At 46.4% G+C, this 922,746-nt stretch carries 856 protein-coding genes, 9 tRNA genes, 1 other RNA gene, 26 pseudogenes, 21 riboswitches and 1 other annotated feature (2 of these 914 only partly in view); of the genes and pseudogenes, 745 read left to right on the top strand and 147 right to left on the bottom strand.

The genetic code is table 11. The features are described from left to right. Positions 1 to 389, bottom strand: partial view of a spore protease YyaC gene (yyaC, locus tag EYS13_RS12965; protein WP_227763459.1) — the 5' portion only. The gene continues 262 nt to the left of window position 1, outside the view; 389 of the gene's 651 nt are visible here — the first part of the coding sequence; the start codon lies at positions 387 to 389; its stop codon lies off the left edge, out of view. Between the two features lie 238 nt (positions 390 to 627). Between yyaC and EYS13_RS12960 the strand changes: the two genes are divergently transcribed. Beyond that, complete coding sequence (locus EYS13_RS12960; protein ID WP_227763454.1) at positions 628 to 1,689, top strand: YkvI family membrane protein; 1,062 nt, start codon at positions 628 to 630, stop codon at positions 1,687 to 1,689. Positions 1,690 to 1,772: 83 nt separating this feature from the next. Then, on the top strand, positions 1,773 to 2,960 hold the full coding sequence (locus EYS13_RS12955) for a M24 family metallopeptidase (protein ID WP_227763452.1): 1,188 nt from the start codon (positions 1,773 to 1,775) through the stop codon (positions 2,958 to 2,960). Positions 2,961 to 3,176: 216 nt separating this feature from the next. Here EYS13_RS12955 and EYS13_RS12945 read toward each other — a convergent pair. After that, a pseudogene (locus EYS13_RS12945) lies at positions 3,177 to 4,948 on the bottom strand (IS1634 family transposase). A 494-nt stretch (positions 4,949 to 5,442) separates the two neighbouring features. Between EYS13_RS12945 and EYS13_RS12940 the strand changes: the two are divergent. From EYS13_RS12940 to EYS13_RS12900, 9 genes are all read left to right on the top strand, one after another. After that, positions 5,443 to 6,648 (top strand): ABC transporter substrate-binding protein, encoded by a 1,206-nt coding sequence (locus EYS13_RS12940; protein WP_227763447.1) that lies wholly within the window; start codon positions 5,443 to 5,445, stop codon positions 6,646 to 6,648. A 306-nt stretch (positions 6,649 to 6,954) separates the two neighbouring features. Further along, a complete protein-coding gene (locus tag EYS13_RS12935; protein ID WP_227763445.1) occupies positions 6,955 to 7,839 on the top strand; it encodes a branched-chain amino acid ABC transporter permease in 885 nt (294 codons plus the stop codon). A 10-nt stretch (positions 7,840 to 7,849) separates the two neighbouring features. After that, positions 7,850 to 8,812, top strand: a complete 963-nt coding sequence (locus tag EYS13_RS12930; protein ID WP_227763443.1) for a branched-chain amino acid ABC transporter permease — start codon at positions 7,850 to 7,852, stop codon at positions 8,810 to 8,812. Beyond that, positions 8,787 to 9,545 carry an ABC transporter ATP-binding protein gene (locus EYS13_RS12925; RefSeq protein ID WP_227763441.1) on the top strand — a complete coding sequence of 253 codons (759 nt, stop codon included), beginning with the start codon at positions 8,787 to 8,789 and terminating at the stop codon, positions 9,543 to 9,545. The genes EYS13_RS12930 and EYS13_RS12925 overlap by 26 nt, the downstream gene beginning before the upstream one ends. 1 nt (position 9,546) lies before the next feature. Beyond that, on the top strand, positions 9,547 to 10,251 hold the full coding sequence (locus tag EYS13_RS12920) for an ABC transporter ATP-binding protein (protein WP_227763436.1): 705 nt from the start codon (positions 9,547 to 9,549) through the stop codon (positions 10,249 to 10,251). Positions 10,252 to 10,271: 20 nt separating this feature from the next. Continuing rightward, complete coding sequence (locus EYS13_RS12915) at positions 10,272 to 10,934, top strand: CBS and ACT domain-containing protein (protein ID WP_227763434.1); 663 nt, start codon at positions 10,272 to 10,274, stop codon at positions 10,932 to 10,934. A gap of 247 nt (positions 10,935 to 11,181) precedes the next feature. After that, positions 11,182 to 12,591 carry an L-seryl-tRNA(Sec) selenium transferase gene (gene selA / locus EYS13_RS12910; RefSeq protein WP_227763432.1) on the top strand — a complete coding sequence of 470 codons (1,410 nt, stop codon included), beginning with the start codon at positions 11,182 to 11,184 and terminating at the stop codon, positions 12,589 to 12,591. A 1-nt stretch (position 12,592) separates the two neighbouring features. Next, positions 12,593 to 14,497 carry a selenocysteine-specific translation elongation factor gene (selB, locus tag EYS13_RS12905; RefSeq protein ID WP_227763430.1) on the top strand — a complete coding sequence of 635 codons (1,905 nt, stop codon included), beginning with the start codon at positions 12,593 to 12,595 and terminating at the stop codon, positions 14,495 to 14,497. A 126-nt stretch (positions 14,498 to 14,623) separates the two neighbouring features. Further along, positions 14,624 to 14,720 (top strand) — tRNA-Sec (locus EYS13_RS12900). 563 nt (positions 14,721 to 15,283) lie between these two features. Here EYS13_RS12900 and EYS13_RS12895 read toward each other — a convergent pair. Further along, positions 15,284 to 15,610: a type II toxin-antitoxin system prevent-host-death family antitoxin gene (locus tag EYS13_RS12895; protein WP_227763424.1), complete on the bottom strand. Its 327-nt coding sequence runs from the start codon at positions 15,608 to 15,610 to the stop codon at positions 15,284 to 15,286. A 174-nt stretch (positions 15,611 to 15,784) separates the two neighbouring features. Here EYS13_RS12895 and EYS13_RS12890 point away from each other — a divergent pair, with 174 nt between their 5' ends. Beyond that, positions 15,785 to 16,255, top strand: a complete 471-nt coding sequence (locus EYS13_RS12890) for an HAD family hydrolase (protein WP_227763422.1) — start codon at positions 15,785 to 15,787, stop codon at positions 16,253 to 16,255. 241 nt (positions 16,256 to 16,496) lie between these two features. On the opposite strand, the gene EYS13_RS12885 is transcribed toward EYS13_RS12890, so the two are convergent. From EYS13_RS12885 to EYS13_RS12870, 4 genes are all read right to left on the bottom strand, one after another. Next, positions 16,497 to 17,693 (bottom strand): site-specific integrase, encoded by a 1,197-nt coding sequence (locus EYS13_RS12885; protein WP_227763421.1) that lies wholly within the window; start codon positions 17,691 to 17,693, stop codon positions 16,497 to 16,499. Between the two features lie 90 nt (positions 17,694 to 17,783). Further along, positions 17,784 to 18,005, bottom strand: coding sequence for a helix-turn-helix domain-containing protein (locus EYS13_RS12880; RefSeq protein WP_227763418.1), 222 nt, complete (start codon positions 18,003 to 18,005; stop codon positions 17,784 to 17,786). A gap of 518 nt (positions 18,006 to 18,523) precedes the next feature. Next, entirely contained in the window at positions 18,524 to 19,006 is a 483-nt protein-coding gene (locus EYS13_RS12875) for a PIN domain-containing protein (RefSeq protein ID WP_227763416.1), read from the bottom strand. After that, positions 18,990 to 19,280 carry a UPF0175 family protein gene (locus EYS13_RS12870; RefSeq protein WP_013821654.1) on the bottom strand — a complete coding sequence of 97 codons (291 nt, stop codon included), beginning with the start codon at positions 19,278 to 19,280 and terminating at the stop codon, positions 18,990 to 18,992. The genes EYS13_RS12875 and EYS13_RS12870 overlap by 17 nt, the downstream gene beginning before the upstream one ends. Before the next feature lie 681 nt (positions 19,281 to 19,961). On the opposite strand from EYS13_RS12870, the gene EYS13_RS12865 reads away from it, so the two are divergent. The 15 genes from EYS13_RS12865 (at position 19,962) to arsM (ending at position 41,790) form a co-directional block, all read left to right on the top strand. Then, entirely contained in the window at positions 19,962 to 20,153 is a 192-nt protein-coding gene (locus tag EYS13_RS12865; RefSeq protein ID WP_227763414.1) for a hypothetical protein, read from the top strand. Positions 20,154 to 20,663: 510 nt separating this feature from the next. Continuing rightward, a complete protein-coding gene (locus EYS13_RS12860) occupies positions 20,664 to 20,891 on the top strand; it encodes a hypothetical protein (RefSeq protein WP_227763412.1) in 228 nt (75 codons plus the stop codon). 256 nt (positions 20,892 to 21,147) lie between these two features. Further along, positions 21,148 to 21,312, top strand: coding sequence for an AbrB/MazE/SpoVT family DNA-binding domain-containing protein (locus EYS13_RS12855; protein WP_227767932.1), 165 nt, complete (start codon positions 21,148 to 21,150; stop codon positions 21,310 to 21,312). Positions 21,313 to 21,364: 52 nt separating this feature from the next. Next, complete coding sequence (locus tag EYS13_RS12850; protein ID WP_227763410.1) at positions 21,365 to 24,685, top strand: helicase-related protein; 3,321 nt, start codon at positions 21,365 to 21,367, stop codon at positions 24,683 to 24,685. A gap of 41 nt (positions 24,686 to 24,726) precedes the next feature. Next, a complete protein-coding gene (locus tag EYS13_RS12845) occupies positions 24,727 to 27,435 on the top strand; it encodes a DUF1156 domain-containing protein (protein WP_227763401.1) in 2,709 nt (902 codons plus the stop codon). 39 nt (positions 27,436 to 27,474) lie between these two features. Next, positions 27,475 to 30,192, top strand: a complete 2,718-nt coding sequence (locus EYS13_RS12840; protein WP_227763399.1) for an ATP-binding protein — start codon at positions 27,475 to 27,477, stop codon at positions 30,190 to 30,192. A gap of 293 nt (positions 30,193 to 30,485) precedes the next feature. Then, complete coding sequence (locus tag EYS13_RS12835; protein WP_227763396.1) at positions 30,486 to 34,715, top strand: NACHT domain-containing protein; 4,230 nt, start codon at positions 30,486 to 30,488, stop codon at positions 34,713 to 34,715. A gap of 874 nt (positions 34,716 to 35,589) precedes the next feature. Continuing rightward, positions 35,590 to 36,645: an ACR3 family arsenite efflux transporter gene (gene arsB / locus EYS13_RS12830; protein WP_227763394.1), complete on the top strand. Its 1,056-nt coding sequence runs from the start codon at positions 35,590 to 35,592 to the stop codon at positions 36,643 to 36,645. Positions 36,646 to 37,025: 380 nt separating this feature from the next. Continuing rightward, positions 37,026 to 37,415, top strand: coding sequence for an ArsR/SmtB family transcription factor (locus tag EYS13_RS12825; RefSeq protein ID WP_227763393.1), 390 nt, complete (start codon positions 37,026 to 37,028; stop codon positions 37,413 to 37,415). Between the two features lie 120 nt (positions 37,416 to 37,535). Further along, complete coding sequence (locus EYS13_RS12820) at positions 37,536 to 38,255, top strand: metallophosphoesterase family protein (RefSeq protein WP_227763385.1); 720 nt, start codon at positions 37,536 to 37,538, stop codon at positions 38,253 to 38,255. 298 nt (positions 38,256 to 38,553) lie between these two features. After that, positions 38,554 to 39,522: a permease gene (locus EYS13_RS12815; RefSeq protein ID WP_227763383.1), complete on the top strand. Its 969-nt coding sequence runs from the start codon at positions 38,554 to 38,556 to the stop codon at positions 39,520 to 39,522. A gap of 186 nt (positions 39,523 to 39,708) precedes the next feature. Continuing rightward, positions 39,709 to 40,044 (top strand): ArsR/SmtB family transcription factor, encoded by a 336-nt coding sequence (locus EYS13_RS12810; protein ID WP_227763373.1) that lies wholly within the window; start codon positions 39,709 to 39,711, stop codon positions 40,042 to 40,044. A gap of 28 nt (positions 40,045 to 40,072) precedes the next feature. Continuing rightward, positions 40,073 to 40,315, top strand: coding sequence for a thioredoxin family protein (locus tag EYS13_RS12805; RefSeq protein ID WP_227763366.1), 243 nt, complete (start codon positions 40,073 to 40,075; stop codon positions 40,313 to 40,315). Between the two features lie 197 nt (positions 40,316 to 40,512). After that, on the top strand, positions 40,513 to 40,956 hold the full coding sequence (locus EYS13_RS12800; protein WP_227763363.1) for a MarR family winged helix-turn-helix transcriptional regulator: 444 nt from the start codon (positions 40,513 to 40,515) through the stop codon (positions 40,954 to 40,956). Positions 40,957 to 40,974: 18 nt separating this feature from the next. Further along, a complete protein-coding gene (gene arsM / locus EYS13_RS12795) occupies positions 40,975 to 41,790 on the top strand; it encodes an arsenite methyltransferase (RefSeq protein WP_227763361.1) in 816 nt (271 codons plus the stop codon). Between the two features lie 111 nt (positions 41,791 to 41,901). On the opposite strand, the gene EYS13_RS12790 is transcribed toward arsM, so the two are convergent. After that, complete coding sequence (locus EYS13_RS12790; protein WP_227763351.1) at positions 41,902 to 42,246, bottom strand: YmaF family protein; 345 nt, start codon at positions 42,244 to 42,246, stop codon at positions 41,902 to 41,904. A gap of 187 nt (positions 42,247 to 42,433) precedes the next feature. Here EYS13_RS12790 and EYS13_RS12785 point away from each other — a divergent pair, with 187 nt between their 5' ends. The 4 genes from EYS13_RS12785 (at position 42,434) to EYS13_RS12770 (ending at position 45,206) form a co-directional block, all read left to right on the top strand. Then, positions 42,434 to 43,150 (top strand): DUF421 domain-containing protein, encoded by a 717-nt coding sequence (locus EYS13_RS12785; RefSeq protein WP_227763349.1) that lies wholly within the window; start codon positions 42,434 to 42,436, stop codon positions 43,148 to 43,150. Positions 43,151 to 43,161: 11 nt separating this feature from the next. Continuing rightward, the gene (locus tag EYS13_RS12780; RefSeq protein WP_227763339.1) at positions 43,162 to 43,521 is read left to right on the top strand and encodes a DUF4363 family protein; all 360 of its coding nucleotides are present in this window, start codon (positions 43,162 to 43,164) and stop codon (positions 43,519 to 43,521) included. A gap of 342 nt (positions 43,522 to 43,863) precedes the next feature. Beyond that, entirely contained in the window at positions 43,864 to 44,673 is an 810-nt protein-coding gene (locus tag EYS13_RS12775) for a Dam family site-specific DNA-(adenine-N6)-methyltransferase (protein WP_227763338.1), read from the top strand. 155 nt (positions 44,674 to 44,828) lie between these two features. Further along, on the top strand, positions 44,829 to 45,206 hold the full coding sequence (locus EYS13_RS12770) for a methylglyoxal synthase (protein WP_227763333.1): 378 nt from the start codon (positions 44,829 to 44,831) through the stop codon (positions 45,204 to 45,206). Between the two features lie 142 nt (positions 45,207 to 45,348). Here the strand turns inward: EYS13_RS12770 and EYS13_RS12765 are convergent, their stop codons facing one another. Continuing rightward, a complete protein-coding gene (locus EYS13_RS12765; protein WP_227763332.1) occupies positions 45,349 to 45,924 on the bottom strand; it encodes an NAD(P)H-dependent oxidoreductase in 576 nt (191 codons plus the stop codon). A gap of 228 nt (positions 45,925 to 46,152) precedes the next feature. Here EYS13_RS12765 and EYS13_RS12760 point away from each other — a divergent pair, with 228 nt between their 5' ends. Continuing rightward, positions 46,153 to 46,458: a winged helix-turn-helix transcriptional regulator gene (locus tag EYS13_RS12760; protein WP_227767930.1), complete on the top strand. Its 306-nt coding sequence runs from the start codon at positions 46,153 to 46,155 to the stop codon at positions 46,456 to 46,458. A gap of 122 nt (positions 46,459 to 46,580) precedes the next feature. Here the strand turns inward: EYS13_RS12760 and EYS13_RS12755 are convergent, their stop codons facing one another. The 5 genes from EYS13_RS12755 to EYS13_RS12735 all read right to left on the bottom strand — a co-directional run bounded on the left by EYS13_RS12755 (position 46,581) and on the right by EYS13_RS12735 (position 51,061). Beyond that, the gene (locus EYS13_RS12755) at positions 46,581 to 47,543 is read right to left on the bottom strand and encodes a cation diffusion facilitator family transporter (protein WP_227763330.1); all 963 of its coding nucleotides are present in this window, start codon (positions 47,541 to 47,543) and stop codon (positions 46,581 to 46,583) included. Positions 47,544 to 47,582: 39 nt separating this feature from the next. Continuing rightward, a riboswitch (NiCo riboswitch) is annotated at positions 47,583 to 47,665 on the bottom strand. A gap of 115 nt (positions 47,666 to 47,780) precedes the next feature. Next, positions 47,781 to 48,464, bottom strand: coding sequence for a C40 family peptidase (locus EYS13_RS12750; protein ID WP_227763329.1), 684 nt, complete (start codon positions 48,462 to 48,464; stop codon positions 47,781 to 47,783). 3 nt (positions 48,465 to 48,467) lie between these two features. Continuing rightward, positions 48,468 to 48,592, bottom strand: a riboswitch (cyclic di-AMP (ydaO/yuaA leader). 215 nt (positions 48,593 to 48,807) lie between these two features. Continuing rightward, entirely contained in the window at positions 48,808 to 49,527 is a 720-nt protein-coding gene (locus EYS13_RS12745) for an amino acid ABC transporter ATP-binding protein (RefSeq protein ID WP_227767927.1), read from the bottom strand. Further along, positions 49,527 to 50,204, bottom strand: a complete 678-nt coding sequence (locus EYS13_RS12740) for an amino acid ABC transporter permease (RefSeq protein WP_227763316.1) — start codon at positions 50,202 to 50,204, stop codon at positions 49,527 to 49,529. Before EYS13_RS12740 ends, EYS13_RS12745 begins: the two co-directional genes overlap by 1 nt. Before the next feature lie 59 nt (positions 50,205 to 50,263). After that, positions 50,264 to 51,061, bottom strand: a complete 798-nt coding sequence (locus EYS13_RS12735; RefSeq protein ID WP_227763314.1) for an ABC transporter substrate-binding protein — start codon at positions 51,059 to 51,061, stop codon at positions 50,264 to 50,266. A 172-nt stretch (positions 51,062 to 51,233) separates the two neighbouring features. Continuing rightward, positions 51,234 to 51,423: riboswitch (cyclic di-AMP (ydaO/yuaA leader) on the bottom strand. Positions 51,424 to 51,658: 235 nt separating this feature from the next. Between EYS13_RS12735 and EYS13_RS12730 the strand changes: the two genes are divergently transcribed. Further along, positions 51,659 to 52,324, top strand: a complete 666-nt coding sequence (locus tag EYS13_RS12730; protein WP_227763312.1) for a GGDEF domain-containing protein — start codon at positions 51,659 to 51,661, stop codon at positions 52,322 to 52,324. 97 nt (positions 52,325 to 52,421) lie between these two features. Here EYS13_RS12730 and EYS13_RS12725 read toward each other — a convergent pair whose 3' ends face one another. Beyond that, positions 52,422 to 52,637 (bottom strand): hypothetical protein, encoded by a 216-nt coding sequence (locus tag EYS13_RS12725; protein WP_227763309.1) that lies wholly within the window; start codon positions 52,635 to 52,637, stop codon positions 52,422 to 52,424. Between the two features lie 260 nt (positions 52,638 to 52,897). On the opposite strand from EYS13_RS12725, the gene EYS13_RS12720 reads away from it, so the two are divergent. The 4 genes from EYS13_RS12720 to pylSn all read left to right on the top strand — a co-directional run bounded on the left by EYS13_RS12720 (position 52,898) and on the right by pylSn (position 55,721). Continuing rightward, a complete protein-coding gene (locus EYS13_RS12720) occupies positions 52,898 to 53,122 on the top strand; it encodes a hypothetical protein (RefSeq protein ID WP_227763301.1) in 225 nt (74 codons plus the stop codon). A gap of 194 nt (positions 53,123 to 53,316) precedes the next feature. Next, the gene (locus EYS13_RS12715) at positions 53,317 to 54,093 is read left to right on the top strand and encodes an ATP-binding protein (protein WP_227763299.1); all 777 of its coding nucleotides are present in this window, start codon (positions 53,317 to 53,319) and stop codon (positions 54,091 to 54,093) included. Positions 54,094 to 54,464: 371 nt separating this feature from the next. Then, entirely contained in the window at positions 54,465 to 55,298 is an 834-nt protein-coding gene (pylSc, locus tag EYS13_RS12710) for a pyrrolysine--tRNA(Pyl) ligase large subunit (RefSeq protein ID WP_227763297.1), read from the top strand. Positions 55,299 to 55,355: 57 nt separating this feature from the next. Next, complete coding sequence (gene pylSn, locus EYS13_RS12705; RefSeq protein ID WP_227763295.1) at positions 55,356 to 55,721, top strand: pyrrolysine--tRNA(Pyl) ligase small subunit; 366 nt, start codon at positions 55,356 to 55,358, stop codon at positions 55,719 to 55,721. Positions 55,722 to 55,891: 170 nt separating this feature from the next. Here the strand turns inward: pylSn and mttB (EYS13_RS12700) are convergent. Together mttB (EYS13_RS12700) and EYS13_RS12695 are read right to left on the bottom strand one after the other, a co-directional pair. Beyond that, positions 55,892 to 57,346 (bottom strand): annotated as a pseudogene (gene mttB / locus EYS13_RS12700) ([trimethylamine--corrinoid protein] Co-methyltransferase). A gap of 298 nt (positions 57,347 to 57,644) precedes the next feature. Further along, positions 57,645 to 59,063, bottom strand: coding sequence for a sigma-54 interaction domain-containing protein (locus EYS13_RS12695; RefSeq protein ID WP_227763293.1), 1,419 nt, complete (start codon positions 59,061 to 59,063; stop codon positions 57,645 to 57,647). Between the two features lie 581 nt (positions 59,064 to 59,644). Between EYS13_RS12695 and EYS13_RS12690 the strand changes: the two genes are divergently transcribed. The 28 genes and pseudogenes from EYS13_RS12690 to EYS13_RS12555 all read left to right on the top strand — a co-directional run bounded on the left by EYS13_RS12690 (position 59,645) and on the right by EYS13_RS12555 (position 86,489). Then, a complete protein-coding gene (locus tag EYS13_RS12690; RefSeq protein WP_227763286.1) occupies positions 59,645 to 60,883 on the top strand; it encodes a phosphotransferase in 1,239 nt (412 codons plus the stop codon). A gap of 52 nt (positions 60,884 to 60,935) precedes the next feature. Further along, positions 60,936 to 62,000: a DMT family transporter gene (locus EYS13_RS12685; RefSeq protein WP_227763277.1), complete on the top strand. Its 1,065-nt coding sequence runs from the start codon at positions 60,936 to 60,938 to the stop codon at positions 61,998 to 62,000. A gap of 12 nt (positions 62,001 to 62,012) precedes the next feature. Further along, positions 62,013 to 62,309 carry a DNA-binding protein gene (locus EYS13_RS12680; RefSeq protein ID WP_227763268.1) on the top strand — a complete coding sequence of 99 codons (297 nt, stop codon included), beginning with the start codon at positions 62,013 to 62,015 and terminating at the stop codon, positions 62,307 to 62,309. Positions 62,310 to 62,535: 226 nt separating this feature from the next. Continuing rightward, positions 62,536 to 63,984, top strand: coding sequence for a trimethylamine methyltransferase family protein (locus EYS13_RS12675; RefSeq protein ID WP_227763266.1), 1,449 nt, complete (start codon positions 62,536 to 62,538; stop codon positions 63,982 to 63,984). A 72-nt stretch (positions 63,985 to 64,056) separates the two neighbouring features. Then, on the top strand, positions 64,057 to 64,674 hold the full coding sequence (locus tag EYS13_RS12670) for an HAD family hydrolase (protein ID WP_227763258.1): 618 nt from the start codon (positions 64,057 to 64,059) through the stop codon (positions 64,672 to 64,674). Positions 64,675 to 64,897: 223 nt separating this feature from the next. Beyond that, positions 64,898 to 66,313 (top strand): sensor histidine kinase, encoded by a 1,416-nt coding sequence (locus tag EYS13_RS12665; protein ID WP_227763256.1) that lies wholly within the window; start codon positions 64,898 to 64,900, stop codon positions 66,311 to 66,313. Continuing rightward, positions 66,310 to 66,897 carry an ANTAR domain-containing response regulator gene (locus tag EYS13_RS12660; protein WP_227763255.1) on the top strand — a complete coding sequence of 196 codons (588 nt, stop codon included), beginning with the start codon at positions 66,310 to 66,312 and terminating at the stop codon, positions 66,895 to 66,897. The genes EYS13_RS12665 and EYS13_RS12660 overlap by 4 nt, the downstream gene beginning before the upstream one ends. A 262-nt stretch (positions 66,898 to 67,159) precedes the next feature. Next, positions 67,160 to 68,524 (top strand): ethanolamine permease, encoded by a 1,365-nt coding sequence (eat, locus tag EYS13_RS12655; RefSeq protein WP_227763254.1) that lies wholly within the window; start codon positions 67,160 to 67,162, stop codon positions 68,522 to 68,524. A 173-nt stretch (positions 68,525 to 68,697) separates the two neighbouring features. Next, positions 68,698 to 70,062, top strand: a complete 1,365-nt coding sequence (locus EYS13_RS12650) for an ethanolamine ammonia-lyase subunit EutB (protein ID WP_227763252.1) — start codon at positions 68,698 to 68,700, stop codon at positions 70,060 to 70,062. Between the two features lie 9 nt (positions 70,063 to 70,071). Continuing rightward, a complete protein-coding gene (gene eutC / locus EYS13_RS12645; protein WP_227763250.1) occupies positions 70,072 to 70,986 on the top strand; it encodes an ethanolamine ammonia-lyase subunit EutC in 915 nt (304 codons plus the stop codon). Positions 70,987 to 71,373: 387 nt separating this feature from the next. After that, on the top strand, positions 71,374 to 71,718 hold the full coding sequence (locus EYS13_RS12640; RefSeq protein WP_277998203.1) for a BMC domain-containing protein: 345 nt from the start codon (positions 71,374 to 71,376) through the stop codon (positions 71,716 to 71,718). Next, positions 71,715 to 72,152: a EutP/PduV family microcompartment system protein gene (locus EYS13_RS12635; protein ID WP_227763249.1), complete on the top strand. Its 438-nt coding sequence runs from the start codon at positions 71,715 to 71,717 to the stop codon at positions 72,150 to 72,152. The genes EYS13_RS12640 and EYS13_RS12635 overlap by 4 nt, the downstream gene beginning before the upstream one ends. 24 nt (positions 72,153 to 72,176) lie before the next feature. Next, complete coding sequence (locus tag EYS13_RS12630) at positions 72,177 to 73,541, top strand: ethanolamine ammonia-lyase subunit EutB (RefSeq protein WP_227763247.1); 1,365 nt, start codon at positions 72,177 to 72,179, stop codon at positions 73,539 to 73,541. Between the two features lie 16 nt (positions 73,542 to 73,557). After that, positions 73,558 to 74,472 (top strand): ethanolamine ammonia-lyase subunit EutC, encoded by a 915-nt coding sequence (eutC, locus tag EYS13_RS12625; protein WP_227763245.1) that lies wholly within the window; start codon positions 73,558 to 73,560, stop codon positions 74,470 to 74,472. A 129-nt stretch (positions 74,473 to 74,601) separates the two neighbouring features. Continuing rightward, positions 74,602 to 76,050: an ethanolamine ammonia-lyase reactivating factor EutA gene (locus EYS13_RS12620; RefSeq protein ID WP_265332387.1), complete on the top strand. Its 1,449-nt coding sequence runs from the start codon at positions 74,602 to 74,604 to the stop codon at positions 76,048 to 76,050. Between the two features lie 42 nt (positions 76,051 to 76,092). Further along, positions 76,093 to 76,749, top strand: a complete 657-nt coding sequence (gene eutL, locus EYS13_RS12615; protein WP_227763240.1) for an ethanolamine utilization microcompartment protein EutL — start codon at positions 76,093 to 76,095, stop codon at positions 76,747 to 76,749. 38 nt (positions 76,750 to 76,787) lie between these two features. After that, positions 76,788 to 77,540 (top strand): hypothetical protein, encoded by a 753-nt coding sequence (locus tag EYS13_RS12610; RefSeq protein ID WP_227763237.1) that lies wholly within the window; start codon positions 76,788 to 76,790, stop codon positions 77,538 to 77,540. A 37-nt stretch (positions 77,541 to 77,577) separates the two neighbouring features. Further along, on the top strand, positions 77,578 to 78,420 hold the full coding sequence (gene eutJ, locus EYS13_RS12605) for an ethanolamine utilization protein EutJ (protein ID WP_227763235.1): 843 nt from the start codon (positions 77,578 to 77,580) through the stop codon (positions 78,418 to 78,420). Then, the gene (locus tag EYS13_RS12600; protein WP_227763233.1) at positions 78,417 to 78,710 is read left to right on the top strand and encodes a BMC domain-containing protein; all 294 of its coding nucleotides are present in this window, start codon (positions 78,417 to 78,419) and stop codon (positions 78,708 to 78,710) included. The genes eutJ and EYS13_RS12600 overlap by 4 nt, the downstream gene beginning before the upstream one ends. Positions 78,711 to 78,768: 58 nt before the next feature. Further along, complete coding sequence (locus tag EYS13_RS12595) at positions 78,769 to 79,038, top strand: EutN/CcmL family microcompartment protein (protein ID WP_227763231.1); 270 nt, start codon at positions 78,769 to 78,771, stop codon at positions 79,036 to 79,038. Positions 79,039 to 79,053: 15 nt separating this feature from the next. Next, entirely contained in the window at positions 79,054 to 80,394 is a 1,341-nt protein-coding gene (locus tag EYS13_RS12590; protein ID WP_227763228.1) for a 4Fe-4S dicluster domain-containing protein, read from the top strand. Beyond that, positions 80,388 to 80,936 carry a BMC domain-containing protein gene (locus tag EYS13_RS12585; RefSeq protein WP_227763225.1) on the top strand — a complete coding sequence of 183 codons (549 nt, stop codon included), beginning with the start codon at positions 80,388 to 80,390 and terminating at the stop codon, positions 80,934 to 80,936. The genes EYS13_RS12590 and EYS13_RS12585 overlap by 7 nt, the downstream gene beginning before the upstream one ends. Positions 80,937 to 81,015: 79 nt before the next feature. Then, positions 81,016 to 81,705 (top strand): cupin domain-containing protein, encoded by a 690-nt coding sequence (locus EYS13_RS12580; protein ID WP_227763223.1) that lies wholly within the window; start codon positions 81,016 to 81,018, stop codon positions 81,703 to 81,705. A gap of 23 nt (positions 81,706 to 81,728) precedes the next feature. Next, entirely contained in the window at positions 81,729 to 82,019 is a 291-nt protein-coding gene (gene eutM, locus EYS13_RS12575; protein WP_227763214.1) for an ethanolamine utilization microcompartment protein EutM, read from the top strand. 338 nt (positions 82,020 to 82,357) lie between these two features. Continuing rightward, a complete protein-coding gene (locus EYS13_RS16610; protein ID WP_423055279.1) occupies positions 82,358 to 82,948 on the top strand; it encodes a BMC domain-containing protein in 591 nt (196 codons plus the stop codon). Positions 82,949 to 82,964: 16 nt separating this feature from the next. Further along, a complete protein-coding gene (locus tag EYS13_RS12565; protein WP_227763212.1) occupies positions 82,965 to 84,410 on the top strand; it encodes an acetaldehyde dehydrogenase (acetylating) in 1,446 nt (481 codons plus the stop codon). 68 nt (positions 84,411 to 84,478) lie between these two features. Next, positions 84,479 to 85,120, top strand: a pseudogene (locus EYS13_RS12560) (phosphate propanoyltransferase). Positions 85,121 to 85,649: 529 nt separating this feature from the next. Further along, positions 85,650 to 86,489, top strand: coding sequence for a DegV family protein (locus EYS13_RS12555; protein WP_227763209.1), 840 nt, complete (start codon positions 85,650 to 85,652; stop codon positions 86,487 to 86,489). 75 nt (positions 86,490 to 86,564) lie between these two features. Here EYS13_RS12555 and EYS13_RS12550 read toward each other — a convergent pair whose 3' ends face one another. Further along, positions 86,565 to 86,915 (bottom strand): LysM peptidoglycan-binding domain-containing protein, encoded by a 351-nt coding sequence (locus EYS13_RS12550; protein WP_227763206.1) that lies wholly within the window; start codon positions 86,913 to 86,915, stop codon positions 86,565 to 86,567. Between the two features lie 244 nt (positions 86,916 to 87,159). Between EYS13_RS12550 and EYS13_RS12545 the strand changes: the two genes are divergently transcribed. From EYS13_RS12545 to EYS13_RS12535, 3 genes are all read left to right on the top strand, one after another. After that, positions 87,160 to 88,680 (top strand): ammonia-forming cytochrome c nitrite reductase subunit c552, encoded by a 1,521-nt coding sequence (locus tag EYS13_RS12545; RefSeq protein WP_227763200.1) that lies wholly within the window; start codon positions 87,160 to 87,162, stop codon positions 88,678 to 88,680. A gap of 145 nt (positions 88,681 to 88,825) precedes the next feature. Then, positions 88,826 to 89,272 (top strand): RrF2 family transcriptional regulator, encoded by a 447-nt coding sequence (locus EYS13_RS12540; RefSeq protein WP_227763198.1) that lies wholly within the window; start codon positions 88,826 to 88,828, stop codon positions 89,270 to 89,272. Beyond that, positions 89,256 to 89,981, top strand: coding sequence for a PP-loop family protein (locus EYS13_RS12535; RefSeq protein ID WP_227763197.1), 726 nt, complete (start codon positions 89,256 to 89,258; stop codon positions 89,979 to 89,981). The genes EYS13_RS12540 and EYS13_RS12535 overlap by 17 nt, the downstream gene beginning before the upstream one ends. Before the next feature lie 109 nt (positions 89,982 to 90,090). On the opposite strand, the gene EYS13_RS12530 is transcribed toward EYS13_RS12535, so the two are convergent. The 3 genes from EYS13_RS12530 to EYS13_RS12520 all read right to left on the bottom strand — a co-directional run bounded on the left by EYS13_RS12530 (position 90,091) and on the right by EYS13_RS12520 (position 94,253). Then, on the bottom strand, positions 90,091 to 90,300 hold the full coding sequence (locus tag EYS13_RS12530) for a hypothetical protein (RefSeq protein ID WP_227763195.1): 210 nt from the start codon (positions 90,298 to 90,300) through the stop codon (positions 90,091 to 90,093). 280 nt (positions 90,301 to 90,580) lie between these two features. Continuing rightward, positions 90,581 to 91,954: a sigma-54-dependent transcriptional regulator gene (locus tag EYS13_RS12525; RefSeq protein ID WP_227763193.1), complete on the bottom strand. Its 1,374-nt coding sequence runs from the start codon at positions 91,952 to 91,954 to the stop codon at positions 90,581 to 90,583. Then, positions 91,938 to 94,253 (bottom strand): [Fe-Fe] hydrogenase large subunit C-terminal domain-containing protein, encoded by a 2,316-nt coding sequence (locus EYS13_RS12520; protein ID WP_227767923.1) that lies wholly within the window; start codon positions 94,251 to 94,253, stop codon positions 91,938 to 91,940. The genes EYS13_RS12525 and EYS13_RS12520 overlap by 17 nt, the downstream gene beginning before the upstream one ends. Before the next feature lie 409 nt (positions 94,254 to 94,662). Between EYS13_RS12520 and EYS13_RS12515 the strand changes: the two genes are divergently transcribed. The 8 genes and pseudogenes from EYS13_RS12515 to EYS13_RS12480 all read left to right on the top strand — a co-directional run bounded on the left by EYS13_RS12515 (position 94,663) and on the right by EYS13_RS12480 (position 102,861). Next, positions 94,663 to 95,685: an HlyD family secretion protein gene (locus EYS13_RS12515; RefSeq protein WP_227763191.1), complete on the top strand. Its 1,023-nt coding sequence runs from the start codon at positions 94,663 to 94,665 to the stop codon at positions 95,683 to 95,685. A 1-nt stretch (position 95,686) separates the two neighbouring features. After that, positions 95,687 to 96,454, top strand: coding sequence for an ABC transporter ATP-binding protein (locus EYS13_RS12510; protein ID WP_227763188.1), 768 nt, complete (start codon positions 95,687 to 95,689; stop codon positions 96,452 to 96,454). Continuing rightward, positions 96,438 to 97,581, top strand: a pseudogene (locus tag EYS13_RS16605) (ABC transporter permease). Before EYS13_RS12510 ends, EYS13_RS16605 begins: the two are co-directional and overlap by 17 nt. Positions 97,582 to 97,596: 15 nt before the next feature. Further along, a complete protein-coding gene (locus tag EYS13_RS12500) occupies positions 97,597 to 98,265 on the top strand; it encodes a TetR/AcrR family transcriptional regulator (protein WP_227763186.1) in 669 nt (222 codons plus the stop codon). Between the two features lie 141 nt (positions 98,266 to 98,406). Beyond that, positions 98,407 to 98,868, top strand: a complete 462-nt coding sequence (locus EYS13_RS12495) for an OsmC family protein (protein ID WP_227763184.1) — start codon at positions 98,407 to 98,409, stop codon at positions 98,866 to 98,868. 447 nt (positions 98,869 to 99,315) lie between these two features. Beyond that, a complete protein-coding gene (locus EYS13_RS12490) occupies positions 99,316 to 100,305 on the top strand; it encodes a D-cysteine desulfhydrase family protein (protein WP_227763181.1) in 990 nt (329 codons plus the stop codon). A gap of 146 nt (positions 100,306 to 100,451) precedes the next feature. After that, positions 100,452 to 100,928 carry a ferritin-like domain-containing protein gene (locus tag EYS13_RS12485; RefSeq protein WP_227763178.1) on the top strand — a complete coding sequence of 159 codons (477 nt, stop codon included), beginning with the start codon at positions 100,452 to 100,454 and terminating at the stop codon, positions 100,926 to 100,928. 328 nt (positions 100,929 to 101,256) lie between these two features. Then, positions 101,257 to 102,861 carry an N-acyl-D-amino-acid deacylase family protein gene (locus EYS13_RS12480; protein WP_227763176.1) on the top strand — a complete coding sequence of 535 codons (1,605 nt, stop codon included), beginning with the start codon at positions 101,257 to 101,259 and terminating at the stop codon, positions 102,859 to 102,861. Between the two features lie 464 nt (positions 102,862 to 103,325). Here EYS13_RS12480 and EYS13_RS12475 read toward each other — a convergent pair whose 3' ends face one another. Next, positions 103,326 to 103,895, bottom strand: a complete 570-nt coding sequence (locus EYS13_RS12475) for a xanthine phosphoribosyltransferase (protein WP_227763174.1) — start codon at positions 103,893 to 103,895, stop codon at positions 103,326 to 103,328. Between the two features lie 206 nt (positions 103,896 to 104,101). Between EYS13_RS12475 and ilvN the strand changes: the two genes are divergently transcribed. Then, positions 104,102 to 104,602, top strand: a complete 501-nt coding sequence (gene ilvN / locus EYS13_RS12470; RefSeq protein WP_227763172.1) for an acetolactate synthase small subunit — start codon at positions 104,102 to 104,104, stop codon at positions 104,600 to 104,602. Between the two features lie 221 nt (positions 104,603 to 104,823). Here the strand turns inward: ilvN and EYS13_RS12465 are convergent, their stop codons facing one another. Beyond that, positions 104,824 to 105,501 (bottom strand): FAD-binding oxidoreductase, encoded by a 678-nt coding sequence (locus EYS13_RS12465; RefSeq protein ID WP_227767922.1) that lies wholly within the window; start codon positions 105,499 to 105,501, stop codon positions 104,824 to 104,826. Positions 105,502 to 105,656: 155 nt separating this feature from the next. On the opposite strand from EYS13_RS12465, the gene EYS13_RS16600 reads away from it, so the two are divergent. From EYS13_RS16600 to EYS13_RS16590, 4 genes and pseudogenes are all read left to right on the top strand, one after another. Beyond that, positions 105,657 to 105,983, top strand: coding sequence for a DUF6431 domain-containing protein (locus EYS13_RS16600; protein WP_227767919.1), 327 nt, complete (start codon positions 105,657 to 105,659; stop codon positions 105,981 to 105,983). A gap of 330 nt (positions 105,984 to 106,313) precedes the next feature. Then, a pseudogene (locus EYS13_RS12455) lies at positions 106,314 to 107,596 on the top strand (transposase). Next, positions 107,596 to 108,398, top strand: a pseudogene (locus EYS13_RS16595) (ExeA family protein). The pseudogenes EYS13_RS12455 and EYS13_RS16595 overlap by 1 nt, the downstream one beginning before the upstream one ends. A gap of 153 nt (positions 108,399 to 108,551) precedes the next feature. Then, the gene (locus tag EYS13_RS16590) at positions 108,552 to 108,779 is read left to right on the top strand and encodes a DUF5348 domain-containing protein (protein ID WP_227761721.1); all 228 of its coding nucleotides are present in this window, start codon (positions 108,552 to 108,554) and stop codon (positions 108,777 to 108,779) included. Positions 108,780 to 108,991: 212 nt separating this feature from the next. On the opposite strand, the gene EYS13_RS12435 is transcribed toward EYS13_RS16590, so the two are convergent. From EYS13_RS12435 to EYS13_RS12420, 4 genes are all read right to left on the bottom strand, one after another. Beyond that, positions 108,992 to 109,798, bottom strand: coding sequence for a 4Fe-4S binding protein (locus tag EYS13_RS12435; RefSeq protein WP_227763159.1), 807 nt, complete (start codon positions 109,796 to 109,798; stop codon positions 108,992 to 108,994). A 201-nt stretch (positions 109,799 to 109,999) separates the two neighbouring features. Further along, a complete protein-coding gene (locus EYS13_RS12430) occupies positions 110,000 to 111,037 on the bottom strand; it encodes a GNAT family N-acetyltransferase (RefSeq protein ID WP_227763157.1) in 1,038 nt (345 codons plus the stop codon). Between the two features lie 212 nt (positions 111,038 to 111,249). Beyond that, positions 111,250 to 112,254: a YeiH family protein gene (locus EYS13_RS12425; RefSeq protein WP_423055352.1), complete on the bottom strand. Its 1,005-nt coding sequence runs from the start codon at positions 112,252 to 112,254 to the stop codon at positions 111,250 to 111,252. Between the two features lie 158 nt (positions 112,255 to 112,412). Then, entirely contained in the window at positions 112,413 to 113,330 is a 918-nt protein-coding gene (locus EYS13_RS12420; RefSeq protein ID WP_227763154.1) for a selenium metabolism-associated LysR family transcriptional regulator, read from the bottom strand. Between the two features lie 134 nt (positions 113,331 to 113,464). Between EYS13_RS12420 and EYS13_RS12415 the strand changes: the two genes are divergently transcribed. Then, entirely contained in the window at positions 113,465 to 114,187 is a 723-nt protein-coding gene (locus EYS13_RS12415; protein ID WP_227763152.1) for a ferritin-like domain-containing protein, read from the top strand. Positions 114,188 to 114,222: 35 nt separating this feature from the next. Here the strand turns inward: EYS13_RS12415 and EYS13_RS12410 are convergent, their stop codons facing one another. Together EYS13_RS12410 and EYS13_RS12405 are read right to left on the bottom strand one after the other, a co-directional pair. Continuing rightward, the gene (locus tag EYS13_RS12410) at positions 114,223 to 114,696 is read right to left on the bottom strand and encodes a hypothetical protein (RefSeq protein WP_227763150.1); all 474 of its coding nucleotides are present in this window, start codon (positions 114,694 to 114,696) and stop codon (positions 114,223 to 114,225) included. A 146-nt stretch (positions 114,697 to 114,842) separates the two neighbouring features. Continuing rightward, complete coding sequence (locus tag EYS13_RS12405) at positions 114,843 to 115,802, bottom strand: ferritin-like domain-containing protein (protein ID WP_227763147.1); 960 nt, start codon at positions 115,800 to 115,802, stop codon at positions 114,843 to 114,845. A gap of 174 nt (positions 115,803 to 115,976) precedes the next feature. On the opposite strand from EYS13_RS12405, the gene rbr reads away from it, so the two are divergent. The 3 genes from rbr to eam all read left to right on the top strand — a co-directional run bounded on the left by rbr (position 115,977) and on the right by eam (position 118,547). Next, complete coding sequence (gene rbr, locus EYS13_RS12400) at positions 115,977 to 116,510, top strand: rubrerythrin (RefSeq protein WP_277998202.1); 534 nt, start codon at positions 115,977 to 115,979, stop codon at positions 116,508 to 116,510. A 64-nt stretch (positions 116,511 to 116,574) separates the two neighbouring features. Further along, complete coding sequence (locus tag EYS13_RS12395) at positions 116,575 to 116,907, top strand: rubredoxin-like domain-containing protein (protein ID WP_227763141.1); 333 nt, start codon at positions 116,575 to 116,577, stop codon at positions 116,905 to 116,907. A 79-nt stretch (positions 116,908 to 116,986) separates the two neighbouring features. Next, positions 116,987 to 117,138: riboswitch (cyclic di-AMP (ydaO/yuaA leader) on the top strand. A 101-nt stretch (positions 117,139 to 117,239) separates the two neighbouring features. Next, positions 117,240 to 118,547, top strand: a complete 1,308-nt coding sequence (gene eam, locus EYS13_RS12390) for a glutamate 2,3-aminomutase (RefSeq protein ID WP_227763139.1) — start codon at positions 117,240 to 117,242, stop codon at positions 118,545 to 118,547. 60 nt (positions 118,548 to 118,607) lie between these two features. Here the strand turns inward: eam and EYS13_RS12385 are convergent, their stop codons facing one another. From EYS13_RS12385 to EYS13_RS12375, 3 genes are all read right to left on the bottom strand, one after another. Then, positions 118,608 to 118,796 (bottom strand): ferredoxin, encoded by a 189-nt coding sequence (locus tag EYS13_RS12385; RefSeq protein WP_227763136.1) that lies wholly within the window; start codon positions 118,794 to 118,796, stop codon positions 118,608 to 118,610. Between the two features lie 183 nt (positions 118,797 to 118,979). After that, entirely contained in the window at positions 118,980 to 120,041 is a 1,062-nt protein-coding gene (locus EYS13_RS12380) for a nitrilase-related carbon-nitrogen hydrolase (protein WP_227763134.1), read from the bottom strand. Between the two features lie 29 nt (positions 120,042 to 120,070). Beyond that, complete coding sequence (locus tag EYS13_RS12375) at positions 120,071 to 120,925, bottom strand: nitrilase-related carbon-nitrogen hydrolase (protein WP_227763132.1); 855 nt, start codon at positions 120,923 to 120,925, stop codon at positions 120,071 to 120,073. A 182-nt stretch (positions 120,926 to 121,107) separates the two neighbouring features. Between EYS13_RS12375 and EYS13_RS12370 the strand changes: the two genes are divergently transcribed. Further along, positions 121,108 to 122,025, top strand: a complete 918-nt coding sequence (locus EYS13_RS12370) for a selenium metabolism-associated LysR family transcriptional regulator (RefSeq protein WP_227763129.1) — start codon at positions 121,108 to 121,110, stop codon at positions 122,023 to 122,025. Positions 122,026 to 122,080: 55 nt separating this feature from the next. Next, positions 122,081 to 122,383 (top strand): hypothetical protein, encoded by a 303-nt coding sequence (locus tag EYS13_RS12365; protein ID WP_227763127.1) that lies wholly within the window; start codon positions 122,081 to 122,083, stop codon positions 122,381 to 122,383. A gap of 397 nt (positions 122,384 to 122,780) precedes the next feature. Here the strand turns inward: EYS13_RS12365 and EYS13_RS12360 are convergent, their stop codons facing one another. Next, positions 122,781 to 122,930, bottom strand: coding sequence for a hypothetical protein (locus tag EYS13_RS12360; RefSeq protein ID WP_227763124.1), 150 nt, complete (start codon positions 122,928 to 122,930; stop codon positions 122,781 to 122,783). Between the two features lie 225 nt (positions 122,931 to 123,155). On the opposite strand from EYS13_RS12360, the gene EYS13_RS12355 reads away from it, so the two are divergent. From EYS13_RS12355 to EYS13_RS12270, 18 genes are all read left to right on the top strand, one after another. Beyond that, entirely contained in the window at positions 123,156 to 124,580 is a 1,425-nt protein-coding gene (locus tag EYS13_RS12355) for a sigma-54 interaction domain-containing protein (RefSeq protein WP_227763121.1), read from the top strand. Between the two features lie 240 nt (positions 124,581 to 124,820). Beyond that, positions 124,821 to 125,996 carry an ABC transporter substrate-binding protein gene (locus EYS13_RS12350; RefSeq protein WP_227763110.1) on the top strand — a complete coding sequence of 392 codons (1,176 nt, stop codon included), beginning with the start codon at positions 124,821 to 124,823 and terminating at the stop codon, positions 125,994 to 125,996. Positions 125,997 to 126,104: 108 nt separating this feature from the next. Then, positions 126,105 to 126,980 (top strand): branched-chain amino acid ABC transporter permease, encoded by an 876-nt coding sequence (locus EYS13_RS12345; protein WP_227763106.1) that lies wholly within the window; start codon positions 126,105 to 126,107, stop codon positions 126,978 to 126,980. Further along, a complete protein-coding gene (locus EYS13_RS12340) occupies positions 126,981 to 127,892 on the top strand; it encodes a branched-chain amino acid ABC transporter permease (protein ID WP_423055278.1) in 912 nt (303 codons plus the stop codon). A 1-nt stretch (position 127,893) separates the two neighbouring features. Continuing rightward, positions 127,894 to 128,658, top strand: a complete 765-nt coding sequence (locus EYS13_RS12335) for an ABC transporter ATP-binding protein (RefSeq protein ID WP_227763102.1) — start codon at positions 127,894 to 127,896, stop codon at positions 128,656 to 128,658. After that, the gene (locus tag EYS13_RS12330) at positions 128,659 to 129,366 is read left to right on the top strand and encodes an ABC transporter ATP-binding protein (protein ID WP_227763100.1); all 708 of its coding nucleotides are present in this window, start codon (positions 128,659 to 128,661) and stop codon (positions 129,364 to 129,366) included. A gap of 130 nt (positions 129,367 to 129,496) precedes the next feature. Beyond that, positions 129,497 to 130,396, top strand: a complete 900-nt coding sequence (locus tag EYS13_RS12325) for a DMT family transporter (protein WP_227763099.1) — start codon at positions 129,497 to 129,499, stop codon at positions 130,394 to 130,396. Positions 130,397 to 130,826: 430 nt separating this feature from the next. Next, on the top strand, positions 130,827 to 131,105 hold the full coding sequence (locus tag EYS13_RS12320; protein ID WP_227763097.1) for a YqhV family protein: 279 nt from the start codon (positions 130,827 to 130,829) through the stop codon (positions 131,103 to 131,105). Between the two features lie 170 nt (positions 131,106 to 131,275). Continuing rightward, complete coding sequence (gene comA / locus EYS13_RS12315; RefSeq protein ID WP_227763095.1) at positions 131,276 to 132,142, top strand: phosphosulfolactate synthase; 867 nt, start codon at positions 131,276 to 131,278, stop codon at positions 132,140 to 132,142. Between the two features lie 11 nt (positions 132,143 to 132,153). Next, complete coding sequence (locus EYS13_RS12310) at positions 132,154 to 132,873, top strand: 2-phosphosulfolactate phosphatase (protein ID WP_227763093.1); 720 nt, start codon at positions 132,154 to 132,156, stop codon at positions 132,871 to 132,873. A gap of 143 nt (positions 132,874 to 133,016) precedes the next feature. Then, complete coding sequence (locus tag EYS13_RS12305) at positions 133,017 to 133,472, top strand: DUF441 domain-containing protein (RefSeq protein WP_227763091.1); 456 nt, start codon at positions 133,017 to 133,019, stop codon at positions 133,470 to 133,472. 483 nt (positions 133,473 to 133,955) lie between these two features. Then, positions 133,956 to 134,753 (top strand): epoxyqueuosine reductase, encoded by a 798-nt coding sequence (locus EYS13_RS12300; RefSeq protein WP_227763089.1) that lies wholly within the window; start codon positions 133,956 to 133,958, stop codon positions 134,751 to 134,753. 6 nt (positions 134,754 to 134,759) lie between these two features. Continuing rightward, positions 134,760 to 136,181, top strand: a complete 1,422-nt coding sequence (locus tag EYS13_RS12295) for an aminopeptidase (RefSeq protein ID WP_227763087.1) — start codon at positions 134,760 to 134,762, stop codon at positions 136,179 to 136,181. Positions 136,182 to 136,389: 208 nt separating this feature from the next. Beyond that, on the top strand, positions 136,390 to 137,436 hold the full coding sequence (selD, locus tag EYS13_RS12290) for a selenide, water dikinase SelD (protein ID WP_227763085.1): 1,047 nt from the start codon (positions 136,390 to 136,392) through the stop codon (positions 137,434 to 137,436). 2 nt (positions 137,437 to 137,438) lie between these two features. Further along, the gene (gene yedF, locus EYS13_RS12285; protein ID WP_227763083.1) at positions 137,439 to 138,023 is read left to right on the top strand and encodes a sulfurtransferase-like selenium metabolism protein YedF; all 585 of its coding nucleotides are present in this window, start codon (positions 137,439 to 137,441) and stop codon (positions 138,021 to 138,023) included. A 106-nt stretch (positions 138,024 to 138,129) separates the two neighbouring features. Then, a complete protein-coding gene (locus tag EYS13_RS12280) occupies positions 138,130 to 138,966 on the top strand; it encodes a HEAT repeat domain-containing protein (RefSeq protein WP_227763081.1) in 837 nt (278 codons plus the stop codon). Next, positions 138,963 to 140,048, top strand: coding sequence for a mechanosensitive ion channel family protein (locus tag EYS13_RS12275; RefSeq protein WP_227763079.1), 1,086 nt, complete (start codon positions 138,963 to 138,965; stop codon positions 140,046 to 140,048). Before EYS13_RS12280 ends, EYS13_RS12275 begins: the two co-directional genes overlap by 4 nt. Positions 140,049 to 140,089: 41 nt before the next feature. Next, positions 140,090 to 140,293, top strand: a complete 204-nt coding sequence (locus tag EYS13_RS12270; protein ID WP_227763078.1) for a DUF951 domain-containing protein — start codon at positions 140,090 to 140,092, stop codon at positions 140,291 to 140,293. Positions 140,294 to 140,298: 5 nt separating this feature from the next. Here EYS13_RS12270 and EYS13_RS12265 read toward each other — a convergent pair whose 3' ends face one another. Beyond that, positions 140,299 to 140,700 (bottom strand): CGGC domain-containing protein, encoded by a 402-nt coding sequence (locus tag EYS13_RS12265; RefSeq protein WP_227767915.1) that lies wholly within the window; start codon positions 140,698 to 140,700, stop codon positions 140,299 to 140,301. Between the two features lie 467 nt (positions 140,701 to 141,167). Between EYS13_RS12265 and EYS13_RS12260 the strand changes: the two genes are divergently transcribed. The 14 genes from EYS13_RS12260 to EYS13_RS12195 all read left to right on the top strand — a co-directional run bounded on the left by EYS13_RS12260 (position 141,168) and on the right by EYS13_RS12195 (position 153,226). Further along, a complete protein-coding gene (locus tag EYS13_RS12260) occupies positions 141,168 to 141,773 on the top strand; it encodes a lysophospholipid acyltransferase family protein (protein WP_227763075.1) in 606 nt (201 codons plus the stop codon). Between the two features lie 23 nt (positions 141,774 to 141,796). Continuing rightward, positions 141,797 to 142,798 (top strand): patatin-like phospholipase family protein, encoded by a 1,002-nt coding sequence (locus EYS13_RS12255; protein WP_227763066.1) that lies wholly within the window; start codon positions 141,797 to 141,799, stop codon positions 142,796 to 142,798. A 69-nt stretch (positions 142,799 to 142,867) separates the two neighbouring features. Continuing rightward, positions 142,868 to 144,241, top strand: a complete 1,374-nt coding sequence (locus tag EYS13_RS12250) for a radical SAM/SPASM domain-containing protein (protein ID WP_423055351.1) — start codon at positions 142,868 to 142,870, stop codon at positions 144,239 to 144,241. Positions 144,242 to 144,346: 105 nt separating this feature from the next. Next, positions 144,347 to 145,045 (top strand): helix-turn-helix domain-containing protein, encoded by a 699-nt coding sequence (locus EYS13_RS12245; protein ID WP_227763056.1) that lies wholly within the window; start codon positions 144,347 to 144,349, stop codon positions 145,043 to 145,045. Between the two features lie 22 nt (positions 145,046 to 145,067). Next, positions 145,068 to 145,274: an AarF/UbiB family protein gene (locus EYS13_RS12240; RefSeq protein ID WP_227767913.1), complete on the top strand. Its 207-nt coding sequence runs from the start codon at positions 145,068 to 145,070 to the stop codon at positions 145,272 to 145,274. Positions 145,275 to 145,403: 129 nt separating this feature from the next. Beyond that, positions 145,404 to 145,703 (top strand): 30S ribosomal protein S6, encoded by a 300-nt coding sequence (gene rpsF, locus EYS13_RS12235; RefSeq protein ID WP_227763054.1) that lies wholly within the window; start codon positions 145,404 to 145,406, stop codon positions 145,701 to 145,703. 18 nt (positions 145,704 to 145,721) lie between these two features. Then, complete coding sequence (locus EYS13_RS12230; protein ID WP_227763052.1) at positions 145,722 to 146,135, top strand: single-stranded DNA-binding protein; 414 nt, start codon at positions 145,722 to 145,724, stop codon at positions 146,133 to 146,135. A gap of 18 nt (positions 146,136 to 146,153) precedes the next feature. Then, positions 146,154 to 146,384: a 30S ribosomal protein S18 gene (gene rpsR, locus EYS13_RS12225; protein ID WP_227763050.1), complete on the top strand. Its 231-nt coding sequence runs from the start codon at positions 146,154 to 146,156 to the stop codon at positions 146,382 to 146,384. Positions 146,385 to 146,575: 191 nt separating this feature from the next. Beyond that, positions 146,576 to 146,893 (top strand): MazG-like family protein, encoded by a 318-nt coding sequence (locus EYS13_RS12220; RefSeq protein ID WP_227763048.1) that lies wholly within the window; start codon positions 146,576 to 146,578, stop codon positions 146,891 to 146,893. Next, a complete protein-coding gene (locus EYS13_RS12215; RefSeq protein ID WP_227763046.1) occupies positions 146,890 to 147,879 on the top strand; it encodes a YybS family protein in 990 nt (329 codons plus the stop codon). Before EYS13_RS12220 ends, EYS13_RS12215 begins: the two co-directional genes overlap by 4 nt. A gap of 176 nt (positions 147,880 to 148,055) precedes the next feature. Next, positions 148,056 to 148,502 carry a 50S ribosomal protein L9 gene (rplI, locus tag EYS13_RS12210; RefSeq protein ID WP_227763044.1) on the top strand — a complete coding sequence of 149 codons (447 nt, stop codon included), beginning with the start codon at positions 148,056 to 148,058 and terminating at the stop codon, positions 148,500 to 148,502. Positions 148,503 to 148,675: 173 nt separating this feature from the next. Continuing rightward, a complete protein-coding gene (lonC, locus tag EYS13_RS12205; RefSeq protein WP_423055350.1) occupies positions 148,676 to 150,640 on the top strand; it encodes a Lon family ATP-dependent protease in 1,965 nt (654 codons plus the stop codon). A gap of 159 nt (positions 150,641 to 150,799) precedes the next feature. Next, positions 150,800 to 152,122, top strand: coding sequence for a replicative DNA helicase (dnaB, locus tag EYS13_RS12200; RefSeq protein WP_423055349.1), 1,323 nt, complete (start codon positions 150,800 to 150,802; stop codon positions 152,120 to 152,122). Positions 152,123 to 152,359: 237 nt separating this feature from the next. Next, positions 152,360 to 153,226 carry a hypothetical protein gene (locus EYS13_RS12195; protein WP_227763040.1) on the top strand — a complete coding sequence of 289 codons (867 nt, stop codon included), beginning with the start codon at positions 152,360 to 152,362 and terminating at the stop codon, positions 153,224 to 153,226. A gap of 445 nt (positions 153,227 to 153,671) precedes the next feature. Here the strand turns inward: EYS13_RS12195 and EYS13_RS12190 are convergent, their stop codons facing one another. From EYS13_RS12190 to thiS, 5 genes and pseudogenes are all read right to left on the bottom strand, one after another. Further along, complete coding sequence (locus EYS13_RS12190) at positions 153,672 to 154,724, bottom strand: YeiH family protein (RefSeq protein ID WP_227763038.1); 1,053 nt, start codon at positions 154,722 to 154,724, stop codon at positions 153,672 to 153,674. 209 nt (positions 154,725 to 154,933) lie between these two features. Further along, positions 154,934 to 157,300: a sulfurtransferase TusA family protein gene (locus EYS13_RS12185; RefSeq protein ID WP_227763036.1), complete on the bottom strand. Its 2,367-nt coding sequence runs from the start codon at positions 157,298 to 157,300 to the stop codon at positions 154,934 to 154,936. Further along, positions 157,293 to 157,715, bottom strand: coding sequence for a M67 family metallopeptidase (locus EYS13_RS12180; protein ID WP_227763027.1), 423 nt, complete (start codon positions 157,713 to 157,715; stop codon positions 157,293 to 157,295). Before EYS13_RS12180 ends, EYS13_RS12185 begins: the two co-directional genes overlap by 8 nt. Continuing rightward, on the bottom strand, positions 157,708 to 158,571 hold the full coding sequence (locus EYS13_RS12175) for a HesA/MoeB/ThiF family protein (RefSeq protein WP_423055348.1): 864 nt from the start codon (positions 158,569 to 158,571) through the stop codon (positions 157,708 to 157,710). The genes EYS13_RS12180 and EYS13_RS12175 overlap by 8 nt, the downstream gene beginning before the upstream one ends. Then, a pseudogene (thiS, locus tag EYS13_RS16585) lies at positions 158,572 to 158,760 on the bottom strand (sulfur carrier protein ThiS); the annotation flags it as partial. A gap of 645 nt (positions 158,761 to 159,405) precedes the next feature. Here thiS and EYS13_RS12165 point away from each other — a divergent pair. Continuing rightward, complete coding sequence (locus EYS13_RS12165) at positions 159,406 to 160,749, top strand: stalk domain-containing protein (protein ID WP_227763025.1); 1,344 nt, start codon at positions 159,406 to 159,408, stop codon at positions 160,747 to 160,749. Positions 160,750 to 160,764: 15 nt separating this feature from the next. Here EYS13_RS12165 and EYS13_RS12160 read toward each other — a convergent pair whose 3' ends face one another. Beyond that, a complete protein-coding gene (locus EYS13_RS12160; RefSeq protein WP_227763023.1) occupies positions 160,765 to 161,952 on the bottom strand; it encodes an MFS transporter in 1,188 nt (395 codons plus the stop codon). A 75-nt stretch (positions 161,953 to 162,027) separates the two neighbouring features. Further along, positions 162,028 to 162,456 carry a MarR family winged helix-turn-helix transcriptional regulator gene (locus EYS13_RS12155; protein WP_227763021.1) on the bottom strand — a complete coding sequence of 143 codons (429 nt, stop codon included), beginning with the start codon at positions 162,454 to 162,456 and terminating at the stop codon, positions 162,028 to 162,030. Between the two features lie 185 nt (positions 162,457 to 162,641). Here EYS13_RS12155 and EYS13_RS12150 point away from each other — a divergent pair, with 185 nt between their 5' ends. The 61 genes and pseudogenes from EYS13_RS12150 to EYS13_RS11850 all read left to right on the top strand — a co-directional run bounded on the left by EYS13_RS12150 (position 162,642) and on the right by EYS13_RS11850 (position 218,366). Beyond that, positions 162,642 to 162,866, top strand: a complete 225-nt coding sequence (locus tag EYS13_RS12150; RefSeq protein ID WP_227763019.1) for a ribbon-helix-helix domain-containing protein — start codon at positions 162,642 to 162,644, stop codon at positions 162,864 to 162,866. Further along, on the top strand, positions 162,856 to 163,308 hold the full coding sequence (locus tag EYS13_RS12145) for a type II toxin-antitoxin system VapC family toxin (RefSeq protein WP_227763017.1): 453 nt from the start codon (positions 162,856 to 162,858) through the stop codon (positions 163,306 to 163,308). Before EYS13_RS12150 ends, EYS13_RS12145 begins: the two co-directional genes overlap by 11 nt. Positions 163,309 to 163,349: 41 nt before the next feature. After that, complete coding sequence (locus EYS13_RS12140; protein WP_227763008.1) at positions 163,350 to 163,673, top strand: YbjQ family protein; 324 nt, start codon at positions 163,350 to 163,352, stop codon at positions 163,671 to 163,673. 54 nt (positions 163,674 to 163,727) lie between these two features. Then, positions 163,728 to 164,195 carry a QueT transporter family protein gene (locus EYS13_RS12135; RefSeq protein ID WP_227763006.1) on the top strand — a complete coding sequence of 156 codons (468 nt, stop codon included), beginning with the start codon at positions 163,728 to 163,730 and terminating at the stop codon, positions 164,193 to 164,195. A gap of 43 nt (positions 164,196 to 164,238) precedes the next feature. Beyond that, positions 164,239 to 165,399 (top strand): coiled-coil domain-containing protein, encoded by a 1,161-nt coding sequence (locus EYS13_RS12130; protein WP_227762998.1) that lies wholly within the window; start codon positions 164,239 to 164,241, stop codon positions 165,397 to 165,399. A 287-nt stretch (positions 165,400 to 165,686) separates the two neighbouring features. Continuing rightward, a complete protein-coding gene (locus EYS13_RS12125) occupies positions 165,687 to 167,096 on the top strand; it encodes an NAD(P)/FAD-dependent oxidoreductase (protein WP_227762990.1) in 1,410 nt (469 codons plus the stop codon). 210 nt (positions 167,097 to 167,306) lie between these two features. Next, positions 167,307 to 168,590, top strand: coding sequence for an adenylosuccinate synthase (locus tag EYS13_RS12120; protein WP_227762988.1), 1,284 nt, complete (start codon positions 167,307 to 167,309; stop codon positions 168,588 to 168,590). 254 nt (positions 168,591 to 168,844) lie between these two features. After that, positions 168,845 to 170,035: a response regulator gene (locus tag EYS13_RS12115; RefSeq protein ID WP_227762986.1), complete on the top strand. Its 1,191-nt coding sequence runs from the start codon at positions 168,845 to 168,847 to the stop codon at positions 170,033 to 170,035. Positions 170,036 to 170,115: 80 nt separating this feature from the next. Further along, positions 170,116 to 170,191 (top strand) — tRNA-Lys (locus EYS13_RS12110). 7 nt (positions 170,192 to 170,198) lie between these two features. Further along, positions 170,199 to 170,274 (top strand) — tRNA-Glu (locus tag EYS13_RS12105). A 162-nt stretch (positions 170,275 to 170,436) separates the two neighbouring features. Further along, positions 170,437 to 170,512 (top strand) — tRNA-Phe (locus EYS13_RS12100). Positions 170,513 to 170,632: 120 nt separating this feature from the next. Next, a tRNA-Gly gene (locus EYS13_RS12095) sits at positions 170,633 to 170,707 on the top strand. A 444-nt stretch (positions 170,708 to 171,151) separates the two neighbouring features. After that, positions 171,152 to 171,838, top strand: a complete 687-nt coding sequence (locus EYS13_RS12090; protein WP_227762984.1) for a response regulator transcription factor — start codon at positions 171,152 to 171,154, stop codon at positions 171,836 to 171,838. Positions 171,839 to 172,146: 308 nt separating this feature from the next. Beyond that, positions 172,147 to 172,296 (top strand): six-cysteine ranthipeptide SCIFF, encoded by a 150-nt coding sequence (gene scfA, locus EYS13_RS12085; protein ID WP_227762982.1) that lies wholly within the window; start codon positions 172,147 to 172,149, stop codon positions 172,294 to 172,296. Positions 172,297 to 172,409: 113 nt separating this feature from the next. Then, positions 172,410 to 173,789 carry a thioether cross-link-forming SCIFF peptide maturase gene (gene scfB, locus EYS13_RS12080; protein ID WP_227762975.1) on the top strand — a complete coding sequence of 460 codons (1,380 nt, stop codon included), beginning with the start codon at positions 172,410 to 172,412 and terminating at the stop codon, positions 173,787 to 173,789. A gap of 391 nt (positions 173,790 to 174,180) precedes the next feature. Beyond that, positions 174,181 to 175,590, top strand: coding sequence for a peptidoglycan DD-metalloendopeptidase family protein (locus tag EYS13_RS12075; protein ID WP_227762967.1), 1,410 nt, complete (start codon positions 174,181 to 174,183; stop codon positions 175,588 to 175,590). Positions 175,591 to 175,757: 167 nt separating this feature from the next. Beyond that, a complete protein-coding gene (gene trxB, locus EYS13_RS12070; RefSeq protein ID WP_227762966.1) occupies positions 175,758 to 176,684 on the top strand; it encodes a thioredoxin-disulfide reductase in 927 nt (308 codons plus the stop codon). A gap of 154 nt (positions 176,685 to 176,838) precedes the next feature. Continuing rightward, positions 176,839 to 179,283 (top strand): heavy metal translocating P-type ATPase, encoded by a 2,445-nt coding sequence (locus EYS13_RS12065; protein ID WP_227762963.1) that lies wholly within the window; start codon positions 176,839 to 176,841, stop codon positions 179,281 to 179,283. A 182-nt stretch (positions 179,284 to 179,465) separates the two neighbouring features. Next, positions 179,466 to 179,675 carry a heavy-metal-associated domain-containing protein gene (locus tag EYS13_RS12060; RefSeq protein ID WP_227762961.1) on the top strand — a complete coding sequence of 70 codons (210 nt, stop codon included), beginning with the start codon at positions 179,466 to 179,468 and terminating at the stop codon, positions 179,673 to 179,675. 120 nt (positions 179,676 to 179,795) lie between these two features. Continuing rightward, positions 179,796 to 179,939: a hypothetical protein gene (locus EYS13_RS12055; protein WP_227762959.1), complete on the top strand. Its 144-nt coding sequence runs from the start codon at positions 179,796 to 179,798 to the stop codon at positions 179,937 to 179,939. 162 nt (positions 179,940 to 180,101) lie between these two features. Next, entirely contained in the window at positions 180,102 to 181,076 is a 975-nt protein-coding gene (locus EYS13_RS12050; RefSeq protein WP_227762958.1) for a hypothetical protein, read from the top strand. Between the two features lie 31 nt (positions 181,077 to 181,107). Next, complete coding sequence (locus EYS13_RS12045) at positions 181,108 to 181,506, top strand: cytochrome c maturation protein CcmE (RefSeq protein WP_227762956.1); 399 nt, start codon at positions 181,108 to 181,110, stop codon at positions 181,504 to 181,506. Positions 181,507 to 181,678: 172 nt separating this feature from the next. Next, positions 181,679 to 183,673 carry a heme lyase CcmF/NrfE family subunit gene (locus EYS13_RS12040; RefSeq protein WP_227762947.1) on the top strand — a complete coding sequence of 665 codons (1,995 nt, stop codon included), beginning with the start codon at positions 181,679 to 181,681 and terminating at the stop codon, positions 183,671 to 183,673. Continuing rightward, the gene (locus EYS13_RS12035) at positions 183,657 to 184,136 is read left to right on the top strand and encodes a cytochrome c-type biogenesis protein (RefSeq protein ID WP_227762945.1); all 480 of its coding nucleotides are present in this window, start codon (positions 183,657 to 183,659) and stop codon (positions 184,134 to 184,136) included. The genes EYS13_RS12040 and EYS13_RS12035 overlap by 17 nt, the downstream gene beginning before the upstream one ends. A gap of 15 nt (positions 184,137 to 184,151) precedes the next feature. Continuing rightward, complete coding sequence (locus EYS13_RS12030; RefSeq protein WP_227762944.1) at positions 184,152 to 184,541, top strand: hypothetical protein; 390 nt, start codon at positions 184,152 to 184,154, stop codon at positions 184,539 to 184,541. 23 nt (positions 184,542 to 184,564) lie between these two features. Then, positions 184,565 to 185,512, top strand: a complete 948-nt coding sequence (locus EYS13_RS12025; protein WP_227762942.1) for a hypothetical protein — start codon at positions 184,565 to 184,567, stop codon at positions 185,510 to 185,512. Between the two features lie 12 nt (positions 185,513 to 185,524). Further along, a complete protein-coding gene (gene ccmA / locus EYS13_RS12020; RefSeq protein ID WP_340641284.1) occupies positions 185,525 to 186,226 on the top strand; it encodes a heme ABC exporter ATP-binding protein CcmA in 702 nt (233 codons plus the stop codon). Beyond that, on the top strand, positions 186,226 to 186,903 hold the full coding sequence (locus EYS13_RS12015) for a heme exporter protein CcmB (RefSeq protein ID WP_227762940.1): 678 nt from the start codon (positions 186,226 to 186,228) through the stop codon (positions 186,901 to 186,903). The genes ccmA and EYS13_RS12015 overlap by 1 nt, the downstream gene beginning before the upstream one ends. Positions 186,904 to 186,906: 3 nt before the next feature. After that, on the top strand, positions 186,907 to 187,599 hold the full coding sequence (locus tag EYS13_RS12010; protein WP_227762938.1) for a cytochrome c biogenesis protein: 693 nt from the start codon (positions 186,907 to 186,909) through the stop codon (positions 187,597 to 187,599). 13 nt (positions 187,600 to 187,612) lie between these two features. Then, positions 187,613 to 187,753, top strand: a complete 141-nt coding sequence (locus EYS13_RS12005; RefSeq protein ID WP_227762937.1) for a CcmD family protein — start codon at positions 187,613 to 187,615, stop codon at positions 187,751 to 187,753. A 4-nt stretch (positions 187,754 to 187,757) separates the two neighbouring features. Continuing rightward, positions 187,758 to 188,285 carry a hypothetical protein gene (locus EYS13_RS12000; RefSeq protein ID WP_227762935.1) on the top strand — a complete coding sequence of 176 codons (528 nt, stop codon included), beginning with the start codon at positions 187,758 to 187,760 and terminating at the stop codon, positions 188,283 to 188,285. Between the two features lie 105 nt (positions 188,286 to 188,390). After that, positions 188,391 to 189,293, top strand: a complete 903-nt coding sequence (locus EYS13_RS11995) for a peptidase MA family metallohydrolase (RefSeq protein ID WP_227762933.1) — start codon at positions 188,391 to 188,393, stop codon at positions 189,291 to 189,293. A 92-nt stretch (positions 189,294 to 189,385) separates the two neighbouring features. Then, on the top strand, positions 189,386 to 189,814 hold the full coding sequence (locus EYS13_RS11990; protein WP_227762931.1) for a BlaI/MecI/CopY family transcriptional regulator: 429 nt from the start codon (positions 189,386 to 189,388) through the stop codon (positions 189,812 to 189,814). A gap of 3 nt (positions 189,815 to 189,817) precedes the next feature. Next, positions 189,818 to 190,783, top strand: a complete 966-nt coding sequence (locus EYS13_RS11985; protein ID WP_227762930.1) for a M56 family metallopeptidase — start codon at positions 189,818 to 189,820, stop codon at positions 190,781 to 190,783. 40 nt (positions 190,784 to 190,823) lie between these two features. Then, the gene (locus EYS13_RS11980; protein WP_227762923.1) at positions 190,824 to 191,432 is read left to right on the top strand and encodes a Fe-S-containing protein; all 609 of its coding nucleotides are present in this window, start codon (positions 190,824 to 190,826) and stop codon (positions 191,430 to 191,432) included. Positions 191,433 to 191,445: 13 nt separating this feature from the next. Then, on the top strand, positions 191,446 to 192,603 hold the full coding sequence (locus tag EYS13_RS11975; RefSeq protein ID WP_227762921.1) for an ABC transporter permease: 1,158 nt from the start codon (positions 191,446 to 191,448) through the stop codon (positions 192,601 to 192,603). A 244-nt stretch (positions 192,604 to 192,847) separates the two neighbouring features. Then, complete coding sequence (locus EYS13_RS11970; RefSeq protein WP_227762920.1) at positions 192,848 to 193,546, top strand: ABC transporter ATP-binding protein; 699 nt, start codon at positions 192,848 to 192,850, stop codon at positions 193,544 to 193,546. Beyond that, positions 193,537 to 194,712, top strand: coding sequence for an ABC transporter permease (locus EYS13_RS11965; protein WP_227762918.1), 1,176 nt, complete (start codon positions 193,537 to 193,539; stop codon positions 194,710 to 194,712). Before EYS13_RS11970 ends, EYS13_RS11965 begins: the two co-directional genes overlap by 10 nt. A 781-nt stretch (positions 194,713 to 195,493) precedes the next feature. After that, positions 195,494 to 196,375 (top strand): BON domain-containing protein, encoded by an 882-nt coding sequence (locus EYS13_RS11960; RefSeq protein WP_227762912.1) that lies wholly within the window; start codon positions 195,494 to 195,496, stop codon positions 196,373 to 196,375. 295 nt (positions 196,376 to 196,670) lie between these two features. Beyond that, on the top strand, positions 196,671 to 197,927 hold the full coding sequence (gene murA / locus EYS13_RS11955; RefSeq protein WP_227762901.1) for a UDP-N-acetylglucosamine 1-carboxyvinyltransferase: 1,257 nt from the start codon (positions 196,671 to 196,673) through the stop codon (positions 197,925 to 197,927). A gap of 130 nt (positions 197,928 to 198,057) precedes the next feature. Beyond that, complete coding sequence (locus EYS13_RS11950) at positions 198,058 to 198,849, top strand: MBL fold metallo-hydrolase (protein ID WP_227762892.1); 792 nt, start codon at positions 198,058 to 198,060, stop codon at positions 198,847 to 198,849. 103 nt (positions 198,850 to 198,952) lie between these two features. Continuing rightward, on the top strand, positions 198,953 to 200,104 hold the full coding sequence (locus EYS13_RS11945) for a S1C family serine protease (protein ID WP_227762874.1): 1,152 nt from the start codon (positions 198,953 to 198,955) through the stop codon (positions 200,102 to 200,104). Between the two features lie 249 nt (positions 200,105 to 200,353). Continuing rightward, the gene (locus tag EYS13_RS11940; RefSeq protein WP_227762872.1) at positions 200,354 to 200,995 is read left to right on the top strand and encodes a Crp/Fnr family transcriptional regulator; all 642 of its coding nucleotides are present in this window, start codon (positions 200,354 to 200,356) and stop codon (positions 200,993 to 200,995) included. A gap of 113 nt (positions 200,996 to 201,108) precedes the next feature. Continuing rightward, the gene (locus EYS13_RS11935) at positions 201,109 to 201,615 is read left to right on the top strand and encodes a 4Fe-4S dicluster domain-containing protein (protein ID WP_227762869.1); all 507 of its coding nucleotides are present in this window, start codon (positions 201,109 to 201,111) and stop codon (positions 201,613 to 201,615) included. A 2-nt stretch (positions 201,616 to 201,617) separates the two neighbouring features. Further along, positions 201,618 to 203,525 (top strand): anaerobic carbon-monoxide dehydrogenase catalytic subunit, encoded by a 1,908-nt coding sequence (gene cooS, locus EYS13_RS11930; protein ID WP_227762866.1) that lies wholly within the window; start codon positions 201,618 to 201,620, stop codon positions 203,523 to 203,525. A 25-nt stretch (positions 203,526 to 203,550) separates the two neighbouring features. Beyond that, positions 203,551 to 204,783, top strand: coding sequence for an NAD(P)/FAD-dependent oxidoreductase (locus tag EYS13_RS11925; RefSeq protein ID WP_227767907.1), 1,233 nt, complete (start codon positions 203,551 to 203,553; stop codon positions 204,781 to 204,783). A 477-nt stretch (positions 204,784 to 205,260) separates the two neighbouring features. After that, positions 205,261 to 205,739: pseudogene (rlmH, locus tag EYS13_RS16425) on the top strand (23S rRNA (pseudouridine(1915)-N(3))-methyltransferase RlmH). 323 nt (positions 205,740 to 206,062) lie between these two features. Continuing rightward, a protein-coding gene (locus EYS13_RS11915) for an IS3 family transposase (RefSeq protein ID WP_227762858.1) occupies positions 206,063 to 207,198 on the top strand; the annotation gives its coding sequence in 2 pieces (ribosomal slippage) (positions 206,063 to 206,324 and positions 206,324 to 207,198; 1,137 coding nt in all). A 190-nt stretch (positions 207,199 to 207,388) separates the two neighbouring features. Next, the gene (locus EYS13_RS11910; protein WP_227762856.1) at positions 207,389 to 207,868 is read left to right on the top strand and encodes a restriction endonuclease subunit S; all 480 of its coding nucleotides are present in this window, start codon (positions 207,389 to 207,391) and stop codon (positions 207,866 to 207,868) included. Between the two features lie 120 nt (positions 207,869 to 207,988). After that, positions 207,989 to 208,645: a type II toxin-antitoxin system toxin DNA ADP-ribosyl transferase DarT gene (darT, locus tag EYS13_RS11905; protein WP_227762848.1), complete on the top strand. Its 657-nt coding sequence runs from the start codon at positions 207,989 to 207,991 to the stop codon at positions 208,643 to 208,645. Between the two features lie 21 nt (positions 208,646 to 208,666). Beyond that, positions 208,667 to 209,728: a type II toxin-antitoxin system antitoxin DNA ADP-ribosyl glycohydrolase DarG gene (gene darG / locus EYS13_RS11900; protein WP_423055347.1), complete on the top strand. Its 1,062-nt coding sequence runs from the start codon at positions 208,667 to 208,669 to the stop codon at positions 209,726 to 209,728. Beyond that, positions 209,697 to 210,116, top strand: coding sequence for a hypothetical protein (locus EYS13_RS11895; RefSeq protein ID WP_227762844.1), 420 nt, complete (start codon positions 209,697 to 209,699; stop codon positions 210,114 to 210,116). The genes darG and EYS13_RS11895 overlap by 32 nt, the downstream gene beginning before the upstream one ends. Before the next feature lie 22 nt (positions 210,117 to 210,138). Next, a complete protein-coding gene (locus EYS13_RS11890) occupies positions 210,139 to 210,612 on the top strand; it encodes a flavodoxin domain-containing protein (RefSeq protein ID WP_227762835.1) in 474 nt (157 codons plus the stop codon). A 122-nt stretch (positions 210,613 to 210,734) separates the two neighbouring features. Then, entirely contained in the window at positions 210,735 to 211,589 is an 855-nt protein-coding gene (locus tag EYS13_RS11885; RefSeq protein WP_227762833.1) for a DUF6544 family protein, read from the top strand. Between the two features lie 768 nt (positions 211,590 to 212,357). Then, positions 212,358 to 212,837: a 23S rRNA (pseudouridine(1915)-N(3))-methyltransferase RlmH gene (rlmH, locus tag EYS13_RS11880; protein WP_227762832.1), complete on the top strand. Its 480-nt coding sequence runs from the start codon at positions 212,358 to 212,360 to the stop codon at positions 212,835 to 212,837. A gap of 151 nt (positions 212,838 to 212,988) precedes the next feature. After that, a complete protein-coding gene (locus EYS13_RS11875; RefSeq protein ID WP_227762830.1) occupies positions 212,989 to 213,186 on the top strand; it encodes a DUF2281 domain-containing protein in 198 nt (65 codons plus the stop codon). Beyond that, a complete protein-coding gene (locus tag EYS13_RS11870; protein WP_227762828.1) occupies positions 213,179 to 213,505 on the top strand; it encodes a type II toxin-antitoxin system PemK/MazF family toxin in 327 nt (108 codons plus the stop codon). Before EYS13_RS11875 ends, EYS13_RS11870 begins: the two co-directional genes overlap by 8 nt. 389 nt (positions 213,506 to 213,894) lie before the next feature. Next, a riboswitch (cyclic di-GMP riboswitch) is annotated at positions 213,895 to 213,979 on the top strand. Positions 213,980 to 213,991: 12 nt separating this feature from the next. Next, positions 213,992 to 214,645 carry an HD-GYP domain-containing protein gene (locus tag EYS13_RS11865; RefSeq protein ID WP_227762826.1) on the top strand — a complete coding sequence of 218 codons (654 nt, stop codon included), beginning with the start codon at positions 213,992 to 213,994 and terminating at the stop codon, positions 214,643 to 214,645. A 185-nt stretch (positions 214,646 to 214,830) separates the two neighbouring features. Next, positions 214,831 to 215,919 (top strand): Fe(3+) ABC transporter substrate-binding protein, encoded by a 1,089-nt coding sequence (locus tag EYS13_RS11860; RefSeq protein ID WP_227762824.1) that lies wholly within the window; start codon positions 214,831 to 214,833, stop codon positions 215,917 to 215,919. Between the two features lie 123 nt (positions 215,920 to 216,042). Next, the gene (locus EYS13_RS11855) at positions 216,043 to 217,692 is read left to right on the top strand and encodes an ABC transporter permease (protein WP_227762822.1); all 1,650 of its coding nucleotides are present in this window, start codon (positions 216,043 to 216,045) and stop codon (positions 217,690 to 217,692) included. After that, positions 217,692 to 218,366: an ABC transporter ATP-binding protein gene (locus tag EYS13_RS11850; RefSeq protein ID WP_227762820.1), complete on the top strand. Its 675-nt coding sequence runs from the start codon at positions 217,692 to 217,694 to the stop codon at positions 218,364 to 218,366. Before EYS13_RS11855 ends, EYS13_RS11850 begins: the two co-directional genes overlap by 1 nt. Before the next feature lie 249 nt (positions 218,367 to 218,615). Here EYS13_RS11850 and queF read toward each other — a convergent pair whose 3' ends face one another. Together queF and EYS13_RS11840 are read right to left on the bottom strand one after the other, a co-directional pair. Then, on the bottom strand, positions 218,616 to 219,116 hold the full coding sequence (gene queF, locus EYS13_RS11845) for a preQ(1) synthase (RefSeq protein ID WP_227762818.1): 501 nt from the start codon (positions 219,114 to 219,116) through the stop codon (positions 218,616 to 218,618). Positions 219,117 to 219,133: 17 nt separating this feature from the next. Further along, complete coding sequence (locus EYS13_RS11840) at positions 219,134 to 219,640, bottom strand: QueT transporter family protein (RefSeq protein WP_227762816.1); 507 nt, start codon at positions 219,638 to 219,640, stop codon at positions 219,134 to 219,136. A 428-nt stretch (positions 219,641 to 220,068) separates the two neighbouring features. Between EYS13_RS11840 and EYS13_RS11835 the strand changes: the two genes are divergently transcribed. Beyond that, entirely contained in the window at positions 220,069 to 220,566 is a 498-nt protein-coding gene (locus EYS13_RS11835; RefSeq protein WP_227762814.1) for a cation:proton antiporter regulatory subunit, read from the top strand. Between the two features lie 2 nt (positions 220,567 to 220,568). After that, positions 220,569 to 221,786, top strand: a complete 1,218-nt coding sequence (locus EYS13_RS11830) for a cation:proton antiporter (protein WP_227762811.1) — start codon at positions 220,569 to 220,571, stop codon at positions 221,784 to 221,786. Between the two features lie 240 nt (positions 221,787 to 222,026). On the opposite strand, the gene EYS13_RS11825 is transcribed toward EYS13_RS11830, so the two are convergent. Continuing rightward, positions 222,027 to 223,715: an ABC-ATPase domain-containing protein gene (locus EYS13_RS11825; RefSeq protein ID WP_227762809.1), complete on the bottom strand. Its 1,689-nt coding sequence runs from the start codon at positions 223,713 to 223,715 to the stop codon at positions 222,027 to 222,029. 282 nt (positions 223,716 to 223,997) lie between these two features. On the opposite strand from EYS13_RS11825, the gene EYS13_RS11820 reads away from it, so the two are divergent. Next, entirely contained in the window at positions 223,998 to 225,446 is a 1,449-nt protein-coding gene (locus EYS13_RS11820; protein WP_227762808.1) for an MFS transporter, read from the top strand. A 14-nt stretch (positions 225,447 to 225,460) separates the two neighbouring features. On the opposite strand, the gene EYS13_RS11815 is transcribed toward EYS13_RS11820, so the two are convergent. Then, the gene (locus EYS13_RS11815) at positions 225,461 to 225,865 is read right to left on the bottom strand and encodes a helix-turn-helix domain-containing protein (protein ID WP_227762806.1); all 405 of its coding nucleotides are present in this window, start codon (positions 225,863 to 225,865) and stop codon (positions 225,461 to 225,463) included. 177 nt (positions 225,866 to 226,042) lie between these two features. Here EYS13_RS11815 and EYS13_RS11810 point away from each other — a divergent pair, with 177 nt between their 5' ends. Together EYS13_RS11810 and EYS13_RS11805 are read left to right on the top strand one after the other, a co-directional pair. After that, the gene (locus EYS13_RS11810) at positions 226,043 to 226,747 is read left to right on the top strand and encodes a GGDEF domain-containing protein (protein WP_227762805.1); all 705 of its coding nucleotides are present in this window, start codon (positions 226,043 to 226,045) and stop codon (positions 226,745 to 226,747) included. A gap of 301 nt (positions 226,748 to 227,048) precedes the next feature. Next, positions 227,049 to 228,707, top strand: coding sequence for a GGDEF domain-containing response regulator (locus tag EYS13_RS11805; protein ID WP_227762803.1), 1,659 nt, complete (start codon positions 227,049 to 227,051; stop codon positions 228,705 to 228,707). A gap of 200 nt (positions 228,708 to 228,907) precedes the next feature. Here EYS13_RS11805 and EYS13_RS11800 read toward each other — a convergent pair whose 3' ends face one another. Beyond that, the gene (locus EYS13_RS11800) at positions 228,908 to 229,327 is read right to left on the bottom strand and encodes a PIN domain-containing protein (protein WP_227762795.1); all 420 of its coding nucleotides are present in this window, start codon (positions 229,325 to 229,327) and stop codon (positions 228,908 to 228,910) included. Beyond that, entirely contained in the window at positions 229,311 to 229,538 is a 228-nt protein-coding gene (locus EYS13_RS11795; RefSeq protein WP_227762787.1) for a type II toxin-antitoxin system Phd/YefM family antitoxin, read from the bottom strand. Before EYS13_RS11795 ends, EYS13_RS11800 begins: the two co-directional genes overlap by 17 nt. A 169-nt stretch (positions 229,539 to 229,707) precedes the next feature. Between EYS13_RS11795 and EYS13_RS11790 the strand changes: the two genes are divergently transcribed. The 32 genes and pseudogenes from EYS13_RS11790 (at position 229,708) to EYS13_RS11635 (ending at position 263,108) form a co-directional block, all read left to right on the top strand. Next, entirely contained in the window at positions 229,708 to 229,857 is a 150-nt protein-coding gene (locus EYS13_RS11790) for a hypothetical protein (protein ID WP_227762785.1), read from the top strand. 190 nt (positions 229,858 to 230,047) lie between these two features. After that, positions 230,048 to 230,323, top strand: a complete 276-nt coding sequence (locus EYS13_RS11785) for a hypothetical protein (RefSeq protein ID WP_227762784.1) — start codon at positions 230,048 to 230,050, stop codon at positions 230,321 to 230,323. A 147-nt stretch (positions 230,324 to 230,470) separates the two neighbouring features. Further along, on the top strand, positions 230,471 to 231,226 hold the full coding sequence (locus tag EYS13_RS11780; protein WP_227762776.1) for a response regulator: 756 nt from the start codon (positions 230,471 to 230,473) through the stop codon (positions 231,224 to 231,226). A gap of 160 nt (positions 231,227 to 231,386) precedes the next feature. Further along, positions 231,387 to 231,959: pseudogene (locus EYS13_RS11775) on the top strand (PAS domain-containing protein); the annotation flags it as partial. 230 nt (positions 231,960 to 232,189) lie between these two features. Further along, on the top strand, positions 232,190 to 232,927 hold the full coding sequence (locus tag EYS13_RS11770; RefSeq protein WP_423055346.1) for a ZIP family metal transporter: 738 nt from the start codon (positions 232,190 to 232,192) through the stop codon (positions 232,925 to 232,927). Positions 232,928 to 233,155: 228 nt separating this feature from the next. Continuing rightward, a complete protein-coding gene (locus EYS13_RS11765) occupies positions 233,156 to 233,689 on the top strand; it encodes an ECF transporter S component (protein WP_227762771.1) in 534 nt (177 codons plus the stop codon). Positions 233,690 to 233,862: 173 nt separating this feature from the next. Next, the gene (locus EYS13_RS11760; RefSeq protein ID WP_227762769.1) at positions 233,863 to 234,435 is read left to right on the top strand and encodes a uracil-DNA glycosylase; all 573 of its coding nucleotides are present in this window, start codon (positions 233,863 to 233,865) and stop codon (positions 234,433 to 234,435) included. Between the two features lie 312 nt (positions 234,436 to 234,747). Beyond that, positions 234,748 to 236,148, top strand: a complete 1,401-nt coding sequence (locus EYS13_RS11755; protein ID WP_227762768.1) for a methyltransferase MtaB domain-containing protein — start codon at positions 234,748 to 234,750, stop codon at positions 236,146 to 236,148. Positions 236,149 to 236,385: 237 nt separating this feature from the next. Further along, the gene (locus EYS13_RS11750; RefSeq protein WP_227762767.1) at positions 236,386 to 237,705 is read left to right on the top strand and encodes a PocR ligand-binding domain-containing protein; all 1,320 of its coding nucleotides are present in this window, start codon (positions 236,386 to 236,388) and stop codon (positions 237,703 to 237,705) included. Positions 237,706 to 237,752: 47 nt separating this feature from the next. After that, positions 237,753 to 238,424: a corrinoid protein gene (locus EYS13_RS11745; RefSeq protein WP_227762764.1), complete on the top strand. Its 672-nt coding sequence runs from the start codon at positions 237,753 to 237,755 to the stop codon at positions 238,422 to 238,424. 248 nt (positions 238,425 to 238,672) lie between these two features. Continuing rightward, positions 238,673 to 241,435 carry a response regulator gene (locus EYS13_RS11740; protein ID WP_227762762.1) on the top strand — a complete coding sequence of 921 codons (2,763 nt, stop codon included), beginning with the start codon at positions 238,673 to 238,675 and terminating at the stop codon, positions 241,433 to 241,435. Then, entirely contained in the window at positions 241,404 to 241,793 is a 390-nt protein-coding gene (locus EYS13_RS11735) for a response regulator (RefSeq protein ID WP_227762760.1), read from the top strand. Before EYS13_RS11740 ends, EYS13_RS11735 begins: the two co-directional genes overlap by 32 nt. Beyond that, positions 241,777 to 241,947 carry a response regulator gene (locus EYS13_RS11730; protein WP_227762757.1) on the top strand — a complete coding sequence of 57 codons (171 nt, stop codon included), beginning with the start codon at positions 241,777 to 241,779 and terminating at the stop codon, positions 241,945 to 241,947. Before EYS13_RS11735 ends, EYS13_RS11730 begins: the two co-directional genes overlap by 17 nt. A 231-nt stretch (positions 241,948 to 242,178) precedes the next feature. Further along, a complete protein-coding gene (gene ade, locus EYS13_RS11725) occupies positions 242,179 to 243,930 on the top strand; it encodes an adenine deaminase (protein ID WP_227762750.1) in 1,752 nt (583 codons plus the stop codon). Between the two features lie 189 nt (positions 243,931 to 244,119). Next, the gene (mntA, locus tag EYS13_RS11720; RefSeq protein WP_227762749.1) at positions 244,120 to 244,530 is read left to right on the top strand and encodes a type VII toxin-antitoxin system MntA family adenylyltransferase antitoxin; all 411 of its coding nucleotides are present in this window, start codon (positions 244,120 to 244,122) and stop codon (positions 244,528 to 244,530) included. Then, positions 244,520 to 244,924 carry a type VII toxin-antitoxin system HepT family RNase toxin gene (gene hepT, locus EYS13_RS11715; RefSeq protein WP_227762748.1) on the top strand — a complete coding sequence of 135 codons (405 nt, stop codon included), beginning with the start codon at positions 244,520 to 244,522 and terminating at the stop codon, positions 244,922 to 244,924. The genes mntA (EYS13_RS11720) and hepT (EYS13_RS11715) overlap by 11 nt, the downstream gene beginning before the upstream one ends. A 358-nt stretch (positions 244,925 to 245,282) precedes the next feature. Next, the gene (locus tag EYS13_RS11710) at positions 245,283 to 246,458 is read left to right on the top strand and encodes a uroporphyrinogen decarboxylase family protein (RefSeq protein WP_227762746.1); all 1,176 of its coding nucleotides are present in this window, start codon (positions 245,283 to 245,285) and stop codon (positions 246,456 to 246,458) included. Positions 246,459 to 246,531: 73 nt separating this feature from the next. Further along, entirely contained in the window at positions 246,532 to 246,711 is a 180-nt protein-coding gene (locus EYS13_RS11705) for a hypothetical protein (protein WP_227762743.1), read from the top strand. 50 nt (positions 246,712 to 246,761) lie between these two features. Beyond that, positions 246,762 to 247,394 carry a cobalamin B12-binding domain-containing protein gene (locus tag EYS13_RS11700; protein ID WP_227762742.1) on the top strand — a complete coding sequence of 211 codons (633 nt, stop codon included), beginning with the start codon at positions 246,762 to 246,764 and terminating at the stop codon, positions 247,392 to 247,394. 122 nt (positions 247,395 to 247,516) lie between these two features. Then, positions 247,517 to 248,734 carry an MFS transporter gene (locus EYS13_RS11695; protein ID WP_227762740.1) on the top strand — a complete coding sequence of 406 codons (1,218 nt, stop codon included), beginning with the start codon at positions 247,517 to 247,519 and terminating at the stop codon, positions 248,732 to 248,734. Between the two features lie 72 nt (positions 248,735 to 248,806). Continuing rightward, positions 248,807 to 249,598, top strand: coding sequence for a dihydropteroate synthase (locus tag EYS13_RS11690; protein WP_227762739.1), 792 nt, complete (start codon positions 248,807 to 248,809; stop codon positions 249,596 to 249,598). Positions 249,599 to 249,742: 144 nt separating this feature from the next. Continuing rightward, positions 249,743 to 251,584 (top strand): ASKHA domain-containing protein, encoded by a 1,842-nt coding sequence (locus EYS13_RS11685; protein WP_227762736.1) that lies wholly within the window; start codon positions 249,743 to 249,745, stop codon positions 251,582 to 251,584. A gap of 95 nt (positions 251,585 to 251,679) precedes the next feature. Continuing rightward, on the top strand, positions 251,680 to 252,435 hold the full coding sequence (locus tag EYS13_RS11680; protein WP_423055345.1) for a GntR family transcriptional regulator: 756 nt from the start codon (positions 251,680 to 251,682) through the stop codon (positions 252,433 to 252,435). A 20-nt stretch (positions 252,436 to 252,455) separates the two neighbouring features. Beyond that, positions 252,456 to 253,094, top strand: coding sequence for a cobalamin B12-binding domain-containing protein (locus EYS13_RS11675; protein WP_423055276.1), 639 nt, complete (start codon positions 252,456 to 252,458; stop codon positions 253,092 to 253,094). Between the two features lie 233 nt (positions 253,095 to 253,327). After that, positions 253,328 to 253,756 carry a type VII toxin-antitoxin system MntA family adenylyltransferase antitoxin gene (gene mntA / locus EYS13_RS11670; RefSeq protein WP_227762725.1) on the top strand — a complete coding sequence of 143 codons (429 nt, stop codon included), beginning with the start codon at positions 253,328 to 253,330 and terminating at the stop codon, positions 253,754 to 253,756. Beyond that, positions 253,749 to 254,165, top strand: coding sequence for a type VII toxin-antitoxin system HepT family RNase toxin (gene hepT, locus EYS13_RS11665; RefSeq protein ID WP_227762723.1), 417 nt, complete (start codon positions 253,749 to 253,751; stop codon positions 254,163 to 254,165). The genes mntA (EYS13_RS11670) and hepT (EYS13_RS11665) overlap by 8 nt, the downstream gene beginning before the upstream one ends. A gap of 255 nt (positions 254,166 to 254,420) precedes the next feature. After that, positions 254,421 to 256,019 (top strand): SWIM zinc finger family protein, encoded by a 1,599-nt coding sequence (locus EYS13_RS11660; RefSeq protein WP_227762721.1) that lies wholly within the window; start codon positions 254,421 to 254,423, stop codon positions 256,017 to 256,019. Continuing rightward, complete coding sequence (locus tag EYS13_RS11655; RefSeq protein ID WP_227762719.1) at positions 256,016 to 258,865, top strand: DEAD/DEAH box helicase; 2,850 nt, start codon at positions 256,016 to 256,018, stop codon at positions 258,863 to 258,865. Before EYS13_RS11660 ends, EYS13_RS11655 begins: the two co-directional genes overlap by 4 nt. 11 nt (positions 258,866 to 258,876) lie before the next feature. Then, positions 258,877 to 259,065: a hypothetical protein gene (locus tag EYS13_RS11650; protein WP_227762718.1), complete on the top strand. Its 189-nt coding sequence runs from the start codon at positions 258,877 to 258,879 to the stop codon at positions 259,063 to 259,065. A 434-nt stretch (positions 259,066 to 259,499) separates the two neighbouring features. Further along, complete coding sequence (locus EYS13_RS11645) at positions 259,500 to 261,785, top strand: xanthine dehydrogenase family protein molybdopterin-binding subunit (RefSeq protein WP_227762717.1); 2,286 nt, start codon at positions 259,500 to 259,502, stop codon at positions 261,783 to 261,785. Beyond that, positions 261,785 to 262,654 (top strand): FAD binding domain-containing protein, encoded by an 870-nt coding sequence (locus tag EYS13_RS11640; protein WP_227762715.1) that lies wholly within the window; start codon positions 261,785 to 261,787, stop codon positions 262,652 to 262,654. Before EYS13_RS11645 ends, EYS13_RS11640 begins: the two co-directional genes overlap by 1 nt. Beyond that, the gene (locus EYS13_RS11635; protein WP_227762714.1) at positions 262,647 to 263,108 is read left to right on the top strand and encodes a (2Fe-2S)-binding protein; all 462 of its coding nucleotides are present in this window, start codon (positions 262,647 to 262,649) and stop codon (positions 263,106 to 263,108) included. The genes EYS13_RS11640 and EYS13_RS11635 overlap by 8 nt, the downstream gene beginning before the upstream one ends. 11 nt (positions 263,109 to 263,119) lie before the next feature. On the opposite strand, the gene EYS13_RS11630 is transcribed toward EYS13_RS11635, so the two are convergent. After that, the gene (locus tag EYS13_RS11630; RefSeq protein WP_227762712.1) at positions 263,120 to 264,325 is read right to left on the bottom strand and encodes a PucR family transcriptional regulator; all 1,206 of its coding nucleotides are present in this window, start codon (positions 264,323 to 264,325) and stop codon (positions 263,120 to 263,122) included. A 1,140-nt stretch (positions 264,326 to 265,465) separates the two neighbouring features. Here EYS13_RS11630 and EYS13_RS11625 point away from each other — a divergent pair. Beyond that, positions 265,466 to 265,918 carry a MarR family winged helix-turn-helix transcriptional regulator gene (locus tag EYS13_RS11625; protein WP_227762710.1) on the top strand — a complete coding sequence of 151 codons (453 nt, stop codon included), beginning with the start codon at positions 265,466 to 265,468 and terminating at the stop codon, positions 265,916 to 265,918. Positions 265,919 to 265,920: 2 nt separating this feature from the next. Further along, entirely contained in the window at positions 265,921 to 267,306 is a 1,386-nt protein-coding gene (locus EYS13_RS11620) for an MATE family efflux transporter (RefSeq protein WP_227762707.1), read from the top strand. A gap of 165 nt (positions 267,307 to 267,471) precedes the next feature. Here the strand turns inward: EYS13_RS11620 and metA are convergent, their stop codons facing one another. The 3 genes from metA to EYS13_RS11610 form a co-directional block, all read right to left on the bottom strand. After that, positions 267,472 to 268,407 (bottom strand): homoserine O-acetyltransferase MetA, encoded by a 936-nt coding sequence (metA, locus tag EYS13_RS11615; RefSeq protein ID WP_227762706.1) that lies wholly within the window; start codon positions 268,405 to 268,407, stop codon positions 267,472 to 267,474. 82 nt (positions 268,408 to 268,489) lie between these two features. Further along, positions 268,490 to 268,604, bottom strand: a riboswitch (SAM riboswitch). A 107-nt stretch (positions 268,605 to 268,711) separates the two neighbouring features. Then, a complete protein-coding gene (locus EYS13_RS16580; protein WP_423055275.1) occupies positions 268,712 to 268,852 on the bottom strand; it encodes a rubredoxin-like domain-containing protein in 141 nt (46 codons plus the stop codon). A gap of 130 nt (positions 268,853 to 268,982) precedes the next feature. Next, positions 268,983 to 269,498, bottom strand: a complete 516-nt coding sequence (locus tag EYS13_RS11610) for a ferritin-like domain-containing protein (RefSeq protein ID WP_227762705.1) — start codon at positions 269,496 to 269,498, stop codon at positions 268,983 to 268,985. 155 nt (positions 269,499 to 269,653) lie between these two features. Here EYS13_RS11610 and EYS13_RS11605 point away from each other — a divergent pair, with 155 nt between their 5' ends. Both EYS13_RS11605 and EYS13_RS11600 read left to right on the top strand, forming a co-directional pair. Further along, on the top strand, positions 269,654 to 270,976 hold the full coding sequence (locus tag EYS13_RS11605) for an ATP-binding protein (protein WP_227762703.1): 1,323 nt from the start codon (positions 269,654 to 269,656) through the stop codon (positions 270,974 to 270,976). A gap of 79 nt (positions 270,977 to 271,055) precedes the next feature. Beyond that, positions 271,056 to 271,139: riboswitch (cyclic di-GMP riboswitch) on the top strand. A gap of 52 nt (positions 271,140 to 271,191) precedes the next feature. After that, positions 271,192 to 271,374 carry a CpXC domain-containing protein gene (locus tag EYS13_RS11600; RefSeq protein ID WP_227762701.1) on the top strand — a complete coding sequence of 61 codons (183 nt, stop codon included), beginning with the start codon at positions 271,192 to 271,194 and terminating at the stop codon, positions 271,372 to 271,374. A 40-nt stretch (positions 271,375 to 271,414) separates the two neighbouring features. Here the strand turns inward: EYS13_RS11600 and EYS13_RS11595 are convergent, their stop codons facing one another. After that, positions 271,415 to 272,116: a lysoplasmalogenase family protein gene (locus EYS13_RS11595; protein WP_227762699.1), complete on the bottom strand. Its 702-nt coding sequence runs from the start codon at positions 272,114 to 272,116 to the stop codon at positions 271,415 to 271,417. 257 nt (positions 272,117 to 272,373) lie between these two features. Here EYS13_RS11595 and EYS13_RS11590 point away from each other — a divergent pair, with 257 nt between their 5' ends. Further along, positions 272,374 to 272,583 carry a hypothetical protein gene (locus EYS13_RS11590; protein ID WP_227762689.1) on the top strand — a complete coding sequence of 70 codons (210 nt, stop codon included), beginning with the start codon at positions 272,374 to 272,376 and terminating at the stop codon, positions 272,581 to 272,583. A gap of 134 nt (positions 272,584 to 272,717) precedes the next feature. On the opposite strand, the gene EYS13_RS11585 is transcribed toward EYS13_RS11590, so the two are convergent. From EYS13_RS11585 to EYS13_RS11575, 3 genes are all read right to left on the bottom strand, one after another. Then, complete coding sequence (locus tag EYS13_RS11585) at positions 272,718 to 273,881, bottom strand: aminotransferase class I/II-fold pyridoxal phosphate-dependent enzyme (protein WP_227762687.1); 1,164 nt, start codon at positions 273,879 to 273,881, stop codon at positions 272,718 to 272,720. Then, a complete protein-coding gene (locus EYS13_RS11580) occupies positions 273,874 to 275,046 on the bottom strand; it encodes a PLP-dependent transferase (RefSeq protein WP_227762684.1) in 1,173 nt (390 codons plus the stop codon). The genes EYS13_RS11585 and EYS13_RS11580 overlap by 8 nt, the downstream gene beginning before the upstream one ends. Positions 275,047 to 275,135: 89 nt before the next feature. Continuing rightward, a riboswitch (SAM riboswitch) is annotated at positions 275,136 to 275,251 on the bottom strand. Positions 275,252 to 275,380: 129 nt separating this feature from the next. Next, positions 275,381 to 275,578, bottom strand: a complete 198-nt coding sequence (locus EYS13_RS11575) for an H-type small acid-soluble spore protein (protein ID WP_227762680.1) — start codon at positions 275,576 to 275,578, stop codon at positions 275,381 to 275,383. Positions 275,579 to 275,792: 214 nt separating this feature from the next. On the opposite strand from EYS13_RS11575, the gene EYS13_RS11570 reads away from it, so the two are divergent. The 4 genes from EYS13_RS11570 to EYS13_RS11555 all read left to right on the top strand — a co-directional run bounded on the left by EYS13_RS11570 (position 275,793) and on the right by EYS13_RS11555 (position 279,363). Beyond that, positions 275,793 to 276,932 carry a pyridoxal-phosphate-dependent aminotransferase family protein gene (locus EYS13_RS11570; RefSeq protein WP_227762677.1) on the top strand — a complete coding sequence of 380 codons (1,140 nt, stop codon included), beginning with the start codon at positions 275,793 to 275,795 and terminating at the stop codon, positions 276,930 to 276,932. Between the two features lie 191 nt (positions 276,933 to 277,123). Then, on the top strand, positions 277,124 to 277,537 hold the full coding sequence (locus EYS13_RS11565; RefSeq protein ID WP_227762675.1) for a divergent PAP2 family protein: 414 nt from the start codon (positions 277,124 to 277,126) through the stop codon (positions 277,535 to 277,537). A 46-nt stretch (positions 277,538 to 277,583) separates the two neighbouring features. Continuing rightward, entirely contained in the window at positions 277,584 to 278,240 is a 657-nt protein-coding gene (gene trmB, locus EYS13_RS11560) for a tRNA (guanosine(46)-N7)-methyltransferase TrmB (RefSeq protein WP_227762673.1), read from the top strand. A 64-nt stretch (positions 278,241 to 278,304) separates the two neighbouring features. Next, positions 278,305 to 279,363, top strand: a complete 1,059-nt coding sequence (locus EYS13_RS11555; RefSeq protein WP_227762672.1) for a tetraprenyl-beta-curcumene synthase family protein — start codon at positions 278,305 to 278,307, stop codon at positions 279,361 to 279,363. Positions 279,364 to 279,719: 356 nt separating this feature from the next. Here EYS13_RS11555 and EYS13_RS11550 read toward each other — a convergent pair whose 3' ends face one another. Continuing rightward, entirely contained in the window at positions 279,720 to 280,691 is a 972-nt protein-coding gene (locus EYS13_RS11550) for a polyprenyl synthetase family protein (protein WP_227762670.1), read from the bottom strand. A gap of 393 nt (positions 280,692 to 281,084) precedes the next feature. Between EYS13_RS11550 and EYS13_RS11545 the strand changes: the two genes are divergently transcribed. The 10 genes from EYS13_RS11545 to EYS13_RS11505 all read left to right on the top strand — a co-directional run bounded on the left by EYS13_RS11545 (position 281,085) and on the right by EYS13_RS11505 (position 289,329). Continuing rightward, positions 281,085 to 281,243, top strand: a complete 159-nt coding sequence (locus EYS13_RS11545; RefSeq protein WP_227762667.1) for a hypothetical protein — start codon at positions 281,085 to 281,087, stop codon at positions 281,241 to 281,243. 142 nt (positions 281,244 to 281,385) lie between these two features. Beyond that, complete coding sequence (locus EYS13_RS11540; protein WP_340641269.1) at positions 281,386 to 282,705, top strand: PocR ligand-binding domain-containing protein; 1,320 nt, start codon at positions 281,386 to 281,388, stop codon at positions 282,703 to 282,705. Continuing rightward, complete coding sequence (locus EYS13_RS11535; RefSeq protein WP_227762666.1) at positions 282,698 to 283,378, top strand: corrinoid protein; 681 nt, start codon at positions 282,698 to 282,700, stop codon at positions 283,376 to 283,378. Before EYS13_RS11540 ends, EYS13_RS11535 begins: the two co-directional genes overlap by 8 nt. A 154-nt stretch (positions 283,379 to 283,532) precedes the next feature. Then, positions 283,533 to 284,327 (top strand): methyltetrahydrofolate cobalamin methyltransferase, encoded by a 795-nt coding sequence (locus EYS13_RS11530; RefSeq protein ID WP_227762663.1) that lies wholly within the window; start codon positions 283,533 to 283,535, stop codon positions 284,325 to 284,327. A gap of 40 nt (positions 284,328 to 284,367) precedes the next feature. Then, complete coding sequence (locus tag EYS13_RS16305) at positions 284,368 to 284,502, top strand: hypothetical protein (protein WP_265332382.1); 135 nt, start codon at positions 284,368 to 284,370, stop codon at positions 284,500 to 284,502. 13 nt (positions 284,503 to 284,515) lie between these two features. After that, complete coding sequence (locus EYS13_RS11525) at positions 284,516 to 285,157, top strand: cobalamin B12-binding domain-containing protein (protein WP_227762661.1); 642 nt, start codon at positions 284,516 to 284,518, stop codon at positions 285,155 to 285,157. Position 285,158: 1 nt separating this feature from the next. Continuing rightward, positions 285,159 to 286,262: a uroporphyrinogen decarboxylase family protein gene (locus EYS13_RS11520; RefSeq protein WP_227762657.1), complete on the top strand. Its 1,104-nt coding sequence runs from the start codon at positions 285,159 to 285,161 to the stop codon at positions 286,260 to 286,262. A gap of 59 nt (positions 286,263 to 286,321) precedes the next feature. Next, positions 286,322 to 286,918: a CobW family GTP-binding protein gene (locus tag EYS13_RS11515; protein WP_227762655.1), complete on the top strand. Its 597-nt coding sequence runs from the start codon at positions 286,322 to 286,324 to the stop codon at positions 286,916 to 286,918. After that, positions 286,911 to 287,318, top strand: coding sequence for a hypothetical protein (locus EYS13_RS11510; protein WP_227762653.1), 408 nt, complete (start codon positions 286,911 to 286,913; stop codon positions 287,316 to 287,318). Before EYS13_RS11515 ends, EYS13_RS11510 begins: the two co-directional genes overlap by 8 nt. 319 nt (positions 287,319 to 287,637) lie before the next feature. Beyond that, positions 287,638 to 289,329 carry an ABC1 kinase family protein gene (locus EYS13_RS11505; RefSeq protein ID WP_227762651.1) on the top strand — a complete coding sequence of 564 codons (1,692 nt, stop codon included), beginning with the start codon at positions 287,638 to 287,640 and terminating at the stop codon, positions 289,327 to 289,329. A gap of 216 nt (positions 289,330 to 289,545) precedes the next feature. On the opposite strand, the gene EYS13_RS11500 is transcribed toward EYS13_RS11505, so the two are convergent. Together EYS13_RS11500 and EYS13_RS11495 are read right to left on the bottom strand one after the other, a co-directional pair. Beyond that, positions 289,546 to 289,917 (bottom strand): PIN domain-containing protein, encoded by a 372-nt coding sequence (locus tag EYS13_RS11500; protein ID WP_265332381.1) that lies wholly within the window; start codon positions 289,915 to 289,917, stop codon positions 289,546 to 289,548. A 43-nt stretch (positions 289,918 to 289,960) separates the two neighbouring features. Then, positions 289,961 to 290,191, bottom strand: coding sequence for a hypothetical protein (locus EYS13_RS11495; RefSeq protein ID WP_227762647.1), 231 nt, complete (start codon positions 290,189 to 290,191; stop codon positions 289,961 to 289,963). A gap of 294 nt (positions 290,192 to 290,485) precedes the next feature. Further along, positions 290,486 to 290,754 (top strand) — a binding site (T-box leader). A 205-nt stretch (positions 290,755 to 290,959) separates the two neighbouring features. On the opposite strand from EYS13_RS11495, the gene aroF reads away from it, so the two are divergent. The 15 genes from aroF to EYS13_RS11420 all read left to right on the top strand — a co-directional run bounded on the left by aroF (position 290,960) and on the right by EYS13_RS11420 (position 306,127). Then, positions 290,960 to 291,979, top strand: a complete 1,020-nt coding sequence (gene aroF, locus EYS13_RS11490) for a 3-deoxy-7-phosphoheptulonate synthase (protein ID WP_227762645.1) — start codon at positions 290,960 to 290,962, stop codon at positions 291,977 to 291,979. 379 nt (positions 291,980 to 292,358) lie between these two features. Continuing rightward, positions 292,359 to 292,955: an RNA polymerase sigma factor gene (locus EYS13_RS11485; protein ID WP_227762643.1), complete on the top strand. Its 597-nt coding sequence runs from the start codon at positions 292,359 to 292,361 to the stop codon at positions 292,953 to 292,955. After that, positions 292,936 to 294,438 carry an anti-sigma factor family protein gene (locus EYS13_RS11480; RefSeq protein WP_227762641.1) on the top strand — a complete coding sequence of 501 codons (1,503 nt, stop codon included), beginning with the start codon at positions 292,936 to 292,938 and terminating at the stop codon, positions 294,436 to 294,438. The genes EYS13_RS11485 and EYS13_RS11480 overlap by 20 nt, the downstream gene beginning before the upstream one ends. A 145-nt stretch (positions 294,439 to 294,583) precedes the next feature. Continuing rightward, positions 294,584 to 295,009 (top strand): YwiB family protein, encoded by a 426-nt coding sequence (locus tag EYS13_RS11475; protein ID WP_227762636.1) that lies wholly within the window; start codon positions 294,584 to 294,586, stop codon positions 295,007 to 295,009. A gap of 187 nt (positions 295,010 to 295,196) precedes the next feature. Then, positions 295,197 to 296,879, top strand: coding sequence for an arginine--tRNA ligase (gene argS, locus EYS13_RS11470; protein ID WP_227762631.1), 1,683 nt, complete (start codon positions 295,197 to 295,199; stop codon positions 296,877 to 296,879). 72 nt (positions 296,880 to 296,951) lie between these two features. After that, positions 296,952 to 298,553 (top strand): CTP synthase, encoded by a 1,602-nt coding sequence (gene pyrG / locus EYS13_RS11465; RefSeq protein WP_227762629.1) that lies wholly within the window; start codon positions 296,952 to 296,954, stop codon positions 298,551 to 298,553. A 195-nt stretch (positions 298,554 to 298,748) separates the two neighbouring features. Beyond that, positions 298,749 to 299,831 (top strand): lipid II:glycine glycyltransferase FemX, encoded by a 1,083-nt coding sequence (locus EYS13_RS11460; protein ID WP_227762627.1) that lies wholly within the window; start codon positions 298,749 to 298,751, stop codon positions 299,829 to 299,831. A gap of 14 nt (positions 299,832 to 299,845) precedes the next feature. Beyond that, positions 299,846 to 301,036, top strand: coding sequence for an alanine racemase (alr, locus tag EYS13_RS11455; RefSeq protein WP_227762624.1), 1,191 nt, complete (start codon positions 299,846 to 299,848; stop codon positions 301,034 to 301,036). A 126-nt stretch (positions 301,037 to 301,162) separates the two neighbouring features. Beyond that, complete coding sequence (sppA, locus tag EYS13_RS11450) at positions 301,163 to 302,059, top strand: signal peptide peptidase SppA (protein WP_227762623.1); 897 nt, start codon at positions 301,163 to 301,165, stop codon at positions 302,057 to 302,059. A gap of 356 nt (positions 302,060 to 302,415) precedes the next feature. Beyond that, positions 302,416 to 303,102, top strand: coding sequence for a Yip1 family protein (locus EYS13_RS11445; RefSeq protein WP_227762616.1), 687 nt, complete (start codon positions 302,416 to 302,418; stop codon positions 303,100 to 303,102). A gap of 199 nt (positions 303,103 to 303,301) precedes the next feature. After that, positions 303,302 to 303,706 (top strand): response regulator, encoded by a 405-nt coding sequence (locus EYS13_RS11440; protein WP_227762614.1) that lies wholly within the window; start codon positions 303,302 to 303,304, stop codon positions 303,704 to 303,706. A gap of 69 nt (positions 303,707 to 303,775) precedes the next feature. Continuing rightward, positions 303,776 to 304,462, top strand: coding sequence for a hypothetical protein (locus tag EYS13_RS11435; protein ID WP_227762612.1), 687 nt, complete (start codon positions 303,776 to 303,778; stop codon positions 304,460 to 304,462). 238 nt (positions 304,463 to 304,700) lie between these two features. Beyond that, a complete protein-coding gene (locus tag EYS13_RS11430) occupies positions 304,701 to 305,555 on the top strand; it encodes a class II fructose-1,6-bisphosphate aldolase (RefSeq protein WP_227762611.1) in 855 nt (284 codons plus the stop codon). Positions 305,556 to 305,757: 202 nt separating this feature from the next. After that, the gene (locus EYS13_RS11425) at positions 305,758 to 305,925 is read left to right on the top strand and encodes a DUF1540 domain-containing protein (protein WP_227762609.1); all 168 of its coding nucleotides are present in this window, start codon (positions 305,758 to 305,760) and stop codon (positions 305,923 to 305,925) included. 55 nt (positions 305,926 to 305,980) lie between these two features. Further along, complete coding sequence (locus EYS13_RS11420; protein WP_227762606.1) at positions 305,981 to 306,127, top strand: DUF1540 domain-containing protein; 147 nt, start codon at positions 305,981 to 305,983, stop codon at positions 306,125 to 306,127. A gap of 488 nt (positions 306,128 to 306,615) precedes the next feature. Here the strand turns inward: EYS13_RS11420 and EYS13_RS11415 are convergent, their stop codons facing one another. Continuing rightward, positions 306,616 to 307,938, bottom strand: coding sequence for an IS1380 family transposase (locus tag EYS13_RS11415; RefSeq protein WP_227762605.1), 1,323 nt, complete (start codon positions 307,936 to 307,938; stop codon positions 306,616 to 306,618). Positions 307,939 to 308,179: 241 nt separating this feature from the next. Here EYS13_RS11415 and fsa point away from each other — a divergent pair, with 241 nt between their 5' ends. Next, positions 308,180 to 308,827, top strand: coding sequence for a fructose-6-phosphate aldolase (gene fsa, locus EYS13_RS11410; protein ID WP_227762603.1), 648 nt, complete (start codon positions 308,180 to 308,182; stop codon positions 308,825 to 308,827). Positions 308,828 to 309,042: 215 nt separating this feature from the next. After that, complete coding sequence (gene glpX, locus EYS13_RS11405; protein WP_227762601.1) at positions 309,043 to 310,017, top strand: class II fructose-bisphosphatase; 975 nt, start codon at positions 309,043 to 309,045, stop codon at positions 310,015 to 310,017. Positions 310,018 to 310,178: 161 nt separating this feature from the next. Here glpX and EYS13_RS11400 read toward each other — a convergent pair whose 3' ends face one another. Next, positions 310,179 to 311,951 (bottom strand): IS1634 family transposase, encoded by a 1,773-nt coding sequence (locus EYS13_RS11400; protein ID WP_227762599.1) that lies wholly within the window; start codon positions 311,949 to 311,951, stop codon positions 310,179 to 310,181. A 362-nt stretch (positions 311,952 to 312,313) separates the two neighbouring features. Between EYS13_RS11400 and rho the strand changes: the two genes are divergently transcribed. The 31 genes from rho (at position 312,314) to murA (EYS13_RS11245) (ending at position 339,877) form a co-directional block, all read left to right on the top strand. Beyond that, complete coding sequence (rho, locus tag EYS13_RS11395; protein ID WP_227762597.1) at positions 312,314 to 313,573, top strand: transcription termination factor Rho; 1,260 nt, start codon at positions 312,314 to 312,316, stop codon at positions 313,571 to 313,573. 162 nt (positions 313,574 to 313,735) lie between these two features. After that, the gene (locus EYS13_RS11390) at positions 313,736 to 314,488 is read left to right on the top strand and encodes a peptidoglycan DD-metalloendopeptidase family protein (RefSeq protein ID WP_227762591.1); all 753 of its coding nucleotides are present in this window, start codon (positions 313,736 to 313,738) and stop codon (positions 314,486 to 314,488) included. 430 nt (positions 314,489 to 314,918) lie between these two features. Continuing rightward, a complete protein-coding gene (locus EYS13_RS11385; protein WP_227762589.1) occupies positions 314,919 to 316,190 on the top strand; it encodes a radical SAM family protein in 1,272 nt (423 codons plus the stop codon). A 162-nt stretch (positions 316,191 to 316,352) separates the two neighbouring features. Further along, the gene (gene rpmE / locus EYS13_RS11380; protein ID WP_227762583.1) at positions 316,353 to 316,553 is read left to right on the top strand and encodes a 50S ribosomal protein L31; all 201 of its coding nucleotides are present in this window, start codon (positions 316,353 to 316,355) and stop codon (positions 316,551 to 316,553) included. A 145-nt stretch (positions 316,554 to 316,698) separates the two neighbouring features. Continuing rightward, positions 316,699 to 317,571 carry a DUF1385 domain-containing protein gene (locus EYS13_RS11375; protein ID WP_227762577.1) on the top strand — a complete coding sequence of 291 codons (873 nt, stop codon included), beginning with the start codon at positions 316,699 to 316,701 and terminating at the stop codon, positions 317,569 to 317,571. 479 nt (positions 317,572 to 318,050) lie between these two features. Further along, positions 318,051 to 319,118, top strand: coding sequence for a peptide chain release factor 1 (gene prfA / locus EYS13_RS11370; RefSeq protein WP_227762576.1), 1,068 nt, complete (start codon positions 318,051 to 318,053; stop codon positions 319,116 to 319,118). Beyond that, positions 319,119 to 320,075, top strand: coding sequence for a peptide chain release factor N(5)-glutamine methyltransferase (gene prmC / locus EYS13_RS11365; RefSeq protein ID WP_227762574.1), 957 nt, complete (start codon positions 319,119 to 319,121; stop codon positions 320,073 to 320,075). 98 nt (positions 320,076 to 320,173) lie between these two features. After that, positions 320,174 to 321,331: a Na+/H+ antiporter NhaA gene (locus EYS13_RS11360; protein WP_227762572.1), complete on the top strand. Its 1,158-nt coding sequence runs from the start codon at positions 320,174 to 320,176 to the stop codon at positions 321,329 to 321,331. Between the two features lie 189 nt (positions 321,332 to 321,520). Continuing rightward, positions 321,521 to 322,600, top strand: a complete 1,080-nt coding sequence (locus tag EYS13_RS11355; protein ID WP_227762570.1) for an L-threonylcarbamoyladenylate synthase — start codon at positions 321,521 to 321,523, stop codon at positions 322,598 to 322,600. Positions 322,601 to 322,671: 71 nt separating this feature from the next. Further along, on the top strand, positions 322,672 to 323,400 hold the full coding sequence (locus tag EYS13_RS11350) for a ZIP family metal transporter (RefSeq protein WP_227762565.1): 729 nt from the start codon (positions 322,672 to 322,674) through the stop codon (positions 323,398 to 323,400). Between the two features lie 124 nt (positions 323,401 to 323,524). Next, complete coding sequence (locus EYS13_RS11345; protein WP_227762564.1) at positions 323,525 to 324,112, top strand: manganese efflux pump MntP; 588 nt, start codon at positions 323,525 to 323,527, stop codon at positions 324,110 to 324,112. Positions 324,113 to 324,251: 139 nt separating this feature from the next. Then, entirely contained in the window at positions 324,252 to 324,740 is a 489-nt protein-coding gene (locus tag EYS13_RS11340; RefSeq protein WP_227762563.1) for a low molecular weight protein arginine phosphatase, read from the top strand. A gap of 287 nt (positions 324,741 to 325,027) precedes the next feature. Then, a complete protein-coding gene (rpiB, locus tag EYS13_RS11335) occupies positions 325,028 to 325,483 on the top strand; it encodes a ribose 5-phosphate isomerase B (RefSeq protein WP_227762561.1) in 456 nt (151 codons plus the stop codon). Between the two features lie 242 nt (positions 325,484 to 325,725). Next, positions 325,726 to 326,271, top strand: coding sequence for a TIGR01440 family protein (locus EYS13_RS11330; RefSeq protein ID WP_227762560.1), 546 nt, complete (start codon positions 325,726 to 325,728; stop codon positions 326,269 to 326,271). Between the two features lie 201 nt (positions 326,272 to 326,472). Beyond that, positions 326,473 to 327,102 (top strand): uracil phosphoribosyltransferase, encoded by a 630-nt coding sequence (upp, locus tag EYS13_RS11325; RefSeq protein WP_227762559.1) that lies wholly within the window; start codon positions 326,473 to 326,475, stop codon positions 327,100 to 327,102. An 80-nt stretch (positions 327,103 to 327,182) separates the two neighbouring features. Further along, positions 327,183 to 327,512, top strand: a complete 330-nt coding sequence (locus tag EYS13_RS11320; RefSeq protein ID WP_227762557.1) for a four helix bundle protein — start codon at positions 327,183 to 327,185, stop codon at positions 327,510 to 327,512. A 37-nt stretch (positions 327,513 to 327,549) separates the two neighbouring features. After that, positions 327,550 to 327,993 carry a deoxycytidylate deaminase gene (locus EYS13_RS11315; RefSeq protein ID WP_227767904.1) on the top strand — a complete coding sequence of 148 codons (444 nt, stop codon included), beginning with the start codon at positions 327,550 to 327,552 and terminating at the stop codon, positions 327,991 to 327,993. A 252-nt stretch (positions 327,994 to 328,245) separates the two neighbouring features. Beyond that, complete coding sequence (locus EYS13_RS11310) at positions 328,246 to 328,560, top strand: MazG-like family protein (RefSeq protein WP_227762556.1); 315 nt, start codon at positions 328,246 to 328,248, stop codon at positions 328,558 to 328,560. A 131-nt stretch (positions 328,561 to 328,691) separates the two neighbouring features. Next, positions 328,692 to 329,843, top strand: a complete 1,152-nt coding sequence (gene wecB / locus EYS13_RS11305; protein WP_227762549.1) for a non-hydrolyzing UDP-N-acetylglucosamine 2-epimerase — start codon at positions 328,692 to 328,694, stop codon at positions 329,841 to 329,843. A gap of 202 nt (positions 329,844 to 330,045) precedes the next feature. Beyond that, entirely contained in the window at positions 330,046 to 330,342 is a 297-nt protein-coding gene (locus tag EYS13_RS11300; RefSeq protein ID WP_227762547.1) for an AtpZ/AtpI family protein, read from the top strand. Beyond that, positions 330,339 to 330,641: a hypothetical protein gene (locus EYS13_RS11295; protein WP_227762545.1), complete on the top strand. Its 303-nt coding sequence runs from the start codon at positions 330,339 to 330,341 to the stop codon at positions 330,639 to 330,641. Before EYS13_RS11300 ends, EYS13_RS11295 begins: the two co-directional genes overlap by 4 nt. Beyond that, positions 330,642 to 331,331: a F0F1 ATP synthase subunit A gene (gene atpB / locus EYS13_RS11290; protein WP_227762544.1), complete on the top strand. Its 690-nt coding sequence runs from the start codon at positions 330,642 to 330,644 to the stop codon at positions 331,329 to 331,331. A gap of 202 nt (positions 331,332 to 331,533) precedes the next feature. Continuing rightward, a complete protein-coding gene (atpE, locus tag EYS13_RS11285) occupies positions 331,534 to 331,752 on the top strand; it encodes an ATP synthase F0 subunit C (RefSeq protein ID WP_227762541.1) in 219 nt (72 codons plus the stop codon). Between the two features lie 214 nt (positions 331,753 to 331,966). Further along, positions 331,967 to 332,470 carry a F0F1 ATP synthase subunit B gene (gene atpF, locus EYS13_RS11280; RefSeq protein WP_227762538.1) on the top strand — a complete coding sequence of 168 codons (504 nt, stop codon included), beginning with the start codon at positions 331,967 to 331,969 and terminating at the stop codon, positions 332,468 to 332,470. Beyond that, complete coding sequence (locus EYS13_RS11275; protein WP_227762536.1) at positions 332,467 to 333,003, top strand: F0F1 ATP synthase subunit delta; 537 nt, start codon at positions 332,467 to 332,469, stop codon at positions 333,001 to 333,003. Before atpF ends, EYS13_RS11275 begins: the two co-directional genes overlap by 4 nt. Before the next feature lie 137 nt (positions 333,004 to 333,140). Continuing rightward, positions 333,141 to 334,649, top strand: coding sequence for a F0F1 ATP synthase subunit alpha (gene atpA, locus EYS13_RS11270; protein WP_227762534.1), 1,509 nt, complete (start codon positions 333,141 to 333,143; stop codon positions 334,647 to 334,649). A 119-nt stretch (positions 334,650 to 334,768) separates the two neighbouring features. Then, positions 334,769 to 335,623, top strand: a complete 855-nt coding sequence (gene atpG / locus EYS13_RS11265; protein WP_227762532.1) for an ATP synthase F1 subunit gamma — start codon at positions 334,769 to 334,771, stop codon at positions 335,621 to 335,623. 64 nt (positions 335,624 to 335,687) lie between these two features. Further along, positions 335,688 to 337,097 carry a F0F1 ATP synthase subunit beta gene (gene atpD, locus EYS13_RS11260; protein ID WP_227762530.1) on the top strand — a complete coding sequence of 470 codons (1,410 nt, stop codon included), beginning with the start codon at positions 335,688 to 335,690 and terminating at the stop codon, positions 337,095 to 337,097. Between the two features lie 13 nt (positions 337,098 to 337,110). Further along, complete coding sequence (locus tag EYS13_RS11255; RefSeq protein WP_227762528.1) at positions 337,111 to 337,509, top strand: F0F1 ATP synthase subunit epsilon; 399 nt, start codon at positions 337,111 to 337,113, stop codon at positions 337,507 to 337,509. 243 nt (positions 337,510 to 337,752) lie between these two features. After that, positions 337,753 to 338,508, top strand: a complete 756-nt coding sequence (locus EYS13_RS11250) for a YwmB family TATA-box binding protein (RefSeq protein ID WP_227762527.1) — start codon at positions 337,753 to 337,755, stop codon at positions 338,506 to 338,508. Between the two features lie 82 nt (positions 338,509 to 338,590). Continuing rightward, on the top strand, positions 338,591 to 339,877 hold the full coding sequence (murA, locus tag EYS13_RS11245; RefSeq protein WP_227762526.1) for a UDP-N-acetylglucosamine 1-carboxyvinyltransferase: 1,287 nt from the start codon (positions 338,591 to 338,593) through the stop codon (positions 339,875 to 339,877). 258 nt (positions 339,878 to 340,135) lie between these two features. Here murA (EYS13_RS11245) and EYS13_RS11240 read toward each other — a convergent pair whose 3' ends face one another. Next, positions 340,136 to 341,899, bottom strand: a complete 1,764-nt coding sequence (locus EYS13_RS11240) for a methyl-accepting chemotaxis protein (protein ID WP_227762524.1) — start codon at positions 341,897 to 341,899, stop codon at positions 340,136 to 340,138. A gap of 388 nt (positions 341,900 to 342,287) precedes the next feature. On the opposite strand from EYS13_RS11240, the gene EYS13_RS11235 reads away from it, so the two are divergent. Both EYS13_RS11235 and EYS13_RS11230 read left to right on the top strand, forming a co-directional pair. Continuing rightward, a complete protein-coding gene (locus tag EYS13_RS11235; RefSeq protein ID WP_227762519.1) occupies positions 342,288 to 343,001 on the top strand; it encodes an NAD(P)/FAD-dependent oxidoreductase in 714 nt (237 codons plus the stop codon). 3 nt (positions 343,002 to 343,004) lie between these two features. Beyond that, entirely contained in the window at positions 343,005 to 343,439 is a 435-nt protein-coding gene (locus EYS13_RS11230) for a hypothetical protein (RefSeq protein WP_227762517.1), read from the top strand. Positions 343,440 to 343,498: 59 nt separating this feature from the next. Here the strand turns inward: EYS13_RS11230 and EYS13_RS11225 are convergent, their stop codons facing one another. Continuing rightward, entirely contained in the window at positions 343,499 to 343,846 is a 348-nt protein-coding gene (locus EYS13_RS11225; RefSeq protein ID WP_227762516.1) for a nucleotidyltransferase domain-containing protein, read from the bottom strand. After that, positions 343,825 to 344,141 (bottom strand): annotated as a pseudogene (locus tag EYS13_RS16575) (HEPN domain-containing protein). Before EYS13_RS16575 ends, EYS13_RS11225 begins: the two are co-directional and overlap by 22 nt. 372 nt (positions 344,142 to 344,513) lie before the next feature. On the opposite strand from EYS13_RS16575, the gene spoIID reads away from it, so the two are divergent. From spoIID to EYS13_RS11185, 7 genes and pseudogenes are all read left to right on the top strand, one after another. Beyond that, the gene (spoIID, locus tag EYS13_RS11215; RefSeq protein ID WP_227762515.1) at positions 344,514 to 345,506 is read left to right on the top strand and encodes a stage II sporulation protein D; all 993 of its coding nucleotides are present in this window, start codon (positions 344,514 to 344,516) and stop codon (positions 345,504 to 345,506) included. A 361-nt stretch (positions 345,507 to 345,867) separates the two neighbouring features. After that, positions 345,868 to 346,644: a M23 family metallopeptidase gene (locus tag EYS13_RS11210; protein ID WP_227762514.1), complete on the top strand. Its 777-nt coding sequence runs from the start codon at positions 345,868 to 345,870 to the stop codon at positions 346,642 to 346,644. A gap of 139 nt (positions 346,645 to 346,783) precedes the next feature. Further along, positions 346,784 to 346,897, top strand: a pseudogene (locus EYS13_RS11205) (sporulation transcriptional regulator SpoIIID); the annotation flags it as partial. 244 nt (positions 346,898 to 347,141) lie between these two features. Further along, the gene (locus EYS13_RS11200) at positions 347,142 to 348,494 is read left to right on the top strand and encodes an ATP-binding protein (RefSeq protein WP_227762513.1); all 1,353 of its coding nucleotides are present in this window, start codon (positions 347,142 to 347,144) and stop codon (positions 348,492 to 348,494) included. Between the two features lie 322 nt (positions 348,495 to 348,816). Further along, the gene (gene spoIIID, locus EYS13_RS11195; protein WP_227762512.1) at positions 348,817 to 349,074 is read left to right on the top strand and encodes a sporulation transcriptional regulator SpoIIID; all 258 of its coding nucleotides are present in this window, start codon (positions 348,817 to 348,819) and stop codon (positions 349,072 to 349,074) included. A 172-nt stretch (positions 349,075 to 349,246) separates the two neighbouring features. Further along, on the top strand, positions 349,247 to 350,275 hold the full coding sequence (gene mreB, locus EYS13_RS11190; RefSeq protein WP_227762507.1) for a rod shape-determining protein: 1,029 nt from the start codon (positions 349,247 to 349,249) through the stop codon (positions 350,273 to 350,275). Between the two features lie 223 nt (positions 350,276 to 350,498). Then, positions 350,499 to 351,455, top strand: coding sequence for an LCP family protein (locus EYS13_RS11185; RefSeq protein WP_227762506.1), 957 nt, complete (start codon positions 350,499 to 350,501; stop codon positions 351,453 to 351,455). Between the two features lie 96 nt (positions 351,456 to 351,551). Here the strand turns inward: EYS13_RS11185 and EYS13_RS11180 are convergent, their stop codons facing one another. Next, the gene (locus EYS13_RS11180; protein ID WP_227762504.1) at positions 351,552 to 351,713 is read right to left on the bottom strand and encodes a hypothetical protein; all 162 of its coding nucleotides are present in this window, start codon (positions 351,711 to 351,713) and stop codon (positions 351,552 to 351,554) included. 587 nt (positions 351,714 to 352,300) lie between these two features. Here EYS13_RS11180 and EYS13_RS11175 point away from each other — a divergent pair. From EYS13_RS11175 to EYS13_RS11160, 4 genes are all read left to right on the top strand, one after another. Then, a complete protein-coding gene (locus EYS13_RS11175; RefSeq protein ID WP_227762503.1) occupies positions 352,301 to 352,909 on the top strand; it encodes a copper amine oxidase N-terminal domain-containing protein in 609 nt (202 codons plus the stop codon). Between the two features lie 586 nt (positions 352,910 to 353,495). Further along, positions 353,496 to 354,494 carry an LCP family protein gene (locus tag EYS13_RS11170; protein WP_227762500.1) on the top strand — a complete coding sequence of 333 codons (999 nt, stop codon included), beginning with the start codon at positions 353,496 to 353,498 and terminating at the stop codon, positions 354,492 to 354,494. Between the two features lie 421 nt (positions 354,495 to 354,915). Beyond that, positions 354,916 to 355,653: a WecB/TagA/CpsF family glycosyltransferase gene (locus tag EYS13_RS11165; RefSeq protein WP_227762498.1), complete on the top strand. Its 738-nt coding sequence runs from the start codon at positions 354,916 to 354,918 to the stop codon at positions 355,651 to 355,653. 305 nt (positions 355,654 to 355,958) lie between these two features. Further along, positions 355,959 to 358,409, top strand: coding sequence for an S-layer homology domain-containing protein (locus EYS13_RS11160; protein ID WP_227762497.1), 2,451 nt, complete (start codon positions 355,959 to 355,961; stop codon positions 358,407 to 358,409). Positions 358,410 to 358,684: 275 nt separating this feature from the next. Here EYS13_RS11160 and hepT (EYS13_RS11155) read toward each other — a convergent pair whose 3' ends face one another. The 5 genes from hepT (EYS13_RS11155) to EYS13_RS11135 form a co-directional block, all read right to left on the bottom strand. Further along, a complete protein-coding gene (gene hepT, locus EYS13_RS11155; protein ID WP_227762496.1) occupies positions 358,685 to 359,116 on the bottom strand; it encodes a type VII toxin-antitoxin system HepT family RNase toxin in 432 nt (143 codons plus the stop codon). A 121-nt stretch (positions 359,117 to 359,237) separates the two neighbouring features. Then, on the bottom strand, positions 359,238 to 360,041 hold the full coding sequence (locus EYS13_RS11150; protein WP_227762495.1) for an ExeA family protein: 804 nt from the start codon (positions 360,039 to 360,041) through the stop codon (positions 359,238 to 359,240). Beyond that, the gene (locus EYS13_RS11145) at positions 360,034 to 361,383 is read right to left on the bottom strand and encodes a DDE-type integrase/transposase/recombinase (RefSeq protein ID WP_423055274.1); all 1,350 of its coding nucleotides are present in this window, start codon (positions 361,381 to 361,383) and stop codon (positions 360,034 to 360,036) included. The genes EYS13_RS11150 and EYS13_RS11145 overlap by 8 nt, the downstream gene beginning before the upstream one ends. 87 nt (positions 361,384 to 361,470) lie before the next feature. After that, entirely contained in the window at positions 361,471 to 362,040 is a 570-nt protein-coding gene (locus EYS13_RS11140; RefSeq protein WP_227762494.1) for a DUF6431 domain-containing protein, read from the bottom strand. A 186-nt stretch (positions 362,041 to 362,226) separates the two neighbouring features. Then, complete coding sequence (locus tag EYS13_RS11135) at positions 362,227 to 362,655, bottom strand: nucleotidyltransferase domain-containing protein (protein ID WP_227762493.1); 429 nt, start codon at positions 362,653 to 362,655, stop codon at positions 362,227 to 362,229. Between the two features lie 289 nt (positions 362,656 to 362,944). Here EYS13_RS11135 and EYS13_RS11130 point away from each other — a divergent pair, with 289 nt between their 5' ends. The 4 genes and pseudogenes from EYS13_RS11130 to EYS13_RS16570 form a co-directional block, all read left to right on the top strand. After that, positions 362,945 to 363,211, top strand: a complete 267-nt coding sequence (locus EYS13_RS11130) for a DUF4160 domain-containing protein (protein ID WP_227762492.1) — start codon at positions 362,945 to 362,947, stop codon at positions 363,209 to 363,211. A 13-nt stretch (positions 363,212 to 363,224) separates the two neighbouring features. After that, complete coding sequence (locus EYS13_RS11125; RefSeq protein ID WP_227762490.1) at positions 363,225 to 363,365, top strand: DUF2442 domain-containing protein; 141 nt, start codon at positions 363,225 to 363,227, stop codon at positions 363,363 to 363,365. A gap of 203 nt (positions 363,366 to 363,568) precedes the next feature. Next, positions 363,569 to 364,786 carry an IS110 family RNA-guided transposase gene (locus EYS13_RS11120; RefSeq protein ID WP_227762488.1) on the top strand — a complete coding sequence of 406 codons (1,218 nt, stop codon included), beginning with the start codon at positions 363,569 to 363,571 and terminating at the stop codon, positions 364,784 to 364,786. Positions 364,787 to 364,893: 107 nt separating this feature from the next. Then, positions 364,894 to 365,040 (top strand): annotated as a pseudogene (locus EYS13_RS16570) (DUF2442 domain-containing protein); the annotation flags it as partial. 676 nt (positions 365,041 to 365,716) lie between these two features. On the opposite strand, the gene EYS13_RS11110 reads toward EYS13_RS16570, so the two are convergent. Beyond that, the gene (locus tag EYS13_RS11110) at positions 365,717 to 367,150 is read right to left on the bottom strand and encodes a DDE-type integrase/transposase/recombinase (RefSeq protein WP_227762485.1); all 1,434 of its coding nucleotides are present in this window, start codon (positions 367,148 to 367,150) and stop codon (positions 365,717 to 365,719) included. Positions 367,151 to 367,325: 175 nt separating this feature from the next. Here EYS13_RS11110 and EYS13_RS11105 point away from each other — a divergent pair, with 175 nt between their 5' ends. From EYS13_RS11105 to EYS13_RS11030, 16 genes are all read left to right on the top strand, one after another. Next, positions 367,326 to 367,853, top strand: coding sequence for a hypothetical protein (locus EYS13_RS11105; RefSeq protein ID WP_227762484.1), 528 nt, complete (start codon positions 367,326 to 367,328; stop codon positions 367,851 to 367,853). 26 nt (positions 367,854 to 367,879) lie between these two features. Next, positions 367,880 to 368,170: a hypothetical protein gene (locus EYS13_RS11100; RefSeq protein WP_227762483.1), complete on the top strand. Its 291-nt coding sequence runs from the start codon at positions 367,880 to 367,882 to the stop codon at positions 368,168 to 368,170. A 420-nt stretch (positions 368,171 to 368,590) separates the two neighbouring features. Further along, positions 368,591 to 369,376, top strand: coding sequence for a sigma-70 family RNA polymerase sigma factor (locus EYS13_RS11095; RefSeq protein WP_227762482.1), 786 nt, complete (start codon positions 368,591 to 368,593; stop codon positions 369,374 to 369,376). After that, positions 369,373 to 370,725, top strand: a complete 1,353-nt coding sequence (locus tag EYS13_RS11090; RefSeq protein ID WP_227762481.1) for an anti-sigma-I factor RsgI family protein — start codon at positions 369,373 to 369,375, stop codon at positions 370,723 to 370,725. The genes EYS13_RS11095 and EYS13_RS11090 overlap by 4 nt, the downstream gene beginning before the upstream one ends. Before the next feature lie 146 nt (positions 370,726 to 370,871). After that, complete coding sequence (locus EYS13_RS11085; protein ID WP_227762479.1) at positions 370,872 to 372,086, top strand: stalk domain-containing protein; 1,215 nt, start codon at positions 370,872 to 370,874, stop codon at positions 372,084 to 372,086. A gap of 253 nt (positions 372,087 to 372,339) precedes the next feature. Then, positions 372,340 to 373,218 (top strand): Wzz/FepE/Etk N-terminal domain-containing protein, encoded by an 879-nt coding sequence (locus tag EYS13_RS11080; protein ID WP_227762478.1) that lies wholly within the window; start codon positions 372,340 to 372,342, stop codon positions 373,216 to 373,218. 464 nt (positions 373,219 to 373,682) lie between these two features. Beyond that, positions 373,683 to 374,693, top strand: coding sequence for an NAD-dependent 4,6-dehydratase LegB (locus EYS13_RS11075; protein ID WP_227762477.1), 1,011 nt, complete (start codon positions 373,683 to 373,685; stop codon positions 374,691 to 374,693). Further along, positions 374,690 to 375,862: a LegC family aminotransferase gene (locus tag EYS13_RS11070; protein WP_423055273.1), complete on the top strand. Its 1,173-nt coding sequence runs from the start codon at positions 374,690 to 374,692 to the stop codon at positions 375,860 to 375,862. Before EYS13_RS11075 ends, EYS13_RS11070 begins: the two co-directional genes overlap by 4 nt. 24 nt (positions 375,863 to 375,886) lie before the next feature. Then, entirely contained in the window at positions 375,887 to 377,047 is a 1,161-nt protein-coding gene (gene neuC / locus EYS13_RS11065) for a UDP-N-acetylglucosamine 2-epimerase (RefSeq protein WP_227762473.1), read from the top strand. Further along, positions 377,048 to 378,133, top strand: coding sequence for an N-acetylneuraminate synthase (gene neuB / locus EYS13_RS11060; protein ID WP_227762472.1), 1,086 nt, complete (start codon positions 377,048 to 377,050; stop codon positions 378,131 to 378,133). Beyond that, positions 378,130 to 378,786, top strand: coding sequence for an acetyltransferase (locus tag EYS13_RS11055; protein ID WP_227762469.1), 657 nt, complete (start codon positions 378,130 to 378,132; stop codon positions 378,784 to 378,786). Before neuB ends, EYS13_RS11055 begins: the two co-directional genes overlap by 4 nt. A 5-nt stretch (positions 378,787 to 378,791) precedes the next feature. After that, entirely contained in the window at positions 378,792 to 379,862 is a 1,071-nt protein-coding gene (locus EYS13_RS11050; protein WP_227762468.1) for a nucleotidyltransferase family protein, read from the top strand. An 8-nt stretch (positions 379,863 to 379,870) separates the two neighbouring features. Further along, positions 379,871 to 380,575, top strand: coding sequence for an acylneuraminate cytidylyltransferase family protein (locus tag EYS13_RS11045; protein WP_227762467.1), 705 nt, complete (start codon positions 379,871 to 379,873; stop codon positions 380,573 to 380,575). A gap of 23 nt (positions 380,576 to 380,598) precedes the next feature. After that, the gene (locus EYS13_RS11040; RefSeq protein WP_227762466.1) at positions 380,599 to 382,077 is read left to right on the top strand and encodes an oligosaccharide flippase family protein; all 1,479 of its coding nucleotides are present in this window, start codon (positions 380,599 to 380,601) and stop codon (positions 382,075 to 382,077) included. Positions 382,078 to 382,196: 119 nt separating this feature from the next. Beyond that, entirely contained in the window at positions 382,197 to 383,288 is a 1,092-nt protein-coding gene (locus EYS13_RS11035; protein WP_227762465.1) for a glycosyltransferase family 52, read from the top strand. Positions 383,289 to 383,308: 20 nt separating this feature from the next. Continuing rightward, a complete protein-coding gene (locus tag EYS13_RS11030; RefSeq protein ID WP_227762463.1) occupies positions 383,309 to 384,112 on the top strand; it encodes a glycosyltransferase family 2 protein in 804 nt (267 codons plus the stop codon). Between the two features lie 305 nt (positions 384,113 to 384,417). Here EYS13_RS11030 and tnpC read toward each other — a convergent pair whose 3' ends face one another. From tnpC to tnpA, 3 genes and pseudogenes are all read right to left on the bottom strand, one after another. Beyond that, positions 384,418 to 386,013 (bottom strand): IS66 family transposase, encoded by a 1,596-nt coding sequence (gene tnpC / locus EYS13_RS11025; protein WP_227761718.1) that lies wholly within the window; start codon positions 386,011 to 386,013, stop codon positions 384,418 to 384,420. Positions 386,014 to 386,092: 79 nt separating this feature from the next. Then, a pseudogene (gene tnpB / locus EYS13_RS16565) lies at positions 386,093 to 386,445 on the bottom strand (IS66 family insertion sequence element accessory protein TnpB). Positions 386,446 to 386,447: 2 nt separating this feature from the next. Beyond that, positions 386,448 to 386,744 (bottom strand): IS66 family insertion sequence element accessory protein TnpA, encoded by a 297-nt coding sequence (tnpA, locus tag EYS13_RS11015; protein ID WP_227761716.1) that lies wholly within the window; start codon positions 386,742 to 386,744, stop codon positions 386,448 to 386,450. Between the two features lie 18 nt (positions 386,745 to 386,762). Here tnpA and EYS13_RS11010 point away from each other — a divergent pair, with 18 nt between their 5' ends. The 8 genes from EYS13_RS11010 (at position 386,763) to EYS13_RS10975 (ending at position 394,808) form a co-directional block, all read left to right on the top strand. Continuing rightward, entirely contained in the window at positions 386,763 to 387,668 is a 906-nt protein-coding gene (locus tag EYS13_RS11010; protein ID WP_227762462.1) for an O-antigen ligase family protein, read from the top strand. Positions 387,669 to 387,714: 46 nt separating this feature from the next. Then, positions 387,715 to 388,848 (top strand): glycosyltransferase family 4 protein, encoded by a 1,134-nt coding sequence (locus EYS13_RS11005; protein WP_227762460.1) that lies wholly within the window; start codon positions 387,715 to 387,717, stop codon positions 388,846 to 388,848. 34 nt (positions 388,849 to 388,882) lie between these two features. Continuing rightward, positions 388,883 to 390,295, top strand: a complete 1,413-nt coding sequence (locus tag EYS13_RS11000) for a sugar transferase (protein ID WP_227762458.1) — start codon at positions 388,883 to 388,885, stop codon at positions 390,293 to 390,295. Between the two features lie 12 nt (positions 390,296 to 390,307). Beyond that, on the top strand, positions 390,308 to 391,300 hold the full coding sequence (gene galE, locus EYS13_RS10995; protein ID WP_227762457.1) for a UDP-glucose 4-epimerase GalE: 993 nt from the start codon (positions 390,308 to 390,310) through the stop codon (positions 391,298 to 391,300). 14 nt (positions 391,301 to 391,314) lie between these two features. Continuing rightward, positions 391,315 to 392,229 carry an NAD-dependent epimerase/dehydratase family protein gene (locus tag EYS13_RS10990; protein ID WP_227762455.1) on the top strand — a complete coding sequence of 305 codons (915 nt, stop codon included), beginning with the start codon at positions 391,315 to 391,317 and terminating at the stop codon, positions 392,227 to 392,229. A gap of 82 nt (positions 392,230 to 392,311) precedes the next feature. Then, positions 392,312 to 392,758: a GtrA family protein gene (locus tag EYS13_RS10985; RefSeq protein ID WP_227762453.1), complete on the top strand. Its 447-nt coding sequence runs from the start codon at positions 392,312 to 392,314 to the stop codon at positions 392,756 to 392,758. Between the two features lie 39 nt (positions 392,759 to 392,797). Continuing rightward, complete coding sequence (locus tag EYS13_RS10980; protein WP_227762450.1) at positions 392,798 to 393,526, top strand: dolichyl-phosphate beta-glucosyltransferase; 729 nt, start codon at positions 392,798 to 392,800, stop codon at positions 393,524 to 393,526. Between the two features lie 199 nt (positions 393,527 to 393,725). Continuing rightward, positions 393,726 to 394,808: a Fic family protein gene (locus tag EYS13_RS10975; protein WP_227762447.1), complete on the top strand. Its 1,083-nt coding sequence runs from the start codon at positions 393,726 to 393,728 to the stop codon at positions 394,806 to 394,808. 186 nt (positions 394,809 to 394,994) lie between these two features. Here EYS13_RS10975 and EYS13_RS10970 read toward each other — a convergent pair whose 3' ends face one another. From EYS13_RS10970 to EYS13_RS10960, 3 genes are all read right to left on the bottom strand, one after another. Beyond that, positions 394,995 to 395,372, bottom strand: coding sequence for a HEPN domain-containing protein (locus tag EYS13_RS10970; RefSeq protein ID WP_227762446.1), 378 nt, complete (start codon positions 395,370 to 395,372; stop codon positions 394,995 to 394,997). Next, positions 395,369 to 395,719 carry a nucleotidyltransferase domain-containing protein gene (locus EYS13_RS10965; protein ID WP_227762445.1) on the bottom strand — a complete coding sequence of 117 codons (351 nt, stop codon included), beginning with the start codon at positions 395,717 to 395,719 and terminating at the stop codon, positions 395,369 to 395,371. Before EYS13_RS10965 ends, EYS13_RS10970 begins: the two co-directional genes overlap by 4 nt. A 262-nt stretch (positions 395,720 to 395,981) precedes the next feature. Further along, positions 395,982 to 397,286, bottom strand: a complete 1,305-nt coding sequence (locus EYS13_RS10960; protein WP_227762444.1) for a transposase — start codon at positions 397,284 to 397,286, stop codon at positions 395,982 to 395,984. Between the two features lie 360 nt (positions 397,287 to 397,646). Between EYS13_RS10960 and EYS13_RS10955 the strand changes: the two genes are divergently transcribed. The 18 genes from EYS13_RS10955 (at position 397,647) to EYS13_RS10870 (ending at position 415,300) form a co-directional block, all read left to right on the top strand. Beyond that, a complete protein-coding gene (locus tag EYS13_RS10955) occupies positions 397,647 to 398,909 on the top strand; it encodes an HD domain-containing protein (protein WP_227762443.1) in 1,263 nt (420 codons plus the stop codon). Between the two features lie 34 nt (positions 398,910 to 398,943). Further along, positions 398,944 to 399,459: a YwgA family protein gene (locus tag EYS13_RS10950; protein ID WP_227762442.1), complete on the top strand. Its 516-nt coding sequence runs from the start codon at positions 398,944 to 398,946 to the stop codon at positions 399,457 to 399,459. 366 nt (positions 399,460 to 399,825) lie between these two features. After that, the gene (locus tag EYS13_RS10945; RefSeq protein ID WP_227762441.1) at positions 399,826 to 401,094 is read left to right on the top strand and encodes an ArnT family glycosyltransferase; all 1,269 of its coding nucleotides are present in this window, start codon (positions 399,826 to 399,828) and stop codon (positions 401,092 to 401,094) included. A gap of 100 nt (positions 401,095 to 401,194) precedes the next feature. After that, the gene (mntA, locus tag EYS13_RS10940) at positions 401,195 to 401,629 is read left to right on the top strand and encodes a type VII toxin-antitoxin system MntA family adenylyltransferase antitoxin (protein WP_227767898.1); all 435 of its coding nucleotides are present in this window, start codon (positions 401,195 to 401,197) and stop codon (positions 401,627 to 401,629) included. After that, positions 401,619 to 402,044 (top strand): type VII toxin-antitoxin system HepT family RNase toxin, encoded by a 426-nt coding sequence (hepT, locus tag EYS13_RS10935; RefSeq protein WP_227762440.1) that lies wholly within the window; start codon positions 401,619 to 401,621, stop codon positions 402,042 to 402,044. Before mntA (EYS13_RS10940) ends, hepT (EYS13_RS10935) begins: the two co-directional genes overlap by 11 nt. A gap of 186 nt (positions 402,045 to 402,230) precedes the next feature. Further along, positions 402,231 to 402,455 carry a DUF1659 domain-containing protein gene (locus tag EYS13_RS10930; protein ID WP_227762439.1) on the top strand — a complete coding sequence of 75 codons (225 nt, stop codon included), beginning with the start codon at positions 402,231 to 402,233 and terminating at the stop codon, positions 402,453 to 402,455. Positions 402,456 to 402,495: 40 nt separating this feature from the next. Then, complete coding sequence (locus tag EYS13_RS10925; protein WP_227762438.1) at positions 402,496 to 402,717, top strand: DUF2922 domain-containing protein; 222 nt, start codon at positions 402,496 to 402,498, stop codon at positions 402,715 to 402,717. 166 nt (positions 402,718 to 402,883) lie between these two features. Then, positions 402,884 to 403,132 carry a hypothetical protein gene (locus tag EYS13_RS10920; RefSeq protein ID WP_227762437.1) on the top strand — a complete coding sequence of 83 codons (249 nt, stop codon included), beginning with the start codon at positions 402,884 to 402,886 and terminating at the stop codon, positions 403,130 to 403,132. Between the two features lies 1 nt (position 403,133). Further along, positions 403,134 to 403,271 carry a YvrJ family protein gene (locus tag EYS13_RS10915; RefSeq protein WP_277998277.1) on the top strand — a complete coding sequence of 46 codons (138 nt, stop codon included), beginning with the start codon at positions 403,134 to 403,136 and terminating at the stop codon, positions 403,269 to 403,271. Then, positions 403,258 to 403,677, top strand: a complete 420-nt coding sequence (locus EYS13_RS10910) for a peptidoglycan recognition protein family protein (RefSeq protein WP_227762435.1) — start codon at positions 403,258 to 403,260, stop codon at positions 403,675 to 403,677. The genes EYS13_RS10915 and EYS13_RS10910 overlap by 14 nt, the downstream gene beginning before the upstream one ends. A 249-nt stretch (positions 403,678 to 403,926) precedes the next feature. Then, positions 403,927 to 404,475: a hypothetical protein gene (locus tag EYS13_RS10905; protein ID WP_227762434.1), complete on the top strand. Its 549-nt coding sequence runs from the start codon at positions 403,927 to 403,929 to the stop codon at positions 404,473 to 404,475. Between the two features lie 322 nt (positions 404,476 to 404,797). After that, complete coding sequence (locus EYS13_RS10900; RefSeq protein ID WP_227762433.1) at positions 404,798 to 406,315, top strand: S41 family peptidase; 1,518 nt, start codon at positions 404,798 to 404,800, stop codon at positions 406,313 to 406,315. 296 nt (positions 406,316 to 406,611) lie between these two features. Then, positions 406,612 to 408,618: an S-layer homology domain-containing protein gene (locus EYS13_RS10895; RefSeq protein WP_227762432.1), complete on the top strand. Its 2,007-nt coding sequence runs from the start codon at positions 406,612 to 406,614 to the stop codon at positions 408,616 to 408,618. 60 nt (positions 408,619 to 408,678) lie between these two features. Next, the gene (locus EYS13_RS10890) at positions 408,679 to 408,831 is read left to right on the top strand and encodes a hypothetical protein (RefSeq protein ID WP_227762431.1); all 153 of its coding nucleotides are present in this window, start codon (positions 408,679 to 408,681) and stop codon (positions 408,829 to 408,831) included. A gap of 269 nt (positions 408,832 to 409,100) precedes the next feature. Continuing rightward, the gene (locus tag EYS13_RS10885; RefSeq protein WP_227762430.1) at positions 409,101 to 410,237 is read left to right on the top strand and encodes an efflux RND transporter periplasmic adaptor subunit; all 1,137 of its coding nucleotides are present in this window, start codon (positions 409,101 to 409,103) and stop codon (positions 410,235 to 410,237) included. After that, positions 410,237 to 413,389 carry an efflux RND transporter permease subunit gene (locus EYS13_RS10880; RefSeq protein ID WP_227762429.1) on the top strand — a complete coding sequence of 1,051 codons (3,153 nt, stop codon included), beginning with the start codon at positions 410,237 to 410,239 and terminating at the stop codon, positions 413,387 to 413,389. Before EYS13_RS10885 ends, EYS13_RS10880 begins: the two co-directional genes overlap by 1 nt. Positions 413,390 to 413,522: 133 nt before the next feature. Continuing rightward, entirely contained in the window at positions 413,523 to 414,698 is a 1,176-nt protein-coding gene (locus tag EYS13_RS10875; RefSeq protein ID WP_227762428.1) for a TolC family protein, read from the top strand. After that, positions 414,698 to 415,300: a TetR/AcrR family transcriptional regulator gene (locus EYS13_RS10870; protein ID WP_227762425.1), complete on the top strand. Its 603-nt coding sequence runs from the start codon at positions 414,698 to 414,700 to the stop codon at positions 415,298 to 415,300. Before EYS13_RS10875 ends, EYS13_RS10870 begins: the two co-directional genes overlap by 1 nt. 34 nt (positions 415,301 to 415,334) lie before the next feature. Here EYS13_RS10870 and EYS13_RS10865 read toward each other — a convergent pair whose 3' ends face one another. From EYS13_RS10865 to EYS13_RS10845, 5 genes are read right to left on the bottom strand one after another with little or no spacing between them, the layout of a single operon-like run. Beyond that, positions 415,335 to 416,477: an ABC transporter permease gene (locus tag EYS13_RS10865; protein ID WP_227762424.1), complete on the bottom strand. Its 1,143-nt coding sequence runs from the start codon at positions 416,475 to 416,477 to the stop codon at positions 415,335 to 415,337. Further along, on the bottom strand, positions 416,450 to 417,577 hold the full coding sequence (locus EYS13_RS10860; RefSeq protein ID WP_227767896.1) for an ABC transporter permease: 1,128 nt from the start codon (positions 417,575 to 417,577) through the stop codon (positions 416,450 to 416,452). The genes EYS13_RS10865 and EYS13_RS10860 overlap by 28 nt, the downstream gene beginning before the upstream one ends. A gap of 18 nt (positions 417,578 to 417,595) precedes the next feature. Then, a complete protein-coding gene (locus tag EYS13_RS10855) occupies positions 417,596 to 418,711 on the bottom strand; it encodes an HlyD family secretion protein (RefSeq protein ID WP_227762422.1) in 1,116 nt (371 codons plus the stop codon). A gap of 25 nt (positions 418,712 to 418,736) precedes the next feature. Next, positions 418,737 to 420,242, bottom strand: a complete 1,506-nt coding sequence (locus tag EYS13_RS10850) for a TolC family protein (protein WP_227762420.1) — start codon at positions 420,240 to 420,242, stop codon at positions 418,737 to 418,739. 12 nt (positions 420,243 to 420,254) lie between these two features. Continuing rightward, a complete protein-coding gene (locus tag EYS13_RS10845; protein WP_227762419.1) occupies positions 420,255 to 420,749 on the bottom strand; it encodes a MarR family winged helix-turn-helix transcriptional regulator in 495 nt (164 codons plus the stop codon). 367 nt (positions 420,750 to 421,116) lie between these two features. Here EYS13_RS10845 and EYS13_RS10840 point away from each other — a divergent pair, with 367 nt between their 5' ends. The 14 genes from EYS13_RS10840 to EYS13_RS10775 all read left to right on the top strand — a co-directional run bounded on the left by EYS13_RS10840 (position 421,117) and on the right by EYS13_RS10775 (position 439,402). Further along, positions 421,117 to 424,371 carry a S8 family serine peptidase gene (locus tag EYS13_RS10840; RefSeq protein WP_227762418.1) on the top strand — a complete coding sequence of 1,085 codons (3,255 nt, stop codon included), beginning with the start codon at positions 421,117 to 421,119 and terminating at the stop codon, positions 424,369 to 424,371. A 180-nt stretch (positions 424,372 to 424,551) separates the two neighbouring features. After that, positions 424,552 to 426,489, top strand: coding sequence for a DUF5693 family protein (locus EYS13_RS10835; protein ID WP_227762417.1), 1,938 nt, complete (start codon positions 424,552 to 424,554; stop codon positions 426,487 to 426,489). Then, a complete protein-coding gene (gene csaB, locus EYS13_RS10830) occupies positions 426,482 to 427,579 on the top strand; it encodes a polysaccharide pyruvyl transferase CsaB (protein ID WP_227762416.1) in 1,098 nt (365 codons plus the stop codon). Before EYS13_RS10835 ends, csaB begins: the two co-directional genes overlap by 8 nt. A 126-nt stretch (positions 427,580 to 427,705) precedes the next feature. Then, positions 427,706 to 427,886, top strand: a riboswitch (Lysine riboswitch). 103 nt (positions 427,887 to 427,989) lie between these two features. Next, positions 427,990 to 428,826 (top strand): transporter substrate-binding domain-containing protein, encoded by an 837-nt coding sequence (locus tag EYS13_RS10825; RefSeq protein WP_227762415.1) that lies wholly within the window; start codon positions 427,990 to 427,992, stop codon positions 428,824 to 428,826. Positions 428,827 to 428,888: 62 nt separating this feature from the next. Beyond that, positions 428,889 to 429,668 carry an amino acid ABC transporter permease gene (locus EYS13_RS10820; protein ID WP_227762414.1) on the top strand — a complete coding sequence of 260 codons (780 nt, stop codon included), beginning with the start codon at positions 428,889 to 428,891 and terminating at the stop codon, positions 429,666 to 429,668. 18 nt (positions 429,669 to 429,686) lie between these two features. After that, a complete protein-coding gene (locus EYS13_RS10815) occupies positions 429,687 to 430,427 on the top strand; it encodes an amino acid ABC transporter ATP-binding protein (RefSeq protein WP_227762412.1) in 741 nt (246 codons plus the stop codon). Between the two features lie 456 nt (positions 430,428 to 430,883). Beyond that, the gene (locus EYS13_RS10810) at positions 430,884 to 431,624 is read left to right on the top strand and encodes a GntR family transcriptional regulator (RefSeq protein ID WP_227762411.1); all 741 of its coding nucleotides are present in this window, start codon (positions 430,884 to 430,886) and stop codon (positions 431,622 to 431,624) included. A 5-nt stretch (positions 431,625 to 431,629) separates the two neighbouring features. Beyond that, positions 431,630 to 432,667 carry an S-methyl-5-thioribose-1-phosphate isomerase gene (mtnA, locus tag EYS13_RS10805; protein ID WP_277998192.1) on the top strand — a complete coding sequence of 346 codons (1,038 nt, stop codon included), beginning with the start codon at positions 431,630 to 431,632 and terminating at the stop codon, positions 432,665 to 432,667. 19 nt (positions 432,668 to 432,686) lie between these two features. Continuing rightward, on the top strand, positions 432,687 to 434,408 hold the full coding sequence (locus EYS13_RS10800; protein WP_227762408.1) for an ABC transporter ATP-binding protein: 1,722 nt from the start codon (positions 432,687 to 432,689) through the stop codon (positions 434,406 to 434,408). Positions 434,409 to 434,427: 19 nt separating this feature from the next. Then, a complete protein-coding gene (locus tag EYS13_RS10795) occupies positions 434,428 to 435,186 on the top strand; it encodes an energy-coupling factor transporter transmembrane component T family protein (RefSeq protein ID WP_227762407.1) in 759 nt (252 codons plus the stop codon). Between the two features lie 104 nt (positions 435,187 to 435,290). Continuing rightward, positions 435,291 to 436,058: an S-methyl-5'-thioinosine phosphorylase gene (locus tag EYS13_RS10790; RefSeq protein WP_227762405.1), complete on the top strand. Its 768-nt coding sequence runs from the start codon at positions 435,291 to 435,293 to the stop codon at positions 436,056 to 436,058. Positions 436,059 to 436,069: 11 nt separating this feature from the next. Further along, positions 436,070 to 436,882, top strand: coding sequence for a QueT transporter family protein (locus EYS13_RS10785; RefSeq protein ID WP_227762402.1), 813 nt, complete (start codon positions 436,070 to 436,072; stop codon positions 436,880 to 436,882). Positions 436,883 to 436,964: 82 nt separating this feature from the next. Beyond that, positions 436,965 to 437,615 (top strand): class II aldolase/adducin family protein, encoded by a 651-nt coding sequence (locus EYS13_RS10780; protein WP_227762401.1) that lies wholly within the window; start codon positions 436,965 to 436,967, stop codon positions 437,613 to 437,615. An 83-nt stretch (positions 437,616 to 437,698) separates the two neighbouring features. Then, positions 437,699 to 439,402, top strand: a complete 1,704-nt coding sequence (locus tag EYS13_RS10775) for a chloride channel protein (protein ID WP_227762399.1) — start codon at positions 437,699 to 437,701, stop codon at positions 439,400 to 439,402. A gap of 40 nt (positions 439,403 to 439,442) precedes the next feature. Here the strand turns inward: EYS13_RS10775 and EYS13_RS10770 are convergent, their stop codons facing one another. Both EYS13_RS10770 and EYS13_RS10765 read right to left on the bottom strand, forming a co-directional pair. Next, a complete protein-coding gene (locus EYS13_RS10770) occupies positions 439,443 to 439,733 on the bottom strand; it encodes a hypothetical protein (protein WP_227762397.1) in 291 nt (96 codons plus the stop codon). Between the two features lie 17 nt (positions 439,734 to 439,750). Further along, a complete protein-coding gene (locus EYS13_RS10765; protein ID WP_227762395.1) occupies positions 439,751 to 440,917 on the bottom strand; it encodes an MFS transporter in 1,167 nt (388 codons plus the stop codon). Positions 440,918 to 441,203: 286 nt separating this feature from the next. Between EYS13_RS10765 and EYS13_RS10760 the strand changes: the two genes are divergently transcribed. The 11 genes from EYS13_RS10760 (at position 441,204) to EYS13_RS10710 (ending at position 455,392) form a co-directional block, all read left to right on the top strand. Continuing rightward, positions 441,204 to 442,706 (top strand): phosphodiester glycosidase family protein, encoded by a 1,503-nt coding sequence (locus EYS13_RS10760; protein WP_227762393.1) that lies wholly within the window; start codon positions 441,204 to 441,206, stop codon positions 442,704 to 442,706. 161 nt (positions 442,707 to 442,867) lie between these two features. Beyond that, positions 442,868 to 444,127, top strand: coding sequence for a stalk domain-containing protein (locus tag EYS13_RS10755; protein ID WP_227762391.1), 1,260 nt, complete (start codon positions 442,868 to 442,870; stop codon positions 444,125 to 444,127). A gap of 147 nt (positions 444,128 to 444,274) precedes the next feature. Continuing rightward, the gene (gene murJ / locus EYS13_RS10750) at positions 444,275 to 445,828 is read left to right on the top strand and encodes a murein biosynthesis integral membrane protein MurJ (RefSeq protein ID WP_227762389.1); all 1,554 of its coding nucleotides are present in this window, start codon (positions 444,275 to 444,277) and stop codon (positions 445,826 to 445,828) included. A 66-nt stretch (positions 445,829 to 445,894) separates the two neighbouring features. Then, positions 445,895 to 446,320 carry a 3-hydroxyacyl-ACP dehydratase FabZ gene (gene fabZ / locus EYS13_RS10745; RefSeq protein WP_227762387.1) on the top strand — a complete coding sequence of 142 codons (426 nt, stop codon included), beginning with the start codon at positions 445,895 to 445,897 and terminating at the stop codon, positions 446,318 to 446,320. 288 nt (positions 446,321 to 446,608) lie between these two features. After that, the gene (locus EYS13_RS10740; RefSeq protein ID WP_227762385.1) at positions 446,609 to 447,685 is read left to right on the top strand and encodes an MraY family glycosyltransferase; all 1,077 of its coding nucleotides are present in this window, start codon (positions 446,609 to 446,611) and stop codon (positions 447,683 to 447,685) included. A gap of 172 nt (positions 447,686 to 447,857) precedes the next feature. Next, a complete protein-coding gene (locus EYS13_RS10735) occupies positions 447,858 to 448,094 on the top strand; it encodes a hypothetical protein (RefSeq protein ID WP_227762383.1) in 237 nt (78 codons plus the stop codon). A 63-nt stretch (positions 448,095 to 448,157) separates the two neighbouring features. After that, complete coding sequence (locus tag EYS13_RS10730) at positions 448,158 to 449,408, top strand: competence/damage-inducible protein A (RefSeq protein ID WP_227762380.1); 1,251 nt, start codon at positions 448,158 to 448,160, stop codon at positions 449,406 to 449,408. A gap of 91 nt (positions 449,409 to 449,499) precedes the next feature. Then, on the top strand, positions 449,500 to 451,506 hold the full coding sequence (locus EYS13_RS10725; RefSeq protein ID WP_227762377.1) for a hypothetical protein: 2,007 nt from the start codon (positions 449,500 to 449,502) through the stop codon (positions 451,504 to 451,506). Positions 451,507 to 451,573: 67 nt separating this feature from the next. Beyond that, entirely contained in the window at positions 451,574 to 452,242 is a 669-nt protein-coding gene (locus EYS13_RS10720; RefSeq protein ID WP_227762375.1) for a HEAT repeat domain-containing protein, read from the top strand. 165 nt (positions 452,243 to 452,407) lie between these two features. Further along, positions 452,408 to 453,841 carry a phosphoglucomutase/phosphomannomutase family protein gene (locus tag EYS13_RS10715; protein WP_227762373.1) on the top strand — a complete coding sequence of 478 codons (1,434 nt, stop codon included), beginning with the start codon at positions 452,408 to 452,410 and terminating at the stop codon, positions 453,839 to 453,841. Between the two features lie 174 nt (positions 453,842 to 454,015). Continuing rightward, a complete protein-coding gene (locus EYS13_RS10710) occupies positions 454,016 to 455,392 on the top strand; it encodes an NCS2 family permease (RefSeq protein ID WP_227762372.1) in 1,377 nt (458 codons plus the stop codon). A 263-nt stretch (positions 455,393 to 455,655) separates the two neighbouring features. Here EYS13_RS10710 and EYS13_RS10705 read toward each other — a convergent pair whose 3' ends face one another. After that, positions 455,656 to 455,826, bottom strand: coding sequence for a hypothetical protein (locus EYS13_RS10705; protein ID WP_227762371.1), 171 nt, complete (start codon positions 455,824 to 455,826; stop codon positions 455,656 to 455,658). A 408-nt stretch (positions 455,827 to 456,234) separates the two neighbouring features. Here EYS13_RS10705 and EYS13_RS10700 point away from each other — a divergent pair, with 408 nt between their 5' ends. From EYS13_RS10700 to EYS13_RS10635, 14 genes are all read left to right on the top strand, one after another. Continuing rightward, positions 456,235 to 456,705, top strand: coding sequence for a glycosyltransferase family 2 protein (locus EYS13_RS10700; RefSeq protein WP_227762370.1), 471 nt, complete (start codon positions 456,235 to 456,237; stop codon positions 456,703 to 456,705). Positions 456,706 to 456,854: 149 nt separating this feature from the next. Next, complete coding sequence (locus tag EYS13_RS10695; RefSeq protein WP_227762369.1) at positions 456,855 to 457,592, top strand: ComF family protein; 738 nt, start codon at positions 456,855 to 456,857, stop codon at positions 457,590 to 457,592. 306 nt (positions 457,593 to 457,898) lie between these two features. After that, positions 457,899 to 458,723, top strand: a complete 825-nt coding sequence (locus tag EYS13_RS10690; RefSeq protein WP_227762368.1) for a basic amino acid ABC transporter substrate-binding protein — start codon at positions 457,899 to 457,901, stop codon at positions 458,721 to 458,723. A 115-nt stretch (positions 458,724 to 458,838) separates the two neighbouring features. Next, a complete protein-coding gene (locus EYS13_RS10685; protein WP_423055344.1) occupies positions 458,839 to 459,522 on the top strand; it encodes an amino acid ABC transporter permease in 684 nt (227 codons plus the stop codon). After that, positions 459,509 to 460,231, top strand: a complete 723-nt coding sequence (locus tag EYS13_RS10680) for an amino acid ABC transporter ATP-binding protein (protein ID WP_227762365.1) — start codon at positions 459,509 to 459,511, stop codon at positions 460,229 to 460,231. Before EYS13_RS10685 ends, EYS13_RS10680 begins: the two co-directional genes overlap by 14 nt. A gap of 134 nt (positions 460,232 to 460,365) precedes the next feature. Next, positions 460,366 to 460,566 carry a cold-shock protein gene (locus EYS13_RS10675; protein ID WP_227767892.1) on the top strand — a complete coding sequence of 67 codons (201 nt, stop codon included), beginning with the start codon at positions 460,366 to 460,368 and terminating at the stop codon, positions 460,564 to 460,566. Positions 460,567 to 461,020: 454 nt separating this feature from the next. Then, the gene (hpf, locus tag EYS13_RS10670) at positions 461,021 to 461,545 is read left to right on the top strand and encodes a ribosome hibernation-promoting factor, HPF/YfiA family (RefSeq protein WP_227762364.1); all 525 of its coding nucleotides are present in this window, start codon (positions 461,021 to 461,023) and stop codon (positions 461,543 to 461,545) included. A gap of 400 nt (positions 461,546 to 461,945) precedes the next feature. After that, positions 461,946 to 462,590 (top strand): 2-isopropylmalate synthase, encoded by a 645-nt coding sequence (locus EYS13_RS10665; protein WP_227762362.1) that lies wholly within the window; start codon positions 461,946 to 461,948, stop codon positions 462,588 to 462,590. 454 nt (positions 462,591 to 463,044) lie between these two features. Next, complete coding sequence (locus EYS13_RS10660) at positions 463,045 to 464,400, top strand: HD-GYP domain-containing protein (protein WP_227762360.1); 1,356 nt, start codon at positions 463,045 to 463,047, stop codon at positions 464,398 to 464,400. Beyond that, the gene (locus tag EYS13_RS10655) at positions 464,351 to 464,974 is read left to right on the top strand and encodes a DUF5317 domain-containing protein (protein ID WP_227762358.1); all 624 of its coding nucleotides are present in this window, start codon (positions 464,351 to 464,353) and stop codon (positions 464,972 to 464,974) included. Before EYS13_RS10660 ends, EYS13_RS10655 begins: the two co-directional genes overlap by 50 nt. A gap of 105 nt (positions 464,975 to 465,079) precedes the next feature. After that, positions 465,080 to 467,575 carry a preprotein translocase subunit SecA gene (gene secA, locus EYS13_RS10650; RefSeq protein WP_487251815.1) on the top strand — a complete coding sequence of 832 codons (2,496 nt, stop codon included), beginning with the start codon at positions 465,080 to 465,082 and terminating at the stop codon, positions 467,573 to 467,575. A 137-nt stretch (positions 467,576 to 467,712) separates the two neighbouring features. After that, positions 467,713 to 468,817 (top strand): peptide chain release factor 2 gene (gene prfB / locus EYS13_RS10645; RefSeq protein WP_227762355.1). Its coding sequence is split into 2 segments (ribosomal slippage): positions 467,713 to 467,781 and positions 467,783 to 468,817, totalling 1,104 coding nucleotides; the frame shifts between segments, so codons are not numbered across the junction. A 224-nt stretch (positions 468,818 to 469,041) separates the two neighbouring features. After that, positions 469,042 to 469,362 carry a phasin family protein gene (locus EYS13_RS10640; protein ID WP_227762354.1) on the top strand — a complete coding sequence of 107 codons (321 nt, stop codon included), beginning with the start codon at positions 469,042 to 469,044 and terminating at the stop codon, positions 469,360 to 469,362. Positions 469,363 to 469,457: 95 nt separating this feature from the next. Continuing rightward, the gene (locus EYS13_RS10635; protein WP_227762353.1) at positions 469,458 to 471,146 is read left to right on the top strand and encodes an ABC1 kinase family protein; all 1,689 of its coding nucleotides are present in this window, start codon (positions 469,458 to 469,460) and stop codon (positions 471,144 to 471,146) included. A 51-nt stretch (positions 471,147 to 471,197) separates the two neighbouring features. On the opposite strand, the gene caiT is transcribed toward EYS13_RS10635, so the two are convergent. Next, entirely contained in the window at positions 471,198 to 472,766 is a 1,569-nt protein-coding gene (caiT, locus tag EYS13_RS10630) for an L-carnitine/gamma-butyrobetaine antiporter (RefSeq protein WP_227767890.1), read from the bottom strand. Between the two features lie 709 nt (positions 472,767 to 473,475). Here caiT and mttB (EYS13_RS10625) point away from each other — a divergent pair. The 8 genes and pseudogenes from mttB (EYS13_RS10625) (at position 473,476) to EYS13_RS10590 (ending at position 483,659) form a co-directional block, all read left to right on the top strand. Further along, positions 473,476 to 474,966: pseudogene (mttB, locus tag EYS13_RS10625) on the top strand ([trimethylamine--corrinoid protein] Co-methyltransferase). Positions 474,967 to 475,247: 281 nt separating this feature from the next. Then, complete coding sequence (locus EYS13_RS10620) at positions 475,248 to 476,675, top strand: sigma-54 interaction domain-containing protein (RefSeq protein ID WP_227762352.1); 1,428 nt, start codon at positions 475,248 to 475,250, stop codon at positions 476,673 to 476,675. Between the two features lie 204 nt (positions 476,676 to 476,879). Continuing rightward, complete coding sequence (locus tag EYS13_RS10615) at positions 476,880 to 478,304, top strand: trimethylamine methyltransferase family protein (protein ID WP_265332379.1); 1,425 nt, start codon at positions 476,880 to 476,882, stop codon at positions 478,302 to 478,304. Between the two features lie 291 nt (positions 478,305 to 478,595). Beyond that, positions 478,596 to 480,212 carry a BCCT family transporter gene (locus EYS13_RS10610; RefSeq protein WP_227762349.1) on the top strand — a complete coding sequence of 539 codons (1,617 nt, stop codon included), beginning with the start codon at positions 478,596 to 478,598 and terminating at the stop codon, positions 480,210 to 480,212. Between the two features lie 77 nt (positions 480,213 to 480,289). Next, positions 480,290 to 480,541, top strand: a complete 252-nt coding sequence (locus EYS13_RS10605) for a 4Fe-4S binding protein (protein WP_227762348.1) — start codon at positions 480,290 to 480,292, stop codon at positions 480,539 to 480,541. A gap of 354 nt (positions 480,542 to 480,895) precedes the next feature. After that, the gene (locus tag EYS13_RS10600; protein ID WP_227762346.1) at positions 480,896 to 481,738 is read left to right on the top strand and encodes a YitT family protein; all 843 of its coding nucleotides are present in this window, start codon (positions 480,896 to 480,898) and stop codon (positions 481,736 to 481,738) included. A 58-nt stretch (positions 481,739 to 481,796) separates the two neighbouring features. Next, on the top strand, positions 481,797 to 482,615 hold the full coding sequence (locus tag EYS13_RS10595; RefSeq protein WP_227762344.1) for a transketolase: 819 nt from the start codon (positions 481,797 to 481,799) through the stop codon (positions 482,613 to 482,615). Positions 482,616 to 482,723: 108 nt separating this feature from the next. Further along, positions 482,724 to 483,659 (top strand): transketolase family protein, encoded by a 936-nt coding sequence (locus tag EYS13_RS10590; RefSeq protein WP_227762343.1) that lies wholly within the window; start codon positions 482,724 to 482,726, stop codon positions 483,657 to 483,659. 472 nt (positions 483,660 to 484,131) lie between these two features. Here EYS13_RS10590 and EYS13_RS10585 read toward each other — a convergent pair whose 3' ends face one another. Next, entirely contained in the window at positions 484,132 to 485,118 is a 987-nt protein-coding gene (locus EYS13_RS10585; RefSeq protein WP_227762342.1) for a C-GCAxxG-C-C family (seleno)protein, read from the bottom strand. Positions 485,119 to 485,678: 560 nt separating this feature from the next. Here EYS13_RS10585 and EYS13_RS10580 point away from each other — a divergent pair. Further along, a complete protein-coding gene (locus EYS13_RS10580; protein WP_227762341.1) occupies positions 485,679 to 486,593 on the top strand; it encodes a LysR substrate-binding domain-containing protein in 915 nt (304 codons plus the stop codon). Here the strand turns inward: EYS13_RS10580 and EYS13_RS10575 are convergent. Genes EYS13_RS10575 through EYS13_RS10565 form a run of 3 tightly spaced genes read right to left on the bottom strand, consistent with a single transcriptional unit; the run spans position 486,590 to position 487,963 of the window. Further along, a complete protein-coding gene (locus EYS13_RS10575) occupies positions 486,590 to 487,117 on the bottom strand; it encodes a YeeE/YedE thiosulfate transporter family protein (RefSeq protein ID WP_227762340.1) in 528 nt (175 codons plus the stop codon). The two genes, EYS13_RS10580 and EYS13_RS10575, sit on opposite strands and share 4 nt — an antisense overlap. Beyond that, a complete protein-coding gene (locus EYS13_RS10570) occupies positions 487,099 to 487,332 on the bottom strand; it encodes a sulfurtransferase TusA family protein (protein ID WP_227762339.1) in 234 nt (77 codons plus the stop codon). Before EYS13_RS10570 ends, EYS13_RS10575 begins: the two co-directional genes overlap by 19 nt. A gap of 13 nt (positions 487,333 to 487,345) precedes the next feature. Beyond that, positions 487,346 to 487,963 carry a YeeE/YedE thiosulfate transporter family protein gene (locus EYS13_RS10565; RefSeq protein WP_227762338.1) on the bottom strand — a complete coding sequence of 206 codons (618 nt, stop codon included), beginning with the start codon at positions 487,961 to 487,963 and terminating at the stop codon, positions 487,346 to 487,348. 224 nt (positions 487,964 to 488,187) lie between these two features. Between EYS13_RS10565 and ftsE the strand changes: the two genes are divergently transcribed. The 8 genes from ftsE (at position 488,188) to uvrB (ending at position 499,828) form a co-directional block, all read left to right on the top strand. Continuing rightward, a complete protein-coding gene (gene ftsE, locus EYS13_RS10560) occupies positions 488,188 to 488,874 on the top strand; it encodes a cell division ATP-binding protein FtsE (protein WP_227762337.1) in 687 nt (228 codons plus the stop codon). Beyond that, complete coding sequence (gene ftsX / locus EYS13_RS10555) at positions 488,864 to 489,751, top strand: permease-like cell division protein FtsX (protein WP_227762336.1); 888 nt, start codon at positions 488,864 to 488,866, stop codon at positions 489,749 to 489,751. The genes ftsE and ftsX overlap by 11 nt, the downstream gene beginning before the upstream one ends. 12 nt (positions 489,752 to 489,763) lie before the next feature. Continuing rightward, positions 489,764 to 490,924: a murein hydrolase activator EnvC family protein gene (locus EYS13_RS10550; RefSeq protein ID WP_227762334.1), complete on the top strand. Its 1,161-nt coding sequence runs from the start codon at positions 489,764 to 489,766 to the stop codon at positions 490,922 to 490,924. Between the two features lie 158 nt (positions 490,925 to 491,082). Then, positions 491,083 to 492,261: a S41 family peptidase gene (locus EYS13_RS10545; RefSeq protein ID WP_227762332.1), complete on the top strand. Its 1,179-nt coding sequence runs from the start codon at positions 491,083 to 491,085 to the stop codon at positions 492,259 to 492,261. A 198-nt stretch (positions 492,262 to 492,459) separates the two neighbouring features. Next, complete coding sequence (locus EYS13_RS10540; RefSeq protein ID WP_227762331.1) at positions 492,460 to 493,692, top strand: PDZ domain-containing protein; 1,233 nt, start codon at positions 492,460 to 492,462, stop codon at positions 493,690 to 493,692. Between the two features lie 648 nt (positions 493,693 to 494,340). Next, positions 494,341 to 495,726: a hypothetical protein gene (locus tag EYS13_RS10535; protein ID WP_227762330.1), complete on the top strand. Its 1,386-nt coding sequence runs from the start codon at positions 494,341 to 494,343 to the stop codon at positions 495,724 to 495,726. 555 nt (positions 495,727 to 496,281) lie between these two features. Further along, the gene (locus tag EYS13_RS10530; RefSeq protein WP_227762329.1) at positions 496,282 to 497,673 is read left to right on the top strand and encodes a hypothetical protein; all 1,392 of its coding nucleotides are present in this window, start codon (positions 496,282 to 496,284) and stop codon (positions 497,671 to 497,673) included. 178 nt (positions 497,674 to 497,851) lie between these two features. After that, the gene (gene uvrB, locus EYS13_RS10525; RefSeq protein WP_227762328.1) at positions 497,852 to 499,828 is read left to right on the top strand and encodes an excinuclease ABC subunit UvrB; all 1,977 of its coding nucleotides are present in this window, start codon (positions 497,852 to 497,854) and stop codon (positions 499,826 to 499,828) included. A 314-nt stretch (positions 499,829 to 500,142) separates the two neighbouring features. Here uvrB and EYS13_RS10520 read toward each other — a convergent pair whose 3' ends face one another. Next, the gene (locus EYS13_RS10520) at positions 500,143 to 500,796 is read right to left on the bottom strand and encodes a potassium channel family protein (protein ID WP_227762326.1); all 654 of its coding nucleotides are present in this window, start codon (positions 500,794 to 500,796) and stop codon (positions 500,143 to 500,145) included. A gap of 339 nt (positions 500,797 to 501,135) precedes the next feature. Here EYS13_RS10520 and EYS13_RS10515 point away from each other — a divergent pair, with 339 nt between their 5' ends. The 34 genes and pseudogenes from EYS13_RS10515 (at position 501,136) to EYS13_RS16555 (ending at position 541,463) form a co-directional block, all read left to right on the top strand. Further along, positions 501,136 to 502,848 carry a bifunctional lysylphosphatidylglycerol flippase/synthetase MprF gene (locus tag EYS13_RS10515; protein WP_340641268.1) on the top strand — a complete coding sequence of 571 codons (1,713 nt, stop codon included), beginning with the start codon at positions 501,136 to 501,138 and terminating at the stop codon, positions 502,846 to 502,848. A gap of 379 nt (positions 502,849 to 503,227) precedes the next feature. Further along, a complete protein-coding gene (gene uvrA / locus EYS13_RS10510; RefSeq protein WP_227767886.1) occupies positions 503,228 to 506,110 on the top strand; it encodes an excinuclease ABC subunit UvrA in 2,883 nt (960 codons plus the stop codon). Next, entirely contained in the window at positions 506,055 to 507,926 is a 1,872-nt protein-coding gene (gene uvrC, locus EYS13_RS10505; RefSeq protein ID WP_227762324.1) for an excinuclease ABC subunit UvrC, read from the top strand. Before uvrA ends, uvrC begins: the two co-directional genes overlap by 56 nt. 179 nt (positions 507,927 to 508,105) lie before the next feature. Further along, positions 508,106 to 508,906 (top strand): Cof-type HAD-IIB family hydrolase, encoded by an 801-nt coding sequence (locus tag EYS13_RS10500; protein ID WP_227762323.1) that lies wholly within the window; start codon positions 508,106 to 508,108, stop codon positions 508,904 to 508,906. A gap of 322 nt (positions 508,907 to 509,228) precedes the next feature. Next, positions 509,229 to 510,566 carry an ammonium transporter gene (locus EYS13_RS10495; protein WP_277998190.1) on the top strand — a complete coding sequence of 446 codons (1,338 nt, stop codon included), beginning with the start codon at positions 509,229 to 509,231 and terminating at the stop codon, positions 510,564 to 510,566. 17 nt (positions 510,567 to 510,583) lie between these two features. Further along, positions 510,584 to 510,922: a P-II family nitrogen regulator gene (locus tag EYS13_RS10490; RefSeq protein WP_227762319.1), complete on the top strand. Its 339-nt coding sequence runs from the start codon at positions 510,584 to 510,586 to the stop codon at positions 510,920 to 510,922. Positions 510,923 to 511,114: 192 nt separating this feature from the next. Next, complete coding sequence (locus EYS13_RS10485) at positions 511,115 to 511,870, top strand: phosphatase (protein ID WP_227762316.1); 756 nt, start codon at positions 511,115 to 511,117, stop codon at positions 511,868 to 511,870. A gap of 284 nt (positions 511,871 to 512,154) precedes the next feature. Then, a complete protein-coding gene (locus EYS13_RS10480) occupies positions 512,155 to 513,186 on the top strand; it encodes a BMP family protein (RefSeq protein WP_227762314.1) in 1,032 nt (343 codons plus the stop codon). Positions 513,187 to 513,639: 453 nt separating this feature from the next. After that, positions 513,640 to 514,374 (top strand): PHP domain-containing protein, encoded by a 735-nt coding sequence (locus tag EYS13_RS10475; protein WP_227762313.1) that lies wholly within the window; start codon positions 513,640 to 513,642, stop codon positions 514,372 to 514,374. Positions 514,375 to 514,463: 89 nt separating this feature from the next. Then, positions 514,464 to 517,304: a sigma-54-dependent transcriptional regulator gene (locus EYS13_RS10470; protein ID WP_227762312.1), complete on the top strand. Its 2,841-nt coding sequence runs from the start codon at positions 514,464 to 514,466 to the stop codon at positions 517,302 to 517,304. 180 nt (positions 517,305 to 517,484) lie between these two features. After that, a complete protein-coding gene (locus EYS13_RS10465; protein WP_227767883.1) occupies positions 517,485 to 517,886 on the top strand; it encodes a PTS sugar transporter subunit IIA in 402 nt (133 codons plus the stop codon). 26 nt (positions 517,887 to 517,912) lie between these two features. Beyond that, complete coding sequence (locus EYS13_RS10460) at positions 517,913 to 518,389, top strand: PTS sugar transporter subunit IIB (protein WP_227762311.1); 477 nt, start codon at positions 517,913 to 517,915, stop codon at positions 518,387 to 518,389. A 12-nt stretch (positions 518,390 to 518,401) separates the two neighbouring features. Then, positions 518,402 to 519,160 (top strand): PTS mannose/fructose/sorbose/N-acetylgalactosamine transporter subunit IIC, encoded by a 759-nt coding sequence (locus tag EYS13_RS10455; protein ID WP_227762310.1) that lies wholly within the window; start codon positions 518,402 to 518,404, stop codon positions 519,158 to 519,160. Further along, positions 519,144 to 519,962, top strand: a complete 819-nt coding sequence (locus EYS13_RS10450) for a PTS system mannose/fructose/sorbose family transporter subunit IID (RefSeq protein ID WP_227762309.1) — start codon at positions 519,144 to 519,146, stop codon at positions 519,960 to 519,962. The genes EYS13_RS10455 and EYS13_RS10450 overlap by 17 nt, the downstream gene beginning before the upstream one ends. 296 nt (positions 519,963 to 520,258) lie before the next feature. Next, the gene (locus tag EYS13_RS10445; RefSeq protein WP_227762307.1) at positions 520,259 to 521,035 is read left to right on the top strand and encodes a class I fructose-bisphosphate aldolase; all 777 of its coding nucleotides are present in this window, start codon (positions 520,259 to 520,261) and stop codon (positions 521,033 to 521,035) included. Positions 521,036 to 521,046: 11 nt separating this feature from the next. Beyond that, complete coding sequence (locus tag EYS13_RS10440; protein ID WP_227762305.1) at positions 521,047 to 522,090, top strand: zinc-dependent alcohol dehydrogenase; 1,044 nt, start codon at positions 521,047 to 521,049, stop codon at positions 522,088 to 522,090. Between the two features lie 30 nt (positions 522,091 to 522,120). Beyond that, complete coding sequence (locus EYS13_RS10435) at positions 522,121 to 522,387, top strand: HPr family phosphocarrier protein (RefSeq protein ID WP_227762303.1); 267 nt, start codon at positions 522,121 to 522,123, stop codon at positions 522,385 to 522,387. Between the two features lie 16 nt (positions 522,388 to 522,403). After that, positions 522,404 to 524,140, top strand: a complete 1,737-nt coding sequence (gene ptsP, locus EYS13_RS10430) for a phosphoenolpyruvate--protein phosphotransferase (RefSeq protein ID WP_227762301.1) — start codon at positions 522,404 to 522,406, stop codon at positions 524,138 to 524,140. A gap of 260 nt (positions 524,141 to 524,400) precedes the next feature. Then, complete coding sequence (gene rapZ / locus EYS13_RS10425) at positions 524,401 to 525,291, top strand: RNase adapter RapZ (protein ID WP_227762299.1); 891 nt, start codon at positions 524,401 to 524,403, stop codon at positions 525,289 to 525,291. Then, positions 525,285 to 526,568, top strand: a complete 1,284-nt coding sequence (locus EYS13_RS10420) for a gluconeogenesis factor YvcK family protein (RefSeq protein ID WP_227762297.1) — start codon at positions 525,285 to 525,287, stop codon at positions 526,566 to 526,568. Before rapZ ends, EYS13_RS10420 begins: the two co-directional genes overlap by 7 nt. 29 nt (positions 526,569 to 526,597) lie before the next feature. After that, complete coding sequence (whiA, locus tag EYS13_RS10415; protein WP_227762295.1) at positions 526,598 to 527,533, top strand: DNA-binding protein WhiA; 936 nt, start codon at positions 526,598 to 526,600, stop codon at positions 527,531 to 527,533. A gap of 172 nt (positions 527,534 to 527,705) precedes the next feature. After that, positions 527,706 to 528,233 carry an acyltransferase gene (locus EYS13_RS16370; protein WP_277998189.1) on the top strand — a complete coding sequence of 176 codons (528 nt, stop codon included), beginning with the start codon at positions 527,706 to 527,708 and terminating at the stop codon, positions 528,231 to 528,233. Further along, positions 528,214 to 528,795: a DUF1405 domain-containing protein gene (locus EYS13_RS10405; protein WP_227762293.1), complete on the top strand. Its 582-nt coding sequence runs from the start codon at positions 528,214 to 528,216 to the stop codon at positions 528,793 to 528,795. The genes EYS13_RS16370 and EYS13_RS10405 overlap by 20 nt, the downstream gene beginning before the upstream one ends. Positions 528,796 to 528,900: 105 nt before the next feature. Then, complete coding sequence (gene rpoN / locus EYS13_RS10400; protein ID WP_227762291.1) at positions 528,901 to 530,277, top strand: RNA polymerase factor sigma-54; 1,377 nt, start codon at positions 528,901 to 528,903, stop codon at positions 530,275 to 530,277. A 477-nt stretch (positions 530,278 to 530,754) separates the two neighbouring features. Then, positions 530,755 to 531,762 carry a type I glyceraldehyde-3-phosphate dehydrogenase gene (gap, locus tag EYS13_RS10395; RefSeq protein ID WP_227762290.1) on the top strand — a complete coding sequence of 336 codons (1,008 nt, stop codon included), beginning with the start codon at positions 530,755 to 530,757 and terminating at the stop codon, positions 531,760 to 531,762. Between the two features lie 200 nt (positions 531,763 to 531,962). Beyond that, positions 531,963 to 533,147, top strand: coding sequence for a phosphoglycerate kinase (locus EYS13_RS10390; RefSeq protein WP_227762289.1), 1,185 nt, complete (start codon positions 531,963 to 531,965; stop codon positions 533,145 to 533,147). A 468-nt stretch (positions 533,148 to 533,615) separates the two neighbouring features. Further along, positions 533,616 to 534,371, top strand: a complete 756-nt coding sequence (gene tpiA, locus EYS13_RS10385) for a triose-phosphate isomerase (RefSeq protein ID WP_227762288.1) — start codon at positions 533,616 to 533,618, stop codon at positions 534,369 to 534,371. Positions 534,372 to 534,499: 128 nt separating this feature from the next. Then, complete coding sequence (gene gpmI / locus EYS13_RS10380) at positions 534,500 to 536,044, top strand: 2,3-bisphosphoglycerate-independent phosphoglycerate mutase (RefSeq protein ID WP_227762287.1); 1,545 nt, start codon at positions 534,500 to 534,502, stop codon at positions 536,042 to 536,044. Between the two features lie 182 nt (positions 536,045 to 536,226). Then, on the top strand, positions 536,227 to 537,513 hold the full coding sequence (gene eno / locus EYS13_RS10375) for a phosphopyruvate hydratase (RefSeq protein ID WP_227762286.1): 1,287 nt from the start codon (positions 536,227 to 536,229) through the stop codon (positions 537,511 to 537,513). A gap of 353 nt (positions 537,514 to 537,866) precedes the next feature. Next, positions 537,867 to 538,100: a preprotein translocase subunit SecG gene (secG, locus tag EYS13_RS10370; RefSeq protein WP_423055343.1), complete on the top strand. Its 234-nt coding sequence runs from the start codon at positions 537,867 to 537,869 to the stop codon at positions 538,098 to 538,100. 32 nt (positions 538,101 to 538,132) lie between these two features. Continuing rightward, positions 538,133 to 540,150 (top strand): annotated as a pseudogene (locus EYS13_RS16420) (sodium-translocating pyrophosphatase). A gap of 222 nt (positions 540,151 to 540,372) precedes the next feature. Continuing rightward, positions 540,373 to 540,774, top strand: coding sequence for a PaaI family thioesterase (locus tag EYS13_RS10360; protein WP_227762284.1), 402 nt, complete (start codon positions 540,373 to 540,375; stop codon positions 540,772 to 540,774). Positions 540,775 to 540,960: 186 nt separating this feature from the next. Then, positions 540,961 to 541,337 (top strand): annotated as a pseudogene (locus EYS13_RS16560) (sodium/proton-translocating pyrophosphatase); the annotation flags it as partial. Next, positions 541,323 to 541,463, top strand: coding sequence for a sodium/proton-translocating pyrophosphatase (locus EYS13_RS16555; protein ID WP_423055342.1), 141 nt, complete (start codon positions 541,323 to 541,325; stop codon positions 541,461 to 541,463). The pseudogene EYS13_RS16560 and the gene EYS13_RS16555, both read left to right, overlap by 15 nt. 103 nt (positions 541,464 to 541,566) lie before the next feature. Here the strand turns inward: EYS13_RS16555 and EYS13_RS10350 are convergent, their stop codons facing one another. The 4 genes and pseudogenes from EYS13_RS10350 to EYS13_RS10335 all read right to left on the bottom strand — a co-directional run bounded on the left by EYS13_RS10350 (position 541,567) and on the right by EYS13_RS10335 (position 543,910). Beyond that, positions 541,567 to 542,982, bottom strand: a complete 1,416-nt coding sequence (locus EYS13_RS10350; protein ID WP_227762282.1) for a sigma-54 interaction domain-containing protein — start codon at positions 542,980 to 542,982, stop codon at positions 541,567 to 541,569. Positions 542,983 to 543,070: 88 nt separating this feature from the next. Next, a pseudogene (locus tag EYS13_RS16550) lies at positions 543,071 to 543,232 on the bottom strand (ATP-binding protein); the annotation flags it as partial. Positions 543,233 to 543,237: 5 nt separating this feature from the next. After that, entirely contained in the window at positions 543,238 to 543,405 is a 168-nt protein-coding gene (locus EYS13_RS10340) for a hypothetical protein (protein WP_227762281.1), read from the bottom strand. Between the two features lie 187 nt (positions 543,406 to 543,592). Continuing rightward, a complete protein-coding gene (locus EYS13_RS10335; RefSeq protein WP_227768001.1) occupies positions 543,593 to 543,910 on the bottom strand; it encodes a hypothetical protein in 318 nt (105 codons plus the stop codon). A 719-nt stretch (positions 543,911 to 544,629) separates the two neighbouring features. On the opposite strand from EYS13_RS10335, the gene EYS13_RS10330 reads away from it, so the two are divergent. Together EYS13_RS10330 and EYS13_RS10325 are read left to right on the top strand one after the other, a co-directional pair. Further along, on the top strand, positions 544,630 to 546,276 hold the full coding sequence (locus EYS13_RS10330) for an acetate--CoA ligase (RefSeq protein WP_227762280.1): 1,647 nt from the start codon (positions 544,630 to 544,632) through the stop codon (positions 546,274 to 546,276). Positions 546,277 to 546,318: 42 nt separating this feature from the next. Next, positions 546,319 to 546,840 carry a benzoate/H(+) symporter BenE family transporter gene (locus EYS13_RS10325; protein WP_227762278.1) on the top strand — a complete coding sequence of 174 codons (522 nt, stop codon included), beginning with the start codon at positions 546,319 to 546,321 and terminating at the stop codon, positions 546,838 to 546,840. Positions 546,841 to 546,976: 136 nt separating this feature from the next. Here the strand turns inward: EYS13_RS10325 and EYS13_RS10320 are convergent. Beyond that, a pseudogene (locus EYS13_RS10320) lies at positions 546,977 to 548,221 on the bottom strand (IS110 family RNA-guided transposase). Positions 548,222 to 548,462: 241 nt separating this feature from the next. On the opposite strand from EYS13_RS10320, the gene EYS13_RS10315 reads away from it, so the two are divergent. The 21 genes from EYS13_RS10315 to EYS13_RS16545 all read left to right on the top strand — a co-directional run bounded on the left by EYS13_RS10315 (position 548,463) and on the right by EYS13_RS16545 (position 572,308). After that, positions 548,463 to 549,212 (top strand): benzoate/H(+) symporter BenE family transporter, encoded by a 750-nt coding sequence (locus EYS13_RS10315; RefSeq protein WP_487251811.1) that lies wholly within the window; start codon positions 548,463 to 548,465, stop codon positions 549,210 to 549,212. A gap of 737 nt (positions 549,213 to 549,949) precedes the next feature. Further along, positions 549,950 to 550,984 carry a 2-hydroxyacyl-CoA dehydratase subunit D gene (locus tag EYS13_RS10310; RefSeq protein WP_227762274.1) on the top strand — a complete coding sequence of 345 codons (1,035 nt, stop codon included), beginning with the start codon at positions 549,950 to 549,952 and terminating at the stop codon, positions 550,982 to 550,984. A gap of 1 nt (position 550,985) precedes the next feature. Then, the gene (locus EYS13_RS10305) at positions 550,986 to 552,266 is read left to right on the top strand and encodes a (Fe-S)-binding protein (protein WP_227762272.1); all 1,281 of its coding nucleotides are present in this window, start codon (positions 550,986 to 550,988) and stop codon (positions 552,264 to 552,266) included. Between the two features lie 34 nt (positions 552,267 to 552,300). Then, entirely contained in the window at positions 552,301 to 554,382 is a 2,082-nt protein-coding gene (locus tag EYS13_RS10300) for a molybdopterin-containing oxidoreductase family protein (protein WP_227762271.1), read from the top strand. Between the two features lie 52 nt (positions 554,383 to 554,434). Continuing rightward, the gene (locus tag EYS13_RS10295; RefSeq protein WP_227762269.1) at positions 554,435 to 555,010 is read left to right on the top strand and encodes a molybdenum cofactor guanylyltransferase; all 576 of its coding nucleotides are present in this window, start codon (positions 554,435 to 554,437) and stop codon (positions 555,008 to 555,010) included. Between the two features lie 334 nt (positions 555,011 to 555,344). Next, on the top strand, positions 555,345 to 556,526 hold the full coding sequence (locus EYS13_RS10290) for an acetyl-CoA C-acetyltransferase (protein WP_227762267.1): 1,182 nt from the start codon (positions 555,345 to 555,347) through the stop codon (positions 556,524 to 556,526). Between the two features lie 114 nt (positions 556,527 to 556,640). Continuing rightward, on the top strand, positions 556,641 to 557,438 hold the full coding sequence (locus tag EYS13_RS10285) for a flavodoxin family protein (protein ID WP_227762265.1): 798 nt from the start codon (positions 556,641 to 556,643) through the stop codon (positions 557,436 to 557,438). Between the two features lie 139 nt (positions 557,439 to 557,577). Further along, positions 557,578 to 558,447, top strand: a complete 870-nt coding sequence (locus EYS13_RS10280) for a 3-hydroxyacyl-CoA dehydrogenase family protein (protein WP_227762264.1) — start codon at positions 557,578 to 557,580, stop codon at positions 558,445 to 558,447. A gap of 24 nt (positions 558,448 to 558,471) precedes the next feature. Beyond that, a complete protein-coding gene (gene fabG, locus EYS13_RS10275) occupies positions 558,472 to 559,212 on the top strand; it encodes a 3-oxoacyl-ACP reductase FabG (protein ID WP_227762262.1) in 741 nt (246 codons plus the stop codon). 41 nt (positions 559,213 to 559,253) lie between these two features. Next, positions 559,254 to 560,027, top strand: a complete 774-nt coding sequence (locus EYS13_RS10270) for an enoyl-CoA hydratase-related protein (protein ID WP_227762261.1) — start codon at positions 559,254 to 559,256, stop codon at positions 560,025 to 560,027. A gap of 56 nt (positions 560,028 to 560,083) precedes the next feature. Then, positions 560,084 to 561,262: an acetyl-CoA C-acetyltransferase gene (locus EYS13_RS10265; RefSeq protein ID WP_227762260.1), complete on the top strand. Its 1,179-nt coding sequence runs from the start codon at positions 560,084 to 560,086 to the stop codon at positions 561,260 to 561,262. 30 nt (positions 561,263 to 561,292) lie between these two features. After that, positions 561,293 to 561,910, top strand: coding sequence for a flavodoxin family protein (locus tag EYS13_RS10260; RefSeq protein ID WP_227762259.1), 618 nt, complete (start codon positions 561,293 to 561,295; stop codon positions 561,908 to 561,910). Positions 561,911 to 561,932: 22 nt separating this feature from the next. Continuing rightward, a complete protein-coding gene (locus EYS13_RS10255) occupies positions 561,933 to 562,748 on the top strand; it encodes an amidohydrolase family protein (RefSeq protein WP_227762258.1) in 816 nt (271 codons plus the stop codon). Positions 562,749 to 562,867: 119 nt separating this feature from the next. Next, complete coding sequence (locus EYS13_RS10250) at positions 562,868 to 564,886, top strand: sodium-translocating pyrophosphatase (RefSeq protein ID WP_227762257.1); 2,019 nt, start codon at positions 562,868 to 562,870, stop codon at positions 564,884 to 564,886. 223 nt (positions 564,887 to 565,109) lie between these two features. Continuing rightward, positions 565,110 to 565,511: a PaaI family thioesterase gene (locus tag EYS13_RS10245; RefSeq protein WP_227762256.1), complete on the top strand. Its 402-nt coding sequence runs from the start codon at positions 565,110 to 565,112 to the stop codon at positions 565,509 to 565,511. A 152-nt stretch (positions 565,512 to 565,663) separates the two neighbouring features. Continuing rightward, a complete protein-coding gene (gene rnr / locus EYS13_RS10240; protein WP_227762254.1) occupies positions 565,664 to 567,787 on the top strand; it encodes a ribonuclease R in 2,124 nt (707 codons plus the stop codon). A 276-nt stretch (positions 567,788 to 568,063) separates the two neighbouring features. After that, on the top strand, positions 568,064 to 569,452 hold the full coding sequence (locus tag EYS13_RS10235; protein WP_227762252.1) for an MATE family efflux transporter: 1,389 nt from the start codon (positions 568,064 to 568,066) through the stop codon (positions 569,450 to 569,452). A gap of 186 nt (positions 569,453 to 569,638) precedes the next feature. Next, entirely contained in the window at positions 569,639 to 570,109 is a 471-nt protein-coding gene (gene smpB / locus EYS13_RS10230) for an SsrA-binding protein SmpB (protein WP_227762250.1), read from the top strand. A 201-nt stretch (positions 570,110 to 570,310) separates the two neighbouring features. Further along, positions 570,311 to 570,637, top strand: a transfer-messenger RNA (tmRNA) gene (ssrA, locus tag EYS13_RS10225). A gap of 377 nt (positions 570,638 to 571,014) precedes the next feature. Continuing rightward, on the top strand, positions 571,015 to 572,112 hold the full coding sequence (locus EYS13_RS10220) for an LAGLIDADG family homing endonuclease (protein WP_227762246.1): 1,098 nt from the start codon (positions 571,015 to 571,017) through the stop codon (positions 572,110 to 572,112). A gap of 40 nt (positions 572,113 to 572,152) precedes the next feature. Then, positions 572,153 to 572,308, top strand: coding sequence for a helix-turn-helix domain-containing protein (locus EYS13_RS16545; RefSeq protein ID WP_227767881.1), 156 nt, complete (start codon positions 572,153 to 572,155; stop codon positions 572,306 to 572,308). Positions 572,309 to 572,675: 367 nt separating this feature from the next. Here the strand turns inward: EYS13_RS16545 and EYS13_RS10210 are convergent. Continuing rightward, positions 572,676 to 573,521 (bottom strand): annotated as a pseudogene (locus EYS13_RS10210) (IS256 family transposase); the annotation flags it as partial. A 402-nt stretch (positions 573,522 to 573,923) separates the two neighbouring features. On the opposite strand from EYS13_RS10210, the gene EYS13_RS10205 reads away from it, so the two are divergent. The 25 genes from EYS13_RS10205 (at position 573,924) to EYS13_RS10090 (ending at position 598,012) form a co-directional block, all read left to right on the top strand. Beyond that, positions 573,924 to 575,645, top strand: a complete 1,722-nt coding sequence (locus tag EYS13_RS10205) for a sensor histidine kinase (protein WP_227762244.1) — start codon at positions 573,924 to 573,926, stop codon at positions 575,643 to 575,645. Between the two features lie 9 nt (positions 575,646 to 575,654). Then, positions 575,655 to 576,449, top strand: coding sequence for a response regulator transcription factor (locus EYS13_RS10200; protein ID WP_227762243.1), 795 nt, complete (start codon positions 575,655 to 575,657; stop codon positions 576,447 to 576,449). A gap of 139 nt (positions 576,450 to 576,588) precedes the next feature. Beyond that, complete coding sequence (locus EYS13_RS10195) at positions 576,589 to 577,608, top strand: BMP family protein (RefSeq protein ID WP_227762242.1); 1,020 nt, start codon at positions 576,589 to 576,591, stop codon at positions 577,606 to 577,608. 76 nt (positions 577,609 to 577,684) lie between these two features. Then, the gene (locus tag EYS13_RS10190; RefSeq protein WP_227762241.1) at positions 577,685 to 579,217 is read left to right on the top strand and encodes an ABC transporter ATP-binding protein; all 1,533 of its coding nucleotides are present in this window, start codon (positions 577,685 to 577,687) and stop codon (positions 579,215 to 579,217) included. Beyond that, on the top strand, positions 579,207 to 580,268 hold the full coding sequence (locus tag EYS13_RS10185; RefSeq protein WP_227762240.1) for an ABC transporter permease: 1,062 nt from the start codon (positions 579,207 to 579,209) through the stop codon (positions 580,266 to 580,268). Before EYS13_RS10190 ends, EYS13_RS10185 begins: the two co-directional genes overlap by 11 nt. Then, positions 580,268 to 581,185 (top strand): ABC transporter permease, encoded by a 918-nt coding sequence (locus EYS13_RS10180; protein WP_227762239.1) that lies wholly within the window; start codon positions 580,268 to 580,270, stop codon positions 581,183 to 581,185. Before EYS13_RS10185 ends, EYS13_RS10180 begins: the two co-directional genes overlap by 1 nt. 244 nt (positions 581,186 to 581,429) lie before the next feature. Continuing rightward, complete coding sequence (locus EYS13_RS10175) at positions 581,430 to 581,825, top strand: nucleotidyltransferase substrate binding protein (RefSeq protein ID WP_227762238.1); 396 nt, start codon at positions 581,430 to 581,432, stop codon at positions 581,823 to 581,825. Beyond that, on the top strand, positions 581,822 to 582,127 hold the full coding sequence (locus EYS13_RS10170) for a nucleotidyltransferase family protein (protein WP_227762237.1): 306 nt from the start codon (positions 581,822 to 581,824) through the stop codon (positions 582,125 to 582,127). Before EYS13_RS10175 ends, EYS13_RS10170 begins: the two co-directional genes overlap by 4 nt. Positions 582,128 to 582,335: 208 nt before the next feature. Next, positions 582,336 to 583,316 carry a substrate-binding domain-containing protein gene (locus EYS13_RS10165; RefSeq protein WP_227762236.1) on the top strand — a complete coding sequence of 327 codons (981 nt, stop codon included), beginning with the start codon at positions 582,336 to 582,338 and terminating at the stop codon, positions 583,314 to 583,316. A 107-nt stretch (positions 583,317 to 583,423) separates the two neighbouring features. Beyond that, positions 583,424 to 584,953 (top strand): sugar ABC transporter ATP-binding protein, encoded by a 1,530-nt coding sequence (locus tag EYS13_RS10160; protein WP_227762234.1) that lies wholly within the window; start codon positions 583,424 to 583,426, stop codon positions 584,951 to 584,953. After that, positions 584,925 to 585,893, top strand: a complete 969-nt coding sequence (locus EYS13_RS10155; protein WP_227762233.1) for an ABC transporter permease — start codon at positions 584,925 to 584,927, stop codon at positions 585,891 to 585,893. Before EYS13_RS10160 ends, EYS13_RS10155 begins: the two co-directional genes overlap by 29 nt. Positions 585,894 to 585,921: 28 nt before the next feature. After that, the gene (locus EYS13_RS10150) at positions 585,922 to 586,863 is read left to right on the top strand and encodes a sugar kinase (protein WP_227762232.1); all 942 of its coding nucleotides are present in this window, start codon (positions 585,922 to 585,924) and stop codon (positions 586,861 to 586,863) included. 13 nt (positions 586,864 to 586,876) lie between these two features. Next, positions 586,877 to 587,728 carry a tagatose-bisphosphate aldolase subunit GatY gene (locus EYS13_RS10145; protein ID WP_227762230.1) on the top strand — a complete coding sequence of 284 codons (852 nt, stop codon included), beginning with the start codon at positions 586,877 to 586,879 and terminating at the stop codon, positions 587,726 to 587,728. 8 nt (positions 587,729 to 587,736) lie between these two features. Beyond that, positions 587,737 to 588,669 carry a 1-phosphofructokinase gene (gene pfkB / locus EYS13_RS10140; protein WP_227762229.1) on the top strand — a complete coding sequence of 311 codons (933 nt, stop codon included), beginning with the start codon at positions 587,737 to 587,739 and terminating at the stop codon, positions 588,667 to 588,669. 50 nt (positions 588,670 to 588,719) lie between these two features. Further along, a complete protein-coding gene (locus tag EYS13_RS10135) occupies positions 588,720 to 589,472 on the top strand; it encodes a GntR family transcriptional regulator (RefSeq protein ID WP_227762225.1) in 753 nt (250 codons plus the stop codon). Next, positions 589,447 to 589,638 (top strand): hypothetical protein, encoded by a 192-nt coding sequence (locus EYS13_RS10130; protein ID WP_227762224.1) that lies wholly within the window; start codon positions 589,447 to 589,449, stop codon positions 589,636 to 589,638. Before EYS13_RS10135 ends, EYS13_RS10130 begins: the two co-directional genes overlap by 26 nt. A 166-nt stretch (positions 589,639 to 589,804) precedes the next feature. Continuing rightward, positions 589,805 to 590,170 carry an ArsR/SmtB family transcription factor gene (locus EYS13_RS10125; RefSeq protein WP_227762223.1) on the top strand — a complete coding sequence of 122 codons (366 nt, stop codon included), beginning with the start codon at positions 589,805 to 589,807 and terminating at the stop codon, positions 590,168 to 590,170. Positions 590,171 to 590,191: 21 nt separating this feature from the next. After that, on the top strand, positions 590,192 to 592,357 hold the full coding sequence (locus EYS13_RS10120) for a heavy metal translocating P-type ATPase (RefSeq protein ID WP_277998186.1): 2,166 nt from the start codon (positions 590,192 to 590,194) through the stop codon (positions 592,355 to 592,357). Between the two features lie 305 nt (positions 592,358 to 592,662). Next, positions 592,663 to 593,358 carry an RNA polymerase sigma-I factor gene (gene sigI / locus EYS13_RS10115; protein WP_227762222.1) on the top strand — a complete coding sequence of 232 codons (696 nt, stop codon included), beginning with the start codon at positions 592,663 to 592,665 and terminating at the stop codon, positions 593,356 to 593,358. Positions 593,359 to 593,363: 5 nt separating this feature from the next. Beyond that, positions 593,364 to 594,257 (top strand): anti-sigma factor domain-containing protein, encoded by an 894-nt coding sequence (locus tag EYS13_RS10110; RefSeq protein WP_227762221.1) that lies wholly within the window; start codon positions 593,364 to 593,366, stop codon positions 594,255 to 594,257. Positions 594,258 to 594,379: 122 nt separating this feature from the next. Beyond that, entirely contained in the window at positions 594,380 to 594,739 is a 360-nt protein-coding gene (locus EYS13_RS10105; protein ID WP_227762220.1) for a DUF2680 domain-containing protein, read from the top strand. A 306-nt stretch (positions 594,740 to 595,045) separates the two neighbouring features. Next, positions 595,046 to 595,124: riboswitch (glycine riboswitch) on the top strand. Between the two features lie 496 nt (positions 595,125 to 595,620). Then, positions 595,621 to 596,037: a secondary thiamine-phosphate synthase enzyme YjbQ gene (locus EYS13_RS10100; RefSeq protein ID WP_227762219.1), complete on the top strand. Its 417-nt coding sequence runs from the start codon at positions 595,621 to 595,623 to the stop codon at positions 596,035 to 596,037. Positions 596,038 to 596,043: 6 nt separating this feature from the next. Beyond that, positions 596,044 to 596,169 carry a hypothetical protein gene (locus EYS13_RS16295; RefSeq protein WP_265332378.1) on the top strand — a complete coding sequence of 42 codons (126 nt, stop codon included), beginning with the start codon at positions 596,044 to 596,046 and terminating at the stop codon, positions 596,167 to 596,169. Between the two features lie 225 nt (positions 596,170 to 596,394). Further along, the gene (locus EYS13_RS10095) at positions 596,395 to 597,018 is read left to right on the top strand and encodes a DUF47 domain-containing protein (protein WP_227762218.1); all 624 of its coding nucleotides are present in this window, start codon (positions 596,395 to 596,397) and stop codon (positions 597,016 to 597,018) included. Further along, a complete protein-coding gene (locus EYS13_RS10090) occupies positions 597,011 to 598,012 on the top strand; it encodes an inorganic phosphate transporter (protein WP_227762217.1) in 1,002 nt (333 codons plus the stop codon). The genes EYS13_RS10095 and EYS13_RS10090 overlap by 8 nt, the downstream gene beginning before the upstream one ends. A gap of 212 nt (positions 598,013 to 598,224) precedes the next feature. Here EYS13_RS10090 and EYS13_RS10085 read toward each other — a convergent pair whose 3' ends face one another. After that, on the bottom strand, positions 598,225 to 600,048 hold the full coding sequence (locus EYS13_RS10085; protein WP_227762215.1) for a methyl-accepting chemotaxis protein: 1,824 nt from the start codon (positions 600,046 to 600,048) through the stop codon (positions 598,225 to 598,227). Positions 600,049 to 600,114: 66 nt separating this feature from the next. Next, positions 600,115 to 600,199: riboswitch (cyclic di-GMP riboswitch) on the bottom strand. 396 nt (positions 600,200 to 600,595) lie between these two features. Between EYS13_RS10085 and EYS13_RS10080 the strand changes: the two genes are divergently transcribed. The 8 genes from EYS13_RS10080 (at position 600,596) to EYS13_RS10045 (ending at position 611,700) form a co-directional block, all read left to right on the top strand. Next, complete coding sequence (locus EYS13_RS10080) at positions 600,596 to 601,777, top strand: ABC transporter substrate-binding protein (protein WP_227762213.1); 1,182 nt, start codon at positions 600,596 to 600,598, stop codon at positions 601,775 to 601,777. Between the two features lie 93 nt (positions 601,778 to 601,870). Then, the gene (locus EYS13_RS10075; protein WP_227762212.1) at positions 601,871 to 602,746 is read left to right on the top strand and encodes a branched-chain amino acid ABC transporter permease; all 876 of its coding nucleotides are present in this window, start codon (positions 601,871 to 601,873) and stop codon (positions 602,744 to 602,746) included. A gap of 12 nt (positions 602,747 to 602,758) precedes the next feature. Continuing rightward, positions 602,759 to 603,742 carry a branched-chain amino acid ABC transporter permease gene (locus EYS13_RS10070; RefSeq protein WP_227762211.1) on the top strand — a complete coding sequence of 328 codons (984 nt, stop codon included), beginning with the start codon at positions 602,759 to 602,761 and terminating at the stop codon, positions 603,740 to 603,742. Positions 603,743 to 603,747: 5 nt separating this feature from the next. Then, positions 603,748 to 604,533, top strand: coding sequence for an ABC transporter ATP-binding protein (locus tag EYS13_RS10065; RefSeq protein WP_227762210.1), 786 nt, complete (start codon positions 603,748 to 603,750; stop codon positions 604,531 to 604,533). Between the two features lie 12 nt (positions 604,534 to 604,545). Next, complete coding sequence (locus EYS13_RS10060; RefSeq protein ID WP_227762209.1) at positions 604,546 to 605,256, top strand: ABC transporter ATP-binding protein; 711 nt, start codon at positions 604,546 to 604,548, stop codon at positions 605,254 to 605,256. Between the two features lie 605 nt (positions 605,257 to 605,861). Beyond that, positions 605,862 to 607,148: a metallophosphoesterase family protein gene (locus tag EYS13_RS10055; protein WP_227762208.1), complete on the top strand. Its 1,287-nt coding sequence runs from the start codon at positions 605,862 to 605,864 to the stop codon at positions 607,146 to 607,148. Continuing rightward, positions 607,138 to 610,182: an AAA family ATPase gene (locus tag EYS13_RS10050; RefSeq protein WP_227762207.1), complete on the top strand. Its 3,045-nt coding sequence runs from the start codon at positions 607,138 to 607,140 to the stop codon at positions 610,180 to 610,182. The genes EYS13_RS10055 and EYS13_RS10050 overlap by 11 nt, the downstream gene beginning before the upstream one ends. A gap of 171 nt (positions 610,183 to 610,353) precedes the next feature. Continuing rightward, entirely contained in the window at positions 610,354 to 611,700 is a 1,347-nt protein-coding gene (locus EYS13_RS10045; RefSeq protein WP_227762205.1) for a CCA tRNA nucleotidyltransferase, read from the top strand. A gap of 286 nt (positions 611,701 to 611,986) precedes the next feature. Here the strand turns inward: EYS13_RS10045 and EYS13_RS10040 are convergent, their stop codons facing one another. After that, entirely contained in the window at positions 611,987 to 612,535 is a 549-nt protein-coding gene (locus EYS13_RS10040) for a folate family ECF transporter S component (protein WP_227762204.1), read from the bottom strand. 120 nt (positions 612,536 to 612,655) lie between these two features. Then, positions 612,656 to 612,754: riboswitch (THF riboswitch) on the bottom strand. Positions 612,755 to 613,078: 324 nt separating this feature from the next. Between EYS13_RS10040 and EYS13_RS10035 the strand changes: the two genes are divergently transcribed. The 7 genes and pseudogenes from EYS13_RS10035 to EYS13_RS10005 all read left to right on the top strand — a co-directional run bounded on the left by EYS13_RS10035 (position 613,079) and on the right by EYS13_RS10005 (position 621,260). Next, positions 613,079 to 614,971, top strand: coding sequence for a sigma-54-dependent Fis family transcriptional regulator (locus EYS13_RS10035; protein WP_227762203.1), 1,893 nt, complete (start codon positions 613,079 to 613,081; stop codon positions 614,969 to 614,971). 164 nt (positions 614,972 to 615,135) lie between these two features. Further along, positions 615,136 to 615,441, top strand: a complete 306-nt coding sequence (locus EYS13_RS10030; RefSeq protein ID WP_227762202.1) for a UxaA family hydrolase — start codon at positions 615,136 to 615,138, stop codon at positions 615,439 to 615,441. A 1-nt stretch (position 615,442) separates the two neighbouring features. Next, a complete protein-coding gene (locus tag EYS13_RS10025; RefSeq protein ID WP_227762201.1) occupies positions 615,443 to 616,600 on the top strand; it encodes a UxaA family hydrolase in 1,158 nt (385 codons plus the stop codon). 52 nt (positions 616,601 to 616,652) lie between these two features. Then, positions 616,653 to 617,630: a 2-keto-3-deoxygluconate permease gene (locus EYS13_RS10020; RefSeq protein WP_227762200.1), complete on the top strand. Its 978-nt coding sequence runs from the start codon at positions 616,653 to 616,655 to the stop codon at positions 617,628 to 617,630. A gap of 51 nt (positions 617,631 to 617,681) precedes the next feature. Beyond that, the gene (locus EYS13_RS10015; protein WP_227762199.1) at positions 617,682 to 619,004 is read left to right on the top strand and encodes a four-carbon acid sugar kinase family protein; all 1,323 of its coding nucleotides are present in this window, start codon (positions 617,682 to 617,684) and stop codon (positions 619,002 to 619,004) included. 19 nt (positions 619,005 to 619,023) lie between these two features. Beyond that, the gene (pdxA, locus tag EYS13_RS10010) at positions 619,024 to 619,986 is read left to right on the top strand and encodes a 4-hydroxythreonine-4-phosphate dehydrogenase PdxA (RefSeq protein WP_423055341.1); all 963 of its coding nucleotides are present in this window, start codon (positions 619,024 to 619,026) and stop codon (positions 619,984 to 619,986) included. A 226-nt stretch (positions 619,987 to 620,212) separates the two neighbouring features. Further along, positions 620,213 to 621,260 (top strand): annotated as a pseudogene (locus EYS13_RS10005) (IS30 family transposase). 305 nt (positions 621,261 to 621,565) lie between these two features. Here the strand turns inward: EYS13_RS10005 and EYS13_RS10000 are convergent. Further along, positions 621,566 to 621,892 carry a hypothetical protein gene (locus EYS13_RS10000; RefSeq protein WP_227762195.1) on the bottom strand — a complete coding sequence of 109 codons (327 nt, stop codon included), beginning with the start codon at positions 621,890 to 621,892 and terminating at the stop codon, positions 621,566 to 621,568. A gap of 256 nt (positions 621,893 to 622,148) precedes the next feature. Here EYS13_RS10000 and EYS13_RS09995 point away from each other — a divergent pair, with 256 nt between their 5' ends. From EYS13_RS09995 to EYS13_RS09930, 14 genes are all read left to right on the top strand, one after another. Beyond that, positions 622,149 to 622,502, top strand: a complete 354-nt coding sequence (locus EYS13_RS09995) for a NifB/NifX family molybdenum-iron cluster-binding protein (RefSeq protein ID WP_227762194.1) — start codon at positions 622,149 to 622,151, stop codon at positions 622,500 to 622,502. A 176-nt stretch (positions 622,503 to 622,678) separates the two neighbouring features. After that, positions 622,679 to 624,277, top strand: a complete 1,599-nt coding sequence (locus EYS13_RS09990) for a spore germination protein (RefSeq protein WP_227762191.1) — start codon at positions 622,679 to 622,681, stop codon at positions 624,275 to 624,277. A gap of 31 nt (positions 624,278 to 624,308) precedes the next feature. Then, positions 624,309 to 625,478 carry a Ger(x)C family spore germination protein gene (locus EYS13_RS09985; protein WP_227762190.1) on the top strand — a complete coding sequence of 390 codons (1,170 nt, stop codon included), beginning with the start codon at positions 624,309 to 624,311 and terminating at the stop codon, positions 625,476 to 625,478. A gap of 19 nt (positions 625,479 to 625,497) precedes the next feature. After that, on the top strand, positions 625,498 to 625,728 hold the full coding sequence (locus EYS13_RS09980) for a hypothetical protein (protein WP_227762189.1): 231 nt from the start codon (positions 625,498 to 625,500) through the stop codon (positions 625,726 to 625,728). A 21-nt stretch (positions 625,729 to 625,749) separates the two neighbouring features. Continuing rightward, the gene (locus EYS13_RS09975; protein ID WP_227762187.1) at positions 625,750 to 626,832 is read left to right on the top strand and encodes a GerAB/ArcD/ProY family transporter; all 1,083 of its coding nucleotides are present in this window, start codon (positions 625,750 to 625,752) and stop codon (positions 626,830 to 626,832) included. A 153-nt stretch (positions 626,833 to 626,985) separates the two neighbouring features. After that, entirely contained in the window at positions 626,986 to 627,411 is a 426-nt protein-coding gene (locus tag EYS13_RS09970; RefSeq protein ID WP_227762186.1) for a MerR family transcriptional regulator, read from the top strand. Positions 627,412 to 627,594: 183 nt separating this feature from the next. Next, a complete protein-coding gene (locus EYS13_RS09965; RefSeq protein ID WP_227762185.1) occupies positions 627,595 to 628,020 on the top strand; it encodes an iron-sulfur cluster assembly scaffold protein in 426 nt (141 codons plus the stop codon). Between the two features lie 19 nt (positions 628,021 to 628,039). Further along, positions 628,040 to 628,399: a NifB/NifX family molybdenum-iron cluster-binding protein gene (locus tag EYS13_RS09960; protein ID WP_227762184.1), complete on the top strand. Its 360-nt coding sequence runs from the start codon at positions 628,040 to 628,042 to the stop codon at positions 628,397 to 628,399. Positions 628,400 to 628,440: 41 nt separating this feature from the next. Continuing rightward, positions 628,441 to 628,812, top strand: a complete 372-nt coding sequence (locus EYS13_RS09955) for a NifB/NifX family molybdenum-iron cluster-binding protein (RefSeq protein ID WP_227762183.1) — start codon at positions 628,441 to 628,443, stop codon at positions 628,810 to 628,812. Further along, the gene (locus tag EYS13_RS09950) at positions 628,793 to 629,683 is read left to right on the top strand and encodes an ATP-binding protein (RefSeq protein WP_227762182.1); all 891 of its coding nucleotides are present in this window, start codon (positions 628,793 to 628,795) and stop codon (positions 629,681 to 629,683) included. The genes EYS13_RS09955 and EYS13_RS09950 overlap by 20 nt, the downstream gene beginning before the upstream one ends. Continuing rightward, positions 629,680 to 630,558: an ATP-binding protein gene (locus EYS13_RS09945; RefSeq protein WP_227762181.1), complete on the top strand. Its 879-nt coding sequence runs from the start codon at positions 629,680 to 629,682 to the stop codon at positions 630,556 to 630,558. Before EYS13_RS09950 ends, EYS13_RS09945 begins: the two co-directional genes overlap by 4 nt. Before the next feature lie 24 nt (positions 630,559 to 630,582). Next, a complete protein-coding gene (locus EYS13_RS09940; protein ID WP_227762179.1) occupies positions 630,583 to 631,335 on the top strand; it encodes an Mrp/NBP35 family ATP-binding protein in 753 nt (250 codons plus the stop codon). A gap of 478 nt (positions 631,336 to 631,813) precedes the next feature. Beyond that, a complete protein-coding gene (locus EYS13_RS09935; protein ID WP_227762177.1) occupies positions 631,814 to 632,173 on the top strand; it encodes a DUF5320 domain-containing protein in 360 nt (119 codons plus the stop codon). Positions 632,174 to 632,499: 326 nt separating this feature from the next. Further along, positions 632,500 to 633,282, top strand: coding sequence for an MBL fold metallo-hydrolase (locus tag EYS13_RS09930; RefSeq protein ID WP_227762176.1), 783 nt, complete (start codon positions 632,500 to 632,502; stop codon positions 633,280 to 633,282). Between the two features lie 10 nt (positions 633,283 to 633,292). On the opposite strand, the gene EYS13_RS09925 is transcribed toward EYS13_RS09930, so the two are convergent. Genes EYS13_RS09925 through EYS13_RS09910 form a run of 4 tightly spaced genes read right to left on the bottom strand, consistent with a single transcriptional unit; the run spans position 633,293 to position 636,280 of the window. After that, the gene (locus EYS13_RS09925) at positions 633,293 to 633,724 is read right to left on the bottom strand and encodes a Fur family transcriptional regulator (protein ID WP_227762174.1); all 432 of its coding nucleotides are present in this window, start codon (positions 633,722 to 633,724) and stop codon (positions 633,293 to 633,295) included. A 2-nt stretch (positions 633,725 to 633,726) separates the two neighbouring features. Beyond that, entirely contained in the window at positions 633,727 to 634,566 is an 840-nt protein-coding gene (locus tag EYS13_RS09920; protein ID WP_227762171.1) for a metal ABC transporter permease, read from the bottom strand. Between the two features lie 19 nt (positions 634,567 to 634,585). Continuing rightward, the gene (locus EYS13_RS09915; protein WP_227762168.1) at positions 634,586 to 635,275 is read right to left on the bottom strand and encodes a metal ABC transporter ATP-binding protein; all 690 of its coding nucleotides are present in this window, start codon (positions 635,273 to 635,275) and stop codon (positions 634,586 to 634,588) included. 15 nt (positions 635,276 to 635,290) lie between these two features. Further along, positions 635,291 to 636,280, bottom strand: a complete 990-nt coding sequence (locus tag EYS13_RS09910) for a metal ABC transporter substrate-binding protein (RefSeq protein WP_227762167.1) — start codon at positions 636,278 to 636,280, stop codon at positions 635,291 to 635,293. A 212-nt stretch (positions 636,281 to 636,492) separates the two neighbouring features. Between EYS13_RS09910 and EYS13_RS16540 the strand changes: the two are divergent. The 15 genes and pseudogenes from EYS13_RS16540 to EYS13_RS16535 form a co-directional block, all read left to right on the top strand. Continuing rightward, a pseudogene (locus tag EYS13_RS16540) lies at positions 636,493 to 636,780 on the top strand (DUF134 domain-containing protein); the annotation flags it as partial. 374 nt (positions 636,781 to 637,154) lie between these two features. After that, positions 637,155 to 638,810: a hydroxylamine reductase gene (hcp, locus tag EYS13_RS09900; protein ID WP_227767877.1), complete on the top strand. Its 1,656-nt coding sequence runs from the start codon at positions 637,155 to 637,157 to the stop codon at positions 638,808 to 638,810. A gap of 107 nt (positions 638,811 to 638,917) precedes the next feature. Beyond that, positions 638,918 to 639,197, top strand: a riboswitch (cobalamin riboswitch). Between the two features lie 351 nt (positions 639,198 to 639,548). Beyond that, the gene (locus EYS13_RS09895; protein WP_227762165.1) at positions 639,549 to 639,746 is read left to right on the top strand and encodes a hypothetical protein; all 198 of its coding nucleotides are present in this window, start codon (positions 639,549 to 639,551) and stop codon (positions 639,744 to 639,746) included. Between the two features lie 26 nt (positions 639,747 to 639,772). After that, the gene (locus EYS13_RS09890) at positions 639,773 to 641,224 is read left to right on the top strand and encodes a stalk domain-containing protein (RefSeq protein WP_227762164.1); all 1,452 of its coding nucleotides are present in this window, start codon (positions 639,773 to 639,775) and stop codon (positions 641,222 to 641,224) included. 106 nt (positions 641,225 to 641,330) lie between these two features. Then, a complete protein-coding gene (locus tag EYS13_RS09885; RefSeq protein ID WP_227762163.1) occupies positions 641,331 to 642,374 on the top strand; it encodes a FecCD family ABC transporter permease in 1,044 nt (347 codons plus the stop codon). Next, complete coding sequence (locus EYS13_RS09880) at positions 642,371 to 643,600, top strand: ABC transporter ATP-binding protein (protein ID WP_227762161.1); 1,230 nt, start codon at positions 642,371 to 642,373, stop codon at positions 643,598 to 643,600. The genes EYS13_RS09885 and EYS13_RS09880 overlap by 4 nt, the downstream gene beginning before the upstream one ends. Continuing rightward, positions 643,600 to 644,721 (top strand): adenosylcobinamide amidohydrolase, encoded by a 1,122-nt coding sequence (locus EYS13_RS09875; RefSeq protein ID WP_227767875.1) that lies wholly within the window; start codon positions 643,600 to 643,602, stop codon positions 644,719 to 644,721. The genes EYS13_RS09880 and EYS13_RS09875 overlap by 1 nt, the downstream gene beginning before the upstream one ends. Continuing rightward, the gene (cobN, locus tag EYS13_RS09870) at positions 644,714 to 648,466 is read left to right on the top strand and encodes a cobaltochelatase subunit CobN (protein ID WP_227762160.1); all 3,753 of its coding nucleotides are present in this window, start codon (positions 644,714 to 644,716) and stop codon (positions 648,464 to 648,466) included. Before EYS13_RS09875 ends, cobN begins: the two co-directional genes overlap by 8 nt. Positions 648,467 to 648,567: 101 nt before the next feature. Next, positions 648,568 to 649,617: a magnesium chelatase ATPase subunit I gene (locus tag EYS13_RS09865; RefSeq protein WP_227762157.1), complete on the top strand. Its 1,050-nt coding sequence runs from the start codon at positions 648,568 to 648,570 to the stop codon at positions 649,615 to 649,617. Next, positions 649,617 to 651,548, top strand: a complete 1,932-nt coding sequence (locus tag EYS13_RS09860; RefSeq protein WP_227762155.1) for a magnesium chelatase subunit D family protein — start codon at positions 649,617 to 649,619, stop codon at positions 651,546 to 651,548. Before EYS13_RS09865 ends, EYS13_RS09860 begins: the two co-directional genes overlap by 1 nt. A gap of 42 nt (positions 651,549 to 651,590) precedes the next feature. Further along, positions 651,591 to 652,184: a cob(I)yrinic acid a,c-diamide adenosyltransferase gene (locus EYS13_RS09855; RefSeq protein WP_227762154.1), complete on the top strand. Its 594-nt coding sequence runs from the start codon at positions 651,591 to 651,593 to the stop codon at positions 652,182 to 652,184. Between the two features lie 22 nt (positions 652,185 to 652,206). Next, a complete protein-coding gene (locus EYS13_RS09850) occupies positions 652,207 to 653,046 on the top strand; it encodes an ABC transporter ATP-binding protein (protein ID WP_227762152.1) in 840 nt (279 codons plus the stop codon). After that, on the top strand, positions 653,043 to 653,780 hold the full coding sequence (locus EYS13_RS09845; protein WP_423055272.1) for an ABC transporter permease: 738 nt from the start codon (positions 653,043 to 653,045) through the stop codon (positions 653,778 to 653,780). Before EYS13_RS09850 ends, EYS13_RS09845 begins: the two co-directional genes overlap by 4 nt. A gap of 550 nt (positions 653,781 to 654,330) precedes the next feature. Beyond that, positions 654,331 to 655,611 carry an L-cysteine desulfidase family protein gene (locus tag EYS13_RS09840; RefSeq protein ID WP_227762150.1) on the top strand — a complete coding sequence of 427 codons (1,281 nt, stop codon included), beginning with the start codon at positions 654,331 to 654,333 and terminating at the stop codon, positions 655,609 to 655,611. 118 nt (positions 655,612 to 655,729) lie between these two features. Then, positions 655,730 to 655,918, top strand: a pseudogene (locus EYS13_RS16535) (GGDEF domain-containing protein); the annotation flags it as partial. A gap of 15 nt (positions 655,919 to 655,933) precedes the next feature. Here EYS13_RS16535 and EYS13_RS09835 read toward each other — a convergent pair. From EYS13_RS09835 to yedE, 7 genes are all read right to left on the bottom strand, one after another. After that, positions 655,934 to 657,019 (bottom strand): sulfate/molybdate ABC transporter ATP-binding protein, encoded by a 1,086-nt coding sequence (locus EYS13_RS09835; protein WP_227762149.1) that lies wholly within the window; start codon positions 657,017 to 657,019, stop codon positions 655,934 to 655,936. Positions 657,020 to 657,027: 8 nt separating this feature from the next. Further along, positions 657,028 to 657,690 carry a molybdate ABC transporter permease subunit gene (modB, locus tag EYS13_RS09830; protein ID WP_227762148.1) on the bottom strand — a complete coding sequence of 221 codons (663 nt, stop codon included), beginning with the start codon at positions 657,688 to 657,690 and terminating at the stop codon, positions 657,028 to 657,030. After that, on the bottom strand, positions 657,677 to 658,465 hold the full coding sequence (gene modA, locus EYS13_RS09825; RefSeq protein WP_227762147.1) for a molybdate ABC transporter substrate-binding protein: 789 nt from the start codon (positions 658,463 to 658,465) through the stop codon (positions 657,677 to 657,679). Before modA ends, modB begins: the two co-directional genes overlap by 14 nt. A gap of 36 nt (positions 658,466 to 658,501) precedes the next feature. Next, the gene (locus tag EYS13_RS09820) at positions 658,502 to 658,840 is read right to left on the bottom strand and encodes a winged helix-turn-helix domain-containing protein (protein WP_227762146.1); all 339 of its coding nucleotides are present in this window, start codon (positions 658,838 to 658,840) and stop codon (positions 658,502 to 658,504) included. A 119-nt stretch (positions 658,841 to 658,959) separates the two neighbouring features. Then, positions 658,960 to 659,220, bottom strand: coding sequence for a putative Se/S carrier protein (locus EYS13_RS09815; protein ID WP_227762145.1), 261 nt, complete (start codon positions 659,218 to 659,220; stop codon positions 658,960 to 658,962). A gap of 16 nt (positions 659,221 to 659,236) precedes the next feature. Then, on the bottom strand, positions 659,237 to 659,458 hold the full coding sequence (locus EYS13_RS09810) for a sulfurtransferase TusA family protein (protein WP_423055271.1): 222 nt from the start codon (positions 659,456 to 659,458) through the stop codon (positions 659,237 to 659,239). Beyond that, complete coding sequence (gene yedE, locus EYS13_RS09805; protein ID WP_227762141.1) at positions 659,439 to 660,533, bottom strand: YedE family putative selenium transporter; 1,095 nt, start codon at positions 660,531 to 660,533, stop codon at positions 659,439 to 659,441. The genes EYS13_RS09810 and yedE overlap by 20 nt, the downstream gene beginning before the upstream one ends. Positions 660,534 to 660,802: 269 nt before the next feature. Between yedE and EYS13_RS09800 the strand changes: the two genes are divergently transcribed. The 10 genes from EYS13_RS09800 to yedF (EYS13_RS09755) all read left to right on the top strand — a co-directional run bounded on the left by EYS13_RS09800 (position 660,803) and on the right by yedF (EYS13_RS09755) (position 669,071). Then, positions 660,803 to 661,963, top strand: coding sequence for an aminotransferase class V-fold PLP-dependent enzyme (locus tag EYS13_RS09800; protein WP_227762140.1), 1,161 nt, complete (start codon positions 660,803 to 660,805; stop codon positions 661,961 to 661,963). 120 nt (positions 661,964 to 662,083) lie between these two features. Continuing rightward, a complete protein-coding gene (locus EYS13_RS09795) occupies positions 662,084 to 662,869 on the top strand; it encodes an acyl-CoA dehydratase activase (RefSeq protein ID WP_227762137.1) in 786 nt (261 codons plus the stop codon). A gap of 37 nt (positions 662,870 to 662,906) precedes the next feature. Beyond that, complete coding sequence (locus tag EYS13_RS09790; RefSeq protein WP_227762136.1) at positions 662,907 to 664,181, top strand: double-cubane-cluster-containing anaerobic reductase; 1,275 nt, start codon at positions 662,907 to 662,909, stop codon at positions 664,179 to 664,181. A gap of 6 nt (positions 664,182 to 664,187) precedes the next feature. Next, complete coding sequence (locus EYS13_RS09785) at positions 664,188 to 664,457, top strand: putative Se/S carrier protein (protein ID WP_227762135.1); 270 nt, start codon at positions 664,188 to 664,190, stop codon at positions 664,455 to 664,457. Between the two features lie 202 nt (positions 664,458 to 664,659). Continuing rightward, positions 664,660 to 664,735 (top strand) — tRNA-Lys (locus EYS13_RS09780). A 43-nt stretch (positions 664,736 to 664,778) separates the two neighbouring features. Beyond that, complete coding sequence (locus EYS13_RS09775; protein ID WP_227762134.1) at positions 664,779 to 665,693, top strand: putative selenate ABC transporter substrate-binding protein; 915 nt, start codon at positions 664,779 to 664,781, stop codon at positions 665,691 to 665,693. Next, entirely contained in the window at positions 665,693 to 666,478 is a 786-nt protein-coding gene (locus EYS13_RS09770) for a phosphonate ABC transporter ATP-binding protein (RefSeq protein WP_227767873.1), read from the top strand. The genes EYS13_RS09775 and EYS13_RS09770 overlap by 1 nt, the downstream gene beginning before the upstream one ends. Beyond that, the gene (locus EYS13_RS09765) at positions 666,459 to 667,253 is read left to right on the top strand and encodes a PhnE/PtxC family ABC transporter permease (RefSeq protein ID WP_227762133.1); all 795 of its coding nucleotides are present in this window, start codon (positions 666,459 to 666,461) and stop codon (positions 667,251 to 667,253) included. The genes EYS13_RS09770 and EYS13_RS09765 overlap by 20 nt, the downstream gene beginning before the upstream one ends. Then, positions 667,250 to 668,149: a PhnE/PtxC family ABC transporter permease gene (locus tag EYS13_RS09760; protein ID WP_227762132.1), complete on the top strand. Its 900-nt coding sequence runs from the start codon at positions 667,250 to 667,252 to the stop codon at positions 668,147 to 668,149. Before EYS13_RS09765 ends, EYS13_RS09760 begins: the two co-directional genes overlap by 4 nt. Before the next feature lie 337 nt (positions 668,150 to 668,486). Next, on the top strand, positions 668,487 to 669,071 hold the full coding sequence (gene yedF, locus EYS13_RS09755) for a sulfurtransferase-like selenium metabolism protein YedF (RefSeq protein WP_227762130.1): 585 nt from the start codon (positions 668,487 to 668,489) through the stop codon (positions 669,069 to 669,071). 57 nt (positions 669,072 to 669,128) lie between these two features. Here the strand turns inward: yedF (EYS13_RS09755) and EYS13_RS16530 are convergent, their stop codons facing one another. Beyond that, positions 669,129 to 669,224 (bottom strand): hypothetical protein, encoded by a 96-nt coding sequence (locus tag EYS13_RS16530; protein ID WP_423055340.1) that lies wholly within the window; start codon positions 669,222 to 669,224, stop codon positions 669,129 to 669,131. 352 nt (positions 669,225 to 669,576) lie between these two features. On the opposite strand from EYS13_RS16530, the gene EYS13_RS09745 reads away from it, so the two are divergent. The 10 genes from EYS13_RS09745 (at position 669,577) to EYS13_RS09700 (ending at position 678,266) form a co-directional block, all read left to right on the top strand. Then, positions 669,577 to 670,584: a lysylphosphatidylglycerol synthase transmembrane domain-containing protein gene (locus tag EYS13_RS09745; protein ID WP_227762128.1), complete on the top strand. Its 1,008-nt coding sequence runs from the start codon at positions 669,577 to 669,579 to the stop codon at positions 670,582 to 670,584. Then, entirely contained in the window at positions 670,532 to 670,954 is a 423-nt protein-coding gene (locus tag EYS13_RS09740) for a C-GCAxxG-C-C family protein (protein WP_227762127.1), read from the top strand. The genes EYS13_RS09745 and EYS13_RS09740 overlap by 53 nt, the downstream gene beginning before the upstream one ends. Before the next feature lie 33 nt (positions 670,955 to 670,987). Beyond that, positions 670,988 to 671,995, top strand: coding sequence for a radical SAM protein (locus EYS13_RS09735; RefSeq protein WP_227762126.1), 1,008 nt, complete (start codon positions 670,988 to 670,990; stop codon positions 671,993 to 671,995). A gap of 52 nt (positions 671,996 to 672,047) precedes the next feature. Then, positions 672,048 to 672,761 (top strand): TVP38/TMEM64 family protein, encoded by a 714-nt coding sequence (locus tag EYS13_RS09730; RefSeq protein ID WP_423055339.1) that lies wholly within the window; start codon positions 672,048 to 672,050, stop codon positions 672,759 to 672,761. Beyond that, positions 672,736 to 673,584, top strand: coding sequence for a sulfurtransferase (locus EYS13_RS09725; RefSeq protein ID WP_227762124.1), 849 nt, complete (start codon positions 672,736 to 672,738; stop codon positions 673,582 to 673,584). Before EYS13_RS09730 ends, EYS13_RS09725 begins: the two co-directional genes overlap by 26 nt. Positions 673,585 to 673,710: 126 nt before the next feature. Next, positions 673,711 to 674,526, top strand: a complete 816-nt coding sequence (locus EYS13_RS09720) for a TIGR04283 family arsenosugar biosynthesis glycosyltransferase (protein WP_227762123.1) — start codon at positions 673,711 to 673,713, stop codon at positions 674,524 to 674,526. Continuing rightward, positions 674,511 to 675,284 (top strand): TIGR04282 family arsenosugar biosynthesis glycosyltransferase, encoded by a 774-nt coding sequence (locus EYS13_RS09715; RefSeq protein WP_227762121.1) that lies wholly within the window; start codon positions 674,511 to 674,513, stop codon positions 675,282 to 675,284. The genes EYS13_RS09720 and EYS13_RS09715 overlap by 16 nt, the downstream gene beginning before the upstream one ends. Before the next feature lie 76 nt (positions 675,285 to 675,360). After that, on the top strand, positions 675,361 to 676,716 hold the full coding sequence (locus EYS13_RS09710; RefSeq protein ID WP_227762119.1) for a rhodanese-like domain-containing protein: 1,356 nt from the start codon (positions 675,361 to 675,363) through the stop codon (positions 676,714 to 676,716). Between the two features lie 215 nt (positions 676,717 to 676,931). Further along, positions 676,932 to 677,387 (top strand): hypothetical protein, encoded by a 456-nt coding sequence (locus EYS13_RS09705; RefSeq protein ID WP_227762117.1) that lies wholly within the window; start codon positions 676,932 to 676,934, stop codon positions 677,385 to 677,387. Between the two features lie 51 nt (positions 677,388 to 677,438). Then, a complete protein-coding gene (locus EYS13_RS09700; RefSeq protein WP_227762115.1) occupies positions 677,439 to 678,266 on the top strand; it encodes an alpha/beta hydrolase in 828 nt (275 codons plus the stop codon). Between the two features lie 20 nt (positions 678,267 to 678,286). Here the strand turns inward: EYS13_RS09700 and EYS13_RS09695 are convergent. The 7 genes and pseudogenes from EYS13_RS09695 to EYS13_RS09665 form a co-directional block, all read right to left on the bottom strand. After that, positions 678,287 to 678,492: pseudogene (locus tag EYS13_RS09695) on the bottom strand (helix-turn-helix domain-containing protein); the annotation flags it as partial. Between the two features lie 42 nt (positions 678,493 to 678,534). Continuing rightward, complete coding sequence (locus EYS13_RS09690; protein WP_227762113.1) at positions 678,535 to 679,047, bottom strand: C-GCAxxG-C-C family protein; 513 nt, start codon at positions 679,045 to 679,047, stop codon at positions 678,535 to 678,537. Positions 679,048 to 679,049: 2 nt separating this feature from the next. Beyond that, a complete protein-coding gene (locus EYS13_RS09685) occupies positions 679,050 to 680,003 on the bottom strand; it encodes a 3-hydroxyacyl-CoA dehydrogenase family protein (protein ID WP_227762109.1) in 954 nt (317 codons plus the stop codon). Positions 680,004 to 680,015: 12 nt separating this feature from the next. Continuing rightward, the gene (locus EYS13_RS09680) at positions 680,016 to 680,873 is read right to left on the bottom strand and encodes an MBL fold metallo-hydrolase (RefSeq protein ID WP_227762108.1); all 858 of its coding nucleotides are present in this window, start codon (positions 680,871 to 680,873) and stop codon (positions 680,016 to 680,018) included. 14 nt (positions 680,874 to 680,887) lie between these two features. Next, positions 680,888 to 681,772, bottom strand: coding sequence for a hypothetical protein (locus EYS13_RS09675; RefSeq protein ID WP_227762107.1), 885 nt, complete (start codon positions 681,770 to 681,772; stop codon positions 680,888 to 680,890). Between the two features lie 23 nt (positions 681,773 to 681,795). Next, entirely contained in the window at positions 681,796 to 682,752 is a 957-nt protein-coding gene (locus EYS13_RS09670; protein ID WP_227762106.1) for a PEP/pyruvate-binding domain-containing protein, read from the bottom strand. Positions 682,753 to 682,806: 54 nt separating this feature from the next. Next, positions 682,807 to 684,549 (bottom strand): PEP-utilizing enzyme, encoded by a 1,743-nt coding sequence (locus tag EYS13_RS09665; protein ID WP_227762105.1) that lies wholly within the window; start codon positions 684,547 to 684,549, stop codon positions 682,807 to 682,809. 234 nt (positions 684,550 to 684,783) lie between these two features. Here EYS13_RS09665 and EYS13_RS09660 point away from each other — a divergent pair, with 234 nt between their 5' ends. From EYS13_RS09660 to cooS (EYS13_RS09585), 16 genes are all read left to right on the top strand, one after another. Next, positions 684,784 to 685,533: a phosphatase gene (locus tag EYS13_RS09660; protein WP_227762104.1), complete on the top strand. Its 750-nt coding sequence runs from the start codon at positions 684,784 to 684,786 to the stop codon at positions 685,531 to 685,533. Between the two features lie 123 nt (positions 685,534 to 685,656). Next, the gene (locus EYS13_RS09655; protein ID WP_227762101.1) at positions 685,657 to 686,352 is read left to right on the top strand and encodes a GntR family transcriptional regulator; all 696 of its coding nucleotides are present in this window, start codon (positions 685,657 to 685,659) and stop codon (positions 686,350 to 686,352) included. Between the two features lie 61 nt (positions 686,353 to 686,413). Further along, the gene (locus EYS13_RS09650) at positions 686,414 to 688,714 is read left to right on the top strand and encodes a xanthine dehydrogenase family protein molybdopterin-binding subunit (protein ID WP_227762099.1); all 2,301 of its coding nucleotides are present in this window, start codon (positions 686,414 to 686,416) and stop codon (positions 688,712 to 688,714) included. A 2-nt stretch (positions 688,715 to 688,716) separates the two neighbouring features. Continuing rightward, positions 688,717 to 689,586: an FAD binding domain-containing protein gene (locus EYS13_RS09645; protein WP_227762097.1), complete on the top strand. Its 870-nt coding sequence runs from the start codon at positions 688,717 to 688,719 to the stop codon at positions 689,584 to 689,586. Further along, a complete protein-coding gene (locus tag EYS13_RS09640) occupies positions 689,583 to 690,053 on the top strand; it encodes a (2Fe-2S)-binding protein (protein ID WP_227762096.1) in 471 nt (156 codons plus the stop codon). The genes EYS13_RS09645 and EYS13_RS09640 overlap by 4 nt, the downstream gene beginning before the upstream one ends. A gap of 113 nt (positions 690,054 to 690,166) precedes the next feature. Next, positions 690,167 to 691,138, top strand: coding sequence for a thiamine pyrophosphate-dependent dehydrogenase E1 component subunit alpha (locus EYS13_RS09635; RefSeq protein WP_227762094.1), 972 nt, complete (start codon positions 690,167 to 690,169; stop codon positions 691,136 to 691,138). A 1-nt stretch (position 691,139) separates the two neighbouring features. Continuing rightward, complete coding sequence (locus EYS13_RS09630; protein WP_227762093.1) at positions 691,140 to 692,120, top strand: alpha-ketoacid dehydrogenase subunit beta; 981 nt, start codon at positions 691,140 to 691,142, stop codon at positions 692,118 to 692,120. 20 nt (positions 692,121 to 692,140) lie between these two features. Next, positions 692,141 to 693,457 (top strand): dihydrolipoamide acetyltransferase family protein, encoded by a 1,317-nt coding sequence (locus EYS13_RS09625; protein WP_227762092.1) that lies wholly within the window; start codon positions 692,141 to 692,143, stop codon positions 693,455 to 693,457. Positions 693,458 to 693,469: 12 nt separating this feature from the next. Further along, on the top strand, positions 693,470 to 694,882 hold the full coding sequence (lpdA, locus tag EYS13_RS09620) for a dihydrolipoyl dehydrogenase (protein WP_227762091.1): 1,413 nt from the start codon (positions 693,470 to 693,472) through the stop codon (positions 694,880 to 694,882). 1 nt (position 694,883) lies between these two features. Further along, a complete protein-coding gene (locus tag EYS13_RS09615) occupies positions 694,884 to 695,921 on the top strand; it encodes a type II glyceraldehyde-3-phosphate dehydrogenase (RefSeq protein WP_227762090.1) in 1,038 nt (345 codons plus the stop codon). A gap of 5 nt (positions 695,922 to 695,926) precedes the next feature. Further along, the gene (locus tag EYS13_RS09610) at positions 695,927 to 697,192 is read left to right on the top strand and encodes a phosphoglycerate kinase (RefSeq protein ID WP_227762089.1); all 1,266 of its coding nucleotides are present in this window, start codon (positions 695,927 to 695,929) and stop codon (positions 697,190 to 697,192) included. Further along, a complete protein-coding gene (gene larAH6 / locus EYS13_RS09605) occupies positions 697,189 to 698,439 on the top strand; it encodes a nickel-dependent malate racemase, LarAH6 family (protein ID WP_227762088.1) in 1,251 nt (416 codons plus the stop codon). Before EYS13_RS09610 ends, larAH6 begins: the two co-directional genes overlap by 4 nt. 36 nt (positions 698,440 to 698,475) lie before the next feature. Beyond that, on the top strand, positions 698,476 to 699,705 hold the full coding sequence (locus EYS13_RS09600; RefSeq protein ID WP_227762087.1) for an NAD(P)-dependent malic enzyme: 1,230 nt from the start codon (positions 698,476 to 698,478) through the stop codon (positions 699,703 to 699,705). Positions 699,706 to 700,179: 474 nt separating this feature from the next. After that, complete coding sequence (locus EYS13_RS09595; RefSeq protein ID WP_227762083.1) at positions 700,180 to 702,060, top strand: DUF4914 family protein; 1,881 nt, start codon at positions 700,180 to 700,182, stop codon at positions 702,058 to 702,060. A gap of 91 nt (positions 702,061 to 702,151) precedes the next feature. Continuing rightward, positions 702,152 to 702,265: riboswitch (TPP riboswitch) on the top strand. Between the two features lie 48 nt (positions 702,266 to 702,313). Further along, positions 702,314 to 702,844 (top strand): energy-coupled thiamine transporter ThiT, encoded by a 531-nt coding sequence (gene thiT / locus EYS13_RS09590; RefSeq protein WP_227762081.1) that lies wholly within the window; start codon positions 702,314 to 702,316, stop codon positions 702,842 to 702,844. A gap of 562 nt (positions 702,845 to 703,406) precedes the next feature. Further along, positions 703,407 to 705,302, top strand: a complete 1,896-nt coding sequence (gene cooS, locus EYS13_RS09585; protein WP_227762080.1) for an anaerobic carbon-monoxide dehydrogenase catalytic subunit — start codon at positions 703,407 to 703,409, stop codon at positions 705,300 to 705,302. Positions 705,303 to 705,496: 194 nt separating this feature from the next. Here the strand turns inward: cooS (EYS13_RS09585) and EYS13_RS09580 are convergent, their stop codons facing one another. Beyond that, positions 705,497 to 705,709 carry a hypothetical protein gene (locus EYS13_RS09580; protein ID WP_227762078.1) on the bottom strand — a complete coding sequence of 71 codons (213 nt, stop codon included), beginning with the start codon at positions 705,707 to 705,709 and terminating at the stop codon, positions 705,497 to 705,499. 209 nt (positions 705,710 to 705,918) lie between these two features. Then, positions 705,919 to 706,198: riboswitch (cobalamin riboswitch) on the top strand. 391 nt (positions 706,199 to 706,589) lie between these two features. Here EYS13_RS09580 and cobK point away from each other — a divergent pair. The 5 genes from cobK to EYS13_RS09555 are packed head-to-tail and all read left to right on the top strand — an operon-like array spanning position 706,590 to position 710,057. Beyond that, positions 706,590 to 707,360: a precorrin-6A reductase gene (cobK, locus tag EYS13_RS09575; protein WP_227762077.1), complete on the top strand. Its 771-nt coding sequence runs from the start codon at positions 706,590 to 706,592 to the stop codon at positions 707,358 to 707,360. 6 nt (positions 707,361 to 707,366) lie between these two features. Further along, on the top strand, positions 707,367 to 708,119 hold the full coding sequence (locus tag EYS13_RS09570) for an energy-coupling factor ABC transporter permease (RefSeq protein ID WP_227762076.1): 753 nt from the start codon (positions 707,367 to 707,369) through the stop codon (positions 708,117 to 708,119). Next, the gene (locus EYS13_RS09565) at positions 708,116 to 708,406 is read left to right on the top strand and encodes an energy-coupling factor ABC transporter substrate-binding protein (protein WP_227762075.1); all 291 of its coding nucleotides are present in this window, start codon (positions 708,116 to 708,118) and stop codon (positions 708,404 to 708,406) included. Before EYS13_RS09570 ends, EYS13_RS09565 begins: the two co-directional genes overlap by 4 nt. Before the next feature lie 2 nt (positions 708,407 to 708,408). Continuing rightward, positions 708,409 to 709,200: a cobalt ECF transporter T component CbiQ gene (gene cbiQ / locus EYS13_RS09560; RefSeq protein WP_227762074.1), complete on the top strand. Its 792-nt coding sequence runs from the start codon at positions 708,409 to 708,411 to the stop codon at positions 709,198 to 709,200. Beyond that, positions 709,188 to 710,057 carry an energy-coupling factor ABC transporter ATP-binding protein gene (locus EYS13_RS09555; protein WP_227762072.1) on the top strand — a complete coding sequence of 290 codons (870 nt, stop codon included), beginning with the start codon at positions 709,188 to 709,190 and terminating at the stop codon, positions 710,055 to 710,057. Before cbiQ ends, EYS13_RS09555 begins: the two co-directional genes overlap by 13 nt. A gap of 14 nt (positions 710,058 to 710,071) precedes the next feature. Here the strand turns inward: EYS13_RS09555 and EYS13_RS09550 are convergent, their stop codons facing one another. Further along, positions 710,072 to 710,890 (bottom strand): RMD1 family protein, encoded by an 819-nt coding sequence (locus tag EYS13_RS09550; protein ID WP_227762071.1) that lies wholly within the window; start codon positions 710,888 to 710,890, stop codon positions 710,072 to 710,074. A gap of 305 nt (positions 710,891 to 711,195) precedes the next feature. Then, positions 711,196 to 711,307: riboswitch (SAM riboswitch) on the top strand. A 117-nt stretch (positions 711,308 to 711,424) separates the two neighbouring features. On the opposite strand from EYS13_RS09550, the gene EYS13_RS09545 reads away from it, so the two are divergent. Continuing rightward, complete coding sequence (locus tag EYS13_RS09545; protein WP_227762069.1) at positions 711,425 to 712,717, top strand: homocysteine synthase; 1,293 nt, start codon at positions 711,425 to 711,427, stop codon at positions 712,715 to 712,717. Between the two features lie 175 nt (positions 712,718 to 712,892). Here EYS13_RS09545 and EYS13_RS09540 read toward each other — a convergent pair whose 3' ends face one another. Further along, entirely contained in the window at positions 712,893 to 713,108 is a 216-nt protein-coding gene (locus EYS13_RS09540) for a hypothetical protein (RefSeq protein WP_227762067.1), read from the bottom strand. Positions 713,109 to 713,169: 61 nt separating this feature from the next. Next, entirely contained in the window at positions 713,170 to 713,667 is a 498-nt protein-coding gene (locus EYS13_RS09535; RefSeq protein WP_227762064.1) for a hypothetical protein, read from the bottom strand. Between the two features lie 234 nt (positions 713,668 to 713,901). On the opposite strand from EYS13_RS09535, the gene EYS13_RS09530 reads away from it, so the two are divergent. Beyond that, on the top strand, positions 713,902 to 715,101 hold the full coding sequence (locus EYS13_RS09530; RefSeq protein ID WP_227762063.1) for an MFS transporter: 1,200 nt from the start codon (positions 713,902 to 713,904) through the stop codon (positions 715,099 to 715,101). 380 nt (positions 715,102 to 715,481) lie between these two features. Here the strand turns inward: EYS13_RS09530 and EYS13_RS09525 are convergent, their stop codons facing one another. The 3 genes from EYS13_RS09525 to EYS13_RS09515 all read right to left on the bottom strand — a co-directional run bounded on the left by EYS13_RS09525 (position 715,482) and on the right by EYS13_RS09515 (position 717,087). Continuing rightward, a complete protein-coding gene (locus EYS13_RS09525; protein WP_227762062.1) occupies positions 715,482 to 715,784 on the bottom strand; it encodes a hypothetical protein in 303 nt (100 codons plus the stop codon). A 15-nt stretch (positions 715,785 to 715,799) separates the two neighbouring features. Next, entirely contained in the window at positions 715,800 to 716,369 is a 570-nt protein-coding gene (locus EYS13_RS09520; protein ID WP_227762061.1) for a hypothetical protein, read from the bottom strand. Between the two features lie 394 nt (positions 716,370 to 716,763). After that, positions 716,764 to 717,087: a hypothetical protein gene (locus EYS13_RS09515; RefSeq protein ID WP_227762060.1), complete on the bottom strand. Its 324-nt coding sequence runs from the start codon at positions 717,085 to 717,087 to the stop codon at positions 716,764 to 716,766. Between the two features lie 459 nt (positions 717,088 to 717,546). On the opposite strand from EYS13_RS09515, the gene EYS13_RS09510 reads away from it, so the two are divergent. The 4 genes from EYS13_RS09510 to EYS13_RS09495 all read left to right on the top strand — a co-directional run bounded on the left by EYS13_RS09510 (position 717,547) and on the right by EYS13_RS09495 (position 720,770). Beyond that, complete coding sequence (locus EYS13_RS09510) at positions 717,547 to 718,473, top strand: HD-GYP domain-containing protein (protein WP_227762059.1); 927 nt, start codon at positions 717,547 to 717,549, stop codon at positions 718,471 to 718,473. A 98-nt stretch (positions 718,474 to 718,571) separates the two neighbouring features. Next, positions 718,572 to 718,700, top strand: a riboswitch (cyclic di-AMP (ydaO/yuaA leader). Between the two features lie 158 nt (positions 718,701 to 718,858). After that, complete coding sequence (locus tag EYS13_RS16415) at positions 718,859 to 719,578, top strand: CAP domain-containing protein (RefSeq protein ID WP_227762058.1); 720 nt, start codon at positions 718,859 to 718,861, stop codon at positions 719,576 to 719,578. A gap of 377 nt (positions 719,579 to 719,955) precedes the next feature. Next, positions 719,956 to 720,138, top strand: a complete 183-nt coding sequence (locus EYS13_RS09500) for a hypothetical protein (protein WP_227762056.1) — start codon at positions 719,956 to 719,958, stop codon at positions 720,136 to 720,138. 191 nt (positions 720,139 to 720,329) lie between these two features. After that, positions 720,330 to 720,770 (top strand): hypothetical protein, encoded by a 441-nt coding sequence (locus tag EYS13_RS09495; protein ID WP_227762055.1) that lies wholly within the window; start codon positions 720,330 to 720,332, stop codon positions 720,768 to 720,770. 57 nt (positions 720,771 to 720,827) lie between these two features. On the opposite strand, the gene EYS13_RS09490 is transcribed toward EYS13_RS09495, so the two are convergent. Then, complete coding sequence (locus tag EYS13_RS09490) at positions 720,828 to 721,271, bottom strand: hypothetical protein (RefSeq protein ID WP_227762052.1); 444 nt, start codon at positions 721,269 to 721,271, stop codon at positions 720,828 to 720,830. A gap of 335 nt (positions 721,272 to 721,606) precedes the next feature. On the opposite strand from EYS13_RS09490, the gene EYS13_RS09485 reads away from it, so the two are divergent. Both EYS13_RS09485 and EYS13_RS09480 read left to right on the top strand, forming a co-directional pair. Further along, positions 721,607 to 723,619 carry a hydantoinase/oxoprolinase N-terminal domain-containing protein gene (locus EYS13_RS09485; RefSeq protein WP_227762050.1) on the top strand — a complete coding sequence of 671 codons (2,013 nt, stop codon included), beginning with the start codon at positions 721,607 to 721,609 and terminating at the stop codon, positions 723,617 to 723,619. A gap of 197 nt (positions 723,620 to 723,816) precedes the next feature. After that, entirely contained in the window at positions 723,817 to 724,455 is a 639-nt protein-coding gene (locus EYS13_RS09480) for a GntR family transcriptional regulator (protein WP_227762049.1), read from the top strand. 126 nt (positions 724,456 to 724,581) lie between these two features. Here EYS13_RS09480 and EYS13_RS09475 read toward each other — a convergent pair whose 3' ends face one another. From EYS13_RS09475 to EYS13_RS09465, 3 genes are all read right to left on the bottom strand, one after another. After that, positions 724,582 to 725,763 (bottom strand): trypsin-like peptidase domain-containing protein, encoded by a 1,182-nt coding sequence (locus EYS13_RS09475; RefSeq protein ID WP_227762048.1) that lies wholly within the window; start codon positions 725,761 to 725,763, stop codon positions 724,582 to 724,584. Between the two features lie 80 nt (positions 725,764 to 725,843). Then, positions 725,844 to 727,259, bottom strand: coding sequence for a sensor histidine kinase (locus EYS13_RS09470; RefSeq protein WP_227762047.1), 1,416 nt, complete (start codon positions 727,257 to 727,259; stop codon positions 725,844 to 725,846). Between the two features lie 4 nt (positions 727,260 to 727,263). Beyond that, positions 727,264 to 727,929, bottom strand: coding sequence for a response regulator transcription factor (locus tag EYS13_RS09465; protein ID WP_227762046.1), 666 nt, complete (start codon positions 727,927 to 727,929; stop codon positions 727,264 to 727,266). 249 nt (positions 727,930 to 728,178) lie between these two features. Between EYS13_RS09465 and EYS13_RS09460 the strand changes: the two genes are divergently transcribed. Continuing rightward, complete coding sequence (locus tag EYS13_RS09460; protein WP_227762044.1) at positions 728,179 to 728,886, top strand: hypothetical protein; 708 nt, start codon at positions 728,179 to 728,181, stop codon at positions 728,884 to 728,886. 182 nt (positions 728,887 to 729,068) lie between these two features. On the opposite strand, the gene EYS13_RS09455 is transcribed toward EYS13_RS09460, so the two are convergent. Next, a complete protein-coding gene (locus tag EYS13_RS09455; protein ID WP_227762043.1) occupies positions 729,069 to 729,926 on the bottom strand; it encodes a YitT family protein in 858 nt (285 codons plus the stop codon). A gap of 150 nt (positions 729,927 to 730,076) precedes the next feature. On the opposite strand from EYS13_RS09455, the gene EYS13_RS16290 reads away from it, so the two are divergent. The 19 genes from EYS13_RS16290 (at position 730,077) to EYS13_RS09360 (ending at position 752,401) form a co-directional block, all read left to right on the top strand. After that, entirely contained in the window at positions 730,077 to 730,361 is a 285-nt protein-coding gene (locus EYS13_RS16290; protein ID WP_264175376.1) for a CC/Se motif family (seleno)protein, read from the top strand. A gap of 140 nt (positions 730,362 to 730,501) precedes the next feature. Continuing rightward, complete coding sequence (locus EYS13_RS09445; RefSeq protein ID WP_227762038.1) at positions 730,502 to 731,047, top strand: RNA polymerase sigma factor SigX; 546 nt, start codon at positions 730,502 to 730,504, stop codon at positions 731,045 to 731,047. A 2-nt stretch (positions 731,048 to 731,049) separates the two neighbouring features. Beyond that, positions 731,050 to 732,165, top strand: coding sequence for a zf-HC2 domain-containing protein (locus tag EYS13_RS09440; protein ID WP_227762036.1), 1,116 nt, complete (start codon positions 731,050 to 731,052; stop codon positions 732,163 to 732,165). Positions 732,166 to 732,169: 4 nt separating this feature from the next. Beyond that, entirely contained in the window at positions 732,170 to 733,072 is a 903-nt protein-coding gene (locus EYS13_RS09435; protein WP_227762033.1) for an ABC transporter ATP-binding protein, read from the top strand. Then, positions 733,073 to 733,906 carry an ABC transporter permease gene (locus EYS13_RS09430; RefSeq protein WP_227762030.1) on the top strand — a complete coding sequence of 278 codons (834 nt, stop codon included), beginning with the start codon at positions 733,073 to 733,075 and terminating at the stop codon, positions 733,904 to 733,906. A 74-nt stretch (positions 733,907 to 733,980) separates the two neighbouring features. Further along, entirely contained in the window at positions 733,981 to 734,847 is an 867-nt protein-coding gene (locus EYS13_RS09425; RefSeq protein ID WP_227762027.1) for a Gmad2 immunoglobulin-like domain-containing protein, read from the top strand. Positions 734,848 to 735,194: 347 nt separating this feature from the next. Continuing rightward, entirely contained in the window at positions 735,195 to 736,175 is a 981-nt protein-coding gene (locus EYS13_RS09420) for a glycosyltransferase family 4 protein (protein WP_227762026.1), read from the top strand. Between the two features lie 592 nt (positions 736,176 to 736,767). After that, positions 736,768 to 738,273, top strand: a complete 1,506-nt coding sequence (locus EYS13_RS09415; protein ID WP_227762025.1) for a trimethylamine methyltransferase family protein — start codon at positions 736,768 to 736,770, stop codon at positions 738,271 to 738,273. 29 nt (positions 738,274 to 738,302) lie between these two features. Continuing rightward, positions 738,303 to 738,935, top strand: a complete 633-nt coding sequence (locus tag EYS13_RS09410; RefSeq protein WP_227762023.1) for a cobalamin B12-binding domain-containing protein — start codon at positions 738,303 to 738,305, stop codon at positions 738,933 to 738,935. Between the two features lie 29 nt (positions 738,936 to 738,964). After that, positions 738,965 to 740,431 (top strand): trimethylamine methyltransferase family protein, encoded by a 1,467-nt coding sequence (locus EYS13_RS09405; protein ID WP_227762020.1) that lies wholly within the window; start codon positions 738,965 to 738,967, stop codon positions 740,429 to 740,431. A gap of 275 nt (positions 740,432 to 740,706) precedes the next feature. Beyond that, the gene (locus EYS13_RS09400; RefSeq protein WP_227762018.1) at positions 740,707 to 742,260 is read left to right on the top strand and encodes a glycine betaine uptake BCCT transporter; all 1,554 of its coding nucleotides are present in this window, start codon (positions 740,707 to 740,709) and stop codon (positions 742,258 to 742,260) included. Positions 742,261 to 742,439: 179 nt separating this feature from the next. Next, positions 742,440 to 743,759, top strand: a complete 1,320-nt coding sequence (locus tag EYS13_RS09395) for a PocR ligand-binding domain-containing protein (protein WP_227762016.1) — start codon at positions 742,440 to 742,442, stop codon at positions 743,757 to 743,759. A gap of 36 nt (positions 743,760 to 743,795) precedes the next feature. Beyond that, on the top strand, positions 743,796 to 744,455 hold the full coding sequence (locus EYS13_RS09390) for a cobalamin B12-binding domain-containing protein (RefSeq protein ID WP_227762014.1): 660 nt from the start codon (positions 743,796 to 743,798) through the stop codon (positions 744,453 to 744,455). A gap of 143 nt (positions 744,456 to 744,598) precedes the next feature. Next, positions 744,599 to 745,228: a cobalamin B12-binding domain-containing protein gene (locus EYS13_RS09385; RefSeq protein WP_277998185.1), complete on the top strand. Its 630-nt coding sequence runs from the start codon at positions 744,599 to 744,601 to the stop codon at positions 745,226 to 745,228. 77 nt (positions 745,229 to 745,305) lie between these two features. After that, entirely contained in the window at positions 745,306 to 747,279 is a 1,974-nt protein-coding gene (locus tag EYS13_RS09380) for a hydantoinase/oxoprolinase family protein (protein WP_227762010.1), read from the top strand. A gap of 59 nt (positions 747,280 to 747,338) precedes the next feature. Beyond that, the gene (locus tag EYS13_RS09375; RefSeq protein WP_227762007.1) at positions 747,339 to 748,142 is read left to right on the top strand and encodes a methyltetrahydrofolate cobalamin methyltransferase; all 804 of its coding nucleotides are present in this window, start codon (positions 747,339 to 747,341) and stop codon (positions 748,140 to 748,142) included. Positions 748,143 to 748,202: 60 nt separating this feature from the next. Then, positions 748,203 to 750,059, top strand: coding sequence for an ASKHA domain-containing protein (locus EYS13_RS09370; protein ID WP_227762006.1), 1,857 nt, complete (start codon positions 748,203 to 748,205; stop codon positions 750,057 to 750,059). Positions 750,060 to 750,322: 263 nt separating this feature from the next. After that, the gene (locus EYS13_RS09365) at positions 750,323 to 751,642 is read left to right on the top strand and encodes a PocR ligand-binding domain-containing protein (RefSeq protein ID WP_227762005.1); all 1,320 of its coding nucleotides are present in this window, start codon (positions 750,323 to 750,325) and stop codon (positions 751,640 to 751,642) included. A 117-nt stretch (positions 751,643 to 751,759) separates the two neighbouring features. Further along, positions 751,760 to 752,401 (top strand): cobalamin B12-binding domain-containing protein, encoded by a 642-nt coding sequence (locus tag EYS13_RS09360; RefSeq protein ID WP_227762004.1) that lies wholly within the window; start codon positions 751,760 to 751,762, stop codon positions 752,399 to 752,401. Positions 752,402 to 752,577: 176 nt separating this feature from the next. Here EYS13_RS09360 and EYS13_RS09355 read toward each other — a convergent pair whose 3' ends face one another. Further along, on the bottom strand, positions 752,578 to 752,862 hold the full coding sequence (locus tag EYS13_RS09355) for a hypothetical protein (RefSeq protein WP_227762003.1): 285 nt from the start codon (positions 752,860 to 752,862) through the stop codon (positions 752,578 to 752,580). A 167-nt stretch (positions 752,863 to 753,029) separates the two neighbouring features. On the opposite strand from EYS13_RS09355, the gene plsY reads away from it, so the two are divergent. From plsY to grdD (EYS13_RS09255), 20 genes are all read left to right on the top strand, one after another. Continuing rightward, on the top strand, positions 753,030 to 753,623 hold the full coding sequence (gene plsY / locus EYS13_RS09350) for a glycerol-3-phosphate 1-O-acyltransferase PlsY (RefSeq protein WP_227762002.1): 594 nt from the start codon (positions 753,030 to 753,032) through the stop codon (positions 753,621 to 753,623). Between the two features lie 270 nt (positions 753,624 to 753,893). Further along, positions 753,894 to 753,994, top strand: a riboswitch (glycine riboswitch). A 222-nt stretch (positions 753,995 to 754,216) separates the two neighbouring features. Then, a complete protein-coding gene (locus EYS13_RS09345) occupies positions 754,217 to 754,597 on the top strand; it encodes a GrdX family protein (RefSeq protein WP_227762001.1) in 381 nt (126 codons plus the stop codon). A 254-nt stretch (positions 754,598 to 754,851) separates the two neighbouring features. Continuing rightward, entirely contained in the window at positions 754,852 to 756,075 is a 1,224-nt protein-coding gene (gene trxB / locus EYS13_RS09340; RefSeq protein ID WP_227762000.1) for a thioredoxin-disulfide reductase, read from the top strand. 59 nt (positions 756,076 to 756,134) lie between these two features. After that, positions 756,135 to 756,449: a thioredoxin TrxA gene (trxA, locus tag EYS13_RS09335; RefSeq protein WP_227761998.1), complete on the top strand. Its 315-nt coding sequence runs from the start codon at positions 756,135 to 756,137 to the stop codon at positions 756,447 to 756,449. 31 nt (positions 756,450 to 756,480) lie between these two features. After that, the gene (locus EYS13_RS09330) at positions 756,481 to 757,767 is read left to right on the top strand and encodes a glycine/sarcosine/betaine reductase component B subunit (RefSeq protein WP_227761996.1); all 1,287 of its coding nucleotides are present in this window, start codon (positions 756,481 to 756,483) and stop codon (positions 757,765 to 757,767) included. Between the two features lie 45 nt (positions 757,768 to 757,812). Continuing rightward, a complete protein-coding gene (gene grdA / locus EYS13_RS09325; RefSeq protein WP_227761993.1) occupies positions 757,813 to 758,262 on the top strand; it encodes a glycine/sarcosine/betaine reductase complex selenoprotein A in 450 nt (149 codons plus the stop codon). A gap of 29 nt (positions 758,263 to 758,291) precedes the next feature. After that, a complete protein-coding gene (gene grdB, locus EYS13_RS09320) occupies positions 758,292 to 759,602 on the top strand; it encodes a glycine reductase complex selenoprotein B (RefSeq protein WP_265332377.1) in 1,311 nt (436 codons plus the stop codon). Positions 759,603 to 759,679: 77 nt separating this feature from the next. After that, positions 759,680 to 761,218 (top strand): glycine/sarcosine/betaine reductase complex component C subunit beta, encoded by a 1,539-nt coding sequence (grdC, locus tag EYS13_RS09315; protein ID WP_227761991.1) that lies wholly within the window; start codon positions 759,680 to 759,682, stop codon positions 761,216 to 761,218. Positions 761,219 to 761,335: 117 nt separating this feature from the next. Further along, complete coding sequence (grdD, locus tag EYS13_RS09310; RefSeq protein ID WP_423055338.1) at positions 761,336 to 762,490, top strand: glycine/sarcosine/betaine reductase complex component C subunit alpha; 1,155 nt, start codon at positions 761,336 to 761,338, stop codon at positions 762,488 to 762,490. Between the two features lie 275 nt (positions 762,491 to 762,765). After that, positions 762,766 to 764,325, top strand: coding sequence for a sigma-54 interaction domain-containing protein (locus tag EYS13_RS09305; protein ID WP_227761986.1), 1,560 nt, complete (start codon positions 762,766 to 762,768; stop codon positions 764,323 to 764,325). After that, a complete protein-coding gene (locus EYS13_RS09300; RefSeq protein ID WP_227761985.1) occupies positions 764,326 to 764,691 on the top strand; it encodes a GrdX family protein in 366 nt (121 codons plus the stop codon). It abuts the gene before it with no gap. Positions 764,692 to 764,952: 261 nt separating this feature from the next. Next, positions 764,953 to 766,239, top strand: coding sequence for a glycine/sarcosine/betaine reductase component B subunit (locus tag EYS13_RS09295; RefSeq protein WP_227761984.1), 1,287 nt, complete (start codon positions 764,953 to 764,955; stop codon positions 766,237 to 766,239). 15 nt (positions 766,240 to 766,254) lie between these two features. Beyond that, positions 766,255 to 767,559, top strand: coding sequence for a glycine reductase complex selenoprotein B (grdB, locus tag EYS13_RS09290; protein ID WP_227761983.1), 1,305 nt, complete (start codon positions 766,255 to 766,257; stop codon positions 767,557 to 767,559). Between the two features lie 21 nt (positions 767,560 to 767,580). Next, positions 767,581 to 768,570, top strand: coding sequence for an ornithine cyclodeaminase family protein (locus EYS13_RS09285; protein ID WP_227761982.1), 990 nt, complete (start codon positions 767,581 to 767,583; stop codon positions 768,568 to 768,570). Positions 768,571 to 768,684: 114 nt separating this feature from the next. Next, the gene (locus EYS13_RS09280; protein WP_227761981.1) at positions 768,685 to 770,010 is read left to right on the top strand and encodes a sodium:solute symporter family protein; all 1,326 of its coding nucleotides are present in this window, start codon (positions 768,685 to 768,687) and stop codon (positions 770,008 to 770,010) included. 75 nt (positions 770,011 to 770,085) lie between these two features. Then, positions 770,086 to 771,303 (top strand): thioredoxin-disulfide reductase, encoded by a 1,218-nt coding sequence (gene trxB, locus EYS13_RS09275; protein ID WP_227761980.1) that lies wholly within the window; start codon positions 770,086 to 770,088, stop codon positions 771,301 to 771,303. A 119-nt stretch (positions 771,304 to 771,422) separates the two neighbouring features. After that, a complete protein-coding gene (locus tag EYS13_RS09270) occupies positions 771,423 to 771,680 on the top strand; it encodes a thioredoxin family protein (RefSeq protein ID WP_423055337.1) in 258 nt (85 codons plus the stop codon). 63 nt (positions 771,681 to 771,743) lie between these two features. Beyond that, positions 771,744 to 772,187, top strand: a complete 444-nt coding sequence (gene grdA, locus EYS13_RS09265) for a glycine/sarcosine/betaine reductase complex selenoprotein A (protein ID WP_227761978.1) — start codon at positions 771,744 to 771,746, stop codon at positions 772,185 to 772,187. Positions 772,188 to 772,257: 70 nt separating this feature from the next. Next, positions 772,258 to 773,796, top strand: a complete 1,539-nt coding sequence (gene grdC / locus EYS13_RS09260; RefSeq protein ID WP_227761966.1) for a glycine/sarcosine/betaine reductase complex component C subunit beta — start codon at positions 772,258 to 772,260, stop codon at positions 773,794 to 773,796. 88 nt (positions 773,797 to 773,884) lie between these two features. Continuing rightward, positions 773,885 to 775,054 carry a glycine/sarcosine/betaine reductase complex component C subunit alpha gene (grdD, locus tag EYS13_RS09255; protein WP_227761976.1) on the top strand — a complete coding sequence of 390 codons (1,170 nt, stop codon included), beginning with the start codon at positions 773,885 to 773,887 and terminating at the stop codon, positions 775,052 to 775,054. Positions 775,055 to 775,111: 57 nt separating this feature from the next. Here grdD (EYS13_RS09255) and EYS13_RS09250 read toward each other — a convergent pair whose 3' ends face one another. After that, positions 775,112 to 775,768, bottom strand: coding sequence for a TetR/AcrR family transcriptional regulator (locus tag EYS13_RS09250; RefSeq protein ID WP_227761975.1), 657 nt, complete (start codon positions 775,766 to 775,768; stop codon positions 775,112 to 775,114). A gap of 257 nt (positions 775,769 to 776,025) precedes the next feature. On the opposite strand from EYS13_RS09250, the gene EYS13_RS09245 reads away from it, so the two are divergent. The 10 genes from EYS13_RS09245 to EYS13_RS09200 all read left to right on the top strand — a co-directional run bounded on the left by EYS13_RS09245 (position 776,026) and on the right by EYS13_RS09200 (position 788,488). Then, positions 776,026 to 777,333 (top strand): glycine/sarcosine/betaine reductase component B subunit, encoded by a 1,308-nt coding sequence (locus EYS13_RS09245; RefSeq protein ID WP_227761973.1) that lies wholly within the window; start codon positions 776,026 to 776,028, stop codon positions 777,331 to 777,333. Between the two features lie 17 nt (positions 777,334 to 777,350). Then, a complete protein-coding gene (gene grdH / locus EYS13_RS09240; protein ID WP_227767872.1) occupies positions 777,351 to 778,664 on the top strand; it encodes a betaine reductase selenoprotein B in 1,314 nt (437 codons plus the stop codon). Between the two features lie 26 nt (positions 778,665 to 778,690). Beyond that, a complete protein-coding gene (locus EYS13_RS09235; RefSeq protein WP_227761971.1) occupies positions 778,691 to 780,208 on the top strand; it encodes a glycine betaine uptake BCCT transporter in 1,518 nt (505 codons plus the stop codon). Between the two features lie 154 nt (positions 780,209 to 780,362). Continuing rightward, entirely contained in the window at positions 780,363 to 781,583 is a 1,221-nt protein-coding gene (trxB, locus tag EYS13_RS09230; protein WP_227761969.1) for a thioredoxin-disulfide reductase, read from the top strand. A gap of 119 nt (positions 781,584 to 781,702) precedes the next feature. Beyond that, positions 781,703 to 781,960 (top strand): thioredoxin family protein, encoded by a 258-nt coding sequence (locus tag EYS13_RS09225; protein WP_423055337.1) that lies wholly within the window; start codon positions 781,703 to 781,705, stop codon positions 781,958 to 781,960. Positions 781,961 to 782,023: 63 nt separating this feature from the next. Next, positions 782,024 to 782,476 carry a glycine/sarcosine/betaine reductase complex selenoprotein A gene (gene grdA, locus EYS13_RS09220; protein WP_227761967.1) on the top strand — a complete coding sequence of 151 codons (453 nt, stop codon included), beginning with the start codon at positions 782,024 to 782,026 and terminating at the stop codon, positions 782,474 to 782,476. Positions 782,477 to 782,538: 62 nt separating this feature from the next. Beyond that, positions 782,539 to 784,077: a glycine/sarcosine/betaine reductase complex component C subunit beta gene (grdC, locus tag EYS13_RS09215; RefSeq protein ID WP_227761966.1), complete on the top strand. Its 1,539-nt coding sequence runs from the start codon at positions 782,539 to 782,541 to the stop codon at positions 784,075 to 784,077. Between the two features lie 117 nt (positions 784,078 to 784,194). Continuing rightward, positions 784,195 to 785,349 (top strand): glycine/sarcosine/betaine reductase complex component C subunit alpha, encoded by a 1,155-nt coding sequence (grdD, locus tag EYS13_RS09210; RefSeq protein WP_423055336.1) that lies wholly within the window; start codon positions 784,195 to 784,197, stop codon positions 785,347 to 785,349. Between the two features lie 497 nt (positions 785,350 to 785,846). Then, complete coding sequence (locus tag EYS13_RS09205) at positions 785,847 to 787,130, top strand: IS110 family RNA-guided transposase (protein ID WP_227761964.1); 1,284 nt, start codon at positions 785,847 to 785,849, stop codon at positions 787,128 to 787,130. 518 nt (positions 787,131 to 787,648) lie between these two features. Further along, a complete protein-coding gene (locus tag EYS13_RS09200; RefSeq protein WP_227761963.1) occupies positions 787,649 to 788,488 on the top strand; it encodes a pyrroline-5-carboxylate reductase family protein in 840 nt (279 codons plus the stop codon). 24 nt (positions 788,489 to 788,512) lie between these two features. Here EYS13_RS09200 and rd read toward each other — a convergent pair whose 3' ends face one another. Further along, entirely contained in the window at positions 788,513 to 788,671 is a 159-nt protein-coding gene (gene rd / locus EYS13_RS09195; protein WP_227761962.1) for a rubredoxin, read from the bottom strand. 251 nt (positions 788,672 to 788,922) lie between these two features. Between rd and EYS13_RS09190 the strand changes: the two genes are divergently transcribed. Then, a complete protein-coding gene (locus tag EYS13_RS09190) occupies positions 788,923 to 789,894 on the top strand; it encodes an SIR2 family protein (protein ID WP_227761960.1) in 972 nt (323 codons plus the stop codon). A 118-nt stretch (positions 789,895 to 790,012) separates the two neighbouring features. Here EYS13_RS09190 and EYS13_RS09185 read toward each other — a convergent pair whose 3' ends face one another. The 5 genes and pseudogenes from EYS13_RS09185 to EYS13_RS09170 form a co-directional block, all read right to left on the bottom strand. Next, positions 790,013 to 791,497, bottom strand: coding sequence for a glycine betaine uptake BCCT transporter (locus tag EYS13_RS09185; RefSeq protein WP_227761958.1), 1,485 nt, complete (start codon positions 791,495 to 791,497; stop codon positions 790,013 to 790,015). 328 nt (positions 791,498 to 791,825) lie between these two features. Further along, a pseudogene (locus EYS13_RS09180) lies at positions 791,826 to 791,999 on the bottom strand (hypothetical protein); the annotation flags it as partial. A gap of 15 nt (positions 792,000 to 792,014) precedes the next feature. Further along, entirely contained in the window at positions 792,015 to 792,137 is a 123-nt protein-coding gene (locus EYS13_RS16270; RefSeq protein ID WP_265332376.1) for a hypothetical protein, read from the bottom strand. A gap of 15 nt (positions 792,138 to 792,152) precedes the next feature. Beyond that, positions 792,153 to 792,440, bottom strand: a complete 288-nt coding sequence (locus tag EYS13_RS09175) for a ferredoxin family protein (RefSeq protein WP_227767868.1) — start codon at positions 792,438 to 792,440, stop codon at positions 792,153 to 792,155. A 5-nt stretch (positions 792,441 to 792,445) separates the two neighbouring features. After that, positions 792,446 to 793,756: an FAD-dependent monooxygenase gene (locus tag EYS13_RS09170; protein ID WP_227761956.1), complete on the bottom strand. Its 1,311-nt coding sequence runs from the start codon at positions 793,754 to 793,756 to the stop codon at positions 792,446 to 792,448. Positions 793,757 to 793,918: 162 nt separating this feature from the next. Here EYS13_RS09170 and EYS13_RS09165 point away from each other — a divergent pair, with 162 nt between their 5' ends. From EYS13_RS09165 to EYS13_RS09145, 5 genes are all read left to right on the top strand, one after another. Beyond that, the gene (locus EYS13_RS09165) at positions 793,919 to 795,217 is read left to right on the top strand and encodes a PocR ligand-binding domain-containing protein (protein ID WP_227761954.1); all 1,299 of its coding nucleotides are present in this window, start codon (positions 793,919 to 793,921) and stop codon (positions 795,215 to 795,217) included. A 30-nt stretch (positions 795,218 to 795,247) separates the two neighbouring features. After that, a complete protein-coding gene (locus tag EYS13_RS09160) occupies positions 795,248 to 795,877 on the top strand; it encodes a cobalamin B12-binding domain-containing protein (protein WP_227761950.1) in 630 nt (209 codons plus the stop codon). 416 nt (positions 795,878 to 796,293) lie between these two features. After that, on the top strand, positions 796,294 to 797,703 hold the full coding sequence (locus EYS13_RS09155) for a trimethylamine methyltransferase family protein (protein WP_227761947.1): 1,410 nt from the start codon (positions 796,294 to 796,296) through the stop codon (positions 797,701 to 797,703). 196 nt (positions 797,704 to 797,899) lie between these two features. Beyond that, a tRNA-Ala gene (locus EYS13_RS09150) sits at positions 797,900 to 797,975 on the top strand. A gap of 17 nt (positions 797,976 to 797,992) precedes the next feature. Then, positions 797,993 to 798,067, top strand: a tRNA-Val gene (locus tag EYS13_RS09145). A gap of 198 nt (positions 798,068 to 798,265) precedes the next feature. Here EYS13_RS09145 and EYS13_RS09140 read toward each other — a convergent pair. Further along, entirely contained in the window at positions 798,266 to 798,904 is a 639-nt protein-coding gene (locus EYS13_RS09140) for a hypothetical protein (RefSeq protein ID WP_227761944.1), read from the bottom strand. 457 nt (positions 798,905 to 799,361) lie between these two features. On the opposite strand from EYS13_RS09140, the gene trpD reads away from it, so the two are divergent. The 36 genes and pseudogenes from trpD to EYS13_RS08960 all read left to right on the top strand — a co-directional run bounded on the left by trpD (position 799,362) and on the right by EYS13_RS08960 (position 835,462). Further along, entirely contained in the window at positions 799,362 to 800,393 is a 1,032-nt protein-coding gene (gene trpD, locus EYS13_RS09135) for an anthranilate phosphoribosyltransferase (RefSeq protein ID WP_227761942.1), read from the top strand. Between the two features lie 24 nt (positions 800,394 to 800,417). Next, positions 800,418 to 801,125 carry an indole-3-glycerol-phosphate synthase gene (locus EYS13_RS09130; protein ID WP_227761940.1) on the top strand — a complete coding sequence of 236 codons (708 nt, stop codon included), beginning with the start codon at positions 800,418 to 800,420 and terminating at the stop codon, positions 801,123 to 801,125. A 5-nt stretch (positions 801,126 to 801,130) separates the two neighbouring features. Next, on the top strand, positions 801,131 to 801,805 hold the full coding sequence (locus EYS13_RS09125) for a phosphoribosylanthranilate isomerase (RefSeq protein WP_227761937.1): 675 nt from the start codon (positions 801,131 to 801,133) through the stop codon (positions 801,803 to 801,805). Between the two features lie 123 nt (positions 801,806 to 801,928). Beyond that, positions 801,929 to 803,137 carry a tryptophan synthase subunit beta gene (gene trpB, locus EYS13_RS09120; protein WP_227761935.1) on the top strand — a complete coding sequence of 403 codons (1,209 nt, stop codon included), beginning with the start codon at positions 801,929 to 801,931 and terminating at the stop codon, positions 803,135 to 803,137. Beyond that, entirely contained in the window at positions 803,124 to 803,906 is a 783-nt protein-coding gene (gene trpA / locus EYS13_RS09115; protein WP_227761934.1) for a tryptophan synthase subunit alpha, read from the top strand. Before trpB ends, trpA begins: the two co-directional genes overlap by 14 nt. A 316-nt stretch (positions 803,907 to 804,222) precedes the next feature. Next, the gene (locus tag EYS13_RS09110; RefSeq protein WP_227761933.1) at positions 804,223 to 805,614 is read left to right on the top strand and encodes a sigma-54 interaction domain-containing protein; all 1,392 of its coding nucleotides are present in this window, start codon (positions 804,223 to 804,225) and stop codon (positions 805,612 to 805,614) included. Positions 805,615 to 805,773: 159 nt separating this feature from the next. Beyond that, entirely contained in the window at positions 805,774 to 806,904 is a 1,131-nt protein-coding gene (locus tag EYS13_RS09105; RefSeq protein ID WP_227761932.1) for an S-methyl thiohydantoin desulfurase family protein, read from the top strand. A gap of 12 nt (positions 806,905 to 806,916) precedes the next feature. After that, on the top strand, positions 806,917 to 808,488 hold the full coding sequence (locus EYS13_RS09100) for a hydantoinase/oxoprolinase N-terminal domain-containing protein (RefSeq protein ID WP_227761931.1): 1,572 nt from the start codon (positions 806,917 to 806,919) through the stop codon (positions 808,486 to 808,488). Between the two features lie 140 nt (positions 808,489 to 808,628). After that, the gene (locus EYS13_RS09095; RefSeq protein ID WP_227761930.1) at positions 808,629 to 809,804 is read left to right on the top strand and encodes a pyridoxal phosphate-dependent aminotransferase; all 1,176 of its coding nucleotides are present in this window, start codon (positions 808,629 to 808,631) and stop codon (positions 809,802 to 809,804) included. Between the two features lie 185 nt (positions 809,805 to 809,989). Further along, positions 809,990 to 810,730 carry a flavodoxin family protein gene (locus EYS13_RS09090; RefSeq protein WP_227761928.1) on the top strand — a complete coding sequence of 247 codons (741 nt, stop codon included), beginning with the start codon at positions 809,990 to 809,992 and terminating at the stop codon, positions 810,728 to 810,730. 112 nt (positions 810,731 to 810,842) lie between these two features. Further along, positions 810,843 to 811,262: a 4Fe-4S dicluster domain-containing protein gene (locus tag EYS13_RS09085; RefSeq protein ID WP_227761926.1), complete on the top strand. Its 420-nt coding sequence runs from the start codon at positions 810,843 to 810,845 to the stop codon at positions 811,260 to 811,262. Between the two features lie 16 nt (positions 811,263 to 811,278). Beyond that, positions 811,279 to 813,186 (top strand): aldehyde ferredoxin oxidoreductase family protein, encoded by a 1,908-nt coding sequence (locus tag EYS13_RS09080; protein WP_227761924.1) that lies wholly within the window; start codon positions 811,279 to 811,281, stop codon positions 813,184 to 813,186. A 51-nt stretch (positions 813,187 to 813,237) separates the two neighbouring features. Continuing rightward, entirely contained in the window at positions 813,238 to 814,365 is a 1,128-nt protein-coding gene (locus tag EYS13_RS09075; protein WP_227761923.1) for an S-methyl thiohydantoin desulfurase family protein, read from the top strand. Positions 814,366 to 814,387: 22 nt separating this feature from the next. Continuing rightward, positions 814,388 to 814,651 (top strand): MoaD/ThiS family protein, encoded by a 264-nt coding sequence (locus EYS13_RS09070; RefSeq protein WP_227761922.1) that lies wholly within the window; start codon positions 814,388 to 814,390, stop codon positions 814,649 to 814,651. Positions 814,652 to 814,663: 12 nt separating this feature from the next. After that, complete coding sequence (locus EYS13_RS09065) at positions 814,664 to 815,635, top strand: aminopeptidase (protein ID WP_227761921.1); 972 nt, start codon at positions 814,664 to 814,666, stop codon at positions 815,633 to 815,635. A gap of 6 nt (positions 815,636 to 815,641) precedes the next feature. Further along, on the top strand, positions 815,642 to 816,301 hold the full coding sequence (locus tag EYS13_RS09060; RefSeq protein WP_227761920.1) for a bifunctional 4-hydroxy-2-oxoglutarate aldolase/2-dehydro-3-deoxy-phosphogluconate aldolase: 660 nt from the start codon (positions 815,642 to 815,644) through the stop codon (positions 816,299 to 816,301). Continuing rightward, the gene (locus tag EYS13_RS09055) at positions 816,294 to 817,244 is read left to right on the top strand and encodes a sugar kinase (RefSeq protein WP_227761919.1); all 951 of its coding nucleotides are present in this window, start codon (positions 816,294 to 816,296) and stop codon (positions 817,242 to 817,244) included. Before EYS13_RS09060 ends, EYS13_RS09055 begins: the two co-directional genes overlap by 8 nt. 12 nt (positions 817,245 to 817,256) lie before the next feature. Then, entirely contained in the window at positions 817,257 to 817,886 is a 630-nt protein-coding gene (locus tag EYS13_RS09050; RefSeq protein ID WP_227761918.1) for a bifunctional 4-hydroxy-2-oxoglutarate aldolase/2-dehydro-3-deoxy-phosphogluconate aldolase, read from the top strand. A gap of 72 nt (positions 817,887 to 817,958) precedes the next feature. Next, positions 817,959 to 819,374: pseudogene (locus EYS13_RS09045) on the top strand (sigma-54 interaction domain-containing protein); the annotation flags it as partial. A 103-nt stretch (positions 819,375 to 819,477) separates the two neighbouring features. Continuing rightward, on the top strand, positions 819,478 to 820,494 hold the full coding sequence (locus EYS13_RS09040) for a sugar ABC transporter substrate-binding protein (RefSeq protein ID WP_227761916.1): 1,017 nt from the start codon (positions 819,478 to 819,480) through the stop codon (positions 820,492 to 820,494). A gap of 84 nt (positions 820,495 to 820,578) precedes the next feature. Next, complete coding sequence (locus EYS13_RS09035) at positions 820,579 to 822,093, top strand: sugar ABC transporter ATP-binding protein (protein WP_227761915.1); 1,515 nt, start codon at positions 820,579 to 820,581, stop codon at positions 822,091 to 822,093. Next, on the top strand, positions 822,086 to 823,021 hold the full coding sequence (locus tag EYS13_RS09030; RefSeq protein ID WP_227761914.1) for an ABC transporter permease: 936 nt from the start codon (positions 822,086 to 822,088) through the stop codon (positions 823,019 to 823,021). Before EYS13_RS09035 ends, EYS13_RS09030 begins: the two co-directional genes overlap by 8 nt. Before the next feature lie 38 nt (positions 823,022 to 823,059). Then, a complete protein-coding gene (locus tag EYS13_RS09025) occupies positions 823,060 to 824,208 on the top strand; it encodes a uroporphyrinogen decarboxylase family protein (protein WP_227761912.1) in 1,149 nt (382 codons plus the stop codon). Positions 824,209 to 824,462: 254 nt separating this feature from the next. Beyond that, the gene (locus EYS13_RS09020) at positions 824,463 to 825,527 is read left to right on the top strand and encodes a Glu/Leu/Phe/Val family dehydrogenase (protein WP_227761911.1); all 1,065 of its coding nucleotides are present in this window, start codon (positions 824,463 to 824,465) and stop codon (positions 825,525 to 825,527) included. Beyond that, on the top strand, positions 825,520 to 825,768 hold the full coding sequence (locus EYS13_RS16525; RefSeq protein ID WP_227761910.1) for a 4Fe-4S dicluster domain-containing protein: 249 nt from the start codon (positions 825,520 to 825,522) through the stop codon (positions 825,766 to 825,768). The genes EYS13_RS09020 and EYS13_RS16525 overlap by 8 nt, the downstream gene beginning before the upstream one ends. Next, entirely contained in the window at positions 825,740 to 826,810 is a 1,071-nt protein-coding gene (locus tag EYS13_RS09010; protein WP_227761909.1) for a 3-methyl-2-oxobutanoate dehydrogenase subunit VorB, read from the top strand. The genes EYS13_RS16525 and EYS13_RS09010 overlap by 29 nt, the downstream gene beginning before the upstream one ends. Before the next feature lie 11 nt (positions 826,811 to 826,821). Continuing rightward, complete coding sequence (locus EYS13_RS09005; protein ID WP_227761908.1) at positions 826,822 to 827,565, top strand: thiamine pyrophosphate-dependent enzyme; 744 nt, start codon at positions 826,822 to 826,824, stop codon at positions 827,563 to 827,565. A gap of 1 nt (position 827,566) precedes the next feature. Beyond that, complete coding sequence (locus EYS13_RS09000; protein WP_227761907.1) at positions 827,567 to 828,103, top strand: 2-oxoacid:ferredoxin oxidoreductase subunit gamma family protein; 537 nt, start codon at positions 827,567 to 827,569, stop codon at positions 828,101 to 828,103. A gap of 54 nt (positions 828,104 to 828,157) precedes the next feature. Further along, positions 828,158 to 829,255 carry a butyrate kinase gene (gene buk / locus EYS13_RS08995; protein WP_227761905.1) on the top strand — a complete coding sequence of 366 codons (1,098 nt, stop codon included), beginning with the start codon at positions 828,158 to 828,160 and terminating at the stop codon, positions 829,253 to 829,255. Between the two features lie 352 nt (positions 829,256 to 829,607). Then, entirely contained in the window at positions 829,608 to 829,805 is a 198-nt protein-coding gene (locus EYS13_RS08990; protein ID WP_227761904.1) for a cold shock domain-containing protein, read from the top strand. A gap of 203 nt (positions 829,806 to 830,008) precedes the next feature. Beyond that, entirely contained in the window at positions 830,009 to 831,409 is a 1,401-nt protein-coding gene (cshA, locus tag EYS13_RS08985) for a degradosome RNA helicase CshA (RefSeq protein ID WP_277998184.1), read from the top strand. A gap of 124 nt (positions 831,410 to 831,533) precedes the next feature. After that, positions 831,534 to 831,752, top strand: a complete 219-nt coding sequence (locus EYS13_RS16520; protein WP_227761902.1) for an isochorismatase family protein — start codon at positions 831,534 to 831,536, stop codon at positions 831,750 to 831,752. Positions 831,753 to 831,934: 182 nt separating this feature from the next. Further along, positions 831,935 to 832,699: an IclR family transcriptional regulator gene (locus EYS13_RS08975; protein ID WP_227761900.1), complete on the top strand. Its 765-nt coding sequence runs from the start codon at positions 831,935 to 831,937 to the stop codon at positions 832,697 to 832,699. A gap of 123 nt (positions 832,700 to 832,822) precedes the next feature. Further along, positions 832,823 to 833,662: a DUF3100 domain-containing protein gene (locus EYS13_RS08970; RefSeq protein ID WP_227761898.1), complete on the top strand. Its 840-nt coding sequence runs from the start codon at positions 832,823 to 832,825 to the stop codon at positions 833,660 to 833,662. Then, the gene (locus EYS13_RS08965; RefSeq protein ID WP_227761897.1) at positions 833,659 to 834,105 is read left to right on the top strand and encodes a hypothetical protein; all 447 of its coding nucleotides are present in this window, start codon (positions 833,659 to 833,661) and stop codon (positions 834,103 to 834,105) included. The genes EYS13_RS08970 and EYS13_RS08965 overlap by 4 nt, the downstream gene beginning before the upstream one ends. A gap of 19 nt (positions 834,106 to 834,124) precedes the next feature. After that, complete coding sequence (locus EYS13_RS08960) at positions 834,125 to 835,462, top strand: amidohydrolase family protein (RefSeq protein WP_227761896.1); 1,338 nt, start codon at positions 834,125 to 834,127, stop codon at positions 835,460 to 835,462. A gap of 60 nt (positions 835,463 to 835,522) precedes the next feature. Here EYS13_RS08960 and EYS13_RS08955 read toward each other — a convergent pair whose 3' ends face one another. Further along, on the bottom strand, positions 835,523 to 836,641 hold the full coding sequence (locus EYS13_RS08955; RefSeq protein ID WP_227761895.1) for a DUF362 domain-containing protein: 1,119 nt from the start codon (positions 836,639 to 836,641) through the stop codon (positions 835,523 to 835,525). A gap of 889 nt (positions 836,642 to 837,530) precedes the next feature. Here EYS13_RS08955 and EYS13_RS08950 point away from each other — a divergent pair. From EYS13_RS08950 to EYS13_RS08880, 16 genes are all read left to right on the top strand, one after another. Then, positions 837,531 to 837,815 carry a hypothetical protein gene (locus EYS13_RS08950; RefSeq protein WP_227761894.1) on the top strand — a complete coding sequence of 95 codons (285 nt, stop codon included), beginning with the start codon at positions 837,531 to 837,533 and terminating at the stop codon, positions 837,813 to 837,815. After that, positions 837,775 to 839,865, top strand: a complete 2,091-nt coding sequence (locus EYS13_RS08945) for a CehA/McbA family metallohydrolase (RefSeq protein WP_227761893.1) — start codon at positions 837,775 to 837,777, stop codon at positions 839,863 to 839,865. Before EYS13_RS08950 ends, EYS13_RS08945 begins: the two co-directional genes overlap by 41 nt. A 224-nt stretch (positions 839,866 to 840,089) precedes the next feature. Next, on the top strand, positions 840,090 to 840,224 hold the full coding sequence (locus EYS13_RS16265; protein ID WP_265332375.1) for a hypothetical protein: 135 nt from the start codon (positions 840,090 to 840,092) through the stop codon (positions 840,222 to 840,224). Between the two features lie 183 nt (positions 840,225 to 840,407). Then, positions 840,408 to 841,616 carry a metal-dependent hydrolase family protein gene (locus EYS13_RS08940; protein ID WP_227761892.1) on the top strand — a complete coding sequence of 403 codons (1,209 nt, stop codon included), beginning with the start codon at positions 840,408 to 840,410 and terminating at the stop codon, positions 841,614 to 841,616. Between the two features lie 207 nt (positions 841,617 to 841,823). Next, the gene (locus tag EYS13_RS08935) at positions 841,824 to 842,564 is read left to right on the top strand and encodes a GntR family transcriptional regulator (RefSeq protein ID WP_227761890.1); all 741 of its coding nucleotides are present in this window, start codon (positions 841,824 to 841,826) and stop codon (positions 842,562 to 842,564) included. 21 nt (positions 842,565 to 842,585) lie between these two features. Further along, positions 842,586 to 843,059, top strand: coding sequence for a nucleoside deaminase (locus EYS13_RS08930; protein WP_227767866.1), 474 nt, complete (start codon positions 842,586 to 842,588; stop codon positions 843,057 to 843,059). A gap of 21 nt (positions 843,060 to 843,080) precedes the next feature. After that, a complete protein-coding gene (gene ade / locus EYS13_RS08925) occupies positions 843,081 to 844,844 on the top strand; it encodes an adenine deaminase (RefSeq protein ID WP_227761889.1) in 1,764 nt (587 codons plus the stop codon). 12 nt (positions 844,845 to 844,856) lie between these two features. Further along, the gene (locus tag EYS13_RS08920) at positions 844,857 to 846,977 is read left to right on the top strand and encodes a xanthine dehydrogenase family protein molybdopterin-binding subunit (protein ID WP_227761888.1); all 2,121 of its coding nucleotides are present in this window, start codon (positions 844,857 to 844,859) and stop codon (positions 846,975 to 846,977) included. Positions 846,978 to 847,078: 101 nt separating this feature from the next. Next, on the top strand, positions 847,079 to 848,119 hold the full coding sequence (locus EYS13_RS08915; RefSeq protein WP_227761887.1) for a BMP family protein: 1,041 nt from the start codon (positions 847,079 to 847,081) through the stop codon (positions 848,117 to 848,119). 55 nt (positions 848,120 to 848,174) lie between these two features. After that, entirely contained in the window at positions 848,175 to 849,704 is a 1,530-nt protein-coding gene (locus tag EYS13_RS08910; protein WP_227761886.1) for an ABC transporter ATP-binding protein, read from the top strand. After that, the gene (locus EYS13_RS08905) at positions 849,698 to 850,792 is read left to right on the top strand and encodes an ABC transporter permease (protein ID WP_227761885.1); all 1,095 of its coding nucleotides are present in this window, start codon (positions 849,698 to 849,700) and stop codon (positions 850,790 to 850,792) included. Before EYS13_RS08910 ends, EYS13_RS08905 begins: the two co-directional genes overlap by 7 nt. 1 nt (position 850,793) lies before the next feature. Further along, positions 850,794 to 851,678, top strand: a complete 885-nt coding sequence (locus tag EYS13_RS08900; protein ID WP_227761883.1) for an ABC transporter permease — start codon at positions 850,794 to 850,796, stop codon at positions 851,676 to 851,678. Between the two features lie 104 nt (positions 851,679 to 851,782). Further along, on the top strand, positions 851,783 to 852,121 hold the full coding sequence (locus EYS13_RS08895) for a hypothetical protein (RefSeq protein WP_227761881.1): 339 nt from the start codon (positions 851,783 to 851,785) through the stop codon (positions 852,119 to 852,121). Positions 852,122 to 852,167: 46 nt separating this feature from the next. Continuing rightward, positions 852,168 to 853,043 (top strand): FAD binding domain-containing protein, encoded by an 876-nt coding sequence (locus EYS13_RS08890; protein ID WP_227761880.1) that lies wholly within the window; start codon positions 852,168 to 852,170, stop codon positions 853,041 to 853,043. Beyond that, positions 853,030 to 853,518: a (2Fe-2S)-binding protein gene (locus tag EYS13_RS08885; RefSeq protein ID WP_227761879.1), complete on the top strand. Its 489-nt coding sequence runs from the start codon at positions 853,030 to 853,032 to the stop codon at positions 853,516 to 853,518. Before EYS13_RS08890 ends, EYS13_RS08885 begins: the two co-directional genes overlap by 14 nt. Positions 853,519 to 853,618: 100 nt before the next feature. Beyond that, positions 853,619 to 853,810 carry a hypothetical protein gene (locus tag EYS13_RS08880; protein ID WP_227761878.1) on the top strand — a complete coding sequence of 64 codons (192 nt, stop codon included), beginning with the start codon at positions 853,619 to 853,621 and terminating at the stop codon, positions 853,808 to 853,810. 46 nt (positions 853,811 to 853,856) lie between these two features. On the opposite strand, the gene EYS13_RS08875 is transcribed toward EYS13_RS08880, so the two are convergent. Further along, positions 853,857 to 854,405 (bottom strand): NADH peroxidase, encoded by a 549-nt coding sequence (locus EYS13_RS08875; protein WP_227761877.1) that lies wholly within the window; start codon positions 854,403 to 854,405, stop codon positions 853,857 to 853,859. A gap of 239 nt (positions 854,406 to 854,644) precedes the next feature. Here EYS13_RS08875 and EYS13_RS08870 point away from each other — a divergent pair, with 239 nt between their 5' ends. The 9 genes from EYS13_RS08870 to EYS13_RS08830 all read left to right on the top strand — a co-directional run bounded on the left by EYS13_RS08870 (position 854,645) and on the right by EYS13_RS08830 (position 866,416). Beyond that, positions 854,645 to 855,853 (top strand): RtcB family protein, encoded by a 1,209-nt coding sequence (locus EYS13_RS08870; protein ID WP_227761875.1) that lies wholly within the window; start codon positions 854,645 to 854,647, stop codon positions 855,851 to 855,853. 287 nt (positions 855,854 to 856,140) lie between these two features. Then, the gene (locus EYS13_RS08865; RefSeq protein ID WP_227761874.1) at positions 856,141 to 857,796 is read left to right on the top strand and encodes a PucR family transcriptional regulator; all 1,656 of its coding nucleotides are present in this window, start codon (positions 856,141 to 856,143) and stop codon (positions 857,794 to 857,796) included. A 432-nt stretch (positions 857,797 to 858,228) separates the two neighbouring features. Beyond that, entirely contained in the window at positions 858,229 to 859,467 is a 1,239-nt protein-coding gene (locus EYS13_RS08860; RefSeq protein ID WP_227761873.1) for a hypothetical protein, read from the top strand. Between the two features lie 11 nt (positions 859,468 to 859,478). Next, on the top strand, positions 859,479 to 860,384 hold the full coding sequence (locus EYS13_RS08855; protein WP_227761872.1) for an oxamate carbamoyltransferase subunit AllH family protein: 906 nt from the start codon (positions 859,479 to 859,481) through the stop codon (positions 860,382 to 860,384). Then, on the top strand, positions 860,374 to 861,936 hold the full coding sequence (gene fdrA / locus EYS13_RS08850; protein ID WP_227761871.1) for an acyl-CoA synthetase FdrA: 1,563 nt from the start codon (positions 860,374 to 860,376) through the stop codon (positions 861,934 to 861,936). The genes EYS13_RS08855 and fdrA overlap by 11 nt, the downstream gene beginning before the upstream one ends. Positions 861,937 to 861,938: 2 nt before the next feature. Continuing rightward, entirely contained in the window at positions 861,939 to 863,360 is a 1,422-nt protein-coding gene (locus EYS13_RS08845) for a YlbE family protein (RefSeq protein ID WP_227761870.1), read from the top strand. A 34-nt stretch (positions 863,361 to 863,394) separates the two neighbouring features. Continuing rightward, positions 863,395 to 864,498, top strand: coding sequence for a cyanuric acid amidohydrolase (atzD, locus tag EYS13_RS08840; protein ID WP_227761868.1), 1,104 nt, complete (start codon positions 863,395 to 863,397; stop codon positions 864,496 to 864,498). A 79-nt stretch (positions 864,499 to 864,577) separates the two neighbouring features. Continuing rightward, complete coding sequence (locus tag EYS13_RS08835) at positions 864,578 to 865,024, top strand: DMT family transporter (RefSeq protein ID WP_227761867.1); 447 nt, start codon at positions 864,578 to 864,580, stop codon at positions 865,022 to 865,024. A 93-nt stretch (positions 865,025 to 865,117) separates the two neighbouring features. Then, complete coding sequence (locus EYS13_RS08830) at positions 865,118 to 866,416, top strand: nucleobase:cation symporter-2 family protein (protein WP_227761866.1); 1,299 nt, start codon at positions 865,118 to 865,120, stop codon at positions 866,414 to 866,416. Positions 866,417 to 866,812: 396 nt separating this feature from the next. Here the strand turns inward: EYS13_RS08830 and EYS13_RS08825 are convergent. Beyond that, positions 866,813 to 868,059 (bottom strand): annotated as a pseudogene (locus EYS13_RS08825) (IS110 family RNA-guided transposase). Positions 868,060 to 868,470: 411 nt separating this feature from the next. Between EYS13_RS08825 and arcC the strand changes: the two are divergent. From arcC to EYS13_RS08805, 4 genes are all read left to right on the top strand, one after another. Next, the gene (gene arcC / locus EYS13_RS08820; RefSeq protein ID WP_227761865.1) at positions 868,471 to 869,409 is read left to right on the top strand and encodes a carbamate kinase; all 939 of its coding nucleotides are present in this window, start codon (positions 868,471 to 868,473) and stop codon (positions 869,407 to 869,409) included. A gap of 296 nt (positions 869,410 to 869,705) precedes the next feature. Beyond that, a complete protein-coding gene (locus tag EYS13_RS08815) occupies positions 869,706 to 869,984 on the top strand; it encodes an AbrB/MazE/SpoVT family DNA-binding domain-containing protein (protein WP_227761864.1) in 279 nt (92 codons plus the stop codon). Continuing rightward, positions 869,981 to 870,241, top strand: a complete 261-nt coding sequence (locus tag EYS13_RS08810; RefSeq protein WP_227761863.1) for a hypothetical protein — start codon at positions 869,981 to 869,983, stop codon at positions 870,239 to 870,241. Before EYS13_RS08815 ends, EYS13_RS08810 begins: the two co-directional genes overlap by 4 nt. Before the next feature lie 703 nt (positions 870,242 to 870,944). Continuing rightward, positions 870,945 to 873,692 carry an MBL fold metallo-hydrolase gene (locus EYS13_RS08805; protein ID WP_227761862.1) on the top strand — a complete coding sequence of 916 codons (2,748 nt, stop codon included), beginning with the start codon at positions 870,945 to 870,947 and terminating at the stop codon, positions 873,690 to 873,692. Positions 873,693 to 873,769: 77 nt separating this feature from the next. Here EYS13_RS08805 and EYS13_RS08800 read toward each other — a convergent pair whose 3' ends face one another. Next, positions 873,770 to 874,660: a DMT family transporter gene (locus EYS13_RS08800; protein ID WP_227761860.1), complete on the bottom strand. Its 891-nt coding sequence runs from the start codon at positions 874,658 to 874,660 to the stop codon at positions 873,770 to 873,772. Positions 874,661 to 874,945: 285 nt separating this feature from the next. Between EYS13_RS08800 and argF the strand changes: the two genes are divergently transcribed. From argF to EYS13_RS08725, 15 genes are all read left to right on the top strand, one after another. Continuing rightward, complete coding sequence (argF, locus tag EYS13_RS08795; protein ID WP_227761859.1) at positions 874,946 to 875,932, top strand: ornithine carbamoyltransferase; 987 nt, start codon at positions 874,946 to 874,948, stop codon at positions 875,930 to 875,932. A 251-nt stretch (positions 875,933 to 876,183) separates the two neighbouring features. Beyond that, positions 876,184 to 877,497 (top strand): glucose-6-phosphate isomerase, encoded by a 1,314-nt coding sequence (locus EYS13_RS08790; RefSeq protein WP_227767864.1) that lies wholly within the window; start codon positions 876,184 to 876,186, stop codon positions 877,495 to 877,497. 281 nt (positions 877,498 to 877,778) lie between these two features. Next, positions 877,779 to 878,609 (top strand): transketolase, encoded by an 831-nt coding sequence (locus EYS13_RS08785; RefSeq protein ID WP_227761858.1) that lies wholly within the window; start codon positions 877,779 to 877,781, stop codon positions 878,607 to 878,609. Next, positions 878,609 to 879,550: a transketolase family protein gene (locus EYS13_RS08780; protein WP_227761857.1), complete on the top strand. Its 942-nt coding sequence runs from the start codon at positions 878,609 to 878,611 to the stop codon at positions 879,548 to 879,550. The genes EYS13_RS08785 and EYS13_RS08780 overlap by 1 nt, the downstream gene beginning before the upstream one ends. Positions 879,551 to 879,713: 163 nt before the next feature. Continuing rightward, positions 879,714 to 879,995, top strand: coding sequence for a TFIIB-type zinc ribbon-containing protein (locus EYS13_RS08775; RefSeq protein WP_227761856.1), 282 nt, complete (start codon positions 879,714 to 879,716; stop codon positions 879,993 to 879,995). Positions 879,996 to 880,136: 141 nt separating this feature from the next. Then, the gene (locus tag EYS13_RS08770; RefSeq protein ID WP_227761855.1) at positions 880,137 to 880,727 is read left to right on the top strand and encodes an RNA polymerase sigma factor; all 591 of its coding nucleotides are present in this window, start codon (positions 880,137 to 880,139) and stop codon (positions 880,725 to 880,727) included. Continuing rightward, positions 880,724 to 881,215: a hypothetical protein gene (locus tag EYS13_RS08765; RefSeq protein WP_227761854.1), complete on the top strand. Its 492-nt coding sequence runs from the start codon at positions 880,724 to 880,726 to the stop codon at positions 881,213 to 881,215. Before EYS13_RS08770 ends, EYS13_RS08765 begins: the two co-directional genes overlap by 4 nt. After that, positions 881,212 to 881,958, top strand: a complete 747-nt coding sequence (locus EYS13_RS08760; RefSeq protein ID WP_227761852.1) for a hypothetical protein — start codon at positions 881,212 to 881,214, stop codon at positions 881,956 to 881,958. Before EYS13_RS08765 ends, EYS13_RS08760 begins: the two co-directional genes overlap by 4 nt. A gap of 12 nt (positions 881,959 to 881,970) precedes the next feature. After that, entirely contained in the window at positions 881,971 to 882,927 is a 957-nt protein-coding gene (locus EYS13_RS08755) for a LiaF transmembrane domain-containing protein (protein ID WP_227761851.1), read from the top strand. 440 nt (positions 882,928 to 883,367) lie between these two features. Further along, positions 883,368 to 884,528: a DUF362 domain-containing protein gene (locus EYS13_RS08750; RefSeq protein ID WP_227761849.1), complete on the top strand. Its 1,161-nt coding sequence runs from the start codon at positions 883,368 to 883,370 to the stop codon at positions 884,526 to 884,528. 100 nt (positions 884,529 to 884,628) lie between these two features. Continuing rightward, positions 884,629 to 885,816 (top strand): M20 family metallopeptidase, encoded by a 1,188-nt coding sequence (locus tag EYS13_RS08745; protein WP_227761847.1) that lies wholly within the window; start codon positions 884,629 to 884,631, stop codon positions 885,814 to 885,816. 140 nt (positions 885,817 to 885,956) lie between these two features. Beyond that, positions 885,957 to 886,032, top strand: a tRNA-Ala gene (locus EYS13_RS08740). Between the two features lie 236 nt (positions 886,033 to 886,268). After that, entirely contained in the window at positions 886,269 to 886,877 is a 609-nt protein-coding gene (locus EYS13_RS08735) for a CobW family GTP-binding protein (protein WP_227761846.1), read from the top strand. After that, positions 886,870 to 887,286, top strand: coding sequence for a hypothetical protein (locus tag EYS13_RS08730; protein ID WP_227761844.1), 417 nt, complete (start codon positions 886,870 to 886,872; stop codon positions 887,284 to 887,286). The genes EYS13_RS08735 and EYS13_RS08730 overlap by 8 nt, the downstream gene beginning before the upstream one ends. Before the next feature lie 258 nt (positions 887,287 to 887,544). After that, entirely contained in the window at positions 887,545 to 888,537 is a 993-nt protein-coding gene (locus EYS13_RS08725; protein WP_227761841.1) for a bile acid:sodium symporter family protein, read from the top strand. Between the two features lie 14 nt (positions 888,538 to 888,551). On the opposite strand, the gene EYS13_RS08720 is transcribed toward EYS13_RS08725, so the two are convergent. Further along, a complete protein-coding gene (locus EYS13_RS08720) occupies positions 888,552 to 888,728 on the bottom strand; it encodes a hypothetical protein (RefSeq protein WP_227761839.1) in 177 nt (58 codons plus the stop codon). A 156-nt stretch (positions 888,729 to 888,884) separates the two neighbouring features. Then, a riboswitch (THF riboswitch) is annotated at positions 888,885 to 888,976 on the top strand. A gap of 112 nt (positions 888,977 to 889,088) precedes the next feature. Here EYS13_RS08720 and EYS13_RS08715 point away from each other — a divergent pair. Genes EYS13_RS08715 through folK form a run of 4 tightly spaced genes read left to right on the top strand, consistent with a single transcriptional unit; the run spans position 889,089 to position 892,092 of the window. Further along, positions 889,089 to 889,805: a hypothetical protein gene (locus EYS13_RS08715; RefSeq protein WP_227761837.1), complete on the top strand. Its 717-nt coding sequence runs from the start codon at positions 889,089 to 889,091 to the stop codon at positions 889,803 to 889,805. Positions 889,806 to 889,826: 21 nt separating this feature from the next. Next, entirely contained in the window at positions 889,827 to 890,396 is a 570-nt protein-coding gene (gene folE / locus EYS13_RS08710) for a GTP cyclohydrolase I FolE (protein ID WP_227761836.1), read from the top strand. A 5-nt stretch (positions 890,397 to 890,401) separates the two neighbouring features. Next, on the top strand, positions 890,402 to 891,253 hold the full coding sequence (gene folP / locus EYS13_RS08705; protein WP_277998182.1) for a dihydropteroate synthase: 852 nt from the start codon (positions 890,402 to 890,404) through the stop codon (positions 891,251 to 891,253). 2 nt (positions 891,254 to 891,255) lie between these two features. Then, positions 891,256 to 892,092, top strand: coding sequence for a 2-amino-4-hydroxy-6-hydroxymethyldihydropteridine diphosphokinase (gene folK / locus EYS13_RS08700; protein WP_227761834.1), 837 nt, complete (start codon positions 891,256 to 891,258; stop codon positions 892,090 to 892,092). A 3-nt stretch (positions 892,093 to 892,095) separates the two neighbouring features. On the opposite strand, the gene EYS13_RS08695 is transcribed toward folK, so the two are convergent. Then, complete coding sequence (locus EYS13_RS08695; RefSeq protein ID WP_227761832.1) at positions 892,096 to 892,545, bottom strand: YkvA family protein; 450 nt, start codon at positions 892,543 to 892,545, stop codon at positions 892,096 to 892,098. 136 nt (positions 892,546 to 892,681) lie between these two features. Next, positions 892,682 to 892,866: riboswitch (cobalamin riboswitch) on the top strand. An 89-nt stretch (positions 892,867 to 892,955) separates the two neighbouring features. Here EYS13_RS08695 and cobT point away from each other — a divergent pair. The 28 genes from cobT (at position 892,956) to EYS13_RS08555 (ending at position 919,969) form a co-directional block, all read left to right on the top strand. After that, the gene (cobT, locus tag EYS13_RS08690; RefSeq protein ID WP_227761831.1) at positions 892,956 to 894,011 is read left to right on the top strand and encodes a nicotinate-nucleotide--dimethylbenzimidazole phosphoribosyltransferase; all 1,056 of its coding nucleotides are present in this window, start codon (positions 892,956 to 892,958) and stop codon (positions 894,009 to 894,011) included. Positions 894,012 to 894,307: 296 nt separating this feature from the next. Continuing rightward, on the top strand, positions 894,308 to 894,835 hold the full coding sequence (locus tag EYS13_RS08685; RefSeq protein ID WP_227761830.1) for a YkvA family protein: 528 nt from the start codon (positions 894,308 to 894,310) through the stop codon (positions 894,833 to 894,835). Positions 894,836 to 894,908: 73 nt separating this feature from the next. After that, positions 894,909 to 895,376, top strand: a complete 468-nt coding sequence (locus EYS13_RS08680) for a hypothetical protein (RefSeq protein ID WP_227761829.1) — start codon at positions 894,909 to 894,911, stop codon at positions 895,374 to 895,376. 257 nt (positions 895,377 to 895,633) lie between these two features. Next, the gene (locus EYS13_RS08675) at positions 895,634 to 896,824 is read left to right on the top strand and encodes a hypothetical protein (RefSeq protein ID WP_227761828.1); all 1,191 of its coding nucleotides are present in this window, start codon (positions 895,634 to 895,636) and stop codon (positions 896,822 to 896,824) included. Between the two features lie 9 nt (positions 896,825 to 896,833). Beyond that, positions 896,834 to 897,115 (top strand): EscU/YscU/HrcU family type III secretion system export apparatus switch protein, encoded by a 282-nt coding sequence (locus tag EYS13_RS08670; protein ID WP_227761827.1) that lies wholly within the window; start codon positions 896,834 to 896,836, stop codon positions 897,113 to 897,115. A 49-nt stretch (positions 897,116 to 897,164) separates the two neighbouring features. After that, positions 897,165 to 897,246: riboswitch (cyclic di-GMP riboswitch) on the top strand. Positions 897,247 to 897,353: 107 nt separating this feature from the next. Beyond that, entirely contained in the window at positions 897,354 to 898,193 is an 840-nt protein-coding gene (locus EYS13_RS08665; RefSeq protein ID WP_227761826.1) for a copper amine oxidase N-terminal domain-containing protein, read from the top strand. 162 nt (positions 898,194 to 898,355) lie between these two features. After that, complete coding sequence (locus tag EYS13_RS08660) at positions 898,356 to 899,342, top strand: stalk domain-containing protein (protein WP_227761825.1); 987 nt, start codon at positions 898,356 to 898,358, stop codon at positions 899,340 to 899,342. A 149-nt stretch (positions 899,343 to 899,491) separates the two neighbouring features. Beyond that, the gene (locus tag EYS13_RS08655; RefSeq protein ID WP_227761823.1) at positions 899,492 to 900,307 is read left to right on the top strand and encodes a creatininase family protein; all 816 of its coding nucleotides are present in this window, start codon (positions 899,492 to 899,494) and stop codon (positions 900,305 to 900,307) included. Positions 900,308 to 900,334: 27 nt separating this feature from the next. Beyond that, entirely contained in the window at positions 900,335 to 902,026 is a 1,692-nt protein-coding gene (locus EYS13_RS08650; RefSeq protein ID WP_227761822.1) for an FAD-dependent oxidoreductase, read from the top strand. 1 nt (position 902,027) lies between these two features. Continuing rightward, entirely contained in the window at positions 902,028 to 902,711 is a 684-nt protein-coding gene (locus EYS13_RS08645; RefSeq protein ID WP_227761820.1) for a succinate dehydrogenase/fumarate reductase iron-sulfur subunit, read from the top strand. Between the two features lie 2 nt (positions 902,712 to 902,713). After that, a complete protein-coding gene (locus EYS13_RS08640; protein WP_227761818.1) occupies positions 902,714 to 903,592 on the top strand; it encodes an FAD binding domain-containing protein in 879 nt (292 codons plus the stop codon). Further along, complete coding sequence (locus EYS13_RS08635; protein WP_227761816.1) at positions 903,592 to 904,071, top strand: (2Fe-2S)-binding protein; 480 nt, start codon at positions 903,592 to 903,594, stop codon at positions 904,069 to 904,071. Before EYS13_RS08640 ends, EYS13_RS08635 begins: the two co-directional genes overlap by 1 nt. Continuing rightward, entirely contained in the window at positions 904,058 to 906,337 is a 2,280-nt protein-coding gene (locus EYS13_RS08630) for a xanthine dehydrogenase family protein molybdopterin-binding subunit (protein ID WP_227761814.1), read from the top strand. Before EYS13_RS08635 ends, EYS13_RS08630 begins: the two co-directional genes overlap by 14 nt. 16 nt (positions 906,338 to 906,353) lie before the next feature. Next, positions 906,354 to 907,607: a benzoate/H(+) symporter BenE family transporter gene (locus EYS13_RS08625; protein WP_227761812.1), complete on the top strand. Its 1,254-nt coding sequence runs from the start codon at positions 906,354 to 906,356 to the stop codon at positions 907,605 to 907,607. A 146-nt stretch (positions 907,608 to 907,753) separates the two neighbouring features. Continuing rightward, positions 907,754 to 908,077, top strand: a complete 324-nt coding sequence (locus tag EYS13_RS08620; protein ID WP_227761810.1) for a hypothetical protein — start codon at positions 907,754 to 907,756, stop codon at positions 908,075 to 908,077. A gap of 132 nt (positions 908,078 to 908,209) precedes the next feature. Beyond that, entirely contained in the window at positions 908,210 to 909,817 is a 1,608-nt protein-coding gene (locus EYS13_RS08615) for a PucR family transcriptional regulator (RefSeq protein ID WP_227761809.1), read from the top strand. A 216-nt stretch (positions 909,818 to 910,033) separates the two neighbouring features. Beyond that, a complete protein-coding gene (gene dctP / locus EYS13_RS08610) occupies positions 910,034 to 911,077 on the top strand; it encodes a TRAP transporter substrate-binding protein DctP (RefSeq protein ID WP_227761806.1) in 1,044 nt (347 codons plus the stop codon). A 161-nt stretch (positions 911,078 to 911,238) separates the two neighbouring features. Further along, positions 911,239 to 911,781 (top strand): TRAP transporter small permease, encoded by a 543-nt coding sequence (locus EYS13_RS08605; RefSeq protein ID WP_227761804.1) that lies wholly within the window; start codon positions 911,239 to 911,241, stop codon positions 911,779 to 911,781. Between the two features lie 62 nt (positions 911,782 to 911,843). Next, the gene (locus EYS13_RS08600) at positions 911,844 to 913,163 is read left to right on the top strand and encodes a TRAP transporter large permease (protein WP_227761803.1); all 1,320 of its coding nucleotides are present in this window, start codon (positions 911,844 to 911,846) and stop codon (positions 913,161 to 913,163) included. 35 nt (positions 913,164 to 913,198) lie between these two features. Beyond that, the gene (locus EYS13_RS08595; RefSeq protein WP_227761802.1) at positions 913,199 to 913,780 is read left to right on the top strand and encodes a 2-oxoacid:acceptor oxidoreductase family protein; all 582 of its coding nucleotides are present in this window, start codon (positions 913,199 to 913,201) and stop codon (positions 913,778 to 913,780) included. Next, a complete protein-coding gene (locus EYS13_RS08590; protein ID WP_227761801.1) occupies positions 913,758 to 914,027 on the top strand; it encodes a 4Fe-4S binding protein in 270 nt (89 codons plus the stop codon). The genes EYS13_RS08595 and EYS13_RS08590 overlap by 23 nt, the downstream gene beginning before the upstream one ends. After that, positions 914,024 to 915,238 carry a pyruvate ferredoxin oxidoreductase gene (gene porA, locus EYS13_RS08585; RefSeq protein WP_227761800.1) on the top strand — a complete coding sequence of 405 codons (1,215 nt, stop codon included), beginning with the start codon at positions 914,024 to 914,026 and terminating at the stop codon, positions 915,236 to 915,238. Before EYS13_RS08590 ends, porA begins: the two co-directional genes overlap by 4 nt. 4 nt (positions 915,239 to 915,242) lie before the next feature. After that, the gene (locus EYS13_RS08580; protein WP_423055335.1) at positions 915,243 to 916,142 is read left to right on the top strand and encodes a thiamine pyrophosphate-dependent enzyme; all 900 of its coding nucleotides are present in this window, start codon (positions 915,243 to 915,245) and stop codon (positions 916,140 to 916,142) included. A gap of 11 nt (positions 916,143 to 916,153) precedes the next feature. Beyond that, the gene (locus EYS13_RS08575) at positions 916,154 to 917,587 is read left to right on the top strand and encodes an acetate--CoA ligase family protein (RefSeq protein WP_227761798.1); all 1,434 of its coding nucleotides are present in this window, start codon (positions 916,154 to 916,156) and stop codon (positions 917,585 to 917,587) included. Continuing rightward, positions 917,580 to 918,260 (top strand): acetate--CoA ligase family protein, encoded by a 681-nt coding sequence (locus tag EYS13_RS08570; RefSeq protein WP_227761797.1) that lies wholly within the window; start codon positions 917,580 to 917,582, stop codon positions 918,258 to 918,260. Before EYS13_RS08575 ends, EYS13_RS08570 begins: the two co-directional genes overlap by 8 nt. 238 nt (positions 918,261 to 918,498) lie before the next feature. Next, positions 918,499 to 919,431, top strand: coding sequence for a metal-dependent hydrolase (locus EYS13_RS08565; RefSeq protein ID WP_227767859.1), 933 nt, complete (start codon positions 918,499 to 918,501; stop codon positions 919,429 to 919,431). A 108-nt stretch (positions 919,432 to 919,539) separates the two neighbouring features. Beyond that, positions 919,540 to 919,704 (top strand): hypothetical protein, encoded by a 165-nt coding sequence (locus EYS13_RS08560; protein WP_227761795.1) that lies wholly within the window; start codon positions 919,540 to 919,542, stop codon positions 919,702 to 919,704. A 1-nt stretch (position 919,705) separates the two neighbouring features. Further along, the gene (locus tag EYS13_RS08555; RefSeq protein ID WP_227761792.1) at positions 919,706 to 919,969 is read left to right on the top strand and encodes a hypothetical protein; all 264 of its coding nucleotides are present in this window, start codon (positions 919,706 to 919,708) and stop codon (positions 919,967 to 919,969) included. On the opposite strand, the gene EYS13_RS08550 is transcribed toward EYS13_RS08555, so the two are convergent. Further along, a complete protein-coding gene (locus EYS13_RS08550) occupies positions 919,947 to 920,501 on the bottom strand; it encodes a hypothetical protein (protein ID WP_227761791.1) in 555 nt (184 codons plus the stop codon). The two genes, EYS13_RS08555 and EYS13_RS08550, sit on opposite strands and share 23 nt — an antisense overlap. A 202-nt stretch (positions 920,502 to 920,703) precedes the next feature. On the opposite strand from EYS13_RS08550, the gene queG reads away from it, so the two are divergent. After that, positions 920,704 to 921,792 carry a tRNA epoxyqueuosine(34) reductase QueG gene (gene queG, locus EYS13_RS08545; protein WP_227761789.1) on the top strand — a complete coding sequence of 363 codons (1,089 nt, stop codon included), beginning with the start codon at positions 920,704 to 920,706 and terminating at the stop codon, positions 921,790 to 921,792. A gap of 188 nt (positions 921,793 to 921,980) precedes the next feature. Here the strand turns inward: queG and EYS13_RS08540 are convergent, their stop codons facing one another. Next, a complete protein-coding gene (locus EYS13_RS08540) occupies positions 921,981 to 922,154 on the bottom strand; it encodes a hypothetical protein (RefSeq protein WP_227761788.1) in 174 nt (57 codons plus the stop codon). Between the two features lie 204 nt (positions 922,155 to 922,358). Between EYS13_RS08540 and EYS13_RS08535 the strand changes: the two genes are divergently transcribed. Beyond that, positions 922,359 to 922,746 carry the 5' end (the start) of a sugar ABC transporter substrate-binding protein gene (locus EYS13_RS08535; RefSeq protein WP_227761787.1) on the top strand. Its footprint extends 887 nt past the window's final position, so only the first 388 of its 1,275 coding nucleotides appear in the window; its start codon is at positions 922,359 to 922,361; its stop codon lies off the right edge, out of view.

Genomic DNA, 922,746 nt, shown 5'->3' with positions numbered 1-922,746 from the left:
TGGCCAAGGCAAGCATCAACAGCTACAATTAACGGGTTTTTATATTTTTCTTTTATTTCCTGAAGTTTAGTACTTAAGTTGCTGGCATGAACCGGGTCTTCCAAGGAACCGTAAATATGTATATCCCGGGTGAGAACCGACAATTTGGTACCTACCAAGGGACCTAGGCTGTCACCGGTTGATCTGTCTGTTCCGATTGAGACCAAAATGATTGGCCGGGAAAAATCGGAATTGAGGCCTTTGAGATGTTGAAAAAAACCGTAACTAAGACGTTCAACTATATGTGGGTCCTGGTAATGATATTTGATTTTAGCTGGAAACTTGAACTCCATTGGATCTTGTTTAGGTTCCAGGGAGGCAAGGCGCGATAAAAAGGAAAAAGTGGACATGGCTAACCTCCTGAACATGTTCTGCGTCTAGAGTATATGCTTTAAAAACCGATTTTATACTGCTTTAACGCCGTTTGTGCCGTCTTTAGCCAAATGTTTCTGCCAAAAACTTGCACCAATGAAGACCTGTGACAAATACAGCTGTACAGCTGCATATCAATTAACTAAAGCCATTAGGTATTAACTAAAGAGAATAAGGGTGATGGCTGTTGGCTAACTTTTGCGGGGGGGTCTGAAATTGAAGCAAGCAGGGCGGCACAGTTTTGCGGTAGCTAGTTGCTATATGGGCGCTTTGATCGGTGCAGGTTTTGCGTCCGGCCAGGAAATTTTGCAATTTTTTGTGCAATTTGGAAAGAGGGGCTTGTTAGGAATTGCTTTGGCCGGATTTTGCTTTGCTTTTTTGGGAGGTTACACTTTAAATTACAAATATTATTACGGTCTTAAGTCATACGGAGAATTTTTAAACCATATATTAGGCAGCCGTTTGGGCAGGCTGGCAGACCTTTGGATCACATTTATTTTATTTACCGGTCTGGTTATTATGCTGGCCGGCAGCACAGCAACCCTGCACCAGCAGTTCTCCATACCATTTTTGCCGGGACTTATTTTAACTTATGCACTAATTCTCTGGGCACTTTCGACCGGTGAAAAGGGAGTATTAATTTTTAACAGCCTTTTAATACCGGTTTTAACCTTTATTACAATAACAGTAGCTCTTTTGGCTCTGGGCAAAGGTTCTCCCCAGACGCTGATTGAAACGACCCCCAAACTTGCCGGCGGCAGCTGGTTTTTTGCTGCTATCCTATATGTTTCCTATAATATGATTTTAGGGACAGTGATCCTGGCTTCTTTGGAGATCACCTCCGAAACACAGATCTGGGGCGGCATTTTAGGAGGCATAGGACTGGGTGTTTTGGCGGAAATCATGGGTGCAGCTCTCTATAGCAATTACCGGGAAATTGCCATCCTGAATATTCCTATGTTATACTTAGCCAAAGAAATGAACTGGGTTTTAAACTACTTGTATGCTCTTGCTATCTGGTTTGCAATGCTGACCACGGCTGTGGCCAACATTTTTTCCTTATCGGAGCGTTTGGCGAAAATCATAAATATACCCCGTTTTGCGCTGGTTGTAGTGCTGCTCTTGTTGGCTGCTTTGCTTACACCCTTTGGCTTCAGCCGGTTAATAGCAACTCTTTACCCCTTTTTTGGCTATCTGGGGCTAGTGCTGTTAGCTGGAATTATTTTATCTCTGCCCCGTGGCTTGGGCTTTCATTTAAAAAAATATTTTCGGAAGTAGACCTATTTTGGTGATAAGTGCTTTCATTACCTTTTAATTAATTACCACAGAGCTGCTTGTAACACCGGGAAAGGAGAGTTTAGATGTTCAAAACAGTACCCGCCCAAGAGATCGAAGATCGTCTGGCAAGATTACAAGTTTCGTTGGATAGGACAGAACTGGACAGCTGTCTAATTGGAAGCAACGTCAACCTCTTTTATTTCACAGGCACAATTCAGATGAGTTATCTTTATGTTCCATCCTCCGGGGATCCCATTTTGTTTGTCAGGAAGGATATGGCCAGGGCAAGGGAGGAGTCTCCTTTAAAAGAAATCGTAGATTTTAAAAAACCCGAAGATATTCCAAGGATTTTAAAGGACAAGGGATGTCCTTTACCTAAAAACATAGGGATGGAATTGGAGCAGTTATCAGCCAAGGAATATTTGCGCTTGGAGAAGATCTTTAGCCAGTCCCGGGTAGGAGATTGTTCTCTCTTGCTACGGCAAATAAGGGTGCTTAAAAGCGTTTATGAGATAGGGCAGCTGAAAGAGTCAGCTGCGAAAGCTGCTCTTGTATATAGTGAGATACCTAATTTTATTAAACCGGGGATGACGGATCTGGAGCTGGCCGCGGCCATTGAGCACCGTTCAAGGCTTTTAGGCCACATCGGTCTTGTCCGGTTTCACGGCGTAAAGCAGGAGTTCTTTTTTGGACAAGTATTAGCAGGAGAAAACGGGTTGGTACCAACAGGTTATGACACTGCACTGGGGGGCAGGGGCTTGACCCCCGCCTTTCCCAAGAGTGTGGCGGGTGAGACGCTTAAAGAGCACAGTCCAATACTTGTTGATTATTCGGCCAATTACAACGGCTATAACGTGGATTTAACCAGAATTTACAGCATTGGCCAACTGCCACAAAGCCTGCTTGATGCCCAACAGGTAGCCGTGGAAATACAGGAAACCATAGCAGCGGCGGCAAAGCCCGGAGTCAGCTGTGCCGAGCTGTACGGGTTAGCCCTTGAACTGGCAGCCAGGTACAGGCTGCAGGATAATTTTATGGGTTACAGCCAGCAGGCTCAGTTTGTGGGCCATGGTATAGGCTTGGAGGTTAACGAACTGCCGGTATTGGCTGCAAAATTTAACACAGAACTGCAGGCAGGTATGGTGCTGGCCATTGAACCTAAATTTGCCTTTCCTGGCCTGGGGGCTGTAGGAATTGAAAATACCTATGTGGTCGGAAACAATGGTTTGGAGAAAATAACCATTGTGCCGGAAGATATTATTTCGGTATAGCTTTTTGCTGCTTTACAGCACCATTTGAAAAAGTTGGGAAATTATTGAGCCCCATACTATACCCCTATTAAAGGAAGAATATTCTTAGAATTGACAGTCCTTTTCGGCCTATTACCTGAGTTTTACAGGAAAAATGATTAAAAAAACCCGTTAGCCCAGTGTTTTCATGGGTTAGCGGGTTTTGTGTTTTGTCATAAAATTGTAGTGTATTTACGCTTATTTTTTGTATTGCAAAATTTTTTTGATCTCGGCTTGAGACATAATTTTTTTACTTAAGTCAAAACCAAAGACAGACTCAATGGATTTTATTACATCATCTCGATAATCAAACAGATAATAATTTTGTTCCAAATAGGAGCAGGAATAGCTAATTAAGGAATTACGAATCTGTTTCACAGTATATTTTTTCTCTAACATCTGTTCAAGAACCCTCATGATTACAAGTGCTACAAAACATACCAGAAAATGTGCTTCTACATGTTCATCTTTTTTAACATACACAGGTCTTGCCTTGAATTCACTCTTGATTATTTTGAAGGATTCCTCGATTTCCCAAAGCCCCTTGTAAATATCCCGAATTTCTGTATCAGATAAATGTTTTTCACTAGTAACAATGGAATAGTATCCGTCATATTTTTCTTCTTCCTTAATCTTTGCTTCGTTCAGGGAAAGAATGAGTCCGTCAGGTATTTCGCCTGTTTCTTTTGAAAATTTGATATTGTTTACATAGCCGGCGGCTCCAATGCTGGTAGCTCTTGTATATTTGCCGGGATTGGCAATCAGCTCTTTTGCCTTGGCAATAGCCTTATCCCTATCTTTTTCTGTTTTAAGGCGTATTTTTCGGAATAGTAAACCATCTGTTTCTGATATATTTCCATTGTTCGGTCACGTTTACCATCCGTCCCCTTTAATTGGATTTTTTTTGCATAAATCCGGGATTTGTGCTTAAAAGAGACGGTATTTCCATCCTTATCTTCTTCTGTGTCAATTAAGTAATCTTCCTGATTTAATACCCATTCTTTGAATTGTTTGTCAGCACCGAGAACACTCTGTCCATAAACATAACCGTCATTCCCTGCCATGTCATCATGGTTCTTTCCAGAAAGAAATGCAGTATTATCACTAGTGTTGAGTCCCCTGTCTGCCACAACGATAATACGTTCCAAGGCAAAATCTTTCTTTACACGGCGAATTGTTGGAAGGAGAGAGAGCTTTTCACTTTCACCACCGGAAAAAGTATTGAAGGCTATGGGGATTCCATTTGAATCCATGAGGAGTCCCATCTGAATAATTGGATCTTTACGGTGCTCTTTGGATGGACCACGCTTTTTTTGCCCCTTTTTAATCATGTTCCCGTCTTCATCGTATTCATCTTCATCCTCATAGGGGATCTCAAAGTAGTAATTGGTGACATCATAGTATCCAAGTTGGTTATTTCTTCCTATAAGGTCGCATACCTGGCTATGAAGATGCCGTTGGATTTCGTTTGAATATGCGGCAAAGTAATCCAGGGCGCGGTAAATGTCAGCCAATGAAAAGTCAAAGGATTCAAAGAAGAAATTTTTGGTTTCAAAGGCGTTCTTTTTTGATGAAGGAAATAAAAAGCGATTAAAAATAAGCAGGCTGAATATACTGTTTAGGTTGTAATCCACGTTCAAAAGCCTTTGCTTTTTCTGAAAATATTCCCTAAGACCAAGTAGGGAGTACACTGACTTTGGCACAACATAACCAAGATTTTTGCGCAATGCTGCTTGATCCGGCAGCTTGGCTGACAGGTTAAGTTCTAATGTTTTCTGACAAGTTTCACTCTTAGAACGTTCCTTTGCGACCTGCTTGAAATGAGCAATAGGATCAGAATATTTCTTTTCCAGATCTTCTAGATAGCCAAGTTTCTCAACAGTTTTTTGTTTTACCTTTCCATTCTGTCTGTAACCTTGGACAAAAGACAAATAGGGTTTACCATTACTCATGCTTATCTTTAGATACATAAATTCACCTCTAATCCCATTATATTGCAATACACGACAATACACAACATAATTATGCATAAATATTGACATAAAAAACGCCCGAATTCTCGGGCATTAAAGTTAATTTTGATATTTAGGTGCTGTAAAACAACGGAATTATTGAGCCCCATACTATACCCCTATTAAAGGAAGAATATTCTTAGAATTGACAGTCCTTTTCGGCCTATTATATAATTGGTTATAATAGATAAGCTTTGCTTTAAGCAAGAAGATGCTGAAAAGGGCTTTAGCGCTCCAAAGGCCTGCTTTTTTCATGTCATGTAGAAGTTTAAATTTACGGCATTATATAAAGGCGGTTTGCACTACGTTGCTGATGCACGGCAGGTATCTGTATCTTAACACACTTAATGGTTTTTCATACTCCATGTTTTAAGGGGGGAAAAGGAAGGATAGAAGGGACTGAAGGGGTATCTGTAAAAGGAAAGTTATAGTTTGAGGAGGTCTAAGAAAAAATGAAAATGAAAAAATGGCTTGCTGTTTTGTTTGTTGTAATGCTGGTTGCAGTTTTGGTAGTAGCCGGCTGTGCCAAGCAAGAAGCAAAAAATGAGGGCGGCGAAGCTTCTAAAGAAGGTGGCGCGGAAACCATTAAGATTGGTGTAAATTATGAACTTTCCGGTGATGTTTCTACATACGGATCAAACACTGTTGATGCGATCAAGTTAGCATTTGATGAAATTAATGCTGCCGGTGGTGTTAACGGCAAGCAGCTTGAGCCTGTAATCCTTGATAACAAATCTGACCCGGCTGAAGCTTTAAGCGTAGCCACTAAACTGATTACGCAAGAAAAAGTTGTTGCTCATTTAGGTGCAGCTACCAGCGGTGCTACTTTAAACGTGGTCCCCGTGGCAACCCAGTATCAAATTCCTGTTTTAACAACTTCCGCTACAAACCCTGATGTAACCGTGGATCCGCAAAGCGGTAAGACAAGGGATTACATTTTCCGCACATGCTTTATTGACCCGCCCCAGGCTATTGTAGGCGCCAGCTTTGCTTACAATGATCTGGGCGTAAAGAAAGTGGCTATTTACTACGACAATACTAACGATTACAGCAAAGGCCTGTATAAAGTGTTTAAAGAAGAATTTACCAAACTCGGCGGCGAGATTGTGGCTGAAGAAGGTTATGGTAAAGACGACCAGGAGTTCAGACCTACATTAACCAAATTTAAAAATGCCGGTGCCGAATTAATCTATATTCCAGGTTATTATGAAAAAGTTGCCAAGATCATCAGTCAAGCCAGAGAATTGGGTATTACTGTTCCATTCCTGGGTGCTGACGGCTGGGATTCTCCTGACTTAGTAGCCATTGCCGGAGCTGAGGCTTTAAACGGCACTTATTTCACCAACCACTATTCTTCTCAAGACCCCAGCGAGAAGGTCCAGAAGTTCGTGAACGCTTTCAAAGCTAAGTACAACAAAGTTCCTGATTCCTTTGCCGCGCTGGGATACGATGCTGCATACTTACTTGCTGATGCTATCAAGCGGGCCGGTTCAGCTGAGCCGGCAGCCATTACAAAGGCTTTAGCAGAAACTAAGGACTTTGATGCAGTAACCGGTAAGTTAACCTTTGATGATAAGCATAACCCGATAAAAGAAATTGCAATTATTGAAATGAAAGACGGCGTGCAAACATTAAAGACCAAAATTGCTCCGAAGTAAGGACAGCATGAAAAAAAAGGGGGGGCGTCCCCCCTTTTTTGAGTTAATTTAACTTGACTAGCCGGCTAAAAATTCACCAGTCTTCAGTCCTTAGTCTTCGGCAGCGACCTACGGTCGAGTCTTTAGTCATTAGTTTTCAGCATCCAGCCATCAGCTCTCAGCACTGTTGGCTTCATAATTAATAATAATTAGTTGACTAACGATTTTATAAGTCCCAAAAAAGCCATACATGCAACTAAGGACTAAGAACGCGGCTGCAAGCCGATGCTGGTGACTAACCGTAACAACTAGGATGGGAGGTGCGTTATGGAAACATTAATTGCTCAACTTTTAAACGGTCTCTCCTTGGGCAGCATTTATGCCCTTATAGCGCTTGGCTATACCATGGTTTACGGAATTATTCAGTTAATTAATTTTGCCCACGGGGAAATTTTAATGATTGGCGCATATGCCGGTTTCTTTGCGGTTACAGCATTAAACTTCAATTTCTTTGCCGCCTTAATATTGGCTATGGTTGTGTCAGCATTATGCGGTATCTTAATCGAAAGAATTGCTTATAAACCGCTGCGCAATTCCACAAGATTGGCTGCCTTAATCACGGCTATCGGCGTCTCCCTGTTTTTGCAAAACGGTGGTCTCTTTGTCTTTGGCACCGACTTTCGCTCTTTTCCCCAGGCAATACCAAAGGTAACTTACCGTTTTCTAGAGGGTGCAATCACTATTACCAGCCACCAGTTGATCATTCTGGTGGTGACGATCATTATGATGCTACTTCTCCAGTATATTGTGCAGTACACTAAAACAGGTAAAGCCATGAGAGCTGTTTCCTATGATAAGGATGCGGCACTCCTGATGGGCATTAACGCTGATTCGGTGATTTCTGTTACCTTTGCCATCGGATCTTCTTTAGCTGCGGTGGCAGGAGTGCTTTTAGGCCTCTATTATCAGACCATCCACCCCTTAATGGGGCTCATGCCCGGCTTGAAAGCATTCGTGGCAGCTGTCTTAGGGGGAATTGGGATCATTCCCGGCGCCATGACTGGCGGCTTTTTGCTAGGCATTATCGAGGCTTTGGTCAGCGGTTACTGGAGCACAAATTACCGGGATCCCGTTGTTTTTGGCATTCTTATCCTGATTTTAATTGTTAAGCCTTCGGGACTTCTTGGCAAAGATACCCGTGAGAAAGTGTAGGTGAAATGAGATGAAGCAAAAGAATTTACTCATTGGTATCGTTTTAATTGCTTTATATGGCTTAGTGTACTATGCTACTGAAGTTGCCGAAATAATCGACCCGTTTCAGCAGGTTAACCTGTACTTGATGGGAATCAATATTATTGCTGCCGTCAGCTTAAACCTGATCGTAGGTTTTACCGGGCAGCTAGCCTTGGGACATGCAGGCTTTATGGCAGTGGGCGCTTATGTTTCAGCAATTCTGACTTTGAAACTTGGACAACCCTTTATTTTGGCTGTATTTGCCGGCGCTGTTGCCGCTTGCCTTGTAGGTATTATTATCGGCTTACCCACCCTACGACTTAAAGGTGACTATCTGGCAATCGCTACTTTAGGCTTTGGAGAAATTATTCGGGGCCTCTTAGTTAATATCGATTATGTAGGCGGGGCGGCGGGAATGAACGGTATCCCTAAGCTGACTAACTGGACTTGGCTTTATGTTTTCACTCTCTTTACAATTTTTATGATTAAGAATTTTATCAATTCCACCCACGGACGGGCTTGCATTGCTATCCGGGATAATGAAATAGCTGCTGAAACCATGGGGATCAATACAACTCAATATAAGGTAATGGCATTTAGCATGGGTGCCTTTTTTGCCGGTGTTGCCGGCGCCCTTTACGCCCATTATTTTTTCCTAATTCAACCCACAACTTTTTCCTTTATGCGTTCTTTTGATGCGCTGGTAATGGTGGTGTTCGGAGGATTGGGGAGCTTGACCGGGTCCATTATTGCTGCCATGGCTGTTACAGGTTTAAACGCTGCGTTGATTGACTTCGGTGCCTTGCGGATGATCATTTATGCGGTACTGCTCATAATCATCATGGTTTTTCGTCCCCAAGGCTTACTGGGCACCAAAGAGTTTACATTAAAAACCCTCTTTAGGGAAAAGGAAGGGGGATGCGAGCGTGTTAAAAACCAACCGCTTAACTAAAACTTTTGGGGGTTTAGCCGCCGTTTCCAACCTGGATCTTGAGTTAAACCAGGGAGAACTGGTGGGATTAATCGGCCCTAACGGAGCCGGCAAGACCACTGTATTTAACCTGCTCACCGGAGTCTATATCCCTACTGAGGGCGAAATTACACTGGAGGGTAAAAGTCTGCTCAATTTGAAACCATATCAAATCACAGCCAGGGGAATTGCCAGGACATTTCAAAATATACGTTTATTTCATTCTCTGTCAGTGCTTGATAACGTCAAGGTTGCCTATCACTGGCACGGTAAATACCCTGTAACCAGCGCCCTTTTCCGCCTTGGCACCTTTTTTTCCGGTGAGGATAAAATGACCCGGGAAGCGTTGGATCTACTGGAGATGTTTAACCTAAAAGATAAGTGCCATGAATTGGCGCAAAACCTGCCCTATGGGGAGCAGCGCAGACTGGAGATTGTAAGGGCGCTAGCAGCCAAACCTAAACTTCTTCTTTTGGATGAGCCTGCTGCAGGGATGAACCCCCATGAGACCCATGAGCTGATGGAATTAATCGCCAAAATCAGGGAGCAGTTTGGGCTTACAATTCTCTTAATTGAGCATGATATGTCCCTGGTTATGGGCATCTGTGAGCGTATTTACGTTTTGGATTACGGCAAGATTATCGCCCACGGCACTCCCGACGAGATTAAAAATAACCCGCGGGTGATTGAAGCCTACCTGGGAGAGGAGGCTTAAGATGTTAAAGATTGAAAATGTAGATGTTTATTATGGGGCCATCCACGCTTTAAAAGGACTATCCCTGGAGGTGAATTCGGGAGAGATAGTAACCCTGATTGGCGCAAACGGAGCAGGAAAAAGCACTACTCTCAAAACTATTTCCGGGTTAATCCGGCCCAAAAAAGGCGAAATCTTTTTTGAGGGGCAAAAAATAACTTCCGCACCGGCACAGGAGATCGTGAAAAAAGGCATTTCACAAGTCCCTGAAGGCAGAAGGGTTTTTGCTAACCTGACTGTGCTGGAGAACCTGGAGCTCGGTGCTTACCTGCGCACCGATAAAGCCGGGATTAAGGATACGCTGGACAAGGTATTTGCCAAATTTCCACGGCTGAAAGAAAGAATTGGTCAACGGGCAGGTACCTTGAGCGGCGGTGAGCAGCAGATGCTGGCCATGGGCAGGGCGTTGATGTCGCGCCCAAAGCTCTTGTTGTTGGATGAGCCCTCTATGGGCTTGGCTCCGATTTTGGTAAAAGAAATTTTTTCGATTATCAAGGAAATAAATGAAGCAGGAACTACTATACTTTTAGTAGAACAAAATGCACATATGGCCTTATCCATTGCCAACCGCGCCTATGTCCTGGAAACAGGGCGGATTGTAGCGTCGGGTCCGGCAAAGGAGCTTGCCGAGAGCGAGCAAATTAAAAAAGCTTACCTGGGAGGGTAAGTCTGGGAGGAGGAATGAAGTTGTACGTACGCACGCGGATGACTGAAAACCCAATTACAATTACCCGCCAAACTACCATTGCGGAAGCATTGGATTTGATGCGCCGGAGCAGTGTGCGTCGCTTACCCGTAATGGAAAATGGCAAATTAATCGGAATTGTGACCGACCGGGATTTAAGTGAGGTGTCTCCGTCTCCGGCCACTTCTCTCAGTGTTTTTGAGATCAATTATTTGTTGGCAAAAATGAAAATTGGCGATGTTTTGCCTAAGAACCAGACAGTGATTACTATTCATCCCGATGCATTTTTGGAAGAAGCGGCGTTACTGATGCGGGAGCATAAAATAGGCGCCCTGCCGGTCATGGAGGATGGTAAGCTGGTAGGCATCATTACTGAAACTAATATTTTTGACGCATTTATCGATCTTTTGGGTGTCCGGGATGCCGGTACCAGGATTACTATTGAGGTGGAGGATAAGCCAGGCGTGCTGGCCGATGTAACCGAAGTGATCCGGGACTACGGCGCTAATATCTTGCGGGTGGCCGTTTTCAGAAACGGCGGGGATAAGACCCTGGTGGTGATCCGACTGAATACTGCCGACGTGGCGCCCATTGTGGAAGTGTTGAAGCAGCATGGTTACAGTATTCATTCGGTGGTCAATTACCAGGAGTTTCAACCCAATTAGGTATGCATGCAGTTGTTTTTAGCTATCAGCTGTCAGCCATCAGTTTGCAGCTTTTACTGGAAGCTAAATATAAGTTTGTTGGAGTCCGGCATTGGCCGGCTTTACTTTTATGCTTATTTGACACAAAATATTCTTTGGCTACTGCGATATATTCTTAAAAGGGTTATAATAGGTAATGAAAACCATCAACCAATAACTAACAACTTCTATAAAGAAATACCCAAAAAGAGGACTGAGGTGAATATGCTTGCAGGCAAAGGAATTACTGCGGGGTCTCCCTGCTGTGGATGAAGTGCTGCAGGCCGATGAAATACAGGCGGCTATGGCGAAAAGCGGCAGGTCCATAATAGTAAATTGCATCAGGGAAGCCATAGGGGAAATTCGCAAACAAATTTTAGCAGGTCAACCCGTTGGGCATGACGGGCTTAAGGCCCAGGTGATTGCCAGAACCCTCTTTATAGCCCGTCAGAAAGAAAAATATAATTTGCGGCCTGTGCTTAACGCTACAGGTATCATTCTGCATACTAACCTTGGCCGGGCGGTGCTGAGCGCTAAAGCTAAAGAGGCCATCAACAGGGTAGCCGGCAGCTATAACAATTTGGAGCTGGATCTGGCCACAGGTGAACGAGGCTCCCGCTACAGCCATGTGGTGGACCTGCTAAAGGTGCTTACCGGCTGTGAAGACGCACTGGTGGTGAACAATAACGCGGCTGCTGTATTGCTCACGCTCGGTACCTTAGCCAAAGGGAAAGAAGTAATTGTTTCCCGTGGGCAATTGGTGGAGATCGGCGGTTCTTTCCGGGTGCCTGAAGTGATGGCTGCCAGCGGTGCCCAACTGGTTGAAGTCGGGACCACCAATAAAACTTACTTGAAGGATTACGCAAGTGCCATCACTGAAAATACTGCAGTACTTTTAAAAGTGCACACCAGCAATTACCGGGTAATAGGTTTTACCCACGAAACTTCCACTGCCGAGTTAGTAGCTTTGGGGAAGGAAAGAGGTATTCCCGTGGTTGAGGATTTAGGCAGTGGCTTTTTGGTTAACTTGGAGAGCTATGGAATCACAGGGGAACCTAACGTCCAGGAACTGGTCCGCCAGGGTGTTGATGTAGTTACTTTTAGCGGCGATAAACTTTTGGGCGGACCACAGGCCGGCATTATTGTAGGACGGAAAGAATATGTTTCATTAATGAAAAAAAATCCGTTAACCAGGGCCCTGAGAGTAGATAAATTAACCATGTCCGCTTTGGAAGCAACCTTAAGGGAGTATTTGGATTCCGACCGGGTACTGCAGGATAATCCTACGCTGCGCATGCTGACTACGCCTGCTGAGCAGTTGAAGAAAGAAGCAGAAAAAATGAAAAAACTGCTTCAAAAAGAGCTTCCGGGCGTGGAAGTAGCAGTGGAACAAGGTTACTCCCAGGCCGGCGGCGGCTCGCTTCCCACCACCGATATCCCCACTTACCTGGTTACCCTACATTCAGAAGCTATTTCGGAGGATAAGGTTGCCGAAAAATTGAGACAAGGGGAGCCGGCTGTGCTGGTCAGAATTGCTCAGGGAAAGATCATCCTGGATGTCAGGACAATCCTCCCCGGCGAAGAAGAACTTCTGGTCGAGGCGTGCAGTCAAGCTTTTAAGTCAGTGCAGGAGGGGTAACATGGATTACGTAATTGTAGGGACCGCAGGACACGTTGACCATGGAAAAACTGAGCTGGTAAAAGCACTGACAGGTATTAATACCGACCGTTTAAAAGAAGAAAGGGAACGGGGCATTTCAATAGAACTGGGCTTTGCTCCGCTGCAGTTTTCCAATGGCCAGCGGGTAGGGCTGGTTGATGTTCCCGGCCACGAAAAATTTATCAAACAGATGCTGGCCGGTGTGGGCGGCATGGATTTGGTCATGCTGGTTGTAGCTGCTGACGAAGGTGTGATGCCCCAAACCCAGGAGCATCTGGATATTATTGATTTGTTGCAAATTAAAAAGGGCATAATTGTTATCACCAAATCGGATTTGGTAGATGCGGATTGGCTGGAACTGGTACGGGAAGAAGTCCGGGAGGCGGTGAGAGGTACGGTACTGGAAGAAGCACCAATGATTGCAGTTTCAGCGCTAACCGGACACGGGATTCCTGAACTTAAATCCCTGCTGCAGGAAATGGTAGCAAAAACACCACCTAAATCCTTGGCAGGCAAGGTAAGGCTGCCTATAGACCGCGTTTTTTCCATTACCGGCTTTGGCACCGTAGTAACAGGCACTCTCTGGTCAGGCAAAGTTAAACTGGGAGAGACTTTGCAAATTCTCCCCGAAGGTCTGCAGACAAGGGTGCGCTCTCTACAAGTACATGGCCAGCAGGTAGAAGAAGCCCTGGCAGGGCAGCGGGTGGCAATTAATCTGGCGGGAATAGAGGTTTCGGAGATCGCGCGGGGAAGCGTGGTGGTATCACCAGGGGCCCTTTTCCCCTCCCATAGAATTGATGCTGAACTGCATTTGTTACAGCATGCAACGGAACTGGAAAACAGGGACCGGGTTCGGGTTCATGTAGGGACCAGCGAGGTCTTGGGGCGGGTAGTGCTTCTGGACCGTGAAAAGCTGCAGCCCGGCGAGACCGCATTCGTTCAACTGCAGTTGGAAAATGTACTGGTTTCCGCCAAAGGGGACAGATTTGTAATCAGATCTTATTCTCCCATGCATACTATAGGCGGCGGGGTAATTATTGAGCCAAAAGCTGAAAGACACAAAAGGTTCAACCGGCAGGTCCTGGATATGCTGGCCACAAAGCTGCAGGGAACACCTGAGGAATTGATTTTGGAAGCTTTAAATGCAGGCGAACCTGCATTTTTGACACGTGAAGCACTGGCTGAAAAGACTAATTTGCCGCTGCCCTCAGTCGATGAAACAGCGGAAGCGCTCAAAGCGGCGCAAAAAGTTACGGAGATTGCTGCCGAGGGCAGCTGCTGGTTAGCGGCCCGCCTGCGCTATGAGGACATTGTGGAGCAGGTTAGACAGATGTTAGGTGAGTATCATCAGCGGCATCCGCTTCGGCCCGGTTTGCCAAAGGAGGAACTGCGCTCCCGCAAATTTAGCCAATGGGGAGCTAAGCTCTTTAATGCTCTGCTGCAGACTTGGACTGAGACGGGTTTCCTTCGAGTGGACGGGAACTATATAGCACTACAAAGCTTCACTCCAACTCCGGATGAAGCGGAGCAAAGACTGCTCTCCCAAATTGAGCGGCATTTCCTGGACAACAAGTTTCAGCCGGCTGAGTGGAGCGAGCTGACCGGTCGGCTGAAGTTAAATGAGGAAACAGCCGGCGAACTGCTAAGATACCTGCTCTGGAAGGGTATCCTCTATAAAATTAATGAGGAACTCTATTTTCATAGAGTTGCTCTTGAAGAAGCAAAAGATTTGATAGCCTCCTATATCAAAGAGCATGGCTCCGTCCAGCTGGGTGAGGTAAGGGATCTGCTCAATAGTTCACGTAAATATGTTTTGCCGCTTCTGGAGTATTTCGACCAAATTAAATTCACCAAGCGGGTTCAGGATAAGAGAATATTATTTTAGCATTTTATAACAGCGTGGCAAGATTATTAGGTTGTCACGCTGTTTCCTTGTAAAAAAATTAGAATCTAAGCGTTCAGTGGACAATGATTAATCATTATGGTACAATATCATCTGTGTTACCAGCATGGGAGTGGATTGGGCCTGGTGGCCCGCCTGGACTTCAAATCCAGTGGGACGTAATGACCTTGCGTCTGGTGTGTTCGATTCGCACCCATTCCCGCCAAACTTTAGTAATACCAAGGCTTTTACGGATTAGGTTAAAACTTCACTTTGCTAAATTAGCAAGTGCAAAGCGCCCTAGTCCAATAAAGCTAATTAATTGATAAATACTTAACTGGATTTAACCCTTATCACTATGCAAAAAACGTGAAAGGGGTTTTTTGTGGAGCAGATGTTTTGGGCTTGCAATGGCTGTTACATATTGCCCGGTCAGAGGCAGTGGCGGCTTGACAGCATTGAAAAGTTAAATGTAGTTTGACATCTTTCTGCTTGAATGAAAGAAATGAGTTACAGTAATAATTTTATTTTTTTCACTAATTTTATAAACTAGTTTAAAATCCCCATCCCCAGGGTACAAAAGTTTATAACCTGGTTTCTTTAACGAATTACTTCCCCGATGGGGGTTATTAACTAATACATAATTAATAAGTTCGTCTATTTCAATAGCTATTCGGTTGGCGTAACCTTCACTTTTGTTTGCCCAAAAAAAGAGTTCTCGCTGAATCTGTGACGTCGCCCTTATCCCTACTATAACCTTATACATACCGTCCCTTGCTCCCAACTATCTTAAGAATACTGTTTTCTAATTTTTTCCCTTACTTCAGGCAAATCTTCTTTGATAAATTTGGAAAGCATTTGAGAGACTTGATCGCCTGTGAAAAACTTGCCTTCTTCAATATCTTTCTCGTCTTCAAAAAGCTGTTTATAAAACTCAAGCTCCATCTCTTTCTCCTCATACTCCAGTTCCTTTTTTTCAAAAAGCTCGATGCTCATTACAACCAGGTCTCCCTCTCCGTTTTTTGTAAGAACAATCGGTTTTTGTTCTTTTCTAGCCAACTCTGAAATCTGGTTATATTTATTTCTCAAGTTTGTACTGGGGATTATTTTGTACATCAAATCACTCCTTACTGCACTAATTATATATAGTATATCATAATTCTATCATAATTATTAACGTGCAACAAAATTTCCTGTTCAAACTTTACCACAATATCCCCCTTGCTCATTAATGCATGAACTGTTATGTTAATTTTAAATTTAAGAGTGCTTATAAGGAGAGGAAAGAAGATGATTAAAGTTGATATTCCTGGCAAAGGGGAACTGCAATTAAAGCATTTAGTCCTGGATTATAACGGAACCCTGGCTTGTGACGGCAATGTGTTGCCTGGCGTTAAAGAAAAACTTAATTTACTGGCTGAACAGTTGTCTGTTTACATTATTACCGCAGATACTTTTGGCAAATGCCGGGAGCAATGCAGTGGGATAAAGGCAGAAATAAAAATACTTAAAAAGCCTTTAGGTGCAAGGGAAAAAGAGGAGTTCGTAATCTCGTTGGGAAGCGGGAATGTTGTGGCTATTGGAAATGGCAGCAATGATGGCCTAATGCTTGCCAAGGCGGCTCTGGGAATTATAGTTTTAGGTCCAGAGGGGGCAGCTGTAAAAGCATTGCAGCAGGCAGATGTTTTGGTGAAGGATATTAACGATGGTTTGGATTTGCTTTTATATCCCAAAAGGCTTGTTGCCACATTAAGAGAATAGTGAAAAGTCACTTTATTTTTTAAGCGTCATTAAGATAAAAGGGCGCCTAATCCCAGGATTTCGACTGCTTCTTTTGGCAATACTAAAGAACCGGAAAAATCAACATGACCTTCAAACTCGTAATGCGCAGGTCGAGGGTTCGAATCCCTCCATCAGCTCCAGGAAAGCTAATAATGGTGCGGCTTTCGAGACGCGGAGCGGTGACTAACTTGGAAGGAAATGGTTTTGGGTCACCGTTTGGTCACGAGCCGCAAGGAGCGGACAGGGACATATCCTGTCCTATTTTTTTTTGCCCGCTTCCTTGGAGCACTTCGTCGAAGCGGAGCATGGCCTCGCGTTCGACATTGGGCATTACGTGGTGATAAACCCTGATTGTAAAAGCTACGTCGCTGTGGCTCAAACGCTGGCTCACCATCTTTATGTCTTCACCGCGCTTTATAAGCAGGGTTGCGTGGGTGTGTCTTAAGTCATGAAAGCGGATGTCCGGCAGCCCTGCTTTTTTAAGGATTGGTTTAAAGTAGCGGTCCAGGTTGTCGGGGTTAAAAGGTGTACCCGTTTCGCTGGGGAATACCAGCCCTTGGTCCTCATACAGCGGTCCCAGGCGGAGTTTATGCTGCATTTGTTGTATGCGGTGTTTTTTTAGTGCTTCAACGACGGATGGCGGCAGTGAAATTGTTCGCTTAGAGGTTTTAGTTTTTGGTGGAACGAATTGGAGCTTCCCTTTTGCCGTTTCAAGCGTCCTCTGGACTGTCAAAAGTCCGTTCTGAAGGTCAATATCCTCCCACCGTAAGCCCAACACTTCTCCTCTTCTCAAGCCGGTTCCCAGGACCGTGATGAACAGCGCCTCAAAACGGTTTCCTTTGGCTGCGTCTAAGAAACGTGCTATTTGCTCTTCCATCAGCGGGGTAATTTCAATGTCTTCCGGCGACGGCGGATGAACTTTATCCGCCGGATTTCGTGAAATCATGTCCAGATTTACAGCAGTTTCCAGTGCCTTATGGAGAACGCTGTGAATGTAACGCACTGAGGCCTTGCTTAAACTGCCTTTTTCCCCGTCTGACCTGTTTCCCGCTAGTTTTTCAGTGTATAGACACTGAATATGATATGGTGTTAGTTTACTGAGAGGTATTTTCCCCAGCGTTGGATTGATATGATTTCTGATTATGCTTTCGTAGCGATAGAAAGTTTTATCTCGAATGTTGGCGCGGTGCATTTGGAGCCACTGATTGAGAAATTTCTCTAAAGGCAAATCAGAAGGCTCAATATGCGTTCCCTGGTCAATTTGAGTAAGTATGTCTCTAAGAACTTTTTCAGCGTCTTTTTTCGTTCCATGAACGGTTTTGGACCCCTGACGCCGCTTGCCGGTCTTGGGGTCTCGCGGCAGTTCATACCTGATTCGCCAGGTATTTTTTCCTCTTTTTTCTATACTCCCTCCCATTTTCTTGTTTACACTTACTCCCCTTCCGGGGCTCCCCGGCCAAAACAATATATATTTCTTGTTGATCGGGGAGAATGCCTTCTATTTTTTTTACTTTTTGAGGTTTTCCTCCAGCCAGAGCAAAAAAGCGTCTCTATGCACTCGAACAGTGCGACCTATCCGAAGCGCGGGAAAGTCCTTGCGTTTAGTTAGTTCGTAGGCGAGACTTTTTCCTATTCGCAAGTAACGGGCAACTTCTTGAACGATTAATACTAACGGTAAATTTTCTGCCATAATGCTTTTTTGCTTTTTAAGTTCAAGCACGATTTTCACGCTCCTTTCCTCGTTATCCTATTAAGAAAAGAGTATCAAGTTGGTGTAAAACTTTCATTTGAAACAAAAGAAAACGGGACTTTTAAGCATATTTCACTTGAAAGCTTGACTTTTTAGAAATATTCTATCCCAGCAGTTTTCGAGCGGCGTAGGGGGTTAAAAAAGTTAAAGCGCGGCCGAAAGATTGCAATCCGCAATGCCGGACGTTTTGCTGTCATGGATATCGTCACCCCGGTCCATGGGTTAAATGCCGGGTGACATGGCCCCCACCTCCTATTAAGGCCCGAAGGCCGGGCAAAAACCCTTCCATCTCTAAGTTTACCGGTATCTCCGAGCAATTCCAAACTATCAAGCAAAAAAACTGCACCTTTTCATTAATTGCTCAAAGCGGCCATGGACGATCTTGGGAGAAATAATTACCATTCTTAAGCCTTAGATCGTTGAGACGGCAAGGCGGAGACAACAAAAACCCCTTCACCTTACTGGTGAAGGGTCTGGTATAAGTTTCCGCTGTCAGTTTATTTCCTAATTTCTTCCTTAATTTTTGTTCTTACCCTTTCGCTAAAGCGGAACCCATTCTGTTCCAGGCTATCGAGGATTGGGTCAATAGCAGGCAATAACCCCTTTTTTACACCAAGCGCCACAACGCCTAAGGTACCCATAATCCTTAAGCCCGAGTTTCTGGCGATACGTCGGGCTTTTTTCTCATCAACTAAAAGATAATCCGCCTTAACTTCCTTGGCTAAAACGATGGCTTCCGCTTCTCCCCGATCAAGGTCGGTTCTAAGTAAGGAAACCGCCAGAACGTTTTGTACTTGGAGGGTCTCGATCCAGGTAGCTTCTCTGATTTCTTTCACACCGGGAAGTTCAGTTCCCTGTAGTACCACTTCATTGTATACACCTTGAGGAATAATAATTCGTCCAAATACGGCATGCAGGAGGTTTACTTGCTTAATCCGGGCTAAAGCAATAAGTGGTGTCGAGTTAGAGACCACTTTCATTTTGCAAAAACTCCTTAACGGTCGCCAAGTCTTCCTCTAGCTCGTCGAGATCATAGTTGAGAGGAATGTTATGTGCGGCCAAGAAATCGAGGAATTCCTGTTTGGAAACGTTGGCCAGTTCCGCCGCCTTGCCCAGGGATAAACTCCCATCTGCGTAAAAGGTTGCCGCCAGCCTCTTCAAGGCCTCCATTTTTACCCGTTGAGCCGATTCCCGGCCTTTGATGAACAGTTCTTTTGGCAACTCGAGATCAATCCTTATAGTTTGGTCAGGCATTTTCTCGCCTCCCGGTAATACCAACTTTAGTAAAATCATACCATAAGAGATACACGTCCTCAACTTTATATTTATTATAATCCATCTGTGGTATTGTCACCTTGAAAAAATCTGTAACCGCGGAGGAAGTCCAGGAGCTTACGTGACGAGAGCTGTCCTTGGAAGGGGTGAAAATCCGTGAGAAATACTGAACATGAAGGCCGCACTTTTCGCAGCACCGCCTCATTCGGCAAACGGCAGGAAAACGCGGGACGTCAGGGCAGACGGCACGGTGGCGCCCCGCCCAAAGTTTGACCGGAATAGAAATAATTTCAGCCTATTGGAGTAGCATATTAAAAAATTTTACGTATCATTTTCCCGTATTAAAGGGACAAAAATTGAAGAGAGGTAACACACCATAGAAATTATTTTCTATGGGTTCCCCTTAGGATGATTTTTTATTTTCCTTATTATTTCTAAGCTAGATTGAGCAAGTCTAAGCTATTGCAACTTATTCTATCGAACCATAGAACTGGCGTTCATTTTGACTGAGATCCGGCTGATTTGCGAACCGGATTGCATCGGAAATAGCCGTGCAAAGCACCATCGTTACTTGACACGCGCTGATGTGTCCGGCATTCCGCTGATCTTGTAAGCAAGCAATTGGCAGCTATAATTTAACTTAAAGCGAGGTGAAAAATCATGGAGGCAATTCAAAAATCATTAACCCTGTGCCAGGGTCTTAAAGAGAGGTTTGTTAACCTTGAGGCCCGGCTGGGCGAAATTCGACTGCACCCGGTTCGCTGGCGGACCATCCAGGAAATGCTCATTGAAATCGATAGACAGCTGAGCATAATCGAAGAAACCGTAAGCAGAGGCTCAAGGCACCCCTGATCAGGAAGAATTTCCATCAAAAACCGTGTGTCACAGAAAGGCCGGAGTTCCCTTGCGGAGCAAAGGATAAAGACGTGTCACACTAATTTTGCAAAAGACAGTTGTTGTGTCACACAAGCGCCGAACAGCCTTGGAGAGCCAAGGGATCGGGCTGTGTCACACCGCATGAAAGCGCGTGCTTATCCATGAACGGGATTCCCCAGAACACCTGATAGAAAATATTTTCTAAGGCACCGCTTTGCAAATCAATTACCTGACAGTTATTTTATAAGCAATATCGAGTAAATCTAAGCTATGACAACTTATTCTATCAAAACATAAAACTAGCGATGGTAAAACGAAAATATCGTTGAATATCGGAAATTATAGCAAATTACCCTTGGCGGCGTGGGACTCACGCCGTGCGCTGTATGATGTCAGTCTATTGGAGGCGCGAGCTATTGGGACGAAAAACTGATAGTCGGAAAGCAAAAGGATTTGTCCTGATTTTTACCTTGTGGAGGAACGCTGATGACTGAGCGCAAGTTCGTAAATTGGGTGGAAATTGATATTAAAACCGGAAAGCCCTTGCCCAATAACAGAAATTTGGTAGGTAAAACTTATCTCGATAGAGACGGCGGAATTATTGAGGTCGTAGGAGTATGCTCTCTTTTTCCCGAGACGCACGTGGTTGTCGAGAAAAAGGCGACTGGCGAACGCTGGAGTATCGCTGCCGGAATTATAAAGGGCCTAATCTGATTACATAGATTAGGATGAAAACAGCCGGTTTTGCTGCGAAAACCGGCTGTTAAATTTTTAGCCAATGGAGTTTGTAGCCATGAGCCAGATAGGATGAAGAAAGGGTTAAATGCATGAGTATAAATAGATTTTGCAGGGTTTTCTTTTCAATTGGCAGGATTTTCATGTTTTCTTGCCGAATAAATCCTCATATCCAGTTTTCCATACTTCCTGGCAGGTGGTTTTCTTGGTCCAGAAGAAAATTTTTACACCCAAAATGGGACCGAAAGGTCAAATGACGTTGCCAAAAGAAATACGGACTGCTCTTGAAATAGAAGAGGGCGACCGGGTTCTTCTTAGAATCGAAGACGATGGGAAGGTCGTCCTGGAGAAGGCGATAATTATTCCCGCCAGTGAAAAAGATGGGTTTCACGTCCAATGAGACTAGACAATAAAAAGATAATGTTGTGGTATATACGAGGCAGGTGACCGGCATGGTGACTCTTGAAATTGGTGATATAGTAAGTGGCCCAATTTTTCCCGAACCGGTTAAAGTGGTGGCTGTTAGAGATATAGGTTCGAAGATGGTCAAAATCGAGGCTGTCGGTGTTAATTCCAGGAGATATTATGATCCCATCCTGGGCCCTGATGAGCTAGCAACTATTGTCAAATCTTCTGAACACCATCTAGTGCTCTCAGGTGAAGCCGAGCATGTATTTCTTTACTTGGAAGGTATGCGAATCCGTAATGCCTTCCAGTTTGACCCGCTATACGGCGTGAGCGTTTCGCAGGTTGACCCTTTGCCGCACCAAATCGAAGCCGTCTACCATCACATTCTCAAGAATCCCAGTATTCGTTTCCTGCTGGCCGACGATCCCGGTGCCGGCAAGACTATAATGGCCGGGCTATTATTGAAAGAGTTGAAATACAGAGGTCTGGTTAATCGAGTCCTTATTATCGTGCCCGGGCATCTAAAGGAACAATGGTTACGCGAGATGAAAGAGCGCTTTCAGGAGAGTTTTATAATTGTCGACCGAGGTGTAATGAACGCCAGCTGGGGCCAAAACGTATGGACTGAGCGCCATCAAATCATAACTTCCCTGGATTTTGCCAAACAGGATGACGTTATGTTTGCTCTAAAGGATTCCTCTTGGGATCTGGTCATTGTGGACGAAGCCCATAAGATGTCCGCCTATAAATACGGGGAAAAAATCAGCAAAACCGTCCGCTACCAGTTCGGCGAGCTCATTTCCCAGATTACTAAATATCTCCTCTTTCTTACTGCCACACCCCATCGCGGAGATCCGGAAAACTTCCGCCTGTTTTTGGACCTTCTGCAGCCTGGCTTTTTTGCCAGTACAGAAATGCTGGCCGCCTCGATTCAAAATCAGGATAACCCGCTTTTTTTAAGGCGGCTTAAAGAAGACCTTAAAGGGTTTGACAATAATCCCCTTTTCCCTCCCCGCCAGGTAGAGACAGTGAAATACCGGCTGAGTGATGCCGAAAAGATGCTTTATAACGCAGTCACCGACTATGTGGAGCAACACTTCAATAAGGCTCTGCAGAAGGAGAAACGCAATGTTGCCTTCGCGTTGACCATCCTGCAGCGGAGGTTAGCCTCTAGCGTCAGAGCGGCACGCAAATCTTTAGAGCGCCGGTGCAGTCGTCTGGAAGAGCTGTATAAAAAGGGGCAGTTGCTTCAGGAAGTCGGTTATACGGAGGATTATTTGGAAGACCTGGAAGAGAACCAGCGGTGGCAGAAAGAAGAAGAGCTTTTGGAAAAACTGACTTCTGCAGAAACGCTGGATGAACTGAAGGTTGAAATCGATAAGTTGAAGGAACTTGTTCTGCTGGCTAGAGAGGTCGAAAAGCAAGAGATCGAAACCAAGCTTAACCGACTCAGGGAAGTCATCGAAAATGAGAGGGTCAAAGAAACCGGTGCTAAGATCCTGATTTTTACCGAATCCAGGGATACACTGGAGTACCTAGCAGAGAAGATCGGCAAGAAATGGGGATATTACATCACCACTATTCACGGTGGGATGGGCATGGATGCCCGTATCAGGGCGGAACACGAATTCAAGAACAGGGCCCAGGTCATGGTGGCTACGGAAGCGGCCGGTGAAGGCATAAATCTTCAATTTTGCTGGTTGATGGTTAATTATGACATCCCCTGGAACCCCAACCGCCTGGAGCAGAGGATGGGACGCGTTCACCGCTACGGGCAACGGAACGAAGTCCATATTTACAACCTGGTGGCAGTGGATACCCGGGAGGGAAAGATTTTAGAAAAGCTTTTTGAGAAACTGAACCGCATGAAAGAACACCTGGGATCCGACCGGGTCTTTGATGTCATTGGCGACATCCTGCCAGGGACCAGCCTGAAAGACCTTATCCTGGAAGCTATTGCTAACCGCCGGACTATGGAAGATATTCTGTCCGAGATGGAACGGATCCCTGATGCCGAGGCCATCCAAAGGGTCAGGGAGGCAACCCTGGAAGCGCTGGCTACGCGTCACATCGATCTTTCCCGCATCATCGGGGAGCAGCGCATTGCCCGGGAGAACCGTTTGGTACCGGAGTATATCGAAAAGTTTTTCCTTCGGGCCGCCCAAAAACTTGAATTCAAAATAGAAAAGCGTCAGGACGGATTTTGGCGGGTAGCCTCGGTTCCCTTTGAAGTGCGCAACCAGCCTTATGAGTTCAAGATTAAATACGGTGAAGTACAGCGGGAGTACCTGAAGATATCCTTTGATAAAGAGAAGGCATCTGAAGGGGAAGCCGAATTTGTCTCTATTGGCCATCCATTGATGGAGGCGGTTTTGGAGACCGTATTTAAGAAATACCGGCAGGATGCTTCCCGCGGCGCCATATTTGTCGATCCTGACGGCAAAAAGAACGGGCTGCTCTGGTTTATGACCGGAGAGATAAAAGACGGAAGAGGTGATATAGCCGGCCGCAAGCTGTTTTGCATTTATCAGGGTGCCGATGGCCGGCTGGTTGATGTTAGTCCTTCGCTTATCTGGGACCTTAAACCGGGTAAAAGTGGTTCTCATGATTTGGGAGCGGAGGTTATGCCTGTATCGCAGGACGATGTTATTGCTTTCGCTTTGGAGCAGCAGCTACTGTCTTACAGGGAGGAACTGCTCGAGCAGAGGCGGCGGGATGCAGCCCTCAAAGAAAAATACGGACTAAGGTCTATCGAATCGCTAATCCTCGAATCGGAAGCCAAGTTGGCCGACTATGAAATAAGGAGGCTTAAAGGCGAGAAAATTCCGGATGTAACTATGATCCAGGAACAACGGAAACGGGAAGACTTGGAGCGAAAAAAGGAACGGCTTTTAGAAGACATTCGCGTCGAGACAAGTCTCTATCCATCTGAGCCGGCTCTACTTGCCATAGTCCGGGTGGTGCCGGGGAGCACTCTATCGGATGAAATGGCCAGTGATGCGGCTATTGAGCAGGTGGGCATGGACCTGGCCATGAAATTTGAGCAGGAACAGGGCCGGCAGCCGGAAGACGTGTCCGCTCAGGCCCTGGGTTATGATATCCGCTCCGTCGACAGGGAGGGCAATTACCGCTATATCGAGGTTAAGGCCCGGGCAAGGACCGGCGCCATCGCCCTGACTCCCAACGAGTGGGTGATGGCCAACCGCCTGGGAGAGGAGTACTGGCTGTACGTGGTGGAGCAGGCGGCAGCTAACCCGCAGCTCTACCTGATCCAGAACCCGGCAGCCTGTTTGAAACCCGATGAGCAGGTGGAAATCGTACGTTATGTGGTCAGGAACTGGCGGCCGGCAGCCAGGAGAGCTTAAGCTAGCCGGTACCTGTTTATTCCAATATGGGGAGTGTACAGATGTTGGGTACTAAAAAGGCTTTTATAGAAACCACTTTTCCGGTCAAAGCCGTAAGCGAACAATCGGCCCGGGAGAAAAATATCCGTCACGGCCACATTTCCACGTTACATATCTGGTGGGCCAGGCGGCCGCTGGCAGCTTCGCGGGCCACTATCTATGCCGCCCTGACCCCGGAGCCGGAAGACGAAGTAGAGCGCTTGGCACGGGCAAATTTTATTGCTGACCTTTCCAAATGGGAAAACTCCTTGAATTCCTATTACATCGAGCGGGCGAGAAAAGAAATCCTGGCGGCCAATAATGGCAATCCACCCCGGGTTCTGGACCCCTTTGCCGGGGGCGGAGCCATTCCCTTGGAAGCCCTGCGCCTGGGCTGCGAAACCTATGCCTCCGACCTTAACCCGGTGGCCGTGTTGATCGAAAAGGCCACGCTGGAATTTCCCCAGAAATATGGCCGGCCGGAGAAACGGAAAGTGCGAACGCCGGTGGGCGAAGTGGAGCAAGAGGTCAATCCCCTGCTTGAGGATGTTAAGCGCTGGGGAAACTGGGTGCTGGAGGAGGCCAGGAAGGAAATTGGGCGCTTTTATCCCGCCGAACCCGATGGGAGCATCCTGGTGGGATATATCTGGGCACGGACGGTGAAGTGCCAGAACCCGGCCTGTGGCACCGAAATCCCTCTTATGCGCCAGACCTGGCTGGCCAAGAAGGAGAAGAAGCGAGTGACCCTGCGGATTGTGCCGCAGGGTAGAAATGTAGGTTTTGAAATTGCTGAAGGCCAAGAGATTGACTTTGACCCCGGGGAAGGCACTGTGGCCCGGGCTAAAGCAATCTGCCCCTGTTGCGGTAGTGGCCTGACCGACAAAGAGGTGCGCCGGCAGTTCCAGGAGGGCAGGGCCGGCCAGCGGATGGTGGCGGTAGTCCTGCATCACCCGGAACGGCAGGGCAAGACCTACCGGCTGACCACGGAAAAGGACATGGAGGTTTTCCAGGAAGCCGTGAGGTATCTGGAACAAAAGCGGGAGGAGTTGTGGGATAAGTGGAGTTTTGAGCCGGTGCCGGATGAGTCAACTCCAAAAGGAGGAGGGACTGGGGCTGAACGGGCTTTTTCAGTTTACAACTGGGGGATGACCACCTGGGGCGACCTATTCAACCCCCGCCAGAAGCTGGCCCTAATCACCTTCGCGGAAAAGGTGCGGGAGGCGTATGAGTTGATGCTGGCGGAGGGATATGGGGAGGAGTACACCAGGGCGGTGGTGACGTATTTAGCCCTTATTTTCGACCGATTGGCGGATAAGAACGCCAACTTAGTCGTATACAACGTCGTAGGAGAAAAGATCGAACATGTTTTCGGTCGTCAGGCTTTGCCAATGGTGTGGGACTACATAGAAGTGAATCCGTTCACTGATGTTGGTTGGCCGAACATGCAGGATTGGGTTTTGAGAATTATTGAGCACTGCTCCCAAACGAACCATACCGCCACCACCGTCACCCAGGCCTCCGCCACCGCCCTGCCCTATCCTGATAACTACTTCGACGCCGTGGTCACCGACCCGCCGTACTACGACAACGTACCCTATTCCTATCTTTCGGATTTCTTCTACGTCTGGCTCAAGCGCACGGTGGGAGATTTATACCCTGAACTGTTTGCCACCCCGCTGACCCCCAAGTCCGAAGAAATTGTCGCTTACACCCATGAGGAAGGCGGTTTTGAGGGGGGCAAGAAGTTTTTTGAGGAGATGATCGCCAAAGCTTTCCGGGAAATCTCCCGCGTCCTGAAACCCGAAGGCATTGCCGTCATTGTCTTTGCCCACAAAACCACCGACGCCTGGGAGACAATTATCAACGCAATATTGAATTCCAGTCTTTACCTCACCGCCTCCTGGCCCCTGAATACAGAGATGCAGGCCCGCCTTAGGGCTAAAGAATCCGCGGCCCTGGCTTCGTCCATTTACATGGTTTGCCGCAAGCGGACGAAAAAGGAAACTGCTTACTTTAACGAGATCAAGCCCCTGGTTGAGGAAAGGATCAAGGAAAAGCTCGACCAGTTCTGGAACGAAGGCATCGGCGGCAGCGACTTCTTCATATCCGCCATCGGCCCGGCCATGGAAGTCTTCGGCCGGTACGAGCGGGTGGAAACCTACTCGGGCGAGGAAGTGAATGCAGCAGAGCTCTTGGATTTTATTCGCAAAACAGTGAGTGAATATGCTTTAACCAAAATCCTCAAGGACAGCCACCTGGGCGGCATTGACGCCGAAACCCGCTTTTACCTCCTCTGGCGCTGGACCTACAACGGGGCCAAAGTCCTCTTTGATGAAGCCAGGAAGCTGGCCAGCGCTGTGGGGATCGAGCTCACTCAGTACTGGAACAACGGTTTTATTAAGAAGGACAAAGAATTTATAAGTGTGCTGGGACCAAAGGAGCGAGGTACAAAGTTCCTGGAAAAGGGAAAGCTGGACAATATGGTGGATGTCCTCCATGCTTGCCTGATTCTATGGGAGAAAAACCAGCGTCAGAAGATCACTGAAATCCTCACTACTACAGGGCATCTGCACAATAACGCCTTCTGGCAGGTGGCCCAGGCCCTCTCTGAAGTACTGCCGCCCGGAGATAAGGAAAAACAGATGCTCCAGGGCTTCTTGTACGGGCGGGAGAGTTACCAGAAGGTGACTAACGGTGGCCATAATGGCGGGCAACTAAAACTTTTTCAATAGCAACTTTGAGCGCAATGTGATTTTTAAGGAGGCGACTATATGACTCTTCCAACCTGGTGGCAGGTAGTGACACCCCATAAAGACATCCGGGCGAAATCTTTTAGTGAGGCGGTCTTCGCCGCCGACCTGGGCGATGTGTTAAGCGGCATGGCGCCCGAGGAATACCGTGACCCGCGGCTTTTCTTTGCCAAGACCTACCTGACAGAGGGCTTAAAACACCTGGCACAAAACGTCCTTTCCCGCCTCTGCACGGGGAAAGGCGACCCCGTCATCCAGCTGCAGACGCCCTTTGGTGGCGGCAAGACCCATGCTCTTTTAACCCTGTACCACCTGGTAAGGTCCTGCGGCCAGGTTACCCACCTGGAGCAGCTTCAAGGATTGCTGGCAGACTGGCGTAACCTTTCCGGCGCCAGGGTGGCGGCCTTTGCCGGAACAACAGCCGACCCCATCAAGGGCAGGACGCCCTGGGGCGAGATCGCTTACCAGCTTGGCTGCTATGAAATCGTCAAGGAACATGACATCAGGCGGGTGGCGCCGGGGAAAGAGCGGCTCAAGGAAATATTGAAAAGAAGTGGCCCCACCTTAATTCTTATGGATGAATTATTGCAGTACATAGTCAAGGCCAACCAGGTTGAAAAAGTGGAGAAAATCACCCAGGGGCAGACTCTGGCTTTCCTGCAGGAGCTGTCGGAAGCGGTGGCTACTTCTGAGAAGTCCGTCCTGGTGCTCACGCTGCCCGCGAGCATTCTTGAGCAGTACGACGAAGAGGCCGAGAAGGCCCTGGCCCAGTTGCAAAAGGTATCAGGCCGGGTAGAAAGCATCTACGTGCCGGTAGAAGGGGTGGAGATTTACGAAGTCATCCGCAAGCGGCTATTTGAAAACCTGGGTGACCCCAGAACTCACCGCCAAATAGCGGAAGCCTATTTTCGTCTCTATCAAGGACTGGGCAGCGATGTACCTGCTGAGGTGCGGGAGACGGCCTACCGGGAGAAGATCGAGCGGGCCTATCCCTTTCACCCGGAATTTATTGACGTCTTATACGAGCGATGGGGTTCCTTCCCCACCTTCCAGCGTACCCGGGGGGTATTGCGTCTCCTGGCCCAGGTCATTGGGGACCTGTATGACCGCAAGGTCTCAGCACCCCTGATCCAGTCTTCTCTGGTGGAACTGGCCTATGCCCCTGTACGCCGGGAGTTCATTAAGCACCTCGGCAATGAGTATGACAGCATCATTTCGGCTGACATTGCCGGCAAAGCCCGGCGGATAGACCAGGAGATGGGCAGCGAATATGAGAGGTACGGCATAGCGAAAGGGATTGCCACAGCGGTCTTTCTCTATTCCTTCAGCGGTGGGGAGCGCCGGGGGGTAAATCTCCCCTGGCTCAGGGTGGCCCTCCTGAGGGAAGGCGTTCCCTCCACTATTGTCGGCGATGCGGTAAGCAAGCTCGAAGATTCTCTCTGGTATTTCCATACCGAAAAACGCTTCTACAGCTTCAAGAACCAGCCGAATCTTAACCGCATCATTGTCGATAAAGAAGAGGCCATCGACCCTGAGCAGGTCCGTGAATGCCTTTATGAGCATCTGAACAGGCTGGCCAAAGGGGCTGTTTTTGACGTCTACCTGTGGCCGGATACTTCAGGGGACGTACCCGACAACCGGCGGTTGAAACTCATCCTGCTGGTGCCTGGGCAGAAATACGGGGAAAAGGAAACCGGGCAGTTTGCCCGGGAGATTTTCGATAATGCCGGGGCTACTTTTCGCATTTACCGCAACACGTTGTTTGTTGTCGCTTTGGATGCGGGTACGTATGCTGGTTTAGAAAAGCAATTGAGGCGTTTCCTGGCCCTACAGGACATTTCGGGCGATGCGGACATCTCTCTGACAGCCGGCACCCGGCAAGAATTGAAGAATAAACTCGATGATGCCAAGAAAGACCTTCCTTATGCAATTATGGCCGCCTACCGCCACGTGGGCTGGCGCAGCAACGGCGACATAATCTGGCGGGATATGGGGATCCCTACCGTAGGGCAAAATCCCTCCTTAAGCCAACGTGTCTGGCAGTATTTAAAAGACGAGGAACGCATTTTATCTTCCCTGACACCTAAACTGATTTTGGACCGGGCTTTTGGTAAAGAAGAAACAGAAAAAACCATCCAGGAAGTTTACGATGTTTTCCTCAAAACTCCCGGCCTGCCCTGCCTGGAAAGCGAAAAAGTGCTGCTCGAGGCGGTCAGGCAGGGTGTAAGGACCGGCCTGCTGGGGGCACGCATAGGTTCTACCCTCTATTTTGGCGAAACCCCGCCAGATTTGAATTTGGATGCTGTCATTGTACGTGCAGAGAAAGCTGAAGAGGAGAAAAAGATTAGTATAGGCAAGTCGATTGATACTGACGGCGGTTTTAGTGGCAGTTATCCTGCTGCAGGTAGTGGCAGTAAGGATGATACGCTAAAAGATGAGACAATCGATTCGGACAAAGGTGGAATACGGATTGTTTCCGGTAGTGCGGATGGTTCCCGTAAAGCGGCGTCAGCTAAAATTAAGCGAGTAAGCATCAAAGCTTCCGTACCCTGGGATAAACTGTCGCATGTTGTTACCGGTGTCATTCGACCGCTGAAAGCGTGTGGTTCTGACCCTGAGATTACTATTGAAATAAGAGCTGAGAGCGAAGATGGCTTTGATCGTACTACCCTTGACAGCAAGGTAAAAGAAACATTACAGCAACTGGGGTCAAGCATAGTGGAATGGGATGAAGGCTAAAAACATAGACCCCTTGAAGTAAGGGCGGATTAAAGCAATATGAAAGGAGATGCCACCTTTCGGATAGGGAGGAACTCATTGGTAGGCTCCTTGTCCGATAAAATTGCGATGTTTTATATGTGAGGAGCCGTTGGATCCTGCTATCCACTCAGTTCATGTAGACCATATTATTCCTGGGGCTAACGAAGTCAAGTAACAATTCGGCTCCAGCAATTTATACTTCGGCACGTTGAGAAAGTTCACTCACTATGGATTGATTCAAATATGCAGTTTTTTTTAGGGGAGATATGCCGGTGACAGGTGATAAATATAACTGGAAACGTTTCTGGTGTCCCCGTACAGGCAACATCAGCTTGCTCGATGGAGGCTATTTACTTGACCCAGATTCAGAGGTTGGAATGTTTTTTAACCATGATCTGGTCCCATTTGAAGCCATAATGGATTTCTCCTGCCTTATTTTGCTTGGCGAGCCGGGGATCGGAAAGTCAACTGCGATGGAACTGCAAAGAAGTTTGATTGACGAGCAGGTTACAAAAGCGGGAGGAAAGACTCTCTGGGTTGACCTACGAGCTTGCTCAACGGACGAAGGTCTGTGTAAGCTGCTCTTTGAAAACCCCGTTTTTCAATCCTGGCTGAGTGGGAACCATCCGTTGCACCTGTTCCTCGACAGCCTTGATGAGTGTCCGCTACCAATTAATACGGTGGTAGCCAAGCTGGGCGAAGAATTTAAGAATTGCCCCGTTGACCGGCTTTTCTTGCGCATCATTTGCCGGACAGCGGACTGGCCAAATAGCTTAGAAAACCGGTTAAAGCAACTGTGGGGCAAAGATGCCGTAGGCGCTTATGAACTGGCCCCGCTCCGTCGGGTTGACGTGGTTGAGGCCGCAAAAAGCAGCGGATTGGATCCAGAAGCCTTCCTGGAAGAAATCGACCGAAGGGAAGCCGTACCGCTGGCGATTAAACCAGTTACGTTGCAGTTCCTAATTAACAGTTATAGGAGTAAAGGCAAGTTCCCGCCCACCCAAGCGGAATTGTACTATGATGGCTGCCTTCGGCTCTGCGAAGAGCCAAGCGAGAGTCGTCGTGAGGCACGGCTGGTTGGCGAATTCGAATCTGAGCAGCGCTTAATGGTGGCGGCACGCATCGCAGCCGTTTCTATCTTTGCCGGCAAAAACGCTGTCTGGGTCGGCATGGATAGAGGCGATGTTCCTGATGGAGATGCCACGATAAGAGATCTTATAGGGGGGAGCGAGAGTTCAAACGGTCGACAATTTGAAGTCAGCGAAGCGGCCATTAGGGAAACTCTGGGGACTGGACTATTTTCTTCACGTGGCCCGAATCGCCTGGGTTGGGCGCACCAGACCTACGCGGAGTTCCTCGCGGCGTGGTATCTCCGCCAACATGAGGCCCCACTCACCCAAATAATGAGCCTGATTGTCCACCCGGGCACACCAGAGGGAAAAATTGTCCCACAACTGCGTGAAACAGCGGCCTGGCTGGCCAGCATGGAGCCCCGCGTGTTTTCGGAGATCATGAAGACCGACCCCGAAGTATTACTTCGCAGCGATGTCGCGACCGTAAATGTAAAAGAACGCGAACTCCTGGTAGGAGCCCTTCTAAAACTTTATGACGAAGAAAATCTTTTGGACCTCGACCTGGATCTTCGAAGGCAATATGGGAAGCTAATCCATCCCGGTTTGGCCAGGCAACTCCGACCTTATATTCGCGACAACACTAAAGGCATCATCGTGCGCCGGGTAGCAGTGGATATCGCAGAGGCCTGCGGTCTAAGAGAACTTCAAGAAGAACTTGTGGAGATTGCATTAGATTCGACCGAACAGCTGCCAGTACGGGTCAACGCTGCTTATGCCGTCTGCCGCATCGGGGATGGGCCAACAAAGGCAAAGCTAAAACCCCTGGCCGTCGGTGATGCCGAAGCCGATCCAGAAGACGAACTGAAAGGCTGCGCGCTGCGGGCACTATGGCCAGATCATATTACGGCAGAAGAATTGTTCGCCAGCCTTACTCCGCCTAAGAAAAAATTTTTTATTGGGGCTTATAGTACATTTCTTTCGCACGAAGTTGCCCGGCACCTTAAACCTTCCGATTTACCAGTGGCGCTCGAGTGGGTTGAGAAACATCGGCCGGAGAGGGCGTCGCTATCGCCTTTCGAAGGTCTTGCGGACGAAATAATTCTGCGAGCATGGGATGCACTCGATTCACCAGGCGTGTTGGATGCTTTTGTGAAGATGGCCTTTTTGCGAATGAAAGATTACGTTAGTATCGTAGAAGATCAGTCGAAATTAGAAAAGCTGAAAACCATGGTGAGTAGTGACGACCACAAGCGCCGTAAATTCCTAGTAACGGTAGTTCCCATACTCGAAGATCCCAAGAAAGAATCTTTTCTGATGATTTACGAAGTGCCGTTTGCTCTAAGCAAAGACCTTCCATGGATGATCGAGCGCCTGCAAGAATCAAAGACCGAAAAAGAGCAGCGAGCCTGGGCTCACTTGATCGAGAGGGTTTTTGACGAAGGCGATGTGGCGCACTTAGAGGCCATCTATCTTGCCAGCAAAAGCTGCCCGGCTTTGGCCGAAATATTCTCAGGGTTCTTTAAGCCAGTTAAACTGAATTCGCCGGAAGCAGAAGATATGAGAAGAACGTACCAGGTAAGGGAAAAATGGCGGGAACGACGTCCAACTCGGCCGCTTTTAAAACCGCCTCCGGCAGAGCGCATTGCCGTGCTCTTGGAAAAATACGAGTCTGGAAACATAGGGGCATGGTGGCAGCTGAACAGGGAGATGACCCTCGAGCCCGACAGCACTCACTATGGTGATGAGCTTGAACCAAATCTCACCGCTCTGCCTGGTTGGAAGGCTGCTGACCAGACAACCAGGAAGAGAATAGTCGAAGCAGCAAAGAGATATGTGCATGAACAGGACCCTAGAACCTCCGAATGGCTGGGGGAAAATATACTGTACCGTCCGGCGTTTGCTGGCTACAGGGCTCTGCTGCTTCTTTTGCAAGAAGAACCTCATTTTCTTTCCGAACTGCCCGCCGACGTTTGGCAGAAGTGGGCGCCGATTATCATCGCCTACCCTGTACCAAGCAACTTTGGAGACGAAAGCCTACATCTAACACTGGTCGAAATGGCCTACCGCTACGCCCCGGAAGAGATAATCAAAACTGTCCTTTTAATGATTGATAAGGAAAATGCGGAAGGTGATCATATTTTTATTACCCGCAAGGTGCAAAAGTGCTGGGACGAACGACTTGCTAAAGCACTGCTAGACAAAGCAAAGGACGAGGAGTTAAAGCCCAGGTGCATGGGCTGCCTGCTCAGTGATTTGCTGGACCACGGGGTTGACGAAGCCAGGGCTTTCGCCGAATCACTTATATCTATACCAGCTTCCTCTGAGGAGAAAGAACGTTCAAGGGCGGTTGTGGCGGCCTGCGCGCTCATAAACCATACTGAGAACGCTAGCTGGCTAACCGTTTGGCCGGCCATTCAAGGGGATGCTAACTTTGGACGCGAGGTGATTTTGGCCGTAGTACAAGAGGATGATTGGCATGCTACTACTGTCGGACCAAAGCTTACAGAGGAGCAACTTGCGGATTTATACATCTGGCTTGTGCGCCAGTTCCCATATACCGAAGATCCCGTTGATGAAGAGGCTCACTGGGTTGGTCCTAGGGAGAGCGTTGCCGAGTGGAGGAACGCCATCTTGAACCATCTTAAAAATCGCAGCACTTGTAAAGCCTGTGAGGAAATTAGAAGGGTTGCCCGCGAGTTGCCCGAAATTAGCTGGCTGAAATACTCGCTGCTGACGGCCAAGGAGATTTTCCTTCGCCAAACATGGACACCACTTCAGCCAAAGTATATTTTACAAATCGTGGCCGATAAGCGGGTTCGCCTAGTCCAAAACGGAGATCAACTTTTAGAAGCTCTGATAGAATCGCTGGAGCGTCTAGATATGAAACTTCAAGACGAAACACCCGCTGCAATCGACCTATGGAACGAATGTAAGGTAAATAACAAAACTATTTACCGCCCAAAAGACGAGAACAGATTGTCTGATTACGTCAAGAGGTATCTGGATGAGGACCTCAGGCAGAGAGGTATCATTTTTAACCGTGAGGTTGAAATCCGCCGTGGCGCAGGACCAGGAACCGGGGAACGAACAGATATTCACGTGGACGCCGTCCTTCGCAGTTTGAACGGCGATGTATATGATCGTGTGTCGGCCATCATTGAAGTTAAAGGCTGCTGGCACCCCGAACTATATCACGCGATGAAAACTCAGCTTGTGGACCGCTACCTTAAAGATAACCGCTGCCAACACGGACTATACCTTATCGGGTGGTTCGATTGCGTCCAGTGGGATAGCAATGATCCTCGAAAGAGCCAAGTGCCCCAACTAAGCAGGGCAGAAGCAAAGGCTAAGTTTGAAGCCCAGGCTGAAGAACTTTCAAGGCAAGGGGTGCGAATAAGAGCCTTTATTCTAAATGCGGCACTCCGTTAACCCATCTTTCGGTAATTGAATAGATATCAAAACCTCAAGTACCGCATGGACAAAAATGCGCCCTGATTGGTCCTAATGATGCTGGTAAGTCCAACATTCTCAGTGCCCTTGTTTTAGTGCTGGGAGAAATGTGGCCAACGACCAGAGCCATTGAGCTTGCGGATTTTTATGCTTATTCGGACGGGAATAATGGCAAGGTGGCCCGCGGGTCCCAATTCAAAGAGGTGTGAGCGGACCTGTTTTAGCCTGAACAATAATACTCATGTCGCTGGCAGGGTGGTAAAGGTTGTAAAAGCCTTTTATTGGCATAGAATAAAAACAGCAGCGTTTACGGGTTTATCCTACGGAGCGAGCAGCCTATGGCGGAGGTTGCTCGCTCAACTTTTTTGGGCAAATAGTACCGGACATGCCGGCAAATTCTCGCGCCGCTCATGTTGGGCGGCGTGAGAAAAAGAAGTTTCTAAGGGGAGCGATAGTGAGGATGAACTGTAAAAAAAGCAGTATATATTCCAAAGATACTTTTTAACTTTTGGTCACATTTGGTCACGGACTATGCGGAAACGAGGGTATTGGAAGGAAAAACCAAAAAGGTGTCCTGGCCGGAGAGCCTTATTTTATAAGACTTTACGGAATTAGCGGTATTAGAAAATACCGCGTAAAATATGCAATCCAGAACTCAGTTTACATCTGCTTTTGCAGTTTATTCTGATTGATGTTGTCCATCTTGCGCCCCTTGCCTGATAAAATGGTATTTTAACTAAGTTGGCGCTTCATAATAAGTCTAGAATATAATTAAATTATAATATATTGACTGCATTTCTCGAGCATAGTAGAATACATATAAACGATGTTTTATATGTAAGGGGGTAAGATAATGGCTGAAAAGGTTTCGGCAAAGTTGAGTTTCCTGGACAGGTACTTGACCCTGTGGATTTTTCTTGCCATGGCTTTTGGCGTCGGTCTGGGCTATGTGTTTCCGGGAGTGGCGGACTTACTGGATAGACTGTCTGTCGGCACAACTTCCATACCCATTGCAATCGGACTTATTATAATGATGTACCCGCCGTTAGCCAAAGTTAAATATGAGGAACTGGGGAAAGTATTCAAGAACCGCAAGGTGATATCCCTCTCCCTACTGCAGAACTGGATCATTGGTCCCATCCTCATGTTTATTCTGGCTATAGTTTTTCTGCAAAATTATCCCGAGTACATGGTAGGCTTAATTTTAATCGGTCTGGCCCGCTGCATTGCCATGGTTATAGTCTGGAACAGCTTGGCTAAAGGAGATGCCGAATATGCCGCAGCTTTGGTAGCTTTAAACTCCATCTTCCAGGTAGTGTTCTATTCCGTTTATGCTTATATCTTTATTACTGTCTTGCCTGAGTGGTTGGGCCTGAAAGGCATGGAAGTCCATATCTCCATGGGGGAAGTGGCTAAAAGCGTTGCCATCTACCTGGGAATTCCCTTTGTGGCCGGTTTCCTGACCCGGTACTTCCTCGTTCCGGCAAAGGGCAAAGAATGGTACGAAAAAACTTTTGTCCCCAAAATCAGTCCGTTGGCACTTATTGCCTTGTTATTTACGATTGTTGTCATGTTCTCCCTGAAAGGCAATTACATTATCAAGTTACCGATGGATGTAGTCAGGATAGCTATCCCGCTGGTAATTTACTTCTTTGCCATGTTCCTGGTATCTTTCTGGGTAAGTTATAAGGTCGGAGTAAATTACGAGCAGACTACCACCTTATCTTTTACAGCAGCCAGCAACAATTTCGAATTGGCCATAGCTGTAGCAGTGGCGGTGTTCGGCATAGAGTCCGGACAGGCATTTGCGGCTGTTATCGGTCCGTTGATTGAAGTGCCTGTTATGATCTGGCTGGTTAACGTAGCCCTTGGCTTTAGAAAGAAGTATTATGCCCAAGCCGCTGAATAGAAAAGCAACGCTAACAGTGTAAAGCTGTTAGTGTCAGACCGTCGACAAACTACTATTAGCCCTCTGAAAATGTTTACCCTTGTGCCGCTGCTCCAAAGACTATCGCCAAGAGCGCTGATTCTCTTCAGCGTTTTACTTCCAGCGGCACGCGGTGACGCGACGTCCTATCGCTCCACCGCTCTCGCAGCATCCATGCTGCTCGTCCGCTTACAGTCAAACTCTTCACAGAGCGCTCTATGGCTTGTCATATGTCGCAGCTATGCACAATGGGTTACAATTTTTCATTTGTCTACAAGCTGACGCTAACAGTGTAACCTGTTAGCGTTTTTCATAAAATATAAAAATACTGCTGCAGTATGCCTCAGAAGGAGGGAAGGCATATGCCACAGGAAATAAATAAAAGTTTATGTCAGGAACTATCCTTATTTTTTAAGGCGCTGTCGGAGGAACCACGTTGCCAAATCATTCAGTTGCTTTTTGAACAGGAGATGTGTGTGTGCGAGTTAATGGAATTTTTACAGATGTCCCAGCCTGCTGTTTCCCACCATTTGAGAATACTGAAAGAAGCCGGTCTAGTGAAAGACCGCAGGGATGGGAAGTGGATTTACTATTCACTGGAACAGGACAAATTGGAGCGTTTTAACTCGATTTACACCCATGCTATCGGGCTTCCTTTACAAAATTTTATAAAGCAACGCCCTAAACAGCGTGCCGATTTTCCTCTTTGTAAACATTTGGAACAGCGTGCTGAGAAAAACTGTCAGAGGTGATGCAATGCAAATTGAAATCTCTCGAGAAGCACAAGAGCAAATAAAAAATAAAGGCGGTCACTTGCTAATCTTTAAATTGGAAGAGCATAACTTTTACATATATCCCTGAGGAGTGATCTTATGTCAGTGGCTATTATTTCGGACATTCATGGCAATATTAAAGCGTTGGAAGCGGTTCTAGAGGATATTAAAAAACGGGGCATAAGGGAAGTGTACTGCGCTGGGGATTTGGTGGGGTATGCGCCTTTCCCCAATGAAGTGATTGAACTCATCAAAAAGGAAAATCTCCCCTGTGTGATGGGTAACTATGATGACGGCGTTGGCTTTGACAAACCTGAATGCGGCTGTGCTTATACTGATCCCCATTCAAAAGAATTAGGGCAGCGATCTATAGATTGGACGAAAAAGGTAGTTACAGCAGAGAACAAGAAATATTTGCAGGCCTCCCCCTCCAGTATTGATTTCAAGCTGGGAGACTTAAAGGTAAAAGTTGTCCACGGCAGCCCCAGGAAAATCAATGAATACCTTTTTGAGGATAAGCCGGAAGAGACGTTGAAGAGGATTGTTGACCAGAGCGGAGCAGATATTCTGGTGTGCGGTCATACCCACAAGCATTTTTACAAAGTTTTAGGAGATAAGCACCTGGTCAACGCCGGAAGCGTAGGCAAACCCAAACACGGAGACCCTAATGCAGTTTACGCCATTTTGGGCGTGGAAGGCGATGACTTAAAAGTTGATTTTGTCAAAGTTCCTTATGATGTGGAATATGTGGCTCAAGCAATAGAAAAAAGCGGTCTTCCCAATGAATTTGCACAGCTTTTACGGGAAGGAAAAGGCTAAACTTTAGCGCCCGGAAATATCTCCTGGGCGCTTTGTTTAATTCGAAAGGGTTTTTTTATTTTTAATTTGGTCGGCGTAGATGCTCAATTTTTACCTGTTAGTAACAGTAGAGGTAATTGACTAATAACGTATAAAGATAAATAAATTATCTTGACCTTTATAACAGATATATAATATTATAAAATTGTAATGTAGCTACCTGTAAATTACGTAAAAAGTGATTCAAATGACCTAGAACAGTTGAAATGAAGAACACCAAACAAATATAGAATGCAGCGTATATAAGGAAGTGATTGTTGTGTTCACGTGGACGCAGAAATTGGCCGATTGGCTGGTATATGAGGTTTTTAAGATAGCCCATGGTTCTAAAATTGGCGACGCCTTGAACTTCTTTATTTATGACACCATTAAGATTTTCATTTTATTGCTCTTGATCATCTATATTATTACTTTTTTTAGAAGTTTTTTTCCGCCGGAAAAAACCAGGGAAATACTTGCCAAAAAGAAAGGGAGCACGTTTGTCGGACATATTTTAGCCGCCCTTTTAGGCATAGTTACGCCATTCTGTTCTTGTTCCGCAGTACCTCTTTTTATCGGCTTTGTAGAGGCTGGAGTCCCATTGGGGGTAACTTTTTCCTACCTGATTGCCGCACCGATGGTCAATGAAGTGGCTGTGGGGCTTTTATACGGCATGTTTGGCTTAAAGACGGCCATAATTTACATTGCTTCCGGTGAAATCATAGCCATTGTGAGTGGTATACTTATCGGTAAATTGAAACTGGAAAAATATGTGGAAGAATATGTTTACCAGATGAAAGTAGGTAATGCGGCTTTAGATTTACCCGAACCCACATTTAAAGAGAGACTGTACGATTCTTGGGTGTTTACCAGGGATTTATTTAAGAAGATTTCGTTCTACGTCATTATAGGTATCGCCATTGGAGGCTTTATGCACGGGTGGATTCCAGCTAACGCCTTAGCTAAATATGCAGGTAAAGATAACCCGCTAGCAGTATTTATCGCTGTGGCTGTGGGTATTCCTCTGTATTCTAATGCGGCGGGGGTTATACCGTTGGTGAGTGAACTAACCAGAGCGGGCGTGGCCATGGGAACAGCGCTGGCATTCATGATGGCAGTAACGGCTCTAAGTGTACCGGAAATGATCCTTTTGCGAAGAGTATTGAAACCAAGGTTGCTCGCAATTTTTATCGCCATAGTAGGTTCAGGCATCTTATTTACCGGATATCTTTTTAACTCCATATTGTAGAGCCTTCTTTACTGAAGTGGAGAGACAGATGTATTAACTGGTTCTGCCGACGTCCATTTAAGGAAGAGGTAATATATCTAATGACTTAAAAGAAATAAGTTAAGGTTGTTGGCGGTACTTTAGGAATTTTGGGAAATGTATTATAATATACCAAAATTATAACTCAGCTTAATTTCGGAGGTAAATATGCAGGAAAAAATCTTCCAGATTAAGGCAGACCTTTTTAAAGCGTTAGCCCATCCTTCAAGGGTAAAGATCTTGGAATTTTTGCGGGAAGGAGAAAAATGTGTCTGTGAATTTACAGAAAGTCTGGATCTGGAACAGTCTAACGTTTCCCAGCATTTAGCCATATTAAAGAGGCAGGATCTAATCACCAGCCGCAAAGAAGGCCTAAAGGTAATTTATTCTGTGACCCATCCCGAAATTTTTAAAGTCCTGGATCTTATAGGTGAGATCATTGTACTACAGGCCGAGAACACAGTGTCACTTTTGCACAAATTAGCGGAGAATAAGCCCAAATAAATTCCATTGGGGGAAAGGAGAATATATTTTGCTTATTAAAATCATTGGTTCCGGTTGCATGAATTGCAAGAAACTTTACGAGGCAGCGAGTCAAGCGGCGATGGAACTGGGCGTACCAGCAGAGCTGGTTAAAGTGGAAGATCTGAAAGAGATTATGAGCTACGGCATCATGCGCACGCCAGGTCTTGTAATTAACGAGAAAGTTAAAGTATATGGCAAAGTGCCTGGCGTAGAAGAAATCAAAAAATATATTCAGGAAGAAATGGAGTAAAAAATAGCAAGTTGCAGCTTAAAGATTTATTTAAATCGTGGTATAGAAGATGAGCTTTTATACCACTTTTGTTTTTACAAACTCCTGAATAGTAAAAATACTTTATTCAATAGGAACTGGCTAAAGAAGGAGAATCGTTAATATATAGTTGCATAAAACAACAGTTGCATGATACAATATATCCGAGAGGTGATTAAATGACAGATACGGATAAGATAAAAGAGCTGCGCAAATTAATCCGCCTGTTTGCCAGAAAAATAGGGTTTTTTGAGAAAAGCGAAGCATCTTGCTGCGGTATAACCCTTGGCCAGTGTCATGCCTTGCTTGAAATTAAGTCCAATCAGGAAATATCATTAAATGAGTTGGCAGAACTTCTAAATTTGGATAAAAGCACTATGAGCAGAACAATTAATAATTTGGTGGAAAATAATTGGGTTGAAAGAGAAACTTGCCCGGAGGACAGAAGATATTTACAGCTTAAACTGACGGATAAAGGAGACGCAATGCTAAGAGAAATTGAAGAAAGCATGGATCGGTATTTTAGTAAGATTTACAATGCCATACCTTTGGGTAAACGGGAACAGGTCTTAGAAAGTCTTAAATTGCTGCTTGAGGCAATGGATGATTATAAGTGTTGTTAATTGGAGAGGAGTACTAAAATGGATTTTGAAGTGAAAGAAAAAGTAAAAGATTTTTACGGACGCATAGCAAGTATTGTGAGCGCTGACTCCAAGGGCAGCTGTTGCTGCGGATCTTCATGCTGTGATGGCATCACTAAAACTACAGAATTTTATAGCGCGGAAAACCTGCATGAACTGCCGGTTACAGCGATTAACGCATCTTTAGGCTGCTCCAATCCCCTTTCATTTGCTGAGCTGAAAGAGGGGGAAATTGTCTTGGATTTGGGATGCGGCGGCGGGATTGATGTTTTTCTGGCCTCCAAATATGTTGGCGACAGTGGCAAGGTCTACGGACTTGACATGACTGACGAAATGCTGAAGTTAGCTAATGATAACAAGCAAAAGATGGGAGTGCAAAATGTAGAATTCATTAAAGGCTACATTGAAGATATACCCTTAGGGGATGAAACAGTGGATGTGATCATGTCCAACTGTGTTATTAATTTGTCAGAAGACAAGGAAAAAGCCATGGCGGAAGCGTACCGGGTGTTAAAGAACGGTGGGCGTTTAGCTATAGCTGATATTGTGTCTCTGAAGGAAGTTCCGCAGGAAGTCAGGGACATGGCAGAAGCCTGGGTTGGCTGTATAGCCGGTTCCTTAAGTGTTGAAGAGTATACGAGGATATTAGAAAAAGTAGGCTTCCAAAAAGTAGAGATTGAACCCGTAAATGTGTATACAAAAGAAGTAATCGAGGGGTTGATTGAGGAGAAGAAAGAACTACTGGGTAGTATGGGCATAGATTTGGATCTGGTTGACAGGGCTTTTGCCGGGGCCCATATAAAAGCTTGGAAATAAAGATATTATCGGATATTTATGGCTGATTTTCAAAAAAGCATAAGTTGCGGTGAGCAACTTATGCTTTTTTTGCTTGCTATTTCTTTCGATACTAGTCAAATCCAGGGCTTTTCAGCCCTTGTAGTGCGGAGGGGCCTCAGAAGGAGCCGCCTGCCCAAACCCTCTGATTAGGTGGTTATGCCCTTCACAGTAGCTGGTTTTAAACGAGACGTGGTGAGTATGATGGCCGTGGGGGAGCGGTATTGCCGGGCCGGTCATGGCACGGTAAGTGTGGTAATGGCCGTGTTCAAAAGTTGTTGCTCCCGTAATTTCATGGTAATGGCTTTTTCCGTCGTAGATGGGGGGGCCGGTAACGCCGGGATGGATATGGCAATGTTCGTGGCTGCACGATGTTATTCCGGTATGGTCGTGAACATGGCGGCAGCACATTTCCTCATTGTTGGCATAGTTATACATCCAAAATCACCTCCTAGAATTTTAATCCAGTATTACCTTATGCTGGTGACCCAGTGAATGCAACTTGTCATTACTTTGTTCCCTTCCGTCGTGATCTTGGAAATTTATAGATCCTTCATGTTTTTAACAAATTGGGGAATTTTAATGGTGAGAATAAAAATGGCTTTGGTGGAAGGAGGACGGGTTATTGTCCATAGTACTGGTAGTAGTTATTCGTTCATTTATCTCCTTTTTTGCTTTGTTGCTTCTTGTCCGCCTAATGGGCAAACAACAGGTTGCGGAACTAACTTTTTTTGATTATGTGGTAGGTATTACTATCGGCTCCATTGCTGCTACCCTTTCAGTTCAGGTAAACCAGAATACGCTTGCTACATTAATCGGAATGGCAATTTGGACTGTTTTGCCGGTGCTATTGGCTTATTTCAGCCTGCACAGTGTCTGGGTGCGCAAGGTCGTGGAAGGGGAAGCAACGGTAGTAATTCAAAACGGTAAGATTTTAGAAAAAAATTTAAGAAAGCTGCGGCTGTCCATTGATGATATGATTTCCATGCTCCGAGCACAGGGGGTTTTCAACATCGCTGATGTTGAATTTGCCTTGTTTGAAGCCAACGGCAAGTTAAGTGTGCAAAAGCGCTCTCAAAAGCGTCCTGTTACCCCTGAGGATTTGCAACTCTCTACACAGTATGAAGGAATGCCGACCAATTTGATTGAAGACGGCACTATCCTGACTGACGCCTTAAAAAATCTAAGCCTTAGTAAAGCCTGGCTGATCTACCAGCTGCAGCAGCACAATATCCGTGATGTTAAAGATGTTTCCCTGGCTCAACTGGATACAAACGGCAATCTGTATGTGGACTTGCAGGGGGAGCAGAATTGCATCACAATCAATATCCAAGGGAAATGAGGTGCGCAGCCTTGAAAAGAACCACTAAACTTTTTCTTTTGCTCCTAGTCTTCCTGTTGCTCATTATTGCCTGTGCCCCTGTTAAAAAACCGCTGGACGAAAGGGTTGGCTTTTCCAGATACCTACAAGAAACCGAAAACTACATTCGCCAGGATGACTGGAAAAATGCGGCCCAGAGCTTAAAACAGGCCCAGCAGTCCTGGAAAAAAGTAAAACCGTTTTTGCAGATCGACATTGATCATGATTATGTCAATGACATTGAGGGCAATTTTATACTGCTCAAGGGATACATCGAAACTGAGGAAAAACCGGACTCACTGTCGCTCATTATGCTCATCCGGGACTTGTGGAAGAATATCGGCGAGATGTAAAAGCCTGCTTTCGCAGGCTTCAGACCGTCGACAAACTATTAACAGCCAGCATGTATTATGGAGCGGGACTGGTTTCCACAGCCGTCGGCAGCTGTGCTGCCGGCAACGGCGTAGGAGCTTGTCCAGAGCGAAATAATACATGCTGGCCTTGTCTACAAGCTGGGCCTGTTTTCGCAGGCTTTTAGTGTATTCTGAATAAATTGGCCAAACGCATTTTCGGATCGGAGTATACATTGTATAATACTAGCATGAAGTTCTCCCGGCTAAGGGCAGCGCTAGCAGCAGGATTTAGGGCCTGCAAAGGAGAAATAAAATACAGCAAATCTTTTCGGAGTGATCGGATTGAAGCCTTTTTTAAAATGGGCTGGCAATAAATATCAAATAATTGACCGGATCAAGGCAATATTGCCTGCAGGCAACCGCTTGATTGAGCCCTTTTTAGGCTCCGGGGCGGTTTTTTTGAATACCGAGTATCCGGAATACCTGTTATCGGATATAAACACTGATTTGATTAACCTTTACCGGACCTTGCAAGCGGAAGGGGAGAGCTTTATCGATTACTGCAGGCAGTTTTTTTCGGGGGAAAACAACAGGACCGAGAGGTATTATGAGTTGAGGGATCAATTTAATTGTACCAAGGATGTGAGGCTGAAGTCGGCTTTATTTCTGTATCTCAACAAACACGGTTACAACGGGCTTTGCCGGTACAACTCCAGCAGCAAGTATAATGTGCCCTACGGTAGATATAAAAGGCCTTATTTCCCCGAAAAGGAGATGCTTTATTTTTATCGTAAAACCCAAAATGCAGTTTTTCGCAATGAAGATTTCGCAGCTATTATGCAGCAGGCAAGACCTGGGGACGTGGTCTACTGCGATCCGCCCTATGTGCCGCTATCGGATACGGCTAATTTCACCAATTACAGCTCTGGCGGGTTTGGCTTTAAAGAACAGCAGTTGCTGGCCGATTTGGCGCAGGAGCTGGCGCAGCGAGGTGTTACCGTAGTCATATCCAATCATGATACTGAATTTATTCAGCAGGCTTATAAGTCTGCCAAGCTGCTGGATTTTTTCTCTGTGCAGCGGTTTATCAGTTGCGACGGCGCAAACCGCAATAAAGCCAATGAGGTGTTGGCGTTGTTTGCTGGGGGTTAGGAAATGGTCAATTCGACGCAGGGCGGTCTGGCCAACAGCATTGTTAAATCTGTGTTAAATATGGCTATTCCGTGCCTGGGGCGGTTGCCGTGGCAGGACCCTTAGGTTATGATGGCAGTAGAAAAATAAATCAGCATTCTGCAGGAGGTAGCACTTTGAAAATAGCTATTATCGCCCATGACGATTTAAAAGATGACATCATTGAATTTGCCAACCGGCATAAAAATGTATTGGAACGATTCCAATTAGTGGCCACAGGTACTACAGGCTCCTTAATTGAAACCCATACCGGGTTAAAGGTGGAGAAGTGTTTAAGCGGGAGATTTGGCGGAGACCAGCAGATCGGGGCAAAAATTGCCACCGGAGAGGTAGGGATGGTGATCTTTTTCCGGGATCCGCTCACTCCCCAGCCCCATGAGCCAGATGTGACCGCTCTCCTGCGCCTTTGTGATGTACACAAAATCCCCTGTGCTACCAATGAAAACAGCGCCGAAATTTTTCTGGCCTATCTGGCGCAAGGACAAAAGATGTAAAAGGCACAGGTCAGTCAATAGCAGCAGTTAGTATAAAAGAACCGGCCGCCAAGGCCGGTTCTTTTATACTAGGCATTTAAGCATTTACAATAAACGTGTAACTTGCAATTTGAACCCCATTGAAGAAAGCTTTGATTTCCCGTCAAATTCCTTTAATCATATTCCGTACTTTTTCCAACATTGCTTTTCTATCCTCATCGGAGACTGTAGGCACAGCGTAGAAGTTAATATGATTTAATACTTCAATGCCACAGGCGCTAAGAGTACCATAGAGCATAGATTTGATGGCTTCAGCTTGACCAGTTTCTTGGGCAGTTTTTTCGTCTGCTCCTGAAGTGGTGAAGACTAGAGCCCGCTTACCTTTCAAAAGCCCTTCAAATCCCTGCTCTCCGTATTGGTATGCAAACCCATAGCTGAAGACGCGGTCGATCCAGCCTTTGAGCATGGCTGGGCGCTCATGCCACCAGATAGGGTAGATAAAGATCAGTGTATCTGCCCAAGCTACATCTTCCTGTTCTGTTGCCACATCGGGAGAAGGTTTGCCACTTTGCAAGTTGACAAAATCCTGGGCAGCCAAGGTAGGGTTGAAATTTATGGCGTAAAGGTCTTTGACTTTTACTTCGGCGCTTTTTGTTGCCAGTTCCTCCTGTACAACTTGCAGAATTGCTGCATTAAAACTTTTAGGATTGGGATGGGTGAATACAACTAAAGTCTTCATAAAAAACCTCCTTGAAGTTAAATATCTTTTACATATCAAGTGGTAGGAAAACTGCAGGCAAACAGAGCCTGTGCAATCGGGTTTTTAGCACCATCTGCTTGTAGTTGAGCAGACTTTTATTTATTATGTTATATATGGTACGGAGATATGGCAAGTAGGCACTTTAATGTTCCATACTTACCAATTGGTAACTATTAAAGCAACGAAGGTAAGGGAGTGACGAATGAGATGTCCTGTCCTGTGGAAATTACACTGAATTTAATTGGAAGCAAATGGAAGGTTTTGATTTTACGGGATTTGCTTAGAGGCCCGAAGCGTTTTGGAGAGCTTCACCGGGGAATTAAAGGTATTAGTCAAAAGATGTTAACACAACATTTGCGGGAAATGGAACGGGATGGTTTAGTCAATCGCAAGGTATTTGCTGAGATACCGCCTCGGGTGGAATATTCATTGACTGAGACGGGACAAAGTTTAAAACCAATATTGGAAGCTATGCATGAATGGGGCAGCCGGTACAATCAAAGCTGCAACTAATTTTGTATTAAGTTCATAGTTTTTCAAGGGACCCCCGGCAGGGGGTCTTTGCTTTTGTTCAGTCCTATTTTTATCCTGTTGCATGCCGCGTTAGCAGCAAAAAAAAGAGCCGGACGGCTCTTTTAATTTTTTCGCTGCAACAGCTTTTTTACCTGATCCCGATCGGAGCATAGACCTTGCGAAGTGCACTGTACGCATACCTGATCGCATGGTTCAGCATGAATTAGTACGTGAGAAGTAGGAAAACGTTCCTTAATTTCCTGCTCGATTTGGTCACACATATGGTGGATATCGCTTATATGCCTATTTTCGGGAACGACCAGGTGCAAATCGATGTGGCGTTCCGCCCCTGCTTTGCGGGAACGAAGTTTATGAAATTCCACGTAATTTGCCTCGTGGCGCTGAATGATTTCCACTATAGCCCGCTCTTCTTCCTCCGGGAGCTTCACATCTAAAAGGGGCAGAAATGCTTCTTTAGTGAGCTCAAAAGAAGCTTTGAGAATTAACAATGCTACCGCTACAGCTACCAAAGGGTCGAGCAGTTCTATTCCTGTCAGTTTGATCAGGCCAAGCCCCACCATTACCCCGGCAGAGGTTACTACATCCGTAGAAAGGTGCAGGGCATCAGCTTTAAGGGCAATGGAATCGGTAGCTTCCGCCACCCGGAAGAGGTAGCGGGAGACCAGATAGTTGATAGTAGCGGCTCCGGCCATTACCGCCATACCTAAACCAATACCTTCTACATGGGCACCGGAAATAAGTTTCTTGTAGGCTTCAAAAATAATCCAAATGGCGGCAAAAAAGATTAGCAGTCCCTCTATAAGGCCGGAAATATTTTCGATTTTGCCATGACCGTACTGGTGATGTTCATCTGCCGGTTTGGCGGCTTTTTTCAGCGAAAAGAAAGCAATTAATGCCGCCGCCAGATCCAGGGCGGAATGAATGGCTTCCGAGATAACGCTTACAGAACCGATAAGCACTCCTACAATCAGTTTAAGAGCTACCAGAATAGTGTTGCTTAACACTGAGACTCTTGCGGCCTTTACTCTTGGGTCCAACCTCGAAACATGTTGTTGTTCGTCCATTATAATAACCTCCGTGATAACAAAAGCGCCTGTGAGACTTCTAGTCCCACAGGCGCTTAACCTGCTGCCCGAAATAGGCCCGGCCCCATCTCCATAGAGATCGCCTGCTCTAGTTCCTAAAATATTTATCTTTATAAAGTATTTTATCTAGGCGCAAGCGGTTTTGTCAAGAGGTAAATTTTGAGCTTAATTTCTCCTTAAAAGTGGCAGCAAAGAATCCCAGGTTGCCCTGGGTTATTATGATTTAGTATTCTCTTCTTGCCCGGAAATTACTCTCTTGGCACCCTGGTACCTGGGTCCCCAATACCGGTCTTCCAAACTGTCAACGGTAACACCCCTGCTGTTAGAGGATGCGGAAATAAACTTGTTGTTCTCCAGGTAAATACCAACATGGCCGATTCCTTTGCCGGAGGTATTGAAAAAGACCAAATCGCCAGGCTGTAAATCTTCTTTTTTCACCGCCGTGCCTGCGCTATTGTACTGTTCGGCAGATGAATGGGGAAGCTCTATGCCGAAACGCTTATATACGTAACGTACAAAGCCTGAGCAGTCAAAGCCTGCCGGAGTTTCACCGCCGTAACGGTACTTTGCTCCCAGGAAGCTTTGGGCAAATTCCAGCATTTCCTCAATCCGATCTGTGCCGCCCCTCGAGGCCTGCTGCTTTGAAGCCGTTTCTCTTTTGGAAAGCGGTGTTGCTTTTTTGTCTGGAAGTTGTAATACCTGACCGGGGTGGATTAGATCGCTGTTCAGTTTATTTAATTGCTTAATGGTTTGTACGGTGGTCCCGTGTTTGCGGGCAAGGGACCAAAGGGTATCGTTTTTTTGCACAGTAATCTCTGCCGCCAGGGCGGAACCTGTCCACAGCAAGGCTGTGAGGCATACTGTACCGGCTGTCGCAATTATTTTCCTGTGTAGAGCCAATATTTTACCTCGCCTTCTACGCCTACGGGGTTAGCTGACGGGTTCGGGCTGAAAGCTAGCCCTACCATATGGATTCACCCCTGAACTTGGGTCCCCCGTTTTCTGGTGAAATTAGGCGTTTTTACTAACGCATTTAATTCGCCAATTTTTTACTAATTCCTGCTTTAAAGCAGTTTGATTAGAAATTTAGCTATCATTAAACCCCAAATAAATAAAGAAGGCGGCAATTCCAGTCAAAAACAGCTTTTCCATTTAAGTGAGGCTGAAGATGGGGCTTTGGGCCGAAAAATTTATGTTCGCCAAAGGAGCAGGTAAACACAGCTTTGGAATTGGTAGGGCTGGGCTACAGCACACAGCTTAAAAACTCCCTGGTCCGCTGGTTCCGCGGGTTGTTGAAAATGTCGCTTGGCCGGCCGATTTCAATGATATTGCCGCCATCCATATAAACAACCCAATCGCCTACTTCTTTGGCAAAGCCCATTTCATGGGTAACAACTACCATAGTCATTCCTTCCTTGGCCAGCTGCTTCATTACAGCCAGGACTTCGCCCACCAGTTCCGGATCCAGGGCCGATGTGGGCTCATCAAACAGCATTACTTTAGGCTGCATGGCCAGGGCTCTGGCAATGGCTACACGCTGCTTTTGCCCACCCGAAAGCTGAGAGGGGTAGACGTTAGCTTTGTCTGCCAAGCCTACTTTATTCAGCAGTTGCATTGCAGTTTCTTCAGCTTCTTTGCGGCTCAAGCCTTTGACATGAATTGGGGCTTCAATAACGTTGCCCAGGACAGTCATATGGGGAAACAAATTAAAGTGTTGAAAAACCATGCCTACTTCCTGGCGCAGCTTATTCAAATCCATGGTCTGACGGTCAATTTTTCTTCCCTCTATCCAGATTTCACCTTCTGATCTTTCCAGGAAATTGATGCAGCGCAGCAGAGTGCTCTTGCCGGAACCGCTGGCACCGATCAGGCAAACTACCTCTTTTTCCTTGACTTCCATGTTTATACCTTTTAAAACATGCAGTTCCCCGAAATGTTTATGCAAATTTCTGATCTTGATCATCATAACCCTACCCCCTTGACCATACCGGAGCTGCCTGCAGCCAGCCGCTGTTCCAGTTTATTTACTAAAAAGCTGAAGATAACAACCAGTGCCAAATAATAAAGACCGGCAATAGTGTAATACTGGATGTCCCGGAATGTAGCCGAGGCCATGCGCATGGAAATGTTGAAAAGTTCTTCAATGGTCACAAAAGCGGCCAGCGATGAGTCTTTAAGGCCGATAATAAACTGGTTGCCCAGGGGCGGCACTATACGTCTGAAAGCCTGAGGGAGAATGATCCGGCGCATAGCCAGGCCGTAGGGCATTCCCAACGACCGGGCAGCCTCCATTTGCCCCCGGTCGATGGATTCGATGCCTCCCCGGAAAATTTCCGCGATATATGCCCCGTTATGTACTGCCAACGCCAGGATAGCTGCCCAAAATCCTCCCACATCTACAACGCTCGCCAGGCCGTAATAAATCCAGAAAATCTGCACAATCAGTGGAGTGCCCCTGATAACGGTGATGTATCCGTTGGCAATACCGATTAACAATTTATTTTTAGAGATTTTCAAAAGGGCAAAAACAAGCCCGATGGCGGTTCCCATTGCCAGGGCCACTGCGGTCAGCTGCACTGTAACTAGCGCCGCCTGAAAAAAGATGGGCCATGTTCGTAATAAGTCGTTAAAAAATGTCATCTTATACCTCCCATCATAAAGGGTGCGCTGATTTTTGCGCACCTTTTCCCGGCAGGTCTTTATTCACTGATATCCCGGTCAAAGTAGGACAGACTGATTTTCAAATAAGTCCCTTCATCTTTGATTTCATTAAGAGCATGGTTTATTTTTTCCCTTAATTCATCATTGCCTTGCCGCACTGCAATTCCTATCCTTTCTACAAATAACAGGTCTCCGGCGGGCTGCACGTTTATTCCCGACTCTTTAGCGGCAATTAGTCCCACAAAGCGGTCTGTGATTACTGCATCAGTCCGACCTGCGGCCAGGTCCCGGAGAGCGGTTACATCGCTGTCGTAAGTTTTGATTTTTTTGGTATATTCCCGGGCTTTTTCCTCATATACGGTGGAAATGGTCACTCCTACTGTAACGCTGTCGTTAACGTTTTCAATGCTTTTAATATTGGAACCGGGAGCCACAAACAGCTGGGCGCCTGATACATAGTAGGGTTCACTAAAATCAACTTCTTTTTCCCGGTCTTCGGTGATCGTCATGCTGCCGATGATGGCATCGTAGCGTCCGTTTTTCAGACCGGCAATAATCCCTTGCCATGGAGTGGCAATAGGTTCTGGCTCCATTCCCAGCTTTTCGCTGATTGCTTTACCGATTTCCACATCAAATCCGGTTAGCTCGTTGTTTTCGTTAAAGTAATTAAAAGGTTTATATTGCCCTGACATAGCGAATTTAAACACCGGTTTTTCCTGCTCCATAGCCTGCCGATCTCCTCTGGTAGTTTCCGTGTTGGCACTGCTGCAGCCTGCTGTGACTAGCGCTGTTGTTAATATTAACCCTCCCAGCCAACATATGAACTTGCGTTTCATAATTCTTTGGTTCCCCCTTATTTAAAATATTTTAGTCCCTGCTTGCAACTCACCTCCAAATGGGACTTAATGATTATTTAAAAACAAAATACCCCGCATGAGAAATGCGGGGTGAAAAGACAGCAATAATTACCATCCACTGTAATTAAACAGCGGTAGATTATGTATATTTAGCTACTCCCTTTCCACGCTTACGAGGTTAGCTGACGGGTTCGGACCGAAAGATAGCCCTACCTTTTACAAAGTCAGAGGTTGGATGAAGTTTCACACTTCGAACTTCGCACTTCTAACTTCGAACAAAGGATTCACCCCAAGAAGTTGGTTCCCCCGCTTTTCAGGCAAAAATTCAGCGCTAAGGAATTGTATAGAATTGTACTTACAGCAGGAAAAATTTTCAAGCAATAAGATATATAATATTTTACTACGATTTTTTTATGATGTAAAGTAAATATTTTTGAAATTTTACAAGTCGGTTCTTTTTTCTTTGTCGAAAATTATCTACAATTATCTGCGCATATCGGCTGAATCGACCTTGCAAATGGAAATTTTTGTGTTAGGATATAGGAGAAGGGTATTTTTTGAAAGTAGGTACCGGTTATGCGCAACTTCTACTTCATATATACTCCGCTGTTATTTGGAGCCATGGGTTTAGCCGCCACCGCAGTTTTTTACCTTATTCATCTGAAGACTTATTACCAGCACGGTACCTTTTGGCTAATATTGGGCGTTATTAATTTTATTGTCGGATTAGCCTTCGGTCGCTATATAGCGTTGCTGCACAGGAGCGGGGCTGTTGATGTGCTAACGGGACTTTATAACCGCCGCTACCTTTATGCCAACCTGGAGAAGGCAATTAGTATGGCTAAACGCAAGGAGGGGTCCTTTAGTCTCGCCATCCTGGATATTGATAATTTTAAGGAAATAAACGATGAGCAGGGCCATTTAGTAGGGGATAAGGTCCTAAAAAAGGTTTCTTATATTATCAAAAAGAATATCAGGGCTACTGACTTTGCCTGCAGGTGGGGCGGCGAGGAATTTATCCTTATTTTACATAATGCATCTATTGAAGGGGCGGAGAGTGTGTTGGACCGTATTCGCAAGGAGGTTAATGCATTGGCCGGTATCACGCTGAGCGCAGGCGTAGTACGCTGTAGCGATGTGAATGGGATTGAAGCCGAAAATTTATTGAAACAAGCTGATAAAGCTTTGTACGAGGCTAAAGTCAATAAAAATTCTGTCATCTCCTATGAATTGGTTTGTTAATAGGGGAAATGAATAAAACGCTTAACAGATCTTTGCTGTTAAGCGTTTTTTAGGTTGTGTTGAGAAATACTGCTTGGGACATGGCGATAAATTAACGCTAATCGATCATGGAGTACACTTCGGGGTATTCTTCCAGATCGATCTCCAGAGGGGTGGTAAAGCTTATTTTACTCACGGGGATGAATAAGATGATCCTGTTATCTTCTTTAGACTGTAAAATGGCAATTTTGGTTGTGTTGCGATCAGTCGAAAAACCCAGTATGGTAAATGGATGGTTTTTTAAATTTAAATAAATATCTTGCCCAACTTCCATAGCTGTCCTCCGCCATCCCTTTGTTTTCATTACATCTTATGGCTGTACTCAAAAGCGGGTGTATGTCCAACAGCTTGTAAACATCCTTTATCCCCGCTGGGAAATTCTGCTTGCATAAATTTACTGGACGTGGGGGTTGTCCGGGGGAAATCCAGCTATAAAATGTTTTTCTTATCCTGCAGACAGGGCCTGCATGTATATTATGTATATTATGGAAGAAAATGGTTAATAATAGAGGGTAAGGAAGGGAGTGGAGTGGAATGAATATTTCCTGGTTTAGTGCTGCGGGCCTAGAAAAACTGCGGCAGGACCATAAACTTCGTTATGGGTTGGCCCAGCTTTTCGCTTATGACGTAAAGAGGGCATTGAAAAGCGTTAAAGTAGAATTGGATGAGCAAACGGAGAACGAATTTCTCAGTAAACTTTTGGGCTCAGCGTACAAAATCTTTCTCCTGGGGTATAACGCGGATAAAGCGGTATCCTGAAGCAAAGACTTATATCCAATGCATCTTAAACACCCTGCCGGGGTGTTTTTTTATTTAACCCTCAGGTCAGTAATCATGCCTAAGGCCACTGTGATGTATTTCACATCCGTCTGCGATGCACATCACTGTACCCCCTGGGAATTGTACGTTACAATAAAACAAAACCACAAAATCTAATGTAGGAGGTAAAATCCGTGGCAATAAGAAAAATTATTCAGATTGATGAAGAAAAGTGCAACGGTTGTGGGCTGTGCATTCCTAACTGCGCCGAAGGAGCCATTCAAATAGTTAACGGCAAAGCAAAACTGATTCACGACAAGTATTGCGACGGTTTGGGCGCCTGCTTGGGACATTGCCCCCAGGATGCACTCAAGTTAATTGAGCGGGAAGCCGATGAATTTGATGAACAAGCGGTGGAGGAACTTTTAGCGAGTCAAAGAGCCAATGGCCATCACCATCCGGAGGTTCATAACCCCCAACACCATCGGCCTCATGCTGGCGGTTGTCCGGGCAGTAGGCTCAGAAACCTGGAAGAGGAAAAACCGGTGGAAGCAAGTCGGGTAAGTTCAGGTGATATTGAAGTAAAGATTAAATCTCAGTTAACCCAATGGCCGGTGCAGCTCAAGCTGGTACCTCCTTCAGCCCCCTATTTGCCTGGCGCAGATCTTTTGGTCACAGCTGACTGCGTGCCTTTTGCCTATCCAAATTACCATCTGGATCTTTTGAAAGGCAAAAAAGTGGTGGTGGGCTGCCCTAAGCTGGATGATATTGGCTACTACGTGGAAAAGCTGACTGCCATGTTCAAACAAAATGACTTGAAGAGCATAACCGTGGCTTTTATGGAAGTTCCTTGCTGTACCGGAATTGTGCGTGCCGTGGAAACAGCCCTTGCCAACTCGGGTAAAGACATTCCCGTCCATAAAGTAAAAATTGGCATTGGCGGCGAGAAAATAACCGCGGAACGACTGTAAGCAAAAGAAAGAAAAGATGGGGTCGGGACTGTTGGTAGTCCGTGACCCCATCTTTGTTGTTTGAAATTTTTTCCCCAGGGGAAAGGGGGAAACGTTTCGGATGTAGAATACTTTCTATAGGCAGTTTAGGCAGTTTGCTGACTGTAAAGCCAGAATGCAGTTTGGCTGAACTTGCAGACTAAGTTTGTCGATAGTCAGAGTCAAAGTACATAGTTTTGCTCAACTTCACGGGGGGTGGATCGCATGGATCGCGCGGACTCTAAATTCGCGTAGCCGGGTGAAACTCCCGGACTCCCCGCCAAACGACTAACGACGGTGCAGCTAGCTGGCGTGACTGCTGAGTGTTCAAAAAGCAAGTGGAGGTAGCTTCGTTGAGCGTAACCTGGACTGCGGTGCAAAGGCAACGGCTGCGGGAATTAAATGCTCCCGCAGAACATGAGAATATGACTTTTCCCGATTCGGGGGAAAGAGACCGGGCTTTCCAAAAGCTGGAAAAGTTCTTGGTCAACCGCGGGAAAAAACGACTGGCGGAATTGCGGGAGACGAGAAGGCGGCCCGCTTTATGCGAGCTGGAGAGCAAACTGGTTGACGCATTAACAGGCCAGGGGTTTGTCCAGGTAGTTACTCCGACCATCATATCGAAAGGACAGCTGGCCAAAATGACTATCACCGATGAGCACCCGCTTTTTTCCCAGGTGTTTTGGGTTGACGATAAGAAATGCTTGCGGCCTATGCTTGCCCCCAACCTTTATGCCCTCTGGCAAGAGCTGGTGCGCCTCTGGGAAAAACCCATCAGGATCTTCGAAATCGGCTCCTGCTTTCGCAAGGAATCCCAAGGTGCCCACCATTTAAATGAGTTTACCATGCTTAACCTTACGGAACTGGGCACCCCTTTGGAGCAGCGCCATCGTCGGCTAAAGGAGCTGGCTGCTATTGTGATGGAGGTTGCGGGTATTGGCAATTATGAATTAGTAACGGAAAAGTCGGTTGTCTACGGCGACACCGTGGATGTGATAGCCGGGATCGAATTGGGTTCCGGAGCCATGGGGCCGCACCCCTTAGATGACAAGTGGGGTATTGTTGACCCATGGGTAGGTATAGGGTTTGGCCTGGAGCGTTTGCTCATGGTCAGGGAAGGCGGGCAGAACATACAAAGAATGGCCAAAAGCATCACCTACCTTGACGGAGTACGTTTGAACATTTGAACAGAAGGAGTTTGTAACGATAAGTCAATCTACCGGCAGCGAAGAGGTGTTACCTGAATGAACACAGAACAAAATAGGGCATCCTCCGATAATCCTAAGCAGCAGGCGGAGAAGAAGGAAAAAAAACGCTATTATCGCAAAAATGTCAATTTTTTTAAGCTGGTGGAGAAGATCAAGCTCTGGCCATCCCGCAGCGGCATGCTGCACGGGATTAAATCCATGAAGATCAGGGGAAACTCGGCGGAAGTGGTTACCCATTGCAATGAGAGTTTTATCATTCATAATTCCAGAAACTGCCGTGCTGCCCGTTGGCTGCGCAATAAGTGGTTTTTTGGGGTATGCCCTAAATGCAGGATTCCCTCTTGGAAATTGGAAAAATACTCTGCTACTTATTTAAACCAGCACTGGGGATCTGATTTGTAACCCCTTGTAGACAAAGCCCGTATGTATTATGGAGCGGGACTTGTTTCGCTCTAGCTGGCAGCTTTGTTAAAGGTCAACGCGTGCGAGCGTGTCCAGAGCGAAATAATACATGCGGGCTAATAAGAGTTTATCGACGGTCTAAAAGGCTGGCTCCTCGCCAGCCTTTTTCTTTAACCCGACCTTTTCATCAATTTCTCTCTTTCTTTGGCTTTGATTTCCGCTGTTTCCAATTCAGCTTCGGCTACGATATCCTTCAGCTGCTTCTGGATATGCTCCGGCAGCGGAGCAGGCTTGTGGTTTTCCAGAATACTGATAGCCTTTTCGTAAGCTTTTTCCACAATATCCTTGCTGCCATTGGCCTCCCAAGTATCCCGGTTCCAGCGGTCCAGAAGTTTGGGTGCGGAAAGCTCCCGGAAAGTCCTGTAAGTGTGCTCATGGCTTAGGAATTCTCCGCCGGGCCCTACCGACTTGATAACTTCCATAGCCATTTTTTCGTCACTGACAGGCATTCCCTTGACGCAGTGCAGGATCATTTCTGCCATTTCATCCTGCATCACCAACTGAGCGTAGTCCCAAGTCAGACCGCCTTCGAGCATACCTAAACCATAGATCATGTTAGCACCTGCTAACGCTGGTAACATAGCGGTTAAGGTAAACTCGTGGGCTGCTTGGGCATCAGGTAATTTGCTGTCAGTCTACCCACCGGCAACCCAGCTGGGTATCATGTAATATTGACAGAGCTTAGCCACCGCAGCGCTGAAAAGCGCCAGCTCCGGAGTTCCAACGGAAGCCAGGGTGGTCCTGAGATCCATCATGGCGGTTGATGTTCCGTAAACCATGGGATGGCCCTTGCGCACCAGCTGCGATAAAACAAACATGCTTAAAATCTCAGCATTATGTGTTACCAAAGTGCTCTGCAGGTGTACGCAGGTAGTTCCCCCGGCCAAACCCATGGAGTTAATCTTTGCAGGAACCCCGAGCTCAATGGCCTGAATTAGGGAGTCAGTGGCACCTTCCGATTGCACCAGTGGAGCGATGGGGTCACAGCTGGTGGAGAAGAGAGGTCTCTCCCTGAACTTGTCTTCCCCGCCGGCTACCACAGCTCCCATCTTGAAGGCAGCCCGGATGTTTTCGGGACGGTTCATGCCGATGTAGGCGTGCTTAGTGCAATTGTTGTAGAAGGATTCGGCAATATGCACCTGGGCCACGTCCGGATCCACTTCCGACGGAGCGATTGCCCTTTCAAACACCACGATGTTATCTAAATAATCGCAGATCCTGGTTACGTCATCAACGTCTTTTCTTTTGGCTTTTCTGATTTCCCGGGTCCAGGGGTCGATCATTTTCACAGCTTCTCCGAAGTTGACGAAGCCTGTCCTATTTCCTTCGCAAATCCAGTCTTTTTCCGGGTCTCTTCCGCAAGCCCGGAAGGTTTTCGGAATGGAGCGCAGCGCATCCTCCACCAGGTAGGCCGGAATTTTCACGATGTGAGTTTCCTCATCTACGTGACAGCCATTATCCCCGAAAATTTGGCGTCCTTTAGCGCTCTCCATTTTTATGCCTACGTTCCAGAGGACATCCAGGGTTGCGCAATGGATGTCAAACAATTCATCATCTGTGAACATGTTCAGGCCGATTCCTTCCATGCGTCGGGAACCGGCGTGAATTCCCCATTTTGCCAATCTATTCACCTCCGTAGTAATATAAAAAGTGAGACAATGCTGTAAAAGGCTATACCTCACCTCCTCCGAAAAGCTGGAGATGTTAATGCCGATTATAATTGCAATTTCTGTGCCAGAAAATAAATAAACCGGGCAAAACCCGGTTAATATCGCTAGTGCTTATTTTTCAGTGTATTTTTTACTTGCAACCGCCGCGCGGCGCAGGCAAGCATTGCTCTTTATTTAAGTCAGCTTTGATTTATCAAGTTTTTTTTGATTGACTGCCGCAGTATTTCCTGATCAGCCTGCTGGCCTTACTCTGGCTGGTTTTCAAAGCCTTGGCCACTTTGTAGGAACTGCCCAGCTCCTTGTATAAGTTGATCACTAAATTTTTTTCAACTTCGTTAATGGCTTCTTCCAGCGGAAGCTGTTTGGGAAATATGATTAAAGAATCAGGCTTGGCCTGGTGCTTAAATGTTTTTGGCAAGTGGCATTCATCGATGATTTTCTCCTGTACCATTACCACCAGCCGCTCAATGGTGTTTTCCAGCTCGCGCACGTTGCCTGGCCAGGGATAGTGCATCAAGATGTCCATGCACTCAGGCGTAATTTGATGGGCTGTATTGTATTTTTGATCATGCTTGTTAAGGAAATAATCAACCAGGTGGGGAATATCATCTGTCCTTTCCCGGAGCGGGGGAATTTCTATTTCAAAGGTATTTAGCCGGTAATAGAGGTCTTCCCTGAATTCCCCTTTCTGGATCATTTCCTGTAAATTACGGTTGGTGGCGGCAATAATCCGGCAGTTGACCTTTTTCACTTCTCTGCCCCCAACCTTGTAGTATTGTTTCTCGTGCAGCACTTGCAGCAGTTTTGCCTGAAGCCTGATGGGTATTTCGGCAATTTCATCCAGGAACAGGGTACCTCCGTCGGCCAGTTCAATCAGACCGATTTTTCCTTTTTCGCTGGCACCGGTGAAAGTACCCTTGGAGTAGCCGAACAGTTCTGACTCCATCAGTTCTGCCGGGATCGCGGCACAGTTGATGGCGATAAATGGGCCGTCTTTACGGGCACTGTTGTTGTGAATATATTTGGCCAGCACGCCTTTGCCGGTCCCCGACTCGCCCAGCAGCAAAACCGTTGAATTTGTTTGGGCAATACGTGTAGCCATTCCAAGCAAGTTGGTCATTTTTTTGCTCTGGGATACGAAGTCTGGGATGCTTACTTCTTTTTTACGCAGTTCCTCCACTTCCAGTTTGTAGCGTTTCAACAATTGCTTGCTGATTTCCAGCTGGTGTTTGAGTCCTTCCGATTCGGTTATATCCCGGGAATTTTCTATGATCAGTTCAATATTGCCGTTGCTGTCGTAAACGGGGGTGGCTGTTGTCAAAAGCGTTTTGCCAAGGCAAGTTTTCTGTTCCAAGGTGAAGCTGTTTTTCTTTTCCAGGGCGATGGGGCTTAGCCTGGGAGTCCAGTACTTCTTTTCCGAGAGTTCCTTGGAGCTTTTCCCGATTATTTCTTCAGCTTTAACCCCGTAATGCCTTTCGCACGCCTTGTTGACGTAGATTACAATCCCCTCGGCATTAGTAACATAAATTTCATCGTGAGAATAATCAAGAATCTTTTTAAGGGTATCGTAATCCAAGTCAGTTTTAGCTTTGCTTTTCTTTTTTGCAGTCACTTCGTTTTACCTCCGTTGGTTTGAAAGCAATAATTTTTTTCAGGCAATATTGCAGTGACTTACAATTTTTGACAGACCAATCTATCCAGAAGGTTCAGTATATTAAAATAAGTTCTACACTCTCGGCCCATTTCCTTCCTGATAAAAATGCCTTAAAGCTACATTTTTCTACAACAATTCCCATGCGGATTCTGCTATAATTTTAGAACATCCCCTGTAAACAGTTGTTATTTTCTACTAGCTTTTAACAATAAAGCTATAATGTATTTCTGACTTAATCCAGTCAAGAATGACTTATCTGGTAAAAAGTTGGCTTTATTTGCGCCTGCAAATGCTTTAATCCCAGAGAATCTGCTGTTGGCATGGTTTTTGCTATAAAAGAGCATGAAATAAGTTCGATTAAAATTTCTGACAACAAAGAATTTTTCGCCTGCTCTGTTAATATCTCCAATTTTTAATAGGAAAAACCACGTGTAAAGGAGGGGTTGATAGATAATGCTGGCACCCAGGTGAATATAAGAGGGAGGTGAACCCTACAGTCTGCTAACCGGTAGGACTATACTGCGTAAGGAGGACACAAGATGGATACTAGCAGGATGCTGCATCTTAAAGAGCTGAGCACAAACCAAATCTTTGCTTTATTTTCCCAAAGCGAAAAATTGAAGGAGATCGCCGTTAATTTTTACGACACCATGGAAAGGGCCCTGGTGCGGAGCCAGGTAGTAGACCTGGTGAACCATTATGACATAGGTAAAGTTATAGATGTGTTTGAAATTTTCGGCGGGTATGTTAATAAAAGTTTTGGAATTTATGTTGAAAAAGACGGAGAGCGGCATGAATATTTTGTGAGAAAGTACAAAAAAGGAATTACTGAAAAAGAGATAATGCTGGAGCATTCGATGATCGAGTGCGCTATTGCCAATGGTTTAACAATTGCTGCCGGACTTATCCATACTAAAGAAGGCCACACTTTTGTCAAAATGCCGGAACAATTAAACGGCACTTCTCAGGACCGGTATTATGCCATTTATGAATATCTTTCAGGGGAAGATAAGTATACCTGGGTTACTCCTTATTTGACTGACAAAGAATATGCCAGTTCAGCGGAAGTGCTGGCCACTTTCCATAATTCCACAAGAAACTTTGACCCCAAAGGGCTGGAAAGGGTCGAGCCTAAAATCATGGAATTTCTTCCGACATTGAAGCAAACCTTTAGGGATTACGCAGAACAAGACCTGACAGGAAACCAGTTTCACGATTATTTCGTAAAAAATCTTGATGACATTTTGAAAGTAATCGATCTAACCGTCGAGTCCATACCGGAAGAAGCAATTAACAAAATGCCCATGAACCCTATTCACTGCGATCTTCACCCCGGCAACTTTAAATACGAAAACGAACAGGCTGTGGGAATATTTGATTTTGACTGGGCCAAGATCGACTTACGGCTCTTTGATTTGGGTCTGGGGCTTGTTTACTTCTGTAGCTCCTGGGAACCTGAAAGCGACGGGGTACTACGCATTGATAAATGCGCTGTTTTTCTCGATGCTTACCAGAAGAAACTGCAGGAGTTGGGAGGGCTGCCACCGTTAAACGAAACTGAAATCCAATGCCTGCCTGCTATGATCCAGGCAGGAAATATCTACCTGATCAATTGGGCGGTAGCTGCCTATTACCCTGAAATCCTTAACCTGAACGTCTATGAATACACTGCTTACCTGTCCCACCAAGTAAAACTGATGAGGTATATTGAAGCCCATAAAGCGGAAATTGCCGAGATGGCAAGGTCTATTGCAGTTACTGAAAAGTGCCCCGCGTAAGGACGGGAAAAAGTCGGTTTATAAAAATTTCTAGGAGAAAGAGGGGAAGAAAGTGGCAATAGGTTCGAATTTAAATGCGCAGCAGGCGCTTTTAAACCACCAGCTCAATTACGCTAAAAAAGGTTTGGGCTGGGGAGTTTTTTCCGGAGCAACCTGGGGACTGTCTGGAACCATTCTTTATTATGTAGCTTTGGCCATGGCGCCTTTTTGGAACGAAAGTTACGGCTTGTGGATGATCATCCTGGGTTCTCTGGTGGGTGCGGCCATGCACGACGGTTTTGCCGGGCTGTGGCTGGCGCTGATCAACCTTTTCACCGGTCGCTGGAAGGAATATGGCAGGACGCTTAGGACCAAACCTGGCATGATGGTTTGCTTGGCTGCCCTGTTTGGCGGCCCCCTGGGAATGGCAGGATACCTCATCGGTATTAACTTGGCCACCCCAACTTATGCCTTAGCCATTTCCGCTACTTACCCGGCATTGGGAGCTATCTTAGGGGTATTTATCCTCAAAGAAAAAATTCAGCCCCGTGTTTGGATAGGCATAATAGCTTGTACTATTGGTGCATTTATCGTGGGATATCTTCCTCCGGAAGGCGGTATCGAGGCCTATCCTCATTTTTATCTAGGTATTGCATTATCTTTCCTGCCAGCTATCGGTTGGGCTATTGAAGGGGTTATTTCCACCTACGGCATGGACATGGTAGATCCGGACATTGCCATCGGCATCAGGGAAACTTTTTCTTTTGTGGTCTTTATGATCTTGATTGTGACCGTTGTAGGAGTAGTTGGAGGCGCGGGGCTAACGGCCGGTTGGAGTATTTTTGCCCAAGCTTTGGCAGCAGGCAAACCGGCCTTTTGGGTAGCAGTAGCGGGCTTGGCCGGCGGGCTTTCTTACTTAGCCTGGTATAGGGCTCTCAACATGACCGGTGTGGGCCGTGCCATGGCATTTAATGTCACCTATGCCCTGTGGAGCATTCCCTTTGGCTGGATGCTGGCTATGCTTCAAGGCACCCAATACACTGTGACTAATCTGGGTATCATTGGCGCCTTAATTATTACCACTGGGACCATCCTGGTTGTGGCCAATCCTAAAGAGTTGTTAAAATTAAGAAACTAAGGAGTGAGACTGATGGCTAAAGAAGTACTGCCGATGAGGTTTAGAGTTCTGCACTATGCTGCCCAGAAAAAGGACAGTTTTTCCTATCATGATATCCTCAAAGATTTAAAAGACGAATATGGCGGCGAAGGGCAGTTCAACAAAGGGATGGCCCAACTCCACCTGGATTCATTGCGCGCTGTGGGAATGCTTGAGATTGCCGATGCTGAACTGGATGCCAATAATGAGCTGGTTATAAAGTATAAGATTACCGATTACGGCATGGACAGGTTAAAGTATCTGCCCGATGCTTGGAAGAAAATCAGTTAAGTAAATTTATAAAAGTCAACATTGGATAATTTGCCGGCGCCGCAGCAAACAGGTGCGGCGCCGGTGGTTATTTATCAATTTGTGATTGTTTGTGTGCTTCTGGAAACGGCGGGGCAGTAATTAGCGTGTCCCCAGTTTATTGACAAACTGCTGGTGATTGAAGACAGCCGGAAGGAATAACTAACTGTATATTAAAATATTAAAAATGCAAAAAGGGGATGTAAGTGTGCAATTTACAAGATTCTTTACTCAAGCTGAAGTGGAAAAAATTCACGATGCTTCTCTGGAAATTTTGGAGAACGTGGGCTTACTGGTGCATAACGAGAAGGCTCGTGCTATATATGCTAAACACGGCTGTAAAGTGGACAATGGAAGCGGTCTGGTGAAAATCCCCAGGAATGTTGTGGAGGAGTGCCGCAAATCCTTTGCGCCCACTTATAGATTTACTGCCCGGGATCCGGAATACGATGTGACTTTGCCCGGGGACAGGCCTGTGGTTGTTACAGGAAGTTCGGCCCCCAATATCATCGATCCCAAAACAGGCAAAGAAAGGCGGGCTACATCCACCGATATAGCAAACATAGCCCGTCTAATTAATGAACTGCCTGGTTTCGATGTTTTTTCCATCTCCACTTTAGCCGATGACGCACCAAAAGGGCAGTTTAGTTTGTCCCGTTTCTACCCTGCCTTGAAAAACTGCCTGAAACCAGTCAGGAGCAACACCCCTAATATGCATGATTTGCATCAGGTGCTGGAGCTGGGGGCTTTGATTGCAGGAAGTGAAGCAGCATACAGGGAGCGTCCTTTCATTAACCACCACTACTGCCCGGTAGTTTCCCCCTTGACTATGGACGTGGAATCAACTGAAGCGGTGATCTATTTGACGGAACAGGGGCTCCCCGTCTACGGGACTATCGTTCCCAACGCCGGGCTGACTTCACCCATGAGCTTGCTGGGGACACTGACTCTGGGTAATGCCGAGTTTTTAGCCTTGGCTACCTTGATTCAACTGATTCGTCCGGGTGCCCCCATGATTTATGCGGTCTTATCAACAGTAGCCGATATGCGTACAGGAGCTTATGCGCCGGGTGCCATCGAAACAGGTATTTTGCAGATGGGCCATACGGAGATGGCACGCTTCTACAATGTGCCTTCGGGAGGCTATATCGGCCTGACCAACTCCCACTCCAATGACGCCCAGTGCGGCTACGAGACAGGCATGAACACCACAGCTGCCTTGCTGGCAGGGGCTGACCTGTTTAATATGGGAGGGCTCTTGGGAAGCCTAATGGCATTCGATTTTGCCAAGGCTGTAATCGACAATGAAATAGCTTTGATGCTGAAGCACCTGAAAAAGGGCATAGAGTTTAGTGAAGAAAACCTTTGCCTTGATTTGATTAAGCAAGTTGGTCCGGGAGGCTCCTACATGGAACTGGAGCACACCTTGCTCAATATGCGCAGCACCGCAGTCCTGCCTAAAATTGCCAACCGCGAAATGCGCAGCCAGTGGGAAGGTGCGGGACGACCGGATGCTCACGCCCGTGCCCTGCAAGAGGCTGACAGGATTCTTTCTCAGGAAAATAAAGCCAAGTTTTCCCCCGAACTCGATGCTAAGATTCGGGAGCACTTCCCCGGTTTAGTAGCAGGGGATTCCGTTTGGCAGGGTATAGCGTAGATTAGCTTGAACAAAAAACAACCCTTCCTAATAGAGGAAGGGTTGTTTTAAGTACATAGGAGGGAAAGCATATTGGCTCTTGTCATGTTTGACTACGACGGCGTTATTGCAGATTCCCTTGATTTTCACTGCCAGGATTTTATCGCGGCTTTTCATGATAACGGCTTTTATGGGGTAAATACAACGGAGGAACTTTTGGCCTTATATGATGGCAATGTGTATGCTTCCTTATTGGAAATGGGGCTTGATGCCGGGAAGATTGAAAAAATAATGGACAGTTACGCAATAAAACAGGCTAAGCATCTTGCAGAAGTCAACCTTTTCGATGGCATGGCCCAAGCTTTGGCAAGCATAGGAAAAAAGCATAAGCTTTTTATCATTACTTCAAATTTTTCCAACGCTATTTTTGAAGTGATGCAGCGCTTTGGAATTGACTGTATTGTGGATGTAATCGGCGCGGAAAAGGAAATAAGCAAAATCAAAAAAATCCGGAATACCATAAGCATCTTTCCCCATCTGCCGGCCTATTATATAGGGGACACTAAAGGGGACATGCTGGAGGGTAAAAAGGCTGGGGCCAAGACCATAGGTGTGGCTTGGGGGTGGCACGGGGTTCAAAAGCTGCAGGAAGGCAACCCCGACTACATTGTGCATACCCCGGAGGAATTGGTTGAAGTCTTAAACGGGTAGCCTGTCGGCTGAGCGATTATGAAAGCAATAAGTCGAGGGGGAGCCATAAAGCAGTTTTAATAAAGGAGCGGTTATCAGTCATCTTATTCTGATAGCCGCTGGCTGTTTTTATTGGCAAGGTAATAGCAGGAATTTTCGAAAAATAGCAGAATATTACAGTAAAAATATGGCCTATGTCCCTTGCACATGGAAATATGAACAGCTACACTTGGGGGTTCTGGCGATGAGTACTATTAAGGAGTTATGTAGGGAATATACTGACCTGAGCGGGAACGATATTGAAATTTTGGAAAGTGTCGCTGTCCAGTTGCCCGGTATTGCAGAGCTAACAGGCAATGATATTTTTATTGATGCCTTGACTAAAAACCAAACTGATGCCATAGTACTGGCTTGGGCCAGACCTAGGAACAAGTCCCTTTACTCCACCAGCGTTGTGGGGCAATTGGCTTATCCTACCAGTGAACCGGCAGTTTACAGGACATTGAAAACCGGGGAAACTACCAGGGATGTGAGAGGTGTCAGCCAGGAAGGGGTGCCTATCGCTCAGACGGTGGTACCTATTACCAACGGCCAAGAGAAGATCATAGGCGTTTTGATTATGGAGCGGGATATCTCCAAGGAACTGCAGCAGGAAGAAAGGGTGGAGTTTTTAAGCCATACAGCTGAGCAGTTGAGCAGTACCTTGATGTATTTATCCATGACTGAATCAACCTTTGAAGATTGGCTTGGCAATGGAATTTTTGTTCTCAATCAACAGGGCAAGATTACTTACGCTAACAAGGATGCGGCCAGGGTATATAAAACCCACTGTGCAGCCGAGGCTTTGGGTAGTGATTTTTTTAATTTCTTTCAGGGTTGCTCGTCTCTGGAAGATCTTCTGGAGCATTTGCAGAGTCCTGTGGAACTGACCATGGGAGAAAAATGTTATCGCCTGCAATCCTACCCGCTGGTGACCCGGGGGGAATTGAGCGGCTGCGCCATTTCCGTTCAGGATGTTACTGACCTGAGGAAAAAGGAGCAGGAGCTGAATGCCAAGAGCATTATTATCCGGGAGATCCATCACCGGGTAAAAAATAACCTGCAAAATATCGCTGCCCTTCTCCGGCTGCAGATGCGCCGTTCCATATCGGAAATAGTTAAGGCCGAATTTGCAGCAAGCATTAACCGCATTATCTCCATCGCTTTAGTCCATGATGTATTTGCCCGCCAAACCTGGGAAACTATTAATTTAATCGAGTTGTCCCATCGCCTTCTGGATTGTTTGATTGAAAGCACTGCTCTTGCCAGGGATAAAATAGTAACCCGGGTAGAGGGGCAGTCTGTGCACCTGCCCAGCCGGCAAGCCGTACCCCTGGCCCTGGTAATCAATGAACTGGTTACTAACAGCCTGAAACATGGGGTGGGACCGCAGGGAGCCGGGGAAGTCGTTATTCATTTGAAGGAGCACAGCGGAATGATCCATTTAACGGTAAGTGACAGCGGTGCCGGGCCGGAACCGGGTTTAACACGTGGACTGGGATTACAAATCGTCAACTCCCTTGTCAGGGAACAGCTGGACGGCTTTTTCCGTTTGGAACGCATCGGCGGGATGACCCGGGCCATGGTATGCTTTCCAAAACATAGTCTGGAGGAAGAATGATGAGGAAACTTTCTATCATGATAGCTGAGGATGAATCCCTGACCAGACTGGACCTTAAGGAAATGCTGGAAGCGGCAGGGCATGTGGTGTGCGGGGAAGTAAACAACGGGTTGAAAGCGGTTGATTTGGCCAAACAACTACAGCCAGACCTGGTTATTCTGGATGTAAAAATGCCGGGTCTAGACGGTTTGGAAGTGGCCAAGATCATGCAGACCATGAACATCCCTGTAATTCTCTTAACGGCTTATAGCCAGCCCAACTTTATCAGCCGGGCGGAAAAAGTAGCAGTATACGGCTACCTGGTTAAACCAATAACGGAGCGGGATTTGCTGCCAGCAGTACAAATTGCTTATGCCCGTTGGAAGGAAATGCAAAGCATGCAGCAGGAGTTGAAGGATACGCAGAACAAGTTGAAAGGGCAGAAAATTATTGCCCATGCCCGGGCAATTTTGGCCAAGAAGTGTAATATTTCCGAGTATGACGCTCACCACAAATTGGTGCAGGAAGCTATGAGTCTAAGAATGACACTGGCGGAAAGGGCTGCTCAGATAGTTAAAGAGGAGAAGGAGAAGGCTGACATGTAATTTTAGACCTGAATTTAAAAAAACAAAAAAATATTTTGAGATTTTCTATAACAACAGGAATTTTTTCTTGCTTGTCGAAATAAGTATTTAAGTATCACGAGCTTGACAAAGGAATAGCGGGCAAAAGGGCCCTTATTCTACCCGGATTGCGGGTAGGATAAGGGCTTTTTTGTTCTGCGCCATGCAAAAGAAAGGAGGGACCTGGGTAATTTTGTCCGTTTCATGATGCTAACAAATTTTAAAGAAAGTGAGGAGAAATCTTATGGCACAATTGGAGAACAATCTAAGCACGGCACATCAGGAAGTTAAACTGGCAAGATCGTTAAAACCAATTCATTTATGGGCACTGGCTGTAGGCCTGGTCATCTCCGGTAATTATTTCGGCTGGAGCTATGGTTTTGGGGCCGGAGGACCTATTGGCCTGGCCATTTCCACGATTCCTGTAATCATCTTTTATGCAACCTTTATCTTCTGCTATTCGGAACTGGCTACAGCCATTCCTCATGCCGGGGGCCCTTCGGCCTATGCCAGGCGGGCACTTGGACCATTTTGGGGATATATGAACGGCATCAGCTGTCTGATTGAATTTATGTTTGCTCCACCCGCCATTGCGCTTGCTGTAGGTGGATATATCCACTATATGGTCCCTCAAATTCCGACACTGGCCGCTGCGGTGGTTGCCTTTTTGTTTTTCATCTTTATTAACTTTTTGGGGATGAAGACTTCGGCCACATTTGAACTGATTGTAACAATAATTGCCTTAATTGGCCTTGCTATCTTTTGGATTGCGGCAGCCCCTCATTTCAGCTGGGCCAGAGTAGCCCAGGAGCCGGTTTTACCTAACGGTTATGGAGGAATCATGGCTGCTATCCCGTTTGCTATCTGGTTTTACCTGGCCATTGAAGGCGGTGCCATGGCGGCGGAAGAAATGCTCAACCCGCAGAAAGATATTCCTAAGGGTTTCCTAAGCGGCATGGGCACCTTGGTGGTGATGATGTGTTTAACACTGTTCTTAACTGCAGGAATTGCGGACTACAATCTGGTAACTGCAGTTGATTTCCCGCTGCCTATTGCTCTAGCCCAGGTTTATGGACAGGGAAATCTTGTTGTGCTGGCGGTTAATTTTATTGGTTTATTCGGCCTGATAGCTTCACTCCACGGCATAATCGTGGGTTATTCACGCCAGACCTATGCCATGGCCCGTACGGGATACCTGCCTAAGTTTTTGTCACAAGTCAATACCAGGTATCATACACCCCACTGGGCACTCTTAGTCCCAGGTCTTATAGGCATTGGGGCTGCTGTCACCGGGTTGACATCAGTGGTCATAACTATTTCAGTATTTGGTGCAGTGGCACTCTATCTTATCAGCTTAATAAGTTTCTTTGTGTTGCGCAAGAAGGAACCTGACCTGAAGAGACCATTCAAGGTGGCCAATGGTCCGTTGGTAGGGGGAATAAGTTTTGCTGCCGGTCTGTTTTGCCTATACAGTGTAATTGTTTATAACCTCACCGCTGTTAAATGGGTCGCGTTAATATACGGATTGGCAATTCTCTGGTACCTGGTGGAGGGCAGAAAAGAGCTTAGGCCTTTTGAAGAAGAATTTGGCGTGTTGGATGAGTTGTAATTTTCCAAGTTATAGAAACATATTCCAAGTGGGGGCAGCAATGCTGCCCCTGAAAAAAGGATCTGTAGATGTATTCGGTTTTGTAGTATCTAAATTTGTTTTTAAAATATTTAATCTTATTACAGAACTACTGGAAAATGTTCACTATAGAGTAGGTGCAGGGGGATAAAAAGATGATTTTAAAAACGCGCCTTTTTGGACAGACCTATTGTTTTAAAGATGTGAAAGAGGTTCTGGCCAAAGCAAATGAACTTAAATCAGGGGACACATTGGCGGGAATTGCCGCTAATAGCGCTGAGGAAAGGATTGCGGCAAAATACGTACTGTCGGAATTAACTCTGGAAGACCTGAGGAAAAATCCGGTGGTGCCGCCCGAGGAGGATGAGGTGACCCGGATTATTGACGGCGATGTTAATGAGTTCATCTACAGCAGCATTAAAAACTGGACTGTTGCCCATTTCAGAGAGTATATCCTGAGTTCCGAGACGACGGGAGAAGATATACGGCGCATCAGCCGGGGTTTAACCGCAGAAATGGTGGCTGCTGTTGCCAAGCTGATGAGCAACTTGGACCTGATCCTGGGAGCATCAAAGATGCGAGTAACAGCCCACTGCAATACAACTATCGGTTTGCCCGGCACCCTGGCCTCAAGACTGCAGCCTAACCATCCAACTGATTCGCCGGAAGGGATAATCGCCAGTATCAGGGAAGGATTGGCTTACGGTACCGGTGACGCAGTGATAGGCCTGAACCCTGTGGATGATTCAGTACCTGCTACCATGCGCAGCTTGGAGGCCATCTATAATTTTGTCACCGAGTGGAATGTTCCTACCCAGATTTGCGTGCTGGCTCATATTACCACCCAAATGAAAGCATTACGGCAAGGGGCACCGGTTCACTGCCTCTTCCAATCTATAGCGGGTAGTCAAAAAGCCAATGAAGCTTTTGGAGTGAGTAAAGCCATCCTGGATGAGGCATACGAGCTGGGTTTGAAGGAAGGCAGGGCTACCGGCCCCAACATTATGTACTTTGAAACAGGGCAAGGATCGGAACTATCGTCGGACGGCCATCATGGTGCCGATCAGGTGACAATGGAAGCCAGGTGCTATGGCCTGGCGCGGCACTATAAGCCCTTTTTGGTCAATACGGTAGTCGGATTTATCGGTCCAGAATACTTGTATGACTCCCGCCAGGTGATCAGGGCCGGCCTGGAGGACCATTTTATGGGCAAGCTTACTGGTATTCCCATGGGCTGTGATGCCTGCTATACAAACCACATGAAAGCTGATCAGAATGATATTGAAAACCTGGCGGTTCTCTTATCAAATGCGGGGTGTACTTACTTTATGGGGATACCCATGGGTGATGATGTGATGCTTAACTATCAATGCACCAGCTACCATGATGTGGCGGCTTTAAGGGAACTTTTGAAATTGCGACCTCTGCCGGAATTTGAGGCCTGGCTGGAAAAAATGGGCATTATGCAGCACGGCAAACTGACTTCCCTGGCCGGAGATGCAACTATTTTTACAAGATGAGGTGATCCTATGGGTTTGGAAGACAATATCAGGCTGGTGGTTGAACAGGTTTTAGCCGAAATGTCAAAGTCAGAAAATTTTCGTGCCCCGGTTACGACTGCGGGTTATATCCCGGGGAAGCCGGTTGACGATCCGGCTCCGGCTCAAAACGGGGGATGGGAGGAGACGAGGCTCAAGGACTTGACGGCGATCGACCTGCAAAAGCACCTTCAAGTACCTAATCCGGTCAATAAAACACTTTATGAGGAAATGAAAATGGCAACCCCTGCCAGGATTGGGGTTTGGCGAACCGGTTCCCGACCCTTGACAGAAACTCTGTTGCGCTTCCGGGCTGACCATGCTACCGCCCAGGATGCCGTGCTGAGTGAAGTTTCAGAGGAATTTATTCAAAAGTTAAACTTAGTCAAGCTGCAAAGCGCCTGCCGGGATAAGGATGAATATTTGACCCGACCGGACCTGGGCAGGAAGTTGTCGACGGAGAGTTTGGAAAAGCTGCGAAAGTCATTTCAAAAAGGAGCCGATGTACAAATCATTGTCTCCGACGGGTTATCCAGCAAGGCCGTGGAGGCAAATCTCCCCGATTTGCTCCCTGCTTTAATGCAAGGTTTAAGTGGTATGGGTATAAAGATTGGCACTCCTGTTTTTGTCAAATACGGGAGGGTAGCGGTGATGGATGTCATCGGAGAAGAGTTGAAACCTAAAGTTGCCATTATTTTCCTGGGTGAGAGACCGGGACTTGGCACCGCTGAAAGCTTAAGCGCTTATCTGGCCTATAACCCGAGACAGGGAATGATCGAAAGCGAAAGAACGGTAGTCAGCAACATCCACAAAGGCGGTACCCCTGCGCCGGAAGCGGGAGCATATTTAGTCACCCTATTGAAGAAGGTTTTGGATAAAAAAGCCTCAGGAGTGAATTTGGAATAGTTGGCAATAGGATTAAAAAGCGACCTCCTTTGTGCTGCTCCGGCAAATTTATTACCAGCCGGAGCACCGGTGACTTAAGTAAGTTAAATTTGACTCATTGTGCCGCGGCGGCAATAGTCTGCTTCCTTGTCCTAAGAGGGTTTTCGGTAACGCTATCCGGTGGCATGCTTCTTGCAAGGTACGGTGTTGGAACAAGGGTTTTACTGAGGTACGGCGCAAATTCGGTTTGCGTTACCAGGAAGCACAATTTACGGCATAATACTGCAGCCAGAAGACTTCTTGAATGTTGTTCCGGACCGGGAGGTGGGAAATTAGTTAGCAAGCAAGGAAATTCCGGATTATGGCAGCGGTTTCCAAGAGGCTAAGCCCTTAGGAGTTGAGTAAGTCGTGGACGTGGAGAAAAAACAGCGGTTGATTCAAGAGTATGTACCTGGTAAACAGGTTACTTTGGCCCATGTAATTGCCCATCCGGTAAAAGCGATTTTTGAAAAGCTAGGGCTTGAAGACAAAGGAGCCATTGGCATTCTTACCCTTACTCCCGGAGAGACAGTGATAATCGCGGCCGATATTGCCACAAAGGCATCGGAAGTGGAAATCGGCTTTTTGGACAGGTTCAGCGGCACACTGGTCATTGTGGGTGACGTGGCCAGTGTGGAAACTGCTTTAAAAGAGGTCAACGGGGTGCTGGAGGAACAGCTTAATTTCACCGCCGCCAGGATGACCCGCTCATGAAGAAACCGCGGGTAATGCTGGTGGGTGCGGTGGGATCGGGCAAAACGTCTTTGATGAAGGCTCTGACTCAAAAGGAAGGGCCTGTTACCAAGACCCAGGCCATCGAGTATCACTCCCGCTCCATAGATACCCCCGGCGAATTTTTGGAGAACCCTTTTTATTACCGGGCTCTCTTTGCTACCTCGCTGGAAGCGGATGCAGTGCTGTTCATCCAAGATGCCACGCGGGAGGAATCTTCATTTCCTCCTGGGTTTGCCCAGGCTTTTCCGAAAAAAACCTTAGGAATCGTGACTAAAACCGACCACCCGAAAGCCCAAGTGGAGCGGGCTAAAGAGATTTTAACGAAACTTGCATTAAAAGGCCCGATACTTGCCGTGTCAGCTTGGACGGGAGAGGGGATAGACGAGCTTAGAAAGTTGCTGGAATGGGATTAAATGCTTTGAGAGGAGGTCGCTTACGTGATTTTAAAAGCCAGAGTTTACAATAAAGCATTCGCTTTCAAATCAGTCAAAGAAGTACTGGCTAAAGCCAACGAGGAAAAGTCGGGGGACGTCCTGGCAGGGATTGCCGCCACCTCGGCTTCGGAGCGGGTTGCTGCCAAACTGGTTTTAAGCAACCTTACGTTGGAAGATATCTATAACAACCCCGTCATACCCTACGAAGAAGATGAGGTTACAAGGGTAATCTATGATAACTTGAACATTAACATCTATAACCAATTCAAAAGCTGGACGATAGGTGAGCTCAGGGACTACATCCTGGACCATGATACGGACCATGAAGCTTTAATGCACTTAAGCCGCGGCTTGACCAGCGAAATGATTGCTGCCGTTGCCAAGCTAATGTCCAATATGGATTTGGTTTACGCCTCCAAAAAAATGCGCACCCAGGCACACTGCAACACCACCATCGGAATTCCGGGGACACTTGCTTTCCGCAACCAGCCTAACCACCCCACGGACAGCATCCCGGGGATTATGGCTTCGGTTAAAGAAGGGCTTACTTTCGGTTCTGGGGATGCAGTTATCGGCATCAACCCGGTGGATGATAACGCTGATACAGTGGCCAGAATTTTGGAAGCAGTTAAAGAGTTTATGATCAAATGGGACATTCCCACCCAAAACTGCGTCCTGGCCCATGTGACTACCCAGATGAAGGCCATCGAGCTGGGAGCGCCTGCTGACCTGGTATTTCAAAGCATTGCGGGCACCCAGAAGACCAACGAAGCGTTCGGGGTTTCCGAAGCGCTGCTGGATGAGGCACTGGCTCTGGCCCAGCGCAAAGGGACCGGGACCGGGCCAAATCTTTTATACTTTGAAACCGGTCAGGGTTCCGAACTTTCCCTTGATGCCCATCATGGCGTGGATGAAATGACATTGGAGGCCAGGACTTACGGCTTTGCCCGCAAATTCAGGCCATTTATGCTGAACAACGTGTCCGGGTTTATCGGGCCGGAGACCATTTACGACGGTCGGGAAGTGATCAGGGCTGACCTGGAGGACCTCTTCATGGGCAAACTGCACGGGCTGCCCATGGGTATTGCCCCGTGCTACACCAACCATATGAAAGCGGATCAGAATGATCAGGAAATAGGGACCATGCTGTGTGCCATGGCCGGCGCCAACTATTTCATGGGAGTTCCCGGCGGGGATGACGTAATGCTCAGCTACCAGGACACCAGCTACTATGATGATGCCAGCGTGAGAGAAATCCTGGGTCTAAGGCCACTGCCTGAATTTGAAAAATGGATGGAAAAAATGGGACTGATGGAGAATGGCAGGCTCACCAAACTGGCGGGCGATCCTTCCATTTTTGACAAATAATTAGGGGGTGACTGGGATGGCAGCAGAAAATCAAATGGAAAAGTTGATTGTGGAAAGTGTGATGAAAGAACTGGCAAGGAGAGGTCTCCTGGGAGGCAGTCCGGCTGAAGGCGAAAGCGGAGCCAAAAGTGTGCCGGTTGGGTCGGAGCCAACAGTAGTTTGTAGTGCCTGCAGCGACGAGGAAATTACTCTGCCTGACATCAGCGAGGTATGGGTGCCGCAACCGGCCAACCTGGAAGCTTTACAGGCTATGAAAAAGGCTACACCGGCCAGGATCGGGCTTTACCGGGCCGGCGCCAGGCCGAAGACAGGGGCGCTCTTGCGCTTTATGGCTGACCATGCGGTGGCCCAGGATGCCGTATTCCTGGATGTCTCAGAGGAATTTTTAAAGAGAATGAACCTCTTCTCGGTGCAAACAGCTGTTAAGGACCAGGATGAGTTTTTAAAGCGCCCCGATTTGGGCCGCAAGCTTTCAGAAGAGGCAAAAAAGACAATTTTGGAAAAATGCAAAAAGAACGTGCAAGTGCAGATCTTGGTAGTAGACGGTTTGAGTTCCACGGCTATCGAGGCCAATGTGCCCGAGGTGTTACCGGTACTGATTCAAGGGTTAACGGCTGCCGGGATAGAGGTAGGCACTCCCTTCTTTGTAAAATACGGTCGGGTGGGAGTGCAGGACCAGGTAGGTATGCTCTTAAATGCCGAAGTAGTGATCTCCCTCATCGGGGAAAGACCTGGCCTCGCCTCAGCAGAAAGCATGAGTGCCTATATTATTTACCGTCCTACGGAAAAGACGGTGGAGGCAGACCGGACCATGATTTCCAATATTCACAGGGGCGGGACTCCTCCCGCGGAAGCAGGCGCCCATTTGGTGGACTTGATTAAGCAGGTCCTGGCTGCCAAAGCCAGCGGCATCAACCTTACCAAAGCTTAAACCGCGGAAGAGGAAAGGGGACGCCACCTCTATGCGTGAAATAGGGTTGTGCGAGGAATGTCCCCAATCAAGTGTGGGTTGAAGGTGGTGAGTTAAATAGAGAGTGCACATATTCAAAAGGTGATTAGCGTGGGCATTGACATCGGCACCACTACCACCCAATTAGTTATCAGCCGTTTAACAATAAAAAATACTGCTCCCGGGGCGGCAGTGCCTCGTATGGAGATTACGGATAAAGAGGTTTTGTATAAAAGCCGGATATATTTCACACCCCTTTTGGACCACCAGCTCATCGATGCGGTAGCCATCTCTAAAATAGTGCAGGATGAATACAGGGCAGCGGGGCTTTCGCCGGAGGGAATTGATACCGGGGCAGTCATTATCACCGGAGAGACGGCGAAAAAAGAAAATGCCAGGAATATCCTGGAGGCCATGGCCGGCCTGGCAGGCGACTTTGTGGTAGCCACGGCGGGAGTCAATTTGGAATCCATCCTGGCCGGAAAGGGCTCGGGAGCAGCGAGCTTCTCCAAGGAAAAGCACCGGGTAACCGTGAACATCGATGTGGGCGGGGGTACAGCCAATATCGGAGTGTTTAAGGCAGGAAGAACTATTGACACCGCTTGTTTAAATATCGGGGGACGTTTAATTGAACTTACCCGTCACGGTGACAGCATTACTTACATTGCTGAACCGGCCCGGGCAGTGCTGCGGGAATGCGGGCTGGGGCTCTCTCCCGGTGACCGGGTCACATTGCAGCAGCTGAAAACAGTGACGGCAGCAATGGCCCGCTGCGTGGTGGAAGCAGTGACCACCAGGGAGCTTGCCAAGCTAACCAGGGAGCTTCTGATGACAGCACCGTTAAGATTGGATTACCCAGTAGAAACAGTGATGATTTCCGGCGGGGTGGCTGACTATGTCTACAGCGACTATACCCCGCTCGCTGTTTCCGATATTTCACGTTATGGAGATATTGGACCCCTCTTGGGCTGGTCGTTGCGGGAGGCTTTTCAGGCGCGAGGGATTGAGCTTGCTAAACCGGTGGAGACCATCAGAGCAACGGTGATCGGTGCGGGGACCCATTCGGTGAATATTAGCGGCAGCACCATTCATGTTAACGAGTCCACACTGCCGCTGCGCAATGTAACAGTAGTTTCCCCTTTTGCCGGCGGTACGCCGGAAACCCGAGAAAAAATAGCGGCGGAGCTGCAAAGGTGTGTAGAGCGACTTACCCAGGACGGCTCGGCCCAGCATGTGGCTCTCTCCATTGAGGGGCCGCGCACTGAAACGTTTGCAGACATAGAGGTTTTGGCCGATGGCATTGTCCAGGGTATGGAGGGTTATCTACAGAGTAAAAGGCCCTTAGTGCTGGTGTTGCAGAAGGATTGTGCCAAAGTTTTGGGCCAATGTCTGCAGCTAAGACTTAAGCAGGGGGCGGAAATAGTATGCATTGACCAGGTGCAGGTGGATGAAGGGGATTACATTGATATTGGAAAGCCGCTCCTGGGGGGAAGGGTAGTTCCGGTAGTCGTTAAAACGCTGGTATTTGAAAGTTCGGGTAAAAAGAATTTAAAGGCTTAAGATTTCAGGACAGTAACTAAATAGAAGAAGGAGGTTAGCGATATGGGAATTTTAGAGCCCATCAGGGCGGAGGTATTAGCGGTAAAATTTATTCCCAACGTATCGCCGGGACTGGCTGAAAGCTTGAAACTCCGGCCTGACCAAAGAAGTATCGGCATGTTTACCTGCAATATTGACGATGTGGCTTATACTGCGCTGGACGAGGCCACCAAGAAAGCTGTGGTCGAGGTAGTCTACGCTGATTCATTTTATGCTGGCGCTGCCAATGCCTCCACGCCGCTGGCGGGAGAATTTATTGGCATACTGGCCGGGCCCAACCCCGCTGAAGTAAAAGCGGGCATTGCGGCAGCGGTGCAGCTGATCAACGAAGATGCATGTTTTTATACGGCGGATGAAGAAGGAAAGATTTGTTTCTACGCCTATACAATTTCCCGCACCGGTTCTTATCTTTCAAAAATGGCCGGCATTAATGAAGGGGAATCGCTGGCATACCTTATTGCGCCGCCTATAGAGTCTGTCTATGGCGTAGATGCTGCTCTCAAAGCGGCCGACGTAAGGATGGCTGCCTGGTTTGGACCGCCCACCAGAACTAACTTCGGCGGAGGCCTCTTAACCGGTTCTCAAAGCGCCTGCAAGGCAGCAGCCGAGGCTTTCCGCGACACTGTGCTGGCTGTAGCCCGTAACCCTAAGGACAGTTAAGGTGAGGGTAAATACTCCTATAAGGAGGTGGAAAGAAGATGCGAATTATCACTGAAGCAGAACTGAGAGAGCAATATAAAAAAGCAGAGTTCACCTCCTATGAATTGCCTGCGGACTGCAGGCTGACGCCTGCTGCCAGCCAGTTTTTAAGCGAGCGCAGGATCCAGGTGATCACCCCCGGCGTCCCATCTCCAAAAAGCGGTAAGCCGTACCCAAAAACTTCGGGTGCCGTACAGGAGGAAAACTATCCTCCGCCAGGGGTGGGGGGCAAGAAACCGGAGCACATGACCCACCTCAGGGGCACAACCTTGGTGGTAAAAAACCACCCTCGCATCAAGTTTCGGGGCAAACTGGACAGTTTTGAGGCGGTCCTCATTACCGCCATCATCGATGTTGAAAGCCTGGGATATTACGAACTGGGCCGGGACCTGCGGGATGTGCTGGAGTATGTACGCCAAATACTGGCGGCGGAAGTCAAGGAAGAGCCGCTGGCGGCGCTTGTTTTCCGCGGCTGGTCCCAGGAGGAGATCCACCAGTTTTCCCATTATCCCAAAAAGCATTTTGGAGTGGGACACCTTTTGCCCAACCCGGGACAGGGTAAAATAATGGCCCAGTTGAATATCCTCAGGACCCAAGTCAGGGAACTGGAACTCATGGCTATGGATGCCTTTTATGTAGGTGAGGGCAAGGTGGAGCGGGAGGACATCATCCAGGCATTGAACAGGCTGAGCAGCCTGATCTACGTGCTGATGGTACAACTGGCTGCAGGGAAGTATCATATCGGTTCCTGAGCGGCTGAGTAAGACCGGTCGGATAGGAGAGCTAATAATGGAATCTTTAAATAACGCTAATCAGCTTATCGGTGAATATGAAGCTACCCTGGCCAAACCCAGACCGGTGGCTAAAGGAATGGAGCTTTACACCGGAGTGGATTTGGGTACAGCCTACATCGTGCTGGCTGTGGTAGATGCCGAAGGGAAACCGGTAGCCGGAGCCATGCGTTTTGCCCAGGTGGTCAGGGACGGACTGGTAGTGGATTATGTGGGAGCAGTAGGTATCGTGAAAGAGCTTAAAGCCCACCTGGAAGAGAGAATTGGGCAAGAACTTGTATGCGCCGGGGCTGCTTACCCGCCAGGAACCATGGAAGGGGACCAGCGGGCTATCCGTTACGTGGCCGAGTCGGCAGGATTTGAAGTTGAAACTATGGTGGATGAACCTACGGCAGCAAATCAGGTACTGGGGATTAGGAACGGGGCCGTGGTGGATATAGGAGGAGGGACAACCGGCATTGCCGTTTTACAGGACGGCAAAGTCATTTACGTAGCGGACGAACCAACAGGGGGAACCCATTTTAGCTTGGTGGTCGCCGGTGCTTATAAAATCCCCTTTGAAGAAGCGGAAAGGCTAAAAACCGATCCGGCCAGGCAACAGGAGCTTTTTCCCGTGGTGAAACCGGTCATGCAAAAGGTAGCGGCTATTATCGGAAGTCATATCCGCAAGTTTCCCGTGGAGGCTGTTTATCTGGCCGGGGGCACCAGCTGCTTCCCCGGCATTGAGCAGGTGGTGCAAGCGGAGGTAGGCATACCTACATACAAGCCGGAAAATCCATTTTTGGTAACCCCATTGGGAATTGCCCTCTGGGTGCAAAAAGGCCAGGTGGCTAACCGGTGAAGATTGAGTTTATCAAATCTCCCTCCCCCGGGACTATGGCCATTTTGGCCAGGCGCATGGCAAACGGAACCCTATGCGAGCACCCCCCGGGCGCTGTGGGGCTGGTACAAGGGCAGCTGGCGGAAATGCTGATGGCAGCCGATATAGCTGAAAAAGCAGCCCAGGTAGCGGTTGAAGAGGTCCGGGGCATTTGTCCGCAACATATCACCATGATTGCTGTTTTTGGAGACATCGCGGCAGTGGAAGCAGCTTTAAAGGCCATACAGCAACATTTTAACTGTGGTCCATAATTGACGCGGCAAAACCAAAGACAAGAAGGGAAAAGGCGGCTTCTTAAGGGGTGGTTAAATGATTATTGGCAGGGTTATCAACAGCATCTGGTCAACGCGCAAAGATGAATCCCTGGTGGGTGTTAAGCTCATGATTGTCCAACTGCTGGATACGCCGGTGGAAGGAGAAGGCAAAATTATCGTTGCAGCAGATTTGATAGGGGCAGGCATTGGTGAAAGGGTGCTAATCACCCAGGGCAGTTCTGCCAGGCGGATGAAAGGCTTCGAAAATGTTCCGGTAGATGCCATGATTGTCGGCATTATAGATGAAAATCAGGAAAAGGCCTGATCGAGGTGAGGCTTAGTGCGCGAGGATATTGTTGCATTAATTAAAGAAGCAGGGATAGTAGGCGCAGGAGGGGCGGGTTTTCCCACCCATGTGAAGGTCAGTGCCCCGGCAGAGGTAGTAATCGTAAATGGTGCCGAATGCGAACCGCTGCTGCGGGTTGACCAGCAGCTGATGCAGTTTGAGGCCGCGAAAGTAGTTAAAGGGTTGGAAGCGGTCATGGAAGCTACCGGAGCCAGCCAGGGGGTCATTGCTCTCAAAGCTAAGTACAAGGCGGCCAAAGAGGCTTTAACGGAAGAGATAAAAGGGAGGCCGGTCAAATTATTTACCCTGGGGGATTTTTACCCGGCCGGCGATGAACACGTGACTGTTTACGAGGTAGTAAAAAGGGTTGTGCCTGAGGGTGGCATCCCGCTGAAAGTAAACTGTGTAGTCAGCAATGTGGAGACATTAATCAACATAGCCAATGCCTTGGAGGGGGCCCCGGTAACCGATAGTTTTTTGACTGTGACAGGGGAAGTGCCAAAGCCCATCACAGTGAAACTGCCTATTGGGACTTCTATTGCGGAAGCCTTGGCGCTGGCGGGGCTGAAAGATTTGGCAGGCAAGGTGGTAATTGAAGGAGGGCCCATGATGGGCAAGGTGGTTGCTGATGTGGGTGCGCCCATTACTAAAACAACTAAGGGAATAATAGTTTTGCCCGAAGCCCATCCTTTGGTGCAACGCAAAAAACTCTCCCTGGCTCACCAGCTAAGGAGGTCCAAGGCCGCTTGCATCCAATGCAGCCGCTGTACTGATGTTTGCCCGCGGTATATGCTTGGCCACCGGTTGCAGCCGCATAAAATCATGTGTTCTCTGAACTACCTGCGGGGAGATGAGCAAGTGGTCCGGATGAGCCTTTTGTGCAGCGAGTGCGGAGCCTGTGAGTACGGTTGCCCCATGGAATTATCCCCCCGTCAGGTCAATGCAGCATTAAAGCAGGAACTGGCCCAAAAGGGGATCAAACTTGAGTCCGCCTCCCAATCCCCCGTCCCGGAATTGACCAGGGAGTATAAAAAGATACCTGTTAAAAGGTTGATCATTCGAATGGGACTCACAAGATATGATTGCCCGGCGCCACTTACGGCAGTCGAATTTAAGCCTAAAAAAGTCACAATACCCTTACAGCAACATATCGGCGCCCCGGCGGAACCGACGGTGGACGTAGGAGAATGGGTGGAAAAAGGGGCAGAAATTGCCCGGACCAAGGAAGGAGCTTTAGGGGCCAACATACATGCCAGCATCAGCGGGGTTATTACAGCTATAACAGACTGTATTGTAATTGAAACCAGGGACAGGGAGGCGGCTAAGGAATGTTAACTGCTATAGGTTTAGTTGAGCTAAACAGCATTGCCAAAGGAATAGAAGCGGCCGACGCCATGCTCAAGTCGGCCCAGGTGGAAATCTTGACATCCCGGCCCATATGTCCCGGTAAATACATTGTGCTCATCAGCGGTGATGTGGCAGCTGTGGAGAGTGCGGTGCGGGCGGGGGTAAATTTGGGGGAGGCAGCGGTAGTCGACGAATTTATCCTGCCCAATGTTCACCCGGCAGTAATCCCGGCAATAAGTGCCACAACTCCGGCTGTAGATATGCAGGCTCTGGGTATAATCGAAACTTTTTCCATAGCTTCCTTGATTGTAGCTGCCGATACGGCGGTTAAAGCAGCTGAAGTTGATCTCATTGAAATACGCTTGGGTACGGGCATTGGAGGCAAGTCATTTGTGACTTTGACCGGGGACGTGGCCGCGGTAAAAGCTGCAGTGGAAGCAGGCTCAGCTTCGGCAGCTGAGAAAGGGCTGCTCTTAAACAAGGTGGTTATTCCTTCACCCCACCGGAATCTGGTGCCCAGCATTATGTAGCGAACCTGATATTTTAGGCGGTTTAATTGTTTGCTTACAAAATTACAAAACAAACACAACCTGCTTAGGAGGTGAAAAAGTGAAGAAGTTGGTTACGGTTAACGACATTAAGAACTACGCTGGTTCAGGGCAAAAAACCATTTATCTGGAACCGGGAACTATCGTCACTCCGGCGGCTAAAGATGCTGCCGGCGAGTTCGGAGTTTCCTTGCAGTTTGGTTCCGTCCCGGTGCCGGCGAAAGTATCTTGCTGTGGCCCGGTGGAGAATGTCTCTGAGGACGGAGTAGAGCCTCGGGCTGTTAATTTCCAGGGCATCGACCCCGGGCTTATCTCCAAAATAGTGCAGCAGGTAATTGCCTCCCTTCCCCAACTGCAGGGACCAAAGCAAATTGTAAAAGAAGCTGATCCCAGCGGGATTCGTCTTGTGAGGGGCGAAACCGTGGAATGCGAAGCATTCGATACAGGCAATCCCAAGGACAAGGTAGGTATCCGGGAGATCCTTTCCGGAAAAGAGAGCCCTAACCTCGCCACAGGCTTTATGACCATGGAAAAAAGCAGCTTTGAGTGGACCCTGGGGTACGAAGAAATCGACTATATTATAGAAGGGACCTTGGAAATTACTGTAGACGGCAGAACTTACCGGGGAAGAGCAGGGGATGTGTTCTACATTCCCAAGGATACCCATATTACCTTCTCCACGCCGGATAAAGTGAAGTTTTTCTTTGTAACCTATCCCGCCAACTGGGCGGAATTGTCCAATAAACAATAATATTATCTTAAGGAGGAATTGAGATGAATAACGCGTTAGGAATGATTGAAACAAAAGGTTTGGTGGGAGCAATTGAGGCAGCCGATGCGATGGTCAAAGCTGCAAATGTCAGCCTAATCGGCAAAGTTCACGTGGGCGGCGGTCTGGTTACTGTTATGGTCCGCGGAGACGTAGGGGCCGTAAAAGCTGCCACTGACGCAGGTGCCGCAGCTGCCCAAAGGGTTGGAGAACTTATTTCGGTGCACGTCATCCCAAGGCCCCACAGCGATGTGGAGATGATCCTGCCCGACGATTACAAAAAATTGGCTAAGTAAGCCAAGTGGTTGAGTTTACAAGACACTAGGGTTAAGATTTTCAAGGTAGACGCCCATGCTGCTTTCGCAGCATTAGCAGCACAGTTAAATCCAGCTAAACGTTTATGCCCGTGGCAGTGACCTTTGGCTGAATCCTTAGAGCACCCTGCGAGGACAAGGACTGAAAGCGGACGAGCGGCACGGACGCCGCGAGAGCGGTGGAGCGACAGGATGTCGCATCACCGCGTGCCGCTGGAAGTCCGGCACCGAGCAGTTGGTGCTCTTGATTCAGACAGTGGGAGCGACAGGACATTAAACGTTATAGCTATTTTCGAGATAGCCTAAAAGGGGTTGAACTGATGAAACTGCAAGCACTGGGGATGATCGAAACCCGTGGGCTGGTGGCAGCTATTGAAGCGGCGGACGTTGCAACAAAAACGGCGGAAGTTACACTTTTGGGATATGAAAAAGTAACCGGTGGACTGATAATGGTGGCAGTAACGGGAGAGGTTGCGGCCGTGCAGGCTGCGATAAGCGCCGGAAGCGCTGCCGCTGAGAAGATCGGTCAGCTCATCAGCCGGCATGTTATCCCCAGGCCCGCGGAAGACCTGGAGATGCTTTTCCAGGAAGAAGATGCGGAGCCGGATAACAATCCTTCCGCTCCGGGCCCGGGAGGAGAAGGCCCTGGCCCGGGATGTACAGCAGAAGACAATGCCAATTTATTCCCTCAGGACAAAAGAATCAACCCACTACAGCAAAACCGGCTTGTGCCCAGCGAGATCTACTTGCAGTCCCTGACAGTGGGGGAACTGCGCAGGATGGCGCGCAAAACCGAGGGTATTGCCATCTACGGCAGACAAATCTCCAAGGCCAATAAAGAGCAACTTATTACGGAAATTCTACGGGCGCATAAAGCTGAAATTCGACCTGGTAGTAACATTAGACCGTAAGGAGGGAGGAAACAGGGTGGCAATTGATTATGATTTGAGTTCAATCCAGGATGCCAGGGATTTAGCCCGGAAAGCTAAAGAAGCCCAAAGGGCTTTTGCCAAATATTCCCCGGAGGAAATCGACAGGATTGTAGCTGCCATGTCGGAAGCAGCCCAAGCCAATGCAGAATGGCTGGCCCGGATGGCGGTGGATGAAACCAAATTTGGAGTATTTAAGGACAAAGTAACCAAAAACCTTTTTGCTGCCAAAAATGTTTACGAATACATCAAGGACATGAAGACTTTGGGGGTTTTGCGGGAAGATAAGGAACGGAAGGTAATCGAAGTGGGGACCCCAATGGGAGTACTGATGGGGATAGTACCTTCCACTAACCCCACTTCTACCACCATTTATAAGTCCCTGATTGCTCTGAAGTCCGGCAACGCCATCGTCTTTGCGCCACACCCTAATGCGGCCAGATGTACCAATGCAGCGGCCCAGGTAATGCACGAGGCGGCAGTCAAGGCCGGAGCGCCTGAGGGCATAATCGGCTGCCTGACCAAGATTACCATGGCAGCAACCCAGGAACTGATGAAACATGAGGATATTGCTCTCATTTTGGCCACCGGCGGCCCGGGGATGGTCAAGGCAGCTTACAGCGCCGGCAAGCCGGCATACGGTGTGGGCGCCGGCAACGTCCCGGCTTTTATAGAGCGTTCAGCTAACATCAAGCAGGCAGTCAGTGATATTATCACCGGCAAGACTTTTGATAACGGAGTAATCTGCTCATCCGAAAACTCCATTATAGTGGATGAACCAATTAAAGAAGAGGTTATAGCGGAGTTTAAAGCGCAGGGCGCATATTTTTTGAATCCGGAAGAGGTTGACAAAGTTAGCCGGGTGGTAATGACTCCCAAGGGAGAAATGAATGCAGCCCTGGTGGGCAAAACACCTAAAATAATTGCAGAAAAAGCGGGCATTGCCATTCCGGAAGGCACACGGCTATTGATCGCTCCCCTGGAGGGATACGGGCCGGGTTATCCCTTATCTTACGAAAAACTTACAACCGTGGTGGCGTTTTACGTTGTAAAAAACTGGGAAGAAGCATGCCTTCTTGCCATAGAGCTTTTAAACCTGATGGGGGTTGGTCACAGCTTTGCTATCCACTCTCAGAATGAGGAGATTATCAGGGAATTTATCAGGAAGCCTGTTTCCCGCATTCTGGTCAACACTCCTTCTTCCCTTGGCGGAGTAGGATTTACTACCGGTTTGGCGCCGTCCCTGACTCTAGGCTGCGGCACTTTGGGGGGCAGCAGCACTTCCGATAACGTGACGCCGCTTCACTTGATCAACATTAAACGGCTAGCTTACGGTCTGAAGCAAGTTGACACTGCTGCCTCGTCCAAAACCCAAGGGGCTAAGTTCACCCCCGACGATGTGGCAGCCATTGTGAAGCAGGTTTTAGCCCAACTGCAAGGGTAAAGCAGGGGAGACCGTAAAGGAAGGTGAGTCGGGTGAACAAGGAACAACTGGAAGCGGTGGTCAGGCAAGTGGTTTTGGAGCACTTGACGACGCAGCAGCGGGAGGAAAAAGGAGAAGGAAAAATCCCTTTAGGGATTTCCAACCGGCATGTCCACCTCTGAACTGGCCACCTAGCACGTCTATTCGGTCCGAATAGCCAGTTGACAAAATGGAGAGATCTTTCCCAGCCTGGGCAATTTGCCTGTGAAGAGAAGGTGACTCTGGTAGGTCCAAGAGGGGTTATAGAAAATGTCCGGGTGCTGGGTCCTGCCCGTAAACAGTCGCAGGTAGAAATTTCAATTACTGACTCTTTCAAGCTGGGGGTGCAGGCCCCTATCCGTGATTCAGGGGACCTGCAGGGTTCAGCCGGAATAACCATGGTGGGGCCGGCAGGTTCAGTCACTCTGAAAGAAGGGTGCATTGTTGCCGCCCGCCACATCCACATGCATACCACTGATGCCAGGCGCTTTGGGGTAAAAGACGGTGACCGGGTTAATGTAAAAGCTACCGGGCCCCGGGGAGTAGTCTTCTCACAGGTGTTAATCAGGGTAAGCGAAAATTACAGGTTGGAAATGCACTTGGATGTGGACGAAGCCAACGCAGCTGCTTTAAAAAACGGTGATAAAGTTGAAATCGTACAGTTTTGTGAGAACTGTAAGGTTAAACCATAAATGATATTTGGCCCGGCAGGTTAGCTCCACCATGTTGAGGCATGGGCTGAGCTTTCGGTAAGGCCGCCGCTGATTGTCCATATTGTCATTTGAGCCACTCATCCTGTTTAGCAAGGGGGTGAGTGGCTTTTTCTTCAGCAAGAAGTAAAAGCAACTCCTTAGCCGTAGCTAAGGAGGTAGCTTGTAGACAAAGCCAGCATGTATTATTTCGCTCTGGACAAGCTCCTACGCCGTTGCCGGCAGCAGAGCTGCCGACGGCTGTGGAAACCAGTCCCGCTCCATAATACATGCTGGCTGTTAATGGTTTGTCGACGGTCTGGCTCCCTTAGCCGGAGCTAAGGAGGCATAATCAAGCCTGCAAGCATCCCCTTGGCAACATATACTTGCTTAAGATTGCCGCTTTGTAAACCATTTTGGCAAAAGCAATATTTTTAGCGTAAAAAGGGTCTTAGCTTAAAAACGTAGAATATGTAAAATGTAGTTCAGAAAAACTTTTAATAGGAATTTATTGCCAAGGTGGGGTAGAGATATGCTTAAAATAGTTACCGACAGTGCCTGTGATTTGTCATTGGAAATAGCGCGTGAACTGGGTATTACAGTTGTGCCCCTGACGGTCAACATCGAAGGTCAGGTTTACAGGGATAGAGTTGATATCAGTGTGGACGAGTTCTATCAAAGAATAAGCTCAGATAACATTATGCCTACCACTGCGCAAATAGCGCCGCAGACATTTTACGAGTGCTTTAAGTCCCTGCTACAAGAAGGACATGAGGTGCTGGCACTGATTTTTTCTTCCCGTTTAAGCGGTACTTATCAATCTTCAGTTATTGCCAAGGAGATGCTTACCGGTGGCAGGGTGGAAACTCTGGACACGAAAAGTGCTTCGGTAGGTTTGGGCCTTACGGTTTTGGAGGCGGCAAAAATGGCCAAAGACGGAGCCGATTTAGACATTGTTTTGGCTAAAGCCCGTGACATGTCGGCTAGAATGGAACACATTTTTGTAGTTGATTCTCTGGAGATGTTAAAAAGAGGCGGCAGAATCAGCGCCGCCCAGGCCATAATCGGGGGGATGTTGAACGTGAAGCCCGTACTGCAAATTGATGCTGAAGGGCAGATTGTGCCCCTTGATAAAGTCCGGGGATGGAAAAAGGCCCTTGCTAAACTAATCCAAGTGATGGCGGAGCGGGGTAAAAACCTGGAGCAGCAGACTATCGGCATTAGTCATGCTAACAATCGGGAAATGGTGGAAGAGTTGAGCCAGCTCATCAAAACTGAATATAACGTGAAAGATATTTTTGTTTCGGAAATTGGCCCGGTTATAGGCAGTCATGCCGGCCCGGGGACAGTTGCTTTGTTCTTTCAAAGTTGAGTGCTGCTAATTTTCCCTAATTTTCAGAACAGGTCATTTGCTATATGCCGAAAGGCATAAAATGCTTCAGTTGTTTTACCCGGGAATGCACAGACGGGTCCCAGGCCGCAGGTTATAGGGGTTAACCCCGGGGTTGGCTTGCAGGATTTCCCGCACTGATTTTCCTGTCATTTGAGCTATCCTGTATATGGTGTCCCCCCGCTCTACCACCCAGATGAAGCCTCCGGGACATGGAGGCACAACTAAGGAAGGGATGCAGATAGTGCTTCCGACTTGCAGGTTCAAAGGATCAACCGTTGGGTTAGCTTCCAGCAGCACCTCAACCGGCAACAAAGCTTCCTGGGCTATTGAGTACAAAGTATCACCAGGCTGAATGGTGTAGAGCGTTCCCTTGCAACGGGATGGTCCGGGTCTTTGTGCGCGCATAAAAATACCTCCTTTCTATACTACTACTACCATATGCACAGCAACTGCAGCTGTCCCTGTAACTTGTTTGTGGCCGGGTAAAATAATTACAAAAAAAAATAAGTGACTAAAAATTTTACGACAGAAAGTTATTTTTAAGCTAAATGTTAAAAGGAAAAATTAAACTTTTGTCTAATTTATTTTTTAAGAGAAAGGAGGTGAAATTTATATGAATATGAAGTCCTTAACAAAGGAGGAAAAAAGTGTGAGAAAGTATTTAGCTTCACTGTTAGTTTTAGGATTGTTTGTGGCCTTTTTTGCTGTGGCCGTGGGAATTCAACCCCAGGCTGACGCGAAGCCGGACTACGGCAGCAATTGTGCAAGTTGTCACAATGGCACTGTAGCTCCTAAGCTGGGAGGAAGCACTGCACCTGCTCCTAAACCGGCACCAAAACCGGCTCCGGCTAAATCAACAACGACTAAGCCTGCTTCTAATGCCGCTCCGGCCAAGACAGCCAAACCGGCTGCACCTAAAGAGGAGCCCGTTAAAATTACGGTAGAAGGTAAAGCGGTAAAAGGATTTAAATTAAACGGCACTGTTTATGCGTCCGTCAAAGAATATGCCGCTGCCATGAACTACAACCTAAGCTGGAACGGCGAAAAACAAATCGTCACCCTATCTGATTATAATACTGCTTTGGAAATTTATCTCCTTAACGGTTTAATCAAGTACCGTGGCAAAGACAACAAGATCGCTTCCATGACCAAAGACGGTGCTTCTTACGTTGATATCAAAGGAATTACCGAGCTGACCCATGGGAAAATTACTGAACAGAACAATGTATATACCGTAAGAAAGAGCAGCAAAACTTTCGCTTGGGAGCAGTCAGGACACAACTTCGACTTGAAAGCAGCTGAGAGAATGGCTACAAATGATGCTTGCCTTAAGTGCCATAATGGTTTAGCCAATATTGATACCACGAAAAAATATGCAGACTTAAATGCTCAAGCTCCAATTGGCTGCAACACTTGTCACGGAGAAAGCAAAGCGGTTAAAGATTTAAGGGGAGCTAAACCTTATGTGACACCTTACGGTATGGAAATTGATGCAGGCGCGGGAACGGTTTGCATCAACTGCCATAATATCAACAGGCCTCTGAATAATTTTGCAGGACTATACGCTGAATACAGAGCGCCACACCAAGGACCGCAAGCTGAAGTCTTATTTGCCACCGGTGGATTTGAATTTGGCGAAAGGGCCTACGAAAGGTCTCCCCATGGTGCAATTGAAGACACCTGTGTAACCTGTCACATGGCTAAGCAGGATGATGAGTATGGACCGGTAGGCGGACATACTTTCAAGGTTGCTTCCGGCGATGTTCAGAATCTAAATGCTTGCACTAGTTGCCATGCTGATTTAAAAGATCTTAACCGTCGCGCCTTGGCAGATTACGACGGCGACAAGAAACTGGAAGGCATCCAGGATGAGATTCATGGCTTATTGGAAGAATTAAAAGAAGCCATTAAGGAGAAATATCAGTTAGTAGACTTAATTGATAAGAGCGGGAGGATTATGTTTGTAACCGACAACACTGATCCCGCTAATCCGAAAGGCTTAGAAGCAGGTAAAGTTTCTGAAAACGATTATAAAGCTGCTTTCAATTACTTCTTAATTGAAGCTGACGGTAGTGAAGGTATCCATAACCCTGCTTATGCCGTACAACTGCTACAACAATCTTACAAAGCTGTAACCGGGCACGATGTACCTAACGCAGTAATTCGGTAGATGCGGTAAAAAGTCTAGCCAGCGGCAATATAACTGCCGCTGGTTTTTTGCTGGATTTACGCTAAATATAAAATACTATAGCGGTTTGCACCATTTTGATCTACAATTTAAGCTGTAGGGATCAGGAAAGAAAGGGGTTGTGGCAATGCAACTAACTAGACAGGGGGATTACGCCATCAGGACTGTGCTAGATTTGGCTCAAATGGTGCCTGGCGAATTGCAGCAGACTAAGCAGGTAGCCGCCAGACAAGAAATTCCGGAAGCTTTTTTAAACAAAATAATCCAGCTTCTAAGTAAGGCAGGTCTGGTACAAACAAGCAGAGGAGCCCAAGGAGGCGTTAAGCTTGCCAAGCCCAGCGAAGAAATTACTTTGCGTCAGGTTATAGAGGCTGTCGAGGGGCCTATTGCCCTAAACCGATGTTTGACGGGAACAGAACCGTGCCCCAGGGAGAAAAGCTGCCTGGTGCATAATTCACTGGCTCATGTACAAGATGTTTTGGTAAATGAATTGGATAAAATAACTATTGGTGCTTTGCTTGCGCAAAAATTCACATCAGAGAGTACATTGCAGAAAGATGAAGAAGTCGTATAATAAATGGTTTTTAACAAAAGTAAAAAAAGCAATAAAAGATCACGACATGTTGGCGCCTGGTGACCGTGTCGCGCTGGGGCTGTCGGGAGGAAAGGACAGCGGCACGCTGCTCTATATTATGCATTTGCTGCGGCGTTATTCGCATTGGGAATTCGAGCTGGTTCCCATTACTCTGGATTTGGGGTGGGAAGCTGATCTGACCCCTTTGGAAAATTATTGTACAAGCCTGGGGTACCAGCTGCATGTAGAGCCCACCCAGATCGGGAAGATCGTGTTTGAGTACAGGCAGGAGAAAAACCCTTGCTCGCTTTGCGCCAACCTGCGCCGCGGCGCCCTGCACAACGCTGCATTGGCTTTGGGCTGTAATAAAGTTGCCCTTGGACATCACCTGGATGATGCTATTGAAACATTTTTTTTAAACCTCATTTATGCAGGAAAAATTGGAGCTTTTCCGCCCAAAATATTTCTGGATAAGACTAAGCTGACTCTAATCAGACCCATGGTTTACCTGCCGCAGGAAACTGTGATTTCTTTGGCCAGGGCAGAAAATATACCCATAATCCATAACCCTTGTCCGGCTAACGGACACACCAAACGCCAGGAGATGAAAGAATTGGTAGCCTGCGTTCAAATGAAGTACCCTGATATAAAAAGCAAGTTTCTTTCAGCCTTTGGCAATGTAGAAATAGATAATTTGTGGCAGAACTAAGCAGGTGCCAAAAAAAAGCCCAACCTGATTCAGGTTGGGTTTGTTGGACAAACGAGGGTATCGCTTGTCAACTGTTATATATATATAAAGGCAGATAGTGGGTAGGCAACTAGTTTTGGTCAATTTTAGCCACGAGACTGGCTTCTTGGCGTTCAGAACAAGCGGGCTGGCTGGCAAACCACTCCCAATTGGAAATCAAGCTGTTGTATTTTTGCTCAATATCGGCATAACGCTCATTGAGGTTTTTGCAGCTTTCCAAGGAGAGTCTGACAACTCTTTTTTGCATGGCCGGCCCCACTTCTTTTAACACGATGGCCATAACCATTCCTCCTTAAAATATATTTCTTTCCCTCTTTGCCTACCTAATATAGCAAATACCGTGCCAAACTAAGCCAGGAAAGAAAAAATCGCAAAAAAAAAAACAAGAAAGGCGGGATATTATTGAACTTATTGAGGTTTGAGTTGGAGTAGTTGTTAGTTGTTGGTAGCTGGTTGTTAGTTACAATCAAGTTTCCAAGGTAACACAGGAACTGGGGACTAGGGACTAGTGACTAAGGACTAACGACTAATGCTCGATGCTGTCCAAAAAATTGGATTTTCTATTCATTTTTTTGGCAGATGTTGAAGCGCTTAAGCATCTCATTGAGGGTTGTGCGCTTCAGCCCCAGCAGCTCAGCGGCTTTGGCCTGGACCCAGGACGACTCTTCCAGGGCACTCATAATCAGCTCTTTTTGAAATGCTGCAACTGCCTCCTTAAATGGAAGTTTGGCGGCGGGAGAGGCGCATTTTTTAAAGGTCTGCAGTTCTGCCGGCAAATCAGTTGCTTCGATTTTCTGCCCTTCGCATAAAATCACAGCCCTTTCCAGCACATTTTCTAATTCCCGCACGTTGCCGGGCCATTCATAGTTGAGTAAGATTGCCAAGGCTTCCTGGCTGATGTCCTGGATTTTTTTACCGAATTTTATGCAGAAATTGCGTAAAAAAAGCTGTGCCAGTTGGGGGATGTCCTCAACCCTTTCCCGCAGGGGAGGCAAATTGATGGTTATAATGTTTAAGCGGTAGTACAAATCAGGGCGGAATTCTCCTCGTGCCATTGCTTCTTCCAGGTTGCGGTTCGTAGCGCTGATCACCCGCACATCCACCCGGCGTGGTTTAGTCTCGCCGATGCGCAGGAATTCCTGTTCCTGGAGCACTCTTAAGAGTTTCGCTTGCAAAGCCAGGCTGATGTCGCCTATTTCGTCGAGGAAAATGGTACTGCCGTCTGCTTCCTCAAATAAGCCCTTTTTAGCAGTAACAGCTCCGGAAAAAGCTCCCCTGGCATGCCCAAACAGTTCGCTCTCCAGCAAATTTTCCGGTATGGCAGCACAGTTGATGGAGATTAAGGGTTTTTTGCCACGGGGGCTTGCTGCGTGAATGGCCTTGGCCACCAGTTCTTTGCCGGTCCCGCTTTCACCCCTGATGAGCACAGTGCTGTCGACTTTGGCAACTTTGGCGATGAGCCTGTGCACTTCCTGCATGGCTGCACTGTCACCTACCAGCTGCCCGCCCGCAGGTTTGATTTTGACCAATTCCTGCTCCAGGCTTCTCTTTTCCCACAGCAGAGTCCTCTGGGCCAGGGCTTTTTCCACGACAACTTTAATTTCTTCAATCTTAAAGGGTTTGGGTAAATAATCGAAAGCACCTTTTTTCATAGCCAGAATAGCATTTTCCACGGTGGAGTAGCCGGTGATCATGATCACCTGAGTAGCAGAGTCCTCTTTTTTGACCTCGTCCAAAATATCCATCCCGCTGATTTGCGGCATCATTAAGTCGGTAATGACCACATCGTAACTTTGCTCCTTGATCTTATTTAAGGCGGTTTGCGGAGCTGTGGTGGTTTCTACCTGATAGCCTTCCGCTGCGAGAATTGTAGCTAAAAACTCTCCCATCCTAGGTTCATCATCAACCACTAAAATTTTAGCCAGCCTGCTCATTTTTACACCTCTTTACAGGCAGCCTTACACTAAAGGTGCTGCCTTTTCCCTCCACGCTGTCCACCAAAATATCGCCGCCATATTTTTGGATGATGCTGTAGCTAATGGCCAAACCCAGACCGGTGCCCTTGCCAATTTCTTTGGTGGTAAAAAAGGGTTCAAATATTTTGCTTAAATGCTCTGCGGGAATTCCCCGCCCAGTGTCCCGGAAATTGATTACTACTGACTTTCCCGCCTCAAACATGCTGTCAATGCTGAGTCTCCCGCTTTCTCTCATTGCTTCACAGGCATTGAGCAGGAGGTTTAAAAAAACTTGCTCTATTTCCTGTTTGTTGAGTTCTAAGTCCGGTAAACCGTCAGCCAAATTTAAAGTGATCACATGGCCGTGTAAATCATATTGGTGCTGCACCAGTTCCACTGCATGTCGGAGCAACTCATTAATGTTGCATAGTGTTATTTCCCCGGGGGCAGGTCTGGCCAGGGTTAACAAATTCCTGACAATGGCGGCGATGCGCTCCACTTCTTCGCTGATAATATCCAATTTTTGTCTCGCACCCTGGTCACCGGCCGGCAGAATATTTTTTAAAAGTTCCGTATAGCCGGAAATCAAGGATAAGGGGTTATTGATTTCATGGGCTATGCCCGCAGCCAGACGGCCTACGGAGGCCAGTTTTTCCGAGGCTAAGAGCTGGGCTTCCAACCGACGCTCCAGGGTAATATCTTCCCAGATTAAGACGGCTCCCAGGCAGCGGCCTGTATTATCCTTAAAGGGATAACCCTTGAGATTGATAAATTTGTTCCCTTGCTCCCCTGGTAAGCAGATATCCTGCACCACCACATTAACTCCTTGTTCGATGACAGTTTGAAGATGCCCTGCTATTTCCTTTTGCAGGGCAGGAGGCAGCAGTTCCAGATAATTTTGGCCAAGATAGGAGTGGATGTCTTTTGCACCAAGCAGGGAGTTAGGGTCATGGCAAGTGGTAATAATGCCCTGCCGGTTAACGACTAAAATGGTTTCAGCAATGCTTTTTACGATATTGTTGTTATACTCTTTCAAGTAGGTTAATTCCTGGTTATTTTTTTGCAGTTCGCCGATTAAATAAGGCAGGCACATAACATTTTCAGCCAATCCCTGGTACACTGCTATTGCCTTTTCCCGGCAGGTGGTATAACCGCAGGCGCCGCAGTTCAGCTCATCTTCCGGTTTGGTTTTGCCCAAGCCCTCTAAAATTGCTTTAATTTCCTCATCATTAGGCTGGGGAAAGGTGATGCTTTTGTTCTCAAATTTCCGGTTCAGGTTGAGCTTGGGAAGATGGTTGGAATCGCAGCGGCTGTCCGTGAGGAGGCCCTTATTTTTCAGGTACCAGGCAATTATTTTTTGCCGCGTGTATTTGGGCAGATCATTTTGCAGCATTGGCCCGTTGATGCAGCCTTCGCAAAAGAGGATATCCACAAACCCTGAAAAAGCTTTTCCTGACGCGGCAGCCTTTAAAAATTCCAGGCAATTCTCTTTGCCGTGAATAGCTATCAGGTCTTGATTGACAAAGTCCGGGGAAAGCCCGGCGCTGGCCAGGAGTCCCCCCGGTACAGGGTATAACCGGCCTGCGGAGGTGGGAGGATTGGAGAACCTCCCTACCGGCAAGTCGACTGGCTCCAAACCCCGTATTTGCCATAAAGTTTCCAACTCATCGAAGGTCAACACGGCATCTATGCTGCGGGGAACATTGGCATCCCTGGCTTCCTCTTTTTTAGCGATACAGGGCCCGATAAACACCACTTTGGCCTCCGGCCGCAGCCGTTTAAGATACTGTCCTGTGGCAATCATGGGGGAAACGACCGGTACAAGTTTGGGCAGCAGCTCCGGGTAGCATTTTTCCACCAAACTTACTACCGCGGGGCAGGTAGTGCTGATTAGACCTTGCGTTTCTTGCCTGCTGAAAACCAGTTCCCTGTATTTTTGGGTAACCAGTTCTGCCCCGTAGGCGACTTCGTAGACTTCTTGAAACCCCAGAAGCTTTAAAGCAGTAATGATGCTGCCGGGAGGAATGGGGTAAAATTCTACCGCAAAGGAAGGCGCCAAGCAGGCCACCGTGGGATAATGGGCCAAAAACTCTTCTACAACCGTCGCTTCGCTTTCTACCTGTTTGGCCCGCTGGGAGCATACCTTCAGACAATGGCCGCAGGAAATGCAGAGGGGTGCCAAAACCTGGGCCTGCTCGTTTTCTACTTTAATGGCTTTGACAGGACAGTTGCGCACGCAGGAATAACATTTTTTGCATTTGCCTGCTGTGGTGCTCACTACGCCCAATGGATTCACCTGCTTTCCACTAACATCTGCTATCAGCCGTCAGCTCACAGCTAGCAGCTATCAGCCGTCAGCTGTCAGTTGCCAGCCATAAGCTTTCAGCTGTCAGCTATCAGCAATTAGCCGTTGGCTTTTTCCGCAAAAGCCATACAAGCAACTGACAGCTATGGACTAACGAACGTCGACTGTTCGCTGAAGACTCGGCCAAAGCGGCTGCGAGCTGGCCGCTGACGGCTGACTGCGACTGAGGGCTGGGGTAAACTTCTTGCTGTCATTATAACATATAGGGCTAATGTTTGTGCACTATTTCACTAATGAATTATAGGTTGACAAAAACGGAGCGAGCATCGTACAGTTGTGGTGAGTGAGTACTCACCCGCACGATTAAGGAGGGAAGTTGTTAATGAATAAACAATGGCTGGCTGTAATGTTTTTGCTTCCGTTTCTTATTACCCTGGCAGGCTGCGGGCAAAAGGCGCAGGAAGAAGTTTTCAGCGGCACGGTAGAGGCCAGAGAGGTTGAAATTCAAAGCGAAGTGGCAGGGAGGATACAGGAGCTGGCTGTGGAAGAAGGCCAGAGGGTAGAAGCAGGGCAGACTGTTGCCAGGCTGGAGGATACTGCCTACCGGATTCGTCTCAAAGAAGCTGAAGCAGCTTTAAAAGCTGCTGAAAGCCGCCTGGCCGAAGCCCGTGCCGGTTCCCGGAATGAACAAATAGAACAGGCGTCAGCCCAGGTAAAACAGCTGGAAGCAAGTCTCGAAGGTTTACGGAAAAACCTGGTGCATGAAGCGCAAGTATTGGAGGATTACAAGGAGTTGCTAAAAAACGAGGGCATTACTGCAAAACAGGTTTCTGCCCAGTCAAACAAAGTGGATTCACTTAAAGCCCAGATTCAAAGCCTTGAGGCCCAGCAAGAGGCTGCCAAGGCCCAGTTAAAGTTATTGGAGCAAGGTTCCACAATTAATACTTTGAGGCAGCTAAGTGCCTTAACAGAACAGGCGGAAGCTCAGGCCGAATACGCCCGCTTACAGCTGAGCAAAACGGTTATTAAAGCACCAAGCACCGGGGTGGTTGTACGTAAAAATATTGAAGCAGGGGAGCTGGTAAACGCGGGAAGCAGCCTGGTTACTCTGCTACAGCCGGAAAAGTTATGGGTGAAAATTTTTGTCCCCGAGCAAAAATTAAGCCTTGTGAGCCTCGGCCAAGAAGTGGAGGTTGCAGCCGATGCCTATCCGGACCGAAACTTTAAGGGCAAAATCACTCAGAACGCCACGGAGGCTGAGTTTACTCCCAAAAATATGCAGACTAAAGAGGACAGGGTCAAGCTCACTTTTGCAGTTAAAGTGGAACTTTTAGACGGGCAGGGCCAGTTAAAGCCTGGCATGCCGGTGGATGTGGCACTTACCCGGGAAAAGGCAGGGAAATAACATGAAGATGGCTATTGAATGCAGCGACTTAACCAAACGCTTTGGCTCCTTGCTGGCGGTTGACCATATTAGCCTGTCCGTACCCCAAGGAGCAATTTTTGGCTTTCTCGGTCCCAACGGCTCGGGCAAATCCACCACCATCCGCATGCTCTGCGGAGTTTTAACGCCGACTTCCGGCAGCGGCAGGGTATTGGGATATGACCTGGTAACTCAGGCGGAGGCCATTAAACAGCGCATTGGCTACATGTCCCAGAAGTTCAGCCTGTACACGGATTTGACGGTGGGGGAGAATTTGGATTTCTATGCGGGTATTTACGGGCTAAGCGGTGCTGCTGCCAGGAAGCGTAAAGGAGAGCTTTTAGCCATGGCGGAGTTGACAGGTCGGGAAAAACAGCTGGCGGGAACCCTATCCGGGGGCTGGAAACAGCGACTTGCCCTGGCTTGTGCCCTACTGCACGAGCCGGAGCTATTAGTGCTGGATGAACCCACCGCCGGGGTGGACCCCGTGTCGCGCAGGATTTTTTGGGAGATAATCCGCGGTTTGGCTAAAGAGGGAATAACTGTCTTAGTCAGCACGCACTACATGGATGAAGCCGAAACCTGCGACTATATTGGTTTCATTTTCTTTGGCAAGCTTATGGGCTGTGGCACACCGGCTGAACTTAAAAAGGCATCAGGACATGCTACGCTGGATGATGTCTTTATCGAGTATGTCAAAGAGGGCCAGAGCCAGGGGCGGGGGGTAATAGCCTATGCGGGTAAAAAATAGGTTTTGCTTTAGCTTCAAAAGGCTGTTGGCAATAGTGAAAAAAGAGGTAATTCAAATCCGCCGCGATCGTCCAAGCCTCGCTATCGCTGTGGCTATGCCTCTGATGATGCTATTTTTGTTCGGTTACGCGGTCAATACCGATGTGGACCATTACAGTACGGCAGTCTGGGACCAAAACCGGAGCCAGGAATCCAGGGCAATGCTGCGCACTTTTGCCAACACCAGCTATTTCGATTTGAATTATTATGCAGATGGTTATGACCGGTTGGAAGCGTTAATAGATTCCGGCAAGGCGAAGATAGCCATCATCGTACCTCCCGATTTTAGCAAAAAGCTTGCCAGGAAGGAAAAAGCTAAAGTGCAGGTTTTAATTGACGGCACAGATCCCAACGTTGCCAGAACCGCCTTGGCTACTGCCCAATTAGTGGCCAGGGCCTATGGGGGAAGGCTGCAGGCAGAGCTGACTCCTGCTGCTTTAGCGGGGAGTATGCCGGGAGGGCTGGAGGCAGAAACCAGAGTACTGTACAATCCCGAAATGAAAAGCCTGGTCTTTAATATTCCGGGTTTAATAGGTCTGATTATGCAAAACGTAACTGCCATGCTTACCGCTTTTGCCAAAAGAGCGTGGCACCATGGAGCAGCTGGTGGTTACCCCCATTCGACCGGGTGAGTTGATTCTGGGCAAGCTCATACCCTATGTGGGCATAGGACTTTTCTCCTTTACATTGGTATTGCTGGTAGGAATCAATTGGTTCGGAGTTCCTGTACAGGGCAGTTTAACCCTATTATTCCTGCTGTCCTTATTATTCCTAGTAACCACCTTAGCCATCGGGCTTCTAATTTCTACACTTGCCCAGACCCAGCTGCAGGCCATGCAACTGACTTTTTTGCTGATCCTGCCCAGCATTTTATTGTCGGGTTTTATTTTCCCCCGGGAGACCATGCCTTGGGTCATTCAAGGAATAGGGGGATTATTTCCGCTGACATATTTTTTGATCATTCTGCGGGGTATTTTCTTAAAAGGTTTGAGTATAGCATACCTGTGGCAGGAAACATTGATTTTATCCGCCTTTGCCTTGCTTTTATGTATCATGGCCATGGCCCGGTTCCGTAAGACGGTTGATTAATGGAGGTAGCAACCGGTGCAAGAATACGAGGACTTTATAAAAAAACTTTTGGAAGAGTATATGCTGAGCGAGGAGGACATGACTCCCAGTCAGAAAAAGATTGCGGAAGCAGCCTTAAGGCTCTTTGCGGAGAAAGGGTTTGAAGCCAGCACCACCAGCGAAATTGCCAAAGCCGCGGGAGTGGCGGAGGGTACAATTTATAAATATTTTAAGACTAAAAAAGACCTACTTTTTGCCTTGGTAATTCCCACCATAATCCGTATGGCAGGCCCGGTCCTGTTGAGAGATGTGGAGGCTATTGCCAAACTGAAGGATCTCAGCACAGAAGAGCTTTTAGGACGGCTGATGCTCAACCGCTTGCAGTTGGTGCAACAAAACTGGGCAGCTTTTAAAGTCGCCTTGCAGGAAATGCAGTACCATCCCGAGCTGAAGGATGCTTTGGTCAGCCATGTTGCGGCCAAAGGCAGGTTGATTGTAAACAGCTTGCTGGCGGAAAAGGTTGAGTCGGGAGAGTTGAGGAATTTAAACCTGGACTCCATGACCAGAGTATTGGTCTCACTGCTGGCAGGATATATTTTTGCTAAGCAGATGTTTTCAGAGGAGGCGCAAGACTGGAATGATACGGAGGAAATCAAGCTGATGGTGGATATTTACCTAAACGGTGTGAAGAAACGGGATCAGTAATAAATTTTGGAGATATGACGTTTTCTGTTATCAATTATGATGATTTTGTGAAATTTTTTTCTAGAATTTGTGAAGAATTTAACGTCAAATATGTTATAATGATAAGTGAAAACAATAACCTTCACAAAGGAGTTGGGGAAATTGGCTAAGGAAGTATTTAAAGCCACAGTGAACTGGCAGTCAGGGCTGGCTTGCGAGGCCGACGCCCGTGGTTTCAAGGTTACCATGGATGAGCCTGCGGAACTGGGCGGAACAAACACTTCCATGAACCCTGTTGAGCTCTTGTTGTCTGCGCTGGGCGGATGCATTACTATTTGTGCCGCTGCCTTTGCCCCAGCCTGCAAAGTCAATTTAATTGATTTTTCCGTTGATTTGGAAGGGGATCTGGATCCCGACGGTTTCCTGGGCAAGAACCCCAATGTGCGCACCGGCTTTTCCGATATCCGCTACAAAATGCATATTAAGACCGATTCTCCCAAAGAGAATGTAGAAAGGCTGGTTAAAGCCATTAAAAAGGTTTGCCCTGTTTCCGACACCCTGAAAGGTGTACCCGTTTCAGGCGATTATGAATTGGAGGCAGTTGAACAATCTAAAGTGAGTTAATGTGTAAGGCCCACCACGAAACAAGGTGGGCTTAACTTTTATATGCTCCAATGATGACCAGTAAAAATGATTGACTTAGCAGACCCTCATGACGCTAATAGAGTAGACGCCCATGCTTATCGTCAGCACCAGCAGTACAATGAAAACTAGGTAAACGTTTATGTCCGTGGAAGCGACCTTTGTCTGAATCCTTAGAGCACCCTGCGAGTCGAGGACTGAAAGCGGACGAGCAGCATGGACTGAGATGAGCGGTGGAGCGACAGGACGTCGCGTCACCGCGTGCCGCTGGAAGTCCGGCACCGAGCAGTTGGTGCTCTTGATTCAGACAGCGGGAGCGACAGGACATAAACGTTATAGCTATTTTTGAGATAGACTATATTGCAAAAACCATTTAGCTTTATTCTTTTTTGTGGCAAAATTATACTAAAAACCAGAGGAGTGTTCTGAGTGAAATTTGCTTATCCGGAGCGGTTATATTTTGCCAACTTGCCTACCAGGATTGACAGACTGAAAAGGCTGGAGCGGGAATTAGGGGGTCCTGAGCTCTACATTAAACGGGATGACGAGACGGGGTCGGAAGTATCGGGCAACAAAGTGAGGAAACTGGAGTTTGCATTGGCGGAAGCGCTGGGCCAAAAGGCTGATGTCCTGGTAACCTGCGGCGGCCTGCAGTCCAACCATGCCCGGGCCACGGCTGCCTTGGCGGCCAAGTTGGGGCTCAAATGCTATTTAATATTGCGCGGCAGCCCTGAGGCGGAAATTGAGGGCAATTACCTGCTGGACAAAATCTTGGGGGCCAGGATTAAATTTATAACCAAAGAAGACTATCGGGACCGGCTCCCACAGATTTTTGCTGAAGTAGAAGCTGAATTGAAAGCTGAGGGGCACAACCCTTACTTAATTCCGGAAGGGGGGTCCAATGGCATCGGTACGTTCGGCTATTTCCTGGCGGCCCAGGAAATCGTTCAGCAGCAGGAAGATTTGGGGCTGAAGTTTGACCATGTAGTGGTCACGGTCGGTTCAGGAGGTACCTTTGCCGGGCTTTTGGCGGGATTCAGAGCATTGCATAGCCCGATTAGCCTCAAGGGGATAAATATTTCGGCTGATGCCGGCTTTTTCGTAGAGCGGATTTGGGGCATTTTGCAGGACAGCTACCGCTATTTGCCGGAACCGCTGGAGATTGCAAAGAGCGATATTCGTATCATCGACGGATATGCAGGCTTAGGCTACGCCTTAAGCCGCGCGGAGGAGATTGACTTAATCCTGAAACTGGCAAGGATGGAAGGCGTTATTCTCGACCCGGTCTACACCGGCAAGGCCATGTACGGCTTGGTGGAGGAAATCAAAAAAGGCACCTTCAAAAAAGGAGAAAAAGTGCTCTTCATTCATACAGGTGGTCTGGCCGGTCTTTTTGGGTTTAAGCATTATTTTATATAAATAAACAAGTTCCCATACTATTTACTGGAGTACAGATAGTTGCATAATTTTTATACTAAATGGCTGTCCAATAGGAAGAATACAGCAGGAAAGTTTATATGCCATCTAGTATATTTGTTAAAGTATTTTAGTAAGGAGTGTTTACAATGTGGTCAATTTTTAAAAGCAATGATGTAGTGAATTTTGCCGTACAGGTAGAAAAAAACGGACGGGAGTTTTACAAAAAGCTGGCTGAAAATGTGATTGATGCCAAAGCAAAAGACCTTTTGCTCTTTTTGGCAGAGGAGGAAGCCAAGCACGTAGGTGATTTTGAGCGTATCCTTGCCGGGCTGGGAGAGTATCATTCACCGGAAAGCTATCCCGGTGAATATGAAGAATATTTGAAGGCCCTGGTGGAGAACCATGTGTTTCATAAAGGGCTGAACTTTGAAGACCTGGCCCCACAAATGGCTGATGCGGGAAAAGCCATAGATATGGCCCTGCGGTTTGAAAAAGACTCCATCCTATTCTTTAACGAGATGAAAAATTTTGTGCCCCAGGGCGAGCATGAAGCTATTGATAAGCTTATTGCCCAGGAAAGGGAACATATTAAAAAGCTCAGCCAAATGAAAAAAGAACTATAACCGGGCTGTCTGATGTTTTTCACAACTTTTAGCCCGCATGTATTATGGAGCGGGACTGGTTTCCTCAGCCGTCGGCAGCTTGCTGCCGGTAACGGTGTAGGAGCTTATTAATTGGGGACATTCCTCAACAAAAGTGAACAACATGCATAAGAGGTGTGTCCCCTGACCACTGCACGAAATAATACATGCGGGCTTTGTCTACAGGCTTACTTAGGTATTGGATAAGTAAGTTTTTTTATACTCTTTTATATTCAATGTGGTATGATTTTTATAGAAGAATTTTAATTTTACTAAATTTGCTGTCAGCAATTGAAAGGAAGCGCATGCCATGTATGATCTGGTCATCAAAAACGGAGTAGTTCTGGATGGAACAGGAGGTGAGCCGCGGAGGGTTGATGTTGGAATTGCAGCCGACAAAATCAGTGCCCTTGGGCCCGATTTGGGAGACCAGGGGCGGCAGGTGATAGATGCAGCCGGCTTGCTGGTGGCGCCAGGCTTTATTGATGTACACAGCCATTGTGACTTGCTGCCTTTTATGGTAGGGCAGATCAAATACTCCAGAGTGCTGCAAGGGGTAACCACAGAGCTGGTGGGGCAGTGCGGCCTGGGTCCGGCTCCATATCTGGAAGAAAATATGCAAAACTTTCGCCAGTACCTGAAAGCCATTCTGGGCAGTCCGGAGGTGGACTGGAATTGGCGGCGTTTTTCCGGCTACCTGGAGGCTTTGTCCAAAGCCAAAAAACCTCATAATGTGGCTGCCCTCGTTTCCCATGGTGCAGTCCGTGCCCAGGTGCTGGGTTTGGGGGATGTGCAGCCCACAGAAAATGACATCGCCCATATGCAAGCTATAGTCAGAGAGGCCATGGAGGATGGGGCACTGGGCATTTCCTTTGGCCTGGCGTATTTGCCCGGAGTTTTTGCCCCGAAAGAGGAGCTGGTAGCTTTGTGCCGGGTAGTGGCTGAATATGACGGGATAATGATGGTCCATATCCGCAGCCACTCCCGTCAGGTAGTGGAAGCAATGCAGGAAGCCCTGGATATTGCCCAGGCCTCTGGGGTGAGGCTTCAGATATCCCATATGCGCTCTTATGCCAACCGCCGCTTCGGTATCAGCGGCGGACAACTGTTGGAAATGATTGATTCCGCCAGAGAGCAGGGAGTGGACGTCACTTTCGATCAACATCCTTATTTAGCGGGAAGTACCCTTTTAACCCAAATACTGCCTCCCTGGGCAAAAGCAGGGGGCGGACAGCAGATAGTCAACCGTCTAAGGAACAGGGATGTGCTGGAGAGGCTGCGATATGACCTGTACAACTCTGATTGTAGCTACCCCGGCTGGGATAATTTTGTGGGCATGGTAGGTTGGGAAAATATTCTGGTTAGTTCGGTGCAAAAACCGGAAAATAAGCATTTGCAGGGTAAAACCATGGCTGAAATTGCTGAGGAACTAGGTGTGGATGCGGTGGAAGCTGCTGCTCGCCTTTTAATCAGTGAGAACGCGGAGTGCTGTATGGTAATGTTGAATTTGTTTTCTGACCAGGACATTATCGAACTTGTCAGCCATCCATTAAGCCAAATTGGGTCCGACGGCATCCCTACCGGAACTCCTCACCCCCGGTTGTACGGTACCTACCCGAAATTTTTAGGGACATATGTGCGGGACAAAAAGGTGATGAGCTGGCCTGAGGCTATTAAGCGGTTGACGGGCGACCCTGCCACGCGGTTAAATCTGAGGGACAGAGGTTTTTTAAAAGCAGGGCTGGCTGCTGACATTGTAATTTTTGACCCTGAAGCGATCAATGATAAGGAGGACTACAGCAACCCGGCTCAAATACCGGAGGGCATCAGCTATGTAGTGGTTAACGGTAGAATAACGGTGCAAAAGGGGAAGATAGCAGCGGAAGATGCAGGCCAGGTAATCAGCTGTCTCTAATAAGGCAATCAAGATTTAACTGATATTAAACTTAACAAACAAAATTAAATCTTAACAAAATCTTAACACAAATTTAAATATCACTGTGCTATAATAACACCAGATGAAGTAATATTTAATCCAAGGTTGAAGCACTGGCCTTTGTTTAGACGCATTAATGACCTCCCACAAAAATCACACTACTATTTGCAGCAGTAAATGTGCTTGTTTATGACTCACTGAATTAAGCAACCGACAAACTACAGTTCACAGTAGCAACTGTACTTTAAATCTGGCAACATACGATGTAACCAACGCAGCACTGTCCGCAGCAAGAGATGCAGTTATATTTCTTAGCCCCTGACGGGGCTGAAAATAACCGGCGATTGCCGGTTTATATAAATTTTAACAAGAGCAAGCGTAACGCTTGCTCTTTGCATTACCTCCCCGTTTTTTGCTTTGACAAGGCTTGTCTTAAGTTGACTCTAAACAAATTTAACCTGTCCGTTTTCCAGGCTGGCCACCTGTACTAAGGATTCAACTCGGATTCCCTTATCCCTTAAGGCTTGGCCCCCGCTCTGGAATATTTTTTCAATCACAATTCCCACGCCTACCAGGTGGGCGCCAGACTGCTCAATAATATTTAACAGTCCCGAACTGGCTTCGCCTGTAGCCAGGAAGTCATCGATAATTAATACATGGTCATCGGGCTGCAGATAAGCATCCTGTACCACAATTTCTACCGGCTCCTGGCGGGTGTAGGACTGCACTTTACCTACATATGAATTGTTGGGAATAGTGGACGGTGTTTTTTTCTTGGCAAAGACAACGGGAACTTTCAGTACCAACCCGGTCATCAACGCCGCGGCGATGCCTGAAGCTTCTACAGTTAAAACCTTGGTAATTTTGCAGTCGCTAAAACGGTTCTTGAATTCTTCGCCGATAGCCAGCATCAAGACCGGATCTATCTGGTGGTTAAGAAAAGAATCCACTTTCAGGATGGAATCGGAAATTACTTTGCCCTCATGGCGAATTCTGCTCTTCAAGAGTTCCATCAAACTAGCCCCCATAACCGAATATTTATATAAATATTATAATCAAATGTTCGGAAAATGCAATTGTCATCCTCCTCTAAAAGGTAATTTAATTGTTGAAATCTTAGCGCGAGGATACCCTAAAAATTCAATTATTTCCGAAATTAATGTTTGACTTTATCCGTGCGCCGGTTATACAATACTAATAAAAACTACGGAGGTTGACTATGTTACATACCCTAGCGCTGTTGGTTGTCAACAGACCGACGGTTTTATCCCATATCTCCAGTCTTATAAGCCGGAGAGCATATAACATTGAAAGCATTGCGGCCGGACCTACCGAAGATGCAAAAGTGACACGGATCACCCTGGTAGTGGAATGCGAGGAAGATGAGATCGACCAGGTCATCAAGCAGCTTTCCAAGCTGGTCGATGTGATTCATGTCAGCAATTTGACCGCCACCCCCTCGATTATCAGGGAACTGGCCATGATCAAAGTAAAGGCCCTTCCGGAGCGGCGTACCGATATCGTGGATATCGTCAATATTTTCCGGGCTAAGATTGTAGACGTGAACCGGGAGACAATGGTCATTGAGCTTACCGGCGAATCGGACAAAATAGACGCCCTGTGCGAGGTTTTGCAAGAGCATGGCATTATTGAAATTGTTCGCACGGGCAAAATCTCCCTTTCCAGGGGGCCGGAGGCTGTCAAACACCATATCGAATGAGTCAGGGGACGGTTCTCTGACTCATAGCCTGGGCTCATCTATCAGACAAAGCCCGCATGTATTATGGAGCGGGACTGGTTTCCTCAGCCGTCGGCAGCTATGCTGCCGGTAACGGCGTAGGAGCTTGTCCAGAGCGAAATAATACATGCGAGCTGATAGTAGTTTGTCGACTGTCTGAAAGGCCCGGGTATATCCCGGGCCTCTTGGAGCTTTTTTAAGTTCTACGCGCTCTCAGCAAAAATATTTTCCTCTTTTATGCCTTTCTGCTTCAAGGTTTTCATTGTGGCGTTCACCATAGGCTTTGGTCCGCACATATAAACCTTGTATCCGTCCAAGCCCAGGGTATCCATCACATCGGTGACGAAACCTCTGTGTCCGGTCCAGCCTTCCTCGGGTACAGCCACTGTTTTTAAATATTCAAAATTACTGTGTTTTTTGGCCAGCTCCTGGAAGTAATCGTCGTAGATGAATTCATTTTCCTTATTGACGCCGTATATCAATTTAACACTTTCCACGGAGCTGTGGTTTTCCAGCAGATCCCTGACGATGGGGACAAAGGGGGTGATGCCTATTCCGCCTGCTACCAGCAGTACCTTTGGTGTATTTTTATCCACCACCAGTTCTCTGCCCATGGGACCTTCCAGTTCAACTATATTTCCTGCTTTGAAGTTCTCAAAAATCAGGTTTGTGCCGAAACCATCGGCCATCTTTTTAACGGTGATGCTGACTCTTCTGCCATCCTCGTTGTAGGAGGAGATGGAATAGGCTCTGAACATCACCGGATCATCCATGATTTTAACCAGAATAAATTGCCCTGCCTTATATTCTACCCGCTCCGGCTGAATAAATTTAAAGGTATATTCGTTAATGTCGGGGGCCAAAGGAGTAACCTTTTCCAGCTGTAAACTTTTAATTTATCTACTCCAAAACCGGAGTAGATTTTTCATTTTCTATTTACCTTTAAGGCTAAGCATCCCTAATTTTATTTGATATAATTTTGTCAAAGTGAATTAGGGTGAGCATCTTGCAAATACTTTACGACTTTAAAATCAGTATGACCAAATACATTAAACTAGGCATAGAGAATCATTTCCCGGCATTTGAAGTATGCCCTAGCTGCAAAGCTAAAGTAAAACTAAAAAGGCATGGCTTTTACTGGAGATATATACACCTCATAAAGAAGGCAGTAAAAGTACCGGTTTGCAGGTATTTCTGCCCCTCCTGCTGTAAAACTATTTCCCTGTTGCCGATCTTCCTATTACCCTACTATCAGCTACCTCTAAGAGTGATTATGAAATTAATCCAATGCGCTGCATCAGGTAAACAGGTTCTTCTAAACCTGAAACGCCAGCATCTACAGTTCATTAAAAAAGATTTATGAATAAATTAAACTGGATAGAGGCCGTTTTAGGGATAAGGGTTACGGCGGTTATATTATGCAGGATAAAAAAGAAAAAGCCATGAAGCTCATGGATTTGATTAACACTGCAGCCACAGTGGAAACCTTCAGCCAAAGGTTTCATAATCACTTCCTAAGAGCGTTCATGGCCCAACCAAATGCAAATTAATTTTACTACAAAAAGCGTTAAAAATTAAGTTAAATCTTGAACCACATAACTTTTGCGTGGAGCCACGGTCTTTCTTCCTCTAAAATGTTTTTGAGAGTTTCTAGCCGGCTAGCTACAAAAAACATTATGAGGAGTAAGAAAAAATGGATGAAAAAGAAAGAGAAGCAGTTGCCCTATTTCGTTACGGCCTAATTGCGCCCATTTTAAATGGACAGGTTACCAGTCAAAAAGACTATCTAGCTCAAATTGCTAGTCACCCCCATGATGTGCCCCACTACGGCGTAAAAGAATTTGCCCCTAAAACGATAGAATTTTGGGTTAAAGCATATCGTAGATGTGGTTTTGAGGGATTAAAGCCTAAGGGTCGGTCTGATAAAGGTTCTGTAAGAAACATCCCGAAGAATTGAAAGAAAAAATTTTGGCTTTGCGTAGCGAACATCGGGAACTGAATGTAACGTTGTTTTATGAAAAACTGGTTAAAGATGCACTCTTTTTGCCTCAAAATATCTCATACTCGACCCTATATAGGTTTCTAAAAAATGAAGGGCTGGTAGGGAAAGTAGAAACTAAATCTCCCGACAGAAAAAGATTCAGTTATGAAGAAGTGAACATACTTTGGCAAGGCGATATGGCAGTAGGCCCCTATATTATTGTTTCCGGTAAAAAGGTTAGGACAAATCTATTTGCTTTTATTGATGATTGTTCAAGGCTTGTTCCCTATGCTGAGTTCGTTTTATCCGAGAAATTTGATTCCCTAAAGCATGTGTTTAAAGAAGCATTAATACGTAGAGGCATTCCTAAGATGATCTATGTGGATAACGGTAAAGTATACAAATCGGACCAGTTTAGCATAGCATGTGCTTCGTTAGGTATCACCTTAATTCATACCAAACCCTATGATGCGGCAAGTAAAGGGAAAATCGAACGTTTTTTCGGTACCGTACGCCAGAGGTTCTTGCCTACTTTAACTAAAGATGCTCTTACTTCAATCGAGACCTTAAACCAAGCCTTTTGGCGTTGGCTGGAGGAAGATTATCATCGAAAGGTTCATTCCGCTCTTGAGATGAGCCCACTAGACATGTTTATGTCTCAGTTTAGCCGGGTAAAAATGATAGATAACCCCAAAGCTTTGGACGCCCTTTTCTTAAAAAGAGAAAAGCGTAAGGTTAAGCATGATGGCACTATCTCAATTAATTCCTTGCTTTTTGAAGTGCCTCCCCAGTTTATTGGGCAACAAATCGAGGTTCGTTTTGATCCTGAAAAACTAGAACAGGTGTTTATCTATGTAGAGGGGAAAGAAGTGGCCAAAGCTTTGCCTGTAATTTACAGTGATAACGCCAGAATTAAAAGGGAAAAAAGGCAAAAGGAAAAAGAAGAAGCCGCGCTATCCTTTCAGGAAATGTATGATTCCAGGGAGGGAACATAATGTATAGAGCATTTTACTCTCTAAGCAGAAAACCATTTACCAAAGAAATTGAGACAAAGCACCTTTTTCCCTCTAAAAGCTTTACTGAATTAATGGCACGGCTTAATTACCTTAAAGATTCAAGGGGCATTGGGGTGGTAGTGGGTGAGCCTGGTGCCGGTAAAACTTCTGTCCTCAGAAACTTTGCTTTAAGCTTAAATCCCTCACTTTACAAAGTTATTTATTTTCCTTTGTCTACAGGTACGGTGATGGATTTTTACCGGGGACTGTGCTATGGGCTAGGTGAAGAACCTACCTTTAGAAAAGTTGATCTATTTAAGCAAATTCAAGAGGGAGTAACCAGCCTATTTTATAAGAAAAAAAGATAACTCCTGTATTTATTCTAGATGAAATGCAGTTATCTAACAACAAGTTTCTAAATGACTTAAGCATCCTGTTTAATTTTACAATGGATTCGGATAATCCGTTTATTTTGGTATTGGCGGGATTGCCTTATCTACTGGATCGTTTAGCTTTATCCCATAATCAGTCGTTAAATCAGCGTATTATCATGCGTTACAAGGTCACACCCTTAGATAAAGAAGAGGTGAAAAACTATATCTTACATCACCTGGAGTTAGCAGGTGCTAAATTTGAAATATTTTCTCCACAAGCAGTGGAGGCTATTGCCACCCGTTCTAGGGGATGGCCAAGACTCATCAACAATTTAGCTACTAACTGCCTGCTTTATGGGTGCCAGAAAAGACTTGAATGTATTGATGAAGAGGCGGTAATTAAATCTGCTCAGGAAGCAGGTCTTTAAACTTAAGAACTACGGCTGCTTAAAAAAACTGGGCAGATTGATAGATTAATTCGCCCTGCTGCTAAAGAAAATGGTATGTGAGGCTTATGATATGACAAAGCCACATATCCTTCACTGTTAGGCATCTGCCCGAGGAGGGAGGCTTAAATTAAAATGCTAAAACAAGGTAAACTATTATACTCTAGCCAAAAGGACCGTTGGGAGATCCATGGAATAGACGACGAACCTTTCTCTCTACACTGTGGGGAATGCTTTGAGATTAAGGTTGGGGAAACATTCTTGCCTTGTCGTATTGAAATAGATAGGGATTGGGTATTGTACTTTGCTAACTCTATGTTTTATCTGCATCCGGCATCAAGGTACAGTGTAAGAGGGGTTTAGAAAGAGTGATTCTTGGCAGAGGAATATATGTCAGAATGCGGTTAGGGGCATCCTAGCTGCATTTTTTTTTTGGCAAAAATCTTAACTAAAATACTGTGACTATGTGAAAAAATTTTGCCCATTTGGCTAATTTATTTCGCAAAAACCGATAAATTCAAGCTAATTTTAATCCATTTTATTTTGCAAAATGTCATCCCTTTTAATTTGCAAATTCACACCAGCAGTGCCGTAATTTTTCTGCGTTTTTCAAAGCCGCTGTTATTGGTAGAGGCTTTGATTGACAATGCCTGCTCGGTATTAGCCAGGGAAAGGATTCCGGCGGGGCAGTTGGCTACACAGGTGGAACACCTGATGCAGTTTTCATTTTCGAACTGGTTATTCCCTGAAAAATTCAGGTACGGTTTTAACTGCATGGGACAAACTCTGGAGCATTTGCCGCATTTGTGACACTGTTCTATTGCGGCCACAGATACCTTTTGGTCAGTCTTTCCATTGAGTCCGGCTATTTTCCCTAATTTATAAGCCAGCTGTTCCATGGTGCCCATTGGGCAAAAAGAACACCAGGACCTGGGGTTGACAAAGAGTGCCAGGATAGTTCCCACAGTAGTCGGAATTAGATAATTTACGGCAAATACGAAACCCAGTTTATCGATAAATGTCATGGTGCCCCAGAGAGCGGACACTTTGATCAGCCTGCTGGTAAACATGCTCATATACCAGATAAAGAAAAGCACTTTCAGGGTCTTGGACTTAAACAATTTAGGGATACTACTGTTGGGGGAAAATTGTAAAATAATTGAATCAAACAAGCTGCCGTGGGGGCAGAGGTTGCCGCACCAATATTTTCCTTTAAAAAACCCCAGGGTTACAAGTGAGAGCATGATAGGAATCAAAAGTAACCCTAAGCGGGGATAAAAGAGGCCCCCAAAGGCGATAAGGGGTACCAGGGTCCAGGAAATCCTTTTAAATTTATTAAAGACCCTGTTGGTTTTAATGTAAAACGTCGGTGTCTTATTCATGCTTTACCTCCTATCCATATATTCAAATAATACAATAATCGGATATAATTATATACTCTTGGGTGGTGAACTGTAAATAGGAGACAAGCTGAATTTGTTCTTGGGGTAATATTTATATTGGCGCTCCAATTCCAGTTTCCGACAGTTTTTTATATCCAGGTTGAGAAAAATGCCGGGCTTGGAGCCCGGCACAAAATCACTTTACAACTTCTTTGTATAAAGTCGGTAGCGTTTGGCTGCTTTACTGCCTATATCTTCCTGAATTAATTTATTGACCGCTTTGTTATGCTCTTCCACATAAGAGAGCTCGGCACAGGTCAGCCCTGCATTGAGGGCAGTCTGCATTATTTCCATAATCAAAATGGCGCTTATACCCAGGTGGTTGAATTCAGGGTGAACTGCTAAGAGTGCCAACCTTAAGCAGTGGGTGGGGGGATGGGGAATTGCCATGCACATGCCTGCCGGGACCCCATTTGCTTCAGCAAAAAGGAAATACTCCGGTTTAACTTGCCGGCGGTGCATGGTGATGATGTACTTGACTTCGTCCATAGTTAAGGGGACATGTCCCCAGTTTTGGACCATAGCAGAGTTATAGATGCTTAGGAATGCTTTTGCATCGTCATCTGCCTTGCGATATCTGATTGGCCTGATGGTCAAATTTTTAGCTCGCTTCAAACGGGCGCTGATGCGCAGCAGGCGCTGGGAAACGGGCTGATTGCTTTGCCAGGAGTAGGAGAACAAATCTAAAAATTTACTATAACCGGATTGTTCGATTAGCTTTTGGTAGCAAGGTTGATTAAAAGTCAGGTAGAAATAATTAGGTAAGGCATAGCCTTCGATTAAAAGTCCCAGGTTATCACTGGGAGTTAGATCCACAGGCCCTATGATTTCTTCTTTTCCTCTTTGTTTTAGCCATTCTTCCGCTGCCCGAAACAAGGCGCCTGCTACTTTCCTGTCATCTATAGTTTCCCAGAAGCCGAAAAAACCTGTTTTTTCCCTCGGAAAATGCTCATCTATGGATGCAACTATCCTGCCTACGGGATTCTCCCCCTGAACAGCAAGAAAAGGCTGCCAGGCGATATGCCGGAGAAATGGGTTTAGGTTTGGATTAAATTTATCTTGAAGTACCCTGGGAGGCAGTATTTTGCTCCTTTCATTTTCAGGGTACAGCAGCAGCGGTAATTGCAAAAAAACTTTAAAATCATGATAGCCCTTCACCGGAATAATTTCAACTGACATCTTTTTTCCCCCTTTTTAACCAGCTTATGTTTAAAAAGGAGTGTTTGCCAGCCGTAATAAAAAAACCGCACAATGTACGGCTAAGCTAGTTTGAAATAATGTTCATTTTGCTGCTGGTGCTGCTAAGCAACTGGGGGTTCATCTACACAACCAACAACTAGCAACTAACAACTAACAACTAACAACTAACAACCAATAATTAACAACTGTCTTTAAAGCTGTCCGGTCAAAGACTGCACAATTAAACTGGTAACAGCCACCACGAACCAAACTGCCAATCCCAGAAGCAGGGGCTTGACGCCTGTTTTTACAAACTTGCGGAAATCTGCGTTTAAGCCGACGGCTGCCAAAGCCATGGTAATCATGAACTTGCCTAACTTAGTCAGGTAATCCGCTCCGGGGCCGCTGATAATGCCGGCAGTGTTTAGCAGTGATGCTACCAGGAACCAGACGATAAACCAGGGTATAAGTTTTTTCAGCGAAAATGCTACTCCGGAACCGCTGTTTGTCCTTCTCTTGTGCAAAGCGGTAAATAGAGCAAATAAGGCTGCAATGGGAATGATCATGGTAGTCCTGGTTAATTTGACTATAGTGGCGTACTCCCCGGCAGCCTGGCTGTAAGAATATCCTGCAGCCACCACCGAAGAAGTGTCGTTGATTGCAGTTCCGGCCCATAACCCGAAGGAACTGTCGGCAAAACCTAAGAGGTGGCCAATAGGGGGGAAGATTAACACCGCAATTACGTTGAACAAAAAGATGGTGGAAATCGAATAGGCTACTTCCGTATCATCGGCTTCGATAACAGGCGCAACGGCAGCAATGGCTGAACCGCCGCAGATGGCAGTGCCTGTACCGATTAAGCTGGTCAGCTTCCAGGGTATGTTAAAAAGCCTGCCGAGAGTGAAAGCAGCGACAAATGCCGAGCAGAGAGTGGTGACCATTACAGCAAATGATTCAGCGCCAGCCTGCCAAACCTGGCCCAGGCTTAAACCTCCGCCCAAGGCAATGATGGCCCACTGTAGGATTTTTTTGGAAGTAAAAGCAATTCCGGTGCCGGCGAATCCGGGAACGCCCATTGTATTGCGGATAATCATACCTATAATAATGGCAAATACCGGTCCCCCGATTAAAGGAAACTGGCGTCCCAGAAAGGCGGCAATAACAGCCAGAGCAAAACAAAAACATACTCCGGGGGCGATGCTTTTTTTGTTGTCCACCATTGCAACAGTTGCGTTATTTTCCATTATACACGTCCTTCCTGTTCAGTATAGTTTATTGTCGTCGTTAATAGCATAACATTAATTAAGTGTAATAAAAAATATTAAATAATAATAAAGTCCATAAGCAAAGTTTATAATACAAAATTTTGGCGCTGTTAATCCAGGGGCAGTTCTAACATTTTTTTTATTGCGCTGGAACGCAGCAGTTCAAGAAAAGCATCAACTGTCACAGTGCGAAATTTGTTTTTATTATAAAAGATGTTCAGAGAACGTGGGAACCGGACATTTTTAATCCTGACAACTTTTAAAAGGCCGAATTTGATTTCTCTTTGAATTGTGCAAGCTGACACAATAGAGATGCCTAACCCGGATAAAACAGCTTCTTTAACGGACTGGGTGCTCCCCAGTTCCATGGCTATCTTGATTTTAGCAGGATCAACCCCTGTTTCTTTTAACCTTGCCTCCATGACCATCCTGGTCCCGGAGCCCGATTCGCGTAAAATTAAAGACTCTTGCAAGAGCTCGTTCAGTTCAATTTCCTTTCTTTTAGCCCAGGGGTGGGCAGGAGGGACGATTATAACCAGTTCATCCCGTAAAAACTCTTCCTTTATTAGATTGGGGTGATCTACGGGACCTTCGATAACCCCTAGATCCAAGTTATTTTCCAGTAATTTTTGCATAATTTGTTCAGTGTTGGCTATTACCATGCTGAAGTTAACGTTAGGGTGGTCTTTTACGAAGAGGCCGATGACTTTTGGCAGCAGGTACTCCCCAATGGTCAAAGTAGCTCCCAAGTGGAGTCTCCCCTTTACCATTCCTGTTGCTTCGCTGATAGATTTTTTTGCTTGTTCATGCAATTCGGTAAATTGCTCTACATATTCGTAGAGGATTCTGCCAGCTTCAGTCAAAACGACTCGCTTATTGGTACGGTCAAAAAGCTTTGTCCCGTAAAATTCTTCCAAAGATTGGATTTGCAAACTTATGGCAGGCTGACTTAGATGCAGGTGTTTGGCGGCTTGGGAAAAGCTTTTTTTGTCTGCCACTGTCTTGAACACTAAAAAACGATCATCCATTGGCTTTTCCTCCATGGCATTATAAATTTTTCGGCTTGATCGTTCAATTATTTTCTTAATTTTAAAATGCTCCGCAGGGTTTTTGTCAAGTTATTTGCTTCAGGCATAAGATGATAAGGAAAGGGGGGAAGAAAATGCCTGAATATACTCGGAGGGATTGGATCGACTTAATTCACCACGCCATTATGGATGAAATGAATGATGCCGCTTACTATCGGGAAATGGCAAAAATGGCGCCTGATTATGAAGCCCGAGAACTTTTGACCAGCATGTCGGACGATGAAACCCGTCATGCTGAGCAGTTTACTGAAGTTTACAGGGCAATGACCGGCAAGCAGCCGTCACCAATGCAGCATCACCCTATGGTTTCAGGGTACAAAGAAGCCTTGAAGCACCGATTTCATGCCGAAACAGGCGCCTACAAAAAGTACAAGGAATACTACCTATGCTCTGAAAATATGAAGTTACGGAATATTTTCTTTGATGCCATGCACGACGAAGCCAGACATGCCATGTATCTGCAGTATCTAATGCATCAACACTGCTGCGCCATGATGCACCACCATGAGCATGGACACAAATATCCCGGTGAAGGCTGTAAACCTGGCTACGGCCATAAGCCAGATTACGGTTATAAGCCGGGTTACGGCTACGGACCTGGCTATGGACATGAACCTGGCTACGATTGCGAGCCTGATTATGGCAGTGAACCTGACTATGAAGGTGAACCGGGTTACGACGATAAACCTGGCTACAAAGAACCGGCTTTCGGAAAACTTGAAAGTGAAAATTCCCTTGAAGATTCCGATCGCGACTATTACAGACCTCCTGCCTACAAGTACCCAGGATATAAATAAAAACTGTGAGTTTTAAGCCCAGGAAGCCCTGGGCTTTAAAATTTGTAGTCGATCAGGCGGTAGCCTAGCTGGTAAAAAGCAAGGGACAGGAAGGCGAATTGCACCGCGAGTTTTCCTTTTAACCGGGCTATTTTAATGCTGGCAAAGAGGAGGGCCAGGTAAAACAGCGCTGCTAATAAGTTTGGGCCCAAGGATATGGCACCTAAATACTTCACCCCTTGTCCGGCGTCGAATGCTTTCCAGGCCGAAGTGACAGGTGTGAGTCCCAAGTCCAGGACGCGGGCCTGGCACAAAGCCCATAGCCCTGCCAGGGCCAACTCCCAATACACCCCTGTTGTCCGGAGCACAAGAAAGGTAAGTCCGCCGGCCAGGAGCACAAGCAGCAAAGTTTCCCCTATTAACGGCAATGAATAACCCGGATAAAGGCTATTCGTGAGCAGCAAAATACGGGGTGCCAGAGGGGCTAAAAGCAGCAAAAGCAAGTAATAATTAAAAGTTATTTTTTTCAACAGGATCCACCTCGTCCATACAGCAGAAGGCAATCCACCACAATGAAGCGGTTTTAGGCCTGCATTTTAAATATTGTTATAAGACCGGAGACTGCTGCATTATTAATTGGTGCTTCAAGGTAAAAAATCCTGCCGAGGGAAAAAATTTAGTGCACCGTAAGTGGGTACTGTTTTAAAGACTGCAGATAAGCCTCAAGGTCAACGATGTTTTCTTCCTCTTTGGCAAGCAATGTTCCCAGAAGCTGCCCTCCACCGGGGACGTTAAACTGTGGCTTTGATTCCTTATAAGTGCGGACTTTGTCGTTTTTTAAGCCAATTACGTCCTGCAAAAGCTTGGCAAAATCATCGGACTCTTCCAGTTCCAAAACCTCTCCGGGAATAGTTAACCGCCCTCCCGTGGTGGTTATTTCCTGGGCAATACGGTTTAAATGCTGCATATCTTCGATAGCCAGGGCGCGGGCCCGGGGGGCGATGCTTTGATCCATACCAAGAAGCAGCGAGGCATAAATTAGCCTGGAAATGCTTTTGATTTCCAACCAGGCTGCTTGTTCAAGCTTTTTAATATCCTCACCGAACTGCCCGTTTCCACGGGGCGGAGGCAGTGGCCCATCGATCACCCCCTGGGCAGTCAATACTTGTTGAATTGCCTGGTCAACTTGTAAATGGGCATTGTCCTCCCGCAGCAAATTTGCCAGCAGCACTTTCAGCTCATGATCGCCTACTTCCGTGTCACGCAGTTGATAGCTTTCCAGATTTCTAGCCTCGTTAGACATTGCTGCGTTCAGAAAATCCCGGTAGCTTTCAGCCTGCGGCAACCGGCTGAGCTGCCATTTTGGTTTACCACCCCATTTCAGCATGATCCGGGCCAGCATTTCCGCATGGCGCATTTCGTGAATGGCGTGGCAAAGCAGTTGCCGGTGCAGGTCTTTTTTTTGGCCGAAATAAGTTATTTCATAGACTTGCTTGGGGACTGCAAAGGCAAACTCCAGATACAGCCACATGGAGGTGAGTTCGGAAATGAATTCCTCCTGCATCCAGTTAAAAGGTTGTTTCTCTGGGGCTCTTGAGATACCATCTTGCACTGTTTCTTCACAATTCAGCTCCATAGCTGACGCTCCTTATTGAAAATTTTCCGCTATGAAAGGCAGGTTTTTTGAGGTGTTTTGTTATGTATTATTTACATGTTAAGGGCAGGAAATGTAATAAATATCGCGAATGGTTTCTATCATTAGTTGAGGGGATTGAAGCAAAGTATGTGAATTGAAGGAGGAAAAATTAAGTTGGAATTAAAAGGTACGAAAACCGAAGCAAATTTAATGGCTGCTTTTTCAGGTGAATCCCAGGCGAGGAACAAGTATACCTATTTTGCCAGCGTGGCCAAGAAGGAGGGCTATGAGCAGATTGCAGCTATTTTTGCTGAAACAGCGGATCATGAAAAAGAACACGCCAAGCGAGCCTTAAAATTTTTAGCCGGTATTGGCGATACCAAAGCTAATTTGCAGGCGGCTGCACAAGGCGAAAATTATGAATGGACCGATATGTACAAAAAATTTGAAGAGGAAGCCCGGGCGGAAGGTTTCGCTGAAATAGCGGATTTTTTCCACGAAGTAGCCGAAGTAGAGGCGGAACATGAAAAGCGTTTTCTGGCATTGCTGAAAAATATCGAGCAAGGCACTGTGTTCAAAAAAGACAGGGAGGTAAAATGGCGGTGTCGCAATTGCGGCTACGTTCATACAGGCAAAGAGGCACCGGAAATTTGCCCCGCTTGTGCCCATCCACAGGCTTATTACGAAGTGATGGTTGAAAACTACTAAAGAGGGAAAAATAGGATGTGAAGATTAGGGTACATACCATACCGGTTTGTAGGGAGGAATTAAAATGATGTGGCGTTGTGGCGTATGTGGTTATGTGCATGATGGAGATAGTCCCCCGGAAAAGTGTCCCAAATGCGGCGCTCCGAAAGAAAAATTTGCGCAGCTAGAGCAAACAGATGTGGAAAAAACAGCTCGTTCCCGTTTTTCCAATGATTTGCACATGCAGCTCTCCGCTAAGTTGGACAAGATCATCGAGATTGCCACTGCCGGGATCGACGATAACCTCGACCCCGGTTGCCTGACCGTCTTCAAAAGGGCCAAGGAACAGGCGCTAATCTTGAAGCAGATGGTTAAAGCCGAAATCCAGACTCATATCAGCAAAGGCAAGTGGAATTAGCCGACCGGCAGTCAAATTTTTCTTTACTTCAACACAAATACTTGGTATAATAAGACATCAAACTAAATATGACTGTGTTAACTCTATAGCGCTGAATTCTTGTAAAAGAAGCGGGGGAACCAACTTGTGGGGTGAATCCTGTTCGAGCAGTGCTTCTGCTACTCAAATAGGTAGGGTTACTTTCTGACCCGAATCCGTCAGCTAACTTCGTAAGCGTAGGAAGGAGAGTTAAGTTTTCTTGGTGTGCTTTCAGGCAGCACTTCCTTCTTGCGTACCTATCTACAACCCGGTTCTTGCCGGGTTTAATTTTTTATGAGGGAGGGAGCGTTTCTATGTTACAACCTGAAGGTATTAAGACCGTAGCAGAGAAGAAGAATTTGCACTTTGTTAAACCGGAACTGAGCCAGGAGGAGAAAAGGCAAATAGCTTTACGCAGAGCTGCCGAACTTAAAAGCAGAATTAGCGACTACTTGCAGGTTAAAGACAAGATTGTGTGCGGCTTAGAAATAGAGCGGGAGCTGGAAGACAGGAAAAAGAGAATATTGTCCATCTTAGGTGGGACTGAGGAGGATTGGGGCAACTGGAAATGGCAGATGCAAAACCGGATTACCGATGTGGAAACGCTGGGTGAAATTCTTGGTTTGAGTAAAGAGGAAAAGCAAGAAATTAGCCATGTAGGTAAGTCTTATCGTTGGGCTGTTTCGCCCTACTATGCCAGCCTCATTGATCCCGCCAATCCGCTGGACCCGGTAAGCCTGCAAGCTGTTCCATCCGGTTTGGAACTTGAGTCAACCCAAGGAAAGGAAGACCCCATGGGCGAAGAATTCACTTCGCCGGCCCCGTGTATAACCCGCCGCTACCCCGACCGGCTGATCATCAATGTTACCAACGTCTGCGCAATGTACTGCAGGCACTGCCAGCGCAGGAGGAATATCGGCGAAACCGATCAACACAAGCCGCGGAAGCAAATTGAAGCTGCGCTGGAGTATATCAGGCAGAACCCGGAAATCAGGGATGTGCTGGTTACGGGCGGCGATGCACTGCTTTTACCCGATGATACCCTTGACTGGCTTTTAACTGAACTGGATAACATCCCCCATGTGGAAATTAAGAGGTTAGGCACCAGGACTTTGGTGACAATGCCCCAAAGGATTACCCCCGAACTTTGTGACGTGTTGGCTAAACATCCTCCTCTCTATATCAATACCCAATTTAACCACCCGCAGGAGGTTACCAGGGAAGCTGCCGAGGCCTGTGATCGTTTGATTAAGGCAGGGGTGGTTCTGGGTAACCAGGCTGTCTTGCTGAAAAATATCAATAACGACGCCCATGTGATGAAAAAGCTTAACCATGCGCTTTTGAAGATTAGGGTAAGGCCCTATTATATCTTCCATGCCAAATCGGTCAAAGGTACTGAACACTTTATTACCAGAGTGGAAGAGGGGATCGAAATTATGGAGCAGCTGAGGGGCTATACTTCCGGGCTGGCTATTCCCACTTATATAATTAATGCGCCCTTTGGTTACGGCAAGACTCCCATGCTGCCGGAATACCTGATTTCCGCAGGCAGCAACAAAGTCCTCATCCGTACCTGGGAGAAAAAAGTAATGGAATATCCAAATGTGGAACGAGAATTTTAGACAATAAAAGAAGCGTGGTTTATCCCTCGCTTCTTTTATTATGAAAAATTTTCGTTTCGCTTACAGCTCTTTAATGGCCTCTGTCGGGCATGACTCAACAGCTTCTTTGGCGCTTTCTTCCTTATCCTCAGGCACTTCATCAACTGTTGCGTAGGACAATCCTTCATCATTCCAGTCAAAGATTTCGGGGGCAATGTCAATGCATGCGCCGCAAGCAATGCAAAGATCGGGATCTACTTTTACTTTCAAGCTATTCACCTCCTGGTTTCTTTCGGGGATAGTTTATACAGATATGTACCAAAAAATGCGTAATTTATGGTAACATTTTCTGCCGAGAATGTAAACTACCTTTATTATAAGGCCATCAGCGGTACATATGCTTATTGTTAGCAATTTTTTATTTTTTAGTGCTGTTGTTTAAAATACAGCTTTTTAAAAGTATACCTTAGGAAAGTAATGAGCATAAAGTTCTTTATTCCAACTGCCAAAAAACTCCGCTTTTTGTCTTGCTGTTCTTAAAGCTTGGATGTCAAGCTCCGCCAGCACAATTTCCTCTTTATCCCAGGACGAAGCTTCCGCCAGAACGCCATCATTGTTGGGGGTCAGTTCCAGCGGTGCATAGATTCCCGAACGACCGGTAAAAGTAAAACCAAAAAAGTTTGAACCGACCAGTGCACTCTTAATGCCGTAGACGTAACTCTCCTGCACCCTGGGCCAGATGCCTCGCAGCGCTTTCCAGTAATTGTACTGTTCGGGGTTGGCAATTGGCAGCATGATCAGGTCTGCTCCCAGCAGTGCCAGGATGCGAAAAGTTTCAAAATAAGTGGCGTCCATACAAATGGGGAAAGCAAGGTTGCCCAAGGATGTCGTATAAACCTTTAAATCCGAGCCGCAAGACATGCCCCAGGAGGCTTCCAGCGGCAGCAAATGGCTTTTGTCCTGGTATCCTACAACTTTGCCCTCAGGGTTGAATAAAAAGGCGCGGCTGATTAGACGGTTGTCTGCGGTCTTTAAAAGTATACTGCCCCCCAAGATGAAAACGCCAAACCCCTTTGCTAATTCCGAGAAAGTGGCATGATAAACGCTCTCTGCATAGGGGCTTAAAAAACCAAATATGTCCCGTAGCTGCAGCCCGGGATGCAAGGACTCCAGTGCCGCTTCAGGAGCGCTGTTTTGTTTTAAATCAGCCACTCCCGGTAACAGCCCTAACAACTGCAGCATGTTGTCTTCGGGAAAGACAATTAACTGCGCGCCGGCAGCCGCTGCCTTTTGCACGTTGTCCAGCATCATTCCGGCATACTCCTCGGGGTTTGAGACTAGCCTCAATTCAAACTGGATTGCAGCTACTTTTATCCGCTGTAAATCTATGCCCGCGCAGTTTAACGGATGCTCCGGTATTTTGTTGCGGAGGTAGTTTTTGATCCGCCGCGGACTGCACAGGTGGCGCAGGTAAAGAGTGAATGCCTTTTCTTTTAAACGTGCAATAATGCTCATCAGCTCACCTCCGCGTCAGCCGTCAGCTGTCAGCTCTCAGCATATTTTTTTGGCAAAAACTTGGCATAAAGGCCGGCGTTTAAGTGGGAGCGCAAAGGATATTCCCGGCGGATTTTTTGCAAAGCGGTGAAATCCAACTCAACAATTTGCTCTGGTCCTTCACCACAGGTATAGTATCCTGTTTCCTCCGGGGTGATTTCGCAGGGTCCAAGGATAGGGGCCCTGCCTTGAAACTGAACTCCCCAGAAACTTGAGTTAAGCCAGTTTTCCAGGGAGAAAAACTGATTTTGCTGCACTTCCTGCCACATGGCGGAAACTTGACGCCAGGGATTATAGGGTGCCGGGATTGCTGCCGGTGCCAGGACCAGGTCCGCCCCTTGCAGGGCGAGGATACGGCTTACCTCCGGGAAAAAAACATCGCTGCCCACTACAAAGCCTATTTTGCCCAAAGGGGTTTCAAAGACACGGAGGCTGTGGGAGGGTGCCAGGGGCCAGGTTTGCTCGGTTCTGCTGCAGTGGGTTTGCGCCTGTTCCCCTAAATGGGTGCCATCGGGTCCGAATAAATGGGCTTGATGCCTAAAACCTTCGCCGGCAGGCTCCAGGACAGTCCCGCATGCCAGATAAATTGCTGCTTCTTTGGCCAGACGAGAACAAAAATCTAAAAAGCAAGCGTTAAGCTTGGGCAGCTCTTGCCTGTGGCCAAGCAGCATTTCCTTAAAGCAGTGGGCAGGCTTCGAAGTAGAATTTGACTGTAGGCAGAGCCCCGCCAGTCCAGGTAATAGTACCAGTTTTACCCCGTTTGTGGCAAGCTTTAGGACTCTTCTTTGTACATTTTCCAGTTTGTCGCCGGGTTTAATACCACCGTTAGCTACTTTAAACCGCATGGTTGATAACTCCTTTTTAAAAGGACACGTTTTTAATTTTTTTCAAGACAGGTCATGAGTATTCCTGCTAGGAATTTCTTTGAAGGCAGCAGGAAAAGTATTTTAAATAGTAAATATAATTAGTATTCCAATTAACGTGAGGGAAGAAAGCTTTTTAACTAATATAATGGGTGAGTGATGGTATGCTTGATTATAAACAACTTTTGTCTTTTGTAAAAGTAGCGGAAAGCGGCAGCTTTACCAAGGCAGCCAAAAACCTCTATATGACTCAACCTGCCATCAGTTGGCAGATTAAGTCGCTGGAGGATGAAATGGGGCTGCTCCTTTTTGAGCGCAAAGAAAGGCATGTTCTGCTGACTGAAGCCGGCAGGTTGTTTTACGGTCATGCCCGCAGGCTGGTAAAACTGTATGAGCAGCTGCTGAATGAAATGGAACAATTTAAAGGCATGGAGCGGGGCAGGCTGATTATAGGCGCCAGCACTATACCCGGCGAGTATATCCTGCCTGCTTTTATCGGCGCCTTTAAGAAAGAATATCCCGGGGTAGAACTGGCCATGCAAATCGCCGATACGGGGGCCATCGTCGAACTGCTGCTTGGCGATGAGGTTCACCTGGGTGTGATTGGGGCTAAAATTAAAGAGCCTAAGCTGGAATTGAAACCTTTTTTACAGGATGAGTTGATTCTGGTTGCTGCGCCCACTCACCCTCTGGTCGCAAGAGAATACATCAGCATGGACGATATAAAAGGCCAGTGTGTTATTACCAGGGAGGCAGGCTCCGGCACCCAAATGGTCATTGAAGAAAAGCTAAAGGAGTGCGGTCTTAGGCTGGGGGAACTAAAAATAAGCATGGAACTTGGCAGTACTAGAGCAGTGATTACTGCGGTGGAAGCAGGGTTAGGTTTAAGCTGGGTCTCCCGTTGGGCGGTTCAAGAGGCGCTGAGTTTGGGCCGTGTGGCTGAACTTCAGACGGAGGGTCTTACCATCCGGAGGGAGCTGTACTTGGCATATAATAACCGCAGGACCTTAAGCCCCCTGGCTTGCGCTTTCAAGGATTACATTCTTGCACCGGAGGTGCAGCGTTCGGTGTTGAGGTTGTAAAAACAAACAATTTCAGGTAGAATATAGTTACATTTCCAAGGAGGGGGCTTAAAACATGTCGGATGTGTGCAAGTCCAGGAATTGTTTTTACTATGACCCGGATAAGGATGTTTGCAAGGAAAATCTGCAGCCTGATAACCCCGAGTGCCCGGAGTATTTTGAACAGATTGCCGGGGTTGTATGCAGCAAGTGTGATTTTTGCGACAATGAAGCTACAGCTAAAGTCAAAGTGGGCCTACAGTGCATGATTGCGCCTGATGCACAAGGCAAGAAGGAAACCGCCTGTTTCTGCGTTTGTGACAAATGCCTGGAAGAGAGAAAATGGCAGGATGTCCAGGAGATGAACCAGGTTTCATAAGCAATATTACCAGACCCCTGTCCCAGTCGGGTTCAGGGTTTTTTTGTTGGCTTCGTAAAAAATAACCCTTGTGTCCGCTGCTCCAAAGACTATCGCCAAGAGCGTTTAAACAATTCAGACTTTCACTTCCGGCGGCACGCGCCTTATTAGTCCTCAAAATCGGCTAAGAGCCGCGGCCTTAGTCCTTAGCATCGGCTAAAGCCGCGTCCTTAGTCCTTAGTCGTTAGTTTTCAGCTTTCAGCTAAAAGCCTTAGCTCTCAGCAACTAGCCGTTGGCCTCATAATAACTAATGATTAGTAGCTAATGGTTTTATATGTCCACGAAAGCCATACATGCAACTAAGGACTAAAGACTAACAACTAACAACTGCGCTAGCCTGCTGACAGCAGCATGGGATCTAATAAAGGTTAAACCTGGTAAGCAGAATAGCTATAACAGCCAGCAGCAAGAAATAGAAATAGGCGTTCCACGTATACTCTGCTTTTTCACGCTCATTTTTTGGCGTGGGGTACTCCTGCAAGAGCGGTGTTTGAGGTTCGTTGGCCATATTGCTCCCTCCCAATTTACAAAAGTGCCGATGTTTTCAACACTTTTTTAATATGGTATTTTATAAAGGTATTCACCATAAAAAGTTAAAATCCTTTTGAGCATGCGCCTGGGTTACTTTTTTTGGTAAATGTATCTAATATTTGTGGCAGGAAAACAGGGTGCAAAGTAGAATTTACATTAAGATTACAAAGTGATTTTTGTTTTACCACGTGAGGCGTGAACAATGTTGAAGAAACTAAGCCAAAACATTCATCCGCAAGATCTGGCGGATCCAAAGATCATCCCTGTTTTATGGCAGTACCTATTGACCCTGGAAGCCCAGCTGGAGGCTGTGTTGGAAACCGTAAACGAGGCGGTGACCATTATCGACCGGGATGATGTAGTGGTAGGTTGGAGCCGCAGGGCGCAGGAGATGTACAAGATTGCTCCCGAAAGCATTTTGGGACAAAAAATAGAGGATTTTTTTTCCAGCTTGGTTGTAACCGGGGTTTTGAATAATGGGGAAGTCCGGGATTCGTACCATCAACCTTGCCGGGGAACCCATGTGCTGATTAACGCCTCCCCCATCAGACTGGGTGGGGAGATTATTGGCAGTGTGGGGGCCGAAAGGGATATTACGGAAACAGTTTACCTGCATAATGAATTGTCCAAGGCCAGCCATCAGGTACGCCTCTTGGAAGAGGAGATCAAGAAATTTGCCCCGGGCGAATCTTTTACCAAGATCCGGGGTAAGAGCAAAAAACTTGGAGAAATTGTATCCCTGGCGAAAAAGGTTGCCGGGACCAACGCCGCAGTGCTGATCAGGGGTGAAAGCGGTACGGGCAAAGGGTTGTTTGCTGAGGCAATTCACCAGGAAAGCCAGCGAGGGGCAGGTCCCTTTGTTATAGTTAACTGCGGAGCGATCCCTCCCAGCCTGTTTGAAAGCGAGCTCTTTGGCTGCCAGGAAGGCAGTGGAGGATACGATCAGAAAGGCAAGCCGGGAAAATTTGAGCTGGCTAACGGGGGCACCATTTTCTTCGATGAAGTGGACAGCCTGCAGTTGGATATGCAGGTCAAGCTCTTAAGAGCGTTACAAACTAAGAAGATCTACCGGCTTGGTGCGGAGGAGCCAATTATGGTGGATGTGCGGGTTGTGGCCGCTACCAACCGGGATCTGGAAAAGCTGGTTGCCCAGGGGTTATTCAGAGAAGACCTGTATTACCAATTAAATGTGGTTGCGGTGGATATACCTCCCCTTAGGGAGCGGAAAGATGATCTTCCCGAGCTAGTCTATCTCTTCGTCCAGGAGTTTTCCGCCCTCCATGGCAGGGAAATTCGGGAAATTGAACCGGAGCTCATGTCCATTTTGCTGAGCTACCCCTGGCCGGGGAATATCCGGGAACTGCGCAATGTTATTGAACGTTTGGTCATACTGGCTGAAGGCGAGAAAATTTCTGCCGCTCACCTGCCTGATTCTTTGCGCAATATTAAAGCTATGGCTGATGCTGAAAACGTCTCAAATTTATGCGAACTTACTGAACGGGCGGAGCGTCAAATGATTTTAAGGACCCTGGAGGAAGCCGGAGGGAACAAATCCAAGGCGGCAAAGCTACTGGGGATCCCCCGCAGCACACTTTATTACAAACTGAAGAACTTAAACCTGCTTTAATTTTTTTGCCTTCAGGTGTCAAAAAATTAAACACCGATGGCGGAAAATTGGGCAAAAGCTCTGGACAAAAGCAGGAAGTAGGCACTAAACTGATGAAGGGAACGACTGTCTCTGCACAGGCCTATGGCTACTCGTTTGTCAACGGTCAGTCGCCGGTAACTGGCCGCTGACAGCTGAGAGCTGACGGCTGATAACTGTGATTACATATATCAACTAAATTAGGAAAATGGGGGTTAGAACATGTTGGGAAAACGGAAAAAATGGACAGCGTTGGTCGTGCTTAGCCTTTTCCTGCTATCCTTTGTGGCAGGATGCGGCGGCGGGGCCACATCCCAAAGCTCGGGGGAAGAGATTAAAATCGGTTTCCTGGGAGCCTTGACCGGCGAGGTGGCATCCTACGGCATTAATACCTTAAAGGGCATGAAATTAGCCGAGGAGGAAATAAATGCCGCCGGCGGTGTTTTGGGCAAAAAGATCAGAATTATTGAAGCCGACAACCGGGGTGACAAGGGTGAAATTGCCAACGTTACCCAGAAATTCATCACCAAGGATAAGGTAGCTGCCATAATCGGCGACCCTACTACCGGCGGGACCAAGGTGGCTGCGCAAATAGCCCAGCCTAACAAAACGGTGCTGCTTTCTGCAGGCGCGGTTGGTGCCGGCGTGGTGGAAATCGGCGACTACATTTTCCGTAACACTTTGCTTGATTCTGTGGCTGCACCGGCTGTAGTGAAATATCTCAAGGAAAACATGGGCTGGAACAAAGTAGCCATCGTTACCTCCAAAAACAACGATTACAGCGTCGGGCAGACAAAAGTTTTTAAACAGGCATTGGCGGAAAACGGAGTGGAAGTTGTAACCGAGGAGTTTATCCAGGACAAGGATACCAACTTCAGCGGTCAGGTTACCAACATCAAGGCTAAAAATCCTGACGGCATCGTGTTTACCGGCTACTACACCGAAGGCGGCCTGTTTATGGCCGAGGCTCATAAACAGGGGCTGGATGTGGACATGGTCGGCGGAGACGGGCTGCTTTCCGATGTGTTAATGAAGTTAGGGGGCCAGGGAGTTGAGGGCAGCATGGTTTTTGCCGGATTCTCACCGGAGCAGCCTGACGAAGCAACTAAAAAGTTTATTGAAGCTTACAAAGCAAAGCATAACGGTGAAGAACCCGATATGTTCGTTGCCCAGGGTTACGACGCGGTTAAAATTATAGCTGCCGCTATCGAAAAGGCCGGCAGCGCCGATCCCACCGTGTTTAAGGACGCTTTGGCCAAGACAAAGGACTTCCCCGGTGTTTCAGGCAACACCACTTTCCGGGAAAACAGGGAACCTGTCAAGAGCCCGATTAGTCTGCTGGTAGTTAAAGACGGCAAGTTCCGCCTGCTGGCTAAAATACCGGTGGAAGCAGAGTAAGCAGAGAATAAATACGGTTGTTAGTTGTTGGTTGTTAGTTGCTAGTTTTTGAAACCTAACGATTAATGACTAACGACTGACGACCGTTTTATTTTGGGGTGTAGAAAGATGTTTTTTCAACAACTTTTAAACGGCATAACTTTGGGAGCGGCCTATGCGCTGATCGCCTTGGGTTATACTATGGTTTACGGCATTATTACTTTAATTAATTTTGCCCATGGTGAAATTTTTATGGTAGGCGCTTTTGTAGGTTTGGCTCTGACGTATATCGTTAAAGCCAATATTTTTATTTCCCTCCTGGGGGCAATGCTGGCATGCATGGTTTTGGGCATTGTTGTGGAAAGGGTTGCGTACCGTCCCCTGCGGCGTTCTTCCAGGCTGTCGGCCTTGATCAGTGCCATTGGGGTGTCCATCTTTTTGGCTACTCTGGTGCAGCTGATTCGCGGCCCGCAAACTACCAACTACCCTGCCGGGATTATTGCCAATACCGTGTATAATTTTGCATCTATCCAGGTGTCCAAATTGCAGCTGGTAATGATTGTGGTTTCCGCCCTTTTGATGTTAGGCTTACAGTTGATTGTGAAGTATACAAAGATCGGCAAGGCAATGCGGGCCACAGCCCAGGACTATGACGCGGCAAGCCTGATGGGGATTAATATTAACCGGGTTATTTCCTTCACTTTCGCCTTGGGCTCGGCTTTGGCCGCTGCCGGCGGAGTATTGGTGGGCATTTACTTCAACGCTGTAGGGCCTTTTATGGGTCTCTCCGCAGGTCTCAAGGCCTTTGCCGCCGCTGTGTTAGGAGGAATAGGCAGTATCCCCGGGGCAATGCTGGGTGGAATCCTGCTGGGACTGGCGGAAATCTCGGCTATTGCCGCCGGAAAATCATCCTATACTGACGCAATTGCTTTCAGCATTCTGTTTTTGGTGCTTTTAATCAAACCTACGGGACTGTTAGGCCGCCCCATTCAAAAGAAAGTGTAGGTGAGGAGCTTGGACCTTATTTTCAACGACTACAATCTGCGCATTCTAATAAGCATCGGCATCTACATTATCATGGCGTTGGGCTTAAACCTGATTACAGGGGTAACAGGCCAACTTTCCCTGGGACACGCTGCCTTTATGAGCATTGGGGCTTATGCTTCCGCTCTCGTTTCGATGCAAACGGGCCTTCCTTTCGGGCTGGCTTTGCTTTCCGGTGCTTTGGCTGCCGGCATATTTGGCATTATCCTTGGTTTTCCGACACTCCGTTTATCGGGGGACTATCTGGCGGTAGCCACTTTGGGTTTTGGCGAGATAGTAAGAGTGGTGCTGGTAAATATGGAAATTACCGGCGGTGCTTTAGGTCTTTCACCCATACCCACTAAAACCAACGTTTGGCTGACCTGGATATTGGTCATGGTGGTTGTTTTAGCCATGTACCGTATTGAAAATTCCCGGTTCGGCCGGGCTTTGCTGGCTATCCGGGAAGATGAAATTGCCGCTGAAGCCATGGGCATTCATACCACCAGGTACAAAATCATGGCCTTTGCCATCGGAGCCATTTGTGCCGGACTGGGGGGAGCTCTGTATGCCCATTTTATAACCTACATCAACCCCATTGATTTTGGCTTTATGAAGTCCATTGAGATTTTGAATATGGTAGTGCTTGGAGGTATGGGCAGCATTCCAGGCACTGTTTTAGGAGCTGTGGTCCTGACCGTGGCCCCGGAAACGCTGCGTTTCGTGGATCAGTACAGAATGCTCTTTTACGGTGCCATGCTGGTGATGATGATGATCTTCCGGCCAAACGGTCTCTTGGGAGGAGTCAATTTTACCCGGCTGGTGTTGAAAACGTTTAAACTGGACCGGGTCAGGGGAAAAGCAGCAGTGGCCCACCGGGTAAGGGGGGAGTAAGTTGAGTTTACTGGAATTGGAACGGGCCGCAATCAGGTTTGGCGGTTTGGTTGCAGTGGAGTATGTGGATTTGGCCATTGAACCGGGGGAAATCCTGTCCCTGATTGGCCCCAACGGTGCCGGGAAAAGCACCATTTTTAATATGATTACAGGGATATATCCTCCCACCGAAGGTACAATTCACTTTAACGGGGAAAAAATAAGCGGCCTGAAGCCTTACCAGATCACGGCCCGGGGTATAGCCAGGACTTTTCAAAATATCCGGCTGTTTAAAGATTTAAGTGTACTGTGCAATGTGAAAATTGGCTGTCACTGCCGTTTTAGGAGCGAACTCTTCGGGGCTTTGTCCCGTTTACCATATGTCAAAAAAGAAGAAAGGGAAATTGCAGACAAGGCTTTAGCGTGCCTGCAGCTGATGCAGCTTGACCATAAGTGCGAGGAACTGGCCAAAAATTTATCCTACGGCGAACAGCGACGGTTGGAAATAGCCAGGGCTTTAGCTTCCGACCCTAAGCTTCTCCTTTTGGATGAACCTGCGGCCGGCATGAATCCGCAGGAGAAAGCTGTTTTGGCTGAGATGATTCGCAAAATCAGGGACATGGGACTTACTGTTTTTTTGGTAGAACATGATATGAAGTTTGTCATGGGGCTTTCCGACCGGGTGGCAGTGCTTGACTACGGCCGGAAAATAGCCGACGGAACCCCGGACGAAGTTAAACAGAATCCGGACGTTATTGCGGCTTATTTAGGAAAGGATGTGGTCTAGGTGCTGACAGTTGAAAAGCTTTCCGTCAGCTACGGGGCCATTAAGGCAATTCAGGATATTAGTTTCGATGTGCAAGAGGGAGAAATTGTGGCTTTAATTGGGGCTAACGGCGCCGGCAAGAGCACTACGCTGCGGGCCATTTCCGGGCTGGTGGATAAAGAAGGGGGAACCGTCACTTTTCAAGGCAAACCTGTGCACAACCTTCCCCCGCATGCCATTGTAAGTATGGGCATTTCCCATGTACCGGAGGGACGCAGGGTCTTTCCGCTGATGAGCGTTGCCGAAAACCTGGAAATGGGTGGATATGCCCGTAAGGATAAAAAAGGCAAGCAGGAAGACTTGGAGCGGGTCTATGCCAAATTTCCTCGCCTGAAGGAACGGGAGCGCCAGTTGGCAGGCACTTTAAGCGGGGGAGAGCAGCAAATGCTGGCTATCGGCCGGGCTTTAATGGCACGGCCAAAGCTGCTTTTAATGGATGAACCCTCCATGGGCCTTGCCCCAATGCTGGTTCAGCAAATTTTTGAAACCATCCGGGAGATTAATGAGGCGGGAACTACTATTTTATTGGTAGAGCAGAACGCCCGGATGGCTTTAAGCATTTCCCACAGGGCCTATGTGTTGGAAACAGGTGAAATTGTTTTATCAGGACCAGCCAAAGATCTGGCGGAGAATCCGGAAGTCAAAAAAGCATACTTAGGGGAGAGTTAAGAGTTAAGAGTGAAGAGTGAAGAGTGAAGAGTGAAGAGTGAAGAGTGAAGAGTTTTAAAATAACTCAACACTCAAAACTCAAAACTCAACACTAATTAACGCTCAGAACTAAGGGAGCGTGGTGTAGGATTTGCATAAGATAGCGACTGTAAAAAATGTTAAGCCGCTTGTTAACCCCTATGTGATGATAGGTTTTGGTATAATTTGTATAAGCTTTGGCTCCGTTTTTGCCAAAATGTCGGCAGCGCCGGCCTTAGTAATTGCAACTTACAGGTTGACCTTTGCAAGTCTTTTTTTGACACCCTATGCGCTCTGGAAAAACAGACAGGAATTAAAAAAGCTGTCACCGAAGGTTTTTTTATGGGCGCTTTTAAGCGGTGCTTTTTTAGCCCTGCACTTTGCTACCTGGATTAGTTCTCTGAAGTATATCAACGTATCCAGCTCAGTGGTATTGGTGGCTCTTCAGCCTGTGTTTGTGGCCTTGGGCTCCTTTTTTATTTTTCGAGAAAAAATTCCGCTGAAAGCGCTCCTGGCCGGAATGCTGGCTTTAAGCGGGACGTTTGTTATCGGCCTCGGCGATCTGGAGTTAGGAAAAACCGCCTTATGGGGGGATATCCTCGCGGTTACAGGTGCTGTCTTTGCAGCCGCCTACTGGATGGTGGGAAGATCGCTGCGTCAAATTTTAAGCTTAACGGCCTATACCTACGTGGTGTATACGACTTGCGCCCTTCTTCTTTTCCTGTTTACCGCCGGTCGGGGAATCCCCCTGTTCGGCTACAGTGCCCGGGACTGGCTGTTGTTTTTGGGGTTAGCCCTCATACCCACTTTAGGCGGCCACTCGTCCTTTAACTGGGCACTGGCTTATGTGCAGTCAATCGTAGTTTCCCTCGCCATTTTGGGGGAAGCAGTGGGGGCAACGGTTTTAGCTTTTCTGCTTTTAGGGGAGATGCCCGGCAGTTTGGAGCTTATTGGCGGTATAATTATCTTGGCAGGACTATACCTGTTTTTAATTAATAACAAAGAGGCCTAAACATCCTAGAAACCACCCGGCGCCGGGTGGTTTCTATGTGAAAGAGCTGCTTTCGGAGACAAAAAGCACAAGAAAAAGCTTTTTGTTTTTCCTCCTGAGTCAGCCCTGTAAACTTATTTTCTCCTGCAAAAAGAATAATATTTGCGGAAATTTTTGACGTATCAGCTTTTAGACAAGGCTCGAATATATTATTTCGCTCTGGACAAGCTCGCTGGCCGTTTGCGGCGGCAGAGCCGCCAGCCTAGAACGAAACCAGTCCAGCTCCATAAATATATACGGGCGCATAAAAGTTTTCGAGAAGTCTGATTGGCGGAAATTTTTAACGACCGCTATTGCCAAAACGGGCTGTTTAAATTTACCTCCGGCACGATTCTAGAAAGGCAAATAACTGAATATTTATGTTGAGAGGACTGCAGCGCGGAGGTAGAAGATGCTTTTTTGGAGCTGTGACAAACATGTTGCCGGGATGGCAATTTTGCGCATCATTTCAGGAATCATCGAATTTTCCGCAGCCATGTTGATGCTGAAATTGAACAGGGTGGACCAGGCATTAAAAGTAAATGCGGTTCTGGCCGTAATCGGCCCCACCATTATGATGTCAGTCATGGCCTTGGGCATTATAGGGCTCGCGGGGAAGGTTTCTTTGCAAAAGATGCTGTTTATTATTTTAGGCGTAGGCTTGATTTTTTATGGAATCAATAAAAGTTAGTAAGCAGGAATGCGACAAGGGGACGGTTCCTTTTGTCGCATTTATCTTTTAATGCTTCAGTTACATTTTTTAAAGACAATGTAACACGTATCAACGCAGCGAATAAATTAGAAGGAGGGAAGGAGGTGTAGCCCTTATCACAAGATAATCTTACATAAGGAGATGAGAGTATGCGTGACAAAGAAAGATTCAGCAGTTGGAGGGAAGTGCTCGATTTTCCCCTGGGCGGCAGGAACTCCAAGCCAAGAGTCAAAGGAATTACCATGGTGATTGATAAAGGTCTGGGGCTCACCGAAACGAGAGAGCTTCTGGAGATGGCGGCTGATTATATTGATTTAATTAAACTGGGCTTTGGTACCTCTGCGCTCTATTCTGCCAAACTGCTGCAGGAGAAAATTAAACTGGTCAAATCTTATGGGGTTGATATATTCCCCGGTGGCACTTTTTTGGAAGTGGCGGTTTTACAGGGCAAACTGGATTTATATCTGCAAAAATCCAGGGAGTTGGGGTATACTTTTATGGAAGTCTCTGACGGTACTATTGAAATGAGTCCCGAATTTAGGGCTGAATGCATTTTAAAAGCCCAGCAAGCCGGATTTACTGTTATTTCTGAAGTAGGCAAGAAGGACTCCAGAGATACCGTAGCTTCCAGCGAACTGCACCGGCAAATTCGGGATGATTTGGCCCTGGGAGTATATAAAGTAATCGTCGAGGGGAGGGAGTCGGGAAAAGGTGTGGTAATTTACGACAAGGAAGGCGCTATTAAGGAACAGGAACTGCAGGATATGCTTAAAATCATTCCTGACTTAAATGCCATTCTTTGGGAAGCGCCACTGAAAAACCAGCAGCAGGAGCTGATCATGCGTTTTGGGCCTAACGTCAATATCGGTAACGTGGCGCCGGGTGATATTATGTCGCTTGAAGCGCTGCGGGTTGGCTTGCGCGGAGACACTTTGCGGGCTGCTATTATAGCGCAAAAAGCAATGGAGGCGGAAAAAAGCGGAAAAGACGAGGCCGGAAACGCTGTAGCCCGCTAGGGAGGAATAAAATGCATGTCGATGTAACTTTTACAGCACAAGAGATTGAAGCGGCGACTGTAGCAGGCAGAAATGTGGTGGTAATTGACGCTTTACGTGCTACCAGTACCATCATTACGGCTTTAGTTAACGGCTGCCAGGAAATTATACCTGTCCGGGAACCGGCAGAAGCGATGAAATACAGGGATGAAAAAGGTTATTTGCTTGGCGGGGAACGGGGAGGTTTAAAAATACCGGGTTTTGACCTGGGCAATTCTCCGCTGGAATATACGAGAAATGTGGTGGAAGGTAAAAAAGTGGTCTTGTGCACTACCAATGGAACTCTGGCTTTAGCCAATTCAGCCGCCGCACGGAAGCTAATAATCGGTGCCTTTTTAAATGCGGGGGCGGTGGCCCAATTCCTAGCGGGGCAAGGGGGCGATGTGTTACTTGCCTGTGCCGGGACCGGAGGAAAGTTTACTTTGGAAGATTTCCTGGCCGCTGGAGTGATCTTACATAAACTGAGCAAAATAAGAAGTAATATCTCCATGGGAGATAGGGCTGTAGCTGCCGAAGCAGTATACCTGCAGCATCAGGATAATGTTGAAGAGGCCCTATACCGGGGACATCATGCCCGAGACTTGGCGGACCTGGGTTTCAGCCAGGATGTAGAGTATTGTGCCTGTGTAGATAAGTTTGAGCTAGTCCCGGTTTGCCGTGAAATGAGGGTAGTATTACCGTATAAAAGATAATGCATACAAGGGCGACATATAACTAAGGACATATATTTTAAATTGCGCGCGCTCCTTCTAAATACTAAATTCTGGCATATACATAGCTTAAGACTACACCATCTGCTGTGCTGTTAATAAAGATCTTTATGGGAGCGTACAAAATGCAAAATTCCACTATCCTGATGCTTTTAATTCTCGTTTTGGGGATTTGGGGCAGATCAAATATAATTGCAGCAGCGGCCGGAATACTTTTAGTTTTGCAATTTATAAATTTGCATACTTTCTTGCCAATTTTGGAACGGCGCGGTTTGGAAATAGGGTTGGTCTTTTTAGTGATCGCTGTTTTAGTTCCCTTTGCTTCCGGCAGGGTTTCCATAGGAGAAATTATTAAATCCTTTCTTACCTTGCCGGGGGTTATTGCCATTATCAGCGGCGCTTTGGCCACTATTTTAAACGGGCACGGTCTGAGTCTCCTGCAGCGGGAACCTTATTTGATGATCGGTTTGGTGGTAGGTTCAATTATCGGGGTGATTACCTTTGGCGGAATCCCCGTAGGTCCGTTGATGGCAGGGGGAATTGCTGCCCTGCTGCTGCAGCTGGCGGGCTTAATAAGGTGAGCACTCGCCTGATATAGTCCTCAGTCACCAGTCCCCAGTTGCATGTAATTCTCTGGAGCAGTCGCCAGTCACCAGTCCACAGCCGTAAGCCGTCAGCCATCAGCTTTCAGCTATCACCTGGCGGCCATAATTACTGATGACTAGTAAGTAATGGTTCCATAAGTCCAGATAAAAATACATGCAACTAACGCGGTTCTTTATTATTTCTAGTTTCTCTTGTTTCTTTCATGCATTTTAAAGACTGTTCTTTTGGGCAATCCTAATCTATAGTATAATTACAGGTAAAATATAGTGTGGCATGTCAAAGCCGTCGTTGGTGTTCAGCTGTCAGCCAGCAGCTGTCAGCTATCAGTTATCAGCAATTCCCTGCTGGCTTGACAATTGCTAATGACTAGTGACTAACGTTTTACAAGTCCACAACAGCTATACATGCAACTAAGGACTAACGACTAAGGACGCGGCTTTAGCCGATGCTAACGACCAATGACTCCGCATAAGCCGCTGCCAAGGGCTAAGGATGTGTTGGAAGCAAGTACGGGGACAATACTGATTGGAGGATTAGCGTTGAAAGAGGAAGCACAGGTATTACGGGAGGAGTTGGAAAGGAAAGCCCGTGAATGGGGGGCGAGCCTTTTTGGGGTTGCCGATTTAAGTTCCGCCAAGGCCTACATAGAAGAGGTTTTCGGCGATGAATTGCTGCATTTGGACCGGGCGGTCGTAATGGCAGTCCCATATCCTGCCGCTGTGGTAAATCAACTGCAGGCAGGACCAACTCATACCTATCTGCATTATTACAAAATTCTCAATTCCCGGCTGGATGATTTAGCCTTAAGGATAGCGCTTTTATTACAGGATGAGGGATATGAAGCCTTCCCCGTACCGGCCTCCCAAAGGGTTACTGAGGATAAACTGGCGGGGATTTTTTCCCACCGCCTGGCGGCCAGTCTGGCCGGGCTGGGGTGGATTGGCAAAAACAGCGCCTTGATTAACCCGACATACGGGCCCAGGCTCAGGCTGGTAACAGTGTTGACTGATGCACCGCTGCCTGCGGATAAACCTATTAAAGAGCGCTGCGGCAGATGTACTGCCTGTGTAGAGGCTTGCCCTGCTTCGGCCATTACCGGCAAAGCATTCCATCCCGCTGATCCTTTGGAGGAGCGTTTGCATGCCGGAGAGTGTGATAAATACCTCAGCAAAGTACGGGTTTCTTTTGGTAAAAGGGTCTGCGGCCGCTGTTTGGCTGCTTGCCCCTGGGGAATGAAAACGCGGAAAAGGAGATAAAAATAAATGCAGGAGTTGAGCAGTGGACAAAAGTTGGAGAAAAAGTTAGCCAGGCAGGAGCGAAAAGTTTGGGACAAAATCACGGCCGCCCAGCGGGAGGAGATTTTTCAGCTGGGAGAAGAATATAAAAGTTTTTTGGATAGGGCCAAAACTGAACGGGAAGCGGTGGAAAGTATAATTGAGCATGCTAAAGCCGCAGGCTTTTTAGCCTTGGACACTATAGAAGAAAACGGTAAATTAAACCCGGGACAAAGATTTTACCTGGTAAACCGGGGCAAGATGGTTATCCTGGGGGTGGCAGGCCATGCCCCTATCTCCCAGGGGGTAAGGTTGGTTGGTTCCCATCTGGATGCCCCTCGTTTGGATTTAAAGCCCAATCCGCTCTATGAAAGCGAAGGTTTTGGCCTTTTAAAAACCCATTACTATGGCGGCATAAAAAAATACCAGTGGACGGCTATACCCCTGGCAATTCACGGTGTGGTGATTAATTCCCGGGGGGAAAAGATTACCTTTAACGTGGGAGAGAAACCCGGAGATCCGGTTTTTACGATTACTGACCTGCTGCCCCATTTGGCCAAAGAGCAAATGAAAAAAACCATGGGAGAGGCAATACCCGGGGAAAACCTGAATTTATTAGTGGCCAGCATACCTCATGCCGATGAGGAAGTTAAAGAGAGAGTGAAGCTGGCCGTTCTGGAGTACCTACACCAGCAGTACGGCTTGGTTGAAGAAGATTTGATCAGCGCAGAGCTGGAAGTAGTGCCGGCTGGGGAGGCCAGGGATATCGGGTTTGACCGGGGACTCATCGGGGCTTACGGCCAAGATGACAGGGTATGTGTTTTTCCCAGCCTCAAGGCAGTATGCGAGCTGAAAACGCCCACGAAAACCGCCCTGGCATTGTTTGTGGATAAAGAGGAAATTGGCAGCACCGGCAATACCGGAGCTCAATCCCGTTTCCTGGAATATGCACTTTCCAGGCTATGTGCATTGGCGGGGCTGCAGGGGCCCCAGGCAGTCCTAACGGTTTTAGCTAATTCCCAGGCTTTGTCGGGCGATGCCAACACAGCTGAAGATCCCAACTACGAGGGAGTATTGGATAAACGCAACGCTGCCGGCTTAGGAAGGGGCGTAGTAATCACTAAATATACCGGCGCCGGGGGAAAATATGAAGCCAATGATGCCCACGCCGAATTTGTCGGGGAGATCAGAAATTTGTTCAATCGTAACGGAGTGATCTGGCAGATCGGGGAGCTGGGTAAAGTGGACCAGGGCGGCGGTGGTACTATAGCCCAGTTTTTGGCTAACCTGGGCATCGAGACTCTGGATTGCGGCCCGGCTCTTTTAAGCATCCATTCCCCGCTGGAAATAGCCAGCAAGGCCGATGTATATATGGCCTATAAGGCGTATAAGGTTTTTCTTGAGCAGTAGCTAGTCGCTAAGCTATCAGCTAGCAGCCTTCAGCTATCAGCTTTGGACTGGGAAAAGCTCGTGCTATGAAAAAAATAATGATTGTATCATTTTTCGTTTTAATTAATTGGTCTGTTTTATATTATGTAATTAATAAAAAAGTAGAATTGAATGAGTTTTTGGCTGACGGCTGACGGCTGACAGCTGTAAGCTGAAAGAGGTGACAGAGATGACAGAAAAGGTTAGACTCACCCAGTATGCCAAAGCTGCAGGCTGAGCTGCCAAAGTGGGTCCGGGGACCCTATCAGATATTTTAGCCACACTGCCCAGCTTTTCAGATCCGAAGCTGTTAATCAGCGGTTCTACTATGGATGATGCCGGTGTATACCAGTTGACCGATGAGCTGGCTCTGGTGCAAACGGTCGACTTTTTTACACCCATGGTAGACGATCCCTATGTTTTCGGACAGGTGGCAGCTGCCAACAGCCTGAGTGATGTCTACGCCATGGGAGGCAGGCCTCTCACTGCGATGAATATCATTACCTTTCCCACCAGCTGTTTGGATTTAACCATTCTGCGGGATATCCTGGCGGGAGGGGCTGATAAGCTGAGGGAAGCAAATACGCTCCTGGTGGGAGGGCATACAGTAGAGGATGATGTGCCCAAATATGGCCTGGCGGTTACAGGCATTGTCCATCCCGGAAAAGTGCTGGCTAACCAGGGTGCCAAAGCGGGGGACCTGCTGGTTTTAACCAAACCCTTGGGCGTGGGGATTCTGACGACAGCTCTCAAGGGGGGGCTGGTATCCCCTGAGGAGGAACGGGCCGCTGTTCGGAGCATGACCGCCCTCAACAAGCTTGCAGCCGAGGCAGCGGAAGCGGTCGAAGTCCATGCCTGCACCGACATAACAGGTTTCGGGCTCTTGGGCCATGCTTTTGAAATGGTAAGCGGAAGTCAAGTGAGTTTTACAATTGACTTAAAAGCCATACCGGTTTTAGACGGTGCTTATAAATATGCAGCTATGGGAATAGTTCCGGGGGGAGCAAAAAGGAATCTGAATTATTTGGACAAGCACCTTGAGTGGGAAGGAAAGATCACCCCGGAAGACAAGGATATACTGTGCGATCCGCAGACCTCTGGAGGCTTGCTTTTGGCCATCAAGGAAGAGCATGTAGAGCGGTATTTGTCTGTGTTAAAAGAGCGGGGGGTTGCAGGGTATGTTATTGGCTCGGTTGAAGAAGGAAATCCGGGCAAAATCAAGGTAAAGGGGAGTTAAAAATGGAGAACTATTTGGATGTACGGGGGTTAGCCTGCCCTGAACCGGTGATATCCACCAAAAAGGCTTTGGAGCAAATGGATGCCGGTAATTTGGTCACAATTGTTGATAACGAGGCAGCCAAGGAAAATGTGGTGAGATTCGCGAAAAGCATGAATTACCAGGTAGAGGTGGAAGAAAAGGGTGGCGAATATTATATTCATATAACTAAAGAAAAGCTGGCCGGAGTGGAAACAACCCTGGATACCGGCAGTGGCGCCTTATATTTGGTAACCGGAGATAAGCTGGGGCGGGGAGATGAAGAATTAGGCGCTGTTCTGATGCGCAGCTTGTTCTACAGCCTGGCAGAGAGCGAAATAAGGCCAGATACCCTGATTTTGATGAATGCGGGAGTTAAACTGGCCTGCGAAGGTTCTCCTGTTCTTTCCGATTTAATTGCGCTGGAGAAAAAAGGGACGGAAGTTTTAGCCTGCGGCACCTGCCTGGACTTTTACCGTCTGAAGGAGAAACTTTGCGTGGGTAAGGTTACCAATATGTATGCCATTGTGGAACACCTTAACCTGGCAGCCAAAGTTATCTCCTTGTAAAGGTGGGAAGGGCGTGGGGTTGCTATGGATTATAGCCCTATTACCAGGTATAGGGCTATTTTGGTATTTGTTTAAATCGCTAGCTTCAAGAGACGAGCAGAGGAAAATGTCCTGGCCCCGGAGGGAAGACGACATTCCAAGAACTGTCTCCCTCCTTGCCAACCACGATCCCTGGGAAGTTGCTTTCTGGCTCCTGGAAAATTTCGCAGGCAAGGAAGATCTCTGGCCCAGCCTTAGGGCTGCCCTGCAAGAACATGGCTACGAGGGTATCTATCTGGCCGCTTTGGGACAGGCAGGAAGAAGGCAGGAAGGCTTAAAGCAGGAGCTGGCACTGGGCGCATTGGGGCTGATTGGCACTGCCAGGAGCCTGCCGCTGCTCTTGGAAGCTTTGGCTGACAAGGATGAAAAATACAGCTTGGCAGCCTGTCAAGCGTTGAAGCGGCTGAAGCTTCCCGAAAGCGCCCAGCCCTTGGTAGAATCCTTGACGAGCCATGAGCGGATTTTGCCCGCCAGAAGCGCGGAAATACTTTTGAACTTGGGGCGTGTTGGCATGACAGCGGTAGCCCAGGCCTTGGAAGAGGCAGGGCCGCCTGCGAAGCTGCTTTTGATTGAGACTCTTGGAGAATTCAAAGATGATGCAGCCCTGCCTGTCTTGCTCCCTCACCTGGCGGATTCGGAAGGTGAAGTGCGGTGCAAAGTTGTTGAAGCTTTAGGCAATTTAAGTTCATCTCGGGTCACACCCTATCTGATTGAAGCTTTGGAGGACTCCTATTGGAAAGTGCGGGCTGCCGCCGCCAAGGCTTTAGGGAGGCTAAGCTGTAAGGCGGCAATTCCCACCTTAAAGACCCTGTGCGGGGATGAAAAGTGGCATGTGCGGACTAATGCCCGGGAAGCTTTAGAGCAGATGGGTGTAACAGTGGAAGTGCAGGAGGAGCAAAAGTGAGTGGTTGGGAATTTGCTTTCAAACAAAACATAATCGGTGATTTGCTTAAAATTGCTGCCATTTTTATTGTCATCAGAATCCTGGTTCAGCTCATATATATTCTTTTTGACCATTTTTTTAAGATTACCAAGGAAAATAACAACCTCAGCGTTGATCATAACCTCTTGCAAAATATCCGGTCTTTGGTAAAGACGGTTTTGGTATATGGCGGGTATTTTTTGGCGGCAATTTTTGCTTTGGAAATACTGCAGGTTCAATTTCTTGATGCCCAGGAACTTAAGAACTATGGCCTAAAATTACTCAAGGCAATACTCATTATCATTGGCGCAAGGCTAATATTAAAACTGGGATGGGCAGTAATTGATCATCTGTTCTTGGAGCAGGAAGAAGGAAATCTTTTGGCCAGGCATCGCCGGGCCGGGACTTTGCGGGCGCTCCTTCGCAGCGGGCTTATGTACGTCGTGTACTTTATTGCCGGCGTGATGGTATTGGAAACTTTCAATGTAAACACCGGTTCAATTCTGGCTGGAGCCGGGATTGTAGGCTTGGCAGTGGGTTTTGGCGCGCAAAACCTGGTACGGGATATAATCACAGGTTTTTTTATAATTTTTGAGGATCAGTTCACAGTAGGGGAATATATTACTACAGCCGGGGTTACGGGCGTGGTCGAAGAGTTAGGCCTCAGGACCACCAAGATCAGGGAATGGACCGGGCAACTGCACATCATTCCAAACGGTGAAATTACCAAGGTTACCAATTTTAACAGGGGCCAGATGCTGGCGGTAGTGGAGGTGGGAATAGCCTACGAAGCCAATTTGGACCAAGCTCTCGAGGTATTAAGGAGAGCCAGTGAAAATGCAGCCAAGGAACTGGCGGCCATTGTGGAAACCCCTGTGGTGCAAGGAGTTGTTGCCCTGCGGGACTTCGATGTGGTAATTCGGGTAATTGCCCGCACTGTGGCCGGGGAGCAATGGGCTGTGGAGCGGGAACTGCGCAAGCGCCTGAAAGAAGCTTTGGATGAAAACGGCATAGAAATTCCTTACCCCAAGCGGGTGGTTTATTCTGAAACCAGCAGGCAATAGCAGCCAATAATTCCAACGCGGGCCGAAAGGAGGAACCGGATATGCAGTTCAATTTGGGTGATGTGGTGCAGATGCGCAAGGCGCATCCCTGTGGCAGCGATCGATGGGAAATACTGCGCGTTGGTGCCGATTTCAGGATAAAATGCCTGGGTTGTGGGCGCATGGTCATGCTCCCCAGGGTTAAATTTGAAAAAGGGGTTAAAAAAATAATCACCACAGCTGCTTCACCCGTAAAAGAATGTTAATGCTCTTAGGCGTAAGCAACCCTTTGCTCTTTCCAGCAGCATTTATGTGGGGGCTGTAGGTAGGCTAACAGCTCGGAATATTTAGGGTAATTCCCCAAAACCACTGTGCAGTTGTATTTTTTTTGAATTTCCAGCGCTTTTTCAGCTAAACCGGGGCAGCTGTTATAGATAGCACAGTATGGAAAAACGATTATTTCCACCTTCTCCTGCGTTACCATTTGCTCCGCTATTTGTAAAATTGAATCGCCGGGACAACCTGTACAAGGAACTATGCTTATTAATTCGCTGTCTTCTCCCAATTGTTTAAAGGGCCCTGCTTTGTGGGCCAGTGCTTCAAAACATAAGACATGGGAGCAAAGGCCCGGACAACCTTTTCTCCAGTTTTTGCCGCAGGCAATGATGCCCATCTGTTTCACTTTAAGTTCGCCCCAATCTGCTTAATATTAATTGACAATTCAAGTATAGCAGCAGCTGATTGTGAAATTTGTCAAAAAAAGTGAATTAAGCGTAACAACCTACCAAAAACGACAAAAAGATCCTTTGTGTTACTTGTATAAATTTTATAAATCTAACCAATACAAATCCCAACAGCTCAGACGCATATCTGTGCAGTATTGCCGGGAGCCCGTAGTTTTACAAACTATCGGGGAACCAAACTTCAAAAAATTATTCACCTAATTACACTGTGCTTCTCTCAGAACGACTTTAACGATCCCTGTGACCCCCTGTTAACCATCTTGACATCATCTGGCATCCGTATTATAGTTATGGAAACGGGGAAATTTGGGAAATTGGGGTTAACCTTATGGCCGTTTGCCAACTTCTGATCAGCCCAGCCTCCCGGTAACTTGGCTTAAAGGTGGAAAATGAACTAATGATCTACCCCTTGGTTAAGTTAATTTCTAAGTGGTTTTTGGGGTTTTTGGGGAAGCCGGTAATTGCCGGGGTAGAAAATATCCCTCGAACAGGCCCGGTGATTGTGGTGGCCAACCACGCCAGCCTACTGGACGGCTTCCTTCTGGCGGCTTGCTTGCCGCGGCGGATTACGTTCTTGTCGGCAGCCTACCTGTTCAGGTTGCCAGTAGTGGGAGCGTTTTTGCGTGCTATGGGCGCCATCCCGGTGCAAAACAAGGGGAGTGAACTGGCGGGAATGAGGAAAGCATTAGGGATATTGCAGGGAGGGGGTACCCTCGGTCTTTTCCCTGAGGGTCGGGTTAGCCAGACGGACAAGTCTGGTCCATTCCAAACAGGATGGGCGTATCTCGCCCTGAAGACAGGGGCGCCGGTGCTGCCGGTGGTCATCAAGGGGACCAGGACAGCGCTGCCGGCGGGCGCCGTCTTCCCGCGTCGCAGTAGAATCTACATGCAAGTCGCTGCCCCGTGGATGCTGGAAAAGGTCCTGCGACCGGGGCAGGAAACCATGGCAGCTTTGAATACTAAACTGATCAGCCAAATGCAGCAAATGTTGAGTGAAATGTAGGATCATTGGGGGTCGTTGAAAAAATGGAGGAAAGACAACCAGTCCGAGGGAGGCCGCGCATCGGCCTGGCCCTGGGGGGCGGTGGCGCCCGGGGCTATGCCCACCTGGGAGTACTCAAGGCTTTCCGGGAGGCAGACATCCCTGTTGATGTGATTGCCGGGACCAGCATGGGGGCGGTAGTGGGCGCCGCCTATGCCTCGGGATACCGGATTGATGAATTGATAGATATGGCCCTTGAGATGCGAGGGCGAAGGCTGTTGGGCCTGGCAGACCCGAAGATCCCCCGCCAGGGCGTGATTGCCGGCAACCGGCTGGAAAGATACTTTGATACCTTAACCGGGGGCAGGGAGTTCAATCAACTGGAGAAGCCTTTGATCGTCGTTGCCACCGACATCGCTACCGGCGAGGAAGTGCGCATCAACACCGGGCCAGTGGCCCGGGCTTTGCGGGCCAGCACTGCGGTGCCAGGGATCTTTTGCCCGGTCAAGTCAGGGAGGCACCTGCTGGTGGACGGGACGATAACCGCCCCGGTGCCGGTGTCGGCAGCCCAGGAAGCGGGGGTAGAGGTGGTGGTGGCCGTGGATGTTTGCTCGCCGGTGGACCGGGCTGATGTCCTGGTGCAGGCATGGAAGTGGTTAAAGGAGATACCTTTCAGGCAAACTTATTGCCTGGCAGGGGTACCGGCTTTCTTACACTTCCTAAAGCTGGGGTTGCCCGAGAGCATCAACATTGTTGGCCGTTCACTGGAACTGTACGACCGTTACATGGAGGGTTCCACGCTAGGGACTCCCTCCGTGCATTACTGGATGTTGAAGCCGGCGGTGGAAAATGTAAGGTGGTATGAGTTTCACCGGGTCAGTGAGTGCATCCAGGCAGGGGAAGCAGTGGGCCGGCAGGTGGCCGAAGAGATTAAGATCTTGCTGAAAACATGGGACCTTGCCGGAAGAGCTGTCACCGCTCCTCAGTCCAAGACGAACGGTGGTAGAAGAGAAACCGGTACGGGGGGTGAACGGGAAATGGTTTGAAGAAAATATATATCTAGCTAGCTAGAACGTTCCATGTCAACTAAAACAACATAGAGGAGGACCGCTATGATGGAAAAGTGGGGAACTAACCTGGAATTCGCCAAGCGATATGTAAGCGAAAAGGTATTGCGAGAGTTGTTAAACTACCTGAGTAGCGACCCGGTAAACCATATAGAACGGCTGCTCAGTATTGGTAAGCTTTTAGCCCGGCAGGAGGGACACAAGCAAAATATCGTTGCTTTGGAAAAGGCCATTAACTCTAATCAGGCAATAAGGCAGCTCGCAGAGGGGGTGTTAGGGGATGCCCATCCTAACATTTTGCAGGGGCTGTTATATAACTTTTTTGTTAATTCGATGCTACTGGGCGTCCCCCGTCAGCGTCATCTTTCCGAGACCCTGGGGTATAACATCCCCCATTTCATCCTGGTTGACCCCACCAGCGCCTGCAACCTGCGGTGCGAGGGGTGCTGGGCCGGCGCCTACGCCCAGCATGACGAGCTTTCCTTTGAGCGTCTTGACCGCCTTTGTGCTGAGGCCAAGGAACTCGGTATTTACTGGATCGTCATGTCCGGCGGGGAGCCCTTCATGTATCCGTGCCTGTTCGACCTGGCCGCCAGACATAATGATATGGCCTTCATGCTGTATACCAACGGCACCAGGATCGACGACCGGGTAGCGGACCAGATCGTGGAGGTGGGCAACCTGTCGCCGGCATTCAGCCTGGAGGGCTGGGAGGAAAGGACCGATCGCCGGCGGGGGCCGGGGGTATTCAAAAAGGTAACCGCCGCCATGGACCGGCTGCGGGAGCGGGGAGCGGTCTTCGGCGTTTCCCTCACCGCCACCAGGGAGAACATGGAAGAGATTACCTCCGACGGCTTCGTGGACTTCCTGGTTGAGAAAGGGGCCAGGTACGGCTGGGTCTTCCATTACATCCCCATCGGTCGCAACCCCAATCCGGACCTGATGCTGACACCGGAACAGCGGGCCTACATGGCTACGCGCGTACCCACTATCCGCCAGAACAAGCCCATCGTGTTGGCCGACTTCTGGAACGACGGGGAACTGACCCAGGGATGCATCGCCGGCGGGCGGCGGTACTTCCACGTGACCGCCAGCGGCGCGGTGGAGCCGTGTGCCTTTGTGCACTTTTCCACCCACAATATCAATGAGCACAGCCTGGAAGAGATTTTGCGCTCACCGTTGTTTGCCGCCTTCCAAAAAAGGCAGCCCTTCTGCGGCGACCACCTGCGGCCATGCCCCATTATCGATGTGCCCTCCGCGCTCCGGGACATCGTGGCGGAAAGCGGGGCCAGGCCCACCCACGCCGGCGCTGACGAAGTGCTGAAAGGGGAAGTGGGCGAACATCTGGACCGGCGGGCGGCGGCCTGGGCGGCGGTGACCGCGGAGGTACGGTCACGGCAAACCATGAGGACTGTCGGTTAACTCGAAAAAAATCGCGTTTCGCCTGAATCCTTACAGCCCTTGACTAGACACGTACAGGAGGGTGATAATATAAATTGACGATACGATTAACTTGGAGGGAAAGTGATGCGCATCACTCGGCGGCGAATGGACTTCCTGCAAAAGATTAAACAACTCTACGAGGCCACCAACCTGCCAGTACATTACGCGCGGGTGGCTGAACTGCTGGGAGTCAGCAAGTGGAGCGCTTACGAGATGCTGAAGACGCTGGAAAAGGAAGGCTTACTGGCCAGCCAGTACGAGGTCAACCAGGGCGAGAAGTTTCCCGGTCGGGCGATGGTACTGTTCGCGCCTACCCGTCTGGCTGATGCGGTGCTATCCGGCAACACCTGGGAGGAGAAGGCCCCTGTCAAGGAATGGCGGCAAGTCAAGCAACGGCTTTTGTCCCTGTGCGCAGAGCTGAAAAAAAATAATCCCAGGGAATTGATCGAAGAACTGATGGCCGAACTGCCCGGCCTGGAACGCCCCTTGATTTTCAGCGCCTACATGATCGCCCTCCTGATCGCGCAACTGCAAACCTTGAGCGCAAAGAGCCTCGGGCTGTTCAAAAACGTGGTGCTGGGCGCGGCGAAGGCGGAAATAGGACTGGCTATGCTTGCCGGCGCCGCCATGGGCAGCATGCTGAAAACAGCCACCCAGTTCCCGTTATTGTCCCAGATCGCCAGCCACCTGGACAGGTTCCAGGACAATCTGGCCGACCTCAACCAATCCGAACAGGCCCTGCTGATGGATTTTCTGGAAGAGGCGCTGGAAAAAACCACGTAATTTTTCTTTGCTACTCCAAGAAATGGAGCACTACCTGACGGAGGGCCGCAATGCCGAGCGCTTCCGGCAGAACTTTGCGGGAGATGATACCGTCTACATCCCTAAGGTTTACTGGGAGTATTCCGCTCCAGCGTACTCACCATGGAGTACGTGGCGGGGTGAAGCTGGGGGATATGGCCCGGTTAAAGCAGCAGGGTCAGGACCCGAGCGGTTTGCCCGTCACCAATAAATCCCAAGTTAAACGTTGTATTTTCCCTGTTCTAGTGCTATAATTCTAAAATAGTGGTTGTATAATAAATGGCCACAGAATATCCCTGCCCCGTAAGGGGGCCGTCAGTCCGAAGGGAGGTGAATAGTCATGCGCAGTTACGAGGCCCTGTATATCATTAAACCCTCCGTTGAAGCAGAGCAGATTCCTGCGGTTGTGGAGAAGTTTAAGCAGTTGATTGTGGACAACGGCGGTGAGGTAACCAATGTTGATGAATGGGGTAAGCGCAGGCTGGCCTATGAGGTAGAAAAACACCGCGAAGGTTATTATGTGCTGATGAATTTCAAGAGCCCAGCTCAAACAGCACACGAACTGGAGCGTATTTTTAAGATCGCTGATGAGATCTTAAGGTACCTCGTAATCAGGCTGGATGAAAAAAAAGCAAGCTAGCAAAGGGTGTGTAATGCTTTGCTGAACAAAGTGATACTTATCGGGCGTTTAACCAGGGATCCTGAATTGAGATACACCGCTAACGGAGTGGCTGTTGCCACATTTACTTTAGCTGTGGACCGGCCTTTTGTCAACCAGCAGGGCCAGCGCGAAGCAGATTTTATTCGCATAGTAGTCTGGCAAAAACTTGCTGAGATTTGTGCCAACAACCTTGGCAAGGGCCGCTTGGTGGCAGTGGAAGGAAGGCTGCAGGTACGGAGTTATGATACTCCGGAAGGGCAAAAAAGACAGGTATCGGAAGTGGTTGCAGAAAACGTCCGCTTTTTGGATTGGCCCAAGGAAGGAGGCAAAGGGTCGGCTGCGCCTTTTGGCGGAGAAGAGGATCCTTTCGGCTCAGGATTTGACCTTCCAGCCGATGACCTGCCATTTTAGTTTTTAGGAGGGTAGTGGATGAAACGTGATCGTCGACGTCCCCGGAAACGCGTGTGCAGTTTTTGCGTGGATAAGATCGAATACATTGATTACAAAGATGTGAACAGGTTAAAGAAATATGTGACGGAACGCGGTAAAATTTTGCCAAGACGTATCACCGGCAACTGTGCAGGACACCAAAGACAGTTGACAACGGCTATAAAAAGGGCAAGACACATAGCGTTATTGCCGTTTACACAAACAGAATAGTTTTTGCCATTTGCAAGGGGGGGCGTTTGCTCCTCTTGTTTTGTTTAGAATAAGCTGCTATATTTTTTGTAAAAACAGGGGAATTTTACGATCTAGGGAGAATAACATTGTCAAGTATGTTTGGGTAGGAGAAATTTACACAAAAGCGAACAGTGTAGTGGTATCTAAACTGGTGGTGGAGGGGTTTTACTTTGGGGATTGGTTACCGGGAATTGGATATAACCAGAAACCTGCGCATGATAGAGTGGCTGAAGGCCGATTTGATCAGTTCTACAGGAGCGCTCTTTAAAGCAATGGTAAAAGGCAGTCAGGAGGCAATTCTGGATGCCTTGGGCGGAGTGATTATTTCGGCATATATCCTGGGAAAACGTGTAGGCATAAACTTTGTAAGAATTGACTTGAAATTGGTGGAAAAACTGCGCCGGGAAATCGCTGAAGGGCATGCTGCGGAAGAATGGTACGGCGATTTATCGGCTTTATTGAACCATTTGGAGGTCTCAAGACGGTGAATGAAAATAATTTGGAGCATAGACGCAGTCCAATCAACGCCCTGGTGGAGGGCGCAGTTTTAGCTGCTATTGCCACAATACTGGGTCTTGTAGGGCTTTTTCTTCCTCCACTGAGTCTGCTTACCAATTTTCTTTGGCCAATACCTCTGATTGTGCTTTGTCTTCGCCACGATTTGCGGACAGGGATATTGGCTTTTATAGTGACAACCCTGCTCTTGATGATGTTTGCCACTCCTTTCAGGGGACTGTCCCTGGCCTTGGAATTTGGGATTATGTCCTTAATCTACGGGTTGGCTTTTAAAAAGAATTGGCCTGTGGGTCGGACTGTTTTTTACGGTGCCCTGGCAGCTGTAACCGGCACGGTACTGGTCATTGGCCTTTCAATTTTGCTTGTTGGCTTTTCCCTGGATCAGATGCGGCAGGAAATGATGGCTATGCTTGACACCGCTATAGAAATGTACCGCCAGATGGGCATTCTGGACCGGATGGCCCAGCAGGGAATGACCGAAGAAAAGCTCAGGGCAATTTTTAGCCAGGCGGCAGCTTTAAGCATTAGTTTAATTCCGGGCGTTATGATTGTGAGTTCGCTGGCAACGGCTTTGGCCAGCTTCCTGCTGAGCCGTATAATCTTGCGCAAAATGCGAATTTCGCTGCCGGCAATTCCGCCTTTTACTACCTGGAGGTTACCCTGGTATTTTATCTGGGGTTTCATCCTGGGACTTGGTTCCCTTTTGCTTGGGGATTATTATCAAATAGACACCCTCAAACTGGTTGGGCAAAATGTTTTAGCAGTTTATTTCCCAGTCTTCTTCCTGATTGGACTGGCCATTTTAAAATTCTATATGCAGAAATTTAACTTAAAACCTGTATTTAGGTTGGCTATAGCCTTTGTAGTACTGATGTATCTTCCTGTAGCTGCTTTCAGTCTGGCCTTTTTAGGGATGTTTGATACCCTTTTTGATTACCGCAAACTGGGGCAAAATTAGCCGTCAGCTAACAGCTGTAAGCCTTTAGCTACCCGCCCGATATAGCTTGCAGTTGTTTGTTAATAGATAAAGTGTAGGCAAACTTTATCTATGGATTTTCGTGTGCAACTAGTGTAAGCTGATAACTGTAAGCCGGAGGTTGGGAACTATTTACGCGAGAAGAAGGGGTGATAGGGATGAAAGTTATTTTAAATAAAGATATTAAAAGCTTGGGGACAAGGGGTGCGGTAGTAGAAGTTTCCGACGGCTATGCCAGAAACTATCTTTTACCCAGGGGTCTGGCTAAAGAGGCAACTGCCGGTAACCTTAAGGAAATAGAAATGCTCAAACAAAAGCAGGAGCGTAAAAAAGAAGAGGAGCTAATGGCCGCCCAGGAAACTGCCCGAAAAATAGAGGGAAAAGTATTAAAAATCACCAGCAAAGTAGGGGAAAACGGCAAGCTCTTCGGTTCCATTACCAACAAAGAGATTGCTGAAGTTCTGCAAGCCCAGTATGAGGTAACTGTAGATAAGAGAAAAATTGAGCTTAAAGAAAACATCAAAGCTTTGGGTGTTTATCCTATAACGGTGCGCCTCCATCCCCAGGTCAGCGCTAACCTGACCGTGCAAGTTCTTGGGGAATAATTTAGCGGCTAGAAGCCGAGTCCTTAGTCCTTAGTTGCATGTATAGCTTTTGTGGACTTGTAAAACCGTTAGTCACTAATCATGCAATTATCAAGCCAGCAGGGAAATGCTGATAGCTGACAGCTGACGGCTGAAAGCTAACCACTAATGACTAAGGACGCGGTTAGCTGGACATTAAAGGCTTGATAGAAAGGGGTATCAACTTGGATAAACAATTACGACAGCATGAGCATAACCCCTCTGAAGAGATCCTGAATATGTTGGAAGCTGAAAGCGATACAGTTTCCAGGCAGGTAGCTGCATTGTACGGAATCCTTTGTGATATTTACGGGACAGACCGCTTGGTATTAAAGGCCAGCAAGCTGGAAGCCCTGGAACTGCTGCGTTCCGAGGAAGTTGCTGAGCGAGTGCTTGCTCTGGAAAAAATAGTGTACGAGGACCCTACTATTGACCGGGTGCCATCGCAACAGGAATTACCGGCTATACTGGAAGAACTGGAAGAAGAACTGGCTGACTATATGGCCCGCAGGGTTGTGGAAGACAAGCTGGAAAGAAAGATTGCGGAAAAAATGCAGGAGCGGCATGAGGAGTATGTGCAGGAGATCAAAATGCAAATCCTCAAGGAAAATGCCGGTCCCGAGAATGCCCAGACCTTAAAGCGTTTGGCAATCCTGGAAAAACTGGATCAGATTAGGCTTGCCAGGACGGCCATGGAAATACTCAGACCTGCCACTCTCTCTGAGATTGTAGGCCAGGAGCGGGCAGTACAGGCTTTAGTTTCCAAACTGGCTTCACCATTTCCCCAGCACATTATTGTCTATGGCCCGCCCGGCGTTGGTAAGACCACAGCGGCGCGGCTGGCTCTGGAAGAGGCAAAGAAGATTCCAGGATCGGCGTTTGACAGTGAAGCGCCGTTTGTGGAAGTAAATGGCGCTACCTTACGCTGGGATCCCAGGGATGTGACTAATCCACTCCTTGGTTCGGTCCATGATCCCATTTATCAGGGAGCTAAAAAGGATCTTGCCGAAACAGGGATCCCTGAGCCTAAGCTTGGGTTGGTAACTGATGCCCATGGTGGCATTCTTTTCATTGATGAAATCGGGGAGATGGACCCGCTCCTTTTGAATAAACTCCTGAAAGTGTTAGAAGATAAACGGGTGGAATTTGAATCTTCTTATTACGATCCCCACGATGATAATGTGCCCAGTTATATTAAAAAGATTTTTGAAGAAGGGGCGCCGGCAGACTTCATTTTAGTCGGGGCAACTACCAGGGACCCGGCGGAATTAAGCCCGGCCCTGCGTTCCCGCTGTGCTGAAGTGTATTTCGAGCCCCTTACTCCCGCCGACATTCAGGAGATTATTATGAAAGCTGCCCCCAAATTAGGAGTGCAACTGGGCCCGGGAGTACCTGAAATTATTAGCGAATATACAATCGAAGGCAGAAAAGCCAACAATATCCTGGCGGATGCTTACGGTTTGGCCCTTTATCAGGCCCAGACAAGCGGGACTTTGCCGGAAAACGGTATTGCTATTATGCCGGAACATGTCTATAGCGTTGTCCAAGCCTCCCGTTTAATTCCCTATGTAACGCAGAAAGCCGGCTCCCGGCCTGAGGTAGGACGTATCTTTGGCTTGGGGGTTGCCGGTTTTGTAGGTTCGGTAATAGAAATTGAAGCGGTAGCTTTTGCCGCCAGAGAAAAAGGTAAGGGCAGGATGCGTTTTAATGAAACTGCCGGCAGCATGGCCAAGGATTCGGTCTTCAATGCCGGTTCAGTTATTCGCAAAGTTACCGGACTGGACCTGGATGATTATGATCTGCATGTTAACGTAGTTGGCGGGGGCAATATAGACGGTCCTTCTGCGGGAACCGCCATTTGTCTTGTCATCATCAGCGCTCTGCAGAACAGACCTTTGAGACAGGACATAGCCATTACCGGGGAGATTTCCATTCAGGGCAGGGTTAAGCCTGTCGGAGGGGTATTTGAAAAGATTTACGGCGCAAAGCAAGCGGGTATGCGTAAAGTTTTGATCCCCGCGGACAATAAAAAAGATGTGCCTGTAGGGTTAAAGGGGATTGAAATTATTCCGGTGGCGACTATTGAAGAAGCAATGGGGGAAGCTTTCAGTTCAGACTAAACAGCTTTCAGCCGTCAGCTGTCAGCAATTAGCCGTTGGCTTTTCCGCAAAAGCAATATATGCAACTAAGGACTAACTACTAAGGACGTGACCGCAGGTCGCTGTTGAGGACTGATGACTTGGCCGAAGGCCGAACTGTCGGGAGGAGCACAGATTATGCTGATAGACAGGGTACCACCTCAGAATATTGAAGCGGAGCAGGCTGTCCTGGGCTCCATGCTGCTTGACAAGGAAGCCATTTTTAATGTTATCGAGATTTTGAAAAGCTCCGATTTTTATCTGGAAGCCCACCGGGTGATTTACGAAGCTATTGTAGAACTGAATGAACAAGGTCAAGCGGTGGACCTGGTCACACTTACAGAAGAACTGCGGCGGAAAAGTTTACTGGACAAGGTAGGCGGGGTATCCAGCCTGGCTTTTCTCTCCAGCGTTGTGCCCACTGCCGCCAATGCAGAGCACTATGCCAGGATTGTAGAGGAGAAAGCAACCCTCCGTTCCTTAATAACTGCAGCTACTAAGATCGCCCAAAAGGCTTACGAAGGCGAAGAGGATCTGTCCCAGCTCCTGGATGATGCGGAACGAATGATCATGGATATTTCCCAACGCCGCCGTAAAGAGGGCTTTACGCCAATAAAAGAGCTCTTAATTAACACTATAGAACACCTGGAATATCTGGTAAAACATAAGGGAGAAGCGACGGGTGTGCCTACCTTCCGTGATTTGGACAAGCTGCTCTCGGGCCTGCATAAAAGCGATTTGATTATTTGCGCTGCCCGTCCGGGTATGGGCAAGACATCTTTTTGTTTAAACATTGCGCAGAAGGTAGCAATTAAGGAGAAACTTCCCGTGGCCATCTTCAGCCTGGAAATGTCCAAAGAGCAGCTGGTGCAGAGGATGCTTTCTTCGGAGGCTATGGTAGATCAGCACAAACTGCGTTCCGGCTTCTTGCAGGAAGAGGATTGGAAAAGGCTGGCTTCTGCTGCGGGAAGACTCGCTGAGGCCCCAATTTTTATCGATGATACACCCGCAATCAGCGTGTTGGAAATCAGGGGGAAAACCAGGAAGCTGAAAGCTGAAACAGGCTTGGGCTTGGTAATTATAGATTACCTGCAGTTGATGCAGTCCAGTAAAAGGACCGAAAACCGCCAGCAGGAGATCTCCGATATTTCCCGCTCTCTCAAGGCTTTGGCCAGGGAGCTGGATATCCCTGTTCTGGCCTTATCCCAATTGAGCCGGGCTGTGGAGCAGACCCATGATAAAAGACCTGCTTTAAGCCATTTGAGGGAATCGGGTTCTTTAGAGCAGGACAGTGACTGTGTGTTGTTTATACACCGGCCGGAGTATTACGACCCGGAAACGGATAAAAAGGGAATTGCAGAAATTATTGTGGCCAAGCACCGCCATGGACCCACCGGCAGCGTAGAGGTAGGATTTTTGGCGGAATTCACTAAATTTGTGGATTTGGCCCAGCAGGTAGGTTAAAGCACTGACGGAAGTTATCCGTTGGTGCTTTTTTTAGTAGGCATGTAACAAAGGACTAACGACTAAGGACTAACAACGCTCTGCAGGCCGTTTCTTTGAAACTGGCGGCTCTAATCAGGGTGCTCCCGCTGTCCGAATTCTGCACGTTAAAAAACAGATTTTAGTACTATAGCAGCCCGGCGGCGACTACAATTATTTTGACGATGGGATTTGACAATATTTCAAAGGGGGAGGAAGATGAGAAAAACTCTTGGACTGACTATTATTGCCGCTATGCTGGCTGTTGAACTTTCGATAGGGTGGAACCTTTTCCGCGACAAAGGGGAAGACAGTTTGTGGGGAGCCGGTAAAAAAGATGTTACTGCTATTATGGCCTCGGGGAAATATATCGTGCCAAAGCAGGGAAGCAGAAACAGCCTGGAATACAAGATTGTGGAAATTTTACAAGGAGCGGCAGGAGATAAAATTTGGGCAAGGCAACAGGCCCTGGAAATTGCGTTGAAGGCTTTGGATTTATCCCACTGGCTGGAATTAAACAGCTTAAGGTATGAGTTCAACTTTGTTGATATTCACCCTGCTTCCGGGAAAGAGCTGGTTATCAGCGTTTCAGCAGGTAAAGACAACGGATTGGTGGCGGTTTTCTCTCCAGGCGCCAAAGGGTATGAGCTTATAGGAGCGTTGACTGACCTGGTGCCAGTTACTCACGTGGGGGTAATCGGGCTTCCCGGACTTGACTACAAAGCCCTGGTAATCGACGAATACTTGGATGAGATGACGGGGGCATTTTTCAAGGTTAAGACCAAGTCGGTATATATTTTTAAAGGTGAAGCTCTGGAAAAAGTCTGGGAAAGGGACAGGTACCGCAAGGAATACTGGCCGGAAGGGGGGCAGTTGAAAGGAGACCAAACCAGCTGGTTAATGCGCAAAGAGGAGGCAGCCATAGTTTTTCGCCCGGAAGGCAAGATTGAAGTTACCGGTATTCGAACCCAGGGCAGGAGCAAAAATTTAGGTGATCTGGCCGGTGAATATGAAATTACCAAGAAAGAGAAGATCAAGGAAGTCTACATCTGGAATGCTGAAAAACGGGCTTTTGTGCTTCAGTAATACCGGGGCTAGCCAATTCTTGTTTATCTCTTTAAGCAAATAAGGCTACTTTGCAAATGTAACCCTTGTGTCCGCTGCTCCAAAGACTATTGCCAAAAGCGCATAAACTTTTCAGGCTCTATGCAAGCCTTATAAACGACCGCATAAGTGCGACTAGGCTTCTGCCGCTCCTAAAGGATTGGAATTTCTAGGCATTATGAAACATATTGCTACAGCTTGTAGACAAAGCCCACATGTATTATTTCGAACAGGCGGTCAGGGGACACACCTCATATGCATGTTGCTGTCCTTTGCCGAGAAATGTCCCCAATTAATAAGCTCCTACGCCGTTGACCTTCAGTTCCGCTGCCGGCCTAGAGGAAACCAGTCCTGCTCCATAATGCATGCGGGCTGATAGCAGTTTGTCGACGGTCTGGGAGGGGGACATTCCCCTCCTTCACTGTTCTCAGAAAATATATGGTCCGGCAAGCAGCAGCATTAAAAAGGTGGCCATGGAAACGGCAGTTTCGACGCCAAGGCCGACCAGGAATGGTTTAATACCCGCCCTCATTTCCGCAAAACGGGCTCTAAAACCTACTCCGGCAAATGCCATCAAAAAGGCCCAGCTGCTCAGGTTTTTAATGGCAGTTATATTTTCTTTGCTAAAAAAGCCCAGGGTGGCCAGGACAGAAAAGAGTAAGAAGCCGATTAGAAACTTTGGAAAACGCACCCAAAGAAAACGGCCTTTATTTTCCACTTCTGCGGTCAGCCCTTTGCGTGCGTAGGACAAGGCAAAAAGCAGAATTACGACACCCATCAGGGCATTCCGGATCATCTTGACGGTAGTGGCATAGTTACCTGCTGCTTCCGAAAAAGCAAATCCTGTAGCTACAGCTTCTGCTGTATTGTCAATTGACAAGCCGGCCCAATAGCCGAAAAACTGATCAGAAAGCCCAAGGAAATTAGCGAGCAGTGGGTAAATAAATACCATTGCCGCGCCGAAAATCAGGATGGTAGCTATAGCATAAGTTGATTCTTCTTCGTTGGAATCAATAGCTCCCATGGCACCCATGATAGCCGAGACACCGCAGATCCCGACACCGATTCCTATGAGGTCTCTAAGCTTTTCCGAAAGCCCGAACAACCTGCCGAAGAAACGGGCCGCTGCAATTGAAATCACTATCTCCACAATTACCAAACCAACACCGCTGAGCCCAATGGCAAAAACATCTTGCAGCGCCAGCCTGGCCCCCATTAAGACGATGCCGGCTTTCAACCAAAATTCGTAAGTAGCAATGCCAGGCTCCAAAAGTTTAGGTACGCCGACAGTATTGCTGATAATCATGCCGAAGGCAATTGCAAACAGCACGTATTCCATGTGGGGCACATATTTGGCGGCAATTTTACCTGCATATCCGACCGTCAGCAATGCCAGCAGCCCCGGGATATACTGCAGCCAGCGCCCAAAATTTTCTCCGGTAGGGTTTCCAACCCGTAAATCTTGTTCTCTGACAGCCATAGTTCCCTCTCCTTTACAATTATTTTGAGAGCTTTTGTTTTTACCAGGGCACGGAGCTTAAGACCCCTGCCTTAACCAGTACCATTAACCCTAAAGCAAACAAAACCGTCCACCAGTCCAAGGTTATTTTCATTGTTTCACCTCCCCGTCCAAGCTTAACTATGGTTAACCGATAGGCAAACTAGGCATTGAAATTAAAAAAATATCAGCTATTTGACGCGCCTAATTTTCACCCTGTAGGAGTCAGCGTCCTCTGGTGTAATGGAAATCACTTCCTGACCTTGGGACCGGAAGCTGGCAGGCACATTATTTATCGGTTCGCCCTCATCCAGTATCACTTCCAGCACCTGACCTTCTTCCAGCTGCTCCAAAGCTATCTTGGCACGGACAAAGTTCATAGGACACTTAACGCCGCGCAAATTTAACTCCGGCGGTTTGTTGAAAGTACATGTTTTTTGCTCAGCTTGGTCTTTCAACTTGACAGGGAAATTCAAAGCTGCGTCCATGGAATCATACAAAGCTTGCACCTCATCTAACAAAGCCCTGATCCTTGCTTCCTCATCCAGCAGCAGCTGTGCTTTTCCACGCAGCGCAGAACGGGCTAAAAGCAACAGCTCCAGATGTTTTTTATCTGCTAACCCCTGGTCGATAAAATGTCTCTCAAATTCTTTCAGGGCCACATCCGGGTTGCCCGGTTCGATTCCTCTGGTTACCAGCAGGGCTCCGGCGGCCAGGACAACAGCATGGAGGAGTTTTTGGGCACGCTCCGAGGTCTCTTTTACAAGCTGCTTTGCGTCCAAGAACTCTGCTTCTGCTTTTTTCAGTTCCTGAGCTATTAATTCAAAAATACCGGCTCCGCACTCGCCCGGTCCCCTGCCGGCCAAAGAAAAATCTTCCTCTGTCCCAAAATCTCTGTAAAAGTCAGGTGCCTCCTCTGGAGCAGGGATTACCGAGTATTTCCCGGTGAGCTCTAAGGCCAGAGCTCTGCCTCGTTGTTCCCAGTAAGCGAGAAAGCCCTGCGGGCGCAGCTGGCTATTGGCGTAATCCTTGAGCAGTTCCACGGTAAATGCCGGAATATGTTTTGCAGGAAGTTCAGCCAAATTTTGGGAGAGAGTGGCACCGTCCTTTCCTGCCTGGCCTCCTGCCACTATGGTATAACACGGGTAGCTGCGGCCATTTTTTCGCCTTGCTGCACCGAAGAATCCCAGCGGGGCGATAGCATGTTGCCCGCAGTTGTTGGGACATCCGCTGGTATGAATTTCGATTTCCGAGAAAACTGAACGGTCAAGCCCCGCCTTCAAAGCTTCCTGGCTGATGGCCGCATTCAAGTCCTGGGAGCGGCAGATGCCGAGACGGCAAGTGGCTGCCCCTTTGCAGGACACCAGCAGGGATTCGCCGTGATGAGGGACGGTCACGTTCTGAGAAAGGTTTTGTAGCTCATGGTAAAGAGATGCTAAATGGGCTGCCGGAATATAAGGTATAAGCAGGTTTTGCAAGCGGTCTGTCCGGAGTTGCGAACCTGCATGGCGTTCTGCAGCTTCTGCCAACCGTTGCAGGTCGTCAGCAGCTAAATCACCGCGCTGGATAAGGACCGTAGCCAGGAAAAAACCTTCCTGCCGCTGGGGCCTAACAGCGATTTTCCGCCACTTTTCAAAGGCATCCCCGTCAATGTGGACATCAGCCGGCGGGGCTGCTGGCGGAAGCGGCTCTGCAGCCAGCTCCACCGGGACTGCGTTGGGTATGCCCTCCGCGGTTACCTTAAGCAATTCCTGTTCCAGTTCATGTAAAAAATTGTCAACGCCCAAACGTTCAACCACAAAACGCAGCCTGGCCCGGTGGGGATTGCGGCGGTCGCCGTATCTAAGAAAGACCCTTTTTACAGCTTCCGCAACCCGCAGGAGATCTTCAACGGGGATAAAATCCTTGAATAGTTCAGCCACACGGGAGCGCGTGCCCATACCGCCTCCCACATAAACGGCAAAACCCTTTTGTCCGTTCCTGATTTTTGCTAAAAAGCCCAGATCGTTTACCTGGGCCAGCGAGCAATCAGTGGCGCAGCCCGAAAAAGCAATCTTGAATTTTCTCGGCAGATTATAGGAACTTTGGAACGGCAATAAGTAATTTGTCAATGCCACGGCATATGGCTGTGGGTCAAACACTTCGCCCGGCAGCAGGCCCCCATGAGAGCAAGCGGTGATGTTGCGTACTGTGTTTCCGCCGCCACCCAATGGAGTCAGTCCGACTTCCAATAGGCCCTTCATAATGGGGTAAGTGTCTTCGATTTTTACTTCGTGGAGCTGAATATCCTGCCTGGTGGTAACATGGACCCTGCCGTTGGCATAGCGTCGGCTGAGTTCCGCCAGTTTTTTAGCCTGGGACGACCATAAAAATCCTCCCGCTACCCTAACCCTCACCATGTACAGCCCATGTTGCCGCTGTTCATAGATACCCCGCGGTACCCGCCTGGCTTTAAACAGGTCACTGGACAGTTGGCCGGAAAGATAGCGCTCTACGTCTTTGGCATGCTGTTCTATTTCATCAAGAACATATTGTGGAATTGCATATGTTTTATGCATTTAATTCCCTCCCCCGTTTGATAATTTCTATTTGTTGTTCGCTAAAGTCCCCGTTTTCCCGCCTGAAGGCCCTCAGCTTACCCCGATGTTCTTCTGCCAGGGAAAGAATGGCATAGCTTACATTGGGCATATACGCCAGTTTCTTGTCTTCTTCGGACATCCGTGGCGGAGTTGCGGGATGGCTGTGCCAGATGGCCACGATTTCCCACCCGTGCCGGCGCATTTCTCTGACAGCTGCAAACTGCTCGACCGGATCCATGGAAAAATGTTCGGAACTTTTGTCCACGTTGGTCAGGGGATAAAATTCAGTAACTACATTGTTTTTGCCAGCCAGTAAACCGCATGCTTCAAGGGGAGCATGCTTTACGGCTTCTCTAAAGAGCCTCTGGTAGATATCCTCAGGAATTTTAAGCATTGGCATTACCTGTTGTTCCTTTCAGTGTACAAAAGACTGGCTGTTCATCCTGCAGCTCCGTAATGGTGGGACGGTCACCGCAAAGGGGACAGTCCGCGCTGCGTTTTACTTTGATTTCCCTCGTTCTCATAATCAGTGCATCGTAAGTTAACAGCCTGTTGGTCAGCAGGTCCCCTGTACCCAGCAAATATTTCAGCGCTTCAGTAGCCTGGATTGTGCCCATAACCCCGCCCAAAACTCCAAGTACTCCGGCTTGAGCGCAGGAAGGAACTGCATTGGGCGGCGGAGGTGAAGGGAAGATACACCGGTAGCAAGTAGTTTCTCCCGGCAGGACAGTGATGGTTTGCCCTGCAAAACGTAAGATCCCGGCATGGGAAAAGGGTTTACGGGCAAAGTAGCAAGCATCGTTGACCAGAAATTTGGCAGGGAAGTTGTCAGTTCCGTCAATGACAAAATCGTACTGAGCGATGATTCCTACTGCATTATTGGAGGAAAGAGGCTCAGTATAAACTTCCACTTTCACGTCCGGGTTGATAGCACGCAGTTTTTCGGCGGCGGATTCGGCCTTTAGCCGACCAACATCTGCAGTGGTATGGACAATTTGTCTTTGCAGGTTGCTTAAATCCACCCGGTCAAAATCCACAATTCCGATCCTTCCCACTCCGGCAGCAGCAAGATAATAGGCGGCGGGAGAACCCAGTCCTCCGGCTCCTACAATAAGCACGCTACCGGCCAACAGCTTCTGCTGGCCTTTTAGCCCTACCTGTTCCAAGATAATATGTCGGCTGTAGCGCTCCACTTGATCCGCTGTCAATGTCACTGCAGCCACCTCCTCAGGGTGGCTGCCTCCACCCATAAAGTACATAAAATCAACTCGGTCGCCATCCCGCAGTCTGGTGACGGAAAAAGCATCGCTGCGCACAAATTCTTCATTTAACTGTACTGAAACATACTGCGGCATTTCAACCTTCTCAATTTCAAGCAATTCCTGAACAGTGATTTCGTTACGGACCTCCTTGCTTTCTCCGTTAATGATTAGTTTCATATTGTTCCTCCCTCCATAAAATGTTTTGCCCTAATGCGTATGATCGGACGGTTTTTCCAAAGAGCGGGAAAACCAACTAAACCGATCAGAATTATATAATTTATTAAGCAGATTATACTCTAGTCTTCAACTGGTGTCAATAACTGGAAAGGAATTTTGTTGCCTGAAAATTAAAGCCGGCAATAAAAGCAAAAAGTTGCTTTTACTGCCGGTTTTACTATACTTGGGGTATAAATTTTTTCAGAACAAGAAGATGGCTCTGCAATCTTTTAAATCACTTCTTAAAGCCATCCCAATGGACAATTTCTTCTAATTTCTTTCGTTTGTTGGTGTGACGGTTTGGGTCTGCCGGTCCGCCAGCCTGGAGCGAAACCTGTCTCGCTCCATAATACATTCGAACTCATATTTGCTTCTTTTTATTGTTTACTAGACGAAACAGAAATTTCTGCTTACTTTTAGATTTTAAAGTGGGGCTGAAATAGGCATCATACGACGTCGAGATTTAGCATGGGGAACTTTTATGGCACGGGAAACGTCTTAAGATACGGTGTAAGGGTAATTACATTTCACCTGGAGGGTTGGCAAATCGACATTTACCAGCTTGTTAGCTTTTTAGATTGTATGGCAGGAAGAGGGGGACTGCATTTGAAAAAAATAATTATTTTTGTCTTAGCTATTGCTGTACTAATGGCGTGGCCAGGTCCGGCATCAGCCCAAGAAATCAGCTTATACCTGGACGGGCAGGAGGTTGACTTAGGGGTAAACCCTGTTTTGGTCGACGGGCGGGTTTTAGTACCGCTGCGCTCGGTCTTTGAGCGTTTGGGGGCAGAAGTTAACTGGAATGAATTCTTGCAAAGGGTGGAGATCAAGCGGGGCAGTACGCGGATTCATCTCACCATCGCCTCTCCCGATGCTAAGATCAACGGAGTGAGCTACCAGGTAGATGTTCCGTCCCGCCTGGTTAACGGAAGGACTATGGTGCCGCTGCGTTTTATCAGCCAGGCTTTGGGAGCCCATGTGGTGTGGGATGGAGCTACCCAGGCTGTACATATCAATTCTCAGGTAAACAAATCACCCAAGGAAAGCTGGGGATTTTACGTTGACTATCAATCTCTGGGGTCGCTGCAAAATAACCTGGACAAGGTTAGTGCCGTATTGCCGTTCTCTTATACTGTGAGCGGCGATGGGAGCGTGCAGGAAAAAGTATTTTTTGCGCAAGGGTATGAATTGGCCAGGGGGAACGGAATTCCAGTCTACGCTGTGATTTTCCAGAACGACAAACAGACCCTGCATGAACTGTTAAGCAGCGAAGAGTCCCGGGCTAATTTTATCGAGTCGGTTTATGGGGTTCTGGCAAACAGGCAGTATCAGGGGGTTAACCTTGACTTCGAAGGGGTTAGCGCTGAGGACCGAGATAACTATACGGCGCTGGTTAAAGGTTTGCACCATAGGCTCAGTCCAGAAGGCTATAAGCTTTCCCTGTCGGTCCCGGCTAAAATCCACGACAATTTTAGCTGGCAGAAAGGATACGATTATCAAGCGCTGGGTGAAGCGGTCGATTACCTGGTGCTGATGGCCTATGACCAGCATTATAGCGGCGGTGAACCCGGACCGGTGGCGGCGCTGGGTTGGGTTGAGCGGGTAGCCAGCTATGCTGCCAGCCAGGTTGCTAGCGAAAAAATCATCCTGGGTTTGGGCTTGTACGGCTATGACTGGCCGGTAGGCGGAAAAGGCAGAGTTGTGGATTTAGAGCAGGTGAATACTTCGGTGGATTCAGGTTCGCCCGTTTGGGATGAGGAGGCATACTCCCCCGGGCTGCGGTACTTGGACAGCGAGGGAGTTATGCATGAAGTGTGGTATGAAAACGATTTAAGCATCATGGGAAAACTGGAATTGGTGAAAAAATACAAGTTGGCCGGATTTTCTCTGTGGAGGCTAGGACTAATTCCTGCACCTGTTTGGTCAGCCATAGCAGAAAGTAATAACTGAAAAAAGCTCCTCCTTTTAAACGGAGGAGCTTTTGGCGCCAAGAGCTCTGAGATGGGGTAAATAGACCAGGATAAATAGCAGCAGCCCGGCCAAAGGAATCAGCGAAGTTCCCAAATAAACCGCCCTAAATCCCACAAACTCGCTTAAACCGCCCAGTACCGTTCCCGCACTGACTCCTAAATCGAAAGCGGTTGTAAAAAAGCCCAAAGTAGTTCCGCGCTGGTGGATAGGAGTATGGATGACTACTAGAGCGCTTAATACAGGGTAGAAAGCGCCGTAGCCCAAACCGTAGATGACAGCCACTGTAAGCAGCTGCCCCATGGTATTGACGATACTCATTAGAGCTAAAGATAAAATCAGCAGAAGCATAGAAATTATGACCAGTGTACTAAGATGTTTTTGTCCCAGTTTACCCGTAAATACTCGGGTGAAGACAACGGTTAAAGTGTGCAGCACGAAAAAGTTTTCGATATTAATTATTCCCCTGCTGTGCGCAAAGAGGGGCAACATGACGCTAATGGCCCCGAAAGTGATAAGCCCGCAGAACAAGGTTAAAGTGGGCAGCAGGATCTTCTTGTCGGTGATTACCTTGAGGTAGGGAATGGATTGGTTTGCCGGATCCTTTGCAAGCGTCGGCTCTTCAATCCGGCGGGTTATGAACAGAGCAATAACAGCAATCAGCACCGAAAACCAAACGAGCAACATGAACCCGGCGCTTTGGTAAAAGCGGGTGCCTACTGCCGGGGCAATTCCCTTGGCCAAGATAATGGCTATACTGAACCAGCCTACTACAGAGGCTACCATGTGAGCTGGGGCTATGTCAGCCACATAAGTGGTGGATGATGTGGTGTAGCTGCCCATGGCAAATCCGTAAAAAATTTGAATAAAAGCCAGAACGGCAATACTGGTTCCCCAAAAATAGAACAGTGGTGTTACCAGGTAGATTAGAATGGAGATTAGCATCACTTTTTTGCGCCCGTAGACATCAACCAGCTGGCCGCTGATCGGGCGCAAGATTAAAGAACTGATGGAAAAGATGCCCATGATCAAACCGATCTCGAACTTATTGGTCCCCAAAGTTTGCATATAGAGGGGCAGGGCCGGCAAAAGCAAGTAATAAGTGCTTAAAAATAAAACGGTGGCAAGCACCGTTTTTGAAAAATTGCGATGGTAAAATTTACTCGAAGTTGAAAGTTTATGCAATTTAATCGCTCCTTTGCCCTGACTTTGTTACCGAGGTGTCTTGGATTGCCAAGGGCAGTATTTTGTTTTCCCCATTTAGAGGGAAAGTTCCATGATTTCCGCCATTTTAGCGCAGAATAATGCCAGACTGTCTTTTATTTCCGGCGGCACTTTCTTTAAATAGGCGGCAAGTTCTTTGGAACGATGGAAATTAGCGCTCTCCACTATGGCCAGCCCTTTTTCGGTGGGGCGGATCCAGACGACCCTCCTGTCACCTTGGTCCTGCTGGCGTTCCACCAGTCCCATATTTACCAGCCGGTTTATCAAACCGGTGATTGCACTCAGAGTTACGTTTAAAGTGGAAGCAAGATCAGTTACTGTTAGTTGCTTTTCCCTGGCAATATAACGTAAGGTGAAAAATTGTACCCCCGTTAGACCGTCGTCCTTGGCGGTCGAAACCCGAAGCCTGTGCAGAAGTTCGGAAAAAACCAGATCCAGTTGTAGGGCCAGTTGTTCTTGCGTCATTTCCATAGGCCTCTTTTCCTTTCTACTCGATTATAAAAAAACGGTATTTTATCCAAGTTAAGTATATCGGCGAAAAAACGGGATGTCAAGACTCTCTAAAGATTCCCAACGCCTGTTGTCAATAGTATTTTGCAATTGCGGGAAAAACTATTACAGCTAATTCCAGACAGAATGGTGGGAAAAAATTGGCTAAAGCTGTGAGAAAACAATTTTACTTAAGGCCTGAACAAAGCAGGCTTCTGGCGGAAATTGCCCAAAAAAACGATTTATCCGAAGCGGAAGTTATCAGAAGGGCTTTGGAAGAATATATGCTGAGACAGTTTTCCATGCCGGCGGGAGAACCCATTGCTTCTCTGGCGGGGATCGCGGCCAGTGGCAGAAAAAGAGGAGAATATGACAATGAACAATGAAGCAGTTTTTGTTGACACCGGAGCTTTTTACGCATTAATCGACCGTGACGATCCTTACCATGTGGTTGCTTATAAACAGTGGTCCGAGCTTTTGAACGAAAAGAGGCCTATCATTATAACTAATTATATTGTAAGCGAGACTTATACTTTATTAAGGTATCGCCTAGGAGCGACGCCCAGTCAAAAATTTTTACAAGTTTTAGAGGATAGTTCTAACTCGGGTCGAATAGAAGTAAAATTAGTGAACAGTGATGTGGAGAAAAGTGCCAGGGAATTGCTTATAAACTTTAAAGAGTATGATCTTTCTTATACTGATGCAGTAAGTTTTGCGCTGATCAGGCACTACCGCATTCCCCAAGCATTCTCATTTGATCGTCACTTTAATTTGGCAGAAGTTGCTATTCTGCCGGAAATTGGTAGTGGAACCACTGGAAACAACTAAAACAACCACTAAAAATTCTTGTGAGAAGTGGAGGAAGGAAAATGATTTTGACTACTACGCAGAACATTGAAGGCCGGCCCATAAAAAAATATTTAGGGATAGTTTCGGGCGAAGCTATCATGGGGGCTAATATTGTGCGGGACCTTTTCGCCAGCATTACCGACATTGTGGGTGGGAGATCGGGAGCTTACGAAAGCAAATTGGTGGAAGCAAGACAGTTAGCTTTAATGGAGATGGAGCAACATGCTAAAAGATTAGGCGCTAATGCAGTGGTAGGCGTTGACATCGATTACGAAGTGGTCAGGGAAGGAATGCTGATGGTCACTGCTTCCGGAACTGCCGTATTGTTCGAAGAGGATATTTAGCCATCAGCAATCAGCCGTAAGCTTTTAGCAATTGGCTAACAAGAGGTGAATAAGGTGGGAATCAAAATAGCCAGGGCGGGCTTAATTGCTGCAATTTACATAGTGCTGTGCATAGCTTTGCAACCTTTGTCTTACGGAGTAGTTCAGATCAGGTTTGCAGAAGCGCTGACCCTGCTACCCATGCTCTTCCCGGAGGCAATCCCAGGGTTGTTTATCGGCGCATTGGTGGCCAATCTTTATGGGCCGGTGGGAATGGTAGATGTAATAGGCGGTAGCTTGACTACTTTGGTGGCGGCCTATGGTACCTATTTTTTTAGGAATTCTGTTTTAGCCTATTTATCCCCTGTTGTTTTAAATGCAATTTTTGTCAGCCTATACCTTCACCTGTTTTTTGAATGGCCTTACTGGGCCACTGTCCTCAGTATCGGCTTAAGCGAAGCTTTGGTTGTATTTACTCTGGGGCATCTGCTTATTACAGTTTTAAAGAGGTATAAGCGGGACAGAAACTCATTTTTAAAGTGAGAGTTAGAATCCCCTCAAATCCTGCTGTTTGGAGGGTTTATTCATGGGTGGCCTGCTTACGCACAATGTCTTTTTTAAGAAATTTTTTACCGGTGCTGTATTGCCGGCTTTTTTTCTCTTTGGAACGTTGTCAACTGCTGAAGGCCAGGTGCCCGGTTGGCAGGACTGGAGCAGCACCAGGAAGCAGATGCTAGAGCAAAGGCAAGCAGCTTCCCAAGAGGAAAAATTAATAATGCAAGAACTGCTGCAGCTTAGGATGAAGATGGATAAATTGACCCAGCAATTAAATGAACTTCAAGAGCGGATGGACCAAAACAAGAAGAAGATAACCATAACCAGCGAGCAGATAGGGGCCACTGCATCGGAATTAAAGACCCGGCGCCAATTTTTGAACCGGTGGCTTCGCTCCTACTACGTCAAAGGGACCTTATCATACTTGGGGGTAATCACGGGCGCCCAAAGTTATGGAGATTTTATTGCCAGGTTCCGGCTTGTGCAAAGGCTGATGGATTATGGCATCGCTTTAATTAACCAGACCGCTTCTTTGGACCGGCAGCTAAGGCAGCAGCAGGAACAGCTGATGGTACAAAAAAACCAACTGGCGAAAACATACGAAGAAGTGCGGCAAAAAAATGAACTCCTGGTAAAAAGTAAAGTTGAGAGGGAAAAAGCCTTGCAAGCAGCCAAACAGCTTTCGCTCGAAACATATCAGAGGCTGCTTTTATTGGAAAGAGAATGGGCTAAAATTTTTCCGCAGCTGGATTATATTTTGCGTACATTCCCAAACTTGCCCTGGCATAAAATAGAACCAGATAAGTTGACTTTTAACCTGCTGCAAGCTACTGCCAGCTTTGAGATTGCAGAGGAAAACTTAAACCGGCAATTGACGGCTGTGGATTCCCGCCTGCAGGACTTAAAATTTGAACTGAACAGCGATAGCTTCTCTGTGACCCAAAAAAGTCAGCGAGACTTGGGCTTTAAAATCTGGGGCCGCTTGAAACCGGAAGGAAGCAGGATTGTTTATTTGCCTCAAGGGTTGGAAGTGGCGGGCACCCCTGTGCAGCACGAAGTTTTTCAAATTTTGCAGCAAGACTACTCCCTCACCTTTAGTTTGGGGAGGCAGTGGCAGGGGCTCAGGGTGCAATCTATCGAAATTATGCCAGGAAGAGTGAAGTTCACGGTAGCCCTCAATCCGAATGATTAAGATTGTATACCGTATTATTATTCGGTTTTTCTTGACAAATAACCTGTCAGCCGCTAAAATGTATTTGTCGTGGAAATGTGCTGAGTTTATAAGGGTTTAAGACTCAAATAGAAGCGTAGGTTCCTCTATTTGGGTTATTTTTATGCCCATATGTCAGTCACCAGTCGCCAGTCCCAAGTCACTAGTATTAAGTCTAACTGGGGACTAGGGACTGAAGACTCGGCCAAAGGTCGGTGCTGGGGACTAACAACTAGCAACTAGCAACGTAAATAAAGGGGGGTAGTCCGGTGAAGACTAAATACGATGTTATAATTGTAGGAGCTGGGCCTGCCGGCATTTTTGCAGCTTTGGAATTGACCAAGTTAAATGAAAATTTAGAAATACTCATAGTCGATAAAGGAAGGAATATTGAGAAAAGGGTGTGCCCCGCAAGAAAAACAGGTGTCTGCGTTAATTGCGATCCATGCAGTATTACTAGCGGATGGTCAGGAGCAGGAGCTTTCAGCGATGGCAAGCTCAGCAAGTCTCCACTGGTAGGAGGCCGGATCACCGACTATATGCCGGAAGACGAAGCCCAAAAGCTTATTGACTATACTGATCAAATTTATTTGCAGTTTGGGGCCAGGGACTTGGTACACGGTCTGGACAGCAAAAGGGTTGATGACATCATGTACGAAGCTTCTAAATACAGTATTCAGCTGATACCCTGCGCTGTAAGACATTTGGGTACAGAGCTGGCTTTTGAAGTGCTAAGAAGCATGTATTTGCACTTGATTGCTAACACTAAAACCGATTTCGAAGAGCTTACAGTAGTGCAGGATATCTTGGTAGAAGACGGTAATGTGACAGGTGTGTTGCTCCAGCAAAAAGGAAAAGAGCCGGTTGAAGTATCTGCTGGCTTTGTGGTAGTTGCGCCCGGCAGAGGAGGGGCCGATTGGCTGGCCAAACAAACCCGAAAGCTGGGAATTAAAACTGAAAACAATGAAGTGGATATTGGCGTCAGGGTTGAGGTGCCCAATTCCATTATGGACCATTTGACTAAGGACCTGTACGAAGCAAAGCTGGTTTATTATTCAGATACCTTCGACAACAAAGTCCGGTCGTTTTGCATGAATCCGGGAGGGGTTGTGGCCGAGGAGCATTATGACGGCGGCATTGCGGTGGTTAACGGCCACAGTTACGCAGATCCCAGTTTAAAGACCAATAATACCAACTTTGCCTTGCTGGTATCAACCAAGTTTACGGAACCGTTTAATGAGCCTATCGAGTATGGTAGGTATATAGCACGGCTGGCCAACATGTTGACCGGCGGCGGCGTGATGGTGCAAAGGCTGGGCGATGTATTGAAAGGAAGGCGCACAGATTATGACCGGCTGAAAAAGTCGACAACCGTGCCAACCTTGAAAAACGCTGTGCCAGGTGATTTAAGCTACGTTTTACCACAGCGTTATCTTACCTCTATAGTGGAAACTTTAAGAGCCTTCGATAACATTGCGCCGGGAATTTACTCCAGGAATACTTTGCTTTACGGTGTAGAAGTTAAGTTTTACTCTTCTAAAGTGAAAGTGAACAACAAATTCGAAACTGATATTCGTAACCTGTATACTATCGGCGACGGTGCAGGGATTACCAGAGGATTAATGCAAGCCTCGGTAACCGGAGTTGTGGTGGCTCGGGATATCGCCGCAAAAGCGTAGCGGTCCCTGGCAGCGGCTGACGCCTGGTCATTGGTCAATAGCTATTAGCTGCCAGCCATCAGCTTTCAGCTATCAGCAATTAGCCGTTGGCTTTTTCCCGCCAAAGCCATATATGCAACTAACGACTAATGACTAAGGACTAAGGATCGGTAGAAGGCCGACGCTAAGGACTAACGACAAATGACTAACGACTAAAACGGGGGTGCTGTGATGACTACAGCGGTACTAATTGGGGCTCAATGGGGCGACGAGGGAAAAGGAAAGATAACTGACTATTTAGCGGAGCAGGCTGATGTGGTGGTACGGTATCAGGGCGGGAACAATGCCGGCCATACAGTAATAGTGGGCGAAGAGGAGTTTAAGCTGCATCTAATTCCGTCAGGGATACTCTATGCCGACAAGATTTGCGTGATTGGTAACGGTGTAGTGGTAGATCCCCAGGTGCTTTTGCAAGAAATAGAGCATCTGGAGGCAAAGGGGATTAATACATCCAATCTCCGGATCAGCAGCCAGGCCCACTTGATTATGCCTTATCATAAAAAAATTGATGAGGTGGAGGAAGAACGCCGGGGAGCGGCTAAAATCGGGACCACGAAGCGGGGTATTGGCCCCGCCTACATGGATAAATTTGCCCGCGTCGGCATCAGAATAATTGATCTGCTTGATAAAGAAGAATTTGAGAAGCTGTTAGAACGCAATCTGCAAGAAAAGAACCATTTGCTGAACAAAGTTTATCAGACTGAAGGATTCAGCACGGAGGAAATTCTGGCTGAATATTTGAGTTACGCGGAAAAGATCCGTCCCTATGTGGCCGACAGCTCTTTTATTATCAACGAAGCCATTAATGCAGGCAAACATGTGCTCTTTGAGGGAGCTCAGGGTACTTTGCTGGATGTGGACCATGGCACCTATCCCTATGTAACTAGCTCCTATCCGGTAGCAGGCGGGGCCTGTATAGGCGCGGGGGTAGGACCTACCAAAATCTCCAAAGTGGTTGGCGTGGTGAAGGCATATACCAGTCGTGTAGGCGAGGGACCTTTTCCCTCTGAACTGTTTGATGAAACAGGAGCCCTCATTAGAGACATAGGTAAAGAATATGGGACAACTACCGGTCGTGCCAGGAGGTGCGGTTGGCTGGATGCGGTGATTTTAAAATACTCGGTGCGCGTCAGTGGTATTGACGCAATTGCCTTAACCAAACTGGATGTGCTCGATACCCTGGATACCATTAAAATATGTACCGGTTATGAATATGAAGGCCAAAAGATTACCGAATTTCCTCATAGCCTAAAAGTACTGGCTAAATGTAAACCAATTTACGAGGAATTGCCAGGCTGGAAACAGGATTTAAGCAGCGCACGGCGCTATGAGGACTTGCCAGTTAATGCCAGGAACTATATCAAGAGAATAGAGGAGTTATCCGGAGCAAAAGTTGCTATTATCGCTGTTGGTCCGAAGCGCACGCAAACTATAATGTTGGAACCTATATTTTAATGCTTTTTTAAGTCCGGCAGGAATGGAGAATGTCCAATCAGCCGGGCTTAGTTTATGCTGCAACTGGAATTTCAGCCGGTTTTTCTTATACTTTTCAGGAGCATTAAGACATTTTTTGCAGGAATATGGGAAGAAAGCTAGAAATTAACTATGGAAATATACTTGTTTAAATTAAGAGAATTGCTACCTTCAGAGCCGATTTGTCCTGGATGTGGTCTTGAGGCTGCTTGAAATAAGGGTCAGGGGGCGCGGTTATGGAACAAAATAGAGCTAAAATCATGGTTGTGGATGACAGCAAACTGGAGCGGAAGTTGATGGCCGCTTACCTGATGCCCCATGGTTACGAGGTTATTGAGGTGCAAAACGGCAATGCAGCTTTAGATACTGTAAAAACCACACCGCCCGACTTGATCGTCTTAGATTTGATTTTGGAGGGTATGAGCGGTTTAGAAATTTGCCGGGAATTAAAACAAAGCGAAGATACTAGACTCATTCCAATAGTTATGGTTACAGCTTACGGTGATAAACAATCCCGTATAGAAGGACTGGAAGCGGGGGCCGATGATTTTCTGATTAAACCCGTAGACAGAGGAGAATTGGTGGCCAGGGTAAAGTCACTATTAAAAGTAAAAGCTTATTATGAATATGCCCGCTTAAAGGATTATTATCAAAACCTGGAAGATGCGGTTAAAGAAAAAACAGCACAACTAGAAAGCGCTTTAAATAAACTGCAAGAGGCCAACCTTAGTTTGACACAAGCCTATCTCGATACCTTGTACCGTTTATCTGTTGCTGCGGAATACAGGGATGAGGATACGGCTGGGCATATTAAAAGGATCAGCCATTACTCTGCGGTTATAGCCGCAAAATTGGGAGTATCTCCTGAGCTCACGGAAATGATCTTTCGGGCCAGCCCGTTACATGATGTGGGTAAAATCGGCATACCTGACCACGTGCTGTTAAAGGCAGGCAAATTAAGCGCAGCTGAATGGGAAATAATGCGCAGGCATACAGTGATCGGGGCTAAAATATTAGGGGGTTCCAATAACCGGCTGCTCCAGGTGGCTGAGCAGATTGCTATTTCCCACCACGAAAAATTTGATGGCAGCGGATACCCTTTTGGACTGGCGGGGCAAAAGATACCATTGGTTGGCAGAATTGTTGCCCTGGCAGATGTATTTGACGCCCTTACCAATAAAAGAGTATATAAGCCGCTTTACAGCAATGAAGAGGCTTTGCGTATAATTCGCCAGTCTTCCGGAAGCCATTTCGATCCTGAAGTGGTGGAGGTTTTCTTTAAAGCCACCGATGAGATATTTGAAATACAGGCGAATTTTAGGGATGATAAAACCGGACTTCTATCTCACCCCGATCCGGTAAATAAGGTAAGTGGTATGCTGCAAGCGGGAGCGTGGTATCTGGGGAGTTATTCTAAGGAAAAGTGAACGTTTTTGGCCAAAAATTTTAAAAAAGGTGGTTGACATAAGTTTGGAACTATAGTATCATATGAACCTGTGAGACCCATGAGCCATTAGCTCAGTCGGTAGAGCACCTGACTTTTAATCAGGGTGTCCCGCGTTCGAGTCGCGGATGGCTCACCATTTTTATGGCCCGTTGGTCAAGTGGTCTAAGACACCGCCCTTTCACGGCGGTAACAGGGGTTCGAATCCCCTACGGGTCACCACATGCTGCTGTCAGCCAATAGCTTTTAAAAAGCCTGCTTATCAGGCTTTAATTTTTCTAAGTGATGTTTCGTATGCATCCAAAAGAATGTCAAACATGCTTTTAAAGAGTACTAAGCTCAACAAAGCTGAAGGCTGATAGCTGACAGCCGATGGCTAATCCTGCCTCGGTAGCTCAGTTGGTAGAGCAGAGGACTGAAAATCCTCGTGTCGGCGGTTCGATTCCGCCCTGAGGCACCATCTTTTCAACTAAATCCACCGGCGTTAGGTTCTAATCTACCATTTGACTAATTTTCATTGCGGATTTATAATAATATTGCGTGTAAGCAGAAAATCCCTAGCACTAAACAGAACATAGATGCGGAAGTAGCTCAACGGTAGAGCATCGGCTTCCCAAGCCGGGGGTTGCGGGTTCGAATCCCGTTTTCCGCTCCAGAAAAAACGTCCATTGTGGACTTTTTAGACCGTCGACAAACTATTAACAGCCAGCATGTATTATGGAGCGGTACTGGTTTCCACAGCCGTCGGCAGCGGAGCTGAAGGTCAACGGCGTAGGAGCTTATTAATTGGGGACATTCCTCAGCTAAAGAGAACAACATGCATAAGAGGTGTGTCCCCTGACCGCTGCTCGAAATAATACATGCTGGCCCTGTCTACAAGCTGAAACGTCCATTGTGGACGTTTTTTTAACTCTCGGCGTCAACCAGCGCTCCTGTAGTCAAGCCCCGGAGCGTCGACGGATTTTTAAATAATATCAAAGAATTTTGCAGGGAAATATTCCTAAATGTAGTACTCTTATAATAGAATAATTAGAGAAGTTATTTTTACTAATGCGGCAAGCCGTTATTTTATTTTAGCCTGGCCTTAGGGGGAATAATCATGTCATACAAGGTTTTAGTCGTGGAAGATGACCGGCCTACCCGGCTTTTATTTGAAGCCTGTTTAGGTTCAAACGGTTACGAAGTCAGGACGGCTGGAGACGGGCAGAGTGCTTTAACCTTGTTGGCACGGGAAAATTTTGATGTGATTTTACTGGATGTTGTGCTGGAGGATACTGACGGCTTTACGCTCTGTGAAACCATCAGGCAATCATCCCAAGTGCCTATAATTATTGTTACTGCTAAAAACGAGTCGGAAAACATTGTCAAGGGTCTTGGGCTTGGGGCTGATGATTATATAATTAAGCCATTTAACACCCAAGAGCTGTTGGCCAGGATTGCTGCGGTACTTAGACGTTCTATCTTTAGAGAAGAGATGTCCAGTAAACCGGTTTTGCAAGTCGGGGATGTGGTAATGGATTTTTCCGGGCACAGGGTTATAGTTAAAGAACAGGAAGTACGCTTGACTCCCACGGAGTTTAAATTATTGGCCCGGTTGATGGCGAATGCAGGCACTGTATTGTCCCACAGCGAGCTTTTAACCGCAGTCTGGGGTGCCGAGTATGCTAACGACACCCACTACCTGCGGGTTTGCATAGGGAGGATTAGGCAGAAGTTAAACCTTGCCGAAGACGAACCAGGTTATATCAGGACGGTGCCCACTGTAGGCTATATGGTAGTGGTATAACTGAAATGTAGTATTACTTTAGGGTCATTCATTAGTCCCTAGTCCCAAGAATCGGCTAACAGCCGAGTCCTGAGTCATTAGTCGTTAGTCCCTAGTTGCATGTATGGCTTTTACAGAAAAAGCCAAGGGCTAACTGCTGAGAGTTGAGAGCTGATGGCTGACGGCTGAAAGCTAATGACTAACGGCGGCGCAGCTAGCTGGCGAATGAGGACTGGGGACCGGCCGAAAGGACGCTACTGGCGACTAATGACTGGAAGCGAATGCTGTGATATAATAATTTTGTTATTTTTGCAAAAGGAGGAAATCTCATGACACAGAAGCGGGTACATATTAAAACTATTGCCTCTCCTGCATTACAGCAGACAAAGCTGACAGGTGGCTGCGGTGCCTGCCAGGTATCCTGCCAGTCAGCATGCAAAACATCCTGCACAGTTGGCAATCAGGTCTGCGTTAAGTAAATTGTGTGGAGCCCTATCCCTATGATAGGGCTATATTTTTGCACTTTCAGGAAGTGAGTTGATCGGACTTTTGTTATTCACCAGGGATTAATTTTATTTAGGGAGGTAAACAGATGGACTATTTCAACGTTACAGACATCCACCGCTTCCAATGCGGTGATCTATATATCGTATTGGATGTAAATAGCGGCTCCGTGCATGTGGTAGACCAACTGACTTGGGATGTGCTGGAGGCTCTGGAGCAAACTTGTGGCCAATGGCTGCCGGTTCAGCGCCGCTTGGAAGCTGTATATGGCGCCGAGGCTCTGGAAGAAGTAAAAGCTGAGCTTGACGCTTTGGCAGACTCTCAGGTATTGTTCACAGCCGATGACGGTGAGCACTGCCTGCCGGATGCACCGGTAGTCAAATCCCTTTGTTTGCATGTGGCCCATGACTGCAATTTGCGTTGCAAGTATTGTTTTGCTTCCAGCGGCCACTTCGGCGGGGAAAGGTTGTTAATGGACCCGGCAACCGGGAAAAAGGCGCTGGATTTTCTTCTGGCCAATTCCGGCAGTCGTAAAGTTTGCGAAGTGGATTTCTTTGGCGGAGAGCCGCTAATGAATTTCCCCGTTGTTCAAGAACTGGTGGCTTACGGTAAGGAAGCGGCAGTAGGAGCCGGAAAATCTTTTAAATTCACGCTTACCACCAATGGAGTGCTTTTGACCGAAGAAATTGAAAAGTTTTTAAATGAGGAAAACATCAGCGTTGTTTTGAGCATTGACGGTCGGCCCGAGATCAATGACCGGATGCGTCCAACCGCAGGACGGCGTGGCAGCTACAGCCAAATTGTTCCTAAGTACAAAAGGTTTATCCAGTCCAGAAACAACGAAGGGTATTACGTGCGGGGCACATACACGCGGTACAACCTGGACTTTAGCAGCGACGTGGTCCATTTGTTTGATCTGGGTTTTACCCATCTTTCTGTAGAGCCGGTAGTTGCACCGCCTGAAGAGGACTATGCTTTCCGGCCGGAAAATTTGGATATCCTCAAAGAGGAATATGAAAAGTTAGCCCAAATCTACCTGGAACGGTATTTCGCCGGGCAGGAGATGGATTTTTTCCATTTTAATGTTGAACTGGATAAAGGCCCATGCCTGCCTAAAAGGTTGACCGGTTGTGGCGCCGGGTACGAGTATCTGGCAGTGACACCGGAAGGGGACTTTTACCCCTGTCATCAGTTTGTAGGCAGGCCTGAATACTTGCTGGGAAATGTAGAACAAGGGATTATCCGACCTGACTTGAGCAACAGCTTTCGAGAGGCCCATATTTACAATAAAGAGGCATGTCGGACATGCTGGGCCCGCTTTCATTGCAGCGGGGGGTGCCATGCCAACGCCCATGCTCATAATGGAAACATCTGGCAGCCTTATGAATTTGGCTGTGAATTGCAGAAAAAGCGTCTGGAGTGTGCTATCTACGTCCAGGTAATGAAGCGCTTGGCAAGCACGAAATAAGGCTGCCCTTGGCGGCAGCCTTTTTTTAGCCATTAGTTATCAGTCCCCAGCACCGTCCTTTGGCCGAGTCCTTAGTCCTTAGTTGCATGTATGGCTTTTACAGAAAAAGCCAAGGGCTAACTGCTGAGAGCTGACGGCTGAAAGCTGAAAGCTGAAAGCTGAAAACTAACGACCGGCCATAAATAATGCTTTTAAGCTAAATTGTGGCAGGAAAATGGCTGCCGGCGGCGAATGTTATCAAATATGGTTTTTATACGGCAGTTATTTTTTTTGGCCCGGATGGACAACCTTGCCAATCAAAAAAATCCCCTTTAGACAATTTTTGGCAGAAGACGTATGGTAATGGTAACATTTTGGGCATATGATATATTGAAGGAAAAGGAGGGATGTGATGTTCGCCTTTACCAAAGAGGACATTGCTAAGTGGCGAGCAAAACAGAGTACGCTAATTAATCGCTTTGTAAAGTCCAGGTTTCCAGTGAATGTAATTGCAGGAGTATTAATCCTGGCTTTGGCTATAGGTTTATTTGCCGCGTATAAAAAACCTAACGCCTATGCAGTGATACTCGACGGGCAACAAATTGCTATAGTTGAAGATCAAGCTCTTGTGGATAACGCTTTACAAAAAATTTTCAAAGAAAGTAAGAACTTAGCTGAAATCGGTTATCAGGGCAAACTGGAATTCCGCCAAGTTAAGGTTGATCAAAGTGAGCTTACCGGTGCCGCCCAGTTGGAGACTGTGTTGCGCGATAATTTAGTATTTACCGGTCAAGGTATCATGATCATCGTAAACGGGGAAGTTGTGGCCTCTGTTGCCAGTAAAGCGGTTGCCAATGAGATTTTAGAAGAAGTCAAAAAAGCATATCTGCCCGAAGAAGACGAAGACCACAATGTTGTTGACGTAAGTTTCGCAGAGGCAGTTGCTTTTAAAACCGCAGAACTTCCGGTGGCCCAAATTTCCTCTCCGGAAAAAGTTAAGTCGCTCCTTTTGCATGGTGTCGAGCAGTTGGAAACATATGAGGTGGTAGAAGGGGATACTCTTTGGACTATTGCCCGGGCAAACGGGATGAGCGTAGAGGAATTGCAGGCCGCCAACCCCGATCTTAAATCGGAAAAGCTGTCCATAGGGCAAACCCTGAAGCTGGTTAAAACCAAGCCGCTCTTGAATGTGTTGACAACGGTGAACTATAAGGTGACTGAAAATATACCTTTTGAAGTGAAAGTGGAGCGAGACAGCAGTTTGTATCGGGGTCAGGAGAAAGTCAAACAGCCCGGGGTCAACGGCCAAAAAGAAGTGGAATATAAAGTGGTAGAGCGCAACGGTATACAGGTGGCTAAAGAAAAATTAGCTGAAAAAGTTGTGCAAAAACCTGTGACTAAAGTTGTTGCCAGGGGCACTAAGCTGGTGCTGGCTTCCAGAGGTGACGGTGGCTCTGGCCAGCTGGCCTGGCCGAAAATGGGTACCATAACTTCCGGGTATGGCTACCGGGGACGCGAGTTTCATAGCGGTTTGGATATAGATGGCAGGACCGGCGATCCGATTCGGGCTGCGGAAGACGGTGTGGTTACTTTTTCAGGTTGGTCCGGCAACTATGGTTATATGATTGCCATAGACCATGGCGATGGTTTGGTGACCAGGTACGCCCACAATTCCAAAAATAAAGTAGAGGTGGGCGATAAGGTAAAAAGAGGAGAGATCATCGGGCTTGTGGGCGATACGGGCAGGAGCACCGGCTCCCATGTGCACTTTGAAGTGTTGGTAAACGGAGAGTTTCGCAATCCATCCCGTTACCTTAAATAGCTTTTGAAATCCTTACGTAACACGTAAGGATTTCATTTGTATATGACGCTTTCGCTTATTTGCAACTTAAAGGGCTTCAGCAGATCAATATCTTGCATAAAATGGCCAGATTGCTTTCAGGCTATAGTGAAGGGGAAATAATTTTATAATTACAGGGGTGAATAGTTATGGAATATGATTTGGTGATTATCGGAGGAGGGCCGGCAGGTTTAACTGCGGGTTTGTATGGGGCCAGGGGCGGGCTAAAGACTTTAATGGTCGAAATGGGAATGCCGGGCGGACAAGCTGCCAATACGGATATAATCGAAAATTATCCCGGTTTTCCCGATGGTATCTCAGGACCTGAATTAATGCAAAAGTTTATGGAGCAAGCCATGCGCTTTGATTTGGAAATTGCCATGGGTCTAGTTAAAGAAGTGGATTTAAAAAGCGACCCGAAAAGGGTAATCACCGATGAAGGCCAGTACCTGGCGAAGACAATAATAATTGCCAGCGGTGCCCGTCCTAGAAAGCTGGGAGTCCCGGGCGAAGAAAAATTCACGGGGGCGGGAGTATCCTATTGCGCAGTCTGTGACGGTGCCTTTTTCAGGAATAAAAAAGTGGTGGTGGTAGGCGGCGGTGATTCTGCCCTTGAGGAAGGCATTTTCCTGACCAAATACGCCAGCGAGGTACTGATTATGCACCGGAGGGAAGAATTTCGGGCTGCCAACGTCTATCAAAACAGGGCCCGGGAGAATCCGAAAATCAGCTTTAGGTTAAATTCAGTGATCGAAGAGATTGTTGGGCAGAACAAAGTTGAAAAAATCAGATATAAAAATGTGCAGACGGGAGAAATCAGCGAAGAAGCAGTAGACGGCGTGTTCATCTTTATAGGCACCGAACCAAATACCGAATTTCTTGGTGGCCAGGTGACAATGGATGAACGTGGGTATATCATTACCAATGATGTTATGGGTTGTTCCCTCCCGGGCGTTTTTGCCGCCGGTGATGTTCGCCAGAAAACCTTGCGCCAGGTCAGCACGGCTGTGGGGGACGGGGCGGTAGCAGCCATGAGCGCCGAAAGATATCTGATTGAAAGCGAGCAAAGGGGGTAGCGTCAGCGCTACCCTTTTTGTCCGCGCTGAAAGGAAAAGCTTGACTGGCGGAGCGGCATTGGCTACTATAATCAGCAGCAGGGCATTACCCCTGCAGGGTATGTTGTATATTGTTGCAAATTATGTTTAAACTATTAGCAAGGAGGTTTTGCAGATGCCGCATGCTGCTGAAAAGATAGAACCCGGTGTGGCTGACCATAAACTAAAAAAACTAACATTAAAAGTGGAAGGCATGACCTGCGCCGCTTGTGCCGCCAGAGTTGAAAAGGGCTTGAGTAAGCTCTCCGGGGTCAGTGATGCGGCGGTTAATTTTGCTGTGGAAAAAGCATCGGTTTCCTATGACCCCGCACAGGTTACCCCTGAAAAGCTTGTTCAAACCATTGAAGGGCTAGGTTATGGTGTGGCCAAAGAGAAGACGGAACTGCAGCTTAAGAAGATGACCTGCGCCGCTTGTGCCAACCGCATTGAAAAGAAATTGAACAGTTTACCGGGCGTTTTTAAAGCTAACGTCAATTTTGCCCTGGAAAAGGCCACGGTAGAGTACAACCCGGAAGAGATCAGGCCGGCGGATATGAAAAAAGCGGTCGTGCAACTGGGTTATGATGCCGAAGAAGTCAGGGCGGTTAATCCTGACCGGGAGAGGGAGGAAAGACAAAGAGAAATCGCGAGGCAGAGGACCTGGCTCATAGTTTCCGGCCTGCTTTCCCTGCCGCTCCTTTTTGCCATGATTGCTCATTTATTTTCCCTGCACTGGTACCCCATGGTCCTGATTAACCCGGTGTTGCAGTTTGTGCTGGCCACTCCGGTGCAGTTTGGCGCCGGTTGGCAGTTTTATCGGGGGGCATACAACGCCTTGAAAAACGGCAGCGCCAACATGGATGTTCTGGTGGCCATGGGCACATCGGCTGCTTACTTATACAGCGTTTATAATACCTTTGTAACCGAAGGCCCTCTCTACTATGAGACAGCGGCGGTTTTAATAACCCTGATTATCCTGGGTAAAATGCTGGAGGCCATAGCCAAAGGGAGGACCTCGGAGGCTATTAAGAAGCTGATGGGATTACAGCCGAAAACCGCCAGGGTCATGAGAAACGGGGAAGAACAAGATATACCCATTGAAGAGGTGGAAGTTGACGACTTGATCCTTGTCCGCCCGGGCGAGAAAATCCCGGTGGACGGTATCATTACCGAAGGCAGTTCCGCCATTGATGAATCCATGCTCACCGGGGAAAGTTTGCCTGTGGATAAAAAGGTTGGTGACGAGGTTATCGGTGCCACGATTAACAAACATGGTTCTTTTAAATTCCGGGCAACTAAGGTTGGCAAAGATACTGCCTTGGCACAAATTATCAAAATCGTGGAGGAAGCCCAAGGGTCAAAAGCCCCTATTCAGAGGATTGCAGACGTTATTTCGGGTTACTTTGTACCCGGCGTGGTGGTCATAGCAGTCATTACCTTTCTGGCCTGGTATTTCTGGGGAGCGCCGGGGGATTTCCCCAGGGCGTTGACCTACTTCACTGCAGTACTGGTAATCGCCTGTCCCTGTGCTTTGGGTCTGGCTACGCCTACTTCCATCATGGTAGGAACGGGTCGGGGTGCGGAAATGGGAATCCTGTTTAAAGGCGGTGAACACCTGGAAAAAGCCCATCGCCTGACGGCTGTTGTGCTGGATAAAACCGGCACCATTACCAAGGGTGAACCGGAAGTCACCGATTTAATTTCTCTGGGTGATCTGGAAGCGAAAGACCTGTTGGGTTTGGCAGCCGCGGCGGAGAAAAACTCCGAGCATCCCCTGGGACAGGCAATAGTAGATAAAGCTAATGCGGAGAAAATTAATCTCCTTGAACCGGAGTCTTTCAAAGCAATACCCGGCCATGGTATTGAGGCGCAAGTTGCAGCTAAAAAGGTTCTTTTGGGCAACCGCAAGCTGATGCGAGAAGAGGGAATAGATTTGGGGGCTTTCCTGGAGAAAGTGGAGGCTCTGGAGAACGAAGGCAAAACAGCCATGCTGATGGCGGTGGAAGGCAAGCCGCAAGCTGTAATAGCTGTGGCCGACACCGTGAAAGAACATTCCAAGGAAGCAATCTCAGCTTTGCAGCGCATGGGAATCGAGGTCTGGATGATAACCGGCGATAACCGGCGCACTGCAGAAGCTATTGCCAAACAAGTGGGAATAAAAAACGTCCTGGCTGAAGTTTTGCCCGAGGATAAGGCTAACGAGGTGCAGAAGCTCAAAGATCAAGGCAGGATTGTGGGCATGGTAGGCGACGGTATTAACGATGCCCCGGCCCTGGCCACAGCCGATATCGGCATGGCTATTGGTACCGGGACCGACGTGGCTATGGAAGCTGCAGACATCACCCTGATGAAAGGGGATCTGCGGGGCATTGTGGCCGGCATTGCCTTGAGCAGGGCAACCATGCGCAACATTAAGCAGAACCTGTTCTGGGCGCTTATCTACAATACCTTGGGCATCCCGGTGGCTGCTTTTGGCTTTCTGTCGCCCATTATCGCGGGTGCAGCAATGGCCTTCAGTTCGGTTTCCGTGGTTTTCAATGCATTACGCCTGAAGAAATGGCAATTTACCGACATTTACTAGAGTCCTTAGTCGTTAGTCCTTAGTTGCATGTATAGCTTTTATGGACTTTTAAAACCGTTAATCACTAGTCATCAGTAATTTTCAAGCCAGCAGGGAATTGCTGACAGCTGATGGCTGACAGCTGAGAGCTGACAGCTGAAAGCTGAAAAACTATAAGGTATTATCACGGGGAGGAATTAATCATGCAGGAATTAGTATTGAAGATTGAAGGTATGAGCTGTAACCACTGTAAAATGGCTGTGGAACAGGCTTTGAAGACCTTGCAGGGGGTAAAGTCGGCGGAAGTTGATTTGGGTTCAAACAGCGCCAAGGTAGCTTTCGACCCGCAGCTGGTTGATCGGGGTAAACTGAAACAGGCTATTGAAGAAGCGGGTTATGACGTAGTGGATTAAACAAAAGCCGGGGTGTCCCGGCTTTTTTAACACCAACAGCTACTATTGACCGTAGTAGCAAGGCGTGCTATGATGTGCCTAAGCTGTAATATACTCGGGAAATAAGAAGGGGTGGTGAAAATGTCGAAAAGAGCTATTATGAGCCTTTTTTTCCTGCTTTTACTGGTTGGTTTGTTCTTTTGGTCACTTATTCAGAATCCGCCTACGGTGAATGAACATCCGGAACGGCATCTTTCCTGGGAATTATCTGCTATAAATTACTAGCCGGCTGAGGAAAAATTCCGCTTGGAGTGCAGGATTTTAACGCTTTTGAGGAGAATAATCTGATTTGTGGCTGATTAGCCCCAAGTAAAGCTTGAGTTGTAACCGGACTTTTTTTATAGCATTTATCAACATAACTGAATATGTAAAGTTGGGAGGAAACACATGAGTTTTAACTATAAAAAATTGACAGTTCTGCTGCTGCTTTTTGTTTTTGTTACAATTGCAAATGTAGCTATGGCTGCTCCGGTGAAAATGTCCATGAAAGACGGTTATCTGCTGGTGCTGCCCGAATACGACAGCAATAATGTGATTGTGAATTTCGCAGGCAATTTCGTTAACGACACCGGCGCTGATTTTAACGGAGAAATATGGTATTATACTCCTAAAGATGCACAAATTTCCATGGTGTGTGAAACTGAAAACGGAATGATATGCGTCAAATATGATGCCAGCACCGTTGAAGGCGATTACAGGATTATTAAATACAAACCTACCCGTACCATCAAACCGGGCGAGCAGTTTCCAATTATGTTTGAGTATACATACAACTCTTTTAGCCAGGCAGGCCCCAGGGAGTTCCCCGTAAAGTTTAAAGCAGATTCAACCATTCAGAATTTAACGGTAGAAATTAAACAACCTCTCCGTTCCACCGACTTCAAGATGGAACCGGCTTCCCAGCAAACGCAGCAGGATGCTGAAGGATTTACCGGTCATATTTTGCAGTATCCCAGCCTGGAAGAGCAAAAGGAACTGAAATTTACCATCAGTTATAACAAAGCGGATAACAAGCCGTCCATCGAAGCTCAAGAAAATGTTGCCCCACAGACTTCAGGCCAAAACAAAGAAAACAATACCATGTTGATTATCCTCTTCACGGTTATTTTGGCCGTGCTTGCTTTGGTGCTCGTTTTTGCCTTGAAAAACAACAGACCGCAAGTTCCTGCAAAGAATAAACAAAGCAAAAAAAATAATTCCAGCCGCCCCGTTCAGCAGGTTAAAGCCAAAGCAGCGCCCCAGAAAGGCAAACAGCCTGAAGAGGATTACGCAGATGAAAGAAAAAAAATTCGCAAGTTACTTATTGACGGCAAGATTAGTGAGCAAACTTATAACCAGTTAATGAAAGAGCTGGACAGTTAGCCAGGATTAAACCATCTTTGGGAGGTGGATTATGCAAAAGAAACATAAGATCAGCATTGGGGTTTTGGTCATTGCTGTTGCTATAGGTTTCCTGATTGTTACCGGTTTCGGAGGTAATTCGGGATACCAGGTAACTTTAGCGGATCTAATCAACAAAGGGGCGGAGCTTGAAGGTAAATACATCCTGGCAGAAGGGAAACTAGTCCCTGAAAGCAAACAGTGGGACGGGGGAAAAATTGAACTGAAGTTTGAGGTAACTGACGGGCAGGTCAAAGTCCCTGTGGTCTATAATGATGTTGCTCCGGATAACTTTGATTACCCCGAGGCTGAGTTGATTCTGAAGGGTAAATGGAATGCTGCTGAAGGCGTTTTTTACGCCGACAAAGTAGAGACAAGGTGCCCGTCCAAATACGAAGCTGCAGAAGAGTAAAAATGAACCGGCTGTGGGCATGGTTTTAACCACTCCTGTTTTATACTAGCCCGGCCGGTTACTTTTGTAGAGTTGTCTTGAAGTTGCAGCAGGCATTGGTTATCAACCTGATGCAAGGGTTGTTAAGAGTTGGACAACCCTTATGGAAAGAGACTACGAGGAGGAACTTCGAATGGCAGACCTTGGAAAACTTTCTTTACTAGTGGCCCTGGCCATTACTGTCTATGCTATCTTTGCCTACATCTTTGGGCTAAGGGCAAATAATAAGCCGCTGCTGGAGAGCGCCAAAGGCGGGGTTTTGGCTATCGGTTTTTTGACCACGGTGGCTTCAGTTGTCTTATTTTATTTGCTGCTCATCAGCGATTTTTCAGTTGAATATGTGTATCAGTACACAAGCAAAAATTTACCCACGTTCTATAAATTATCAGCTTTTTGGGCAGGCAATGCCGGCTCACTGCTTCTCTGGGCCTGGCTCTTAGGGATTTATACCACAATCGTGGCTTATTCCAAAAAACATACCACCAATGCCACTGTACCTTATGTCCTTATTATTTTATTAATAAACAGTCTCTTTTTCCTCTTCCTGTTGAATTTTGTGGCCAATCCATTTAAGAAGCTGGATTTTGTACCTCCGGAAGGAGCGGGGTTAAACCCCTTGCTGCAAAATCCCGGCATGGTGTTCCATCCTATAACCCTTTATCTGGGTTATGTAGGTTTTGCCGTTCCCTTTGCCTTTGCTATGGCAGCCCTTTTAACCAACAGGGCAGATGATGAATGGATCAGGGTTACTCGCCGCTGGTCGGTAATTGCCTGGATGTTTTTAACCTTAGGCAACCTTTATGGCGGCCAGTGGGCCTACGTGGAACTGGGCTGGGGAGGTTACTGGGGCTGGGACCCCGTTGAAAATGCTTCTTTTATTCCCTGGCTCACCGGAACTGCATTTATCCATTCCGTGATGATTCAGGAACGGAAGGATATGCTTAAAGGCTGGAATATGGTCTTAATTATTGTAACCTACTTGCTTACTCTCTTCGGAACTTTCCTGGTCCGCAGCGGAGTGCTGACTTCCGTCCATGCTTTCGGTGATTCTAACCTGGGAACAATGTTCCTGGTCTTTATAGGAATAATGCTGGCTTTCTCTTTGTACTTGCTAATTGACAGGGCTCACCTCTTGAAAGAGGGTAATGAGTTTGAATCCTACCTTTCCAGGGAAAGCAGCTTTTTAATGAATAACTTGTTATTAGTTGGTTCCGCCTTTGCCGTTTTCTGGGGAACAATCTTCCCTCTGGTTTCTGAAGCGGTGCGGGGAGTAAAAGTCACGGTCAGCGTGCCTTTCTTTAATCAAGTCAATGCGCCCATCTTGCTGGCCATGCTCTTTGTGATGGGAGTTTGCCCCCTCATAGCCTGGCAGAAATCGTCATGGAAAAAATTGAGGGATAATTTCCTTGTTCCGCTATTATTGGCTCTTTTGGCTGGGGTGGCTATTTATTTCCTCGCTCAGCCGAAAAAGCTTTATGCATCAGTTGGTTTTGCTGTTAGTTTCTTTGTCTTATTTACGATTATTCAAGAGTTTTACCGCGGCACCATGGCCCGTCACCGGATGACAAACGACGGTATCCTGTTATCATTTTATAAGCTGTGCCTCAAGAATAGGCGCAGGTGGGGCGGTTACATTGTCCACCTGGGCATCGTCTTTATGGCTTTTGGCATTATTGGCTCCAACGCTTACAAAGTTGAAGTGGCTAAGACAGTCACTTACGGCGAGCAAATTCAAATTGGCGATTATGTCTTAACCTACAATGGTTTGTTTGAGAAGCAGGAAGGCGAGAATACTGTTGTCTTTGCTGAAATGCCCGTAACTTATCAAGGGAAGAGCATTGGTACCGTAACCCCGGAAAAAATTTTTTACGCCAACTGGGAACAGCCTTCCACCGAGGTGGCACTGAAGACGAATTTGAAAGAAGACTTGTATGTTATTCTTTCCACCTGGGACAAAGGGGGCGAAGAAGCCACCTTTAAAGTCAATATCAACCCATTAATGAAACTGATCTGGATTGGCGGATACATCCTGGTATTTGGCACAATCTTTGCCGTATGGCCGGGTAAAGGCAGTGAATTAGGTCCTAAGTACTCCCATGGGGTGAGAAAAAATGCGGTCAGGGCGTAAAATACTGGTCCTTGTTATCACCGTGATGATTTTGCTTTTGGGCACAACATCCGCCTGGGCGATCGACGAGCAACTTTTCAAAAAGATCGAAGCCAGTCTCATGTGTACCGACGGGTGCGGCATGTATTTGCCTACCTGTGACAACGACACAGCTCAAAAGATGCGGGCTGAGATCAGAAGCCAGCTGGAGGCAGGGGCTTCGGAAAAAGAGGTCTATGCTTACATGATCAGCCTCTATGGCCCGGAGGTTATGGCTGCCCCGCCTAAAGACAATGCTTTCAATATTTCCGCTTGGGTCCTGCCCTTCCTGCTCATCCTGGCAGGCGGGTTGGTGATTTACCTGGTTTTGGACAGGTGGGTATTTAATAACCGACGGCAAACAACCGTTCAGGCAGAAGCTGTGGAGGAAGTGCCTGTGGAGTATGAGGGAATCCTGAACGAGGAAATAAAAAAATACTTTTAGCCCGGAGGTAAAGCAATGAATGCAATTGGAATATTTTTGGGCATTATTGTTGCAGCTGTGGCCATTTATCTGGTGATTAAACCGTTAATAGCAAACGAACCACAGGCTGAGGATTACGCCGCTCTTCAGGAAGATGTCCTGGAGCGGGAAAAAGAGTCGGTTTTTACTGCCCTGGCTGAAATAGAGTTTGATTACCAAATGGGCAAATTAAGTGAAGAAGATTACAATTTTTTGCAGCAAAAATATAAACGGCAGGCTGTTGACATTTTAAAAGTGGAAGAAGAGGATTTGGGCATCTTTAAGCATGAAGAACGGGCTCTGGAACAGCAAGTGGAAGCAGAACTGGAAGCTGAGCTGGAAAGAGAACTTGCCGAAATCAGGAAAAGCATTAAGAAATCAGGCTAATGACACTTGCTGGAGGTGAAAGGATGCGTACTTTGCGTATTTCCATTATTGTTGCCTTGCTGATGGTGCTGCTCTTTCCGGCGGCAGCTTCTGCCCAAGCTTTAACAAGTGATATCCATCACTTGATGCTCCGTTTGAATTCCGATGGAACACTGACTGTGAGAGAGCAGGTTGTAGTCACTAACAGCTCCGAAAATGCTGTTCAGGAGAAATTCAGCATTGCCCTGCCGGAAGGCTTTACCGATTTGCAGTTGATCGAGGGAATAGACCAGGAAAAAACAAAGCTGGAGGACGGGCTGCTGATTGTGGAGCAACCCATACCACCCGGTCAGGCTACTTATAAATTGGAGTATAAGCTTTTACCGGGCGCCGCGCCCCATTTTCTGATTAACAAAAAATTTACTATGCCTACTAAAGCTTTCTATGTCATGACTCAAAAAGGAACATTGGAAGTTATCAGCGACAAGCTGAAAGACGCTGGACCCTTAACTATGGGTGACCAGGAACTGCAGCTTTATGAAGGCACCGGTTTTACAGCCGATACCGTGGTCAACGTGGCTGTGCAGCCTGTCACCGCTGGGACCTCTGCAGAAAGCGCGGGCCCTGTGACCAAGGAAGCTCCGAAATTTCATAATCCAGGGCATATCCGACTTTGGTACCAGTCTCCTTTCAGTGGAATAAACGCTCATTTGTTCCTGGCAATAGTTATTGCCCTGCCTATATTGGGCTTAGGGTACCATTTCTATCGCAAAAGGGCAGGAGAAGCTCCCAAGAAAAGCGCTGCACAAGCAGAGGAAGAAGCATTCCGCCGCCTGTTAATAAAAGAGAAAACCCTGAAAGCTAAATTGGTGGAGCTGGAACAAAATTACGCTGACCAAAAGGTAGATGAAGAGGAGTACCAAGCAGTGCGGGAAATTATGAAAAAGCAGTTGCTGGCAGTCCGGGCGCAGTTAAAAAGCTTTACGGACTAGGGGGGACCGACCATAATTAAGGCAGTAGATCTTGCTTACAAAATTGGTGGCAAGAGCATTTTAAAAGATATCAATCTGGATGTCGCTCCTGGGGAATTTGTAACAATTCTAGGCCCTAATGGCGCCGGCAAGACTACTTTGCTTAAACTTCTTTCTTTGTTGTACAAGCCTACTGGCGGCCAAATTTACGTGGACGGGCAGCTTTACCGGGATAATAATGAGCTGCGCAAAAAAATAGGGGTAATTTCCCACAATACTTTCTTGTACGACAATTTGACAGCCATGGAAAACCTGCAGTTCTACGGGAAGTTGTACGATGTCCCCCGCCTGCAGGAGCGCATCGAACAGGTTTTGCATGAGGTGGGCTTGGAATATGCCTGGAATGACCCTGTACGCACTTTCTCCCGGGGGATGCAGCAGCGGCTTTCCATTGCCAGGGCAATTCTGCATGATCCGGCCCTTTTGCTGTTGGATGAACCCTATACGGGGCTGGACCAGCATGCCATTGACATCCTGAACAACGTTTTGGCTCAATCGGTGGGAAGGGAGCGTACCATGTTTCTGGTGACTCACAATTACGAGCAGGGTTTGGAGCTTAGTGAGCGGGTCTTGATTTTGGTCAAGGGTCAACTGGTTTATGAAGCAAAAACCGCCGGCCTTACGGCAGACCGGTTCAAGGAGTTATATCTGGAACACGTGGGTGGACGATCGTGATGGGTTACTGGCGTAAAGTCATGGCCATTGTGCAAAAAGAACTGCTTAATGAATGGCATGCGAAAGAGAATATCAGCCCCATGTTTATCTTTGCCTTTCTGGTAATTGTAATTTTCGCTTTTGCCTTTCCTCCTTTGAAAGAGACTACCAGGCAGGTTTTTCCGGGTATTATCTGGATGGGACTGTTTTTTGCCTGTCAGCTTGGCTTAAGCAAGTCTTTTACCAGCGAAAAGGTCAATGACTGTATAATGGGACTGATGCTGACACCTGCGGACCGTACCGTGATTTTTTTCGGTAAACTCCTGGCCAATTTAGTTTTTACAGGGCTCATAGAGCTCACTTCCCTTCCACTTTTCTTCATATTGTTTGATTACCGGATGGCTGGTTCATTGCCCTTATTTATTTTAATAATTGTCTTAGGTACCGTAGGCTTTATTTCCATTGGCACATTTTTAGCAGCACTGACCAGCAATACCAGGAACAGTGAAATTTTACTGCCGCTGGTGCTCTTTCCCATTTTGGTGCCGGTGATTATAGGCGCCGTCAAAACAACTGCTTTGGTTTTGAGCGGCAGCTTAACCGGGGAATTTTTCCTCTGGTTGAAACTCCTGGCTGTCTATGACCTGATTTTTTTAGTGGTGCCTTTTATGCTTTTTGACTTTGTCTTGGAGGTGTAGAGCGTGGAAGTCAGGCAAAGCCCCTGGGAAAAGGTTCTGTCCATCTTGACGTTTACCTTGCTGCTTTTGTCAGCTTACGCTATTTTTTGGTATGCGCCCATGGAGAAAATAATGCGGGAAGTGCAAAAGATCTTCTACGTCCATGTGGGCGTGGCCTGGAATTCATTTTTGGCATTTTTTGTAGTTTTTATCGCCAGCCTTTTCTACCTGAAAACTAAAGAACAGAGCTGGGACATCCTGGCTTCCGTTTCTGCGGAAATTGGGGTGCTGTTTATCACCCTGGTGATGATCACCGGGCCAATCTGGGGGCGCTCTTCCTGGAATGCCTGGTGGACATGGGAGCCGAAACTGACAGCAAGCCTGGTTTTGTGGTTTATCTATATTGCTTACTTGCTAATCAGGTATTCCGTGGCTGAAGCCAACAAGCGGGCAACCCTGTCGGCGGTTTTTGGGATTATCGGCTTTTTGGATGTGCCTATAGTATATGTTGCAGTGCAGCTCTGGGGGGGTTACCACCCGGTGCTTTTCGGCCCCAGTGGCGGCGGTTTGCACCCCAAGATGCTGCAGACCTTGATTTTGACCGTTTTTGCTTTTACTGCTCTTTATTTTTACCTGCTGCAAAAGGGAATCGCCCTGGAAAATCTCAGGCTTAAAGTACAGGCGATTAAAGAGCGGCTGCGGAAACAATTCGATTAGGGAGGTAAAGCTGATGAAATATGTATGGGCAGCTTACAGTATAGTCATGGTGCTTATTTTTCTGTACACCTGGACTTTAGGCAAACGTCAGAGTAAATTGGCTCAGGAAGTCAGCATGTTGCAAAAAACTTTAGAAAAACAGATGGGAAGGTAGGCCAATGAAACAGAGAAAAATACTGGCAGCGCTGGTGACGGTCGTTGCTATTGCCATTGTTGCCGTATATTTTTGGCAAGCCGGCCCATCTACCAACACTGCTTTATCGGAAAACAATTTTCCCCAGGAACTGGCGGGCGCAAAGCTCCAGGGCCTTTTGAGCGGCGAAGAGGCCATGCGCCATATCAGCCAGCTGCACGGGACCGAGATTGCAATAGAAAACGGGTATATGGCCATGTATTTTGACCCGGCACGGCAGATCAAGATTGTGGTGTGGGTTAGCCAGTCTAAAGATGAAAAAGCGGCACAGCAGCTTTTTAAAATTATGGATGAAAAAATGCCCGGAAACAGTGTGTTTACCAATTATGCACGTCAAAAATCAGACGGATTAGAGTATGTATATGTTTCTGGCGCCGGCATGGACAATTATTACTATGTCCAGGGTAAAGAGGTTTACTGGATTGGCATAACAGGCGGGGAGCCGGAGAAACTCTTCCCACAGGTGGTTAAAGCATTTAAGGACTTTTCCTAAGCTGCCGCCTCTTTTTTTTTTTCACTAATTTCCAATGAGAAAACCTATCAATCGTAGTATAATTAATAGAGCCTAAACGGCAATACCCAGGGGGGAGGGGATACCGTGCAGACTTTTATTTATACTTGGAAAAGATGGTCCTTTGGTTATAAATTTTTGCTCAATATAATTTTGGCCGGGATGTTCTTATTCGTAAGCGTGACCATCAGAAATCCTGCCGCCCCGCGCGCTTTAGCATATAACTACCTGCGGGAGGCGGTAAAAAAGAGCATCTACTTCAAAACTTGGGGATGGAATACGCTGGAAGGAGAACATTTTTTGCTTAAATACCAAGATAAGGATGCCAATGTGGCCAGGCTTGTGCTGGCAGCGGCAGAAGAGGCATATCGTCCAGTTAACGAAGCCTTGGATTATAGGCCGGTGGAAAAGATTCCGGTTATTATTTACCCTGATAAAGCAGCACTGAACAAAAGCTTTGGCTGGGATGCCGATGAAAATGCCATGGGCGTGTACTGGGCCGGTGTTATTCGAATCACTTCACCCAACGACTGGGTACAGGATAAAAAGCATTTAGCGCAGGAGTTTATGCAAAACGGCCCTATTACGCATGAATATGCCCATTTGGTCGTGGATTACCTGACCCGGGGGAATTACCCCCGCTGGCTGACGGAAGGAGTGGCTCAGTACTTGGAAAGGGAAGTGACAGGTTTTCAATTCCCCGCTGTAGAAGTAAAAGATAAAAGGGAGTTTTATGGTTTCAAGCAAATGGATGGACTTTTTGACACTTTGCCCAACCAAGCTCTGGCATACAGTCAGTCACTGGCTGCCGTGGAGTATTATATCGAACGCTACGGGTTTGACTCCTTACAAGGCCTGCTCTTGAGTTTAGGACAAGGCAAAGACTTGCATCATGCCTTTCTGCTTAATACAGGCAGGGGCCTTGACCAGTTTGAAGAGGACTTTCAAAAGTGGTTTATGGCAACCCTTAAGTCGGCCAAAGCCGGCTAAGGGCTGTCATTGTTTTTTCTACATCTACTATTGTGAGTAGTATAACATGTGCTATAATGAAAATGGGGAATAAAGGAAAGTAGGGGGTTGCCATGTCTTTACACAAACTTTTTTACGGTTTTAGACCCGACAAAAAAGGACTGAGCAAGGTCTTAGGGGAGCTTGAAGCAGAGGTGATGGAGGTTGTCTGGCAAAAAGGGAGCGCTTCCGTGCGGGATGTTTATGATGTATTGCGCTCACGGAGGCAAATCGCTTATACCACTGTGATGACTATTATGGGCAGGCTTGCTGATAAGCAGCTTTTAGCCAAAGAAAAGCAAGGTCTGGCCTATGTGTATACCCCCATTTACAGTAAAAGCGAATTTACTCGCTCTTTAGTGCAAGAGGTTCTTGACGGGCTGCTGGAGGATTATTCCGACTTGGCTTTTGCCCATTTTATCGGTCGGTTGAAAGAAGACGACGAGGCTAAGCTGGCCGAGCTGGAAAAATTGCTCCAGGAAAAAATGCAAAAAGGGGAATAACCCATGCCTTCCCTTATCTCTTTTTTACATACATTAGTTGTTTACACAGTGGTGGGCACTGCGGTATCCTTTGCCTTGTCGCTGGCTGCCTGTGCCTTTTTTAAAATAGGCAAACCCGCGGTTAAAACGAAACTTTTCTTTTTAACTTTAATCGTTCCACTCCTTGCCTATTTATTTCATTATTTCATCTCACCTGTTTTAAAATTACAGCATGGAGCCACGTTTTTCGAACCTTCTAACAGGGTTTTTGCCTACCTGTGCAGTTTAGGCGTCCTTGGTTCAATGTATTATTTACCGCTCTTGCTTTTAATTGCTTTTGGACTGTACAGGATGGGAATTTATTATTGGCACTGCCGTAAAATTGCCTTTCAGACATTAGACCTCAGCGCCCAAGCTTACAGGTTGCCCGGAAAAATTTTATCGGAGCTGGCCAATGCAGCCGGTGTGGAAACGCCCATTTTAAAGATCTTAAAAGGGACTGGTTATAGCTGTTTTACCTATGGTGTTTTTAAACCTGCCATAGCTATCTCAGCTAATTTGCTGGACATTTTAAGCGAGGAGGAACTCCAAGCAGTACTCTCCCACGAATTGGGCCATATCGCCCACCGGGACAGCCTGCTAAACTGGATCGCTGTTGCCTTGAGGGACATGAGCGTTTATTTGCCTTTCACCCATTTGGCCCTGCGCATGCTCCATGCTGAACAGGAATTTGCTGCTGATGAATTTGCCATTAACATCACCCGGAAGCCTTTGATCTACAGCGCAGCATTGATTAAAGCCTGGCGCAAGAGCAAGGAAAGCAGTAAAGCCCAAATCCATCCTGTGCCAGCTTTTGCCGCGGAGGCCCGTATCTCCGACCGGGTGGAAAGAGTTATCAGGGGGGAAACAGGCGGCAAACAGGGAGACTGTTATTGGCTCCTATTAACCATTGGCATTGTAACTATTGCAGTATTGGCGTATGTGTGCTAGCCTGTTTTAGTCTTCAATTTCAACAGTGACGGAGGATAAGATGGTAAGCAGAAAAAAGGAAGAGTTCCTGCAAGGGGAAAGCAAGTATAAAGGTCCAAACAGGGTTGTTATTCTCTTGTTTGTTTTGGTAGCTGTTGCCGGTGTAGCTACTTTTGTATTGCTCAACCAATCTTCAGTTACCGCCGTTCAGCGTTGGGAAGGCGGAAATTACAATATCGGCAAAAGCCGGGATTACGATGGCAGAACTATCAATATGACTACCGTTGCTAACAGCGTTGAAGACGGCAAAATAAAGTTTCCTTTGGAAGAGGTAATTAACAAAGAACTGGTTTATACCGTTTACAAAAATAAAGATGGCAGGGAACTGCCTCTGGTGGGCACGGAGACGCCGCTTCTGGCATATATCAGCCCCGCCGGAAGACTGGTGACCGCTTTAGCTATTTGTGAACCGTGCCGTTCTTTGTCCTTCCACATTGAGGGCAATAAACTGGTCTGTGATACATGTGGCACCAGGTGGCTGTTAAACGATTTAGCCGGAATCTCCGGAGGGTGCACTCTCTACCCGCCGGAAGAATTACCATACCAGGTTGAAGCAGGTACGGTTATGATCGATGAAAGTGTAATCCTGTCGTGGAACCCCAGGGAGTAAAGTGAGGGAAATTATGCGGTTAGATAGTATAGCTGTGAAAAATCTAACCAGGCGCAGCACCAGGACCTTGTTTTTGCTGCTGATTATCATCATTGCTATGGGGACGGTAGCAAGTCTTTATTCGCTGGCCGGGTCGATGAAAAAGGAGATTGGTGACACTTTTGATGAAATCGGTCCCAATCTAATCGTTAAGCCTGATGAAGACGGACAAGCTTTCAGCTACGGCGGCGTTGTTATTCCTGCTGCCGGCAAGAGTAGTTTTCAATTGACTAACGCGCATATCCTGGCCATCAATACTATTCCCAACCGGGAGAATATTGCCGTTGTGGCTCCCAAACTGCTTGGAACTGCCCAAGCGGGAAAAGATAAAATAACCGTAGTGGGAGTAGACTTTCCCTATGAATTGAAACTGAAAAAATGGTGGACTTACCAAGGCACAAAGCCCAACAATGCGGAAGATCTGTTGGTGGGGTACCGCTTGGCCAAAAGGATGTCCTGGTCTTTAGGGCAGGAAGTGGAACTGGATGGTACCAAGTTTAAAATTGCCGCCATCCTGGATGAGCAGGGAAGCGATGACGACGGCGTTGTCTTTATGCAGCTTCTGGCAGCCCAGAAGCTATTGAAACGGGAAAACCTGCTCAGCTTCATTGAGGTGGCAGCCTATTGCACCACTTGCCCCATTGAGCAGATTGCCGCCCAAATTTCCCGCCAGATTCCCGGCGCCCAGGTGCTTACTCTGGCTGAAGCTGTGCAAGCCAGGGAAGAGTCAGTGGGCAAGTTTTTCAAATTCGCTCTGGTACTGTCCATAGTCATTATTCTGGCCGGTGCTTTGGTGATTGCGCTGACTATGATGTCTACTGTCAACCAGCGGACTGCAGAAATTGGGATATTTAGGGCTGTGGGGTTCAGGCAAAGCCACGTGTTTGAGATTATTCTCACCGAAGCCCTTGCTGTAGGTTTTTTGGGAGGCCTTTTCGGCTTCTCTGCGGGGATTCCTTTGGCCCGGTTGGCAGCCCCTTATGTTTCTGACCTACGGCTTTATATAACATGGGACCCGGTACTTGGTTTTGCTGTGGTGGTGGGAGCTGCTGTGCTTACGGTTTTAGCCAGCCTCTATCCTGCCATTAAAGCGGCACAGCTTGACCCTGCGGAAGCACTGAGGTTTGTGTAAAAAAGAGTCCCCAGTCCTCAGTCCCTAGTCCCCAGAATCGGCTAAGAGCCGCGTCCTTAGTCATTAGTCATTAGTCGTTAGTCCTTAGTTGCATGTATGGCTTTTACGGAAAAAGCCAGGGGCTAACTGCTGATAGCTGATAGCTGACGACTAACGACGGCGCAGCTAGCTGGTGACTGATGACTGGTGACTGGCGACTGGCGACTGACCGGAAAGAATAACCTGTAAACAATGGGGGAGAGTCATGAGCCAGATTGAGGCAATAGATATTTGCAAAACCTATCAAAGCGGCGAAGGCAACGTTAATGCCCTGAACAATATCTCCTTAGAGATCGAGGAAGGAGATTTCGTGGCTTTGGTTGGCCCGTCGGGTTCTGGAAAAAGTACTTTGCTGGGTGTTTTAGGCGCCTTAAACCCTCCCACCCGGGGTAAACTCTTGATTGACGGCATTGACGTCTATGGCCTTAAACCGGAGCGGCGGGCGGATTTCAGAAGCAGTTACCTGGGATTTGTGTTTCAGCAGTTTCACTTAGTCCCTTATCTGACGGCAGTGGAAAATGTGATGTTGCCCCTGGCAATTTTAAAGTATTCCCACAGCCAGCAGCTGCAAAAAGCCAAAGAGGTGCTGGAAAAAGTGGGCCTCGGTTCCAAACTTAACCGCCTGCCGAACCAGCTCTCCGGAGGGGAGCAGGAACGGGTCGCCATTGCCAGGGCTATTGTCAACCAACCGCCTATTATTTTAGCCGATGAACCCACCGGGGCTTTAGATACAGCCACGGGACAGGAAATAATGGAGCTTTTTAGGACATTAAATAATGAAGGTATGAGCATAGTAATGGTTACTCACAATCCGGAAACATTGCACTATGTACATAAAACGGTGCAGATCAGGGACGGGGAGATTCAGCAAATTTCCATAAATGGTGAACTGAAATGCGGCTAACAGATGTAGCTCTGGCTAACTTGAAAGTGCGCAAGGTTAAAATGGCGTTTTTGCTTTTGGGAATTGTGCTGTCACTGGGTACTATTGTATCGCTCTATACTCTGATCAGCAGCCTGCAGGTGCAGCTGCAGGAGCAAATGGAAAAGATGGGAGTCAGGTTTGTAATTACACCAGCTGTAGAAACGGTTAGTTATGCATATAACGGCATTGTCGTGGGGGATACGACCGTATCCAAGCAGCAGACTTTACCTTTTGAAACTGTTGAACAAATTAAAGATATGGACCTTCCAAGTCTAGATGTTATTTCGCCCAAGCTTGTTATCGCCAACCAAATGAATGGAACAAATGTTTTATTGAGCGGCATTCAACTGGAACAAGAGCTGGCTTTAAAAAGCTGGTGGGAGGTTAAAGAAGGGAGGCTGCCGGAAAAAAAGGATGAACTCCTGCTGGGCTCTAAAAGTGCAATGCAGACCGGCCTAAAAACAGGGGATAAGCTCAACTTTTTCGGGCAGGATTTTCTGGTGTCAGGCATTCTGAAAGAGTCGGGACAGGCCGAAGACAGGCTGGTCTTTGTCGATTTGCATACCCTGCAGAACCTCAGCGGTGAACAGGACTTCAGTTTTGCCGAACTGCGTTTCAAAGTAAGTCAAAGCGGCAAAGAAGCCGAATACTTAATTGACGCATACAGCCAGACTCTTAAGAAAGGACTGCCGGGTGTGCGGGTAGCAAGGATCAAAGATGAAACCCTGGCCAGGCAGGCAGTTATTCAGCAATTTGCCCGCTTTGCTTCCCTGGTAGCTATAGTGGTATTTATAATCGGCTGGCTGATCATGGCTATTACCATGATGTCTTCAGTAAACGAGCGTTCTCGGGAAATTGGGATTCTCAGGGCTATCGGTTACCGAAAAAGCCATGTGATGCAGATAATTATATTGGAAGCAGGAATTATCAGCAGCCTGGGGGGTGCAGCCGGGTATTTGACCGGCTTTGGCATTGGAGCCGCTATTTTGCCGTTTCTGTCGGATACGGGGAGTAGAGTAGCCTGGAGCCCCATGGTCCCGTTGGTAGTGTTGGCGGTATCTGTTCTGGTAGGGCTTACGGCAGCTATCTACCCTGCCTACAGGGCTACCCGGCTTGACCCTGTGGAAGCGCTGCGGCAGGTATAAATTGACAAATTTTTCATATTTTGTCCCCTAAATATGCAATTTTAACCGGTATACTAATTTTACGTTTAGCAACTGCCTAATTAATAAGAGCCCAGATGCTTTAGCAAGAAGTTTAGGGCTGATGCTTTTTTGGCGATTCATTAGCTTTCAGCTGTCAGCCATCAGCAATATATGATGCCAGAAATTCTGGCGCGCTTTAGGCTTGGCGCAAGCCAAGTTTTCTTTACCTCTGCCCATGGAAAAAATATCCTGGAATTAAAAGGCTGCTTTTTAATAGTATTGTAGTGGGATTACCAAAACGCAGTGGGGGGTGGTTAGTTGCTAAGAAAACACTATCTCCTGCGCCCTGTAGCGCATTGTGAGAAAGGCTGCAGTACCAAGTCCTGGGTAAGACGCTAAACTGCCCATTGGAAAGAGCCATTAAAAGTGGCTCTTTAATTTTTGAAAGCAATCGCTTTTAGCTCCGATATGTATAATTTGCCTGCTCGAACCAAAAAATACTTTAAGAGTCACCAGCCTTTAGTCATCAGACACCAGTCCTCAGTCGCCAGCTAGCTGGCCGTCGTTAGTCGTCAGCTTTCGGCTGTCAGCCATCAGCTCTCAGCAGTTAGCCCCTGGCTTTTTCCGAAAAAGCCATACATACAATTAAGGATTAACGACTAATGACTAATGACTAAGGACGCGGCTTTTAGCCGATTCTGGGGACTAGGGACTGATGACTAGGGACTCAGCCTAAGGGCTTGGACTAACGACTAAGGACTCGAACAAGGGGGGTGTACCAATGCAGCGGGAAGACGAAAAGATACAAGGAGCGGTTGAGTCAGCGCTGGCTGACCAAATGCGTTTAAGCTCATTCGATATTAACGTAACAGTGAAAGACGGCGTTGTTCAGTTGAGCGGCGTAGTAGATGTACTGGCGGAGAAGGTCAAGGCAGAGGAAATTGCCAAAAAGATTTCCGGTGTACGGGGCATTGAAAACCATTTAACCGTGTCCACCGATGGCCGTCTCATCGACGACAAAGAGATTACCGATGTGGTGCAGGAAAGGTTGCAGGCCCATTTAGGCGATGTGCTGAAATACATCGAGGTGACAACCCATAAAGGGGTTGTTTACTTGGAAGGAAACGCCAACTCCCTGTGGGAAAAACACCAGGCCGCCAAAGTAGCACAGAGTGTCCGGGGGGTCAGCGCTGTAATATCCCATTTAGGTGTTAAAAAAAGGGAACGGCAGGATGATGCCAGCCTCACCAACGCCGTGGAGTTGGCTTTGTCAAGGCAGGACAAAGTGGAGGCAGGGATGGTCAAGACCAGCACTAAAAACGGAGTTGTGACTTTGGAAGGTGAAGTGGATTCGCCGGAAGAGGTGGCTAAAGTATACCAGATTGCTGCTTCAGTCCCAGGGGTAAAAGCGGTGGTAATGAAGCTTAGGACAAGGCACGACAGCGCCGACCGGGATAATGATTTAACCTTGCAACTCCGGCAACTATTAAGAGAAGACCCCAGGGTTTCACCCTCCCAGGTCCAGGCTTTCGTCATCGGTGACACAGCTTATCTGTCGGGGGAAGTAGGTTCAATTGAAGCCAAAGAGGCTGCCGAGGAAGCAGCCGGCAGGCTTCCGGGAATCAGAGGCGTATCCAACGATATCTTCGTAGCACGGCATTAAAATACAGTTGTCAGTAAAGTGAGTCAGGGGACGGTTCCTTGACTCACTTTCTCCAGGTTAGTCATGAGTCAGGGGACGGTTCCTTGACTCATTTTCTCCTAACAGAATACATTTAAAATATCATGATGAAATTACACAAATATAATTGCAGCCCAGACATGCAGATTTTGCTTGCATGTCTATTTTTTTTTACAACAACAAACAACTAAAAACTAACAACTATTAAGCAGGAATGTTGCCCTCCGAACAAGAATATAGTTATCTTTAAAGCCGGGATTGTATTGGGGGAAGTAATGTGGATAAATTGCTGATTGCCGGAGGACAAAAGCTGCAGGGCAGAGTAAAAGTCAGCGGCGCCAAAAATGCGGCCCTGGCTTTAATTGCCGCCGCTGTCTTGGCCGAAGGCGAAACCGTTTTAGAAAATGTGCCGCGCATTGCCGATGTGGAAGTGCTTTTGCATATTCTTGATGATTTAGGGGCAAAAGTGTCGTGGCTGGAAGAAAATACTTTAGCTTTAAATATACCTGCTGCAGTTGGTATAGCTACTCCCTACAATCTCGCTAAAAGATTAAGGGCATCAAACCTGCTGCTGGGGCCTTTGCTTTCCCGCAGGGGGGAGGCCCAGGTCCCCTTACCAGGCGGGTGCAATATCGGGACAAGGCCTATGGATTTGCACTTGAAAGGGCTGCAGGCGTTGGGGGCCGCTATTGAATTGGAACACGGGTATGTCAAAGCTTCCGGTTCCCCGCAGGGAAACCGGGTTTACCTGGACTTTCCCAGCGTAGGTGCCACGGAGAACATCATGATGGCTGCTACCAGAGCACAAGGGATAACTGTGATCGAAAACGTGGCAAAGGAGCCGGAAATAGTGGACCTGGCCAATTTCCTCAATGCCATGGGTGCGAAAGTCCGGGGGGCCGGTACGGATCTTATCAAAATAGAGGGGGTGCCTGAACTTCACGGTACCCGCTACAGTGTTATCCCCGACAGGATTGAGGCAGGCACTATGATGCTGGCTGCTGCCATTACCGGCGGTAACGTGGTAATCCAAAATGTGATCAACCGTCACCTGCAGCCTATAATTGCCAAGCTGCAGGAAACCGGCGCTCAGGTAATAGAAGGCGAAGGGGAGCTTCAGGTTATAGGTACAGCCGAAATTAAACCTACAGATATTAAGACATTGCCATACCCTGGCTTTCCCACAGACATGCAGTCTCAGATGATGGCGCTTTTATCTTTAAGCCAGGGAACAAGTGTGATAGTGGAAACCGTTTTTGAAAACCGCCTGCAGTTAGGTGAAGAACTAAAACGCATGGGAGCTAACATCAAGGTAGAGGGGCAAACCGCAGTAGTCATCGGGGTTGAGAAGCTCTATGGAGCCGAAGTCAAGGCTTGTGACCTGCGCTCCGGAGCCGCTTTGGTTTTAGCCGGGCTGGCGGCGGAAGGGGAGACAAGCATCAACCAGGTCCATTTGATTGACCGGGGTTATGAAAAGCTGGAAGAAAAGCTCCGTTCTTTAGGAGCTGATATGCGACGAATTTCAGTCGACTGAAAATGGGATGGCGCTTATGATGTTGACGTAACCAGTACAGGCGAAACGTCAACTTATAACTGACCCAGAAACGAAAGGCGTTGGAGGAGATCAGGTTGTTGAAAGCATTTAATACGGGCGGTGCCAGGTTGTGCCGTTGAGGTTTTGCACTTTGGCCAGCGGCAGTTCCGGTAACGCTGCTTTTGTGGGTTCAGAAAGGACAAGCCTTTTGGTTGACGCAGGACTTAGCGGCAAAGAGGTAACAAAAAGGCTGGAGCAGAATGGTATAGAAGCTTCTGAATTAACAGGCATCCTGGTAACCCATGAACACAAGGACCATATTAAAGGGGTTGGGGTTCTTTCCAGGCGCTTTGATTTACCTGTTTTTGCCACAGAAGGGACCTGGCAGGGCATGGAACAGGAAATCGGGGAGATTGCCGAACACAATAAAAAGCATTTGGAATTGGGAGAGTGCCGGGAAATCGGGGATATTAAAGTTGAGGTTTTGGCTACTTCCCACGATGCTTTGGAGCCGGCAGCTTTTGCTTTTCACCACCAAAAAGCCAGCCTCGGGATGGCTACTGACACAGGTAAAATTACCCCCAGCATCAGGAAAAATGTTGTTGGATGCAATGCTTTGATCTTGGAGGCTAATCACGATGCCAAGATGCTGCGTCAGGGACCTTACCCCTTTTACCTTAAAAAGAGGATTGCCAGTGTGGTGGGTCATCTTTCCAATCAGATGAGCGGGGAGGCTTTAGCGGAGTTTATTAGCTCGAAAACGCACAAAGTGCTCTTGGCCCACTTGAGTGCGGAAAATAATCACCCCTCCCTGGCCTTGGAAACAGTTAAAGAGGTGCTGAAAGAACAGGGGTTTGTGCAGTGTCCCGAGATCTCCGTGGCTCCGCGGCATGAAGCGGTTCCTCTACATAAAATCAGGTAGGCAGCTTTGTTTTTCATCCCGGGCCAGGCATAAAAGGCCGAACAAACAGTAATGATAGTAGTATACAAAACCATGCTGTTCATAAAATCGGTGGTGATTGAGCATGAGCTACTTTGAGCATGATTATGACCGCTGGAAAAGGCCTAATTATTTAGGAATAGTGGGCCTTGTCTTGGTAAGTGCCTTTCTGGGAGGGCTTTTAGCCCTCACTTTAGCACAGGCCTTTCTCAAAGCTGAAAACAATGGGCTTGCGCCCAGGCAGGAGTTGAGCGAAGAAGCTCCGCCCCAAAAATCCTCATCGTCCCAGGTTGACCCCCGGGAATCACCTGTGGTAGCCATTGCTGAGCGGGTAGGCCCTACTGTGGTCAGGATTAATAATATTTCCGGGCGGGATTTTTTTGCCGGTCCTGTTGAGTCGACGGGTTCCGGGGTAATAATTGACCGTGAGAAGGGATACATAGTAACCAATTATCACGTGGTAGAGGGCGCCCAGCGTCTGGAAGTGACTTTAAAGGGAGGAAACTCCTATGCGGCCAAGTTGGTTGGGGGCGACAGGCAAACAGATTTGGCAGTGTTGCAAATTGCCGCTCCCGATTTGCCGGAAGCTGTACTTGGCGATTCAACCAAGCTGCGCGTGGGGGAAATGGCTGTAGCAATAGGCAATCCTTTGGGGGAAGAGTTTGCCGGGTCGGTTACGGCTGGCATTATCAGCGCCTTAAATCGCAAAATTACAGTGGAAGCAAGGCCTGGGGAGGAAGTCACACTTAACGTGATCCAAACTGACGCCGCCATCAACCCGGGAAATAGCGGTGGGGCACTGGTAAACAGCCGGGGTGAAGTTATAGGCATCAACAGCGTCAAGATCCTGCGCACCGATATTGAAGGGATGGGATTTGCCATTCCCATCAGCGATGCCAAACCTATTATCCGGCAGCTGATTGAAAAAGGCTATGTAAGCCGGCCTTTTATCGGAATTTATAACTTCCGGGAAATTTCCGAGCAAATGGCCCAGTGGTATGATTTGCCCGTAGGCATTTATGTAGGCGGAGTTTATCCGGGAGGCCCCGCGGAGAGAGCCGGCATGGAGGCGGGTGATATTATTGTCGCTGTCGAGCAGACACAAATTCGCACTTTTTCGGACCTGCAGGGTGTGCTGTCCCAAAAAAAGGTAGGCGACAGGGTGAGCATTACAGTAGTCAGGCGGGGCAAAAAGGTGGATTTGCAGGTTACCTTGGGTGAAATGCCCCGACAGTAGGATATGAAGGCAAAAAGAATTCGCCTTTCACAATTATCGTTAGGATCTTAACGCAGTTCAGCTGTTGTTAAGGTCTTCTTATTTGCAACGCTTTTTTTGCAGGAAACCGGGCCTATAAAACAGGTCAAGAAGTCCAAGTTATTTTACTGTTTATGTTTGGCCTTAAGCAGGATTTATTGCCCGAATATTTAATATACTTAGTAAAACTGAAGGAGCTTAAAAACAAAAACATTTGGAGAGGAATGCTCCATGTTAAAAGAATTCAGACTTTTCAAAGACTTGTCCCCAGAGGAAAACGAAAAATTATTACCATATTTCAGACAAAGCCGTTTTGCCAAGAAACAGCATATATATTTTCCAGGGCTGGGTCATGACTACATTTATTTGGTCAGGTCGGGGCGGGTAAAAGTTTCTTATCTTTCGCCCGAGGGCAAAGAAATTACTGTGACTATTCTCCAGCCGGGGGATATGTACAGTATGCATTCGGAAGCCTCCACCACTGTTTTGGAACCGGCAGAAATCTGGTACATCGAGGTCAATGATTTCAAAGAAATTGTCTTGCAAAATCCGGATTTGGCCCTGAATTTGATCAGGATCCTGGGTAGAATTCTGAAAAACACCAATGATGCTTTATTGAACCTGGCTTTTAAGGAAGTTAACTCCCGGCTGGCAACTCTGTTATTAAAAATGGCCAGGGAAAAAGGCACGGCGACTGGGGACGGAATAGCATTTAAGCTGGACCTGACCCATGAAGAACTTGCGTACCTCATCAGCAGCACCAGGCAAACAGTAACCACCATCTTAAATCGCTTTGAGAAAAATGGAATTATAAGCATGCAGAAAAAGAAGATCATTGTTAAAAGCATGGAAAAACTGCAGGAACTGTGTTAGTTACAAAAACAATTATTAATGTCAGCGGGATGACAGTAATCCCGCTTTGTTTATTTTACAATTACTTTGGAAAGGTCACGAAAAATTCTGAACATGGGAAAGGGGGAAATGCGTTGAAACAGATTTTAGTGCGTTCAAACCGGTGCTTGGGCTGTAAAACTTGCGAGTTGGCATGCACTATTGCCCATTCTGCCGGCAAGGACATCTTCAGCGCTTTTTTAGGCGGCGATAAAGCGGTGAGCAGAGTACAGGTTGAAACCAACGCTGAAAGGTCCATCAACCTGCCCGTCCAGTGCAGACATTGCCGCGAGCCCAAATGTGTTAACGCTTGCATGACAGGGGCCATGCACCTGGATGATCAGACAGGACTGGTGCTGAATAGGGAAGAAAAATGTGTCGGTTGCTGGATGTGTGTGATGGTCTGCCCTTATGGAGCTATCGTTCCCAGTGAAGAGCAGAAGGTGGCCATCAAGTGTGACCAGTGCCTGTCGGAAGGCCATGAACCGGCTTGTGTCAAGGCATGTCCGACCAAAGCAATTATGTTTATGGAAATCAGTGCATTTGACAAGGTTGTCAAGCAGGAATTTCTGTCCAAATTCATTATGGGTGAGGAGGCCTGATGATGGACTATTTAAGAAAGACTATGGACCCTGCAGCGGGTCAAATGATTAGCAAAGCCCAAAGAGACCAGGTAGAAACAGTCTGGGACCGTTTTGAGGCGCAGCAGCCCCAATGTGGCTTCGGCCTGCTGGGAATATGCTGCCGCCACTGCAACCAGGGACCTTGCCGGATCGACCCCTTTGGCGATGGACCTGAGTATGGAATTTGCGGTGCTGATGCTGATCTGATTGTAGCTCGTAACCTGTTACGACAGGTGGCCGCCGGAGCTTCCGCCCATGTTGACCACGCTTATGAAGCTGTAGAAACCTTAAGCTTAGCTGCGCGGGAAAACACCCCTTATACCATCAAGGATACTGTCAAGCTAAAGGCAGTAGCTGCCAAGTTGGGACTTGAGACGACGGGTAAGAGTGATAACCAGATTGCGAAAGAAATAGTGAACGTAGCTTACAGTGATTTTAGTAACCACCACGGCACTCCCATGAAGTGGCTGAAGGCTACTGCTCCTGCAGAAAGGGTGGAAACCTGGGAGAAGCTGGGGGTGCTCCCCCGCAATCCTGACAGGGAAATCAGGGAAGCTTTGCATCAAACTACCATGGGGATGGACGCAGACCCGGTAAACCTGATTCTTGCCACTGTAAAGCAGGGGCTGGTGGATGCCTATGCCGGTTTACACCTGGCAACTGATCTCCAGGATATCCTCTTCGGAACACCGGCCCCTGTGGTTACGGAAGCAAACCTGGGAGTGCTGCGGGAGGACCATGTCAATATCATAGTCCACGGCCATGAACCCATGCTTTCGGAAAAAATAGTTGAATGGGCCCAAAAGCTTGAGGGTGAAGCTGTCGCTAAAGGAGCCAAAGGCATTCAACTGGCCGGAATTTGCTGTACCGGCAACGAGACTCTGATGCGGCAGGGTATACCCCTTGCTTCCAACTTTTTAGCCCAGGAACTGGCCATTATTACCGGGGCGGTGGATGCTATGGTTGTGGATGTACAGTGCATCATGCCCTCACTGTCCAGGGTTGCCGCCTGCTATCATACCAAAATCTTCACCACTATGCCCATAGTCAAAATGCCCGGTGCGGAGCATGTGGTTTTCTCCCTGATGGAAGCCGATAGAAAAGCCGAAGAAATTGTGCGCAAAGCAATTGAAAACTTCAGCCGCCGGGATAAAAGCCGGGTGGATATCCCCGATGTGAAAACAAAGATGTTCGGCGGTTTCAGTGTGGAGGCCATTGTCGGTGCCCTGTCCAAGCTGGATGCGGAAAATCCTTTGAAACCATTGGTGGACAATATTGTTAACGGGAATATTCTGGGAGCTGTAGGCACTGTGGGCTGCAACAACGTTAAGGTGCGCCATGATTCCTTCCATGTGAATCTGGTTAAGGAACTGATTAAAAATAACGTCTTGGTTGTGACCACCGGATGTTCTGCTCAGGCACTGGCCAAAGCCGGCCTGATGCTCCCGGAAGCTAGTGAAAAATATGCAGGTGATACTCTTAAAGCAGTACTGACTGTGGTAGGTAATGCTGCCGGGCTCAATGCTCCACTGCCGCCGGTACTGCACATGGGCAGTTGTGTGGATAATTCCAGGATTGGCGATTTGTTGACTGCCCTGGCCGCTTACCTGAAGGTCTCCATTAAAGACCTGCCGGTTGCAGCATCCGCGCCGGAGCACCAGCACGAAAAAGCTTTAAGCATCGGTACCTGGGCAGTATCCTTGGGTGTTTTGACGCACTTGGGAGTTATTCCGCAGGTCCTGGGAGGGAAAAAAGTCACTGAAATATTGACCGGAGAAACTGCCGAGAAACTGCTGGGAGGAAGGTTCTACGTGGAGACTGATCCCATCAAGGCAGCCCAGGGACTTATCGAGCATATCAAGTCAAAACGCAAAGCCCTGGGCATATAGCTTGGGGGTGGAAAGATTGCGCTATGTGATTATAGGCAACAGCGCAGCCGGAATTTTTGCTGCGGAAGCTATCCGTAAGCTGGACCAGGTTGGCCGGGTGGATATCATCAGTGAAGAACACTACCCGGCCTATGCCCGGTGTCTGACTTCTTATTACCTCACGGGTAAGATGACGGAGGAACAACTGTTGATCAGGCCTACAGACTTTTATACCCGTTATAACCTCCATCTCCATGCCGGGCAGAAAGCAGTCAAGGTGGACCCGGGAAAAAGGGAGGTATATACCGCATCCGGGGAAACATATGGTTACGATAAGCTGTTGATTGCCACCGGGGCTTCTCCCGTTATGCCCAAGCTGCCCGGAATGCATAGTCAAGGAGTCTTTGGGCTCAGGACATTGGGTGACGCTAAAGGTATCCTGGCTTATGTCGGACCAGGCAAACACGCTGTGGTGGTGGGAGGCGGTTTTGTCTCCCTTAAGGCTGCCTACGCTTTATTAAAAGCGGGAACAGAAGTCACCTGTGTTGTTTCTTCGGGGCACCTCTTATCGCAGATGTTGGACAGGGAAGCCGCTGCTCTGGTGGCAGAGAAGTTGAGTGCCCATGGTCTCCGGATAAGATACTATACGGATGTAGTTGAAGTAGTTTTTAGGCAAGACAGTATGAAAGGCGATGTGGTTAGCGGCGTCCGTCTAAAGAGCGGTGAGGAACTCCCTGCCGATGTGCTGATTATTGGGAAAGGGGTCACGCCGAATACAGGTTTCCTGGAAGGCAGCGGCATTGAGCTGGACCAAGGCATAGTTGTAAACCAGTTCATGCAGACCAACCTTGCTGATATTTACGCTGCAGGGGATGTGGCCCGGGGATTTGATTTGATTTCCGGCGAGCGTAGACTTAACGCCATCTGGCCTAATGCTACCGAGCAGGGTACAGTGGCCGGTAAAAATATGGCCGGTTTGCCCACATCCTATAGCGGCTCCATCAGTATGAACTCGGCTGATTTTTTTGGCCTGTCTGCCATCGCTGCCGGTCGGGCCAATGCAGGTCAGAATGAAGGATACGAAGTTGTTAAGCTGTTCCCGGGCAAAAATTTATACCGGCGGCTGGTTTTTAAAGGTAATTGCCTGGCAGGATACATCATGGTCGGGAAGACTGCCCAGGCGGGCTTGCTGACCTCACTGGTCAAGGAACGGATTCCCCTGGGGAAAATAAAAGAAGAACTGCAGCAAGGCTATTTCCGGCAAAGAGCACTCTGGTGACCGGATCCATGAAAAGGCTGCTTTATTATATAATATATAATGTTATTTTCCAGGTGCTGACAGGCTATGTAAAATGAAGGAGGTTTTTAACAATGGGCAGGCAAAGGGGTTGATTATGCAGGAGCGCAAAAGCAGATGATGAGGTGAAGCTATTCTGATATGAACATTAATGAGTTAGTGAGTCAGGGGACGGTTCCTTGACTCATTTTATTTAGCTGAATAAAGCTGATTTTCTTAGCTGCACCGACAAGCAAATTTTCATTATTCATCACTAGAGTTGCATAAATAAAGTTTGTGTTTGTCAAGCTCCAAAATCGGTACAAAAACGTGGAAATACCATGCCTTTGCAAGAAAAAACCCTTATAATAGAGATTGATGGCAGTCCTTGCCCAAATCTCTATTATAAGGGGGAAATCAAATTGCAAGGCAAGGATACCAAAATGTTGTTCACATTGGAGACTAGCGAAGGAGACCTGAATGCAAATTAAAATTATTGCCGTTGGCAAACTGAAAGAAAAATACTTAAAAGAAGGAATAGCCGAGTACCTCAAACGGCTGCGCCCTTATGCCAAAGTGGAAATTGTTGAAGTGGCCGATGAACCGGCCCCCGAAAATGCCTCGGCTGCCGAGGAACTGCAGGTCCGGGAAAAGGAAGGGGAGAAAATTGCCAAAAACCTAAAACCGGGAACCTATGTGATCGCATTGGCTTTGAAGGGAAAATGCTCAGTTCCGAAGGGCTGGCGGAAAAAATAAGCACCCTGACATTGGCAGGCAAAAGCGATCTCACTTTTCTCATCGGCGGTTCCTTGGGGCTGGCCCCCAGCCTGCTCTCCCAGGCCGACTTTTTGCTCTGCCTTTCCCCCATGACTTTCCCCCACCAACTGGTGCGCCTGATTTTGCTGGAACAGCTTTACCGGGCGTTTAAAATTATCCGGGGAGAGCCGTATCATAAGTAACGGCGAAATTTTGATATACATATCTGTTTCCTGCCGTAGGTGCCACGGTACTTTTCATGCAGCTCCTTGATGTAATGCTTGATAAGTGTATTCTCATTATCCCTATCTGTCAGAGTCGTGACTTATTCAGCCATTTGTAATATCCACTTATAGAAACTCCTGCAAAAGTACATAATGCTGCGACCGAATATTGTCCTGCCGTGGACTTTATAATGATGTATATATTTGACGTCTTAACTTGCTCTGCAGGGCCTTGATGACCTTACCGCGATTTTATGGACACACAGAACGTGTGATAAAATAAAATCACGGAGGTGCCCCATATGAGAACTTTTGATAAAGAGTATAAGTTGATGGCTGTCAAACGTGTAAAGGAAAGCAGGAAGCCGGTTGCTGAGGTAGCACGCGAGTTAGATTTAAGTCCTAACACGCTACACGGCTGGATTAGCAAATTCGGTAAACATGGCGATAAGGCATTTTCCGGCAGCGGTAACCTGCATGAAGCTGACGATGAACTGCGCAGATTACGCAAAGAAAATATGGATTTGAAAGAGGAAAACGCCATCTTAAAAAAGGCGGCAGCCTACTTCGCGAAAAACCTGAAATAGAACGCTACCGGTTTATGGAAGCACACCGCTCTGAATTCCGGGTTGTGAAGATGGCTGAGGTTCTTGATGTGTCCAAGAGCGGTTTTTACGCCTACTTAAACAGGCCTAAAAGTAATAGAGAGATAGAGAATGAGCTGCTGCTTGAAAAGATTAAGGAAATCCATAAACGCAGCCACGGGATATACGGTTACCCGCGAATAACGAAAGAGTTAGAGAATGAAGGTGCACCAAGCAAAAACCGCGTATATAGGCTAATGAGAAAAAATGGCATCAAATCAAAAACGGTTAAAAAGTATAAGGCAACTACCAACTCGAATCATAAACTTCCGGTTGCCGAAAATCTGCTAAACCGCGAGTTTACAGCAGACAAGCCTAACCAGAAATGGGTGAGCGATATTACGTATGTCGCAACTGATGAAGGATGGCTGTACCTAGCCGGTGTAATGGACCTGCATGGCAGGGCAATTGTTGGTTTTTCCATGGACGATCATATGAGAAAGTCTCTTGTCATAAAAGCCCTCAATCAGGCCATAGGCAGAACTGGAGCGAAGGAAGGCCTGCTCGTTCATTCTGATCGCGGTGTCCAATATGCCAGCCAAGAGTATCAGGAAATATTGAAGAAGAATGGATTCATCTGCAGCATGAGCCGCAAAGGTAACTGCTATGATAATGCCCCGATGGAATCATTCTGGGGTAAACTTAAGCAAGAATGGTTGTACGGCAGGCGGTTTAAGACGCGGCTAGAAGCTAAGCTAGCAATATTTGAATACATCGAGGTTTTCTACAACCGACAGCGTACTCATTCAAGCAGTGGATACAGAGTGCCGATGGAGGTATTTAAAGCAGCATAATGTTTTTTCCGACGCCGGTGATTTTACCCCCTAGTGTCCCGATTGTAAAGGGTACGCTACGCCGAGCGGACGGGACCGCTCGCCCTTGACAATCAGGCCCCTAGGGACTAGGGGTAAACTCGGTCGGAAAAACATAAGCGAAATCAAGAACCCAATGAAATAATGAGCTATACTGCGAGAGAACTAGGTATTGTGCGTTTTACGTGTCTATTTAACCGGGGTAGGTTCAGAATTAATAAATGAGAAAGACAGGCTTAAAGAAAATGATATTATTATTGCACGCGGTAATAAGATTGACCAGGTTGGGAATGCAGGAGTTGTTCCTAAAGAGGCTGAGGGGTGGGTTTGTGCAAATCTTCTTATGCGTATGCAAGTAAATCCTGAAAAGGTAGATCCATTTTTTTGTATATACTGGCTTCGTTCTCCAAAAATGAGACAACATATTAAAAAGACTATGAAAGGAACTAACCCAAATATACAAAAAATAAATCAGCAAAATATTTTGGCTTTTCCATTTCCGATGGGCATTTCCTTAGATAAGCAACGTAAGATTGTTAGTTTACTTAGTAGAATTGAGGATAGAATAGAAACTGTTAGGCAACTTCAGACAGAGAGCGAAAAGGAGATTGACATTCTATTTTCTTCAATTTTGCATAAATTTTTATATTAAATTTAAATTAAGTAGTTGTACTACATAAGCATTTAACGGAGATTTGCATTAGAAGGAGTACAATTTGCTAAATTAATTTTTTCAAAAAGGTATTGTTTTTCATAAAGTGAAGCTTTGTGATTGCCTTCCAAAAAGGATGTGGTTTGTGTGGTCCCTGTTCCTACGAATATTTACCACATCACTCATATTGATAATCTGCCTTCGATTATTGAGAAAGGTGGCCTTTTTGCATGTTCAAGCGGAGCAACAGACAGGCATGTTAATATTGCTCACCGAAGCATTCAGGATCGGCGCCACATCTTTCCTGTCCCTTTACCTCCTTATGGAGCAGTTCATGACTATGTGCCGTTTTATTTTGCACCTAGGTCTCCCATGCTGTATAGTATTTATAGAGGGAATGTAGATGGTTATGGTGGCGGTCAACACCCTATTGTTTACTTGGTATCCACCGTACAAAAAGTGGAAGAAGCGGGCTTGCCTTTTGTCTTCACTGATGGGCACGCAATTATGTATTTGTCAAATTACTACAATAACATTTCTGACCTTTGTAAAATTGATTGGGAGATTATGCGGGCCAAATTTTGGGCTGATACAGAAGATGATAACGATAAGTGCAGAAGAAGGCAGGCGGAATTTTTGGTATATAAGTTTTTCCCGTGGAGCTTGATTAGTGGGATTGCAGTGTATGACGAAAAAATTGCTGAGCAAGTAGGAAAAATGCTTCAGAATGGCGAAGTGACTACTAAAATACGTGTAAAGAGGGAATGGTATTATTGAGAGAGAAAGGGGGGTGGAATGGTGATCGAGTATAAAAGAGGTAACTTGCTTGAGGATGAAGCAGATGCGCTAGTGAATACCGTTAATTGTGTTGGAGTAATGGGAAAAGGGATTGCGCTTCAGTTTAAGCAAGCGTTTCCCCAGAATTTCCTTGAATACCAGAAGGCATGCCGCAAGGGAGAAATGCAGCCAGGTAAGATGTTCATTCATTATACAGGAAATTTATTCAAACACAAATATATTATCAATTTTCCGACTAAGCGGCATTGGCGGGGCAAGGCTCTTGTGAAAGACATTGAACTGGGATTGCATGAACTGGTCAAAGAGGTCAAGCGGTTAGGGATTAAATCTATTGCCATTCCCCCTCTTGGATGTGGAAACGGTGGTTTGGATTGGGAAGTTGTGAAGCCAAAGATTGAAGCGGCTTTTGTTCAGTTGCCAGAGGTGCGTGTGCGTTTGTATGTACCTGCTGGAAGTCCTGACAATGAAGCAATGAAGTTCAATACGAAACGGCCTAGGATGACCAGGGCGAGGGCTTTGTTCATCGCTCTAATGGAAAAATATGCAGTACCTGGATACAGGATCTCTTTGCTCGAAATCCAGAAACTTGCTTATTTTCTCCAAGCGGTTGGTGAACCGTTGCGTTTGAATTTTATCAAAGGGAAATATGGACCCTACGCTGAAAACCTAAATTTTGTCCTTCAGAATTTGGACGGGCATTATATACGTGGTTATGGTGATCGCAGTAGGAATGCTCAGATCAGGTTATTGCCTAAAGCCTACCAAGAGGCAGAAGAGTTTTTGCAAGCGGAGCCAGAAAGCAGAAAAAGGCTTGAGGATGTGGAAAAAATCATTTTTGGCTTTGAAACACCGTACGGTTTAGAGTTGCTTTCTACCGTGCATTGGGTTGCCAACGAAAATCAGGGGAAATACACTGATTTGCAGACGATTTTTCTAAGTATTCAGGAATGGAATGAACGAAAACGTGAATTATTCAAGTATGAGCATGTGCAAAAAGCTTGGGAACACCTCAAAAATTTCGATGTGCTTTTTGATAGAAAAACCGATAACTGTGAACTCTAAAATGTCGTCTCCGAATGATGGGATGACATTTTTTTTTATATCAAGGGGTCAAAAAATTTCGCCGTTAGACCCGATATGTGAAAATAGAGTTTATTTTTTTGTTTCAAGAACTTTAGAAGATTTGGGTCAAATTCCAGAAGAGCTTATGAAAAATGCAAATCAGCCTTCAGTAGGCAAGTTATTAAGAGAAAAATTAATAGAATGTGCGGACAAAGGTATCATAGCTCATGAGGAAATTGAATTGCTGCAAAATTTGATTGGTTCATCTATTCACGGAAAGCTCTTATTTTTTATCAAGAGGCGGAACGCTGAGGGGCTAGACGAAATGATCCATGCTGTTCACAAAGAAATACAGTTCCTAATGAAAGCAAGCGAAAAAAGGGGTTAATTAGTTTAATGGGGGTCATAAAATGAAAACGTTAATTTTATATGCTACCAAGTACGGAACAACTGAAAAGTGTGCAAAAATCTTATCCGAGCTTCTTAAAGGGGAGGTTGATTTAATAAATTTAAATAAAGTTAAGCATGTAGATTTATCTCAGTATAACAGAGTGATTATTGGCGGTTCAGTATATATGGGCAAGATTCATAAAGAGATTGCCGAATTTTGTTCAAACCACGCCGGAGCTTTAAAAGATATAAAACTGGGACTTTTTATATGTTGTATGTGGGAAGGAGTGGTCGCCGAAACAGAATTAAATGAGGCTTTTCCTGAAGAATTATTGACCAGAGCCAGTGCAAAAGATTATTTTGGCGGTGAATTTGTTCTCAAAAAAATGGGTTTTATGGACCGACTGATTGTAAAGAAGGTATCCAAGATTGATAATGATGTCTCAAATCTTTCCTCAGAGAAAATATACAGGTTTGCACAAGCTTTAAGTTAAGATTTTTTACTAAGAAAGGAGGAGATAATCAGCGGGGGGATGCTATTTTACGACTATATCGGCACAAACGTGGTTGCAAAAAGTTTGTTGTACTGTAATTAACTAAATTGGGGGCTTTTTTTATGATGAGACACTTAATATTGCCAGTTTTAATTTTAATAGGGGTATTGGTTATTTTATTATCCCTGTACAGGTCTCAAGATTTAAAAAGAGCGTATGAAAAAGAGATATTAATGGCCCTCCAATCAATAAGCTCGACAGAGAACATTCTGACGCAGGATGATATAAAACATCTACCTGATGCAGTGCAAAAATACCTTATCTACACCGGTGCTTTAGGCAAGGAAAAAGTAAAGAATATGAGGGTTGTTATGGAGGGTGAGTTTAAAACGGATCCAAAAAGAGGATGGTCCCGGATCAAAACATATCAGTACAATTTTTTTGAACAACCTACCAGAATATATTTTCTAAAAATGAGGATGTTCGGGTTGCCGGTGATTGGCTTACATTCTTATTCAAATGCAACTGCTTCTATGCTAATAAAACTGGGAGGACTAGTTACTGTTGCTGATGGTAAGGGGCAAGAGATGAACCAAGGCGAAACCGTCACAGTCTTTAATGATATGTGTCTATTGGCACCGGCAAGTCTTATTGACGATAGGATCAAATGGGAAGTTATAAATGAACACACAGTAAAAGCCCATTTTAATAATAACGGTTATGTAATATCCGCAGAGCTCTATTTCAATGACCGAGGCCAATTAATAAACTTTGTCTCAGAAGATAGGTTCTATTCGCCGACAGGTAAAACTTATCAAAAAGCAAGATGGTCGACTCCGGTCACAGAGTATAAGGAAATAAAGGGTATGAAGCTCCCCGCTTATGGAGAAGCTATTTGGCATTTTCCTGAAGGTGATTATCGTTATGCTAAACTGAATATAGAAGAAATTGAATATAATGTCCCCGAACTGAGGTAATAAGTTATTCATATGGTTTGAAGCTCTTTAAAGTTTTATCAGGTGTTACCACAATAGATGAAAAATTGATGCGGCTATTGGAAGCCGCCCAAATGCTTAGAGATGCTACGTGAAATTGTGGAGACCTCCTCTCTTTATATACCCCCAATATCCCGTTGAAAGCCAGGCAGTAAATAAGGCTTGGCATATTTTGTGCGCCCGGCATGGGCGAAGGCTTACGGGTGAAAGTCCCGAACGGTGAAGGTAGCAGTAGCCGTAGCTTAAGACAAGGGTGTCCACCGCGAGGTAGAATCTGAAGGAAGTCGGCGGCAAACCTCCGGCCCGACGAACAGAAACCACATAAGAGGCTAGCGGCAGTTGGATGAGCTTGTAAATCAAAGCAAAGTCCTTGCTACTAAAGGCTGCCGAGAGTAAATGTGGCGGGTAGATGGAGGGAAAGACAGCGTTCTTACCCGGGGAGGTCCGTCGGTGAGTCAGGGGACGGTTCCTTGACTCATTTTATTTAGCTGAATAAAGCTGATTTTCTTAGCTGCACCGACAAGCAAATTTTCATTATTCATCACTAGAGTTGCATAAATAAAGTTTGTGTTTGTCAAGCTCCAAAATCGGTACAAAAACGTGGAAATACCATGCCTTTGCAAGAAAAAACCCTTATAATAGAGATTGATGGTAGTCCTTGCCCAAATCTCTATTATAAGGGGGAAATCAAATTGCAAGGCAAGGATACCAAAATGTTGTTCACATTGGAGACTAGCGAAGGAGACCTGAATGCAAATTAAAATTATTGCCGTTGGCAAACTGAAAGAAAAATACTTAAAAGAAGGAATAGCCGAGTACCTCAAACGGCTGCGCCCTTATGCCAAAGTGGAAATTGTTGAAGTGGCCGATGAACCGGCCCCCGAAAATGCCTCGGCTGCCGAGGAACTGCAGGTCCGGGAAAAGGAAGGGGAGAAAATTGCCAAAAACCTAAAGCCGGGAACCTATGTGATCGCATTGGCTTTGGAAGGGAAAATGCTCAGTTCCGAAGGGCTGGCGGAAAAAATAAGCACCCTGACATTGGCAGGCAAAAGCGATCTCACTTTTCTCATCGGCGGTTCCTTGGGGCTGGCCCCCAGCCTGCTCTCCCAGGCCGACTTTTTGCTCTGCCTTTCCCCCATGACTTTCCCCCACCAACTGGTGCGCCTGATTTTGCTGGAACAGGTTTACCGGGCCTTTAAGATTGTCCGGGGTGAGCCGTATCATAAGTGAGGCCAGAAGCATAAGTTCAAGCTGTAGTGAATAGGATATGATAAACTGTTTATTAGGGTTCAGAAAGAATAAGGAAGGAAAATGCAGTTTAGAAACGGCTTTATCAGATTATTTATAGTATAATTAGTATAATATATATGAGGTGGTATGAATGAGTACAGCCAAAAGCATTTTAATAAAATTGATTGACCAAATTCCAGAAAGTCAAATACCAGAAGTTATTGATTTTATCATGTTTTTGAAGAATAAGAAGGACAATCAAGTATTCAAGGATTTAATATGTGCAAGCGAGAGCAGCATAGGTTTCTGGGACAATGATATTGATGATGAGGTATGGAAAAATGTATAAACAGGGTGATATATTACTAATTCCCATACCCTTCAGCGATTTGACTTCAAAACGTCCTGTGCTTGTTTTATCCAATGATAATTATAATAGCAAAACAGGAGATATAGTGGTTGCAGCAATTACTTCGAACCTGGCAGTAAAAGATTATATTGTTATGCTGACCAGTAGCGACCTTGACGAGGGAACCTTAAAGGTGGATTTTTGCATAAGAGTGGACAAGATTTATACGTTATCTCAAAATATCGTGATTAGCAAGTTTGGTGCCGTAAAGAAATACATTGTAGATGCTGTAAAGAAAAGGCTCTACGAGTTAATATAAAATATGCTTGAATTATTTGACAGGATTGAGCTGTATGGCTTCTTGAAAAAGAAGCTTATAATTTTTGGCAGGAGAAGTTTGAATCGATATTCTGTACTAAAATTGTGTTTGAGGTAATTATTGATACGCTGAACCGTATCACAAATGAGGCGAAATTTAAAGATACTGAAGAAAGATAAGCCGCAGGAAGCGCTAAACGGCGTTTTTGACCTACGGCTTTTCTATGCATCGGATTTTGGGAAAAAGTTGTTTTTAGAACCTTCTGCGCTGTGCCAGGGCCTTTCAGAGGACAAGGAGGAACTTTGAAAAAAAGAATAAGTTAACCTCTTGTTTGTGGTTAAATATTGACATAGATCAACAGTATATGGCATAATATTCCTGCGCTTACCGCCCGATAAAGGCTAAACTGTCGAAAGACAGCGACGCAAAGCTATAGGGCCTACGGCTGAAAAGCTATGGCAGCCAGCTACCGAAGGGGGATTTTTTTTGCCAGCCACTTACTCTGCGTTCCAGGTATTAACCCTGCCCGAATTATTTAAAGAAATTAATTTTAAAGCCGATCATTTAAGCCCGTTTAAGATTAGAGAGGTCATAAAATTAGCTTGGCTGATCAAACAGCATCACCTGAGCACCTTTCGCCACTCCTTAAATGTTTCCCGCTTGGCTGTGTTACTGGCAAAAAAAATTGGTTTAACCCAGAACGAAGTTAATGAAATTGCTTTAGGGGCATTATTTCACGATTTAGGAAAAATAGAAATTTCACCTATCATCCTGGATAAGCCTGGGGCTTTAAATGCGGAAGAATGGGAACTTGTTCTTAGACATCCCCATTTTGGGGTGAGGATACTAACTCGTTACAAATGGAGTGCAGGTTTGCTTCCTATTGTTGCTTATCACCACGAAAGGATAGATGGCCATGGTTATATCGGCTTATGTGGTAATGATATACCTATTGGCGCTAAGATCGTTTGTATTGCCGATGCCTTTGATGCAATGAACTCTCCTAGACCATACCGTAGAACTCAGACTTGTGAAGATTGCTGGGCAGAATTGGAAAAGAATGGCGGAAGACAGTTTGATTCGGATTTAGTAAAACATTTTATAAACGTAACAGCCCAAATGCTTAGAGAAGTTACGTGAATTGTGGAGGCCTCCTCTCCTTATATACCCCCAATATCCCGTTGAAAGCCAGGCAGTAAATAAGGCCTGGCATATTTTTTAAATATTTTGTGAAGATTTTTAAAGTACAGTTGACTTGAAAATTATTATCGTTTATATTTGACATTGATAGTCGTTCTCAAATAACAAGAGGAGGTATTTACGAAATGAAAGGTAAGCTATCTAAAATTTTAATCAGTCTGCTGTTCGTTATTTCGTTAGCTGCACTGGCGGGCTGCGCATCTTCGGTGGGCGGCGATGGGACCGGGAGTAACAAGCAACAGAGTAACGCCGGTGGTGGAGAGCAAGTGGTAAACCTCTATACCGACAGGCATTACGACACTGATGAAGAGCTTTATAAAGCTTTTACAGCAGAAACAGGTGTTAAGGTTAATGTGGTTAAAGGAAAATCCGATGAATTAATTGAAAGGCTGAAGAGAGAAGGAAAAGACACTGAGGCCGACTTGCTAATTACTGCAGATGCCGGAAGGCTATACAGGGCAAAAGAGGAAGGGCTGCTGCAAGCTGTAGACAGCGCTACCTTAAAAAACAGTATCCCTGAAAATTTAAGGGACCCTGATAATCAATGGTTTGGACTGACTGTAAGGGCCAGGGTTATAGTTTACTCCAAAGACAGAGTCAAACCTTCTGAACTGTCGACTTATGAGGATTTAACCAACCCTAAATGGAAAGGTAAAATCCTGGTAAGGTCCTCCTCCAATATCTACAACCAGTCATTGCTGGCTTCCTTTATAGCAATTAAGGGCGAGGAATGGGCTAAAAACTGGGCCAAAGGAATAGTTGCCAACATGGCAAGGGAACCGGAAGGAAATGATACCGACCAAGCCATTGCGGTTGCTGCCGGACAGGGAGATTTGGCCATCATGAATACATATTATTTCGGAAGGCTTCTCAATTCTTCCGATCCGGAACAGAAAAAAATAGGTGAAAGCCTGGGAGTTTTCTTCCCGGATCAGGATGGAGCCGGGACCCATATTAACGTCAGCGGTATAGGACTTACTAAAGAATCCAAAAACAAAGAAAATGCAATTAAGTTCATGGAGTTCTTGGCAAGTGAAAAAGCCCAAAAACAGTTTGCGGAAAGCAATTTTGAGTATCCGGTCAATCCCAATGTGGAGCCTGCTGAGCTCTTGAAATCATGGGGCGAGTTCAAGACCCAAAATATCAACCTTTCCAAACTGGGTGAATTGAACAGCCAAGCCGTGAAAATATTTGATGAAGTTGGTTGGAAATAACATCTTCGGGCTTTGTCTACAAGCTGAAGCAGCCTTTTAGGCTGCTTTTTGCAAAATCGCCGGCCAATTGTTTCCTTTAGGCCTAAAGTTTACCTGACTTGGCTCTATAAACGTTGGAAAGGGGTGTTTGTAATAAAGATCAGGCAGTTTAGATTAGCACTTAATTCCTGGTCCGTCCTGAGCATTGTTTTTGTGATTTTGCTTTTGCTCCCGAACTTGAATATTCTTATTAATGTTTTTAAGGCACCAAATGAGAATTGGATTCATATTAAGAGGTTCCTGCTGCAAGAATATGTAACCAACACATTGCTGCTTGTTTCTTTTACCGGGCTGTTTTCGGTTCTTTGCGGCATCAGCCTGGCCTGGTTGGTGGCGGTCTATGATTTTCCCCTTAGGTCCTTTCTCAAATGGGGCTTGATTTTGCCTCTGGCCATCCCGCCGTACATTGCAGCATATACCTATAACGGTTTGCTGAATTATACCGGGGTGATCCAAACTTTCTTGAGAAATGAATTTAATATACATCTTAATCAAAAGTATGTTGATCTTATGTCCGTTGAAGGGGCAATATTTATTTTTACCATGTTTTTGTTCCCTTACGTTTACACAATTACCAGGGATTTTTTGGAAAAACAGTCCGCTTCCTTGATAGAAAATGCCAGGGTATTGGGCAGAAGTCCCATGGAAATTTTTTTATTTGTAATTCTTCCTGTATCCAGGGCTGCAATTGTCGGCGGGGCCAGCTTAGTTATCCTGGAAGTATTAAATGATTACGGTGTTGTCCAGTATTTTGGAGTCACCACTTTCAGTACAGCAATTTTCAAGACCTGGTTTGGGTTGGGAGATGTAGAAAGTTCCATTAAGCTGTCTGCCCTTTTGCTGCTTGTGGTTTTTGGCGTTTTGCTGCTGGAAAGGGTTTTAAGGGGCAGAAGAAAATACAGCTATACCACTGCCAAAGTCAGGCCCATATCCAGGATCAGGTTAAAGGGTGCAAAAGCGGCGCTGGCCTCTGTTTACAGCTTTGCAATTTTTGGCCTTGGTTTTTTGATTCCCCTACTGCAGTTGATTCATTGGGCCTTTTTAACTTATAAAAATATTTTAAGCGTTGATTTCGGGAGGCTTATACTAAATACTTTACTTACAGCCCTGCTAGCCTCAGCCATAATTGCCGTTGTGGCCCTGGTGATAGCCAACTACGGCAGAATGAATGAAAGCTTTGCCGGCAAAATTTGTGCAAGACTGACGGTAGTGGGATATTCCATTCCCGGCGCTGTAATCGCCATAGGAGTCATTGTCTTTTTTGTGGCTCTCGACAATAATTTATTTTGGTTCTACCGGCTGATTAACCCGGACTCAGCCAAACTGGTGCTCAGCACCAGCCTGGCCATGCTTATTTTCGCTTATGTAATCAGATTTCTGGCTATTGGGTTTAATGCGGTGGAAACGGGATTTGAAAAAGTGGGGAAGAGGTTTTTCGAGGCTTCCAGGATGCTCGGCATGTCAGTAACTGAGACTTTTTTTAAGATAGATGTGAAAATGATCAGACCGGCCATTGTCAGCGGCTTTATTTTAGTCTTAGTAGATATAATGAAGGAATTACCCCTGACTTTGCTCTTAAGACCCTTTAATTATGATACGCTGGCGACTAAAGTCTACCAGTATGCAAATGACGAAATGATCCGTGAAGCCTCCATCCCTTCGCTGATTATTATTTTCATAAGTGCTGTTTCAATTTATTTTTTCAATCAAGTGGTAGACAGGGGGGAGCGATAATGTACGTTGAGATTAAAGGGTTAAAATTTAAATATAAGAATTCCAGTGAGGAAGTTATAAAAAATTTTAACCTGCAAATCGCAGAAGGAGAGATAATATCCATCTTAGGAGAGAGCGGCAGCGGCAAGAGCACTATCCTCAGGCTGGTTGCCGGGCTGGAAGTACCCACCGGCGGCATGATTAAAATCGGGGATAAGATCATGGTCGATGACAGCATTTTCGTTGAGCCGGAGAAACGGGGTGTGGGAATGGTTTTCCAGGACTATGCCCTGTTTCCCCATCTGACCGTGGAAGGAAACGTCAAGTTTGGCTTAAAGAAAATGAACAGCCGGGAAAAAGCTGAAAGGCTGGAAGAAGTCTTGAACCTGGTGAATTTAAGCGAATATAAAACCAGGTACCCGTACGAGCTAAGCGGCGGCCAGCAGCAAAGGGTGGCCCTGGCCCGGGCTTTGGCACCGCGGCCTTCCTTATTGCTGTTGGATGAGCCCTTCAGCAACCTGGACAAAGATTTAGAGGCCAAAATCCGGGATGAATTGAAAATTATTTTAAAAACAACCGGGACAACTACCATTTTTGTTACCCACGACCGGGATGACGCGCAAGCGCTGGCAGACCGCGCAGTCATCCTGCAAAGGGGGGAGATCGTGCAAAATGGATGCCCTGAAATCTGCTAATGTCCCGGTATTGCTCCAATGCCTCCCTGTAAAAAAGGGAGGCATTTCAGACCGTCGACAAACTATTATCAGCCCGCATGTATTATGGAGCGGGACTTGTTTCGCTCTGGGTTTGCAGCTTTGCCAAAGGTCAACGCGTGCGAGCTTAATTGGGGACATTCCTCAGCAAAGGGGAACAACATGCATAAGAGGTGTGTCCCCTGACCGCTGTTCGAAATAATACAAGCGGGCTTTGTCTACAAACTGGTGTTATCTGTTATCTATTTTTTCCGGGTACATATCGTGATAAAAAAGTCTGTTTTCTGCAACTTCTTTCCACTTAGTACCTTCTTTGCCATAGTTGCAAAACGGGTCAATGGAAATTCCGCCCCGTGGGGTGAACTTGCCCCATACCTCAATGTATTTCGGGTCCAACAGCTTGATTAAATCTTTCATGATGATGTTAATACAGTCTTCATGGAAGTCTCCGTGATTTCGAAAGCTTAGCAGGTAGAGCTTCAGAGATTTGCTTTCCACCATCAGTTTATCGGGCACATAAGAGATATAAATAGTTGCAAAATCGGGCTGTCCGGTTTTAGGACAAAGGCTGGTGAATTCGGGGCAATTAAACTTTACAAAATAATCATTGTCTTGATGCTTATTTACAAACGTTTCTAAGACAGACGGGTCGTAGTCATATTTATATTTTGTGCCCTGGTTGCCCAATAAAGTTATACCTTCTAATTCCTGATCCGTTCTTCCAGCCACCATAATTCCTCCTTTAGTAATTAATTTTCCCGGATTTTGTTTTGTAAGTGCTTCACAAGGATAACCCCGACAATTCCGGGTATAATTTGTCCGATACAGATGCTTGCAGCCAGTATCCTGTAAGGGACATCGATAAGAACAGAGAGCCAAATAGGGACAATTAATCCCGGACCGAATATTATGGGCAAAGCAATAAGCCGTTCGTTTAGATTAAACTTTTTAATCAGATAAACAGCAGTACTGGTGATCAGTCCGACCAGGAACCCCCCTATCATGTCAGGCATTCCGAGCCCGCCCAGCAATGCATTGCTAAGGAGGTTGCTTATTGCCAGAGGAACAATTAAAAATGGATAAACAGCGCTAAGGGCGTATAGTGAGGTTGCTATTCTTATTTGATATTGCCCAAAAGCAAAGCTTTGGGTCAAATACATCAGGACAATATAAACTGCCATTACCACACCTGATATGGCAATTTGTTTAGCAGAGAATGCACTCTTTTTAATCATTGGGTTACCTTTTGCCTGCATGCCAAAACCTCCTGGTAATTTGTGCTCATAAAAAAACGCAATAAAAAAAGGGCATGACCACCCTTACATATTGACTAAGAGAAAAGGCAGTCTGTTTTGAACCCTGAATCAGGCAAAGGGCGCAAGCGCTCCATTACAAAACAGACTACCTTTTGATAGTCTAAGCCCGTAGTTTTGTTTAGAGACAGGATGGTTCCGAACTGTCTTATTTTATTTTTTATCATTATATAATTTTTTTGAGCTAAAGACAAAGCAAATTTTTATCTTGCCGGTATTTACAAGCAAGTTGTACACCAATATTTGCGTCTTATGCGCTAAGAGGCGGTGAGGGTCGGTGGCATTTTCCTTTCTGCATGAACGTATGCTAAAATTATTGTTAGAGTTCACGGGATTAAGGAATTTAGCTATGAACGGAGGTTGAAACAATAATGTTTAGTATTCACGAATCCGAATTGCCCGGAATTGGTCAAAAATTCCAAATAATCACCCGCTCCGGCGATAAGTTGGTTATTATCATTCATGATGACGGGAGGCGTGAGATGTACCATTTTGATCACGACGATCCCGAAGACAGCATCTCTATGATCAGCTTGGATGACAACGAGGCCCGTCAAGTTGCTGCCATTTTAGGCGGAATAATTTATAAGCCCAAGTCTTTGGAAAATATAGAAGTTGCCCTGGATGACATGGTCATCGAGTGGTACAAGATTGAGCCGGGACTGCCCTGCATAGGAAAAACCATAGGCGAAGCTCAGGTGCGCAAAACAACAGGGGCTACCATCATTGCGATTATCGAAAAAGATCATAGCAAGGTGATTAACCCCGGACCGGAACGTGTTATTAACGAGGGAGCAACTATTGTGGTTATAGGAGAAAAGGAGCAGATCAAGGCTTGTAAAAAGCTGATTAAAAGCGGGAGCGTATAAAAATGGAACATATTGTGCTTGAGATAGGCTTTGCTTTAGCTTTAATGGCTGCTGCAGGGCTCTTGGCATCCAACTTAAAGTTCTCAATTGTTCCACTCTTGATTCTGGTAGGTATGCTCGTTGGTCCCCATGCCCCTCACCTTGGTGTGATAGACTTTCGGTTCATTGCAAGTGCTCCCTTGATAGATTTTATGGGAAGGCTGGGCGTGTTGTTTTTACTTTTTTATCTTGGGTTGGAGTTCTCTGTAAGCAGATTATTAAAGGCAGGAAGAACTATTTTAACCAGTGGAATAATATACATGGCCATCAACCTCACCCTGGGCATAGGCTTTCCACTGTATTTAGGATGGCCCTTGCGGGAGACATTGGTTGCTGCGGGGGTTACTACCATATCTTCCAGTGCCATAGTTGCTAAAATGATTGTGGATTTAAAACGTACTGCCAACCCTGATACAGAAATCATTTTGGGGTTAATGATGTTCCAGGATGTCTTTGTTGCGGTTTACCTTTCCATAGTGTCCGGAATCGTTTTAACCGGGGCCACTTCCTTTGGCAAGGTTACCGGTGCTACTTTGGTGGCTTTGGGTTTTATGCTGGGGTTAATTATAGTAGGGCGTAAAGCTGTAAGTGTTCTAAATTACCTGTTGGACCTACCCTCAGACGAACTGTTTCTTTTGGCCTTATTTTCCCTTATTACGCTCGTTGCGGGTTTTTCCGAGACCCTGCATATTGCTGAGGCAATTGGAGCTTTGTTGACGGGCCTTGTGCTGGCCGAGACCCGGCATGTGCAGCGGATTGAACGCTTAGTAGTTCCCTTTCGTGACTTTTTTGGTGCAATTTTTTTCTTCAGTTTCGGTCTGAGCATTGATCCTCTCACTCTGGGGGGAGCCGTGGGGCCTGCAATTATAGCTGTAATTCTGACTTTGCTCGGCAATTTTGTGGCAGGATTGTTATCCGGTCGCAGTGCAGGTTTGTCACTACGGGCTTCTGCCAATATAGGACTAACGATTACTTCTCGCGGAGAGTTTTCTATTATTCTGGCCAAGCTGGCCAAACAAGGAGGTCTGCTGCCGTTTTTACAACCCTTCATAGCATTGTACGTGCTTATCCTGGCGATTTTAGGCCCTCTGTTAACCAAAGAATCAAAGAAAATTTCCAAGTTATTAAGCCGCTTTATAAAGTGGGAGGCGAATAGCAGGGCGATTCATTATGATAGATGACCGGCGAAATTCGACATTGATTACCAAAGATATGCTGATTGGGGACCATATTGACAAAGAAGATACCGCCATTTACCAATTTGCCGAAAAACAGCTCTCCCACGGAAGCAAGGAACTGCTGGAAAAGGAAGCCAGGGAAATCGAAGCCGACGCGGAAAAAACGGGCGTGCAGCAGAAGTACCTGAGCATAGTTGAGGAATTGGAAAAAAGGCAGCTTAATAAGTCAGGGATTTCCCTGACTTATTTAACTTGTAAGGTGCGCAGGCGGTTGATGGCCGCCGCCAGCTCCAATTTTCTGGGCAGCGCCAGGTCGCCGGGATGTTTCCCGAAGTACGGCGATATCACTTCCAGCCCCTTTTCTTCTACCTGCCTGTACAGCCTGTCCAGGAGTTGGGGCAGCGGGGTAGTTTCATCGGCTAATTTGTCGGCTAAGAATTTTATCATCCAGGCTATAGCCCGGGTCTGGCCGGGGTCTACCAGTTGTTCCACATAAGACAGATCGATGCTATCCGTCCCGTAGATAATGGTGCTAAGTCCCTTGGCATCGATTTTTTCCTTATTGCCCCGATGGGCATTAAAACTCTGCTTTTTAATGACGCGCTCTGCAATTTGACCAAATCCTTCTCCGCCTTCTTTTTTGCGGTCATATTTAATCATTTCCGCGATTTTCTTTGCTCTCTCGGTCACATCTACCGGCCTGTATTCATCCATCATGATCACATGGTCGGCCACATCAAAGTAATCCCCTGATCCTCCCAAGACCAAAATAGTAGAAACTTTGTAGTCCTCATACAGCTGTCTGACTTTGTCGATAAAAGGGGTGATGGGTTCTTTATCTTTGCCCACCAGTTCCTGCATCCGCACATCGCGGATCATAAAGTTGGTGGCGCTGGTATCCTCATCGATGAGCAATACCTGGCTGCCCGCTTCCAATGCTTCCATGATGTTAGCCGCTTGGGAAGTACTGCCGCTGGCGTCATCGGTGGAGAACCGGACTGTGTCCTTGCCAAAAGGCAGGTTGGCGATAAACGGCGAAATGTTCACCTTTTCCACCCGGCGTCCGTCTTCTGCCCGTACTTTATATGCTGTACTATTGGTAAGCACGTATTCCCGCCCGTCGCCGCCGATATGGTTATAGATGCCCCGCTCAACCGCCTTTAGCAGAGTGCTCTTGCCGTGATACCCTCCTCCCACTATCAGAGTAATTCCCCTGGGTATAGCCATGCCCCTGATGGTACCGCCGTGGGGGACCGGGATTTCAATTTCCAGGGAAGGCGGAGATTGAAATGGTATGACGTTTCCTTTTAAAGGCAAGTTGCTTATACCGCTGGCCCGGGGTAAAACCGAGCCGTTGGCTATAAAGCACACGTAGCCGTGCTCATCCAGGTACTGCCGGATAGTTTCCTGCCGGTCTGCCAGTTCCAGGTGTTTAACCAGAGACCGGTGGTCAAATTGCAAAACTGCCTGCAGCACTATTGCGGGCACGGCATCGCACAGCAGCTGGGCGGCCTGTTTGCCCAGCACTCTTCTGCCGTCGGCGGGAAGTCCCACCGATAAACGCACCTCGATGCTTTGCGCAGATATTTTGACTGCGGTTCGCGGGATTACTTCCTGTCCAGGAGTATCAATCAAAATTAAGCCGCTTTTGCCGGAACCTTTTCTGTCGGTTGGCCGTGAGCGGACCATTTTAGCCGTTTCCCGGGCAAGAAAATCCTCAAAGGCGATTTTCCGCCACTTGGGGTGGTACCAGTCCTGCCGGTAGGTATTGGGCAGTTCCACCCTGATCCGGGAAGGGCTGGCAAAAGGGTCGCCCTGCACATAATCGATGTGGAGCTTCATGCCTTTTCCTTGATATGTACCCTGAATATCCTTATATGCTTTATATCCTTTGCCGTCAATTTCCAGCAGTTTTTTTCGTAACTGTTCCAAAGAAGGCCCTCCTGACGCATAAATGGAATTGCAGTATATTCATTATTGTAGCAAAACAGACTGCGCTGTAAACCTCAGCGTGCTTTAGCCGGTAAATTCCCGTGAATTTGCGATTGTACATGGTCAATAGTACCAACAGTGCGGGATTGGAGTAAAAAGAAATGATTGCTGGGCGGAAATGCTTTCCTAAGATAAATTATTAATCTTGACGAACAATTTTGCTAGAGTGATAATAAGTATGTCAATATTTAAGCACCATATGCTGAGGAAAAGAGTGAAAAAATGTCAAATAAAGGTTTATCACCGCGACAAAAATGGTTAATACTTTCTACCACTTCTTTGGGAGTTTTTATGTCAACCCTGGACGCCAGCATAGTAAATATCGCTATGCCTAAGATTACCGCTTATTATCAAGTTTCATTAGGCAGTGTCGAATGGGTCGTAATGGTTTATCTGCTTTTGATCAGCAGCTTGCTTTTAACCTATGGCCGCCTGGGCGATATGTACGGTCATAAGCCCGTCTATGTCAGCGGTTTTGCCATTTTTACCCTGGGATCGGCCTTGAGCAGCATTTCCCCTACTATCGGACTGCTGATCGCCTCCCGGGCGGTGCAGGCCCTTGGAGCAGGAATGATGATGGCTGTGGTCCAGGCCATTATTGCAGCTGCTTTCGAACCTGCAGAGAGGGGAAAGGCCATTGGCATTAATGCCATGTTTGTTTCTCTGGGGTTGGCTACAGGGCCCACTATCGGCGGATTTTTGACCAGCTATTTTGGCTGGCAGTCCATTTTCGCCATCAATATTCCCATCGGTATAGGGGCTACCATTTGGGCTTGGCGGGTTTTGCCTTACCACAGGGGTAAGCCGCAAAAATTTGATGTAACGGGTGCTTGTTCCACCTTTGTGGCTTTGATGACTTTCTTGCTTGCTCTAAGCCATGGGGAAGAGTGGGGTTGGGGGTCCCCGGCAGTGCTGGGACTTTTTGCAGTGTCTTTTTGCTCTTTTGTTCTGTTTCTGGTGATTGAAAGCCGGGTAGAGCATCCCATGATTCACCTGGGGCTTTTTAAAAACCGTCTTTTTGCGGGAGCAAACCTGGCAGCGGTGTTTAATTATCTTAGTCAGTATACAGTAACCTTTTTAATGCCTTTTTATCTGCAGGACTTCCTGAAAATGCCTGCTAACCAGGCGGGGCTGGTTATGACCGCTTTTCCCCTGGTGATGATGTTGACAGCCCCCATCAGCGGAATCCTTTCCGATCGTATGGGTTCCCGGGCTTTGACATCCGTGGGTATGGGCATTACATCCTTGGCAGCACTGCTTTTGAGTATGCTGTATTTAACCCAAAACCTCCTCTTGGTTATTTTCGGCTTGGCTTTAGTAGGTATGGGTACGGGACTTTTTCTCTCACCCAACAACAATGCTATAATGAGCAGCGTGCCAAAAAATCAGATGGGAATTGGTTCAGGGATGCTGGCCACCATGCGTAACCTGGGACAGGTACTGGGCATAGCGGTAAGCGGGGCTGTTTTCAGCAACCGGTTAGCCTACTATACCGGCAAACTGCAAGCAGTGGGTTACGACTTGCAGGCAATTCAGCACTACAGTTTTGTCTGGGCTATGCGTGATACTTATCTGGTGGCAATGGTTATAGCCATCTTAGGGGCCTTCGTTTCGCTCATGCGGGGCGATAGTCCCGCTGGTGCGAAACATATAGTTAAAGAAGCAAGCTAGAAACGCCAAATAAATTACTTATTTTTACAGTATTTTAAGATGGTTTTGGCCACCTCTGTGATTATTTTGATTTCCTGTGGGGTTCTCTCTTGCATTGCATGGACCAGTTCATCCAACTCTGGCCTATTTCCTGCACTTGGTTCCGGGAATCTGCTCCCGGACTCTTTTATTATGTACACCGGCCCACTTGTGTCCGGCTGCTCTTTGGTTTTACGGCTATCCTGTAAGAGGTAGTCGAAACTTAAGCCTAAAACGTTGCCGATCTTAATCAAAGTTTCCAGGCTCAGTTTTCTTTCGCCCCGTTCAATCTGGCCCATAAACGAGACCGAAACATTAGCTTTTTCTGCCAAAACTTCCTGCGTAAGACCTCTACTTAAACGCTCTTTTCTGATTTTTTCGCCAAGCAAACGGTAATCCATTGGCTTCATCCCCTTACAAGTAACTATAAAGTTAAAAGGAAACTAAATTAATACGCTGTTAGCGTTACCACTCTTGCCATAAGCGTTAAAAAGGCATAAACTATACTTTAAGGACATGTATTACACCTATTTATGTTGTCAATAAATTGGGAAAATGTTGCGGGTGGTGTTTTTCATATGAAGCTCCTGTTCTTTAAGTTTGCACCCACTATTTTGGCTGCGGCGGGGTTATTGGGCGGTTTGGGAGGCTTTTTGCTAGATGCATATGCACCTGCAAAATTGGGCATCTTTTTGTGGTCATTAGTTTCATTAGTACAGCTAATGGCCGGCTTTGCTTTGGGCAAGGTAATGCAAAAGCTGCATTACGGAATGTATCACGATGCTTTGACCGGTTTGCGGAACAGGTTTTATTTTTACGAAAGAATGGCTGAGGAAATGGAGAGGATGAAAAGAACTAACTCCCCTCTTTCTTTGGCAATAATCGATGTGGACAATTTTAAAAGCATTAACGACAGGCACGGTCATATGGTGGGTGATAAAGTCCTTAAACAACTGGCTGTAATTTTCGAAAATAACGTTAGGGCCAGTGACTGCGTAGTGCGCTGGGGCGGCGAAGAGTTTGCGGTAATTCTTCCGGGCACGGACCATCAAGGGGCTTTGAGATTTGCGGAAAGGATTCGCAAAAATGTAGAAAGCTTTAATTTTTTTATTGGCAGAGGCACTTGCTTTAAAGTTACAGTAAGCGCAGGAATTGCTACCATCATTGAGGAGCAAATGGATTTGGAAAGGGTGGTGGAGTTAGCCGATAAAGCTTTATATAAAGCTAAGGAAAAGAAAAACTCGGTTGCCATTATAGAGGGAGCCCTCATAATTTGCAGCTAAGCGATAAAATTTAGTAAAAACAGAGTTCAAGTTGAGGGAAGTTCTATAAAAATAGCAAAAGATGTAAAAAAAAACAAGAAATATGAAGAAAAAGAAAGACACTTGTTGAAAAAAAAGAGTATAATTTTACCAAACAACTAAAGTCTTATAGGCATATGTCCGAAACGACCAAAGCACTGGAAGGGGTAGCCAAAACTGCTCAGGCCCAGGCGGAAATGGCAGAGAAGCTCAGTTCCCTGGTGGCGAGGTTTAAACTGTAAATAATTGGTGGGGTAAAGCGTTAATTGGAGTGTGGTAAAAATTGCACGGTGAGAATTTGCAAAAAAGTAAAAAGATATTGCTGGTGGAAGACAGCCGCTTAACTGCTAAGGTTGTAGAGGATTTCTTGCATAAAAACGGATATGAGACGGAAACCGCCGTTACAGGGGAAGAAGCGGTGCAAAAGATAAGTGGCTGCTTCCCGCCTGACCTGGTCCTCATGGATATCGAATTAGCGGGGGAATCGGACGGGATAGATGCGGCCCGCAGGATAATTAAATCCCGGGATATTCCCGTTGTATTTCTCACCGCCAACACATCCGGCGAAATTATTGATAAAATAAAAGAGGTCAAGGCTTATGGGTTCGTGCTAAAAGGTATGGATAAAGCTGCATTGCTATCCACAGTGGAAATGGCTTTGAAACTTCATGAAGCAAATGCTTATGCCAGGATGTTTGAGCGGCTGTTTGAAAACTCCCTGAATGAACTATATATTTTTCATCCGAACTCCTTAAAATTTGTTGCTGTAAACCGCGCTGCCAGAAAAAACCTGGGATATACAATCGAAGAACTGAGCACCATGACACCCCTTGACCTCAAGCCCGAACTTGACCTGCGGAGCTTCAGGAAATTCCTTGACCCACTGGTCAGCGGGGAACATGAGCAGGTCTTATTTAACACAGTGCACCGCCGGAAGGACGGTTCCCGGTATCCTGTGGAGATAAATTTACAGCTTTTCGATTATGGGGGAGAAAAATTATGCCTGGCACTGGTGGCTGACCTGACCGAAAGAAAACAATTGGAAGAGGAAAAAAGGTGCAAAGAGGAGCAGTGCCGCCTGATGCTGGAGGGCATTCCCAGCCCGGCCTGGCTTGTTTCAAGGGAACGCCGTATTCTGGCACAGAATAAAGCGGCGGAAATGGTGGGAACAAAAGTAGGAGGTTATTGCTGGGGAAGCATTCACGGTACGGCATCCCTGACTGATGAATACAAGATATCATTGGAAAAAACAGGCAGTCCTTTGCCTGGCACCAGATGCTATTTCTGCTGCGGAGACGAAGCTTTGGACAGAAATGAACCGATAAACAGCGAAGTGGAACTGGCGGGTACTATATGGGATACCTGGTGGATCCCTTTGGGAGAGGGTGTCTATCTTCATTATGCTAATGATGTTACCAGGTACAAAAAAATGGAAGAGGAGCTGCGCTGTTTATCTGTAACTGATTGCCTGACAAACAGCTATAACCGCCGCTATTTTGTACAAAAACTGGAGGAAGAAATAGAACGGGCCAAGCGGGCAGGCAGTAAGTTTTCCCTGATCATGCTGGACATAGACCGCTTTAAGAGCATCAATGACCGCTTTGGCCATAATGCCGGTGATTCAGTCCTTAAAAGCATGGCAGAATTGATTAAGAACAGGATCCGCAAAATAGATACCCTGGCCCGTTGGGGCGGGGAGGAATTTGTCATACTTCTGCCGGATACAACGGTAAAAAATGCGGTCCGTTTGGCGGAAGAACTGCGGGAAAGCATAAGCCGTATGGATATACCGGGTGTGGGCAGAGTAACAGCCAGCTTCGGAGTTGCCGGCTACTGCCCCGGAGATACTATCGATACATTGATACAAAGGGCAGACAACTATATGTACGAAGCCAAAGCCGCTGGTAGGGATAGTGTGCGGTATATGGATGAATGTGAATAGTTTTGGCATTATCGACCCTGGGATAACCAGGGGTTTATTTTTACAATGCGTAAAGGAAACATCTCAAGTGTTTTTTTGTTCAACAGTTCAAGGGGTTACTAAGGAACGCCTGAGAGCAATAAAAATTCCTCAATAATATGTACACAGGCTCTGCGAGATTAAATCTTCCAGGATTTGTTCGTCAAATTCGGAAGCGGAGCTTATTCCAGGGAGAAACGCTTCAGGAAATCCTCTGGCGTGATTGCTTCCACTGGAGAGCCGACAAAATCCTTTACATTGCGCGTGATGATGCAGTCCGCTTTGACGCGTTTTGCACAATGCGCAAGTAGAGCACCTTCAAAATCATTGATCGGCAGATAAAAGGCTTTGACGCAGTCTGCTTTCGTAACGTCAACAACTTCTAAAATGTCCATCAGATTAAGCAGGGCATTTTTGACAGCTGCATGGTCTTGAAGATGCTTTTTTGACAGATAATAAATGTCTGTTACAGTGTTTGCCGTCATGGAAGCGTAGAGCTTGCTCTTTGCGGCAAGCATTAAAACCTGAGCAGAATTCTGGACAAAAGGTTCGCGTTTGCCGAGCACGTCCAGAATCACATTGGTATCAAGCATTACGTTCATGTTTCGACAGCCGCTCCTCTCTTGCTTCGCTTTCAGATATAGTGTTCGGCAGTATTCCGATAAGCGATTTTACAATATCGGTTTTATCTTCAGAGGCATTGGTTAGCTTTGCAATACGCTTGCCGTTTTTTGTAATGATGATATCTTCCTTTGCAGCAAGCTTTAGATATTTGCCTATATTGGTTTTAAATTCGGTAGCGGTTATGAGCATATGAAAACCTCCTATTTGAAAGTTTGTGCTATCTGCATTTATATTATATCATAAATCGTGCGAAATAATTAAATGGAAATCGAACATTATTCGAACGGAAAGTCTGTCTAAACCCCTACATTTTCCCTAATTCGAATTAACCTGCCTGACTTGAAGGGAGGTCAAAGCATTGGAAAGAAGGAAGCTGAAGGTTTACGAGGCTCCGGGCTGTGCAAGGGTCGACCACAAAAAGTTCATGGGCTATGACAAGGATGAAAATGGAGAGCTGGTTATCAATTTTATGAGGGGAGAAGCTCTTTCAAAGGTTAGAGAAATTTAAAGCTGCTGCGAAAGCGGGATGTGTTGGAGGAGTTTGATGAGGAGTTATTTGCGGCAATGGTAGAGCAGATACAGGTAAAGTCGCTGGTGGAGGTGGTGTTTGTGTTGAAAAACCTAAACACGTATTGATTCTTGTGAAAAATAGAAGTAAAATCGTTATAAATAGGAAGAGATAACCATAATTTGTAAATATGGGAGGTATCATTAATGATAAAGTGTATTATCTGATAAAGCATCATTATCATGCTGAGAATGAATTGCCAGCCGATTTTCCGGATTACTTGCTGCCCATGCACAGTTTTTTTGGATTGATTGACGGCCTTTCCGCCGGAATTACCCGCAGGGGTTCTAAAGTAACGATGAAGATAAACGGTACCAGAATTTATGTGAAAGAAGAAAGCAGTTTTCCATCTTATAATCATGAAATAGTGATAGATATTTATAACGGGGTCCTTAATCAGCCGTAAGTTGTAAAGGGCTGGGAATTTTTGATGATGAGACGGTATCCCCGATATTGTAGTAGTACAAAAACCTGAGCATAACATTGTCCCCTATAACCAAGCTGGCTACAATTTTTTTGACGTAACCTCTGAAGGAGTAGTGTTGATATCAGTATGAAAAAAATATTGATCATTGAAGATTGTCATCTTGTTCGATTGCAAATTAAAAAAGTATTAGAGGGTAGTGGTTTTTCAAATATCATAGAATTAAGCTCTGCTAATACCATCAGTCAAAGACCACATCTTTATCTGAATGATGTCAGCCTTATCATTTTAGATATAGGATTGCCAGGGATTAGCGGGATTGATTTTGCAAAGCAACTGAGAGATCATCCCTCATATTGCAATATTCCCATTATATTCATTTCTGGGCATAGAGATTACAAAAATGTGCAAGAGGCTATTGAAGCTGGTGGAATTGACTTTATTGCAAAACCATTTAAACATGATTATCTGGCTAAACGAATAGAAAAAGTTATGGAGACTTTTTATGGAAATATAAAAGGTAAGAAAGAAGATAATAAAACAAAAATAGAAGAAGTTATAATAAATGAATATGATCGGGCAACTCGTGCTGGTACATCTTTAAGCTTTTTGCTTTTTGGAGTAGAAATTAATTATTTGGATGAGGCAAGTTCTATAATTAAGAAAAACGTTCGAAAAATTGATAGTGTACTAGTGATGGAAGATAAAATATTTGTAGTTTTACCGCTAACGGAAGAAAAAAATTTGACTATTGTTATTAATAAACTACAAGATAAATTACTACAAAACAACATCAATTTGACGTTAGAGAAAGTAGTATCCTTTGAACCGTCTTCCGAAAAAACGCTAGATAATCTAATGAAAGAACTGTTTGGTGAAAAATGACTTGAGAGAGGTTCTTTTGATTGTATTTAAAATAAAAGCATTGATATTGAAATTGTATCTTGATTTATAATGTGGAAATGCAAACATCATCTCAAGGATGGCCAGAGGAGAGGAAGGAATCGTTAGCTATACCTTCCAGGGCCAGGAGAAGATAATGGTTATCGAAGAACTGAGCACCAGGACACCCCTTGACCTCAAGCCCGAATTTGACCTGCAGAGCTTCAGGGAACTCCTTAACCCACTGCTCGGCGGGGAACAGGAGCAGGTCTTATTTAACACAGTGCACCGCCGGAAGGACGGTTCCCGGTATCCTGTGGAGATAAATTTACAGCTTTTCGATTATGGGGGAGAAAAATTATGCCTGGCACTGGTGGCTGACCTGACCGAAAGAAAACAATTGGAAGAGGAAAAAAGGTGCAAAGAGGAGCAGTGCCGCCTGATGCTGGAGGGCATTCCCAGCCCGGCCTGGCTTGTTTCAAGGGAACGCCGTATTCTGGCACAGAATAAAGCGGCGGAAATGGTGGGAACAAAAGTAGGAGGTTATTGCTGGGGAAGCATTCACGGTACGGCATCCCTGACTGATGAATACAAGATATCATTGGAAAAAACAGGCAGTCCTTTACCCGGCACCAGATGCTATTTCTGCTGCGGAGACGAAGCTTTGGACAGAAATGAACCGATAAACAGCGAAGTGGAACTGGCGGGTACTATATGGGATACCTGGTGGATCCCACCAAAGCCGCTGGTAGGGATCGTGTGCGGTATATGGATGAATGTGAATAGTTATTGGAATTATCGACCCTGGGGTAACCCGGGGTTTCCTTTTTTCCAATGCTTAAAGCTCTTGCTGATAGCAAAACAGCATAGCAACGCATAGAATGCAAAGAGACTGGATTAAGCTTGAAAAAGGATGTGACTTAAGTGTTTGGCTTTTTGGCATCGCAGAATGTTGTTTTGCTAGGGATGTTGGCCAGTCTGGCGGCGGGTTTGGCTACCTCGGCAGGTTCCCTGCCAATCTTTTTTACGCGCAATATTTCCAGAAAACTGTTAGATTGTCTGCTGGGCTTTGCGGCAGGGGTAATGCTGGCTGCCACGTCTTTCAGTCTGATTATCCCGGCCATAGAAAGCGCCGGCGGCGGGGTTAAAGGCGCGGCAATTACATTGGGCGGAATTGTAATCGGAGGCATATTCCTGGATTTGGTGGATAAACTGTTTCCCGATACTAACCTTATGGCGGGCCCGGGACAAAACCATGACAATTTGCGCAGGGCCTGGCTTTTTACGCTGGCTATTACCATTCATAACTTTCCTGAAGGGCTGGCAGTGGGTGTAGGTTTTGGCGACGGAAATATAGCCAATGGTTTAAGCCTGGCTATTGCTATCGGTTTGCAAAACATGCCTGAAGGGCTGGCCGTGGCGCTGCCGCTCTTGCGGGAAGGTTTTTCTGCTTTAAAAGCATTTTTGGTGGCAATGTGTACCGGGTTGGTGGAACCGGTAGGGGGACTATTGGGAGTGGGGTTGGTGCAAGTAGCAAAACCGGCGCTGCCCTGGGCCTTAGCCTTTGCTGCCGGGGCCATGCTGTTTGTCATAGCTTACGAAATTATACCCGAAACACAAAAAAATACTTCTTCCAAATTGGCCACCCATACTTTGATCCTTGGCTTTGTCATCATGATGTTCTTAGATAATGTGCTGGGCTAAGCCGTATCTGGCTTTAAAAAGCAAACCTGAAATTATAAAGTATTATCATCATAAAATGTATCGTGATAATACTTTTTTGTTTTGCAGAAAGCAATGTCATACTATCCGTGTTAATTAGCTGCCAATGTATTTATTTAAACTTGCGTATTGCAATACAATAAGTATTGTAATTATAGTGTATGCATAGTATAATTACATTGTCAAGTTACTTTGAAGTGGAGGATGAAAATGGAAAATACATATGTGGAAAGGACTCAGCAAGGTAGCCCGGCTAAAGATATAGTGCTCTCCGGGTTGCTCATTTCCCTGGTTTTTATAGCTACCAAGTTTATCAACCTGCGTTTGCCGCTTTCCATTAACGGCGGGCTGATTCATTTAGGAAATACTATGCTCTTTGTTTCGGCCCTTGTTTTTGGCAAGAAAAAGGGAGCGGTGGCCGGTGCTTTTGGCATGGGGCTGTTTGACGTGGTTTCAGGTTGGATGGCGTGGGCTCCCTTTACCTTCGTAATCAGAGGGGTTATGGGTTATATGATCGGCAGCATTGCCTATGCCGGGGGGCGCAATGGCCAAAACATTTTCTGGAACCTGGTGGCTATTTTTCTGAGTGGGATTTGGATGCTCGCCGGCTATTATTTGGCTGAAGTTATCCTCTACGGCAACTGGCTGACTCCTGTTACCTCCATCCCTGGAAACGTTATTCAGATTGTGGCGGGGGCAATCTTAGGTCTTCCCATAGTCACCGCCCTGAAAAAAATCTTTTAAAACGCGGTTTGTGCTTAAAAATAAGGGCTGCATCCCGAAGCAGCCTTTAGTTTTTTTGTTGCCAAAGGGCCGCATCTTTTGTTTTAATATTTTTAAAGGAATAGAACACCAAGATGCTGACGTTCGCCTGGGATGTTCCATGACGAGGGTCAGAGCTGGGTAGGGAGAAGGCTATGCTTACTTGGGATGAACTTATCAGCAGGTGTGGCTCCTGCAGAAGGTGTGCCCTGCATCATCACAGGACTCACGTGGTGGTGGGTATGGGTAACAGAAACGCTGATGTGATGTTTATCGGCGAAGGGCCTGGGGAACAGGAGGACTTGCAGGGTTTACCCTTTGTGGGGCCTGCGGGGCTGCTGCTGGATAAAATGATGGCCGCCATAAATTTAAGCAGGGAGCAAGTATACATTGCCAACGTGGTTAAATGCAGACCCCCTTATAACAGGGACCCGCTGGCGGAGGAGCAAAACGCCTGCTTGGATTACTTACGCAATCAGGTGCTTCTGGTAAAGCCGAAAATAATCGTATGTTTGGGCAGGATTGCTGCCAAAGCGGTGATTGCACCTGATTTTAAAATAACCCGCGACAGGGGCAAATGGGTGGAGAAGAAAGGGTACCACATTATGGCCACTTTTCACCCGGCAGCCCTATTACGGGATGAAACAAAAAAACGCCCCGCCTGGGAAGATTTTAAAAGCTTGCAGAGAAAATGCCAGGAATTAGGAGTGCTGGGAACAGGGCAATGAGTTTGCTTAGCCCTGTTTTTTTTTTATGGTCCTATTGGAAAGTCTTAAAAAGGTAAACTTAGGCAGAAATTACAACTGACTGGCCGATTTTACATAGGGATTCTAACAGGCGAGGAGAAAATAAAGGTCATAGACGACAGGAAAGGGTCAGGCAATTTGAGCGAATGCAGGCAAAATTCAGAAAAAATGGGGAGGGGGGTGGCTGTAAAACAGTTTTCTTCAGGAACAAAAGTTTTTTGTAGCAGAGCGGTTATTAACTGCAAGCTCAAGATTGCCGGTCTAAAAAACTAAGTAAAACGAGGTGATTGGCTTATGGTTAAGCCGGTAAGGGAATTTCGGGAATTGGCGGTAAAGTCGCTTAATGAGTTTGTGTACGGGACAGCGCCAAACCCGGTCAAAACAAAGAACGGGTTGGTAATCGGAGGAGGAACGGTTTACCCTGAGGTGAACTTAACTCTTCCCCCGATGAATATTACAGAAAGCACCATGAAGATTGTCAGAAGACATTACAACGACATGATTGAGGGAATTTTAAAAAGGGCCAAGGAATTATATGCACCCGGAGTTATAATCGAACTGGAACTGTTGCCCCCCACAACCATCAATCCCCAGTGGGGTGCGGAAATCCACAAAATACTGCGCGACAAGATGTACGAATATGAAGAAAAATATGGTCTTAAGAGCGCCATAAGGTGCACTCCCAACGATACCAGGGAAATGCAGCGTCCGCCTCTGATGAAGCAGGGTGAATATTACGAAAATATGCTTGAGACCTTTGCTCTTTGCGCCCGGGATGGAGCAGATTTCTTATCCATTGAATCCACCGGAGGGAAAGAAGTCCATGACGAAGCATTAATGACCTGTGACCTGAAAAAAGCAATATTTGCGCTTGGCGTCCTGGGAGTACACGACATGAGATTCCTCTGGGGCAAAATTGTTGATATTGCAAAAGAGCACAATTCCATCGCTGCTGGTGATACAGCCTGCGGATTTGGCAACACAGCCTTTGCTTTGGCAGAACAAGGTTTAATTCCAAGGGTCTTTGCGGCCGTTGACAGGGTTGCCACCGTGCCCAGAAGTTTAGCTGCTTATGAAATGGGTGCTGTAGGACCGAGCAAAGACTGCGCTTACGAAGGACCCTACCTTAAAGCTATTGCAGGTATTCCGCTTTCCATGGAAGGAAAGACTGCAGCCTGTGCCCATTTAAGTCCTTTGGGGAATATCGCTGCATGTGTTGCCGACATGTGGAGCAATGAATCGGTTCAAAATGTTATGCTTTTAAGCGCCCCCGCTCCCACCGTATCGACAGAACAGCTAATTTATGACTGTCGTTTGATGAACGTGGCGAAAGAGGAAAGCCTCGAAAACGCTTTCAAGCTGAGGGATTGGTTGGCTAAGTCCGATGCCTCATTGGATCCCCAGGCCTACGTTTTAAGACCTGACGTAGTCTTGGAAATCAGCAAGGAAATGGTTAAAGAAACCAGCCCGCTGGCCAGGACTAAGAAGGCTGCTGCGCTGGCTGTTGAAGCATTGAGACAGGGGGTCGCCCGCAAAGAGCTGAACATTGCTGAGAAAGAAATGAAATGGTTAGACATCATGAGCTCGCAAATTGACACCATTCCTGACGACCCAGATAAATTATGGTACGAAATCCAAAAAGAACTGGATCTTGCCAAGTGGATCCCGGCTGAGTATGCATTAAAGGTTAGCTAGAGTCACAAGGTAACTTCAGGTTAAAGTTGAAGTTAAGCCAGGTTTTAAGCTGCCCGCTTCGGCGGACAGCTTAAAACCCTTTTAGCTGGATGAAGTTAATGCCATTTTTTGTTATCTCTAGGGAGGATTTTATTAAAATAACTAGAATGTAAAAAAAGGACACCGGATTTTAGAAAGACGCAATTTTTTAGAACATTCACAATAGCGTTTTGGGATTTCCAACGGGGGTGATCCGAAATGCAAGAGTTGACATACGATGGCGAAAATATTAAGCTGACCTGCATAGTGGAAGTTGATGTATTAAAGCAGATTTTATTATCCTTTAGCAAAGCTACCGGTTTAAGGGCTTACATTGTTGATACGGAAGGGAACATGCTGGTCACGTCCAGAAAAAAGAGGCAGAGGTATTGCGACTTTTGCCAACTGATCAGGTCCAGTGAAGAAGGCGTATGTAAGTGTAAACGTTCTTATGCCCAAGCTGCCCATGAAGCAGGAAAATACGGTAAACCGTATATCTTTCGCTGTCACGCAGGGCTTATTGTCTGGGCTGCACCTATAGTGGCAGAAAAACAGTGCCTCGGAGCCATTGTCTGCGGCCAGGTGTTAATGTGGGAACCAGAGGACTTTTTCTGGGAAGAAATAGAGGAAATGACCCGTGGTTTAAATCTTGACATCACCAGGCTGATTGATGCTGCTAAAAAATTGGAAGTCCTTTCGGGCGAAAGGGTCCAGGCAGCCGCTGACCTGCTTTTCCTGGTTGCCAATCACGTCACCAAGACGGCCATGGTTACTTTGCAGCAGCAAAAGGTGATCAGCGATCAGCAGGCCCGGCTGGGAGAGGAAATCCAATCGAGAAAAATTTTAGAGGAAGCTTTAAGAAAGGTTAACCATCTTACTTCGAGAGGCTACCCCCTGGAAAAGGAACAGGAACTGACCTGCCGCGTGCGCAAAGGTGATGAGGCGGGAGCTTACCGCTTATTAAATGAAATCTTGGCACAGATTGTGGCCGATTACGGTGAAGATACCAGGGAGATTAAAGCCCGGATACTGGAAATAGTTGTCGTTTTATCCAGGGCATCCGCCGAAGGCGGTGCCAAATTAAAGGATCTGATGTCTTTAAACTCCCTGTTTGTGGAAGAGTTTGCTACCTTGCGGACAACCGAGGAAATGTGCCGCTGGCTAATAGATGTTACCGGCAAGTTTATCAAATGCATCCGGGAAGGGAGAGCCGCCCATAACTCCCAAGCGGTTCAAAAGGCGGTTGATTTTATCAGAGATAATTACCAGCAAAAGATTACCCTGGAGGATGTGTCTAGGGCTGTTTATTTAAGTCCCAGCCATCTAGGAAACATATTTAAACAGGAATTAGGGTGTACCGTTATGGAATTTGTAACTAAAGTGAGAATAGAAGAAGCAAAGAACCTGTTGCGGGATCCCAGGTACAACGTGATCCAGGCAGCCTATGCCTTGGGTTTCAAAGATCCTGGTTACTTCACCAAAGTATTTAAACGGAACGAAGGTATCACTCCCAGCGAGTACAGGACAAAGGCATATTGATAAGAAATTTTTCACAGATTATCTATTCCTTTTCAGGGGGGTTATTTTTGCGTAGGTTTGAGAGAATAGCTAACGCCTTGGTTAAGGGAAAAGCAGCAAAAGTCATTGAGTTGGTGGAAGAGGCTTTGAAGAAGGATGTTCCCCCTATAGAAATTCTTAATCGGGGTCTTCTGGCAGGAATGAACAATATCAGCGAACGTTACCGCAACGAAGAGGTTTTTATTCCTGATGTGTTGCTGGCTTCAAGGGCATTCCATGCGGGAATGCGGGTTGTCCGACCGGCTTTGTTGCAGGATGTGCGGCCTACCCCCGGCCACGTGGTAATAGGAACCGTAGCCGGAGACCTGCACGACATCGGCAAGAACTTGGTGGTGACATTTTTAAGGTCTGCCGGTTACGAGGTAACGGATTTGGGGATAGATGTCCATCCGGAAGAATTTGTGGAGGCTGTAGTCAAAAACAATGCCCAGGTGCTGGGCATGTCCGCTTTGCTAACTACAACTATGCCTGTGATGGATAGCACCATTAAACTGCTGGAACAGTCAGGACTGCGGGAAAGAGTTAAAGTTATCGTAGGTGGGGGACCTATTACCCGTGAATATGGCAAGAAGATCAATGCAGATGGTTATGCCTCCGAAGCACGCAGTGCGGTGGCACTGGTTGAGCGTTGCCTTCAGGAGTTAACTGAGGAAAATGGAACCTTCGTTGAAAGTGCCTAGCCGAATACCAGATATGGCGTTTCCGGAACCGTTTGACAGGAAGGAAACGCCATTTTTGTTCTGACCAGGTAAATTTTTCATAACATGTGGGTTGTTTGGTAGAAATATGCAGAAAAAAGACATACAATTATTATAAACAATAGTAATTATTTCTAAAAAGTTTGCTCCCATGGCTAAATGGAACTTGCAGTTGTCGACGGGAGCAATTGAAGGTGAAAAACCTGCTTTATGCAGAGGGGGGCAAAGTTTTGTTATACAAAAAGTTTTTGAAGCAGATGCTCTATCTGGGCGGCTTATTCTTGTTATCTTTTCTGCTGATCCTGATTGCCGTGCTCCATAATGTTCGGGATGCTCGTGAGATTGACGGGATATACACCATATTCATCTGGAGCGGGCTGGTGTTATGCGTTGCCTTCGGACTGCTTTTCGCCAGGTATATTCACCATTTCAAAACCAAGGTGGTTAATCCCTTAGAAAAATCGTTAGCCGTGTTAACCAGAAACGGAATTGCTCTGACCGAAGAGGACAGCGAAGCAGAGGTTATCTTAAATGCCTTGAATAAGGTTGATCGGATTTTAACTAATGATCAAATCAGGCAGAAAATCTACCCTTTTTGGAATTCGGTTTTTAATGAAGATGAAGTGCTGACCGGTTCCCTCAAGCTTTTTGGCGAAGCGGGACAAATCCTATCCGGTGCCTTTTACCGCTATGACAGCTTCACCGACAAACTGGTGCTGCAGGCTTCCTACGCTTTCCCGGAAGGCGGCCAAAAAGTATTGACCTATGGGCAAGGACCCATTGGCGAGGCGGCTGCCCAAAATAAAACAGTGTTTATCAGGGACCCGGAAATGTCCATCACCGTAGGGCTGGGGACAATTAAACCTTCTCTGGTAGGCTGTTACCCTGTCTGCACGCAAAAAATGTATGGGGTTGTAGTCTTCGCCTTCCCCGCTAATACTTCGGAGGAACTCTTAAGGACTATGGGAATTTTCGCCGCCCAGCTTGGCATTGTCTTGGACCGGGTGCGCCAGCTGGAGGACCTGAAGAAGATGGCCCAGGAGTTGAATAAGAAGACTAATTCCCTCAACCGGGAGCTGAAATACAAGGACTCCATTTTAAAAAGCTCTGCCGACGGCATTATTATCCTTACCACCGATGGGACTATTACTTCCTTCAGCCGCGGCGCTGAAGAGATCACCGGCTTTACGGCGGAAGAAGTGGTAGGCAAACGCTGCTGCGAGGTAATGCAGCACCACTCCCGGGATTTTGACAGCCTTTGCGGCACCTTTTTATGTGTCATCTGCCAGGCGGCCAAGGAGAAACAGTCTGTAACCGGCAAGGAAATATATTTGGTACATAAGGACGGCCACTATGTGCCGGTACTGTTAAGCGCCACACCCATCCTGGATGAAGCGGGAAATGTGCTGGAAATCCTACAAATTTTTAAAGACCTGACAGAGATCAAACACAATTTAACTCAGCTGGAACAGGCCAGCCGCAGCAAGAGCGAATTTCTTGCCACCATGTCCCATGAGCTGCGCACACCGTTAAATGCTGTGCTCGGTTTTGCTGAACTTTTGGAGACTGAAACCTTCGGCCCCTTAAATGAAAAACAAAAGCGTTTCACGGCCAATATTTTGACTGCTGGCAAGCATCTTTTATCCTTGATCAACGATATTCTGGATATCTCCCGGGTGGAAGCAGGCAAAATGGAGTGGGAGCAGGAGTTAATCGACTTGCCGGCGCTCTTTAACGGTGCAGTAAACCTACTGCGGGAAAAAGCTGCCCAGAGCGGCCTGAAGATCCAATTGGATATAGATCCCGGTGTAGGGAAGTTTGTAGGTGACGAAAGAAAACTGAAACAGATTACCTATAATTTGCTCTCCAATGCTGTAAAATTTACTCCCGCAGGCGGACAGCTGGGTATCATTGTGAAGAAGGAAAACTCTTTGCTGGAAGTGGAAGTGTGGGACACGGGCATCGGGATTCCAAAGGAAAAGCGGGAAGCTGTTTTTGAACCCTTTTATCAGGTAGACAATTATCTGACCCGCAAACACCAGGGTTCCGGCCTGGGCCTGGCGCTGGTGAAAAAGATGGTGCAGCTGGCAGGGGGCCGAATTTGGATAGAAGAGGCGCCAGGCAAAAGCACAGTATTTAAATTTATTATACCCGAACAACCTACTCTCTTTACAGCCGTATCCGAGGAGCAGGTGCAAGCCGGGAGGAGCCTTGTGGCAGCTGTTAAAAGCGAAAAAGTGTGTGTGCTGATTGAGGACGACAGGAGTACTGCCGAGCTGCTGGAGACCTACCTGACGGAGTTGGGGCTGACAGTGGTGTGGGCTGCAGATGGCGAGGACGGAATCAAACTCATTGAAACCCGAAAGCCTGAGCTGATAGTGTTGGACATCCTGCTGCCGGGGATCAGCGGCTGGGATGTGCTGCTCCAAATAAAATCTACGCCTCAAATTTGTGCTATCCCGGTCCTGGTAGTCTCCATCCTGGAAGAAAAGAAAAAGGGGTTGGCTTTGGGGGCCAGGGATTACCTGGTTAAACCTGTCGACAAAATGATGCTTAACCATTGCTTGGATAGGATCTTAAAACTCAGGGAAAGAAAATTCGTGGCTCTGGTCATTGACGATGATTCCGGCGCCGTTGAGCTGATGGACAATTACCTGAAATCCATTGATTTTGATGTAATCTCCACTTTTGATGCCCGGGAGGGTTTAAAGCGGGCGAAACAAATTAAGCCGGATATAATCTTTCTGGATTTGCTGCTGCCTGGAATGGATGGTTTTGAATTTCTGAAAGCAAAGGAAGAAAACGAAGCTATTGTTGCTATTCCTGTGGTAGTAGTTACCTCGAAAAATCTTACACCTGAGGAAAGACGATTTTTGGAGGAAAGGACCCTATACATTGCCCGCAAAAGCGAGTTCGGCAAGGAAAGTTTTATAAACAATGTACTGCGTTTAATGGAGGAAGGTGAAGCCGTTGCCCACCGCCTTAGTAGTTGAGGATAACCCTTTAAACCTGGAACTGTTGGAAGAAGTGCTCTGCTCTCAGGGTTATCATGTCTTAAAAGCGGAAAACGCCGAGGAAGCTGAGGAGATGCTGCAGGATTCCCTGCCGGATGTTATTTTTCTCGATATTCAGCTGCCGGGAATTGACGGAATTACCTTTGCCAGGAAGCTGCGGGCGGAAAAAGGGAGGGCTTTACCCCCTCTGATTGCCGTTACAGCCCATGCTATGCAGGGCGATGCGGAAAAAATTATGGGGGCCGGCTTCGACTACTACCTGCCCAAGCCTGTCAACATCAACAACTTTCTGCAATTGCTTAACTCTTTAGGAGGCAAAAATGAGCCAGCCGGATAAAAGATATAAGATTGCCGTAGTGGAAGATAACAAAATGAACGCCGAGCTGCTGGAAGCTTTTTTGGTTTCTAAAGGCTATCAGGTACAGCAAGGAAAAAATTCGCCGTGCCCTCTTGGAGGCTCCGGCGGAGCTGGAGATAGGGGAATATCATGATGGATGCTATCGGCACTTTTACAGTCAGAGAATTCGGGGTCAGGCCTCTCGTAGCAAACACGCCGCTGGCCCAAATCTTTTAGGTAAAAATTTTATACTTGACGCAAATTATTCCGCATATTTTTCGGCTACCAAAAGTTTTCTAGCAGGAAACTGCCTATCGTTCGCCGAATTTGCGCCTATATCTCGTGGGCCTTTTTCTTTACAGAAAATTTTTCGAGGAGGGGTCTTATGAACCGCAGCCGTCTGATGCAAGCAGCCAACGGCCAGATCCCCTGTGATCTGGTGCTGAAGAATGTGCAGCTTGTCAATGTGTTTACCAAAGAAATCTATCTCGCGGAGATTGGTATCTGTGAAGGATATATTGCCCATGTTGCCCAGCCCGGGGAGGAAGGGATAAAAGGGGAAAGGGAGTATGACGCCCAGGGAAAATATGCAATTCCCGGCATGATCGATACCCATATTCATATTGAAAGCACCATGATGAACCCTGCGAACCTGGCTAAGGCTGTGCTGCCCCACGGCACAACCACCTTGGTTACCGATCCTCATGAGCTGGCCAATGTGCTGGGGCTGGAGGGAGTGCGGTACATCCTGGAAGCAAGCGCCAACCTGCCCTTGCGGGTCTTCGTGCTGGCACCTTCCTGTGTGCCTTCCGCAGTAGGGGTTGAGACTTCCGGCGCTGCTTTTAATGCCCCCGAAATTTCCACTATGCTGGGATGGGAGCGGGTGATCGGCCTGGCGGAGGTAATGGATTTTCCGGGGGTGATTTACCAGAGCCGGCGCATGCAGGAGATCCTGGAAGCAGCCAGAAAACACGGGGGATTTTTGCAGGGTCACACCCCTTTCTTAACCGGACGGGGCCTATCGGCTTATCAATGTTCCGGCGTCAATTCCGACCACGAAACTACTGGTACAAAGGAAGCCCTTTACAAGCTCCGGGCCGGGATGGTGTTAGAATGCCGGGAGAGTTCCATCGCCCAGAATATCAAAGCGTTGGCGCCTGCCTTGAAAGAGTGCAATTATCCGCCCAACACCACCCTTTGTACTGATGACAGGGAACCTGATGACCTGCTGCGGGAAGGCCATCTGGACCATGTCATCCGCCGGGCGGTGGCTGAGGGGATTCCGGTTCTGGAAGCCATCAGGATGTGCACTTATAACGCGGCGCAGGTGACGAAACTTTACGACCTGGGGGCACTGGCTCCCGGCAAAGTTGCCGATGTGGTGCTGCTGGAGGATTTGGCTGCTTTTAAAGTGAATGAAGTATTCGTAGGCGGGAGGCTGGTGGCCAAAGAGGGCAAACCGGCGGTGGAATTGGCGGCACCCTCCCATCCTGTGGAAAGAAAAAATACGGTTTGCCTGCGGCATGAACCGACAGCTGACACCTTTCAAATCAAAGCACCGGGGAAGGAAAAAGCCCGGGTCAATGTCATCGTCTATGATGCAGAAAATCCCCTTTTGACCAGGCTTGCCCAAGCGGAATTGCCGGTAAAAGGGGGATGCATCGATCTCAGCCAGGAACAGGAACTTGCATTTTTAAGCATCCTGGAGCGCCACGGCAAAAACGGAAATGTAGCGGTGGGACTGGTGCAGGGGTTGGGGTTAAAACGGGGTGCAATTGCCAGCACAGTGTCCCATGACTGCCACAACCTGACGGTTATAGGCCGGGAGCCGGAGGACATGGCGCTGGCAGCCAGGGAACTGGCCAGGTCAGGCGGTGGCATTGTCTGCGTGGCGGAGGGAAAAGTTTTGGCAAAGGTGGAATTGCCAATTGCCGGACTCATGTCCCCGCTAACGGTCGAAGAGCTTGCACCCCTGACTTCCCATCTCAAGCAGACAATAAAAGATTTAGGCCTTTTGGGGGATTATCCTTTGCTGCGGGTAGCAACTTTTGCTTTGGCCGTAATTCCCGAGGTCAAAATGACTGACATGGGGCTGGTTGATGTTTTAACCCAGCAGTTTATACCTATTCTGGCCTAGCAGTATTTATTTCAACCGGAAAATGCTGCAAGTTTCTAAGTGCCCAGTCGGTTTTCGGGTCTACATCGGTGCTGAAATATGAAAATGCGACAAGGACCGGCTTTGTGTCGTAATTAGTAATCAGTGTTTATTGTGTTGATCCTGGGTGTATAATAAAGGGAAGGATAAAATTCCCAGGGGGGATATATCATGGAGCTGACTGAAAAAGAACTAAAATTGATTGTAGGGCACTTGCAGAAAAAAATATTACCATATCTTATATATATATTTGGTTCTTATGTTCAAGGCAAGGCAAGAAAGGACAGCGATTTGGATATTGCTTTTTTAAGCGAACAAAAGCACGATAGTTACAGGATTTTTGTCACTGCTCAAGAGTTGGCCGGCTTGTTAGGTTTAGATGTTGATCTGATTGATTTAAACCAGGCGTCAACAGTTTTTCAAATGCAGGTAATCAGGACCGGAAAAGTTATTTACTGCAGCGATGAAAACAGGAGAATGCTTTTCCACCTCCTTGCGCTCAAAAAATATGTTAAGTTGAATGAAGAGCGAAAATGTATCCTAGAGAGAATTAAGGAAAGAGGAAGTATCTATGGAGAATGATATAATTTTGAATAAGAGTCAGATAATTGAGCGCTGCATTAGAAGAATACATGAAGAATACGGCAATAACCCTGACAACCTACAAAACTTTACTAAACAGGACTCGATTATACTAAATATCCAGCGGGCATGTGAGGCAAGCATTGATCTTGCTATGCATCTTGTTGCAGAAAATAATTTGGGAATACCTCAAACAAGCCGAGAGGCATTTGATCTGCTTTATCAAAATAACATTATATCTCTGGCTTTGGCAGAAAAGCTAAAGGCAATGGTTGGTTTTCGCAATATTGCTATTCACGACTATCAGGCAATTAATCTTGAGATAGTCCGGAAGATTATCGAGGACCATTTGAAGGATCTCCAGGAGTTTACTAAAACAGTACTAAAGTTGTAAACGCCCATGTGGGCGTTTCTTTAGTTTAAAGTTCGCGGAGACAAAGGAGCAAAAATTTTTTTTATTGACCTACTTAATTGAATTGTACTAAAATAAAGAAAAATCAGTTGTATATACAATATAACAAATAGATAAATTTTTTTGAAATTCCTTTTATTGGAAGATTATCGCTCTTTGGTATTTTAAACTTTAAGCCAGGTTTAAAATGGTCTGCTTACTTAAAAAATAGATATAAGTTTGTTGGGCCCTGCAGTAAGGAAAAGACGGGAAAACGGGGGGATGCCGGGAAAATAAGTAGAAGCAATGGTGCATTTTACTCTGTGTTAAGCATTGCTGATTAAAGACAGGAGGTATTGTTATGGCCAGTGAGAAAGAAAAGGTTTTTCAGGAAAGATTGAGCCGCTATACGACCGCCATGGACTTAGGCAAACCGGATAAAGTCCCCATTCGCCTGCAAGTCAGTGAATTTTTGGCTAAATATGCCGGTTTTACCTTACAGGAAATTTACTACGATTTGGACAAAAATAATGCTGCTGTTAATAAATTTCTAGCAGATTTTGACGTGGATGCCGTATTCGGCGCTCCCAGTCTCTGGTGGGCCTCATTGCATGATGCGGTAGGGGCCAAATACCTAAAATTTGCCGGCAGGCAGTTGGAGGAAAACCGGCAGTTTCAGTACGTGGAAGAAGAGTATATGCTGCCAGAGGATTATGATGCCTTTATCGAAGACCCGACCAAGTGGATCCTGAACACATATCTGCCCCGTATTCACGAGGAATTTGCCGAGCCCGGTTCATACCGCGCCAATCTGGCTTTGATCAAAGGTGCCGCTGCCTTGGTGATGGCCAACGGAGCCATGCAGCAGGCGGCAGCAACATGCGCCAAGGAATACGGCGTCCCAACATCGATTAGCGGGATCCTCAAGGCGCCATTTGACACTTTAGGTGACACATTACGGGGCCTAAAAGGGATCATGATGGATTTGCGCAAGCGCCCGGATAAAGTGCTGGCAGCTATGGAAGTGCTTGTGCCCCATAACATCTTCTACGCTCTAGCCACTGCTGGCGGAGACACCGTGCTTCCGGCTTTTCTTCCGCTCCACCGTGGCAGCTATCCGTTCCTCAACCCCAAACAGTGGGATAGTTTCTATTGGCCAACGCTTAAAAAAGTGATTGAGGGCTTGTGGGCCCAAGGGAAACGGACACTTTTCTATGCTGAGGGCAACTGGACTCCCTACCTGGAGAAAATCGCGGAGCTGCCGGAAAAGAGCATTGTCTTCCATGTAGACCAGACTGATATGGCCAAGGCTAAAGAAATTTTGGGCGGCAGGTTCTGCTTGAGCGGAAATGTGCCAAATACAATGATCTCTTATGGCAAACCGGAAGAAGTACGTGACTATTGCAAGAAGTTAATTGACGAATATGCCGCTGACGGAGGGTTCATTATTGACGCCGCAGGCGTGATTCAGTCTGATGCGAAGACGGAAAACATTATAGCCCTGATTGAAACAGCAAGAGAATATGGAGTTTATTAGCAGCCATTATAATTTTGCTGTTGGCAGTTGTTTTGAATAAAAACTTTGATTTTAAGCCGGGGAGGTAAGGCTGATGACGGAAATGCCGAAAAAAGAAGAATTAAAAGGTATGCCACCGGGTGTGTGCATCCCTTGGGAACAAAAGCTCAAAGAGTTTGCGCCCATTGCCGGAAACCCTGAGATTATAAAAAATGAATGGGAAAAGCTCGACACCTTTGCTTATATTTACCTCTGGTATTGGGTTCACCGCTAAGGTGTAAGTTTTGTTTTGAATGGACAAAAACTTTTGGGAGGACTGAAAAAATGGCTGTACTTTCAGATCAATTAGCAAGTGCTATCGCTGAGTTGGAAGATGAAAAAGTGCTGGAGCTGGTGAAAGAACGCTTGGAAGCCGGTATCGCTCCTTTGGAGATTGTAGGGGCTTTGCAGGAAGGGATGACGGAGGTAGGGCTCCGCTTTGAATCGGGCGAGTATTTTTTAAGCGAACTGGTTATGTGCGGGGAAATCATGAAGGAGGCTATGGAAATCCTGGAACCGCACCTGGCAGGGGCCCAACAGGAACACCGCGGTAACATCGTGATTGGTACGGTCCGTGGCGATGTGCATGACCTGGGGAAAAATATAGTGGTCATGTTGCTCAAAGGTGCCGGGTACAATGTAGTTGATCTGGGCGTAGATGTACCCACAGAAAAATTTATTGAAGCGATTAATGAATATAATGCACCTCTTGTAGGGATGAGCGTCCTGCTCACCGGGTGCCAGGATGCCATGAAGGACACGATAGAGGCCATCAGGGCTGCCGGCTTAAATGTTACGGTCCTCATCGGAGGAAACTATGTTGACGAAATGGTGAAAGATAGCGTGGGTGCCGACTACTTTGGCAAGTCGGCCAGTGATGCTGTAAAGATTGCAGAAAAAGTTTTCGCAGCTCACTAACAGGCTACCCTTAGCTTCAGCCGGTTTCTCACCAACTTAAATATGTTCTCTTGCTGCTGGGGCCGGTTGTGCGGCCCCAGCAATACTATGACAAATCTTTTGTTAAAAAAAGGAGGCTTTACATGGGTAAAGCTTGGGGAGTAATGTGGGCGGCCTATTTAGCCAGTGTAGCTGTGGTCGTTAACCAATTTAAAGTGCCGCCCGTTATGGATATCCTCCTTAACCAGCTGCACATCGACATGGCCTTGGGCGGGTGGTTGATGTCCGTCTTTGCTGTGGCGGGAGTCGTGCTTTCGCTGCCGGCAGCCCTGGTTTTAGACCGGGTTGGCGGAAAGTTAAGCGGCATGCTGGCCTTAATTTGCACGGTCATCGGTTCGGTGTTGGGCGGATTTGCTATGAATGCCGCGGTGCTGCTTGCAGGCCGGGTTATTGAAGGGATCGGTTTAGGACTTATGGCAGTAGTGGCTCCTGCCGTAATTGTTATGTGGTTTCCCCCCGAAAAACGGGGAGTTCCCATGGGAATTTGGGCTTCATGGGTGCCTGTGGGCAGCTTTTTAATCTTTAACCTTGCTAACCTGTTGATACCGGCTTTTAGCTGGAGAGGCGTATGGTGGTTTGGTACGCTAATAGCTTTGGCTGCTTTGATTGTATATGCATTGGTTGTTGCGGACCCCCCAAAGGTTGCCGGTACAGGGCAAGAGGCGACAAATAGTACTGACAAGGTATCATATAACTCCGCCTTAAAAAGGCCTGCAATTTGGCTGTTGGCTGCCGGATTTGGCGGGTTTGGTTTTGCCAACGCCGGTTTTGTTACCTGGGCGCCCAGCTATTTAACACAAGCCCATAATATTTCCCCTGAGCTGGCCAACTTCTACGTTAGCCTGAGTCCCATGGTAGCCATTATATCTACCGTAATAGCCGGATGGGCGATTGACAAACTGCAACGACCTAAGACTATGCTGGTTATAAGCAGCGTTGTTGCCTGCTTTTTATATGGATACTCATTTTTATTAGGGTCTGCCGGCTGGATAGTGCCATGGATGCTCATGTTGGGTTTTTTCCCTGGTTTTTTTGCCACCACTACTTTTACTTTAGCGCCGGAGGCGGTTGCCTCACCGCAGCTGGCCGGACTGGCCATGGCTGTTCTCAATCTCTTGTTTAACGTGGGATTTGTTCTTGGGCCACCTGTGGTGGGGGGAATTGTCAATAATGCGCAGGCGAATTGGGGAGCTGGTTCAATCCCGCTGACAAGTGCGCTTTCCATTTCCATTGCCACAAGTTTGCTTTTTGCTAAAATTATGGGGAAAAAGCCTGAAAGGCAAAATGAGAGTGCTTTTTAAGCGGCAGCGCCGCAAGGTTTAACATTTGTAGAGCAGTAGAAAAATATAAGACAACCAGGAGGTCAAACCGACATGCTGATTATTGGTGAAAAATTAAACAGTGCTATCCCCTCTGTCCGTGAAGCTATTAAGAATAAGGATATTGCCTTTGTGCAGGACTTGGCGCGCAGGCAGGCGGAAGGAGGAGCCGGTTTTATTGATGTAAATACTGCCCAGGGGAATGATGAAGCTGAGGATATGGAGTGGATGGTGAGGGCAGTCCAAGAAGTGGTCGATGTGCCCCTATGTATTGACACTACTGAACCCCGGGTGGCCAAAAGGGCTTTGCAAATCCACCGGGGGAAAGCGATGCTTAACTCAATCAGCATGGAAAAAAGCCGGCTTGAAGGCATGCTTCCGCTGATTAAAGAGTATGGATGTTCGGTAATAGCCTTGACTATGGATGACAATGGAATACCAAAAACGGCTGAAGAGAGAATCAGGATTGCCGGAGAGCTGGTTGAAGTGCTGAACAAGGAAAAAATCGACTTAAACGAAGTGTACGTTGATCCGCTGGTGCTTCCCCTGGCGGTGGGCAATGACAACGCTGTAATTTTCTTTAACTGTCTTGCTGAAATTAAGAAAAAATACGGAGTTAAGACTGTTTCGGGCTTGAGCAATGTATCCCATCAAATGCCCAAGAGAAAACTAATCAACAGATACTTCTTAACCATCTGCATGAGTTATGGCATGGATGCGGCCATCATGGATTCCACCGATCGCAAGCTCACCAGCGCAGTCATAACTACCGAACTGCTTTTAAATAAGGACCGGTTTTCCCGTAACTACCTTAAAGCATACCGGAATGATGCGTTGGAGGATTAAGGGAAGCGGGGCGGCGTTTTGCGGACAGTGGCAATTGCTTGCCGCATTATTGAGGATGAGAACAAAGAACAAAAGCATTACCCATGATGCCGAAAGGCATCAAATGCTTTTGTTCTTTTATCTATATAGAAGGGACTGTTGGAAATGATCAGGGTTAAATTTTTGCCTTCTAATAAAATGGTAGAGGTCCCTGCCGGGACCACTATCCTGCAGGCAGCTATAGCGGCCGGGGTGCAAGTGGAAAGCACTTGCGGAGGTAAAGGGACCTGTGGAAAATGCCTGGTGCAGCTTTCCCCGGAAAAACTTTCTCCTCCTTCGCCTGTTGAAAAGAAATTTTTAAGCCAGGCCCAGCTGTCCGCAGGCTGGGTATTGGCCTGCCAGCGGATGCTGCAAGAAGATACGGTGGTAAACTTGAGGGAGCAGAAGGACGCATATGACCGGAAAATCGGTTTTAACCCAGTGGTGGAACAAACTTCGGTGACACCCAGTGTGCGCAAGTACCTGGTTTCTCTCCCAAAGCCAAGTACAGAGGAACAGACTCCGGACTGGGAGCGTCTTTTGTCTGCTTTGGATCGTCCGGGAATCCGCTTCAGTCGCCCGGTGGCAGCTTATCTGCCGCGTGTTTTAAGAAGGAGTAACTTTCAAGTGACGGCGGTGCTTGACGGTGATACCCTGTTGGCTGTGGAACCCGGCGATACGCTTGGCCGTTGTTACGGCTTGGCAGTGGATATAGGTACTACTACAGTTGTGGTTTATTTGCTCGACCTGAACAAGGGTACAGTTGTGGCCAGCGGGGCAGTTACCAATCCCCAAAATGCTTTTGGTGCCGATGTGATCGCCAGGATAACCCACGCGGCCAGCGGGCCGGAAGGGTTGCACCAACTGCAGGAGAAAGTTGTCGGCGGACTAAATGACGTCATAGCCCGGTTGTGCCATGAGCATGATGTGCGCCCTGAGGAAATCTACCAGGCAGTAGTGGTGGGCAACACCACCATGAGCCATTTATTTTTAGGCATAGATCCCACTTATTTAGCCCCGGCGCCTTTTATCCCTGTTTTCCGTCAAGCCGTTGAGGTGGAGGCCAGGGAGTTGGGTCTGAATATACTTGCCACGGGAAAAGTGATAGTTTTGCCCAACGTGGCCGGTTATGTCGGTTCGGATACAGTTGGCGTTATGCTGGCGGCCGGTGTGGACCGCCTCCGGGGGATTAATTTGATCATAGATATTGGCACAAACGGCGAGATAGTTCTGGTTGGCAGAGGCAGAATTCTCACTTGTTCAACGGCGGCTGGGCCGGCTTTTGAAGGGGCAGAGATTAAGTACGGCATGCGGGCTGCCGAGGGGGCCATCGAAGGAGTGCGCATTTCCGCAGATGTTGAGTTGGACGTCATTGCCGGAGGCAAACCGCGTGGCATCTGCGGTTCCGGCCTAATAGACGCCATTGCGGAAATGTATAAAGCAGGTGTCCTCGATTCCTCGGGACGCTTGGCCAGTGCCGATGCCCAGCTACAAAAGCTGCCGCCTCTGGTGCGCAAGCGCCTGCGCAAAGAGGGGCGGGGCATGGAGTTTGTCCTGGTGTGGGGTACAGACTCGGCCACGGGGGAGGATATTGTGCTCACCCAAAAGGATGTACGGGAGCTGCAGCTGGCTAAAGGGGCCATTATGGCCGGGGCCCGGATCCTGCTCAGGGAAATGGGGGTTGGCCCAGAAGACATTGACCAAGTCCTCCTGGCCGGGGCTTTCGGAAACTTTATCAAAAAAGAAAGCGCATTGGGTATAGGGCTGCTGCCGCCTGTACCTCTCCAGCGCATCGTTGCCATCGGCAACGCTGCAGGTGACGGGGCTAAAATGGCCCTGCTGTCCACAGTGGAGAGAGAAAGGGCCGTAAATCTGGCCCGGCGCGCTGAGCATATTGAGCTTTCCAACACCAAAGAATTTCAGCAAGAATTTGTTAAGTCGCTCTCTTTTAGCAGGACCGGCAAGTAACATGGAAATCGCTATTCTATTGACCCCCAATTTATGGCATGATAATATTGAGCTAAAGTTTAGAGGGTATGACAGACAAGACAGGTGTTTATAACGTGCAAGAAGAATTGAAAATTGATAAAAACTCAGTGATACCTATCTATTATCAGTTAGCTAGACTGCTGGAAGGGCAGATCCGGCGGGGTGAATTAAAACCGGGTGAGGCGCTGCCTACCGAGATGGAACTTGCTGCCCGTTACCAGATCAGCCGCATGACGGTCCGCAAGGCTATTGCGGAGCTGGTGGCGGCAGGAATGGTATATGCCCAACAGGGCAAAGGCACTTTTGTGGCTGTTCCAAAACTGGATAATATAGTTTTTGAGCTGAATAATTTCAGTGAAGAAATTAAACAAAGAGGTTTGCGATTTAACACTACGCTGTTAGAAGCAAGGATAGTAAGGGCTGATGAACAGTTAAAAGAAAAGTTTCAAATAAATGACGACAATGCCAGGTTCCTGTTTTTTCGTATCGTCCTTTCCGCAGAAGATGAACCCTTGGCGTATGAAAGGAAATATACAATATATACTAAGAGTAAGCCTATTCTGGAATCAGAACTGCAGGACCCCACTTTGCCTGGTTTGGTTACTGCTCACAGCGATTATTTGCCCGTCAGTTCCAAGAAAGTCTTACAAGTTTCCGTTTCTACCGACGAAGAGGCCTCCATCTTGGGGATTGCACAGGGTTCCCCGGTTTTTGTAATAGAACAAACTATATATGACCCCGAGCTCAAGCCGGTGGGGTGGGGCAAGTCCGTTTATCGCGGAGACCGTTATAAGCTGACGGCGTATGACGGGTGGTATCGAAAAGAATGAACAATATCTGGAGGGCTTTGATGGAAGACGAGTTGCTAACGGCCATGGCGGACCTTGATGAAGATAAAACACTCTGTTTAGTCGAAAAACAACTCCAGGCAGGTCTTACTCCTTTGGAAATTGTTGATACCTGCAGGAGAGGTGTGGAAATAGTCGGGAAAAGGTATAGTGAGGGACAGTATTTTCTATCCGACCTGATTATGTCGGAAGAAATTTTTAAAGGCGTTATGCGCATTGTAGAACCCCATATTCCTGTTAACGTCCCTCAAAACGGCTTTTCTATTGTGATGGGTACCATTGAAGGGGATATTCACGATCTTGGCAAGAACATTGTGATTTACCTTCTCCGCTCCCGCGGCTTTCATGTTCACGACCTGGGTGTTGATGTACCGCCGGAGAAATTTGTACAAGCGGTAAATGAAACCGGTGCCTCAATTCTGGGGATCAGTGTTTTGCTGTCTTTTTGCGTAGGCTCCGTAAAAAAAGTGGTTGATCTTTTACAAGAAGCCGGCTTACGGGATAAAGTCAAAGTAGTGGTAGGGGGATACCCGGTTAATCAACTGGTCAAAGAATATACCGGCGTGGATTATTACGCCAACGATGTGACACAGGCGCTGGAAATCTATGAAAAAATCTTAAAAGAAAAATGTTCCTGTTGAAAATGGATAAGGTAAAAACGTGAAGCATTTCATTGCATGGTGTGGCATAAATTGTCACGCTGTATTTTTTGTCTACGTTGCATGTGTGGCCGATAAAATAGTTACGCTTTAGAATGGAGTTTAATTGGTCAGTTTTTATTTCCACGTTGCTTCCGTAAACTCTAGCAATTTCCAGACATTGACTGCGAACGGTGTTCCTGGTAGAATTAGGTTAATCGCGGGGAGGCTTTGTTATGACTAAAAAGCTTGAGTTAGACGAAAAACTACAAAATCTGCCGGCATTTTTCTCGGAAATACCTGCCGTTTTAGCAGTTTTTTTATTTGGTTCCTATGGTACAGAGAAACAAACCGTTTTAAGCGATATAGATTTTGCTGTCTTTTTTAACAAAAACATTGGTTTGTCTGAAGAAATGGCTATTTTGGCTAAACTATCAGCTTTCCTTGGAACTGACAGGGTTGATCTGGTCAACCTAAACAAAGCTCCTCTCAGTATTCAGTTCAGAGCTATTGTAGAAGGTAAGATTATTTATGAAAAAGACTACATCGCCACATGTGATTATATTGAAAAAGTAATAGGGCAGTACCAAGACTACGCCATTGACCTGCACTGCTTTTACGAAGAATACGATCAGGCTGTTAAGGAGGCGTACACCGATGGTTGATAAGGAAAAAATCCGCAGTAAAATACAGCTCATTGAACAAAATCTCACAAAATTAAAGGAGCTTGGAAAATACAGCTTGGAAGAGTTTACCGGAGATTTTCGTAACGTGGAAGCGGCTAAGCATTTGTTACAGGTCAATGTGGAAGCGATGATTGATATAGCAAATCATATTATTGCCAGAAACAGGTGGAGGACGCCGGAAACAAGTGTTGAATCTTTCAGGATACTCGAACGAAACGGTTACTTTACCTCCAGAGAGTTGAACATTCTGAATCAGATGGTCAAGTTCCGGAACAGAGTGGTTCATTTGTACCACACTGTTGACGACAATGAAATTTATAAGATTCTTCAGGAACACTTGGACGATTTTAGCGTGTTTGTTAAAGCAATTGTAACAAAGGTATTTTAGAAAAAGTTGCTTCCTCTTAGCCACTTGATGGGTTATTGACCCGTCAAGTGGCCGGCTCATCTAATAGCCTGCGTTCCTGTCTCGCTGAAAATTAGGTAAACACATGAAGAATTTAATTGCATGGCGTGACATAATTGTCACGCTGTTTTTTGTCGTGCTACGCGTGTCCGGCCAGTAGACAATGGTTACCGATGGCGAGTTCAACAAAGCATTGTTCCGGAAACGCTGTTTTGCTAGAATTAAGTCGTTAGGAGCATGCAATATGCGGGTGATATGATGTTAAAAGACAAAATTAGCAAAGAGCAAGTTCAGGAGCTGGCCGGAGAAGCGGCTTTTGTACTAACTTATCAGACAATTAGGCGTGGGTTAGACTACTATCGAAATGGACAAGTATATAACGTGGTAGTTACCCCCGATAAGGTGCAGGCCACCGTCCAGGGAAAGTACCGCTATCTGGTAAATATAAATTTGCAAGATTTCAGCTTAAGCCGGTGTAGTTGCCCGGTAGGGGTGCGGTGCGAGCATGTGGCCGCCGCATTTTTATATTTGTACGCTGTTTATGGTTGGCCCGGCGAATTTGTCAACAATGTTGACGAAATTGCCAAAAGCAAAAAACAACGGCTAAAAACTGCCAAAGCTGCAAAAAAGGAAACAGTACCGGAGGAAAAAGGTACCTTTGCAGACTGGGAAATGTACTACGAGGCACAATTTAGCAAGTGCGCCGGTCCTTTTGAAAATCTCTCCTCTTATTATTTCAGCACAGAGCAACTGCAATGCCGGGACTTTTTTGCCAAGGTTGAAAGGGCTTGCCGCAAATGGGGTAGTCCCGCAAAACACTACTTCTTATTTCACGCTGTTCTGTTTGCCATGCGGCAGCTGGACATGCATCCTAGAAAAAGGGAATATTATTACAACTATATAGGAATAGGAAATTGGCGGGACTATTACACAACCCTGTTATGTGAAACAGCGGCAGCGTTTAGCGCTGAAATGGACAAGCAGGAAGACGCATTGTATTTTAGCAAAACAATTTCCGATTTAAGGGAAAGACTGTGTGAGGATAATAACTCCTTTTTTGATTGGGCCTGGACTTACCGGAGGCTGTGGACAATTTTTGCCAGGCACCGGGATTGGGTTACGGTGGAAGTGTTCAAGCTGGAGGAAATTCTAAACCGGAAAAATTTAACCACAGAGGTTAGGTGCAACGTGGCAACGGGACTGGCCCACTTTGCTTTTTTGGCAGGGGATGATGCAAAGGCCTGTGCAATTATGAACAAGGACAATGGCTTTAATATTTATTTTGCTGCTCCATACCTAAAAAACTTGTACGAGGCTAAGGCCTGGGAAAGGCTGGCAGAATGGCTGCGCCATCTCACCCCTGGCATTGATCGCACTTCCTATCTTGAACTGCAAGCCCTCTGCGGCTACTGGCTGCAAATAGCCGGGGATCCCTCTTGCCAGGAAGAGGCTTTGGCTGCTTTGCAGTCCATCTTGCCGGAGAGCGTTGGTTTTTATAGAGAAGCGCTCCTGGTGTCAGGCAGATATAAAACCTGGGTTAACTTCCATATTTTTCAGCAAAGCTACGAGGAAATTGAGCCCGAGGAAGTACGCCGGGTGGAAGCAGCCGATGTATCGCTCCTTCTTCCCCTTTATCACCAGTATGTGGCCAATTTGATTGAGCGGCGCAATCGCCAGTCTTACCGCTCAGCAGTGCCTCTTTTGAGAAAATTGCGCAACTATTATAAAAAATTGAAGCGCACAGAGGAATGGGAACGCTATATGGCAAGTTTGACCAGCCGGTACAGCAGGCTGCGTGCCTTGCAAGAAGAACTGCGTAAAGGGAAATTGGCATGAAGGGTAAACCTAAGCTTAAAGTGTTTTGCCGGTGGGAGCCATCCCAGGGCTTTTTGCTCTGGAGCAAGCCAGCAAGCTGGAATAATCTGAACTTAAAACTAAATCTCTTTGCCTGGCACAGTCCCTCCTTTTACGGGACTTTTCTTCCCGAAACAGTTTACGAAGGTAAAAAGGCCATCCAATTATCCCCTGTTACGGCCTTGGATTTTTTTGCCCACTTGCCGGAGCCGGAGTTTTTCTCGGTAGAGTGGAGCAAAGAAATACAGCTCTTGGCGCAAATCGCCCCTGTGTTTAAGGAACTGCTGGTCAGTGGCAGTTGGCTGCCGGACTACGATAAGTGGCAAAAGGGCAAAACCGGATGGAAATTGGTTTATCCGCAAGGGATGGAAAAGAGAGGCGCACCTTCTTACCTGGAGGAATGGCTTGATGCAATCATTCCTGAATTAATCGGGCAAAACCAGGAGTTGGCTATGGCCTGGCAAGCCCTTATGGATACTTATCCTTTGCTTCGCTTGGAAAACCATGGGGTAGAAAATCTATTGAGCGAGGAAGACTGGTTAGAGGCTATAGGCTGGAAACAGGATCATACTCCTTTTATCACCTGCCTACAGCTGCGGGAGCCTGAAGGCAGTTCCTCCTGGAGCCTAAATATTGTTTTGCAGGATAAGGAAAACCCCCATCTACTTGTTCCATACGAGCAAAATCAACCGACATCGAAAGATAATTACCCTGAACACTGGCGGTCCTACCTTGATCAGCCGGAAAAACAGATCCAAAAATGGACTCGGCTTTTACCCTGGTTAAAGGACCAGTCCGTTGAAAGCGGCATCATCCGGGAACTTACAGAAGAGCAGGCCTGGGAGTTTTTAAACAGCGGCAGCATGCAGTTAGCCGAAGCCGGTTTTACCGTTTTTTTACCCGCCTGGTGGGAACAAGTGCGCAAGGAGAGGCCCAAACTTAAGGCGAAAACCAAATCATCGGTGGGTTCTTTGCAGAATTCCCTGTTTGGGTTGGAGCAAATAGTCCAGTTTGACTGGAAACTGGCCATCGGCGATTTGGAGCTGTCGGTGGAGGAGTTCAACCGTCTGGCAGAAGAGAAAAGGCGTCTAATGCAAATCAAGGGCCGGTGGATTCAGCTTGACCCCCTCCTCCTGCAGCAGATTAAAAAAACCCTAAAAGCAAAAAGAAATGGGATGTCTTTAGGGGAGGTTTTGCGACTGCATTTGTTGGCCGGTGACGGGGGACAGGAGGATTCAGCAGGGCCTAGCGAATCCATGGAGCATCCGTTCCCCGTGGAGGTAGAGTTAAACTCCCAACTGGGAGGGATGATCAGTCAATTGACTGAGATTTCCCGCCTGCCACTGTTAGGACCGCCGCAAGCTTTTCAAGGGGTGCTGCGGGGCTACCAGCGGGTTGGTTATTCCTGGCTGATGTTTTTGCGCCGGTTCGGCCTAGGCGGTTGTCTGGCCGATGACATGGGTTTAGGAAAAACCATTCAACTGATAGCTTACTTGTTAGGCTGCAAAGAAGAGGGACAGGACGCAAATCCTTTTTTGCTCATCTGCCCTACTTCAGTAATCGGCAACTGGCAGATGGAGCTGAAGCGGTTTGCCCCGGGGCTCAAGGTTTATTTGCATTACGGTCCCCAGCGTGTTAAAGGGGAAGATTTCGCTCCTGCGGTGCTGGGCAAGGATTTGGTAATTACCTCTTATACACTGGCCCATCATGACAGGGAAGAACTGACTTCCCTGGATTGGGGCTGTATCTGCCTGGATGAAGCCCAAAATATCAAAAATGCTTATACCAAACAGGCTGTTGCTATCCGCAGCCTGCGCGGCAACCACAGGATAGCGCTGACCGGGACTCCTATGGAAAACCGCTTAACTGAGTTATGGTCTATTATGGACTTTCTGAATCCTGGTTACCTTGGCAGCTTAACAGCATTTACCCGTAAATTTGTGAACGTTATTGAAAAAAGCAAAGATGCACAAGCTGTATCCAGGGTTAAGCGGTTAGTACAGCCTTTTCTCCTGCGCAGGGTGAAAACGGATCCGGCCATCGAACTTGATCTGCCGGAGAAGGAGGAGTTCAAAGAATACGTTACTTTGACAGCGGAACAGGCTTCTTTATACGAAAATATCATTGCCGATATGTTTGAGCGGCTCACCCATGCCGAAGGTATGGAAAAACGGGGGATCATCCTGGCTGCCTTAACAAAATTGAAGCAGGTCTGTGACCATCCCAACCTGATCTTAAAGGAAAATAGGGGGGCTTTAGGCCGCGGGCGTTCAGCCAAAGTTGCCCGGTTAGTGGAGATGGTTGAGGAACTTCGGGCGGAAGGGGACCGGTGCTTGATTTTTACTCAGTTTGCCGAAATGGGCCATCTTTTGCAGGAGATACTGCAAAAAGAACTTAAGGAGCCGGTGCAGTTTCTCCACGGCGGCACTCCCAAAGGCAAGCGTGACGCCATGATTGCCCGCTTTCAAGACCGGACGCTTTCGGGAGAAGAAGCTTGTGCTGTCTTCATTCTCTCTCTGAAAGCAGGAGGCACCGGCCTAAATTTAACTGCTGCCAATCACGTTTTCCATTTCGACCGCTGGTGGAACCCTGCGGTGGAGAACCAGGCAACGGACCGAGTTTACCGTATCGGACAAAACAGGCATGTGTTGGTTCATAAATTCATTACCTTAGGTACCTTGGAAGAGCGCATCGATGAATTGATTGAACAAAAACAAGGCTTAAATGAACTGATTGTGGGCGTCGGCGAAAATTGGATTACGGAACTTTCTACCGCTGAGCTGCGGGAAATCTTTGCCCTGCGTAAAGAATGGGTTAGTGTGGACTGAAGGGGTGAACAATGATGTCCAAAAAAGTTGAGAAGAGGAAAAAACGTCTGCTGAAAAAGAGGCGCAGGGAAGCGCAGGAACGTGCAAAGGTTGGTGCAATGCCGGAATGCGAATCGGAGGGCCTTGTTTTTAAAGATTTGTCTCCTGCCTGGCACGACTTTTACCGGCTGGTCGCGAAAGAAATAGCCGGCTGGAAATAAACAGGTCTATTTCATTTGTGATTGAGGCAGCTAACAACTGCCTCTTTTTGATCTGTCAGGAAGGAAAACAAAAGTATAACGCCTTTATTTTATTTAAGCCTTTAGCCCTTGATCGATAATTATCATATCAGGCATGAATTTTGTTAACATATTCTGCTGGATATACTTAATTCTTAATAAAAATCCAAGCCCTTTTTTATCTATCTTTAATAAAGGATGGAGCCTCAGAGGAGCGAATTATTTCTGCAGATACCCATGCTTATCGTCAGCACCATCAGCACTGTCGGCTTAAAGCCGCATCCTTAGTCCTTGGCAGCGGCTACGCCGAGTCATTAGTAATTATGAAGCCAACGGCTAATTGCTGATGGCTGATAGCTGATAGCTGAAAGCTGAAAGCTGAACACTAATCCGGATCCAAACAGGAGGTGCTTTTTTTGCGGGCAAAATCAATAACCAGAGTGGATGTTTTGGCCAAGGTGACCGGTCGGGCTAAATACTCTGATGACCTGAAATTTGAGCGGATGCTGCATGTAAAAGTGGTCAGAAGTCCCCATCCCCACGCCAGAATTCTAGGCATAAACAGCCAAAAAGCGATGGAAATTCCGGGTGTCGTGGCAGTCTATACGGCCAAAGATATTCCGGGCATACCCGGACAGCCCAAGGAGCGACCGGTACTTGCCCCGGAGGTTGTACGTTATGCCGGTGACGGAGTTGCCCTGGTGGCCGCCGAGACCGAGCAGGCTGCCATAGCGGGAGCGGCAGCGGTAGAAGTTCTTTACCAGGAGCTGCCGGCTGTCTTTGACCCGGAGGAAGCGCTGCAGCCCGGCGCCCCGGTTTTGCACGCCGATTCCAACCTCGTCTGTCACCATAAAGTGCGTAAGGGCGATGTGAAGCAGGGCTTCCGGGAAGCAGATATTGTGTTAGAACGGGAGTTAAGTACCCACCGGGTGCAGCATGTGGCTATCGAACCGGAAGCTGCAGTTGCCCTGCCGACCCTGGAAGGGGTTACCGTCTATTGCCCTTCCAAAAGCCCCTTTAATGTGCGACGGGTTGTGGCTGAGACATTGGGCATAACCCAGAGCCAGGTGAGGCTCATCCAGCCTGCCATTGGAGGTTCTTTTGGCGGCAAGGACTACGATATGTCGGTAATGGCTTCCAGGGCTGCTTTAGCCGCCAAGCTTTCCGGCCGTCCCTGCAAAATGGTCTACAGCAGGGAAGAATCAATTATTGAGGGAACAAAGCGGCAGCCCTATAAAATGAAATATAAGGTCGGTGCCAAAAAGGACGGCAGGCTTACGGCCATGGAAATCACTATTATCGGGGATGCGGGCGCATACCTGTCCAAGTCGGCCATGATCGCCTGGCGTTCGGCGGTGGAGGCAGCAGGTCCCTATGTGGTGCCCCATGTCAAGACCGATGTGATTTGTGCGTATACAAACAATGTTTATTCCGATGCGCTGCGCGGGTTTGGCTCGCCCCAGGTTGACTTTGCCTCGGAAACAGTCATGGACGTTTTAGCCGATGAGCTTGGGCTTGATCCTTTGGAATTAAGGCGGCTCAACGGCCTGAAAAGTGGTTCTGTTTCTGCTACCGGCCAGGTGATGGAGGCTGTAAGCCTGCATGAGTGCCTGGATAAGTTGGAAGAAGCTTTGGATTGGAAAAAGCGCCGGGTGGAAATAAAAGAGGAGAATAAGGGAACCGGCAAAGTGAAAGGCTTAGGTCTAGCCTGCATCCACCGCGGAGAATCCCTGGGAGCAGGCGGAGAAGGGATAGATACAGCCGGCGTAACCGTGCAAGTGCAGCGGGATGGCAGCGTGACACTTTATTCCGGTTTGAGTGAAGTAGGTCAAGGAGGCCATACCATGCTGGCCAGGGTGGTCAGCGAAATCCTCGGGATTAACCCCCAAAGGATAGTGGTAAGCCCGGTGGATACTGCCTACGTTCCGGACAGCGGGCCCACAGTTGCTTCCAGGGGAACGGTTTTGGCGGGCAATGCAGCCCGTCTGGCCGCGGAAGAAGTCAAAGGAAAGCTGGCGGGCATTGCGGCAAAAGCCCTAGGGGTTGAGCCGGAGGAACTGACTTTTGCTGATGAAAAGGTTTTTGTGAGGAATGATCCCGCTAAAATGCTGCCTTACGAAAAAGTTGTAGCCCTCTGCTATGCCAAGTCGCAAAATGCTTACGGGCACGGCTGGTGGAGCGCGCCCGAGTTATGGTGGGACCATGATAAGGGCTGCGGAAAACCATATTTCTCCTACACTTATGGGGCCTGCGGCGCAGAAGTTGAAATTGACCTGGCCACGGGCAAAGTAGACGTGCTAAAGTTTGTAGCTGTCCATGACGTAGGCAATGCCATGAACAGGGAGGAAGTTAAAGGACAGATTGGCGGCGGGGTTGCCATGGGAATTGGCTTTGCTCTGATGGAAGATGTCAAGCTCCGTCAAGGTGTCATTGAAAACACAAACCTTGACGAGTATCTGATCCCCACTTCCCTGGATATTCACGACATTGTGCCGGTGATTGTGGAGCATCCCGGGCTGCATGGCCCTTTGGGGGCCAGGGGCCTGGGAGAACCGGCCACTTCCATCGTTGCCCCTGCCATCTTAAATGCCATTGCCCATGCCTTAGGCCGGAGGATTTATCACTTGCCGGCAGATTTGGAAAAAGTGATGGCTGAAATAGGGCAAAGGAAAAACGACGGTTTTGGAAAGGGGGCAGAGTAATGGTACTTACTTTTTTACAACCTGCCACAATTGCTGAAGCCTGCTTTCTGCTAGCAAAACATGGGCAACAAGCTAAAATCTTGGCAGGGGGAACGGACCTGCTGGTGGATATGAGGAACGGGCACATTAAGCCGCAGGTGCTCATCGATCTGACCAGGGTGCAGGAGCTCGGGGAGATCGCGGAAAGCGAAGGGGCGATTAGCATTGGCTCAACCGTTACATTTGCAGACTTGGCTCTCTCCAAGCTGATTCAAACCAAGCTTCCGGTGCTGGCCCAGGCAGCAAAAGTTGTAGGTTCGCCCCAGATCCGCAACAGGGGGACGATAGGCGGAAATATTGCCAACGCCAGCCCCGCCGCCGATGTTGTCCCCGTGCTTGTAGCTCTAGAAGGGGTGGCTGTAGTGGCAAAAGCGGGCGGAGTTAAGGAAGTTCCTTTGGAGGAGCTGATCACGGGCCCGTACCGGACGGCATTGGCTTGCGACGAACTTATTTCCGGTGTCAAGGTGAAGGTCCCCCAGCCGGGAACCGGTATGTCCTTTGCAAAAGTAGGCAGACGCAACTCCCTGGCCATTTCCCGTTTAAACGGGGTTTGCCTGCTGAAAAGTGAAGGCCGAATTATCCGCCGGGTCCGTCTGGTGCTGGGGTCGGCCACTCCAACTCCGGCTAGGTTTAAAAAGGTGGAAGAATATTTGGTAGGCGAAAATGCTTCCGCTGAAGTGTTTCGGGAAGCAGGAAAAATAGCCGCTGAATATGTGCAACAGGTTACGGGGCGCAGAGCATCCAGCGCCTATAAACTGCCGGTGGTGGAGAATTTGACGACAAGGCTCTTGCAGGAAGCCTGGGAGAAAGGTGGTTCCGTTAATGAGTGAGGTTTCAATCAAGTTTACAGTTAACGGCACAGAGGTAGAGTTAAACGCACCTGTTGAGATGACCCTTTTGGACCTGCTGCGGGAAAAATTAGACTTAACGGGGACCAAAAGAGGATGCGGCATTGGGGAATGCGGGGCCTGCACTGTCATTCTAAATGGCAAGGCAGTCAATTCATGTTTGGTGCTGGCTCCCCAGGTTAACGGCGGACAAGTTTTGACTGTGGAAGGGTTAGCGCAAGATGGCCTCGACAAGTTGCAGCAGGCTTTTATTGACAACCATGCCATTCAATGCGGTTTCTGTACTCCCGGCATGTTGATGAGTGCCAAGGCACTTTTAATGGTTAACCCCAACCCGACCAGAGAGGAAATAAGGGAAGCCATCTCCGGCAACCTTTGCAGGTGTACAGGCTATATCTCCATTGTCAAGGCGATTGAAGCCGCTGCGGGAAAATAGGGATCACATTGCTATGTGCCCAAGAGTTTCCGGATCTTTAAGGCTGCCTGCAGGTTAAAACGGTCTTCCGCTGAGCTTAGATCAACGTTGAGGATCTCTTCAATCTGAGCCAGCCTGTATTTCACAGTGTTATAGTGCACGAAAAGTTTTTGTGCCGTTAAGGAGTTATTGCCGTTAAGCTCCAAAAACATTTCCAAAGTCGGGACCAGTTCGGCGCCGTATTGCCCATCATGTAAGACCAGGGGCTCCAGGAAGTCCTTGTAAAAAGTTTCCAGCTCATCGTGCTGTGTCTGGTTGGCAATAATCCTGTAGAAACCTATGTCGCTGTAGTGAAAGATTTTTTTCTCCGGCCAGACGGTGGAACCTATATCAAGGGCTTTTCTGGCTTCCAGCATGCAGGTATGCAAATCGTCGAGCTGCTGGTAAAAGCGGCTTATGCCCAGAGCAAAGCCGGTTTGTGGGAAAATTTTTTCCAGAGTTTTTTTCAATGCTGCCGCCAGCTGCAGGGCCGCTTCCTTTGCTGCCGGAAGCCGTTTCCCGGCTTGGATAATGCCGATTAACTCATTGCTGGAATTGCTGATTACCAGGTCCGAGCCCGTAACGTCTGCAAAGATCTTTTTAGGGTCTTGCCGGGAATTGCCGGGCGTTATTTCTTTGCCGGTGTTGGCCACAAGGAACACTGCCTTCTCGTTGGCTTTGTCGATCTGAAGGTAATCGGCGGTTTGCCGGATCCGTTCCTTTTCCGCCTGAAAGTCGCCAAAGAGCAGCCGCTTGACCAAGTCGTTTTTCAGCTTTACTTCCACATCCTCCCCTGGTGCGACGTGGCCCCCGGACTGGGAGATTTTGTCGTACAGCCTGGCCATGATGTCGGACAGAGAGCCTTCTTTGATGCTAAACAATGGAAAAGACAGTTCATTAGCAGTTGCCGGCACTGCAGCCGGCAACTCCATAATATACCTTTTTAATTTGATCCCAAGGGCAGCTGCGTTTTTTTCATGCAGGGAACGGATTAAAACAGCCAGTTCCTCGGGATTTTCTTTAAAGATATATCCGGTTGTTAAAAGCACTTCACCTGCCTTAACCCAGTTAACCACATCAGGGGTTTCAATTAAGGTAACACCCGTAATAACATTGTTTAAGCCTGTTTCCCCGGCCAGCATTTCTACGGATGACGGCCCAAACAGCTGCAGAGCGTCTCCGACAGTTAATAGGTTCATTATAAGCCCTACCTTTTAAAACGATTATACTCCATTCCTATAAGTTCGATTATACCATTTCCATCTGACACTATAAAAGCTCCGCCTGTACGACTTTAAGGCAGGCGCTTCTATTTTTATTGGCAAATTAAGTTAATTTAATACCCGTGTCACTACCGGTCCGTTTGGAATAGTATAGAGTAGAAGTGAGGAAAGGAGGGCTTATAGATGGCGGACGGGAAATGCGGCAGCTGGTTTGGCAACAGCTGGGCCTTCGCAGTATTTTTAATCCTTGTGCTTTTAATCTTTTCCGGCGGCTGGGGCGGCGTATGCTAATTTTAAGCCGGTGAGTGCCTGAATGGGACACTACTTAAAGGCCTTCTCCTTTTGGGGGAAGGCCTTTTCAGCGGAAAAATGCCATAATGTAATTTTAGCCCGGAAGTGTCAACTGCAACCGGCAGGGAATAGTATATAGCAGACCAAGCAATTCTCTCCGGTGGCTTTGTTTGGTAAAGCTCAAAAGCCGTTGCCCAAAAACTAGACTCCTTTGGGGGACTTCCATTTGGAAGTTCCCTTTTACATAGACGCATCTTTAATGTGAAAAATTAAAGCAAAACAAAATGTCAAAATCAAAGTTGAAGGCTGCAGCCAGCGAAAAATTAACTGGTTGATAAAAATATTACCTAGGGTGTCACAACCGCCCGACAAGGAATAGTATATATTAAGTCAAATTGAAAGGAGGTTTATATATGGGTTTCGGACTTGGCGGCGGTATTGGTCCCGGTTGCGGCTGGTTTGGTAATTCTTGGGCCTTTGCTATCTTCTTAATCTTGATTCTTTTGATTTTCTCTAACGGAGCACTTTGGTAAAAGAGTAAAAGCCGTTACTGACTAAGTGGTTTCCTTTCGGGGATCTTCTTTCGGGGAGTTCCCCCTACATAACAATAAACATGCCTGTGGTATTCAAGAAAGAATAATAATCGGACAGGCGAAAATAAGGAGGCGCTGGAAAGCGCCTTTTGCTTTTACTCAAACAAACCCGGATCCTGCACCGCTTAAAACTAGTTTCTCAGTTTAACATCACCTGCTTGACGTAAAATATTTTACGCCCTATAATAGTTAAATGATTTAACTGTTTATGGATTTAACTTAGGAGGAAGGCATGGAACAAACAGGCGCTCTTGACATAGTCGCGGAACAGCTTTTCGAAATTGCTGGGGTTTTGCATCGGGATATATTTAAAAGGAAGGATGGACACGGTGAGTTTGAGAAAGCCGGTCAGGCTGCAGTGCTGTTTGCCCTGGAAAAAGAGGGGAAAAAACAAATGTCCGAATTAGGCAGGTTGCTATGTGTATCCAAACCTAACATCACCTTTTTAGTTAACCGCCTGGCTGAAGAAGGTTTGATTGCAAGATGTGAAGATGAATCAGACCGGCGGGTGATCAAGGTGGAGATAACGGCCAAAGGCAAGGAATATATTGAAAATAAAAAGCAGCAGCTGCTGGAAAGAATTAAAATGCGGATTGCCGGTTTGGAGGAGTCCGATTTAGCAGAGTTGCATGCTTCCTTGGCTAAAATCTTGGCTATTTTTGGAAAAATAAAAAAGGAGTCATAGCTATGAAAAATACGGATCATGCAAAACAGCTGGGGGAAGAAAAAACTTACAAGCTGCTTTTTAAATTTTCCATGCCGGCAATTGTGGGTATGCTGGTAAATGCCTTATACAACGTGGTGGACAGGATTTTTATCGGGAATGGCGTTGGTTCTTTGGGCATAGCCGGCATTACCGTCAGTTTTCCTTTCATGATTATCCTGATGGCTTTTGGTATGCTGGTGGGCATTGGGTCCACTTCCTTGATTTCCATCAAACTGGGTGAAGGGAAAAGGGCGGAAGCTGAAGCAGTACTGGGAAACGGAATGGTGCTTTTAATCGGCATCTCACTTTGCCTGTCTGCCCTGGGGTTGCTTTTTCTGGATCCAGTAATGCATCTCCTGGGAGCAAGCGCTTCGGTCTTGCCTTACGCAAAGGAATACATGAGTATAATCCTGTGGGGAGCGGTTTTCCAGGCAGTTGGTTTTGGGATGAATAATTTTATCCGGGCCGAAGGAAACCCCCGAATTGCCATGCTGACCATGCTGATTGGCGCTGTGCTGAATACAATTTTAGACCCGCTGTTTATTTTTGTCTTTGGCTGGGGTATCCGTGGTGCGGCTCTGGCAACTATTTTGTCCCAGGCAGTATCGGCTGCATGGGTGCTGCAATATTTCCTCGGCGGGCGGAGCCTGCTGAAAATTCGGCGTAAAAATTTGCAGCTCAAGGTTGCTACGGTGGGAAAAATTTTAGCCATTGGTTCCGCCCCATTTGCCATGCAGTTGGCTGCCAGCGTAGTGACTACAATCCTGAATAACAGTTTAAGCATTTACGGCGGGGATTTGGCTATTTCTGCCATGGGCATCGTGAACAGCATTGCGATGCTGATCTTAATGCCTATCTTTGGCATTAACCAAGGCGCCCAGCCCATTATCGGCTACAATTACGGGGCACAAAAATTTGACCGCGTGAAGCATACCGTAATATTGGCTATGGCGGTTGCAACATGTATTGTTTGCATGGGTTTTATCTTGGTGATGTTAATTCCACAGCAGCTCATTGCCTTCTTTAACCGGGAGGACCAGGAGTTAATTCGGCTTGGAGCCCATGCGCTGCAAGTATTTCTAATTCTCCTGCCTATCATCGGCTTTCAGATTGTGGGAGCCAACTATTTTCAGGCTGTGGGCAAGCCAAAGCACGCTATGTTTTTAAGCCTGTCCCGGCAGGTGATTGTTTTAATTCCGGCAGTCTTAGTTTTGCCGAGGTTTTTTCAGTTTGACGGGATTCTAATGGCCGGTCCGGTCTCTGATTTAGTTTCCTCTATTCTTACCGGAATATTTGTGTATAAAGAATTGAACAGCTTGGACAAAAAGCAGCGGCAAAGATATGAACTGCAGATGCAGGCAGAATAATGTAATTTAGCAATTTATCCTAGCCTTCACCATCGGGAATGAAGGCTATTGTTTTGTCTCTCCACTGCTGATTGCATGAATAGCTTTAAAGGAGCAAAGCAAATGCTTAGGAAATAAATTTTGGCAACCCGCTCCCGAAGCAGAGCTCTCCGGGGGCGGGTTTTATTACAGCTTCTGGGGCGGGGGGCTTTGCTTGGCCCAGTCATAAGGAGTCTCCTGATAGACATAGTAGTTAAGCCAGTTGGAAAACAGCAAGTTGGCATGGGCTCTCCAGCGGGCCAATGGGTACTGGGACGGGTCATCATTGGGAAAATAATTTTTAGGAATGGCAATGTCAATTCCCTTGTTGATGTCCCGATCGTATTCATACTTCAATGTCAAGGGGTCATATTCCGAATGGCCCGTAACGAATATTTGTTTTCCGTTTTTGGCGCTGACAATATAGATACCGGATTCCTCCGATTCGGAAAGGATTTCCAGAGCATCCACTTTTTCAATATCCTCCCGCCGGACCTCGGTGTAACGGGAGTGGGGTACATAAAACACGTCATCGAAACCCCGCAGCAGTTTGACATTCTTTTTGGTTACGGTATGGGGAAAAACGCCAAATACTTTTTTGTTCAGCATATATTTAGGAATGCCGTAATGATGGTGCAGCCCGGCCTGAGCTGCCCAGCATATATGCAGGGTGGACGTTACATTGTCCCATGTCCAGTCTAAAATTTGCTGCAGTTCTTTCCAGTAGTCGACTTCAGAAAAATCCAGATGCTCAACAGGGGCTCCGGTAATAATCATGCCGTCAAATTTTTCATTTTTAATATCGTCAAAAGTCTTATAGAACATCTGCAGATGTTCAGGTGATGTATTCTTGCAAGTATGGGATTTAGGGTGCAACAATACAAATTCCACCTGCAAAGGAGTGTTGGCCAGCAGGCGCAAAAGCTGGGTTTCCGTCGTTTCTTTAGTGGGCATTAAGTTTAAAATGGCAATTTGAAGCGGACGAATATCCTGGTGAAAGGCGATGCTTTCATCCATAATGAAGATATTCTCGTTATTTAAAATCTCTTTGGCAGGAAGATTGTCAGGAATTTTGATCGGCATTTTGGGTCACTCCTCCGTAAAATCTTTATATGCAATAAAAAAACCTTTCTCGCTGAGAAAGGTTTTAGAAATGCTAAGACCTCTCTCATCTCTCGGAAGTTTGCTTCCGCAAGAATTAGCACCGTGCATGCCTTTTGACAAAGCTGCCGGTTGCCGGGTTTCATAGGGCCAGTCCCTCCACCTACTCTTGATAAGAGCACTTATTGATATTCAGTTTACAGTATGATTTTTTGCTATTATTGTAACCAAATACTGATAAATTAAGAATAATATAAACAAAATTTTAGATGCAGTCAAGAACTTCTTACTTTTTTTCCGCCAAACCGCATTCCGGGGTATAGCAGGAGTCGTCAACAAAGGAACATTTTGAATTGCAGTAAGGACAGGTTTCCGGCGGAGCATCGGCTGTAAGCCTATATCCGCAGTTAGAGCATTTAAAGTTCAAATTAACTACCTCCCAGCTAATATTATTAATAATTTTACCTGAACTGCCGGAGGTTGTAAAATAGAAAAGAGCAAAAACCAGCCCCCTGGGGTGGTTTTTTGCTCCCGGTCCTATGCTGTTTGCTTTGCCCCTAATCCTCCTTTTCTTCTTCCTCTAAATCCTCCTTAGTTGCTGCATAAAGAAGAGCAAAGCGGTCGGCATGCTCCATTTCATCGGTCATAATTTCAAACATCAGGTCCCGCACCGCCCTGGTCAGGGCGTTGAGGTACATGCCGCGGTAGAGTTCGGCAGCTTCCAGCTCATCTTCAAAAGCTTCGATTAAACCTTTCCGGTAGTCGGGTATGACTGCAGGGGGAGGTATTGGCACCTCCGGCGACATGCCTGTCAGCTGGCGGTAAAGTTCCGAAAACTGCCTATAGTGCTTGCGTTCGTCCTCCAAAGCATGGCGAATATTTCGTCTGGCCAAATCATCGGGGGCCATCCTGAGTAAACTAGTATAAAAGGCAATTGCTTCCGCTTCGCCGTGGAGACCTCTTTCCAAATCCATCATAAATTGCTGCCGGTTTTTAAATTGACGGGGCCGCTCAGGACCAGGGTAATGGCTGTTCCACTGGTTATAAGGCGGTTCCCAACCATAATAGGACATGCGAGATTCACCCCTTCTCTTTTCGGACCATCGTCCGACTGATAATACCTGTTATATCTTATGAATTGGAAGGCACTGGTGTTACTGGCAAAGCATTGCTTTCACCGGTCGCCATAATTATAATAAAAACAAAATTCTTTAGGAGTGACTTTTTTATGCAGGACTTTAGCAAAGCCGATTTTACTTTGCTGGCGGGTAGGCTGACTTTATTCAGGAGGATATTAAATGACGAAGCAGTCCAGGCAATGCTGGACTTAACCCGGCAAAGCGCTGAAAACGACAAATTGACCGCCTACAGCAGGCTATTTTTCACTTTGGCTTTGGCGGCAGAGCAGGATGAACACTTTCTGGCCGATGGCTGGAAAAACCATTTGCTAAATTTAATACTGTGGGATGAAAACCCTTTCAGCAGGCAGGCCGGGGGCTGGGCAAGGAAGATCAGCTCCGGGGTGAAAAATGCCGCTTTACACGATTTGCAGTGTTTACACCGCCTTTACCATTGGAAATTTCCCGGCAGGGAGGGCTTGGGATTAGAAGTCCCCGGCTGGGAAGCTCTGCTGGGCCCCGCTCTGCCAAAACGCCGGGCCGTATGCCTTGACTTCAGGCAAAAATTTGAACGGCCAAAGCTTTCTCCAGAAGATTTGAACCAGTGTTTGGAGCTGCTTAGTGCTCATTATGCCAGGGAAGGCATAGGGATTTTTGGCAGGTACCGGGTTCTGCGCTGGGATGGGGAACAAAAGCAGCTGATCGGTGTAAGTGCTCCGGACCCCATCGGGCTTTCTGACTTAATCGGTTATGAGCGGGAAAGGGCCCAGGTGCTGGAGAATACGGAGATTTTTTTGGCGGGCTTACCGGCCAACAATGTGCTGCTATATGGTGACCGCGGGACAGGAAAGTCGTCCACGGTCAAAGCACTGGTGAATTCTTGCGGCAGCCGGGGTTTAAGGCTTTTGGAGGTGACAAAACAGGATCTGGCGGACCTGCCGCTTATTTTACGGCACATCAAGGATTATGCCCTTTATTTTATCCTGTTTATTGACGACCTGTCCTTTGAGGACTACGAGGTGGAGTATAAGGCGCTGAAAGCTGTGCTGGAGGGGGGAGTGGAAGTCAGGCCGAAAAATGTGTTGATCTATGCCACATCCAACCGCCGCAACCTGGTTCGGGAAAGTTTTAAAGAACGGCAGCAGGATGAAGTACATCCTGCAGATACCATGCAGGAAAAACTTTCTTTAGGCGACCGCTTTGGCTTAACGGTGACTTTCATTGCTCCTGACCAAAAGCAATATTTAAAAATTGTGGAGGGCTTAGCCCAAAAGAGGGGCCTAAGTGTTAGTCTGCCTGAATTACAGCGGCAAGCAATCCAGTGGGAACTGCGGCACAGCGGACGTTCCGGCAGGGTGGCCAGGCAGTTTGTAGACTATCTGGAAGGGAAGCTGAGGGGCGAAACTATTAAAACCGGAGAAGGGCAGCATTAATTTAACTTTATAAAACAAAAGAGGAGTTTGGCAATTTATGCCGAATAGTATATGCACTGGTTAAATAGTGTCTTGTTTTGTTAGAAAAAGGCAAACTTGCCGAAAGGCAAGGGCGCAAAGCTGCGGGTCTAAAGACAGAGTCTATGACAGCCGGGCCGCCGAATGCATCCATCCGGGGTTCGGTTTTTTGTTTGTGGTGAGGGAGAACGGATGCAATGTATAAAGTTAAAGGGAGGACAAAAACAGACCGGAGATGCAATTGCCCGTCATGCAAAAGGCAGGTGCTCATCCATTGTGCCAGGGAAGTGCAGTATTCAGTTTACAGCTGTCCCAAATGCGGCTATGTGGAAAAATTATATAATCCGCTTCTTTACGCGGATGCCGGCTTAAGAGCTTAAACCTCCAGACCACGAGTTCCGGCTGTGGTGCTGGGGGTTTTTATTTCAGTTTGTCTTCGGCAATCAGGCAGACAACCAATGTCCAGGCGGGGACGTAGGTGGCCCAGATAAAGTTGGACAGCCAGGGCACGAACCGCCCCGCAAATGCCGGGTTGAAAACGGCATGGGCAACCCCCAGATCGCTGATTAACATCAAAAGCCCTGCCAGCGCAATGCAGTAGGAAGCTCTTGGGAGGAAATAACCCCTGAATACAGTGCATAATGCAGTCCAGGCCAGATAACACAGCACCAGGCCAAAAAAGGCTGCCCCGGGAAGCAGCGTCCAGCCAATATGGGGGTAAAGTTTGAGAAAAGAAGGAGTATAAATAGTCGTTACCACCAGCGCTGCCAGTATTTCATTTCTGTTTTGCCTGATTTTTTTTTGCCATGCATAAATCAATGTCAAATAAGCCAGCAGGAAAAACAATGTGCCTGCCACTTCCCTGTTGACATTAAGTTCAGGCATAGTCCTGGAAAATACAAAGAAAAAGTCGGCTGCCGCCACGAAAAAAACAGCTGTTGTCATCAGTATCTGTTCAGGGTATTTTTTCCTGAGGGCGAAAGCAGTTAAAAAAAGGCTGACCGTGGTGGTGTATTTGACGTAGTATACGGCATTAGAGCAAGGGTAGATATTATCCAGGATTAAAATCAGGACTGTAAGGGGTAAGAATGTTGACAGCACGCGCCGCTGCACGTTGTTCATTTTTTGTGCCCTCCCCTTGGGGGAAAACAGTCTAAGTTATATTACTCTTAACCGCGCAATAGTTGGCGCCTCACGGGGGAGAGGGCCAATCCCTGGTACTCTATATGCCTTCAAGGCTTAATTTAGAATCGGGAACTTGAGTTAAACTGTTTTTGATTAAATAACGCAGAAACTAGAAAAAAATGTTTATTTCATAAATTGAAATAATAACTTTGCCGGAGAAAACCAATAATAAAAAAGAGATGGGAGGTGAACAAATGGCAATCAGGACCAGAGGTTTGATCACCAGCGGGGACAAAAAATATAAGAAACTTGGATCCACTACCAAAGCCGCCGATTTTGAGGCCGGCACAGAACTATCAATTGAAAGGCAGCTTCCCGAATACGCCAGAAGCAATATGCGCACTGAAAGGACTGTGTACACAAGCCCAAGGCCGGAATCATTTGAGCTTTACCCTGGTGAGTAGTGTTTCCGTGAATGCTTTGTTAATCAGTGAACTGAAGAAAGACCTTCCTGCCGGAAGGTCTTTCTTTAGCTCACTAACTTTCCCTATTTCTGGAATTCGTTAAAACCGACAGCGTTATTTCTGCATTTTATGCCCTATTGTAAAGCCTGTTCCAAATCCTTGATGATATCTTCTATATCTTCCAGCCCTACGGAAAAGCGCAGCAGACCGTCGCTAATCCCTCTTTCCATACGTACTTCCCGGGGCATGGCAGCATGGGACATCAGGGCCGGGTAAGAGAGGATGCTTTCCACCGCTCCCAAACTAACCGCCACCAAGGGAATTTTTGCTTTCTGCAGCAGCCGGCGGGCAGCTTGGCCGCTTCCCACGTCAAAAGAAACTACAGCCCCGTAGCCCAGCGACTGTTGTTCGTGAATCTCTCTCCGGGGATGATTGGGTAAGCCAGGATAGTATACTTTCACAACTGACGGGTGCTTGGAGAGCCAATCGGCAAGCCTCCGGGCTGATTTTTCCGCTTGGTCCATACGGGCTTTTAAAGTTTTTATGCCCCGCATCAAAAGCCAGGAATCCTGGACCCCCAGTACATTTCCTAAGGAATTTTGCAGATGTTTTAGCCTTTGGGCCAGGTCTTCGGTTCTTGCTACCGCCAGCCCCGCCAGCAGATCGCTGTGTCCGGACAGAAACTTTGTGGCGCTGTGTAAGACGATATCCACTCCCAACTCAATGGGACGCTGCAGATATGGCGTCATGAAAGTATTATCCAGCATGGTAATCAGGCCGTTGGCTTCAGCCCATGCAGTTACCGCCTTGATATCCGTAATTTTCAGGGTAGGGTTGGAAGGAGTTTCCATGAAGACCGCTTTCGTATTAGGCTTTTTTGCGGCCACTACCTTTTCCAGATCGGTCATATCTACAAAGGTGGATTCAATATTCAGCCGGTTGAGAATGGTTGTCAAGAGCCGGTAGGTACCTCCGTAGACATCCTCTGTGACAATGACATGATCGCCGCTGGATAAAAGCAGAAATGCGGTGGAAATGGCCGCCATGCCGGAGGCAAAGGCAAAGCCTTCTACCCCTCCTTCAAGGAAGGCAATATAGTCCTCCAATGCCTGGCGGGTGGGGTTGCCGGAACGGGTATAGTCGTACCGGGGAGGGTCCGCCAGGGAAAAATGATGGAACGTTGAAGCCTGGTATAAAGGCACACTGGCGGCGCCGGTGCTGGGATCGATTTCCCCGCCAAAATGAATTAGTTTAGTAGCAAATTTTTCGGCGCTGCTATTTTTTTTATTGTCACCCATTACATCTTTCCTCCTCGATTTCCCTTTTTGCCGCTGCCAATGCCTGGCTAAGGTCGGCGATGAGATCGTCCACATGCTCAATTCCTACGGAAATGCGCAGCAGCCGTTCATCCACCCCTACTTTGCGGCGGATCTCCTCCGGAATATCAGCATGAGTCTGGACAGCGGGGTAGGTCATTAAGGATTCTACTCCGCCCAGGCTTTCAGCAAAAGCAATTAATTTAATGTGGCGTAAAATAGGTTCAACATAGCGGGCGTCTCGCACCCTGAAAGAAAAAATTCCCGTATTCCCCGCAGACTGCTTTTTTTGTACAGCATAGCCCGGATGGGTGGCCAGCGCCGGGTAAAAAACCTGCTCCACCAAGGGGTGTTCCATTAGGTAATTAGCTATTTTAACTGCATTGGATTCATGTCGTTCCATGCGCAGGGCCAGCGTTTTCATTCCTCTCATTAACAGCCAGCTGTCTTGGGGTCCCAAAACGGCCCCTATTGAATTATGCAGGAATGCCATTTCTTCGGATAGCTCCTTGCCTTTGGTGACGATGAGCCCGGCCAGCACATCATTATGTCCCCCCAGATATTTGGTGGCACTGTGGATTACGATATCGGCGCCTAGTTCAAGGGGTCTCTGGAAAAAAGGAGTGAGCAGCGTGTTATCTACTATTGAGAGCAGCCCTTTTTGTTTTGCCCAGCCGCAGACTGCCTCCAGATCGGTGATCATCATTAAAGGGTTGGTAGGTGTTTCAATTAAGATGGCTTTAGTTTCCGGGCGGTAATTTTCTTCCAATGCCCGAAGATTATTGGTGTCCACATAGGTTGCTGTAATGCCAAACCTGGAAAGGATGCGCTCCAATAGCCGGTAAGTGCCGCCATAAAGGTCCAAGGAGACAAGGAGATGGTCCCCTTGGCTGAATAAAGCAAAAACAGTCTGCAAAGCAGCCATTCCTGAGCTGCAGGCAAAACCGGCATCGCCTGCTTCCAGCCGGGCTATTGCCTTTTCCAAAACTTGGCGGGTCGGGTTTTGGGTGCGGGAATAATCAAAACCGGTGCTTTGGCCTAATTTCGGGTGGCGAAAGACAGCAGCTTGATAAACGGGATAGCTGACAGCCCCCGTCACCGGTTCCGCTTGGGATCCAATTTGCGCTAATATGCTTTCCAATTTCATAGTTAAGTAACCCCCTCTAAATACTAAGAATTACAGTTAAAGAAAAACCTTTCTCTTGTGAGAAAGGTTAGAACAGCAATTTGGCACCTCTCTCATCTCCCGGAAGCTATGCTTCCGCAAGAATTAGCACCGTACATCCCTCTATCCGGGGCCGCCGGTTGCCGGGTTTCATTGGGCCAGTCCCTCCACCTGCTCTTGATAAGAGTGTTGAGCATTATTTAATTAATAAACTGTGTTTTTCCAAGAAATTCTATAGGTTTAGTAGTTAATACTAATAGTAAACTAAATTTCCAAACGCGTCAAGCCAAGGTTTTTTAAGATACCTGTCAAAATCTCAGTGCAGCATAGCTTTGCCCTCCTCCACCAACTGCTCCACGGGCACGGTGGAACTGCCGCCGGGCAAAAAGTCAGAAGTGACAAGGGCTGTTTGATTTGCCGAATTTAAGTATTCAATCCAGACCGGCAAGCCTTGGTACAAAACTTCAAAAGTCTCCGGGGAATTTAAAATCTCTTGGGCACGGGCGAAGTCCATTGGATCAGCTCCTTTTTAAATAATTATCTTTGCTAAGGCAGCGTTTATCTCGGCAAATCAGAAGTTTATCGACTTTCTGATTTGCATAAGCGCAGCTTGGCGCAAGCCAAGTTTTCTTTACTTACCTATATTTTTTGATTAAAGTCAGCAAGTTTATGCTAAAATAAGTGCTGTAAGCAGTTGGGTAAAATTTAACTTTAAGGAGACAGGGCAAATGCATGAAATATTAATTATGACGCCGGGGCCAACCTACGTAAGCGAACGGGTAAGGCAAGCCCTGGCCAGACCAATTACCAATCCAGACCTGGACCCGGACTTTTACGAGTTTTATAAAGAAACTGCCAGGCAGTTGCAGAAGCTTTTGGCAACTAAAAACGATGTGCTGATTTTAAACGGTGAAGGAATCCTAGGTCTGGAAGCGGCTTGCGCCTCTTTAATCGAGCCGGGTGACAGGGTGCTTTGCCTGGAGAACGGCATTTTCGGCAGAGGTTTTGGTGACTTTGTAAAAATGTACGGCGGGGAAGCTGTCTATTTCACCAGGGACTACAGACAACCAATCAGCCCAGAGGAGCTGCAGGAATTTCTAGAGCAGGACAGCGACTTTAAGTTTGCCACCGTTGTCCACTGTGAAACCCCTTCGGGCCTTGTGAACCCAGTCCGGGAACTATGTCCCGTGCTGAAGAAATTCGGCATCCTCACAGTGGTAGATTCTGTTTCCGCCATCGGTGGAGAGCCTCTCCTGGTTGACCAGTGGAAAATCGATATTGCCCTGGGAGGATCGCAAAAATGCTTATCAGCACCGCCGGGGCTAACTTTTCTAAGCATCAGCGCCGATGCCTGGAAAGCTGTTTTAAACCGGAAAAAGCCTATTGCTGCTTTTTACTGCAATCTGGCCCTGTGGAAAAAATGGTATGAGGAAAAGTGGTTTCCCTATACCCAGCCCATCAGTGACATTTACGGGCTGCGGGAGGCGGTGGACCTGTTGCTGCAAGACGAAAGCAGGCTTGAAAGGCACCGGGTCTTAGGGGAAGCGGTACGGGGCGCTTTGCTGGCCGCCGGACTTAAGCTTTACCCTGTAGAGGGTTTTGCCAATACCGTGAGCGCAGTACAGGTGCCGGAGGGGGTTAAAGTTGAAACTATCTTGGAGGCAATGCTGAAAAAACACCGCATCATGCTGGCGGGAGCATTTGATGTGTTGGCCGGCAAGGTTTTCCGCATCGGTCACATGGGCGAGAACTGCCGCGAGGATAAGCTCTACTTGACCATGAAAGCTTTGGACCAGGTCTTGCGGGAGTTGGGAGTCAGCCTCAGTGCAAGCTTACCCCTGGAATTTATAGCCCGGGCAGGTAAATGATAGCCGTGACCCCATGCCCTTTTCCAGCTATAATTGGAAAAGGGTTTAATATTTAATTTGGTGGAGTGTACCTTTAGACATATACATCTGAACTGCAAGATGCCGGCGATGCTGACAGAATCCATGGTACAATTATAGCTGAGGATTGAGGAATTGAAGAGTGTTTGAAAGTTTTTTAAAGGAGTTGAAAGATGCCGATCATTGCCACCTCCCTAATTGCTTGGCTGATTGCCCAAAGTTTGAAGTTTTTAATCACTTTGCTGCGCTTTAAAAAAATTGATTTTCGCAAGTTCATTTCGCCCGGCGGAATGCCCAGCGCCCATTCGGCCCTTGTTTCCAGTTTGACCCTTAAAGTGGGTTTAATGGAGGGGTTTGGTTCCACGCTCTTTGCCATTTGCCTGGTCTTTTCTTTGATCGTGATGTATGACGCTGCCGGTGTGCGGCATGCGGCAGGCAAACAGGCGCAAATTTTAAACCGTCTGGTAGAAGACTATTATAAAAGCCATACTATTTCCGAGAAGAGATTGAAAGAACTCCTCGGCCATACACCTATTGAGGTGTTTGGCGGCATGCTTTTGGGTATAATCATAGCTTTGCTGCTTTAAAGCGAGTGGTAAGTATTCTAGAAATTTTTTGGCAAGGGAAGTTGACATGAGGTTAAGAAAGAAACCAGGAACTGTTGAAAAGCTGCTGGAGCATAAAGGATTGGTTTTGGATGATCCTTTTATAAATTTCGGCAAATGGAAAGAATATTGGGGTAATTCTAATCCTATTCACGTAGAGTTAGGGACGGGAAAAGGCCAATTTATCACAACCTTGGCCCGGCGCTGCCCCAATCTAAACTTGATTGGCGTAGAAAAAGTAGAAGAGGTGCTTTTGAAAGCAGCCAGAAAAGCTAAGGAGTTGCAGCTCCCAAACCTGGCATTGCTGTGGGTTGATGTCCGGGAGCTGGACAAAATCTTCGCCCCTGGTGAGGTGGACCGCCTTTATATTAATTTCTGTGACCCGTGGCCGAGGCGGCGTCACGCCAAGCGGCGGCTTACCCATACCAGGTTTTTGCAGATTTACGCCAAGATTTTAAAGCAGGACGGAGAAATCCATTTCAAAACCGACAATGAAGAGCTTTTTGAATTCTCTTTGAACGAGTTCAGTGAAAACGGCTGGAAATTAAAAAATATTTGTCTGGATGTAGCCAAGCGGGGTCCTGAGGACAACATCACCACGGAGTACGAGGAAAAATTCCAAGAACTGGGCTCGCCCATCTACCGCTGCGAAGCCGTCAAAATGAGTCAGGGGACGGTTCTCTGACTCACTTCGCACGACAAAAATGAGTCAAGGAACCGTCCCCTGACTCACTATCGGAGGCAGGAAAATGTTTGCGTCGCTCTGGCAATTAAAGCTGGTATTCGATTTTGTCAGCAAAATATTCCCCCGGGTAGATCAGGAACTGGCTGTCTGCCGTGAGACCCTTAGGTCCTGCCCGAGTCAAGAGCTGGTGAACCAGGCGCTCAGAAGTATTGACAGCAAGCGCTTTCATGCCCAGGGCGGCAGTATTTATGCCCTCTATCCGGGAGTACCTGCGGGGACTTTGGTCCCTTTGATTGTGTCCCTGCAAACCATCTGCGACTATCTGGACAACCTCTGTGACCGGGCGGGCTGCTTTGACGAAGCAGCTTTCCGGCAGTTGCACCTGGCTATGACCGAAGCTCTGTGCCCCGGTGACAAAGTATCGCCCTACTACAGCCTATATCCCTACCAGGAAGATGGCGGTTATTTAACCGATTTGGTGGAAAGGTGCCGCGCTGAGGTGCAGAAGCTCCCTTCTTACCATTTGGTGCAGGAAAAGGTTCTTGACTTAGCCAGGCTTTATTCCGAGCTGCAGACCTACAAACACGTGGAGCAGAGCCGCAGAGAAAAACTCTTATCTTCATGGGCTGGGCCGTATTTGAAAAAACACAAGGAGATCACCTGTTGGGAGTTCGCGGCGGCAACCGGATCTACTCTGGGTATTTTCATGCTGGCCGCAGCGGCTGCCTCTCCCCGGTTGACCTGCCGGCTGGCGGAGGAGATTGTTGCTGCTTATTTTCCTTGGATTTGCGGCTTGCACATCCTACTTGATTATTTTATCGACCAGGAGGAGGACCGGCAGGAGCAGGATTTTAACTTTGTTTCCTACTACTCCGGCGAAGCCCAGTGCCAGGAGAGGCTGCTGTTTTTTTGGCACAAATCCCGGGAAAAAGCTTTGGCATTGCCAAATCCGCTTTTTCACCTGACAGTGATTGAGGGCCTGCTGGCTATGTACCTCTCCGATCCCAAAGCACGTCAGGGCAGCCTGGCGAAAATCTCGAGCCGCCTTATCAAGGCTGCCGGCCCGCGTACTGCCCTCCTCCACAAGCTGTGCTGCAGACTAAGGGCCAGGAATGTAATTTAGTCACCAGCAGCGACCTCCGGTCGAGTCGTTGGTCCTTAGTTCTTAGTCGTTAGCTTTCAGCTTTCAGCCGTCAGCTATCAGCTATCACCTGTCGGCCTCATAATTATTAATGACTAGTGACTAACGGTTCCATAAGTCCACAGAAGAATACATGCAACGAAGGACGAACGACATAAGTAAGCGACCAAAGGTCGCTTCAGCTTGTAGACAAAGCCCGCATGTATTATTTCGCTCTGGACAAGCTCCTACGCCGTTACCGGCGGCAAAGCCGCCGACGGCTGAGGAAACCAGTCCCGCTCCATAATACATGCGGGCTGATAATAGTTTGTCGACGGTCTGAAGCGACCAAAGGTCGCTTACTTATGTCGTTCCACAGCCGTCAGCGCCAGCTGCTCCAGAGTATCCCGGTAAATATTGGCGGGGACTTTGCAGAGGCAGCTGCGGGCCGATTGCGAAAAAGCAAGGGCCACCGCTTTGGCTTCTTCCAAAGCGCCCGACTCAAGTAAAGCATCAACTACCGCCTGCCGCGTTGTCTCGTTAAATTGCTTGTCCTGCAAAACTTTCTTCACCCATGCACTATACCGGGAGTTTTTCAACAGGTTCAGCATGGGAAGCGTTAAAGTACCCTGAGCAAGGTCCAGACCTGTGGGCTTGCCTAAAACGTTAACCTTCCCTGTAAAATCCAGGATGTCATCGGCGATTTGAAAAGCATAACCTAAGTTCATCCCGTATTCCCGCAGGGCCAGGGAATGCTCTTCCCCCGCCTGGCTGGAAAGGGAGCCCGACTGGCAGCATACGGCAATGAGCTTTCCGGTTTTTTTGCTGATGGTGCGGTAATAGTTTTCCTCCTTTTGCTCCGCATTAAAGCTGTCCAATGCTTGTTCGATCTCTCCTGAACACATATCTTCAATAGCTTCCACCATCAGTTCCAGCACATTGTAAAGCTTGCTCTTGGAAAGCAGCCCAAAGGCTTTGGCAAAGAGGTTATCCCCCGCCAAAACAGCGATTTTGTTGCCCCAGCGGGAATTCACGGAGGGTTTGCTGTGCCTGCTGCCGGCATTATCAATGATGTCGTCGTGGATTAGAGAAGCAAGATGGATGAGTTCGGCAGCTACTGCGGCAGTCACGGCTTGAGGAGGCGCTGTATCAGCAAAACAGCGTGCCGAGAGCAGCACCAGCGTAGGCCGCAAGCGTTTGCCACCGGCCCTCAGCATGTAGCTGCAAATTTCTCCCGCAGGACCTTGGGTTTCATTAATTATCTCCTCCAGCTGTTTTTCCACTGTTTCCAACTCGGGCAGTTTAACGGGAAGTGCTAATTTTTGCGCCATATCCTACCTAAACCTTTCTATCTTGTTTTACAGCTAAAAAGTTATGAACAGTTTTTTGCACTAATTCTGTTCATGCAAGCTGGTGAACCAGCATTACATTTAACAGAAGTATATCCTCGTACCTTATTATGTGCTTTTTGCTGCTGAAACAAACCGCTTAAATAGTAAAATTTGGGTAAAAGGGAATACCACGCATCAAAGATAGCAAAACCGGCGGATTTAACAAAAACCAATTTCACCTAGATAATAAGAGCAAGCAGATACAGTGATACAGCATTTTTATCGTATGTAAGATATTAATTTTTATGGTAAAATTTATATATTATCGGGTAATCTGCAATATATTATCAGAACATTCGAAACTATTACTTTATCAAATAGGGGTTGAACTCTTTGGGTAAAACTGTCGTCTTAGCATGTAATACGCTTTCTGCGGAAATTAAAAAGGCCATCAGTGAAACAGGTGTTGAAGAAACCAGAGTAATTGCCCAAAAACTTAACTTGAAGCTGAAAACAATTCAAGGATCTGTCCGCCTGCTAAAGAAATTGTAAACAGGCCCTTGGGATGAAGAATTTGTTATTGTAAAGCCAGATAAGGCGGTTACATTAGATGACTTTAATTTAGTGCATGGCTACGGCACCACCCAACTAAGTTTAGCGAGGTAAAAAATTAAGCGCGTTTAAAAGATTCATTATGGGAAAAAGGGGGGAGTTATACATGGGTATGTCCGCCCTAAACGAGGTGCTTTCGCTAGACATAATGCGCAATATTTTAAACGGCTTTTTTGAATGTACAGGTTTAAGGGGAATAATTGTGGGCGCCGATGGTTACCCAATAGTTGTCCCGGATAGTTCTCCGGAAGATTGCGAATATTGTCAGCTTATCCAGCGCTACGCAAACGGTCGGGAAAAGTGTTACGGTTCATATAAAAGGGCTGGTGAGCAGGCTTCGCAATTTGGAGAACCATATATATTTCGTTGCCATGCCGGTCTTATAGAATGGGCAGTACCTCTCCTTATGGATGGATATCATGTGGGTTCTATTATTTGTGGCCAAGTCTTAATGTGGGAGCCGGAGGAATTTTTCTGGATAGAAATTGCTGAAATGAACAGGAGATTGAAAGTAGACACTGATTACATTATAGAGGCTGCAAAGAAATTGAAAGTTGTATCTTGCAAAAAAGTAGAAGCAGCAGCAAATCTTCTTTTCAACGTAGCTAACCATATAATGGCAACTAGTATGCTAACCTTGGAACAAAGACGAAAGATTAAAGAGCAGCAAGCGCTGTTAAATGAAGAAATTAACAAAAGGAAAATGCTTGAAAAGTTGTTACGCGACCTAGATGAACAACGATCAGCCCAAAACTACCTTGATAAAGAAAAAGAGCTTTGCAGTTGTGTAAGACTGGCCGATGATGAGGGTTCCCATAAAATTTTGCAAGACATACTTGCTGATTTAATTGAAAAATACGGTTCCGATCCGGAAATGTTTAAAATACGTGTTTACGAACTACAGGTAATGATTTCGAGAGCGGCTGTTGAAGGGGGAGCAAAGTTGGAGTTCGTTTCACGTCAAAGTTATCAACAATTGCAAAAATTGAATAGCTTAAGCGCAATTGATGAAATTTGCCTGTGGATAGTTGAGAATTTAGAGTATTTTCTAAAACAAGTTAAAGGAACCCCTAGCATTAAAAACAAAATAATAATAGAAAATGTGCTGCGATTTATTAAAAACAATTACAAAAAGCCAATAGGCCTGGAAGAAATTGCCCAATCAGTTTACCTGAGCCCCTACTACCTCAGCCATCTTTTCAAAAATGAAATGGGTTGTACTGTGATGGAATATCTTACTAAATACCGGGTGGAAAAAGCTAAGAAAATGCTGCAAGACAGCAACAATAGTATAGAAAAGATTTCTCAAAATTTAGGTTTTCATGATGCCAGTCATTTTGCCAAAGTTTTTAAAAAGGTTGAGGGAGTTACACCTAGCATATTTAAAAAGAAGTATGTATAAAGGAGAAATAGGTTTTATGAAAGGGCAGTTGACTTCACCGCAGGTTCTTTGCTCGCTTTCAGAAAAACTTGCTCAGGGTGATGCCGACAAGGTGATGGAATTAACGAGGTCGGCTCTCGCAATGGGGATCAACCCGCTCACTCTTTTAAATGATGGACTTATTAAAGGCATGAGTATAGTGGGGACAAAATTTAAAAATAAAGAGTTACCTATAACCGAGGTTTTGATGGCTTCCAGAGCAATGCATGCTGGTTTGTATATTTTAAAACCTTTACTGTCAGAGTGTAATATTTTGCCTAGAGAAACTATAGTCGTAGGTACGGTAGCCGGGGATTTACATGACATAGGCAAGAGTTTAGTGGTTGCCTTTTTACAGGGTGCAGGTTTCCATGTAATTGATATCGGTATAGACGTTCCACCGGAGGATTTTGTTGAAGCCGTAAAGGAGTATCGCCCTAGAGTTCTTGGCTTGTCAGCGCTTTTAACAACTACACTGCCTGCAATTGGTGACACTATTCGAAAGCTTGAAGAAGAAGGCGTGCGTCAGAACATATTGATAATAGTAGGGGGAGGCCCTGTGACCAAATCGTTTGCCCGGAGTGTGGGGGCAGACCTTTACGCACCTGATGCATGTTCGGCTGTTGAAAAAATAGTTTCGGCACTAGATGGATAGCTTTTCTTACCCCCTTCTGGGGGTTGTTTGTTTTAGATAGCTAGCAGTTAAAATTAAACCAAAGCAATATTGTACCCAAGTGAAACAAGAAAGGGGCAAGGATAATCTCCTAATATTACGAATATTTAGAAGAGAGAAAAGGAGGTAAAGCAGCATGTTAGTAATAGGTGAATTACTTAACACCAGTCGCGAGCACATCGAGCCCCTGGTAATTAGCAGAGACAAGGAAAGCATTAAAAAGTTAGCTGTCTTACAAGTCAAAGCAGGTGCCAACTTGGTTGACGTCAACGCCGGTACGCTAGTAGAGGGTGAAACTGAAGCACTTACATGGTTAGTTAAAACGGTACAAGAAGCTTTAGAGGTGCCACTCTGCTTGGACAGCGCTAACCCGAAAGCTATTGAGTCAGCTCTGAAAGTTCACAAGGGAAAGGCCTTAATTAACTCAATTAGTGGTGAAAAGAAACGTTTTGAAGAGATAGTTCCGCTTGCGAAGGAATACCAAGCTTCTATAATTGCCTTATGCATGGATGGACGAAAAATACCGGATACTCCCCGGGCTAGGTTTGAAATCGGATATAAATTGGTAGAGGAGCTAGTTAAAAATGGCATCCCTACAGCTGATATTTATCTTGATCCGCTTGTCCGTCCTATTAGTACGGGTACTAAATTAGCTAATGTTGTTTTAGAGACTTTAAAACTTATCAAACAATCAATGCCTGAAGTTAAAGTGGTTTGCGGGTTAAGTAATGTTTCCTACGGTTTGCCGAGGCGGCACTTAATAAATAGAACATTTTTAGCTATGGCCTTGGAAGTTGGCCTTGATGCAGCTATTGTCGATCCCACAGATTTTGAATTAATGGCCACGATGTATGCCGCAGAAGCTTTGTTAGACCAGGATGCGTATTGTAAGCGATATATTGCTGCGCATAGAGACGGATTTTTAGGTTAGTTATTTAAATCGTTAAAAGAAAGGAAAGGAGGTGCCTGTAGTGAGTGAGGGCAGCTACGGAATCAAAGGTTTGGCTCAAGTATTTTTTGGTAGGGATAGTCAGGAATTTGAAAGCTTTGAAAAGTTAATGGAAGCGGTCATTAATCGTATTGTAGAAAATAATGCTAAAGAATAGAGAGGTGTTAAGTATGACTCAAGAATTAACTGATGCTATTGTGGCTTTGGATGAAGAAAAGGTGCGTAAAATAGCAAAAAGTTTAATTGAAGCTGGGGAAAGTCCTGAAGTAGTAATTGAAAATATTAGACTAGGGCTTCAGGTGATTGGCGATAAGTTTGATAAAGGGGAAACATTTATTGCGGAATTAATTATGGCCGGCGAAATAGTCAGCTCTACCATAGAGCAGATAAAACCGTATCTTTTAGAGAATCAATCTCAGGTTTCCAGGATTGGCAAAGCAGTTATCGGTACAGTACAAGGAGATGTACATGACATTGGCTTAAATATTGTAGCTACTTTTCTGGATTTAGCTGGGTTTGAAGTTTATAACCTAGGCATTGATGTATCTCCTGCTACTTTTGCAGAAAAAGTGCGCGAAACACGTCCCCAACTACTCGGATTGTCGGGACTCATTACTGCTTCCCAGGGAGCTATGGCTGAAACAGTTGAAGCGGTTAAAGCGGCCGGTTTAAGAGAAGGACTAAAAATCATGATCGGTGGCGCTATAGTTAACGAAGGTTGGATTGAAAAGGTAGGAGCGGATGTTTACTGCAAGGATGCTGCCCAGGCAGCTCGGGTAGCCAAACAGCTTGTTGAAAGGATGGTGAGCTGATATGCCCATGACTAGTATTGAAAGGGTTCGCGCAGCCATCAATCTTGAAAAACCTGACAGGGTACCAGTTGCACCCCTGATGGAATGGTATTTTCCCGTGCAAGCAGGTATAACAACCAAGGAATTCATGTTTGACTTTGATAAGGCTTGCGATGCCATAGTCAGGGTTTGGGAGAAGCACGGAAAGGATGTTGACTACATTGTAACGTTTCCCTATAAGTTTTTACATTATTTACCATTCCCCACATCGCACTGTGCCTTGTTCTTTAACTGGGTTATTCCGGATGGAAATGATTTACCTCAAATAAGGGAATACCCGCCCCTCATGCAGTTTGAAGACTATGACAGAATAATGGAGAAAGGCTGGGTTGAACTCCTACGAAGAATCCCTGTTGAACATGCATTGGAGCCATTACAGGAAATCGAAAAGTTGCGCCGTGTTAATATGGAATGGCAAGAAGTTAGAAAAGTTCAGCCTGTGGCTTCTTGCTATGTTATGCCACCGGCGGAACTATTATCGTATGCCCGTGGCCTGCAGAATTTTACAATGGATATGTACCGTCATAAGGAAAAGATACTTGAATTCAGTGAGTTTATGCTTCCCGGAACAATTGAATGGGCTCTGGCTGGTTGTGCTGCTGCCGGAGTTAATATAGTTTTCATTTACGGTGGACGTATGTCAGGCAGCTTTATTTCATCGAAAATGTTTGAAGAGATTTGCTGGCCTTACCTCAAGAGAATTGTAGACGCTTTGGCGGAGCATAATATTATTTCCCTTCTCCATTTTGATACGGACTGGGCCCCAATGTACCAATATTTTAAAGAACTTCCCAAAGGAAAGTGTATTCTCGAGTTAGAAAGGTCCGATATTTTTAAAGCTAAGGAAATGTTAGGAGATAGAATGTGTTTAATGGGCAATGTTGATTCAAGCATAATGCGTTACGGCAAACCTGAAGACATTAAGAAGGAATGCAAAAAGTTGATAGAAGTTTGTGGCGAGGGCGGCGGTTTCATCCTAAGTACCGGTTGTGAGGTACCTTTAGATACGCCTTTTGAAAATGTCCAAGCCATGATTGATGCTGCGAAAGAGTATGGTGTTTATTAACAATAAAATTTATTACGGGGCCTAATTACGGGCCCCTGCTTCTGCATAGGAGGAACTTCATGGATGTCTATTTAGTTGGAGGTTTTCTTGGGTCGGGTAAAACCACTGTGATACGAGAACTGTCTTTACGTCTGGCAGAAACCGAACGCCGAGTCGCAATCATTGTTAACGATTTTGGAGAAATAGGTGTTGACGGAAAATTTTTAGGTGCTACCTCCGCTAAAGTATTGGAACTTTATAGCGGTTGTATATGTTGCCAGTTAACAGGAGATTTAGTCAAGGCGCTAGATGAACTGAAGCATAATTACAATCCGGATGTTGTTATAATTGAACCATCCGGGATTGCTGATTCGTCGAGTGTTATGCAAGCACTAAATCATTATTCGGGGGATTTAGGGAAAATTATCACCATCACACTTGTGGACGCCCCCCGATTTTTAGAGCTTTGGCAAGTAATTCATCCACTGATTAGAAAACAAATAGAAACTGCAGAAGTGATTTTTATAACAAAATGTCAATTGTTGAAAGAAGCTGAACAGTTGAGCGATATTGCTAACGTTATAGCGGATATTGCTCCTACGGCCAGAGTGATACCCATTTCTTTACTTGAGGGGTATAACGTGAATGAAATGATAAGGGTGTTTATTGATGTATGATAAAGAGTTTGGTATATACGCTTGGTCAAAAAATGTGTCCTTTGGACATATGTTGAAAACGGACCAGTTGATCAAATTCGTTCAAGTTTTTTTATTGGACGTCGGAAAAAAATGTACAGAAAAAATTACTCCTTTTATCGGCCACATAAAATGCTACGTCTCCGCTCCGGATAAAAAAGGATTTTATTGCAGCCTGGTAGATCTGCAAAAAGGAATAGTAGTTCAAGGAATGACGGGTGATGTATTTAGTGAAGCGACTTTTTACGTAAATGCTTTGGTTTATGGGCTAACCGACAAACAGGTGGAACTAGCTTTAGAAAAAGCAGGCTCAAAATTTGTACAAGTTTTAGTTGACAACGCAGTGCAGAAGTATAACCCTGGCCAGGAGCGTAGGGTATAGCTACATGTTTGCTATTGCTTTGTTAATACCGCCTCTACGGTCCGGCCAAAATTAAGCGCATTAATGCCGGAAGTACCGGCATTTTAGCCAAATTGCTGCAGAAAACTATTTGTAGGAATGCCAGGCGCAACCCCTTTGCTAAGTTGCTGTAGCAGCCGGTCCAGGAAATTAAAAGCACAATAGTTAGTGGGTGGTGCAGCTACTACCCACTAAATTTTTTCCTGGGGCTGTACGTCTAATTTCGTCCCTCCCTGGGTGCATAAATCCACTGTATTTATAGATAATAATCCTATGTCCATCTTTGGCAGAGGTAGGTAGAATGCTGAAAAAACTCATTAAGCGCTGCCGGAACCTGTGGCGCCTGCGTGAAATCTTACAAGTAGTTGCAAAATACGGTTTTTCCTACGTGGTAAACCGCAAAAAACTGGTGCAAGCCTATGCCGGATCAGTTCAAGGGTGGCCCCAAGCTTCCTGTAAACCCCTGCAGGCTGCCCTAAGCAGATCTCCGCTGGTGCGCGTCAGGCTGATGTTTGAGGAACTGGGCCCCGCCTTTATCAAGCTCGGGCAGCTTTTAAGCACTAGGCCTGACTTAATTCCCAAGGATTTAGCCAAGGAACTGAGCCGCTTGCAGGATGCCGTTCCGCCTTTTGGGGCTGCCGAAGCTAGAGAGCAGGTTGAGAAAGAGCTGGGCGCCCCGCCGGAGAAAATCTTTGCCGAATTTGACTACAAGCCGCTGGCAAGTGCCTCTATAGGTCAGGTGCACCGGGCCCGCCTGGCTGATGGCACTGAGGTGGTGGTAAAAATCCAGCGGCCCGGCTTAAAAGCTGTCATCGAACGTGACCTGGCGGTTTTGGAGGATTTTAAGGGCCTGTTGAAACGTTCCCTTTTAAACAAAGTCTGCGATGTGGATGAGGTAATAACAACATTTAGCCGCCAGATTCGCAAAGAGCTGGATTTTACCGTTGAGGCTCTCTGCCAAGAGTGCTTTCGGGAAGTCTACGCTTCACACCCGGACTTGGTAGTGCCCCGGGTATACTGGCAGTACACAACCACTGAAGTTTTAACCATGGACTATATTTCCGGGGTAAAGATAGATGCGTGTGAAAACTGGTACCGGAGGAGCCCCGGTGGCAAAAGGGTGGCCAGGCTTTTTCTATCGGCGCTGGTGTTGCCATTTTTTGAGGAAGGGATTTTTCATGGAGACCCCCACCCTGGCAACGTGGTCTTTCAACCGGGGGAGAGGATTGCCCTGATTGATTTCGGCATCGTGGGCAAGCTGGATAATGACTTTCGTTTTCAGATTGCCCAGCTGATGCTGGCCGTGGAGGAGCGGGATGCGGCCAAAGTGGCTGAACTGACAGTCAAACTGGGCATTGCAACCCGTCCTATCGACAGCGCCAAACTATACGAAGATGTTTCCGATATGCTCGACAAGACTTACCGTTTGAATAACGGCTCAATAAATTTAGGGCATTTGATCAATGGGATGATTGATATTTCCCTGGAACACGGGGTCAAAATGCCGGGCTCCTTTTTTACCCTGGGCAAGGCCATTGTCACCGGTGAAGGCCTGGCAAAACGCCTTGACCCGGAGATCAATGTGGTGGAAGTGGTCAAGCCCCTGGCCCTGGAGTACTTAAAGGGCAAGCTTGAACCGGACTTCAGGCCCGAAAATGTTTTCCGGCGCACTACGGAGATGCTGCAAACAGTATCTGCTCTGCCCAAAGATTTGGCGAAAATTGCCGGCAATTTGGCTAAAGGAGAGCTGAGCATTGTTTTTGTCCACCGGGGGCTGGAAAACTTGTACAGCATGCTGGATATAGTGTCTACCAGGCTGGCTGTAAGTTTAGTGGTAGGAGCCGGGATTGCGGGTTCCGCCATACTGTTGGCTCTGGAAGTGGGCCCCAAAATCAATGGCTACTCCTCCTTGGGGATGGCAGGCTTCAGCATATCCTCCCTGCTTGGTTTGTGGATGGTCTGGGGTATGCTGCGCCATGGCCGGCTGAAATAAATTTGACCGCCAAAGACCCGCATCGCACCTTCCACGTGGTGAGTCAGGGGACGGTTCTCGGTGAGTCAGGGGACGGTTCTCTGACTCATTTTGAAACAGCTTTAATTGTGTGATCAAGGCTTTTTTTTTCATGCTGGGGTCAAGCCTTGGGCTTCCGTATGTTGGTCAAAATAGAAAAACCCCTTCACAGGGGTTAATAACAAAATCATTTACTGTTTATCTAAATGGCCGGTTGCGTTGTGCCCAGCTAAAAAAATTAATGGGTTTTCCAATCGGTATTCCTCGGAATTCGCCAAGTGTAAGCATATGTCGAATATCTGCTGATATTATGTATTCGGCGTTGCCTTCAATAGCAGCAAACAAAAAAGGATCGTCATCCCGATCTAGTGAAACAGGTGGCCAATTCTGAGGCATTTCACTGACTTTATCAGATGGATCTAAAATTAAGTCTAATAAAGCAACTACTTCTCTGTAATCAATACCGAGCCGGGAATACTTAGGATGTAAACGTTCTATAATTTCTCTGGCCTCTTCATAAATAAAATCATTCCATATAACAGACAAGTTACCAGTTAGAATAAAATTCAAAAGGTGGGTACGCCTATAAAGAGAAGGAACTAAAACATTAGTATCAATTATTACTGGAACTACGATTTGACTTGACATCTTGATAAGCGGCTTGAACGTCTTTTTTGATTTGAGGGTAAGTTAAATTAGCACTAACGGTCTTTGCGCTAATACTATCAGAGAGCATTTTCGCTTGATGCAATCTATCTTCTCTTGAAATTTTTTTTGTTAAACCTAGCATATTGAACACCTTATTTTTTCTTATATTATATTTAAATTTATTCTTCTTATTCATATTATACCACCCCAAGATAGCATCAATCAATATGCTATATATTATTAACATAAAAAGGGGAAATAGACCGTTGCTGCTGTGTTTTTCGTAACTCGGGTTGTTGGTAATTTCGCTTTCATGCTGTACTATGGCAGGTTGAAATAAATTCACGATAATTTCTTGACTACAATTTGTCCACTGTGCTACTATATGAAAAATAGCAGTTAGCCACCGACCGTTAGCTGTTAGTTCGGTGTCTGGCATGCCGGATAAGTAAATAATAAGCTGATGGCTGACAGCTGATAGCTGTTGGCTTAAAATGCGTTGATTGGGAAAAGTAGTTTTTTGTGTTTCTTCAAAGAGAGCCCGGGTAAGGTGAGAGCCGGGTAAGAGGCCATAAAATGAAGTTCTCCCAGGAGCAGCAGCGTGAATTAGTCCAAGGACTATACTAGCGTGTGCCGGGACTCCCCCGTTAAAAGGAGAGGGTATCGGACTTAGTTCCTGTACCTGGAATTAAAGCGGGCCTATTATAGTAGGCCAAATAGGGTGGTACCGCGAGAGCTTATAAACTCCTCGTCCCTAGCCAGGGATAGAGGGGTTTTTTATTTAGCTTTCAGCCACCAGCTAGCAGCTATCAGTCTTTTGTATTTCTTTTTGGAAAAGACATGAAAGAGAATCTTGCAGGTTTGGGGGCTGAAGGCTGAAAGCTGACAGCTGAAGGCCAGGGATTCACTGAAAGCCGTTAAGGAAATAAATAATATCATTAAAATAACCAGGAGGTAAGTGATCATGATCGTTGTTATGCGTCCGGGGGCCACACAGGAGCAAATCGATGCGGTGGAAGCAAGGTTAATTGAATTCGGTTTTAAAACTCATCCCATTTATGGTGAAGAAAAGACAGTAATCGGGGCAATCGGGGACAAAAAAGTGCTTAGCTCCGAGAGTTTAATTACTTTACCAGGGGTTGAAAAAATCGTTCCCATCATGAAGCCCTATAAACTGGTGGGGCGAGAACTGAAACAGTCTAAGACCATAGTGCGTGTAGGCCAGGTGGAGATAGGCGGCGATGAAGTAGTGGTGATGGCAGGCCCTTGCGCTGTGGAAAGCGAGGAACAACTGTTGACCGCAGCGCTGCAGGTTAAATCTGCCGGAGCCAAAATTTTGCGGGGCGGGGCTTTTAAGCCTCGTACTTCTCCCTATGCTTTCCAGGGATTGGAGGAAGAAGGACTTAAAATGCTTGCCAAAGCCAGGGAGGCCACCGGACTGCCCATCGTCACCGAAGCAGTGGACCCCAGGGACGTGGAACTGGTGGCAGAATATGCGGATGTTATTCAAATCGGAGCCCGCAATATGCAAAATTTCCGTTTGCTACAGGAAGCGGGCATGGCAGGCAAACCCATACTTTTGAAAAGAGGTTTATCTTCCACGGTGGAAGAATGGCTGATGGCTGCCGAATATATTATTGATAAAGGCAATGATCAGATTATCCTGTGTGAGCGGGGGATTCGCACCTATGAGACCGGTACCCGGAACACCCTTGATTTGAGCGCTGTGCCGCTGGTCCAGGAGAATTCCCATCTCCCGGTGATAGTTGATCCCAGCCACAGCACAGGCAGCTGGAAGCTGGTAGCCCCCATGTCCCGGGCTGCTGTTGCTGCCGGAGCTGACGGACTGCTCATTGAAGTGCATCCTGACCCCAGCCGTGCCCTGTGCGATGGCCCTCAATCACTGACGCCCGATAACTTTGCAGGCTTAATGCAAAGCCTGCGGAGTGTTGCCGCAGCCGTAGGCAAGAAAATTAGCCATTAGCCTTCAGCCGCCAACTTTTAGCCATCAGCTTTTAGCCGTCAGCAATTTAGCAAGCACCTGTGAGCTTTTAGCTAAAAAATTTAAGTTCCGTAGCTTCAGATAATACTTTTGCTACAAAATTTAAGTTCCGTAGCTTCAGATAATACTTTTGCTACAAAATGGTAATAATGCCTCTGGTTGACAGAATGGTTTGCGCTTTTTTTAACTGTCATTTCATACTATAATTAACTATGGATTAGAAATAACAGCTCAAAAGGAATTCTGTAAAAGCTGACGGCTGGTGGCTGATAGCTGACAGCTTTTTTTTTAAAAATTTCCCATAATCCCTGCAAGTTTTGCAGCAGGACCATAGTATTACATTGTAGAGAGCACGAAGGATGTGAGTTGGTTGGATGCACTGGCTGATGAAGTCTTAGTTCAGCTCTGCCTGAGCGGTGACCGTGCAGCTTTTGCGGAAATTGTACGCAGGTACCAAAAACAAATCTTCAGCCTGACTTACCGGTTGACTAACCACGTCGAAGATGCGCAGGATTTGGCCCAGGAAGTCTTCTTAAAGTTGTATCAGGTCTTGGACAAGTATGATGGCAACAGGCCTTTTTTTCCCTGGATGTATAAGGTGGCCAGCAACGTCTGCTATACGGCGCTGCGCAAAAAACCGCAGCAGGACGTGCCTTTGGAAAAAGTGATTGAATTTGCACCGTTGGTCCCTAAAAAAGAGTCACAGCCCGAGGACTATGCCGAGGTCAAGGAAACCCAGAGGCTGGTTCAGCAGGCAATCGCGGAGCTGCCGGAAAACTACCGGGTGCCATTGGTGTTAAGGTATTTGGAAGATTTGAGCTACCAGCAGATTGCGGAAGTCATGGACTTGCCGGTTACTACCATTGAAACCAGGTTGTTCAGGGGTAAATCCCTGTTGCAAAAGAGATTGAGTCTGGTATTGGAAAGGGGGGGGAAACATGAGATGTCTGGAAGCTAAACAAGCAATTTATACTTATTTGGACGGTCAGCTCTCCAATCAAGTAGAGCGATCCTTTTTTGCCCACCTTTCTAACTGCCCGGCCTGTCAGCATGAGTTAAATTTAGCCAGGCAAACCAATCGCCTTTTGGAAACTTTTTGCACTCCGGTTGAGCCTCCGCCGGGTTTTGCAGACCGGGTAATGAGCAAAATAGCAGCATTTGAGTCTGAACAACAAGGCCAAGAGCAGGACAAACCGCTTAGCGTCATTCAGCTGAAGAGAAAGGAAGCCGCCTCAAAACATTGGCTCCATTCCATCGTAAATGCCGGGGCAAGATTGTCCAGGGTCGCTTCTTACTTTGTCCTGGTTGCAGTGGCAGGTTTAATGCTGCTCTATTACAGCATACCAACCTTGCCCAAAATCAACCCGGGCACGGGAAATAACGGGTCCAAGCTTTTGAATATCGTAGAGCGTATCAACCCTCAGGATCCCGGACCGACTATACCTGTTAATCAGCCCGGAAAGGCGGCGGAACCGGGTACAACAGGACAGGATCACCGGGAGACAGAGACTGCTGACCCGGGTGCAAATCAACCCCAGCCCGAAGATAACGATCCGCTGAAGCAGCAAACTTCTAAGGATAGTGACGGCAAACCGGAAAAAACTTCTGACGGTGAGCAGTCAAAGGGACAAAGCGGCCAAGTAAAAAATGATCAGGATCAGCAGGGGACAATACCGCAGGAGGAAAAAGTAATTCCGCCCCGCCTGGAAGGTCCCATCATGGCTGCCACTGTTAAGGGCAACTTATCTGTCCGGGAACTCAGGCGTGTTCCCGTGGCAGTAGATAAGGGCTTCAGCAATGTGAATCCCGAATGGGGTTCCGGAGGTAAGGACGTGGTTTACCTTTCGACCAAAGATGCCGACGCCGGTAACTACAGCATTTGGTCCAAAGAACTGCCTGACGGCGCTGCCCAATTAATTGCCCGCAACGCCGTGGAGAGCGCTAAACCGGCTGGGCCTGCGGCTAAGTCTCCCGATGGAAAGCGTACTTTGGCGCTGGTCGAAGGGCAGGTTGTGGTTACCAACCTTGAAAGCAGTGAAACTGTGGCCTTGACCCAAAAGCTTACAGCTGAAAAAGTTACGTTTGCTTGGTCGCCTGACGGCAAAACAGTCGCCATCAGCATCAAGAGCAAAAATAAAGGAGAGCACGGCCTGTGGCTGGCTCTCGCCGACGGTTCTGAAATTACGCGCCGCAGCGAAATTGGCGGTGGCAATGTCCTAAGCTGGTCGCCGGATGGCAAAAAAGTGGCCTTCACTGATGCCCAAAACACCATCTATGTCTTGCTGCGCGACCAAGGACAAACTTGGCAGGTAGTGCCGAGAGGCGACAGCCTGGGTGCTATGACCATCGCCTGGTCTGCCGACTCCAAGAAGATACTTTTTGACTGGGCGGAACCGGACAGCAGCCTGCGAGGGATCTACTTGGCAACCATGCCTGAATAAACAAGTGTATCAATAACCCTCCGCGATACCAGCGGAGGGTTATTTAGATCGGCATTACTACAACACACAAAAACTCTCCGGGTAGGCGAAAGCGAGAAGAATCTGCCGAATAAAGAGAGATTCATGCCGAGGAGGTAAGAGGGCGATGATTAAAAAGGAAGTAATGATCAAAATCTCGGCTTCCCACACCGACGAATATGGGGAGACAGAACGAATTGAACTGATTACCCCCGGGCAATTCTACAAAAAAGATGATTTCTACTATATAATTTACTCAGAAACCGAACTCTCCGGCATGGAAGGAACTACGACCACCATCAAGGCCGGTCCGAAAAAAGTGATTTTGAACAGGATGGGCAGCTCCGAGCAAAAACAGGTTTTCGAGAAAGGGGTTTTGAACAGCAGCCTTTTTGTAACCCCTTACGGCACAATGCAAGTTGGTGTCATTCCTTCCAGGGTGGAGGTTGACTTGACAGATAATGGTGGAAGTATTAACCTAGAGTATGAGTTGCAGATAGCAGACGAAAAGGCGAGCTATAATGAACTGCAGATAACTGTGGAGCAGAAATGACTATTAGCCTTCAGCTAGCCGCTATCAGCAATCAGCTTTGATTCAAGCTCAGGTTTGGAGTTACCAGATGCAGGGCTAGTCCGGAAATAATTACATAATAAGATTCTAATAAGGAATACAGCAATAGCTAACAGCTGAAGGCTGATGGCTATTGGCTGTAAGCCAATAAAGAGTGAGGTCGACTGTTGTGGATATTGTGCAGAGCATAGAAAATCGAATCAAAGAGGCATTGGCCCAAGCCGCCGAGGCTGCCAAAGAGGCGGGTGAACTTTCCTTTGGTGCCCTGCCTGATTTTGTGCTGGAAGTGCCCCGGGAAAAAAACCACGGCGATTTTGCCACCAACCTGGCCATGCTTTTGACCAGGGAGGCCAAAAAAGCCCCGCGGCAAATCGCGGATAGCATCGTCAAATATTTTAATAAACAAGGCACCTGGGTCAAAGACATCGCAATAGCCGGTCCCGGTTTTATCAACTTCAGGCTTGACAGCAGGTGGCTCTACAAGGTTATACCTCAGGTCCTGGAAGAGGGACAAGCCTACGGCACGTCCAACGTGGGCCAGGGCAAAAAAGTACAGGTGGAGTTTGTCAGCGCCAACCCCACAGGTCTTTTACATATGGGCAACGCCCGGGGTGCCGCTTTGGGAGACACCATTGCCAGCTTGCTTTCGGCAGCAGGGTTCGACGTAACCCGGGAATACTACATCAATGATGCCGGCAACCAGATCGAAAACTTCGGCTTATCACTGGAAGCCAGGTATTTGCAGGCCTTGGGGCAGGATGTCCCTTTCCCCGAAGAGGGTTACCACGGGGAAGATCTGATTGCTACCGTGCAGGGGTTTATTAAAGAGCACGGAGAAAAGTATCTGGAAAGCGACCCCCAGGAACGCCGGGGGGTGCTGGTTCAGTATGCCCTTCATGAAAAGCTGAGTCACATTAGAAATGTGCTGGCGGAGTTCGGAGTTAATTACGATGTCTGGTTCAGTGAAAAAAGCCTGCATGATTCCGGCGCTGTGGCCAGGGTCATCGAGGAACTGCGGAGCAAAGGGTATATCTACGAAAAAGACGGGGCCCTGTGGTTTAAAACTACTGAGTTCGGCGATGAAAAAGATGAAGTGGTGGTCAGGGCCAACGGCGTACCCACCTATTTTGCCGCCGATATCGCCTATCATTTAAATAAATTTGAACGGGGTTTTGAGTGGGTGATCAACCTGTGGGGAGCAGATCATCATGGTCACGTGGCCCGGATGAAGGGGGCGGTCAAGGCCCTGGGTTATAACCCTGACCGGCTGGATGTAGTGCTCATGCAGCTTGTGCGGCTGTTTTCAGGCGGCGAGCTGGTGCGCATGTCCAAGCGGACCGGACAGTACGTTACCTTGAGCGAGCTCATGGAAGAGGTAGGCCGGGATGCGGCCCGGTATTTCTTTGTAATGCGCAGCGCCGACAGCCACTTGGATTTTGACCTGGATCTGGCCAAATCCCAATCTGCGGAAAACCCGGTATTTTATGTGCAGTATGCCCATGCCAGGATCTGCAGTATTTTGCGTCAGGCCAAAGAGGCCGGTGTGACGGTTCCGGCTTTGGGAGAAGCAAATCCGGAGTTGCTGCAGGACCCAAGCGAATTGGAACTGCTGCGCAAAATCGCCGATTTTCCCGGTTTGATAGCCGGTGCGGCTGTGGCTTTGGAACCCCATCGCCTGACCAGGTACGCCCATGAACTGGCCGGTTTGTTCCACAGCTTCTATACCAATTGCCGGGTATTAAACATTGAACCGGAGCTTTCGGCAGCAAGGCTCCAGCTGGTTGAAGCGACCCGGATTACATTAAACAATTTGCTCAATTTAATCGGTGTTTCAGCCCCCGAAAGGATGTAAACCCGCCTTATTGACACATACTAGGATAAGGGATAGAATAGTGGAGGTATTTTCGGGGACAGGAGGTTAACCATGGCAAAATTTATTTTTGTGACCGGCGGGGTAACGTCATCCTTAGGCAAAGGGATTACTGCCGCCTCGCTGGGCCGGCTGCTAAAAAGCCGCGGTTTGAAAATTGCTATTCAAAAATTTGATCCATATATCAACGTCGACCCCGGCACCATGAGCCCCTACCAGCACGGCGAGGTTTTTGTGACCGATGACGGGGCGGAAACCGACTTGGACCTGGGTCATTACGAACGGTTTATCGACATCAGCCTGTCCAAAAACAGCAATGTAACCACCGGCAAGATCTACTGGTCGGTAATCAGCAAGGAGCGCCGGGGCGATTACCTGGGGGGGACCGTCCAGGTTATTCCCCATATCACTAACGAAATCAAAGAGCGCATTTACAGGGTGGTCCGGGAATCAAACCCTGATGTGGTTATTACAGAAATTGGAGGTACTGTTGGCGATATTGAGTCGCTGCCTTTTCTCGAAGCCATTCGTCAGCTCAAAAGCGATGTGGGACGGGATAATGTGATGTATATCCATGTTACCCTTGTGCCCTATCTGTCCGCTGCCGGAGAAGCTAAAACAAAGCCCACGCAGCACAGCGTGAAAGAGCTGCGGGGCTTGGGAATCCAACCTGATGTTATTGTCTGCCGTTCCTCCCAACCTTTATCCAAGGAGATGGAAGAGAAGATTGCCCTCTTTTGCGACATTGACAAAGAGGCTGTAATTCAGGCTATAGATGCCGGTTCAATTTACGAAGTTCCTTTAATGTTGGAAAAAGAAGGCTTAGATGACATTGTCATTGAAAGGCTTAACCTCAAATGCGGTCCTGCCAAGCTGGATGACTGGAGAGAAATGGTGGAGCGGATCAAGAACCCCACTAAGCAGGTCAAAATAGCTCTGGTGGGAAAATATGTGGAGCTGCAGGACGCTTACCTCAGTGTGGCTGAGGCTCTGCGCCATGCGGGGATTTTTCATGATGCCAAAATAGAAATTTCCTGGATTCACGCTGCCGATCTGGATACGGGAAAGCCCGAGGACTTCCTGGCAGGTGCTGACGGCATTTTAGTACCCGGCGGATTTGGCGACCGGGGAGTGGAAGGCAAGATTAAAGCTATTCGCTATGCCAGGGAGAACAAAATACCTTACCTTGGCATTTGCCTGGGAATGCAGTTAGCCGTGGTGGAATTTGCCCGCCATGTCTGCGGTTTTCCTGGTGCTAACAGCTCCGAATTTGACCCCGATACTCCTTATCCGGTTATTGACCTGCTGCCGGAGCAAAAGGAGATTGAGGATAAAGGCGGGACTATGCGGCTGGGAATTTACCCCTGCAAGGTGGCATCTTCCTCTTTAACATACAAAGCCTACGAGGACGAGATTATTTACGAGCGCCACAGGCATCGGTATGAATTTAACAATGCTTACCGTCCGGAGCTCTTAGCCAGAGGTTTGGTCGTGAGCGGCACATCACCCGATGACCGTCTGGTGGAAGTCATTGAGTTGGCTGACCACCCTTGGTTTGTGGCTTCTCAGTTCCATCCTGAATTTAAGTCAAGACCCAACAGGCCCCATCCGTTGTTCAGGGATTTTGTGGGCGCAGCCCTGAACAACAAGCTATAAAAGACTTTGGTAACGCCAAAGTCTTTTTAACTATAGGTCATCAGCCACCAGCCGGCAGCCGTTAGCTTTTAATCACGTATATTTATTGAGTGTAATAATCCTAAATACTATATAATCTAAAGAGGAATACTAAGACATTGCCATTAGCTGATGGCTGAAGGCTAACGGCTGATAGCTTGCACAGGAGGTAAGAGAATGAGTTGGACCGCGCGTCTAATCGGAGAAGATGAACGGAATAGATTCAACGAATTTGTGGCCTGGGCCCCGAAAGGCCATATTTTGCAATCCTATGAGTGGGGGGAAATCAAAGGGTTGACCGGCTGGGAACCCCTGCGCTTAGTAGTTGAAGACGGGGAGAAAATTGTAGCAGCGCTGTCCATTCTGAAGCGGCGCATCCCCGGTATTAACAGGACCATTTTTTATGCCCCCCGGGGGCCGGTGGCAGACCCTACCAACTACGAATTGATGGATTTCCTGTGGGGGGAAACCCAGAAGCTTGCAAAAGAGCACGGCGCCATCATGTTGAAAATAGATCCGGATATTCCGGTGCAAAATGAGGAATTTCTCCGGTATTTTAAAAGGGCGGGCTTTAGACCGGCCAAAGCGGGAGAGGGATTTGAAGGGACCCAGCCCCGATTTGTTTTCCGGCTGGATATTACCCCTTCGCTGGATGAACTTTTTGCCAACCTGCACCAGAAAACCCGTTACAACATCCGCCTGGCCCAGAAAAAAGGCGTAACCATCAGGGTGGCGACAAATAAAGATGATTTAAAGGTGTTCTACCAGGTGCTGATTGAAACGGCGGAACGGGACAAGTTCCTAATCCGATCCTATGACTACTTTTCTACCATTTGGGACCACCTGGTGGAAAACGGGTTGGCCAGGATTTTTTTGGCCGAATATGAAGGAAAAGTCATCGCCGGGACGTTGGCGCTGATTTTCGGTGATAAAGTCTGGTACCTCTATGGAGCTTCCAGCAACAAGTACCGCAACGTGATGCCCAATTACCTGCTCCAGTGGACCATGATTACCTGGGCCAAGGAAAATAACTGCACCTTGTATGATTTCCGCGGGGTGCCGGGCCATTTGAGCGAGGACAACCCTTTGTACGGCCTATACCGCTTTAAAAAGGGTTTTAACGGAGAATACACCGAATTTATCGGCGAGTATGACCTGGTTTTCGACCCGCTCATGTATGGCTTGTGGAATTTTGCAGAGCCCATTTATTATAAAGGGATCAGGACACTCATCGATATTAAGAAGAAACTCCGTAGATAAGAAGAGGTGAAAATATGTCCTGGCGTGACATTGTCGGCAACCGCTGGGTTGAAATAGATACCGATGCCATCAGGCATAATTTTGCTCGGGTGAAAGAACTGGTGGGCCCCGATGTACATATCCTGGCAGTGGTTAAAGCTGATGCTTACGGCTTGGGGGCTGTTGAAACGGCCAGAGTCCTGGCCGAGGCGGGCGCTTCCATGCTGGGCGTAACAACTGTGGATGAAGGGGTGGAATTACGGGAATTCGGCATTGAGCTGCCTATTCTGGTGATGAGTCCCTTCCTGCCCGGCGAGGCCGGCTTGATTATAAAATACAATTTGACTCCCGCCGTCAGCAGCCTGGGGCAGGTAGAAGCTCTGGCCGGTTTGGTTCAAGGCAAGGGGAGGGTTCCTGTCCACCTGAAAATAGAAACGGGCATGGGCAGGACCGGTATTCTGCCCGAGGAGGCAGGGCCTTTTCTGGAAAAGGCGGCGTCTTACCCCGAAATTTACCTTGAAGGTATTTTCACCCATTTTGCCCGGGCCTGCCAAGGCGATTCCTTTACCAAGGAACAGTTTGCCAGATTTGGGCGCGTGCTGCAAAAAGCTGCCGAACTGGGGCTGGAGATCCCTTTCCGGCACGTCTGCAACAGCGCAGCTACCTTGGATTTGCCTGAGATGCACTTGAACATGGTCAGGGTGGGCACGGTGCTTTACGGACAACATCCGGCGCTGGCCAAAAACAGGCTTGACTTAAAAGATCCCTGGCAGATAAAAGCCAGGGTTATCCACCTGAAAGAAATTGCAGCGGGGACAAGCGTCGGTTACGGCCGGGACTACGTTGCCGAAAGATTAACTACCATTGCTGTAATACCTTTGGGGTGGGCCGATGGGTTGACGGTGATGCCTGCCATCAGACCAAAAGGTTTGCCGGACCTGTTCAAAATGATGGCCAAATTGATTTTGGAGTATCTGGGCAGGTCCGGGACTGTGAACGTAACAATTAATGGTAAAATGTATCCCCTGGTGGGCCGTCTGGGAATGCAGCTTTCCATGGTGCAAGCGGACGAAAAGGTAAAAATCGGGGATGAAGTTCAAGTGAATATCAGGCGTTTATCAACCAATCCCCGTTTGCCCAGGGTCTATTTTAAAGCAGGCCGGCCATATCTCGCCAGGATGACCAGCGGGGAGTGGGAGCTTTCCGCTCCGGGGCAAACCGGTTAAGAATTTTGAATTAAGAATTTTGAATTAAGAATTACAAGCCTCAAAACTCAAAATTCAAAACCCAAAATTCAAAATTAAAAATAATTCAAAATCAAAATTTATTAACAGGCGGGGTGAGGGAGTACCATGAGCAAGAAAACGGTAGTTGGCGGTTTAATTTTGTTGGTGTTTTTGGGAATCTTGGCTGCGGCCCTTGTCTACAGGCCAAAGGCTAATGGGGTGTCCCAGGGCGGGGGCGGCAAGATTGCGGTGATTTTTATCGAAGGTGAAATAACCGGTGACTCCGGAGGGGATATTTTCGGAGGCGGGGCAGGTTCCTTTGCCATTATGGAACAGCTGAAACAAGCGCGGGAAGACGATAGTGTGCAGGCGGTGCTCCTTCGCCTTAACACGCCTGGTGGCAGTTCTCCGGCAGCCCAGGAGATAGGGATGGAAGTGGAAAAGCTGAAGCAGGCAGGTAAAATAGTAGTAGCTTCTATGGGTGACATGGCCGCATCCGGGGGCTACTGGATTGCTGCCTTGGCTGATAAAATCGTAGCCAACCCTGCCACCATGACCGGCAGCATCGGCGTAATCATGGAGTTGCAAAACCTGGAGGAATTATACCGGAAAATCGGCATAGATATAAGAGTGGTCAAAAGCGGCCCTCACAAAGACATGGGCTCCAGTGCCAGGGAGTTGACCCCGGAGGAGCGCCAGATACTCCAAGCAATGGTTGATGATATCTATAACCAGTTTGTGGAGGTTGTGGCCAAAGGGCGCAAATTATCGGTAGAGCGGGTAAAAGAATTGGCAGACGGCAGGGTTTACACGGGTGCCCAGGCCAAAGAACTGGGGTTGGTGGATGAACTGGGCAACTATTACGATGCCATCAAAATAACAGCCCAAATGGCAGGTATCAAAGGGGAGCCCCAAATAGTCAGGTACGATGCCCGGTCCCCTTGGGAACTGTTCCTTGGCGGCCTCGGCTCAAAGCTTGAATTATTTAACTATGCCAGTGACAAGGCGCTAACTGTTCGTTAAGCAGCTATCAGCTATTCTTAAATAATTGTATCGTCTATGTCCTGTCGCTCCTGCTGTCTGAATCAAGAGCACCAACTGCTCGCCTCGGACTTTCAGCGGCACGCGCTGACGCGGCGTCCTACCGCTCCAGCGCTCTCGCAGCGTCCATGCTGCTCGTCCGCTTTCAGTCCTTTGCCATCGCAGGGTGCTCTAATGATTCAGACAAAGGTCGCTTCTACGGACATAAACGTTTACATCATTTTCATAGAACTGCTGGTGCTGAAAAAGCATAAATGTCTGTCGATAATGCATAACTGTGTAATGGCTAACAGCTGATAGCTGATCGCTGTTGGCTGATAGCTAATAGGAGGTGTATCATGGAAAACGGGTCTTTTAAAGAAGAACAATGTATGGAGGAAGCAGTAAATGAACAACCGAAAGCGCTTTCCTTCCTGGAGCTGGTTTACGGAGTCTTCTTTACGCCGGTGAAAACACTGCGCTATGTATGCGCCCAGCGCAAAGTGGCCTGGGGCCTTGTGCTTTTTCTTGGGACCTACCTTTTTGACAGTTTAATGAACTTTGCCGTGGGGCGAGCCTACTTGCCCAATTTAGGCATAAGCCCCCAAGAGGCCCAGATACTCAATGGACTTTTGAGCATGGGCTGGCTCTTTGGCTTACCTCTCATCTTCGCTTTCTGGTTTGGTTTAATCAGCATTTATCATGCTTTGGCCGGTTTATTCGGAAGTCAGGGGTCCGTGCAAGGCATATTGGCGGGTTTTGGTTTTAGCTCGCTGCCGGTGCTGGTTAGCTCGGTTTTAAGCTTTCTGGGCAATGCTCTGAAATCCAGCGGCGTACCGCTCAACCTGCTGGGTTTTGCAATTTTCGTCTGGATAGCGGTCTTGCAAATAATTGCCCTTAAGGAAAATTATGGGATAAGCTACGGCAAGGCGGCGGCGGTTTATATCATTCCTTTGGCGTTTCTGCTGATTTCGCTGTTTAGCATCTTTATTTTGTTTTTTTCTATCCTAGTACCTTTGGTACAAAGTTATTTGCCCAATTTTTGAGAAATTTTGTCTGAAAATTAATCATAAAAATTGATTTGAAAAGTATAGTAAATAGCAGGAATTTTTAGCAAGTAAAGCGAAAAACTAGTTTTGGCTATTCGGAATGTCCCGGCCTTGGCTTAAGGTTCCCTTAACGCCTGGCAATTGGTCCCCGGAAGAAAAAGCCGGAGGGAATAGTTTCATTAGGAGAAAATGGGCTATGAAGGATAATGTAAAGATTTTAATTGTTGATGACCAGGCTGGAGTTCGCCGCCTGATCGCGGAAACCTTAAAAGAGGATAATTATGAGGTCCATCTTGCTGCCAGCGGTTTAGAAGCACTGGCGGCAATGCAAAAAATGGAACCTGCAATAGTTCTCTTGGACATGAAAATGCCAGGTATGAGCGGACTTGAAGTTATTCAAGAAATGAAAAGGTTAAATCTCAAATCAACAATAGTCTTAATGACTGCTTACGGTGAACTGGATATGGTTAACCAGGCTAAGAAACTGGGCGTGGTAAATTTTCTTCCTAAACCTTTTGATATCAATGAGATGCGCATGATGGTGGCCGGGCTCATGTCTGCGAAAGAAATTGAAAGCGCATGCCTAAAAATCCCTGGGTAGGAGGGATTTTTTTTTGCAGGATTTTCGCAAGAAGCGACGAATAAGTGATTGGAAGAAGGGGGTGTTAACATGTGTATTCCAACAACGAGCGTAGTAGCCATACGCTGTCCAATTTGCGGACAGTTGGAATTTCACGCCCTGTCGCTGTTTGAATTCGCGGGGTCTAGTTCTTGCAAGATCCAGTGTACTTGTGGCAGACCGTTGCTTAGTATAGGCACCAAGGACAGAAAAAAATTTTGGCTTCATGTTGATTGCGCAATGTGTGAAACAAAACATCTGTTTTACTTTACCCGCAAGCAGATCTGGTCCGATGAAGTCTTGGAAATTGATTGTGAGGATACCGGGCTGGAAATTGGTTATATCGGCCCTAAAAATAAAGTGCGGCAATGCGTGCAAAAACAGGACCGTTCCTTGGCGGAAATGGCGGAAGAACTGGGGTTTGCAGATTATTTTGACAGCCCGGATATAATGTATGATGTCTTAGACAGGCTGTACCAAATAGCTGAGAACGGCAATTTAAACTGCAACTGTGGCAATCAGAACATTGAAATTGAGATTTTCCCCGACCACCTGGAGCTGAGGTGTGACTACTGCCGCTCCAGCGCCCGGATTATGGCTCGAACAGAGGAAGATCTGGAGTACATCATGAATTCCACTGCTATCCAACTTGCTGAATCCGGTTTTGATTTTACCCGGTTGAATAAGACCCGCCGCCGCAAAAAATCTAAGAATAGCAACATGAGCAATAAAAAATAGTAGTATGCAAGCAGTTGTTAGTTGTTAGTTTTTAGTTAAGGATCTACATGTCCCAGGGGCTGTCAAAAACGCTTTTCAACAGTGACCAGGGGCATATTTTATTGTTTACTCTGCATACTAAATTAAATATAATACTGTAATCACATATAACATTGCACACACGTCCTAAAATTTAAGGCTCCGGCAAAAAATAACCAACAATTGACAACTGCCATTAAGGAATACGGAGGGGATATGGATGCCTTTAGTACCGGTGAAAGAATTGCTTGAAAAAGCGGAGGCCGGCGGTTATGCGGTAGGTGCTTTTAACTGCAACAATATGGAGATTATCCAGGCTATTGTGGATGCGGCAGAAGCGGAAAAAGCCCCTGTAATTGTTCAGGCCAGCCAGGGTGCGATTAAGTATGCGGGGTTGGAGTACATTACCGCCTTGACCAGAGTTGCGGCTGAACATGCTTCAGTGCCTGTAGCGCTCCACCTGGACCACGGGACCAGCTTTGAACAGGTAATGCAGTGTATACGGTACGGTTTTACTTCGGTAATGATTGATGGTTCCAAGCTGTCGCTGGAGGAGAACATCGCTTTAACCAACAAGGTGCTGGATGTAGCCCGGGCGGTAGGAGTATCGGTGGAAGCTGAACTGGGCAAAATCGGCGGGACTGAAGATGATATCACGGTAGATGAATGGGAAGCAAATATGACCGATCCCGGGGAAGCAAAAACATTTGTGGAAGCTACCGGTGTTGATTCTTTGGCGGTTGCTATCGGAACTGCCCACGGTCAGTACAAGGGGACGCCCAAGCTGGACTTTGAACGTTTGCGGAAGATCAAGGAACTGGTTAAGGTTCCCATTGTGCTCCATGGTTCATCCGGGGTGCCCGATGATGCTATTCGCCGTGCCATAGAGCTAGGCGTCAGAAAGGTGAACATCGACACCAACTTAAGGGAAGCATTTGTAGCCGGGGTCAAAGAAATAATTACCGCCAACCCCAAAGAAATTGATCCGCGTAAAATCCTGGGGCCCGCCAAAAAAGCCATGAGCGCAGTAATTCGTGAAAAAATCAGGCTTTTCGGCAGTGCGGGTAAAGCGTGACAGCGATTAGCCATCAGCTATCAGCTGTCAGCTTAAATAGAGAAAAATTTAATGTATAAGAGGGCTTAAACTGTAGCATGTTAAAACTGCTACATTTTTTTTTGCGCTTAAGTTAAAGAAAGCAAATGTTGAAAAGGGCCATAATGTATTGTTTTATAGCTGACGGCTGAAGGCTGATAGCTGAGAGCTATTGGGTCGGGAGGTGACAAAAATAGAAGTCCGTTGCTATGTTGACAGCTGCACTTTTTGGAAAGGGAATATTTGTACTGCCGGTGCTATCGAGGTAGCCAGCGAGGATGCGGAAAAAACTCCGCACCGTTCGGACCACACTATGTGCAACACCTTCAAGGAGCGTAAACCCGAGATGTAGTTTCGGCGGGCTAGCGCCGCCGACTTAAAAAAATCCATGCAGGGAGGTAAATTAAGTGAACAGAATCAAGTGCACCGTCGAGGAATGCGTATATCAGAGCAATTCGGAGTGTCATGCCGATGCTATTGAAGTCCGCTCCAGCGGCGACATGGTGGTGGATACTTCCGACGGAACAGCCTGTGAAACCTTCAGAAAAAGGTAACTGTTGCAGGTGAACTAAAGTCAGAATCCCAATCGGGATCCGACTTAGGCTTGTAAACAAACTATTATCAGCCAGCGTGTATTATGGAGCGGGACTGGTTTCCCCAGCCGTCGGCAGCTATGCTGCCGGTAACGGCGTAGGAGCTTGTCCAGAGCGAAATAATACATGCTGGCTTTGTCTACAAGCTGAGTCAGAATCCCAATAGGGATCTGACTTTTTCTTTAGCCGTCAGCAAAAGCTTTACAGGATATTTTTACAAAACATAAATCTGAAATATTCATAGCCATAATAGGCCATGGAAATTTTGTAACAAAATGGTGTTAAGATATATCTTGCTTTCTCATGTTGGCCCTGTAACCTGTTGTAAAAAACACGCACAAGGCATTGATATGGTATACGATGTAAGAGATGCATAAAACTGGATGATTTGAAGCTATAGCTGCCCCTTGTTCCTTAATTATGGCTTAAAAACTAGTTTTTTTAGTAATTTATTCATTTACTAAACAAGGCAAACTGCTTATATTTTGCAAGGTTTGTATAAATGAATTTTGGTATATATAAGAGCTGCATAACTTCCAGGTCCAGTAGCGAGCGGAACGTACCAGTTTCCCTGCAATTTTGATTAATTTCAACCGCAGTGTCTCCATTCGGTTTGGTTTCATTGGTTCAGGCAAGCACAACCTACGAAACCAGTTGTTAAAGTTGTATGCCAACATGGATAACTGCAGTTTTACTGCATTGGATTCAAAGTTAGTGCTGCTAAGTTTGTGACAAGCGAATCCATTTTTGGCTTCCTTAATAAAGTTTTCCATATGTCCACGTTGACAGTAAAAACGAACGATATTACGCGGTTGTAGTTCCATGTTTGTCACGATAAACGTGAATTCAAAGAACAATTGTCCAGCAGGCCGTTCCATTTTGACAACAACGCGGCGGGCACGATCCCAACTAGTAGCTTGATACAGAAATTCCCGGTAGTGGACTTGCCTTTCATGCAGTCTTTCAGGGTTTAATACTTGGTCCGCCATGGACTGTGCAACAGATTGAAGACGAGCATTGGCTTTTAAGCGAATTACATATTTATGACCCTTGGTTTCTACTAGTTTAAAGAGTTCTGGAACGGCAAAACCACTATCTGCGCGCAAAACAATTAAAGGATTGCTAACCCAAGCCTCATACCTTTTAAGGAGTGGACCGACAAATCGCACCACCTGACGAGAAGTATATACGTTGCCAGCACGAAGCTCGGCTTTAAGGCAATCACCTGTTAGTCCATCAAAACAAAATAGAGGGTGAAACCCCCACTCTTGATAATGAGAATTGAAGTTTGCTCCATATTGATTACCGTAAGCAGTAAAGCCGGAAGAATCAAGATCCATAACAAACTGGTCTTGGGGTTTAAGCATATATACTCGCTTTTGTAAGATTTCATTAATATGTTCCAATGATTTTGCAGTTGCAATATTCGCTTTTTCATTGAACCGGGAGATTGTTGGCTGCGAGGCCAAGCGCTTTTTTCCCAGTATAGCGGTGAGTAGGGGTTCTTCGCTTAAGTCATCCGCATGATCATCAGCGTGATAACCAGCAAGATGCTGATAAAGCTTTTGGATAACCACATCACTATTAGGATGATCTCGGTGCATAACAGGGTCATCAACTACCAGCATTTTTTCAACAGTTTCTGAAAGGCCGAGTTTATAATCAAATTCCTTATACAATAACAACCCTGCATCTGAAGTTAGGTCGCCACCATTGAAATTAACTTTTATTCGGGAGTTGAAGTTCATGCTATATTCCTGTACACTTTTCATAAGAAGAGTCCTCCTTTGGTAAAGGTTGGTTTGCCAACACCATTACAATACCAAAGTTTGGGCTCTTTTTCCATGCTTTCATTTCACTTAATGGGTGATATGCTAAAGGCTTATTAATTCTTATTGCACTAAGGTTTTAAAGCTCAACAGATTTTTTATATGAATATTTCAGGATAAAGGGTATTTCAGTATTTAAGAGAATATATAATCCAGTAGAGCATCTATTTTGAGGGGGATTGGTATGCGACTTTTTATTGATACAGCCAATATTGAAGAAATAAAAGAAGCTAACAGTTGGGGGATAATCAGCGGGGTGACAACCAACCCTTCCCTGATCGCCAAAGAAGGCAGGGACTTTAAGGAGGTTGTGCGGGAAATTGCCCAAATTGTGGATGGGCCCATTTCCGCCGAAGTAATTTCCCTGGAAGCTCCCGGTATGGTGAGCGAGGCCAGGGAGTTGGCTAAAATCCATCCCAATGTGATAATCAAAATTCCAATGACACTGGAAGGGCTGAAAGCAGTTAAAACTCTATCTGCCGAAGGTATCCGCACCAACGTAACCCTGATTTTTTCAGCCAACCAGGCGCTGATGGCGGCGCGGGCCGGTGCTACCTATGTCAGTCCTTTTGTAGGCAGGCTCGACGATGTCGGCCATGATGGACTTGGTTTAATCAGTGAGATCGTGCAGATTTTTGCCCAGCACGGCATCGGGACAGAAATTATCTCAGCCAGCATCAGGCACCCCCTCCATGTCACTCAGTCGGCTTTGCTGGGTGCAGATATAGCTACCGTGCCATTCAAAGTGCTGAAACAGATGGCCCAGCATCCCTTAACAGACCAGGGCATAGAAAGATTTTTAGCCGACTGGGCTAAATTGGAGAAAAAATAATTGTTGGTTGGCAAAAGCGGCTAGCCCATTGGGCTGGCCATTTCTTTATTTTCCCAATCCGGGACAAGCTAAAAAATATAACACATTGAGAAATAATATGCTATACTAATTATGTGCCAAGCGACATGCAATTAATTTGTTTTATCTCGATAGGAATTTGCTCTAAACATAATCCTTAGATAACAGTTTTGTTTACCGGAAGAGGAGGAGTGTGTATGGAGAGAGGTTTGACTCTGGAAATTGCCCGGGTTACCGAGGCAGCTGCCTTAGCAGCCGCCCGCTGGCTGGGACGGGGTGACAAAATTGCCGCTGATGATGCAGCGGTAACTGCCATGCGGGCAGTTTTTGACAGTATCGATGTTGATGGAACGGTAGTTATCGGCGAAGGGGAAATGGATGAAGCCCCCATGCTCTATATTGGGGAAAAAGTAGGCACGGGGAAGGGTTTAAAAGTTGACATCGCCGTGGACCCCTTGGAAGGCACCAACATTGTGGCCAAAGGATTGACCGGGGCCATTGCTGTAGTGGCTGTGGCTGAAACAGGTTGTCTCTTGCATGCCCCTGATATGTATATGGATAAAATCGCAGTGGGGCCTAAAGCTGCCGGCAGCATTAATCTGGACGCTCCGGTAAAAGAGAATTTAAAATCGGTTTCCAGCGCTTTAGGTAAAAGCGTTTCCGATTTGACAGTAGTAATCCTGGACCGCCCCCGGCATAATAAAATCATTCAGGAAGTCCGGGAAGCAGGCGCACGGATTAAACTCATTTCCGACGGCGACGTAGCTCCCGCAGTAGCTACCGCTTTTGATCACTCGGGGGTTGACATCATGATGGGCATCGGGGGGGCTCCCGAAGGGGTGTTGGCTGCGGCTGCCTTAAAATGCATGGGGGGCGAAATGCAGGGGAGGCTTGTGCCTGAAACGGAGGAAGAAATTGTCCGGGCCCAGAAGATGGGTTTGAAAGATGTGCATCAGCTCCTGACCATGAATGACCTGGTTAAATGTGAAGATGTGATTTTTGCTGCTTCCGGCATTACCGACAGCAGCTTGTTAAAGGGTGTGCTTTTCAACGCCACAGGGGCTATAACCCATACTGTGGTGATGCGCGGTAAAACAGGTACTATCCGCTTTATCGAAGCAATCCACCGCTTTGACAAAAAGCCCCAGTGGAAAAAGATGTGTACAGATTAAAGCAATGGCTTTCCATTGCTTTTTCTGATCGGTTTAAAATCAATTCAATTGACTAATAACCTGAGTTTTACAGGAAAAATGATTAAAAAAACCCGTTAGCCCAGTGTTTTCATGGGTTAGCGGGTTTTGTGTTTTGTCATAAAATTGTAGTGTATTTACGCTTATTTTTTGTATTGCAAAATTTTTTTGATCTCGGCTTGAGACATAATTTTTTTACTTAAGTCAAAACCAAAGACAGACTCAATGGATTTTATTACATCATCTCGATAATCAAACAGATAATAATTTTGTTCCAAATAGGAGCAGGAATAGCTAATTAAGGAATTACGAATCTGTTTCACAGTATATTTTTTCTCTAACATCTGTTCAAGAACCCTCATGATTACAAGTGCTACAAAACATACCAGAAAATGTGCTTCTACATGTTCATCTTTTTTAACATACACAGGTCTTGCCTTGAATTCACTCTTGATTATTTTGAAGGATTCCTCGATTTCCCAAAGCCCCTTGTAAATATCCCGAATTTCTGTATCAGATAAATGTTTTTCACTAGTAACAATGGAATAGTATCCGTCATATTTTTCTTCTTCCTTAATCTTTGCTTCGTTCAGGGAAAGAATGAGTCCGTCAGGTATTTCGCCTGTTTCTTTTGAAAATTTGATATTGTTTACATAGCCGGCGGCTCCAATGCTGGTAGCTCTTGTATATTTGCCGGGATTGGCAATCAGCTCTTTTGCCTTGGCAATAGCCTTATCCCTATCTTTTTTCTGTTTTAAGGCGTATTTTTCGGAATAGTAAACCATCTGTTTCTGATATATTTCCATTGTTCGGTCACGTTTACCATCCGTCCCCTTTAATTGGATTTTTTTTGCATAAATCCGGGATTTGTGCTTAAAAGAGACGGTATTTCCATCCTTATCTTCTTCTGTGTCAATTAAGTAATCTTCCTGATTTAATACCCATTCTTTGAATTGTTTGTCAGCACCGAGAACACTCTGTCCATAAACATAACCGTCATTCCCTGCCATGTCATCATGGTTCTTTCCAGAAAGAAATGCAGTATTATCACTAGTGTTGAGTCCCCTGTCTGCCACAACGATAATACGTTCCAAGGCAAAATCTTTCTTTACACGGCGAATTGTTGGAAGGAGAGAGAGCTTTTCACTTTCACCACCGGAAAAAGTATTGAAGGCTATGGGGATTCCATTTGAATCCATGAGGAGTCCCATCTGAATAATTGGATCTTTACGGTGCTCTTTGGATGGACCACGCTTTTTTTGCCCCTTTTTAATCATGTTCCCGTCTTCATCGTATTCATCTTCATCCTCATAGGGGATCTCAAAGTAGTAATTGGTGACATCATAGTATCCAAGTTGGTTATTTCTTCCTATAAGGTCGCATACCTGGCTATGAAGATGCCGTTGGATTTCGTTTGAATATGCGGCAAAGTAATCCAGGGCGCGGTAAATGTCAGCCAATGAAAAGTCAAAGGATTCAAAGAAGAAATTTTTGGTTTCAAAGGCGTTCTTTTTTGATGAAGGAAATAAAAAGCGATTAAAAATAAGCAGGCTGAATATACTGTTTAGGTTGTAATCCACGTTCAAAAGCCTTTGCTTTTTCTGAAAATATTCCCTAAGACCAAGTAGGGAGTACACTGACTTTGGCACAACATAACCAAGATTTTTGCGCAATGCTGCTTGATCCGGCAGCTTGGCTGACAGGTTAAGTTCTAATGTTTTCTGACAAGTTTCACTCTTAGAACGTTCCTTTGCGACCTGCTTGAAATGAGCAATAGGATCAGAATATTTCTTTTCCAGATCTTCTAGATAGCCAAGTTTCTCAACAGTTTTTTGTTTTACCTTTCCATTCTGTCTGTAACCTTGGACAAAAGACAAATAGGGTTTACCATTACTCATGCTTATCTTTAGATACATAAATTCACCTCTAATCCCATTATATTGCAATACACGACAATACACAACATAATTATGCATAAATATTGACATAAAAAACGCCCGAATTCTCGGGCATTAAAGTTAATTTTGATATTTAGGTGCTGTAAAACAACGGTATCCGCTTTATCGAAGCAATCCACCGCTTTGACAAAAAGCCCCAGTGGAAAAAGATGTGTACAGATTAAAGCAATGGCTTTCCATTGCTTTTTCTGATCGGTTTAAAATCAATTCAATTGACTAATAATACCAAACAGTGGTATACTACAATGTGTACTTCTGCATTGAATTCCTACCTATGCCCCACCTGACCTAACCTACACATTTACCGAGGAGGATTGATTTTGAACGAAGCAGAACTGGAAAGTAAAACGCTGGCGGAATTGTACCAGATGGCCCGTGAGTTGGGCATGACCGGTTATTCCAAGCTGCGTAAAAAAGAACTGATTTTTGAAATTTTAAAGGTTAAATCTAAAACTGAGCAAGAGGATCATTTGTACGCTGAAGGAGTTCTGGAAATCCTGCCCGACGGCTATGGGTTCTTACGGCCCTTTAAATACCTTCCCAGCGAGGACGATATTTATATTTCGCCGTCTCAAATCCGGCGTTTCGACCTCCGCACCGGTGACAGAGTAGGAGGGCAGGTTAGGCCACCCAAGGAAATGGAACGCTATTTTGCTTTGCTTAGGGTAGAGCAAGTCAATGGCCAGGATCCGGAACTTTCACCGTGCCGCCTGCATTTCGACGGATTAACCCCTATTTACCCCCAGACCAGGCTCACCTTGGAAACCGAAGCCCGGGATATTTCCTCAAGAATAATAGACCTGATTTGCCCCTTGGGCAAAGGACAAAGGGGTCTCATTGTAGCCCCACCCAAAGCAGGTAAAACTGTGCTGATGGTGAAAATAGCAAATGCCATTTCAGAAAATTTCCCGGAAGTGGAATTGATCATTCTGCTCATCGATGAGCGCCCTGAAGAGGTAACAGATATTGAGCGTTCGGTTAAAGCGGAAGTGGTGAGTTCGACCTTTGACGAGCCTCCGGAAAACCATGTCAAGGTGGCTGATATGGTTTTGGAAAGGGCAAAGCGACTGGTGGAACATAAAAAAGATGTGGTAATCTTAATGGACAGCATTACCAGGCTGGCCAGGGCCCATAACCTGGTGGTGCCTCCCAGCGGCAGGACTCTGTCCGGCGGCGTTGATCCTGCTGCCTTACATAAGCCCAAAAGATTTTTCGGTGCGGCCAGAAACATAGAAGAAGGCGGCAGCCTTACCATCCTGGCTACAGCTTTGATCGAAACGGGCAGCAGGATGGACGACGTCATCTTTGAGGAGTTTAAAGGTACCGGCAACATGGAACTGATCTTGGACCGCAAGCTGGCCGAACGGCGGATTTTCCCTGCCATAGATGTCAAGCGCTCGGGTACCCGCAGAGAGGAATTGCTTTTATCGAAAGAGGAATTGGAGCTGATGTGGAATTTCCGCAAAGTCACCAATTCCCTGGGCAGCGTGGAAGTGACTGAGATGCTCATCGATGCTTTGAAGAAGACGAAAACCAATAAGGATTTGTTGCGGGCATTGCCCCAGCTTTTTCCTGGATAAAAAATCCAAAAACCGGTTTTTTTAAACCGGTTTTTTGCATTATATGCATAACTTGTCTCTGCTTTGGTCAGAATAAGCTTTGAGTGACTCGGCTGTAAAATTGTTCCAGCTGGCCTGGTCACCACAATTCCGTGTGCCCTAACTGAAAACCGAGGTGAGGAAATGAATTTTTCGTGGCGCAAGCCAAGAGTTTTCTATACCTTAATTCTCTGTGCCAGTCTCTTGGCCGGTTTTGGTCCGCCGGCGGAAGCTGTAGGGCTGGAGGTGTTTGATTTATGGCAGATCCGGGTACCCTATGGCCAAAACCTGGAGCAGGCGGTAAAACCCCAACCCTCTATTCAATTGTATCATGTTAAAAAGGGGGATACCCTGTGGAGTATTGCCCGGCTGTATAATGTTGACCTTAAAGCCATCATGACAGCCAACAACTTGAGAAGGCCCGAGCAGCTGCAAGCCGGAAGCGACATCATTATTCCCCGAGGTCCTGCATTTACGCCTGCCACTGCTTCACCTGAAATTAAGCTGGCTTCCCGTGGATTCTTTTCCCTGGACTGGCCTCTCTTTGGGACCATAACTTCCGGCTTTGGTTGGCGAAAAAAAGAATTTCACCATGGCCTGGATATTGCGGCTAAAAAAGGCACTTCTATTAAGGCCATCGATGCCGGCCGGGTTATATTTTCCGGTTGGAAAAACTCTGTTTACGGCTACACGGTAATTATCGACCATGGCGGGGATATAAAAGCAGTATACGCCCATAACTCCAAAAACCTGGTCAAAACGGGAGAATGGGTTAAAGCAGGCCAGACCATTGGCTTAGTGGGGAGTACCGGCAGGACAACCGGGCCCCACCTGCACTTGGAAATACATCTCAAGGATCAACCCGTTAACCCTAAACGCTACTTAACAAAACGCTAAGTCAGCCTTCAGCTGTCAGCCACAAGCCTTGCCAAAAGCATTAACATAGCTTTTGGTCAGAGCGTCACAAATTCTTATTAGCCCGCATGTATTATGGAGCGGGACTTGTTTCGCTCTAGTTTGGCGGCTTTGCCAAAGGCTAACAGCGTGTGAGCGTGTCCAGAGCGAAATAATACATGCGTCTTTGTCTATAAACTGAAGCGAGCGTTTTACTTAAAAAAACGTTCGTTTTATTTTTGTTGACAGGTTATAAACACAGACAGTACAATTTGCTGATAGCTGATAGCTGATAGCTGATAGCTGATGGCTGACAGCTGATAGCTCAAACTAAAGACTGACGACGCACCGCTAAGTAACTTTTGCTAAGCCATGGCTTGGCAATTCATTTGTATGCTATAATACATTAGTCAGAAAAGGGTGGTGCATAAATATGTTCAGTCTGGTTTTTGCCAACGAAAAAGGGGAATTGTTCGATTACCCGGGTCTGGTCCAGGCAGGGAGGCTGGGTGATCAGTGGGTTGAGCCTTTGGAGGAAGAGCTTATCCCTTTGCCGGAAGGGGCAACCCTTACCATGATTCCGGGACGTTTTCCCGTAGGAATAAATCCCGCTTCAGGTCGCTTTGAAGTCATGTCAGCCAACCCCTACAGTAAAGGGGAACTGGCTTGGGCTGTGGGGGCCCTGCTCCCGCAGGGTTATACCAGGACACTCCTTCCCGGTTTTGCCCGCACCCGGGAGGCCCGTCCTCTGCCGCTCCTGGGTTATACGGCAGTAGGTTTCAAGGCAGGCCGGTTTTATGTTGCAGCGCTGCCAACTGATGAGGATAACCGCTGGAATCCCCGGCATTACAATACCGAAGACCTGGAGGCCAGGGTTGATTCTATGCTGGCCGCCTTCCCCGGCAACAGGATACTAAAGCAATTGGCCAAGTGCTCCCTGGAGTATGGCTGCTTTACAGCCCAAAACATCTTTTACGGGCGTTGGGAAGGGGGCATTCCCAGTTCGCCGGCATGTAATGCACAGTGCTTGGGCTGTATTTCCCTGCAGCCTTCGGAATGCTGTCCGTCGCCGCAAAACAGGATAGAGTTTGTGCCAAGCGCGGAGGAAATCGTGGAAATCGGATTGGCCCATTTACAAGATGACGAGGCCATTATCAGTTTCGGCCAGGGCTGTGAAGGAGAACCGGCCCTGCAGGCTAAGCTGCTTGCTGAGGCGGTGCGCCGTATCCGGGCCAAAACGGCAGCAGGCACCATCAATATCAATACCAATGCCGGTTTCAAGTCAGGCATAATCCAACTTGTCGAAGCGGGCTTGGATGCGATGCGGGTTAGCATCATCAGCCCGACGCCTGAAATATACAACTCCTATTACCGTCCACGGAATTACAGCATCGATGATGTGCGTTATTCCCTGAAATTTGCGGCTGACAAGGGCGTGTACACTTCCCTCAACCTGCTTGCCTTCCCCGGGGTAACAGACAGGGAAGAAGAAGTTGAAGCTGTCATCGGGCTGGCTGAGGACACGGGAGTAAAGCTCATCCAGATCAGAAACCTTAATATTGATCCCGACTGTTTTTTAGAGGCCATCCCCGGGCCTAAAGGCGAGGTGCTGGGCCTTCCCGCTTTTTTGGAAATCTTAGCCTCCGAACTGCCCGGCGTCCGGATTGGCAATTACTCTAAACCGGCCCCAAGAAAACGTCGTTAATCAGCTTGCAGCCATCAGCCTTCAGCTAGCTGACGGCTGACGGCTGAAAGTTGTTGCCAAAAGCAAAGATTGTATGGTATAATTTAACCTGTTGCATTATGGTAGCAATATTACACCAAATCATATAATTACTTAATCTTAGGTTGAAAAGAGGTGACACCAATGAGAGAGGGTATTCACCCTAAATTTGAAAAAACAACTATTACCTGTGCTTGTGGCAATGTAATCGAGACTGCTTCCACTAAAAAAGATATTAAAGTAGAAATTTGTTCTGCTTGCCATCCTTTCTTCACCGGAACAAAGTCCCGCATAGTGGAAAAAGGTGGACGGGTCGAGCGTTTCAAAAAGAGATACGGAATGTAAGAGAAAGCGGAGCCATAAGCTTCGCTCTTTCTATATTAGCTGTCAGCAATCAGCCGTCAGCCTTCAGCTTAAATTATCTTTTTATAGCTGAAAGCTGAAAGCTGATGGCTGCAAGCTGGGCCCAAGGCCCGAAGGGGGGATAGAGATGCCGGAGCCTTTTCAATACGGTGGGCAAGCGGTAATCGAAGGCGTGATGATGCGCGGCCCGAAAGAAATGGCGGTGGCGGTGCGTAAACAAGCCGGAGATATCGTCATCGATACCAAGCCAATCAACTCTTTGGCGCAAAAATATCCTTTTTTGAAATGGCCTCTCCTCAGGGGGGTGCTCGCCCTGTTTGAGGCCATGGTAATAGGCGTAAAAGTGCTGACCTACAGCGCTAACATGGCTTTTGACGAAGAAGAAGAAACTTTATCTGGCAGGGAGATTGCTTTTACAGTCTTCCTGGCTGTGGGATTAGCCGTTCTCTTATTCGTAATTATCCCCGCGGCAGCAGCTTTTTTCCTTAAGGCATACGTGAATACATTTTGGCAAAATATATTAGAAGGGGTTTTACGTATTGCCATTTTTCTCGGTTATGTGCTGGCCATTGGCCGGATGAGTGATGTGCAGCGGGTTTTTCAATACCACGGCGCTGAACACAAAGTCATTCATGCCTATGAAGCAGGGGAGAAATTGACTGTTGACAATGCGAGGAAATACACTACTTTACATCCCCGCTGCGGGACCAGTTTCATGCTGTTTGTGCTGGTTTTGACTATCTTTTTATTTTCTTTCCTGCATACCCCGGATATCTTGTCCAGAATAGCCTCCAGGCTGCTGCTGCTGCCTGTGGTGGCAGGGCTGGGGTACGAGTTTATCAAGTGGTCGGGCAAATATGCCTGCCGCAGTTGGGTGAAAGCAATTATTGCTCCGGGCCTCTGGCTGCAAAAGCTGACTACCCGGGAGCCCGATGACAGCCAGTTGGAAGTGGCCATCTGTGCCCTGGAAGCTGTCCTGGCCAGGGATTCAACTTGTTGAATCCCTGGCAGTCACTACCCTGAAAATGTTACCCCTTGTGTTCGCTGCTCCGGGATGGCTTCGCCAAGAGCGCTGCCCTGCTCAGGCTCTATGCTAGCCTTATGTAGCGACCGCATAAGGGCGACTAGACTTCTGCCGGCGCTCACGCTTGGCACAAGCCAAGTCTTCTTTACGTTTGACTTTCAGCGGCACGCGCTGACGCGGCGTCCATGCCGCTCCAGCGCTCTCGCAGCGTCCATGCTGCTCGGCCGCTTACAGTCAAACTCTTCACAGAGCGCTCTATGGCTTGTCATATGTCGCAGCTACGCACAATGGGTTACAATTTTTCATACTTATGATGGTGCTGCGACAGCAGCATGGACGACTAACGACTAATGACGGCTGAAAGCTGATGGCTGACAGCTGCTGGCTGATAGCTGATAGGTGAAGTCTGACGGCTGACACAAAATACAACCACATAGTAGATGTGAGGTGAATTTATGCTGGATAAACTGCAAAACATTGAAGATAAATACGAGGAGCTGGGCCGGCTGTTAAGCGATCCTGCGGTAATTGCCGACCAGTCCCAATTTCAGAAACATGCCAAAGCCCATGCCGGCCTGGAGGAAATTGTAACTGTATTCAGGGAATATAAAAAGGTCCTAAAAGAGATAGATGATGCCAAAAGCCTGTTAGCCAGCGAGCAGGACCCGGAACTAAAGGAGATGGCCGAACTGGAGCTGGAGGAACTGAAGTCCAAGGTGCCGAAACTGGAGGAAAAGCTGAAGATCCTGCTCCTACCCAAGGATCCTAACGACGAAAAGAACGTCATTATGGAGATCCGGGGCGGTGCCGGGGGCGATGAAGCAGCCCTGTTTGCCGGGGACTTGTTCAGAATGTATTCCCGCTATGCGGAGCGCCAGGGATGGCGCTTGGAGATTTTAAGCGACCATCCCACCGACATCGGCGGCTATAAGGAGATTATTTTCGCCATTGAAGGGCAGGGTGCGTACAGCCGCCTGAAGTTTGAAAGCGGCGTGCACCGAGTACAGCGCATTCCTACCACCGAGTCGGGCGGCAGAATTCATACTTCTACCGTAACCGTGGCGGTTTTGCCTGAGGCGGAAGAGGTGGATGTGCAAATTAACCCCAACGATATCAGGATAGACATTTTTTGTTCCAGCGGGCCCGGCGGCCAGTCGGTCAATACCACCCAGTCGGCGGTGCGGATTACCCACCTTCCTACGGGCATAGTTGTATCCTGCCAGGACGAAAAGTCCCAGCACAAGAATAAAGATAAAGCTATGAAAGTGTTGCGGGCGCGTCTTTTGGAAAAAGCCCAGGAAGAGCAGCAAGGCGAACTGGCCAGCGCCAGGAAAAGCCAGGTGGGGACCGGTGACCGCAGCGAAAGGATCCGGACTTATAATTTTCCTCAAAGCAGGGTAACCGACCACCGTATCGGCCTCACATTGCATAAGCTTGACCTTATTCTTGACGGGGAATTAGACGAGATTATTGATGCCTTGATTACCACTGACCAAGCCGAGAAGCTAAAGAAGGTGGAATAAGTGTTGAAGAGCAGTGGACCGCCGACAGCCAAGAAGGAACTGGCCTGGGCGGTTCCTTTTTTGCATCGGAGCGGTATTTTAAATGCCAGGCTGGAAGCGGAGGTATTATTAGCCCATGCTTTAGGGTGGACCAGGGCCAAACTTTTGGGGCATCTGCCCGAGACAATAGGCGAGGCTGAACAAAGACGCTTCAGGGAAATGGTAAAAAAACGAGCTGAACATTACCCTTTGCAGTACCTGACCGGGTGCCGGGAATTCATGTCCTTGGATTTTGCAGTTAATGAGCATGTCCTTATTCCCAGGGATGACACCGAAATACTGGTGCAGGCGGTACTGGGCCTAAAACGTCGTGTTCCCCTTGCAGCCAAAATAGTTGATGTAGGCACAGGCAGCGGCATTATCGCCATTTGTCTCAAAAAATTTTGGCCGGAAGCACAAGTCTTTGCCGTGGACATTTCCGAGAAAGCCTTAAAAGTGGCCAAAAGAAATGCTGAAAAACATAGTGTTGAGATAACATTTGTCCACGGTGATTTACTACAGCCTTTTTTGCCCCAAAGAACAGCATGTACAACTAACAACCAACAACCAACAACTAACAACTATAACAACAGCCAGCAACTAACAACCAACAACTATCACGAAGCCGGAGGTTTTGATATCGTTGTCTCCAATCCCCCCTACATTCCGGCTGGTAACGTACCCCACCTTCAGCCCGAAGTCACTTTCGAACCTGTTACGGCTCTGGCCGGCGGTGAGGACGGGCTTGCCTTTTACCGCCGCCTGGCCCGGGAAAGCAAAAATGTGCTGGACCGGGGGGGTTGGCTGGCGCTGGAAATAGGGAGCGATCAAGGGGCGGATGTTAAAAAAATTCTGGCAAGCCAGGGATTCTCAGAAATAGAGATTCTGGACGATTATGCCAATTTGGAGCGGGTAATTATTGGACGGTTGTTAAGTTGACTTAATAAATGTTGCCATGGTAAAATTTATGCAAAGTATGCCTAATCCTGTATACCAAAATAACCGGCTAGAATTAAGTAATGTTAGGGGGGCGTGTATTGAATAAAACTGTAAAACTGCTGCAAGAGTTTTCCATTCCGTTAATTGCGGGCGTCATTGCGGCCTTGTTTTGGGCAAATATTGCGCCGGAAAGCTACCATCACTTTATTGAAGAACCTCTATTCGGAGAAGTGAATTTTCACTTTTTGGTCAACGATGTCTTTATGGTATTTTTCTTTGCCATTGCCGGGGTGGAAATCACCCAGAGCTTGTTGCCGGGGGGTGACTTAAACCCAATCAAAAAGGCGATTAACCCGCTCTTGGCAACTGCCGGCGGCGTATTGGGCCCTGTTGCGGTCTACTTGACACTCAATTCCCTGATCGGATCTCCCGAATTTGTCAGGGGCTGGGGTATTCCCACTGCTACCGATATAGCGTTAGCCTGGCTGGTGGCCCGATTCGTTTTCGGTGACAAGCACCCGGCAGTTAAGTTTTTGCTGCTTCTGGCCATCGCCGATGATGCCATCGGCCTGGTCATTATTGCCGTCTTCTATCCCGATCCGCTTCATCCGGTACAGCCCGTGTGGCTCCTCCTGGTTCTGGCAGGCATGCTGGTTGCTTACCTCTTGAGGCGGGCTAAAGTTTCAAGCTATTGGCCCTATATTCTCGGGGGCGGATTGCTTAGCTGGCTGGGCCTGCACAATGCCCATTTGCACCCGGCGCTGGCCCTGGTATTTATTGTTCCTTTCCTGCCTTCCGCCCCGAAAGTCGAAAGCGGCTTGTTTGAAGCTGAAGAGGGAGAGCATAGCACCTTGGCTACCTTTGAACATGAGTGGAAAGTAATTATTGATTTCGGCCTGTTCTTCTTCGGCTTGGCCAACGCAGGGGTAGAGTTTTCCGCTATTGGAGTCCCTACCTGGCTGGTAACCGCCGGATTATTTATCGGCAAGACTGTGGGTATCTTCTTGTTGGGTTATATCGGTACGCTGCTTGGTTTCCCTCTGCCCAACCGGATGACGAAAAAAGAGCTGTTTTTAGCCGGGTTTGTGGCCGCTATGGGCTTGACTGTAGCCCTGTTCGTGGCGGGAGCCGCCTTCGTGGACCCGGAAATTCAAGGGGCGGCTAAGATGGGGGCCTTATTTAGCGCCGGTGTATCAATCATAGCCATTATTTTAGGCAGGGTGTTAGGCATCAAAAGGATTACCGCAGATTTGTGATTTTACCCTTCGTTTTAAACAGGTGAAGCAGTAGTATGATAAGCAGGCTACTGGCTTTAAGCCGGTAGCCTTTGCTGTAAACGTTTATGCCCAACGCTTAAAACTTGGTTTCAGGTTGGCTGTTAGCTAAAAAACCCGTTTTGCGGGTTTTTTTTTGTGGTATACTATCCCTAGTATGGGGTGATGGAAATGATTACAATTCGTACTCGTTATTATAGAATAGATCCGAAGGTGCCTAATTTGACTCATATTCAGGAAGCCGCTGAGATTTTAAGAAAGGGCGGTGTGGTCGCTTTTCCTACGGAAACGGTTTATGGGCTCGGCGCCGATGGGTTAAACCCGGAAGCGGTAGCCAAAATTTTTAAGGCTAAAGGCCGGCCAGCCGATAATCCGTTGATCATGCATGTGGCCCAACAAAAAGAAATTGACCTGCTGGCCAGGGAAATTCCACCCCTGGCTGAACGCATGATGGAACTCTTTTGGCCGGGCCCTCTGACTTTGATTCTGCCCAAAAGCCGGTGCGTACCCGATATTGTCACCGCGGGGCTTGATACGGTAGCTGTCAGGATGCCGGCCCATCCTATCGCCCTGGCGTTTCTGAAGGCAGCCCGCGTACCGGTAGCCGCCCCCAGCGCCAATCTTTCCGGAAGACCCAGTCCTACCATTGGTACCCATGTTTTAAAGGATTTGGCGGGGAAAATAGATGCAGTGGTTGACGGAGGCAAAACCAGTGTAGGCCTCGAATCCACAGTTTTGGATTTGACATCGGACCCGCCTGTTATACTGCGCCCTGGCGGAGTAACTTTGGAACAGCTCCAGGAAGTCCTGGGCCAGGTAGTGTTGGACCCGGCGATAAGAGGAGAGTACTTGATTGATGGCCTCGTGCCGCGGGCGCCTGGAATGAAATATGCCCACTATGCCCCCAGGGCAAAAGTTTTTCTGGTTGAAGGGGAGCCCTGGCAAGTGGCCCTAAAAATGAAAGAGCTGGTGGAACAGCATAAAGCGGAAGGTAAAAGGGTAGGGATTATTTGTACCGAGGAGATGCTGTTTTTGTGCAGGGAAATGGTGCCCCAACCCGACCATTACGAAACCCTTGGTCCAGGAGAAGATTTGGGCGAAGTAGCATCCAGGCTTTACAGTGCCTTGCGCAACTGTGACCGTTATCACCTGGACGTTGTTTTTGCTCAAACTTTTCCTGAAAATGGAATAGGTGTTGCTATTATGAACCGGCTGCGAAAAGCGGCAAGCCATCGTGTTATAAAAGCTTGAGTGAGTAATATTTGCCAGCAAGCCGAAATAAGAATTAAGGTAGCTGTTGAATGAAGTCCGGGAGGCTGGCTATGGGGGAAATTCTCTTTTTAAGCCTGTTGGCAGGTCTGGCCACTGCCATCGGTGCCTTAATTATTCTGGCATGCGGCAAACCTTCGGAAAAAATGCTTGCTGTTTTTTTAGGTTTAGCAGCGGGAATCATGTTGAGTGTAGTTATTCTTGACCTGTTGCCGTCATCCTTGGACTATGGCAGTATCCATACTTTAACCGCCGGTTTTGTTGCAGGCCTGCTTTTGCTCACGTTGTTAAGTAAACTGCTTACCTTTGCCGGCGGGCAAAAAAGCGCGGCCAGGGACAAAGTTTATCTTCGCAGGATGGGCTATTTGATTGCCATCGGCATCGCCCTCCACGATTTGCCCGAAGGAGTTGCCATTGCAGCAGGCTTTTCGGCTACGCTGCATTTGGGCTGGTTGATTGCTGTGGCTATAGGCTTACATAATATCCCGGAGGGAATGGCAACCGCTGCTCCTCTTTTAATGAGCGGCCTTAAGCCTTCCAGAATTGTCGGCCTAACCGGTTTGGTCAGTATCTTTACCCCGGTAGGGACTATGCTTGGACTGTTGATTGTAGGATTATCCAAATCCTTTATTTCGTTTTTGCTGTCCCTGGCTGCCGGGGCCATGTTTTATATCGTTTTCTGGGAAATAATTCCTGAATCCCGTCAGCGCCATCCCAATTACTCCCTGCTCGGTATGTTTTTGGGTTTTTTAGTAATATTTATGCTAAGCATAATGGAGTAGCTGACAGATATTTCAGCATACTAAAAGTACTAGAAACAGTTCTCAGTTGACATTTTGTCCATCGCCGCGTAGATGCTGCCGGCTGATAGCTGGTGGCTGACGGCTTTTTACCGGAGGTAAAACCATGACGCTTGCAACAGTTTTGTTGGTGGCTGTAGCATTGGGCACCGATGCTTTTTCTATGGCCATCGGGATAGGTTTAACGGGCATCCGCTGGCGTAGGATAGCAATGATTTCCGGGATAGTTTCCCTCTTTCACATTTTTATGCCTTTAACAGGGCTCTTTTTAGGCTCTCTGTTGGGAAAAGCCGTAGGGCAGCTGGCTTCTTACATCGGGGCGGTGGTGCTGATTTTTATCGGCATTCAAATGCTCAGGGAGGGTTTTGGCGAAGATACCGGCATTATGAATTTTGGGGTGGCCAGGAAAACTACTCAAGTCCAAGGGCCTTACCCGGTGCAGGTTTACAGCGGCTTATGGGCTATGCTGGTTTTAGCCGGCAGCGTCAGCCTGGACGCCCTGACAGTGGGCTTTGGCTTAGGCACTTTAAAAGCCAATCTGGCTCTGACTGTGCTGATCATGGGCGCTGTAGCGGGCATCATGACAGCGACCGGCTTTATTCTGGGCAAGAGAATGGGTTCCTGGCTGGGCGAAAAAGCCCAGATTGTCGGGGGAATTATATTAACTATAATAGGAGTTAAAATGTTTTTCTAGCCTTCAGCTGTCAGTTATCAGCCATCAGCAAAAACCTCTTAGGACTACCTCCCTGACAAATTATCTTAAGCTTAATAGAAATACTTAAACAGCTGATAGCTGAAGGCTGGTGGCTGAAAGCTTATCGAGGAGGGTTGAAATGCGTACAATTCTTTTCGTATGTACCGGCAACACCTGTCGCAGCAGCATGGCGGAGGCCCTGGCCCGTGATTTGGCCGCAAAAAAGGGTTTAGCTGAAAAGGTTACTTTCATGTCGGCAGGTACCGCAGCTTGGCAGGGGTCGCCTGCTGCTGACAACGCGGTTCGCGCCCTGCGCGAAATTGACATTGATCTCAGTAAACACCAGGCAAAGCCTGTGAATGCGGAACTGCTGCAAAAAGCCGATCTTATCCTTGCCATGACCAGGGACCATAAACACCAACTGGCCCAGTTTTACCCAGAGGTTGCGGACAAGCTTTTCACCCTGCATGAGTACGCTGCAGGCGATGAAAACGGCGAGCTTGATGTGGCAGACCCCTTTGGGCAATCTTTGGAAGTATATAAAGAATGCGCTGCCGAAATCCAGGCTGCTGTCGACAAAGCACTGGATAAGTTTATGCAAGACGATGATCTAAAAAAGCTCGAGTGAAACAGGGACCCGGTCCCTTTTCTTTTATGTTTTCTTTTTTTTGACGCGTAATTGTCGAAGAAAGAGGAATAATTAAACCAAAGGTAGAACAATAACAGTTAGCCGTCAGCTTTCAGTAGTTAGCATATAGCCATCATCCGAAAAAACTATTTTCCGTAATTTGGCGGAACTTACACTTGATAATGCCTGGTTAATGACCTGTAAGAAATACAATAAGAGCTGATAGCTGGCGGCTGAAAGCTGAGGGCTGCTAGTTGCTAGCTGCTAGCTGAACAGGAGTGAGAAATTTGAAAATTGCTTTAGGATGCGATCATGGCGGGTACACACTTAAAGAAAAAATAAAAGCATATCTACAGGAGAGCGGACTGGAGTTTACTGACTTTGGCACCATGAGCACCGATTCCGTTGATTACCCCGACTACGCTTTGGCTGTTGCGGAGGCTGTAGCGGAAGGAAAATACGACCGGGGCATACTGGTCTGTGGTACCGGGATCGGCATAGGCATAGCTGCCAATAAAGTTCCGGGCATTAGGGCCGCGCTGTGCAACGATACTTTTTCCGCCCGGGCCTCACGGGAACATAACGATGCCAACATTTTGACTTTAGGCGAGCGGGTGGTAGGCCCGGGGTTGGCCCTTGATATTGTAAAAATTTGGCTGGAGACGGAATTTGCCGGCGGCAGACACCAGAGACGGATAGAAAAAATTAGGGAAATTGAGCAAAAGTATTCTGGACGTCAGTAATGACCCCGTTAGCTATCAGCAGAAAGCCACCATGCTGAAAGCTGATGACTGATAGATGAGCTCAAACTAATGACCAACGACTCAATTACCCGAGTGAAATACATACAACTGATAACTGTTGATAACTGTCGACTGGGGACTGCCCCAGAGGAATACATGCAATTTAGAAATAAGAAAGTAAGGCTAAAAGCTTACAGCTGATGGCTGATAGCTGATGGCTGTTAATACAGAGGAGGGTAAATATGGAATTAAATACAATTGCCCAGCAGACCCGCCAAGCCGTCAGCGGGCTTCTGGAAGCGGCCAATTTAAAGCCGGGGCAAATTATGGTTGTGGGCTGCAGTACCAGTGAGGTGGTAGGGCAAAAAATAGGGACGGCCTCCAATCTGGAAGTGGCGCAAACCATCATGGCTGAATTATTGCCTTTGTTGCAGGAAAAGGGCATCTACCTGGCGGTCCAATGCTGCGAACACCTTAACCGGGCCCTGGTCATCGAAGAAGAAGCGGCTGAAAAATACGGTTTTGAGATCGTCTCTGTTATCCCGGCGCCTAAAGCGGGTGGGTCCTTGGCTGCGGTTGCGATGGAGCGTTTTGACAGTCCGGTTGTGGTCGAAAAGATTGTGGCCCATGCCGGCATTGATATCGGGGATACTTTTATCGGCATGCATCTCAAGCACGTGGCTGTACCGGTCAGGCTGCCCCTGAAAAATATAGGTAATGCCCACTTGACGCTGGCGCGGACTCGTCCCAAACTAATCGGGGGAGAAAGAGCGATATATTGTAAGTAGTCTTTTAAGAAGGCTGTCAGCTGTCAGCTAACAGCCAACAGCATCAGTTCTTAGCTTCTAGCTGTAATTTTAAGTTTTTTTTGATAAAATTAAACAGTATTTGCTTTTTATTATTCTTCTGATAAATAAGACATAAGAGGTTGTTAACTGGTGGCTGAGAGCTGAAGGCTGACGGCGGATGATTAAATTGGAGGGATAAATTTGTCAAAAGTCTATGTACTGGACCACCCATTAATTCAACATAAGATCACTTTAATCAGGGCGGAGGATACCGGTTCCAAAGACTTCCGGGAGTTGGTCGAAGAAGTTGCCATGCTGATGGCCTACGAGGTTACCCGTGATTTTCCTTTGGAAGAAGTGGAAGTCAAAACTCCCCTTACAACTTGCAAGAGCAAGATGCTTGCGGGCCGCAAAGTGGGGATTATCCCTATCCTCCGTGCTGGTCTCGGAATGGTGAACGGAATGCTGAAACTGATCCCTGCCGCTAAAGTGGGTCACGTCGGCTTATACAGAGATCCGGAGACTTTGCAGCCCGTTGAATACTACTGCAAGCTCCCCACCGATGTGGCCGAAAGGGACATCATTATCGTAGACCCGATGTTGGCTACCGGGGGTTCGGCCTCTGCCGGCATACAATTTATGAAACAGCGCGGCGTAAAAAACATCAAGCTGATGTGCCTAATCGCGGCTCCCGAAGGGATTAAAAGGGTCCAGGAGGAGCACCCCGACGTGGATATCTTCACGGCGGCGGTGGACGAATGCCTCAACGACCACGGCTATATCGTCCCCGGCCTGGGCGACGCAGGAGACAGACTGTTTGGCACAAAATAGCTATCAGCTATCAGTCGTCAGCCATCAGCTAAAAACATGTCCTAGAGGTCTTATATGCCGAAATATGAAAATTTATTAGTATGGCAAAAGGCTCATGCATTTGCATAATTTATGAAGTCACTCAACAATTTCCGAAAGCTGAGATGTTTGGTCTGGTAAGCCAAATACGAAGGGCGGCTGTATCAATACCAGCTAATATTGCAGAAGGCCAAGTCAGACAATATGATAAAGAATTTATACAGTTCTTACACATTTCAAAAGGTTCAACTGCGGAAGTTCAATATTATTTAAGACTTAGTTACGATTTGGGCTATATAAATGATACGCAGCACAAAATCTTGGATGACTATGTAGAAGAGCTTTTTAGGCTACTTAATGCATTTATTGGAAAGCTGAAAGCTGACAGCTGATGGCTGACGGCTGGACAAGAAAGGAATACAAAATGTGATGCGTCCGAGTTGGGATTCTTATTTCATGGAAATTGCTGAAACTGTTGCCAAACGTTCCACCTGCTTAAGGCGCCAGGTAGGTGCGATTATTGTCAAAGATAAACGTCTGTTAACCACCGGCTATAATGGAGCCCCCAGCGGCCTTCCTCACTGTGCCCAAGTTGGCTGTCTGCGGGAAAACTTAAATATCCCTTCAGGGCAGAGGCATGAGCTATGCCGGGGTATTCATGCTGAGCAAAATGCTATTATTCAAGCTGCCCTCTATGGAGTAAGCATCCAGGGAGGAACTTTTTATACCACTACCCATCCGTGTGTAGTTTGTGCTAAAATGATAGTTAACGCAGGCATTGTGAAAGTTATTACTAAAGGAGATTACCCTGATGCCTTAGCCAAGGAGATCCTTGATCAAGCGGGGATACCGGTCGTAAAGTACGAAGACTAGAATACAGAGGCTATCAGCTCCCAGCTATCAGCTATCAGCCAACAGCCATCAGTTGTTAGCTTCTTGCTGTAGTTATAAGTTTTTTTAGATAAAATTAAACAGTATTTGCTTTTTATTACTCTCTGATCAATAAGACATAAGAGGTTGTTGGCCGGTGGCTGAGAGCTGAAGGCTGACGACTGAAAGCTGATGGCTGAAAGCTTGAAGGCTGCTGGCTGACAGCTGACGGCTACCTCATAAGGAGTGCGGAAAATGCAAAAGAAGATAATCGCCCTGCCACGGTTGGACAACCTCTCCCCCACCATGGAATCCACAGCCTTAAAACTGATGGAGGAGACGGGGGAGTTGGCCCAAGCCATAGGTAAGTTCAGGGGGCTAAACGGAGAAAAAATAAGCATGGAAGAGCAGGAGGTAATGAAAATGATTACCCGGGAGCTCCTGGACGTGGCCCAAACTGCTGTATCCATGATGTTCGTACTGGAAGAACACTACAATGTCGATCTTTCCCAGGCTTTGGAAGAACATATATCTAAGCTGATGAAAAAGGGCTACCTCAAAAGCAGCTAGCAGCTAGCAGCTATCAGCCAACAGCTATCAGCTATCAGCCAACAGCTATCAGCTATCAGTTGTTGGCCGGTGGATGAGAGTTGAAGGCTGACGGCTGAAAGCTGACGGCTGACCAGAAAGGCGTGACTATAGTGCTAAAAGTTCTTTCCGTTTTCGGCACCAGGCCGGAGGCGATTAAAATGGCTCCCTTGGTTCAAGAACTGGCCAAATACCCCGGGGAGATAATTTCCAAGGTGGCAGTTACGGCCCAGCATAGGGAAATGCTGGATCAAGTGCTGCAGTTATTTGCCATAACTCCCGATTACGATCTGGATATTATGCAGAGCCAACAAACCCTCACCCAAATCACCACCAGGGCTCTGGAAGGCTTAAGCCAAGTATACGAGAGGGAGCAGCCGGACCTTGTGCTGGTGCACGGTGACACTACCACCACTTTCGTGGCTTCCCTGGCTGCTTTTTACCGCCAGATTGCCGTGGGCCATGTGGAAGCGGGTTTAAGGACCGGCAACAAGTATTCTCCCTTTCCTGAAGAGATGAACCGCAGACTGACCGGGGCCATTGCCGATTGGCACTTTGCGCCTACAGGCTCCGCCAAGGCGAATTTATTGCGGGAGGGGATTAGGGAAGAGCAGATCTTTGTTACCGGCAACACGGTAATCGACGCTTTACTGGCAACAGTCAACCCCGTCTTTAACTTTAGCGGTATTCCAGGGTTGGAAGGGCTTGACTTTGAGGGGCGCAAAGTGGTGCTTATCACAGCCCACCGGCGGGAAAACCTGGGCGAACCTATGCGCCATATCTTTGCAGCCCTGCGGCAACTGGTGCTGGAGTTCCCAGAGCTGGAAGTGGTTTTCCCGGTACATAAAAATCCCAAGGTCCGCTCGGTGGTGCAGGAGGTTTTAGGAGAACTGCCGCGGGTGCGCTTAATCGAACCTTTGGACTATGAGCCTTTTGTTAACCTCATGGCCCGTTCTTTTATTGTCTTGACCGATTCGGGAGGGCTGCAGGAAGAGGCCCCTTCCCTGGGCAAGCCAGTCCTGGTTTTGAGAGATACCACCGAAAGGCCCGAGGCTGTTGCCGCAGGTACGGTCAGCCTGGTGGGCACCGGCTTTGAGCAAGTTTATCGTGAAGCGAAGCGGCTGCTTATTGACAACGGTTATTACCGGCAGATGGCAAATGCAGTGAACCCCTACGGGGATGGTAAAGCCGCCCGGCGTATCGTGCAGAGCCTGCGGTTTGCCTACGGCCTTACTGACCGGCGTCCTGATGATTATCAATCATAAAAATTTTAAATAATTTCCAGCAAGATATCTAATAAAAATACCAAAACAAAACAAGGAATTTGGTAAACATGAGTCGAATAGTACACAGGCTTAAATTATAAAGCAGGTTTAAGCATTCCACCAAAAAAAGGTATAATTTCTCATTCCCTGGGAATTGTAAAGAAGAGTTTAATTAGCCCGAAAATATAGGGGGAAGCAGTAATTGAAAAAAGATTACTGGAATTACGCCCGGTATGCGAATTTTGCCTTTTCTTTTGGTATAACCATGGCTGCAAGTATTTTGCTGGGCTATTTTGGGGGTAACCTGCTTGACCGGAAACTGGGAACTGCCCCTTTCCTGATGCTGGCAGGAATTTTGCTTGGAGTGGGGGTATCTTTTTACTCCTTGCTGCAGGAATTGTACTTGCTGGAAAAATTTAAGCCGCCCGGCAAGGAAGCTGCGGTCAAAAAAATTGGACGGGAAGAAGATTACCAAGATGACAAAGGTATGGACAAATGACCGGTGTTGATTACAAAGAATTTTTACTTGGGGTGGTTTTTGCCCTCCCGTTTACAGTTTTAAATTCCTTTTTGGTGGTTAAAGCTCTTGTGCCCCGTGGAGGAGAAAAGCCCTTCAAAACCTATAATCGGCTGATGGGCCGGGTCCTTTTAAAAATGGCTGTCTCCCTGGCGGTGCTGGTGATAGCCGGCCTGCAGGGTGAGGCGTTTTTGCTGGGGGCACTTGCAGGGCTGCTGTTGCAGTTTGTTTTTTACCACCCGCGTATAATTGCTATTTTCAAAATGAAAGGGGTGAGTTAAGTGCAGGAAAGAATAGCGGAATTAGCAAATATTATGGAACACCTAAAGCCCCATACCGTTTTTCAGATCGGTCCCATACCGGTTTCCTCAACAGTGGTGAATGCCTGGATTGTAATGGCTGTTTTGTTTACGCTGGTGCTTATCTCTACCAGGAATTTGAAGCTTATCCCTTCAGGCAAACAGCATTTTCCGGAAATGATAGTTGAATTTTTATACGGGCTCCTGGAATCCGTTTTGGGCCACGGGGGTAAAAAATACATCCCTTTGGTAGGCTCCTTGTTTATCTTCATCTTGTTTTTAAACTGGGCCTGGTTTATTCCCGAAATGAAGCCCCCGACCATGGACCTCAGCACTACGGCGGCTTTTGGGGTGACCACCATTATCACCGTGCAGTTAATTGGAATTAAGAACAAAGGGTTGGTGGAATACTTAAAGCATTTTCTTTCCCCCACTCCCGTTCTTGCTCCTTTGAATGTGATTGAGGAACTGGTCAAACCGGTTTCCCTGTCGCTCCGTCTTTTTGGCAATATGTTCGGGGAGGAAATGGTGGTAGTAATTCTCTTTACCCTGGTGCCCCTTTTCGCTCCCGTACCAATTCAGATGTTAGGTGTGCTGATGGGCTTCATCCAGGCTTTTGTGTTCACACTCCTGACCACAACTTACATCGCCGCTATGGTACACGGCCACTAATAGCTCTTAAGATTGTCTCTAGGGTCGGCCATCAGCTATCAGCTGTTAGCCATCAGCTTTTAATTGAATTTTAAAAATAAAGGCTGATCGCTGACAGCTGAAGGCTGAAGGCTCAAAGCCTTTAAGCAAAAAATTATTTGCAATTAACCATCTTAACTCAAAAGAATTTGGTTGTGCTTAACAAAAGAAGGGAGGTTTAGTCATGTTAGGTTTTATTGGCGTTGGACTGGCAATCGGTTTAGCAGCCCTGGGTTCTGCTCTTGGCCAAGGTAATGCTGCCAGGGGAGCTATGGAGGGCATTGCCCGTCAACCTGAAGCCGCAGGGGATATCAGAACTAATCTGCTTTTAGCCCTGGCCTTTATGGAAGCGTTGACGCTCTTTTCCTTCGTTATCGCTATCTTAATGTGGACAAAGCTCTAATACTAGCTAGCACTCTTTTGGGTCAGTCGTTAGTCCTTAATCCTTAGTCTTACATTCCTTTTTTGGAAATTAGATGCTAACAACAAACTAATGACTAACGACTAAGGACTAAGGAGGCGGCCGGAAGGCCGCTATGCGGCACAGCCCTTGGGCGGATAAGAGAGGCTCTCTTATTCGCCCACGTACTATTTTTAGGCCGGAGGTGAGGCTTGACATGGAAGTACTGAAGGCTCTTAATTTTGACGTCTGGACCTTCATTTTGATGGCAATCAACTTGCTGATTGTCATTGGCTTTTTATATAAATTTCTCTACCAACCGGTTGGCCGGATTTTGGCAGAGCGGGAGCAGCGGATCGCCGGTTCCTTGGAGGAAGCTCAAAAGGCCAGGGAAGAGGCAAGCGCTCTTTTAGCCAAGTATGAAGAGCAAATTTCCAATGCTAAGAATGAAGCCCAGGAAATTATCAGCCGCGCTACCAAGCTGGGTGAAAGCATGAAGGAGCAGATTCTTGCCGAGGCCCGGGAGGAAGCCGGTAAAACCCTGGCCAGGGCCAAAGCTGAAATCGAAGGTGAAAAAGCTAAAGCTTTGGCTGAGATCCGGGGCGAGATTGCCGGCATGGTTATCATGGCAGCCGGCAAGGTGATTGAAAGAGAACTTTCGCCCAAAGACCATGAGAAGCTGCTTAAGGAATTTGTAGCAGGGGTGGGCGAAGTACAATGAGTGATCAGGCAGTAGCGCACCGCTATGCACAGGCCCTCTTTGAGCTGGCCTTGGAAAATAATCTCTTAGACCGGATTGAAGAGGAATTGAATCAAATTCTCCGGGTGGCGGCAGAAAGCGAAGAATTCAGGCGGATGCTGGACAACCAGCTCATTCCAGCCCCGGAAAAACGGTGGGTTTTTGACCAAATCTTCGCCGGAAAGCTGCATCAACTTACCGAAAACTTCTTCTATGTGCTGCTGGAAAAACGCCGGGAACGGTTTCTTACCGGTATAGTCAAAGCATATACCAAACTGGCTGACAGGCAGCGCAACATCATTGAAGCGGAAGTCAGGAGTGCCGCCGAGCTGTCCCAGGAAGACAAAAAGGACCTGGAACAAAAGTTATCCCAGTCCACAGGCAAGAATGTGCGCCTCATCCATAAAGTGGATAAGGGGATTATCGGCGGGGCAATAATTAAGATCGGGGATAAAGTGCTGGATGGCTCCATCGCCACCCGCCTGCAGAAGATGAAAGAGATTCTTATGGGATAGCTGTCAGCTCCCAGCTTTCAGCCAACAGCAAAATAATGTTTAGGCTGACGGCTGTTGGCTAGGCTTCAAAATCAGAATAACTGTTGTAAGTTTAGAATTTATTTTGTAGGTTAACGTAAACATGCGAGGTGAAATATATGAGTTTAAGGCCGGATGAAATCAGCTCGATCTTGAAAGACAAGATCGCTAATTTCCGGTCCGGGGTTGAGGTTTCCGAAGTGGGAACTGTAATCCAGGTAGGGGACGGCATTGCCCGGGTTTTTGGCTTGGAAAAAGCCATGGCCGGGGAAATGCTGGAATTTCCCGGCGGCATTTTCGGCATGGTGCTGAACCTGGAGGAAGATAACATCGGTTGCGTTATCCTCGGTCCTTATACCGGGATCAAAGAAGGTGACCAAGTCAAACGCACCGGCCGGATCGTGGAAGTTCCGGTAGGCGAAGCCTTAATTGGCCGTGTAGTTAACGCGTTAGGACAGCCCATCGACGGCAAGGGCCCCATCACAACCAATAAGTTCAGGCCCGTGGAGTCGCCTGCCCCTGGGGTTATTTACCGTAAGTCAGTGCACCAGCCGCTGCAGACCGGTTTAAAAGCTATTGACTCGCTTGTGCCCATTGGCCGGGGACAGCGGGAACTGATCATCGGTGACCGGCAGACGGGTAAAACCGCCCTGGCAGTTGACACCATTATCAACCAAAAAGGCCAAAATGTGATCTGCATCTATGTGGCCATAGGCCAGAAGGCCTCAACCGTGGCCGGGGTTGTCAAAACCCTGGAAGACCACGGCGCCATGGATTATTCCATAGTTGTTTCCGCCTCGGCCAGTGAGCCGGCGCCTATGCTGTATATTGCTCCCTATGCCGGCTGCGCCATGGGTGAAGAGTTTATGTACAACGGCAAAGACGTGCTGGTGATTTACGATGACTTATCCAAACAGGCAGCTGCCTACAGGGAGTTATCGCTGCTCTTGCGCCGTCCGCCGGGCCGGGAAGCCTATCCCGGTGATGTATTTTATCTCCACTCCCGCCTGTTGGAGCGGGCTGCCAAGCTGGGCGATGAAATGGGCGGCGGTTCACTTACAGCTTTGCCTGTAATTGAAACCCAGGCCGGTGACGTGTCGGCTTACATTCCTACTAACGTTATTTCTATTACTGACGGTCAGATTTTCCTTGAGTCCGACCTGTTCTATTCCGGGGTGCGTCCTGCAATTAACCCGGGTATTTCCGTATCCCGGGTAGGGGGCGCTGCCCAAATCAAGGCCATGAAGCAGGTTGCCGGACGCCTGAGGATTGACCTGGCTCAGTACCGGGAGCTGGCAGCTTTTGCCCAGTTCGGTTCTGACCTGGATAAAGCCACCCAGGCCCGCCTGGCCCGTGGTGAGCGGATCGTGGAAATCCTGAAACAGGGCCAGTATGAGCCGATGCCGGTAGAGGAACAGGTAGTCAGCATCTATACCGCCGTTAACGGCTACCTGGACGATGTACCTGTTGACAAAGTCAGGAAATTTGAGGCTGAATTTTTGACTTTCATGAAAAACAGCCATCCCGACATCTTAAAAGAGATTGTCACAAGCGGCAAGCTTTCCGATGAACTGATTGAGAGCTTAAAGAAAGCAATCGAAGAATTCAAAGCAACATTTACAGCGTAGACCGATTAAATATTTCACAAAACTTTAATGCAGCGCGTGCGTCAGTGAAAGTATGCTGAAGGCTGTAAGCTGACGGCTGATTCTGCAGCGCACTGCGCCATAAAGGTGGTGAACCTACAATGCCAGGAATGCGGGACATCAAGCGGCGCATCAGGAGTATTGAGAGCACGCAGAAAATAACCAAGGCCATGAAAATGGTGGCAGCCGCTAAGCTCCGTAAGTCCCAAAACAAGGTAGTCTCTGCCCGTCCTTATTCCGCAAAGCTGCAGGAGGTATTGGGCAGGCTCGTTCACGGCAGCGAGGATTACAGCCATCCTTTGTTGGATTCCCGGGAAACTTCCCGAGTGGGATATGTGGTTATAACCGCCGACCGGGGTTTATGCGGCGGCTATAACGCCAACCTCATCCGGCTGACCGAGTCCCTAATCAGGGAAAACGACAAGGAGAGCGTAATCATCGCCGTTGGTAAAAAAGGCAGGGATTATTTCCGCCGGAGAGGCTATACCCTCCTGCGGGAGTACCTGGACTTGGGCGATGACCCTAACTACATCCAAGCCCGGGAACTGGCCAGAGAACTGGCTCAAATTTATATCTCGGGAGAGGTTCAGGAATTGAACCTGGTCTATACCAAATTCTATTCGGCTATTCGCCAGCAGCCGCTTACAGAGAGGCTGCTGCCGGTTACAAAAGTAGAGAAAAAAGAAAACAGCGCCGAAGTTGACTATATTTACGAGCCGTCCGCCAAGGAAGTGCTGCATACACTGCTGCCTCGCTATTTAGAAACCCTGATTTACAAGGCCCTTTTAGAGGCCAAAGCCAGCGAGCATGGCGCCAGGATGACGGCTATGGATGCAGCCAGCGACAACGCGGGAGAAATGATTCAAAAATTGACATTGTCCTTCAACCGCGCCCGTCAGGCTGCCATTACCAGGGAAATCACCGAAATCGTGGGCGGCGCAGCAGCATTAGAATAACGAAGTTATTCTAATGCTGCGTCATTATTTACTAGGGAGTTAATTAGCAAAGGGGTGAGTTTATTTGAATAAAGGAAGAATTATTTCTGTAATCGGTCCAGTAGTCGACGTCCAATTTGAAGGGGCGCTGCCGGAAATTTACAATGCCATCAAAATTCGCAGCGAAGACCAGCCTGAAAAGATGGATGTCAACATCAACATCACCATGGAAGCCATGCAGCAGCTGGGCAACAACACAGTGCGCTGCGTTGCCCTTTCCTCCACTGACGGCTTGCGGCGGGGGATGGTGGCAGTAGATACGGGTGCACCTATTTCCATTCCGGTAGGCAGAAACACCCTGGGACGGATGTTTAACGTAATCGGGGAGCCCATCGACGGCAAAGGACCTATAGAAGTTAAAGAAACTCTGCCCATTCACAGACCGGCTCCTACCTTTGAAGACCTGGAGCCTTCAACGGAGATCCTGGAAACGGGAATTAAAGTTGTGGATTTGCTGGCTCCTTACGCCAAGGGCGGTAAGATCGGACTCTTTGGCGGTGCCGGCGTAGGCAAGACGGTGCTCATCATGGAGCTCATCAGGAACATCGCATACGAGCATGGGGGTTTCTCCGTTTTTGCCGGTGTGGGTGAGCGGACCAGGGAAGGTAATGACCTCTGGGTGGAAATGAACGAGTCGGGCGTTATCGACAAAACAGCTCTGGTATTCGGGCAGATGAATGAGCCGCCGGGCGCCCGGATGCGGGTAGGACTTACCGGCCTCACTTTGGCCGAGTATTTCCGGGACGCCGAAGGTCAGGACGTGCTGCTCTTTATCGACAACATTTTCCGCTTTACCCAGGCAGGCTCCGAGGTGTCGGCGCTACTGGGGCGGATGCCTTCCGCCGTGGGTTACCAGCCTACCTTAGCCACTGAAATGGGTGCGCTGCAGGAGAGGATCACTTCGACTAAGAAGGGTTCCATTACCTCCGTACAGGCAATTTACGTGCCGGCCGACGATTTGACAGACCCGGCTCCTGCTACTGCCTTTGCTCACCTGGACGCCACCACAGTGTTGTCGCGGCAAATTGCGGAGCTTGGCATTTATCCGGCGGTTGACCCCCTTGATTCCACTTCCAGGATTTTGGACCCCCGGATTTTGGGTGAAGAACACTACAACGTTGCCCGGGGAGTACAGCAGGTGCTGCAGCGCTATAAAGAACTGCAGGATATCATCGCCATCTTAGGCATGGATGAATTGTCAGAAGATGATAAGCTGGTGGTAGCCAGGGCCAGGAAGATCCAGCGCTTCTTGTCCCAGCCTTTCCACGTGGCAGAGGCGTTTACCGGCCAGCCGGGCGTGTACGTGCCTCTGAAGGAGAGCATCCGCGGCTTCAAGGAAATCCTGGAGGGCAAGCATGACAACCTGCCCGAGCAGGCCTTCCTAATGGTAGGGACAATTGATGAGGCTGTGGAAAGAGCTAAAGAATTAGCTTAAGGGCGTGATCTGTATGCTTGCAAAAATCGTAATGGAAGTAGTTTCGCCGGAACGCCTGGTGCTCCGTGAGGAAGTGGATTCTTTGGTTGCGCCGGGAAGTAACGGCTATTTAGGTATTTTGCCGGGACATGCTCCGCTAGTTACCGGCCTTGCCCCCGGTGTCCTGGAGTATAAGATCGAAGGCAAGGAAAATAAGCTGGCCATCAGCGGCGGCTTTATGGAAGTATATGAAAACAAAGCAACAATTTTGGCCGATACCGCTGAACGAAAAGAGGAAATAGACCTGCAGAGGGCCAAACGGGCCAAGGAAAGGGCTGAAAAACGGCTCCGAGAGCGTCCTGAAGGCCTGGATGTACAGCGGGCTGAGCTGGCTTTGCGCAAGGCTCTGGCCAGAATTAAAGCAGCGGAATAAAGGCCGGCATGAAATAAAAATCCCACCTATTCCCTGCAGGAAAATGGGGCAGCCAGGTAGAAACATTATAATATTGCTATGAATTTAGCAATTAACCTAAGGGCAGGAAACCCGCGGCAATAAGCCGCGGGTTTCCTGTTTTCATTTTGTATTTTTTTCTTTCAACTGATTAGCCGGTGGGAAGATGGTAAAACTACACATTAGACACATTGCCAAACCTGTTCTAAAATTAGGAGGTGTAAGATGCAAAAGCGTTTGGCTGTACTTTCATTTCTCGTACTCATAACTGTAATTTATTTTAACCCAGCCCTGCCGGCGCTGGCTTTTGTAAGAAACGGCACCCATCCTGCTTATCAGAGCTTTATGCATGCTGGCGCAAACTTGGAAGAATTAAATGTCCAGGCTTGGGCAAAATTAAAATACCCTCAAATAGAGCCCGGAAAAATGGTTGAAATATTAAAAGCCGTCTCAGCGGCTTTTGATCCGGAGGCAGTTTTTAAGCTTACCGCCGTGAGAGAGCACCACCTGCAAGGAATGATTTTGGAAGGCGATCTGGAGCCCGACTCTTTTTTTTACGCTAACCTGGCGACTTTGGGTGGGGGTAGCGAGCAGTCCGGCACTTATTTGCTGGTTAATTTAACCCAGCGGGGAAGCAGCACAAATCTAGAGGACTGGCAGGAAAAAGCCAAAGCTGCTTTTAAGAAATTGGGCGCAAGTCCCAAGGTCTCTGTGATTTTTACCGGGACCCTGGAAAAAGAGCTTACCCTGGTACAAAAAGAGCGGCTGGTCTACGAAATGTTTAAGGAAGTAGCCGCCTTAAGAGTTGAAGGAGTCTCCGGGCCGGAACTGGTCAGCATAAGCGGCTATACCCCTTTAATTAAGGACAGCCTGAAAGTTGACGGACGAAAAATCAATTTGAATATTGCCTTAAGCTATGATGATATTGCCGGAAAAACTGTTGTCCGTGTGGGTTCACCCCTGTTAAACGGGGAGTATTGATTCTTCCTACCCTGATTTTGCAGGATTTCAGGGTAATGTGACGAAATATAGAAAAGACAGTCGAGCAGGGAGGAAAGAATAGTTGGAGAAAATCATCGTAACCGGGGGAAAACGCCTGGAAGGCAGCATCACGGTGAGCGGGGCAAAAAATGCAGTCCTGCCAATTATTGCTGCTACTCTCCTGGCTGAAGACAAGTGTGTGCTGCATGAGATCCCTCACCTGGCCGATGTAGACTCGATGTGCCAGGTTTTAGATAGTTTAGGCGCAAAAATTTCCAGAGGCCCTGAGCAGGAGTTGGAAATTTGCGCCGAAGAAATTACAAGTACCGAAGCAACCCACGATTATGTCCGCCGGATGAGGGCTTCTTTTTTAGTGATGGGACCTCTCTTGGCCCGTTTCGGCCGCGCCAAGATGTCCCTTCCCGGCGGCTGTGCCATTGGAACCAGGCCCATCGACCTGCACCTGAAAGGTCTGGCTGCTCTTGGAGCCAGCATTAACATCGGGCATGGATTAATCGAAGCAAGCGCCAGCGGTTTGGTAGGAGCTAAAGTCTACCTGGATTTTCCCAGTGTGGGGGCCACGGAAAATATCATGATGGCAGGAGTCTTGGCGGAAGGCACCACTATTATCGAAAATGCTGCCGAGGAACCGGAAATAGTGGATCTGGCCAGCTTTTTAAACAGCATGGGAGCCCGCGTTTCCGGGGCGGGAACCAATATCATCAAAATCGAAGGTGTAAAAAGTCTGAAAGGGGCAACCCATGCGGTTATTCCTGACCGCATAGAGGCGGGTACATACATGGTAATGGCCGCTGCCACGGGCAGCAACCTCTTAATTGAAAACGTCATTGTGGACCATCTTAAGCCGGTGGTGGCAAAGCTTTTGGAAGCGGGAGTGGAAATTACCGAAGAGCCTACCGGCATCCGGGTCAAAGGAAACGGCAGGGTAGAGGCAGTGGATATCAAAACTTTGCCTTACCCCGGTTTTCCTACCGACATGCAGGCCCAGCTCATGGCCCTGCTGACTACCGCCAAAGGGACAAGCGTAATTACCGAAACAGTTTTTGAAAACCGCTTTATGCATGCAGATGAATTTAAAAGGATGGGCGCCCAGATTATTATCGAAGGGCACAGCGCAGTGGTCAAAGGGGTGGAACGCTTGACCGGAGCCCCGGTCCAAGCCACCGACTTACGGGCAGGAGCGGCCCTGGTAATTGCCGGGCTGATGGCCGAAGGACAGACGGAAATAGGAGCCTTGCACCACATCGACCGCGGCTATGATAACCTGGTAGAAAAGCTGCGGGCTGTGGGCGCAGATATCCGGCGGGAAAAATGCCAAGCCGGCGAATGTGCATGCTCGGGCGAATAAGGATATTTAAAGATAAATTTTATCCTTTTTTATAATTCCATCGCATTTTCAACTATACATTGTAGTAGAAATCTGCTAAAATATTTTTAGTTTTTAAAAACTTACCCGGCAGAGGCACGAGCCCGGCAGACTGCAAGTCCGGAGGCCAAGCCCGGTCCGGGTCAAAAAGCAACAGGGCGGACAGGATTCTGTACAGCTCTGTTGCTTTTTTATGTCGACTACTGTAAGGACTGACGATTAAGCTCTAGCGCTTGCGCGCTAGAGCTTAAACTCAGCTACCATGGTTTTCAGGTTCATTGCCAGCTGGTGCAGTTCCTGGGTGGAGGCAGCTATCTGCTGCATCGTTGCAGTCTGCTCCTCGGTTGCCGCAGCCACTTCCGAAGTCCGGTCAAACATGGTACCGGCCAGCCGGGCCACCTCATCCACTTCCGCCAGCACGGTGTTAACTGCTGCCACGATCTGGTTAGCTGCGGCAAATACTGCTTCTGACTGGGCCTGGGATTCGGCGATGGCCTGGCTGATCTGGCCGAAAGCCTCCCCGGCCTGGGCGGCGATTTTCATCCCCGCCTGGACAATATCCCTGCTCTTATTAATTGAAGCTACAGTATGGTTGATATCCTCCAGCACCAGCCTGATTAAATTGCTGATGTCCCCCGCCGACTGGGCCGACAGGACTGCCAGCTTGCGCACTTCTTCCGCTACAACCGAAAAGCCCCGCCCTTGCTCACCGGCACGGGCTGCCTCAATGGCCGCATTTAAAGCCAACAAATTGGTTTGGCTGGCGATATTGGTAATTACTTCAATAATTTTACCTATCTCCTGGGACCTGGTGGATAGCTGTTCCACCAGCTCATGGGAACTGGCTACCGTGGCGGAGATGCTTTCCATTTGGTCAATGGTGGAAGCAATAGCATCGCTGCCCGATTCAACCTGCTGCACCACCAAGGTCGATGCTTCGGTCGCTTTCTGGGTGCTGCTGCTGATCTGTTCCGCTTGCTGTGCCATTTGTTCCGCCAGTTCTTTGGTCTTGAGGGTGGAGTCAAGCTGCAGCTGGGCGTTGGCAGCCAGTTCCTGAGCCACCTGGCTGATGGATTCGGTAGCCTGGGCTGTCTGATCGGCGCTCAGGTTCAACTGGTCCGAGAAATCGGTTACATCGGCGGCGCTCTGATTTACCTTGCCGATTAGTTTCCGCAAATTTGTTACCATTTTGGCTGCCACGTTATTCAGCTGGACCATTTCGTCCTGGCCTTCCTTAATCTCCGGCGTGTGGGTTAAGTCTCCAGAAGCAACAGCATTTAAAGCCTCCATGTTTGCCTTCAAAGGTTTTAAGATACTGTATCTGACCAGGAAAAAAATCAAAATAATGGTTAAAAAGCCGCCCAGCACAACAACAAAGAAATTGGAATTAAAGATTAAGCTCACGGCGGGTAGCGGTATGATTATACTGACCATCCCGCGCAGTTCTCCCACTTTATACCCCTCTTTGGTATATCCTGTCAGATCCTTTTCCCCTTTGGGTTCTCCGTGACATTCCAGACAGGACTCCTCAATCCGCATTGGATAGGCATAACGCAGTACTTTTGTCCCGTCCGGCATTTTTACTTTCTCCGCAAAGTCGGCTGCCGTTTTTTGCCCCTCAAATTTGGTCAACACCTTCTTTTCCCATTCATCAGGCGCATTTTCGGGGTTGCGGTACATAAGGCTCGTATGTTTAATCTTATATCCGCCTTCTTTATTGAACTCATCGGCAATCATTTTGGAACCGATGACCGGGCTTATGCCCTTAAATTCATAATTGCCGTCCTTGTCGGTATTGATTTTATTCTGGACATTTGACAAAAATACCCGGGCTGCTGTAAGTTGCCGGACAATCACTTTTGCCTGTTCAAGGTAGATCTCCTCCGTCCGCTTGGTATTCTGAACATTTATCAAATAAAACAGGATGAGCACGCAGATAAACAATACCAGCGCCACTGAAGCGATAAACTTGGTTGCCAAAGTCATTCTTTTAAACACACGCATACACCGTCCCGCATGTTAATTAACCAATGGTATTTAATAAATTTGAATTCTACGTATTTTGTCAAGTTCCTCTTTCACCGGCAAGCTAAACATGCCGCCAGGGGCCAAAAACAGCACAAAATGCAATAAAAAAATTATAAAAAACAAGGTAGATTCTTGTCAAAATTGCCATTTCACGGTATGGTTACCTTAACATAGCTATCAGCCATCAGCTTTCAGCTATCAGCGGCAGACTTTAGCCTCTGGTTCTTTGTTGCAGGTATTCCTAAAACTGAGGACTGACGACGGATAGTCTCCGAAAGCTAGTCTCCGAAAGATACATGCAACTAAGGGCTAATGACTGACAACTAACAACGAGACCCTACATACATACCCGGGAGGAAAAACAATGGGCGATGCCATCTTCAAGCAAAAGAACGGGGTGCTGGGAGTGGGAATAGTTGCTCCCTGTGGTATAGTTACTCCGGAACAATTGATTGGCTTAGGCAAATTAAGCATCCAGGTAGGAAGTCTGGGCAGTAAGTTTACCACCAGGCAGACAGTGCTGTTCCTGATCCCCGAGGAAAAATTGGAGGAGTTCAGGCAGGGGGTAACAGACCTTGGCCTGAAAATAGGCTCTTTCGGTGAGGTGGTGCGCAATGTGAAAAGCTGCGCCGGCGGGGAAGAGTTTTGCCTCAGGGCGCTGACCGACGTATTTTCGCTTGCCGCATCAATTCAGGAGAAATTCATGGACCAGCCTGTTCCCCACGACTTTAAAATCTCTGTGGCCGGCTGTCACCGGGGCTGTACCGATCCCCTCTGCGCCGACTTTGGCGTTATTGCTACCGGGACGGATAAGTATAGCATTTATCTCGGCGGCAGGGGCGGCAGCAGGAAACCGGTCCATGCGGAGAAAATAGTTGAGGAGGTTACTGCCGCAGGAGTTGAGGCAGTGCTGGAATATGTTTTGGAAAAGTACCGGGCTTTGGGCATGCCTAAAGAAAGGCTGTGCAAAACCATTGTCAGGGAGGGACTGGCCCCCTTCATTCCCGGCGCTGAGTTGCTGGGCCAATACCGCCCGGTGGAAGAGGAAAACGATTTTTTAGCTTTTTTGGAGGGATAAAGCATGGCGGCAAGCAATATTGATGTGGAGAAAATCAGCCTGGCAGTGAATAAATGCTGCAAGACCGAGGAGGAGTGCGGTACCTGCGCCAAGTCAAAGTGCCTGATCGGTTTTGCTAAAATGGCTTTGGAGTATACCCAGAAGAAAAATACCGTAGTCATCAGCAAAGGGGCAACCTTGATTCCCACCGGTGATTATAAGGTCTTCTACCGTGACGATTTGATTGATGCCCTGGTAGAAGTTTTGGGCCAGTGCCAGGACTGCCAGGACAACCACGAAGAAGACTGCGTGATCAATATCATCAGAATGGCCCTCGAAATGGCCCTTTTGGGTGAGCACCCTGAGTATGAAGGCAGCGCCTTCGCTTACCTGATGAAAGTGCTAAAACAGAGCCCTGAGGTGGGCAAAGTGCTGCTGGAAAAGTTCAAAGAAAGATAAGGCGCATAAAATAAAAAAACCGTTGCTTTGCTATAGCAGCGGTTTTCTTAGATACTTTATTATTGCTTTTGAATAATTTTTTTTGTATCAGTTTTTGCTAAGATATGATGTAAAAAACTTGTTTTAACATTTTTTTTCATTTCAAATTCACTTGGCGAATATGCAATTACTTCAATTGGCTTCATAACTTCCGCAAGAGCGTCTCCTAAAATTTCTAGACGTTGCCATAAAGGCATATTTGAAAATACAGGTGAAACTACAATAAGATCAATATCGCTATCTGAGTCGGCAGTCCCTTCTGCCTGTGAACCGTATAAATAAGCACTGGAGATAGTAACTCCCATTTTATTTAAAGCCTTCAAATATGCAGCAATAGTTTCATCTATCAGATCTGCTGTTTTAAACACTGGACCACTTCCTTTGCTTGTTTAAGATAAGAACTAGTAACTTCTTGAGAATAATCTTGGATTGCCTGATCGAGATCTTCTGGGTAACGGGTAACTACACCAGCCAAACTAAGCCGTGTAATAAATTTAACCTGTTCATCTGATAATTTAGCATTTCCTGAATTAAATAAATATACAGGGTTATGGCTCCGAGGCGGAGTATTACCGGTATGCTCAACGATGAGCGCTTTTAAGGCTTTTCGACAGCCAAGTGGCACATGAATATTGTATATATGTAGCGCCCTGCTTTGAACATGTCCTCAGCTGTGCCTAGGTCATATTCAGCTTGTATAATCCATTTGGCGGACTCAATAAACATACATATTTTACCACCTTTTACGTATATTTTAGCATTAAAAAGTTTCACGATCAAACAAACATTACTTTGTTTAATAGACTGATTGTTTATACTTAGACTGTACTGGTTCAGTGCAGCTTTTATTTTTTGTCACGCATTTTCATGCCGGCAATAGATTCATAAAATCAGTCCCAAAAGAATATCTATAAATAAGACAAGCTAAACTTACGGCCGATTGCTAATAGGCACCTATGCTACTGTCAGAACGAATGGAAAATTTTAACCCATTTTCAAGATAGGCGGCCAATCTCTCTGCAAAGGACTGATCCTGTGAAACGGTTAATTGCACTGGTAGTTTGTCTCCTGATTTTCGCCCTGATCGCCCTCCCGGCCTTGGTAGTGCTAAACGGTGAAAGCCCAAAAGTAAAAGTTAAGGCGACCGGTCCTATGCTCCGCGTCTTAAACCATGCCACTAAAAAAATTGAAACTATACCCCTGGAAGAGTACCTGGTTGGAGTGGTGGCCGCCGAAATGCCCGCCCTCTTTGAACCGGAAGCGCTGAAAGCCCAGGCAGTGGCTGCCCGCACCTATGCCCTAAAAAAGATGCAACTCAGCAGGAAAAGCCCCAACCCTCACCACCAAGACGCCGACGTCTGCACCGACCCCGGCCACTGCCAGGGCTGGCTGTCGGAAAAGGAAATGAAAAAGAAATGGGGATTACTGAGGTACGCCCTTAATCATAAAAAAATAGCGGAAGCTGTAGAGAAAACCGCCGGAATTGTCCTGGTTTACCAGGGCAAACTCATTGACCCTGTTTATCATTCCACCGGTGTGGGACGGACCGAAAACTCGGAGGATGTGTGGCAGTTTGCCATTCCTTATTTAAAGAGCGTTCCCTCCCCTGGGGATAAAGAGTCGCCAAAGTTTCAAACTACAGTGACCTTATCTTTGGCCCAGGTGGACAAAGCGCTGGGCACCAACTTGCAAGCAGTACCCGCAGCCAAGATCAACAGCGGGTCCCAGGGTACCCTGAAAGTGTTGGAAAAGACAGGCACCGGCAGGGTTAAGTCCATCCAGGCGGGGGATAAAACCTTCTCCGGGGAAGAATTCCGCCGCCGGCTGGGACTCAATTCCTCCAAATTTGAGTGGAAAGCGGAAAGGGACAAGATCACCTTTACCGTCACCGGCTACGGCCACGGCGTGGGCATGAGCCAGTACGGCGCCAATGCCATGGCTAAAGCAGGCAAGAACTACAAGCAGATCCTCAGCCACTATTACACCGGCACCGAATTGAGAAAATATGTAAGCGATAAGGGGAAATAATTAAATAAATCCAATATTTACAGCCCTCCCCCGATGATGATAACCAAGATTGGTACTGGACACGCTCATGGCAAGAAGGGGAACGTGAAGCCGATGCAGATGTTTTAGCAGGGCGGGTAGAGCGCTTTCAAAATGTAGAAGATGCCATGAAAGAATTGCATCGCTTCACGGAGGAAAGAATAACATGGTGAGATGTTAGCGAGAGTAGACTCCCTACTCTCTTTTTATTTGTTCATGTTATTTGTTCATAAGCGGGTGGAGTAAACTAACAACTAGCAACTAACAACTATTCGGACAGGCCAAAGAGCAGGTATAAGTTCGGTAAATAATGGAAAAACTTTTAGGCAGAGAGGTGATATCTATGCAAAAGCCCCTGCCTGATTTCAAGGGCTACAAAAAAATCATCAACTTAAAATTTTTACATCTGAACATACCCAAATTCAAGGAATTGAAACCGCCGGTATTATATCCGCCTTTATACGTCTTATTCTTCGGCTTGATAGTTTCCGCTGTAGTGCTTGGGATCACTGCCTACTGGGAAAACAAGCTGGCGCCTGTAGCCTATAAGACCGACAACCTGGAGACCGCTGCACCTCAGGAGACAGAAGTAATTTTTATTAATCCACCCTCTGCCGGGGAGCGGGCTGGGGTATCCCTCAAGCCACCGGTAAAAACGGAAAACAAACAAACACCGGTGGCAGCCCCGGCAAGCGCTCCGGTTAAGGAGGAAACTAAGGAGCCAGATTTAAACGGCATGCTGCAGCCAGTGCAGGGCCAAATCGGACAGGGATTTGCTTTTGTCTACTCCCAGGTGCATGAAGATTACCGCCTCCACCCCGGCGTGGACTTTATTGCCCAAAAGGGCAGCCCGGTTAAAGCAGCCCTTTCCGGTAAGGTCGAAAAAGTCGAACAACTGTCCGATGGAGGGTACAAAGTTACTCTTACCCACGGTGCAGGCTGGCAAACAGTCTACAGTGCGCTGGAGACCGAACTGCAGCAAGGGCAGCAGGTGGACCAGGGAACGACTCTGGGTCGGCTGGTAGGCGAAACCCCCGGCGAACCGGACCAGGGATCGCACCTGCACTTTGAACTCCGCAAGAGCGGAAAAGCAGTAAATCCGGCTGAATACCTGCGGTAGCAGCCAGCTGACCTAATGCACTACTTTATAGCGTAATTGGCTGAAGGCTGACAGCTGATAGCTGAAAGCTCACTTCCTGTTCTACTTGCACGCTTCCCCTCATATAAATAAACAGAATACAAAAAGGGGAGGCCCGAGTATGCAAGACTATATCCGCCAAAGGGTGCTGGATATCAGCAATTATATCATTCAATCCAACTCTACTGTCCGTCAAACCGCGGCAGTATTTGGCGTAAGCAAAAGTACCGTCCATACCGTGTTAAGAATTGGTGTCGGTTGCACTGGGTGTTCGAATACGCCGCCTGATAGATAAAATGATACGCATTGCTAAGAGAATCTGTTGCTAATAGAACCTGCCTTTGTTTTATGCGAGGCAGGTTTTAATATGTGTGTGATCTGTTGACTTAAAATTAGGCATGTGGTTATAATAATTTATAAAAGTGTGATAAACTGACGCAAAATATGTATAAAAATGTGATATTTTGGAGGTGGGTATTGTGGAAAGGCTGATCATGCAGGAGTTGCTGCAGTGGAAAAATTCCAGGCACCGGAAACCGCTCATTTTAAAGGGTGTCCGGCAGGTGGGCAAGACATGGCTGCTTAAAGAATTTGCCAGACGTTATTATGAAAATATTGCGTATTTTAACTTTGATGAACACCCGGAATACAAGCAGTTTTTTGAAAACACAAAGGATGTGGAGCGGATTTTACAAAACTTGATGATGGCCAGCGGCCAAACCATCAAGCCGGATAAGCCGGAGGCCACACTCATAGTCTTCGATGAGATCCAGGAATGTCCTAATGCTCTGAATACACTTAAATATTTCTGCGAAAACACACCCCACTATCATGTAGCCTGTGCAGGTTCTCTTCTGGGCATTGCCTTGTCTAAGCCTGCTTCTTTTCCTGTAGGCAAAGTAGACTTCTTGGAAATTGGGCCTATGACCTTTACTGAATTTTTAATGGCCAATGGTGACGGCAATCTTGCCGCTTACATGGACAGCATCGACAGGATTGAGCCAATTCCGGATGCCTTCTTCAACCCACTCTATGAAAAGCTCAAGATGTATTTTGTTACAGGTGGAATGCCGGAATCTGTCAGATCCTGGACGGAAGACCGGGATGTTGAACTTATGCAGCAGGTGCTGTCCAATATTTTGGGGGCCTACGAACGGGACTTTGCCAAGCATCCTGATCCCAAGGACTTTCCTAAAATATCGCTCATCTGGAAGTCAATACCTTCTCAGCTGGCCAGGGAGAACAAAAAGTTCATCTATAAAGTTGTCAAGGAAGGCGCCCGGGCCAGAGAATATGAGGATGCATTGCAGTGGCTTTGCGATGCCAACCTGACTTATAAGATATACCGCAGCAGTGCGCCGGGACTGCCGATTTCCGCTTATGACGATTTGTCTGCCTTCAAGCTTTATATGGTGGACGTGGGGCTCTTGCGCCGTCTGTCGCTTTTGGCGCCTTCCGCTTTCGGCGAAGGCAACCGGCTGTTTGTGGAGTTTAAAGGAGCGCTCAGCGAGAATTATGTGCTGCAGGCATTGAGAAACCAGTTTGAAGCTATGCCTCGGTATTGGACGATGGACAATCCCCGGTATGAAGTGGATTTTCTGATCCAGAGAGAAAACGATATTTTGCCCGTAGAGGTTAAATCGGAAAGCAATGTCGAAAGCAAAAGCCTGAAGAAGTTTAAAGAAAAATACGGTGACAAGGTCAAGCTCCGTGTCCGTTTTTCATTGAACAATCTGCGGCTGGACGATGATCTGTTGAATATTCCGATGTTCATGGCCGATTATGCCGACAAACTCATCGGGATGGCGTTGAAGCAGCAGGAGAAGAATTAAGTCTTGTTCAAATTGAAAAAGGCAATTACTTCTGAATTTAAGGAACCTGTAAAAGGAACACCCAGAGCGAAATAATACATGATATATGCGGGCTTTGTCTACAAGCTGTACTGCTGGCATCTTGCTGCGGTTTTTGCTTTTATGCCAACTCCATAGAAACACAAGAAGGCTGATAGCTGACGGCTGCAAGCTGACCTAATGCACTACTTTATAGCATAATGGGCTGAAGGCTGACAGCTGATAGCTGAAAGCTCACTTCCTGTTCTACTTGCACGCTTCCCCTCATATAAATAAACAGAATACAAAAAGGGGAGGCCCGAGTATGCAAGACTATATCCGCCAAAGGGTGCTGGATATCAGCAATTATATCATTCAATCCAACTCTACTGTCCGTCAAACCGCGGCAGTATTTGGCGTAAGCAAAAGTACCGTCCATAAAGACGTAACAGAACGCTTACCGCAGATAAATGAAGGATTGGCCAACCAAGTGCGTATCGTTTTAGAACAAAATAAAGCGGAACGGCACCTGCGCGGCGGAGAGGCAACACGGAAAAAATACAAAGAAAATGAAGTTTCTTAAAGATATAAAAGGAATTTGCCTCTTTTTGGCGAATAAAATACAGCTGTAGCGAAATCTACCATCTGTAACAATATTTGTTTTTTTATTTTCAGCTGCTCAAAGTGATTTAGCTTCTGCCAACGGACAAGCTATACTTTTCACATAAATCATACTCGGGAAGGGAGCAGGGATAATGTTTGGTTTTGGGATGGACATCGGGGTAGATTTGGGTACAGCCAGCGTACTTGTTTACCTGAAAGGCAAGGGAATAGTCCTGAATGAACCATCGGTAGTAGCTATCGATAAGACCTCCGGGCAGTTAATCGCAGTAGGCGAGGAAGCCCGCCGGATGCTCGGCCGGACCCCAGGTAATATCGTAGCCATTCGCCCGTTGCGGGAAGGCGTCATTGCAGATTATGACACAACGGAACGGATGCTCCGTTACTTTATAGATAAGGCCTGCGGCAGAAAATTCCTTTTTAAGCCCCGGGTAATGGTCTGCATACCCTCCGGGGTGACCGGAGTGGAAGAGAGAGCGGTCAGGGAAGCAGCCCTGCAGGCCGGGGCCAAACAGGCCTACTTGATCGAAGAACCCCTCGCCGCTGCATTGGGAGCCGGCTTGGATATTTCGGAAGCCAGCGGCAGCATGGTAGTGGACATCGGCGGCGGTACTACCGACGTGGCGGTGCTGTCCCTGGGAGGCGTGGTCTTGTCCAAGTCCCTGCGGGTTGGCGGCGACAAATTTGATGAGGCCATCGTGCGCTACATCCGCCGGGAGTATAACCTGATGATTGGCGAAAGAACGGCAGAAGAGATGAAAATCCAGATCGGAACCGCTTACCCTGCCGGCAAAAAGGGAAACACCTCCATGGACATCCGGGGCCGGGATTTGGTCAGCGGCCTGCCCAAAACCATTACGGTCACCTCCGATGAAGCTAACCAGGCCCTGTTTGAGCCGGTGGAAGCTGTAATAGGGGCGGTGAAAGAAGTATTGGAAAGGACCCCGCCCGAACTTTCCGCCGATATTATAAACAGAGGCATTGTAATGACCGGCGGCGGCTCCCTTTTAGACGGCCTGGACACCCTGCTCCAGGAGGAGACAGGCTTACCCGTCTATGTGGCCGATGACGCCATCTCCTGCGTGGCGTTAGGCACCGGCAAAGCCCTCAGCATGCTCAACGTCCTGCAGAAAAGCGGCGTGTTGTCGAAAAAAGTTATATAAAGTGAATAAAGAAAATTTTATAGGTTATACTATCCTACCGTAGTGCTTCAGTCGTAAGTCCTTAGTTGTATGTATGGCTTTTGTGGACTTATAGAACCAGTATCCATTGCTCATTAGTAATTATAAATCCGACGACAGAATGCTAAGAGCTGATGGCCGACAACTGAAAGCTGATAGCTGACGGCTGATAGCTGTTGGCTGACCCCAGGTATGAGGTGAAAGAATGCTGAAGAAGTCCCGTAAGCTAAACCGGCTGCTTGCCCCCGTTATCGTCGGGGTGTTAGTGGCTTTTCTTTTTATCGCCGCGCAAGTGCTGTTTCTTAAATTCAGGCAGCCGGAAAGCAAACCTGCTGTTTCCCCTCAGATTACATTTTCCCACGCTGGGGAATTCAGGCAAAAAGAAAATGCCTACGAACTTTCCCCGGAATACCTTCCCCTGGATAGGGACCCTGGTCCGGTTTACCAAATGGCAAGCCCCTCCTTTACAGCGCTACCGGGCAGACCCAAGGCGGAGTTAACACCGGAACCGGAAAACAAACACCTCAACACACAGAGCAATAACCTCAATGTGCTGTTTTTGGGGGTGGACGGTGACAAGCTCCTGATGTGTTCCCTGTACAGCATTAACTACCGGGATAAAATGCAGTCGGGAGCTGTTTTTACCCCCACTTTCTCCCTGGTACCTGGGGAAAGCTACACTTTTGCCCAATTATACCGGCGGGAAGGGGTGAGCGGGGTAAAAAAGGTGCTGGAAAAGGAGATGGAGGTGCACATTGCCTACCACATCCTGATCCAGAGAGCCGTCTTCGACGAAATAGAAAAATTCATTGACCCCATCTACATCGACGGGGAAAAGGTGAACTTAGCCGACCTTTTTACCATGAAAGTAGGGCCCAAAGATCAAGAGATCTTGGGCGCCCTGATGCGGGAATTCACCAAACCCGGGACGTTTTTTATTGACCTGCCCAGGCTTATTTTTAGCGCCAAAAAATATGTCAGCACCGATTTTAAAATCAACCCTAAAAACCTCATGCTGCATTACAAAATTGCCCGGGGAGTTGACACCACTAAAATCACCAAAGTCATCCTCCCTGGCCGTACAAAGCTCATCGGCGGCCAAAAACACTACGAACTCCTGACCTACCCCTTGCAAAACACCATCTACGAAATAACCCGGTAAAAACGGACTCGAAAGAGCATAAAAATAACGCGAGGAAACCCGCCTCGCGTTTGTTTCTACTGGCTAATGGCTGACAGCTGATAGCTGACAGCTTCCCTAGCCGATTTTCTTCTTTTCTTTTTTCCTTCCTAATTCAAGCTGCTCATCAATATCCATTATTTTCACCAGGAGCTTAGCCTTTTCGCTCCCTCTGGCGGTAGTCCACTTTTCCAGTAAGACGTTGCGCTCTCTTTCCAAAAGATTAAGGTGTCCTCTCATGATGCCCCTCCTTTCGACAACTGTTCCTAATATATACATGTGAAATACGGTACATGCTAATGTATAAAAATAAAGCTTTTTATTTATAATTATACTCCTCTTTTAGATATTTCCCATGGATGATCATGTGAAATATGGTACATTCTTTTACATCATCCGCTATCCACATGTATGATTACTAGTACAAAAATACTCCTCTTTAATCACAGTATACCTTATTGTGAAATTTAGTGCAATACTTTTTAACTAAATTTTTAGAAATTTTTGCGCTTTATTTCTAAACCATTTTCCAACTATTTCAGAGGAATATTTACAGGAAATTCAATACTATTGTCGAAGACATTATTAATATTGCCTAAAAGGGGTTGTCTTTATACCCAATACAAGAATAAAGTTTGAACTACTGGCTTACTGACCAGAGAGGAATACCACACTGTAATCGGCTGAAAGCTGACAGCTGACGGCTGCTGGCTGACAGCTGCTGGCTGAAAGCTGATGGCTGACAGCTGATAGCTGATAGCTGACGGCTGCTGGCTGATAGCTGACGACTAATGACTAAGGATGAAATATAGAAGGGAGAAACTCGCATGAATATCAAGCGTTTCTTTATAATTAGTCTCGCCGTGATTATCCTCGGCTACGCTGTAGGCAGTGCTGTGGCAGACCAGCCTCTGCCCGGCAGCGATGCCGACCCTATAGTTACCAAGAGCTACGTGGACAATTACATCAATAGCGCCATAAGCGGACTGCAGCAAGAAATAGATAAATTAAAAGTACAAGTAGCTGAGCTGGAAGAAAAAGTAAAGGGGCAAAAGAGTGTCAAAAAAGAAACAATAACGCTCCGGATCGGAAGCAAAACAGCTTTTGTAGGGGAAAAGGAAGTTCAGCTGGATGCAGCGCCCTATTTACATAACGGCACAACCATGCTGCCCTTTGCCTTCATTGGCGAGGCCCTGGGCGCCAAAGTGGGCTGGGTAGGGGAGGCCAAAACCGTGTCCTTTGAATCAGGACAAAACAGGATTGAACTGCAAATTGGCTCCAAAGCCGCCCTGGTCAACGGGACTATTGTGGAACTGGATGCCCCCCCGGTTATCAAAAGCAACCGCACTCTGGTTCCCCTGCGCTTTGTTTCCGAAAACCTCGGCGCCAAAGTGGAGTGGGTAAAGGAGACCAAAACCATAAAAATAACACCTTAGATTCCTCAGTTACATTAAAATCTTCATATATTAAGTAAGTGGGGCGATTCCCGGATAAGTATTTATTCGGGGATATTCCCCGGAAAAGCATATATCTTGGGTAGGGTGTGTCCTTGTATCTCGGTAACTGACCTGGAAGAAACACTTACAGCTAATAACTAAGAAGGTAGACTAAAGCTGAAAGCTGATAGCTGATAGCTGAAGGCTGACAGCTGCTGGCTGACGCTGATAGCTAAAAAAGCCTTGCCATCTGCGATAAATAGAAGTATAACTATATAAGATGCTGCCTAAATAGAAGTAATTCGGGGACATCCCCCGAACAAGCATTCATTCTGGAACATTCCCTGAGCAAGTATAAATCTTGCATAGGGGTGTGTCCCCGTTCCTTGGCTCGAATAGCTGCCGGCTAACGCTGACCCAAGAGGAATACCTGCAACTAGGGACTGGTGACTACTCCAGCGAAGTACTTGCGATTAACAACTCAGAAGGCTTAAGCTTAAAGCTGAAAGCTGACGGCTGAAGGCTGACAGCTGATGGCTTAGTGACTAACAACTCGCCCCTACAGGGCGCTTGGTGGTGATTAAAAATGGCTGACAATTACGATAGCGATTTCTGGTACGATGTGTCCCAACCCAAAAAAAGAATCAAAAGAAAAAAAGGTATTCCCTGGATACCTACCATAATAATGCTGATTGTTGTCTTTTCAATCTTTACTTACGGCGGCTACCGCTTTGCCGAGTGGTGGTTAAATAAGAGCTATGCTTCCGGCGGTGAAAAACTGCCTTCCGAAGAAATACTGCCCGACGACAAGCGCCTGAATGTGCTGCTTTTGGGAGTGGACCAGCGGGGTAACGAACCTGCCCGTTCCGATACCATCATAGTGGCTTTTCTGGACCTGAAAAAGCCCGATGTCAAGCTTTTATCCATTCCCAGGGATACCAGGGTGGATATCCCCGGGCGCGGCAAACAAAAACTCAACCATTCCCATGCCTTTGGCGGCCCCGAACTTACGGCCCAAGTAGTTAGTGATTTATTAGGCGTGGATATCGATAAATATGTGGAAGTAAACTTTGAGAACTTCGAGAAGATCATCGATACCTTAGGCGGCATCGAGATGAATGTGGAGAAACGGATGCTATATAAGGCAGAAGGCATCGATTTGCAGCCCGGCCTGCAGAGGTTAAACGGCCACGATGCCCTGGGCTACGTCCGCTACCGTAGCGATGGCGACGATACCACCAGGATAAAACGCCAGCAGAAGTTCTTAAAAGAGCTGGCAGAAGAAACAATTAAACTCAGCACTGTCTGGAAACTGCCTAAACTGGTCAGCGAAGTAAATGCAAGCGTGAAGACCAATCTGTCAACGAAAGAAATGCTGGCCCTGGCCAATGTTATGCGCAAAACAGATACCTCGGCTATCGAGGGTACCATGCTGCCGGGGACACCGGAATACATCGGCGGCATCAGCTACTGGCTGGCTGACGAAGAAGAGGTTAAGAAGCTGGTGGACATCTATACCGGTAAAGTGCAGCCCGAACCCGAATCCTCGGAAAGCACGACCTCTGACGCCGGCAATCAGCTTTAATCGGGGACATTCCTAGAATTAATCGGGGACATTCCCCGAACAAGTGTTAAATCGGGGACATTCCCCGAACAAGTATAAATCTTGCATAGGGGTGTGTCCCCGTTCCTTAGCCGGGGTGTGTCCCCGTTCCTCTAGTGTATAATTGGGGACATTCCTCATCGTTCATACTACATGCATGAGAGGTGTCCCCATACCGCTGTCCGGTTTAAAGCTACCGTCTGATAGCTGATAGCTGTAGGCTACTTGCTGATAGCTGATGGCTGCATATCTCTAGAAAATTGACCCCACAAGAATACTTGCAACTAAGAACTAACAACTATCAACTGACAACTGACAACGGACCCGAGATGTTTTCGGAAAAAGTTTTAAAAATTTTTTCCGAAAAAGTGCAAGAAAGCAAAAGCGGGGTGCGTATTACATTATGAGAGTAGACATCCTGGGGACCAAAGTTGATCAAGTGACAATGCAACAGGCCCTGGAAAAAGTCGAGGAGTACATTAAAAATCGAGAGCACCGACATATAATCACCCTGAACGCCGAAATAATTTACCGGGCGCAGCATGAACCAAAGCTTAAAGAAGTAATAAATGCGGCGGACCTGGTAACGCCCGACGGAGCCGGTGTGGTCTGGGCCTCGCAAAAACTCGGCAATCCCCTTCCCGAAAGAGTCACCGGCATCGATTTGATGCTGGAGATAGTTAAGGAAGCAGCCGTCAAGGGTTGGAAAATCTACCTCTACGGGGCCGCTCCCGGTGTAGCGGAGCTGGCTGCCGAAAATTTAAAGCAAAAATATAAAAATTTAAAGATAGTGGGAACCCAAAACGGCTTTATTCCGTCTAATGAAATGCCGGCCCTTTTGGCTGATATCAAGGCCAAAGACCCCGACATCCTCTTTGTAGCCCTGGGTGCTCCCAGGCAGGAGTACTGGATCCGGGAACATTTGGAGGAACTGAATGTACCCGTCTCCATAGGGGTAGGGGGGAGCTTCGACGTCATCGCCGGCAAAGTAAAAAGAGCCCCCAAAATATTTCAAAACATGAAACTGGAGTGGCTCTACAGGCTCATCAAGGAACCCCGCCGCTTTGGCAGGATGCTGGCATTGCCCAAATTTGCCCTGAAAATTATGCAAGAAACCAGAAAAAAACAGCGTAGTAAATAGTGTGTAAAGTAAATGCACATTAAAAATTTATTAAAACCTTTACTGCCTAAAGGAAATCTGTTCTTTGAAAACGAAAAATATCACATAAGTCACTACGGCGTTAGCCGTGAGCGATTAAGACTTAGCAATCTTTCTTAATTGCTGACGGCTGACAGCTGATAGCTGACAGCTGACGTTGCCTTTAGGTTAATTGCAATAAAACCAAAAGTGAAGGGAGTGATTCACCGCATAGCGCTAAACTAATCTTCAAAACACCAAGTTTTATCACAAAAAGAGACAAAAAATCAAAGGGGGATTTAAAAGTAATGAAGAAGATGAGAAAAATCATCTCTCTAATCGTTGCACTGGCTTTCCTCTTCAGCATCGCAGTTCCAGCAATGGCAGCCGAGCCGACAGCTGCTGAAAAAGCCGGCAACAAACTTCTATCCTTAGGCGTTATTGAAGGCTATCCTGGTGGAGGACTTGGTCTTGACAAAACCATTACCCGCGCTGAAATTACAGTAATCTTAGCTAAATCAACCGGAATGAAAGATGCTGCTGAACTCTTAAAGAGCACTCCTTCTAAGTTCAGCGACGTTAAACCTGGTGAGTGGTACACAGGCTGGATTAACTTAGCCGCTGCTCAAGGTTGGGTTAAAGGTGACCCACAAGGTACTTTCCGTCCGAACGATCCTGTTTCCTACAGAGAAATCGTAACTATGTTAATGAAAATCTTAGGGTATAATGATAACCTACCTGGTGATTGGCCAGTAGATTATCTCGTTAAAGCTGCTGCTTTAGAAATTACTAAAGATGTAGCTTTCGATGCTAAAGCTCCTGCTGTTCGTGGCGATGTGTTCCAATTCGCTTCTAAAACATTGGAAACCAAGATTGTTTCTTACGATAAAGACAATGATAAATTCAATGAGTCTGCTGATACTCTTTTGAGCAAGTACTTTGACAGTGGAACAGTCGTAGACAAAGTAGTTGTTAAGTCTGTGACTAAAGTTAACGGCAAAATAAAGCTTAATGGCATCGAAATGACTGCTGATGCTAAAATCGTCGGCGCAGCTGACGCAGCTGGCTTACAAGATAAATATGTGAAGTATATTTTGACTGATGGCAAGATTAGCTACGTAGAAGTTAAAGACGGTTCTTCAGTAGTTGAAGGCGTATACGTTTCAACAGTTAACAGCATTGCTGAGAATGCCAGCATCAAGATTAAAGTTGGTTCTGACGAAAAGACTTATAAGTTTGGCAAAGACGCAGTCGCTAGTATTGTTTACAAAGATGAAGTTGTTGATTTTAGTAAAGAGGGCGTTGCTGCAGCCGATGTTATTAAATTGACTCTTGATAAAGATGGTAAAGTAGTCGGTTTAAGAGCAATTGATGTTGATACACTTGCTAACATGAAAGACGCTATTGTTAAGTCCGTTGACGCCGCAAAATTGAAAATCACAGCTAAGCGTGGCGATGACTGGAATTTAGATGAGGATGCTGATGACTATAACTATGTAGTAGTTAAAGACGGCAAATTTGTAGATTTCAGTGACATCAAGGAAAATGATATTGTTTATGATTTTGGTAGCGTTTATGATGTAGACAATTACTTTGTAGTAATTGGCAAAAAAGTAGAAGGCACCTTTGAATCTGTTTCGAAATTTAGTGGCACAGATGTTACACAAATCAAAGTTGATGGCAAGAAGTATGACTTCTCCGGCGTTTGGTCTACAGATAACGGTGATGACTTCAATGCTACAACAATGCAGTTGAGCGATGCCAAAGATTTCATCGGTAAGAATGTAGTACTTGGCTTTGGAATTAATCCTAACAGCCCAGTATATCTAGCTGGTGATATTGACACCTCTGAAGACTCTTATAAATACGCTTTATTAATCAAGAGATTACCCGATGTGCCGAGCAGTACAGGAACTAATGATTATCTAAGATTCCTGCTTGCTGATGGAACAAAAGTTTCTTATCTTGTCACTGATGATTCTGCTGATTTAGCACAAACTGCTGTAACAAGTGATGTTTATGATTATGCTCTTGTTAAGTTCACTTTAGACAGTGATGGTGCTATTGACAAGTTTGAGGTAGTATCTCTTGCAAGTGCCATGACTCTTGATATTACAGATGTTAAGGACAATACTAGAGTATACTATAACAGTTCTTGGTTAACTGCTAACAACAATACTGTTGTCTTTAGAGTTTACAATGATGATTTAGAAGAGAAAGCTGTAACCTCTAGCTTCTCCTCGCTGTATAGCTATATTGATGACGGCCAGACCTTAGTTGATACTTATGCATATGTTAAAGATGGCGTTGTCAAGTATATCGTTGTTAAAGACCGGACAGCTTTAGCTTCTTCTACCATGTATGCTATCTACACTGGTAGTGGCTATAATAAAGATGGTTACACCATTACCTTAAACGTTAAAGGTGAAAGCAAGACATACAATGTTAAAGCCGATGCAGATCCAGGCTTAACTAAATATCGTCTTGTATCTTACACCTTAGTTGATGGTAAGACTGCTAACGAAGCAGTTTACAGTGTATTCAGCCCAACTAAAGCGGTTACCAAGATTAATAGCTCTGCCAACATGGTCGAAATTGATAATGTTTGGTACACTATTAACTCTGATTCAGTTATCTACGATGTAACTGATGATGAAGTAAATGTTATTGGTCTGAGTGGCATTGCAACTGATGACATAGTAGTTCAGTTGAAAGCTAAAGATGGTGTTATCGAATACTTAGTAATCGATAACGACTAAAATACCTTTTAAATAGGGAGCAACTTTTTAGTTGCTCCCTATTTTGTTCGCTTTTCAGCAGGAACCAAGGGGAAGGTTCCAGGGGGGTTTGAAGGTTCCAGTGAAGGTTCCAGGGGGACGAAGAAAACCAGGGGGACGGTTCTTGTGGTTGCATAGTGGTGTTTAAATGTTGCAGAGTAAATAGATAGTGCTTAAAATATGCCACCAACAGGAAGAAAGAAAAGCAGAACAGGGATATATCATATTGTCTTAAGAGGTATTAACAGGCAAATTATTTATGTTCTGTTCTTGGTTATGTACTCCAAGATTTGGTTTTTAAACCTTGCTATATCTTTCAAATTATCCTGGATAATCTCATATAATTCTTCATCAGAAACCTGGTGATAAAGGTGGACGAACCTGTTCCGATAGCCCGCCATTTTGACTAGTTGCTCAGCCAAATCCTCACTTATAATTCCTTTATCTCCCAACCCGCGAGCTATTCCTTTATACTCTTGAGCAATATTTATTCCTCCGTTTTTAGCCAAAATATGTCGTCCAATATCAAAAATTGCTTCCAGTGAACGCCTGAGGAAGCTTTCAGCAGAAGAAGAATTGCGTATCTTTAAAAATTCTTCTTTAGGCATACGAGCCAGTTCTCTTAATTCTTCTAAATACTCAGCAATCAGGGCAAGCCTTTGTTTGACCAGCAGTTTGTCAACGGGCATTGCTAAACTGTAGCGGCTTACAATATTTGACCGCGTTTAGCTCACATTGACTGGCCGCATTTTCATCTCACTTTATTTGGCCGGGCAGCTCTTAAGTACCACCCGGCCATTTAGAAAAACTTTACACTGCAAACTCGTTTTCAATTACCACCTTAACCATATGGTCATCGATGAGCCTTTTTTGTTCCACAGCCGCCGCCATGAGGCAGGCAAGACATACGTTGTTGACCTTACGGGCAATGCCACCAGCGTATTCGTATACCACGTCCAACGCATCATCAGTAAAAATGGGTGAACTGACGCCGGCTGTTTTTAAATGATGGTCTACGTAGTCTTTTACCTCTTTCCGTTCCATGGGTGGCAAATGGTAGCGCAGGTTCACCCGCTGGGCAATCGCTTCATAAACTTGGAGCTGCAGGATGCGCCGTAGCTCTGGCTGCCCGACCAGAATCAGACTCATTGGGTTATACGAGTCCATGCGAAAATTGAGCAAGAACCGAATCTCTTCGAGCATTTCCCGGTCAAGCAAGTGGGCCTCGTCGACAATGACCACCGGTACTTTCTGCTGGTTTTCAACCAAGTCAAAAACAACCTGGTGAAGCTGACGTTTAGCCTGCCCTCTGTTAAACCGGGGCTCGCAGTCCAGTTGGCGTAAAGCCTCCCAGTAAAAATGTCTGGGCGTGAGACCCGAATCACTGATGTAGATGACCCTGTATTTATTCGGGTTAAGTAAAGACGTTAGTTGGCGGAGAGCTGTTGACTTGCCTGCGCCGACTTCCCCGGTAATGAGGGCAAAGAGGCGTTTTTCCGCTGCGTACTTGAGGCGGGACACCAGTTCCTCATGGGCTGGCGTAGTAAACAGGAACTTTACCGGCAAATCCCGCCCGAAGGGGGTACGGTGAAAGCCAAAGAAAGGTTCAAACATCTTCTTTCCCTCCCTCCAGGTGGCGGAAGGGGATGGCTCCAAGTTTACGCTGACGACGGGCCCGGCTTCTTGCCTCAAGGACAGTTAACAAACGGGAACCCTGGGAAAAAGTTACCGTCTCTTGAACTGTTTCATGTTTTGCGGCGGTGACGTTGTATTCTTGGATAACCAGTGGCCTGGCCAGTCCCTGTTTTTGCCCGTTATGCCAGAATTCAATGGTTTCCAGGTCAAAGGGATCAAAGCGAAGGTCAACGGTTTTCTTCACCCATTCCAACCCAATCTCGTAAAGCCGGCCTTGGAGTTTGATGCACCCGGTCTTATCCACCCGGCGGCTTTCCTCCCAGAGGAAGGCTTCCCGACATTCTTCCAGGCTGGCAAAGCGAAGTCGTCGCGGGTCTTTTTGGAACCGATAAGCTGGAGTTTCATTGTCCAGGGCACTGTGCGGGTGGTGGTTGTAACCCTCTTCCATCCAGACAGCAAAAAGTTGGTTGAGTTCTGACAATGTTGTGGGCGGCTTGAGTTTAAGTTCAGCCAGGAACGATTCAACGGTTCGATTGAAGCGCTCAATTTTGCCTTTCGCTTCGGGCGAATAAAACTGGGTTTGGATATGCCTGATGCCAAGTTTGGCACACCCCAGACGGAACCAGCGGGAGATAAAGACTTTGCCATTGTCTACATAGACGGCGTCTGGAACACCCCGCTTCAAGATGGCTTTACGGAAAGCATCTTCTAAGGCCGGTAGCCTCTGGTCGAGGTAAAACTCCCCGTGGCACAAAAGCCGAGTGGCATCGTCAATAAAGGCAACCAGGTAAGTCCTGACTTTTCGTTTAGGGTTTTCGGGATGGGGTAAATACGGCCCGTATTTGATGTCTGCCTGCCACAGACGGTTCCGCTCTCCTTTTTGAAAGCGCCTGTGACCAGGTAGGGTTTGATTGGCTTCTGGCTTGGTTAAGCCGAGGCGCGACAGATGTCTGCTCAAGGTAGAACGGGCCAGTTCTCCCGGCCGGGTTTTCTGCTCCCCTTCCAGGATCTCGATAACCTGGCTGACACTTCGTTCGGGTAGCTCAGTCTTAAGTTTAACTGCCTCCCGGATAATCTCCGGGGCGATCGCCCGGCTGTTTCCCTGGTCGGACCTGACTTTTGGCATAAGTCCGGACAATCCCTGTTGTCGGTAAAGTTGAATGTAACGGCGCAGGGTACGCGACGAAATCTCCCCACGGGCCAGAATCTCATTTCGCCGCCGGCGCTTTTCCGCTGCTTCCAAATCCGGTTCAAGCAAAGGAGCAATCAGGGCGAAGCGCTTAAGCGCAGTATCCTGTTGGGTGTACTTCTCTTCTGACATCCAGACCATCTCCTTGTTAAAATATGGTGTTTTTTCCACCATACCACGATTTAAGGATGGCCAGGAGCCTAAACTATGTGGAATTGGTTACAGCCAGAGGCCGACCACGTCCATGGTCAGCCAGATGTTTACCGCTCCCAATACCGACGTAGAATCTATAGGAGGCAATTTATCTAAGGCGGCCCGTAACTGTTGCCAGGGAGAAGGCCAATTTTCCTTGATGAGTGAATCTATTCGTTTTGATAATCGGAAAGCCAGGCTTTCCAGCACGCCGACGGCCTCGCTGTACCGCTTGAGAAACCGACGCACCCACCGGCGGGTGGTGGGAATGTCCTGCCCACCTTGGACCCGTTCTGGCGGTACCTGATCATCAACTACTTCCTCTACCGCCGGTGCAATAATATCCATTGAATAATGACGATAGGGAGAAATGAAATCGGGGAGGATGGCATGGGTGCGGCGACAGTTACCGCAACGGAAGCGTGCTATAGGAATTCTCGCTACGGTTTCATCTGCCGTAATCAGCTTGCGCAAATACTGGCCGTGAGCAGCCATTTTAGTTTGACACAGAGGGCAAAACCACTGTTTTTGCCCCAAAATATGTAAATGTTTTTCTAAATACTCCTTTACTGAAGTGCCTAAATACGTTACAATCAAGGCGACGGAATGTGGGAAAGCCTTCAGTAAGGGAGAGTGCCAGCTCGTTTAACCTTACTTGAAGGCTTTTCCTTTTCTCCTTGTTCAGATTCTTTCTGTTATTTTTCGTCAAGAGAAGAATAAATCCTTTTTCTAAACGGCAACTGAATCTGAGCAAGGTAAGGTCAAATAGTGCGGGCAGAAACACTAAACCTCCTCCAAGATTTCATCCAGATATTTTTCTAAAAAAGGTCTGAAATCTAAAGCGCGGCAAAAGATGTTTTCTTCATACTCTTCTTTAAATTCAAGTCTGGAATAGTAGAGACAATGTCCGTTAATTGCGTTAGCCTGAAATACAGAATGGGTTTCTTGCAAGAAAACCAAGTCGAGTGGATATGGTAAAAACAAATCTTCCAAATGATTATACAGGTTGCTGTACAGGATATGTCTTTCTTTTGGACTAGGAAGTTCGTGATCAAAAACGACCCCAATATCTATATCTGTCAGAGGGTCGTGCAGTTCCTGTTTAATCCCATGGAGCAAATTCAGACCGGTTTTAACTTGCGAGCCAAAGATATAGACCAATGCGATCTTATACTCTTCACAAATTCTTTTCAACTGATTTTGTTTATCCATGGATACCCCTCCTTCGACATCATTATACCATTTATGGTATGTAGATACCATTTTTATGGTATCACCGGACCACCGGACCAAGGGGACGGTTCCTATGGTTGCGAAGTGGCGGTAAAGTGTGGTCGAGTAAACAGAGGGTGCTGAAATATGCCACGGACAGGAAGATAGAAGGATCCCGCCCTTGGATCCTTCGATTTAGGTTTACCCTTGGTTTCTGCATTGAAGGAATGTTAGACGCGTGGTACACTAAACTTGTATAGTTATATGTTTTAATGGAAAGGGTGATAATGTGCCAACTATAAGTATGTTTTACGGAATAATAATTAGAATGTTTTGTGCACCAGAAAAACACAATCCACCACATTTCCATGCTTATTACGGAGAATATAAAGCAATAATTGATATAAATACTTGTGAATTAAAAGAAGGAAACTTACCGAAGAAACAACTTAAGCTGGTTTTGGCATGGGCTGAACTAAGGCAGGAAGAATTATTAGCAAACTGGACTTTGGTAATGAATAGTGAACTTCCTTTTAAAATTGAGCCGCTTAAATAGGAGGTGTAGATTTATGTATTTAGCAGTTAAAGGTGTAGAACCTTTGAATGATTATCAATTACTTTTAACTTTTGAAAATGGTGAAAAGAGAATTTTTGATATGAAACCCTATTTAGACCTCCATGCCGCTAACGCGGCACCATCGGAAGGATGAAAATTGGTTCATGTCGAATCACCTATTGGCTGGCGAAGGCAGGTCGGGTTTTTATGGTGCTTTGAGCCCGCTATTTAGACAGACCACAACGACCTGGTGCACCACAGATTGTTGCCTCTTTTTGAGAGCACGCAGGATAGAATGATCCATTAGTGGTTGTTGCACCAGCCCTTCAATCTTAACCAGCCAAAAGGATGATACTTGTGGATGTTCTCTACACTCATTGCTGCGGCTTAGACGTTCATAAGAAGAACGTCGTCGCCTGCACCATCACCCCCGAAGGGAAAGAAATCCGTACCTTTTCAACCATGACCGATGACCTTATCTCTTTAGTGGACTGGCTCAAAAGCAAAGGCTGTACTCATGTGGCGATGGAAAGTACCGCTTCTTACTGGAAACCGATTTACAACCTTCTGGAATTGGAAGAAATCAACGTTATGGTGGTGAATGCTAAACACATCAAGAATGTGCCGGGACGTAAAACAGATGTCAAAGATGCCGAGTGGATTGCAGGATTGTTACAACATGGCTTGTTGCAAGGCAGTTATATTCCCTCTCGCGAACAAAGAGAGTTGCGGGAACTTATCCGGTACCGGCGAAGCCTGATTGAGGAAAGAGCGCGGGAAATAAACCGGATACAAAAGGTTTTAGAAGGGGCCAATATAAAACTTTCTTCTGTGGCACGTGATGTCTTGGGCAAATCTGGACGGGATATGATTGAGGCTATGATTCAAGGGCAAGAAGACCCTGAGATTCTCGCTGAGTTGGCTAAGGGTAAGCTGAAAAAGAAGAAAGAAGAACTTCAAAGAGCCCTTAATGGTTTAATAGGGTCTCATCAAAAACTGATGCTTGCTAAGCAACTAAAGCATATTGACTTCTTGGATAAAACAATCGCTGAACTGGATGAAGAAGTAAAGGCACGAATGCTCCCTTTTGAAGAAGACCTGGAGTTATTGGACACTATACCCGGAGTGGGAAGACGTACCGCTGAACAAATCTTGGCTGAAGCAGGTACAAATATGGATCAGTTCCCCTCTGCCGCCCACTTATGTTCATGGGCTGGAGTAGCTCCAGGTAACAACGAAAGTGCCGGTAAACGAAAGTCTGGCAAAGCCAAGAAGGGCAACCAAAAGTTACGAAGTGCTTTAGTTGAAGCAGCCCGAGCAGCGTCCCGCACAAAAGATACGTATTTAGCGTCCCAGTATCACCGTATCGCGGCCAGAAGAGGAGCAAACCGGGCGTCCTTAGCTGTTGCCCATAGCATTCTTATCATCGCCTATCACATCCTTAAGAAAAGACAGCCTTATATTGAACTTGGTCCTAACTATTATGAAGAACGCAAGCGTCAAACGGTAGTAAAACAGTCTATCAAGAAGCTAGAATCTTTAGGATACAAGGTTACGGTCGAAGAGGTAGCTTAATAACATATACATCAGTAGATACCGGGTTGCACCCAATATATGGGAAATGCAAGCTGGTTATATAGGTCTTGTTTTTTGCCTGTTTTTAGGGTCGTTTAATTTTCAGGATAGATAAAGGTATATTTAAAGAGCTTAAGGATGAGAAAAAATTTAAATCGGTCAGAGTTAGTTTTGATAGTATTGAATGGTCTAATCAAGCTGATATTGACCCGGAGGTCTTATATGAAAAAAGATATCGCATATTGACGGGCTGACCCCCTAAAATTGGAGAATATCTACTTGATTCTTTATCAATAGGCGCTGACTGAATATTTTATTATTTGCAACTTTATTGGAACGGGCTACTAGATGTGTAAAAAGACCCTGTTTTGGGCATATTTCCCCCCTCCCCACTTAATGCTTTGTGATTCTATTGCATCAAAATCAGGAGGGGGTCGGCTTTTATAATATTTATATTTGTATCTTAACAAATGGTATAATCATAAAAGAAAAGTATGCTCCTTTCTGTTTTGTTTGGATTGGCGATTAAACAATACCACAAAAAGGGCATACTTTTTCTCTTTTTATTTAATTTTGTTACTAGGAAAGTTACCACAGCCATCGCGCCAAGCGGTTTTGTTCTCCCCACCTTACTTTTCTTGATGGATAATTCCGGAAATAGTATAATGTTTGGATAGTGTTAACTAACTTATGAAAAATGCAGTTTAAGGAGTATATGGGACAGACTAAACCCAAAATGTCACCTGAAAAACGAGATAGCCCAGAAGAACAGTAAAACAAAACACCTCCAACCTCTATGAAGAGCATAACAATGCGGATTCAAAGCCTGTCAAGAGGTCATTGCCTTCGAAGAAAGGCATTTGACAGTCTTTGAACCGCATGTTTAAGGGCAGATAAGAGGTTGAAGGATTAAGGGTGCTACCGCCTGTTCTATGGTGTTTGCTGTGACAGGATAAGCTGCTGTGATAATTCAATAAGCTTCTGCCATTTAGCAGGCATGTTTGGGATAGACTCAAGTTCCGGAATAGAGTTTAGTGGCTGCCAGTAAGTATAGGAGTGTGGGCGCAGGAAGTTGTAATAGGCTACAAAAAGTGACACATGGGTATTTGAGCCTTCCCCACTACCATAGCCGTTTGTCACCTGATAGGAGAATTTAAAGGTCCTGTTAAGGCGTTCAATAATTTGCTTAAGCCAGCGATATTCTTCCGAAACAGGATCATCATTGGTGAGTCCGAATACCTGCGTAAGGTTAAAATCCATGTCTTTAAGCATGAACTGCTGCTGTGCAAGCTTGTAGGCAGAGTAGCCATCAGCAACAAACTTTAGGGCTTGAGCGGGGAAATCTTTAAACTTAGCAAAAGCCATACGCATAGCCAGGATACAAGGACCTACATCCCTTGTATCAGATACACAATAGCCCAAGATAGATTTTTTGAGTGCATCCATAATAAACCAGACATAATGCTTGATGCCTCTGACCTTAACGTAGGTTTCATCAGCAGCCAGGTAGTTTGTGGGTTTGTAATCAAAATTATCAACGTAAGGTTTAACCAAAGCGGCAGCAGTTTTGGCATATTTACTGACCATAACATGAGAGATTTTAACGCCGTGGATCTCCCAAAGGGCCCTGGAAGTAGCCCGTGTGGACAGCCCAAGGTTTACAAGATAGGTCAGGCAAAGACCAAGAATGTGAGGAGAAAAGTGACGAAAAGTAAAATTGACTGATCCTTTAGGCATACTGTTTAAATCGACCTTAAAAAAGTCGACAGTGAACTCGCGGTAGATGTAGTGTAGCTTAAATTTATGCTTATCTTTCTTGTATTCTTCCAGGTCTTCCGGAGAAAGGTTTTTAAGGGACTGAAGATAAAAAGGACATTTCTTGTTCGTACACTTGTGGATATTAAATTGCTTGCGCTCCTTCTTTTTCTCAAGGATTCTGCCACAATAAGGGCAAGTAAGTGCACCGATTTTAAAGTCCTTCTTATCTTTGTTGAACCTTAGCCCGCAGACTTTGCATAAAAGCTGACCACGGCCTCCTGTATTGTCGTAGAGGTATGTATGAGGGGCGCCGCAACGGTGGCAAACAACATCGGGAGAAACAGGGTTTTTCCCACGGGACTTAACAGGTTTAAGCTCTTTACCATGCTTAGACTTGTAATCGTTAAGCAGCTGCTTGTAGTCAAGTTTTTCAGGCTGTTTAATAATGGGGAGCCTGTCCACAGTAAGCTTACGATACTTCGGGCTGGTGATATCCTGTTTAGGAGTTTTTAAGGGAATATTTTTAACGATAAACAAAAGTAACTGGCGAATTTGTTTAAGTAAAAATTGATTGTATAGTATCAAAAATGGTATAATTGAGTTCAACAATAACACTCTCCTTTTGGTGGATTGTTGTTTTGAACGACTCAATTATACCAAAAACGGGGGTGTTATTGTTTTTTATTGTAAAAAAACTTGAAACCCCCGATATATAAGACTTTAGAATCTATTTTGGTGTAAATTAATTAACACTACGAATGTTTGCGTGGGGGTGGAGGAAATGGAGGATATTTTAAAACAAATACTTCAAAAATTAAATTCCTTAGACCAAGGGCAACAAGAACTAAAAGAAGGCTTTGGAAAACTGGAGGCAAGACAAGCTAAACTAGAAGAAGGCTTTGGAAAACTGGAAGCAAGACAAGCTAAACTAGAAGAAGGCTTTGGAAAACTGGAGGCAAGACAAGCTAAACTAGAAGAAGGCTTTGGAAAACTGGAAGCAAGACAAGCTAAACTAGAAGAAGGCTTTGGAAAACTGGAAGCAAGACAAGCTAAACTAGAAGAAGGCTTTGGAAAACTGGAGGCAAGACAAGCTAATCTGGAAGAAGGCCTGGCTGAATTTAGAAAAGAGGCTAATCAAAAATTTCAAGATCTTAATAATCAAACAGAAACGATTGCCAGGACTGTATTTGCACATACTGAAATGCTCGATAAAATATCTTTAGACCTTGATTACTTAATAGATAAAGAAAAGCAGAACGAAAGAGAAATATTTGCCATAAAGAAGAAGATGAAGGCTTCTAACGCATAGACAGCCTGTAATTGAGGTGTGGGGCAGTGGAAGAGAAAATTTATCAATTGATAGAAAAATTTTATTTGGAGTTTGCCGGATTTAAACAAGAGGTCAATGAACGCTTTGATGAGATAGATAAACGTATTGATGAGATAGATAAACGACTAGGCAAGGTTGAGATAAACCAGGAGGAAATGAACGATAAACTGGAGGAAGCATTTGAGGCAATCACTGCTTTGGCGGAAAGCAATGAACGCCAACACCAGGAAATAATGAAAGAATTGAGAGGCGAGATAAGCGTCGTCGAGTTAGCTGTCAAAAGAATGGTAAAATGAGCTGGAAAAATGACCCGGGAGAAAATTCAAGCCTCCCGGGCTTCTATTTTCTCGGTTATAAGTTATACGCCTATTGTTTAATGGGAAATTAGCTGTATCAGCCACCCACATTAACGAAGAGCAAATTACTTTCCTTGAAATGGCCCTAAAGATATTAGAAAAGAGTAGTAGGTTTAACACAGTTGATGATGAGGACCTGCGTATTCTAAAATTGCAAATACTTGGCGGTAGTCGTAAGGGATAAAGGAGGCAGTCCCTTTGGTTACCTCGCTTCCTGTCTATTTACGTCGAGTGCTGTCGTTTGGTACAATCTTAGTAACCCCGGAAAATTAAGTAATCAACTTTTGACACTTAATCGGCTTCAAAGGCCCCGAAAAACACAACGGTCCACGAATGTTAGTGTAGGCGGGTGATCACCTGGTGCAGGATCCACAGTTGCAAGACCTCCTGGAAAAGGCCAGGGCCGGAGATGAGCAGGCCCGGGATGTTCTGATCCAATCTCACCGGGCCTACATAACAGAGGTCGCGGCTGCTTACTGCGGTCGCAGGCTTTACTGGCAAAACGACGACGAGTTGAGCGTCAGCCTGCTGGCCTTCAACGAGGCCATCGATACCTTCAACCCCTCTGCCGGCAAGGAGTTTCTCCATTATGCACGGCTGGTGATCAAAAACCGGCTGATCGACTACTATCGTAAAGAATCACGACACCGCCACCTCTCCCTGGAAGGATTGCCCGGCGATGAGGAAGGTCTTCCGCAGTGGGAAGCAGCTGCCGCATGGCGACAGTATCACGAGGAAGAACTGGCCCGCGAGCGGGCGGAAGAAATGCTCCGCTTCGACCAGGCTCTACATACCTTTAACCTTTCACTGCAACTTTTGGAACGGGCCTGTCCCAGGCACCGGGATACCCGGGAGATGCTGGTGCAAGCCGCCTGCGTGCTGGCCCGGGAACAGGACTTGCTGGCCTACGTGAAGCGTTACAAGCAGCTCCCTCTCCGGGAGCTGTCCCGGGCCACCCGTCTCAGCCGGAAGGTATTAAAAAGGGGACGAGCTTACATCCTGGCGTTGACCCTGATTCTCACCGTTCCTGAATTCACGCACCTGCGCTCTTTGTTCTCGCTGCCACCGCCGGCTGCCTGTACCGCCGGACCAACAGACACGTCAAAAACGCCGACCGGCTCTTCCAGGGGAGGTGACCTTCGATGACCAAGATAAAAGGGTTAGTGGTGAAGACGGAAGGCCGCCACATGTGGGTCGCCACCGAAGACCGGCAGTTCAGGCGGTATCCCCTTCCTGCCACAGGAGCTGCCGTCGGCCAGGAGGTGTGGGTTGAACAGCCCGTACCCGCCGTTCCGTATTTCGCCTCCCGGGGTGCCCTGGTGGCGGGCCTGGTAGTAATGATATTCCTGGGGGCGTTCCTCTGGCAATTGGTCCGCGGCGATACCCCTGTAGCCTACCTGGCCGTGGACATCAACCCCAGCCTGGAAATCGCCGTGGACGGTGCAGGCAGGGCGCTGGAAGTGGAACCCCTGAACCAGGACGCCAAATTGCTGGTAAAGGGCCTTTCTCCCCGGAAGAAGGACGTCTATACCTTCCTTGACCAGATAATCCAAAAGGCCGAATACTCCGGTTACCTTAAACCCGGACGGGATAACCTGGTGTTGGTGACCATTATCCCGGCCAGGGACGGAGCACCTGTCCCGGTAAACGCTTCCGGGGTAAAAGAAGCTGTCCTGAAAAGCCTTGCTGCCCGGAACGTTCAAGGTAAGGTCGGCATTCAAAACGCCTCTCCGGAGGAACGCATCAGAGCCAGGGAGGCGGGTCTTTCGGTAAACCACTACCTGCTCATTACCAGGGCAGCCGAAAAGGGAGTTCTGCCAGGCCCCAGCTTAAAGGATAAGACCGGCATACCGGAAATCCTGAATCGTTTATCCGCCAGGGGCATTCAATTGGAACAGCTAGTGGTTGAATTCGGTGTCACCTCGGGACCCGGCAGCAAGCAGCCGCCCTCCAAGGAGACCCTGGTTAACCCCAGGACAGTGCCGCCTGGCAGTACTCAAGAAACCACCGGTAATCCGGAGCACCGGGATGCTAGGCCAGCAGAATCTCGTCCAGTGGATGAGGACGAAGAGCGCGACACGGACGGCGAGCGCCTCCCGGAGGACGAGGAAGAAGACGGCAGTAAAGGCGAAGAAAGAGATGATGAAGCGGATGAGGGTGAGGGTGAAGGTAATGAAGCTGGCGCGGAGGATACCCGCATAGAAGATGAAAAAGACGACGCCCAACTTGAAGCGAACAGCGATGAGCCTACTACTCGTTCACCCGCGCCGGGTCCGGGCGATGAAAAAGGGAAGATCCTATCACCCGATAGTGGGACCAATAGCAAATCAGACATTGATGATCAAGATGGCGACGCCCGGGACCAGAGCATTGATCGTGATGGTGGTCAACCCGATGATTCTTCTAAACAAGAACCGGGCAAAGAAGTAAAAGAAGATGCGGGCAGTGATAACGGTGGCGACGAAGAAACGAAGACTCCGGTGTCGGTGTTCTAAAAGATTCCGGCGATGAGGACGAGAGCAAGGGCGATGATCAAGGCGACGTTCGCGAGGAGGAAAATTTTTTTGATCTGGACCCCCAAATTTTTTTCCGCCCACGCACTAACCAGTGAAAGCCAAAACAGAAGAAAGGAGAGGTTCAGATGTTTAGGATGCGTAGTAAAAGGTTACTGGTACTGCTGGTGATGGCTGTTTTTCTGGTAGTGGTATACTCTGTGGGAGGAGGAGTGGCAGCCGCCGCAGGAGGCACGTCACCGGCACCGGAAGTCTCTGCCAGCCCGACTGTGCCAGGGGACACCGGCGATGACAAACCAGGCACGGCTGGTGACCAAGACCAGGCTGACGAAGATGCGGACGAGGACGAAGATACAGACGCAGTCGGCGACCTGGACGAGGACGAGAACGAGGATCAAGACAAGGATGATGGAGACCGGCATGAAGAACGGGATGCCGGCAAAGATGCGAACAAAGTTGAAGACCAGGACGAAGACGTAGACGAGGATCAAGCAGCTCGCGAAGAAGCGGATGAAGACCTTGACCTGGACGAGGAAGAGGTCAAAGGTGATAAAGACGCCGAGAAGCAAGCCGAAAGACTTGCAAAAGCCCAGGAAGACCTGGCAAAGGCCCTGACGAAACTGGCGGAGGACCCCAATGATAAAGAGGCTTACGAAGACATGGCCAGGGCCTATGCCGCCCTGGGCCAGTGGTATCAGGCCAAAGAAGCGGCAACACAGCTCCTGGCTATAGACCCGGACAACGAAGAAGCTGGGATCTTGCTCGCGGTAAGCCTCTACCGCCAGGGGGATCAAGAGGGAGCGCTGCAACAGCTCCAGGCCATGGCCACCAAAAAGTCAGGTGACGACGACGTTTACGAACTGCTGGGAGAACTCCTGGAACTCCAGGGAGAACTGGATGAGGCGCTGGAAAAATACGAACAGGCCGCCGCTCTTAACCCCAACGACCCGGACATTTTCGCCAAGTTGAGCGGGGCTTATCAAAAAGTGGGGATTGAAGGAGTCAAGGTCTTTGTCAACGGTAGCAAGCCGCAATTCGATGTCCAGCCCCAGATCGTCGATGGGCGCACCCTGGTTCCGTTCCGGGCGCTGGCGGAAAGTCTCGGCGCCCAGGTGGCCTGGGACGGAGCGACCCGCCAGGTGACAGTGGTTAAGGCGGACATCACCATCAACCTCACTGCTGACAGTCCGGTCGCCACGGTTAACGGCACTCCCGTCAACCTGGATGTACCTGCTACCATCACCGGCGGTCGGGTACTGGTTCCCCTCCGGTTCCTGAGTGAGGGACTGGGTGCCAAGGCCAAGTGGGATCAGCAAAGCCAGATGGTTATAGTTAGTCAATAAGTAGAGATACAGGTGCAGATCTAGAGGGGATATCCCCGCGGGGGTATCCCCTCTACTTGGGTCCGATTACGGCAGTATGCCATGCTCGGGATAATCAAGCTTTTATGAAAGCTAAGATACTTGGGAATCAAAGTTTTAACCATAGGTTGCCTGTTATTACTTTAATTTCAAAATTATTGAAGGATTATCCGTTTTATTGTCGAATGCAATAAAAGGTTGAGCAATTAAACATAGCAATAAAGTGAGGTACCCTATGAGTAGCGAGAAAGAAATTAGTCTATATCAGGAAGTCTACGATGAAATTGACTTGCGAGACATTATTATGGTGATTTGGCGCCGGCGCAAGACGATCTTAACCATTTTCTTGGTGACAGTCATCGCCGCAACCGCTTTTGCTTTTTTGCAAGAGCCCGTATATAAAATGTCTTCAACAATTTCTCTGGGGAACTATAATTCAAATATATATACTAACCCGGCAGGAGCTAAAGAAGTACTGTTGAGTGATAACGTACTTATGGAAGTAATTAAGCAGTTGGGGTTAGATGTAAAACCTGAAGAGTACAGACAATTTAAGGAGAAAATATCCGTAGACATAGTTAAAGATACATCATTTATTCAAATAGCGGTTAAGGAAAAGGACAGGGTATTAGGTAAAAAGATTATCGAGCAGATGGTAGCAATATATACGAACTTAAGCCTCAAAGACTATACTAACCATGAAAAACTAATATCCCAGCAATTAGCTACCATAAATCAACAGCTTAAAGAGAAAGAAGAAGAACTGAATCTGGCGAAAAAATTCATAACTACTTTGGAAAATGATCCAGGTATCGATGAGACGAAAAAAGAAATACGTACTAATGAAGTATATAACTATCTGCGGGAAATAGACAGCCAGCGTATTGCGCTGTTGGACAGATACCTGTCCCTCCAAAAGGAAAAAGATGCCCTTGAGCATGTTAAAGTTATAAACCCGGTAAGAATACCGCAGTACCCCGTTGCGCCACAAAAGAAAGTAATTGTGGCAGTGGCAATGGTGTTGGGGCTAATGGTGGGCTTGTTTGTGGCGTTTATTCAGGATTATTTTAAACGTAATCCAATAGATTTTAAGGGCACTAATGTAAGCAGCTAATATTAGGGGACATTAACAACAGCCGGTCGTTGAGGAGAATTTTTTGTTTTCTCTTACAAAATGGAGTTACGATAAAATTGTTAGGAGTGTTGTTGTGGGCTAAGGGTTAGTAGAAAAATATATTACTAGTGATCATAATGTCAGATGAAATTATAAGCATCTATATTACCAACTTGCGAGCAATACTACCAATGTATTTGTTATATACTGCAAACGATGCTTTCATAAATATTAACAACTTACGCTGGAATTTGGCTGAAGAACTATATTGAATAACTATAAACATAGTTGACATTGTTGCAGACGAAAAAATAGGCAACCCAACCGGCGAGAAGGTGAATACTAAACTAGATGCTTTGAATGCTGGTAGGTAGGCAAAGATTTAAAAATAACTGATCACCTTAAGAAGATATAAAGGCTTGATATAAATATATCCTGCTTAGTTAATAAAGAGAGGGATTATTTTGCATCTGATAAACAAGAACATTTTGGTTACTGGAGCAGATGGTTTTATAGGTTCACATTTAGTAGAAGAATTAGTGCGTTCAGGGTATAACGTGCGTGCTTTTGTTTTATATAATTCTTTTAATTCATGGGGTTGGTTAGACCATTCTCCCAAAGAGATTCGTGACAATTTAGATGTTTTTGCAGGCGATGTGCGCGACCCACATGGCATTAAACAGGCTATGAAGGGTTGTAATGCGGTTATACATTTAGCTGCATTAATAGCAATTCCATATTCGTATTATTCGCCAGATACCTATGTAGATACAAACATTAAGGGTACCTTAAATATCCTTCAAGCAGCCAGAGAACTGGAAATTTTAAAGGTTGTGCATACTTCGACCAGTGAAGTTTATGGCACAGCTAAATTTGTACCTATAACTGAAGATCACCCGTTGCAAGGACAATCGCCGTACTCAGCGAGCAAAATAGGCGCAGATCAGCTCGCTATGTCCTTTTACTATTCTTTTAATACCCCTGTTGCAATAGTACGACCATTTAATACTTACGGACCAAGACAATCGGCCCGTGCTGTCATTCCGACAGTAATTACCCAAATTGCAAGCGGGAAAAGAAAGATAAAGCTTGGCGCGCTGCATCCCACTCGTGACTTTAACTATGTAAAAGATACTGTTAAAGGTTTTATAGCTGCTCTGGAGTCAGATAATTCCATAGGCCAGATTATAAATATTGGCAGTAACTACGAAATCTCTATTGGTGATACTGCTAAACTAATAGCTGAAGTTATGGACGTAGAAATTGAAATTGAAACAGAAGAAATTAGATTGCGACCGGAAAAGAGCGAAGTTGAACGATTATGGGCTGATAATTCCAAGGCTAAAAATCTTCTTGGTTGGGAGCCGATTTATAGTGGTAGAGAAGGATTAAAAAGGGGGTTGCAGGAAACGGCGACGTGGTTTAGTAACCCAGAAAACCTTAAGCACTACAAAGCCGATATATACAATATATGATAAGTAAATTGGATCTTAACGCAATTGTAACAACTATCAAGGAATGCCTACCAAAAGAACGGGATATTATTGGATTACATGAGCCTGTTTTTACTGGGAACGAGTGGGCATATATAAAAGATTGTCTCGATACTGGCTGGGTTTCTTCCGTAGGTAAATATGTTGAACTATTTGAAAAGCAACTAGCAGATTATACCGGAGTAAAGCATGCAGTGGCGGTAATGAATGGGACTGCTGCTTTGCATATTGCTTTAATATTAGTTGGAGTTAAGCCTAATGATGAGGTGATTGTACCAGACCTAACTTTTGTTGCAACCGCTAATGCTGTAGCATACTGTAGTGCGATTCCACACTTTGCCGATAGTTCTGAAAAAACATTAGGTCTGGATCCTTATAAACTTGAAGAATATTTAAATGACATAGCTGAGGTTCGGTACGGAGAATGTTTTAATAAGAAAACGGGACGTCGCATAAAAGCAGTTGTGCCTATGCATACATTTGGACACCCGGTAGATATGGATCCCTTGGTAGAGCTCGCTCAACGTTTTAAATTAGAACTAGTTGAAGATGCAGCAGAGTCTTTAGGCTCATATTATAAAGGACGCCATACCGGAAATTGGGGAAAAGTATCAGCAGTAAGTTTTAATGGCAATAAAACAATTACTACCGGCGGCGGAGGAGCAATTTTAACAAATGATGAGGAAATTGGCAAATTAGCAAAACATTTGACAACAACAGCTAAACTGCCTCATAAATGGGCTTTTAATCATGACATGATTGGTTATAATTACCGTTTGCCAAATATTAATGCCGCGTTAGGCTGTGCCCAGTTGGAGCAATTGCCTCTTTTTTTGAAAAACAAGCGTGCTTTAGCAGAAAAATACAGGAAAGCTTTTTCCAAAATCAATGGAGTTAAATTTTTTACGGAACCTGAATTTGCTACAAGCAATTATTGGCTCAATGTGCTTATATTAAATAAAGAATATGCGCACGAAAGAGATAAATTACTTGAATTGACATATACTCACGGAATTCAAACTCGACCAGTCTGGATCCTCATGCATAAACTACCTATGTATCAAACTTGCCCACGAATGGATGTGAGTATGGCCGAAAGCCTGGAAGCAAGAATAATTAATATTCCGAGCAGTCCATTTTTGTGCAGGTAAATATCAATGAGGATAGTGACTTACATGGATAAAATAAGGAAGATTTGTGTTGTAACAGGTAGTCGTGCAGAATATGGGTTGCTTTATTGGTTGATGAAAGAAATTCAGCAAGATCCCCAACTAGAGTTACAACTTATAGTTACTGGAATGCACCTTTCACCGGAGTTTGGGTTAACTTATAGCATCATTGAGCAGGATGGTTTTATTATTAACGAAAAGGTGGAGATGTTGCTTTCAAGTGATACCCCTGTAGGCATAGCAAAATCAATAGGTCTGGCTACCATTGGCTTTGCTGATGCTTTAGCTCGGTTAAATCCTGATATACTCGTCTTATTTGGAGATCGCTATGAAATTTTAGCGGCAGCGCAAGCAGCTCTTGTGGAAAAAATACCTATTGCTCATATAGCTGGCGGTGACACAACAGAGGGCGCATTTGATGAAGCAATACGCCACAGCATTACAAAGATGTCGCACCTGCACTTTGTAACAAATGAAATAGCTGCTAAACGTGTACGGCAAATGGGCGAAAATCCTGAGCATATCTTCAATGTTGGGAGCCCCGGAATTGACCAAATAAAACGTTTAAAGTTACTTAGCCGGGAACGACTTGAACAAGAACTAGGTTTTAAATTTAAAGAAAAAAATCTGTTAATCACATTTCACCCAACTACATTAGATGATCGACCCGCGAAGGTTCAGTTTCAAGAGCTGTTACAAGCACTTGATAGCTTCGGTAGTGAAATGGGTCTAATATTTACAAAACCTAATTCTGATACTGAAGGACGTACTTTAATTCATATGATTGAAGATTATGTAGCTGTGCACGAGAATGCTCGAGCTTATGCATCCTTAGGTCAATTACGTTATTTAAGTACTATAGCTCAAGTTGATGCTGTGGTTGGTAATTCATCAAGTGGCCTTTATGAAGTACCTTCATTTAAAAAGCCAACTGTTAATATTGGTGACCGTCAAAAGGGCCGTTTGAAAGCATCATCGGTCATCGATTGTGAACCTATTGCCAGCGATATTGTAAAAGCTATTTACCAAGCATTAACAGGAGATTTTTCAAACACAGTTAATCCTTATGGAGACGGTTATAGCACTGAAAGAATAATTTGTAAACTTAAACAGATTACTAACCCCAAAAGTTTGTTGAAAAAACATTTTTATGAGGTGGACTTTTAAATGAATCAATTTAGCCATGTCTACGTCATTGCAGAAGCAGGGGTGAATCATAACGGTTCTCTTGAAATGGCAAAAGAGCTTGTCGATGTAGCTGTTGATGCAGGCGCTGATGCAATAAAGTTTCAAACTTTCAAAGCAGAGAAAGTTGTCAGTAGCTTAGCACCTAAAGCCGAATATCAGAACAAGACTACAGGAAGATTGGAAAGTCAACTTGAGATGCTTAAGAAACTCGAGCTAGGTGAAGAGGATATCCAATTACTAATCGAATATTGTCATAAGCGAAAGATTCAATTTCTGTCTACTCCTTTTGATTTTGAGAGTCTTAACTTGTTAACTTATACCTTTGACTTACCCATAATAAAGATAGCTTCCGGGGAGATTACAAATGCACCATTTTTGTTAAAAGCTGCTCAGGCTGGCAAGCCCATTATACTTTCCACTGGCATGAGTACTCTTGGTGACGTGGAATTAGCTCTTGGAGTTTTGGCTTTTGGTTATACCGTAAAGGGGAAAAAACCATCATTAAAAGCATTTAGGGAAGCCTTTTGCTCAATTGAAGGGCAACAGGCTTTAAGGGATAACGTAGTCTTGCTTCATTGCACTACTGAATATCCTGCATCGTTTTCGGACGTAAATCTGCGAGTAATTCATACCATGATGCGGTGTTTTGGTTTGCAGGTAGGTTTATCAGATCATACCCCAGGCATTGCAGTTTCAATAGCGGCAGTAGCACAAGGAGCTGTTATAATAGAGAAGCACTTTACATTAGCTCGAAATTTACCAGGTCCTGATCATCAGGCGTCACTTGAACCTGAGGAATTAAAAATGATGGTGCAATCTATTCGTCAAGTAGAAGCTGCATTAGGCTCACCCATAAAGATTCCGACACAAATAGAAATAAAGAATGCACATGTTGCGAGAAAAAGCCTTGTGGCAGCAAGAGATATTCAAAAAGGGGAACTATTTTCTGAAGATAATCTTACTATTAAACGACCAGGAATAGGGGTTTCACCAATGCAGTATTGGGATTGGCTAGGGAAAAATGCGGAAAGAGACTATAAACAAGATGATGTGATCAGACCATGAGTCTGCCTGTAATTGTACTAGGTGCAGGGGGGCATGCAAAGGTCCTTATTGATATATTGCGACTTAGGGGGATTAAGATTCTTTGTCTGATTGATCCTAAGTTAGCTACTTTTTCTAACACATTAAATGGGATACGATTAATAGATAACGAAGATGAAGTTCTGCGATATCAACCAGACGAAGTCAGATTAGTGAATGGTTTAGGTTCGGTTAGCGATACAACTAAACGAACGCATTTGTTTCAAAAACTAAAAAATTTAGGATACTCCTTTGCTAGTCTGATTCATCCTTCAGCTATAATTGCCTCTGATGTTAAACTGGCTGAAGGAGTGCAGATTATGGCTGGCGCAATTATTCAGGCAGGTAGTAATGTGGGGCAGAACGCAATTATTAACACTAAAGCATCTATCGATCATGATTGCGTAATAGGAAATCATGTTCATATAGCTCCTGGCGTAACCCTTTCCGGAGGGGTAACAGTAGGGGATAGAGCACATATAGGGACGGGAGCAACTATTATTCAAAATGTTAGAATTGGCCAAAGCAGTATAGTAGGCGCTGGTGCCCTAGTGTTAAAAGATGTTCCAGAAGGGGCTAAAGTTTTAGGCGTGGCTGCGAAAGTAGTTACTACGAATGATAAAGAGCTGGGGTGAATTAGGTGGTGAGATGGCGTTCTTTTGACATATTACAAAAAGTAATAGTACAAGCTGACGATACCCTTTGGGATAGTTTGCCTAAAATGGAAGAAGCCGGGCTACAGGTGCTGTTAGTGGTTGACCGCAGGAATCAGCTTGTCGGTATTGTTACTGACGGCGATGTGCGACGAGCTTTATTAAATGGTTTAGATTTAAAAACACAGCTGAAGAAAGTTATGCATCTCCATCCTAAAACATTAACAGTTAATAGTCATATTAGTAAAGCTAAAGAAGTAATGCAAAAATATAATATCAGACATGTTCCCTTAATTGATGCTGAGGGAAGGGTAGCGGATTTGATTATCTGGTCAGATTGTTTTGCGACTGTCCGTGAAGAAAGATTAGAAAAAGTTGTAATCATGGCAGGTGGTAAAGGTACCCGTTTAGACCCTTTTACTAAAATACTACCCAAACCAATGATACCTATAGGTGATAAACCTATTATCGAAATTATAATGGATAAGTTTTATCAACAGGGATTTTCTGAGTTTATTTTATCTTTGGGCTATAAAGCAGAAATTGTCAAGATGTATTTTTCTGAATCTAACGGACGACCTTATAAAGTGGATTTTGTTTGTGAAGAGAAACCCTTAGGTACTGCTGGAGCATTAAAATTGTTAGTAGACAAGATAAAAGATACATTTATAGTTGCAAACTGCGATGTTATCTTAGAAATTAACTTTGCTGATTTGCTCAGACATCATCATGAACACAATAATCAGCTTACCATTGTAGGATCAGTTAAAGATTTCACTATTCCATATGGCGTATTGAAAACCGAGGGACAAAACCTTTTAGCAATAGATGAAAAACCAAATTATCATTTTTTGGTCAATACAGGGCTATATGTAATTGAACCACAAATTCTTAAATTAATAATTGATGGTGAATTAATACATATGACGGATTTGTTGCAAAGAGTTAAGGAGCATGGTGGAAAAGTTGGTGTATACCCTCATCATGGAAATTGGTTCGATATAGGGCAATGGGAAGATTATCGTAATACATTAAGGTATTTCAGTGCTGCAGAGTAGGTGGCAAAATGTTTAACAAGTACTCGATATTAGGAATTATACCAGCGCGAGCCGGATCAAAAGGTTTACCAGGGAAAAATATTAAACCTTTATTAGGAAAACCCCTAATAAACTATACAATTGAAGAAGCCAAAAAGAGCGTGGTTTTGGACAGGCTAATTGTTTCTACTGATTCAACAGAAATAGCCTTGGTAGCAAAAAATGCTGATGCTGAAGTACCTTTTATTCGACCATCTGAACTAGCAACGGATGGAGCAAAAAGTATGGATGTAGTGCAACATGCAATGCGCTGGATAGAGAGATATGACCAAAAATATGATTTGGTTATGGTGTTACAACCTACTAGCCCGTTAAGAAAAGCAATAGATATTTTAAATGCTTTAAATGTTTTAATTAAAAAAAACGCAAATGCGGTGGTTTCTGTATGCGAAACAGAACATCATCCCTGGTGGTGTAACACTCTACCAGAAAACGGGAGCATGGAACATTTTATTCGCCACGACATAATCAATACCAACAGACAAGAATTACCAATTTTTTTTCGTTTAAACGGAGCAATATATTTAGCTAAATGGGATTTTCTAAAAACACAAGGATCTTGGTTTGGACAAAGTACATTTGCATATAAGATGCCCAGAGAACGTTCAATCGATATAGATACGGAACTAGATTTCCATATATGTGAAATAATTATGCGTAAAGAATTTCAGTAGGCTTGTAAAGAGGTAATAAGAAATTGTTAAAAAAAATAATACAACAAAATAAGCTTCTCAGTGATTTAGTTTCAATAGGTTTCGTTACTGTTTTTGCGCAAATGCTTTCTTTTGTATCTGATATCTGGGTTAGGAAGCTTTTAGGCCCAGAACAATATGGTATCTGGCTTACGTTATCACTAGCTTTTATTTACGGCCAACTTTCGCATTTGGGTGTTTTGAATGCAATTAATAGAGAAATACCTTTTTTCATTGGCAAAAACGATTTGGAGAATGTAAAACGACTTAAAAGCATCGCTTTTGGATCTTTGTTTGGGTTTCCTTTATTATTGTCATTGCTATTAGGTATCGGGTCGACTCTATTTAGCTTCATTTACAAATGGAATAACTTAATGGTTTATAGTATCGTGGCGACTTCAATTATCTTATTTATCCAGACGATTTGTAATTATGGAGAAGTTATTTATAAATCCGAAGAAGATTTTTCAGGGCTCTCTAAGCTTCTATTAATAAAAATTGTAATTAAGGCTGTGCTAACTATTTTATTTGTTAAGTTTATGGGATTTCCTGGGCTTTTTTGGGGTTTAGCAATATCATTGTTGGTTGAACTCTATTTAGCAAGAAAAAAATTTAAGCACCTTAGGATTACTTTCAATTTTAAAAAAACATATGAATTATCTAAAATAGGTTTCCCAATTCTTTTAGTAGGAACAGCATGGACTCTAATTACAAGTTTAGATAGGGTAATAATATCTTTTTTATTATCTCCGCTACAACTTGGATATTATAGCATTGCTCTTATTACTTATTCTACTTTGATGATGATAACCCAGGTGGTTAATCAAGTGATTTACCCAAAGTTCCCCTACCTATATGGTAAAACAAATAATAAACAAAAATTAAAAGAATTAGTCGAGAAACTTAATATGTTATTTGCTCCAGTTATTTCCATTGTTGTGGGTCTAATCTATATCTTTTTACCATTGCTAGTAAAAATAATTTTGCCAGAATATCTTCCAGGAATAATAGCAGCACAAATCTTAGTACTTGGAGTCTATCCTATAACCTTGGTTGGAATGGCAGGACATTTGTTTAATACATTATCGAAACAAGGTATAATTTTAAAGGCACTAGGCTTAACAGCAATTTTGAATATTATACTTAGCATATTAATGATCAAGCTTAATTATGGGATAGAGGGAGTGGCTGTAGGCACATCGATAGCTTATTTATTATATATGTTAGTAATTAATTATAAAGCGCTAATTATTTTGAATACTAGTAGGGTTAAAAGTTTTATATTTTCGTGGAGTTTGCTTTTTCCACTATTATTGGTAATGATTCCAATAATTCTTCTGGAAAATTTAATGGTTAAATATATATTAAAAACAATTTTACAAATAAGTTACGTAATAATATCAGGCGGAATATTGTTTTGGATTAGTTTGACTAAGTACAAAAAAACAAAAACAAGTGGGATAGAGGTTGGTGAAGGGGCCTGAGAGTAACAATTTTAGTAAACACACCATTTCATTTATATATTGCATATTTGATAACGCGAATTGCTAAATCGATTAGGCGAGAAGATCTAATTATTGATTTAGTATTAATCGAAGAGACAATGTTACCATATTTGAATCTTTTAAAAAAAGAGAAAGAATGGTTTGCCATTCATTATTTAAATGGACTTAAAAGAGTTAATAAGAGCGCACTAAATTTAATACAAAACATTATATCTATTAAAGCTGCAAGGATTTTTGCTAATCATTATTTTGATAAATTTGTACCCGATATATTAATAACTTTTATTGACCACCATCCAATAAACGCTTCTCTAATAGAAACTTATCGAAGAAAGCTCAAAAATAATAAGATAATATTAGTTGAAGAAGGTATTTCAACATATATTAATGTTACTAGTAAATATGATAATAATAAAATCTTTCATAAAGTGAAAGGCAAGTTAAAAAAAATACTTGGATATGGTAATCCAGAAGGAAAACATGTTGGGCAGGTTTGTAATCCAGATGTTTGTATTGTATCTGATGTTTCTTTAGTTAGACCAGGATATGGTGAAAGAGCACTGTTTATAGAATGGCCAAAAGGGCCATTTCCGCAAAATTTAACGAAAGAATATTGTAATATTATAGGATTGAAAAACGCATTTAACTTAGATTACAAAGTTAGTGGTATATTACTTGGACAACCATTAAGTGAAGACAAATTAATCACATGGGAAAAAGAAAAGAAGATAATTCAGATGATAGGTGAAATTACAAAAGAAAGTAAGCAGCCAATTATGGTAAAACCACATCCTCGTGAAAGTAAAACTAAATTAAATATATATATGGATAATGGTTTAATTTGTAATTGGGAATTAACCTATGTTCCTATAGAAACTATATTTAGCTTTTATAGACCTGATTATGTAATTTCGTATTTTTCTAGTGCTGCTATAAATTACTTATTTCGGTTTAATGGTAATGTTATATGGTTAGAAAAGCTCCTTTTTGGTAAACAAGAAGAGGCAAATTCATTATTAAATAATTGTATAGGAAATAAAGTGTGGGCTCCGGAAGATGGAACAGAATTAAGAGCAGCAATAATGCAGTTAACTAACTATAAATATAATAATGGTATTGAAAAAATTGAGCACAAAGAAAACGATTTATCATCGTGGAAAAAGACAATTGATGAAGCATTTTTTTACTAGAATTATATGGAGAGGTACGTATGCCAAAAGTCAGCGTTATAATGGGTGTTTACAACAGCAAAGATACAGTAAAAAAGGCAATTCAATCGATTTTGAACCAATCATATAGGGATTGGGAATTTATAATTTGCGATGATGGCTCAAACGATGGTACTTGGGAAATCTTACAAAATATAGCCAAAAATCATTCTAAGATTATATTATTAAGAAATAAAAAGAATATAGGGCTTGGAGCTTCATTAAATCGGTGTATTATGGTGGCCTCAGGGGAGTATTTAGCTAGGCAAGATGCTGATGATGTTTCAATAGAAAATCGTCTTGAAGAAGAAGTAAATTTTTTAAATATCCATAAAGAAGTATCTGTTATAGGGACATATGCTAATTTAGTAAACCAAAATGGTAATGTGTGGGGAGAAATAAAACCACCAGAGATCCCCACTAAAAACGACTGGGTAAAAGCATCATCTGTAATCCATGCAACGGTGTTAATGCGAAAACAAGATATAGTAGATGTTGGAATGTATAATGAAGAAGCTTTTAGGGTAGAGGATTATGAGCTATGGATGAGATTGGTCAGCAAAGGCTATGTAATTAAAACATTACCCAAGATTTTGTACAAAATACGTTGGGATATCAGTGACTATTCCAGAAGAGCTTTCAAATATCGATTAATAGAAGCCAAAGTTCGATTAAATGGTTATAGAAAAATGGGAGTATGTGTAAAAGATTATATTTATGTATTCAAGCCAATTATACTAGGATTGATACCTAAAAACTTAATGTTTTTACATCATCAAAGGCGGTTCAAGAAAAATGGCATGTAAACTAAAATCTGATACTATAGCTGTAATCATCTTATTTTTCGGTATATCGATTTCAGGCTTAGGAAATGGAATTGTAGCACCAACTAATATTTTATTGATAATCTTATTTATTCTAACTCTGATAAGGTCATTATTTAAGCAATCATGCAGAATAAATATTATTTGGTTATGTTTAGCAAGTTTATACTTAGGTTTACTTATTTTATCTAGTTTGCTTAATAATTGTTTTGGCAATGTTAACTTTTTATCAATAGTTAGGGGAATTCTGATTGCAACGTAAGCGTCAAAAAGAACACACCTATCCCTTAAGCCTTTAATCCAGTATTATTATCCTTAGATGACATCCTAACATTTTCAGGCAATGTTTCTGACCAGGGCAGCAGGCTGTCTACTATTTCCGGATCTGTAAGGTCAAGGTTTGGCATTTTTTCAAACAGGTGTATCAGATAGTTATAAGGTTTCAGTTTGTTCTCTTTGGCGGTCTCAACTATGCTGTAGATTATCGCACTGCTTTTGGCTCCCCTAGGGGTATTGGAAAACAGAAAATTTTTTCGACCAATCACAAAGGGTTTTATCGAGCGCTCCGCCCGGTTGTTGTCTATTTCTAATCTACCGTCTAATAAATAATGATTGAGTTCTTCCCATTGGTTAAGGCAATAGTTTATCGCCTGCCCAAATGCGCTTTTGGGCAGCGTTTGTTGTCTTTGTTTTTTAAGCCATATGTAGAATTCTTCCAATATTGGCTTGGATATTTCCAGCCGTTTTTGATATCGTTCTTCGGCAGTGGCTTCTTTTAACTGCCTTTCTACGGCAAAGAGCCGGTTACAGTATTCAAGCCCCACTTTGGCGGCTACTGGTTTGTCTTTCTGCTCTGGCGGCAGGGCTTTTAATGCTTCGGTGAATTTCCTTCTGGCATGGGCCCAGCAGCCGACTATGGTGACTCCGTTTAATTTGCCGTATCCGCTGTAGCCGTCTGTCTGCAGATACCCTTTAAATCCCTGGAGAAATTTGTCTGCATGTTTGCTGGCCCTGGTGGTTTGATAATCATAAAGGACTATGGGCGGTTCTTCTTTTCCTGTCCGGTAGAGCCACATGTATGATTTGCTTTCTGCTGTTCGCCCCGGTTCTTTTAGTACCTGCAGGGTTGTTTCATCAGCGTGCAGGATTTCTCTGGTTAAGAGTTTTTCATGCAGGCGGTCATATATGATTTTTAGCCAGGGATTAGCAGCAGCCAAGATCCAGTTGGCCATGGTTTGCCTGGATAATTCTATTCCCAGACGGGATAGCTGTTGTTCCTGGCGGTAGAGCGGCAGGCTGTTGGTATATTTCTGATCCATTATGTAGGCCAGTATGGATGGAGAGGCTAAGGTTCCCGGCAGCAGGGGTTTTGGCATTTCAGCTTTTATGATCGGGGTTTTGATGTTTTCTTTTTCACACTGCCGGCAGGCATAGATGTACTGGACATGTTTTACTACTGATACCTGGGCAGGGATAACTTTAAGCTCATGCCTGACCTGAGTGCTCATTTCATGCAGTTTGCCACCACAGCAAGGACAGACTTTTTCTTCTTCGCTAATCCTGTATTCGATGATTTCTTCCGGCAGTTCGGAGAGCTGTTCTGCTTTTTGTCCAGGCTGTTTTTTCTTCCGCTTGTAGGTGATGGTTTCTATGGTTTCTTCTTTGGCTTGGGGACTCGCTGTATCTTCCGCTTCGTTAAACAGGCTGATTTGTTCAGCCGGGGTCTTTTCGCTGGCGCTTCCATACTGTTTTTGGCGACTTAGGCGGAATTGTTCTTCATACCATTTTAGTTTAGCATTAAGTTCCGCAATCTGCTGTTCTAAAGCCTGGATGGTTATGGTCAATTCTTCAATTGTAAGTGCGGAATTGTTTTGTGTACTCATGCCTTAATTATAGCATGTTTTTATGAATTTTTAACCATTTATTTGCTATTTTCTTCGTTTTTCGCTAATTATCTTTATATTATATTATGGTGCGCTCTTTTACTTCCTGATGGCCCCGGGTTTCTTTCAGTGATAAGCCATCTAACAGCCAGCGCAGCTGCCGGTAGCTGATGCTTAATATATCGGTGTTTTTTTCTGGCCAGTCAAACTTACCTTTCTCCAGGCGCCGGTAGTAGAGCCAGAAACCGTTATGGTCCCACTGCAGGATCTTTAGTTTGTCCCGGTTGCGGTTGCAAAAGACAAATAAGCAGGGGCTGAAGGGATCCAGGTTAAAGCTTCTTTGACCAGTACTGCCAGGCTGTCTATGGATTTTCTAAGATCTGTGCTGCCGCAGGCCAGATATACTTCCTGGTTTGTAATTTCATTAATCATGGCTAGGTAAGCACCTCGATGATTTCACGCAGCAGCTTTGGGTCAAATCCCGGGGTTATTTCTATTTTTATTTGCCCAAGGGTAATGGTTATGCCACTTGTTTTGGCCGGGTTTTTAGGTACGGCTATCCATTTTATTTGGGGCTGGTCTTGCTTTTTTTCTGGCCGTAGTTTGCGGCGCCAGTAGAAAAACTGGTTGGTTCTGATATTGTTGTGTTTGCACCAGCTGGCAATGGTTTGGCCACTTTGCTCATGTTCCCTGAGCCGTTGTTCCCAGATTTCAGCTAGGTTTTTGTCCATCCCTGAACACCTCCATTTTTGTGTTCAGGTCTATTTTCTCAACTTTTGTTCTGTATTAATAGGTGTGGATTATTTGACGCTTACATTGCAACATGCATTTTAATTTTAAAACCTAAGCAGATTGAAAAAAGTTTTGTCATTTTTGGGGTTGTTAATGCTCTTTTTGGAATTTTACAAGAAATTGTTTACTTGATATCTAACAAAATCCTTATTGGTTCTCAAGGTGGTCAAGATGTATGGTATTTATTTGGTGTTAGATTATTAAGAGTTGAGGGATTAGTTGGGGATTCAAATGTTTTTGCATTATATTTGATTATTCCACTAATACTGATTTTTTATGATTATTTACTGAAACCTAATTTAAGAACGCTGACTTTAGTAATAGTAATGTTTACATCGCTTGTTCTAACTTTTTCACGAGGTGGATTGTTAGGAGCAATTATAGGAATAATTTTAGTCTGTTTATATAGACGTTCTATAAGAGCAATGATATGGTTTGTAATTCTTACAGCTTGTTCAGCCGCTGTATTTATTGTACGAATTGGGAGTCGTTCTGATACAACTCGAATGTTCTTGTTATCCTACGCAATTAATATTTGGAAAGATAATCCCTTTTGGGGTGTTGGCCCTGGAAAATTTGGTTCGTTGTGGGGGAATACAACGGCCCATAATTTAATTCTTGAATCATTAAGTGAAACAGGTATATTTGCTACATTGCTTATAATATTTATGTTAGCTATCGGATTTATCATGTTACATAAAAAAAAGAAGCTAGCTATGTCAATGGCACTTAAAGGCTTTTATATTTCTTCATTATTCTTAAGTGTTTTAACAAATACACTTTTCTGGACGGCTATGGGAATAATGTTTGTTTCAGCTCCTTTACCTAAATTGTTGTTGAAAGACGATAAAATAAAATTATGAAATGGCCAACAAGGTATAATCGGATATACGTTCGTTTGGAGGAAAAATGGGAATCAACACAAAAGAAAAGGTCTTGTTTATTGCTACAGTATATACTCATTTAGCGGCTTTTCATAAACCTTTTATACAAATGCTTCAAAAAGAAGGTTATGAAGTGCATGCAGCGGCTTCATCTGCTGAAGGAAGATTAGAGGAGATACAGGAAATTGGCGTAATATGCTGGGAAATTCCTTTTGCCCGTTCCCCTTACAGCCTTGGTAATGTTCAGGCTTATCGCCGTTTGAGGACTTTACTTAAGGAGCATTACTTTGACCTTATTCACATTCACACGCCAGTAGCTGCATTTTTGGGTAGGTATCTCGCTAAAGCTACAAATCAGGGTCCGGTTCTTTACTCGGCACACGGCTTCCATTTTTACCAGGGTGCTCCGCTACGAAACTGGCTTATCTATTATACTGCAGAGCGATTAGCGGCTCACTGGACAGATGGGTTAATTGTGATGAATGAAGAAGATTTTAATGCAGGTAAAAAATTAAAATTTATACCTGATAAAAATTTATTTTATGTACATGGGGTTGGTGTTGATTTAAACCTGTATAGTAATAATAAGCCAAAAACCAGCTTGAGACAAGAATTACAACTTTTACAAGACAAAGTAGTAATTACCTGTATTGCTGAATTAATTCCGAGAAAAAATCATATTTTTCTTCTAGAAGCATGGAAAATTCTCGCTAATAAATATGATAATATTAACTTAATTCTAGTAGGAGATGGAAAATTAAAATCAAATTTAGAATCAAAAGTTAAAACAGAAAAAATACCTCGCATATACTTTTTAGGATTTAGAAATGATGTTCCTTTGATAATACAAGATTCAGATATTATTACACTTCTATCAAAACACGAGGGTCTACCAAGATGTATTATGGAAGCAATGGCATGCGGTAAGCCAGTGGTTGCTACAGATGTTCGCGGCTCAAGGGATCTAGTTAGACATAATAAGACAGGGTTACTAGTATCTTTAAATAACATCAGTGAATTGATTGAGGCTTTTGAAAAACTCATCAGTAACAAATCATTACGGGAGCAAATGGGGCAAGCAGGCAGGGAAGCAATTGAAGCATATTCTTTGGATAATGTGTTAAAGGAAATGGAGAAAATTTATCGCCAATATTTGTGAGTATGGAGTCAGTGTGTTCGGGGGAGATCCGGGGATGAATATACCAAGTAGGGGAAAAACAATAAAATTAGCCATTATTTTAATAGATATTATTTTGATTAACTTAAGCTTTTATCTGGCGTTTTTAATTAAATTTGATGGGCAAATACCAACTGCAAATTTACAGCCGTATTTGTTTCTTTTACCCGCAATAGGGTTGTTATGTTTTTTTTGTTACTGGCTGCTGGGTCTCTACACCAACACTGGGAAAAAGCTGTTAGACATTGTTTATTTAATATTTCTGGCAAATGTGATTATATCTATGGGTACAGCTGCTATGGCTTTCTTTAGCAGGGGTTTTGCATTCCCCAGGAGTATTTTGCTTGGCGGGATACTGTCGGGCACTCTGTTAGTCGGAACTTGGAGAGTATTACTTTATCTTTTTTTCAGTTCATTTACTAAACCTAAAAAAATCATTATTATTGGCAAGGCAAAAGAACTTGATTTGGTTGCCTTAAAGTTTTTTACTGTACCCGGTGAAAAGTATGAGATAAAAGGTATCTTTCAGGCGGGTGAACTGTCTCATGCTGTACAAGCCCTGCAAAACGCGGATGCTATATGTTTTGCCGGGAATTTGGATGAAAGGCTTAAAGCAGAAATTATCTCAATCTGTTTAGAGCAAAATAAAAGTGTTTATCTGATCCCGGAGTTGTATGAAATACTCTTACATAAAGCTGATTTTCAAAAGGTTGATGATGTGCCTGTCTTTAGACTGGAAAGCTTGCATCTTTCCTTTGTCCAGGCTTTTGTAAAAAGAACATTTGACCTTATTTTTTCAGTTATCGGCCTAACTTTCTGCGCTATTCTATTTCCTTTTATTGCTCTTGCCATTTATCTGGATTCTCCCGGCCCGATCTTTTATTACCAGGAAAGAGTGGGACAAAACGGCAAGCCTTTTAAAGTGATCAAATTCCGCACTATGATCCCCGATGCGGAAAAAATGACAGGGCCTGTACTGGCAACAGAAAACGACCCCCGGATAACCAAGGTAGGCAGGTTTTTAAGGGCCACGCGGTTGGATGAACTGCCCCAGTTAATTAATGTTTTCAGGGGAGAGATGAGTTTTGTAGGCCCCCGGCCGGAAAGACAATACTTTGTTGAACAGTTTAATGAGCTTTACCCCCATTACCAGTATAGGTTGAGGGTTAAGCCGGGGATAACAGGCTTGGCACAGGTATTAGGTAAATACGATACTGACGTTGCTGACAAACTCCGCTATGATTTACTTTACATCAGAAATTACTCTTTTTTACTTGATCTTCAGTTAATATTCCAGACGATAAGAGTAGTACTAACACCCGAGCAGGCAAGGGGTTGTTCAGAACTTAAGCCAGAGTTATTAAGAAAAATTAAAGCATTAAAAAGAAGGAGCAAACGTGAGGCAGCTCCTACTAAGGAAACAGTTTAAAGGAGTGTTAAGATGACGGTTTTAGTCATTGGAGGTGCTGGTTATATTGGCAGCCATACCGTTAGGCAATTGGAGAAGGCCGGGTTTGATGTCCTTATTGTACTGGACAACCTTGTCAAAGGGCACAGGGAAGCAGTTGGAAATGCCCAATTTGTTTTAGCGGACATTAACGATAAATCAGCACTGGAAGAAGTTTTTGCAACTCATAAAATAGATGCGGTAATGCATTTTGCTGCCTATAGCCTGGTGGGAGAATCTGTTGTTAAACCCGATATTTATTATAGGAATAACGTGGGCGGGACTTTGAACCTGTTAGAAGCTATGGTCCGATATGAGGTACCATATTTGGTTTTTTCCTCCACTGCGGCGGTATATGGAGAGCCTCAGGAAGTCCCGATTCCAGAAGAGCATCCCACTATACCAACTAACCCCTATGGGGCTACAAAGCTGGCAGTAGAGGGGATGCTGAAGTGGTTTGGGGAGGCCTACTGCCTTAAATATGCCTCATTACGGTATTTTAATGCTGCAGGGGCGGATATAGCCGGCGACATCGGAGAAGACCATAATCCGGAAAGTCACCTGATTCCGTTAGTCCTTAAAGCTGCTTTGGGTAATGTGCCGGAGATAAAAGTATTTGGCAATGATTACCCCACTCCTGACGGTACTTGTATTCGGGACTATATTCACGTTACAGATTTGGCCGATGCCCACGTAAAAGCCTTGGAGTACCTGACTGGTGGTGGCAAATCTGAGGTGTTTAACCTGGGTAACGGGCAGGGATTTTCTGTGTTGGAAGTTTTGCGAACCGCTGAAGAAGTGGTAGGGAATACCATACCATATAGTATTGCACCCAGGCGTGCCGGGGACCCGGCAGTTTTGGTGGCTTCGGCGGATAAGGCGAAGCGGGTGCTGGGCTGGCAGCCCCAATACGGGGAGCTGAAAACTATCATTTCCACAGCCTGGAGTTGGCATAAAAAACACCCCAAAGGTTTTGGGGATAAATAGTTAGGAGTGTCTAAATGAGGGTCCTGGTTACAGGCGGGGCCGGTTTTATCGGCTCGTACATAGTTAGACAGTGCATCGAAAAAGGTTTTTATACCGTAATTTTGGACAACCTTTCCACTGGAAAAGAGGAGAATATTCACCAGGGAGCGATTTTCTATAAAGAAGATGTGCGTTCTGAACGGCTGAAAGATATCCTGCTGCAGGAAAAAGTTGAAATGGTCATCCACCAGGCAGCCCAGATTGATGTGCAGACTTCCATTAAAAATCCACAGTATGATGCTTCGGTGAATATTTTAGGGACTATTAACTTGCTGGAGGCCTGCAGGGAGGCTGGAGTCAGAAAGGTGGTTTATGCCTCTTCGGCAGCGGTATATGGTAACCCGGATTATTTGCCGGTGGATGAGGGACACCCGTTAAAACCCCAGTCGGGATATGGCATCAGCAAACAGGTACCTGAAAAATATCTCAGGCTGTATCGAGAACTGCATGGCCTGGATTTTACTGTTTTACGCTATGCCAACGTCTATGGCCCCAGGCAGGATGCTTCCGGTGAAGGCGGAGTGGTTGCCATATTCATTGACAAACTGTTAAAAGGGGAAACCCCGACAATTTACGGCGACGGTGAGCAGACCAGGGATTTTATTTTTGTGGAAGATGTGGCCAGGGCTAATTTAGCGGCTTTAGAGAGAGGCAGCGGCCAGGTAGTCAATATCAGCACCGGCGTTGCGGTATCCGTTAATCAATTATTTCAGATGATTAAAGATTGTGTAGGCACTGAAACAGTCCCCCGCTACGCGCCTGAACGTCCCGGAGATATTAAAGAAAGTTTCCTTGCTCCCTTAAAAGCAGAGGAAGTATTGGGTTGGAAAGCGGGCATTGCTTTGCAGGAAGGGATTAGAGCAACGGTGGGTTATTATAGGCAAAACTAAGCAATAACAGTCTCTGCAAACGCTTTGTGGAGGCTTTTTTTGTTGCCGGCAAAAAATTAGCAATGAAAATGTCGGAGTTTTTGTGTACAATAACAGGGTAAATATCTATGAAAGGACTAACCCTGTGAAAAGACTGTGGAATATCTCCGCCTATTTGTTTTTCGGCGTGATTACAACTGTAATCAATATTGTGTCATATAAACTGTTTCTGAACATGGGGATGGACTACCGCCTCAGCGCTTTTTGGGCCTTTATCCTGGCCGTTGCCTTTGCCTTTTTTACCAACCGCAAATATGTATTTGCGGGCCAAGGAGTCATCTGGCACGAGGCCCTGGCCTTTTTGGCGGTGAGAGGTTTCACCTTTTTGGTGAACCTGGCTGGCCTTATCCTCCTGGTGCAATTTTTTGGCCTGGACAAGTTCTGGAGCCAGGTGATTGTCAACGGGGTTATAATTGTACTGAACTACGTGTTAAGCAAGTATTTTGTTTTTAATCTGAAAAACGTGGAGAGATTTTTTAGCAACATGTAAAGCGGGAAATTGTTATTTTTTTAAGAGAGCGGTGTGAATGTGGCTGAAAAGGGACTGTTTTTGTCAGTAATTATACCGGCATATAATGAGGAAAAAAGGCTGCCCGGTACTTTGGAAAGGATCCATCAGTACCTGCAGAAAAAGGGTTTTGCCTATGAAATTATCGTTGTGGACGACGGGAGCAGGGATAAGACTGTCTGGGTGGCTGAAGAATTTAAGAAGAAAGACTCCAACCTCAGGATTGTTAAAAACCCCAGGAACATGGGCAAGGGGTTTACGGTACGCAACGGCATGTTAAACGGCAGGGGGAGGTACCTGCTCTTTACCGACAGCGACTTGTCGACCCCTATTGAGGAGTTTGACCGTTTTCTGCCCCGGTTTGAGCAAGGCTATGACATTGTCATCGGCTCCCGGGCGTTGCGGGATTCGGTGATCAAGGTAAGCCAGCCCTGGTACCGGGTCTTCATGGGCAAGACTTTTAACCTGATTGTGCGGACCATGTTCTGGACCAGGATCAAGGACACCCAGTGCGGCTTCAAGTGCTTTACCAGGGAAGCGGCCCGGGCGGTATTTCCCAGGCAGACGGTGTGGGGCTTTGGCTTTGATGTGGAAGTGCTCTTTATTGCCCGGAAGCTGGGGTATAAAATATGCGAGTTTCCGGTGGAGTGGAGCGACTCGCCGGACACTAAAGTCAATGCAATTAAGGATTCGGCCAAGATGTTCTGGGAGCTGTTAAAGATAAGGTTGAACTTGCTAAGGATGAGGTAGGCTGCATTAGTTTTGAGTTATGAGTTTTGAGTGTTGAGTTTTAGGGATTTTGAATTATGACTTTTGAATTGAGCTTAAATAGGCCAGGCAGGGGGCAATTTTTTTCGCCCTTGATTATTATTAGAATTAATATTTATTGATATTTAATGCTTTATTATTATCACTATTTGAGTATAATAATATTAAAGGGGGTGGATAAATGAAACCGTTTAAACCAAGAGAATTGCCTTTGGCGGATGTGATCAGGCAAGAGGAGTTTATTAAAGAGTTAATTGCCGCCAATAAATATTTGGCCTCCTATGAATCAGCCATTAAATACTCGAAAATAAATCCCGACTTCTTTATTAAACCTTTAATGAGAAATGAAGCCACCTTATCCTCTAAAATTGAAGGTTCCAGGGTAACTTTGGATGAAGCATTGGAACACGATGAGGAAGACATGGTCGAACACAATGAAACTCAGGAAGTGCTTAATTATCACAAGGCGTTGATTGCCGGCGAAAGGCTTTTGGAAAAATTGCCTTTATCTTCCAGGTTATTAAAAAGACTGCATGAGATTTTGTTAGGCAACAATGTGCGTGGTGCAGGCAGGGCTCCGGGTGAATTCAGAAGGGTGCAAAATTTTATTGGGCCTCCTGGTTCTACGCTTGAGAATGCTTCTTTTGTCCCCCCCTCTCCCGAGCTAGTGGACGGCTATATGAGCAACCTGGATAACTATATCAATCTCTACGATGATTTTGACGAACTGGTTAAAATAGCCATTATTCATGCCCAATTTGAAACTATTCACCCCTTTTTGGATGGCAATGGCAGGATAGGCAGGATCCTTATACCCCTGTATCTGTACTATAAAAAAGTAACTGTTAAACCGTATTTTTTCTTGAGTGAGACTTTGGAGAAGGATAAATTTAAATATTATTCTCTGTTAAACAGCGTCAGGTTTGATGACAACTGGAACGGCTGGATAAAATTTTTCCTGGAAGCGGTTATTAAGCAGGCAAGGCTCAATATCGAGCGGGTTGAAAAAATCAACGAGCTTTATGAAAGACACCTTAATTTGGTCAGAAGTCTGACAAAATCCCATAATGCGGCCATAATTCTGGATATGATGTTTTACTCTCCGATTTTCACTGTCAAGTCCATGAGCAAATTGACCCATCTGGATTACCAGGCGTGTAACAGGATAATTAAAAGTTTTGAAGAGCATAACATAATTTACTCCAATGGGTTGAAGAGAAACACCAAGTACTATTATTATGACCTTTTGGACTTGATCCGGTGAGGAAATGTTCCATTTTCCGGGATTTACTTTATCTTTGAAGGCCAGCCCCGGTACATCCTCTCCCTGCTGCCGCTCTTTTCCATGATGGCCACTTGGGCGGCGGGGAGTCTTGATGCTTTTTTATTATTTTTTAAAAAGTGGTTTTGCTGCGCAACTTATTTTCTCTTGCACTAACTAGCAAATAGTTTAAGCTTTTTCAATTTCTTCCTTTATTTCTAGTAGCAACTTATTTACTTCAGTTGATAGTTCCAATACTTCTTCGCAAGTAAATTGTTTAAAGTCATCATAATCTGCATGTGATCTTTCGGAAAAAGCTTTTGAGATTATTTTAGACGATTCTTTGCTCATAATACCGGTTTTTACAAATTCTTTGTTAAAAAGAGCTATTATTCCGCTATGCTTAGGGGAATCTAGTTTTTTTGTAGCCAATAATGCTCTAATACCGTGAAATGCAGCATAGTAAAACCGATTTACTGCACCATTATACAAACCAATTTCAAGTAAATGCTGTCCTTCTTTATATGTATTTTGAGCCTTTTCTAATCTCCACTTACTTAGACTCATAAAATATAACCCTCTTCCTGGGTTGCTTTATAAAAATAAGTCTCTCTATATTCTGGTTTTTGGTAAATATCGGTGGTAACAATTATGGGAGAGACGACAACATCATATTCTAAATTAATATTAGCAGTAACATCAAAAATTTGATCTTTAAGTGTACGAGTTACGTTATTGACCAAAATCAATACGTCTATATCGGAGTTTATTCCGGAAGTACCTCTTGCTTTAGAGCCAAATAATATCATCCTTCGAACATTATTTCCTAACGTTTTTTTAATCCGGTCGGAAAATGCGTGAAGAGCTAAAAGATCTGAATATGTAAGGTCTTTGTTATCATTTATGTACTTCATGGGTTAATCACCACCTTAACTAAATTATATCATACTCAAAAGATAAACCAAACATCTTCCCCCTGGAGCTTTTTGCTTTGTACTCTTTTTTTCTCTATAGGTCATAACATTGGAATACTTCTCATTCTAAATTTTTAAGTTTTAAACTTGGATCACAGATATTTTGACAGTTCAACCTTTAAAAAAGCATAAAAGTCCTGTTATCCACAATTTAGGCCTGTGAATATCTTTTCTAAAATTTATTATTCACTTATGATAGTGGCTAAACTGCAGCTACCAAGCTTCTCATTTTATCTGCCTGCTTTTCTTTCACTCGTCCTAGCGCCATAGCTAACATAACACATAATGCTAATCCACATCGCATTTTCATCTTGGCCATGCCCCGGATCGTATGCAGTTCAAAGCCAAATGATACGTCAATACGGCTGTTTACTCGCTCAACGCTGGTGCGCTTATCGTATTCTTTTTCCCACTTTTGGCTTGCTCGATCGATCGGCGTAAAGATTCTCCGATCTTCTGAAAGGGGTATACGTATCCCTTGTGCTACTGGGCATTGTTCCCGGCCTTTACATTCTATTCCGTAATGTTCGGCACAGCATAGCTTCTTTAGTGTATTACGGTCTTTTTCAAATCCCCCACTGGGCATCTCCCGCCGGGTATTTGTCTTCGGGCAATAGCAGTATACATTACCTTTGTAGTTATAGACTACGTTTTCCTTTCCGCTCAGCAACCGTGTTTCTTCTCCGTCTTTCCACATATTACGGATATCAATGACCGGTTTGATTTGATACTTATCCCAGCACTTTTCAATAAGCTTTGTGTCATCATAACCCTTGTCTGCTGCTAGGGTCTCTGCTGTTTTCAATATCTCTGGTTGCCTCCGCTCTATTTGTTCAAGCATGGCATGACCTTCTTTAATATCCGAAGCCGAGGCTTTGGTAACTTTAAAGGCTACTGGTAGTTCATAAGTTGCATCTACGACTAAATGTAACTTGTAGCCAAACCATTTGATGATCTTTTCCCATAGTCTGCCATCTTCGGTTACACCCTTGTATTCTTTTTTGCCATAATCGGCATCAGTATCTCGCCTGCCATCAGGTGTTTGATTCTTATTCTGCTGCTTAGCGTAAGACGAGATCGCTTTACTGTCGATGGCTAGACGCTTGCCGAATTCAGGCAAAATCTCTTGCAACTGCTCAACGAGGCGATCTAAAATGTTATCGAGCTCTTCAGTATATTCGACTATGCTTTTTAAAAAACGTGTATAAACCCAAGCCGGAGGTACTGCCGTACCTTTAAATCCACACATATCACGGAGTTGCCCGTTCCGGCCCAGTTCACGCCGTAATTTTTCTACGCTATCATGTTGAAATACTATTCCTGCAAGCACTGAATTCCACATCGCCCGCACTGGGTAATCATCCCGACCCTTTCCTCGCTTTGCTTCCAATAGCCGCATCAATTCTTCATCTGGCATGTACTCTAGTACGAGCCGCAATCGTTCTAAGTCACCCAGTCCTTCAATTTCGTTCCAGCTAAATAGCTTGAGTTGTGGTATAATAGCCATGCAGGCAACCTCCTTTTTGGGTTAATGATTTGATCACTTACATTTTACCACTTAGGGGATTTGCCTGCCTTATTTTATTGCTTAGCTAAGTCTTAGGACATGAGGCTATAATTAGCCTTTATGGCATGTATCTTGGGAGAAAATATATTTTTGTGTTTCTCTCATTCCTTGTCCCATCTGACTCCTGGAACATCGCAATTAGCTCCCCTGCTGCCGCTCTTTTCCATGATGGTCGCCTGGGCGTCGGGGAGTCTTGATGCTTTTATATTATTTTTTAATGCAGCGGCAGGAAAATTATAACTTTTAGAGAAATAAACAAATAGAACATATGTTTTGATAGAAGGGACAGAGGCTGCTGCTATGAGTGGTGAGTCTAAACTTTTTAGAGATCCTATTCATGGATTTATTGAGGTAGAGTCGGACATTTTACCGCTCTTAAATACTAAAGAGTTTCAACGGCTGCGCAGGCTGACCCAACTGGGCGTTACATCCCTGGTTTACCCTGGAGCGGAACATTCCCGTTTCGGGCATTCTTTAGGAACTATGCATTTATTTAGACGGATAGCAAAAAGATGGCGGGAGAAGGGTATGGATTTAACGGAAGAAGAGGAAAAGGCCGGGATAGTTACAGCTTTGTTACATGACATAGGTCACGGTCCCTTTTCTCATGTAGTGGAGAAATTCCTAACCGCCAAAAAGAAACATGAAAAATGGACCGTTGAGATTGTTTCTGACTCCACTGAAATCAATAAGTGTCTACGCACAATTTCTCAAAATTTACCTGAGCAAGTGGCAAAAATAATGAAACATGATCCGGAATTTAAAGTTGTAAGCAGCTTACTTTCCAGCCAGCTAGATGTGGACAGAATGGACTATCTTTTAAGGGACGCATATTATACAGGAACTAGTTATGGAAAATATGATCTGGACAGATTAATAGAAAAGATTGCACGGAACAAGGATAGAGTATTTATAGCAAGAGGCGGTTTGCATGCGGCTGAGCAGTTTATTTTCTCCCGATATTATGCATATTGGCAGGTTTATTTCCATCAAACGACACGGGGTTTCGAAAAGCTGCTGCAAAAAATTTGGCAGCGTGCTTATGAATTATTTACCGAAGGGCATTTAAGCGACATTGATATTGTATCCTCGTTAAGGCCGTTTTTTGGCGAATCCGAAATTAGTTTGGAGCAATATTTACAGGTAGATAACAGTGACTTCTATCAACAAATAAAACATTGGGCTAATCACTCTGATCCGATACTGTCAGACCTGGCTCAAAGGTTCTTAAAAAGACAGCCTTTCAAAGCATTTATATTTCCAAAAGATTTTTCTTTGGACTATTTGAATAGAGTGCAACAAGTTATTGAAAATCATGGATACGACCCAAGATATTATATTTTAGAGGACACTACTTCCGATGTGGCTTATGATTATTATACCAGGGAGGAAGATGATGAACAAAAACCTGAAATACTGATTGAAGATGAACAGGATGGCCGGATTAAAGAAATAAGTAAGGTTAGTGATCCGATAAAAGCAATTGCCAGTCACCGGCGGGCGGTAATGCGGATTTACGTTCCTGATAAAATTTGTCATGATGAGCTTAAAAAACTTAATTGAATATTATATTTTATAGTTGAAGTGAGGGGAGAGAATGTTTGAAATCCATCAAAATTTGCTGCGACTTTTCGGATTGTTGGGCAAAGTTAGCGGAAGAAAAAAATTGCAAAAAATAGTTTATATTACTCAAAAGGCGGGAGTCAACCTAAATGAAGATTTTAGCTATCATTACTATGGTCCTTACTCAGAATCATTAAGTAATAAGATTAAAGAACTGGTAGTCATGGGGTTAATTAAAGAAGAAATTGAACGCACAGCCTACGGCTATCCCCAGTATACTTATTCGCTGACTGATAAAGGCCGAGAACTTTTGGAGCTGTTTTCTGTAGAAGGCTTTACTCAACAGCAAAGAAAGTTGATTTTAACACTTAACCAATACGACTCTAGGTTTTTGGAATTGGTAGCTACTATGTGGTTTTTACTTGAAAAAGGATATACTCGGGAAAAAGCTGAGGAAGAGATTTGCACCCAATTAAAACCTGACCAAAATTATAGGCATGAAGAGGTAACACAGGCATTTGAAGTAATTACAGGTTTAACCCTTAATTAGCTTTTTTCTAACCCTAGAGTTATTTAAAAAGTTCTGAAAAGCCGCCAACGGGCGGCTTTAAACATAGGTCGCTTGGCCATAGTATACTCCCCATAAATCTCTCCTACTTTTTTTTTTTAAATCCGAGTCCGGGTCTGTTGATATTTAATGCTTTATTATTATCACTATTTCAGTACAATAATATTTAAGGACGGTCAAGTCCATGAGCAAATTGACCCATCTGGATTACCAGGCGTGCAACAGGATAATTAAAAGTTTTGAAGAGCATAACATAATTTACTCCAATGGGTTGAAGAGAAACACTAAAGAATTTTGAATTTTGAATTATGAATTGAACCTTAAATTTTCCGGACAGAGGTGTGATTTTTGCGAATTACTAGGGAAGACTGTCATGTTCACCGCTGGCTTTATCTTATCTTGCCTGCGGCGTTTATCCTGAGGCTCCTCTGGGTGCTGAATGTCAAGACGGCGCCGGTGTTTGATTTTTTGAAGTATCATTTGGGGGCCATGTCCATTGCCCAGGGCATGGGGTATAAGCTCTACGGCAGCCCCACAGCCTTTGAGCCCATCGGCTACCCGGCCTTTTTGGCGCTTTTATACTCCACCATAGCCCCGCGGCTAATTGTGCCCAAGCTGATGAACGTGCTGATGTCCCTGGGCATTATTGTGCTGGCATATTTTTTAGGCAAGCGGCTCTTCAACAAAACTGTGGGTGTTTTGACCGCCGCTTTTTTGGCTTTATCGCCCCGGAACATTGCGTATACCAGCGTGCTGTCCAACGAGATTTTCTTCACTTTCTTTTTTCTGCTGGCTTTGCTGATTATAGTCAGCAGGGGTGACAGGAAATGGAGTGGGCCGGTGCTGGGGGTGGTAAGCGGTATCCTGGCTTTGACCAAGCCGTTTATGCTGCTTTTCCCCGGGGTATTGTTTTTAATTGACTGGGTGTGGAGGGGGAGTCTCGGGGCCAGCCTCAAAAAGGCGGCGGTCATCGCCCTTTTTACTCTGCTTGCCATCAGCCCCTGGACTGTCAGGAATTACATTGTTTTCAAGGAATTTATCCCTATCTCCACCAACGGGGGCATTACCCTCTACCTGAATAACAACCCCTATGCCAACGGCCACTGGCAGGACCCCTTCAAGTTTCCCAACAGCCCCTTGGCCAAGTATAAAAACGAGGAGACCGGTTTTTGGGACGAGCTGGCGGTGGACAAGCTGGGCAAGCAACTGGCCAGGGAGTGGATTTTGGAGCATCCGGGAGAGTTTATCCGGCTGGGCTTTAAGAAGCTCTACTATGTCTATAACGATGCCTGGGATGTGTACTACGCGGTGGAGCAGCTGACTGACGGTAAGCCCCTGGCCAACCGGACCTGGGTCTACAGGACAGCCCGCTATGCCTATTACGCTTTATTGGGTATGCTGGCGCTGTATCTGCTGGTTCTGCCCCGGGCGTTGTGGCGCGGCGAGAAGGTGAAGAGCCACTTGGTGCTCTTAATTAATATAGCCTTTTTTTCCGGGATTTACTTTGTCTTTGAAGGCCAGCCCCGGTACATCTTCCCCTTGCTGCCGCTCTTTGCCATGATGGCCGCCTGGGCGGTGGGGAGTATTTTTGCCGGGAATCACTTTTCGAGAACATAGGAAAACGGACAAGATTTTTTGTAAAAATATGGATTTTGAAATTTGATATGCTAAAATATGATTAAGTCATAATATGCTTGGAGTGAAATAATTGGGTACCATGGCTAAAAGATACAGTCTTTCTGAGAAAGAAAAAGAGCTGATATTGGACGTTATCAAAGGAATGTTGCTGCAACATCCTCAGATTAGCTTTGTTTATCTACATGGTTCGTTTCTTTTGGAAGAATGCTTTGCGGATATTGATTTGGCAGTATATCTCAATAGCCTGAAGAATGTAGATAAAGCTAAAGTTACCGAATATGAGATTAGGCTTGAAATGGAATTGGAAAAGGCCATAAACTACCCAGTGGACCTGCGGGTATTGAATTTTGCCCCTCTGTCATTTAAATATGGGGTAATTAAAAAAGGAACATTGCTTTTTGAAACAGATGAAGAGCATAGAGCTTCATTTCAAGAAAGGACATTAGATTTGTACTTTGATTTTGAGCCATACCGAAAACGCTATTTTAAGGAGGCCTTGGGCTTTGAAATATGATTACGATAAAATGAAAAAATTAATCGTTGAATTGGTCACAGCTCGCGGCCGTCTCGCCGAATTGGCCGGTCTTCAGGAGCATGAGTTTATCAATAACCCCCACATGGTCGCCAGTGCTAAGTACCATTTTATAGTTGCAATTGAATCCATTATTGATATTTGTAATCATTTAATTGCCAAAAACAAGCTGCGTGTTCCTGAAGACTATGGTGATACCTTTAAAATTTTGGGTGAGGCAGGCTTTTTCAGCGTGGAGTTTATGGATACCTTAACAGCTATGGCCAAGTTCAGGAACAGGCTGGTACATGTTTATTGGGATGTAGACAGTGCTCAGCTGTATAGCATTCTCTTAACTGATTTAAAAGATCTGGATCACTTTATTGAGTTAATAAAGCAAGAACTTATTTTAAAATAGCTGCAGTTTAGATAGCTTTAGGTTTTTTCTCATGTAAGCGAATATTTTGGAATATGTGTGTTGTTTTTCTGCTGATCGAACATGTTTTTTTCCACAACTAAGTCGTTTCCGTTTGGGAGCGGCTTTTTTGTTTTTGCTTGTCACCCGGTACAATGAAGACAAGTTCAAGGCGAGGAGGTGAGAAACATGGCAGTAGTAGTAACTCCGGTGCAGTCGGTGCTCCGCCTGGTAGTGCAGACCGGTACCGACGGCAGTGGGAACCCGGTCTACAGAAACCGGTCCTACAGCAGGGTCAAGCCGCTGATGCCAGAGCAGGAAGTGTATGATGTGGCGGTGGCAATTGCCGGGCTGCAGACCAACCCCCTGCATGCGGTGCAGCTCATCGGCACCAGTGACCTGGCCCAGGTCTAACATGTACATCCGGGTAATTTAGCGGAAAGGGGGTGAACCCATGCTTACCAAGAGGCTGGAGATGATATTCCGGAACGCCGGGGGCGGCAGGACCACCATCTCGGTGCTGGACCCCAAGGACACCTTAACTGAGGCGGAAGTCCAGGCTGCCATGCAGACCATAATCACCAAAAACATTTTTGAAACTTCCGGAGGTGATTTGGTGGGAATAATCGGCGCCAGGGTAGTGACCACCGATGTCACTGACTTGATTGCAGGGTAAAAAGCTATTAGCCGTCAGCTGCCAGCCATCAGCTTAAAAAAAGTGAAAGCTGATGGCTGCGCCATAAGACATGACGGCAGCACTATATTATTTTATTCATCGGCTACTGGCTTTTAGACGTCAAGCTTGGTGTTGAACAAGCTGATAGCTGAAAGCTGGCGGCTGAATGCTAAGTGAGGTGAAAGCATTGTCAGAGGTCAGTTTTTTAACTTTTAGTCAGCCCAAGAAAATGAAATGTGAGTGTTGTGACCGGAGTACTTTTATAGAGGTGAAGATGTTTGTGGCAAGGGAAGGAAGGCTGGTGGGCGATCTGGAGCTGTGCTCCTCCTGTGCGGAGCTTTTGCAGCAGGCGGTGGCCCGAGAAAATGTGGTCCGGGAGTGGGACTTTTCCAGTGGGGGTGAGTCGCTTGGATAGCATGCTGGCCCAGGTAGCCAATTACGGTTTTCCCATGGTGGTGGCAATTTATCTGTTGGTGCGGGTGGAGAAGAAGCTGGACGATTTGACGGCGGCAATTACCAGTTTGGAAAGGGCGATTGAAAATGGCGCTGCGTAGGACCCATATTATCCTGCACCATACCGGGGCGGAGGAGAAGGATGCCCGGCAGGTCAGGCGGTATCACCTGAGCAAAGGCTGGCGGGATGTGGGCTATAACTTCATCATCGAACGGGATGGGCGGGTAGTCCGAGGAAGATCGCTGGCCATGCCGGGCGCCCACTGCGCCGCAAGCGGGATGAATTACCGGGGAATAGGCGTTGCGGTAATAGGCAATATGGAAAATCGCCGGCTGACGGAGGAACAATTCCTGGCGCTGCGGCGTCTAATAAGCAGCATTATGGAAGAATATGGCATAGCATGGGAAAATGTGCTGTTGCACCGGGATGTCCCGGGAGCCAGGACCAGGTGCCCTGGGAAGTATTTTCCCGAGGTCGGGGCGCTGCAGTCTAATGAGTATGGATAACATCAGCCGTCAGCTAACAGCCGTCAGCCGTCAGCTGTCAGCCGTCAGCCGTCAGCTAACAGCCGTCAGCCGTCAGCTGTCAGCCGTCAGCCGAAAGCTCAAGCCTTTGGTCCTTTGATATATGGATTCCTCTGAGACTGGTGACTGAGGACTGGGGACTGAGGCAGCTTTAAAGGATACTATAGAATATTGACTACAAACATATGTTCGATTATAATCAAAAGGGAAAAACAGGGAGGTGGTGGTACTATGGAGGTACTTAAACTGCAGGAACTGTTGCCAAGACTTAATGGCTTCTTTCCTGTCACGGGGGAGGACGGGGGAAACTACACGCAGCTCTGGTTAAATGGCGGGGAAAAGATGGGACTGCACAAAAAAACCAAGACTGTACTGACGGAGCTGGCCAAGTTCTTTGCCAAAGACGTTACGCTGATTAAAAAACAAGCTGCCGGGGTGTTGGGGTACTCTAAGGACCTGCCATTGCTCCTCACTCCCCAGCTGGTTTTGATCCCGGTGAAGGTGCGGGAAGCGAGCTTCAAGGATGAAGGTACCCTGGGCTATGCCATTTTCCAAAATATTGAGACGGTGCAGCCGGTTAAAGAAGGAATTTATAAAGCCAGTCTTACTTTTTATGACGGCAGCAGCCTCTTCACATTGAATACGGTGCATAAACTGCGGCAGAAGCTGAATGAGGCGGTGGATTTAATTAAAGCCGAAAATAGGCGGGTCAACCTGGGCGTAAGGTTTGAATCGCTGCTGGCATGTGAAGAGAGTTTTTTGGACAGATACCGTTTGTAACAAGATTGTTCCCAAAAGAAAAATTAAAGGGAAAATGCCCTAAATGTTGAATAATGGTAGAAATTGAGTGGTTAATTGTAGGCTGATATTGGATGCAGGGCCTTTTCGGAGGCTCCTAAATTAAAATGGGAAACGTATTTAAGGGAAAGGGGTAATAAAGATGGAAACTGTTTTAAATCAGATCCTGAAGAAGTTAGCTTTGAGGTCTCTGCAGCAGGAGACACTGATCCAGGACCTGAGACTTAAGTAATTAAACACATACAGGATTTTGGCTGCTCATGTCGAAATTCTCCTTAAATAAAATATATTGGGGGTAATTTTTTTGGCAAAAAACAAGCTCAGGATTAGTTGTTGGTTTCTCATGGCAGTATTTTTCTTTAGTTTCCTGGCGCTTCCCTCGGGACAGGCCCAGGCAGCGGATAATTCCGACAGCCAGGTTTTAAATGAAGTTAGGAAATATATCGTTGAGAATTTTGTCCGTCCCGTAGATGCGGCCCAGTTGAACCAGGATTCTGTGTACGGCATGGTCTATAGTTTACAAGATCCCTACAGCGTCTATTTTTCAGCCAAAGAATTTGCGGAGTTTCAGGATTCTACCGACCAAACCTTTAGCGGCGTCGGCATGCAGGTGGAGTTGATTAATAACTTTGTAACCGTTGTGGCGCCCCTGAAAAATACCCCTGCTTCCCGGGGAGGAGTAAAGAGCGGCGATAAAATAATCGCTGTAGATGGCGAAGATGTGGTGGGCAAGCCCTTGGACTACGTGGTTGGTTTAATCAGGGGAGTGCCGGGCACTGCTGTGGTCCTCACCATCCAGCGGGAAGGGGAAAAAGAACCTCTCATTTTGTCTTTGACCCGGGAGCAAATCCAGCTGGAAGTGGTAGAGTCCAAATTGCTGGAGGACAGCATTGGTTACATCCGGTTAACCACATTTTCTTCCAATGCTGATGATGAGTTTGACGCGGCTATTGCAGATTTAAAGCTCAAAGGGATGCGGGCCCTGGTCTTTGACCTGCGGCACAACCCCGGGGGATATCTGACATCGGGCCTCAGCATTGCCTCCGATTTTGCGCCAAAAGACAGCATCCTGCTCCATGTGGTTGGCAGGGACGGCATCAAGAACAGCTACAAGTCCCTTTCCCCGGCTTTGGGTATTCCCACCGTTGTGCTGGTGGATAAAGGCAGTGCCAGCGCTTCCGAAATAGTGGCCGGCGCCATCCAGGACCTGGGCGCGGGCAAATTGGTAGGGACCCAGACCTTTGGCAAAGCTTCGGTGCAGACGGTCTTCAGGCTTTCCAACGGCGGGGCGCTTAAGCTCACTACCGCCAAGTACCTCACACCCAAGGAGCGGGAGATCCACGGCGTAGGGCTGACTCCTGACTATGTGGTGGAAGGGGAAGAGGCGCAGCTGGCCAAGGCCGTGGAGCTTTTAAAAGATGAGCTGGCAAAACTTCCCCCGGAAAAAGAGCCTCTCAAGATAACTTTGGCTTTAAACAAAAAAGAGGCGCAAGTGGGGCAAAAAGCAGTGGCCTTGGATGCCATCCCTTACCTGAGAAACGGCAGGACCCTGGTGCCGCTGCGCTTCATGGCGGAAGCTTTCGGCAGCCAGGTAAGCTGGGATAAAAGCAAGCAGGCAGTTGTAATTGTGTCCGGGGGAAAACGCATTGTGCTGTCTCCCGGTGAGCCCAAGGCCCTGATAGACGGCAAGGAAGTTAAGCTGGAAGCGCCGGCTGAACTGGTCAACGGCAGGTCTTTCGTGCCCCTGCGCTTTATCTCCGAGTCTTTGGGAGCAAGGGTGGATTTTAGCAGCGCCAAGCAGGAAATATACATAGTGAAGTAATCAGCCCGGGGAACTTTCCCCGGTTTTTTTACGTCAAATTTACAGGAATATTTTAGCAGGAAGTAGAAAGATATTATATTGTCGTCGTCAGCAGACTAGCAGTGGCTGACAGCTGATGGCTGACGATTAGCGACTCGACCGAAGGTCGTAGCTGTTGATTGACTACAGGGGAATACAAGCACCAAAGGACCGAAGATTAAAGCTTACCTTCGATAGCTGACGGCTGACAGCTGACAGCTGATTCTAACAACTAACAACCAGCAACTAACAACTAATAATATTGGGAGGTTGGAAGTGTGAAGAAATTTTTCATTTTTCTTGTGGTGACTGCCCTGACATTGGGGGTGGTGACTTCCGCCCGGGCGGGGCAAATTTTTCCTGATGTGAAAAGCGGTCACTGGGCGGAAAAGGATATTGCCAAAATGAAGGCCAAAGGGATAGTGGCCGGTTTTTCCGACGGCTATCACCCGGGCGAGCCTGTTACCCGTGAGCAGGCTATAGTAATGATTGTCAAAGCCATGGGGAAAGAGCAGGAGGCAAAGGGTAAAACGCTGCCTGCTACCTTTAAAAATGCTGACAAAGTGAGCAGTTGGGCCAAAGAGCCGCTGGCACTGGCGGTGCAGGAAGGGATAGTCAGCGGCGGCGATTTGCTTGATTTTCGCCCCAAGGAGGCTGCCAAGCGCTATGAAATGGCCGTTTTCATCGGACGGGCCTTAGGCTTTACCGCTGCAGATATCGGCACCAAAAAGCCCGGTTTCAAGGATGCTTCCCAGATACCCGGCTGGGCCCAGGGTTATGTGGCCGCAGTGGTAGAGGAAGGCGTGATGAGCGGTCTGAATGACGGCACTTTCAGGCCCAACGATTCTTTGAACAGGGCCCAAATGGCATCCCTCCTGGCCAGCCTGGATAAAAAGCTGGACAGGCTAAGCAATTCTACTTTAAGGGGAGAGGTTTTCTCCGTCAGTTCCACTTCCAATTCCCTCTTGGTTAAAAACAGCTCCGGTCTGATTCAAACCGTGCAACTGGCCAAGGATGCTTATATTTACAAAAACAAGAGCATTTCCCTGAGCGGGCTGGCTAAGGGCGACCAGGTGCTGGCGGTGCTGAACGGCCAGAATGAGGCACTTTTTGTAGAAGTTGTTGAAGGTGGGCTGCCGGCCGCCACCGAGCAGATTATCAGCGGTACCATTAAAACAGTGCAGCAGGGCAGTCCGGCAGCTGTCACCATTAAACACAGCGCCGGCGAATCCACTTTTACAGTGGACGCTTCTGCCCAGCTCTTCATTGACAACGAAGGCATCAGCCCTTCCGGGCTGGCCGCCGGTCAGGAAGTGACGGTGGTGGTTAAAAACGGCAAAATTGAAAAATTGACCGGTAGGACCCTGGAACGGGAGATCACAGGGGAAATCAAGCTGATTACCCGGGGCAGCACCGTTACCCTGAAAATTAAAGAAGACAGCGGCAGTGAAAACAATTATACTTTAGGTGATGCAGCGGAAGTTTACCTCGACTACAAGGAGGCCGGCGCAGCCGACCTGTTTGTGGGGCAAAAGGTGATCATGAAAGTAAAGGGGTTGGATATAAACAAGATCTATGCCTCCAGCGTTAAGTGGGAAGCGGCGGGTAAACTGGTCAGTGTGGCATTCGCTCCTGAAGAAACCATAACCATCGAAGATGAGGACGGGAAAAAGGAAACCTATAAACTTGCTAAGGATGCCCGGGTCCGCCGCAACTCCAATACAGTTTCCCTGAGGGATTTGGTCCCCGGAGATAAAGTGGAACTGGAGTTGGAAAACAACAAAGTCAACTACGTTTATGCCGAAAAGGTGGAGTCAGAAGCGGCGGGCCGGGTGAAAGCCATTACCATAGCCAGCAGTTCCAGCATTACCATTACTACATCCGATAATAATGAAGAAACTTACAAGATATCAGCGCAGGCTGAAATCAGAAAGGACAGGAAACGCATTGATCTCACCCAGATTAAAGTGGGCGATTATGTGGAGCTGGAGCTGGAAGGCGAACTGGTCACTAAAATGGATGTGGAAGCCCGCTTCGTGCAGACTTATTACGTGGGGAAAATCGAAAACATCAATGCCAAATCCAAAGTGCTGGTTCTTAAGACAGATGAGGAAAATGACGAATACAAGCAGGTGTTTATCAGCTCCGGCACATACATCATCAAGTTCGATGATGATATTTCTTTTTCCGACTTGGAGGAAGAGGATGAGGTTATCGCCGTAGGGGAATATGAAGCAGGGGTATTTAACGCCAGCTCCATCATTGTGATTGGGAGCAGGGAGTAAACATTTATCCGCTATGGTATAATTGTCTTTTGGATTTATTTTCGAAGGGGGTAATGGAACTTGACCGACAGGGAAATACTTGAACTGCTCTTAAAAAAAATTACGGGCGTTGAACAGGATGTCTATGATTTAAAAAGCCAAGTAACAAAGCTTAACGCAAAAATGGAAGCAGTCTTCGAAGAAGTTGCGGGCCTTTCCGAATTCAGGACATAGACCCGCAGGAAAAACACAGATTGGAATTGATAGTGTCAAGGCATGAAGCGGATATCCAGTTGCTCAAAAAAGTGGTTGGGAGATAGAACCGGAAATAAACATATTAAATGAGCCCTACGGGCTCTTTTTTGCTGCAGAAATGTTTGCAAAAAAATAACAGAAAAAGTACAGGCGTGGAATTGACAACTGTTTTTATACAGTATACAATGCAGTTATGAATCTGACCGACCGGTCGGTTTTGAAAACACTGAGGAATGTGGGGGAAGTTTATGAAGAAGCAAGCGTACATACTCTTAGTGGCTTTAATATTTGCGGCTCTTGCCGCTAGCGGCTGCGGGCAGGAAAAAAAGACCGGGGCCCAGGAACCTGCACTAGTCCCCGTGGAGGTGGCCAAGGTTGTCCAGGGCAGCGTGGAGATTGCCGATAACGTGACCGGCAAAATCACCCCAAGCCTGGAGGTCAACGTGGTGCCCAAAATCGGCGGCAAGGTGGCCAAGGTAAATGTAAAGGTGGGTGACCGGGTAAAAGCGGGCCAGGTCCTGGCGGAGCTGGATACTTCGGAAATAGCCGCTCAGGTAAAACAGGCTGAAGCTGCGCTGGTTTCGGCCAAGGGGGCCATAGCTATTGCCGAAGCCCAGTACAAGTCAGCCAAAGACAACCTGGACAGGATGGAATACCTCTATGAGCAAGGGGGAATTTCCAAGCAGCAGCTGGATGGGGCCCGTACCCAGTATGACGTGGCCCAGGCCCAGTTGAATAACGCTAAAAACGGCAGCGTCCAGCAGGCGGAGGCGGCCCTGGAACTGGCCCGCACTCAGCTGGAGAATGCTGTAATTACCGCACCTGCTGCCGGGATTGTGGCAGCAGTCAACGTGGAACCGGGGGAATTGGCCGCGCCCAGCATGCCGGTGGTGAGCATTGTGGATGTAAACACGGTATTGGCTGAATTCAACCTAAGCGAAGGCCAGGTGGGGCTGGTGAAAAAGGGCGCTCAGATGCCGGTCTTGGTAAAAACGGCAGGGGATAAGCCTGTGACCGGCAGGGTTACTGAAATCAGCCCGGTGGCTGACCCCAGGACTAAGTCCTTTGCTGTGAAACTCTCTATAGCCAACAAAGAACAGCTGCTTAAACCAGGAATGACAGCGGAAATAAAATTGACTTTGGATGAGGCCCAAAAAGCCCTGGTGATACCGGTCCAGTCCATTATGGAACAGGAGGAAGGCCGGATCGTCTACGTGGTTAACGGTGATACTGCAGAGGCAAGAAAAATCACTGTAATCCTGGAAAATGAAACCCAGGCGGCCGTTAAGGGTGAGCTGGCTGCCGGCGAGGAAGTTGTAACCGTGGGCAAGGAACAGCTCCAGGACAAAGCCAAGGTCAAGGTGGTTGGCGGGAGGGAAAAATAATGCGTCTGTCTGATTTTTCGGTAAACCGCCCCGTCACTGTACTGATGTGCGTGCTGGTAGTGCTGATTTTGGGGGTGGTGTCACTCACTAACCTGAACGTTGATTTGTTCCCGGAACTGAACTTTCCCGTGGCAATGGTCATGGCTAATTATGAAGGGGCGGGCCCCCAGGAAGTGGAGAACCTGGTGACCAAGCCCTTGGAATCGGTGCTCGGCACCGTAAACAATGTGAAAAACATTCAATCCCATTCGCTGGTGGGCCAGGCTATTATTGTCCTGGAATTTGAATGGGGCACCGATATGGATTTTGCCACCCTGCAGATGCGGGAGAAGGTTGATCTGGTCAAGCGCTGGCTCCCTGCAGAGGTGGAGCAGCCTACCGTCTTTAAGATGGACCCCAACCTGATGCCCATCATGCAGTTTGCCATGACCGGCGACATGCCCATGGCTGATCTGAAGAAGCTGGCGGAAGATAAGATTGTCAGCAGACTGGAGCGTTTGCCAGGTGTGGCGGCGGCCCAGATCTCCGGGGGCAGGGAGCGGGAGATCCAGGTGAAACTGGACCCGGTGAAGCTTGACTATTATGGCATAACTTTCACCCAGGTGGCCCAGGCCCTGCAAATGGACAACATGAATATGTCGGGAGGTAAGGTAGGCAAGGGCAACCAGGACCTCCTGGTACGGGTTACCGGGGAATTCCAAAGCGCCGGGGATGTGGGCGAAGTGATGCTTGCCACACCCCAGGGCGCCCAGGTCCGGGTTAAGGATATCGGCCAGGTGATTGACGGCTACAAGGAGTTAAGCGTTATCGGCCGGACCGACGGCAAGGAGAGCATCACCTTTAACATCAGGAAGCAGACTACCGCCAACACCGTCAAGGTTTCCCAGGCTGTGAACAAAGCTTTGGCTGAGCTAAGGAAACAACTGCCCGACAACGTCAAGCTGGTTACCATCTGGGATTCTGCCGAGTTTATCCAGACTTCAATTAATAATGTGGTGGACAATATCATCATCGGGGGCATTTTGGCCGTTGTAGTGCTGTTTCTTTTCCTGCGCAACATGCGCAGTACCTTGATCATCGGCATTTCTATGCCCATCTCCATCATCGCCACCTTCATTTTGATGTATTTCGGTCATCTGACTTTAAACATCATGTCCCTGGGTGGATTAGCCCTGGGCGTGGGGATGATGGTGGATAACAGCATTGTTATTTTGGAAAATATTTTCCGCCACCGGGAGGAGGGCCTGGACAGGATCGAAGCTTCCAAATTCGGGGCCAGCGAGGTGGCCAATGCCATTATCGCTTCGACCCTGACTACCATTGCCGTGTTTTTCCCCATCGTCTTCGTGGAGGGGATTGCGGCCCAGATTTTTAAGCAGCTGGCTTTGACAATTTCCTTTTCCCTGATAGCGTCGCTCCTGGTAGCTTTAACTTTGATCCCTATGCTCTCGTCCAAAATGCTGGCAGTCACTCCTGTCAACGAGGGCATACATAAGAGTAAGGGGCAGGCGCTGTATTACAAAATGTTTACCAGAACAGGGGCCTGGTTAAATGCCCTGGATAATGCTTACCGCAGGCTGCTGCACTGGGCCCTGACCCACAGGCGCCGGGTAGTGGTGATCGTGACCCTGCTGGTGCTGGCCAGCATTGGTCTGGCGCCCCTGGTGGGGGCGGAATTTATCCCCGCCATGGACCAGGGCTATATCTCCATTGATGTAACTTTGCCTTACGGCTCCAAGCTGGAGGAAACCGAAAAGGTCGTGAGCCGGATTGAGCAGATCCTCAACAAGATTCCGGAAGTGAAAGTGGTGGCCTCCAGCGTAGGCAGCGCCAGCGGCGACCTGGGGGGGCTTTCCATCGGCAACCCGGAAAACGGTAAGATCGATCTGGCTTTGAAGTCCTGGAAGGAGCGGACCAGGTCAACGCAGGAAGTGGCTGACCAAATCCGTCACGAAATAAAGGATATCGCCGGTGCGGAAATAACCGTTACCGTTGGCGACTCGGCTTCCAGCATGGGCTTTTCCACGTCCCCGGTGGAAGTGGTAATCAAAGGCGATGATTTAAAGGTCCTGAATGACCTGGCCTCCCAGGTGAAGGGCGTCCTGGAAGGGATAGAGGGGACCAGGGAAGTCCAGTCCAGCATGGAAGAAGGGCGTCCCGAGGTACAGGTGGTTATTGACCGGCAGAAGGCGGCAGCTTACGGCCTGAATGCGGCCCAGGTGGCCGGCGCCACCAGGGGCGCTGTCCAGGGACAGGTGGTAACCAGGTACCGGACTGACGGCGATGAGATCGATATCCGGGTTATGCTGCCTGAGGAAAAAAGGCGGAACCTCCAGGATTTAAGCAGCCTGACTGTTGCTGGCGCGACGGGTGTTCAGGTGCCTCTTTCGGAAGTGGCGGAACTTAAAATACTTAAAGGGCCTAACACTATTGAACGGAGAAACCAGGTACGGACTGTGGTTGTAACTTCCCAAATTGCCGGCCGGGACTTAAACAGCATAACCAAAGAGGCCCAGGAGAAGATCAACTCCCTGGCTTTTCCACCGGGGTATGAGGTGGAGTTCGGCGGGGCAGCCAAACAGATGGCCGAGTCCTTCGGGGATCTGACCCTGGCTTTGGTGCTGGCCATTGTGCTGGTTTATATGGTTATGGCGGCCCAATTTGAATCCCTCTTCCACCCCTTTGTCATCATGTTCTCCATGCCGGTGACTATTATCGGAGTAGTTTTAGGCCTGTTAGTTACCGGCAGGACCTTCAGCGTGGTTGCCTTTGTAGGGGTGATTATGCTGGCCGGTATTGTGGTGAACAACGCCATTGTGTTAATCGACTATATCAACGTCCTGCGCAGAAGGGGAATGGAGCGGACCGAGGCAATCCTAAAGGCCGGGCCCACCAGGCTCCGTCCCATCCTGATGACAACTTTGACCACGGTTTTGGGCATGCTGCCCCTGGCCATGGGCATCGGTGAAGGGGGCGAAGCCCGGGCCCCCATGGGCGTGGTAGTAATAGGCGGATTAATGACTTCCACCCTCTTGACGCTGATCTTCGTCCCCGTGGTCTACTCCATCTTCGATGACTGGGGGAAAAAGCTCGCAGGCAGACGGAAAAAAGGCGTGGAGGTTTCAAAGACCGGCCCTGTTGTGGAAGGATAATATGATGATATAAGTAAGTGTTTGGCCAGCTATCAGCTATCAGCCATCAGCTTTCAGCTTTTTGTTTTTAATATTTTAGCTGTTGGCTGACAGCTGAAGGCTGCCGGCTAATATTTTTGGGGAGGTATTGATTTTGAAAAGGAAATTATGTGCATTGGCAGCCATAGTCCTGCTGGTGAGCATGCTCTCCGGCACTGCAGTGGCGGAAAACGGAGTGAGGAGCCTGACGCTGGAAGAGGCTATCAATTTGGCCATGGTGAACAATGACCAGGTGGAACTGAACCGGCTCAGCGTGGATAAGGCAAAACTTAAACTGGAGCAGGACAAGTATGCGGCGAAAAAGCTGGATGAGGATTTTGTGACTTCTTTCGATGCCGCTTATTTGAAATATATTCTGCCCGTAATCAGCCAGATGAATTTAACCCTGGCCGAGGCCAAGGCGAGGCTCAGCGACGATGCTTTGAAGCTGGAGGTGGAAAAAGCTTACTATGAGCTGCTCAAGAAACAGGCTGACTTGCAAAATGCCACCAATGCCCTGGACAGGGCCAAGGAGCAGCTGCGCATTGCCCAAGCAAGCTTCAAGGCAGGGGTATTGGCCAAAAGCGAAGTAATCGGGGCCGAGGTGCTGGTAGCTTCTAAGGAAGCAGCGCTCCTGACTGCACAAAACGAATATGACAAGGCCAATATGAGTCTGGCCAAGAGTCTGGGGCTGCCTTTGGATACAAAAATCGAGCCCGCCGGCACATTCAGCTTTGAGCCGGTAAAAATTGATTTGGCCAAGGAGATTGAAAAGGGCTTGCAGAATGATGTGGAAGTCATCGGCGCCCGGGAAGGGTTGAAAGTAGCGGAGGCTACTTTGGAACAGGCTAAGAGGTTTTATACTCCCAATGTCTTTATGTACCGGGAGGCGGAATACGGCCTGGAGGAAGCCAAAGTGACTTTGCGGCAAAAAGAAAAGGCGGTGGAACTGAAAATCCGCCAGGCGTACCTGGACCTGCAGTCGGCGGAAAAAGCATATCAGACGCTGGAAAAGAGCCTGGCTTCCGCCCGGGAGACCTACCGGGTAGCCAAACTGAAATTTGAAGCAGGCGTAGCCACCAGGCTGGAAATGGAAAAGGCTGCGGACAGTTTGAGCGAGCAGGAAGCCGGCGTGCAGGAAATGCTGTATAATTACAACCTGGCTGCTGCCCAGTTCCGCTATGGACTGTTCCTGGGTGGTTCAACTGCAGCAGCCGGCATGAGCACCGGAGCTATGGCTGCACCGGCGGGTGCCGCCGGCAGCACAGCTCCCTTCGGGGGCGGCATGTAATGAATGGTTGCTTTGACTGTTTCCAGGCTAACCCCGGGGATAAGAAGACCCAGATTATTGCTGCTGCCGCCAGAGTATTTGCCGAAAAGGGGTTTCACCCGGCCAAGGTGGAGGAGATTGCAGCTGCAGCCGGGGTCGGCAAGGGTACTGTTTACGAGTACTTTTCCAGCAAGGCCCAGCTCTACCGGGAGATGATGCGCTTTTATATAGAGAATTACTTAAGGTTTATCAGGGAGGGGCTGGATGTGGAGCAAACCGCAAGAGAGCAGGTTACTGCCATCATGCGGCTGCATCTGCAGTTCCTTTTAAAAAACAAAGGGATGTCGGAGCTCTCCATGGACGGCCATCCTCCTATTGACGCCGAAATGCGGGAATGGATTTATGTAAAAAAGGGTGAGATACTGCGCGGTTTGGCCGGTCTCTTGGAAAAAGGCATTGAGCGGGGAGAAATCAGGCCTTTCAACACCGCCGTAGCTGCCCAGGTGATTTTCGGCGCCATGATGAGCTTAAGCGGCGAAATTTTCTTAGCCCGGAAGGATGTTGATGTAGAAGAGATAATCAAGGAAACCGTGGAGATAATCTTCCAGGGCCTGCAGGTATAGGTCGGATATTGAAAAACCCCTCCGGCGAGCGTTTTTAGTTTGCGGCACTGCCGGTCATGCCGCTTGCGGCAGTAACCGGCCTGTGATAAAGCCAAAGCGACAGCGGCAGGTAGAAGAGGAGCTGGGCCAGGAGCCAGGGGTAGTACTTGGCCGCTCCGGCCCAGCCGGCGCCCATGACCAGCACGGCCCTGACACCGTTTACAAACGGTGACATGGGACAGAGATAGTGGAGGGGCAGCAGGTAAAAAGGGATCTGCTGTGCGGGCCAGGTATAGCCGGTAACGAAAAACAGCGGGGTGACGAAAAAGACGCTGAACTGCATGGCCCGTACTTCCTCCTTGGCAACAGTTGCCAGGAGTAGGCCGTAACAGGCAATAAGCATGCCATAAAAGACAGTTAGCCCAAAGAAATAACCGTAGCCGGCCCGGGACGGCAGCTTAAAAACAGTAATCGCTGCCAGGTAAGCCATATTGAGGGCGGCCACAGCAACAGCGGAAAAGACTAAAAGCCCGGCAGCCGTTTCCTTGATGTTTTGTGCCCGGTACCGGCGGGCAAAAGTGACGCCTATGGCTGACATCAAGAGGCTGAAGGCGCCTGCTCCCAGGATGCCGTAGGTCAAGTAATAGCTGTAGTTGTTTTGGGAGTTGTACAGCAGCTGCTCCTCAAAACCTACCAGCTGAGCAACATTTTCGGCTTCGAAAGGTAAGAGGCCTTTGCCTTCCAGAGTTTTAATTGAAATACCCCCGTTTATGGTTAACAGCATCTCGCTTGCCTTGGCGTAGGCGGTGTTGGCGATAATGTAGTTGCTGCCGTCCACCAGGAGCAATATTTCAGCCCCTTTTTGCCCCTTGATGTCCCGGGAAAAGCCGGGAGGAATTACCAGGGCGGCTTTGATACTGCCCTTTTTGAACAATGCCTGCAGTTCAGGGTAATTTTGCACTTGTTCTATGTAGAATTTGTCATTTTCCTGAAATTGGCGGATAACAGTGCGGCTTGTGCTCGAATTATCCAGGTCCAGCAACGCTGTAGGGATCCGGTCCACTGCCCCGGCTGCATAAAGAAAACCTATTAAGAGCACGACTAGAAGCAGCAAGGCGGCATTGCCGCACAGGGACTGGTTTTTGGGCAGCCCCTTGAGCTCTCTTTTAATCAGTTGGCTAAAGGTGCTTTTTTCCATGAGCAGCCCTTCTTTCCAAATATAATGAGGCAGGTGAGCAGGTAAAAAGCGACAGCCATGGCGCCCAGCACTGCCGCGCCCTGCCGGTAAAGAGGGGTTACCGCGCCGCTCAGCGCCAGTTCCCGTAAAGGATTGACGAAATAGGTCAGCGGTTCAATCTCTCCCAAAATCCTGATAGACCAGGGGATCTGGCTCAGGGGCCAGGTGTAGCCGGAGAGAATCAGCGCCGGTAGGGCCACCACGATGGCTGCCTGGCTGGCAGTGACCTGGCTGGGCAGGGCAGCGGAAAGCATCAGCCCCAGGGAAACAATGGCCAGGACAAAAAGGGCGGCAATGAGGAGCAGCGCCCAGAGGCTGCCTTTAAATGTTAACGGGTAAATCAAGAAGGCAACAGCCAGGCTAAGCAGCATTTCCGCGCAGCCCAGCAGGCTGTAGGCCGCTATTTTTCCCGCCACCAGCCCTGGGGACGGTCTGTGGCCTGAGCCGTTCAGGGAAACGGCCGCTAAAAGGATAATGGGGAAATGGGCTACAGCACCCACCAGCCCCCATAGCAAGAAGTCGCCGTAACTGCCCGATGGGTTGCCCAACTCTACGGAATGTATTTCCACCGGATTTGCGAGCTTAGTGGCTGCAGTTTCCGGGAAGCCTTTACCCTCCAGCACCTGGATGGCAACGCCGCCGTTAAAAGTAAGGATGATCTGGCTGGCTTTCTTTAAAGCGGTGGAGGATATGGCCATATTGCCGGCGTCGGCCAAAAGCCCCACTTTGGCCGGTTTTGTCTGCTTGACGCTGCTGCTGAATGCGGCAGGGACCACCAGGGCAAAATCTGCTTGTTCTGCGTCGATTAAATTTACCGCTTCCTGTACCGTTGCCGCCCGCCCCACCACCTTAAAGCTCTGGTTTTCAGAAAACTCCTGGACCAGGCGGCGGCTCAAGGCGCTCCCGTCCTGGTCAACTACCACCGTCCTGATATGCTGTACAGAGCCTTGACGGAAAAGCAGCCCGAAGTAGGCGGAAATTGTCACGGGAAGCACAAAGAGTAAAACTATTTTCCATTTGCTTCTGATTACAGCTTGTACTTCGCTTCGAATTATGCCCATCACAGCTGCACCACCCCTTTAGGGTTGTTTGGGAAACTGCACATAGGCAGTCATGCCCGGGTAAATTCTGGCCCCTTCCAGGTTATCCACCACTACTTTCACTTCATATGCCAGAATATCGCTTTCCTGGTTATTCAGCGCTTTTTTAGTGGCAAAGTCCGGCTTGGCCCCTATTTTTTTCACTGTGCCCTTGAAAACTTTATTCCCGGTCCCTGCAAACTTCACATTTACTTTTTGGCCCAGCCCTACTTGCCCCAGGTCTGTTTCCAACACCTTGAGGTTTAGCTCCAGGTGTTTTAAATCGGCAATAGTGGCAATGGGCATTCCGGTGGAGACCAGTTCTCCTTCTTTGCTGTTCAGCTCGGTTATTGTGCCGCTTTTGGGGGCCAGGACCCTGGTGTCGGCCAGCAGCGACTCGACTTCTGCCAAACCCGCTTTGGCTTCCTCGTATTTCTGCCTGGCCAGCTGCACCTGCAGCTTACCTGCGTTGGCGGCGGCTAAAGCTCCCTGGGCCTTATCGACCAACCCTGCAGCAGCCTCGATGTCTTCCTGCTCTGCCCCTTCCTTGGCCAGGGAATATTTTTGTTCCGCTATTTTAAGCTGGGCCTCTGCTTCGTCCTTTTTCTGCTGGGAGACAGCACCCTTTTCGTATAGTTTTGTTACCCGCTCATAAGTCTTTTGCATCATCTCAAAGTAAGTTTTGGCTTGCTCCAGTTCCTGGCTGCGGGCCCCTTTTTTGGCTTTTTCCAGCTGGGCCAGGGCTGCCTTATAGGCTCCTTCCGCCTGGGCCACATTGGAGTCGGCTATTTTCGACTGCAGTTCCACCGCTTCTTTGGCGGCTTTGACCTGGGCTTCCACCTGGGCCTTTTTGGCCAGCAGCTGGGAGTTGTCGATCTCGGCAATCAGGTCCCCTGCCTGCACCTCTTGGCCTTCTTCTATGTAAATCTTGGTGATTTTGCCCGGGATTTTGGTGTTTAAATCCACTTCTTCAGTCTCCACGATGCCGCTGACGATGAGTCCATTGTCCGGGTCAAAACCCCCGGTGCTGGCGGGAGTTTTTTCCCCGCAGCCCCCTAAGAATATGGTAAAGAGCAGCGGCAAAATTATGTAATGTACAGTCTTCTTCTGCTTCATCACCGGTACCTCCTTCCCTAAAGCATTAATATTGGGCAGTGTCAAATCTGTATTTGGCCAGGGCCAAATTGTAGTTATAAATGGCCTTAACCACAGCGGCCTCAACTTCGCTCAGTTTTTCCTGGGCAGCTAATACTTCGGCAATGGTGCCCGAGAGGTTTTCGATTTTCAGTTCCTGCAAAAGCTTCGAGTTCTCTCCAAAACCGGTCTGGTATTTAAAGGTGGCAATTTCCAGGTTTTCCTTGGCCAGCTGCTGCATGTCCCGGACTGTGTCCAGGGCTTCCTGGGCAGTCTTCACCGCGTTATAAGAGTCGAGGATGGAGTATTTTACTTCTGCCCGCTGCCGGTCCAGGTTAAGCAGAGCCCTTTCTCTTTGCAGGTCGGCTTCCCGGTAGTAAAAGGTGTTGGGGGTGTAGGTGCGGGAAACGATGTCAAAATTGAGCGCTGCTACAGCCAGTTCCCCTTCTGCTTTGAGCACCTCCAGCCGTTTAGTCAACCCTTGGTTTAAGCCTTGCTCCAGGTCCGGAACGGCTTCCTGGGTGGTGAAATTGTCCTTAAGCGTAAAATCTTCTCTCTCCGGGTAGTTCATCAGTTTTTTAAGCTGGTTTTTGGCTGCGGCCAGGTCGTGTTTTGCCTGGAGCAGCTTCGTTTTGGCTGCTTTGAGCTGCAGGGTGGCCAGCAGCACTTCGTCCTTGGCACTGAAACCTGCCTCAAAGCTGTCCTTGGCAAACCGGTAGAGCTTGTCGGCAAGCTGCAGGGAGTCCTCCTGGACTTTGACCAGACGCTCTTTTTCCAGGACCTCATAGTAGGCGTTTTGGACCTGCAGTGCCAGGCCCTGCTTTTGGATGAGCACACCGGCCCTGGCCACGTTCAGGGCAATTGTGGCACTGGTCTTCATTAAATCAGCAGCATTATCCGCGCTTTGCAGGTTGTCGATATTGGTTACTCCTGCCTCCATCAGCTCTCTGCTCACTTGGGTTATCCCTTCTTTCAGGGACTGTTCACCTGCGTTAAGCTGGCTTTCGCCCAGGGGTATGCCGGCCTCCAACAGCTCTTTGTTCTGCTGCAGCCGGTTGTACTGTTCGGCATAAGCGGGATCTTTGTCAAGCCCCGCTTGCTCCAGCTGTGCTAACTGCTCTTTGATGTATTCCAACATTTGCTTGTTGTCGTTTAGTTCCCTGCGCCCTTCCTCCAGGTCACTTTCCCCTTTTTTTAGTTTTTTGGCAGTATAAGCTGCCTTGTCCTGGTTTTCCTCTTTTTCCCTAAGGGTCAGGTAGATCTGGCGCATATCCAGGCTGTGTTTCAGGGCATAATCAATAGCTTCATCCAAAGTGAGTTGTTTGACGTTTGCTTCTTTTGTTCCGTTCCCTCCATTTAGGTTAACGTTGTTTGTCTTTTGGGAATAGACCTCTTGCCCGACCGTTTTGGCCGCTTCCTCGGTACCTGCCCCTGCAGGTATATAACCCCAGGGCAACAGGTTTGCCAAAAAGGAGCCCAAGACTACTAAGGTGAGCAATTTGTGTTTGTTCATCTTTTAAGCCTCCTAGGATTGCATCTTTTCTTCCAGTTGGACCAACCTTTGATAGAATTTTTCCAGAAGCGTTACCACCAGCTTTTTTTCTTCTTCGTTGAAACAGGACAGGAGCTTTCTGTTCAGCTCCATATGGGTGGGGATGACAGCTTCAATTAATTTTCTGCCTCGCCGGGTTATTTTGGCGATAATGCTGCGGCGGTCGGTTGGGTGAGAAAAGCGTTCCACCAGACCCTCTTTCTCCAGCCGGTCCACCAGGCCGGTGATGTTGGCCCTGGTTACCAGCATTTGTTCTCCCAATTCAGAAAGGAGGAGCCCCCCTTTTGCCCTGTAGAGCAGGAAAAGGGCGTTGAATTTGGCCTCTGAGAGGCCGAACTGCCCGTAGTGCTGCTGTAAGATGCGTTCCAGCAGGTTGTAAGTTTTTACAAAATTGATCAGCAACTGGCTGGGGAAATCTTTAATCCAGGCATATCCTTTGACTGCAACGGATTGGATTTCATCTGTCAAAACAGTCACCTCCAGGTAAGTAAATGCATTTAATATTTACAACTATATAATTAACATATTAACTAAATTGCGGCAATATGCTGTTAATAAAATTTTCCGAGTCTCAGACCCATTTTGGCAAACAATGAAGGACGGGTGACTTACGTTTCTCCTGGATAAAACCGGTGTCAGTCTAATGCAGAAGATTATTTTCAGGGTTTTATAGCAGGAAGTAGAGCTGAATTGTAGAATATATCATGATGTCATGAAAGAATGATGAATGTTAGCTATCAGCCGCCAGCTGTCAGCTATCAGTTTGTAATAATTTTCATTTTAGGCTGAAGGCTGAAAGCTGATGGCTAAAGGCTTGACGACGGGGGTTATAAGCTTGAATAAATTTTGGCGACATGTGGGGCTGGCAGTGCTCCTTTTCTTTTGTCTGAGCGTGCTTGCACCAAATGCCTACGCCTTTTCCGATGTAAAGGATACCCATTGGGCTAAAAATGAAATTGATTTCCTGGCGGCCAGGGGAATAGTGAGCGGCTATGGCGACGGGACTTACAAGCCTGGCCGCGGCGTAACCCGGGGTGAATTTGCATCCCTGATCATTAAAGCATTGAACCTGGAGGACAGCGTCTGGGCTTTGCAAGGGGGTGGCCAGCTCTTCCGGGACGTGCCGGTTAAACACTGGGCCAAAGGCTATATCCAGCTGGCCTGGGAGCTGGGCATTGTCAGCGGTTACAGCGACGGTACCTTCCGGCCGGACCAGACCATCCGCCGGGATGAGATGGTATCCATGCTAATCCGGGCCTTGCGTTTTATCGGACAGGGCGACAAAGAGGTGGAGTTTTCCGACGAAGCCAAGATACCGGCTTGGGTCAGGGAAAGCGTCAGGCTTGCCGCCCGCTGGGGGCTGGTCAGCGGCTTTGCTGACGGCACTTTTCGCCCGGCCTCTCCGGTCACCAGAGCCCAGGCGGCAATCTTTATCAACAACCTGTTGGGACAAAGGGGCGCCCGCTTTGATTTTTACGCCCGAATCCAAAGCGTAGACGTGACTGCCCGGTCAATCCGGGCGGAGGTCAACGGCTCTCAGGAGACTTTTAGATATGCCGATAAACTGACAATATACCGGAATGGGGTAGAGCTCGGCATCGGCGAATTGGCCGCGGCTGTCCCGGCCTACGGTCTGTTTGTTTTAGACCGGCAGGGCCAGGTAAATTACCTGGAGCTGGTGGACAGGCCGGTGACAGGGGATACCGGCTTAGTATTAAGCCCCAAGGCTCCGCCTGCTACTTCGGGCCAACCGGTCGGAGGGGGGCAGGCAGGGCTTTTGGAAAGAGAACTGGATTACCTTGTCCAGCCGGACCGGGAAAGCGCCAGCCGGGCCAAACGCAGCTTGGAGATAACCAAGGCGGTGATGGAGGCCGATGAGCTGTCCGCCGACATGGGGGTTGACGGGGCGGGCCAGCTTATTGCTATTATTGACAGCGGCATTGACCCGCTCCACCCTGATTTGCTTAAGACATCACAGGGTAAAGACAAGCTGGTGGATTTTATTGACCTGACTGACGAGGGCCTGGTTTTTACCGGGAGTACGCTTCCGGCCAGGAATCTGGTTAATATTCAAGGGACTTCATATATTTTGGGGAACATACCTTCCCAAAGCGGCGTCTATCGGTATGGGTTCTTTGGTGAAGAACAGATCGATTTTGATGTCAATTCCAACGGCAAGAAGGCCGACCGCTTCCTGGTGCTCCTGACAGACAGCGAAGAGAGCGGCCATTACGACACTGTCTATATCGATACCAACTACAATGCCAGTTTAATTGACGAGAAGCCTCTGAAAGCTTATAGACAGGGGCATGATAAGGTGAGCTTCAGTTCTACCCTGCAAGGCTATCGTTTTAGCTTTGTTATTAGTCAGATTGACAGCGACGGTTCCAGGGTGAAGCTTGGCTTCGATGTCAACGGACACGGCACCCAGGTGGCCGGTGTGGCTGCCGCCAGCGGCAGCATCAGTGGAATGGCTCCCGGTGCCCGGCTGCTGGTTGTAAAGGTTTTGGACAGGCAGGGGGAGACAAGCTGGGCGCTGTTGGAGGAAGCAATTCGCACTGCTGTTGACAGGGGGGCTACGGTGGTCAACTTGAGCCTGGGCTATTACCAGGACGAGACTTCCGGCAACAACTCGCTCACCTATTTAATTGACACTTTGAGCAAGAAGAAGGGTGTGGTCTTTACCGTTTCAGCGGGCAATAAAGGCCCGGGTCTGGGCAGCCTGGCCACGCCGGGCAACGCCAAGGGGGCCATTGGGGTGGGAGCATATATTTCCCCGGCTATGTGGGAAAATGACTATGGTTTGGAAGTGGAAGAAGAAAGTCTCTGGTACTTCAGTTCCGCCGGCCCCCGCCAGGACGGGCTGGTGGCGCCTACGGCAGTAGCCCCGGGCAGCGCTGTGACAAGTTATCCTGGCTGGTCCGGCTCTCTTTACCGCCTGGCTGAAGGGACCAGCATTGCTGCACCTCATCTGGCGGGCGCAGTGGCCCTGCTATTGGACAGCGCGGAAAAATCGGGGGTAAATTCCAGCCCGGAATTGGTAAAAAGGGCGGTCCAGCTGGGAGCAAGGGAACTGCCCGGGTTCAGCGTTGCTGAAGCAGGCTATGGGGTGGTGAGTATTGCCGATGCGTGGAAGCATTTGCGCCGGCTGGAGCCCCAGGCCCCATTAAAGAGCTATACCTGGAACCGCCGGCTGGGCATCGGTGAAGGGATCTATGCCAGGGAATTTTTGCCAGGCCAGGTCCCCTACCGGGTAGGCAACCTGGGTGGGGAGGACCGGGTGGTTTTCTGGAACACAACTGCCCAGTGGCTGAAGCCCTGGTTTAAGATGACCTCGCTGCCGGGGAATGCCCAGCGGGATGTGCCAGTTGACTATATCCTTCCGGAGCAGCCGGGCGTCTACACCGGTTTCCTCGAAGGGCGGTTTCTGGACTCCTACGGCCCGGAAGTTGCCATGCTGACGACGGTTATTAAACCTTACCGGCTGGATGCTGACAACGGCTACCGCATGGAAGAGACGGGGACCCTCAAGGCGGCCCAGTATAAAAGGTATTTTTTCCGCGTGCCTCAGGGCGTTGAAGGGTTGCAGGTCACCCTGGCCGTTCCTGGCGGAGCGGATGGCTACCGGGGCCGGGTGCGGATGCATCTGGTGAGGCCGGGCGGTCAGGAATACATGATGACTGACTTTGCCGGGGAGACCCTGGAGAATATGCAGGGCAAGGAATGGGTCGGGGCCACTGTTGATAATCCGGACCCGGGCACCTGGGAAGTGGTGGTCTACAGCTCGCCTTCCTTGTCCCGGTTTGGGCTGAAAGAATCCCAATACCGTCTCCGGGTAGAGCTCATGGGGGCGCCGGAGGAGGAGCCGAGCAAGCTAACTTCCCAGTACCTTATCGGCATTGTGCCCAAAACATTGGAACCAAATAAACCAAACTACATTACTTTGTCCATCCGGGACAAACAGCGGAAAACACCGGTGGACGATATCATGATTGAAATCAACGGCCAGATTTACCAGGTAAAAAAAGGGTGGGTAACTTTTACAGCAGTACCCCAGGGAGATAAGCTGAAGTTGGATGTTAGACTATAGTTAGCTACCAGCTATCAGCCGGCAGCCAACAGCCTATAGTTTTAGCTGATAGCCATCTTGGTTACAATTTGTTGTGTACGGTAAAAAGTAAAACTGTGTACCACCATCTAAGCAATAGCAAGAGGCTAATGGCTGTGAGCTGAAGGCTGACAGCTGTTAGCTGGTTCGGGAGGTCTAAAGTTGGCTAAAACAAACAGATTCAATGCAGTGCTAAGCGTTATACTAATAGGCACTATCCTGGCGGCAATGCTTGCAGCTCTGTTTTTGGGTTTCCAAAGGCACAGGCTGGAAGCTAAAAACCGCCAGGTAGAGCTGGCAGTGGAGTATTCGGAAGTAATGCGGCTTGCCCAGCAGTCCGGGCTTAGTTTTCGGGAAGTGCTGGCCCAATTGAAAGAGGCGGGGGCTACCGCAGTATTTTTTAAAGAGCAGGGGCTGGACAACTTAAGCTGGCAGGTCTGGACAAGGAGCGGCAATGAGCTCCTGTCTGACGGCAGCTTAAGCCCTGGGACAAAAGCACAGCTCAGGCCCGAATATACCTATCTGCTGACCAGGGATAAAAAGCTCCACCGGCGGATATTGAAACAGCTGCAGATTAAGCTGCCTAAAGTGGAGGCTCTGGAGAACCCCGGGGGACCTTACCTGGTAGGAACTCCGCTGCCGGCAAAGCAGTTTGAAAACATCGGGGCTACGGGCACCATAGGGCTGGGCTTCCCCGAGGAAGATATGGCCGCAGCGGAAGAGATGGGATTTAATCTCCAAGTGCAGATTAAATCCTGGCCCCGAGTGGATAATGACGATTTCAGCGCTTACTTCAGTTCATTAGCCCGGTTTAAAAGGCTGGACCTGGTCCTGTTCATTGATAAGACTATTCCCGGTTTTCCCGGCAAGTACCTGCTCTTGCAGGAGGAAATCGCCAAGCTGGGTGTACCGGTGGGCCTGATTGAGTTGTACGACCAGAAAGGGTTTGTGCAGCTGGCCAAGGCGCTGGACAAAAATGTGGTCCGGCTCCATTCCATCGCCGAAAACCAGATGCCAACCATGAGCCCCGAAATGGCTGTGGACAGGTTTACTCTAGCGGTGACCGACCGCAATATCCGGGCGATCCTGGTCAGGCTTTTCTTGAAGCCGGAATCTGAGGACTGGCTTACTTCCAATGTACAGTATATCAGCAAGGTGAGAAACAGCATCGAAGCCCAGGGCTTTACCTTTGGCCGGCCCGCAGCCCTGGAAGGGCCCCTGTATTACGGCTTTTTAAACCTGGTGATCGGGTTAGGGGTAATTGCCGGAGGGGTGCTGCTCCTGCGCCTTTTAGGCTGGCAGCTCCCCGCCTACGGTTTGGGAGCACTGGCTGTCTTTGGCTGGCTGGCCTTAATTGCCGGCGGCCATGTAACCATGGCCAGGAAACTGATGGCTTTGGCTGCGGTGGTGATTTTCCCCTCCCTGGCCATTCTCCTCAATCTGGAGGAAAGAGGGACCAGCATAGGCAGGAGCATTGTTCTCCTGCTCAGGACCTCGCTTATCTCCCTGGTCGGCGCTCTTTTCACGGTTGGGCTCCTGGCTGATGTGAACTTCATGCTGAAGCTTGACCAGTTCAGCGGGGTTAAGGCCGCCCATGTCCTGCCGCTGCTGATTGTTGTAGTATTTCTGTTCTGGCGTTTGGAAAAGCAAAATGCCGGAAAGCGCCTGATTGAGTTTTCGGGCACCCATATTACTGTAGGTTATGCAGCTTTGGCGGCAGTTTTGGCCATAGCCTTTGCCATCTATATCGCCCGCACCGGCAACGATGCGGCGCCTGTCTCCGGCCTGGAGCTCTCGCTCCGCAGCTGGCTGGATAAAATCCTGGTGGTCCGGCCGAGGACCAAGGAGTTCCTGATTGGCCACCCCTTGTTGCTCTTGACTTTTTATTTGGGATACAGGCATAGGCTGCTGCCTGTGCTGCTTTTAGGCGCCATTGGGCAGATTTCCATGGTGAATACTTTTGCCCATATCCACACCCCCCTGGCCGTATCCATTTTCAGGGCTTTTAACGGCTTATGGCTGGGGATAATAATCGGCGTAATCCTGATTTTTGCATACCGGTTGGCTGAAAGAGCGGGAAGGCGGTTGTTCCATGGCTAGGATAGTGTTGTCCGGGTATTACGGCTTTAACAATACGGGGGATGAGGCGGTGCTCTTCAGCATCCTGCGCACTTTGCGTTCTCTAAAACCGGAGCTGAAGTTCACAGTGCTCTCCAACGACCCGGCAAAGACAAGCAAACAGTACGGGGTGGAGGCTGTCAACCGCTGGAAATTGAAGGACGTGTTTCGTGCATTAAGCCAGGCGGACTTGTTCATCAGCGGCGGGGGGAGTCTCTTGCAGGATACCACCAGTCCCAAAAGCATCCTTTATTACCTGGGTGTTGTCTGGCTGGCAAAGCTTATGGGCAAGCCGGTAATTTACTACGCCCAGGGGATAGGTCCCATTACCTCCGGCGTGGGTAAAAAGCTGGTGCCGTTGGTGTCCAACAAGGTAGATGTGATTACTGTGCGAGACCAGGCCTCCAAGGAGTTGTTGACCGAGCTGGGGGTCACCGGGCCTCCGGTTTATGTCACCGCCGATGCAGTGTTCAGCCTCTACCACCGAGAGATAGAAAGAAAACCGGGACAGGAGCTTTTGGAACGCTGCGGCATAAAGCCGGAAGACAAACTGCCTATGGTGGGAATTTCCGTGCGGCAGTGGAAAAATCTGACCGGCTACCAAAGGGTTCTGGCCCGGCTGGGGGATGAGCTCATACGGCAAGGTTACCGGGTGGTGCTTTTGCCTTTCCAGTTTCCTGATGACGTCTGTGCCTGTCGGGAAATTGCCCGTTTGATGCAGGAGGAACCGGTGCTCATCAAGGAACAGTGCAGCGTTACCGAAATGCTGGGGGTGCTGGGAGAACTGCAGCTGGTAGTGGGGATGCGCCTCCATGCGCTGATCATGGCTGCAGTCATGGGAGTCCCGGCGGTGGGGATTTCTTACGACCCCAAGGTGGACAGCTTCCTGAAGCTGACGGAGCAGCCCAATGCAGGCCGGGTGGAGACGCTGGACTTCGAGGTCCTCTCCCGGGAAGTGTTTGGCGTGTTGGCCAAACGGGAAGCAGCAGTGGCCAAGCTCGCTGAACGGGTCGGTGAACTCAGGGTGGAATCCCGTCAGACGGCAGAGCTAGCGCTGAATTTGCTAAAATGAGTCAGAGAACCGTCCCCTGACTCACTCCCCTGACTCACCAATTTTTATGCTAATTTGGGTTGACAAACAGGCTATGATGTTGTAAGCTTCACAATGTAACACAATTTAATAAGACCTCACTTTTAGAAGTGGGGTAGAGGCGCGATATTTAACAGTCTTTAGCGGAGTTGAGGGGCGGTGATGCTAAGGAGAAGGAAATGTCGCCGAAGCATATAATATCCTCAGTATTATATGCTGGGCCTGCAGTTAAGAGCTGTAGGACTGTCTCAATAAACTTCCCGGTTTATTGAGTTGCGCTATCTCATTTGGGAAAAGATGAGGCATTGGGAGCAACTAGTGTAATTGCGGCCTGAGTCTATCTCAGGTCTTTTTTTATATATTTAGATTTTATTAAGGAGGAGAAAAAAGTTATGGGAAGAAAATTATCAGTATTAGTAGCCCTATCCTTGGCATTGATTGTGCTCTTAACAGGGTGTGGGGCAAATAGTAGTTCAAAGGAACAAGTATCAGAGGGCGGAACATTTAGGGTAGGCATGGAAGCTGGTTATGCACCATTTAACTGGACGCAAATGGATGATTCCAATGGTGCAGTTCCCATTGAAGGTACATCAGAATATGCGGGCGGATACGATGTAGAAATTGCAAAAAGAATTGCTGAAGGTTTGGGCAAAGAATTAGTTATAGTTAAAACTGAATGGGATGGTCTTATCCCGGCCTTAACCTCAGGTAAAATCGATGCTATTATTGCAGGGATGTCACCAACTGCAGAACGTTTGAAAACAATTGATTTTTCAGATCCCTACTATAAGTCAGATTTAGTTATGGTAGTTAAAAAAGGCGGAAAATATGAAGGGGCAACTTCTATCCAGGATTTCAAGGGGGCAAAAATAACTGCTCAATTAAATACCTTCCACTATACCGTAATTGATCAAATAGAGGGTGTAATTAAGCAGCCTGCGATGGATAATTTTCCTGCAATGAGAGTTGCTCTTGAATCGGGTATGATAGACGGATATGTTTCCGAACGTCCGGAAGGTGTTAGTGCAACGGCTGCCAATGAAAACTTTGCGATGGTAGAATTTACAGATGGATTTAAAACATCGGATGCAGATACAGCAATTGCTGTCGGTCTTCCCAAAGGCAGTGATTTAACAGAAAAAATCAATGAAATACTAGCAGGAATTTCGGAAGAAGAACGTACAAGGATTATGGATGCTGCTATCGCTAATCAACCGGCGGCTCAATAATAATGTAAAACCGACTGTGTTTTGATACAGCCGGTTTTATCAATTTATAGAGGAGGAGAAATATGACATATGAATGGTTAGTAAAAATTGTTTCCAATTATTGGCCGATGTTTCTTCGCGGAGCCGGGGTAACGCTTTTTATTTCTATTATAGGTACTATTTTGGGCTCTATCATTGGTTTACTAATAGGGGTTGTACGTACTATCCCAATGCCTGAGGCAGGAATGAAAAAAGTACTTCTTAAGATAATTAATGCTCTTCTTTCTGCTTATGTGGAGTTCTTCAGGGGAACACCTATGATTGTACAAGCTATGGTTATTTACTATGGTTCGGCTCTAGCCTTTGGAATAGATATGGATCGAATGGTTGCGGCAATTTTTATAGTATCCATCAATACAGGGGCGTACATGGCGGAAATTGTTCGCGGAGGTATCATTTCTGTTGACAAGGGACAGTTTGAAGCTGCCCATGCGATCGGCATGAATCATTTCCAAACTATGCAAAATGTTGTTTTGCCCCAGGTAATTCGTAATATTTTACCGGCAACAGGTAATGAATTTGTAATAAATATTAAAGATACCTCGGTTTTAAACGTTATTTCTGTAACAGAATTGTTTTTCCAAACAAAATCAATTGCCGGAAACAACTTCAGATACTTCGAATCATTTTTTGTGGCCAGCATTATTTATTTTATAATGACCTTTACAGTGACAAGAATTTTACGTTTTATTGAAAGAAAATTGGACGGTCCGGAAAATTATGATCTGACCGGCAATCAGATGCAAGTGGATAGGCCAGAAGATATGCTGCGTAGGACAAAGGACTGGCCTAACAAATACTAGACGAAGGAGGAGATAAATATGGAAAAAGTACTTGATATCCAACATTTAAGTAAATCCTTTGGTACTAATGAAGTTTTAAAAGACATTAATTTTTCCGTAAACAAAGGAGAAGTAGTCTGTATTATCGGTTCCTCTGGTTCAGGTAAATCAACCCTCCTTCGTTGCATCAATCTTCTAGAAAAACCAAGTGGCGGACAGATCATTTATAATGGCAAAAATATTTTAGATGAGAAGCATGACATCTATGCCTATCGCACCAAAATGGGGATGGTATTTCAACAATTCAACTTATTTAATAATCATAACGTTTTAAATAATTGTGTTGTTGGGCAAGTTAAGGTTTTAAAAAGGACTAGGGAAGAAGCGGAAAAAGTGGCAATGAAATATTTGCAGGTTGTAGGCATGGAAAAATATATTAACGCTAAACCCAAACAATTATCTGGAGGTCAAAAACAGCGGGTGGCTATTGCCAGGGCACTTTCCATGGAACCGGATGTTATGTTGTTTGACGAGCCTACTTCAGCCTTGGATCCTGAGATGGTTGGGGAAGTCCTGAAGGTTATGAAGGAACTTGCTGAATCCGGTCTAACCATGTTAGTAGTAACCCATGAGATGGGCTTTGCCAGAGATGTGGCTGACCGGGTAGTATTCATGGATAAGGGAGTCATTGCTGAAGAAGGAAGCCCGGAGCAAATCTTTAATAATCCAAAACAAGAACGAACCAGGGAATTTTTAAAACGTGTTTTGAGCGAGATGTGAGTCAGGGGACGGTTCTCTGACTCATTTTACTCCAAATACAGTTTCCCTATTTCTTGCTGGCGTTTTATAAAATGCTTTTTAATTTCTTCCCAGTTAACCGGTTTGAACATCCCAGGCATGATCTCTTTCTCCGCATCATCAAAATAAGCAAAAACCATTCTTTTTCTGGATCTATTCTATGCGCTTCATATTCCCAAAAAAATTTGTGCAACTCGACGGGTAACATTTGCTATCACCTACCTTGTATACATCTATTATACCACATTTTGGGAACAGTTATTGGCCGTTATAAGGAAGTCATTTACTCGCTAACGAATTAAATTATCTGCTTTTTAAATCAATAGAATCAAAATATTTTTTTATCTATTTTTTTTAATCAGTTTTGTAGACAACGCCTGCATTTTATATGCTATAATTAAGACAACATATCAGACGTCAGACAAATTTGGAGGCATTATGAAACTTAAAGCAGCCAATATTACTTTAAGCCATATGGCAAGAGAACATATTCTAACACTTATTGAGGAAAAAGGCTACAAGTATAATGATAAACTTCCCACCGAATTGCAAATTCAGGAGATGCTGGGAGTAAGCCGTTCCACCGTCAGAGAAGCACTGGCCCTTTTGGAACAGGAGGGGATTGTGCGCAAAGTTCAGGGCAAAGGAACTTTTTTGAACAAGGTGCCTGTGAAGATTAAAGACGGCTTGGAAGAACTTAAAAGTGTCACTGAAACCATACGCAGCTTTGGATATAAACCCGGTACCAAAGGGTTCAAGATCAAAAAAGTTATGCCTGACAAGGATATGGTTGAAAAGCTGAAACTGCAAAAAGGAGAAGAAGTATATACTTTTGAACGGATCAGGACAGCCGACGGCAACGTAGCCGTATATTGTTTGGACAGCTTTCCGGTCAGGTATTTTCAGGATGAGCTTCCGGATGATGATTTTGCAGGTTCCATGTTCGACTACCTGGAAGAAAGGCTTGGCATCAGGATTGACTCCGCTGTTGCCGAAATTGTGCCTGTATTTTTTACCGGGGAGATCTGCAAAAAGTTAGGCCTTAAAGAAAACAGCGGTTTTTTGTTGTTAAAGCAGATTCACTACGATACCCAAGGCAACCCGATCATTTATTCTCTCGATTACTTTAATACCGATGTGTTTAAGTTTATGGTCAACAGAAAAAGAAAAGAAGGATGATGACATTGGAAATAAAAAGCATTGAATTTAAAGATGAAGTTCTTAGGCTTATCGACCAGCGCAAGCTGCCACTGGTATGTGAAGTGGTGGAATGTAAGACGTATCGCGAAGTGGAATTTGCCATCCGCGATATGATTGTCAGGGGAGCACCTGCCATCGGGGCAGCAGGTGCCTTCGGGGTGGTGCTGGCCGCAAAGGAGTTCAAACATCTTCCGAAAGAGGAGTTTTTAACTGAGCTGGCTGCCGCCAATAAATGCATTGCTGCAGCCAGGCCCACTGCAGTTAACCTCATGTGGGCCGTTGCTAAAATGGAAGGCGTGATCAATGCTAACAGGGATCTTGAACCGGACGGGATTTACCGGCTGCTGGCACAGGAAGCTGACCGGATTGCCATGGAAGATATTGCCGCCAATAAAGCCATGGCCAGATGGGGCAATGAAATTGTTCCTCATGGTGCAACAATTTTAACTCATTGCAATACGGGTGCACTGGCTACCGTGGGCTATGGAACTGCTCTGGGCGTTATCCGGGAGGCCCACCGCACGGGTAAAAGGATAAAAGTCTACGCGGACGAAACAAGACCCAGGTTGCAGGGTGCAAGGCTCACAGCATGGGAACTGGTCCGGGAAGGGATCCCTTCTACACTTATACCTGACAGTGTGGCGCCAACCTTAATCAGGGACGGGAAGATAGACCTTGTCCTGGTTGGTGCGGACCGGATTGCTTTAAACGGGGATACAGCAAACAAAATCGGTACTTATATGCTGTCGGAAATTGCCAGGAGATTTGCAGTTCCTTTTTACGTAGTGGCCCCGGTTTCAACCATTGATTTTGCCATTGAGAGCGGTGCACAAATAGTAATTGAGGAGAGAGATAAGAAGGAGGTTACTCATGTGGGGGGCGAACAGGTGGCTCCCCTGGAAATTGAGGTCTACAACCCTGCTTTTGATGTCACCCCCCATGAGAATATTACCGGCATTATTACGGAGAAAGGGATCATCAGGGCACCTTTCAGGGAAAATATTTTAAAACTGAAGGAATAATCACCGGGGAGGCGGGCAAATGGTTCATAACAAGGATAATGCTGGACAGGTTATTAGAGTTAAAGACCTTTCTTTCAGGTATAAGGCGCAGAAGGAAAAAAAAGCTCTGGACGGTATTAACCTGACGGTTAATAAAGGGCAGTTTGTAGTGATCATGGGGCCGAGCGGTGCCGGCAAATCTACTCTGGCCAACTGCTTAAACGGGCTTATTCCTAATTTTATCAAAGGCAAATATGAAGGACAGGTTGAGGTGATGGGCAAAAACCCGGCTAAAGAAAAAGTTGGCGCTATGTCCAAGGAAATAGGGCTGGTTTTCCAGGACTTTGAATCCCAGCTTTTTTCCACAAATACTAAGCTGGAGATTGTTTTCGGACCGGAGAACTTCAATGTGCCCAGGGAAGAGATGGAAGAGATCATTGCCAGGATTATAAAAGTAGTTAATTTGGAGGGCCTGGAAAACAGGCAGCCTGCCACCCTTTCCGGCGGGCAGAAGCAAAGGCTGGCAATTGGCTCGGTGCTGGCTATTCAGCCAAAGATAGTCTGCATGGATGAACCGACGACTGATTTGGATCCCCTTGGCAAGCTCGGCATATTCCAGATTGCGAAGGCTTTGCACCAGGATAAGGATTTTACGCTGTTGATCATTGAACATGAAACTGAAGAAGCTTTGGAAGCCGACCGGATTCTGGTCATGGACAAAGGGCAAATTGCCAAAGACGGCAGCCCGGAAGAAATCCTCCGGGAAGTGGATTATTTTGACTCCATAGGCATTATGCCGCTGCAAGTGCCCAAGTATTTCCACTCTCTGGGCGTGCCCCAAAATGAGCTTCCCCTGACCCCGGACGAAGGTTTGAAAAAATGGAGTCAGATGGGGCTGGCAATTGCTGAAGACAGGTATGCGTCACTGTTGGAACAGGATAAAGCCAGGGAGCAAAATTACGGGGAGGTAATACTGGCCGTAAAAGACCTTGAGCATATGTACGGCAACGGGAATAAGGTCCTGCACGGTATCGACCTTGAGATCAGAAAAGGGGAATTTTTGGCAGTTCTGGGTCATAACGGGAGCGGTAAGACTACCCTTGTCAAGCATTTCAACGGGCTCCTTTTGCCGACAGGAGGACAGGTTGTTGTAAAAGGCAAGGATACGAAAAAACACTCTATCTTTGAAATCGGCAAAGATGTGGGCTATGTCTTTCAAAACCCCGACCACCAGATTTTTTCCGATACCGTGTTCGAAGAGGTAGCATTTAGTCCCAAGATGAGAGGATGCTCTAAAGAGGAAATAGAGCAGCGGGTAAAAGAAGCCTTAAAGGCAGTGGATATGGAAGGCTATGAAAATGAAGACCCTTTCTCACTGACCAAGGGAGAGCGGCAGAGAATAGCTGTTGCCTCTGTATTGTCGGCTCAGCCGGATATAATCATCCTTGATGAACCAACCACCGGGCTTGATTATAAAGAACAGCGCCGGATGATGGAGCTGGTCAAGAAACTGAACGAAAACGGCCATACCATTATCATTGTTACCCATACTATGTGGGTAGTGGCCGAGTATGCCCATAAGGTTGCGGTTATTAAGGACGGGTATATGTCCATGTACGGCAGGACAAGGGAAGTGTTTGGCAGGGAAGAAGATTTGTTAGCTTCCTATTTAAAAACACCTCATGTTGTTTCTTTGAGCAATATGCTCGGCAGAACAGTCCTCTCCGTTGAAGAATTGCTGTACTGCACTGCAAGAAGCTGAAAAAAGGAGGACGACAGTTATGGAAATGTTCCTGTACCTAGATAAAGACACTTATATGCACCGCCTGGATCCCCGGACAAAAATATTTATCATGCTGGGAAGCTTTGTGATTGCCATGCTGTGTTATACCTTGCCTGCCCTTTTAACCGTAGGTTTAATTGTAGTATTATACGGGGCTTCCGGGAAAACGCTGGTGAACTTAAAAAGAATTTTTTATATCCTGGTCACTATTATAATTTTTTCAATGGTCATCTGGTCGCCGACAGCCGGCGGTGTTAATAAGATTTGGGGGCCTTTTACCTGGGACGGGATGCTTTACGGCTTGGCAATGGGAGTAAAAATAGACGTAATGATTATCGCCGGGATGATTTTCTTAAGTTCGACAAAAATTGAGGAAATAGCCATCGGACTGGTAAAGCTCGGCCTGCCCTATCGTGCCGCCTTCGCCTTTTCTACAGCTTTACGCCTTGTGCCTATGATTGTGGCCAACAGCTACACCATTATTCAGGCCCAGAAATCCAGGGGCCTGGACCTGGACACGGGGAGCATAGTGGCAAGGGCCAAAAAATATGTACCTTTGCTGGTTCCGGTCTTTATTTCCCTGATCAGGGGCACTAACGTCTTTGCCATGGCCTTGGAATCAAAAGGTTTCGGCTACAGCGATGTGCGCAGCAGTTACCTGGAGGTAGGTTTCAAAAAAAGCGACCTTATTTGCCTGGGCATCATGTTGATGGCACTGGCGGTTGCCGTATATTTAAAGTTGAACTTCGTGCTGTAAAATAATCGGCCTGTATTTTAATTTTTCAGCCAGAAATGTGAAAAACCCTATGGTATTAGAATAGTATTATGACTGGGAAAACCGGCCTGAAAGGAGAGAAAAAAGTGAGAGCGGCAATTATCGGAGGGACAGGGGTTTACGGCATGCAGGTTGACAGCCGCGTTGAAAGGGTGAGTACCCCCTTTGGTACGGTGGAAGTTGATTTATGCCGTTTCGGGGACAAAGAAATCGTGTTTTTGGCCCGCCACGGCAGGAAGCATTCCACGCCGCCCCATTTGATTAATTTCCGGGCGAACATGCGGGCCCTTAAGGAATTGGATGTAAAATATATTTATGCCACAGGTGCCGTTGGCTCGTGCAATGAAAGGTTTAATCCGGGTGAAATAGTTTTACTGAAAGACTTTATAGATTTTACCAAACAACGACCTGTTACCTTCTATGACGGCAAAGAAGGTGTTATACATGCTTCCATGGCAGACCCTTATTGTAAGAACCTCAGGGAGCTTTTTTGGCAGGAAGCCCAAAAAGAGGGTCTTAAGGTAGCAGGGGAAGCGGTCTATGTCTGTACTGAGGGGCCGAGATTTGAGACTGCCGCCGAAATTAAGATGTACAGCCGGTTAGGAGGTGATGTAGTAGGGATGACCAATGTGCCCGAAGTTGTGCTGGCCAAAGAACTGGGCATGTGTTATGCGGCAGTGGGAATTATTACCAACTGGTGTACGGGCATGGGCCGGGAAGTGGAACTGGAAGAGATCATGGCTGCGGTGGAGAGCAACAAGACAAACTTAACGAACTTATTTGTCAAAATTTTATTACATGCAGAATTAGCCCAAAATAATTGTCAATGCAGTAAGGCATTAATGAAATTATAGGAGGGGTAATAATGAGAGAAGTATTCAGCATGTGGAAACACACCAAAATGGTGGTGCTGGTTGCCTTAAGTGCCGCTGTTTATGCAGCAGTTTTGATTCCATTTAAAGGGTTTCCTTTGATTCCGGGAATTACCGAATTTCGGCCTGCCAGCGCGTTGCCTATTGCCTTAGGATTGTTATTCGGCCCTGCAGGAGCCTGGGGTTCGGCAATAGGCAATTTAATCGGCGACTTTTTCGGTTCACTGGGCTTGGGCAGTTTCTTTGGCTTTATCGGTAATTTCTTTTTTGCTTACGTGCCTTATAAGTTGTGGAATAAGTTGGGATTGGTCAATGCCGATGATGAAGAACCCCTTGCTTTAAATAATTCTAAAAAAATTATTAATTATATTTTGGTTTCTATATTAGGTTCAGCAGCTTGTGCCCTGATAATTGCCTGGGGCCTTGAAGTATTAAAGCTGGTTCCCTTTGCAGCCCTGGGGACTATAATTACATTAAACAACTCCATTCCTTCGATAATTTTGGGATTGCCCCTGATGGCTATTTTGTATCCCAGAATCAAAAAATGGGATTTGCTTTGGACTGATATTGTTGATGAAGAAGAATTGGAGAAAAACAGCGCCCTGGGTAAAATCGGGGCAACCCTGATGGCAATTGGGATTGTTGGAGGTATGGCGTTGGGATTGTTTGCTGCTTTGGGCCTCAGCGGCCAGGCAGCCTTTGGCGCAGGTTTCAGCGGGCAGGGACAGGTTGGCAGCGCCAGTGTAATACTTTTGGCCGGCGCCGGTGTTGTTTTAACTTTTATCGGAGGCATTTTACAGCAGTAACCATCATCTCCGTGGGGGTATCCGGCACTGCCGGATACCCTTAATTAATGCGGATTACCGCATTTACGCTAGGGGGAAAATAATGAATAACAGAAGTATAATCAGAGAACAAATCAGGGAAACGGGTCTTAAAATGCTTGGTTCAGGTTTGGTAGTGGGGACCTGGGGCAATATCAGCGCCAGGGTGCCGGGGGAAGATTTGATAGCTATTACTCCCAGCGGCATGAATTATGACGTGCTTCAACCGGAAGATATTGTACTGGTTGCGCTGAACGGCGAGGTTAAGGAGGGGGAACGTAAACCTTCAATAGAATTGCCTTTGCATTTAGCCATTTACTGTGCCAGGAAAGATATTCAAGCTGTTGTCCATACCCATAGTGCTTATGCAACCGCTATGGCTGCAGCCCGCAAGCCCATTCCCGGAGCTGTGGAGGATTTGGTACAAATTGTTGGGGGAGATGTGCGGGTATGTGAGTATGCTTTGCCGGGTACAGCTCAACTTGGTGCTAACGCAGTTAAAGCTTTAGAAGGAAGGAATGCGGTCCTTTTGCCGAATCACGGCATGGTCGGGGCAGGCACTAACCTGGATGAAGCATTAAAAATTTGCCAGGTGGTGGAAAAATCAGCTAAAATAACTATTTTAGCCCAGGCTGTCGGTGGAGTGGTGGAACTGTCGCAGGAAGATACAGCAGCCATGAGAGACTTTTACTTGCATAAATACGGACAGAGGTGATTTAAGACAGAATCCGTTCCTTCTTTTCCCGGCTTTCTATGCTATAATGGTTTACGGGAGTTAATATTGAAGGAGATGATGTTATGCCGCAGAAGATTTCCGGACACTCCTGGCTGATTGCCCTGGCCATCGTGGTTGGGGTGGCAAGCGGCCTGATGGCTGTGATTTTCTATTATTTGATTAAATTGGTTAATGCCGGGATAGATTTATTAGCCGATTTGGGCAGTGCCCGTGTAGTAGTCTATGCCATGCTGGGTGGTTCCATAGTGGGACCCATGGTCTACTTCCTGGCCAGGGAGGCCAAAGGCCACGGCGTGCCGGAAGTTATGCAGGCTGTTGCCCTCAAAGGGGGTAAGATCCGCCCCATTGTGGTAGTAGTTAAAGCAGTGGCTTCCGCCATCACCATCGGGACCGGCGGATCGGCAGGAAGGGAGGGGCCAATCGTACAGATTGGTGCAGCCCTGGGTTCAACTTTTGGGCAGTGGCTAAATATGTCCGAAAGGCGGGTAAAAACTCTGGTGGCTTGTGGCGCTGCAGCCGGTATTGCCGCCACTTTTAATGCCCCCATCGCCGGAGCAATTTTTGCTTTGGAAGTTATTTTAGGGGAATTTACCGCAGGCGTATTCAGTCTGGTAGTATTGGCTTCCGTAGCGGGAGCGGCCGTATCCCGCTCCATTTTGGGCAGTTCACCTGCCTTTTTGGTGGCCCAGTATGACCTGGTCAGCAATTATGAATTTCTTTTCTACCTTATCTTTGGTGCAATTGCCATGGTAGTGGCCCAGATTTATACCAAGGTTCTCTACAAGACCGAGGACATCTTCGATGCTATTGCCATTCCTGAATGGATTAAACCGGTCCTGGGAGGACTGCTTTTCGGATTGTTTGGCCTGCTTTTACCCGAAAGCCTGGGCAGGGGGGAAGAAGTAATGCATTCCACCCTGGCGGGTATCAATCCTTTGGAGATTACACCTGCATTCCTGGCTTTTGCCCTTTTGGCGCTGGCTAAGATAGTTTCCACTTCCCTGACAATCGGTTCCGGAGGTTCGGGGGGAGTATTTTTCCCGGGCCTTTTTATCGGTGCTATGACCGGAGGGGCGTACGGTTCCGTTGTGCACAACCTCTATCCCGCCATCACCGGCGGCCCAGGTGCCTACGCCCTGGTAGGCATGGGAGCGGTGTTTGCCGGGATGACCCAGGCGCCCATTACCGCTATTCTGATGCTGTTTGAAATGACCCGGGACTACCGCATCATCTTGCCACTGATGCTGGCCTGCGGGTTTGCCAGTTTGCTGTCGGGTTTCTACAGCAAAGATACTATTTATACTTTGAAGCTTAGACGTAAAGGCATCAACCTATTGGCCGGCAGAGACGCCAACGTGCTGTCCTCCCTTAAAGTAGGGGAGATCATGGCTACCCCAGTGGAAAGTGTCCGGGAGGAGATGACGTTGGGCGAGCTGATTAAAATTATGCAGCATTCGGAGCATACCGGCTATCCGGTGGTGAATAAAGGAGGCGAGCTGGTTGGTATTATTACCCTGGAGGATATCCGGCGGACCGAGCTGCCGGGCAGGCTGGAGAAGAAAGTGAAAGATGTGATGGTGCGCAAATTGATTTTGTCTCACCCCGAGGAGACATTGGACAAAACGCTGCCCAAGTTCACCCTGCAGGATGTGGGACGGCTCCCGGTAGTGGAAAAAGAGAACCCGGGTAAGCTCCTGGGGATTGTTACCCGGACCGACATAATCAAAGCCTATAATAAGAGGCTGATCCAGGAAGAGCAGCACTAGAAAAAGCCAGGCAGTTAAGTTGCGCCTGGCTTTGCTTGATTTAATTGTCGGCTGCGCTTTTCAGCCTTTTTTTCTTGTAGGACAGCAGCTTTTCAAAGCTGATGATTTCCGCAAGTTCTACAATTTCATAGTAATCTTTGTAGGGAGCAAGTAGAGCCTGGACTTCCTCAAGATTTTTGGCTTCGATGATGCTGTACCCCACAGGTTCGGATTTGCTGACATAGTATTGCCAACCTTCGGGCATCTGTAACTCGCCGGTAATAAATTTCATATCCAGTCCATCCAGATCCGCACCCGGCTTGTCATGGGTTTTGACGAAAAAATAGGCCATTGCAAATTCCTCCCAATTTAGTTTTCTACCGCCAAGCGGCGGCAGCTGTTGACCTTAAAGAGGTAATAGGTGTAGACGGCCAGGCCAAGTATTCCTAAAGCAAAAAAGAGAAACAGGGTGTGAAACCCCCAACTGTCCAGGATAGGGCCGCCGACGGCGCTGCCCAATCCACCACCGCCGAAGAGTGTCATGCCCACAATCGCAGAAGGGAGGCCCTTGGCCTCAGGGGCAATGTCGAATGCCAGAGTAGCTGTGCTGGACTGTAAAAAGATATAGCCGATGCCGATGATAAACATGGCCACTGCTGTTACTGCCACGCTTTCAAAGACCAGAATTGCCATCACGCAGAGGGTAAACAGGGAGCAACCCCAGAACATGAAATTGTACAGGCTGAATTTTTTGGAAAGCGCCCCTAACAGTACGCTGCCCAGGATACACGCCATTCCGTAGACCATCATGATCAGGCCCGAGTAGGTGCTGTTCAGTCCCAATACTTTAGACATATATGAGCCCAAGAAGCCGTAAAAACCCAGGATGAAAAAACCGGTAAAAAAGGAGATGGCGTAGAGGGCCAGCCCCAGTCGGGAAATCAAAGCTGGCTTGATCTGCTCGAATAGATTGCCGTTTCCGCGTGCTGGGTCGTTGGGCAGCGTAAACAAAAAGATCATGCCGGTCAGGGAGATGGCTGCCAGCACCCCGAACAGTATCCTCCAGTTGAGATAATCCATGAATACCCCGCCTATCAGTGAGCTCAACGCTTGTCCGGTGAAAATAAGCGACAAAAAGCGGGCCACGTATTTGGGCCGCTCCTGCTCCAGAAAGTTATCGCCAATATATGCCAGGGGCAGGGAAATAGTTCCGGCGGCAAAAAAGCCGGCTATAAATCGATAAACTAAAAGCTGGTTAAAGGAGGCTGTCAACAGGCAGCCCACATTTCCGGCAAAAAAACCGATGGCTAAAATCTTCATTACTTTCAGTTTCCCTACCCGGTCAGAGATAACGCCGTAAACGGCCTGCATCAAACCGTAGGGGATCATGTAATAAGGAATAACAATACTGGCTGCGGCAATGGACATCTTGAATTCCTCGGCAATTTTAGGCAAAAGCAGGGAGACAACAAAGTTGTTGGCCCCTGTAACCAGCGCTGTTAAACCTAAAATTATGACAATCCTGTTTTCTCGCATACGCTCAACCCTTTCTGCTATGTCCATTATAATGCTTTAGGTAGATAAAATATAGTGCAAAATTTAAAGCCCCTATAAGCGCAAATAGAGGCTTTCGGTAAATCAAGTTTTTAATTAAAAATTTAACATTTTAAGGTATATCGTCCAAAATCTTTAATTTCCGGAACTATTGCCGACTGATCTTCGTCAATAATAATGTATAAATAATGATGTATATCTGATATTTTTTGTGCTAAAAATTAAAACCACAAACTCAAAACGCATCATACGACTTGGAGGTAGAGTTATGGCAAAACGTCGCCGCATTTTTTGGGTGAGCAGCATTACAACTGTAGTTTTTACACTAACCCTTAGCTTTAACGCCTGGGCAGGCAATTATTCCGGTTCCCCCGGCAGCGGGCAAGAAGCGGTTAAGCCAACGTTAAAAGTGGAAGAGGAGCGGGTTTTGGCTCCGGGAGTGAAATACCTGCGGGTCAGCGGCAGCACGGCAGGCCGGGAACCGCTCTTTGTAAACGTGGTAGAGGCTAATCTCAGCAAGAAGGATGTGGAAGTTCGGCCGGTCCTTGCCGCTGACGGCATTACCGGCAAGGAAAATTTAAGTTCAATCGCTGCCAGGACCGGCGCTGTGGCTGCCGTCAACGGGTCTTTTTTCAGCACAACCAGCCCCTACCTTCCGGTCGGCAACCTGGTGATCGACGGTAAATACCTGGCGCTGTCGGAAATGCTGCGTACCAGCATGGGGATTTTTAAAAACGGCAGTGTGAAGTTTGGATATTTTAGGCCGGGGATGATGCTTAGAATCAGCGGGGTAGAGCAAGAGATCAGCATTACCAATGTGAACCGCCTGGCTTCCGCCCAGGATGTAGTTCTATATACCCCCCATTGGGGCGCTACGGCAGGAACCGGTCAGGGTGAGGATTTGGTAAGCCTGGTGCGCGGTTCGGACGGCAGGCTGGTAGTACAGGAGAGGGCTGCCGGCACTATTTCCATCCCGCCAAACGGATATGCCCTGCGCCTGCCTTCTGAGTTGGCCGGAGCTTTTTGGACAGGCGGTGTGGTTGAACTGAAAGCAGCCACAGACAGCTATTGGTCCGGGGTTAAACATCTTTTGACCTCGGGGCCCCTCTTGGTGGAGAATGGGGAACCGGTTTTTCAGGCTGTGGCTGAAGGGTTTACCGGTACAGTGCTTGAGCGTAACCCCCGGACAGCGGTGGGGGTCACCAAAGACGGCAAAATGTTGTTGGCCGTGGTGGACGGCAGGAGCGAGAAAAGTGTTGGGGTTACTTTGGAAGAATTAGCTTACATAATGACCGATTTAGGCGCTTATCAAGCAATGGGCCTGGATGGCGGCGGCTCCACCGAGATGTGGGTGCAAGGGAAAATCGTCAACCAGCCTTCAGGCGGTTCAGAAAGGCCGCTAAATAACGGTTTGGTCGTGTTAACTGGTATTCCGGTTTACTTAGACGGGGATAGGCTGTTTTTTGATGTTCCGCCGCAGCTCATAAACGGCAGGACCCTGGTTCCTTTCCGGAGGATTTTTGAGGCCCTCGGGGCCCAGGTGCAGTACGATGCGGCCACCAGGATGGTTACGGCTGTGAAAGAGGGCAGGACAGTGCAGTTCACCGGCGGGGCAAAGCAAGCCCTGGTAAACGGTGAAACTGTTGCATTGGATGTGCCCGCCAGGGAGATAAACGGCAGGACTTTGGTGCCGCTCCGCTTTGCCGGCACTGCCCTGGGGGTAGAGGTAGTTTGGACCAAGGACGCGACGGTAGAGATCCATACTAAGTAGCCGTCAGCTAGCAGCCTTCAGCCATCAGCTGTCAGCTATCAGCGATCAGCTATTGGAATTAACCCTAAATAAGCTTTAAATCCGGGGTTGCTCCAGAGGAATACATACAACTAAGACTAACAACCGACAACCAACAACTAACAACTAAGACGGGGGTTACTATGAAAAAAATCTTAGTATTGTTGCTAACTGTCTTAACCTTGCTAACTTACGCTACGTCTGCCATGGCCGGGTCCTCCAGGGTGCAGTGGGAGTGGCGGGACAGCGTCACCACAGCCCATCCCGGCTTTGTCAGTGTTTTAGAAAATGGTAACGTGCTTTTTGCCCGCAATGGTTATTTAAACCCGGCGGTGTTGGAGGTAAACAGCGCTAAGGAGGTTGTCTGGGAGTTTGGGCCTATACAGGCCAACAGCGCTGTGCGGCTCTCGAACGGCAATACCCTCATTGCTGACAGCGGCGCTCCGGGATATCCCTTCATACCAAGGGTAATTGAGGTTGATGGCAAAAACAATATTGTCTGGAGTTACGATTTTAAAAGCAGGGCCCATGCCCCTCGTTTTGCCGACCGGCTTCCTAACGGGAATACTCTGATTGTGACCCCGCAGAAGGTGCTGGAGGTTACCACGGCCAAAAAAGAAGTCTGGTCCTATAGTCAAGGCTTGGTCAACCCGGTTAGGGCCAGAAGGCTTGGCAACGGGAACACCTTAATTGTCGACAAAGGTTACGGCGGTGGGAAAGTAATCGAAGTAAACAGCAAAGGGGCTATTGTCTGGCAGTACGGTGACGGCAAAGGCGGCACCGCTTTGGGCAAACTTTCCGGGCCCATAGATGTGGTACGTCATGAAGATGGCAGCACAACTATTGTGGATTTTGCCAGCGCCCGCCTGCTGGAACTGGATGCTGCCAACCAAGTGGTGAAGATTATTAGCTGGCAGGATGTGCTCCGTGATTTGCCCATTATGAACCAGTGGGGGGTGGCCGGCGCTGCCGACGGCTCCTTTTACCTCAGTGCCAGCTACACCAACGGCAAGCCAACGCTGCTCAGGCTGGATGACAAATCCATCAAGACCTATTTGAACGGCAAGTGGCTTTATACGGAGATACTGCCAATGACCGTGGGCGGTAGTACGCTAATTCCCGCCAGGGATATCTTTACAGCTTTTGGGGCATGGATGAGCTGGGATAATGCGACTAAGACGCTCACCGCCAATAAAGATAATCTGCAGGTTGTGCTGACGGTGGATAAAGCGGAAGCATTGGTTAACGGCGTTCCGGTGAGCATGGAAACCCCTCCGGTAATGAGGTCGGGTACTTTATTGGTACCGCTGCGCTTTGCCGCCAAAACTTTCGGAGTGGAATTGAAGTGGGATGACAGCACTAAAACGATTAATTTAATTACCGGCCAAACGACTCCAAAATAATGCCATTGCCATCCTTAATTAGTAGAAGTATAATGTCTAAAGTATAAAATATGCCAGAAAATGAGTCAGTGAGTCAGGGGACGGTTCTCTGACTCATTATTGAAGTGAGTCAGAGAACCGTCCCCTGACTCAAAGAGGGGATGGCCGGTGAGCAAGGTAGCTCGTGCAGCTTTCATTGTTTTAATGATGAATTTAATCAGCCGTTTGCTGGGCTTTGTCCGGGATGCGGTCATTGCCAGGGAATTCGGGGCCACAGGCGCTACCGACGCATATTTGGTAGCTTATACTTTGCCCTACTCCTTACAGGCTATCCTGGGCATGGCCTTTGCTACTGTTATGGTACCGGCAGTTACCGGTTATCTCTTGCGGGAGGAAGAGGATGAGGGCTGGCGGGTTGTTTCCTCCATGATTAACGGAACCACCCTGGCCCTCGGAGTTATAACTCTTTTAGGCATAATTTTTGCCCCCCAGCTGGTGAAAATTTTAGCGCCAGGATTTGATGGGGAAACAGTGCAGCTGACAGCCTATTTAAGCCGAATTATGTTTCCTTCAATTATATTTATGGGTTTGGGCATGCTCATAACCGGCGTGCTAAATGCCGGCAAACAGTTTACCATGCCTGCTTTTGCCCCTGCTTTTGCTAATATAATCGTGATTTTAGCAGTTGTGCTCTTTGGGGCGAAATACCGGATCCAAGGGTTGGCTGTGGGTACACTGGCCGGCTTTATCGGTTTTTTGTTTATTCAACTCCCTAATTTGAAAAAAATCAGGTTCAGATTTCATTTTATTCTTGACTTGAGGCATCCGGCAGTGCGGAAGTTAGCCATGAGAGTATTGCCCATGTCTTTAAGCATTGCCGTAAATCAGATACTTCTCGCTTTAAACAGATTTTTTGCTTCCAGCCTGACTCCCGGCAGCATCACTGCTCTGGACTTTGCCAACCGGCTGATGAATCTTCCCTTGGGGGTTTTTGTAGCCGCTGTGTCAACTGCCGTATTTCCGGCCATGGCTGAAGGTGTTGCTAAAAAAGACAATGAAGGATTGGCCCGGACTATTTCTCGGGGGTTGGGTGCGGTAACCGTTACAATTCTTCCTGCTGCCCTGAGTCTCATAGTTTTAAAAGAACCGGTAGTCCGCCTCTTGTTTGAGCGGGGCGCTTTTGATGCGGAGGCTACTGCCCAGACCGCGGTGGCGCTTTTATACTTTAGCGTGGGACTATGGTTTTTAGCTGTGAATACTGTTTTAACCAGGGCCTTTTATGCGCTGGAAGATCTTAAAACTCCGCTTCTTTACGGGGCAGTTTCGGTGCTGGTAAACATCGCCTTTAGTATAGTCCTTTTGCCCCTCCTGGGACATGGAGGACTGGCCCTGGCTAATTCCCTGGCTGCCGGGGTGAATATGATCCAGCTTTACTGGGCTTTGCAGCATCGGATTAAAGAACTGCAGTTAGTTCCCAGCCTCCTGACAACTGTGAAATGTTTGCTTGCTGCGCTCATTATGGCTGCAAGTATGATGGTGCTCCTGGCAGGATTCGGCAGTTTTTTTGGAACGGGGAAAATTGGTCTCTTGCTGGAGGTGTGTTTAGCCGGCGGCCTGGGGACAGTTTTGTATGCGGTTTTGGTTATACTCCTTAAAGTAGAAGAGGCTGGATGGTTCCTGGGTCGTCTGCGCAGAAAATCCGCTGCAGCTTCCTTAAAATAACCTGGGAAGCATGGCAGGAGATAAGCAGGATATTGTCGAATTTTTTTTAAAGCTGGAGGTTTTTGCATGTTGGATATCAACGCTATTCAGAAGGTTTTACCTCATCGTTATCCTTTCTTATTGGTAGACAGAATAGTAGAGTTTGAAGAAGATAAGCGCGTTATTGGCTTGAAGAATGTTACCGTTAATGAGCCGTTTTTTGCCGGCCATTTTCCCGGTTATCCGGTAATGCCGGGTGTGCTGATCATCGAGGCCCTGGCTCAGGTAGGGGCGGTACTGATTTTGAGCAAACCGGAATACCAGGGGAAAATTGCTTTCTTGGCAGGAGTTGATAATGCCCGTTTCCGGCGGCAGGTAGTTCCGGGGGATGTCCTTCGTTTGGAAATGGAAGTGCTGAAGCTGCGGGGCAGAATCGGTAAAGCCCAGGGGAGGGCTTTTGTAGGCGAAGAGCTGGCTTGTGAGGCTGAGCTGATGTTTGCCATTGAGAAATAGCCAAAAGTAAAGCGCCTTTTCGCTTTAAGCCTGCAAGCCGCTTTTGACAATGAATAATGCTTGTCGATATTTAATTGGCATTTAAATGTTGAAATTTAGAACCCCTGGTACTATAATAGCTAACAGTGATATGTAGCTATCTCTTAAAATATTTGATAGATTGGCTGACGCCTATGCTAGTTAAAACCGGAAGATGTAAAGTATTTTAGCTTTTAGCTGACGGCTGATGGCTGATAGCTGAAAGCTGACGGCTTAGTGGAACCGGCGTTAGCCCTTGGGGGGAGTTTTGTGGAATTATCTTTGTTGCCTGTGTTGATTATGTCGTGTGCAATAGCTATGGGGGCGACCCCTTTCGTCAAGAAATTGGCAATTAAGATCGGGGCTACCGATGCCCCGAATGCTCGTAAGGTTCATAAGCAGGTTATGCCCCGTTTAGGGGGCTTGGCAATTTACCTGGCCTTTACCTTGACTGTCCTCTTTACCCAGCCTTTAACAACCCAGGTTTTAGGGCTTTTGCTCGGGGGACTCATCATAATGCTTGTGGGCCTGCTGGATGATACTTACGGTTTGTCGCCTAAGGTGAAGCTCTTGGGGCAGATTGTAGCTGCATTGGTGGCAGTGCAGTTCGGCTATCGGGTGGAGTTCATTACCAATCCTTTTAATGGCGGGATAATTGACCTGGTAGACCTGAAACTGTCCACACCCGTTACTCTGTTTTGGATTATCGGTATAACCAACGCCATCAACCTGATTGACGGTTTAGACGGGCTGGCTGCCGGTACTTCTGCTATTGCTGCGGTAACGATGGCAGTAGTTGCCTGGTCAGAAGGGCTGCCCGAAATAGCCGTGCTGGCGCTGATTTTGGCAGCGGCTGTTCTGGGTTTCTTAAAATATAATTTCAATCCGGCTCAAATTTTCATGGGGGACAGCGGTTCTTTGTTTCTCGGCTTTAATCTGGGTGCGTTGGCGATCGAGGGTTTGACCAAAGGAGCTACGGTTATTTCGCTCTTTATACCTATTGTAATTTTAGGTATTCCCATTATGGATACCATGTTCGCAATCATACGTCGTTTTTCCAACGGTCAGCCTATCTTTCAGCCGGATAAGAAGCATTTGCACCACTGTTTGCTGGAGCTGGGTCTGAGCCATAAGCAGACTGTGCTGGCAATTTACGGGATAAATGTTTTTCTAGGGGCCAGCGCCGTACTCTTAAACAGGCTTTCGACTGCGCAAAGCTATATGGTTTTAATCGGGATTGCCACGCTTGTATTGATTGGCGCCAACAAGCTGGGTGTATTATCAGGCCACGCTTCCCACCGTGTACCTACCAGGATGAATCCGGACAAGGTCAAACTGCGGGGATAGCCTGATCAGCCATCAGCTGTCAGCTATCAGTCGTTGGGTGCATGTATTTCTCTGGAGCAGTCACTAGTCACTAGTTTTAAAGATATAACTGGGGACTAGTGACTGGGGACTTATACTTGGGACTCCTAAGCGACTAAGGACTAACGACGATTAAATTTATTTTGGTGGTTAAATGAAAAAAAGAACTATCTTGAGTGCAATAATACTGATGTTTTTAGCGGTTATAGGATTTATTGCTGGGAGGCAGGCTCAGGCTGGACCGGGAGGCTTAATTCCCGGCTCGGGGGAAGACCCGCTGGTAGCTGAAAGCTATGTGCATGAGGCTCTCTCTGTCAGGTTGACGGAGCTTCAAGGCCAGGTGGCGGAACTGAAGGATCGGGTACAAAAGTTAAAAAAGCAAATTGAGTAGATATTAGAATACTCCCGTTTGACGGGAGTATTCTTTTAAGGAAACAATAACGGGGGTGTCACAATGAAGGCATATTTGATTTTTACCGGCACAGAATTGTTGCTGGGCCAAATTGTTAATACCAATGCCCAGTATTTGGCCAGGCAGCTGGCGGACCGGGGCATTGACCTATTTACCCAGGTTACCGTTGGGGATAATCGCAAGAGAATTGCTGAAGCAATTGCGGCGGCTCGAGGCAAAGCAGATTTGGTGATTATTAACGGGGGCTTGGGTCCTACAGAAGATGACGTGACCAGGGAAGCACTGGCAGACGCTCTGGGGCTGGAACTGGTTGAAAACCCTGAAGCGCTGGAGATTGTCAAGCGCTTTTTTGAGCTGCGCGGGCTGCCTTTTGCCGCTGCCAATATGAAACAGGCCTTAGCCCCTGCAGGAGCCCGGGTGCTGGATAACCGGGTGGGCACTGCGCCGGGTTTAATGGTGGAACAGGAAGGTTCTGTTTACGTGCTCTTACCGGGGCCCCCCCGGGAGATGGAGATTATGTTTACCGAGCAGGTTATACCATACCTCAAGGCTAACAAACCTTTGGAAGCGGTGATAAAATCAAGGGTGCTGAAAGTAATTGGGCTGGGCGAGCCCCTGGTAGAAGAAAAAGTTAGGGATTTAATTGCCAGCGCTAATCCCACCCTCGCTCCAACGGTAAAGATGGGTGAAGTTCACCTGCGGATAACTGCCAAGGCGGAAAATTCTGAGCTGGCCTGCCGGATGATAGCCCAATTGGAGCGGCAGGTCAGGGAGCGCTTGGGAGAATACATTTTTGGTGTGGATGAAGAGACCTTGGAGCAGGCAGTTGGGGGGTTACTAAGCGCCCACAAGCTGACTATTGCCACGGCAGAATCCTGCACCGGGGGACTTTTGGCCCATCGTCTGACCAATGTGCCCGGCAGTTCCAACTATTTTCAACTGGGCGCAGTGACTTATGCCAACCGCTTTAAAAACAGGCTGCTGGGGGTCGGGCTGAAAACCCTCTCGGCTTATGGGGCGGTTAGTCCCAATACTGCCAGGGAGATGGCCAAAGGCATACGGGAATACGCCCACACCGACCTGGGCGTAGGCATAACGGGAATCGCGGGTCCAGGCGGGGGAAGTGCAGAAAAACCTGTGGGACTGGTATATCTGGCGGTTGATTTTCGCGGAGAAATAACAGTGCACAGGGAACAGTTTTTGGGCGACCGTCAGACAGTGAAAGCCCGTGCGGTCCACACTGCCCTCATGCTCTTATGGCAGAAATTGAAATCCCTTGAGCCGGATAATTAATAATTTTTATTCGTGGAATTAACTCTCCTTTGGCAGGAATATGCCTGTTTTTGGTAGAAAAGGTATTTTGCTGTCAAAGGAGGGGTTTTTTGTGACGAAAAACAGCTTTTGGCTTATTTTTCTATTAACTGTCACAAGCTTATATTCTTTACAAACCGGTGTTCTGGCTCAGACCGGCAGCACTTTTTCTTTTGATAAGGCTTTTTATACCGGCCTGGATGATACAGTAACAGTGACTATAAATGATCCGGGGCAGAATATGGACAGCTCCGTGGTAGAATGGATCTATGCGGACGTTATATGCCTTACCCACCAGGCGCTAACTCTTGGGCTGGAGGAAACCGCCCCTGACTCGGGTCTATTTAGGCAAACTTTTGGTTTCAGTGCCGATGAACTGCTTCCTGATAAACTCAGAATAATTAATAAAGGTACTGTAAGCAGTTATTTTTACGTTTTTTATAGAAGCAGTGCAGGAAATAAAACCTCGCCACAAATCTCATTTGAATTAGCAACAACCGCCGCACCTAATCCAGCTTATATAGCCTTTGATAACCGCGTTCCCGGTGAGGCTTCGATTACAGGGCTGGCCGGAGCTGTGCAGCCTGGTGCTGTTGTTGAAGCCCGTGCCGACAGCCAGTTAACTTCTCCTCTTTTAGGAGAGAGGGTAACAGCCGATGCCGACGGGGCTTTTTATCTTATTTTCAACAATTCTCAGGCCTGTCAACAAGTCTATTTGTTTGCAGCCCTGCCTTTCCACAAAACCAGCCAGCCCGTAGCGCTCAATATTTCGCAGCTCACGCCCCAGCCTGATTTAAACAAAATAACTTTTGATCAAAGTATTTTGGCAGAGTCCCGAATCAGTGGTGAAAATGGAGCCGCATGGCCCGGTGCAAAGCTCGCGCTCTATGCAGACCAAAGATTAAAGGGGCTTTTGGCAACAGCTTATGCCGCGGAGGATGGCTCTTTCAGGATTGAATTCGACAATTCATCTTTAGTGCTGTCCACAGTTTATCTTACGGCAACAGCAGTAATTGGTGGGCAAAGGCAGCTGGCCAGCCCACCGGTGGCTGTGGAAGCGGTAATTTTTGATACTGCTCCTCCGGAGGTTACTGTGGCTGGAGTGGTTGAAGGCCGCACCCGCGGTCCGGTGGTTCCGCAAATTACTGCTTGGGATGTAAATGGGGCACAAATGGAAATAAAATTAAACGGCAGCGTCTTTGTCACCGGCACGGAAATAGTAGCGGATGGGGATTATGAACTCTGGGTTGAGTCCTGGGATCGGGCAGGCAATAGAACGGTTATTATCAAGAAATTTAGTCTGGACAACACCGGGCCGGAAGCCCGTTTCCTCACTCCACAAGGTTTCACTTTTCCGGGCCCCTCGGTGGAGATGCATTTCGACGCTCCTTTAACTGCCGATTTAGGTTACTTTTTAATTACGCTGGATGAAGGCGAGTGGCAGAAGGCCGGTAACAGTGGTTCATACACTCTGGAGGGTGTAAGCTACGGTACTCATGTAGTAAGGCTGAAAGCCGTTGATGACTTGGGAAACGTGGGTCCTGAGGTTAGTTTGCAGATCTTGCGGGAAGCCCCTCAACCTGCCGGAGAACCGGAAAAGCCGGAGGAGTCGGAACCGCTGGAAGAACAAAAGCAGGAAAAAAGCAAGGACTCCCGGAAAGCAGTGAGGATACAGGAACCGGTTGAAGGGGCGGAGTATAGGCTTAGCCAAGGAGTGTTATATCTTATACCCGATGGACAAACCGAACAGCTTAAATTGGAGCCGGGTATAGTGCAGCTTTTAAGCCAAAAACAAGCCAAGATGATAGAGGTAGATTTAAACGGATATAACAGGGAGGTATTGGTGTTGCAAGTTTCCGCCCAGGTGATTGCTGCGCTCACTGCTTCCGGTGTGGAAGCTACGCTTAGGTTGGGACAGGAGCTGCTGACTATTCCTGTGGGGCAGTTGGACCTACAGCAGGCAAATGCTCAAACTCTTTTCCTTGCTCTGGAATTAAGCAACAACCGGCTCCCCTCGTGGCTTGTTTTTAGCAGCGGAAGAGCGCCGTTCATGCCTGCGGCTTTCAATTTGTGGTGTTAATAATTTTTTAATTTTCGGGGTGTTTTTTGGACACCCTATTTAATTGAAGAATTGTAGGGGGATATCCATGGATTTAAAGGAAGTGTTGACAAGAATACAACTTAAGCAGTCAGCTGCGGAATACATTCAACTGCTTGATGCTTTGACTGCTTTTCCGGGCGAAGAGGCTGCGCGGGCCGCGGGAGCTTTTCTCCGTCACCCCGATTATTTGGTGCGGAGCAAAGCATTTGCGGTTTTAAACCGTATACCACACCTTGCTTTACTGCCTGATTTAATCACTGTTTTGCGGGAAGAAAAGGACGAGGAGTTTCGGCTGCGGGCCCTGGAAGTAGTTCAGAAGTTGGGGGAGCGGGAGGCAATTTCTGAGTTAATTCCTTTCCTCCATGACCGGGACCCGCTGGTAGTCCGCGGGACTATAGTGGCTTTAGGTGGAATCGGTGGCGAAGAAGCAGCGGAAAGCATCCTGCACTTTGCGGCCAGTCCCCAGGGGAGAATAGTGCGCCGGGAAGTGGTGCAGGAAGCTCTGGCCTTTTGTCTGCAGAAAGTGCCGGAACCGGAGCGTTTTTTGGAGCGGCTGGGAGAAAGGGATAAGGGGATTAAAAGGTACCTGCGGGGATTGCAGCCGGAAGTTCCGGCCCAGCCCCGTTTTACCGTTTATCCTGCCGCCGACTATTTCAGCGTCCAGGCGAAAGCACGAGAAATTGATTATAAGCTGTATAAGCGGCTGATAGGGTAAAAGCAGCGAGAGCTTATAGCCATGTTCAGCCGACCGGCCGGGACCGGCGAATGGGGACTGGGGCCCAGTCGCCGCTGTCACCGGTTTGTGAATTTGCCTGGCACAAATTACCTGTGCTAAAATATGGTAGTGTACAATATTATCATGCAAGAGGGGTTTGCGACGATGATGACGATGATTAAGTTTGGTACTGACGGTTGGCGGGCTGTTATGGCCGACCACTTTACTTTTGCCAACGTGGAAATCGTGGCCCAGAGCATTGCCGATTACGTAAACGGCGAAGGAATGGGATCCAGGGGTTTGATTGTGGGCTACGATAACCGCTTTCTGGCGGAGCATTTTGCGGCCAGGGTGGGGGAGGTGCTGGCAGGCAACAATATTCCTGTTTTCCTGACGGCAGGGGCTTGCCCAACTCCTGTTACTGCTTATGCCATTACCACCAGGCAAACGGCAGGAGCTATAATGCTTACGGCCAGCCATAATCCCCCCGAGTATAACGGGATTAAATTTATCCCCGATTACGCCGGACCGGCTGTTCCGGCTATTACGGATAAAATTGAGGGCTATTTGCACAAGGTGCTTGAGACGGGCAGGATCAGAAAATTGGCCAGTGATGAAGCTCTTGCGCAAGGGTTATGGAACAAGGTCCAGCCTAAAGATGAGTATCTGCGGCATATAGCGGGCTTAGTCGATCTGTCTGCTATTAAAAAGGCAGGGCTAAAGCTGGTGCTTGATCCCATGTACGGCGCCGGCATCGGCTACCTGGAGGAGCTATTGGGAGAAGCTTGTGAAATTACGGCAATTCATAATTACAGGGACCCACTTTTTGGCGGGGCTTTGCCGGAGCCTACGGGCAACAATCTGGAGGACTTGCGCGCCGGTGTCCTGAAAGCAGGCTGTGATTTAGGCCTGGCCCTGGACGGTGATGCGGACCGGTTTGGCATTATTGACAGCGATGGCAGTTATATTAGCCCAAATCAAGTGCTGGCGCTCCTCTATTACCATTTGGCACGGAGAAAGGGGATTTCAGGGCCCGTGGCCCGGACTGTAGCTACAACCCACCTGTTAGACAGGATGGCGGAAGGCTTTGGTCAAAAAATCAAGGAAACCCCGGTTGGCTTTAAATACATCGGCCAAATGATGCGGGAAAAGGGATGTGTATTGGGCGGCGAGGAAAGCGGGGGCCTCAGCATAGCAGGCCATATCCCTGAAAAGGATGGAATTTTGGCATGCGCCTTAATGGCGGAAATCAGGGCGGTGACCGGAGAAACATTGCAGGATAATCTGGAAAAAATAGCTGCTGAGTTCGGAAGGCTTTACAGTGAACGGTTGGATGTCCATACCAGCAAGGAGAAAAAAGAGCAGGTGCTTGGTAAACTGCCCGCTTATTTTCCGTCAAAAATTGCCGGGATACCTGTGACTGGGCGCCTGACTGTGGACGGTACCAAGCTCCTTTTGGCCGAAGGCAGTTGGGTGCTCATCAGGCCTTCCGGCACTGAGCCTCTGTTTAGAATTTATGTGGAAACTAACAGCCTGGACTTGCTTAAAAAGATCCAATCGGAAGTAGTTAGGGAATTGGAAATTGCTGACGCAATTTGACTTTCCGTCTTGCCGGTTGGAGTTGCAAAGGCTGTTTGGAACAACCCGGCAACATGATCAAAATGTGTCGAAAGGAGGAATTTGGCAGAACAGGGAGAAAATATAACGCGGGGAGGTGAAGGCCAAAAAAAGTTATTTTGTTTTTGAATAAAAAATTTAAAGGAGGTCAAATGCATGGCACAAACGCAATCATCTTTAAGTGAGTCAGGAGGTTTAGCAGGTTTCTTTAAATTTGCCGAAAACGGTACTAGTTTAAAGACAGAAATCATTGCCGGTTTGACTACTTTCGTGACCATGGCTTATATCATTATCGTTAACCCGCTGACCCTAGCCGGCCCGAATGCAAATACGGGAATGGACTTTGGCGCGGTGTTAATGGCAACTTGTTTGGCTTCTGCTTTTGCTACCCTGGTCATGGGACTCTTGGCTAACTATCCTTTTGCTCTGGCTCCGGGCATGGGTCTGAATGCCTTCTTTACTTATGGGTTGGTAGGTGCTATGGGATTGCCCTGGCAAGTAGCTCTTGGCGCAGTCTTTATTTCCGGTTGTATAGCAGTGCTCGTAACGTTAACCGGAATCCGGGAAACAATCATTCGGGCTATCCCTATGCCGCTAAAAGCTGCTACGGGCGCCGGTATCGGTTTGTTTATCGCTTTTATTGGATTAAAAAATGCCGGAATTATTGTAGATAATCCCGCTACCTTTGTAGCACTTGGTAAAATGAGCGATCCCCACGTGCTCTTAGCTGTTTTCGGACTGATTATAACAGGCATACTGCTGGTACGCCGGGTTACAGGCAGCATTATTTTGGGTATTTTGATTACTACAGTGCTTGGCTTATTCGTACCGGCCGGAGATGGGAAAATGATCACCAACTTTGTTCCCGGTGCCTTCGGTATTTTTGACAAGCCGCCCGCTATCACTCCCGGTTTATTTAAATTAGACATTGCCGGCGCGTTGAAGTTTTCACTTTTTGCGCCCATTTTCTCCTTGTTCTTTGTGGACTTGTTTGATACCATCGGTACTTTCGTGGGTGTTGCCAGCAAAACCGGTATGATCGACGAACATGGCAACCTGAAGCGGGGCAGCAGAGCCCTTTTTGCCGATTCACTTGGCACCATTATCGGCTCCCTGCTTGGCACTTCCAACACCACCACTTATGTGGAAAGCGCTGCCGGGGTTAACGCCGGCGGAAGAACAGGTATGACTTCTGTTGTAGTTGCCATCCTGTTCCTGCTCTCCACCTTCCTGTCGCCTGTTGTACTGGCGGTTCCGGCGGTTGCTACCGCTCCGGCTCTGATTTTGGTTGGTGTGTTAATGTGCTCTGTGCTGAAAGAAATCGATTGGGAAGATGTGTTTATTGCTATTCCAGCCTTTTTAACAGTAATCATGATGCCGCTCACTTTCTCCATTGCTACCGGTTTAGCAGTTGGTTTCGTAACCTATGTCCTGCTGGCCCTTCTTTCCGGCAGAGGTAAAGAAGTACACTGGTTCATGTATGTTTTAGGTGTACTGTTTATCATTTATTTTGCAGTCCAGGCAGGAGTGTAGGCTAACGCCGTCGTTAGCTACCGGCCATCAGCCACCGGCTATCAGTTGTCCTTAAGTCTCCATTAAGCTGCGCCGTGAAGCGCGGGGCTACCGCGCTTTCAGACCGTCGGCAAACTATTATCAGCCCGCATGTATTATGGAGCGGGACTGGTTTCCCCAGCCGTCGGCAGCTATGCTGCCGGTAACGGCGTAGGAGCTTGTCCAGAGCGAAATAATACATGCGGGCTTTGTCTACAAGCTGGAAGCGGGGCTACCGCGCTTTTTTAATTGCCAAAATATACAGCTCTTTCTTCATCGCTGAGGTTGCGGTAACAGTTGGGGCAGAGTTCTCCTTTCCCGGGGACACTTACACCGGTTAAATCTTCCGTAATACGCTCCAAGAGGCCAAGTGATTGCTTGCAACGCAGGCAGTTACCGGGGCTGTTCGTGACCATAGTGTCACCACCTTACTTTTTTCTTTCAAATAGCAGCTATTAATCTAAATATAGAAGCTTTTATCTAAATCAAGACAGCTTTCCCGCCGCAGACTTCGAGTGACACGCTCCCTTGTCTAGTCCCCAGCATCGGCCAAAGCCGCGTCCTTAGTCCTTAGCGACTGATAAGCACAGCTTTAAAGCTCATTAGAATAGCTAAACCTAACGGCTAACGACGGCGTTAACTTGCTGATGGCTGACGGCTGGCGACTGGTGACTAAAATCCCCTGGGGACTGACGTTTCTTTAATAATATTATGTGCCTGATAAAGTCTAAAATGTGTATGAAGTATCTCCAGCTTTTCCTGCGGTCACATCTTTTGGCCCATACAGCATATGATGAAGTACTCCAGGGAAAGGAGCCAAAAAGATGAAAGTCGCCTTCAGCCTGTTTTGCCTGGTAATGCTCTTGACTTTAACCCTTTGGCGCAAAAAGTTGCTGCAGGCCAAGCTGCGCCAAATTTCAACTGCTTATTGTCCCGGTATTTTGCTGCTTTATGTACATAATTGTGAAAGCCATATAGAGGGAATTATCAGGGATTTAATCGATTGGCGGCAATTGACAGGCAATTGCTTTGAGTTAGTAGTTGTCGATCGGGGGAGTTCCGATTGTACCGCCCGCATATTAGAAAAGTTAAACTACCCTTATCAGAAATTTTACCTGCTTGATGAAGAAGAATTTAAAAAGACAGAGATTGATGGCCTAAATTTGAAAGAACAAAGCAATGTGGCAACATTTTACTTGCAGGAGCCTGTTGACTTTGCAGGCGACCTGGCAAAAATTAAAAAAATAGTGTTAAATCAAATTAGCGTGGCACGGCGCAGCAGGGTAAGTGCTTAAAATAGTGTGCAATACTAATGTTTGATATTTTCCGAGTTGAAATGCTCTTTTTTTATGGAAATTTTTGTATTAAACTTAAATCAGCTCGTACGCAAAGCTCGAATATATTATTTTGCTCTGGACAAGCCTCGTACAGTGAGGGGAAAGCAGTGAAACTTTTAGAGCAAATTTGGCACAGTTTTTGGCAATTGATGTTTCCTGACCGTAATTCCTGCCCGTTATGCGCAAAAGATCTTGGAGGTAGTAAGTTGATTTGCGCTGAGTGCGCGACCGAACTGGAGCTGTGGAAAAAGAGGCAATTTTGCCCGCGCTGCGGCAGGGTCAGCATCGCGGGAAAAGCATGCCAATGTGCCCGCCGGCTGCCTTTTTTCAAGCGTGTCTACGGGGTGGCGCCTTATACAGGGCCTTACAAAAAGGCGATTCACCGCCTGAAATACGGGGGACAAACTCATTTGGCACTCCCTTTGGGCTGTTTAATGGGAGAGTACCTTAGGGAGATCAACCCTTACGAAAAAGCTGCGATTATTCCGGTAGCTTTGAGCAGGCAAAAAATGTCGCAGCGGGGTTATAACCAAGCGAGGCTTTTAGCCGAGACTGCAGGTAAAACGGCAGGGGTACCGGTCCTGGACAATGTTTTAAAGAAAGTGAAAGAAACTGTACCCCAGGCCAGTTTAAAGAGAATTGAACGGGAACAAAATTTGCGCAACGTTTTCAAGGTAGAGCAACCGGCCGCTGTTTTAAACCGTAATTTGATTTTGCTCGATGATATTTTTACAACCGGCGTGACTGCCGATGAGGCAGCGCGAACGCTGCTCCTAGCCGGCGCCAGGGAAGTCGTTGTGCTGGTATGGGCAATAGGTGTTCCTGGGAATTTGAGTATTATTTAAATTCTTTATTCGACATGCTGCAGTAAAAATACCGGATATTGTGACAAAAAATTTTCTTTCCACAAACAAGTCCACAGGAAAAAAGCCTGGTTTTCCAAGTTATTAACAGACTTATACACATTATCCACAGGTTTTTGCTGCACAGCAAACGGTGCAGAAGGGTGGTTTCGACAAAATTGCAACAGCGGCGATTTGACAAAATTTAACCTGACTAAAAAAATGTTTCCGGTTGCACAATTATGCACATGCTTGTATAATTATTATGGCTTAGGTGGTTTTACTAATTTTAGGAGGAGAAAATTAACAATGGGGAAGAAAGCATTTAAAGCTGTTGCTCTGGTATTGGCGTTAAGTTTTGTGCTGGCACTGGCTGGTTGCGGTAATAATACGGCAAATACAGAACAGAATACGGCTGCAGAACAGGGCGAAGGGGGACAGGCTGCGGCAGAGAAAAAAGTCTATCTCGTGGGGACCGAGCCGAGCTTCCCGCCTTTTGAGTTTACGGATGAAAAGACCCAGGAAATCACGGGCTTTGACATTGATTTAATCAAAGAAATCGCCAAGGAAGCCGGAATTGAAGTGCAAATCCAGTCTTTGGGCTTTGACGGGTTGGTTCCTGCGCTGCAAGCGGGCAATATTGACATTATTATGTCGGGAATGACGATTAACCCCGAGCGGGCCAAAGAAGTGGATTTCGGCACCCCCTACTTTGACGCCGGCTTAAAGATTGCAGTAGCTGCCGACAATGATTCGATTAAGTCGGTTGAAGATTTGAAGGGCAAAACGGTGGCGGTTCAGATCGGCACTACCGGGGCCGAAAAGGCCAAAGAGCTGAAAGAGCAGGGGATTATCAAGGAGATTAAAACCTATAACACCGTGGATGTAGTTTTCATGGAACTGATCAGCGGCAAGGTGGACGCGGTAATCAATGACTTGCCGGTTAATGAAGCTTATATGGCCAAAAACCCGGGGAAAGTTAAAATGGTAGGGGAGGTCTTAAACGGCGAGCAATATGGCTTTGCTGTGGCCAAAGGCAATAAAGAGTTATTGGAGAAATTAAACGCCGGTCTGAAAAAAGTCAAAGAGAACGGTAAGTTCGATGAATTAAAGGTTAAGTACTTCGGCAGCTAAGTCAAGCGAGCGACTTGTTAGAAAGCAAAAAGCGGTTTAAAGCTATGCTGTACGATTAAGGGGACACACTTCCGGACAGAAGTATGTCCCCAATTAATTAGGGGTGAAAAAGTTGCTGCAATATTATCTTCAGCATTTAAGCGCCGTCTTTCCGTCTTTGTTGCAGGGTGCTGTGCTTACAGTTGAAGTGACCGCCCTGTCCGTCTTTTTCGGTACCATTATCGGGCTTTTTGTAGGCATGGGAAGACTGGCCAAAAATAAATTAGCCAAGACAATTTGTGCTGTCTACGTGGATGTGATCCGCGGGACTCCGCTCCTCGTCCAAGTATTCATCATTTACTTCGGGGTTCCCAACCTGGTTTTGCAGGTCACCGGCAACCGCTTCCCCATAGACCCTTTTATTGCTGCCGTGTTGGCCTGCAGTATCAACAGCGGGGCCTATGTGGCGGAAATCTTCAGGGCCGGCATCCAGTCAATTGAAAGGGGCCAGATGGAAGCAGCCCGCTCTCTCGGCATGACCAATGCCCAGGCCATGCGGTATGTGATTTTGCCCCAGGCTTTCCGGCGGGTTGTGCCTCCCCTGGGCAATGAATTTATTGCCTTAATGAAAGATACTTCTTTGCTTTCCGCTATTGGCTTGGAGGAACTGGTGCGCAAAGGACAGCTTTACACGGCCACAACTTTTGCTTCTTTTCCCGTATATACCGGTGTAGCAATCATCTATTTAATCATGACCATGACCGTATCGCGCTGGGTAGCTTACACGGAAAGGAGGTTAAGCGCCGGTGATCACAGTTAAAAATTTGTACAAGAGTTTTGGCAAGCTGGAAGTGCTGCGGGGCATCAGCACCCAGGTCCGGGAGCAGGAGGTTGTGGTGGTTATCGGCCCTAGCGGTTCCGGGAAAAGCACTTTTTTGCGCTGCTTGAACCAGCTGGAGGAAGCAACTTCCGGGGAAATCATCATCGATGGGGTTAATTTGCTTGACAAGAACACCAACATCAATGCTATCCGTCAGGAAGTGGGCATGGTCTTTCAGCGCTTTAACCTCTTTCCCCATATGACTGCCCTGCAGAATATTACCATTGCCCCTGTAAAAGTCCGGAAAATGCCGCAGGAGGAAGCTGAGAAAATTGCCAGGGAACTGCTGGCTAAAGTAGGCCTGAGCGATAAGGAGAATGCTTACCCTGACCAGCTTTCCGGAGGCCAGCAGCAGAGGGTGGCCATTGCCAGGGCGCTGGCCATGCGGCCCAAAGTTATGCTATTTGATGAGCCTACCTCAGCGCTGGACCCGGAAATGGTGGGTGAAGTTTTGGGCGTAATGAAAGATCTGGCCAAAGAAGGAATGACCATGGTTGTGGTTACCCATGAAATGGGTTTTGCCAGGGAAGTGGGCGACCGGGTGATCTTTATGGATGAAGGGATGATAGTGGAAGAAGGCACGCCGGAAGAAATTTTTACCCGGCCAAAGCATCCCAGGACTAAGAGCTTTTTAAGCAAGATTTTGTAATTGGATAGCGTTGTAAGCTTCCAGAGCTGATTTTCGTTTCAAGTTCTTGTTTGACGAATTCCTGCCTACGTGCTATAATTAATTCACTTGTGGTCTACCTGGCCCGCAAGAGTAAGCAAGTGGGAGGAATGTCAATAATGCTGGGTAAAGTTAAGTGGTTCAACCAAGAAAAAGGATTCGGCTTCATTGAAAGGGACGGCGGGGACGATGTATTCGTACATTTCTCAGCTATTCAAGAGGAAGGCTTTAAGACATTAGCTGAAGGCCAGGAAGTTGAATTCGAAATTGTGGAGGGTCCAAGAGGTCCTCAGGCAGCTAATGTTGTTAAATTATAAATCTTGATTTAACTTGATTTAGCAGCCAGCCCCGGTAATACCGGGGTTTTAGCTTGTAGACAAAGCCAGCATGTATTATTTCGCTCTGGACAAGCTCCTACGCCGTTAACGGCAGCATAGCTGCCGACGGCTGTGGAAACCAGTCCCGCTCCATAATACATGCTGGCTGTTAATAATTTGTTGACAGTCTGCAACCCTGGTAATACCGGGGTTTTATTATGTTATAGGAAGTTTTTACATGTCATATCCCGCGCAGTTGCAACTAAAATTAAGTATAATGGTTTTGGGCAAATACATAAGTTGACAAATTCATAACAAAAAGCTAAAAAACAATTACTTTGTGGTATACCTGCTTGTCCATGCAGGATTTTTCAATTAATAAGGGAATACTACTGGTAAAAGCTGAAAGCTTAAGCTCATGGCTTTGAAAACCCTGGAAAGGAGCGGTTATTGAATGAAAATCACAGTACGAGGTAAAAACATCCAAATGACCAACGCTCTGCGACAACATGTTGAAAAGCGACTGGGGAGGCTTGATAAGTATTTTGAAGCCGATACCGAAGCCCAGGTCACTTTGACAGTGGAGAGAGACAGGCATGTTGTGGAAGTAACCATCCCGCTAAATGGTTACATCCTCAGGGGTGAAGAAGAAACGGGCGACATGTACGCCTCTATCGATTTGGTCTTAGATAAGCTGGAGAAGCAGATTGAGAAGTATAAGACAAAGCTCGCGAAAAAGCTCAGGAGCCAAAGCCTGAAAGAACTGGCCGGGAATGATTCGGCTAACGGTTATGAGGAGCCCAAGATTTTAAAAACAAAGCATTTCTCCATCAAGCCAATGCCCGTGGAAGAAGCCATCATGCAAATGAACCTACTGGGGCATAGCTTTTTTGTCTTTTCCAATGCGGAAACTGAGCAGGTCAACGTGGTTTACCGCCGGAAAGACGGAAACTATGGTTTGATCGAGCCTGAATATTAAAATTTATTGCGACTAGGCTAAGAAATGCAAAAATCCAGGAGTTGTTCCTGGATTTTGCGTGTAGACTAAGCCAGCATGTATTATTTCGCTCTGGACAAGCTCCTACGCCGTTAACGGCAGCATAGCTGCCGACGGCTGGGGAAACCAGTCCCGCTCCATAATACATGCTGGCTGATAATAGTTGTTGACGGTCTGAATCCAGGAGTTGTTCCTGGATTTTAATTTTTTTACCCGGCAATTCAGAATCGACTTTTTGATTTGCATAAGTGTAACCAGTGCTTTTGCCGGTCCTATAAGCTTGACGTAAGCCCAGTTTTCTTTATTTTTGTTGCTTGCTGTAAAAGGAAAAAATTGCCCCTTGTCGAATTTATATCAATGTAAGATCAGGAAGGACGGTGGCATGATGTCCGAGGTTTTGAAGGGGGCAGATCAGCTGGAACAGTTGGAAGAGCTGATCCGGCAGGTACAAGGTATAATTTCGGCCAGAATAATTGCGGAAAATGAGGAAATTAAAGAAATCCATGTGCTGGCGAGCAACATTCGCAATCCGAAACAGATTGTCAGAGATATAGAGACTGTAGCCTTGGTTAGGCTTGGCGTAACTTTGGACCACCGCAAGGTAAGCATTGTACAATTACAGGAAGATCTGGAATGTGAAGGCAGGATTAAATTGAACAGCATTACATTTAAACGGTCCGGACAGCAAGCGGAGTTGACTGTTGAGCTGGCTTTAGGGGAAGAACTGTTTACGGGACAAGCTGTGGGCCCCAGTACAGCCGCCAACCAGCTGCGGCTTGCCGGAAAAGCCACAGCGGCAGCGCTGGAGAAGTACTTAGGCATTGAAAACTTGTTGGTAATTGAAGATATCAGCCGGTTAACTTTAGGGGGCAGGCAAGTTGTTGCAGCGGGTGTTGCAATAGTTTCCGACCGGGGCGAAGAAGCTATGTTCGGAATTGCTGCTATTAACGGCGATATCTGGGAGGCAGCAGGCAAAGCGGTTTTGGCGGCTGTTAACAGGCGCTTGGGCAAAATCGGCAAGAGTTAAAAATTTTAATAGGCCAATAGCTAAGCTAGTCATTAGTTGACAGATCCAGCTTACGGCTGCATCCTTAGTCCTTAGTCGTAAGTCCTTAGCGTCGGCCTCTGGCCGAGTCATCAGTCCCCAGTCCCTAGCATATTTTTAATTACTGGCGACTGATGACTGGTGACTGGGGACTATTAGTACTAACGACTAACGACGGGCGCAGCCTACTGGGGACTCATGGTTGATTGAGCGGAGCGGTACGCCTGCTGTGGTAGCGGCGCAGCGGAGTACAGTGCGGGGAGGTTAAACCGAATGCGTATGCGCCTTTTCCAGATTATCCTGGCTTTACTGTCATTGGTATTGGCTGGCGGCGGAGCTTTTAAGTGGAGCTAATCTAGCTGCTATTGGCCTATTAATTTGGTTTGCAGCGACGGGCCGCAATGCCTGTCGTTTCATCTTAACTGGGGGAATTAAGGTGCAGGATTTACCGCTCAAACTTCGTATCTACGTACTTGCTGTAATAGTTGCAGGTTTTATTTTCCTTTTTCATGCTCTGGCTAATTTTACCTGGAAAAGTTTTTCCATAACCGGCTTTTTGTTATTTTTGGTTTTAGCAATTATATCTGATTCTTTGCCGGTGCACATGCCCAGAGGCGGGGTTGTAACAGTCAGTTTTGCCATTTACTTTGCTGCTATTATTCTCTACGGCGCTGCTGTGGCCACTTTGGTTGCTGTGTTGGGAGATTTATTGTGCAGCAAAAAACAAATGGGTAAATTGCCTTGGTTTAAGGATTTATTTAATAAAGCAGAACTGATCTTGTCCGTGGGTTTGGCCGGAGTTGCCTATGATTTTTTCAGTCCCTCTCTAAAAGCATTCGACCTTAATTTATTTCTGGCCTTGGCCAGCAGCGTGCTGGTTTTTTTGCTGATTAATGTGTCACTGGTAGCTGTGGTTGTAGCGTTGGCTCAGGGCATTTCAGTTTGGCAGGGTGTACTTGTTAACATGAAGTGGGCTTTCCCCAATTTTGTTGCTTTGGCCCCTTTAGGCTTTTTGATCGCGCTGATCTACGCTGAATTTGGTTTTCGGGGAGTGGTTCTTTTTGTCATCCCGCTTTTGATTGCCCGCCATTCCTTTCAGGCTTATGTTGATATCCGGGACATGTACCTGGATACCATTCAGTCCCTGGCAGCAGCTATTGATGCCAAGGATCCCTATACTAAAGGTCACTCGGAGCGGGTGGCCGACTACAGCGTTAAAATTGCCAGGGCCTTAAAACTGCCGGAAGCCAGAGTGGAGAAGCTGAAATATGTGGCCCTGTTGCATGATATAGGTAAAATGGGAATCCGGGAGCAGATCCTGAATAAGCCCAGCATGCTCACAGTAACGGAATTTGACGAGATGAAGAAGCATAGTGTAACCGGGGCAGAGATTGTAGGGAAAGTCAGGCGCTTTCAGGAGGAGACCGAGATCATTCGTCACCATCATGAGCGCTGGGACGGGAAAGGTTATCCCGACGGTTTAAAAGGGACGGCAATCCCATTAGGCGCCAGGATCGTTGCCGTGGCCGACACTTTTGACGCCATGACTTCTGACAGGCCTTACAGAAAGGCCCTTACCCCGGAAGAAGCCCTGAAGGAAATTGAAAAATGCGCGGGGACCCAGCTGGACCCCGACGTTGTTAAACTGTTCTGCGAAATTTTTCCAAGTATCGCACAAGATATTGCTTTGAAAAAAACGACCGCGAGGCAAGCAGAAGTGGCAAAAGCAGGAGGTGATGCAGATGCTGTGGGAAGCTCTGCTCCTAGGACTTTTGGTGGGATGGTATCGTAAGGGGACTTTGGAAAGCTTGCTGTACATTAAAATCCGTTATGTTTGGCTGGTATTTGCTTCGGTTTTACTTAAATTCGGTTTGAATTATGCCGCCGCTAATCGGATTGAGGCAGTTTCGACCTGGGCGGTGCCGGTACATTATTTTAGCTATCTTCTCTTATTTATCTTCATAGCATTTAACTGGCGGCTGCCGGGGATGAAGTTGTTTGCCCTTGGTTCCCTTTTAAATCTTGCTGTGATTAGCGTTAACCATGGCACCATGCCGGTTGAGGTTGCACGGCTTGGCAATGATTTGGTCAGCATTCTGCAGAATAAATCAGACGCCACCCATAGCATCATGGGCCCGGATACCAGGCTGCGTTGGCTGGGGGATATAATCTACCTGCCCTACCCCAGACCGCGCAGGATCAGCCCCGGGGACATAGCGCTTTCCTTCGGGCTTTTTGTGTTTTTGGTTAAAGCCATGACAACCCGCTTCATGTACCGGGTGGATATGACAAAGAATTTTGCTCCGGTAATAAGCGGCAACCCTGACTTCGGCAAAAGGACTATCCGTTCCTTGAAGAGATACTGAAAGAGTGCTAAAATTAAATAATTAAAGTAGTTAAAGGACAGATCCATGCTGTCCTTAACTAATGTCAGGCTAATACCCTGCATCCTGAAAGGAGCAAATAATATGCTGGGTTTTTTGAAAAACCTTTTGGACGATAATGCCAAAGAAATAAAAAAATTAAGCCGGCAGGTTGCTGCTATTAACGAACTGGAGCCTGCCATGCAAAAGTTAAGCGACCACGATTTGGCCGCAAAAACCGCTGAATTTAAACAGCGCCACATGAACGGCGAATCCCTGGACGAGCTTTTAGTCGAGGCTTTTGCCGTGGTCAGGGAGGCTTCCCGCCGCGTCCTTGGCCTGCGCCATTTTGACGTGCAGCTCATGGGCGGCATAGTTTTGCACCAGGGCCGGATTGCGGAGATGAAAACCGGTGAAGGAAAAACCCTGGTGGCAACGCTCCCCTCTTACCTCAATGCATTGTCCGGGGAGGGAGTGCATATTGTCACTGTCAACGATTACCTGGCCCGCCGGGACAGCGAATGGATGGGGCAGATCCACCGTTACCTGGGTTTGGAGGTGGGTTTGATCGTCCACGGACTGGAATTTAGTGAGCGGAAAAAAGCTTACGCCGCAGATATAACTTATGGTACCAACAACGAGTTTGGTTTCGATTACTTGCGGGACAACATGGCGTTGCATCCTGAACAGATGGTGCAGCGTAAATTGAATTACGCCATTGTGGATGAAGTGGACAGCATCCTGATTGATGAAGCCAGGACACCGCTGATCATTTCCGGTCAAGCCGACAAGCCCACGCAGTTATACTATGCTGTGGCCAAGATCATCCCCCGGCTGAGAAAAGAGGAGGACTATACAGTTGATGAAAAAGCCCGGGTGGTTACCCTGACGGAAAACGGCGTGCGCCGGGTAGAGCAGATGTTGGGCGTGGACAATTTGTATGATGATGCCAACACCGAACTGAGCCACCATGTCAACCAGGCTTTGAAAGCCCATGTGCTGATGAAGCGCGACGTGGACTACGTAGTTAAGGACGGGCAGGTAATTATCGTAGATGAATTTACCGGTCGCTTGATGTTTGGCCGCCGGTACAGTGACGGCCTGCATCAGGCCATTGAAGCCAAAGAAGGGGTGAAGATCGAACGGGAATCCCAGACTCTGGCCACTATTACTTTCCAAAACTATTTCCGCATGTATAAGAAGCTGGCGGGCATGACCGGTACGGCAGCCACTGAGGAAGAGGAGTTCCGCAAAATCTACGGGCTGGATGTAGTTGTCATCCCTACCAATAAGCCTATGATCCGGGAGGATTTGCCGGATATAGTCTACAGGACCGAAAAAGGCAAATTTAATGCAGTGGTCGAGGAGATCATCGAGCGGCACAAAAAAGGCCAACCTGTGCTGGTCGGCACCATCAGCATCGAGAAATCGGAGATGCTAAGTGATGCGCTGAAAAAACGGGGCATCCCCCACCAGGTTTTAAACGCCAAGTATCATGAGCAGGAAGCGGAAATCGTGGCCCAAGCCGGGCAAAAAGGAGCAGTTACCATTGCTACCAATATGGCGGGCCGCGGTACCGACATTATCCTGGGCGAAGGGGTAGCGGAACTGGGAGGCCTGCATATTATTGGCACCGAGAGGCACGAATCCCGACGGATCGATAACCAGCTGAGGGGACGGGCGGGCCGTCAGGGAGACCCCGGCTCCAGCCGTTTTTATGTATCCCTGGAAGATGACTTGATGCGCCTCTTTGGCTCCGACAATATTACCGGAATTATGGACAGACTGGGGATGGATGATACCACTCCCATTGACCATCCGCTGATTTCCAGGTCCATCGAATCGGCCCAGAAAAAGGTGGAGGCCAGGAATTTTGATATCCGCAAGCACGTGCTGGAATATGACGATGTAATGAACCAGCAGCGGGAGATCATTTACAAGCAGCGCCGCCAGGTCCTGGAAGGCGAAAACCTGAAAGCAAACGTGCTGGATATGATTCACGATATTATCGACGAAGCGGTGGACCGCTACTCCGGTGCCAGCCAATACCCGGAGGAATGGGACCTGGTAGGCCTGCTTGATTACGCTGAACAGACCTTTTTGCCAGGGCATGGACTCACGCCTGAAGAGCTTACGAAAATGGAAAAAGAAGAAATCCGGGAAATGTTCCATATGAGGGCCGAAGAGCTTTATGAGGCCCGTGAACAGAGCCTGGGTTCAGAACTGATGCGGGAATTGGAGCGCATGGTTATTCTTAAAGTGGTGGATGAAAAGTGGATGGACCACCTGGATGCCATGGACCAGCTCCGCCAGGGAATTGGCCTCAGGGCATATGGCCAGAAGGACCCGCTTATTGAATACAAGTTTGAAGGCTATGAGATGTTTAACGAGATGATCCGCTCCATTAAGGAGGATGTGACCCGTTATATCTTCCGGGTCAATGTGGTGCAGGAGCAGGAGCGGCCTAAAAATATTGTGGAAAATAAGTACGCGGAAGAGGAAACAAAAAAACCCATCCGCAAGGAGCGCCAAGTTGGTCGCAATGACCTCTGCCCTTGCGGCAGCGGCAAAAAATACAAGAAGTGCTGCGGAGCAAATGCTTAATGCCACAGGCGTTACGCAGCCATCAGCTATCAGCCGCCAGCCTTCAGCTAAATAAATTAACGCTGAAAGAAATGCATAAGGTTTTATGGCTGATGGCTGAAAGCTGACAACTGAAAGCTATTACGAGGTGATGGCAAATGCTTACTGATTACTCCCCACAGCTTGCCGAAGCTAGGCAAAGATTGCAAGAATTGAGGGTCTCTCTTTGACATCCCGGCCAAGGAGTCTAAGATAAAAGAGCTTGAAGACAAAATGCTTGCTCCTGACTTTTGGGATGACCGGGATGCAGCCCAGGCCGTGATGCAAACACTCACTAACCTGAAAGATAAGGTGAAAAGTGTGGAGGATCTGGAGAGAGAGCTGGAAGATCTGGAAGTGTTGTGGGAGCTTATTAAAGAGGAAGAAGACGAAACACTGCTACCTGACTTGTCTAAAGGATTAAAAGCTTTGCTTAAAAAGCTTGAGGAATTGGAACTGGAGACGCTGCTCAGCGGCCCATACGATAAAAACAACGCCATCCTTTCCCTGCATGCCGGGGCGGGCGGGACAGAGGCCCAGGATTGGGTGGAAATGCTCATAAGGATGTATACCCGCTGGTGCGAGGAAAAGAATTACCAGGTGGAGATTATGGATTACCTGGCAGGAGATGAGGCTGGAGTAAAAAGCGCCACTATCCTGGTCAAAGGGGAAAACGCCTATGGGTACTTAAAAGCGGAAAAGGGAGTACACCGCCTGGTCAGGATTTCTCCCTTTGATGCCTCGGGCAGAAGGCATACCTCCTTTGCTTCGGTGGATGTAATGCCTGAGGTGGAAAACGATGCTGAAATAACCATCGACCCGGATGACTTGAAAATTGATACCTACCGTTCCGGCGGGGCCGGGGGCCAGCATGTGAATAAGACTGACTCGGCAGTACGGATTACCCACCTCCCGACAGGGATCGTGGTCCAGTGCCAAAATGAACGGTCACAACACGCCAACCGGCTGGGCGCTATGAAACTCCTACAGGCTAAACTATTTGAGTTGAAGCGGCGGGAGCAGGAGGAGCAGCTTGCTGAAATCCGCGGGGAACAAATGGATATTGCCTGGGGCAGCCAGATTCGCTCCTATACCTTCCATCCTTACAGCTTGGTAAAAGACCATAGGACCAACGTGGAAATCGGCAATGTTCAGGCGGTAATGGACGGGAATATCACGCCTTTTATCGAGGCATACTTGCATCTGCAAGCAAGCCGTAGTTGACGGCTTGCTTGCAGCCATCAGCTATCAGCTTGCAGCCATATACTGATAGTTATTAGCTCAGTAAAACTTTAAGGCTTCTCCCTAGGTTCAAGCCTTTACCCTCGCGTTTGCTGGATTACCGGGGACTGCGACTGGGTATCGGTGACTAATGCATGAGCTTTTTGCATAAAATTAAATGTAGCTGAAGGCTGAAAGCTGAAGGCTACTAAAAGGAGGCGAAAAGTATGATGCTCGACTTGATGCGGCGGGCTATGCATGTTGGTATTGGTGCGCTCAGTTTGACCAGGGAAAAAGCGGAGCAGCTGATGGATGAACTGGTCAAGAAAGGTGAAATGAGTCAAAGCGAAGCTAAGGAGTTTATTGAAAACCTGATCGAGCGCGGCAAACAGGAACAGGCGGAAATCAGAAATATGATACGCCAGGAAGTGCAGAAGTTCCAGGAGGAATTTCCCCTGGTGAGCAGGAAGGAAGTAAAAGAGCTGGAGGAGAGAATCGCCAAGCTGGAAGCGATGCTTAATAAGCAAAACGAGGAACAGCCGGAGTAGAAAAATTTACCTGCAGGATAAATTTCTTGCAGGTTTTTTTCTTTTTACGGGTAAATTATGGAATAGCACGGAGTTTCCGAGAATGGAGCAGAGAAATGTTATTAAAAAAACGCTATAAACATTTCGGCCGTTTTAAAGAAGTGGTCAATACTTTAGCCCGGCACGGGTTTGGGTTCATTATTGACCAGCTGGGGCTGTCGGAGCTGGTTTTACCCAGTTTGCGGGGTAGAAAAAAAGTTACTGACAAAACGGAAAAAATAAGCCTGGCCAAGCGCTTGCGCCTTGTGCTGGAAGAACTTGGCCCTACTGCTGTTAAGCTGGGGCAGGTGTTAAGCACCAGGGCGGATTTGCTGCCTAAAGATATAATTGCAGAACTGGCCAAGCTGCAGGATGACGTTCCCCCTTTTCCCTTTGAACAGGTCAAGGAACAAGTTGAAAAAGAATTGGGACAGCCGCTCGAGTATTTATTTGCCCGGTTTGAACCAAAACCCTTGGCAGCGGCCTCTATCGGGCAGGTACATTATGCCCGCCTCAGTTCGGGAATGGAAGTAGTTGTAAAAGTGCAGCGACCGGGAGTGGAAGAGGTAATTCGCACTGACCTCGACATTCTGCGGGATGTGGCGCGACTGGCCCAGAAACATACCTCCTGGGGTGAACTGTATAATTTTGTTGAAATTGCCGAGGAATTTGCCAGGACCATCAAAGAGGAAATGGATTACTACGCCGAGGGCCGAAATGCCGAAATCTTCAGGGAAAACTTTGCCAATGACCATACGGTGCATATCCCCAGCGTTTATTGGAACTATACCACTGCCAGGATTTTAACCCTGGAGTATATCTCAGGGTGTAAACTAAACAATGCTGAATGCTTGGAGAAAAAACATTATTCCCGCCATACCATCGCGGTTAATGTGGCCAATGCATTTCTACGCATGGTTTTAATGCACGGCTTTTTTCATGCCGACCCCCATCCCGGCAATATTGCTGTGCTCCCGGACGAAGTCATTGCTTTTATGGATTTTGGCATGGTGGGGAGAATATCTGAGGAGCGCAAAGAAGAATTTATCAACCTGGCTTTGGGTCTAATCGGCCGAAACAGTTCTAAAATCATCAATGCTATCCTGAAAATGGGGGTTTTGTCTGAGGAGACCGATTTAAACAGCCTGCGCCTGGAAGTGGAGCGCATGCGGGAGCGGTACTATAACCTACCCTTCAGCAAAATCAGCTTGGGCGCGGCGGTGCAGGAGATCCTGGACCTGGCCTATAAGTACCGCATCAGGATCCCCTCGGAGTTTACACTGCTGGCAAAAGCGCTCCTTACTTTAGAGGGTGTGGTCCAGGAGCTGGATCCTGAATTGAGCATCATGGTCCTGGCGGAGCCCTTTGGCAGGGAATTGTTCAGGAAAAAATATTCTCCCGGGAATATTGGCAAACACCTGTCCGAGGTAGTCGAGGACTACGGGGAAATAGCCCTGGCGCTGCCAAAGAGAATCGATCATATCCTGAGCAAGCTGGAGGAGGGTAAATTATCCCTGAAACTTGAGCACCAAAACATTGAAAAGGCCTTGAACCGTGCGGACCGGATCTCCAATAAATTGACTTTTGCCATTGTTTTGCTGTCCTTTAGCATCGTCATGTCCGGCCTGATCATCGGTTATGCCATCGAAGGAGACACGGGAGGCTTTTTCCTCTGGCGCCTTCCCATCCTGGAGGTTGGCTTTGGCGCCGCCAGCATGATGTTCTTGTGGTTGATTCTGGCTATCCTCCGCAGCGGGAGATTTTAGAAAGGAGGGGTTCGGCAGTGTGCGCCGAACCCCTTAATCTTAGCATTATTTCTATCCGGAAATTGAGCTTTTGTTGTTCGAAACTGCCTGAATAGTATTATTTTCTTCTCTGCTAGCCCCCCAATTTGCCCGCACATCTTTAAAGAAAGAGACCAAAATCAAAAGCGAGATGATGAATATGGGCAGGGAGCCAATAATGGTCATAGTTTGGGATGGTCTGATCCCGCCGATAGAGACTACGGCAACAGCTATCAGCCCCAAAGTCAAGGACCAGAAGATCCGGTTCCATTTAGGAGGCTCTTCTTCCCCGGTCAGCTCTTTAGTGGTAACCATGGCCAGAGTATAGGTGGAACCGTTGAGTAAGGTCTGCATTGCAATATACCCATAAACAAGCAGAATGGGTATCAAAATGCCGCTAAAGGGTAATTGGGTCCAGATGGACACAATCGCTTCGCCTTGTCCGCCACTGGCCATAATATCTGCAATAGGTACGGTGCCTTGCTGATAGACATACATTGAGAAATTTGAAAACACTGCAAAGAAGATCCAGCTTCCTGCTGTGGAGGCTAACAGTGCCCCGATAGTATACTCGCGCACGGTCCTGCCTTTTGAGATTCGCCCCATAAATATACCTGCTTGGAGGACAAGAGCAATATACCAGGCCCAGTAGAAGACGGTCCAGCCCTGAGGTACCCCTGATTTATAATAGGGATCGGTATACAAACTCATCCTTACAAAGTTTTGCAGCAGGTGACCCACCGAATCTGTAAAAGTATTGAGGATGTATGAGGTAGGGCCAAAAGCAAGGATAACGGCTAGGATACCAAAACCAAAATAAACTCTGAAGTCACTTAAAAGGCGGATTCCCTTATTCAAACCGGTGTACAGCAAGATGGCCATGAAAATTGACCACGAAAAAATTATCACAGCGTCTATTGTCGGGGTGCGCTGAATACCCAACACTTTACCTGCTAAAGCATAAATAGTAGGTACGTTAACACCGATACAAGTGGTCACCCCGCCGACAAAGCCAATGACGAAAAAGGCATCAATTAATTTGCCAAGCCAGCCGTTAGTTAAACGTTCTCCAAAAATTGGCTCACAGGCGCTGCTCGGCCTTATTACATCTTTTTTCTTAACAAAGAACAGATAGGCAAAGACCAGTCCAAACACAGTATTCAGCGCCCAGGCGGAGAATCCCCAGTGAAATAAGGGATAAGCAAGGGCCCAAGGTTGGGCTTCCGGTGAGAATGGCTTTGCTCCAAAAGGCGGAGTTTGTAAATAGTAAAAAAATTCTATAGAAGTCCAGGTTAACACTCCCAGGCCTGCAAAGGAAGTAAAGATCATGCCCAGCCATGATAAAGTGCTGAATTCCGGTTTCTCATCTCCTAATCTTTTATTGGCGTAAGGGCCGAAAATAAAGTAGAAACAAAGTGCAAACAAAATAAGCACATACCATTCGTAAGTCCAAGCTAAAGTATCAGTAATAAATGAATAAAATTTTTGCAGACCTTTTGCTGCTTGCTCAGGGTCCCGAAAAACCCACAAGCAAAAGGCAACGACAAAAACTAAAGGCGTAAAAAACACCCATGGCTCAATTTTGTGTTTTTTGTTTTCCAGAGTGCTAATAGTGATCTCCTCCTTATCTTATTATCTAAGTTTTTTCTGGAATAACTCAGCTTGCTTTGTATTGACACCTCCATCCTAATTTTTTAGGTTCAAGCGAATTTTTATAATGCAATTTTTATACCAAAGGAAATGTTTACACTGACCTGATTGTTTGCTGAAAAAATAATAGAAATTATCCCGCTACAGGAAAATGTCACTTGCTTAGCTAAGTCATCATGACTTACTTGAGTCCCTCAGACTTAAAATAATGATCTTGGGCGATAAAAGGAGCAGCCATACCGTAATGCGTTAGAACTCTTCATTTTTTTCTGATGTTGCTCCGACAGCAGCATAAGCGTCCGTCAATCAGTATGGAGCGGGAAACGGTTATTGTGGCACGGAAATTGCTGGCTGGATGGTTGGATAAAAAGTTAGTGTTTTATGGTGCGCACCGATTTTACGAGTGATGAAGGCAGCAGCTTGCCGTTTCCCGGGAGGTGGTAAGTGCATCACATATTGATATTGAGTCAATTTTCAAAATAGCCACCCATGCTACTTAGCAGTACCCTCAGTATGAGGGAAATTTTGTAACCGTTTATGTCTGTGGAGGCGACCTTTGTCTGAACCCTTGGCGAGCAGTTGGTGCTCTTGATTCAGACAGTGGGAGCGACAGGACATAGACGTTACAGTTATTTCAGGATAGTTTCAAGGAGGGGAAGAAGTGCGCTCACATACTCAAGCGGCGGTCAATGTGACCCGGGGTTTCGGTATGCAAATGTTTTCCGAGGCAGAGCTCTATGCTATTCACTTAGCGACCCTGCAAGTGCTCCAGAAAACAGGAATCAAGGTCCAAAGCGATGAAGCTTTGGAAATCTTTCACAGCGGGGGTGCCAGTGTAGATCAAAAGAGCCGGATTGTAAAACTTCCTCCATATGTGGTAGAAGACTGCATTCGTTCCGCCCCAAGCAAAATTGTACTCCATGGCAGAAGCCCTGTGCATGATGTTGTATTAGAAGGCAGAAGGGTAAATTTCACCAACTTCGGGGAAGGCATCATGGTCATCGACCCCTTTACAGGGGAGTACAGAAAGACTACTAAGCAGGACATTGCCAATGCGGCGCTACTGTGCGATGCCCTGGATGAAATTGACGTAGTTCTAAGGGCTGTGGCTCCCCACGACATTCCTGCCGATGTCCACCCCCTGCACGCAGCGGAAGCATGTTTCCTCAACACTTCGAAGCACGTATTCGTGGGAGGCGTCCATGGCAAGCATGCCGATTATCTTTTTAAGATGGCGGCTGTTGTTGCCGGGGGGAAGGACAAGTTAAGGGAGCGTCCGATTTTATCTGTTAACGTCTGCCCTACCAGTCCGCTGCAGCTCACCGACCACTGCTGTGAGGCAATCATTGCCTGTGCCCGTTATGGCGTCCCGGTGAATATCCTTTCCATGGCCATGGCCGGCGGTTCAGCCCCGGTAACTTTGGCAGGAACATTGGTGACCCACAATGCAGAAGTGTTATCCGGAGTTGTGCTGAACCAGTTGACCCGTAAGGGGGCGCCGGTAATTTACGGGAGTTCCACTACCATGATGGACCTGAAAACCACCACTGCTCCTGTAGGCGCACCGGAATTGGGCATGATTAACTCAGCTGTGGCGGCCTTGGCCCAATACTACCTGCTGCCTAGCTGGGTTGCCGGTGGTTAGGTTGACAGCAAAGTCCCTGATGCTCAGGCAGCCCACGAGACCACCATGTCCACTCTGCTAACTGCGTTGGCAGGTGCCAACCTGATTTATGGAGTGGGGATGCTGGAATTAGGAATTACCTTGAGTTTTGAGCAATTGGTAATGTCCAACGACATTATCAAAATGGTCCGGAAAGTGGTTCAAGGGATTGAGATTAGCGACGAAACCCTTGCGGTGGATGTCATCGACAAGGTAGGAGCCGGCGGTGACTTCCTCATGCAGGAACATACTATCAAGTATATGAGGACGGAACAGTCCCGCCCCAATATTCTGGACCGCAGGATGAGATACGCTTGGGAGGAAAGGGGATGTAAGGACCTAACAGCGGTAGCCCACGAAGAAGCTGTTGCAATTTTACAGAACCATAAACCTGAACCTTTATCAGAAAATGTGGCTTTGGAACTGCGTTCAATTATCGAAGAAGCTGAGGCAAAGCTTCTTAGCTGTAATAAAAATAAACCCGCTTAAGTAAGGTGCCGTGGATAAAAGAGTGGGGTATAAAACTCTTTATCCACGGTTTTTTTATGTCGCTAAAATTTTTTCAAAATTTTAAATCTGCAGGGAAATAAAAAAATATGTAGAAAAGATTCATTGTCAGCACTGGCATTTTTTTATTATTTCTTGTATTCTTTAAAGCTATGGAAGTCGCAATATGCCTTGAACAGCTTTTTGACCTTTTTACCAGGTTGGATTGTACCAGCCTTTAGCTTGAACTGTACAGCAAGTCTATGGGGAAAGGGAGATGCAGGTTGGCTGGCGGTAAGCTTGAGCAACAAAACCTACAGGGCAATAATTTAAGCTGGGATGATTTAAAAAAGATTTTGGACAACTCTTTTGATGAAATTTTTGTAGTTGACGGTAAAGGCATGGTTGTTTATGTAAATGAAGCATGCGAGAGGCATTATGGTTTGAAGCCCTCGGATGTAATTGGTAAAACAGTTCATTATCTGGTCAACGAAGGCTATTATTCGCCGGCACTGGCTCCGGTTGTTTTTCGCGAAAAGAAAACGGTTACCCTGGAACAAGTGACTAATTTCGGCAAAAAGCTGGTGGTTACTGCTGTCCCGATTCTTAACAACCAGGGCGAGATAGAATTTGTGGTGATGAACAGTCGCGATATTACCCATCTTGAGCAATTAAAGCATGATTTAGATGAAACCCGAAAATTAGTAGAAAAGTATAAACAAGAAGTCCATGAACTGAGACAAAAGGAAATAAGCTTTGATGGATATATCGCCCACAGCAAAAAGATGAGAGCTTGTTTGCAAATAGCCCAAAGGGTAGCGGCCGTTGACTCAACTGTGCTAATCCTTGGCGAGTCGGGAACCGGGAAAAATGTTTTGGCTAAATTTATTCATAACCATAGTACAAGAAAAGACGGACCCTTTATGAGTATTAACTGCGCAGCCATCCCCGAACAACTGCTGGAGTCAGAATTATTCGGCTATTGCCGGGGGGCTTTTACCGGAGCGGAAAAAAGCGGTAAAGTAGGATTGGTTGAATTAGCTGACGGAGGAACTTTGTTCTTGGATGAAATCGGGGAAGTGCCCCTTAAGCTGCAGGCTAAGCTGCTGGAACTTGTGCAGGACAACAGTTTTCTTCCCGTAGGCGGCAAAGAACATAAAAAAGTTAATATCAGAATATTGGCAGCCACCAACCGCAATCTTCTAAAACTGGTGGAAGAAAAAAGTTTTCGCGAAGACCTTTATTACAGGCTGAATGTAATTGAAATTGCTCTTCCGCCTTTAAGGGAAAGGACCGAGGATATCATCCCGTTACTTTGCTACTTTCTGGATAGATATAATGCCAAATATAAAGTCTCCCATCAATTTTCCCAAAAGTGCTTGGATATGTTAGTCCGATACTCGTGGCCAGGAAACGTACGCGAGGTGGAACATTTGGTTGAGCGTTTAGTGGTAACAGTCCCGGAAACAAAGATTTTGCCTGAACACTTGCCGGAAAATATCCGGGCGATGCAAGACAGTCAACCTGGTGGGCAAAGTCTGCCCCCTATAATCTTTACTGATGGGGTTTCCATTAAGGAAAAAGAAAAAGAATTGATAATTCAGCTCTACCGGCAGCTGGGAAGTTCGTATAAAGTGGCGGCTGCTTTGAACATCAGCCAAAGCAAGGCGACGCGGGTAATCCGAAAACATTTAAATAGGGCAAGTAAATAACGTGAATCATGCGGGCTGGTTTTGTCGGCCTGAGTTAAGTCTAAAAGACTTAAAGGTTTGCGATTATCTTCCGAGGCGGGGAAGGACACCCTGCTTTTTCTTCTTTAGACAGGATTTTTGCTTTGGCATGAAAATTGCTTTAGTAACCAGCTAAAAAGTAATCATTAAAAGTTGAGACTAAAGCTGGAGAGGATGAAAAATCATATGGCTTTAATCAGTAGGATGGAGGTAATCTCCAAAGAGGATTATCAAAGGATCCATGACGCTTCACTAAAAATCCTTCGGGAAACCGGTGTTGTTTTTCACTGTGCAGAAGCGCTGGAAATCTTTAAAAAACATGGAGCAAGGGTTGAAGGTGAAATAGTATATTTTTCTGCCGATATGGTGGAAAAAGCGCTTGAAACCTGTCCCGGCACATTCAGGTGGAAGGCCAGAAACGACGACCACTCCGTCACAGTGGGTGAAGGGTTGCTGATCCAGCCCAACGTTGGTCCGGTCTATATCGAGGATTTGGACCGGGGCCGCAGGCCGGCTACATTGGAGGATTACGCCAACATCATGAAGCTCTGCCAGGCCAGTGATGTGGTTCAACTCAATGGGAGTATTCCCGTGGACCCCAGTGACGTGGATGCAAACAAAAAGTATATCTATATGATGTATGAGATGCTGAAACACACAGATAAACCGATTATCGGTGCCTGTACAGACGGGACACAGGTCCGGCAGATGCTGGACATGGCAGAAATAGCTTTGGGTCAAAAGGGCCGGCTGCAGGAGAACCACTATGTGGGTGTGCTGGTGAATTCCCTAAGCCCTCTTGCCTATGCTCCAGACACCTTGGAGACTATTATCGAATATGCTAAACGCAATCAGGTAATTCTGCTGGCGCCTTGCATCATGGCAGGCGTTTCCGGGCCCATCAGCCTTTTGGGAACTGCTGTGCTGCAAAACGTAGAGCTCTTGGCAGGAATAGTCCTGACCCAGCTGGTCAACCCGGGAACACCTGTAGTCTATGCCACCGCGTCAACAGTGGGCTACATGAAGTCGGCTAGTTTCGCTGCCGGTTCACCCGAGGCAATGCTAATCAACACTCCCAATATTCAGATGGGGCGAGAGTTTTACCACCTGCCTACTAGAACCATGTGCGGTATTAACCACTCCAAATCCCTGGACTGCCAAGCGGGATACGAAACAATGCAGAGCCTGATGATGGGCATGATGAGCGGCGCCAATATCTTTGTGCAGTGCATGGGTGTATTGGATGCCATTTTTGTCACTTCCTATGAAAAGTTCATCATTGATGAAGAACTGGTCAGGAGGGTAAAACGCATCTCCGAGGGTATCGATACATCAGATGCTGCTTTAGCAGTAGATGTTATCCAGGAAGTGGGGCATAAGGGTACGTATCTGACTCACCCCAGCACCTTTGAACATTTCCGTGATCTCTGGACACCTACTGTATCTGACTGGGAGTCCTACGATGATTGGAAAGCTGCCGGTGCGGAAGATGTGGTAGTAAAAGCAAATAGAAAGTATAAGGAAATTATAAGTAACGCCCCTGAATCGCTGCTTGACCCCGAGCTTGACAAGGAGTTAAGGGCATACATGCAAAAAGTTTTGGGAAATTGATTTTGATTTTCTGCGAACTGTATGCTTTAGCTAAAATATTTTAAAGGTATGTGATTATTATTAGCGTTTTAACACCCGCGGTTAAAAAGGTTCTTTTTCCCGTTTGTCCGCGGGTGGTTTATTGCTTTTTTTGATATCTTTTTTGATAACAATTTATAATTGAGATAAAGTATAAAGTGATTAAATGCGGCAACGTTTGGCTTATCCGAAATGTTCAAAATAGTTTGGCATAGATATTGCATGTAACTTTAGTAAAACGGCGCGAAAATTTGCCAGAAGGGGGAGAGTTCTGTGGATGATTTTAAGCAGGAAAAGTGTGTAATAGCGAAAATAAATCCTCCTGTATTTTGGGGCAGCGTTATTATATGCTTGTTATTTTATGGCCCCATGGTTATTTTCCAGCAGTCCGCCCAAGGTGTCATCGACAAGGCAATGTATATAATCACCCATAGCACTGACTGGTTATGGGAAGCACTTGTCTTCGGCTCGTTGATTTTTTTGCTCTGGTTAGCTTTTGGCCCATATGGCAGAGTTAAATTGGGGGGCCGGGATGATGAACCCGAATTTTCAACTTTTACGTGGATTGCTATGATGTTTTGCGGTGGTTCGGGTGCCGGCCTTGTTTATTGGGCATGTATCGAGCCTGTTTATTATCTCCAAGCACCGCCCTTTTGGGCTGAACCTTTTTCGCCTCAGGCTGCGCAGTGGGCACTCTCTTACGGGATATTTCACTGGGGCTTTAGCGCCTGGGCGACTTTTGCCGTACCAGCTGTTGCCTTCTCCTATATGTTTTATGTCAGAAAAAGACCTTACTTGTATCCCAGTTACGCCTGCCGGGGTGTTTTAGGCAATTTGGTTGATGGTTGGGTGGGCAGAATTATTGATTTGGTTGTAGTAGTTGGCATGGTTGGGGGTATTGCCACATCACTGGGCTTTGTAATACCTATGCTCTCCAAGTTGACTGCCGATTACCTGGGCGTTGAGGATACTATTTTTGTTAAACTCATTGTTGCGGTGTTATTTGCTTTAATTTACGGCTATAGTACTTATAAAGGACTGTATTCAGGTATTGCCAAACTGGCCGACTATAATATGTATTTAACATTTATTTTGCTGGGGTTTGTGTTGCTGGTCGGACCGACTTTTTGGATGCTATCCTACTTTATTGATAATTTGGGCATGCTGTTCCAAAATTTTCTGCGCATGAGCCTATATACTGATCCCATTACAAAATCAGGCTTTCCACAGGACTGGACCGTTTTTTACTGGGCCTGGTGGCTTGCTTGGGCCATATACGTAGGGCTTTTTGCCGCCAGAATATCGAGGGGGCGTACTATCAGGGAATTAATCTTAAACATGGTCCTCTCGGCCACTGCGGGCAGTGCTCTTTTTTATCTTGTTTTTGGCGGTTACAATGTAGATCAGCTTTTGCATAAAGGAGTCGATTTGGCAAAAATTTTGCGTGAGTCCGGCGGTCCCGGAGTGATCTCGGCCATGCTCGATACGCTGCCATTAAAAGCAGTGGTTGTTCCATTCTTTATTATAGTAATGGCGATTTCCCAAGCCACCGGCGTGGATGCCAACGCGTACACTATTGCCAACATGAGCTGTTTTGAAATACGCGCAGGGATGGAACCTCCCAAGTGGTCCAGAGTTTTTTGGGCTGGGATGCTCCTTTTTGCCACAATTGCCTTGCTGTTGGTTGGCGGGATGAAAGTAGTACAGCTCTCCTCAGTTTTAACCAGTGTACCGGTATTATTCCTTACTGTTATCCTGGCCGTTTCAACTGTAAAATGGCTCAAAGAAGATTTTGGAGACAGCATTAAACCTTTAGTAACTGATAAATACGTATATGATGTCCAGGAAACGACAAGAAGCGCAAGGCTGCAAAATTCAAAAGAAATGTAGTTTCATTAAACATCCGTATAACGCATAAAACTTACCTCCGTTGAAGAACATAACCTAAAAAGGGGGTAAAAAGAGTTATGCCTTACAGAATTACCGAGGATTGCATTTCCTGTGGCGATTGCGCTGTTGTTTGCCATAAGGATGCCATTGATGACGGCTATACTTACAATACTACCGGGGATATAAACTCCACTACCGATGTTGTCAGGGACGGCGCTATGGAAGAAGTTCCTAACCCGATCTACAGCGTTTTCAGGATAACCGATGACTGCGATGACTGCGGCGCTTGCGTCAGCGTTTGCCCAGCCCGCGCCATTGTCAAGCATTAAACCTCCGCTGGGAGGTTTTTCTTTGTCGAACATACCGGGAAGTTTCTTGAATCGTTACTGTATCTGAAAGCAATAAATAAATAATAGTTTGGAATTTTTTCCTCGCAAAACTTGCCAAATTCAGCTGGTTAAAATATCCTAAGTAAAGAGAAACTAATATGGCGAATATGGCGAATTAGGTAAAAGCAAAATGAGTCAGGGGACGGTTCCTTGACTCATTTTGTCGCGAGGAAATTAATCAGGGGAGCCTTGAGCCGCTGATGGTTGGGATATATGGCTAATTTGGTAAAAGCAATGACCCGGATTCGGCTGAGGGCTAACAGGTGGGAATTGTAAGCTGAGTAGGTGAGGAAGATGTGGAAAATCATTTGGAACTACCTGGGGATAACCCTGGGGACTTTTATCACAGCCCTGGGCTTGGTGCTTTTTTTGGTGCCAAATAAAATAGCGGCCGGGGGAGTCAGCGGTTTAGCCACCGTGATTTACTATGTGTTTAAATTCAAAGTCGGTTTAACCATGTTGGCTTTAAACATACCTTTATTTTTGTTCGGCCTAAAAGAGATGGGTATAAGGTTCGGCTTAAAAACCCTCTACGGCACAGTTACCCTATCTTTTTTTATTGATCTCATTTCCCCTTATTTAAAACCTCCTACTCACGATTTGCTGCTGGCTTCCATTTACGGCGGGATAGTAACCGGATTGGGTTTAGGCATAGTGTTTAAATTCGGCGGTACGACGGGAGGTACTGATTTAGCCGCCCGTATCATCCACAGATACTTGAAACTTAGCGTTGGCCAGAGCCTCCTCTTGATCGACGCATCGGTGATTGCCCTGGCGGCCATGGTTTTTAACGTTGAGTTGGCGTTGTATGCTTTTCTAGTTGTGTTTTTGACAGCCAAGGTAATCGACTTGGTCCAGGAAGGGGAAGGCTTTGCCAAAGCAGCTTTGGTGGTTTCCGACAAAAACAAGGAAATTGGTGAGCAAGTTATGCGGGTCTTGGACCGGGGAGTAACTTACTTGCAGGGCAGGGGCGGATTTACCGGGCAAAATAAAGAGGTTTTGTTAGTTGTGGTTAGCCGCTCTGAGGTAAGCAGGTTAAAACAGCTGGTTGCCAAGACAGACCCCAAGGCTTTTGTGATTGTGGCCAGCGTAAACGAAGCGTTGGGCGAAGGATTTAAAAACTTTGGGACAGAATAAAGAGCAGTTGTTGACAATTACAAACTATAACCGCAAATAATAATCAGGAGGCGACAGAATGGACAGAGATTTAATTGCAAAACTGGAAGACAAGGCCAAAGAGATCAGGCGTGATATTATCAGGATGATTGGGGAAGCTGGTTCGGGACATCCCGGAGGTTCCCTGTCCGGCGCCGATATTGTCACCGTCCTGTATTTTCATGCCATGAGAATTAAACCTGAGGAGCCCCACTGGCCTGACCGGGACCGCTTTGTGCTGTCAAAAGGTCATGCTGCCCCCTTACTCTATGCAGCTTTAGCGGAGCGGGGATATTTTCCCAAAGAAGAGTTAATGACCCTGCGGAAGCTGGGCAGCCGTCTGCAAGGGCATCCGGATTTAAACAAGGTACCGGGGGTAGAAATGTCCACAGGTTCACTGGGGCAGGGTCTGTCGGTCGCTAACGGCATGGCCTTGGCAGGGAAACTGGATAATAGAGACTATAAGGTATATGTACTGCTCGGCGATGGAGAAATACAGGAAGGGATGATCTGGGAAGCAGCCATGGCAGCGGCTCATTTTAAGCTGGATAACGTGATTGCCTTTCTGGACCATAACGGCTTCCAGATTGACGGTCCCACTTCAGACATTATGAACCCCGAGCCTGTAGCTGATAAATGGCGCGCTTTCGGTTGGCATGTGCTGAGTATAGACGGTCATGATCTGGCCCAAATTCTGCAGGCTATCGAAGAGGCTAAGAGGCTTAAGGGTAAGCCGGTAATGATTGTGGCCAAAACCATCAAAGGAAAAGGAGTATCCTTCATGGAGAACCAGGTGGGCTGGCACGGTGTGGCTCCCAAACCCGATGAAATGGAACGGGCGCTGGCAGAACTCAAATGAGTCAGGGGACGGTTCCTTGACTCACTCTGTTGCGAGTCAAATGAGTCAGAGAACCGTCCCCTGACTCATTGGCTCATGAAATACATAAAACAAATGGAGGGAATGAAGATGAGCAAGATTGCTACCCGGGATGCCTATGGTAAAGCTTTAGTGCGTTTAGGGGAAGAAAATAAAGATATTGTGGTGTTGGATGCTGACCTGGCAAAATCAACTAAAACCATTGACTTTGCCAAAGCGTTTCCGGAACGCTTTTTTGATCTTGGAATCGCCGAACAAAACTTAATCGGCACAGCAGCAGGTCTGTCTCTCTCGGGGAAAATTCCTTTTGCCAGCTCTTTTGCCATGTTCGCCACAGGCAGGGCTTTTGAACAGGTACGGAATTCAGTGGCTTATCCGAAGTTAAATGTAAAAATTGCCGCAACCCATGCTGGGATAACAGTAGGTGAAGACGGAGCCTCCCACCAGACAGTGGAGGACATCGCCATTATGCGGGCTCTGCCTAATATGACCGTCATTGTGCCGGCCGACGGCATCGAAACCGAGCAGGCAGTGAGAGCGGCTGCAGGGTATAAAGGACCTGTCTACATTCGCTTGGGGAGGTCTGCAGTACCTGTAATTTATGATGACGACTATAAATTCGAGATTGGCAAGGCCAGTGTCCTCCGGGAGGGCAAGGACGTCACGGTTTTTGCCACGGGCATCATGGTCAGCGCCGCACTGGACGCTGCCGATAGCCTGGCCGGCGAAGGAGTTGAAGTTGAGGTGATTAATGTTTCAACCATTAAACCTCTGGATGCCGAAACAGTGGTAAGATCGCTGCAAAAAACCAAAGCGGGCGTGACAGCGGAGGAACACAGCATCATCGGGGGACTGGGGGCAGCAGTGGCGGAACTTAGCTGCGAAAACTGTCCGGTACCCCTGGTCAGGGTAGGAATAAAGGATGTGTTCGGGGAATCGGGGACTCCTAACGAGCTCTTGGTCAAATATGGCTTGACTTCCGAGGACATCGTGCAGGCAGTGCGCAATGTGCTGCAGCGTAAATAAGTAAACCAAAATACACTCCGGTTTGAAACTGGCGTCAGTTTTAAGATAAAGCCAGCCCGCATGTATTATTTCGCTCTGGACAAGCTCCCTCGCCGTTGACCTTCAGCTCCGCTGCCGACGGCTGAGGGAAACCAGTCCCGCTCCATAATACATGCGGGCTAATTAGAGTTTGTCGACAGAACCCCATGCTGCTGTTGCAACACCATCATAAGTATGAAAAATTGTAACCCATTGTGTAGCTGCGACATATGACAAGCTATAGAACGCTCTGTGAAGAGTTTGACTGTAAGCGGCCGAGCGGCATGGACGCTGCGTCAGCGCGTGCCGCTGGAAGTCAAACGATGTACAGGAGAAGCGCTCTTGGCGATAGTCTTTGGAGCAGCGGACACAAAGGGTTACATTTTCGGGATAGTCTGAACCCGCTAGCTTTTGCTAACGGGTTATTTATGTGCAAACTTATTTACATAAATTACTACTTATGGGGCCCGACGGGATTGGACAGGTCGTGGCACTGGACACAGTCCATTTTACCGCGGGTGTTGTTCATGGCTTTGTCGCCGTGGCAACTCATGCAGTCAGAGATAGAATTCGGCGCTTTATAAGCTGCCACAAATTTGCCGTCCACGTACTGGTTCAAGAGTTCCACCGCTTTGGCCGCCACGTCCCCGGTTAGCCTGCCACACCGTTCGCTGCGCTCCGGCGATTTTGCCCCGTAGCCCGATACTTTGCACCAGTTAGTAACTGATACATGGCAGAGAGGAGAGCCGGAGGCACTAGTGGCCAGCTCTTTGTCAACCTTAGGCTTTGCCGGTTTGCCGATAGGGAAAGGTGCCTGGGTGTACCAGCCCATCAGCTCGTTAATGATCTTGTTATAAACCTCTTCGCTGGAGACCAGGTTGATGGCGGCGCAGGCTCCGTTTAGCGCGCCGCAGAGGGTTGACCAGCCTACAACTCCGCCTTCCCCGTATTTAAACATTTCCACTGGGATTAGGGTATAGGGATAACCAACTTTTTTGCGCAGTTCACCGATAATGGCGCTGAATACGCCGTAACAGCAAGCGCCGGCATAGTAACCATCATATCCTGCCTGCCAGACAGCTTGGGGGTCAAGTTTTTGATATTTCCAGGGCCAAGCCGGTGCCGCCGCATTCACATCTCCTTTCCCGGAAGTAATCTTAACAGTTTGGCTTACGTTATCCCAGGCAACTTCTGCACCCAATGATTCGGCCAGCGGGCGGACAGGGGCAATGGCTACATTCTTTTCTATCCTTGGGGGGACGGGACCGCCGAGGGGTACGCCGTTAACTGTGACGGTAACAGGCTCTTCGGCTGCCGCCAAATTGATTCCCCCTACACCCAAAATTCCGCCTACAGTAGCTATGCCCGCGGCAGCAGCTCCGGCGATGAATTTTCTCCGAGTTAGTTCTTTTCGTTCCATTTCTTCCCTTGCTTCTGTCATGATACTCCACCTCCATAGAATATTTTTTATTTAGATACTCATGCTACTTAGTAGCACCAAGTACGATGAAAATTGTGTAGATGGAAATTGTGTAATGATTTATGTCCGTGGAAGCTGCCTTTGTTTGAATCCTTAGAGCACCCTGCGAGGGCAAGGACTGAAAGCGGACGAGCAGCATGGACTGAGATGAGTGGTGGAGCGACAGGACGTCGCGTCACCGCGTGCCGCTGGAAGTCCGGTACCGAGCAATTGGTGCTCTTGATTCAGACAGTAGGAGCAACAGGACATAGACATTACAGTTATTTTCGGATAGGGGAGAATAAAACAAAAGCCGGAGTACTCGAATGAGTGTCTCCGGGCTTTTGCCTCAGGACTTAATATGCTCTTGTTTTCACATGAACTTCCCGTACTTTAATTATAAAGTTTATCTATAGCCCTGTGACATTCAGCTTATTTATAAGCTATTTTGAATACTTATGGTTCGGCGCCGGCTTGTTAGAAGGAGCCAAATGTTGTAAAATCAATTCAAGGGAAATATTTCACAAGGAGGTTCCCGGGAGATGAACCTTAATCTCGGTCAATTAGAGTTATTTATTACTGTGGCCCGCGTGAAAAACATTACCCGAGCTGCCAACCTGCTGCATTTGACTCAGCCGGCAGTAAGCAACCAGATTCGGGCCATGGAAGAATATTACGGGACCGCCCTTTTCAGCCGGACCAAACAGGGGGTAGAGCTGACCCCTGCGGGAAAGGTGATCTATGATCATGCCCGGGAAATCTTAAGCGTTTACGAAAGGATGGAACGGGCCCTGGATGAGTTGGCTGAGCCGGAAAATCAAAAGCTGGCCTTGGGAGCCAGCGCTTCGGTAGGCAATTATGTTCTGCTTTGCAGCATCTGGACCTTCAAGGAAAAATATCCTCAGGCAAAGATTGAGCTGAAAATCGCCAACGATGGGGAAATTATTGAGCTTGTAAGGGATAATCAGATCGATCTGGGTATTATCGAAGGTCCGCCGCCTTCTGATCCTGCTATTGAAAAAAAAGCGCTCTTAAATGATAAACTGGTTGGGATAGTTGCGGCTAACAGCCTCTGGGAAAACCGTACTTGTCTGGAGCGGGAGGATTTTTTATACAATTCCCTGATTGTCAGGGAAAAGGGTTCAGCGATGCGCCACTATTTAGAAGCTGTTTTACGCGGCTTAGACCTGCAGCTAAAAGATTTACCCCAGGTAATAGAATTAGGCAGTTTGGATGCGGTAAAATCTGCAGTGGAAAAAGGAATGGGCATATCTATCTGTTCGCAGATTGCGGTTAAAAAAGAGCTGCATAACGGCCTTATTATGCAATTGCCTGTGGCCAACCTGTCAAATTCCGTTCCTTATAATATTATCTGGCGGAAGAACAGCTACCATTCTGCTTTAGCCCAGCGTTTCCTGCGGTTTCTGGATGCTTCCGGCCAAACGGTTTTTTGTTAAAGCAGGTATTTGGAGAAAAGTCTACATCCCAACCAGGAACCTAACAGGGTAAAAAAGCCAAAGACCCAGCCGTGGAGCGAAGAAGATGCGATTCCGCCAAGCAGTGTCCCGATATTGCAGCCCAGCGCCAAGCGTGCTCCATAGCCCATTAAAAAGCCGCCCCCCAAGCCCACGAGCCAGCGTTTTGCTGAACGGTTTTTCCGCCAGCGCCACATCTTGCCGGAAGTCATGGATAAGACCACGCCCAACAGCAAGCCCAGGTTAAGCCAGGTGCCGTAATACAGCAAAGGGTTGTCGATTAGCTCCGGTTGGAAGTGCTGAAAAAAATACCAATCCTTGGGGCTGGCAAGCCCCAGCGTTTGCACCAGCCATGCTCCGGACAATGCCAGGGAAGTGGTGACGGACCAGGCTTTTTTTGTTAAGCCGAAATAAAGGATATTTAACCCGGCCAGCAGCACCGCCCCCTGAACATAGGAAAGCTGCACTCTGCCGGTTAGCCTTCGCGCTATTTTGGGTACGGGCATTTTAGCACCAACCTCCAGACGCCGGCCTCAGTTTCAGTCACTTCAAATGGATAACCCTGGTTATCGGCTAAGTCCATGATGTTCATAACCGCCCTGGGAAAATCGGTTAAAATCACTAAGCTGTCACCTGGCTTGAGTTTTTTCAACTGCTCTTTGGCACGCCAAAGAGGCACAGGACATGCTTCACCCAACACATCCAATTCATGTACTGTCATGACTTTTCCCACCTTAAGCTTTTTTCGTGTATTTTTGTTCAATTATTTTCAGCCCGGAATAAAGTAACAGCAGGACCGATAGCTGCAGCAGCAATGCTCCACCCCAACCCAGGTTGTGGGGCAGAAAAACGGCCCCCTGGTGAAGAAACCGCTGCCACCAGCCATAGTGCCATGAGCCTGCAACGGAACCGGCTATGAGCCCTGCCAAAACCAGACAAAAATGGTTGAAACCTTCTCCTAACCGGATGAGAGTCCCACAAGCGCAAGCCCCGGCTAAAACCATGCCCAACCCGAAAAACAGCCCGCCTGCAGCGGTTCCCAGTGTCAAAGGATAGATTTTTCCCGGAATTTCCTCAAATAGTAGAACAGTGCGGTACTGGACAAGCCAAAACCCGGGGAGTGCTAAGGCCAGCAGTAATAAAAGCGCCTTGAACATCTGAGTATCTTGAAAGAGGAATAGGTCCCGGAACGCGCTGGCAAAACAGAAATTGCTGCGCTGCAGTACATACCCCATAAAGATGCCACAAAGCCAGCTAAAGCCTAACAGCTGCTCACGGCTGAAAAGGGTGATGCTTAAAATTAGCGCTCCTATCAGCAACAAGCAAAAACAGAGATGCTGTTTACCGGACACATTTTCACCTGCCTTACAATTTTAGGTATATATTCTTGAAATCTTTCCCATTCCCTGCCTGTCGCAATTCCAGACTTTCTCGGCCTTTCTTCAGACAATTTTTTACAAAAAAAGATTTACCAACAGGATTTTCAAGAGGTGTGTCGAAAGAAAAAAAAGTATAAATATTTTGCAGGATTCGCGCCAATTACCCTGTCACGACAGCACAAGTAGGAGTGGTAAGAGTGATCCAGCTACTTAACGTATCTAAGGTTTATCCCAACGGAGTTAAGGCGCTGAATGAAGTCAGCGTTAAGATTGATAAAGGTGAATTTGTTTTTTTGGTAGGGCCCAGCGGTGCGGGAAAGTCAACTTTCATCCGGCTGCTCTTTCGCGAGGAAGTGCCCACCAAAGGGCAAATTTTTATCGGCGGTAAAAGCATCATCCGCTTGCGCCGGTCGGAAATTGCCGCTTTGCGGCGCAATTTGGGTATTGTTTTTCAGGATTTCCGGCTGCTTGCCGACCGCACGGTCTTTGAAAACGTGGCTTTTGCCATGGAGGTTTTGGAACATTCCAGGAAGGAAATCAGGCTTAAGGTGCCTGCTGTTTTGGAAATGGTGGGTTTGGAAAGCAAAAGCGACTATTTTCCCCACCAGCTTTCCGGCGGTGAGCAGCAGCGGGTGGCAATTGCCAGGGCCATTATTAACGGGCCAAGAATTCTTATTGCCGATGAGCCTACCGGAAATCTGGACCCGGATACTTCTTGGGAAATAATGGAATTACTCAACGATATCAACCGACGAGGCACAACCATTGTCATGGCCACCCATGCCCGAAACATTGTGGATAAGCTGCGCAAGCGGGTTATAGCTTTAGAGCGTGGACAAGTAGTACGGGACGAGGAAAGGGGGCTCTACGGCTATGAAGATTAGGACGGTAGGGTACTTCTTCCGGCAGGCTTTTACTTCTGTGCGCCGCAATGTCTGGATTGGGCTGGCAGCCATGGCTACAGTAGCTATTACTTTGTTTATCGTGGGAATATTTACACTGCTGGTTTTAAACGCCGATTACATAGCCACCGATTTAGAATCAAATGTGGAAATTGTGGCTTTTATGGAAGTAGATGCAGCCAGGGATGAAGTTTTGCAGGCAGAAGAGCAGATTAAAGCAATTAAAGGGGTGGCAGAGGTTAAGTTGGTGACCAAGGAAGAGGGGTTGGCCAACTTGAATAAGCAGTTTGGTCGGGACCATGACCTTTTGGCCGCCCTGGGAGGGGTCAACCCTTTGCCCGATCTATACAAAATCAAGGCCCAAAGCCCCGAGTATGTTCAGCCCATTGCCGAAACCTTGGAGCAAATAGCTTATGTGGACAAAGTGGATTACGGCCAGGGCGTGGTTGAAAAGTTGTTTGCTGTTGTGCGCTGGGTCAGACTGATAGGTTCCGGCATAGTGCTGCTTCTTTCCCTGGGAGCGGTCTTCCTGGTTTCAACTACCATCAGGCTGACGGTTTTCGCCCGCAGAAAAGAAATCAACATCATGAAATACGTGGGAGCAACCGATTGGTTTATCCGGTGGCCATTCTTTATCGAGGGTATGATTTTGGGCTTTACGGGAGCTCTTTTGGCTGTGGGAGCCTTGTACCTGACTTACGACTTTTTGGTCAGCAACTTGCGCTACAGCATTTCCTTTATTCCCATCATTGCCGATACCATGCTCATTATCAAGATTTTGTCGGGTTTACTGGCTGCCGGCACACTGGTGGGCGCTCTGGGAAGCATGATTTCGGTCCGGCGGTTTTTGCAAGTTTAAGGAGGGGTGACGGTGAAGAGACCGGGACAATTGAAAAAGCTTATAATGGTAGTTTTGGCCCTGGCTTTTCTGGGGACCAGCATATTGCCCGTGTATGGCGATGAGTTGGACAACCTGCGCAAGCAGCAGCGGGAAACAGACAGGGAAATCCGGGCTTATAAGAACCTGATCAGTGCTAAAAAGAGGGAACTGAGGAGCTTGGCTGCCCAACTGCAGGACCTGGAGGAGAATATCGCAGCCACCGAAAAGGACCTGGATGAGTTGCAAAATCAGCTCGTAGCGGCTCAGGGCAAAGTGGCTGCAGCGGAGCAAAACCTGCAGGAAGCGGAAGCGGCTTTGGAGGAAAGAAACAGGATTTTTGCCAACCGCCTGGTGGAAATCTATAAAAACGGCGACGTGAATTTTATGGAAGTGCTGCTCTCTTCCACCGACCTGACCGACTTCTTGGTGCGCTTTGAGTTGCTTTCCAAGATTGCGGAACAGGACATGGAGATGTTAAAGTCCATAGAAGCCGAAAAAGAGCGGATAGCCGCCTATAAAAAGGAACTGGAAGAGCGCCGGGATGAAATTAAGGCTCTAAAGTCCCGGACCGAGGAAAAACAGGCAAGCCTGGAAGAAAGGAAACAGGAAAAGGAAAAGCTTCAGGCCCAGATCAGTAACGAAAAGGAAGCGGCTGAAAGGGCTTTGGCAGAAGAGGAGCAGGCTTCCAGGGAAATAGCCAAAAAGATCCGGGAGATCCAGGCTAGGCTGAATAGCAACAAAAAGAGCACAAAGTACATGGGCGGGAAATTTGCCTGGCCCACGCCCGGTTATGACCGGATAACCTCTGATTACGGGTATCGCATTCACCCGATACTAAAAACAAAAAGGATGCATACGGGAGTAGACATTGCGGCCCCTTCCGGTGCTGAAGTCGTAGCTGCTGAAAAAGGTACAGTAGTTTTTGTGGGCTGGTTTGGAGCCTATGGCAAAACTGTGCTGGTGGAACATGGCAGTAATATAACGACCATGTATCCCCATCTTTCTGCTTACTCCGTAAAGGAAGGGGATACTGTAGCAAGAGGAGACCAGATTGGAAAGGTAGGCAGTACCGGTTTAAGCACAGGTCCCCACTTGCACTTTGAAGTAAGGGTAAACGGAGAGCCGGTCAACCCCTGGAATTACCTACGTTAGTTAAGGATAAAGGGAACTTAATACAGTTCCCTTATTTTGTATCGGCCATTAGTATCAACCGGCAGGTTTAAACTGGCTGCTGATAATAATTTTCGCAAAAATTACATATACATAAAGCAGTGTATATGGACTTAAGATAAGACAGGTAGGTGTAAAATTTGGAACAGCGTCGCACAACATTAAAAACTCTTCTAACTGCATTTGCTATTTTCAGCATGATTTTTACAGCTTCCCTGGGGGTTGCGGCTTTGACTAACCTGGGGAACATCGGGCGGGCAGTAAAAGTTATTGCGCTCATTAAGATGAAAGCCATCCAGCCGGTAAGCGCCAGTCAATTGATTGAAGGGGCTGCCGCAGGGATGGTGGGTTCACTGAATGACCCCTATTCCACTTACTTGGCACCGGAACCATTCGAAAGCCTGATGGAACATTTAAAAGGGTCCTACGGCGGCGTTGGCTTGCTGGTCTCCATGGAGAAAGAGAACCGGTTGACTGTGGTTTCTCCTTTTAAAGGTACACCGGCTCAAAAGGCCGGTATTCTGAGCGGCGATTGGATTGTAAAAATTGACGGGCAGGAAACTACCAATATGACTTTGGAAAAGGCGGCCCAGTTGATGCAAGGCAAGCCTGGTACAAAAGTAACCCTTACCGTGTGGCGGGAAGGGTTAGAAGGCCTAAAAGATTACGTGCTTACCCGCCAGATAATCAATATTCCTTCGGTGGAAGGGCAGCTATTAAAGAAAAATAGGGATATCGCCTATATTAATATTACGCAGTTCAGCGAAAATACCGGCACTGAGTTGGAAAGAGTGCTAAAGGAACTGGGGGAGCAAGGCTTTAAAGGCATTGTTTTGGACCTGAGAAATAACCCAGGCGGTGAATTGGAGGCAGCTTTGCAAGTAGCTTCCAAGTTTGTGCCCGAAGGCCCTATCGTGCATATTGTGGAAAAGCAGCGCACCGAAACCCTCATGGCGCGGGGAGGAAATTTAAAGGTGCCGCTGGTGGTCTTGGTGAATAAGGGGAGTGCCAGCGCTTCGGAAATAGTGTCAGGGGCCATCAAGGACACCAAAGCCGGCATACTGGTTGGCGAAAAAACCTTTGGCAAAGGTCTGGTGCAAACCGTATTTCCTTTAAGCGGCGGGGCGGCTTTAAAACTGACTACTGCCAAATACCTGACACCAAATAAGACTGATATTAACAAGAAAGGAATTGAACCTAATGTGAAAGTAGAACTGCCGCAAGAATTGGAAAGAGAGATTGCCCTGACTTCCCCCAATGAGGATAAAGATCCTCAACTGCGGAAAGCAATAGAGATTTTGCGCACAAAAATTAAGTAGCTATCAGCCTTCGGTCCCCGGCCATCAGCCCTTAGCTAGCAGTGATTAGCATTCATTCATTAAGATTACGAGTTTTTAATTGCTTTTTTTGTTACTGACGCTATGCTGCTTAGATAATGGCATAAAGTGAAGTTTGGCAAGATCAGCAAGCAAAAAAGCTGAGAGCCGGAGGCTGAAAGCTGAAGGCTAAAAATCGAGGTGACTGATGTGCTTCCTTTTACCAGCATTATTCCCCTAATCCTGGTCAAGATAGGGGAAATATTTTTTGACCCCCTCTTTTGGCTGGTCGTTCTGCTGGTGGGGTTAATGTATAGAAGAACTTTTCAACTGAAGGAAAATTTTTTTGGCTTAACAGGTGATTCGGTTTGGCGGGAAGTGGTTGCGGCCACTATCTTTGGCGTGATGGGGGGCGTATTGGGAAGTTTTTTGCTGGTGCTGGCGGGAGTCTCTTTAACTAACATTGGAATTAGTTACTTATGGCCGGTTGCCGTGTTGCTGATGCTGATTAACCCCCGCTTTTTATGTTTTTCCTATGCAGGAGGGTTAATTTCTCTCAGTTATTTGATTTTAGGTTGGCCTATAGTGGATGTACCCCAGTTAATGGGATTAGTGGCCATCCTGCACATGGTGGAAAGTGTTTTGATTCGCTTCAGCGGCCACCTGGGGGCCGTTCCTGTCTATATGCAAAGCGGAAACGGGCAGGTAGCCGGAGCTTTTAACCTGCAAAAATTCTGGCCGTTGCCCCTGGTGGGGTTAGTAATTGTCAGCCAAGCCCCGGAAGCCAGCCAGGTTATCTCAGTTCCCCAGTGGTGGCCGCTGATTAAACCCAACCTTTCCCGGCTCGCCCCTGATGCCAGCTACGTATTCATACCTATTCTGGCTGCTTTAGGCTACAGTGATCTGGCTATGGCCAGCACGCCTGCCCAAAAGAGCAAAAAATCAGGATTTGAACTTGGCATTTACAGCATTATCCTGCTGGGCCTGGCAATTGCAGCTTCCCACTACAGATGGCTAGCCTGGCTGCCTGCGCTTTTTGGCCCCCTGGCCCACGAATACCTCATTCGCCGGGGACAAAAAGCTGAACTTTCCGGAAGGCCAATTTATGTTGCTGCGCCAAACGGAGTAAAAATATTGAGCGTGGAAAGAGTTTCTCCTGCGGCAGAGCTTGGGCTAAAATCAGGTGATATCATTATCAGCGTTAACGGGCAAAAGGTATTTAACCGCTTTGAACTGGCAGCTATCCTGGAGAATAGTTCCGGACACTTAAATTTCGAGGTTAAAAGAGGTTCGAGGCTAGAGCAGGTAAAAGGTTATAAACCTTTGGGCAAGCCCTTTGGGATTATTCCCGTGCCGGAAGTTGCTGAAGAGCATTACATTGAAATGAGTTCACAGGGAATTTTAAACAGACTAATTCGCAAATTTAAAGGCTGAGGCGACCGGGAAATTTAGCAACATTTATTGAATCTATGCTGTTTTTTAGTATATGAAAACTTATAAGCAATATGCAATTTTGTTTGCAGGAATTTGTCGATCTATGTAGAATTATCATGCTTTGTGTGAAGTACCACTCATCGGTGATGAGTCCTCAGCACATGTTTATGACTCAGAAATGTTTTCCATAGCTGCCACCAGGAAAATGATTTTCATTGTCAGTATGTTAAAAAATTTCATAAAGTCAAGGGTTATCATTCTTTAATAATGATTAACAATTAGTATGATTAAAGTTTATGTTTGTTTCTGGTAAGTATTACTGCATTTACTATTGCCGGTGGCCAAGCTATAATTGCATTTGTACTGGGGTGAACAAGCGTCCAGGACGTACCAGGGTAACAGGGGTCAAGTGCTTTCTATGCTTTATTTGTGTTGCCCACCGCCGCTCATCAATGATTAGTGGTAATGGTTGGCAGTAGGCTAAAATATTTGCCAACACAGGTGTTCTAAGGTAAATGCAGTTGCTTAATACTGCCTAACCCGGTAGTGACAAGAGAAAGGGGTGAATGTTAACGACTACGAAAATCCAATGTATTAAACCTTGATATTCTAAAGGCTAACTAAAGTTATTTAGTAGGAGGTTGTTTTATGGTACAATTAACCACAATACACTGGGTTTATATCGCGTTGGTTGTGATTGTTTTAGGTGTAATGGCAGCTCGTCGTGACACATTGCTGCCATGTATTGTAGGTCTCTTTATCATAGGTTATATGGCTAAAGGAACCCTGCCTGGCGCTTTACAAGTAATGTACAACGCCCTGGTTTCCGCAGGCAGTGAATTTTTAGGTATTATCACTATTATTTCTTTGGTTGTTGCTCTTTCCAAGTACCTGAGTGAGGCAGGCAGTGACTACCTCATCATGAGACCAGCTGCCAAGTTGATGGTTAACGCAAACGTCGCATTCTGGTTGCTTGGTATCGGTATGATGATTACTTCCTGGTTTGTATGGCCATCTCCAGCAGTAGCTTTAATCGGCGCTATTTTAATGCCAGTGGCTGTGCGCGCCGGTCTGCCGGTAATCGGTGCCGCTATGGCCATGAACCTCTTTGGTCATGGTATTGGTCTCTCAACGGACTGGATTATCCAAGGGGCGCCCAGCATTACTGCTAAATTTGCCGGTTTGCCTGATGCCAGCGCGGTGACAATGGCTGGTCTGCCACTGTTTGTAGTTATGTCGGTATCGACTACAGTAATCGCCTTTGTTTTGTTGAAGAGAGATATGGCTAAAAACAAACTCGAAGTTAGTGAACAAACTTTGGGTTACCAGGAGGCTGCTGCCACTGGAGAGGCCAGAACATTCAGCCCTGTAGCCAAACTGATGGCTGTTGTAACTCCACTGGCCTTCATCCTAGATATCGTAGCTATGCTAAAGCTTGACCTCAAGGGTGGAGACGCTACCGCATTAATCGGTGGTACTGCCTTAGCTTTAATGACCATTGGTGCTACTCTTGAGTTCAAAGGCGAAGCTTTTGAGAAAATTACGGACTATGTCCGTGACGGTTTCATGTTTGGTATCAAGATCTTTGCTCCTGTAATTATCATCGGTGCTTTCTTCTTCCTAGGCGCTGAAGGAACCGCTAAAGCTATTTTAGGTGAGAACGCTACAGGCCTGATGAGCGACTTTGCTACCTGGATGGCTCAAAACGTACCGCTCAGCAGAGTTCCCGTAGCATTTATCCAACTGCTTGTTGGTGGTGTACAAGGATTGGACGGTTCCGGTTTTGCTCCGCTGCCGCTGGTTGGAACCATGGCTAAGACATTCGGAACTGCCATTGATGCTAATATTGGTGTCCTTGCCGCATTGGGACAGATTGGCGGTGTCTGGGTAGGTGGCGGTACCATTATTCCTTGGGGTATAATTCCAGTTGCTGCGATCTGTGGCGTAGAACCTATGGACCTGGCTCGTCGGAATTTCTTACCGGTAATGATCGGTTTCTTGCTGACGGTTATTACTGCTATCATTATCATGTAAGTCTATTGTAGACAAGCTCAACTATAAAAAGGAAAGGTGGTCTTAATTTTCGACCACCTTTCCTTTTTTATGCCTGTTTAGGCTGTTTATTAACGAATGTTAATCGAAAAATTCGATAAATCGGGTTGAAGAAGAGTTGTTTAGCAGGAGATGGGTCAAAAATGTAGAATAATCAAGAATCACAAGGAAATAATTACTTAAGCAGTTTAAATGAAGCAATTTTCGCCTATTAAGGGCAAAAAAAGCGAAAAAAATGATGAGCGGCTAAGCGGCTATCTACAAATATTTCATAACTAGCAGCCGGAAAGATGATTTTCGTTTTCAACAAGTCGAAAAATTCGCATAAAAGGCAAAGCCTTTGCCTTTGGCCGCTCATCAATGACTAGTGGTAAGGTTTGGCAACAGAGGGATGGAAATGGAAGCATTTGGTTAACACGCGTTGACCACTTATTAAAGCTTAAACGGTTTGCCCACTATCAATTTTGTAAAGGAGGTGAATTCAAGGGTAACGCGGGTTAATCAACTAGCAAATAAAATGTTTGAAGGAGGTTCTTTATGGAGGCTGTTCAATTAACATCACTGCACTATATTTATGTTATCGGCGTACTTGCGGTTTTGGCTGTAATGGTAGCGCGCCGGGATACCCTCATACCTTGTATTTTAGGCATTATTGCTATAGGTTGGGTAGCTAAAGGCAGTTTTACCGGCGCTTTGGGTGTCTTGTTCAATTCCTTAATTGCAGCAGGAACTGAGTTTCTGAGCATTATTACTGTTATTGCACTGGTAGTAGCACTTTCTAAAGGTTTGGCCGATTTAGGCGCGGATTACCTGATCATGGCTCCGGCTGCCCGGGCTATGAAAAGTCCCAGCATTGCTTTCTGGTTACTGGGTATCTCCATGTTAATTGTATCATGGTTTGTTTGGCCGTCACCGGCTGTGGCCCTAATTGGAGCAATTATGGTGCCGGTGGCAGTACGGGCAGGGCTTCCTGCTATCGGGGCAGCAATTGCTATGAACTTATTCGGACATGGTATCGGGCTTTCTTCTGACTTCGTTATTCAGGGCGCGCCTGGCTTAACTGCTAAATTTGCAGGTCTGCCTGATGCTTCAGCGGTTACCGGTCCGGGACTGCCCTTGTTCCTGGTGATGGGTGTAACAACTACAATAGTTGCCTTCATTATGCTGAAAAGAGATATGGCTGCTAATAAAGAGAAAGTGCAGGCTGAAGTACTTGCTTACCAGCAGGCAGGTACTTCCAACGAAGCTAGGGTGTACAGCCCTGTAGCAAAATTGATGGCTTTCCTTACTCCTGTAGCTTTTATTTTAGACGTAGTAATGATGTTAAGGCTGGATTTAAAAGGTGGAGATGCAACCGCACTGGTTGGCGGAACTGCGTTAGCCCTTGTAACTTTCGGAGCAATTTTGGAATACAAGACTGAGGCTTTGGAAAAAATAACCGATTATGTTAGAGATGGTTTTTTATTCGGCATCAAGGTTTTTGCTCCTGTTATTGTAATCGGCGCTTTCTTCTTCCTTGGTTCGGAAGGGACTGCCAAAGCGATTTTGGGCGAGAATGCTACCGGACTTTTGATGGATTGGGCTAAATGGTTGTCAACTACAGTGCCAATGAGCAAAATTCCAGTTGCATTTATCCAGCTTGTAGTCGGCGGTATTACCGGTCTTGACGGTTCCGGATTTTCCGGTTTGCCGCTTGTGGGCTCCATGGCTCAGACCTTTGGTAATTCTATTAATGTAGACATAGGTGTATTGGGTGCTTTAGGTCAAATCTCCGCAGTCTGGGTCGGCGGCGGAACAATTATCCCCTGGGGCTTAATCCCGGTAGCCGCCATTTGCGGTGTAGAACCCATGGAACTGGCCCGCCGTAACTTCTTGCCGGTCATGATTGGTTTTGCCGCTACGTTAGTAGTAGCAATTATATTGTTATAGTCGGATGATTAATAAGACAGATGTTAAAGGCAGCATAGCGCTGCCTTATTTTTTTTGCTCCCTTCGAGTAAAATTTTACTCAAGTGTGTTGTGTTATAATTATAGTATTAAAAGCATTTATTTTCAAAACTAAACACTCAGAACCTAAAACTTATTGCAGTACAGGAAGGTGAGCGGTATGCCTCCGTTTAAAATAAAATCCGACTACCGGCCTAAAGGAGATCAGCCCAAGGCAATCCGGGAACTGACAGAGGGGATTAAACAGGGATTAAAACACCAGACGCTGTTAGGGGTAACAGGCAGCGGCAAGACTTTTACCATGGCCCATGTAATTCAGGAGATACAAAAGCCTACGCTGGTTATGGCCCCCAATAAGACATTGGCAGCCCAGCTGTGCAGCGAGTTTAAGGAGTTTTTCCCGGATAACGCTGTGGAGTACTTTGTAAGCTATTACGATTACTACCAGCCTGAGGCCTATATTCCCCAGACTGATACCTATATTGAGAAGGACAGCTCCGTAAACGACGAGATAGATAAATTGCGCCACTCGGCTACCGCAGCGCTTTTTGAGCGGGAAGATGTAATTATTGTGGCCAGCGTTTCCTGTATTTATGGTTTAGGTTCTCCGGAGGACTATCGTGATCTGATGCTCTCATTGCGCGAAGGGTATGAATACGACAGGGATCAGATCCTGAGGAAACTGGTTGATATCCAGTATAACCGCAACGATTACGATTTCCACCGGGGGACTTTCAGGGTGCGGGGCGACGTGATTGAAATTATTCCTGCCAACAGCTCGGAAAAAGCTATCCGCGTGGAAATGTTCGGCGATGAAGTGGACAGAATTTTGGAAATCGATACCCTGACCGGGGAAATTTTAGGGCGAAGAAAGCATGTAGGTATTTTCCCGGCCAGCCACTATGTTACAGAGGAAGAAAAGCTGGCCAGGGCTATTGCCAATATTGAAAAAGAGCTGGAAGAACGGCTCAAAGAGCTGCGCTCCCAGGACAAACTGCTGGAAGCCCAGCGCCTGGAGCAGCGCACTCGCTACGATATCGAAATGATGAAAGAAGTAGGATTCTGCCAGGGCATTGAAAACTATTCCAGGCACCTGGTGGGCAGGCAGCCGGGGGAGCCTCCTTATACCTTGTTTGATTTCTTTCCAAAAGATTTCCTGCTGATTATTGATGAGTCCCATGTTACCGTGCCCCAAATTGGCGGCATGTATGCCGGTGACTATTCCAGAAAAAGCGTGCTGGTAGAGCATGGATTCCGGCTGCCCTCGGCTTTGGACAACCGTCCTTTGAAATTTGCCGAGTTTGAGGAGAAACTTAACCAGGTGGTTTATGTTTCAGCCACCCCAGGACCTTACGAGCTTAAGCACAGTTCCAAAATCGTGGAGCAGATTATCCGCCCCACCGGGTTGGTTGACCCGGAGATTGTGGTAAAACCGGTAGCCGGTCAGATTGATGACCTGCTTGGGGAGATAAATCAACGGGTGGCCAAGAACCAGCGGATTTTGGTTACAACTTTGACCAAGCGGATGGCGGAGGACCTGACTGATTATTTCAAAGAGATGGGGGTAAAGGTCCGCTACCTGCACTCTGAAATCGGTACAATAGAACGGATGCAGATTATCAGGGACTTGCGGCTGGGGGTGTTCGATGTATTGGTGGGCATTAACCTTTTGCGGGAGGGGCTGGATTTGCCCGAGGTTTCGCTGGTAGCAATTCTGGATGCTGACAAAGAAGGGTTTTTGCGCTCCGAGCGTTCCTTGATCCAGACTATCGGTCGGGCCGCCCGCAATGTGGAAGGCAAAGTCATCATGTATGCTGACACCATAACCGATTCAATGCAGCGGGCGATAAGCGAGACTAACCGCCGGCGGGCCATTCAGATGGAATTTAATAAACTGCACGGCATCACACCTCAAACTGTGCAAAAGGCGGTGCGGGACGTAATTGAAGCAACTTACGCGGCGGAAGACAAAGCTTCCTATATCGCTAATGTGAAGCCTGGCAAGATGCCAAAGAGCGAAGTCAAGAAGCTGGTGGAGCAACTGGAAAAAGAAATGCGCCAAGCTGCTCGGGAGCTGCAGTTTGAGAAGGCTGCAGAGCTCAGGGATATTATTCTGGAATTAAAAGCGCAGCTTTAATCCGGCTGTCAGCCCTCAGCTCTCAGTCTTCAGCTGTTAAAAAACCAACAAAGGCCAAAAAAGTTCCTGTTAAACCAGGAACTTTTTATTTTTTCTTGCGTCTAATTTGATATAAAACGACAGCAGCTGTTGTACCTATCCACTCTATGGGAGCATCTCCCACTCGCAACAAATCAAAGGGAAGGGGTTGATCAGCACTTAATTAAATGGCGTGTTGCGAAAGCCGCTGTTGGTAAGCGGCATTTTCTTTGCTGCTCTTGAATTTGGTTCAGGTTTCGCAGAATAATGACCAGAACCGGCCAAAGGCCGGTTCTTTACATGGCTTTATCCAATTGTTCAATGGAGCGTTTCGCCCCCATGACGCACATGATATCCCCTTCTTTGACTACCACATCAGCTCCTGGCGCAACTATGATCTCCTCGCCGCTTTTAACTGCCATGACGATGATGCCGTATTTGGCATGCAAGTTCAGCTTGCCGAGAGACTGGTTATTGATTTTGGGATGAACTACTATCTCGGCAATACTGTAGTCGTCTGACAGTTCCAGGTACTGCAGGATGTCGTTGGAGGAGAGTTGGGTGGCCAGTCTTTCGCCCATTTCTCTTTCCGGGTAAACGACTTTGTCCACGCCTATTTTGCTCAAAGTCTTACCATGCAGGTCATTTTGCGCTTTGGCCACGATATACTTAACTCCTAATTCCTTTAACATTACTGCCAAAAGGATGCTGGCCTGGATATCCTCGCCGATAGCTATTATTACCGCGTCAAAATTGCGAATTCCTAGGGCACGCAGTGTTTCTTCCTCCAGGGCGTTAGCCTGGACTGCGTGAGTGACGTACTCGGAGATTTCTTGAATATGGGCTTCCGAACTATCTATGGCTAACACTTCATGTCCTTTCTTGCTTAGATTTTTTGCTACGCTTTCCCCAAAGTGACCCAGACCGATCACCGCAAACTGTTTACGCACAATAAACCCTCGCTTTAGCAGAATATTTGTTGATCCAAATGAGCATATTGTACTACCATTTAGAAAAGGTGTAAAACAGTGCGTTGCTGCTTTCCGGGCGGTTTTAGCCTGAAAAAAGCCAACTTACAATTAATTTTGCCCCACGGCTATGCTTACAAAGTATGGCGCTGTCAGGGTTTATTTTTCCTTTTCTCCCACAGTGAGTCAGGGGACGGTTCTCTGACTCATTTTATGATGGTCAACGGAACCAACCAAGGGGACGGTTCCTCTGGATAAGTCTTTTCCGATTTGATGCATCTTTAAAATTTGGTACAATTTGTTTTAATAAGATAATGCCGGATGTATTTCATTTGTTTGAGGTGCATTATGAAAAAAACACACGTTAACATTATTATAGGACTGGTAGCCTTAACAGGTGTATACAATATTTTATTAGCATTGCCGTGGCATTATAGAATTATTAGCAGATTTAGCAACCTGGTTTTGGAATCGGTATATTTAAATAAGACATTGTCAGTATTGACCGGCTTTTTTATGCTTATTTTGGCTAACGGTTTGAATAAGCGCATAAAAGTTGCCTGGATTATATCCGTACCTGTCTTAGCAATTTCTTTTAGTGTTCAAGTGCATAGAACAAATTTTTTCCACTTAAGTACATTGATAGGACTATATGTATTATTGGGGTTAATTTATAATTATAAATATTTTTGTCGCGAGAGCGATCCTTTTACATTAAAGTTAGGAATTAAAATCACTGTTTTGGCATTGCTTTTTTCTGCCCTGTATGGTTTAGCAGGTTTTTGGATTATAAAACTGCAGCATTTGCCTAATTTGACAGTTGGAACCGGCTACGAGAAAATCATGGATGTTATTTTAAATGAGATACCGCGTGAGTTAAGCGTAAAATCTGCCATTATTTATAACTTTGTCCGCACCGTGCTCCTCGTTATTGCTTTTAGTTTATTGACTGGATTAATTCTAATACTTAAACCTTTTTTGCTTATTCAAAATCCAACCGCAGAGGATAGAGAGAAAGTATATGAATTGGTCCAGAACTTCGGCGATAACCCTGTTTCATTTTTAACGTTGGAAAGAGATAAAAAATATTTTTTCTCGAGTAATGGCAAGGGAGTAGTGGCTTATGTGGTCCAGGGAGGAGTTGCCGTGGCAGCGGGAGACCCGTTATGCCCCGATGAGGAGGCATACGGATTGTTGCAAGAGTTTACTGAGCATTGCCGCTCAAATTTTTTAGATATATGTTTTTCTACAGTTTCCGATAAATTTTTGGCTGAATTCAAAAAGTTGGGTTATGGGGTTGTAAGATATGGAGAAGAAGCTATATTTAAACTTGATGAATACTCGCTAACCGGCTCAAAAACCCAAAAAGTCCGCCAGGCTATTAACGCCGCAAATCGGGCCGGTATAAAAATTTTTGAATATGAGCCGTTAATTAAAAGAAACAACGAACTGGAAGAACAAATAGAAGAAGTATCAAAGGAATGGCTGGACAGTAAAAAAAGCGGTGAACTGGGTTTTTTACTAGGCAGTATTTCACTAAATGACCCTCGGAGGAGAAAGTATTTTATAGCCACAAGCCCTGAAAACAGGTTAGAAGCATTTTTGGTATGTGTTCCTTATGCCGGTGGCAAAGGTTATTATCTCGATGTGACGAGGAAGAGACCGAACGCCCCAAAAGGTGTTATGGAAAAATTAGTGATAGAAAGTTTTAAATTGCTCCAAGAAAAAGGCGTGGAAGAAGCCAGCCTGGGTCTTGCCCCGTTGGCTAATGTGAAGGCAGGAACAGAAATGTCTTTAGCAAGCGCTTTGTTGGATTTTATTTATGAGAACATGAATACTTTTTACGGTTTCAAGACTTTATATCAATATAAAAAGAAATATAATCCCACATTTTGGATAGTTCGTTACTTGACTTTTTACCCCGGTACTTTTAGCCCGAAAATTGTTATCGGATTGTTAAAAGCTCAAAATCCTAATGGTATTAGTGATTTTCTTCTTACTAAGTTGAAAAAACTGTTCAAAAAGTATAAATAACAAGTCAGGGGAGCGGTTCGCTGGCTTATTTTATTATGCGACAAGAACCGCTCCCTTGTCACATTAGTAAATGTGGCTTGGCAAAACAAGCAAAGTCAACTCGTGCAAGCATCTCCGGAACGAAGCACTATATTCGATTGGCAACAGATATTACGAAGTATTTTTAGTGTAGTATAGGTTAATTGATTAGCTTAAATGCTTTTGGTGTGGGAATATGATATAATATAAAACTAAAAACGATTACTAGTAGAAAAAGTGTTGCTTATGCGGTTACCACTATAATGATAATTTAGTTGCTGGGACGCGGAGTGATTAATCGCAACTGCAACCACCAACCAGCAACTAACAGCTACATGCGCTGTAATCTGCGGAGGAATATATCATGAAAGACAAAATCATCATCAAAGGCGCCAGAGCTCATAATTTAAAAAATATAGATGTGGAAATTCCCCGGGACAAATTTGTAGTATTGACGGGACTAAGCGGTTCCGGAAAATCCTCTTTGGCTTTCGACACCATCTATGCCGAAGGGCAGCGGCGCTATGTGGAGTCGTTGTCGGCCTACGCCCGCCAGTTCTTGGGCCAGATGGACAAGCCTGACGTGGACTATATTGAGGGCCTTTCTCCGGCCATTTCCATCGACCAGAAGACTACCAGCAAAAATCCCCGCTCCACCGTGGGTACGGTTACTGAGGTATATGACTACCTGCGCCTGCTGTTTGCCAGGGTTGGCCATGTCCATTGCCACAAGTGCGGCAAGCCCATCAGCCAGCAGACCGTATCCCAGATGGTGGACCAGATTTTGAGTTACCCCGCAAGGACTAAAATCCAGGTTTTGGCTCCTGTGGTGAGGGGAAGGAAAGGCGAGCACCAAAAAATTCTGGAGGATATTAAGAAACAAGGATATGTCAGGGTCAGGGTTGACGGAGAAGTCAGGGATGTGACGGAGCCAATTTCCCTGGAGAAGAACAAAAAGCATTCCATCGAAGTTGTGGTGGACAGGATCATTATTAAAGAAGGCATTGAGAACAGGCTTGCTGATTCGCTGGAGGCTGCTTTACGCTTGGGCGACGGCATTGTGCAGATCGATGTGGACGGCAAGGAAGATCTTATTTTCAGCGAGAAGTTTGCCTGTGTGGATTGCGGCGTCGGCCTTGAAGAAGTTAACCCCAGGACATTTTCTTTCAACAGTCCCTATGGGGCCTGTCCGCAGTGCAGCGGACTGGGTTTTAAGATGGAAGTTGACCCGGGCCTGGTGGTTCCCAACCCTTCTCTGTCTATAGCCCAAGGTGCTATCGCCCCCTGGAGCAGCAGTACCAGCAACTACTATCCCCAGCTCTTGGCTTCTGTGGCCAAGAAATACCGGTTCAGCCTGGACACACCTTTTCGAGAGTTGCCGGAGGAAGCCAGGAGGGTGATTTTGTACGGTTCCGGCGAGGAAAAAGTTAAATTCAATTATAAAGACCAGTTCGGCAACAGCAGGGTTTTTGAGGTCCCCTTTGAAGGAGTGATTCCCAACCTGGAACGCCGCTATAAGGAGACCCAGTCCGATTGGTCCAGGGGTGAGATTGAGGAATATATGAGCACCACACCCTGCCCTGCCTGCAAAGGCGCCAGACTCCGCCCGGAAGCCCTGGCCGTAAAAATAGGGGGTAAAAATATCGATGAAGTCACCAGGATGTCCATCGATGCAGCGCTAAAGTTTTTTAACGGTCTGCAGCTGACAGAACGGGAACGGCTTATAGCCAGGCAGATCCTGAAAGAAATCAATGCCCGTTTGGGCTTTCTGGTGGATGTGGGTTTAAACTACCTTACCCTGAACAGGGCAGCGGGCACATTGTCCGGCGGTGAGGCTCAGCGGATCCGCCTGGCAACTCAGATTGGCTCAAGCCTGGTGGGAGTGCTGTATATCCTGGATGAGCCCAGTATTGGACTGCACCAGCGGGATAATGAACGTTTGATTGCCACCCTGAAGCACTTGCGGGATATCGGCAACACCCTTATTGTGGTGGAACACGATGAGGATACAATGCGTGCTGCCGATTACATCATCGACATCGGCCCGGGGGCGGGAGCGGGCGGTGGACAGGTAGTGGCAGCGGGTACTCTGGAGGAAATCAAGGCCAACCCCAATTCCATTACCGGCCAGTATTTGAGCGGCAGGAAGCGGATTCCGGTGCCCAAGTACCGCCGTCCCGGAAACGGCAAATGGTTGGAGATTGTAGGGGCCCGGGAGAATAATTTGCAAAACCTGAACGTAAGTATTCCTTTGGGATTGTTTAACTGCGTCACGGGAGTCTCCGGTTCCGGTAAAAGTACTCTAATCAACGAAATTCTGTATAAGAAACTGGCGGCTGAATTGCACGGCGCCAAAACAAAACCCGGTGAACACGATGAAATCCGGGGCATAGAGTACCTGGACAAGGTAATCGATATCGACCAGTCACCTATCGGCAGGACGCCCCGTTCTAATCCGGCAACTTATACAGGAGTGTTCGATGATATCCGCAGTACCTTTGCCATGACTAACGAGGCCAAGGTCAGGGGATATAAGGCCGGGCGCTTCAGTTTTAACGTCAAAGGCGGGCGCTGTGAAGCCTGTCGGGGTGACGGCATCATCAAAATTGAAATGCACTTTTTGCCCGATGTCTATGTTCCTTGCGAAGTATGCAAAGGCAAGCGGTACAACCGGGAAACGCTGGAGGTAAAATACAAAGGCAAGAGCATTGCTGATGTTTTAGAAATGACGGTGGATGAGGCAGTGGATTTCTTTGCTAACATCCCCAGGATCCACCGCAAGCTGAAGACCCTGCAGGATGTGGGCTTGGGCTACATCAAGCTGGGGCAGCCGGCCACCACCTTGTCAGGGGGTGAAGCCCAGCGGGTTAAGCTGGCCACGGAGCTGTCCCGCAGGACTAACGGAAAAACATTGTATATTTTGGATGAACCGACTACCGGTCTCCATGTGGCCGACATCCACAAACTGCTGCAGGTCTTGCAGCGGCTAACCGATGGCGGCGATACAGTGCTGGTCATCGAGCATAATTTAGATGTAATTAAAACAGCTGACTATATCATTGATTTAGGACCGGAAGGGGGTGCCGGAGGCGGAAGGGTTGTAGCCACCGGCACTCCGGAAGAAGTGGCAGAGGTGGAAGAATCCCACACAGGCCGTTTCTTGCGCAAAGTGTTGGAAGGTGAGCGGGATGACAGCTACCCGGAAGAGTATAATCAAAGAGAAATTGAAATTACTGCCGGATAAACCCGGTGTCTACCTGATGCGGGATGAGGCGGGAGAGATTATCTATGTGGGCAAGGCCTCGTCTTTAAAAAACAGGGTGCGTTCCTATTTCCGCTCGAGCTTAAGTAATGCCCCCAAAGTTCAGGCTATGGTCAGGCATATTGCCGACTTGGAGTGGATTATCACCGATTCGGAAGTAGAGGCTCTGATTCTGGAGTGCAACCTCATCAAGAAGCACCGTCCCAAATACAATATCAGGCTGGCCGATGACAAGCATTATCCTTATTTGAAGCTAACCACCAATGAGGATTATCCCCGCATTGTGGTTACCCGTTCCATTAAAAAGGACGGGGCCAGGTATTTCGGCCCCTATACCCGTTCAGGGGCTATGAATGAAACCTTAAGGCTTTTACGGAAGATCTTTCCCCTGCGCACCTGTTCCAACGAAACCTTGGCCAGGCAAACCAGACCCTGCCTTAATGCCCATATCAAACGCTGCCTGGGTCCTTGTACAGGTAAGGTGAGCAAGGAGAATTACCGGGAGCTGACCCGGCAGGTAATCCTCTTTTTGGAAGGCAAGCAGGAGGACCTGGTGAAAGCGTTGGAGGAGAGGATGAAACAGGCGGCCGAGAACCTTGAGTTTGAAAAGGCGGCGGAATTGCGGGACCAGATCCAGTCCATCCACCAGGTTATGGCCAAGCAGAAGATTATTTCCGCCGACTTGGAGGACCAGGATGTAATTGCCATGGCCCGGGGGAAGGGTGAAACCTGCATGCAGATCTTTTTCATCCGGGAAGGGAAATTAAACGGTCGGGAACATTTTTTTATGCAAGGCACCGATGACATGTCCAGGCAGGAAATTATGACGGCTTTTGTGAAGCAGTACTACAGCAATGCCGTGGAATATCCCCAAAAAATCCTGCTGCAGGAAGAAGTAGAGGACAGGGAATTAATCGAGGAATGGCTTTCGGCCCAGAAGGGCAGAAAAGTGAATTTACGCGTCCCGAAAAGAGGAGAAAAGCTGAAACTGGTAGAAATGGTAGCAAAGAATGCGCTGATGAGCCTGGAGGAGGAAGAGTTAACCCGCCGCAAGAAGCAAGTGATGACCAAAGAAGCGGTGCTGGAACTGCAGCGGGAACTGCAGCTGCCTAAACCTCCTTTCCGCATGGAGTGTTACGATATTTCCAACATCCAGGGCACCAACTCGGTGGGTTCTATGGTGGTCTTTGAAAACGGCGAACCCAAGACCGGGGATTACCGCCGGTTCCAGATCAAAACCGTCCAGGGACCTAATGACTTTGCCTCCATGCAGGAGGTTTTAACCAGGCGCTTTAAGCGCGCTCAGGAAGAATTGAATGAACTGGAGCAGGGGGGCAATGTGAAAGCTAAGTTTTCCAACCTGCCTGACCTGGTGATTATCGACGGGGGCAAAGGCCAGCTCAGCGCCGCCCGGGAAGCAATGAAAGCCTTAGGCGTTGGCCACATCCCTACCTTCGGTTTGGCCAAGGAGGAAGAGTTGCTTTTTCGGGAGGGAGATCCGGAGCCCATTGTCCTGCCCAGGAATTCGCCTGCTCTCTACCTGGTGCAGCGGATCCGGGATGAGGCCCATCGCTTTGCCGTAAGCTACCACCGCCTGCTCAGGGAAAAGAGGGCTTATCGTTCCGTTTTGGATGAAATCCCTGGCATTGGGCCCAAAAGGAAAAAAGAGCTGCTCAAAGCTTTTGGATCCGTCAAGCGCATCAGGGAGGCTACACTGGAGGAACTGGCCCAGGTGGAAGGCATGAATCAGGCGGCAGCAGCAGCAGTCCTCGACCATCTGGGGAAAAATGAAAGCTAGCCATCAGCTTTCAGCCGTCAGCCTTCAGCTTAAAACCGAAAATTGAACGTTTTTTTGTACTTGACAGGTTATAACAGTACTCAGTAAAATGTGCTGATAGCTGATAGCTGATAGCTGATAGGACTTATGACCAAATAGTAACGTTGATCTGCTAGGGTAGTCAGATAGGGGAGAAAAATATGTCTCGTTTTAAGTTGATAGCAATTGACATGGATGGTACTCTTTTAAACAATGATTTGGAAATATCGCCGCGGGTGGAGGAGGCCATTCGCCGTGTCAGGGAGCGGGATATCCATGTTACTCTCTGCACGGGCCGAATGTACGCTTCTGCCTTGCCCTATGCCCGGAAGATGGGGCTTGACCTGCCTCTGGTCACTTATAACGGGGCTTATGTGAAGCATTCCGGGACGGGGGAGATCCTTTACAACAGAAACCTGCCTGTGGAGCATGCCAGGGAAGTTTTTTTAAAAGCTAAATCATACGGTTTCCATGTTAACGTCTATTACCAGGACCGCCTGTATGTAGAACAGCTGACGGAAAGAGGAAAGATCTACGCCAGGACGGTACGGGTGCCTATTCATGTGGTGGATGACATGCTGGAATTCTTACGGGAAGATCCGATTAAAATTGTAGTGTTGGCCGAGCCTGGACAGTTGAAGGATCTTGAGGGGGAATTGGGTGCGGAATTTGGAGATAAACTGTATATTACCAAATCATCGTCCACATTCCTGGAAATTTTACATCCTGAAGCCACCAAAGGCAGGGGTTTGCAGGCGGTAGCCAGGTACCTGAATGTGCCCAGGGAATCCATTATGGGGATTGGTGACAGTTTTAACGACTTGGAAATGTTCAAGTACGCCGGTTTTGCGGTAGTCATGGAGAACGCCGAACCGGAGATTAAGAGCTTTGCAGACTACATCACCTGCTGCAACGATGATGACGGTGTGGCGGAAGCGCTGGAAAAATTAGTCCTGGTATAGAGGCTGTCTGTGAATTATGGTCATAAAAAATGTTTAAAAGTACTTGCAATTATTTGATAGCATGCTATAATAAAAAATCAATAAATGAATTTTTAAGTTTTAAGGGCAACGGCGTCCTCAGGATATCTGGGGACGTTTTTTTATTAATCTATCTTACTGTTTTGGCAACGGCGCCTTTTGGGAAAAGTAACCAAAAGGCGTTTTGCGTTTTTTGGGCAGTTTTGGCTATAAAACACGAAGAAAGGGGGTTGGGATTGAAAAGCAGCTTTTGTAACCGGAAGAATTTTTGCAAATCTAAAAAACAAAAAGAAAGGAGAGCGTGATGATGCTTAAAAATGTTTTGTTGCTGGCACTGATTGTATTATTTGTGTTAGCTATTCCCGGGGTTGCTTTGGCAGAGGGTGAAATTACACCGGAAAATAATGCTGTAGCCATTGATACAGTCTGGACTTTGTTGGCAACTTTTTTAGTCTTCTTTATGCAAGCGGGTTTTGCGATGGTTGAGGCAGGTTTCACCCAGGCTAAAAATGCAGGGAACATTGTGATGAAAAACTTAATGGACTTTGCTGTTGGGTCATTGGTATTCTGGCTGGTGGGCTTTGGTCTCATGTTCGGGCTGGATAAAGGCGGCCTGATAGGAACTACAGGTTTTTTAGCAACCAGCAGTTTTGAACATTTGGGCTTATCAATTCCCATCTGGGCTTTTTTGATCTTTCAAACCGTTTTTGCCGCCACTGCTGCTACCATCGTCTCTGGGGCCATGGCTGAAAGGACAAAATTTATTAGCTATATCATTTACAGCGTAGTAATTAGCGCCATTATTTACCCGGTTGTAGGACACTGGGCCTGGGGTGGCGGTTGGCTGGCTGAAATTGGTTTTATCGATTTTGCCGGTTCCACAGTTGTGCACTCGGTAGGAGGTTGGGCAGCTCTGGTCGGTGCTTTTTTGCTCGGGCCCCGTTTAGGTAAGTACGGCAAAGACGGCAAGGTAAATGTCATTCCAGGGCATAGCATAACTTTAGGGGCTCTTGGCGTATTCATACTTTGGTTTGGCTGGTTTGGCTTCAATCCCGGCAGCACCTTATCCGGTACAAATCCTTCCATTGCTTTAATTGCTGTAACCACTAATCTGGCAGCGGCCGCAGGTGCAACAATGACTATGATTTTTACCTGGCTAAGATATAAAAAGCCGGATGTTTCTCTTACCTTAAACGGTGCGCTGGCTGGCCTGGTAGCCATTACTGCAGGCACCGCATCTGTAACTCCGCTTGGCGCGGTTACCATAGGCTTGGGTGCGGGCATACTGGTTGTTCTGGCCGTTGAATTTATTGATAAGGTTTTAAAGATTGATGATCCCGTAGGCGCTATATCCGTGCACGCCGTGTGCGGCGCTTATGGTACGGCAATGGTAGGTTTGTTTGCCAGCGAGGGTGGATTGCTTTACGGCGGTGGCATTAGCCTGTTGGTAATTCAACTTACCGGTGTTATAGCAGTATTTGTTTGGACGGTAGTAACTTCAGCAGTACTTTTTGGAATCATCAAGGCTACTATTGGTTTACGTGTTAAGCAGGAAGAGGAAGAAATAGGCTTGGATATTGGGGAACATGGAATTCAGGCTTATGCAGGTTTTACAATGAATAGCTCAGTCGATGTCTTATAAACAGCGAGGTGAACTTGGTGAAAAAAATAGAATGCATTATCCGCTCTTCCAAGTTGGAGGACGTTAAAGAGGCTTTGGGTAAGACCTGGGTCAATGGAATGACAGTGACCAATGTCATTGGATGTGGTTTGCAGCAGGGCAAAACCGAATACTACCGTGGCAACAGTTACACAGTGAACTTGCTTCCTAAAGTAAAAATTGAAATTGTGGTAGCTGATGAGATGGTGGAAAAAATAGTTACTATCATCAGGAGAGAAGCCCGAACCGGGGAAATAGGAGACGGCAAGATATTTATCTATAACGTGGAAAATGCTATCCGTATCCGCACAGGGGAGTCGGGAGAAAGCGCCATTTAAAAAAGCTATCAGCTATCAGCCATCAGTTTTCAGCCTTTATTTGGTATGAGATTGTTATTTCTGAAATGATAGCATAGATTAATTAAAACTATATTTATTAATATTTGCTCTTGGGTTATTCTATAAGTGTTTGGATTATAAGCTGAGATAAGCTGATAGCTGAAGATTGAAAGCTGACAGGAGGGAATACCCGTGAGACTGGTGGCGGATCTGCATACCCACACCATTGCCAGTGGGCACGCTTACAGCACTATTAAGGAAATAGCTGAAGCAGCGCAGCAAAAAGGGTTGGAACTGGTAGCCATAACCGACCATGGCCCCAACGAGCCAGGTGCACCCCATTGGTATTATTTCGACAACCTGCCGGTGGTGCCTAAGCGGATAGCGGGGGTGGAGGTTTTAAAGGGCGTAGAGGCGAATATTATAGGCTGGGAAGGCGAGCTTGATTTGGATTTGGAAACGCTGAGCCGGCTGGACCTGGTGGCTGCCGGTTTTCACACCCGCGAGACCGGCAGCGTTGAAGAAAATACGCATACTATGATTAAAGCCATGGCTGGGGGACTGGTGGATATAATCGTACACCCCGGAAACCCGAGATTTGCCATAGATCCGGTTCGGGTTGTGGAAGCAGCCCAGAAATACGGTGTAGTCTTAGAGATAAATAACAGCTCTCTGACTGCAGGCAGTTTTCGTCGCGGCAGCCGCGGCAATTGTTTGAAAATAGCCCGATTAGCCGCCGAAGCAGGCATTATGGTGGTGGTTGGCAGCGACGCCCACTGGGCGGAAGACGTGGGTGAATTCGGGTTGGCATTGGAACTGCTGCTGGAAGCAGGTGTAAAGCCTGAGCAGGTTTTAAACACGTCAGTGGAAAAAATTAAGTCTTACCTGGAAAAACGCGGTCAATTACGCAGGCAAGCGCTGGCAGATGTGGAAAAGGGCCAGGCATAAAATTTGTGTCGGCGGGAGGAATTTTTGTAAAAAAGTAGAAGTAATAAATAAAAGTATAATTAAGTATAATTAAGCTCAGTAAGCTAGGTAAATACATCCTCTTGAGTTAAACCAATTTTAAATACTATTAAAGTAGGGTAGTTTTAGCTCAAGTCCCACTTAAGCCCAAGCCATTTTATTTTTGGTTTGGGCTTGTTTTATTTTATATAACCAAGGTGGTGGTCCATAAGGGGGTAAACAGGGTTTGGATGCTATACAAATTTTACAATGGGAGGTAATATTTCATGAAAAAAGGAAAGAAATTTTTGGCGCTTCTATTGGTATTTGTTTTGGCAGGAAGTTTGGTAGTCGGCTGCGGCGGACAGGAAAAGCAGAGCGGGGATGCTGCTCAGCCCAGTGAGCAGAAGGAGGAAACCCCATTTAAAGTTGCCGCTTTATTGCCCGGTCCGATTAACGACAACGGCTGGAATGCTTCGGCTTATGAAGGTTTAAAACTGGTTGAAAAGGAACTGGGGGCTGAAATTGCTTACCAGGAAAGCGTCCCCCAGTCGGACTTTGAAGAATCTTTCCGCGGGTACGCTTCTCAAGGCTATAATGTGATTATCGGCCACGGCTTCCAATTCGCCGATGCGGCCAAAAAAGTTGCTAAGGAATTTCCAAATACAACGTTTCTAATGACTGACAGCCAGGAGTTCCAGGAGCCCAACGTGGGTTCTTACAGTGTGTTGGCTAAAGAAGCCGGTTTCCTGGGCGGGGTTGTGGCAGCTGCTTATACCAAGTCGAATAAAGTTGCGATTGTCGGGGGACTTTCCATTCCTCCCGTTACAGGCATGATCGAAGGTTTCAAAAAAGGCGTAAAATATACTAACCCTGAAGTTGAAGCTTTAACCACTATAACCGGCAGCTTCGAAGATGTGGCCAAAGCAAAGGAAATGGCTAAAGTATTTATCCAACAGGGAGCAGACATTATTATGCACCAGGCTGACCAGGCAGGTCTGGGGGTAATCGAGGCAGCCAAAGAGCATAAAATACCGGCCATTGGCGTAATCAAGGACCAAAGCGGGTTAGCTCCGGACACCGTATTAGTGAGCGCTTTCCGTAATATTCCCGAAGGTGTTCTCTACATCGTCAAGCAAGTGAAGGATGGACAGTTTAAACCACAATTCTACCCGCTGGGAGTTAAGCAGGATGTTGTGGGACTCATTTGGAACCCGCAGCTGGAAGATAAAGTGCCGGCGGAAGCTAAAGCCAAGATCGAACAAATTGTAAGTGATTTAAAAGAAGGCAAAATTGATCTGGAGAGTTTACCCGAATAAGCAGGACAAACCGGTGCGGTGACGCACCGGTTAACTTGTAGACAAAACCAGCCCGCATGTATTATGGAGCGGGACTGGTTTCCCCAGCCGTCGGCAGCTATGCTGCCGGTAACGGCGTAGGAGCTTGTCCAGAGCGAAATAATACATGCGGGCTTAATAGTTTGTCGACGGTCTGACCGGTGCGGTGACGCACCGGTTTTTTTATGGCCGGAAAGTCAATAATAATTCTGAAGGCGTATAAATTAGCCATCAGCTTTCAGCCAGTAGCGTCGGCTTAAAAACTAAAATTAAGCGTTTTTTGTACTTGACAGGTTATAACCGTACTCAGTAAAATGCGCTGATAGCTGATAGCTGATAGCTGATAGCTGATAGCTGATAGCTGATAGCTGATAGCTGATAGCTGATAGCTGATAGCTGATAGCTGATTAATAAGAAAGCACGGGAGGAAAAAGGATGCGTTTTTTTGCTGATTATCATACCCACAGCAAGTATAGCGACGGGCGCGCTACAATTTCCGAAATGGCTAAAGCAGCCCGTAAGCAAGGTTTGGAGGAAATAGCCATAACCGACCACGGTCCCAGAAACATTGGGACCGGCGTTAAAAATACGGAGCAGTACCTGAAAATTAGGACAGAGGCACGGAAGGTTAGCGAGGAACTGGGCGATTTTAAAGTGTTATGCGGCGCCGAAGCCAATATTGTTGATCTGGAAGGCGGAATTGATGTCCCCAAAAAAATTTACCAGGAGCTGGATTTGCTCTTAGTTGGTTTACATCCTTATATACTCCCAAACGATCTGGAAACAGCCTGGGAGTATGTTTTAAAAAACAGGCTGCATAAACACCTGGGAGGAATAAGACGGAAAGTAGTTAACACCAATACCAAGACGCTGGTTGAAGCAATGTATAAACATGACGTTGATATTATTTCCCACCCGGGATTGGAAATGCCCTTGAATTTGGAGGAAGTGGCAAGGGCTTGTGCAGCCACTGACACTGCTTATGAAATTAATGTAGGCCATAATTATCAAAATCCAGCAGATATTGTGCAAGTGGCAAGACACGGGGTTAAATTTGTGGTTGACAGCGATGCCCATTTTACAGAAACCGTTGGCAAACTGGACAAGGGTCTAGCCCTCTTGACCCAAGCAAAAGTGCCCCCCGAGCAGGTACTGAACGCCAAGCCATAGCAGGGAATACTTTTTTTTAAGCGAATATCTGAAATATCTTTAAAAGAGAAATGAGCTAAGATCGTTGTTGACGGGGAGTGGGGAGAAGGATGACGCGAAAAGAAAAGGTGCTGCAAAAAGTTAAAGAATACACTATGGGATTAAGTTTGCAAGATTTGGCCCAAGATAAACCTGTAGGCTTAGACGCGACTAACATTGGCAGGATGATTGGGGTTAGCCGAAACAATGTGAGCAAGGAACTGGCCGCTTTAACCCGTGAAGGTATGCTTATAAGGGTAAAAGGAAAGCCTGTGCTGTATCTGGAAGTCAAAAGCTTGGAAATGATCCTGGGAAGAAAGTTACAGAAAGAGGAAAGAAACTGGCCCGCAATTTCTATTTTAATCCGGCAAAAGCAGCAGGTTAATAATCAACCCCGTAGGAAAGGTGCTCAAATCTCCGCTTTAGATGGCATTATAGGTGGACAGGGCAGTCTGAAAAAACAAATTGAGCAGGCAAAAGCCGCGATCTTATACCCGCCCAATGGGTTGCATACTTTTTTAGTTGGGCCAACCGGTGTGGGCAAAACAATGATTGCAGAAAAGATGTACCAGTTTGCAATAGAAACAGGCAGATTGAACCCCAATGCTCCCTTCGTTATTTTCAATTGCGCCGATTATGCGGAAAACACCCAGTTGCTCTTATCCCAACTCTTCGGGTATGTTAAAGGTGCTTTTACAGGTGCGGAAAGAGAAAAAACAGGTATGATTGACAATGCAGATCAAGGAGTCTTACTTCTCGATGAGGTACATCGGTTGCCTCCTGAAGGACAAGAGATGCTTTTTCACATTCTTGACAAAGGAATTTACAGGCGACTGGGCGAAACCGAAACTACCCGGAAAGCAAACGTTCTCATTATTGCAGCCACCACCGAAGATCCTCAAGTACGCATGCTCAAGACTTTTACAAGGCGTATCCCAATGGTAATTTCCCTTCCACCCCTCAAAGACAGGCCTTTAGAGGAAAGATTTCGTTTGGTAAGAAAATTTTTCAAAGATGAAGCCAAAAGGATTAAGGCTGACATAAAAATAGCTCCTGAAGCTCTGTACAGTTTGCTACTTTACGAGTGCCCAGGAAATGTAGGGCAGCTGAGAGGTGACATCCAGCTTATTTGTGCCGGTGCCTTCCTTGAATTTCATCTTAAAAAACAAAGCTGTTTAGAAATTAAATATGACTCTTTGCCGGTTTATATAAGGGAAGCCCTGCTTACCGATGATTATCGTAAAGCTGTCAAAGAGCCTCTATTTAAATATAATTATGAACTAATAATAAGCCAGGAAGAAGAGGATTTGGCGGCAGTAAATGAATTCAAAGAACATTTGGCCGAGTTTTATAAAGATCTCTGCTTAAATCTAAAAAAGATTTTTAATGAGTCCTTATGGAAAAAATGTATTAACGAACGAGTTCTCCAGGATGTCGGCAGACTTTTGCACCGTTTTTGGGAGAAGGTTAACCCAGGTACTTTGGCGGAAATTTTAGTATCTGAACAATCCTCATCAAAAATGTTGAACGCGGTAACTATAGCAGCTGACTTGCTGCAAAAGCAGTTAAAAAGGCCAGTAGGGAAAAGAGTGGTATACGGGCTTTGCTTGCATCTTTATTATTATTTGGAGCAGAGCGACGATTTCTTAAAGTATACTTTTACTTTTTTACAGCAATTGGAATATGAAGTGGGGGAAAGGAAAGTTGCTGCCTTTTTCAGGAGGATTATTTCTGAGGAATTAGGCAGGGAAATACCTGCTCCGGTAGAAGCACTAATTGCTTTGTTTTTGAAAATTGATGAGCACAAACTTGACCTTATAGATAGACCTGTTGGAATTTTAGTTCTGGCTCATGGTACATCCACTGCCAGCAGTATTCTTAAAACTGCCCATTCTATGCTGCAAACCGAACATGGTGAAGCTTTGGATATGCCTCTTGGATTAAGTATTGCTGACTTTCTTGAACAGGCTTGCCATAAAGTACGGGAGTTAAATACAGGTAAAGGTGTACTGCTATTGGTTGATATGGGCTACTTAATTACCTTTGCAGAAATTATTACCAAAAAGACAGGCATTTCTACAAAAGCCGTGGAGATGATTAGCACCTCTACAGTGATCGAAGCCATAACTAAGTCCCAGCTTCCATCAAAGACCTTAGAAGATTTGGTAAGGGAGTTGGAGTTTGTTAATCCTTATAAGTATTTTTTTACCGAGGTACGAAGGAAAAATTCAGCATCTACTTCACAGGTTATTTTGGTAACATGCATTACCGGCCAAGGAACTGCTGCCAAATTAGCCAATCTGTTAAAAAGCATAGAAACCTTAAAAAAACAAAATATTGAGGTGGTTGCAGTCAATGGCAGTGAGAAATACCTGCCGGAAGATAACATTAATGTCATTGCTGTTGTGGGTACTGTGGATTTAAAATTGCCGGGTGTTCCATTTGTTCCTTTGGAAGAGATTATAACAGGAACTGGTTTAAAACGGATTTCAGCTCTTGTAAACGCTATTCCCGAACAGGAATTTAAAATTGGTGAAGGATTTGAAGAGATTGTATTATCTGCCTTAGACAGGTTCCTGGAGTTTATGGATCCCATAAAAATTTTCAGGATGTTGGATTACGCAACCAAATACCTTGAGGAGGACATTCAATACAAGTTTTCAAAAAATATCTATTTGCGCTTTATGATTCACTGCGGGTGCATGGTTGAAAGAGTATTAAAGGGAAACATGCTGGCACATAAAAAACATAAAAGGGTATTAAAAGTAAATGAAACTATCTATGGCAGCTTGAAGCAAAGTTTTAGATTTTTGGAGGAAAGCCTAGCGATACAAATCCCTCCAGAAGAGCTTGCTTATATAGTGGAATTGCTTCTGGAAACAGAAACGCTAAGTGTCTCAAAACCTGTCTGATGAAAGTCTACTAATAAATCAGATTAAGTAATTTTTAAAATACAGCTGTAGATTTTAATACAGCTATATTTTTTTGCGCAATTAAGAATACACATTTTGATACTCATTTTTGGCAACAATCTTGCTATAGTGGTTAGCGCCGGCAAAAAAATGACGAAAGGTGGCGGTTGTTTGATTGGAGTGCTTGTAGTTACCCATGGGGACTTTGGAGCCGAATTAATCAAGTCGGCGGAAATTATCATCGGTAAACAACCCCGTATAGCAGCCCTTGGGTTGCACCCGAATAATTCGGTTGCCGACCTGCAAAAAGCCATTTTGGAGAAAGTGACCACTCTGGATGAGGGAGAAGGTGTAATTATCCTGACAGATATTTTTGGGGGCAGCACATCCAACTCGGTGGCCCTGGCGCTGCGCAAACATAAGTACAGCTGTCTTACAGGGGTTAACCTGCCAATCCTTATTGAGGCTGCACTGAACGCGGACAGTTGTACTTTACCCGAATTGACCCAAAAATGCCTTGCCGCAGGCAAAGAGGGTATCAAAGACCTAGTTGAGGCGATAACAAAGGAAGAGACGGTATAAGAACAGAAAAATGGGAGGGTAGTAGAATGGATGTTGTCTTATACCGAATTGATGACAGGCTGATTCACGGTCAAGTGATGACGGCCTGGTCAAAGTTAACAAGCGCCAACCATGTAATTATAGTTGACGACAGTGTTGTAGCGGATCCTTTTATGTGCAAAATTCTGAGTATGGCTGCACCAAGTGGGATGAAAGTAGAAATTTTAAATGTTGACGACGGTATAAAAAGATTAAAAGGACCTGGTGAGGGTACACGAGTAATAGTTTTGTTTAAAGTTCCCCAAGTAGTTCTAAAGCTAATTGAAGCAGGAATCAAGATCAGCAATCTTAATGTAGGCGGTATGGGGGCAGCACCTGGCAGAAAACCATTGTTTAAAAATATTTCGGCCTCTCCTGCAGAAATTGAGACATTGAAGAAAATAGATTCGTTAGGTACTAAAATAGAGTTCAGGATTGTGCCCGATGACAAATCTATTCCATTTGATAAGGTTATAAAAAAGTAGGGAGGGTATGCTATGGAACTATGGCAAGCTATTGCCATTGCTTTAATGTATTATATTTCTGACAGCCCTTGGCCAATTGGTATGGGCTATTGGGTTTTGCAGCGGCCATTGGTTGCAGGTTTTATTGCAGGTGTGATCCTTGGTGATCCTGTAACCGGAACCATAATCGGGGCAACAATGAACCTCATCTATCTTGGGCATATTACAGCAGGTGGTACAATGCCCGGCGACATGGCCCTGGCAGGATACCTCGGTACTGCACTGGCTATTACTTCAGGGTTGGATGCACAGGCGGCTCTAGCTCTGGCGGTTCCTCTAGGCCTTTTAGGAACTGTAGTGTGGTTTACCAGAATGAGTATAAGTTCTATCTTTGTACATTGGGCCGATAAATATGCAGAAGAAGGAAACATCCGGGGCGTAATGCTGATGAATTTTGTACCTGCGCAGATATTGTTATTTGTTATCAAGGTTCCTACCTTGTTAATTGCATGTTTGTACGGACCGGACCTGGTTAAAGGAGTGCTTGATTTTCTGGGAGCCGACATCCTGCATGCCCTGATGGTAATTGGTGGAATATTGCCGGCGCTAGGTATTGCTTTAAACTTGCGCGCTATTTTAAAAGGTTCAACTATACCATACTTTTTCCTGGGATTTGCCCTGAGTGTTTATCTGAAACTTGACATCGTAGCGGTAAGTATTTTTGGAGCTATACTGGCATTCCTGCATATCCAATTCACGAGAGGGGGAGAAAATCGTGGAATCTCGGCCTAAAAAGTTAACCAAAGGCGATATTGTCAAATCCATGCTGCTGTGGCAATTTTTCTCCCATGCCAACTATAACTATGAGCGGCTGCAGGCCACTGCCTTTGCCCAGTGCATGGGTCCTGTTATTAAAAAGCTTTATCAAACCAAAGAAGAAATAAGTGCAGCGTTAAAAAGACACTTAGTGTTCTTTAACACAGAGCCCGATTTCGGAGCTGTGATTCATGGCATTACCATTGCTATGGAGGAAGAAAGGGCAAATGGCGCTCCTATTACTGATGAGGCTATAAACTCGGTAAAAACAGGTTTAATGGGTCCGTTGGCTGGTATTGGCGACACTATTGTTCAAGGTGCTTTGATTCCTATCCTTTTAGCATTGGGCATCAGTTTCGGTGTCCAGGGCAATGTTTTCGGCCCCATCATGTTTGCGTTAGTTTTAACCTGCTGTCTGGTAGGAATTACGTACAGCATGTGGATGCAGGGATATAAATTGGGTCGGGTTGCAGTTGAAAAATTACTTGAAGGAGGAATTGTCAAGGATATCATCGCGGCAGCTGGAGTCCTTGGTTGTACGGTGATTGGTGCTTTGGCCGGCAAATTCGTTACTTTAACAACCCCGCTGACCGTTACCATTGGTAAGACAGTAGTCAAAATTCAGGCTGACCTGTTGGATAAGCTCATGCCCGGTCTACTTCCGCTGGGTTTGACACTGCTTGTATTCTGGCTGCTAAAAAAAGGTAAAAGTCCTATCACTATCATGGTGTATCTTATGATCTTTGGTGCAGTAGGCAGTTTTATCAAAATATTCTAAAGTGCTGTACCCGCGGAGATTGGCAAGAAAGTAAAGGTTGTTTAAAAAGATGCCCATTTTATAAGTTTTTATTGATCTTCAAGAAAATTAAATGATTTATCCGGCATTATATTCCCGGTGGCATATAGGTGCTGCTGGTCTAGTCCGGGTCGACTCTCCTTGCAGTACTCTTGCCGACTATTTCATCTTAAGAAATTAGGCAGTAGGTTTTGCTGTGATACTAAGTTACTTTTTGAACGGAAAGGGAGCTCTGCTCCCTTTCCTTCCCTAACTACGAAAAACGGGGTGTTTGACATATGAAACGAAGAATGCACAGACTATTTAAAAAGGATGGGAGAATTTTTATTCTGGCCATGGATCACGGCACCGGCTTAAAGGTGCTACCGGAATTAAATGACCCAGGCGTATTAATAAAAGTGGCGGTTGAGAACGGTGTCGATGCCTTGTTGACTACTTTTGGCTTAGCTGTTACTTATCAGAAAGAGATCGGGGAGGCGGGGTTAATCTTAAGAATTGATGGCGGTACCTCACAATTAGGCCCTAAGGGAGGAGTAGCAGGCCGTATTTTTACCGTGGAAGATGCAGTAAAACTCGGTGCTGACGGCGTAGTTTGCATGGGATTTCCTGGTGCTTCGAGCGAAGATGTTTCATTAAAAGAGCTGGCCCATTTTGTAAGTGAGGCTTACCATTGGGGTATGCCCCTCCTGGCGGAAATGCTTCCCATGGGCTGGGACACCCAGCACTGGACACCGGAGAATATAGCCTTTGCATGCCGGTTGGGGGCGGAATATGGAGTTGATTTTGTTAAAACACAATACACCGGCGATTTGGAAAGCTTTAAAAAAGTTACTGCAGGATGCTATAAGCCGGTGGTCATTTTGGGTGGGCCGGGTGGCAATTCGGAGGAGGAACTGTTGCGAACAATTAAAGATTCATTGGAAGCAGGCGGGGCTGGCGTAGCTATTGGCCGAAGCATTTGGAAACACCCCAACCCAGGCAAATACTGCCGTGCAATTTCTATGATTATCCATGAAGATGCGTCTGTCGAAGAAGCTTTACAGGAACTGGCTTAGGAGGATAATATATGACTGGAACCATGAAAGTAGGTGCTATTATATCTCCCGGCAAAGTAAAAGTGGTCCAAGTTAATAAGCCTAAACCGGGCGTGGGCGAAGTACTGGTAAAGGTCAAGGCTTGTGCCCTCTGCACCTGGGAACAGAGAGTTTTTTCAGGAGCAAAGCAGGTGCCGCTGCCTTACCTTGGAGGACATGAAGTGGTAGGTGAAATAGCTGAACTTGGTAATGGCGTACACAGCCGATGGAAGGTAGGGAATAAAGTTGCTATCAGGACTCTCGCTCACTGCGGGGAGTGCTACTACTGCCAGCAAGGGGAGGACAACTTATGCGAACAAATCGGTAAGCTACCAAGACCCGTGCTGGAAATGGATGGCATAGGCGGCTTGAGTGAATATCTAATTGCCAGGCCGAGCCAGCTCTTCAGGCTCAGCCCTGAACTTGATTTTACGATTGGTGCTTTCAGCGAACCTTTAGCCTGCGTTATTCACAGCATTGAGAAGGCACATTTGAAGATAGGCAACGATGTGGTCATAGTCGGTGCCGGCATAATGGGACTTTTACATCTCCTTTTGGCGAAAAAACTTGCTACCAGAGTAATAGTCTGTGAGGTTAATGCCAAACGGCGTCAGCTGGCAAAAGAATTGGGGGCTGATTTTGTAATCAATTCGGCAGAAGAAAATGCTGTGGAAGTAGTTAAGAGCTTGACCGACGGACGGGGAGCCGATGCTGTTATCCATACAACCGCTATAGCCGAAGTTGCCGCCGAAGCAATAGAAATGGCTGGCAAAATGGGCAGGGTAATTATGTATGGTTCATTTTATCCTGACAAACCCATTAGTGTAAGTCCCAATTATATTCATAATTCCCAAATAGTAATTACGGGTGCAGTAAGTCCGTCTACGGAAGATTTCTTAAAGGCAACCAGGCTTCTAAACTATGGGATTATTAATCCTGCTCCCTTTATCCAGGCAGTATTTCCCTTGGCAGACATCCAGGAAGCTTTCCAACTGGCTTCGAAGCCTGATACTTTTAGAGTAATAGTCAGCTTTTGAGTTAATAAGAAACTTAAGGATGTGTCACTTATGCAAGAGAAACTTTTTACGATAAGAAATGAAATTGGCTTGCATGCCAGACCGGCTGCCTTAATGGTGAAAATGGCCCAACAATATCAATCAGAAATTTGGTTAGAAAAGAATGGTAAGAGGATAAATGCTAAAAGCATTACCGCAATAATGCAGCTGGCTGCAAAATATCTAGACGAAGTCAAATTGATAGCCCAAGGTGCTGACGAGGAGGATGCCTTAAAGGCCTTAACGGAGCTAGTGGAAAATAAATTTGGCGAAGCGTAAAGAAGGTGAGCACGGGATGCAGGAAGAGAAGGTTTTCCATGGTATAGCAACCTCTCCCGGAATTGCTATCGGATCAGCTATAATAAACTGTACTGAAGACTATAACTTCGAGACAAAAAAAATAGACGCGGATCTACTCCAAGAGGAAATCTTGCGTTTCCAAAGGGCTGTAGAACAAGTTAAGAAGGACCTTGCTTCAGAGCAACAAAAAATTGCGGAGGAAATAGGGGAAGCGGAAGCTGCTATCTGGTCGATTCAGTTGCTTTTAATTGATGATCCGGAAATATATGATGAAGTTATTAAGCTGATTCGCACACAGCATGTAAACGCTGAGTCAGCCGTAAAAACAGTACTTGAGACTAAGAAAAGGAATATGGCTCAGTTGGAAGACGACTATATGCGCCAGAGGGCTAGCGACCTAGAAGATCTTCAAAGGCGCTTGGTAATATCTTTGTCCGGTAAAAAAAGGTCAAAAATCGAGTTTTCGGCAAATAGTATCTTAGTGACAGATGAGTTAACACCCACTTCCATCGTCCAAATCGATAAGGACAAGGTTAAAGGAATAGTAACTGAAAAGGGTGGCAGTACATCTCATGCTGCCATCCTGGTAAAATCTTTAGCTTTGCCTGCGGTTTTCGGCGCTTCCGGTATAATGCAAGAACTGGAAGATGGTTGGCAGATAATTGTAGATGGCAGTGCTGGATTAGCTATTGTCAACCCGGAAACTCATAACTTGGAAAAATATTATAACCAATTAATAAAACAGCAAAAGGAATTAAAAGAGCATGATATGCTAAAGGATCTGCCGGCTGTGACAACTGACGGGTGTAAGGTTGAGTTGGCGGCAAATATTAGTTCAGTGGCAGAGGCAAATCACGCATTTGCCCACAATGCTGACGGTATAGGATTATTTCGGACTGAGTTTTTATTCATGGATACCCCGCATTTACCCAACGAAGATGAGCAGTTCGAAGTATACAAGGCTGTTGCCTTGAGCATGCAAGGAAAGCCGGTAATCATAAGAACCTTGGATGCGGGAGGAGACAAGAAACCGCCTGGTTTGAACATTCCGCACGAGGCAAACCCCTTCTTGGGGTGGCGCGCAATCAGGATTTGCCTGGCAGAGCCGGACATTTTAAAAAACCAGCTGAAGGCTATTCTCAGGGCTGCAAATTTTGGTAATGTCTGGGTAATGTTTCCCATGATCACTTCCGTTGAAGAAATCAGGCAAGCTAAGGCAGTTTTTTTAGAAGCGATGGGTGAGCTCGTACAATCGGGTAAACCATTTAATTCGACAGTTAAAATTGGAATAATGATCGAGACACCCGCTGCCGTACTATTGATCGATGCACTATTACAAGAAGTTGACTTTGTCAGTATAGGTACCAACGATTTGACCCAGTATACTTTGGCTACGGATAGGATGAATGCAAAGGTTGCTTACCTGTATGATTACTTTCACCCTGCTGTCTTAAGGCAATTAAAGTATGTTGTTGAACGTATAACGCAGGCAAAAAAATGGGTCGGCATCTGTGGAGAAATGGCGGGAGACCCCTTGGCAGTACCTTTATTAATTGGATTAGGTTTTGATGAATTGTCAGTAACAGTTAGCAATCTGAATTCTGTTAAAAGTATTGTCAGAGCTGTATCAAAAAAAGAAGCTGCGGTTATTGCTGAGGAAGCTTTAAGGCTTGAAACGGTTGACGAGATTAAGAAATTGCTAAAGAGTCGTTTTCATTGGTTGGTAAAATAGTAACATAATACTATGAAATTGCCCCTGACTTTGTTGGGGGTAATTTTTTGCGTATTCCATGCGCCGTTGGATACAAGGCTACCTAATATGCACAAAAAATATAAGGTTCTTCTGTTTCGTTTGTTTTTTTTATTAAGAAAATATATACTTATCTATAAATAAAGCGGTTTGTATTCCTCAGTTTGTCGGTGTTTCAGTGCAAATTAAAATTTACGAATAAACACGTATAGATATTGCAACTGCGAAACGAGGTGATAGGGATGACCACCAAACATAAAACACAGCTTGTAGTAGTAACAGGCATGTCCGGAGCAGGAAAGACTCAGGCAATTCGCTGCTTGGAAGATTTAGGCTTTTTTTGTGTCGACAACCTTCCTCCTACCCTGATTCCAAAATTTACCGAGCTCTTGAGCGAACCGGAAGACCGTTTGCACAAGGTGGGCCTGGTCATGGATATCCGGGGAGGGAAATTCTTCGGCAGCCTACAGGATGCTTTAGGTTACCTGGATGACCACGGCTTAAAATATGAATTGCTGTTCTTAGAGGCCTCGGATGAAGCTTTGGTTAGGAGGTTCAAGGAAACAAGGCGCAGGCACCCCCTGTCAAGTCAAGGACGGGTTCTGGAAGGCATCATAGAGGAACGCAAGAGACTGGAACCACTACGGGGGCGGGCTACAAAGATTATCGACACTTCCGAGCTTTCGCCCAGGCAGCTCAAGCAGCAGGTGGCAGAATTATTCGGCAGCAAAAGGGATTATAAGCTGGTGGTTACCGTTGTATCTTTCGGGTATAAATACGGCATACCTTTGGATGCTGATCTGGTAATGGATGTCCGTTTTTTGCCTAATCCATTTTACGTCAAGGAATTGCGGGATTTAAGCGGGGAAGATCCCAAAGTGCAGGAATATGTAATGGCTTCCCCGGAGACAAACGTTTTTATCGAAAAGTTTGCTGAAATGCTGAACTACCTGGTTCCCTACTATATCCGGGAAGGAAAAACCCATCTGGTGGTGGCCATTGGCTGCACCGGGGGGCAGCACCGTTCAGTGACTCTTGCCAACCAGATCAGGGACTTACTTAATAACCCTGATTATAAAATAATTGTGACCCACAGGGATGTGGAGCGCAATATGGGGAAAAAATCATGCTGAGCTGGTTAAAATGGCTCTATCCGGGGTTGAAAATCAAACGCTGGTTATTTCTTGCTTTTATGGGACTCCTGCTCTTGGGCGCCGGTTTGTCGGTGTTGGATGATGCGGTGCTCTTAGGGATTCTATTGAAAACAGTGGTACAGCTTACTTACAGTTATTGGGGCAGTTCCTTTTCCTGGTGGTTGGGCCTCTTGCTGGTGGCTGTGGGAATTGCCTTTATTGCCATTGGGTTCAAAGAAGTGATGAACTCACTTTTTAACACTTTGCTCCCTGAAAATGCCGAACGACTGGTGGAGGTATTGTACCAGCGCCGCAGTTTAAAGCGGGGGCCGCGGATCGTTGCTATCGGGGGAGGAACGGGCTTACCCACGTTACTGAGGGGACTAAAGAGCTTTACCAGCAATATAACTGCTATCGTTACGGTAGCAGATGACGGAGGAAGCTCCGGGAGGCTCAGGGGTGAACTGGGCGTCCTGCCACCGGGCGATTCCAGAAACTGCTTGGTAGCCCTGGCTGATACGGAAACATTGATGGACGATGTCTTAAACTATAGGTTTGAACAGGGCGAAGGGCTGGCCGGCCATAGCCTGGGCAACTTGCTTTTAGCCGGTTTGACTGAGCTTACCGGAAACCTTGACCAGGCGGTACAAGAATTGAGTAAAGTCTTGGCCATAAGGGGGAAAGTGGTCCCTTCAACCCTGGAACATACTACTCTGTGTGCGGAATTTACCGATGGAACGGTAGTTAAGGGTGAAAGCAAAATACCCAAAACGGGGAAGCGGATTAAGAAGGTTTTTTTAGAGCCCACTGGTTGTCCCGCCCACCCTGAGGCAATTCGCGCTATCCGGGAGGCGGATGTGGTTGTTTTAGGTCCGGGTAGCTTGTATACCAGCATCATACCTAACCTGCTGGTGGAAGGTATTGCGCAGGCTTTGCAGGAAACTAAAGCTCCTGTTATTTATATTTGCAACATTATGACTCAACCTGGTGAAACCGATGACTACACTGCTTCCGACCATTTGCGGGCGATCCTCAAACATGGCGGGGAGAATGCGGTTGATTACATGGTGGTGAATACAGGCACTGTTTCCGGCCAACTTTTTAAAAAGTATCGGGAAGAAGGGGCTTGCCCTGTGCCTGTGGACAGAAAGGCTATAGATAAATTAGGGGTAAAAGTAATCGGTGACAGATTGCTCCATACTCAAGAGTTAGCCAGGCATGACCCTGACCAGCTAGCCAGATTAATTATTCGGCAATCTTTCCGCAAAAGAAAGTAAAAGAAAGTTTAAGTACGGAGGGTTCACCAGTGTCCTTTTCCTCTAAGGCTAAAAATGATTTAGCCCGAATTTTGCCGGAACGCCGCTGTTGCCAGTTGGCGGAGCTTTCGGCATTAATCAGGATGGATGGTTCCATCCAGATCAGTTCCAGGGAGAACATTGCCATCCAGCTTGTCTCTGAAAACGCTGCTGTAGCTCGAAAGGTAATTAAGTTGCTCAAGCAGCTTTTTGACCTGAGCGTGGATACTTCCGTCCGGCGTAAAGTTCGCCTGAAAAAGAACAATATCTATGTAGTGAAGATCCCACCCCAGCAAGGAGTGCAGGTTATCCTTGATGCTTTGCACATTAAAATTGGTGAAGAAGGACTGACAATAGACTGGAATGCAGTAGTGCCTGCCAGCCAGTGCTGTCGCCGGGCCTATTTGCGTGGCGCTTTTCTGGGCGGAGGATCGGTAAGCGACCCGGAGGGGACTTATCACCTGGAGCTGATTACCCGGGACAACTATCACGCCCAGCTCCTTTGTCAAATGATGCGAAAACTGCAGCTGGAACCAAGGGTCAGCCAGCGGAAGAACTGGTATGTTGTTTATCTGAAAGAAAGTGAGCAGATTATCCGGTTCTTAAATATTATTGGGGCCCATACGGCACTTCTCGATTTTGAAAACACCAGGATTTTGAAAGAAATGCGCAATAGAGTGAACAGGCTGGTCAATTGTGAAACCGCCAATCTCAACAAGACTATTGACGCGGGAATGCGCCAGGTGGAAAATATCCAGTTTTTGTTAAGTAGGATTGGGTACGAACAACTGCCTGCCAGTTTGAAGGAAGTGGCCCGGCTGAGGTTAGAATTCCCTGATGCCAGCCTGAAAGAGTTGGGAGAACTGCTGGAGCCACCGGTCAGCAAGTCAGGAGTCAACCACCGCCTGCGGCGCCTGGAGAAGATGGCGGAAAAATTAAGAGGTTAGCTATTAGCTATCAGCCGACAGCCATCAGCCATGTTTGTTCAGGTTTGCTGGGACTACACTAAAAATGTAACCCTTGTGTCCGCTGCTCTAGGTTGACTTCGCCAAGAGCGCCCAGTCTTTTGGCTGGCGGCTGACAACTGATAGCTGACAGGAAAGGAGGTATGTAAGCCAAATGCGCAGGTTAGAATATTATCCTTCGCCCCATGAAAATGCCATGCACTATTGGAAACGCATCGCCCATCCGCTTAAGACCATGAAAAATTTTATCATCATCCAAATTGGCCGCTTTATTCCTTCTATCCGGGTTAAGAATTTTCTTTACCGCACTTTTTTGGGGATGAAGATCGGGAAAGATGTGGGCATAGGGCTGATGGCCATGTTTGACATCTTTCACCCTGAAAGGATCACTATCGGGGATAACAGTGTCTTGGGATACAACAGCACTATTCTTTGTCATGAGTTCCTACCCAATGAGTACCGCCTGGGGCCTGTGGAGATTGGGGCCAACGTGTTAATCGGGGCTAATACAACGGTGTTGGCGGGGGTAAAAATAGGTGATGGCGCCCTTGTTTCGGCGGGCTCGTTGGTGAACAGGGATGTGCCGCCATATACGTTAGCAGTGGGAGTACCGGTGAAATTTGTCAAACGGCTTAAAAACCCTCAAGAGGTGACAACAATCCATGTGGCGGAAAATTCGTGAGCTGTTATGGGACAACCCTTTTCGCAGCTCACTTTTATGGACAATGGTCATTATTGATTTCTTAGGCTCAATTTACGGCTACTATTGGTACAGGTATCAACTGGCCGAAACGCCTGTGGGGTGGTGGCTTTTCGTTCCCGACAGCCCTCTTTCCACGACTATAACGGGGATTGCCTTAGTGTTGACTTTGCTGCGAAAAAACTGGAGTACTTTTAAGCTTGTTGCATATACTGCTATTATCAAGTACGGGATCTGGGCGGTAGTTCTAATCAGCCACTTCGGGTTGTCCGGAGGTGATATTTCACCGGAGATTTGGATGCTTTGGTTTTCCCATATGGGAATGGCTGCCGAAGGTTTTATTTATTTAAGGCATTTAAGGGTGAAGCTATGGCAAGTTGCTGTCCAGGCCGGCTGGATGTTTTTAAATGATTACATCGATTATGGCTTGGGCTTTCATCCCTATTTTTATGCTGATTACCAGTGGGGTATAGCGCTGTTTAGCGCTGTGGCGCTTAGCATCACTTTAAGTGTTTATCCTCTTGTTGCCTTGCGGAAATCCTAAGCAAAATTTCGACAGAAATAATTAGCATTTTCGAAACCAGGCAGGAGATTAGTTTAACAAAAAAGAATATTAGGATAGGGAATATTTTAAACTGGAGTGATAGCGATGCGCATGAGTTATGGGCTCAATTTAGAACAAACTCAGAAATTAATCATAACTCCTGAATTAAAGCAGGCTATCAATATACTGCAGTTATCTACTTTGGAACTGGCGGAATACATCCAACAGGAGCTCCTGGAGAATCCCATGCTGGAACTTAAAGAAGAGGAAGAAAAGGAACAGGTAGAGCCGGTTGAAGAGCACGAAATAGACTGGCAGGAATATTTTGCCGACAAAAGCGATTTAGGTTTGCCAAACGGGCCGAAAGAGGCAACTGCTCCCCATTCCATAGAAAACTTCTTAACGCAGGCTCCTACGCTTTTGGAGCATTTGACTATTCAGCTCGAACTCCTGAGGTTAAGTCCCAAGGAGGAGGAAATAGGCCACTTTTTGCTGGGCAATATTAACGGCAACGGTTATTTGGAAATAGAACTGCAGGAAGCAGCGGAAAAATGCGGGTGCGAACTGGCAGAGGTGGAAAAAGTGCTGGCGCTGATTCAGGGTTTTGAACCTACAGGGGTGGGAGCCAGGGATTTGGCCGAGTGTTTGTTGCTTCAGCTGAGAGCCAAAGAATGGGCAGACCCGGTAGCTGAAGCCATAATTAAGAATCATCTGGTGGATTTGGCTGAGGGTAAATGGCAGAAAATTGCGAAGGCTCTGGCCGTATCTCCCCTGGAGGTTCAAGCTGCTGCCGATTTGATTAAAACGCTGGACCCCAAACCCGGCAGTAAATATGGTAATTCGTTGGAACCAAGGTATATCATTCCTGATGTAGTGGTGGAAAAAGTGGAAGGAGAGTATGTGGTTTTAGTGAATGACAGTTCCACCCCGCGGTTGGGAGTGAATCCGGTTTATCAGGCCCTGATGAAGAGAGAAAAAAATTATGATGAAGAAACAGTCAAATTCGTGGAACAAAAATTGAATTCGGCGCTATGGGTTATTAAAAGCATTGAGCAGCGCAGGCTAACCCTATATAAAGTTGTCAACTGCATAATTTCTTTTCAAAGGGAATTTTTTGAACGGGGGCTCAAGGCTTTAAAACCTTTGACATTAAAACAGGTAGCAGATGTTTTGGGAATTCATGAATCCACCGTTAGCCGGGCTACCGCCCATAAATATGTGCAGACCCCCTTAGGTGTTTTTGAACTAAAATTCTTTTTTGCCAACGGCGTAGAAAGCAGTCAGGGGACTTCCACCTCTGCCCAAAGTGTGAAAGCTACAATCCAGGAATTAGTCGATTCTGAAGACCCGCGCAGGCCCTATACTGACCAGCAGTTGGCGGAACTTCTTACTCAGCGGGGAATATCCATTTCCCGCCGGACGGTGACCAAATACCGGGATGAGCAAGGGATACCGGCGGCTGCCAAGAGGAAGAGATTTTAAAATGAAGACAATATCTGGATACCGCTTTGAGAACGTTAGATTTATAAAACGAGTGCTTTAAAAGCATTCGTTTTTTTTGTTTATCGTTTAAGAAATTATACTCGCATAAGTATTGTGATAAATTTCCTGGACATAGGGGTTGTTAGGGGGGTGTTCCCCTTATGTTATTGTACCTATAAATGCCGAAAGGCATAAAATGCTTTTGTTCTCGGACAGGATTTTTTTTGTTTATATAGAATAGGATACCAGATAGGGTTGATTTTCCAGCCTTACCAAAACTCATAGTTTTTGTTAAAGGTGGCATATTATTTTATGGCATGTATTGCGAGCCAGCAGCTATCGGTCGTTAGCCATTGGTTTACTTTAATTTGCTTAAATTAATCATCCGAAAGCTGCAGTCTGCCAGGGGTTTGTGAACATCAACCGGTCTTTTATACTTAAATATATTACTACAAATATATAAAAGGAGGAATTTACATGTCAGTAAAAATTGGTATTAACGGATTCGGAAGGATCGGGAGGTTGGTTTTCAGGGCGGCCATGAATAACCCCGAGGTGGAAATAGTGGCTATCAACGATTTGACTGATGCAGAGACCAATGCCCACCTGCTCAAGTATGACTCCGTACATGGCATTTTAAATGCCCATGTTTCCGCTAAAGAAGGGGCAATTGTGGTTAACGGCAAAGAAGTTAAAGTATTTGCTGAAAAAGACCCTGGCAAACTCCCCTGGGGGGAAGTAGGGGCTGACGTTGTCGTTGAGTCCACCGGTTTGTTCACCGATGCTACAAAAGCAGCGGCTCACCTGCAAGGGGGAGCAAAAAAAGTCATTATCTCCGCTCCCGCCAAAAATGAGGATATTACCATAGTGATGGGCGTCAACGAAGAGAAATATGATCCGGCACGGCATAAGATCCTTTCCAATGCTTCCTGCACCACTAACTGCCTGGCTCCGGTGGCCAAAGTGCTGCACCAAAAATTTGGCATTCGCCGTGGTTTAATGACTACCGTTCACTCCTATACCAACGACCAGCGCATTCTGGACCAAACCCATAAGGACCTGCGTCGGGCCAGGGCGGCGGGAATGTCCATCATCCCCACTACTACAGGGGCTGCCAAAGCCGTGGCGCTGGTACTGCCGGAACTAAAGGGCAAGCTCAACGGCTTTGCCATGAGGGTGCCTACCCCTAACGTCTCTGTAGTCGATCTGGTGGCTGAACTGGACAAAAATGTAACCGTGGAAGATATCAATAACGCTTTGAAAGAAGCAGCGGCGGGGGAATTGCAGGGTATCATGGCATACACCGAAGAGCCGCTTGTATCTTCTGATTTCAACGGCAACAGCAATTCTTCCATCGTTGATGCTTTGTCGACTATGGTAATTGAAGGAAACATGGCCAAGGTAATTGCCTGGTATGACAACGAATGGGGATACTCCAACCGTGTAGTGGACCTGGCTGCCTATATAGCTACGAGAGGCCTGTAGTTAGTCGTTAGCTTTCAGCCGTCAGCCATTGTTCGTCGCTGCCTAATTACCCGTGGGGCTGACGGTTCCATAAGTCCACAGAAGAATACGCGCAACTAAGGATCGACGACGGCGTTAGCCTACAGGTGACCGGGGATTAAAAAGGGGCGCGGCGCAGGCAGTTGCAATAGATTTTTCGGTTAGAAGAAGGAGTATGGTGCATGGATAAAAAGACTGTACGGGATATAGATGTCAAAGGAAAAAGGGTTTTAGTCCGGGTGGACTTTAACGTCCCAATGGACGAAAAAGGGCAGATTACCGATGATACCCGGATTCAGGCAGCACTGCCGACAATTAAATACCTGCTGAAGGAAGGGGCAAAGGTGATTTTAACCTCCCACCTGGGACGGCCTAAGGGCAAGGCGGATCCCAAGTATAGCCTGGCCCCTGTGGCGGAAAGGCTAGGCCAGCTCTTAGGGCAGAAAGTGGAATTGGCTAATGCCGCTGTAGGAGAAGAGACCAAGAAGCTGGTGGCAGACCTGAAGGTAGGCAAAGTCCTTCTCTTGGAAAATATCCGCTTTTATCCCGGCGAAGAGAAGAACGACCCTGAGCTCAGCAAGGCCTTGGCAGAGCTTGCCGACATTTACGTCAACGATGCTTTCGGGGCTGCCCACCGGGCTCATGCTTCCACCGCCGGGGTGGCTGCCCATTTGCCGGCTGTTGCCGGTTTGTTGATGGAAAAAGAGATCGCTGTAATGGGTAAAGCCCTTTCCCAGCCGGAACGGCCTTTTGCCGCTGTTTTGGGTGGGGCCAAGGTGTCGGATAAAATCGGGGTAATTGAAAACCTGCTCGGCAAAGTGGATAGTTTAATCATTGGCGGGGGTATGGCTAATACCTTTTTAAAGGCAAAAGGAATGGAGATCGGTAAATCCCTGGTAGAAGAAGACAAGGTTGAACTGGCTCGGGAACTAATTTCCAGGGCTGAGAGCAAAGGGGTAGAGCTGTACCTGCCGGAGGATGTTATAGTGGCTGAGGCAGTTAAAGCAGATGCCGCCTATAAGGAAGTAAGTGTTAAAGACATACCTGCGGACTGGATGATAGTTGATATCGGCAGCAAAACTGCTCAAAAATATGCGGAAGCCGTGAAACAAGCTAAAACCGTAGTCTGGAACGGCCCCATGGGGGTCTTTGAGATTGAACCCTTTGCCGGCGGCACGATGGCAGTTGCCCAGGCTATGACTGAAGTGCAAGGGACAACCATTATTGGCGGCGGAGATTCCGTAGCTGCTGTGGAAAAAGCAGGGGTGGCCGAAAAAATCACCCATATCTCCACCGGCGGCGGCGCTTCCCTGGAATTTCTCGAAGGGAAGGAGCTGCCGGGCGTAGCGGCGTTAGCTGATAAGTAGGCCTGCACGCCGGCCATCAGCCGGCAGCCCTAAGCCTTCAGCTTTTGCTGTATTTCTTTTAAGTATATAATGCATGCGATAATCGTCGGCTGGAAAAACTGTAATATTTTTAAGCTGACAGCTGATTGCTGGTGACTGATAGCTATTTGCTGACAGACACCCATGCTGCTGTCGCAGCGCCATCAGAAGAATGAAAAATTGTAACCCATTGTGGCGTAGCTGCGACATATGACAAGCCATAGAGCGCTCTGTGAAGAGTTTGACTGTAAGCGGCCGAGCAGCATGGACGCTGCGAGAGCGCTGGAGCGGCATGGACGCCGCATCAGCGCGTGCCGCTGGAAGTCAAACGATGAGCAGGAGCAGCGCTCTTGGCGAAGTCATCCCGGAGCAGCGGACACAAGGGTTAACATTTTGAGGGTAGCTGACAGTTGATAGCCAATACAAAGCACAAAGGAGGTCTGAAAAGCCATGAGGAGGCCCTTCATTGCCGGGAACTGGAAGATGTATAAGACTCCGGCAGAGGCCAAGACTTTGATTAGCCAACTACTGCCGTTACTCAAAAAGGCAGATATCGATGTGGCCGTATGCCCGCCCTTTACTTCCCTGGAGACTGTGCTGAAGCTGACCGCAGATACAGTGCTCCGGGTGGGCGCCCAGGATGTTTTCTGGGAAGAGGAAGGAGCTTATACAGGGGAAATTTCTCCTGTTATGCTCTTTGATATGGGCTGTACATACTGCATTGTAGGCCACTCTGAACGCCGGCAGTATTTTGGCGAAACCGATACATCTGTAAATAAAAAAGTTAAAGCGCTTTTGAAACAAAAGCTAATTCCCATTGTGTGCGTAGGGGAAACTTTAGCCCAGCGGGAAGAAGGCATAACCAAAGAAGTCTGCCGCCTCCAAATTGAGCAGGGGTTAGCGGGGCTCAAGCCGGAGGAAGCGGCCCGGTTGGTTATTGCCTATGAACCTGTTTGGGCTATTGGCACCGGCAAAACCGCTTCTGCCGGCGATGCTCAGGAGGTTATCGGTTATATCAGAGAAGTTCTGGCTGCCCGGTTTGGCAAGGAATCTGCCGGGCAAATCCGCATTCTATACGGAGGAAGTGTTAAGCCTGATAATATTCAGGAGCTTATGGCAGAGCCGGATATTGACGGAGCTTTGGTGGGCGGTGCCAGCCTAAAAGCCAAGGATTTTGCGGAAATAGTCAACTATAAAAACAGTTGATAGTTGTTAGTTGCTGGTTGTTGGTTAAAAACAGGTTTAACCACTCAAACCGGCTTTGTTGCAGTTCTGGAAAACTAACAACTAAAAACTAACAACCAACAACTGACCTGATAAGGAGTGTTTTAATCTTGGGGCATAAGCCTGTGGTACTGGTGATTTTAGACGGGTGGGGTTTAAGTGACAATACTGAAGGCAACGCCTTAGCAATGGCTAAGTTACCCTGTTACCTGCAGTTGAAACAAGAGTACCCTTTTACCACTTTAGCTGCCTCGGGGGAAGCGGTTGGTTTGCCTCCCGGGCAAATGGGCAATTCGGAAGTAGGACATTTAAATATAGGAGCCGGACGGGTGGTGTACCAGGAGTTGACCCGGATCAACCGCGCTATTAAACAGGGTGAGTTTTACGAAAATGCAGCGCTGGTTGACGCTATGCAGCATGCCAAAGAAAAGGGAAAGGCTGTCCACTTCATGGGACTTTTATCTGATGGCGGGGTACACAGCCATATAGACCATCTCATGGCCATGCTGGACATGACCGAGAAGCTCAAGGTGGACAAAGTGTTTGTTCATGCATTTTTAGACGGGAGAGATGTTGCCCCGGCCAGCGCCAAAGAATATATTGTGCAGTTGGAACGGAAATTCAATGAATTGGGCTATGGCGCCATTGCCACTGTAATGGGCAGGTATTATGCCATGGACCGTGACCGGCGGTGGGAAAGAACTGCCCAGAGTTACAAAGCCATGGTGCAGGGAGAAGGCAGGAAAGCTACCCTGGCGTTGGCAGCTGTTGAACAGGCCTACGGGGAAAGGGTTACTGATGAATTTGTGCCTCCTACGGTTATTGTGGATGAAAAGGGGAGCCCTAAGGGGCTGGTTTCCCCGGGCGATACTTTAATCTTTTTTAACTTCCGGGCTGACCGGGCCAGGCAATTGACCCGGGCTTTTATCGAAGATGATTTCCAAGGATTTGTCAGGCCTGAAGGGTTGTTGCCGGTCAAATTTGTATCCATGACCCAGTATGACTTGACCTTTGATACTCCGGTTGCTTTCCCACCCCAGAACCTTGAAAACACCTTGGGCGAAGTGCTAAGCAAAAATAACATCAGGCAGATTCGGATTGCGGAAACTGAAAAATACGCCCATGTGACCTTCTTCTTTAACGGCGGCGTGGAAGAACCCTATCCCGGTGAAGACCGGGTGCTGGTACCTTCCCCAAAGGTAGCGACATACAATTTAAAACCGGAAATGAGCGCCTGGGAAGTGACTCGCGAGGTAAGAGAGAAAATGTCTTCCGGAATGTACCAGGTTGGCATTGTGAATTATGCCAACCCTGACATGGTGGGACATACGGGCATAATGGATGCTACTGTCAAAGCCTGTGAAACGGTTGACAGCTGTTTGGAGCAGGTAATAAATACAATCCTGCCCATGGGCGGTGTTGTGCTGGTTACTGCTGACCACGGCAATGCCGAAGAAATGATTGACCCGGAAACCGAGGAACCCCACACGGCTCATACCAGCAACAGCGTACCGTTTATACTGGTTTGCGATTGTTTCAAAAATGCCAAGTTGCGCGCAGGATCGCTTCAGGACATAGCTCCCACGGTTCTGGACATTTTGGGCATCGCAAAGCCGCCGGAGATGACAGGGGAAAGCTTACTCATAAAAAGCTAGCAGCCTTCAGCCGTCAGCCATCAACTTCTGGATGGCGAATATCTTAGCTTAATGGCTGCATGCGAAACTATATACATTTTTAGTTGAATTTTTTGGTTTTGTTTAGAAATTAGCTCATTTTAAGCTGTGGGCTGATAGCTGACAGCTGACAGCTAGACCCAATAAGAAAGGATGATAGATTTATGCCAACAATCACAGATATTTTTGCCAGGGAAATACTGGATTCCAGGGGGAATCCCACAGTAGAGGTGGAAGTGTTTTTGGAAGACGGTTCCGTAGGCAGGGCTGCAGTCCCTTCCGGTGCCTCTACGGGAGCTTATGAAGCCGTAGAATTGAGGGACAACGATGAAAGCAGGTATTTGGGAAAAGGCGTAATGGACGCGGTCAATAACGTCAATGTGCAGATTGCACCGGAGCTGGTGGGGATGGAGGCTCTGGACCAGGTAGGAGTTGACCAGATGCTCCTGGAAATAGACGGCACTCCCAACAAATCCAAGCTGGGCGCCAATGCCATTTTAGGGGTGTCTTTGGCTGTGGCCAAAGCAGGCGCGGAATCGCTGAGTTTGCCTCTTTACCGTTATATCGGGGGCGTCAACGCCAAAGAGCTGCCCGTCCCCATGATGAACATTTTAAACGGCGGCAAGCACGCCGATAACAACGTCGATATCCAGGAGTTCATGATCATGCCTGTGGGCGCTGAAACTTTTGCTGAAGGACTGCGCATGGGCGTGGAAGTGTTTCACAACCTGAAAGCAGTTTTAAAAGGAAAAGGTTTAAATACCGCTGTTGGCGACGAAGGTGGCTTTGCGCCCAACCTGAGCTCCAATGAAGAGGCCCTGGGCGTAATTATGGAAGCTATTCAAAGGGCAGGGTATGAGCCGGGTAAAGATGTGCTTCTGGCTCTGGATGTGGCAGCTACGGAACTATACAGAAATGGCAAATACATTTTTGCGGGAGAGAATGTGGAACGCACCTCCCGGGAGATGATTGAATACTATACAAGTTTAATTTCCCGTTACCCCATCATTTCCATTGAAGACGGTCTTTCAGAAGATGATTGGGATGGATGGAAGGAACTAACTGCTCAGTTAGGTCAGAAGGTGCAGTTGGTTGGCGATGACCTGTTTGTGACTAATACCGAAAAGCTAAGTCAAGGGATTGCCAACAACACGGCCAACGCTATTTTAATTAAAGTTAACCAGATTGGAACCCTGACTGAAACTCTGGATGCAATCGAAATGGCTAAACGGGCCGGTTACACCACCATCGTTTCTCACCGTTCCGGTGAAACGGAGGATACCACAATTGCCGACATTGCAGTAGCTACCAATGCAGGACAGATTAAGACAGGGGCCCCTTCCCGTACTGACCGGGTCGCTAAATACAACCAGCTCTTAAGAATTGAAGAAGAACTGGATTACCTGGCCCGCTACCGCGGAGCACAGACGTTCTACAATTTAAAACGCTAGAAGCTATACAACTAAACCCGGGTTTACCGGGTTTAGTTGTAGTCATTAGTTGGTTAGCTTTCAGCTTTCAGCCGCCAGTATCAGCAATTAGCTGCTGGCTTTTTCTGCAAAAACCATAAATGCAACTAAGGGCTAAGGACGCGGCTTTAAGCCTATTCTGGTGACTGATGACTGGCGACTGGTGACTAATATCGCACGCGATTTACGGCGGTGCGCACTAGTGGAACAAGGCTGATGAGCAGTTTCTTGTTTTATTAATCTAAAATATGGCAAAATATAGTGACATAATTGGTAGAATGTTGTATTCCAATTCCGCTTATGCTAGAATATATTTGTTTGATTCAAGACAGGAGGTGAAGGGGTTGAAAACGTTTCTGACAATTCTCCAGGTTATATCCGCTCTGGGCGTAATAAGTTCCGTACTGCTGCAGTCCGGTAAAAGCGCGGGCCTTTCCGGGGCTATCGCCGGTGGGGCAGAACAGCTTTTTGGCAAGAAAAAAGGTTTGGATGAACTCTTAAATAGGGTTTCAGCTATTATGGCTATAGCTTTTCTACTGCTTTCGCTGCTCTTATCTATAATCAAATAAGCTAAGAGTTTTTTAGGAGGGAACAATTAAAAATGGAGCTAAACTATTTAGTTCCTGCAGCCGGTTTGCTGGCGCTGCTCTTTGCCTGGTATTTGGCCGGCAAAATCAATAACACCGATGCAGGAACTGACCGTATGAAAGAAATTGCCGCCGCCATTCATGAAGGCGCTATGGCCTTTTTGACGCGGGAATACAAGGTTTTAGTATTTTTTGTAGTGGGAATGGCTGCCCTGATTGCCATTTTAGGCTTTGCTACGCATGGTGCGGAAAGCCTGCAGCCCCAGACTGCAATAGCTTATGTGATTGGAACTGTTTCTTCCATCCTGGCAGGCTTTTTCGGCATGCAGGTGGCAACCAAAGCTAACGTCCGTACTGCCAGTGCCGCCCGTCACAGCGCCAACAGAGCTTTAGGTGTAGCTTTTTCCGGCGGCGCAGTTATGGGTATGTCGGTGGTAGGATTGGGGCTATTGGGATTGGGGATTGTCAACCTGCTTTTTGATAATCCCAACGTGGTCAATGGCTTTGCCCTGGGGGCCAGCTCAATTGCCCTGTTTGCCCGGGTAGGCGGTGGAATCTACACCAAAGCTGCCGACGTGGGCGCAGACCTGGTAGGTAAAGTTGAAGCGGGTATACCCGAGGACGATCCGCGGAACCCGGCGGTTATAGCTGACAATGTTGGCGATAACGTGGGTGACGTAGCCGGTATGGGCGCAGACCTGTTTGAATCCTACGTTGGCTCTATCATTTCCGGTGTGGCTTTGGCTGCAGCCCTTGGTATAAACAACGGTACCTACGTCCCGTTAATGGTTGCCGCTGCCGGTATTGTAGCCTCAATTATAGGAACATTCTTTGTACGTACCGACGAAGGCGCCAACGCGCAAAAAGCTTTAAACACAGGTACTCTAGTTGCTTCCGTCCTGTCCATAATCTTTACATACTTTATTACAACCGGTTTACTTGATACTTTTACAGTTGGTAATAATACTTATACCGGTATGGGAGTATTCATCGCTACCGTTGCCGGTCTAGTAGCCGGTTACCTGATCGGTAGGATTACCGAATACTACACCTCAGGTGACTATAACCCGGTTAAACAAATTGCCGCTCAGTCGGAAACCGGTACGGCAACCAATATTATTTCCGGCATCAGCGTAGGTATGTTAAGCACTGCTTTGCCCATTATCGTCGTAGTAGTGGCTATTATTCTAGCCTATAGTTTGCCGAGTTATATGGCATAGCTTTAGCTGCGGTGGGTATGCTATCCACAACCGGCATGATCGTTGCTGTAGATGCTTATGGTCCTATTGCAGACAATGCCGGTGGCATTGCTGAAATGTCAGGTTTGGATCCTAAGGTTCGCAAAATTACCGATGCCCTTGACTCTGTCGGCAATACCACTGCTGCCATCGGTAAAGGTTTTGCTATTGGTTCTGCCGCTTTAACAGCTTTGGCATTGTTCTCCGCTTATACAGCTGCTGCCAAAGTATCTGCTATTGACTTGTTAAACCCGGCAGTGGTAGGCGGAGCATTTATCGGCGGGATGCTGCCCTTCCTGTTTGGAGCTTTAACCATGCAGGCTGTAGGTCGTGCCGCCAGCCACATGATTGAGGAAGTACGCCGACAGTTTAAGGAAATTCCCGGCTTGATGGAAGGCAAAGCAAAGCCTGACTATGCCAACTGCGTATCTATCAGTACAGCGGCTGCCTTAAAAGAAATGATCGTACCTGGCTTAATCGCCGTCGCCGCTCCTTTGATTGTCGGTTTGACACCGGGTCTGGGCAAGGAGGCATTAGGCGGGATGCTGGCCGGAGCCACCATAACCGGCTTCCTCATGGCTGTTATGATGGCCAATGCAGGAGGCGCTTGGGACAATGCCAAGAAGTACATTGAAAGCGGCGTTCATGGAGGCAAGGGTTCACCAGCCCATGCAGCGGCCGTAACCGGTGATACCGTAGGCGATCCCTTTAAGGATACTTCAGGGCCTGCCATGAACATTCTAATCAAGTTGATGACCATCGTGGCTTTGGTATTTGCCCCGCTGTTTATGTAAAAAAAATAGAGTGTTGGTGCAGGCCAACGCTCTATTTTTTTAGCCTCAGCTGTAAGCCTTCAGCCGTTGCTTTTAGCTGAGATAACATATTCCTTTCAGTGGCATGGTAATTGCTGTTAATCTTGACTAAGTACATGTACTATGGCTAAATATAAAATAAAGCTGACAGCTTATAGCTGATGGCTGAAAGCTGGTTCGCTTTCGACCGGAAGGGGGAGGAGTATGGAGTTTCGAGGTAATGGCATGTGTTTTGGCTGTGGTGAAAGTAATCCCATTGGCTTGAAACTGCGGTTTGTTAGTGAAGGTGACCTGTTCTATTCCAAATATACACCCAAGCCCGAGTTTCAAAGCTATGCCGGAGTGGTGCACGGCGGTATTGTCAGTACCTTATTGGATGAGGTCATGGCCAACCACCTCCTCAGCCGGGGACTTATTGTAGTGACGGCAGAATTGTCCGTCCGTTTTATTAAGCCTGTCCCGGTAAATGCGGAGTTAAAAGTGGTGAGCAAAGTTAAGGAGTCAAAAGGTCGTCTTTCCCAGATGGAAGGGTGGATTGAGGACGGCTCCGGCCAGGTGCTGGTCCGGGGCACAGCAAAAATGATGCATGTTGGTGGAAAGGAGTAAATTATGAAGAGGGAGGGAACAATTTAAATTGAATTGCATTATTTGGTGCATTTAGCTGGCCTTTTGGCATTTGCGTTTGCTTTATACTTGACCGGCAGGATTAATGGCACTAATGCAGGAACAGAGCGCATGAAGAAAATTCCGCGGCCATTCATGAAGGCGCTATAGCCTTTTTGACACAGGATTGCCTGGGTTGGTAGCGGAATCTACACCAAAGTGGTCGACGTGCGCAGATATGTAGGTAAACTGGAAGCGGGTATTCCGTAGGACGATCCGCTGAACCCGGCGGTTATTGCTAACAATGTGGGCGATAACGTGGCGACGTGGCCGGTATGGGCGCTGACCTGTTTGAAGCGTACGTTGGCTCTATTATTTCCGGAGTGGCTTTGGCTGCAGCTATAGGTATTAACTACGGTACCTATATACCGTTAATGGTTGCTGCTGGTAGCGTAGCAGCAATTATAGGCACATTCCTTGTACGTACCGACGAAGGGGCCAACGCCCAAAAAGCTTTGAATACGGGTACTTTAGTTGCTTCCGTCCTTTCCATAATCATTTCATATTTCATTACAACCGATGATACCGTAGGTGATCCCTTTAAGGATACTTCAGGTCCTGCCATGAACATTCTGAGCAAGTTGATGACCGTCGTGCCCTTAGTATTTGCTCCGCTGTTTATGTCAAATTAAGCATAAAGTGTTAGGTATAGTCTCCCGGCACTTTTTTCATATCCAGCCAAAGTTTTTAATTAACGGCTAAAAAAGCTAAGGACTAAGGACTTTCTATTTTCTGTTAAATTTTAATGTTATAAAGCTTAATTTTTTCGTAAAAAGTTCTTCTACTAATACCTAATAGCTCTATTGCTTTTGATTTGTTGTTTTTCGCCATTTTTAAGGCTTCTTTGATGGCAGATTCTTCAGCTGAAGCGATCAAATTTTTCAAATTTAGTTTCTTGCTATTCAAATAAGCCCTTTCAGTATTAGAACGCAATAAATATTTGGGGAGTTGTTTTGGAGTAATTTCTCCGTCTTTGGCCAGAACAGTTGCATATTCGAGCACATGATAAAGTTCTCTGACATTACCCGGCCACGAATGGGAAACTAAAATGTCCACGGCCTCCTCTGAAATAGATATTTCTTTGTTATTTTTAGTTCCAATTTTTTTTAACAACTCAGTAATTAATAAAACTATATCATCCTTTCGTTCTCTTAAAGGTGGAATTTTGATGGGAATTACATTTAGCCGGAAAAAAAGGTCTTCCCTAAACTTTCCTTGTTTGACCATGGCCTCAAGGTCCTTATTAGTCGCAGCAACTACCCTTACATCTATTTTTTTAGAAACGTTGCTGCCGATCCTTTCAATCTCATTTTCTTGTAACGCACGTAGTAACTTAGCTTGGACTTTTAAGTCAATTTCCCCTATTTCATCTAAAAACAATGTACCACCCTGTGCAATTTCAAATTTCCCCAATTTCCCACGTTTACTAGCACCGGTAAATGCACCTTCTTCATACCCAAAAAGCTCACTCTCTATCAAAGTCTCTGGTATTGACGGGCAGTTTACTTTTACAAAGGGCCCATTCTTACGGTTACTTTCCAAATGAATTGCATTAGCAAACAATTCCTTGCCCACTCCACTCTCGCCTAGCAAAAGAACTGTATAATCGTATTTAGCTGCTTGCTTTACTACCTCAATAGTATCTAGAAGCTTTGGATTACGACCGACGATCCCATGAAACTGAAATTCATTAGTAACTGCTTGTTCTTTAAACAATTCATTTTGCAAGTAATGGGCAAAACTCTGAGTTCTTTCTAATGCTTCTTTTAATAAAACAACATCTTTCATATCTTTAAATACGGATATCGCTCCAATGGTAACTCCATTTATATTTATTGGAGACGAGCTAGCTAAAATAAAGGCTCCAGCAGCCTTAAGTAAAGTTTTTTGGTTACTCAAGCAAATTCCCTTCTCCAAAACTTCTAGCAAGGGCGATTCGGGTTCAATTAAGGAAAGTGGTTTCTTAACAATCTTTTCGCGTTTTACACCTATTATATCCTCATAGGCTTTATTAACAAAAATAATTTCGCTTCTGGCTGAGACAATGATAATTCCGTCAGAAATAGTCTCTAAAACCGATGTCAAAACAGGATTATTTCTAAACATATTTTCCAAGTTGAGATCCAGACTGTTCTGCCCATGCTTTTTCATCCACATTCCTCCAAAGGATGTTTTTTGCAAGTAAAAAATGCAGAAAGATGCAGCTTTTTTATGCATACGGCACTTGCCAGCCTAATGCTTAGTTTTGGATCCTCTGCATAGCCTCTTTCAGTCGGAAACTCTCGGCTGTAAAGGTTAGAATATGGGCATGATGGACAAGACTATCAACTAGTGCTGCCGTCAGTTTGTTATCGCCGAATACCGTCGTCCACTGCCCGAATTCCAGATTGGTGGTGACTATGCTTCCTAAGCTTGCTCCGATTTTCCCAGTTTGGCACGTCTGCGGCCCTCAAGGTCTGCAGAGAGAATACTTTCAATGAGCTCTGTCGGGTTGCTGTTGTTCCATTCATTTTTAGTCTCTACGATGTAGGCGAGCCGCAGCTGTCTGCAGATATCTGACAGTGCTGTATTCATGCAGTCGCACCTCCTTTCGTGAGCGTATTGTACTTGGCAAGTTCAGGAATCGCTCCTTTGACCTCCGGTGGGGTGTAATGTTCTTCAAAGCCTTGCTGTAGCTGACGTGATCCCACTGACAAGCGGCAGAATGGTGGTAACCATTGAGGACTTTGAAGTGGCAGCCGGTAATGTCCATTTTATCCCATTACATCGGAATCAGTACTTTATCTCCTGGTTTAACGTTGAATACCGTGATGAGTATCTTGTCGATCGTAATTTCGCCATACTTGTTCACTTGTGTACTTTTAAGCCGGTACACCTGGAATTCCTGATCAAGCAGCTTGTTGAGCTTGTTTTTTTCTTCACTCCAAAGTTCCCGGGTAAGCTTTTCCTTCACGTAGTAAAGGCGATCCATATCCTTTGTTACCAGCCTGTCCAGTTCATCTGCGAACTTTTCCTGTGTTTCGAAGAGGGATGGGAACACACCAGTTTCGGCGACCGTAGCCGCAGTTGTTTTCAACATGTCCCTTCTCATTCCCGCTATCCGGATTACAGAATATTGCTTCGAAAGGGTAGTGACAATCAAACCGCATAAACAGTCCCCCAGGTTGCGCTCGCCGTTTTTCTCAATCCCTGCAACAGCAGCCGACAGATTATCAAACTATATTCTCGTTGGAACTCCACCTACATTACGCCATACACAGCTTAGGGATATTTTTAAAATACATATTCTTCTAATATTCGTTTTCTTCCTGCTATTCCGTGTTATTATGAGCTACATGCACCCTTATAAGGTAGAAGGGGCGAAAGCTATTTTTTTAAGTTTGAGTGTTAATGCCCAATTTATCTGTCGGCAACACCTGGGATTTTGACCAAATTATATGTCGGTAAGGTTCATTTAAAGATAGTGTATTTGTGCAAGATTTATCATCTAAGATGTATACAGTGTTTGAAAAGTATATAATTCTTAAATTATAACTTGATATTGGATCACGTTATGCTTTAAAAAAAAGTTTGTATACTTTTTAAATTAAATAAAATTAAGAAACGTTTGAAAGAACAAAATAAATTTCAAAATTTTAAAGTAAAGCAATGCTTATAATCGAATACCGGTTTTTTGTTAATTTTTTTTTTATGCTTTTTTTAACAATTTATCTCTTTTAAGAAAATATTGGTATAAATTTTGCTTGGATATAATAGTGGTTGGCCAACTGCGTAGATTATGAAAAGGAGGAGGTTAATTTGTTTAACTTTCCGGGGAATTATATTGGTCCCAAAGAATATCTACCGGATAAAATTTTTGCTTTGCCGGAACTAAACTATCCTGAAAAAATTAATCTAGCAGTTGAATTACTGGATAATCATGTACAAAAGAACCCAAGCAAAAATGCGATTCTTTTTGAAGACCAAAAAATTACTTACTTAGACCTGCAAAATAAAGTGAATCGTTTCGCAAATGCCCTCATAAAATTGGGTGTTAAAGAAAATGATCGGGTAATGTTGCGCGCACCTAATACCCCGGAATATATTATTGCAAATTTTGCCTGCTGGAGGATTGGTGCTATCCCAGTATTATGTAATCATTTAGTCAAAGGGGAAGAAATTTCATACCGGGCAAATAATTCGGAAGCTTTGGTGGTTCTATCCCGAAAAGATGTTGTAGAAGACGTAGATGCTGTAAAAAATGAGCTTGAAACGGTGAAACACTTTGTTGTTTTTGGGGGAAGCCATGAAGGTCATCTGAGTATGGAAGAATTAATGGCAGGAGAATCAGATGTATGTGAGTCGGCGGCAACAACCAAATTCAATATTGGACGGCTCATTTACAGTTCGGGTACCACCGGGAAGCCTAAAGGCATTGTCTGTAATTATTCTGACATTTTGGCGGTTTGTGATACCCATGGCAAATATGTTTTAAAGTTGACGGAAAATGACATAGTAGGCGGTCACCCATTTTTTACATTTGCATTTGGTTCGGTAAACTTTACCTTTGAGCCATGGCGTGTTGGATGTACACTTTCAATTATAGATCGGTTCAAACCGGATAAAATGTTTGAAATCATTGAAAAGCATAAGATAACTGTATGTGCATGTGTTCCAACTGCTTTTAGAATGATGATTGATTATTACGAAAAAAGCGATGTAAAATATGACGTTAGTTCTTTAAGACTGTGCCAGAGTGCTGGTGAATGGTTGCCGGCTAGTACCATGCGGGATTGCAAGAAAGTACTTGGTGTGGAGATTCTTGATTCATTAGGTTCAGGGGATTTGATGTATTGGTTATCAACACGGGAAGGTGTGCCGGAAAATAAGATTGGCTCCACTGGGATATCTGTTCCGGGTGTGGAAAACAAAGTTGTCGATGAAAATTTTAATGAAGTTCCCAGGGGGACGGAGGGTGAACTTGTTGTTCGTGGCCCCTTCGGTCAAGTTTACTGGAAAAAACCAGAGGCACAGATGAAAGGGGTATGGAATGGTTGGAGTCGCCCAGGGTTAACTTTTGTTCAAGATGAAGATGGGTATTTTTGGTACAAAGGTCGTACTGATGATATGATTGTCACTTCAGGCTATAAGATTCCTGGAGGTGAAGTAGAGGCTGTTCTTAATGAGCATCCAGCCGTCTTGGAATCTGCAGTTGTAGCTTCGCCTGACCCAATTAGACAAAATATCGTCAAAGCATTCGTAGTCCTTAAGGAAGGTTATGAACCATCTGAGGAGCTGATAGTTGAATTACAGGAGTATACGAAAAAACACTTGGCTGAATATAAATACCCCCGGGAGATCGAATTTGCGAAAGCAGATGAGCTTCCAAGAACTTCTACTGGAAAAATCCAAAGAAACGTATTAAGAAAACAAGAAGAAATGAAGAAAAAAAAGAATGTAGGTTGATGGCTGCCCAACATCTATAGTGAGAAACGAGGAGGTAGTTATATGAACTTTCACTGGTTTGAAAAAGGACCAGGTTATGCCTCTGGTATTAAAGATTTGCCAAAAACTTTTACAACTCCCGCGATTAGTCAAGCATTAATAGCGGCAATTTTTGGGATAAGTGTGGATGTAATTTTTATTAAATCTGCACAAGAAGGTGGTTGGCCAAATGGAGCAATTGTTGGCTGGTTGTTCGCTGTTCATGTTTTAGGGGGCTTTTTATGTTGGTTTCTAAATTTATATTATAAAAAACCAATTGCAGGAGCATCGTCTATCACGGGGGGTGTAATGTTTGCTACAGCTGCAACTAGTTTTACTATCAATGAATTATATGGAGCTGCCGTCGTGGCAGGTATTATCGTCTTTCTTCTTGGAGTAACAGGTACTATAAAAAAAGTAATGGCGATCTTACCCATGCCTGTTGTACTGGGTATGACTGCCGGAGTGCTTTTAAGGTTTGTAACCGGTATTCCGGGGGCCATACAGGATGCACCTGTTGTGGCCGGAGCCGCGTTTATAGGTTAGTACGAAAATAAATTTGAAATATTCTTTAACAACTGCATATGGCAACCAGGATAACCCGTAAAAAGGTAATAATTAACTAGCCAATGCAGATCTTGCATCAGTGAAATTAATTCTTTTGGAAAAACCATTGTAGCTGTTAAGCAACCTCGTGGGGTTCTATCACCTCCAGACCTAGTTTCTTAGCTTCAGCAATAATCCTTTTAACTCGGAACTTTTCCTGTTTTTGTTTGGCTTTTTCAAAGGATGTTTCATCGTAATCAGCATCATTTTTTAACAGGTTGTATATTATTACGAGAACTTTTCTGGCTAATGCAACAAGAGCTTTTTTGGCGCCACGGCGTTGTTTGATTTTCCAATACCAGGATGATAAGTAGCTTTGACGTATTCGGGTGATGCACCAAGCAACTTCACATAGGATCCGTTTTAAATAGGTGTTACCGTTGGTGGTACGAGTGGACTTTTTTTTCCTGCACTTTCATTGTTACCGGGGCTTAAGCCCGCCCAGGAACAGATATGTTCAGCGGTTTTAAAACGACTCATATCAATTCCGATTTCCGCCAAAATGGCTGCTGCTGCAGTTTTATCAATGCCCGGTATGCCGTCTAGTTGCTCTAGTTGTCTTTGATACTGAGCCAGTTTTTCTTCTAAGTTTTGCTCTACTTGACGGAGATGCTCGTAATGCTGATCTAGCCAACCTAACAATAGCTTTAGAAACTCTCTTTGATGAACATCCATTTTGCCATTGACAGCCTGTTTGATCTCATGGAGCTTATTCTTAGCACGCCCCTTTACAAAATTCTCTACTTCCCGGGCGGATATTTTCCCATGGTGGCTAAGATGATCCATAATCGCCCGGCCCGATACGCCGAAGATATCGGTCAGGAAGGTAGAGAGCTTAAAGCCGCAGCTTTGTAAGTGTTTTTCGATCCGGTTTTTCTGTGACGTAATTTCCTCGATGATACTTTTGCGGTACCGGGTCAGATTACGGAGTTCCCGGATTGGTTTGGAGGAACAAAACTTCCTTCTAATAATCCGGCACGCAAAGGGTAGCTATCCATTCGGCGTCCTTCATGTCGGTCTTTTTACCGGGTACATTTTTCATATGCCGGGCATTGGCAACAATCAAAACCATACTGCCGTCAAAGGCTTCTTCCAACACGTTATATACAGGCTGCCAATAGATGCCGGTGCTTTCCATTGCAACATGCCGACAGTTCTCATTTTCTAGCCAAACTTTCATTTCATCTAGCCCGGCAAGAAGGGTGGAAAAGGTGCGGATGGTTTTAACCGGTTCCCCGTCAACATTGCCTTTTAATAGGCAGGCTACAACCGTTTCTTTGTGGACATCAAGACCACAACATATTTCCAGGATGTCTTGCATGTAACTCACTCCTGCTCCAAAGAATTTCAGGGATGATTGCTCGAGAAATAAAGATTTTAGTACCCGTGCTGTTCCCAAGTCCTTAAGAACAAGGGGCGACAATTGGCTGTGCTCAAAAGCAATCAAGTTAGGTTATTTAACGAGGTTATACCATCAAAATAAAATCAACCTTTGTCCCTGATAATTTCAATGTAGCAAAAAATCCAACCTTTGCAATAACTTAGCTAATTTTCATGATTGGTTGTGCCTTCCAGGCATGGGTGGTTATTTATTAGTTGCCCGCTTTATGAAAAATATCCCTGGAGCTTTAGGCGCATTAGTTTTTGGAGTAATCGCTTTTATAGTTACCGGTTCTCCCGATTTCTCCGGAGTTCATTTTACTTTGACTGGTCCCATGTTTGTTAAGCCTCAGTTCAACTTGATGGCAGCTATTTCTGTAGGAATACCTTTAGCAATTCTGGTTATTGGAGCAGAAAATGCCCAGTCTATCGGAGTTCTTAAAGCACTTGGTTATGATCCCCCAGTTAATGCCATGACTATTTATAGCGGCATTTTTGGTACCTTGGGACCTTTTTTGGGGATTCATAACGTGAACATTGCTGGCCCAATGACGGTGATGACTTGTTCCCCGGAAGTGGGTAAAAAGGAACTTAGATACGGAGCCAGCTTTTTAAACGACTTCTTTTACGGTATTGCAGGGCCTTTTGTAATTCCTTTGGTTGCCTTTTTAGCAGTTATCCCAAAACCCTTAGTGACCATTGTCGCTGGGTTAGCTATGTTAAGGGTTGTCAGCAGTTCCTTAATTGATACATTTGCTGAAGGAAAGTTTTTAATGGGTGGATTCTTTGCCTTTATTATTGGAGCCTCTAATATCACCGTACTACAAATAAGTGCCGCCTTCTGGGCTTTGCTGGGAGGGTGTCTTGTCTCCTTGCTTTTGGAAGGTAAGGACTATGCAGAATTCAGGAAGCAACAGACTGCTTCCCTATAACTAGTCAAAAAAATCGGTTGTTTTATAAAAACCTTTTTCAGTTAGGTAACGGTAACTTTCGGCCCAGTGGCATGATTGTCAAGGACCGGCGCTGTTTTTTGTTCGGCGCAGTTCAGGGTCTAAGTGAGTTTAATCTCAGGTAGTGGAAAAACATGCGACTTGAGCTGTACAAATTTATACAAATATTAATATTAAAAAATCTAATATTTTAAAATAATTAACATTGTGAGGGTAATTATAGCGGACTAAACGGTGTTAACTGCAGATGTGTTAGTAGTTGGAGGTCGGCGCGGGGGCTCTTACGCCATTGAAGCGTCTGAGTATGCAAGTAATAAGGTATGGTTAGCATTAATCAGAGGGTATAAGTCCGACTAGAAGTTTTTTCACGAAGATAATTTGCTAGACACTGGATGTCCTTGTCGCCTTGTATATATGGCTAAAGAATAGCAACAAAGATGATTGAACCACCCGGGTCTTTTTGGAGCCGGGGTTTTTTTTAAATTGCTGGAAAAAACATTTCTCTTATTTCTAAGAAAATAATATATAACTGTCTACTATCTATACATCTAAAAGTTTTCCTACTCCTCACTGACTTTTCTATGTTGCTGCACAATGTTGTTTATATTGTAAACAATTTTTAATACCCAAAGAGTCTGTAGTGCCTAAAAACAAAGGGAAAAAGTTTGGCATGTATTTTGCTAGCCTACTAGTTAAAAACATTAAGGAGAAAAGTCGCCATGGGAAGAGAGGCTGCTAGTGTCTATGAATCGGCTAGAGATATTGCAATTAAATGGCATGAAAACGGAGGTAAAGTGATTGGATATTTTTGCAGTTGTCTTCCGGAAGAACTGCTTCATGCTGCAGGTGTGTTACCCTTTAGGATAATTGCTGGTAGCAAAATCGATTTAGTTCTAAAGGAATGCGATTTTCTGGATGGGGTTGTGTCGTCACATCCTTACGAGACCTTTTCTGGAAAATTTCACCATCATCTTTCTATTCCAGATCCAAGGGCTGATGAATCAATTATAACTTTTGAAAAAGAAATTGAAATTTTAATTAATAGTATGGAAAAAGAGCTAATTAACTGTGTTATATCAGAAGAAGCGCTCTTAAAATCTATACAAATATACAATCGAAGCCGGAGCCTTTTTCACGAACTTGACATAGCAAGACGGCAAGGGAATTTAGATTCCTCAATTCTGTATGAAGCTATTCATGGTTCAATGGGGATAAGTAGGGAAGAAAGTATTCCTCTCTTAGAGGCATTGGTGAGCGACGCCAGGCCTGCAATAGGACAAAAAATCGATAAGTTTAGGGTACATCTTTCCGGTAGTATTTTGACAGATCTGGGTTTAATTCGGTTGATGGAGAATAATGGCTTGCAAATTGTTAGTGACGACTTATGTACCGGTTCAAGGTATTTTGAAAACCTGGTTGATGAAACAAAACCACCTATCACTGCTCTGGCGGAAAGGTACCTAAAAAGTATGCCATGTACTTGCATGTTTCCTGAAAATCTTCGTATGGACCACTTTTGTCAGAAAGCACAGATTAACAAAGTTGACGGTGTTGTAGTTTTACTTGAAAAATACTGTGATTCGTATCTTTTTGATTCTCCTGAGGTAAGAAAACGCTTTAATGAAATGGGCATTCCAGTGTTGTTTCTAGCGGGGGAAGACGCGGGTATTTCACAGGAACAAATAACTGCTCAAATTCAGGAGTTCAAGGAAGCTATTAATAAGAAAAAACTACATTTTGAAGGGAAGTCTTAGGATGATCAGTAAGAACAATAGTGAATTAGAAAGATTCAAGTGTCAACTGGACAAATGTACCGGGTGTGGTTACTGTACCTTATGGTGTCCTATCTACCAGGAGGATCCTCGGGAGTCGTCTGTTGCCAGAGGTAAGATCAAGATGTTAAAAGCTTTGCTGGCCGGTGAGAGTGAAAACGATGCTGATTACGAAGATAAGTTGAACCGGTGTATGTTATGCGGGACCTGTGCGGAGCATTGTCAGGGTTCAACTGAGACCCAATCTACCATTATAGCCAGCCGGGCAGATAAGACTAAAGCACAGGGTTTGCCTTTCCCTTACAGTTTTATTTATCGCTGGCTTATACCTCGTCGTGTGTTGTTTGGTAATACAGTCAGGATTGCTTCTTGGTTTCAGGGTTTTCTACCTAAGACGGAAGGGACCATCAGGCATCTGCCACTTTTTCTTACTGCTTTGGGTAAGGGACGGAATATACCTTCCATAGCTCCCAAATTTCTTAGGCAACTAGTTCCAGAAGTCAGTAAGCCGTCGTCAGGCACAAAAAAAATGAGAGTAGGATACTTTTCCGGTTGTATGACAGACTTCGTCTTCCCTCAAGTTGGTAAGAACATCATTGAAATATTAAACAACCATGGGGTGGAAGTGGTATTTCCAAAAGAACAGGGCTGCTGTGGAACTCCAGTTTATCAGGGAGCCGGTGATTTTGAAACCGGCAGGAAACTGGCAGATGCTAATATTCGGGCATTTGCTGACCTTGATGTGGAGTATATCATCTGTAATTGCGCTACTTGTATCTCTTCCATATCGGACTACGAAAAATTTTTGGCCGATACACCGGAAAGAAAAGAGGCTTATCGAAATTTTGCCTCAAAGTTAAAAGATATTACCGAGTTTTTGGTAGATGTATTACAATTGCCTGCATCTAGCTACAAGGTCGCACCTGAAGTTAAGGGCAAAACAATTACTTGGCATGATCCTTGCCATCTCAACCGCTATATGGGTATCACCAAGCAGCCAAGGCAAATTCTAAAATCAATACCTGACATCAATTTCGTGGAGATGACACGCCCAGATTGGTGCTGCGGTATGGCTGGAACTTTTAGCATTAAATATTATGAAACTTCCAAGAAGATTGCGGATAAGAAAATTGAATCTATAAAGGATTCCGGAGCTGATATTCTAGTCACTGATTGTCCAGGCTGTATGATTCAAATAATGGATAACTGTGTCAGACATAAACTTCCTGTAAAGGTCATGCATATCACGGAACTTTTACGGTAGATTCGGTGAAATGAAAAGAGAGAGGGGATGGAAAATGAGACAGGAAATACTTACGTTTTGCCCATTATGTGCCGGTCATTGCAGTGCGAAGGCGACGGTTGAAAATGGTGAGATTATTAACTGGGAACCTGATTTTGAACGTGGTTTTCCTTGTGAACCATGTCCGCCTTTTAAAGGAAAGGCAAATATGGAGATTGCTAAACACCCAGATCGTCTCAAGTACCCGCTGAAAAGAGTTGGTGCCAAAGGTGAAGGTAAATGGGAGCGTATCTCTTGGGATGAAGCATTGGGCACTATTGCTGAAAAACTAACGAAGCTTAAAGAAACATATGGACCAGAGTGTGTCTCCCTGGTTTTGGGGGAGCCTAAGGGGTTGGAGTTTGCCTTTGCTCAGAGATTCGCTAGCGTATTTGGTACACCTAATGTAGCCACGCCATCAAGTCTGTGCGGTGCCACCATGCTTGCCAGTTCAGCTGTTACATTTGGTAGCAAATATCCGACTCATCATCATGACATGAGTCATTTACCTAATTTGCATATAATTTGGGGAGCCAATTCTGCTCAAACACGGGGACCGCTGGTAAGGGAGTGGCTACGTGCATCCTTATTAAAAGGTTCCAAACTTGTGGTTATCGATCCGAAGAAAATAGATATTGCTAAACGAGCCGACTTATGGATCCGGCCCCGTCCCGGTAGCGATGCAGCGTTGGCTATGGGAATACTTAAAGTAACCATTGAGGAAAACCTTTACGATAAAGATTTCGTTGCTAGGTTGACTGTTGGCTTTGATGCGCTTTTGGAAGAAGTTAAGAAGTTTACTCTCGATGATGTTGAGAAAGTGACTTGGGTACCAAAAGAACAGATTCAGCAAGTAGCCAGAATGTATGCTAACCATAAACCTGCCGTTATTCATCAAGGGAATGCGATTAGTCACGGCATGAAGAGTTTTCAAACGAACAGATGTATTGATATCTTGCGTGGTATTTCCGGTCCTCCTAATACACCAGCTTGGGATGCAACGTTTACAGGACCTCCTTATAATAGAATGGGCCGTTTTATATTGCTGAAGCAGTTTCCCAGAAAGCCGGAGAAAACTCTTGGCAGTGAATACAAATGGGCGTTGGCGACAGCGTATATACCTCACCATGCCCTGTTAAAAGGAATTCTGGAGGAAAAACCATTTCCGATTAAGGCGGCTATGGTCATTGTTTCTAACCCTCTTTCCAGCTATCCTGATGCAAGGAGAGCCTATGAAGCATTTAAAAAACTAGAATTTGTGGTGGTTGCTGACTTATTCATGACACCTACGGCTCACTTAGCCGACATCATTTTGCCCGCGGCTACCAGTGGGGAGCATGATACTATAGGTTATTGGGGAGAAGATGGTGCACTCAGAGCCTTTCCCAAACTGGTTGATCCACCCGGAGAAGCTTGGCCTGATATAAAGTGGATTAACGAGTTAGCAAAAAGGCTAGGTCTGCAAGAATACTTTTGGGCTAATGAACAAGGCGGAATGGAATATATGATGGAGCCCAGCGGTTTGACTTGGGAAGAGTTTAAAGAAAAGGGCTTATTGCCAGTAACCAAGCAGGAAAGGGAACTGCAAGAAGGCTCCTTTGACACCCCATCAGGCAAGATTGAAATATATTCCAAACAAATGCAGGACGTGTATGGTTATAGCCCTGTGCCCATGTGGGAAGAGGTATCGAGTTTGCATTTGCAACCTTCAGAGCAATACCCGCTGCTCCTTACTAATCGGTGTGAAGACGCTTACAAGTTAACTAGCTTTAAGCATGTTGAGTATCTGCGTAATTATAAACCTGAGCCGGAGGTGGAAATGCATCCCGAAACAGCCAAGAAATTAGGGCTTAACGAAGGGGACTGGGTTACCATCGAAACTAAGAAAGGGAAGATCAGGCAAAAACTTGTGTTTGACCCTGACCTTGATCCTAGAGTTATTTATGTATCCTTCGGCTGGTGGTTCCCGGAAAAACCTAATAATATGTTCGAGTGGGATAAGTCGAATTTAAATATACTTCTAGATAATGAACCTGTTGAACCAGCGACAGGTACAGTTGAAACTAGAGGTGTACCTTGCCGGGTTTATAAAGGCTAGTGCGAATCTTTGGAATAAAGAGGTTAAAAGAAATCAGAAGGGAGAATAAAAGGTGTATGGGATCGTTCTAGCTGGTGGCAAGAGTTCTCGTATGAAATCAAATAAGTCTTTCCTTAGATTAAATGGACGAACATTTATTGAAACTATTATCAATGTCCTTAAACCCATTTTTAAAGATAATATTATTGTTATTACCAATGAACCTGAATTATACAGCTTTTTGAATGTAAAGCTTGAAAGTGATTTATTTAAAGATAAAGGGCCTCTTGCTGGGATTTATACAGGTCTCATGGTTTCTCCTTCCCACCATAATTTTTTCATAGCTTGTGATATGCCTTTTGTTAGTGATAAAGCGATTCGGTTTATTATAGAACAAAAAGCAAATTGGGATGCAGTTGTTCCTGTTATTGGAGGATACATTGAGCCTCTATATGGAATTTATTCAAAGAATTGTATTGAACCTATTAAAGATTGCTTGGTTAAAAATTGGCTTAAAGCTACTAGTTTCTATGACCAAGTAGCAGTTAAAACTATTCCTGAAACAATATTTAAAAAAATGGATCCAGAGCTAAAAATGTTTATAAATATTAATACGCCAAAAGAATTTGGAATTGCACAGAACCTATAGATATCATCATTGAGTAAAGAGCGTGACTTCGATCACGCTCTTTACTTTACGCCAGGGTATGAAGATTATATATAGCTGTTTACTTTAAATACACTTTAACTTTTTCCAGCTCTGTATGATTCTTTAGTGATGATCCATTAAAAATGTATACATTGTAAACATTATTAGATCTCTCAAAGCCCTGCAAATCGGGAAAATAAAAGAATCGTTGGCTTGGCATATTTTTTGCTTATGGAATATAGCGAATGAGATATAACAGAAAAATTATAAAAAAAATGCGTTGGCGGTGGTAGCCCGGTAAAGTAAGTGCAACTATGAGATAGGAGGAATGATTGTGAATGAAGTGTTTATAGTAAGCGCCAAAAGAACGCCCATAGGGAAATACGGAGGAACCCTCAAGGAGCTAACGGCAGTCGAGCTGGCTGAAATTGCTTTTAAAAGCGCCATTAGTGAAGCTGGAATAGAGAAACAAGAAATTGATGAAGTACTTTTAGGTAATGTTTTTCAGGCCGGGAACAGAGCAAATCCTGCCCGCCAGGCAGCGATAAGGGCGGGAGTTCCTTATGAAGTTCCTGCAAGTACCATTAATAAACAATGTGCCTCTGGAATGAAGGCAATAACTTTCGGAGCCCAGTGTATCATGTTAGGAGATGCCGACTGTATTCTTGCCGGAGGGACAGAAAGCATGTCTAACATTCCTTATTTATTATTGAATTCCCGGTGGGGTTACCGCATGGGTAACTCGGAGATTAAGGATGGGATGTTATGGGATGGTTTGCACTGCGCGATTAACAATATTCATATGGGTGTTACAGCGGAAAATATCGCTGAAAAATATGGAATAACAAGGTTGGAACAGGATGAATTTGCTTTTCTAAGCCATAAAAGGGCTATACAGGCTATTGATGAAGGGCGGTTTAACAGGGAATATGTTCCCATACAAATTCCCCAGAAAAAGGGTGACACCTTGATTTTTGATAAAGATGAGCATCCAATAAGAGATGTTAGCTTAGAAAAGATTAGTGCTTTAAAACCTGTCTTTAAAAAGGACGGTACAGTGACTGCTGGTAATTCCTCGGGCATTAATGATTCCGCGGCAGCAGTGATATTGGCATCGGAAAAATTTGTTAAGCAGCATGAACTAAAACCTTTAGGCCGTATAGTGTCTTTCGCCTCTCATGGGGTAGATCCTCTTTATATGGGGTTAGGGCCGATTGGAGCCACGAAAAAAGCGCTGGAAAAAGCAAATATGTCTATAGGACAAATAGATTTGATCGAATCAAATGAAGCTTTTGCAGCTCAAGCTTTAGCTGTTTCGAGAGAGTTAGATTTTGATATAGATAAGACTAATGTAAACGGTGGAGCGATTGCCTTAGGTCACCCTGTTGGTGCAACAGGAGCCCGAATTTTGGTTACTTTGATACATGAATTACAACGCCAGGAATTAAAGTATGGTCTTGCCACTCTGTGTATTGGCGGAGGCCAAGGAATGGCCACTATTATAGAGGCTTTTTAGTTGGTGTTGGATTGTTTTAGATTTAACAATCAATTTTTGTATTGCCCCAATAGAGAGTCAAGAACTTTCTATTGAGCGATAAAATAATTAATACTTACAAAGGAGGAAAAATCAATGAGTGTTCCAAAGGTAAAGATTTTTGCTATTTGTGGTAGTCCGGTTAAAGGAGGTAATACTGAGACTTTTTTAAAAAACTCACTGGCTGTATGCGATCAGCTGGAAAATGTAGAATATGAATGGGTAACAACTGCAGGAAAAAATATTAAAAGCTGTAACCAGTGCAACTGGTGTATGACTCATAGAGAAGAAGGAAAATATTGTGCCATTAACGATGATATGCAACCATGGTTCCAAAAAATCCTTGATGCTGATGCCTTGTTAATTGCCACTCCAGTATATATTTCGCGGTTATCAGGTTATACAGCATGTGTGATTGATAGAACCAGAGCATTTATGTTTGGAACATATCGGGGAATGATGAAAAATAAGGTAGGTGGCGCTTTGTCAGTGGCTTGGCTACGTTCCGGTGGAATTGAAAGTGCATTATTAAGCATTTATGAAGGATATCTATGTGATGAAATGATACCGGTAAGCGTTCACCATTCCGGAGCCTTTTTCGGGGCACATGCTTTCTCCAGTATTGGTGGTACAAGTAAATTTGATCCTAATGATAAATTACAGGTTTTGCAAGATGAATGGGGCTTAAAAGGCGGACAAGATATTGTAAAACGTATGGTTGAAGTGGCTCGAATTGTAAAAGCTGGTAAACTGGCGCTGGTTAAAGATGGGATTGATCCTCATATATTATCCATTTCCAAAGTGGCAAGGGAAATCCAGGCTGCTAAAGGAGAAGCTTTAGCTGAGGTACCATACCACTCGGATAAATTGGAATCGGTCAAATCTCCTAATTAAGATAAACCCATTAATTAAAATCAGAGACAAGGAAACTCAAGCTATGAGTTTCCTTGTTTATAACAGCAGGTGCCCCAGTATTATGACCAAAAAATGTTGACTCTTTCATAGAAAAAATTATAAAGAGGTGAGAGAAGAAATGGGGGAAAAGATTTTCATTGTCGGGGCTGGACTAATGGGGAGTGGTATTGCTCAAGTAGCGGCACAAGGAAAAATGAGTGTAATATTACAAGATATTTCGCTACAGGCATTGGAAAAAGCGCAAAAAAGTATTCAATTCTCACTTGAACGTTTTGTAAAGAAAGAAAAAATTACTGTTTCTGAGAAAGTTGAGATTTTGGCACGGATTGACTTCACAACAGAATTAGCAAGAGCGGAAGAAGTAGATTTAGTCATTGAGGCTGTTTATGAAGACCTTGATCTTAAGTTGCGTATTTTTAGGCAGCTGGAGAGTATATGCCCAACTAATACAATTTTGGCGACCAATACCTCAGCGCTTCCCATCAGTAAAATTGCCAGTGTGACGAATCGACCTGATAAAGTAGTTGGGATGCATTTCTTCAGCCCGGTGCCTATGATGAAATTACTGGAAATAGTTCGGGGGCAATTGACCTCCGATGAAACAGTGCGTGCTGTTCAAGATATTGGTACCCGGATGGGGAAAGAGACCATTGTGGTGCAAAAAGATTTCGGAGGATTTATTGTCAATAGAATAGGCTTAGCATATATGAAAGCAGCAATAGATGTACTCACAGAAGGGATAGGAACTGCTGAGGATATTGATAAGGGAATGCGTTTGGGTTATGGCATGCCTATGGGACCATTGGAGTTAGCAGACCTTACCGGTACCGACGTTCTGCTGCACTCTTTGGAGAATGTTTATCACGATTTGAACAATGAGGCGTATTTTCCTCCGTCCTTACTAAAACGAATGGTTGAGGCGGGACGGTTAGGAAGAAAAGTTAACCATGGTTTTTACCGTTATGATGAAAACGGGAAAAAAATTTGATTCTTTATTTGGAGGAGGAGGAACATGCGTTTAGCAAATAAAGTTGCAGTTATTACCGGTTCAAGCAGGGGGATAGGCCGGGCGATTGCAGTAGCAATGGCCAAAGAAGGTGCAAAGGTCGTTGTTAACGGGGGAAATCAGAAGGCGATTGATGAGACGGTGGAAATGATACGGGCGCTGGGTGCTGAAGTAATTAGTGTTAGAGCGAACATTGCCGATTATGATCAGGTACAGATGCTAGCTGAAGAGGCCATTAAAGCTTTTGGTCGCATCGATATCCTGATAAATAATGCCGGTATTACCCGAGATGCTATGCTGCATAAGATGACTCCCGAGCAGTGGAAGGAAGTTATTGATATCAATTTAACAGGTGTGTTTAATTGTACCAGTATAATAGGAGCTATCATGCGTAATCAAGGGTCAGGTAACATCATAAATATATCTTCAGTCGTGGGATTGTACGGAAACGTGGGTCAAACCAACTATTCTGCAACTAAAGGAGCCATGATTTCTATGATGAAAACATGGGCTAAGGAACTTGGGCGTAAAGGCATCAGGGCAAATGCCATCGCACCTGGCTTTATTAGTACAGAAATGGTGGAAACCATACCGGAGAATATCTTGGATGGAATTAAAAAATCTGTACCTATAGGAAGGTTAGGGACTGCTGAAGAAATTGCGAATGTGGCAGTATTTTTAGCTTCTGATGAATCTAGTTATATCAACGGCGAAACAATTCGGGTAGATGGCGGGCTTTATACCTAAAAAAAGTACCTGCCCATACCACATGCGGGGAGAGGATTGGTATGGAGTTTTCCAAGCTCATTGTAGAACAAGAAGAGGGGTTTATAATAGTTTTCATTAATAACCCACCTGCTAATGCATTGAGTACTGCTGTTTTATTAGAATTGGAACAGTTATTGGACAAATGCGTTAATGATGATAATGTAAGGGCCATTGTTATTACCGGTTCAGGTAAAAAAGTATTCTCAGCCGGTGCGGACATCAATGAATTTGAAGATATAAGATCCGGAAAAATTCCTACGACGATTGGGCAGAATCTCTTTAATAAAATTGAAAACTATCCGAAACCCATTATTGCAGCTATACAGGGCAGTGCTTTTGGAGGTGGAAATGAGCTCATTATGAGCTGTCATCTCCGCATTTTGTCTTCCAATGCCTCCTTGTCTTTTCCTGAAGTAAAATTGGGAATTACAACAGGATGGGGAGGTACCCAGAGGTTGCCAAGGTTGATTGGAAAAACAAGAGCGTTAGAAATGTTATTAACTGGTGATCCCATTAGCCCTGAAAATGCATTAAATTACGGCCTTGTGAACAAAGTGGTAGAGGCTGAAAAGGTATTGGAGGAAGCGAAAACGCTAGCAGCCAAGCTAGCCAAAGGGGCTCCTATCGCCATTAGAGAATTTTTAAGAGGGGTGACCCAGGGGCTTAATACTAGTTTTGAACAGGGGCTGTCTATTGAAAGAGAAGGTTCTGCCATTGTATTCGCTAGCGAAGATGCTAAGGAAGGCGTAGCGGCTTTCTTTGAAAAAAGATCTCCGAACTTTACGGGCAAATAATGTTCCTATACATGCTTAAAGAGCGATGGCAAGATCACTTTAAGGGAGGTAACAAAATGAGAGAAGTTGTTATTGCTGGGATGTGCCGAACTGCTATTGGTAATTTTAACGGAAGTTTAAAGAATATTCCTGCCGTTACTTTGGGAGCCATAGTGATTAAAGAAGCGCTAAAAAGGGCCGGAATTCAACCTGAGCAGGTGGACGAAGTCATTATGGGTAACGTGTTGCAGGCGGGACTGGGACAGAATCCGGCTAGACAGGCTGCAATGGAAGCAGCTATTCCCAAAGAAATACCGGCCTATACCATTAACAAAGTCTGCGGTTCGGGGCTAAAAGCCGTGCAATTGGCGGCACAGACGATTAAGTCAGGAGACTCGGATATTATTGTGGCAGGGGGCATGGAAAACATGAGTGCCGCTCCCTATTTGTTGCCAGAGGCCAGGTGGGGGCAGCGCATGGGTGATAGAGCTCTTGTGGATGCCATGATTAAAGACGGGCTGTGGGATGCATTTAATAATTACCACATGGGAATTACAGCAGAGAATATTGCAGAACAATTTAATATTTCCCGAGAAGAGCAGGACTATTTTGCCGTTTCTAGCCAACAAAAAGCAGAAGCCGCTATCAAGGAAGGAAGATTTGCAAAAGAAATTGTACCTATAGAGGTCCCCCAGAAAAAAGGAGACCCCAAAATATTCGATACTGATGAATTCCCAAGGTTTGGTACAACTATAGAAAGTTTAAGTAAATTGAAACCTGCTTTTAAAAAAGACGGTACTGTAACTGCTGGAAATTCTTCCGGTATCAATGACGGGGCTGCTGCTGTGGTAGTGATGGCGAAAGAAAAGGCGGATCGCCTTGGTATAAAACCGCTAGCTAGTATCCTTAGCTATGCATCCGCGGGCGTGGATCCTTCGATTATGGGAACAGGGCCCATTGAAGCTGTAAAAAAGGCATTGAAAAAAGCTAATCTAACTGTTGATGATTTAGATTTAATTGAAGCTAATGAGGCATTTGCTGCCCAGGCGATTTCCGTTAATAGAGCACTTAAGTGGGATACAGCTAAGGTCAACGTAAATGGAGGGGCTCTTGCTCTGGGACATCCCATCGGCTGCACCGGTACGCGTATTTTGGTAACACTGCTATCTGAAATGGAAAGAAGAGACCTGAAGATTGGGCTAGCTACACTATGCATTGGTGGAGGTATGGGTACGGCACTAGTTGTAAAACGGTAACTTTTAAGTAACATCAGGGGGGAAACCTTTGTGAAAGTAATAGCAGTCAGCGGAAGTCATAGGAAGGGTAAGAATACGTCAATAATGTTAAAGACCGTATTGGATGAAGTGGCAAAGGATAATGTAGAAACTGAATTGATCGAACTTGTTGATTATGATATTAAACTTTGTACTTCCTGTAACAAATGTATGAAGAATACAAGTTGTAGCATTACCGGAGACGATATGGATCTACTTGCCACTAAGTTACAAGAGGCAGATGCTATTATATTAGGCTCACCGGTTTACTGGGCCAACGTGAGCACTTTAATGAAAAATTTTATGGATCGTACACGTTTTATGCATTTGAACAAAAACATGTTGCAAGGTAAGGTAGGAGCGGCTTTGACTCATGCCGCATTACGCAATGGTGGTCAGGAATTATGTCTAAGCATTATGGAAAATTATTTAAAAAGCCAAGGACTTATTGTTGCAGATTGTCGAGACCCAGAGCGAGGTATTATTGCTAATGGAGCGATGGGCACTTTGCAACAAGATTATAATGTCGAAGGATTCGCCTGGAAAAAGGGAGTTGAAGAGGACTTAGTAGCTTTAGAAGCTTGTCGCCAACTGGGAAAAAATATTCTAAAGTTAATTAGAAGTAAATAAGCACGTATTGGAGGCCACAAAGGTGCTAATTGATTTTCATGTTCATGTAGGAACTTCTTTACAATTGAAAGATTGGCTCCTACAGTGGTTTCAACAATTTCATCAGGAAGATATTTTTGAATTAATGGATAAGGTCTCAACTCCCGAAGGCTTACTCGAACTAAAAAAAAGTGCGGGGCTGGATTATCTGGTTATTCTGGCAGAAATAGATTTTGCTGGGACAGTGACGAATGAATTTGTTGCCGGGTTAGCACAAAAAGTAGATGGAGCTTTGGCCTTTGCCAATATCAACCCTACGATGGAACCTAACCCAGTTGAGACCTTAGAATATTTAGTAAAGGATTTAGGCTGTAGAGGATTGAAATTGCTTCCAACTTACCATCATTTTTATCTTAATGATCCTAAGCTGTACCCAATTTATGCTAAAGCACAAGAGCTTGACATACCGGTACTAATACATACAGGTTCCTCAGCATTCTCGGCGTCAAGAATCAAATATGGTCAGCCAATTTTCCTCGATGATGTCGCCTCGGATTTTCCACAGTTAAACATTATTATGGCTCATAGTGGCAGAGGATGTTGGTATCAGGAAGCATTTTTTCTAGCTAAGCACCATTCCAACATTTATATGGAGGTATCCGGGTTACCTCCAAAAAACTTGCTAAAATATTTTCCGGATCTAGAGAGGATTTATCAAAAGGTTATTTTCGGTTCTGATTGGCCGTCGATAAAGATGATTAAAGAAAATATAAATCAAATCAAAAAATTACCAATTTCGGATGCCGCCAAAGAGGCAATATTGGGAAATAATGCAGCTCGCGTCTTAAGGTTAAAATAGGTACTCAAAAAGGAGTAACTGTTAATGGGTATTGTGTCAAGAATAGCTTTTCTACTGCTTTCGCTGCTCTTATCTATAATCAAATAAGCTAAGAGTTTTTTAGGAGGGAACAATTAAAAATGGAGCTAAACTATTTAGTTCCTGCAGCCGGTTTGCTGGCGCTGCTCTTTGCCTGGTATTTGGCCGGCAAAATCAATAACACCGATGCAGGAACTGACCGTATGAAAGAAATTGCCGCCGCCATTCATGAAGGCGCTATGGCCTTTTTGACGCGGGAATACAAGGTTTTAGTATTTTTTGTAGTGGGAATGGCTGCCCTGATTGCCATTTTAGGCTTTGCTACGCATGGTGCGGAAAGCCTGCAGCCCCAGACTGCAATAGCTTATGTGATTGGAACTGTTTCTTCCATCCTGGCAGGCTTTTTCGGCATGCAGGTGGCAACCAAAGCTAACGTCCGTACTGCCAGTGCCGCCCGTCACAGCGCCAACAGAGCTTTAGGTGTAGCTTTTTCCGGCGGCGCAGTTATGGGCATGTCGGTGGTAGGATTGGGGCTATTGGGATTGGGGATTGTCAACCTGCTTTTTGATAATCCCAACGTGGTCAATGGCTTTGCCCTGGGGGCCAGCTCAATTGCCCTGTTTGCCCGGGTAGGCGGTGGAATCTACACCAAAGCTGCCGACGTGGGCGCAGACCTGGTAGGTAAAGTTGAAGCGGGTATACCCGAGGACGATCCGCGGAACCCGGCGGTTATAGCTGACAATGTTGGCGATAACGTGGGTGACGTAGCCGGTATGGGCGCAGACCTGTTTGAATCCTACGTTGGCTCTATCATTTCCGGTGTGGCTTTGGCTGCAGCCCTTGGTATAAACAACGGTACCTACGTCCCGTTAATGGTTGCCGCTGCCGGTATTGTAGCCTCAATTATAGGAACATTCTTTGTACGTACCGACGAAGGCGCCAACGCGCAAAAAGCTTTAAACACAGGTACTCTAGTTGCTTCCGTCCTGTCCATAATCTTTACATACTTTATTACAACCGGTTTACTTGATACTTTTACAGTTGGTAATAATACTTATACCGGTATGGGAGTATTCATCGCTACCGTTGCCGGTCTAGTAGCCGGTTACCTGATCGGTAGGATTACCGAATACTACACCTCAGGTGACTATAACCCGGTTAAACAAATTGCCGCTCAGTCGGAAACCGGTACGGCAACCAATATTATTTCCGGCATCAGCGTAGGTATGTTAAGCACTGCTTTGCCCATTATCGTCGTAGTAGTGGCTATTATTCTAGCCTATAAGTTTGCCGGGTTATATGGCATAGCTTTAGCTGCGGTGGGTATGCTATCCACAACCGGCATGATCGTTGCTGTAGATGCTTATGGTCCTATTGCAGACAATGCCGGTGGCATTGCTGAAATGTCAGGTTTGGATCCTAAGGTTCGCAAAATTACCGATGCCCTTGACTCTGTCGGCAATACCACTGCTGCCATCGGTAAAGGTTTTGCTATTGGTTCTGCCGCTTTAACAGCTTTGGCATTGTTCTCCGCTTATACAGCTGCTGCCAAAGTATCTGCTATTGACTTGTTAAACCCGGCAGTGGTAGGCGGAGCATTTATCGGCGGGATGCTGCCCTTCCTGTTTGGAGCTTTAACCATGCAGGCTGTAGGTCGTGCCGCCAGCCACATGATTGAGGAAGTACGCCGACAGTTTAAGGAAATTCCCGGCTTGATGGAAGGCAAAGCAAAGCCTGACTATGCCAACTGCGTATCTATCAGTACAGCGGCTGCCTTAAAAGAAATGATCGTACCTGGCTTAATCGCCGTCGCCGCTCCTTTGATTGTCGGTTTGACACCGGGTCTGGGCAAGGAGGCATTAGGCGGGATGCTGGCCGGAGCCACCATAACCGGCTTCCTCATGGCTGTTATGATGGCCAATGCAGGAGGCGCTTGGGACAATGCCAAGAAGTACATTGAAAGCGGCGTTCATGGAGGCAAGGGTTCACCAGCCCATGCAGCGGCCGTAACCGGTGATACCGTAGGCGATCCCTTTAAGGATACTTCAGGGCCTGCCATGAACATTCTAATCAAGTTGATGACCATCGTGGCTTTGGTATTTGCCCCGCTGTTTATGTAAAAAAAAATAGAGTGTTGGTGCAGGCCAACGCTCTATTTTTTTAGCCTCAGCTGTAAGCCTTCAGCCGTTGCTTTTAGCTGAGATAACATATTCCTTTCAGTGGCATGGTAATTGCTGTTAATCTTGACTAAGTACATGTACTATGGCTAAATATTAAATAAAGCTGACAGCTTATAGCTGATGGCTGAAAGCTGGTTCGCTTTCGACCGGAAGGGGGAGGAGTATGGAGTTTCGAGGTAATGGCATGTGTTTTGGCTGTGGTGAAAGTAATCCCATTGGCTTGAAACTGCGGTTTGTTAGTGAAGGTGACCTGTTCTATTCCAAATATACACCCAAGCCCGAGTTTCAAAGCTATGCCGGAGTGGTGCACGGCGGTATTGTCAGTACCTTATTGGATGAGGTCATGGCCAACCACCTCCTCAGCCGGGGACTTATTGTAGTGACGGCAGAATTGTCCGTCCGTTTTATTAAGCCTGTCCCGGTAAATGCGGAGTTAAAAGTGGTGAGCAAAGTTAAGGAGTCAAAAGGTCGTCTTTCCCAGATGGAAGGGTGGATTGAGGACGGCTCCGGCCAGGTGCTGGCCCGGGGCACAGCAAAAATGATGCATGTTGGTCGCCAGCAATAATAGTCTTAGTTGCCACTAATACTTATTTTTAGAGACAATTTTGGACAATATATAAGCGGCAGCGAATGCTGCCTTTTTTAGCAATTAACTAACAACCAACAACTAACAACTTATTCATATTACATACATATATACTTGATTGGAGTGAAATAATGGAACGAGAAGAACTGCTGGCCTATATGCGGGAAAAAACATATAAGCCGTTGACCGCCGAAGAGTTGGTGGAAACATTAAATATTGCAGACGTAAAATCATTCTTAAAACTGCTGCGGGAGTTGGAAGCAGAAGGAGCCATTGTATTAACCAGGAAAAACAAATACGGCCTGCCCGAGAAAATGGGGCTTTTGTCCGGCAGAGTCCAGGGCCATCCCAAGGGTTTCGGTTTTCTGATTCCCGATGCGCCCCATATGAGCGATGTCTTCATCAGTCCCGAAGATTTGAACGGGGCCATGCATAATGACCGGGTACTGCTCAGGCTGAATAAGACTTTAACTGCGGAAGCCAAACCCGAAGGAGAAGTAATCAGGATTCTGAGCAGGGCCAATGAAAGGATAGTCGGTATTTTTGAACGTTCTAAAAGATACGGCTTCGTCATACCCGATGAAAAACGCATCAGCCTTGATGTGTTTATTAGTGCGGAAGATGCCAATGGGGCAAAAAACGGAGATAAAGTAGTCGTGGAAATTACCCGCTGGCCGGAAAAACGCCGCAACCCCGAGGGGCGTATAGTAGAGATTTTGGGCAAAACAGGGGCCCCTGGAGTCGATGTGTTATCAATCGTGCGCAAATACCAGCTGCCGGAGGATTTTCCCAGGGAAGTGCTGGCGGAGGCGGAACAGATCCCGGAGGTTGTTACCGCCGACAGCCTGGAAGGCCGCCGGGATTTAAGGGATGTAAGGATGGTGACCATTGACGGCGCCGACGCCAAAGACTTGGATGATGCTGTATCGCTCAGAATCCTGGAAAACGGCAACTACCAGCTGGGTGTACATATCGCCGACGTGGGTTACTATGTCAGGGAAGGGACTGCTCTGGATAAAGAAGCATATAAACGGGGCACCAGCGTCTATCTGGTAGACAGGGTTATTCCCATGCTTCCCCCTAAACTTTCAAACGGCATATGCAGCTTAAATGCCGGGGTGGATCGGCTGGCCATGAGTGCATTGATGGAAATAAACCTACGGGGTGAAGTGGTCAAGTACGATATTTTTCCTTCTGTAATTCATATTGATGAGAGAATGACTTATGAAAACGTCCGCAAAATTTTAATGGACAAGGATCCGGAGCTGATGGAGCGCTACGCTGAACTGGTGGAAGATTTCCAGCTGATGGAGAAGCTGGCCAGGCTTTTGCGGAATAAACGCCTGGCTCGGGGTGCCATCGATTTTGACTTCCCCGAAAGTAAAGTTATCCTGGATGAACATGGCAAGCCGGTAGAAATAGTGAAAAGACCGCGTACCATTTCCGAGATTATTATTGAAGAGTTTATGCTTTGCGCTAATGAGACGGTTGCCCAGCATATGTACTTGCTTGAAGCGCCTTTTGTCTACCGGGTACATGAAGAGCCTGATCCCGAAGATATTGTAGAGTTGAATAACTTTCTACACAGTTTTGGTTACCATATCAAGATGACCGATGCTGAGATTCATCCCCGGGCTTTTCAAAATATCGTCAGCAAAGTGCAGGGCAGGCCGGAGGAAAGAGTGATCAACACAGTGCTGCTGCGTTCCATGAAGCACGCCAGGTATGCGCCGGAATGCCTGGGCCATTTTGGCTTGGCAGCTCAGTATTACTGTCATTTTACCTCGCCCATCAGGCGTTATCCTGATCTGGTCATCCATCGGGTGATTAGGGAATACCTGGAAAAAGGCAAGCTTAAGCCTCAACGCAAAGCAAAACTGGAAAAACTGATGCCTGCTTACGCTGAACAATCCTCTGTGAGGGAAAAGGCAGCCGAAGAAGCGGAAAGGGAATCGGTTGACCTGAAAAAAGTAGAGTATATGGAGCGACATCTGGGTGATACTTTCGAGGGAACCATCAGCAGCATAACCTCTTTCGGAATGTTCGTGGAGTTGGATAACACCGTGGAAGGGCTGGTTCATATCTCCACACTAACTGACGACTATTATCAGTTTACGGAAAAACAGCTGGCCCTTTTGGGGCAGCACACCAGGAAAATGTATAAAATCGGTGACCGGGTAGTTGTTCAGGTGAGTCAAGTTAATACAGCAGACAGGCAAATTGATTTTGAACTGATAGGGTTGGCCGGATCGTAATTACAACCGGATTTTGCTGTATTCGCTGCTTTTAAGCGGTTTTTTTCTTTTAGAGTAAGTTTTGTTGAGATTGCTGGCATGTCTGCAAGTTGCTCAAAGTATTATTCAGGTGTATGATTTTATTGTTGATCTTAGTTAAGTATATGTGAAAAATGTGGCATGGGGCAAGCAAGGAAGCAGGAGGCAGTAAGCAAAACTTCTCAGTTTTTGCATCTGATTTCCTGCTTCAAGTTTTCAAAACAAAAATTTGTTGCATGTGAGTAAGGGATGAATTGTATGTTGATGAACAGCACATTAAATAAAAAAGTATGGTTTTTAGCCTGGCCGGCTATTCTCCAGCTGTCTTTTCAAACTACGGTAGGGATGATCACCATGGTCTTTGTGGGGAACATCAGCCCCGAAGGCCTGGCGGCAGTTGGATTGGCCCAAAGGGTGCTGCTACTCATGATTGGAGTGCTTTCGGCTTTAACGGTTGGGACAACTGCCCTGGTTGCCCAGTATACCGGTGCCGGCAATCCGGTCCGGGCCAGGCAAATTGCAACTCAGTCCATTACTGTAGGTGTGGCTGCTGCGGCAGTACTGGCTGTGATTACAGGTCTTTGGTCGGAAAAAATTATAGCCTTGATGATGGTTAACAAACCTGATACAGAAGTCATCAGGCTGGGAGGGGAGTATCTCCGCCTGGTCGGCTTTGCGCTGGTAGTGGAAATGCCGCTTTTAGTTATAAACGGAGCTTTGCAAGGTGCCGGGGATACAAAAACACCTATGTATTTTGTAATCGGGATGAACTTCATCACTTTACTGGCCGGTTACCTGCTTATTTTTGGACCCGGTTTTCTGCCGGCGCTGGGAATAAAGGGAGCCGGCCTGGCCGAAGCACTGTCCCGTTCAATTGCTGGCATTGTAGCGTTGCTGACGGTTTTTGGCGGGAAACTGCGCTTGAAACTGAAAATGACTGATCTGGGCAAATGGCAGCCGGAGCTGATGCGGGAGATTTTACGCATTGGTTTACCATCGTCAGGGGAAAACCTGGTCCGACAGCTGAGTATGGTTATTTATACCATGTTAGTAGCCAGTCTTGGGACAGCGGCTATAGCGGCCAATCAAATTGCTATGTCAGTCTTTTCCTTATCCTTTATGCCAGGCTTTGGTTTTAGCCTGGCGGCGACCACTCTGGTTGGTCAGTCTTTAGGGGCCGGAGATGAGCGTAAAGCTGAAGAATTTGGCTGGGGTTCCAATTTCCTCGGTTCGCTTCTTATGGGAATCCTAGGCGTAGGCTTTTATTTTCTGGCCCATCCTTTGGCCGCCCTCTATTCTAACAGCCTTCAGGTCCAGGAATTGGCTGCAAAGTGTATCAAGGTGATTGCCTTTGCCCAAGTGCCCTTTGCCGCGGTGATGATTTTAAGCGGCGGTTTAAGAGGAGCAGGCGATGCCAAATACGTCATGTACACCACGATTATCAGCCAATGCGGCATCAGGCTCTTGCTTTCCTTCATGGCTCTCTGGCTAGGTTACGGCTTGGTTGGCATCTGGGTGGCTATGCTTGTTGATTCTGTGACCCGGGGATGGCTCACAGCCAGGCGCTTTAAGTCAGGAAGGTGGAAGGAGTTTGTGAAAATCAACAACGTCCAGAACATGGACACTCTGACAACTGCCCAGGGTTAGGCAGCGCGCTTGCATTTGCCGTGCAAATAAATTATGGTTATCCGGGAGATCGTATAGGGGCGATACTAGCTCTTGACTTTTGCTTTGACTCTGGTATAATAAAAAAGCTATACGAGTATTGACACATCACCCTGCGCTTTGGAAGAGTCCAAATCAAAGGGTTTGTTTTTTAATGGAGGCGTCTCGATGGCGGAAAAAAAGATCAAGGTGGTAACTGAAAACCGCAAAGCCCGGCATGATTATTTCATAGAGGAAACTTATGAAGCCGGAATAGCTTTAACCGGGACGGAAGTAAAGTCCCTCCGGGCAGGAAGAGCCAACTTGCAGGACAGTTTTGCGCGGGTAGAAAACAACGAAGTTTTTCTCTATAACATGCACATCAGCCCTTATGAGCAGGGTAATCGCTTCAATCACGATCCCAAGAGGAGCAGAAAGCTTTTGCTGCACAAAAGCGAAATCAGAAGGCTGATCGGTAAAACCAGAGAAAAAGGTTTGACCCTGGTGCCGCTCAAAGTGTACTTTAACCCGCGGGGCAAAGCAAAGCTGGAACTGGCTCTTGCCAGAGGTAAAAAGCTGTACGATAAAAGGGAAGACATGGCCGCCCGGGATGCCAACAGGGAAATTGCCAGAGCGATTAGAGATAAAAATCGTGAGTGACAATTTTTATCTTGTTGTTAGTTGCTGGTTGTCAGTTGTTAGTGGAAAAACTGTATAAAAGAGGAATATTGCTTTCTTTATAGATAATTATTATTATTTATGCTATAATATAGCTACAAAATAAACTATTTTTTAACCAACAACCATCAACCAAAAACCAACAACTGACCCATAAGTAATGCTTATAAGCTATGGGGGCGTACTGGTTTCGACGGGGGATGTATTGGCAGGAGTAGCCAGGCGGGGTTCCATCAGCCCGTAATACGGTGGACCTTAAATTAAACGCAAACGAAAATTACGCTTTAGCTGCTTAATTGCAGTTAACCTCCTACCTACTGCTCCCGCGGTGTAGGATAGGGGGACGACTAGCGGGATACCCTGAATCGACCGCCTGCTGGATTTAGGGGAAACTTAAGCGGGCTAGCCTAAGCGAGATCCTGTTCCTGGGAGCTCCGGCGGCGAATCCTAGAACAGGAACTATCCTGGTAGAAGCTCTTGTGGGTGCTCCTTCGGACAGGAGTTCGATCAAGAATATAGGTCGCCCTGCACGGTGACGTGCAGGTGAAAACCTGGCTTTATCGGTGAAGGCTCAGCGCGTAATGGCGGTGCTAATACCGAGTGGTATGTGGGGTAACCCAACAGCCGCGTATCGACTCATAGGCTGCCACGCTAGTGGCAGTACTAGGATGCGTTAAATACGCATAACACGCCAGGGGGCTTGCACTGCAAGTCCAAGATATAGTCAGCGCCGGTACGAAAGTGCCGGATCACGTGTCTCCTCGCCTCCACCAAATTTATTTATAACACCCAATTATTGGGTGTTTTTATGTTTTGTTGCAGGGGAAATACTCAAAAGCGTAGAAATAGAACATATGATCGTTTTGGACGGGTTGAGGTGATTCTAGTTGCAAGTATTAACGACTTGTCAAAATTGTGGTAAAGAATTCTTAGTTATAAAAAAGGAACTTAATCGAGGAAATGGGCGTTTTTGTTCCCGAAAATGTAGTGCTGCCTTTGGCAACATGATCCGCAATAAAGTTTGGAAGAAAAATTTATTAAGTTCTCAAGGAAAAACTTTAGAAATCAGCGATGATTTTGGGCATTATATTTCAGGTCTTGTTGATGGAGAAGGTTCTTTTATTATTTCATTTGCTTCTAAGGAAAACCAAAGCTATAGAACTCAAGTAAGATTTACTTTTAAACTTGAATTAACCAAGGCTGATGACGAAATTTTAAAGTTGATTCAAAATGCGCTACTATGTGGCAGGATCCATTACGTAAAGCGAAAGGAAGACAATGCTCAGGATGCCTGCCGTTTTATAGTGCAGAGTTTAGCGGAGTTGAATGAAGTTGTTATTCCATTCTTTGATAAGTTTAAATTAAAGTCATCTAAGTTGCTGGATTATGAGATATTCAAGGAATGTCTAGCTTTATATTTGAATAGTGATTCTGCTGATATCGCTAGAATGATTTACCAAAAAAGAACGAGTATGAATAATGGCGGCAATAAATCAAGGAAGAAACTGGATATTGGCGAGGGAATGAGTCAAGTAAATGTGGTAGTTCAGGGCAAGCCACATATTTATAGTGGCCATTATGTTTCAGGGCTTGTAGATGGTGAAGGTTGCTTTTCGGTAATAATTTCACGTGATTCTAACTATAAGGCAGGAATTAGGGTTAAACTTCATTTCACTGTTACATTAGCTGCAATTAACTTGAAACTGTTAACTACTCTAAAAAATTATTTTGGCTGTGGGAATATATATTACAACAAAGCTGAAAAGGCCTATGTCTATTCAGTGCAAAGCTTTAAAGATAATATTAATAGGATCATTCCGTTCTTTGATCGTTATCCTTTGAGGGCTAAAAAACGGAAAGATTTTGCCATCTATAAGGAAATTGCTAACCTTATTAGAGTTAAAAGGCATTTGACTGAGGAAGGAATTGCTAAGATATTTGCTTTACGTGCTCAGATGGAGGAGCGTGGTATCAATGCCTATTAACAGTAATTTGTCTACGCTTATGGGAAGTTGACGCTACTCAATTAAAGACGTACATGAGAAAACGGGGCTTTCGAGAAATACAATCTCCAATTTATATAATGACAATGCGACAAGGATTGATTTTGAGACGATATATAAGTTGTGTGTTTTATTTGATTGCGAAGTAGGAGGCCTTCTGCGTAAAGAAAAAGAATAATTCAACGGACGCGGAACGTAGGTGTAGATTCTTAAATTAGTTTTATCTTTCAAGGCTCAAAATTCTAAAGTTAAATAATCTGCAAGAAAATTTAATTCTAGAATAAAACAAAGGAGTGTAAAAAATTTTGTGTAAATGGATTTTCCTGGTTAAATTTTGGAAAGACTATTACTGGCTCTTGCTCGTCAGAAGGATAGGGCAATGCCGGGGAGCAACCCGAGCGTCTGACGAGACTCTGCCAGGGATAGCGGGAAACCAATGGTTATTCTCGCTTCTCTTTTGATATCCCCGGGAGAACCAAAGCGATAAACCCCGGGGGTTCGGGGACAGCGCCCCCGCGTTAATCTTATCATTCCTATTATTTTACTCAAATAGCCATTTTTTCAGTTAACCGGTCACCATAATACAAGATAAATTGGGCCATAACATTGTTCCAGTCTTTTATTGGCATGGTCCATTTCTTACTGATATCCATAGTGGACAGATAAACAATTTTTCTTAAGGCATCATCGGTGGGATAAGCTGTTTTTGTCTTGGTTACTTTTCTAAGCTGCCTGTGATACCCCTCAATGAGATTGGTTGTATAAATGATTCGGCGAATCTCTACCGGATATCTGAAATAGGTGGTCAGTTCATCCCAGTGAGTTTCCCAGGATCGAATTACCAAGGGATATTTTTTGCCCCATTTTTCTCTAAACTCTTCAAAGTTATACTCTGCTTCTTCCAGGGTCAGGGCCTGGTATACTTTCTTCAGGTCAGCCATTAGCAGCTTCTGATCCTTATATGACACGTATTTTAAGGAGTTGCGAATCTGGTGGATTACACACAACTGAATGTTTGTTTGAGGGAAAACGGTGTTTATGGCTTCAGAAAAGCCTGTTAAACCGTCTTTGGCGACAATTAAAATGTCCTCTACCCCTCTGGCTTTCAGGTCGTTGCAGACGCCAAGCCAGAAACTGGCGCTTTCCGTTTCGCCAACCCAGATTCCAAGGACATCTTTGTGGCCGCTTAAGCTAATGCCCAGGACACTGTAGGCTGCTTTATTGACAATGCGGTTATCCTTGCGAACCTTGAAATGAATGGCGTCAAGGTAGACTATAGCATAGATTCTTTCTAAAGGCCGGGCTTGCCAATCTGCAACAAGCGGCATAATTTTGTCGGTAACCCGGCTGATTAAGCCTGCTGAAACATCAACGCCATAAATATCTCTTAAAAGATAGGTAGTCGTTTTAAAACTATTGTATGGTATTATTTACCATTAGGTAGAAAATTATAGCTTCACTATTAGTGAGAAAGAATCAAGTTGATATTCTCTAATTTTAGGGGGTCAGCCCATATATATTATTAATTCGGTTCGCCTCCACCATACTTAAGCTGGAAACACCTGAATATGGGTGTTTTTTTTGTGTCTCAAAAAAGCAGTATTGTGAAAGTTTCAAAATAAAGGATTTTGTTATATGCAGGGATTTTCGCGTAATAACACGAAAATAAGTCTAATTAACCTTTAACCTTATCTTAAAGGCAAAAAGCTAAAATACTTTTTTAGTTCCTCATGAAACTTTATAGTACCTTATAGTATTTCGCTTTAAAATTTCATGTTAAAGGAAATTTGCCAATGAAAAAAAGAAGTTTAATCCTCCAGTTATTTATTATCCTCTTTATTATCCTACAATGCCTGATTATTTTTTTGGGCTTTTCCACCTATAAATATGCGGAAACAGTTATCCAAAAAGAGGTTATTCAGCTCAACTCCAATATGCTCCAGCAGGTTGCAATCAGGATTGACCAGGAGTTAAAAGATGTTGAGGTCCTGGCCAGCCGCATTGCCTATGATACCAGTATTCTTGAAGCACTGCAAAAAAGCGCAGACGGGGAGAGCGTTAGTAAAGAGCAGGTCCAGAAAATTGAAGGTATTATGGCCGGTTACATCTGGTCCTATCGCAGTACGGCCATGCTCATTGATGCTCATTTGATTGACAGTCGCGGCAATACTTACTCCACTTCCTATTCCATGTCATCGAACCAGGAGGCAGACTTGGCCATATATAGCAAAGTATTGGAAAACCGTACCGACAGCGTAATTTTTCCCGTTAAGTCTTCCAAGCACGCTTCAGGAGGAACCAATTATTTCTTTCAGGTAGTCAGAAACGTAAAAGCATATATTTCAAAACAAAATTATGGACTGTTACTTTTAAATGTCAATGAAAAGCTACTCTGTGACAATTACATCCGTTTGACCAATGAAGAAAAGGATTTCTATATCGTAGACAAGAACGGCGTGATCATTTCTCATAAGGATAAAGACCAAATCAACAAAACACTGGACAGCTTTATTGAAGCCAACGGCAAAAACAAAATGAACAACCATTATTTAAAAGGCGGGAAGCTCTATATTTTTCATCAGATTAACGGCTACGGTTGGTATATTGTAGAGTCCATTTCTTTGCAAAGCGCAATGCTGCCTCTCCAAAAAATTGAACTCTTTTTAATAGCATTCGGACTTTTATGCATTTTGCTTACCGGTTTGGCGCTGGGTGTTGCAGCAAAAAAAATCGCCGAACCCCTAGCTCTCCTGACCGACAAAATGACTGAATTCAACAACGGTGACCTTTCAATTCAAATTCCCGACAGCGACTATAGGGAGTTTTCCGAAATCTCGATTTCCTTTAATGAGCTGATCCAGCGCGTGAATTACCTGCTGGAAGAAAATATAAACAATGAACGCCAAAAAAGACTGCTGGAGCTTGACTTTCTGCAAGCCCAAATCAACCCGCATTTTATTTATAACACGTTAAGCTCCATACGCTTTTATGTAGAAATGGGTAAAAACAAAGAAGCAGAGGAGATGCTTTATCATTTTTCCAAGCTGTTAAGAAGGGTGCTGTCCCGTGCAGATGAATTTGTACCTTTAAGAGAAGAAATTAAGCACCTGGAGGACTATATAGCACTGCAGAAGATGAGATATACAGGCGCCTTTACAGTGGAATTTTTATTGGATGAAAACACCTTAAATGCCCAGATCCCTTCATTTATACTGCAGCCGATTATCGAAAATGCTATTTTTCACGGTCTGCAGGCCAATAGACTGATTGTGATTAAGGTAGAAGCTGAATTAGCAGACAATGATTTATATATTACTATTTCCGACAACGGAATCGGAATAAGCCGGGAAAAAATTGCTGAAATCTTTAATAAAGAGGTCCAAATGAATAAAGTAGGAATTTTAAATGTACATGAAAGGATTAGAATTCTATGCGGAAGCTCCTACGGGCTGACAATTAAACGCAATGAGCCGCAAGGAAGCAAAATAATCCTTAAATTACGGTATTATGCGTAGGGAGGAATTATGTTAAGAATAGTTATTGCAGACGATGAGCTCCCAATCCGGGAGTGGCTGAACTATTGTCTGAAAGATAAAAAGGATTGCCTGGAGATTGTAGGGACTGCCTCTGACGGTTGGCAGGCATACGAGCTTGCTGTAAAAGAGAAGCCTGATGTAGTAATTATGGATATCAGGATGCCCAAAATGGATGGAATTACCGCCATGAAAAATATAAAAAAAGTACTGCCACAGACGGAATTTGTTATTTTGACAAATTACGCTGAATTTTCCTATGCCAAACAGGCAATTTCCTGCGGTGCCAAGGAATATATCTTGAAGTCCGAATTAAGAAGCTCAGAATTGATTCAGATTCTGGAAAAGATAGAGGAAGGCCGCTACGCGCAGCATGACAGGCAAAAGGTCAATGACCGGCTGGAACGTGCCGCAAAAAAAACGCTGCCGGAATATGCCGGCGATCATCCTGAAAACAATAAATTTATAGAAAAGGCATTGAATTATATCCATGAGCATTTTAATGAAGCCATTTCGCTGGCTGATGTTGCCGGCCAGGTCTATCGTTCGCCGGAGTATTTCAGCCGGTTGTTTAAGGAAGTAACCGGAGAAAATTTCAGCGTTTACCTGATTAATTACCGCTTGATCCAAGCGAAGTCACTTTTAATCAATACTGATTTAAAAATAACGGAAATAGCTTATCGGGTAGGTTATCAGAACCCCAGCTATTTTTCCAGGTTATACAAAAAATATCTTGGAATTACTCCCGAAGAGGAGCGTAGAAAGAGCGCCACCAAAGCAAAATAGTGCAAAATGTCAAATAAGTTACATTTATATTAAGATAGTAATAATAAACTGACATGACTGTTACTATCTTATCTCCCCGGTTTTGCTACAATAGAATTAACAGATTTTACTTATAAATTATTTATTGGGAGGTAAGGGCATGTTAAAGAAAAGTTCCAAATTGACAGCAGCTGTACTGGCCGTAGTAATGCTGCTTTCGCTGACTGCATGCGGCCAAACAGCAGATTCAGGCAAGAAAGAAGCTGGAGATTACAAAATGGTTCTTATTTTGCCGGGACCCATTAACGACCAGAGTTGGAACGCAACAAACTATGCCGGGTTGGTTAAATCCAATGAAGTTCTTGGTACAAAAATGGAATATGTAGAAAACGTACAGGCTGCTGATTTCGAGTCCACCTTTAGAAATTATGCAGAGCGCGGCTATGATTTAATTATGGCTGCAGGTACCCAATTTGATGAGGCAGCAAATAAAGTAGCAGCCAGTTACCCTGATACAACTTTTTGTGTGGTTAACGGCATGGTAAGTACCGGTCCCAACGTAGCACCTATCTTCCCCAAAGAATATGAGGCAAGTTACATTGCTGCTTTAATGGCGGGAGAAATCACCAAAAACGGCCAATTTGCCACAATTGGCGGTTTCCCCAACAAGGCTATGGAAAATTTGCTCGATGTATATGAAAAAGTAGCTGTTGAAATCGCCAAAGAACGCGGTATTGCTAATGCAAAAGCTGTTCGCGCCTATGCCAATAGCTGGGATGACGTGGCTTTAGGAAAACAAATGGCTGAAACAATGATTGATAACGGCGCCGATGTACTGTTTGTTTACGCCAATCAGGTCGGTTTAGGCGCAATTCAGGCTGCCAAGGAAAAAGGTGTCAAGTTTATTGGTTTCTCAGGAGACCAGACAACCATTGACCCCAATACAGTTGTAGGTTCTGTAGTCTTTGATTTTGAAACATTCTACGTCTGGGCTGTGCAAAAATACCTAGAGGGAAGCCTGGAAGGAAACAAAGTACATGAAGCGGGAATTGCTGAAAATATCTTTAAGCCGGTATTCACAGCCAATATCAGCAAAGAGATCCAGGATAAGGTTGCTGCAGGTATGGAAAAAGCCAAGAAGGGAGAAATCGACTTTAAGGCAATGTTTGCTAATAAATAAAAATACTTGAGAATAATCGATTAAATTAGCGGTCCCGAGAGGCACCGCTAATTTAATAAGAAGAGGCGGTGAAATTATGGAAACAGCTTTTTTTGAACTTAAAGGCATCAGCAAATATTTTGCTAAAGTAATTGCGAATAAAGATGTTTCCTTTTCCATTCGTCGGGGCGAAGTACTGGCTTTGTTAGGAGAAAATGGAGCAGGTAAAAGCACGGTAATGAAAATCCTTTACGGACTGTATAATGCCGACGAAGGGAAAATTTATAAGGAGGGCAAGGAAGTAAAAATATTTTCCCCCAAGGATGCCATGAAACTTGGAATTTCCATGATCCAACAGCATTTCTCCCTGGTGCCGGCGCACACTGTAATGGAAAATATAATTTTAGGCAATGTCCATGGAGTAATCGATAACAACTTGTTTCGGGAAGAAATCAAAAAGCTGGCCGGGCGTTATGGCTTTGATGTTAATCCTGATGCCTATATCCGGGACCTGGCAGTAGGTGTTCAACAAAAAGTTGAAATTTTAAAGGCATTGTATCAAAAAGCAAACCTTTTAATTATGGATGAACCAACTGCAGTCCTCACTCCTCAAGAGTCGGAAAATCTTATGAAATTCATAAGAGACTTCGCGGCGCAAGGCAATTCCGTAATCTTTATTACTCACAAATTAAAAGAGGTAATGAGTGTGGCTGACCGGATTATTGTCATGAGGGCTGGAAAGGTCTGCGGTGACATCAAACGGGATGAGACAAATGAAATAGAATTATCCAAATTGATGATAGGCAAGGATTTACATTGGGTAACCAAAGACGAGCAGCAGAAGACTGTAAGTACGGAAGCGCGGTTAGAAATACAAAATGTTACCCTGAAAGGAAAAAGCGGGGTTCCGGCCTTGAATAATATTTCTTTAAAGGTGCACAAAGGGGAGATTCTTGGGATTGCAGGCGTCAGCGGCAATGGTCAGCAGGAACTCTGCGAAGTAGTGTGCGGTGCTGTTTTGCCTACAAGCGGCAGAATTTTGCTGGATGGAGAGGATATTACTGCAAAAGATATTAGGGCAAGGATAGAACTGGGCATTGGCTATGTTCCTGCCGACAGGGTCAAAGACGGCATGATTATGGAGATGTCCATTGCCGAGAATATGATGCTAAAAACCAGTTACGATAAGAAATGGCAAAAGGGCGGATTTATTGACCAAAAAAGGCTTAATCAATACACTCTGGGAGAAATCCGGGAGTATTCAATTAAGGCCCCGTCTCCGGAGACCATTGTCCGCGGTTTATCGGGTGGAAACCAACAAAAAGTGATTTTGGCCCGGGAAGTGGATAATGGAAAGAAAGTTATAATCTTTGACCAACCAACCAGAGGGCTAGACCTGGGGGCCGTAAACCATATCCACCAAGTGATTCTTCATGAACGGGCCAAAGGAAAAAGTATTTTGCTGGTATCTACTGAGCTTTCGGAGATTTTTGCCCTCTCCGACAGAATAGCTGTCTTGTACAAGGGCGAAATACAAGGGGTATTTTACCGCGACGAGCTTACCACTGAAAAAATCGGACTTTTGATGGCCGGGTTTCGAGCAGGAGAGGTGAGCAAAGATGCATGCTAAGCTAAGAGATTTACTTATCACCAATATGCTGGCTATTGTTTTGGGGATTGTGGCCAGCGGGTTAATGCTTCTTTTTCTTGATAAAAATCCCATCAGCGCATATACCGTATTAATTACATCAGTAGTGCGTGACGGTTATACCTTTGCTGACATATTTGTAAAAGCTACACCGCTTATGTTTACTGCTTTGGCATTTGCTTTTACTTATAAAGCCAATTTATATAATATCGGTGCCCAAGGGCAGTTTTATATTGGCGCTGTGATTGCAGCAGCAGCCTCCCTGTTTTTGCAGAACATCCTGCCTGGCTGGCTGGCACTAATTATTACTTTGTTCCTTGTGATTGCCGGTAGTGGCCTCTGGGGCGCCTTTGTCGGTTTTGTAAAGGCCAGGTATAATTCCAATGAGTTTTTGGTCAGCATGATGTCCACCTATGTGGCTCTGGCAATCATGAATTATTTGCTGCGGACATTTTTAATGGAAACGAAAGCTGAATACCCCCAAACCGATGCCCTGCTGGCTTCTGTCTGGCTGCCACGGATGATCCCTGGTACCAGGCTGCATATTGGTTTCCTTTTGGCAGTGCTTACCTGCATCGGTGTTTGGATTTTGCTTTACAAGACCCCATTAGGATATCGCATCCGGGCTGTAGGTTATAATGCGCGGGCCGCGCAAATGGCAGGCATTAATGCCAAAAAGCTTTATATCCTGGCATTTTTTATCAGCGGTGCGCTAGCCGGCGTTGCAGGCTTCACCGAAGTAAACGGTGTGCAACATATGCTGGTGCAGGGCTTTAATCCCGACATTGGGGCCGCCGGTATCGGGATTGCAATTTTAGCCAACGGCAACCCTATTGGTATTATTTTTGCAGCCATTTTATTTGGTGCACTTAAAGTCGGCGGCACCATCATGGGGCAGATGTCAGGGATACCGTCGAGTATCATTGAATTGATGCAAGGTTTTGTGATGGTATTTGTAATTCTGGCTTATTTTGTGAGAAACTGGTTGGAAAATAACCGGGAAAAACGCAAATTGCAAAAGGCGGTGGTATAATGGTCAACTTGTTAAGCAGAACAATCATGATGGGAACGCCATTGCTTTTTGGCGCTACAGCAGAAGTAATTGCTGAAAGAACCGGTATGATGGTAACCGCAATTGAAGGTATCTTTTTACTTGGGGCCTGGGCCGGCTTTGTTGGAACGTATTTAAGCGGCAGCTTGATAACGGGGTTTTTGGCTGCCATTCTTGCAGGATTAGTGGTTGCCGCTTTGTACGGATGGATTTGCGTCTATTTAAAGCAACACCAGGTGGTTACAGGGGTGGCCATTAATATTTTGGCAGTAGGCCTTTGCGCCTTTTTGTACCGTGTTATTTTTGGAGTTCCAATAACTCCGCTGACTGTCAGCCCGTTAGCAACTATTCCCATCCCGGTGCTTTCAGAAATTCCGTTCATCGGGCCAATATTCTTCAATCAAAATGTTTTGACATACATTATTTATTTTCTGGCGCCGTTATCATATTTTATGCTGTATAAAACTTCTATCGGTTTAACTATCCGGTCGGCAGGTGAGAATCCTGAAGCGGTGGATGTGGCGGGAATCAATGTTCTTACTATCCGTTTTCTTACGGTGCTTTTAGCAGGAATTATGGGCGGAATAGCAGGCGCTTTTTATTCCATTGGTTTCCTGGGCATGTTTACCACTAATATTATCGGTGGCCGCGGCTGGATTGCTTTTGCTATTTGCTTTTTGGGAAATTGGAATCCAAAAGGTGCGGTTATTGGCACATTAGCTTTCGGATTTGCGGAAGCAATAGCTATCTATATGCAGTCCATAGGAAGCAATTCCTTTTTCCCCAATGAATTATTTATTGCCATACCTTATATCATGACCATTGTGTTGACAGTTTCCAGAAAATCATTTAATGTACCTGCCAAACTGGGGGTTCCTTACATAAAAGAAAATTATTAACCAGGAGTTCGACTCTCCTTGCCTCCACCATACTTAACTAATAACACCCGGATTGGGTGTTTTTTTTTGTTTTTATTGCAGGGAAAAATAAATGATTTACGCAAACAAATGAATGAATCGGGGTTGAGCCGAAGGAAAAATGCCTGTCGGCGCTGCTAAAAGAAGAGTTTATTTAACTGAAGTGTTCACAAATTTATTTTGGTGTATAATAAGCTTAAAAGCTGCAGAAAGCGGGTAGAAAGCCATGAGTGTTGATATACGTTGGAAACAAAGGTTTTCCAGTTACAAAAAAGCTATTACGCAGTTAACCGAATTTATCGAAAAACCTGAGTTGAACAAATTTGAACTTCAGGGATTAATCAAGTGCTTTGAGTATACTTTTGAGCTCGCCTGGAAAACGCTGAAAGATTATCTTAACGAACAGGGCTTTGATGTGAAAAGTCCACGATCTGCCATACAAACTGCTTTTCAGATCCAATTAATTAAAGACGGGCATGTATGGATTGATGCACTGCAAAAAAGAAATCTAATGGCCCATACCTATAATGAAAATTTGGCGAAAGAGGCTGAAAAACTTATTCGCAAAAAATACTATCCGATGCTGAAAGAACTGAGTGCCACTTTGGAGGGTCTAAAATGAGTTTTGGACTAACAAAAGAGGATATGGTTTTTATTGTTTCTGCCATTGGACAGTTTAACGAAATAAAAAAAGCGGTGATCTTTGGTTCTAGAGCTAAAGGGAATTACAAGCCTGGCTCCGATGTTGATATAGCAATTTTTGGTGATGGCATTACCTTTGATACGTTATCAAGGCTACATGCAATACTTGAGGAGGAAAGCCCTATGCCATATTTTTTCGACATTGTGGATTACTCCCATTTAACCCATACAGAGCTAAAAGAGCATATAGAACGGGTAGGCAAAATTATTTTTGAAAGATAATTACTATGCAAGTAATGGAAAAATATGTGACTGTAATTGATCAAATAGGTGCCCAGCGCTGCAATATTGTTGCATTACAAAGGATTGACATCGCCGGATGATCCATCTGGCGTATTTTTATGCTTTTTGCAATAAAATATATGGACGTCCGTACCAGTTAGTTGTATAATAAGATCACGTTCCATATTATTTAAAAGGGAGGATTTCCATGAAAAAAGCTCTATCTTTAGCCCTGATTGCATTGCTGCTGGTAGGAATACTGGCGGGATGCGCAAAGGCGGAAAAGGAACAGGCAGGCGATGGTGGTGCTGCCCAGGAAAAAACAATTAAAATCGGTGCTTCAATTTTAACCCAGTCCCACCCATTTTATGTTTCTATTAAAAACGCTTTAGAAGAAGAAGCTAAAAAGCAAAATGCAGAAATTGATATCGCTGTTGCTGATCAGGATTTAAACAGGCAAATTTCACAGATCGAGGATTTTATTAATAAAGGCGTCGATGTAATCATCATTACTCCGGTAGATTCAGATGGAGTTAAGGGTGCCATTATGAAAGCCAAAGACGCTAAAATTCCTGTGGTTACAGTGGATATTAAGGCCAATGGCGTAGAAGTGGATTCCCATATTGCTACCGACAACTTTACGGGTGGTATGATCGCAGCTGAAGCAATGGCTCAATACCTTGACAAAAAAGGTGAAATAGGCTTAATCACATATCCGGAAGTACAATCAGTAAGAGACCGCATTGACGGATTCAAAAAAATTGCTGCTACTTATCCGGATTTAAAAATAGTTACTGAATTGCCTGGGCGTACAAGAGAAGAAGCGAAAAAGGCTTCAGAGGATATGTTAACAAGTAACCCCAACCTTAACGGTATTTTTGGGTTTGGTGATGATATGGCTATTGCAGCAACTACAGCTATAGCCGAAAGAGGCTCGAAAGCAATTGTGGTCGGGTTTGATGGACTTGAAGAAGCCAGAAAGTCTGTAGACCAAGATAACGCATTCAAGGCCGTTGTTGTGCAGTACCCGGATAAAATGGGATCTCTTGGTGTAATCAATGCTGTTAAATTAGCTAAGGGAGAAACTGTTGAAAAAGAAGTCCCGGTTACTCCAGGTCTCTATGTTAATGGTAAAGGGTTCGTAGATGTGAAAGTTGAAAATGATAAAGTTATTACCAGCGTGAAGTAAGAGTAAATTAATTTTGCTCTGTCCTAAGAACAACTGAAGAAATATCGCTTAACGGTATTTCTTCAGTTGTTTTTAATATATTAAATTGGCAATAAAGTGAGCGTGATATGATGGCAACAATCCTAGAGATGAAAGACATCAGGAAAGTTTTCCCGGGGGTTATTGCACTTGACGGTGTAAATTTAAAGCTTGATGAAGGAAAAGTATTAGGGCTTTTGGGAGAAAATGGCGCGGGAAAATCCACTCTAATGAAAATATTATCAGGCTCCTATAAACCTGACGGTGGGGAAATTTACCTTTATGGTGAAAAAGTGGCGTTCGAGAATGTAGTTCATGCCAGGAAATCAGGTATTAGCATAATCTATCAAGAACTTAGCCTAGCACCTAATTTGACTGTGGCTGAAAATATATTTGCCTTAAATGAACCAACGCACTTTGGAATTATAGATGATAAGGAAATGATTAAAAGGACCGAAGAATTGTTTGCAGAGCTTGAAATAGAGATATCTCCAACAGCTTTGATAAATGAATTGCCAATTTCAAATCAGCAAATGGTAGAGATCGCTAAAGCATTATCCGTAAACCCTAAGATTATTATTATGGACGAACCTACTTCTGCCTTAAGCAGCAAAGAGACGGAAAAACTCTTCAAAATCATTAGAAAACTTGTGGGTGTAGGTTCTTCAATTATATATATTTCTCATCGCATGGACGAAATATTTGAAATAACAGATCAGGTAAGTGTATTAAGAGACGGACATTATGTGGGGACGGTAGAGACAAAAAATACTTCCTCTGAACAACTGATCAAAATGATGGTAGGAAGAGAGATGGATAAGGTATACCCACATAAGGATTTTAAAAACTTGAGAGATGAAAAATTGCTTGAAGTCAAAGATTATAACAAAAAGAACTATTATCATGATATCAATCTGTTTGTAAGGCCGGGTGAGATCCTGGGCTTATATGGGCTCATGGGCTCAGGAAGAACGGAAATTGTTAAGGGGATTTTTGGGATCTTAAAAAAAGACAGCGGTGAAATGTGGATAAAAGGTAAAAAAGTTAATATCAATGATCCCTTCTCGGCCATTGAGCACAGAATTGCCTTTGTTACGGAAGACAGAAAAAATGAGGGGTTAGTGCTAACAGCCAGTGTCTACGAAAATACGACTATGGCAAATATCAATCGGATCTTAAATAAGTTTAAGCTTATAGATGAAAATAAAGAAGCCGTAATTACGCAAAAACATGTGGAGAATTTGCGGATTAAAACGCCAAGCATCTATCAAACCGTAATTAATTTAAGCGGGGGTAATCAACAAAAGGTTGTGCTGGCCAAATGGTTTGAAATAGAGCCGGAGATTTTGATCCTGGACGAACCTACCAGGGGTATAGATGTGGGGGCAAAGTTTGAGATTTATAAATTGATGATCGAGCTAGCCCAAAAAGGCGTAGGCATTATCATGATCTCCTCTGAATTGCCTGAAATTCTAAATGTATCCGACAGATTACTAGTAGTGAACAATAAAAGAATTATTGCTGAATTGGATCCTAAGCAGACCACCCAAGAGGAAATTATGACGTACATTACGGGACGAGGTGATACAAATGAGTGGGGAAGTCAAAGCATTAACTAATAAGAAGTTATTCAAAAGCTATGGCGGCGTTTTACTGGCCCTGATTGGGCTGATGATGTTATTTTCATTCTTAAGTCCCCATTTTCTAAACCCAAATAATATCTTAACAATTTTTGCCCAGGTTTCAATCATTGCTATATTAGCTTTTGGGATGACTTTTGTATTAATGATCGGGGAAATAGACTTGTCAGTTGGCTCCATTTTAGCGCTCTGCGGTATTGTGTTGGGAGTTATGTTGTCCAGCGGCTTCAATACAGTTATCGCTATCGCGGCAGCCTTAATAGTTGGCGCTTTGGCGGGATTATTCAACGGCTTTGTAAGCGCCAAATTCAAGATCCCAACATTTATTGTAACGGTTGCCACTATGGGAATATTTAGAGGTATCGGCTACGCCATAACCGATGCCAGGCCGATTCAGATAGACCATGCCTTTATTTTAGCTTTAGGAAATAAGAAATTATTTGACCTGATTCCTGTACCTGTAATCATTGTAATAATACTGCTGGTTGTTTCCCATGTGTTGCTTGCTAAGACCAAATTTGGCCGGCAGGCTAAAATTGTCGGTGGAAATAAAATAGCAGCCGAATATGTAGGCGTTAATATCAGAAGATTGCAGATAAAGATTTTTGTCATTTCGGGTGTGGCTGCCGCTGTAAGCGGTATCCTGCTGGCGTCCCGGTTATATTCCGCGCAGCCTAATGCGGCAAGCGGCTACGAACTTGATGCAATTGCCTCGGCGGTATTAGGCGGAACCAGCTTGTCAGGTGGATATGGCACAGTACTGGGAACCTTTTTAGGAGCTTTGATTATGGGCGTCATTAATAATGGAATGAACTTGATCGGTATGCCCTATTTTTATCAACAAATTGTAAAAGGGCTGATCATCATCATCGCTGTATTTATCGATGTCAGAAACAAAGAGCGCATCTTAAGTCAATAGCTGCAAAACGGAAAGCAGGAGTGATAAAATGGCTGAAATTATTACCATTGGAGAAATCCTCGTGGAGGTTATGGCCAAAAAAGTAGGCCAAAAATTTTACGAAACCGGCGAATTTGTAGGGCCTTTTCCCAGCGGTGCTCCGGCTATCTTTATCAATCAGGCCGCAAAATGCGGCAGCAATGCAATGATCATCTCAGCAGTAGGAAATGATGGTTTCGGGAGGATAAATCTTGAGCGTTTGAGAGCAGACGGCGTTGATACTTCAAAAGTTAAAGTCCAAAATGAGCAAGCAACAGGGGTGGCATTCGTTACCTATAAAGAAGATGGAGACAGAGATTTTTTATATCATATAGCCAATGCGGCCTGTGGCACTGTGGATGAGAGTTTTGTCAGTGAGGAAGATTTTAAGGATTGTAAATACTTTCATATCATGGGAACAGCAATTTACAATGAAGGCATTAAACGCGCAATCTTAAAAGGGATTGAGTTGGCAAAAAAGAATGGTGGAAAAATCACTTTCGATCCTAATGTCAGGAAAGAGATAATCACCAATGAAGAAAAAAGAAAAATCTTAGTGGATATTCTAAATCAATCCCACATTATCCTGGCGGGGGAGAATGAATTATTTTATCTGACTGGGATAGAAGATGAACTGGCCAGCGTAAATTCTTATCTTGCCCGGACTGCGGAAATCATAATTATCAAAAGAGGGAGTAAAGGGGCCACTTTATATACAAAAGACCTCATGGTAAATGTAGACGCTTACAAAGTGGAAGAAGTGGACCCCACCGGGGCGGGAGATTGTTTTGCAGGTACCTTTGTATCATGTATTAATCAAGGAATTGGGCCTGATGAAGCAGTAAAATTAGCTGCCATCGCCGGAGCAATGGCTGTAACCAAGAAAGGACCCATGGAAGGTAGTACGACTCTTGAGGAGTTGAGGACTATCTATCGTGAGATTTACAAATAAGGGGAGAAAATACGTGCTTATTTCTACTAAAGAGATGCTGTTAGACGCGCAGCAAAAAGGATATGCGGTACCGGCTTTTAATATCCATAACTTAGAGACCGCCTTGTCAGTTGCTGAAGCTGCACAAGAACTGAAAAGCCCAGTAATCCTGGCCGCAACGCCCGGAACATTAAAGTTTAACGGCAGTCAATATCTAATTGCCATTGCAAAAGAAATAGCCAAGAATTTCATAGTTCCCATAGCTTTTCACTTGGACCATCATGATTCTTTTGAGGACATTAAACTGTCTGTGGATCTAGGCTGCAGATCTGTGATGATCGATGCCTCCCGCTATCCCTTTGAAACAAATATTAAAAGAGTGAAAGAAGTTGTGGATTATGTACATCCGCTGGGAGGCACTGTTGAAGCAGAGCTGGGAAGAGTGGGAGGGACGGAAGATGATCTGGTAGTGGCTGAAGGCAATGCGTCTTTTACAGATCCGGCAGCTGCCAAGGAATTTGTAGAAAGAACAGGGGTAGATTCTCTGGCTGTAGCTATCGGAACTGCCCATGGCTTATATATGCAAACGCCTAAATTAGACTTTGCAAGATTAATGGAAATAAGAAAGCAGGTGGATGTACCGTTAGTACTCCATGGTGCTTCGGGAGTTCCTGCGGAAAGCATAAAAAAATCCGTTGAATTGGGAATATGTAAGGTGAACATTGCCACCGAATTAAAGATACCTTTTACTGCGGCTCTAAGAGAATATTTAAATTCTAATCCTGAGGAAAATGATCCCAGAAAATATTTTTCGCCGGCTAAAGAAGCCATCAAACGCGTAGTGCGGGAAAAAATATTATTATGCGGAAGCAATAACAGAGCGTAGGGGGATATATGATTGCCACAATTACGTTAAATCCTTCCGTTGATATATGTTACTATCTGGATGATTTAAAAATTGACGATGTGAACAGGACGGATAGTTACATTAAAACGGCTGGCGGAAAAGGGATCAATGTATCTAGAGTTTTAAAGCAGTTGGGGTGTCAAGTCGTAGCTACAGGATTTTTAGGTGGTGGCACCGGACAATTTATTGAAACAGAACTCCGTAAAATGTCCGTCATTCCCCAATTTGTTCATATAGCAGAGGATACCCGAAATTGTATTGCCATTATCCATAGCGGAAAGCAGACAGAAATCCTTGAATCGGGGCCCAATATAGCTGAAGAGGAAGCGCAGGCGTTTATACAACAGCTGGCGGATATTCTTGATTATAATAACATTAAAGTTGTAGCAGCATCGGGAAGCCTTCCAAGCGGCTTGGCCAGGGATTACTATAATAAAATTATAGAAATAACAAAAAGCAAGGGGATTAAATTTGCATTAGACACCAGCGGCGGATCTCTCAAGGAAGCAGTAAAAGCTTCACCCTATCTCATCAAGCCAAACATTTCCGAACTGGAGAACCTTTTAGACAGAAAAATTAAATCGGAAAAAGAACTGATTTGTGCCTTGCATGAACTTGAAAAATACCAGCTTGAGATGGTAGTTGTATCTTTAGGCAAAGAAGGATGTATTGCCCTCTGCGGGAATGAAATATATAAAGTTACCATACCCGAGGTAGCTGTAATAAACCCCGTTGGCTCAGGAGATGCCATGCTGGCAGGTATGTTGAAGGAAATTGCAAATAACGGTTCCTTCGAGGAAATATTAAAGGTTGGTAACACCTGCGGCATACTAAATGCTATGAATGAAAAAACAGGTGCTATTGCTCTCGACAAATTTGTGGAGATTTATAGCAAAATTAAAATAGATCCGATAAAATAATGGGGTAATTGTTGTTTTTTGCACGAATTTAATAAGGGGCAGGTGAAGGTATGTTAGATAGGAACTCCAAATTGCCCATCTATTATCAAATAGAAGAATGGATAAAGTCGCAAATAGAAAACAAGCACTTTAAAATTGATAAAGTGATCCCCTCGGAGCGGGAATTAATTGAATTGCTAAATGTGAGTAGACATACGGTGAGGCAGGCAATTGGGAATCTTGTAAACCAAGGATATTTGTATCGTGTAGCAGGAAAAGGTACTTTTGTCAAAGACAGAAATTTGGTATTTAAGGAAAATCGCTACACGAGTTTTTCGGAAGATATGGCGTACTTGGGAAAAAAACTTGAAAACAAAGTACTTAGTGTAGAATCCGATCATGCTTCTACAAGTATAGCCAATAGACTTTCCATCCAGGAAAATGATCCTATTTTTAAAATAAAAAGAATTAGAATTGTGGATGATATTCCTGTATCCTACGAAATGATATTTATAGCAAAGAGCGTCGCCGGTGACATCGACGAAAGCGTTGCGGCTGGTTCACTTATTAAGTATTACGAAAACGACCTAAATTTAAAGATAAGTCATGCGGTTGAGACATTTGAATCTGTGCTGGCTACAGAAAAGACAGCTAATAAGCTTAATATACCTGCGAATTCCCCGCTTTTATTGGTAAGGACAAAATTATTCCTGGATAACGGCAAGCAACTAGATTATACAAAAAATTATTTTCGAGGAGATAAATATAAATTTACTATCAGGTTAAACAGAGAAGTGGATGGCGTGGCTCAAAAGCCTGCATAAGAGGGATAGTAGCCTGCTAAAAAGCCCCGTTCCTTCTTGCGCCGGCGTGATTGTTTCGGGAAGTTTTGTGGCCGTGTTGTTAAATGCTTTCTTAAACCATGGGGATAAAGACAGCATAGGAAGCGCCGAAAGTGTGACAATTACAGAGGAACATTTTGTGGCTTAGTGTAAAATACTTGTCAGTACGTAAGTAACATTGAGTGGCCATCTTTGAAAAAATTCAAAGATGGCCATTTTTTTCGTCCAGGAAGTATTGACCATTTCTGTTCCAAGGAATATACTGTTAATAAACACATGAACAACTGTTCAAATATTAAAGAAAGGTGAAAATCATGGATAAAGCAGCCCACATTGAAAACTGCAACTGCACTATAATCCACCAGGATATCATTGACCGAGTTAAAGCGGTTATGCCTGACGAAATCGATCTCTATGACCTGGCTGAGCTTTTTAAGGTGTTCGGAGATTCTACCAGGATTAAAATTTTGCACGCGCTGTTCGCTTCGGAAATGTGTGTCTGCGATTTGGCTGCTCTCCTGGGTATGAACCAGTCGGCCATTTCCCATCAGCTAAGGGTACTGAAGCAGGCCAGGCTGGTTAAATACAGAAAGGAAGGTAAGGTTGTCTACTATTCCCTGGATGACGATCACGTCAAGCAGATATTTGATCAAGGTCTGGAGCATATCAAGCACAGATAATGTTGGAAGAGGAGAAACCACATGAAAAAGAGCGTTACAAAAGAGTTGCTGCTGGAGGGCCTGGATTGTGCCCACTGTGCCGTAACTCCCAAAAAAGTTATGGTCCTGATGGGCCTGGACTGCGCTGCTTGTGCCCAAAAAATAGAAAAAGCGGTGCAGAATATTAAGGGCATAAAAAGCGCTGCCGTTGACTTTGTGTCGGGTAAATTAGTGGTGGAGGCAGACTTTAGTCAAGACCTGGACAGGATTATAAGGGAAGCCGGTGAGCTAATTAAAAAGATCGAACCAGGCGTTAATCTGTTGGAGGAAGAAACGAACGCTGGAAATGTTCCCCAAGAAGCGGGCAATAAAAAGGAACTGCTCAGAATTGCCATGGGCGCGGTACTGTTTGTAATCGCCTTTGCTTTTAAATTGCCGTTTTGGCCTGAGTTTGGGCTGTATTTGGCAAGTTATGCTTTGGTGGGCGGAGAAGTGGTCATGAAAGCTGTCAAAAACATTTCCAGAGGTCAGGTATTTGATGAGAACTTCCTGATGACCATTGCCACCATTGGGGCTTTTGCCATTAAAGAGTTTCCCGAAGGCGTGGCCGTAATGCTGTTTTACCAGATCGGCGAATTTTTCCAGGACATAGCCGTCAACCGTTCCAGAAAATCCATCAAGGCACTCTTAGACATCAGGCCCGATTTTGCCAACCTTAAAATCGGTAACGATACCAAAAAGGTTTCTCCCGAAGAAGTGAATGTGGGAGATATTATCGTAGTAAAACCTGGAGAAAAAGTACCCCTGGACGGCAGGGTTGTTGAGGGAAAATCAATGGTGGATACTTCAGCCCTCACCGGTGAATCGGTGCCCAGGGAAGTTGAGGTTGGAAGCGAAATTTTGAGCGGGTTTATTAACACAAACGGTCTTTTGACGGTGGAGGTCACTAAAGGTTTCGGGGAATCTACAATCTCCAGGATTTTGGATTTGGTGCAAAATGCCGGCAGCAGGAAGGCGCCCACGGAGAACTTTATCACCAAATTTGCCAGGCTGTATACTCCGGTAGTTGTGTTCGGAGCATTGGGTATAGCAGTGCTTCCTCCGATCTTTGTCAGCGGGGCAACTTTTGCCCAGTGGCTCTATAGGGCCCTGGTTTTCCTAGTAATCTCCTGCCCGTGCGCACTGGTAGTCTCCATTCCGCTGGGTTTCTTCGGCGGCATAGGCGGAGCCTCGAAAAACGGCATTTTGATTAAAGGCGGCAACTTCTTGGAAGCCTTAAATGAAGTGGACACAATAGTATTTGATAAGACAGGAACACTGACTAAAGGTGTATTTAATGTTACGGAAATTAAAACACGGGATAATATGAGTCCGGAAGAGTTGCTGGAATATGCCGCTTTTGCGGAAGCCTACTCCAATCACCCCATTGCAGTTTCGATTTTCAAGGCCTATGGCAAGGAAATCAATAAAGAGGAAATAGAAAGTTACGATGAAATTTGCGGTTATGGGATTAAAGCTGTTGTAAAGGGTAAACAGGTCCTGGCGGGAAATGCTAAACTGATGCAGAAAGAAAATATAGTATATGAGGAAATTGAAACTGCAGGTACGGTAGTGCACCTGGCAATAGCTGGCAAATACGCTGGGTATATTGTTATTTCCGATGAGCTGAAAGAGGATTCCAGGCAAGCTATGCAATCTTTGAAAGCTGCGGGAATCAGGAAGTTGGTCATGCTTACCGGCGATGCTCAAGCAGTAGCAGTAAAAGTGGCCCAAGAACTGGGCCTGGATGAAGTATATGCCGAACTCTTGCCGGACCAAAAGGTCGGAAAACTTGAGAATTTGGTAGCTGGCAAGGGGACTCGAGGCAAAGTGGTATTCGTCGGTGACGGGATTAATGATGCACCGGTGCTGGCTAGGGCCGATGTGGGTGTGGCTATGGGGGGACTTGGCTCTGATGCCGCCATTGAGGCTGCCGATGTAGTTTTGATGACTGATGAACCTTCTAAACTGGTCAGCGCCATCAAAATCGCCAGAAGGACCAGAAGCATAGTCTGGCAGAATATTATTTTCGCTCTGGGTGTTAAAGGGGTCTTTTTGCTTTTGGGTGCGGGCGGTATTGCCACTTTATGGGAGGCAGTGTTTGCCGATGTAGGCGTTACCGTTATTGCGGTCCTAAACGCCATGCGAGCCTTGAAAACGCGACCCTAGTAGCGAACCGCGTCGAGTCGCCAGCGCCCAGCCGCAGGCAGTTTTATTTACCGGTCGCCAGTCAAAGTTAGTCACCAGTCGCCAGTCATCAGTATTAAAGATGTAACTGGGGACTAGGGATTAATACTTGGGACTCGGCCAAAGGCCGACACTAAGGACTAACGACTAAGGACTAAGGACGCGGTCGGAGAGCGCCACTGGCGACTAGGGACTAGACGCTGGCCACTAAAATATACCTCCCTAAAATTTAAACTTTTTACGAAGTTAATACAAAGGGGTGAGTACCTTTGGAAGAGGCCGCCTTGATGCAACTCTTGGCTGAGGCTAAGGCTGGAAGTGAGTTGGCCAGGGAACAGCTGCTCCTATCCTACAAGGGCCGGATTGCATCCATAGTTAACAGCATCTGTGGTAAAACTTTAAACTGGGCGAATGATGATGAATTGAGCATCGGGCTGATTGCTTTTAACGAGGCAATTGACAGTTATGATGCAGCTAAGGGGAAAAGCTTTTTAAATTACGCCCAATTGGTAATTCATAACCGGCTGGTAGATTACTTCCGGAAAGAAGCGCGCTTTAAAAATGTCACAATGCCAATGGTTGACGAGACAGAACAGACTAAGCAGGAGGCAGAAGAAGCTTGGGAGCAGTTTAGACAGGAAGAAGAAGCAAGGGAACAGGCCGAGATGGTAGCCAACTTCCAACAGGCGCTGTTGGAATTTAACATACCCCTAAATGCCCTGGTTAAGGATTCGCCCAAACACCAGGACACGAAAAGGAATTTGATGCAAGTGGCAGCGGCTGTCACGGAAAATGCAGCTCTGCTGGAGAGACTTTTGGCAACAAAACAGCTGCCTATCAAAGAGCTGATGTATATTACGGGACAAAGCAGAAAAGTGCTGGAGAGCGGCAGGAGATATATCATTGCTTTGGTTTTAATTCTGACTAGGGAGGAGTTCCTGCCCATGCGTGCTTTGATCCAATTTCCCGACAAAGGTAGGTGAAATCCGTGGAATTTACGAAAGGCATAGTCATTAGTTTGGATAAAAAAACAATGGTAGTTGTCACCGAGCAAGGCGATTTTCTTCGGGTTTCAGTCCCAGTGCCCCGGCCCCGCCCGGGGGAGACAATTCAACTGCCGCTGCCAAAGCCTAGGTCCTTTCCTAAATATTACCTCAGAGGAATAGCTGCTGCCCTCCTGATCATTACGCTGGCGTTGGGAATGCTCAAACCCGTATTTATGCCCCAGGCAGTAGCTGCAGTTTCTATGGATTTGGCTTCCAGCATCGAGCTCAATGTGGACCGGGAAAACAGGATTATCGGGGCCAAAGCCATGGATGCGGAAGGCCAGGCTGTACTGGAGAGACTTAACCTTAAGGGGGAGGATGTTTACCAGGCGGTCAACCTGGTAGCGGTAAAAGCGGTCGAGCTGGGGTATTTGCAAAAGGAACAGGGTAATACGGTAATTGTGGCAGTGGTTCCTTTAAAGGAACAGGCAAGAAATGCCATAGACAGGGAGAAGCTGCAGCAGATTTTGCATGATGAATTGGCTAAACGCGAGTTTCAGGGCTATCTGGTTGTGGATAATGCTGAACTGAGCATAAGGCAAGAAGCTGCCAAGGCAGGGTTAACAGTCAATCAGTACTTGCTGTGGGAACGTTCCAAAGCAGGCGGTGCCGAGCTCAGCATCGAGGAATTAAAAAGCCAGCCTTTGGAACAGGTAATGAGGGGCAGCGAGGACAAGATGGAAAGGATGTTTCCCGGCATGTGGTGCCGGGTCGGTGAAAGAGGGCCGAAGGGTAAGGGGCCGGTGAACCAACAGCCGCAGCTTATACCGCAGGCCGGACAAGGAAACTCGGAATGCGGGCCTATGGGGCCCCGAAACAGAGGGTGCGGCTGGTAGTAAGAATTCTGTTATGCTTTAAAAAGTTTTTGTAAAAAAATATCATAGTACCCCCCTAAATTTTGCTTTTGCTTACGAACTTAAATGCGAAAGGTAAAATAAAAGACGAGGAGGTGAACACTGTGTTGAAAAAAGTTGCCGTACTTACCCTGGTAGTGCTGTTAATGGCCACCTTCGTTTCCTACGCTTTTGCCGCCACCACTTCAAACACTGCGGATAAATATGTTGAGTTGCAAAAGCAAATGCTGGAACTGAGGAAGCAAGTTATCGACGAGTGGGTGGCTAACGGCGATATCACCGCAGAGCAAGGCAAGCTGATGAAAGAGAATATTGACCTGCGCATCAAGGCTTTAGAAGATGGTACCTTCACACCTGGCTTTGGCCGTGGTTTCAGAGGCGGCTGGGGCAGAGGAGGATGCGGCTTTGGCGGCGGTTTTGGCGGCTGCTGGGGTGCAGGTGCTACCGGAGCAAGCCTCTACTAGAAAATAACAGTAATGCTAACGAACCCTTGACAAAAATGTCAAGGGTTTTTTATCGAGCCCTAAATCAGCATTAGTAAAAGAATAAGCTCAGATAATTAAACCTATTAAATAGTTAAATGGGATTTGACAGAATATGCTCAGAAATTGCATTGCCTGTTTAGGTCAGCTTACATATAATGTAACTAACATAACTTAATACTGCGGATGAACGGATTGGAAGATGGTATACGGGATGCCAACCGAAGGGGCAAAGGCGTCAGCCTGAATCTCTCAGGTTTCACCTCCGGGTGATGAATTACCAATCCGGGACGAACCTCTGGAGAGACCTGCAGCTGGCGGGCGCCGAAGGATTAATTCTCTCAGGCAAAAGGACAGAGTGTGACAGAAACAAAAAGGTTTGACTTTTTGTTTCACCAGGAGCCCAATGAATTTTCAGGCGCAAATTTCATTAGCTCTCCCGGAGGTCAAGGTAAGCAGCCTTGATTTTTTATTTTTTACTAAAATAAAAGGGAGGGGACGAAAAATGGTGAATGGCCATATGCCTGAAACGATCCAGTTTGGTCAATGCTATACAGCTGAGCGAGAACGGGTCATCTGCGAATTCTGCTTGAACTACCAGTGCATCCTCCATCCTGAATGTGCTGAATGAACTAAGCTGGAAACTAAACGGTAAAACTAATTTGTTATCCGCTAGTATCCTTTATATAGGCGGCAAAGGGCCTACCGGTCCTTGCCGCTTTTTTTTGTGCGCCCGGCATGAAACCAAGGGGACCGTCCCCCTGGTTCCCCCCCTGGTTTCCTGGTTCCCTCAGGATTGCAGGTATGAAGTTAAAGGTGTAGAATTTAATCTGCAAAAAATACATGTTTTTTGGAGGGAAAGCATGAAAAGCTACAGAAAAGAGCTTTGGTTTGAAACTAAACACAGAAGGGAGTTTATTAACATTACCTCTCTGGTTGAGGATTGCTTGGCAGAAAGCGGCATTAAGGAGGGGCTTTTACTTTGCAACGCTATGCATATCACATCCAGTGTCTTCATCAATGATGATGAGAGCGGACTGCATCATGATTTTGAAGTATTCTTAGAAAAACTTGCTCCGGAGAAGCCGTATCAGCAGTATCGTCACAACGTCTACGAAGATAATGCCGACGCCCATTTAAAGAGGACTATCATGGGCAGGGAAGTTGTAGTAGCCGTTACCAATGGCAAATTGGACTTCGGTCCCTGGGAACAAATTTTTTACGGGGAATTTGACGGCAAGCGCAGAAAGCGGGTTTTAGTAAAAATTATAGGAGAGTGAAAAGTAATGCAATACCTGGTTTACTCCTCGGGAAATGCGGGGGTGGAAAAGGTGGTGATCAATGGAGGAACGATCTTGAAGGAAGGACAATTTGTTAAGGTTGATGAGAAGCAGGCGATGACACAGCAATAGTCAACACCTCTTGTATCTTAGTATAGCCGGAGAAAGGTTTTTTATTAGGTTCTTTGTTTTTGGGCGCTGATAAAGTAATTTTTCGCAAAATTTCTCTGTTGGAGTTTAGCAGATTTTGTAGTATTCTATACTTGTGCTACAAACCGGCTAACATTAGCAGCGGTGTAGTGTTTAAGTGAAAATGTTAACAAGACCACAGGAGTAATTGAGCTATGGAGGTTTGCGATGTTTAAATTAACGCCCAAAGAAGACAAATTTTTTGATCTGTTTATCTCTTCCGCCCATACCATGTATAAAGCGGCCCAGCTTTTAAAAGAGTTAGTAGAAGATCTAAAAAACGGCGAATCTAAATTCAAAGAAATCAAAGAGATGGAGCGGAAGGGGGATCAGCAGCTTCATGAAATTTTTAAAGAGCTTAATAAATCATTTATTACTCCTATCGACCGGGAGGACATTTACGGCATAGGCAAGCAGATGGATGATATTGCTGACTTCATCGAGTCCACAGCCAGCAGGTTTATCATGTTTAAGGTAACTGCCGCTACCGAAGAAGCAAAAACAATGAGCAACCTGATTTTAAATTGTACCAAGGAACTGATTGACCTGATGGAAGAACTCAAAGTGATGAAGAAAAGCAAAAAGTTAACGGAAAAAATCATTGAAATAAACAGAATAGAAGAGGAAGGAGATGCCCTTTTCCGCCAAGCGGTAACAGGTCTGTTCAGCGGAAACACCCCCGTTATTGATGTGATCAAGTGGAAAGAAATTTACGAGCGCCTGGAACAAACCCTCGATGCCTGCGAAGATGTGGCCAATATTGTTGAAGGGGTTGTAATGAAGCATGCTTAGTGCAACCATAGTTGTGACAGTGCTGGTGGTTGTATTGGCGCTTATCTTTGATTTTATCAACGGGTTTCACGATACAGCCAATGCCATAGCTACCTCTGTTTCTACCAGGGTTTTATCGCCCCGGGCTGCAATTGCCATGGCTGCTCTGCTAAACTTTTTCGGCGCATTTATCAGTGTCAAAGTTGCCAAGACGGTAGGCGCGGATATCATAGATCCCAACCTGATCCCCCAAACAGTCGTAATTGCCGCTCTGTTCGGTGCCATAATCTGGAATCTCATTACCTGGTATTTTGGCTTGCCAAGCAGCTCGTCCCATGCGCTGATTGGCGGGCTGTTAGGTTCGGCTATTGTCTACAAGGGTTCTTTCCTGATCGTACATTGGACTAATTTCTTTTTTAAAATTCTGTTGTGGCTCTTTTTATCGCCAGTTATTGGTTTTATTGTAGGTTATACCTTGATGGTCATTCTTTACTGGATCCTAAAACCATTCAGGCCCTCGACCGTTACTAAAATATTTTCCAAAGCCCAAATCGTTTCAGCAGCGCTAATGGCCTTAAACCACGGCAGCAATGATGCCCAAAAAACGATGGGTGTGATTACCATGGCCCTCTTAAGCGGCGGATTAATTGCCGAATTCAGCGTGCCCACGTGGGTGAAAATAGCCAGTGCTTTAGCCATGGCCTTGGGAACATCGGTGGGCGGCTGGAAAATCATCAAAACCATGGGAGTGAATATGGCGCGGCTGGCGCCGGTGAACGGCTTTGCGGCTGAAACCGGGGCAGCGGCGGTGATCTTTACGGCCACCATGCTCCATGCACCGGTTAGCACCACCCATATCATTTCTTCTTCAATTATGGGGGTAGGGGCCTCCAAAAGACTTTCTTCCGTCAGATGGATTGTTGCCAAAAATATTGTTTGGGCCTGGATCCTGACCATTCCTATGAGCGCCTTGCTGGCAGGCATTGCAATTTTGGTGCTTAACAATGTTTTCTGAGTGAAGCAAACAGGCAGTTAATGCCTGTTTTTTAATCCCTATTAAAAACATTATAATCTTCAGGAAATTACCACCGGCCAAAAGGCTGATTAAGCGCGAGGAAATAAAAAAAGCCTTTTTTGGGAATAAAAAGGCTCTTTAAGAAGAAATATCCGTTTTAATACAGAGATTCATTATAGATTGCTTGCGGGTGGTGTTTTTTAATGTCTAATTTACAGCTTAAAACGGGATACAATTTGCTGCAGTTCCTGGCCCAGGGAAGCCAGGGATTCTGTAGAGGCCCCAATCTCTTCAACTGCTGCCGCCTGCTCCTCGGTTGTTGCCGCCATGGCTTGGCTGGCCTCAGCTACTTGGACAGCAATTTGGTCTATATCTTTAATGGCGGTGACTATGTGCTCGCTGTTTTTGGCCAACTCATCAGTTGATTTTGATACTTCCTGGATCTGCCGCAATACGCCTTCCACAGCCAAAGCAATATGGTTGAATGTTTCAGCCCCGTCCAATATAACCTGATTTCCGCTTTGTACAAGCTGCTCATTGTTTTTCATTGCCTGGACCGCTTTTACAGAGTTATCCTGAATCCGTTTGATAATACCGTTAATTTCTTTCACAGCATCTTGCGATTGCACTGCGAGTTTCCTTACCTCGTCAGCAACCACTGCAAACCCTCTGCCTTGCTCCCCTGCTCTCGCAGCCTCAATGGCTGCGTTCAGGGCCAAAAGATTTGTTTGCTCGGCAATGTTGCTGATGAGGTTGACGATATTGCCGATAGTTTTGGAGTGTTCACCTAATTTATTGATAATTGTGGCTACCTCTGCGGTAGCAGCGTTAATTTTTTCAATTTCCTTTTTGGCCAAATGCATGGCATTGTTTCCGGCACGGGCGTTGGTGCTGACTTCCTGGGTGGATGAGACCACTTGTTGAGCAGTCGCCGCGATTTGCTGAATTACTGCCGAAGTTTCCTCGATATATGCCATAGAGTCTTTAATTTTACTGCTTTGCTGTTCTGCGCCGGTTACCAGTTCCCTGGCTGAATTGGCAATATGTTCTACTGTTTTAGCCTGTTGCTCCATGGTAGCATTTATTTCTTCTGAAGAAGCCGCAAGACTTTCAGCCCCGTCGGCCGTTTGAGCTATCAGTGCTTTGAGGTTTTTAGTCATTTCATTAAAAGCTTGGGTCAATTGTCCAAACTCATCCTTAGTATATACTTCTATATTTTCCTCGCTTAAATCGCCGGAAGCTACTTTGCCCGCAGCCTGGTTGAGCCGGTTTAAGGAACCGGTAATCAGTCTGGAGATGAAGAGATTTAAAAACAGGGATAGCAGCACAGCGACAGCAACAATTACCACAAATACTAAGATAATGGAAGCGTACAGCATTTGAGTTTGTTTAAGCATTGCTGCAGCTGCTTTGCTGTTAAAGTCCGCTAATTCATTTACCGCTTTAAAAATTTCCGCCCTTTTTGGTAATACTTCCAAATTATAAACTTGTAAGGCCCTTTCATGGCTGAATGCCGTAATTAATTCATCAATTGCCTGTTGATAATTGCGATAAGCTTGTTGCAAATTGGCTAAGACTGCTTTTTCCTGCTTGTTTGTGGCAATGGCTTCATAGCGTTTCAGCGCCCGTTCAAAGTCCCCATTGTATTTATTAATTTCCTGCCGGATGGACTGCTGAGCGCTTATTTCGTTTTCTGTGGTATACCTTATCCCTGCCTCGGAAATGCCTCTGATGGCTCTTTCTGCATCGGCAGCTGCTATTACGCCTGCCAGATTACGGTTGTACATCTTTTTGACCTCGCCGTTCATTTTCCCAAGGCTGACAATACCCAGGAGACCTACTATGAACAATGCGGAAAGCCCTACCAGCATGGAAACGGCTAATTTTTTAGAAACTTTAAGGTCTCCTATTTTGGAACGAAAACCCTTTAATTGTTTAAACTGTAATATTTGAAAGTTAGGTTTTAATGTCCCGGAACTTTTACCTTTTTGTTTTTGAGGCTCAGCTTTGGGTAATTTCTTCTTGCGCAACAACATCTTTTACCTCCTAACTTTGGTTTGACCGGCATGAAAAAAGCAGCCCTAACGCAGCTGCTGCAGCAACCGGGCAACCTGGCAATCATAGCTTATGGCTTTAGACCCATGGCTTTGCGCCCTACCCTTTCGGAGTAGTTTGCCTTTATCCTTGGAGTTTTATAGTTTATGTATTTGAAATTATTATTTTATTCTACAATACTACCTTTTTTCCTCCTTTTTTTTGCAAATTTTTACAGGGATTAAAAAATCGGATGCAACTTTTGTACTACATGAAAATAAGACTGGGTATATTTTGCAGGGCAACATCAGAATAATCTTTTTATTGTAATTTTTTAAAAAATTTATGCGATTATTTTACCAAGGTTATTCAAGAAGTTTTGAATAATATATTTATACATTTCGTATCCCTGTACAGTTGGGTTAAAGTACCAGTGCAAAACTTTACTTCGGCTGGAGGTTTTTTACAGGAAAGGGGTGAGGGCGGCGGATCAGGAACCAGAGCTCTTTGGTAAATCACCTAGTTATCAAAAAGGGAGGTAGCGGAAGCATGAAAAATAAGCGGAAAGTATTACTGTGTGGGTTGTTGGTAATCCTTATGCTTGGTTTACTGGCCCTGGCGGGCTGCGGGGGCAAGACCGACGGCAAAAGCGAAAATGCTTTGCAAGAAGGCGGTTCTTCCGGTCAAGGCACAATTAAACTGGGCTGGGTAGCACCGCTCACCGGCACCGGCGCTGCTTACGGTGAGCAAATGTTAAACGGCGCCAAACTGGCTGCCGAGGAAATAAACGCTGCCGGAGGTATTAACGGCGAGAAAATTGAGATAGTACCGCAAGACGACAAATCGGACCCTAAGGAAGCGGCCAGTATTGCCAACAAGTTTGTTAACGACTCAGGAATCCTGGCTGTAGTAGGTAACTACAATAGTTCTTGCGCCCTGTCGGGGGCTCCGATTTATACGGAAGCAGAATTGCCCATGATTCACGTAGGCACTTCGCCGGCCTTTACCGAACAGAATTATCCATACCTGTTTAGAATTTCGGTAACCGATGCTTTCCAGGGAGTGTTCGTCAGCGAATGGATGTATGAGGACGGTTACCGTAAGGCGGCAATTCTTTACGAAAATGACGATTACGGCCGGGGGCTGAATGATGTTGTTACCAAGAAGTTTAAGGAGCTGGGCGGGGAAATCGTTGCCAGCGAGAGCTATATGCTGGGAGAGACAAAGGACTACACAGCTCTGCTTACCAAGGTGAAGAGTGCCGGTGCAGATGTGCTCTTTATCGGCGGTTTGTACACTGAAGCTGCCCTGATTGCCAAGCAAATGAAGCAGGTTAACCTGGATATTCCTGTCTATGGCACTGACGGTATTTATGAAAACATATTTATTGAGCTGGGCGGGGAAGCTGTAGAAGGTTTCCATGTTTCGGGACTTCTGGTGCCCAGCGATCCGGACCCCAAAGTTCAGGAATTTGTACAGAAGTTTGAAAAAGCTTACGGTTTTATTCCTGGAACCTACGCCGCGTACCACTATGATGCCACTAAACTGCTGGCCCAGGCTATCCAGGCAGTGGGCAAAGACCGGGTTAAAATCAAAGAATATTTGGAAGGACTGAAGGAGCCTTTCCCAGGGGTTACGGGCGCCATTACTTTTAATGAAACCCACGATGCCATGAGAACAGGCATGAAGAGAATGGTGGTGGAAAAGGGTCAATGGACCCTGGACAAATAAGCTAACCCTGGCAAAACCGGTTTGGCCGGGACAGGAGTTTTCCGGCCAAACCGTCTTTAGACTCTCTTTTGCTATCAACGGGAGGGTGGATAGATGTTTGTACAGCAGTTAATTAACGGTCTCATGCTAGGCAGTGTTTATGCTCTGATTGCCCTGGGCTATACACTGGTCTACGGTATCATGAAATTTATAAATTTTGCCCATGGAGATATTTTTATGTGGGGTGCCTTTTTAGGCATGTTTCTGGCCGGAATCATCGGTGGCAATTTTATATTGGTGCTGCTTCTGACAATGTTTTTAACCGGTATCCTGGGTGTAGCGGTGGAAAAAGTGGCTTACAAACCGCTGCGCAACGCCCCCAGGCTGGTAGTTACCACAAGCGCTATTGGCATGTCCATCGTGCTTTCCAACTTGGCGAGGCTGCTCATCGGTTCGCAGACATTTCCCATGAAAAAAATACTGCAGGTCAAAGAGTTTGCACTAGGCAATTATGCAGTTGTCAACTCGCTGCAGATTTTTGTTTTTCTTACAGGATTAATTCTGATGCTTTTGCTCGCCGGTTTTTTCCGCCATACCCGTTATGGCAAAGCGATTCGCGCAGCTTCCGAGGATAAGCAAATCGTCGGCCTAATGGGAGTGAACATGGACCAAGTGGCCATGGTGACATTTTTCGTAGGTTCAGCTCTGGCCGGTGCGGCAGGGCTATTGGTAGGGATGTACTACGATGCGGTTTATTCCACTATGGGCTACGCGGCGGGGTTAAAAGCATTCACTGCTGCTATTCTCGGAGGAATCGGCAGCATTCCCGGAGCCATGGCCGGCGGCATGGTGCTGGGGGTAATTGAAAATTTTGGCGCTGCTTACCTTTCCGAGTGGAGGGATGGCATAGCATTTGCCGTTATGATCTTGGTGCTTTTGATTAAACCTTCCGGGCTTTTTAATGCTGATATTTACCGGAAACGGGCTTAGGGGGGAGAAATTTTGAGTCGAAACCGTCTGCTGCAGTATTTAATTATTGGCGCAGTCCTGGTTATCATTCCACTGTTAATTCACAGCAAATACATTTTGCATATTGTGATCACTATTGGTATCTATGGACTATTGGTTTTGGGCCTGGAAATAATTTTGGGCCAAACAGGTTTGTTTTCCCTGGGGCATGCCGCCTTTTACGGTATGGGTGCCTACGCCTCAGCCCTAATGGTGGCGCGGCTGGGGATGCCTTTTTGGCTTTCGTTGCCGCTAGCTATGCTCGTGAGCGGCGTTTTTGGCGCCTTATTAGGTTTTCCCGTGCTGCGCCTCAGAGGAGATTACTTGGCAGTGGCCACCCTGGGCTTCGGGGAAATATTTCGCCTGGCTATGGTCAATTGGGATAAGATAACCAGGGGGCCTATGGGTTTACCGGGCATTCCCAGGCCTAGCTTGTTTGGCCAGAACTTCACCCGGGAAATGTATTATTATTTGATAGTGGTATTATTTATCATCGGCCTGTGGTGCGCCTTACGCATTTTTAACTCTTATTTGGGCAGGGCCTTCCGCGCCATTAAAGACGATGAGGATGCTGCGGAGTTCATGGGCATTGACATCACTAAATACAAAATTCTTGCTTTTGCCATCGGCGGCATCTATGCGGGCGCAGCGGGAAGTTTTTATGCCCACTATATAACTTTTATCAGCCCCGACACTTTCCTTTACCTGGATTCAGCCAACATGCTGGCTATGGTCTTTCTGGGGGGCGCAGGTACCATAGTGGGCCCGGTGCTGGGGGGAGTGCTGCTCACAGTTTTTCCGGAAATAATGCGCTTTGCCGTGGAATGGCGGATGCTGTTGGTCGGTCTTCTGATGGTGTTAATGATGATCTTCCGGCCCCAGGGAATCCTGGGCGAAGACAATACCCGGCTGCCTTGGCATAGAATTGTTAAACCCACGGGCTCCGGCGGGCAAGGCAAATTTGTGGCAGGGGAGTGACAAAAGTGGCAATCCTGACATTAAAAAGCGTATCCAAACATTTTGGCGGTGTGCGGGCAGTTGACGATGTTTCCGCTGAGATTGAGGAAAAGAAAATCACCAGCATCATCGGACCTAACGGGGCCGGAAAAACCACGCTGTTTAACTTGATTACCGCTGCCTATGAATTGACCGGCGGTGAAATTACCTTCAAAGGAAACAAAATATCGGGACTGAAGCCCCATCAGATTCATGCCAGGGGCATCTCCCGGACATTTCAAAATATCCGCCTTTTTACTACCATGACTGTTTTGGAAAACGTGATGATTGGTATGCATTCCCAGGTACAGCCCCGGATAGTTGATGTGTTCATGCCGGGCCGCTATTACAAAAATGAAAGGTACATGTACTCCAAAGCGATGGAAATTTTGCACCTGCTCTCACTGGAGGAAAAAGCTGATAGTAAGCCTTCGGCTCTCCCGTACGGGGAGCAGCGTAAAGTTGAAATTGCCAGGGCTTTGGTCAGCGAGCCGGAGATAATGCTTTTGGATGAACCGGCGGCTGGCATGAATGTTGGTGAATCAAAGGAATTGATGAACTTTATCGCCAGACTGAAAGAGGAGTTTCAGAAAACGGTGATTATCATTGAACATAACATGCGAGTGGTCCGTTCCATATCAGATAAGATTATCGTGCTTGATCACGGGAAAAAGCTGGCGGAAGGGCGACCGTTGGAAGTGCTGCAGAATCCTGAAGTGGTGGAAGCTTATTTGGGCAAAAATGAGTTAACCAGCTATGCTCAAATCAGTTAAGGTGGTGGAACTATGCTAGATGTGCAAAAACTGAAAGTGTCCTACGGTGGCGTAAAAGCGCTGCACGGGATTTCACTGCAGGTAAGCAAAGGGGAATTTGTGGCTCTCGTCGGCAACAACGGCGCCGGCAAGACCACTACCTTGAATGCAATTTGCGGGGTGGTACGGCCCCGAGAGGGGACTATTGTTTTCGAGGGAGAAACTATTTCCGGGCTCTCTTCGGATAAGATAGCATCCAAAGGCATAGCCATGGTGCCGGAGGGCAGAAGGGTGTTCGCCGGGATGAGCGTACAGGAAAACCTGGACATGGGAGCTTTTATGCGGCGGGACAAGGATGGGATCAAAAGAGATCTGGAAATGGTCTTTGAGATGTTTCCCATTCTGAAGGAGCGCCGCCGCCAGCAGGCGGGGACTTTATCGGGCGGCGAACAGCAGATGTTGGCCATTGGCAGGGGACTGATGTCAAATCCCCGGCTGCTCTTTTTGGATGAGCCTTCTTTGGGGCTGGCTCCGGTGATCGTGGAGAATATTTTTAAAATTATCAAGCAAATCAACCGGCAAGGCATTTCGATCCTGATGGTGGAGCAAAATGTCCCCTTGTCGCTGTCGGTGGCTGACCGGGCCTATGTGCTGGAGACCGGCAATATCGTTTTGGAGGGAAGCTCGGATGAGCTGATGAAAAATGACCTGATCCAGCAAGTTTACCTGGGGATGGTGGACTAGTGTGCAGCCACCAGTCCTCAGTTAGTGACATACCAATATACAACATCCCGCCGCCTGGCGGGACAGCTTGTAAACAAAGCCCGCATGTATTATTTCGCTCTGGACAAGCTCCTACGCCGTTACCGGCAGCATAGCTGCCGACGGCTGGGGAAACCAGTCCCGCTCCATAATACATGCGGGCTGATAATAGTTTGTCGACGGTCTGTCCCGCCGCCTGGCGGGAGTTTTTTTATTAACTTACTTATTTCTTTTTGCCAAAGCAGGATATGCAACGTATGTTCGCGAAAATGTAAAGACGCGTATGGCGACCCGGAAAAATTATGGGTCCTGTGACCGGACCCCTTTATAGGAAACGAAAGTTAGCACAGTTAAAAAAGCAAAGAAAATGGCTGCGCCTGTAACCTTGAAGATTATACTTTGGATGGCACAGAATATAAAAACTACGCCGGCGAGCAGATAAATAATGCCCATAAAGAGACCCCTCTATTGGTTATTAATATAACTATAACTTACTCATATGCACGCTAAAAGTGCGGTATACCTTGATGGAAAAATTGTACAAACAGTTAAATGCAATAAATATCCAGAAGTGGGTGTAATCAAGCATGAAACAGGTAAGTTTTGTGCACTGCAGCGACCTGCACCTGGGTTGCCAGCAGTTTAATGAAATCCAGCGTTGGCACGATTTTGGCGCTGCCTTTGCCCAGGTGATAGATTATGCCGTCGCGGCCAAAGTTGATTTTATGCTCATTGGTGGCGACTTGTTTCACCACCGCAGCGTGAATGCCCCTACCCTGGCCCAGGCCATCTCGGGCTTAGCACGTCTGAAGTCAGCCGGAATTGAGGCTATCGCTATTGAAGGAAACCACGATAAAGCATTTTACCTTGAAAGAGATTCCTGGATGAGTTTTCTTAACAACCAGGGGTATCTCCGCCTGCTCAGGCCGGTTTTCCGGGAAAGCGGGCTGGAGCTGGCCCCTTATGACGGTGGAATTGGCTCTGTGCTGGAGGAAAAAGGCCTGCGGATTATCGGGCTTGGCTACCTGGGAGCCACTACCCGGCAGCGGCTGGAGGAAATTGCGGAAAAAATTAAAGCCTCGGAAAATTTTACAATAGTTATGCTCCATGCGGCGGTGGATAAGCTCCTGGGGCAGGATTTAGCCGGAGTTAAGGGGGAAGTCTTTGAAAAATTCCGGGGAAAAGTGGACTACTTTGCCCTGGGTCATATTCACAGCCGCCAGGAACTGGGGGAATTGGTGTTTAACCCCGGCGCACCGGAATGCGTGCACCTGGATGAAGCAAAAGAGGGCAATGAAAAAGGCTTTTATCATGTTACTGTGGTCGGAAAGGAAAAAAGGGTTAACTTTATACCCAGCAAACGCCGCGATGTGCGCCGCTACCCGTTGGATTTGACCGGTCTGACTGAACCGGGACAGGTTACTGCTAAAGTATTGCAGCTGTTAGAGGATTCAGACCTGCGGGATTTGGACAGACCTATTGCCCAGATTAACCTCTACGGCGCTATAGCTTTTAATTCCTTTGCCATTGATACTAATGACCTGGCGGAAAAAGTAAAAGAACGGTTTGGTTGCCTCCTGGTGGAAGTGCTGAACAATGCCAATCTGCCCCAATTGGATACGGGGGCGGAATTCACCGGTTTTGACCGGAACTTGATTGAGCGGCATGTGCTCACCGCAATGCTGGCGGAAGACAAGCCGGAACTGAAAGAAGTGGCTGATCAGGTGGTTGAGCTCATGCTGCGGGTGAAAAACGATGCCCTGGCAGGGGTGGATGAAACAGAAATTATTTCCGCCGTAGAAAAGCTGCTGGAGAAGCTGCCTCTTCCTGAGGCGGCAGCAGGGAAAGACAGGAGTAAAGGCCATGAAGATTAAACGGCTGCGCTTACAGAATATCAAGAGCTATCAGGACCAGACCATCACTTTTTACGACGGCGTGAACTTCATTTCCGGGGTTAACGGGGCCGGCAAATCAACCATTATCGAGAGCATTGGATATGCCCTTTTTGACTGTAAGCCGGGCACGCTGGCTGAATTTGTCCGTTATGGCGCCAAAACAGGGATTATAACCGTGGAGTTTGAAGCCGGCGATGGCTGTCTGTACAAAGTGGTGCGGAAGCTGGGCAGCGTTTCATCCTGGATAGTGTACGACGGGGAATCAGGGGCGGAGATCGATTTACATGGTGCCTCGGACATTAAACCCTGGCTGAAAGACTCCCTTGGTATCGAGCAGGAGCAGGACTTGGCCCAGCTTTTCAATGATGTAGTAGGCGTAAGCCAGGGGACCTTCACTGCACCTTTCCTGGAAACGCCGGCCAACCGCAAGCAGAAATTCAATAAAATGCTCAAAGTGGAAGCCTTCAATGAAGCCTATAGCAAAACCAGGGAAGTGGTGGCTGCCATTAACCGTATGATTGGGGAACAGGAAAAGATCAAGGTGCGGTTGGAAGAACGGGTGGCGGATTATGAGCGAGTCAAAGCGGAAGCGGAGGTACTCACTCCTTTGATTGAGGAATTGCAGCAGCAGGTAAAGGTGAAAAAGGACAACCTGGCGGTGAAAATAAAGGAAAGGGATGCCCTGCGAAAAACTAAAATTGAACTGGAGCATATTTTAAAAAAGGCCGACATTACCAAAATTGAACTGGAAAACATAGAGAAAAGGCTTGGTGAGTTGCAGGGGAATTTGGTAAAAGCGATGGAAGCAGCCCAAAAAACAGCTGCGGCGCAAGCCGGCTACCGGGCATATTTGGTTGCGCAAAAGGAACTGGCAGAGCTGGAGCAAAAACGGGAGGCAAGGGACCAGTTGACCAAAAGACTGGCCGATCTGACTGCCGAACTTAAAGCCAGAGAAGCTGCCCTGGAAGCAGAGGAAAAAGCATTGCAAGGGCAGTTGCAGGAGACTGCTAAAGCTGCAGCGGATAAATTAAAACAGCTGCAGGAAAAGGAAGCCCAGGTAGAGGAGGCCCGGGCTAAAAACGAGGAACTTATTGCGCTCAGCTCTTGCCTGGAAAGTTTCCAGCAGCAGCTCAAGTCAGGAGACAAGAAATCAGCTGAGCTTGCCGAGACCAGGCGCAGAATCAATGATGGCCTGGCAAAATGGACTGAGCTTAAAGCCAGGATCGCTGAAACTTTGCAGAAATTAGCCCATGAAGCAGAGGTCCGAAAAGAAGCCGAGGGCATTAAAGTTCTGGAAAAAGAACTGGAGGCCAGGCGCATTGCATTGGCTTCGCTGGAGCAAAAGCTGCATACTCTGGAGGAAAACCAGAGGAATACGGCTGGCGGTCAGTGCCCATTTTTGCATTCACCCTGCCAGAACGTAGGCGGCGATTTAAGCAAATATTTTGCGGAGCAAATCAAGGACGTAAAGCGGCAAATAGAGGCAGAAAACAGGCAGGCGGGCGAGCTGGCGGATGCTATTGCCAGGGGACAGTACATAATCCAGGCGCTGGAGAACCTGCAAAAAGAGCAAGCCGCTTTGCAGCACCTGAAGGATGAGCAGGTAAAATACCTGGAGGCTTTTCGCATTTATTTTCAGAGGTCAATTAAAGAAGACTTGGCGGAAACTTCCAGACACCTGCTGGAGCAGAGCCGGATCGTGCTGGAAAAAGTTGCGGCTAAGGTTAGCAAAGATATTTCTCCTTTGCCGGAAGCAAGGTTAGATGGAGCAGAGGGGGAAGTGGAAAGGGCCTGGGCAGATTATGTCAGCTCTGTCAGCTCATTAGGCCAAGTCGAAGAGGACAGCCTCAACAGGCTGGTGCAACTACTTGACCTGGTTCTGGAAAAAACTGAAATGTTTTACCAGACAGTTGTAAGTTTTTACCAGGAAATAAACGGGGCAACAGTTGAGGAAGGTAAGGTGCGTTCAGCAGCTTTAGGGCAACTGTTAGGGGAACAGCAGGCACTGCAAAAACAGCTGGCTGATTTAGACAATAAATTGGCGGAGTTGGAAAAGCAGCGCCAAATTTTACAGGAAGCAGCGCGGGGAATCGAAAAACTAAAACTGGAACAGCATACCACTGAGCAGGTGCTTTTAAATTACCAGGAAGTTGACGCCGAGATTAAAGCCAGACAAGCTGTACTTGCCTCTAACCAGGCGGCTTATGAAACCTATATGCAGCACCGGGAAGAAGCCGAAAGAGTGGCTGGTATAAAGGCCCAGCTGGAGGCGGAAAGTCGGCTGTTACAGGAAAAGCAGGAGTTATATGAGGGTTTGAATTCTAAAATCCAGGTGCTCTCCGCTAATTTTAGGGAAGAGACGCTGGTTGAACTGGAAAAGACGTTAGAAGAGCTGCAAATCGAGCTGGCTAAAGCCGAACAGCTTTTACTGGAAAGAGGAAAAGCGCTGCAAGAGCTGCAGCAAAAGCTTCTGGCCATGGAAATGGCGAAAGAAGAAATGGCTGCAATTACAGCCAGGATTGGAAAATACCAGGCAGTCAAAGAACTGCTGGAATATATCCGCAGCGTGTTCAACCGTGCCGGGGAACGGGTGGCTGCCGTTTACCGGGAATACCTGGCCCACGAAGCCAACCGCTTATACCGTGAAGTTGCCAAAGAGAATGTAACCCTGGAATGGAGGGAAGATTACGAACTGGTATTAGCCGACAGTCACCAGGGCCGGAAACGGGAGCGAAGCTTCAGGCAGCTCTCCGGAGGGGAGCAGATGACGGCCGCTTTGGCTGTACGCCTGGCCCTGTTGGGACAGCTGGCAAGGGTTAAACTTGGTTTCTTCGATGAGCCTACCACCAATTTGGACGTGGATCGCCGCGGCAACCTGGCCCAAATCATTCCCCGGATCACCGGTGACTTTGATCAGCTGTTCGTCATCAGCCACGATGATTCCTTTGACGCAATGACCGATAACATCATCCAGCTGCAGAAGGACCAGGGGGAAGGTACTAAGCTGGCATGAAGTTAGTCTTAAGTCCATGGTCGTTAGTAGTCAGTTTTGGGTTATTTGCCAGTTGCTTCTTCTCATTATTATGAGCTACAATGAATATAGTTCCTTTCAAGTTCAGTCCTGCAATCTTAATGGTTAGCAGGACTTATTGTATTTAAAAATAAAATTATGAGGGAAAAGACAATGGAGATCCCACAAGGGGTATTTGAGACAGTTAAAAAACTGCAGGAAGCGGGCTACGAGGCATATCTCGTGGGCGGGGCCGTGCGGGACGTTCTCTTGGGGCTTACCCCCCAGGACTGGGATGTGGCTACTTCCGCCCTGCCTCAGGATGTAATGCGCCTCTTTCCCAAAACAGTGCCCACCGGCCTCAAGTTTGGCACTGTCACAGTCATAGCGGAGATGCCGATTGAAGTGACCGCTTTCCGCCGGGAAGGCCGCTATCTTGACGGACGAAAGCCCTCTGAGGTCCGGTTGGGGGTGACGCTGCTGGAAGATCTCTCCCGGCGGGATTTCACTGTCAACGCTATTGCCTTCGATCCCGTCACCGGGCAATATGTCGATCCTTTCCGCGGGATGGAGGATTTAGCCAACGGACGGGTGAAAATTAAAACCGTGGGTGAACCTCACCGGGTTTTTCGGGATGATGCCTTGCGCCTCCTCAGGGCATTCAGCCTATTTGCCAAATTGCATTATCACGTTGCAGAAATTGATATTGCCGAAGATACTATAAGCGCCATTCGGCAGGAAGCAGAAAGCATCAGGAGGATTTCTGCCGAAAGAATTCAAATGGAACTGAATAAAATTATTACTTCTGCCATACCTCATATATGTTTGGAACGGATGGCAACAGTCGGACTTTTGCAGCAGATTTTACCGGAACTATATAACAGCAGAGGCATTGGGCAGCAAGGCTTGGGGGAAGATGCTTTTAATTACAGTTTAAGCGTAATGAGTTATACCAGCCCAAAGCTCGAACTGCGACTGGCCGCCCTGCTGCATAGGGCTGCTCATTTCCGGTGTTCGCCAACATCCGACTTCCAGGGGGTATGCTGTGCTGCGGAGAGCGCTGCACTAGCTAGAGACATTCTGGCCAGGCTGAAATACTCGAATCATACTATCGCCACAGTAACCCATCTGATAGCCAATCAGCTGTCCGCTTTCCCCGCTCGTATGCCTGAGGTGCGCAGGTTGGTAAGGAAAGTTGGCCAAGAGCACATCTCCGCTCTCCTGGAGTTGGAAAAGGCAAAGCTTCTTGCGGCAGGGGGCAGGGGATTAGAGGATTGGGAGCTGCTGGTCAAAAGAGTAGAGCAAGTGATGGCGAGCGGGGATGCCCTTACAGTTCAGGAACTGCAAATTAGAGGCAGTGATATTATTAAAACGCTGGGCATCGGTCCAGGCCCCGAAGTAGGACGGATTTTAAATCGACTGTTGGATATGGTGCTGGACAGGCCGCAGCTGAATGAGCGGGATGCGCTCCTGTCTATCGCTCAAAAACTAAAAGATGGTGAAGGAGACCGGAGGATGTAAAAACAAACTCTGGCCAAATACGCCGATGATACCTGAAAAGGCTTCCTGGTGGTAAGCCTCAGACCGTCGACAAACTCTTATCAGCCCGCATGTATTATGGAGCGGGACTGGTTTCCTCTAGGCTGGCGGCTTTGCCAAAGGTCAACGCGTAGGAGCTTATTAATTGGGGACATCCCTCAGCTAAAGCGAACAACATGCATAAGAGGTGTGTCCCCTGACCGCTGCTCGAAATAATACATGTGGGCTTTGTCTACAAGCTGAGGCTTCCTGGTGGAAGCCTTTGATGTTAAAACTTTATGGAGTATGAAGAAAACTGGTTGATCAACACCCGGTAGATGCCCATCACGATGTTCAAAGAAATAATTTGGATGGGGATGAGAATGAGTTCTTTTAAAATGCGCATTGGCAAAATGACTAAAAATGCTTTGCCGTATAAAATTTGCAGCCAGTAGGTGTTGATTACCGTGACTAACAGCGAAGTCACAGCCACTGCTATGCTGAGCTTAATGATTTTGTGGTTTTCATTTGCCTTAAACAGCCGGTAAATGATTACAGGCAGTGCGCCGCTTAAAGCGGTAGTCACTGTAAAGCCGGGAAACCATGGGCCGTAGGCGTGAAACTTTACCAGATAGCCCAGGATATCTGTCAAAGCCCCAACGATTGCCCCTGCTGCCGGACCAAATACAAAACCGGCAAGCATAATAGGTAAATAGGCAAACGTAATCTTCAAGCCGTTGATGCCTGCAATGGGAATCATAACCCCCAGCATGCTGAGGAGCACTGCAATTGCCAACAGCAGTGCTAAATGGGTTAAAACGTGAGCCTTTTTAAGCATGTCAATCTATCTCCTTTAATCTAGTTTCCAAAAGCACAGTCAAAAAAAACAAACAAACCTCCTTTCCCCCTTATTCGGCCAGCGCCACATAAGAGAGAAAGCAGGTTTCCTCTCCAATGCGACAGCGGACGCAGTATACCACCGCAAACAAATAATTGTTTTTCGTCCAAGGGCAACTTCCCATCCCTTTGGCACTTAACGCGGCATACCTACTCTGTCTTATTTTGACTGTATCTGTAGTATATGATAAAAAAGAATTTTTGTATAGAAAAAATTTTTATTATTCTAGTAAAATCAAGTGCTTAGTATTTTTCCTTTTTTCTAACTTTGCTGATGCAACGGAGATAGTCTTCACCAAGGTTAGCTATAGACTGACCCCTGAAAAAATAATATCATATAAAGAAAGAATATTAAGATAAGTGGTACCCCTTCAACCTTTCCAAACGCCACAAAACATTTGTCCCAATCTCTGCCTGGTTTTTTGTCCTAGAAATGGAGACAACAATTACAGGTAAAGCGGTAAAGCACCGGGGGTGGTAAATCGTGAAAAAGCAGGAAATAGTCTTTATCGCACCCTATGATAAGTTGGCTGGTCTGGTGGAAGAAGTTTGCTTGGAAATCAAACTGCCAGTTCGGGTGTTGGTAGGCAATCTGGAGGAAGGAGTCCGGGTAGCCCGGCAAGTGGTAGGGGAAGGGGCCGAGGTGATTATCAGCAGGGGTGGCACAGCTTCCCTGATTATGCAGGCAGTAGATGTCCCCGTAGTGGAAGTGCATGTCACCAGCTTTGATATTCTCAACTGCTTCTCCCAACTACAAAACCTTACCGGTACAATAGGATTGGTGGGGTTTGGCAACGTGGTTTACGGGTGTGAAAATATCGGCCGCATTTTCGGGTTGAAGCTAAAACAGCTGACCATAGGTTGTATAGACGAAGCAGAGGCTAAAGTGGCCGAAGCAGCTCAAGCCGGCATTAGGCATATTATCGGCGATACTATTGCGGTTAATAAGGCGCGGGAATTGGGCTTAAACGGTTATTTGGTGGAATCGGGAAAAGAAGCGATTGCCAAAGCTGTTTTTGAAGCACAGCGGGTGGCGCTGGTGCGCCGCCAGGAGCGGGAAAAAGCTGAGCGCATCAAAATTATCCTGGACAGCATCAATGATGGTTTGATAGCTATCGACGAACAGGAAAGGATTACGATGATCAATCCTGCAGCGGAGCGGATTTTCGGCTTGCGGACTGACCAGGTTATCGGTAAGCAGGTTAAGGATGTGATTCCTAATACCAAATTACCGGAGATCCTGAAATCGGGCGAAGCGGAAGTGGGTGAAATCCAAGATATCGGCAGTACCAGGATCGCCACCAGCCGCATCCCGATTATGGTAAAAAATGAGGTTGTAGGGGCTATTGCCACCTTTCAAGATATTACGGAGTTGCAGCACTATGAACAAATTATCAGGAGCAAACTGCACAAAAAAGGGTTGGTGGCCAGGACTAAGCTTGAACAAATTATAACTGCCAGCCCCTTGATGCAAGATACCCTGGCTAAAGCCCGGAAATTCGCAGCAGTAGAATCTACTGTGCTGATTACGGGTGAGTCTGGAACGGGTAAAGAACTCATCGCCCAGGGTATCCACAATGCCAGCCAGCGTAAGAACGGGCCTTTTGTAGCTGTCAATTGCGCTGCCATGCCCGAGAATTTACTTGAGAGCGAACTTTTTGGTTATGAGGAGGGCGCTTTTACGGGAGCCCGCAAAGGGGGCAAACAGGGATTGTTTGAACTGGCCCACAAAGGGACCTTATTCCTGGATGAAATTGGTGAAATGCCGTTGGCTTTACAGTCCCGCTTGCTGCGTGTGCTGCAGGAAAAGGAAGTGATGCGCCTTGGAGCCGATTATCTCATCCCTGTGGATGTACGCGTTGTTGCAGCTACCAATCGCGATCTCTATGAATCAGTAGCCGAAGGAAATTTCCGCCAGGACCTTTTTTACCGTTTAAACATTTTGAATTTGCAGTTACCCAGTTTGCGGGAGCGAAAAGGGGACATACCGGTACTGGCTAAGTATTTCCTGAACAAATTTCAGCACCTGAATCCGCTGGTTACAGGTTTTGCTCCCGAGGCTTTGGAGGTTTTGAGCAACTATGCGTACCCGGGCAATGTCCGGGAACTGGAAAACATGGTGGAGAAGTTGGTTATCCTGAGTGCTGAAGAAATAATCAGCGCTGCTGCTGTTGAGAATGTGCTGGCAGAAATCCCCTGGCGTTCGAGCAGGATATCAGGGCAGATCATGCTGGAAGGGACATTGCAGGAGATAGAATCCCGCATAATTCTCCAAGTGTGGGAAGAGGAACACCATAATCAAAGCGCAGCGGCCAGGCGTCTGGGCATTGATCGCTCTACCCTGTGGCGCAAGCTGCAACAATTAGGTGTTGCATAATCAAACAGGTGTTGCATATTGCAACACCTGATTTATTTTTACTTTCTGAATACTTTAGCTAATCAGGAGATTTGAGCCGCGTAAATAAAGCCTCCAAATAATTTTTATTTTTAGTTCTGTTATGGCATGATTTTTGCTATGCAGAACGGCGGGAGGTGGAAAATTTGAGTAGACAAGCAGTTGTGGCCAATGCCAAGGACAATGTGGCGACAGCCGTGGCTGACATCGCAGCTGGAACAAAGGTTACGCTGGACGTGGCCGGTAAAACAGTTGAGCTAGTTGTCAGCGATGCAGTGCCTTTCGCTCACAAGTTTGCCTTGACAGCTATTGAGGCAGGGACCGACGTCATCAAATATGGCGAAAGTATCGGCCAGGCTACGGTAAATATTGCTCCAGGGCAATACGTGCACATTCATAACGTAGAAAGCAAAAGAGGCCGTGGGGACTGGGACAAGGAGGAGAAAAATTAGTATGAAATTCTTAGGTTATAGACGTGGCAATGGTCAGGTAGGAATTCGCAATCATGTAATTATTTTACCTTCGACAGTATGCGCCAGTGAAACGGCTGTCAAGATAGCCGCCCAGGTAGGAGGGACTGTAGCATTGCCACACCAGCACGGGTGCTGTCAAATCGGCGCAGACCATGAGCAGACAGTTCGAACCCTTATTGGTTTGGGGAAAAACCCCAATGTGGCTGCCTGCTTGGTAGTAGGCCTAGGGTGTGAAGGGGTGCCTGCCAAGGAGGTGGCTGAAGCTATTGCTTCTACCGGAAAGCCCACAGAGGTAATCACCATTCAGGAGTGCCGGGGTACCCTACGTACCATTGAACAAGGGGTGCGCATCGCCCGTAAAATGGTCCAGGAAGTAGCCACGTACCAGCGTGAAGAAATTGATGTATCAGAACTGGTCTTAGGGATTGAATGTGGAGGTTCTGATGCCACCAGTGGCATTGCTGCCAACCCGGCAGTGGGACATGCCTCTGACCTGCTCCTGGCAGCAGGAGGCACAGCTATGCTGTCGGAGACTACTGAGCTAATCGGGGCAGAACATGTCTTGGCTCGCAGGGCAGTTACCCCGGAAGTGGGCGAGAAGCTCCTGGAGATTGTCCGGAGATGCGAGGAACGGGCAAAGAGCCTGGGTGTTGATATTCGCGGCGGCCAGCCCACACCGGGTAACATTCAGGGCGGGGTGATCACTATCGAAGAGAAATCCCTGGGGTGTATTTATAAGGCCGGGACTGCCCCCATCCAGGGCGTGCTGGAATACGGGGAAATCCCGCAAGGCAAGGGTTTCTATGTGATGGACACTCCCGGACAAGATATAGAAAGTATCACCGGAATGCTGGCCGGTGGAGCACAGATCATTTTGTTTACAACCGGCAGGGGTACCCCCACGGGTTCGCCGATTGCTCCTGTTATCAAAGTAACGGGGAATGCTAATACTTTTGAGATTCTGGAGGATAACATAGATTTAAGCGCTGCCGGGATTGTTGCCGGTACAGCAACAATTCAGGAGGTAGGCGAGAAGATTTTTGCAGAGCTACTGGCCGTAGCAGGCGGCAAGCCTACCAAAGCGGAGATTTTGGGACATCACGAATTCGGCATCTACAAAATTGCTCCTACATTTTAATTAAGTTGGACAAAGGAACACTTTGCAATCTTATTAAGCTAGGAGGAGAATTATGAAGATAAAGCAAGCCATTGAACGGGTTCCAGGCGGAATGATGGTTGTGCCGCTCTTGTTGGGGGCGTTAATTAACACTGTGGCGCCAGCCTCTCTGGAAATCGGGGGATTTACCACTGCCCTCTTCAAGAAAGGCGCATTACCCCTAATCGGATTGTTCCTCTTTTGTATGGGCGCCCAGCTGCGCTTTTCGGCAGCTCCTAAAGCCCTGAAAAAAGGTGTGGTCATCACTTTATCCAAATATGCAATTGGGGTAGCTATCGGGTTGGGTGTTGCCAAATTTATGGGTCCAAACGGACTGTTCGGGTTAGTGCCATTAGCAATTATTGCCGGTATGACCAACTCCAACGGAGGCATGTATGTAGCTTTGACTGGGGAATATGGCGACAGTACTGACGTAGGAGCCGTGTCTATTTTATCTTTGAATGACGGTCCCTTCTTCACCATGATGGCATTAGGCGCTTCCGGCTTGGCCAATATCCCCTTTATGGCTTTTGTAGCGGTATTGGTGCCAATTGCTATAGGTATGATTCTGGGTAACCTGGACGAAGAAATGCGTAAATTTTTGGCGCAAGGGGAACGTTTACTCATTCCTTTTTTTGCCTTTGCTTTAGGAGCTGGTTTAGATTTTGCAACCGTCTTTCAAGCTGGTTTCCCAGGAATACTGCTGGGTGTGATGACCGCAGTTCTTACCGGCTTTGGCGGTATGTTTTTCCTCCGTTTGACCGGGGAAAAGAATGTAATTGCCGGAGCTGCTGAGGCTTCTACTGCCGGAAATGCTGTAGCTACTCCTGCCGCCATTGCTGCGGTAGACCCATCCTATGCCGCGATTGCCGGTATTGCTACGGCCCAGGTAGCTGCTTCCACTATCACCACGGCAATCCTTTGTCCTCTTTTGGTGGTAATGGTGGACCGCTGGCAAAAGAGCCGGGGCATCTTGCCCAAGCAGCTTGAATCAGAAGCCTCTGCTCTATAAGACAAAAAGAAGGCCAGTCCTGGACTGGTCTTCAAAATTTGAGGTGACAACATGGTTAGGATTGGCATTATCGCCGATGACTTGACAGGAGCCAACGATACAGGAGTACAGTTTACTAAATACGGGCTGACAACTGCAGTTTATTTCTCCCCCAAAGGACTGGCCAACCAGGAACTGGCCGATCTGGCGGTGGTGGATACTGACAGCCGTTCGCTCCCGGCAGATGAGGCGTACCGGGTCGTTCGTGAAGCTGCCAGGGTAATGCGGGAACAGGGATACAATATTATCTATAAAAAGGTAGACTCTACTTTAAGGGGTAACCTGGGGGCAGAAATCGATGCTGTGCTGGATGAGTTTGCTTTCCCCCTGGCGGTAATTGCCCCCGCTTATCCGAAAAACGGGAGGGAAACTCTAAACGGGCATCACTACCTGCACCATGTGCTGCTGCACCTGACGGAAATCAGCCGGGATGCTAAATTTCCTGTCACTAAATCCTCCATCGGGGAGATTTTGCAAGAGCAGTCCCGCCGTTCAGCTGGATTGATCTCCCTGGAGCATATCCGCAGTGGAGCGGAAGCCGTTATTCGGCAGGCGCAAAAGCTTTACGAAAAGGGGTATCAGCTTCTGGTGTGCGATGCACAGAAGGATGAAGATTTGTCGGTTGTCGCAGAGGCAATGGCAACCTGGCCTGGCAGGATCCTCTGGGTTGGCTCGGCGGGTCTGGCTGATTTTTTGCCAGCCCAGGTAGGTCTACATCAGTCCTGTGTCGCAGGACCGGCTATACCCCAAGCTAACGGTGATGACCGCAGGGTTTTGCTCATTGCGGGAAGCATGAGCGAAGTAACCCGCCGCCAGGTGCAACTGGCAGGCCAAAATGAACGCACTTTCTCCATCGGCCTGGAACCCGCGGCACTGGCTTTGGGGGAGGAATCAAGTAAACAGGAAATTGAGCGTTGTTTGCGTTTGGGGAAGTTGGCCCTGGCGTCAGATTGCGATGTGGCGCTATATGCCCGTACCGATTCTAATAAAGTCGAAGAAAGCCAGCAGCTGGCCCTTGCCCGGGGTATGACTATATCCCAGTTAAGCCAAATGATTGCCGGGACATTGGCAGAAATAGGGCGGCAGTTTGTTGCAAGCGGAGCGATTAAAGGATTGGTATTGACGGGGGGCGACACAGCTATAGCTGTTTGCCGGGCATTAGGAGCCACAGGGGTCAAGCTGGTCAGGGAGCTGGAGCCAGGGATACCCGGGGGTAGCCTCCTAGGAACAGCGCTACCTTTACAAGTGGTGACCAAGGCAGGTGCCTTTGGTTCAGAACAAGCTTTAAAAATAGCCATGGATTATCTCAGGAAGGGTGAGTACCATAGAGACTAGACCTTTAGTGGCCCTTACCATGGGTGACGGGGCAGGAGTAGGCCCGGAAATAATTGTAAAAGCATTAGCTGATAGGGAAGTGTACCGGCAGGTGCGCCCCCTGGTCATTGGTGACTTAAAAGTTTTGGCACGGGCCAGAAGTTTTGTTTCCGGGGTAACACCTGACTTGCGCAGCTGCCGGAATCCGGGAGAAGCTCACTACCTGCCGGGAACTATCGATGTTATAGACCTGGATAACCTGACAGCAGACCTGATTCCAGGGCAAGTGCAGGCCCGGGCGGGAAAAGCGGCTTATGAATATATTGCCAAGGCAGTGGAACTGGCTCTTGCAGGGCAAGTAGATGCTGTTTGTACCGCTCCTTTAAATAAAGAAGCATTGCATTTAGCCGGATATAGCTTCCCCGGACATACGGAAATCCTGGCTCACCTTTCTGGGACCAGCGACTATGCTATGCTCCTGGCGGGCGGGCCGTTAAGGGTGATTCACGTTACTACCCATGTGGGTTTGCAGGAGGCTTGTAACAGGATTACAACTTCCCGGGTATTGACGGTAATCAAACTGGCCCACCAGGTGCTGGTTAAAGTTCTCCCCCAGACTCCCCGGATTGCAGTAGCGGGACTGAACCCCCATGCGGGAGAAGGCGGCTTGTTTGGCAGGGAAGAAATCGAAGCAATCATCCCGGCAGTTCTGGAGGCGCAGGCCATGGGCTATGAGGTTACTGGACCGGTACCGCCGGATACAGTGTTCTGGAAAGCTGTTCAGGGCCAGTACGACATTGTGGTAGCAATGTACCATGATCAGGGACATATTCCTGTAAAACTGTTAGGCTTTGAAACAGGAGTCAATGTAACCGTAGGCTTGCCGTTTATTCGCACTTCTGTGGATCACGGTACAGCTTTCGATATTGCGGGCACAGGACAGGCTGATCCCCGCAGTTTACTGGAAGCTCTTAAGCTGGCAGGACAGTTAACGGGAAAATAAATAATTGAAAACTATACAGCCCGCTTCTCGCGGGCTTTTTTGGCTATCCAGAAAGTGTAAATTTGGGTAAAAGGAAAAAACTGTCAGGAACCAAAAAGAAAAATGTTTTTTTGGTTCATTGTAAAATTAAATGCAACAGGTAAAATACAGTAAAAAAATAAACAACCATAGTGAGAAATCATGTATGATTTAGGTGTCTACTCCAAACATACAGGAGGTCTCTACTATGGCTGTTCAATCCAAGTCTACCACAACTGTACGTTCTTTTAAACACCTAAGTGTTTTTGAACGAGGTCAGATTGCCGCTCTCTTAAAAGAAGGTAAAACTCAACGTTTATATTGCTAACAAGTTAGGTCGCTCACCAAGTACAATTAGTCGCGAAATTAAAAGAGGAACCACAATTCAAAGGCGTTCGGATTTATCAACTTATGAAGAATATTTTCCCGAAACTGGACAGGCAATATATAAGAAAAACCGTATGAACTGTGGGGCAAAGTGCAAGCTGGCTCAGGTTGAAGATTTTCTGAAATTTGCAGAAGATAAGATACTGCACGAAAAATGGTCGCCAGATGCAGTTGCCGGTTCTTGCAAACGAGATCCTAAATGGCAAGATGCTACCATTGTCTGCACCAAAACTTTGTATAGTTACATAGACCAAGGGTTGCTAACAGTCCGAAATATTGATTTAAGCCTTAAACTTAGATTAAAGCCTAAAAGTAAAAGGGTTCGTCAGAACAAACGCATCATGGGAATAAGTATTGACCAAAGACCAGAAGAAGTACAACAACGCCAAACTTTTGGTCATTGGGAAATTGATACTGTAGTAGGTAAACGAGCAAATGATTCAGTTATTTTAACCCTAACTGAACGAAAAACCCGCCACGAGCTGTTATTTCTCTTGGATACAAAAGACAGTAATGCTGTTAATAATGCACTTTTAGAGCTTAAGAATTACTACGGTGAGCAAATTTCCAACGTATTTCGTACTATTACAGCAGACAACGGTTCCGAATTTAGTGAGCTATCCGAAACCATGAAACCATTAGGAATTGAAGTTTACTTTTCTCATCCTTATTCCTCCTGGGAACGAGGAACCAATGAACGTCATAATGGGCTTCTACGCCGTTTTGTACCTAAAGGAAAAGCCATTAAGGAATTTTCAGCAGCAACGATAGAGCGCATACAGCACTGGCTAAATAAGCTTCCACGTAAAATATTAGGTTATAAAACGCCAGAAGAATGTTTCCGTGAGGAGCTATCCAAAATAGCTTAAGCCCTCCTTCTTGGGGGATTATAGAGCTCATTTGATGGTAGTCAAGGGTAAAGACTTCGTCTTGCCTAGCGGCAACCCTTGACAACCCTCTGCATTCGCTCAATAAAGTAGCCAAGAAGGGCTTAAAGATGATATTATTCTTTAAAACCTAAAATCATGATGATTTTCACTAGAGGTGTTGCATTTAATATTGCAATTTAGAAAAAATGTTTTTTTCAATATTTTCGGGTATTACGAAAACATCATGTTGCCTCCAAAGAGAAAGTAACAAGAAAAAATGGCTGAATAACCAGCCATTTTTCTTGTTACTTTCTTCTGGTATATGTACCATGCAGGCCATATTTTTCAGAGAGTTTTGCACATATCCTCAGCGCTTCGCGCTGTGCTTTTTCCACGTCTATAATGCCTTCTTCGTCCATTGCCCTGTCTCTTGTAACAAAACAGGTGCCGTAAACTATTGCCTCATTCAACGCCACGTCAAAAGCACTTGATTCAACTTTTACAAATATACCTGCCAAGTAAAAGCCTTGTTCGGGCAAGTAAGGGCTTTCCACTTCAAATACGTAATCAATATTGTCTTTAGAGTTTAAATTATTGCTGCATAAGAAATTAATGTGATATTTTACCTTCATGTCTTACCACCCCTACAGCAGTATTTTTGATTTAAGTATATCATGTAAAATTTTCCTATTAAAGTAAATAGCAAATAAAATATACTGTAAGGAGAATACATTTCTTATCTTTACTCTGAGAAAGTTTGATAGTTATGCTAAAAAGTATTTCCAAAGCACCCGGGAATATGGTATGTATATAACATACAGGGAGAAAGGAAGATTTTTAGACATGACAACAAAATTAATAGCCATACCTTCCGTCCTACCGGGGGGGATGAACTCAAAAAGGTCGGGACATTTTGGGATGTGTGATGTATTTACTCTTATAAGTATACAAGATGGGCAGGTAGCAGGCGTTCAGATCGTTGAGAACACGGAAACGGGGGATTTGCAGTGCCAAGCGCCGGTGGAAATGCTGTTAACCAAAGGAGTAGATACTTTAATTGTCAATAACCTTGGACAAAAGCCTTTCAGCCTACTTAAAGCAGCGGGTGTGGAAGTGCTGCTGGGCCGGGGGCTGACCGTCAAGGCTGTCGTGGATAATTATTTGGCCGGCAGGTTAGAGCCTTTGACGGAGGAGTACGTATGTGAAGGCCAGGAACACCCCTATGGCTATTGTCAAGCATAACTTAAGCGTATATCACCAGGCACTCGGAACATCAACTTGACAACTTTTAACTGTTTTTCAAATGCCCGTCCGGGATTTTGACTATCCCGGCGGTTTTTTTATAGCTTTAAACTGTATAAATTTTTGCCTGTCTTTGGAATACTACTTAAAAAATACCACCGGGTGTATGTTCTGCCATGAAAAAGATTTTCAGAAGTTTTTACTATCGTTATTTAAGGCCTGGGAAAAAACAACAGGCCCGCGGGGAAAGTAAAGAAAAACAAAAGTTGTCTTCCAATCTGCATGCAAACCTGGCTATGGTGAGGGAAACGCTGGGAAACAGCAATGATGTTGTTATCCGTCATGTGAAAACAGGAATTGATAAGGCAGAGGCTTTTCTGTTATATATTGACGGTATGGTAGACAATTCTTTTGTGGCTGAAAATATAATCAAGCCGCTGATATACGGCAAACATATTTCCGGTCAGGAACTTTCTGTTTTCCTGGCGGACAGGATGCTGCAAATAATCAGGGAATCAATCCTGACAGCCGGGGAAGTAAAGGATTATTCTGATTTGGATTTGGTTTTGCAGCGGGTGCTTTCCGGTGATACGGCCCTGTTTGTCGCAGGTATGGATAAAGCGTACGTTATCAGCACCAGAGGTTTTGAAACCAGGGGGATAAATGAGCCGGATACTGAATCGGTTGTCAGGGGACCCAGAGAAGGTTTTACCGAAGTTTTGAGGATTAATACATCCCTGTTAAGAAGAAAAATAAAAAGCCCGGATTTGCGGTTTGAACAATTAACCGTCGGGAAACAGACCAAGACTGAGATTTGCATAGCTTATGTTAAAGGGATCTGCAATGAAAAAATTGTGGAAGAGGTGAGAAGGAGGCTGGCACAAATTGATACCGATGCCATCCTTGAGTCAGGTTACATTGAAGCATTTATAGAAGATGCGCCGTTTTCTCCCTTTTCTACCGTAGGCAATACGGAAAAGCCGGATATTGCAGCAGCCAAAATGTTGGAGGGAAGAGTGGCCGTTATTGTGGACGGCACGCCTGTTGTGCTGACTGTGCCCCACTTGTTTATAGAGGCGTTTCAGAGCAGTGAAGACTACTATTCCCGGCCCTACTATGTGACTTTGGTACGGTGGTTCAGGTATCTGGCCTTTTTTCTCACCGTTTATTTGCCGTCACTGTATATAGCGGTAACAACCTTCCATCAGGAAATGCTGCCCACACCCCTGCTGATTACCATGGCTGCGGCCAGGGAAGGCACCCCTTTTCCTGCCCTAGTGGAGGCCTTAATTATGGGCATTATTTTTGAGCTGCTTAGAGAAGCAGGGGTCCGGATGCCCAGGTCCATCGGCCAAGCTGTCAGCATTGTGGGGGCATTGGTGATCGGCGAAGCTGCCGTTTCTGCCGGGCTCATTGGAGCTCCCATGGTCATAATAGTGGCCTTGACGGCCATTGCGTCCTTTGTTGTGCCTCCCAGGATTGATGCGGCAGCAGTGCTCCGCTTGTCATTTACTATATTTGCAGGGATTGCGGGTTTTTACGGCTTGATGCTGGGGACGCTGGCCGTGGGGATACATCTTGTCTCCCTGCGCTCCTTCGGAGTACCCTATTTATCTCCTCTGGCGCCCCTTACCATCAGCGATTTGAAAGACGTAGTGGTCAGGGCCCCGTTATGGTCCATGCTGACCAGGCCCAGGACAATCTGGTCCCAAAACCGGCGGCGGCAGGGTTACCCCCTTAAACCTCTCCCTCCCCCTGCCGAAGAAAAACAGTAGTTTTTTATCTTTGTTTTCAGAGGTGCTTGGGTTGTATAAAAAAGCGTTGTGTATTTGTCTGGTGACAATGTTGCTTTTTACGTCTGGCTGTTGGAGCAGGAAGGAACTGAATGAGATAGCCATTGTGCTGGGGGCGGCAGTGGACAAGGGCAGTGACGGGCAGGTGGAAATAACGGTCCAAATAGCCAAACCGTCCCAAATGTCTATTGCAGCTGCCGGTGGTAAGAGCGGAGGAAGTACGGGTAGAGGTGAGGGTGCCCAGGTCTTGTCCAGTCAAGGGAAAACAGTTTTTGATGCGGTGCGTAATTTTGTGTCCATAACCAGCAGGAAGCTGTTTTGGAGCCATAACCAGGTCCTTATTTTTGGAGAAGAGGCAGCCAGGCAGGGGATAGGCCAGATGCTGGACTGGTTTGAACGGGACCATGAGCCCAGGGCGCGGGTCTGGGTGCTGGCCGCCAGGGGCGAAGCTAAAGATATTCTTAAGATACCAGGTTTGATAGAACCTGTGTCTGCCCTGGGCATCAGCGATGCAGTCAGGGCTGCAGTTGCTTTAAGCAAGTCTGACCAGGTGAATTTGCATGATTTTCTCTCACAATACAGCAGCATGGCAACCAGCGCCGCGATGCCGAGGATTGAGCTCTTTGCCGCTGAGGGCGGACCTAAATTCAGGATTTCTGGCATGGCAGTCTTTAAAAAGGATAAACTGACAGGCTGGCTTGATGGAACGGCTGCCCGTGGTCTGCTCTGGGTCCGGGGCAGGGTTGAAAGCGGTATTCTGGTGGTCAAGATCCCCGGTTCGGAAAAAGGAGAGTTAAGCCTCGAAATAATCAAGGCCAAGAGCAAAATCAAGCCGGAGTTTGTGGAAGGGCGGCCTATCGTTACTGTAGAGATTGAGGAGGAGGGGAACATAGGAGAGGAAACAGTCCCGGTGGATTTAAGCAAGCCTGATATGATTGCAGCTATTGAGAAAAAACAGGCAGAAGCAATCGCCGGGGAAATAAAGGCAGCTCTGAAATTTGCCCGGATCCACAAAGCGGATATTTTTGGTTTTGGGGAAGAATTTCACCGCAAATTTCCCAAAGCGTGGGCGGAAATGAAGGACAGATGGGAGGAAGAGATTCCGGAACTGCCGGTGAAGCTAAAAATTACAACCAAAATCCGCAGGATCGGCGACAAAACCATATCGACCTCCCCGAAGTAAAAAGCATAGGAGAAGACGTATGAACATAGTCTGGCTGGTACTTGCTTTTATAGCCATGGCACTGTTGGAGGTGCCACGTCTCTTGAAAAATAAGAGTTATAAGGAACTGACGGTCTTTGCAGTTTTTTGGTGTTTCAGTTTTACCCTGGCGTTGCTGGAGGTGCTGGGAATCAGGCTGCCCAACCCTTCCAAAGGGATTGAGTTTTTAGTAAGGCGAGTTACGGAGATCAAATTCGGTTATATTCGATGAGACAGGAGACAGTGGAACAGAATGCAGGAAAAGGGAAAGATCAGCAGTTTTCAGCTATATTGCCTGATGTTCAATTTTCTTATAGGCAGTACGATAATTATGCAGTCGTTGACGGCTGCAGGCAGAGATACATGGATCTCAGAAATATTGGCAGTCCTGGCCGGTGCTGTCATGGTCCTGGTGTACAAAAGACTGGCTTGCATATTCCCAAATATGACGTTAATCCAATACAGTCAGGTAATCTTTGGAAAATATGTCGGAAAACTTATAGCAATTATCTACCTCTGGTTTTTTCTGCATTTAGGGGTGCTGGTGCTGCGCAATTTCGGCGAATTTTTAACCAACCTTGTTATGCCGGAAACACCTATCTGGTTTTTCCATGTGACCCTTGTGCTGGTTTGTGCCTGGTTTATCTGCTGCGGCCTGGAAATTATGGGCAGGACAAGCGAACTGATTTTCCCGGTGAATATGCTGTTAATATTTCTGACAATAATTTTGGTTGCCCTTTCACAGGTAATGGACATGAAAAATTTTTTGCCGTTTCTGGAACACGGGACGGCAAACATCCTAAAAGGGGCCTTTGCCAGGGCCTCTTTTCCCTATCTGGAAACAGTCCTTTTTACGATGCTTTTTCCTTTTGTAAACACTGTCAAGAACAGCAAAAAAGCTGCTCTCTGGGCGGTTTTCAGTGCCGGGGCTGTTTTGCTTGCTTTATTGCTCCAGGATATCTCGGTCTTTGGGGAAAACCTGGCCACTTTTAGTTTCCCCCGGTATGCTGTGATCAGATTGATCTCTGTGGGCAATTTTCTGGACAGAATCGACCCTGTGGTGATTGCCGTATGGATCACGACAGCTTTGGTAAAGGTTGGGGTTTGCTTGTATGCTTTTGTGCTGGGCTTAGCCCAGATTTTGGGCATGAAAGACTATAAGCCGCTGACTAAACCTGCTGCGGCCCTAATGGCTGTTTTGTCCATCCTGGTCTATGAAAATACCTATGAGATGCTTGATTTTGCCATAAATATCTGGCCTGTCTATGCATTCCCCTTTGAAGTCGGCTTGCCGTTGCTGATGCTGGTTTTAGTAAGCTGGAGACGGCTTTTTTAATACCTGTCACCAAACTGCTCACTCTGTTTTATTTTTAAATTTGCAGAATATATTCAATTACTATTAGTAGATATGTTAAAATAACAATGAAACGTCAATGATATATTGCATGAAAATCAATTGCTGCAGCAACTATGAAAGAGTGGTGGTTATATGCAGGCGGATGCTAATTACCCTATGTATACAATAGGCGTGGTCTCCCAACTTTTGGGAGTTCATCAGGAAACCCTGCGGATTTGGGAAAGAAACGGGCTGGTGACTCCTTCCCGTAAGAACAACCAGCGCCTTTATTCGCAAAATGATTTAAAAAGATTGCAGTTTATTAAAACTTTGTTGGATGACAAAGGACTCAACCTGGCAGGAGTCAGGCAGATGATCGAGTTTTATCCCTGTTGGTGGAAGGAGAACTGTAAAGGGGGCAGGGCAAAAGATTCCGATGCTTATGTAAACCCTGCTAAACCTTGCTGGAAAGAAGAAGGGACTTATTGTTTCACACCGCTGGATAAAGCTGATTTTTGCCAGGGCTGCAGCTTTTGCGCCCAGTGCCCTGAAGACTGCAAGTTCAGGAAAAAAGAGTAGCCTCCCAAAAGGAGGCTGTTTTTTTTGTCTTTTGTAATATGACTACATATTTATTTCGCTTCAAAATATAATACCGGAATAACTTGATAATAACATTAGTAGGTTATATAATATAAATACAGTTATATATACTAATCTAAGTTTTAGGTAAGCTTTTACAAATATATTTTGTTGCGAGGTGACATGATGGTTGAAGAACAGGATTATGAACAAGTTTTAATGGAATACAGCCAAAATGTGCTTGAACATTTTTTAAACCCCAGGAATGTGGGCAGGATAGAAGCTCCTGATGCAGCAGCCAAAGTAGGCGATCCTGGCTGCGGCGACTATATTGAGCTCTTTCTTCGCATGGAAGGAAATAAAATCGCTGAAATCAAATACCTGGTCTTTGGTTGCGCCGGGGCTATTTCCACCAGTTCAGCTCTTACGGAACTGGCTAAAGGGAAGAGCGTTGCAGAGGCTTTGGAAATCACAGATGACGATGTTATTGACTACTTGGGGGGGATTCCCGAACGCAAAAAGCATTGTTCACTTCTTGGAGTGAAGGCTCTGCATTCAGCTATTAAAGCATATCAACAAAAAATGAAGTTTGTGCAAAAAACCAGTTAGCTCTAGAGGAGGTGAGAAGATGAAAATAGCTGTTTCCGCCCAGGGACCTGGTTTGGAAGCGGAAGTTGACCCAAGGTTCGGTCGGGCCCGCTGGTTGGTAATTTATGATTCTGAAACGGGCGAGGTAGAAAGTATTAATAATTCGCAAAACTTCAATGCTGCGCAGGGAGCCGGAATTAAAGCGGCAGAGCTGGTGGCGGATAGGGGGTGCGCGGTTGTCCTAACAGGTCATCTGGGTCCTAAAGCGTTTGATGTATTAAAAAAGGCGGGAATTAAGGGTTATAACAATGCTGCCGGAAAAGTAAAAGAAGCAGTAGCCGCTTTTCAAAACGGCAAGCTGCAAGAAGTGATGGAAGCTGATGTGGAAGGTCATTGGTAAGATATTTTGTTAAATAGCAAGTTCAGAAAGGGGAAGAAAAAATGTCCAAACGCAGAATAGCAGTACCTTCAATGGTTCCGGGCGGCCTTGATGCTCATCGGTCAGGCCATTTTGGCAGATGTGATGTTTTTACGTTAATAGATATTGAAAACGGTAAGGTTGTCAACGTAGATGTTATTAACAACGTAGAACATACTGAAGGGGGCTGTCTGGTTCCTGTAAACTTATTGGCGGGTCATAAAGTAGACGCAATTGTGGTGAGCGGCATGGGCATGAGGCCTTTGATGGGTTTCAGGGCGGCAGGCATCGACGTTTTGATTGGCCAAGGGGTGACTGTGAGGGAGGCGGTCAATGGTTACACTGCCGGAACGCTTCAACCTATGACGGAAGACTATGTGTGCGGCGGCCACTAAAAAGCACCCGGTAATTGCTGTGGCCAGCGGCAAGGGTGGTACCGGCAAAACCACTTTTGCCGTTAATTTAGCCTCTGCACTGGACGGGCAAGTCAAATATATCGATGCCGATGTTGAAGAACCAAACGGACATATTTTCCTTAAACCTGAGATCACTCAAGAACACACCGTACGGGTGATGGTGCCGGAGGTAGACCCCAAGCTTTGCAACGGCTGTGGTGAGTGCCGCAAAGTTTGTAATTTCAACGCTTTGATCGTACTCAAAAAAAATGTGATGCTGTTTCCCGAACTTTGCCACAGTTGTGGAGCTTGCCTCCTGGTATGCCCGCAAAAAGCATTGCTGGAGGGAAGCCGGGCTGTAGGAAAAATCAGCATGGGAGAAGCAGGAGACATAAGTTTTGTCGAAGGCAGACTAAACGAAGGCGAGGCTAAGTCGCCGCCTGTGATTAAAGCTCTGCGCCGATTCGTTAGCAGAGATAGGGTTACTATTATTGATGTCGCCCCCGGCAGTTCCTGCCCGGTGATCGAGGGGGTACGGCTCAGCGACTTTGTAGTGCTGGTTACGGAACCGACACCATTTGGGCTGCACGACTTGGTGTTAGCTGTAGGGATGGTAAAAAGACTTGGTTTGCCTCACGGGGTAGTGCTGAACCGGGCAGACTTGGGAGATAAAGAAGTAGAGAGATACTGTGCTAAGGAAGGCCTACCGGTTTTGATGCAGATACCTTTTGACCCTCAGATTGCTTCTCTCTGTTCCCAGGGGAAACTTTTAGTGCCCGAGTTTCCGGAGCTAAAGTCGGAATTTTTGGCATGCTATGATGCCATTCAAACAATTTTAGCCGGGCAAAGCAGTAAGGGGCTTGAGCAATGAAAGAAGTGGCGATTATCAGCGGTAAAGGCGGCACAGGCAAAACCACAGTGACTGCTGCCCTGGCCGAATTGTGGAAAAACAAGATTTTGGTGGACTGTGATGTGGATGCAGCTAATTTGCACCTGGTCTTAAAACCAAAGGTAGTGAGCAGTACCGATTTTTATAGCGGGTACAAAGCAGTGCTTAACACGGAACTTTGCAGCCGCTGCGGGGCTTGCCGCAGGGTATGCCGTTTTGAGGCTATCAGTGCTGATTTTTCTATTGATGATTTGTCATGTACCGGCTGCGGCGCCTGCACCCTGGTTTGTCCTAAGGAAGCCATTGCTTTACACAGCAACTTGGCAGGCAAATGGTTTATATCTGAAACTGCTCAGGGACCAATGGTTCATGCTGAATTGGGGATTGCGGAAGATAATTCAGGAAAGCTGGTAGCCCAAATTCGTTCTGTTGCCAAGGAACTTGCCAAGGAGCAAGGTTGCGGCACTATTCTGATTGATGGTCCTCCCGGTATCGGCTGCCCGGTCATTTCGGCGGTTTCCGGGGTGGATTTGGTTTTGGTAGTTACCGAGCCTACTCTCTCCGGCCTGCATGACCTGGGGCGTATCTTGACCTTGACTCAAAGCTTTGGAATTAAGTCATTGGTGTGTATCAACAAGTATGACCTTAACCCTGCGCTGACTGATGAGATAAGCAAAGTATGCTCGGCTGGAGACAGCAAGTTGATTGGCAAAATTCCATTCAGCCGCAGTGTAGTCCAGGGGATGGTGAAGGCTCATACCCAGGATTCGTCTCTATTGGAAAATTTGCCGGCGGAATTGCAAAGCAAGCTGAAAGATTTACAAGCCAAGGTGGCTCAGGAATTAGCTGCTTTATAAACTGGAATTGAAAGGTATGGTATTATGGGTGAGGTTAGTCAAAGGAATATTAAGCATGTAATTGCCGTAGCCAGCGGCAAGGGCGGGGTGGGAAAATCTTCAGTTGCCGGTTTAGCTGCCGTAACTTTAGCCCGTATGGGTTATAAGGTGGGGATTATGGATGCAGATATTACCGGCCCAAGTATTCCCAAGATTTTCGGGCTTGTAGGTTCTCCGGCAATGAGTGGGGATTACCTTCTACCCCTCGAGACAAAGCTTGGGATTAAAGTAATGTCTTTAAACCTTCTTCTAAGTAATAACGAACAACCCGTCATCTGGCGGGGTCCGTTAATTGCAAACACAGTTCTGCAGTTTTGGAATGAGGTAGCGTGGGGCGACCTGGATTACTTGCTGGTTGATCTGCCTCCAGGTACGGGGGATGTGCCCTTGACAGTGATGAAGTCCATGCCTTTAAACGGGGTTATTATGGTATCTTCACCACAGGATTTAGCGGGGATGGTTGTAGGAAAGGCTATCAACATGGCCGCTACTTTAGAAATCCCTATCTTGGGCCTGGTGGAAAATATGAGTTTCCTGGTTTGCCCGAAGTGCGGCACAAAGATGGAAATATTCGGACCTAGCCGGGGTGAGGAACTGAGCAAAAGATATAATCTTAGGTTAATAGGCAAATTGCCTGTTGATCCCTTACTGGTTAGCTTATCTGATCGGGGCAGAATAGAAGAATATTCAAGAGATGAAATTTTTAGAAACCTTCCTGATTTGGTACAGAACCTGTAATATAACTTAAAAGCGGCTGCCTGATATTAAGGCATAGCCGCTTTTTTCAAAAACAAATAGCAATATATTATTGCGACTCACCCCCTCCTGACAGGTTCCAACGCTTGTATACCAGGTTATGTGGGCAGCAGAAAATGCTATAGTTAATAGGGCAAATTGAGCTTGTTAAAGTTAGTGCTTAAGATAAAGTGCCTTGGCGAGTCCTCTCAAGTTTCAGGACTTTCCAAGGCCTTATTAAGATCCGGAATAAGCTTTTAATTTACATGCTGGGTAAAACTGTTCTGCTCGGGCGGATGTCATGCCAACCGCGTGGTATTCAAACGGCCATATTAGCAAACCTAATGAAATTGCGTGTATACTGCAAAAGAAAAGAATAGAATGTATGCACAAAAATTTTTTCTAAATAATTGACATATGTCCATAATAGATCTATACTAAAAATGAACATATGACCATAATAAAAAGGGAGGTGTAATAGATGCCGCGTGGTGATGGAACTGGCCCAGCTGGGTTAGGACCAATGACAGGCTGGGGAAGAGGTTATTGTTTAGGCTACAAAGTTAGACCGCAGAGGTATGGGGCGCCATGGTGCAGAGGCGGTGCCGGTAGGGGCTGGCGGTGGCGCAATTGGGCAACATGGTTGTCCGGTGGAAACTCTGCCCCAGGGGAATGGGAAGCTATGTATATGGGCCCTGCAGGGGAACCAGAGAACAAGGAACAGCAATACTCATTCCTGAAGCAACAGGTTGAGTCCATTAAAAACTATTTACAGGACATGGAAAACAGGCTTAAGCAATTAAATTATGATGAGCCGCAAGCTGAGAACGAAGAAAAATAATTGTAAAAAGGCCGAGCCCCCTCCGGCAATGAAAAAGTGTAGTTTAAAAAATAATTTGCTGCATTTATTGCCAATATGCCTCTTTTTTATTGCATTGGAAAGCATAAAACAATTAGGTACAGAACAGGACATTTTTTACAAACCTGTAAGGGAAATTCAAAAATTTATTGTGTGATGTTTATACTTTCCCATTGTCATTTTGGCAAGAGGGGAAATAGCAGAAATTGGATTAACGCTGTGAGAAGCAAAACAGAGTGGGGGTGTTTTAAATTAGCCATCTTACTATTACCGTATTATCGGAAAATTCTGTTGAGAAACGGGGGCTGGTGGCCGAGCATGGTCTGGCGATTCACATTGCTCGGGAGGGAAGGAATCTATTATTTGACACGGGGCAAGGTTTAGCTTTGAGAAGTAATTCCAATGCACTGAAGATTGATTTGGCCAACCTTGACGCGTTAATTTTGAGCCATGGGCATGACGATCATACCGGAGGGTTGGGCGAGTTTTTTAGGCTGCGCCAAAACCGGCACCTTTCAATTTTTGCTCACCCTGATATTTTTACTCCAAAATTTAGAATTGCACCTGGTACAAAACCTGTTGAGATTGGTTTACGATGGACTAAAGAGGAGTTGGAAAAGCTGGGGGCGGTTTTTCAGCTTTCTGCTAAGCCCAGGGAAATCTACCCGGGTATTTGGCTTACAGGGGAAATACCCCGAAAAAATAATTTCGAAACAATTGATCCGGGTCTTTATACTGTAACTGAAGCGGGAATGGTTCCTGACCTTTTATTGGACGATCAAGCATTGGTAATAGTAGAACCGGCAGGGTTAGTTATTATACTTGGTTGCGCCCACTCAGGTTTAATCAATACCATCGAACATGCACAAAAAATAACAGGGGTAACAGCCATTGACACTGTAATTGGCGGTACCCATTTATTGCGGGCTACGGCTGAGCAAATGGAGGCTACTGTTTGGCATTTAAAACGTATAGGAGTAAAAAGGTTGGGTGTATCCCATTGTACCGGTTTTGAGGCGGCGGCACGTTTTAAACGAGCGTTGGGAGAAGGTTTTTTTCTTAATAATGTCGGCAGTCGGGTTGTAATTTAAAGATGCTGTATTATTTTTTTTGACATTTTTCGCAGTAACCGTAAATTTCCAGTTTATGCTCAAGAGGTAAGAAATTCGTATTCGATTTAATTATTTTTTTTACGTCTTCAAAAGGGCAGTAACTCAAGATTTCGGTTCTATGGCACGATTTGCAGATGAGATGGTGGGTATGTTTACCCTCATCAAAAAGCTTGAATTTGGCTCCGTCGGGAAAAGCAATTTTTTCGGTGATTTTATTCCTGCAGAGGACTTCCAGGTTGCGGTAAACTGTGGAGTAATTCATTTTAATGTTTTGTTCCCTTAATCTGTCATAAATTTCAGCGACACTCAAAAGGCAACTGCAGTCAGACAGGACCTCTAAAATGGCCATGCGGGCCGGGGTTACTTTTTCACCTTTTTTTCTTAACAGCTCTGATATTTTATCCGGGTTATCTGTTTTCATGGTTACACCTCATTTCTGTTAAACACTTGGCCCGACCGGTGATCAGTAAGTTTTTTTGTGCCTAGAATTAACAGTAAAGCTGTCACCAGTACCATTACAATGGCTCCTCCGGGCGCCAAGTTATAGTAAAATGATAAAATAAGCCCTATGAATATGGAAACCAGGCTGATAATGTTAGCAATTATTATAGTTGAAATAAAGCTTTTGCTGATGAGCATGCTTCCGGCAACGGGCAGGACCAGCAAAGAAGAAACCAGGAGAGCGCCGATGATGCGCATGCTGATAGCCACAATGCATGAAGTTGCCACCAGGAGCGTGTAGTTCAAAAGGCTGCAGTTAATGCCTGCCATTTTGGCTCCTTCTTCATCGAATGTCAGGTAGAACAGCTGAGAATAATACTTTATAACCAGAATAAGGACAACTGTTCCCAGGAGCCAGACGGCCTGTAAGTCCTTGCTGCTTAAAGCGACAATGCTGCCGAAGAGCAGGCTTTGGATGCTTGTATCAGTGCTCTTGACAATATTGAATAAAATTACTGCCAGCCCTAAACCTGCTGAGGTCAAAACGGCCAAGGCGATTTCGTTGTAAGATTTAAAAGAGGAACGCAGTTTTTCCATCCCCAAAGCAGTAACCAGGGAAGCAACAAGAGCTGCGATGATGGGATTGGTTTTTAAGAGAAAGCCTATCAGTACCCCCGGCAAAGAAACATGGGCCAAGGTTTCACCGATCATGGAAAGCCGTTTTAAAACGAGAAAAACACCTATGGTTGGACAGACTATGCCGATCATGGTTCCTGCCAGAAAGGCCCTCTGCATGAATGCATAAGATAATATCTCCGGCAAAACTCACCACTCCCTTTGGTCATAAACTTGCTGCGTGGTTAAAGTTACTGATGTCAACTTCAGTCAATTTCCCTTGGGCTATTTTGATCAGCCGGGATGCTTTGGTTAAAACGTGCGGGTCGTGGGTGACCATAACAATGCAAATCTTCAATTCTTGGTTTAAAAATTCAAGCAGCCCGCTGAGTTTTTGTTGGGAAGCAAGGTCCAAATTGGCAGTAGGTTCATCCAAAAGCAGAATTTCCGGATTATTGATCAGAGAGCGGGCAATGAGAGCGCGCTGCAGCTCACCGCCCGAAAGCTCTCCGATCTTCCTCTTTTTTTTGTCTGCCAGGTCAACCAGTTCCAGCGCTTCATGTATTTTTAATACTTTATACTGCTTTGTATATTTTTGTGGGATAAGCCCTAATCCCACAATTTCCTGCACTGTGGCCGGAAAGCCGGGATTGAAAAAAGAGGTTTTTTGCGGCACATATCCTACTTTGTGCCAATCTTTAAACTGCAGGTTATTTTGTCCGAAAATTTCAATGTTTCCTATCTGAGGTTTATAAATGCCCAGGATCAGCTTCAGCAGTGTTGTCTTGGCAGAGCCGTTAGGCCCTGTAATGGCCAGAAAATCACCCTTGTTAATACTTAAATTGATACTTTGCAGGATAAATGGCATACCGGGGTAGGAAAAAGAAATATTGTTTATTTTTACGATAACATCCATAAGATTCACCCCGTATTAATCCGACAAAGCTTTTTTTAGGTTATCCAGGTTTTGCCGCATCAGAGAAAAGTAATCCTCTCCGTCAGCCAATTGTCCTTGAGTTATGTTGTCTAAGGTGTTTATTTGCAAAGTACCGGCTCCGATTTCCGCGGCTATAATTTGGGAAACTTTAGGGTCAACCATAGTCTCGAAAAAGATATAAGTTATGTTATGGTTTTTCGCAAGCTCGATGATTTCTTTGATCTTCGCTGGCGAAGGTTCAGCTTCAGCAGTCAAGCCCCTGATGGGGATTTGCACCAGGCCGTATTCCCTGGCCAGGTATCCCAGTGCCTCGTGGGCAACTACAATTTCCCTTTTCTTAGTTTTATTCAGGACAGTTGTAAATTCTGCGTGGAGCTCGTCAAGCTCCCTGGCAAACTGCTCATAGTTCGCCAGGAAATAATCCGCATTGGCGGGGTCAGCTTTTTGCAAGGCTTCCAAAATAGCCTGCCCCTGTATTTTGGCATTCAGGGGACTCAGCCAGATGTGGGGGTCTATATCGTGCCTGTGCTCTCCTTCGCTCCCGTCCACTCTATGTATTTTTCCTTCATGCTCTTCCTCTTCATGCTGTTCTTCATGGTTCTCTTTAAACGCAATCAGATTGACTTTGCTGCTGGTATCGACCATCATAACTTGGCTGCCGTCCAGCGCTTGTTTAATCTTATCAATCCAGGGCTCCATACCCGCTCCGTTATAAATCAGCACGGCAGCTTTGCTAAGTTCGGCCAGTGTTTTTGCCGAAAGTTCAAAATGGTGGGGTTCAACCCCCGGAGGTATGATTTGAATTACTTCCACCCTGCTGCCGCCTATTTTTTTAGTAAAGTCATAAATTGGATAGATGGTAGTATAAATTACCGGTTTGTTTCTTTGGGCTATTTTTTCAGAATCAGTGTCGACCGACTTTTGAGTACAGCCTGCTGTGAGAAGGGTAATAAAAAAGATTAGCAGTACCGCCTTTTTTATCATTTCAAAGTCTGCCTCCCAAACGCAAATGATTTGCAATTGCATATTTATTATATCTAGTATTGCCCTTTTTAGCAATAAAATTAACCTTTTGGCTTAAAAATCATTATGTTGGCTTTTGAGGTATAAAGCTTTTGGTTAATTGACTGTATTTTGGAAAAAGGCTATAATTGTCTTACGTATTTACGGACAAATGACCGAAATGAGTGATGAAAATGCCAAGGCCGATGAAATGTCGTAGAGTTGAACATGAACCTGAATATACATGCTTTAAACCGGCAGGGGTACCTCAGCGGGACTTGGACGAAGTTATCCTGACTGTGGAAGAACTGGAAGCGATCAGGCTAAAGGATATGGAAAACCTGGAGCAGGAAGATTGTGCTGAACGCATGCAGGTTTCAAGGCCCACTTTTGTCAGAATTCTTAATTCGGCAAGGGCGAAGATTGCCGATGCGTTGCTGAGAGGAAAAATGCTTAAAGTTGAAGGCGGAAATTACCGCCTGGCTACTAGTTGGCTGCGCTGCAAGGCCTGCGCTTATGAATTTGAAATACCCTTAAGCAGATTGCAACAAGTCGAAAAAGCAGTTTGCCCCAGGTGCCAGGGTCAAGAGCTAGAGGAGCAGAACTGCAGGAAACAAGGGCATAATCACAAGCACAGGAGATGCAGGCGAGGGTGGCAAAGTGAATATAAAGAACACTAAAAATTTCAGGCAGGGAGCCTGAAATTTTTTTATATAAATTGTGATGGATATCACATACCCAAAAATAGAACTGCTGTAAAATGCAAACGAAATATTTCTCCGGATGTTCCTCTTTAGCGAAAAATTTAGGGATATCCAATAAATTTGTTCAGGAAAAGGAGAGATCTGAATTGAGCATGTTTTGTTATCAGTGTGAGGAGACAGCTAAAGGTACTGGCTGTACACTTGCCGGTGTGTGCGGCAAAAATGAGGAAGTGGCTGCGCTCCAGGACTTGCTGGTATTCCAGCTGAAGGGTATCAGCATATATGCCGATGAAGCGCGTAAACTTGGTGCAAAGACCGGGGAAGCCGATTTGTTTGTTACTGAAGGGCTGTTCACCACGGTAACCAATGTGAATTTCGACCCGGAAAGAATTGAAAAGCTGATCCGGCGTAGCGCAGAAGTTAAAGCCGCAACAAAGGAGATCTACGAAAAAACATATACAGAGAAAAAGGGCAGCAGTGCTCCGGCCATCGAGAATATCGCGGCCCGCTGGGAGCCTGAAGGCGCTTTAGATGCCTTGATTGCCAAAGGCAGAGAGGTGGGTGTCAAAAGCCGGGTTTTTGGCCCTGAAAGCGAAGATACCCAAGCGTTGAAAGAATTAATTACATATGGTTTAAAGGGTATGGCTGCCTATGCTGACCATGCTCGTATCCTCGGGTATGATGACACAGAAATCTACGGTTTTATGCACGAGGCACTGGCAGCGCTGACAACACAAAAAAGCGTTGAGGAGCTGGTGGGCCTGGCCTTGAAGGTGGGAGAAGTCAACCTCAAAGTTATGGAGCTTTTGGATAAAGCCCATAATGAGACTTTTGGCAGCCCTGAGCCTACAGCGGTATTTACCGGCGTAAAAAAAGGACCGGCTATTTTGGTCAGCGGGCACGACCTGAAGGATCTCTATAAACTGCTGCAGCAGACCGAAGGGAAAGGCATTAACATTTATACCCACGGAGAAATGCTGCCTGCCCATGCCTATCCGGAATTGAAGAAATTCCCCCACCTGGTCGGCAACTACGGAGGGGCATGGCAGGACCAGCAGAAAGAATTTGCCGAATTCCCCGGGGCTATCTTGATGACCACTAACTGCATCCAGAAGCCGCGGGACAGCTACAAGGACAATATTTTTACAACCGGGCTGGTGGCATGGCCCGGAGTTAAACACATCGGCGCGGATAAAGACTTTACCCCTGTAATCGAAAGGGCTTTGGAACTGGGCGGATTCCCTGAAGACGCAGACGGGAAAAAAATATTGACCGGCTTTGCCCACAATGCGGTGCTGAATGTTGCTGACAAAGTGATTGAAGCAGTAAAATCAGGCAAGATCCGCCACTTCTTCCTGATTGCGGGCTGTGACGGCCATGAGCCCGGGCGCAGTTACTATACAGAATTGGCCAAGCAAGTTCCCGATGATTGCGTGATCCTCACGTTGGCCTGCGGTAAGTACCGCTTTAACAAGTTGGAATTCGGCACTATCGGGGAACTGCCCAGGCTCTTAGATGTGGGTCAGTGCAATGACGCCTATTCGGCAATCAAGATTGCTGTTGCTCTGGCCAATGCCTTTAACTGCGGCGTCAACGACCTGCCGCTCTCCCTGGTGCTTTCCTGGTACGAGCAAAAAGCGGTGGGCATTCTGCTTACGCTGTTGCACCTGGGCATCAAGGGCATTCGTCTTGGGCCCAAATTACCTGCCTTCGTATCGCCGAATGTACTGCAGGTACTGGTGAACAACTTCGACATTAAGCCCATCAGTTCCGTGGAAGAAGACTTAAAAGCTATCCTGGGAGAATAAGTAAGAGAATTCAAAGCCTGTTTTCAGACCGGTTTGTGCTTTAAAAAAGGGTATTGCAAAAAATTACTGCGATGGATATAATAACCTCAGAAATATTTTGTGGATAAGAGCATATTTTGCAGACAAGTGGTACTTCATCAGGAAGTACAAAAAGGGAAGCTGGTGAAAATCCAGCGCGGTCCCGCCACTGTAAAGGGGAGCCGTCCTGCGTTATGCCACTGTCCGGGCCTTAACCTCGTATAAACTATACGGTTAGCCATCTCTAATGTTTTATGCATGGCAGTATTGGGTTAACCGGTTAATTGTAGCGGGTTGAGTGCGGATGGGAAGGTGTAGGACAAGGCTGTGAACCTAAGCCAGGAAACCTGCTTGTTGAGTATTGCCATTTGTACCTACGGTTGATAGGTAGCATGGTATGATCAATTTGCAAGGTCAGTATGCCCTTTTTGTACCCTTGGTGCAAAAAGGGCTTTTTATTTAAAACTAAACACAAGATCAGGTGTTTTGCCCCGAGGGGCAAAGCTTAAATGGATCATAACTGTGAAGGGTAGCAGTGTCTAAAATATGAATTTCCAACTTAGGCCTGTGATGATCCCCAAGCAAGTTAACAGCCGACTCACATCACGTTTGGAGGTGATAGTTAGGCTGTTTATTTTTTTTAGTGATCATATACTGCTGGTGCTGTGACAGCAGCATGGAGGTCTAAATAAATAGTTGAAAGGAGTTTGCAGATCAGGTATGGCAGGCTGGCAGGAAGCAAAATTTTGGCAGGCGAGATTAAATCTCTTGGAAAAAGAGCGCGAGATCTTACTGGGTAAATGGTTTACCGTTAATGGCAGCGAGAAAGCAAGGCTCTTGGTTAAAATAATGGACATCGAAGAGCAGCTGGAACTTGACAAGAGAGACAATGGGAAAATAGGTTCACTCCAGCGTTAAAAAATAACAGGGGGTTTGTGTCCGACATGAGGTCAATTAAGTTTTACATCAGCTGTTTGCTGTTAGGCATTGTATTTGCTTTTCTTTCCGCCGGTCCAGCAGGTGCTGCCCAGGTTAAAGTGCTGGTGGACGGCAAGGATGTAGCGTTGGATGTCCGGCCGGTAATTGAAAATGGCCGCACCTTAGTGCCTTTACGGGGAATCTTTGAAAAAATGGGGGCTACAGTCAACTGGGACAGTAAAACCAAGACTGTAACAGCAGTTAAGGGGAGCAAAAAAATAAAACTGGTTATCGGCAGCAAAGTCGCTACTAAAAACAACGAGACAGTTAAACTTGATGTCCCTGCCGCTGTCCGTAACGGAAACACTTTAGTCCCTTTGCGCTTTGTGAGCGAAGCGTTAGGAGCAAACGTCAGCTTTAACAAGACTGATAAAACCATCTCTGTGGATACAAAAGTGAAAGTAGAATATGCCACAGGCTTCAGCATTGAATATATCGGGGACGGGTGCAAAAAGGTTGTAGACGGTGAAGGAAGGACTCTCCTTTTAGTCCCCCGCGGTAAAAAAGTACCGGATGGTTATAAAGGCGTACCTGTAATCTATACGCCAATTGATAATGTCTTAGCTGCTTCGATAACTCAAGTCAGCTTATTAAGGCCTCTTAATGTGCTCCACAGTATATCCGGCGTTACTGCTGATAAAAACGACTGGTATATAGCTGAGATTAAAAAGGGGCTGGAGAAAGGCTCTATAAAATTTGTAGGCGGTAGTAATATGGGTGAGCCTGATTACGAAAAAGTACAAGCATTAAATCCGCAAATTGTCTTTGCCTATACCGGGGCTTACGGCCAGCAAAAAATGATTAATAAGTTGAGTGAATTGGGGATTAAATATGCCATTGATAATGAATATTTAGAAGAGCATCCGCTGGGAAGGATGGAATGGATAAAATTTTTAGGGGCCTTTTATAACAAAGAAGCTGAAGCCACTGCTTATTTCAATAATGCGGTAAAAGCTGTAAACGCTTTAAGCACAAAAATACCAAAAGGGACCAAACCAAAGGTATTATGGGGGTCAATTTATAAAGGGGAGGTCCATGTCCCCAACGGTGGTTCTTATGTGGCCAAAATGATTGAAATGGCCGGGGGAGATTATGTCTTTAAGGATTTAAGCCCGAATAAAGGGTCAAGCTCAAAGATCAGCATTGAAGAGTTCTATGCCAAAGGCATTGATGCAGATATCTTCATCTATTCGTCAACAACTGAGTGGACCGGTTCCGTACAGGATATTATCAAAAAAGCCCCTGTCCTGGCCGAACTGAACAGCATCAAAAAGGGAAATGTCTGGTGCTTTCAGCCCTGGTATTACCAAGTACTGGATAAAACCCATGAAACTATCCAAGACCTGGCTGTGATTTTCCACCCTTCGGCTTTCAAAGGCTATTCCGTAAAGCATTATGATAAAGTTCCGATGAAATAGGTTTAATTTGAAATGGCGTGGTGGTGTTGTAACCGGGTAAAGCTGACTGAAGTACCATCACGCCTTAAGACTATTTATAGCTGAAGCCGGAGGTGAAATCTAAATCGTGGAATTTATTAAAGGGCGTGGAACCAGATATTTCTTTTTATTTGTTCTATTATTGGCAGTCCTGCTCTGCTCATTTTTACTAAATATTAGTCTGGGCTCTGTAAAAATAAGTTTTGCCGAAGTCACTAAAATAATCCTGCATAAGTTTATCCTTCTGCAAGATGCCGGCGGCGCAGTCAATGAAGCTGTTGTTTGGAAGATACGTTTGCCCCGGGCTATAGCAACTGTTTTAGGGGGGGCTGCTCTAGCCGTATCAGGGCTCTTGCTGCAGATATTTTTCCGAAATCCTATTGTTGGACCGTATGTGTTGGGCATATCTTCCGGGGCCACTTTATTTGTGGGGTTAGTGGTATTGGCTGGTTTGACATTTGGTTTTGGAGTCGGGTCTCCATTTTTACTGTTTGGAGCAGCTTTTTTGGGCTCATTAATTGTAATGGCCCTGGTACTGGTGATTGCCAACAAGGTTAAGAGCGTTGTAACCCTGCTGGTAATTGGACTGATGGTAGGCTATTTATGCAGCGCTGTTACCAGTTTGCTTATGGCCTTTGCCCAAAAAGAGCAGCTCCATGGGTTTGTGATGTGGACCTTAGGGAGCTTTGCGGGTTTTACCTGGAAACAGGTTTTTGTTGTAGCCGTTATTGGGATTCCCTGTCTATTGGGTACTTTATTAATTTGTAAACCTTTAAATGCCCTCTTGTTAAGTGAGGATTATGCCAAAAGTATGGGCGTTAGCATTAAGACCTTCCGCGTTGTAATCGTTGTACTCTCCAGCCTCCTGGCAGGCCTGATCACGGCCTTTGCCGGTCCGGTAGCTTTCATTGGCCAGGCCGGTCCCCATATATCCAGGCTATTATTTGGGACTTCTGACAACCGGCTGTTAATACCGGGTACCGTTTTACTAGGGGCTATTATTACTTCGCTGTGCGACCTGGCAGCCAGGATGCTCTATAACCCCGTAGAACTGCCTATCAGTGCTGTAACTTCCTTTTTTGGCGCTCCAATAGTAATTTATTTGATACTGAAAAGGAGGACCCTAATGTGAACATATTAAAAACTCAAGAGCTGGCAGTAGGTTATGGCAGCAAGACAGTTGTTGACGGGATCAACTTGGAAGCGTTAAAGGGGCAGTTGATCTGTCTGTTGGGCCCTAATGGTTCCGGAAAATCAACTATTTTAAGGTCGCTGTCCGGCCTTTTGGCACCGGTGCATGGGACTATCTACCTGAAAGGACGACTGCTGCCGCAGTTAAAACTTAATGAGCTGGCCAAAACACTGGCTGTAGTCTTAACGGAACGTATTTCACCGGGATTGATGACTGTTTTTGAAATTGCCGCCATGGGCAGATACCCTTATACAGGTTTTTTTGGCCGCTTGTCGGAAAGTGACATTAATAAAACCTGGGAAGCATTGCGGTTAGTCAATGCTGAGAACATTGCCGAGAGATACTTTAATGAGTTGAGTGACGGAGAAAGGCAAAAGGCGCTGCTGGCCAGGGCTTTAGTGCAAGAACCTGAGCTGATTGTGCTAGATGAGCCTACCACCCATCTGGATGTGCGCCATCGAATTGAAATCCTGTCTATTTTAAGCAGGCTTGCTAAAGAAAAAAGGATCACAGTCATCCTATCCCTGCATGAAGTGGATTTGGCATTAAAAAGCTGCGAGACAGTGATTCTGGTGAAAAACGGTAAAATCTTAGCTGTTGGCCCTCCGGAAGATGTTATAAAAGAAGAAACTATAACTGAGCTTTACGATATCAGCTGTGCTCATTTTAATGACTTTTTAGGCACTATGGAACTTTTAAACAACAGCAGCGCCTCTGTTTTTGTAATAGCAGGGGCCGGCAGCGGCACCCGTCTCTACCGGATGCTGACAAAACACGGGTATGGCATTTACACCGGGGTTATTCACGAAAATGATGTGGATTACCACGTAGCACAGGCAATTGGGGCTGTGATCACCAGTGAAAAATCGTTTGAAGAGATCAGCCATCAGGCTTTTTCCGAGGCTGAAAAGTTCATCCAGGAAGCCCGGCAAATTGTTGATGCGGGTTTCCCGGTGGGACTGCTCAACAGGCGCAACCGTGATTTAATTATTCATGCACTGCAGTCAGGGAAAACAGTATATACCCTGCGGGACAAAAAAGAAGGCGAGAGCTTGTACGGCCATCATGCCCAGCAGTTGGTTTATTGTGAATGCATAGCCTCGGTTATTGAACATCTTTCCCATGCCCATTTGGAGCAAAGGTTGGTGAGGAGGAATTTAGCTTGATGTTGTTGGAAACTGCAGCCGGAGACCAGGTCCACCGTTATAGCAAATCCATAGTTATCTGCTTTAAGGGGAAAAGAAATGTGCTCAGCACTTCCCCGTTAAACGGGGGGTATAGAGAGGATTTAACCGCTGTCTTTAACCATGACTGTAATCCCGGAGCAGGTATGGCTTGCAAGTTAAGGGCTCCTACATATGCAGAACATATGGCGCTGATTGCGCAGGAGTTGGGACTCGATCCGGAGCATGCGGCAGGAATTGGCACTGCGGCATCTATGGATAATGCAGCTATTAAGGTAGAGACTTACAAAGGTCTTACGGTTACAGCCATTGTTACCGGAGGAGTGGAAGTAAACGGCGGCAGAGCCGGAGATCCGGCTTCATTTGATGAGATGGACGGTGTGATACATACTAAACACGGCACTATCAATATTATCTTAGAAATCAATGCCAAGCTTAATGGGGCTACTCTCGCCCGGGCGTTAGTCACTTGTACGGAAGCCAAAACTGCTGCCCTTCAGGAACTGATGGCCGGAAGCAATTACTCGACGGGAATAGCTACAGGCTCGGGTACAGACGGGACCATAATGATCAGCAACGCCGATTCCCCAATTACTCTGACTAATGCCGGAAAGCATTCTAAACTTGGTGAATTAATCGGCAGAGCTGTAAAAAGCGCTGTCAAGGAGGCCCTCTTCAAACAGACGGGACTTGGGCCGGAATATCAACACAGCTTGCTCAGAAGGTTTAAACGTTATGGTTTAAATGAAGAAATGTTATGGCAAAAGTATCTGCAAATGACAGAAAACGTAAGAATGGATAAACCTCTTTTTATTCATCATCTCCATATTTTAGACAGGCAGGATACACTGGTTACTTTCAGTTCCCTTTATATCCATCTTCTGGACCAGCTGGAATGGCAGTTACTAAACCGGGAGGAAGTTATGGAAGCTGCCGCAGTGATTTTAGCAAATATCCAAACGAAGTTAGGCTTAAAAGAAGATTGTTTTAAATTTCCTCTGTTGCCTAATGAACGGTTATCTGAGCAGTTAATTGATCTGTTCGCGCAAGTAATAGCCCGGGCAGCGGGAGGTTTGGAACGGGAGGCTGAGATAAATGTATAAAATTTTGTTTATTTTCAGCGGTCATGATGCTTCATATTTTTTACAGGAAGCAGGGCAGTTACTGAATGCAAAATATCCCGGACATTTTAAGCTGGACTTTCTTGATCCATTTGAAATAGATGAAAATCCGGAAGAATATGCCAAATCTCTGCAGTTGGGAGAAGAAAGCGACTTCATCTTTCTCAGCATCCATAGCGGCCTTGGCTATTTTAAAAAATTCAGCTCCTTTTTTGAAAGGTTCAGCGGAAGAAAGAAGATTTTTATTTGGACCGGCATTGAAGAAGAAGTAGCAGCAATTATGGATAAAACAGGCATAAGCGCTGCCGATTATTACAATATTTATAAGTATTATGCCATGGGCGGCAGCCAAAACGCTTTGAATATGATTTTATGGTTGGCTTCCCGGTTTACAGGGCTGAAATACCCCTTTGCAGATCCGGAAGCCCCTAGGTGGGAAGGGATTTACGATCCCCAAAAACAGATAACCGACGAAGAAAGTTATTTAAAAGGAATAACCCAAAATTACCGGCCCGTAATAGGGGTACTTTTCCACGCCAATAAAATTCAGGAAAATAACCTGTTACACATTAATTGTGTGATTAAAAAAATTAAAGAACAGGGTGCCTTGCCCCTTGCGGTCTATACTGCAGTGACTAAAGATGACTGGCTGGGGAAAAAAGGGATTAAATGGGCGCTTGACAACTACTTCATGCGGGATGGCAGGCCTATTGTAGATGCAGTGATTAATACTACAGGCTATTCCTTAAGTGTTTTAGCCAACCCGGGTGACGGTACCAAGGTTATTGAAGAGAGTATATTGGAAAAGTTAGGCGTACCGGTCCTGCAGGCAATGACTACATACTTTACGCTGGAACAGTGGGAAAAGTCGGCCAGGGGACTGGACATGATGACATTAAGCAGCAGTGTTTACCACCCTGAATTTGACGGTCAGATCATTTCGGTACCAATTGCCTACAGTGATGTGGTAAAGGATCAGGTGGGCAAAAAACGCATTTTCAGGCCTATTGAAGAAAGAGTTGAAAAGGTTGTTAAATTGGCTGTCAACTGGGCTAGGCTGAGACATATTCCAAACGATGAGAAAAAAGTGGCAATCATTTTCCATAATATGCCGCCCAGGACTGACATGATCGGCTGCGCTTACGGCTTAGACAGTCCGGCTGCTGTTTACAATATCGTAGAAGCGCTGAAAAGGATTGGCATCAAAACCGATTATGCTTTTGCCGATGGCGCCGAAATAATCCAGAGAATAATTAACGGTGTTACTAATGATACCCGGTGGCTGCCGCCGGAACAGATGCTGGAAAGAAGTGTGGCTGTCATTGCAGGGGCAGATTATAGAAAATGGTTGGCAAAATTTGGGGAGGCTGTCCAGCGCAAAATGGTGGCTGATTGGGGAGAACCGCCGGGAGAATTTATGGCCTTTGGGGACCGTCTGGCAGTGCCGGGGATAATTAACGGCAACATCTTTATCGGTTTACAGCCGCCCAGGGCCTTTGAAGAACAGGCAGAAGCCTGCTACCACAGTACGGATTTAGTTTGCCCCCATCATTACCTGGCTTATTACAAATGGATTAAATATGTCTTTAAGGCAGATGTGATTATCCATATTGGCACCCATGGTACTTTGGAGTGGCTGCCTGGCAAAGAAATAGGTCTGTCCAAAGATTGTTATCCGGATTTGGCGATTGATGACATCCCTCATCTCTACCCTTATATTATCAACGTGCCTGGAGAAGGTATCCAGGCTAAAAGAAGATCCTATGCGGTCATACTGGACCATTTAATGCCTTCTATGGTGGAAAGTGATACATATGATGAGCTGGCAGCCATAGATGATCTAGTTAAGGAGTACTATCATTCCCAGAAGGCAAATCCGGGTAAACTGCCGCATTTACGGACCAAAATATGGGAATTGGCTGCAAAAATGAATTTACACCTGGATTTGCAGCTTTCGGAACAAGAAGCCTGCGCAGATTTTCAGAAGTTTATTGAAGAACTCCACAATTGGGTCAGTAAAATCAAGTCTTCTTTAATTAAAGACGGCCTGCATGTCTACGGCGAAGTTCCTGCAGGGACCAGGTTGAAAAATATGCTGCGGGCCTTGGTCAGGTTAAGAAACGGAGAAGTCCCTTCTTTGCCGGAAGCTGTGGCGGCGGCTCAGGGTTATGATTATGAACGGCTCCAAAACGACCCTACCTATGTTTGGGCAGACGGGCGGACCGGTCTTATGCTCTTAGATGAAATAAATGAACTGGGCAGGCAATTACTGGATGAACTGCATACCGGGGGATATCAGGAAGGCCTGATCTGCGAAGCTATTGAAAAAGTCTTTGGGGCGGACAGTGCTGACACCGGTAAATTAACAGCTTGCCTGCAGTTTATCTGCAACGAATTGCTACCCAGATTGGAAGCGACTGCCGATGAACTAAAGTATGTAGTAAAAGGGGTCAACGGGGAATTTGTTACCCCGGGGCCATCAGGTTGTCCTACCCGGGGAAAGGCCAGGATTTTACCCACCGGCCGGAATTTTTATTCCATTGACCCTGCGGCAGTGCCCACCCGAGCTTCCTGGGAAGTTGGCAAAAAATTAGGCGATAACCTGCTGCAGAGGTATTTGCAAGAAGAGGGGCGCTATCCTGAAAGCGTAGCCATTGTAGTTTATGCCGGGGAAACTATGAAGACCTGCGGTGATGATATAGCGGAAATCCTATATCTAATGGGGGTCAGACCCAAATGGCTGGGAAGCACCGACCGGGTTATCGGGCTGGAAGTTATTCCATTAGAAGAATTGAAGAGGCCCCGTATTGATGTAACGCTGAGGATCAGTGGAGTTTTCAGGGATACTTTTCCCAATTTAATCGCCCTTGTAGAGGATGCAGTAACCCTTGTGGCCGGGCTGGAGGAAGATTTGGAGTTTAATTTTGTACGTAAACATATTTTAAACGAAGCGGAGGAACTGGTACAACAAGGAATAAACCAGGCCGATGCTTTAGAGCAAGCCTCCCTGCGAATTTTTGGCTGCCCTCCGGGGACCTATGGAGCCGGGGTCAGTATCTTGATCTACAGCAAAAAATGGCAGGACGTCAGTGATTTGGGCAATATCTATACTCTCTGGGGAGGCCATGCGTACGGCAGGAAAATTCACGGAGCTAAAAAGCAGGAAGTTTTTGCTAGAAGACTGGCTGCAGCAGATGTTACTGTGAAGAATGAGTCCTCCGTGGAAATTGATATGCTGGACAGTGACGACTTTTTCAATTATCATGGCGGGTTGATTGCGGCAGTCAAGACCCATCGCAAAAAAGCCCCGCGCTCCTACTCTGCGAACACTGCAAACCCGGACCGGACAGAACTTAGGGATGTACATGAAGAAACCGCCAGGATCATGAGGGCAAGGATTCTCAACCCCAAGTGGGTAGGCGGACTGAAAAAGCATGGATTTAAAGGTGCCCAGGAAGTGTCCGCTATGGTGGATATAGTTTTTGGCTGGGATGCTACTGCTGATGTGGTCGAAGACTGGATGTATAACAGGATAACGGAAAACTATGTATTTAACCAGGCTAACCGTCAATGGCTCCAAGAAGTCAACCCCTGGGCTCTTCATAATATTGTAGAGAGATTGCTGGAAGCCGGTAAAAGGGGGATGTGGAATGCCTCTAAGGAAGACTTGGAAAAGCTGCGGCAAATCTATTTAGAGATAGAGGGGGAAGTGGAGGAACACCTCTAGCGCCGCAAAATATCTTAATGAAACTCAATAATCCAGTAAGACATGTGCCACATTTTGGTTTGCTAAGCCGGACTAGATCGCTTGGAGAGGAGACTAAAAAGATGTCTATAAAAAGAACAGTTTATCCATTCTGTGCCATAGTAGGTCAGGATAATATGAAAAAAGCGTTGATCTTAAATGTCATTAACCCGGCATTAGGAGGTGTCCTAATCAGAGGGGAGAAGGGGACGGCAAAATCAACGGCAGTAAGGGCACTGGCCCACCTGCTTCCTGAGATGAACCAGGTAGCAGATTGTATTTTTGGCTGTGACCCTTTGGATAAAAGCAGTATGTGTGAATCGTGTCTTACTAGGACTAAGAACGGAGAAGCATTGCCTGTAGTTGCCAAGAAAATGCAGGTAGTCGAACTGCCGGTAAGCGCCACTGAAGACCGGGTCGTAGGGACGCTGGATATTGAACACGCTATCAAAAAAGGGGAAAAAAAGTTTGAACCTGGTATCCTGGCTAGAGCAAACCGCAACATTTTGTATGTAGACGAAGTAAATTTATTGGACGACCATGTGGTAGACGTGCTGCTGGATGCGGCGGCTATGGGAGTAAATAACATCGAGAGAGAAGGGGTGTCTTATTCCCATCCGGCTAAATTCATCCTGGTAGGCACGATGAACCCGGAAGAGGGAGATTTACGTCCCCAACTATTGGACAGGTTTGGTTTAGCTGTAGATGTCAGGGCTGAAAGCGATACTGAGCAAAGGATTGAAGTAGTGAAACGGAGACTGGAGTATGAAGCAAATCCTGCTGAATTTGCTTCTCAATACAATAAACAACAGGCAGAATTGGCGGCCAGAATCCTGCAGGCCAAGCAAAAACTAAATCAGGTAAAGTTTGGGGAACGGATTTTGGAGTTAGCTGCCAGAATTTCCATTGAAATTGGAGTGGATGGACACAGGGCGGATATTAATATGATTAAAACAGCCCTAACCATGGCTGCTTTTGCAGGCCGTAGCGAGGTGGTCCCTGCTGATGTCCTGGAAGCGGCGGCTTTAGTCCTGCCCCATCGGATGAGAAGAAGGCCGTTCGAAGAGAGTATCCTTGAGTTTTCAAAAGTGGAAGAAATCGTCAAGGAGTACGAAGAAAGGAGTATAGCCTGATGCCGCGGGAATATGTCTTCCCCTTTTCGGCGATTGTAGGACAGGATAGAGTTAAAAAGGCATTGATCCTCAATGCGGTTAATCCTGGGATTGGCGGGGTTTTGATCAGCGGTGAAAAAGGTACGGCCAAATCCACTATGGTCAGGGGGCTTTCTAAATTACTTCCGGGAATGGAGGTGGTTGATTTACCTTTAAATATAACTGAAGACCGGTTAATCGGAACTATTGATCTTGAAAAAGCCATTTCTACCGGCAAAAAATTTTTTGAGCCCGGTATTTTGGCTAAGGCACACAAAAATATCCTATATGTTGATGAAGTCAACTTGCTCAGTGAGCATATTGTTAACAGCCTCCTGGATGTAGCTCAATCAGGGGTAAATATTGTAGAAAGAGAAGGAATTTCTTATGCTCACAAAGCCCAATTCGTACTGGTGGGGACCATGAATCCTGAAGAGGGAATGTTGAGACCCCAATTTTTAGATAGATTTGGCCTTTATGTAGAGGTAAAAGGGGAAGGTGATATAGAGGAAAGAAAAAGAGTTATTTCCAGGCGTATAGAGTACGAGCGCAGCCCGGAAGAGTTTATCCGCCAATATCAAAAAGAAGAAGCTGGGCTGGCACAAAGGATTTGTACTGCCCGTAATGTATTGGAACTGGTAGAGGTAACACATGACATTATTAAGATAGCGGCAGATATTGCCAAACAGGCCAACTGCCAGGGTCACCGGGCTGACTTGGTGCTGGTGGAAACGGCCCGGGCAATTGCCGCTTTGGAGGGACGAAAAAATATCACTATCAAGGACTTAAAAGAAGCAGCGGAACTGGCCCTGCCGCACAGGACACGTCCCCAGCCTCCCCAAAATACGGAAGTACCTGAGGAAACAAAAGAGGAAGAATCTACAAGGGAAGAACAAGAGCGGCAAGAGGAAGAAAACCGGCAGGAACAGGAAGAAGAAGATGGACTGCCGCCACAAGAAGAAACCCGGCAAAGGGATAATGCGCATAATGGTAATGAACCTGAGGAACAATCAGAACCGTTTCCAGACAAAATTGAAGAGAAAAAAAAGGAAGCTCCTTTCCAAGAAGACCGGATAGACGAGCCGGGGGAAATATTCAGTGTAAAACCGATCCAAATTCAACCTTTTGAAAGAAAGGACAGAGAAGGCAGCGGTAAAAGGAGTAAAACAAAAACTTCTTCCCGCCAGGGAAGGTATATCCGCTACCGGATACCCAGTGACAAAGTAACTGATTTGGCTTTTGATGCCACGTTAAGAGCAGCAGCTTTATTTCAAAAAAAGAGAGAAAAAAATGCTCTGGCTATGGCAATTGAGAAGTCCGACTTGCGGGAAAAAGTTAGGGAAAAAAGAATTGGCAATACGTTGCTGTTTGTAGTTGACGCAAGTGGTTCCATGGGTGCAAATCAAAGGATGAGGTCTACAAAAGCAGCTATTTTATCCTTATTAAATGATGCGTATCAAAAAAGAGACATGGTTGGTTTAGTAGCGTTCCGCAAAAACTCGGCTGAAGTTATGTTGGGAATCACCAGGAGCGTGGATTTAGCCAGTAAGAACCTTAGGGAGCTGCCTACCGGCGGTAAGACTCCATTGGCAGCGGGGCTGTTTTTAGGCTATGAAATATTGAAGGCAAGACAAGTAAAAGATCCGGACATGGTGCCGGTATTGATTTTGGTATCCGATTGCAGGGCAAATGTTGCGTTGCACGCGGGTGACCCTGTTGAGGAAGCCAAGGAGTTGGGCAGGATACTAAGGTATGAGGGTATTAATGCGCTGGTGATAGATACTGAGAAAGATTTTATAGAATTGGGCCTGGCCAAAGAGATAGCTGAAGCTATGGGAGCTAAGTATTATAAACTAAACCAACTGGAAGCTTTTGAGATCGAAGGAGTGGTAAGGAACTACTTGGGCACATAAAAACTTTGGAAAAAATTCATTGAAATTAACAGGAGGGAGCAAATGACAGCTAGATTATCTGCCGGTTTGGTTCAGGTTTATACAGGTACAGGAAAGGGAAAAACAACTGCCGCTTTGGGGCTGGCTTACAGGGCTGTCGGCCATGGGTTCAAGGTTTGCTTTATCCAATTTTTGAAGGGAAGCAGTTACTGTGGTGAATTATTTACTTCCCAACGTTTAAAACCAAATATTGATTTCTTCCAGTTTGGCAGAGGCTGCCCCTATTCATCGTTGATACGCAGTGGTTTTATGAAATGTACCGGCTGTGGAGAATGCTTCTATAAAGATACAAAAAATATGGAAGAACACAAAAAGTATGTATTGATGGCTTATGAGTTTGCTAAAGAAGTTTTAAAAAAAGGACAATATGACATTGTAATTCTGGATGAGATAAGCAATGCTTTAAGATATGATTTGCTGACTGTTCCCCAGGCCCTTGAATTAATTGAGGAAAAGCCTGTCCATGTTGAGCTTGTACTTACAGGAAGGGGCTTACCGGCAGAAATTTTGGAGGCAGCAGATTTGGTCTCGGAGATCAACGCTGTTAAGCACCCCTTAAAGAAAGGAATTGCAAGCCGCAGGGGAATAGAATATTAGACGGGTGATTGGGGGTAGCCTGATGATTGAATTGAAGAGAGTTACCAAAAAATTTGGTACGCGTTTAGCAGTAGACAGTTTGGATTTGAAAATTGATAAGGGAGAGATTTTTGGATTGCTTGGTCCTAACGGAGCCGGAAAAACCACCACCATCCGGATGCTGACCACCTTGGCCAGGCCTACTGGCGGGCAGGTATTGATTAATGGCTTTGATCTGCATAGGGATTTGACGCAGGTAAAAGCACAAATTGGTGTGGTACCTCAAAACCTGAACTTAGACGGTGAATTGACGGTATGGGACAACCTGGAATTACATGGACGCTTACACAAGATGCCCAGGCCGGAGCGACAAGTACGAATTAAACAACTGCTGGCCTTTACCGAATTAACTGACCGGGCCCAAGAACAGGTTGCTAAATTGTCAGGAGGAATGAAAAGAAAGCTGATGATTGCCAGGGCAATGCTGCATCAGCCTAAAATTTTATTTCTTGATGAACCGACTGTCGGTCTGGATCCCCATACACGCAGGAAAATATGGGACTTAATCAGGAAAATGAACGAACTGGAGTTAACGGTTCTGTTAACTACCCATTACATTGAAGAAGCAGAAGCGTTATGCCACCGGGTAGGGCTGATTGATCAAGGAAAACTAATTGCCCTGGGAACTCCTGAAGAGCTTAAAAACAAAGTAGGGAATATAGTTGTGGAAAACAGAAATAAGGGAGAAACTGAATATCAATTTTTTGCCGATAGAAAAGAAGCTGTTGATGCTATTGGTAATTTACGGGGCGAAATAGTTATTCGGGAATCCAATTTGGAAGACGTCTTTATTAAATTAACCCAGCGTAAGGTAGGTGCATGATTGTGGACTGGTATACAATCTTCTGGCGGCAGTGGAGGATATTTCAGCGGAGGTTTTGGAAAATTTTCAGCTCGACTCTGGTCAACCCTCTGCTTTATTTAGTGGCCTTTGGCTGGGGGCTGGGACGCAACATAAGTGTAGATGGCGGCAGTTACCTGCAGTTTGTAGTTCCGGGGATTGTGGCCCTGACATCTATGAGCGTTAGTTTTAGCGGAGTTGCCACTCCGCTGAATATAAGCCGTCTTTATTATAAAACTTACGAAGAATTTATTATAGCCCCTGTTAGTTCCCTTTCAGTAGTTTTAGGAGAGGTAATAGCCGGCTGCGGCAGGGGACTGTTTGCTTCCGTAATTGTCCTAGGGCTTGCTTTTTTATTTGGGGCTAAATTATACCTGGGTCCATTATTTTGGCTGGTACTGGTGTTAAATACTTTTTTGTTTTCTTCTCTTGGCGTGGTAGCGGCTATGCTCATTAATTCCCATGAAGACATGTCCAACTTCAGCTCCTTTGTAATTGTCCCCATGGCATTTTTGAGCAATACGTTTTTCTCAATTAAGGATCTGCCTGAAGGAGTAAAAATATTAATTAATTTACTTCCTTTAACTCATACCAGCAGGGCGCTGCGGGCGGCAGCAATGGCAAATCCTTTCCCCTGGATTTCATTGTGGGCTATCTTGGGGTTTACTGTGGTCCTCTTCTGGCTGGCTGTCAGGGTGAGTTTACGGGTTGAGTAGAGGCGGCGTGAAAGAGGCTGGAATTCATACAATGCGGGGAAAAGAGATTAAACTTCTGGTTTTAAGGGTAACTAACGATTGTAACCTGCGATGTGTGTATTGTTATGCCCTCTCCTCAATTCCATCCATGATAAACCTTCAAATTGCCTGTCCTGCCAGGATAGCTGGTTGTGCGGAGGAGGCTGCCTGGCCAGGAGGTATGCTTATACAAGGCAAGTAGACAAAGTTTTTTGGGGGGACTGTCAGTTAAAAAAAGCATTGATTAAATATGTTTTGAAAGGATGAATCCTGTGCACAGGCAGTATGGAGGGTTAACGGGGGACTGACTGCCTGGCAAAATGAGGGCTGGATCTTGTTTGTGTCCCTGCCCTTTGGGGAGAATCCGGCAGCAAGTTTATCTGGGAAGCCAGGCTGGTCTTTTTTTTTTAGCTTAAAACCAAGTTGGAGAGGTTATTTGCCTAAAAAGTATTTAAATAATATATACAAATGATTTTAGTAAGTTTATAATTAATTATATATTGAACATATTGGCATGGAGGATTAGCATACTATGAAGCACGGGACTTTAGTAAAAATCTTGCAGGAACAAGTCCAACCGGCTCTTGGATGTACAGAACCGGTGGCCATAGCTTTGGCCTGCGCCAAAGGAGCCCGCCTATTAGGCGGTGAAGTGAGGAACATAGCCGTTTCCGCCAGCAAAGGACTTTTTAAAAATGCCCATGGGGTCGGGATCCCCAAGACCGATGAGAAAGGGATTTTAATAGCAGCGGCGCTGGGCGCTGTAGCCGGAGATCCCGACTTGGGGCTGCAAGTATTGAAAAATGTCCAGATGGAAGATGTGGATAATGCTAAAAAACTTGTACGAGCAGGTCTGGTATCGGCTAAGTTCGTCAATGAACCTCAGGGGGTTTACGTGGAATCAAAAGTAGAAACTGCCAATGGAGAGGCAATTGTGCGCATAGATGGACAGCACAACAACATAAGTTATATTGAAGTTAACGGGCAAATAGTGCATCAACAGCATGTCGGGCAAAAAGTTACTAATGTGGGTTATAATTTAAAGGACTTTCCGCTTAATGATATTATTGCGGGGGCTGCCGGGCTGAAGCCGGAAGATATATCTTTTCTGCTGGAAGGGATAGCAATTAATAAACGCATTGCAGAATATGGAATTAAAAACAGAGTAGGCTTAGGAATCGGTGGGGGTCTTGCTTTGCTGCAGGAAAAAAATGTCTTAGGATGCGATATTATAGATCAGGTCAAGACCATGGTAGCTGCAGCCAGCGATGCCCGGATGGGTGGGGTGGACTTGCCTGTCATGACCAGCTGCGGCAGCGGCAATCAAGGCATTGTGGCTATTATGCCTGTAGCCATGATGGCTGAAAAACTGGGCAAAAGGGAAGTGGCAACAGCCAGGGCTTTGGCCATCAGTCACCTGGTCAATGTTTATGTCAAAGAGCACTTGGGAAAGCTGTCTCCTATCTGCGGTTGTTCCGTGTCTGCCGGTTTAGGTGCCACCGCGGCAATCACCTGGCTATTGGGCGGCAGCTTTGAGCAAATTTCCGGGGCCATGAAGAGCATCATAGCAAATTTAAGCGGCATGATCTGTGACGGGGCAAAGGGGAGCTGTTCCTTCAAACTGGCCACTTCCGCCGGAGAAGCTATCATTTGTGCTTACCTGGCAATTAACAATATTTATATTCATGCTGCCCAGGGCATTGTAGAGGAGAGCCTTGAGGGGACTATTCAAAACTTGAGCATGATCAGCAAAAAAGGCATGGAAAAGACCGATGAAGCTATTTTGGATATCCTTTTGCAGAGGGTTAGTTGAATAGGGGTAAAAACCGAATATTGACTAAGCTGGAAAGGGGAGCCGCCAACTTTCGCGACTCCCCCTTGTCTTTATAACAGCACCCGTTTAAAATTCAGGCGGCAGTTGTAATATTTCTTCATACCGGAACGCCATTATCAGCACTCTGCTGGCCACCCTGTTTGCCAAGAGCATGGAAACGGAAGAACACGCCGAACGGTTGAAAAATTACTGCCTGGCAATAGGCAAGGAATTGAGACTGTCTGTTAAGGAATTGGATGAGCTGGCGCTCCTGGCAGTGCTGCACGACATCGGGAAAGTGGGTATTTGTCTGGTGATGCAGTCATGCACCGGCAATTATAAAAATTTCCTCCGGCGGCAGGCAGCAAAATACTTCACTGCTATTTTCCAACCGTGTTTTGCTGTAAGGCGGGTCTGTTACTTTGGCTAAAAAGTGATAGTCCTTTTCCATATTTGCTTCCAGCTTAAGATAAAGGGTATGGCTGTCAGCATGGTTGACGACCTTTGTGATCACGCATTTAAAAACATTATGCCGGGGCAGTTGTCCCCGGTCCTCTGCTATTTTTAGCTGGTGGGGCCGGATGACAACGGTTACTTCCTGGCCTTTTTTCAGTTCAGGCCCGTAAACAAAAACGGGAAAATCATGAGTGCTTATTTTTGCTAATTGGCCTTCGATGCTATGGACTATGCCGGTAAAAATATTTTTAGCCCTGGTTAGCCGGGCTGCTCTCTTATTTGCCGGTTTGGTCAAAACAGTCTCTTTGTCGGCAAACTGGATGACTTTACCTGACTCGATGACTGCCATATGCGTTGAAAGACTGTATGCTTCATCAAGGCTGTGGGTTACCAAAAGCGTCGGTACAGGGTTTTGCTGCAAGAGATCTAAAAGCTCTCCCCGCAGCTTGCTGCGTACAGCGCTGTCCAGGGCAGAAAATGGCTCATCCAACAACAGCAACTTTGGTTCTACCGCCAGGGCTCTGGCCAGGGCCACCCGCTGCTGCTGCCCCCCTGACAGATTCTCAGGCTTTTTATGCTCCAATCCCTGTAACCGCATCTGGACCAGCAGCCGGGAGATTTTCTCCTGTTGTACTTCCTTTGGCAAATGCTTGATGCCGTAAGCTATGTTGTTGTAGACGGTGAGATGGGGAAAGAGGGCGTAATTTTGGAAAACATAGCCCACGCCCCGCTTTTGAGCCGGCAGGTTGACCCCCAGGTTACGGTCAAAGAAAACGGTGTCATTTAACCGAATCCGGCCTTCATCGGGAGTCAGCAGGCCGGCTATACATTTTAATGTCAGGCTTTTGCCAGAGCCTGAAGGCCCGAATAAAGCTGTTATCCCTTGACCGGTCTCAAATTTGATATTCAGGTTGAAGTCAGGCATAGCTTTTACAAAGTCTACCGTTAACATGCTTCACCTCAATACTTGTTTTCCAGCCGGTTTAAAATGAATAATATGGTGAAAGCTGTAACTGTGATTATCAATACTAAATAATTAGCCCTGGCTGTATCCCCGGCTAAAACAGCATCATAAATGGCGATGGGCATGGTTTGAGTCTTGCCGGGGATGTTGCCGGCTACCATGATGGTGGTGCCAAAATCACCTAAAGCTCTGGCAAATGCCAGAGTTACACCGGCGGCAATTCCCTTCCAGGCTAATGGCAGGGTAACCGTAAAGAATATTTCCCATTCGGGACGGCCCAGAGTCCGGGCAGCATTTTCAATGTTAACGTCAATGGCGCCAAAAGCTGCTTTGGCTGATTTTACCATCAGGGGTAGGGAGGAGATAAAGGCTGCCAGTACTGCCGCCTGCCAGGTAAACACCAGGTTCACCCCAAAACGGGTTTCCAAAAAGGCTCCCAGAGGACTCTGCCTCCCGATAGCTACCAGCAGGTAGTAGCCCAAGACTGTGGGAGGCAGAACCATAGGCAGTGTGAAAAAAGCATCCAATAAATTTTTGCCTATAAAATTTGCTTTGGCTAAAATAAGGCTAACAGGTAAGCCTACCATGATCACTAGTAAAGTGGCTAATCCGGCGACCTGCAGCGAAAGCAGCAGCGGCTGCAGTTCACTGCTGCTCATTTTCTTCACCCGGCAAAATAAAGCCGTATTTTTTCAAAATAGCGCGTCCCTCCTGGCTTTGGACAAATTTTGCAAATTTCTGGGCTGCTGTTTTGTTTTTGCTGTTTTGCACGATTCCCATGGCTTGGATAATCGGCTTATGCAGTTTGTCGTCAATTAATGTGTATGGCAATTCGCCGGCTTGTACAATGGATAAAGCTATAATGCCTGCTTCCGCATTGCCGCTTTCAACCAAGGTCATTGTATCCCTGATATTTTGACCGTAAACTATTTTATCCTGCAGTTGGTCCCAGAGTCCGGCAGAATGTAATGCTTCTTTGGCGGCTAAGCCGTAAGGGGCATGCTCCGGGTTAGCGATGGCAATTTTTTTTATGTCTTCCCGTAGCAGATCTTGTAGAGTGTTGAGGGGTGTGGCAGCAGCTTTGCCGGAAAGCAGCACTATTCTTCCCCGCGCATATTGGCTAATGCTTTGCTTATCTATTACTCCCTGGGCCGCCAGTCTTTCAACGGAAGCAACGTCTGCTGCGGAAAAAATATCTGCCGGTGCGCCGTTAGCGATTTGCTGGGCCAACTGCCCGGTGGAGCCAAAGTTGAATTGTACCGGAATATTATATTTTTCAGTAAATTTTTGACCTATTTCCGTAAATGCATATTTTAGGTCAGCAGCAGCGGCAACTATAATGGTAGCTTCGGACCCTTTGTTGCTGCAGCCGGTAAAAAATAAGCTGCAAAGAAAAATAATGAGGAAAAGATTAAAATGCTTCTTAATAGTCAACACCCTTTCGTTACTGAACTGAATATTTCCTGGCGACTAATTATTGTTGCCAAAGTATTTGGCAAAGATAGCCTGCAGTGATTGCTCGCATTCCATGCTGAATTTATGATACCTTTCCATTAATAAACGGGCTTCCTCGGTTAATTCCGAGCCGCCTCCGCCGTTTCCTCCTGTTTTGCTGTTGATTAAATTAAAACCTAACTTTTTCTCCAGGCTTTTAATGAGGTTATGGGCTTGGCTGTAAGACATATTCATAGCCCGGGCAGCGCTGGTCAAAGAGCCAGTTTCCTCAATGCCTTTTAAAAGCTGGAAAGGGCCTTCTCCAAAAACTTTGCCGTTTTTATCAAGCCAGATTTTATATCTTAAATTGTACAAACTAATCACCTCGTTATCTTAATAAAAATATAACGCAATTATAGTGCGTTGTAAAGAGCACCGTAAAAAAAGACCGGCTTATTTTTCAGTACCGGTCTTTTGCATGGTAATGATTAACTTTAGGAAAATATATTTAACAGGCTTTTCTTTTTGAGTTTTTCTTCCAAGGTATAAATGCGGTCGATTTCAAGATGCTCTTTGGCGGCAATGGCAGTGATTATCTCCCTGTCTTTAAGTGCAAACCTGGCAGCAGTACCGCAACTGGAACTGATTTCCCGGGGTACCGGTATCAGTTTTACTTCAATGCCTCTCGTTTTCATTGCTTTTTCAAAGTTAAGAGAGTCGTATACCGAATGAAAAGTGGCTACGCAGTATTGCATGATATATTACCCTGTATTATTTTGTAATAATTAATTTGTATTCGTCTTCTAGCTCATTGATTGCTACTTTATATCCCTGACTTTCAGCAAATCTTTTCACATTTTCTTTGGCAACTTCGGTATCTACAAGGACTTGCACTTCGCCGCTAAATGCGTCTAATGCATTTTTGGTCATTACCACGGGTTCAGGACACGACCTGCCTCTGGCATCAACAATGTTACTGACCAAGAGCAACACCTTCTTTCGCTTTCATTGTGCTTTGAGTATTTTGCCATACCGTTAAGCCGGCAATGGCTAAAACTACTACGAGGCCGATTATAACTGCAACCTGGCCGTTCACCGGCACTCCTTTGGGGCTGGCTGCGGTGCCGAAATTATGGGCAAATGCTGCCCCTGCCATTAAGCCAAAGACCGTGACAGCGGCGTCGGTATCTCCCTCCGCAGAAAGGATAGTCTGTCTCAAGGGGCACCCGCCCAGCAAGACCGAACCTAAACCTGCCAAAGTCATACCTAAAAAGTTCCAGACAAAATCGTTGTGGGCGATGGGCTGGTCCACAAAACCTATTTTGAAAGCGGAGGGGTTTAAAATCAGGTTTCCTAGTAAAGCGAAAACAAAAATTCCAACTAGGCCGCTTAAAAGATGAAAGTCTTTAATTAAGATTGCATCTCTGAAGCCCCCGACAGTACAAAGCCTGGTTTTTTGCACCACAGCACCTATGATCAGACCTGCAGCCAAAGAAAAAAGCAGCGGAGCATGGGTAGCGCCGGGACCTTTTTGGCTGAAAAAGATAAATGCGGGCTGGGTTATTGCCAGCAGCAACAACACTGAAGCAAATACCGGCATGATATATCCGTTAACTGCTGTCTGTTTGTAATTTCTCCCCAAGGAAAATCCTTTTTTAATGAACTGAATTCCTATAACGATGCCGAAGATATAACCAAATAAACCTACCAAAGCATTCAGGTCCCCATTGGCCAGGCGTAAAATCATCCGCAGCGGGCAGCCTAAAAATACCAATGCACCAATCATCACAAAGAAGCCCAACACAAACCTGAGGAGAGGGGATGAGCCGCCTCGCGCCCTGAACTCCTTGGAAGTAAAGGCAATAATAAAAGCACCCAGAATGAAACCAATGATTTCCGGCCTGATGTACTGTACTGTTTCAGCCCTGTGCAGTCCCAAAGCCCCTGTAATGTCCCGGTAGAAACAGGCTACACAGACGCCCATGTTGGCCGGGTTGCCAAATTTCACAAGTAAGGCTGCCAAAATTCCGATAATTCCGCCGGCAATGATAATACCCGTCTTTTTCATCTTATTCCCCCTTTAAAAAAATTTTTTGATTTTTTCGCTTACTACGATAACTTCATCCGGACAAAAAGTAAAATTGAATGTTTTTATATACTACATTATGTACAATAAAAACATTATATGGTTTTAGGCAAGTTGGGAAATTTGAAAGAATGGCATATGAGAGCTATAAATAAGGTTTATCGGCAAAAGCAATAAAATAAAAATATTTTATTAATGGAAAAGATAATACTTATAGGTTTCTGTGATAAGATCCAGATGAGGTGAAGAACGTGCAAGTTTATATGGATAATGCGGCTACCAGCCAGCGTAAACCGGAGACGGTATTGAAAGCCATGGAGCAATTCTTCAAAGAAATAAACTGCAACCCGGGAAGGGGAGGTTATGAACTTTCCCTGGAAGCAGGCAGGAGGGTAATTGAGGCGAGAGCTGCTTTAGCAGGGTTTTTCAGTGCAGAGGACCCTGGCCAGGTAGTATTCACGCCAAATATTACGGTCGCCTTGAATATTGCTCTAAAAGGGCTTTTAACACAGGGCGACCACGTGCTGATCACGGGACTGGAACACAATGCGGTTGTCCGCCCTTTAACAGCTTTGTCCAAAGAGCGGGGGGTTACTTATACCGTGCTGCCTGCTGATTCCCGGGGTATTGTTGATCCCCAGGCGGTTATTGAGGCAGTGGGGCCCAATACGAGAATGATCGTGGCAACTCATGCTTCCAACGTTTGCGGTACGATCGTGCCTTTAGAGGAAATGGGGAAGCTGGCAAAAGAGTACGGGCTATACTTTGTAATCGATTCTGCCCAGACGGCAGGCTGCCTTCCCCTGGATTTCGAGGGACTGAATGCCTCAGTACTGGCCTTTACCGGGCATAAACATTTGTTAGGCCCCATGGGGATAGGGGGATTTTGCGTTAAAAAAGAAGTGGCGGAAAGGATGCAGCCTCTGTATGAAGGGGGGACGGGCAGTATATCCGACCGGGAAGAACAGCCTGGCTTTTTGCCCGATAAGTTTGAAAGCGGTACATTGAATACATTGGGAATAGTTGGCTTGGGGGCGGCAGTGGAATACCTCCGGTCTATAGGAGTAGATAAGGTACGGGCCAAGGAGATGGAGCTTACCGGAAAGCTGTTAAATGGATTAAGGGAATTACCGGGAATCACCATTTACGGCCCGCAGGACCCCCGGCTGCAAACCGGCACAGTGGCTCTGAACATGCATGGAATAGACAATGCGGAGCTGTGTTATGTTTTAGACCAAAAGTTTGGCATTATGACCCGGCCTGGCTTGCACTGCGCCCCTTTGGCCCATAAAACCCTGGGCACGTTTCCCGAAGGGGTATTGCGCTTAAGCCTCGGCCACTTTACTACTGAAGAAGACATAGACTATGTGCTGGATTGCCTGAGGAAGGTATGCCAGGCACTGACGGCCTAGGGCGAGTCATTAGTCATTAGTTTTTAGTTTGTCAGCGGACACCACTAGTTACAATTTTCAATCTTCTTCATTGTGCTGTGACAACAGCTTGAGGTATGTGACTTAATTTGGAGGTGTAGGATGATTGCGGCAGGCATCGATGTAGGTTCCACTTCCACTAAAGTGGTGCTTTTGGATAACGAAAAAATGTGTTGTAAAGTTAAGCCTACCGGATGGAGCCCCCGGCAGGCGGGCCGGGAGTGTTTTCAGGAACTGCTGGAACAAGAGGGATATAGGGATGAGCAGGTAGATATAATCGTTGCCACCGGTTACGGCAGAGTATCCCTTGATTTTGCCCATAAGGCGGTTACCGAAATTACCTGCCATGGCAGGGGTGCTGCGTTTTTGGTGCCCGGAACCGATTTGGTAATGGATATCGGAGGCCAGGACAGCAAAGTAATTAAAATTGATGAAAAGGGCAAAGTATTGGATTTTGCCATGAATGACAAGTGCGCTGCAGGTACAGGCAGGTTTTTGCAAGTCATGGCTATAGCTTTAGGACTGGATGTCAGTGAGCTGTCCGAACTTTCCAGAGATCACACGCCGGTGACAATAAACAATATGTGCACAGTTTTTGCGGAATCCGAAATTATCGGTTTATTAGCTCAGGGAGTTGAAAAAGGGAAAATAGTTGCCGGAATCCACGCTTCCATTGCCAGGCGGATGGCGGCAATGGCCAACAGGATGGGAACAAACGGAATAGTTACTTTTACAGGAGGTGTGGCATTGAATGACGGTGTAAGGCGCAGTTTGGAAAATGAACTTGGGAGGAAAATAGTGGTACCGAGAGATTGTCAGTTGGTAGGTGCAATTGGGGCTGCCTTAATAGGCCGGGAAATTTTATGCAATGAATTAATCAGTAATTGATCATGCAGGTATTTTATGGAGAAACGGAGGAATTACAATGGCTGATTACAGACAAATGTGGACTGATTTGGGGATGGATTTGGAAAAACACGACCTACTTTGTGAAGTCTTGCCAGAGGTATATACCAATATTTACCTGGAGCAGGAAAACCGCCCGGAAGGTATGGAGTATTTTAATTTTGTTGTTTCTGAAATCCACGGCGTCAGGCCGGCAGAATTGATCGAACATCAAAAGAAAGGCGGTAAAGTCTTCGGCACATTTTGTATTTTTGTACCCGACGAAGTAGTTTTTGCTGCCGGCGGGATTGCAACCGGCTTATGTGGCGGTTCCCAGTTTTGGGTCCCTGAAGGTGAAAAAGTGCTGCCGGCAAATACTTGTCCGTTGATCAAGGCTTCAGTGGGAGCCCGCCTGGGAAGGACATGTCCTTTCTTTAGGATTGCAGATATATACATCGGGGAGACTACTTGCGACGGCAAGAAAAAAGCCTGGGAGATATTATCCCAGGATGTGCCTGTATATGTCATGGACCTGCCCCAGATGAAGAGAGTTAAGGATATTGCTGCTTGGGAAGATGAAATCAAGCTGTTTATGCAAAAGGTAGAGGAAGTGACCGGCAATAAGGTAACCTCTGAAGGATTGGCAGAGAGCATCAGGTTGATTAACGAGAAACGTAAAGCCTTGGCTCGCCTGTATAACTCCAGGAAAAATTCCCCTGTGCCTATCAGCGGCAAGGATGTGTTGCTCGCTACACAAATTGCCTTCTATGATGACCCCGCTCGCTTCACTGCCCAGACCAATGCCCTCTGTGACGAACTGGAAGCCAGGGTGGCAAAAGGTGAAGGGGTATTCCCGGTAAATGCACCGCGGATCATGATTACCGGTACACCAATGGCTATCCCCAACTGGAAGCTGCACCACCTGATTGAAACCAGCGGGGCAGCGGTTGTAGTTGAAGAAATGTGCACCGGTACCCGTTACTTCGATAACTTGGTTGATGAATCCCAGGCAACTTTAGAAGGTCAAATTCGGGCGCTGGCTGAGCGGTATATGAAGATCAACTGTGCCTGCTTTACTCCCAACCCGGGCAGGATAGACGATATCTTGCGTTTGGCAAAAGAGTATAAGGTAGACGGAATTATCGATGCCAACTTGAAGTTCTGCGGGCTGTATTCAACGGAAAGTTATAACGTGCAGAACGCACTGAAAGAAGCCGGCATACCTGTGATGCATTTGGAAACCGATTACAGCGAACAGGATGCTGAGCAGCTCAGGACCAGAATTGAAGCATTTGTTGAAATGCTGGGGAAATAACTAGCTATGTTTGAAGCAGAAGTATTTCAATACTATATTTTATTTCCTAATCATTTTGAGGGGCTGCGTCTTCACAAGGAACTGAAGTCCAGGGGGGTTAAGGCTACTATCACACCCACTCCGCGGAGGGCAAGCAGCTGCTGCGGCATTTCCCTACTTGTGACGGAAGAATACATTGAAGCGGCAAAATCAGTTATTAAGACAAGTGGAGTGCAGGTAGAAGGCATTTTTAAGGAACGCAGGTCAACGCCTGCAGTATGGAATAAGTTTTGTTAATAAATGGCGGCGGCCCAGGGTTATATAATAACCTGTGCCGCCGCTTTTTGATAAGGTTTATTAGGGAGGATACCTTTGTTGCTTTTATGGATAGGATTAGAACAACAAAGCAATAAATAATTGTTATACTTCAGGCAATGATTATAAATGATTTTTATTTTACTAATTAGTTGGTTTTATATATAATGTCTAATGTGAAGAAGGGCTATTAGCTCAATTGGCAGAGCAGACGACTCTTAATCGCCAGGTTGAAGGTTCGAGTCCTTCATAGCCCACCAACATTAGTTCACAGAGGTAGCTTTTAAACAAGGAGGTATCTTTATGCAAAAGGTTAGACAGACTAAAGTGCTCAAATTATTTGTACTTTCCCTTGTGGCGGTTTTTTTGCTGCCGGCCTTGGCCGGCTGCGGTCAAAGGGACCAAGGAAATTCTGCTGTCGATGACGCTAAAGTCCTAAAAATTGGCGGTATTCCCGACCAGGACGTGGCTCAACTGGAGAAGCAATTCAATGCGGTAGCAAAATATCTCAGTGAAGAGCTAGGTATCAAAGTAGAATATGTCCCTTCAGTGGACTACGCCGCTCTTTTAACAGCTTTTGAACGGGGCGAAATCCATTTGGCTTGGTTTGGCGGGCTAACCGGTGTGCAGGCTCAAGCGGCAGTCCCCGGAGCGGAAGCCATTGCCCAAAGACCACGGGATGCTAAATTCCATTCGGTGTTTATTAAGCAGTCCGTTTTACCAATTGAAAAACTGGAAGATTTGAAAGGGAAGACTTTTACTTTCGGCAGTGAAAGCTCTACATCCGGCCACTTGATGCCCCGCTTCTTCCTGAAGCAGGCAGGTATTGTCCCGGAAAAAGATTTTAATGGCGGACCAAATTATTCCGGCTCCCATGACAAGACGTACAAATTAGTCGAAACAGGCGCATTCCAGGCAGGTGCCCTGAATGAAGCAGTCTGGGAAAAGGCTGTGCAAGAGGGCAAAGTGGATACCTCTAAAGTTCAAGTATTTTATACCACACCTGATTTCTTTGACTATAACTGGACAGTTAACGCCAATGTGGATGAGGAATTTGGCCAGGGAACCAAGGAAAAAATCAAAGAAGCTCTCCTATCTATAGGACCTGAGCAGTCTGAGATCCTTGAGCTGTTCCAGACAGACAGCTTTGTCGAAACTAAAAATGAGAACTACGATGCCATCCGCGAAGTGGCCAAGGAGTTGGGAATTATCAAGTGATGAGGAAAGTAAAAACAATTTCGAACCCAATGTTTGAAATAAAGAATGTAAGCAAGTCTTACGGGGGGAATATTGCTTTATCCCCCCTTTCCCTTACCGTCAGAAAAGGCGAAACAGTGGCGCTGGTGGGCCCCAGCGGGTCTGGAAAAACTACATTGTTAAACATCCTGGCCAATATGATTAAACCCGACAGCGGGGAGGTTATAATTGACGGTATTCCGGCGGGAAAGCTCAGGCCCGGCAGGGAGATGTCCGGCAAAGTGGGGATTATCCATCAGCAGCTTGATTTAGTAGACCAACTGCCGGTAATCCATAACGTGCTGGCGGGGCGCTTGGGCCAGTGGAGCTTGTTCCGCTCCCTTTTATCATTGATTATTCCCCAGGATAAGGAACTGGCGGTAAATGCCCTGGAACGGGTCGGTTTGCTAGAAAAAATTTACTCACGGACCTCTCATTTGTCTGGCGGGGAGCAGCAGCGGGTGGCGCTGGCCAGGATCTTGGTGCAGCGGCCACAAGCCATTCTGGCTGATGAACCTGTTTCCGCTTTGGACCCTGCCCGGGCCGAAGACCTGCTGCAGCTGCTGGTGGGCTTTGCCAGGGAGGAACAGCAGACGCTGATAGCCAGCCTGCATTCGGTGGAATATGCTACCAGGTATTTTTCCCGGATCATTGCTCTCCGTGAAGGAAAAATTTATTTTGACCGACCGGCGGTTGAGGTGAAGGACAGCGACCTGGCTCAGCTCTATGAGCTAAAGGAGGATGCCAATGCCAAGGCAGTTTCTTGACTTGCATAACCGGACCGTTCTATCTATCTTCCTCATTGCCGCATTTATCTGGAGCCTTTTTTCCGTTCAGTGGGGAGATGATTTATTTCATCCCGGAGGTAAGGCTACTATTTTACAGCTTGTAAAAGCCTTTTTTCAGCCGGATTTGTCCTCGGGAACCCTGCAGGTGGCGCTGATTTCTGCCTGGCGGACGATTGTATATGCCACCGCCGGCATGTCAGTGGCTGTAATATTAGCGCTGGTTTTTGGCGTTTTAGCTTCGGGGATCCTGGCGGAAAAAACTATCGGGCGCATGGCTTCCATTGGCTTTTTCCGTGGATTATTGGGTTTTATGCGGGCCATTCATGAGCTGGTATGGGCCTGGCTTTTTGTTGCTGCTGCAGGACTTTCTCCATTTGCTGCAATTTTTGCCTTGGCTATTCCGTATGGTGGAACCCTGGGACGGATTTTCGCCGATATCTTGAATGATGTGCCCAGGGAACCGCTCAAATCCCTTCAGGCCAGTGGAGCAGGTAAAGTGCAGCAGTTTTTTTATGGCTATTTTCCCATGGCCATGGCCGATATGGTCAGCTATACCATGTACAGGTTTGAATGCGCCATTCGCTCCGCCACAATCATGAGTTTTATAGGGTTGGGCGGCTTAGGCTACCAAATTAACATTGCACTGCAGGATTTACGTTACGACCGGGTCTGGACACATATTTTCTTTTTAATCGGGTTGGTTGTGCTGGTTGACTTTTGGAGCAACCAGCTGCGCAGGAGGCTGGTGGCATGAAAGCGGAACAGGAAATAAGCAGAATGCTTAGGCCAAAACGTTGCAGTAACCGGGTCGTATCTTTCGCACGCCGCCTGGACACTGTAAAAATTTCGCTGTGGGCAGTCTTAATACTGGTGACGGCATCCTGGGCTTTTATTTTTACAGCCGATGGGGCCAGCCTTACTGCATATTTTTCTGCAAGAAACCTTTACTATGCCAAAAAATTCTTTAGCAATATGCTGGGTTTAGGCTCTGAAGCTCCGGCATTTTTGCTGGCGGAGAACTGGCTTAATGGCCTGAAACTTACTTATGAAACACTGCAGATGAGCGTTTTGGCTATCGGCTTTTCCGCAATCGGCATGCTTTTTACTGTCATTCCTGCCGCCCGCACTGCGGCTGACGGTTCCTTAACCCTTAAAAGCACTTGGTACGGGTGGCTGGCTTTCGGTTTTATCCGCCTATTATATATTTTTTCCAGAGCAGTACCGGAACTGGTCTGGGCCATGTTAATTATTTTTATCTTTAAACCGGGTATACTGCCGGGCGCTCTTGCCCTGGGACTGCATAATTTTGGTATTCTGGGCAAACTGTGCGCGGAAGTAGTGGAGGACCTGGACTTACGTCCCATCAGGTCTTTGCGGGCCAGCGGCGCCGGTACCTGGCAGTTGCTCTTCTATGGGGTTTTTCCTGCCGTCACTCCTAAATTCCTCACCTTTTTGTTGTACCGCTGGGAGGTAATCATCAGGACCACAATCATCGTGGGTTTTGTGGGTGCAGGAGGCCTGGGGCGCCAGTTTAAGCTAAGCATGAGCTGGTTCCATTATACGGATATAACACTTCTTTTAATTTGCTATTTCCTGTTAGTTATTTTTGCTGATCTGTGTTCGGGACTGCTTCGCCGTTTGGCGCAGTAGTTCAAATTTTCAATAACCGGAGGTAATGGGATGAGTTCTATTGGACAGCTCAAGGGAAGCAATTAATAAATAAAGGTTATCAATACATGAGTAGTAATAAATATTTTTTATTTTACAAATTAAAAAGTTTTATATACAATGTCCATTGTAAAGGCGGGCTGTTGCTTAATTGGTAGAGCAGAGCTTATTTCATTTGACTTTCTCCTATTGCCGGCTAGCGGAACCGGACATTCCCTGCTGATTAGTTATCTAGAATAAAGAGGCAGAGGGGGTCATGGTTCCGTTTTTTATTAAAACTAACCTAGTAACTAAATAAGGATGGAGGGGGTGAGATAGAATGGATAAACAATTGGACATGAGGGGCGTATCGTGTCCCGGGCCGGTAATCACAACAAAAAAGGCATTGGAGGAGATGGAGGCAGGAGAATTAGTCACTATTGTGAATAACGAAGCGGCCAGAGACAATGTAGTGAGGTTTGCTCAAAGTCAAAATTGCCTAGTTAGGGTAGAAGAGCAGGGATGTGATTATTACATTCATATCAGTAAAGGCATACTGGCTGCAGAGGACAAATGCTGTAAGACCGCCAGCAATTCGGCATATTTAATTACTTCTGATAAATTGGGAAAAGGGGACGACGAGCTGGGCTCAGTTCTTATTCGCAGTTTGTTGTACAGTCTGGCTGAAAGTGAAGACGCACCCGGTGTGTTAATTTTTATGAACTCCGGAGTGAAGCTGGTCTGCGAAGGTTCGCCGGTATTAGCTGAATTAAAGGCTCTGGAGAAAAAAGGGACAGAACTGCTGGCCTGTGGGACCTGCTTAGATTTTTTTCACCTTAAAGAAAAGTTATGCGTCGGTTCGATTTCCAATATGTATGCTATAGTGGAGAAGATAAACGAAACAACAAAAATTATTAGTATATAGTATAGTAAGCTTAAAAGGAAGCAGCAGTACACTTGACTCTGCTGCTTCCTTTTTTCATTAATGCTTTACAAAAACCACATTAATAGCTTTTACCAAAGCATCAACTTTATCGCCTTGTTTGAAGCCCGCATCTTCCAAGCTGTCTCGCGTCATCACGGACGTGAGTCGGGGTGAATCAGCCCCTCAGCCGCCAACTCACATGGTTACCTGCGCCATTAATCCATCAGATTTAATAGATTCGATTTCGCCGTGTAAATTGTTTCGTACTCCGGCTTCCATAAAATCACCTCCTAACTTTCATGCATTATTATTATTGGCCGGTGTAATATGCATTAATCATTTGCACAACGGAATAATCAAAAAAATACTTATCATAGTACACGTAGACATAAAATTATTTTATTGGACTAATAAGTAAAACGCCATTATCATAAATTCGGGATTAAAAATAAGAATGCTTAACGGATCCTTTACATAGGGTGCTATAAAGATAAGGTGGTTTTTAGTGAAAAACGTTACAAAAAAGCATAAAGTTATAATTTTCAAATTTACTATTTCTCTGGCGCTTATAGCTTGGCTTGTTATGAGCATAGAATGGGCTCAAGTAGCTGTGCTCTTAAGCGGAGCTAAAACAGGATGGATTATTGTGGCATTTTTATGGGTTATAGTTTCCGTCTTAGTCAGCGCTTATAAGTGGCAGCTTGTTGGTAAAGCTGCCGGACTTGACATGCCTTTTAAGGTCTTATGGCAGGCTTATTGGGCAGGATTGTTTTTTAATAATTTTTTACCTTCAAGTATCGGGGGAGATGCTTTGCGGATTTACTGGAGCGGGAAATATGCCAATGACTTGACAGGTGCCACTGCTTCTGTGGCAGTAGAGAGGATTTTGGCAACTTTGGGTCTGTCGCTGCTGGCCTTACTGGCGATTCCTTTCGCCGGAATAAATGTTCCTAATTTGGCATTGTTTTTCCTGGCTATGGTTTTATTGAGTTTGCTTTTATTATTTATAATTCTCTATCCCAAAATGCTTGATGTTTTAACAAGGTTATGCAAAGCATTTCCGCGGTGTGTTAAATTTCTAGAATGTTTCAGCAGCCATGGTAAAAGAATGAGAAAGAGCCATATACCCTTATTTAAAGCTTTGGCCTGGTCGGTGGTTTTTCAGTTTTGCGTAGTGATGGTCAACTACAGCTTATTCATGGCTTTAAATATTACCCAGGTAAATTTAGTGCAGGCCTGCGTTTTAATTCCCGCCACTTCTGTGGCAGCCATGATTCCAATTGGTATTAACGGCTATGGGACCAGAGAAGGAGCATATGTTGCATTGTTTTCCTACCTGGGAGTCACCAAGGCCGGGGCTATGACTGCTTCTGTTTTATTTGCGTTGGTTGTCAGTATGGCAAGCCTCTGGGGAGGCTGGATTTGGTTGAAAAACGGGCATGTGAAAGGGAGGGCTAACGGTGAAAAGTACAATGCAGGAGAAAGCTGCCAACTACTTTGCGAAAGGGTATAATTGCTGCCAAAGTGTTTTACTGGCTGCTAATGATCTTTGGGCTCTGGAGATAAGCCCCGATGTAATAGCTTCGGCTCATTTTTTCCGTGAAGGGATGGGTGCCGGATGCACCTGCGGCGCTCTGGTCGGATGTGAAATGGCCTTAGGCATTATTCAGCAGCGCAAAGGCGTATCTTTAAAAGCAAAGCCGGCCTGTCAACTCCATGACAATTTTGTCAAGGCTTTTGGCTCATCATGCTGCCGAGTCCTGCGCAAAAAACAGGGTGTTTTAGAGAGGGCTACCAACCAAGGCTGCAAAAAAATAACTGCTCAGGCTGCAGGCATCTTATATGACTTGTTTGAGGAGCTTAAGGTGGCTATGCCTGCATAGTTGTTTTATTTTTGTAATGGAAGGGAGATTATCTTGAGCAATTTAAATGTTCATGGAATTATTAATAAAGCTCTGGACGGACAATTGATCTCAGGGGAAGAGATTGCCCAATTATTTTCCCTGCCTCTTTTTTCAGAGGAATCTTTTTTAGTACAGTGTGCGTCCAGAAAGATGAGCGAATCAGCAAATGAAGGCTATGCGGAGATCCACGGGCAGGTGGGCTTAAATCTGGCACCGTGTCCTAAAAACTGTGCATTTTGCTCATTTGCGGCTTCCAACGGGATTTTTAAGGAACACAAGGTGGCGCCGCTGGAAGAGATTGTAGAAAAATGCCTGGCATTCGAAAAAGCAGGTGCAAATGCCGTTTACTTAATGGCTACAGCCAATTTCCCGTTTGAAAATTTTATAAGGGTTGGAAAAGCAGTGCGTTCAAATCTGCAGCCTGAAACCATTATGGTTGCCAACATAGGCGATTTTGATTATGAGCAGGCGGTGCTGCTGAAAGAAGCAGGGTTTTCCGGCGTTTACCATGCTTTAAGGTTGGGAGAAGGCATGGTAACAGCTATCAAGCAGGAAATGCGTTTAAAGACTTTCCGGGCAGCCAGGGATGCAGGACTTCTTTTAGGAACCTGTGTGGAACCGGTTGGTCCGGAGCACTCTGTGGCAGAGCTGGTTGAGAAGACTTTGATTACCAGGGAAGCTCAACCTTGTTACAGTGGGGCTGCCAGGAGGATTCCCATACCAAATACCCAGCTTAGTAAGTACGGCATAGTCAGTGAAGCCAAAATGGCCCATATTCTGGCTGTGGTCCGATTAGCCATGGGTTACAGTGTTCCAGGTAATTGTACACATGAGCCTAATGTTTTAGGGGCATCTGCCGGGGCAAATTTAATTTGGGCTGAGATGGGTTCAAACCCCAGGGATACTGAACAGGAAACTTCTGTGAGCCGGGGCTTCACCGTAGAAAAATGTAAACAAATTTTTGCAGAAGCCGAATGGAAAATATTATCAGGTCCGTCAAAAATATTTTCAAAAAAATAAAGTGCCTTTTAGGAACTTAAGCCAACATAGTAAAAACTGGAGGTGCTTTGATATAAATAAGATATTAAAAGGCTATAAAGGCAAGTTGCTGGCATTGTCGATCATAGGATGTTTGTATTATTTTGTCCCAATTATAAAGATAAATGTCAACCAGGCATTTTTTATACTCAGCAATGTGGATGTGGAGTTAGTCAGGGACTATATACTGGGCTTCGGTATTTGGGCCCCTATCGTATCTTTTCTGCTGATGGTCTTTCAGTCTGTAGCGGCTCCGTTACCTGCCTTTATCATTACTTTTGCTAATGCGGGTCTTTTCGGTTGGGTAAAGGGTACTATATTGTCTTGGTCCAGTGCAATGGCGGGCGCTGCACTTTGCTTCTATATTGCCCGTTTTTTGGGAAGGGATGCGGTGGAAAAACTCACTTCCCGGACCGCCCTGCAAAAAGTGGACGATTTTTTTGCCCACTACGGGAAGTATGCTATATTAATTGCCAGGCTGTTGCCGTTTATTTCCTTTGACATTGTAAGTTATGCTGCGGGACTGACTTCAATGGGTTTTGGGCCGTTTTTCATTGCCACAGGCATTGGTCAGCTTCCGGCAACAATTATTTACTCTTATATTGGAGGGATGTTGGTAGGTACGGTCAAGACTTTTGTTACAGGTTTATTGTTGCTGTTTGCCCTGAGTACATTGATTATTTTATTTAAAAATATTTGGAAAGACAAAAAGAGAAAAGAAGGTGAAAAATTTGCAGAGGACTTTTAAAGTCAAACACTTATTAGTTATTATATTTGTTTTGCTCAGCATCGCTTTGGGGTCGGCAGGATGCGTTAATAATACTGCTAAAGAAAGTGAAGTTCCTGCCGGTGAGTTTGATATCTCAGTATATAAGAACAATGATTTTTTAATTACTCCGCAGCAGTTAAAAAAATTGCTGGGGAGAGAAGATCTGGTTTTGTTGGATTGCAATAAACCGGATATATATGCCAAGGAACATATTCCCGGAGCTATCGGTATCGGACTCCATGCGTTTTCGGACAAAATCGGAAAGCCCGGGGATCCGGGCTGGGGAACGATAAAAAACAAAGAGGATTTGAAAAAAACTCTGGAATCCCTTGGTATTGACAATAAGAAAACTGTTGTCTTCTATTCTGATGTATTTAGGGGTCCCGGCGCAGACGGCAGAGCAGTGTGGCAGTTAAAAATGGCAGGATTGGATAATGTCAAACTGCTGGTTGGCGGTCTTTCCTACTGGAAAGAGCTTGGCTATGAGGTTACCGATGAAGTAGCGGAACCGAAACCAATAACAGGCGTAGTGCTTAAAGATTATGATGAAAGCTATGCTGCAACAAAGGAGTATGTCTTTAACAATTTAGGTAAACAAGTCTTAATTGATGTCAGGACAGAGGAAGAATTTAAAGGTTCTCAAAAGGCAGGAGAGCCAAGAGGAGGCCATATTAAGGGTGCTGTTAATATGCTTTGGTTGGACCTTTTAAACAAAAATGGTACTCCTAAAAGCCCGGAAGAAATTAAAAATATTATGGCGTCTTATGGCGTAAAGCCGGAAGATGACTTTACAGTTTACTGAACTATGGGAATCAGATCAGGATATACATCCATGATCCTCAGAGCCGTTGGCTTTGAGAAAGTTAGAAACTACGAGGGCTCAATCTATGAATGGGGCGGAGATCCCAGCATGCCGATGGAGAAATAGTTGGCTTTTAAGGCCCGAAAACTTTTTGCTTATGTTTGCAATGAATTTCAGTGTGCTGCCGGTGCTACGACGGCAACACTGCATCTATTGGCAGACAGTCTGAAAGGATGGCAGGCAGTGAATATTTCCGTCATTATACCTACATATAATGAGGAAAAAAATATTGGCCGCACTTTGAAACAGTTGGCAGGTATGCCGGGTCTGGAAATAGTGGTCAGCGACGGCGGCAGTAGTGATAATACCTCAAAAATTTGCGCCTCGTATCCTGTCAAGTTTATCTGTACCTCCAAGGGGCGCGGCAAGCAGTTAAATGTCGGTGCTGAAACGGCAACAGGGGATATTTTCTTTTTCCTGCATGCCGATTCAATTGTAGAAAAAACGGCTTTTGCTGAGATGCGCGCAGCCGTACAATCAGGTCACAAGTGGGGGTGCTGCACCTTATCTTTTGATGAAGACACTCCCTTTTTTCAGATAACAGCAGCTGCTTCAAGGCTGAGAGCCAAAGTCTTCAGCATCTGCTTCGGAGATCAAGGAATTTTTTGTGAACGACAGTTTTTCATATCCAATGGTGGTTTTCCGGATATTCCTTTGATGGAAGATCTCTCTTTATCTCAAAAGCTGCGCCGCTATTCTGCTGCAAAAGTACTATCGGCAAAGATTATTACCAGCTCCCGGCGTTTTAAAGAACAAGGTCCCTTGAGGACGTTGCTCTTGATGCAAAAACTGAAGCTATTGTTTTACCTTGGAGTATCACCTGACAGTTTGGCTAAAATGTATTCTTCGAAAAGGAACCAAATATCATGTTTCCGGCAGTAATTGTGATGAGCAAAGTCCCTTTGCCGGGAATAAGCAAAACCAGGTTAATGGAAAAACTATCGGGGGCGGAATGTGCGGCTTTTCAGATGGCGTGTTTGTTGGATATCGGGAAGATGTTGAGGGAAACAGGTATCAAGTGTTACCTTTACTATACCGGGGGCAGTCCGGAGCTTTTTAGGGAAAAGCATTTGGCTGAACTTGGTTTCCCGGGTTTGGGTTTCACCTCTGAGCAGTTGGGTTTGTTTGAAGTGCGTCCCCAGGCAGAAGGTGATCTGGGGCAAAGGCTTGATGACGCCTGCCGTCAAGTTCTTCAGAACCATGATCGCCTGGCAGTGATCGGCACGGACACCCCTGATATTACTTCTGATACTATTTTAAGGGTTTTTAAGGAATTAGACAGCTGTGATATTGTTTTGGGGCCTGCTCTTGACGGGGGTTATTATTTACTTGGTTTAAAGGAGGTGCATACAGTTCTGTTTCAGGATATCCGGTGGGGGACGGGCTATGTACTGTTTCAGACACTGGAAAAGGCTCGTAACGCCGGGTTAGCTGTCAGCTTGTTGGAAGAGAAAGGGGATGTAGATACCTGGGAAGATTTGCTATTCTTTTACCATGTTGGTACAGCTAAAAAGTATAGGTTTGCAAACAGACTGCAGTCTTACCTTTTTGCAGAAAAAATGATTCACAAATATGCCGGAACTATATCGGAACTATATAAGGAAAAAGCAAAGAATGAAAACAGCATGATACATGAGTAGTTTTTATTAACCGGCGGATTGCAGAAAGACGAATCAGGTTAGGAAGTTACTATAATGAGTAGAAAGGATGATACCAATGACTTCCGTAATTAGCAGAAAATTATATATTTTTCTCCTTGTAGCCAGCCTTTTTCTTTTCGGTTGTTCTCAATCGGGTGACACAGTGAAAACAGATCAAACGGGAGAGCAAGCGGAAAAATTTTCGGTAATTACTGCTGAGGAATTAAAAACAAAATTGGATGATAAAGATTTTGTTATTGTGGACATTAGGGATGAAGCCGCTTACATAGGCTGGGCTTTGGATGGGCTTGAACGAGGAGGTCACATCAGGGGGGCGGTAGATTTCCCCTATCCCTGGCTCAAGAAGATGAATAAGCAAACTCTTACAGATACGTTGAAGACAAAAGGGATCACTGCGGATAAAAATATTGTCATCTATGATGTGGATAAGGGCAATAGTGAAGCCATGGCAGGCGCTTTAAAAGAACTGGGATACAAAAATATCTATATCTACAAGGGTGGTGCGTCTGAGTGGGCTAAAAACAAAGATTTGCCCATGGAAAGCTTGCCTAATTACTCCAAATTAGTTCATCCTGCCTGGGTAAACGATCTAATAAATGGAAAGAACCCTGAAACTTACCCCGGCAAAGGGTATAAACTTTTTGAAGTAAGTTGGGGTCAAGGAGAAGATTATAAGAAAGGGCATATCCCCGGAGCTGTTCATATCAATACTGACGAAGTTGAATCGGAACCTTTATGGAACAGGCTGTCCGACAAAGAGCTGGAGAAAATGCTTTTAAACAACGGAATAACCCATGATACCACTGTGGTTCTATATTCTGCTGATACCACCCCTGCAGCCAGAGTAGCCTTAATCATGATGTACATGGGTGTGGAGGATGTTCGCATTTTAAATGGCGGCTTTGAAGCATGGAAAAATGCGGGATTCGAGATCGAAACAGGTTCTAATCCGAAAAAACCTGTTACTGACTTTGGCAAGCCTACGCCTGCCCATCCGGAATATATAATCGATATGCCCGAAGCAAAAGAACTTTTAAAAGATCCCAATGGGTGCTTGGTTAGTATACGCAGCTGGGCTGAACAGATCGGGGAGACCAGTGGTTATAGCTACATTAAGCCAAAGGGGAGAATACCTGGTGATGTTTGGGGCCATGACATAAAAGATTACAGAAATATTGACCAGACCATGCGCAATGCGGCTGAAATACAGGCGTTTTGGAAAGAGTGGGGTATTACACCTGATAAAAAAATAGCTTTTTACTGCGGAACGGGTTGGAGGGCTGCAGAAGTCTGGTTTTATGCTTATGTAATGGGTTGGCCGAATATTTCCGTTTATGATGGTGGTTGGTATGAGTGGAGTTCTGATAAAAATAATCCTATTGAAACTGGTGAGCAAAAACCCCCGATGTAATAAAATATTGCTGGAAAATGAAAGAGGCAGTGGCGATTTCTGCATTGCCTCTTTTGCTTAGCGACAAACAACTAACCTGAAATGTAACCCTTGTGTCCTGCTTTGGAATGACAATGTCCTGCGAAGAGCAGCGTGATGGTCTGTTGATAAACTGAGTAACCGTCTTTGTTACGTAAAAAGCTCATTTTGAAATTTTTTGCAATAGGGAGGTTAAAATGAAAAAAAGCACAAGGTGCATTAGTTTTCCCGCGTTTATTTTTACTAAAATACTGCCGGCGGTTTCCTGGCTGCTGCTGCTTTTGAGCCTTCTTTTACAAATTGGGGTACAAAAGAGAATGGGAATACAAAGGGACTTATATGTGCGTAACCGCGCTCTTCAGCAAACAGTATTCACTCCTGAGCTGGTAATGCTTTATAAGCTTTTAATCCTGCTCGTACTCCTTTGGTTGATTCTCTTTCTCTTTAGGATGATTATCAGGAAAAACAATGAAAATCTCAGCCGGTTTGCAGTTTTAACTTTATTCGGTTCTGCGTTTGCTCTTAACCTCTTAATGTTTTATGGGAAAATTTCCTCGCCGGCATATCCTTGGATAGTTCTGGCCAGTCTGTTGTTTGTTATAATACAGTTAACCAGGCTAATCTATTATTACCGGTTTCTTAGTATAAGGTAAAGAGTTTCACTTTGAATCCAACTAAATAAAATGGGCTGATGAGGTGAGGCAATGGAACATTTTACATTTCAGTGGCAGACTGGCGACGGGTTGAGGCTTTTTGCCCAGGGCTGGCGACCGGAGGGACCAAAGGCTGTGGTTGGTGTCGTCCATGGCTTGGGGGAACACGGCGGTAGATATCTGAAATTGGCTCAATTTCTGGTGCCGGAGGGCTATGCGGTGCTCACCTTTGACCAGCGCGGGTTTGGTCGGTCTGAAGGCAGGCGCGGGCATACACCTGGATATGATTTTTTGCTTGACGACATTGACGAATTTTTGCAACAAGCAGCGCTGCGGTTTCCAGGTAAGCCGCGCTTTTTATACGGACACAGCATGGGGGGAAATCTGGTGTTGAATTATGCTCTGCGCAGGAAACCGAAACTGTCCGGAGTAATTGCTACCGGCCCTTGGCTGCGCTTGGCATTTGAGCCTCCTCCCTGGAAGATTTGCCTCGCTAAAATCATGAACATGGTTATGCCTGCTTTTACCCAGTCTAACGGGTTACGGTCAAGGGACCTATCCCATGATGCAGAGAGTGTTCATTCCTACGAGCATGATCCACTGGTCCATGACCGGATTTCCGCCCGCCTCTTTACCGGCGTTTATGAGGCCGGTTTATGGGCCTTGGGCCATGCAGCTCAATTTGACCTTCCTCTTTTATTGATGCATGGCGGTGCGGACCGCATCACCTCACCGGAAGCGAGCCACCGGTTCGCCAGCCAGGTACCGGTCCACTGTACTTTTAAACTCTGGCCTGGGCTTTATCACGAGCTTTTCAACGAATCGCAAAAGGAAGAAGTGGCTAGGTTCTTGACCACCTGGCTGGATGAATGTTCATAATTTAATATCGCAAGTTAGGGACGTAAAATATCAAGTTTTTTGCAAAGTCGGTAAACTTTCTTATGGTTGATTATCAACTTATAATCTTTTTTCAAACAAATGCCAAGCTTTTGTATCCATAGGGAAAACCATCGCCGGTTATAAGCTAACCAAGGTATTCTTTGATAAGTTCATCCGGTATCTTTTCTCCCTTTTTGTTCAGAGAATAGCCTGGTATTTTACGTCCCGTCTGCCTTTTTGTTAATGCTTGTTCCTCCTAGCTAAATAGCTAAACCGATTTTTTAATATCTTCTACGATCTTAGAAACGATTTTTACTGCGCCCATTACGAATTGGGTGCAGTGCGCATACATCTCATCCGATTTTGATTTGAGCCCGGCGGTTAGCTCGTTGCAGGAAAGTGCGCCAAAGTTGTATTCAAATTCCTCCAGAAATGCTTGAACCGCATTGGCCGAGGGCTCTCTGGATTCACCGGGCGCTTTTCGCCCTGTAAGTAAGCCTAGTGCTGCAACGGAAGCCGTAATCGCACCGCATACAAGTCCGCGCTGCATTCCACCGCCAAAGCCGCTCATCGCCTTTATTATGTCAGGAGGCACATCCAACGTGCCCTTTGACATGAGCAAGTACATGGTGCTTTCAGCGCAGTTAAAGCCAGTGCAGTAAAAATAGTCTTTTACGCTGTCCCGGTCGGCCTGGGTAAAAACCAGCTTTACCGGTCGGTCGTGTTTAAAGGCAGCGGAGGTACCGCTAGCGGTACCTCCAATAATAATTTCTTTCGTCATTTTTATTCCCTTTCTTCGGGCAAGCTCCAATTGAAATAAGGCAGATATGGCTTACCTGCACGCTTGCGGAATTCATCTAGGTCTTTTTTCGACCAGTCATACATGCCCTTCCCGGTTTTAAAACCAAGCTTGCCAGCGGCAATATGCTCCCGAATTATATCTTGGGTTTGTGTGGCGTTGCATAGTGTGGGGAAGAGATAATCTTCAATATTGGCTATCAGATCCAACCCTGCATAGTCAAAATGCTCAAACAATCCGATGGAGGCGTATCTAGGGCCGAAGCTGCTCATGATGGTTTTATCGATATCCTCAGGAGTGGCGATGCCTTGCTCAACCATGTAAACCGCTTCTCTGTACAGCGCATGCTGGAGACGATTGCCTATAAAGCCCGGCGCACCTTTTTTCAAAACTACAGGCTCACGGCCTACTGAACGCAGCACGTCCACTGCAAATTGAACGGCAGCTTCGCTGGTGTATTGGCTCTTGACCACCTCTACACAGGGAACCAGATGGGGTGGGTTATAAGGATGTGCCACCATAAGCTTCTCTTTATCGTCTAACCCTGCCGCTAAGTCCTCTGCTGAAATGGCAGAGGTGGAGGAGGCAATGGCTTGGTATTGCTTGCAGTGCTTTTCAATCTCCCTATATACGCTGTGCTTTACGTCAATGCGCTCAAATACGCACTCGAATATGAAATCAGCATCTTTAATATCCATGTAGTCTTGAGTAAAGTGCAATAGCTTGGCACAGGCTTGGGCTTGTTTGGGTGTCACCAGTTTCTGATTGATCAGGTCCTGGTAGTAAGTATCATAGCGGGCCTGGCCTGATGCCGCTTCTGCCTCATTAATGGCGAGCATGGTAGTTTTGTAGCCGTTGCCGGTGAACAGCACCGCTAGGCTGGCACCAATCATTCCAGTGCCGATGATTGCTATATGGTTAACACTATCAAGTTTCATATGCAACTCTCCTTATACCTTTGCCAGCAGATAATCATAGACTACACGTACGTTGGCGGTCTGGATATAGTCCATAGCATCCTCTTGACCAATATCCACGGGGCAACGGTCGGCAAAGCTGATTCGCGCCACGCATTCTTCCTTAGACCAGCCCTTGGACATACCGTAGGCAACAGCAGAAAGCCATTCATAAAGGAAAGCAGCCTGTTGTTTAAGGTATTCCTTCTTGACCACAGGGCCGTGGCCGGGGACGATGTAGTCTACATCCAAGGTGGACAGGAAGTGCAGAGTGTTCAACAACGCATCGGGATCGCAACTATGCAGCCAGATCTGGCAATCGGAGAACACGGTATCGCCTACGAAGACCACGCGTTCCTCGGGAACATATACGCTGATATTGGCGTCGGAATGTCCTGGCGTGTAGTACAGCTTAAAAGTATGGTCGCCAGACTTGAATGTCATCCTGTCACTGAAAGTAATGGATGGGGGGTTGATGATGTAGTCTTCCTCCTTCGGCATGAAGGGCAAGCCCTCAGGATCTTGCCGCTGGATTACATCCAGCATGTATTCATAGGTGGTCATGTTAAAGGAAGCAGGAATCTTCCAGAAAGTATCGATCAGCTTCTCATGGCCGATGACGGGGCATTCACCCGCAAACCAATGGTTGCCGAAAATATGATCGATATGGGACTCCGTGTTGATCAGCGCTTTAATTGGTCCATGCTGCAAAGCAAAATTACGCATTTCCAGCAGTGGGGTAATCAATTGTGCCGTGTCGATAAAGACGGCACCTTCACGGGTGAGTACAATACTAGGATTACATCCTCTGATTTTAGTTTCAGTAAAGACATTTTTAGTGATTTGTTCCATGATTACCCTCCTACTTACATGTATTTTTCCAGTTCATCGATGAGAATTTCAGGGTTTGCGCAGCGGACGTATACATAAGGACGCTGCTTTGCGAATTGAGCAATAAAATCAGCACGTTTTTTGCGCAGTTCCGGTGTGTCAAACATTGGCATGGGGAAACCGGAAGAGAGCAAGATGTGCATGCCAAAGTAATCACATAGGCAGTGAAAAGTCTGATATTCTTTTTCATAATCTGCCATCAGGCCGGAAACGGTGGCGTAATTGCCGTCCATGTCCGGCATCATCACCAGGTCGATGTTGGCTTCACCTTGATAAAGGGCATATTCTGGATCCTTATCGAAGAACTTGGCCACACCTTCATCCTGGCTGGGCTTATCGATGCGCTCGGTACCTTTGGCGCGTTTGCGCAAGTAGACTTTTTGCGAACCCATGATATAGTTGCCGTCCCAATCCAAAACAGTAGTTTCGGTGGAGAGAATGGTTGCACCGCGCTTACAGGCGGCAATCTGGCTCATGCTTTTGCCGCGATTGCCCTCGCCTCCTAGGAACAGGATGTTCTTGCCTTTATAATTGACGGCTGAGGAATGGAACAAGAAACGGTCTTTTTCAAACAACTTGGAGGCTATAAAAGAAACCAAAATACGCTGAATCTCTCCTTCAAACCATTGCCCGCGCAGTGTGATGACTCCATCTTCATAGGAAATGGCCTTTTCAGCTTCGTCCTTATACCATATAAAATCAGCCTTAGGCAGTATGCTGCCTCTCTGATTGGTAGCACCACCTAAACGGTAGTTGAGGAAAGTCATATCCTCCAACACTTGATCAACGGGAGCCGCACTATGTACATCCAGTCGGATGCTAACGATGTCGCAATTAATTTGTTCTGTATAAATTGCCATAATTTTAATCCTCCAGTAATGAATTAGTCTAATGTAGTAATGGGTCTCGACTGGAGCAGGTAGAGCGTACCATTTTCAAAAGCCCATTCCATATCCTGGGGCTTACCGTAAAACGCTTCGACGCGCACAGCGATATCCACCAATTCCTTACGCTCTTGCTCCGAGAGCACCGGCAGTTCAACCATTTCTGCAGGAACGGGCACTTCTTTAACGCCGCCCTGCTCCGAAAGGCGAACCACCATGGTTTCCTTTTCAGCAATGTATTCGTTGACCAGCTCGTAACTGCCCTTTTTGATCCAGTAATTGTCAGGTGTAACGATGCCTTGCACTACGCCTTCACCAAGCCCCCATGCTGCTTCGATTACAACTTCATCCTTTTCTTTGGTGATGGGGTTGGCTGAAAACATCACGCCGGCTTTTTCGGCGTTGATCATGCGCTGGACAACCACAGCAATGGAAATCTCCCGTTCATCAAAGCCCTTTTCATGGCGGTAGAAAATAGCCCTGTCGTTATAAAGGGATGCCCAGCATTCCTTTACAAATTTGACCACAGCATCAGAACCGATGACGAATAAGTAGGTATCCTGCTGACCGGCAAAGCTGGCATCCTCCAGATCTTCTGCGGTTCCGCTGGAGCGAACGGCAACCGGAACGTCACTGCCCAAACCGTTGTAATAGCCCTTGATTGGCTCAGCAAGATAGGGCGGTATAGGCGTATCCATGATCATATTTCTAATTTGTTTGGCAATGCTAATTAAATTGGAATTATTGCTCCAGTCAATTTGACTTATCAATGTTAGGGCACGTTCCCGCAGTCCACTTTCTTTCATGAAGTAGCTGAACATATCGGCACAAACTATGAAACCCTCCGGAACGGGAAGCCGGTTGCGATGCATCAGGCACAGGCTTGCGCCCTTTCCACCCGCCGAGAGTGCAAGCTCATCATTTGGGATCTCATTAAACCAAGCAAGGAAACGCATACGATTAGCCTCTTTTCTCTGTTGTCTCTTTTGCAAATTAATTTGCACTTGACTTTAGCGGTCGATTGCAGAAGAGGAAGTTTGTCCTGCCTCGTGGTCCAGTATTTCTACAATTCCTTTATTGCCATCCACGCGGATGCGCATCCCGGATTTAATCAGCTGAGTGGCTCGACGTGTACCAACTACACAGGGAATGCCAAACTCGCGGGACACCACCGCAGGGTGAGACAAAGCTCCTCCGGTATCTGTGACCAGCCCAGAAATCTTGGAGAAACTAACGACCCATGCAGGGTTGGTCATTTTGCAGACCAGAATATCACCTTTTTGGATTTCATCAAATTCAGCGGGGGAGGTGACAAACCTGGCAATACCCTCCACAACGCCGGGAGACCCTGGAATACCTTTTAGAATCGTTTTGTCGACAGGCTTTAAAGCCGCCTGCTCAGCCATTTCAGCCTCGAATTTGTGGGGATAACCCCAAAGGGTCTTATATGGCTCTTCGTATACCGCCCAGTGAGTTGCAGTACCATACCATTCACGAGGACGAATTGCCTTTGCTGCTTCCATCTCTGCCCTGCGCTGCTTGACCAGTTCCTTTACTGGGTAATCGGAAACACCGGCGCAGCGGATTTCTTCATATTCAAGCATAAAGATATCTTCCGGATCATCCAGAATGCCGGCCGCTACATAGGCTTTGCCCACGTTCAGGAACATGATCCGCATGCGGGCATAGATGCCCTGGTCAATGTAGAAATGATGGTCGGGGGTAAGAGGTGCCATCTTAACGCATAACTCCAGTGCCTTCTTAAGCTTTGCCAGCTTTTCAGGATCCGAAACCTTGGAATAGAGCTCGTCAATGGCCTTTTGCTGCTCTTCCATGCAATTGTTATAGTCCGCATAATAATCGTAGTCAGAAGCTACGTAGCCGCGTAACGCTTCATAGATGGGGGTTGGGTCTTCTTTCCAGGTTTTGTAGATGTATTCATGGGTGTAAACAGCCTTGTAGCCATATTCCTCCTGATAGGCAGCTACCATTTCTAACAGTTTTGTACCGCCGTTGGTCGTGGCAACTTTGGCCATAATTTCATCGGCGGTCTCTGCAAACAGGGCTTTTAGTTCGGGAACTGTGCAGATATACTGTTTCATCTCCCACAGCGCTTTAAGAGAATCCCAGTTCCTGTCCTGGCGGGAAATGTTGATCTTGCCGATAAGTACATTGTCAGCCTCGTCCAGCACTTCTTTGCCCAGCACTTCTTTGTATGTATTGGTAAACTCAGTGGCTGCCTGGAATTGTGCAAGGTTGATAATCCAGTGGATTCGGAATGCTCGCTCCTGCAGATCTAGACAGTCTTCCAGATGGATCAGGATTTCGGGAATGCTCTTATTGGCGTAGTCGTAATTGACAATGTAATCACCGGCCGCTTTCAATTCAGGAACATAAGAATTGATCCACCTGTCAAGGAATGTATCTGCGTAGATGGGCATGACTTGTGTGTAGTAGTTGAAAAGTCCGGCGATTTTATCGGGATCGGTTTTAGGAGGAACTACGGCGCTGTAAACATAGCCCCCAATTTTTTTTGCAATCCATTCGCTGCCAATAGGTGCGCCAAAGCGGCGGTACATGTACTGGCAGCCTGGGCCCCACCATCCGCCAACATCGAAGTATAGCGGAGAAATGGGATGCGGACAATGAAGATCATCGTAGAACCAGAAAAGACTTTTTTCATATTCGTCTTTCCAGTCTACTTTAACCTTGTCGTCGCCAAAGTACGTAGCTAACACCTTGTTTTCACTCATAAATGTTACCCCCTCTTTAACATTTAATGATGCTATTTTTTTCCGTAATATCATACGGAAACTTTAATTTCGTCTTTAGCTGATGGTTGACGGTATTTGCGGAGGTTGTTACAATACGATCAAGATTATTAATCAATAATCGATTATAATAAAATGATAATTGTCTGAAATTTATTTGTCAACACACTTTTTTAAAAGTACATAATCTTTAGTTATAAGATAAGGAGGTTTAACATGGGACTTTTTGAACACCGACCGGCAGTTGATACGCACACGCATACCGTAATTTCGGGGCATGCCTTCAGCACTTTGGCAGAGAATGTACAAGCTGCAAGGGGAAAAGGCATGTACGGTATTTGCCTGACAGAGCATGGACCCAATACGCCTAACGGTACGCCGGAGTTTATACCTCACAGCCAGCGCATGTTGCCCGATGTAATAAATGGAATTCGTGTCTATCGCGGGGTTGAGGCAAATATTATCGATTATAGCGGAAAGTTGGACATTCCTGACAAATATTTGGCGCTCTGCGAGTTTGCCATAGCAAGCTTCCATGACTTTGCCCTGGTGCCTGGTTCAAAAGAGCAGAATACCGCTGCATATCTGGGCGCTTTGCGAAACCCATACATCGATATCTTGGGACATCCCGATGATCCCCGGGTTCCTTGCGATTTTGTAGCATTGGCCAAGGAAGCGGTGAAACAGGGCAAACTGTTGGAATTTAACAATAACTCTCTTACGCCCCATCGTCCCAACAGCAAGCCCTCGCTAATGGAGTTTATTCGCGTATGTAAAGAATACAGCGTACGAGTATGTGTTGCCAGTGATGCTCATTTTTGCACCATGGTTGGAAATGTGACACCGATGTTGCAGTTGCTGCAAGAGATGGATTTTCCTCTTGAACAAATCGTCAACTATACCGCTGAGAGTTTCGATTCTTATCTAACAGAACGTAACGCTCGCCTGGCAGCCTTAGCAAAATAAATTTCCTTCCGTGGTTGACACAGAAAATTTTAAAGGCTACAATACATATAATCGATTATCGGTTAAAATGTTCTAGCTTAAGATGATTAAGAAGAAAGAAAAAAGTAGGGTGTGGATCAAAAGATGAAGATAAGGGAATTGAATCGCAGCAAAGATATTGTGAGCAAGGATACCTTGCGCACGCAAATCAGAAAGTACATCCTAGACAACATCAACAATGGTACATTTCGGCCTGGCGAGCGCATCGTAGAAACCAAGCTGGCCAAAGAGCTGAATGTATCTCAGGCACCGGTGCGGGAGGCTATTTTGGAACTTTCCGTCATGGGTCTTCTGGAGGAGCGCCCCTATTCAGGCACAATCGTGCGGAAGCTTACGGCAGAGGACATTGAGGATATTTACAATACCAGGGCATTTATTGAGGAATATGCGGTCAAAAGAGCAGCCAAAAGGATAACCGAGGAGCAACTGCAAGCCTTTCTCCCTATATTTGAAGAAATGGAGGCTGCGGTGCAAAACCATGACACGGAAGCATTTATGGCCGCCGATGTACGGTTCCATGCGCTGGTGATGGACGCTGCCCAGAGCAACGCCCTTAAACGAGTATGGGAAATCCTGCTCATGGGAGAGTGGACAGCGTTAACCCTGCAGGCTACAAGTCGCTCCCTGAAAGAGCTGATGGATGACCACAAAGTTATTTACCAGCACATTTCCAACCATGCGGATCATAGCGCAGGTGCGGCCATGTTTTTGCATATCAAGAATTTTACCAATGAATTGATTGCCTATATCTCCAAGCAGGAAGAGCAGCCAGAGCAATAATCAGCTACCAATTTTTGATGGTAAATAGGTAGGTAGTGAGTTTAGGGAATGGAGGGATTGTATGGAGCATCAAGTAGTTGGGAAGTCCATTCCGCGTAAGGACGGCGTGCAAAAGGTAACGGGCAGCGCACTCTTTGGTGCAGATATTAGCCTGCCGGGGCAGTTGTACGGTGCAGTTTGTCGCAGCCCGTATCCCCATGCCAAAATTAAGGCTGTACATACAGAACTGGCGCGGAAGTTGCCCGGTGTGCGCGTGGTGCTGACCGGTGCAGATTTTAACAAGCTGTTTGGACAGTTTATCGAGGATCAGCCCATCATTGCTTATGATAAGGTAAGGTATCAGGGTGAACCTGTTGCCCTTGTTGCAGCGGAGGATCTTCACACAGCCCAAGAAGCGGTACGCCTGATCGAGGTGGAGTATGAACCTCTCCCTGTGGTGAATACCATTGAGGAGGCATTGCAAAACGAGACGCTGCTCCATGAGGACTGGAGCGCATATAATATAGTCGGCGCGTGCCATCCCGTTCCAAAGACCAATATTGGCGACACTTTCACATTGCGCAAGGGAGATGTTGAGCAGGGCTTCGCGGAATCGGACTTGGTGCTGGAAAACGAATTTTTTTGTAGCATGCTGCAGCATACAACCATCGAGACCCATTCGGCGCTTGCTTTTGCCGACAGGGCTACAGGGGAGATTACGGTCTATACCCCGGCTCAATCGCCATTCATTATTCGGGGAATTCTGGCCAGGGCTTTTGGCGTACCTTTGGAAAAAATGAGAATAATTTGCACCGAAATCGGTGGTGCCTTTGGCTCAAAATACGAAGCAAAGGCCGAACCACTTGCCGTTGCTTTGGCTTTGTTTGCAAAGGGCAGGCCGGTCAAGCTGGTGTTTAGCCGGCATGAGGAGTTTCAGGCAAGCGTTGCCCGCGCTCCAGTCAAGTTTAAAATCAAAACTGGCGTGAAAAAGGACGGGACTTTGCTGGCGCAGCAGGTCACCATTTATTGGGATACCGGCGCCTATGTGACTACTGGCCCCCGGGTTAACTACAACGCCGGCTTTGCAGCCTGTGGTCCCTACAAAATACCCAATGCCCAGGTAGATGGTTTTTGCGTCATGACCAACAAGAGCCTTGGCACGGCGTATCGTGGATTTGGTGTAACGGAGGTAGCTTGTGCTCATGAATATCAAATGGATTTAATTGCCAAGAGGTTGGGTATGGATCCCCTGGAACTGAGGCTCAAGAATGTTTTGGAAGATGGGGATTTGTCCGTAACCGGCGAGTCCATGCGCAGTGTAGCTGTTAAAGAGTGTTTAGAGGCTGCAGCGAAGAACATCGATTGGTCAAATAAGCCCTTACGTTGGACCTCGTCTACAGGTAAGCTTTGCGGCAAGGGCATTGCCTGCTTTTGCAAGCTGACGGGTACACCCTCTACCACCTCGGTAGTGATCAAGCTCAATGAAAACGGCTCTTTGACCATCCTGGATTCCAGCAGGGAAATGGGACAGGGCGTTACCACGGTGCTCCCGCAGATTGCGGCGGAAGCCTTGGGCATTGATGTGGACAAAGTCTCGGTATCACCCGTGGATACGGCATTTAGTCCCTATGATAAGACCACTACCTCCAGCCGTTCAACCTTCCACGGCGGCAATGCAGTGTTGATGGCTGTGCAACAGATCAAGGATCAGCTGCTGATCCTTGCGGCAAAACACTTTGGCATGCCCACATCCCAGATGGAATATGAAAACGGGACTATACGCTGCAAAAACGATGCAACGAAATATATACATATCAACGAGGTGGGAGAGTCCGGCATCCTCAAGGAGCAGCCGCCTGTCATCGGTATTGGCGCCTATGGTACTTCAGATATATTTGATAAGCCCGATCCTATTACCCATCAGTCGCAGCGTCCCACCGTGATGTGGATGTTTGGCGCACAAGCGGCAGTGGTAGAGGTGGACCCCGCTACGGGTCAGGTGCAGCTCAAAACTATGGGTGCGGCCCACGATGTAGGTTGCGCTATTAATCCTGTGGGTTGTATGCAGCAGGTTGAGGGCTCCATCATCATGGGTTTAGGGCATGCGCTAATGGAAGAAATGATTTATGAGGATGGAGAGCTTAAAAACGGAAATATGGTGGATTATAAGGTGCCAACCTTTATGGATTCTGATGTAGATTTGCAGATTACGCTGGTGGAAAAGAACCATCCTGAAGGGCCTTACGGTGCCAAGGGTATCGGTGAACCGGGACTTGCTGCCACTGCTGCAGCCATTGTCAATGCTATCAATGCAGCGTGCGGTGCAAACTTCAATTCCATACCAGTTAAACCGGAACATATCCTATTCAGAAAGGAGGGCTGATTATGTTGCCGCAATTTGAGCTTTACCGGCCCAAATGCCTCCAAGAAGCCTGTGAACTGAAGGGACAGGGGGCGATGGTGTTTGCAGGCGGCACCGATGTATTTGTTGCCATGCATGGCGGACGGTTAAGGCCAAAGGCCCTGGTGGATGTAAAGGGAATAGGCGAAATGCAGGGTGCAACCTTTGATGAACAGTCGGGTCTTAATTTAGGTGCTTTAACTACCCACCGGACTATAGAGGAATGGGACATTATCAAAGAACGGTATTATGCGCTCTTTGAGGGCTGCTCCCAAGTAGGCTCCGTACAGATTAGGCACAGGGGAACTCTGGGTGGCAATATTTGCAATGCTGCACCGTCGGCTGATTCCGTTGGTCCCCTGCTGGTTTTCGATGCAAAATGTGTTGTCGTAGGGAAGGAAGGGCAGAGAACTGTGCCACTGAGCCAGTTCTTCGCCGGCCCCAAAAAAACTGTGCTGGCAGCAGATGAGCTGCTTTACAGGATAGTGGTCCCCCCGCCTGCTCAATGTTCCGGCAGCGCCTATATCAAATATACGCGGCGCAAGGCCATGGATTTGGCCTTGCTGGGTGTATGTGTTTATCTTGCCCTGGACGGTAATCTGCTGCGGGATGTGCGTATAGCACTATCCACAGCTGCGCCTACGCCTATCCGCGCCTATCAAACGGAGGCAATGCTGCGAGGGAAAAGCACAGAGGATATATCCATGGAGGAAATGGGTAAGCAGGCGGCAGCGGAGGCAAGTCCCCGTTCCAGTTGGCGTGCCAACCGTGAATTTCGATTGAAATTGATAGAAGAGCTGATGCAGCGTGCTTTTAGCACCGCTCTGGCCCGTGCAGGGGGGGATAGAAGATGAGACAAGAAACTATACAAGTGACGGTGAACGGCCAAATCTATTTTAAAAACGTAGAAGTAAACATGACGCTGTTGGAATTTTTGCGGGAAGAACTGCACCTAACCGGTACAAAACAGGGCTGCAATGAGGGTGAATGCGGGGCCTGCACGGTACTTGTCAATGGCAAACCCATTAATTCCTGTTTGATGCTGGCGGTGGAAGCCCATGGAGCACAGGTGCTGACGGTGGAGGGCCTGGCGTCTGAGGAAGGTACGCTGCACCCGTTGCAGGAAGCTTTTCTTCAGGCAGGCGCAGTCCAGTGCGGATTTTGTACGCCGGGCATGTTGCTTGGCGCCAAGGCACTGCTGGACAAATACCCTCACCCCACGCCGGCGCAGATTCGCAAGGAGATGGAGGGCCACATTTGCCGTTGCACAGGCTATAAACGCATTGTAGATGCCATTATGCTGGCATCTGAAAAATTTTAGGATTGTGCTTTCATTTTTGGGGGTGAAGCAAAAAGAAGTTCCCTGAAAGCCAAGCGTATCAGGGAATATGAGTTGTTGAAACTATTCCAATACTTATTGGGGGAGGAAGCCAGATGATTTCCAAGGAACGCAAACGTTGGATCTATGAAACTATGAACCGGATCCGCTACTTTGAACTCAAGGTACAAAGCCTTTTTGAGCAAGATAAACTGAGGGGCTCTGTACACCTGTATGTTGGTGAGGAAGCGGTGGCAGCCACCCTCTGCTCCCTGTTACGGGACGAGGACTATATCACAAGCACACACCGCGGCCACGGCCACTGTATAGCTAAGGGGGCAAGGATGGATAAGGCCATGGCGGAGCTCATGGGCAAAGCTACAGGCTATTGCAAGGGTCGCTCCGGCTCCATGCACATTGCAGATTTCACCAAGGGCAACCTTGGTGCAAACGCCATCGTGGGCGGAGGCATTCCTATTGCCACAGGGGCGGCACTGGCGGCAAAGCTCCGGGGCACGGATCAGGTGGCAGTATCTTTCTTCGGGGATGGCGCTTCCAACCAGGGAACCTTCCATGAGTCCTTGAACCTGGCAGGGGTCTGGAAACTGCCTGTGATCTATGTCTGCGAAAATAATGGCTTTGGCATTTCGGTTCCTACCTGGCAGTCAACCTCGGTAGGGGATATCAGCGTGCGGGGTACGGGGTACAACATACCGGGGTTTACGGTGGACGGCAACGATGTCTATGCCATCTATGAGGTGGCGGAGCAAGCTATTATAAGGGCGAAAGCAGGGGAAGGTCCTACTCTCATTGAGTGTAAAACTTATCGCCATCTTGGACACTGGACGGGGGATCCACAACCCTATCGCACTAGAGAAGAAGTAGAGAAGTGGAAGCAGGAGAATGATCCTATCCGGCGGATGCGGGAGCGGATGCTGCAAGAGGGAGACTTTACTCCGGAGGAGTTGGATGAAATCGAGCGGGCAGCCATACAGGAAGCTGACGATGCGGCAGAATTTGCTTTGAACAGCCCTGAGCCGGACCCCGCAACTTTAATGGAAGATGTATTTTATGAGGGGGTGCAGTAGCATGAGCATCAAAACTTACGCGACAGCAATCAGGGACGTCATCGCCGAGGAAATGCGCAGGGATGAACGGGTATTTATCATGGGCGAGGATATCGAAACGCTGGGTGGCGTATTCGGCTGCACCCGCGATTTGTACAAGGAGTTTGGGACTGAACGGGTACGCAACACCCCCATATCCGAGGCGGGCATTGTAGGCGCCGGAGTTGGTGCGGCTTGTGCCGGCATGCGGCCCATCGTGGAGCTGATGTATATGGATTTTACCTTTGTAGCCATGGACCAGCTGCTCAACCAGGCGGCAAAGACCCGTTACGTGTTTGGTGGTAAGGCCCGTATTCCTCTGGTTATCAGGGGGCAGCAGGGTATTGGGCGCGGCAACGCAGCCACTCATTCCCAGAGCGTGGAGACCATCTTTATGCATATCCCCGGCTTGAAAGTGGCTTGCCCTTCTACCGGAGCCGATGCAGCTGGACTGCTGCGTGCTGCCATACGGGACGATAATCCCGTGATTTTCTTTGAACATAAAGCACTATACCCGCTGAAGTTTGAAGTGCCCGACGATCCTGATTTTATCATCCCCTTCGGTCGGGCCGATGTAAAAAGGGAGGGCAAGGATGTTACCATTGTGGCCAACCTGCTCTATGTAAGTCGGGCGCTGCAAGCAGCAGCTGAGCTGGAAAAGGAAGGAATCAGCGCCGAGGTAATCGATCCCCGTACCCTGGTTCCTTTGGATATAGAAACCATCGTGAACTCCGTGAAAAAGACTGGCAGACTGGTAGTGGTACATGAAGCTCACCGTACCGCTGGCTGGGGTGCAGAGATTGCCGCCGAAATTACTGAGCGCGTATTCCCCTATTTGGACGCAGCACCTATCCGCTTAGGTGCCAAGGCATGCCCCTTGCCCTTCAATCTTGGCTTGGAGAATGCTGCAACGCCCCAAGTGGAAGATATCATCAAAGCCTCTAAAGCAACTCTCTACAAGTAAAAAAGGGGAGGGACATTTCCATGGCAGTGAAAGTAATTATGCCTAAGCAAGGCCTCCAGATGACAGAAGGCACTATCACCCGGTGGCTGGTAGAGGAGGGCGGCACCGTTACCGAGGGTCAGCCTCTCTTTGAAATGGAAACGGACAAATTGACCATCACCATAGACGCTACCCACAGCGGCACGCTGCTGAAGATCATTCGCGGTGAAGGGGATGTGGTGCCCATTACCGAAACCATCGCCATCATAGGCGAGCCGGGTGAAGATTACAGCTCTCTTTTGGACGAAGGTGCGGCTTCCGGTGGCAGCGAGGCAGCAGAGGGGGCTGTTGTTATCCCGCCTGTTGCAAAGGAAGCCGTGGCAGCTACAGAAGGTAAGCGCATCTTCTCCACTCCCCGTGCCAGGCTCAGGGCAGAGGAGAGGAACTTGGATTACAGGCTTGTGCCGGGTACCGGCCCCGAGGGGCTGATCATTGAAAGGGACGTATTGAGTTATGTACCTCCTGCAGCAGCGGTGGAGCCCAAGGCAACGCCCTTGGCCAAAAAGGTGGCAGCTTTGGAAGGTATAGAGCTTGCTGCTGTTTCCGGTAGCGGTTCCCGTGGCAAGATTAGACTGGAGGACGTAAGGGCTAAGCTCAGCCAGTCCGGAAGTGCTGTGGAACGCGGTGAAAAAGTCATTCCGCTCTCCAGCATGCGCAAGGTCATTGCCACCCGCATGCACGAGAGTCTGCAAATCATGGCTCAGGCCAACCACCGCATGAGTGTGGATATGACCCAGGCCACGGGGCTGCGGGAGCAACTAAAGGCAGCAGGCATCAAGGTCAGCTATAACGATATAGTGATCCGCTGTGTGGCAAAAGCTCTGACCGAGTTCCCTATGATGAACGCTTCTTTTACTGAGCAGGCTATCATTCAAAAGGAATATGTGCATATTGGCATGGCAGTGGCAGTGGATAGCGGCCTAATCGTGCCTGTAATCCGCGATGCCGACTTGATGACCTTGCCGCAAATTGCAGCGGTTACCGCTCAGCTTGCCCAAAAAGCCAAGAGCGGCGCGCTCCAGCCGGAAGACTATACCGGGGGTACCTTTACAGTCACCAATTTGGGCATGTTCGATGTGGACAGCTTTACCGCCATAATCAATCCGCCTGAGGTGGGAATACTGGCTGTAGGCAAAATCAGCAAGCAGGCGGTAGTGCAGGAGGATGACAGCATTTTAGTCAAGCCCATGATGCAGCTTTCCCTGACCTATGACCATAGGGCAGTGGACGGCGCACCGGCGGCCCAATTTCTAAAACGGATTAAAACCTTGCTGGAAAGTCCCGGTCTTTTGATCTAGGAGGATAGAACTATGGAAAAATATGATGTGGCAGTGCTGGGCGGTGGGCCAGGCGGCTATGTTGCGGCTATACGTTGTGCGCAGTATGGTCTGAAAACCGTGTTAATCGAGGCAGATGAGTTAGGTGGCACCTGCCTCAACCGGGGCTGCATCCCTACCAAAGCCCTGTTGCACTGTGCCGAGCTCTACGAATCCGCCCTGGAGTCCATGGAGCATGGGGTTTTTACCGGAGGGATTAGCTTTAATTACGCAGCACTGGCGCGGCGCAAGGATACCATCGTTGCTAAGTTGCGGGCGGGGATCGCGAGCTTGGAAAAAGCCCATGGGGTTACGGTAATCAAAGGCTTCGGAGTATTGCAGGACCCGCATACTATCAATGTAAATGGTAACTTGGTAAATGCTGAGAAGATCATCTTGGCAACCGGTTCCGCACCCGCACGACCGCCTATTCCAGGAATCGACGGTGAGAATATCATTACCAGTGACGAGGTGCTGGCCATGACAGAGTGTCCTGACTCCTTTGTTATCATTGGTGGTGGGGTTATCGGCATGGAATTCGCAACGCTGTTTGCCGCACTGGGCAAGAAGGTAACGGTCATCGAGATGATGCCTTCCATCTTGCCCGGTGTGGACAGGGATATCGTCAGGATGCTGTCACAGATCTTGCAGAAGAAAGGGGTAGAGCTTGTCACCTCTGCCAGAGTTACCTCTCTCCAGGGGGGTAAAACAATAAAAGTTAACTACGAGCAAAGCGGACAGGTTAAATCAGCCACAGGCGCATGCTGCGTAATCAGTGTAGGCAGGAAACCCATGACTGCAGGAATCGGTCTAGAGGCTCTTGGTGTGAGGATGGCCCGTTCTTTCGTGGAAGTAGATGATCGGCTGCGCACTAATATCCCCAACATTTATGCAATTGGCGACATCACCGGCAAGATGCAGCTGGCCCATGTGGCAACTGCCCAGGGTCTTGTTGCCGCAGCCAACTGTGCGGGCAAGGACGAAAAGATAGATTACTCCATAGTACCCGCCTGCATTTATACCTCTCCAGAGATTGCCTTTGTAGGAATGACGGAGGAAAAGGCCAAGGAAGCGGGCAAGGCTGTGCAGTGCGGTACCTTTAACGTGGCCGGAAACGGTAAGGCCATGATCATGGGTGCAAAAAGCGGGATAGTAAAGCTGGTAACTGATGAAGCAACTGGTGAGATATTAGGCGCACAGCTCTTTGCCCCTCGGGCAACGGATATGATTGCGGAGCTTTGCGTGGCTATGAAATGTGAGGGCACCATTGAGGAATTGGCCGCCACGATCCATCCCCATCCGACTGTGAGCGAAGTGATTATGGAGGCGGCCCACGACGTTGAAGGTCTGTGTTGTCATAGTATGCCAAAGGTTAAAAATATATGGGAGAAGAGGGAGGTTCAATAACATGAAAAAAATCAAAGTAGGTGTAGCAGGATACGGGGTCATAGGACAGCGCTTGGCTGACGGCGTAGCATTGCAAGGCGATATGGAACTGGTGGGCATTGCGGACCTTGCTCCTACCTTGTCAATTCGTGCGCTTAAGGAAAAGGGCATGCCCTATGATTTGTACTTGGTGGAGGGAGCTGATAGAGGACGTTTTGATGCCTTGGAGATTCCCGTATCCGGCACATTTGAAGAGCTGGTTGAAAAAGTTGACATCATGTTGGACAGTTCACCCGGTGGCGTAGGGGCCAAGAATAAGGAACTGTACGAGAAAAAGGGTGTGAAGGCCGTATTTCAAGGTGGCGAGAAGAACACCGTTGCGGACGTATTTTTCCATGGATATGCCAATTACGAAAAGGGCGTTGGCGCTGACTACCTTAAGCTGACCTCTTGCAATACCACCGGTTTGATTCGTTCAGTGGATTGTCTGGACCGCGCCTACGGCATTGAGAAGGTGGCTATCACCATCATCCGCAGGGTGGCGGATCCCGGCGACTACCATCGCGGTCTTACTAATGCCTTGCAGATTGACAAAGCTCCCAGCCATCAGGCGGTAGATTTGATGACTATCATGCCCCATATTGAAGCTACCGGCATACTGGTACATACCCCTGTGACCCATGGCCACATTATCACTGTGCTGGCTAGCGGCAAGCAGAAGATAACCAAGGAAATGGCTATAGAGGCATTCAGCAGGCACGACCGCATCCGCATGGTCCGTATAGCTGACGGGTTCCTGGGCAATGCCTCCCTCTTCCGCTATGCCAGAGATTTAGGCAATCCCAGAGGTGATATGTATGAAATCGCCTTGTGGGAAGAAAGCATCGTGGAAAGCGGCAATGATATTATGTATGCCATTAACATTCCTCAGGAGAGCGTTACCATTCCCGAAACTATAGATGCAATTCGCGCGGCGTGCAAGATGCAGTTGACTAGGGAGACGGGTACTGCTGAAACCAACAAATATTTGGGCATCGGTCGTGGAAATAAGGTGAGGTGAAGGCCATGCGCTTTGGTATCAATACGATTGATGATTTTAATGTGCAAGGCAAGACCGTGCTATGTCGGGTGGACATCAATCAGCCGGTGGACAAGGTAACCGGTACGCTGAAAAATATTACTAGAATCAAGGCTTGTGTACCCACCGTCAAGGAACTAGCGGATAAAGGGGCCAAGGTGGTACTGCTGGCTCACCAGGGTAGCGATATCGAATACAATAATTTTTATACCACCCGGCCCCATGCTCAGGTGCTCACAGAGCTTTTGGGCCGTGAGGTGCAGTTCATCGACGATGTGTGCGGCCCTGCTGCGCGGGCAAAAATAGAATGCCTTGCGGAGGGGGAGATTCTGCTCCTGGATAACGTACGTTTTCTGGCCGAGGAGCAAACGCTTTTTGAGTTGAAGCTCTGCCTGACCCATGAACAGCAGTCCCAAACGCTGCTGGTGCAAAAACTGGCACCCCTGGCCGATCTCTACGTGTGCGACGCCTTTGCGGCAGCGCACCGGGACCAGCCTTCCCTGTGTGGTTTTGAGCAGTTGTTGCCCTCAGCTATGGGCAGATTATTCGAACAAGAGTATTGCGTTATTTCAGAGCTGATGGAAAGCCCGGCACACCCCTGCATCTTCGTTTTGGGAGGGGCTAAAATTGCAGACGCTTTTCTCATGATGGAAACGGTGCTAAAAGGGGGTGTGGCCGACAAGGTGCTGACGGGCGGACTTGTGGCCAACATCCTGCTGGCGGCCCGGGGAGAAGAAATAGGTTCAGGCAGCCTGGACTTTATTCTGAAGTCCAACTACGGCGAGTATATAGAAAAAGCGAAGGCCTTATATGAAGAATACGGTCAATACATAATGCTGCCAAGGGATGTGGCTTACGTGCAACAGGGCAAGCGTTATGAGGCGGCCATGGGGAACATCCCTATGGATGCAGCCATAACAGATATCGGCAGCGGGACTGCTGCAGAGTACGCAAACACCATCCTCTCTGCCAAGACTGTGTTCGTCAACGGCCCCATGGGCATTTTTGAGCAGGAACCCACAGAGCTGGGAACAAAGATTGTCTGGGAAGCCCTGGGCAGCACACAGGCCTACACCGTGGTGGGAGGCGGTGATAGCATTACGGCCACGGCCAAGTTCGGTTTGTCCGATAAAATGTCCTATATTTGCACAGGGGGCGGTGCTCTCATCCGCTTTCTTACGGGCGAGGAGTTGCCTGTGGTCAAAGCGCTGCGCAATGGGGCCAAAAAATTTCCGGCGGAGAGATGCCTATGAAGTTGGAATTTGGGTTTGGTACAGGGAAGCAAACGGTAGAGGTGCCAGAACAGAACCTGCTGGGCGTGCTCACACCGAATCATGTACAATATACCCATACAGGCGAGGCAGCCATCAAGTATGCGCTGGAGCATCCCATCGGCCTGCCGCGTCTCCGGGAAATCGTTAGGCCCGGGGAAAAGGTTGTGATTGTCACCAGCGATATTACCCGGCCCATGCCCACCTCTGCGGTGATGCCGGCTTTGCTTGACGAACTGGACCAGGCCGGGGTGAAACCGGAGGACGTGACGCTGGTGTTTGCCCTGGGCAGCCACAGGATGCATACCGAGGAAGAGCGGAGGAAGCTTGCCGGGGAGTCGGTATTCTCCCAAATTGCTTGCATTGACGGGGATCCAACGGACTGCGTGCATCTGGGCGTTACGTCCCGCGGCACCCCTGTGGATATTGTGCGGGTGGTGGCGGAGGCCGACAGGCGCATTTGTCTGGGCAACATTGAGTACCATTATTTTGCAGGATATAGCGGTGGAGCCAAGGCCATCATGCCCGGTGTGTCTACCCGTGCGGCCATCCAATCGAACCACAGCCTTATGGTGCACCCAATGGCTTGCGCCGGCAGGCTGGAGGGAAATCCAGTGCGAGAGGATATCGAAGAGGCTGCGACCATTTGTAAAATAGACTTCATACTCAACGTCGTGCTGGATGAACATAAAAGAATCATCAAAGCCGTAGCCGGTCATCCAGTGCAGGCGCATCGAGAGGGCTGCGCTTTTTTGGATAAACTATATCTCAAAGAGATACCTGAGCGAGCGGATATCGTGTTGGTGTCCCAGGGAGGGGCCCCCAAGGATTTGAACCTATATCAGACCCAAAAGGCATTGGATAACGCAAAGCATGCGGTGAAAGATGGGGGCGTGATTATATTAATTGGTTCTTGTAAGGAGGGGCTTGGGGAGCATACTTTTGAACAGTGGATGACACAATCCCCCGATGCTCATTCTATGATCGAGCGAATCGGTCGTGATTTCCAATTGGGTGGACACAAAGCCGCAGCCATAGCAATGGTCTTGGAAAAAGCGGATATCTATCTGGTGTCCGAGCTGCCTGATTCTTTGGTAAAAAGCATCTTCTTGACGCCCCAGCCCTCTGCACAGGCAGCATTGGATGCTGCATTTGCCAAGCTGGGGGAATTTGCCACTGTACTGGCCATGCCCTATGGAGGTTCGACGTTGCCAAGGGCAATGGTTTGATTTTTGCATTAACCAAATTATTTTGGGGGGCTTACAATGGGTTTACGGGAAGAAGCATTAGAACTACATCAAAGGAATACTGGGAAAATTACGGTCCAACCGAAAGTTCAAATTACTAATGGGTATGAATTGAGCTTGGCTTATACGCCTGGTGTGGCAGAACCTTGTAAAGAAATCCATGCAGATGTAGATAAAGTTTACGATTATACTAACAAAGGAAATATGGTTGCTGTAGTCAGCAATGGCACTGCTGTTTTAGGTTTGGGTGACATTGGCCCTGAGGCTGCCATGCCGGTTATGGAAGGAAAATCCGTATTATTTAAAACGTTTGCAGGAATAGATGCATTTCCGATTTGTATACGGGCTAGGGAAGTAGAAGAAGTAGTGCAGGCTGTAAAAATGTTAGAGCCTACTTTTGGCGGCATAAATTTAGAAGATATAGCAGCGCCGAATTGTTTTGAAATCGAACGCAGATTAAAAGAGGAGTGTAATATACCAATCTTTCATGATGACCAGCATGGCACAGCCGTAGTTACCCTGGCAGCCATGTTAAACTCGGTGAAACTAGTTGGCAAAAAAATTGATGAAGTTAAGGTAGTAATTAATGGCGCAGGTGCCGCCGGAATTGCTGTGCTCAAGTTGCTGTTGAAGAGTGGTGTCAAGGATGCTATACTTTGTGACCGCCTTGGTGCGATCTACGCCGGGCGGCCAGAGGGAATGAATAAAGAGAAGGAAGAGATTAGTCAATTTACTAATAAGCAAAAGGTTAAGGGAAGTCTAGCTGAAGTATTAGTTGGGGCTGATGTGTTTATCGGACTCTCTACAGGTAATGTCCTTAATCAGGATATGGTAAAATCAATGGCTAAGGCTCCTATAATCATGGCTATGGCTAACCCTATACCTGAAATTCTGCCTGACATTGCAAAAGCTGCAGGAGCCAGGGTGGTTTGTACCGGGCGATCCGATTTTCCCAACCAGGTTAATAATTCCTTGGCTTTCCCCGGCATATTCAGGGGAGCTTTGGACGTTCGTGCCAAAGATATCAACGAAGAAATGAAGCTAGCTGCAGCCCATGCTATTGCAGGGCTGGTAAGCGATAAGGAACTGTGCGAAGAATTTGTTATGCCCGATCCCTTTGATAAGCGAATTGCTCCTAAAGTGGCTGCCGCTGTGGCCCAGGCTGCAATGGATTCTGGAGTAGCAAGAATAAAAGTGGATCCGTCTGATATTGAAGAGAAGACTTTCGCCATTGCTGCAATAAAGTAGCACTGCAATATTGAACTTGATTTTCCGGTGGCCCAGGACCCGCCAAGGACTGATTTAGAGGGTCTTGCGTTGAAACGTAAATTTTTTTTGAAGATAGGTTGAGATTATGGACTCTCAACCTATCTTTTTTTGTATCTACATTAAACAACGAACTATTTTTTGCAAGCACATCAAGTCGGCAGACTGCTCAACCAGTGTTTCAAGGAAAAATTAGCTTTTTGTTTCTGCGAAAGTTGAATTTTTAAATAACCCATAGGAGCATTTCCAGCCTGTAATGCAGTATACTTAACGGGAATGGATTGCAAGATATGCTCTGATTTGTTATGATAATAAAAATTTATAAACTTAGCTAGCCGGTTTTTGTCAGGTAAATCAGAGTTTTTAGGCCAATGATAATGAGTGCCTGTACTTATTATTATTGGCTTTTTCAATAAAAAAGTACAGCGTAGGTTTGTACTGAGAGGAGAGGAACAGATGACAGAGATGTTTGCTAAATTTAAGTTGCCTCCGGATTTGCTGCACATTTTACAAAATACCGAGGTAATTATCCCCGGGAGCAGGGAAGAATTGCTGGAGCTGGCCCTAGGCAATAAAGGAAAGGACTTTTATGAGGTTGCTTACGACATCCCAGGTATCGGGCGAATTGTAGAAGCTACCGTTACCCGCTGCAAGAACGGCATAGCCGTAAATTATACCGATATTTACATGAGAAGAAGAGATCCTGATTGCATGGTTGTTGCTGACAAAGGGGAGACGGATAAAGAGAGGTACAAAGACCGTTTCGGTCAGGATTTCAAACCGCTGCGCACGGCAACTTTTGAGTGGCTGGAGCAGCAACCCCTGATTGTGCTGCCTTTTATGGCAGGGGGCTCAACCTTAGGGTACCCGGCCCTTTTGGTTGCTCCCGCCAATGCCGGCTTTTTTGCAGCGGCTTTGGCTGATTTACAGGAGTTTTTGTCTCCCGACCGTATCCCTCCTGAATTCACCCCGAAAGCTATCGTCTGTGTGGCGCCGCCTTTCCGCCACACCCATTTCGACAATAAGCAGGTGGTGGTGCATAACAGGAGAGAAAACATCCATGAGCTTTTCTCCTATAATCTCTATCCGGGGCCAAGCGCCAAAAAAGGCATTTACGGCGTGCTGTTAAACATCGGGGAAACAGAAGGCTGGGTTACTCTGCATGGATCCACCGTTAAAGTTATCACTCCCTACGAAAATATTTTTACCATAATGCATGAAGGGGCCAGCGGCGGCGGTAAGAGCGAGATGCTCCAGCAGTTTCACCGGGAAGCCGACGGTAAGGTGCTGCTGGGAGAAAATATTGTGACCAGGGAAAGGCATTACCTGGAAATTTCAGACAGCTCTGAACTGCAGCCTGTGACCGATGACATGGCGTTATGTCCTCCAGGGCTGCAGGACGGCAAAAAGCGGCTGGTTGTAACCGATGCCGAAGCGGGCTGGTTTATCAGGGTTGACCATATTAAAAAGTACGGTACTGATCCCCAAATTGAGGAATTAACTATCCACCCGCCTGCTCCTTTGATCTTTTTAAATATTGACGCTGCACCGGGTTCGACCTGCTTGATCTGGGAGCACACCCTGGATGAACCGGGGAAACCCTGCCCAAACCCCAGGGTCATTGTTCCTAGGAGGTTTTTCCCGAACACTGTCAATGAACCGGTGGAAGTCAACATTCGCAGTTTCGGGGTAAGGACCCCGCCCAGCACCAGGGATAATCCGAACTACGGCATTATCGGCTTGTTCCATGTACTGCCGCCTAGCCTCGCCTGGCTGTGGAGGCTGGTTGCCCCCAGGGGACATTCCAACCCCAGCATTACTGATACAGAGGGCATGACCAGCGAAGGGGTAGGTTCTTACTGGCCTTTTGCCACCGGGAAAATGGTGGACCAGGCCAATCTCCTGCTGGAGCAAATTATGGATACACCAAGCACCAGGTACATTTTGATTCCCAACCAGTATATAGGTGTCTTTAGAGTGGGCTTTATGGCTGAATGGATGGCCAGGGAGTATATTGCCCGGCGCGGCAGTTCCAAATTCAGGAAAGAACAATTGACTCCCGCCAAATGCCCTCTCTTGGGATATGCTCTGGATTCGCTGAAGATTGACGGGACCTACCTGCCCAAAGTGTTCCTCCAGGTTGACCTGCAGCCGGAGGTAGGGGAGGAAGGTTACCAAGCCGGAGCCAAAATACTGACTGATTTCTTTAAGCGGGAATTGCAACATTTCCTGACATCTGAGTTGCATCCCGTTGGCCGGCAGATCATCGAAGCCTGCCTTTCCGATGCCAAGCTGGATGAGTACGTTAGCCTGATTCCCTGTGAATATGGGAATTAAGAATTAAGATTATTGATAACAAAGATAAACACGACAAAGATAAAAATATAATTGAAGAATACAAAGCTTTATGGTAAAATATGTCTAGAACTGCATAGGTGAGGGGTGCTGGATGAGTCCGGCTGAGAGGGAGTTCCTACTGATACTCACGACCCGTGAACCTGATCTGGGTAATGCCAGCGTAGGGAAACTATAGCTACTTACAATGCTGCATTATCCAGTGCAGCATTTTTTTATTTGTAGGAGGTATCTTATGGGGAAACTGTCGACTAAAGCGATGGTAGAGGCAGGAGTATTAATTGCTTTAGCTCAAATTTTGAGCTATGTAAAAATTTTCGAAGCCCCTTACGGGGGGTCTGTAACGGCAGGGAGCATGGTGCCGGTGATGATTTATGCCCTCAGGTGGGGACTCGGGCCTGGTTTGTTTGCCGGAGCGGTTTACGGGGCGCTCCAGTTTATCCTGGGACCAAAATATTCTTACCATATACTCTCAATTTTACTCGATTATGTGGTAGCATTCGGGCTCCTGGGGTTGGCCGGCTTGGCCAGAAAAAACTATGCCGGGGCTTTTGCCGGAGTAGTTTTGGCTGTTTTCGGCCGCTTCGTTTCCCATGTGCTTTCGGGGGTAATTATCTGGGCATCCTACGCTCCTCCCGGCATGAATCCTTGGGTTTATTCAATCCTGTATAACGGCGCTTACCTGTTGCCCGAATTGGTGATTTCTGTTGTGGTAGTGGGAGTGCTTTATAAGCCCTTGAAAAATTTTGTTGCTCAGCAGATGTAGCTTGTTATTACTTGTTTAGAAGTATGATTAGGAGAGGGGAGTTTACGGCTTCCCTCAGCTTGTAGACAAATGCAAAAATTGTAATCCATTGTGTGTAGCTGCGACATTATGACAAGCCTTAGAGCGCTCTGCGAAGAGTTTGACTGGAAGCGGACGAGCGGCACGGACGCCGCGAGAGCGGTGGAGCGATAGGAAGTCGCGTCACCGCGTGCCGCTGGAAGTCAAACGTAAAGAAGACTTGGCTTGTGCCAAGCGTGAGCGCGCCAGAATTTCTAGCATTATGTTTCATAATGCATAGAAATTCCAGTCCTTTAGGGCCGGCAGAAGTCTAGTCGCCCTTATGCGGTCGTGCATAAGGCTTGCATAGAGCCTGAGCAGGCCAGCGCTCTTGGCGATAGTCTTTGGAGCAGCGGTACAAGGGTTACAATTGTGCGAGGGCTAATAATACTTTGTCGACGGTCTGAGGGAAGCATACAGCTTCCCTCTTTTTTTGTCACCGATTCCAGCATTTTTTGCAGGCTAGTGGAAATACTAACCTCGAAAAAACTAGAGAGGTGATCTGATGAAATTTACCACGGAAAAAGTCAGTGTACATCCTTCCGTTCAGGAAATGTATGAGCGCTTGAAAGAGGACAAAATATCAAACACTTTTGACAGGTTCTCGCCCCAGGAAAAAATTCGCTGCAACTTTTGTGTTGCCGGGGTCAGCTGTCAACTGTGCACTAACGGCCCTTGCCGGATTTCTGATAAGGCCGAGGCGGTACTGGGGGTTTGCGGCATAGACCGTAACGCCATGGCAATGAGGGATATGCTCTTGCGCAATGTCATGGGTACATCTACTTATTCCTACCAGGCTTACGAAGCAATCAGGACTTTAAAGGCAACCGCCTTAGGACAGACCCCCTACAAAATCAAAGATACAGAAAAAATGTATCACTTTGCCAAACAGTTGGAACTGGACACTTCCGGTTCGGTGAATGACGTGGCAATAAGATTGGCGGATTTTCTGCATTGGGAACTGCACCGCGGCTATGATGAGCCCTCCAAAGTGATTGACGTATTTGCCCCGCGGCAAAGGGTTGAACTCTGGAGAAAGCTTGCCCTGTATCCATCAGGTCCCTTGCATGAGATTAAAGACACAGCGGCAAGCTGTCTTACCAATGTGGATGGCGATTATGTTTCTTTGGCCCGTAAAGCACTGCGCCTCGGAATTGCATGTATTTACGGGGCCCAACTGACCGGGCAGTGGGCCATTGACATCATTTTAGGATCTCCATATCCCCACGAAGTGCAGTACGACCTGGGTATTTTAGATCCCGATTATGTCAATGTGGTGTTTAACGGGCATGAACCATTCACCGGGGCAGCCCTGGTGATGAAAGCCCATGATCCTGAAATCCAGGAAGAAGCAAGGCAAGCCGGTGCTAAGGGACTGAGAGTTATTGGTTCTATTGAGAGCGGCCAGGAAATAGTGCAGCGTTTCGAGGTAGATGAGGTATTTAGAGGTTTGACAGGAAACTGGCTTGCCATTGAGCCTTTACTGGCTACAGGGGCTGTTGATTTCTTTGGCATGAGTGAAAACTGCTCGCCCCCTTACCTTGCTCCTTACCAAGAGAAATATCAGGTAACCCTGGCGTCAACCACCAGGCTGGTACGGGTGCCAGGCGTGGAGAAGCATTATGATTATAAGCCGCAAGAGGTAGAGGGTCAGGCCAGGGATATGCTTTTGGCAGCTATTGAAAATTTCAAAAAGCGCAAAGGTAAGGTAGAGCCCAGAGTGCCCCAAAGAATTCAAAAGGGGTATTCCGGTTTTGGCGTTGAAGCCATCTTGAAAGCTCTGGGAGGCACTATCCAACCTCTGGTTAGGGTAATTGCCGAAGGAAAAGTGAAGGGTGCGGTGGGACTTGTTAACTGCACTACTTTGGCCAACGGTCCCCATGATTACATGACTACCGAGTTAACCAGGGAACTGATCAAAAGAGACATCTGCGTGATTTCGGGAGGATGCGGCAATCAGGCGCTGGAAGTTGCCGGCTTTACCAGCTTGGAGGCAATAGAATGGGCTGGAAAGGGGTTGCAAGAAGTTTGCCGCGCCCTGAACATTCCACCGGTATTGAGCTTTGGTACGTGTACCGACACCGGTCGCATAGCTGTTCTGGTAAGTGAGCTTGCCAAAGCATTAGATGTGGATACGGCTGATTTGCCGGTGGCGGTGACTGCTCCCCAATACATGGAGCAAAAAGCGACTATTGATGGAATTTTTGCTTTGGCCTTCGGGTTGTATACCCACCTTTCACCGACCCCACCGGTCACCGGAGCCCCGGAACTGGTGAAGCTCTTGACTGAAGATTTGGTTGAGATAACCGGCGGCAGGGTGGCTCTGGGCGACGACCCGGTCCAAGTGGCAGACGGCATTGAAAACTTCATCATGGAGCGAAGGAAACACCTGGGCATATAAAGAAAGCTGGGGAGGATATTCCCCAATTCAGCTTGTAGACTAAGCCAGCATGTATTATTTCGCTCTGGACAAGCTCCTACGCCGTTACCGGCAGCATAGCTGCCGACGGCTGTGGAAACCAGTCCCGCTCCATAATACATGCTGGCTGATAATAGTTTGTCGACAGCCTGAGCTGGGGAGGATTCCCCAGCTTACTATTTTGTTGTTTTATTGGCTTTCAGGTTTTTCAAAAGAGAGGTAGCTCCTCTTTCCCGGTCCATCTCTATTTTGGAGTTCAACCCGATTTCCGCCACCTCTTGCTTCAAAGCATCCAATTGTCTCGTGTTTCCTACCTTGCCTTTGGCTTTTCCTTGCAGTAATTCACCGCTTTTTTTGTGCGGCTTAGATTTACCCGAATTGTTTCTCATGTAGCCTCTGGGCCAAATTAACCAGAGTACACCTCCTTATATTTTAATTCCCTGTTAGTTTAGGTTAGGAGGTCGAAACTTATTCAGTACCGGCGTACTGTTTTACGAAGACTGTACTTTTGACGGCATTAGCTGCTGGCGACTGGTGACTGAATAAAGTTTTATAAGGTATTGCTAAAACCTTATGTCTTTGGTATAATTAGGGAAAACAGAATAGCTTTGGAGCAAGTGCTTTGCTGAAAATGCAAAGCCGAGAGGGAAGCCAGTGGGAATCTGGCGCGGTCCCGCCACTGTGAAAGGTAGCCTTGCTATATTGAGCCACTGTTCGGCAATTAACCTTGTATTAACTTAAGGGTTATGAAAGTAAATTGCTTCGTATGGCAGTATGCAGTTTAACCAAAATGTCAGTATTGGGTTAAGTGCCGAATGGGAAGGCATAGTAAGGCAATGACCTTGAGCCAGGAAACCTGCTTGTTCTGAGCTCGCAGTTGAACCCACGGTAGATGGGGAGTGAGTCTTAACATTTTTTTTCGGTTTGTAAGCCCTCTGCCTGTCGGTTGGAGGGCTTTTTGCTGTTATAACTTATACTTTTGAATAGGTTCTTTGTCCCGAGGGATAAAGAGTAAATGGAAGCTATTCATATTTTCCGTATGTACAGCAAGGGGAGGGAATGCCAAAATTCTACTTGGGATTCCTGGTGATCCTTGAATAGCGGTCCGGCCTGTTCTAATCGCATCTTCACCTGACCGGGGAGGTGGTTAGATAAGGCTGCCCTTTTTGAAGCTTATCCTCCCTAGTTTGTAAAACTAGGGTATTTTTTTGAACACCATACAACAGCGCTTTTACTCTATACAACATGGACGAGGGGGAAAGGGTAGCGGTGATTTTAGTTTTGGCCGGTACGAAGGAAGGCAGGGAAATCGTCAACCTCTTAAGCCGGGAAGGGCTGCAGGTGATGGTGGCTGCTCTTACCGACTACGGCAAGGAACTGGCAACTGAAACTGCAGGGGAGATATTTCCCGGTGAATTATCATACGATAATTTGAGCCGGGTACATGAAAAGCAATGCATAGACCTGGTAGTTGATGCTTCTAACCCTTTTGCTACCTCAGCCTCACAGCTGATTGGCAGTTTTTGTCGGGATAAAATGCTCCCCTATGTCCGTTATGTCAGGGAAAGAGTAAACATTCCACGGCATCCTTTAATTCATCCTGTCAACTCCTGGGAAGAAGGGGTGGAAAAGGCTTTTAAGCTGGGCAGTACGGTGTTTCTCACTACCGGCAGCAATAACCTGGAAGTTTTCCTTGGACACCCGGCCGCCAAGGGGAAAAGAATAGTGGTGAGGGTTTTGCCGGATCATAACGTCGTGAAAAAATGCCAGGAATTGGGTTTAAGGCCAAAAGATATCATCGCCATGCAAGGCCCCTTTTCCAAAGAAATGAACAGGCTGATGTTCAAGACTTTTAACGCCTCCGTAGTGGTTATTAAAGAAAGCGGTCGGGCTGGAGGGACGGAAACAAAGATGTCCGCAGCCTTAAGTTTAAAAATCCCCGTTGTGGTGATTAAACGGCCTGCTTTAAGCTGGGGCAACGAAGTTCAAAACTATGAGGCTTTGCTGGCGGCAGTGGCCCAATTTAAAAAGATGAGGTGACTCAAAATGAAAGCAACCAAAAGGTCAATGTATATTCTGTATTTTATGGCGACATTTTTGACGGTTCCGCAGGCAGCTTACGCTATGCATATTATGGAAGGATTTTTGCCGGCTCCTTGGGCTGTTTTTTGGACGCTGTTAAGTTTGCCATTTGTTCTTTTGGGCTTAAAGTCCATCAAAAAAATAACAAAGCAGAATCCAAATCTAAAGTTGATGTTGGGAGTAGTGGGGGCTTTTGCATTTGTTCTTTCTGCCCTAAAAATGCCCTCCGTAACAGGAAGCTCTTCCCATCCGACGGGAGTGGGGTTAGGAGCCATTATTTTTGGACCTGCCGCTATGTCAGTTCTAGGAAGCATTGTGCTTCTTTTTCAGGCGCTCCTTTTGGCCCACGGCGGATTAACCACGTTAGGTGCCAATGTTTTTTCGATGGCAATTGTTGGTCCTATTGCTGCATATGGTATATATAAGCTTGGGGATAAATTAGGCGCGCCTGTGTGGTTATCTGTATTTTTGGCCTCCGCTATAGGAGACCTGTTAACCTATGTTACTACCTCGTTACAGTTAGCATTGGCCTTCCCGGCTTCTACAGGAGGGTTTATGGTTTCAATGGCCAAATTTATGGCTATTTTTGCCGTAACCCAGCTCCCCTTAGCTATCAGCGAAGGCTTGCTTACAGTACTTGTTTTTAACACGCTTAGCGCCTATAACAAAAATGAACTGCAGGAACTGGCGGTTCTAAAGAAGGAGGCAAAGGCATGAGTACTACAGCCAAAAACATGATGCTTATTTTATTGGTTATTATCTTAGCTGTTGTTCCTTTACTGTTGAAGAGCGGGGCTGAGTTTGGCGGTGCCGACGGCCAGGCAGAAGCGGTTATTAGTGAATTAAATCCTGAATACCAAGCATGGGCCTCGCCCATCTGGGAGCCGCCCAGCGGGGAAATCGAGAGCTTGCTCTTTGCGCTGCAGGCGGCTTTAGGCGCCGGCTTTATTGGCTATTACATAGGGGCTTCACGGGCTAAGGCTAAAAACAAGGGGAATATTTAACAATGCTGAGCATCGACCAGTATGCCTATTCCAGCGCACTTAAAGATGTTCATCCTGTGGAAAAATTCATCTTTGCCATAAGCTTATTGCTAATTTGCCTGCTGGCTGATTCACTGGTCATTTCTGTAATTGTGATTGCTTTAGCGGCCATAGCCACAGTGGGTATGGCCAGGATTCCCGGAAGTTATTATGCTAAAATGCTGCTCATGCCTTTGGCCTTTCTGCTGCCGGGAGTTTTGACCGTCATGCTTTCCTTCGGGGACCGGGCTGCCGGTTACTGGCAGGAAATTAATCTGGGAGCGGTTATTATCGGTGTACGCTATAGAGACATGGTTTTGGCAGTAAATCTCTTTTTTAAATCCCTGGGGGCTGTCAGTTGCCTGTATTTTCTTGTTTTAACCACGCCTATGGTCGATCTGATTTGGGTATTGAAGAAATTGAAGACTCCCGGGCTGTTCCTGGAACTGATGGGGCTCATCTACCGTTTTATTTTTGTCTTATTGGACACTGCGGGCAGGATGTATATTTCACAGGCCACCAGGCTGGGTTACGCCTCCTGGAGAAACTCCTATCATTCGCTGGGAGGGTTGGTTGTCAACCTGTTCGGCAAATCCTTGCAAAAATCCCGGGAATTGACGGTGACAATGATGGCCAGATGCTATACCGATGCCATCAATGTACTGGATAATGAGTATGTCTTATCGAAAAGAAATTTGGCGGTAATCGGGTTTATTGATCTGGCAATGGTCTTGCTGGCGTTATATTTAGGGGGTGGGCTTGCTTGGCTGATCTGATTTTGGAGGCAGTGAACTTGAGTTTTACGTACCCCGATGGCACCAAGGCGTTAAATAGCATAAATTTAGCCATCGAGCGGGGGAAGAAGGTTGCGGTTTTAGGCCCTAACGGTGCGGGGAAGTCGACCCTGTTTTTGCATTTTAACGGCGTTTTAAAACCAGCCAGCGGTAAGGTCCGTTTTGCTGGGAATGATATATCCTATCAGCACAGCGCCTTGATGGAACTGCGCCAAAACGTGGGCATCGTTTTCCAGGACCCGGATAGCCAGCTTTTTTCCGCCAGCGTCCGGCAGGAGATTTCCTTTGGTCCTTTAAACCTGGGCCTGGACAAGGTTGAGGTGCTGCGCCGTGTTGAAGCTGCAATGGAGGCTACGGAAATCTGCCATTTGCAGCATAAGCCTACCCACCTGTTGAGTTACGGCCAGAAGAAAAGGGTTTCCATTGCCGACATCCTGGCAATGGAACCGGAGGTGCTGATTTTTGATGAGCCTACTGCCTGGCTGGACCCAAGGCATTCCAAGGAGATTATTGACTTAATTAATAGGTTTAACCGGGAAGGGAAGACTATTATCCTGTCTACCCACGATGTGGATTTGGCTTATTCCTGGTCCGACTATATTTATATCATTATCAACGGGCAAGTGGCAGGAATGGGGGAACCTCAGGAGATTTTCCAGGATGGCGCATTGCTTGAGCACGCTGATTTGACTAAACCATGGGTGTTGGAAGTTTATGAGGAGATGAAGCAAAAAGGGTGGATTCCATTAAACAGCCCGGCTCCCAGAACAAAAGAGGAATTGTTTAGCTTGATGCAGTCAAAGGAATATGGTGAGAAGAAGATCAAAAGGGCGATTTAACTGATCGCCCTTTTTTAAAATATTTTTTCCAGCAGCGATAAAAGCAGTTCGATGCTGATTAAAATGATGATCATCCACTCCAGTCTGGTGCCTCGCTGGGCATGGGTGAGGCTGGTAAACACCTCGGTAATATCCATGAGGATCTCCGATTTGTGCCTGATGGCTTCATAGCGGTCGTCCAGTTCAAACAGTTCGCTTAAGTTTAGAAAAAACTCCTCCGCTTCTTCGCTGACCCAGGCGATGTCCGGTTTATCCAAAAGCATCAGATAGGAGATAGTATTATATTTAAAGCGCAGGATCTGGGCCGAGGTTTTGGCCAAACGGTTATCGGGGATATTAAGCCGCCCCTTTTCCAAATGATCGATTTTATCCTCGATAGCATCTAAAAGTAAATTGATGCCGTGCTCAATCCGTTCCAAAGCCACGGACTTCGCCAGGACAGTGGCCACGATTTCCCGGTGATAGTTTTTGAGCTCCGGGGCTGTCATATACTCATAGTTGAGGGAAAGGGGTTGTTCCGAGCCGATTTCCAGCTTGTAATCGTCGCTGAAATTAAAAGTCGATTGAATGTTCAGTCCTGGCTCAATTTTTTTCAGATACTTCAAGATATCGGTAATCTCATGAAACTGGCAGTTGATACAGACCAGGCTGCCGAAGGAGAAAATATAGACAGCTTTACCCTCCGGGGAATTGATAATCCCTTTTAAGTGATTATCAAACAGCACCAATGGTTCTTCCCACTTGAACTTTTTATCGATGCCGAAGTGTCCGGCAATGCTGTTCAGGTTGATTTCATTGGCCAGTGCCAGCGCTTTAAATTCAGCTTGCTGCAAGATCTCACCTCCTGTATTTTGACCAATATTATCTATATTTGCCATTCTGACAATCTATCCTCTATTTTGCAGAAATCCCGGCGTTATAATCCATAAATTCAATAACCTTAGACATCTCTATTCTTTCACAAACAGGCAGCAAAATAAATATTATTAACTAGCGGAAATTTTCTAGCTTACCCGCGCGGAGGGGGTGTCTCAATGGGCAAAAGAAAAGTCTCCTTAGACTGGTGGTGCGGTAAAAAAAATAATTGACAAAAACAGACCGGAATTCTATAATAAGCACAACAACTTGAAAACCTTTGTTCTTATCGAGAGCAGGCGGAGGGACTGGCCCTATGAAACCCGGCAACCGGTTGAGTCAATTGCTCAACAAGGTGCTAATTCCAGCAAGGAGGATTCCTTGGGAGATAAGAAGAGTACTAATGCATAAAACCTCTTCTTAGCGAAGAGGTTTTTGGTTTATTGGATTGCGCTAGGGTTATAAGGAAACGATAAGGACAAGGAAAACTAACAAGTAGGAGGAGAACTAAGATGGCAGAAAAAAATTATGCTTTCGAAACACTGGCCGTCCACGGGGGACAGGAGCCGGATCCCACCACAGGCTCCAGGGCGGTGCCTATCTACCAAACTACATCCTATGTGTTTAAAAACGCAGAGCATGCGGGCAACCTTTTTGCCCTGAAAGAATCCGGCAATATCTACACCAGGATTATGAACCCCACTACTGATGTTTTTGAGCAAAGAATTGCCCTTCTTGAGGGTGGAGTTGGGGCTTTAGCGGTAGCTTCCGGTCAGTCGGCTATCACACTGGCTATTTTAAACATAGTCACTGCAGGTTATGAAGTGGTGTCTTCCTCAACTTTATATGGGGGTACATATAACCTGTTCAACACTACCTTTCCCAAGCTGGGCATCAATGTAAAATTTGTGGATGCCGCCGACCCGGAAAATTTCCGCAAAGCAGCCACTGATAAGACCAGGGCCTTCTACGTGGAGACTATTGGCAATCCAGTTCTGGATGTTGCAGATCTCAGCGCTATTTCTGCCATAGCCCACGAGCTTGGGGTGCCATTGATTGTGGATAACACCTTTGCTACCCCTTATCACTGCCGGCCTTTTGAATTCGGCGCCGATATCGTCATTCACTCCGCCACCAAATTCATCGGCGGCCATGGTACTTCCATTGCCGGCGTGATTGTGGATTCAGGCAAATTTAACTGGGATAACGGCAAATTTCCTGAATTAACGGAACCCGACCAAAGCTACCACGGTGTGAAGTATGTGGAGCACATTGGCCCTGCGGCTTACATTGTGAAAGCCCGGGTGCAGCTTTTGCGGGATTTGGGGCCTGCCCTAAGTCCCTTCAACTCCTTCCTCTTGCTGCAGGGGCTGGAAACACTGCCGCTCAGAATGGAAAGGCACAGCTCCAACGCCTTAAAAATAGCCCAGTACCTGTCAGAGCACCCGGAGGTCGCCTGGGTCAACTACCCCGGACTGCCTGACAGCCCCCAATATGCCAAAGCTAAGAAATACCTGCAGCACGGATTTGGAGCTATGCTGACCTTTGGCATTAAAGCGGGCTACGATGCGGCTGTTAGATTTATCGATAGTTTAGAGCTGTTCTCGCTGCTTGCTAACGTGGGGGATGCCAAGTCCCTGGTGATTCACCCGGCCAGCACCACCCACCAGCAGCTTACACCTGAGCAGCAGGCTGCCAGCGGCGTGTCACCCGATATGATCCGGTTATCCATTGGCATTGAGAATGTGGATGACTTGATAGCTGACTTGGACAAGGCCTTGCAGCAAGCCATTTTCTCTCGTTAAGATGTCATTATCTGTTGAAAGCTGTCGAGGTATCGGTTATAATATTGGTATAGTTATAATAGCCCCCAATAGATACCCCTTATATACACTCCTTCCTGCTCCTCACCACAGGTGAGGAGACTTTTTTTAAGCACCAATGCCGAGCAAAGGCCGGTCTTTAATGAATTGTTTTTTATTATGTTGAAGTGGTAGTTGGGGTAACGGTGGCTTGACCTGTAGTCGGGCTAAACGAGCGCCGGGGCATCCTTCCCCGAAGTATTATTTCGCCAGGAACAACTCTGCCGGTTGGAACAGTAATAGACGTGGTTACTTCAGTAACCAATTCGGGAAAGAGGTACAGTTCCTCAAAAATTTCAGCTACCAGGCGGGTTCTAAAAGGCTGTAATGCCATTTCAAATATCCTCCTTGTTCAACCTACCGGGAAGCAATGAGCCGCGAATTGCGACGAGGTATTAATACTTGCGTTTACAGAACATCTTACGGGCCTCCCATTTTTTTTGCCGTGCTTCCCACTGTTTTTTTCTTTTGTCCCACTTGGCTAATATTTGGGGATTCCCACCGGCTGTCTGGGGGGTGAACTGGCTTGCCCCAGGGTTTGCAAGATTTGTGGTCTGCGAGGGATCATCAGCTAAGAATAGTGCTAAAGCGGCTATAAGTAAATTTAGAGGTATGCCTGTTACTGCCAAAACTTCAGCAACAAAATCAAGCTTAACTGCCAGTGCCAATAAAGTTATATCAATCAATGAGCCTGTATTATAAACTCTTTCCAGAGCCAGATTAACCGCTTGTTGACTGGCACCGGGGGTTCTGGTTAATTCCTCCGCCGCTCCGACCAGTAGACGGTAGTTGTCAGTTAAGCTGTTAAATACGGACACCAGAGCATTTACATCTTCAAATAAGACAGGTATACTGTCGATATTTCTCGTACCAGGAACTATGATGGGGGGCATAATATTATCTCCTCTAACAGTACTGTCTAGTTAAATAATATGATCCAAAAATCAATTGGTGTCTGGAACAGCCTCCGAGTTTCCCGAATCGGGTTTTAATCTGATTAGCCTAGCCCCAGGGATTTAGCAGGTTAAATTTAGTAATAAAATTACATTGCGCCTGGCAGGAAGATGGGCCCAGGTGCAGAATTAAGATGTGTTAAGTATTTAAACCATACTGAAAGGAGCATTGAATTGGGCAGTGTAACTTCATCGACCATCACTGAAAAAAATATTCAGCCAACAGCCAATTTTAAAATACTGCTGCTCCTGAGCCTAGGTCACTTGGCCACTGACCTGAACCAGGGAGCCTTACCGGCACTGCTGCCTGTTTTAAAGGAAACCTATAATCTCTCATATACGGTAGTTGGTCTTATTCCCTTAGTAGCCACTTTTAGCTCATCAATTATTCAACCTGTTTTTGGCCTGCTGAGCGACCGCTTTAATACCCGCTGGCTTTTGCCGCTAGGGTGTTTTGCCGCCGCTTTTGGGGTAGGTTTTTTGGGTATAACCGGCAATTACCTCTTAATTTTGCTGCTGATCCTGCTCAGCGGATTAGGGACGGCTGCTTTTCACCCGGAAGCTGCCAAGGCTGCCCATTTTGCAGCCGGGGGTCAAAGGGCTTCGGCTATGTCAGTTTTTTCCGTAGGAGGAAACTTCGGATTTGCTTTTGGTTCCATTATTATGGCCGAACTTTTATACCTGGGTGGCTTGTCGGCCAGCTTGTACCTTCTGGTCCCCGGCTCCCTGGTTGCGCTTTTGCTCTACTCTAAAATAGCCCAGATTACTTACGGGGAGGGCACTGGTGAGGTGAAGAAAAAAGCCGGGGAAGCTCCGGCCCCGAGCAGGTTTTGGCCGCTGGTTACCTTAATGACGGTAGTTATTATCCGCTCTTGGGTGCAATCCGGTTTGACATTTTATATCCCGTTTTATTATATTAACTACCTGAAAACTGATGAGCTTTATGCCAACACTATACTGTTTATTTTCTTGTTAGCCGGGGCCCTGGGTACTATCATCGGGGGCCCGCTTTCCGACCGCTTTGGCCGCAAAAAACTAATTTTTGCGTCCATGCTGCTTGTGCCCCCGCTGGTTTTAACCTTTATCTACGCTGAGTCGCTCTTGTCCATGGCAGCCTTGTTCGTGGCCGGGGCGGTACTGGTTTCCACTTTTTCCACCACTATCGTCCTGGGGCAGGAATACCTGCCGAACAACGTAGGTATCGCATCGGGGCTGATGATCGGATTTGCCATCGGAACGGGCGGGATTGGTGTAACCCTGTTAGGGGTGTTAGCCGATGCAACCAGCGAACATGTAGCTATGGTGGCAACTGCTTTGCTGCCTTTATTGGGTGCTTTGCTGGCATTCTTTTTGCCTAAAGAGTCAAATGCGTGAATGATAAAAGCACGACATTTGTCGTGCCGGATTACCATGAAAATAACTATGCACGTCTATGTCCTGTCGCTCCCACTGTCTGAATCAAGAGCACCAACTGCTCGGGGCAGAAGTCAGGGGACATACCCCCAGCCAGTAGGGCTGAGTCGTTAGTTTTCAGCTTTCAGCTGTCAGCCATCAGCTCCCAGTTTTCAGTGGCTAGTTACTGGGGACTGATGACTCGGCCGAAGGCCGGTGCTAAGGACTAACGACTAAAGACGCGGTCGCAGGCCGCAACTGGGGGCTGGGAAATGGTGACTTACTGCTAGACTGCTATAATTCACCGGTTTTATCCCCAAAATGCGTTTATCCATCTAAACTATTAGCGTTTTTTTAGACTGTCAGGTTTTCAGCGGTCCAGCCGAGAAGAATAGCAGCACAAGAATTAGAAAGACTGCAAACGCCCAATTGCCCTTAAATAATCCCTGCAAAAAGTTTCCAGTGGTATCAGCCTTGACAATAGCTGGGTTTGATCCCGATAATTCTTTCATTAATTGCATAGCACGGGCCGCATGTTCAGTAGTAAAAAGCTGGGCAAAAGCTTCACCTGCATCCACCAAGTTTTTACCCTTATCATTTAGGAAAGGTTTTAAACTCATCATTAAGTTCATCATATCTTGGTTTACTTGCCAGCCGTCCATCATAATCCTCCTTTCTACTTAATTATCCGTAACCGGATTAAAGGCGGGGTGCTGTGGCTTCCCCCACATTTTGAGCTTTAAAAAGATTATTAATACCAGAAATAAAAGCACTGTTGACTGCTCTGTCATAGGAGTCAACAATATCCCCCGATGTAACACTTTTTGCAGCTTGCTCAACAGTTGAGGAATAGAATTTATGGTATTGCCTATTTCAGGCGCAGAACCGGAACTACCGCTTCCCAGCAGCGAAGAGGCGATTTTGCCAATCATCTCCATGTCTAAAGTACTGTTCCTGCCGGTTTCCTCCTTTGAACCGAAATGCGGATAAGTTTCGGGTAGCCTGGTACCGAGAAAGGCCTGCTGCGAAAACTGTGGTTGGGAAAGGATTTGACTACATAGGGTTTGAAAATTTTCATTGCTTACCAGTTGAGCAACGCCCTTTAAGGCTTCTATTGCTTTTTGCGCAAGCACCGCCAGTTGGCTTAAGGCATCAACTGCGTCAAGAACAACTACTCCTTTTTCTCCGACAAAAGGCTTGAGGCTGTTTATCACTTGTACAATCTCTTGATTAACTTGATAAAACCTCATCCTGCATCCCTCGCTAATTGCGCTTTGGAAAAGTAAAAGGACCTACTTCATCATATGCTAAAAGAAGGTTTTTGACAGTGACGTTTGAAAATGAGTGGCTCCCACAAAAATCAAAGGCCCTCCCAATTGGGAAGGCCACGAACAAAATTAATACGCTATTCTACCTTAGCCAACTTTTGGCAAGGAAAAGATTGTTATGTAAGGGGAGCTTCCGCAAGGAAGATCCCCGAAAGGAATGGGTAACGGCTTTTACCTTTTACCAGAGTGCACCATTGGAGAAAATCAAAAGAATCAGGATTAAGAACACAGCAAAGGCCCACATGTTACCAAAACCGCCAAATCCGGTACCCATTATATAATCCCTCCTTTCAGGTGGTTTAATATATACTATTCATTACTTATGATGGTTGACACTTTGGGGAGGGGAGGGGTACTTTAAGGGGATCTTTGACATCACCTTAATGATGTCAGTGGAGTTTTGCCAATCATGTAATGCCTGCCGGGCCGAGTCTGCCAGGGTGCCTTTGTTACTTGGCGGCTGGCCCATAGCTAATCTAATGTGGCCACGGAGCAAAGCGTCTTCTAACCTGGACTTTTGTTCGGCTAGTTTCTCAGGCAAGTCTTCAATCTTGTCCACCAATGTGCCGTCCCAGGTCATTTTAGCTATTTCAAATTGCACCCGGCGCTGCAAGTGCCGGTAATAGTCAGAACTTGACAATTTGTTCTCTCCCAATAGCTCTTGACTTTATTTTTACCAAAGATGTTCAGAATATAGATTTGGCAAGCATAATACTTCTTCATGGAAAACTAAGGTCGACGAGCAAAAAGGCAAAGCAGGCTTTTTTATGGTAAATCTTAACATCGCGGATCGATGCACCATTTCCGCTGTGGTTCATATGATAATCTTGAAAACAAAACTTAGCGTCTGAAGGAGGTATGTTTTATGCCAGACGGTTTTGGGTTTTTTGGTAATCGTGTAGCTTTTGCGGTGTTCTTGATTCTTATACTGCTCATTTTTGCAAATTAATGCTAAACAGAAAGCAAGCGGCCAATTGGCCGCTTTTTCAATTTCTTGATAAAAGTTTTCTTAAAATTATTCTTTTACGCTTTAAATAGTATAAGATAAATAATATAGTATTTTTATAAAAAATACCTGTATTGGTTGGGGGGTGAGATGGTGAATGGGGAGACTGGCTTTAGATATTTTATAAGTATTCGGGTTAACGAGGCTTTCACCTATGAAGTGCACAACTGCAGCAGTTTTGAGCGGCTCCAAAATTTAAAGCAGGTACTGACGGAGGAAATAGACAGGATGGGGTCCAAGCCCCGGTTTGTAGCCATGCATGAGCTGTTGCCCGGTTATTTTGAGCCCGGAGAAGTAGGGTTGCTCTACCCTGTGGTAGGCTCAGTGCGCAATCTGGGATTTATTTTGCTTTTGAACGTCAAGGACTGCACTCCTAGAGAGTTGGCTCTGATTATGACTCTGCTGAAGGGATTTGCTGATTTTGCCGGCAGCGTCTATACCTCGCTAAATGGCGGTGAGATTACAACGGAGATTGTAGAAGCTGCAATTGAGGCAATAGAAGCCAAAGACCTTTATACAAGGGGACACTCCAGCCAAGTTGCCCATTATGCCCGCCATATTGCCGCGGTATTGGGCTTTTCGCCCCAGGAGTTGGAAATGATCCGGTACTCAGCCCTGTTGCATGATATAGGCAAAATTGGCATTCAGGAGCAGGTTTTAACTAAACCAGGGCCGCTGACCGACAGGGAGTGGGAGCAGATCCGCACTCATCCGGAGGTGGGAGAACAGATCTTGAAACCATTGAAGCTGTTGGCTCCGGTGCTGGCAGGAGTGCGCAGCCACCATGAAAGGTATGACGGTTCCGGTTACCCCGATGGGCTGAAAGGAGTTGAAATACCTTTGCAGGCCAGGATTATAGCTGTGGCCGACGCCTTTGATGCCATGACTTCAGACCGTGCTTACCGTAAAGCCCTTCCGCGGGAGGTGGCGGTCCGGGAATTGCAAAAGGGCGTAGGACTACAATTCGACCCTGAAGTGGTTAAAGCGTTTTTAGAGGTGTTAGGTAAGGAGGGGCTGTAACTTGTGTTGCACGTTTCAACGATGGCAAGATTTACCGCAAGCCATTATTAAACGAATATGATATGATGAATTTGACGAAAAAAGTTAATACTTGTCATTTCAGCCAAACGCCTAATTCCCTGCAGGGAAACGGGGAAACCAATCTTTTGGGGTGAATCCTAAAGGTAGGGCAGCTCTTTCGGCCCGAACCCGTCAGCTAACCTCGTCGGCGTTGAAAGAGAGGTGTTGTTATTTTGTTGCATGTAATCCGTCCAAGCCCTGGCGCTTAAAGTTTATTGTTCGCTAATGCACAAAAAGCAGTGTTACAGATCTAGTATGGTTTGTAGCTGGTCGCTTCACAGGCTTCTATGATCTTAAGCAACAAGCATGAAAGGGGTTTGGACACATGAAAGCATCCAAAAAGTTTTTTGCTTGCCTTTTAAGCGTGATTATAGCGCTGGCCGCTTTTACTTCCTTCATACCACCTAAAGCAGCCAATGCCTTAACTTATCGCTACAGCATTTACCGTACTACCTATTATTCATCTACTTCGCCTTACAAGATTACCTATAGAATTGTCACCTACAGGCCTGCCACTACACCGCAACAACCTGTTCCGAAGCCGGAACCGGCTCCGCAGCCAGCTCCTGAACCGGCCCCGGCGCCACAACCGCAGCCAAAACCGGAGCCGGTACCGACTCCCGGACCGGCGCCCGAACCTGCACCTGAAGGACAGGGTTTAAATGCTTACGAGCAAAAGGTAGTGGATTTAGTCAATGCAGAAAGACAGCGGAATGGCTTACAGCCATTAAAAGTGGATTTAGAACTGGCCAAGGTGGCTCGTTTAAAATCAGCTGACATGCGGGACAAGAATTATTTCTCCCACCAGTCACCTTCCTATGGCTCACCTTTTGAGATGATGAAGCAGTTCGGAATCAGCTATAAATATGCAGGTGAGAACATTGCCGCCGGGCAGAAAACTCCCGAGGATGTGGTGAAGGCCTGGATGAACAGCTCCGGACATAGGGCAAACATCCTAAACGCCAACTATACTCACATCGGTGTGGGCTATGTGAACGGCGGAAGCTACGGCAGCTACTGGACACAGCTTTTTGTAGGCAGATAATTTTAAACGGACTCTGCTTGAGGCAGCGGAGTCCGTTTATAGTTTTAGAAATTATAAATTTTCAGCTTAGTTTGGCAATCACCTTTGTTTAGGTTTTATCATACAATGAAGTATATTCTGCGCCTTGGTTTTGGCGCTCTCAGGGTGATGAAGATGGCCGGCTGGTTTCTTTTTAAGCGCAAAATTCAAAGCTACCTGCTGATTAAAACTTGGAATACGTTGTTTAAATGGCGGGCCAGGTGGTTGAAAATCAAATACCGATACTTACGGTGAAAGCTTTTATGAAAGCTTGCGGCGTTATAAGTACGAAAGCGGGTTGAACACCCGCTTTTTTGCTGAATGACCAGCAATACACGCTTGGTTCAGAAGAACCTACGATGGAAGAAAAATGGAAATCCAAAGAAGAAGAAAGGATGGAAAAAAGGGAACCCGAAAAACAAGGGGTCGTCAGGATTGCCATGGGAACCGCCCATATGAAAATAGTGATGAAAATGGTAACATTCTTTAGGTTTACATTCGGTATGGTCCTTGTAAGAGTGACTTTGTTCCATATCCATTGATTGAACCTCCTTTCCAGCTTAATTCTTAATAGGTTAATAAGGTTAAGGAGATTAGTATAAAATATTTCTTCACTGACAGTATATGTTTACCAGTACATGTATGTGATGGAAGATGAACCATGATGTGGCTTTGCACTTTGTACTGAATCCGAAAATATGATGTAGCGAAAAACTTTTTTTGAGGTGCACGGATGAAGGACAAGGAGATTAAGCTGCCTGCATACCGTTTGGTAGTTTTCCTTACAGAGGAGAGCGACCAGTTCAGAGTGCTGCCGCCTTACCCCAGCTGGGGAAGAGTCCATATTGATGTCCAGGCCACAGAGGCTGTTTGTGTCATCCAAGTGGATAATTTGCGCCAGTTAAACGCGGTCCGGCTCCCGCCTTATCATTATTATGAAGCCTGGTTGGTAAACAGCAGAGAACAGGTCTGGACCAGCCTGGGCGCCTTTAACGTATTGGGGAACGGACAAGGGAGTCATATTGCCTGGTTTAACCCTGTGAAAATCGGCAAAACAACGCTTCAGTTTTATTACGAAGTGGTGATAACTGCAGAAATGAAATCGGGAAAAGTATCCCCGGGGCAGATTTTGCTTCGCGGTCAGATCCCTTCCAGGCTGGTGTTCAAATTGTAGAAAAAGGGTGGCTGGGCCACCCTTGCTGTATATACTGCTGGACCAGGGCGCAGGAGTTTATTCTTTCTTGCGCTTACGGTTTTCGTAACTATCCATACCGGGGTACAGGCCACTGTCGCCCATAGCGGGGTACATGTCATTACCCATTCCGGGCATGCCTCCGTACAGGTCTTCATACATGCCGGGTTGCATATAGCCTCCGTTGTACATGCCTCCGTACATCTTGCCGTACATATCCCCGCCCATACCGGGCATATAGCCACCGTAAATATTGCCGTTGCACATGTTTCCATACATGCCGTTCGGCATGCCGGGCATCATTCCCATCATGGCACGGCGGCACATATAGTCGCCGGCTTCATGAAATGCATCTCCCATCATTCTGACCATCATATAGTACATCTCATGGCGCATTTCGTCCATATGCTCATGCATCATTTTATGCATCATTTCCATCATTTCCTCATGTTCTTCTGGTTTAGGGCACTTTTTGTCTGTCATTGCTATTCCCCCCTTTCTTAACCTAATATAGGATATGAATGGTAAAACAGGAAGGTACCATCCCTTTAACCCAAAAACAGACATATTATATAGAAGATAGTCATGAGTTGAAGCAGTCCCGGCTAAGAAACAGGTTGCCAAGCGGTATTTTTTGGGCGTCTGCATATAAGATTAGCAAAGTTCGACTGATGAACATATTGTATATCATAAGAATTTCAGTAAAATATTTTTTCGAGAAAAATAGAGGAATTACTGAGTTACATATAGAATTGAAAATATAAAAAAATTAAAACCATACTAATCTGCAATTTCATTAAGGCTAGAGGTGGAGGAAAATGTCTTTAATCCTAGGCATCGATACCGGTGGAACTTATACTGACGGGGTTGTGGTGGAATTAGCCGGCAAAAAAATTATTAGTAGGGCTAAAGCCCTTACTACCCGCGAAGACTTGGCTTTAGGCATTGCCAACTGCATTAATAATCTGAGTTTTATGGATTTTAAAAAAATTAGCGTGGTGTCCCTCTCTACTACCCTGGCTACCAACGCTATAGTGGAGGGGCGGGGATGTGAAGTTGGCCTCATCTTAATCGGGCATCAGCCGGTTCAGAAGCTCCCGGTTGAGCATTTCGCGGTCGTGCCTGGCGGACACGATATCAAAGGAAAGCCTTTGGCTCCCCTGGATATGGAAAAAACTCGGGAAGCCATCAAGGAGTTTAAGGGTAAGGTTGGCGCGGTGGCTATTTCCGGGTACCTCAGTGTGCGCAACCCGGAGCATGAGTTAATAGTGCGGGATCTTGTCCAGGAAATACTGGATGTGCCGGTGGTCTGCGCGCACCAGCTCACCACTTCCCTGGGATTTCACGAACGAACGGTAACTGCGGCCCTGAACGCCAGGTTGATACCCATAATCGCCGAGTTAATTGAATCGGTAAAAAGAGTACTTAAGTCGAAGCGCATCGATGCACCAATCATGATTGTCAAAGGCGACGGGTGTTTAATGAGTGAAACCCTGGCCCGGGAAAAACCAATTGACACGATTCTGTCGGGGCCGGCGGCAAGCATTATTGGCGCTACTTTTTTAACGGATATATCCGAGGCTTTAGTGCTGGATATGGGTGGAACAACTACGGATATTGCCATCCTGCATAACGGTGTGCCTCGAATCAACAAGGAAGGAGCCATGGTAGGCGGCTGGCTGACCCGCGTTCAGGCGGCGGAAATTAGCACCTATGGTGTAGGCGGCGACAGTTACCTGCATGTGTCCAAAGAGGGTAAGCTGCTCGTAGGGCCGCAAAGGGTTTGGCCGCTGGCGGTGGTAGCCTGCAAATCCCCATACCTTGTTGAGGAACTGCGCAGCAATTTGGATAAAAACTATGAGTTGATGTTTGCTCAGGAAACCGACTGTTTCATGCTCTTAAAGCCCTCAACTTCGGAAGGATTAAGCGAGGTAGAGAAAGAAATTGTGGCAACCCTTGAATCGGGGCCCCATTCAATATTTTATTTGTCTGCCGCTCTTGGCAAGGATCCCAACTTATTTAATTTTAATATGCAGCGGTTGATCAACCTGGGGATTGTAGCCAGGATCTCGGTGACTCCCACCGATATTTTGCATGCCAAGGGGACTTACACTGAGTGGAACAGGGATGCTGCCGCCTTGGGGGCTCGTTTTTTAGCCCGCAGGTTGCGCATGTCCTTGGATGAGTTTTTGGAATTTGCCAGCGAAACCATAGTGCAAAATTTGTGTTTGACAGTTTTGCAGAGCTTGGTGAGTAGCGAAGGCAAAAATTTTTGGTTGCAAGACGATGCCGTAGCCTCCTATTTTATTGACAAAGCCCTAAAGCCAAAAGAACATCAGCCCTTGGACTGTGTTTTAAAAGTAAACATGCCCATAATTGGTATAGGGGCACCGGTACGGGCTTGGCTGCCGCAGGTGGCCAAGAAGCTCTGCACAGAACTGTTGATACCCGAAAACGCTGAAGTGGCCAATGCGGTAGGGGCAGCTACCGGAAAGATCATGGAAAGCATTAAAATATTGATTAAGCCGGGAGAAGGGGGCAGCGGCTACATCGTGCATACCCCCTGGATGAGGAGATCATACCTGCAACTGGGAGAGGCTACAGCCTTTGCTTTAGAAGAAGCAAAAAAGCAAGCCGCTCTGGCGGCGGAAAAAGCCGGTGCCTTAGATTACGAGCTGGTTGTAAATCATGATGAAATCTATACAGGATCAGCCGGCGCGGAAAAAGACATTTACGTGGAGTCCAGGATCGAAGTTACTGCTGTTGGTCGCCCGGAATGGGAAAGGGAAAAAGAAAGAGAAAAATTTTTTGTGGACACTGTCGGCTGCTAGTCCTGTATCCCCCAAGGTTGAAATAAGCACTAATCCGGGCGAATTTTTGCGTCGTTTTTTACCGGATGGGCTGAGTAGAAAATCTATAGCTGATAATGCTGATAATATTGTAATCAGCGGGTGCTAGTGATAAAATTTTGAGTGATAAAGTTACATTTTGAGGAAAAATGCCTCTTAAGGAGCAAGGAGATAAAAACGTGCAGGATAAGCTGGAAACAAATGAAATTTACGAGATCCTAAAAAAGCGGATAATTAATTTGGAGTATGCGCCAGGCCAGGTATTAAATGAAGTGGATATTGCCAACGAGTTTAAGATCAGCAGAACGCCGGTGAGAAAAGTATTCGAACAGCTAAAAAACAATAAATTGCTGAATATCATTCCCAGATTTGGGGCCCAAGTGGCTACCATTGATTTCAGATACATGAAGTCTGTGTTTGAAGTGCAGCGGGAGCTTGAGGGGTATGCTACCAGACTGGCGGCTGAAAGAATCTCGGAAAACGGCATTGCAGAGCTTGCAGCAATTACAGAGCGAATTAAAGAGTACGATCTGGAAAATGATTATAAAGAGATTATTATTGCTGATGATCTTTTTCATAAAATTGTCTATGAAAGTTCCGGCAACCCTTGTCTGATTGAGTTTCTTCATGAACTGCATATGCATACCCAAAGACTGTGGTTTTATGTCCAAAGGGATATAACTGACAAAAACTTGTTTTATGATACGCTGGCTAATGTGGTAGAGGCCCTTAAAGCCAGGGATGTTGCCAAAGCTGACCAAGCGGCAAAGGAGCACATAGACAGGTTTGTGGAACAAATAAAAAAAGAACTTCTTTAGAAAGCCCGGGGTTTTGCCCCGGGCTTTTCAGGTGTAATAAACCTTTCCCTATTCCTTTATTTCACTTTTTCTGACCTAAAAGCTCCCCATTGCTTACGCTAAAAATTGGATCGACTAACGACTAAGCTAAGGCTGCATGTCCTGCTTCTCAGTGATAGTCAGGGTTACATAGGAAGTCTTTTTATCCCGCCAGATCAACGCTACTACCTTTTGTCCTATTTTTACCTGCTGCACTGCTTCCTGCAAATCGGTGGTTGTTTTGATCTGCTTTTTGTTAAACTCCAGGATTACATCGCCCCGCTTAAGGCCTGCTTTATCGGCAGGGCTGCCTGGGATTACCGAAGTGACAACGGCTCCCTCTTCTTTAGGTAATCCGAAATAATCAGCAAGCTCTTTGGTTACCGGTTGGAGGTAAACCCCGATCCACGGCCTGCTCACCTTACCTTTGTTCATCAGGTCCTGTAAGACTTCCTGGACCGTGGAACTGGGGATGGCAAAGCCGATGCCCTGGGCAGAGGCGTTGACCGCTGTATTGATACCGATTACTTCGCCTTGCAGATTTAACAGGGGACCGCCGCTGTTGCCGGGGTTAATGGAAGCATCTGTTTGCAGCAAGTTTTTATACTGGCGGTCTTCTACGGCAATTGGGCGGCCTTTGGCGCTGATCACCCCTACAGTGACAGTATGGTCCAGTCCCAAGGGGTTGCCGATGGCCACAACCCAGTTCCCAACTTTAACCTTATCTGAGTCACCAAGTTTTAAGGTTGGCAGATCTTTTTTACTTTCGATTTTCAAGACTGCCAGGTCCAGGTCAAAATCTTTACCTATGACTTTGGCAGGAAAGCTTTCTTTATAACCCGTTACCTGCACCTGGATATCGGTTGCTCCGGCTATGACGTGCTCGTTGGTCAGAATGTAGCCGTCTTTGGAGATAATAAAGCCTGAACCCAATCCAGTGGCCACCCTTGGTTGCGGTTCAAAGTCATAGCCAAAAAATTGGCGGAAGAAAGGATCATTGAAAAAAGGACTGCTGACGTTAGGGTGATTAATTTTTGAAGTAGTCTCGATTAGGACTACTGCCGGTCCGCTGGCTTCAACCATATCAGCAATAGTATCAGGATTTAAACCCGGTGGTGTCAGCGACGCTTTTTCCGCAGTTACTGCAGGCTGCTCGTTATTAGCTAAAGCTACAGGCAGGTTACCGCCGTTTCCGTAAAAAGTAACCACACCTACGGAAACAACCACAGCCAGGATGACTATAAAAGCAGTATACAGAAATAAAGACCGCCTTGATTCAAAACCAAACATTTTGCTCACCTCTTGCTAATAAGTTTCTCATTTACAAGTACAAGATAACCAAGAAAGCTGAAAATAAAATTAAAAAAAGATTAAAAAATGTTAAAAAATGTTACTGTAAAGGTGCTGCCCCGGCCCGGTTCGCTCTTGACCTTGATTTCGCCACCGTGAATTTCCATAATCCACTTGGCTATAGCTAAGCCCAAGCCCGTGCCCTGACCTCCCCGAGTCTTGTTGGCTTGGTAGAAACGCTCAAAAATGTGGGGCAGGTCTTCAGGCGAAATTCCTTGGCCTGTGTCCTCTATTGCAAAGGATAAACTGTTGCCTGCCTGATGGAAGCTAAATTTTACAGTGCCACCGGGTGGTGTGAATTTAAAAGCATTATCCAACAGGATTAAAAACAGTTGTTTGAGGTAATCGGCGTTTGCTAAGAGTTTAGCTTCGCCCAGCATTTCGGGATCATCATGCTCAAAATTAACTTGTCCCTTCAACAATTGGGCTTGGCGAAAGATTTCCTGCAGCAAGGGAGCCAAGGCTACCGGGTGTTTTTCCGGCTGCTGACCCGCATCGGCCCGGGCCAGTGCCAACAGGTCATTGATCAGACGGCACATGCGTTCGGCTTCGCTTTTAATGTCCTGCAGTGCTTCCGCCCTGACCTCAGGGTCTTCATCCCCCATTTTTTGCAGTAACTCCACGTTACCTCTGATAGTGGTCAAAGGGGTACGCAGTTCATGGGACGCATCTGCCACAAAGCGCCTTTGAGCGGTATAGGAAGCCTCTAATTTTTCATAGGCGCTTTGCAGGCGGGCTAGCATATCGTTAAAGGTGGAGGCCAGCTGTCCCACTTCATCGGGAGGGCCGGCGTAAGGCACCCTCCGGCTTAAATCCTGACGTTCACCAATGGATTTGGCTTCCCTGGTGATTTTCTCAATGGGTTTTAAAGCTGAACGGGCCAGTAACCATCCTGAGCTGGCTGCAGCAAGAAGTGCCAGGGCTGCCCCGAAAAACAGCAGCAGGCGTAAGTTCCTTAGTGCCTGGGATGCGGAATGCAGGGAACGTCCCACCTGCAGAATGCCCACCAGCCTGTCGTCTAAAAAGAGGGGGAGGTTATAGAGCCGAAGACGGCCGTTTTTATAGCTATAAGTTTCGTAAAGATAGCCTTTTTGGGCAGCAAGTAATATAGTTTCCTTCCCTACGGGCAGGCTTTGCTGTCCTAAGTTGCTTGATCTGGCCACAATGTGACCGTTTTTGTCTGTTACCTGTAGGTAGATATCGGGGGCAGCGGCAAAGATGTCCACATCAGGCAGGACCACTCTTTGCAGGGGGTAAGGGTAGGTATCTATGATTTTAATAGAATTAAACACCTCCACTGCCTTGGTGGCAAGGGAGTTATCAATTTCCGAGCTCAGGTTATGCTGCAAATAAAAATAGAGAAAAGTGCCGAACAAGGTTAAAGTTAAGGCTAGGATAGCGGTGTAAAGAATAGTCAGGCGCAGTCGCAGGGACATAGACTCACTCCCTCAAGGTATAGCCCACGCCGCGGACAGTATGGAGCAGCCGCTTTTCACCGGCCGCTTCCAGTTTTTGACGCAGGTAGCCGATATAGACTTCAAGCACATTGGACTCGCCGCTATAATCATAGCCCCATATTTCTTCCATGATAGTGTCCCGGGTTAAAACCTGACGGGGATGCCGGAGAAAAAGTGCCAAAAGGTCAAATTCCTTGGAGGTCAGCTGGATTTCCCGCCCGCCGCGCCAAACTTCCCTGGTTTCCGTGTCCAAGGTCAGATCGGCATAAGTTAGACGGGTTCCGGCTTCTTGCCCTGTCCGGCGCAGCAGGGCTCTTACCCGGGCCAGCAGTTCTTCCAGGGCAAAAGGTTTGACCAGGTAATCGTCAGCCCCCAGATCCAGCCCTTTAACCCGGTCTCTGACTTCATCTTTGGCAGTCAACATTAGGATGGGTACGGAACTGAAATCCCGAATCTTTTGACAAACTTCAAAGCCGTCCAGGCTGGGAAGCATTAAATCCAAAATGACTAGGTCCGGTTGTTCTTCCATAGCTTTTCCCAGTCCCTCCAGACCGTCCCTGGCAGTGGAAACTTTAAATCCTTCAAACTTTAGGCTCCGGCGCAGTAGGGCGGTAATCTTCTCATCATCATCTATGACCAGGATGTGCATGCTGTTCACCCCTTGTATTATTCTTTTATTACAGATTTTATATTATGACGGTATAAAGGGCAATAAGCTAGGGGGCTTTGCGGTATGACCATGTCCCATTTAATCCGGCTGGCAAAAGGTGTCTCCGTGACTTAGGACCAGCGCTTTTGTGAAACAATTTTTTTGCTCAAATTAGGGAGGTATTTAGAAAAGAATATGGAAAGTAATATTTTCAAATTGCAGTCAATAACACCAAGTAGGAGGTGGCTTATGACAGAACCGAAAATATGGGAAATGGACTTGCCGGACGTGAGTATGGAAGATGTTTTTAGAGCAGAAGGGTCTGACTTTACTAACCGTTCTCCCCGTCCGGGTATGGTTGAATTACACCGCCGTATTTTGCTCGAAGCCTCTGCATTGGTTCGCCCCATTGTGGTTTGGCGTGAGGTCAGCGTAGCGGGAGCCGGGGAAAAGGAACTTTTTCTGGAGGAAGGGCATAAGCTGACCAGCAGGCTTTTGGTGAAGGTGGCAGGACCGGCTGAGAAGTTAATCCTTTACGCTCTGACAATAGGAAGTGCCTTAGACGACCGTGTGGATGCATATAAGAAGGCTGGCAAATTATTGGAAGCTTTTACCCTGGATGCAGCCGGATCAGCATTTGTAGCCAAAAGCGCAGCAGCGGCACTGGCGAAAATTGAGGAGGGGTTTCATAGCGCTGGCATAAAAACAACATTTCCCATGGGTCCCGGTCACTCATACTGGAGTGGGCTGGAAGATTTGCGAACCATCTATCATTTACTTAAAGCGGAATCCATCGGCCTGCGCTTGACAGACTCAAACCTAATGATGCCCCGAAAGTCCATTGCAATGGTATTAGGGGTAGGACGTAATCTGCCCGATTTCAAGGGGAAAGACCACTGCGACTTTTGCAGCTTACAAAAAACTTGCAATATGAACAAGTTTGCCCAAAATTGTTAGAATACAGTATTTTAGGTTGGCAAATATTTGGCTGTTTTACTCTTCCCGCAGTAAGCATTTAACCCGATTCGTACTACAAGCCAAAAAAACGGAACTGGGAGACAGATTTACGTGATTTAATTTAAAAATTTATATAATTATTACAGCTGCGGCAGGATTGCTGGTGACTGAGGACTGGTTGACTATAATGCCGTGCGGTGAAACCCCTTGCCCAGCACTTCCGCCGTATCGCTGACAGTCATAAAGGCGCCGGGATCCAGGCTTTCAACAATTGCTTTGAGCTTTGCCAGCTGGCGGGTGGTAACCACGGTGTAAAGAATGTGCCGGTTATGATGGGTAAAGGCTCCCTCCCCGAAAAAAATGGTCACACCGCGGTGGACTTCCTGCATGATGGCTTGAGAGATTTTTTCCGGTTCGCTGGTGATGATTAGCGCCGATTTTTTCCGGTCAAATCCTTCTTGAACCCTATCCAGCAATACGGCTGACAGGTACATGGAAATCAGCGTAAAGAGAGCGGGTTTTAACCCAAAAAGGAGGGAACCGGAGAGGACGATTACAAAGTTAAAGGCGAAGAGGATTGTACCCATATTTATGGAAGATTTTTTCCTGATGACTACGGCCAGTATATCTGAACCACCCATTGATGCCCGGCTGCGGAAAACCAGGCCCAGACCAATACCGTTAATTACTCCCCCGAAAATCGCCGCTAACATGGTATCATCCAAAACTATTGAGCGGCTTATGTTCTTGGTGAGCAGCAGAAAAGCGGAAAACAGCCCCATACCCATCAGGCTGAAAATTACGAAATCCCGGTCAATCTTTTTATAACCCAAGATAAAAATGGGCACATTTAAAAGAAAGACCGACAGGCCTGCCGGGAAGCCAGTAAGCTGCTGCAAGATTATGCTAACGCCGCTGATGCCTCCGCTTAACAGCTTATGAGGCAATAAAAACCCGTTTACGGCCAAAGCTGCCAATAAAGTGCCACCAATAATCAAGACTTCCCTGTTTAGGTAATTGAGCAGTTGGTTTATTCGCATGCTTTCACCTTTTCCAGATTTCTTTTCCTATTTTGCAATTAAATACAGGGAAATATGCTTTCAAGAAAAATAAAAGTATCATTAAATATATTTACAGCGAAAAATACAAAGAGTATAATATAAACAAATCGGACTGAAGAGGTGAAAATTATGGTTAAAGTTAACGTCAGCGATACCGCCAAAGAATATATCACGGGTAAAACCGACAGCATTTTTGTAAATTTAGAGAGACACGGGGGCTGAGCGGGCATTTATTTTGTACCTGCCGTGTTTGCAGGTAAGCCGACCGATCCCGAAAACTATGATCAGCATGATCTCGGAGATTTGCAGGTCTACACCCCTAAGTTTACCTCTTATGACCCCGACGGGGTAACAATAGATTTAAAAGGCGATGGAATCTACCGGCGCCTGGTAGTAGAAGGCATTAGTTTTTAAAAGGAGAGCCCTGACCTCACTTGCGAGGTCGGGGCTTTTCCGTCGTCGGATCTAATTTAAAATTTATCAGCGAACTGTCACAAATACTGCTTGCAGTTTGTTATAATAATGTAATCGCGATTGCGAAAATCTTGGGGGAGGTGTACGAAATTATTCCTCAAAAACAGCTCAAGGGTGAAAAGGATTCTACCCGGATGAATTTTAAAGAGCTTTTTGAGACCTATTACATTGCCGTTTACCGGCAACTGTATTTTTTGGTGGGCGAGCAAACGGCTGCGGAAGATTTGGCACAAGAGACTTTTCTTAAACTCTATTCTTGCCCTCCCCGGGATTTGTACAATCCTGGCGGGTGGCTGGCCAGAGTAGCTACCAACCTGGCCTATAATTACCTGCGCAGTGAGAAAAGCCGCAAAGAGAGGGAGACAAACTTAGAATATGAACGAATCAGCAACATCATTTCCTTCGATGAGATGTTCATCCGCAGCCAGGAGGTAAGGCAAGTGCGGGCTGTTTTAAAGCGAATGGCAGTCAGGGACCGGGTTTGCCTGCTGTTGAAATTTTCCGGCTACAGCTACAGTGAAATAGCTGATGTAATCGGGGTGGAGAAGAGTTCCGTCGGGACCATCCTGGTCAGGGCATTGCGCCGCTTTAAAGAGGAGTATTGCAGAGAGAAGGGGGATGAATAAGCATGTGTTTTGCAGAGGGAACATTACAAGCGTTTTTGGATGGCGAATTAGTTGACACGGAACTTAAAGCAGTTGAACAACACCTACACTCCTGCTCCCACTGTCAGTTGAAGCTTGCCCGGTTGCGGGAAAACCTGGATTTTGCCCAGTTGCGGCTTGCCAGTTATGCTAACCAGCTGCAAAAAGCACAGATAAACAGGGAGGCAGCCTGGGAAAAGTTGGTTGTTGCAACCGATTACCGTGAGAATAGCGTAAGAAAGGGTGTGCTGACAATGTTTAACAAATACAAAAAGGCGGTCGCTGTGGCTGCCGGAGTGGCGGTGCTGAGCGGCGCTTTGAGTATCAGCTCCGTAAGGAGTTTTGCCGCAGACTTCTTGAACATTTTCCGGGTGGAAAAAATTCAGACCATCAGCATTAATGCAGACGACCTGAACGAACTTCGCTGGCGGCTGTCCGGTTCAGAAGGCCAATTCAATTTAGATAATTTCGGCGAATTTATAGTTGCAAACAAACAGGAAAGCCGGGAATTGACCTTGGAGCAGGCTAAAGAGGAAGCGGGATTTGCCTTTCGGGTTATAGCAGGCTACGAACAACAAGTTGAAAGGGTGTTTAAAGAGGGCGGCAACCAGGTCAGCCTGAAACTCCATGTAGACAAAGTCAACGCAGTTATCAAATCCTTGGGTGGCAAGGAACTGCTGCCTGATGGCCTGGAGGGTAAAGAATTTACCATCACTATTCAAGATGCCTACATGACAGACTACTTTGATGCGCAAACAAAAACGGGGTTCACCCATGGACAAATGCAAAGTCCTCAGCTGGCGGTACCAAAAGGAGTGGATGTGCTGGCCCTGCGCAAGGCACTTTTAGAACTGCCCTTTTTACCCGATAACCTGCGCAAACAATTGGCAGCCGTGGAAGACTGGCAGCATACAGTCCTGATTCCGGATTTGAACGGTTCGTCCCAAGAAGTTGCTGTGGACGGAACCCAGGGAGTATTCATCTCTAATAAGGGCAGCAGCTATGGCACTTTAATCTGGCAAAAAGACGGGGTAATTAACATGCTCCAGGGCAACTTTAGCCTGGAAAAAGCCTTGGATCTGGCGGGACGGTTGAGGTAAGAGGATGATTATCGAGACTTATAAGTTGACGAAACAGTACAACGGCAAGGGCGGTTGCCAGGATGTTTGCCTCTCGGTTTCCGAGGGGCAAATCTTTGGTTTTTTGGGGCCCAACGGAGCCGGCAAAAGCACTTTTGTCAAAACTTTGGTAGGGCTGCTCTTTCCCACCTCCGGCAAAGCATGGCTGTTAGGCAGGCCTCTAGGTGACCTGGAAGCCAGAAAGAAAATAGGTTTTTTACCGGAAAATTTTCGCTATCACGAATGGATGACCGGTTATGACCTGCTCTCATTCCATGGGGCTTTGTATAAAATGCCGCCCGGCACCGTAAAAAGGCGGATACCGGAAGTGTTGGAGCTGGTGCGTTTGCAAGGATTTGAAAAACAAAGGGTGGGTACTTACAGCAAGGGAATGCAGCAGCGCATCGGCATGGCCTGTGCTCTTTTGCCCGATCCCCAGCTTTTGTTTTTGGATGAGCCCACTTCAGCTCTGGACCCGCTGGGGAGGCGGGAGGTCAGGGAAATCATCATGAACCTTTCCCGGGAGGGAAAAACAGTATTCCTGAACAGCCACCTTTTAAGCGAAGTTGAAGCTATTTGCCACCAGGTTGCCATTATCAACAAAGGCCGGATCATCGCCTCCGGCACTATTGATGAACTCTTAAAAGGCGCTGTGGAGGTTGTGCTTAAGCTGGGCAATTTAAATCCGGCGCTGCTTGCTGCTTTGGAGAATTACGGGGAGGGGCTGACGGTGGAAGGCAGCCGGGTAACCGTTCATTTGGCAAGCAAAGAGGATATTCCCGGCTTGAGTGAACTGGTAGTAAAACATCACGGGCTGCTTTATGAACTGACGGCCAGGAATTCACTGGAAGAACTATTTGTAAAGCTGGTGAAGGGGGAGGGAAAATAAATGCTGGTGATTGCGGCCCAATCTTTTCGTGAGATGTTCCGTAAAAAGGTATTTGTCCTGGTGATATTGTTAACGCTGGCATTTTTGGCCCTCTACGGAACCGGGTTATATTTTGCCAATAAAAACGGCCCGCCTGATGCCATGTACAGGAACATCATGCTGACCCAACTATATTCGGCGGGCCTCTACTTTGCCAGCTTCATCAATGCTTTCTTGGTCGTGGTGGCTTCGGCAGGCACTATTTCGGGGGAAATCGAGAACGGTACCCTCTATGCCATTGTGCCAAAACCCCTTAAACGAGGCGAAATCGTGTTAGGCAAGTTTGTGGGGCTTGGAATCATGCTCGGCGTTTACAGTGCCGCTTTTTTCAGCTCCATCCTCTTGCTCAATCAGCTGGCCAGCAGCTGGGGCTTAAGCTTTTTAACGCCCCAGGGGTTGGTTAAGGCGCTGCTGCTGTTTTGCCTGCAGCCTATTGTTCTTTTAGGCGTGGGCATGTGGGGGACCACTTTTTTGCCTACCATAGGCAACGGCATTTTGCTGGTAATGCTTTACGGCTTGGGAATGATTGGAGGCATAATGGAGCAGCTGGGCACTGTGATGCATAATGCTACGCTGGTCAAAATCGGGATAATTTCCAGCCTGATCATGCCTACTGATGCTGTTTACCGCAAGATGGTAGGCAGCCTTTTCGGCACAGGGGCCATCAACTTTTTGACCAGCGGCCCATTTGGCGGCATAACAAAGCCCAGCGTCTGGATGGTGGTATATACCCTTTTGTATATCGGCCTCTTCGTTTATCTGGCAGTCCGCCGGTTTGGTACAAGGGATATCTAGCTTCCTGTATCCTGGTGTATTAACTTTCCTTGGTTGGGAAATAATAGAAGCAAAAACCAAGGGAGGCATTAAGATTGGGTAGGAAAAAGTTTAAGCCCGCTCTTTTGTTGTTGTTAACATTGTTGGCGGTTAGTTTCGCTCTTGCCGGGTGTCCGGCCAGGAAACCGGCTGAACCGGAAAGAGTGGTTATTCCGGAAGTATCCAAGGTCTTTTTTGAACAGGTGGACAAGGCCGCTGCGCCGCCGGTAGTAAAAGATTTAGTCGAAAGGTTTGCCGGTAAGGATGCCCGGTTGGCGCTGCTGGCTGATGGCAATGTGTGGGTTGTAGCTGCTTCTGAAGACCAGGATGAGAAGCTGCAGGTAAAAGAGGTTATCCGGAGGGTAATCAACGAACATACCACTGTTTTAGAAATCAAACTGGCGGAGCAAGAAGCAAGTCAAGGGCAAAGCCAGGGCAAAAACGGTAAACAGGAGCCCTTAATTGCCAAGCTCAATACTAACGCCCTTTCCAGCGGCGCGGTATTTTATACCGAAGAAGAGGAAAAAGCAGAGGAGAAGGAGAATGGGGCTCAAGGCACAGCCCCGCCCAAAAACAAGCAGGCAGCCGCAGTGCCTCAAGCCCAACCTAAAGAGGTCCAGCAATTTATTGAGGTGGAACAGCCGGAACCGGGGGCCAAGGTAGAAAGCCCTCTGGAAGTAACCGGCAAAGCCAGGGTATCAGCAGGGGCTGTTAAAGTGAGACTGAGGGACGGTGAAGGCAATATTCTGGCGGAAACAGAGACTGTGGCTGGGCAAGGAAACTCGGGCGGAGGTGCATTCAAGGCTGTCTTGATCTACGAAAAACCCCAACAACCAACCAAAGGGCGCTTGGAAGTGCTTTCTGTCAGCCGCACCAATGGTGCTGAAGCAAATATGAAAGTTATTCCGCTCACTATCCAGTAGCCGGTGGCGCCAGCCATCAGCCATCAGCAGTCAGCCTTCAGCTGTCAGCCATCAGCGGTTAGCCAATAGCAATTATCCACTATCAGCCGCTGGAAGTCAAACGCTTAAGCTGCAGCGCTCTTGGCGATAGTCATTGGAGCAGCGGACACAAAGGTTACATTTTCAGGGTTTGGAGCGTTTACGTAGAAAATAAACGTTCCTTTTTTTATTTTTCTTGGCAGCGTATGACTATATGGAGCATAATGCGCTGATAGCTGATAGCTGATTAAACTGAGGTCAACACCAAGGGCTTGCCCCGGTCATATAGTATAATATCGGCTTAGTATTTTGAAGGGAGCAAGTGGCCAATGAAAATAGCTATGATTTCCACCACTTTCTTAACCACCCCGCCTGCCAAATCCGGGGGAACAGAGCGGGTAGTCAGCATACTTACTGAAGGATTGGTAAAAAGAGGTCACGAGGTAACGCTTTTTGCCACCGGCGATTCAAAAACAACAGCTGAGTTAGACTATTTGTATCCCCATCCGGAGTGGTCCTGGGAAAAAGAAGCGGCTCATGCCAGGTATGCTTTTTCTAAAGCTAAAAAGTTCGAAATAGTCCATAACCACTCCTACCTTGGGTTACCTTTAGTCCAGGACAGTCCCGTACCTACCGTTACTACTATCCACAGCTTGAGCGATTCCTACAGGCAATATAAAGATGGTTTATATATTTGCATCAGCAACAGGCAGCGCTTTATTTTCCGGGACCTTAAAAAAGTGAGGGTGGCTTACCACGGCCTGGAAATCGAGCAATTTCCCTTTTCCCCTGATTGCGAAGATTATTTAGTTTGGGTGGGACGGTTTTGCCCGGAAAAGGGAGTGCACCATGCCATCCGGGTGGCAAAAAGGCTGGATATGCCTCTGAAGCTGATTGGAGTGGTTGGTGACGTTTTTTACTATGAACAGGAAATTAAACCCCATTTGGGCGGTAAAATTGAATATTTGGGAGAAATGGATGAGCGCAAAAATGAGATTGTCAAAAAGGCCAAATGTTTCTTGATGCCTATCCTGTGGGAGGAGCCCTTCGGGCTGGTAATGGTGGAAGCCATGGCCTGCGGCACCCCGGTTATTTCCTTTAATAAAGGTTCGGCCATGGAGTTGATCCATCACGGTAAAACAGGCTTTATTGTCACCTCGGAAGAAGAAATGGTGGAGGCGGTGCGGCAAGTGGGAAAAATTGACCGTCTGATGTGCCGCCGTCATGTAGTCGAAAATTTTTCCGCCGATAAAATGGTTGCGGCCCATGAACAGATTTACGAGGATATGCTGGCAGGAAAATTCAGGTAAGCTGTTAGCCATCATCCGGCAGCTGTCAGCTATTAGCTATCTCGAAAATGTAATCCCTGTGTTCGCTGCTTGGAATGACTTCCCCAAGAGCGCTAAAGGCTCTATGCAAGCTTTATCAACGACCGCATAAGGGCGGCTTGGCTTCTGCCGACGCTTACACTGTCATGATATATACCAACTAAGGACTGAGGACAGGGTCGCAGCCGCTATTGGCGACTGGGGACTGATAACTGATAACCGGGGACTAAAAACAGAAAACTTACAGCTAATGGTAAAAAAAGCTCGGGGTTAGCCCGAGCTTTTTTGCACGATATTTAGCTGAATGGTAATTTCTTTGCATTAAACAGAAAATTACAACTAATCGCTTATTTTTACATAGGGGACTTTATTAAAAAACAGAATGTATTCCACAGAAAAAGCGAATGCATAATTAATGCATTAACAAAATTTTTCTAATTTAAGAAATGTTTTAAATATGGGCTTGCGGCTGAGGGGAGGGGAAGAATAACCTGCAGAAAGGGAACAAAACAGCATTATAGGAGGGATTGGATGGCTGGCTATGGTGAAGCAGCTTGTAAGCTGAGGCTTGTAAGTGAAGAAAGGAGAGATGACAGTGACCAATAAGAGTTTGTATGTGCGGGCGAATTATGAAGTTAACCAGACTCCGCAGTTCAAAGTATTGAGCGATGACCAGTGTGAAGAGATTTATTTAGGTGCACTGGAGGCCTTGGAAAGAACCGGTGCCGATGTGTACAGCAAAGAGGCTCTGGAGATATTTGCCAAAGGCGGCTGCTGGGTAGACGGAAACAGGGTCAGATTCCCCTCCCGGTTAGTGGAGTGGGCCGTCAGGACCGCTCCTTCCCGCATCGTAATCAGTGACCGTAACGGCAAGCGCTGCATGTTTTTAGAAGGAGATAATATTTATTACGGCCCAGGTCCGACTAACAACTTCGTGCTGGATCCTTTCACCGGCGAGAGAAGAAGGCCGAAAAAGTCAGATAATGCACGGGCCGCTTTGGTAGCTGATGCATTGCCCAATATCGATTATGCCATGGACCATGGAACACCTATGGATGTAACGCCGACTTTGGCCGACGTTCATGCTTTTGAAGCAATGTTGACCAATACCACAAAGCCAATAATTCACTGGGGGTTTGGTGTAGACCAGTACCAGGATATCCTGGATATGGCAGCAGCAGTGAGAGGCGGTTTAAGCGAATTACAAAAGAATCCTTTCATTATTCTCTACTCTGAATCCAGCCCTCCGCTCCGCCATTCAGATGAAGCAATTGATAAAGCAATTTTTGCCGCGAAGAATAACATCCCATGCATTTATACTCCTTGTACTTTTGCCGGTGGCGTAGCACCCGCTACCATGGCAGGATCCATCCTGATTTCGGTGGCTGATTGCCTGGTAGGCTTGGTAGCCGGTCAACTGATCAGGGAAGGCTCTCCGTTCATCATGGGCGGTTTAATTTCCACCATGGATATGTCCAGCAGCATTCTGGCTTACGGGGCTCCGGAACTGAGCTTGCTCTCGGCAGGCCTGGCCAATGTCTGCCGCTGGATGGGGATTCCCAGTTTCAGCACAGCCGGCTGCACAGATTCCAAAGTCATTGACGCACAAATGGGCTTGGAAGCAGCTTTCTCCATTTTGATTTCCGGACTAAGCGGTGCCAATATCATCCACGACTGCAGCTATATGGAATATGGCGCAACCAGTTCCTTGGAATTAATGGTGATGGATGACGAGATCATCGGAATGGTGAAGAGAATTCTGAAAGGCATTCCTGTCAACGATGAAACAATGGCTGTTGACGTGATCGATCGGGTTGGACCTGGAGGACATCATTTAGGCGATGAACACACAATGAAGCATTTTAGAAGTGAATTCTGGTGGCCTACTCTGATGAACAGGTTCCGTTACGATGAATGGAAAGCAAATGGCGGCAAGACCATGGCGCAGCGTGTTAAGGAAAAGACTCAGAATATTATCAATAACCACCGGCCTGAGCCTTTGCCGGAAAAAACATTAGCGGAGATTAAAGCAATTGTGGAAAGGGCCGAATCCAGGGAAGCAGCCCGAAAAAGGAAATAGAGGAATAAGATTTTGAGGGGGAGATTATAATGGCTAACTACGATGAACTGTCCAAAGGAGTAATCAGCGGTAATGAAGCAAAAGTCCGGGAATTGACCAAGAGTTTTGTAGATGGAGGCAGCGACCCCCTGGAAATTATCAATCAGGGATTAATTGCCGGAATGAGCGTAGTGGGTGCCCGCTTTAAAAACGGGGAAATGTTTGTGCCGGAAGTACTGATGTCGGCCAGGGCTATGAGCGCCGGTTTGGAAATAGTAAAACCTTTAATTGCCGATACAGATATGCCTTCCGTAGGCAAGGTGGTAATTGGAACAGTAAAAGGGGACCTGCATGACATTGGCAAAAATCTGGTGGCCATGATGATGGAGAGCGCCGGATTCACAGTAGTCAACTTGGGGGTGGATATTGCTCCCGACAAGTTTGTCCAGGCAGTGAAGGAATACAATCCGGACATAGTGGCCATGTCAGCGCTTTTAACTACCACAATGCTTTCCATGAAGGATACCATCGAGGTATTAAAAGAAGAAGGTTTAAGGGATAAGGTAAAAGTAATCGTAGGGGGGGCACCCATTTCCAAAGATTTTGCCGACGAAATCGGCGCTGACGGATTTGCTCCCGACGCGGCTTCTGCAACTGAACTCTGCAAGCAGCTGGTAAGCTAGGCCTGTAGGCCAAGAAAGGAGAGATTTTAGTGAGAACCAGAAGTAATTATAAAGCAAACGCCAGCACCATGTTAAGCATTCTTTCCCCCAGCCAGTGCGAAGAAATATTTTTGGCTGCAGAAGAAGTGCTGGAGCGTACCGGTGTTACTTTCCACGATGACGAGGCGTTGGAAATTTTAAAGAAAGCCGGCTGCTACGTAGACGGTATTCGTGTCAGAATTCCGTCCTACCTGGTGGACCGGGCCTTGAGAACAGTACCGCACCGGGTGACACTCTGCAACAGCCGCACCGGTTCCCGGGATGTGCTGTTAGAAGGACATAATGCCTACTTTGGCACAGGCTCCGATACTCCGTTTTTCTATGACCCCTTTACCGGTGAAAGAAAGCGCTCAACTAAAGAATCGGTGGGCTGGGCCTGCAAAGTCATCGATGCGCTGCCCAACCTGGACTTTGTAATGTCACTGGGTATCGTACAGGATGTGCCCCTCTTAATCTCCGACAGGCACCAATTTGAAGTGCAGGTCTTAAACACCGGCAAACCTATTGTCACAACTGCCCATGACATCTACGGCTTTGCAGACATCATTGAAATGTGTGAAATCATTGCCGGCGGCGAGGAAGAACTGCGCAAGAATCCATTTATGACCCTTTATGCCGAACCTATTTCACCGCTGCAGCATGCCTGGGAAGCAGCTTCCAAATTGATTTTGGCTGCTAAGAAAGCCCTGCCGGTAGTCTATACACCTTGCGTTATGGCCGGAGGCACCGTTCCTGCTACTATGGCTGGAGTATTAGTTAACGGTCTGGCGGAAAGTTTGAGCGGACTGGTGTTGCACCAGAACACCCGCGAAGGGGCTCCCTTTATCATGGGCGGCGTCTTTACCATTATGGATATGGGAACTACCATTTTCTCCTATGGTTCTCCCGAATTCAACCTGCTGATGTCGGCTCTGGCCGATATGGCCCACTACCTGAAGCTGCCCATGTTCGGCACCGCAGGCTGCACCGATTCCTGCATTCCTGACGAGCAAGCCGCTATTGAAGCAGCTATATCCATTGCCATGACAGCCATGTCCGGGCCAAACCTGAACCATGACGTGGGTTATGTGGAATATGGTTCCACAGCAAGCCTGGAGCTCTTAACTATCGCCAACGATATTATCGGCATGGCCAGGAGGCTGGTGCGCGGCATCAGAGTGGATGAAGATACCTTGGCTGTGGACTTGATCGATAAGGTGGGGCCCGGCGGACACTTCCTGGCTGAAGATCATACATTCAAGCACTTCAAGACCGAATCCTGGTTCCCCAGCATAATCAACCGCCAGCGCTATGAACTGTGGCAGGCTGCGGGCAGTAAGACTTTAACTGAAGTAGCCAACGAAAAAGTTAAAGATATTATTCTAAACTACGAGCCCGAGCCCCTGCCCAAAGACGTTCAGAAGAAGATTAGGGCAGTTGTGGAACGGGCGGAAAACAAACTGAACAAGGCGGTATAAGTTACTTCTATGGCTGCCTGCCTCCGGCAGGCAGCCTCAAATACAAAATTGATTGTATGCTTACAATACGTTCCGTGATCAACCAACACCTTCAATCTAGCCTTTCGGTTCAAGCTGTGATATGATCTGGATGTCATTCCAGTTTACAGCTCCTGCTTTTACGTGTGCGTTACTGTCTTTATAAAACTCGATTTATGCCTTCGGTTGGTTGTTGGCGGAACTTTTATAAATTTTTAAAATAATGAAAAATTCAAAAAACCAAAGGGAGGGCACTTATGGAGAACAGCTTTTTCGGCAAAATTGACAAGAAGATTTTCGGCATTTCCGCGGTTATTTCCATCGTCTTCGTACTCTGGGGGGCTCTTACTCCGGAACAAGCAGGTAAATCTTTCGGAGCAGCCTTAAAGTTCTTTACGGATTATTTTGGCTGGTCCTACATGCTGGTGGTCACTATTTTCCTGGTATTTTGCGTTGCGCTGGCTTTTAGTAAATTTGGCGATATTAAACTTGGAAAAGATGACGAAGCGCCGGAGTACAGCACCTGGACATGGTTTGCCATGCTGTTCAGTGCCGGCATGGGCATCGGCCTGGTGTTTTGGAGCGTGGCGGAACCAATGTACCACTATGCCAGTCCGCCCTTTGGGGAAGGTTCCACTTTGGCCTCAGCAGCAACAGCCATGCGCTATGTCTTTCTGCATTGGGGGCTCCACCCCTGGGCGGTTTTTGCCGTGGCAGGACTGGCTATTGCCTACTTCCAGTTTAGAAAAGGGTTGCCCGCATTAATCAGTTCTACTTTGTACCCGCTGTTAGGCGAAGAAGGAATTAAGGGCCCAATTGGTAAAGCTGTGGATATTCTCTCAGTCTTTGCGACCCTTTTCGGAGTCGCCACCTCCCTGGGCCTGGGGGCTATGCAGATCAACAGCGGTTTAAACTATGTCTACAAGCTTCCCAATTCTACAAGTGTGACAGTTGTGCTTATTGCCGTAATTACTGTGCTTTTTATTACTTCTGCCGTTACCGGCATCAGCAGGGGGATTAAATGGCTGAGCAATGTCAACATGTACCTTGCCTTTTTAATCATGCTGTTTGTGCTGTTTTTAGGACCTACCAAATTTATTCTCAATGTGTTTACTGATACCATCGGCACTTACCTCCAAAATATTGTGCAGATGAGCTTTTGGACGGATCCGTACGGAACCAACCCCGGATGGGTAGGCGGCTGGACCATCTTTTACTGGGCCTGGTGGATTGCCTGGGGTCCCTTTGTAGGTGGGTTTATCGCCAGGATCTCCAAGGGGCGGACTGTGCGGGAATTTATTCTGGGCGTGTTGATCGCTCCTACTTTACTGAGCTTTATCTGGCTGTCAATTTTCGGAGGTACTGCAGTATCCATGGAACTTTCCGGTGATGCCGGGATTGCCAAAGCGGTTTCTGAGAATGTATCTACGGCCCTGTTTGCCATGTTTCAAAACCTGCCTCTGACAGCACTGGTATCTACTCTTGCCTGTGTGTTAATAGGCACATTCTTTATTACTTCCGCCGACTCGGCTACCTTTGTGATGGGCATGCTCACTTCCGGGGGCGACCTGGAGCCTAAAGCGGGCTTGAAAATCTTCTGGGGTGTGACCGAGGGAGCAGTGGCTGCGGTCTTGCTGCTCGCCGGGGGGTTGAGCGCGCTGCAGACTGCCTCGATTGTATCGGCTTTTCCTTTTATGATAGTGATGGTCTTTATGATGATTTCCTTAGTAAAAGCTTTCAAGGGAGAAATAGGGTTGACTTCCCAGGGAAAAGCCAGCGGTAAACCACAATCTGCCGATGTAGCAATGTAACACCAAAATTTAGTTATTGTTTCCCGGGGAGAGGCAGGTTTCCGGTCCTCCCCGGGCCGGTAAAAACTAGGAGCAGGATTTTCTGCCACCAGGTGAAATATTCATATATATTTCCAAATTTTAAAGAAATTGTGGTGGGGAGTGTATCTATAATTCTGCCATATACAGAGGTGAATGGCGTGCGCAAAGAGGTTTTGAGCAAGGTTAGCGCGTTAAAGCTTCAAGAGGTAGCAGAGATTAATGTGCTACAGCGAATATTGTCGTCTTTTTGCCAGGCCACCGGTCTTCGGGCCTATATTGTTGATCCGGAAGGGGAAGTGCTTGTTCAACCGGATGAGCAGGCAGAATACTGCGAATTTTGCCAATTGGTAAGGGCAAATCAGGAAGGGATGTTTAAATGCAAGCGCTCCTATGCCCGCGCCTGTATAGAGGCAAGTAAATACGGGAAACCTTATATTTTTCGCTGTCACGCCGGCCTAATTGTCTGGGCTGCCCCTCTCCTGGTTGAGGAACAGTATGTGGGCTCCATCGTCTGTGGGCAGGTTTTAATGTGGGAACCGGAAGATTTTTTTTGGGAAGAAATTGAAGATATGACCCGTGATCTGGGGCTAGATGCAGTTGAGTTGATAAAAAGCGCCCAAAAACTGGAAGTTCTCTCGGGGCGGAGGATTCAAGCAGCTGCCGACCTGCTTTTTGTGGTTGCCAACTATGTAATGAAAACCGGGATGGTGACCTTGCAGCAGCGCCGGGCCATCGCTGAGCAGCAGGCTAAATTGTGCGAAGAGCTACAAAACAGAAAAATCCTGGAAGAGGCGTTGAAAAAAATCGATAACTTGTCGGCCCGCAGCTATTCCCTGGAAAAGGAGCAGGAATTGGTGCGCACGGTGCGTCAAGGTGAAAAGACCGAGGCGTACCGCCTGCTAAATGAGCTTCTGGCCGAAATCCTTCAGCGGTATTCAGGGAACCTCAAGGAAGTAAAGGCGCGGATTCTGGAACTTCTGGTTATTTTGTCTCGGGCAGCCGTTGAAGGCGGGGCAGCGATTAAAAGCCTGCTGTCTTTAAATTCCCAGTATGTGGAAGAATTTACTCGTTTGGAAACCAGCGAGGACCTCTGTCATTTTATCATTAAGGTTACGGAACAGTTTATTTCCAGTATTGACGAAGGAAAAGAGGTACGAAAATTACAAGTTGTGCAAAAAGCGGGCGATTATATCAGAAAGAACTTCCGCAACAAGATTACAGTGGAAGACATAGCTAAAGCTGTTTACTTGAGCCCTTGCCATTTAAGCAAAGTCTTTAAGCAGGAACTAGGGTGCACTATTGTTGAGTTTTTGACCAAAGTGAGGATAGAAGAAGCCAAAAAGCTGTTGCGCAATCCTAAGTTTAATGTGGTGCAGGTGGCAGATGAGCTGGGCTTTAAAGACCCGGGGTACTTCACCAAAGTGTTTAAACGCAGCGAAGGTATTACTCCCAGCCAATACCGGGAAAAAGCGCTTTAATCAGTAAAAAGCATATCTAGCTTGGAGGGCTGGTTTGTGGGGGAATTACAACAAATAGCTGCCGCTGTAATTGAGGGTCAAGCAGCACTTGTTAAAAAATTGGTGGAGGAGGCCATGAGCGACGGCATTCCTCCTTCGGATGTTCTATTTCAAGGTTTAATTGTGGGGATGAATAAAGTCAGCCAGCGCTTTCAAAAAAACGAATTTTTTGTTCCGGAAGTGTTGATGGCTTCCAGAGCAATCCATGCCGGGCTGCGGGTTATTAAGCCCTTGCTCGTGGATAATGTGTTGCCTGTTCACGGCAAGATAGTGATTGGAACAGTGGCCGGGGACTTGCATGACATCGGCAAAAATTTGGTCATCATGTTTTTAAAAGCCAAAGGCTATGAGGTAGTAGATTTAGGGATAGATGTCCATCCCGAGCAGTTTTTGGAAGCGGTGCTGCGCTATAAACCACAAGTGCTGGGCATGTCTGCGCTGCTCACGACAACTATGCCCATGATGGCTGAGACTGTGAAATTGTTGGAACGGGCCAATGTGCGGGATAAAGTAAAGATAATTGTAGGAGGTGGCCCGGTAACCCGGGATTACTGCAAAAATATCAGGGCTGACGGGTATGCCTCTGATGCCAGGAGTGCCGTGGAGCTGGCCGCCGTCTGTATTAAGGAGTTGAATAAAGAGGTGCAGGTATGTTAAAGTGTAATTGTGTCTCTTCAGGTATGTAGAGCTTAATTATAAATTACCACAGATCATGCTATCTTACACAGGGAACTTTCACGTTCTCAAGAAATTTCTATATAGTTCAAAACTATTTAACAATTTAGCAAGGGGGTTTTTTGATGAGTTACGAAGAAATTTGCAGAGCAGTAGTCAGTGGCAATGAAGCTAAAGTCAAGGAATTAACAAAAAGCATGGTGGATGCAGGTAGCGATCCGCTGGAAATCATCAACCAAGGCTTAATCGCCGGAATGAATATTGTAGGTCCTCGTTTCAAAAACGGCGAGATGTTTGTTCCGGAAGTTTTGATGTCGGCTAGAGCCATGAGCGCCGGTCTGGACATCGTGAAACCTTTAATTGCTGACACGGATTTGCCTTCCGTTGGTAAGGTTGTCATCGGCACTGTCAAAGGCGACCTGCATGACATTGGTAAAAACTTGGTAGCTATGATGATGGAAAGTGCAGGATTTACTGTAATTAATCTGGGCGTTGACATTTCTCCCGAAAAATTTGTCCAGGCTGTTAAGGAGCACAACCCTGATGTAGTAGCTATGTCAGCACTCCTCACTACAACGATGTTGTCTATGAAGGACACTATTGAGGTTCTTAAAGAAGAAGGTTTGAGGGATAAAGTAAAAGTAGTGGTTGGCGGAGCCCCCATTTCCAAGGATTTTGCTGATGAAATCGGTGCTGACGGATTTGCTCCCGACGCAGCTTCTGCTACAGAACTTTGCAAGCAGCTAATAGCTTAAGGGATAAATAGCGGCTGCCTGTATTTTCAGGTAGCCGCTTTGCAAGCTTTTATACCTTTGCCCCTGGAGGGAGCGGCATGTCGTTAGTTTTAGGCATAGATACCGGTGGTACATATACCGACGGTGTCATCATGGACTTAGAAAAGCAAAAAATCATTACCAAAGCTAAAGCGCTTACTACCAGGGAAAATTTAACAACAGGCATTCGCAATTGCATTAAAGCCTTAAACTTTGAAGATTATAAAGCAATTAAACTGGTATCTTTATCTACAACCCTGGCTACTAATGCCATTGTAGAAGGCCGAGGCTCTGAAGTGGGGTTGCTTTTAATAGGCCACGAACCTATCGGAAAATTACCCGTGCAGCACTGGGCGGTAGTAAAAGGTGGTCACGACATCAAAGGGAAACCCCAGGCAGAGCTTGATCTTGAAGCAGCCAGAAAAGCCATTGCAGGGTTTAAAGGAAAAGTCGGGGCAGTGGCAATCTCCGGTTACTTGAGTATCAGGAATCCTGAACATGAAATTCAGCTTCGGGAACTGGTAGGAGAAATACTGGATGTGCCTGTGGTATGCGCCCATCAATTAACTACATCCTTGGGTTTTCACGAGCGTACAGTAACTGCAGCTTTAAATGCTAAGTTGATTCCCATCATTGCCGAACTGCTGGAGTCGGTGAAAAAGGTGCTGGCCGAGCTGCAACTAAGTGCTCCCATAATGATTGTCAAAGGCGACGGCAGCCTGATGAGTGATAAGCTGGCTAGGGAAAAGCCAATAGATACCATCCTCTCGGGCCCTGCGGCAAGCATAGTGGGTGCAACTTTCATAACGGAAACTAAAGAGGCTTTGGTTCTGGACATGGGTGGCACAACTACGGATATAGCCATTCTCAGGGACGGAATGCCAAAGGTGAACAAAGAGGGAGCTGTAGTAGGGGGTTGGTTGACCCGGGTACAGGCCGCGGAAATCAATACCTACGGTTTGGGCGGTGACAGTTACGTGCAGATCGGCAAAGACCGACAGCTTTGCTTCGGACCCCAGAGGGTTTGGCCGTTAGCTGTAGTAGCACATGAACATCCCTACCTGGTGGATGAGCTGCGGGGACTTGCGGAAAACGAAGAGGAATTGCTATTTGCCCAGCCAACGGACTGCTTCATGCTTTTAAAAGAGACGGTACCCGGACAATTGACTGAAACCGAGAAGGGGGCTTTGAATATTCTGCAAACAGGTCCCCATTCACTGTTTTTCTTGGCGCAGAGACTGGAAAAAGACCCTAATTTAATAAATTTGCAAAATCTGGTTAACCTGGGCACTCTGGCAAAAGTTTCAGTTACGCCGACTGATATCTTGCATGCCAACGGTACTTACAAACAGTGGAACGCAGCGGCTTCTACCGTAGGCGTACAAATCTTGGCCAGGAAAATTGGTAGAACTTTCACAGAATTTTTGGAACTGGCTATGGAGGGTATCATCAGGGAATTAGCTCTGGCAATCATACAAAGCATAGCCGGTTTTGAAGGCAGTTCACTCTGGATTAAGGATAATGCCGGTGCCAGGTATTTTGTTGATAAGATTCTTGCCCCTAAAGAAGAGGATACCATGGACTGCACTGCCCGGATCAAAATTCCGGTTGTGGCCATAGGAGCACCGGTGCAGGCTTATTTGCCTCAGGTGGCTGAAAAAATAAATGCGGAGTTGATTATTCCCGAACATGCAGAAGTTGCCAACGCCATCGGGGCGGCTACCGGAAAAGTTATGGAAACCGTTAGGATTTTGATTAAACCCGGCTCGGAAGGCGGATTTATTATCCATGCTCCCTGGGAGCGCAAAGCTTATATGCATTTGGAGGATGCCAAAATATACGCCTTGGAGCAGGCTAAGGAAAGGGCAGCGGCCATGGCCGAAAAGGCAGGCGCAGCTGACTACCAGCTGATGGTAAACAGCGAGGATGTGTACAGCAGTACCAATACCAGTTGGCAAGATGAAGTTTATCTGGAAACAAGAATTGAGGTAACTGCTATAGGTCGTCCCAGATGGGACGATGAGGTTGCTTAAGCGTATTTTAGCTTATCCTCAAAATAAATTGAAGTCAGAACTAAAAGGAGGAACAGCAGATGCTTATCGTTGGCGAATTGATTAACACTAGCAGAAAGGCTATCAAGCCGGCAGTGGAGGGCAGGGATGCAGAATTTATTAAGGATATCGCTCAAAAACAAGTGGACGCCGGCGCCGATTATGTGGATGTAAACTGCGGAACAATGGTTTTCAATGAGCCCGAAACAATGGCTTGGCTGGTGGAGACAATCCAGGAAAAAGTTCAGGCTCCTCTTTGTATCGACAGCCCGAATCCAAAGGCATTGGAAGTAGGATTATCTTTAGCTAAATACGGCCAGCCCATGATCAATTCCATCACTGCAGAGAAAGAAAGATTTGAAACTATCCTGCCTTTAGTGACTAAATATAAAGCGAAAATAGTAGCTTTGTGTATGGATGATTCCGGCATGCCGGAAACCGCAGAAGACCGCCTGCGGATTGCAAAAAGGCTGGTCCAAGACTTAACAGCAGCTGGAATTCCGGAAGACGACATCTACCTTGATCCCTTAGTTAAGCCCATCAGCACCGGTGACAGGGCAGGAATGGAAGTCTTGGAGACTATTTACGGTATCAAGGCTCTCTACCCCAAAGTTCACGGGATTTGCGGTTTAAGCAACATCTCCTACGGCTTGCCCAACCGCAAGGTTCTCAACCAGGCTTTCATGATTCAAACCATGACCATGGGCATGGATGCCTATATTTTGGATCCGCTGGACAAGACAATGATGGGGTTCGTTTATGCTTCCCAAGCTCTGCTGGGTAAGGACGAGTTCTGTATGAAGTATTTGACCGCCCATCGCAACGGTTTGTACGAGACTGCGTAAACGTTTTCCAAGAACAACTGGGTTCTGAAGCAATACTATTAAAAGGAGACGTGCCATGCTATGAAAAACTATAAGGTGAAAATTCTGCCCCATGGCATTGAGCTTGCAGTACCCCAGGGCACTTCGGTGATGAAAGCATTGCTTGAAGCAGGGATATACCTGGAAGGGCCTTGCGGCGGTCGTGGCACGTGTGGCAAATGCAAAATTGAGGTGCTTGATCCAAAAGCTTTGCTTAAAAAAGGTGCAAAGCATGACATTAAAGGAGAGACTAAACTTGCTTGCAGGCTGGAGGTCAAACAGGACCTGGTGATTTCCGTGCCTGCCGTTAAGCTGGAAGAAAGCCGGAAAAGCACACTGCAGCTAAAATTAAGCGGCCATAAGCGGCATAGCAGAGTACAAAAGCTGGCGTTAAAAGTATCTAAACCTACCCTGGAACACCCGCTTTCTGATCAGGAAAGGCTTTGGAACGCATTAAATACCGGTGTTTTTTACCCCAGGCATTTGAGGGCACTGCGCAATTTGCCCGAAGTACTCCGCCAAAACAGCCATGAAGTTACGGTAGTTACCCGTTGGAGCGAAGTGATTGCCATCGAGCCAGGTGATACCAGTCAGGATCTGTACGGGGTTGCGTTTGATATTGGTTCGACTACTTTAGTGGGCTCTCTGATTAATCTTTTGACAGGTGACATTGTGGCAACCCATTCCGAAGGAAACCCCCAGCGGGCTTACGGAGCCGACGTCATCTCCCGCATTTCTTATGTGAGCAGCGAAGAAAAGGGCCTGGAGACGCTGCAAACTAAAGTCATCGACGCACTAAACGGCATCATTGAGAAGCTTGCTGCCGAAGCAGGGATTAAGCCGGAGATGGTTTACGAAGTTACTGTAGTAGGAAATACTACCATGCTGCATTTGTTCTTGGGAATCAGCCCCGTTTACCTAGCTCAAGCACCTTACGTGGCTGCTGTTAAATCGGTGGCAGATGTGCGGGCGGTAGAGCTGGGTCTGAAAATTAACCCAGCAGGTTACTGCATAGTAGTTCCTAATATAGCAGGGTTTGTGGGCGCAGATACTGTGGCAGTGGTATTGGCTACCAATTTGGATAAAAGCAAAGAAATACGCTTGGCCATCGATATCGGCACCAACGGCGAGATAGTCTTAGGTTCGGAAAAAGGTCTGTATGCATGCTCCACTGCGGCAGGACCCGCTTTTGAAGGTGCCCAAATCAAGTTTGGCATGCGGGCCGCGCCGGGCGCGATAGAAAGAGTCGATATTGCTGATGATGTCAAGATTCAAACTATAAATTCTCTGCCTGCTATAGGTATCTGTGGTTCCGGCCTTATTGATGCCGTTGCCGAAATGTTGAAGGTGGGAGTGATTGATTATACGGGTCGCATTCTGGATCCGGAAAGTGCATCCCACCTGCCGGTCAAGGTTCGCCGGCGCATCGTGGAAGGAACAAACGGTTTTGATTTTATTCTGGCTTACCGCGCAGAGAACGGGCTGGAAGAAGACTTGGTGCTGACTCAAAAGGATATCCGGGAACTGCAGTTGGCTAAAGGTGCCATCCTGGCCGGTATCCAGGTGTTGCAACAGGAGCTGGGTATAGATGAAAAGGATATTGTGGAAGTGCTGCTGGCCGGCGCTTTCGGTACTTATATCAGAAAGGAAAGCGCTTGGAGAATAGGTCTTGTACCCGATTTAGGACTGGAACGCATCAGAGCCGTTGGCAATGCTGCCGGTGTTGGTTCCCAGCTTGTATTGGTTTCGGAAGAAGCCAGGCAAAATGCTTATGAGATAGCAGATAAGGTAAGGTATATAGAACTGTCGGCAAGACAAGAATTTCAGGAGAGGTTTATGGAAGCTATTTATTTCCCCCGTTGGGCACAAGAAGGCAGCAGGCAGGGCGTTAGCCGGTAAAAGCATTTCTATTTTGGGAAGGTGCGGGTATCCTGAGGTTAAAACTGACTTCAGCTTATCTGTACCTTTTCTTTCGTTATCTACTACTTTCAGAAAATCTCGAAATTTTGCAGGAATTCACGTTAAAATAGCAAATATTTTAACTAATTAATACATTTTGAGCAGGAATGATCGTGATATTGAACGGAGCAAGTGCCGCTTTCGCTATTAATATACACTAGCCGTAAGTTGGTTTTAAGTATAACTCTTTCAGAGGTGATTGGATGCTAGATGGAGTTCTGAACGGGGTTAACAGGCACCAAATCCAGGAGCTCGGAGAGGAAAGTGTCTTACGGCAAATTTTATCCTCTTTCAGCAAGGCAACGGGGTTACAGGCAAGTATAGTGGATTCACAGGGAGAAACAATTGTTACCTCGGAAAAAGAAGAAAAATATTGTGAATTTTGTCAAATGGTGAGAACATCGGAAACAGGCGTATATAAGTGCAAGCGTTCTTATGCCCGGGCAGGCCTGGAAGCCAGCAAGTATGGCAAACCATATATTTTCCGCTGCCATGCAGGGTTAATTGCCTGGGCCGCCCCTATTCTAATCGAAGAGAACTATCTGGGGGCCATTGTCTGCGGGCAGGTGCTGGCCTGGGAACCGGAGGATTTCTTCTGGGAAGAGATCAAGGAAATGACACGGGGACTTGGGGTAGATGTGAGTAAACTCATAGAGTGCGCCCAGAAATTGGAAGTTCTCTCCGGAGAGAAAATCCAGGCTGCTGCTGATTTGTTATTTGTGGTTGCTAACCATATCATGAAGACCGGAATGATTACATTGCAGCAGCGCAGGGCTATCAGCGAACAGCAGGCACGCCTGGGGGAAGAAATACAAGCCAGAAAAAAACTGGAAGAGGCTTTGAAAAAAATGGACAGTCTCTCGGTCCGCGGTTACTCTTTGGAAAAGGAACGGGAACTGGTCAGCAGGGTTCGACAAGGGGATGGGGCAGGAGCGCTGCGCCTGCTCAATGAAATCCTGGCCGAGATCTTGCAGCGTTATTTAGGCAACGTTAAGGAAGTAAAAGCCAGGATTTTGGAACTGGTGGTTTTGATCTCCAGGGCAGCAGTAGAAGGCGGGGCCTCGCTCAAACAACTTCTGGCACTTAATTCCCAGTATGTGGAAGAATTTACCCGGTTAACTACCGTGGAAGAAGCTTGTCATTGGATTGAAAATGTTACACAGCAGTTTATTATCTGCATTGAGGAAAGCAAAGGTTCACGAAATTTACAGGTCATCCAGAAAGCCGGCGATTACATGCGCAATAATTACCGCAAAAAAATTACATTGGAAGATGTCGCCCAGGCTGTGTATTTAAGCCCCTGCCATCTTAGCAAAATATTTAAGCAGGAATTAGGCTGTACTATTATGGAGTTTTTAACTAAAATCAGAATAGAAGAAGCTAAAAAGCTTTTGCGGGACCCGAAATATAATGTTATTCAAGTAGCCGATGATCTAGGGTTTAGGGACCCCGGTTACTTCACCAAAGTATTTAAGCGCAGTGAGGGGATAACTCCCAGTCAGTACAGGGAAAAAGCATTTTAACTTGTTAGGGATATAGGCGGTATCATTAAGTAGGTATAAATTTCAGGACGAATAAGTGCAACTTGGCTTCCGCCAGCTTGGCGCAAGCCAAGTTTCTTTAACCTTGGAGGGTTAGATTTGGGGAAGTTAAGTCAGATTGCGGCAGCTGTAATAGAGGGAAAAGCGGCACAGGTAAAATCCTTAACGGAAGAAGCCATAAGTGAAGGCGTTTCGCCTGTGGACATTCTTTTTCAGGGTTTGGTAGCGGGCATGACTAAGGTCAGTGAGCGCTTTAGCAACGAAGAATTTTATATTCCCGACGTGTTGACATCATCCAGGGCGGTCCACGCAGGGATGAGGGTTGTGAAGCCACTGCTCTTGGATAAGGTCTATCCGGCTGCCGGTAAAGTTGTAATCGGAACTGTAGCCGGAGACTTGCATGATATAGGTAAAAATATGGTGACTATTTTTTTAAGAGCTAACGGCTATGAGGTCATTGATCTAGGTATTGACGTGCATCCCCAGGATTTCTTGGAAGCGGTATCGCAGCATCAGCCTAAAATAGTAGGCATGTCTGCATTGCTCACTACCACTATGCCAATGATGGCCAGTACAATTAAACTTCTGGAAGAGACTAATTTGAGGGAAAAAGTAAAAGTAATAATAGGTGGTGCCCCTGTCACCTCTGAGTACTGCAAAGCTATCAATGCTGACGGTTATGCACCTGACGCCAGGCGGGCAGTGGAACTGGTCAATAAATTGCTCCGGGAAAGTGTTTAATAGTTTTCAGCTTTCAGCCATCAGCTATCAGCCGTCAGCTATCAGGGGCTAGTTACTGGCGACTGGGAACTCAACCGTAGGTCACTGTTGGGGACTAACAAGGCCTAAAGACCAAGAATAAAGGCTAATAACTAATAACTAATGACTGTTTCAGCCAAGTTGCGACTTGGCTGAAACTAGCTGCCTCGCTGAAACTCCCTGACAATCCTGCCGTGGTCAAAAATACTGCGCATGGCTAAGTCTCCGTGGGTTTCGACTAAAGTAAGTTCATTTTCTATGTTCCAACCTAAGGACTGACAAAGGGGCGCAATTTCATCGATAATTTCCTCAAGATCTGCTTCTTTGCTGAACTCATAGTGATGCATATTTTCTTTGAACTCATACCCCAGATTCTGCAACTGTTCTTTAAGTTCCCTGCCTTTACTCCTTACGGGTAATTTCCCTGTTACAAAGCCGGACAAATCAGCACCTCCCAAATCTATCTTGTGTGCAAACATTCCCTTATTAATATGCGATTTAGACTTTAAAATTATTAAGAAATGCTATAATATATGGAGGTAAGAAATAATGGGAAAAAGCAAACATTAGAGGTCGCTTTTAATCAAAATAATGCTAAAGGGTGAAAGTTGTGCGAATTGTTGGAACACTATTCTTGGCCTATTTGCTTGGTTCTATTCCCTTTGCATTGATTGCGGGGAAGGCAGTAAGCGGAAAAGATATCAGAAATTATGGCAGCGGCAACTTGGGTGGGACAAACGCGTTTCGGGTTCTAGGCTGGAAGGCGGGCCTGGCCGTAATCGGGGCTGATATTTTGAAAGGAGCCTTGGCAACCTATATCGGTCTCTGGGGTGGTAATGAGGTTTTGGGTATGCTGGCCGGATTGGCAGCCGCCCTGGGGCATTGTTACCCGCTTTTTGCCGGATTTAGAGGGGGCAAAGGAGTGGCTACCGGAGCAGGCGTCTTTTTGGTGCTTGCACCCAAAGTTATAATCTTGAGCGCTTTAGTGTTTGGGATTACGCTGGCAGTTTTCAGGTATGTTTCCTTAGCTTCTATAGCCGGAGCCATTACTGTGGCTGTGCTTACCTGGGCTTTCCAGATGCACATTATCTTGATAATTGCCTCCTGGTGCCTGGTGGCTTTTGTAATTTACCGGCATCGCTCCAATATTCAGCGTCTCTTTAAGGGTACGGAGAACAGGGTAGGTGTACGGAAAAAGCACTAATGATAAAGAAATTTTATTTAATTGCTCCTAACTATAAAAAAAATACTGAAAAATAAAACTTCTGTTAAAGGCAACGAAATATGTTAAATGACACTTTACAAGGAAAGTACTAAATGATAGAATTAGCTTAAAGAAAGAGAATTCTTTCACAAGATTTATGAGTTGGCATACATATACAATATGAGTTTTGCGTCTCTTCACTGTGAAATTACAATGTGTCGAAATTAGAATGTACAGTTCGTAATGTTGCAGTCAATTCAATACAGGAGAATGATAAATGCGGGAGAGTCCCATTAGGACGCCGAAGGAGCAAACCTTGGTAAGCCGGACCAAGAGTGAAACTCTCAGGCTCAAAGGACCGTATTTAGACTCAACTCTGGAAAGTCTCAGGACACCGAAGGAGCAAAAAGGCTTTAAGCCCTATTAATCTCTCAGGTAAGTAGACAGAGGCACGGCAGCTGGTTTTAGCTGTTGTACCTCTGTTTTTATTTATACAACGCTCGTGCCATTTTTCACAAGCGCCAGTGTTTGGTCTAACTTTTTTGGGGCTAGGCTATTTAGCAGGTTGATGTTTAAAAGCGGGAGGTGGTTAGGTGGAAAAAGTTTTTATCTTGAGCAACAACCCAATGGTTTGGCGGGATTTCCCGGGGACTAATAAGCTTGAAGGTACTTTGCGGGACGTATTGCTACAAGCAAGAAATTTTATCCACCAGGGGCACAGGCTGATTAATCACCCACTGGCGGGCAGCGTTAAGCCAAACGAAACCCCTTACAAGTCATTGGTAATAAGTTGTGATAAGGGTCCTTTGGACTATGATTCTCTACGTTTAATTGAGTCGGCAATTGAAGTTACCGACAAGTTACCAGAATTAAAGAGGAAATGGGGGGAACAGGTAGTTCAAGATTTTCAGTTTATTGACTTGACCCTGCTTAGAACAGCTATTGAACAACTGCCCCTTGACATGCATGTGTAAGACCAGTTGTTGGTTGTTGGTTGATGGTTATTGGTTAAAAACAAACCCCGGTACAGCTTAATATGTTTAATTAAAGTAACAATTACCAACCTGCATCCTATAAAATACAGTGATAATTTTTAGCTGTTGGTTTTTAGTTTTAATAACTAACAACTAACAACCTGTAACTTAAAGAATATTGAGCTAGGATTTAACGAGTATTTAAAAGGGTTGATATTAGTTTGATTGCAAAATTAGATGAGGAGGAGATGGCGATGTCAGAGGTATTTGATATTGTAGTGGTGGGCGGTGGTCCTGCCGGCCTTGCCGCAGGCATCTACGGTTCCAGGGCACGGCTGAAGACTGTTATATTGGAAAAAGCCAGACCTGGAGGTCAGGCGGCAACAACACAGGAGATGGAGAATTATCCCGGCTTTTCCAGGGGCACAACCGGCCCCGGCTTAATGAAAGCAATGGCCGAACATGCAAAAAGTTTCGGTACCGAAATCCTCAAAGAAGAAGTCGTTGATTTGGAGCTTGAAGGAGAAATTAAGGTTGTTAAAACAAAGAGCGGTAAAGAATACCTGGCCAAAACAGTAATCCTGGCTCCCGGCGCCGAACCGAGAAGCTTAAATATCAAAGGGGAGCGGGCTTTAAGAGGTAAGGGCGTTTCCTACTGCGCCACCTGTGACGCCGATTTCTTTGAAGACCTGGATGTGGTAGTGGTCGGCAACGGCGATGCCGCTATCGAAGAAGCAATGTATCTCACCAAGTTTGCCAACAAGGTTACCATCATCGTAATCCATGACGAAGGCATCCTGGACTGCAATAAGGTGAGCGCCGAGAAAGCTTTTGCCAACCCGAAAATTGAATGGGTCTGGAGCTCTGTGTTGGAGGAAATCAAAGGAGACGGCATTGTTGAGTCTGTAGTAATCAAAAACATCAAAACCGGAGAACTGACGGAAATGGAAACCAACGGAGTCTTCTTCTTCGTAGGCACCGTTCCCAAAACCGGATTCCTCCGGGGCAAAGTAGAACTTGACGAAAAAGGGTATATTATCACTAATGAGCAGATGGAAACGTCAGTACCCGGCGTCTATGCTGTAGGAGATGCCAGAGTCAAATACTTGAGGCAGGTCATCACAGCTGCAGCCGACGGCGCTGTAGCCGCCGTAGCAGCCGAGAAGTACCTGGCCGAAGAAGAAGGCTTCAAGGAACAGGTATTAAACGCTGACAAGCCGGTGATGGTAGCGTTCTGGGCGCCCCAAAACGAGGCCAGCATTGCAGCCGTAGGGTTGCTGGAACAGACTGCCGCCGAATTGGGAGACAGCGTTAAGCTGGTTAAGATAGATACCTACAGAAACCAAAGGGTTGCCAAGCGTTATGGTGTAACCTCCATTCCTGCAGTAGTATTCTTCGAGGGTGGCCAAGCGGTTGCTAAACTCTGCGGTGACTTTAGCGCCGAAGAAGTAAAAAAACAAATTGCAGCCGGCAAATAATTTTCCCATAGGTCGAGTGGGATGCATAGCTACTTATCCTCGTAAAGGAGGTGAGCTAGTTGAACATTGTTGACAAGGAGAACTTCGAAGCAGAAGTATTGCAAGCCGAAGGGCTGGTGATGGTTGATTTCTGGAGCCCAAAATGTGAGCCCTGCCAGGCCCTGATGCCGGAAGTTGAGGCTTTGGCCGCCAAATACGAAGGCAAAGCCAAGTTCTGTAAGCTCGACTCCGCTGCAAACAAGAGACTAGCGATTAGTCAAAAGGTTTTAGGTCTTCCAACCATAGCTTTCTATAAAGGTGGAGAAAAAGTAGCCGAATTCAGTAAAGACTTCACTATGGAAGAAGTGGAAAACAAGTTGAAAGAGCTTCTTTAAAAGAAGCATTAATTTAAGGAGGTGAACGGTTTTGCGTCTCGAAATTGGCAACATTTTTATTAAAGACGTACAGTTTGGTCCCAAAACTGAAGTAAAAGATGGAGTTCTTTTTGTAAACAAAGAAGAACTGGTCAAAGTAACCGGCGATGACGACCGCATCGCTTCGGTGGAAGTATTTTTAGCAAAACCTGGTGAAGAAACAAGGATTATCCCTGTAAAAGATGTTATTGAACCCAGGGTGAAAGTGGCAGGCAACGGCGGCATGTTTCCCGGCGTTATCAGCAAGGTGGAGACCGTCGGTGAAGGGCGCACCCATGTTTTAAAAGGTGCAGCGGTAGTTACCACCGGAAGAATTGTTGGCTTCCAGGAAGGCATTATTGATATGTCCGGCCCGGGCGCCGAATACACTCCATTCTCCAAAACCTATAACGTAGTTGTCAAGGTTGATCCTGTTGAGGGCTTACACCAGCACGAACATGAAGCTGTAGTGAGACTGGCGGGCCTGAGAGCAGGGGCTTACCTTGGCGAAGCGGGCAAGAGCGTGGAACCTGATGAAATTAAGGTATACGAGACCAAGCCCTTGCTGGAGCAAGTCAAGGAGTATCCTGACTTACCGAAGGTTGCTTACGTATACATGCTGCAAACCCAGGGCTTACTCCATGACACCTACGTATACGGAGTAGATGCCAAGAGAATTATCCCGACTTTAATTTACCCGACAGAAGTTATGGACGGGGCAATCATCAGCGGTAACTGTGTTTCCGCCTGCGATAAAAACCCCACTTATGTACACCAGAACAGCCCTGTTATCCACGACCTCTATGAGCGCCATGGCAAAGACTTCAACTTCATTGGCGTGGTAATTACCAATGAAAACGTTACCTTGGCGGACAAAGAGCGTTCCTCCAACATGACTGCCAAGCTGGTGGAATTTATCGGTGCCGATGCTGTAATCATTTCCGAAGAAGGTTTCGGTAACCCTGATGCCGACTTGGTAATGAACTGCGCTAAAATCGAGAAAAAAGGCATTAAGACTGTACTTATTACTGACGAGTATGCCGGTCAGGACGGTGCTTCCCAGTCCCTGGCAGATTCCACACCGCTAGGTGACGCAGTAGTTACTGCCGGAAACGCTAACGAAGTGATTACTCTTCCCCCGATGAAAACTGTAATCGGGTATCCGGAAGTTGCTGACGTCATTGCCGGTGGTACTGCCGGAAGCTTAAAGCCCGACGGCAGCATTACCGCTGAAATTCAGGTAATAACCGGAGCTACAAACGAGCTCGGTTTTGGTTATCTCACAGCAAAAGGATTCTAAGTTTAGATAACACTATACCAAGAATAAAAGAAAGGAGTTAATAGCATGAGCATACTTGCAGGCAAAAAAGTTGCCATTCTCGGTGACCGTGACGGCGTGCCCGGTCCGGCTATCGAAGAGTGCGTCAAGTCTGCCGGCGCTGAAGTAGTGTTCTCGACTACAGAATGCTTTGTCTGAACTGCCGCCGGCGCAATGGACCTGGAAAATCAGGCTCGCATTAAAGAACTTGCGGAGAAATACGGTAAAGAGGATTTAATCGTTGTTTTAGGGGGAGCAGAAGCTGAAGCTGCTGGTCTCGCCGCCGAAACCGTATCCCAAGGCGATCCCACTTTTGCCGGTCCATTAGCAGGAGTCTCGTTGGGACTCAAAGCTTACCATATTTTTGAATTAAAAGATGAGGTTGACGCCCAAGTCTACGAAGATCAAGTCAGCATGATGGAAATGGTGCTGGATGTTGATGCCATCATCAAAGAAGTAAGCACCTATCGTGGATAATTTTACACCCGAAAAAAGGGGGGACAATGGTGAGTAAATACAAAATTGTACACTATATCAACCAGTTTTACGCTGGAATAGGTGGCGAAGAAAAGGCTGATGTCAAGCCGGAAGTCCGCGAAGGCGTAGTTGGTCCTGGAATGGCCCTGCAGCAAGCTCTGGGCGCTGAAGCGGAGATTGTGGCTACTGTAATCTGCGGTGACACCTATTTCAACGAAAACATTGAAGCTGCAAGCGCCGAAGTAATTGAAATGATTAAGAAATACAGCCCAGATTTGGTTATCGCCGGTCCCGCATTTAATGCCGGGCGTTACGGCGTGGCCTGCGGTGCTGTAGCCAAAGCTGTCAGCGAAAACTTAGGGATCCCTGTAGTCTCCGGTATGTACCCGGAAAACCCGGGTGTGGATATGTACAAGAAATATGCCTACATCATTGAGACTGCCAATTCGGCTGTAGGCATGAAAAAGGCAATTGGCCCCATGGCTGCTTTGGCTTTGAAAGTTGTTAAAGGCGAAGAAATCGGTGATCCAGTCGCAGAAGGTTATATTCCTCGCGGTATTCGCAAAAATTTCTTTGCCAAGGAAAGAGGTTCGAAAAGAGCAGTTGAAATGCTCGTTAAGAAGATAAAAGGCGAGGAATTCAAGACCGAATATCCTATGCCTGTATTCGACAGGGTAGCTCCTGCCGCGGCCATTAAGGATATTAAGAAGGCTAAGATTGCCCTTGTTTCCTCAGGTGGCCCGGTACCCAAAGGCAACCCTGATCACATTGAATCTTCCAGTGCCTCCAAGTACGGCAAGTACAGCCTGGTAGGCATCAATGATTTCACTCCCGAAAACGGCGAAACTGCCCACGGTGGTTACGACCCTGTATATGCTAACGAAGACCTGGACAGGGTACTGCCCATCGACGTTTTGCGGGAAATGGAGCAGGCAGGTGAAATTGGTTCCATCCATGAATACTGGTATGCAACAGTTGGTAACGGTACTTCTGTTGCTAACGCCAAAAAGTTTGCTGCGGAAATTGCCAAAGACCTGCATGCCCATAACGTTGATGCAGTAATTCTGACCTCCACCTGAGGAACCTGTACTCGTTGCGGTGCAACGATGGTAAAAGAAATTGAAAGTACAGGCCTACCTGTGGTGCACATGTGCACAGTAGTTCCCATCTCCCTCACTGTTGGTGCCAACAGGATTGTGCCTACAGTGGCCATTCCTCACCCGCTTGGTAACCCGGCTTTGAGCAGGGAAGATGAGAAGGAACTGCGCAGAAAGCTGGTCAGAAAAGCATTAGATGCTTTACAAACAGAAGTAGACGGTCAAACAGTATTTGACAAGTAATAATGTGTCGATTTCAATTGGGTAATGGGTATAACGCCCATTACCCAAAACTTTACTCATTTTTGGAGGTGAACAGGATGAACTATCCCGTTGTGAGAGGGGCCAGCTATGCACTTATTCAAGCACCCGATATGGTGATCCACCAGGGGACCACCCAGACCAGCGAACGGCGCAAGAACCCGGACTCAGAGCATCTGCAGAAACTGCCCGGGGCCTTAAGGAGCTTTGAAGAAGCAGTGAAATATGCCCCAAACCAAGTCTACATCGGCAACATGCTGCCTGAAGAACTGAATAACATCCCCCGGCCCTGGTACCAAAACCCGGTAAATAATGGGGGCAGGGACGGCAAATACGGGGAAATCATGCCGGAAGACGAATTCTACGGCTTAATGAAAGCAGTAGACGCTTTCGACCTGGTGCTATTGGAAGAAGGGTTCCAGGCGGGAGTAAAAGCAAAACTCTCCGCCCATCCTGTCTTAGGAGACTTAAAAGACTTAGCCAAATTAGATAAGAACCCAGCCCAAGCTAAAGATTTGGAGAAACTGGTAGCCGACCACCTGGCAGAACCCATGTACTTGGGGGGGAAACTGGTGGGCTGCGTGAAAAAAGCCCATGAGTTCGACCAGGCCTTAACCGAGCATGTAATGTTTGAAAACCTGGTCAGCAAAGCATCGGCTGTATTTGCCTTAAAACTGTTATTAGCAAAGACGGATTTAAAAGCCGAAGACATAGACTACATCATCGAATGCTCCGAAGAAGCCTGCGGCGACATGAACCAAAGGGGCGGCGGCAACTTTGCCAAGTCCATCGGCGAAGTGTGCGGCTGCGTTAACGCCACCGGCTCCGACACCCGCGGTTTCTGCGCAGGACCTGCCCACGCCCTGGTGGAAGCAGCAGCATTAGCCCAGGCCGGAGTATACAAGAACATAGTAGTAGTGGCCGGTGGAGCCTCTGCCAAGCTTGGCATGAACTCCAAAGACCATGTAAAAAAAGAAATGCCGGTATTAGAAGACATGCTGGGCGCCTTTGCCGTACACATCAGTGAAAACGACGGCGTAAGCCCCGTAATCCGCACCGACATGGTAGGGCGCCATAAGATCGGTTCCGGCGCCTCACCCCAGGCAGTAATGCAGGCCATCGTAACCGACCCCTTGGACAAAGCAGGAATAAAACTATCTGAAATCGACCGGTTCTCCGTAGAAATGCAGAACCCCGAAATTACAGAACCGGCAGGAGCCGGGGACGTGCCCAAAGCCAACTACAAAATGATAGCTGCGTTGGGAGTAAAAAGAGGGGAATTTGACCGGGCCGACCTGGAAAAAGTGGTTAATGAGTTCGGCATGCCAGGCTTTGCACCGACCCAGGGCCATATTCCTTCAGGAGTACCCTACATCGGCTTTGCCCGGGACCTGATCCTGGAAGGCAAAATCAAAAGAGCCATGATCATCGGCAAAGGCAGCCTTTTCTTGGGAAGACTCACCAACCTCTTTGACGGAGTATCCTTCATCATGGAGAAGAACTCCGGCAAAGTGGAAAGCGGGTTCGATAAAGAAGAAGTCAGGAAGATGATTGCCGAAGCGATGCGGAGCTTTGCCAATACCTTGAAAGCAGAATAACCTGATTTTCGCATAAAGGTTAACCTAATTCTCCAGCCATGAAAGAAATGAGTGCTGATAGCTGACAGCTGACGGCTGCTAGCTAATCGGGAGGTGAAAAAAGTGGACAGTAAAATTATGCGTAACACCATCAGCGAGATATTCGAAGAAATGGCCAATGCCCTGGAGACAGGGACCTTCGGAAGAAAAGTGAGGGTAGGCTTAACCATCCTGGGCAGCGAGCACGGTCCCAAAGAACTTGTCTACGGCGCCGAACTGGCCCAGGGACAAAACCCCGACCTGGAAGTGGTGGTCATCGGCAGCGGCGTCAAGACCCGTTTAGAGCTGGTACAAGCCCAGGATGAAAAAGAAGCCCACGCCATAATGGATAAAATGCTCAGCGAAGGCAGTTTAGATGCCGCAGTAACAATGCACTACAGCTTCCCCATCGGAGTATCCACCGTAGGCAGAGTAATCACACCCGGCAAAGGCAAAGAAATGTTTTTAGCCACCACCACCGGCACCTCAGCTACAGAACGGGTAACAGCCATGCTGAAGAACACCCTCTACGGCATAGCTGCCGCCAAAGCCTGCGGCAAGGCCAACCCAACCGTTGGCATTTTAAATATCGAGGGCGCCCGGCAGGTGGAAAGGGCCCTAAAAAAACTACAGGAAAACGGGTACCCCATCAACTTTACCGAGTCGGCCAGAAGCGACGGCGGCGTAGTGATGCGAGGGAACGACCTGCTATTGGGAGTGCCCGATATAATGGTTACCGACAGCCTGACCGGAAACGTGCTGATGAAGATGTTCTCCGCCTATACCAGCGGAGGCAACTACGAAGCACTGGGCTACGGCTACGGACCGGGAGTAGGGGAAAACTACGACCGGATTATCTGCATCCTGTCCCGGGCTTCGGGGGCACCCGTAGTAGCCGGAGCAATCCGCTATGCGGGTGATGCAGCCAAAGGAAAACTCCTGGAGAAAGCAAACGCGGAATTTGCCGCAGCAAAAAAAGCAGGCTGGGAGAGCATCATCAGCTCCTTTGAGTGCCCGGCAAATGCCGTCAAGAAAGCAGAAGCCGGCGGCGCAGTAACTCCTCCGCCGGAGAAACCGGTTACCGCCGAGATCCCGGGGATAGAGATCCTGCAGCTGGAAGATGCGGTGCAGGTGCTGTGGAAGAACAACATCTACGCCACCAGCGGCATGGGCTGCACCGGGCCAATCGTCATGGTTGCTCCCGAGGACAAGGAGAAGGCTGTTGAGCTTTTGAAAGAGGCAGGGTATTTGTAGAAGTTTTTAATACAAGAAATTAACCAGAACCTAAGAGTAAAGTATAGATAGTACTTTATTCTTAGGTTTTTTATTTCTCACTTATGAAGTCTTAGTCAGGTTACAAAAGTACAAAAGATTAGCATGGTAGAGATTCTAAAGATATCAACCCACAAGGAAAAGCTGAAAAAGTGTAGAAGATAAAATTAATTTATGAAATGCGCCTGAAACATAAATTTTTGTTATGCACGACTGCAGGAAAATATAATTTAAAATTGTAACGGGAGGAGTAAAGTATGGGATGTACCGAACAAGACAAATTGCAAGGATTAGCTGCATATTTCACCTTTGACACTTTTTTCCCTCCCAAAAATGTTGCACTTAACAAATTTTCTTCCAGCTCAGACGGTCTGCATAGAATATGTGAGGAACTTATAGAGAGTTATAAGAAAAAAAACACTGAACAGTTATTAAATGCTTTATTAAGCAGGGAAATTCTAATAGAAATTTTAAAATCTATTCAAGAAGGTGTTCAAGTAGTTGATAATCAAGGGATCATAAGATATGTAAATAATGCGTTTTTAAAAATGCTAGGTCTGAAAGAGCATGAAAGAATTGGTAAAAGCGTTTTTGAGGTATCACCGGATGGAAGCCTAGCCACCGTATTAAAAACCGGTCAACCAGTAAACAATTTACGAAACCGGCCCAAAGGTACTTCGGTGGAGCTAATTTCAAGTGCTGCACCAATCCAAATTTGTGGACAAATGATAGGAGCAATAGCTATTACTCAAGATATCCAGGATATAATTAATTTAACAGAGCAATTAAGAAAAAGTAAGGTAATGGTAGAAAGCCTTTCAGAAAAAATCGGTTATTTAAGTAAGGCAACGTATACTTTTGAGGATTTGATCGGCTCAAGTGTTGCTATGCAGAATGTAATAGACATGGCTAAAATTGCAGCTCAAAGCGATATAACAGTTCTGATTCAAGGGGAAACAGGTACTGGGAAAGAAGTCATTGCGCATGCTATTCATAACTCAAGTGCGCGTGCCAAAAGACCATTTATTAGTGTCAATTGCTCAGCAATTCCTCAAAATCTTCTGGAAAGTGAGTTTTTTGGTCATGAAAAGGGATCGTTTACAGGCGCATATAAAAGAAAGTTAGGCAAATTTGAATTAGCTAACGGAGGAACTCTTTTTCTGGACGAGATCGGTGAAATGGACTTAGTTTTGCAGGCTAAAATATTACGAGCTATTCAAGAAAAGGAAATTCAACGGGTTGGCGGTGAAACTAAAATACCGCTTGATGTTCGAATTATCGCTGCTACTAATAGAAATCTTAGAACAATGGTGGCGGAAGGTTCATTCAGACAGGATTTATTTTACAGGTTGAATGTGTGGAATATAATGATTCCTCCACTTAGGGAGCGTAAAGCGGATCTTGAAATTTTGGCGGAATTCCTATTAAGAAAATTATCTAGAAAATTAGGAAGAAAAGATAATATAGCTTTGAGTAAAAAAGCACTTGATATAATGTACAAATATGATTGGCCTGGTAATGTACGTGAATTGGAAAATGTTCTCGAAAGAGCTGTACTGCATTCCAAAGGAAAATCTATAATTGAAGATAATGATTTAAAATTTCTTAGCATTGAAGGAATTTCCGTAATCGACCAATCGCTCAATATCATTATGCCACTGGAAGAAGCAGAAAAGTTAATAATTAAAAATGCAATTGCACAGTATGGGTCAAGCTATGAAAGTAAAAAGAAAATTGCTAATGCATTGGGGATATCTTTGGCTACATTATATAATAAACTTCAAAAGTATAAATTATCTAAGGAGGTTTCCTGGTAAATGCTGGTTAGGTGTATAACAAATAACCCGATGGTAATTGCTATGAATTTACCTTTTATTGAGCCTTTTACCGGAAATAATTTGGAACTGTTTGAAGCAGTCAGGATTGAAGTTTTGAAAGGCTACAAGTTGTTAACTCACCCCCTAACGGGTAGCATAGGTCCGGATATAAACCCCTATAAAAGTGTAATTCTTTCATCAAAGCGACAAACTACAGATAAAGAAAGCTTAGAAATTATAGAGAAAACAATTATATACACAGCTGACTTGATGTCCAACCATCCAAAACCTCAATGGGATGATAAATCTTTAGAAGATTTTCAGTTAATCGATCTAGATTTTATAAAAAATTTTGTTTCCGCCTAATCAAAAAATTAGGTTATCAGTGTAAAAATAATTAATTAACTATGTAAACACCTCTAAAATTTAGAAATAAATCTAAATTTTAGAGGTGTTTTTTTGTAAATAATTAATTGGTTTTAGTTTTTTCTTAGATAGTTATATTTCTAAAAATTAGAAAACAAATACGTTATATAACATTAAAAAGCTTAATAACAATAGAGTTTTGTAGTTGGCATTGTTCTTGCATTATAAAATGGCAACATATCAGAGGGGGTTAGTTAAAAAATGCAACTAGAGCTAGGAAAAATCAAAATTAAAGATGTACAATTTGCAGACAAAACATTTATAGACAAAGGTACTCTCTATATAAACAAACAAGAGCTGCAAGAGTACCTCAAGGAGGATACCAATATTCAAGATGTTGATATTGAGTTGGCTAGGCCAGGGGAATCGGTACGGATTATTCCGATTAAGGACATAGTGCAACCAAGATATAAGGTCAAGGGAAGTGGACAGGTTTTTCCAGGTTTTATTGGCGGACTGGAAACAGTAGGTGAAGGGTTAACGCACGTTTTAGAAGGTTGTGCTGTAGCTACCTCGGGTAAGATTGTAAATTTTCAAGAAGGAATCATCGATATGAGTGGCCCGGGGGCGGATTATAACAGTTTTTCTAAAATGAACATTGTTGTACCGTTAATTACACCGATACCAGGCTTAGACAAGCACACCCATGAAGCAACAGTCAGATTAGCAGGACTAAAAGCAGCCGCTTATTTAGGCAAAGCTTCCAAGGATCTTGAACCCGATGAAAAAGAAATATTTACTTACAACCCCATTATTGAAGCTGCTCGGCTATATCCTGATTTACCACGGGTAGCATATGTCTATATGATTCAATGTCAAGGGCTAATGCATGACACTTATGTATACGGTTTAAACGTAAAAGGGATTCTTTCAACTTTGATCTCCCCAACCGAAGTGCTTGATGGAGCGGTAGTCAGCGGAAATTGCGCGGCGCCATGTCATAAAAACGCTACAATTCACCACCAGAATAACCCTGTAATTATGGATCTGCTGCGCAGGCACGGTAAAGAATTGTGTTTTATCGGTGTTATCTTAACAAACGAAAGTACTATGCTGGCAGATAAAAAACGAGGAGCTTTTTATACTCAAAATTTGGCTAAGATAATTGGAGCGCAAGGAGCAATTATCACTGAAGAAGGTGGTGGGAACCCTGAAACCGACTTAATGTTAAACTGTAAAAACCTTGAACAAGCAGGCATTAAGACAGTTTTAATTACCGATGAGTATGCTGGCCGCGACGGTAGATCCCAAGGGTTGGCAGATGTTACGCCGGAAGCCGATGCAGTTATTACTAATGGAAACGGTAATCAGCTTGTTACATTACCTCCAATGGAAAAAATAATAGGATCCTTGGAAAGTGTTGAAATCATAACCGGCGGGTTTAGTGGAAGCTTGCATCCAGATGGAAGTATAACAGTGGAAATAGCTAGTATCATGGGCTCATGTTGCGAATTGGGCTACGAACGGTTAACTACCAGACTTAAATAGGCGAGGTGTGGGAAAATGGCAAAAATAAAATTTATACATTATATTAATCAATTTTTTGGCCAAATTGGAGGGGAGGATAAAGCAGATCAAGCGCCATTAATAAAAGAGGGCGTAGTTGGACCAGGAATGGCTTTGCAAAAACTTTTGGGTGAAGATGCAGAAATAGTAGCAACTGTAATTTGCGGTGATACATTTTTCGCCGAACACACGGAAAAGGCAATAGAAGATATAGTTGAAATGATTAAAAATTATGAACCCCAAGGTTTAATAGCTGGACCTGCCTTCAACGCTGGAAGATATGGTATAGCTTGTGGTGCAATTTGCCATGCAGTGCAAGAAAGATTGAAAATTCCTGCTATAACTGCTATGTACCCTGAAAATCCTGGGGTGGAGCTGTACCATAAACAAGTATATATCCTAAAAACTGGCAATTCGGCAGTTGCCATGCGGGACATACTTCCTAAATTAAGCACCTTTGCTTTAAGAATTGTTAAAGGTGAACCGATAGGTTTTCCTGAAGAAGAAGGTTATATACCCCAAGGAATTAGGGTTAATGTATGGGCAGAAAAGACAGGAGCAGTGCGTGGAGTTGATATGCTCTTAAAGAAATTAAAAGGCGAACCATTTATAACCGAGTTGCCTATGCCTGTATTTGATCGGGTAAGTCCCGCTCCTGCAATCGAAAATATGCAGGAGGCGGTAATTGCTTTAGTAACGTCCGGAGGAATTGTACCTAAAGGTAATCCGGACCGGATTGAATCCGCAAACGCGTCTAAATTTGGCAGATACTCTATCGAAGGTATTGATGATTTAGTTGCAGGAGAATTTGAAACAATTCATGGTGGATATGATCCAGTTTACGCTCTAGAGGACCCGGATAGAGTCCTTCCGTTGGATGCCATGCGAATTCTTGAAAAAGAAGGCAAAATAGGTAAATTGTACGACTTCTATTATGCAACAGTAGGCAATACAACAGCAGTTTCATCTGCAAACCGTTTCGGTGATGAAATTGGGAAAGAACTTTTAGCTAATGGGGTACATGGGGTGATACTAACCTCTACCTGAGGGACTGATACCCGTTGCGGTGCAACGATGGTCAAAGCTATTGAAAAAGTGGGACTGCCGGCAGTGCATGTCTGCACAATAGTTCCCATTTCGCAAACAGTCGGGGCTAACCGCATTTTACCGTCTGTTGCTATTCCCCATCCAACAGGTAACCCTGCTTTGAGTTTTGAAGATGAACTTGAATTACGTAAAAAAATGATGTTAAAAGCTTTACAGGCTTTAGGCACTTCTATTAATCAACAAACTGTATTTTAGCTTGAGATTAGGAGATGAGCTATGATGAACGAAGCTATTATCATGACCCAAGCAGATGTAAAAAAATACGTCTCTATCAAAGATATTATCGATATAGTTGAGCAGACGTATGTTTGGTATGCACAAAACGAGATTATCATGCCTTCAAAGATTACCCTAAATATGCATGAACTCGGTTTACCGAACTGGATCAATTCAATGCCATCCTACGTACGGCCGCTTGATACACTTGGAATTAAATGGGCGGGTGGTTTTATAGGCAATAAAAAATTGGGACTGCCATATATCATGGCAGAAATTCTGTTGAACGATCCATTGACAGGGCAACTAAGGGCTTTGGTTGACGGTAACTGGATAACAGACATTAGAACGGGTGCCCAAACAGCTGTAGCCGCTAAATATCTGGCGGTAAACCCTGAAGTACTTGCTATTATAGGGGCTGGAGTGCAGGGTATTTCCACTGCCTTATGCATGTTGGAGACTTTTGAATTAAAAGAGATAAGGGTCGCCGATATAAGTGCGGATGCTTGTGAAAAATTTGCCAGAGAGATCGGGCAAAAAACTTCTGTTCCCGTTAAAGTATGTAAAACTAATGAAGAAGCGGTTAAGGATGCTGACGTTATAGTTACAGTAACCACTGCCGATGAGGCTTTAGTTAAAGCAGAATGGGTTAAGCCAGGTGCGTTTGTTTCATCTAAAGGCTCTTACCAAGAGCTGGATGAAAACCTAATTTTCAAGGCCGATAAATTGTACGTAGACCATTTGGAACAAAATTTGCACCGCGGCGAATTTCTAAAATATTTCCTGGAAGGGAGGTTGAAAAAAGAGGACATAGTGGGTGAAATTGGAGAAGTAATTTGTGGGAAAGTAATTGGAAGGAAAGACAAAGACGAGCGTATAGTAGCTAGCCTCATCGGGATGGGTTGCTTGGATATTGCCATAGCAGCTGTAGTCTACCGAAAAATGACGAGCATAGTTGTTCCTGATTACAAAAAATTTAAGTTAGCGTAAGGAGGCGAGTCTATGTCACTTGCTGCTATAATATGGACAATTACGATTGTATTTTGCTGCATTTTCATGTACATATCTTACAGGGTTAAAGATACTGCAGCCAGCAGTTTTTCAATGTACGCAATTGCTGGTGGATCTTTACCACTTTTTCTTATCGTATTTAGTGATATCGCAACCATCATGGGAGCCGGTAATTTTATTGGTCATGCCACCCACGGTTTTACCAGGGGTATAAGCCATATTCCCTTTATTATTGGTGAACAAGGTTCTAAAATAATTTTTGCACTTCTATTTGCAGGTTTAGCGGGTAGATTCACCTACAACACTCTTTCAGATATGATGTATGATTTACTGCACAGGGACAAATTTTCAAAAGCAATTGTAGGAATTTTGACCCTGGGAATAATGATGGCTTGGCTGGGCGGCCAGGCCAAAGGATTAGGCTATATTTTTGAGCAATTTACAGGGATTAATGCTTTACCTATTATCTTATTGTTTAACGCAATGTTTATTATATACACTTTTATGGGTGGAATAGTTTCAGTAGTCTGGACTGATTTTATCCAAGGACTTATTGTAGTAATCTTTGGCGCTATTTTCTATTTCTTCGCTTTGGCACCTGTCCATTGGAGTTTGAGCGAGTTGGGAACTAAGCTTGTGGCAACAGCTGGACCAGAATTATGGAATTTGAGCAAGGTTCCTGTTAATACCATTTTAGTAAATTTTATTACCGGATGTTTCGGGGTTTTAGCAGCCCAGTGCTACTGGCAGCGGTGCTTTGGAGCCAAAGATTCCAAAACAGCAAGGAATGCAATGTTAATTAGTGGGATCTTTGTAATAATCGCAGTTAGTTTGACTGCTTTTGTCGGTATGACAGCCCGGGTATTAAACCCTACTCTTGACCCTGCAATGGCAATGCCATGGTTGATGATGCATTATGTTCCAAAAGTTGTTGTTGCCTTTGTATTTACCCTCATCTTAGCCGCCGCAATGTCTTCAGCCGATTCATATCTTAATTCCGCTGCAGTAATCGTTGTTAACGATGTAATTAGTCCTTTTGTTAAAGAGGTATCTGATGCAAAATTAGTTAGCTGGACAAAAATTGCTACGGTTGTACTCGGTGTATTGGCAAGTCTCCTTTCTATTTATGCTGAATCTATTATTGGGATGTTCTCCAAAGCTTATACCATGGCAGGCGGTGGTGTTGTCCCGGTCCTGATTGTTGGCCTGCTGTGGAAAGCAACCAGCAAGGAGTTTACCATGGGTGAAAAGAACAGCAAAATAACTCCTTGGGGAGCTCGGGCAGGACTGATTGCAGGCTCAATAGTATCTTTAACTTATAGTATATTATGGGGCGTAGCTGTGTCTGCAATTTTGACTATCGTAGTTTCGCTGCTGACCAAAGAAAATGTTACGGTGGAGCAAGCCAAATCAGTTTGATTAGTATCAGTTACGCCAACCCAGTTACCTGGGTTGGCGTACTGTTAATGGCAAACTACAATGGGAGTGAACTTAATGTCATATGATATTGTAGTGGTGGGCGGAGGACCGGCGGGCCTTGCCGCAGGCATCTACGGCTCCAGGGCACGGCTGAAGACTGTCATATTGGAAAAAGCCAGACCTGGTGGTCAGGCGGCAACAACACAGGAGATGGAGAATTATCCCGGCTTTTCCCGGGGCACAACCGGCCCCGGCTTAATGAAAGCGATGGCCGAACATGCAAAAAGTTTCGGTACCGAAATCCTCAAAGAAGAAGTCGTTGATTTGGAGCTTGAAGGAGAAATTAAGGTTGTTAAAACAAAGAGCGGAAAAGAATACCTGGCCAAAACAGTAATCCTGGCACCAGGCGCCGAACCGAGAAGCTTAAATATCAAAGGGGAGCGGGCTTTAAGAGGTAAGGGCGTTTCCTACTGCGCCACCTGTGACGCCGATTTTTTTGAAGACCTGGATGTGGTAGTGGTCGGCAACGGCGATGCCGCTATCGAAGAAGCAATGTATCTCACCAAGTTTGCCAACAAGGTTACCATCATCGTAATCCATGACGAAGGCATCCTGGACTGCAATAAGGTGAGCGCCGAGAAAGCTTTTGCCAACCCGAAAATTGAATGGGTCTGGAGCTCTGTGTTGGAGGAAATCAAAGGAGACGGCATTGTTGAGTCTGTAGTAATCAAAAACATCAAAACCGGAGAACTGACGGAAATGGAAACCAACGGAGTCTTCTTCTTCGTAGGCACCGTTCCCAAAACCGGATTCCTCCGGGGCAAAGTAGAACTTGACGAAAAAGGGTATATTATCACTAATGAGCAGATGGAAACGTCAGTACCCGGCGTCTATGCTGTAGGAGATGCCAGAGTCAAATACTTGAGGCAGGTCATCACAGCTGCAGCCGACGGCGCTGTAGCAGCCGTAGCAGCCGAGAAGTACCTGGCCGAAGAAGAAGGCTTCAAGGAACAGGTATTAAACGCTGATAAGCCGGTGATGGTAGCGTTCTGGGCGCCCCAAAACGAGGCCAGCATTGCAGCCGTAGGGTTGCTGGAACAGACTGCCGCCGAATTGGGAGACAGCGTTAAGCTGGTTAAGATAGATACCTACAGAAACCAAAGGGTTGCCAAGCGTTATGGTGTAACCTCCATTCCTGCAGTAGTATTCTTCGAGGGCGGCCAAGCGGTTGCTAAGCTTTCCGGCGACTTTACTGCCGAAGAAGTAAAAAAACAAATTGCAGCCGGCAAATAATTTTCCCATAGGTCGAGTGGGATGCATAGCTACTTATCCTCGTAAAGGAGGTGAGCTAGTTGAACATTGTTGACAAGGAGAACTTCGAAGCAGAAGTATTGCAAGCCGAAGGGCTGGTGATGGTTGATTTCTGGAGCCCAAAATGTGAGCCCTGCCAGGCCCTGATGCCGGAAGTTGAGGCTTTGGCCGCCAAATACGAAGGCAAAGCCAAGTTCTGTAAGCTCGACTCCGCTGCAAACAAGAGACTAGCGATTAGTCAAAAGGTTTTAGGTCTTCCAACCATAGCTTTCTATAAAGGTGGAGAAAAAGTAGCCGAATTCAGTAAAGACTTTACTATGGAAGAAGTGGAGACTAAGCTTAAGGAACTCTTGGAATAAAAAGTTTCAGCTGTAACAGCTAAACTAACTAATAAACACTAAACCTAGAAAGGAGCAAAAGAAATGCTGAAAGGCAAAAAAGTTGCCATTCTCGGTGACCGTGACGGCGTGCCCGGTCCGGCTATCGAAGAGTGCGTCAAGTCTGCCGGCGCTGAAGTAGTGTTCTCGACTACAGAATGCTTTGTCTGAACTGCCGCCGGCGCAATGGACCTGGAAAATCAGGCTCGCATTAAAGAACTTGCGGAGAAATACGGTAAAGAGGATTTAATCGTTGTTTTAGGGGGAGCAGAAGCTGAAGCTGCTGGTCTCGCCGCCGAAACCGTATCCCAAGGCGATCCCACTTTTGCGGGTCCATTAGCAGGAGTCTCGTTGGGACTCAAAGCTTACCATATTTTTGAATTAAAAGATGAAGTTGACGCTCAAGTCTACGAAGATCAAGTCAGCATGATGGAAATGGTGCTGGATGTTGATGCCATCATCAAAGAAGTAAGCACCTATCGTGGATAAATATTTAAGCAATAGAACTAAGCGCCGGATAAACGCCGGTGCTTAATTGTGACTAATGGAGGTGAACAGGATGAACTATCCCGTTGTGAGAGGGGCCAGCTATGCACTTATTCAAGCACCCGATATGGTGATTCACCAGGGGACCACCCAGACCAGCGAACGGCGCAAGAACCCGGACTCAGAGCATCTGCAGAAACTGCCCGGGGCCTTAAGGAGCTTTGACGAAGCAGTGAAATATGCCCCAAACCAAGTCTACATCGGCAACATGCTGCCTGAAGAACTGAATAACATCCCCCGGCCCTGGTACCAAAACCCGGTAAATAATGGGGGCAGGGACGGCAAATACGGGGAAATCATGCCGGAAGACGAATTCTACGGCTTAATGAAAGCAGTAGACGCCTTTGACCTGGTGCTTTTGGAAGAAGGCTTCCAGGCGGGAGTAAAAGCAAAACTCTCCGCCCATCCTGTCTTAGGAGACTTAAAAGACTTAGCCAAATTAGATAAGAACCCAGCCCAAGCCAAAGATTTGGAGAAACTGGTAGCCGACCACCTGGCAGAACCCATGTACTTGGGGGGGAAACTGGTGGGCTGCGTGAAAAAAGCCCATGAGTTCGACCAGGCCTTAACCGAGCATGTAATGTTTGAAAACCTGGTCAGCAAAGCATCGGCTGTATTTGCCTTAAAACTGTTATTAGCAAAGACGGATTTAAAAGCCGAAGACATAGACTACATCATCGAATGCTCCGAAGAAGCCTGCGGCGACATGAACCAAAGGGGCGGCGGCAACTTTGCCAAGTCCATCGGCGAAGTGTGCGGCTGCGTTAACGCCACCGGCTCCGACACCCGCGGTTTCTGCGCAGGACCTGCCCACGCCCTGGTGGAAGCAGCAGCATTAGCCCAGGCCGGAGTGTACAAGAACATAGTAGTAGTGGCCGGTGGAGCCTCTGCCAAGCTTGGCATGAACTCCAAAGACCATGTAAAAAAAGAAATGCCGGTATTAGAAGACATGCTGGGCGCCTTTGCCGTACACATCAGTGAAAACGACGGCGTAAGCCCCGTAATCCGCACCGACATGGTAGGGCGCCATAAGATCGGTTCCGGCGCCTCACCCCAGGCAGTAATGCAGGCCATCGTAACCGACCCCTTGGACAAAGCAGGAATAAAACTATCTGAAATCGACCGGTTCTCCGTAGAAATGCAGAACCCCGAAATTACAGAACCGGCCGGAGCCGGGGACGTGCCCAAAGCCAACTACAAAATGATAGCTGCGTTGGGAGTAAAAAGAGGGGAATTTGACCGGGCCGACCTGGAGAAAGTGGTTAATGAGTTCGGCATGCCGGGCTTTGCACCGACCCAGGGCCATATTCCTTCAGGAGTACCCTACATCGGCTTTGCCCGGGACCTGATCCTGGAAGGCAAAATCAAAAGAGCCATGATCATCGGCAAAGGCAGCCTTTTCTTGGGAAGACTCACCAACCTCTTTGACGGAGTATCCTTCATCATGGAGAAGAACTCCGGCAAAGTGGAAAGTGGGTTTGATAAAGAAGAAGTCAGGAAGATGATTGCCGAAGCGATGCGGAGCTTTGCCAATACCTTGAAAGCAGAATAACCTGATTTTCGCATAAAGGTTAACCTAATTCTCCAGCCATGAAAGAAATGAGTGCTGATAGCTGACAGCTAATCGGGAGGTGAAAAAAGTGGACAGTAAAATTATGCGCAACACCATCAGCGAGATATTCGAAGAAATGGCCAATGCCCTGGAGACAGGGACCTTCGGAAGAAAAGTGAGGGTAGGCTTAACCATCCTGGGCAGCGAGCACGGTCCCAAAGAACTTGTCTACGGCGCCGAGCTGGCCCAGGGACAAAACCCCGACCTGGAAGTGGTGGTCATCGGCAGCGGCGTCAAGACCCGTTTAGAGCTGGTACAAGCCCAGGATGAAAAAGAAGCCCATGCCATTATGGATAAAATGCTCAGCGAAGGCAGTTTAGATGCCGCAGTAACAATGCACTACAGCTTCCCCATCGGAGTATCCACCGTAGGCAGAGTAATCACACCCGGGAAAGGCAAAGAAATGTTTTTAGCCACCACCACCGGCACCTCTGCCACCGAACGGGTAACAGCCATGCTGAAGAACACCCTCTACGGCATAGCTGCCGCCAAAGCCTGCGGCAAGGCCAACCCAACCGTTGGCATTTTAAATATCGAGGGCGCCCGGCAGGTGGAAAGGGCCCTAAAAAAACTACAGGAAAACGGCTACCCCATCAACTTTACCGAGTCGGCCAGAAGCGACGGCGGCGTAGTGATGCGAGGGAACGACCTGCTATTGGGAGTGCCAGATGTAATGGTTACCGACAGCCTGACCGGAAACGTGCTGATGAAGATGTTCTCCGCCTACACCAGCGGAGGCAACTACGAAGCACTGGGCTACGGTTACGGGCCCGGAGTAGGGGAAAACTACGACCGGATTATCTGCATCCTGTCCCGGGCTTCGGGGGCACCCGTAGTAGCCGGAGCAATCCGCTATGCGGGTGATGCAGCCAAAGGAAAACTCCTGGAGAAAGCAAACGCGGAATTTGCCGCAGCAAAAAAAGCAGGCTGGGAGAGCATCATCAGCTCCTTTGAGTGCCCGGCAAATGCCGCCAAGAAAGCAGAAGCCGGCGGCGCAGTAACTCCTCCGCCGGAGAAACCGGTTACCGCCGAGATCCCGGGGATAGAGATCCTGCAGCTGGAAGATGCGGTGCAGGTGCTGTGGAAGAACAACATCTACGCCACCAGCGGCATGGGCTGCACCGGACCAATCGTCATGGTTGCTCCCGAGGACAAGGAGAAGGCTGTTGAGCTTTTGAAAGAGGCAGGGTATTTGTAAAATATTAAAACCGTTGCAGAGAGCCGTATATTACTATAGCTAATGTACGGCTCTTTTTTATATTGCTTGATATGCTAAAATAATCCTTTTTATATATTGCATTGTCCGCTTTACGGCTTCATCTAAAGTGTAATTTACTTGCTTATTGATTATCCTGGAAAGCATTCCTTGATAGATTAGCAGTGTCATTTCATTTATTTCAGGAAGGGCTTCCCAGGATATAAAACCTTCAGTAGCACAGGCAGCAAGAATGGTTTTTGTGCGTTCATAGATATTTTGCTGCAACAGCATAGGGAGCAGTTCTTCCGGTTGTTGTTTCAGTTCCTGGGGATAAAGTTGATAATACTCTTGCATTGAATCTGCCAAGGAATTATTGAGTTTAGTAAAAAAAATTGCATGATAAATCAGTGGTTTGCTAAATGAATAATGACAAAAGCACTCCCAGATACGAAGATATTTTTCTAGGGCATTTGAAGTTGTTTTAATGTAATCGGGTAGACTACATACATATTCTCTGGTAAACCTCATGGCTGCAAAAAAAATTAAGTGTTCGAGATTAGAAAAATAATTATATACCGTGGCCACATTATACCCTGCCAGATCAGCCACTTTTCTAATAGTAACTCCTTCAATTCCCTCTTCTGCTATAATTTGAGCTGCTGCGTCAATAAAGTATTTCATCATTCTTCTGCGCTGTAGCTCTTTTTTATCCAAAATTAATCACCAACTCGAATTACAGTAGGACTACTTATCTATCTTACCATAGGCTTACTAAGGCTACAACAATACAAGAATCTATGCATATTTTATAATAAACATGTTTACAAAATAAACATGTTTATTATAAAATATGCATAGGAGAATTTTTTCACAAAGGCTCTACACATTAAATTTCTTTATAGGAGGAGGATTATTACACAAAAAAATCTGCTTATTCTCGTGCAAAAAAGCATAAAGAAAGGAGCGTAATTATGAAACTGGAAATTGGCAATTTTTTTGTCAAAGAGGTTTGCTTTGGAGATAAGACTTTTTACGCCAACGGGGTATTGACGATTAATAAACAGGAAGCTTTAGATGTTGTCATGGAAGATGAACATATTACCGAAGCCGACTTGGTATTAGCTAAGCCCGGGGATCCGGTTAGGATAGTGCCGGTAAAGGAAGCTATTGAACCACGATGCAAAGTATCTGGGGGCTTAATGTTCCCTGGAGTGACGAATGATCTTTCTTTAGCTGGCAGCGGACGGACGCATGCATTGAAAGGAAGCTGCGTGCTGGTTGTTGGCAAGCATTGGGGAGGTTTCCAGGACGGTCTGATTGATATGAGCGGCCCAGGGGCAAAACATACCATATATTCTAAACTTAATAACATCTGCCTCGTTGCTGATACTGATGAGGAATTTGAAAGGTATGAGCAGCAGAAAAAAAACCATGCCTTAAGATGGGCTGGTATGCGGCTGGCTGAATATATTGGAAAATGTGTAGCCGACCAAGAACCTGAAGAAATACAAACCTATGAACTCCCTCCAATTACAAAACGTTCTCCTGAAGTTCAAAGCTTGCCTGGAGTTGTTTATGTATTGCAACTGCAATCACAAATGGAAGAAGAAGGTTATAATGCTTTAGTATACGGCTGGGATACCAACCATATGGTCCCTACATTTATGCATCCCAACGAGTTATTAGATGGAGCAATTATTTCAGGAAGTTTTATGCCCTGTTCTTCCAAGATATCTACCTACGAACATGTCAACAATCCTACGATTAAAAAACTTTACTCTGAACACGGTAAGACAATTAACTTCTTAGGTGTAATTTTATCAAATCTGAATGTTAACTTAGTGGAAAAGAATCGTTCCGCAATTTTTGTCCGGCAGCTTGCCAGCAGTCTTGGCGCTGAGGGGGCCATCGTGGCTGAGGAAGGTTATGGCAACCCTGACGCCGATTTTATCCAATGCATTGTTGAACTTGAGAATGCGGGCATTAAAGTTGTTGGAATTACCAACGAGTGTACTGGACGGGATGGCAAGTCCCAGCCCTTAGTTGCTCTTTCTGAGAAAGCCAACGCCATTGTCTCCACCGGTAACGTATCCGAGCTTATCGAACTGCCCCCAATGCCTAAAATCATTGGTGAATTGGAGTCATTGGCACGGGATGGCTTTTCCGGAGGCTGGGAAGGCTGCTTAAAAGAAGATGGTTCGCTGATCATGGAAAACAATGCTATGTTTTGCTCGGACGGTATTGTTGGGTTTAGTGTAAAAACAGTTGTCGAATACTAGAGGAGGGTAGGTTAGTGATGAAAAAGGCCATTCATTATATCAACCAGTTTTTCGGTCAAATTGGCGGTGAGGAAAAGGCTGATTTTGAACCTGAAATCAGGGAAGGGTTGGTTGGACCTGCTATAGGTTTAAATGCAGCCTTGAAGGAAGTAGAAATTACACATACCATAATATGTGGTGATAACTACATGGGCTCCAATGAAGAGGAAGCACTTAAAATGATTCTTGGCTTTTTAGAAGATAAGGAATTTGACATTTTCTTTGCGGGACCTGCTTTTTTAGCCGGCAGATATGGCAATGCCTGCGGTCTGGTGTGTAAGGCAGTTCAGGAGAAATTTGGTATACCCGTCATTACCTCAATGAATGAAGAAAACCCTGGTGTAAGCATGTTCAAAAAAGATGCCTATATTTTTCCGGGCGGGAAAAGTGCAGCCCAAATGCGGGAAGATTTAGCCAAAATGGCAGCATTGGCTGATAAAATAGCACGGGGAGAAACCCTTCTTTCGGCCAGTGAAGAGGGATATTTTCCAAGGGGAATTAGGCATCAAGTTTGGTTAGCTACTCCGGTAACAGCTGCTGACAGAGCAATGGACATGCTGCTCAAGAAACTGCGTAATGAGCCTTATCAAACAGAGATGCCTATCCCTAAAACTGACAAAGTTCCCATTGCCCCTGCCATTAAAGATTTGAGTAAAGTGACTGTAGCTCTGGTAACATCTGGTGGTATAGTTCCTTCTGATAACCCGGATCGTATTCAATCAGCTTCAGCAACTAAATGGGGTAAATATAATATTGCTCATTTAGAAAGCTTACCTGCTGGTGACTATAAGACAATCCACGCCGGCTATGACCCTGCAGCAGCAAATGAAGACCCTAACCGTGTGTTACCTCTAGATGCAGTGCGTAAATATGAGGCAGAAGGTATGATTGGAAAAATCCATGACTATTTCTATGCAACTGTAGGGACGGGTACCACGCAGGGAGAAGCGGCACGCATGGGTAGAGAAATCGCTGAGGATCTTCTGGCATCAGGAGTGCAAGCAGTAATTCTAACTTCTACCTGAGGGACTTGTACTCGTTGCGGTGCAACGATTACAAAAGAAATTGAGAAAAAAGGTATTACAATTGTGCAGATGTGTAATCTGATACCCATTGCCAAAACTGTTGGCGCCAACAGAATAGTTCCAACTATCTCTATTCCTTATCCATTGGGCGATCCTAATACTTTAAAAGCAGAGCAATGGAAGCTCCGTTACCATCGGGTAGGTGTTGCTATCCAAGCACTAGCTACAGATATTGAAGATCAAACAGTTTTTCCTGTTAAAATATAGCTAAATGTCAGACAGGAGATGATCGAATGGTAAAAGCTAAGAGCTTTAATGCCGTGTACCCTACTGCTTGGGGAATTACTATTTGCATTGTTCTCTGGGGCTTATTTGCCCCGGGGAACTTCAAGACAGTGGCAAGCGGAATTTTTAATTTTATAATTGATAAGTTTGGCTGGATGTATTTGCTTTCCATGGCTTTCTTTGTTGTTTTTGCCATATTATTGGCTTGCAGCAAATTCGGCAAAATTAAGTTGGGTGAAACGGATTCCAAGCCGGAATATAGTTATGCTTCATGGTTTGCTATGCTTTTTAGCGCAGGAATGGGGATTGGTCTAATGTTTTACGGGGTAGCCGAGCCACTAACCCATTTCATGCAGCCGCCTGTTGGTAATCCCCAAACCCCGGAAGCTGCGGCACTGGCCATTAGAATATCCTTCTTTCACTGGGGAATTCATCCCTGGGCTGCTTATAGCATTTTGGGGTTGGCTCTGGCCTATTTTCAGTTTAGAAAAAAAGCTCCAGGCTTAATCAGCAGTGTTTTTATCCCCCTTCTAGGCGAAGTCAGGGTGAACGGCCCCGTGGGAAAGGCTATTGACATTTTAGCTATTTTTGCTACTGTTGCCGGCATTGCTACTTCTTTGGGGCTTGGCACGTTGCAGATCAACGGAGGTCTTAGCTATTTATTTGGTTTACCATATAATGCTATTACACAAGTCATCATTATTTTAATTACTAGCGTTATTTTTATCAGTACCGCTGTTATAGGCATAGACAAAGGCATCAAGAAGGTATCTGATCTTAATCTCATGGTAGCTGTTGGATTAATGATCCTTGCTGCTATAGTTGGCCCGACAACTAAAATTGTTCAAGTTATAGTGAGCGGTATCGGTGACTATCTGAGCTCCATTGTCAGAGATAGTGTTCATATGGAACCTTTCGGTGATTCCAGCTGGCTGGGAGGATGGACACTCTTCTACTGGGCCTGGTGGATTGCTTGGGGACCCTTTGTGGGGACATTTATTGCTCGTATTTCCAAGGGAAGGACTATAAGAGAATTTGTATTTGGCGTGCTATTGGTCCCAACTTTGGCCAGCGTACTTTGGTTTGCTATATTTGGTACAGCAGGCATCAACCTGGAGTTCTCTGGTATTGCAGTAGGACAAGAAGCTATTAGTGATGTATCCACGGCCTTTTTTAAAGTATTTAGTCATTACCCTTTAGGAAGTGTATTATCTGTTACTGCGATATTTTTAGTCTTTACATTTTTTATTACTTCTGCTAATTCGGCAACCTTTGTTTTAGGAATGATGTCCTCCAAAGGGGATCTAAACCCCAGTAGTGGCAGGAAGCTGGTCTGGGGGGTTACTCAATCCCTATTGGCAGTAGTGTTGCTTTTAAGCGGGGGGCTAAAGTCGTTACAAACTGCGTCAATTGCTGCTGCATTTCCTTTTGCTATCATCATGGTTTTGGCTTGCCTGTCACTATACAAAGCCCTTGTGGAAGAAGAAAGTACAATAAGTAAGGAAAAAGGCTCAAAAGTGGCATAGAGCTATGATCACAAGATAATATTATAATTACTTTTTAAAAACCTCAAAATAACAAATTATTACTTATTAAGTTATGGCATAATGTATTTAGCTAGTACTTTACTTAAATACAAATAGTTTTTCAATAACTATCTTTAGGGAGAGGAGTGAGTTAATGGAGGTATTTGATATTGTAGTAGTGGGCGGTGGTCCTGCCGGCCTTGCCGCAGGCATCTACGGTTCCAGGGCACGGCTGAAAACTGTTATATTGGAAAAAGCCAGACCGGGAGGTCAGGCGGCAACAACACAGGAGATGGAGAATTATCCCGGCTTTTCCAGGGGCACAACCGGCCCCGGCTTAATGAAAGCAATGGCCGAACATGCAAAAAGTTTCGGTACCGAAATCCTCAAAGAAGAAGTCGTTGATTTGGAGCTTGAAGGAGAAATTAAGGTTGTTAAAACAAAGAGCGGTAAAGAATACCTGGCCAAAACAGTAATCCTGGCTCCCGGCGCCGAACCGAGAAGCTTAAATATCAAAGGGGAGCGGGCTTTAAGAGGTAAGGGCGTTTCCTACTGCGCCACCTGTGACGCCGATTTCTTTGAAGACCTGGATGTGGTAGTGGTCGGCAACGGCGATGCCGCTATCGAAGAAGCAATGTATCTCACCAAGTTTGCCAACAAGGTTACCATCATCGTAATCCATGACGAAGGCATCCTGGACTGCAATAAGGTGAGCGCCGAGAAAGCTTTTGCCAACCCGAAAATTGAATGGGTCTGGAGCTCTGTGTTGGAGGAAATCAAAGGAGACGGCATTGTTGAGTCTGTAGTAATCAAAAACATCAAAACCGGAGAACTGACGGAAATGGAAACCAACGGAGTCTTCTTCTTCGTAGGCACCGTTCCCAAAACCGGATTCCTCCGGGGCAAAGTAGAACTTGACGAAAAAGGGTATATTATCACTAATGAGCAGATGGAAACGTCAGTACCCGGCGTCTATGCTGTAGGAGATGCCAGAGTCAAATACTTGAGGCAGGTCATCACAGCTGCAGCCGACGGCGCTGTAGCCGCCGTAGCAGCCGAGAAGTACCTGGCCGAAGAAGAAGGCTTCAAGGAACAGGTATTAAACGCTGACAAGCCGGTGATGGTAGCGTTCTGGGCGCCCCAAAACGAGGCCAGCATTGCAGCCGTAGGGTTGCTGGAACAGACTGCCGCCGAATTGGGAGACAGCGTTAAGCTGGTTAAGATAGATACCTACAGAAACCAAAGGGTTGCCAAGCGTTATGGTGTAACCTCCATTCCTGCAGTAGTATTCTTCGAGGGTGGCCAAGCGGTTGCTAAACTCTGCGGTGACTTTAGCGCCGAAGAAGTAAAAAAACAAATTGCAGCCGGCAAATAATTTTCCCATAGGTCGAGTGGGATGCATAGCTACTTATCCTCGTAAAGGAGGTGAGCTAGTTGAACATTGTTGACAAGGAGAACTTCGAAGCAGAAGTATTGCAAGCCGAAGGGCTGGTGATGGTTGATTTCTGGAGCCCAAAATGTGAGCCCTGCCAGGCCCTGATGCCGGAAGTTGAGGCTTTGGCCGCCAAATACGAAGGCAAAGCCAAGTTCTGTAAGCTCGACTCCGCTGCAAACAAGAGACTAGCGATTAGTCAAAAGGTTTTAGGTCTTCCAACCATAGCTTTCTATAAAGGTGGAGAAAAAGTAGCCGAATTCAGTAAAGACTTTACTATGGAAGAAGTGGAGACTAAGCTTAAGGAACTCTTGGAATAAAAAGTTTCAGCTGTAACAGCTAAACTAACTAATAAACACTAAACCTAGAAAGGAGCAAAAGAAATGCTGAAAGGCAAAAAAGTTGCCATTCTCGGTGACCGTGACGGCGTGCCCGGTCCGGCTATCGAAGAGTGCGTCAAGTCTGCCGGCGCTGAAGTAGTGTTCTCGACTACAGAATGCTTTGTCTGAACTGCCGCCGGCGCAATGGACCTGGAAAATCAGGCTCGCATTAAAGAACTTGCGGAGAAATACGGTAAAGAGGATTTAATCGTTGTTTTAGGGGGAGCAGAAGCTGAAGCTGCTGGTCTCGCCGCCGAAACCGTATCCCAAGGCGATCCCACTTTTGCGGGTCCATTAGCAGGAGTCTCGTTGGGACTCAAAGCTTACCATATTTTTGAATTAAAAGATGAAGTTGACGCTCAAGTCTACGAAGATCAAGTCAGCATGATGGAAATGGTGCTGGATGTTGATGCCATCATCAAAAGCAGTAAGCACCTATCGTGGATAAATATTTAAGCAATAGAACTAAGCGCCGGATAAACGCCGGTGCTTAATTGTGACTAATGGAGGTGAACAGGATGAACTATCCCGTTGTGAGAGGGGCCAGCTATGCACTTATTCAAGCACCCGATATGGTGATTCACCAGGGGACCACCCAGACCAGCGAACGGCGCAAGAACCCGGACTCAGAGCATCTGCAGAAACTGCCCGGGGCCTTAAGGAGCTTTGACGAAGCAGTGAAATATGCCCCAAACCAAGTCTACATCGGCAACATGCTGCCTGAAGAACTGAATAACATCCCCCGGCCCTGGTACCAAAACCCGGTAAATAATGGGGGCAGGGACGGCAAATACGGGGAAATCATGCCGGAAGACGAATTCTACGGCTTAATGAAAGCAGTAGACGCCTTTGACCTGGTGCTTTTGGAAGAAGGCTTCCAGGCGGGAGTAAAAGCAAAACTCTCCGCCCATCCTGTCTTAGGAGACTTAAAAGACTTAGCCAAATTAGATAAGAACCCAGCCCAAGCCAAAGATTTGGAGAAACTGGTAGCCGACCACCTGGCAGAACCCATGTACTTGGGGGGGAAACTGGTGGGCTGCGTGAAAAAAGCCCATGAGTTCGACCAGGCCTTAACCGAGCATGTAATGTTTGAAAACCTGGTCAGCAAAGCATCGGCTGTATTTGCCTTAAAACTGTTATTAGCAAAGACGGATTTAAAAGCCGAAGACATAGACTACATCATCGAATGCTCCGAAGAAGCCTGCGGCGACATGAACCAAAGGGGCGGCGGCAACTTTGCCAAGTCCATCGGCGAAGTGTGCGGCTGCGTTAACGCCACCGGCTCCGACACCCGCGGTTTCTGCGCAGGACCTGCCCACGCCCTGGTGGAAGCAGCAGCATTAGCCCAGGCCGGAGTGTACAAGAACATAGTAGTAGTGGCCGGTGGAGCCTCTGCCAAGCTTGGCATGAACTCCAAAGACCATGTAAAAAAAGAAATGCCGGTATTAGAAGACATGCTGGGCGCCTTTGCCGTACACATCAGTGAAAACGACGGCGTAAGCCCCGTAATCCGCACCGACATGGTAGGGCGCCATAAGATCGGTTCCGGCGCCTCACCCCAGGCAGTAATGCAGGCCATCGTAACCGACCCCTTGGACAAAGCAGGAATAAAACTATCTGAAATCGACCGGTTCTCCGTAGAAATGCAGAACCCCGAAATTACAGAACCGGCCGGAGCCGGGGACGTGCCCAAAGCCAACTACAAAATGATAGCTGCGTTGGGAGTAAAAAGAGGGGAATTTGACCGGGCCGACCTGGAGAAAGTGGTTAATGAGTTCGGCATGCCGGGCTTTGCACCGACCCAGGGCCATATTCCTTCAGGAGTACCCTACATCGGCTTTGCCCGGGACCTGATCCTGGAAGGCAAAATCAAAAGAGCCATGATCATCGGCAAAGGCAGCCTTTTCTTGGGAAGACTCACCAACCTCTTTGACGGAGTATCCTTCATCATGGAGAAGAACTCCGGCAAAGTGGAAAGTGGGTTTGATAAAGAAGAAGTCAGGAAGATGATTGCCGAAGCGATGCGGAGCTTTGCCAATACCTTGAAAGCAGAATAACCTGATTTTCGCATAAAGGTTAACCTAATTCTCCAGCCATGAAAGAAATGAGTGCTGATAGCTGACAGCTGACGGCTGATAGCTAATCGGGAGGTGAAAAAAGTGGACAGTAAAATTATGCGCAACACCATCAGCGAGATATTCGAAGAAATTGCCAATGCCCTGGAGACAGGGACCTTCGGAAGAAAAGTGAGGGTAGGCTTAACCATCCTGGGCAGCGAGCACGGTCCCAAAGAACTTGTCTACGGCGCCGAGCTGGCCCAGGGACAAAACCCCGACCTGGAAGTGGTGGTCATCGGCAGCGGCGTCAAGACCCGTTTAGAGCTGGTACAAGCCCAGGATGAAAAAGAAGCCCACGCCATTATGGATAAAATGCTCAGCGAAGGCAGTTTAGATGCCGCAGTAACAATGCACTACAGCTTCCCCATCGGAGTATCCACCGTAGGCAGAGTAATCACACCCGGGAAAGGCAAAGAAATGTTTTTAGCCACCACCACCGGCACCTCTGCCACCGAACGGGTAACAGCCATGCTGAAGAACACCCTCTACGGCATAGCTGCCGCCAAAGCCTGCGGCAAGGCCAACCCAACCGTTGGCATTTTAAATATCGAGGGCGCCCGGCAGGTGGAAAGGGCCCTAAAAAAACTACAGGAAAACGGCTACCCCATCAACTTTACCGAGTCGGCCAGAAGCGACGGCGGCGTAGTGATGCGAGGGAACGACCTGCTATTGGGAGTGCCAGATGTAATGGTTACCGACAGCCTGACCGGAAACGTGCTGATGAAGATGTTCTCTGCCTACACCAGCGGAGGCAACTACGAAGCACTGGGCTACGGCTACGGGCCCGGAGTAGGGGAAAACTACGACCGGATTATCTGCATCCTGTCCCGGGCTTCGGGGGCACCCGTAGTAGCCGGGGCAATCCGCTATGCGGGTGATGCAGCCAAAGGAAAACTCCTGGAGAAAGCAAACGCGGAATTTGCCGCAGCAAAAAAAGCAGGCTGGGAGAGCATCATCAGCTCCTTTGAGTGCCCGGCAAATGCCGCCAAGAAAGCAGAAGCCGGCGGCGCAGTAACTCCTCCGCCGGAGAAACCGGTTACCGCCGAGATCCCGGGGATAGAGATCCTGCAGCTGGAAGATGCGGTGCAGGTGCTGTGGAAGAACAACATCTACGCCACCAGCGGCATGGGCTGCACCGGGCCAATCGTCATGGTTGCTCCCGAGGACAAGGAGAAGGCTGTTGAGCTTTTGAAAGAGGCTCAATTCCTATAATTATTTTGCTAATAATTATAGGCCGGCATTTTGCCGGCTCAGCTTATAGACAAAGCCCGCCTGTATTATTTCGAGCAGCGGGCAGGGGACACACCTCTTATGCATGTTGTTTGCTTTTGCTGAGGAATGTCCCCAATTTATAAGCTCCTACGCCGTTACCGGCAGCACCGCTGCCAGCCTAGAGGAAACCAGTCCCGCTCCATAATACATGCGGGCTAATAATAGTTTGTCGACGGTCTGAGGCCAGCGTTTTGCTGGCTTTTTCCTTTTATGACCCCAAAATTTTTTGTGGAACTTCTGCAGGAAAAAACAGACCTGTTCGGGTATAAATAAGATTATACGCTCGTGCACGTTTAATGGGCGAACTAAATACCTGAAGGAGCATTCCTGTAATGAATTAAAATGAGCTTTGAAAAAAGAAGTACCTCCTGTTAACATACGAGGTGTCGAGGTGTCGATTAACTAGCGACCCTTAAATAACAGAGGAGGTACTCAATATGAAGTATAACCAGAACTCAAGAATTTTGCAAATAACAGAAAAGACTTTAATCATTGGTGTAGATGTAGCTAGCGAGACAAATTACGCCAGAGCTTTCGATTACAGAGGCGTAGAACTAGCTAAGCTACTAAAATTCAATAATGACAACAACGGCTTCAAGACATTTTCTGAGTGGGTAAAAAGTGTGGCAAAACAACAGCAGAAGCAGCAGGTAATGGTTGGGATGGAGCCTACGGGACACTATTGGTTTACCTTTGCCCAGCATCTTAAGGATCACCAGCTGAAAATAGTACTAGTGAATCCGTTTCACGTAAAGCGAAGCAAAGAATTGGATGATAATAATCCGACCAAAAATGACCGAAAGGACCCAAAAACCATTGCCATGCTGGTAAAAGACGGTCGATACATGGAACCGTACATTCCCGAAGGAATTTACAGCGATTTACGAAATGCAATGGAAACCCGCTTAAGATTAGTGAAGCAGCTTAACAGCATCCGAAACAGAGTTAAACGCTGGATAAGCATATATTTCCCGGAGTTCAACAGAGTCTTTGGGGATTGGGAAGGCAAAGCAGCAATAGTAACGCTAAAAGAGTTTCCAACACCGGATAAAGTACTTGAAAAAGGCGTCGAAGGCATAGTTGCCAGCTGGAGAAAAGAAATCAGCAGAGCTGTTGGAGTTAGACGAGCCAGCCAACTAGTTGAGGCAGCAAAGATATCAGTAGGAGTACGAGAAGGATTAAGAGCAGCTCAAAATGAACTTGCCACACTACTAGAAGAATATGAAATGCTGCAGAGGCAATATGAAAGGACAATGGCTCTAATAGAAGAATTAGCCATGCAGATTCCCGGTATTGAAGAAATGCTAAAAATCAAGGGAGTAGGCCTCATAGCAGCAGCAGGGTTTATAGCTGAAGTAGGGGATATTACAAGGTTTGAACATCCAAAGCAGGTACAGAAGCTGGCGGGACTAAGCCTGAAAGAAAATAGCTCAGGAAAGCATAAGGGCCAAACAACTATTAGCAAACGAGGGCGAAAAAGGCTAAGATCGTTGTTATTTCAAGGGATTATGCCCATAGTGGCTAAGAACAACGAATTTAAAGAACTACACCAGTACTACACAACAAGGCCACAGAACCCGCTCAAAAAGAAACAGTCGCTAGTACTCTTATGCTGTAAGCTCATAAGGATATTTTACACCTTACTGAGAAAAGGCGTAGCTTATGACCCACAAAAAATGATGAGTGATATAAGAAGGCAAGAATTACAGGAAGCCGCCTAAAAAGCGCACCGCAACTGACAATGTTACATTTCATCCGTTTGCCAGTCAAGGGTAAAGACTGCGTCGCCGCTATCGCGGCCCCTTGACAGTCAAACTCCTGCAATGTAACAAGCAATCAAGCGGTGCTGGAAATGTAAAAAAACCTTGCTTAATTAAAGATTACGTTCATTGACAAAGCGAGCCGGAATAGTCAGGTTGAAATTTATCCATAAGGGCATTTGACCCAGCAAAGGAGCAAGGCTGACATCCACCTCATGGGCAGGCAGTACGAAGGAATTTAGGGGCACAGACCCTGTGAGACATGGGAGGTTTGCCACCGGAGAACAAGTGGATTACATGGCCGAAATACGTTTAAAAGACGCATATTCTGTCGGTATACACTTGTTAATCCAGATATATACAAAAATAGGCATATTGTCCAAGAGGATTGACTTTGTACAAATGAAAATCTAAGATTAAGCGAGATTTTCAAAGAAAATTAAAGATTATAGAGGGAAGATTATAGAGGGAGGGTTTTTATGGCGAAAAGGATAGGCATCATTGGCACCGGGCGCTTGGGTGGAATGCTCATCAGGGGCTTCATAAATAAAAAGGCTGTTTCCCCTGACAGCGTGTACATCTTTAACCGCTCTGCGGAGAAAGCGCAGAAGTTTAAGACGGAGTTTCCTGGGATTAATTTAGCTAAAAGCAGCAAGGAAGTGGCAGAGCAGGCTGATTGGCTTTTTATCTGCGTGAAACCGTTGGATCTGCCGGCCCTTTTGCAGGAAATCGGCACCAAGGTTCCAAAGGGCAAACTTTTCATCTCAACATTGCTTTCTCCCCCTTTAAAAGAATTGGACAGGCTGCTGGAGGGCGGAATCGTGCGCATTTACCCCAGTGTTACGCAAAGCACGGGGCACGGCGTTACTTTAGCAGCTTTTGGCCGGCAGGTAGCGGAAGAGGAAAAGAATGAATTAATTGCGCTTCTTGATCACATCGGCAAAACCTTTACGGTGCCGGAAGAACATTTCCGGCTGTGCGGCGATATAACCAGCTGCGGTCCGGCTTTTATGGCATACATGGTTGGCTCTCTGGCTAATGAGGCTATGCAGCATGGCATTGAAAGAGAACTGGCGGTGGAGATGGCTAAAGAGACTATGCTGGGAACTGCGTTACTGCTCAAAGAGCGGAACATAACTTTTGACGAACTGGTAGGCGAGGTGGCTACGCCTGGCGGCTGCACTGAGGAAGGGATTAAAGTATTGAAGTGCATTTTGCCTGAAACGGTGGAAAAAGTATTCCAGGTGACAGCCGCCAAAGAAAATGCGGTTACTGCCAAAGTAATGGAGCACTTTAAACCGGGGAAAATAACAGTGTAAAGGCCAGCGTTAGCTGGCCTTAAACTATATCTTCTCAAACATATCTTTCTCTACACCGCAATCCGGGCAAACCCAATCTTCCGGCAGCTCTTCAAAAGGGGTGCCTGGCTTAACGCCATTATCAGGGTCCCCTTTTTCCGGGTCGTAAACATAACCGCAAACTGTACATTTCCATTTTTCCATCTAAATACCCCCAATTCAAAAATGTTGTACGTGGACAAATTGTATACTATTTGCCAACCTTTGGACAGTAAAATTTTTATAATAATTATGATTATGGCGACCCTCGCATTGAGGTACTCTATTAACATAATCTATATTTTGCTAATTATGCACACTTCCAAATAATCTATTTGCTTCAATAGCGACGAATATTCTGGTGGGCAAATGCTTAAAATGGAACCGTGAGCTTTTACGGGTGAAGGAGTGAAATTTTGCAGCGACTGTTTATTTTGGGAGCAGGGGCTTCCAAGGCAGGGGGCATACCGGCTCTTAAGGAACTCTCCGGCTATATTGCCGAAAAACCAGGTGTGGCCCGTTTTATGAGGGAGCTCTTTGCAGTTAATAGTCAACTTGCCCACGGCGCGTTTTTGCCAAGGCTGGATGACATTTATTCTGTGGTTGATTATGCCCTGTTTCAAGATCATAGGCTGGGGAGTTTCACTCAAGAAGATTTGAGGACATTGCGCCGGGAATTGAACTTGAGTATTTGCAGGTTGTTTGCCAAAGATACCGCAAAAGCCGATTATGCCGGCTCCGTGGACATCTACCGGCGCTTTGCCCGGGAACTGAATATGGGACAAGATGCAGTGCTGACTTTAAACTGGGACACGGCCCTTGATTATGTATTGGAATGTGAAAAAGGTTGGGCTTTAAATTATGGTTTTACTGGAACCATACAGCACGGTTTTCCGCTGGTCAAGCTCCACGGTTCGGTAAATTGGGCATGGTGCGAAGCTTGTACTCAACTAAACGTTACGGGTTACGACTTTAAAGACTGGGAAAAAATGAATTGCCAAACCTGCGGGGAAACAAAACTCAGTCCCCTGCTGGTAGGTCCTACCGTTTTACCCCGGCATAAAGACACACCTCTGGAAAATTGTTGGCTTGCGGCCATAAAACTGATTATCCAGGCCGAGCGCCTCTATTTTATCGGGTTGTCGCTGGATGCCATTGACCTTGGTGTTTTTGAAATGATCAAGCGTGGCTTATTATTAAATAAAAAAAAGCCGGAACTTTTCGTTCTCGGCCACGGATTCCAAGCCACACCAAAACGAAAGGAGCTGTTGGCCAATGGAACGGTCAAACGCTATATACAATTATTCGGGGTGGATATCGGGTTTTACATGCAGGGTTTCCAAGGCACTATTCCTGGCGATGTGGAATTTACCAGACTCCGGAGCTAAAAAAGGCCCTAGCCAGATTGAGAACATTTCCTAAAAAGTCGCTGCCAACCTAATTAGGGCCATAAGAAAGATGGGGGCTGAATCTTATATTCAACCCTCTTTAACCATTTTTAACTTACTAATCTTCCCGTAGGGCTTTATAAATACTGTAACACATTACCAACATGATCAGCATGAATGGAAAGGCTGCGGCAATGGAAGCAGTTTGCAAGGCCTTCAATGCTGCAGTACCGCCGACCAGAATCAGCATGATAGTTAAAAAGCCTTGTGTTATGCCCCAGAAGCCCCGCAGTTTTTCACTAGGATCCATGTTACCGCCTGAAGTCAGCATGGCCAAAACATAGGTTGCGGAGTTGGCAGCTCCGATAAAAGAGGCAACAATTAAGACAATTGCCAAGGGGGCGGTAATTGAATACATTGGCATTTGCTTCAGGGTTACGAATAGGGCTGTGGTGTAGTCCGCATTAACGGCCGCCTGGATGGCACCATTGGACAATTTGTCCAAGTTAAAAGCCGCGCCGCCGTATATGGCTAACCAGATGAAGGAGAACCCGACCGGCAGTAAAGTTACGGCCAATACGAATTCCCGAATGGTACGCCCTTTGGAAACACGGGCTACAAATTGTCCAACGAAGGGAGCCCACGCAATCCACCATGCCCAGTAGAATATGGTCCAACCCTTTAACCAGTCCGTATTGCCCATCCACAAGGTCTGACCGATGAAGTTCTGGAAGTATGCACCGAGGGCATCTGTGAAGTTATTCAGGATGAAGACCGTTCCGCCGAAAAGGAAGATGAAAGCCATGAAGACAACTGAAAGCCAGACTTTGATATTGGCAGCGGCTTGCATGGCGCTGTGGAGCCCGGAGACGGTGGCAAGGGTGAACAGAATAGTAATTACCGCGATGATTATAGAAATGGAAACAGGTGTCGCTTTAATTCCCCAGACATATTCCAAACCCGTGGCAATCTGACTGGAACCAAGCCCCAGACTGGTGGCAACGCCAAATACGGTGGCAAACACTGACAGGATGTCAATGGCTTTGCCGATAGGACCGTAGATCCTGTCGCCAATCAACGGGTAGAAAGCGGAACTGATCAAAAAAGGCAGCCCTTTACGGAATTGGAAATATGCCAGGGCCAGACCCCCGATTGCAAAGATGACCCAGGCATGAATGCCCCAGTGGAAAAACACAATTCGCATAGCTGTGCGCATAGCTTCTGGGGTACCGCCCGTTCCAACGGGGGGAGATAGGTAATGCATCATGGGTTCGGCGATCGACCAAAAGACAAGGCCGATACCCATGCCGCCGCCGAACAGCATGGCGAACCACTGGAAGTTGGTGAACTCAGGTTTGTCGTCATCCTTCCCCAGCTTAATCTGTCCATAGCGGCTGAGCGCAATTCCGAAAGCGACCGCGATGAAAATGCCGACAGATAACAAATAAAGCCATCCCAGATTAGTTGTCAGAAAAGCGAAAACGGTGTTCACCACCTTGCCCATTTGCTCGGGAAGAAACATGCCGGATATTACGAAAAACAAAACAATGACTGCTGAAACATAAAGTACAGTGGGATTTGTGGAACCAGTACCTTTCGTCATCAATGAAGCTACCCCTTTCAAACCTTTAGTGTAAAGTTTGGCTACAGTTTCAAAACGTTAAGTTACGAGTTTCAGAACGATAGTCATCCTCCTTTCGGCTAAAAGAAAAATACAATGCGTATTTCATTGGAATTATAGAAACATTTTAATGCTATTATTCAAAAAAATTTTAAAATTCCCTGTAAGTAAATCTTGCTATTTTTACAAGGATCTTGCCATCTTGAATTTATACGAAGTCAATATATATAAAAATCTTGTCGCAGTATGTTAATAAGTGAGAAAAATGGTCTGGGGCATTGTTTCAGACCATACAACCAACCAGACGCATTTAATTTTTAACTTTACTCAACATTTTTCGCGCTCCCTTGGCCAAGGCAACTTTTAAAATCGTTTGCTCCAACTCTTTTACTCCCGTTTTTTCCGGATCGTATTCAACCAAAAATATATCGCTTTTTTGTTCACATGTTACGCTTTTGACCCCTGTCACGCCTAGCAGGGACTTTTTTACCCTGTTACTTCAAAGAAAGCAGAGCAGCCCCCCCACGTGCAAGGCTGCTTCATTGAATTTTGTTCCGGGCACAGCTTCATTTTTTAAAAGCTTTACAGCAGGGGCTGCAAAAATGTTTTTCCAGTCGGGCAATTGCTTACACCTCCTTCAGCCATGGTGGTAAGTGACACCATAACCTGCCCGGGGGTAAACCCAAATAATGTTTTCCTGCGGACAAGCCAAAACACAGGCCCCGCATTCGATGCATCTTTTATAATCGATGGCCACTTTATTGGCATTAAAATTCCAATTATAAACTTCCGACGGGCAGATGTAGGTGCAGGGTTTATTTGTACATTCTTGCTGGCATTTTCTTTCGTTTTTCAGCGCAATATGGGAGATGACATCTGCTTCTAAATCGGTCAAGGCAAGGGGATCGCCGTGAAACTTTTGCATTGGCACTAAAATACCTCCCAGTTTTTGTAGGCTTCGTATAAGTCCACTGCAGTTTTAAACGGAAGTTGTTTGGCCAACACAGTTCCAATCATTTTTTCCTGCCGCTCCTTATCGGACAGCATATCCACCGTAAAAAACTGGTAGGCCAGTTCGTTGGCGGTGCTGGCTAGAAGGTAATCGCTGTCCTGATGCTTTTTATAATAATCGAGGGAATTTTTCCCTGTTTTGATATCTTTCATGAAGAATGTGCTGTTTAACTTGTGAGCGTATGTGGCCAGCATCTTCCCGGTAAAATCCCCTTTGGCTTTGGCTAAGATCACTGTTTCAGCCGCATATTTTCCTGTTAACATGGCCAGGTCGGTGCCACGCCGACCGCTGATCATCATAGCGGCATCGCCGATGACTAACAGGCCGCTGAAATAGAGTTTGGGAATAAAAGCATAGCCGCCCTTTGGGATCATGTGGGACTGGTACTCAATACTTTCTGCCCCCTCCAGAAGCCTTTTTACCAGGGGGTGGGTCTTAGTCCGCCACAGCATTTCGTAGGGGCTCAGACCTTTTTCCACCATCTGATCCAGATAAGCTCCAGCAATTAGTGAAATAGAGTCTTTATTAGTATACAGGCCGGCTTTACCTACTGCCCCGGCAGTGGGGTAACCGATGATGCCGATAATGGCCCCTTCTCCTTTTTCCAGGTTAAAACGTTCCTCAATTTTTTCGGCAGGAAGATGCAAGATTTCCCGGACATACAAAGTCATGGTATGGGCAGGAGTTTTGGAGCGTAGACCTGCTTCCTTGGTGAGAAAAGCATTTACACCTTCAGCCAAGATTACCACATTGGCGCGCAGTTCTTCCCCCGAGTCCAGCTGTACGCCTAATACTTTTTTATTTTTCCCCACGAGAGATTTTTCATATAACAGGTGGCGCACCAGGGCTTTGGTACGCACCTCCGCGCCGGCCTCCGCCGCTTTGTTTGCCAGCCAGCGGTCAAATTTAGCGCGTAGGGCGGTAAATTTATTATATGGTTCTTTGGCAAAACGCAGCCCGCTAAAACCCACTTTCACGGCAGAATCCTGCCCGGCAAGCCACAACTCATCGGAAACAACGGGGCGCTCCAACGGAGCTTCATGCCAAAAAGCAGGTATAATTTCCTCCGTTGGTTCACGGTAGATTGTGCCTCCATAGACGTTCTTGCATCCCGGATATTCGCCCCGTTCCAGCAGGGAAACCTCCAGGCCAGCCTGGGCCATTATATATGCGGCGGAACTACCCGCCGGACCTGCGCCGACCACAATGGCATCATATGAGTCAGTCATTATTGCCCTCCATATTTTTAGCAACAGTTCTTCACTTAATTTCACCAGAACTAACAGATTTATTCAGGGATGAATGGTAAAAGGAATTTGTTGTTTCACGTCGAATAGTTCGAAAAATAATAAATAGTTAGGAAGTATTGCTTGATCCAGGCAGGTGGGTTGATGGATAAAATAAGGCTTTTGGAGTTGGCCGACCGGGATGTATTGCTGAAGGTTCTGGAAATATTTAATTCCTCCACTGATTTAAACGCATTTATAGTTGATTTGGAAGGTAATCCATTGGTTTCAGGAAAACATCCCTTGGAGTCATGCAGCTTTTGTAAAATCATTCGCAAAGACCCAAAAATGAAGATGAGGTGTAGTGAGGCTTATGCCAGAGCTGGAAAATTAGCCGCTTCCATTAGTGAGCCCTACATTTTTCGCTGCCCTGCCGGGCTGATTGAATGGGCTGCACCTATTTTGTTTCAAGGTTGCCACTTGGGCACTATTATTTGCGGCCAAGTGTTAATGTGGGAACCGGAGGATTTCTTCTGGATAGAACTGAGTATGATGATTAAGCATTATGATATCGAGCTGGCTCAATTGATTGCTGCAGCTCAAAAGCTCCCGGTAATTTCAGGGAAAAAGGTGCAAGCGGCTGCCGACTTGCTGTTTATTATGGCCAATCACATTGTCAAGACCAGCATCATTGGCATGAACCAGCAAAAGCAGCTGGAACAGCAGGATATGTTGTTGCGGGCGGAAATAAAGGCCAGGAAAATACTGGAAAATGCTTTGAAGAAGCAGAATGCCGGCCCTCTTTCTTTTTACTCGCTTAAAAAAGAAAAGGAATTGCTGGCAAAAATTAAAATGGGAGATATTCCCCAAGTGTTGGCCGCCTTGCAAGGCATACTTACTGATTGCCTGAAACAGTATGAAGGAAACTTCGAGTTGTTAAAAACACGCCTCATGGAGTTGCTGGTGATTATCTCCAGGACATTGATGGAGAAAGGCGGCGAAGAGAAGGAGCTGTTGGAGCTCAACCACTTTTACACCCGGGAGCTTGCTGCCTTGAGCTCTCCCGATCAAATCCTGCCATGGTTTCCTGCCATCATCGAGCAGTACATCAAGTCCGGCAGAGGGTATCAAGACAGTCAGTCCCAGGTGGTCAAGCAGGTTGTGGATTATTTACATGCAAACTACCATCTTAATTTAAAGTTGGATGATATTGCCAGGACAGTGCATCTAAGCCCTTACTACCTTAGCCATTTATTTAAAGAAGAAACAGGCTATACAATAGTTGAATATTTAACTAAGGTAAGGATGGAAGAAGCTAAAAAGCTGTTGGAAAATTCCCTAAAAACGGTACAGGAAATAGCCTCAAGTACCGGTTTTAATAATACCAGTTATTTCAGCAAACTGTTCAGGAGCAGGGAAGGCTTAACACCGCTACAATATCGGCAGACTGTTGTTAAACAATAAAATATACCGCCGTACAGGAGGTCCTTTTGCATGCAGATCAAGCATGAAATAACCAACGCTTTACTTGAGGGAAAAGCTTCAGAAGTAAAAACGCTGGTGGAAGTGGCAGTGCAACTGGGGTTATCGCCAACAGAAGTAGTGGATTCCGTCATGTTGCCCGCAATGGAAATTATTGGAGAAAAATTTAAGCAAAACCGGCTCTACATACCCGATGTACTTATGGCTTCCAGGGCAATGCAAGCAGGGCTGTACGCTTTGGAGCCGTTTTTTAAAAGTAGCTCCCAAGTTTTAAAGCCCCGGGTGGTAATAGGGACTGTGGCCGGTGATCTGCACGATATAGGAAAGCGGTTGGTAATAATGAGCTTACAAGCGGCGGGAATGGAGGTTATTGATTTAGGCATTGACATTTCCCCTGAGACTTTTGTGCAGGCGGTGAAGGAATATGAGCCCGATATACTGGGCATGTCAGCCCTTTTAACAATGACTATGCCCGCCTTGGCCGAAACAATTCAAGCTTTGCATGCACACTGCCTGAGGGATAAGGTAAAGGTGATAGTAGGCGGTAGTCCCGTAACTAATGATTATGCTTTGGAAATAGGAGCTGATGGTTATGCAGGTTGCGCTTATGATGCAGTTAACTTAATCAAAATGCTGGTATAAGTAACCGCTGAATTTAATAAAATTCAGTGGTCAATGGAAAGTGGTAAGAGGGCTGGGTATTTATATAAACTCAGTCCTCTTTTGTTAGGAGATAATTAACTTGTGCAAATTTATGGATTAAGCATTTTCTTCACGGGCATAAAAATATTGCGACAAAATTATCACATGCGACCGGTAAAACTTGATTGAATTTAGCAAGATCCTTACTTAAAAAGCAAGATCAAATAGAGGAAATTAAAATAAAATTTTGAATACTAATAATATCACTAAAAAACTACAAAAATTCCAAAGCAAAGCAGAATGCATTGGACTAGTTATATACGGTTGGATCAAAGGATACACTTATTCAGTGCTTTTAAAACATGCACTAAGTACATAAAAAATAATTAAAGTAAAAATTTAGGAGGTGCGTTGTTTTGCAAAAATATGGTTTCCTGACAGAGCAGCAGCTGGAACAAATTCACGAGGCCACGCTGGATATCCTGGAGCATACGGGGGTGGAGTTTAGGGCCCAAGCAGCTATAGACGTGCTCACCAGAGGTGGTGCCAAAGCAGAGGGGGTGCGGGTATTTTTCCCCAGGCAATTGGTTGAGGAACAAATTAAAAAAGCCCCCAGCCAATTTACCCTTTACGCCCGCAATCCTGAGAACAACTTGACCATTGGTGGCGATAACTTGGTCTTCAGCCCAGGTTACGGTGCACCTTTTGTAACTGATCTGGATAAGGGCAGACGGAAAGGCACCATGGAGGATTATGAAAACTTTACCAAGCTGGCCGGGGCGAGCAAAAACCTGGACATAACAGGTGGGATTTTGGTTGAGCCTAACGATGTACCGTTGGAATTACGTCCTACTAAAATGCTCTATGCCTGCATCAAAAACACCGATAAGTGTTTTATGGGCAGTGCTTCCGGTGCTAAAAATGCAAAAGACAGCGTTGAAATGGCGTCTATTTTATTTGGAGGACAAGACCTGTCCAAAAAGCCGGCCTTAATTAGTTTGATCAATTCCGTTACTCCATTGATTTATGATGACAGAATGCTCGGGGCATTAATGGAATATGCCAAAGCCGGACAAGCTGCGGTAATCACTTCGCTGGCTATGGCCGGCTCCACCTCCCCGGCCACGCTGGCAGGTACCCTGGTGGTACAAAATGCCGAGGTGTTGGCAGGGATTGTCCTGGCCCAGTTGATCCGGGAAGGGACACCTGTAGTTTATGGCTCTGCTTCAACAATAACGGAAATGCGCAATGCTGCTTTAAGCATTGGTTCACCGGAAATGGCAATTTTGGCCAATGCTTCTGCCCAGCTTGCCCGGTTTTACAACCTCCCCTGCAGGGGAGGCGGAGCAATTACCGACTCTAAGCTGCCTGACACCCAGGCTGGGTATGAGTCGATGATGAATTTATTAATGGCCCATGTGAGCGGCATAAATTTTGTGCTGCATGCAGCCGGCATCCTTGAATCTTACAACTGCATCTCCTATGAGAAATTTATTGTAGACGATGAAATCTGCGGCATGGTAAAAAGGATCAGAAAAGGCATTAACGTAAATCAGGACACCTTGGCATCAGACGTCATTAAAATGGTTGGCCCGGCTGGACACTACCTTGACAAGGACCACACCTTTGCTCACTTTAGAAGCGAATTTTACCCGGCTACACTGAGTAATCGCGTTTCCTACGATATTTGGGATCAAAACGGTGCTCTGCAGTCGATGCAAGTAGCAAACCAGCTCTGGAAGGAAACTCTGCAAAACTATGAACCACCTGCGCTGCCGGACGATGTAGACAAGGAACTGCAGAAGTTTATGGCTAAAATCGGTTAGTATTTGAAGGTCGATTTATAGTGCGGGTCAGGTTAGCTTTGAAAAAATAAAGCTGCCTGACCCTGCTGGCTTGACTGTCAAAATCATTATGAATATAATTTAATTAGTCAGGATGCTAATAAGATTATTATTTGAGCATGCTTTTACTAACTACTAAGGGCTAATCACTGACTATTTTTGGACGACATGCTAAGATGGGCGTGTAGCTCAGCTGGGAGAGCATCTGGTTCGCATTCAGAAGGTCGAGGGTTCAAGTCCCTTCACGTCCACCAGATTTAAATTTCAATACGGGCGCGTAGCTCAGTGGGAGAGCGCTTGACTCACATTCAAGAGGTCGCAGGTTCAATCCCTGCCGTGCCCACCAGGAAAAACCACTATTCTCAAGGGATAGCGGTTTTTTCTTTCCTGCTGAAAAGGATCAGAGGTACCGCATTTGTTTACTATTTTTTAGAGCTTACTTAATATATTTATGGCTCCACCCTCAATGGAAACATGCGGACAATTGTTCGGTCGCGGGTTGAAATAAAAAGGCTTTGAAAGCCAAAAACCGTTAGTACTATATTTACTTGATTGCTTTCAGGTGGGCGATATCCTGCATGTTTTTGCCGGTTATGATTTCTATGGCGTTCAAGTCTTTTTGAATATTTTTAATTTCTGTAAGAAGAACTACATGGTTGTTGGCATTTTTAGTTTCAATATCGTCGAGCTTGGCTTCTATTTTATCTAAGCGGCTTACAATGTCTTGCTGTCCTTGCTCGAGTTTTGCCTGTCCTTGCTCGAGTTTTGCCTGTCCTTGCTCGAGTTTTGCCTGTCCTTGCTCGAGTTTTGCCTGTCCTTGCTCGAGTTTTGCCTGTCCTTGCTCGAGTTTTGCCTGTCCTTGCTCGAGTTTTGCCTGTCCTTGCTCGAGTTTTGCCTGTCCTTGCTCGAGTTTTGCCTGTCCTTGTTCGAGTTTTGCCTGTCCTTGTTCGAGTTTTGCCTGTCCTTGTTCGAGTTTTGCCTGTCCTTGCTCGAGTTTTGCCTGTCCTTGCTCGAGTTTTGCCTGTCTTTGCTCGAGTTTTGCCTGTCCTTGTTCGAGTTTTGCCTGCCCTTGCTTTAGCTCTCCAATGTCTGATTTCATAGATACAATGTCTGACTTCATTGACTCAATGTCTGTTTTCACTAACTTAAGTTCAGTTAGTATTTGGTTAAGCATTTCTTCCATGGGAAACACTCACTCCTTTAGAAGTTGAATAAAAAGGATTTTGAAGCCTACGACAAATCATGTAGGCGGGACGGAAACATCCCCTTTTCTAAAATAATTATACCACTTTCTTAAAGAGATGGAACTTAGACCAATAAATTCCAATTACCGACTGCAAAACCTCTGACAACTTATTGACAGGGTATAAATATGGCAGTATAATAGTTTAAAACTTAATAGTAATTGAGTTGAGAAGAGTTGAGTTGAGTGAGAGGTTAGCTTTAAGTTGAGCTTGGTTAAAGGTATTACACCAGGGCTTACTTGAGCTCTGGTTTTATTTTTATCCTATTTTTCTTGACTCAATTAAAACACACAATATAGGGTGAGCTGGGGTGAGCAGTTGAGATGAGTTAAGCATAGTAGAGGAAAACTGAGATCTATATTAAGTATTTGTGTATTTTAAAAAGGAGCGAGAAAATTGGTAAAAGATATTTTAAAGAAGTTAACCGCAAGAGAAAACCTTACAGAAGACGAAGCTTTTCAGATAATTCCGGCCATTAAACGAGGGGAATTTAGCGATGTACAGATAGCAGGATTTCTGGTTTCCCTCTTAATGAAGGGACCTACTATTACGGAGATTACCGCTATTGCCCGCGCAATGCGTGATAACTGTGAACGGATCAATCCCAAAGTCAAAGGGGAACTCATCGATACTTGCGGTACCGGCGGAGGACTAAGCACATTTAACATCTCCACCGCTGTAGCCTTTGTTGCTGCTGCTGCCGGCATACCGGTGGCAAAACATGGCAGCCGCTCTATCTCCAGCCTTTCCGGAAGTGCCGACGTATTAGAGGCCCTGGGCGTTGAAATTAACCTTTCCCCCGGCGCAGTGGAGAAGCTTATTGAACAAGTGGGCATCGGTTTTATCTATGCACCTCTCTTCCACCCAGTAATGCATAAAGTACTTCCCCCGGAACAAGCCTTGGGTATAAAGACTATCTTCTACACCATAATTGGACCTTTGATCAACCCCGCCATGGCCAACCGGCATATCTTAGGTGTTTATACACCTGAGCTACTGGATGTAGTTTCTGAGGTAGCCTTGGCGTTAGGTTATAAGCATGGACTGATTGTTCACGGCCTGGATGGTTTAGATGAAATATCCCTCTTGGGTAAGACCAGGATTAATGAAATTCATAATGGCAGCATTAAATCCTATGAAATATCACCCGAGGATTTTGGCCTTTCACGCTGCACCCTTGCAGATATAGCTACGGGAACACCGGAACAAAACGCCCGCTTTATCTTAGATATCTTTACCGGCAAGGACCGCGGCCCCCGGCGGGATGCAGTAATTCTTAACGCAGCCGGTGCTTTGTTGGTAGGAGGTAAAGCCTCCTCATTGGCGGAAGGTGTACAATTGGCCGCTGAAATCATAGATAGCGGAGCGGCCGAAGCTAAACTGGCGGAGTTGGTAACTGCTTCTCAAAAGTTTAAATCGGCAGCTTAAAAGGTGCCTGGAAAGAGTGAGAATATGTGTGCAGTTGACAAAAAATTTTCCGCTGCGCTAAAGAATCAGCAAGAGCAGAATAAAATTCCTGTAATCCCTGACATCAAGTGCAGGTCGCCTAAAGAAGGCGACCTGCTTAAGGGACGTGATCCAATCGCCATAGCAGAACAGTTAACCAATGCGGGTGCAGCAGTACTTTCCGTGGTAACAGAGCCCCTGCATTTCGGGGGTTCTCTCGAACTGCTGCAACGGCTCGCCCTAAAAACCTCATTGCCTATCTTGCGTAAGGATTTTATTACCAGAGAGGAACAATTGAAAGAAAGCAAGGATATGGGAGCCAGTGCTGTCCTCCTAATCGCCTCCATCATGGAACCACCAAAACTGCAAATGCTTTTTGAGGCAGCGCTGGCTTTAGGCCTTGAGCCGTTGGTAGAAGCCCACAACGAGTCTGAAATAAAATTAGCCAATGAGCTGGGGGTTACAATTGTAGGTATTAACAACCGCAATATTCTGGATCTGGAAAGGGATAACGGAGACGTAACTATCACAGAGAGCTTAGTTAAAATTGTCCGGCCAGGGGTATTTATCGTGAGTGAAAGCTCAATCCAATCCCCTGAAGATGCGCAGCGGGCAATAGCTGCCGGTGCTCATGCTGTACTGGTGGGGACGGCTATCCTTCAGGCCCCCGATCCCGTACGGATGTACCGGGTGCTAACCCAATTCCCGGGGTAACACTAATGACAAGGGTAAAGATTTGTGGTCTAATGGACCCTGCCGATGTGGATTTATGCGTAAGGGCTGGAGTCCATGCGGTAGGCTTTGTGGTAGATTACCCCGTCCCTGTACCGTGGAATTTAACCCCAAGCAAGGCCCGGGACCTCATTAATAAAGTGCCTCCTTTTGTAAACTCCGTTGTGGTAACCGGAGGCCCGCCTGAGAAAATCGTTGAGTTAGCAAATACCATCCGCCCTGACATTGTACAGCTCCACTATAAGGAAACATTGGCCGATGTCAAAGAAATTGCCTGCCGGTTGGACCGGATGGGGATAAAGGCCATAAAGGCTTTGCGGGTAAACAATGAAGGAAAGTGTGACTTTGAAATTGCTAATCCTGTAGCTGCTGCTAAGGCGCTTTCCGAAACCAAAATTGCGGCAATCCTGGTTGACTCCTATACAGCCGTCCGACCGGGAGGTACGGGAATTCAGGTGGACCGGGGAGTATTTAAGGAAATAAGTGAAGCGGTCTCTCTGCCATTAGTTTTGGCGGGCGGGCTCAATCCGGCTAACATTTGCCAAATCATCGCAGAATGCAAACCTTACGCCGTAGATGTACTAACCGGTGTGGAGGAAACACCGGGCAGGAAAGACCCCGAAAAGGTCAACCAATTTATGAAACACGCGGCGCAATTATAAATACGGGACCTTATTAGTTGACAATGGACCCTGATCGATACCCTAACTTTACCAGTATGGGATTGAAATACCTGGAAGCGAGCTATTTTCAGAGTATGAAGATGGTGAGAGGAGAATATGTATATGAGTCTACCAGATGACCGGGGTTATTTTGGTGCCTACGGCGGGCGTTTTGTACCTGAAACCCTCATGCCAGCCCTGGAAGAGTTGGAGCAGGCTTACCAAGAGGCCAGACATGATGATACCTTTCGAAGGGATTTAGATTATTACCTGGAACATTACGCCGGTCGGCCAACACCTTTGTATTACGCAGCCAATCTTACCAAGTACCTTGGCGGCGCCCGGATCTATTTTAAACGTGAAGATTTAAACCACACCGGATCCCATAAGCTGAATAACGTCCTTGGCCAGGCTTTACTAGCCCGGCGCATGGGTAAACAACGTTTGATAGCCGAAACGGGAGCCGGCCAACACGGAGTTGCAACAGCTACTGTAGCGGCGCTGCTGGGCATAGAATGTGAAATTTATATGGGAGCAGAAGATACCAGGCGCCAGGCCCTCAATGTGTTTCGTATGGAATTGTTGGGAGCCCGGGTAAACCCGGTAGCTGGCGGCAGCGCCACCTTAAAGGATGCTATAAATGAGGCCCTGCGGGATTGGGTTAGCAACGTCAGCACAACCTATTACCTCCTGGGTTCAGTAGTTGGACCCCATCCTTACCCCATGATGGTAAGAGATTTTCAGTCCGTTATCGGACGGGAAGTACGGCAGCAAATACTGGCGGCAGCCGGACGAATGCCTGATCACCTCATCGCTTGTGTGGGAGGCGGCAGCAATGCCATAGGGCTTTTTTATCCTTTCATAGATGATCAGGAGGTAAAAATGTGGGGGGCTGAAGCAGCCGGACTGGGGTTGAATACTATGCAGCATGCCGCTTCGTTAACAGCCGGGCGGCCCGGGGTACTGCAAGGTGCTTATAGTTATCTTTTGCAAAACGAAGATGGCCAAGTCCAGGTGGCTTATTCGGTCTCCGCGGGGCTTGATCACCCGGCAGTTGGCCCTGAACACAGCTACCTGAAAGACAGCGGTAGGGTGAACTACAGCGGTATTACCGATCGAGAAGCTTTAGAGGCTTTTCAATTACTAAGTCAAACAGAAGGCATCATACCGGCCCTGGAAAGTGCCCATGCGGTTGCTTTAGCCGTAAAAATGGCTCCTCAGTTGCCACGTGATGAAGTAATGGTTGTCAATCTTTCCGGTCGCGGGGACAAAGATGTGCAGCAAGTGGCGGCTATTCTTCAAGGGAGAGGTGCGGATTATGGGTGTTCGTAGGCTAAGAGCAGCTTTTGCCAAAAGAAAGGAAGAGGGGCGTAGATGTCTGATTGTTTACCTCTGCGCCGGGGATCCCTCACTGGACATTACGGCAGCAGCTGTCAAGGAACTGGCGGCAGCAGGGGCAGATATTATAGAATTAGGGGTGCCTTTTTCTGACCCGGTGGCAGACGGCCCCGTTATCCAGGCTGCCAGCCAGCGGGCCCTGGTTTCCGGGACAAACTTGGTGAAGATACTGGACCTGGTAAAGGATTTGCGGGCCCAGGTGCAGGTCCCCCTGGTGCTAATGAGTTACTACAATCCGCTTTTACAATACGGCCCGGAAAGATTAACTGACGATCTTAATGCAGCAGGCGGGGATGGACTGATTATTCCTGATTTACCCTGGGAAGAAAGTGCACCTATTAGAGCTGAATTAGATAAAAAGGGTTTGGCTGCTATCCCCCTTGTAGCGCCAAACACTACAAAGGAAAGGCTAACGAAGATAGCATCTGCAGCCAGTGGTTTTATCTATTGTGTTTCTCTGACCGGAGTAACCGGGGCCAGGGAGGGTTTGCCACCTGGAATTAAGGAATACCTGGAAAGCGTAAGGGCTGCCACGGAGTTGCCTCTAGCAGTAGGTTTTGGCATTAGCACCTCCAATCAGGCCAGGTTGTTGGCTCCCTTATGCGACGGCATTATTGTAGGGAGTGCTGTCGTGAGAACTCTGCATGAAGAAGGCCTGGAGGCGGCTGTGCGGTTGGTGCAAAATTTACGCCAGGAACTTTAAAGTATGGAAGAATTGCTTGTTGAAACTTAAAAAATTGAAACTGCGAAGCATTGCAGGCTGTTGACACTAGTGAGGTCAACAGTTTTTTTTTGGGGGGGAGAGAACGATTTTCATATAGGCCAAAAGAATTTGCCAAATTCAGATTAAAGGCAAAAAATATTCCATTATTTTACGTTGGAGTTCAACATAAATTTGCACAGAAAGATTTATAAGCAGGAAATTTCTCATTTAAAAAGAATTATAATTTGATGAGAATTGCGAGAAATGAGAATCGTTTATTTTCCTACCTGCAACTGAACATCCGGGAGGGATAGTTTTGTCAAATGATTTGGCCAAAATGGTTTTAACTCAAAATCCACTCACTGATGTATTGCTCTCCACTGAGCAGGCAATTTTGATAATTAATCTTCAGGGTAAAATTTTGTTTGTTAACCGGAGTACTGAGCAATTGCTTGGGTTATGTGTTCAAGAAATGCTTGAAGAAGATATTGAAGAAATATTATCTATACCTTTAAAAGTGATTCAAGAGGCGGCAAATGAAAGTAAATTATCAGAAGGAATTAGAAGTAACCCAATAACTATTGACAAATATTTCGGGCTGGAATTTTTTGCTCAACAGCTGATTGCTGTCGGTCAAACTATTGGTTATGTTTTGTTTATTAGACATGCTGGGCGTGAGAAATACAATGGGCAGCAAGCTTTTGAAGCTAATAAGGTTACCTTTGCCAGTATTATTGGCACAAGTACAGGCTTAGAAAAAGTAAAACAGCTGGCCAAAAATGTCTGCTGCAGCGATTCCACGGTATTTTTGCGAGGTGAAACCGGGACTGGAAAAGAACTTTTTGCCAGGGCTATTCATTTTGCCAGCAACCGCAAAAAAGAGCCCTTTGTAGCTGTCAATTGTGCAGCTATCCCAGAAAATTTGTTGGAAAGTGAGTTGTTTGGATATGAGCAAGGGGCCTTTACCGGGGCATTAAAGGGTGGTAAAAAAGGAAAATTTGAGCTGGCAAACGGGGGAACTCTCTTTCTGGATGAAGTAGGGGATATGCCGTTAAATCTGCAAGTGAAACTGCTTAGAGTATTGCAGGACCGGGAATTTGAAAGGGTGGGTGGCCTAAACACTGTAAAAGTAAATGTCCGAGTTATTGCAGCTACACACCAAGATTTAGAAAAATTAATGGAAGCAGGTAAATTCAGGGAGGATTTATTCTACCGTTTAAATGTAATTCCGATTTATATTCCGCCGTTACGAGAGCGAAAAGAAGACATCTACCTGCTGCTGGAACATTTCTTGAAAAAATACACTATCCTCAGGGGTAAGCCTGCCAAAAGGCTTTCCGCCGAGGTGTTGAACAGTTTATTTAACTATCATTGGCCCGGGAACGTGAGGGAATTGGAGAATGTTGTAGAATATATGGTAAATATGCAGCCGGGAGAACTAATAAAAAAATGTAGTCTGCCCTTTTATTTGCAGAATTGCCACTATTCTAGCTATTCGTTGGAGAGCAGACAAAGCAAAGAGAATAAAACTGCTGATAGGCTGAAAGAGAGCTGCGGCGAAAGCGACAAAATAATAGCTGCTTTAAATGAATTTGGTTGGAGTACAGAGGGGAAGAAGAAAGCTGCAAACGCCTTGGGTATAAGTTTGGCTACTTTATACCGCAAGCTACAAAAAATAAATTTCTCACAACATGAGAAAAGTTCATGAGAAAAGTTTACATTAGCTTGCAAAAAAATTCTAACCGGTGATTTTTCAAATATTAGTAATTGTAGGTCATCCGGGCTTTTTCAGCCCTTTTTTGTTTTTCTTATCCATTATGGCACGGTTTTTGCTATATGAAAAGTGCAAAATCAGAGGAGGAACAAAATGATTAGGATCGGCGAGCAAGAAATTGAAGATTTATTATGGGGTGCAGCTGTACTAGGGGCTGGAGGAGGCGGTGACCCCTATCTAGGGCTGCTGATGGCTAAAAAAGCCATTGGGAAATATGGACCTATTTCATTAATTCATCCTCTTGAGGTTCCCGATGATGCCCTGGTGATTTCTACTGCAATTATTGGCGCCGATACTATTTTGCTGGAAAAGATCCCGAGGGGTAACGAGGCTTATGCGTCTGTGAAAAAGCTAGAGGAGTATCTGGGGAAAAAGGCATATGGCGTCATGACCACGGAATGCGGTGGCTTTAACTCGACGGTACCTTTTGTAGTTGCCGCCCAGGCCGGTTTACCTGTAATAGATGCAGATGCTATGGGCCGGGCTTTTCCCGAGCAGCAAATGACGTCCTTTCATATTTACGGTTTGAAAGGTAGTCCCATGGTGATGACTAACGAAAAAAGCGATTGCTGTGTCCTGGAAACAAAAGATAATTACTTCCTGGAAAAGTTATGCCGGAGCATTTCTGTAGAGTATGGCGGTGTAGCTTATTTCGCCGGATACTCTTTGACGGGAAAAGAACTGAAGGAAGCTTCAATTCCTAATACGCTTTCTTTTTCTTTGCGTTTAGGAAGGGCAATCAGGGAGGCTCGGGAAAACAAGCAAGATGTCATTGAGGCCATTATAGAGACCACCAGTAATTCTGTTTATGGTAGGGCAATTAAATTATTCAGCGGAAAGATTACTGATATCAAAAGAAATGTAGTAAATGGGTTTATGCAGGGCAAAACTCGTGTGCAAGGGTTTCAATCTTTCAGTGGCCAGACGTTAGAAGTTTGTTTTCAAAATGAAAATTTAATTGCTTATATAGACGGCAAAGTAGTAGCCACTGTACCGGACATTATTATGTTTTTTGATGAAGTTACAGGTATACCCCTCCCCACTACAAAATTGCGGTATGGCTACCGGGTAGTGGTGCTTGGAATTCCAACGCCCGAAATCATGCGGACTGAAGCAGCTTTAAATATCTGGGGACCTAAATGTTTCGGGTACGAGCTGGATTATGTCCCATTAGAAATCTTACACAGCGCTTATTACAACACCGCCCCTGAATTTGCCAGTTAGGAGGTGAGAGTTTTGGCCCTTAAAATTGGTGTTGATGTAGGCGGGACTAACACTGACGCAGTTATTGTCGATCATAAATGTAGAGTTTTAGGAGCGGAAAAAGTTCCTACCACTAAAAATGTAGGAGAAAGCATCTACAGAGCGTTGGACCGGGTGCTGAGTTCCTCGGGGGTAAACCCGCAAGAAATAAAGTACCTGATGATGGGAACAACTCAGTGTCGAAATGCAATTTTGGAAAGCCGTCATTTAGCTAAAATAGGGATTTTAAGGTTGGGCGCCCCTGCCGGTTTGGCAGTAGAGCCCTTATATACATGGCCTGAAGAACTAAAAAATGCTGTGGGCAATAACTGGGCTATTGTTAACGGCGGGGTGGAGTATGATGGTACCTTAATAAGTCCTGTGAACCCCGAAGAGATTAGCGAAGTATTATATGACTTTAAAAGAAAAGGAATAGAGGCACTGGCGGTAAGTTCTATTTTTTCCCCGGTATCCTACGAGCAGGAAATCAGGGTGAAACAGCTAGCCCAAAAAATTTTCGGTCCTGCTTTCCCTATTACTTTGTCCCATGAGGTCGGAAGTATAGGCCTGTTGGAGAGGGAAAACTCTGCGGCCCTTAACGCTGCGATAAGCAAAGTTGCGGCGGAAGCAGCTAATGGTTTAGAAGAAGCGTTAAGATTGCGGGGTATAGAGGCAAAAACATTTTTCAGTCAGAACGACGGCACCCTGATGAGCTTGGAATATGCCAAGAAGTTTCCTGTACTTACTATTTGTTCCGGGCCAAGCAATAGTTTAAGAGGAGCTGCCTTTTTAAGTGGTCTTACTAACTGCATAGTGGTGGATGTTGGCGGCACTTCAACGGATATAGGAGTTATGATTAATGGCTTTCCCAGAGAATCGGCGGATCCGGTCGAGCTCGGGGAAGTCAAAACCAATTTTCGCATGCCTGATTTGATTTCTTTAGCTATTGGTGGCGGCTCTGTGGTTGAAGAAGTTGATGGTGTGTTAAAAATCGGGCCCAGGAGTTTAGGTTACAAATTAACTACCGATGGACTGGCCTGGGGAGGAGCAACTTTTACCGTTACAGATGCTTTTTTAGCTTGCAGGCAAGATAATGTGGGTTACCCCGGGGCTGATTTATCTAACCTGCGGAATGTCGATACAAAATTTGGAGAAAAAGTTCTGCACAAGATATTGCTCGATGTGGAAATGGCAGTTGAGAAAATTAAGATACGCCCGGGGCCAATCCCCATAGTAGTGGTAGGCGGAGGCAGTTTGCTTCTCCCGAACAAAATCGGAGATGTAGAGGTAATTCGCCCAAGATATTATCAGTATGCTAATGCTTTAGGCGCTGCAATAGCTCAAGTTAGCGCCGAGGTTGATAGGATATGGGCGCTGGGCGATGTAAAAAGGGAAGAAGCGTTGGAGCAGACCCAAAAGCAAGCTTTAAAAAAAGCAGTTTCCGCCGGAGCTGATCCCGGTTCAGTCAAGGTGGTCGACGTGGAGGAAGTACCGTTGCCATATATGCCCCAAAGAGCTGTTAGAATAAAGGTTAAAGCAATTGGATACTTAGCAGAGGTTGAATAACTTGCTATTATTTTACACATGAAAAGTATGTCCTAAAAGCAGGAAAATTCTCATTTGAGAAAGAGTTATGAGCAAAATTTTTGGAGATTAGGTTAAAGCGATTGGATGCTTTTCAGAGACTTCCTAAAGAGGTGATAATTTTGCACAAGTTTGTTTCAGAAAGGGCAGCAGGAATACCGGCTTCCAGCATACGTAAAATGTTCAACATTGCCCAGGGTATGGAAGATGTTGTGAACCTGGGAATAGGCGAACCGGATTTTACAACACCCGGACATATAATCGAAGAATCAATGCTCGGTGCTAAAGCAGGGGCAACCCACTACACCCACAACGCCGGATACATTGAGTTGAGGAAGCTGATAGCAAAAGAGACGGAGGAACTAATCAACCAGTTCGTTGATCCGGAGAACGAAGTGATAGTTACTATCGGCGCCATGGGAGCGCTTTCCTTAAGTATGCTGGCTGTAATAAACCCAGGAGACGAAATCATTGTACAGGAACCTTTATGGTCCAATTATGTCTCTCATTGTCTGCTTGCCGGGGGACAGCCGGTTACGGTTCCGGTTTATGAAGATGATGATTTTAATCTCAAAGCAGAAGAAATTGAAAGAAAAATCACAGCCAGGACTAAAGCTATTTTAATAAATTCACCCTGCAACCCAACGGGCGCAGTGATGAGCCGGGAGAATTTGGAAGATATAGCAGAACTGGTACGCAAGTATGATTTGCTGGTGATCTCTGATGAGGTGTATGACCGCATTGTTTATGACGGGACAAAACATGTAAGCATTGCAAGCCTTCCCGGAATGAAAGAGCGGACTGTCATTATTAACAGCTTTTCCAAGACTTACGCTATGACTGGTTGGCGCGTAGGTTATGCGGTAGTTCCATCTGAAATTCAAAAGCCGATGGTTAAACTGCAGGAAAGCATTGTAGCTTGCGCCCCTTCCATTTCCCAAAAGGCAGCAATAACAGCCCTGCAAAGTTCACGAGAGCAGGTGCAGGAAATGATAAACAGCTACGACCGGCGCAGGAAGCTATTGGTGGAAGGACTACAACAGGTCCCGGGCTTTTCCTGTAAGCTGCCAAAAGGTACTTTCTACCTTTTTGCTAACATTAAACAACTTGGCAGAAGTTCAGAAGAAGTTGCTATGGACCTTTTAACTAAAGCTAGGGTTGTTACCGTACCCGGTTCTGGATTTGGTCAGGCGGGTGAGGGTTACTTAAGGTTCTCCTTTGCTAATTCTGAGGACAACATTAAGAAAGCAGTAGAGAGGATCGACAAGTTTGTTCGTCAAGAATATGGTTTAAGCTGATGTACTAGAGTACCTTCTGCTTAGCCTCTGGCTTTCAGTTGTACGCGCTTCTGTTAATCCTCAGTCATCAGTCGCCAGTCAAGTCACCAGTTGCCAGTCACCAGTAATTTCGGCTAAAAACTGGGGACTAGGGACTGGGGGCTGAGGATTATTTTTTGTAATTTGAATTAAAGGAGGCAAATTCATTGTTAAAAGTTTTAGGAATTTGCGGCAGTCCCAGGGATGGAAACAGCAAGTATTTACTTGAAGAAGCATTGGAAGCTGCCAAAAGTATACCGCAATTTGAAGTTTTTACCGACTATTACTCGGTAAGGGGCAAAAAACTGGCTCCCTGTGTCATGTGCCAAAAATGCGCTGATAATGGCGGGGTCTGCATTATCAAAGATGACTTTAACGAGTTTGTTGAAAAATGGATTGAAGCCGATGTAGTCCTTTACTCCGTACCGGTTTATCACATGGGTATTCCTGCCCAATTAAAAGCGGCTTTAGACCGGTTAGGAAACAGTCTGTTTGGCAGATACTCCAAAAACTTTTCGCCTGAAGCGGTTACCCTGCCAAAAAGTCTGAAAGTCATTGGGGCAATAGCGCAAGGGGCCCACGTTTTCTCAGGGCAAGAACATACAATCACCGATCTGATCAACCATGCATTAATTATGGGATGTGTGCCGGTAACAGGAGATATGTGGGAAGCCTATATTGGCGCCGGCGGTTGGACTTATAACGACATTGACCGGAACGCAATTAAAAAACAGGTTGCGGAAAATAAGTTTGATGCGTTAGTGGCTGTAAAAGCCAGCCGCGCTTTGGCCAAAAGGGCTGTGGAATTGGCGGGACTGCTTAAAGCAGGAGCCCGTGTACAATCTGAATACTTGAAAAAAGACCCTGTATATATTCCCTTGTTAGAACGTCTTGCTGTCTCTGAATAATTTGTTTCAATTGTCGAAACTTACTTAGAATTTAATGACATGTCAGTTAAGGGTTTAAATCATCTTTGAACATTAGTGCTCAATAAAGCTTGATATTCAAAGGAGGGAAAAAATGAGCAAGTTTATTTCTGTAAATGCAGCCAACTGTACCGGGTGTAAAGCGTGTATGCTGGCTTGCTCTTTTGCCCATGAGGGAGAATCGGGGTACAGTTTGGCCCGATTAAAGATTAAGAAAAATGAGCCTGTTGAAGAATGTTTCCCTGTAGTATGCCATCAGTGTGAGGAAGCCCACTGCCAAAAAGCATGTCCTGTTGGTGCTATTGTAGAAAATGAAAAAAATGGTGTTCTAATAGTTCTGGAAGAAGAATGTATTGGGTGTCAGGCTTGTGTCGATGCCTGCCCATATGGCGCAATGTTTTTCTTAGCAAGCAAAAATGTGGCGGCCAAGTGCGACCTCTGCGGAGGGGACCCGGCTTGTATTCAAGCCTGCAAGCTTCCGGGCTGTCTCGAACTGGCGTCAAATAGCCAATAATGAGGGAGGGAAACCGGTGTCCTACCAATTGAAAATATTGCATGTCAATTTAACAACAGGTGAAATCTTGACAGAGACTATTCAGGAAAAAATATCGAAGGCTTTTCTCGGTTCCAGGGGAATTAATGCAAAGCTCCTTTGGGATAATGTCAAGCCAGGTATTGATCCTTTGGGCGAAGATAATGTATTGATCTTTGGAGCAGGGGCTTTAAGCGGTACGCCTGCACCATGCAGCGGCAGGACCACCGTCACCTGTAAGAGCCCTGCAACCGGGTTGTATTTAAAAACAAACGTAGGAGGCCACTGGGGTGCTGAACTGCGTTTTGCCGGGTTTGATCACCTGGTGGTCTATGGGAAAAGTCCAAAACCGGTATATATTCTGATCAAAGACAGTCGTGTAGAAATCAAAGATGCTTCGGATCTATGGGGCAAGGATGTCCGGGAAACAACTGAGACATTAAAGTCCAAAGAGAATATCCCTGATTTGCAGGTAGCTTGCATTGGACCTGCCGGCGAAAATCTGGTTAAAATGGCCGCCATTATGTGTTCCATCTACAATGCCGCGGCCAGGGGCGGGGCCGGTGCGGTCATGGGTTCCAAAAATTTAAAGGCGGTAGCAGTAAAAGGTTCCGGCGCCATAAAATACGCCCGTCCGGAAGAGTTCGGAAAAGTGGCAGTTGAAACCAGGGAAGCAGTTTATAACGATTCGGGAGCCGCCGGGCTGCACCGCTTCGGAACTTCAGGCAGCACACTTCCGGTGAACGAAATAAAGGCCTACCCGACAAAAAATTTCCAAAGAGGCCATTTTGAAGGTGCTGAGAAGCTTAGCGGCAATTACTTGGAAGACTCGGGGCTATTAAAAAGGAAAGTAGGCTGCAATGGCTGTGTGATTAGCTGTCATCGCTATAACGAGGTTACTGCAGGCAAGTACACGGGCTCCTACGCCGGTGGTCCGGAATATGAAACCCTCAGTGCTTTAGGTGCTGGATGTGGTGTAGACGAAGTTGAAGCAGTGCTCAAGGCAAACGAGCTGTGCAATATCCTGGGTATGGATACTATTTCCGTTGGTGCGGTCATTCAGTGGGCCATGGAATGTTTTGAAAAAGGTGTAATCAGCAAAGAAGAAGCAGGGATGGATTTGTCCTGGGGCAATGGGGAGGCCGTAGTCCAGCTGACCCGACAAATTGCCTACCGGGAAGGATTAGGCGCTGTACTGGCGGAGGGTGTTAAAAAAGCTGCCGAAAAAATAGGCCAAGATTCCTGGAAATGGGCAATTGAAGTAAAAGGCCTGGAACAGTCGCGGGTTGAGACGCGCTCCTCAAACGCATATGCGCTGGCTTTTGCTGTAAACCCAAGGGGTGCGGACCACCTCCACACTGAATGTTATGCTGAATTCGGCTTAAGCCCTGAAGCACGGGCGGTAATTAAAGAAATTACCGGCGATGAAAAATATGCAAATCCTTACCTTATTGAAAAAAGAGCGGAAATTGTCCGTTGGCACGAGGACTGCTACGCGGCAACAGACTGTTTAGGTTTTTGTGCCTTCAGTTCCACAGCTTTATATGGTGTTACCCCGGAAAGAATGGCAAAGCTTTACTCAGCGGCTTTTGGGATAGACATGAGCGAAGAAGAGTTGATGGAAGCAGGCCGCCGCATCGTGACATTGGAAAAATGTTTCAATGTCCGGGAAGGTGCTACCAGAGAATTGGATACTGCGCCTTACCGACTGATGCATGAAGAATTACCTGAAAGAAAAGGCGAGGGCGCAATCTTAACAAAGGATAAGCTGGACAGGATGCTTGACGAATATTATGAGCTGCATAACTGGGATAAGGCAACCAGCTGGCCTAAAGAAGAAACATTAAAGGCCTTAGGGCTGGAAAATGTGGCTGTTGAACTAAAAAAAATGAACCGCTTGCCGTAGGAGCAGCAAAATCCAGTTTAAGTTGACAACTTGTTAAACGGAGGAGTAAAAGTGGCTGAATACATTATAAAAATGGAAGATGTAGACCCTTTGATGGAAGGCCTTGCCATTTTGGGCACCGGAGGCGGGGGAAACCCGGAATGGGGCAGGGCAATTATGAAAAAGGATTTGGAAGCGGGTAAAGAGTACAAAATCGTGGACCCGGAGGATGTGGCAGATGACGCCCTCATAACTTCGGGAGGCATAATGGGTTCAGTTAAAACTCTGGAAAGCATGAGTATGGAAGAGCTGTTAAAAGGCTGGGACGAGCGTTTCGAAATAGTTGAAGCTTTGAAATGTTTGGAGCGGCTTTATAACAGAAAAGTGAGCCATATCGTGCCTTTTGAAGTAGGAGGATTAAACACCCCTGTGATGTTTGCTGTAGCAGCCAGGACAGGCATTACTGTAATTAACGGTGATGCCCTGGGACGGTGTGCCCCTGAGACACAGATGACTAGTTTCATCGGTCACGGCATATCCCTTACCCCTATGCCGCTGGCAGACCATAAGGGGAATACAATTATTGTTACAGAAAGTGCCAATTCCATTTTTCCTGACCAGATTGGTCGTTGGATGGTAACAAATGGCGGAGGGTTAGGAGGTAATGTCCATTACCCCATGAGCGGTGCCGAGCTCAAGCGTGCGGTGGTGCCCAAAACTATTACCAAAGCAATGGAAATAGGCAAGATCGTTATTAAGGCCCGAGAAAAAGGCCAGGACCCGGTTAAAGCATTTATTGAGTATTCCAATGGAATCCACTTCTTAAAAGGACAAGTAGTAAAAGTGTCCGGGGAAGACCGTGGGGGTTTCTATTTGACAGTGGTGGAACTGCAGGGACAAGGTCTGTTTGAGGGACACCAAGCCAAATTAGTAATCAAAAATGAAACAATGGCCCTTTGGGTGGACGGAGAGTTGAAAGTCTTGTTCCCGGATATGGTCTGCATGCTGACTGAAGATGGCAGGGGTATCATGAGTGTTGAGATTAAAGAGGGAATGGTTATGAATTTAGTGGGCATGCCCTGCCATCCCCGGCTGCGCGCCAGTGCAACCTCAGACATCGGGCAAGAAGCTTTCAGCCCTGCCCGTTATGGTTTTCCCGAATTAGTATACCAGCCGTTGGAGGAACTTAATAAGAAATAGTTCCATCAAAGGGGTGGTGCAGGTGATTAAAATTGTTTTCAAATACTTGGCAGGGGTGGAACAACACTTAGTTAATGCGCCGGCAGAACTGGAATTGGATGAGCATACTCCAGTTAGCAAGGTGCTGGAGTTTCTATCTGGCTTGCAAGGGGAGAAAATGGAACAGTTTTTTAACGCTAAACTGGTGATTTTAAACGGCAAAAATATACGGTATTTAGACGGCTACCAGACAACATTGCAGGAAGATGGAACAATCACCATCATGCCGTTGTTGGCTGGAGGTTAAAGGGAGAGTACAATGCAGGTCTTGGAAGCGGCAGAAAAGGCGTTGAGTGGGTGTTTAAAAATTTCAAAAGGCGAAAAGGCACTGGTAGTATCAGACCGGACAGACTGCCAGGTGGCTCTGGCTTTATACCAGGCAGCGGAGAAATTAGGGGCTGAGCCTGCATTTATAAAATTCAAGCCCAGGCAAAATCATGGTGAAGAGCCGCCGTCACCTGTAGCAGCAGCCATGGCGGCCAGTGATGTGATCGTAATGCCTACTGACAAATCCCTAAGTCATACCAATGCTCGAAAAAATGCATGTGCCAAAGGGGCCCGGGTAGCCAGCATGCCCACGATCACAATGGAGCTTTTTCTGAGAGCCATGGCCGCCGACTACCATGGGATTGCAAAACGAACAAAATTATATGGGGAATTTTTATCCAAAGGTAATTTTGTACAAATCACCAGCCCGGCAGGAACAGATTTGACGTTTTCCATTGCAGGCCGGACAGCCGAGCTGGATACGGGTATCTTGGACAAACCCGGAATGAGCAGCAACCTGCCGGCTGGAGAAGCATTTATAGCCCCTGTTGAAGGTACGGCTCAAGGAATACTGGTTTTTGACGGTTCCTTGGCCGGCGTGGGTCTGTTAAAAGAGCCACTGGTCTTAGAGGTGAAAGATGGTTACGTTCAGAAAGTCGTTTCCGGGGGCCAGGGCAAAGAATCGTTGGAAAGAATGTTGAAGCAAAAGCCTGTTGCTGCCAGGAACATTGGAGAGTTTGGCATTGGGACCAATGACAAAGCGCAGCTCTCAGGCAACATCCTGGAAGATGAAAAAGTGCTGGGTACAGTTCATGTTGCCCTGGGGGCCAACCATACCTTTGGAGGCAATGTCGAAGTGGATTTTCATGTAGACGGCATTATCTTAAACCCTACAGTAAAAATAGACAGCAAAATAATAATGGATAATGGGAAGCTTTTCGCTGAGGAACTTCCCCGGGAGTAGAAGAATATGCAAAAGGTTCTTGATATTATTAAGGATACTGGTTTAGTAGCAATTATCAGGGGTATTAATATTGACTCCATAAAGCATACTGTGCAAAGCCTGGCTGCCGGAGGAGTTAGGGTACTGGAGGTAACCTTTAACACTCCGGGGGCGGAAGAAATGATCCGGTATTTAAGTAAGTTACCTGAAACTGAGATTATGGTCGGCGCGGGGACTGTATTAGATGTTGAAACAGCAAAAATTGCGATTCAAGCCGGAGCACGTTTTATGTTATGCCCCCATTTGGACCCACAAATAATTGAACTTGGATATAGTGCCGGCATACCTGTAATTCCGGGAGTCTTCTCACCTTCCGAGTTTGTGGAAGCTTGGAAGGCGGGAGCAGAGATGGTAAAAGTTTTTCCAGCGGCCACTTTAGGCGCAGAAACTATAGCTTCGGCATTAGCGCCGCTTGCTCCGGTGGAAATAATGGCTGTTGGCGGAGTAACGCTAAACAATGCCGGCCAATTTATCGAAGCCGGCAGCGCCGCCTTAGGAGTGGGCAGCGAACTAGTGGACAAGAAAGCTTTGACAGCAGGTGATTATGAAGCCATAACGTTAAAGGCAAAAAAATTTTTCACCCAAATACAAGAGGCGAGGGCCAAAAGGGGGGGAATAAATGCCTGAAGTCGTAACATTAGGAGAAACCATGGTTTTGTTCAACCCTGTTGAAAACAGCCCCTTGCGCTATGTGCACTATTTTTCTAAGCATGTGGCCGGAGCGGAATCTAACGTCGCTATCGGTTTAACAAGATTGGGACATAGTGTAGGGTGGATCAGCAGACTGGGCAATGATGAATTCGGCCGGTATATTTATAATTTCCTGCGAGGCGAAGGAGTTGACGTTTCGCAGGTGAAGTTTGACCCTGCGGCACCTACGGGAATATTCTTTAAAGAACGCCTTGGGTTAGGTGAAACAAAAGTATATTACTACCGCCGGGATTCAGCAGCCAGCCGCCTTAAGCCGGAAGATTTAGACAGGGAATATATTGCCGGAGCCCGGTACCTGCATATTACGGGCATTACCCCGGCCCTTAGCCCTACCTGTTATGAAACTGTTAAAGCTGCTGTAAATATGGCAAAAGAAGCAGGGGTCAAGGTAATCCTGGACCCGAACATCCGACTAAAACTTTGGAGCAAAGAAGAGGCAAGAAAAGTTATACTTGAACTCTGTTCTAAAGCAGATATCATTTTGCCTGGTTTGAGTGAAGGTGAAATACTTCTGGGGAAAAACACACCGGAAGACATAGCAAAAGAGTTGCTGGGTCTTGGAGCCCAGATAGTGGTGGTGAAGATTGGGGCCGGGGGCGCTTATTACGCCTCACCTGATGAAGAGGGCTTGGAGCCCGGGTTTCGTTTGCCGCAAGTAATTGATAATGTAGGAGCGGGGGATGGCTTTGCCGCAGGTTTTATAGCTGGGATCTTAAAAGGTACAACTTTGAAAGAAGCAGTCCGGATAGCCAACGCAGTTGGCGCTTTTGCCACAACGGTCAAAGGCGATATTGAAGCCCTTCCCACTCTGGAGCAGTTAGAGTCGTTCCTGGGTACAAGGAAGCAAGTGGACCGATAGAGAGGGATAGTTATGTCAAAAATAAAAATTTTGCAAAAGATCTACGGGCAGAAAATAATTGCAGTATGCCGGGGCATTGGGCCTAATGAAATCCTTCCTGTTGTACAAGCTCTTTTACGGGGAGGAATAAGCATTGTAGAGATAACCGCTGATACTCCAGGGGCTGTAATTGCAGTTGAAAAAGTAGTTAATGAATATAAGGACAGTGTTGTAGTAGGTTTAGGTACTGTGCTGGAAGCGGGTACTGCCCTGAAGGGAATATTAGCTGGTGCGGAGTTTATTGTAAGTCCTGTATATGATCAGGAGACGGTAGCGCTGGCAAACAAACATGGTAAGGTGTCAATAGCAGGAGCCCTGACCCCTACGGAGATAATAAATTCCTATCAGAATGGTGCTGACCTTGTGAAGGTATTTCCGGCCAATTTGGGGCTGGAGTATTTTAAGGCTTTGAGGGGTCCTTTAAGCAATTTACCGTTAGTCCCAAGCGGCGGCATTAGTGAGCACAATCTAAAACAATATATTGAAGCAGGTGCTGCTGCCGTTTGCATAGGTGGAAGTTTAACTGACAGGCGCCTATTGACTGAAGGTAATTATCAGGAAATTACACAAAGGGCTGCAACACTTGTTCGAGCAATTCAGTGAGCCTATTTGGGGAGAGAAAAGTAGAGTCAGAGAGTCAGCAGTGATTGAAGCTGTGACACAGGCCATGGAGGTAAGTCAATGACTCAGAGCTCGCAAAAACGGAAAGAACCTGTAAGCTTAAACGAAACTCATGAATTGTTACAGGCTATTATCCAATCTACTCAGGATGCTATTTCCGTGGTAGATGAAAATGGAATGGGTCTTTTAATCAATCCTGCGTATACCAAACTCATTGGACTTACTGAGGAGGAAGTTCTTCATAAGCCTGCTACGGTGGATATTGCTGAGGGTGAGAGTGTGCACCTCAAAGTTCTTAAGACGGGAGAGGCTATAAAAGGTGCACAGATGAAAGTGGGACCAGCTAAAAAGGAAGTGCTGGTGGACGTAGCTCCATTAATAGTTAACGGAAAGTTAAAGGGCAGCGTGGCAGTGATCCATGATGTATCTGAGATCCGGCGCCTTTCTGATGAATTGGACCGTGCAAAAAGCATTATCAGGCGGCTTGAGGCTAAGTACACGATGGAAGATATTGCGGGTATTAGTCCACCAATTATCAGAGCAAAAGAAGAAGCCCTGCGGGCGGCAGGAACTCCTGCTACAGTTTTGTTGAGGGGCGAAAGCGGTACGGGAAAAGAACTGTTTGCCCATGCCATTCACCAGGCCAGCAACAGAAGCAGCAAACCGTTTATTAGGGTTAATTGTGCAGCTGTTCCGGATAACTTGCTGGAGAGTGAGCTTTTTGGTTACGAAGAGGGTGCTTTTACCGGAGCCAGAAAGGGAGGGCGAAAAGGTTATTTTGAGGAAGCAGACGGGGGTACACTGTTTCTGGATGAGATTGGGGAAATCCCTGTTAACCTTCAAGCCAAGCTGCTCCGAGCCCTGCAGGAAAAAGAGATTGTTCGCATTGGTAGCAACAAGGCGCGTGCGGTTGATGTACGTGTTATAGCTGCCACCAATGCTAACTTGGAAGAAAAAATAAAAAAAGGCGAGTTCAGGGAAGACCTCTTTTACCGACTTAATGTGATGCCTATTTATATACCTCCTTTAAGAGAAAGGAAAGGGGATCTCCCGGTACTCTCCCGGGTTTTAATAAACAAGCTCAACAGAGAATATGGCCGTATGGTAGAGGGGATTACCCCGGAGGCTATTGATTACCTTGACAGGTATTGGTGGCCGGGAAATGTGAGAGAACTGGAAAATGTGCTGGGACGAGCAATTATCAATATGCAGATGCAGGAAACAACGATAGGGTTAGAACATTTGCCCCCTCTGGGGGCAGCCAGGCAACAAGTGGATTCTGACCCTCAAGGATATACCGGAGAAACTTTTCGCAAGTTAAAAGAAGCATGGGAGAGGGATTTGCTAAAAAAAGTTTTAGCAGCTCACAACGGTAACCGGACTGCAACTGCTAAAAGCCTTGGTATTTCAATACGAAGTTTGCACTATAAACTGAAAACTTATGGGTTGGAATTAGAAGGTCCTGGTTAATTTCTACCCGCAAATACTCTGAAAAGGAGGGGATAACCTTAATTGTCGTAAGAAGTGAGTTGCGTCTTAAAACCAAATAAAAATATTTGAGGAGGTTAAAAAAATGTTGCGTAAATGGTTTTCAATTATTATGGTTCTCGTGTTGGTTTTGTCAATCGTTGGCTGTTCAGCCCAAACTGCAAACAACGCCGGTGACTCTACTTCAACCGGAACAGAGACCCAGCAGGAGTCGGACAAGTCACAAGGAGAAACACCCAAGGGGAATAAGGATATTAAAGTTGGAATTGTTGTAAATGGTCAAGGAAACTTTTTTAATACCGGTATCTATCAAGAAACCATCCGGTTAGTTAAAGAAATGGGCGGCACTCCTGTCGCTTTGGACAGCCTTGGCCAGCGTGAAAAAATGTTAAGTGACCTGGAAAGCCTTATTCAACAGAATGTGGACGCGATTATTGTGCTTTTAGGCGACCCTACTTTCCTGGAACCGGCTTTAAAACAGGCTAAAGAAAAGAATATACCATGGATAAGCGTGGCCAGTGGTTTTCATCCTTTAGTAGACTTGCAAATTGACTCTAATGATTGGGCTAACGGCGCTAAGATAGGTGCTTACCTGGCTGCCAGACTGGGTGGAAAAGGGAAAATCGTAGAAATTTATGGCGACTTGATTATGCCTACCAGGGCTAGAGCTGAGGGTTTACGCGCTGTGTTAAAGGAATATCCGGAAATTCAAATTGTTGAAAGACACTCTTATGCTTGGCCCAATTTCTTGGATGATACAAGAAAATATATGGAAACTATATTGCAAAAATATCCTAACCCCGGCGACATTAGCGCTGTTTTTGCAGCATTCGACGGAGCGGGCATGGGAGCTGTTCAAGCGATTGAAGCCGCAGGCCGTAACGAGATCTTCGTAGTAGGTGTCGACGGTGATCCTGCTGCTTACGAGAATATGAGGAATAAAGGGGCATTTGCTGCCACTGCAGCCCATGATCTAAAAGGAATGGCTGAAAAAGCGGTAGAGTGGGCCTTTAAGCTGGCTCAAGGTGAAAAACCGCCAACAAAGATGATTTTTATTGACGGCCCGGTAATTACCCAGGAAAACGTTCCAGCAGCCGAGTAAGTTACTAAGCTTTTGTGCCCAACAAAGCCTAATCTGTAACTGGATCTTGTTGGGCACAAATTTTATTAGCAAGGGGGCAATGCTTTGCAGGACAACATTCTTGAAATGAACGCAATAACCAAGTTGTTTCCTGGTGTTAAAGCTCTGGATAGTATTAATTTTTCTTTGCGAAAAGGGGAAATCCATGCTTTAGTTGGTGAAAATGGCGCTGGGAAATCGACTTTAATTAAAATTCTGGGTGGAGTTTATTCTTATGATAGCGGAGAAATTTTAGTCGAAGGTAAAAAAGTAGAGTATAAAAGTCCAAGAGAAGCAGCAGACGTTGGAATAAGTATTATTCACCAGGATTTAAACCTTGTGCACTATATGAGTGTAGCTGAAAACCTATTCATGGGAAGAAAACCGCCCAAGAACGCTTTCGGCCTGGTTAACTGGAAAGAACTTAACAAGCAAAGCCGGGAAATGTTAGCTGTTGTTGGTTTGCAGGATATGGTGGATAAACCTGTGGGCCAACTGAGTGTGGCCCAACAGCAGTTGCTGCAGATAGGCCGTGGGTTGTCGAGGGGAGCAAAGCTGGTTGTTTTCGATGAACCTACTGCCTGTTTAAGCCGTACTGAGGTAGAAAATCTTTTTAAAGTAATACGTTCCTTAAAAGAAAAAGGAACTTCTGTGATCTACGTTTCTCACCGGATGGAGGAGATTTTTGAGCTGGCTGACCGTGTAACAGTATTAAGGGATGGAAAAATGGCAGGAGTATATAATATCCGTGAGGTTACAGTGCAGCAGATCATCAACAAAATGCTGGGCAAGGAAATGGTCAGCGATGGAGGTAGAGCAAGCTGTGTAACAGAAAAAGTGCTGTTAAAGGCAAGTGGACTTTCCTCTGATACCGGCGTGGAAGATGTAAGTTTTGAGCTCCACGAGGGAGAGGTCCTGGGCCTGGCCGGAGTTGTCGGCTCCGGAAGGACAGAAGTAGCCCGGCTTTTATTTGGCATAGACCAGTTGACCAGAGGAAGCATCGAAGTAGACGGGCAGGATTTAACAAAAAATTCCATCGGGAGAGCTATTAAGGCAGGCTTGGCGTTAGTGCCTGAGAACAGGCGTTCTGAAGGTCTGGTGACCAGTTTAAATGTTAAAGAAAACATTACCATGGTCAGCTTAAAAGACTTTTCCCGCGGTGGTTTAATCCAACATAAAAGGGAAGCACAGGTTGTCAAGAACTTGATCAATTCGCTCTCCATCAGGCCGGGAGTGCCCGGCAGGTTGACCAAGTACCTCAGTGGCGGCAACCAGCAGAAAGTAGTATTAGCCAAGTGGCTGGCTGGAAAGAAGCCGAAGGTTTTTATATTTGATGAACCTACACAGGGAATTGATGTGGGCTCAAAGGCGGAAGTCCATCAGCTAATTGACGATTTGGCAAAAAACGGAGCCGGTATTATATTGATTTCGTCCGATATGCAAGAACTGCTTAACTTAAGTGATAGAATTTTGGTTATGGTCCGGGGAAAGATAGTGAAAAGCTTAAGGAGAGAAGAAGCTACAGCAAATAAGATCTTGGAATATGCGATGAGAAAGGAGAATAATGCGCAAAATGAATAGCATGCGGATTTTAAAGAAATATGGAACTATACTAGGCTTTGTAATACTATGTATCATTTTTTCCCTCCTTTCTCCGGTGTTTTTAACGGTTTCTAACCTGACGATGGTATTGCTGCAGGGCAGCATGTTAACGATTATTGCTTTAGGTACAACGGCGGTAATGGCTGCCGGCGGCTTTGACATGTCCTTTGGTGCAGTTTGCGGTTTAGTCGGTGTGCTTGTAGCCGGCATGTTAGTGAAAGGGGTGCCTATAGTTTTAGCAATATTCATTGGTATACTTATAGGCGCATTCATGGGTAGCATTAATGGTCTTCTGGTAACCGTGGTAGGAATATCCGACTTTGTGGCAACATTGGCTACTATGTCTATTGCCAGGGGTCTTAACTATTTCTACACTAAGGGCGACCCAATTTTTATGGGTATTCCTCAAGAGTTTAAAATTATTGGACAAGGAAAAATTGGCTTGATCGGTTATCCGGTCATCATTATGTTTGTAATTTTAATTTGCCTGTATATTTTTATGAATCATACGGTAACTGGGCGGCAGATCTATGCAGTGGGTGGTAACAAGGTAGCTGCTAAAATTTCCGGTATTAATGTGCGCTGGATAAGAATTTTAACTTTTATTATTGGCGGTGCGGCAGCAGGTCTAACGGCAGTAATAGTAACATCCAGGTTGGGATCCGGCCAGCCGCTTGCCGGCGATGGTTTTTTAATGGACGGCCTGGCAGCGGTTTTCCTGGGGATGACCATGTTTAAGGAGGGTGAACCCCATATCATGGGTACCTTTTTCGGTGCTCTAATAATGGGTGTATTGGTAAATGGATTAAACCTCTTAGGGGTTCAGTATTTCTTCCAGGATATTTTAAAAGGGTTAATAATCCTTGCTGCTGTAGCTTTGACGGCTACCGGGCAGCCTAAGGACTAAAATAAATTTATCCTGAATAAGGCAAGGAGAGGATAATATTGAATTCTAGAGAAAGAGCTTTAATGGCCTTACAGCACAAAGAACCGGACCGTATCCCCTTTGATCTGGCTGGTACTGTTACTACCGGGATTCACCATATTGCGTATAAAAATTTGTTGAATTACTTAGGTATTTCTAAAGAAGAGGTTAAAGTAGCTGAGATTCACCAGCAGTTGGCGGCAGTACACGAAGATGTCCTGCAGAGGTTAAAAGTAGATTTTCGTCCCGTATTTTCAAAGCTGCCGTCCGGATGGTACCCCGAATTTAAAGAGGACGATTACTACACCCATTTTATAGATCAGTGGGGTATCGGCTGGCGTATGCCCAAAGACGGAGGACTGTACTACGATCTGGAGTCTCATCCCTGGGCAAATTTTACAAGCCCGGAAGAAGTAGCTAATTATCGGGTGCCAGATCCAACAGATCCGGCGCGGCTAGATGGTGTAGCGGAAGAAGCACGGCAGCTGGCTGATTCAACAAATGCTGCCCTGTGTTTGGCAGGTGTTTCCGCAGGTTTTATGGAAATGGCCTACTGGTTAAGGGGATATGAACAATTTTTTATTGATCTTGCTTCAAACCCTAAAATGGCCCATGCTATCCTGGATAAGACTGTTGAGATTAAAATAAAGTATTGGGAAAAGGCTCTGCAGCTATTGGGGGATCTTATTGATGTTGTTGTGGAGGCTGATGATTTTGCCTCCCAGTATGGAATGATTATTTCTCCGGATACGTATCGAAAATTTATTAAACCCAGACAAAAGGAATTATTTGACACCATCAAGAAAAATTCGAAGGCTTTTATTTGTTTCCACTCTTGTGGTTCCGTCTATAACATTATTCCCGACCTAATAGAAGTTGGGGTTGACGCACTTAATCCTGTACAGGTCAGTGCAACGAACATGGATTCCAAAAAGCTCAAAAAAGAATTTGGTGATGTGCTGACTTTCTGGGGAGGTGGAGTAGATACCCAACGCATCCTGAACCATGGTACTCCCCAACAGGTTAAGGATGAAGTAAAACGACGCATAGAAGATTTTGCGCCAGGCGGGGGATTTGTATTTACACCGGTACACAATGTCCAGGCCGACGTTCCTCCTGAAAACTACATGGCGATGTGGGAAGCCTGGGAAGAATATGGTAAGTATTGATTATACTAAGGTGTCTTTTAGGCACCTTTTTTATTTAATACAGCACAAAAAGATGTTTCAGAAGCTCTGAGGTTTGGATTAGATACAAAAAATGCATGCAGAAAATTGCACGGTGCAAAAAAATGCAGTTGTATGACTAAAAAGGTAAAGCAATTTGGGATATTTCCCAACTATCACTTGTGGCACGCTTTTTGCTATAACTGAGTGGCAAACGATACTTCTTACTCAAAGAATGTAGACGGAGGTAGATAAGTATGGAACTGTACAAACAGATTAACAAAGCTGGCTATGAGCAGGTGGTTTTTTATCGGGACAGCGACAGCGGTCTTAAAGCAATAATTTCAGTCCATAGTACCGTTCTTGGCCCTGCTTTGGGTGGCGCGCGGATGTGGGCTTACGATTCGGAAGAAGATGCAATCGAAGATGTACTGCGTCTTTCAAAAGGAATGACCTATAAAGCTGCTGTTGCAGGACTTAACCTTGGCGGCGGGAAAGCTGTCATAATCGGTGATTCAAAAAAGGACAAAAACGAAAAGCTCCTTAGAGCTTTTGGAAAATTTGTAGACAGTTTGCAAGGACGATATATTACAGCCGAAGATGTGGGTACTTGCCAGGAAGATATGAATATTATTTCTCAGGAGACTAAATATGTAACAGGTATAGCACCGGAACGGGGTGGGAGCGGTGACCCCTCGCCGTTTACTGCCTTAGGAGTTTATCAAGGCATTAAAGCAGCAGTAGAAAAGGTTTATGGCACAACGGATTTAAAAGGAAAGGTTGTAGCAGTGCAAGGAGTGGGCAACGTAGGTTATTACCTCTGCCAGTATCTGGCCTCGGAAGGTGCCAGGTTGATAGTTAGCGATATTAATACAGGTGCACTTGAGAGAGCACAAGAAAAATTCGAGGTGGAGGTTGTCAGCCCCCAGGAAATCTTTGGTGTTGACTGCGATATTTTTGCCCCTTGTGCCCTTGGCGCGGTTGTAAATGATGCAACGCTCCCTGAGTTTAAATGTAAAATCATCGCCGGAGGCGCAAATAATGTACTGGCTGAACCGCGGCACGGCGACTTACTCCATAAGTCCGGTATTCTTTATATGCCCGATTACGTTATTAATGCCGGCGGTCTGATCAATGTGGCACAGCAGCTCTATGGCTACGATCAGGAAATTGTCAGGAACAAAGTGCTGAAAATTTATGACAACTGTGTCAATGTACTTAAATTAGCCGAGAAAGAAAATATTGCAACTTATCTGGCTGCGGACCGTGTAGCAGAGCAAAGACTGGCAGCTGCCAAAACAGAAGTGAGTAAAGTTGGCTAGTAAAACACGGCTAATAATTCGTCCGGAACGCTGCAAGGGCTGTGAAATTTGTCTGAGTTTTTGTAATAAGCAGCTGCTGTCGGTTTCAAACACTTTTAACCAGCAGGGGTACCGGCCTGTTAGTCTCTTATCCCATGAACGGTGCAACGGTTGCGGGGCATGTGTTTTAATGTGCCCCGACCTTGCACTGTATTTAGAAGGGAGCGTAGCCGATGAGCAAAGTATTAATGAAGGGAAATGAAGCATTGGCAGAAGCAGCCATCAGAGCCGGGTGCCGTTACTTTTTTGGTTACCCTATTACACCGCAAAATGAAATACCGGAATATTTGGCAAGGCGTCTCCCGGAGCATGGCGGTGTATTTTTACAGGCGGAAAGTGAAGTTGCTGCCATTAATATGGTCTACGGTGCAGCTGCTGCCGGTGCAAGGGTTTTGACCTCTTCTTCAGGTCCCGGCATAAGTCTTAAGCAGGAAGGCATTTCGTTTCTTGCCGCTACCGAATTGCCTTGTGTGATCGTAAATATGATGCGGGGTGGCCCAGGATTAGGCGGAATTCAAGCTGCTCAAGGGGACTATTTTCAAGCTACCAAAGGCGGCGGACATGGTGATTACCGTTTAATTGTATTAGCTCCTAATTCGGTTCAAGAGTTAGTAAATTTGACCCTATTGGCTTTTGATTTGGCTGATCACTACCGTAATCCTGCTATGATCTTGGGTGACGGAATATTAGGGCAGATGATGGAGCCGGTTATACTCCCACCACCGGTAAACATTCAGGTAGACAAACCTTGGGCTGCTACCGGTTGCAAGGGAAGAAACAGAAACATTGTAAACTCGTTATATTTAGATCCACAAGAACTAGCCGAACTCAATGACCGCCTTCAAGAGAAATATAACAGAATTAAAGCAAATGAACAGAGATATGACAATTACCTGACTACAGATGCGGAACTTGTAGTTGTTGCTTTTGGCACAGCCGCCAGGATAGCCCGTCAGGTAGTGGATGATTGCCGCTTAAGGGGGATGAAAGTTGGGCTATTCAGGCCAGTTACCCTGTGGCCTTATCCGGAGAAAGGGTTGATAGAGGCGACTGGACAGGCTAAGAGAGTTCTTACCCTGGAATTAAATACTGGACAAATGGTGGAAGATGTAAGGTTAAGTTTAAGAGACCGTATACCGGTTGATTTTCTAGGATGCACCGGAGGTATTTTGCCAAAGGCTAAAGATGTGTATAACAAAATAGAAAGTCTGATAGCTCAAAAAACACTTTTTGCCTGTGGTTAGGGGGTCACAAGATGTCTTTAGCATTAAATCTGCCCGAAGCCCTGACGGATAAGGCTTTTCATTATTGTCCGGGATGTACCCACGGCATTGTTCATCGTTTGGTAGCTGAAGTAATTGATGAACTGGGTATACGCGAAAATACTGTTGGCATTGCTTCCGTTGGCTGCTCAGTATTGGCCTATAATTACTTTAATCTGGACGTTGTTCAAGCGGCTCATGGCAGAGCACCCGCTGTAGCTACAGGTGTTAAGCGGGTACTTCCGGAGCAGGTTGTTTTCACGTACCAGGGAGACGGAGATTTGGCTTCTATTGGTACAGCAGAGATAGTACACGCAGCTGCCAGGGGAGAAAAGATTACAGTTATCTTCGTGAACAACTCTTGTTACGGGATGACGGGGGGGCAGCTTGCTCCAACAACGCTTTTAGGACAGAAAACAACTACTTCTCCGTTAGGAAGACGGGAGAACATAGATGGTTATCCTCTAAACATTATAGAGATGCTAGCTACCTTGCGTGCTCCGGCCTTTTTAGCCCGTACCTCGGTGCACAAGCCAAGCATGGTAGTTCGTGCTAAAAAGGTTATCCGTAAGGCGTTTGAGACACAAATAAATAATGAAGGTTTTGCTATGGTGGAAATTCTGTCTACCTGTCCGGTCAATTGGGGCCTTACCCCAATTCAGGCTCTAAAATGGCTGGAGGAAAAAATGATCCCCATTTACCCTTTAGGTGAGTTCAAGTTACCGGGGAGGAGTTGAGATGCTAGAAAAGGTGATTTTAGCCGGCCACGGAGGCCAGGGAGTTCTCTTTGCCGGTAAACTTTTGGCTTACGCAGGCATGTTAGCAGGTAAAGAAGTGGCATGGTTCCCTGCTTACGGCCCTGAAATGAGAGGCGGCACTGCTTACTGTACAGTTGTTCTTTCTGATAGCGTTATAGCTTCGCCAGTGGTTGACGAACCTGATAGTGCATTAATTTTAAACCAAGCTTCGCTGGAAAAATTTTTACCAAAAATTAAATCCAATGGCCTGCTTTTTGCAAATAGCTCTGTTGTAAGCAATAAGAATTCTCGGAATGATTTATTTAGTTATTGGATCGACGCCCAGACTATCGCTGAATCCATCGGAAATGGCAAGGTCACCAATTTGGTGATGTTAGGTGCTTATCTCCAGAAGAAAGCGCTGTTAGACTGGGATGCAATTATTAAGGGGTTGAGTACATTGCTAAGGGGGAAAAGCGAGGAGCTTTTCCAGCTAAACCTCAAAGCATTGGAGCAAGGCAAAAAATTGACTATGTGAAAAAGGAGCTTGGAGCTCCATTAAAGTGTGTCAATAACCTGAAAGGGAGAGTATATGGCAACTATAAACCAGCTTGAGCAGACTAACAAGTATCGGATACTGGTAATAAATGCGGGAGCAGCTTCCACCAAATTTGCAGTTTTTGAAGATCACGAAGAGGTTTTCACTCGTAAAATCGAGCATTCCCAAAGCGACTTGCAGTCCTATATCGATATCAACGAGCAATACTGTTATCGCAAAAACATTATTTTAGATACCTTGCAACTTGCTGGGATCCCAATGAATGCCTTTGATGCTATTGTGGCCAGAGGAGGGCTGCTGTTGCCCCTTGAGGGCGGGACCTATAGAATTAATGAAAAAATGGCAGAACACCTGAAAGCAGGCATTCAGGGTCAACATGCTTCAAATCTATCGGGCCTCATTGCTTATGACTTGGCAAAAGAATTAAAAATACCGGCATTTACAGTAGATCCTGTTTCGGTGGATGAGTTGGAACCCGTAGCTAGAATTTCCGGTTTGGCTGAATTGGAAAGAAAGAGCCTGTCGCATGCTCTGAACATGAAGGCAGTTGCTCGCAAAGTAGCTGCTGAAATGGGGAAAAATTATAATGAAGTGAATTTTATTGTAGTCCACCTGGGAAGCGGCATATCTGTTGCTCCCCACCAAACAGGCCGGATGGTAGATGTAAATAACCCAATGAGCGGAGGTCCTTTTGCTACTGATCGTTGCGGTGGACTACCTTCTGCGGAATTGGCAGAACTATGTTTTTCGGGTAAGTATACCCGGGAACAAATGCTCTCCAAGCTTTATAAAGAGGGTGGCCTCTATTCCTACTTTGGCACTAAAGATGTCCGAGAAGTGGAAAAATTTGCTGAGCAAGGAAATAAGAAGGCAGAGCTGGTTTTAGAGGCAATGGCTTATCAAACAGCCAAAGAGATAGGTGCCATGGCTACTGTGTTACAGGGAAAAGTGGACAAGATTATTTTAACAGGTGGCATCGCTTATTCCGACTTTATAACCTCGAAAATTATTAGCCGGGTTAATTGGATTGCTCCGGTTGTCATTAAGCCTGGAGAGGAAGAACTTTGTGCACTAGCAGCAGGTGCCCTGCGAGTGTTAAAAGGGGAAGAAAGGGTTAAAGAATATGCTTAACTAATAAATCTGGTTCATATATAATAGTTCGCTGGTTTTAAACCAGCTGTGCCCAATAAATAAGCTAAGAATAGTTAGGATTTTAATCTGACAATTTTAATCTTAATCGCTATTAGCCAGGTAGCTTTTTGCTCACCTGGCTTTTATGTCTAACCGGTTGGAATTGGGTTGTAGAAGGGAAATTTTCTAAATTTGTTTTCACAGTTTATTGTAAGTGTATGTTGTTTATGTTATTATTAATATTGAAATGTGGAGAACAACTTGATAATCTTGAGGCCTCTAGCTAAGCTAAGGACGATAGGTATAAAAGTTATTCCGCTTTTTGATGAATTTAAGCTTAGGAGGCTTCAGAATGCAAGGAAAAGTTAAATGGTTTAACTCCGAAAAAGGGTATGGATTTATTGAAAGCCGTGAGGGTGGAGATGTTTTCGTCCACTATTCCGCTATCCAGGGGAATGGTTTTAAAACACTGGAAGATGGTCAAAGTGTAAAATTTGATATAGTCCAGGGAAACCGGGGACCTCAAGCAGCTAATGTAACCGTTATGTAGTAAAGGGTATTTTAGGGAGAGTATTTCCGTACTGGAAATGCTCTCCCTTTTTACTTGAAAAAAGCAAGTGCAAGCTAACCAGGGCTTACACCCACGTGGAGGCTAGGTGCAAGCCCAGTTTTTTATATTTGCTTTATTATTAAGAATGTTAATTAGCAAAAATGTAGATTATAGTTAAAAATGTAAAAGGAGAATAATTTGCTATGCCAACTTTTTATGAACTAAACCTAAGTCACCCTGTGCTTCGGGCTATCTCCAGCATGGGGTTTGAAGAAACTACACCTATTCAGGAAAAGACAATCCCCTTAATAATGAAAGGACGGGATATTATCGGACAGGCCCAGACCGGAACCGGCAAAACAGTCGCTTTTGGCATTCCCTTAGTAGAAAAAGTGGATGCAGGTACAGAAGCTGTCCAAGGGTTAGTTATAACCCCTACCCGGGAATTGGCTGTCCAGGTTGCTGAAGAATTAAATAAAATTGGGCAGTTTAAGGGAGTTCGTGCTTTACCTATTTACGGCGGGCAGGATATTAACCGGCAAATCAAAGCACTTAAAAACCGATCCCACATCATCGTGGGCACTCCAGGGCGCTTAATTGACCACTTCAAAAGAAAAACCATCCGACTTGAGCAGGTGCAAATAACTATTTTAGATGAAGCCGATGAGATGTTAAATATGGGGTTCATTGAGGATGTGCAGACAATTCTGCGGCATATCCCTAATCTGCGGCAAATATTGCTTTTCTCTGCCACAATGCCTGAACCCATTCGGAATTTAGCTCAGCAGTTTATGCAGAATCCTGAGTTAATTAGTATAACAACAAAAGAAGTGACTGTGGCCAATACGGAGCAAAACTATATCGAAGTTAAAGAAAACGAGAAATTTGATGTTCTATGCCGGTTGCTGGACATTCAATCCCCGGATTTGGCAATTGTGTTTGGCAGAACCAAACGGAGGGTTGATGAACTATCGGAAGCCTTGACAAAGCGCGGGTATTCCTCTGAAGGCCTTCATGGTGATTTGACTCAGGCTAAGCGAGACACCGTATTAAGGCATTTTAGGGAAGGCACGATCGAGATACTGGTCGCAACTGATGTGGCAGCCAGGGGGTTGGATATCAGCGGGGTTACTCATGTTTATAATTTTGACATTCCACAGGATCCGGAAAGCTATGTGCACCGAGTTGGCCGCACCGGGAGGGCGGGTAAAACAGGCTTGGCTATAACTTTCGTAACTCCCAGGGAGATCGGGCAATTGAAACTAATTGAACAGGTAATAAAACGCAGAATAAGACGTAAACCTGTTCCTACACTAACAGAGGCCATAGAAGGTCAGCAGCGATTAACTGTAGAGAAGTTGCTGAAGGCAATTGAAGCGGGAGATAATCTGCAATATGTAGGGCTGGCTGAGGAATTGTTAGTGGAAGTCGATTCTGTTTCTCTTTTATCCGCCGCTTTAAAACTGCTGACAAAAGAAACTGGCGTTACTCCGGTGAAATTAACTGAAGAACCCCCTATTTGGAAGAAGGTAAAAAATAAGAGGGCTTTCCAGCCGGCGGATGGTAAAAAACGCTCGGGAAGTAGATCCTATACGCGTAAGTAGCTTTAGACTGTAAAACATTAATTTCGTTACTGGCAAATGCTTGCTGCCAGTTTTTTTTTTTTTTATGTCTTAAATTTTTATTTGAGTAGATTTCAAGTGACTAAACCAGAAATCCCCGAAAGGAGTGAAGTCACTTGTATATTCTACAACAAACTATGCCTATTCTTTGGGTTACGAAGTTATTGTGATTGAAGATTGTTTCTCTTCCAATGCACCGGAAATTCAAGCGTTAAACATAAGAGATATGGCTAACATGGGTGCCACTATTATTAGCGTTGCAGATTATCTCAAGCTACTACCGCATGTACACCGTAAACGTACTGGAGAACGTATACGTCACTAAATGTTGGCAAATCCCGTTACCCTTGAATCCAATTGAGTCTTTGGGCGACGGTAGTGTGGGTTGGACTGACAGATGGTAGTTATTTTTTTTTTTTCTAAGAAGGAAATTTTTAAAATACATAGAATTATTCATTATAATCAGAACTATGTTCTTATTTTAAGGACGAAGAAGGGAATGTATCAATGGTTTCGAAAAAGACTGCAAAGCTGGAAACAGGGGATAGGCTGCTGATGCTTTTGGAATGCTTTACTTTAAGCAAACCCGAATGGGGTGTTACAGAACTAAGTGAAAAATTGGGCTTATATAAGAGTGTAGTGCATCGCATGCTAGTAACTCTTGAAAATAGAGGTTTTGTTTCCCAAAATCCTGTTACAAAAAAATATGGGTTAGGTTTGAAGGTATTTGAATTAGGTATGGTTGTGGCCGGTCAAATGAATTTACGGAATGTTGCCAAACCTATTATGGAAGAACTTGCCAAACAAACTGATGAAACTGTTATTTTGGAAGTGGTAGATGGGTTTCATGGCTTGTGCATAGAGAAGGTGGAAAGCTCCCAAAGCATGAAATGTACTTCGCAAGTTGGCAAACGAGTGCCCCTTCATGCCGGTGCACCTACAAAAATATTAATGGCATATCTCCCCGCTGAAAAAATTGAACAGATTATCGAGCAAGGACTGCAAAAATTTACCGAGTCGACTGTTACGGAACCGGATATACTGCGGAATCAGCTGGAAGAAATTCGCCAAAAAGGTTACTGTATATCTAATGGTGAACTTGACCTTGGCTCCCTGGGGATAGCATTTCCAATCAGAAATCACGAAGGTAAGGTCATAGCAGCTATAAGTGTAGTTGGACCAGAGTTTAGAGTCGCGGACAAAATAAACCAGTTTCTGTTGTATTGCCAATCTGCTGCTGCTGCCATTTCGCAACAATTAGGGGGCATGTAGTTTTTTTTACCTATGAGAAAGAACAATGTCCCTTAAATAAGAACGGAAAGGAGGTCAAGTCGTTTCTAAAATTAAGGGACAGGTGAAAATCAAAGAATGCTAATATTCCAAGGAGGGATATATATGGCAAGCTCAAATGAGCGTACTTTGCTAGACAGGTGTAAAGAAGAGTACAGGGTTTATATTGTGGCATTTTTGATTGTGATTATTGCGGAACTCATAGGTACTCACAAGTTTAAAATAGGACCGGGGATGATGGTAATTTTCCCCATGTTCTATGGTCTTATTTTCGGAACTCTTCTTGGCCCTAAGCTACTTGGCTTTTTCAAAATGGAGGAGGTAAAAGCGGCTTCTCCCCTTGTATTGGTGGCAATTACGCCTTTTATGGCAAAGTTGGGTATATTGGGGGGAGCAAACCTTTCGAAATTGGTAGCGGTAGGACCGGCTTTAGTGTTACAGGAATTAGGTAATTTAGGCACCATTTTTTTTGCTTTACCCGTGGCCATAATGTTAGGCCTAAAAAGGGAAGCTGTTGGAGCCACTCATTCTATCTGCAGGGAAACGAACCTTGGCTTAATTACTCACGTATATGGTCCAGATTCCGAGGAAATGAGGGGAGCTCTTTCCATCTATGTAATCGGTTATATTATTGGGACAATCTATATAGGTTTTTTAGCCAGTCTAGTGGCGTCTACGCAACTGTTCCATCCCTTTGCTCTTGCCATGGCCTCAGGTGTGGGCAGCGGTAGTATGATGGCAGCTGCCTCAGGGGTATTGGCTAATATTTATCCTCAATTTTCTAATGACATTCTAATGCTTGCCGGAGCCAGTGACATGCTATCCGGCCTGGATGGTATTTACGTAGGGCTTTTCCTTGCTTTGCCAATCGCCAATAAATTGTACGATTGGTTGGAGCCTAAAATAAGTCCAAAGAAAAGCTTAAAGGTAGGTGTTGAAAAGTGAAATATCGGGATTGGATATTTTTATTGACAATTACTTCGCTAATAACCATTCTTTCTAATCTAATTGGTTATAAAACTCCAATTAGCGAGTCTATACCCGGTGTTTTAATATTGGCAGGCATTGCATTGGCCGGGGTGATTTTAGGTAAAGTAATACCTCTAAAATTACCCATGATCTTATATGTTTCCATGTTAGGATTACTTTTGGCAAGCCCTGTTTCCCCGGTATCTAAGGCGGTGATTGAGTATACTTCCAAAATTTCATTTATGGCCCCTGTTACGGTAGTGGGTGCCTTTGCAGGAATCTCTATGGGGAAAGATTTTCAAACTTTTAAAGAGCAGAGTTGGAGAATGTTAATTGTTGGGATTCTGGTCTTTACCGGTACCTTTGTTTTGTCGGCAATCGTTGCGCAAGTTGTATTATCTTTAACAGGTGCAATTTAAACAGTATGGGGGATTTTAAATGAAATGTGACATTTTGATTAAAGACTGTGCGCTGATGACACCCGAGCTGAATATTGTCGAGGGTCAAGCTGTAGCAATCACAGACACTAAAATTGCGGAGATTGGACCAAGCACAGAGTTAACTGCAAAATATGGAGCGGAAACCATTATTTCGGGCAAGGGCAAACTTCTTATGCCCGGCTTGGTAGATGCCCATACCCATACCTGTCAGCAGTTGCTTCGGGGCAGAACAATGGATGAATATCCCATGGTGTGGGCCCGGATCCTGGTTCCTTTTGAAAGTAATTTAAACGAAGAAGATGTATATTACAGCGCACAGCTTAGCTGTCTGGAAATGATTAAATCGGGAACCACTGCCTTTGCTGATTCAGGCGGCCTGCACATGCCTAAAGTTGTAGAGGCAACAGTCGAGTCAGGAATGAGGGCTGCAATTACCCGGTCTACGATGGATATGGGAGCTTTCATTCCCGATAGCATGAAGGATACTGCTGATACAGCTATAAAGAAAATTGAGCAGTTATATGATAGTTACCATGGTGCCGGTGAAGGCAGGATTAGCATTTGGTTTGCTATCAGGCAAGTGATGACATGTTCTCCGGAACTCATTCGGATGGTGGGCGAAAAAGCAAAGGAATACCAAACCGGTATCCATGCTCATCTGGCTGAACATCGGGACGAAGTCAGTTTTTGCCTACAGAAGTACCAAAAAAGGCCTGCTGAATACCTGGATTCCTTGGGCGTTTTAGGGTCCAACTTACTCACTGCCCATAATGTGGCTTTATCTGAGAGCGAAGTAGAATTGCTCAAAGAACGAGATGTAAAGATTGTCCATTGCCCGCGCAGCAACTTTGGAAATCATGGATTTCCCAAAACCCCGCGCATGGTACAATTAGGGATGTCCATAGGAATTGGAAGTGACGGGGCAGCCGGCGCAAGTTTAAGTTTATTTGATGAGATTAGGGTTTTTCGCTCGGGCATTCATGCTTTTTGGGGAATACCAATTTTTGACCCGGTAGTTCTTCCTGCCAAGGAATTAGTCAAAATGGTTACATTAGGTGGAGCCCGTGCGCTGCTTTTGGAAAATGAAATAGGGGCCATTGAGGTAGGGAAAAAAGCGGATCTTATTCTGATTAACATTGATCAGCCGCATATCAGTCCGACGCACAATCTGATAAACACCTTAGTGGAAGCCGTAACCGGTAATGATGTACAGGATGTGATCATTGACGGTAAAGTGGTGATGAAAAACAGAGAAGTGTTGACCATTGATGAGGAAAGAGTTTTATATGAAAACAAGAAAAGAATAAAATCAATAGCTGCAAAAGCCGGTATTTAGCTTGTTTTAAGGCGCTTTTCAAGTGGAAAAGCGCCTTTCGCTCTGTGTTATTCGTATGTTTTATTTTACTTCTATGAGCTCATAATCTCTTGTACCCAAGCCAAGTTCTTCCCCATACTCAAGCTGCAGTTCCCCTCTGGTTTTAGGGTGAATTGCTTTGAATTTATCCTCGCCGGGGTTGATTCCATGCCCTTTGTCGCCAAGGAAACTCGACAAGTGGCCTGTCTGACTGTTTACAAGATCGAAACTGGCCTGATCGATGGCAACAGGATCAAAGGAAGCCAGTACTCCTATGTCGGGGACAATTGGCGCATCACTCCAAGGAACGCAGTCGCAAAGAGGTGTAACATTAATTACAAAATTCATAAAAGCAATTTTTTCTTTTTTGGTAATATAAGCTCCATAAGCATATTCCGTCATTCTTTCTATAAACTTATCCATTTCCGTTCCCCACTGGGGCTTAATGACATCAAACGTACAAACTGAAATACATTCCCCGCAGCCGATACATTTATCAGGATCTATGTATGCAGCCCCATCGACCATTGTAATAGCTTCTTCCGGGCAATTTTTGAGGCACATTTTGCAGGCTCTGCAGTCTGCTTCAACTTTAGGCTGAACAGTAGAATGCTGCTGCTGTTTACCTGCCGCCGGCGCGCCGCCCATTGCAAGATTTTTAATAGCTCCACCGAATCCTGCAATTTCATGTCCTTTAAAATGGGACAGCACGATCATCGAATCAGCACGGACAACATTGGATGAAATTTTTACCGAGTCAAAATGCTTTTTGTGTATGGCAACATCAAGGGAATCTTTACTGTATATGCCATCAGCAATTACAATTGGGGCATTGACAACAGAATACGCAAAGCCGTTTTCTATTGCGGTAATAAGGTGATCAACCCCATTGGAGCGACTGCCTTTATAGAGTGTATTGGAATCAGTTAAGAATGGTTTGCCTCCGCTCGACTTTACTTTATCCACAATTTGCCTAACATAGATAGGGCTGATATAGGCATTATTTCCTTTTTCACCAAAGTGCACTTTTATAGCTGTAAGGTCATTTTCTGAGATGATGTTTTTAAAACCGGCTATATCAAATAGTTTTGAAACTTTGGAGGAAATGCTCTGGGAGGCTTTTGTAGCTCTCATGTTGCAAAAATATACCTTTGATTTCATTTACTTTAACTCCTCTCTAAATATCAAAGTAATAAAAATAAAAGGGCAAATTGCCAGGAACTAGAATTATTATATATTGCCGGTTTAATAATTGCAAAAGCTAGTATTAACACCTTTTCCCCGGACTGCTCTGGGCAATTTATTTTTTCCAGAGTTTTTTTAGTGTGTCAAAGTTTTGAATCCTAGCTTCACTTATTGGATTGATGGCTGTTCTCTGCATTTGCCTAATTAATTCAGGAAAAAATTCAGGTAAAAATTTGTTTGCAAAGGTCTATTGTAAGTTAATCCTGTTGAACACTATGTTTATATGTTTAAGGCAATGGGCTTTGCGTCCTTATTAAATTTCGGAGTAGTACATTTTAATCAGGCAGGGCAAGGACGCTTAGCCATTTTTTCACCTGCCGGTCAGTTTAATAAGGAAAATATTGCTGGTGACAAATGTTTTTACGGATTAGAAAAGTGATTATTTATTTATTGTAGTTTTCAGCATATTAAACGCTTACAGCAACCAATGAAATTAAAACAAAAATGACTTTAAAAAAGTCAAAAATGATTTATTAAACTTAATTTTTGTTACTGGTGCGAGCTGAACTCCTAATATGTACTGGTCTGTTAAACATGGCACGGTTTTTGCATTAAATGATCATGGCACACGGCTTTTGCAGTAAAAGTTTTTTCAGTATATCAACCCTATGAATTGTCGGAAAAAACAGAATTGCAGAAAAATACCAGGCGGATTATAGCATTGTGACACTATGATTTAGGGGATTGGTAAGCTGAGTTAGTTTCAAAAACAGCAATTATGTTATGAAGGGAGGTTGGTGCTTAACCAATTTATACTGATTTACCTTATTAAGAAATAAATAAAGAACGGTTAGGAGGATGCAAGGTGAAAAAACAGTTCAACAAAAGTATTAAAATTGTTGTATTGTTCATTTTTTTATTAGCATTGTTGGTGCCAACAGCGGCCTGGGCTGAAAATGCCGGGGTTAAGATTGTGGTAGGACCAACCCCTATCATTAACGGCAGTGCCCTGGGGGCTAACGACCTGACTATGTTCAACGAAAACTTAGCCATTTCGATTGCAGTGGACACGGCGCCACCTTGGGGGGTGCCGAAAGGAAGTATATTGGATGCCGCCGTTATTCAAAATGGTGCGATGCAATCAGAATAAGATTACGTTGATTGATTTTCTTCCTAATGCATGGGCGGCTTGGCCAAATACTTACCAAAAGGTAACTATTGCAGAAAACACGCCGGAACGTGGCGTAATCAAAGTAGAACGTGATTATAATGAAATACGGCTGGTCACCACCTATACTTTAGAAAAAGGAAGTAAGTACGTTAAAATAAAAACAGTAGCTACAAATCCACCGGAGGGCAAGGTTTACAAGGATTTATATCCAGGCTACTCGTTCTGTACCACGGGTGGCTACATGTTTGGGCCATACGGTTTAAGCAGTGCAAAAAACGATTTAGGATACAATGAAGTGAATGAACCATATGGCAAATATGTTCTCGGTTACGATGAGGGTTACGCCATTGGAATGCACTTTGCTAACGCCAACTTTCATGACGGTGGAACCGGATGGAAGGACCTTTACCAAAAAGTTACTTTCAGTCCAGGCGAGGAGAAAGTATTTGAATCTGTAGTACAGTTTGAACCGGGCGCCAGCACTTCTCCGTTCTTAAAGACTGCAGCTGAGCAAAAAGGCGATTCTTTTGGTACAATTTCCGGCACAATTCAGCCAAAGGGTGCGACCATTGTAGCCAACCCTATCTTGGTGGTGGAAAAGAATAACCAGCCCCTGGCCTGGGTAGTCGGTAAGGATGGATTGTATTCCATCGATTTGCCTGAAGGGGATTATACTGTATATGCGGTTGCGAAAGATTACTCACCTTCTGTTAAGGTACCTGTTACGGTAGTTAAAGGACAGAACCTCAAAAAAGATTTTTCGGATCTTTTGGCCGCCAGTAATGTTGCGGTTACAGTAACCGGGAAGGATTCCCAAATTCCCGTGAATGCCAGGATTAAGGTAACAGGAGGCACACCTCCGGTAGTTGGTTTTCTGGGTGCCAGCACGTTTTTTACTGATCTAAAGAATCCAGGTATCGCCAATTTTAAGCTGGTCCCGGGCGATTATCAATTAGAAGTTACATCCGGGGAAAAATTCTTGACAAGGAAACAAGTTATCCCTGTCGTAATTAAGCCTGGAGAGGACATTCAAGTTAAGGCCGAAATTCAGACGCGCTTCTACCCCAGCGTATACGGCTGGTTTAGCAGTGATTTGCACCACCATTCCAACATCCTTGATGGTATAACTGACCCTACTGCTTTGGTGCAGTCGCAGCTTGCTTCAAGGTTGGATTTTACTTTTGTCAGCGATCATGATTCTATTAAAAATAACAAGGAAATCAGCGATATTTCCTCGACTAGAAAAGTACCCAGCATTTCAGCTGTGGAGGTCTCTCCAATATGGGCTCATTTTGTTGTGCTGCCCTTAGATTTTACGAAGCCACTGGCTATTGACCCTACAGGTACTGCAACGGAAATTATAAATCAGGCTCATCAGGCCGGTGCGGTAATTTCGCTTGCCCATCCTTACATTGCTTACGGATATTTTTACAGCGCAGAAGCCGACAAGATTCCTGGGGGGTATGATCCTAATTTTGATTTGATTGAGCTTCAATCCACAAAAGTTACTAGCAAAGGTAACAGCCCCGATGAAAAAACGTTGGCAAAAGTCTGGAGTCTCTGGAATGAAAGTTTGGACAGCAAATACAAAAAATACTATTTAACCGGTGGCACTGACACCCATGATGTTTGGAATTCAGTATCAGGCAGAATTAGGACCTATGCTTATATCAAGGGTGAACCGACTCCGGAAGGCTATATCAATGCTTTGAAAGCCGGCAACTCCTACGTGACAGAAGGCCCGTTAGTAGAAACAAGCAAAATGTTCGGGGAAACTTTTACGGTTGAAAAAGGCGGCAAGTTCACAATAAGAATTCAAGCGCTGGCAGTAGACGGGGTAAAAAAAGTTATGGTAATCAGCGAAGGAAAAGTAGTTGCCTTGCGCAATTTTGAAGGCAAAACAGACAAGGAACACATGACTTTTGCACTTTCTCCGGAAGGGACAACATGGTACTCGTTTATCGTGGAAGATGTTAACGGCAACCGTGCCGTTACTAATCCCGTCTGGGTCAATGTTGTATCCAAGTAAACATCAAGCTTAAAAAGTAAACAATCAGTACTTATTAAACCCTGGTGTGGCAAACTGCTGCTACCAGGGTTTTTTTGTCCGTCTGTTTATGGAAAAATCTTTGGAAACAAATTTTAGAGAAAAAAATTTTTTTTAAAATTTTTTTTAAACCCTTGACTATTTAACAGGGGTAAATTATTATAAAGATGTAAATGAAAATATTTATCAACAAGGAGGGCTATCAAATGTTTATGAACGACAAATTTGCACAAAAATTAATTGAAAGGGAGGTAAAGGAATACGGAGAATTAAATAAAATACTGCATGATAAAGGTCATAAAAACATTAAAATGGAAATTGTAAAAGACTTCAGAAAGTAGGTTGGTCTGTGATAATTAATATCAATATATTCGCGTTTGGCCATAACCTTAGGCAATGTTTAAGGGGTTATGGCTTTGTTTTTACCACTGGACATTTCTACAGGATTTAATTTTTGACTATTGCAGCGTGGCATTGCATAATTAAATAGTAGAGCGCTGAAAAACTATTTGGGAGAAAAAAATATGGCTGTTTTAACGCTGGCTTCCTCGGAGAACTATATCCTGCTGCCCGGCGGGATACTTGATATCTCTTCCGGTTGCTTAATAACCGGCAAGGCGGTAGTGATTAAGGAAGGCCGAATTAATGAGTTGGTTGAAAAAAGTGAAATCGGCGAGCTAACCCGACGCGGGAAGTTTAAAATCATAGATTTGCAAGGCCTAGTCCTTTTGCCGGGACTGGTTGACTGCCATGTACACCTGGCAATAGACGGTACAGGTTTTCAAAAGGCAATGTGCCGCTGGGAAAATGACGAGGCGATGGCAGAAAACATATCCCAATCTATACGTGCATACTTGCAGCATGGCATAGTAGCGGTCAGAGACGGTGGGGACAAAGAATGTATAGGGCTTAAAGCAAGGGACCAATTTCCCAATGAACCCTCCCCTATAGTGCGGGCCAGCGGATTTGCCATCCGTAAGGAAGGGTATTACGGCTCATTTCTGGGGGAAGGGATAAAAGAAATAGCGGAGGTAAAAACCAGAATAAAAAAATTGATACAGCTGGGGGTAAACCAAATCAAAGTACTGGTTTCCGGTATAGTCAGCTTTAAAGAATACGCCAAAGTGGGGGCAATCCAGTTCACTCTGCAGGAGCTAAAAACAATTGTAGAGATATCCCATAACTATGGGCTGAAAGTAATGGCCCATGCCAGCTCTGACCATGCTGTAAGGACTGCCATTGAAGCCGGTGTAGATTCCATCGAACATGGCTATTTTAGCAGCGAAGCGTCACTGGAACTGATGGCGGAGAGGGGAATCCCCTGGGTACCGACGGTAGTACCTGTTTATATGCAGACCTTAGAGCCGTGGAAGCATGCTTTTTCTTCCGAGCAGTTTAATATAATTGAGCGGACCTATAAACTCCAGCTGGAACGGATTGCGAAAGCGGCTTCTCTAGGTGTTATGTTAGGTATAGGGACCGATGCCGGCGCCGCAGGCGTTATGCACGGGGAATCCTACTTTCAGGAACTAAAGCTTTTTAAAGCTGCGGGTCTTCCTAATTTAGCCATACTCCAGGCGGCAATTTTAAACGGAGCGAAAATAATAGGTTTGGAAAATGAACTGGGGGCTATCAGGCCGGGGAAGAAGCCATTGCTGATAGCCGTTTCCGAAAATCCGTTGAAAAACCCCCAAGCCCTGCAGCATGTAGAATTAATGATTTGTTTACACTAAGACTTGGCGCAAGCCAAGTTTTCTTTATTTTATAAAAGCTATTCAAAAATGGCGAAATAAGGACGAGAGGCAAGATTTAACAATAAAAATCTGGTGAAACTGAGCTAAATAAGCCAGCATGCTGCCAGGATATGGCGGCATAATTGGAAAACTTGTGCTATATTTTAAGTAATAAGTAATAAGTATTACTAAGTTGGGTGCATGAACATGCTGATTATACCGAAAATTGATACAGAAGAACTGTCAATAAAAGTACGGAAAACTCTTTTAGCCATGTTGCGGGAGGGAGTCTTTGCCGAATCGGGCAAGCTGCCGCCCGAAGAGGTTCTTGCCCAGAGCATGGGAATCAGCCGTACTGTACTGAGAGATGTGCTGGCTAGTCTTGAAAGCGAAGGTTTTATTACAAGGCGCCGGGGTATAGGAACAATAATTAACCAGCATGTTTTGAATGTAACATCCAGGTTGGACCTGGAAGCAGAATTTTTGGAGATGGTGAGTGAAGCTGGTTATGAGCCCCAAATTGCCTTTGTCAACGTGAATTCTGTCCCGGCGGATGAGGAAGCTGTTAAACGATTTGGGATCCGGCCCGGAGAAAAGGTGCTGGTTGTGGACCGGCTTGTGCTGGCCGATGGTATTCCGGCAATCTACTGCATTGACCATATTCCCGAAAATCTCATCGTTAGCGAATACAGTCTGGAAGAGCTGAATGCGCCGATCTTTGAATTTTTGGAGAAACGCTGCAGGACAAAGGTGGAAATGGACTTGACAGAGATCCAGCCTTGCCTGGCCGATGATTCGCTATCCCAAATTTTTGGCATAGATAAAGGTTTACCTCTGCTATTCCTGGATGAAATGGGATACAACCTGGAACAAAAACCTGTTCTTTGGTCCAAAGAATATTATCGTAATGGCATATTCCATTTAACGGTTTTGAGGCGTAAAATTTGAAGGCAATCCGAGGTGAAGAAGATGTTGGAACGAGACCTGTTTTATCTTAGAAAGGCCATCGAGGTTTCCCGCAAAGCAAGGGAGCACGGGAATACACCTTTTGGCGCCATTTTGGTGGATAGCTCCGGTACTATTTTAATGGAACAAGAAAATATTGAGGTCACGGAACACGATTGTACCGGTCACGCTGAGGCTGCCCTGATGCGCCGGGCTTCACGGGCATATGACAAAGGTTTTCTTTGGACATGTACTCTTTACACCAGCGCGGAACCTTGCGCCATGTGTTCCGGCGCCATTTACTGGGGGAATGTGGGCAGGGTGGTCTACGGTCTTAGTGAAGAAAGACTCTTGGCATTAACAGGAAATAACCCTCAGAATCCTACTTTCATGCTTCCTTGTCGTGAAGTTTTTGCCAGGGGACAAAAAAATATCACAGTGGTCGGTCCCCTGCTGGAAGACGAAGCAGCTGCAGTGCATGAGGGGTACTGGAAATAAGAAAATAAGCGAGGTGATGGTGTGAAAGAGCAACTGCAAGCACTTGTACAAGAGCTACGGACCGCTTCCGGACAAGAACCCGCAGACCTGCACGTCACAAATGTTCACATCTTGGATGTATTCACAGACACAGTTTATCCCGGTTCACTGGTTATTAAAAACGGAAAAATAGTTGCCATCAATCCCGGTTGGCACGTCCAAGCCCGGGAGTCATTCGACGGGCAGGGAATGTATGCCGTACCTGGTTTTATGGATGCCCACGTCCATATCGAAACAACTCTTCTAACCCCTGAAGCCCTGGCCAGTGCTATAGTGCCCTGGGGGACCACCACAATGTTTGTAGATGCCATGGAAATTGCCAATGTTGCAGGACTGGAGGGCCTAAAGGCTTTAGTACACAATAATGCCAGCCTGCCTTTCCGCATTTATCTTGAAGTTCCATCCCGGGTCCCGACTGCGCCAGGTTTGGAAACTACCGGCGGTGTGCTGGGGGTGGAAGAAGTAACAGAGCTGTTAGGATCGGATCTGGCCGCAAGTCTCGGAGAGTTAGACCCGTCCAAGGTTTTAAGTAGTAGGGAAGAATACCTGGCTAAAATTTTAAGCGCCCGGGCTAACGGCAAGGTATGTAACGGGCATGCCATCGGCTTAGACTGGGACAAGTTAAATGTTTATGCTGCAGCTGGCCTCTCCGACTGCCATGAATCTGTAGTCTACGAAGAGCTGTTCGAACGGCTGCGTTTAGGCATCAAAGCTTTAATCAGGGAGGGCAGCACCGAGCGTAATTTAGAAGAATTAATGAAAGGGGTCATAGCTCATAACTTGCCTACCGAAAACCTGCTTTTCTGCACAGACGACAAACACGTGAACGACATTTTTGCAGAAGGGCATATCAGCTATAACATTCAAAAGGCTATTGACTTAGGGCTAGAACCAATTACAGCCATAAAAATGGCTACCATAAACATCGCCAAGCATTTCCGGCTTGACCATCAAATTGGTGCAATTGCCCCTGGCCGTTATGCCGACTTGGTGTTGCTGGAAAGTTTGGAACAAATTAAACCCGTTTATGTTTTTAAGCAGGGCCAGCTGGTAGCCGAGCGGGGGCAGCTCAAGAAAGAATTGACCGGTAAGTATCCGGAATTTTTGAATTCTACCGTTAAACTTTCGCCTGACTTTAAGCCTGCTGACTTTGCTGTTCCTGCTTCCGGTAAACAGGCAAAAGTGAGGGTGATCAACCTCTATCCCGATCAGATTATCAATTTTACCACCGAAGAATGGTTGGAAATCAAAAACGGCCAAGTGCAGATAGATGTAGAAAAAGATATTTTAAAGCTGGCCGTGGTTGAAAGATACGGGAAAAACGGCTGGGTAGGTGTGGGCTTTGTCCGCGGTTTTAAGTTGAATTCTGGGGCTTTAGCCTCCTCGGTTTCCCATGACCACCATAACATCGTGATTGTGGGTACCAACGACCAGGATATGTATTTGGCCGCCAGGGAAATTGAAAGAAACCAGGGAGCTTTTGTAGCAGTGCGGAACGGGAAAGTCCTAGGCACTTTGCCCCTGCCTATCGCAGGTTTAATGAGTCCTCTGCCGGCTGTTCAGGTCATGGAGCAAATCAATAAGTTGAACGAAGTGGCTAAAGTTTTAGGCACCGATTTACCGGCGCCTTTCATGACTCTTTCTTTTGTATCTTTGCCTACTGTACCTGAACTTGGTTTAACTGATCAGGGGCTCATTGATGTGTTGGGGCATTGTGTGATACCCGTGATCATAGAGACTGCATAATGGGGGAAGGAAATGCAGGGAGTAATTGGGTATTCTGTACTTCGAATAGATGCGGTAAGTAAAGCCACAGGACAGGCGTTGTATGCTAGTGATTATAGTTTTCCAGGCATGCTGCATGTGAAATTAGTCAGATCAACTGAGGCCCACGCACTGATCAACAAAATTGATACAGACGCTTTGCAAGGTGTCCCTGGAGTCTACTGTTTTACGGCCAGAGATTTGGTGAAAAACAGCCATGGCAATATTTTAAAGGACCAGCCGGTTTTAGCCTGGGATAAAGTAAGGTTTTACGGGGAACCGGTGGCAGTGATTGCGGCGGACAGCCCGGAAAAAGCTGAGGAATACGCTAAGATGGTCAAAGCGGAATACAAGCCTTTAGGCATCGTTGCCGGTCCCGAGGAGGCAATGCTGGCAGAAAGTCCGAAAATACATGACGGTGGAAATGTACTCCAGCACATTTCCTTTGCCAAAGGTAACGTACAAGAAGCTTTAGAGCAAAGCCACCTGGTCCTGGAGGATACATTTACTTTGCCCGTAGTGGACCATTTATATTTAGAGACAGAAGCGGGAGTATCTTTTCTGGATGAGAATGGTGTTTTGAATATAATTGCAGGCACGCAAAATCCTTTTTACGACCGGGAGGAAATATGCCGCTGTCTGGGGATACCTCCTGAAAAAGTCAGGGTTAAAACTGCCAATACCGGCGGTGGTTTTGGCGGTAAAGACGGGAATACCGTACAGCTCTTTCTGGCTCTTGTCACCTGGAAAACAGGGAGGCCGGCCAGGCTGGTTTTCACGCGGGAAGAGTCACTGGTTGCTTCATATAAAAGACATGCAGCAAAAATTAAGGTTAAAATAGGATTTACCCCGGCAGGTGAAATTACCGCCTACCAGGCCGGTATTTATTTCGATACAGGAGCTTACGCAGCCCTGGGTCCGGCCGTTCTTGGACTAGGTGTGGAACACGCTGCCGGTCCGTATATTATTCCAAACGTGGAGCTGAATGGATACCTCTGCTATACCAACAAGCCTCCGGCCAGCGCCATGCGGGGCTTTGGCGCTCCCCAGACAGCTTTTGCCACTGAAACCCTGTTAAACAAGGCGGCAAAAATGCTCAAGATAGACCCTGTGGATTTGCGTTTGAAAAATGCCCTGGTTAAAGGGGCGGAAGGCTCTTTGGGGCAACCCATGGGGCATGCGGTGGGGTTAAAAGAGGCACTGCAGATTTTAAAAGACTCACCCCTTTGGCAGGAAAGGAGCACCAATAAAGACCCTCATATAGGCTATGGCATGGCTGCCGGTTACTTGAGCTGCGGCATGGGCAAAGGTATTCCTGATCAGGCCAGGGTGGAAATAGAAGAACTGCCAGGGCCAAACTACCAGGTCAAAATAGGTACCGTAGAAATCGGTCAGGGCAGCAACACCCTGTTTGCCCAGTTAGCAGCGGAGGCTTTGGGTGTGCCCCTTTCTCAGATTACTGTAATTATGGGTGATACAGGGCTAACCCACGACTGTGGCTCCACTGCAGCTTCCCGTACAGGCTATATTTGCGGAAATGCGCTTTTAGCCGCCGTCCAGGACCTGAAAAAGCAGAAAGCGGCTGGGGTGGAAAATCCAAAAGGAATAGGGGAAGCGGTTTTTCCAGAGGTGGAGAAACCAGACCTTGGAATTGGTCTACCCCACAGCATGTATACTTTCATTGCCCAGGCCGTGAAGGCTAAAGTGGACCCGTTGTCAGGGGAAGTTAGGCTCCTCGATATTTTTGCCGTTACCGAAGCAGGGCGCGTTGTAAATCCTATGTCATTGGACGGGCAAATTCACGGTGGCATTGCAATGGGCGCGGGTTACTGCCTGACAGAAGAAATTAAGTTTACCAGGGGTTTACCAAGAGAGAACAATTTATCAACCTATCTGATACCTACTAGTTTAGACCTGCCAAACATCTCCAATAGGACTGTGGACAGCTACGAAGAATCCGGCCCCCAAGGCCTGAAAGGGGCTGCGGAAGTAGCAGCAGTCGCTATCGCACCAGCCATTACTGCAGCTATTAACGATGTTATCCCCGTGCCACTAAATGAACTCCCTGTTTCCAGACAAAAAATTGCTGAGTTTGTGAGCTCAAATAAGCAATAAAAATACCAGTTGAAAGTGAGGTGGTAGAATAGAAAAATCATAGCCAGTGAATCTCGTGTTTGGATCTCATTTTAAGGTTCAGAAGAAAAGGAGGTTCCATAATGAAGAAAAAAGTTAGTTTGTTGTTGGTTGCCATGTTAGTTGTCAGTTTGCTGGTGGCAGGCTGCGGGCAAAAAGAACAGACTGCGGGACAGGAGGGTGCCGGCGGGGGAGAGCAAAAAGAAAAGCCGTTAAAGGTAGCTTTGATTCTGCCGGGCAAAATCGACGATGTATCCTGGAATCAGGCTATGTACGAGGGTATGAAAGCTTTGGAAGAGGAATATAAAGGAAAAATTGAGGTTACATATACGGAAGAAGTGTATGAAGTTGCTGACATTGAGCCGGCATTGAGGGATTTTGCTTCGGAAGGGTATGATCTGATTTTCGGACATGGCTTCCAGTTCATGGAGCCGATAATTAAAGTAGCGGCTGAGTTTCCAAATACAAAATTTGCTTTGGGCACCGGGTTTAAAACATTGCCGAACACTGCTATTTACGATGTTAAGCTGGAAGACGGCGGGTATTTAATGGGAACGCTGGCAGGGTTATTAACCAAGACCAACAAGATCGGGGTTATTGGTGGCGCTGACGTTTCGGAAATCTACCGGGGACACGAAGCATTCAAATTTGCTGCTAAAAAAGTTAACCCCAACGTAGAAATTCAGGAACTTTATACCGGTGACTGGAGAGATGCTGCTAAAGCTAAGGAAGGCGCAATCTCCATGTATGATTCTGGCGTGGACATTATTTGGCATTCCGGCGACGGCATTGGCTTAGGTGTTGTAGATGCAGCTAAAGAAAAGAATAAATTAGCCTTAGGCAACGTGGCCGATCAGAATGTGCTTGCACCTAATAACGTTTTATCGGGTATTGTTTACAACTGGACTCCTGTAGTCAAACAGATTATTGATGATATTCTTAACGACAATTTCACCAACCGGGATAACAAGTACTACTGGCTCTCTGCAGCAAACGGCGGGGTAGTGGTGGCTCCGTTCCACGGGCTGGAAAGTCAAGTCCCGGATGACGTTAAAGCCAAGCTGGAAGAGGTCAAAAAAGGTTTAGCTGAAGGCACCATCGAGATGCCTAAATTTGACAAGTAATGTTAATACGGGGCCTGGGAGGCCAGGCCCTCCATCATTCCTCAGAGGTGAGGCTATGGATAACTTAGCTGTTCAGATGCAGGGGATTACCAAGGCTTTCAAAGGCGTAGTGGCAAATAACAGGGTGGACTTCAACTTGGCTATAGGATCTATTCACGGGCTATTAGGTGAAAATGGAGCCGGTAAGACTACCCTGATGAATGTACTTTACGGTCTGTACCAGCCTGAAGAGGGAAAAATTATCGTCAAGGGGTCAGAGGTGAAAATCGACAGTCCTTCCAAAGCCATGAGCCTGGGCATCGGTATGGTCCACCAGCATTTTATGCTGGTCCGGCCCATGACCGTGGTGGAAAATATCATGTTGGGGCTACCCTCCAAACGGGCTCCGTTTTTGGACACTAGCAATGTGGAAAAGACATTGCTGGAATTGTCACGTAAATATAAACTGCAAGTTGATCCAAAGGCCAAGGTTTGGCAGCTGTCAGTGGGTGAGCAGCAGCGCGTGGAAATCTTGTCTGCTCTGTACAGGGGCGCTGAGGTTTTGATTCTGGATGAACCAACAGCTGTGCTCACTCCTCAGGAAACAAAGGAGCTTTTCGAGGTCTTGCGGATGATGCGGCGGGATGGTAAATCCATCATCCTAATCAGTCACAAGCTGGAAGAGATTTTAACTATTGCCGATGAGGTGACGGTGCTGCGGGACGGGCACTTGGTAGGCCGGGCTAAGGTGACCTCGTCTACGACCAAGAGGGATTTAAGCAAGATGATGGTTGGCCGGGATGTGCTTTTTAATTTTAGTTGCCAGGAAACAGAGCCTGGGGACGTAAAGCTGGCGGTGGAAAATTTAAGGGCTGAAAATGATAAAGGCCTGCTGGCTCTCAACAATGTGAGCTTTTCAATCCGGTCCGGTGAAATTTTGGGTTTGGCAGGTGTGGATGGTAACGGGCAAAAGGAGCTGTGCGAAGTGCTCACAGGCCTCAGACCTGCGCTGGCTGGCAAGATCTTGCTGAACGGGACAGATCTGGTAGGTCTCAAACCTAAGGAGTTTATTACCAAAGGTATTGCCCATATCCCAGAAGACCGGCATAAGACCGGTTTGGCTATGAATTTAAGTTTAAGCAAAAATTTGATTATCAAAGAGTTTAACGGGCCTAAATTCTCCCGGAGAGGTTTATTGAACTTTAAAGCAATTAAAGCCAATGCAGAGAGGCTTTTAGCGGAATATAAGGTTAAGGCTACAGGTCACGAGGAAAAAGCCAAGAACCTTTCGGGTGGCAACCAGCAGAAGGTTATCTTGGCGCGGGAGATCAGTTCTTCCCCCCAGGTGCTCATAGCAAACCAGCCGACCAGGGGACTGGATATAGGGGCTACTGAATATGTAAGGCAAAAGCTTCTTGAACAACGGGCCCAAGGCGTGGCTGTGCTGCTGATTTCTGCAGATCTGGAGGAGATCATGCAGCTGTCAGACCGGATTGCAGTAATTTATGAGGGACGAATTATGGGTATTTTGGACAACAACGCTAGCATTGAAGAGATAGGTTTGTTAATGGCTGGCGTAGAAAGCGGGGGTAAGGAAGCATGCTGAAAATCAAGACTTATTTAAGAGGGGCTTTTGCCAGCCTGCTTCCCGCTTTGCTCACTATCGGCCTGGCTTTCCTGGTTGGGGCGCTTTTGCTGCTGCTTGCTGGAAATGACCCCTTACGGGCATATCAGACATTGTTTAGAGGAGCCTTTGGCTCTGCCCACCGCATGGCGGAGACGTTGGTCAAGGCCACGCCGCTCATGATTATGGCTTTAGGCACGTCCGTTGCTTTTAAAGCCCAAATCTGGAATATTGGCGGAGATGGACAATTTATCTTAGGCGCTATATTTGCCGTTTTTGTAGCCTTAAATTTTCCTTTGCCGGCAGTGTTGCTTTTACCGCTAACATTTCTGGCGGCATTCCTGGGCGGGGCATTGTGGGGCGGCCTTGTTGGGGTGCTGCGGGCCAAATTTAACGCCAACGAAGTGATCACTACCCTAATGCTCAACTATGTAGCTTTATATTTATTGGCCTGGCTGGTGCGGGGGCCTATGATTGATCCCAAGGGGCATGGTTTTCCTCAGACCCCGTTAATCGGCGAGGCTTTGCGTCTTCCCGTATTAATTCCCGGCACAAGACTCCATTTTGGTTTGATTATAGCTTTATTGATCATTTTTGCAGGCTACATCTTTTGGCGGTCAACCCTGGGATTCACCATTGAGCTGGTGGGTGAAAGCGAGCATGTAGCCCAATACAGCGGGATCATAGTGCCGAAAACTATTGTCTTGACCATGGTTATCTCGGCTGGGCTGGCAGGGGTGGCCGGTTGGAGTGAAGTGTTTGGAATCCACTATCGATTGCTGGATGACCTGGCAGCGGGCTATGGCAGCCTGGCCATAGTGGTGGCTTTGCTGGGCGATTTAAAACCATTTGGAATCATAATATCCTCCTTTTTCTTTGCGGCGCTGATTGTTGGCGGAAATACCATGCAGCGCCTGGTGGGAATTCCTTTTTCCCTAGTAGATGTCATTCAAGGACTGGTAATTATTTTTGTAATCAGCCGGGTGGTTTACACTCAATGGAGGGATAGGCTTGCTGTCAAACATTTTAACCGAGGGGTTTCTGATAAGTCTGTTAGCGGGAGCTATTAGGATGAGTGTTCCCATCCTGCTGCCAGCTCTAGGAGAAATCTATACCCAGCGTTCGGGGATTCTCAACTTGGGGCTGGAGGGCATGATGTTGATGGGAGCCTTCGGCGGTTTTATAGGAGTCTATTTTAGCCATAACCTGTGGGTGGGACTTTTCCTGGCTATGGCTGTTGGTTTGCTGTTTTCCCTGATTATGGCTTTTTTAAGCATCACTGTTAAAGCCAACCAGGTTATTGCCGGGACTGCTTTAACTATTTTGGGCACAGGTCTTTCCACATTTTTGTACCGGGCCCTCCTGGGTATCAAAAAGCTTCCTCCCCAGGTGGAAACATTTCAAGCTTTGAATTTTCCGCTGCTCAGCGACCTGCCGGTTTTAGGACCGATTTTATTCAATCATAACGCTTTAGTCTATTTAACACTGATCTTAGTGGTCGTTACCTCGGTCATTCTGGAAAAAACCACTTTTGGCTTAAAAGTCCGGGCCGTAGGGGAGCACCCCCGAGCCGCTGACTCCAAAGGCATTAACGTACAGTTAATTCGTTACATCTGTGTGGCCATTGGCGGGATTTATGCCGGTTTGGGCGGCGCCTTTCTTTCCATCGGGTTTATGAATACTTTCCTTGACCAGATGGTAGCGGGACGGGGATTTATAGCCGTGGCTGTGGTAATCTTTGCCCGCTGGAATCCCTACCGTGCTTTGGGTGCAGCGCTTTTATTCGGGGGGGCTAATGCGCTGCAGTTGAGGTTGCAGGCCATGGGAGTGGCTATCCCCCACCAGTTCCTTCTGGCCCTGCCCTATGTTTTAACCGTGCTGGTGTTGATTAGCGTTTCCAAGAAAGCTGAGTTCCCCGCTGCTTATACAATTCCTTATTCCAGGGCTGAGCGCTGATGAAAAAAACGGCGTCATACTTTTGGTTAGGCTTCTGTGTACTACTGCTCTTCATAGCTGTCGGTCCCTGGTCCTGGCCGGGAAAAAAGCAGGCGGAATGGCGGGTGAATGCTTTTATCAAAGCGGTTAACGCTAACCGGCCAGGAGATGTTTATCTTTTTCTGACTCCAGAACTGAAGGCGATGCTTAGCCGGGAGGAGTTCCGCCACAACTTCGCCAAGGAAAGGTCTTACCCTTACCTTACCCCGCTGTATCTATACCTGGATGAAGTGAAGTTAAGCTCCGACCGGCGTTCAGGGGAGGCACTTCTTACTGTGGCTGCCCGCCTGCCTGGAGAAAAGATGCGGGTTAAACTTATCTATACCAAGGGCCAATACTATATTGAAGCTTTCCGGGATATAGCTGATGGCAGCTATTTACATAAGTTTGAGGCCCTGAAATAGTTACCATGTTTTGGAACTTAAAAGTAGCGAGACGAGGAGGGGGAAGATGCGCTTTCAAACCTTAACCCCACGAACCGCCTGCGAGGCTTTGGAACTGCTGCGGGAAAACCGGGGGGAATTGCTGCCGGTAGCGGGAGGGACCAATGTGCTGGTGGATCTGCGCCGTGGTAAAGTAGCTCCTCAAGTTTTGGTTGATTTATCTCGGCTTGAGGAATGGCGGGAAATAAGATTCACCGGCGATATGCTGGAAATTGGCGGCCTGGTTACCCATGCGGATTTGGCGGCAAGCCCGCTTTTAATGGGCCCCTTTGCTGCTTTGCGGATGGCCGCAAGGGTAGTGGGGGGGCCGCAAATCAGAAACCGGGGCACGTTGGCCGGCAATTTGCAGAGTGCCTCTCCGGCGGCTGATGCAGTTTCCCCGCTACTGGCCTTGAATGCAGTCTTAACGCTGGTAAGCGCTGAAGGTTCAAGGGAAGTAAAGGTTGCTGAATTTTTCCTTGGACCGGGGAAAACCCTGTTAAAACCCACGGAACTGATCAGCAAGGTGACCATCAGGGCCAATCCCGGCGGCAAGTCCATTTTTTATAAATGCGGCAAAAGAAACGCACTGGCTATTTCTGTCGTTAACCTGGCTGCCTACCTGGAACTGAACCCTGAGGGGAGATGCACCGGGTCAGGAATTGCCTTGGGTGCTGTAGCGCCTACACCGGTAAGGGCAAAAAGGGTTGAATCCTATTTGTTGCAGCAAAAAATAGATGACACTGTAATTGCACAGGCTCAGGAACTGGTGGACAGTGACATTTGTCCCATTTCCGACATCAGGGCAGAAGCTAGCTACCGGCGGCAGTTGGCCAAAGTGCTGGCAGGCCGTGCCTTATATGCTTTAGCGGGACTTGGGGGGAATAATTATGGCGTTGGTTGAGTTGGCTATGACTGTCAACGGCAAGCAAATTCGAGCTCAGGTAGAGGAACATCGAACTTTGCTTTATTTCATCAGGGAGGTCCTTGGTTTAAAGGGCACAAAAGAAGGTTGCGGAGAGGGCGACTGCGGGGCTTGTACCGTTCTCCTGGATGGCAAGGCAGTTAATTCATGCCTGGTACTGGCTGTGCAAGCCGTTGGTAGGGAGCTTACTACTATTGAGGGGTTAGGCAGCCCGGGAAACCTACATCCCTTACAGCAGGCGTTTGTTGAGGAGGGAGCCATTCAATGCGGCTACTGTACGCCCGGCATGATTCTTTCCGCAAAAGCGCTGCTGGATAGTAATCCTAATCCCTCAATTGAAGAAATTCGCACTGGAATTTCAGGCAACCTCTGCCGCTGTACCGGGTATCAGCGGATTGTGGCGGCTGTGCAAAAGGCAAGTAGAATTCTAATACAAAACTCACGCCCGAAATAAAGTTCTATTTGTCATAAAAAGCACTATAAAATCGTTTACAGTACAACCTGAACGGTGGTACAATAAGGACAACAATTGGGCAGCGGTGAGGTGAGACTTGTTGTCTGTGTTAGCAATGCAAAAAGATGCAACAAAATTCCGGCTGTTCATTAGCAGGAAGTGGGAAGAATATAACTGCGAATGCGGGAAGTTGCTTTTTCGAGCCAAATGCAAGCCTGTAGGTTTAGAAATCCAATGTCCCAAGTGCCGGAAGTTGATACAATACGGCCTTGAACATAAACTGGATGAATAAAAAACCTGGGAGATTTAGTTAATCCCAGGTTTTTTATCATAAATTGTTATTTGCCAAAGTATCTCTGGAGAAGGCCTTGGAAAGCGGCGCCGTGTCTTGCTTCATCTTTGCACATTTCATGGACGGTGTCATGAATAGCATCGTAATTGAGTTGCTTAGCTTTTGTAGCTAAATCTTTTTTGCCCTTGCATGCCCCAAACTCCGCTTCAACCCGCATCTCAAGGTTCTTTTTGGTGTCGGCACAAACTACCTCGCCCAGAAGTTCGGCAAACTTGGCAGCATGTTCAGCTTCTTCCCAGGCAATTCTCTTATATGCTTCTGCAATTTCGGGAAAACCTTCCCTGTCTGCCTGGCGGCTCATGGCCAAATACATGCCAACTTCGGTGCACTCACCGACAAAGTTAGCCTTTAGCCCTTCGATAACTTCAGGGTCGATATCCTTGGCAATGCCGATTTTATGTTCATCAGCCCACTCCAATTTACCCTCAGTCTTTTCACTGAATTTTTCAGCGGGAGCGCCGCACTGCGGGCATTTTACCGGTGGTTCGGTCCCCTCATGTACGTAACCGCAAATTGCACACACAAACTTTTTCATTTTGACATACCTCCATATCTCTTGTTTTCTAGAATTACGACTTCTAGATTGATTATATCACTAGAAGTAACTATTATCAATAATAAAAACAAATAAAAATTATGTAACGACATTCTATATAAAGCATAAGCAATTATTGCCAACCCATATTTTACATTATGATGCTCTTGCTATTGTCAGTAAATTGTTCTATAGTCATACTGTTAAATTTCTCTGCAATAGTTGGGGGAAGGAAAAAGATGTTTCAACTTTATAATCATGGCCTGCAGAAATTTCCAATTAAGGTATGGTTGGAAGCACCGGTACAAATAGAGTCTGGTTGCCTACAGCAGGCCATAAATTTGTCTAATCTGCCCTTCCTGCACAAGTGGGTAGCGTTAATGCCTGATACCCATGAAGGGTTTGGCATGCCCATCGGAGGGGTGATTGCTGTCGAGGGAGTTATCATCCCTAATGCTGTGGGCGTGGATATCGGCTGCGGTATGGCCTACCTGGAAACAAATCTGCATAAATCAGATTTAACAATGGATATGTTGCAAACTATAGTCGGCAATATCATGAGAGACATCCCCACTGGCTTTAGCCACCATAAAAAGCGGCAGGAATGCCGTGCCATTGAGAGGTTTAAAAAAGTGTTGGGCGAACATAGCTCTCCTTTGGACCGAGCTTTATGGGAGGAAGTGGAAAGCGGCTATTATCAGGTAGGTACTCTGGGAGGGGGAAATCATTTTATTGAACTGCAGGAAGATGAGCAAGGCATGGTCTGTATAATGATCCACAGCGGCAGCAGGAATTTCGGCTACAAGATAGCACGGCATTTTAATGAAGTGGCCAAAGAGCTGAACCGCAAAATGTCTGCTCCTGTTCCCCGTGAATATGACCTGGCCTTTTTACCTGTAGATACGGAAGAAGGGCAGAGTTACGTGCGTTGGATGGATTTAGCCCTGGACTTTGCCAGGGAAAACAGGGACAAGATGCTCCTGGTGGTTAAAGATATTTTAGCGCAAGCTTTTCCGCGCATAGAATTTCACAATGAAATAAATGCCCACCATAATTACGCTGCCTTGGAAAACCATTATGGTGAGGATGTCTGGGTGCACAGAAAAGGAGCCATCAGGGTTAGGAAAGGAGAAATGGGGATCGTGCCCGGTGCCATGGGCAGCTTCAGCTATATAGTTGAGGGGCTGGGCAACCCCGAATCATTTTATTCCTGTTCCCATGGTGCCGGGAGAAAAATGGGCAGAAAAGAGGCGTTGCGTGAGATCCCTGCAGAGAAAACCATGGCTGATTTAAAAGAACTGGGAGTGGTCCTGGGCAAGCAGAAAAAAGCTGATATATCGGAGGAGAGCAGGTTTGCCTACAAGGACATCGACTTCGTAATCAGCCAGGAGCTGGATCTGGTGAAACCGGTCAAGAAGCTGAAGACGCTGGCAGTGGTGAAAGGATAGTAAAGAGGTTTTGGGGAGGCTAAACAGAAACTTAAAAGAAGCAAAATGGTGGACTCAATTCGTATAACTTAGTGAAAGGCAAAAATCTCTGGGAAGCTTTTCCATCCTTAAGTTCAAATAGGGTTTAATAGGCTGTGTAGGTGTTTTATGTTAAAATAATTTTGGATGTAAAAATTGAGCCCCAAAATTATGCAAAAGGCTCATATAAAAGTAGCAAAGAGCCGATTTAGTGTATTTTTTAAATTAACAGGTGGCCCGGATTCTATTGGTAGAAGGTGTATATGCTGATGATGGGAATTACTGTAAGAGAGGCGCTGAGCTTGCCTCAGATGGAGGGAGCAGTACTGGTTGGCGGCGAACAGGGACTTGATCGTATAATCAATTCTGTGAACATCATGGAAGTACCAGACATAGGAAGTTATATAAAACCCGCAGAGCTTTTGCTGACAACCGCTTATCCTATTAAAGATGATTTCAAAGCTCTAGAAAATTTGATACCCGAACTAAACAAATGTGGATTGGCTGCGCTGGCTATAAAGCCGGAACGCTATATCTGCGAGATTCCAGAGATTATGATTAAGCAGGCCAACCAATACAAGTTTCCCTTGATTAAATTGCCCAACAGCGCATCATTTAATGAAATTATAAATCCTATTTTGGCTGAAATTTTAAACCGCCAGGCAGCCATCCTGCAAAGGAATGAACAACTTAGCAAAGCCTTAACCGATATAGTTCTACATGGCGGAGGGCTGGCTGAGATCGCGAGGACTTTAGCCGGCTTACTGGGACTGCCGGTTTCCATTCATGATCCTTTTTTCCGTAAGATAGCTTCGTGGTTAGAGCCCCGCGATTTTGGTACTGATAAGAACCGGGCACTGGCTGAACTGGTAAATGATAGAAAACAGCTGGCAGAAGCCTGTAAGGATGGTAGGGAACAATTGGTATTCAATTATGCCGGTGGGTTATATGCCAGATGTCGCCCTGTTACAGTTGCCGAGGAAATTTATGCATACTTGTTTATCTGGGAACCCCAAAAGCCTATTTCTGAACGGGATAAAACCGGTATCGATCAGGCAGTTACTGTAATTGCTTTGGAAATAAGCAAGCAACGGGCTGTCTTTGATGTAGAGTGCAGGTTTAAAAGCAGCTTCATTGAATATCTCGTGGATGGTAAAATTACCTCAAAGGAAGATGCGATCATTTTGGCCGAAAGATTTGGGTGGGAAATTAATAATGGTTTTACAGTCATGTTATTTGATTGTGATGATTTGCAATCGCTTTACGATCAGGAGCCATTGTTTGCCCGTAAGAAACGGCTTAAGATGATGGAGATAGTAAATACAACTGTTGCTTCATTATCTCCGGGATCAGCGGTTGTCGAGATGGGAAGACGGTTAATGGTCCTGCACCGCCCTCTGCCAGGTAAAGATACTAAACAGTTGCGGAGAAATGCTGAGACTTTGGCCCGTTCCTGTTGTAAAGAGTTAACAAAGCGGTTAGACACACGAATACTAGTTGGGATTAGCCGCTTTATTGCCGACCCCATGAAGATTGCTGAAGGCATAAACCAATCCCAACAGGCCCTGGAAATCGGGAGGCGTGCTTACGAATGTGCCCAAGTTTTACACTTTGACGACTTGGGCGTATACCGCATTTTATTGTCTTCTGATGCGGTAGAGATGCGATGTTTCTTTGACGATATCTTAGGCCAACTGGTCTCATACGATGAAAAAAATAAAGCCGGTCTAATTGCAACGTTGGAGATGCTGTTTGCTAATGATATGAACCTACAGAAAACAGCTGATGCCTTATTTATTCACTATAATACTTTGAGATACCGCATAAACCGGATACAACAACTTACTGGTCTTGATTTAAAGTTTCCGGATGATCGTTTGAACCTGCAGCTTGCCCTTAAAATCCTGCACATGAAAGGAAATTAACTTTAAGTATATGGCCACCGTTTATTCGGTGGTGTTTTTTATTTATATTATGATTTAACTTGTTGATATTTGACTAATTAAAGCGTTGTCTTTTGTATGTATTTGACATAGAGTGGTTGACTTAGCAGTGTTAAACTACAAATGTCCGGATATAGGTAATTGGATCTAATTACCAGAAATGTTTTTGCGGCGGAGGTGAATAATATCATAGCCTCGGGTTCGCCGCGCTGAAGAACAGGCTGTGGCCCATGGAATACCAATCTTATGTGTTTCGTGTAGATGTCGACGTACAGTTAGATTGCATAGGCACGCAGAGGTTAAGGGGAGGAGATATAATAACGAGTCGTTCTTTTGGGAGGGTTAAGTTTTAAAAATAAAAAATGGAAGAATAGACGGTTGTATTTAAAACGGATTTTGTTAGGAGGATAAAAAATGAGTGCAATTGTACTTTTGCCGCTTCTTGTTATCATTGTCGTCCTTGTTATGAAAAAGCATATGATAGTCGCGGGTATCAGCGGTGCAATCGTTGCTATGATTATCGGTCATATGGGTCTGGCGTCAGCAACAAAAATAATCATGGACGCTATTCCCGGTATGATGTCTATGACAACACCAATTATGTATTCCGCGACGGCCCTTGCTGTTGCCAAGACAGGAGGGTTTGATGCTCTGCTTCGGCTAAGTCGGAAAATCACCGGCAATAGAGTATATCTAGTCGCTGGTGCTATTGTGCTCATTCAGGCACTAGCAACTTACGCTGCTGGTCTTGGTGCAGGAAATACAATGGTAACAGGTCCATTGGCATTTGCTGCTGTAGGAGCAGTTCCTGAGCTAATTGCAGGTATGGCGATTGCAACAGCAGCGAGTTTTGAGACATCCCCAGCTTCTGCCGAGAGTGCCACAATTGCTAAAATTGCAGGGATAGATGTTGGCACCTATGTTAACACAATGTTTCCATTTACGATCTTATTTTGGATAATTGGTATTGCCCTGGCATCTTATGGAGTTTGGCGGCGGGGACATATTTTGAATGAAGAAAACAATGAACCCATGCCCATGGGCCAGTTAATAAGAACTGCTCTTCCACCTCTCTACTTTATTGTTGTAGTTGTCGCCGGTAAGTATTTAAACAATATGTTATTTGGCGGTTACCATGTATTTACACCACCTTTTAACATGATCACCACTATTGTTCTGGCAACAATTTTAACAAAATACTCAATAGATAATATGGCTGAGAATTTAGTTCAAGGTTCATCTTTCATCCTGACGCGGTTGTTTACAATCGGTGTTTTCCTTGGTTTTATAAATATTCTTTCAGAAATTGGTACCTTTAAATATATAGCTCAGATTGCGGCTAGTGCCCCACCTTTTGTTTTTGTATCGACAGCAATTTTAGCTGGCTTCATTGTAGCTGTACCTGCTGGAGCGTATAGCGTTGGCGTAATTAGCCTGGTGGTTCCCGTTCTTGCTGCTGTCGGCCTTACTCCTTTACAAATGGGACTTGTGGCCCTGGCGATCGGTATGGGAACGCAGATGAGTCCTGTTCAGATTAATGTTGCTGCTCTCTCCCAGACATTCCAAATGGAAATTGAAAGAGTTGTACGCAATAATGCGCCATATGTGCTAGGGGTTCTTGTGTTGTTGGTTATATTAGGTCTCTTCCTGTAAGTGAAGAAAGGGTGGATGTTTTGGAGGCTCTTTCTGTAGGTATAGGGGCCTGGAGGACTATAGAAAAACAGACTTCTACTGAAGTAATTTCCATATTTAAAAGTTCATTGTATTGCCGAGCCCCGGCTGGACTCATTTGTGTAGGTAGCCAGTCTATAGGGCATGGACCCATTAATGTGCTGCTGAGCGAACATGAATGGAACTCCTTATACAATCGCATCTTTGCTGGGGAACACTTAGTTTTTACTAAAGTTCCAACTTCTGGCATCAACAAGGTTTTGTTAATGAGGAGATGCATTTATGCAGCACGTATTGACCCGCCACGCGATTTTGGCCTTAAGTCTTTGTGTCTGGATTCCTTGTGGTCACATTTATTTACTTACGGTAAGGGTCCAATGCTTTGCGCCCTTAACGGCGGTGCTCCCTGTACCAGTGACCCTTTCGATAAGGTTGTAATGCAAAGAGGTAAGCAGGGCATCGATCTCCTCCGGATAAACTGGAACCGAAATGAATGGCAGTTTATTGCGGATGAAGCAGTTAAAAATTTATTGGGTTTGGGACCAGGTTTGACTCCATCTGGGGATGATCTGCTTGTGGGTTACATGAGCGGGTTGGATTTAATATCTGCCATAAGTTCCCGCGCCTGGGAGATTAAAAAAATGATGCAGTCTAAAGTGCTGTCATCCCTTGCACGTACAAACGAAATTAGCCAAACACATATCAGGTGGGCTTGTAGAGGGTACTATATGGAACCGCTCACAGCCTTGCTAAAGGCAATTGCGGAGGGAGAGCCAGAAGCAGTTGGCGTTAGCATGAAAAAATTGCTAGCAAGGGGTGCATCTTCAGGTACAGATACAGCTATTGGATTGCTGTTGGCCCTGGAAAACGGAAAGGAGATGCTGAGTAGTGGTTATTAGATGGTTAATTAAACCAAAGATGTATCAGGATTCTGTAAAACTAATGAAGTTATCTTCTGAACTCAGTAAGCAAGAGGGGATAAAGCATGCTTCTGTAATTATGGCGACGGAGTTGAACAAGAGCACTTTAGAAAATATAGGGATGTTGGTACCTGAAGTTGCTGCTGCCAATGCCGATGATCTGGCGATAATCGTGGCGTCAGATACAGAAAAGCAGGCACAAAAAGCTTTGGAATTGGCGGAAAAACTTCTCAACCGTGCCGAAGTACAACAGGGTGAGACTAAACAGCAATCTCCTAAGACCTTACGAAGCGCAGTAGAGGCTTTACCAGGTGCTAATTTAGCCCTTATCTCTGTGCCAGGAATATATGCAGCAACAGAGGCGCTTAAAGCACTAAACCTGGGACTTAACGTGCATATATTTAGTGATAACGTTTCCCTGGAAGATGAGGTCTGGCTTAAGCAAATCGGAACTAAGAAAGGATTGCTGGTAATGGGGCCGGATTGCGGTACGGCAATTATTGATGGCGTGCCCCTTGCTTTTGCCAACGTTGTTTCTCGTGGCAAAATAGGGATAGTTGGTGCTTCAGGAACCGGTATTCAAGAAGCAACTGTTCTGATCGAGCGTATGGGAGGAGGCATTTCCCATGCCATAGGAACCGGAGGCAGAGACCTCTTAGATGAAGTTGGTGGGCAAATGATGCTTCTCGGTATTGATCTTCTTGAAAATGACCCTTCGACTGAGGTTATTTTATTGATTTCAAAACCTGCTGGACCACAGACAACTAAAAAAATACTGGATAGGGTTAAGCAGTGTAAGAAACCCGTAATAGTAAATTTGCTAAAAGGCGATATGAATATCATTAGGTCAGCTGGTTTTGTGGGTGCAGTAACCATCGAAGATGCGGCTTATAAGGCAGTCGCTTTGGCCAATGGAGAAGAAGCAGTTTCCATACCGGAAACTTACTGGGGGGATTATTCAGAACAGATGGCAGTGTTGGAGCGCCAGCTGTGCCCGAACCAGCGTTATATACGGGGCCTGTTTACGGGGGGCACCCTAGCCGACGAGGCAATGGTGATACTCAGCGATATCATCGGGGATATCTTCTCCAATATCCCATTAAAACCAGAACTAAAATTACCTTCAGCAAGGAAAAGCCACAAGCATACCATTGTGGATTTAGGGGATGACGAGTTTACAAGAGGGCGTCCACATCCAATGATTGATCCCTTTCCTCGCAACGAACGTTTAATGCAGGAGTATGCTGATCCGGAGGTAGGAGTTATCCTTTGTGATGTAGTAACTGGTTACGGGAGTCACGCTGACCCGGCAGGGGAACTGGCCCGCGCAGTGGCCCGTGCCCGGGATGCTTATCCGAGCAATAATCCGGCAGTAATTGCCTTTGTGTGTGGTACCGAAGCCGACCCGCAACCTCTTAGTGAACAGGTTAAAGTCCTCGAAGAAGAAGGAATTTTTGTCTTACCATCCAATGCGGAAGCAGCTCGGACGGCGGGCAGGATTATCAAGTTACACGAGAACCGGAGGGTTTAATCATGACTTTAAGTAGAAATTTAATTAATGGCCCTGTCAAGGTTGTTAATGTGGGGCTTGATTCTTTTGCCAATAACTTGACTTCGCTGGGCGTCGCTAATATACATGTAGAATGGAGACCGCCTGCCAATGGCGACCCGCATCTTGTCAGACTGTTGGCCTTAATTGAACAAAATATTGATGTAATTAACACTGCCAATCAAAAAGCTATCAATCGTTTACTAGAAGCACAACCGAAACTGGTTGATGTCAAGCTTGCTGGCGACGTAATTCCTGGCTTCGAACGTAATATGATATTGCACTCTGGCCCCCCGATTACATGGAGTAAAATGTGCGGCCCTATGCGTGGTGCTGTTATTGGCGCTCTTATCTATGAAGGCCTGGCAGATAATGCAGAGCAAGCTGAGAAATTGGCTGCTAGCGGCGAAATAAAGTTTGCTCCCTGTCATGAATATAGCGCTGTCGGTCCAATGTCCGGGATTATTTCAGCTTCTATGCCAGTTTTTGTTGTTGAAAATGAAGCCGCTGGAAACCGGGCATACTCAAACTTTAATGAAGGCTTGGGCAAGGTCCTGCGTTTCGGGGCCAATTCTCCTGAAATAATAGAGCGTTTGCGTTGGATTCGTGATGTCCTAGCACCGGCGTTACGCGATGCCATTTTGGCATGTGGTGGTATAGACCTAAAGACTCTTACTGCTAAAGCTCTCCAGATGGGAGATGAATGCCACAATCGCAACCTGGCGGCAACTTCCTTATTGATACGTACTTTGATGCCTGCGTTAGTTAAGACCTATCCACCTAATAAACTGGAGGAGGTTGTTTCTTTCCTGGCGAAAAATGATCACTTCTATCTCAATATTTCCATGGCCGCCTGTAAGGCAACCCTCGATGCTGCACATGGAATCCAAGGGAGTACACTTGTTACGGCTATGGCACGAAATGGGGTAGAGTTTGGTATTCGCGTCAGCGGGCTTGGTAATGAGTGGTTTACATCCCCGGCACCATATGTTAAAGGGCTCTATTTTCCTGGGTACGATGATGAAGATGCTAACCCTGATCTAGGAGATAGCGCTATTACTGAAACGTGCGGTCTTGGCGGTTTTGCTATGGCAGCGGCACCAGCTATTGTGCAGTTTGTAGGGGGTACCCCTCAGGATGCCCTTAACTATACCCTAGAGATGTACAATATTACTTTGACCTCAAACCCTGCCTACACTATTCCCAACCTTGGTTTTCGGTCAACCCCAACAGGGATTGATGTTTTAAAGGTTGTTGAAACAGGCATTAACCCGATCATCAATACAGGTATTGCCCACCGTGAGGCAGGTGTGGGACAGGTCGGGGCCGGTCTTGTCCGGGCACCAATGGAGTGTTTTATAGCAGCACTGCGTCGTCTTGCTGAAATTATTTTAACAGTTGGCTAACAATGAGTTTATTAAAAAATGAGGGGGTTTTAACATGCAAAAAGTTGAAGTTTTTCGTATCCCAACAGCCTCACCTGATGATATAAGCGGGTTGGCTACTTTGATTGATTCAGGGGAGATTAATCCGGCTGAAATTGTTGCTATTCTGGGCAAAACAGAAGGTAATGGCTGTGTTAACGATTTTACTCGCGGTTTTGCCACCCAGTCTTTAGCGTTGTATGTAGCAGAAAAATTGGGAATAAGTTACGAAGAAGTTGTGAAAAAAGTTGCGTTTATAATGTCAGGTGGTACTGAGGGTGTCATGACGCCGCACCTTACTGTATTTGTCCGAAAAGATGTCCAGGAACCGGCTAAGCCGGGAAAACGCTTGGCAGTAGGCGTAGCTTTTACGCGGGATTTTTTGCCGGAAGAATTGGGCCGCATGGAACAGGTAAACGAAGTGGCTCGAGCTGTAAAAGAGGCTATGAAAGATGCCCAAATAGATGATCCCCGCGATGTTCACTTTGTTCAGATTAAGTGCCCGCTTTTGACTGCTGAAAGAATTGAGGATGCCAAGCGACGTGGAAAAGATGTTGCGGTAAACGACACCTATAAATCAATGGCTTACTCACGTGGAGCTTCAGCTCTCGGAGTTGCTCTTGCACTGGGCGAGATATCTGCGGATAAGATTAGCAATGAAGCCATTTGTCATGACTGGAATCTCTACTCCAGTGTGGCTTCGACGTCAGCCGGGGTTGAACTCCTTAATGATGAAATTATCGTAGTAGGAAACTCTACCAATAGTGCCAGCGATTTGGTTATTGGGCACTCTGTTATGAAGGATGCCATTGACGCTGATGCAGTACGCACTGCCCTTAAAGATGCCGGGTTAAAATTCGATTGTTGCCCGCCAGCCGAAGAGCTTGCTAAGATCGTAAATGTATTGGCAAAGGCTGAGGCTTCATCTTCTGGTACAGTTAGGGGTCGTCGTAACACTATGCTTGATGATTCTGATATTAATCATACTCGATCGGCACGAGCGGTAGTAAATGCTGTTATTGCCAGCGTGGTAGGAGATCCCATGGTTTACGTTTCAGGTGGTGCAGAGCACCAAGGACCTGATGGCGGCGGTCCAATAGCTGTTATTGCCAGAGTGTAGGAAGGAAAGGGGGGCCCATTATCAATGGCCCCCTGAATGGTATTTTGTAGCTTAACATAACTAGATTAAGGTGAAGGTCATGCTCGTATTTTTCTTTTTGGCCCTTAGCATCGGAGCTATATGGGCGCTTCAGCCGGTGATAAATGCTGGGTTGGCCCGAACAACTGGCCCCCTGATGGCTTCCACAATTTCTTTTTTTATTGGTTCATTGCTGCTGATAATATCAGTCGTGATTTATCGTTGTTTTGCTAAAGAACCTTTCAATTTTGCCGTCCTTAACCAGGTCAACCCTATTTATTATATGGGAGGGGCAATCGGTGCTGCTGTCGTACTTGGAATGACGACGATTATTCCCAAACTCGGTGCGGGAGGGGTACTTTCTTCGGCGATTACGGGTCAACTGATTATGGCAGCAGTAATCGATCATTATGGTCTATTAGGCGCTCCTCGAATAGCTTTAGACTCAATGCGTTTCATTGGCATAATCTTTTTATTAATTGGTGTAAACCTAGTAATTCACAGGTAGACCCTCTGTCATTCAAGACTCCAGCAGCTAGATGGACACCCTTATTGCCATAAATTACTTGAATAAGGTGATATATGAAGAGGAGGAAAAACAGTGAGTCGTCATTTTATTGGTGTAGACGAAAAACCTGCCCTCCCATACCTAATTATGTATGGGATCCAGCATGTCCTGGCTATGTTTGCTGGCATCGTAGCTGTACCACTAATGGTTGGCGCTGCTTTAAAATTACCCGGCGAACAGATTACTATTCTCGTTCAAGGTTCGCTTTTAACCAGTGGGATCGGGACATTAGTTCAATCCCTTGGTATTGGTAGGCTTGGTGCTCGCCTCCCTATATGTATGGGTACAGCATTTGTCTTTATTTCTCCATTTATAAGCGTGGGTTCTCAATTGGGTATCCAGGCTATTTTTGGAGCAGCAATTGTGGCCGGTATTGTGGAGTTTGTTTTTAGTTTTTTCGTTTGGCGTATTCAGAAATATGTACCTCCGGTTGTTACAGGAACTGTTGTAGTCTTGATTGGTATGGGATTGATGCCCCTAGGTTTTACTTGGTTAGCAGGTGGGGAAAGCCCACTGTTTGGTCAGCCAATAAGTTTTGCTATTGGTGGATTGGTTTTAGTGACTTTGATTTTGGTAAACCAATTTACAAAGGGATTTTGGCCTTCTATATCTGTTGCTCTGGCTATTGTTATAGGTTACCTGTCTGCAGGTATCGTTGGTGTATTGAATCTCGGACTGGTCAAGGAGGCAACATGGTTTGCTGTACCAAAAGTATTTTCCTTTGGGATGCCAATGTTTTCATTTCCTGCGATCTTAGCGGTTCTGGTAGCGCAATTTGCCTCAATGCTGGAAACTATAGGTGATACTTATGCAACAGGTGTGGTAGCTAATAAGGAAATAGGTCGGCGCGAGTTATCCGGAGCAATCAGTGTTGACGGTTTGATGTCATCAATTGCAGTTTTATTTAATGGGTTACCAATCACTTCCTTTAGTCAGAACATTGGTGTGATAAGCATTACAAAAGTAGCCAGTCGCTTTGCCGTAGCTGTCAGTGGCATTATATTATTGCTTATGGGCCTTGTACCAAAATTTGCGGCTCTGATTGCTAGTATGCCTGCGCCAGTACTAGGTGGTGCTGCCTTGGTAATGTTTGGCTCAATTGCAGGGTCAGGTATTTTACAGTTCCGCGAAGCGAAAGGCTTTGGGGAACGTGAGATGTTCATTTTTGCTATCTCAGTTGCTTTAGGGATGGGTTTTGGGCTGCATTCAGAAGGTGCATTAGAACATCTGCCATCTTACCTTACGATCATCCTAGGATCCGGTGTTGTGGTAGGGGGTATAACAGCCATTATACTTAATCAGGTATTGCCTCAAAGACAGAAAGAAAAATAAATGCTTCCCCGTTGTTTCATGTTGGTAAACTTTTATTGCGGTTTTTAATCGGGGCAAAGCCCAGACCTGTGACATGGGGAATACCATGTTAAGTGTTTACAGGCTCACCAGTTTTGCTTTTACGATACTAACAATAATGGGAAAATGCACTAAGGCGTACAAACGGATAACCAACGGGAAAGCCGGCCTCCTTATTTCTATCGGTCGTACTTATTGGTAAAATTGACGTTACAAGAACTCCCTTTCTGTTTTGGTATTAACACGAAAATAAATTTGAAATGTTCTTTAACAACTGCATATGCCAACCAGGATAACCCGTAAAAAGGTAATAATTAACTAGCCAATGCAGATCTTGCATCAGTGAAATTAATTCTTTTGGAAAAACCATTGTAGCTGTTAGGCAACCTCGTGAGGTTCTATTACCTCCAGACCTAGTTTCTTAGCTTCAGCAATAATCCTTTTAACTCGAAACTTTTCCTGTTTTTGTTTGGCTTTTTCAAAGGATGTTTCATCGTAATCAGCATCATTTTTTAACAGGTTGTATATTATTACGAGAACTTTTCTGGCTAATGCAACAAGAGCTTTTTTGGCGCCACGGCGTTGTTTGATTTTCCAATACCAGGATGATAAGTAGCTTTGACGTATTCGGGTGATGCACCAAGCAACTTCACATAGGATCCGTTTTAAATAGGTGTTACCGTTGGTGGTACGAGTGGACTTTTTTTTCCTGCACTTTCATTGTTACCGGGGGTTAAGCCTGCCCAAGAACAGATGTGTTCAGCGGTTTTAAAACGACTCATATCAATTCCGATTTCCGCCAAAATGGCTGCTGCTGCAGTTTTATCAATGCCCGGTATGCCGTCTAGTTGCTCTAGTTGTCTTTGATACTGAGCCAGTTTTTCTTCTAAGTTTTGCTCTACTTGACGGAGATGCTCGTAATGCTGATCTAGCCAACCCAACAATAGCTTTAGGAACTCTCTTTGATGAACATCCATTTTGCCATTGACCGCCTGTTTGATCTCATGGAGCTTATTCTTAGCACGCCCCTTTACAAAATTCTCTACTTCCCGGGCGGATATTTTCCCGTGACGGCAAAGGTGGTCCATAATCGCCCGGCCCGATACGCCGAAGATATCGGTGAGGAAGGTGGAGAGCTTAAAGCCGCAGCTTTGTAAGTGTTTTTCGATGCGGTTCTTTTGCGACGCAATCTCTTCGATAATACTTTTGCGGTACCGGGTCAGATTACGGAGTTCCCGGATAGGTTTGGAGGGAATAAAACTTCCTTCCAACAATCCGGCGCGCAAAAGGGTGGCTATCCATTCGGCGTCTTTCATGTCGGTCTTTTTACCGGGTACATTTTTCATATGTCGGGCATTGGCAACAATCAAAACCATACTGCCGTCAAAGGCTTCTTCCAACACGTTATATACAGGCTGCCAATAGATGCCGGTGCTTTCCATTGCAACATGCCGACAGTTCTCATTTTCTAGCCAAACTTTCAGTTCATCTAGCCCGGCAAGAAGGGTGGAAAAGGTGCGGATAGTTTTAACCGGTTCCCCACTAAGATTGCCTTTCAAGAGGCAAGCAACAACTGTTTCCTTGTGGACATCAAGACCACAACATATTTCCAGGATGTCTTGCATGAGTTTCCTCCTGCTTCATTGGATTTCAGGGATGATTGCCCGAGAAAGAAAGAAGTTTAACACCCGTGCTGTTCCCAAGTCCTTAAGAACAAGGGGCGACAATTGGCTGTGCTCAAAAGCAATCAGGTTAGGTTATTTAACGAGGTTATACCATCAAAATAAAATCAACCTTTGTCCCTGATAATTTCAATGTAGCAAAAAATTAAGCCTTTGCAAGTCATCTAACTTATTTTCATTCCTGGTTGTGTTTTACAAACATGGATGGTTATTTAGTTATTGGCTATACCTATTTTACCAAAACAAGGGGTGTTTTTATTTAAAAAGCTAGTAATTCCATGGCTTTAAGGCAGTTTCTTATCTGCGAAAGTCGAGTAAATAAAAAACAAAATTTAACAGGAGAGTGAGTTAAACATGGAAAAGTTGGCAGTAATAGCTATAGGCGGTAATTCTTTGATTAAAGACAAAAAACTCATTGGTTTGTATGACCAACTAGCAACAATGAGGGAAACCTGCCGTGATATTGCAGATGTGGTCGAAAAGGGCTGGAATGTTGTAATTACTCATGGCAACGGACCACAGGTGGGCTTTTTAATTCGCCGTGCGGAACTGGCGTGTGGTGAATTGCCGCTGATACCTTTGGAGTTTGCAGTGGCTGATACCCAGGGAGCAATAGGTTATATGATCCAGCAGTCATTAATGAATGAATTTCGCCGCAGAGGGATTAAAAGGCAGGCCATTACGATTGTGACTCAAGTAGTAGTTGATCAAAACGATGAGGCTTTTCAGAACCCCACTAAACCCATCGGCAGTTTTATGACCAGGGAAGAAGCTCAACGGCATATTAAAGAAGACGGTTGGAAGGTAGTGGAGGACGCTGGCAGAGGCTGGCGGCGGGTAGTACCCTCCCCCGAACCCAAAGCGATGGTTGAGATCAAAGCTATTAAAGATTTGATTGATGACGGATATATTGTCATTTGTGTAGGAGGGGGCGGTATACCTGTAGTAGAACAGGAGGGCAACCTGGAAGGGGTTGCTGCTGTTGTAGACAAAGATTATGCTTCCTCGTTGTTAGCTAAGGAGATTGAAGCTGACGTTCTTGTAATATCTACAGGTGTAAATAAAGTTGCCATAAATTTTGGCAAACCTGACCAGAAAGAACTGGATAGGCTAACAATAGCCGAAGCAGAAGCATACATGGCTGCAGGACATTTTCCACCAGGAAACATGGGTCCAAAGATTATGGCCTTGCTAAGGTACCTTAAGAATGGCGGCAAGGAAGGCATCATTACGTCGCCAACGGAATTAGTTGCTGCCCTTGAAGGAAAAACAGGTACTAGAATTGTGCCTTAAAACTTCCTTATGAGGTACCTAAACCAAGGGGATGCAAACCAACAAACCAAGGGGACTGTCCCTGCGGCTTTGTCCCCTGCGGCTTTGTCCTTTCGTTGGCGGAGTGTTGCTGGAGGGTGAGTCAGATGGTTATGAGTCTGACACAGGCACGTTCTACATTAATATGGACTTTCAGTTTTATTATTCAGAGCAGGTTTAAAGGAAGTTGATATTTTTCGTTAATATAGTGGATATCTTCCTCGGGTTAGAATATAATAAAGTTAGAAAGTTGAACTTTATTATATGGGGATGAGAACATGTTGGTGGAATTAAAACAAAAATCCCAAGTGACTATTCCTAGTGAACTGGTGAAAAAACTTAAACTTAAGCCCGGCGATAAATTGGAAGTCGAAGAAAAGGACGGTTGCCTGATTATTACCCCCGTTGAGGTTATTCCGCGGGCTCAAATGTGGTTTTATTCTAAGGAATGGCAGGCGGATGAGCAGAAGGTGGAGCAACAAATACGGGAAGGCCGGGTGAAAACGGCAAAAAGCAAAGAGGAATTGTTCAAAGGCCTGGGACTGGATGAAATATGAACATTTACTATTCCGACCTTTTTGCTGACAAAGTCAAGCAGCTTCCAATAGAAGTGAAGCGCGCCTTGAAAAAGAAGCTAGAGCTAATGATGGAAAACCCCAGGCATCCTTCCCTCCGCACTAAGAAGATTCAGGGACAGGACAACATCTTTGAGGCAAGTGTCACCATGGATATTCGTTTAACATGGCAATACACCGAGGACAGTATTTTGCTGCGGAATATCGGAGAGCATGACAAGACTCTCAAGAACCCGTAAGAATTACCATTGTTATAGTTGAGCAATATTTATGCAAGGGTTGAAAGGCTCGTTACAATTTATGTTAGTGGGCCGCCTTTTCTGACAGCCTTCATGGTTAATTTAAACTTTTGCATGCCTTGTGGGGAAATTCCCATTGGGCTTTTTTCATGCCTAAAGGGGGTATAAAAATGGCACTATCAGGCAAAAGGGAGCGGTGTTCGTGCAAACGGCAGACGCTCCTGTTTCATTTTCTGAGGAAGCTACACCGGCAGCCTTGACCGAAGAAGGTACACCATTACTGATGCGGCAAAGAGGTACTGGGATAAGGATACGCCTGTAACTGTCAAGGTAAACTCTGTTGTGGTTTCTGACGGTTTATCCTTGAGCATTGCGGCGGCGTGGTGGTATTTGATGCCCCTCTTGTACTGGACGTTGAGTTCGGCATAGAATTATTTATGTTTCTCTCTTTATTGGAATGTTAAATCAACCTGAAGTCCCACCGAAGCGCAAAAACGTATCTGGAATTATGACCCAGTTCGCTTGGTCCGATAGGTGCTGCGCCGATATGTAAACCAAGGGTTAAACCAAGGGGACTGTCCCTGCGGCTTAAACCGGGGTGGGGCTTTTTTTAGTGGGTAGCAAGATCTGGGGAAATATCATAAAACTCTAAAAAAATATTGTATAATATTGGTATGCTTATTTTACAATGAGGTGGAATAATATGATGCAATATATACCATTAGGTGGGGCAGATGAGATAGGGGCTTCAGCTCACTTGCTCTTAGTAGGCGCCAGTGCTTACCTGGTGGATTGTGGTCAGAGACAGGCTTGTCCTGATCGTCCCTTGCCAGATTTTGCATTACTGCAAGACCTGCTTAAAGGCCAAAAACTGACAGCCATTTTTTTGACCCATTCCCACTTTGATCATATTGGCGCCCTGCCATTGATCTGTCAGGCTTATCCGGGAACACCTGTTTACGCTACAACTGCCACATGCGATTTGACCCGTGTGCTCTTGTTTGACAGCCTCAAAGTGATGGATATGCGAGAGGGAGAAGTTCCCCTTTATGATGAGGAATTAGTTAAAGAGGCATTGAATTGTTTACGGCCCGTACCCCTGGGAAGTTTTGTATTGTTGCCTGACGGTACAAAGGCGCATTTTTTCCGGGCAGGACATATCCTGGGAGCTGCCATGATCGGGTTGGAAACCACTGAGGGGAGAGTTCTTTTCACAGGAGATTTTTCTGTATCTGGGACTAGAACAATAATGCCGGCGGCATTACCTAAATTTTCCCCCCATCTTGTCATTACCGAGGCTACCTATGGTGACCGCCATCATGCGGACCGTAAACGTGAAGAAAACAATTTAGTAAATAAAATTTCTCAAGTGATCCGAGACGGCGGACATGTTCTGGTTCCTGCTTTTGCACAAGGTAGGGCACAAGAAATATTATATTTGCTTCGTTTAGCCCGTTTGAGACAAAAGGACAATGAAAAATTTCCAATATGGGTTGACGGGTTAGTTAGAAGCATAAATACAGTATATTTAAATCATATTAACCAATTATCAAAATTCTTGCAAAAAAGGGTTTATAATGGGCAGCATCCATTTTACAGTGATTCTGTCAGGGCTATCGGTAACCCTGTTAAAAATGAGCGAGAAGCAGCCCTGGCAGGAAAACCTGCATGTTTTATCAGCAGTTCAGGGATGTTAACTGGCGGAGCCAGCGCCTATTACGCTGAAAAACTCTTAAGCGGTGAAAAAAATGCCATTTTATTAACTGGCTATCAGGATGAAGAAAGCCCTGGGAGAAGGTTGATTGAATTACTGGACAAGCCGGCTGAAGAGAAAAGAATTTTGCTAAACGGGCAGGAGATAACTGTTAAATGTAGAGTAGAAAAGTATAATCTTTCTGCCCATGCCGATCAGCAAGAAATATTTGGTTTTTTAACAGCCCTCAAACCGAAAAGAGTCATATTAACCCATGGCCAGGCAGAGGCCAGGGAAACTTTGGCAGCAGCCCTAAGAAACCGTTTGGCAGTTTACCTGCCAAATAATGGAGAAGTGTTGGAGTTTACATTTGGCCAATATACGAGAAGGCAGAATATTGCTAAAGCAGCTGCTGAAGGGGATGTGGTAGCCTTTTGGAAAAACACCTTACTTTCTAACGGTATCAAAGAGTATCACTTAGATGAAATGGCAGCCAAAATTGGTTGTGATACCGGTTCGCTGCAGACAAGACTTAAACAGAGCGGCTTGTTTAAGGAAATTTATCAGAATGTTTGGGTCCCCTTGTCTGAAGAGGAAATAGCTTTACAGAGCAAAAGAAAAGAACTGATGGATAACTTAGGTAATTTGACAAACAAGTTAATTGCAGTTACCTGTGAAAATAACTCGTGTTTGTCCTATTGCATCTCTCAGGATGCCTATGGGATCAATGTTGAAATACCCGGCCAGGCTGAACAGGTATATATAAAAGCGGAAGATATTATTGGTATTTGCGGGACCTTGTCACAAAGTCAGCTGGAAAATGTTAATAATAACTGGTTAGAATTATTATTTAACCAGGAAGAATCCTCTCTGCAAGACTTGCGGATTAAGGTGTTTGATACATGGAGAGTGCTGACAGGCTTGGCAAAGCCAAAGTTTTTGTGTTTGGAGCAAAATCAAGCACGGGAAATATTTATTGCTGCCCTGAAAAATTATGGTTTGAATAAAGTAGGGATGAATCCTGAGACCGGTGAAGTGATAATTTATTTTTACTTTCCGCGAGCTTTACCGGAAGCAATAAACGGCCTGCTCCTTGAATTGCTGAAGGAAACCGGTTGGACCTGGCGGATTAATCAGGAGACTAATCTGGAGGCGCTGAAATTAAAGTTGGTTGAATTAATGCCGGAGGGAGTTTCGCTTCTTAAAGAACCATCAGTTTACCGGGAAGAAAATAAAGTAAAAATAAAGGTAATGTCACCAAGTAATCCAGAACAGCACCGGTGGCAAAGAATAATGCTGGATTTTAATAAGGCGACAGGATGGAAACTCGAAGTGGAAACAGAAAGCCAACCTGCTATCATGGAAGTTCCAAAAACAACCGGCGGCAAAATGGAGATTAATGCAGCATTTAACTATATCAAGACAAGGCTTAAGGCTGAAGGGGCAGAAATATATAAAACATCATTAGTTGAGGGCTCCATAAGGGTTCAATTTATCACACCTCAGGCAGCTGAGCCATATAAACAGGTACTGAGCAAGCTGGAAGAGGAAACAGGATATGCCATCAGTATTTATCTGGAACCTAACGCATCCGCACTATTTCAAAAAGTTAGAAGCATTTTGCCAGTAAAGAAAAATCCCAGTTTATTTAAAGACAGGCGGGAAATCAAAATAGTTGTTGAGGAACCTATAAATGACGAAACCAGGCAGAAATTAGAGCAATTTTTTGCAGAAACCGGATATAAGGTTTCAGAATAAGAGGCTAATTAATATGGTGATCAAACCAAGGGGACTGTCCCTGTGATCAAACCAAGGGGACTGTCCCTGCGGCTTTGTTAAACTTTCTTTACCACTGCCAGAACAAGGGAGCAGAGGATTAGAGCGCTCCCCACCAACCCGACCGGCAGGATGGTTTCATGGAGGATGAGGTAGGCCAGAAGCAGGGTAAATAACGGTTCAGCCAGCTGCAAAATTCCTATGCTTTCAGGGCTGGCCACCTTTTGGGCCTGGGTCTGAAAAAGGGTGGGCAGGCCCGTACCGATAATTCCGATAATGATGATGGGCAGCAAACCTGCCCGGAAATAGCCCGGGTTAAAACCTTCAAAGAAAAGAGCTGCCAGCAAGGCGGTAATGGCAATTACCGCAAGTTGGAGCACGGTAAGCACTATTTCATCCTTGTTTTTGCCTAACCGGTCCAACTGCAGGATATAAACAGAGTAGAAGAGGGCGCAGGCGATGGACAGCGCGTCACCGGCATTGAAACCGGTCCCGTTCATTCCTGAAATCAGCTTAAGGCCGGCAATGGAGCTGACAACACTCAGCACAATCCACTTGGAAGGTAGTTTCTTCTTAAGGGCTATTTGGATTAAGGGAATAAATAAGACCGGCAGCGCAATTAAAAAGCCTGCTTTGGAAGCGGTGGTATACTTAAGGCCGATAATGGCTGCTGCATAGGCGAGAAAAATGAAAAGCCCCAGCACCAGACCCGCTTTTATATCCCCTTTGGTGATAGCTTTCACCTTTTGGGGGAAGGCAGCCGAGATTACGGCAGCACCGATTAGTGCCCTGCCCATCAGCAGGTGAAAGGGCGGAACAGAGCCGATGTAAAGCTTGATGAGAATAGTGCTCAAAGCCCAGCTGAAAGCAGTAAAGAGCATTTGCAGGTAGGCTTTATACAAGGCCTTGATTTCTTTGTCCGGTGCAGTTGGAACCAGTATTTTTTCCATGGCAACAAGTCCTTTAACAAAAACGAATACTTTATACTTTCAAACCCTTTATACTTCTTCAAGTTTATGCTAATTCCTTGTGGGACGGAATCAAATTTTATATAGACAAGCGAAGTATTGTTTTAAGCACAATCCTACTTGCAATAGCCCTTTATATTGTGGTAACATATTAATGAATAAATATACAACATCACGAATAAATATTCAACAACGGTTGGCGTGACAACTGAGTTAATGAATTGGTCTTAATCAACAGCATAAAATACACGAGGGGAGAGTTGTTTTATGGCAGTTAATCTTAAAGGAAGAAGTCTGCTTACACTGATGGATTTTTCACCCCAGGAAATCAGGTACTTGCTGGACTTGGCTCATGATTTGAAAGCCAAAAAGCGGATGGGAGTGTATAACTACTTACTTAAGGGCAAAAATATTGTGCTGCTCTTTGAAAAGACGTCCACCAGGACAAGGTGCGCTTTTGAAGTTGCCGCACTGGAAGAGGGCGCTCACGTGACTTTCCTGGACCAAAACAGCTCCCAGATGGGTAAAAAGGAATCTTTGGAGGATACCGCCAAAGTTTTGGGAAGATTTTACGACGGGATAGAATACAGGGGATTTAAGCAGTCAGTTGTGGAAGACCTGGCTAAATTTTCGGGGGTTCCTGTCTGGAACGGGCTAACCGATGTTGATCATCCTACCCAGATCCTTGCTGACTTAATGACTATTGAGGAGCATGTAGCTAAACCTCTAAACAAAGTAAAGGTTGTTTTCGTTGGTGACACCAGAAACAATATGGCCTATGCGTGGATGTACGGCTGCGCTAAAATGGGCATGCATTTTGTGGCTTTGGGCCCCAGAGAACTGGGCCCCAATCAGGAAATTGTGGAAAAAGTCAGGGAAGTAGCCAAAGAAACAGGTGCTGTAATTGAAGTGGCCCATGAATTGGAAGCTGTCCAGGGGGCTGATGTTATTTATACAGATGTATGGGCTTCGATGGGAGAAGAAGCAGAGCTTTCTGAACGGGTTAAACTTTTGACTCCTTATCGGGTAGATATGGAAATGCTTAAGCGGACGGGCAATCCCGATGTAGTCTTTATGCATTGCCTGCCCTCATTCCACGATTTTGAAACCACCATGGCAAAAGATGCCAAGGAAAAAGGATTGGACATCCGCGAAGTGACCGATGAAGTTTTTAGAAGCAGGCATTCAGTTGTATTTGATGAGGCGGAAAACAGAATGCACACCATCAAGGCGGTAATGGTTGCCACCTTATGAGGAATTGGAGTGTAATCACTCCAATTATTTTTTAAAATGATTATGATAATATTAAAGTGAGGTAAACCTTGGTTAGAGTTGCCAGAGTCTGATGGACCAGGGGAACACTTCAATTTAACCTTCCATAGCTCTTTTTTCAAGGGCTATATTGTTATCAGCAAAAATAAGGGTATAAATTGAAAAAAGTGAGAGAATAAAGCTATGTAGTCCAACGTGAAAAAATTGCAAAGTTTTGAACACAGGAGGACATGATGAGTACAGAAATCTCTTTTGATTACAGCTTTGCAAACAAATTCTTAGCAGCTAAAGAACTTGATTATATGGCTCCTCAAGTGGAACTGGCCCACGATTTATTACATCAGCGTAAAGGACCTGGCAACGAGTACAGCGGTTGGCTGGATTGGCCCCTTGCCTTTGATCAGGCAGAATTTAAACGTATCAAGTTTACAGCGGAAAAAATCAGGGAGAAAGCCGATGTGCTGCTGGTAATTGGTGTTGGCGGCTCCTACCTTGGGGCCCGCTCGGCCATAGAATTCTTGCAGCATACTTTTTATAACCGGATGGAGCGGGACAGGCGCCAAGGACCCGAAATTTACTTTGCGGGGCACAACCTCAGCTCCTCCTATCTGGCGCATTTGCTGGAGCTGGTAAAAGATCGGAGTATTTTTGTCAATGTGGTTTCCAAGTCAGGAACCACTCTGGAACCGGCGGTTGCATTCCGGATTTTTCGCCAATTGCTCGAAGAGAAGTATGGCAAAGCAGGCGCCAGGGAGCGTATCATTGCCACTACTGATCGGGCTACTGGAGCTTTGAAGAAGCTGGCGGAAGAGGAGGGGTACCAAACATTTACAGTGCCCGGCCACATCGGCGGCAGGTATTCGGTCTTGACTCCGGTAGGTTTACTGCCTATAGCTGCAAGCGGCATTAATATTGACGAGTTGATGAAAGGGGCTTGCCAGGGGCTTGAGCTGTACGGCCAGCGGGAATTGGACAAAAACCCCAGTTACCAGTATGCCGCTTTGCGGAATATTTTTTACCATAAAGGTAAGACCATTGAACTCCTGGCTGCTTACGAGCCTGCGCTTACCTATTTTGCAGAATGGTGGAAACAGCTTTTTGGAGAGAGCGAAGGGAAAGACCGGAAGGGCCTTTTTCCCGCCAGCGCAAACTTTACTACCGACCTGCATTCGCTGGGACAATACATTCAGGAGGGCCGCAGGGATCTGTTTGTTACTACTTTATGGGTAGAGGAGCCCCAAGAAGAACTGGTTGTTCCCGCGCTGGGTGACGATGCCGACGGTCTTGGCTACCTGGAAGGAAAATCGCTTCATTTTATTAATAGTAAAGCTGCTGAAGGAACTATCTTGGCTCACACCGAGGGTGGTGTTCCCAACTTGAAAATAACCATACCCCGGGTTACGCCCTATTATTACGGGCAGCTGGTCTATTTTTTTGAAAAAGCTTGTGCACTAAGCGGCTATCTCCTGGGAGTCAATCCATTTGACCAACCGGGGGTAGAGGCATATAAAAAGAACATGTTTAAACTCCTGGGTAAACCGGAATAACGCCTAGGGTGATAAAATCACCGATTTAGATTTCTTATCAGTTCTTGCCTGAAAACGTCAGGATATATATCATTTGTATGCCCGGTGGCAAATGGCTTCAGGGCTTGATTTTGATTGTAAAGCCGGTGAAGCTCGGACAGTAAATAACATTCTAATCCGATGATTGCCATATTTATGCTGTGCCTTTGAATTATTTTTCCTATATGGCGTAACATTTTTGGTATTTTATGCTATAATTAATTCCGTTGAATTTGCATTGTTGTAAAAAGGAGTGGAATGGATTGAGTCCGCAAAGTGTAGAAAAGCTCAAGGAAATATGCAAAGATGTCCGGGCTGATATCGTGCGCATGACTGCAGAAGCAGGTTCGGGGCATCCTGGTGGAAGCCTTTCTTCTGTAGAGCTGATGACCGCCCTGTACTTTAATGTTCTAAAACACCGTCCTGAGGACCCAAGCTGGCCTGACAGGGACCGCTTTATTCTCTCCAAGGGCCATGTTTGCCCCGTGCTTTATTCGGTGATGGCCCGCACCGGGTATTTCCCTGTGGAAGAGCTCTTGACCTTGCGCAAGCTTGGCAGCAGGCTGCAAGGCCATCCCAGTTACAAGGCGCTTCCCGGCCTGGAGAGTTCCAGCGGTTCTTTGGGGCAGGGGTTATCCATTGCCAACGGGTTGGCCCTGGCCGCGAAACTAAACGGCAAGGACTACCGGGTTTACTGTCTGATGGGCGACGGTGAGCTGCAAGAAGGCCAAATCTGGGAAGCGATGATGACTGCCCCCCACTATAAGCTGGATAATGTCTGTGCTATAGTTGACTACAACAACCTGCAGATTGACGGCAAGGTTGAAGAAGTTATGGGTATTGCCCCTCTGGCTAAAAAGTGGGAGGATTTCAACTGGCATGTGATTGAGATTGACGGTCACGACCTTAACCAAGTGCTGGCCGCTTATGAAGAAGCAAAGCAGTGCAAAGGCAAACCTTCCGTAATCATTGCCAACACAGTGAAAGGCAAAGGAGTATCCTTTATGGAAAATGTGGCAGGTTGGCATGGCAAAGCTCCGAACAGGGAAGAGTTGGAAAAAGCTTTAGCAGAAATTTACGGGAGGGAGAACTAATGAGCGTAAAGATGCTGCCCAATAGGGATGGATATGGACATGGGTTGCTCGAGCTTGGGAAAACAAATCCTGATGTGGTAGTCTTGGATGCGGACCTGGCCAAGTCTACACGTTCTGATTGGTTTGCCGCTGAGTTTCCCGACAGGTTTTTTGACATAGGTATTGCTGAGCAGGATATGCTGGGCACAGCGGCTGGTCTTGCTTTAGGCGGAAAAATACCCTTTGTTACTACCTATGGAGTATTTGTGGCCGGCAGGGCCTGGGACCAGATCAGGACAACAGTTTGCTATGCAGATCTGAATGTGAAGATTGCCGGCGCTCACGGCGGTATTTCCGTGGGTCCGGACGGGGCAACCCACCAGGCCCTGGAAGATATTGCCCTGATGCGGGTTTTACCAAATATGAGGGTTATAGTTCCCTGTGATGCCATCGAGGCGAAAAAAGCAACAATGGCGGTGGCCGTTGTCCAAGGCCCTTGTTATCTTCGCTTCGCCAGGGAGGCTACTCCCGTCTTTACACAAGAAGAGGATTACTTCGAGATCGGCAAAGCCAATATTTTAAAAGAAGGTTCCGATGTGACGATTATCGCCTGCGGTCCTATCGTTTACGAAGCGCTGCTGGCCCATGACCGTTTAAAGGAAATAGGCATCTCCGCCCGGGTGATCAACATGCATACCGTAAAGCCTCTGGACCGGGAGGCAGTTTTAAAGGCTGCGGCTGAAACCGGGGCTGTTGTCACCGCTGAGGAACACCAGATCTTCGGCGGCTTAGGAGGCGCCGTGGCTGAACTGTTAGCCCAAAACCGGCCTACACCTATGGAGATGGTGGGAATAAAAGATACTTTTGGGGAATCGGGACCTCCGGAAGAGCTGGCTGTTAAATACGGACTGACGGCCAAAGACATAGCTGAGGCGGCTAAAAAAGCCGTGGCCAGAAAATAAAACAAACGATATTACCTAAAAATTCCAGAACAAGCTGTTCTGGAATTTTTTTTGACATGCTAAATAGGCAAGAAACTTTGCGTAATTTATGGAAAATTGTTAAAATGAACATAGCTGTTTGGTGTGTCTACCAACCTAAACCACTGAGGAGGTTTTGTGGAAAATGAGCAAAGAATGTCCGGTATGCCATTCTCCTTTAAAGGAAACCCCTAAATACGGTGTTTTGATTGATGCCTGCCTTAACTGCAAAGGTGTTTGGCTTGACAGGGGCGAACTGGAGAAAGTTATTTCCTTGGCCAGGGAATTCGGCGGCGCTAATGAAGTAAGTAACGGACATGAGTATTATGAACCAAACAAACATTACCACGATGAAAGTCATTATGGTCGTCACCGCAAGAAAAAGAAACATGGGTTTTTAGATTTGTTTGAAGACCTGTTTGACTGATTCAAAAGCGGCTCTAATGCAGGGTCAACCAGGTTGTAATGAGAGTGTCGCAACAGGCTGTTGCCAAAGTAAAACTTTGGCAACAGCCTGTTCATATATTTAGCAGCAACATAATTTCAGCAATCTGCAGGGTTTTTGCACTTGAATGCGTCTATAATAACGGGAAGGGAGGGGAACGAGATTACCGACGAGCAATTAATTGCTTCTGTTTTGGCAGGGGACCAGGCGGCTTTCAGCGGCATAGTCCAACGCTACGGCCCCTACATCCTGGCTGTGATTCTGCCCATAATCCAGGACCAAGGAGAGGCAGAAGATGTTGCGCAGGAAACGCTGCTGCAGGTCTACCGTTCCCTGGCCCAGTACCGGCACGAGGGCTTTAAAACCTGGGTTGCCAGAATCGCTGTCAATAAGGCCATAGACTGGAAGCGGAAAAAGGCGAGAAGACGGGCTGAGGAACTGATTGACTATGTTGGGGAGATACCTGAGAGAGGGGAGCCAATCTTTGAAGGGCCGGAGGAAAGCCTGCTGCGGAAAGAAAAGCAGCGGCTGGTGGAAAAGATATGCAGGGCGCTTCCTCCTATCTACCGGGAGACCCTTGTTGCGTATTATTTTCAAGACAAAAGCTACGCTGAAATAGCCAGGGTCCAAGGGACTACGGTTAAAACAGTGGAATCACGACTTTACCGGGCAAAACAGCTGCTGAAAAAGCAGTGGCAGGAGGGAAAGTTATGAAACATTACAGCAGGGAAGAATGGCAGGAATATAAAGCAGGCGGACCGGATGCCGACCGGCTCCTGGCTATGGAAGAGCATTTGTACCTCTGTGACAGTTGCCTGGAGGTTTACCTGGAGACTTTTACGGAAGCGGAAGTGGCCAAAGCGGCTGCCACCCTGACCCCTGGGTTCACATCGCGAGTGTTGACCCGCTTGGGACAGTTGTCCACCAAACTTCAGCAAAAAAACAATTTCAGGATAATGCCCTCATACCGTTTGCGGTTGTTTACCTACTATGTGGCGGCAGCATGCATTACTTTCATGTTAATGTTTAGCGGAATATTTGATCTGCTTGCCGGCCAAGTTTCACCTAAAGTGGCAAAGTATACAATTTGGGAGAACCGGCTGGAGAAGCGCATCCCTGCCAACTGGTCCGCGGGTTTGATTACTAAGACCACCGGTTTTCTGGATATGTTAATCGGGCAAAACAAGGAGGGAAAACAGTGATTAGAAAAAGCAAATTCGCTACAGCCATTTTTTCTTTTATTCCCGGGCTTGGACATTTTTACTTGGGGCTGATGAACCGGGGCCTGACATTTATTTTGGCCTTCTTTGGCTGGCTAACCTTTGTGGTATTCTTTGGAGTTTTGACTCGTAAAGAAGAATTTTTAGCACTGCTGATTGTACTGCCTATTGTCTGGTTTTACAGCTTGTTTGACGCTTGGAAACAGTGTGAAGCAATAAACCGGCAGGAAACAGCAGAGGACCGTTCCATTTTTAGCGAATTTAACGACAGCCTCCAGGAGGGCAAAAAGAGCAAAGGCTGGGCGCTGCTTTTTTCCGCCATTCCCGGGGCGGGGCACATGTACTGGGGGCTGAAAAGGGAAGGGCTGCAGCTCATGGGCGCTTTTTTCCTGTCCCTTTTCCTGCTGGATTGGCTGCATTTAAGCATATTCTTTTTTTCACTGCCGGTCATTTGGTTCTACAGCTTTTTTGATGCGCTGCAGTTTAAAGCAGAGAAAGAGGGACAAGAAGAGGTGGCAACGGGACAACAGCTTTGGCCGCTGGGAAACCCGAAATATCTTGGCTACCTGCTGATTTTTGTTGGCTGCCTGATTATTTTTGAAAAACTAATTAGCCCTTTTCTAGACTGGCAAATTCTAGAGCTGCTTAAAACCGGCATCATTGCCTTCCTGTTTATCGCAGGGGGTGTAAAACTGCTGGCGGGCAGCAAAAATCCCGAGGTATAGGAGGAAAAAACAATGCGGCAGTGGCGTGTGGGTACCTTTTCGATGGGCATACTTCTGATTGCCGTTGGCATAGCCCTTTTAGTGGCGCAAATAAAACAATATGCTGTTGTTGAGGCTGTAACAACCTGGTGGCCGGTAATTTTCATTCTCTTGGGTTGTGAAATCCTGGCCTACATTCATTTTTCCAAGGAAGAGCATCCGAAGATTAAATATGATTTTGCAAGCATACTGCTGGTTCTTTTTCTTACAATGTTCGGGCTGGGCTTTTATGCTTTAACTGCTACCGGATTTTTGCCCAGGGTAAGCCAAATGGTCATGTCCAGGGAATACACGGTTTTGTTTCCGGAAGCGCGGCTGGTGGTCCCGGCTGAAGTAAAAAAGATCCGTGTGGATACCCCTAGCGCGCAGCTAAAGTTAGCGGTTAGCAGTTCCCGGGAACTGGTAGCTTATGGGGATGCCAATATTTTTGCCAAAAATGAAGTGGAAGCTAAAAAACTATCAGGTGAAGATTTTATCCTGCTTAGGACCGTTGGAGATACGCTGTATGTGGAGTTAAGGGATCTGCCGAGGAAGAGGGATTTCAACCCCGGTGCCACCGGCGCAGAGTATAGGCTGATTTTGCCGGCAGATATCCCGGTGGAAATCGCGCATGATGGCTTTGGCAGCCTGGAGATTGCTGCGGAGGGGATTCGGTCCGACTGGATGGTAAATACCCGAAGCCCTGTGGAGATTGCCGCTTCCAGCCAAGCCAACCTGGAAGTACGGGCCAAAACCCGGTCCGGGGAAATGCTCTTTGGCAATGTAGACTGGCAAATCAGCGGACAGCCAAGGCGGGACACAGAGATGCCGGATACCAATGACCGGCCCGACCGGCAACAGGCGGTGCAAGCAAGTGTAAAATGGGGAGAAGGTAAATATAAACTGTATGTTAACAGCGAGGATAGAATAACCGTTAACCGGCTGGATTAGTTTAAAAGCGTGCTGCTGAAAAGCGAAATAGGCTAAAATGGTAAAAAATTTGCAGCCGATGGAGCGGGCTGCTTGTTAATCCGGAGCGTTTTGGCAAAAACGACTCATTTCAATCATTTCAAAACAAATGCAAGGTTTACGCTGACTTAATTATAACAACGGCAAGCGGTTTTGTATAATTCAATTTGGCTATAAGGTTGATAGTTTAAACTTATGAAACAGGTCAACTGAAAAAATCGAGAGTTAAAATTACATTTTTAGCAAGAGTATCTTGAAAATGGCAACAAATAAAAAGACAGTATGAATTCAAGCTGTGGGAGTGTTACAACATAAATGCAAGAGTTTTCAGGACAGCAAACATTTGACAATTGTTGTGAAGAAGGTTAAGCTGAATCTCATCAAGGAGTACTATATTTTGGGGCCGAGGAGTAGAGGATACATTGCAGCCAAGCGTAGCAGTGGTCAATTGCCCTGATTACCGGCCTGTGCAGGTTCGCCAGAGCCTGGAAGAAGCGCTGGGTTTGCTGGGCGGAATAGAGAGCATAGTTAAGCCTGGGCAACAAGTCCTGGTAAAATTGAACTTGGTTATGCCCAAAAGTCCGGAGCACGCCGCAACTACCAACCCGGTAATCCTGGAATGGGTTGTACGGATACTCCAGGCGGCAGGGGCCAAAGTCATTCTCGCCGACAGCCCCGGAGGTCCTTTTAACTCTAAAATGCTGCAGAGGGCTTACGACAAATGTGGCATAACAGCGGTGGCCGAACGGACGGGGGCAGAGCTCAACTTTAACACCTCCGAAGCCACCGTTCCCTGCCCCGAAGGCAAAATCATCAAAAGTTTAAGGGTAATGGAGGCTGTGTTAAAAGCAGATGTTGTGATTTCCCTGCCTAAGCTGAAAACTCACGGGTTGACACTGTTGACGGGAGCTGTAAAAAATATGTTTGGTGCGGTCCCCGGCTTAGTCAAAGCGGAGTACCACGTTAAAATGCCGCGAATTAAGGATTTTGCGGAAATTCTGGTTGATATAGCGCTGTGTGTTAAACCCAGGCTGAGCATTTTGGATGCGGTAGTTTGCATGGAAGGTGAAGGGCCTACAGGCGGTAGGCCCCGTCCCGTTGGCGTTATTTTAGCCAGCGCCGATCCTTTTGCCCTGGATGTAGTCGGCAGCGAGTTAGTAGGTGTGGTTCCGCAGCAAGTTCCCGTAATTGCCTGTGCCATGGATAGGGGTTTAACTGCCGGAAGCAGCGACAAGTTTCAGCTTTTGGGACTGGCTAAAAAAGAATGGCCCATAGTAAAGGATTTTAAACTCCCGCTGGCTACCTTTAAGGCAGATAAGGGATTACTGGGAGCCAACCTCCCGGATTTTCTCGCTGCGCCTTTAGAAAAAGCTTTACGGCCTAAGCCGGTATTCATTCATGAACTGTGCGTCGGTTGCGGTGATTGTGTACAAAACTGTCCCCCTCAAGCAGTGAAGCTCGTAGACCACAGGCCGGAGGTTGACCTGGCACGGTGCATCCGGTGTTATTGCTGCCAAGAATTATGTCCGGCACAAGCAGTGCAAATACAGCATACTTGGCTAGGCAGGAAATTGTTTGGGTAAGGCTGGCCGCAGGCTATCAGCCATCAGCCTGCAGCCGTCAGCGATAGCTGGTAGCTGCGACTAACATTTAGATTACATGACATGTATAGGAGTGGAGAAAGTGGATTTACAGCAGCGGGTTTTGCAGGAGATTAAAAGGGAGGAGGTCGTAGCGCTAACCCAGGAATTAGTCCGGATTCCCAGCTACTATGGCGTTCCTGGAGTGGAAACTAAGGTAGCCCGGTTTATTGCAGATTTTTTGCAGAGGGAAGGCATCACTGCCGCGACGGAGGAAATCTTCGAAGAACGGAGCAATGTCTACGCTGCCCTGCCTGGAAAAGCAGGAGGAAGGAGCCTGCTTTTTTGTGGCCATATAGATACGGTGCCTCCCCACAACATGGAAATTGAACCTTTCGAGGCCTATCTCGCCGAAGGCAAAATTTACGGGCGGGGCGCTGCAGACATGAAGGGTGGAGTAGCAGCCATGTTGGTTGCTATGGCTGCCTTAAAACGGGCCGGCGTGCAGCTTTCCGGGGATGTGCGCTTTGCCGGGGTTGTTGGCGAGGAGTCGCCCAATACCAGTGAAGGTGCCAGGGCTCTGGTAGAAAAAGGCATCAAGACTGATATGGCCATTATTGGTGAAGCTACTAACCTGGAGATAGCTGCTGCCCATAAGGGCATGGAGTGGTTAAAAATTGAGGTCAGAGGCAAAGCAGCCCATGGCAGTGTGCCGCAAAACGGGATCAATGCTATTTCCAAGGCTGCCAAAATCATCCAGGCCATCGAGACAGGGGTGGTACCCCGGCTGAAGCAGCGTATTCACCCCTTGGTGGGTTCTCCGACTATTAATATCGGTCGTATTGAGGGGGGAGTGCTGAACAATATTGTACCTGACTCCTGCTGGTTTTCCCTGGACCGCCGTTGGATTCCGGGAGAAACCTTGGAAGAGGTGCTTAGCGAATTGCAGGCTGTCATCGATGGGCTGCACGCAGAGGATCCGGAGCTGGAGGCGAAAATCATCCAGCAGCCGGAGACCTTGGGCAGGGGGCCCATGGAGATAGAGTCGGATCACCCGTTGGTACTGGCTCTGGGCCATGCGGTGCGCCAACAACTTGGCAAAGAGCCTGTGGTGAAAGGAGTAGTCTACTGGACTGACGGTGCCCACTTATCCAGGGCAGGAATACCAACTGTGGTTTTTGGTCCCGGGGACATCGCTCAGGCCCATGCTGCCGTGGAGTTTGTCGAAACAGAGCAGCTCTTTAAAGCAGCCCAAATTTATGCGTTAACAGCCCTGGAAGTTTGTAGCTAAAAAGCGTAGGCCGCTAGCGGGTTTCAAACCGCTAACGGTCTTGCTCTTATGCGGTAAAAATTTACGTCAATTTTGCACTTGCATTGCCATGCAGTATATGCTACAATACATTTTGTCGGTGACACGAACAAAGTAAATAAGGGGATATAGCTCAGTTGGGAGAGCGCTTGAATGGCATTCAAGAGGTCAGGGGTTCGACTCCCCTTATCTCCACCAAAAAGAAAGCAAGGGTTTCGGTAATTTCCGAAGCCCTTTTTGCACAGTAAAAAACGATTGCCGCTCATTTTTCCTGACCGGAAAAGAGCGGTTTTCTTGTGTGCAAGATTATTAGGGATTTGTTATTTGCTAGAAAGTACAACCGAATGGGAGATCTTACACAGGACTTAAGATAAAAGAAAGGAAATTTACTTAGAATCAGGTTAATCCCTTTGCACGAAAGGTTGGTGTTCCAGGTGAATTTAATACTCTTTGGGGGTTTTTTCGGTTCGGGAAAAACAAGTTTAATACTTTCCCTGGCCCATTTCCTGGTGAAAAAGGAAGGAGCCAAAAAAACTGAGCTGGTTATAATTGAAAACGAAGTTGGGGAGATAGGGATTGATAATAAAGTGATAGAAACCAGCGGCTTTACTGTAAAAGAAATGTTTGCAGGGTGCATCTGCTGTCAACTGACCGCTAGTTTAACACTTGCCTTAAATGATATAGCAGAAAAAATTAATCCCAAATGGGTCATTGTGGAGTCCACCGGATTGGCTTATCCCGGTAAAATTTTAAACACTATTGGTAGACATAGCAAGAGTATAGATAATGCTGTAACAATTACTGTTGTAGATTCCCAACGTTGGGAGGAGTATTATGCTGCGACTCCCGTACTTGCAAAGACGCAGGTAACTGATGGGGATATTATAATTATTAATAAAACAGATCTGGTAACAGAAGAACAATTAACATATGTAAAAAACCGTGTAACGGAACTTAATCCCAAGGCTCAAATCCATAAAGTATCTGCCAATCAAAATGTAGAAGACAGTGTTTGGGAGAAGGTGGTGGGGATCAATGAATAGTGCTGAAAATAGCGGCCATACATGCCGACATTCACATGAGAATTCGAACGAAGAGCCAGGAGTTTTTTCTCATTCTCTTGCGCTTCAACTTGAGAAAGGAATTTCAGGCAGCGAGCTGACCAACTGCTTAGCAGCCTGGGTTAAAGACTTAATTCAATGGGCGGCAGAAAATCATTACTTCATAGGCCACATAAAAACTTTTACTTCAAGTGAATCAACATTGAATTTGTGGCTGGCCTCAACGGGAAAAGAAGTTAATATTAATTCTTCACCCGGTTGGCAAGAGTCCATTATTACAAGATTTAATCTGAATATGACGGTGATAATTTTTGGACCGGACAAAGAAACTCTTAAAAAAATTGCATTGGAAAATCTGCACAAGAAGCTTGGGTTGGGATCAATAAGGTAGTGGATACCGGCACACCGAAATATCCTGCACTCTAAAACAGGATGTCGCGGTGTGTTTTTTCTTTACTGCTCTTACCGGGAGTTTTGAACGTAATGGTGCAGGTATATTTGTAAGTCACTGGGAACGCAAGGTATTGAATTAATGTTTCAATTTGGATATGATTAAAGCTATGGTGATGCGAAGTGTTTCATACAGCAACAATTAATACAACTACTTTGCGCCTTAAGCGGATAATATGGAGACAAGCGGAGGCACGTTATGCTGCAAACTTTCACCACTTGGAACAATTGGCTTGGCAAACGCATGTTTTATGTCGTGCTATCGGCGTTGCTGCTAGGGTTTAATCTATCTCTTCCCAAATCGCCTGTAATAACAAAAGTTGCAATAGGGCTATTTGCGTATATGACATTTGTTACCGCTCTCGGAACAAGTTTTAAAGAATTTATTAAAGTTTTAAACAAGCCATGGACCCCCTTATGGATGTTATTTTTAATCCACGGTGGTGCTCCCATAGTAGCTTGGATAGTAGGGTTAATTTTTTATCCCCATGACCCGTTGATGCGCTTAGGTTTCCTAATTAGTTCCAGCATTCCTGTTGCAGTGACTTCCATCATTTGGACATCGCTGACTGAGGGGAGTGTTCCCCTGGCCCTGGTGGTGGTAACCTTGGACACATTAGTTGTTCCGGTTATACTTCCAACTTTTTTTCTTCTGGCGGTTGGACAAGTGATCCATATCGATTATGGGGATCTGGTTTGGCGGTTGCTGTTTATGGTAACGATCCCAAGCGTGGCAGGCATGCTGGTAAATGATTTTACAAAGGGAAGGTTCGCTGATTTTAGTAAGTCGGTTGGCGGATTCACCTCCAAAGCGGCACTTTTTTTAGTTATTTTGCTTAATGCCGCCATGGTTGCTTCAGAAATAAATTGGAACATTTCCTTGATTAAATTGTTGCTGGTTGTTTTACTACTTGTAGTGAGTGGCTATTTTTTAGGCTACTTAGGTTCATTTGCGGTAAAGGAACGCCGTTCTGACATTATTTCAGCTATGATTTACAATGTGGGCATGAGGAATATCAGCTTTGGTTCACTCCTGGCTTTAGCATATTTTCCGCCTGCGGTAGCAGTGCCCATAACACTGGCCATGATCTTTCAGCAGCCGGTAGCCGCTGTGGTATCGTATCTGTATAAGCGGTATATTAGCCGAAGTCCGCGCTTGTTAGCCCCGAACCAGGCTATAAATAAAAGATAGATCAACTTATAATTTTAATCTGTTGACCTTAAATCCAACTTCTTGGCGAAATGCAGCGCTTCCTTAAATTCAGCGGCGCTCAGTCTTTTCGCTATTTCTTCGTATTCGTAGACGTCATGGGCCGGGGAGTACTGGTCCATCAAATTCACCAGGCAATCGGGGGATAGCTCTTCTTCAATGAATCTTAACACCTCCACCGCCAAAACTGAGCTCACAGTTTTGATAAAAGACACACCGCATGTTGCAGTAACTGAAGAAGACGTGATTTTACAAAATGGCAGCTGACAAAATTGAGTTAAATTTGACAAGTTATTATTGGCAGTTGTATAATCAAGGAAAAATAATAAAGTAGAGTAGGTATCATACGTTAAGTGTTAAAGGATGGGATGTTGCCTTTAAACGAAGGGTTAACCCGCGATATGATACTGCGTCCGCTACTTATGTAAAAGACATCTTTTTGTTACATTTGTAGAGGTACTCTACGTATGTACTAAAAAGGTGTTTATTTTTTTATTTCAATCGATATTACCTTGCTTTTTCGGGTGCGGCCAATGACAGTTGACGAAGTATTTGGAAAAGAGGTTAAAAAACTTATGGGGCAAGAGGAGGTACAGGGCATACTCTTGATTGGTGCCGGGGCAAGAGCAGGCGAGGATGAACTTCAGCATTTAAATGATTTGGACTTTTTAGTAATTACTGCAAAAAGTCATAGCTATGAGAGGGAAGTATACGAAATAGAAAACGTTAAGTTCGATCTATCGTATATTTCGCTGGATTTATTAAAGGCCGGCTTGAAGGAAAAATGGCCCTGGTTGCTCAGTGCTCTTGCTCACTACAAAATTATTTTTAAAAGAGGAGATGAGCTGGACGATATTTTAAAAAATGCTGCCAGGATATACAGCCTGGGACCAAGAGCTTTGGAAAAAACTGAAATCCGCTGTCTCAGGTTTAGTTTATACCAGTCCTGGGTAGATCTCATGAACAGAAGATGTGACCCAATTAATTCTGCTTTTCTGGCTAATAACCTTTTCAAAGAAGTGTTAGTTTCCTATTTTAAATTGAATAACATCTGGGTGCCCAAAGATAAAAAAGTGCTGGACTCAATCAGTAAAACTGACCAAGAGCTTTTTCAATTATGCACAAGTTTTCTTGCGGAGCAAGCTTTGGACCGGAAAATTGCAATTTTGGAGGATATTTTAACTTATGTTTTAAAACCCTTTGGTGGCATTTTAGAGCATTGGGAGAGAGGAGAATTTCCATTAAATTAAACAGGGAAAAGAGGCGTAGCAGTGGACAAGGAAAGAATTGAGCAGGCTGTGCGAGAAATTTTGGAAGCTATTGGTGAAGATCCTGACAGGGAAGGTTTGGTTGATACTCCAAAGCGTATAGCAAGGATGTATGAAGAAATTTTTTCAGGGTTGAAAGAAGACCCGGGAAAGCATTTGGAAATTTACTTTCAAGAAGAGCAGCATGAAGAACTGGTTTTAGTGAAAGATATTCCATTCTATTCAATGTGCGAGCACCACCTGGTACCTTTTTTTGGTCTGGCCCATGTGGGATATTTGCCTAAAGGGGGAAAGTTAACCGGGCTCAGCAAGTTAGCAAGAGTGGTGGAAACTATTGCCCGAAGGCCCCAGCTCCAGGAAAGGCTTACTTCAACTATTGCCGATACTTTGGTGGAGAAATTGGAGCCCTACGGAGTAATCGTAGTAGTGGAAGCAGAGCATATGTGCATGACTATGAGAGGAGTAAAAAAACCAGGCTCCAAAACTGTGACCTCAGCGGTTAGGGGAGTATTTAAAAAAGATGCCAAAGCAAGGGCTGAAGCTATGTCCTTAATTAATTTTGGGAGACAGTGATGAGTATGAGAAATATTAAGTTAAATTTGCACCGCAGGATAGATTTAATGTGTGGACGGTATGAATTGAGTCTGGGTAAACGCACTTACATTATGGGGATTTTAAATGTCACTCCCGATTCTTTTTCCGATGGAGGAAAGTTTATAGATTTAGAAAAAGCAGTGAAACAGGCGAAAAAAATGGTTGCAGAAGGAGCTGACATAATAGATGTAGGAGGAGAATCCACCAGACCGGGGGCCCATGAAGTTAGTGCTGAAGAAGAATTAAAAAGAGTTTTGCCGGTAGTGCAGAGATTGGTCAAAGAAATAGATGTCCCCATTTCAGTAGATACTTATAAATCCGAAGTGGCAGAAGAAGCACTTCGCGCTGGAGCCCATATGATTAATGACGTGTGGGGAATGCAAAAAGACCCTGAAATGGCTTCGGTGGTAGCTAAATACGGCGTCCCAGTCATTGTTATGCATAACCAAAAGGGGACAGAGTATCAGGGAGACATTATAGAAGAAATCTGTAAGTTTTTCCGAAAATCCATACAGCTGGGAACTGCTGCAGGAATAAAGCGGGAAAAAATTATTCTGGATCCAGGAATTGGGTTTGGCAAAACCCCTGAACAAAACATACTGGTCATGTCCAGATTAGGGGAATTAAACGATTTAGGCCATCCCATACTTTTAGGGACTTCAAGGAAGTCCATGATCGGGAAGATTTTGGATTTGCCTTCAGGGGAGAGGGTAGAAGGCACTTTGGCCACCACTGTGATGGGCATTATCCAAGGCGTAGATATAGTTAGGGTCCACGATGTGAAAGAAAATATGCGTGCGGCAAAGGTAGCCGATGCTATTGTCAGGGGCGAATAAAAATGGACAAAATATTGCTCAAAAATTTAGCCTTCTACGGTTATCACGGTGTTTTACCTGAGGAAAATGTTTTAGGACAAAAATTTTTCGTGGATATTGAATTGTTTTTGGATTTATGCAAGGCGGGTATTTCCGATGATGTGCACGAGACTGTCAATTATGCCGATGTATATCAGATGGTGAAAAATGTAGTAGAAAATAAAAGGTTTAAATTAATCGAAGCTTTGGCAGAAGCTATAGCCAATTTAATATTAAACAAATTCAGTAGAGTGCAGGAAGTGATTGTGCAGATCAGGAAACCAGAGGCGCCTGTTAACGGCATTTTTGATTATTTTGGCTTAACCATTAAGCGGACAAGGAAAGTCAAAGCATATTTAAGTCTGGGCAGCAACCTGGGCGATAAAAAAGCAAATATCGATCAAGCTGTAGAACTGCTGAGAAATCACGAGCACATTAATGTTACTAAGGTTTCCTCTTATTACGAAACGGAGCCGGTCGGTTACACAGAACAGGACTGGTTTTTAAATATAGCAGTTGAGCTCGAGACTTCTTTAGCTCCCTACTCCTTATTAAAATACTGCAATTTTATTGAAAAAGTATTAAAAAGAGAAAGAGTAATCAAGTGGGGGCCCAGGATTATAGATGTAGATATTTTGTTATATGGGGATTTTCGATCTGAAGATGAATTATTAACCATACCCCATCCCAGGATGATGGAAAGGGCTTTTGTGATGGTTCCTTTGTACGAAATAGCCCCGGAACTTGAAATAAATAAAAGAAATATTAAGGAAATAGTAGAGAGCCTGACCGGGGAAGAAGTCAGAAAAGTTGATTTATAGAAGTCATTTGGTTTTAAGAAGATGCTTTACCGTTTTTAAGGCTGCTTTTCCAGCCAATTTTAAACCTCCGGCTGCCATGCGGCTTGTAGCTCTGACAAAAGTTTTTCCCGAAGCTCTTAAAGCCGATTTGATTAATAACAAATCCTGCTCCAATTCTTCAATAGTAAGGGATGCTTCATTCAAATGCCTGGCGGCAGTTTCCCTGGTGCAGGAGAGCAATGCCTTTTCTATGGCGGACAGTACGATCAAAAGGTCGTCCAGCTGGCCTATAACCGGGATAATGCCTGGAATGAGGTCCACAGGGGCGGTCAGGTAAGCAACACTTGCACCCAGGTATGCTTTACTTAATTTCGGAACCTCCGGTTCTTTAAGTAAGTTATATAGCAGCTTAGTATAGTTGGGCAGGCGCACCAGTGTTTTGCCTAGCTCCATATAATTTTTTTTAGCTGCCAAGATTAGCCCTCCTTTGAGGCAATTGAATATTTTATTTTTACCCATTCTTAGAATAATTATAGAATATATTTTATACTTTTTTAAATTCAGGCAGGAAATTATATTTTCTTGTGGAATATATCTGCCCCAGATGACAAACTAATATAAGCTTTTAGGTGCCCGTATGGGAGAATAGGGAATCAGGTGCAAGTCCTGCAGCGGTCCCGCCACTGTAAGCAGGGAGTTACCCGCGGATACCACTGAAAGGCACCAGCCTTTTGGGAAGGTGCGGGGAAATTATGATCTGTAAGCCAGGAGACCTGCCTAAAAGCTGATCTGTCGGGATGATGGTAAAGTCCTCGGTTTGAATTTATTTCAGGCTGGGGGCTTTTGCTTTTTATATTTCCCTATATTACAAAGGAGGTTTACACATGCTGAAACTGGAAAGAACGATGAAAAAAATTAAGCCCCTGGATGAGGAGGTAATGAAAAAAACCCAGGCTCGCCTGGATGATTTGACCAAGCCGCCGGGGAGTCTTGGTGTGCTGGAGGATATGGCCAGACAAATTGCAGGCATCACCGGCCAGGTGATACCGGAGCTGCCACGAAAGGCTGCTATCCTGATGGCCGGAGACCATGGGATTGTCAAAGAAGGAGTGGCACCTTTCCCTCAGGAAGTTACACCCCAGATGGTGTTGAACTTCGTCAGAGGCGGCGCTGCCATGAGTGTTTTAACCCGCCACGTTGGAGCTGAGCTATATGTGGTAGATATCGGGGTGGCTGCTGATTTGCCTGATGTGCAGGGGATCATTAAAAGAAAAGTGGCTTACGGCACAAAAAATATGGCCCAAGGTCCTGCCATGACTATGGAGGAAGCTGTACAAGCCGTTGAAGTGGGAATTGAGATAGCCGAGGAAGCTATCGAGAAAGGAGCAGGTTTAATCGGCATAGGGGAAATGGGCATCGGCAATACTTCTCCCAGCACAGCCATTGTAGCTGCTTACAGTCAGCTGCCGGTGCCGGAAGTGGTCGGCAGGGGCACAGGAGCTGACGATGAGCGGATGAAAATAAAAATAGCAGCTATTGAAAGGGCTTTGGAAATTAACAAGCCGGAACCGGACAAACCGCTGGAGGTATTAGCCAAAGTAGGCGGATTGGAGATAGCCGGGCTGGTGGGGGTTATCCTGAACTGCGCAGCTCACCGGGTTCCCGTAATTATCGACGGCTTTATTTCCGGTGCTGCCGCATTGATAGCAGGAGCATTATCTCCCCTTTCTAAACAGTACATGCTCGGTTCTCATCTCTCCGAGGAACCGGGGCACAAAGTAATGCTGGAAATACTGGGCATTAAGCCGGTGCTGATGATGCACATGCGGTTAGGGGAAGGAACGGGAGCAGCACTGGCCATGAACCTGGTTGATGCCAGCCTGAAACTGTTAAGGGAAATGGCCACTTTCAGCGAAGCGGGAGTTTCGGGAGCTGTTTAAGCGCACTTCAAAGGGTGTAAAGTATGAGAGCAAAGCTTCAGCCTGAGGAACTACCCTCATAACTAAGCTAAACAAAAAGGCAGACTTTGAGAGGCTGCCTTTTTGTACGCCTGAAGCCGCTTCCCGTTTAATGATGTATCTTCTTTTGAAATAATAGCAGGTAGCAGCATGTACAGCCGGCCGGAGAAAGTTGTTTAGCTGCAGGAGGAGTATTGGTCCCTGGAAGAGAAGCATAATGAATAATACAGAGATGGGGAAAAGGCAGTGGAGGCTGCCCGGGAAGGAGCTGAGGGTTGATGCAGGACGAACATAAAAAGACCGGGGATTTTGAACCGGTGAAAGTTGAGCTGCTGGACGAAGGGGTTACTTTAAAAGATTTAAAAAAAGCCCAGGATTTTTTTGATAAAATTCGCAAGCAAATTTCCGACTGGGCCGAAAAAAAGGGCGGGCGGAAAGGCAAGATGGCAGCGGAAGTGATTCTCTTTGCCCCGGACTTATTTATGCTGTTGGTGCGGCTAGCCCGGGATAAGCGTATTCCAGCGCAAAATAAGGCCGTAATCTTCGCTGGGATAACCTACTTCATTTCTCCGGTGGACTTTTTTCCCGAGGCCCTCCTGGGTCCTCTTGGTTTCGCTGACGATGTGTTGTTGGCGGTCCATATTATTAATTTAATTTTAAATTCCAACCGCGTGGCTGTGCTGGAAAACTGGAGCGGCAGCGGTGATTTAATAGTCCTATTGCAGGAAATAGCAGCCCGGGCAGAAAGCATGGTCAATACCAAAGTGTATCGAAAAATCTTAAATTTTATCGCAAAAAGAAGGTAACCGGGAAGACGGCAGGTATATATCCCGCTCTTTCTCCTATACTATAGGTATAGCAACTGAAAGGAGCGATCTTATGGTTTACCTCAGCCTGCTGTTATTTATTACAGCTTTTGTGGCTCTGTATCTACTTGTGCCCAGGGAGAAAATCGCCGAATATTTCGGGTTCGGCTTAGTAGCCGGGCCTGTTCTTGGCCTGATTTTGCTTTATGTTATGATCTCCGTGTTAGGGGTATGGACCTTCAGCAATATTGACATATTGTATATTGCAGGAATACCGGTATTTCAGGCCCTAACCTGGTTGCCTCTTGAAATTGGCTTTGCCTATTACTTTTTGCGCTCCCGCACTTCCTTGACGTATTTAACGGTTATTCTGGCATTGCCTGTTTTGGCAACATTGTCCCATTATGTTTATCTACAATTGGGACTGTTGGAATACAGCAACTGGTATTTATTCAGCACCTTTTTAGTATCTTTGCTTATTCACCTGGGTTTGGCTGCATACCTCTACTACGTAATTCAACAAAGAAATCGTCTCGCTTAAGCCCGGGGTGATTCAGACCGTCGACAAACTATTATCAGCCCGCATGTATTATGGAGCGGGACTGGTTTCCTCTAGGCTGGCGGCTTTGCCAAAGGTCAAAGGCGTAGGAGCTTGTCCAGAGCGAAATAATACATACGGGCTTTGTCTACAAGCTGAATCGCCTCACTTAAGCCTGGGGCGATTTTTTATTGTGCGCTTGGCAGGAAGAAGCGCAAAAAAACAGAATACATTGGCAAGCGTTCGTGAGGTGAGAGAGCATGCAAATTCCCTTGTTGAGAATTACCTCCGCTGGTTGGCAATTGACTGCTGATTTGCTTGCCTTACGGCAAGGACAAGTATACCGGGGCGTGGTGCAGCGGGTAGAAGGGGCAGATATTGTGCTCAATTTAAATGGCGCAAAGATTTCGGCCCAGGCGGCTGTTGAACTGCAGCCGGGACAGGTGCTGTGGCTGGAAGCCGTACAGGTAAGTCCAGAAGGGGTAACGTTAAAAGTTCTTACTTCACCGGCATTAGAAGGAAAAGACTTATCAAATTTTACGGCCCGGGAGGCAGTTGTGGCTGCAGGAACTAAGTTATCCCCGGGTAACTTCAAGTTGTTGGAGGCATTGCTGGCAGGGAACCTCCCAGTGAATGCCAAAATAGCAGCGGAACTGCGCCAGCAAATTCGGGGGCTTTCTCCTGAACAGGCGGAAGGCTATCTGCAAACCAGGATCGGCAGCGACAAAAACCCTGCTTCCTTGGACGCCAAATTAAACATAAAAGCAGCAGCTGATTCCTTGGGTTTTGCCCCTACCCCGGAGAACCTGAAGATTGTCAAAGCCTTGATGGCGCATAACCTGCCTGTAACAGCCAAAACAGTGGAGGAATTGCGCCAGGAATTAAGGGGTGTATCTCCTGACAAGGCAGAAGCCTATCTGCAGGTAAGGGCTTGGAGCAAGGCTACCAATTTGCCCGAGGACCAACAGGGAAGGCAAATAGTTGCCGACTTTCTGCTGGGGCAAACCGAGCCGGAAGAGATGGCTCGTGCTTTGAAACTGATTAACCAGGCGGAGTCCACTCAATTAGGCCAACCGGGTTTAAGCTGTCTATGGTGGCAAAACGGTGAACAGCACGGGGAAATCTATTTGTGGGCGGAGGGAGACAAAAAGAACAAATTTCTGCTGCCAAATGGCATAGTGGCGCTCCATTTTTATACACGCAATTTAGGCCAGTTGTGGGTCCGGTTGGGAAGAGGGCGGGACGGACTGTATCTGGCAGTGGATGCAGAAAATGAGCTTGGACTGAAATTATTTCAAACCAACTGGCCAGATTTAGATGGAACTCTTCGACAACTGGGATACGAAATAAACAAGGTCTCTTACCGTTTGGGAGAGGTGAACTCGTTTATCCAGCTAACGCTGCAGGAGACAGATATTCTAAAATATAGCAGTATTGATTACAGGGCTTAGAGGTGGGTTATGGAGAAACCGAAAAAAATGGCTGCTGCTCTCAGATACGACCCGGAGCAGGATGCCGCCCCAAAAGTGATTGCCAGCGGCTGTGGAAGTTTAGCGGAGCGAATCTTGGCCAAGGCCCGGGAGTTAAATATCCCTGTTTATAGCGAGCCGGAACTGGCCAGGACACTGGTAGGCTTGGAAATCGGGGGAGAGATCCCTTTTGAATTATATGAGGCAGTAGCAGCAGTTTTAGTTTATGTGCAAAAATTGGATGAAAAAGCCGAAAAAAGAAAAAATAATTAAAAAGTACCCCCAGAAAAATTTTTCAATAAGCGTAATATTTAGCAAAGAAATCCCGAAAGGGCAAACCGTTCGCGAGGACGGGACGCAAAGCCGCGGATCTTGGAAAATGCCAAGACAGCCGGGCTGCCGAAGGAGGTTGATCTGCTAAGAGGTAAGTTGCTGTAAATTTCATGTAAGATTTTTTTAGAAACTAAATCTACAAAGGGGGTGCGTGCTGCCTTTGAGTTAGGGCAGCGTAATGATGATGAAGAAGAGTTTGATGATTGTTTCTTTAGTAACCGTTTTTACTTTTTCCGGCACTTTATTTGCTTTTGCAGCCGGAGGACCAACCGGCGCAAACCTCGGTTCCGGTAGCAAAGTAAAGGTTGAAATGGCGCTAAAAGCAAAAGAGGAAGTAAAAACACAAGCCGAAGTAAAAACACAAGCCAAGGTTAAAGAGCAAGTCCAAGCAGCTAAGGAAAAGGCGGAAAAAGCTGTTAAAGAAGATGCTAAAGCCGTAGAAAAGGCTGAACAGAAAGCGCAAAAAGAAGCAAAAAAAATAGCAAAGAAATTGGAAGACAAGATTAAAGTCAGAGGGAAAAACATCAAATTTGATGTACCTCCGGTAATCAAGGAAGGTCGGACCTTGATCCCTGTTCGAGCAGTAACGGAAAGTCTGGGTGCAACGGTAACCTATGAGGCGGAATCCAAGCAAATCACCATTATCAAAGGGGATATCACTGTAGTGATGAACATGGATTCAGCTAAAATAACTGTTAACGGGGAGCCTGCCGTGTTGGATGTTCCTGCCCAGGCAATCAGCAACCGCACTTTCGTTCCGCTCAGGTTCCTGGCTGAAATTTTTGGAGAAAAAGTAGAATATGATGAAGAAACAGGTGAGATCGAAATCGGGGAATCTGAGGAAAACGCTTCCGATGCTCAGGAAGTGGAAGCTGTAGAGGAAGGCGACGCACAAAATGTAGAACAAAATGAAGGGGATCAAGCTGAACAACAGGATACTTCTGAGGAAGCTTCTGTTAATACCGGGGAAAATACTACCGGTGATTCAACCGGGACAACTGTTAATGTAACAAATTAATTTGCTATACCTTAGCTCTCGTAAAAAACGAGAGCTTTTTTTTAGCTAACCCTTAAAAAAACTATGGCAGTTGCGTAATTTTTAGTATATAAGGAAACAACCCGGGTTGGAAAAGAAAAATTTTGGGAGGTGCAGCTGCCTTTAACAACAGGCAGGTTTAAAATGAAAAAAGGATTATTTGTTGCTGCTTTGGTTGTCTTTTTCACCTTTAGCTCGACCTTGTTGGCATTTGCTTCTCAGCCGTTTTTAACAAAAACTGATACTGGCAAAGGAAAATTGAAATTGCCGTTTACTCAAAAAACCACGATGCAACAATTTAAAGCAAAGAAGGAAAAAGCCTTTAAAGGGAATATAAAAGTTAACGGAAATGTGATTAAGTTTGACGTTTCTCCGCTTAATAAAGGGGGGCGTATCCTGATACCTTTAAGGGCAGTATCAGCGAGTTTAGGAGCCCAAGTTGGTTATGATGCTAAGACAAGCACAGTAACCGTCAGCAGAGACGGAAAAAAGGTGGAAATAATACTGGTCAAACAAGTTATTATAAAAGTTGACGGCAAAGTATATGAAGATTTAGACATACCCCCCGAAGTACTTGGGAACCGTACTTTTGTACCCCTGAGGTTTTTGGCAGAGGTCCTGGGGCTGAAAGTTGACTACAGGGATGGGGACGTTATAATTGATGAAGAGGCAAAGCCTGTGGATTTCAGCTGGTATGATTTTGAACGCGAGGAATTCAGCAGCAGAGAGCGGGAGGTAGAAGGAGACTGGCATAGGGATAAATATTTTTCCGATATGGATTTTGCGGTTATTATCAACAAGGATAAAGCGGAAGCTATTGACCGCAAGCCCCTGCCTATTCCAGGTTTTGATTACGACGACGACCTCTTGCTCTGGGCTTACCTGGGCGAAGCCCCGACCGGCGGTTATGACATTAAAATTACCGGTATCTACCAGTTAAAAGATAAAGTATGGGCCAGGGTGCAAACCATCAGCCCGGAAAAAGGTCAAATCGTAACACAAGCTATCACCCATCCCACCGATACTGTAAAGATAGAAAAAGATGATTTCCACAGCACAGGAAGGCTTACTTTTATCTTTGTTGACCAAAATGATCAAGTTTTGAAAGAAGTCAAAGCTACAGTGGAGTAATTTTTTTAGGCAGAACAACCTCTTGCCACAGGCAAGGGGTTTTTTGCTGCCCAAAACAAATTTACTTGTCTGCATTAATTTTTTGTTTTATAATATCAATAAATCCGATAGGAATACTATTAATTTTTGTGTGAGGAGGTAGTTTACATATGGCCAAGTTAAAGTCTGTTTGGCTTCAAGAACTGACCTGGGAGGATGTGGCAGAATACTTAAAAAGCGATGATATCATTCTGTTTCCGGTTGGCAGCACCGAGCAGCATGGCCCGGCTGGACCGTTGGGAGTAGACAGCTATGCAGCCATAGCTTTAGCCGAGGATGCGGCTAAAGAAACGGGAGTCTTGGTAACGCCGCCCTTGTGGTTCGGCGATTCGCCCCACCACCTGGATTTTCCGGGAACTATCTCATTAAGAACCGAAACGTTGGTGGAAGTTGCCAAGGACGTTATCTGCAGTCTCGCCAGGCATGGCTTTAAAAAGATCATAATAATTAACGGTCACAAGGGAACCAACAACGCAGGACTTATAACAGCGTGCCGGTCTTTGCACCAGTATGAGCTGCCTGATGTGTTTCTGTCCTTAGTTGATCCCATGTATTTAGCCAGGGGTATTGCCCACATCAAAGATGCAGTGGAACATCACGCTGGTGAATTGGAAATTTCCCATGTCTGGTATAAACACCCACATTTGATTAAGCAGGAAAAGTTGACTGGCGAGCAGGTAAACTTAGAACCATTGATGTCAGAATTTACACATAAGGACCTTTTAGGCAAGGGCGGGGATAGCATAGAAATTTTCTGGAACAGCAGGGAGCAGAAGGCTTTTGCTCCCACCGGTTCTTTTTCCGATTCAAGCCATGCTTCTCCGGAGAAGGGCCGGCAGTACCATGAATATATGGTTAAAAACTTAGTGAAATTTATCGGCTGGCTGCGCCGGTATGAGGGCCCCATTGGCAGGATTAAGCAGTAACCAGGCAAGGAGAGGAGAATTAAACTGATGCATCATTTTGCAACCGATGTGCTAGTTATTGGCGGGGGCGGCGCTGGGGCTATGGCAGCCTATGAAGCCAGCAAGCATGGGGTTAAGGTTACCATGGTGTTAAAAGGTTTTCCGGAGCGCTGCGGCATCACTATCATGGCTCCTGGCGCCATCGCTGGAGTAGGGAGCTGGCACGAGCCCGGTGACAGCCGTGATCTTCACTTTTTGGACACTGTTAGAGGCGGTTCTTTCCTAAATGAACAGCGTCTGGTGCGGATCCTGGTGGAAGAAGCGCCGGACCTGATTTTGGAGCTGGAGAGAATCGGAGCCTTATGGCAGCGGAAGGCAGACGGGGAAAGCTATGCTTTACGGATTGACGGCGGCCATTCTTACCCCCGCTGCACCTTTCTGGAGGACCGTACAGGCCGAGAAATGATGCGGGCTTTGTTTGGGGAGGTCAAAAAACGCAACATCAACATCCTGTCCAATACAATGATTTTAAAACTGCTTAAAGATGAAAGTAGAGTGACGGGGGCTGTAGGTTTAAACTTGGAAACTGGTGAAACGGTCCTGCTCAGGGCTAAAACGGTTATTCTGACCTGCGGCGGGGCAGGTAACCTCTATCTTAACACCAGTAACCCAACAGGAGCTACCGGCGATGGTTATGCTTTGGCCTTGGATGCAGGTGCAGAGCTGATGGATATGGAGTTTGTCCAATTTTATCCCCTGGGATTTCTCTTTCCCAATTCTTTGCGGGGAAACCTGGGAGCCCTGCTTTACTATGTGCATCTTTTTAATAACAAGGGAGAACGTTTCATGGAAAAATATGACCCGGAGCGGCTGGAACTTTCAACCCGGGATAGGGTTGCTCGGGCTATTTATACTGAGGTCAAGGAGGGACGGGGCGGCCCTCATGGAGGCGTTTTTGCCGATATGACTTATCATGAACCGGGATTTATTGCCAAAATGCAGCCAGCCCTTTATGAAACCTATCAGAAGATAGGGATTACTCCGGAAAAAGACAGACTTGAGGTTGCACCTACCTGCCATTTCTTCATGGGTGGTGTGCGAGTTGATGAAAATTGGCAGAGCAGTGTGCCGGGGTTGTTTGTAACAGGTGAAAATGCAGCAGGGGTTCATGGCGCCAACCGCTTAAGCCAAAATGCCCTGGCCGAGCTGTTGGTCAGCGGTGCCCGGGCCGGTAAAGCGGCAGCCAAGTTAGCAGCCGAGATAGGCCAGGCTCCTGTAGATCCCCGTGAAGCTAAAACAGCTACCGAACTTGCTGGCCAAATGCTGAGCCGGGAAGATGGCATCCGGCCTGTGACCTTGCGTAACCGCCTGCGTCGCCTCATGTGGGAGAAGGTGGCTGTAATCCGCTCGGAAGCAAGCTTAAGGGGTGCTCTGGTTGAACTGGAAGTCCTTAAGAGCCAGTTGGAGTCCCAAGCGTTGAGTTTAAAGTCCAGACATTATAATCAGGAACTGGTTGAAGGCCTGGAAAACTATTTCCTGGCAACAGTGGCCCAATGCGTCACGAAGGCTGCGTTGCTTAGAACCGAAAGCCGGGGGGCCCATTACCGCGAGGATTACCCGGCAGCAGATAATAAGAGATGGCTAAAACACCTTACCATACGCCAAAAGGCTGATGATTTAACAGTCCAGGAAATACCCGTAGATCTTGCCGAAATCAAGCCAGAGGGGGGAGCTTTGTAAAATGCAGGATGGAAAAGTCACTATTTTGCGCTTCAATCCAGAAGTAGACTCCCAGCCTCATTATGAAACCTATGATTTTCCCTTTGTACAGGGTATGAGCGTTTTAGATGTGGTCTTATACATTTACGAAAATATCGACGGCACTTTGAGTTTCAGCTACTGCTGCCGTAACAGCCACTGCGGCCTCTGCGGCGCGAAAATCAACGGCAAGCCAGGACTCATGTGTCGTGAAAGCGCTGCCCGGGAAATGGTGCTGGAACCCTTGGATAACTTCACAGTAATTCGCGACTTAATGGTAGACCGTCAGGAATACGATAAAAGGAAAGACAGTCTGCGGTTATTCCTGGAGCGGGGAGAAGTACCGGCCAAACAGCCGGAAAAGGTTGACACCGAGGACCAGGAGAACTTTAAAGTAGTGAGCAGATGCGTGGAATGTTATAACTGTGTTTCTATTTGCCCGGTAACGCGGGTCAAAAAACACGAATTCTTAGGTCCAGCAGGGCTCATGCAAATGGCCAGACATGCTTTTGACCCGCGGGATGAATTAAACCGGGGAGTAGTAGCGAGAAGCAGCGGAATTTTAAATTGTATTAACTGTGGAAAGTGCAATCAAGTATGTCCCCACAAAATAGAACCGGCTAAAAATATTAAGCTTCTGCGCTCCAAGTATTTCGGGGAGGTGTAAATGTGGTTGAGAACGTTTTTTTTCCTGTAACTCTAGAAGAGACCGTAGGGCTTTTGGCCAGTCTGCCGGAGGCGAAGGTGCTGGCCGGAGGTACTGATTTGCTTGTAGCTATCAAGGAAGGAAAGGAAAAGCCCCGCTTTTTTGTTTCCTTAAGTAAAATAACTTCCCAACAAGTGATTGAATTCAAAGTTGATGGGCTGAGGATCGGCGCCACTGCAACGCACCAGTCCATAGCTGAAAATGCTGCTGTTAAAGCAAAATATACTGCAATAGCTGAGGCGGCAGGCCAAATTGGCTCCTGGCAGGTACGCAACCTGGCTACCGTCGGTGGAAATTTATGCAGTGCAGTTCCGTCGGCCGACATCGCGCCGCCTTTACTGGCGTTTGGCGCTGATGTTAAACTTATCAGCCGGCAAGGGGAGAGGACCGTTCCTCTTAGTGGTTTTTTTCAAGGCCCCATGCAAACGGTTATGGAACCGGGGGAGCTCTTGGCAGAAATAAACGTTCCGCTTGTACCCAAAAGCTGCGGAAGCTGTTACCTTAAACTAGGCCCGCGGGCTGCGGTAGACATCGCCCTGGTCAGCGCTGCCGCTATGGTAGTAGTAGAAGATGGCATATGCAGGTCATCCGGCCTGGCATTGGGTGCTGTTGCCCCGACACCCCTGAAAGTAACGGAAGCTGAAGTGGCCTTGGTCGGCACTAAACTTACAGAGGATGACATCGAACGGGCAGCTGCTATAGCCGCAAGCGCAGCCAGACCCATCGATGACCACAGAGCTTCCGCTGGTTACCGGCGCAAAATGGTGGCTGTTTTAACCAGGCGAGCTTTGCAAAAGGCCCGGGAGTTAGCCTTATCTTCTGGAAGGGAAGTGGAAAGATAATGTTTTTGACTATCGAACTTACCATCAATGGACAGAAAAAGAAGCTCGCGGCAAAACCCGGCCAGACTCTGTTATCTTTTTTGCGTGAGCTGGGTTATACCGGCGTTAAAGAAGGCTGCGGCAAGGGAGAATGCGGCGCTTGTACTGTTTTGGTTGACGGTCAGCCGGTCAACGCTTGTCTTTATCTGGCCGTTCAGGCCCAGGGTAAAGAGATCTTGACCATTGAAGGCCTGGCCCAGCAGGGTCGTCTGCATCCCTTACAGGAAGCGTTTATCTCCGAGAGTGCGCTGCAGTGCGGGTACTGCACGCCCGGCATGATCCTCACGGCTAAAGCTTTGCTGGATAAGAACCCCAGAGCGAGTGAAGAGGAAATAGCCCATGCGATTGCCGGCAATCTCTGCCGCTGCACCGGTTACAGCAAAATTATTAAAGCCATAAAAAAAGCAGGCGAGGTGATGGCTGATAATGTCCGTATTTAGGAATATTGGTCAGAGTGTTCCCCGCATAGACGGGTGGGAAAAAGTTACGGGGACCTTTAAGTTTCCCAGCGATCTAAAAGTTCCCGGCATGTTATATGGGAAAGTGCTGCGCAGCCCCTTTCCCCATGCCAGGATAATTAAGGTTGATACCAACGCGGCAAAGGCCATAGAGGGCGTCGTGGCTGTAATCACGGCTGAGGATGTGCCCGCTGCCAAAATAGGTGAAGCGATAGCAGACATGAACATCCTGGCTGTGGAAAAGGTCCGTTACATTGGGGATCCGGTGGCGGCGGTAGCTGCGGTGGATGAAGAGACCGCGCTCAAGGCTTTGGCGGCCATCAAAGTCGAATACAAGGAACTGCCGGCTGTCTTTGACCCGGAAGAAGCCATGCAGCCTGGTCAGCCTCTGATTCACGAAGGAAAAGAAAATAATGTGGCTGTTTTTAACCACGTGGTTCAGGGTGATGTGGAAGCCGCTTTTGCCAAAGCAGATGTAGTTGTAGAGGATACTTTTGAGCTTCCTTTTGTGCACCAGTCTTATCTGGAGCCTAACACCTGCTTGGCTAGTTTTGAACCAGGCGGCAGGCTGAATATCTGGTCTCCTAACCAAGGTCCTGCCTGGCTGCGGGCCCGGATCGCCAGCCTCTTTGGACTAAAGCTGAGCGAGGTGCGGGTAGTGCAGGTACAGGGCGGCGGCGCTTTTGGTGCTAAACTTCCGCTGACCATTGAACCCATCTGTGTGGCATTGGCCCGTAAAGCCGGCCGGCCGGTGTTTCTGGCCAATACTCGGGAGGAGGAGTATGAAGCCACTTGGCCCCGGGTGCCTATGAAGATTAGGATGGCCCTGGCCGCAAGCCAAGATGGGACTTTATTGGCTAAACGCTCCACCATTATAGCCGACAACGGCGCTTATTCCAATATTGCCCCCGGAGTGTTAAGCACAGCTGTTACTCGGATAGACAACCTGTACCGGATAAAGAACGTGGATAATATCGGCTACTTAGTTTATACCAATAAGTTGCCCACGGGGATGTTTCGCGGTTTTGGGAACCCGCAAACAACTTTTGCCATCGAGGTTTTGATGGACCAGTTGGCAGTTAAACTGGGCATGGACCCGGCGGAACTGCGCATTAAAAACGCTACCCGGACGGGAGACGTAACGGTGCATGGTTGGGAAATCACCAGCAGCGGGCTGACGGACTGCATCCGTGAAGTAGTACGCCGCTCAGGTTGGGATGAAAAACGGAAAAATAAAGTTCCGGGGCGGGGCATCGGCTTAGCCTGCTGTATTCACGTGTCCGGAAACCGCGGCGTTTATCCCAGTTTTGACGGTTCCGCAGCCGAAGTCCGGATTTCCGCCGACGGCATGGTCACTGTTTTTTCCGGGGAAGGGGAAATCGGATGTGGGACCACCACTGTTTGGGCCCAGATTGCAGCTGAAGCGCTGGGTATTGGCGTAGACCGGGTAAGGGTAGCTGAGGTTGATTCTGACTACTCGCCTTTTGGCTTGGGAGCTTACGCCAGCCGGGTGACGGTAATTGGCGGAAACGCTGTCCTGGCTGCAGCCAGAGATGCCCGCCGCCAGTTATTGGAGGCAGCCGGTGAGATCCTCGGCCTTGCTCCCGATAAGCTGGACATCAGGGATGGCAAGATTATTTCGCTTGTGGACAATGCAGTTTTCAAAGATTTTGCTGAAATTGCCACAGAGGCCTGCTATCGTCGCGGCGGCACTGTTATAGTAGGTAGGGGCAGCTACGTCCCCAGCAATGTTACCATCGCCGACCCGAAAACCAAGTATGGCAATATTGCACCTTCTTACTCTTTTGGCTGCCAGCTGGCTGAAGTGGAAGTTGATCAGGAGACGGGAAAAGTAAAAGTGCTGAAAATTATCGCAGTACAGGATTTAGGCCGCGTTTTAAATCCAACTCTGGCTGAAGGACAGTTAGAAGGCGGGGTGGCAATGGGAATTGGCTATACTTTTATGGAAGAAATAATAACTAAAGAGGGCAGGATTTTGAACCCCAACTTCAGGGACTATAAGCTGCCGGTGGCGACCGATATGCCGCCCATAGAAGTGGCCTTTGTAGAGACCTTGGATCCAATTGGACCTTTCGGCGCCAAGTCGGTAGCGGAACCGGCCCTGGTTCCCACTGCTCCTGCCATTATCAATGCCATCCGTGATGCGGTAGGAGTATATGTTACCAGTCTACCCGTGAAGCCGGAAAAATTATTAGCAGCTTTAGAAAAAAGATTAGAGCAAGAGTAAAAAGGAGGGGTTAACAGTGGCGGTGCAATCTGTAGTTAAACTGCAAACTAAGGAGTGCATACTGGAAAAAGGTTCGGGTATCAGTTCTGGGTTAAGAGACTTTTGGGGTTATCTCAACAGCAAGACTATTACGGCGGGAATAGTCGCTACTATCTTTGCAATTACAGGGCCGGCCTTAATTATCATGAACTCGGCTCAAAATGGCAAACTTACTGATGCCCAAACCATTTCCTGGTTGTTTTCGGTGTATTTCTTCGGTGGTCTGCTGGGAATATTTTTAGCCCTTTATTACAAACAACCTATCAGCGGTGCCTGGTCAATCCCGGGCACAGTAATGATGTCTGCAACTCTGCCCATCTTTCCTTTTAATGAGGTCGTAGGCGCTTATTTAATTGCGGGCGTTATAGTCTTTATCTTAGGAGTCACCGGTCTGGTAGGCAAGGTAATGCGCTGGATACCTTTGCCCATTGTGACAGGTATGATTGCCGGAGCCATGATTCGCTTTGGCACTGGTATCGTTACCTCCGCCCAAAAGGCGCCCCTGATTGCCGGTCTCACTCTTCTAGCATATTTTGTGGTACAGCGTTTGAACAAAAAAATTTCACCTATTTTGACTGCATTAGGAGTGGGAATTATTGTTGCTCTTTTTACCGGCGGTTTTAAATTTTCCAACGTCCAGGTGGCCTGGATGTGGCCCCAGGTATTCACCCCTGCTTTTTCCGGCAACGCTTTAATTGCCATCGCCATTCCCCTGGCGGTACTGGTGATTGGAGCAGAAAACGCCCAGGCCTATGGTGTCCTTACTGCCCAGGGTTATAAAGCGCCCATCAATGCCATGACCATCTTAAGTGGCATTGGCGGCATAGTCACCTCGTTTTTCGGCGGGACCAATGCCAACATCGCCGGTCCGATGACTGCTATCTGCTGCTCTGTAGAAGCCGGCGAGAATAAGAACGGGCGCTATGCAGCTACCATAGTCAACGGTGTGACTTTTGGAGCTTTTGGCCTCTTTGCCAGTGTGGCCTGGCCTTTTGTAAAAGCTTTACCTGCTGAACTAGTTAATCTGCTGTCGGGCCTGGCAATGATTGGCGTTTTGGTAAGCGCCTTTGAACAGGCTTTTGCTACCCAGAAGTTTCGTACAGGAGCCTTTTTTGCTCTGGTCATTGGCATGTCCGGAATAGTAATTTTCAAAATCAGCGCGCCTTTCTGGGCTTTAGTTGGTGGTGTTCTCGCCTCCTTCCTGGCAGAGCCGCAGGATTTCCAAGACTAAGTGCGCAGGAACAGAGGTTACAGAATGTGTTTCACATTCCCTGTAACCTTTTTTCTTTGTAAAATTTCACCGAATTTTCAAATTTAGATCAACATATTTCCTACCCCCCTGGCGTATCTTATATCAAAAACTTAGGGGGAGCGAAAATGCGGATTATAGTTATACCCTTAGCGTTCAGACCACGGCTTAAAATGCAGAATGTGCTGCCGGGACTTGTGGGAGGTATTATTCCCCACAGCTGCTGTTTGCTGGCAATGGCACTGGGGGGACTGGGGGCAGCAGGGGCAGTGGGCCTGTTGGAACCATTGTTGAGCTTTCGCGGGCCGCTTTTTTTAGCTGGGCTGTTTAGTGCCATAGTTATAAATCGCAAACATATTTTTAAAGCAGGCCAAGTGCAAATTGCACCATTGCTGGTGATGCTTTCTACATTTTATCTTACTTATAAGCTGGTCGATATGTTCTTAAGCTGAGTCGCGGGTTGATACAAAAAAATGTTCTTTCTGTTTCACCATAGTTGACAACAACAATTACCGGCAGGAATTTTACAACTCGTCGAGAAGTATAGGTGAAACATCCTTAAAAGGTAAAAGGCGGGTGAAACTTTGGGTCTGACTGTATGCGAAGCGCTTGCAAAGCTGTCCCTTGGTGTAAATTGTGTAGTAGCCGGCGGGAGTGGAGTAGAAAGAATTATTTCACGGGTGAATTTTTTAGAAGTGCCAGATATTGTTCAGTGGCTTGATGGGGGAGAGTTATTATTAACTACGGGATATGCGCTGCGGGATAACCCGGAACTTCAGGTCAGATTATTACACCAGCTGGCTGAAATAGGGGTAGCGGCCTTGGCAATTAAGTCGGGTCGATATTTAACACCAATTCCTGAGGCGATGCTTAAACTGGCGGACAGGCTTGAATTTCCTTTAATCGAATTGCCTGCCGATTTGCCTTTAAGCCGCGTCATGGCGCCTATTTACGAAACTCTGCTTAACCAGCAGGTAGAACAGCTAAAGCGGGCAGAAAAAATTCATCGTCTTTTTTTGGAAGTAATATTAAAGGGAGAGGGAATAGTTCAGATTGGAAAAGATCTCGCAAATTTAATCGGCAAACCGGTTGTCATCTTTGATACAAGGTTCAGGTTATTGTTTCAGTCTTTGAGCGACGTTGAGAATGAATTTCCATGGCAAGATATTTTTGAAGCTGTAAAAAGAAGAATTACTAACAAATACGCTAAGGTTCAGAATAAAGAATACTTAAAGATGACTATCTTTCATTACAAAGACTGGGAACTGGTAATTTTCCCCATTGTGGGCAGCCAAATACCCTTAGGTTATATTGTAGTTTTACGCTCGGAACAAAATTTTACGTTGCAGGACCATATGGCTTGTGAGCAGGCTGCGTTAGTTGCGGCATTGGAAATTAATAAACAAAATGCTGTGTTTGAAGCGGAAAGGAGAAGCAAAGGGGAATTACTGGAAGAATTACTCTCTGGCCGTATTGAATCTGTTGAGGCAGCTAGACGACGCGCTCATGCCTTGGATTTTGAGCTTGAAGCCGATTTAGCGGTTTTCCTGCTCGAGTGGTCTATGGAAGGCCACCTAAACCGGGAGGACATGATCTTCCAAATGGATGAACTATTTAAAGATTTTCCCGGCGGACTTTTATACCTAATCCGAGGTACTGAACTGGTTTGTTTAGCAGGCGTGAGCGACCATTCGAAAGAACAATTAAGGGCTTTGTTGACTAAGTTGGTGGAAAACAGTTTTTTTGCAACCCACAAGTTATCAATTGGAGTTGGCAGGTCATATCATGACTTAAAATCTATACCACTTTCCTATAAAGAAGCGAAAGCAGCCAGCCGAGTAGGAAGTAGCATTATGAAAGAAAGCCGGGTAACCTTTTTTGCAGAATTGGGGGCCTTATGCTGCTTGTATGAGGTTAAAGATTTTCCTCAGGTAAAAGTTTTTTATGAAGAGACTGTAGGACCTTTGAAAAGGTATGATCGGGAAAATGATTCCCAGCTGTTAAAAACTTTGGAAGCCTACTTTGAAAATGGCTGTAATCTGCGGCAAACAGCCAGGGCACTTTTTGTACACCGGAATACGTTGGATTACCGCCTGGGAAAGATTGAAGAGATTACCAACAAGAAATTAAAGAATCATAATGATTTGTTTGATTTGCAGCTGGCAATACGCCTGGATAAATTTATAAGTTGAAGGAACCCATTGGGTTCTTTTTTTTCGTAAAAAGGCATAAGTAAGTTTCGAAAAATTTCGGACAATTGCCCAAAGGTAATTATTTTAAAAAGATTGAATTCTTCAACCATTACTAAACTGTTCAGTAGCCAGATTCAACGTTGGAGGTGGTGGACGGTAATTCCAAGGTGTTGCACCAGGCTTAAAAAGGGTAAAAAAATACGAGGAGGTCTCTTTATGAAAAAAAGCTGGCAAAAGATAATTGTGTTAGTTGCAATCACGCTTTTCGCACTTGGCTTAGTAGCCGGTTGTGGTCAATCCGGTGAAAAAGCGCAAAGCGGTGATGCAAGCAAAGGTGAGGAAGCCCCAAAAGAAAAAATAGTGCTACGGGCAGTTACACCTTTCAACCAGAATTCACCTGAGCATGATGGTTTTTGGTTGTTTACTGAAAAGGTCAAGGAAAAGCTTGGTGATCAAATTGAGATCAAGTACTTAGGAGCAGGCGACGTAATTAAAGCTTTTGATCAGTTTGAAATGCTTGGAAAAGGTATGTTCGAAATAGGTCATCTGCCCGGAAACTATGCGAAAAATGTACTACCCGTTGCCGAGACGCTCCACTTAAGCCAGTTATCCCCAATGGATGAGCGGGAAAAAGGCGTGTACGAGATCTTGCGCCAGGAATTTGAGAAGAAGATGAATATCATCTACCTTGGTAAAACTGCTGGTCCCGGTTACCTCTATTCCCTTTACACTAATTTCAAAGTCAACACTTTGGAAGATTTTAAAGGTAAAACTATTCGGACCTCTCCGGTTTACGTTCCTTTGCTTAAAGCTCTAGGCGCCGGCGCTGTCTCCATGCCGCCGGGCGAAATCTATTCAGCCATGGAACGGAAAGTTGTAGACGGATTTGGCTGGCCAACTTTAGGTATAATTGACGGCGGCTGGGCCGAAGTAACAAAGTATCGTATTGACCCGGGTTTTTATCCGGTAGGTATGGGAGTTTTTATTAATAAAGACGCTTGGAACAAGATACCGGAAGACGTACGTGCGCAGTTAGAAGAGATTATGAAAGAGACCGAAAAGGAAGCCTACAATTTCTATGAGCAGAAAGTAGCAGACGAAACAGCCAAGATTAAAGAAAAGGGAATGGAAGTTATTCAGTTGCCTCCTGATCAAGCTGAAAAACTCTTATCAACAGCGTATGAAGAAGGCTGGAAAGAAATGATTCAGAAAGAACCTGAACTGGGTCAGAAACTTAAAGATCTGACCACTCCTAAGTAAAAAAATTCAGGGAAGGTGTGTGTACCGCCGTTACTAAGTGGTTTTGTAGAAGATTTGGTGCGGCACACCTTCCTTTTATAATCGGCTCATCAAAATGAAATAAATCATGAGGTTCACTGATTGGTTGGGCCAAGTTTTGAAAGGAGGAGGGGACAATTGCTATGCTCAAAAACAAAAGCTTATTTAGAAAAGTTATAGATTACAGCACCGATGCTATGGCGGTTATCAGCGGAGTCCTGCTTTCACTGATGGCATTGATGATTTGTCTAGCAGTTATTTTGCGTTATTATTTCAACTTTTCAGTAGGATGGGCTACAGAGATCGAAGAGTACATCCTTTATCTAGCTGTAATTTTAGCTGCTCCTTGGGTGCTGAAACATGATAAACATGTGGCCGTTGATGTTATGACTAATTACTTGTCTCCAAAGGCTAAAAGAAGAGTTGCTGTATTTACTAATTCCATCGGTGTTTTGATTGGTATTGTGCTTTTTTACTACAGCTGGTTGACTACATACGAGAATTATCTCAATCAAGTTTTACTCACTAAAATTTTACCGGTGCCCAAATACTTGCCTTTGATGTTTATCCCGCTTATGTCTATTTTTGTTTCATTCCAATTTCTATTTAAAGTTTGGGATAACATTTGTGAAATAAAAGAGGAGACAGAGAAAATAGAGCAGGGAAGTATTGCACAAAAAATGTAAAATCATAGCAGATGCCACCTACCTTGCAAAAATCACAAAAAAACCGATGAGAGGTGAATGTCTTGGAACAGTATGCTAGTACGCTAACAGTTGTTGGAGGTTCTTTTGTACTCCTCATGGCCCTGGGTTTACCTGTTGCTTTTGTTTTCCTGTTTATCTTGCTGGCAGGTTCGATTGTATTGATAGGTTCGCCTACCGGTCCTTATGCTTCAGTGATGAGCTTGTTTGGTTCCATTGGCACTTTTAGTTTGTCTCCCATCCCTCTTTTTGTGTTAATGGGAGAAGTCCTGCTGCATTCAGGATTAGCTGTGCGGAGCCTGGATGCCCTTTCTAAATTAATCGGCAAACTCCCCGCCAGGCTCAGCATTATATCTAATATAGGCGGTGCGCTTTTTGGGCTGTTGAGCGGCTCTACCATGGCCAGCACTGCTGTCTTAGGGACAGTACTTGTGCCTGAGATGCAAAAAAGAGGCTACAGCAAGGCAATGAGTTTCGGCCCGATTTTAGCTTCAGGCAGTCTGGCCATGATTATTCCCCCCAGCAACATCACTGTAATTTACGGCACAGTAGCCCAAGTGCCTATCGGCCCCTTACTCATTGCAGGGGTCATACCCGGTTTTCTGATCGCTCTAAATTACATGATTAATATATTAATTAGAGTCAAGCTGAATCCGGCACTGGCCCCTGACTACGAAGTCGCACAAGTAAATATACAGGAAAAACTTCGGCTGTTTTTTGTCGATTTACTTCCTTTAAGCGCCATTATTTTCCTGGTTACAGGAATTTTTCTGGTGGGAATTGCTACTCCTACTGAAGCGGCGGCTCTTGGTGCTGTCGGCACCATAATAATGGCTGCATTGTATCGTAGCTTAAATCGCGAAGTGTTGCTGAAGTCCTTAAAAGGAACTGTCACTATTACTTCCATGACGCTCCTTATTATCGGAGGTTCAGAGATCTTCAGCCAGCTGCTTAGCTACTCAGGATTAACCAGGGCAGCCGTTGAGTTTGCCATGGGGTTGAATCTGCCTCCTATGGGAGTGTTAGCCCTAATGATTCTAATCATTCTGATCTTGGGCTGCATCATGGAGTCAGTCCCCATTATCATGGTTACGGTCCCAATCTTTGTACCAATTGCAGCTCAGCTGGGCTTTGACCCGATCTGGTTCGGTATGATTATGCTTCTGGCTTTGGAAATAGGGCTGATTACCCCGCCGTTCGGGTTGCTCTTATTTGTGATGAAGGGTGTTGCACCAGAAGGGACTGCTTTTTCGGACCTTTATCGGTCCTCATTCCCGTTTGTTATCAGTGACTTAATAACTATATTACTGCTCATTCTTTTCCCGCCACTGGTTACATGGCTGCCAAGCTTGCTAATGAAGTAATTCTATCAGTAAAAATTTTGAAAAGGAGGAAGGACATGTACGAGATCAGGTTACATGGTTTGGGCGGCGAAGGAGTGGTTGTGGCCTCAGAGCTGTTAGGTAAAGCTGCCATGAAGCAGGGAAAATGGTCCCACTCTTTCCCTTTTTTTGGCACCGATATTCGTGGCGCAGCTGTTAAGGCTTTCACCAGGATCGATGACCGGCCCATAGCGATTAAATCTTACATTTATAAGCCTGATACGCTGTTGATATTTAATGATATTTTGCTGAGCGATCCCGATGTTGCTGTAGGGGTAAGCACTTCTACCCTGGTACTGGTCAATACGGAATTAAGTCCAGAGGTTCTGGGTGAAAGTGAGCTAGGCAAACTTGGGGCAAAGATTATCCCCATAAAAGCAACTGAGTTAGGCTATCAGTGCTTTAACCGGCCTATTTTTAACACCATTATGCTTGGCGCCCTTTTAAAAGTCCAAGCAGTGGTTGATAAAGACATTCTATGTCAGGTAATTGCTGAGGAATTCCCCTCAAAATTGGCTGAAGCAAATGTTGCTGCCTTGGAAAAAGGCTACCAAAGCGTAGAAAGGATGGATGGGGATGAAACATCCTTGGTTAGTTGAGCGGCCCGTTTCCCCTTGGTTGCCGGGAGGCTTTTCTCGTAAAAATAAGCCGAGCCGCACAGAAAAACCTGTATTGGATCAGGAAAAATGCAACAGCTGCCAGTTGTGCTGGATCTATTGCCCGGACGGTGTGATTAGCCGGGAAGACGGAATGGTAATTGATTACAGATACTGCAAAGGCTGCGGAGTATGCGCTGTAGAATGCCCGAAAGGGGCCATCACTATGATCAGGGAGGGAACGGCATGAGACAGTATTTGTCAGGAACAAAAGCGGCTGCTGAGGCAGCTAAATTAGCTGAGGTAAATGTAGTAGCTGCTTATCCCATCACGCCTCAAACCTCCATTGTGGAGTATCTGGCATCCTTTGTGGCCAATGGGGAGTTACAGGCGCAAATGATTCCGGTGGAAAGTGAACACAGCGCCATGTCGGCAACGTACGGTGCCTCCCTGGCAGGTGCCCGCACTTTTACCGCCAGCAGTTCACAAGGGTTGTGTCTGATGCATGAAGTTTTATTTATGGCCTCAGGCCTACGCTTGCCCATAGTGATGGCAGTAGCCAACCGTTCTCTGGCATCGCCGGTCAGCATCTTTGCCGACCATCAGGATTCATTGGCCCAAAGGGATACAGGCTGGCTGCAGTTTTACGTGGAAAACTGCCAGGAAGTACTGGATACTATCCTCCTGGCTTTCCGGGTGGCTGAAGATCAAAGGGTACTTTTACCGGTCATGGTCTGCTTTGACGGCTTTTACGTTTCCCATATTTCTGAACCTGTGGATGTGCCAACTTCGGAACAGGTAAAAAGCTTTCTGCCTGCTTTTCGGGCCAATTACCCGACCCTTGATCTCACCAGTCCTAAGATGTTTAATGTGATGGCATTTCCTGACTCTTTTGAAGAGTTCCAGCGGGATAAGCATGAAAGCATGCGAAAGGCTACAAAAGTAATTAAGGAAGCCATGGACCATTTTGCGCAAATTTTTGGCAGGAATTACGGTATGATAGAGACTTACCGGACGGAAGATGCCGAGCTTGTTTTGGTAGGTCTTGGTTCCATGATGGGGACTGTTAAAGCATCAATTGATATTTTACGCAGTGAGGGATTAAAAGTGGGCATGGCTAAAATTAAAGCTTTTCGCCCCTTCCCTTTTGCTGAACTGGCTGAAGTTTTGCAGAACGCCAAAGCGGTAGGTGTTTTGGATAGGGATATTTCCTTTGGCAGCACAGGCATAGTTTATCAGGAAGTGCTGGCAAGTTTGAAACATTTGGAGCACGAGCCGCTGGTGCTGGACTTGATTGCCGGGCTGGGCGGAAGGGATATTACTGTTGATACTGTTGTTAAGTCAGCCCGGCTTTTACAAGAGGCCAGTGAAGCAGGATATGGCAAAGACAGGGTGATCTGGGTGGATGCCAATCAAGATTTGTTGGACATTTGGAAGGTAGGTGCAGCCCATGTCGGTTAGATTAATTGATTTGCCTGAAGAGGAATTTGTAGCTCACGGCCGTGGAGGATGTCCCGGTTGTGCGGCGGTAATCGGGGCCAGGATGGCCACTAAAATATCCGGCAAAAAAACCATCATGATTAACTCTACCGGTTGTATGTGCGTTAACTACGGTTATAACGGGGCTCCGCTCTTTCCATATGTTCACAGTCTTTTCGAGAATGCCGGCTCCGTTATCAGCGGCATAGATGCAGCACTAAAAGCTTTGGGCCGCAGGGAAGATGTCAATTTAATCGTTTATGCGGGCGACGGAGGCACTGTGGATATCGGTTTTCAGGCTTTATCGGGGGCTGTGGACCGTGGTCACCGTTTTCTGTACATTTGTTATGACAATGAGGGTTACATGAACACCGGTGTGCAAAGGTCCGGAGCTACGCCATACGGCGCCAGCACTACTACCACGCCTGTGGGGGCTAAAGCTAAAGGGGAGCCCCGTCCTCTGGGACGGAAAAAGGATATGGTCCGGGTGATGGCAGCCCACGGAATCCCTTATACAGCCACGGCCTCCATCGCTTATCCGCTGGATTACATGCGCAAAGTTCAAACCGCTTTACAGGTGGATGGGCCTTCCTATATCCATTTGCTTTCTCCTTGCTCCCCGGGCTGGGGCATAGAGCCGAAAGATACGGTGACGGTGGCCAGGCTGGCAGTGCAGACTAATTTCGCTCCCCTCTACGAAATCACCGGGGGGGCTGCTTTCAAGGTAAATATCAAACCGCAAAAACCCAAACCGGTGAGGGAATACTTGGCTACCCAAAAACGTTTCCGCCACCTGTTGGCAAAAGAGAATGAGTCTGAATTAGAGCTGATTCAACAAGCGGTTGACGCTAGGTTTAAGTATTTGCTCAGCTGTGAAAATAGCTAGGAGGTGAACTAATGGCTGCAAAAAAAGACTTGGATTACTTTTTTTACCCTGACAGCCTGGCAGTAGTTGGCGCTTCCAATAATCCCTATAAAGCGGGGTACCAGATTGTCAAGAATATGTTGGACTATGGTTATCAAGGCCGGGTTTACCCCGTCAACCCCCAAGAGGACCAGATCCTGGGGTTAACATGCTATCCTTCCTTACAGAGCATTCCGGAAACCATTGAGTTGGTTATTATTGCCGTTCCTTCCTCCCATGTTCTGGGAGTAATGCAGCAGGCTGCTGCCAGGGGGGATGTGAAAGCTGCGGTGGTAGTTGCCGCCGGTTTTGCCGAAACAAAAGAGCCGGAGCTGGTTGCTCTGGAAAAGGAAGTTGTGGCTGTGGCCCGGTCGGCCGGAATCAGAGTCTTCGGCCCAAACTGTGTGGGTGTGATGAACACCAGAAATATGCTGGATACTACTATTGAACCACCGGTGGCCAAAACCCAGGGTGGAGTTAGCATCATTACCCAAAGCGGAGCCATGGGGGGGTCACTCCTGCTTTTCATGGAAGAACAGCCGGCACCTTTAGGCTACGCCAAATGGGCCCATGTTGGCAATATGTCCGATGTTGATGTCCTAGAAATATTAGAATATTACGGGCAAGATGCCGACACAAAAGTTGTGGCCATGTATATGGAAGGTTTACGGGACGGGCGCAAGTTCATAGAAATAGCTCAAAAAATAACTGCAGTTAAACCGGTCATTATTTTAAAAGTAGGGCGCAGCGATATCGGGTCCAAAGCTACTGCCTCCCATACAGGCGCCCTGGCAGGATCAGATCTGGTTTATGATGCCGCCTTTGAAAAATGCGGTGTGACCAGGGTCAGCTACTTGGAAGAACTGACTACTACGGCTAAAGCATTTGCCATGCTTCCTTTGCCACAGGGGGAAAATGTCTGCGTCCTTACCGAAGCAGGTGGCCCAGGCATTGTGGCTGTGGATGAGCTGGGTTTTGCCAAACATGCCAAGCTGGCCCATATCTCGGAGGAAGGAAAACGGAAATTTAAAGAATGCCTACCTCCTATGGCAATGATTTGCCATCCCGACGGCTATCTTGATATTACAGCGGCTGCCATGACAGAACATCATCTAGATGCTCTTAAGATAGCGTTGGAGGAACCGGAAGTAGACAGTATAATCCTGATTACTGTACCTCCCACTTTCCTTCCTCCGGTGGAACTGGCCCAAAATCTTTTGCCTGTTCTAAAAAATGCCGCAAAGCCTGTCTTTGTATGTTTCCTGGCAGGTAAATGGGTCGAAGAAGCACGGGCTCTGCTGGAGCAGAACGGTATCCCCACTTTTAAAACGCCCAGTGATGCCGTACGGGTTTTGGATAAAATGATTGAACGTAAAAAATACCTGAAGAAATTGGCAGAGCGGAAGGAAGGTGTCAGCAATGCATAAACTGATCAAAGAAGCTAAGGAAGCAGGGCGCAGCCTCCTGGAGAACGAGGCTAACTCCCTTCTAAAAGAATTCAGCCTTCCTGTAATAGACTGCTATTTGACTAGCACTCCCGAAGAAGCGGTAGCCGCAGCGGAAGAGTTGGGTTATCCGGTAGTTATGAAAGTAGTATCGTCCCAGATTATTCACAAAAGCGAAGCCGGGGGGGTTAAGTTAAACCTGAAAACAGCAGAAGAAGTGCAGAAAGCTTACCAGGAAATTATCCAAAATGCCAAGGCATTTAATCCGAAAGCTCAAGTGGAGGGTATCCTGGTTACACCATATCTCCCCGATGGCACCGAGGTCATCATAGGTATGACTACGGATCCCCAATTTGGCCCGGTAATGATGTTTGGTTTAGGCGGTATTTTTGTGGAAGTATTTAAAGATGTAAGTTTTAAGCTTGCCCCCTTGAGCATTGAGGAAGCCCGCGAAATGATCAAAAACGTAAAGGGATATACAATCCTGCAGGGGGTACGGGGACAAAAAGCCAAGTATACTGAAGGCCTGGCTGATGCTTTAGTTAAGCTCAGCCAATTAGTTACCGCAAACCCCGAAATAAAAGAAATTGACTTAAACCCGGTAGTCGTTTTTGAGGACAGCATAGCTATTTTGGATGCCAGAATCCTGCTTTGAGGCTTGAAGAATCCTTTGCAATACGATATAACTTTTCTTAATTGCCAAGAGGAGTTTAGATGCTGTACGTCTAAACTCCTTTTAAAGTTATAATGACTGATGTTTCAAGGAATGTTAGCATTGGCCCAAATTCAGGCATCTTTCCAGTATTACCCCGGGTATTTAACCGCAGGTCTGTGGTATAATCAAAGAGCATATGTTGCTTGATTGCGAGCGAGGTGAAACGCATTTGGATCCTGTGACACACGCATTAATAGGTCTTGGTTTAGCGGGTTTTTCCGGGGAGACCTTGACTATCTCCAACCCCCTTTATCTGGGCGCCTGCCTGGGAGCCATGGCGCCGGATTTAGATATAATCTGCCAGCTAAAAGGGGATGTAACATATTTAAAACACCACCGGGGCTTTACCCATTCGATCCCCGGAATGCTGGCCCTGGGTTTGGGGATAGCGGTTGTACTATTCTTATTTAATCCGGTTTACAGCCTGGGCCAGGTTTTTTTGTGGACATTCTTGGGAACTTTGTCCCACGGGGTGATGGACATTTTAAATTCTTACGGTTCCAAACTATTCTGGCCCTTTAGCAACAAGCGCTGGACTTTAAATCTGGTCAATGCTGTGGACCCGGTTATTCTCCTAGTTTTAACTGCCATGGTTTTTGCGCAAAAACTGGGGTTTTCGTCTGCTGCCGGATTAGGGCTGATGCTGCTTTATTTATGTGTACGATATCTAATTGCCCTGAGGTTAAATAAGCTGTTGCGGGTAAAATTTAATCCGGCTGCCAAAATTACCGTGATGCCTTCATTGCTAAAATTTTGGTGTTGGGATTGCCTGATTGAAAACGATCAACAGGTAATGTTTATTGAAGTTAATTCATTTACCTCAGTATTAAATGTTAAACAGGAACTGTCCAAGGAGCAAAAAGGTAACTCCCTGGTGAAAAAAGCATTGGAAAGCAAACTGGGTAAAATGTTCAGGGAATTTACTCCCCATTTCCACGTCATTATCAACCCCTGGCAGCAAGGCTACCTGGTGAAGTTCCTGGACCTGCGGTACTGTTTAAAACAGGAATTTTTACATTCTGCAACCATATTTTTTAACCATCGGCAGGAGATTGCTGAGCAAATTTTTCACCCTTACCATAAAAACCGCAAAATTAGAATTTCCGGTTAGTTATAGCATTTACGCCATTTGAGGCTAAATGCTTTTTTTATACTCATGCAATAAATCGGGAAAAACAGGGAATAGTAAAAAATATACAACTCCTAGAGGTGAGAGAAAATGGATATAATCAACATGCCTGACAACTCCAGTCAAGGTTTTAAGTGCGGCAAATGCGGACACATGTTTACGGTAAAGGGTAAGGAAGGAAACTGTCCGGTGTGCGGGTATCACTGCAACCCTCATATTTGCACTGTGGTGGATACATCGGACGAAGAGTACTAAAGTGGTTGCCAACCGGGATTTGGACTGCCCGCTGTGCAATGGAACAGAGCGGGTAACCGGCCAATGCCCCGTTTGTGGGAATGGGCTGGAGGATGGAGGTATACTGGAGAATTTCTTTGGTCCCTATAGCCCGTACGAGGAGGTGGCATACCAACTGCAGGATTTCCCATCTGAAAGTGAATTGGACCGTTGTATGCATTTAGTGTACTGTCCTGTCTGCGGCTGGGATACAAGAGTAGGGATCAGGAAAATACCTTTGGAATAGGGTAAACCACGTCCAGCGGCAGTTTTCTGTTTGCAGAATCATAAGCCACCAAGTCGTGAATCAGAGGATCCTTAATCAACTCACTCCAGGCCTCATAAACAGCCTGGATAAATGCTGGCTCCAGGGGCATCTGCTCTGCTATCAGGGGGCATTGGTAAGGCAGGGGAAGAGTTTCCCTGATTAGCACCAGTGTTCCCTTTGCAGTCAGATGGGGGGCTAATGGAAAGGTACGGCACTGGAGGGGCCTTTTTTCCCGGGGGCAGTCTTTGAGGCAGCGGATAAAGTAAACTTTTCCCTGCCAGGAAGGGGGAAAATCATAATCTTCCGCCTTTTGTTCTTCCCAAACTAACCAGTCTTCATCCCGTGTAAAGAGAGCCTCTTCTCCAGGCAGGAGATAAATTCCTAGATCTTCATTATCCTTCTGGCAGCAGAGTTTCCGGCATAGTTCCCCGCAGTCTCCTTTTAAAGGAGTAGCGTTATCCAGCAACCGGTATATTTTTTGGTATGCCTCCTTGGAGATTTTTTCGCCCATATGGATTGCCCCTTTTTAGCACCATGTTATCCTAAGTATAACTTTCTTCCTGCCGGAAATCCATATTGTGCTACAATATTATTATGCTCCTAAGTAACGTTATGTGATTACTCCTGATTTTAGTCTCTGTTTATGCAAGTTAGTTTTGTTGCTGCAGATGATGCCGGTGACTGGGGACGGGAACTTCCAAGGGGTTGCATTTATGGAAAAAGCACAACTGATTAAAGAAGTTGCCAGGGAAATAGGCTTCGACTTATGCGGGATTACAACGGCAGAGCCTTTTTATGAGCTGGAGGACTTTTTGCGCCTGCGGGCGAAGCAGGGTTGGCAATCTGAATTTGAACACAAGGAATTGGAAAAGCGAATCAATCCCAGATTAGTATTACCCGAGGCCAGGTCTATTATAGCTCTGGGCAAAACATATCCTCCTTGTGAGCAGAACGCCACTCCCGGTTACGGTATAATAGCACGCTGCGGCAGGGGCATTGACTACCATGTGGATTTCAGAAAGCGGATGAATGCTTTGGTACAGTTTTTGACTAAGGACTTAGGCGTCACAAAAGCAGTGTCCATGGTAGATACGGGACCGCTGATTGACAGGGCGGTAGCAGCCAGGGCGGGGGTGGGTTGGTACGGCAAAAACTGTTCAATTATTTCCCCTGAATGGGGTTCCTGGATAGCATTGGGGGAAGTTTTGCTGGACATGGATTTGCCGGTTGATGAACCGCTCGTTCTGGAATGCGGTCAGTGCCGCAGATGCCTGGAGGCTTGCCCGTCCGGAGCCTTATTTGCTCCCTACAGGGTAAATCCTACTATCTGTCTTTCCCAGCTCACCCAGACCAAGGCCATAATTCCGGAAGTATACCGCAAGCTTTTGGGCAATCGGCTTTACGGCTGTGACACCTGTCAGGAGGTTTGCCCTAAAAATAAACGGCTAAAGATTAACGAGCCATCTCTAGACCCAGGGGAGGCGGTGCTCAGGGCGGAAGACCTTTTGGCTTTGACCAAAAGTCAGTTTCAGCAAAAGTACGGCAGTTCTGCTTTTGCTTGGAGAGGGAAGACCATTCTCCAGCGCAATGCCATTATTGCTTTGGGTAACGAAAAAAACCCGGATTCTGTGCCACTTTTGACCGAGGTCTTGCAGGGGCCTAATACAGTTTTGCGCGGGTATAGCGCCTGGGCTCTGGGACAAATCGGTACTCGAAAAGCTAAACAAAGTTTACAAGCTGCGCTGAGCCGGGAGACCGAACCATGGGTTTTGGAGGAAATCAGCGCTGCGTTAAAAAACTAACCCACCGAAGAGACGGTGGGTCAGACCGTCGACAAACTATTATCAGCCCGCATGTATTATTTCGCTCTGGACAAGCTCCTACGCCGTTACCGGCGGCAAAGCCGCCGACGGCTGAGGAAACCAGTCCCGCTCCATAATACATGCGGGCTTTGTCTACAAGCTGACCCACCGGGATGCGGTGGGGTTGTTTATGCTAGTCTGTTTAATTTCTTGGCAGCTTTCTTCACTTTCTGTGCAACTTCTTCAATTTTACGGCTGTTTTTCAGTGCGTTTGTTTTTGCCAGGAGTTGCAGGTATGCCTCTCCCTGTTTAATATAGAGGTCTAATTTATCATAATCGTTATCATAAGTCTTTTTACCCACCTACTCTCCCCCTTTGCCTATAACTTTTCCCGTTTTTTTTTTTTTTCAAAACTATACGTTTCGACAACAACTCTTGTTTTATAGAGGCGATTGCTTTATAGCTTAAGTTGATCCCTATAAGTTACCGTCTGAAAGCTATATTCATAATACCGACATATCAAGGAATACTATTAAAAGCTACCAAAGCTAAATGGGGTGAAAATTTTGCGCCGCAAACATTTATTAATTATTATGCTAATCTGCATGAGTTTATTCGCGGGCTGCGGTAGGAAGCCGGAACAAAAGCCGGCTCCACCGCCAACTTTAATTGGCGTCAGCGTTACCTCCGCGGATAAAGAGCTAAAGCAAGAGCTAAAAAAATCCATGGAGGAAGATGCCAAAAAGGACAACATTAGAATCCTTTGGAAAGAAAGCGAACCGGCTAAGCAGGAAGACGATATCAAAAAGATACTCGAGCAAAAAATAAAAGCGCTGGTGGTTGAGTTCGGCGATGAAAAGGTGGCCGAAGCAGTAGCCCGTCTAGCTAAGGAAAAGGATGTTCCCCTGCTGGCCTTAGGCACCATGCCGGCAAATGTACCTTTAGATGGTTTTG

Origin of the sequence: Zhaonella formicivorans, from assembly GCF_004353525.1 — a bacterium.
GTDB classification, from domain to species: domain Bacteria; phylum Bacillota; class DUOV01; order DUOV01; family Zhaonellaceae; genus Zhaonella; species Zhaonella formicivorans.
Note: the sequence above shows the minus strand (reverse complement) of the source record. Positions and strands in the feature narration are given on the sequence as shown.

What these genes read in the sequence shown, in the direction of transcription:
- EYS13_RS08715 (WP_227761837.1), top strand. Translation starts at nt 889,089, where the DNA reads ATGACAGTTGACGAAGTATTTGGAAAAGAGGTTAAAAAACTTATGGGG.
- EYS13_RS12745 (WP_227767927.1), bottom strand. Translation starts at nt 49,527, where the DNA reads ATGATCAAGATCAGAAATTTGCATAAACATTTCGGGGAACTGCATGTT.
- neuB (WP_227762472.1), top strand. Translation starts at nt 377,048, where the DNA reads ATGAATCAATTTAGCCATGTCTACGTCATTGCAGAAGCAGGGGTGAAT.
- EYS13_RS10880 (WP_227762429.1), top strand. Translation starts at nt 410,237, where the DNA reads ATGCGTCTGTCTGATTTTTCGGTAAACCGCCCCGTCACTGTACTGATG.
- atpE (WP_227762541.1), top strand. Translation starts at nt 331,534, where the DNA reads ATGTTAGGTTTTATTGGCGTTGGACTGGCAATCGGTTTAGCAGCCCTG.
- EYS13_RS08800 (WP_227761860.1), bottom strand. Translation starts at nt 874,660, where the DNA reads ATGGAAAAAATACTGGTTCCAACTGCACCGGACAAAGAAATCAAGGCC.
- EYS13_RS11755 (WP_227762768.1), top strand. Translation starts at nt 234,748, where the DNA reads ATGGTTAAGCCGGTAAGGGAATTTCGGGAATTGGCGGTAAAGTCGCTT.
- EYS13_RS08655 (WP_227761823.1), top strand. Translation starts at nt 899,492, where the DNA reads ATGGCCAAGTTAAAGTCTGTTTGGCTTCAAGAACTGACCTGGGAGGAT.
- EYS13_RS10040 (WP_227762204.1), bottom strand. Translation starts at nt 612,535, where the DNA reads ATGCTTAAAAAGGCTCACGTTTTAACCCATTTAGCACTGCTGTTGGCA.
- EYS13_RS09945 (WP_227762181.1), top strand. Translation starts at nt 629,680, where the DNA reads ATGAAAGAAGTGGCGATTATCAGCGGTAAAGGCGGCACAGGCAAAACC.
- EYS13_RS08680 (WP_227761829.1), top strand. Translation starts at nt 894,909, where the DNA reads ATGGTTTACCTCAGCCTGCTGTTATTTATTACAGCTTTTGTGGCTCTG.
- EYS13_RS12345 (WP_227763106.1), top strand. Translation starts at nt 126,105, where the DNA reads ATGTTTTTTCAACAACTTTTAAACGGCATAACTTTGGGAGCGGCCTAT.
- EYS13_RS11510 (WP_227762653.1), top strand. Translation starts at nt 286,911, where the DNA reads ATGTATGATAAAGAGTTTGGTATATACGCTTGGTCAAAAAATGTGTCC.
- EYS13_RS10150 (WP_227762232.1), top strand. Translation starts at nt 585,922, where the DNA reads ATGGCTGAAATTATTACCATTGGAGAAATCCTCGTGGAGGTTATGGCC.
- EYS13_RS09655 (WP_227762101.1), top strand. Translation starts at nt 685,657, where the DNA reads ATGAAGATAAGGGAATTGAATCGCAGCAAAGATATTGTGAGCAAGGAT.
- EYS13_RS11445 (WP_227762616.1), top strand. Translation starts at nt 302,416, where the DNA reads ATGGAAAACGGGTCTTTTAAAGAAGAACAATGTATGGAGGAAGCAGTA.
- EYS13_RS12375 (WP_227763132.1), bottom strand. Translation starts at nt 120,925, where the DNA reads ATGCGGTTTAAAGTAGCTAACGGTGGTATTAAACCCGGCGACAAACTG.
- folP (WP_277998182.1), top strand. Translation starts at nt 890,402, where the DNA reads ATGAGAAATATTAAGTTAAATTTGCACCGCAGGATAGATTTAATGTGT.
- EYS13_RS11480 (WP_227762641.1), top strand. Translation starts at nt 292,936, where the DNA reads ATGAGATGTCTGGAAGCTAAACAAGCAATTTATACTTATTTGGACGGT.
- EYS13_RS08935 (WP_227761890.1), top strand. Translation starts at nt 841,824, where the DNA reads ATGCTGATTATACCGAAAATTGATACAGAAGAACTGTCAATAAAAGTA.
- EYS13_RS09030 (WP_227761914.1), top strand. Translation starts at nt 822,086, where the DNA reads ATGAATAGCATGCGGATTTTAAAGAAATATGGAACTATACTAGGCTTT.
- EYS13_RS11580 (WP_227762684.1), bottom strand. Translation starts at nt 275,046, where the DNA reads ATGAAATTGGAAAGCATATTAGCGCAAATTGGATCCCAAGCGGAACCG.
- EYS13_RS08805 (WP_227761862.1), top strand. Translation starts at nt 870,945, where the DNA reads ATGATGCAATATATACCATTAGGTGGGGCAGATGAGATAGGGGCTTCA.
- EYS13_RS10435 (WP_227762303.1), top strand. Translation starts at nt 522,121, where the DNA reads ATGCAAGAGAAACTTTTTACGATAAGAAATGAAATTGGCTTGCATGCC.
- EYS13_RS11310 (WP_227762556.1), top strand. Translation starts at nt 328,246, where the DNA reads ATGCAAAAGAAGATAATCGCCCTGCCACGGTTGGACAACCTCTCCCCC.
- EYS13_RS09130 (WP_227761940.1), top strand. Translation starts at nt 800,418, where the DNA reads ATGTGTGCAGTTGACAAAAAATTTTCCGCTGCGCTAAAGAATCAGCAA.
- EYS13_RS11660 (WP_227762721.1), top strand. Translation starts at nt 254,421, where the DNA reads ATGCAATATGCGGGTGATATGATGTTAAAAGACAAAATTAGCAAAGAG.
- EYS13_RS09460 (WP_227762044.1), top strand. Translation starts at nt 728,179, where the DNA reads ATGACAGAACCGAAAATATGGGAAATGGACTTGCCGGACGTGAGTATG.
- EYS13_RS08910 (WP_227761886.1), top strand. Translation starts at nt 848,175, where the DNA reads ATGGATAACTTAGCTGTTCAGATGCAGGGGATTACCAAGGCTTTCAAA.
- EYS13_RS10190 (WP_227762241.1), top strand. Translation starts at nt 577,685, where the DNA reads ATGGAAACAGCTTTTTTTGAACTTAAAGGCATCAGCAAATATTTTGCT.
- cooS (WP_227762866.1), top strand. Translation starts at nt 201,618, where the DNA reads ATGGACTATTTAAGAAAGACTATGGACCCTGCAGCGGGTCAAATGATT.
- EYS13_RS11180 (WP_227762504.1), bottom strand. Translation starts at nt 351,713, where the DNA reads ATGAGAGGACACCTTAATCTTTTGGAAAGAGAGCGCAACGTCTTACTG.
- EYS13_RS10870 (WP_227762425.1), top strand. Translation starts at nt 414,698, where the DNA reads ATGAATGGTTGCTTTGACTGTTTCCAGGCTAACCCCGGGGATAAGAAG.
- trxB (WP_227762000.1), top strand. Translation starts at nt 754,852, where the DNA reads ATGTCAGAGGTATTTGATATTGTAGTGGTGGGCGGTGGTCCTGCCGGC.
- EYS13_RS10195 (WP_227762242.1), top strand. Translation starts at nt 576,589, where the DNA reads ATGTTAAAGAAAAGTTCCAAATTGACAGCAGCTGTACTGGCCGTAGTA.
- EYS13_RS10445 (WP_227762307.1), top strand. Translation starts at nt 520,259, where the DNA reads ATGAAACGAAGAATGCACAGACTATTTAAAAAGGATGGGAGAATTTTT.
- EYS13_RS09385 (WP_277998185.1), top strand. Translation starts at nt 744,599, where the DNA reads ATGAGTTACGAAGAAATTTGCAGAGCAGTAGTCAGTGGCAATGAAGCT.
- EYS13_RS09860 (WP_227762155.1), top strand. Translation starts at nt 649,617, where the DNA reads ATGCCGCGGGAATATGTCTTCCCCTTTTCGGCGATTGTAGGACAGGAT.
- EYS13_RS11610 (WP_227762705.1), bottom strand. Translation starts at nt 269,498, where the DNA reads ATGTCCTATTATGGTTGGGAACCGCCTTATAACCAGTGGAACAGCCAT.
- tnpA (WP_227761716.1), bottom strand. Translation starts at nt 386,744, where the DNA reads ATGGACAAAAACCTAGCTGAAATCTGGGAACAACGGCTCAGGGAACAT.
- EYS13_RS11785 (WP_227762784.1), top strand. Translation starts at nt 230,048, where the DNA reads ATGGGAGGTATCATTAATGATAAAGTGTATTATCTGATAAAGCATCAT.
- EYS13_RS11780 (WP_227762776.1), top strand. Translation starts at nt 230,471, where the DNA reads ATGAAAAAAATATTGATCATTGAAGATTGTCATCTTGTTCGATTGCAA.
- EYS13_RS10165 (WP_227762236.1), top strand. Translation starts at nt 582,336, where the DNA reads ATGAAAAAAGCTCTATCTTTAGCCCTGATTGCATTGCTGCTGGTAGGA.
- EYS13_RS09055 (WP_227761919.1), top strand. Translation starts at nt 816,294, where the DNA reads ATGCCTGAAGTCGTAACATTAGGAGAAACCATGGTTTTGTTCAACCCT.
- EYS13_RS09675 (WP_227762107.1), bottom strand. Translation starts at nt 681,772, where the DNA reads ATGGCAATTTATACAGAACAAATTAATTGCGACATCGTTAGCATCCGA.
- EYS13_RS12155 (WP_227763021.1), bottom strand. Translation starts at nt 162,456, where the DNA reads ATGACGCAAGAACAACTGGCCCTACAACTGGATCTGGTTTTTTCCGAA.
- EYS13_RS09700 (WP_227762115.1), top strand. Translation starts at nt 677,439, where the DNA reads ATGGAACATTTTACATTTCAGTGGCAGACTGGCGACGGGTTGAGGCTT.
- EYS13_RS09455 (WP_227762043.1), bottom strand. Translation starts at nt 729,926, where the DNA reads ATGCGAATAAACCAACTGCTCAATTACCTAAACAGGGAAGTCTTGATT.
- EYS13_RS11705 (WP_227762743.1), top strand. Translation starts at nt 246,532, where the DNA reads ATGACGGAAATGCCGAAAAAAGAAGAATTAAAAGGTATGCCACCGGGT.
- EYS13_RS09525 (WP_227762062.1), bottom strand. Translation starts at nt 715,784, where the DNA reads ATGATGGACGGCTGGCAAGTAAACCAAGATATGATGAACTTAATGATG.
- EYS13_RS10815 (WP_227762412.1), top strand. Translation starts at nt 429,687, where the DNA reads ATGGAAAAAGTACTTGATATCCAACATTTAAGTAAATCCTTTGGTACT.
- EYS13_RS09630 (WP_227762093.1), top strand. Translation starts at nt 691,140, where the DNA reads ATGAGCATCAAAACTTACGCGACAGCAATCAGGGACGTCATCGCCGAG.
- EYS13_RS11475 (WP_227762636.1), top strand. Translation starts at nt 294,584, where the DNA reads ATGATTAAAAAGGAAGTAATGATCAAAATCTCGGCTTCCCACACCGAC.
- EYS13_RS11520 (WP_227762657.1), top strand. Translation starts at nt 285,159, where the DNA reads ATGCCCATGACTAGTATTGAAAGGGTTCGCGCAGCCATCAATCTTGAA.
- EYS13_RS11315 (WP_227767904.1), top strand. Translation starts at nt 327,550, where the DNA reads ATGCGTCCGAGTTGGGATTCTTATTTCATGGAAATTGCTGAAACTGTT.
- rpoN (WP_227762291.1), top strand. Translation starts at nt 528,901, where the DNA reads ATGCGCATGAGTTATGGGCTCAATTTAGAACAAACTCAGAAATTAATC.
- EYS13_RS08900 (WP_227761883.1), top strand. Translation starts at nt 850,794, where the DNA reads ATGAGTGTTCCCATCCTGCTGCCAGCTCTAGGAGAAATCTATACCCAG.
- EYS13_RS10185 (WP_227762240.1), top strand. Translation starts at nt 579,207, where the DNA reads ATGCATGCTAAGCTAAGAGATTTACTTATCACCAATATGCTGGCTATT.
- EYS13_RS10175 (WP_227762238.1), top strand. Translation starts at nt 581,430, where the DNA reads ATGAGTGTTGATATACGTTGGAAACAAAGGTTTTCCAGTTACAAAAAA.
- comA (WP_227763095.1), top strand. Translation starts at nt 131,276, where the DNA reads ATGCGTGACAAAGAAAGATTCAGCAGTTGGAGGGAAGTGCTCGATTTT.
- ilvN (WP_227763172.1), top strand. Translation starts at nt 104,102, where the DNA reads ATGTTACATACCCTAGCGCTGTTGGTTGTCAACAGACCGACGGTTTTA.
- EYS13_RS10390 (WP_227762289.1), top strand. Translation starts at nt 531,963, where the DNA reads ATGGATAAAAAGACTGTACGGGATATAGATGTCAAAGGAAAAAGGGTT.
- EYS13_RS12865 (WP_227763414.1), top strand. Translation starts at nt 19,962, where the DNA reads ATGGAGGCAATTCAAAAATCATTAACCCTGTGCCAGGGTCTTAAAGAG.
- EYS13_RS12535 (WP_227763197.1), top strand. Translation starts at nt 89,256, where the DNA reads ATGAAGAAGTCGTATAATAAATGGTTTTTAACAAAAGTAAAAAAAGCA.
- EYS13_RS12665 (WP_227763256.1), top strand. Translation starts at nt 64,898, where the DNA reads ATGAGTACTATTAAGGAGTTATGTAGGGAATATACTGACCTGAGCGGG.
- cbiQ (WP_227762074.1), top strand. Translation starts at nt 708,409, where the DNA reads ATGCTGAGCATCGACCAGTATGCCTATTCCAGCGCACTTAAAGATGTT.
- EYS13_RS12585 (WP_227763225.1), top strand. Translation starts at nt 80,388, where the DNA reads ATGTTAACTGCTATAGGTTTAGTTGAGCTAAACAGCATTGCCAAAGGA.
- aroF (WP_227762645.1), top strand. Translation starts at nt 290,960, where the DNA reads ATGATCGTTGTTATGCGTCCGGGGGCCACACAGGAGCAAATCGATGCG.
- EYS13_RS09185 (WP_227761958.1), bottom strand. Translation starts at nt 791,497, where the DNA reads ATGACGAAAGGTACTGGTTCCACAAATCCCACTGTACTTTATGTTTCA.
- yedE (WP_227762141.1), bottom strand. Translation starts at nt 660,533, where the DNA reads ATGAAAAAGACGGGTATTATCATTGCCGGCGGAATTATCGGAATTTTG.
- EYS13_RS09895 (WP_227762165.1), top strand. Translation starts at nt 639,549, where the DNA reads ATGGCAGGCTGGCAGGAAGCAAAATTTTGGCAGGCGAGATTAAATCTC.
- EYS13_RS08815 (WP_227761864.1), top strand. Translation starts at nt 869,706, where the DNA reads ATGTTGGTGGAATTAAAACAAAAATCCCAAGTGACTATTCCTAGTGAA.
- EYS13_RS08905 (WP_227761885.1), top strand. Translation starts at nt 849,698, where the DNA reads ATGCTGAAAATCAAGACTTATTTAAGAGGGGCTTTTGCCAGCCTGCTT.
- EYS13_RS11605 (WP_227762703.1), top strand. Translation starts at nt 269,654, where the DNA reads ATGCAGGACTTTAGCAAAGCCGATTTTACTTTGCTGGCGGGTAGGCTG.
- EYS13_RS11415 (WP_227762605.1), bottom strand. Translation starts at nt 307,938, where the DNA reads ATGAAAAGTGTACAGGAATATAGCATGAACTTCAACTCCCGAATAAAA.
- EYS13_RS10785 (WP_227762402.1), top strand. Translation starts at nt 436,070, where the DNA reads ATGAGAGAAGTATTCAGCATGTGGAAACACACCAAAATGGTGGTGCTG.
- EYS13_RS10285 (WP_227762265.1), top strand. Translation starts at nt 556,641, where the DNA reads ATGAGTGTTCCAAAGGTAAAGATTTTTGCTATTTGTGGTAGTCCGGTT.
- queG (WP_227761789.1), top strand. Translation starts at nt 920,704, where the DNA reads ATGGAAAAAGCACAACTGATTAAAGAAGTTGCCAGGGAAATAGGCTTC.
- EYS13_RS12635 (WP_227763249.1), top strand. Translation starts at nt 71,715, where the DNA reads ATGAAGAAACCGCGGGTAATGCTGGTGGGTGCGGTGGGATCGGGCAAA.
- EYS13_RS09285 (WP_227761982.1), top strand. Translation starts at nt 767,581, where the DNA reads ATGATGAACGAAGCTATTATCATGACCCAAGCAGATGTAAAAAAATAC.
- EYS13_RS08780 (WP_227761857.1), top strand. Translation starts at nt 878,609, where the DNA reads ATGAGCGTAAAGATGCTGCCCAATAGGGATGGATATGGACATGGGTTG.
- EYS13_RS09925 (WP_227762174.1), bottom strand. Translation starts at nt 633,724, where the DNA reads ATGAAAACAGATAACCCGGATAAAATATCAGAGCTGTTAAGAAAAAAA.
- EYS13_RS09580 (WP_227762078.1), bottom strand. Translation starts at nt 705,709, where the DNA reads ATGAGAAACAATTCGGGTAAATCTAAGCCGCACAAAAAAAGCGGTGAA.
- EYS13_RS08860 (WP_227761873.1), top strand. Translation starts at nt 858,229, where the DNA reads ATGAGTGCAATTGTACTTTTGCCGCTTCTTGTTATCATTGTCGTCCTT.
- rlmH (WP_227762832.1), top strand. Translation starts at nt 212,358, where the DNA reads ATGCAAATTAAAATTATTGCCGTTGGCAAACTGAAAGAAAAATACTTA.
- uvrB (WP_227762328.1), top strand. Translation starts at nt 497,852, where the DNA reads ATGCCTCCGTTTAAAATAAAATCCGACTACCGGCCTAAAGGAGATCAG.
- EYS13_RS16265 (WP_265332375.1), top strand. Translation starts at nt 840,090, where the DNA reads ATGTTTATGAACGACAAATTTGCACAAAAATTAATTGAAAGGGAGGTA.
- EYS13_RS10100 (WP_227762219.1), top strand. Translation starts at nt 595,621, where the DNA reads ATGAAAAGCTACAGAAAAGAGCTTTGGTTTGAAACTAAACACAGAAGG.
- EYS13_RS10780 (WP_227762401.1), top strand. Translation starts at nt 436,965, where the DNA reads ATGAATAACAGAAGTATAATCAGAGAACAAATCAGGGAAACGGGTCTT.
- EYS13_RS08945 (WP_227761893.1), top strand. Translation starts at nt 837,775, where the DNA reads ATGCCGCCGTTATTCAAAATGGTGCGATGCAATCAGAATAAGATTACG.
- EYS13_RS09225 (WP_423055337.1), top strand. Translation starts at nt 781,703, where the DNA reads ATGGTTGATTTCTGGAGCCCAAAATGTGAGCCCTGCCAGGCCCTGATG.
- EYS13_RS12940 (WP_227763447.1), top strand. Translation starts at nt 5,443, where the DNA reads ATGAAAATGAAAAAATGGCTTGCTGTTTTGTTTGTTGTAATGCTGGTT.
- EYS13_RS09815 (WP_227762145.1), bottom strand. Translation starts at nt 659,220, where the DNA reads ATGCAATACTGCGTAGCCACTTTTCATTCGGTATACGACTCTCTTAAC.
- EYS13_RS10120 (WP_277998186.1), top strand. Translation starts at nt 590,192, where the DNA reads ATGAAAAAGAGCGTTACAAAAGAGTTGCTGCTGGAGGGCCTGGATTGT.
- EYS13_RS10270 (WP_227762261.1), top strand. Translation starts at nt 559,254, where the DNA reads ATGGAGTTTTCCAAGCTCATTGTAGAACAAGAAGAGGGGTTTATAATA.
- EYS13_RS09840 (WP_227762150.1), top strand. Translation starts at nt 654,331, where the DNA reads ATGAAGCACGGGACTTTAGTAAAAATCTTGCAGGAACAAGTCCAACCG.
- EYS13_RS11835 (WP_227762814.1), top strand. Translation starts at nt 220,069, where the DNA reads ATGTTTAGTATTCACGAATCCGAATTGCCCGGAATTGGTCAAAAATTC.
- EYS13_RS09495 (WP_227762055.1), top strand. Translation starts at nt 720,330, where the DNA reads ATGAAGGACAAGGAGATTAAGCTGCCTGCATACCGTTTGGTAGTTTTC.
- EYS13_RS11385 (WP_227762589.1), top strand. Translation starts at nt 314,919, where the DNA reads ATGTTCAGTCTGGTTTTTGCCAACGAAAAAGGGGAATTGTTCGATTAC.
- EYS13_RS11630 (WP_227762712.1), bottom strand. Translation starts at nt 264,325, where the DNA reads ATGAACCTATTAACTGTCGGAGACGCTCTGCAGCTGTTTGGGCCGTCA.
- pdxA (WP_423055341.1), top strand. Translation starts at nt 619,024, where the DNA reads ATGGGTGACGGGGCAGGAGTAGGCCCGGAAATAATTGTAAAAGCATTA.
- lpdA (WP_227762091.1), top strand. Translation starts at nt 693,470, where the DNA reads ATGGAAAAATATGATGTGGCAGTGCTGGGCGGTGGGCCAGGCGGCTAT.
- argF (WP_227761859.1), top strand. Translation starts at nt 874,946, where the DNA reads ATGGCAGTTAATCTTAAAGGAAGAAGTCTGCTTACACTGATGGATTTT.
- EYS13_RS11655 (WP_227762719.1), top strand. Translation starts at nt 256,016, where the DNA reads ATGAAGGGTAAACCTAAGCTTAAAGTGTTTTGCCGGTGGGAGCCATCC.
- sigI (WP_227762222.1), top strand. Translation starts at nt 592,663, where the DNA reads ATGCAACTCTTGGCTGAGGCTAAGGCTGGAAGTGAGTTGGCCAGGGAA.
- dctP (WP_227761806.1), top strand. Translation starts at nt 910,034, where the DNA reads ATGAAAAAAAGCTGGCAAAAGATAATTGTGTTAGTTGCAATCACGCTT.
- EYS13_RS12045 (WP_227762956.1), top strand. Translation starts at nt 181,108, where the DNA reads ATGCAAAAGAAACATAAGATCAGCATTGGGGTTTTGGTCATTGCTGTT.
- EYS13_RS08645 (WP_227761820.1), top strand. Translation starts at nt 902,028, where the DNA reads ATGCAGGATGGAAAAGTCACTATTTTGCGCTTCAATCCAGAAGTAGAC.
- spoIIID (WP_227762512.1), top strand. Translation starts at nt 348,817, where the DNA reads ATGCAAGACTATATCCGCCAAAGGGTGCTGGATATCAGCAATTATATC.
- EYS13_RS09770 (WP_227767873.1), top strand. Translation starts at nt 665,693, where the DNA reads ATGAGGAAAGTAAAAACAATTTCGAACCCAATGTTTGAAATAAAGAAT.
- EYS13_RS08665 (WP_227761826.1), top strand. Translation starts at nt 897,354, where the DNA reads ATGATGATGAAGAAGAGTTTGATGATTGTTTCTTTAGTAACCGTTTTT.
- EYS13_RS09105 (WP_227761932.1), top strand. Translation starts at nt 805,774, where the DNA reads ATGATTAGGATCGGCGAGCAAGAAATTGAAGATTTATTATGGGGTGCA.
- EYS13_RS08990 (WP_227761904.1), top strand. Translation starts at nt 829,608, where the DNA reads ATGCAAGGAAAAGTTAAATGGTTTAACTCCGAAAAAGGGTATGGATTT.
- EYS13_RS12175 (WP_423055348.1), bottom strand. Translation starts at nt 158,571, where the DNA reads ATGGGTGGAGGCAGCCACCCTGAGGAGGTGGCTGCAGTGACATTGACA.
- EYS13_RS08725 (WP_227761841.1), top strand. Translation starts at nt 887,545, where the DNA reads ATGCTGCAAACTTTCACCACTTGGAACAATTGGCTTGGCAAACGCATG.
- trpB (WP_227761935.1), top strand. Translation starts at nt 801,929, where the DNA reads ATGAGTCTACCAGATGACCGGGGTTATTTTGGTGCCTACGGCGGGCGT.
- larAH6 (WP_227762088.1), top strand. Translation starts at nt 697,189, where the DNA reads ATGAAGTTGGAATTTGGGTTTGGTACAGGGAAGCAAACGGTAGAGGTG.
- EYS13_RS09295 (WP_227761984.1), top strand. Translation starts at nt 764,953, where the DNA reads ATGCAACTAGAGCTAGGAAAAATCAAAATTAAAGATGTACAATTTGCA.
- EYS13_RS10975 (WP_227762447.1), top strand. Translation starts at nt 393,726, where the DNA reads ATGAAACCGTTTAAACCAAGAGAATTGCCTTTGGCGGATGTGATCAGG.
- EYS13_RS12725 (WP_227763309.1), bottom strand. Translation starts at nt 52,637, where the DNA reads ATGGAAGTTGGGCAAGATATTTATTTAAATTTAAAAAACCATCCATTT.
- EYS13_RS11830 (WP_227762811.1), top strand. Translation starts at nt 220,569, where the DNA reads ATGGAACATATTGTGCTTGAGATAGGCTTTGCTTTAGCTTTAATGGCT.
- smpB (WP_227762250.1), top strand. Translation starts at nt 569,639, where the DNA reads ATGGCGGAAAAAAAGATCAAGGTGGTAACTGAAAACCGCAAAGCCCGG.
- EYS13_RS10080 (WP_227762213.1), top strand. Translation starts at nt 600,596, where the DNA reads ATGAAAAATAAGCGGAAAGTATTACTGTGTGGGTTGTTGGTAATCCTT.
- EYS13_RS12845 (WP_227763401.1), top strand. Translation starts at nt 24,727, where the DNA reads ATGTTGGGTACTAAAAAGGCTTTTATAGAAACCACTTTTCCGGTCAAA.
- porA (WP_227761800.1), top strand. Translation starts at nt 914,024, where the DNA reads ATGAGACAGTATTTGTCAGGAACAAAAGCGGCTGCTGAGGCAGCTAAA.
- EYS13_RS12240 (WP_227767913.1), top strand. Translation starts at nt 145,068, where the DNA reads ATGGAGCACTACCTGACGGAGGGCCGCAATGCCGAGCGCTTCCGGCAG.
- EYS13_RS10730 (WP_227762380.1), top strand. Translation starts at nt 448,158, where the DNA reads ATGAAGGCATATTTGATTTTTACCGGCACAGAATTGTTGCTGGGCCAA.
- EYS13_RS08765 (WP_227761854.1), top strand. Translation starts at nt 880,724, where the DNA reads ATGAAACATTACAGCAGGGAAGAATGGCAGGAATATAAAGCAGGCGGA.
- EYS13_RS10715 (WP_227762373.1), top strand. Translation starts at nt 452,408, where the DNA reads ATGATGACGATGATTAAGTTTGGTACTGACGGTTGGCGGGCTGTTATG.
- EYS13_RS08575 (WP_227761798.1), top strand. Translation starts at nt 916,154, where the DNA reads ATGGCTGCAAAAAAAGACTTGGATTACTTTTTTTACCCTGACAGCCTG.
- EYS13_RS09645 (WP_227762097.1), top strand. Translation starts at nt 688,717, where the DNA reads ATGTTGCCGCAATTTGAGCTTTACCGGCCCAAATGCCTCCAAGAAGCC.
- EYS13_RS10710 (WP_227762372.1), top strand. Translation starts at nt 454,016, where the DNA reads ATGGCACAAACGCAATCATCTTTAAGTGAGTCAGGAGGTTTAGCAGGT.
- EYS13_RS11710 (WP_227762746.1), top strand. Translation starts at nt 245,283, where the DNA reads ATGGCCAGTGAGAAAGAAAAGGTTTTTCAGGAAAGATTGAGCCGCTAT.
- EYS13_RS11795 (WP_227762787.1), bottom strand. Translation starts at nt 229,538, where the DNA reads ATGCTCATAACCGCTACCGAATTTAAAACCAATATAGGCAAATATCTA.
- eutL (WP_227763240.1), top strand. Translation starts at nt 76,093, where the DNA reads ATGGGAATTTTAGAGCCCATCAGGGCGGAGGTATTAGCGGTAAAATTT.
- EYS13_RS09760 (WP_227762132.1), top strand. Translation starts at nt 667,250, where the DNA reads ATGAAAGCGGAACAGGAAATAAGCAGAATGCTTAGGCCAAAACGTTGC.
- EYS13_RS11945 (WP_227762874.1), top strand. Translation starts at nt 198,953, where the DNA reads ATGAGCTACTTTGAGCATGATTATGACCGCTGGAAAAGGCCTAATTAT.
- EYS13_RS09500 (WP_227762056.1), top strand. Translation starts at nt 719,956, where the DNA reads ATGGAAGAAAAATGGAAATCCAAAGAAGAAGAAAGGATGGAAAAAAGG.
- EYS13_RS12270 (WP_227763078.1), top strand. Translation starts at nt 140,090, where the DNA reads ATGCAGTTCAATTTGGGTGATGTGGTGCAGATGCGCAAGGCGCATCCC.
- EYS13_RS09435 (WP_227762033.1), top strand. Translation starts at nt 732,170, where the DNA reads ATGATTATCGAGACTTATAAGTTGACGAAACAGTACAACGGCAAGGGC.
- uvrC (WP_227762324.1), top strand. Translation starts at nt 506,055, where the DNA reads ATGACAGCTACCCGGAAGAGTATAATCAAAGAGAAATTGAAATTACTG.
- yedF (WP_227763083.1), top strand. Translation starts at nt 137,439, where the DNA reads ATGGAGAACTATTTGGATGTACGGGGGTTAGCCTGCCCTGAACCGGTG.
- rnr (WP_227762254.1), top strand. Translation starts at nt 565,664, where the DNA reads ATGGAACGAGAAGAACTGCTGGCCTATATGCGGGAAAAAACATATAAG.
- EYS13_RS11980 (WP_227762923.1), top strand. Translation starts at nt 190,824, where the DNA reads ATGGTAAGCAGAAAAAAGGAAGAGTTCCTGCAAGGGGAAAGCAAGTAT.
- EYS13_RS11340 (WP_227762563.1), top strand. Translation starts at nt 324,252, where the DNA reads ATGCGTACAATTCTTTTCGTATGTACCGGCAACACCTGTCGCAGCAGC.
- EYS13_RS10300 (WP_227762271.1), top strand. Translation starts at nt 552,301, where the DNA reads ATGAGACAGGAAATACTTACGTTTTGCCCATTATGTGCCGGTCATTGC.
- EYS13_RS08620 (WP_227761810.1), top strand. Translation starts at nt 907,754, where the DNA reads ATGCGGATTATAGTTATACCCTTAGCGTTCAGACCACGGCTTAAAATG.
- EYS13_RS08670 (WP_227761827.1), top strand. Translation starts at nt 896,834, where the DNA reads ATGGAGAAACCGAAAAAAATGGCTGCTGCTCTCAGATACGACCCGGAG.
- EYS13_RS08930 (WP_227767866.1), top strand. Translation starts at nt 842,586, where the DNA reads ATGTTGGAACGAGACCTGTTTTATCTTAGAAAGGCCATCGAGGTTTCC.
- EYS13_RS10720 (WP_227762375.1), top strand. Translation starts at nt 451,574, where the DNA reads ATGGATTTAAAGGAAGTGTTGACAAGAATACAACTTAAGCAGTCAGCT.
- EYS13_RS08675 (WP_227761828.1), top strand. Translation starts at nt 895,634, where the DNA reads ATGCAAATTCCCTTGTTGAGAATTACCTCCGCTGGTTGGCAATTGACT.
- EYS13_RS10480 (WP_227762314.1), top strand. Translation starts at nt 512,155, where the DNA reads ATGAAAAAAGGAAAGAAATTTTTGGCGCTTCTATTGGTATTTGTTTTG.
- EYS13_RS08870 (WP_227761875.1), top strand. Translation starts at nt 854,645, where the DNA reads ATGTTTCAACTTTATAATCATGGCCTGCAGAAATTTCCAATTAAGGTA.
- EYS13_RS08890 (WP_227761880.1), top strand. Translation starts at nt 852,168, where the DNA reads ATGCGCTTTCAAACCTTAACCCCACGAACCGCCTGCGAGGCTTTGGAA.
- EYS13_RS12280 (WP_227763081.1), top strand. Translation starts at nt 138,130, where the DNA reads ATGTCCTGGCCCCGGAGGGAAGACGACATTCCAAGAACTGTCTCCCTC.
- EYS13_RS09915 (WP_227762168.1), bottom strand. Translation starts at nt 635,275, where the DNA reads ATGGATGTTATCGTAAAAATAAACAATATTTCTTTTTCCTACCCCGGT.
- EYS13_RS08605 (WP_227761804.1), top strand. Translation starts at nt 911,239, where the DNA reads ATGCTCAAAAACAAAAGCTTATTTAGAAAAGTTATAGATTACAGCACC.
- EYS13_RS09085 (WP_227761926.1), top strand. Translation starts at nt 810,843, where the DNA reads ATGAGCAAGTTTATTTCTGTAAATGCAGCCAACTGTACCGGGTGTAAA.
- EYS13_RS08650 (WP_227761822.1), top strand. Translation starts at nt 900,335, where the DNA reads ATGCATCATTTTGCAACCGATGTGCTAGTTATTGGCGGGGGCGGCGCT.
- EYS13_RS12035 (WP_227762945.1), top strand. Translation starts at nt 183,657, where the DNA reads ATGCGGTCAGGGCGTAAAATACTGGTCCTTGTTATCACCGTGATGATT.
- EYS13_RS09615 (WP_227762090.1), top strand. Translation starts at nt 694,884, where the DNA reads ATGAAAAAAATCAAAGTAGGTGTAGCAGGATACGGGGTCATAGGACAG.
- EYS13_RS12895 (WP_227763424.1), bottom strand. Translation starts at nt 15,610, where the DNA reads ATGTACAAAATAATCCCCAGTACAAACTTGAGAAATAAATATAACCAG.
- EYS13_RS12260 (WP_227763075.1), top strand. Translation starts at nt 141,168, where the DNA reads ATGATCTACCCCTTGGTTAAGTTAATTTCTAAGTGGTTTTTGGGGTTT.
- EYS13_RS10760 (WP_227762393.1), top strand. Translation starts at nt 441,204, where the DNA reads ATGGCAAAACGTCGCCGCATTTTTTGGGTGAGCAGCATTACAACTGTA.
- EYS13_RS10420 (WP_227762297.1), top strand. Translation starts at nt 525,285, where the DNA reads ATGCTGAGCTGGTTAAAATGGCTCTATCCGGGGTTGAAAATCAAACGC.
- EYS13_RS10765 (WP_227762395.1), bottom strand. Translation starts at nt 440,917, where the DNA reads ATGCGAGAAAACAGGATTGTCATAATTTTAGGTTTAACAGCGCTGGTT.
- EYS13_RS11585 (WP_227762687.1), bottom strand. Translation starts at nt 273,881, where the DNA reads ATGGGTGACAATAAAAAAAATAGCAGCGCCGAAAAATTTGCTACTAAA.
- EYS13_RS09570 (WP_227762076.1), top strand. Translation starts at nt 707,367, where the DNA reads ATGAAAGCAACCAAAAGGTCAATGTATATTCTGTATTTTATGGCGACA.
- EYS13_RS12790 (WP_227763351.1), bottom strand. Translation starts at nt 42,246, where the DNA reads ATGTATAACTATGCCAACAATGAGGAAATGTGCTGCCGCCATGTTCAC.
- EYS13_RS11085 (WP_227762479.1), top strand. Translation starts at nt 370,872, where the DNA reads ATGTTTAGGATGCGTAGTAAAAGGTTACTGGTACTGCTGGTGATGGCT.
- EYS13_RS09140 (WP_227761944.1), bottom strand. Translation starts at nt 798,904, where the DNA reads ATGGAAGAAATGCTTAACCAAATACTAACTGAACTTAAGTTAGTGAAA.
- EYS13_RS10655 (WP_227762358.1), top strand. Translation starts at nt 464,351, where the DNA reads ATGCTGTGGGAAGCTCTGCTCCTAGGACTTTTGGTGGGATGGTATCGT.
- EYS13_RS11960 (WP_227762912.1), top strand. Translation starts at nt 195,494, where the DNA reads ATGCAGCGGGAAGACGAAAAGATACAAGGAGCGGTTGAGTCAGCGCTG.
- EYS13_RS11540 (WP_340641269.1), top strand. Translation starts at nt 281,386, where the DNA reads ATGGGAAAAAGGGGGGAGTTATACATGGGTATGTCCGCCCTAAACGAG.
- EYS13_RS10770 (WP_227762397.1), bottom strand. Translation starts at nt 439,733, where the DNA reads ATGGCCTATTTTTTCGTCAAAACCCATGACAAGCCGGGTGCGGATCTG.
- EYS13_RS12660 (WP_227763255.1), top strand. Translation starts at nt 66,310, where the DNA reads ATGATGAGGAAACTTTCTATCATGATAGCTGAGGATGAATCCCTGACC.
- EYS13_RS10160 (WP_227762234.1), top strand. Translation starts at nt 583,424, where the DNA reads ATGATGGCAACAATCCTAGAGATGAAAGACATCAGGAAAGTTTTCCCG.
- EYS13_RS10470 (WP_227762312.1), top strand. Translation starts at nt 514,464, where the DNA reads ATGACGCGAAAAGAAAAGGTGCTGCAAAAAGTTAAAGAATACACTATG.
- EYS13_RS09995 (WP_227762194.1), top strand. Translation starts at nt 622,149, where the DNA reads ATGAACTCAAAAAGGTCGGGACATTTTGGGATGTGTGATGTATTTACT.
- EYS13_RS10990 (WP_227762455.1), top strand. Translation starts at nt 391,315, where the DNA reads ATGAGGGTCCTGGTTACAGGCGGGGCCGGTTTTATCGGCTCGTACATA.
- EYS13_RS11070 (WP_423055273.1), top strand. Translation starts at nt 374,690, where the DNA reads ATGATAAGTAAATTGGATCTTAACGCAATTGTAACAACTATCAAGGAA.
- EYS13_RS16530 (WP_423055340.1), bottom strand. Translation starts at nt 669,224, where the DNA reads ATGACGCGAGACAGCTTGGAAGATGCGGGCTTCAAACAAGGCGATAAA.
- trpA (WP_227761934.1), top strand. Translation starts at nt 803,124, where the DNA reads ATGGGTGTTCGTAGGCTAAGAGCAGCTTTTGCCAAAAGAAAGGAAGAG.
- EYS13_RS10600 (WP_227762346.1), top strand. Translation starts at nt 480,896, where the DNA reads ATGTGGAAAATCATTTGGAACTACCTGGGGATAACCCTGGGGACTTTT.
- EYS13_RS10615 (WP_265332379.1), top strand. Translation starts at nt 476,880, where the DNA reads ATGGCTTTAATCAGTAGGATGGAGGTAATCTCCAAAGAGGATTATCAA.
- EYS13_RS11495 (WP_227762647.1), bottom strand. Translation starts at nt 290,191, where the DNA reads ATGAATAAGAAGAATAAATTTAAATATAATATAAGAAAAAATAAGGTG.
- EYS13_RS12765 (WP_227763332.1), bottom strand. Translation starts at nt 45,924, where the DNA reads ATGAAGACTTTAGTTGTATTCACCCATCCCAATCCTAAAAGTTTTAAT.
- EYS13_RS11210 (WP_227762514.1), top strand. Translation starts at nt 345,868, where the DNA reads ATGCAAAAGCCCCTGCCTGATTTCAAGGGCTACAAAAAAATCATCAAC.
- EYS13_RS08630 (WP_227761814.1), top strand. Translation starts at nt 904,058, where the DNA reads ATGTCCGTATTTAGGAATATTGGTCAGAGTGTTCCCCGCATAGACGGG.
- EYS13_RS10640 (WP_227762354.1), top strand. Translation starts at nt 469,042, where the DNA reads ATGATGCTCGACTTGATGCGGCGGGCTATGCATGTTGGTATTGGTGCG.
- EYS13_RS11230 (WP_227762517.1), top strand. Translation starts at nt 343,005, where the DNA reads ATGGCGGCAAGCAATATTGATGTGGAGAAAATCAGCCTGGCAGTGAAT.
- EYS13_RS09430 (WP_227762030.1), top strand. Translation starts at nt 733,073, where the DNA reads ATGCTGGTGATTGCGGCCCAATCTTTTCGTGAGATGTTCCGTAAAAAG.
- EYS13_RS08885 (WP_227761879.1), top strand. Translation starts at nt 853,030, where the DNA reads ATGGCGTTGGTTGAGTTGGCTATGACTGTCAACGGCAAGCAAATTCGA.
- pyrG (WP_227762629.1), top strand. Translation starts at nt 296,952, where the DNA reads ATGGCAAAATTTATTTTTGTGACCGGCGGGGTAACGTCATCCTTAGGC.
- EYS13_RS12680 (WP_227763268.1), top strand. Translation starts at nt 62,013, where the DNA reads ATGGCTAAAGAAGTACTGCCGATGAGGTTTAGAGTTCTGCACTATGCT.
- EYS13_RS09000 (WP_227761907.1), top strand. Translation starts at nt 827,567, where the DNA reads ATGCTAGAAAAGGTGATTTTAGCCGGCCACGGAGGCCAGGGAGTTCTC.
- EYS13_RS11530 (WP_227762663.1), top strand. Translation starts at nt 283,533, where the DNA reads ATGTTAGTAATAGGTGAATTACTTAACACCAGTCGCGAGCACATCGAG.
- trxB (WP_227761969.1), top strand. Translation starts at nt 780,363, where the DNA reads ATGGAGGTATTTGATATTGTAGTAGTGGGCGGTGGTCCTGCCGGCCTT.
- EYS13_RS09970 (WP_227762186.1), top strand. Translation starts at nt 626,986, where the DNA reads ATGCAGGCGGATGCTAATTACCCTATGTATACAATAGGCGTGGTCTCC.
- EYS13_RS09005 (WP_227761908.1), top strand. Translation starts at nt 826,822, where the DNA reads ATGTCTTTAGCATTAAATCTGCCCGAAGCCCTGACGGATAAGGCTTTT.
- EYS13_RS08755 (WP_227761851.1), top strand. Translation starts at nt 881,971, where the DNA reads ATGCGGCAGTGGCGTGTGGGTACCTTTTCGATGGGCATACTTCTGATT.
- EYS13_RS10250 (WP_227762257.1), top strand. Translation starts at nt 562,868, where the DNA reads ATGGAGCTAAACTATTTAGTTCCTGCAGCCGGTTTGCTGGCGCTGCTC.
- EYS13_RS11890 (WP_227762835.1), top strand. Translation starts at nt 210,139, where the DNA reads ATGAAAACGTTAATTTTATATGCTACCAAGTACGGAACAACTGAAAAG.
- EYS13_RS10095 (WP_227762218.1), top strand. Translation starts at nt 596,395, where the DNA reads ATGTTTAAATTAACGCCCAAAGAAGACAAATTTTTTGATCTGTTTATC.
- EYS13_RS10635 (WP_227762353.1), top strand. Translation starts at nt 469,458, where the DNA reads ATGTTATTAAAAAAACGCTATAAACATTTCGGCCGTTTTAAAGAAGTG.
- EYS13_RS09690 (WP_227762113.1), bottom strand. Translation starts at nt 679,047, where the DNA reads ATGACGAAAGAAATTATTATTGGAGGTACCGCTAGCGGTACCTCCGCT.
- EYS13_RS10280 (WP_227762264.1), top strand. Translation starts at nt 557,578, where the DNA reads ATGGGGGAAAAGATTTTCATTGTCGGGGCTGGACTAATGGGGAGTGGT.
- EYS13_RS12595 (WP_227763231.1), top strand. Translation starts at nt 78,769, where the DNA reads ATGATTATTGGCAGGGTTATCAACAGCATCTGGTCAACGCGCAAAGAT.
- EYS13_RS11550 (WP_227762670.1), bottom strand. Translation starts at nt 280,691, where the DNA reads ATGGCGCAAAAATTAGCACTTCCCGTTAAACTGCCCGAGTTGGAAACA.
- EYS13_RS12730 (WP_227763312.1), top strand. Translation starts at nt 51,659, where the DNA reads ATGCGCAACTTCTACTTCATATATACTCCGCTGTTATTTGGAGCCATG.
- EYS13_RS08955 (WP_227761895.1), bottom strand. Translation starts at nt 836,641, where the DNA reads ATGAAATCAAAGGTATATTTTTGCAACATGAGAGCTACAAAAGCCTCC.
- hepT (WP_227762496.1), bottom strand. Translation starts at nt 359,116, where the DNA reads ATGCCCGTTGACAAACTGCTGGTCAAACAAAGGCTTGCCCTGATTGCT.
- EYS13_RS11985 (WP_227762930.1), top strand. Translation starts at nt 189,818, where the DNA reads ATGCCTTCCCTTATCTCTTTTTTACATACATTAGTTGTTTACACAGTG.
- EYS13_RS10905 (WP_227762434.1), top strand. Translation starts at nt 403,927, where the DNA reads ATGGAGGTACTTAAACTGCAGGAACTGTTGCCAAGACTTAATGGCTTC.
- EYS13_RS08960 (WP_227761896.1), top strand. Translation starts at nt 834,125, where the DNA reads ATGAAATGTGACATTTTGATTAAAGACTGTGCGCTGATGACACCCGAG.
- EYS13_RS12005 (WP_227762937.1), top strand. Translation starts at nt 187,613, where the DNA reads ATGAAATATGTATGGGCAGCTTACAGTATAGTCATGGTGCTTATTTTT.
- EYS13_RS12720 (WP_227763301.1), top strand. Translation starts at nt 52,898, where the DNA reads ATGAATATTTCCTGGTTTAGTGCTGCGGGCCTAGAAAAACTGCGGCAG.
- EYS13_RS08875 (WP_227761877.1), bottom strand. Translation starts at nt 854,405, where the DNA reads ATGAAAAAGTTTGTGTGTGCAATTTGCGGTTACGTACATGAGGGGACC.
- prfA (WP_227762576.1), top strand. Translation starts at nt 318,051, where the DNA reads ATGCTGGATAAACTGCAAAACATTGAAGATAAATACGAGGAGCTGGGC.
- hpf (WP_227762364.1), top strand. Translation starts at nt 461,021, where the DNA reads ATGAAAATCACAGTACGAGGTAAAAACATCCAAATGACCAACGCTCTG.
- EYS13_RS09785 (WP_227762135.1), top strand. Translation starts at nt 664,188, where the DNA reads ATGTTTGAAGCAGAAGTATTTCAATACTATATTTTATTTCCTAATCAT.
- EYS13_RS12435 (WP_227763159.1), bottom strand. Translation starts at nt 109,798, where the DNA reads ATGAATAAGACACCGACGTTTTACATTAAAACCAACAGGGTCTTTAAT.
- cobN (WP_227762160.1), top strand. Translation starts at nt 644,714, where the DNA reads ATGTATAAAATTTTGTTTATTTTCAGCGGTCATGATGCTTCATATTTT.
- EYS13_RS10665 (WP_227762362.1), top strand. Translation starts at nt 461,946, where the DNA reads ATGATGTCCGAGGTTTTGAAGGGGGCAGATCAGCTGGAACAGTTGGAA.
- eam (WP_227763139.1), top strand. Translation starts at nt 117,240, where the DNA reads ATGTTACAACCTGAAGGTATTAAGACCGTAGCAGAGAAGAAGAATTTG.
- gap (WP_227762290.1), top strand. Translation starts at nt 530,755, where the DNA reads ATGTCAGTAAAAATTGGTATTAACGGATTCGGAAGGATCGGGAGGTTG.
- EYS13_RS09060 (WP_227761920.1), top strand. Translation starts at nt 815,642, where the DNA reads ATGCAAAAGGTTCTTGATATTATTAAGGATACTGGTTTAGTAGCAATT.
- EYS13_RS08635 (WP_227761816.1), top strand. Translation starts at nt 903,592, where the DNA reads ATGTTTTTGACTATCGAACTTACCATCAATGGACAGAAAAAGAAGCTC.
- grdD (WP_423055336.1), top strand. Translation starts at nt 784,195, where the DNA reads ATGCGCAACACCATCAGCGAGATATTCGAAGAAATTGCCAATGCCCTG.
- EYS13_RS11090 (WP_227762481.1), top strand. Translation starts at nt 369,373, where the DNA reads ATGACCAAGATAAAAGGGTTAGTGGTGAAGACGGAAGGCCGCCACATG.
- tpiA (WP_227762288.1), top strand. Translation starts at nt 533,616, where the DNA reads ATGAGGAGGCCCTTCATTGCCGGGAACTGGAAGATGTATAAGACTCCG.
- rd (WP_227761962.1), bottom strand. Translation starts at nt 788,671, where the DNA reads ATGGAAAAATGGAAATGTACAGTTTGCGGTTATGTTTACGACCCGGAA.
- EYS13_RS10500 (WP_227762323.1), top strand. Translation starts at nt 508,106, where the DNA reads ATGTCTCGTTTTAAGTTGATAGCAATTGACATGGATGGTACTCTTTTA.
- EYS13_RS10155 (WP_227762233.1), top strand. Translation starts at nt 584,925, where the DNA reads ATGAGTGGGGAAGTCAAAGCATTAACTAATAAGAAGTTATTCAAAAGC.
- EYS13_RS09715 (WP_227762121.1), top strand. Translation starts at nt 674,511, where the DNA reads ATGTTTCCGGCAGTAATTGTGATGAGCAAAGTCCCTTTGCCGGGAATA.
- EYS13_RS10955 (WP_227762443.1), top strand. Translation starts at nt 397,647, where the DNA reads ATGAGTGGTGAGTCTAAACTTTTTAGAGATCCTATTCATGGATTTATT.
- EYS13_RS10130 (WP_227762224.1), top strand. Translation starts at nt 589,447, where the DNA reads ATGGCGTGGCTCAAAAGCCTGCATAAGAGGGATAGTAGCCTGCTAAAA.
- arcC (WP_227761865.1), top strand. Translation starts at nt 868,471, where the DNA reads ATGGAAAAGTTGGCAGTAATAGCTATAGGCGGTAATTCTTTGATTAAA.
- EYS13_RS12555 (WP_227763209.1), top strand. Translation starts at nt 85,650, where the DNA reads ATGCTTAAAATAGTTACCGACAGTGCCTGTGATTTGTCATTGGAAATA.
- EYS13_RS12055 (WP_227762959.1), top strand. Translation starts at nt 179,796, where the DNA reads ATGTCGAAAAGAGCTATTATGAGCCTTTTTTTCCTGCTTTTACTGGTT.
- EYS13_RS11525 (WP_227762661.1), top strand. Translation starts at nt 284,516, where the DNA reads ATGACTCAAGAATTAACTGATGCTATTGTGGCTTTGGATGAAGAAAAG.
- alr (WP_227762624.1), top strand. Translation starts at nt 299,846, where the DNA reads ATGTCCTGGCGTGACATTGTCGGCAACCGCTGGGTTGAAATAGATACC.
- EYS13_RS08595 (WP_227761802.1), top strand. Translation starts at nt 913,199, where the DNA reads ATGTACGAGATCAGGTTACATGGTTTGGGCGGCGAAGGAGTGGTTGTG.
- EYS13_RS11885 (WP_227762833.1), top strand. Translation starts at nt 210,735, where the DNA reads ATGATGAGACACTTAATATTGCCAGTTTTAATTTTAATAGGGGTATTG.
- EYS13_RS10965 (WP_227762445.1), bottom strand. Translation starts at nt 395,719, where the DNA reads ATGAAGTACATAAATGATAACAAAGACCTTACATATTCAGATCTTTTA.
- EYS13_RS08915 (WP_227761887.1), top strand. Translation starts at nt 847,079, where the DNA reads ATGAAGAAAAAAGTTAGTTTGTTGTTGGTTGCCATGTTAGTTGTCAGT.
- EYS13_RS10205 (WP_227762244.1), top strand. Translation starts at nt 573,924, where the DNA reads ATGAAAAAAAGAAGTTTAATCCTCCAGTTATTTATTATCCTCTTTATT.
- EYS13_RS11570 (WP_227762677.1), top strand. Translation starts at nt 275,793, where the DNA reads ATGCATGAAATATTAATTATGACGCCGGGGCCAACCTACGTAAGCGAA.
- EYS13_RS10865 (WP_227762424.1), bottom strand. Translation starts at nt 416,477, where the DNA reads ATGGAAAAAAGCACCTTTAGCCAACTGATTAAAAGAGAGCTCAAGGGG.
- EYS13_RS12370 (WP_227763129.1), top strand. Translation starts at nt 121,108, where the DNA reads ATGCTTGATTATAAACAACTTTTGTCTTTTGTAAAAGTAGCGGAAAGC.
- EYS13_RS11965 (WP_227762918.1), top strand. Translation starts at nt 193,537, where the DNA reads ATGCGGCTAACAGATGTAGCTCTGGCTAACTTGAAAGTGCGCAAGGTT.
- EYS13_RS11145 (WP_423055274.1), bottom strand. Translation starts at nt 361,383, where the DNA reads ATGTCAGAAGAGAAGTACACCCAACAGGATACTGCGCTTAAGCGCTTC.
- EYS13_RS09875 (WP_227767875.1), top strand. Translation starts at nt 643,600, where the DNA reads ATGTTGTTGGAAACTGCAGCCGGAGACCAGGTCCACCGTTATAGCAAA.
- EYS13_RS10235 (WP_227762252.1), top strand. Translation starts at nt 568,064, where the DNA reads ATGTTGATGAACAGCACATTAAATAAAAAAGTATGGTTTTTAGCCTGG.
- csaB (WP_227762416.1), top strand. Translation starts at nt 426,482, where the DNA reads ATGGCTAGGATAGTGTTGTCCGGGTATTACGGCTTTAACAATACGGGG.
- EYS13_RS11005 (WP_227762460.1), top strand. Translation starts at nt 387,715, where the DNA reads ATGGGAATCAACACAAAAGAAAAGGTCTTGTTTATTGCTACAGTATAT.
- mntA (WP_227762749.1), top strand. Translation starts at nt 244,120, where the DNA reads ATGGAGCTGACTGAAAAAGAACTAAAATTGATTGTAGGGCACTTGCAG.
- EYS13_RS12885 (WP_227763421.1), bottom strand. Translation starts at nt 17,693, where the DNA reads ATGGGAGGGAGTATAGAAAAAAGAGGAAAAAATACCTGGCGAATCAGG.
- EYS13_RS12530 (WP_227763195.1), bottom strand. Translation starts at nt 90,300, where the DNA reads ATGGCCATCGTGTTAAAAGAAGTGGGGCCGGCCATGCAAAAAAGAGTT.
- EYS13_RS08845 (WP_227761870.1), top strand. Translation starts at nt 861,939, where the DNA reads ATGACTTTAAGTAGAAATTTAATTAATGGCCCTGTCAAGGTTGTTAAT.
- pylSn (WP_227763295.1), top strand. Translation starts at nt 55,356, where the DNA reads ATGAACACAGAACAAAATAGGGCATCCTCCGATAATCCTAAGCAGCAG.
- EYS13_RS10855 (WP_227762422.1), bottom strand. Translation starts at nt 418,711, where the DNA reads ATGAAGCAGAAGAAGACTGTACATTACATAATTTTGCCGCTGCTCTTT.
- EYS13_RS10795 (WP_227762407.1), top strand. Translation starts at nt 434,428, where the DNA reads ATGGAAATGTTCCTGTACCTAGATAAAGACACTTATATGCACCGCCTG.
- EYS13_RS10920 (WP_227762437.1), top strand. Translation starts at nt 402,884, where the DNA reads ATGCTAAGTGAGGTGAAAGCATTGTCAGAGGTCAGTTTTTTAACTTTT.
- EYS13_RS10700 (WP_227762370.1), top strand. Translation starts at nt 456,235, where the DNA reads ATGAAAGTCGCCTTCAGCCTGTTTTGCCTGGTAATGCTCTTGACTTTA.
- EYS13_RS12320 (WP_227763097.1), top strand. Translation starts at nt 130,827, where the DNA reads ATGCTTTTTTGGAGCTGTGACAAACATGTTGCCGGGATGGCAATTTTG.
- EYS13_RS11850 (WP_227762820.1), top strand. Translation starts at nt 217,692, where the DNA reads ATGTACGTTGAGATTAAAGGGTTAAAATTTAAATATAAGAATTCCAGT.
- EYS13_RS11535 (WP_227762666.1), top strand. Translation starts at nt 282,698, where the DNA reads ATGTATAAAGGAGAAATAGGTTTTATGAAAGGGCAGTTGACTTCACCG.
- EYS13_RS09835 (WP_227762149.1), bottom strand. Translation starts at nt 657,019, where the DNA reads ATGTTAACGGTAGACTTTGTAAAAGCTATGCCTGACTTCAACCTGAAT.
- EYS13_RS11150 (WP_227762495.1), bottom strand. Translation starts at nt 360,041, where the DNA reads ATGTTTGAACCTTTCTTTGGCTTTCACCGTACCCCCTTCGGGCGGGAT.
- atpF (WP_227762538.1), top strand. Translation starts at nt 331,967, where the DNA reads ATGGAAGTACTGAAGGCTCTTAATTTTGACGTCTGGACCTTCATTTTG.
- EYS13_RS12120 (WP_227762988.1), top strand. Translation starts at nt 167,307, where the DNA reads ATGACTACAGCGGTACTAATTGGGGCTCAATGGGGCGACGAGGGAAAA.
- EYS13_RS09475 (WP_227762048.1), bottom strand. Translation starts at nt 725,763, where the DNA reads ATGTTTGGTTTTGAATCAAGGCGGTCTTTATTTCTGTATACTGCTTTT.
- EYS13_RS09245 (WP_227761973.1), top strand. Translation starts at nt 776,026, where the DNA reads ATGAAACTGGAAATTGGCAATTTTTTTGTCAAAGAGGTTTGCTTTGGA.
- EYS13_RS11320 (WP_227762557.1), top strand. Translation starts at nt 327,183, where the DNA reads ATGGCAAAAGGCTCATGCATTTGCATAATTTATGAAGTCACTCAACAA.
- EYS13_RS16600 (WP_227767919.1), top strand. Translation starts at nt 105,657, where the DNA reads ATGACCAAATACATTAAACTAGGCATAGAGAATCATTTCCCGGCATTT.
- EYS13_RS08570 (WP_227761797.1), top strand. Translation starts at nt 917,580, where the DNA reads ATGCATAAACTGATCAAAGAAGCTAAGGAAGCAGGGCGCAGCCTCCTG.
- trmB (WP_227762673.1), top strand. Translation starts at nt 277,584, where the DNA reads ATGAGGTTAAGAAAGAAACCAGGAACTGTTGAAAAGCTGCTGGAGCAT.
- EYS13_RS12510 (WP_227763188.1), top strand. Translation starts at nt 95,687, where the DNA reads ATGAAGATGGCTATTGAATGCAGCGACTTAACCAAACGCTTTGGCTCC.
- EYS13_RS10305 (WP_227762272.1), top strand. Translation starts at nt 550,986, where the DNA reads ATGATCAGTAAGAACAATAGTGAATTAGAAAGATTCAAGTGTCAACTG.
- EYS13_RS11820 (WP_227762808.1), top strand. Translation starts at nt 223,998, where the DNA reads ATGTCAAATAAAGGTTTATCACCGCGACAAAAATGGTTAATACTTTCT.
- EYS13_RS10825 (WP_227762415.1), top strand. Translation starts at nt 427,990, where the DNA reads ATGGGAAGAAAATTATCAGTATTAGTAGCCCTATCCTTGGCATTGATT.
- EYS13_RS12825 (WP_227763393.1), top strand. Translation starts at nt 37,026, where the DNA reads ATGCCACAGGAAATAAATAAAAGTTTATGTCAGGAACTATCCTTATTT.
- EYS13_RS12065 (WP_227762963.1), top strand. Translation starts at nt 176,839, where the DNA reads ATGCCGCATGCTGCTGAAAAGATAGAACCCGGTGTGGCTGACCATAAA.
- EYS13_RS11640 (WP_227762715.1), top strand. Translation starts at nt 261,785, where the DNA reads ATGGTACTTACTTTTTTACAACCTGCCACAATTGCTGAAGCCTGCTTT.
- hepT (WP_227762748.1), top strand. Translation starts at nt 244,520, where the DNA reads ATGGAGAATGATATAATTTTGAATAAGAGTCAGATAATTGAGCGCTGC.
- cshA (WP_277998184.1), top strand. Translation starts at nt 830,009, where the DNA reads ATGCCAACTTTTTATGAACTAAACCTAAGTCACCCTGTGCTTCGGGCT.
- EYS13_RS09685 (WP_227762109.1), bottom strand. Translation starts at nt 680,003, where the DNA reads ATGAAACTTGATAGTGTTAACCATATAGCAATCATCGGCACTGGAATG.
- tnpC (WP_227761718.1), bottom strand. Translation starts at nt 386,013, where the DNA reads ATGAGTACACAAAACAATTCCGCACTTACAATTGAAGAATTGACCATA.
- EYS13_RS11625 (WP_227762710.1), top strand. Translation starts at nt 265,466, where the DNA reads ATGGAACAAACAGGCGCTCTTGACATAGTCGCGGAACAGCTTTTCGAA.
- EYS13_RS11390 (WP_227762591.1), top strand. Translation starts at nt 313,736, where the DNA reads ATGAATTTTTCGTGGCGCAAGCCAAGAGTTTTCTATACCTTAATTCTC.
- EYS13_RS09665 (WP_227762105.1), bottom strand. Translation starts at nt 684,549, where the DNA reads ATGAGTGAAAACAAGGTGTTAGCTACGTACTTTGGCGACGACAAGGTT.
- EYS13_RS09610 (WP_227762089.1), top strand. Translation starts at nt 695,927, where the DNA reads ATGCGCTTTGGTATCAATACGATTGATGATTTTAATGTGCAAGGCAAG.
- EYS13_RS16415 (WP_227762058.1), top strand. Translation starts at nt 718,859, where the DNA reads ATGAAAGCATCCAAAAAGTTTTTTGCTTGCCTTTTAAGCGTGATTATA.
- EYS13_RS11730 (WP_227762757.1), top strand. Translation starts at nt 241,777, where the DNA reads ATGAGCCAGCCGGATAAAAGATATAAGATTGCCGTAGTGGAAGATAAC.
- atpG (WP_227762532.1), top strand. Translation starts at nt 334,769, where the DNA reads ATGCCAGGAATGCGGGACATCAAGCGGCGCATCAGGAGTATTGAGAGC.
- EYS13_RS12365 (WP_227763127.1), top strand. Translation starts at nt 122,081, where the DNA reads ATGTCGGATGTGTGCAAGTCCAGGAATTGTTTTTACTATGACCCGGAT.
- EYS13_RS12690 (WP_227763286.1), top strand. Translation starts at nt 59,645, where the DNA reads ATGGATACTAGCAGGATGCTGCATCTTAAAGAGCTGAGCACAAACCAA.
- EYS13_RS10590 (WP_227762343.1), top strand. Translation starts at nt 482,724, where the DNA reads ATGAGCAAGATTGCTACCCGGGATGCCTATGGTAAAGCTTTAGTGCGT.
- EYS13_RS11460 (WP_227762627.1), top strand. Translation starts at nt 298,749, where the DNA reads ATGAGTTGGACCGCGCGTCTAATCGGAGAAGATGAACGGAATAGATTC.
- EYS13_RS11870 (WP_227762828.1), top strand. Translation starts at nt 213,179, where the DNA reads ATGTATAAACAGGGTGATATATTACTAATTCCCATACCCTTCAGCGAT.
- EYS13_RS10690 (WP_227762368.1), top strand. Translation starts at nt 457,899, where the DNA reads ATGGGGAAGAAAGCATTTAAAGCTGTTGCTCTGGTATTGGCGTTAAGT.
- EYS13_RS11505 (WP_227762651.1), top strand. Translation starts at nt 287,638, where the DNA reads ATGCTGAAAAAACTCATTAAGCGCTGCCGGAACCTGTGGCGCCTGCGT.
- EYS13_RS11565 (WP_227762675.1), top strand. Translation starts at nt 277,124, where the DNA reads ATGCCGATCATTGCCACCTCCCTAATTGCTTGGCTGATTGCCCAAAGT.
- EYS13_RS12650 (WP_227763252.1), top strand. Translation starts at nt 68,698, where the DNA reads ATGATTTTAAAAACGCGCCTTTTTGGACAGACCTATTGTTTTAAAGAT.
- grdC (WP_227761966.1), top strand. Translation starts at nt 772,258, where the DNA reads ATGAACTATCCCGTTGTGAGAGGGGCCAGCTATGCACTTATTCAAGCA.
- EYS13_RS10085 (WP_227762215.1), bottom strand. Translation starts at nt 600,048, where the DNA reads ATGTTGTTGCGCAAGAAGAAATTACCCAAAGCTGAGCCTCAAAAACAA.
- EYS13_RS12040 (WP_227762947.1), top strand. Translation starts at nt 181,679, where the DNA reads ATGGCAGACCTTGGAAAACTTTCTTTACTAGTGGCCCTGGCCATTACT.
- EYS13_RS09305 (WP_227761986.1), top strand. Translation starts at nt 762,766, where the DNA reads ATGGGATGTACCGAACAAGACAAATTGCAAGGATTAGCTGCATATTTC.
- EYS13_RS16590 (WP_227761721.1), top strand. Translation starts at nt 108,552, where the DNA reads ATGCTAAAACAAGGTAAACTATTATACTCTAGCCAAAAGGACCGTTGG.
- EYS13_RS16295 (WP_265332378.1), top strand. Translation starts at nt 596,044, where the DNA reads ATGCAATACCTGGTTTACTCCTCGGGAAATGCGGGGGTGGAAAAGGTG.
- EYS13_RS10200 (WP_227762243.1), top strand. Translation starts at nt 575,655, where the DNA reads ATGTTAAGAATAGTTATTGCAGACGATGAGCTCCCAATCCGGGAGTGG.
- EYS13_RS10515 (WP_340641268.1), top strand. Translation starts at nt 501,136, where the DNA reads ATGTATTTCATTTGTTTGAGGTGCATTATGAAAAAAACACACGTTAAC.
- EYS13_RS12840 (WP_227763399.1), top strand. Translation starts at nt 27,475, where the DNA reads ATGACTCTTCCAACCTGGTGGCAGGTAGTGACACCCCATAAAGACATC.
- EYS13_RS12550 (WP_227763206.1), bottom strand. Translation starts at nt 86,915, where the DNA reads ATGCGCGCACAAAGACCCGGACCATCCCGTTGCAAGGGAACGCTCTAC.
- eutM (WP_227763214.1), top strand. Translation starts at nt 81,729, where the DNA reads ATGAATAACGCGTTAGGAATGATTGAAACAAAAGGTTTGGTGGGAGCA.
- EYS13_RS10020 (WP_227762200.1), top strand. Translation starts at nt 616,653, where the DNA reads ATGAAGATAAAGCAAGCCATTGAACGGGTTCCAGGCGGAATGATGGTT.
- EYS13_RS11590 (WP_227762689.1), top strand. Translation starts at nt 272,374, where the DNA reads ATGGCAATCAGGACCAGAGGTTTGATCACCAGCGGGGACAAAAAATAT.
- EYS13_RS12855 (WP_227767932.1), top strand. Translation starts at nt 21,148, where the DNA reads ATGGGACCGAAAGGTCAAATGACGTTGCCAAAAGAAATACGGACTGCT.
- EYS13_RS09270 (WP_423055337.1), top strand. Translation starts at nt 771,423, where the DNA reads ATGGTTGATTTCTGGAGCCCAAAATGTGAGCCCTGCCAGGCCCTGATG.
- EYS13_RS12265 (WP_227767915.1), bottom strand. Translation starts at nt 140,700, where the DNA reads ATGGGCATCATTGCCTGCGGCAAAAACTGGAGAAAAGGTTGTCCGGGC.
- EYS13_RS10045 (WP_227762205.1), top strand. Translation starts at nt 610,354, where the DNA reads ATGGAGATCCCACAAGGGGTATTTGAGACAGTTAAAAAACTGCAGGAA.
- EYS13_RS10575 (WP_227762340.1), bottom strand. Translation starts at nt 487,117, where the DNA reads ATGCCCGTACCCAAAATAGCGCGAAGGCTAACCGGCAGAGTGCAGCTT.
- EYS13_RS09790 (WP_227762136.1), top strand. Translation starts at nt 662,907, where the DNA reads ATGGCTGATTACAGACAAATGTGGACTGATTTGGGGATGGATTTGGAA.
- EYS13_RS09955 (WP_227762183.1), top strand. Translation starts at nt 628,441, where the DNA reads ATGTCCAAACGCAGAATAGCAGTACCTTCAATGGTTCCGGGCGGCCTT.
- rpmE (WP_227762583.1), top strand. Translation starts at nt 316,353, where the DNA reads ATGAGAGAGGGTATTCACCCTAAATTTGAAAAAACAACTATTACCTGT.
- EYS13_RS09520 (WP_227762061.1), bottom strand. Translation starts at nt 716,369, where the DNA reads ATGAGGTTTTATCAAGTTAATCAAGAGATTGTACAAGTGATAAACAGC.
- eutC (WP_227763250.1), top strand. Translation starts at nt 70,072, where the DNA reads ATGGGTTTGGAAGACAATATCAGGCTGGTGGTTGAACAGGTTTTAGCC.
- EYS13_RS08970 (WP_227761898.1), top strand. Translation starts at nt 832,823, where the DNA reads ATGGCAAGCTCAAATGAGCGTACTTTGCTAGACAGGTGTAAAGAAGAG.
- metA (WP_227762706.1), bottom strand. Translation starts at nt 268,407, where the DNA reads ATGCCGATCAAAATTCCTGACAATCTTCCTGCCAAAGAGATTTTAAAT.
- fabZ (WP_227762387.1), top strand. Translation starts at nt 445,895, where the DNA reads ATGTTGGATATCAACGCTATTCAGAAGGTTTTACCTCATCGTTATCCT.
- EYS13_RS10910 (WP_227762435.1), top strand. Translation starts at nt 403,258, where the DNA reads ATGGCGCTGCGTAGGACCCATATTATCCTGCACCATACCGGGGCGGAG.
- selB (WP_227763430.1), top strand. Translation starts at nt 12,593, where the DNA reads ATGGATTACGTAATTGTAGGGACCGCAGGACACGTTGACCATGGAAAA.
- EYS13_RS11045 (WP_227762467.1), top strand. Translation starts at nt 379,871, where the DNA reads ATGTTTAACAAGTACTCGATATTAGGAATTATACCAGCGCGAGCCGGA.
- EYS13_RS10325 (WP_227762278.1), top strand. Translation starts at nt 546,319, where the DNA reads ATGAACTTTCACTGGTTTGAAAAAGGACCAGGTTATGCCTCTGGTATT.
- grdD (WP_423055338.1), top strand. Translation starts at nt 761,336, where the DNA reads ATGCGTAACACCATCAGCGAGATATTCGAAGAAATGGCCAATGCCCTG.
- EYS13_RS12030 (WP_227762944.1), top strand. Translation starts at nt 184,152, where the DNA reads ATGAATGCAATTGGAATATTTTTGGGCATTATTGTTGCAGCTGTGGCC.
- EYS13_RS09795 (WP_227762137.1), top strand. Translation starts at nt 662,084, where the DNA reads ATGATTGCGGCAGGCATCGATGTAGGTTCCACTTCCACTAAAGTGGTG.
- neuC (WP_227762473.1), top strand. Translation starts at nt 375,887, where the DNA reads ATGGATAAAATAAGGAAGATTTGTGTTGTAACAGGTAGTCGTGCAGAA.
- EYS13_RS11035 (WP_227762465.1), top strand. Translation starts at nt 382,197, where the DNA reads ATGTTACCATATTTGAATCTTTTAAAAAAAGAGAAAGAATGGTTTGCC.
- EYS13_RS08775 (WP_227761856.1), top strand. Translation starts at nt 879,714, where the DNA reads ATGAGCAAAGAATGTCCGGTATGCCATTCTCCTTTAAAGGAAACCCCT.
- EYS13_RS10050 (WP_227762207.1), top strand. Translation starts at nt 607,138, where the DNA reads ATGAAGATTAAACGGCTGCGCTTACAGAATATCAAGAGCTATCAGGAC.
- EYS13_RS12760 (WP_227767930.1), top strand. Translation starts at nt 46,153, where the DNA reads ATGTCCTGTCCTGTGGAAATTACACTGAATTTAATTGGAAGCAAATGG.
- EYS13_RS11600 (WP_227762701.1), top strand. Translation starts at nt 271,192, where the DNA reads ATGTATAAAGTTAAAGGGAGGACAAAAACAGACCGGAGATGCAATTGC.
- folK (WP_227761834.1), top strand. Translation starts at nt 891,256, where the DNA reads ATGGACAAAATATTGCTCAAAAATTTAGCCTTCTACGGTTATCACGGT.
- trxB (WP_227762966.1), top strand. Translation starts at nt 175,758, where the DNA reads ATGGAATATGATTTGGTGATTATCGGAGGAGGGCCGGCAGGTTTAACT.
- EYS13_RS12415 (WP_227763152.1), top strand. Translation starts at nt 113,465, where the DNA reads ATGCCTGAATATACTCGGAGGGATTGGATCGACTTAATTCACCACGCC.
- EYS13_RS09170 (WP_227761956.1), bottom strand. Translation starts at nt 793,756, where the DNA reads ATGACTGACTCATATGATGCCATTGTGGTCGGCGCAGGTCCGGCGGGT.
- EYS13_RS11250 (WP_227762527.1), top strand. Translation starts at nt 337,753, where the DNA reads ATGCAAAAGCGTTTGGCTGTACTTTCATTTCTCGTACTCATAACTGTA.
- EYS13_RS12405 (WP_227763147.1), bottom strand. Translation starts at nt 115,802, where the DNA reads ATGGAGCTGAATTGTGAAGAAACAGTGCAAGATGGTATCTCAAGAGCC.
- EYS13_RS08685 (WP_227761830.1), top strand. Translation starts at nt 894,308, where the DNA reads ATGCAGGACGAACATAAAAAGACCGGGGATTTTGAACCGGTGAAAGTT.
- queF (WP_227762818.1), bottom strand. Translation starts at nt 219,116, where the DNA reads ATGGTGGCTGGAAGAACGGATCAGGAATTAGAAGGTATAACTTTATTG.
- EYS13_RS11595 (WP_227762699.1), bottom strand. Translation starts at nt 272,116, where the DNA reads ATGAACAACGTGCAGCGGCGCGTGCTGTCAACATTCTTACCCCTTACA.
- EYS13_RS09040 (WP_227761916.1), top strand. Translation starts at nt 819,478, where the DNA reads ATGTTGCGTAAATGGTTTTCAATTATTATGGTTCTCGTGTTGGTTTTG.
- EYS13_RS09410 (WP_227762023.1), top strand. Translation starts at nt 738,303, where the DNA reads ATGGCTAACTACGATGAACTGTCCAAAGGAGTAATCAGCGGTAATGAA.
- EYS13_RS12955 (WP_227763452.1), top strand. Translation starts at nt 1,773, where the DNA reads ATGTTCAAAACAGTACCCGCCCAAGAGATCGAAGATCGTCTGGCAAGA.
- grdC (WP_227761966.1), top strand. Translation starts at nt 782,539, where the DNA reads ATGAACTATCCCGTTGTGAGAGGGGCCAGCTATGCACTTATTCAAGCA.
- EYS13_RS09010 (WP_227761909.1), top strand. Translation starts at nt 825,740, where the DNA reads ATGAGCAAAGTATTAATGAAGGGAAATGAAGCATTGGCAGAAGCAGCC.
- EYS13_RS09680 (WP_227762108.1), bottom strand. Translation starts at nt 680,873, where the DNA reads ATGGAACAAATCACTAAAAATGTCTTTACTGAAACTAAAATCAGAGGA.
- EYS13_RS11770 (WP_423055346.1), top strand. Translation starts at nt 232,190, where the DNA reads ATGTTGGCCAGTCTGGCGGCGGGTTTGGCTACCTCGGCAGGTTCCCTG.
- EYS13_RS10915 (WP_277998277.1), top strand. Translation starts at nt 403,134, where the DNA reads ATGCTGGCCCAGGTAGCCAATTACGGTTTTCCCATGGTGGTGGCAATT.
- EYS13_RS11235 (WP_227762519.1), top strand. Translation starts at nt 342,288, where the DNA reads ATGGGCGATGCCATCTTCAAGCAAAAGAACGGGGTGCTGGGAGTGGGA.
- EYS13_RS11685 (WP_227762736.1), top strand. Translation starts at nt 249,743, where the DNA reads ATGATCAGGGTTAAATTTTTGCCTTCTAATAAAATGGTAGAGGTCCCT.
- EYS13_RS10705 (WP_227762371.1), bottom strand. Translation starts at nt 455,826, where the DNA reads ATGGTCACGAACAGCCCCGGTAACTGCCTGCGTTGCAAGCAATCACTT.
- EYS13_RS10810 (WP_227762411.1), top strand. Translation starts at nt 430,884, where the DNA reads ATGAAACTTAAAGCAGCCAATATTACTTTAAGCCATATGGCAAGAGAA.
- EYS13_RS10605 (WP_227762348.1), top strand. Translation starts at nt 480,290, where the DNA reads ATGCCTTACAGAATTACCGAGGATTGCATTTCCTGTGGCGATTGCGCT.
- EYS13_RS12935 (WP_227763445.1), top strand. Translation starts at nt 6,955, where the DNA reads ATGGAAACATTAATTGCTCAACTTTTAAACGGTCTCTCCTTGGGCAGC.
- EYS13_RS10860 (WP_227767896.1), bottom strand. Translation starts at nt 417,577, where the DNA reads ATGGGCATAATTCGAAGCGAAGTACAAGCTGTAATCAGAAGCAAATGG.
- EYS13_RS12245 (WP_227763056.1), top strand. Translation starts at nt 144,347, where the DNA reads ATGCGCATCACTCGGCGGCGAATGGACTTCCTGCAAAAGATTAAACAA.
- EYS13_RS12395 (WP_227763141.1), top strand. Translation starts at nt 116,575, where the DNA reads ATGATGTGGCGTTGTGGCGTATGTGGTTATGTGCATGATGGAGATAGT.
- EYS13_RS12850 (WP_227763410.1), top strand. Translation starts at nt 21,365, where the DNA reads ATGGTGACTCTTGAAATTGGTGATATAGTAAGTGGCCCAATTTTTCCC.
- EYS13_RS10350 (WP_227762282.1), bottom strand. Translation starts at nt 542,982, where the DNA reads ATGAAAAAGCATGGGCAGAACAGTCTGGATCTCAACTTGGAAAATATG.
- EYS13_RS11575 (WP_227762680.1), bottom strand. Translation starts at nt 275,578, where the DNA reads ATGGACTTCGCCCGTGCCCAAGAGATTTTAAATTCCCCGGAGACTTTT.
- EYS13_RS09200 (WP_227761963.1), top strand. Translation starts at nt 787,649, where the DNA reads ATGGCGAAAAGGATAGGCATCATTGGCACCGGGCGCTTGGGTGGAATG.
- EYS13_RS12195 (WP_227763040.1), top strand. Translation starts at nt 152,360, where the DNA reads ATGAGAAAAACTCTTGGACTGACTATTATTGCCGCTATGCTGGCTGTT.
- EYS13_RS12350 (WP_227763110.1), top strand. Translation starts at nt 124,821, where the DNA reads ATGTTGGGAAAACGGAAAAAATGGACAGCGTTGGTCGTGCTTAGCCTT.
- EYS13_RS12875 (WP_227763416.1), bottom strand. Translation starts at nt 19,006, where the DNA reads ATGAAAGTGGTCTCTAACTCGACACCACTTATTGCTTTAGCCCGGATT.
- EYS13_RS09935 (WP_227762177.1), top strand. Translation starts at nt 631,814, where the DNA reads ATGCCGCGTGGTGATGGAACTGGCCCAGCTGGGTTAGGACCAATGACA.
- EYS13_RS11400 (WP_227762599.1), bottom strand. Translation starts at nt 311,951, where the DNA reads ATGTATCTAAAGATAAGCATGAGTAATGGTAAACCCTATTTGTCTTTT.
- EYS13_RS10580 (WP_227762341.1), top strand. Translation starts at nt 485,679, where the DNA reads ATGAACCTTAATCTCGGTCAATTAGAGTTATTTATTACTGTGGCCCGC.
- EYS13_RS12485 (WP_227763178.1), top strand. Translation starts at nt 100,452, where the DNA reads ATGTGGTCAATTTTTAAAAGCAATGATGTAGTGAATTTTGCCGTACAG.
- grdC (WP_227761991.1), top strand. Translation starts at nt 759,680, where the DNA reads ATGAACTATCCCGTTGTGAGAGGGGCCAGCTATGCACTTATTCAAGCA.
- EYS13_RS12930 (WP_227763443.1), top strand. Translation starts at nt 7,850, where the DNA reads ATGAAGCAAAAGAATTTACTCATTGGTATCGTTTTAATTGCTTTATAT.
- EYS13_RS11800 (WP_227762795.1), bottom strand. Translation starts at nt 229,327, where the DNA reads ATGAACGTAATGCTTGATACCAATGTGATTCTGGACGTGCTCGGCAAA.
- EYS13_RS11810 (WP_227762805.1), top strand. Translation starts at nt 226,043, where the DNA reads ATGAAGCTCCTGTTCTTTAAGTTTGCACCCACTATTTTGGCTGCGGCG.
- EYS13_RS09705 (WP_227762117.1), top strand. Translation starts at nt 676,932, where the DNA reads ATGAAAAAAAGCACAAGGTGCATTAGTTTTCCCGCGTTTATTTTTACT.
- EYS13_RS11840 (WP_227762816.1), bottom strand. Translation starts at nt 219,640, where the DNA reads ATGCAGGCAAAAGGTAACCCAATGATTAAAAAGAGTGCATTCTCTGCT.
- EYS13_RS11435 (WP_227762612.1), top strand. Translation starts at nt 303,776, where the DNA reads ATGTGTATTCCAACAACGAGCGTAGTAGCCATACGCTGTCCAATTTGC.
- EYS13_RS08730 (WP_227761844.1), top strand. Translation starts at nt 886,870, where the DNA reads ATGAATAGTGCTGAAAATAGCGGCCATACATGCCGACATTCACATGAG.
- scfB (WP_227762975.1), top strand. Translation starts at nt 172,410, where the DNA reads ATGGACTATTTCAACGTTACAGACATCCACCGCTTCCAATGCGGTGAT.
- EYS13_RS11815 (WP_227762806.1), bottom strand. Translation starts at nt 225,865, where the DNA reads ATGGATTACCGTTTGCTTGGCGAAAAAATCAGAAAAGAGCGTTTAAGT.
- EYS13_RS12755 (WP_227763330.1), bottom strand. Translation starts at nt 47,543, where the DNA reads ATGGACGAACAACAACATGTTTCGAGGTTGGACCCAAGAGTAAAGGCC.
- EYS13_RS12610 (WP_227763237.1), top strand. Translation starts at nt 76,788, where the DNA reads ATGCGAATTATCACTGAAGCAGAACTGAGAGAGCAATATAAAAAAGCA.
- EYS13_RS09855 (WP_227762154.1), top strand. Translation starts at nt 651,591, where the DNA reads ATGACAGCTAGATTATCTGCCGGTTTGGTTCAGGTTTATACAGGTACA.
- EYS13_RS11255 (WP_227762528.1), top strand. Translation starts at nt 337,111, where the DNA reads ATGCTTGCAAAAATCGTAATGGAAGTAGTTTCGCCGGAACGCCTGGTG.
- EYS13_RS12480 (WP_227763176.1), top strand. Translation starts at nt 101,257, where the DNA reads ATGTATGATCTGGTCATCAAAAACGGAGTAGTTCTGGATGGAACAGGA.
- EYS13_RS12185 (WP_227763036.1), bottom strand. Translation starts at nt 157,300, where the DNA reads ATGCATAAAACATATGCAATTCCACAATATGTTCTTGATGAAATAGAA.
- EYS13_RS10930 (WP_227762439.1), top strand. Translation starts at nt 402,231, where the DNA reads ATGGCAGTAGTAGTAACTCCGGTGCAGTCGGTGCTCCGCCTGGTAGTG.
- EYS13_RS12920 (WP_227763436.1), top strand. Translation starts at nt 9,547, where the DNA reads ATGTTAAAGATTGAAAATGTAGATGTTTATTATGGGGCCATCCACGCT.
- EYS13_RS10180 (WP_227762239.1), top strand. Translation starts at nt 580,268, where the DNA reads ATGGTCAACTTGTTAAGCAGAACAATCATGATGGGAACGCCATTGCTT.
- rplI (WP_227763044.1), top strand. Translation starts at nt 148,056, where the DNA reads ATGAAAGTTATTTTAAATAAAGATATTAAAAGCTTGGGGACAAGGGGT.
- EYS13_RS09470 (WP_227762047.1), bottom strand. Translation starts at nt 727,259, where the DNA reads ATGTCCCTGCGACTGCGCCTGACTATTCTTTACACCGCTATCCTAGCC.
- EYS13_RS11650 (WP_227762718.1), top strand. Translation starts at nt 258,877, where the DNA reads ATGATGTCCAAAAAAGTTGAGAAGAGGAAAAAACGTCTGCTGAAAAAG.
- EYS13_RS10265 (WP_227762260.1), top strand. Translation starts at nt 560,084, where the DNA reads ATGAGAGAAGTTGTTATTGCTGGGATGTGCCGAACTGCTATTGGTAAT.
- EYS13_RS12025 (WP_227762942.1), top strand. Translation starts at nt 184,565, where the DNA reads ATGCGTACTTTGCGTATTTCCATTATTGTTGCCTTGCTGATGGTGCTG.
- sppA (WP_227762623.1), top strand. Translation starts at nt 301,163, where the DNA reads ATGAGCAAGAAAACGGTAGTTGGCGGTTTAATTTTGTTGGTGTTTTTG.
- EYS13_RS10820 (WP_227762414.1), top strand. Translation starts at nt 428,889, where the DNA reads ATGACATATGAATGGTTAGTAAAAATTGTTTCCAATTATTGGCCGATG.
- EYS13_RS10585 (WP_227762342.1), bottom strand. Translation starts at nt 485,118, where the DNA reads ATGACAGAAGCAAGGGAAGAAATGGAACGAAAAGAACTAACTCGGAGA.
- EYS13_RS12310 (WP_227763093.1), top strand. Translation starts at nt 132,154, where the DNA reads ATGCATGTCGATGTAACTTTTACAGCACAAGAGATTGAAGCGGCGACT.
- EYS13_RS10925 (WP_227762438.1), top strand. Translation starts at nt 402,496, where the DNA reads ATGCTTACCAAGAGGCTGGAGATGATATTCCGGAACGCCGGGGGCGGC.
- EYS13_RS10535 (WP_227762330.1), top strand. Translation starts at nt 494,341, where the DNA reads ATGGTACAATTAACCACAATACACTGGGTTTATATCGCGTTGGTTGTG.
- EYS13_RS11030 (WP_227762463.1), top strand. Translation starts at nt 383,309, where the DNA reads ATGCCAAAAGTCAGCGTTATAATGGGTGTTTACAACAGCAAAGATACA.
- pfkB (WP_227762229.1), top strand. Translation starts at nt 587,737, where the DNA reads ATGATTGCCACAATTACGTTAAATCCTTCCGTTGATATATGTTACTAT.
- EYS13_RS09765 (WP_227762133.1), top strand. Translation starts at nt 666,459, where the DNA reads ATGCCAAGGCAGTTTCTTGACTTGCATAACCGGACCGTTCTATCTATC.
- EYS13_RS11750 (WP_227762767.1), top strand. Translation starts at nt 236,386, where the DNA reads ATGCAAGAGTTGACATACGATGGCGAAAATATTAAGCTGACCTGCATA.
- trxB (WP_227761980.1), top strand. Translation starts at nt 770,086, where the DNA reads ATGTCATATGATATTGTAGTGGTGGGCGGAGGACCGGCGGGCCTTGCC.
- EYS13_RS10360 (WP_227762284.1), top strand. Translation starts at nt 540,373, where the DNA reads ATGGAGTTTCGAGGTAATGGCATGTGTTTTGGCTGTGGTGAAAGTAAT.
- EYS13_RS11330 (WP_227762560.1), top strand. Translation starts at nt 325,726, where the DNA reads ATGGAATTAAATACAATTGCCCAGCAGACCCGCCAAGCCGTCAGCGGG.
- EYS13_RS10755 (WP_227762391.1), top strand. Translation starts at nt 442,868, where the DNA reads ATGAAAAAAATCTTAGTATTGTTGCTAACTGTCTTAACCTTGCTAACT.
- EYS13_RS10775 (WP_227762399.1), top strand. Translation starts at nt 437,699, where the DNA reads ATGCCGCAGAAGATTTCCGGACACTCCTGGCTGATTGCCCTGGCCATC.
- EYS13_RS11295 (WP_227762545.1), top strand. Translation starts at nt 330,339, where the DNA reads ATGACCGGTGTTGATTACAAAGAATTTTTACTTGGGGTGGTTTTTGCC.
- EYS13_RS11165 (WP_227762498.1), top strand. Translation starts at nt 354,916, where the DNA reads ATGAGAGTAGACATCCTGGGGACCAAAGTTGATCAAGTGACAATGCAA.
- modB (WP_227762148.1), bottom strand. Translation starts at nt 657,690, where the DNA reads ATGAGCAGCAGTGAACTGCAGCCGCTGCTGCTTTCGCTGCAGGTCGCC.
- EYS13_RS12430 (WP_227763157.1), bottom strand. Translation starts at nt 111,037, where the DNA reads ATGTCAGTTGAAATTATTCCGGTGAAGGGCTATCATGATTTTAAAGTT.
- EYS13_RS09625 (WP_227762092.1), top strand. Translation starts at nt 692,141, where the DNA reads ATGGCAGTGAAAGTAATTATGCCTAAGCAAGGCCTCCAGATGACAGAA.
- EYS13_RS10885 (WP_227762430.1), top strand. Translation starts at nt 409,101, where the DNA reads ATGAAGAAGCAAGCGTACATACTCTTAGTGGCTTTAATATTTGCGGCT.
- EYS13_RS11105 (WP_227762484.1), top strand. Translation starts at nt 367,326, where the DNA reads ATGGAGGATATTTTAAAACAAATACTTCAAAAATTAAATTCCTTAGAC.
- EYS13_RS11350 (WP_227762565.1), top strand. Translation starts at nt 322,672, where the DNA reads ATGGGGGAAATTCTCTTTTTAAGCCTGTTGGCAGGTCTGGCCACTGCC.
- EYS13_RS11125 (WP_227762490.1), top strand. Translation starts at nt 363,225, where the DNA reads ATGTATTTAGCAGTTAAAGGTGTAGAACCTTTGAATGATTATCAATTA.
- EYS13_RS11765 (WP_227762771.1), top strand. Translation starts at nt 233,156, where the DNA reads ATGGAAAATACATATGTGGAAAGGACTCAGCAAGGTAGCCCGGCTAAA.
- EYS13_RS16370 (WP_277998189.1), top strand. Translation starts at nt 527,706, where the DNA reads ATGCGCAGGTTAGAATATTATCCTTCGCCCCATGAAAATGCCATGCAC.
- EYS13_RS09975 (WP_227762187.1), top strand. Translation starts at nt 625,750, where the DNA reads ATGCAGGAAAAGGGAAAGATCAGCAGTTTTCAGCTATATTGCCTGATG.
- EYS13_RS09400 (WP_227762018.1), top strand. Translation starts at nt 740,707, where the DNA reads ATGGAGAACAGCTTTTTCGGCAAAATTGACAAGAAGATTTTCGGCATT.
- EYS13_RS12360 (WP_227763124.1), bottom strand. Translation starts at nt 122,930, where the DNA reads ATGGCCAACGAACCTCAAACACCGCTCTTGCAGGAGTACCCCACGCCA.
- EYS13_RS11170 (WP_227762500.1), top strand. Translation starts at nt 353,496, where the DNA reads ATGGCTGACAATTACGATAGCGATTTCTGGTACGATGTGTCCCAACCC.
- EYS13_RS11555 (WP_227762672.1), top strand. Translation starts at nt 278,305, where the DNA reads ATGTTTGCGTCGCTCTGGCAATTAAAGCTGGTATTCGATTTTGTCAGC.
- EYS13_RS08920 (WP_227761888.1), top strand. Translation starts at nt 844,857, where the DNA reads ATGCAGGGAGTAATTGGGTATTCTGTACTTCGAATAGATGCGGTAAGT.
- EYS13_RS09540 (WP_227762067.1), bottom strand. Translation starts at nt 713,108, where the DNA reads ATGGCATTACAGCCTTTTAGAACCCGCCTGGTAGCTGAAATTTTTGAG.
- EYS13_RS12540 (WP_227763198.1), top strand. Translation starts at nt 88,826, where the DNA reads ATGCAACTAACTAGACAGGGGGATTACGCCATCAGGACTGTGCTAGAT.
- EYS13_RS11185 (WP_227762506.1), top strand. Translation starts at nt 350,499, where the DNA reads ATGCTGAAGAAGTCCCGTAAGCTAAACCGGCTGCTTGCCCCCGTTATC.
- EYS13_RS09650 (WP_227762099.1), top strand. Translation starts at nt 686,414, where the DNA reads ATGGAGCATCAAGTAGTTGGGAAGTCCATTCCGCGTAAGGACGGCGTG.
- EYS13_RS12140 (WP_227763008.1), top strand. Translation starts at nt 163,350, where the DNA reads ATGATTTTGACTACTACGCAGAACATTGAAGGCCGGCCCATAAAAAAA.
- EYS13_RS11135 (WP_227762493.1), bottom strand. Translation starts at nt 362,655, where the DNA reads ATGGATAAACAAAATCAGTTGAAAAGAATTTGTGAAGAGTATAAGATC.
- thiT (WP_227762081.1), top strand. Translation starts at nt 702,314, where the DNA reads ATGGGGAAACTGTCGACTAAAGCGATGGTAGAGGCAGGAGTATTAATT.
- EYS13_RS12250 (WP_423055351.1), top strand. Translation starts at nt 142,868, where the DNA reads ATGGAAAAGTGGGGAACTAACCTGGAATTCGCCAAGCGATATGTAAGC.
- EYS13_RS12090 (WP_227762984.1), top strand. Translation starts at nt 171,152, where the DNA reads ATGTCATACAAGGTTTTAGTCGTGGAAGATGACCGGCCTACCCGGCTT.
- EYS13_RS11080 (WP_227762478.1), top strand. Translation starts at nt 372,340, where the DNA reads ATGAGTAGCGAGAAAGAAATTAGTCTATATCAGGAAGTCTACGATGAA.
- EYS13_RS10170 (WP_227762237.1), top strand. Translation starts at nt 581,822, where the DNA reads ATGAGTTTTGGACTAACAAAAGAGGATATGGTTTTTATTGTTTCTGCC.
- EYS13_RS10075 (WP_227762212.1), top strand. Translation starts at nt 601,871, where the DNA reads ATGTTTGTACAGCAGTTAATTAACGGTCTCATGCTAGGCAGTGTTTAT.
- EYS13_RS11620 (WP_227762707.1), top strand. Translation starts at nt 265,921, where the DNA reads ATGAAAAATACGGATCATGCAAAACAGCTGGGGGAAGAAAAAACTTAC.
- EYS13_RS09420 (WP_227762026.1), top strand. Translation starts at nt 735,195, where the DNA reads ATGAAAATAGCTATGATTTCCACCACTTTCTTAACCACCCCGCCTGCC.
- EYS13_RS10950 (WP_227762442.1), top strand. Translation starts at nt 398,944, where the DNA reads ATGTTTGAAATCCATCAAAATTTGCTGCGACTTTTCGGATTGTTGGGC.
- EYS13_RS10595 (WP_227762344.1), top strand. Translation starts at nt 481,797, where the DNA reads ATGGACAGAGATTTAATTGCAAAACTGGAAGACAAGGCCAAAGAGATC.
- EYS13_RS09670 (WP_227762106.1), bottom strand. Translation starts at nt 682,752, where the DNA reads ATGCGTTTCCTTGCTTGGTTTAATGAGATCCCAAATGATGAGCTTGCA.
- EYS13_RS12810 (WP_227763373.1), top strand. Translation starts at nt 39,709, where the DNA reads ATGCAGGAAAAAATCTTCCAGATTAAGGCAGACCTTTTTAAAGCGTTA.
- EYS13_RS09565 (WP_227762075.1), top strand. Translation starts at nt 708,116, where the DNA reads ATGAGTACTACAGCCAAAAACATGATGCTTATTTTATTGGTTATTATC.
- ptsP (WP_227762301.1), top strand. Translation starts at nt 522,404, where the DNA reads ATGCAGGAAGAGAAGGTTTTCCATGGTATAGCAACCTCTCCCGGAATT.
- EYS13_RS12300 (WP_227763089.1), top strand. Translation starts at nt 133,956, where the DNA reads ATGACTCCGCATAAGCCGCTGCCAAGGGCTAAGGATGTGTTGGAAGCA.
- EYS13_RS12115 (WP_227762986.1), top strand. Translation starts at nt 168,845, where the DNA reads ATGGAACAAAATAGAGCTAAAATCATGGTTGTGGATGACAGCAAACTG.
- arsM (WP_227763361.1), top strand. Translation starts at nt 40,975, where the DNA reads ATGGATTTTGAAGTGAAAGAAAAAGTAAAAGATTTTTACGGACGCATA.
- EYS13_RS12870 (WP_013821654.1), bottom strand. Translation starts at nt 19,280, where the DNA reads ATGCCTGACCAAACTATAAGGATTGATCTCGAGTTGCCAAAAGAACTG.
- EYS13_RS09660 (WP_227762104.1), top strand. Translation starts at nt 684,784, where the DNA reads ATGGGACTTTTTGAACACCGACCGGCAGTTGATACGCACACGCATACC.
- EYS13_RS08560 (WP_227761795.1), top strand. Translation starts at nt 919,540, where the DNA reads ATGGATATAATCAACATGCCTGACAACTCCAGTCAAGGTTTTAAGTGC.
- EYS13_RS10800 (WP_227762408.1), top strand. Translation starts at nt 432,687, where the DNA reads ATGGTTCATAACAAGGATAATGCTGGACAGGTTATTAGAGTTAAAGAC.
- eat (WP_227763254.1), top strand. Translation starts at nt 67,160, where the DNA reads ATGGCACAATTGGAGAACAATCTAAGCACGGCACATCAGGAAGTTAAA.
- EYS13_RS11275 (WP_227762536.1), top strand. Translation starts at nt 332,467, where the DNA reads ATGAGTGATCAGGCAGTAGCGCACCGCTATGCACAGGCCCTCTTTGAG.
- EYS13_RS09865 (WP_227762157.1), top strand. Translation starts at nt 648,568, where the DNA reads ATGTCTATAAAAAGAACAGTTTATCCATTCTGTGCCATAGTAGGTCAG.
- EYS13_RS10055 (WP_227762208.1), top strand. Translation starts at nt 605,862, where the DNA reads ATGAAACAGGTAAGTTTTGTGCACTGCAGCGACCTGCACCTGGGTTGC.
- EYS13_RS12525 (WP_227763193.1), bottom strand. Translation starts at nt 91,954, where the DNA reads ATGAGCAGGCTGGCTAAAATTTTAGTGGTTGATGATGAACCTAGGATG.
- EYS13_RS09160 (WP_227761950.1), top strand. Translation starts at nt 795,248, where the DNA reads ATGCAGATCAAGCATGAAATAACCAACGCTTTACTTGAGGGAAAAGCT.
- rpsF (WP_227763054.1), top strand. Translation starts at nt 145,404, where the DNA reads ATGCGCAGTTACGAGGCCCTGTATATCATTAAACCCTCCGTTGAAGCA.
- EYS13_RS10310 (WP_227762274.1), top strand. Translation starts at nt 549,950, where the DNA reads ATGGGAAGAGAGGCTGCTAGTGTCTATGAATCGGCTAGAGATATTGCA.
- EYS13_RS11635 (WP_227762714.1), top strand. Translation starts at nt 262,647, where the DNA reads ATGAGTGAGGTTTCAATCAAGTTTACAGTTAACGGCACAGAGGTAGAG.
- EYS13_RS09640 (WP_227762096.1), top strand. Translation starts at nt 689,583, where the DNA reads ATGAGACAAGAAACTATACAAGTGACGGTGAACGGCCAAATCTATTTT.
- EYS13_RS09775 (WP_227762134.1), top strand. Translation starts at nt 664,779, where the DNA reads ATGCAAAAGGTTAGACAGACTAAAGTGCTCAAATTATTTGTACTTTCC.
- cooS (WP_227762080.1), top strand. Translation starts at nt 703,407, where the DNA reads ATGAAATTTACCACGGAAAAAGTCAGTGTACATCCTTCCGTTCAGGAA.
- EYS13_RS09940 (WP_227762179.1), top strand. Translation starts at nt 630,583, where the DNA reads ATGGGTGAGGTTAGTCAAAGGAATATTAAGCATGTAATTGCCGTAGCC.
- EYS13_RS11515 (WP_227762655.1), top strand. Translation starts at nt 286,322, where the DNA reads ATGGATGTCTATTTAGTTGGAGGTTTTCTTGGGTCGGGTAAAACCACT.
- atzD (WP_227761868.1), top strand. Translation starts at nt 863,395, where the DNA reads ATGCAAAAAGTTGAAGTTTTTCGTATCCCAACAGCCTCACCTGATGAT.
- EYS13_RS12050 (WP_227762958.1), top strand. Translation starts at nt 180,102, where the DNA reads ATGAGTTTTAACTATAAAAAATTGACAGTTCTGCTGCTGCTTTTTGTT.
- EYS13_RS12860 (WP_227763412.1), top strand. Translation starts at nt 20,664, where the DNA reads ATGACTGAGCGCAAGTTCGTAAATTGGGTGGAAATTGATATTAAAACC.
- cobT (WP_227761831.1), top strand. Translation starts at nt 892,956, where the DNA reads ATGCTGAAACTGGAAAGAACGATGAAAAAAATTAAGCCCCTGGATGAG.
- EYS13_RS12000 (WP_227762935.1), top strand. Translation starts at nt 187,758, where the DNA reads ATGAAACAGAGAAAAATACTGGCAGCGCTGGTGACGGTCGTTGCTATT.
- EYS13_RS11940 (WP_227762872.1), top strand. Translation starts at nt 200,354, where the DNA reads ATGTTAAAAGAATTCAGACTTTTCAAAGACTTGTCCCCAGAGGAAAAC.
- EYS13_RS09980 (WP_227762189.1), top strand. Translation starts at nt 625,498, where the DNA reads ATGAACATAGTCTGGCTGGTACTTGCTTTTATAGCCATGGCACTGTTG.
- EYS13_RS12060 (WP_227762961.1), top strand. Translation starts at nt 179,466, where the DNA reads ATGCAGGAATTAGTATTGAAGATTGAAGGTATGAGCTGTAACCACTGT.
- yedF (WP_227762130.1), top strand. Translation starts at nt 668,487, where the DNA reads ATGGATAAACAATTGGACATGAGGGGCGTATCGTGTCCCGGGCCGGTA.
- EYS13_RS11990 (WP_227762931.1), top strand. Translation starts at nt 189,386, where the DNA reads ATGTCTTTACACAAACTTTTTTACGGTTTTAGACCCGACAAAAAAGGA.
- EYS13_RS09535 (WP_227762064.1), bottom strand. Translation starts at nt 713,667, where the DNA reads ATGCCCCCCATCATAGTTCCTGGTACGAGAAATATCGACAGTATACCT.
- EYS13_RS11355 (WP_227762570.1), top strand. Translation starts at nt 321,521, where the DNA reads ATGATTACAATTCGTACTCGTTATTATAGAATAGATCCGAAGGTGCCT.
- EYS13_RS10460 (WP_227762311.1), top strand. Translation starts at nt 517,913, where the DNA reads ATGGATGTTGTCTTATACCGAATTGATGACAGGCTGATTCACGGTCAA.
- EYS13_RS08790 (WP_227767864.1), top strand. Translation starts at nt 876,184, where the DNA reads ATGAGTACAGAAATCTCTTTTGATTACAGCTTTGCAAACAAATTCTTA.
- EYS13_RS09375 (WP_227762007.1), top strand. Translation starts at nt 747,339, where the DNA reads ATGCTTATCGTTGGCGAATTGATTAACACTAGCAGAAAGGCTATCAAG.
- EYS13_RS10090 (WP_227762217.1), top strand. Translation starts at nt 597,011, where the DNA reads ATGCTTAGTGCAACCATAGTTGTGACAGTGCTGGTGGTTGTATTGGCG.
- EYS13_RS10245 (WP_227762256.1), top strand. Translation starts at nt 565,110, where the DNA reads ATGGAGTTTCGAGGTAATGGCATGTGTTTTGGCTGTGGTGAAAGTAAT.
- EYS13_RS10440 (WP_227762305.1), top strand. Translation starts at nt 521,047, where the DNA reads ATGACTGGAACCATGAAAGTAGGTGCTATTATATCTCCCGGCAAAGTA.
- EYS13_RS12475 (WP_227763174.1), bottom strand. Translation starts at nt 103,895, where the DNA reads ATGGAACTCTTGAAGAGCAGAATTCGCCATGAGGGCAAAGTAATTTCC.
- EYS13_RS10960 (WP_227762444.1), bottom strand. Translation starts at nt 397,286, where the DNA reads ATGGCTATTATACCACAACTCAAGCTATTTAGCTGGAACGAAATTGAA.
- EYS13_RS09125 (WP_227761937.1), top strand. Translation starts at nt 801,131, where the DNA reads ATGACAAGGGTAAAGATTTGTGGTCTAATGGACCCTGCCGATGTGGAT.
- EYS13_RS09890 (WP_227762164.1), top strand. Translation starts at nt 639,773, where the DNA reads ATGAGGTCAATTAAGTTTTACATCAGCTGTTTGCTGTTAGGCATTGTA.
- EYS13_RS10405 (WP_227762293.1), top strand. Translation starts at nt 528,214, where the DNA reads ATGTGGCGGAAAATTCGTGAGCTGTTATGGGACAACCCTTTTCGCAGC.
- EYS13_RS10570 (WP_227762339.1), bottom strand. Translation starts at nt 487,332, where the DNA reads ATGACAGTACATGAATTGGATGTGTTGGGTGAAGCATGTCCTGTGCCT.
- buk (WP_227761905.1), top strand. Translation starts at nt 828,158, where the DNA reads ATGGCAACTATAAACCAGCTTGAGCAGACTAACAAGTATCGGATACTG.
- EYS13_RS10135 (WP_227762225.1), top strand. Translation starts at nt 588,720, where the DNA reads ATGTTAGATAGGAACTCCAAATTGCCCATCTATTATCAAATAGAAGAA.
- EYS13_RS12130 (WP_227762998.1), top strand. Translation starts at nt 164,239, where the DNA reads ATGGGTGGCCTGCTTACGCACAATGTCTTTTTTAAGAAATTTTTTACC.
- EYS13_RS11160 (WP_227762497.1), top strand. Translation starts at nt 355,959, where the DNA reads ATGAAGAAGATGAGAAAAATCATCTCTCTAATCGTTGCACTGGCTTTC.
- EYS13_RS09490 (WP_227762052.1), bottom strand. Translation starts at nt 721,271, where the DNA reads ATGACAGACAAAAAGTGCCCTAAACCAGAAGAACATGAGGAAATGATG.
- EYS13_RS11875 (WP_227762830.1), top strand. Translation starts at nt 212,989, where the DNA reads ATGAGTACAGCCAAAAGCATTTTAATAAAATTGATTGACCAAATTCCA.
- EYS13_RS10735 (WP_227762383.1), top strand. Translation starts at nt 447,858, where the DNA reads ATGAAAAAAAGAACTATCTTGAGTGCAATAATACTGATGTTTTTAGCG.
- EYS13_RS11675 (WP_423055276.1), top strand. Translation starts at nt 252,456, where the DNA reads ATGGAAGACGAGTTGCTAACGGCCATGGCGGACCTTGATGAAGATAAA.
- EYS13_RS09960 (WP_227762184.1), top strand. Translation starts at nt 628,040, where the DNA reads ATGAAAATAGCTGTTTCCGCCCAGGGACCTGGTTTGGAAGCGGAAGTT.
- EYS13_RS11695 (WP_227762740.1), top strand. Translation starts at nt 247,517, where the DNA reads ATGGGTAAAGCTTGGGGAGTAATGTGGGCGGCCTATTTAGCCAGTGTA.
- EYS13_RS10475 (WP_227762313.1), top strand. Translation starts at nt 513,640, where the DNA reads ATGCGTTTTTTTGCTGATTATCATACCCACAGCAAGTATAGCGACGGG.
- EYS13_RS11345 (WP_227762564.1), top strand. Translation starts at nt 323,525, where the DNA reads ATGACGCTTGCAACAGTTTTGTTGGTGGCTGTAGCATTGGGCACCGAT.
- EYS13_RS11760 (WP_227762769.1), top strand. Translation starts at nt 233,863, where the DNA reads ATGCTTACTTGGGATGAACTTATCAGCAGGTGTGGCTCCTGCAGAAGG.
- ade (WP_227762750.1), top strand. Translation starts at nt 242,179, where the DNA reads ATGAACCGCAGCCGTCTGATGCAAGCAGCCAACGGCCAGATCCCCTGT.
- EYS13_RS10125 (WP_227762223.1), top strand. Translation starts at nt 589,805, where the DNA reads ATGGATAAAGCAGCCCACATTGAAAACTGCAACTGCACTATAATCCAC.
- EYS13_RS09600 (WP_227762087.1), top strand. Translation starts at nt 698,476, where the DNA reads ATGGGTTTACGGGAAGAAGCATTAGAACTACATCAAAGGAATACTGGG.
- EYS13_RS12820 (WP_227763385.1), top strand. Translation starts at nt 37,536, where the DNA reads ATGTCAGTGGCTATTATTTCGGACATTCATGGCAATATTAAAGCGTTG.
- EYS13_RS10000 (WP_227762195.1), bottom strand. Translation starts at nt 621,892, where the DNA reads ATGAAGGTAAAATATCACATTAATTTCTTATGCAGCAATAATTTAAAC.
- EYS13_RS11860 (WP_227762824.1), top strand. Translation starts at nt 214,831, where the DNA reads ATGAAAGGTAAGCTATCTAAAATTTTAATCAGTCTGCTGTTCGTTATT.
- EYS13_RS08975 (WP_227761900.1), top strand. Translation starts at nt 831,935, where the DNA reads ATGGTTTCGAAAAAGACTGCAAAGCTGGAAACAGGGGATAGGCTGCTG.
- EYS13_RS08810 (WP_227761863.1), top strand. Translation starts at nt 869,981, where the DNA reads ATGAACATTTACTATTCCGACCTTTTTGCTGACAAAGTCAAGCAGCTT.
- EYS13_RS08835 (WP_227761867.1), top strand. Translation starts at nt 864,578, where the DNA reads ATGCTCGTATTTTTCTTTTTGGCCCTTAGCATCGGAGCTATATGGGCG.
- EYS13_RS10455 (WP_227762310.1), top strand. Translation starts at nt 518,402, where the DNA reads ATGGAACTATGGCAAGCTATTGCCATTGCTTTAATGTATTATATTTCT.
- EYS13_RS10970 (WP_227762446.1), bottom strand. Translation starts at nt 395,372, where the DNA reads ATGAGTCTAAGTAAGTGGAGATTAGAAAAGGCTCAAAATACATATAAA.
- ftsX (WP_227762336.1), top strand. Translation starts at nt 488,864, where the DNA reads ATGAAGATTAGGACGGTAGGGTACTTCTTCCGGCAGGCTTTTACTTCT.
- hcp (WP_227767877.1), top strand. Translation starts at nt 637,155, where the DNA reads ATGTTTTGTTATCAGTGTGAGGAGACAGCTAAAGGTACTGGCTGTACA.
- EYS13_RS11690 (WP_227762739.1), top strand. Translation starts at nt 248,807, where the DNA reads ATGCTGATTATTGGTGAAAAATTAAACAGTGCTATCCCCTCTGTCCGT.
- hepT (WP_227762723.1), top strand. Translation starts at nt 253,749, where the DNA reads ATGGTTGATAAGGAAAAAATCCGCAGTAAAATACAGCTCATTGAACAA.
- atpA (WP_227762534.1), top strand. Translation starts at nt 333,141, where the DNA reads ATGAGTTTAAGGCCGGATGAAATCAGCTCGATCTTGAAAGACAAGATC.
- EYS13_RS12515 (WP_227763191.1), top strand. Translation starts at nt 94,663, where the DNA reads ATGAATAAACAATGGCTGGCTGTAATGTTTTTGCTTCCGTTTCTTATT.
- EYS13_RS09710 (WP_227762119.1), top strand. Translation starts at nt 675,361, where the DNA reads ATGACTTCCGTAATTAGCAGAAAATTATATATTTTTCTCCTTGTAGCC.
- EYS13_RS10025 (WP_227762201.1), top strand. Translation starts at nt 615,443, where the DNA reads ATGAAATTCTTAGGTTATAGACGTGGCAATGGTCAGGTAGGAATTCGC.
- mntA (WP_227767898.1), top strand. Translation starts at nt 401,195, where the DNA reads ATGGCTAAAAGATACAGTCTTTCTGAGAAAGAAAAAGAGCTGATATTG.
- EYS13_RS08865 (WP_227761874.1), top strand. Translation starts at nt 856,141, where the DNA reads ATGATGGGAATTACTGTAAGAGAGGCGCTGAGCTTGCCTCAGATGGAG.
- glpX (WP_227762601.1), top strand. Translation starts at nt 309,043, where the DNA reads ATGGAGAGAGGTTTGACTCTGGAAATTGCCCGGGTTACCGAGGCAGCT.
- EYS13_RS10015 (WP_227762199.1), top strand. Translation starts at nt 617,682, where the DNA reads ATGGTTAGGATTGGCATTATCGCCGATGACTTGACAGGAGCCAACGAT.
- EYS13_RS11975 (WP_227762921.1), top strand. Translation starts at nt 191,446, where the DNA reads ATGCGGTTAGATAGTATAGCTGTGAAAAATCTAACCAGGCGCAGCACC.
- EYS13_RS08660 (WP_227761825.1), top strand. Translation starts at nt 898,356, where the DNA reads ATGAAAAAAGGATTATTTGTTGCTGCTTTGGTTGTCTTTTTCACCTTT.
- eno (WP_227762286.1), top strand. Translation starts at nt 536,227, where the DNA reads ATGCCAACAATCACAGATATTTTTGCCAGGGAAATACTGGATTCCAGG.
- EYS13_RS09440 (WP_227762036.1), top strand. Translation starts at nt 731,050, where the DNA reads ATGTGTTTTGCAGAGGGAACATTACAAGCGTTTTTGGATGGCGAATTA.
- EYS13_RS09545 (WP_227762069.1), top strand. Translation starts at nt 711,425, where the DNA reads ATGGCAGAAAAAAATTATGCTTTCGAAACACTGGCCGTCCACGGGGGA.
- arsB (WP_227763394.1), top strand. Translation starts at nt 35,590, where the DNA reads ATGGCTGAAAAGGTTTCGGCAAAGTTGAGTTTCCTGGACAGGTACTTG.
- EYS13_RS09850 (WP_227762152.1), top strand. Translation starts at nt 652,207, where the DNA reads ATGATTGAATTGAAGAGAGTTACCAAAAAATTTGGTACGCGTTTAGCA.
- EYS13_RS12800 (WP_227763363.1), top strand. Translation starts at nt 40,513, where the DNA reads ATGACAGATACGGATAAGATAAAAGAGCTGCGCAAATTAATCCGCCTG.
- EYS13_RS12740 (WP_227763316.1), bottom strand. Translation starts at nt 50,204, where the DNA reads ATGACATTTTTTAACGACTTATTACGAACATGGCCCATCTTTTTTCAG.
- EYS13_RS12355 (WP_227763121.1), top strand. Translation starts at nt 123,156, where the DNA reads ATGTTGAAGAAACTAAGCCAAAACATTCATCCGCAAGATCTGGCGGAT.
- EYS13_RS09365 (WP_227762005.1), top strand. Translation starts at nt 750,323, where the DNA reads ATGCTAGATGGAGTTCTGAACGGGGTTAACAGGCACCAAATCCAGGAG.
- galE (WP_227762457.1), top strand. Translation starts at nt 390,308, where the DNA reads ATGACGGTTTTAGTCATTGGAGGTGCTGGTTATATTGGCAGCCATACC.
- EYS13_RS08550 (WP_227761791.1), bottom strand. Translation starts at nt 920,501, where the DNA reads ATGGGCGAAAAAATCTCCAAGGAGGCATACCAAAAAATATACCGGTTG.
- EYS13_RS08590 (WP_227761801.1), top strand. Translation starts at nt 913,758, where the DNA reads ATGAAACATCCTTGGTTAGTTGAGCGGCCCGTTTCCCCTTGGTTGCCG.
- mntA (WP_227762725.1), top strand. Translation starts at nt 253,328, where the DNA reads ATGACTAAAAAGCTTGAGTTAGACGAAAAACTACAAAATCTGCCGGCA.
- EYS13_RS12180 (WP_227763027.1), bottom strand. Translation starts at nt 157,715, where the DNA reads ATGCTTAAAATTCCTGAGGATATCTACCAGAGGCTCTTTAGAGAAGCC.
- EYS13_RS12145 (WP_227763017.1), top strand. Translation starts at nt 162,856, where the DNA reads ATGAACAATGAAGCAGTTTTTGTTGACACCGGAGCTTTTTACGCATTA.
- EYS13_RS12735 (WP_227763314.1), bottom strand. Translation starts at nt 51,061, where the DNA reads ATGAAACGCAAGTTCATATGTTGGCTGGGAGGGTTAATATTAACAACA.
- EYS13_RS09380 (WP_227762010.1), top strand. Translation starts at nt 745,306, where the DNA reads ATGTCGTTAGTTTTAGGCATAGATACCGGTGGTACATATACCGACGGT.
- EYS13_RS11175 (WP_227762503.1), top strand. Translation starts at nt 352,301, where the DNA reads ATGAATATCAAGCGTTTCTTTATAATTAGTCTCGCCGTGATTATCCTC.
- EYS13_RS09065 (WP_227761921.1), top strand. Translation starts at nt 814,664, where the DNA reads ATGCAGGTCTTGGAAGCGGCAGAAAAGGCGTTGAGTGGGTGTTTAAAA.
- EYS13_RS12015 (WP_227762940.1), top strand. Translation starts at nt 186,226, where the DNA reads ATGGGTTACTGGCGTAAAGTCATGGCCATTGTGCAAAAAGAACTGCTT.
- EYS13_RS11430 (WP_227762611.1), top strand. Translation starts at nt 304,701, where the DNA reads ATGCCTTTAGTACCGGTGAAAGAATTGCTTGAAAAAGCGGAGGCCGGC.
- EYS13_RS09300 (WP_227761985.1), top strand. Translation starts at nt 764,326, where the DNA reads ATGCTGGTTAGGTGTATAACAAATAACCCGATGGTAATTGCTATGAAT.
- fabG (WP_227762262.1), top strand. Translation starts at nt 558,472, where the DNA reads ATGCGTTTAGCAAATAAAGTTGCAGTTATTACCGGTTCAAGCAGGGGG.
- EYS13_RS10335 (WP_227768001.1), bottom strand. Translation starts at nt 543,910, where the DNA reads ATGTTGAAAACAACTGCGGCTACGGTCGCCGAAACTGGTGTGTTCCCA.
- EYS13_RS09235 (WP_227761971.1), top strand. Translation starts at nt 778,691, where the DNA reads ATGGTAAAAGCTAAGAGCTTTAATGCCGTGTACCCTACTGCTTGGGGA.
- mreB (WP_227762507.1), top strand. Translation starts at nt 349,247, where the DNA reads ATGTTTGGTTTTGGGATGGACATCGGGGTAGATTTGGGTACAGCCAGC.
- EYS13_RS09485 (WP_227762050.1), top strand. Translation starts at nt 721,607, where the DNA reads ATGTCTTTAATCCTAGGCATCGATACCGGTGGAACTTATACTGACGGG.
- EYS13_RS11375 (WP_227762577.1), top strand. Translation starts at nt 316,699, where the DNA reads ATGCCGGAGCCTTTTCAATACGGTGGGCAAGCGGTAATCGAAGGCGTG.
- rpsR (WP_227763050.1), top strand. Translation starts at nt 146,154, where the DNA reads ATGAAACGTGATCGTCGACGTCCCCGGAAACGCGTGTGCAGTTTTTGC.
- EYS13_RS12295 (WP_227763087.1), top strand. Translation starts at nt 134,760, where the DNA reads ATGCAGGAGTTGAGCAGTGGACAAAAGTTGGAGAAAAAGTTAGCCAGG.
- EYS13_RS16610 (WP_423055279.1), top strand. Translation starts at nt 82,358, where the DNA reads ATGAAACTGCAAGCACTGGGGATGATCGAAACCCGTGGGCTGGTGGCA.
- EYS13_RS10495 (WP_277998190.1), top strand. Translation starts at nt 509,229, where the DNA reads ATGATGCTTAAAAATGTTTTGTTGCTGGCACTGATTGTATTATTTGTG.
- EYS13_RS11970 (WP_227762920.1), top strand. Translation starts at nt 192,848, where the DNA reads ATGAGCCAGATTGAGGCAATAGATATTTGCAAAACCTATCAAAGCGGC.
- EYS13_RS08940 (WP_227761892.1), top strand. Translation starts at nt 840,408, where the DNA reads ATGGCTGTTTTAACGCTGGCTTCCTCGGAGAACTATATCCTGCTGCCC.
- EYS13_RS09175 (WP_227767868.1), bottom strand. Translation starts at nt 792,440, where the DNA reads ATGCAAAAGTTTCACGGCGATCCCCTTGCCTTGACCGATTTAGAAGCA.
- rapZ (WP_227762299.1), top strand. Translation starts at nt 524,401, where the DNA reads ATGACCACCAAACATAAAACACAGCTTGTAGTAGTAACAGGCATGTCC.
- EYS13_RS11440 (WP_227762614.1), top strand. Translation starts at nt 303,302, where the DNA reads ATGAAGGATAATGTAAAGATTTTAATTGTTGATGACCAGGCTGGAGTT.
- EYS13_RS12380 (WP_227763134.1), bottom strand. Translation starts at nt 120,041, where the DNA reads ATGAGCATTATTGCACGTTTAAAAGAAAAGGCATTCACTCTTTACCTG.
- EYS13_RS09965 (WP_227762185.1), top strand. Translation starts at nt 627,595, where the DNA reads ATGATGGTTGAAGAACAGGATTATGAACAAGTTTTAATGGAATACAGC.
- EYS13_RS09990 (WP_227762191.1), top strand. Translation starts at nt 622,679, where the DNA reads ATGAAAAAGATTTTCAGAAGTTTTTACTATCGTTATTTAAGGCCTGGG.
- EYS13_RS09280 (WP_227761981.1), top strand. Translation starts at nt 768,685, where the DNA reads ATGTACGCAATTGCTGGTGGATCTTTACCACTTTTTCTTATCGTATTT.
- EYS13_RS09845 (WP_423055272.1), top strand. Translation starts at nt 653,043, where the DNA reads ATGATTGTGGACTGGTATACAATCTTCTGGCGGCAGTGGAGGATATTT.
- EYS13_RS12305 (WP_227763091.1), top strand. Translation starts at nt 133,017, where the DNA reads ATGCAAAATTCCACTATCCTGATGCTTTTAATTCTCGTTTTGGGGATT.
- EYS13_RS09205 (WP_227761964.1), top strand. Translation starts at nt 785,847, where the DNA reads ATGAAGTATAACCAGAACTCAAGAATTTTGCAAATAACAGAAAAGACT.
- EYS13_RS09050 (WP_227761918.1), top strand. Translation starts at nt 817,257, where the DNA reads ATGTCAAAAATAAAAATTTTGCAAAAGATCTACGGGCAGAAAATAATT.
- EYS13_RS10340 (WP_227762281.1), bottom strand. Translation starts at nt 543,405, where the DNA reads ATGAATACAGCACTGTCAGATATCTGCAGACAGCTGCGGCTCGCCTAC.
- scfA (WP_227762982.1), top strand. Translation starts at nt 172,147, where the DNA reads ATGACACAGAAGCGGGTACATATTAAAACTATTGCCTCTCCTGCATTA.
- EYS13_RS09950 (WP_227762182.1), top strand. Translation starts at nt 628,793, where the DNA reads ATGTGTGCGGCGGCCACTAAAAAGCACCCGGTAATTGCTGTGGCCAGC.
- EYS13_RS11240 (WP_227762524.1), bottom strand. Translation starts at nt 341,899, where the DNA reads ATGCGTGTGTTTAAAAGAATGACTTTGGCAACCAAGTTTATCGCTTCA.
- EYS13_RS10530 (WP_227762329.1), top strand. Translation starts at nt 496,282, where the DNA reads ATGGAGGCTGTTCAATTAACATCACTGCACTATATTTATGTTATCGGC.
- eutC (WP_227763245.1), top strand. Translation starts at nt 73,558, where the DNA reads ATGGCAGCAGAAAATCAAATGGAAAAGTTGATTGTGGAAAGTGTGATG.
- EYS13_RS09465 (WP_227762046.1), bottom strand. Translation starts at nt 727,929, where the DNA reads ATGCACATCCTGGTCATAGATGATGATGAGAAGATTACCGCCCTACTG.
- EYS13_RS11700 (WP_227762742.1), top strand. Translation starts at nt 246,762, where the DNA reads ATGGCTGTACTTTCAGATCAATTAGCAAGTGCTATCGCTGAGTTGGAA.
- EYS13_RS10850 (WP_227762420.1), bottom strand. Translation starts at nt 420,242, where the DNA reads ATGAACAAACACAAATTGCTCACCTTAGTAGTCTTGGGCTCCTTTTTG.
- EYS13_RS12255 (WP_227763066.1), top strand. Translation starts at nt 141,797, where the DNA reads ATGGAGGAAAGACAACCAGTCCGAGGGAGGCCGCGCATCGGCCTGGCC.
- EYS13_RS12420 (WP_227763154.1), bottom strand. Translation starts at nt 113,330, where the DNA reads ATGGATGATCGTTTTTTAGTGTTCAAGACAGTGGCAGACAAAAAAAGC.
- eutJ (WP_227763235.1), top strand. Translation starts at nt 77,578, where the DNA reads ATGGAATCTTTAAATAACGCTAATCAGCTTATCGGTGAATATGAAGCT.
- EYS13_RS09165 (WP_227761954.1), top strand. Translation starts at nt 793,919, where the DNA reads ATGGATAAAATAAGGCTTTTGGAGTTGGCCGACCGGGATGTATTGCTG.
- EYS13_RS09910 (WP_227762167.1), bottom strand. Translation starts at nt 636,280, where the DNA reads ATGATAAAAAAGGCGGTACTGCTAATCTTTTTTATTACCCTTCTCACA.
- EYS13_RS11000 (WP_227762458.1), top strand. Translation starts at nt 388,883, where the DNA reads ATGAATATACCAAGTAGGGGAAAAACAATAAAATTAGCCATTATTTTA.
- EYS13_RS11055 (WP_227762469.1), top strand. Translation starts at nt 378,130, where the DNA reads ATGAGTCTGCCTGTAATTGTACTAGGTGCAGGGGGGCATGCAAAGGTC.
- EYS13_RS09595 (WP_227762083.1), top strand. Translation starts at nt 700,180, where the DNA reads ATGACAGAGATGTTTGCTAAATTTAAGTTGCCTCCGGATTTGCTGCAC.
- EYS13_RS12075 (WP_227762967.1), top strand. Translation starts at nt 174,181, where the DNA reads ATGTTCGCCTTTACCAAAGAGGACATTGCTAAGTGGCGAGCAAAACAG.
- EYS13_RS09020 (WP_227761911.1), top strand. Translation starts at nt 824,463, where the DNA reads ATGGAACTGTACAAACAGATTAACAAAGCTGGCTATGAGCAGGTGGTT.
- EYS13_RS09635 (WP_227762094.1), top strand. Translation starts at nt 690,167, where the DNA reads ATGATTTCCAAGGAACGCAAACGTTGGATCTATGAAACTATGAACCGG.
- EYS13_RS10060 (WP_227762209.1), top strand. Translation starts at nt 604,546, where the DNA reads ATGCTAGATGTGCAAAAACTGAAAGTGTCCTACGGTGGCGTAAAAGCG.
- fsa (WP_227762603.1), top strand. Translation starts at nt 308,180, where the DNA reads ATGCGACTTTTTATTGATACAGCCAATATTGAAGAAATAAAAGAAGCT.
- EYS13_RS09370 (WP_227762006.1), top strand. Translation starts at nt 748,203, where the DNA reads ATGAAAAACTATAAGGTGAAAATTCTGCCCCATGGCATTGAGCTTGCA.
- EYS13_RS12890 (WP_227763422.1), top strand. Translation starts at nt 15,785, where the DNA reads ATGATTAAAGTTGATATTCCTGGCAAAGGGGAACTGCAATTAAAGCAT.
- EYS13_RS12190 (WP_227763038.1), bottom strand. Translation starts at nt 154,724, where the DNA reads ATGGCTGTCAGAGAACAAGATTTACGGGTTGGAAACCCTACCGGAGAA.